789 protein-coding genes, 10 tRNA genes, 1 other RNA gene, 2 pseudogenes and 4 riboswitches are annotated in these 855,789 nt (G+C 66.6%); of the genes and pseudogenes, 387 read left to right on the forward strand and 415 right to left on the reverse strand.

Going from position 1 to position 855,789, the window contains the following annotated elements:
* The coding region (locus tag EV678_RS16550; protein ID WP_207222250.1) for a M10 family metallopeptidase C-terminal domain-containing protein at positions 1-3,406 on the forward strand (3,406 nt) is incomplete at its 5' end.
* Between the two features lie 51 nt (positions 3,407-3,457).
* Here EV678_RS16550 and EV678_RS09780 read toward each other — a convergent pair.
* The 14 genes from EV678_RS09780 to EV678_RS09845 all read right to left on the reverse strand — a co-directional run bounded on the left by EV678_RS09780 (position 3,458) and on the right by EV678_RS09845 (position 15,830).
* Positions 3,458-4,066: a hypothetical protein gene (locus EV678_RS09780; RefSeq protein ID WP_130459396.1), complete on the reverse strand. Its 609-nt coding sequence runs from the start codon at positions 4,064-4,066 to the stop codon at positions 3,458-3,460.
* A 7-nt stretch (positions 4,067-4,073) separates the two neighbouring features.
* A complete protein-coding gene (locus EV678_RS09785; RefSeq protein WP_130459397.1) occupies positions 4,074-4,436 on the reverse strand; it encodes a response regulator in 363 nt (120 codons plus the stop codon).
* A 136-nt stretch (positions 4,437-4,572) separates the two neighbouring features.
* Complete coding sequence (gloA, locus tag EV678_RS09790; protein WP_130459398.1) at positions 4,573-4,959, reverse strand: lactoylglutathione lyase; 387 nt, start codon at positions 4,957-4,959, stop codon at positions 4,573-4,575.
* A gap of 23 nt (positions 4,960-4,982) precedes the next feature.
* Positions 4,983-5,759, reverse strand: a complete 777-nt coding sequence (locus EV678_RS09795; RefSeq protein ID WP_130459399.1) for a M48 family metallopeptidase — start codon at positions 5,757-5,759, stop codon at positions 4,983-4,985.
* Positions 5,737-6,480 (reverse strand): lysophospholipid acyltransferase family protein, encoded by a 744-nt coding sequence (locus tag EV678_RS09800; RefSeq protein ID WP_130459400.1) that lies wholly within the window; start codon positions 6,478-6,480, stop codon positions 5,737-5,739. Before EV678_RS09800 ends, EV678_RS09795 begins: the two co-directional genes overlap by 23 nt.
* Before the next feature lie 4 nt (positions 6,481-6,484).
* Positions 6,485-7,033, reverse strand: coding sequence for a D-glycero-beta-D-manno-heptose 1,7-bisphosphate 7-phosphatase (gene gmhB / locus EV678_RS09805; RefSeq protein WP_014236303.1), 549 nt, complete (start codon positions 7,031-7,033; stop codon positions 6,485-6,487).
* 22 nt (positions 7,034-7,055) lie between these two features.
* Entirely contained in the window at positions 7,056-9,170 is a 2,115-nt protein-coding gene (glyS, locus tag EV678_RS09810; RefSeq protein WP_130459401.1) for a glycine--tRNA ligase subunit beta, read from the reverse strand.
* A gap of 2 nt (positions 9,171-9,172) precedes the next feature.
* Positions 9,173-10,102, reverse strand: a complete 930-nt coding sequence (gene glyQ, locus EV678_RS09815) for a glycine--tRNA ligase subunit alpha (protein WP_130459402.1) — start codon at positions 10,100-10,102, stop codon at positions 9,173-9,175.
* 51 nt (positions 10,103-10,153) lie between these two features.
* Complete coding sequence (gene lnt / locus EV678_RS09820) at positions 10,154-11,671, reverse strand: apolipoprotein N-acyltransferase (RefSeq protein ID WP_130459403.1); 1,518 nt, start codon at positions 11,669-11,671, stop codon at positions 10,154-10,156.
* 1 nt (position 11,672) lies between these two features.
* A complete protein-coding gene (locus EV678_RS09825) occupies positions 11,673-12,518 on the reverse strand; it encodes an HlyC/CorC family transporter (protein ID WP_014236299.1) in 846 nt (281 codons plus the stop codon).
* Between the two features lie 59 nt (positions 12,519-12,577).
* On the reverse strand, positions 12,578-13,036 hold the full coding sequence (ybeY, locus tag EV678_RS09830; protein ID WP_130459404.1) for an rRNA maturation RNase YbeY: 459 nt from the start codon (positions 13,034-13,036) through the stop codon (positions 12,578-12,580).
* Positions 13,033-14,007, reverse strand: coding sequence for a PhoH family protein (locus tag EV678_RS09835; RefSeq protein ID WP_014236297.1), 975 nt, complete (start codon positions 14,005-14,007; stop codon positions 13,033-13,035). Before EV678_RS09835 ends, ybeY begins: the two co-directional genes overlap by 4 nt.
* On the reverse strand, positions 14,007-15,347 hold the full coding sequence (gene miaB / locus EV678_RS09840) for a tRNA (N6-isopentenyl adenosine(37)-C2)-methylthiotransferase MiaB (RefSeq protein ID WP_130459405.1): 1,341 nt from the start codon (positions 15,345-15,347) through the stop codon (positions 14,007-14,009). The genes EV678_RS09835 and miaB overlap by 1 nt, the downstream gene beginning before the upstream one ends.
* Before the next feature lie 48 nt (positions 15,348-15,395).
* Positions 15,396-15,830 carry a hypothetical protein gene (locus EV678_RS09845; RefSeq protein WP_207222252.1) on the reverse strand — a complete coding sequence of 145 codons (435 nt, stop codon included), beginning with the start codon at positions 15,828-15,830 and terminating at the stop codon, positions 15,396-15,398.
* A 126-nt stretch (positions 15,831-15,956) separates the two neighbouring features.
* Between EV678_RS09845 and EV678_RS09850 the strand changes: the two genes are divergently transcribed.
* A tRNA-Met gene (locus EV678_RS09850) sits at positions 15,957-16,033 on the forward strand.
* Between the two features lie 132 nt (positions 16,034-16,165).
* Here the strand turns inward: EV678_RS09850 and pilQ are convergent.
* From pilQ to EV678_RS09875, 5 genes are read right to left on the reverse strand one after another with little or no spacing between them, the layout of a single operon-like run.
* Complete coding sequence (gene pilQ, locus EV678_RS09855; RefSeq protein WP_130459406.1) at positions 16,166-18,340, reverse strand: type IV pilus secretin family protein; 2,175 nt, start codon at positions 18,338-18,340, stop codon at positions 16,166-16,168.
* Positions 18,337-18,867 (reverse strand): pilus assembly protein PilP, encoded by a 531-nt coding sequence (locus tag EV678_RS09860; protein WP_130459407.1) that lies wholly within the window; start codon positions 18,865-18,867, stop codon positions 18,337-18,339. Before EV678_RS09860 ends, pilQ begins: the two co-directional genes overlap by 4 nt.
* A complete protein-coding gene (locus EV678_RS09865) occupies positions 18,864-19,547 on the reverse strand; it encodes a type IV pilus inner membrane component PilO (protein WP_014236292.1) in 684 nt (227 codons plus the stop codon). The genes EV678_RS09860 and EV678_RS09865 overlap by 4 nt, the downstream gene beginning before the upstream one ends.
* Positions 19,544-20,113, reverse strand: coding sequence for a PilN domain-containing protein (locus EV678_RS09870; RefSeq protein WP_014236291.1), 570 nt, complete (start codon positions 20,111-20,113; stop codon positions 19,544-19,546). The genes EV678_RS09865 and EV678_RS09870 overlap by 4 nt, the downstream gene beginning before the upstream one ends.
* The gene (locus EV678_RS09875; protein WP_014236290.1) at positions 20,110-21,189 is read right to left on the reverse strand and encodes a pilus assembly protein PilM; all 1,080 of its coding nucleotides are present in this window, start codon (positions 21,187-21,189) and stop codon (positions 20,110-20,112) included. The genes EV678_RS09870 and EV678_RS09875 overlap by 4 nt, the downstream gene beginning before the upstream one ends.
* 162 nt (positions 21,190-21,351) lie before the next feature.
* Here EV678_RS09875 and EV678_RS09880 point away from each other — a divergent pair, with 162 nt between their 5' ends.
* Positions 21,352-23,667, forward strand: coding sequence for a penicillin-binding protein 1A (locus EV678_RS09880; protein WP_130459408.1), 2,316 nt, complete (start codon positions 21,352-21,354; stop codon positions 23,665-23,667).
* A gap of 12 nt (positions 23,668-23,679) precedes the next feature.
* Positions 23,680-24,036, forward strand: coding sequence for a DsrE/DsrF/TusD sulfur relay family protein (locus EV678_RS09885; RefSeq protein WP_130459409.1), 357 nt, complete (start codon positions 23,680-23,682; stop codon positions 24,034-24,036).
* A gap of 39 nt (positions 24,037-24,075) precedes the next feature.
* Here EV678_RS09885 and cyaY read toward each other — a convergent pair whose 3' ends face one another.
* The gene (gene cyaY, locus EV678_RS09890; protein WP_130459410.1) at positions 24,076-24,393 is read right to left on the reverse strand and encodes an iron donor protein CyaY; all 318 of its coding nucleotides are present in this window, start codon (positions 24,391-24,393) and stop codon (positions 24,076-24,078) included.
* A 120-nt stretch (positions 24,394-24,513) separates the two neighbouring features.
* On the opposite strand from cyaY, the gene lptM reads away from it, so the two are divergent.
* The 5 genes from lptM to EV678_RS09910 all read left to right on the forward strand — a co-directional run bounded on the left by lptM (position 24,514) and on the right by EV678_RS09910 (position 28,717).
* A complete protein-coding gene (lptM, locus tag EV678_RS16085; protein WP_014236286.1) occupies positions 24,514-24,687 on the forward strand; it encodes an LPS translocon maturation chaperone LptM in 174 nt (57 codons plus the stop codon).
* Entirely contained in the window at positions 24,684-25,940 is a 1,257-nt protein-coding gene (lysA, locus tag EV678_RS09895) for a diaminopimelate decarboxylase (protein WP_130459411.1), read from the forward strand. The genes lptM and lysA overlap by 4 nt, the downstream gene beginning before the upstream one ends.
* Before the next feature lie 72 nt (positions 25,941-26,012).
* Positions 26,013-27,413 (forward strand): ATP-binding protein, encoded by a 1,401-nt coding sequence (locus EV678_RS09900; protein ID WP_130459412.1) that lies wholly within the window; start codon positions 26,013-26,015, stop codon positions 27,411-27,413.
* Positions 27,410-27,991 (forward strand): response regulator transcription factor, encoded by a 582-nt coding sequence (locus EV678_RS09905; RefSeq protein WP_014236283.1) that lies wholly within the window; start codon positions 27,410-27,412, stop codon positions 27,989-27,991. Before EV678_RS09900 ends, EV678_RS09905 begins: the two co-directional genes overlap by 4 nt.
* A gap of 306 nt (positions 27,992-28,297) precedes the next feature.
* Positions 28,298-28,717: an RNA-binding S4 domain-containing protein gene (locus EV678_RS09910; RefSeq protein ID WP_130459413.1), complete on the forward strand. Its 420-nt coding sequence runs from the start codon at positions 28,298-28,300 to the stop codon at positions 28,715-28,717.
* On the opposite strand, the gene napF is transcribed toward EV678_RS09910, so the two are convergent.
* The 13 genes from napF to EV678_RS09975 form a co-directional block, all read right to left on the reverse strand.
* On the reverse strand, positions 28,714-29,214 hold the full coding sequence (gene napF / locus EV678_RS09915; RefSeq protein ID WP_130459414.1) for a ferredoxin-type protein NapF: 501 nt from the start codon (positions 29,212-29,214) through the stop codon (positions 28,714-28,716). The two genes, EV678_RS09910 and napF, sit on opposite strands and share 4 nt — an antisense overlap.
* Before the next feature lie 102 nt (positions 29,215-29,316).
* The gene (locus EV678_RS09920) at positions 29,317-30,186 is read right to left on the reverse strand and encodes an ethylbenzene dehydrogenase-related protein (RefSeq protein WP_014236280.1); all 870 of its coding nucleotides are present in this window, start codon (positions 30,184-30,186) and stop codon (positions 29,317-29,319) included.
* Positions 30,187-30,295: 109 nt separating this feature from the next.
* On the reverse strand, positions 30,296-30,886 hold the full coding sequence (locus tag EV678_RS09925; protein WP_014236279.1) for a NapC/NirT family cytochrome c: 591 nt from the start codon (positions 30,884-30,886) through the stop codon (positions 30,296-30,298).
* Between the two features lie 283 nt (positions 30,887-31,169).
* Positions 31,170-32,033: a c-type cytochrome biogenesis protein CcmI gene (ccmI, locus tag EV678_RS09930; protein WP_130459415.1), complete on the reverse strand. Its 864-nt coding sequence runs from the start codon at positions 32,031-32,033 to the stop codon at positions 31,170-31,172.
* On the reverse strand, positions 32,030-32,545 hold the full coding sequence (locus EV678_RS09935) for a cytochrome c-type biogenesis protein (protein ID WP_130459416.1): 516 nt from the start codon (positions 32,543-32,545) through the stop codon (positions 32,030-32,032). Before EV678_RS09935 ends, ccmI begins: the two co-directional genes overlap by 4 nt.
* The gene (locus tag EV678_RS09940; RefSeq protein ID WP_130459417.1) at positions 32,542-33,126 is read right to left on the reverse strand and encodes a DsbE family thiol:disulfide interchange protein; all 585 of its coding nucleotides are present in this window, start codon (positions 33,124-33,126) and stop codon (positions 32,542-32,544) included. The genes EV678_RS09935 and EV678_RS09940 overlap by 4 nt, the downstream gene beginning before the upstream one ends.
* A 17-nt stretch (positions 33,127-33,143) precedes the next feature.
* Positions 33,144-35,135 (reverse strand): heme lyase CcmF/NrfE family subunit, encoded by a 1,992-nt coding sequence (locus tag EV678_RS09945; RefSeq protein WP_130459418.1) that lies wholly within the window; start codon positions 35,133-35,135, stop codon positions 33,144-33,146.
* Positions 35,136-35,145: 10 nt separating this feature from the next.
* Complete coding sequence (gene ccmE, locus EV678_RS09950) at positions 35,146-35,664, reverse strand: cytochrome c maturation protein CcmE (RefSeq protein WP_014236274.1); 519 nt, start codon at positions 35,662-35,664, stop codon at positions 35,146-35,148.
* Positions 35,661-35,855, reverse strand: a complete 195-nt coding sequence (ccmD, locus tag EV678_RS09955; RefSeq protein ID WP_014236273.1) for a heme exporter protein CcmD — start codon at positions 35,853-35,855, stop codon at positions 35,661-35,663. The genes ccmE and ccmD overlap by 4 nt, the downstream gene beginning before the upstream one ends.
* Position 35,856: 1 nt before the next feature.
* Positions 35,857-36,609 carry a heme ABC transporter permease CcmC gene (ccmC, locus tag EV678_RS09960; RefSeq protein WP_130459419.1) on the reverse strand — a complete coding sequence of 251 codons (753 nt, stop codon included), beginning with the start codon at positions 36,607-36,609 and terminating at the stop codon, positions 35,857-35,859.
* Positions 36,606-37,274 (reverse strand): heme exporter protein CcmB, encoded by a 669-nt coding sequence (ccmB, locus tag EV678_RS09965; RefSeq protein WP_014236271.1) that lies wholly within the window; start codon positions 37,272-37,274, stop codon positions 36,606-36,608. The genes ccmC and ccmB overlap by 4 nt, the downstream gene beginning before the upstream one ends.
* Positions 37,274-37,891, reverse strand: a complete 618-nt coding sequence (gene ccmA / locus EV678_RS09970; protein WP_130459420.1) for a cytochrome c biogenesis heme-transporting ATPase CcmA — start codon at positions 37,889-37,891, stop codon at positions 37,274-37,276. Before ccmA ends, ccmB begins: the two co-directional genes overlap by 1 nt.
* Before the next feature lie 200 nt (positions 37,892-38,091).
* Entirely contained in the window at positions 38,092-39,102 is a 1,011-nt protein-coding gene (locus EV678_RS09975; RefSeq protein WP_014236269.1) for a cytochrome-c peroxidase, read from the reverse strand.
* Positions 39,103-39,470: 368 nt separating this feature from the next.
* Between EV678_RS09975 and EV678_RS09985 the strand changes: the two genes are divergently transcribed.
* The 8 genes from EV678_RS09985 (at position 39,471) to hypE (ending at position 47,595) form a co-directional block, all read left to right on the forward strand.
* Positions 39,471-40,460: a nickel-dependent hydrogenase large subunit gene (locus EV678_RS09985; protein WP_165397498.1), complete on the forward strand. Its 990-nt coding sequence runs from the start codon at positions 39,471-39,473 to the stop codon at positions 40,458-40,460.
* Complete coding sequence (gene hypA / locus EV678_RS09990; protein WP_014236267.1) at positions 40,453-40,797, forward strand: hydrogenase maturation nickel metallochaperone HypA; 345 nt, start codon at positions 40,453-40,455, stop codon at positions 40,795-40,797. Before EV678_RS09985 ends, hypA begins: the two co-directional genes overlap by 8 nt.
* A 49-nt stretch (positions 40,798-40,846) precedes the next feature.
* Positions 40,847-42,043 carry a hydrogenase nickel incorporation protein HypB gene (hypB, locus tag EV678_RS09995; RefSeq protein ID WP_130459423.1) on the forward strand — a complete coding sequence of 399 codons (1,197 nt, stop codon included), beginning with the start codon at positions 40,847-40,849 and terminating at the stop codon, positions 42,041-42,043.
* Positions 42,044-42,082: 39 nt separating this feature from the next.
* Positions 42,083-44,422, forward strand: a complete 2,340-nt coding sequence (hypF, locus tag EV678_RS10000) for a carbamoyltransferase HypF (protein WP_130459424.1) — start codon at positions 42,083-42,085, stop codon at positions 44,420-44,422.
* 9 nt (positions 44,423-44,431) lie between these two features.
* Positions 44,432-45,076, forward strand: a complete 645-nt coding sequence (locus tag EV678_RS10005; RefSeq protein WP_130459425.1) for a transglutaminase-like domain-containing protein — start codon at positions 44,432-44,434, stop codon at positions 45,074-45,076.
* A 2-nt stretch (positions 45,077-45,078) separates the two neighbouring features.
* The gene (locus EV678_RS10010; RefSeq protein ID WP_014236263.1) at positions 45,079-45,324 is read left to right on the forward strand and encodes a HypC/HybG/HupF family hydrogenase formation chaperone; all 246 of its coding nucleotides are present in this window, start codon (positions 45,079-45,081) and stop codon (positions 45,322-45,324) included.
* Positions 45,325-45,403: 79 nt separating this feature from the next.
* Entirely contained in the window at positions 45,404-46,534 is a 1,131-nt protein-coding gene (hypD, locus tag EV678_RS10015) for a hydrogenase formation protein HypD (protein WP_130459426.1), read from the forward strand.
* 14 nt (positions 46,535-46,548) lie between these two features.
* Positions 46,549-47,595, forward strand: coding sequence for a hydrogenase expression/formation protein HypE (hypE, locus tag EV678_RS10020; protein ID WP_130459427.1), 1,047 nt, complete (start codon positions 46,549-46,551; stop codon positions 47,593-47,595).
* Positions 47,596-47,682: 87 nt separating this feature from the next.
* Here the strand turns inward: hypE and EV678_RS16480 are convergent, their stop codons facing one another.
* Positions 47,683-47,811 (reverse strand): hypothetical protein, encoded by a 129-nt coding sequence (locus EV678_RS16480; RefSeq protein WP_268907597.1) that lies wholly within the window; start codon positions 47,809-47,811, stop codon positions 47,683-47,685.
* A gap of 444 nt (positions 47,812-48,255) precedes the next feature.
* On the opposite strand from EV678_RS16480, the gene EV678_RS10025 reads away from it, so the two are divergent.
* The 5 genes from EV678_RS10025 to EV678_RS10045 all read left to right on the forward strand — a co-directional run bounded on the left by EV678_RS10025 (position 48,256) and on the right by EV678_RS10045 (position 55,020).
* Positions 48,256-49,161, forward strand: coding sequence for a ZIP family metal transporter (locus EV678_RS10025; RefSeq protein ID WP_130459428.1), 906 nt, complete (start codon positions 48,256-48,258; stop codon positions 49,159-49,161).
* Between the two features lie 51 nt (positions 49,162-49,212).
* Positions 49,213-50,946, forward strand: a complete 1,734-nt coding sequence (locus tag EV678_RS10030; protein WP_130459429.1) for an enoyl-CoA hydratase-related protein — start codon at positions 49,213-49,215, stop codon at positions 50,944-50,946.
* A gap of 6 nt (positions 50,947-50,952) precedes the next feature.
* Positions 50,953-52,419, forward strand: coding sequence for a sigma-54-dependent transcriptional regulator (locus tag EV678_RS10035; RefSeq protein WP_130459430.1), 1,467 nt, complete (start codon positions 50,953-50,955; stop codon positions 52,417-52,419).
* Between the two features lie 148 nt (positions 52,420-52,567).
* Positions 52,568-53,563 carry an NADH-quinone oxidoreductase subunit B family protein gene (locus EV678_RS10040; protein ID WP_130459431.1) on the forward strand — a complete coding sequence of 332 codons (996 nt, stop codon included), beginning with the start codon at positions 52,568-52,570 and terminating at the stop codon, positions 53,561-53,563.
* Entirely contained in the window at positions 53,560-55,020 is a 1,461-nt protein-coding gene (locus EV678_RS10045; protein WP_130459432.1) for a nickel-dependent hydrogenase large subunit, read from the forward strand. The genes EV678_RS10040 and EV678_RS10045 overlap by 4 nt, the downstream gene beginning before the upstream one ends.
* A 79-nt stretch (positions 55,021-55,099) precedes the next feature.
* Here EV678_RS10045 and nhaR read toward each other — a convergent pair whose 3' ends face one another.
* Positions 55,100-56,020, reverse strand: coding sequence for a transcriptional activator NhaR (gene nhaR / locus EV678_RS10050; protein WP_130459433.1), 921 nt, complete (start codon positions 56,018-56,020; stop codon positions 55,100-55,102).
* Between the two features lie 104 nt (positions 56,021-56,124).
* Here nhaR and EV678_RS10055 point away from each other — a divergent pair, with 104 nt between their 5' ends.
* The 6 genes from EV678_RS10055 (at position 56,125) to EV678_RS10080 (ending at position 62,640) form a co-directional block, all read left to right on the forward strand.
* A complete protein-coding gene (locus tag EV678_RS10055; protein ID WP_014236253.1) occupies positions 56,125-56,508 on the forward strand; it encodes an HPF/RaiA family ribosome-associated protein in 384 nt (127 codons plus the stop codon).
* 24 nt (positions 56,509-56,532) lie between these two features.
* On the forward strand, positions 56,533-57,414 hold the full coding sequence (gene htpX / locus EV678_RS10060; RefSeq protein WP_014236252.1) for a protease HtpX: 882 nt from the start codon (positions 56,533-56,535) through the stop codon (positions 57,412-57,414).
* 178 nt (positions 57,415-57,592) lie between these two features.
* Positions 57,593-58,081: a nickel-responsive transcriptional regulator NikR gene (gene nikR / locus EV678_RS10065; protein WP_014236251.1), complete on the forward strand. Its 489-nt coding sequence runs from the start codon at positions 57,593-57,595 to the stop codon at positions 58,079-58,081.
* 10 nt (positions 58,082-58,091) lie between these two features.
* Positions 58,092-59,465 (forward strand): sensor histidine kinase, encoded by a 1,374-nt coding sequence (locus EV678_RS10070; RefSeq protein WP_130459434.1) that lies wholly within the window; start codon positions 58,092-58,094, stop codon positions 59,463-59,465.
* A 191-nt stretch (positions 59,466-59,656) separates the two neighbouring features.
* A complete protein-coding gene (locus EV678_RS10075) occupies positions 59,657-60,466 on the forward strand; it encodes a HoxN/HupN/NixA family nickel/cobalt transporter (RefSeq protein ID WP_130459435.1) in 810 nt (269 codons plus the stop codon).
* A gap of 188 nt (positions 60,467-60,654) precedes the next feature.
* Positions 60,655-62,640 (forward strand): TonB-dependent receptor, encoded by a 1,986-nt coding sequence (locus EV678_RS10080; protein WP_235832446.1) that lies wholly within the window; start codon positions 60,655-60,657, stop codon positions 62,638-62,640.
* Positions 62,641-63,246: 606 nt separating this feature from the next.
* On the opposite strand, the gene EV678_RS10085 is transcribed toward EV678_RS10080, so the two are convergent.
* The 3 genes from EV678_RS10085 to EV678_RS10095 all read right to left on the reverse strand — a co-directional run bounded on the left by EV678_RS10085 (position 63,247) and on the right by EV678_RS10095 (position 67,085).
* Positions 63,247-64,575, reverse strand: coding sequence for a malonyl-CoA decarboxylase (locus tag EV678_RS10085; RefSeq protein ID WP_130459436.1), 1,329 nt, complete (start codon positions 64,573-64,575; stop codon positions 63,247-63,249).
* A gap of 61 nt (positions 64,576-64,636) precedes the next feature.
* Positions 64,637-65,422 carry a prolipoprotein diacylglyceryl transferase gene (gene lgt / locus EV678_RS10090; protein WP_130459437.1) on the reverse strand — a complete coding sequence of 262 codons (786 nt, stop codon included), beginning with the start codon at positions 65,420-65,422 and terminating at the stop codon, positions 64,637-64,639.
* A 49-nt stretch (positions 65,423-65,471) separates the two neighbouring features.
* Positions 65,472-67,085 (reverse strand): methyl-accepting chemotaxis protein, encoded by a 1,614-nt coding sequence (locus EV678_RS10095; protein ID WP_014236226.1) that lies wholly within the window; start codon positions 67,083-67,085, stop codon positions 65,472-65,474.
* Positions 67,086-67,235: 150 nt separating this feature from the next.
* On the opposite strand from EV678_RS10095, the gene ilvD reads away from it, so the two are divergent.
* Entirely contained in the window at positions 67,236-69,095 is a 1,860-nt protein-coding gene (ilvD, locus tag EV678_RS10100) for a dihydroxy-acid dehydratase (RefSeq protein ID WP_130459439.1), read from the forward strand.
* 195 nt (positions 69,096-69,290) lie between these two features.
* A complete protein-coding gene (rpoH, locus tag EV678_RS10105) occupies positions 69,291-70,148 on the forward strand; it encodes an RNA polymerase sigma factor RpoH (RefSeq protein WP_014236224.1) in 858 nt (285 codons plus the stop codon).
* Between the two features lie 89 nt (positions 70,149-70,237).
* Here the strand turns inward: rpoH and EV678_RS10110 are convergent, their stop codons facing one another.
* Genes EV678_RS10110 through EV678_RS10120 form a run of 3 tightly spaced genes read right to left on the reverse strand, consistent with a single transcriptional unit; the run spans position 70,238 to position 72,251 of the window.
* Positions 70,238-70,822 carry an SCO family protein gene (locus tag EV678_RS10110; protein ID WP_130459440.1) on the reverse strand — a complete coding sequence of 195 codons (585 nt, stop codon included), beginning with the start codon at positions 70,820-70,822 and terminating at the stop codon, positions 70,238-70,240.
* Positions 70,819-71,307: a glutathione peroxidase gene (locus tag EV678_RS10115; RefSeq protein ID WP_130459441.1), complete on the reverse strand. Its 489-nt coding sequence runs from the start codon at positions 71,305-71,307 to the stop codon at positions 70,819-70,821. The genes EV678_RS10110 and EV678_RS10115 overlap by 4 nt, the downstream gene beginning before the upstream one ends.
* 47 nt (positions 71,308-71,354) lie before the next feature.
* Positions 71,355-72,251 (reverse strand): AEC family transporter, encoded by an 897-nt coding sequence (locus EV678_RS10120; protein WP_130459442.1) that lies wholly within the window; start codon positions 72,249-72,251, stop codon positions 71,355-71,357.
* Between the two features lie 123 nt (positions 72,252-72,374).
* Between EV678_RS10120 and EV678_RS10125 the strand changes: the two genes are divergently transcribed.
* Positions 72,375-72,791, forward strand: coding sequence for a bacteriohemerythrin (locus EV678_RS10125; protein ID WP_014236220.1), 417 nt, complete (start codon positions 72,375-72,377; stop codon positions 72,789-72,791).
* A gap of 78 nt (positions 72,792-72,869) precedes the next feature.
* Here the strand turns inward: EV678_RS10125 and EV678_RS10130 are convergent, their stop codons facing one another.
* The 9 genes from EV678_RS10130 to EV678_RS10170 form a co-directional block, all read right to left on the reverse strand.
* Positions 72,870-74,477 (reverse strand): methyl-accepting chemotaxis protein, encoded by a 1,608-nt coding sequence (locus EV678_RS10130; RefSeq protein ID WP_014236219.1) that lies wholly within the window; start codon positions 74,475-74,477, stop codon positions 72,870-72,872.
* Positions 74,478-74,608: 131 nt separating this feature from the next.
* Positions 74,609-75,775 (reverse strand): CaiB/BaiF CoA transferase family protein, encoded by a 1,167-nt coding sequence (locus EV678_RS10135; protein WP_130459444.1) that lies wholly within the window; start codon positions 75,773-75,775, stop codon positions 74,609-74,611.
* Positions 75,776-75,867: 92 nt separating this feature from the next.
* Positions 75,868-77,100, reverse strand: coding sequence for a phenylacetate--CoA ligase family protein (locus EV678_RS10140; RefSeq protein WP_014236217.1), 1,233 nt, complete (start codon positions 77,098-77,100; stop codon positions 75,868-75,870).
* Positions 77,101-77,262: 162 nt separating this feature from the next.
* Complete coding sequence (locus EV678_RS10145; protein ID WP_014236216.1) at positions 77,263-78,099, reverse strand: ABC transporter ATP-binding protein; 837 nt, start codon at positions 78,097-78,099, stop codon at positions 77,263-77,265.
* 77 nt (positions 78,100-78,176) lie between these two features.
* Positions 78,177-79,505, reverse strand: coding sequence for an ABC transporter substrate-binding protein (locus EV678_RS10150; RefSeq protein ID WP_130459445.1), 1,329 nt, complete (start codon positions 79,503-79,505; stop codon positions 78,177-78,179).
* Between the two features lie 55 nt (positions 79,506-79,560).
* Positions 79,561-80,628 carry a branched-chain amino acid ABC transporter permease gene (locus EV678_RS10155; RefSeq protein WP_014236214.1) on the reverse strand — a complete coding sequence of 356 codons (1,068 nt, stop codon included), beginning with the start codon at positions 80,626-80,628 and terminating at the stop codon, positions 79,561-79,563.
* 15 nt (positions 80,629-80,643) lie between these two features.
* The gene (locus EV678_RS10160) at positions 80,644-81,537 is read right to left on the reverse strand and encodes a branched-chain amino acid ABC transporter permease (RefSeq protein ID WP_014236213.1); all 894 of its coding nucleotides are present in this window, start codon (positions 81,535-81,537) and stop codon (positions 80,644-80,646) included.
* Between the two features lie 15 nt (positions 81,538-81,552).
* Positions 81,553-82,353: an ABC transporter ATP-binding protein gene (locus tag EV678_RS10165; protein WP_130459446.1), complete on the reverse strand. Its 801-nt coding sequence runs from the start codon at positions 82,351-82,353 to the stop codon at positions 81,553-81,555.
* Positions 82,354-82,371: 18 nt separating this feature from the next.
* Positions 82,372-84,351 (reverse strand): AMP-dependent synthetase/ligase, encoded by a 1,980-nt coding sequence (locus tag EV678_RS10170; protein ID WP_130459447.1) that lies wholly within the window; start codon positions 84,349-84,351, stop codon positions 82,372-82,374.
* 254 nt (positions 84,352-84,605) lie between these two features.
* Between EV678_RS10170 and EV678_RS10175 the strand changes: the two genes are divergently transcribed.
* Positions 84,606-85,280: a Crp/Fnr family transcriptional regulator gene (locus tag EV678_RS10175; protein WP_014236210.1), complete on the forward strand. Its 675-nt coding sequence runs from the start codon at positions 84,606-84,608 to the stop codon at positions 85,278-85,280.
* A 38-nt stretch (positions 85,281-85,318) separates the two neighbouring features.
* Positions 85,319-86,011 carry a nitroreductase gene (locus tag EV678_RS10180; RefSeq protein ID WP_130459448.1) on the forward strand — a complete coding sequence of 231 codons (693 nt, stop codon included), beginning with the start codon at positions 85,319-85,321 and terminating at the stop codon, positions 86,009-86,011.
* A 358-nt stretch (positions 86,012-86,369) separates the two neighbouring features.
* Here EV678_RS10180 and icmF read toward each other — a convergent pair whose 3' ends face one another.
* Positions 86,370-89,651: a fused isobutyryl-CoA mutase/GTPase IcmF gene (icmF, locus tag EV678_RS10185; protein ID WP_130459449.1), complete on the reverse strand. Its 3,282-nt coding sequence runs from the start codon at positions 89,649-89,651 to the stop codon at positions 86,370-86,372.
* A 64-nt stretch (positions 89,652-89,715) separates the two neighbouring features.
* Complete coding sequence (locus EV678_RS10190) at positions 89,716-90,177, reverse strand: PaaI family thioesterase (protein WP_014236207.1); 462 nt, start codon at positions 90,175-90,177, stop codon at positions 89,716-89,718.
* 146 nt (positions 90,178-90,323) lie between these two features.
* Here EV678_RS10190 and EV678_RS10195 point away from each other — a divergent pair, with 146 nt between their 5' ends.
* Complete coding sequence (locus tag EV678_RS10195) at positions 90,324-91,409, forward strand: AraC family transcriptional regulator (RefSeq protein ID WP_130459450.1); 1,086 nt, start codon at positions 90,324-90,326, stop codon at positions 91,407-91,409.
* Here the strand turns inward: EV678_RS10195 and EV678_RS10200 are convergent.
* From EV678_RS10200 to EV678_RS10245, 10 genes are all read right to left on the reverse strand, one after another.
* On the reverse strand, positions 91,400-92,407 hold the full coding sequence (locus EV678_RS10200; protein WP_130459451.1) for a hypothetical protein: 1,008 nt from the start codon (positions 92,405-92,407) through the stop codon (positions 91,400-91,402). The two genes, EV678_RS10195 and EV678_RS10200, sit on opposite strands and share 10 nt — an antisense overlap.
* An 81-nt stretch (positions 92,408-92,488) precedes the next feature.
* The gene (glmS, locus tag EV678_RS10205; protein ID WP_130459452.1) at positions 92,489-94,315 is read right to left on the reverse strand and encodes a glutamine--fructose-6-phosphate transaminase (isomerizing); all 1,827 of its coding nucleotides are present in this window, start codon (positions 94,313-94,315) and stop codon (positions 92,489-92,491) included.
* A 3-nt stretch (positions 94,316-94,318) separates the two neighbouring features.
* On the reverse strand, positions 94,319-94,627 hold the full coding sequence (locus EV678_RS10210) for a hypothetical protein (RefSeq protein ID WP_014236203.1): 309 nt from the start codon (positions 94,625-94,627) through the stop codon (positions 94,319-94,321).
* Between the two features lie 9 nt (positions 94,628-94,636).
* Positions 94,637-95,995: a bifunctional UDP-N-acetylglucosamine diphosphorylase/glucosamine-1-phosphate N-acetyltransferase GlmU gene (gene glmU / locus EV678_RS10215; protein WP_130459453.1), complete on the reverse strand. Its 1,359-nt coding sequence runs from the start codon at positions 95,993-95,995 to the stop codon at positions 94,637-94,639.
* A gap of 57 nt (positions 95,996-96,052) precedes the next feature.
* The gene (locus EV678_RS10220; protein ID WP_235832447.1) at positions 96,053-96,742 is read right to left on the reverse strand and encodes a YEATS-associated helix-containing protein; all 690 of its coding nucleotides are present in this window, start codon (positions 96,740-96,742) and stop codon (positions 96,053-96,055) included.
* Between the two features lie 132 nt (positions 96,743-96,874).
* Positions 96,875-98,341, reverse strand: a complete 1,467-nt coding sequence (locus tag EV678_RS10225) for a glutamate synthase subunit beta (protein WP_130459455.1) — start codon at positions 98,339-98,341, stop codon at positions 96,875-96,877.
* Complete coding sequence (locus EV678_RS10230) at positions 98,342-103,039, reverse strand: glutamate synthase-related protein (RefSeq protein ID WP_130459456.1); 4,698 nt, start codon at positions 103,037-103,039, stop codon at positions 98,342-98,344.
* 265 nt (positions 103,040-103,304) lie between these two features.
* A complete protein-coding gene (gene aroB, locus EV678_RS10235) occupies positions 103,305-104,399 on the reverse strand; it encodes a 3-dehydroquinate synthase (protein ID WP_130459457.1) in 1,095 nt (364 codons plus the stop codon).
* On the reverse strand, positions 104,396-104,968 hold the full coding sequence (locus EV678_RS10240) for a shikimate kinase (protein WP_130459458.1): 573 nt from the start codon (positions 104,966-104,968) through the stop codon (positions 104,396-104,398). Before EV678_RS10240 ends, aroB begins: the two co-directional genes overlap by 4 nt.
* Positions 104,965-105,309 carry a hypothetical protein gene (locus tag EV678_RS10245; RefSeq protein WP_130459459.1) on the reverse strand — a complete coding sequence of 115 codons (345 nt, stop codon included), beginning with the start codon at positions 105,307-105,309 and terminating at the stop codon, positions 104,965-104,967. Before EV678_RS10245 ends, EV678_RS10240 begins: the two co-directional genes overlap by 4 nt.
* Before the next feature lie 115 nt (positions 105,310-105,424).
* Here EV678_RS10245 and EV678_RS10250 point away from each other — a divergent pair, with 115 nt between their 5' ends.
* Entirely contained in the window at positions 105,425-106,582 is a 1,158-nt protein-coding gene (locus tag EV678_RS10250) for a UbiH/UbiF family hydroxylase (protein WP_130459460.1), read from the forward strand.
* Between the two features lie 22 nt (positions 106,583-106,604).
* Positions 106,605-107,318 carry a DsbC family protein gene (locus EV678_RS10255; protein ID WP_130459461.1) on the forward strand — a complete coding sequence of 238 codons (714 nt, stop codon included), beginning with the start codon at positions 106,605-106,607 and terminating at the stop codon, positions 107,316-107,318.
* A gap of 68 nt (positions 107,319-107,386) precedes the next feature.
* Here EV678_RS10255 and EV678_RS10260 read toward each other — a convergent pair whose 3' ends face one another.
* The 3 genes from EV678_RS10260 to mltA form a co-directional block, all read right to left on the reverse strand.
* Entirely contained in the window at positions 107,387-109,528 is a 2,142-nt protein-coding gene (locus EV678_RS10260; RefSeq protein ID WP_014236193.1) for a methyl-accepting chemotaxis protein, read from the reverse strand.
* 172 nt (positions 109,529-109,700) lie between these two features.
* A complete protein-coding gene (locus tag EV678_RS10265; RefSeq protein ID WP_130459462.1) occupies positions 109,701-110,906 on the reverse strand; it encodes an ammonium transporter in 1,206 nt (401 codons plus the stop codon).
* A 182-nt stretch (positions 110,907-111,088) separates the two neighbouring features.
* Complete coding sequence (gene mltA, locus EV678_RS10270) at positions 111,089-112,327, reverse strand: murein transglycosylase A (protein ID WP_130459463.1); 1,239 nt, start codon at positions 112,325-112,327, stop codon at positions 111,089-111,091.
* A gap of 60 nt (positions 112,328-112,387) precedes the next feature.
* On the opposite strand from mltA, the gene EV678_RS10275 reads away from it, so the two are divergent.
* Together EV678_RS10275 and EV678_RS10280 are read left to right on the forward strand one after the other, a co-directional pair.
* Positions 112,388-113,311 carry an ATP-binding protein gene (locus EV678_RS10275; RefSeq protein WP_235832448.1) on the forward strand — a complete coding sequence of 308 codons (924 nt, stop codon included), beginning with the start codon at positions 112,388-112,390 and terminating at the stop codon, positions 113,309-113,311.
* Positions 113,308-114,255: a Nudix family hydrolase gene (locus EV678_RS10280; RefSeq protein ID WP_130459464.1), complete on the forward strand. Its 948-nt coding sequence runs from the start codon at positions 113,308-113,310 to the stop codon at positions 114,253-114,255. Before EV678_RS10275 ends, EV678_RS10280 begins: the two co-directional genes overlap by 4 nt.
* Positions 114,256-114,258: 3 nt before the next feature.
* Here the strand turns inward: EV678_RS10280 and EV678_RS10285 are convergent, their stop codons facing one another.
* The 11 genes from EV678_RS10285 to glnA form a co-directional block, all read right to left on the reverse strand.
* Positions 114,259-114,468 carry a DNA gyrase inhibitor YacG gene (locus EV678_RS10285; protein ID WP_130459465.1) on the reverse strand — a complete coding sequence of 70 codons (210 nt, stop codon included), beginning with the start codon at positions 114,466-114,468 and terminating at the stop codon, positions 114,259-114,261.
* A gap of 214 nt (positions 114,469-114,682) precedes the next feature.
* On the reverse strand, positions 114,683-115,435 hold the full coding sequence (zapD, locus tag EV678_RS10290; protein WP_014236160.1) for a cell division protein ZapD: 753 nt from the start codon (positions 115,433-115,435) through the stop codon (positions 114,683-114,685).
* A 146-nt stretch (positions 115,436-115,581) separates the two neighbouring features.
* Positions 115,582-116,199: a dephospho-CoA kinase gene (gene coaE, locus EV678_RS10295; protein ID WP_130459466.1), complete on the reverse strand. Its 618-nt coding sequence runs from the start codon at positions 116,197-116,199 to the stop codon at positions 115,582-115,584.
* Position 116,200: 1 nt separating this feature from the next.
* Positions 116,201-117,046, reverse strand: a complete 846-nt coding sequence (locus EV678_RS10300; RefSeq protein WP_130459467.1) for an SPOR domain-containing protein — start codon at positions 117,044-117,046, stop codon at positions 116,201-116,203.
* A 31-nt stretch (positions 117,047-117,077) separates the two neighbouring features.
* Complete coding sequence (locus EV678_RS10305) at positions 117,078-118,442, reverse strand: TrpB-like pyridoxal phosphate-dependent enzyme (protein ID WP_130459468.1); 1,365 nt, start codon at positions 118,440-118,442, stop codon at positions 117,078-117,080.
* Between the two features lie 108 nt (positions 118,443-118,550).
* The gene (locus tag EV678_RS10310) at positions 118,551-119,309 is read right to left on the reverse strand and encodes a type III pantothenate kinase (RefSeq protein ID WP_130459469.1); all 759 of its coding nucleotides are present in this window, start codon (positions 119,307-119,309) and stop codon (positions 118,551-118,553) included.
* The gene (locus tag EV678_RS10315) at positions 119,306-120,109 is read right to left on the reverse strand and encodes a biotin--[acetyl-CoA-carboxylase] ligase (protein WP_235832449.1); all 804 of its coding nucleotides are present in this window, start codon (positions 120,107-120,109) and stop codon (positions 119,306-119,308) included. Before EV678_RS10315 ends, EV678_RS10310 begins: the two co-directional genes overlap by 4 nt.
* Before the next feature lie 132 nt (positions 120,110-120,241).
* Entirely contained in the window at positions 120,242-121,678 is a 1,437-nt protein-coding gene (ntrC, locus tag EV678_RS10320) for a nitrogen regulation protein NR(I) (protein ID WP_014236154.1), read from the reverse strand.
* 80 nt (positions 121,679-121,758) lie between these two features.
* A complete protein-coding gene (glnL, locus tag EV678_RS10325; RefSeq protein WP_130459471.1) occupies positions 121,759-122,814 on the reverse strand; it encodes a nitrogen regulation protein NR(II) in 1,056 nt (351 codons plus the stop codon).
* 38 nt (positions 122,815-122,852) lie between these two features.
* Positions 122,853-123,353 (reverse strand): DUF4124 domain-containing protein, encoded by a 501-nt coding sequence (locus tag EV678_RS10330; RefSeq protein WP_014236152.1) that lies wholly within the window; start codon positions 123,351-123,353, stop codon positions 122,853-122,855.
* Between the two features lie 170 nt (positions 123,354-123,523).
* Positions 123,524-124,936 carry a glutamate--ammonia ligase gene (gene glnA / locus EV678_RS10335; protein ID WP_014236151.1) on the reverse strand — a complete coding sequence of 471 codons (1,413 nt, stop codon included), beginning with the start codon at positions 124,934-124,936 and terminating at the stop codon, positions 123,524-123,526.
* Positions 124,937-125,264: 328 nt separating this feature from the next.
* Between glnA and EV678_RS10340 the strand changes: the two genes are divergently transcribed.
* A complete protein-coding gene (locus tag EV678_RS10340; protein ID WP_014236150.1) occupies positions 125,265-125,717 on the forward strand; it encodes a rhodanese-like domain-containing protein in 453 nt (150 codons plus the stop codon).
* A gap of 3 nt (positions 125,718-125,720) precedes the next feature.
* Here the strand turns inward: EV678_RS10340 and EV678_RS10345 are convergent, their stop codons facing one another.
* The 3 genes from EV678_RS10345 to EV678_RS10355 are packed head-to-tail and all read right to left on the reverse strand — an operon-like array spanning position 125,721 to position 130,147.
* On the reverse strand, positions 125,721-126,539 hold the full coding sequence (locus tag EV678_RS10345; protein WP_130459472.1) for a hypothetical protein: 819 nt from the start codon (positions 126,537-126,539) through the stop codon (positions 125,721-125,723).
* 4 nt (positions 126,540-126,543) lie between these two features.
* Positions 126,544-126,960, reverse strand: coding sequence for a hypothetical protein (locus EV678_RS10350; protein ID WP_207222253.1), 417 nt, complete (start codon positions 126,958-126,960; stop codon positions 126,544-126,546).
* A gap of 43 nt (positions 126,961-127,003) precedes the next feature.
* Positions 127,004-130,147, reverse strand: a complete 3,144-nt coding sequence (locus tag EV678_RS10355) for a CHAT domain-containing protein (RefSeq protein WP_130459474.1) — start codon at positions 130,145-130,147, stop codon at positions 127,004-127,006.
* A 50-nt stretch (positions 130,148-130,197) separates the two neighbouring features.
* Here EV678_RS10355 and nadA point away from each other — a divergent pair, with 50 nt between their 5' ends.
* On the forward strand, positions 130,198-131,295 hold the full coding sequence (nadA, locus tag EV678_RS10360) for a quinolinate synthase NadA (RefSeq protein WP_130459475.1): 1,098 nt from the start codon (positions 130,198-130,200) through the stop codon (positions 131,293-131,295).
* A gap of 56 nt (positions 131,296-131,351) precedes the next feature.
* On the opposite strand, the gene EV678_RS10365 is transcribed toward nadA, so the two are convergent.
* Positions 131,352-132,779 carry a methyl-accepting chemotaxis protein gene (locus EV678_RS10365; protein ID WP_165397499.1) on the reverse strand — a complete coding sequence of 476 codons (1,428 nt, stop codon included), beginning with the start codon at positions 132,777-132,779 and terminating at the stop codon, positions 131,352-131,354.
* 347 nt (positions 132,780-133,126) lie between these two features.
* Between EV678_RS10365 and EV678_RS10370 the strand changes: the two genes are divergently transcribed.
* Together EV678_RS10370 and clsB are read left to right on the forward strand one after the other, a co-directional pair.
* Positions 133,127-133,882 carry an endonuclease/exonuclease/phosphatase family protein gene (locus EV678_RS10370; protein ID WP_130459477.1) on the forward strand — a complete coding sequence of 252 codons (756 nt, stop codon included), beginning with the start codon at positions 133,127-133,129 and terminating at the stop codon, positions 133,880-133,882.
* Positions 133,883-133,887: 5 nt separating this feature from the next.
* On the forward strand, positions 133,888-135,048 hold the full coding sequence (clsB, locus tag EV678_RS10375) for a cardiolipin synthase ClsB (RefSeq protein ID WP_130459478.1): 1,161 nt from the start codon (positions 133,888-133,890) through the stop codon (positions 135,046-135,048).
* 25 nt (positions 135,049-135,073) lie between these two features.
* Here clsB and gluQRS read toward each other — a convergent pair whose 3' ends face one another.
* Positions 135,074-135,985, reverse strand: a complete 912-nt coding sequence (gene gluQRS / locus EV678_RS10380) for a tRNA glutamyl-Q(34) synthetase GluQRS (protein WP_130459479.1) — start codon at positions 135,983-135,985, stop codon at positions 135,074-135,076.
* Positions 135,986-136,355: 370 nt separating this feature from the next.
* Between gluQRS and EV678_RS10385 the strand changes: the two genes are divergently transcribed.
* Both EV678_RS10385 and EV678_RS10390 read left to right on the forward strand, forming a co-directional pair.
* On the forward strand, positions 136,356-137,513 hold the full coding sequence (locus EV678_RS10385) for an STY4528 family pathogenicity island replication protein (RefSeq protein WP_165397500.1): 1,158 nt from the start codon (positions 136,356-136,358) through the stop codon (positions 137,511-137,513).
* Between the two features lie 608 nt (positions 137,514-138,121).
* A complete protein-coding gene (locus EV678_RS10390) occupies positions 138,122-138,976 on the forward strand; it encodes an integrase domain-containing protein (protein ID WP_207222254.1) in 855 nt (284 codons plus the stop codon).
* Positions 138,977-138,980: 4 nt separating this feature from the next.
* Here EV678_RS10390 and EV678_RS10395 read toward each other — a convergent pair whose 3' ends face one another.
* The 15 genes from EV678_RS10395 to EV678_RS10465 all read right to left on the reverse strand — a co-directional run bounded on the left by EV678_RS10395 (position 138,981) and on the right by EV678_RS10465 (position 161,271).
* The gene (locus EV678_RS10395; protein ID WP_130459482.1) at positions 138,981-140,438 is read right to left on the reverse strand and encodes an argonaute/piwi family protein; all 1,458 of its coding nucleotides are present in this window, start codon (positions 140,436-140,438) and stop codon (positions 138,981-138,983) included.
* Entirely contained in the window at positions 140,435-142,306 is a 1,872-nt protein-coding gene (locus tag EV678_RS10400) for an SIR2 family protein (RefSeq protein ID WP_130459483.1), read from the reverse strand. The genes EV678_RS10395 and EV678_RS10400 overlap by 4 nt, the downstream gene beginning before the upstream one ends.
* Positions 142,307-142,383: 77 nt before the next feature.
* Positions 142,384-144,390 carry an AAA family ATPase gene (locus EV678_RS10405; RefSeq protein ID WP_130459484.1) on the reverse strand — a complete coding sequence of 669 codons (2,007 nt, stop codon included), beginning with the start codon at positions 144,388-144,390 and terminating at the stop codon, positions 142,384-142,386.
* Positions 144,387-148,319, reverse strand: a complete 3,933-nt coding sequence (locus EV678_RS10410; RefSeq protein ID WP_130459485.1) for an Eco57I restriction-modification methylase domain-containing protein — start codon at positions 148,317-148,319, stop codon at positions 144,387-144,389. Before EV678_RS10410 ends, EV678_RS10405 begins: the two co-directional genes overlap by 4 nt.
* Entirely contained in the window at positions 148,312-151,626 is a 3,315-nt protein-coding gene (locus EV678_RS10415) for a helicase-related protein (RefSeq protein WP_130459486.1), read from the reverse strand. Before EV678_RS10415 ends, EV678_RS10410 begins: the two co-directional genes overlap by 8 nt.
* On the reverse strand, positions 151,623-152,684 hold the full coding sequence (locus EV678_RS10420) for a Fic family protein (RefSeq protein ID WP_130459487.1): 1,062 nt from the start codon (positions 152,682-152,684) through the stop codon (positions 151,623-151,625). Before EV678_RS10420 ends, EV678_RS10415 begins: the two co-directional genes overlap by 4 nt.
* Positions 152,685-153,017: 333 nt before the next feature.
* Positions 153,018-154,229: a tyrosine-type recombinase/integrase gene (locus EV678_RS10425; RefSeq protein ID WP_130459488.1), complete on the reverse strand. Its 1,212-nt coding sequence runs from the start codon at positions 154,227-154,229 to the stop codon at positions 153,018-153,020.
* Positions 154,230-154,425: 196 nt separating this feature from the next.
* Positions 154,426-155,517 carry a redox-regulated ATPase YchF gene (gene ychF / locus EV678_RS10430; RefSeq protein ID WP_014236142.1) on the reverse strand — a complete coding sequence of 364 codons (1,092 nt, stop codon included), beginning with the start codon at positions 155,515-155,517 and terminating at the stop codon, positions 154,426-154,428.
* Positions 155,518-155,530: 13 nt separating this feature from the next.
* Positions 155,531-156,109 carry an aminoacyl-tRNA hydrolase gene (gene pth / locus EV678_RS10435; protein ID WP_014236141.1) on the reverse strand — a complete coding sequence of 193 codons (579 nt, stop codon included), beginning with the start codon at positions 156,107-156,109 and terminating at the stop codon, positions 155,531-155,533.
* Positions 156,110-156,184: 75 nt separating this feature from the next.
* Positions 156,185-156,787 carry a 50S ribosomal protein L25/general stress protein Ctc gene (locus tag EV678_RS10440; RefSeq protein WP_014236140.1) on the reverse strand — a complete coding sequence of 201 codons (603 nt, stop codon included), beginning with the start codon at positions 156,785-156,787 and terminating at the stop codon, positions 156,185-156,187.
* A gap of 53 nt (positions 156,788-156,840) precedes the next feature.
* Complete coding sequence (locus EV678_RS10445) at positions 156,841-157,794, reverse strand: ribose-phosphate pyrophosphokinase (RefSeq protein ID WP_130459489.1); 954 nt, start codon at positions 157,792-157,794, stop codon at positions 156,841-156,843.
* Between the two features lie 61 nt (positions 157,795-157,855).
* Positions 157,856-157,932, reverse strand: a tRNA-Gln gene (locus EV678_RS10450).
* Between the two features lie 172 nt (positions 157,933-158,104).
* The gene (gene ispE, locus EV678_RS10455; protein WP_130459490.1) at positions 158,105-158,956 is read right to left on the reverse strand and encodes a 4-(cytidine 5'-diphospho)-2-C-methyl-D-erythritol kinase; all 852 of its coding nucleotides are present in this window, start codon (positions 158,954-158,956) and stop codon (positions 158,105-158,107) included.
* A complete protein-coding gene (gene lolB / locus EV678_RS10460) occupies positions 158,953-159,528 on the reverse strand; it encodes a lipoprotein insertase outer membrane protein LolB (protein WP_130459491.1) in 576 nt (191 codons plus the stop codon). The genes ispE and lolB overlap by 4 nt, the downstream gene beginning before the upstream one ends.
* Positions 159,529-159,531: 3 nt before the next feature.
* Complete coding sequence (locus tag EV678_RS10465; RefSeq protein ID WP_130459492.1) at positions 159,532-161,271, reverse strand: tetratricopeptide repeat protein; 1,740 nt, start codon at positions 161,269-161,271, stop codon at positions 159,532-159,534.
* A gap of 167 nt (positions 161,272-161,438) precedes the next feature.
* Here EV678_RS10465 and mutM point away from each other — a divergent pair, with 167 nt between their 5' ends.
* Both mutM and EV678_RS10475 read left to right on the forward strand, forming a co-directional pair.
* On the forward strand, positions 161,439-162,266 hold the full coding sequence (gene mutM, locus EV678_RS10470) for a bifunctional DNA-formamidopyrimidine glycosylase/DNA-(apurinic or apyrimidinic site) lyase (protein ID WP_130459493.1): 828 nt from the start codon (positions 161,439-161,441) through the stop codon (positions 162,264-162,266).
* Between the two features lie 121 nt (positions 162,267-162,387).
* Positions 162,388-164,343, forward strand: a complete 1,956-nt coding sequence (locus EV678_RS10475; RefSeq protein WP_130459494.1) for a dynamin family protein — start codon at positions 162,388-162,390, stop codon at positions 164,341-164,343.
* Positions 164,344-164,421: 78 nt separating this feature from the next.
* Here the strand turns inward: EV678_RS10475 and EV678_RS10480 are convergent, their stop codons facing one another.
* From EV678_RS10480 to EV678_RS10500, 5 genes are read right to left on the reverse strand one after another with little or no spacing between them, the layout of a single operon-like run.
* Positions 164,422-164,679: a YfhL family 4Fe-4S dicluster ferredoxin gene (locus EV678_RS10480; RefSeq protein WP_014236133.1), complete on the reverse strand. Its 258-nt coding sequence runs from the start codon at positions 164,677-164,679 to the stop codon at positions 164,422-164,424.
* A 16-nt stretch (positions 164,680-164,695) separates the two neighbouring features.
* Positions 164,696-165,193 carry a pantetheine-phosphate adenylyltransferase gene (gene coaD, locus EV678_RS10485; RefSeq protein WP_014236132.1) on the reverse strand — a complete coding sequence of 166 codons (498 nt, stop codon included), beginning with the start codon at positions 165,191-165,193 and terminating at the stop codon, positions 164,696-164,698.
* Positions 165,183-165,791, reverse strand: coding sequence for a 16S rRNA (guanine(966)-N(2))-methyltransferase RsmD (gene rsmD, locus EV678_RS10490; protein ID WP_014236131.1), 609 nt, complete (start codon positions 165,789-165,791; stop codon positions 165,183-165,185). The genes coaD and rsmD overlap by 11 nt, the downstream gene beginning before the upstream one ends.
* Positions 165,791-167,086 carry a M16 family metallopeptidase gene (locus EV678_RS10495; protein ID WP_235832450.1) on the reverse strand — a complete coding sequence of 432 codons (1,296 nt, stop codon included), beginning with the start codon at positions 167,084-167,086 and terminating at the stop codon, positions 165,791-165,793. The genes rsmD and EV678_RS10495 overlap by 1 nt, the downstream gene beginning before the upstream one ends.
* Before the next feature lie 11 nt (positions 167,087-167,097).
* Positions 167,098-168,465 (reverse strand): M16 family metallopeptidase, encoded by a 1,368-nt coding sequence (locus EV678_RS10500; RefSeq protein WP_130459495.1) that lies wholly within the window; start codon positions 168,463-168,465, stop codon positions 167,098-167,100.
* A gap of 170 nt (positions 168,466-168,635) precedes the next feature.
* On the opposite strand from EV678_RS10500, the gene ftsY reads away from it, so the two are divergent.
* The 4 genes from ftsY (at position 168,636) to EV678_RS10520 (ending at position 172,779) form a co-directional block, all read left to right on the forward strand.
* On the forward strand, positions 168,636-169,640 hold the full coding sequence (gene ftsY / locus EV678_RS10505; RefSeq protein ID WP_130459496.1) for a signal recognition particle-docking protein FtsY: 1,005 nt from the start codon (positions 168,636-168,638) through the stop codon (positions 169,638-169,640).
* A 13-nt stretch (positions 169,641-169,653) separates the two neighbouring features.
* Entirely contained in the window at positions 169,654-170,334 is a 681-nt protein-coding gene (locus EV678_RS10510; protein ID WP_130459497.1) for a cell division ATP-binding protein FtsE, read from the forward strand.
* Entirely contained in the window at positions 170,331-171,236 is a 906-nt protein-coding gene (gene ftsX, locus EV678_RS10515) for a permease-like cell division protein FtsX (RefSeq protein WP_014236126.1), read from the forward strand. Before EV678_RS10510 ends, ftsX begins: the two co-directional genes overlap by 4 nt.
* A 208-nt stretch (positions 171,237-171,444) precedes the next feature.
* Complete coding sequence (locus tag EV678_RS10520) at positions 171,445-172,779, forward strand: FAD-dependent oxidoreductase (protein ID WP_014236125.1); 1,335 nt, start codon at positions 171,445-171,447, stop codon at positions 172,777-172,779.
* 99 nt (positions 172,780-172,878) lie between these two features.
* On the opposite strand, the gene EV678_RS10525 is transcribed toward EV678_RS10520, so the two are convergent.
* The 9 genes from EV678_RS10525 to thiS form a co-directional block, all read right to left on the reverse strand.
* On the reverse strand, positions 172,879-173,556 hold the full coding sequence (locus EV678_RS10525) for a hypothetical protein (protein WP_130459498.1): 678 nt from the start codon (positions 173,554-173,556) through the stop codon (positions 172,879-172,881).
* A gap of 98 nt (positions 173,557-173,654) precedes the next feature.
* Complete coding sequence (locus EV678_RS10530) at positions 173,655-174,002, reverse strand: hypothetical protein (RefSeq protein ID WP_130459499.1); 348 nt, start codon at positions 174,000-174,002, stop codon at positions 173,655-173,657.
* A gap of 92 nt (positions 174,003-174,094) precedes the next feature.
* Positions 174,095-174,487, reverse strand: a complete 393-nt coding sequence (locus tag EV678_RS10535) for a hypothetical protein (protein WP_130459500.1) — start codon at positions 174,485-174,487, stop codon at positions 174,095-174,097.
* Positions 174,488-174,580: 93 nt separating this feature from the next.
* Positions 174,581-174,928 carry a hypothetical protein gene (locus tag EV678_RS10540; RefSeq protein ID WP_130459501.1) on the reverse strand — a complete coding sequence of 116 codons (348 nt, stop codon included), beginning with the start codon at positions 174,926-174,928 and terminating at the stop codon, positions 174,581-174,583.
* Between the two features lie 144 nt (positions 174,929-175,072).
* A complete protein-coding gene (locus tag EV678_RS10545) occupies positions 175,073-175,474 on the reverse strand; it encodes a hypothetical protein (protein WP_130459502.1) in 402 nt (133 codons plus the stop codon).
* A 962-nt stretch (positions 175,475-176,436) separates the two neighbouring features.
* On the reverse strand, positions 176,437-177,192 hold the full coding sequence (gene trmB / locus EV678_RS10550) for a tRNA (guanosine(46)-N7)-methyltransferase TrmB (protein ID WP_232058795.1): 756 nt from the start codon (positions 177,190-177,192) through the stop codon (positions 176,437-176,439).
* A 17-nt stretch (positions 177,193-177,209) separates the two neighbouring features.
* Positions 177,210-178,484, reverse strand: coding sequence for a hypothetical protein (locus tag EV678_RS10555; protein WP_130459503.1), 1,275 nt, complete (start codon positions 178,482-178,484; stop codon positions 177,210-177,212).
* Between the two features lie 2 nt (positions 178,485-178,486).
* Complete coding sequence (locus tag EV678_RS10560) at positions 178,487-179,272, reverse strand: thiazole synthase (RefSeq protein ID WP_014236119.1); 786 nt, start codon at positions 179,270-179,272, stop codon at positions 178,487-178,489.
* Between the two features lie 69 nt (positions 179,273-179,341).
* Positions 179,342-179,551 carry a sulfur carrier protein ThiS gene (gene thiS / locus EV678_RS10565; protein ID WP_014236118.1) on the reverse strand — a complete coding sequence of 70 codons (210 nt, stop codon included), beginning with the start codon at positions 179,549-179,551 and terminating at the stop codon, positions 179,342-179,344.
* An 87-nt stretch (positions 179,552-179,638) separates the two neighbouring features.
* Here thiS and EV678_RS10570 point away from each other — a divergent pair, with 87 nt between their 5' ends.
* Positions 179,639-180,808: an ABC transporter substrate-binding protein gene (locus tag EV678_RS10570; protein WP_165397501.1), complete on the forward strand. Its 1,170-nt coding sequence runs from the start codon at positions 179,639-179,641 to the stop codon at positions 180,806-180,808.
* A gap of 135 nt (positions 180,809-180,943) precedes the next feature.
* A complete protein-coding gene (locus EV678_RS10575; RefSeq protein ID WP_130459505.1) occupies positions 180,944-184,324 on the forward strand; it encodes a bifunctional diguanylate cyclase/phosphodiesterase in 3,381 nt (1,126 codons plus the stop codon).
* A 6-nt stretch (positions 184,325-184,330) separates the two neighbouring features.
* On the opposite strand, the gene EV678_RS10580 is transcribed toward EV678_RS10575, so the two are convergent.
* Positions 184,331-185,434 (reverse strand): ABC transporter substrate-binding protein, encoded by a 1,104-nt coding sequence (locus EV678_RS10580; protein WP_130459506.1) that lies wholly within the window; start codon positions 185,432-185,434, stop codon positions 184,331-184,333.
* Between the two features lie 141 nt (positions 185,435-185,575).
* Here EV678_RS10580 and EV678_RS10585 point away from each other — a divergent pair, with 141 nt between their 5' ends.
* Positions 185,576-189,421, forward strand: a complete 3,846-nt coding sequence (locus tag EV678_RS10585; RefSeq protein ID WP_130459507.1) for a PAS domain S-box protein — start codon at positions 185,576-185,578, stop codon at positions 189,419-189,421.
* 121 nt (positions 189,422-189,542) lie between these two features.
* Positions 189,543-190,070 carry a DUF2242 domain-containing protein gene (locus tag EV678_RS10590; protein WP_014236113.1) on the forward strand — a complete coding sequence of 176 codons (528 nt, stop codon included), beginning with the start codon at positions 189,543-189,545 and terminating at the stop codon, positions 190,068-190,070.
* Between the two features lie 63 nt (positions 190,071-190,133).
* Here EV678_RS10590 and EV678_RS10595 read toward each other — a convergent pair whose 3' ends face one another.
* Complete coding sequence (locus tag EV678_RS10595; RefSeq protein ID WP_014236112.1) at positions 190,134-191,348, reverse strand: MFS transporter; 1,215 nt, start codon at positions 191,346-191,348, stop codon at positions 190,134-190,136.
* A gap of 113 nt (positions 191,349-191,461) precedes the next feature.
* Here EV678_RS10595 and EV678_RS10600 point away from each other — a divergent pair, with 113 nt between their 5' ends.
* The 3 genes from EV678_RS10600 to EV678_RS10610 all read left to right on the forward strand — a co-directional run bounded on the left by EV678_RS10600 (position 191,462) and on the right by EV678_RS10610 (position 194,255).
* On the forward strand, positions 191,462-192,382 hold the full coding sequence (locus EV678_RS10600; RefSeq protein ID WP_130459508.1) for a LysR family transcriptional regulator: 921 nt from the start codon (positions 191,462-191,464) through the stop codon (positions 192,380-192,382).
* A 324-nt stretch (positions 192,383-192,706) separates the two neighbouring features.
* Complete coding sequence (locus EV678_RS10605; RefSeq protein ID WP_130459509.1) at positions 192,707-193,291, forward strand: DUF6932 family protein; 585 nt, start codon at positions 192,707-192,709, stop codon at positions 193,289-193,291.
* On the forward strand, positions 193,284-194,255 hold the full coding sequence (locus tag EV678_RS10610) for a hypothetical protein (protein WP_130459510.1): 972 nt from the start codon (positions 193,284-193,286) through the stop codon (positions 194,253-194,255). The genes EV678_RS10605 and EV678_RS10610 overlap by 8 nt, the downstream gene beginning before the upstream one ends.
* 122 nt (positions 194,256-194,377) lie before the next feature.
* On the opposite strand, the gene EV678_RS10615 is transcribed toward EV678_RS10610, so the two are convergent.
* Both EV678_RS10615 and EV678_RS10620 read right to left on the reverse strand, forming a co-directional pair.
* Positions 194,378-194,451: transfer RNA gene (locus tag EV678_RS10615), tRNA-Gly, on the reverse strand.
* 88 nt (positions 194,452-194,539) lie between these two features.
* Entirely contained in the window at positions 194,540-195,091 is a 552-nt protein-coding gene (locus tag EV678_RS10620) for a flavin reductase family protein (protein ID WP_130459511.1), read from the reverse strand.
* Between the two features lie 113 nt (positions 195,092-195,204).
* Here EV678_RS10620 and purT point away from each other — a divergent pair, with 113 nt between their 5' ends.
* The gene (purT, locus tag EV678_RS10625) at positions 195,205-196,437 is read left to right on the forward strand and encodes a formate-dependent phosphoribosylglycinamide formyltransferase (RefSeq protein ID WP_130459512.1); all 1,233 of its coding nucleotides are present in this window, start codon (positions 195,205-195,207) and stop codon (positions 196,435-196,437) included.
* A gap of 120 nt (positions 196,438-196,557) precedes the next feature.
* Positions 196,558-197,367: an alpha/beta hydrolase gene (locus EV678_RS10630; protein ID WP_328590244.1), complete on the forward strand. Its 810-nt coding sequence runs from the start codon at positions 196,558-196,560 to the stop codon at positions 197,365-197,367.
* On the opposite strand, the gene EV678_RS10635 is transcribed toward EV678_RS10630, so the two are convergent.
* The 3 genes from EV678_RS10635 to EV678_RS10645 are packed head-to-tail and all read right to left on the reverse strand — an operon-like array spanning position 197,364 to position 201,018.
* Entirely contained in the window at positions 197,364-198,734 is a 1,371-nt protein-coding gene (locus EV678_RS10635) for a DUF4129 domain-containing protein (protein WP_130459514.1), read from the reverse strand. The two genes, EV678_RS10630 and EV678_RS10635, sit on opposite strands and share 4 nt — an antisense overlap.
* Positions 198,731-200,044: a DUF58 domain-containing protein gene (locus EV678_RS10640; RefSeq protein ID WP_130459515.1), complete on the reverse strand. Its 1,314-nt coding sequence runs from the start codon at positions 200,042-200,044 to the stop codon at positions 198,731-198,733. The genes EV678_RS10635 and EV678_RS10640 overlap by 4 nt, the downstream gene beginning before the upstream one ends.
* Positions 200,041-201,018, reverse strand: a complete 978-nt coding sequence (locus EV678_RS10645) for an AAA family ATPase (protein ID WP_235832451.1) — start codon at positions 201,016-201,018, stop codon at positions 200,041-200,043. The genes EV678_RS10640 and EV678_RS10645 overlap by 4 nt, the downstream gene beginning before the upstream one ends.
* Before the next feature lie 72 nt (positions 201,019-201,090).
* Between EV678_RS10645 and mutY the strand changes: the two genes are divergently transcribed.
* From mutY to EV678_RS10660, 3 genes are all read left to right on the forward strand, one after another.
* Complete coding sequence (gene mutY / locus EV678_RS10650; protein WP_130459516.1) at positions 201,091-202,152, forward strand: A/G-specific adenine glycosylase; 1,062 nt, start codon at positions 201,091-201,093, stop codon at positions 202,150-202,152.
* Positions 202,153-202,326: 174 nt separating this feature from the next.
* On the forward strand, positions 202,327-204,354 hold the full coding sequence (locus EV678_RS10655; RefSeq protein ID WP_130459517.1) for a methyl-accepting chemotaxis protein: 2,028 nt from the start codon (positions 202,327-202,329) through the stop codon (positions 204,352-204,354).
* A 366-nt stretch (positions 204,355-204,720) separates the two neighbouring features.
* Positions 204,721-205,428, forward strand: coding sequence for a transglycosylase SLT domain-containing protein (locus EV678_RS10660; RefSeq protein WP_130459518.1), 708 nt, complete (start codon positions 204,721-204,723; stop codon positions 205,426-205,428).
* Between the two features lie 75 nt (positions 205,429-205,503).
* On the opposite strand, the gene EV678_RS10665 is transcribed toward EV678_RS10660, so the two are convergent.
* The 6 genes from EV678_RS10665 to rapZ are packed head-to-tail and all read right to left on the reverse strand — an operon-like array spanning position 205,504 to position 209,837.
* Positions 205,504-206,724 (reverse strand): MFS transporter, encoded by a 1,221-nt coding sequence (locus EV678_RS10665; RefSeq protein WP_130459519.1) that lies wholly within the window; start codon positions 206,722-206,724, stop codon positions 205,504-205,506.
* An 18-nt stretch (positions 206,725-206,742) separates the two neighbouring features.
* Complete coding sequence (locus EV678_RS10670; RefSeq protein WP_130459520.1) at positions 206,743-207,384, reverse strand: LON peptidase substrate-binding domain-containing protein; 642 nt, start codon at positions 207,382-207,384, stop codon at positions 206,743-206,745.
* Positions 207,384-208,001 carry a flavin prenyltransferase UbiX gene (locus EV678_RS10675; RefSeq protein ID WP_130459521.1) on the reverse strand — a complete coding sequence of 206 codons (618 nt, stop codon included), beginning with the start codon at positions 207,999-208,001 and terminating at the stop codon, positions 207,384-207,386. Before EV678_RS10675 ends, EV678_RS10670 begins: the two co-directional genes overlap by 1 nt.
* Positions 207,994-208,569: a Gx transporter family protein gene (locus tag EV678_RS10680; RefSeq protein ID WP_130459522.1), complete on the reverse strand. Its 576-nt coding sequence runs from the start codon at positions 208,567-208,569 to the stop codon at positions 207,994-207,996. Before EV678_RS10680 ends, EV678_RS10675 begins: the two co-directional genes overlap by 8 nt.
* The gene (locus EV678_RS10685; protein WP_130459523.1) at positions 208,550-208,978 is read right to left on the reverse strand and encodes a NusG domain II-containing protein; all 429 of its coding nucleotides are present in this window, start codon (positions 208,976-208,978) and stop codon (positions 208,550-208,552) included. The genes EV678_RS10680 and EV678_RS10685 overlap by 20 nt, the downstream gene beginning before the upstream one ends.
* Positions 208,965-209,837, reverse strand: a complete 873-nt coding sequence (gene rapZ / locus EV678_RS10690; protein ID WP_014236096.1) for an RNase adapter RapZ — start codon at positions 209,835-209,837, stop codon at positions 208,965-208,967. The genes EV678_RS10685 and rapZ overlap by 14 nt, the downstream gene beginning before the upstream one ends.
* Before the next feature lie 156 nt (positions 209,838-209,993).
* Here rapZ and EV678_RS10695 point away from each other — a divergent pair, with 156 nt between their 5' ends.
* The gene (locus EV678_RS10695; protein ID WP_130459524.1) at positions 209,994-211,157 is read left to right on the forward strand and encodes a M20 aminoacylase family protein; all 1,164 of its coding nucleotides are present in this window, start codon (positions 209,994-209,996) and stop codon (positions 211,155-211,157) included.
* Here the strand turns inward: EV678_RS10695 and EV678_RS10700 are convergent.
* The 16 genes from EV678_RS10700 to EV678_RS10775 all read right to left on the reverse strand — a co-directional run bounded on the left by EV678_RS10700 (position 211,154) and on the right by EV678_RS10775 (position 227,740).
* The gene (locus tag EV678_RS10700; RefSeq protein WP_130459525.1) at positions 211,154-212,002 is read right to left on the reverse strand and encodes a hypothetical protein; all 849 of its coding nucleotides are present in this window, start codon (positions 212,000-212,002) and stop codon (positions 211,154-211,156) included. The two genes, EV678_RS10695 and EV678_RS10700, sit on opposite strands and share 4 nt — an antisense overlap.
* A 91-nt stretch (positions 212,003-212,093) precedes the next feature.
* Complete coding sequence (locus EV678_RS10705) at positions 212,094-213,029, reverse strand: MBL fold metallo-hydrolase (protein ID WP_207222258.1); 936 nt, start codon at positions 213,027-213,029, stop codon at positions 212,094-212,096.
* Complete coding sequence (locus EV678_RS10710; protein ID WP_130459526.1) at positions 213,029-213,223, reverse strand: DUF1289 domain-containing protein; 195 nt, start codon at positions 213,221-213,223, stop codon at positions 213,029-213,031. The genes EV678_RS10705 and EV678_RS10710 overlap by 1 nt, the downstream gene beginning before the upstream one ends.
* A gap of 7 nt (positions 213,224-213,230) precedes the next feature.
* Positions 213,231-213,434, reverse strand: a complete 204-nt coding sequence (locus EV678_RS10715; RefSeq protein WP_130459527.1) for a DUF1289 domain-containing protein — start codon at positions 213,432-213,434, stop codon at positions 213,231-213,233.
* A 62-nt stretch (positions 213,435-213,496) separates the two neighbouring features.
* Complete coding sequence (locus EV678_RS10720; protein ID WP_014236090.1) at positions 213,497-214,405, reverse strand: hydroxymethylglutaryl-CoA lyase; 909 nt, start codon at positions 214,403-214,405, stop codon at positions 213,497-213,499.
* Between the two features lie 18 nt (positions 214,406-214,423).
* The gene (locus EV678_RS10725) at positions 214,424-216,724 is read right to left on the reverse strand and encodes a putative bifunctional diguanylate cyclase/phosphodiesterase (RefSeq protein ID WP_165397502.1); all 2,301 of its coding nucleotides are present in this window, start codon (positions 216,722-216,724) and stop codon (positions 214,424-214,426) included.
* 188 nt (positions 216,725-216,912) lie between these two features.
* On the reverse strand, positions 216,913-218,916 hold the full coding sequence (locus EV678_RS10730) for an acetyl/propionyl/methylcrotonyl-CoA carboxylase subunit alpha (RefSeq protein WP_130459529.1): 2,004 nt from the start codon (positions 218,914-218,916) through the stop codon (positions 216,913-216,915).
* Positions 218,917-218,979: 63 nt separating this feature from the next.
* Complete coding sequence (locus tag EV678_RS10735) at positions 218,980-219,771, reverse strand: enoyl-CoA hydratase/isomerase family protein (RefSeq protein ID WP_130459530.1); 792 nt, start codon at positions 219,769-219,771, stop codon at positions 218,980-218,982.
* A 20-nt stretch (positions 219,772-219,791) separates the two neighbouring features.
* Positions 219,792-221,399, reverse strand: coding sequence for a carboxyl transferase domain-containing protein (locus tag EV678_RS10740; RefSeq protein ID WP_130459531.1), 1,608 nt, complete (start codon positions 221,397-221,399; stop codon positions 219,792-219,794).
* A 132-nt stretch (positions 221,400-221,531) separates the two neighbouring features.
* Entirely contained in the window at positions 221,532-222,116 is a 585-nt protein-coding gene (locus EV678_RS10745) for an LOG family protein (RefSeq protein WP_130459532.1), read from the reverse strand.
* Between the two features lie 116 nt (positions 222,117-222,232).
* On the reverse strand, positions 222,233-222,835 hold the full coding sequence (locus tag EV678_RS10750; protein ID WP_130459533.1) for a 2-hydroxychromene-2-carboxylate isomerase: 603 nt from the start codon (positions 222,833-222,835) through the stop codon (positions 222,233-222,235).
* 87 nt (positions 222,836-222,922) lie between these two features.
* A complete protein-coding gene (locus tag EV678_RS10755) occupies positions 222,923-224,059 on the reverse strand; it encodes an acyl-CoA dehydrogenase (protein ID WP_014236083.1) in 1,137 nt (378 codons plus the stop codon).
* An 85-nt stretch (positions 224,060-224,144) separates the two neighbouring features.
* Positions 224,145-225,326, reverse strand: coding sequence for an acetyl-CoA C-acetyltransferase (locus tag EV678_RS10760; protein WP_130459534.1), 1,182 nt, complete (start codon positions 225,324-225,326; stop codon positions 224,145-224,147).
* A gap of 70 nt (positions 225,327-225,396) precedes the next feature.
* Entirely contained in the window at positions 225,397-226,569 is a 1,173-nt protein-coding gene (locus tag EV678_RS10765; RefSeq protein ID WP_130459535.1) for an isovaleryl-CoA dehydrogenase, read from the reverse strand.
* A gap of 150 nt (positions 226,570-226,719) precedes the next feature.
* Positions 226,720-227,184, reverse strand: coding sequence for a PaaI family thioesterase (locus EV678_RS10770; RefSeq protein ID WP_130459536.1), 465 nt, complete (start codon positions 227,182-227,184; stop codon positions 226,720-226,722).
* A gap of 85 nt (positions 227,185-227,269) precedes the next feature.
* Positions 227,270-227,740 carry a MerR family transcriptional regulator gene (locus EV678_RS10775; protein ID WP_014236079.1) on the reverse strand — a complete coding sequence of 157 codons (471 nt, stop codon included), beginning with the start codon at positions 227,738-227,740 and terminating at the stop codon, positions 227,270-227,272.
* 236 nt (positions 227,741-227,976) lie between these two features.
* On the opposite strand from EV678_RS10775, the gene EV678_RS10780 reads away from it, so the two are divergent.
* Positions 227,977-229,011, forward strand: a complete 1,035-nt coding sequence (locus EV678_RS10780) for an MBL fold metallo-hydrolase (RefSeq protein ID WP_130459537.1) — start codon at positions 227,977-227,979, stop codon at positions 229,009-229,011.
* Between the two features lie 18 nt (positions 229,012-229,029).
* Entirely contained in the window at positions 229,030-230,859 is a 1,830-nt protein-coding gene (locus EV678_RS10785; protein WP_130459538.1) for a PHA/PHB synthase family protein, read from the forward strand.
* Between the two features lie 73 nt (positions 230,860-230,932).
* Here the strand turns inward: EV678_RS10785 and EV678_RS10790 are convergent, their stop codons facing one another.
* A complete protein-coding gene (locus EV678_RS10790) occupies positions 230,933-232,222 on the reverse strand; it encodes a sensor domain-containing diguanylate cyclase (protein ID WP_165397503.1) in 1,290 nt (429 codons plus the stop codon).
* Between the two features lie 138 nt (positions 232,223-232,360).
* Between EV678_RS10790 and EV678_RS10795 the strand changes: the two genes are divergently transcribed.
* Together EV678_RS10795 and nfi are read left to right on the forward strand one after the other, a co-directional pair.
* Complete coding sequence (locus EV678_RS10795) at positions 232,361-233,521, forward strand: alkaline phosphatase family protein (protein ID WP_130459540.1); 1,161 nt, start codon at positions 232,361-232,363, stop codon at positions 233,519-233,521.
* 9 nt (positions 233,522-233,530) lie between these two features.
* Positions 233,531-234,184 (forward strand): deoxyribonuclease V, encoded by a 654-nt coding sequence (gene nfi, locus EV678_RS10800; protein WP_130459541.1) that lies wholly within the window; start codon positions 233,531-233,533, stop codon positions 234,182-234,184.
* A gap of 54 nt (positions 234,185-234,238) precedes the next feature.
* On the opposite strand, the gene EV678_RS10805 is transcribed toward nfi, so the two are convergent.
* The 5 genes from EV678_RS10805 to ubiU all read right to left on the reverse strand — a co-directional run bounded on the left by EV678_RS10805 (position 234,239) and on the right by ubiU (position 239,327).
* Positions 234,239-234,574, reverse strand: a complete 336-nt coding sequence (locus EV678_RS10805) for a hypothetical protein (RefSeq protein WP_130459542.1) — start codon at positions 234,572-234,574, stop codon at positions 234,239-234,241.
* A gap of 98 nt (positions 234,575-234,672) precedes the next feature.
* Positions 234,673-236,700, reverse strand: a complete 2,028-nt coding sequence (locus EV678_RS10810) for a methyl-accepting chemotaxis protein (RefSeq protein ID WP_130459543.1) — start codon at positions 236,698-236,700, stop codon at positions 234,673-234,675.
* A gap of 185 nt (positions 236,701-236,885) precedes the next feature.
* The gene (gene ubiT / locus EV678_RS10815; protein ID WP_130459544.1) at positions 236,886-237,383 is read right to left on the reverse strand and encodes a ubiquinone anaerobic biosynthesis accessory factor UbiT; all 498 of its coding nucleotides are present in this window, start codon (positions 237,381-237,383) and stop codon (positions 236,886-236,888) included.
* 1 nt (position 237,384) lies between these two features.
* Positions 237,385-238,296 carry a U32 family peptidase gene (locus tag EV678_RS10820; protein WP_014236069.1) on the reverse strand — a complete coding sequence of 304 codons (912 nt, stop codon included), beginning with the start codon at positions 238,294-238,296 and terminating at the stop codon, positions 237,385-237,387.
* Between the two features lie 17 nt (positions 238,297-238,313).
* Entirely contained in the window at positions 238,314-239,327 is a 1,014-nt protein-coding gene (gene ubiU, locus EV678_RS10825; protein ID WP_130459545.1) for a ubiquinone anaerobic biosynthesis protein UbiU, read from the reverse strand.
* A gap of 149 nt (positions 239,328-239,476) precedes the next feature.
* Between ubiU and sigZ the strand changes: the two genes are divergently transcribed.
* From sigZ to EV678_RS10840, 3 genes are all read left to right on the forward strand, one after another.
* Positions 239,477-240,031: an RNA polymerase sigma factor SigZ gene (sigZ, locus tag EV678_RS10830; protein ID WP_235832452.1), complete on the forward strand. Its 555-nt coding sequence runs from the start codon at positions 239,477-239,479 to the stop codon at positions 240,029-240,031.
* 96 nt (positions 240,032-240,127) lie between these two features.
* Complete coding sequence (locus EV678_RS10835) at positions 240,128-241,183, forward strand: permease (RefSeq protein ID WP_130459546.1); 1,056 nt, start codon at positions 240,128-240,130, stop codon at positions 241,181-241,183.
* Between the two features lie 9 nt (positions 241,184-241,192).
* A complete protein-coding gene (locus EV678_RS10840) occupies positions 241,193-241,432 on the forward strand; it encodes a thioredoxin family protein (protein ID WP_130459547.1) in 240 nt (79 codons plus the stop codon).
* Positions 241,433-241,658: 226 nt separating this feature from the next.
* On the opposite strand, the gene EV678_RS10845 is transcribed toward EV678_RS10840, so the two are convergent.
* The 4 genes from EV678_RS10845 to nifH all read right to left on the reverse strand — a co-directional run bounded on the left by EV678_RS10845 (position 241,659) and on the right by nifH (position 246,125).
* Positions 241,659-242,006, reverse strand: a complete 348-nt coding sequence (locus EV678_RS10845) for a 2Fe-2S iron-sulfur cluster-binding protein (RefSeq protein ID WP_014236064.1) — start codon at positions 242,004-242,006, stop codon at positions 241,659-241,661.
* A gap of 65 nt (positions 242,007-242,071) precedes the next feature.
* Positions 242,072-243,592 carry a nitrogenase molybdenum-iron protein subunit beta gene (gene nifK, locus EV678_RS10850; protein WP_130459548.1) on the reverse strand — a complete coding sequence of 507 codons (1,521 nt, stop codon included), beginning with the start codon at positions 243,590-243,592 and terminating at the stop codon, positions 242,072-242,074.
* Positions 243,593-243,724: 132 nt separating this feature from the next.
* On the reverse strand, positions 243,725-245,167 hold the full coding sequence (gene nifD / locus EV678_RS10855; RefSeq protein WP_014236062.1) for a nitrogenase molybdenum-iron protein alpha chain: 1,443 nt from the start codon (positions 245,165-245,167) through the stop codon (positions 243,725-243,727).
* An 82-nt stretch (positions 245,168-245,249) separates the two neighbouring features.
* On the reverse strand, positions 245,250-246,125 hold the full coding sequence (gene nifH / locus EV678_RS10860) for a nitrogenase iron protein (protein WP_014236061.1): 876 nt from the start codon (positions 246,123-246,125) through the stop codon (positions 245,250-245,252).
* A gap of 382 nt (positions 246,126-246,507) precedes the next feature.
* Between nifH and EV678_RS10865 the strand changes: the two genes are divergently transcribed.
* The 3 genes from EV678_RS10865 (at position 246,508) to EV678_RS10875 (ending at position 249,014) form a co-directional block, all read left to right on the forward strand.
* Positions 246,508-247,359 (forward strand): NAD(+)--dinitrogen-reductase ADP-D-ribosyltransferase, encoded by an 852-nt coding sequence (locus tag EV678_RS10865; protein WP_130459549.1) that lies wholly within the window; start codon positions 246,508-246,510, stop codon positions 247,357-247,359.
* Between the two features lie 13 nt (positions 247,360-247,372).
* Entirely contained in the window at positions 247,373-248,296 is a 924-nt protein-coding gene (gene draG, locus EV678_RS10870; RefSeq protein ID WP_130459550.1) for an ADP-ribosyl-[dinitrogen reductase] hydrolase, read from the forward strand.
* A 94-nt stretch (positions 248,297-248,390) separates the two neighbouring features.
* Positions 248,391-249,014 (forward strand): protein phosphatase CheZ, encoded by a 624-nt coding sequence (locus EV678_RS10875; protein WP_014236058.1) that lies wholly within the window; start codon positions 248,391-248,393, stop codon positions 249,012-249,014.
* Positions 249,015-249,140: 126 nt separating this feature from the next.
* Here EV678_RS10875 and EV678_RS10880 read toward each other — a convergent pair whose 3' ends face one another.
* Positions 249,141-250,100 (reverse strand): NAD-dependent epimerase/dehydratase family protein, encoded by a 960-nt coding sequence (locus EV678_RS10880; RefSeq protein ID WP_130459551.1) that lies wholly within the window; start codon positions 250,098-250,100, stop codon positions 249,141-249,143.
* Positions 250,101-250,320: 220 nt separating this feature from the next.
* On the opposite strand from EV678_RS10880, the gene EV678_RS10885 reads away from it, so the two are divergent.
* Together EV678_RS10885 and EV678_RS10890 are read left to right on the forward strand one after the other, a co-directional pair.
* On the forward strand, positions 250,321-250,770 hold the full coding sequence (locus tag EV678_RS10885; protein ID WP_130459552.1) for a MaoC family dehydratase: 450 nt from the start codon (positions 250,321-250,323) through the stop codon (positions 250,768-250,770).
* The gene (locus tag EV678_RS10890) at positions 250,767-250,982 is read left to right on the forward strand and encodes a DUF3820 family protein (RefSeq protein ID WP_130459553.1); all 216 of its coding nucleotides are present in this window, start codon (positions 250,767-250,769) and stop codon (positions 250,980-250,982) included. Before EV678_RS10885 ends, EV678_RS10890 begins: the two co-directional genes overlap by 4 nt.
* 40 nt (positions 250,983-251,022) lie before the next feature.
* Here EV678_RS10890 and EV678_RS10895 read toward each other — a convergent pair whose 3' ends face one another.
* The 6 genes from EV678_RS10895 to nifB all read right to left on the reverse strand — a co-directional run bounded on the left by EV678_RS10895 (position 251,023) and on the right by nifB (position 255,163).
* The gene (locus EV678_RS10895; RefSeq protein WP_130459554.1) at positions 251,023-251,442 is read right to left on the reverse strand and encodes a hypothetical protein; all 420 of its coding nucleotides are present in this window, start codon (positions 251,440-251,442) and stop codon (positions 251,023-251,025) included.
* A gap of 5 nt (positions 251,443-251,447) precedes the next feature.
* Complete coding sequence (locus tag EV678_RS10900) at positions 251,448-252,305, reverse strand: SIR2 family NAD-dependent protein deacylase (protein WP_130459555.1); 858 nt, start codon at positions 252,303-252,305, stop codon at positions 251,448-251,450.
* 5 nt (positions 252,306-252,310) lie between these two features.
* Positions 252,311-252,805, reverse strand: a complete 495-nt coding sequence (gene nifT, locus EV678_RS16335) for a putative nitrogen fixation protein NifT (protein ID WP_014236052.1) — start codon at positions 252,803-252,805, stop codon at positions 252,311-252,313.
* 10 nt (positions 252,806-252,815) lie between these two features.
* A complete protein-coding gene (locus EV678_RS10910; RefSeq protein WP_014236051.1) occupies positions 252,816-253,232 on the reverse strand; it encodes a HesB/IscA family protein in 417 nt (138 codons plus the stop codon).
* Positions 253,233-253,379: 147 nt separating this feature from the next.
* The gene (locus EV678_RS10915) at positions 253,380-253,595 is read right to left on the reverse strand and encodes a 4Fe-4S binding protein (protein ID WP_014236050.1); all 216 of its coding nucleotides are present in this window, start codon (positions 253,593-253,595) and stop codon (positions 253,380-253,382) included.
* Positions 253,596-253,639: 44 nt separating this feature from the next.
* The gene (nifB, locus tag EV678_RS10920; protein ID WP_130459556.1) at positions 253,640-255,163 is read right to left on the reverse strand and encodes a nitrogenase cofactor biosynthesis protein NifB; all 1,524 of its coding nucleotides are present in this window, start codon (positions 255,161-255,163) and stop codon (positions 253,640-253,642) included.
* 333 nt (positions 255,164-255,496) lie between these two features.
* On the opposite strand from nifB, the gene EV678_RS10925 reads away from it, so the two are divergent.
* Together EV678_RS10925 and EV678_RS10930 are read left to right on the forward strand one after the other, a co-directional pair.
* Positions 255,497-256,066, forward strand: a complete 570-nt coding sequence (locus EV678_RS10925; RefSeq protein ID WP_014236048.1) for a hypothetical protein — start codon at positions 255,497-255,499, stop codon at positions 256,064-256,066.
* Between the two features lie 153 nt (positions 256,067-256,219).
* Positions 256,220-256,648, forward strand: a complete 429-nt coding sequence (locus EV678_RS10930) for an ArsC/Spx/MgsR family protein (protein ID WP_130459557.1) — start codon at positions 256,220-256,222, stop codon at positions 256,646-256,648.
* A 152-nt stretch (positions 256,649-256,800) separates the two neighbouring features.
* On the opposite strand, the gene nifA is transcribed toward EV678_RS10930, so the two are convergent.
* The 3 genes from nifA to EV678_RS10945 all read right to left on the reverse strand — a co-directional run bounded on the left by nifA (position 256,801) and on the right by EV678_RS10945 (position 261,580).
* A complete protein-coding gene (nifA, locus tag EV678_RS10935) occupies positions 256,801-258,534 on the reverse strand; it encodes a nif-specific transcriptional activator NifA (RefSeq protein WP_014236046.1) in 1,734 nt (577 codons plus the stop codon).
* A 93-nt stretch (positions 258,535-258,627) separates the two neighbouring features.
* The gene (locus tag EV678_RS10940) at positions 258,628-260,448 is read right to left on the reverse strand and encodes a GGDEF domain-containing protein (protein ID WP_130459558.1); all 1,821 of its coding nucleotides are present in this window, start codon (positions 260,446-260,448) and stop codon (positions 258,628-258,630) included.
* Between the two features lie 139 nt (positions 260,449-260,587).
* Positions 260,588-261,580 carry an HD domain-containing phosphohydrolase gene (locus tag EV678_RS10945; RefSeq protein WP_235832453.1) on the reverse strand — a complete coding sequence of 331 codons (993 nt, stop codon included), beginning with the start codon at positions 261,578-261,580 and terminating at the stop codon, positions 260,588-260,590.
* Between the two features lie 243 nt (positions 261,581-261,823).
* On the opposite strand from EV678_RS10945, the gene EV678_RS10950 reads away from it, so the two are divergent.
* Positions 261,824-262,144 carry a hypothetical protein gene (locus tag EV678_RS10950; RefSeq protein ID WP_130459560.1) on the forward strand — a complete coding sequence of 107 codons (321 nt, stop codon included), beginning with the start codon at positions 261,824-261,826 and terminating at the stop codon, positions 262,142-262,144.
* Positions 262,145-262,243: 99 nt separating this feature from the next.
* Here EV678_RS10950 and EV678_RS10955 read toward each other — a convergent pair.
* Positions 262,244-262,320, reverse strand: a tRNA-Arg gene (locus EV678_RS10955).
* A 129-nt stretch (positions 262,321-262,449) separates the two neighbouring features.
* On the opposite strand from EV678_RS10955, the gene EV678_RS10960 reads away from it, so the two are divergent.
* Entirely contained in the window at positions 262,450-262,893 is a 444-nt protein-coding gene (locus EV678_RS10960; RefSeq protein ID WP_130459561.1) for a c-type cytochrome, read from the forward strand.
* Positions 262,894-263,000: 107 nt separating this feature from the next.
* Here the strand turns inward: EV678_RS10960 and EV678_RS10965 are convergent, their stop codons facing one another.
* The 3 genes from EV678_RS10965 to EV678_RS10975 form a co-directional block, all read right to left on the reverse strand.
* Positions 263,001-263,297, reverse strand: coding sequence for a hypothetical protein (locus EV678_RS10965; RefSeq protein ID WP_130459562.1), 297 nt, complete (start codon positions 263,295-263,297; stop codon positions 263,001-263,003).
* A gap of 167 nt (positions 263,298-263,464) precedes the next feature.
* Entirely contained in the window at positions 263,465-265,474 is a 2,010-nt protein-coding gene (locus EV678_RS10970; protein ID WP_130459563.1) for a UvrD-helicase domain-containing protein, read from the reverse strand.
* Positions 265,475-265,670: 196 nt separating this feature from the next.
* Positions 265,671-266,375: a DUF4197 domain-containing protein gene (locus tag EV678_RS10975; RefSeq protein WP_130459564.1), complete on the reverse strand. Its 705-nt coding sequence runs from the start codon at positions 266,373-266,375 to the stop codon at positions 265,671-265,673.
* Positions 266,376-266,450: 75 nt separating this feature from the next.
* Between EV678_RS10975 and EV678_RS10980 the strand changes: the two genes are divergently transcribed.
* The gene (locus EV678_RS10980) at positions 266,451-266,897 is read left to right on the forward strand and encodes a TlpA family protein disulfide reductase (RefSeq protein ID WP_207222259.1); all 447 of its coding nucleotides are present in this window, start codon (positions 266,451-266,453) and stop codon (positions 266,895-266,897) included.
* Between the two features lie 165 nt (positions 266,898-267,062).
* Here the strand turns inward: EV678_RS10980 and EV678_RS10985 are convergent, their stop codons facing one another.
* Positions 267,063-268,412 (reverse strand): sigma-54 interaction domain-containing protein, encoded by a 1,350-nt coding sequence (locus EV678_RS10985; RefSeq protein WP_130459565.1) that lies wholly within the window; start codon positions 268,410-268,412, stop codon positions 267,063-267,065.
* Between the two features lie 277 nt (positions 268,413-268,689).
* On the opposite strand from EV678_RS10985, the gene EV678_RS10990 reads away from it, so the two are divergent.
* The 3 genes from EV678_RS10990 (at position 268,690) to EV678_RS11000 (ending at position 271,409) form a co-directional block, all read left to right on the forward strand.
* Positions 268,690-269,406, forward strand: coding sequence for an MBL fold metallo-hydrolase (locus EV678_RS10990; RefSeq protein WP_165397504.1), 717 nt, complete (start codon positions 268,690-268,692; stop codon positions 269,404-269,406).
* 20 nt (positions 269,407-269,426) lie between these two features.
* Positions 269,427-270,842, forward strand: a complete 1,416-nt coding sequence (ccoG, locus tag EV678_RS10995; RefSeq protein ID WP_014236035.1) for a cytochrome c oxidase accessory protein CcoG — start codon at positions 269,427-269,429, stop codon at positions 270,840-270,842.
* 180 nt (positions 270,843-271,022) lie between these two features.
* Positions 271,023-271,409: a c-type cytochrome gene (locus EV678_RS11000; protein WP_165397505.1), complete on the forward strand. Its 387-nt coding sequence runs from the start codon at positions 271,023-271,025 to the stop codon at positions 271,407-271,409.
* 10 nt (positions 271,410-271,419) lie between these two features.
* Here EV678_RS11000 and fumC read toward each other — a convergent pair whose 3' ends face one another.
* The 16 genes from fumC to EV678_RS11080 all read right to left on the reverse strand — a co-directional run bounded on the left by fumC (position 271,420) and on the right by EV678_RS11080 (position 296,531).
* Positions 271,420-272,811 carry a class II fumarate hydratase gene (gene fumC, locus EV678_RS11005; protein WP_130459568.1) on the reverse strand — a complete coding sequence of 464 codons (1,392 nt, stop codon included), beginning with the start codon at positions 272,809-272,811 and terminating at the stop codon, positions 271,420-271,422.
* Between the two features lie 66 nt (positions 272,812-272,877).
* Positions 272,878-273,120, reverse strand: coding sequence for a thioredoxin family protein (locus tag EV678_RS11010; protein WP_130459569.1), 243 nt, complete (start codon positions 273,118-273,120; stop codon positions 272,878-272,880).
* A gap of 2 nt (positions 273,121-273,122) precedes the next feature.
* Positions 273,123-274,583, reverse strand: a complete 1,461-nt coding sequence (locus EV678_RS11015) for a permease (RefSeq protein WP_130459570.1) — start codon at positions 274,581-274,583, stop codon at positions 273,123-273,125.
* A 75-nt stretch (positions 274,584-274,658) separates the two neighbouring features.
* Positions 274,659-275,807, reverse strand: coding sequence for a PepSY-associated TM helix domain-containing protein (locus EV678_RS11020; RefSeq protein ID WP_130459571.1), 1,149 nt, complete (start codon positions 275,805-275,807; stop codon positions 274,659-274,661).
* A gap of 29 nt (positions 275,808-275,836) precedes the next feature.
* Positions 275,837-277,858, reverse strand: a complete 2,022-nt coding sequence (locus tag EV678_RS11025) for a TonB-dependent receptor (protein WP_130459572.1) — start codon at positions 277,856-277,858, stop codon at positions 275,837-275,839.
* Between the two features lie 97 nt (positions 277,859-277,955).
* A complete protein-coding gene (locus EV678_RS11030) occupies positions 277,956-282,248 on the reverse strand; it encodes a PAS domain S-box protein (protein WP_130459573.1) in 4,293 nt (1,430 codons plus the stop codon).
* A complete protein-coding gene (locus EV678_RS11035; RefSeq protein WP_130459574.1) occupies positions 282,245-282,913 on the reverse strand; it encodes a histidine phosphatase family protein in 669 nt (222 codons plus the stop codon). The genes EV678_RS11030 and EV678_RS11035 overlap by 4 nt, the downstream gene beginning before the upstream one ends.
* On the reverse strand, positions 282,910-284,061 hold the full coding sequence (locus EV678_RS11040) for an HD-GYP domain-containing protein (RefSeq protein WP_130459575.1): 1,152 nt from the start codon (positions 284,059-284,061) through the stop codon (positions 282,910-282,912). Before EV678_RS11040 ends, EV678_RS11035 begins: the two co-directional genes overlap by 4 nt.
* A gap of 759 nt (positions 284,062-284,820) precedes the next feature.
* Positions 284,821-289,641, reverse strand: coding sequence for a filamentous hemagglutinin N-terminal domain-containing protein (locus EV678_RS11045; RefSeq protein ID WP_130459576.1), 4,821 nt, complete (start codon positions 289,639-289,641; stop codon positions 284,821-284,823).
* Positions 289,642-289,678: 37 nt separating this feature from the next.
* Complete coding sequence (locus tag EV678_RS11050; protein WP_130459577.1) at positions 289,679-290,527, reverse strand: peptidylprolyl isomerase; 849 nt, start codon at positions 290,525-290,527, stop codon at positions 289,679-289,681.
* Between the two features lie 11 nt (positions 290,528-290,538).
* A complete protein-coding gene (locus tag EV678_RS11055) occupies positions 290,539-292,173 on the reverse strand; it encodes a ShlB/FhaC/HecB family hemolysin secretion/activation protein (RefSeq protein WP_165397506.1) in 1,635 nt (544 codons plus the stop codon).
* 389 nt (positions 292,174-292,562) lie between these two features.
* On the reverse strand, positions 292,563-293,510 hold the full coding sequence (gene lipA, locus EV678_RS11060) for a lipoyl synthase (protein ID WP_130459579.1): 948 nt from the start codon (positions 293,508-293,510) through the stop codon (positions 292,563-292,565).
* The gene (gene lipB / locus EV678_RS11065; RefSeq protein ID WP_235832472.1) at positions 293,507-294,064 is read right to left on the reverse strand and encodes a lipoyl(octanoyl) transferase LipB; all 558 of its coding nucleotides are present in this window, start codon (positions 294,062-294,064) and stop codon (positions 293,507-293,509) included. Before lipB ends, lipA begins: the two co-directional genes overlap by 4 nt.
* Before the next feature lie 83 nt (positions 294,065-294,147).
* Entirely contained in the window at positions 294,148-294,447 is a 300-nt protein-coding gene (locus EV678_RS11070) for an HP0495 family protein (protein ID WP_014236008.1), read from the reverse strand.
* Positions 294,448-294,470: 23 nt separating this feature from the next.
* Positions 294,471-295,334, reverse strand: a complete 864-nt coding sequence (locus EV678_RS11075) for a D-amino acid aminotransferase (RefSeq protein WP_130459581.1) — start codon at positions 295,332-295,334, stop codon at positions 294,471-294,473.
* A gap of 27 nt (positions 295,335-295,361) precedes the next feature.
* Positions 295,362-296,531 (reverse strand): D-alanyl-D-alanine carboxypeptidase family protein, encoded by a 1,170-nt coding sequence (locus EV678_RS11080; protein ID WP_014236006.1) that lies wholly within the window; start codon positions 296,529-296,531, stop codon positions 295,362-295,364.
* A 328-nt stretch (positions 296,532-296,859) separates the two neighbouring features.
* On the opposite strand from EV678_RS11080, the gene EV678_RS11085 reads away from it, so the two are divergent.
* The 5 genes from EV678_RS11085 (at position 296,860) to EV678_RS11105 (ending at position 305,587) form a co-directional block, all read left to right on the forward strand.
* On the forward strand, positions 296,860-298,107 hold the full coding sequence (locus EV678_RS11085; RefSeq protein WP_130459582.1) for a TolC family protein: 1,248 nt from the start codon (positions 296,860-296,862) through the stop codon (positions 298,105-298,107).
* On the forward strand, positions 298,107-299,294 hold the full coding sequence (locus tag EV678_RS11090; RefSeq protein ID WP_130459583.1) for an efflux RND transporter periplasmic adaptor subunit: 1,188 nt from the start codon (positions 298,107-298,109) through the stop codon (positions 299,292-299,294). The genes EV678_RS11085 and EV678_RS11090 overlap by 1 nt, the downstream gene beginning before the upstream one ends.
* A 117-nt stretch (positions 299,295-299,411) precedes the next feature.
* A complete protein-coding gene (locus EV678_RS11095) occupies positions 299,412-302,522 on the forward strand; it encodes an efflux RND transporter permease subunit (protein WP_130459584.1) in 3,111 nt (1,036 codons plus the stop codon).
* A gap of 18 nt (positions 302,523-302,540) precedes the next feature.
* Positions 302,541-302,879: a P-II family nitrogen regulator gene (locus EV678_RS11100; RefSeq protein WP_014236002.1), complete on the forward strand. Its 339-nt coding sequence runs from the start codon at positions 302,541-302,543 to the stop codon at positions 302,877-302,879.
* A gap of 83 nt (positions 302,880-302,962) precedes the next feature.
* On the forward strand, positions 302,963-305,587 hold the full coding sequence (locus tag EV678_RS11105) for a bifunctional diguanylate cyclase/phosphodiesterase (protein WP_130459585.1): 2,625 nt from the start codon (positions 302,963-302,965) through the stop codon (positions 305,585-305,587).
* On the opposite strand, the gene EV678_RS11110 is transcribed toward EV678_RS11105, so the two are convergent.
* The 6 genes from EV678_RS11110 to EV678_RS11135 all read right to left on the reverse strand — a co-directional run bounded on the left by EV678_RS11110 (position 305,588) and on the right by EV678_RS11135 (position 312,287).
* Entirely contained in the window at positions 305,588-306,628 is a 1,041-nt protein-coding gene (locus EV678_RS11110; protein WP_130459586.1) for a septal ring lytic transglycosylase RlpA family protein, read from the reverse strand.
* Positions 306,625-307,725 carry a rod shape-determining protein RodA gene (gene rodA / locus EV678_RS11115; protein ID WP_130459587.1) on the reverse strand — a complete coding sequence of 367 codons (1,101 nt, stop codon included), beginning with the start codon at positions 307,723-307,725 and terminating at the stop codon, positions 306,625-306,627. The genes EV678_RS11110 and rodA overlap by 4 nt, the downstream gene beginning before the upstream one ends.
* On the reverse strand, positions 307,712-309,613 hold the full coding sequence (gene mrdA, locus EV678_RS11120) for a penicillin-binding protein 2 (RefSeq protein ID WP_014235998.1): 1,902 nt from the start codon (positions 309,611-309,613) through the stop codon (positions 307,712-307,714). The genes rodA and mrdA overlap by 14 nt, the downstream gene beginning before the upstream one ends.
* 10 nt (positions 309,614-309,623) lie before the next feature.
* The gene (mreD, locus tag EV678_RS11125) at positions 309,624-310,145 is read right to left on the reverse strand and encodes a rod shape-determining protein MreD (RefSeq protein WP_014235997.1); all 522 of its coding nucleotides are present in this window, start codon (positions 310,143-310,145) and stop codon (positions 309,624-309,626) included.
* 3 nt (positions 310,146-310,148) lie between these two features.
* Positions 310,149-311,087: a rod shape-determining protein MreC gene (mreC, locus tag EV678_RS11130; RefSeq protein ID WP_014235996.1), complete on the reverse strand. Its 939-nt coding sequence runs from the start codon at positions 311,085-311,087 to the stop codon at positions 310,149-310,151.
* Between the two features lie 156 nt (positions 311,088-311,243).
* Positions 311,244-312,287: a rod shape-determining protein gene (locus EV678_RS11135; RefSeq protein WP_014235995.1), complete on the reverse strand. Its 1,044-nt coding sequence runs from the start codon at positions 312,285-312,287 to the stop codon at positions 311,244-311,246.
* A gap of 127 nt (positions 312,288-312,414) precedes the next feature.
* Between EV678_RS11135 and gatC the strand changes: the two genes are divergently transcribed.
* From gatC to EV678_RS11160, 5 genes are all read left to right on the forward strand, one after another.
* On the forward strand, positions 312,415-312,702 hold the full coding sequence (gene gatC / locus EV678_RS11140) for an Asp-tRNA(Asn)/Glu-tRNA(Gln) amidotransferase subunit GatC (protein ID WP_014235994.1): 288 nt from the start codon (positions 312,415-312,417) through the stop codon (positions 312,700-312,702).
* 64 nt (positions 312,703-312,766) lie between these two features.
* Positions 312,767-314,236 carry an Asp-tRNA(Asn)/Glu-tRNA(Gln) amidotransferase subunit GatA gene (gene gatA / locus EV678_RS11145; RefSeq protein WP_130459588.1) on the forward strand — a complete coding sequence of 490 codons (1,470 nt, stop codon included), beginning with the start codon at positions 312,767-312,769 and terminating at the stop codon, positions 314,234-314,236.
* A gap of 5 nt (positions 314,237-314,241) precedes the next feature.
* The gene (locus EV678_RS11150) at positions 314,242-314,778 is read left to right on the forward strand and encodes a hypothetical protein (protein ID WP_235832454.1); all 537 of its coding nucleotides are present in this window, start codon (positions 314,242-314,244) and stop codon (positions 314,776-314,778) included.
* Positions 314,779-314,806: 28 nt separating this feature from the next.
* Positions 314,807-316,264, forward strand: coding sequence for an Asp-tRNA(Asn)/Glu-tRNA(Gln) amidotransferase subunit GatB (gene gatB / locus EV678_RS11155; RefSeq protein ID WP_014235991.1), 1,458 nt, complete (start codon positions 314,807-314,809; stop codon positions 316,262-316,264).
* A gap of 128 nt (positions 316,265-316,392) precedes the next feature.
* Positions 316,393-317,820 (forward strand): aminotransferase-like domain-containing protein, encoded by a 1,428-nt coding sequence (locus EV678_RS11160; RefSeq protein WP_130459928.1) that lies wholly within the window; start codon positions 316,393-316,395, stop codon positions 317,818-317,820.
* A 207-nt stretch (positions 317,821-318,027) separates the two neighbouring features.
* On the opposite strand, the gene nosZ is transcribed toward EV678_RS11160, so the two are convergent.
* The 5 genes from nosZ to EV678_RS11185 all read right to left on the reverse strand — a co-directional run bounded on the left by nosZ (position 318,028) and on the right by EV678_RS11185 (position 322,677).
* Complete coding sequence (nosZ, locus tag EV678_RS11165) at positions 318,028-320,325, reverse strand: Sec-dependent nitrous-oxide reductase (RefSeq protein WP_130459589.1); 2,298 nt, start codon at positions 320,323-320,325, stop codon at positions 318,028-318,030.
* 189 nt (positions 320,326-320,514) lie between these two features.
* The gene (locus EV678_RS11170) at positions 320,515-321,222 is read right to left on the reverse strand and encodes a Crp/Fnr family transcriptional regulator (RefSeq protein ID WP_130459590.1); all 708 of its coding nucleotides are present in this window, start codon (positions 321,220-321,222) and stop codon (positions 320,515-320,517) included.
* A gap of 21 nt (positions 321,223-321,243) precedes the next feature.
* On the reverse strand, positions 321,244-321,561 hold the full coding sequence (locus EV678_RS16615) for a helix-turn-helix domain-containing protein (RefSeq protein ID WP_235832455.1): 318 nt from the start codon (positions 321,559-321,561) through the stop codon (positions 321,244-321,246).
* 157 nt (positions 321,562-321,718) lie between these two features.
* Positions 321,719-322,027: a hypothetical protein gene (locus EV678_RS11180; protein WP_014235986.1), complete on the reverse strand. Its 309-nt coding sequence runs from the start codon at positions 322,025-322,027 to the stop codon at positions 321,719-321,721.
* 14 nt (positions 322,028-322,041) lie between these two features.
* Positions 322,042-322,677 carry a cytochrome c oxidase subunit 3 family protein gene (locus EV678_RS11185; protein ID WP_014235985.1) on the reverse strand — a complete coding sequence of 212 codons (636 nt, stop codon included), beginning with the start codon at positions 322,675-322,677 and terminating at the stop codon, positions 322,042-322,044.
* A gap of 322 nt (positions 322,678-322,999) precedes the next feature.
* Between EV678_RS11185 and ccoG (EV678_RS11190) the strand changes: the two genes are divergently transcribed.
* Positions 323,000-324,379 carry a cytochrome c oxidase accessory protein CcoG gene (gene ccoG / locus EV678_RS11190; protein WP_130459592.1) on the forward strand — a complete coding sequence of 460 codons (1,380 nt, stop codon included), beginning with the start codon at positions 323,000-323,002 and terminating at the stop codon, positions 324,377-324,379.
* Positions 324,380-324,383: 4 nt separating this feature from the next.
* On the opposite strand, the gene EV678_RS11195 is transcribed toward ccoG (EV678_RS11190), so the two are convergent.
* The 4 genes from EV678_RS11195 to pyrE are packed head-to-tail and all read right to left on the reverse strand — an operon-like array spanning position 324,384 to position 326,751.
* Positions 324,384-324,686: an AzlD domain-containing protein gene (locus EV678_RS11195; RefSeq protein WP_014235983.1), complete on the reverse strand. Its 303-nt coding sequence runs from the start codon at positions 324,684-324,686 to the stop codon at positions 324,384-324,386.
* Positions 324,683-325,426 (reverse strand): AzlC family ABC transporter permease, encoded by a 744-nt coding sequence (locus tag EV678_RS11200; protein ID WP_130459593.1) that lies wholly within the window; start codon positions 325,424-325,426, stop codon positions 324,683-324,685. Before EV678_RS11200 ends, EV678_RS11195 begins: the two co-directional genes overlap by 4 nt.
* Positions 325,410-326,126: a hypothetical protein gene (locus EV678_RS11205; RefSeq protein WP_014235981.1), complete on the reverse strand. Its 717-nt coding sequence runs from the start codon at positions 326,124-326,126 to the stop codon at positions 325,410-325,412. Before EV678_RS11205 ends, EV678_RS11200 begins: the two co-directional genes overlap by 17 nt.
* Positions 326,107-326,751 carry an orotate phosphoribosyltransferase gene (gene pyrE, locus EV678_RS11210; protein WP_014235980.1) on the reverse strand — a complete coding sequence of 215 codons (645 nt, stop codon included), beginning with the start codon at positions 326,749-326,751 and terminating at the stop codon, positions 326,107-326,109. Before pyrE ends, EV678_RS11205 begins: the two co-directional genes overlap by 20 nt.
* A gap of 55 nt (positions 326,752-326,806) precedes the next feature.
* Here pyrE and EV678_RS11215 point away from each other — a divergent pair, with 55 nt between their 5' ends.
* The 5 genes from EV678_RS11215 to EV678_RS11235 all read left to right on the forward strand — a co-directional run bounded on the left by EV678_RS11215 (position 326,807) and on the right by EV678_RS11235 (position 329,219).
* The gene (locus EV678_RS11215) at positions 326,807-327,592 is read left to right on the forward strand and encodes an exodeoxyribonuclease III (RefSeq protein WP_130459594.1); all 786 of its coding nucleotides are present in this window, start codon (positions 326,807-326,809) and stop codon (positions 327,590-327,592) included.
* Positions 327,593-327,729: 137 nt separating this feature from the next.
* Positions 327,730-328,050, forward strand: a complete 321-nt coding sequence (locus EV678_RS11220; protein WP_014235978.1) for an ElaB/YgaM/YqjD family protein — start codon at positions 327,730-327,732, stop codon at positions 328,048-328,050.
* Positions 328,051-328,161: 111 nt separating this feature from the next.
* On the forward strand, positions 328,162-328,569 hold the full coding sequence (locus tag EV678_RS11225; RefSeq protein ID WP_014235977.1) for a phage holin family protein: 408 nt from the start codon (positions 328,162-328,164) through the stop codon (positions 328,567-328,569).
* Complete coding sequence (locus EV678_RS11230) at positions 328,566-328,874, forward strand: YqjK-like family protein (RefSeq protein ID WP_014235976.1); 309 nt, start codon at positions 328,566-328,568, stop codon at positions 328,872-328,874. Before EV678_RS11225 ends, EV678_RS11230 begins: the two co-directional genes overlap by 4 nt.
* A 3-nt stretch (positions 328,875-328,877) precedes the next feature.
* Complete coding sequence (locus tag EV678_RS11235) at positions 328,878-329,219, forward strand: hypothetical protein (RefSeq protein ID WP_130459595.1); 342 nt, start codon at positions 328,878-328,880, stop codon at positions 329,217-329,219.
* Here EV678_RS11235 and EV678_RS11240 read toward each other — a convergent pair.
* Positions 329,212-330,588 carry a deoxyguanosinetriphosphate triphosphohydrolase gene (locus EV678_RS11240; protein ID WP_014235974.1) on the reverse strand — a complete coding sequence of 459 codons (1,377 nt, stop codon included), beginning with the start codon at positions 330,586-330,588 and terminating at the stop codon, positions 329,212-329,214. The two genes, EV678_RS11235 and EV678_RS11240, sit on opposite strands and share 8 nt — an antisense overlap.
* Before the next feature lie 176 nt (positions 330,589-330,764).
* On the opposite strand from EV678_RS11240, the gene EV678_RS11245 reads away from it, so the two are divergent.
* Both EV678_RS11245 and EV678_RS11250 read left to right on the forward strand, forming a co-directional pair.
* On the forward strand, positions 330,765-332,360 hold the full coding sequence (locus EV678_RS11245) for a hypothetical protein (protein ID WP_014235973.1): 1,596 nt from the start codon (positions 330,765-330,767) through the stop codon (positions 332,358-332,360).
* Between the two features lie 269 nt (positions 332,361-332,629).
* Positions 332,630-334,243: a hypothetical protein gene (locus tag EV678_RS11250; protein ID WP_130459596.1), complete on the forward strand. Its 1,614-nt coding sequence runs from the start codon at positions 332,630-332,632 to the stop codon at positions 334,241-334,243.
* A 16-nt stretch (positions 334,244-334,259) separates the two neighbouring features.
* On the opposite strand, the gene phoR is transcribed toward EV678_RS11250, so the two are convergent.
* Together phoR and phoB are read right to left on the reverse strand one after the other, a co-directional pair.
* A complete protein-coding gene (gene phoR / locus EV678_RS11255; protein ID WP_130459597.1) occupies positions 334,260-335,561 on the reverse strand; it encodes a phosphate regulon sensor histidine kinase PhoR in 1,302 nt (433 codons plus the stop codon).
* Positions 335,562-335,601: 40 nt separating this feature from the next.
* On the reverse strand, positions 335,602-336,294 hold the full coding sequence (gene phoB / locus EV678_RS11260; RefSeq protein WP_014235970.1) for a phosphate regulon transcriptional regulator PhoB: 693 nt from the start codon (positions 336,292-336,294) through the stop codon (positions 335,602-335,604).
* Positions 336,295-336,448: 154 nt separating this feature from the next.
* On the opposite strand from phoB, the gene EV678_RS11265 reads away from it, so the two are divergent.
* From EV678_RS11265 to EV678_RS11280, 4 genes are read left to right on the forward strand one after another with little or no spacing between them, the layout of a single operon-like run.
* Positions 336,449-336,874, forward strand: coding sequence for a gamma-butyrobetaine hydroxylase family protein (locus tag EV678_RS11265; protein ID WP_130459598.1), 426 nt, complete (start codon positions 336,449-336,451; stop codon positions 336,872-336,874).
* 40 nt (positions 336,875-336,914) lie between these two features.
* A complete protein-coding gene (gene ubiE, locus EV678_RS11270; protein ID WP_014235968.1) occupies positions 336,915-337,649 on the forward strand; it encodes a bifunctional demethylmenaquinone methyltransferase/2-methoxy-6-polyprenyl-1,4-benzoquinol methylase UbiE in 735 nt (244 codons plus the stop codon).
* Between the two features lie 33 nt (positions 337,650-337,682).
* Positions 337,683-338,594, forward strand: coding sequence for a Tim44 domain-containing protein (locus EV678_RS11275; protein ID WP_130459599.1), 912 nt, complete (start codon positions 337,683-337,685; stop codon positions 338,592-338,594).
* A 5-nt stretch (positions 338,595-338,599) separates the two neighbouring features.
* A complete protein-coding gene (locus EV678_RS11280; protein WP_130459600.1) occupies positions 338,600-339,175 on the forward strand; it encodes a ubiquinone biosynthesis accessory factor UbiJ in 576 nt (191 codons plus the stop codon).
* 83 nt (positions 339,176-339,258) lie between these two features.
* Here the strand turns inward: EV678_RS11280 and EV678_RS11285 are convergent, their stop codons facing one another.
* From EV678_RS11285 to mnmG, 13 genes are all read right to left on the reverse strand, one after another.
* Positions 339,259-339,681: a F0F1 ATP synthase subunit epsilon gene (locus tag EV678_RS11285; protein WP_014235965.1), complete on the reverse strand. Its 423-nt coding sequence runs from the start codon at positions 339,679-339,681 to the stop codon at positions 339,259-339,261.
* Between the two features lie 57 nt (positions 339,682-339,738).
* The gene (atpD, locus tag EV678_RS11290; protein ID WP_014235964.1) at positions 339,739-341,142 is read right to left on the reverse strand and encodes a F0F1 ATP synthase subunit beta; all 1,404 of its coding nucleotides are present in this window, start codon (positions 341,140-341,142) and stop codon (positions 339,739-339,741) included.
* Between the two features lie 28 nt (positions 341,143-341,170).
* Positions 341,171-342,034 carry a F0F1 ATP synthase subunit gamma gene (gene atpG, locus EV678_RS11295; protein ID WP_014235963.1) on the reverse strand — a complete coding sequence of 288 codons (864 nt, stop codon included), beginning with the start codon at positions 342,032-342,034 and terminating at the stop codon, positions 341,171-341,173.
* Between the two features lie 18 nt (positions 342,035-342,052).
* Positions 342,053-343,591, reverse strand: a complete 1,539-nt coding sequence (gene atpA / locus EV678_RS11300) for a F0F1 ATP synthase subunit alpha (RefSeq protein WP_014235962.1) — start codon at positions 343,589-343,591, stop codon at positions 342,053-342,055.
* A 9-nt stretch (positions 343,592-343,600) separates the two neighbouring features.
* Positions 343,601-344,140: a F0F1 ATP synthase subunit delta gene (locus tag EV678_RS11305; protein ID WP_014235961.1), complete on the reverse strand. Its 540-nt coding sequence runs from the start codon at positions 344,138-344,140 to the stop codon at positions 343,601-343,603.
* Between the two features lie 5 nt (positions 344,141-344,145).
* On the reverse strand, positions 344,146-344,616 hold the full coding sequence (locus EV678_RS11310; RefSeq protein ID WP_014235960.1) for a F0F1 ATP synthase subunit B: 471 nt from the start codon (positions 344,614-344,616) through the stop codon (positions 344,146-344,148).
* A 38-nt stretch (positions 344,617-344,654) separates the two neighbouring features.
* Positions 344,655-344,903 (reverse strand): F0F1 ATP synthase subunit C, encoded by a 249-nt coding sequence (gene atpE, locus EV678_RS11315; RefSeq protein ID WP_014235959.1) that lies wholly within the window; start codon positions 344,901-344,903, stop codon positions 344,655-344,657.
* Between the two features lie 63 nt (positions 344,904-344,966).
* Positions 344,967-345,842, reverse strand: a complete 876-nt coding sequence (gene atpB, locus EV678_RS11320) for a F0F1 ATP synthase subunit A (protein ID WP_130459601.1) — start codon at positions 345,840-345,842, stop codon at positions 344,967-344,969.
* Between the two features lies 1 nt (position 345,843).
* Positions 345,844-346,185 (reverse strand): ATP synthase subunit I, encoded by a 342-nt coding sequence (locus tag EV678_RS11325; protein WP_130459602.1) that lies wholly within the window; start codon positions 346,183-346,185, stop codon positions 345,844-345,846.
* A 280-nt stretch (positions 346,186-346,465) separates the two neighbouring features.
* Positions 346,466-347,299 (reverse strand): ParB/RepB/Spo0J family partition protein, encoded by an 834-nt coding sequence (locus tag EV678_RS11330; protein WP_014235956.1) that lies wholly within the window; start codon positions 347,297-347,299, stop codon positions 346,466-346,468.
* The gene (locus tag EV678_RS11335; RefSeq protein ID WP_014235955.1) at positions 347,296-348,078 is read right to left on the reverse strand and encodes a ParA family protein; all 783 of its coding nucleotides are present in this window, start codon (positions 348,076-348,078) and stop codon (positions 347,296-347,298) included. The genes EV678_RS11330 and EV678_RS11335 overlap by 4 nt, the downstream gene beginning before the upstream one ends.
* Before the next feature lie 4 nt (positions 348,079-348,082).
* The gene (rsmG, locus tag EV678_RS11340) at positions 348,083-348,724 is read right to left on the reverse strand and encodes a 16S rRNA (guanine(527)-N(7))-methyltransferase RsmG (protein WP_130459603.1); all 642 of its coding nucleotides are present in this window, start codon (positions 348,722-348,724) and stop codon (positions 348,083-348,085) included.
* A complete protein-coding gene (mnmG, locus tag EV678_RS11345; protein WP_130459604.1) occupies positions 348,721-350,595 on the reverse strand; it encodes a tRNA uridine-5-carboxymethylaminomethyl(34) synthesis enzyme MnmG in 1,875 nt (624 codons plus the stop codon). Before mnmG ends, rsmG begins: the two co-directional genes overlap by 4 nt.
* Positions 350,596-350,868: 273 nt before the next feature.
* Here mnmG and EV678_RS11350 point away from each other — a divergent pair, with 273 nt between their 5' ends.
* From EV678_RS11350 to EV678_RS11370, 5 genes are all read left to right on the forward strand, one after another.
* Entirely contained in the window at positions 350,869-352,566 is a 1,698-nt protein-coding gene (locus EV678_RS11350) for a tetratricopeptide repeat-containing response regulator (RefSeq protein ID WP_130459605.1), read from the forward strand.
* 123 nt (positions 352,567-352,689) lie between these two features.
* Positions 352,690-353,844, forward strand: coding sequence for an ABC transporter substrate-binding protein (locus EV678_RS11355; RefSeq protein WP_130459606.1), 1,155 nt, complete (start codon positions 352,690-352,692; stop codon positions 353,842-353,844).
* A 79-nt stretch (positions 353,845-353,923) separates the two neighbouring features.
* Positions 353,924-354,973: a branched-chain amino acid ABC transporter permease gene (locus EV678_RS11360; protein WP_014235950.1), complete on the forward strand. Its 1,050-nt coding sequence runs from the start codon at positions 353,924-353,926 to the stop codon at positions 354,971-354,973.
* Positions 354,973-356,751, forward strand: coding sequence for a branched-chain amino acid ABC transporter ATP-binding protein/permease (locus EV678_RS11365; protein ID WP_412784076.1), 1,779 nt, complete (start codon positions 354,973-354,975; stop codon positions 356,749-356,751). The genes EV678_RS11360 and EV678_RS11365 overlap by 1 nt, the downstream gene beginning before the upstream one ends.
* Entirely contained in the window at positions 356,751-357,506 is a 756-nt protein-coding gene (locus EV678_RS11370; protein ID WP_130459608.1) for an ABC transporter ATP-binding protein, read from the forward strand. The genes EV678_RS11365 and EV678_RS11370 overlap by 1 nt, the downstream gene beginning before the upstream one ends.
* A gap of 148 nt (positions 357,507-357,654) precedes the next feature.
* Here EV678_RS11370 and EV678_RS11375 read toward each other — a convergent pair whose 3' ends face one another.
* The 8 genes from EV678_RS11375 to rpmH form a co-directional block, all read right to left on the reverse strand.
* The gene (locus EV678_RS11375) at positions 357,655-358,824 is read right to left on the reverse strand and encodes an ABC transporter substrate-binding protein (protein ID WP_207222260.1); all 1,170 of its coding nucleotides are present in this window, start codon (positions 358,822-358,824) and stop codon (positions 357,655-357,657) included.
* A gap of 31 nt (positions 358,825-358,855) precedes the next feature.
* Complete coding sequence (locus tag EV678_RS11380; protein ID WP_130459609.1) at positions 358,856-360,010, reverse strand: ABC transporter substrate-binding protein; 1,155 nt, start codon at positions 360,008-360,010, stop codon at positions 358,856-358,858.
* Between the two features lie 180 nt (positions 360,011-360,190).
* Positions 360,191-361,282, reverse strand: a complete 1,092-nt coding sequence (locus tag EV678_RS11385; protein ID WP_235832473.1) for a hypothetical protein — start codon at positions 361,280-361,282, stop codon at positions 360,191-360,193.
* Between the two features lie 83 nt (positions 361,283-361,365).
* Positions 361,366-362,718, reverse strand: a complete 1,353-nt coding sequence (mnmE, locus tag EV678_RS11390; protein ID WP_130459611.1) for a tRNA uridine-5-carboxymethylaminomethyl(34) synthesis GTPase MnmE — start codon at positions 362,716-362,718, stop codon at positions 361,366-361,368.
* A gap of 64 nt (positions 362,719-362,782) precedes the next feature.
* A complete protein-coding gene (gene yidC / locus EV678_RS11395) occupies positions 362,783-364,438 on the reverse strand; it encodes a membrane protein insertase YidC (RefSeq protein WP_014235943.1) in 1,656 nt (551 codons plus the stop codon).
* Between the two features lie 55 nt (positions 364,439-364,493).
* Positions 364,494-364,724 carry a membrane protein insertion efficiency factor YidD gene (yidD, locus tag EV678_RS11400; protein ID WP_014235942.1) on the reverse strand — a complete coding sequence of 77 codons (231 nt, stop codon included), beginning with the start codon at positions 364,722-364,724 and terminating at the stop codon, positions 364,494-364,496.
* A complete protein-coding gene (rnpA, locus tag EV678_RS11405) occupies positions 364,724-365,197 on the reverse strand; it encodes a ribonuclease P protein component (RefSeq protein WP_083834010.1) in 474 nt (157 codons plus the stop codon). The genes yidD and rnpA overlap by 1 nt, the downstream gene beginning before the upstream one ends.
* A 32-nt stretch (positions 365,198-365,229) precedes the next feature.
* Positions 365,230-365,364, reverse strand: coding sequence for a 50S ribosomal protein L34 (rpmH, locus tag EV678_RS11410; RefSeq protein ID WP_014235940.1), 135 nt, complete (start codon positions 365,362-365,364; stop codon positions 365,230-365,232).
* 398 nt (positions 365,365-365,762) lie between these two features.
* Between rpmH and dnaA the strand changes: the two genes are divergently transcribed.
* The 3 genes from dnaA to gyrB all read left to right on the forward strand — a co-directional run bounded on the left by dnaA (position 365,763) and on the right by gyrB (position 371,085).
* Positions 365,763-367,184, forward strand: coding sequence for a chromosomal replication initiator protein DnaA (gene dnaA, locus EV678_RS11415; protein ID WP_130459612.1), 1,422 nt, complete (start codon positions 365,763-365,765; stop codon positions 367,182-367,184).
* 229 nt (positions 367,185-367,413) lie between these two features.
* Complete coding sequence (dnaN, locus tag EV678_RS11420; RefSeq protein ID WP_014235938.1) at positions 367,414-368,520, forward strand: DNA polymerase III subunit beta; 1,107 nt, start codon at positions 367,414-367,416, stop codon at positions 368,518-368,520.
* 72 nt (positions 368,521-368,592) lie between these two features.
* The gene (gene gyrB / locus EV678_RS11425; protein ID WP_130459613.1) at positions 368,593-371,085 is read left to right on the forward strand and encodes a DNA topoisomerase (ATP-hydrolyzing) subunit B; all 2,493 of its coding nucleotides are present in this window, start codon (positions 368,593-368,595) and stop codon (positions 371,083-371,085) included.
* 328 nt (positions 371,086-371,413) lie between these two features.
* Here gyrB and EV678_RS11430 read toward each other — a convergent pair whose 3' ends face one another.
* Genes EV678_RS11430 through dcm form a run of 4 tightly spaced genes read right to left on the reverse strand, consistent with a single transcriptional unit; the run spans position 371,414 to position 377,556 of the window.
* The gene (locus EV678_RS11430; protein WP_130459614.1) at positions 371,414-372,373 is read right to left on the reverse strand and encodes a PD-(D/E)XK motif protein; all 960 of its coding nucleotides are present in this window, start codon (positions 372,371-372,373) and stop codon (positions 371,414-371,416) included.
* Positions 372,373-374,640, reverse strand: coding sequence for a Z1 domain-containing protein (locus EV678_RS11435; RefSeq protein WP_130459615.1), 2,268 nt, complete (start codon positions 374,638-374,640; stop codon positions 372,373-372,375). The genes EV678_RS11430 and EV678_RS11435 overlap by 1 nt, the downstream gene beginning before the upstream one ends.
* Positions 374,582-376,222, reverse strand: coding sequence for an ATP-binding protein (locus tag EV678_RS11440; protein WP_130459616.1), 1,641 nt, complete (start codon positions 376,220-376,222; stop codon positions 374,582-374,584). The genes EV678_RS11435 and EV678_RS11440 overlap by 59 nt, the downstream gene beginning before the upstream one ends.
* Complete coding sequence (gene dcm, locus EV678_RS11445; RefSeq protein ID WP_235832456.1) at positions 376,222-377,556, reverse strand: DNA (cytosine-5-)-methyltransferase; 1,335 nt, start codon at positions 377,554-377,556, stop codon at positions 376,222-376,224. Before dcm ends, EV678_RS11440 begins: the two co-directional genes overlap by 1 nt.
* A 521-nt stretch (positions 377,557-378,077) precedes the next feature.
* Here dcm and EV678_RS11450 point away from each other — a divergent pair.
* The 11 genes from EV678_RS11450 to EV678_RS11500 all read left to right on the forward strand — a co-directional run bounded on the left by EV678_RS11450 (position 378,078) and on the right by EV678_RS11500 (position 392,875).
* Positions 378,078-378,524: an HAD domain-containing protein gene (locus EV678_RS11450; RefSeq protein WP_130459617.1), complete on the forward strand. Its 447-nt coding sequence runs from the start codon at positions 378,078-378,080 to the stop codon at positions 378,522-378,524.
* Positions 378,525-378,746: 222 nt separating this feature from the next.
* Entirely contained in the window at positions 378,747-379,130 is a 384-nt protein-coding gene (locus EV678_RS11455; RefSeq protein WP_130459618.1) for a helix-turn-helix domain-containing protein, read from the forward strand.
* A gap of 157 nt (positions 379,131-379,287) precedes the next feature.
* A complete protein-coding gene (locus EV678_RS11460; protein WP_130459619.1) occupies positions 379,288-380,031 on the forward strand; it encodes a TnsA endonuclease N-terminal domain-containing protein in 744 nt (247 codons plus the stop codon).
* A 151-nt stretch (positions 380,032-380,182) separates the two neighbouring features.
* Positions 380,183-381,967, forward strand: a complete 1,785-nt coding sequence (locus tag EV678_RS11465) for a DDE-type integrase/transposase/recombinase (RefSeq protein ID WP_165397507.1) — start codon at positions 380,183-380,185, stop codon at positions 381,965-381,967.
* Positions 381,968-381,986: 19 nt separating this feature from the next.
* Positions 381,987-383,006, forward strand: coding sequence for a TniB family NTP-binding protein (locus EV678_RS11470; protein ID WP_165397508.1), 1,020 nt, complete (start codon positions 381,987-381,989; stop codon positions 383,004-383,006).
* 1 nt (position 383,007) lies between these two features.
* Entirely contained in the window at positions 383,008-384,918 is a 1,911-nt protein-coding gene (locus tag EV678_RS11475; protein WP_130459622.1) for a TniQ family protein, read from the forward strand.
* Positions 384,919-385,664: 746 nt separating this feature from the next.
* Positions 385,665-386,591: an NAD-dependent epimerase/dehydratase family protein gene (locus EV678_RS11480; RefSeq protein WP_130459623.1), complete on the forward strand. Its 927-nt coding sequence runs from the start codon at positions 385,665-385,667 to the stop codon at positions 386,589-386,591.
* Complete coding sequence (locus EV678_RS11485; protein ID WP_130459624.1) at positions 386,588-388,939, forward strand: glycosyltransferase; 2,352 nt, start codon at positions 386,588-386,590, stop codon at positions 388,937-388,939. The genes EV678_RS11480 and EV678_RS11485 overlap by 4 nt, the downstream gene beginning before the upstream one ends.
* A complete protein-coding gene (locus EV678_RS11490; RefSeq protein ID WP_130459625.1) occupies positions 388,936-390,606 on the forward strand; it encodes a methyltransferase in 1,671 nt (556 codons plus the stop codon). The genes EV678_RS11485 and EV678_RS11490 overlap by 4 nt, the downstream gene beginning before the upstream one ends.
* Positions 390,603-391,301, forward strand: a complete 699-nt coding sequence (locus EV678_RS11495; RefSeq protein ID WP_130459626.1) for a histidine phosphatase family protein — start codon at positions 390,603-390,605, stop codon at positions 391,299-391,301. Before EV678_RS11490 ends, EV678_RS11495 begins: the two co-directional genes overlap by 4 nt.
* A gap of 449 nt (positions 391,302-391,750) precedes the next feature.
* Positions 391,751-392,875, forward strand: coding sequence for an acyltransferase family protein (locus EV678_RS11500; protein ID WP_130459627.1), 1,125 nt, complete (start codon positions 391,751-391,753; stop codon positions 392,873-392,875).
* 103 nt (positions 392,876-392,978) lie between these two features.
* On the opposite strand, the gene tpx is transcribed toward EV678_RS11500, so the two are convergent.
* Together tpx and EV678_RS11510 are read right to left on the reverse strand one after the other, a co-directional pair.
* Positions 392,979-393,482, reverse strand: coding sequence for a thiol peroxidase (tpx, locus tag EV678_RS11505; RefSeq protein ID WP_130459628.1), 504 nt, complete (start codon positions 393,480-393,482; stop codon positions 392,979-392,981).
* Between the two features lie 372 nt (positions 393,483-393,854).
* Positions 393,855-394,286 (reverse strand): hypothetical protein, encoded by a 432-nt coding sequence (locus EV678_RS11510; protein ID WP_130459629.1) that lies wholly within the window; start codon positions 394,284-394,286, stop codon positions 393,855-393,857.
* 144 nt (positions 394,287-394,430) lie between these two features.
* Here EV678_RS11510 and EV678_RS11515 point away from each other — a divergent pair, with 144 nt between their 5' ends.
* The 3 genes from EV678_RS11515 to EV678_RS11525 all read left to right on the forward strand — a co-directional run bounded on the left by EV678_RS11515 (position 394,431) and on the right by EV678_RS11525 (position 397,088).
* Positions 394,431-395,135, forward strand: a complete 705-nt coding sequence (locus EV678_RS11515; RefSeq protein ID WP_130459630.1) for a pseudouridine synthase — start codon at positions 394,431-394,433, stop codon at positions 395,133-395,135.
* 450 nt (positions 395,136-395,585) lie between these two features.
* Entirely contained in the window at positions 395,586-396,497 is a 912-nt protein-coding gene (locus EV678_RS11520; RefSeq protein ID WP_014235931.1) for a hydrogen peroxide-inducible genes activator, read from the forward strand.
* 114 nt (positions 396,498-396,611) lie between these two features.
* Positions 396,612-397,088 (forward strand): Dps family protein, encoded by a 477-nt coding sequence (locus EV678_RS11525; RefSeq protein ID WP_014235930.1) that lies wholly within the window; start codon positions 396,612-396,614, stop codon positions 397,086-397,088.
* Between the two features lie 89 nt (positions 397,089-397,177).
* Here EV678_RS11525 and EV678_RS11530 read toward each other — a convergent pair whose 3' ends face one another.
* The 4 genes from EV678_RS11530 to EV678_RS11545 all read right to left on the reverse strand — a co-directional run bounded on the left by EV678_RS11530 (position 397,178) and on the right by EV678_RS11545 (position 402,572).
* Positions 397,178-399,763, reverse strand: coding sequence for a DNA topoisomerase III (locus EV678_RS11530; protein ID WP_130459631.1), 2,586 nt, complete (start codon positions 399,761-399,763; stop codon positions 397,178-397,180).
* A gap of 189 nt (positions 399,764-399,952) precedes the next feature.
* The gene (locus EV678_RS11535) at positions 399,953-400,441 is read right to left on the reverse strand and encodes a Smg family protein (RefSeq protein ID WP_130459632.1); all 489 of its coding nucleotides are present in this window, start codon (positions 400,439-400,441) and stop codon (positions 399,953-399,955) included.
* Between the two features lie 10 nt (positions 400,442-400,451).
* Positions 400,452-401,570, reverse strand: coding sequence for a DNA-processing protein DprA (gene dprA, locus EV678_RS11540; RefSeq protein ID WP_130459633.1), 1,119 nt, complete (start codon positions 401,568-401,570; stop codon positions 400,452-400,454).
* 9 nt (positions 401,571-401,579) lie between these two features.
* A complete protein-coding gene (locus tag EV678_RS11545; RefSeq protein ID WP_232058792.1) occupies positions 401,580-402,572 on the reverse strand; it encodes a LysM peptidoglycan-binding domain-containing protein in 993 nt (330 codons plus the stop codon).
* 180 nt (positions 402,573-402,752) lie between these two features.
* Here EV678_RS11545 and def point away from each other — a divergent pair, with 180 nt between their 5' ends.
* From def to htpX (EV678_RS11560), 3 genes are read left to right on the forward strand one after another with little or no spacing between them, the layout of a single operon-like run.
* Positions 402,753-403,256 (forward strand): peptide deformylase, encoded by a 504-nt coding sequence (gene def / locus EV678_RS11550; protein ID WP_130459634.1) that lies wholly within the window; start codon positions 402,753-402,755, stop codon positions 403,254-403,256.
* Positions 403,257-403,311: 55 nt separating this feature from the next.
* A complete protein-coding gene (gene fmt, locus EV678_RS11555; protein ID WP_130459635.1) occupies positions 403,312-404,238 on the forward strand; it encodes a methionyl-tRNA formyltransferase in 927 nt (308 codons plus the stop codon).
* 57 nt (positions 404,239-404,295) lie between these two features.
* Entirely contained in the window at positions 404,296-405,141 is an 846-nt protein-coding gene (gene htpX, locus EV678_RS11560; RefSeq protein ID WP_130459636.1) for a zinc metalloprotease HtpX, read from the forward strand.
* Between the two features lie 89 nt (positions 405,142-405,230).
* Here htpX (EV678_RS11560) and EV678_RS11565 read toward each other — a convergent pair whose 3' ends face one another.
* Positions 405,231-406,154, reverse strand: coding sequence for a S1/P1 nuclease (locus EV678_RS11565; RefSeq protein ID WP_130459637.1), 924 nt, complete (start codon positions 406,152-406,154; stop codon positions 405,231-405,233).
* A complete protein-coding gene (locus EV678_RS11570) occupies positions 406,154-407,056 on the reverse strand; it encodes a cation diffusion facilitator family transporter (RefSeq protein WP_130459638.1) in 903 nt (300 codons plus the stop codon). Before EV678_RS11570 ends, EV678_RS11565 begins: the two co-directional genes overlap by 1 nt.
* A 173-nt stretch (positions 407,057-407,229) precedes the next feature.
* Between EV678_RS11570 and rsmB the strand changes: the two genes are divergently transcribed.
* The 9 genes from rsmB to EV678_RS11615 all read left to right on the forward strand — a co-directional run bounded on the left by rsmB (position 407,230) and on the right by EV678_RS11615 (position 420,739).
* Complete coding sequence (gene rsmB / locus EV678_RS11575) at positions 407,230-408,567, forward strand: 16S rRNA (cytosine(967)-C(5))-methyltransferase RsmB (protein ID WP_130459639.1); 1,338 nt, start codon at positions 407,230-407,232, stop codon at positions 408,565-408,567.
* Positions 408,527-409,135, forward strand: a complete 609-nt coding sequence (locus tag EV678_RS11580) for a DUF4390 domain-containing protein (protein ID WP_130459640.1) — start codon at positions 408,527-408,529, stop codon at positions 409,133-409,135. The genes rsmB and EV678_RS11580 overlap by 41 nt, the downstream gene beginning before the upstream one ends.
* Positions 409,132-411,252, forward strand: a complete 2,121-nt coding sequence (locus tag EV678_RS11585; protein ID WP_130459641.1) for a sensor histidine kinase — start codon at positions 409,132-409,134, stop codon at positions 411,250-411,252. The genes EV678_RS11580 and EV678_RS11585 overlap by 4 nt, the downstream gene beginning before the upstream one ends.
* 23 nt (positions 411,253-411,275) lie before the next feature.
* Positions 411,276-412,532: a sigma-54-dependent transcriptional regulator gene (locus EV678_RS11590; RefSeq protein WP_130459642.1), complete on the forward strand. Its 1,257-nt coding sequence runs from the start codon at positions 411,276-411,278 to the stop codon at positions 412,530-412,532.
* Positions 412,533-412,648: 116 nt separating this feature from the next.
* Positions 412,649-414,079: a Trk system potassium transporter TrkA gene (trkA, locus tag EV678_RS11595; protein WP_014235916.1), complete on the forward strand. Its 1,431-nt coding sequence runs from the start codon at positions 412,649-412,651 to the stop codon at positions 414,077-414,079.
* Positions 414,080-414,089: 10 nt separating this feature from the next.
* The gene (locus EV678_RS11600; protein ID WP_014235915.1) at positions 414,090-415,547 is read left to right on the forward strand and encodes a TrkH family potassium uptake protein; all 1,458 of its coding nucleotides are present in this window, start codon (positions 414,090-414,092) and stop codon (positions 415,545-415,547) included.
* A 99-nt stretch (positions 415,548-415,646) separates the two neighbouring features.
* Positions 415,647-416,729, forward strand: a complete 1,083-nt coding sequence (hemE, locus tag EV678_RS11605) for a uroporphyrinogen decarboxylase (protein WP_014235914.1) — start codon at positions 415,647-415,649, stop codon at positions 416,727-416,729.
* 651 nt (positions 416,730-417,380) lie between these two features.
* On the forward strand, positions 417,381-419,405 hold the full coding sequence (locus EV678_RS11610; RefSeq protein ID WP_130459643.1) for a primosomal protein N': 2,025 nt from the start codon (positions 417,381-417,383) through the stop codon (positions 419,403-419,405).
* A gap of 221 nt (positions 419,406-419,626) precedes the next feature.
* Positions 419,627-420,739, forward strand: a complete 1,113-nt coding sequence (locus tag EV678_RS11615) for a hypothetical protein (protein ID WP_130459644.1) — start codon at positions 419,627-419,629, stop codon at positions 420,737-420,739.
* 10 nt (positions 420,740-420,749) lie between these two features.
* Here the strand turns inward: EV678_RS11615 and EV678_RS11620 are convergent, their stop codons facing one another.
* The 3 genes from EV678_RS11620 to EV678_RS11630 form a co-directional block, all read right to left on the reverse strand.
* A complete protein-coding gene (locus EV678_RS11620) occupies positions 420,750-423,002 on the reverse strand; it encodes a bifunctional diguanylate cyclase/phosphodiesterase (protein WP_165397509.1) in 2,253 nt (750 codons plus the stop codon).
* 117 nt (positions 423,003-423,119) lie between these two features.
* Positions 423,120-423,821 (reverse strand): MOSC domain-containing protein, encoded by a 702-nt coding sequence (locus EV678_RS11625; protein ID WP_130459646.1) that lies wholly within the window; start codon positions 423,819-423,821, stop codon positions 423,120-423,122.
* Between the two features lie 18 nt (positions 423,822-423,839).
* Positions 423,840-424,730: an ROK family protein gene (locus tag EV678_RS11630; protein ID WP_130459932.1), complete on the reverse strand. Its 891-nt coding sequence runs from the start codon at positions 424,728-424,730 to the stop codon at positions 423,840-423,842.
* Positions 424,731-424,961: 231 nt separating this feature from the next.
* Between EV678_RS11630 and EV678_RS11635 the strand changes: the two genes are divergently transcribed.
* Positions 424,962-425,477 carry a DUF2059 domain-containing protein gene (locus tag EV678_RS11635; RefSeq protein WP_130459647.1) on the forward strand — a complete coding sequence of 172 codons (516 nt, stop codon included), beginning with the start codon at positions 424,962-424,964 and terminating at the stop codon, positions 425,475-425,477.
* A gap of 70 nt (positions 425,478-425,547) precedes the next feature.
* Here the strand turns inward: EV678_RS11635 and EV678_RS11640 are convergent, their stop codons facing one another.
* Both EV678_RS11640 and can read right to left on the reverse strand, forming a co-directional pair.
* A complete protein-coding gene (locus EV678_RS11640; RefSeq protein ID WP_014235907.1) occupies positions 425,548-427,107 on the reverse strand; it encodes an acetyl-CoA hydrolase/transferase family protein in 1,560 nt (519 codons plus the stop codon).
* A 174-nt stretch (positions 427,108-427,281) separates the two neighbouring features.
* Positions 427,282-427,938 (reverse strand): carbonate dehydratase, encoded by a 657-nt coding sequence (gene can, locus EV678_RS11645; protein WP_014235906.1) that lies wholly within the window; start codon positions 427,936-427,938, stop codon positions 427,282-427,284.
* 163 nt (positions 427,939-428,101) lie between these two features.
* Between can and EV678_RS11650 the strand changes: the two genes are divergently transcribed.
* Entirely contained in the window at positions 428,102-428,434 is a 333-nt protein-coding gene (locus EV678_RS11650) for a DUF1840 domain-containing protein (RefSeq protein ID WP_014235905.1), read from the forward strand.
* 8 nt (positions 428,435-428,442) lie between these two features.
* Here the strand turns inward: EV678_RS11650 and EV678_RS11655 are convergent, their stop codons facing one another.
* The 3 genes from EV678_RS11655 to EV678_RS11665 all read right to left on the reverse strand — a co-directional run bounded on the left by EV678_RS11655 (position 428,443) and on the right by EV678_RS11665 (position 431,109).
* Positions 428,443-428,820, reverse strand: coding sequence for a hypothetical protein (locus tag EV678_RS11655; RefSeq protein ID WP_014235904.1), 378 nt, complete (start codon positions 428,818-428,820; stop codon positions 428,443-428,445).
* A gap of 76 nt (positions 428,821-428,896) precedes the next feature.
* Positions 428,897-429,262: a cupin domain-containing protein gene (locus tag EV678_RS11660; RefSeq protein ID WP_014235903.1), complete on the reverse strand. Its 366-nt coding sequence runs from the start codon at positions 429,260-429,262 to the stop codon at positions 428,897-428,899.
* Between the two features lie 20 nt (positions 429,263-429,282).
* Positions 429,283-431,109 (reverse strand): M61 family metallopeptidase, encoded by a 1,827-nt coding sequence (locus EV678_RS11665; protein ID WP_130459648.1) that lies wholly within the window; start codon positions 431,107-431,109, stop codon positions 429,283-429,285.
* Between EV678_RS11665 and EV678_RS11670 the strand changes: the two genes are divergently transcribed.
* The gene (locus tag EV678_RS11670) at positions 431,108-431,902 is read left to right on the forward strand and encodes an N-acetylmuramoyl-L-alanine amidase family protein (protein WP_235832457.1); all 795 of its coding nucleotides are present in this window, start codon (positions 431,108-431,110) and stop codon (positions 431,900-431,902) included. The two genes, EV678_RS11665 and EV678_RS11670, sit on opposite strands and share 2 nt — an antisense overlap.
* Before the next feature lie 22 nt (positions 431,903-431,924).
* Here EV678_RS11670 and EV678_RS11675 read toward each other — a convergent pair whose 3' ends face one another.
* Entirely contained in the window at positions 431,925-432,413 is a 489-nt protein-coding gene (locus EV678_RS11675; RefSeq protein ID WP_014235900.1) for a hypothetical protein, read from the reverse strand.
* 464 nt (positions 432,414-432,877) lie between these two features.
* Between EV678_RS11675 and EV678_RS11680 the strand changes: the two genes are divergently transcribed.
* Entirely contained in the window at positions 432,878-433,777 is a 900-nt protein-coding gene (locus EV678_RS11680; protein WP_130459649.1) for a hypothetical protein, read from the forward strand.
* 859 nt (positions 433,778-434,636) lie between these two features.
* Positions 434,637-434,921: a hypothetical protein gene (locus tag EV678_RS11685; protein ID WP_130459650.1), complete on the forward strand. Its 285-nt coding sequence runs from the start codon at positions 434,637-434,639 to the stop codon at positions 434,919-434,921.
* 37 nt (positions 434,922-434,958) lie between these two features.
* Here EV678_RS11685 and murB read toward each other — a convergent pair whose 3' ends face one another.
* Positions 434,959-435,993, reverse strand: coding sequence for a UDP-N-acetylmuramate dehydrogenase (gene murB, locus EV678_RS11690; RefSeq protein ID WP_130459651.1), 1,035 nt, complete (start codon positions 435,991-435,993; stop codon positions 434,959-434,961).
* A 104-nt stretch (positions 435,994-436,097) separates the two neighbouring features.
* Between murB and EV678_RS11695 the strand changes: the two genes are divergently transcribed.
* The gene (locus EV678_RS11695) at positions 436,098-437,129 is read left to right on the forward strand and encodes a diguanylate cyclase domain-containing protein (RefSeq protein WP_130459652.1); all 1,032 of its coding nucleotides are present in this window, start codon (positions 436,098-436,100) and stop codon (positions 437,127-437,129) included.
* A 257-nt stretch (positions 437,130-437,386) separates the two neighbouring features.
* Complete coding sequence (locus EV678_RS11700; protein WP_130459653.1) at positions 437,387-438,124, forward strand: 2-phosphosulfolactate phosphatase; 738 nt, start codon at positions 437,387-437,389, stop codon at positions 438,122-438,124.
* On the opposite strand, the gene EV678_RS11705 is transcribed toward EV678_RS11700, so the two are convergent.
* Both EV678_RS11705 and EV678_RS11710 read right to left on the reverse strand, forming a co-directional pair.
* Positions 438,085-438,531 carry a PACE efflux transporter gene (locus EV678_RS11705; protein WP_130459654.1) on the reverse strand — a complete coding sequence of 149 codons (447 nt, stop codon included), beginning with the start codon at positions 438,529-438,531 and terminating at the stop codon, positions 438,085-438,087. The genes EV678_RS11700 and EV678_RS11705 overlap by 40 nt on opposite strands.
* Positions 438,532-438,541: 10 nt before the next feature.
* Positions 438,542-439,432, reverse strand: coding sequence for a radical SAM protein (locus tag EV678_RS11710; protein ID WP_130459655.1), 891 nt, complete (start codon positions 439,430-439,432; stop codon positions 438,542-438,544).
* 116 nt (positions 439,433-439,548) lie between these two features.
* Here EV678_RS11710 and EV678_RS11715 point away from each other — a divergent pair, with 116 nt between their 5' ends.
* A complete protein-coding gene (locus tag EV678_RS11715) occupies positions 439,549-440,109 on the forward strand; it encodes a DOMON-like domain-containing protein (RefSeq protein ID WP_130459656.1) in 561 nt (186 codons plus the stop codon).
* An 8-nt stretch (positions 440,110-440,117) separates the two neighbouring features.
* Positions 440,118-441,326, forward strand: coding sequence for an exo-beta-N-acetylmuramidase NamZ family protein (locus tag EV678_RS11720; protein WP_130459657.1), 1,209 nt, complete (start codon positions 440,118-440,120; stop codon positions 441,324-441,326).
* Positions 441,327-441,332: 6 nt separating this feature from the next.
* Here EV678_RS11720 and EV678_RS11725 read toward each other — a convergent pair whose 3' ends face one another.
* The 12 genes from EV678_RS11725 to EV678_RS11785 all read right to left on the reverse strand — a co-directional run bounded on the left by EV678_RS11725 (position 441,333) and on the right by EV678_RS11785 (position 459,464).
* Positions 441,333-442,430 carry a methyltransferase gene (locus EV678_RS11725; RefSeq protein ID WP_130459658.1) on the reverse strand — a complete coding sequence of 366 codons (1,098 nt, stop codon included), beginning with the start codon at positions 442,428-442,430 and terminating at the stop codon, positions 441,333-441,335.
* Between the two features lie 11 nt (positions 442,431-442,441).
* Positions 442,442-443,047, reverse strand: coding sequence for a TetR/AcrR family transcriptional regulator (locus EV678_RS11730; RefSeq protein WP_130459659.1), 606 nt, complete (start codon positions 443,045-443,047; stop codon positions 442,442-442,444).
* Positions 443,048-443,211: 164 nt separating this feature from the next.
* Positions 443,212-444,171: an N-acetyl-gamma-glutamyl-phosphate reductase gene (gene argC / locus EV678_RS11735; protein WP_014235890.1), complete on the reverse strand. Its 960-nt coding sequence runs from the start codon at positions 444,169-444,171 to the stop codon at positions 443,212-443,214.
* Between the two features lie 106 nt (positions 444,172-444,277).
* Complete coding sequence (locus EV678_RS11740) at positions 444,278-445,633, reverse strand: ferredoxin reductase family protein (protein ID WP_130459660.1); 1,356 nt, start codon at positions 445,631-445,633, stop codon at positions 444,278-444,280.
* 160 nt (positions 445,634-445,793) lie between these two features.
* Positions 445,794-446,531 (reverse strand): acetoacetyl-CoA reductase, encoded by a 738-nt coding sequence (phbB, locus tag EV678_RS11745; protein WP_014235888.1) that lies wholly within the window; start codon positions 446,529-446,531, stop codon positions 445,794-445,796.
* Between the two features lie 286 nt (positions 446,532-446,817).
* A complete protein-coding gene (gene metH / locus EV678_RS11750) occupies positions 446,818-450,498 on the reverse strand; it encodes a methionine synthase (protein ID WP_130459661.1) in 3,681 nt (1,226 codons plus the stop codon).
* A gap of 87 nt (positions 450,499-450,585) precedes the next feature.
* Positions 450,586-450,667, reverse strand: a riboswitch (S-adenosyl-L-homocysteine riboswitch).
* Positions 450,668-450,747: 80 nt separating this feature from the next.
* The gene (bamE, locus tag EV678_RS11755; protein WP_130459662.1) at positions 450,748-451,233 is read right to left on the reverse strand and encodes an outer membrane protein assembly factor BamE domain-containing protein; all 486 of its coding nucleotides are present in this window, start codon (positions 451,231-451,233) and stop codon (positions 450,748-450,750) included.
* Complete coding sequence (locus EV678_RS11760; RefSeq protein WP_130459663.1) at positions 451,230-452,393, reverse strand: response regulator; 1,164 nt, start codon at positions 452,391-452,393, stop codon at positions 451,230-451,232. The genes bamE and EV678_RS11760 overlap by 4 nt, the downstream gene beginning before the upstream one ends.
* A gap of 11 nt (positions 452,394-452,404) precedes the next feature.
* Positions 452,405-456,319 (reverse strand): response regulator, encoded by a 3,915-nt coding sequence (locus EV678_RS11765; RefSeq protein WP_165397510.1) that lies wholly within the window; start codon positions 456,317-456,319, stop codon positions 452,405-452,407.
* A 54-nt stretch (positions 456,320-456,373) separates the two neighbouring features.
* Complete coding sequence (locus EV678_RS11775; protein WP_130459665.1) at positions 456,374-457,567, reverse strand: multidrug effflux MFS transporter; 1,194 nt, start codon at positions 457,565-457,567, stop codon at positions 456,374-456,376.
* Positions 457,568-457,634: 67 nt separating this feature from the next.
* Complete coding sequence (locus tag EV678_RS11780; RefSeq protein ID WP_130459666.1) at positions 457,635-459,143, reverse strand: YifB family Mg chelatase-like AAA ATPase; 1,509 nt, start codon at positions 459,141-459,143, stop codon at positions 457,635-457,637.
* A gap of 84 nt (positions 459,144-459,227) precedes the next feature.
* Positions 459,228-459,464, reverse strand: a complete 237-nt coding sequence (locus tag EV678_RS11785) for an accessory factor UbiK family protein (protein ID WP_130459667.1) — start codon at positions 459,462-459,464, stop codon at positions 459,228-459,230.
* 317 nt (positions 459,465-459,781) lie between these two features.
* On the opposite strand from EV678_RS11785, the gene EV678_RS11790 reads away from it, so the two are divergent.
* From EV678_RS11790 to EV678_RS11800, 3 genes are read left to right on the forward strand one after another with little or no spacing between them, the layout of a single operon-like run.
* Entirely contained in the window at positions 459,782-460,567 is a 786-nt protein-coding gene (locus EV678_RS11790; protein ID WP_014235875.1) for a TorF family putative porin, read from the forward strand.
* Positions 460,568-460,627: 60 nt separating this feature from the next.
* The gene (gene glnK / locus EV678_RS11795) at positions 460,628-460,966 is read left to right on the forward strand and encodes a P-II family nitrogen regulator (protein ID WP_014235874.1); all 339 of its coding nucleotides are present in this window, start codon (positions 460,628-460,630) and stop codon (positions 460,964-460,966) included.
* Between the two features lie 13 nt (positions 460,967-460,979).
* Positions 460,980-462,479: an ammonium transporter gene (locus EV678_RS11800; RefSeq protein WP_130459668.1), complete on the forward strand. Its 1,500-nt coding sequence runs from the start codon at positions 460,980-460,982 to the stop codon at positions 462,477-462,479.
* 229 nt (positions 462,480-462,708) lie between these two features.
* Here EV678_RS11800 and purU read toward each other — a convergent pair whose 3' ends face one another.
* The 5 genes from purU to EV678_RS11825 form a co-directional block, all read right to left on the reverse strand.
* The gene (gene purU / locus EV678_RS11805) at positions 462,709-463,569 is read right to left on the reverse strand and encodes a formyltetrahydrofolate deformylase (protein ID WP_014235872.1); all 861 of its coding nucleotides are present in this window, start codon (positions 463,567-463,569) and stop codon (positions 462,709-462,711) included.
* A 7-nt stretch (positions 463,570-463,576) separates the two neighbouring features.
* Positions 463,577-464,185 carry a bifunctional phosphoserine phosphatase/homoserine phosphotransferase ThrH gene (gene thrH / locus EV678_RS11810; RefSeq protein ID WP_014235871.1) on the reverse strand — a complete coding sequence of 203 codons (609 nt, stop codon included), beginning with the start codon at positions 464,183-464,185 and terminating at the stop codon, positions 463,577-463,579.
* Positions 464,186-464,284: 99 nt separating this feature from the next.
* Positions 464,285-466,711, reverse strand: a complete 2,427-nt coding sequence (locus EV678_RS11815) for an EAL domain-containing protein (protein ID WP_130459669.1) — start codon at positions 466,709-466,711, stop codon at positions 464,285-464,287.
* 7 nt (positions 466,712-466,718) lie between these two features.
* Positions 466,719-467,555 (reverse strand): phosphate/phosphite/phosphonate ABC transporter substrate-binding protein, encoded by an 837-nt coding sequence (locus EV678_RS11820; RefSeq protein WP_014235869.1) that lies wholly within the window; start codon positions 467,553-467,555, stop codon positions 466,719-466,721.
* Positions 467,556-467,618: 63 nt separating this feature from the next.
* Entirely contained in the window at positions 467,619-469,523 is a 1,905-nt protein-coding gene (locus EV678_RS11825) for an ATP-binding cassette domain-containing protein (protein WP_130459670.1), read from the reverse strand.
* Positions 469,524-469,665: 142 nt separating this feature from the next.
* On the opposite strand from EV678_RS11825, the gene EV678_RS11830 reads away from it, so the two are divergent.
* Both EV678_RS11830 and EV678_RS11835 read left to right on the forward strand, forming a co-directional pair.
* On the forward strand, positions 469,666-470,871 hold the full coding sequence (locus EV678_RS11830; protein WP_130459671.1) for an HD-GYP domain-containing protein: 1,206 nt from the start codon (positions 469,666-469,668) through the stop codon (positions 470,869-470,871).
* A 43-nt stretch (positions 470,872-470,914) separates the two neighbouring features.
* On the forward strand, positions 470,915-471,610 hold the full coding sequence (locus EV678_RS11835) for a hypothetical protein (protein WP_130459672.1): 696 nt from the start codon (positions 470,915-470,917) through the stop codon (positions 471,608-471,610).
* A 35-nt stretch (positions 471,611-471,645) separates the two neighbouring features.
* Here the strand turns inward: EV678_RS11835 and EV678_RS11840 are convergent, their stop codons facing one another.
* From EV678_RS11840 to EV678_RS16090, 5 genes are all read right to left on the reverse strand, one after another.
* Positions 471,646-472,068: a hypothetical protein gene (locus EV678_RS11840; RefSeq protein WP_130459673.1), complete on the reverse strand. Its 423-nt coding sequence runs from the start codon at positions 472,066-472,068 to the stop codon at positions 471,646-471,648.
* Positions 472,065-472,466, reverse strand: a complete 402-nt coding sequence (locus tag EV678_RS16595) for a TFIIB-type zinc ribbon-containing protein (protein ID WP_083833911.1) — start codon at positions 472,464-472,466, stop codon at positions 472,065-472,067. Before EV678_RS16595 ends, EV678_RS11840 begins: the two co-directional genes overlap by 4 nt.
* Before the next feature lie 59 nt (positions 472,467-472,525).
* On the reverse strand, positions 472,526-472,861 hold the full coding sequence (locus tag EV678_RS11850; protein ID WP_043798718.1) for a hypothetical protein: 336 nt from the start codon (positions 472,859-472,861) through the stop codon (positions 472,526-472,528).
* 170 nt (positions 472,862-473,031) lie between these two features.
* Entirely contained in the window at positions 473,032-474,648 is a 1,617-nt protein-coding gene (locus EV678_RS11855) for an ABC-F family ATPase (protein ID WP_014235863.1), read from the reverse strand.
* Positions 474,649-474,778: 130 nt separating this feature from the next.
* A complete protein-coding gene (locus EV678_RS16090; protein ID WP_014235862.1) occupies positions 474,779-474,940 on the reverse strand; it encodes a hypothetical protein in 162 nt (53 codons plus the stop codon).
* A gap of 212 nt (positions 474,941-475,152) precedes the next feature.
* Here EV678_RS16090 and EV678_RS11860 point away from each other — a divergent pair, with 212 nt between their 5' ends.
* On the forward strand, positions 475,153-476,364 hold the full coding sequence (locus EV678_RS11860; RefSeq protein ID WP_130459674.1) for an Eco57I restriction-modification methylase domain-containing protein: 1,212 nt from the start codon (positions 475,153-475,155) through the stop codon (positions 476,362-476,364).
* Position 476,365: 1 nt separating this feature from the next.
* Positions 476,366-476,698, forward strand: coding sequence for a hypothetical protein (locus tag EV678_RS16190; protein WP_207222264.1), 333 nt, complete (start codon positions 476,366-476,368; stop codon positions 476,696-476,698).
* Positions 476,699-476,721: 23 nt separating this feature from the next.
* On the opposite strand, the gene EV678_RS11870 is transcribed toward EV678_RS16190, so the two are convergent.
* Positions 476,722-479,583, reverse strand: coding sequence for an EAL domain-containing protein (locus EV678_RS11870; protein WP_014235859.1), 2,862 nt, complete (start codon positions 479,581-479,583; stop codon positions 476,722-476,724).
* Positions 479,580-480,578 carry an ABC transporter substrate-binding protein gene (locus tag EV678_RS11875; RefSeq protein ID WP_130459675.1) on the reverse strand — a complete coding sequence of 333 codons (999 nt, stop codon included), beginning with the start codon at positions 480,576-480,578 and terminating at the stop codon, positions 479,580-479,582. The genes EV678_RS11870 and EV678_RS11875 overlap by 4 nt, the downstream gene beginning before the upstream one ends.
* A 173-nt stretch (positions 480,579-480,751) precedes the next feature.
* Here EV678_RS11875 and gshA point away from each other — a divergent pair, with 173 nt between their 5' ends.
* The 9 genes from gshA (at position 480,752) to EV678_RS11920 (ending at position 490,312) form a co-directional block, all read left to right on the forward strand.
* The gene (gene gshA, locus EV678_RS11880; protein ID WP_130459676.1) at positions 480,752-482,032 is read left to right on the forward strand and encodes a glutamate--cysteine ligase; all 1,281 of its coding nucleotides are present in this window, start codon (positions 480,752-480,754) and stop codon (positions 482,030-482,032) included.
* A gap of 108 nt (positions 482,033-482,140) precedes the next feature.
* Complete coding sequence (gshB, locus tag EV678_RS11885; RefSeq protein ID WP_130459677.1) at positions 482,141-483,088, forward strand: glutathione synthase; 948 nt, start codon at positions 482,141-482,143, stop codon at positions 483,086-483,088.
* Positions 483,076-484,116, forward strand: a complete 1,041-nt coding sequence (locus EV678_RS11890; RefSeq protein WP_130459678.1) for an FAD:protein FMN transferase — start codon at positions 483,076-483,078, stop codon at positions 484,114-484,116. The genes gshB and EV678_RS11890 overlap by 13 nt, the downstream gene beginning before the upstream one ends.
* A gap of 199 nt (positions 484,117-484,315) precedes the next feature.
* On the forward strand, positions 484,316-484,708 hold the full coding sequence (locus EV678_RS11895; RefSeq protein ID WP_130459679.1) for a PTS sugar transporter subunit IIA: 393 nt from the start codon (positions 484,316-484,318) through the stop codon (positions 484,706-484,708).
* 29 nt (positions 484,709-484,737) lie between these two features.
* Positions 484,738-485,016, forward strand: coding sequence for an HPr family phosphocarrier protein (locus EV678_RS11900; protein ID WP_014235853.1), 279 nt, complete (start codon positions 484,738-484,740; stop codon positions 485,014-485,016).
* 88 nt (positions 485,017-485,104) lie between these two features.
* Positions 485,105-486,844 carry a phosphoenolpyruvate--protein phosphotransferase gene (ptsP, locus tag EV678_RS11905; protein ID WP_014235852.1) on the forward strand — a complete coding sequence of 580 codons (1,740 nt, stop codon included), beginning with the start codon at positions 485,105-485,107 and terminating at the stop codon, positions 486,842-486,844.
* Positions 486,845-487,033: 189 nt separating this feature from the next.
* Positions 487,034-488,161, forward strand: a complete 1,128-nt coding sequence (metX, locus tag EV678_RS11910; RefSeq protein WP_014235851.1) for a homoserine O-succinyltransferase MetX — start codon at positions 487,034-487,036, stop codon at positions 488,159-488,161.
* Between the two features lie 10 nt (positions 488,162-488,171).
* Positions 488,172-488,768: a methionine biosynthesis protein MetW gene (gene metW, locus EV678_RS11915; protein ID WP_014235850.1), complete on the forward strand. Its 597-nt coding sequence runs from the start codon at positions 488,172-488,174 to the stop codon at positions 488,766-488,768.
* A gap of 2 nt (positions 488,769-488,770) precedes the next feature.
* Positions 488,771-490,312, forward strand: a complete 1,542-nt coding sequence (locus EV678_RS11920) for an AmpG family muropeptide MFS transporter (RefSeq protein ID WP_207222265.1) — start codon at positions 488,771-488,773, stop codon at positions 490,310-490,312.
* A gap of 15 nt (positions 490,313-490,327) precedes the next feature.
* On the opposite strand, the gene EV678_RS11925 is transcribed toward EV678_RS11920, so the two are convergent.
* The 3 genes from EV678_RS11925 to EV678_RS11935 form a co-directional block, all read right to left on the reverse strand.
* Positions 490,328-490,747: a secondary thiamine-phosphate synthase enzyme YjbQ gene (locus tag EV678_RS11925; protein ID WP_130459680.1), complete on the reverse strand. Its 420-nt coding sequence runs from the start codon at positions 490,745-490,747 to the stop codon at positions 490,328-490,330.
* A 192-nt stretch (positions 490,748-490,939) separates the two neighbouring features.
* Positions 490,940-494,818 (reverse strand): DUF3683 domain-containing protein, encoded by a 3,879-nt coding sequence (locus EV678_RS11930; protein ID WP_130459681.1) that lies wholly within the window; start codon positions 494,816-494,818, stop codon positions 490,940-490,942.
* Positions 494,819-494,911: 93 nt separating this feature from the next.
* A complete protein-coding gene (locus EV678_RS11935; protein WP_130459682.1) occupies positions 494,912-495,340 on the reverse strand; it encodes a YqaA family protein in 429 nt (142 codons plus the stop codon).
* Between the two features lie 318 nt (positions 495,341-495,658).
* Between EV678_RS11935 and EV678_RS11940 the strand changes: the two genes are divergently transcribed.
* From EV678_RS11940 to bfr, 27 genes and pseudogenes are all read left to right on the forward strand, one after another.
* Entirely contained in the window at positions 495,659-496,198 is a 540-nt protein-coding gene (locus EV678_RS11940; protein WP_130459683.1) for a GNAT family N-acetyltransferase, read from the forward strand.
* Positions 496,195-496,506 (forward strand): DUF6916 family protein, encoded by a 312-nt coding sequence (locus EV678_RS11945; RefSeq protein ID WP_014235843.1) that lies wholly within the window; start codon positions 496,195-496,197, stop codon positions 496,504-496,506. Before EV678_RS11940 ends, EV678_RS11945 begins: the two co-directional genes overlap by 4 nt.
* Before the next feature lie 39 nt (positions 496,507-496,545).
* Positions 496,546-496,692 (forward strand): annotated as a pseudogene (locus EV678_RS16600) (phage tail protein); the annotation flags it as partial.
* Positions 496,693-496,704: 12 nt separating this feature from the next.
* Entirely contained in the window at positions 496,705-497,052 is a 348-nt protein-coding gene (locus EV678_RS11950; RefSeq protein WP_235832458.1) for a phage tail protein, read from the forward strand.
* 12 nt (positions 497,053-497,064) lie between these two features.
* The gene (locus EV678_RS11955) at positions 497,065-497,586 is read left to right on the forward strand and encodes a phage tail protein (protein ID WP_014235841.1); all 522 of its coding nucleotides are present in this window, start codon (positions 497,065-497,067) and stop codon (positions 497,584-497,586) included.
* An 18-nt stretch (positions 497,587-497,604) separates the two neighbouring features.
* On the forward strand, positions 497,605-498,144 hold the full coding sequence (locus EV678_RS11960) for a phage tail protein (RefSeq protein ID WP_130459685.1): 540 nt from the start codon (positions 497,605-497,607) through the stop codon (positions 498,142-498,144).
* A gap of 153 nt (positions 498,145-498,297) precedes the next feature.
* Positions 498,298-503,001: an Ig-like domain-containing protein gene (locus tag EV678_RS11965; RefSeq protein WP_165397511.1), complete on the forward strand. Its 4,704-nt coding sequence runs from the start codon at positions 498,298-498,300 to the stop codon at positions 502,999-503,001.
* A gap of 142 nt (positions 503,002-503,143) precedes the next feature.
* Positions 503,144-504,655 (forward strand): threonine ammonia-lyase, biosynthetic, encoded by a 1,512-nt coding sequence (ilvA, locus tag EV678_RS11970; protein ID WP_130459687.1) that lies wholly within the window; start codon positions 503,144-503,146, stop codon positions 504,653-504,655.
* Between the two features lie 101 nt (positions 504,656-504,756).
* Positions 504,757-505,812: a VanZ family protein gene (locus EV678_RS11975; protein WP_014235837.1), complete on the forward strand. Its 1,056-nt coding sequence runs from the start codon at positions 504,757-504,759 to the stop codon at positions 505,810-505,812.
* A gap of 35 nt (positions 505,813-505,847) precedes the next feature.
* A complete protein-coding gene (locus EV678_RS11980; protein ID WP_014235836.1) occupies positions 505,848-506,156 on the forward strand; it encodes a (2Fe-2S) ferredoxin domain-containing protein in 309 nt (102 codons plus the stop codon).
* 2 nt (positions 506,157-506,158) lie between these two features.
* The gene (locus EV678_RS11985) at positions 506,159-506,797 is read left to right on the forward strand and encodes an alpha/beta hydrolase (protein WP_014235835.1); all 639 of its coding nucleotides are present in this window, start codon (positions 506,159-506,161) and stop codon (positions 506,795-506,797) included.
* Between the two features lie 114 nt (positions 506,798-506,911).
* Positions 506,912-507,820 carry an ATP-binding cassette domain-containing protein gene (locus tag EV678_RS11990; protein ID WP_232058791.1) on the forward strand — a complete coding sequence of 303 codons (909 nt, stop codon included), beginning with the start codon at positions 506,912-506,914 and terminating at the stop codon, positions 507,818-507,820.
* 227 nt (positions 507,821-508,047) lie between these two features.
* Positions 508,048-510,705, forward strand: a complete 2,658-nt coding sequence (locus EV678_RS11995; RefSeq protein WP_165397512.1) for a chemotaxis protein CheW — start codon at positions 508,048-508,050, stop codon at positions 510,703-510,705.
* Positions 510,706-510,845: 140 nt separating this feature from the next.
* A riboswitch (cobalamin riboswitch) is annotated at positions 510,846-511,046 on the forward strand.
* A gap of 87 nt (positions 511,047-511,133) precedes the next feature.
* The gene (gene cbpA / locus EV678_RS12000; protein ID WP_130459689.1) at positions 511,134-511,304 is read left to right on the forward strand and encodes a modified peptide precursor CbpA; all 171 of its coding nucleotides are present in this window, start codon (positions 511,134-511,136) and stop codon (positions 511,302-511,304) included.
* Positions 511,301-512,671 (forward strand): peptide-modifying radical SAM enzyme CbpB, encoded by a 1,371-nt coding sequence (gene cbpB / locus EV678_RS12005; RefSeq protein WP_130459690.1) that lies wholly within the window; start codon positions 511,301-511,303, stop codon positions 512,669-512,671. The genes cbpA and cbpB overlap by 4 nt, the downstream gene beginning before the upstream one ends.
* Before the next feature lie 79 nt (positions 512,672-512,750).
* Positions 512,751-513,551, forward strand: a complete 801-nt coding sequence (locus EV678_RS12010) for an ABC transporter permease (protein WP_014235830.1) — start codon at positions 512,751-512,753, stop codon at positions 513,549-513,551.
* 60 nt (positions 513,552-513,611) lie between these two features.
* A complete protein-coding gene (gene cutA, locus EV678_RS12015) occupies positions 513,612-513,953 on the forward strand; it encodes a divalent-cation tolerance protein CutA (RefSeq protein WP_014235829.1) in 342 nt (113 codons plus the stop codon).
* A 4-nt stretch (positions 513,954-513,957) separates the two neighbouring features.
* On the forward strand, positions 513,958-515,742 hold the full coding sequence (locus EV678_RS12020; protein WP_130459691.1) for a protein-disulfide reductase DsbD: 1,785 nt from the start codon (positions 513,958-513,960) through the stop codon (positions 515,740-515,742).
* 150 nt (positions 515,743-515,892) lie between these two features.
* Positions 515,893-516,516, forward strand: a complete 624-nt coding sequence (ribA, locus tag EV678_RS12025; RefSeq protein WP_014235827.1) for a GTP cyclohydrolase II — start codon at positions 515,893-515,895, stop codon at positions 516,514-516,516.
* 116 nt (positions 516,517-516,632) lie between these two features.
* The gene (locus EV678_RS12030; protein WP_014235826.1) at positions 516,633-517,235 is read left to right on the forward strand and encodes a riboflavin synthase; all 603 of its coding nucleotides are present in this window, start codon (positions 516,633-516,635) and stop codon (positions 517,233-517,235) included.
* A gap of 5 nt (positions 517,236-517,240) precedes the next feature.
* A complete protein-coding gene (gene ribBA, locus EV678_RS12035) occupies positions 517,241-518,362 on the forward strand; it encodes a bifunctional 3,4-dihydroxy-2-butanone-4-phosphate synthase/GTP cyclohydrolase II (protein WP_014235825.1) in 1,122 nt (373 codons plus the stop codon).
* A 4-nt stretch (positions 518,363-518,366) separates the two neighbouring features.
* Positions 518,367-518,840 (forward strand): 6,7-dimethyl-8-ribityllumazine synthase, encoded by a 474-nt coding sequence (ribH, locus tag EV678_RS12040; RefSeq protein ID WP_014235824.1) that lies wholly within the window; start codon positions 518,367-518,369, stop codon positions 518,838-518,840.
* Positions 518,841-518,900: 60 nt separating this feature from the next.
* Positions 518,901-519,383, forward strand: coding sequence for a transcription antitermination factor NusB (gene nusB / locus EV678_RS12045; RefSeq protein ID WP_014235823.1), 483 nt, complete (start codon positions 518,901-518,903; stop codon positions 519,381-519,383).
* A 109-nt stretch (positions 519,384-519,492) separates the two neighbouring features.
* Positions 519,493-520,464: a thiamine-phosphate kinase gene (gene thiL / locus EV678_RS12050; protein ID WP_130459692.1), complete on the forward strand. Its 972-nt coding sequence runs from the start codon at positions 519,493-519,495 to the stop codon at positions 520,462-520,464.
* A complete protein-coding gene (locus tag EV678_RS12055) occupies positions 520,454-520,960 on the forward strand; it encodes a phosphatidylglycerophosphatase A family protein (RefSeq protein ID WP_130459693.1) in 507 nt (168 codons plus the stop codon). Before thiL ends, EV678_RS12055 begins: the two co-directional genes overlap by 11 nt.
* A complete protein-coding gene (locus tag EV678_RS12060) occupies positions 520,957-521,472 on the forward strand; it encodes a CinA family protein (RefSeq protein WP_014235820.1) in 516 nt (171 codons plus the stop codon). Before EV678_RS12055 ends, EV678_RS12060 begins: the two co-directional genes overlap by 4 nt.
* A 54-nt stretch (positions 521,473-521,526) precedes the next feature.
* A complete protein-coding gene (bfr, locus tag EV678_RS12065) occupies positions 521,527-522,006 on the forward strand; it encodes a bacterioferritin (RefSeq protein ID WP_014235819.1) in 480 nt (159 codons plus the stop codon).
* Between the two features lie 64 nt (positions 522,007-522,070).
* Here the strand turns inward: bfr and EV678_RS12070 are convergent, their stop codons facing one another.
* Positions 522,071-524,152, reverse strand: a complete 2,082-nt coding sequence (locus EV678_RS12070) for a PAS domain S-box protein (protein ID WP_165397513.1) — start codon at positions 524,150-524,152, stop codon at positions 522,071-522,073.
* Between the two features lie 136 nt (positions 524,153-524,288).
* Here EV678_RS12070 and recA point away from each other — a divergent pair, with 136 nt between their 5' ends.
* The 11 genes from recA (at position 524,289) to EV678_RS12125 (ending at position 534,346) form a co-directional block, all read left to right on the forward strand.
* Positions 524,289-525,311, forward strand: a complete 1,023-nt coding sequence (gene recA, locus EV678_RS12075) for a recombinase RecA (protein ID WP_130459695.1) — start codon at positions 524,289-524,291, stop codon at positions 525,309-525,311.
* Positions 525,308-525,763 (forward strand): recombination regulator RecX, encoded by a 456-nt coding sequence (gene recX / locus EV678_RS12080; RefSeq protein ID WP_130459696.1) that lies wholly within the window; start codon positions 525,308-525,310, stop codon positions 525,761-525,763. Before recA ends, recX begins: the two co-directional genes overlap by 4 nt.
* Before the next feature lie 65 nt (positions 525,764-525,828).
* A complete protein-coding gene (gene lptB / locus EV678_RS12085) occupies positions 525,829-526,575 on the forward strand; it encodes an LPS export ABC transporter ATP-binding protein (protein WP_014235815.1) in 747 nt (248 codons plus the stop codon).
* A 66-nt stretch (positions 526,576-526,641) separates the two neighbouring features.
* Entirely contained in the window at positions 526,642-528,120 is a 1,479-nt protein-coding gene (locus EV678_RS12090) for an RNA polymerase factor sigma-54 (RefSeq protein ID WP_130459697.1), read from the forward strand.
* 14 nt (positions 528,121-528,134) lie between these two features.
* Positions 528,135-528,455 (forward strand): ribosome hibernation-promoting factor, HPF/YfiA family, encoded by a 321-nt coding sequence (gene hpf / locus EV678_RS12095; protein WP_014235813.1) that lies wholly within the window; start codon positions 528,135-528,137, stop codon positions 528,453-528,455.
* Positions 528,456-528,610: 155 nt separating this feature from the next.
* Entirely contained in the window at positions 528,611-529,096 is a 486-nt protein-coding gene (gene ptsN / locus EV678_RS12100; RefSeq protein ID WP_014235812.1) for a PTS IIA-like nitrogen regulatory protein PtsN, read from the forward strand.
* Positions 529,065-530,000 carry an HPr(Ser) kinase/phosphatase gene (gene hprK, locus EV678_RS12105; RefSeq protein ID WP_014235811.1) on the forward strand — a complete coding sequence of 312 codons (936 nt, stop codon included), beginning with the start codon at positions 529,065-529,067 and terminating at the stop codon, positions 529,998-530,000. The genes ptsN and hprK overlap by 32 nt, the downstream gene beginning before the upstream one ends.
* Positions 530,001-530,045: 45 nt before the next feature.
* Positions 530,046-530,360, forward strand: a complete 315-nt coding sequence (locus EV678_RS12110) for a PsiF family protein (protein WP_130459698.1) — start codon at positions 530,046-530,048, stop codon at positions 530,358-530,360.
* A gap of 124 nt (positions 530,361-530,484) precedes the next feature.
* Entirely contained in the window at positions 530,485-531,156 is a 672-nt protein-coding gene (locus tag EV678_RS12115; protein ID WP_130459699.1) for a hypothetical protein, read from the forward strand.
* A gap of 16 nt (positions 531,157-531,172) precedes the next feature.
* Positions 531,173-531,988 carry a hypothetical protein gene (locus EV678_RS12120; RefSeq protein WP_130459700.1) on the forward strand — a complete coding sequence of 272 codons (816 nt, stop codon included), beginning with the start codon at positions 531,173-531,175 and terminating at the stop codon, positions 531,986-531,988.
* Positions 531,989-532,021: 33 nt separating this feature from the next.
* Positions 532,022-534,346 carry a serine/threonine-protein kinase gene (locus EV678_RS12125; protein ID WP_235832459.1) on the forward strand — a complete coding sequence of 775 codons (2,325 nt, stop codon included), beginning with the start codon at positions 532,022-532,024 and terminating at the stop codon, positions 534,344-534,346.
* 79 nt (positions 534,347-534,425) lie between these two features.
* Here EV678_RS12125 and EV678_RS12130 read toward each other — a convergent pair whose 3' ends face one another.
* The 3 genes from EV678_RS12130 to EV678_RS12140 all read right to left on the reverse strand — a co-directional run bounded on the left by EV678_RS12130 (position 534,426) and on the right by EV678_RS12140 (position 537,125).
* Positions 534,426-535,328 (reverse strand): adenylate/guanylate cyclase domain-containing protein, encoded by a 903-nt coding sequence (locus EV678_RS12130; protein ID WP_014235806.1) that lies wholly within the window; start codon positions 535,326-535,328, stop codon positions 534,426-534,428.
* Positions 535,329-535,448: 120 nt separating this feature from the next.
* Complete coding sequence (ttcA, locus tag EV678_RS12135) at positions 535,449-536,348, reverse strand: tRNA 2-thiocytidine(32) synthetase TtcA (RefSeq protein ID WP_014235805.1); 900 nt, start codon at positions 536,346-536,348, stop codon at positions 535,449-535,451.
* 21 nt (positions 536,349-536,369) lie between these two features.
* Positions 536,370-537,125: a pteridine reductase gene (locus EV678_RS12140; protein WP_014235804.1), complete on the reverse strand. Its 756-nt coding sequence runs from the start codon at positions 537,123-537,125 to the stop codon at positions 536,370-536,372.
* 90 nt (positions 537,126-537,215) lie between these two features.
* Between EV678_RS12140 and EV678_RS12145 the strand changes: the two genes are divergently transcribed.
* Both EV678_RS12145 and EV678_RS12150 read left to right on the forward strand, forming a co-directional pair.
* Positions 537,216-538,373: a class I SAM-dependent methyltransferase gene (locus tag EV678_RS12145; RefSeq protein ID WP_130459702.1), complete on the forward strand. Its 1,158-nt coding sequence runs from the start codon at positions 537,216-537,218 to the stop codon at positions 538,371-538,373.
* An 82-nt stretch (positions 538,374-538,455) separates the two neighbouring features.
* Positions 538,456-539,310 (forward strand): type IV pili methyl-accepting chemotaxis transducer N-terminal domain-containing protein, encoded by an 855-nt coding sequence (locus EV678_RS12150; RefSeq protein WP_130459703.1) that lies wholly within the window; start codon positions 538,456-538,458, stop codon positions 539,308-539,310.
* A 17-nt stretch (positions 539,311-539,327) separates the two neighbouring features.
* On the opposite strand, the gene EV678_RS12155 is transcribed toward EV678_RS12150, so the two are convergent.
* A complete protein-coding gene (locus EV678_RS12155; protein ID WP_130459704.1) occupies positions 539,328-539,525 on the reverse strand; it encodes a hypothetical protein in 198 nt (65 codons plus the stop codon).
* 162 nt (positions 539,526-539,687) lie between these two features.
* Here EV678_RS12155 and EV678_RS12160 point away from each other — a divergent pair, with 162 nt between their 5' ends.
* Positions 539,688-539,882 (forward strand): YjfB family protein, encoded by a 195-nt coding sequence (locus tag EV678_RS12160; protein ID WP_014235800.1) that lies wholly within the window; start codon positions 539,688-539,690, stop codon positions 539,880-539,882.
* Positions 539,883-539,954: 72 nt separating this feature from the next.
* Here the strand turns inward: EV678_RS12160 and EV678_RS12165 are convergent, their stop codons facing one another.
* Together EV678_RS12165 and EV678_RS12170 are read right to left on the reverse strand one after the other, a co-directional pair.
* Positions 539,955-540,767, reverse strand: a complete 813-nt coding sequence (locus tag EV678_RS12165; protein ID WP_130459705.1) for an alpha/beta hydrolase — start codon at positions 540,765-540,767, stop codon at positions 539,955-539,957.
* Positions 540,767-541,384, reverse strand: coding sequence for a glutathione S-transferase family protein (locus EV678_RS12170; RefSeq protein WP_130459706.1), 618 nt, complete (start codon positions 541,382-541,384; stop codon positions 540,767-540,769). Before EV678_RS12170 ends, EV678_RS12165 begins: the two co-directional genes overlap by 1 nt.
* 95 nt (positions 541,385-541,479) lie before the next feature.
* Here EV678_RS12170 and EV678_RS12175 point away from each other — a divergent pair, with 95 nt between their 5' ends.
* The gene (locus EV678_RS12175) at positions 541,480-541,671 is read left to right on the forward strand and encodes a DUF2905 domain-containing protein (RefSeq protein WP_130459707.1); all 192 of its coding nucleotides are present in this window, start codon (positions 541,480-541,482) and stop codon (positions 541,669-541,671) included.
* Here the strand turns inward: EV678_RS12175 and EV678_RS12180 are convergent.
* The 4 genes from EV678_RS12180 to EV678_RS12195 form a co-directional block, all read right to left on the reverse strand.
* Positions 541,655-542,875, reverse strand: coding sequence for a multifunctional CCA addition/repair protein (locus EV678_RS12180; RefSeq protein ID WP_130459708.1), 1,221 nt, complete (start codon positions 542,873-542,875; stop codon positions 541,655-541,657). The genes EV678_RS12175 and EV678_RS12180 overlap by 17 nt on opposite strands.
* An 8-nt stretch (positions 542,876-542,883) precedes the next feature.
* Positions 542,884-543,516, reverse strand: a complete 633-nt coding sequence (locus EV678_RS12185; protein ID WP_083834008.1) for a glutathione S-transferase family protein — start codon at positions 543,514-543,516, stop codon at positions 542,884-542,886.
* A gap of 33 nt (positions 543,517-543,549) precedes the next feature.
* On the reverse strand, positions 543,550-544,509 hold the full coding sequence (locus EV678_RS12190; RefSeq protein ID WP_130459709.1) for a complex I NDUFA9 subunit family protein: 960 nt from the start codon (positions 544,507-544,509) through the stop codon (positions 543,550-543,552).
* Positions 544,510-544,614: 105 nt separating this feature from the next.
* Positions 544,615-546,603 (reverse strand): lytic transglycosylase domain-containing protein, encoded by a 1,989-nt coding sequence (locus tag EV678_RS12195; RefSeq protein WP_130459710.1) that lies wholly within the window; start codon positions 546,601-546,603, stop codon positions 544,615-544,617.
* A 161-nt stretch (positions 546,604-546,764) separates the two neighbouring features.
* Between EV678_RS12195 and EV678_RS12200 the strand changes: the two genes are divergently transcribed.
* A complete protein-coding gene (locus EV678_RS12200) occupies positions 546,765-547,358 on the forward strand; it encodes a 5-formyltetrahydrofolate cyclo-ligase (RefSeq protein WP_014235792.1) in 594 nt (197 codons plus the stop codon).
* 161 nt (positions 547,359-547,519) lie between these two features.
* Here the strand turns inward: EV678_RS12200 and EV678_RS12205 are convergent, their stop codons facing one another.
* Positions 547,520-548,329 (reverse strand): helical backbone metal receptor, encoded by an 810-nt coding sequence (locus EV678_RS12205; protein WP_130459711.1) that lies wholly within the window; start codon positions 548,327-548,329, stop codon positions 547,520-547,522.
* A 29-nt stretch (positions 548,330-548,358) separates the two neighbouring features.
* On the opposite strand from EV678_RS12205, the gene EV678_RS12210 reads away from it, so the two are divergent.
* Positions 548,359-549,090 (forward strand): SDR family NAD(P)-dependent oxidoreductase, encoded by a 732-nt coding sequence (locus tag EV678_RS12210; protein WP_014235790.1) that lies wholly within the window; start codon positions 548,359-548,361, stop codon positions 549,088-549,090.
* Between the two features lie 3 nt (positions 549,091-549,093).
* On the opposite strand, the gene EV678_RS12215 is transcribed toward EV678_RS12210, so the two are convergent.
* Together EV678_RS12215 and EV678_RS12220 are read right to left on the reverse strand one after the other, a co-directional pair.
* Complete coding sequence (locus EV678_RS12215) at positions 549,094-549,768, reverse strand: SCO family protein (protein ID WP_014235789.1); 675 nt, start codon at positions 549,766-549,768, stop codon at positions 549,094-549,096.
* A 2-nt stretch (positions 549,769-549,770) separates the two neighbouring features.
* On the reverse strand, positions 549,771-550,127 hold the full coding sequence (locus tag EV678_RS12220) for a hypothetical protein (RefSeq protein ID WP_014235788.1): 357 nt from the start codon (positions 550,125-550,127) through the stop codon (positions 549,771-549,773).
* 129 nt (positions 550,128-550,256) lie between these two features.
* On the opposite strand from EV678_RS12220, the gene EV678_RS12225 reads away from it, so the two are divergent.
* Positions 550,257-551,078, forward strand: a complete 822-nt coding sequence (locus EV678_RS12225) for a BUD32 family EKC/KEOPS complex subunit (RefSeq protein WP_130459712.1) — start codon at positions 550,257-550,259, stop codon at positions 551,076-551,078.
* Here EV678_RS12225 and EV678_RS12230 read toward each other — a convergent pair.
* From EV678_RS12230 to argS, 4 genes are all read right to left on the reverse strand, one after another.
* Positions 551,075-551,848 (reverse strand): SDR family oxidoreductase, encoded by a 774-nt coding sequence (locus EV678_RS12230; RefSeq protein ID WP_130459713.1) that lies wholly within the window; start codon positions 551,846-551,848, stop codon positions 551,075-551,077. The two genes, EV678_RS12225 and EV678_RS12230, sit on opposite strands and share 4 nt — an antisense overlap.
* Positions 551,849-551,926: 78 nt before the next feature.
* The gene (locus tag EV678_RS12235; protein ID WP_130459714.1) at positions 551,927-552,586 is read right to left on the reverse strand and encodes a thiol:disulfide interchange protein DsbA/DsbL; all 660 of its coding nucleotides are present in this window, start codon (positions 552,584-552,586) and stop codon (positions 551,927-551,929) included.
* A gap of 11 nt (positions 552,587-552,597) precedes the next feature.
* Complete coding sequence (locus tag EV678_RS12240; RefSeq protein ID WP_235832460.1) at positions 552,598-553,242, reverse strand: SPOR domain-containing protein; 645 nt, start codon at positions 553,240-553,242, stop codon at positions 552,598-552,600.
* Between the two features lie 46 nt (positions 553,243-553,288).
* Positions 553,289-555,031, reverse strand: coding sequence for an arginine--tRNA ligase (gene argS, locus EV678_RS12245; protein WP_130459716.1), 1,743 nt, complete (start codon positions 555,029-555,031; stop codon positions 553,289-553,291).
* A gap of 118 nt (positions 555,032-555,149) precedes the next feature.
* On the opposite strand from argS, the gene ubiB reads away from it, so the two are divergent.
* From ubiB to EV678_RS16350, 6 genes and pseudogenes are all read left to right on the forward strand, one after another.
* Complete coding sequence (ubiB, locus tag EV678_RS12250) at positions 555,150-556,700, forward strand: ubiquinone biosynthesis regulatory protein kinase UbiB (RefSeq protein WP_130459717.1); 1,551 nt, start codon at positions 555,150-555,152, stop codon at positions 556,698-556,700.
* Between the two features lie 25 nt (positions 556,701-556,725).
* Complete coding sequence (locus EV678_RS12255; RefSeq protein WP_014235781.1) at positions 556,726-557,604, forward strand: arginase; 879 nt, start codon at positions 556,726-556,728, stop codon at positions 557,602-557,604.
* A 200-nt stretch (positions 557,605-557,804) separates the two neighbouring features.
* The gene (locus EV678_RS16095; protein ID WP_165397493.1) at positions 557,805-558,059 is read left to right on the forward strand and encodes a hypothetical protein; all 255 of its coding nucleotides are present in this window, start codon (positions 557,805-557,807) and stop codon (positions 558,057-558,059) included.
* Positions 558,016-558,168 (forward strand): aldehyde dehydrogenase family protein, encoded by a 153-nt coding sequence (locus EV678_RS16485; RefSeq protein WP_268907598.1) that lies wholly within the window; start codon positions 558,016-558,018, stop codon positions 558,166-558,168. Before EV678_RS16095 ends, EV678_RS16485 begins: the two co-directional genes overlap by 44 nt.
* Before the next feature lie 107 nt (positions 558,169-558,275).
* A pseudogene (locus EV678_RS16605) lies at positions 558,276-558,320 on the forward strand (hypothetical protein); the annotation flags it as partial.
* Positions 558,321-558,325: 5 nt separating this feature from the next.
* Positions 558,326-558,541, forward strand: a complete 216-nt coding sequence (locus EV678_RS16350) for a hypothetical protein (protein WP_235832476.1) — start codon at positions 558,326-558,328, stop codon at positions 558,539-558,541.
* Here EV678_RS16350 and EV678_RS12270 read toward each other — a convergent pair.
* Positions 558,534-561,254 carry a DUF2339 domain-containing protein gene (locus EV678_RS12270; RefSeq protein ID WP_130459719.1) on the reverse strand — a complete coding sequence of 907 codons (2,721 nt, stop codon included), beginning with the start codon at positions 561,252-561,254 and terminating at the stop codon, positions 558,534-558,536. The two genes, EV678_RS16350 and EV678_RS12270, sit on opposite strands and share 8 nt — an antisense overlap.
* 186 nt (positions 561,255-561,440) lie before the next feature.
* On the opposite strand from EV678_RS12270, the gene EV678_RS12275 reads away from it, so the two are divergent.
* The 3 genes from EV678_RS12275 to ppk2 all read left to right on the forward strand — a co-directional run bounded on the left by EV678_RS12275 (position 561,441) and on the right by ppk2 (position 564,800).
* The gene (locus EV678_RS12275) at positions 561,441-561,647 is read left to right on the forward strand and encodes a hypothetical protein (protein WP_014235778.1); all 207 of its coding nucleotides are present in this window, start codon (positions 561,441-561,443) and stop codon (positions 561,645-561,647) included.
* A gap of 305 nt (positions 561,648-561,952) precedes the next feature.
* Positions 561,953-563,455 carry a high affinity choline transporter 1 gene (locus EV678_RS12280; RefSeq protein WP_130459720.1) on the forward strand — a complete coding sequence of 501 codons (1,503 nt, stop codon included), beginning with the start codon at positions 561,953-561,955 and terminating at the stop codon, positions 563,453-563,455.
* A gap of 145 nt (positions 563,456-563,600) precedes the next feature.
* Positions 563,601-564,800 carry a polyphosphate kinase 2 gene (ppk2, locus tag EV678_RS12285; RefSeq protein WP_014235776.1) on the forward strand — a complete coding sequence of 400 codons (1,200 nt, stop codon included), beginning with the start codon at positions 563,601-563,603 and terminating at the stop codon, positions 564,798-564,800.
* A 71-nt stretch (positions 564,801-564,871) separates the two neighbouring features.
* Here the strand turns inward: ppk2 and EV678_RS12290 are convergent, their stop codons facing one another.
* The 4 genes from EV678_RS12290 to thiD all read right to left on the reverse strand — a co-directional run bounded on the left by EV678_RS12290 (position 564,872) and on the right by thiD (position 568,127).
* Positions 564,872-565,228 carry a DUF805 domain-containing protein gene (locus tag EV678_RS12290; RefSeq protein ID WP_130459721.1) on the reverse strand — a complete coding sequence of 119 codons (357 nt, stop codon included), beginning with the start codon at positions 565,226-565,228 and terminating at the stop codon, positions 564,872-564,874.
* Between the two features lie 143 nt (positions 565,229-565,371).
* Entirely contained in the window at positions 565,372-566,655 is a 1,284-nt protein-coding gene (hemL, locus tag EV678_RS12295; protein WP_130459722.1) for a glutamate-1-semialdehyde 2,1-aminomutase, read from the reverse strand.
* Positions 566,642-567,292 (reverse strand): thiamine phosphate synthase, encoded by a 651-nt coding sequence (gene thiE / locus EV678_RS12300; protein WP_130459723.1) that lies wholly within the window; start codon positions 567,290-567,292, stop codon positions 566,642-566,644. Before thiE ends, hemL begins: the two co-directional genes overlap by 14 nt.
* Positions 567,285-568,127, reverse strand: a complete 843-nt coding sequence (thiD, locus tag EV678_RS12305) for a bifunctional hydroxymethylpyrimidine kinase/phosphomethylpyrimidine kinase (RefSeq protein WP_014235773.1) — start codon at positions 568,125-568,127, stop codon at positions 567,285-567,287. Before thiD ends, thiE begins: the two co-directional genes overlap by 8 nt.
* Before the next feature lie 139 nt (positions 568,128-568,266).
* On the opposite strand from thiD, the gene EV678_RS12310 reads away from it, so the two are divergent.
* The 7 genes from EV678_RS12310 to EV678_RS12340 all read left to right on the forward strand — a co-directional run bounded on the left by EV678_RS12310 (position 568,267) and on the right by EV678_RS12340 (position 578,129).
* Positions 568,267-568,419: a rubredoxin gene (locus tag EV678_RS12310; RefSeq protein ID WP_043797679.1), complete on the forward strand. Its 153-nt coding sequence runs from the start codon at positions 568,267-568,269 to the stop codon at positions 568,417-568,419.
* Positions 568,420-568,545: 126 nt separating this feature from the next.
* Positions 568,546-568,908 carry a response regulator gene (locus tag EV678_RS12315; protein ID WP_172974747.1) on the forward strand — a complete coding sequence of 121 codons (363 nt, stop codon included), beginning with the start codon at positions 568,546-568,548 and terminating at the stop codon, positions 568,906-568,908.
* A gap of 21 nt (positions 568,909-568,929) precedes the next feature.
* Positions 568,930-569,292 (forward strand): response regulator transcription factor, encoded by a 363-nt coding sequence (locus tag EV678_RS12320; protein WP_014235770.1) that lies wholly within the window; start codon positions 568,930-568,932, stop codon positions 569,290-569,292.
* Positions 569,293-569,306: 14 nt separating this feature from the next.
* On the forward strand, positions 569,307-569,819 hold the full coding sequence (locus tag EV678_RS12325) for a chemotaxis protein CheW (protein WP_014235769.1): 513 nt from the start codon (positions 569,307-569,309) through the stop codon (positions 569,817-569,819).
* Positions 569,820-569,898: 79 nt separating this feature from the next.
* Positions 569,899-572,097: a methyl-accepting chemotaxis protein gene (locus EV678_RS12330; RefSeq protein WP_014235768.1), complete on the forward strand. Its 2,199-nt coding sequence runs from the start codon at positions 569,899-569,901 to the stop codon at positions 572,095-572,097.
* 33 nt (positions 572,098-572,130) lie between these two features.
* Positions 572,131-575,823, forward strand: a complete 3,693-nt coding sequence (locus tag EV678_RS12335) for an Hpt domain-containing protein (RefSeq protein ID WP_130459724.1) — start codon at positions 572,131-572,133, stop codon at positions 575,821-575,823.
* The gene (locus EV678_RS12340; RefSeq protein ID WP_235832461.1) at positions 575,757-578,129 is read left to right on the forward strand and encodes a hybrid sensor histidine kinase/response regulator; all 2,373 of its coding nucleotides are present in this window, start codon (positions 575,757-575,759) and stop codon (positions 578,127-578,129) included. Before EV678_RS12335 ends, EV678_RS12340 begins: the two co-directional genes overlap by 67 nt.
* Before the next feature lie 58 nt (positions 578,130-578,187).
* On the opposite strand, the gene EV678_RS12345 is transcribed toward EV678_RS12340, so the two are convergent.
* From EV678_RS12345 to EV678_RS12390, 10 genes are all read right to left on the reverse strand, one after another.
* A complete protein-coding gene (locus EV678_RS12345; RefSeq protein ID WP_130459726.1) occupies positions 578,188-578,814 on the reverse strand; it encodes a DUF2238 domain-containing protein in 627 nt (208 codons plus the stop codon).
* A 127-nt stretch (positions 578,815-578,941) separates the two neighbouring features.
* A complete protein-coding gene (locus EV678_RS12350; protein WP_014235765.1) occupies positions 578,942-579,397 on the reverse strand; it encodes a hypothetical protein in 456 nt (151 codons plus the stop codon).
* A gap of 238 nt (positions 579,398-579,635) precedes the next feature.
* Positions 579,636-580,823: a class I SAM-dependent rRNA methyltransferase gene (locus EV678_RS12355; protein ID WP_130459727.1), complete on the reverse strand. Its 1,188-nt coding sequence runs from the start codon at positions 580,821-580,823 to the stop codon at positions 579,636-579,638.
* A 96-nt stretch (positions 580,824-580,919) separates the two neighbouring features.
* Positions 580,920-582,062, reverse strand: a complete 1,143-nt coding sequence (locus tag EV678_RS12360) for a VIT1/CCC1 transporter family protein (protein WP_130459728.1) — start codon at positions 582,060-582,062, stop codon at positions 580,920-580,922.
* Between the two features lie 4 nt (positions 582,063-582,066).
* Complete coding sequence (xerC, locus tag EV678_RS12365) at positions 582,067-582,972, reverse strand: tyrosine recombinase XerC (RefSeq protein ID WP_130459729.1); 906 nt, start codon at positions 582,970-582,972, stop codon at positions 582,067-582,069.
* Positions 582,973-582,986: 14 nt separating this feature from the next.
* Complete coding sequence (locus EV678_RS12370; protein WP_014235761.1) at positions 582,987-583,667, reverse strand: DUF484 family protein; 681 nt, start codon at positions 583,665-583,667, stop codon at positions 582,987-582,989.
* Positions 583,664-584,494, reverse strand: coding sequence for a diaminopimelate epimerase (dapF, locus tag EV678_RS12375; protein WP_130459730.1), 831 nt, complete (start codon positions 584,492-584,494; stop codon positions 583,664-583,666). The genes EV678_RS12370 and dapF overlap by 4 nt, the downstream gene beginning before the upstream one ends.
* A 19-nt stretch (positions 584,495-584,513) precedes the next feature.
* Positions 584,514-585,035 (reverse strand): GNAT family N-acetyltransferase, encoded by a 522-nt coding sequence (locus tag EV678_RS12380; RefSeq protein WP_130459731.1) that lies wholly within the window; start codon positions 585,033-585,035, stop codon positions 584,514-584,516.
* Between the two features lie 22 nt (positions 585,036-585,057).
* Entirely contained in the window at positions 585,058-585,915 is an 858-nt protein-coding gene (locus EV678_RS12385) for an LpxL/LpxP family acyltransferase (RefSeq protein ID WP_130459732.1), read from the reverse strand.
* Positions 585,912-586,802, reverse strand: a complete 891-nt coding sequence (locus tag EV678_RS12390) for a lysophospholipid acyltransferase family protein (protein WP_130459733.1) — start codon at positions 586,800-586,802, stop codon at positions 585,912-585,914. The genes EV678_RS12385 and EV678_RS12390 overlap by 4 nt, the downstream gene beginning before the upstream one ends.
* A gap of 215 nt (positions 586,803-587,017) precedes the next feature.
* Between EV678_RS12390 and metK the strand changes: the two genes are divergently transcribed.
* The 7 genes from metK (at position 587,018) to EV678_RS12425 (ending at position 594,559) form a co-directional block, all read left to right on the forward strand.
* Positions 587,018-588,181, forward strand: coding sequence for a methionine adenosyltransferase (gene metK, locus EV678_RS12395; protein WP_014235756.1), 1,164 nt, complete (start codon positions 587,018-587,020; stop codon positions 588,179-588,181).
* Positions 588,182-588,349: 168 nt separating this feature from the next.
* On the forward strand, positions 588,350-590,026 hold the full coding sequence (locus tag EV678_RS12400; protein WP_130459734.1) for a fatty acid--CoA ligase: 1,677 nt from the start codon (positions 588,350-588,352) through the stop codon (positions 590,024-590,026).
* 106 nt (positions 590,027-590,132) lie between these two features.
* Complete coding sequence (locus EV678_RS12405) at positions 590,133-591,362, forward strand: HD-GYP domain-containing protein (RefSeq protein ID WP_130459735.1); 1,230 nt, start codon at positions 590,133-590,135, stop codon at positions 591,360-591,362.
* Between the two features lie 62 nt (positions 591,363-591,424).
* Positions 591,425-591,514, forward strand: a riboswitch (S-adenosyl-L-homocysteine riboswitch).
* Between the two features lie 85 nt (positions 591,515-591,599).
* Positions 591,600-593,000: an adenosylhomocysteinase gene (gene ahcY / locus EV678_RS12410; protein ID WP_130459736.1), complete on the forward strand. Its 1,401-nt coding sequence runs from the start codon at positions 591,600-591,602 to the stop codon at positions 592,998-593,000.
* A gap of 61 nt (positions 593,001-593,061) precedes the next feature.
* Complete coding sequence (locus EV678_RS12415; protein ID WP_130459737.1) at positions 593,062-593,319, forward strand: RNA-binding protein; 258 nt, start codon at positions 593,062-593,064, stop codon at positions 593,317-593,319.
* On the forward strand, positions 593,316-594,155 hold the full coding sequence (gene metF / locus EV678_RS12420; RefSeq protein WP_130459738.1) for a methylenetetrahydrofolate reductase [NAD(P)H]: 840 nt from the start codon (positions 593,316-593,318) through the stop codon (positions 594,153-594,155). Before EV678_RS12415 ends, metF begins: the two co-directional genes overlap by 4 nt.
* A gap of 182 nt (positions 594,156-594,337) precedes the next feature.
* Entirely contained in the window at positions 594,338-594,559 is a 222-nt protein-coding gene (locus tag EV678_RS12425) for a YdcH family protein (RefSeq protein WP_014235750.1), read from the forward strand.
* 107 nt (positions 594,560-594,666) lie between these two features.
* On the opposite strand, the gene EV678_RS12430 is transcribed toward EV678_RS12425, so the two are convergent.
* The 5 genes from EV678_RS12430 to EV678_RS12450 all read right to left on the reverse strand — a co-directional run bounded on the left by EV678_RS12430 (position 594,667) and on the right by EV678_RS12450 (position 598,791).
* Complete coding sequence (locus EV678_RS12430) at positions 594,667-595,395, reverse strand: amino acid ABC transporter ATP-binding protein (RefSeq protein ID WP_014235749.1); 729 nt, start codon at positions 595,393-595,395, stop codon at positions 594,667-594,669.
* On the reverse strand, positions 595,392-596,066 hold the full coding sequence (gltK, locus tag EV678_RS12435; protein ID WP_014235748.1) for a glutamate/aspartate ABC transporter permease GltK: 675 nt from the start codon (positions 596,064-596,066) through the stop codon (positions 595,392-595,394). Before gltK ends, EV678_RS12430 begins: the two co-directional genes overlap by 4 nt.
* Before the next feature lie 3 nt (positions 596,067-596,069).
* On the reverse strand, positions 596,070-596,807 hold the full coding sequence (locus EV678_RS12440) for an amino acid ABC transporter permease (protein ID WP_130459739.1): 738 nt from the start codon (positions 596,805-596,807) through the stop codon (positions 596,070-596,072).
* A gap of 73 nt (positions 596,808-596,880) precedes the next feature.
* On the reverse strand, positions 596,881-597,780 hold the full coding sequence (locus EV678_RS12445) for a glutamate/aspartate ABC transporter substrate-binding protein (protein WP_014235746.1): 900 nt from the start codon (positions 597,778-597,780) through the stop codon (positions 596,881-596,883).
* A gap of 99 nt (positions 597,781-597,879) precedes the next feature.
* Positions 597,880-598,791: a DMT family transporter gene (locus tag EV678_RS12450; protein WP_130459740.1), complete on the reverse strand. Its 912-nt coding sequence runs from the start codon at positions 598,789-598,791 to the stop codon at positions 597,880-597,882.
* A 105-nt stretch (positions 598,792-598,896) separates the two neighbouring features.
* On the opposite strand from EV678_RS12450, the gene EV678_RS12455 reads away from it, so the two are divergent.
* From EV678_RS12455 to EV678_RS12500, 10 genes are all read left to right on the forward strand, one after another.
* Complete coding sequence (locus EV678_RS12455) at positions 598,897-599,802, forward strand: LysR family transcriptional regulator (RefSeq protein ID WP_130459741.1); 906 nt, start codon at positions 598,897-598,899, stop codon at positions 599,800-599,802.
* A gap of 54 nt (positions 599,803-599,856) precedes the next feature.
* A complete protein-coding gene (locus EV678_RS12460; protein ID WP_130459742.1) occupies positions 599,857-601,905 on the forward strand; it encodes a thioredoxin domain-containing protein in 2,049 nt (682 codons plus the stop codon).
* A 50-nt stretch (positions 601,906-601,955) separates the two neighbouring features.
* The gene (locus EV678_RS12465) at positions 601,956-602,264 is read left to right on the forward strand and encodes a c-type cytochrome (RefSeq protein ID WP_014235742.1); all 309 of its coding nucleotides are present in this window, start codon (positions 601,956-601,958) and stop codon (positions 602,262-602,264) included.
* Between the two features lie 189 nt (positions 602,265-602,453).
* Positions 602,454-603,752, forward strand: coding sequence for a branched-chain amino acid ABC transporter substrate-binding protein (locus tag EV678_RS12470; protein WP_130459743.1), 1,299 nt, complete (start codon positions 602,454-602,456; stop codon positions 603,750-603,752).
* A gap of 72 nt (positions 603,753-603,824) precedes the next feature.
* Positions 603,825-604,748, forward strand: coding sequence for a branched-chain amino acid ABC transporter permease (locus EV678_RS12475; protein WP_014235740.1), 924 nt, complete (start codon positions 603,825-603,827; stop codon positions 604,746-604,748).
* On the forward strand, positions 604,745-605,821 hold the full coding sequence (locus EV678_RS12480) for an ABC transporter permease subunit (protein WP_014235739.1): 1,077 nt from the start codon (positions 604,745-604,747) through the stop codon (positions 605,819-605,821). Before EV678_RS12475 ends, EV678_RS12480 begins: the two co-directional genes overlap by 4 nt.
* Positions 605,821-606,624, forward strand: a complete 804-nt coding sequence (locus EV678_RS12485) for an ABC transporter ATP-binding protein (protein WP_130459744.1) — start codon at positions 605,821-605,823, stop codon at positions 606,622-606,624. The genes EV678_RS12480 and EV678_RS12485 overlap by 1 nt, the downstream gene beginning before the upstream one ends.
* The gene (locus EV678_RS12490) at positions 606,617-607,333 is read left to right on the forward strand and encodes an ABC transporter ATP-binding protein (RefSeq protein ID WP_014235737.1); all 717 of its coding nucleotides are present in this window, start codon (positions 606,617-606,619) and stop codon (positions 607,331-607,333) included. Before EV678_RS12485 ends, EV678_RS12490 begins: the two co-directional genes overlap by 8 nt.
* Positions 607,334-607,335: 2 nt before the next feature.
* A complete protein-coding gene (locus EV678_RS12495) occupies positions 607,336-607,647 on the forward strand; it encodes a metal-sulfur cluster assembly factor (RefSeq protein ID WP_014235736.1) in 312 nt (103 codons plus the stop codon).
* A 2-nt stretch (positions 607,648-607,649) separates the two neighbouring features.
* On the forward strand, positions 607,650-608,759 hold the full coding sequence (locus tag EV678_RS12500) for a hypothetical protein (protein ID WP_130459745.1): 1,110 nt from the start codon (positions 607,650-607,652) through the stop codon (positions 608,757-608,759).
* A 12-nt stretch (positions 608,760-608,771) separates the two neighbouring features.
* Here EV678_RS12500 and EV678_RS12505 read toward each other — a convergent pair whose 3' ends face one another.
* Together EV678_RS12505 and EV678_RS12510 are read right to left on the reverse strand one after the other, a co-directional pair.
* The gene (locus EV678_RS12505) at positions 608,772-609,257 is read right to left on the reverse strand and encodes a nitrous oxide reductase accessory protein NosL (RefSeq protein ID WP_014235734.1); all 486 of its coding nucleotides are present in this window, start codon (positions 609,255-609,257) and stop codon (positions 608,772-608,774) included.
* A 1-nt stretch (position 609,258) separates the two neighbouring features.
* Positions 609,259-609,864 (reverse strand): nitrous oxide reductase accessory protein NosL, encoded by a 606-nt coding sequence (locus EV678_RS12510; RefSeq protein ID WP_130459746.1) that lies wholly within the window; start codon positions 609,862-609,864, stop codon positions 609,259-609,261.
* A 185-nt stretch (positions 609,865-610,049) separates the two neighbouring features.
* Here EV678_RS12510 and EV678_RS12515 point away from each other — a divergent pair, with 185 nt between their 5' ends.
* The 4 genes from EV678_RS12515 to EV678_RS12530 all read left to right on the forward strand — a co-directional run bounded on the left by EV678_RS12515 (position 610,050) and on the right by EV678_RS12530 (position 614,558).
* On the forward strand, positions 610,050-610,547 hold the full coding sequence (locus tag EV678_RS12515) for an RNA polymerase sigma factor (RefSeq protein WP_130459747.1): 498 nt from the start codon (positions 610,050-610,052) through the stop codon (positions 610,545-610,547).
* Entirely contained in the window at positions 610,535-611,479 is a 945-nt protein-coding gene (locus EV678_RS12520) for a FecR family protein (RefSeq protein ID WP_130459748.1), read from the forward strand. The genes EV678_RS12515 and EV678_RS12520 overlap by 13 nt, the downstream gene beginning before the upstream one ends.
* A gap of 96 nt (positions 611,480-611,575) precedes the next feature.
* On the forward strand, positions 611,576-613,939 hold the full coding sequence (locus EV678_RS12525; RefSeq protein WP_130459749.1) for a TonB-dependent siderophore receptor: 2,364 nt from the start codon (positions 611,576-611,578) through the stop codon (positions 613,937-613,939).
* Between the two features lie 52 nt (positions 613,940-613,991).
* Positions 613,992-614,558, forward strand: coding sequence for a nitrous oxide reductase accessory protein NosL (locus EV678_RS12530; protein WP_130459750.1), 567 nt, complete (start codon positions 613,992-613,994; stop codon positions 614,556-614,558).
* A 10-nt stretch (positions 614,559-614,568) separates the two neighbouring features.
* Here the strand turns inward: EV678_RS12530 and EV678_RS12535 are convergent, their stop codons facing one another.
* From EV678_RS12535 to EV678_RS12555, 5 genes are read right to left on the reverse strand one after another with little or no spacing between them, the layout of a single operon-like run.
* Entirely contained in the window at positions 614,569-615,573 is a 1,005-nt protein-coding gene (locus tag EV678_RS12535) for a hypothetical protein (protein WP_130459751.1), read from the reverse strand.
* A gap of 3 nt (positions 615,574-615,576) precedes the next feature.
* Positions 615,577-616,251 (reverse strand): ABC transporter ATP-binding protein, encoded by a 675-nt coding sequence (locus EV678_RS12540; protein ID WP_130459752.1) that lies wholly within the window; start codon positions 616,249-616,251, stop codon positions 615,577-615,579.
* Positions 616,252-616,265: 14 nt separating this feature from the next.
* Positions 616,266-617,402 carry an ABC transporter permease gene (locus tag EV678_RS12545; RefSeq protein WP_130459753.1) on the reverse strand — a complete coding sequence of 379 codons (1,137 nt, stop codon included), beginning with the start codon at positions 617,400-617,402 and terminating at the stop codon, positions 616,266-616,268.
* Positions 617,365-617,700: a hypothetical protein gene (locus EV678_RS12550; RefSeq protein ID WP_130459754.1), complete on the reverse strand. Its 336-nt coding sequence runs from the start codon at positions 617,698-617,700 to the stop codon at positions 617,365-617,367. The genes EV678_RS12545 and EV678_RS12550 overlap by 38 nt, the downstream gene beginning before the upstream one ends.
* Positions 617,697-618,248, reverse strand: coding sequence for an SCO family protein (locus tag EV678_RS12555; protein WP_130459755.1), 552 nt, complete (start codon positions 618,246-618,248; stop codon positions 617,697-617,699). The genes EV678_RS12550 and EV678_RS12555 overlap by 4 nt, the downstream gene beginning before the upstream one ends.
* Before the next feature lie 242 nt (positions 618,249-618,490).
* Here EV678_RS12555 and EV678_RS12560 point away from each other — a divergent pair, with 242 nt between their 5' ends.
* Together EV678_RS12560 and EV678_RS12565 are read left to right on the forward strand one after the other, a co-directional pair.
* The gene (locus tag EV678_RS12560) at positions 618,491-618,787 is read left to right on the forward strand and encodes a hypothetical protein (RefSeq protein WP_014236041.1); all 297 of its coding nucleotides are present in this window, start codon (positions 618,491-618,493) and stop codon (positions 618,785-618,787) included.
* A gap of 316 nt (positions 618,788-619,103) precedes the next feature.
* A complete protein-coding gene (locus EV678_RS12565) occupies positions 619,104-621,191 on the forward strand; it encodes an EAL domain-containing protein (RefSeq protein ID WP_130459756.1) in 2,088 nt (695 codons plus the stop codon).
* A 59-nt stretch (positions 621,192-621,250) separates the two neighbouring features.
* On the opposite strand, the gene EV678_RS12570 is transcribed toward EV678_RS12565, so the two are convergent.
* Together EV678_RS12570 and EV678_RS12575 are read right to left on the reverse strand one after the other, a co-directional pair.
* Positions 621,251-622,423 carry an EAL and HDOD domain-containing protein gene (locus EV678_RS12570; protein ID WP_014235721.1) on the reverse strand — a complete coding sequence of 391 codons (1,173 nt, stop codon included), beginning with the start codon at positions 622,421-622,423 and terminating at the stop codon, positions 621,251-621,253.
* A 21-nt stretch (positions 622,424-622,444) separates the two neighbouring features.
* The gene (locus EV678_RS12575) at positions 622,445-623,458 is read right to left on the reverse strand and encodes a CDP-6-deoxy-delta-3,4-glucoseen reductase (protein ID WP_130459757.1); all 1,014 of its coding nucleotides are present in this window, start codon (positions 623,456-623,458) and stop codon (positions 622,445-622,447) included.
* Between the two features lie 50 nt (positions 623,459-623,508).
* Between EV678_RS12575 and EV678_RS12580 the strand changes: the two genes are divergently transcribed.
* From EV678_RS12580 to EV678_RS12590, 3 genes are read left to right on the forward strand one after another with little or no spacing between them, the layout of a single operon-like run.
* Positions 623,509-624,414: an NAD-dependent epimerase/dehydratase family protein gene (locus tag EV678_RS12580; protein ID WP_130459758.1), complete on the forward strand. Its 906-nt coding sequence runs from the start codon at positions 623,509-623,511 to the stop codon at positions 624,412-624,414.
* The gene (locus tag EV678_RS12585) at positions 624,408-624,824 is read left to right on the forward strand and encodes a CopD family protein (RefSeq protein ID WP_014235718.1); all 417 of its coding nucleotides are present in this window, start codon (positions 624,408-624,410) and stop codon (positions 624,822-624,824) included. The genes EV678_RS12580 and EV678_RS12585 overlap by 7 nt, the downstream gene beginning before the upstream one ends.
* A gap of 11 nt (positions 624,825-624,835) precedes the next feature.
* The gene (locus tag EV678_RS12590; protein ID WP_130459759.1) at positions 624,836-626,008 is read left to right on the forward strand and encodes a THUMP domain-containing class I SAM-dependent RNA methyltransferase; all 1,173 of its coding nucleotides are present in this window, start codon (positions 624,836-624,838) and stop codon (positions 626,006-626,008) included.
* A gap of 84 nt (positions 626,009-626,092) precedes the next feature.
* Here the strand turns inward: EV678_RS12590 and EV678_RS12595 are convergent, their stop codons facing one another.
* Together EV678_RS12595 and EV678_RS12600 are read right to left on the reverse strand one after the other, a co-directional pair.
* Positions 626,093-627,229 (reverse strand): PilT/PilU family type 4a pilus ATPase, encoded by a 1,137-nt coding sequence (locus EV678_RS12595; protein WP_014235716.1) that lies wholly within the window; start codon positions 627,227-627,229, stop codon positions 626,093-626,095.
* Between the two features lie 16 nt (positions 627,230-627,245).
* Complete coding sequence (locus tag EV678_RS12600) at positions 627,246-628,289, reverse strand: type IV pilus twitching motility protein PilT (protein WP_014235715.1); 1,044 nt, start codon at positions 628,287-628,289, stop codon at positions 627,246-627,248.
* A gap of 158 nt (positions 628,290-628,447) precedes the next feature.
* On the opposite strand from EV678_RS12600, the gene EV678_RS12605 reads away from it, so the two are divergent.
* From EV678_RS12605 to EV678_RS12620, 4 genes are read left to right on the forward strand one after another with little or no spacing between them, the layout of a single operon-like run.
* Complete coding sequence (locus EV678_RS12605; RefSeq protein WP_130459760.1) at positions 628,448-629,152, forward strand: YggS family pyridoxal phosphate-dependent enzyme; 705 nt, start codon at positions 628,448-628,450, stop codon at positions 629,150-629,152.
* Positions 629,153-629,165: 13 nt separating this feature from the next.
* Entirely contained in the window at positions 629,166-629,978 is an 813-nt protein-coding gene (gene proC, locus EV678_RS12610; protein ID WP_014235713.1) for a pyrroline-5-carboxylate reductase, read from the forward strand.
* A 39-nt stretch (positions 629,979-630,017) separates the two neighbouring features.
* Complete coding sequence (locus EV678_RS12615; protein WP_130459761.1) at positions 630,018-630,590, forward strand: YggT family protein; 573 nt, start codon at positions 630,018-630,020, stop codon at positions 630,588-630,590.
* Positions 630,590-630,880: a DUF167 domain-containing protein gene (locus EV678_RS12620; RefSeq protein ID WP_130459762.1), complete on the forward strand. Its 291-nt coding sequence runs from the start codon at positions 630,590-630,592 to the stop codon at positions 630,878-630,880. The genes EV678_RS12615 and EV678_RS12620 overlap by 1 nt, the downstream gene beginning before the upstream one ends.
* 39 nt (positions 630,881-630,919) lie before the next feature.
* Here the strand turns inward: EV678_RS12620 and EV678_RS12625 are convergent, their stop codons facing one another.
* Complete coding sequence (locus EV678_RS12625) at positions 630,920-631,633, reverse strand: LytTR family transcriptional regulator DNA-binding domain-containing protein (RefSeq protein WP_014235710.1); 714 nt, start codon at positions 631,631-631,633, stop codon at positions 630,920-630,922.
* Between the two features lie 136 nt (positions 631,634-631,769).
* Here EV678_RS12625 and cowN point away from each other — a divergent pair, with 136 nt between their 5' ends.
* The gene (cowN, locus tag EV678_RS12630) at positions 631,770-632,072 is read left to right on the forward strand and encodes a N(2)-fixation sustaining protein CowN (protein WP_014235709.1); all 303 of its coding nucleotides are present in this window, start codon (positions 631,770-631,772) and stop codon (positions 632,070-632,072) included.
* A gap of 81 nt (positions 632,073-632,153) precedes the next feature.
* Here cowN and EV678_RS12635 read toward each other — a convergent pair whose 3' ends face one another.
* The 6 genes from EV678_RS12635 to EV678_RS12660 are packed head-to-tail and all read right to left on the reverse strand — an operon-like array spanning position 632,154 to position 637,612.
* Positions 632,154-633,398, reverse strand: a complete 1,245-nt coding sequence (locus tag EV678_RS12635) for a dihydroorotase (RefSeq protein WP_130459763.1) — start codon at positions 633,396-633,398, stop codon at positions 632,154-632,156.
* A 5-nt stretch (positions 633,399-633,403) separates the two neighbouring features.
* Positions 633,404-634,378 (reverse strand): aspartate carbamoyltransferase catalytic subunit, encoded by a 975-nt coding sequence (locus EV678_RS12640; protein WP_130459938.1) that lies wholly within the window; start codon positions 634,376-634,378, stop codon positions 633,404-633,406.
* A gap of 1 nt (position 634,379) precedes the next feature.
* A complete protein-coding gene (gene pyrR, locus EV678_RS12645) occupies positions 634,380-634,901 on the reverse strand; it encodes a bifunctional pyr operon transcriptional regulator/uracil phosphoribosyltransferase PyrR (protein ID WP_014235706.1) in 522 nt (173 codons plus the stop codon).
* On the reverse strand, positions 634,894-635,370 hold the full coding sequence (gene ruvX, locus EV678_RS12650) for a Holliday junction resolvase RuvX (RefSeq protein ID WP_130459764.1): 477 nt from the start codon (positions 635,368-635,370) through the stop codon (positions 634,894-634,896). Before ruvX ends, pyrR begins: the two co-directional genes overlap by 8 nt.
* Positions 635,363-635,923, reverse strand: coding sequence for a YqgE/AlgH family protein (locus EV678_RS12655; protein ID WP_014235704.1), 561 nt, complete (start codon positions 635,921-635,923; stop codon positions 635,363-635,365). The genes ruvX and EV678_RS12655 overlap by 8 nt, the downstream gene beginning before the upstream one ends.
* 48 nt (positions 635,924-635,971) lie before the next feature.
* On the reverse strand, positions 635,972-637,612 hold the full coding sequence (locus EV678_RS12660; RefSeq protein WP_130459765.1) for a DUF342 domain-containing protein: 1,641 nt from the start codon (positions 637,610-637,612) through the stop codon (positions 635,972-635,974).
* 155 nt (positions 637,613-637,767) lie between these two features.
* On the opposite strand from EV678_RS12660, the gene EV678_RS12665 reads away from it, so the two are divergent.
* The 19 genes from EV678_RS12665 (at position 637,768) to EV678_RS12755 (ending at position 655,691) form a co-directional block, all read left to right on the forward strand.
* Positions 637,768-639,216, forward strand: coding sequence for a cryptochrome/photolyase family protein (locus tag EV678_RS12665; protein WP_130459766.1), 1,449 nt, complete (start codon positions 637,768-637,770; stop codon positions 639,214-639,216).
* Positions 639,217-639,307: 91 nt separating this feature from the next.
* Entirely contained in the window at positions 639,308-639,748 is a 441-nt protein-coding gene (locus EV678_RS12670) for a Fur family transcriptional regulator (RefSeq protein WP_130459767.1), read from the forward strand.
* Between the two features lie 8 nt (positions 639,749-639,756).
* Entirely contained in the window at positions 639,757-640,752 is a 996-nt protein-coding gene (locus EV678_RS12675) for a CobW family GTP-binding protein (protein WP_130459768.1), read from the forward strand.
* A 12-nt stretch (positions 640,753-640,764) separates the two neighbouring features.
* The gene (locus EV678_RS12680) at positions 640,765-641,829 is read left to right on the forward strand and encodes a CobW family GTP-binding protein (protein ID WP_130459769.1); all 1,065 of its coding nucleotides are present in this window, start codon (positions 640,765-640,767) and stop codon (positions 641,827-641,829) included.
* Between the two features lie 6 nt (positions 641,830-641,835).
* Positions 641,836-642,144, forward strand: a complete 309-nt coding sequence (locus tag EV678_RS12685) for a hypothetical protein (protein WP_130459770.1) — start codon at positions 641,836-641,838, stop codon at positions 642,142-642,144.
* 98 nt (positions 642,145-642,242) lie between these two features.
* Positions 642,243-643,697, forward strand: a complete 1,455-nt coding sequence (locus tag EV678_RS12690) for a hypothetical protein (protein ID WP_130459771.1) — start codon at positions 642,243-642,245, stop codon at positions 643,695-643,697.
* Positions 643,698-643,861: 164 nt separating this feature from the next.
* A complete protein-coding gene (locus EV678_RS12695; protein ID WP_130459772.1) occupies positions 643,862-644,755 on the forward strand; it encodes a metal ABC transporter substrate-binding protein in 894 nt (297 codons plus the stop codon).
* Between the two features lie 7 nt (positions 644,756-644,762).
* Positions 644,763-645,356, forward strand: coding sequence for an ATP-binding cassette domain-containing protein (locus EV678_RS12700; protein ID WP_130459773.1), 594 nt, complete (start codon positions 644,763-644,765; stop codon positions 645,354-645,356).
* Positions 645,353-646,171 (forward strand): metal ABC transporter permease, encoded by an 819-nt coding sequence (locus EV678_RS12705; RefSeq protein WP_130459774.1) that lies wholly within the window; start codon positions 645,353-645,355, stop codon positions 646,169-646,171. The genes EV678_RS12700 and EV678_RS12705 overlap by 4 nt, the downstream gene beginning before the upstream one ends.
* Before the next feature lie 76 nt (positions 646,172-646,247).
* The gene (locus EV678_RS12710; protein WP_014235693.1) at positions 646,248-647,477 is read left to right on the forward strand and encodes an STAS domain-containing protein; all 1,230 of its coding nucleotides are present in this window, start codon (positions 646,248-646,250) and stop codon (positions 647,475-647,477) included.
* 74 nt (positions 647,478-647,551) lie between these two features.
* A complete protein-coding gene (hslV, locus tag EV678_RS12715; protein ID WP_130459775.1) occupies positions 647,552-648,088 on the forward strand; it encodes an ATP-dependent protease subunit HslV in 537 nt (178 codons plus the stop codon).
* Between the two features lie 7 nt (positions 648,089-648,095).
* Complete coding sequence (gene hslU / locus EV678_RS12720) at positions 648,096-649,433, forward strand: ATP-dependent protease ATPase subunit HslU (protein ID WP_014235691.1); 1,338 nt, start codon at positions 648,096-648,098, stop codon at positions 649,431-649,433.
* Between the two features lie 111 nt (positions 649,434-649,544).
* Positions 649,545-650,420 carry an AEC family transporter gene (locus EV678_RS12725; protein WP_130459776.1) on the forward strand — a complete coding sequence of 292 codons (876 nt, stop codon included), beginning with the start codon at positions 649,545-649,547 and terminating at the stop codon, positions 650,418-650,420.
* A 212-nt stretch (positions 650,421-650,632) separates the two neighbouring features.
* A complete protein-coding gene (gene nifV, locus EV678_RS12730; RefSeq protein ID WP_014235689.1) occupies positions 650,633-651,787 on the forward strand; it encodes a homocitrate synthase in 1,155 nt (384 codons plus the stop codon).
* Positions 651,788-651,801: 14 nt separating this feature from the next.
* On the forward strand, positions 651,802-652,134 hold the full coding sequence (nifW, locus tag EV678_RS12735; protein WP_014235688.1) for a nitrogenase stabilizing/protective protein NifW: 333 nt from the start codon (positions 651,802-651,804) through the stop codon (positions 652,132-652,134).
* On the forward strand, positions 652,127-652,972 hold the full coding sequence (locus tag EV678_RS12740) for an electron transfer flavoprotein subunit beta/FixA family protein (protein WP_130459777.1): 846 nt from the start codon (positions 652,127-652,129) through the stop codon (positions 652,970-652,972). Before nifW ends, EV678_RS12740 begins: the two co-directional genes overlap by 8 nt.
* Positions 652,973-652,993: 21 nt before the next feature.
* Entirely contained in the window at positions 652,994-654,076 is a 1,083-nt protein-coding gene (locus tag EV678_RS12745) for an electron transfer flavoprotein subunit alpha/FixB family protein (protein ID WP_130459778.1), read from the forward strand.
* Positions 654,077-654,088: 12 nt separating this feature from the next.
* On the forward strand, positions 654,089-655,387 hold the full coding sequence (locus tag EV678_RS12750) for an FAD-dependent oxidoreductase (RefSeq protein WP_014235685.1): 1,299 nt from the start codon (positions 654,089-654,091) through the stop codon (positions 655,385-655,387).
* 16 nt (positions 655,388-655,403) lie between these two features.
* Positions 655,404-655,691 (forward strand): ferredoxin family protein, encoded by a 288-nt coding sequence (locus EV678_RS12755; RefSeq protein ID WP_130459779.1) that lies wholly within the window; start codon positions 655,404-655,406, stop codon positions 655,689-655,691.
* A 48-nt stretch (positions 655,692-655,739) separates the two neighbouring features.
* On the opposite strand, the gene EV678_RS12760 is transcribed toward EV678_RS12755, so the two are convergent.
* The gene (locus EV678_RS12760; protein ID WP_130459780.1) at positions 655,740-655,928 is read right to left on the reverse strand and encodes a hypothetical protein; all 189 of its coding nucleotides are present in this window, start codon (positions 655,926-655,928) and stop codon (positions 655,740-655,742) included.
* Here EV678_RS12760 and EV678_RS12765 point away from each other — a divergent pair.
* The 6 genes from EV678_RS12765 (at position 655,918) to EV678_RS12790 (ending at position 660,833) form a co-directional block, all read left to right on the forward strand.
* Entirely contained in the window at positions 655,918-656,373 is a 456-nt protein-coding gene (locus EV678_RS12765) for a ferritin-like domain-containing protein (protein WP_014235683.1), read from the forward strand. The two genes, EV678_RS12760 and EV678_RS12765, sit on opposite strands and share 11 nt — an antisense overlap.
* A gap of 9 nt (positions 656,374-656,382) precedes the next feature.
* Positions 656,383-656,706: a (2Fe-2S) ferredoxin domain-containing protein gene (locus EV678_RS12770; RefSeq protein WP_130459781.1), complete on the forward strand. Its 324-nt coding sequence runs from the start codon at positions 656,383-656,385 to the stop codon at positions 656,704-656,706.
* Positions 656,697-657,191 (forward strand): hypothetical protein, encoded by a 495-nt coding sequence (locus EV678_RS12775; RefSeq protein WP_130459782.1) that lies wholly within the window; start codon positions 656,697-656,699, stop codon positions 657,189-657,191. Before EV678_RS12770 ends, EV678_RS12775 begins: the two co-directional genes overlap by 10 nt.
* A gap of 19 nt (positions 657,192-657,210) precedes the next feature.
* Positions 657,211-657,684 (forward strand): hypothetical protein, encoded by a 474-nt coding sequence (locus tag EV678_RS12780; RefSeq protein WP_130459783.1) that lies wholly within the window; start codon positions 657,211-657,213, stop codon positions 657,682-657,684.
* A gap of 257 nt (positions 657,685-657,941) precedes the next feature.
* Positions 657,942-659,831, forward strand: a complete 1,890-nt coding sequence (locus EV678_RS12785) for a diguanylate cyclase domain-containing protein (protein WP_130459784.1) — start codon at positions 657,942-657,944, stop codon at positions 659,829-659,831.
* Between the two features lie 168 nt (positions 659,832-659,999).
* Entirely contained in the window at positions 660,000-660,833 is an 834-nt protein-coding gene (locus EV678_RS12790; protein ID WP_130459785.1) for a TOBE domain-containing protein, read from the forward strand.
* Here the strand turns inward: EV678_RS12790 and modD are convergent.
* The 6 genes from modD to EV678_RS12820 all read right to left on the reverse strand — a co-directional run bounded on the left by modD (position 660,830) and on the right by EV678_RS12820 (position 665,907).
* Positions 660,830-661,732 carry a ModD protein gene (modD, locus tag EV678_RS12795; protein WP_130459786.1) on the reverse strand — a complete coding sequence of 301 codons (903 nt, stop codon included), beginning with the start codon at positions 661,730-661,732 and terminating at the stop codon, positions 660,830-660,832. The genes EV678_RS12790 and modD overlap by 4 nt on opposite strands.
* 38 nt (positions 661,733-661,770) lie before the next feature.
* Positions 661,771-662,157, reverse strand: a complete 387-nt coding sequence (locus tag EV678_RS12800) for a NifB/NifX family molybdenum-iron cluster-binding protein (protein WP_130459787.1) — start codon at positions 662,155-662,157, stop codon at positions 661,771-661,773.
* Between the two features lie 213 nt (positions 662,158-662,370).
* Positions 662,371-663,468 (reverse strand): molybdenum ABC transporter ATP-binding protein, encoded by a 1,098-nt coding sequence (gene modC / locus EV678_RS12805; RefSeq protein ID WP_130459788.1) that lies wholly within the window; start codon positions 663,466-663,468, stop codon positions 662,371-662,373.
* Positions 663,458-664,138 carry a molybdate ABC transporter permease subunit gene (gene modB, locus EV678_RS12810; protein WP_130459789.1) on the reverse strand — a complete coding sequence of 227 codons (681 nt, stop codon included), beginning with the start codon at positions 664,136-664,138 and terminating at the stop codon, positions 663,458-663,460. The genes modC and modB overlap by 11 nt, the downstream gene beginning before the upstream one ends.
* A gap of 125 nt (positions 664,139-664,263) precedes the next feature.
* Positions 664,264-665,043 carry a molybdate ABC transporter substrate-binding protein gene (gene modA / locus EV678_RS12815; protein WP_130459790.1) on the reverse strand — a complete coding sequence of 260 codons (780 nt, stop codon included), beginning with the start codon at positions 665,041-665,043 and terminating at the stop codon, positions 664,264-664,266.
* A gap of 45 nt (positions 665,044-665,088) precedes the next feature.
* Positions 665,089-665,907, reverse strand: coding sequence for a TOBE domain-containing protein (locus EV678_RS12820; RefSeq protein WP_014235672.1), 819 nt, complete (start codon positions 665,905-665,907; stop codon positions 665,089-665,091).
* A 213-nt stretch (positions 665,908-666,120) separates the two neighbouring features.
* Between EV678_RS12820 and EV678_RS12825 the strand changes: the two genes are divergently transcribed.
* The 3 genes from EV678_RS12825 (at position 666,121) to EV678_RS12835 (ending at position 668,885) form a co-directional block, all read left to right on the forward strand.
* Complete coding sequence (locus EV678_RS12825; protein WP_130459791.1) at positions 666,121-666,549, forward strand: TOBE domain-containing protein; 429 nt, start codon at positions 666,121-666,123, stop codon at positions 666,547-666,549.
* 365 nt (positions 666,550-666,914) lie between these two features.
* A complete protein-coding gene (locus tag EV678_RS12830; protein WP_014235670.1) occupies positions 666,915-667,256 on the forward strand; it encodes a zinc ribbon domain-containing protein YjdM in 342 nt (113 codons plus the stop codon).
* A gap of 180 nt (positions 667,257-667,436) precedes the next feature.
* A complete protein-coding gene (locus EV678_RS12835) occupies positions 667,437-668,885 on the forward strand; it encodes a tetratricopeptide repeat protein (protein WP_130459792.1) in 1,449 nt (482 codons plus the stop codon).
* Here EV678_RS12835 and EV678_RS12840 read toward each other — a convergent pair.
* The 8 genes from EV678_RS12840 to nifE form a co-directional block, all read right to left on the reverse strand.
* Entirely contained in the window at positions 668,853-669,278 is a 426-nt protein-coding gene (locus EV678_RS12840; protein ID WP_130459793.1) for a nitrogen fixation protein NifQ, read from the reverse strand. The two genes, EV678_RS12835 and EV678_RS12840, sit on opposite strands and share 33 nt — an antisense overlap.
* 25 nt (positions 669,279-669,303) lie before the next feature.
* Complete coding sequence (gene fdxB / locus EV678_RS12845; protein WP_014235667.1) at positions 669,304-669,603, reverse strand: ferredoxin III, nif-specific; 300 nt, start codon at positions 669,601-669,603, stop codon at positions 669,304-669,306.
* 21 nt (positions 669,604-669,624) lie between these two features.
* The gene (locus EV678_RS12850) at positions 669,625-670,005 is read right to left on the reverse strand and encodes a hypothetical protein (protein WP_014235666.1); all 381 of its coding nucleotides are present in this window, start codon (positions 670,003-670,005) and stop codon (positions 669,625-669,627) included.
* An 8-nt stretch (positions 670,006-670,013) separates the two neighbouring features.
* Positions 670,014-670,211 carry a CCE_0567 family metalloprotein gene (locus EV678_RS12855; RefSeq protein ID WP_014235665.1) on the reverse strand — a complete coding sequence of 66 codons (198 nt, stop codon included), beginning with the start codon at positions 670,209-670,211 and terminating at the stop codon, positions 670,014-670,016.
* A 154-nt stretch (positions 670,212-670,365) separates the two neighbouring features.
* Positions 670,366-670,836, reverse strand: coding sequence for a NifX-associated nitrogen fixation protein (locus EV678_RS12860; protein WP_014235664.1), 471 nt, complete (start codon positions 670,834-670,836; stop codon positions 670,366-670,368).
* Positions 670,829-671,257 carry a nitrogen fixation protein NifX gene (gene nifX / locus EV678_RS12865; RefSeq protein WP_207222269.1) on the reverse strand — a complete coding sequence of 143 codons (429 nt, stop codon included), beginning with the start codon at positions 671,255-671,257 and terminating at the stop codon, positions 670,829-670,831. The genes EV678_RS12860 and nifX overlap by 8 nt, the downstream gene beginning before the upstream one ends.
* Before the next feature lie 22 nt (positions 671,258-671,279).
* Complete coding sequence (gene nifN / locus EV678_RS12870; RefSeq protein ID WP_014235662.1) at positions 671,280-672,665, reverse strand: nitrogenase iron-molybdenum cofactor biosynthesis protein NifN; 1,386 nt, start codon at positions 672,663-672,665, stop codon at positions 671,280-671,282.
* Positions 672,658-674,115 (reverse strand): nitrogenase iron-molybdenum cofactor biosynthesis protein NifE, encoded by a 1,458-nt coding sequence (gene nifE, locus EV678_RS12875; RefSeq protein ID WP_130459794.1) that lies wholly within the window; start codon positions 674,113-674,115, stop codon positions 672,658-672,660. The genes nifN and nifE overlap by 8 nt, the downstream gene beginning before the upstream one ends.
* A gap of 240 nt (positions 674,116-674,355) precedes the next feature.
* Between nifE and queC the strand changes: the two genes are divergently transcribed.
* The 6 genes from queC (at position 674,356) to EV678_RS12905 (ending at position 677,076) form a co-directional block, all read left to right on the forward strand.
* The gene (gene queC / locus EV678_RS12880) at positions 674,356-675,045 is read left to right on the forward strand and encodes a 7-cyano-7-deazaguanine synthase QueC (protein WP_130459795.1); all 690 of its coding nucleotides are present in this window, start codon (positions 674,356-674,358) and stop codon (positions 675,043-675,045) included.
* Complete coding sequence (locus tag EV678_RS12885) at positions 675,045-676,151, forward strand: YeeE/YedE family protein (protein ID WP_130459796.1); 1,107 nt, start codon at positions 675,045-675,047, stop codon at positions 676,149-676,151. The genes queC and EV678_RS12885 overlap by 1 nt, the downstream gene beginning before the upstream one ends.
* 72 nt (positions 676,152-676,223) lie before the next feature.
* Positions 676,224-676,299: transfer RNA gene (locus EV678_RS12890), tRNA-Lys, on the forward strand.
* Between the two features lie 61 nt (positions 676,300-676,360).
* A tRNA-Lys gene (locus EV678_RS12895) sits at positions 676,361-676,436 on the forward strand.
* 81 nt (positions 676,437-676,517) lie between these two features.
* Positions 676,518-676,592: transfer RNA gene (locus tag EV678_RS12900), tRNA-Thr, on the forward strand.
* A 94-nt stretch (positions 676,593-676,686) separates the two neighbouring features.
* Entirely contained in the window at positions 676,687-677,076 is a 390-nt protein-coding gene (locus EV678_RS12905) for a flagellar basal body-associated FliL family protein (protein WP_014235658.1), read from the forward strand.
* Positions 677,077-677,200: 124 nt separating this feature from the next.
* Here EV678_RS12905 and EV678_RS12910 read toward each other — a convergent pair whose 3' ends face one another.
* Complete coding sequence (locus tag EV678_RS12910; protein ID WP_130459797.1) at positions 677,201-679,477, reverse strand: NADP-dependent malic enzyme; 2,277 nt, start codon at positions 679,475-679,477, stop codon at positions 677,201-677,203.
* 228 nt (positions 679,478-679,705) lie between these two features.
* A complete protein-coding gene (locus tag EV678_RS12915; protein WP_130459798.1) occupies positions 679,706-681,199 on the reverse strand; it encodes a cobyric acid synthase in 1,494 nt (497 codons plus the stop codon).
* A 115-nt stretch (positions 681,200-681,314) separates the two neighbouring features.
* On the opposite strand from EV678_RS12915, the gene cbiB reads away from it, so the two are divergent.
* The 6 genes from cbiB (at position 681,315) to EV678_RS16490 (ending at position 687,094) form a co-directional block, all read left to right on the forward strand.
* Positions 681,315-682,286, forward strand: a complete 972-nt coding sequence (cbiB, locus tag EV678_RS12920) for an adenosylcobinamide-phosphate synthase CbiB (RefSeq protein ID WP_130459799.1) — start codon at positions 681,315-681,317, stop codon at positions 682,284-682,286.
* On the forward strand, positions 682,279-683,283 hold the full coding sequence (cobD, locus tag EV678_RS12925) for a threonine-phosphate decarboxylase CobD (protein ID WP_130459800.1): 1,005 nt from the start codon (positions 682,279-682,281) through the stop codon (positions 683,281-683,283). The genes cbiB and cobD overlap by 8 nt, the downstream gene beginning before the upstream one ends.
* Positions 683,280-684,164 (forward strand): cobalamin-binding protein, encoded by an 885-nt coding sequence (locus EV678_RS12930; protein ID WP_130459801.1) that lies wholly within the window; start codon positions 683,280-683,282, stop codon positions 684,162-684,164. Before cobD ends, EV678_RS12930 begins: the two co-directional genes overlap by 4 nt.
* Before the next feature lie 9 nt (positions 684,165-684,173).
* Positions 684,174-684,917 carry a hypothetical protein gene (locus EV678_RS12935; protein ID WP_130459802.1) on the forward strand — a complete coding sequence of 248 codons (744 nt, stop codon included), beginning with the start codon at positions 684,174-684,176 and terminating at the stop codon, positions 684,915-684,917.
* 55 nt (positions 684,918-684,972) lie between these two features.
* Positions 684,973-685,512: a flavin reductase family protein gene (locus tag EV678_RS12940; protein WP_130459803.1), complete on the forward strand. Its 540-nt coding sequence runs from the start codon at positions 684,973-684,975 to the stop codon at positions 685,510-685,512.
* Positions 685,513-685,633: 121 nt separating this feature from the next.
* Positions 685,634-687,094 carry an ATP-binding protein gene (locus EV678_RS16490; protein WP_130459804.1) on the forward strand — a complete coding sequence of 487 codons (1,461 nt, stop codon included), beginning with the start codon at positions 685,634-685,636 and terminating at the stop codon, positions 687,092-687,094.
* A 10-nt stretch (positions 687,095-687,104) separates the two neighbouring features.
* On the opposite strand, the gene EV678_RS12950 is transcribed toward EV678_RS16490, so the two are convergent.
* Positions 687,105-687,350, reverse strand: coding sequence for a hypothetical protein (locus EV678_RS12950; protein WP_130459805.1), 246 nt, complete (start codon positions 687,348-687,350; stop codon positions 687,105-687,107).
* Positions 687,351-687,442: 92 nt separating this feature from the next.
* Between EV678_RS12950 and EV678_RS12955 the strand changes: the two genes are divergently transcribed.
* Positions 687,443-688,741, forward strand: a complete 1,299-nt coding sequence (locus EV678_RS12955; protein ID WP_130459806.1) for a hypothetical protein — start codon at positions 687,443-687,445, stop codon at positions 688,739-688,741.
* 3 nt (positions 688,742-688,744) lie between these two features.
* Here the strand turns inward: EV678_RS12955 and EV678_RS12960 are convergent, their stop codons facing one another.
* From EV678_RS12960 to EV678_RS12980, 5 genes are all read right to left on the reverse strand, one after another.
* Positions 688,745-690,049, reverse strand: coding sequence for a cobyrinate a,c-diamide synthase (locus tag EV678_RS12960; RefSeq protein ID WP_130459807.1), 1,305 nt, complete (start codon positions 690,047-690,049; stop codon positions 688,745-688,747).
* 116 nt (positions 690,050-690,165) lie between these two features.
* Positions 690,166-690,768 carry a cob(I)yrinic acid a,c-diamide adenosyltransferase gene (gene cobO, locus EV678_RS12965; protein ID WP_130459808.1) on the reverse strand — a complete coding sequence of 201 codons (603 nt, stop codon included), beginning with the start codon at positions 690,766-690,768 and terminating at the stop codon, positions 690,166-690,168.
* A 58-nt stretch (positions 690,769-690,826) separates the two neighbouring features.
* Positions 690,827-691,597, reverse strand: a complete 771-nt coding sequence (locus tag EV678_RS12970; RefSeq protein WP_130459809.1) for an ABC transporter ATP-binding protein — start codon at positions 691,595-691,597, stop codon at positions 690,827-690,829.
* On the reverse strand, positions 691,594-692,574 hold the full coding sequence (locus tag EV678_RS12975; protein ID WP_014235644.1) for a FecCD family ABC transporter permease: 981 nt from the start codon (positions 692,572-692,574) through the stop codon (positions 691,594-691,596). The genes EV678_RS12970 and EV678_RS12975 overlap by 4 nt, the downstream gene beginning before the upstream one ends.
* A gap of 23 nt (positions 692,575-692,597) precedes the next feature.
* A complete protein-coding gene (locus EV678_RS12980; RefSeq protein WP_130459810.1) occupies positions 692,598-694,562 on the reverse strand; it encodes a TonB-dependent receptor family protein in 1,965 nt (654 codons plus the stop codon).
* A gap of 132 nt (positions 694,563-694,694) precedes the next feature.
* Positions 694,695-694,905, reverse strand: a riboswitch (cobalamin riboswitch).
* Between the two features lie 142 nt (positions 694,906-695,047).
* On the opposite strand from EV678_RS12980, the gene EV678_RS12985 reads away from it, so the two are divergent.
* From EV678_RS12985 to EV678_RS13015, 7 genes are all read left to right on the forward strand, one after another.
* Positions 695,048-695,251: a hypothetical protein gene (locus tag EV678_RS12985; protein ID WP_130459811.1), complete on the forward strand. Its 204-nt coding sequence runs from the start codon at positions 695,048-695,050 to the stop codon at positions 695,249-695,251.
* Positions 695,248-695,577, forward strand: coding sequence for a cell division protein ZapA (locus EV678_RS12990; RefSeq protein WP_130459812.1), 330 nt, complete (start codon positions 695,248-695,250; stop codon positions 695,575-695,577). Before EV678_RS12985 ends, EV678_RS12990 begins: the two co-directional genes overlap by 4 nt.
* A 37-nt stretch (positions 695,578-695,614) precedes the next feature.
* Positions 695,615-695,794, forward strand: a non-coding RNA gene (gene ssrS / locus EV678_RS12995) — 6S RNA.
* Between the two features lie 86 nt (positions 695,795-695,880).
* A complete protein-coding gene (locus EV678_RS13000; protein WP_235832462.1) occupies positions 695,881-696,336 on the forward strand; it encodes an EVE domain-containing protein in 456 nt (151 codons plus the stop codon).
* Positions 696,326-697,129, forward strand: a complete 804-nt coding sequence (locus EV678_RS13005; RefSeq protein ID WP_130459814.1) for a sulfite exporter TauE/SafE family protein — start codon at positions 696,326-696,328, stop codon at positions 697,127-697,129. Before EV678_RS13000 ends, EV678_RS13005 begins: the two co-directional genes overlap by 11 nt.
* A gap of 244 nt (positions 697,130-697,373) precedes the next feature.
* A complete protein-coding gene (locus tag EV678_RS13010; RefSeq protein WP_014235638.1) occupies positions 697,374-697,694 on the forward strand; it encodes a DUF485 domain-containing protein in 321 nt (106 codons plus the stop codon).
* Complete coding sequence (locus tag EV678_RS13015) at positions 697,694-699,367, forward strand: cation acetate symporter (protein WP_014235637.1); 1,674 nt, start codon at positions 697,694-697,696, stop codon at positions 699,365-699,367. Before EV678_RS13010 ends, EV678_RS13015 begins: the two co-directional genes overlap by 1 nt.
* A 94-nt stretch (positions 699,368-699,461) precedes the next feature.
* Here EV678_RS13015 and EV678_RS13020 read toward each other — a convergent pair whose 3' ends face one another.
* Together EV678_RS13020 and EV678_RS13025 are read right to left on the reverse strand one after the other, a co-directional pair.
* Positions 699,462-700,238: an enoyl-CoA hydratase/isomerase family protein gene (locus tag EV678_RS13020; protein ID WP_130459815.1), complete on the reverse strand. Its 777-nt coding sequence runs from the start codon at positions 700,236-700,238 to the stop codon at positions 699,462-699,464.
* Positions 700,239-700,313: 75 nt separating this feature from the next.
* On the reverse strand, positions 700,314-700,970 hold the full coding sequence (locus tag EV678_RS13025; protein WP_130459816.1) for a GntR family transcriptional regulator: 657 nt from the start codon (positions 700,968-700,970) through the stop codon (positions 700,314-700,316).
* Positions 700,971-701,300: 330 nt separating this feature from the next.
* Here EV678_RS13025 and scpA point away from each other — a divergent pair, with 330 nt between their 5' ends.
* The 4 genes from scpA to accC (EV678_RS13045) are packed head-to-tail and all read left to right on the forward strand — an operon-like array spanning position 701,301 to position 708,096.
* A complete protein-coding gene (gene scpA / locus EV678_RS13030) occupies positions 701,301-703,466 on the forward strand; it encodes a methylmalonyl-CoA mutase (RefSeq protein WP_130459817.1) in 2,166 nt (721 codons plus the stop codon).
* Between the two features lie 9 nt (positions 703,467-703,475).
* On the forward strand, positions 703,476-704,504 hold the full coding sequence (gene meaB / locus EV678_RS13035) for a methylmalonyl Co-A mutase-associated GTPase MeaB (RefSeq protein WP_130459940.1): 1,029 nt from the start codon (positions 703,476-703,478) through the stop codon (positions 704,502-704,504).
* A 47-nt stretch (positions 704,505-704,551) separates the two neighbouring features.
* Positions 704,552-706,084 (forward strand): acyl-CoA carboxylase subunit beta, encoded by a 1,533-nt coding sequence (locus tag EV678_RS13040; protein WP_014235632.1) that lies wholly within the window; start codon positions 704,552-704,554, stop codon positions 706,082-706,084.
* Between the two features lie 20 nt (positions 706,085-706,104).
* The gene (accC, locus tag EV678_RS13045) at positions 706,105-708,096 is read left to right on the forward strand and encodes an acetyl-CoA carboxylase biotin carboxylase subunit (RefSeq protein WP_014235631.1); all 1,992 of its coding nucleotides are present in this window, start codon (positions 706,105-706,107) and stop codon (positions 708,094-708,096) included.
* An 87-nt stretch (positions 708,097-708,183) separates the two neighbouring features.
* Here the strand turns inward: accC (EV678_RS13045) and EV678_RS13050 are convergent, their stop codons facing one another.
* Together EV678_RS13050 and EV678_RS13055 are read right to left on the reverse strand one after the other, a co-directional pair.
* Positions 708,184-708,384, reverse strand: coding sequence for a hypothetical protein (locus tag EV678_RS13050; protein WP_014235630.1), 201 nt, complete (start codon positions 708,382-708,384; stop codon positions 708,184-708,186).
* 131 nt (positions 708,385-708,515) lie between these two features.
* Positions 708,516-709,619: a hypothetical protein gene (locus tag EV678_RS13055; protein WP_130459818.1), complete on the reverse strand. Its 1,104-nt coding sequence runs from the start codon at positions 709,617-709,619 to the stop codon at positions 708,516-708,518.
* A 96-nt stretch (positions 709,620-709,715) separates the two neighbouring features.
* On the opposite strand from EV678_RS13055, the gene EV678_RS13060 reads away from it, so the two are divergent.
* Positions 709,716-711,590, forward strand: a complete 1,875-nt coding sequence (locus EV678_RS13060; RefSeq protein ID WP_130459819.1) for a diguanylate cyclase — start codon at positions 709,716-709,718, stop codon at positions 711,588-711,590.
* Between the two features lie 79 nt (positions 711,591-711,669).
* Here EV678_RS13060 and EV678_RS13065 read toward each other — a convergent pair whose 3' ends face one another.
* The 6 genes from EV678_RS13065 to EV678_RS13090 form a co-directional block, all read right to left on the reverse strand.
* Positions 711,670-712,146 carry a VOC family protein gene (locus EV678_RS13065; RefSeq protein ID WP_014235627.1) on the reverse strand — a complete coding sequence of 159 codons (477 nt, stop codon included), beginning with the start codon at positions 712,144-712,146 and terminating at the stop codon, positions 711,670-711,672.
* A 317-nt stretch (positions 712,147-712,463) separates the two neighbouring features.
* The gene (locus tag EV678_RS13070; protein ID WP_130459820.1) at positions 712,464-712,940 is read right to left on the reverse strand and encodes a nitrate reductase cytochrome c-type subunit; all 477 of its coding nucleotides are present in this window, start codon (positions 712,938-712,940) and stop codon (positions 712,464-712,466) included.
* Positions 712,941-712,950: 10 nt separating this feature from the next.
* Positions 712,951-713,871 carry a quinol dehydrogenase ferredoxin subunit NapH gene (napH, locus tag EV678_RS13075; RefSeq protein WP_130459821.1) on the reverse strand — a complete coding sequence of 307 codons (921 nt, stop codon included), beginning with the start codon at positions 713,869-713,871 and terminating at the stop codon, positions 712,951-712,953.
* Positions 713,868-714,848 (reverse strand): ferredoxin-type protein NapG, encoded by a 981-nt coding sequence (napG, locus tag EV678_RS13080; protein ID WP_014235624.1) that lies wholly within the window; start codon positions 714,846-714,848, stop codon positions 713,868-713,870. Before napG ends, napH begins: the two co-directional genes overlap by 4 nt.
* 89 nt (positions 714,849-714,937) lie before the next feature.
* Positions 714,938-717,463, reverse strand: coding sequence for a nitrate reductase catalytic subunit NapA (gene napA / locus EV678_RS13085; protein ID WP_130459822.1), 2,526 nt, complete (start codon positions 717,461-717,463; stop codon positions 714,938-714,940).
* Position 717,464: 1 nt separating this feature from the next.
* Positions 717,465-717,713 carry a chaperone NapD gene (locus EV678_RS13090; protein ID WP_014235622.1) on the reverse strand — a complete coding sequence of 83 codons (249 nt, stop codon included), beginning with the start codon at positions 717,711-717,713 and terminating at the stop codon, positions 717,465-717,467.
* 301 nt (positions 717,714-718,014) lie between these two features.
* Between EV678_RS13090 and EV678_RS13095 the strand changes: the two genes are divergently transcribed.
* Positions 718,015-720,216, forward strand: a complete 2,202-nt coding sequence (locus EV678_RS13095) for a putative bifunctional diguanylate cyclase/phosphodiesterase (protein ID WP_130459823.1) — start codon at positions 718,015-718,017, stop codon at positions 720,214-720,216.
* Between the two features lie 51 nt (positions 720,217-720,267).
* Here the strand turns inward: EV678_RS13095 and queF are convergent, their stop codons facing one another.
* The 9 genes from queF to EV678_RS13140 are packed head-to-tail and all read right to left on the reverse strand — an operon-like array spanning position 720,268 to position 729,037.
* Complete coding sequence (gene queF / locus EV678_RS13100; RefSeq protein WP_130459824.1) at positions 720,268-721,101, reverse strand: NADPH-dependent 7-cyano-7-deazaguanine reductase QueF; 834 nt, start codon at positions 721,099-721,101, stop codon at positions 720,268-720,270.
* Between the two features lie 56 nt (positions 721,102-721,157).
* Entirely contained in the window at positions 721,158-722,063 is a 906-nt protein-coding gene (locus tag EV678_RS13105; protein WP_130459825.1) for a bestrophin family protein, read from the reverse strand.
* Entirely contained in the window at positions 722,060-722,920 is an 861-nt protein-coding gene (locus EV678_RS13110; protein ID WP_130459826.1) for a TatD family hydrolase, read from the reverse strand. The genes EV678_RS13105 and EV678_RS13110 overlap by 4 nt, the downstream gene beginning before the upstream one ends.
* 46 nt (positions 722,921-722,966) lie before the next feature.
* Entirely contained in the window at positions 722,967-723,758 is a 792-nt protein-coding gene (locus EV678_RS13115) for an enoyl-CoA hydratase (RefSeq protein WP_130459827.1), read from the reverse strand.
* A 34-nt stretch (positions 723,759-723,792) separates the two neighbouring features.
* Positions 723,793-725,043, reverse strand: coding sequence for a D-amino acid dehydrogenase (locus EV678_RS13120; protein WP_235832463.1), 1,251 nt, complete (start codon positions 725,041-725,043; stop codon positions 723,793-723,795).
* Between the two features lie 5 nt (positions 725,044-725,048).
* Positions 725,049-727,280 carry a RelA/SpoT family protein gene (locus tag EV678_RS13125; protein WP_130459828.1) on the reverse strand — a complete coding sequence of 744 codons (2,232 nt, stop codon included), beginning with the start codon at positions 727,278-727,280 and terminating at the stop codon, positions 725,049-725,051.
* Positions 727,281-727,311: 31 nt separating this feature from the next.
* Entirely contained in the window at positions 727,312-727,518 is a 207-nt protein-coding gene (gene rpoZ / locus EV678_RS13130) for a DNA-directed RNA polymerase subunit omega (protein WP_014235614.1), read from the reverse strand.
* 27 nt (positions 727,519-727,545) lie between these two features.
* Positions 727,546-728,154: a guanylate kinase gene (gene gmk / locus EV678_RS13135; protein ID WP_130459829.1), complete on the reverse strand. Its 609-nt coding sequence runs from the start codon at positions 728,152-728,154 to the stop codon at positions 727,546-727,548.
* A 16-nt stretch (positions 728,155-728,170) separates the two neighbouring features.
* On the reverse strand, positions 728,171-729,037 hold the full coding sequence (locus EV678_RS13140; RefSeq protein WP_130459830.1) for a YicC/YloC family endoribonuclease: 867 nt from the start codon (positions 729,035-729,037) through the stop codon (positions 728,171-728,173).
* Positions 729,038-729,174: 137 nt separating this feature from the next.
* On the opposite strand from EV678_RS13140, the gene EV678_RS13145 reads away from it, so the two are divergent.
* From EV678_RS13145 to hemW, 6 genes are all read left to right on the forward strand, one after another.
* Positions 729,175-730,140: a serine/threonine protein kinase gene (locus tag EV678_RS13145; protein ID WP_130459831.1), complete on the forward strand. Its 966-nt coding sequence runs from the start codon at positions 729,175-729,177 to the stop codon at positions 730,138-730,140.
* Positions 730,137-731,048, forward strand: a complete 912-nt coding sequence (locus tag EV678_RS13150) for a PP2C family protein-serine/threonine phosphatase (protein WP_014235610.1) — start codon at positions 730,137-730,139, stop codon at positions 731,046-731,048. Before EV678_RS13145 ends, EV678_RS13150 begins: the two co-directional genes overlap by 4 nt.
* A gap of 9 nt (positions 731,049-731,057) precedes the next feature.
* A complete protein-coding gene (gene rph / locus EV678_RS13155) occupies positions 731,058-731,774 on the forward strand; it encodes a ribonuclease PH (RefSeq protein WP_130459832.1) in 717 nt (238 codons plus the stop codon).
* A gap of 13 nt (positions 731,775-731,787) precedes the next feature.
* Positions 731,788-732,696: a hypothetical protein gene (locus EV678_RS13160; protein ID WP_130459833.1), complete on the forward strand. Its 909-nt coding sequence runs from the start codon at positions 731,788-731,790 to the stop codon at positions 732,694-732,696.
* A 5-nt stretch (positions 732,697-732,701) separates the two neighbouring features.
* On the forward strand, positions 732,702-733,292 hold the full coding sequence (gene rdgB / locus EV678_RS13165; RefSeq protein ID WP_014235607.1) for an RdgB/HAM1 family non-canonical purine NTP pyrophosphatase: 591 nt from the start codon (positions 732,702-732,704) through the stop codon (positions 733,290-733,292).
* A gap of 144 nt (positions 733,293-733,436) precedes the next feature.
* A complete protein-coding gene (hemW, locus tag EV678_RS13170; RefSeq protein WP_130459834.1) occupies positions 733,437-734,669 on the forward strand; it encodes a radical SAM family heme chaperone HemW in 1,233 nt (410 codons plus the stop codon).
* Here the strand turns inward: hemW and EV678_RS13175 are convergent.
* Positions 734,666-736,186: a helicase HerA-like domain-containing protein gene (locus EV678_RS13175; RefSeq protein ID WP_130459835.1), complete on the reverse strand. Its 1,521-nt coding sequence runs from the start codon at positions 736,184-736,186 to the stop codon at positions 734,666-734,668. The genes hemW and EV678_RS13175 overlap by 4 nt on opposite strands.
* A gap of 68 nt (positions 736,187-736,254) precedes the next feature.
* On the opposite strand from EV678_RS13175, the gene EV678_RS13180 reads away from it, so the two are divergent.
* Together EV678_RS13180 and EV678_RS13185 are read left to right on the forward strand one after the other, a co-directional pair.
* A complete protein-coding gene (locus EV678_RS13180) occupies positions 736,255-736,980 on the forward strand; it encodes a YebC/PmpR family DNA-binding transcriptional regulator (protein ID WP_014235604.1) in 726 nt (241 codons plus the stop codon).
* A 72-nt stretch (positions 736,981-737,052) separates the two neighbouring features.
* Entirely contained in the window at positions 737,053-737,910 is an 858-nt protein-coding gene (locus EV678_RS13185) for a DMT family transporter (RefSeq protein ID WP_130459836.1), read from the forward strand.
* Here EV678_RS13185 and EV678_RS13190 read toward each other — a convergent pair.
* Positions 737,907-738,377: a hemerythrin domain-containing protein gene (locus tag EV678_RS13190; protein WP_165397514.1), complete on the reverse strand. Its 471-nt coding sequence runs from the start codon at positions 738,375-738,377 to the stop codon at positions 737,907-737,909. The genes EV678_RS13185 and EV678_RS13190 overlap by 4 nt on opposite strands.
* Before the next feature lie 219 nt (positions 738,378-738,596).
* On the opposite strand from EV678_RS13190, the gene ruvC reads away from it, so the two are divergent.
* The 12 genes from ruvC to EV678_RS13250 all read left to right on the forward strand — a co-directional run bounded on the left by ruvC (position 738,597) and on the right by EV678_RS13250 (position 747,228).
* Positions 738,597-739,202, forward strand: a complete 606-nt coding sequence (gene ruvC / locus EV678_RS13195) for a crossover junction endodeoxyribonuclease RuvC (protein ID WP_207222270.1) — start codon at positions 738,597-738,599, stop codon at positions 739,200-739,202.
* The gene (gene ruvA / locus EV678_RS13200) at positions 739,199-739,783 is read left to right on the forward strand and encodes a Holliday junction branch migration protein RuvA (RefSeq protein WP_130459838.1); all 585 of its coding nucleotides are present in this window, start codon (positions 739,199-739,201) and stop codon (positions 739,781-739,783) included. Before ruvC ends, ruvA begins: the two co-directional genes overlap by 4 nt.
* Positions 739,784-739,857: 74 nt before the next feature.
* Positions 739,858-740,940, forward strand: a complete 1,083-nt coding sequence (gene ruvB / locus EV678_RS13205) for a Holliday junction branch migration DNA helicase RuvB (protein ID WP_014235599.1) — start codon at positions 739,858-739,860, stop codon at positions 740,938-740,940.
* A gap of 58 nt (positions 740,941-740,998) precedes the next feature.
* Complete coding sequence (gene ybgC / locus EV678_RS13210) at positions 740,999-741,424, forward strand: tol-pal system-associated acyl-CoA thioesterase (RefSeq protein WP_130459839.1); 426 nt, start codon at positions 740,999-741,001, stop codon at positions 741,422-741,424.
* Positions 741,421-742,098 (forward strand): protein TolQ, encoded by a 678-nt coding sequence (tolQ, locus tag EV678_RS13215; RefSeq protein WP_014235597.1) that lies wholly within the window; start codon positions 741,421-741,423, stop codon positions 742,096-742,098. Before ybgC ends, tolQ begins: the two co-directional genes overlap by 4 nt.
* Before the next feature lie 12 nt (positions 742,099-742,110).
* A complete protein-coding gene (locus EV678_RS13220) occupies positions 742,111-742,509 on the forward strand; it encodes an ExbD/TolR family protein (protein WP_130459840.1) in 399 nt (132 codons plus the stop codon).
* Between the two features lie 26 nt (positions 742,510-742,535).
* Positions 742,536-743,336 (forward strand): energy transducer TonB, encoded by an 801-nt coding sequence (locus EV678_RS13225; protein WP_235832464.1) that lies wholly within the window; start codon positions 742,536-742,538, stop codon positions 743,334-743,336.
* A 94-nt stretch (positions 743,337-743,430) separates the two neighbouring features.
* Complete coding sequence (tolB, locus tag EV678_RS13230) at positions 743,431-744,714, forward strand: Tol-Pal system beta propeller repeat protein TolB (RefSeq protein ID WP_205229732.1); 1,284 nt, start codon at positions 743,431-743,433, stop codon at positions 744,712-744,714.
* Positions 744,715-744,753: 39 nt separating this feature from the next.
* Positions 744,754-745,269 (forward strand): peptidoglycan-associated lipoprotein Pal, encoded by a 516-nt coding sequence (pal, locus tag EV678_RS13235; RefSeq protein WP_014235593.1) that lies wholly within the window; start codon positions 744,754-744,756, stop codon positions 745,267-745,269.
* A 2-nt stretch (positions 745,270-745,271) separates the two neighbouring features.
* Positions 745,272-746,048 (forward strand): tol-pal system protein YbgF, encoded by a 777-nt coding sequence (gene ybgF, locus EV678_RS13240; RefSeq protein WP_014235592.1) that lies wholly within the window; start codon positions 745,272-745,274, stop codon positions 746,046-746,048.
* 115 nt (positions 746,049-746,163) lie between these two features.
* Positions 746,164-746,811: a 7-carboxy-7-deazaguanine synthase QueE gene (queE, locus tag EV678_RS13245; RefSeq protein ID WP_130459842.1), complete on the forward strand. Its 648-nt coding sequence runs from the start codon at positions 746,164-746,166 to the stop codon at positions 746,809-746,811.
* A 45-nt stretch (positions 746,812-746,856) separates the two neighbouring features.
* Positions 746,857-747,228: a PilZ domain-containing protein gene (locus EV678_RS13250; RefSeq protein ID WP_130459843.1), complete on the forward strand. Its 372-nt coding sequence runs from the start codon at positions 746,857-746,859 to the stop codon at positions 747,226-747,228.
* Between the two features lie 107 nt (positions 747,229-747,335).
* On the opposite strand, the gene EV678_RS13255 is transcribed toward EV678_RS13250, so the two are convergent.
* Together EV678_RS13255 and cobU are read right to left on the reverse strand one after the other, a co-directional pair.
* Entirely contained in the window at positions 747,336-747,788 is a 453-nt protein-coding gene (locus tag EV678_RS13255) for a universal stress protein (protein ID WP_014235589.1), read from the reverse strand.
* Between the two features lie 83 nt (positions 747,789-747,871).
* Positions 747,872-748,450: a bifunctional adenosylcobinamide kinase/adenosylcobinamide-phosphate guanylyltransferase gene (cobU, locus tag EV678_RS13260; RefSeq protein ID WP_130459844.1), complete on the reverse strand. Its 579-nt coding sequence runs from the start codon at positions 748,448-748,450 to the stop codon at positions 747,872-747,874.
* 84 nt (positions 748,451-748,534) lie between these two features.
* Between cobU and cobT the strand changes: the two genes are divergently transcribed.
* From cobT to EV678_RS13310, 10 genes are read left to right on the forward strand one after another with little or no spacing between them, the layout of a single operon-like run.
* Positions 748,535-749,590 (forward strand): nicotinate-nucleotide--dimethylbenzimidazole phosphoribosyltransferase, encoded by a 1,056-nt coding sequence (gene cobT, locus EV678_RS13265; protein WP_130459845.1) that lies wholly within the window; start codon positions 748,535-748,537, stop codon positions 749,588-749,590.
* 10 nt (positions 749,591-749,600) lie between these two features.
* A complete protein-coding gene (locus EV678_RS13270) occupies positions 749,601-750,377 on the forward strand; it encodes an adenosylcobinamide-GDP ribazoletransferase (RefSeq protein WP_130459846.1) in 777 nt (258 codons plus the stop codon).
* Positions 750,362-750,931 (forward strand): histidine phosphatase family protein, encoded by a 570-nt coding sequence (locus EV678_RS13275; protein WP_130459847.1) that lies wholly within the window; start codon positions 750,362-750,364, stop codon positions 750,929-750,931. Before EV678_RS13270 ends, EV678_RS13275 begins: the two co-directional genes overlap by 16 nt.
* Positions 750,932-750,962: 31 nt before the next feature.
* Positions 750,963-752,066, forward strand: a complete 1,104-nt coding sequence (gene rfaQ, locus EV678_RS13280; RefSeq protein ID WP_130459848.1) for a putative lipopolysaccharide heptosyltransferase III — start codon at positions 750,963-750,965, stop codon at positions 752,064-752,066.
* Entirely contained in the window at positions 752,063-753,208 is a 1,146-nt protein-coding gene (locus EV678_RS13285) for a glycosyltransferase family 4 protein (RefSeq protein ID WP_130459849.1), read from the forward strand. Before rfaQ ends, EV678_RS13285 begins: the two co-directional genes overlap by 4 nt.
* A 39-nt stretch (positions 753,209-753,247) precedes the next feature.
* Complete coding sequence (gene msbA, locus EV678_RS13290; protein WP_130459850.1) at positions 753,248-755,002, forward strand: lipid A export permease/ATP-binding protein MsbA; 1,755 nt, start codon at positions 753,248-753,250, stop codon at positions 755,000-755,002.
* The gene (locus tag EV678_RS13295; protein WP_130459851.1) at positions 755,002-756,111 is read left to right on the forward strand and encodes a glycosyltransferase family 4 protein; all 1,110 of its coding nucleotides are present in this window, start codon (positions 755,002-755,004) and stop codon (positions 756,109-756,111) included. The genes msbA and EV678_RS13295 overlap by 1 nt, the downstream gene beginning before the upstream one ends.
* Positions 756,083-757,213 carry a glycosyltransferase family 9 protein gene (locus EV678_RS13300; RefSeq protein WP_130459852.1) on the forward strand — a complete coding sequence of 377 codons (1,131 nt, stop codon included), beginning with the start codon at positions 756,083-756,085 and terminating at the stop codon, positions 757,211-757,213. The genes EV678_RS13295 and EV678_RS13300 overlap by 29 nt, the downstream gene beginning before the upstream one ends.
* Before the next feature lie 23 nt (positions 757,214-757,236).
* Positions 757,237-758,259: an FkbM family methyltransferase gene (locus EV678_RS13305; RefSeq protein WP_165397515.1), complete on the forward strand. Its 1,023-nt coding sequence runs from the start codon at positions 757,237-757,239 to the stop codon at positions 758,257-758,259.
* Positions 758,243-759,208 carry a glycosyltransferase family protein gene (locus EV678_RS13310; protein WP_165397516.1) on the forward strand — a complete coding sequence of 322 codons (966 nt, stop codon included), beginning with the start codon at positions 758,243-758,245 and terminating at the stop codon, positions 759,206-759,208. Before EV678_RS13305 ends, EV678_RS13310 begins: the two co-directional genes overlap by 17 nt.
* 6 nt (positions 759,209-759,214) lie before the next feature.
* Here the strand turns inward: EV678_RS13310 and EV678_RS13315 are convergent, their stop codons facing one another.
* Together EV678_RS13315 and EV678_RS13320 are read right to left on the reverse strand one after the other, a co-directional pair.
* Positions 759,215-760,561, reverse strand: a complete 1,347-nt coding sequence (locus tag EV678_RS13315; RefSeq protein WP_130459855.1) for an O-antigen ligase family protein — start codon at positions 760,559-760,561, stop codon at positions 759,215-759,217.
* A 34-nt stretch (positions 760,562-760,595) separates the two neighbouring features.
* Positions 760,596-761,579 carry a glycosyltransferase family 9 protein gene (locus tag EV678_RS13320; protein ID WP_165397517.1) on the reverse strand — a complete coding sequence of 328 codons (984 nt, stop codon included), beginning with the start codon at positions 761,577-761,579 and terminating at the stop codon, positions 760,596-760,598.
* Positions 761,580-761,701: 122 nt separating this feature from the next.
* Here EV678_RS13320 and EV678_RS13325 point away from each other — a divergent pair, with 122 nt between their 5' ends.
* Together EV678_RS13325 and EV678_RS13330 are read left to right on the forward strand one after the other, a co-directional pair.
* Positions 761,702-762,838, forward strand: coding sequence for a glycosyltransferase (locus tag EV678_RS13325; RefSeq protein ID WP_014235576.1), 1,137 nt, complete (start codon positions 761,702-761,704; stop codon positions 762,836-762,838).
* Entirely contained in the window at positions 762,835-763,800 is a 966-nt protein-coding gene (locus EV678_RS13330; RefSeq protein ID WP_130459857.1) for a glycosyltransferase family 9 protein, read from the forward strand. Before EV678_RS13325 ends, EV678_RS13330 begins: the two co-directional genes overlap by 4 nt.
* Before the next feature lie 25 nt (positions 763,801-763,825).
* Here EV678_RS13330 and polA read toward each other — a convergent pair whose 3' ends face one another.
* Entirely contained in the window at positions 763,826-766,540 is a 2,715-nt protein-coding gene (gene polA / locus EV678_RS13335) for a DNA polymerase I (RefSeq protein WP_130459858.1), read from the reverse strand.
* 26 nt (positions 766,541-766,566) lie between these two features.
* Here polA and EV678_RS13340 point away from each other — a divergent pair, with 26 nt between their 5' ends.
* From EV678_RS13340 to EV678_RS13405, 14 genes are all read left to right on the forward strand, one after another.
* Entirely contained in the window at positions 766,567-767,295 is a 729-nt protein-coding gene (locus tag EV678_RS13340; RefSeq protein ID WP_014235573.1) for an LOG family protein, read from the forward strand.
* A 44-nt stretch (positions 767,296-767,339) separates the two neighbouring features.
* Complete coding sequence (locus EV678_RS13345) at positions 767,340-767,690, forward strand: DUF2782 domain-containing protein (protein WP_014235572.1); 351 nt, start codon at positions 767,340-767,342, stop codon at positions 767,688-767,690.
* A gap of 7 nt (positions 767,691-767,697) precedes the next feature.
* A complete protein-coding gene (locus tag EV678_RS13350; RefSeq protein WP_130459859.1) occupies positions 767,698-768,639 on the forward strand; it encodes a homoserine kinase in 942 nt (313 codons plus the stop codon).
* A 90-nt stretch (positions 768,640-768,729) separates the two neighbouring features.
* Complete coding sequence (locus EV678_RS13355) at positions 768,730-769,488, forward strand: BPSS1780 family membrane protein (RefSeq protein WP_014235570.1); 759 nt, start codon at positions 768,730-768,732, stop codon at positions 769,486-769,488.
* Positions 769,489-769,491: 3 nt separating this feature from the next.
* Positions 769,492-770,322: a BPSS1780 family membrane protein gene (locus EV678_RS13360; RefSeq protein ID WP_130459860.1), complete on the forward strand. Its 831-nt coding sequence runs from the start codon at positions 769,492-769,494 to the stop codon at positions 770,320-770,322.
* Positions 770,306-770,980 carry a nicotinate-nucleotide adenylyltransferase gene (gene nadD / locus EV678_RS13365; RefSeq protein WP_130459861.1) on the forward strand — a complete coding sequence of 225 codons (675 nt, stop codon included), beginning with the start codon at positions 770,306-770,308 and terminating at the stop codon, positions 770,978-770,980. Before EV678_RS13360 ends, nadD begins: the two co-directional genes overlap by 17 nt.
* A 7-nt stretch (positions 770,981-770,987) precedes the next feature.
* Entirely contained in the window at positions 770,988-771,359 is a 372-nt protein-coding gene (rsfS, locus tag EV678_RS13370; protein ID WP_014235567.1) for a ribosome silencing factor, read from the forward strand.
* 8 nt (positions 771,360-771,367) lie between these two features.
* Complete coding sequence (gene rlmH, locus EV678_RS13375) at positions 771,368-771,850, forward strand: 23S rRNA (pseudouridine(1915)-N(3))-methyltransferase RlmH (protein WP_130459862.1); 483 nt, start codon at positions 771,368-771,370, stop codon at positions 771,848-771,850.
* Between the two features lie 15 nt (positions 771,851-771,865).
* Positions 771,866-772,486, forward strand: a complete 621-nt coding sequence (locus tag EV678_RS13380) for a Maf family protein (protein ID WP_130459863.1) — start codon at positions 771,866-771,868, stop codon at positions 772,484-772,486.
* Between the two features lie 72 nt (positions 772,487-772,558).
* Positions 772,559-773,383 carry an undecaprenyl-diphosphate phosphatase gene (locus tag EV678_RS13385; protein WP_014235564.1) on the forward strand — a complete coding sequence of 275 codons (825 nt, stop codon included), beginning with the start codon at positions 772,559-772,561 and terminating at the stop codon, positions 773,381-773,383.
* Between the two features lie 49 nt (positions 773,384-773,432).
* A complete protein-coding gene (locus EV678_RS16495; RefSeq protein ID WP_130459864.1) occupies positions 773,433-774,338 on the forward strand; it encodes an alpha/beta hydrolase family protein in 906 nt (301 codons plus the stop codon).
* A gap of 18 nt (positions 774,339-774,356) precedes the next feature.
* A complete protein-coding gene (locus EV678_RS13395; RefSeq protein WP_130459865.1) occupies positions 774,357-774,920 on the forward strand; it encodes a YqiA/YcfP family alpha/beta fold hydrolase in 564 nt (187 codons plus the stop codon).
* A gap of 7 nt (positions 774,921-774,927) precedes the next feature.
* Positions 774,928-776,841: a ribonuclease catalytic domain-containing protein gene (locus EV678_RS13400; protein WP_130459866.1), complete on the forward strand. Its 1,914-nt coding sequence runs from the start codon at positions 774,928-774,930 to the stop codon at positions 776,839-776,841.
* Between the two features lie 40 nt (positions 776,842-776,881).
* On the forward strand, positions 776,882-777,730 hold the full coding sequence (locus EV678_RS13405; RefSeq protein ID WP_235832465.1) for an energy transducer TonB: 849 nt from the start codon (positions 776,882-776,884) through the stop codon (positions 777,728-777,730).
* Between the two features lie 24 nt (positions 777,731-777,754).
* Here the strand turns inward: EV678_RS13405 and EV678_RS13410 are convergent, their stop codons facing one another.
* Positions 777,755-778,213 carry a bacteriohemerythrin gene (locus EV678_RS13410; RefSeq protein ID WP_130459868.1) on the reverse strand — a complete coding sequence of 153 codons (459 nt, stop codon included), beginning with the start codon at positions 778,211-778,213 and terminating at the stop codon, positions 777,755-777,757.
* Positions 778,214-778,389: 176 nt separating this feature from the next.
* Here EV678_RS13410 and aroE point away from each other — a divergent pair, with 176 nt between their 5' ends.
* From aroE to mgtE, 3 genes are all read left to right on the forward strand, one after another.
* Positions 778,390-779,205: a shikimate dehydrogenase gene (gene aroE / locus EV678_RS13415; protein ID WP_130459869.1), complete on the forward strand. Its 816-nt coding sequence runs from the start codon at positions 778,390-778,392 to the stop codon at positions 779,203-779,205.
* Positions 779,206-779,211: 6 nt separating this feature from the next.
* Positions 779,212-779,904: a monofunctional biosynthetic peptidoglycan transglycosylase gene (gene mtgA / locus EV678_RS13420; protein WP_014235557.1), complete on the forward strand. Its 693-nt coding sequence runs from the start codon at positions 779,212-779,214 to the stop codon at positions 779,902-779,904.
* Positions 779,905-780,063: 159 nt separating this feature from the next.
* Positions 780,064-781,506 (forward strand): magnesium transporter, encoded by a 1,443-nt coding sequence (gene mgtE / locus EV678_RS13425; RefSeq protein WP_014235556.1) that lies wholly within the window; start codon positions 780,064-780,066, stop codon positions 781,504-781,506.
* Positions 781,507-781,586: 80 nt separating this feature from the next.
* On the opposite strand, the gene EV678_RS13430 is transcribed toward mgtE, so the two are convergent.
* The 3 genes from EV678_RS13430 to EV678_RS13440 all read right to left on the reverse strand — a co-directional run bounded on the left by EV678_RS13430 (position 781,587) and on the right by EV678_RS13440 (position 784,005).
* Positions 781,587-782,444 carry an HDOD domain-containing protein gene (locus tag EV678_RS13430; RefSeq protein WP_014235555.1) on the reverse strand — a complete coding sequence of 286 codons (858 nt, stop codon included), beginning with the start codon at positions 782,442-782,444 and terminating at the stop codon, positions 781,587-781,589.
* A 76-nt stretch (positions 782,445-782,520) separates the two neighbouring features.
* Positions 782,521-783,468 carry an NAD(P)H-dependent flavin oxidoreductase gene (locus EV678_RS13435; RefSeq protein ID WP_130459870.1) on the reverse strand — a complete coding sequence of 316 codons (948 nt, stop codon included), beginning with the start codon at positions 783,466-783,468 and terminating at the stop codon, positions 782,521-782,523.
* Between the two features lie 45 nt (positions 783,469-783,513).
* A complete protein-coding gene (locus EV678_RS13440; protein WP_130459871.1) occupies positions 783,514-784,005 on the reverse strand; it encodes a C40 family peptidase in 492 nt (163 codons plus the stop codon).
* Between the two features lie 51 nt (positions 784,006-784,056).
* Here EV678_RS13440 and gabD point away from each other — a divergent pair, with 51 nt between their 5' ends.
* Positions 784,057-785,508, forward strand: a complete 1,452-nt coding sequence (gene gabD, locus EV678_RS13445; RefSeq protein ID WP_130459872.1) for an NADP-dependent succinate-semialdehyde dehydrogenase — start codon at positions 784,057-784,059, stop codon at positions 785,506-785,508.
* Positions 785,509-785,613: 105 nt separating this feature from the next.
* On the opposite strand, the gene EV678_RS13450 is transcribed toward gabD, so the two are convergent.
* On the reverse strand, positions 785,614-786,498 hold the full coding sequence (locus EV678_RS13450) for a dienelactone hydrolase family protein (protein WP_130459873.1): 885 nt from the start codon (positions 786,496-786,498) through the stop codon (positions 785,614-785,616).
* Positions 786,499-786,725: 227 nt separating this feature from the next.
* Here EV678_RS13450 and EV678_RS13455 point away from each other — a divergent pair, with 227 nt between their 5' ends.
* Positions 786,726-787,313 carry a tetratricopeptide repeat protein gene (locus tag EV678_RS13455; protein WP_130459874.1) on the forward strand — a complete coding sequence of 196 codons (588 nt, stop codon included), beginning with the start codon at positions 786,726-786,728 and terminating at the stop codon, positions 787,311-787,313.
* Between the two features lie 64 nt (positions 787,314-787,377).
* Here the strand turns inward: EV678_RS13455 and rng are convergent, their stop codons facing one another.
* A complete protein-coding gene (gene rng, locus EV678_RS13460; protein WP_014235549.1) occupies positions 787,378-788,859 on the reverse strand; it encodes a ribonuclease G in 1,482 nt (493 codons plus the stop codon).
* A gap of 51 nt (positions 788,860-788,910) precedes the next feature.
* On the opposite strand from rng, the gene trhP reads away from it, so the two are divergent.
* From trhP to EV678_RS13475, 3 genes are all read left to right on the forward strand, one after another.
* Positions 788,911-790,224 (forward strand): prephenate-dependent tRNA uridine(34) hydroxylase TrhP, encoded by a 1,314-nt coding sequence (gene trhP / locus EV678_RS13465; RefSeq protein WP_130459875.1) that lies wholly within the window; start codon positions 788,911-788,913, stop codon positions 790,222-790,224.
* 93 nt (positions 790,225-790,317) lie between these two features.
* Complete coding sequence (locus EV678_RS13470; protein ID WP_130459876.1) at positions 790,318-791,394, forward strand: glycosyltransferase family protein; 1,077 nt, start codon at positions 790,318-790,320, stop codon at positions 791,392-791,394.
* A 57-nt stretch (positions 791,395-791,451) separates the two neighbouring features.
* Positions 791,452-792,288 (forward strand): DMT family transporter, encoded by an 837-nt coding sequence (locus EV678_RS13475; protein ID WP_130459877.1) that lies wholly within the window; start codon positions 791,452-791,454, stop codon positions 792,286-792,288.
* 12 nt (positions 792,289-792,300) lie between these two features.
* On the opposite strand, the gene EV678_RS13480 is transcribed toward EV678_RS13475, so the two are convergent.
* Positions 792,301-793,413: an ABC transporter substrate-binding protein gene (locus EV678_RS13480; RefSeq protein WP_014235545.1), complete on the reverse strand. Its 1,113-nt coding sequence runs from the start codon at positions 793,411-793,413 to the stop codon at positions 792,301-792,303.
* 142 nt (positions 793,414-793,555) lie between these two features.
* Between EV678_RS13480 and EV678_RS13485 the strand changes: the two genes are divergently transcribed.
* Together EV678_RS13485 and EV678_RS13490 are read left to right on the forward strand one after the other, a co-directional pair.
* Positions 793,556-794,704 carry a trans-sulfuration enzyme family protein gene (locus EV678_RS13485; protein ID WP_130459878.1) on the forward strand — a complete coding sequence of 383 codons (1,149 nt, stop codon included), beginning with the start codon at positions 793,556-793,558 and terminating at the stop codon, positions 794,702-794,704.
* A gap of 285 nt (positions 794,705-794,989) precedes the next feature.
* Positions 794,990-796,852, forward strand: coding sequence for a methyl-accepting chemotaxis protein (locus EV678_RS13490; protein ID WP_130459879.1), 1,863 nt, complete (start codon positions 794,990-794,992; stop codon positions 796,850-796,852).
* Positions 796,853-796,997: 145 nt separating this feature from the next.
* Here EV678_RS13490 and EV678_RS13495 read toward each other — a convergent pair whose 3' ends face one another.
* Positions 796,998-798,101, reverse strand: coding sequence for an NADH:flavin oxidoreductase/NADH oxidase (locus tag EV678_RS13495; protein WP_130459880.1), 1,104 nt, complete (start codon positions 798,099-798,101; stop codon positions 796,998-797,000).
* A 122-nt stretch (positions 798,102-798,223) separates the two neighbouring features.
* On the opposite strand from EV678_RS13495, the gene EV678_RS13500 reads away from it, so the two are divergent.
* The gene (locus tag EV678_RS13500; RefSeq protein ID WP_130459881.1) at positions 798,224-799,138 is read left to right on the forward strand and encodes a LysR family transcriptional regulator; all 915 of its coding nucleotides are present in this window, start codon (positions 798,224-798,226) and stop codon (positions 799,136-799,138) included.
* Between the two features lie 6 nt (positions 799,139-799,144).
* On the opposite strand, the gene EV678_RS13505 is transcribed toward EV678_RS13500, so the two are convergent.
* Positions 799,145-799,405 carry a YkgJ family cysteine cluster protein gene (locus EV678_RS13505; protein WP_207222272.1) on the reverse strand — a complete coding sequence of 87 codons (261 nt, stop codon included), beginning with the start codon at positions 799,403-799,405 and terminating at the stop codon, positions 799,145-799,147.
* 11 nt (positions 799,406-799,416) lie between these two features.
* Entirely contained in the window at positions 799,417-801,837 is a 2,421-nt protein-coding gene (locus tag EV678_RS13510; RefSeq protein WP_130459883.1) for a phosphoketolase family protein, read from the reverse strand.
* Between the two features lie 213 nt (positions 801,838-802,050).
* On the opposite strand from EV678_RS13510, the gene EV678_RS13515 reads away from it, so the two are divergent.
* Positions 802,051-803,109, forward strand: coding sequence for an AI-2E family transporter (locus EV678_RS13515; RefSeq protein ID WP_014235538.1), 1,059 nt, complete (start codon positions 802,051-802,053; stop codon positions 803,107-803,109).
* 50 nt (positions 803,110-803,159) lie between these two features.
* On the opposite strand, the gene thiC is transcribed toward EV678_RS13515, so the two are convergent.
* Complete coding sequence (gene thiC / locus EV678_RS13520) at positions 803,160-805,076, reverse strand: phosphomethylpyrimidine synthase ThiC (protein ID WP_014235537.1); 1,917 nt, start codon at positions 805,074-805,076, stop codon at positions 803,160-803,162.
* 330 nt (positions 805,077-805,406) lie between these two features.
* Here thiC and EV678_RS13525 point away from each other — a divergent pair, with 330 nt between their 5' ends.
* The gene (locus tag EV678_RS13525) at positions 805,407-806,843 is read left to right on the forward strand and encodes a carbonic anhydrase (protein ID WP_130459884.1); all 1,437 of its coding nucleotides are present in this window, start codon (positions 805,407-805,409) and stop codon (positions 806,841-806,843) included.
* 58 nt (positions 806,844-806,901) lie between these two features.
* Here the strand turns inward: EV678_RS13525 and EV678_RS13530 are convergent, their stop codons facing one another.
* Entirely contained in the window at positions 806,902-808,311 is a 1,410-nt protein-coding gene (locus EV678_RS13530) for an aminotransferase-like domain-containing protein (protein ID WP_014235535.1), read from the reverse strand.
* A 141-nt stretch (positions 808,312-808,452) separates the two neighbouring features.
* Between EV678_RS13530 and EV678_RS13535 the strand changes: the two genes are divergently transcribed.
* Positions 808,453-808,995: a hypothetical protein gene (locus EV678_RS13535; RefSeq protein WP_130459885.1), complete on the forward strand. Its 543-nt coding sequence runs from the start codon at positions 808,453-808,455 to the stop codon at positions 808,993-808,995.
* Here EV678_RS13535 and EV678_RS13540 read toward each other — a convergent pair.
* The 8 genes from EV678_RS13540 to EV678_RS13575 are packed head-to-tail and all read right to left on the reverse strand — an operon-like array spanning position 808,988 to position 817,891.
* Positions 808,988-809,962, reverse strand: a complete 975-nt coding sequence (locus EV678_RS13540; protein ID WP_130459886.1) for a bile acid:sodium symporter family protein — start codon at positions 809,960-809,962, stop codon at positions 808,988-808,990. The two genes, EV678_RS13535 and EV678_RS13540, sit on opposite strands and share 8 nt — an antisense overlap.
* Before the next feature lie 34 nt (positions 809,963-809,996).
* Positions 809,997-811,586 (reverse strand): gamma-glutamyltransferase family protein, encoded by a 1,590-nt coding sequence (locus EV678_RS13545; RefSeq protein WP_130459887.1) that lies wholly within the window; start codon positions 811,584-811,586, stop codon positions 809,997-809,999.
* Positions 811,587-811,603: 17 nt separating this feature from the next.
* Positions 811,604-812,341: a GntR family transcriptional regulator gene (locus EV678_RS13550; protein WP_130459888.1), complete on the reverse strand. Its 738-nt coding sequence runs from the start codon at positions 812,339-812,341 to the stop codon at positions 811,604-811,606.
* Positions 812,341-813,321, reverse strand: a complete 981-nt coding sequence (locus tag EV678_RS13555; protein WP_130459889.1) for an ABC transporter ATP-binding protein — start codon at positions 813,319-813,321, stop codon at positions 812,341-812,343. Before EV678_RS13555 ends, EV678_RS13550 begins: the two co-directional genes overlap by 1 nt.
* A complete protein-coding gene (locus EV678_RS13560) occupies positions 813,318-814,376 on the reverse strand; it encodes an ABC transporter ATP-binding protein (RefSeq protein WP_130459890.1) in 1,059 nt (352 codons plus the stop codon). Before EV678_RS13560 ends, EV678_RS13555 begins: the two co-directional genes overlap by 4 nt.
* Complete coding sequence (locus EV678_RS13565) at positions 814,373-815,266, reverse strand: ABC transporter permease (protein WP_130459891.1); 894 nt, start codon at positions 815,264-815,266, stop codon at positions 814,373-814,375. Before EV678_RS13565 ends, EV678_RS13560 begins: the two co-directional genes overlap by 4 nt.
* A gap of 13 nt (positions 815,267-815,279) precedes the next feature.
* Positions 815,280-816,233: an ABC transporter permease gene (locus EV678_RS13570; RefSeq protein WP_014235527.1), complete on the reverse strand. Its 954-nt coding sequence runs from the start codon at positions 816,231-816,233 to the stop codon at positions 815,280-815,282.
* A 47-nt stretch (positions 816,234-816,280) separates the two neighbouring features.
* Positions 816,281-817,891 (reverse strand): ABC transporter substrate-binding protein, encoded by a 1,611-nt coding sequence (locus EV678_RS13575; RefSeq protein WP_014235526.1) that lies wholly within the window; start codon positions 817,889-817,891, stop codon positions 816,281-816,283.
* A 369-nt stretch (positions 817,892-818,260) separates the two neighbouring features.
* Between EV678_RS13575 and EV678_RS16555 the strand changes: the two genes are divergently transcribed.
* The 6 genes from EV678_RS16555 to EV678_RS13605 all read left to right on the forward strand — a co-directional run bounded on the left by EV678_RS16555 (position 818,261) and on the right by EV678_RS13605 (position 825,694).
* A complete protein-coding gene (locus EV678_RS16555; RefSeq protein ID WP_014235525.1) occupies positions 818,261-818,896 on the forward strand; it encodes a TetR/AcrR family transcriptional regulator in 636 nt (211 codons plus the stop codon).
* 26 nt (positions 818,897-818,922) lie between these two features.
* Positions 818,923-820,077 carry an efflux RND transporter periplasmic adaptor subunit gene (locus EV678_RS13585; protein WP_130459892.1) on the forward strand — a complete coding sequence of 385 codons (1,155 nt, stop codon included), beginning with the start codon at positions 818,923-818,925 and terminating at the stop codon, positions 820,075-820,077.
* Positions 820,074-823,277, forward strand: a complete 3,204-nt coding sequence (locus EV678_RS13590) for an efflux RND transporter permease subunit (protein ID WP_130459893.1) — start codon at positions 820,074-820,076, stop codon at positions 823,275-823,277. Before EV678_RS13585 ends, EV678_RS13590 begins: the two co-directional genes overlap by 4 nt.
* Positions 823,278-823,342: 65 nt before the next feature.
* The gene (locus EV678_RS13595; RefSeq protein WP_014235522.1) at positions 823,343-824,008 is read left to right on the forward strand and encodes a protein-L-isoaspartate O-methyltransferase family protein; all 666 of its coding nucleotides are present in this window, start codon (positions 823,343-823,345) and stop codon (positions 824,006-824,008) included.
* Between the two features lie 9 nt (positions 824,009-824,017).
* Positions 824,018-824,341: a rhodanese-like domain-containing protein gene (locus tag EV678_RS13600; RefSeq protein ID WP_130459894.1), complete on the forward strand. Its 324-nt coding sequence runs from the start codon at positions 824,018-824,020 to the stop codon at positions 824,339-824,341.
* A gap of 9 nt (positions 824,342-824,350) precedes the next feature.
* Positions 824,351-825,694: a TolC family outer membrane protein gene (locus tag EV678_RS13605; RefSeq protein WP_130459895.1), complete on the forward strand. Its 1,344-nt coding sequence runs from the start codon at positions 824,351-824,353 to the stop codon at positions 825,692-825,694.
* Here the strand turns inward: EV678_RS13605 and waaA are convergent.
* Together waaA and waaC are read right to left on the reverse strand one after the other, a co-directional pair.
* Complete coding sequence (gene waaA, locus EV678_RS13610) at positions 825,672-826,955, reverse strand: lipid IV(A) 3-deoxy-D-manno-octulosonic acid transferase (protein WP_130459896.1); 1,284 nt, start codon at positions 826,953-826,955, stop codon at positions 825,672-825,674. The two genes, EV678_RS13605 and waaA, sit on opposite strands and share 23 nt — an antisense overlap.
* Positions 826,956-826,961: 6 nt before the next feature.
* Complete coding sequence (gene waaC, locus EV678_RS13615; RefSeq protein WP_014235518.1) at positions 826,962-827,933, reverse strand: lipopolysaccharide heptosyltransferase I; 972 nt, start codon at positions 827,931-827,933, stop codon at positions 826,962-826,964.
* A gap of 82 nt (positions 827,934-828,015) precedes the next feature.
* Between waaC and EV678_RS13620 the strand changes: the two genes are divergently transcribed.
* From EV678_RS13620 to galE, 5 genes are all read left to right on the forward strand, one after another.
* Positions 828,016-828,795, forward strand: coding sequence for a glycosyltransferase family 2 protein (locus EV678_RS13620; protein ID WP_130459897.1), 780 nt, complete (start codon positions 828,016-828,018; stop codon positions 828,793-828,795).
* Between the two features lie 19 nt (positions 828,796-828,814).
* Entirely contained in the window at positions 828,815-829,819 is a 1,005-nt protein-coding gene (locus EV678_RS13625) for an NAD-dependent epimerase (protein WP_130459898.1), read from the forward strand.
* Between the two features lie 121 nt (positions 829,820-829,940).
* Positions 829,941-831,803: a polysaccharide biosynthesis protein gene (locus EV678_RS13630; RefSeq protein WP_014235515.1), complete on the forward strand. Its 1,863-nt coding sequence runs from the start codon at positions 829,941-829,943 to the stop codon at positions 831,801-831,803.
* A gap of 1 nt (position 831,804) precedes the next feature.
* Positions 831,805-832,635: a symmetrical bis(5'-nucleosyl)-tetraphosphatase gene (locus tag EV678_RS13635; RefSeq protein WP_130459899.1), complete on the forward strand. Its 831-nt coding sequence runs from the start codon at positions 831,805-831,807 to the stop codon at positions 832,633-832,635.
* Between the two features lie 2 nt (positions 832,636-832,637).
* Positions 832,638-833,651, forward strand: a complete 1,014-nt coding sequence (gene galE, locus EV678_RS13640) for a UDP-glucose 4-epimerase GalE (RefSeq protein ID WP_130459900.1) — start codon at positions 832,638-832,640, stop codon at positions 833,649-833,651.
* Here the strand turns inward: galE and EV678_RS13645 are convergent.
* The 13 genes from EV678_RS13645 to EV678_RS13705 all read right to left on the reverse strand — a co-directional run bounded on the left by EV678_RS13645 (position 833,648) and on the right by EV678_RS13705 (position 844,158).
* The gene (locus EV678_RS13645; protein ID WP_235832466.1) at positions 833,648-834,388 is read right to left on the reverse strand and encodes a lysophospholipid acyltransferase family protein; all 741 of its coding nucleotides are present in this window, start codon (positions 834,386-834,388) and stop codon (positions 833,648-833,650) included. The genes galE and EV678_RS13645 overlap by 4 nt on opposite strands.
* A gap of 83 nt (positions 834,389-834,471) precedes the next feature.
* A complete protein-coding gene (locus tag EV678_RS13650; protein ID WP_014235511.1) occupies positions 834,472-835,230 on the reverse strand; it encodes a GNAT family N-acetyltransferase in 759 nt (252 codons plus the stop codon).
* A gap of 122 nt (positions 835,231-835,352) precedes the next feature.
* Complete coding sequence (locus EV678_RS13655) at positions 835,353-835,820, reverse strand: outer membrane lipoprotein (protein ID WP_130459902.1); 468 nt, start codon at positions 835,818-835,820, stop codon at positions 835,353-835,355.
* A 22-nt stretch (positions 835,821-835,842) separates the two neighbouring features.
* Entirely contained in the window at positions 835,843-836,778 is a 936-nt protein-coding gene (locus tag EV678_RS13660; protein WP_014235509.1) for a carbohydrate kinase family protein, read from the reverse strand.
* 65 nt (positions 836,779-836,843) lie between these two features.
* Positions 836,844-838,079 carry a glycosyltransferase family 4 protein gene (locus EV678_RS13665; RefSeq protein ID WP_130459903.1) on the reverse strand — a complete coding sequence of 412 codons (1,236 nt, stop codon included), beginning with the start codon at positions 838,077-838,079 and terminating at the stop codon, positions 836,844-836,846.
* 82 nt (positions 838,080-838,161) lie between these two features.
* A complete protein-coding gene (locus EV678_RS13670; RefSeq protein WP_130459904.1) occupies positions 838,162-838,548 on the reverse strand; it encodes a diacylglycerol kinase in 387 nt (128 codons plus the stop codon).
* Positions 838,549-838,644: 96 nt separating this feature from the next.
* Complete coding sequence (locus EV678_RS13675) at positions 838,645-839,637, reverse strand: DUF3426 domain-containing protein (protein ID WP_130459905.1); 993 nt, start codon at positions 839,635-839,637, stop codon at positions 838,645-838,647.
* Positions 839,634-840,521, reverse strand: a complete 888-nt coding sequence (gene prmA / locus EV678_RS13680; RefSeq protein WP_130459906.1) for a 50S ribosomal protein L11 methyltransferase — start codon at positions 840,519-840,521, stop codon at positions 839,634-839,636. Before prmA ends, EV678_RS13675 begins: the two co-directional genes overlap by 4 nt.
* Positions 840,522-840,527: 6 nt before the next feature.
* A complete protein-coding gene (accC, locus tag EV678_RS13685) occupies positions 840,528-841,895 on the reverse strand; it encodes an acetyl-CoA carboxylase biotin carboxylase subunit (protein WP_014235504.1) in 1,368 nt (455 codons plus the stop codon).
* A gap of 12 nt (positions 841,896-841,907) precedes the next feature.
* The gene (gene accB, locus EV678_RS13690) at positions 841,908-842,357 is read right to left on the reverse strand and encodes an acetyl-CoA carboxylase biotin carboxyl carrier protein (protein WP_130459907.1); all 450 of its coding nucleotides are present in this window, start codon (positions 842,355-842,357) and stop codon (positions 841,908-841,910) included.
* A gap of 88 nt (positions 842,358-842,445) precedes the next feature.
* The gene (gene aroQ / locus EV678_RS13695; protein WP_014235502.1) at positions 842,446-842,946 is read right to left on the reverse strand and encodes a type II 3-dehydroquinate dehydratase; all 501 of its coding nucleotides are present in this window, start codon (positions 842,944-842,946) and stop codon (positions 842,446-842,448) included.
* A gap of 55 nt (positions 842,947-843,001) precedes the next feature.
* Positions 843,002-843,550, reverse strand: coding sequence for a TlpA family protein disulfide reductase (locus EV678_RS13700; RefSeq protein ID WP_130459908.1), 549 nt, complete (start codon positions 843,548-843,550; stop codon positions 843,002-843,004).
* A complete protein-coding gene (locus EV678_RS13705; RefSeq protein ID WP_130459909.1) occupies positions 843,547-844,158 on the reverse strand; it encodes a hypothetical protein in 612 nt (203 codons plus the stop codon). Before EV678_RS13705 ends, EV678_RS13700 begins: the two co-directional genes overlap by 4 nt.
* 52 nt (positions 844,159-844,210) lie before the next feature.
* Between EV678_RS13705 and mpl the strand changes: the two genes are divergently transcribed.
* Positions 844,211-845,560, forward strand: coding sequence for a UDP-N-acetylmuramate:L-alanyl-gamma-D-glutamyl-meso-diaminopimelate ligase (gene mpl / locus EV678_RS13710; RefSeq protein ID WP_130459910.1), 1,350 nt, complete (start codon positions 844,211-844,213; stop codon positions 845,558-845,560).
* Between the two features lie 95 nt (positions 845,561-845,655).
* Here mpl and EV678_RS13715 read toward each other — a convergent pair whose 3' ends face one another.
* Positions 845,656-846,168: a PhaM family polyhydroxyalkanoate granule multifunctional regulatory protein gene (locus tag EV678_RS13715; RefSeq protein ID WP_014235498.1), complete on the reverse strand. Its 513-nt coding sequence runs from the start codon at positions 846,166-846,168 to the stop codon at positions 845,656-845,658.
* A gap of 123 nt (positions 846,169-846,291) precedes the next feature.
* Between EV678_RS13715 and EV678_RS13720 the strand changes: the two genes are divergently transcribed.
* Positions 846,292-846,942 (forward strand): response regulator, encoded by a 651-nt coding sequence (locus EV678_RS13720; protein WP_014235497.1) that lies wholly within the window; start codon positions 846,292-846,294, stop codon positions 846,940-846,942.
* A gap of 1 nt (position 846,943) precedes the next feature.
* On the opposite strand, the gene EV678_RS13725 is transcribed toward EV678_RS13720, so the two are convergent.
* The 4 genes from EV678_RS13725 to EV678_RS13745 all read right to left on the reverse strand — a co-directional run bounded on the left by EV678_RS13725 (position 846,944) and on the right by EV678_RS13745 (position 855,149).
* Positions 846,944-848,848 carry an ATP-binding protein gene (locus tag EV678_RS13725; protein WP_165397520.1) on the reverse strand — a complete coding sequence of 635 codons (1,905 nt, stop codon included), beginning with the start codon at positions 848,846-848,848 and terminating at the stop codon, positions 846,944-846,946.
* Between the two features lie 40 nt (positions 848,849-848,888).
* Positions 848,889-849,701, reverse strand: a complete 813-nt coding sequence (locus EV678_RS13730) for a class I SAM-dependent methyltransferase (RefSeq protein WP_130459912.1) — start codon at positions 849,699-849,701, stop codon at positions 848,889-848,891.
* 241 nt (positions 849,702-849,942) lie between these two features.
* Positions 849,943-853,494, reverse strand: a complete 3,552-nt coding sequence (locus EV678_RS13740; protein ID WP_130459913.1) for an indolepyruvate ferredoxin oxidoreductase family protein — start codon at positions 853,492-853,494, stop codon at positions 849,943-849,945.
* A 257-nt stretch (positions 853,495-853,751) separates the two neighbouring features.
* Positions 853,752-855,149: an FAD-binding oxidoreductase gene (locus EV678_RS13745; RefSeq protein WP_014235493.1), complete on the reverse strand. Its 1,398-nt coding sequence runs from the start codon at positions 855,147-855,149 to the stop codon at positions 853,752-853,754.
* 172 nt (positions 855,150-855,321) lie between these two features.
* Here EV678_RS13745 and EV678_RS13750 point away from each other — a divergent pair.
* The 4 genes from EV678_RS13750 to EV678_RS13765 form a co-directional block, all read left to right on the forward strand.
* Positions 855,322-855,406 (forward strand) — tRNA-Tyr (locus EV678_RS13750).
* A 64-nt stretch (positions 855,407-855,470) separates the two neighbouring features.
* Positions 855,471-855,544 (forward strand) — tRNA-Gly (locus EV678_RS13755).
* Positions 855,545-855,570: 26 nt separating this feature from the next.
* Positions 855,571-855,645, forward strand: a tRNA-Thr gene (locus EV678_RS13760).
* 49 nt (positions 855,646-855,694) lie between these two features.
* The coding region (locus tag EV678_RS13765; RefSeq protein ID WP_018003793.1) for a GTP-binding protein at positions 855,695-855,789 on the forward strand (95 nt) is incomplete at its 3' end.

An 855,789-nucleotide genomic window follows, 5' to 3' on the forward strand; every position in this document is an offset into this window, starting at 1 on the left:
CTCCTATACCCTCGGCGCCAACCTGGAGAACCTCACCCTCTCCGGCTCCGCCAACATCGACGGCACCGGCAACGCCCTCAAGAACACCATCACCGGCAACATCGGCAACAACGCCATCGATGGCGGTGACGGCGTCGATATCCTCAAGGGCGGCAAGGGCGACGACACCTACACCGTAGACATCGTCAAGGTCGGCACCGGCGCCACCGCCACCGCCGCTCTCCAGGACACCGTCACCGAACTGGCCAGCGAAGGCAACGACACCGTCGTCCTGCGCGGCACCATCGCCGACCTCACCAACCCCACCACCCTCATCGTCGGCGCCAATATCGAGAACCTGGACGCCAGCAGTACCGGCTCCACCAAGCTCAACCTCTCCGGCTCCGCCGTCGCCAACACCCTCACCGGCAACGATGCCGACAACCTCATCGATGGCGGTGCCGGCAACGACACCCTCGTCGGCGGCAAGGGCAATGACACCTACGTCATCGATTCCCTCGCCGATACCGTCACCGAAGCAGCCAGCGAAGGCACCGACACCGTCCGCGTCGCCGTCACCTCCGTCGCCGGCGGCAACACCTACAACCTCGACGACAACGTCGAGAACGCCACCCTCACCAACGCCATTGCCTTCAACCTCACCGGCAATGACCTCGACAACACCCTCACCGGCAATGCCGCCGCCAACCGCATCGACGGCGGCGCCGGCAGCGATGCCATGGCCGGCGGTGCCGGCAACGATATCTATGTGGTGGATGATCTCGGGGATACCGTCACGGAAATCCTCAATGGCGGCATCGATACGGTGGAGTCCAGCGTCACCTTCTCGCTCGGCAACCATCTGGAGAATCTCACCCTTACCGGCGCTGCCGGCATCAACGGTACTGGCAATGAACTGGCCAACACCCTCATCGGCAACAGCGGGGCCAACACCCTGACCGGCGGCGCCGGCAACGACAGCCTCGACGGCGGGGCCGGTGTGGACACCCTCGTCGGCGGCACAGGCAACGACACCTACTATGTCGATGAATCCCTGGATGTGATCGACGAACAGGGACCGGCCGCCGACATCGACTCCGTCATCGCCACGGCCTCCTATAGCCTCGGTGCCAACCTGGAGAACCTCACCCTCTCCGGCTCCGCCAACATCAACGGCACCGGTAACGCACTTAACAACACCATTATCGGCAACGACGGCAACAATGCCATCGACGGCGGGGCTGGTGTCGATATCCTCAAAGGCGGCAAGGGTGACGACACCTACACCGTGGACATCATCAAGGTTGGCACCGGCAGCACTGCCACCGCTGCGTTCCAGGACAGCGTCACCGAAGTTGCCGGACAGGGTAACGACAGCCTTGTGCTACGGGGTGTCGTAGGCGATCTCAGCAATGCGACCACGATCAACCTGGATGTGAATATCGAGAATCTGGATGTCAGCGCTACAGGAATCACGAAGCTCAACCTGACCGGTAACGTGAGCGACAACATTCTTACCGGCAATAGCGGTGACAACATCATTAATGGGGGCGCCGGCAACGACCAGATGAGTGGCGGCGCCGGTAACGATACCTACGTCGTTGACAGCGCGGGTGATAGCGTCAGCGAATCTGCCGGACAAGGCACCGACACCGTACAGATCAACATTTCCACTGCCGGCGGTTCCTACACCCTTGGTGAAAATGTGGAGAACGGCACCCTGGGTAACAGCGTTGCCTTTGACCTCACCGGCAACGCACTGGACAACGTTCTGACCGGCAACGACAAGGCCAATCTGCTGACCGGCGGTACCGGCAACGACACCCTCTACGGCGGTGCCGGCAACGACACCCTCAACGGCGGCATCGGCAACGACACCCTCAACGGTGGCGCCGGGGCCGGAGATATTGCCGTGTTCAGCGGCAATCATGGCGACTACACCGTCAGCTACAACAACGGGATATTTACGGTTGCCGGCGCCGATGGCACCGATACCCTGCAAGGAGTTGAATTCCTCAAGTTTGACGACAGTATCGACGTCATCCCGATCCAGACCATGCTGGGTTCCGTTGCCACGGAGATCGACAGCACACCTCCCCAGCACGCCATCGATGCCCTCGATTCAGGTTACACCTGGCAACCGACCACCATCGGTCAACCTCTGGTCATCAGCTACAGTTTCATGACTGCCGTTCCGAGCTATTACCCCACCACTGGCCCGGATCAGATTTATTCATTCCAGGCGCTGGATGCCGCCCACCAGGCCGCCATCGAAAAGGCACTGGGTATCTACGCCAGCCTGCTCAACGTCACATTCCAGGAGGTGGCCAGCGGCGGCACTCTGCAGTTCGGCTCCAATTATCAAGGCTTCTACAATTCGGCCGGCTACGCCTACCTGCCCCACGGAACCGGTACCAACAACGGCACCGACATCGGTGGCGACGTCTGGCTGGCCAATGACCAAAGCACCTTCAACCAGCTTGCCGATGGGGAATACGGTCTGGCCACCATCATTCATGAAATCGGCCATGCCCTGGGCCTCAAGCATCCGGGCGACTACGGTGCCGGCGAACCGGGCCCCTTCCTGCCGACGGCGGAGGACAATTACCTATACAGCATCATGTCCTACAACGCGGACAGCTATACCGTCTCCTACGATGGCACCTACATCTATCTGAATCCCCTGTCGCCGAGCACGCCCCAGGTATTCGACGTTGCTGCCCTGCAGGACATGTACGGCGCCAACACGGCGACCAACAACAGCAATACGACGTACACCTTCAGCAACGACCCGTTCATCAAGACGTTGTGGGATGGCGGAGGCAACGACACCATCAGCCTGGCCGGCCTGAGCCACGGCAGCGTGCTGGACCTGCATGCAGGCAGTTTCTCCGACATCAACTACGATGCGACGGGTGCGTCCGCCTTGCCAGACGGCTTCATCAAGTCCGACATCCCTGTCGGCTGGTGGAACTACCTTTATACCGGCGATGACAACTTCAACATCGCCTACGGCGTCACCATCGAGAACGCCATCGGCAGCTCCAACGCCGACACCATCATCGGCAACGAAACGGCCAACGTTCTCACTGGCGGCCTGGGTGCAGACAAGTTCGTGTTCGAGGACAATCCGGTCATGGGCGTCATCGACACCATTACGGACTTCGTCTCCGGCACGGACAAGCTGGTTTTCGAGAACAGCGTATTCACCGCCCTGGGCACGGCGACCGGCACGCTGGCGGCAACCATGTTCGCCAGCGGCGACAATCTGGCAGGAGGACTGGACGCAAGCGACCGCTTTGTCTTCGACTCCAGCGACGGCAGTCTCTACTACGACGTGGACGGTTCCGGTGGTGCCGATGCAATCCTCATTGCCCAGCTCACCGGCGTCACCAACCTGAAGGCCAGCGACATCCAGATCATCTGAGGCCTGGACAAAAAAAGGGGGCGCAGCCTTGCGGTTGCGCCCCCTTTGTATTCAGGCGGAGCGGATGTGCACCAGCGCCGGATCATCCCAGTGTTCCAGCAGGATGCGGCGCACCCGGTCCTGCCAGAGGTGGCGGAAATCACGGCCGTCCGCCTCGCTGGCTTCGCCGCTGAGCAGGGCCTGGAGCAGGCCGCCCATACGGGGATCGGGAGGGACGGAGGACAGGTCGAGACTCAGGGTGACGGCGCTGCCGTCGTCCAGGCGCCGGAAGGTGAACGTGCCGCCACCGCCCTGGCCGAAGGCCAGCAGGTTGCGGCGCGAGTGCTGGCCGGCCAAGCCCTTGAAACCGCCGCTGCCGGCGGCGCCGGTGAGCAGGGTAAGCACGCTGGCGATGACGCCGGTGACACCCTCGTCCAGGGAGTCGCCGCAACTGACGTGGAAATTGCCCCGCCGGGGTACTTCGCTCCCGTACAAGCAGCCCAGGGCGCGGCTGGCGAGCAGGTAGGCGCCGGCCACCGTGGGGCAGGAATGGCCGGCCAGGCGCACGGCATCGGCATAGCGGTATTCGATGAGGCCGCCTTCCGCCGCCCCCAGGAACTCGGCCAGGGGATCCCGCAGCAGGATCGGCGGCACCTGGGCGAAGAAGGCGGGGAAGGTCATGCTCCGCTCAGCCGCCGACGAGGGCCATGGCTTCGGCGACGGAAACCGGCGTCACCGGCTTGCGCACGAACTGCACCGCAAGGGCGGCCGCCTTGTCGCGGATGGCATCCTGGATATTGGCGGTGAGCAGGGCCAGCTGGGCCGTGCTGCCCTGGGCCCGGACCCGGGAGGCGAACTCCAGGCCGTCCATGCCGGGCATGTTGTAGTCGATGGTCATCAGGTCGAAAGCCTGTCCATCGCACTTGGCCAGGGCCTCGTCGCCGGTGCCGGCCTCTTCCACCGTCCAGTCCGGATGCTTGTCCAGCATGATGGCGCGGATCATCATCCGGCTCACCCGGCTGTCGTCCACCACCAGAACGCGCTTGCTCATTTCCTTTGTCTCCACTGTCAGGGGCAGTCTAGCGGGGCACCTGGCCCTGCCGCCTTGATCCAAATCGGCTTTGAGGATCGCCCATAACCCCCGCCGTCGCCAAGGAGGAAAATCACACCCTCCCGGCCGCCCAGGGCTAGCTGTGCTTCTGGATCAATTCGATCTTGTAGCCGTCCGGGTCTTCGACGAAGGCGATGACGGTGGTGCCGTGCTTCATCGGGCCGGCTTCCCGCACCACCTTGCCGCCCCGGGCCTTGATGGCGGCGCAGGCGGCGTAGGCATCGTCCACTTCCAGGGCGATGTGGCCGAAGCCGTTGCCCAGCTCGTAGGCGGGGGTGTCCCAGTTGTGGGTCAGTTCGATCACGGCGCCCTCGCTTTCCGGGCCGTAGCCGACAAAGGCCAGGGTAAAGCGGCCATCGGGGTAATCCTGGCGGCGCAGCTGCTGCATGCCGAGGACCTCGGTGTAGAAAGCCAGGGAACGGTCCAGGTCGCCGACCCGGAGCATGGTGTGCAATAAACGCATGAAAAACTCCTGCTGTTGAAGGATCACCAGCGCGGCAGGGTCTGGGCCAGACGCTTGAGCTCGGCCCGGGCCTGCTGGTAATCGGGATAAAGTCGCTCCACCACGGACCAGAAACGGGGCGAGTGGTTCATTTCCCGCAGGTGGGCCAGCTCGTGGGCCACCACGTAATCGACCACCGCCAGGGGAAAGTGGATGAGGCGCCAGTTGAGACGGATGCCGCTGACGCGGCTGCAGCTGCCCCAGCGGGTGCGGGCCGAACTGAGGGCCAGGGGCGGCGCGGCGACACCGAGCAGGGGTGCGTAATGATCCAGGCGCTCGGCGAACAGGGTACGGGCCCGCGCCTTCAGGGCCATCTCCAGCAAGGGGCGCGGATCCTTGGCTTCAGGCAGGCATAGCTGGAGATGCCCGTCGATCCAGGAGATGCGGGCAGGGCCGGCCGTGATGCGCACCGATATTACCTCTCCAAGCAGGGGCAGGGACATGCCGTCGCTCACGCTGACCGCCGTCTGGATCTGGCGCTGGCGCCATTCCTCCAGCTTGCCCAGGACCCAGTCCTGATGCTGGTGGATCAGCTTCTCCACCTCCCGCACGGAAGCGCGCAGGGGCGCACCGACCCGCAGGCCCCGGTGGTCGATGGTGAGGCCGATGGTGCGCCGGCGGCTGCGCCGCAACTCGTAGGGAATCAGTCGTTCGCCGAGCAGCACGGCGGCGCCCCGGGCGTCCGCCGGCGGCCGCTCTGCCGGATCGCGAAAGAGGGCCAGTTCGAGCTGGGGGGAATCAGGCCTGCTGGGACGACCCATCGCAATAACGGTGCGGGGAGATGCGGTGCATCTCGCCTTCGATCCAGGCTTCCACCTGGCGGTTCACTTCTTCCACCGTCAGGCCGCTGGCGTCGATGGCCGGACCGAAGCTGATGGTGACGGTGCCCGGCTGCTTGATGAAGGCATTGCGCCGCCACACTTCGCCGGCGTTGTGGGCCACCGGCACCACCTTGGCCTTGGCCTGCACCGCCAGGTGGGCGCCACCGGGCTTGTAGCGCTTCTTCTGGCCCGGAGCGACGCGGGTGCCCTCGGGGAAGATGATGACGCTGATGCCACGCCGCAGCAGGGCCGTGCCCTGGTCGGAAACCTGGGCCAGGGCATCCATGCCGGCCTTGCGGTCGATGGCGATCATGCCGATGGCCTTGAAGGCCCAGCCGAGGAAAGGCAGCAGCAGCAGTTCCTTCTTCAGCACGAAGACCATGCGCGGGAACCACTGCTGCAGGGCCACGGTTTCCCAGGCGGACTGGTGTTTGGAAAGCACCACCACGGCCTCGTCGGGAATGTTCTCGATGCCGACGACCCGGGTACGGATGCCCAGCACCCCGCGCACCAGAAGGCCGAGGAAGATGGAACGCCAGATGTCGATCAGGACGTAGGCGGTGTTCACATGGAACGGCGCGACGACACAGACCAGAGCGCCGAAGAAGGCAATCAGGGGGACCGACAACAGGGTGAACAACAGGGAGCGGATCAGGGCCATAGGGTCAGTTCTTGCCGTTGCCGAGCAGATGATCGACGGCGGCGGAGAGATCGGGGAAGACTTCGGTGGCGTAGGGCAGGTCGCCCTCTTCCTGGGTTTTCTCACCCTTGCCGGTGAGCACCAGGATGGGGGAAGCACCGGCCCGGGCGGCGGCCTGCAGGTCGCGCAGGGAATCGCCGATGGCCGGCACGCCCTTCAGTTCGGCGTTGTACACCGCGGCGATGCGCTGGAACATGCCGGGCTTGGGCTTGCGGCAGTCGCAGCCCGCATCGGCGGCGTGGGGGCAGTAGAAGATGGCGTCGATGCGCCCGCCCGCCGCCGCCACGGTCTTGTGCATCTTTTCGTGGATGGCGTTGAGGGTATCCATGTCGAACAGGCCGCGCCCGACGCCGGACTGGTTGGTCGCCACCACCACCCGGTAGCCCGCCTGGTTCAGCTTGGCGATGGCTTCCGGGCTGCCGGGAATGGGCTTCCACTCGGCCGGGCTCTTGATGAACTGGGCCGAGTCGAAGTTGATGACGCCGTCCCGGTCGAGGATGACAAGTTTCTTCATGGTTGCGTGCGCTCCGCGAAACTCAGGCCGACAGCTTGGAAATGTCCGCCACCTGGTTCATGGCCAGGTGCAGGGTGGCCAGCAGGCCGAGGCGGTTGGCCCGCAGGGCGGGGTCTTCCGCATTGACCATGACGTCGTTGAAGAAGGTATCCACCGGCGCCTTGAGGGCCGCCAGGGACTGCAGGGAGGCGGCGTAGTCGCCCTTGGCGAAGGCCGCATCGGCAGCCGGCTTCACCTCGGCCAGGGCCTGGGCCAGGGCCACTTCGGCGGCTTCCTGGAGCAGGGCGCTGTCGATCTTGGCGGCGACGCCACCTTCCACCTTCTTCAGGATGTTGCCGACCCGCTTGTTGGCGGCGGCCAAGGCTTCGGCTTCCGGCAGGGCGGCAAAGGCGCGCACGGCGGCCAGGCGCTTGGGGATGTCGCCCAGACGCTGGGGCCGCTGGGAGACCACGGCATCCACTTCCTGGGCGCTGTAGCCCTGCTCCCGCAGGCTGCCGGCGAGGCGGTCGTAGATGAAGTCGGCCAGGGCCTCGTTGGCGGCCTTGAAGCCTTCCACCTGAACGAAGGTGGCGGCGGCACCGGCCAGCAAATCTGAGAGCGGCAGGGCCAGGTCGCCTTCAGCCAGCATGCGGATCACGCCCAGGGCGTGGCGGCGCAAGGCAAAGGGATCCTTGTCGCCGGTGGGAATCTGGCCGATGCCGAAGAGGCCCACCAGGGTTTCCAGCTTGTCGGCCAGGGCCACCACGGTGCCCACATTGCCCCGGGGCAGGCTGTCGCCGGCGAAGCGGGGCTTGTAGTGGTCCTCGATGGCGTCGGCGATGTCGGCGGAAAGGCCGTCATGCAGCGCGTAGTAGCGGCCCATGATGCCCTGCAGTTCGGGGAACTCGCCCACCATGTCGGTGAGCAGGTCGGCCTTGGCCAGCAGGGCAGCCTGTTCGGCCTGCAGCGCCAGGGCGTCGCCGCCGAGCTGCTGGCCGATGGCCTTGGCGATGGCGCAAACCCGCTGCACCCGCTCGCCCTGGGTACCCAGCTTGTTGTGATAGACCACCTTGGCCAGGCCGAGGACGCGGGATTCCAGGGTCTTCTTGCGGTCCTGGTCGAAGAAGAACTTGGCGTCGGCCAGACGGGGGCGCACCACCCGCTCGTTGCCGCCGATGACGGCGGAAGGATCGGCCGGGGCGATGTTGCTCACCACCAGGAACTGGTTGGTCAGCTTGCCGCTGGCGTCCAGCAGGGGGAAGTACTTCTGGTTGGCCTTCATGGTGAGGATCAGGCATTCCTGGGGCACGGCCAGGAACTCGGCTTCGAACTTGCCGATCAGCACATTGGGACGCTCCACCAGGGCAGTGACCTCGTCCAGCAGGGCCTCGTCCTCGATGGGCTTGAGATTGGGGCCGGCCTTGGCCGCCGCGGCTTCGAGCTGGCGCACGATCTCGGCGCGGCGCTCGGCAAAGCTGGCGATGACGGCGCCGTCCCGCTTCAGGGTATCGGCATAGCTGTCGGCGTCGGCGAAGGTCACCACTTCCTTGGCCGCTTCGAAACGGTGGCCCAGGGTGGTGTTGCCGGAGGTCAGGCCGAGGATGGCGAGGGGCACCAACTCGCTGCCGTGCAGGGCCACCAGACGATGGGCGGGGCGCACGAAATTGACACTGGTCCAGCCGTCCTGCAGCTGGTAGCTCATCACCTTGGGAATGGGCAGGGCGGCCAGGGCCGCTTCCAGGGCCTTCTGCAGGCCTTCGGCCAGGGCGGCACCCTTGGCCAGGCTGTCGTAGTACAGCACCTCGGCCTTGCCGTCGTTCTCGCGGCGCAGGCTGGGGACGACGGAGGCGTCAGCACCCAGGGCCGCGAGCTTCTTCAGCAGGGCCGGGGTGGCGTTGCCGGCAGCGTCCAGACCCACGACCACGGGCATCAGCTTTTGCACCACGGGCTTGTCGGCGGCCACGGCCAGCACGTCGGTCACATGGGCGGCCAGACGGCGGGGCGAGGCGTAGGCGGTGACGGCGGCGGCTTCGGGCGCCAGGCCCTGGGTCTTGAGGGACTGGGCCAGGCTCTGGGCGAAGACTTCGCCCAGCTTCTTCAGGGCCTTGGGCGGCAGTTCCTCGACGAACAGTTCAACGAGCAGATTCTTGGCGGACATGATCAGGCGACTTTCTTGGCGTTCTGTTCTTCAAGCTTGGCCAGCACTTCGGCGGACCATTCCTTGGGCGCCATGGGGAAGCCCAGGCGGGCGCGGGAATCCAGGTAGGACTGGGCGACGCTGCGGGCCAGGTTGCGGATGCGGCCGATGTAGGCGGCCCGCTCGGTGACGGAAATGGCGCCCCGGGCATCCAGCAGATTGAAGGTGTGGGCAGCCTTCAGCACCTGCTCGTAAGCCGGCAGGGCCAGCTGGGCCTGCATCAGGTGCTGGGCCTGCTTCTCGTGGGCACCGAAGGCGGTGAACAGGAAGTCGGCGTCGCTGTGCTCGAAGTTGTAGGTGGATTGTTCCACCTCGTTCTGGTGGTACACGTCGCCGTAGGTGAGGCCTTCGGTCCACTTCAGGTCATAGACGTTTTCCACGCCCTGCAGGTACATGGCCAGACGTTCCAGGCCGTAGGTGATCTCGCCGGTGATGGGCTTGCAGTCGATGCCGCCGACCTGCTGGAAGTAGGTGAACTGGGTCACTTCCATGCCGTTCATCCACACTTCCCAGCCCAGGCCCCAGGCGCCCAGGCTGGGGTTTTCCCAGTCGTCCTCGACGAAGCGCACGTCGTTCTTCTTCAGGTCAAAGCCCAGGGCTTCCAGGGAGCCCAGGTACAGCTCCAGGATGTTGTCGGGAGCGGGCTTGAGCACCACCTGGAACTGATAGTAGTGCTGCATGCGGTTGGGGTTTTCGCCGTAGCGGCCGTCCTTGGGCCGGCGGGAGGGCTGCACGTAGGCGGCCTTCCAGGGCTCGGGGCCGATGGCCCGCAGGAAGGTGGCGGTGTGGCTGGTGCCGGCGCCGACTTCCATGTCGTAGGGTTGCAGGAGGGCACAGCCCTGTTTGCTCCAGTAGTCCTGCAGACGCAGGATCACTTCCTGAAAGGTAGGCATGGGTATGGGGTTCGCCAAAAAGCGTTCGAAATTTGTCGGAAACGTTGGATTTTACTGGGTTTCCCGCCGCCGTGCCAAAGCACCTGCAGCCAGGAGAAGGGTCGCCAGAAACAGGGCCACCGTATTGCCGGTGCGGGCAAAGGGCGTCAGCCCCTGGTAACCCCGCACCTCGGCCACCAGGGCGCCCCGGGTGAAGGGCGGCAGCACGGCCTGGACCCGTCCGTCCGGGGCCACCACGGCGGTCATGCCGGTGTTGGTGGCGCGCAGCATGGGGCGACCGGTCTCCAGGGCCCGCAGCTGGGCGATCTGCAGATGCTGGGGCTGGGCCAGGGAATGGCCGAACCAGGCGGTGTTGGAGAGATTGACCAGCAGGGTGGCCCGGGGCAGGGCATGGATGATCTCGCCGCCGAAGACGTCTTCGTAGCAGATGTTGGGCGCGATCTGCTGGCCGGCCAAAGCCAGGGTCGGCTGCCGGCCGCCGCCGGAGGAAAAGTCCGACATGGGCATGTGCATGAGGTCGAGGAACCAGCGGAAGCCCGGCGGCACGAATTCGCCGAAGGGCACTAGGTGGGCCTTGCTGTAGGACTGCTGGGGACTGGCGCCGAAGCCGATGGCGCTGTTGTAGTAGCGCCGCTCGCCGCTGCTCTCGTCGGCCACCGGCACCCCCAGCAGCAGGTCGCCGCCGCGGCGGGCGGCCAGGGCCTTGAGGTCGGCGATGAACTCGGGGGGCAGCTGGTCGTAGAGGGCCGGCACGGCGGTTTCCGGCAGCACCGTCAGGTCCGCCGGATTGTCCCGGGCCAGGCCGACGTAGGTGGTGAGGGAATCGAGAAAGCGCTCCGGCTCCCATTTCAGATCCTGGGGAATGTTGCCCTGGAGCAGGGCCACCCGCAGCGGCTCGCCCACCGGCGCAGTCCATTGCACCAGCCCCAGCCCGGCGCCGAGGCCGAGCAGCAGCAAGACCAGCAGCCCAGGCAGACGCTGGCGCCCCACCACCGCCAGGGCGCCCCAGGCGCCCAGCAGGGCGGAGGCCAGGGACACGCCATACACGCCGAGCAGCGGCGCCAGGCCGGCCAGGGGCGACGGCGGCGACTGGGAGTAGCCCAGGGCCAGCCAGGGAAAACCGGTGAGCACCCAGCCGCGGGCCCATTCGGCCAGCACCCAGCTGGCAGCGAACAGGCATGCGCTTCTCCAGGATACCTTGTCGGAGAAGTCCAGCCGGCGGGCGCTCCAGGCCGCCGCCATGGGATAGAGGGCCATGTAGGCGCACAGGGCCAGGGTGGCCAGGGCGGCCACCGGCAGGGGCATGCCGCCGACGTCGTGGAGGCTGACATAAACCCAGGAGACGCCGCCGAGGAATTGGGCCAGGCCGAAGGCGAAGCCGCGCCAGGCCGCCGCCCGGGGCGACGGCGCCCGGCTCACCAGGAGGAACAGGGCGCCCCAGCTGAGCCAGGCCAGCCAGAAGACAGTGAAGGGAGCGAAGGCGCCCACCCCCAGCAGGCCGGCGCCGGCCGCCAGCAGACGGGCCCGCCCGTCGCTGCGTACTACGGAGAGAAAAGCGGCGATTCCCACCTTATTCGGTATCGCCGATGGTGCGGGGCGTATCCACCAGCAGGGTATACAGACGCCGGCTGTCGGCCCGCAGGACCTGGAAGCGGACGTGGCCCACCTCCACCACTTCGTTGCGCTTGGGCACCCGGCCCAGGTGGTGCAGCAGCATGCCGCCGACGGTGTCGAAATCGTCGTCGGGGAAAGTGGTGCCGAAGGCGTGGTTGAAGCTGGCGATCTCGGTCTGGGCCTTGACCCGGTAGCGACCGGACTGGTCCAGCTGGATGTTGTCCACCGTCTCGTCGAAGTCGTACTCGTCCTCGATCTCGCCGACGATCTGCTCCAGCACGTCCTCGATGGTCACCAGGCCGGCAACGCCGCCGAATTCGTCCACCACGATGGCCATGTGGTTGCGGCTGACGCGGAACTCCCGCAGCAGCACGTTGAGACGCTTGGATTCAGGGATGAAGACGGCGGGGCGCAGCCAGTTGCGCAGGCTGAAGTCCCGCTCGATGATGGAGCGCAGCAGGTCCTTGGCCAGGAGAATGCCCAGCACGTCGTCCTTGCTCTCGCCAACCACCGGGAAGCGGGAGTGGGCGGTCTCGATCACCGTGGGGATGAGCTGGTCCAGGGAGGAGTCGATGTCGATCACGTCCATCTGGGCCCGGGGCACCATGACGTCGCGGACGGAGGTTTCGGAGGCGGCCATGGCCCCTTCGATGATGGTCAGGGCGTCGGCGTCGAGCAGGTCGCGCTCGAAGGCGGAATGCAGCAGGGCGAGGAGTTGCTCCCGATCCTCGGGCTCGCGCAGGAGGAGGGAGGAAAGACGTTCGAGCAGAGTCGGTTTGGGCGAACTAGGGGAAGGGTCCATGGGCGGGGTTGGGCAACGGAAATTGGGGATGGGGAACCTGGGCGCCCCACCGGTGCCGCTCAGGCGGCGTAGGGATCGGGGTAGCCGAGGCCGGCCAGGATGTCGCGTTCCCGGGCCTCCATGTGCTCGGCCGCCGCTTCTTCTTCGTGGTCGTAACCTTGCAGGTGCAGCATACCATGCACCACCAGGTGGGCGTAGTGAGCCGCCAGGGGCTTGCCCTGCTCGGCCGCTTCCCGGGCCACCACGGCATGGCAGATGACCAGGTCGCCCATGACGACGGGCTCGTATTCGTAGGGGAAGGAGAGGACGTTGGTGGCGTAGTCCTTGCCCCGGTAGTCCCGGTTCAGCTCCTGGCCTTCGTCGGCTTCCACCAGGCGGATGGTGACCTGGCCACCCTTCATGCCGTCCACGTTGAGGGCGGCGCGGGCCCAGGCGCGGAAATCGTCGCGGCAGGGTAGGCCTTCCCGGTTACAGGCGTATTGCACCGAGAGGTTGAGGCGGCGGCTGGGCTGGTTCATGGCTTGCGTCCGTGTTCTTCGTAGGCGGAGACGATACGGGCCACCAGGGGGTGGCGCACCACGTCTTCCTTGAGGAATTCGGTGAAGGCGATGCCCCGCACTTCGCGCAGGATCTGGGCCGCTTCACGGAGACCGCTCTGGTGGCCCCGGGGCAGGTCCACCTGGGTCAGATCGCCGGTGACCACGGCCTTGGCGCCGATGCCGATGCGGGTGAGGAACATCTTCATCTGTTCCGGCGTGGTGTTCTGGGCCTCATCGAGGATGATGAAGGCGTGGTTGAGGGTACGCCCGCGCATGAAGGCCAGGGGGGCGATCTCGATGGCGCCCTTTTCGTAGAGCTTGGTCACCTTGTCGAAGCCCATCAGGTCGTAGAGGGCATCGTAGAGGGGACGCAGGTAGGGATCCACCTTCTGGGCCAGGTCGCCGGGCAGGAAGCCGAGGCGCTCACCGGCCTCCACTGCCGGCCGGGTGAGGACGATACGCTCCACCTGGTCCCGCTCGAAGGCATCCACGGCGCTGGCCACGGCCAGATAGGTCTTGCCGGTGCCGGCGGGGCCGATGCCGAAGGTGATGTCGTGATCCTGGATGTGCTTCAGGTATTCGATCTGGCGCGGCGTGCGGCCGTGCAGTTCGCTCTTGCGCGTGATCAGGGCCGGCGAGGTGGGGTCGATGCCGGCGGAACCGGCCCGGGCCGGCTGGTTCAGCAGTTCGATAAGCCCCAGCTGGATGTCGTCCACCGACAGGGGCTCCCTGGCCTTGGCGTAGAAGCGGCTGATGGCGTCGGAGGCACGGCGGGCCTGGGCGACGGAACCGTGGAAGGTGAAACGCTCGCCGCGGCGGGTGATGGTCACATCCAGGGCCGTCTCGATCTGCCGCAGGTTCTCGTCCAGGGCGCCGCACAGGTTGGCCAGGTACTGGTTGTCCACCGGGGACAGGAACAGCTCCAAGGGCCGGGTTTTGCTCGCACCCATCAGGCGGCCACGCCTTCCCGGGTGACGATCTCACCCCGCAGGGAATGGGGCAGGGCCGAAGTGATGGTGACGTCCACGAAGTGGTTGATGAGGCGGGGATTGCCGACGAAATTGACCACCCGGTTGTTGTCCGTGCGGCCGGCCAGCTCGCTGGCATCCTTCTTCGAGGTACCTTCCACCAGCACCCGCTGCACCGTGCCGACCATGGCCTGGGAAATGGCCATGGCCTGCTCCTCGATGCGCTTTTGCAGACGAGCGAGGCGGGCCAGCTTCACATCCTGGGGCGTGTCATCTTCCAGTTCCACCGCCGGGGTCCCGGGGCGGGGGCTGTAGACGAAACTGAAGGAAGTGTCGAAGCCCACGTCCTCGATCAGTTTCATGGTCTTCTCGAAATCCTCCTCGGTCTCACCGGGGAAGCCGACGATGAAGTCGGAGCTGAGGGAAATGTCGGGCCGCGCCACCCGCAGCTTGCGGATGATGCTCTTGTATTCGATGGCGGTATAACCGCGCTTCATCACCGCCAGCACCCGGTCGGCGCCGGCCTGCACTGGCAGGTGCAGATGGGAGACCAGCTTGGGCACCTTGGCGTAGGTGTCGATCAGGCGCTGGGTCATTTCCCGCGGGTGCGAAGTGGTGTAGCGGATGCGTTCGATGCCGGGCATCTCGGCGATGTACTCGATGAGCATGGCCAGGTCGGCGACCTCGCCGCCAAACTCGCCTCGGTAGGCATTGACGTTCTGTCCCAGCAGGGTCACTTCCTTCACCCCTTGCTGGGCCAGGCCGGCCACTTCGGTGAGGATGTCCTCAAAGGGGCGGGACACCTCAGCGCCCCGGGTATAGGGGACGATGCAGAAGGTGCAGAACTTGGAACAGCCCTCCATGATGGAAACGAAGGCGGTGGCCCCCTCCACCTTGGCCGGGGGCAGCGCATCGAATTTCTCGATTTCCGGAAAGGAAACATCCACCGCCGCCTTGCCCTGGCTCTTCCGCTCGGCAATCAGCTGGGGCAGGCGGTGCAGGGTCTGGGGACCGAAGACCACGTCCACATAAGGCGCCCGGGCCACAATGGCGGCACCTTCCTGGCTGGCGACACAGCCACCAACGCCGATCACCAGATTGGGATTGAGCTTCTTCAGGTGCTTGACCCGGCCCAGGTCGTGGAAAACCTTCTCCTGAGCCTTTTCACGCACGGAACAGGTATTGAAGAGAATGATGTCCGCCTCTTCGGGGTTGTCGGTCTTTTCCAGGGGTTCGGACTGGTTAAGCACATCGGCCATCTTGTCCGAGTCGTACTCGTTCATCTGGCAGCCGAAGGTTTTGATGTAAAGCTTTTTGGACACGGGATCGCTACGTATAGGTGATGAAGGCCGGAATGGCCGGAAGCTGCATCAGTTGGAGGAGGCTGCCGCAGTGCCGGCAGTGCCCATGGTAGGCAAAGTGGGCAATGGCAGCGGTTGGGCCGGAATTTTCCGGGGATTCAGGTTCGCATATTCAGCCGCAGACAGGATCCAAACGCGGATCACATCGCCATTTACATCCACCTGATACCGCACGGGCACCCCACCGCTAACGGATGCCAGTACATCGGGCATCCGGATCAGATTGTCTGTTCCGCGAATCTGCGCCCCTGGCGCCAGCCGATACAGATAAGCGCCAATGGCAATCTGACCATTGCTCACTCCCTTGAGTTCGCCAAACGACGCCCCATCAGGAATGGCTCGCATGATTTCACCCTGCGCCTGCACCGCCATGGCGGACAGCAACGACAAGAGCAACAGAAATCTTCGTAAATTCATCGGATTATTATACAGCACGAAAACCACCCGCCTTGTCAGGCCGGAATCCAAACGCCCCCCAAGCGACACGACGCTGGATAGTTGACCTGGAGCGCCCTGAAAGATAGAATCGCGCACCTTGGATTGGGGTCGCACGCGGCCGCCAAACAATATGGTGATGTAGCTCAGACGGTTAGAGCGATGGATTCATAACCCATAGGTCGGCAGTTCGATTCTGCCCATCACCACCAAACACCAAAGAAAATGGCCCGCATTGCGGGCCATTTTCTTTTGCTCGTCCACTCAGCACTCCCCTGCCCAGCAGGTTGCCATTTCAGCGCACCCCGAAGCGGCGGCCATCACCAGACGGCCGCCGACGAGCTTTAACGCAAAGCCAGGTCGCCAGAGACAATTTTCGGCGTAATGAAAATGAGCAGCTCCACCTTGTCTCGATCCGTCCGGGTATTGCGGAACAGGAAGCCGACATAAGGCAGGTCACCCAGGAACGGGATACGGCTGGTGGCCTGATTCTCGGTTTCCTCGTAGATACCGCCAATTACTACGGTACCGCCGTTCTCCACCAGGATGTCCGTCTTGATGTGTTTGGTCTTGATGGCGATCACATTGCTGGCAATGGTGGTATCGGGAACATCCTTGTTGATATCCAGAGACATGATGACCCGGCCATCAGGCGTAATCTGGGGCTTCACCTTCAGGGACAGATTCGCCTTCTTGAACATCACGGCGGTGGCCCCGGAACTGGTAGCCTGCTGGTAGGGAATTTCAATACCCTGCTCAATGATGGCCTCTGCCTGATCCGAGGTCATGACACGAGGGCTGGAAACCACCTTCCCTTTGCCATCCACTTCCAAGGCCGACAGTTCCAAGTTGAGGAAGCGGGTAGCACTGGGATTGAAAAGGACCAGCGAGAAAGCTCCGGCTTGGGAACCCTTGATTGCACTAGCAGGCAAGTTAACGCTAGTCGCAGAATTATTGTAGGTGGCCGAATTATCCAGCATCACCTTCGCAGGCCGGGTAATGGTTTCGATACCTGTCGAGGCATCAATGGTACGGCTAATTACGTTCTGATAGGTCTCCCGCGCCTGATCCAGCATGCTGCCGCCAATCCGACTTTGCAGACGCCCCGTTCCATTGACTGGATTGCTGATGTCATTAAAACCAAGTCGAACGCCGAGGTTCTTACTGAAGTTGTCTGTCGCCTCGACGATTCGGGCCTCGATCAAAACCTGCCGTACCGGCACGTCGGTTTTCGCAATGATTTTGCGCAGTTCCTCAAGCCGGGTGGGAGTGTCCTGAATGAACAAAGTATTGGTTCTTGGGTCCATCACCGCGCTACCGCGCTTGGATAGAATCCGTTGCTTTTCATCGGTCAGGACCTTATGGAAAGCCTCTGCCCGTTGATAGTTCAATTGAAAGGTTTCTGTCTTCAACGGCTCAACATCACTGATCTGCTGCTTGGCCTGAAGTTCCAGCTCTTCCTTCTTCAACAACTCATCTTTCGGGGCAATGAGCAGAACAGTTCCCCGCCGACGCTTATCCAATCCACCTCGTTCCAGAATCAGGTCAAACGCCTGATCCCACGGAACATTTTGCAGGCGCAGGCTGATCGAGCCGGACACGGTATCCGACATCACGACGTTGTAGCCAAATTCCTCACCCAGCGTCTGCAGCAACTGTTTTACCGGGGTGTTCTGGATATTGAGGGATATCTTGTCACCACCATACTCATGCGGGCCGCCGGAACGGGCCAGTTTGTTCGGATCTTCAGAAACGGCCTTAACCTCAATGACAAACTGATTTTCAGCCTGGTAGGCCTGATGTTCCCAGAGCCCCTTCGCCGAAATTGCAACCCGAGCATTGCCGGCCTGCGGCATTGCCGTGACACTGGTTACAGGCGTGGAAAAATCGGTCACATCGATCTTCTGGGCCATGTGTGGCGGCAGAGTTGCCTTCTGGAACTCGACAATTACCTGCTCCCCTTGCTGGCGCACATCCACGCCAACATTGGCATCACTGAGATCAATGACCACCCGCCCTTCCCCGCCCGCCCCTCTCCTAAAATTAATCGAGCGGATCGCGTGGGTAGTCGCCGCGTATTTTGACTCGGCAAACTGACTGACCTTGTTGTCAGCCACAATCGCCCCGGTCACCTTCGTCAGCGTGACGTAAACCTGATTGCCCTCTAGGCGCGTTTCGTAGGCCATGGGCTGATTCAGGTTCAGAACCAACCGGGTCCGCTTATCGGACTGAACAACGTTATAGCCACGAATACCGCCGCTGGACAACTGCTCGGCATTTTTACCGAGGCTGTTTTCCGTATCCGGGAAATCCAAAGCCACGCGCGCCGGGCTGGCAACGCTGAAACTGGCAGGGATAGCAGCCAGCGGATTTTTTAAAGACACCTTGAGCGTTACGGAGTCGCCCTGGGTTGCTACATTAATCGCTTCAATCGCGTTGGATTGAGCCACCCCATAGGCGGAGAAGGATAGCAATCCCAGCAGGGATGCAACCTTCAGGATCTGTTTATAAAACTTCATTTTCCGTCCCCCGTTTCCTGGAGTTGTAGCGAGCTGACACGCTCCACCCAATCACCAGAACTTTCCTGAACCAACTCACGCAAAACAATCTGCGTTTCATCAATATTGGTAATGATCCCAAAGTTCTGGCCCATGTAATTCCCGATCTTTACCTGGTGCAGCGAACTGTCAGCCAGAACAATCCCATTTGCCAGCTTTCCCCGATAGAGGAAGCCCACATACTTCAGCGATTCAAGCGGATAAGCTTCCAAGGCCTCCTTCGGGCGATTGAAGTCCGGCAGCAGCCCGCCTCCGCCCGCTTTGTTGGCCGGGTTCAGCTTGGCTGCCTTGAATGGATCAATATTGCCGGCGGCATCGTAAGCAACGGCTTCATAAGGCTTCATCTCAGGAAGAGGGGCCACTCGCCCTTTCAAATCCTTGGTGGATTCTTGCATCCACTGCTTCAAGTCCTCGTGCTCACCATCCCCGCATCCGCCAAGAGCCAAAACGAGCACACTTGCACCGATCGCCAGACGACGGTTACTCATTTTTTGCCTCCCGCAGCTTTCTTCGCAGCTTCTTGTGCCGCCTTCTTCTGCTTGGCGACCTCTTCTTCATCCAGATAACGGAAGGTTTTGGCAATAGCCTCCATGCTGAGGCTGCCATCTTTTTGAGGGGCGATTGCGATGTTGTTGAGCGTAACGATACGAGGCAACCTGCCAATATCCTCGGCAAAAGCACCCAAATCGTGGTAATTCCCGGTCAATTTTACGGAAACAGGAAGCTCCGCATAAAATTCCTTAAGCGCCTCCTGACCAGGCTTGAATAACTCAAAGGAAAGCCCCCGCCCCAAACCGGACTGATTGATTTCCACAAGAAGGGATTCAACTTCCGCCTTGTTTGGCAGTTGTTTCAGCAATGCGCCGAACGAGCGGTCAATTTCATTGAGCTGCTGCTCATAAAGGCTCAAGTTGATTGTCTGGCGCTTTTTGCTGACATATTCGTCCTTGAGTTTCAGCTCTTCCTCTCGCCGGCCATCGAGCACACCATACTGCTCACTCCAGACGACCACGTAACCTGCAACCAACAGGCCAACAAAAAGTCCAATCAGCACGGCAAACCTTGGTACAGCCGGCCAGGCTCCAATATCATTGGGGTTAAGGTTACGAAAATCCTGTGCGATTTTTTCAAAGTTCAGCGCTGGCAAAGAGATTTTTGGCTTATTCATTTTTTCTCCTTGGCCGTATCCGAAGACTCTCGCGTCAACGTCAAGGTCATGCTGAACTCGCTCAAACGCCGACGCGCCACATCTACCGACTTGATTTCAATCAGATTGGGCTTCTCCATCCATTGGGAAGCCTCCACGTTACGCATCAACGTCGAGACTCGAGCATTGGACTGGGCCAAGCCGGTGAGAGTTACCTGCCCCCCCTCCTGCTTGATCGACTTCAGATAAACCCCCTCAGGCACCTGAATCGCCAACTCGGAAAGAAGCCGAACTGCTTCGGCACGATCGCGCTGCAGGGACTCGATAACCTGCTTGCGCGCCAGCAAGGCCTGGGTTTTCTCACGCAACCCCTTGATCAGATCAATATCCTTGTCCAGGCTGGCAATTTCCTTTTTCAGGAAGGCATTTTTTTCTTCCTGAACGCTGATATAACCACCAATCACGGTATAACCAAGGAAAATAATGAGACATGCCAAAACGGAGATTAGCCCCGCCAAAGCATAAAACTGCTGCCGCCGCGCCTTGCGCTTTTCCTCGCGGTGAGGAAGAAGATTTATTCGAATCATTCTTCAAACCTCCGCAAGGCCAAGCCACAAGCCACCATTAGCGAAGAGGCATCATTGACCAGGTTGCGCGGCCGGACGCGGTCCGAGACGGACATGCCGGCGAAGGGATTGGCGACCAGGCAATTGACCTGGGTCCGAGTGGCCACCACTTCGTCCAGCCCGGGAATGGCCGCACATCCACCGGCCAGAACCAGATGATTGACCTGGTTGTACTGGGTGGAAGTGAAAAAGAACTGCAGGGCCCGGGAGACTTCCAGTGCCAGGCTTTCCATGAAGGGACGCAACAGTTCGGCTTCGTAGTTCTCCGGCAGGCCGCCGTTGCGTTTGGCTGCATCGGCCTCTTCGAAGCTCATGCCGTACTGGCGGACGATGTCCTGGGTCAGCTGGGCGCCACCGAAGGCCTGCTCCCGGGCATAGACCTGCTGGCCATTACGCATCACCGTCAGGTTGGTGACGTTGGCGCCGATATCCACAATCGCCACCACCTGGTTCTTCCCCTGGTCCGGCAACTGGCGCTCGATCAGTTCGAAGGCGGCGAGGGCGGCATAGGACTCCACGTCCATGACCGCTGCCTTGAGCCCGGCCGCCTCGGCCACGGCCACCCGGTCTTCCACCTTTTCCTTGCGGGAGGCGGCAATCAGCACTTCCACCTCATCCGGCGAGGACGGGGCGGGACCGATAACCTGGAAGTCCAGGTTCACTTCCTCCAGGGCGAAGGGAATGTACTGGTTGGCCTCGGATTCGACGAGTACTTCCAGTTCTTCTTCCCGCTGTCCGGCCGGAACGATGATCTTCTTGGTGATGACGGCCGCGGCCGGCAAGGCCATGGCTACCTGACGGGTGGAAGTACCCATGCGTTTCCACGCCCGCTTGACGGATTCCGCCGCGGCTTCCAGATTGACGATATTGCCATCCGCAATGACGTCCCGGGACAGCACTTCGATGGTATATCGCTCTACGCGGAAACCATCCTTGGCATTACCGGAAAGCTCGACCATCTTGACGGCGGACGAACTTATGTCCAGACCGATCAAGGGCTTGGCCTTCGGATTGAATATCGAGAGGTCGAGCTGCAAACCGGACTCCCCAAAAAAGTCCCTTTAAATATATATAGTTAGGGACAATACAGATAATTTACTTTAGATGCTAGCAGCAACTATAGAGCATGTAAAGCGAATTAACCCCGGCAAAAGGGCCGGCGTATAATCCGCGTTTCCCGTCGTTACAGGTCTGCCCCTTTGCCTGCCCTGCCCTCCCTCCCCCCGGCCCTGCGCTGGATTCTCTATCCCGTCTTCATCGTCGCCGGACTCGCCGTCATCGGTGCCGCCCTGGCGGGTATGGTGCTGATCCTGGCCTATCCCAACCTGCCTTCCCTGGAAGTCCTCACCGATTACCGGCCGAAGATTCCCTTACGTGTTTACTCGAGTGACGGCGCCCTGATCGGCGAATTCGGCGAGGAGCGCCGGGCCCTGGTGCGCATCCAGGACGTGCCCCCGGTGATGAAGCACGCCATCCTGGCGGCCGAGGACGAGCGCTTCTACCAGCACGGTGGCGTGGACACCCTGGGGGTGTTGCGGGCGGCGGTGGCCAACCTTTCCGGCGGTGGCAAGCGCCAGGGAGCTTCCACCATCACCATGCAGGTGGCGCGCAACTTCTTCCTCTCCAGCGAGAAGACCCTGTCCCGCAAGTTCTATGAGGCCCTGCTCTCCTTCAAGATCGAGCACAACCTCAGCAAGGACGAGATTCTCCAGCTCTACATCAACCAGATTTATCTGGGCCAACGGGCCTACGGCTTTGCCGCCGCCGCCCAGATCTATTTCGGCAAGTCCCTCAACGACATCACCGTGGCCGAGGCGGCCATGCTGGCCGGCCTGCCCAAGGCCCCCTCTTCCTTCAACCCGGTGGTCAATCCCAAGCGGGCCCGCCTGCGCCAGCAATATGTATTGCGGCGCATGCACGAACTGCATTTCATCGACGACAAGCAGCACGAGGAAGCCCTGAAGCAGACCTTGGTGGTGAAGCGGGATGCCAACGAGTTCTCGGTGCACGCCGACTACGTGGCCGAAATGGCCCGCCAGATCGCCGCCGAACGCTTCCCCGACGACGTCTATACCCGCGGCCTGCGGGTGTACACCACCATCCTCAAGGCCGACCAGGAAGCCGCCTACCAGTCCCTGCGCAAGGGGGTCATGGACTACGACCGGCGCCACGGCTACCGGGGGGCGGAAGCCTACGCCGACATGAAGGAAGTGCAGACCGACCAGGACGAAGACCTGGAAGACCTGCTCTCCGACCATAATGACGTGGGCGACCTGCAGGCCGCCATCGTGCTGCAGGCCGACACCAAGACCGTCAAGGCCTACAAACGGGGAGGCGAGCTGGTGGTGCTCTCCGGCGACTCCCTCAAGTTCGCCGCCCGCATGCTGGATGACAAGGCGCCCCCCAACAAGCGCCTGAAGCGGGGCGCCATCATCCGCCTGCAGAAGGACGACAAGGGCAACTGGCAGATCAGCCAGCTGCCGGAAGTGGAATCGGCTTTCGTCGCCACCGACCCCCGGGACGGCGCCATCCGCGCCCTGGTGGGCGGCTTCGACTTCAGCCGCAACAAGTACAACCACGTCACCCAGGCCTGGCGCCAGCCCGGCTCCAGCTTCAAACCCTTCATCTACTCGGCAGCCCTGGAAAAAGGCTACACCCCGGCCACCATCGTCCAGGATTCGCCCATCGTCATTCCCGCCAGCGCCACCGGCAGCACCCCGTGGGAGCCGCATAACTACGACGGCAAGTATGAAGGCCCGATGAAGCTGCGCACGGCCCTGGCCAAGTCCAAGAACATGGTCTCCATCCGCGTGCTGCAGGCCATCGGCACCCAGTACGCCCAGGACTACGCCACCCGCTTCGGTTTCGACGCCGAGAAGCACCCGCCCTACCTGACCATGGCCCTGGGCGCCGGCTCCGTCACCCCCTGGCAGATGGTCAGCGCCTACGCCGTCTTCGCCAATGGCGGCTACCGCATCCAGCCCTACGTGGTGCGGGACATCCGGGACGACAAGGGCAACATCCTGGCCCAGGCCCAGCCGGTGCCGGTGGGCGACGAGGGCAACCGGGCCATCGACCCGCGCAATGCCTACCTGATGGATTCCATGCTGCGCGACGTGGCCATCTTCGGCACCGCCGCCAAGGCCTCGGTGCAGCTCAAGCGCCGCGACCTGGCCGGCAAGACCGGCACCACCAACGACTACATCGACGCCTGGTTCTGCGGCTACCAGGCCACCGTGGTGGGCTGCGCCTGGGTCGGTTTCGACCAGCCGAAGAAGCTGGGCAGCGGCGAGACCGGCGGCCTGGTGTCCCTGCCCATCTGGATCAATTACATGCACACGGCCCTAAAGGACGTGCCGGAGAGCTTCCAGCCGGCGCCCGAAGGCCTGGTATCCGTGGATGTGCCGAGCGAACGCTCCAAGACCGGCACCGCCAAGGAGTTCTTCTATAGCGAAAACGTACCCGCCGAAGTGCCGCCCGAACCCAAGGATGACGGCAGCAAGCCGGTGGATTGAGCGGGAGCCGCCATGCAGAACGTACTCATCATCGTGCACGCCCCGCCCTACGGCAGCGAGCGGGTGCTCTCCGCCCTGCGCCTGGCCACGACCCTGGCCGGCAGCGATGCCCGGCCGGCGGTGCGCCTCTTTCTCATGTCCGATGCGGTGGTGGCAGGTCTGGCCAATCAGGTGGATGCGGCCGCCGGTGGCGGCCTGCGGGAGATGATCGAGGCCCTGGTGGCCCAGGGCGTGCCGGTGAAGCTGTGCCGGACCTGCGCCCAGGCCCGGGGTGTGCATGAACTGCCCCTGATCGCCGGCACCGCCATCGGCACCCTGCCGGAACTGGCCCAATGGACCCTGGAGGCGGACAAGGTCCTGACCTTCTGACGGGACAGCCCCCTCTCAGGCGGCCACGCCGCCTGGCGCTCAGCGCAGGGGTACCGGCTCCCCGGCCTGCTCGGCAAGCAGGCGCTCCAGCTTGGCAAAGAGTTCGCTCCCGTCCCGGGTATCGATCCAGTTGCCGTTGTCGGGGCGGAAGTGGAAGCCGCCAGAGCGGGCTGCCACCCAGATTTCCCGGGCGGCGCCATGACGGTTGATGATCATCTTGGAACCGTCGGCAAACTCCACTTCGAGCACGCCGCCGGCACCCAGTTCGAAATCCACATCGGCCCCGCTGTTTTCCAGGCCGGCCTCGATGGCCGCCAGGGTTTTTTCCGCCAGGGCGTTGAATTCGCTTTCTTCCATTTCCGATCCATTCTGCTGTGAAGGCAAGGGTTTGGGCCCTGTGCTACCATGACCGGTCACGACAAGGGCGGCCTCCTGGGGTCCTCTCCTTGCGCCCGAATTCCAAGTGAGCCGTAAGCCATGCACCCACGTTATCTGATTGCCGGCCTGCTGGCCCTGACGCTGACCGCCTGCGGCAGCAGGGGCTCCCTGGTCCTGCCGCCGCCTGCCGACGGGCAGGCCCGGCCGGCACCGAACACCGGCGCCAATCCTAACATGCAGTCCCCCTCCCCTTCCCAGATACAGCCGCAATGACCTTCTTCTCCCGCAAAAACGGCGTCCTGCACGCCGAAGCCGTTGCCCTGAGCAGCATCGCCGCCCGGTTCGGCACGCCCACCTACGTCTATTCCCGGGCCGCCCTGGAAGCCGCCTACGGCGAGTTCCGCGATGCCCTGGCGGCCCATCCCGCCGGTGCCGGCGGCCTGGTCTGCTACGCCGTCAAGGCCAACTCCAACCTGGGCATTCTCAGCCTCTTCGCCCGCCTTGGCGCCGGTTTCGACATCGTTTCCGGCGGCGAACTGGAACGGGTCCTGGCGGCCGGCGCCGAGGCCGGCAAGGTGGTCTTCTCCGGCGTCGGCAAGACCGAAGCGGAAATGGCCCGGGCCCTGGAAGTGGGCATCCGCTGCTTCAACGTCGAGTCCGTGCCCGAACTGGACCGCCTCAACGCCGTCGCCGTGCGCCTGGGCAAGAAGGCCCCCCTGAGCCTGCGGGTCAATCCCAATGTGGATGCCAAGACCCACCCCTATATTTCCACCGGCCTCAAGCAGAACAAGTTCGGCGTCGCCTACGAGGATGCCCTGGCCCTCTACCGCCGTGCCGCCAGCCTGCCCGGCATCGAGGTCACCGGCATCGACTGCCACATCGGCTCCCAGCTGCTCGACGCTTCCCCCTTTGCCGAAGCCCTGGACAAGGTGCTGGCCCTGGTGGACCAGCTGGCCGCAGCCGGCATCCGCCTACACCACATCGACCTGGGCGGCGGCCTCGGCATCCGTTACCTGGACGAAGCGCCGCCCCGGGTGGCCGATTACCTCACCCCCCTGCTGCAGAAGCTGGAAGGACGCGGCCTGCAGGTCATCCTGGAGCCGGGCCGCCGTCTGGTGGGCAATGCCGGCCTGCTGCTGACCAAGATCGAATACCTGAAGCCGGGCGAGGAAAAGAACTTCGCCATCGTGGATGCGGCCATGAACGACCTGATGCGCCCCGCCCTTTACGATGCCTACCACGACATCGTCGAAGTGGCTCCGGGCAATGCCGCCAAGGCCAGCTACTCCATCGTCGGCCCCATCTGCGAATCCGGCGACTTCCTCGGCCACGGGCGGGAACTGGCGGTGGTGCCGGGCGACCTGCTGGCGGTGATGTCCGCCGGCGCCTACGGTTTCTCCATGAGCTCCAACTACAACACCCGCCCCCGGGCCGCCGAGGTCATGGTGGACGGGGACCAGGTGCACCTGGTGCGCCGCCGCGAGACCGTGGCCGAGCTGTTCGCCCTGGAAAGCCCCCTGCCCTGACCCCCGCGGGTGCCGCGGCAAAATGTCGCAGCGGCACCCCACATCCCCTCGCACCGCCCCGCGGGCGCTAGAATGGCGGCGATGCCTGCCGCCACGCCCTCCCTGCCCGCCACCCCATCCGTCGCCTCCGGCCAGCCCCTGGCCCGGCTGGTCATGCTGCGCCGGATCGAAGTGCTGGCCCAGGGCCTGGTCCTGGTGCTGGCCGCCGGATGGCTGCGCATTCCCCTGGAAGTCCTGCCCATGGCCGCCGCCAGCATCGGCCTGGGCCTCTTCAATCTCTACACCCAGTGGCGCCTGGGCCGCGCCCGGCCCGTGGGCGACCGGGAATATTTCTGCCAGCTCCTGCCCGACGTGCTGGTACTGACCCTGCTGCTCTATTACGCCGGCGGCTCGGCCAATCCCTTCGTCTCCCTGTTCCTGCTGCCCCTCACCATCGCCGCCGCCACCCTGCCCGGGCGCTACATCTGGGCCATGGCCGGCATCACCCTGGGGGCCTACACCTTCCTCATGTTCTTCAACCTGCCGCTGCCGCCGCCCCAGGGCGACCTGGCCCGGCTGGACGAAATCCTGGCCCGGGCCAGCGGCGTCGCCCCGGAACACGCCGGCCACGGCGGCGGCTTTGCCCTGCACGTGCTGGGCATGTGGTTCAACTTTCTGGTGAGCGCCCTCATCGTTGCCTTCTTCCTTTCCCGCCTGGCCGCCACCCTGCGGGAGCGGGAACGGGAGCTGGGCGAGGCCCGCCAGCGGGAGCAGGAGCGGGCCCTGCGCCACGAGCAGATCCTGGCCTTGGGCACCCTGGCCGCCGGCGCCGCCCACAAGCTGGGCACGCCCCTGTCCACCATGGCCGTGGTGCTGCGGGAACTGGAGCTTGAACACGGCCAGACCCCGGCCCTGGGAGAAGACCTGGCCCTGCTGCGGCAACAGGTGGACCTGTGCAAGCGCACCCTGACCCAGGTCCTGGCCTCCGCCGGCGCCGCCCGGGAAGGGCAGGAAGCCGCCCCCGCCCGGCCCCTCGGCCAGTGGCTCAATGAGTTGCTCGATGGCTGGCGCGTGCTGCGGCCCCGGGTGCGGGTGGACTACCAGTCGGCAGATGGTGACGCCGAGCCTCTGGTGCAGGCGGAGCCGAGCCTGGAGCAGGCCCTCATCAACATCCTGGACAACGCCGCCGACGCCTCCCCCGAAGGGGTCGAAGTGCGCAGCCGCTGCCAGGGCGAGGACTGCATCATCGAATTCCTCGACCGGGGCCCGGGCCTGGACCCGGCCCTGGCCCCGCGCCTGGGCCAGGCCTTCGTCAGCACCAAGGACGACCCGACCCAGGCCGGCGGCAGCGGCATCGGCCTGTTCCTCACCCGGGCCACCCTGGAACGCTTCGGGGGCCGCCTCGAACTGTGCAACCGGCCGGCCCCGGAAGGCTCCGGCGCCTGCTGCCGCATCACCCTTCCCCTCGCCGCACTGAACCGCCACAGGCCATGAACGACACCCTTCCCGCCAGCACCGACGCCCTCGACGGCCCGGACAACGACTGCCCCACCCTGCTCCTGGTGGACGACGACGAAGTCTTCCGCCGGGTCCTCACCCGGGCCCTGGAACGCCGCGGCTACCTGGTGACGCCGGCGGACAGCGCCGAGAGCGCCTACGCCCTGGCCAGCGCCAACCCGCCCGAATATGCGGTGGTGGACCTGAAGATGCCCGGCGACTCGGGCCTGGTGCTGATCGAAAAGCTGGCCGCCCTGGAGGCGGGCACCCGCATCGTCATGCTCACCGGCTACGCCAGCATCGCCACGGCGGTGGAGGCCATCAAGCTGGGCGCCACCCACTACCTGGCCAAGCCGGCGGACGCCGACGAGATCGTCGCCGCCCTGCAGCGCACCGCCGGCGACGCCACCACGCCGGTGGCCGACTCGCCCCTGTCGGTGGACCGGCTCGAATGGGAACACATCCAGAAAGTGCTGGCGGAACACGGCGGCAACGTCTCCGCCACCGCCCGGGCCCTGAAAATGCACCGCCGCACCCTGCAGCGCAAACTGGGCAAGCGCCCGGTAAGGGAATAGGGGCCGCCCCCAGGCCATCACCAGGGGTACACCCCGCCCCTCCGAGAGGCAGAAGGGACGCCACTCTTCGGAATGCCATCCCGGAGATGCAAGCAGCACGGGCATTCCAGGCCAGGCATCCACATGCCGACCACTCCCGACGGGAAACTGGCCCCAACAGCCGCTGGGGCGGCCGGCACCACGGCAGGATGGGCATAGACCGGGGAGCGCGCTAGACTGCGGCCGGCGGCTGGTGCCGCTTGCCTGGCGCCAGCCAGCATCCCCGAGCCGCGTTCTACCCCAACCCTTTCAGCCTCTCCACGCCCCATGGTCGACGACACCCCCCTGCCCTACATTCCCGGACTCAGCCGCGACGGCCGCCTGCGGCTGGACAAATGGCTGTGGGCCGCCCGCTTCTTCAAGACCCGGGCCCTGGCCCAGGACGCGGCGGAGGGCAACAAGGTCAAGCTCAACGGCCAGACGGTGAAGGCCTCCCGGGAGGTCAAGGCCGGCGACCGCCTCGACATCGGGACGGGTCAGGAACGCTGGGAAGTGACGGTGCTGGCGGTCAACGGCCAGCGGCGGCCGGCGCCGGAAGCCCGGCTGCTGTATGAGGAAAGTGCGGAATCCGTGGCGCGCCGCGCCACCGAGCAGGAACAGCGGGCTCTGGCCCCCTCCCCCGGCCAGGACAGCCGGGGCCGCCCGACCAAGCGGGACCGGCGCCGCCTGGACCGCTTCGCCGGCTAATCCGGACGGCCGATGCTGATGGCCGCCGTCGGGCAGGGCGCCAGGCAGGCGCCGCAGCCGGTGCAGCGGTCTTCCAGCAATACCGGCAGGGCCGGGCCGCCGGCCCGGGCGGGAAAGCGCAGGGCGCCCTCGGGACAGAAATCGCCGCAGCTGCGGCACTCCACCTGCTGCCGGGCAAGACAGGCCTCGCCGGCGGCGGCCTTGTAGGACCAGGGTTGCCGGTCATCCTCCCGGCGCAGGGCCCGGGGCCGGCAGGCGCTGGCGCACTGGCCGCAGAAGGTGCATTCCCCCTGGCGGAAATCCACCACCGGCGGCTGGCCGGGGGCCAGCGCCGTCAGGATGCCGGTGGGACAGACCCGGATGCAGTCGCCGCAGCCGGTGCATTGCTGCAGGAAGGCCGCCTCGTCCACGGCCCAGGGCGGCCGCAGGGGCGCCGCCGGGGCGCTGCGGCCGCGGAAAAAGCCGCGCCGGGACAGGTTGGCAGGGGGATGGCTCAAGACGGCGTGCTCCGCGGCAGTAGCAAAGAAAAAGGCGGGGCAACTGCCCCGCCCCAATTGGCCGCAAAGCCAACTCGCGAAGATTTGCGGCCCGAGAGATCGTTACTGCTTGGCGGCGGTCACGTCGGCCTTGGCACCGACGCCCAGGCTGTAGCCGAAGGAAACGTGGTGGAAGCGGCCGCCGGCGTGGTCGTCGTGGATGGCGAAGCCGAAGGGCACGGTCTTGCCTTCGGCCAGGGCCACGTCGCCTTCGCCGCCGGTGAGCTTGCGGGTGAAGGTGACGGTCCAGGTGTCGCCCTTCTTCTCGCCCTTGGCATCCACCAGGGCCTTGCCGCCTTCCATGACGCGCTTGTCGGCGATGTAGCCGTCCACCGGCTTGGCGCCCTTGCCGCTCTTCCACTGGATCAGATCGTAGTAGACGCCGCCGGCCACATTGCCGTCCTTGACGTACTTGGTCTTCTTGTCGTCGGCGCCGGGCATGGTGCGGGCGTCGGTGTGGCAGCTCTGCCAGCAGCCGACCTGGTCGGCCAGGGGCACCTTGTCGCCGGCCAGCAGCACGGTCAGCTTGACCTCGTTGTCCTTGTCCAGCTTCTCGCCGCCGCTGGCGGGCTGCTTCCAGGAGAAGCGGAAGTACACGTTGTCCTTGTCGTAGGCGGCCTGGACGTTGACCGGGATGGAGCCGGCCTTGCCCTTGGGCGGGTTCGGTTCCAGCTTCTCGCCGGAGACCACCTTCTTGCCGATGTCGGCGATTTCCTCTTCGTGGCAGCCGGTGCAGGCCTCGCCCTTGCGGATGCCCTTGGCGCCGCTGTGGTCGGTGCCCTTGGTGATCCACTCGATGCCGGAGGTGCCCGGGTAGAACACGGTGATCTTCTTGGCGGGGACCTTGGACCAGTCGGGAGCGGCGAAAGCGGCCTGGCTGCCCAGGGCCAGCATGAGGCCGACGGCGGAGGCGATGGCGGTTTGCTTGAACATGGTGTAACTCTCCATTCTTGATTTGGGCTCGGGGAGCCGGCTGCTTGGTTCAGGGGCGGGGCCTTGCTGCGCCCCGCCGGTTACGGCCTGCCGTAGGATTCGACGCAGATTACTCGTCGTCGTCCTCGGGCATGTTCTGGGGTTTGTGGTGGGCAATACCCTTGTGGCAGTCGATGCAGGTCTTGTTGTCCTTCTGGGCCAGCTCATGCATCTTCTTGGCGCGGGGCTTCTGCTTGTCCGTGTTCATGCCGTCGAAGCTGTGGCAGTTGCGGCACTCGCGGGAATCGCTCTTCTTCATCCGCTCCCACTCGTGGGTCGCCAGTTCCAGGCGCTTGGCCTCGAACTTTTCCTTGGTGTCGATGGTGCCGGTGAGCTTGCCCCAGACTTCCTGGCTGGCCTGGATCTTCCGCTTCATCTTGTGCACCCAGTCCTTCGGCACGTGGCAGTCGGAGCAGACGGCACGCACGCCGGTGCGGTTGGAGTAGTGGATGGTCTGCTTGTATTCCTGGTACACGTTGTCCCGCATCTCGTGGCAGGAGATGCAGAACTCCAGGGTGTTGGTGGCTTCCATGGCGGTGTTGAAGCCGCCCCAGAAAATGATGCCGCTGACGAAGCCGACGGTGATCAGCGCAAACAAGGAATACTTGGCGCTGGGCTTCTTGAGGGTGGCCCAAAGGCCGGTTTTCTGATTCTCGGACATGATGCGCTTTCTCTCCCTGAGGCCGGCAGCAGGGCTGAAATGCCCGAACCGGACTTCTCTCTATCGTGGGAAGCAGTCTAGCCGAGGCGAAAAGCCCGGATATTTGATGCGGGTTAATTCCGCGCAAAAACGCGGAACGGCCCGTGCGGGCCGTCCGAGACGCTGCTTAAACACTGGAAAATCAAGGATTTCACAAGGACCTGCCACCCCAGGCAGGATGGACGCGCCTCTCCGGCAGGGAGCGCCGGAAAGTGGCGCCCCGGCTGCCTTGCAGACCTGCCGCCTACTTGCGGGCGGCCTTTTTCCCCGGCTGGGCCTCGGCCTTTTCCCGCAGGCGGGCCAGGGCTTCCTTGAGGGAGGTCTCCTCTTCCGAGCCCGGTTCCACCATGGGCAGCAGCCGTTCCCAGTAGCCGATGGCGGCCTTGTAGTCCTCCCGCTCGCCGGCGGCGACGCCCGCCAGGATCAGGGCCTGGGGCTCTTCCGGATTGAGCTTGAGGGCCTGGTTGATGAGCTGGGTCGGCTTACCGGCGAAACGGCCTTCGCTGAGGCTGGCCAGGGTTTCGGCGTAGTCGGTGAGCAGGGCGGCGTTTTCCTGCAGCAGCTTGCCGCCCTTGGCATAGGCGTCGGCGGCCTGCTGCAGGCGGCCCAGGGTCTTGTAGGAGCGGGCCAGCATGATCCAGCCCTTTTCGTCGTCCGGATTGTCCTTCATGCGGGCGGCCAGCTTGCCCACCATGTCGTTGATCTGCTCCGCCGTCACCTGGGGCTGGGCCTGCAGGTTGCGCGGGTCCAGGGCCTTGGGGTTGCCCAGCAGGGTGTAGCCCAGCAGGGCGGCGGCAGGCAGCAGCAGGGCCAGGACGATGGCGGTGGGGCGGCTCGGCCCCTGGCGCGGCGCGACCGCCTCGGCGGCCACGTCCACCTCTTCCAGCAGGCGGCGCTGCAGTTCTTCCCGGGCCTGCTGGTAGTCGGCTTCGCCCAGGGTGCCGGCGGCCTTTTCCTTTTCCAGCTCGGCTTCCTGGTCGCGGAACACGGCCAGGTTGGCCTGACGGCGGTCAGCCCGGCTCACCGCCCGGCCCCTGAGCAGAGGCGGCAGCAACAACAGGACGACGAGGGCCACCAGGACGGCGGCGGCGATGGCAAAGGCGGTCATTGGGCGGAATCTTTCTTGTCGGAGGCGGCGGCTTCCTGCAGCAGGGTTTCGGCGCGGCGGCGCTCGGCCTCGGAAAGGCCGCCGCCGGCAGCGGCCGTGGCGGCCACGTTACGCCGGCGCAGGTAGCGCACCAGGGCCACCAGGCCGACCACCAGGATCAGCAGGGGACCGAACCACAGCAGGGCGGTGTTGTTCTGCACCGGCGGCCGGTAGAGGACGAAGTCGCCGTAGCGGGCCACCATGAAGTCGAGGATTTCCCGGTCGCTCTTGCCCTGCTGGATCATGCCGCGGATTTCCCGGCGCAGGTCCAGGGCCAGGTCGGCGTTGGAATCGGCAATGGTCTGGTTCTGGCAGACCAGGCAGCGCAGCTCGGCGGAAATTTCCATGAGGCGCTTTTCCGCCACCGGGTCGGCAGCCAGGTCGGCCGCTTCCTTGGCCTGCAGGGAGGCGAAGGGGGCCAGGGCCGCTAGGGCCAGGCAGGCGGCCAGGAACAGTCGCTTGAAGGGGCTCATTTGTTCAGCTCCGCCACCAGGGGCAGGATTTTCTTTTCCAGCACCTCGGGGGTGATGGGGCCGATGTGCTTGAAGCGGATGACGCCGGCCTTGTCGATCAGGTAGGTCTCGGGAGCGCCATAGACGCCGTAGTCGATGGCGACGCGGCCGTCCAGGTCCATGATCACCGTCTGGTAGGGATTGCCCTTGGCCGCCAGCAGCTTGCCGGAGCGCTGGATGGCCAGGGCCATTTCCTTCTCCGGGGTGTCGGGCTTGCTGTCCAGGGCGCCGTCGCCGCGCACTTCCTTCCAGTTGAAGCCGACGATGGGCAGGTAGTTGCGCTTGGACATTTCCACCAGCACCGGGTGCTCCTGCACGCAGGACGGGCACCAGGTGGCCCAGACGTTGAGCAGCCACACCTGGCCCTTCATCTCCTCGGGGGAGAAGGTCTTGGCCGGGTTGTCCAGGCGCGGCAGGGCGAAGGCCGGGGCCGGCTTGCCCACCAGGGGCGAGGGCACTTCCCGGGGATTGAGGTTGAGGCCGATGGCCAGCAGCACCACCAGGACGATGAAACCGATGAGGGGCCAGAGGAACTTGTTCATGGTCGTGTCAGGCTCGTTCAGGCCGCGGCGGAAGAGGCGGCGGCGGTTGGCGTGGCGGCCCGGGCCTTGACCCGGTAGCGGCGGTCGGCGATGGCGATGAGGCCGCCCAGGGACATCAGCAGGCAGCCGCCCCAGATCCAGTCCACGAAGGGCTTGTAGTAGACCCGCACGGCCCAGGCGCCTTCCGGCTGGCTCTTGTTGATGGGCTCACCCAGGGAGACGTACACGTCCCGGGTCAGGCCGGCGTCGATGGCGGCCTCGGTCATGGGCATGGCGGAGGAGGCGTAGTTGCGCTTTTCCGGATGCAGCACCTTGTCCAGCTTACCGTCCTTGAGCAGCTCCACCTCGCCGCGCAGGGCCAGGTAGTTGGGACCTTCCACCTGATGCACGCCGATGAAGCGGAATTCGTAGCCCACCAGATGGACGCTGTCGCCCGGCTCCATCTTCACGTCCTTCTCCACCTCGTAGTTCTTCACCAGGGTGACGCCGACGACGAACACGGCGACGCCGATGTGGGCCAGGTGCATGCCCCAGAAGCTGCGGGGCTGCTTGAAGACGGCGGCAGCGAAGGAAAGGTCGCCCCGGGTGGCGCGCACCCGCTGCAGGAAGTTGAGCACAGCGGTGAGGGTGATCCAGGCGGCCACCAGGATGCCGACGGCCACGGCGGTATGCCAGGTGCCGTAGATGAAGGGCACGGCCACGCCCACCAGCACGGCGGCGGCGAAGGCCCAGCGCAACAGGCGGGCGATCTCGGCCAGGCTGGCTTCCTTCCAGCGGGCGAAGGGGGCCACGCCCATGAGGAACAGCACCGGCACCATCAGGGGCGCGAAGACGGTGTTGAAGTAGGGCGGGCCGACGGAAATCTTGCCGGCGTTGAGGGCGTCGATCAGCAGCGGGTAGAGGGTGCCGAGGAAGACGGTACCGCAGCCCACCACCAGCAGGACGTTGTTGGTGAGCAGGAAGGATTCCCGGGACACCAGACTGAAGCGGCCGCCCAGGCCCACCTTGGGGGCGCGCCAGGCGAACAGCACCAGGCTGGAGCCGATCACCACCACCAGGAAGGCGAGGATGAAGATGCCCCGGGTCGGGTCGGTGGCGAAGGCGTGCACCGAGGTCAGCACGCCGGAACGGACCAGGAAGGTGCCGAGCAGGGACAGGGAGAAGGCGCCGATGGCCAGCATCACCGTCCAGTTCTTGAAGCTGCCGCGCTTTTCGGTCACCGCCAGGGAGTGAATCAGGGCGGTGCCCACCAGCCAGGGCATGAAGGAGGCGTTTTCCACCGGGTCCCAGAACCACCAGCCGCCCCAGCCCAGCTCGTAATAGGCCCACCAGGAGCCGAGGGCGATGCCCAGGGTGAGGAAGATCCAGGCGGAGGTGGTCCACGGCCGGGACCAGCGGGCCCAGGCGGCGTCCAGCTGGCCGGAAAGGAGGGCGGCGACGGCGAAGGCGTAGGCCACGGAGAAGCCAACGTAGCCCATGTAGAGCATGGGCGGGTGGAAGACCAGGCCCGGGTCCTGCAGCAGGGGATTCAGGTCGCGGCCTTCCTGGGCTGCCGGCAGCAGGCGCTCGAAGGGGTTGGAGGTGACCAGGATGAAGAGCAGGAAGCCGGCCGCCACCAGGCCGAGGACGCCCAGCACCCGGGCCACCATGGGCTCCGGCAGCTGGCGCGACAGGGCCGCCACGGCGAAGGTCCACAGGGACAGCATCAGGGCCCACAGCAGCAGGGAGCCTTCGTGGCCGCCCCATACGGCGGAGAACTTGTACAGGGTGGGCAGCAGGGTGTTGGAATGCTGGGCCACATAGACGACGGAGAAGTCGCTCTGCACGAAGGCCCAGGTCAGGCAGCCGAAGGCGAAGGCCACCAGCAGGGCCTGGGCCATGGCCGCCGGACGGGCGACGAGGACCCAGGGGGTACGGCCCTGATGGGCGCCCACCAGGGGCAGCACGCCCTGCACCAGGGCGACGCAGAAGGCCAGGATGAGGGCGAAGTGCCCGAGTTCGGGGATCATGGGGTCGCTCTCAATACTTCAGGGTTTTGGCCGCAGCCTTCTCGGCTGCCTCGACGGCCGCCTTCTTCTCGCCGGCTTCCGCCGCGGCCTTGTTCTCGCCGGCCTTGGCATGGGCGTCGGCAACGGCCTTCTGGGCTTCCGGCGGCATGTAGTTCTCGTCGTGCTTGGCCAGCACCTCAGTGGCGACGAAGAGGCCAGCATCATCCAGCTTGCCCTGGGCCACGACGCCCTTACCTTCCTTGAACAGGTCCGGCAGGATGCCCTTGTACTGCACCGGCAGGGTCTGGTCGGTGTCGGTCACGGCAAAGCGGACGCTGACGCCGTCGGCCAGGCGCTCGACGCTGCCTTCCTTGACCAGGCCGCCGATGCGGAAGGTCTTGCCCTTGGGCGCCTCACCGGCCAGGACCTGGGTGGGGGAGAAGAAGAACACCAGGTTGCTGTTGAAGGCGTTCAGCACCAGGGCCGTGCCGATGCCGAGAACCGCCAGACCGGCGACGATGAGGGCGATGCGCTTGTGACGGGCTTTCAACTTTCTTCACTCCTTTGGGCCAGATTCTCGGCAGTGATCTGCCGCTTCAGGCGGGACAACAGGTTCTTACGACGCCGGGCGACGATGATCGGTTCCACCGCCATGATGAGGGCGGTGACGCCGAAGGAACCCCAGACGTAAAAGGCGTAACCGCCCATGGCGAAAAACTCGGAGGCGCTGTTCCAGTGCATCTCAGGACTCCTTGCCGGCCAGCAGCTGGCGCACCCATTCGGTGTGCCGCTCCCGCTCCAGCATGATGTTGCGGGCCCGCCCCAGGGCCACGGCGATGGAATACATCCAGAAGCACAGGGCCACCAGCAGCATGGCCCAGAGCATGGTGGCGGCCATGGAGGGGGACTTGGTGAGGGAGACGGAAGCGCCCTGGTGCAGGGTGTTCCACCACTTCACGGAGAAATAGATGATGGGGATGTTCACCACCCCCACCAGGGCCAGCACGGCGCCGGCCTTGTCGGCCCGGCGCGGGTCGTCGATGGCGGACTGCAGGGCGATGAAGCCGATGTAGAGGAAGAGCAGGATCAGCTCGGAGGTCAGCCGCGCATCCCACACCCACCAGGTGCCCCACATGGGCTTGCCCCAGAGGGCACCGGTCCACAGGGAGAGGAAGGCCATCAGCGCCCCGGTGGGAGCCAGGGCGGTGGCCATCATGCCCGACAGGCGGGTGTTGAAGGCCAGGCCCAGGGCGGCCCAGAAGGCCATCACCAGGTAGATGAACATGCTCATCCAGGAGGCGGGCACGTGGATGAAGATGATGCGGTAGCCCTCGCCCTGCTGGAAGTCCGTGGGGGCCACGAACATGCCCAGGTAGAGGCCGGCCGCGCCGAAGACGACGGAGAGGGCGACGAACCAGGGGATCATCTTGCCCGCCAGGGGGTAGAAGGTCGCCGGGGAGGCGAACTTGAACCAGTTGATCAGTCGATTGTTCATTCGAGAGATATCTTCAAGGCCGCCGCGGTCGCCCACGGCGCGAAAAACAGGCTGCCGGCCAGCAAGGCGCCGAGCAGGGACAGATGGGCTTCGAAGCCCAGGCCGGAAACGGCTGCATCGACAGCGCCGGCACCGAAAATCAGCACCGGAATATACAGGGGCAGCACCAGCAGGGAAACCAGCACGCCGCCGCCCCGCAGGCCCAGGGTCAGGGCGGCACCGATGGCGCCGATGGCCGAGAGGGAGGGGGTGCCCACCAGCAGGGCCAGGGTCAGCACCAGGAGGCCGTCGGCGGACAGGTCGAACTGTAGGCCGAGAACCGGCGCCAGCAAAGTCAGGGGCAGCCCGGAGGTGAGCCAGTGGGCGGCCATCTTGCCGAGCACGGTGACCGGCAGGGGCTGGGGCGCCAGCACCAGCTGTTCCAGGGTGCCGTCCCGGTAGTCGTCACCGAAGAGGCGCGGCAGGGTCAGCATGGTGGCCAGCAGGGCCGCCACCCACAGCACGCCGGGGGCCATCTTGCGCAGCATGTCCATCTCGGGGCCGACCCCCAGGGGAAAGAGGCTGACGACGATGATGAAGAAAAACAGGGCGGAAACCAGATCGGCCTGGCGGCGCAGGGCCAGCTTCAGGTCCCGGGCGATGACGGCGAAGAGCAGGTCGAGCATCAGGCCCCCAGCCGGTATTCGCGGAGGTTGCCGGCGGGAATGGTCACCGCCTGGTGCGTCGTCATCACCGCCAGGCCGCCCCGCTGCAGGTGGGCGCCGATGAGGCCGGCCACCATGTCCACGGCGGCCACGTCCAGGGCCACGAAGGGCTCGTCCAGCACCCACAGGGCGCGGCGCTCGTGGATCAGGCGGGCCAGGGCGACGCGGCGCTTCTGGCCCTGGGACAGGTATTTGGCCTGCAGGTCTTCCCGCCCGGCCAGGCCGACGGCGTAGAGGGCCTCCAGGGCCTGCTCCTCGGAGAGGGGCTCGCCGGCCAGACGGGCCGAGGCCAGCAGGTTCTCCAGGGGCGTCAGTTCTTCCTTGATGGCGTTGTGGTGGCCCATGTAGCACAGCTCGGCCCGGTAATCCTCGGCCAGCTTGCGGATCGGCTCGCCGCGCCAGGTGATCTCGCCCGCCACGGGCTGGGCCAGGCCCACCAGCATGCGCAGCAGGCTGGTCTTGCCGGCGCCGTTTTTGCCCTGCAGGTTGAGCAATTCGCCGCCTTCCAGGCGAAAGCTCACCCCGGCGAACAGGCGACGGTCACCGCGTACGCATTCCAGTTGGGAGGCTTCCAGCATTGATGAGGGCGTCCAGGCAATCTGGGCGGGATTATGGAGGCGAGAGTGTAGCGGCTCTTTGATGGGAAACAAAACCGGTGCAAATTATTCCCGGCAGCCCGGATTATGGGCTATCCGGCACCTGTTCCCAATAGCCGGAAGCATTTAGGTGCAGAAAAAAACGGGGGCCACGGCCCCCGTTCCAAGTCGAGAGGCGCTGCTTACTTCTTGCCGAAGGGCTGGGGACGCGGGGTGGCGTCGGCAGACGGCGGCAGGATCGGCAGCTTGAAGCTGGGCTGGTCGCCGGTCAGGGTCTTCAGGAAGGCCACGATCTTGGCGTTTTCCTCATCCGTGAACTTCTTGCCCAGCTGGATGCGGCCCATGGTGTCCACCGCTTCCTTCAGGGTGTTGGCGGCGCCGTCGTGGAAGTAGGGGTAAGTCATTTCCACGTTGCGCAGGGTCGGCACCTTGAAGTTGAAGCGGTCCGCATCCTTGCCGGTCACGGCGACCCGGCCTTCGGCGGCGCTGGAAGCCTTGTACGGCTCCACCACGCCCATCTTCTGGAAGGAGTTGCCGCCCACGGCCGGACCGTTGTGGCAGGCGACGCAGCCGCTGTCCTTGAACAGCTTGTAGCCTTCCAGCTCGTTCTTGCTCAGGGCCTTCTGGTCGCCCTTCAGCCACTTGTCGAAGCGGGAATTGGGGGTCACCAGGGTTTCCTCGAAGGCGGCGATGGCCTTGGTGATGCCGTCGATATCCACCTTGTCGGAGCCGAAGGCCTTCTTGAACTCGGCCACGTAGCCGGGAATGGACTTCACCACGTCCACCGCCAGGGTGTGGTTGGAGGCCATTTCACCCGGGTTGGCGATGGGGCCGCCGGCCTGGGCCTTGAGGTCGGCCGCACGGCCGTCCCAGAACTGGGCCACGTTGAGACTGGAATTAAGCACGGTGGGCGCGTTGATGGGACCTTCGTTCCAGTTGTGGCCGATGGAGGTCTTGATGTTGTCCGTGCCGCCCATGGACAGGTTGTGGCAGGAATTGCAGGAAATGAAGCCGGACATGGACAGCCGGGGGTCGAAATACAGCTTCTTGCCCAGTTCCACCAGGGCCGGGTTGGCCACCTTGGCGGGCTTGATCGGCTGGATGGGCTCGTTGCCAGCGGCTTGCGCCAGGCCGGCAAGGCCCAGGGTGGCCGCCAGGACGATGGCGGTCGGCGTGATCTTGAGTTGGAACATGTGTCACTCCCTTCGGGTTATGGAAATATTGTGCCGCCATTGTCCACCCCGTGAGTAGGGTCTTGTTGACGTAAGTCAATGTTTTTCAATGGTTTTTGGCTATACATCCTATAGCTTTCGCCTATACACCCTTACGGCGGCGGTCCCCGGACAACATCCGCCGCCGGCCTTCAACGCCTGTATTGGCCGGGGATTCCGGAGCAATCGGCGGCCCCGCCGCCGTCCCCCGGGAAGCCGGCCCTCATCGCCACACCGGACGGGCCGTACGGCCCTCGCCCGCCCCTATCTCCCGCCCCCTTGACGGTAATCAAGGCGACGGCGGCCCCGATCCCCTAGGGTAGCGGCTTTTTTGCGGGAGGCAGGCCGGCATGGGCCAGCACGAGGGAAACGACGGCGCGCTTCAACTGGCCCTGGAATGGGACGGCCAGGGCATTGCCGCGGCCCGCGTCGCCAGCCCCCGCCCCCTGGCCGCCCGCCTGCTGCAGGGCCGTCCCGCCGCCGAGGCCGGCGAACTGGCGCCGCGCCTGTTCACCCTCTGTGCCGCCGCCCAGGGCAGCGCCGCCCGCCGGGCCCTGGCCGCCGCCGCCGGCGCCCCGATGGCCGAGCCGGATGGAGCCGAACGGCAGCGCCTGAGCCGGGAGATGATCGGCGAGCACCTGTGGCGCCTGGGCCTGGACTGGCCGCCTCTGCTGGGCCTGCCGCCGCGCAAGGAGGCCCTGGTGGCCTGGCGCAAGGGCCTGCCCGCCGCCGATCGGCCCCAGTGGCGCAGCTTCGCCGCCCATGCCCTGGAACTGCCGCTGTGCGCGGCTCCCGGCACGGACCTGCTGGAACACCTGGATGCATCCGCCTGGTGGCAATCCCTCCCCGGAGAGCGGGACTGGGACTGCCTCGCCGCCCATGCCCTGGCCCCGACCCTGGCCGGCCGGCCCCGGGAAACCGGCGCCGCCGCCCGCTGCCGCCGTCAGCCCGAGGTGGCCGCCCTGTGGCAGGCCGGCCGCCGTGCCGCCGCCCGTCTCCAGGCCCGCTGCCTGGAACTGGAAGCCCTGCTCGACGGCCATTGGGACCCGGCCTGGGTGGACGCCTGCAGCCCGGCCCCCGGCATCGGCCTGGCGCGGGTGGAAACGGCCCGGGGGCCCTTGCTGCATCTGGTGGCGCTGGCTGCCGGCACGGTGCAGCGCTATGTTATTGTTGCCCCCACGGAATGGAACTTTCACCCGGCCGGCGCCTTCGTCCAAGACACCACCGGCCTGCCCGCCCCGACCCCGGAAGCCGCCCGGCACATGGCCCGCTGCATCGCCCTGTCCCTGGACCCCTGCGTCGCCGTGGGCATCACCCTGGATACGCACCACCATGCATGAGATGTCCCTGGCAGAGGGCGTGCTGCAAATCGTCGAAGACGCCGCCCAAGGCCCCCAGGGCTTTGCCCGGGTAAAGACCGTCTTCCTCGAAATCGGCCAGCTCTCCTCGGTGGAGCCGGAGGCCATGGCCTTCTGTTTCGAGGCGGTGAGCAAGGGCACGGTGGCCGACGGCGCCAAGCTGGAAATCGTCAGCGTCCCCGGCGAGGGGCTGTGCCTCTCCTGCCAGAAGACCGTGCCCCTGGCCCAGGTGTACGACCCCTGCCCGGAATGCGGCGGCTACCCGGTACAGCCCACGGCCGGCACGGAAATGCGGGTGCGGGAACTGGAAGTCGATTGAGGGCCAGCCCTCACCACAGAATTCAGGAAATCGAAGGAGCATCGAGCAAATGTGTACCACCTGCGGCTGCGGCGCCGGCGAAACCCGCATCGAGGGCGACGCCCTCCACGATCACGAACATGGTCACGAACACTGGCATGTGCATGAGGACGGCACCGCCCACAGCCATGGCCACGAGCACGGTCACGGCCACAGCCATGCCCACGACGAGCACCAGCACGAACATGTGCACGCCGACGGCACCCGTCACAGCCACCCGCACCACCACGACGGCGAGCATCATCACGGGCACCAGGGCGTCACGCCCCAGCCAGCCGCCCCGGCCCACGGCCACGTGCATACCCACGCCGACGGCACCAGCCACAGCCATCCCCACACCCACGAGGGCGAGCACCACCACGCCCACGCCGAGGGGGACCAAGGCGACCACGGGCACGGCCATCACCACCATCATGGCGATGGCAGCATCGACTACGGCAGCGGCCCCGCCGGCGCCCACGCCCCGGGCATGAGCCAGAAGCGCATGGTGCAGATCGAGCGGGACATCCTCTCCAAGAACGACGCCTACGCCGCCAAGAACCGCCAGGCCCTCGCCGAGAAGGGCGTGTTCGCCCTCAATCTGGTTTCCAGCCCCGGCTCCGGCAAGACCACCCTGCTCTGCCGCAGCATCGGGGAACTGAAGGCCAAATACCCGGTGGCCGTGATCGAGGGCGACCAGCAGACCAGCTTCGACGCCGAGCGCATCCGCGCCACCGGCGCCCCCGCCCTGCAGATCAACACCGGCAAGGGCTGCCACCTGGACGCCCACATGGTGGGCCACGCCCTGGAAAAGCTGGAGGTGCAGGACGACTCACTGCTGCTGATCGAGAACGTGGGCAATCTGGTGTGCCCCGCCGCCTTCGACCTGGGCGAGGCCGGCAAGGTGGTGATCCTCTCCGTCACCGAAGGCGAGGACAAGCCGCTGAAGTACCCGGACATGTTCCGGGCCGCCCGCCTGATGCTGCTCTCCAAGGTGGACCTGCTGCCCCACCTGACTTTCGATGCGGATAAGGCGGTGGAATACGCGCGCCGGGTCAATCCGGCCCTGGAAGTGATCCGGGTTTCCACCACCAGCGGCGAAGGCTTCGCCGAGTGGCTGGCCTGGGTGGAAAAGGGCCTGGCCGCTGCCAAGGCGGCCCGCCAGGAAAACGTCGCCGCCCTGAAAGCCCGCATCGCCGAACTGGAAGGCCTGCTGGCCCGCCGCTGATCCCCGGGGCGGCTCTGCCGCCCCGGTTGCACCACTGCCATGAACGACCTCACCCTTCCCCTGCTCTGCCGCCGGGTCCGCGTCCGCGGCCTGGTGCAGGGCGTCGGCTATCGTCCCTTCGTCTATCGCCTGGCCTTTGAGCTGGGCCTTAGCGGCTGGGTGCGCAACGACGCCGAAGGGGTGGATATCGAAGCCCGGGGCCCAGCGCCGCTGGTGGAGCGCTTCATCGCCCGGCTGCGGGCCGAGGCGCCGGAACTGGCCCGGGTGGAGGCGGTGGAAGTGCGGGAGGCCGAGCCCGAGCGCAGCCTGCCCGGCTTTCTCATCGTCGAGAGCCGGGGCGGCCACGCCAGCACCGCCATCGGCCCCGACAGCGCCCTCTGCCACGACTGCCTGGAAGAACTGTTCTCGCCCCAGGACCGGCGCCACCGCTACGCCTTCACCCACTGCACCCACTGCGGCCCCCGCTATTCCATCACCCGGGAGCTGCCCTACGACCGGGCCCGCACCAGCCTGGCGCCCTTCCCCCAGTGCCCGGCCTGCACCGCGGAATACGCCGATCCCCACAACCGGCGCTTCCACGCCGAGGCCAACTGCTGCCCCGACTGCGGCCCCCAACTCAGGCTGCTCGACGCCGCCGGCCAGCCCATTGCCGGTGACCCGGTGCGGGAGGCGGTGCGCCTGCTGCAGGCCGGCAAGATCGTCGCCCTCAAGGGCTACGGCGGCTTCCACCTGGCCTGCGATGCCCGCAATGGGGCCGCCGTGGCCGAACTGAGAAAGCGCAAGCACCGGGAGGAAAAGCCCTTCGCCGTGATGGCCGCCAACGTGGCCTCGGCCAATGCCCTCTGCGCCCTGGGCGGCGACGAGGCGGGCCTGCTGGAACTGCCCGAGCGCAGCATCGTCCTGCTGCGCAAGCAGGACAACACCGACACCCAATTGCCCGGCGTCGCCCCCGGCCTGCAATGGCTGGGCCTGATGCTGCCCTACGCACCCCTGCACTACCTGCTCTTCCATGCCGCCGCTGGCGAGCCAGAGGGCCTGGCCTGGCTGGCCCAAGCCCAGGATCTGGTACTGGTGATGACCAGCGCCAACCCGGGAGGCGAGCCCCTGGTCACCGACAACGCCGAGGCGGTGGAGCGCCTCGCCGGCATGGCCGACGCCTTCCTCTGCCATGACCGGGACATCGTCATCCGCAGCGACGACTCGGTGATCCGTTGCGACGAAGGCGGGGTCCAGTTCCTACGCCGGGGCCGGGGCCAGACGCCGCGCCCCATCAAACTCAAGGACGAGGGCCCGGCCGTCCTGGCCTTCGGCCCCTACCTGAAAAACACCCTGTGCGTGGTCAAGGGCCGGGAGGCCTATCTCTCCCAGCACATCGGCGACCTGGACAACGTGCCCACGGTGAATTTCCTGGAAGAGACGGTGGCCCACCTGCTGCACATCCTGGACGTGGAACCCCAGGTCATCGCCCACGATCTGCACCCGGATTTCCCCTCCACCCGGCTGGCCGCCGCCTTCGCCGCCGAGCGGGGCATTCCGGCCATCGCCGTAGCCCACCACCACGCCCACATCGCCGCCGTGCTGGCGGAAACCCGCTACCCCAAGCCGGTCATCGGCCTGGCCCTGGACGGCATCGGTCTGGGTGAAGACGGCGGCCTGTGGGGCGGCGAACTGCTGCGGGTGGACGGGGCCGACTGCCAGCGCCTCGGCGGCCTTTTACCCCTGCAACTGCCCGGCGGCGACAGGGCCGCCCGGGAACCCTGGCGCCTGGCCGCCGCCGCCCTCCACGCCCTGGGCCGCAACGGCGACATCGAGGCCTTCGTCGCCCGCCGTTATCCTGATCAACAGGGCGCCGGAATGATCGCCGAGATGCTGCGCAAGCAGCTCAACTGCCCGCCCACCTCCAGCCTGGGCCGGCTGTTCGACGCCGCCGCCGGCCTCCTGGGCCTGCGCGCCAGCCAGCGCTTCGAGGCCCAGGCCGCCATGGAATTGGAAGGCCGGGCCCACGCCTGGGAAGAGCGCCACGGCCCCGCCGCGCCCCTCACCGATGGCTGGAACATCAACAACGACGGCCATCTCGACCTGCTGCCCCTGCTCGCCTGGCTGGGCGAATGCGATGACGCCGACCTGGGCGCCGCCCGCTTCCACGCCACCCTGGCCGCCGGCCTGGTGCACTGGGCCGCCGCGGCCGCCGAACGGGCCAACCTGTCCACCCTCGCCCTGGGCGGCGGCTGCCTGCTCAACCACCTGCTTTCCCGGGACCTGCGCATGGGCTTGCAGGCCAGAGGGCTGGCCGTGCTGGAAGCCCGCCAGGCCCCGCCCAACGACGGCGGCATCGCCCTGGGCCAGGCCTGGGTGGCCCGGCAGTCCCTGGGCCGCTAGGAGTACGACGTGACGACCTATCCGCCCCAGTTCGCCCCCTACCTGGCCGCCAGCCCCATCGTCGCTGCCGACCATCCCGAGATTCGCCGCCTGGCCGCCGAACTGCAGGCCGCCGGCGACGGCAGTCCCACCGATACCGCCCGCCGCTGCTTCGAGTACGTGCGGGACCAGATCCGCCACAGCTGGGACTACCGGGCCGATGCCCACAATCCCCTTACCTGCGCCGCGCCCCAGGTGCTGGCCGAACGCACCGGCTACTGCTACGCCAAGAGCCACCTGCTGGCGGCCCTGCTGCGGGCCAACGGCCTTCCCGCCGCCCTCTGCTACCAGCGCCTGACCCTGGAACCCGGCGGCGAGCGTTACTGCCTGCACGGCCTCAACGCCGTGTACCTGCCCGGGCACAGCTGGTACCGCCTCGACCCCCGGGGCAACAAGCCCGGTGTGGAGACCCGCTTCACTCCGCCCAGCGAGCAATTGGCCTTCGCCCTGGATTACCAGGGCGAACTGGATTTCCCCGGCCTCTACCCGGAGCCGGTGGCGGCCATCCAGGACCTGCTGCAACGCTGCGCCAGCGTCCAGGAAGCCATGGACCAGCTGCCCGACGCCACCGCCCTGCCTCCCGCCCCCCTGAATCTGCCCTTGAAGGAGCGCTGACCATGTGTCTCGCCATCCCCGCAAAAATCGTTGAACTCCTGCCCGACGACCAGGCCCGCATCGACCTGGGGGGCGTGCGCAAGGAGGTTTCCCTGGCCCTGGTGGAAGACGTGGCCGTGGGCGACTACGTCATCATCCACGTGGGCTACGCCCTGACCAAGCTGGACCCGGAAGAGGCGGCCAAGACCCTGGCCCTCTTCGCCGAGCTGGACGACGAAGCCCGCGCCGCCGCCATGGCCCAGGCCTGATGTTCCCGCGCCAGCCAATGCCGCCCATGGCCCCCGCCCTCTGTGATCTCTGTGCCCTCTGTGGCAAAAGGTTTTCCCCATGAAGTACGTCGACGAATACCGGGACGGCGAACTGGCCCAGGGCCTGGCCGCCGCCATCGCCAAGGAGGCCCGGCCGGAGCGCCGCTACCACTTCATGGAATTCTGCGGCGGCCACACCCACGCCATTTCCCGCTACGGCGTCACCGACCTGCTGCCGGCCAATGTGCGCATGATCCACGGCCCGGGCTGCCCGGTCTGCGTGCTGCCCATCGGCCGGGTGGACCAGGCCATCCGCCTGGCCCTCAAGCACAACGTGATCCTGTGCACCTACGGCGACTGCCTGCGGGTGCCGGCCTCCGACGGGCTCTCACTGCTCAAGGCCAAGGCCCGGGGCGGGGACATCCGCATGGTCTATTCCAGCGCCGACGCCCTCAAGCTGGCCCAGGAGAACCCCGAGAAGCAGGTGGTGTTCTTCGCCATCGGCTTCGAGACCACCACCCCGCCCACCGCCGTGGCCATCAAGCAGGCCAAGGCGATGGGCCTGAAGAATTTTTCCGTGCTGTGCTGCCACGTGCTGACGCCTTCGGCCATCAGCAACATCCTGGAATCGCCGGAGGTGAGGAAGCTGGGCACCGTGCCCCTGGACGGCTTCATCGGCCCGGCCCACGTCTCCACCATCATCGGCAGCCGGCCCTACGAATTCTTCGCCGAGGAATACCGCAAGCCAGTGGTCATCGCCGGCTTCGAGCCCCTGGATGTGATGCAGGCCATCCGCATGCTGGTGCGCCAGGTCAATGAAGGCCGGGCCGAGGTGGAAAACGAGTTTTCCCGGGCCGTCAGCCGGGAGGGCAACCTCAAGGCCCAGAATCTGGTGGCCGAGGTCTTCGAGTTGCGCCGCGCCTTCGAGTGGCGCGGCCTGCACACCGTGCCCTATTCGGCCCTGCGCATCCGCGGCGGCTTCGCCGAGTTCGATGCGGAACAGCGCTTCGGCGAGGACTACGTCAGCGTGCCCGACCACAAGGCCTGCGAGTGCGGCGCCATCCTGCGCGGCGTCAAACGTCCCCAGGACTGCAAGCTGTTCGGCACCGTATGCACCCCGGAAAACCCGGTCGGCTCCTGCATGGTCAGTTCCGAAGGCGCCTGCGCCGCCCATTACACCTACGGCCGTTTCCGCGAACTGCCGGCCTGAGCGAAAGTCCCGCCATGAAACAGAACTACATCCGCCCCCTGGACCTCAAGCACGGCCGCGTGGACATGAGCCACGGCAGCGGCGGCCGGGCCATGGCCCAGCTCATCGACGAACTGTTCGCCCCCCTGCTGGGCAACGACTACCTGGCCCAGGGAAACGACGGCTCGGTCATGCCCCTGCCGGACGGCCCGGGCCGGCTAGTGATGGCCACCGACGCCCACGTGGTGTCGCCCCTCTTCTTCCCCGGCGGCGACATCGGCTGCCTCTCGGTGCACGGCACCATCAACGACGTGGCGGTGATGGGCGCCAAGCCCCTCTATCTCTCGGCCAGCTTCATCCTGGAAGAGGGCTTCGCCCTGGCGGACCTCAAGCGCATCGTCGAATCCATGGCGGCGGCGGCGAAAGAAGCCGGCGTGCCGGTGGTCACCGGCGACACCAAGGTGGTGGAGCAGGGCAAGGGCGACGGGGTTTTCATCAGCACCACCGGCGTCGGCTGGCTGCCCGCCGGCATCGAGCTTTCCGGCAACCGGGCAGCGGCGGGCGACGCCATCCTGGTCTCCGGCCCCATCGGCGACCACGGCATGGCCATCATGAGCCAGCGGGAAAGCCTGGCCTTCGAATCCCCCATCGTTTCCGACACCGCCGCCCTGCACGGCCTGGTGGCCGACCTGCTGGCCAGCGGCGTCCAGGTCAAGGTGCTGCGGGACCCCACCCGGGGCGGCCTGGGCACCACCCTCAATGAAATCGCCCGCCAGTCGGGCGTCGGCATGATGCTGCAGGAAGCCCGCATCCCGGTGCAGCCGGCGGTGGCCGCCGCCTGCGAATTCCTCGGCCTCGATCCCCTCTACTGCGCCTGCGAGGGCCGCCTCATCGCCATCGTCGCCGGTGAAGACAAGGACAAGGCCCTGGCCGCCCTGCAGGCCCATCCCCAGGGTACCGGCGCCGCCATCGTCGGCAGCGTGCATGAGGACCCCCACCACTTCGTGCAGATGACCACCGGCTTCGGCGGCAAGCGCATCGTGGACTGGCTCACCGGGGAACAGCTGCCGCGCATCTGCTGACGGCGGAACGACAGTAAGACGGACGCAAAAAAAGCCGGCCGGGCCTTGTGGGCCCGGCCGGCTTTTTCTTTACCAGGCGGGAAGGGGTCAGTCCCGCACGACGATCATGGCGGCGGCCACGTTGCTCAATTCCTCGAGAATCATGCGACGGGCGTCGGCCACATCCTTGGCGTTGGAAACCTCGTAAACATTGCGGCTGCCGTCGAGAAAACGCACGGAGGCGAGAAACGGCGCGGCACGGCGCCTGGGGCGACGCGGTGACGCAGGGGCAGCAGGGGCGGCGGGCGAGCCGGATGAAGCAGAACGACTGTGGCGTTGCATACAGCGAACCTCCCAGGTGGCGGTCAATTTTTTGACAGTAACCGCTCGTTCCCGGCCGGGACGGCGGGAATCTGGAGCCATGCTAACCAAAGCTAACTCATTGAAAAATAATACGAAGGTGATACCGACATGCTTATCGCCTGAATTCCGCCGCTAAGCCCCTAAAAATGCTGGAAATTACTTTTTCGGGAACGGCGAAAAAATCCTCATGGACTAAGGGAGGAGGATGACGATTTACCAAATCGTAATTGCCAATGACTATCGCAGTCTTTTAATTAATTCATTGGATCAATCATTCCCGCTTTGCTTAAATGGCAGCAACAACACCGGGAGTCCACCATGTCCGCCTTCATCCATCAGCTTGACGATCATGTCCTGCACAGCCGCCATCCCTGGCGCCGCGGCGCCGGCCTGGCCATCGCCGTGGCCGGCACGGTGATCCTGGCGGCCCACGGTGTGGCCGCCCTGCTCGATGCCCTGGAAAGCAGCGGCATGATCGGCGCCCTCCTGGGGGGCATGGCCGGTGCGGCCGCCACCGCCGCCGGCGCCGTGGCCATGCTTTTCCTCGGCAAGCTCAACGGCCGCCGGGAAGACCAGCTGATGGCCTTCGCCGCCGGGGTGATGCTGGCCGCCGCCATCGTCTCCCTCTTCATTCCCGCCATCGAAGCCGCCGCGCCGGTCTTCGGCAATGCCTCGCCCCTGGCCGTGCTGCTGGCCCTGGGCGCCGGCGTCGGCCTGATGCTGGGCCTGGACAAGGCCCTGCCCCACGCCCACGCCGTCAGCGGCGTCCATGGTCCGGCCACCCATGCCTCCCGGGGCCTGCTGCTGGCCCTGGCCCTGTTCCTGCACAACTTCCCCGAAGGCATGGCGGTGGGCATCGCCGCCAGCGGCGGTGCAGGGGCCGTGGTGCCGGTGGCCCTGGCCATCGCCGTGCAGGATGTGCCCGAGGGCCTGCTGGTGGCCCTGGCCCTGGGCGCTGCCGGCATGAAACTGCAACGGGCCGTGCTGCTGGGCGCCGCCACCGGCCTGGCCGAGCCCGTGGGGGCCTGGATCGCCGCCACGGTCCTGGGCGACAACCCGGCCCTCTACCCGGTGGGCCTGGCCTTCGCCGCCGGCGCCATGGGTTTCGTGGTCTTCCACGAAATGCTGCCGGAACTGAAGAGCCGGGGCGGCCTGCCCCAGGTCTCCGGCGCCCTGGCCGGCGGCATCGCCCTGATGCTGGGGGTGGACCTCTTCCTCGGCTGATTGCGTTACATCAAGTCAAAAAAGCCCCGGGGCCGCTAGAATTGCGGCCCTATGGCTTCCCTGCGCATCCTCCTCCTCACCCACACCTTCAACAGCCTGACCCAGCGCCTCCACGCCGAACTGACGGCCCGGGGCCATGAGGTGTCGGTGGAGTTCGACATTGCCGATTCGGTCACCGCCGAGGCCGTCGCCCTCTTCCGCCCCGACCTGATCCTGGCCCCCTTCCTGAAGCGGGCCATCGCCGAGGAGCTGTGGTCCAAGCACCTGTGCCTGATCGTGCACCCGGGCATCGTCGGCGACCGGGGCCCCTCGGCCCTGGACTGGGCCATCCAGAACGGGGAGGAGACCTGGGGCGTCACCGTGCTGCAGGCCGAGGCGGAGATGGATGCCGGCCCGGTCTGGGCCAGCGCCGAATTCCCCCTGGGCGGCGGCAAGAAGGCCAGCGTGTACCGCCAGGAAGTGACCGAGGCCGCCTGCCGCGCCTCCCTTGAAGCCATCGAGCGTTTCCAGGCCGGCGGCTTCACGCCCCGCCGCCCCGACCCGGCCGATCCTGCGGTCCGAGGCCGGGAGCGCCCCCTGATGCGGCAGACGGACCGGGCCATCGACTGGACCCGGGACGACACCGCCACCGTGCTGCGCAAGCTCAACGCCGCCGACGGCTTTCCCGGCGTGCTCGACGAACTCTTCGGCGAACCCTGCCATCTCTACGACGCCTGGCCGGAAGCGCGGCTGCGCGGCACCCCCGGCGCCATCATCGCCCGCCGCGAAACCGCCCTGTGCCGGGCCACGGCGGACGGCGCCCTGTGGCTGGGCCATGTGAAGCGGGGCGAAGCCTACCCCCACGCCTTCAAGCTGCCCGCCACCACGGCCTTCGCCGAGCGGCTGGCCGAGATCCCGGAAGCGCCCCTGGACGGCTGGTTCGCCGCCGACCACGCCACCTGGCAGGACATCCGCTATGAGGAAGCCGGCGCCGTCGGCTTCCTCCATTTCGACTTCTACAACGGCGCCATGGGCACCGGCCACTGCCAGCGCCTGCTGGCTGCCCTCCACTTCGCCCTGGAACGGCCGACGTCCGTGCTGGTGCTGATGGGCGGGCGGGACTTCTGGTCCAACGGCATCCACCTCAACCTGATCGAGGCCGCCGATTCCCCGGCCGACGAATCCTGGCGCAACATCAATGCCATGGACGACCTGGCCGAGGCCCTCATCCGCGCCACCGGCAAGCTCACCATCGCCGCCCTGGGCGGCAACGCCGGCGCCGGCGGCTGCTTCCTGGCCCGGGCCGCCGATCTGCTGTGGGCCCGCCAGGGCGTCATCCTCAACCCCCACTACAAGAACATGGGCAACCTCTACGGCTCCGAGTTCTGGACCTACCTGCTGCCGCCCCGGGTCGGCGCGGACGGGGCCCGGGCCATCATGCAGCACCGCCTGCCCATGACCGCCGACGAGGGCGTGGCCCTGGGCTTCCTCGACGCCGCCCTGGCCGGCACGCCGCAGGCCTTCCGCGTGGACGTGGCGCGCCGCGCCGCCGAGCTGGCCGCCGCGCCGGACCTGGCCCAACGCCTGGCCGAGAAGGCCGCCCGGCGGGCCTCCGACGAGGCCGCGAAGCCGCTTTCCGCCTGGCGCGCCGAGGAGCTGGCCCACATGCAGCGCAACTTCTACGGCTTCGACCCCAGCTATCATGTGGCCCGTTACCACTTCGTGCACAAGTCGCCCCAGTCCTGGACGCCGCGCCATCTGGCGAAGCACCGGGACCTGGGCTGGAGCGTCCCCGAGACGAACTGAAGCGCCATGAAAAACGTCCCCGCCCTGCCCGCCGTCCTCGTGGTGGACGATGAAGTCCGCTCCCAGGAGGCCCTGCGCCGCACCCTGGAGGAAGACTTCAGCGTCTTCACCGCCTCCGGCGCCGACGAGGCCCTGACCATCATGGAGCGGGAGCAGGCGGGCCGTGGCGTGCAGGTGGTTCTGTGCGACCAGCGCATGCCCGGCACCTCCGGCGTCGCTTTCCTCACCGAGGTGCGCCAGCGCTGGCCCGACGTGGTGCGCATCGTCCTCTCCGGCTACACCGAGGCCGGCGACATCATTGCCGGCATCAACGAGGCCGGCATCTACCAGTACCTGCTCAAACCCTGGCAGCCGGAACAGCTGTTGCTGACCTTGAAGAGCGCCGCCAACGTCTGGCGCCTGCAGCAGGACAACCAGCGCCTCTCCCTGGAACTGCGCGCCGCCGAGCCGGTGCTGGCGAGCAAGGTGGAGATGAAGTACGAGCGGGTGAAGCGGGAGCTGGGCCTGGACGGCCTCACCCGCAGCGCCGGCAGCCCCATGAATCCGGTCTGCGACATGGTGCAGCGCATCGCCCCCTACGACCTCTCGGTGCTGCTCATGGGCGAATCGGGCACCGGCAAGGAAATGCTGGCCCGGGCCATCCACTACCAGAGCCGCCGCGACCGCCAGGCCTTCGTCGTGGAGAACTGCGGCGCCCTGCCGGACCAGCTGCTGGAAGCGGAACTGTTCGGCTACAAGCGGGGCGCCTTCACCGGCGCCTACGAGGACCGCATCGGCCTCTTCCAGCAGGCCGACGGCGGCACCATCTTCCTCGACGAAATCGGCGAGACCTCCCCGGCCTTCCAGGTGAAGCTCTTGCGGGTGCTGCAGGAGGGCGAGTTCCGCCCCCTCGGCAGCCCCCGGCCGGTGAGCGTCAATGTGCGCGTCATCGCCGCCACCAACCGGGACCTGGAGGCCGAGGTGCGGGAAGGCCGCTTCCGCGAGGATCTCTACTACCGCCTGGCCACCGTCACCCTGCACGTGCCACCCCTGCGGGAGCGGCCCATGGACATTCCCCTGCTGGCCCAGCGCCTGCTGGAAGCCTCCCAGAAAGCCCTGGGCAAGACCGTGCAGGGCTTCACCACCGAGACCCTGGCCTGTATCGCCGCCTACCGCTGGCCCGGCAACGTGCGGGAACTGCAGAACGAGATCCTGCGCATGCTGGCCCTGTGCGAAGGCAAGCAACTGGGCGCCGAGCTGCTTTCGCCCCGGGTGCTGCGGGCCCCGGTGGGGGTCCATGAGGATGCGGAACTGTCCTTCCTCGCCGACCTTTCCGGCGGCCTCAAGGAGCGCATGGAGCAGCTGGAGGCCAAGGTGGTGAAGGAGGCCCTGATCCGCCACCGCTGGAACAAATCCAAGGCCGCCGCCGACCTGGGCCTCTCCCGCGTCGGCCTGCGCAACAAGCTGGTGCGCTACGGGCTGGAGAAGGGGTGATGCTTAGATTCGTTGCCACAGAGGGCACAGAGGGCACAGAGTTTTTCCGGGCTGTGCAACGGTCGGCGCTTGCTTCAAGCGTGAGGAACGGCAAATTCCAGAGGACACCCTCTGTGCTCTCTGTGTCCTCTGTGGCTAAAAGATTTTCATGAACCTACTCTGGCTCCAGGCCGGCGGTTGCGGCGGCTGCACCCTCTCCCTGCTCGGCGCCGACGCCCGGGACCTGCTGCGGCAGCTGGAGGACGTGGGCATCCGCGTGCTCTTCCACCCGGCCCTCTCCGAAGCTTCCGGCCCCGAGGCCCTGGCCATCCTCGAAGACGCTGCCAGCGGCAAGGTGCCGGTGGACATCCTCTGCGTCGAGGGCGCCGTGCTGCGGGGGCCCAATGGTAGCGGACGTTTCCACATCCTGGCCGGCACCGGCATTCCCATGCTGGACTGGGTCCAGCGCCTGGCCACCCAGGCCCGCCACGTCTTCGCCATCGGCTCCTGCACCGCCTTCGGCGGCATGCCGGCGGCGGGGGAGAACAGCACCGACGCCTGCGGCCTGCAGTTCGAGGGCGACGAAAAGGGCGGCATCCTGGGCGCCGAGTGGCAGAGCGCCGCCGGCCTGCCGGTGGTGAACGTGGCTGGCTGCCCGACCCACCCGGGCTGGGTGGTGGACAGCCTCATGGCCCTGGCCCTGGGCCAGCTCGACAACAAAGATCTGGACGCCCTGCAGCGCCCCCGTTTCTATTCGGACCAGCTGGTGCACCACGGCTGCCCGCGCAACGAGTTCTACGAATTCAAGGCCAGCGCCCACAAGCCCTCGGAACTGGGCTGCCTCATGGAGAACCTGGGCTGCAAGGGCACCCAGGCCCATGCCGACTGCAACACCCGGGTATGGAACGGCGTCGGCTCCTGCCTGCGCGGCGGCTACCCCTGCATCTCCTGCACCGAGCCGGGCTTCGAGGAGCCGGGCCATCCCTTCATGGAAACGCCGAAGGTGGCGGGTATTCCCATCGGCCTGCCCTCGGACATGCCCAAGGCCTGGTTCGTCGCCCTCGCCGCCCTGTCGAAATCGGCCACCCCGAAACGGGTGCGGGAAAACGCCGCCGCCGACCATCCGGTGGTGATGCCGGCTATCCGCAAGACGGGGTTGAAATGAGCAAGCTGGTGTTGGGTCCCTTCAACCGGGTCGAAGGCGATCTGGAAGTGAGCCTGGAGGTGAGCGACGGCGCCGTGCACTCGGCCCGGGTGAACGCCCCCCTCTACCGCGGCTTCGAGCCTATGCTGCTGGGCAAGGCGCCGCTGGACGCCCTGGCCATCGTGCCGCGCATCTGCGGCATCTGCTCCGTGGCCCAGTCGGCCGCCGCCGCCAGCGCCCTGGCCGAGGCCATGGGCCTGATCCCGCCGCCCAACGGCCGCCTCGCCCGCAACCTGATCCAGGCCGGGGAAAACCTGGCGGACCACCTGACCCACTTCTACCTCTTTTTCATGCCGGACTTCGCCCGGGCCGCCTACGCCGCCAAGCCCTGGTTCGCCGAGACCGAAGGCCGCTTCAAGGCCCAGACGGGACGGGCCACGGCGGAGATGCTGCCCGCCCGGGCCGGTTTCATGCGCCTGCAGGGCTACCTGGCCGGCAAATGGCCCCACACCATGGCCCTGCAGCCCGGCGGCACCACCCGGGCGGTGCTGGCGGCGGAGAAGATCCGCCTCTACGCCGTGCTGCGGGAGTTCCGCGCCTGGCTGGAAAGCACCCTCTTCGGCGACGCCCTGGAAACCGTGGCCGCCCTGGATTCGGCCGACGCCTTGCGGGCCTGGGCCGCCGGACGCCAGGCCGACTTTCCCCGCTTCCTGGCCCTGGCCGACGACCTGGGCCTGCAGCGGGTGGGCCAGGCCGGCAATCTTTTCCTGAGCGTCGGCGCCTATCCGGGCTCCGTCGGCAGCCTCTTCCCCGCCGGCGTCTGGGACGGGGCCAAGGGCCGCCGCGCCGAGCTGGACACCGCCCGTATCGTCGAGGACCTGAGCCACGCCTGGCTGGCCGGCGACGCCCCCCAGGCTCCCGCCCAGGGCCAGACCCGGCCCCTGCTGGAGAAGGAGGATGCCTACACCTGGTGCAAGGCCCCCCGCTACGGCGGCCAGGTGGCCGAGGTGGGCGCCCTGGCACGGCAGCTGGTGGCCGGCCAGCCCCTGGCCCAGGACCTGGTGCGTAACGGGCAAGGAAAATCCGCCGGCGGCAATGTCACCGCCCGCATCGTCGCCCGCATGCTGGAAATCGCCGCCCTCATCCCGGCCATGGAAAACTGGGTGCAGCAGCTGGCCCCCGGCGAACCTTTCTGCGCCCACGGCGAACTGCCGGATACCGCCGTCGGTGTCGGCCTCACCGAAGCCGCCCGGGGCAGCCTGGGCCACTGGCTGACGGTGAAGCACGGCGCCATCGCCGGCTACCAGATCATCGCCCCCACCACCTGGAACTTCTCTCCCCGGGATGCCGCCGGCACCCCCGGCCCCCTGGAACAGGCCCTGGTGGGCCTGCCCATCCCCAAGGACGAAGCGGCGCCGGTGCTGGTGCAGCACGTGGTGCGCTCCTTCGATCCGTGCATGGTGTGCACGGTGCATTAGGCACCGGCCGGCGATCCAGCAAGTACGGGCATTTCAGGCAGGGGCTGGCTAGCAGCCCCGTCCCGCCTGCCTTCCAGCCCTATCCCAAAGGCAGCTTCTCCGCCCCCTGGCGGATGGCCTCCACCGCCGGGTGGCGGATCTTGCGCTCGTTGGAGATGGCATAGAACTGCTCCCGCACGTCCTCCATGCCGCCCACCGGGCGGGCGCGGAACTGCTCCTCCAGGGCGTCGGCCAGCAGGGTCGGGGCCGGGAAGAGGCCCAGGCCGGAACGGCCGAAGGTCATCATCAGGGCGCTGTCCTCGAATTCCCCCACCACGTCGGGCCGCAGGTTGCGGGCCGAGAGCCAGGCGTCGATGCGGCCGCGCAGGGCCGTGTCCCGGGTCGGCAGCAAGAGGGGGGCGCCGTTGAGGGAATCGGGGAAGCCGGGGCCGTAGCGCGCCGCCAGCTCCGCCGTGGCGAAAACCCCCATGCGGCACTCCCCCAGGGGATGGCTGTACACCCGCAGATTGGGACGGCTGCCGGCGGGACGGTCGGTGAGCACCACATCCAGCTTGTGCAGGGCCAGGTCGGCCAGCAGTTCGTCGAATTCCCCTTCATGGCAGACCAGGCGCACCGGCTGGGGCAGGTCGATGGCGGCCTGCAGCAGGCGGTAGGCGATGAGCTTGGGCAGGGCGTCGGAAATGCCCACGGTCAGCTTCAGGCTGGCGGCGGCAGACTGGAGCTGCAGGGCCTCCTGCAGCTGCTCGCCGAGGAGGAAAATCTGGTCGGCGTAATGCAGGGCGGTGCGGCCCGCCTCGGTCAGCACCAGGCGCCGCCCCTCCTGGGTGAACAGGGTGGTACCGAGGGACTGTTCCAGTTCCTTCAGCTGGGCGCTGATGGTCTGCACCGCCACCCCCAGGCGCTCGGCGGCGCGACTGATGCCGCCTTCTTTGGCCACCACCCAGAAATAATGGAGATGGCGGTGGTTGAGGCTGGCCGGGGAGGTGTTGGGGGCGCTCATGTTCAGTATTTTACGAAGTAATGATTCGATTCTCTCTGCTTTTTCCTGACGACGAAAGCCCCTAAGCTGCGTTCTCGATTCGCTTTCTGCCACAGGAGGACGCCATGCAACCCACCATCATCGCCCGTCGCATCGACATCGGTGCCGAGATCCGCAGCTACGTCGCCCATCGCCTCGGCTTCGCCCTGGACCGCAGCCGCCATCGCATCCGCGCCGTCACCGTGCGCCTGATGGACCGCAACGGCCACCGCGGCGGCGTGGACAAGCTGTGCCGCATCCAGGTGGAAGTGGACGGCCAGGCCCCGCTGGTGGTCAGCGACGTGGCCGGCGACCTGCGGGCCGCCATCGACGGCGCCGCCCACCGGGCTGCCCAGGCCCTGGCCCGGACCCTGCGGCGCAGCGTCGCCCCCCTGCGCCGCCAGGGCCGTCTGGCCCGCCGCCTGCCCGCCGCCGAAGAGGCGGAGCTCAATCTGCAACCTGCCTTCTGATCCAGTCTTTACCGGAGCAATACCATGAAACGCGTTCTGATCTTCCTTGCCACCAACCTGGCCATCATGGTGGTCCTGGGCCTGGTCATCAACCTGCTGGGCCTCAACCGCTTCCTCACCGCCAACGGCCTCAACCTGCCCATGCTGCTGGGGTTCGCCGCGGTGATGGGCTTCGGCGGCTCCTTCATTTCCTTGTGGCTGTCCAAGCCCATGGCCAAGTGGAGTACCGGCGCCCAGGTCATCGAGCAGCCGCGCAACCCCACCGAAGCCTGGCTGGTGGACACCGTCGCCCGCCTGGCCAAGAACGCCGGCCTGCCCATGCCGGAAGTGGCCATCTACGAGGGCGAGGCCAACGCCTTCGCCACCGGCCCCAGCCGCAACAACTCCCTGGTGGCCGTGTCCACCGGCCTGCTGCAATCCATGAGCAGGGAGGAAGTGGAGGCGGTGCTGGCCCACGAGGTGGCCCACGTGGCCAACGGCGACATGGTGACCCTGACCCTGATCCAGGGCGTGGTGAACACCTTCGTCTTCTTCCTGGCCCGGGTGGTCGGCTATCTGGTGGACAGCTTCCTGCGCAAGGACAACGAGGAATCCTCCGGCCCCGGGCTCGGCTACATGGTGACGGTGGTGGTGTGCGACATCGTCTTCGGCATCCTCGCCTCCATGATCGTCATGTACTTCTCCCGCCAGCGGGAATTCCGGGCCGATGCCGGCGCCGCCCGGCTCATGGGCAACAACCCGCGCCCCATGATGGCGGCCCTGCAGCGCCTCGGTGGCTTGTCCCCCGAGCCCCTGCCGGCCAATATGGCGGCCTCCGGCATCGCCGGCGGCAAGGGCTGGATGAGCCTCTTCTCCAGCCACCCGCCCATCGAGGAGCGCATCGCCGCCCTGCAGCAACGCGGCTGAGCATCGAGGCGCTGCCCATGGCGGCGCACCGCATCCCCAGGCCCGCTCCGGCGGGCCTTTTCTTTTGCGGCAAAGACCCCGGCGCCGCCGTGAAGCCCGGTGCCTTTTGGTAGACTGGCGGGCATTGCGCCGGCCTGCCGCATTCCGCGGCCTTCCGCCCGCCGGCGAGGGAGAACGCATGGAACGCATCACCATTTCCCTGGACGAGGACCTGGCCCGGGAATTCGACGCCCTCATCGCCGCCCGGGGCTACAGCAACCGCTCAGAGGCGGTGCGCGACATCCTCCGCTCCCAGCTGGAAACCTGGCGCCAGGCGCGCAAGGAATCGGACCACTGCGTCGCCAACCTCTCCTACGTCTACAACCACCACGAGCGAGAACTGGCGGAGCGCCTCACTTCCATCCAGCACGACCACCACGACCTCACCGTGTCCACCCTGCACGCCCACCTGGACCACGAGCACTGCATCGAGAGCACCATCCTCAAGGGCCCGACGGAGGACGTGCGGGCCTTCGCCCAGGCCCTCATGGCCGAGCGCGGCGTGCGCCACGGCCAGCTCAACCTGGTCACCGTGGAACTGGACGAGAGCCAGAAGCAGCACAGCCACAAGCACAGCCATGCCCACGGCCACGGCTATCGCCACCTGCACCTGAAGCCCAGCCGCTAGTCCCGCCGCCATGACCGCCAAGCGTCCCGCCCGCCCCCTGCTCGACGGCAGCCTGCTGCCGGAGCCGGCCCAGCTGCTGGAGGGGGTGAACGAGAAGGTGTGGATCGAGGTGATCCAGAAAATGGACGAGGTCTACAACGACCTGCTGCAGTACGAAGTGGCCCTGGAGCAGAACAACGCCGCCCTGGAGGAGTCCCACCGCTTCATCGCCAGCATCCTCGCCTCCATGTCCGACATCCTGGTGGTGTGCGACCGCCACGGCGCCATCGAGGAGGTGAACCCGGCCTTCCAGCGCTACACCGGACGGGACGAGCCGACCCTCAAGGGCACTTCCATCTTCGACCTCTTCGCCGACGACAAGGCCCGGGACAAGGCCCGCAGCTTCTTCGCCAGCCAGAGCCACGACGGCGCCCAGGACGTGGAGCTGCCCCTGCAGGCCGAGGACGGCGGTGCCGTGCCCGTTTCCTTCAACTGGACGCCCCGCCTCTCCGGCACCGGCAAGCTGATCGGCATGGTGGTCACCGGGCGCCCGGTGGGGGAACTGCGCCGGGCCTACCGGGAACTGCGGCAGACCCACGAGGACTTGAAGCGCACCCAGCAGCAGCTGCTGCACTCGGAAAAGATGGCCTCCCTCGGTCGCCTGGTGGCCGGGGTGGCCCATGAACTGAACAACCCCATCAGCTTCGTACTGGGCAATGTACTGGCCCTGAAGCGCTACGCCGGGCGCCTGGAAACCTATCTGGAAGCGGTACACAACCGGGGCTGCGACTGCATCCCGGAACTGGAGGAGCTGCGCAGCGAACTGCGCATCGACCGCATCCTGGAAGACATGTCGCCCCTCATCGACGGCATGATCGAAGGGGCCGAGCGCACCCGGGACATCGTGGACGGCCTCAAGCGCTTCTCCGCCCTGGACCGGGAGGCGGCGGAACGTTTCAACCTGGCCGAGGTAGTGCAGCGGGCGGTGCGCTGGGTGGCCAAGAGCGCCCCGCCCAGCTTTACCGTGCACACTGAGCTGCCGGCGGAGCTGCCCCTGCGGGGCTCCCCGGGGCAGTTGCAGCAGGTGGTGATGAACCTGGTGCAGAACGCCCTGCAGGCCACCGCCGCCCAGCCCGGGGGAGAGTTGCTGATCAGCGGCGAGCTGGGGGACAGGGAACTGCGCCTGACCTTCCACGACAACGGCCCCGGCATTCCCGACGAAGCCCTGGGCCACCTCTTCGACCCCTTCTTCACCACCAAGCCGGTGGGGGAAGGCACGGGCCTGGGCCTTTCCATCTCTTACGGCATCGTCGAACGCCACGGCGGCCGCATCGTCGCCAGCAACCATCCCGAAGGCGGCGCCGTGTTCCGCCTGACCCTGCCCCGGGACCTTCCCGCCGCCTGAAGCCCCCGGCGGCGCCCTGCCGCCGGTACACCTGCATGGCCCCAGTCCGGCCGGCCATGGAGCGGATTGAGTCCGTCGCCCCGGATTTCCCTGCTGCTTTCTGATCCAGGTCAACCCCGATCGTGTGACGGAAAGTTTATTCTTCATACTTTCTTACCTTCTGCCGCCCGCCGGCGGCCCCCTCACGGCCCGTGGATACCCTGCCCGACAATTGGCTCGCCCTCGCTTCCCTGGTGTTGATCCTGGGCATGAAGCACGGCTTCGACGCCGACCACCTGGCCACCATCGACGGCCTCACCCGCTTCAACAGCCGGCGCAACCCGGGCCTGGCGCGCTACTGCGGCACCCTCTTTTCCCTCGGCCACGGCGCCATCGTCGTCGCCATCGCCCTGGCGGTCGGCACCCTGGCGGACGTGTGGCAGGTGCCCGAATGGTTCGAATGGGTGGGCGGCCTCATCTCCATCGCCTTCCTCACCCTGCTCGGCGCCGTGAACCTGCGGGCCGTGCTGGCCGCCGCTCCGGGCGAGATGGTGCGCCCCGCCGGCATCAAGGGCCGCTTCCTCGGCCGCCTCACCGAAGCCGGCCACCCCCTGCTGGTTGCCGCCGTCGGCGCCCTCTTCGCCCTCTCCTTCGACACCCTGTCCCAGGCCGCCCTCTTCGCCTTCACCGCCACCCGCCACGGCGGCTGGGAGCACGCCCTGGGCCTCTCCCTGCTCTTCATGCTGGGCATGCTCATCACCGACGGCATCAACGGCCTGTGGATCTCCCGCCTCATTGCCCGGGCCGACACGGTGGCCCTGGTGGCCTCCCGGGTCATGGGCCTGGTGGTCTCCGCCGTCAGCCTGCTGGTGGCCGCCTTCGGCGCCGCCAAGATGCTTTCCCCCGCAGTGGAAGCCTGGAGCGACGGCAAGGAACTAGCCTTCGGCTTCGCCCTGGTGTGCATCATCGCCGCCAGCTTCCTGCTCGCCCTGCGCCTCGCCCGCCGGCCCCTGCCGGCCTGAACCGCCCGCCCGATCCTGCGCTGTCATCCAACCACCTGCCAATGTCCTCGCACCCGGATATGAAAAATAAAAATATCTTCACACCTGGCCAAAACCATCGCCTCCAGGCAGCAATAAGGACGGCCCTGCTGGCCGGCGCCCTGCCGGGAGCCGCATTGCTATTGCCGCTCCAGGCAGGGGCCGCAGGCATGCCGACCCTGGACGTGATCGAAGTGAAGGCCGGCGCCCAGGACCTGATCGGCGTCGCCGACGCCGCCAGTGTCGGCACGGTGACGGCGAAGCAGCTGGAGAACCGCCCCCTGCTGCGCCCGGCGGAAGTGCTGGAAACCGTGCCCGGCCTCATCGTCACCCAGCACGCCGGCGACGGCAAAGCCAACCAGTACTTCCTGCGCGGCTTCAACCTGGACCACGGCACCGACTTCTCCGTCGCCATCGACGGCATGCCCATCAACCTGCCGACCCATGCCCACGGCCACGGCTACCTGGACCTCAACTTCCTCATCCCCGAGCTGGTGGAGCGCATCCAGTACAAGAAGGGCCCCTACGCCGCCGAGGATGGCGACTTCTCTTCCGCCGGCAGCGCCCGCATCGACTACCGCCGCGCCCTGCCGGAGGACTACGTCAGCATCGGCCTCGGCAGCAACGGCTACCGCCGCCTGCTCACCGCCGCCGACAAGGAGACCGCCGGCGGCGGCCGCTGGCTGGGCGCCGTGGAGGTGTTCCACAACGACGGTCCCTGGGAAGTGCCGGAGCACTACAAGCGCCTCAACGGCGTGCTGCGCTATTCGGAAGGCACGCGCAACAACGGCCACTCGGTGGCCTTCATGGCCTACGACGGCGACTGGACCTCCACCGACCAGCTGGCGCGACGGGCCGTGGACCAGGGCCTGGTGAACCGCTACGGCAGCCTGGACCCCACCGCCGGCGGCAACACCCGGCGCCTCTCCCTCTCCGGCCAGTGGGCACGGCAGGACGGGGCAGTGCAGACCCGGGCCAACGCCTATCTGGTGGACTATCGGCTCAACCTCTTCTCCAACTTCACCTACGCCATGGACGATCCGGTCAACGGTGACCAGTTCGAGCAAGCCGACCGGCGCCGTTACGGCGGCTTCGGCTGGAGCCGCAGCCAGCCGGTGCAGTGGCTGGGTAAGGAAGGGGACTTCACCTGGGGCGTGCAGGGCCGCCAGGACGACATCGACAACGTGGGCCTGTACCGCACCGCCGCCCGCCAGCGCCTGTCCACCGTGCGCAGCGACAGCGTGAACCAGGGCAGCCTGGGCCTCTACGGCCAGTGGGGCGCCCAGTGGACCGACTGGCTGCGCAGCGTCGCCGGCCTGCGCCACGACCGCTACCGCTTCAAGGTGGATTCCAGCCTGGCCGCCAATTCCGGCAAGGAAAACGACGGCATCACCAGCCCCAAGCTGTCCCTCATTTTCGGCCCCTTCGCCAACCAGGAGTTCTATTACAACTGGGGCCAGGGCTTCCACAGCAACGACGCCCGCGGCACCACCATCCGCGTCGATCCCTCCAACCCGGGCGACCCCATGTCCCGGGTGCCGGCCCTGGTCAAATCCCGGGGCCAGGAAATGGGCTGGCGCAGCGCCCCGGCCCCCGGCTGGAACACCAGCGTCGCCCTGTGGCGCCTGGACCTGGATTCAGAACTGCTCTTCGTCGGCGACGCCGGCACCACCGAAGCCGGCCGCCCCAGCCACCGCCAAGGCGTGGAATGGTCCAACTACTGGACGCCCCGGGACTGGCTGACCCTGGATGCGGACATCGCCCTCTCCAAGGCCCGCTTCCGCGACGACAGTAGCGTTGGCAACCACGTCCCCGGCGCCGTAGAACGCACAGCCTCTGTCGGCGTCGCCGTGCACGACCTGGGCCCCTGGCGCGGCGGCCTGCGCCTGCGCTACCTGGGCCCCCGGGCCCTGATCGAAAACAACTCGGTGCGTTCCGGCAGCTCGGTGATGGTCAATCTCAACGTGGGCTACAAGCTGGCCGCCAAAAGCCAATTGACCCTGGAAGTGCTCAACCTGTTCAACCGCAAGGCCAGCGACATCGACTACTACTACGAGTCCCGACTGCGGGGAGAAGCGGCGGCCAAGACATGGGATGTGCACAGCCACCCGGCAGAACCCCGCATCTGGCGCCTGACCTATACCCAGGGATTCTGACACGAAGCAGTAAGGGCCCCGGGGCCTACAGCCCCAGCCCTCAAACGAGCAGCGTCAGCCTTGAGTGCGGCGTGCATGAGATGGCCAATAGCGCTGCCCCCGCCATCGGCTCCCAGATGGCCGGCAAATCATCGCGGGGCGCTGGGCTCCATCCTCGGCGGCAGCGGCAGCCGACGGTGGTAAGCCAAGTTACGCTGGTATCACATCAAGAACAGGAAGATCAGGCAGCTCAATTAATTCCTCTGCCTCAATAGATCGCTCAGACAGTGATAGCAACCAATTCCGCTCTGCCAATGAAGCGAAAGAAACTGCAGGAAAAGCCATAGGCAGTCGCTCTGAATGCTTGAGCAAAACTGCAGTGCGGTGTCGTCCGGAAATGAACTGGGTACTACCGTTTACAACATTGAGCACCGGCGGGAGAAAGCACTTCCTGCCCTGAGCATCTGCGGAAAACCAGTTCGACAAATAGCAATCCTGAATGACCTGAGATTCTCTAAATCCCAGGTCATTCAAATCAAACCTCGTCAGTATGGTGTCCCGTCGAATCCATACGAGACTGTCGCCACCTGAACAAACCAAGCACTTCATTGGAAGCGGGTTTCTCACCTACCCCTTCGCCGCATGTCTCACCGCAGCCACCGCCGCCAGGCGACCTTCGCGGACGAAGGCGTCCACGTTGGCTTCCAGGTCGTCTGGTTCGTACAGGTAGTTCACCATCATGCCGTAGGACTGTTTGAAGCCCTTGGCGGCGGTGTCGGCGAGGAAGTTGAGGCGCTCCACCCGGGCGCCGTTGCCCAGGTGGAAGCGGGCCACCGGATCAAAGGGCTTGTCGCCGGACTTACCGGTGAGCAGGTAGCGGGCGGCCAGACGCACCAGGCCCGGCTCGATGAGCCTCGCCAGACGGGCATCTGCAGCCCATTCGCCCTTGGGCAGCAGGGCCCGCAGGGCATCGGCGTCGGGTTCGATGCCGGCATGCTTGGCGATCTTGGCCAGATCGGGCGCGAAGCAGGCGGCGAACACTTCCGGGTTGCGGTCGGCCCACAGGCGCAGGGTGGGCAGGGGTGAAAGGGTGGCGAAGGTCTTGAGGCGGGGGAAGTCACGCTTGAGGTCATCGATCACCCGCTTCAGCAGGAAGTTGCCGAAGGAGACGCCGCGCAGGCCCACCTGGGTGTTGGAGATGGAATAGAAAATGGCGGTATCGGCCCGGTGCGGGTCGGCGGTGGGGGCGTCCTCGTCCAGCAGGTGTTGCACCGAGTCGGAGAGCTTATTGACCAGGGCCACTTCGACGAAGATGAGGGGCTCCACCGGCATGCGCGGGTGGAAAAAGGCGTAGCAGCGCCGGTCCGAGTCGAGACGGTTCTTCAGGTCCTTCCAGGAGCGGATCTCGTGCACCGCTTCGTACTGGATCAGCTTCTCCAGCAGGGCCGCCGGGGCCTGCCAGGTGAGGCGGGAAATTTCCAGGAAGCCGACGTCGAACCAGGAGGTGAGGCGGTTCTCCAGCTCCCGGTCCAGGGCCTTCAGTTCCGGGTCCTTGTCCAGGAAGCGCAGCAGGTCGGCCCGCAGGTCCACCAGGAATTTCACGCCCTGGGGAATGGCATTGAACTGGGTCAGGATGCGGATGCGGGAAGAACGCATGGCGGCCCGCAAGGCGGCTTCCGCATCCCACTGGGCGGGGCTGCCGACGGCCTGCTGGTAGGCGCTGTGAGCGGTAGCGACGCGCTTGGGATCGGGGCCGAACTCCAGGGCGATGAGGCGCAGGAATTCATGGCGGCCCCCATCGTCCAGACCGAGGTAGGTTTCCGCCAGCTGGGCGGCCCGGGCCCGGGCGGAAACTTCGCCGCCCAGGCTGGCGGCACATTCCTTCAGTTGTTCGCGGATGCGGGCCAGCTGCTTGGCCGGCAGGGCGGTGGCGGCTTTGCTGGGGGCGGTGGCCATGGGGCTTCTCCTTTTTCTTCCGGCGGGGGTGTCCCCGATGGTAGAGAAGCCCCGCGGCAAGTCAAGGCTGGCGCCGGGCCCGCAGCAGGATGAAGACGCCGATGGCGACCATGGGCAGGGACAGCCACTGGCCCATGCTGATGGCGTAGCTGTGGCCGAAGATGCCGGCATCGGGCTCGCGGAAGTATTCGGCGATGAAGCGGAAGGCGCCGTAGCCGATGAGGAAGACGCCGGAGACGGCGCCCGTGGGCCGCGGCCTAGTGGAGTAGAGCCACAGCAGGACGAACAGGCACAGCCCTTCCAGCCCGGCCTGGTAGAGCTGGGAGGGATGGCGCGGCTGGCTGTCCACCTGGGGGAAGATCATGGCCCAGGGCAGGCTGGCGTCGGCCACCCGGCCCCACAGTTCGCCGTTGATGAAATTGCCGATGCGCCCGGCGGCAAGACCCAAGGGCACCAGGGGGGCGATGAAGTCGGTGACGGTGAAGAAGGACTTGCCGTGCTTGCGCCCCCACCAGGCCATGGCCACCAGCACGCCGAGGAAGCCGCCGTGGAAGGACATGCCGCCCTTCCACACCGCCAGGATTTCCGCCGGATTGGCGAAGTAGTAGCCCGGCTCGTAGAACAACACCTGGCCCAGGCGCCCGCCCAGGACCACGCCGAGGACGCCCCAGAAGAGCAGGTCGTCGAGCTGTTCCAGACTCCAGCCGCCGTCGGGCCGGCGCCGGATGCGCTGGCGCCCGAGGAAATAGAAGGCGGCGAAGGCCACCAGGTACATGAGGCCGTACCAGCGCACGGCCAGGGGGCCGAGGGATACGGCGATGGGATCGAACTGGGGATGGATGAGCATGGAAAGACCGGGAGGCGAGGCGTAAGGCCGCAAGCCTAGCAGTATCGGCTCAAACCTTGAAGCGTTCCGCCGTCTGCCGCATCTCCTGGGCCAGGGCCGCCAGATTGCCGGACAACTGGGCGGTGTTCTCCGCGCCCCGGTTGTTTTCCTCGCTCATCTGGGCGATCTGCTCCACGTGGCCGGCGATCTGGTTGCTGGCCTCCCCCTGCTCCCGCAGGGCGCCGGAGATGGCATTCACCTCCTGCTCCACCTCCGCCGCCCCGGCGGTGATGCGGGTCACCGCGCCCCCGGCCGTGTCGGCCAGGGTCACGCCCTGTTCCACCAGGCCCACGGCCTGCTCCATGCCGGAGGAGGCATGGTCCACGCCGGACTGGATGGCGGCGATCTTGGCGGCGATGTCCTGGGTCGCCAGGGCGGTGCGCTCGGCCAGCTTGCGCACTTCGTCGGCCACCACGGCGAAGCCCCGGCCCTGCTCCCCGGCCCGGGCGGCTTCGATGGCGGCGTTGAGGGCCAGCAGATTGGTCTGGTCTGCCACCTCCTTGATCACCTGGACGATGCCGGAAATTTCCTGGGAGGCCACGCCCAGTTCCCGGATGGCGGCGGCCGTCTCCTCGATGCGGCGGGCGATGCCGCCCATGGAGTCCACCGCATTGGCGATGACGCCGCCCCCTTCCCGGGAGGCCTGGCCGGAGGCCTGGGCCAGCTCGAAGGCCCGGCTGGCGTTGTCCGCCACCTGGTTGATGCTCACCGTCAGCTGTTCCACCGTGGCCGCCATGGAGGATGCCGCCTCGGACTGGGCGCCGGAGCCGGCGGAGACCTGGCGCGAGGCCTCGGCCAGGCTGTCGGCGGCAGACGCCACCTGGGCAATGCCGGCCAGCATGGATTGCAGGGCGGCGCGCACCGAAGCGGTAAGGTGGTTCACCGACTGGGCCGTTTCGCCGATTTCATCGTGGCCATGGGCGTCGAGCTGGCGGGTAAAGTCGGCGCTCTGTTCGATGCCCAGCACTTCCTCGCGGATTTTCTGCAGGGGCCGGACGATGGAACCGTAGAGCCAGAAAGCCAGCACCGCACCGAGGGCCAGGGCCACCAGATTGATGCCGATGATCCACATCTGGCCGACCCGGGAAATGGTGCGGGCCTCCTGCTGGGCCTTTTCGGCGCCCTTCACGGTGTAGTCCACGATGGCGTCGATGGTGGGCCGCAGGGCGCGGATGGCCTTGCGCGAATCGCCCTCGAAATAGGCGATGCTCTCGTCCCGCCGCCCTTCCCGGGCCAGGGCCACCATCCGCTCGTGGGTCGCCAGGTAGGCCTCCAGCTTTTCCCGGTAGGCGGCATAGAGGGCTTTTTCTTCGTCGCCATGGATCAGGGACTGGAATGCCTGGTCAAACTTGCGCAAGGCCTCGAGATTCTGGTTGCCGCGCTTTACCGCGTCGTCGATTTCCGCGCTGTTGCGGGCGATCAGCAGCTGGGTCTCCCGGTTGCGGAAGTCCAGGGACTCGGCATTGATGCCGGAAGCGGCCCGGATGCTGGGCTGCCAGACATCGGAAATCTCGGCCAGGGACTGCTCCAGCCGGTCAAAACGATTCAGGCCGACCACCCCGACCAGGGTGATCAGGACCTGCATGGCAACCAGGGAAAACACCAGCTTGCGGGAAATGCGCATGGTCTTTAACTCCATCTTTTGCAGCAGAAACCATTGAAATCCGCCTTTTTCGACGAGCGGTCGCCTGATCATAACATGCTAGTATTTAGGCCCTGATTTTCAGCCGCCCGGACCGGTTCCGGGCAGCCTACGTTGTCTGGAGACCCGACTATGCCCGCCTATCGTTCCCGCACCTCCACCCACGGCCGCAACATGGCCGGCGCCCGCGCCCTGTGGCGCGCCACCGGCATGAAGGACGGCGATTTCGGCAAGCCCATCATTGCCGTGGTGAATTCCTTCACCCAGTTCGTGCCCGGCCACGTGCACCTGAAGGACCTGGGCCAGCTGGTGGCCCGGGAGATCGAGGCGGCCGGCGGCATCGCCAAGGAGTTCAACACCATCGCCATCGACGACGGCATCGCCATGGGCCACGACGGCATGCTCTACAGCCTGCCCTCCCGCGACCTGATCGCCGACTCCGTGGAATACATGGTGAACGCCCACTGCGCCGACGCCATGGTGTGCATCTCCAACTGCGACAAGATCACCCCGGGCATGCTGATGGCCGCCATGCGGGTCAACATCCCCACCATCTTCGTCTCCGGCGGCCCCATGGAAGCCGGCAAGGTGAAGTGGGAAGGCAAGACCATCGCCGTCGATCTGATCGACGCCATGATCAAGGCCGGCGACAGCAACTGCTCCGACGCGGAAGTCGAGGAGTTCGAGCGCTCCGCCTGCCCCACCTGCGGCTCCTGTTCCGGCATGTTCACCGCCAACTCCATGAACTGCCTGACCGAAGCCCTGGGCCTGTCCCTGCCCGGCAACGGCACCCTGGTGGCCACCCACGCCGACCGCAAGGGCCTCTTCCTCGAAGCCGGCCGCCGCATCGTGCGTCTGGCCCAGCGCTGGTACGAAGAGAACGACGCCTCCGTGTTGCCCCGCTCCATCGCCAACCAGAAGGCCTTCGAGAACGCCTTCGCCCTGGACGTGGCCATGGGCGGCTCCACCAACACCGTGCTGCACCTCCTGGCCACCGCCCAGGAAGCCGGTGTCACCTTCACCATGGCAGACATCGACGCCATCTCCCGCAAGGTGCCCTGCCTGTGCAAGGTGGCCCCAGCCACCCAGGATTACCACATTGAGGACGTGCACCGGGCCGGCGGCATCATGGCCATCCTGGGCGAACTCTCCCGCGGCGGCCTGATCCACCGCGACACCCCCACCGTGCACTGCCACACCCTGGGCGAAGCCATCGACACCTACGATGTGCAGCGCGCCGGCTCCCAGCGCACCCTGGAATTCTTCCGCGCCGCCCCCGGCGGCATCCCCACCCAGACCGCCTTCAGCCAGGACCGCCGCTATACCGAGCTGGACCAGGACCGCAGCAACGGCTGCATCCGCAACGTGGCCCACGCCTACAGCAAGGAAGGCGGCCTGGCCGTCCTGCACGGCAACATTGCCCTTGACGGCTGCATCGTCAAGACCGCCGGCGTCGATGAATCCATCTGGAAATTCACCGGCAAGGCCAAGGTCTATGAGAGCCAGGATTCCGCCGTCACCGCCATCCTGGGCGGCGAAGTGGTGGCCGGCGACGTGGTGGTGATCCGCTACGAAGGCCCCAAGGGCGGCCCCGGCATGCAGGAAATGCTCTACCCCACCAGCTACCTGAAGTCCCGCGGCCTGGGCAAGGAATGCGCCCTGCTCACCGACGGCCGCTTCTCCGGCGGCACCTCCGGCCTCTCCATCGGCCACGCTTCCCCGGAAGCGGCCGAGGGCGGCGCCATCGGCCTGGTGCGCACCGGCGACACCATCGAGATCGACATCCCCGGCCGCCGCATCCATCTGGCGGTCTCCGATGCCGAGCTGGAAAAGCGCCGCGCCGAGGAAAACGCCAAGGACGACAAGGCCTGGAAGCCCACGGAAGAACGGGGCCGCGTCGTTTCCAAGGCCCTGCAGGCCTACGCCCTGATGGCCACCTCCGCCGACAAGGGCGCCGTGCGCGACCTGGGCCAGTTGACCAAGTCCAAGTAAGCCCGCCCGCAGCGAGTCCACCGGAACCCGGCCCCAGGCACATGCCCGGGGCCGGGTTTTTCTTTGCCGGGTCCAGGCCGGCAAGACGCTCAACACCTTGATTCTTATAATGGATGGCTGAACTTTTCGCCCTGTTAGCACTCTACTGACGTGAGTGCTAAACTGTGCACAAGAAGTTCAAGGAGGACCCACCCTATGACCCAAGCTTTGACCCTGTCTCATGGCCTGCCCTCTGCGGTAGGCAACCTGGATGCCTACATCCAGGCGGCTCGGCGCTTCCCGATGCTGAGCGAGGCTGAGGAATTCGCCCTGGCCCGCCGTCTCCGCGAGGAAGACGACGTGGATGCTGCACGTCAATTGGTGCTCTCCCATCTGCGTCTGGTCATCGCCATCGCCCGGGGCTACCTGGGTTACGGCCTGCCCCATGCGGACCTGATCCAGGAAGGCAACATCGGCCTGATGAAGGCGGTGAAGCGCTTCGATCCCAGCCGCGGCGTGCGTCTGGTGTCTTTCGCCATGCACTGGATCAAGGCTGAAATCCACGAATACATCCTGAAGAACTGGCGCCTGGTCAAAGTGGCCACCACCAAGGCCCAGCGCAAGCTGTTCTTCAACCTGCGCAGCCTCAAGGCCAGCAGCGACACCCTGACCCCGGCCGAAGTGGACGAGATCGCCTACAAGCTGGGGGTCAAGGCCGAGGAAGTGGTGGAAATGGAAACCCGCATGGGTGGCCGCGACCTGGCCCTGGACGGCTCGCCGGATGACGAGGACGACAACCGGGTGGCGCCCATCGCCTACCTGGCCGACAGCGCCGCCGAGCCGACCCAGGTGCTGGAAGCCCGGGAATACGACCGGCTGCAGAGCGACGGCCTGCAACAGGCCCTGGCCGGCCTGGACGAGCGCAGCCGGCGCATCGTCGAAGCCCGCTGGCTGGACGAGGAAAACCCGGCCACCCTGCACGACCTGGCAGCCGAATTCGGCGTTTCCGCCGAGCGCATCCGCCAGATCGAGGTCAAGGCCCTGCAGAAGATGAAGGGCCTGCTGGCAGCCTGAACCGCCCGGCACCTCACTGCAAGAAGGCCGGCTCCCGTCACGGGCCGGCCTTTTTCTTTGCCCGATCCTTTGCCCGATCCGGCGCCGGCTCAGTCCTCATGCAGCAGCCGGTGCAGGTCCGCCACCACGGCGGGCACCTGGGCGTTATCCGGAATGAGGAGCCGCAGCCGTCCCCGGGGATCGTAGACGTAGGCGCCGGCCGTGTGATCCAGGGTGTAGCCCAGGCCGCCGCCCACCTCCTGGCGCACCGCGGTGATGCGGAACTCGGCCACGGTCCGGGCCAGGGTTTCCCGGTCGCTCCACAGGCCGAGGAAGGACGGATCGAACCAGGTGACGTACTCGCCCAGGCGGGCCGGGCTGTCCCGCTCCGGGTCCAGGGTGACGAACAGCACCTGCAGCCGCTGCCGCTCCTCCCCCAAGGCCTCCCGCACCGCGGCAAAGCGGGCCAGGGCGGTGGGGCAGATATCAGGGCAGGAGGTGTAGCCGAAGAAGAGGATCACCACCCGGCCGCGGAAGTCCGCCAGACGCCGGGACTGGCCGCCCTGGTCCGCCAGGGCGCGCGGGAACTCGGCGGCGAAGGTGGCACCGCTGAGATCGGTATGGTGAAAGGGCTGGGGCGGTGAGCAGGCTGTCAGGCCCCAGCACAGCGCCACCCAGAGGAGGAGGTGCTTCACGGCAGCGCCAGCCGGTCCTCAATGGCCCGGGCCAGGGCTTCCGGCTTGGTCATGGGCCCATAGCGCCCCACCGCCCGGCCCTGCCGGTCCACCAGGAACTTGGTGAAATTCCACTTGATCCCGGCGGTACCGAGCCAGCCGGGCTGTTCCTGCTTGAGCCAGCGGTAGAGCGGATCAGCCTGGGGTCCGTTGACCTCGAGACGGGCGAAGACGGGAAAGCTGACGTCGTAGTTGAGGGAACAGAAGCTGGCGATCTCCTCCGCATTGCCCGGTTCCTGGGCACCGAACTGGTTGCAGGGAAAGGCCAGCACCGTCAGGCCCTGCTCCCGGTAACGCCGGTAAAGGGCCTCCAGACCCGCGTACTGGGGCGTGAAGCCGCAACGGCTGGCCGTATTGACGATGAGCAGCACCTGCCCCCGGTAATCGGCCAGGGACTGCTGGCTGCCGTCGGCACGGCGGACGGAAAAATCGAAGACGGTCGTCATGGCGCAAACCCCGGTGGAGAAGCTGCCACTTTACCCCAGCCGCTGCATCAGCCCAGGAAGCGGCTCATCCAGAGGGGCATGGTCAGCATGGAAGCCAGGGTGGAGGCGGAGATGAGCCAGGCCACGCTCTGCCCGTCGCCCCCCATGCGCATGGCCAGGATGTAGGCCGAGGAGGCCGTGGGCAGGGCGGCGAAAAGGATGGCCACGTGGTAGTAGAGGCCGGACAGCCCCAGCAGGGGACCGGCGAAGATGGCCACCAGGGGCAGCAGCAGGAGCTTCACCGCCAGGATGTAGAAGGAGGCGGAACGCACCTCGGCCTGGCCCTGCAGGCGCAAGGCCGCGCCGACGGCCAGGAGGCCCAGGGCGATGGAGGCGTCCCCCAGGCGGGAGAGGAACATCTGCAGGGGCGCCGGCGGCACGAAGCCGGCCAGGTTGAGCAGGAAGCCGGAGGCGGTGGCCCAGATCAGGGGATTGCGGGCCACCTCCCGCAGGGCACCGGCCTCGCCGTGGCGGGCCAGCATCCACACCGCCGACAGGTTGGCCAGGGGCACGGCGGCGCCGACGATGAGGCCCATGGTGGCGATGCCCGGGGTGCCGAAGAGCAGGCCCGCCGCCGCCAGGGCGATGTAGGAATTGAAACGGAAGCCGCACTGGAACAGGGAGGCCAGCACCAGGGGCTTGAGGCGGAAACACTTGAGGCCGGCCCAGCTCAGCACCATGCCCGCGCCCATGGAGAGCAGGGCGGTGGCCAGCAGGGGCGCCGCCGCCGCCAGGTCCAGGCGGGTCTTCAGCACCGCATTGACCAGCAGGGCGGGGAAGAGGATGAAATAGACCAGCTTCTCGATGCCGGCCCAGAAATGATCCCCCAGATGCATGTAGCGGCGCAGCAGCAATCCCAGGAGGATCAGGCAGAAATCGGGCAGGAGCAGGAGGGCGGTGGTCATGGCGCCATTCTACCGAGGCCGGCGAAAGCACCCCTTGGCCTTTGCCGCATAGTGAATTCGGTCACGCCGAAGGCTGGTGCCGCCGTGGGAGAATGGCGCCAAACAACATTCAGGGAATCGATCATGCGCGACAACGCCATTGTCCAGTTTGGCCCCCAGTACCACGTGGGCATCCCCCAGGTGGACCAGGAGCACCAGCAGCTGTTCGCCATCGTCGCCCGCATCCAGCAGGCCCTGGAGCAGGACGGCGACACGGCCCAGAACGAAGCCCGCCGGGCGGTGGCCGAACTGCTGGAATACACCCGCACCCACTTCGCCAGCGAGGAGGCCCTGATGGAGGCGGCCGCCTACCCTGCCCTGCCGGCCCACCGGGAACTGCACCGGGAACTGCTGCTGCAGGTGGGGGAAATGGAACTGCGGGTGGAAGTGGGCGAGCCTTCGGCCAGCCTGGATCTTTCCCGCTTCCTGGCCAAGTGGCTGATCAACCACATCCAGGTGGCCGACCAGCGCTTTGGCGCCTTTGTCGCAGAACGGAGCTAGGCCCCGGCCTGGCCGCCGTGGCGGCCACCCAGGAAAAAAGGCGCCCGCGGGCGCCTTTTTTGTCGCAGCAGTGCCGGCTTAGAGGCGGTACTGGGCCACCACCTGCTGCATTTCCTGGGCCAGGTGTGCCAGTTCGCCGGCGGTGTCGGAGGTGGATTGGGCCGCGGCGCTGTTCTCCTCGGACATCTGGGCAATCTTCTCCACCTGCTGGGCGATGGCGGTGCTGGCCATGCTCTGCTCCCGGATGGCATCGGAAATGTCGCCCACCATGTCCACCGTCTTGCGCGAACCTTCGCCGATTTCCTGGATCGCCTCGTTGGCCTGCTCGGCCCGGGAGACGCCCTCGTCCACCTTTTCCACCACGGCGTGGATGCCATGGACGGCAGCCTGGGCGCCCGCCTGCATCTCCAGGATGGTGCTGGCGATTTCCTGGGTGGACTGGGTGGTACGCTCGGCCAGCTTGCGCACTTCGTCGGCCACCACGGCGAAGCCGCGCCCCTGCTCGCCGGCACGGGCAGCCTCGATGGCGGCGTTGAGGGCCAGCAGGTTGGTCTGGTCGGCCACTTCCTTGATCACTGCCACCACGTTGTTGATGCGCTCGCTCTGCTGTTCCAGGCGGGCGATCTGCTCGGAGGCGTTGCGTACGGTTTCGGCAATGCCGTTGATGCCCTGCACCGTGTCACCGATGATGCCCTCGCCCTTGTGGGCCAGTGCGCCGGAAGCGGAGGAAAGCTGGTTGGCCTCGCCGGCCCGGTCAGCCACATGGGTAATGCTGACGGTCATCTCCTCCACCGTGGCGGCCATGCTGGAAGCGGCCTCACTCTGGTGGCCGGAGGCGATGGACATCTGGTGGGAAGCGGTGGCCACCCGGTTGGCGGCATTGTTCACCGCATCGGTATGGTTGCTGATTTCCCGGAAGCTGGCCTGCAAACGGTCCAGCAGGCGGTTGAAGGCGGAAGAGGCCTGGGCCACTTCATCGGTGCCGCGGACCTCCAGGCGGCCGGTGAAATCCAGCTCCTTCTCGATGCGGGAGAACATGGAGACCATGTTGCCGAGGGAGCTGTCCACGTGGCGATAGACCATGAAACCGAGCCCGGCGACGCCGGCGGTACACAGCAGGATCACCACGATGGAGATCACCTTGCCGGTTTGATAAGCCTCGCCGGCCTTGCGCACTTCCTCTTCGGCCAGATGCTCGTTGTACTTGCTGTGGGCTTCGACGTTCTCTGCCAGGCGCTTGGACACCTCGCCGGCCTGGCCCATACCGTTCTTGGCCTTTTCCCCATGTCCGGCCTTGGTATCGGCGATGGCCGGGTCGATCAGGGCGTAGTACTCCTTCACCAGGGCCTTGCTGGTTTCCAGGTACTGGCGATCCTTGTCGTCGCTGATCAGCTTCTCGTAATCCTGCAGGGCCTGGAGCAGATCCTTCTTGGCGCCTTCAATGCGCTGCTCCACCGCCGGCCGCTGCTCTTCCGTGCTGAGGAGAAACACCAGCATCTGGGTGCGCAAGCGCAGGAAATTGGATTCCATGCTGGCCACCTTGCGGATGCTGGGGATGGAGTTCTCGTGGGCATACTCCAGGTTGGCATTGATGGCCCCCATCTCTTTCAGGCCGAAACCGCCGACCACGATGAGGCCGGCCACCGCCAGCAGGATGAGGAGGGCGAGGCGTTTGGCGATCGTCATTTTTATCCCTTTTCCAATCAAACCATGCAATATGGCTATAACTTATCGCATATTACCTGCGATGAGGATAGGGATTATGTCCGCTTTTTGCCTGACCGCACCCTGACATTTCCTGTCATGCCGCCATCTCCTCAAACCACCCCCAGATTCTGCAGGCGCTGCCATTCCTCCGCCGTCACCCCGAACTCGGCCAGGATGGCCTGGCCATGCTCCCCGGGAGCCGGCGCCGGCCGCACCGGCTCGACCGGCATGTCGGAGAGGCGCACCGGCGGCCCGTACTGGGTGATGCCGTCAGCCTGGATGCCCATGCCCCGGGCCTGGAAGTGGGGATGGGCCAGGGCCTCGGCCACGGTCAGCACCGGCGTGACGCAGCAATCGACCCGGGCGAACTTTTCCGTCCAGTAGGACTGGGGCTGGCTGGCGAAAAGGGTCTCCAGCTCTGCCCGCATGGCCCTGGCCTCGGCTCCGGTGGCGCCATGGCGGGCCTTCCACCGGGGCTGGCCGAGGGTGTCGCAGAAGAGGTCCCAGAACTTGCGCTCCAGGGGCGCCACCGCCATGTAGCGGCCATCCGCCGTGGCGTAGACGCCGTAGCCCGCATCGCCGCCGCTGAGCATGTCCCGGCCCCGCTCCGGCACGCTCCCGCTGCCCTGCAGGGCGAACAGGGGAAAGAGGTTGTGGGCCAGGGCCGCATCGCTCATGGAGACGTCCACGAAACGCCCCTGGCCGCTGCGCCGGGCATCGAAGAGGGCCGCCAGGATACCCATCACGGCACTCATGGCGCCGCCCAGCAGATCGCCGATCTGCAGGTTGGGAATGGCGGGCTGGCCACCGTCCACGCCGATCTGGTCGAGGATGCCGGCGTAGCCGATGTAGTTGAGGTCATGGCCCGCCGCCAGGGCCAGGGGACCGCTCTGGCCGTAGCCGGTGATGGCGCAGAACACCAGGCGCGAATTGAGGCTGCGCAGGGCCTCGTAGCCCACGCCCAGCTTGTCCATGACGCCGGGGCGGAAGCTCTCGATGACCACATCGGCCTCCGCCGCCAGGCGCCGGAACAGGGCCGCCCCTTCGGGATTTTTCAGGTCCAGGCGCAGGCCCCGCTTGTTGCGGTTCACCACCCGGTAGAAGACGCTGACCCCCTCCGGGCCATCGCCCATGGTGCGGGCGTAATCGCCGGCGCCGTGGTCTTCGATCTTGATCACGTCGGCCCCCAGGTCGGCCAGATGCAGGGTGGCCACCGGGCCGGGCAGAAGGCGGGTCAGGTCGAGGATGCGGACACCTTGCAGGGGCTTGCTGGCCATGTTTGCTCGCTGGGATTGAAGACAATAAAACGGGGTGGCGCCGGTCGGACGCCACCCCGTCGCTTTCCCGTGGGGTCGGGGTGGGTTTGTATTTATTCGTAGGTGCGGATGTCCTCGATGACCTTGCCGTCGTTGGGCAGGTCGCCGGGGCTGACGAATCTGACTTCGCCGCGCAGCTTGGTGACGTCCCGGATGCTGGCGACCACCGCGTCGCCGAGCACGTCGTCGCCCCGCCCGCTCTCGCAGTGCAGGACCATGCGGTCCTGGCCGAGGGCATTGTCCACCACTAGGCGGGCCTTGCCGATTTCCGGATGGCGCTTGACCACCGCCGCCACCTGGTGCGGATGGACGAACATGCCCTTGACCTTGGTGGTCTGGTCGGCCCGTCCCAGCCAGCCCTTGATGCGCACGTTGGTGCGACCGCAGGGGGAGATGCCGGGCAGCACGGCGGACAGGTCGCCGGTGGCAAAGCGAAGCAGGGGATAGTCCAGGTTGAAGGTGGTGATGAGCACCTCCCCCACCTCGCCGTCGGCCACCGGGTCGCCGGTGCCGGGACGGACGATTTCCATCAGCACGTCCTCGTCCAGGGTCAGCCCCTGCTGGGCCTCGGATTCGTAGGCGATCATGCCCAGGTCCGCCGTGGCGTAGCACTGGCGCACCGTGATGCCGCGGGCGTTGAGAGCCTGGCGCAGGGAAGGCGGCAGGGCCTCGCCGGAGACCAGGGCCTTGGTCAGGGACGTGGCGTCGGCCTTCAGCTCGTCCGCCTTCTCCAGGATGATCTTGAGGAAGGACGGCGTGCCGACGTAGGCCGCCGGCTTCAGGTCGTTGATGGCCTGCACCTGCATCTCGGTCTGGCCGATGCCGGCGGGAAACACCGGGCAGCCCAGCTTGTGGGCAGCCCCTTCCAGCATGAAGCCGGCCGGGGTGAAGTGGTAGGAAAAGGTGTTGTGGATCAGCTCTCCGGCGCGAAAGCCGGCGCCGTGCAGGGCCCGGGCGAAACGCCACCAGTCCTGGCCCCGCCCTTCCGGATCGTAGATGGGCCCGGGGGAGGCATAGACCCGGGAGAGCCCGGAGAGAGGCGTCGCATTGATGCCGCCGAAGGGCGCCTGCTCCCGCTGCAGATGCACCAGGTCGCTCTTGCGCGTCACCGGCAGGCGGGCCAGGGCGGCACGGTTGTGGATGTCGTTGGGATTGACCTCCGCCAGCAGCCGCGCGAAGTACGGCGAATGCAGCTTGGCGTGGGCCACCTGCCGCGGCAGCCGCTCCATCAGTGACCGCTCCCGTTCCTCAGGATCGCGGGTTTCCAGGGAGTCGTAGTATTTCATCTGGCGTTCCTTAATCGACGCTCATCAATTCTGTTTTTGTTCCGACGCGAGACAGGTCCTGAGACGGCCAAGTAGCGCTGCAAGACTAGGCGCGCATCCGCGCCGTGTGCACCGGGCACACAAGCGGATAAGCAACGACGTATTGCAGTGCGCACGGCCTTCTCACGAAAGCCAGCGTTTGCGGCGGCGGTAGTGCTTGACGTCCTTGAAGCTCTTGCGCCCCGCCGACGACAGCCCCAGGTAGAACTCCTTCACGTCCTCGTTGGAGGCCAGTTCCTTGGCATCCCCTTCCATCACCACCCGGCCGTTTTCCAGGATGTAGCCCAGGTCGGCGTAGCGCAGGGCCACCATGGTGTTCTGCTCGGCCAGGAGGAAACTGACGTTCTCCCGGGAGTTGAGGTCCTTCACGATCTCGAAGATTTCCTCGACGATCTGGGGCGCCAGGCCCATGGAGGGCTCGTCCAGCAGGATCATTTCCGGCTTGGCCATGAGGGCGCGGCCGATGGCGCACATCTGCTGTTCGCCGCCGGAGGTGTAGCCGGCCTGGGAAGTGCGCCGGGTCTTCAGGCGCGGGAAGTAGTGGTACACCATCTCCAGGTTCTGCTTCAGCTCGGCCCGGGAGTTGCCCCGGGTGTAGGCGCCGGTGAGCAGGTTTTCCTCGATGGAGAGGTGGGCGAAGCAGTGGCGTCCTTCCATGACTTGGATGACGCCCCGCTTGACGAGTTCGTTGGGGGTCAGCTGATCCACCCGGGTGCCCTTGAACTCCACGCTGCCCTTGGTGACGTCGCCCCGTTCGGCGTGCAGCAGGTTGGAGATGGCTTTCAGGGTGGTGCTCTTGCCGGCGCCGTTGGCGCCCAGCAGGGCCACGATCTTGCCCTTGGGCACCGTCAGGGAGACGCCCTTCAGCACCAGGATCACGTGGTCGTAGATGACCTCGATGTTGTTGATGCTGAGGTAGTTCTCCGGGGCGGCCGGGGTGGCTTGAGTGGTCGTGTTCATAGGCTTAGATTCCCTTCTCTTGGGGCGGGGGGACGGGGCCTGCCGGCCCCGTCCCGGGCTCAGGTCGCTAGGGCGCCTCAGCCTTCCTTGCTGCAGTCACGCGGGGTGATGCCCTTTTCCTTGGCGTACTTGCCGGCGGATTCCTCGATCATGGGACGGACCATGTCCTTATCCGCATCGACCCAGTCGGAAACCACCTTCCAGGCCTTGCCGTCCCACTGCTGGAACTTCACCTTGCCGGAACCTTCGTGGTCGGCGCAGGTGATGGCCAGATCAGGCATGAAGCCTTCGGCTCCCAGCTCCTTGAGGCGCTTGGCATCGATGTGCAGATGCTCGAAGCCCCAGCGGGCCTGCTCGGCGGTAAGGGGCTTGCCCTTGCCGAACTTCTCCTGGGCGACGCGGATGGCTTCCACGGTGATGATGCCGTGCACCACGCCCCGGTTGTAATAGACGGAGCCGACCCGGGACTTGTCTTCCATGTTGCCCTTGTTTTTCTTGTAGACGTTGTCCTGGATCGCCTTCACCACCGGGTAGTTGGTGCCGGCCACGTTGAAGCCGGCGGCGGTGAAGCCCTTGGCGGCATCGCCGGCGGGCACGGTGTCTTCCTCGGCACCGGACCACCACACGCCCACCATCTTCTCCCGCGGGAAGCCGGTCTTGGCGGCGGCCTTGAGGGCGGTCGGGTTCATCACGCCCCAGCCCCACAGGATCACCCAGTCGGGACGCTCCTGGCGGATGGTCAGCCACTGGGACTGCTGCTCGTTGCCCGGGTGGGCCACGGGAATGGTCTTCAGGTTGAAGCCGTGCTTGGCAGCCTGCTTTTCCAGCACCGGGATGCCTTCCTTGCCGAAGGCGGAGTCATGGTAGAGATAGACGATCTTCTTGCCCTTGAGCTTGTCCAGGCCGCCTTCCTTCTGGCCAATGTACTTGACCATGCCGGTGGCCTGGGACCAGTAGGTGGTGATCATGGGGAAGACCCAGGGGAAGACCCGGCCGTCAGCCGCGTCGGTACGGCCGTAGCCGATGGTCACCATGGGGATCTTGTCCTGGGCCACCTTGTCCAGCACCGAGTAGGTGATGCCGGTGGACAGGGGCTGGAAGGTGGTGTTGCCGGTGGCGCCCTTTTTCTTCAGGCGCTCGTAGCACTCCACGCCGCGGGCGTTGTTGTACTCGGTCTCGCATTCTTCCCAGGTCAGCTTGACGCCGTTGATGCCGCCGTCCCGCTCGTTGACCAGGGTCATGTAGTCGATCCAGCCGCCGTAGATGCCGGAGCCGCCGGCCGCATAGGGGCCGACCCGGTAGGAAGGCAGGCCGATGAACTGTTCCTTGGCCTGGGCCAGGACGGAACCGGAAACCGCTGCGGAGGCTACCGCGGCAGCGAACAGGGCGATGGTTTTAACTTTCATTGTCTTGTCTCCTCTACTGATTATGTGGGTGCTGCTTTGACTTCCAATGCCTGGGTTAGTGGGGGAAAGGCCACAGACGCAGCTTTTCCTTGCCGATCTGCCACAGTCTCGCCAGGCCGTGGGGCTCGACGATGAGGAAGAAGATGATGAGCCCGCCGAAGACCATCAGCTGCAGGTTGGAGCTGATGCTGGGGGGCAGGAGGCCGGTGAGGAAATCCTGGATCAGCACGTCCAGGAAAATCGGCAGCAGCACGATGAAGGCCGCGCCGAGGAAGGAGCCCATGATGGAGCCCACCCCGCCGATGATGATCATGAACAGGATCTTGAAGGACAGGTCCAGGTTGAAACCTTCCGGCTCCACCGTGCCCAGGTAGGCATAGGCGTAGAGGGCGCCGGCGACACCGCAGTAGAAGGAGCTGATGGCGAAGGCCAGGAGCTTGGTGTGCATGATGCGGATGCCGATCACCTCGGCCGCCACGTCCATGTCCCGCACCGCCATCCAGGCCCGGCCGACGGAGCTGCGCACCATGTTCTTGGCCGCCAGTGCCATCACCGCCACGATGGTCAGCACCAGCAGGTAGAGGGAAATGGGCGTGTCGAAGCGGTAGCCGAGAATCTGGATCTCCTGGGCGGTGATGACGCCGGAGGAGGAGTCCATGGAGAACCAGCCGAACTTGGTCAGGGCCCAGACGATGAAGAACTGGGCCGCCAGGGTCGCCACTGCCAGGTAGAAGCCCTTGATGCGCAGGGACGGCAGGCCGAAGAGAATGCCCACGGCTGCCGCCGAGAGGCCGCCGCCGACGAAGGCCAGCAGCACCGGCATGCCCTCGATGCGGCCCATGAAGTTGTAGGCGGCGAAGGCCCCCACCGCCATGAAGGCGGCGGATCCCAGGGACAGCTGGCCGGCGTAGCCGGTGAGGATGTTGAGGCCCAGGGCCGCCAGGGAAAAGATGAGGAAGGGGATCAGGATGGCCTTGATCCAGTATTCGCTCGCCACCATGGGCACCACCAGGGCCGCCACCACCAGGATCAGGCCGATGGCGATACGGTCCTGGCGGATGGGGAAGATCTGCTGGTCGGCAGCGTAGCTGGTCTTGAATTGTCCGGCTTCACGGTAAAGCATGGTTTTGTCCTCTCCTTAAACCCGGTCGATGTGCTTCTCGCCGAACAGGCCTTCGGGCCGGATCAGCAGGAAGGCGAGGGCCATCACATAGGGGAACCAGGAGTCGATGCCGCCGCCCACATAGCCCCCCAGATACACTTCCGCCAGCTTCTCGGTGGAACCGATGATGAGGCCGCCGACGATGGCGCCGGGGACCGAGGTGAAGCCGCCGAGAATCAATACCGGCAAGGCTTTCAGGGCGGTGAAGGTGAGCGCGAACTGGACCCCGTTGCGGGCGCCCCAGAGCAGGCCCGCCACCAGGGCGACGAAGCCGGCCACGGCCCAGACGATGCGCCAGATGTTCTGCAGCGGGATGCCGATGGAGAGGGCCGCCTGGTGGTCATCCGCCACGGCCCGCAGGGCGCGGCCCACCCGGGTGTATTGGAAGAACAGGGCCAGCAGGGTGACCAGGGCCGCGGCAACGCCGGCGGCGAAGAGGTCGAAGCTGGAAACCAGGATGCCCGCCTTGTCCATGATCCACTCGATGGGCTCGTCCTGGATGCCCAGGTCCAGGCCGCGCACGGTGGAGCCCCAGATGCCCTGGGCCAGGCCTTCGACGAAGAAGGTGAGGCCGATGGTGGCCATGAACAGGGTGATGTGGGGCTGGTTCACCAGGGGCCGCAGGACGATGCGCTCGGTGGCGATGCCCAGCAGCACCATGGCGCCGAAGGCCAGGATCAGGGCCAGCCAGAAGGGCGCCCCCATTTCCTGGAAGCCGACGAAAGTCAGGGCGGCGAAGAAGACCATGGCGCCCTGGGCGAAATTGAAGACGCCGGATGCCTTGTAGATCATGACGAAGCCCAGGGCCACGAAGGAGTACATCACCCCCGAGAGCAGGCCGCCGATCAGCACTTCGAAAAAGAATTGCATGTTCCGTTCCTCCTTTTAGTGGGCCACGCCCAGGTAGGCGGAAATCACCTCCTGGTTGTTGCGCACATCGTCAGGCGTGCCGTCGCCGATCTTCTTGCCGTAATCCAGGACCACCACCCGGTCGGAGATGTCCATCACCACGCCCATGTCGTGCTCGATGAGGACGATGGTGGTGCCGAACTGGTCGTTCACATCCAGGATGAAGCGGCACATGTCCTGTTTCTCTTCCACGTTCATGCCGGCCATGGGCTCGTCCAGCAGCAGCAGGGAAGGCTCGGCGGCCAGGGCCCGGCCCAGCTCTACCCGCTTCTGCAGGCCGTAGGGCAGGCGCCCCACCGGGGTCTTGCGGATGTGCTGGATTTCCAGGAAGTCGATCACCTCCTCCACCTTCTCCCGGTGGGCCAGCTCTTCCTTCTGGGCCCGGCCCAGGTACAGGGCCTGCTCCAGGAAGCCGCACTTCATCTTGGTGATGCGCCCGGTCATGATGTTGTCGAGCACGCTCATGCCCTTGAACAGGGCGATGTTCTGGAAGGTGCGGGCGATGCCCTGGGTGGCCGCCATGTGGGGCTCCATCTTCTTGCGCTCTTCGCCGTGGAAGACGATGCGGCCTTCCTGGGGGTGGTACACCCCGTTGATGACGTTAAGCATGGAGCTCTTGCCGGCGCCGTTGGGGCCGATGATGGCGCGGATCTCGTGTTCCTTCACGTTGAAGGAAATGTCGGTGAGGGCCTTCACCCCGCCGAAGCGCAGGGAGATGTTCTGCAGGTCGAGGATCACCTCGCCGACCCGGCGCCCATTCTGGTTTTGTTCGCTCATGAAACGCTCCGTTCGGGATTAGGCGGCCTGGCGCACCACGGGGAAGGTCTTGGCATCACGGATCACCAGATCCGCCGCCACCTTGCCGACGCGGCCGTCTTCGAATTTCACCTGGGTCTCGATGAACTGGGATGTCTTGCCTGCATAGAAGGCGTCGATCAGCACCGCGTACTTTTCCGAGACGAAGTTGCGCCGCACCTTGCGGGTCCGGGTCAGTTCGTCGTCGTCCGGGTCCAGTTCCTTGTGCAGGATGAGGAAGCGGTGGATCTGGGAGTCGGCCAGCATGCCGTCGTGCACCAGCTGGGCATTGACCTCCTCGACGCACTCCTGGATCAGGTTGTACACGTCGGGCTTGGCGGCCAGGTCGGTGTAGCCGGAGTAGGAGATGCCGCGGCGCTCGGCCCAGTTGCCGACGGCGCCCATGTCGATGTTGATGAAGGCGCACACCTGCTCGCGGCCGTTGCCGAAGGCCACCGCCTCCTTCACGTACTGGAAGAACTTGAGCTTGTTCTCGATGTAGTTGGGGGCGAACATGGCGCCGTTGGCCATCTTGCCCACATCCTTGGCCCGGTCGATGATCTTCAGGTGGCCGTCCTCGTCGAAGAAACCCGCATCGCCGGTCATGAAGTAGCCCTCGCCGTTGATGGCCTCGGCGGTGGCATCGGGACGCTGGTAGTACTCCTTGAGCAGCATGGGCCCCTTGACCAGGATCTCGCCGTTGTCGGCGATCTTCACCTCCACCCCGGGAGCCGGCTTGCCGACGGAATCCAGCTTGATCTGGCCGTCGGGCTGCAGGCAGACGTAGGCGCAGGTCTCGGTCTGGCCGTAGAGCTGCTTCAGGTTCACGCCGATGGAGCGGTAGAAACGGAACAGGTCCGGACCGATGGCAGCTCCGGCGGTGTAGGCGACGCGGATGCGGCTCATGCCCAGGACGTTCTTGAGGGGCCCGATCACCAGCAGGTTGGCCACGGTGTAGGCCAGCCGGTCGCTGCCGGAAACGGGCTTGCCGTCCAGGATCTCGGCGCCGCAGCGCTTGGCCACGTCCATGGCCCAGGCGAACAGCTTGCGCTTGATGGCGCCGGCGTCCTCCATGCGGATCATCACCTGGGTCAGCAGGTTCTCGAACACCCGGGGCGGGGCGAAGTAGTAGGTGGGGCCGATCTCCCGCAGGTCGGTCATCACCGTGTCGCCGGACTCGGGACAGTTGATGGTGAAGCCGGCCACCAGGGCCTGGGCGAAGGAGAACAGGTGGTCGCCGACCCAGGCCATGGGCAGGTAGGAGAGGATGTCCTCGTCCTGCGTCAGCTGGTCGAACTGGCAACCGCCTTTGGCGGCGGCGATGAAGGCTTGGTGGGCCAGGCAGACGCCCTTGGGCTTGCCAGTGGTACCCGAGGTGTAGAGCATGACGCCGGTGTCGGTGGTGACGCCCTGCTCGATTTCCCGTTCGAGGAAATCGGGATGGTTCTGGTGGTGGATGCGGCCCATGGCCATGACGGCTTCGATGTCATGGATGAAGGGCTGGTTGTAGTGACGCATGCCCCGGGGGTCGTCGTAGATGATGTGGTCCAGCTGGGGCAGCTGCTCCCGCACTTCGAGCAGCTTGTCCACCTGTTCCTGGTCCTCGACGATGGCGAAGCGGATGCCCGCATCCTGCAGCACGAACAGCATCTCGTTGGCCACCGCGTCCTGATACAGGGGCACCGGTACGCCGCCGAGGCTCTGCACCGCCGCCATGGTCATGTACAGGCGCGGACGGTTGTCGCCGATGATGGCCAGGTTGTCGCCGCGCTTGAAGCCCAGCTCGGCCAGACCGCAGGCCAGGGCCCGGACGTTCTCGGCCACCTCGGCCCAGGTCCAGGTCTGCCAGATGCCGAGATGTTTCTCGCGCATGGCGGGGTGCTGGCCCCGCACCTGGGCATGGTGAAAGAGCAGGCGCGGGAAGGTCTCACCCGTCAGATTACGGGTGTGCGCCGCCTGGGAAGAAGCCACTTCCGGCATAACATCTCCTCCATTGTTATCCCCGCATAACCGATGCCGGCTTGCGGTTTTGTCCGGCCCTTCCCTGATGGGAAATTCCGGGTTCTGCTTCGGTGTTGGAACGGGGCTCCGGTCTTCCCGGTAACCCTGCTCCGGCTTGTCTCCTCCACCCTGGTCGAACACCTCATCGAGGAGGGTCGCCGGCTGGCATTTGGTCTCAATTTAGCGACGCGTCATGGCTATAATTGTCGTCGACCTGACAATTGGCTAAATAAATGCTGACGCTCTCCGAGTTGTTGCACAGCACCACCTGGGGCAGGGAACTGACTGGCGAGGAATTCGCCCGAATCGAGGCCGGCACTTTTGTGCGCCGCATTCCGGCGGGAGGATTCGTCTGTTACAAGGGTGAGCCCGTGGATTACTGGCTCGGGGTCATCGACGGCCTGGTGAAAATCGCCAGCCACGGGGTCACCGGCAAGACCGCCACCTTCACCGGGGTGCCCGCCGGCGGCTGGTTCGGCGAAGGCTCCATGCTCAAGAACGAGCCCCGCCGCTACGACGTGGTGGCCCTGCGCGACTCCCAGGTGGCCTGCATGAGCCGCACCACCTTCCAGTGGCTGCTGGACCACAGCATTCCCTTCAACCGCTTCCTACTCAACCAGCTCAACGAGCGTCTCGGCCAATTCATCGGCCGGGTGGAAATGGACCGGCTGCTGGAAACCGACGCCCGCATCGCCCGCTGCGTCGCCTCCCTTTTCAATCCCGTGCTCTACCCGGGCATCGGGCCCCAGTTGCAGATTTCCCAGGAGGAAATCGGCTACCTGGCCGGGGTCTCCCGGCAGCGGGCCAACCAGGCCCTCAAGCTGCTGGAGGAGCACGGCCTGCTGCGGGTCGAGTATGGCGGCGTCACCGTCATCGACCTGGAAGGACTGCGCCGCTTCGGCGCCTGATTCGCTTCACCCCACACTGAGAGAGACAAGGAAAATCCATGACCACCGATCGCCAACGCCTCGTCGATGAAACCATCGATTCCCGTCGTTCCGTGCGGGCCTTCCTGCCCACGCCGGTGCCCCGGGAGACCCTGGAGGAGATCCTGCGCATCGCCTCCCGCGCCCCTTCCGGCACCAATGTGCAGCCGTGGAAGGTGTACGTGCTGACCGGCAACGCCAAGGACCAGCTGTCCCAGAAAATCCTCGCCGCCTACAACGATCCGGAAGAGGCCCAGACCCATACCGAGGAATATCCCTACTACCCGGCCAAGTGGGTCTCCCCCTACATCGACCGCCGGCGCAAGGTGGGCCTGGATCTCTACGGCCTGCTCGACATCAAGAAGGGCGACGCCGCCCGCATGCACGCCCAGCACGGCCGCAACTACACCTTCTTCGATGCGCCGGTGGGCCTCATCTTCACCATCGACCGCATCATGCAGCAGGGCAGCTGGTTCGATTACGGCATGTTCGTGCAGACCATCATGCTGGCCGCCCGGGCCCGGGGCCTGGACACCTGCCCCCAGGCCGCCTTCACCCAGTTCCACCGCATCATCGGCGAACAGCTGAACCTGCCGGAAAACGAGATGGTGGTGTGCGGCATGGCCCTGGGCTATGCGGACGAAAGCAAGCCGGAGAACAAGCTGCGCACCGAGCGCGCGCCCCTGGAAGAGTGGGTGCGTTTCTGCGACTAAGGCAGAGCGCAGCGGCGGACTGACATCCCCGCCACAAGAAGGAAAGGACGCCGACCTGCAGGGCCCATGGCCCGGGGCCGGCGTTTTTGTTGCCACCTGGCGACGGCACCGCCAGAACCCGGTATCCGCCTGGCTCCCAGGCCAGACAGACGCAAAAGCGCCGCCCCTTCTGCCTCCCGGCAGGGGCGAAAAAAAACCGGGCACCAGGCCCGGTTCGCAAACACAGCAGAGGTTCTTCTTGGAGCCGACATGCCCTGAGGGCCATGCCGGCGCTGTCTCCTTTTTCTCCTTTGGTTTATTCCTTGGACGAGGCCGGCACAGGCGGCCCGCCCGGGCTGCGGCTGCCCCGGCCGGGGCCTTACATGCTGCGCCGGTACTGGCCGCCCACCTCGTAGAGGGCGCCGGTGATCTGGCCCAGGGAGCAGACCCGCACCGCATCCACCAGCACGGCGAAGACGTTGCCGTTCTCGATCACCGTCTGCTTCAGCTTGGCCAGCATGGCCGGCGCCTTGTCGGCATTGCGCTGGTGGAAGTCCTTCAGGCGGGCGATCTGGGACTGCTTCTCCTCTTCGGTGGAGCGGGCCAGCTCGATCTCCACCTGGGCGCTGCCCTTGGGATTCAAGAAGGTGTTCACGCCGATGATGGGGTAGGAGCCGTCGTGCTTCTTGTGCTCGTAGTAGAGCGACTCTTCCTGGATCTTGCCGCGCTGGTAGCCGGTTTCCATGGCACCGAGGACGCCGCCGCGGGAGGCGATGGCCTCGAACTCCTTGAGCACGGCCTCTTCCACCAGGTCGGTCAGCTCGTCGATGATGAAGGCGCCCTGGTTGGGGTTCTCGTTCTTGGCCACGCCCCACTCCCGGTTGATGATGAGCTGGATGGCCATGGCGCGGCGCACGGACTCTTCGGTCGGGGTGGTGATGGCCTCGTCGTAGGCGTTGGTGTGCAGGGAGTTGCAGTTGTCGTAGATGGCGATGAGAGCCTGCAGCGTGGTGCGGATGTCGTTGAAGTCCATCTCCTGGGCGTGCAGGGAACGGCCGGACGTCTGGATGTGGTACTTCAGCTTCTGGCTGCGCTCGTTGGCGCCGTACTTGTTCTTCATGGCCACGGCCCAGATGCGGCGCGCCACCCGGCCGATGACGGAGTATTCCGGGTCCATGCCGTTGGAGAAGAAGAAGGACAGATTGGGCGCGAAGTCGTCGATGTGCATGCCCCGGGCCAGGTAGGACTCCACGTAGGTGAAGCCGTTGGCCAGGGTGAAGGCCAGCTGGGAGATGGGGTTCGCGCCCGCTTCGGCGATGTGGTAGCCGGAGATGGAGACCGAGTAGAAGTTCTGCACCTGGTTGTGCACGAAGAACTCCTGGATGTCGCCCATCATCTTCAGGGCGAACTCGGTGGAAAAGATGCAGGTGTTCTGGCCCTGGTCTTCCTTGAGGATGTCGGCCTGCACCGTGCCGCGCACGGAGGACAGCACCCACTCGCGGATCTTCTCGGCTTCGTCTTCCGTGGGTTCGCGTCCGTTGTCGGCGCGGAACTTGTCCAGCTGCTGGTCGATGGCGGTGTTGAAGAAGCAAGCCAGGATGATGGGCGCCGGACCGTTGATGGTCATGGAGACGGAGGTGGTGGGGCAGACCAGGTCGAAGCCCGAGTACAGCACCTTCATGTCGTCCAGGGTGGCAATGGAAACGCCGGAGTTGCCGATCTTGCCGTAGATGTCGGGACGCACGTCCGGGTCGCAGCCGTACAGGGTGACGGAGTCGAAGGCGGTGGACAGGCGGTGGGCCGGCATGCCTTCGGACACCTTCTTGAAGCGGCGGTTGGTGCGGAAGGCATCGCCCTCGCCGGCGAACATGCGGGTGGGGTCCTCACCCTCGCGCTTGAAGGCAAAGACGCCGGCGGTGTAGGGGAAGGAGCCGGGGACGTTTTCCTTCATCAGGAAACGCAGGGTCTCGCCATCGTCGGTGAAGCGGGGCAGCACCACCTTCTTGATCTTGGTGCCGGAGAGGGACTCGGAGACCAGCTTGGTGCGGATTTCCTTGTCGCGGATTTTCACCACGTACTCGTCGCCGGAGTAGGCCCTGACCGTGTCGGGCCACATGTCGAGCAGTTTCTTGGCCTTGGCGTCCAGCTCGCTTTCCTTGCAGGCGATGAGCTCGTCGAACTTGGGCAGGGCGGCCTTGGCAGCCTCGTCGTAGCTGTTGAAGAGGTCCTTGGAAATGCGCAGGGACTGGCGCTCCCGGGCGATCTTCACCTGCTCTTCGGTATGCTTGTGGTAGGCGCGCAGGGTGTCGGCGATCTCGGCCAGGTAACGGGTGCGCTCCACCGGCACGATGGCGCGGCCGCGGGAGGATTCCTTGACCGTCACCACGGGCAGCTTGCCGGCCTTGGCCTTGAGGCCGAACTCCACCAGCTTGGGCAGGATGGCCTGGTACAGGGCGGTAACGCCGTCGTCGTTGAAGCGGGCGGCCATGGTGCCGAACACGGGCATTTCGTCGGGGGACTGGGTGAACAGCTCCCGATTGCGCTGGTACTGCTTGCGCACGTCGCGCAGGGCATCTTCGGCGCCCTTGCGGTCGAACTTGTTGATGGCAACGAAGTCGGCGAAGTCCAGCATGTCGATCTTCTCGAGCTGGGAAGCGGCGCCGAACTCGGGGGTCATGACGTAGAGGGAAGCATCCACCAGAGGCACGATGGCGGCATCGCCCTGGCCGATGCCGGAGGTCTCGACGATGATCAGGTCGAAGCCGGAAAGCTTGCAGGCGGCGATGACCTCGGGCAGGGCGGCGGAAATCTCGGAACCGGTCTCCCGGGTGGCCAGGGAGCGCATGAAGATGTTGGGATGCTCGATGGCATTCATGCGGATGCGGTCGCCCAGCAGGGCACCGCCGGTGCGCTTGCGCGAGGGGTCGATGGAGATGATGGCCAGCTTGAGCCCGTCTTCCTGGTCCAGGCGGAAGCGGCGCACCAGCTCGTCGGTGAGGGAGGACTTGCCGGCACCGCCGGTACCGGTGATGCCCAGGGTCGGGGTGGTGGCCACCAGAGCGGCGGCTTCGACGATCTGCTTGCGCAGGCCTTCGGGGTAGGCGCCGTTTTCCAGGGCGGAGACGATGCGGGCCAGGGCGCGGCGGTTGCCGGACTGCAGGGCCGCCATGACTTCCTCGGGCTTCTGGGGCGCCAGGGTGGTGAGGTTGTAGTCGGACTGCTCCACCACGTCGTTGATCATGCCCTGCAGGCCCAGGTGCTGGCCGTCTTCCGGCGAATAGATGCGGGTCACGCCGTATTCGTGCAGTTCCTTGATCTCGGAGGGCACGATGACGCCGCCGCCGCCGCCGAAGACCTTGATGTTCTCACCGCCGTTTTCCTTCAGCAGGTCGATCATGTACTTGAAGAATTCGACGTGGCCACCCTGGTAGGAGGTAATGGCGATGCCCTGCACGTCTTCCTGCAGGGCCGCATTGACGATGTCGCCGACGGACCGGTTGTGGCCCAGGTGGATCACCTCGGAGCCGGTGGACTGCAGGATGCGCCGCATGATGTTGATGGAGGCGTCATGGCCGTCGAAGAGGGAGGCGGCGGTGATGAAGCGCACCTTGTTCTTCGGCTTGTAGGGGACGATTTTCTTGGCGATGGAGAGGTCGGTCATGATGTCGCTCCAATAGGCGGATGGGATGGAGCCGGCGCGGCTGCCGGCGCAGGGTTCGGAAGTATCAGGCGCCGAAATCGTCGGGCATCTGCAGGGCCACCACTTCGCCGCTGGCCGTGGCCACGCCTTCAGCATAGACGGTGGATTCGATCACCACCTTGCGGCCCTTGATTTCCTTGACGCGGCCGCGGATCTCCAGGGTCACGCCCAGGGGGGTGGGTTTCAAGTACTTGACCAGCAGGGAGCCGGTGACGAAGCGGAACGGGGGCAGGCTGTCCATTTCCCGGCCTTCGGCCCGGTACATGGCGGCCGCGGCGGTGCCGGTGCTGTGGCAGTCGATCAGGGAAGCCAGCAGGCCGCCATAGACGAAGCCGGGCACGGCGGTGTGGTAAGGCTCGGGGGTGTAGCGGGTGACGCTCTCCTCCCCTTCCCAGAAAGTCTTGATGCGGTGGCCGTGGTCGTTGCGGCTGCCGCAGCCGTAGCAGTGGGCCACGCTCTCCGGGTAGTAATCCTGAAAGGCTTTCATGGGCAGACCGGCTTTCTCGACGTTTTTCTAAGAATGGCAACATCTTAAAAAGTCCGCCGGCCCAGGGCCATTGCCCGCCATGCCGCAAATCGTGCAAAATCCGCCAATATGGAATTTCAACCAATTCACGGTGTTGCAGGGCAGCAATGAGCAACCCTGACAAAATCGCCAGTCCCCTGCCCCGCCCCCGGGCCACCGTGGCCATGGGCTTCGTCCAGGGCATGCTGGCCGGGGTCACGGCCCGCGGCGGCGATGCCGGCCCCCTGCTGGAGCGGGCCGGCATCGGCCGGGAGGTGCTGCACCGGCCGGATGTGCGGGTGCCGGTGGAGCGTTACGCCGCCCTCTACAACCTGCTCATCGCCGAACTCGGCGACGAGGGTTTTGCCCTTTTTTCCACGCCCCTGCCGCCGGGCACCTTCGAATTCCTCTGCCGCAGCGTCATCAGCGCACCGACCCTGGGCGAGGCCCTGCAACGCAGCACCCGCTTCCTGGGGCTGGTGCTGCATGATCTGTCGGTGCATCTGGAAAGCGGGAGCGCCGGTCAGGCTCTGCTGCGCATCCGGGAGGAGCGCCCCCTGGCCGTCGGCCGGGTCTTTGCCTTTGAATGGCTGCTGCGCCTGCTGCACGGCCTGGCCTCCTGGCTGGCGGGGCGCAGCATCGTCCTGGAGCGGGTCCAGTTCCCCTACCCGCGCCCGGCCCATGCGGACGACTATGCCCTGATCTACACCGCCCAGTCGGACTTTGCCGCCGATTCCCTGGCCGCCAGGTTCTCCGCCACCCTGCTGGACCTGCCCATCCGCCGCGACGAGGCGGCCCTGGCCAGCTTTCTTGAAGGCTCCCCGGGCAAGATCACCACCCTCTACCGGCGGGACCGGGAAATGGTGCTGCGGGTGCGCGACATCCTGCGCGCGGCCCTGCCGGAACTGCCCGATCTGGACGGCGTCGCCCGCCAGCTCAACCTGTCGCCCCGCACCCTGCACCGGCGCCTGGAGGAGGAAGGCTCCAGCTTCCGCGCCATCAAGGATGCCCTGCGCCGGGACCTGGCCCTGTCGCGCCTGACCAAGACCAGCCAGCCCCTGGGCCAGATTGCCGCCGACCTGGGCTTTGCCGATCCCTCGGCCTTCTTCCGCGCCTTCGTCTCCTGGACCGGCACCTCACCCAGCCAATACCGCAAGCGCCTGCGGGCCCAGAAGGAGCGCCCCGGCAACGGCCAGGAACCGTCTCAGGCCTGAGTATTCACCGTGGCGCCGGCCACGGCGGCAACTGCGGCACCGGCATCGCCCATGCCACCCACGTCGATATAGACCTGGGGCACACTGGCGACGCCGTCGCCCCCCTGCCCCATCAACTGGTCCAGCTTGGCCATGCTTTCCTGGATGCTGCGCACATCCTTGTCCTGCTGTCCGAGTTTCTGCTTGAGCAGGGCGACAACAGCCTTGAGCACCTTGCGCGCCTCTTCCAGGGCCTTGCGCAAAGCCTTGTCCGCATCGGACTGGCCGCCGCTCCTGACCCCCTCCGTGGCGCCCCGGCTTTCGCCGGCCCTCTTGTCTTCGGCCTTTTTCTCCGGATCGGCAGCTACCGCGGCCGCAGCTTCCGCTTCGGCTTCTGCACCGGCTCCGCTGGCTGCCGCGGCCGACTCATCGGCCGCCCCTGCCTCTGCGCTGTCGGCCTCGTCACCGCCCGTATCGGCCTGGGCCTCTGCCGCAGTCGCCTGGGCCACGGCGCTCTGGGCCGGTCCATCTGCCGTCCCCTGGGCCGCATCGCTGCCGACACTGGTGGTTTGACTGGCTGAACTGTCCGAACTGCTCACGGACAGATTGGCCGACGCGCCCGAACCGCCGCTGTTGCCGCCCAGATTGCCGGCCAGGGAAGCAAGTTCCTTGGCGATGCTGCGGACCTGCCGGGCCAGCGCCTTGGCCTGCTCCGGCGTCGCCCCGGCCAGCATGGACTTGAGCATCTGCAGCCGCCTTTTCAGCATTTCGGCCTTGTCGGCCGCCGCCTGCTTGCGGGTCTCCTGGGCCGACGGCATGGAGCGCAGCTGTTGCAGTAAACTGCTCATCTGCCGCGCCCGCTCTGATTGTCGCTTGGCCTGCTCGTCTTCCTTGGGCGAGAGGATGGACTGGGCCAGGGCTTTGGCACTTTCCCTCGCCTCGTCCGCCCCTCCCTGTCGTTCGCTGCGCTTGGCGGAAGCGGTAGACGCGGTCGTCCAGCTAAGGGAAGTGATTTTCATGGGATATCGCCGGCGAGGAACACATGGTTTGTTAACGGCAATATGCCGGCCGACTTGACCCAAGCCGGCCGGCGGTGGGAATTACTCCACCGTCACCGACTTGGCCAGGTTGCGCGGCTTGTCCACATCGGTGCCCTTGACCAGGGCTGCGTGGTAGGACAGCAGTTGCAGGGGAATGACGTGGAGGATGGGGGAGAGGCGGCCGTAGTGTTCCGGCAGGCGCAGGATATGCACCCCTTCCGACTCGGCGATTTCCGAATCCGCATCGGCGAAAACATACAGCTCGCCGCCCCGGGCCTTCACTTCCTGCAGGTTGGACTTGAGCTTCTCCAGCAGCACGTCATTGGGCGCCACGGCGATGACCGGCATGTCCTTGTCCACCAGGGCCAGGGGCCCGTGCTTCAGTTCGCCAGCCGGATAGGCCTCGGCGTGGATGTAGGAAATTTCCTTGAGCTTGAGGGCCCCTTCCAGGGCGATGGGGTAATGGATGCCGCGACCGAGGAAAAGGGCATGCTGCTTCATGGCGAAGCGCTCGGCCCAGGCCTTGATCTGGGGCTCCAGCTCCAGGGCCCTGCCGATGGCGGCGGGCAGGTGGCGCAGGGCCTGCAGCTGGATAGCCTCCTCGGTATCGGAAAGACGCCCCTTGAGCTTGGCCAGCACCAAGGTCAGCAGGAACAGGGCTGCCAGCTGGGTGGTGAAGGCCTTGGTGGAGGCCACGCCGATTTCCGGGCCGGCCCGGGTGATGAAGCGCAGAGCACATTCGCGCACGATGGCCGACTCGGGCACGTTGCACAGGGCCAGGGTACGGTGGTGGCCCAGGGCCTTGGCGTGGCGCAAGGCGGCCAGGGTGTCCGCGGTCTCGCCGGACTGGGAAATGGCGATGACCAGCTGGTCCGCCTGGGGCACGGATTCCCGGTAGCGGTATTCGCTGGCCGTTTCCACGGTGCAGGGAATGCCGGCCACGGCTTCGAGCCAGTAGCGGGCGGCCATGCCGGCGTGGCTGGAAGTGCCGCAGGCCAGGATCAGCACCGAGGTGGCGCCGCCCAGCAGGGTTTCCGCTTCGGCCCCGAAGAGGCCGGCCTGCAGGCTCTTGGCGCCGCCCACCATTTCCAGGGTATTGGCCAGGGCGTCGGGCTGCTCGAAGATTTCCTTCTGCATGTAGTGGCGGAAGCGGCCCAGTTCCACCGCGTCCGCCGACAGGCTGGAGAGGGCCACCGGCCGCTCCACCGGCGTGCCGTCGGCCCGGGCAACGCGCCAGCTTTCGGGACGCAGTTCGGCCACGTCGCCGTTTTCCAGATAGACGATGCGACGGGTCACCTGCAGCAGGGCGGAGGCATCCGAGGCCGCATAGTTGCCCTGCTCGCCGACACCCAGGAGCAGGGGCGAACCTTCCCGGGCAACGATGACCCGGCCCGGTTCGTCTTCCTTGACCACGGCGATGGCGTAGGCGCCCTGGAGGCGCTGCACCGTGCGGCAGACGGCGCGGAACAAATCAGGCTCGCTCTTCAGGGTGTGGTGGATCAGGTGGGCGATGGTTTCCGTATCGGTCTCGGAGGAGAAGCTATAACCCAGGGCCGACAGTTCGGCGCGCAGGGACTCGTAGTTCTCGATGATGCCGTTGTGCACCACCGCCAGACCTTCGGAGATGTGGGGATGGGCGTTGCGCTCGGAAGGCACGCCATGGGTGGCCCAGCGGGTGTGGGCGATGCCGGTCTCGCTGGTGGCTCCGATGCTGTCGGCCTGGGCCGCCAGTTCGGCCACCCGGCCGACGCTGCGCAGGCGTTGCAGGCCGCCGTTGAGGATGGCCAGGCCGGCGGAGTCGTAACCCCGGTACTCCAGCTTGCGCAGGCCTTCCAGCAGGACGGGAACAATGTTGTTGCGTGCTGCCGCCGCGACGATGCCGCACATGGCTCAGCTCCCCGCCATTTCCAGGGCCCGCTTGGCGAACCAGGGACCCAGGCCGTAGAGGCCGCCCATGGCCAGGGCCATCAGCACGGTGCCGGCCACCAGCTGTTTACCGGCCTTGGCGCAGTCGGCCCAGTGCTTCCAGCAGAAATAGAGGGGCCCCAGCACCGGCACCAGCAGGGCACAGGCACCCCAGCGCCAGCCGTGGGCGAAGGAGGCGGGAATGGTGTCGATGTAACCCACCAGGAGCAGCATGCCGCCGCCGGCCACGGCCAGGGCGACGGTCAGTACGTAAAGGGTGAAATAGGCGTCCATGGAACTTCCTTACTTTTTGACTTTTTCGGGGCGCTTCCAGCCGGCCAAGCTGACCTGGCGGGCGCGGGAAACGGTGAGGGAATCGGCGGGGGCATCCTTGGTCAGGGTGGTGCCGGCCCCCAGGGTGGCACCGCGGCCCACGGTGACCGGGGCCACCAGCTGGGAGTCGGAACCGATAAAGGCATCGTCCTCGATGACGGTGCGGTGCTTATTGGCGCCGTCGTAGTTGCAGGTGATGGTGCCGGCACCGATGTTGACCCGCTGGCCCACGGTGGCATCGCCCACGTAGGCCAGGTGGTTGGCCTTGGAACCGGGGCCGAGAATGCTGTTCTTCAGTTCGACGAAATTGCCCACATGGGCCTCGGCCCCCAGCTCGGTACCCGGCCGCAGGCGGGCGTAGGGACCGACGATGGCATCGGGTCCGACGACGGCCCCTTCCAGGTGGCTGAAGGCGGCGATGCGGGCGCCGGCCTTGACCGTGACGTTCTTCAGGACGCAATAGGGACCGATGTCCACGGCTTCCTCCAGCACCACCTCGCCTTCGAAGACGCAGCCCACGTCGATGGCCACGTCGCGGCCGCAGCGGAGCTGGCCGCGCACGTCGAGCCGGGCCGGGTCGGCCAGGCGCACGCCCTGCTCCAGCAGGCCGTGGGCCAGGCGCAACTGATAGACCCGCTCCAGCTCGGCCAGCTGCACCTTGCTATTGACCCCGGCCACCTCCCATTCGCCTTCCGGCTGGGCCGTATGCACCGGCACCCCGTCCGCCACCGCCAGGGCCACCACGTCGGTCAGGTAGTACTCGCCCTGGGCATTGTCGTTGGAGAGACGGGACAGCCAGTCTTGCAGGCGGGCCGTGGGCAAAGCCATGATACCCGTGTTGGTTTCCCGTACCAGGCGCTCGGCCGGAGTGGCGTCCTTTTCCTCGACGATGCGCTGCACCCGGCCGGCGCTGTCGCGGATGATGCGCCCGTAGCCCTTGGGATTTTCCAGATCCACCGTCAATACCGCCAGGCCGTCGCCGGCGGCCTGCACCAGCCGCAGCAGGGTGGCGGCCTGGATCAGGGGCACATCGCCGTAAAGCACCAGGGTCATGCCCTCGCCATCCAGCAGGGGCAGGGCCTGCATCACCGCGTGGCCGGTGCCCAGCTGGGGTTCCTGCACGGCACAGGCCACATCGGCTGCAGCCAGGGCGCTGCGCACCACTTCGCCGCCGTGGCCCACAACCAGGCAGATACGGGACTGGCCCAGACGGCGGGCGGTATCCAGGACGTGGGCAGCCAGGGCCTTGCCGGCAATGGGATGAAGCACCTTGGGCAGATGGGAATGCATGCGCTTTCCCTGGCCGGCGGCGAGGATGACGATATTCATGGGACTTTTCCGCGATACAGAAGCGACACGGCCGCCGGGGCGGCCATGGGGAGGGGATCAGGCGCTCTTTTTCTCTTCCTGGCCGGAGAGGATGTCGCCGAGGAGCTGTTTGCCTTTGTTGGAAACAAACCAGTGCAGCACGTTCTTTTCGTTGATGCGGGTTTCGATGATGCCGAGGTTCTTCAGCACAGTCAGACGCTGGCTGATCAGCTCCCGGCCCAGACCGGTCTTCTCGGCCAGGCCGGCCAGATTGCCGTACACGTAGTTCTCTTCGGCAATGGCGCGCACCAGTTCGACGTCGTTGTAGGACAGGGCTTCCTTCGGCAGTTCCTTGACCACGGCTTCCTGGGCTTCCGGGACCGCCTCCGGCTTGCGCTCCTGCAACTGGCGCACATCGTCCTTGACCAGGTCGAGCTGGGACAGCAGCTTGTTGGCCATGTTTTCGAACAGGCGGCGGGAAACCACCACATAGAGCAGGCAGAAGCCGGCCAGGACGAAGAAATCCACCGGACGGGTGCGGGCCCCCTCGAGCAAATTGCTGGAAATCATGTTGAGGAAAAGAGGCACGGTCAGGGCCGCCACCATGCCCAGCACCGGATACTTCAACCACTCGCGCACCTCGGGTTCCACCTGGCGGTCGCGCAGGAAAAAGTTGGCGATACCACCGAGAATGCCGGCGACGACGAGGATGCCGAGGATGATCAGGAGATGCCCGTCGAGGGCACCGAAAGTTTGGCTTACTTGCATCGCTTTTTGCAGTTCCATGTCCATGGGGCCTCCCGTCCCGCGCAGACCGTAATATGCCACAGGGGAAGACCCCTGCAAAACAAAACCCCGCCACGGGGGCGGGGTTTTCTGTCGTGCCGTTTTCCGGATGCCTCAGCGGGGCAGTTCGGAAGCACCGGTCAGGAAGGCATCGACCTCCCGCGCGGCCTGACGGCCTTCGCGGATGGCCCACACCACCAGGGACTGGCCGCGGCGCACGTCGCCGGCAGCGAAGACCTTGGGCACGTTGGTGGCGTAGCAGCCGGCACCGTCGGTGGTCGCCTTGGCGTTGCCGCGGGCATCCTTGTCCACACCGAAGGCTTCCAGCAGGCCGGCCACCGGATTGGTGAAGCCCATGGCCAGCAGCACCAGGTCGGCGGGAATCTCGAACTCGGAACCGGCCACTTCCACCATCTTGCCGTCCTTCCACTCCACGCGCACGGCCTTCAGGGCCTTGACGTTGCCGTTGCCGTCACCAATCAGCGCCTTGGTGGACACGGCGAAGTCCCGGGTGCAGCCTTCGTCGTGGGAGGAAGAGGTACGCAGCTTGAGCGGCCAGTAGGGCCAGGTCAGGGCCTTGTTCTCTTCCACCGGGGGCTTGGGCATCACTTCGAACTGGGTGATGGAAGCCGCACCGTGGCGGTTGGAGGTACCGACGCAGTCGGAGCCGGTATCGCCGCCACCGATGACGACGACGTGCTTGCCGTCGGCGCGGATGGGGTTCTTGCCGTCGCCGGCCACTTCCTTGTTCTGCGGGATGAGGAACTCCAGGGCGTAATGCACGCCCTTCAGTTCCCGGCCCGGCACGGGCAGGTCGCGCGGGACTTCGGAACCGCCGGTCAGCACCACGGCGTCGAATTCCTTGCTCAGCTGCTCGGCAGAAACCACGGTGGTGGCGTCATTGACGATGCCGGCCGGCAGGGTCTTGGTGCCGACGATGGTCTTGGTGCGGAAGGTCACACCCTCTGCCTGCATCTGTTCCATGCGGCGGTCGATCAGGCCCTTCTCCAGCTTGAAGTCGGGGATGCCGTAACGCAGCAGACCGCCGACCCGGTCGTTCTTCTCGAACACGGTCACGTCGTGACCGGCACGGGCCAGCTGCTGGGCAGCAGCCAGGCCGGCGGGACCGCCGCCGACGATGGCAACCTTCTTGCCGGTCTTGACCTTGGCGGGCTGGGGCTTGACCCAACCGTTTTCCCAGGCCTTGTCGATGATGGCGTGCTCGATGGACTTGATGCCCACGGGCGCCTCGTTGATGCCCAGGGTGCAGGCAGCTTCGCAGGGCGCCGGGCAGATGCGGCCGGTGAACTCGGGGAAGTTGTTGGTCGAGTGCAGGACGGCGATGGCCTCTTCCCAGTTGCCGCGGTAAACCAGGTCATTCCAGTCGGGAATGATGTTGTTCACCGGGCAGCCGTTGTTGCAGAAGGGAATGCCGCAATCCATGCAGCGCGCCCCCTGGGTCTTGGCATCGGCGTCGGACAGGTGACCGACGAATTCCTTGTAGTGCTTGAGCCGCGCCTCGACAGGCTCGTAAGCCTCGGACAGACGCTGGAACTCCATGAAACCAGTAGGCTTGCCCATTTATGCGGCCTCCTTCTGCTTGCTGTTCTTGGCGGCGAGTTCCGCCAGAGCGCGGCGGTACTCGTTCGGCATGACCTTGACGAACTTGGCGCGGTAGGTGCTCCAGCCGTCCAGGATCTGCTTGGCCCGGGTGGAACCGGTCATTTCCAGGTGGCGTTCGACCAGACCCTTGAGCAGGGCTTCGTCGGCCATGGCCAGATGGCGGATGTCCACCTTGCCGTGGCTGGTGACGTCGCCGAACTCGCCCAGTTTCTCGGAGGCAGCTTCTTCTTCCGGCACCGGCTCCAGGGCGACCTGGGCCAGGTTGCAGCGGGATTCGAAAGTGCCGTCCTCGTCCAGGACGTAGGCCACGCCGCCGGACATGCCGGCAGCGAAGTTGCGGCCGGTCTGGCCCAGCACGACGACGGTGCCGCCGGTCATGTATTCGCAACCGTGGTCACCCACGCCTTCCACCACCGCGGTGGCGCCGGAGTTGCGCACGCAGAAGCGTTCGCCGCCGACACCGTTGAAGAACACTTCACCTTCGATGGCACCGTACAGAACGGTGTTGCCGACGATGATGTTCTCGGCGGTGTTGCCGCGGAAGGCCTTGGGGGCCTTGATGACGATGCGGCCACCGGAGAGGCCCTTGCCCACGTAGTCGTTGCCTTCGCCAGTCAGCTCGAAGGTCACGCCCTTGGCCAGGAAGGCGCCAAAGCTCTGGCCGGCGGTACCGGTCAGGTTCACGTGGATGGTGTCATCCGGCAGACCGGCGTGACCGTAACGCTTGGCCACCTCACCGGCCAGCATGGCGCCGGCGGTGCGGTTCACGTTGATGATCTCGGTGTTGATCACCACCTTCTCGCCCTTTTCCAGGGCGGGCTTGGCCTGCTCGATCAGCTTGTGGTCGAGGGCCTTGCCCAGGTTGTGGTCCTGGGTCTCGCAGTGCAGACGGGCCACGTCGGCACCCACGGGCGGCATGTAGAAGATCTTGGAGTAGTCCAGGCCACGGGCCTTCCAGTGCTCCACACCGGCGCGCATGTCGAGCAGGTCGGCACGGCCGATCAGGTCGTCCAGCTTGCGGATGCCCATGGAGGCCATGATCTCGCGCACTTCTTCGGCAACGAAGAAGAAGTAGTTCACCACGTGCTCCGGCTGGCCGGAGAACTTGGCGCGCAGGGTCGGGTCCTGGGTGGCCACGCCTACCGGGCAGGTGTTGAGGTGGCACTTGCGCATCATGATGCAGCCTTCCACCACCAGGGGAGCGGTGGCGAAGCCGAACTCGTCGGCACCCAGCAGGGCGCCGATGACCACGTCGCGGCCGGTCTTCATCTGGCCGTCCACCTGGACGCGGATGCGGCCACGCAGACGGTTCAGCACCAGGGTCTGCTGGGTTTCGGCCAGGCCGAGTTCCCAGGGAGTGCCGGCGTGCTTGATGGAGGACAGGGGGGATGCACCGGTACCGCCGTCATGGCCGGCGATCACCAGGTGATCGGCCTTGGCCTTGGAGACGCCGGCAGCCACGGTACCCACGCCCACTTCGGACACCAGCTTGACGGAGATGGAGGACACCGGATTCACGTTCTTCAGATCGTGGATCAGCTGGGCCAAATCTTCGATGGAGTAGATGTCGTGGTGCGGCGGGGGGGAAATCAGGCCGACGCCGGGCACGGAGTGACGCAGGGCACCGATGTACTCGGAGACCTTGTGGCCGGGCAGCTGGCCGCCTTCACCGGGCTTGGCGCCCTGGGCCATCTTGATCTGGATCTGGTCCGCATTGGCCAGGTACTCGGCAGTAACGCCGAAACGGCCGGAAGCCACCTGCTTGATGGCGGAACGCAGGGAGTCGCCTTCCTTCAGTTCCAGATCGCGGGCGATACGGCCGGCACCGATGATCTCGGACAGCTTCTGGCCAGCCTTCACCGGCTTGAAGCGGTTGGCATCCTCGCCACCTTCACCGGTGTTGGACTTGCCGCCGATGCGGTTCATGGCCACGGAAAGGGTGGTGTGGGCCTCGGTGGAGATGGAGCCCAGGGACATGGCGCCAGTCGCGAAGCGCTTGACGATTTCCTTGGCGGGTTCCACTTCTTCCAGGGGCACCGGAGCGCCGGCCGACTTGATCTCGAACAGACCGCGCAGCGTCAGGTGACGCTTGGACTGGTCGTTGATGATCTTGGCGTACTCCTTGTAGGTGTCCATCTTGCCGGAGCGGGTGGAGTGCTGCAGCTTGGCGATGGCATCCGGGGTCCACATGTGGTCCTCACCGCGGATACGGAAGGCGTATTCGCCGCCGGTCTCCAGGCTCTCAGCCAGCACGGGGTCGCTGCTGAAAGCGGCGCGGTGCACTCGCAGGGCCTCTTCGGCCACCTGCAGGATGCCAATACCTTCCACCTGGGTAGCGGTGCCGGCAAAGTACTTCTTCACCAGTTCGGAGGAAAGGCCGATGGCTTCGAAGATCTGGGCGCCACAGTAGGACTGGTAGGTGGAAATGCCCATCTTGGACATGACCTTGTTCAGCCCCTTGTTGACGGCCTTGATGAAGCGCTTCTGGGCGTCGTAGGCGGTGACGTTGCCCGGCAGGTTGCCGGCGATCTCGGCCAGGGTGTCCATGGTCAGCCAGGGACAGACGGCTTCGGCGCCATAACCGGCGAGCAGGGCGAAGTGGTGGGTTTCCCGGGCGGAACCGGTATCCACCACCAGGCCGGTGGAAGTGCGCAGGCCCTTCTTCACCAGGTGGTGATGCACGGCGGAAGTGGCCAGCAGGGCGGGGATCGGCGCCTTCTCGGCACAGACGCTGCGATCGGACAGGATCAGCACGTTGTAGCCGTCGGCCACGCTCTTCTCGGCGGCGGCGCAGACGGCCTCCAGGGCCTTCTCGCAACCGGCGGCGCCTTCGGCGGCAGGCCAGGTGATGTCCAGCACCAGGGACTTGTAACGGCCCGAGGTGGAACGGTCGATGGCGCGCAGCTTGGCCAGGTCGGCGTTGGTCAGCACCGGCTGGTGCACTTCCAGACGCAGGGGCGGATTGGTTTCATCCACGCCCAGCAGGTTCGGCTTGGGACCGATGAAGCTGGTCAGGGACATGACGATCTCTTCCCGGATGGGGTCGATCGGCGGGTTGGTCACCTGGGCGAACAGCTGCTTGAAGTAGTTGTAGAGCGGCTTTTCCTTGTTGGAAAGCACGGTCAGGGGGCTGTCGTTACCCATGGAGCCGGTGGCTTCCTCACCCTGGGCAGCCATGGGCTGCAGGATGAACTTCACGTCTTCCTGGGTAAAGCCGAAGGCCTGCTGCTGGTCGAGCAGGGGCACGTCGGCCTTGGGCGCCTCGCTGCCGGCTTCCGGCAGGTCGCCGAGGAAGTAGCGGGATTCTTCAATCCACTTGCGGTAGGGCTTGGCGCCGGAAAGGGACTTCTTCAGCTCGGAGTCGTCGATGATGCGGCCCTGTTCCATGTCGATCAGGAACATCTTGCCGGGCTGCAGGCGCCACTTTTTGACGATCTTCTCTTGCGGGAAGGTCAGCACGCCCATTTCGGAGGCCATCAGCACCAGGTCGTCCTCAGTCACCAGATAGCGGGCGGGACGCAGACCGTTGCGGTCCAGGGTGGCGCCGATCTGGCGGCCGTCGGTGAAGGCCACGGCGGCAGGGCCGTCCCACGGTTCCATCAGGGCGGCGTGGTACTCGTAGAAGGCGCGACGCTCTTCGTCCATGAGGGGATTGCCGGCCCAGGCTTCGGGGATCAGCATCATCATGGCCTGGGCCATGGAGTAACCGCCCATGACCAGCAGTTCCAGCGCGTTGTCGAAACAGGCGGAGTCGGACTGGCCGTCCACGATCAGGGGCCACAGCTTGTCCAGGTCTTCCTTCAGCCACTTGGAGGACATGGCCTTCTGGCGGGCCTTCATCCAGTTCACGTTGCCGCGCACGGTGTTGATTTCACCGTTGTGGGCAATCATGCGGAAGGGGTGGGCCAGATCCCAGGTGGGGAAGGTGTTGGTGGAGAAGCGCTGGTGCACCAGGGCCAGGGCGGAGACGAGGCGCTCGTCCTGCAGGTCCAGGTAGTACTCGCCCACCTGATGGGCCAGCAGCATGCCCTTGTAGTTGATGGTGCGGGAGGACAGGGACGGGATGTAGAACTGCTTGCCGTCGTCCAGCTTCAGCTTGCGCACGGCATGCTCGACCCGCTTGCGGATGACGAACAGCTTGCGTTCAAAGGCGTCCTGGTCGCCGACGTTCTCGCCCTTGGCGATGAACACCTGGCGCATGACCGGCTCGATCTCGCGGGCAGCGGCAGCCAGGCCGGCATTGTCCCGGGGCACGTCGCGCCAGCCGAGGAAGGTCTGGCCTTCTTCGTGCACGATGCGGGCCACGGCGGATTCGGCGGCGGCACGACCGTTGGAGGACTGGGGCAGGAACACGATACCGCAGGCGTACTCGCCTTCCTTGGGCAGGTTGATGCCCAGTTTGGCGGCTTCGGCACGCAGGAAGGCATCGGGCATCTGAATCAGGATGCCGGCGCCATCACCCAGCAGCGGGTCATAACCGGTAGCGCCGCGGTGGTCGAGGTTTTTCAGGATCAACAGACCCTGTTCAACGATACCGTGGCTCTTCTTGTTCTTGATATGGGCAACGAAACCGACGCCGCAGGCATCCTTTTCGTTGGCCGGGTCGTACAGGCCCTGCCGCCCGGGAACGGCCCCACCAGGGACAACACTATCCATCACGCTAGAGTCCTTTTTATGAATTAAGACTGCCGCCTGGATAAACCGAACGGCGTCAAAAAAGCCGGTGCGGACGGCACCGGCCTTTTCTGTGCAAAAAGCAACACTATAGTGTAGCCCGAAAACCGTGAGCCATCAAGGCTTTGCCCAACAATGCCCCGATCGCCCGCCAGTACTCAAACCCGACCTACACTCCTGGGAAGTCACACTAAAGTGATAGCCAGCTTTTGACCAACGCACCAAGCCCCATTTGGTGCACCGGATTTCAGGCGGCAGACACCCGAGCGGCAATGGCGGCGGCTATCTGCTCGTCGCTGGCCGCATCGCTCACCACCGCATCGCCGATGCCACGGAACAGCACCAGGCGCAGCTTGCCCGCTTCCACCTTCTTGTCGTGGCGCATCAATTCCAGGTAATGCTCCACCCCCAGGTCCGGACCGCTGACGGGCAAGCCGGCCAGACGGAAGACGGACTCCACCCGGGCCACCTCGGCCGGACCGATCCAGCCGAGACGGGCCGACAGTTCCGCCGCCATCACCGTACCGGCCGCCACGGCCTCGCCATGGAGCCAGACGCCGTAGCCCAGGCCGGTCTCGATGGCATGGCCGAAGGTATGTCCCAGGTTGAGCAGGGCCCGCTCACCCGTTTCCCGCTCGTCCCGGGCCACCACTTCGGCCTTGTGGGCGCAGGAGCGATACACGGCCTCGGCCAGCAGGACCTTGTCCCGGGCCAGCAGGCCGGGCAGGCTGGACTCGATCCAGCCCAGGAACTGGGGATCCCGGATCAGGCCGTACTTGATCACCTCGGCCAGGCCGGCCTTCAGCTCCCGTTCCGGCAGGGTGTCCAGGGTATCGATGTCGGCCAGCACCAGCTTGGGCTGGTAGAAGGCGCCGATCATGTTCTTGCCCAGGGGATGATTGATGGCCGTCTTGCCGCCCACCGACGAGTCCACCTGGGACAGCAGGGTGGTGGGCACCTGGATGAAGGGCATGCCGCGCTGGTAGCAGGCGGCGGCAAAACCGGTGGTGTCGCCGATGACCCCGCCGCCCAGGGCGATCAGGGTGGTGGAACGCTCGGCCCGGCTTTCCAGCAGGGCGTCGAAAATCCGGTTGAGGGTCGGCCAGTCCTTGAACTCCTCCCCATCGGGCAGCACCACCTGGGAAACGGCCACGCCATTGGCCCGCAGCAGGGCTGCCAGGGGCTCCAGATAAAGGGGCGCCACGGTCTCGTTGCTGACGATGACCGCCTTCTTGCGCCCCAGGTGGGGCAGGATCAGGTCGGCGCGCTGCAGCAGGCCGCTGCCGATGTGGATGGGATAGGAGCGGTCGCCCAGGGCGACCTGCAGGGTTTGCTGAGTCATGGCGTGGAAGGCGTTGGCGGTGCGGGAGCCGGCTCGACGCCCACCAGGGGCGCCGACTGGGCGACGCGCAGCAGGAGCTGCACCGAGGCGTTGGCGGAGTGGGAAGAGGCGTCGATGACCATGTCCGCCACCTCCCGGTAAAGGGGGTCCCGTTGCACATAGAGCTGGCGCAGCCGCCCCAGGGGATCGGCCACCTGCAGCAGGGGACGGTTACGGTCGTTGCGGGTGCGGGCGTAGAGCAGCTCGGGCGGGGCGCAGAGATAGACGACGAAGCCGCCGGCCTTGATGGCCTCCCGGTTCTCGGGGCTGAGCACGACGCCGCCGCCGGTGGCCATGACCAGGCCGCTTTCCCGGGACAGGTCCTCGATCACCATGGACTCCCGCTTGCGGAAGCCCGCCTCGCCCTCGATCTCGAAAATCACCGGAATGGAAACGCCGGTACGGCTCTCCACCTCATGGTCGGAGTCGACAAAACGCTTCCCCAGGCGCTTGGCCAGGAGACGTCCGATGGTGGTCTTGCCGGCCCCCATGAGGCCCACCAGAATTATGTTGTCTTGCTTGGTTTTCACCCGGCCATTGTACCAGCAGGCGCCCCGGCCCAAATGCCCACCAGGGCCCGCCGGCCGCGCTTGGCCAACTTACCGGCCCGGCGCAGGGCTTCCTTCGGCTCCCGGCAGGATTGTTCGACAAAGGCATTGCAGGCAGCCCAGCGCCCCTCCGCCAACGGCAGCACCGCCACCGCCCGACCGCCATCCACCCAGGCCAGGAGACTGAGTTCCGGACGGCCCCAGGAGGCGGCCACCAGTTCCATGCACTCCTCCCGGGGCAGGCCCAGGGCCACCAGGGCATCGATGGGGGAATCGTGCTCGGAACGGAGCACGGCGGGGAAATACTGCAGTTCGCTATCCATGGGCCGCTTCTAACATGGGCCCACCGCCCGTGGCAACGAGAGCACCGTAAGGGCACCCGTTCTTGTGCTGCCCCGGTGGGGCAGGCACAATCCGGGGCTTCTGGAGTCTCGTCCCATGAAATACGACATCGTTATCGTCGGCGGCGGCCTGGCCGGCCTGGCCTTCGCCTGCGCCCTCAAGGAATCCCGCCTGAAGATCGCCCTGGTGGAAGGCCGCGCCCCGAGCCGGCCCGAAGGCTGGGATGCGCGCATCTACGCCATCAGCCCGGCCAATGCCCGCTTCCTCGCCGACATCGGCGTGTGGAAGCACCTGGACGCAGGCCGCATGGCGCCGGTGCGGGCCATGGAAGTTTATGGCGACGGTGACAGCCGCCTCGACTTTTCCGCCTACCAGAGCGGCGTGCCCGAACTGGCCTGGATTCTCGAGTCCTCCCTGATGGCGCAGGAGCTGTGGGAAAACGTCAAGCGCCAGGGCAATGTGGACATCCTCTGCCCGGCCACGCCCCGGGAACTGGAATTCCGCGCCGACGCCACCCTGCTGCACCTGGAAGACGGCAGCAGCCTCTCCGCCCGTCTGCTGGTGGGCGCCGACGGCCGCGAATCCTGGGTGCGCAACCGGGCCGGCCTCGCCGCCCACTACAGCCCCTACGGCGAAAAGGGCCTGGTGGCCAACTTCAGCACCGAAAAGCCCCACGGCGACATCGCCTATCAGTGGTTCCGCGACGACGGCGTGCTGGCCTACCTGCCCCTGCCGGGCAACCGCATCTCCATCGTCTGGTCCACCCCGGACACCCACGCCGACGCCCTCGCCGCCCTGCCCGCCGAGGAGCTGTGCGCCCGGGTGGCCGCCGCCGGCAACCACACCCTGGGCCAGCTGGAACTGCTGACGCCGGCCGCCGCCTTCGCCCTCAAGCTGATGCGGGTGCCCGAACCGACGGCGCCGCGCCTGGCCCTGATCGGCGACGCTGCCCACGGTATCCACCCCCTTTCCGGCCACGGCATCAACCTGGGCTACCGGGACGCCAAGACCCTGGCCGAGATTATTGCCGCTGCCGCGCCCTGGCAGGACATCGGCGACGCCCGCCTGCTGGCCCGCTACCGCCGCGCCCGCAAGGAGGAGGTGATGCTGCTGCAGACCACCACCGACGGCCTGCGCCGCCTCTTCCGCGAAGACCTGCCCGGCTTGAAGCCCCTGCGCAATCTGGGCCTCAACCTGGTGAACCGCCTCGGCCCCGTGAAAAGCGCCCTGGTGCGTTACGCCCTCGAATCCTGAAGTTTCCCCACCGGAGTCCTCCATGCGACAACTCAAATACCTGGCCGCCCTGTTCTGCGCCGGCGCCCTCCTCTCCCTGCCGGCCGCCGCCGACGAAGCCTCGGTGAAAAAGGCCGTGGAAGACAAAATCAACGGCAAGGTGCAGAGCGTCACCAAGTCCGGCTATCTGGGCCTCTACGAGGTCTTCGCCGACGGCCAGGTGCTGTACACCGACGAGAAGGTCAGCGTGCTGCTGATCGGCACCCTGGTGGACGGCAAGACCATGCAGAACGTCACCGCCGAACGCCTGAAGAAACTGACCGCCGTGAAGTTCTCCGAACTGCCCCTGGAGCTGGCGGTGAAGCAGGTCAAGGGCAACGGCAAGCGCGTCCTGGTGACCTTCGAGGACCCCAACTGCGGCTACTGCAAGCGCCTCATCAAGGATCTGCAGAAGCTGGACAACATCACCATCTACACCTTCCTCTATCCCATCCTCTCGGCCGACTCCCTGGAGAAGTCCAAGCAGGTATGGTGCGCCAGCGACCGGGCTGCCGCCTGGAGCACCATGATGACTTCCGCCAAGCCCTTCACCGGCCGCACCGACTGCGACACCGGCCCGGTGCAAAAGTCCTTTGAACTGGGTCGCCGCCTCAACATCACCGGCACCCCGACCCTGTTCTTCGCCGACGGCGAACGCATCCCCGGCGCCGTCCCCCTGGACGTCATCGAGAAAAAGCTGAGCAGCCTGGGCCACTGAGCCCTCCGGCCAACGCCGGAAAGCACAAGGGCCGCTGATGCGGCCCTTGTCGTTTGCAGCCGCCGCCTTCAGGCGGCCGAGACCTTGAACTGGCCCACCAGCTGATCCAGGGTACGTACTGCACCGCTGGTGAGGGCGGTGCTGCGGCTGGATTCATCCACCGACTGGCGCACCGCCTCGGCCGCCACGGCGATGGTCTCGATACGACCGCCAGTGGCGCGGGTGGCCGCCTCCAGCTCGTCGATGGTGGCGAAGAGGTGCTCCAGGATGTCCTGCACCTCCTGCTTTTCCGAGGCCGCATCCGCCGCCAGGCGCAGCCCCTCTTCCAGTTCGCTCATGCCGGTGTCCATGCTCACCACCGCATCCTCGGCCCGGGACTGGACGCCGCCGATCATGGCGGCAATCTCCTTGGTGGCGTCGGCAGTGCGCTCGGCCAGCTTGCGCACCTCGTCCGCCACCACGGCGAAGCCCCGGCCCGCCTCGCCGGCCCGGGCCGCCTCGATGGCGGCATTGAGAGCCAGCAGGTTGGTCTGGCTGGCGATCTCGTGGATCACCGTGCCGATGCGACCGATCTCCGCCGTGCTGCTTTCCAGGTCCCTAATGGTGCGGGTGGCACCGCCCACGGACTCCAGGATGCCGGCGCTGCGGGACTGCACCAGTTCCATCTGGCGCCGGGCCTCGGCCGTCACCTGGGCCACCGCCTCGCGCATGGCCTCCACCTTCTGGCTGGCGGCGTTGATGTCCTCCACCTGGCCCCGGATGGATTCCTCGGTTTCCCGCATCTCCGCCGCCATCTGGGCCGAGGCCAGGGCCGTGGCCCGGCTCTTTTCCTGCAGGGTGCCGTTGGTGCCGTCGATCTCGCCGGAGGTCTGGATCACCCGGCGGATGATCTGCTCCAGGTTGTCGATGAAGCTGTTGATCCACTGGGACATGACCGTGGTCTCGTCGCTGCCTCCCTCGCTGGTGGGCAGACGCTGGCTGAGGTCGCCGCCGCCCTCGGCGATGGAGCGCAGCACGCTGCTGCTCTTGCGCAGGCGCTGGCTCAGGGGCTTCATGCCGAACAGGTTGAAGAAGAAGCCGCCGCCGATGACCAGGCCCAACTCCAGCAGGCGGGCCGGCAGGCCGGACAGGCCCAACAGCTCCTGCACCCCGACGCCCAGCCCCCAGGCCAGGATCACCACCAGCCAGTACAGCTTCTGCAGCTTGTAGGCGATGCTGCGGTAGCGATAGACCTCCTCCAGATCGGCCTCGCACATCATGCCCCAGCGGTCCGGCGAGCCGGGCAGGCTGAAGGTGACGCCCTTGCCGATCACCGGCACATGGCGGTAGTCGGAATAGCCCGGATAGGTGACGAACAGGTTCTGCCCCTTGCGGATGGTTTCCCGCACGCCGGGGTGCAGCTGGCCCGTGGCCGGGTCGTTGAACACCAGTTCCAGTTCCGTGTGCTCCCGCACCCGCACGGTGCCGTAGTCGGTGCGCACCCCCTGCTTCAGGTTGTCTCCCAGGGAGAAGGTGGCGTCCTCGAAACGGGAACGGGAGAGGGCCGTGCCCGGCTGGATGGACGGGTCGAACTCGGCCTTGACCATGAACAGGTAGTTGTCCCCCGAATCCCGGAAGATGTGCCCCGCTTCCCGCTGGATCAGGTCTCCCACCACGTCGTTGGGCACCCGGCCGCAGACCGCCCCGGCGAATTCCCCGGCCACGTTGATGGGCAGGTAGAACATCAGGGTCACCGCATCGTGGAAACGGGAAGAGGACGGCCCCAGGACCTTGGTCACCGGGTCCACATAGGGGCCGTGCAGGAAGCGTCCCTGGAGGCCGGCGGCGACGGCCCGGGCGGGCAGGTCCCGGGCGCCGACCCGGCTGCCCTGGGTGGATTCCAGCACCACCCCGTTGCTGTCGATGAGGAACAGCTCGGAGAAGTCCCGGGCGAAGCTCTTCTTCTCCTGGAACAGGCTGCGGGGCCGCTGGGGATGCAGGGCCTGGAGGTCCCCGGCCAGGGTTTCCAGGTGGTGCCAGCACTGCTCGGCCCAGCTTTGCAGGATGCGCACCCGGGTCGAGGCGAAGCCCTCGAAGGCCTGTTCCAGCACGGGGTAGCGGTCCCGGTTGAGGTAGGTGGCCCAGCCCATGGCGATCTTGCCGGTCTTGCCACCCAGAGGCAGCCAGCCTTTCTCGCGGCTGGACAGGGACATGGAAGGACTCTGCAGCATCTGTTCTCTCCGTATTTTTGTGTATTAGTTCACATTCTTTAGCAAGGGCGATGCCAACCCCGTACGGCGGAACGGGAAAATTCCTGCAGCCGCATCCGCCGGCCCCCGCAGGGGAAAAAGCCCCAAATGAAAAGGGGAGCCCGAGGCTCCCCTGCTGCACCGAAAGCGTGAATTACCAGAGGGTTTCCCGCTCGGCGGAGGCGGTGATCTTGTGGATGGAAAGGTCGGCGCCGTTGTATTCATCCTCCTGGTCCAGGCGGATGCCCACCAGCTGCTTGATGACGCCATAGACCAGGCCGCCGCCCACCAGGGCGATAACGATGGCCAGGCCGGTCATGAGCAGCTGGGACAGGAAGGAAACGCCACCGGCGCCGCCCAGGGCCTCCAGCCCGAAGATGCCGGCGGCGATGCCGCCCCAGGCGCCGCACAGGCCGTGCAGGGGCCAGACGCCGAGCACGTCGTCGATCTTCCAGCGGTTCTGGGTCAGGGTGAACATGACCACGAAAAGGGCACCGGCAACGCCGCCGGTGACCAGGGCACCAAGGGGGTGCATCAGGTCGGAGCCGGCGCAGACAGCCACCAGGCCGGCCAGGGGGCCGTTATGCACGAAGCCCGGGTCGTTCTTGCCCAGCACCAGGGCCGCCAGGGTGCCGCCCACCATGGCCATGAGGGAGTTGAGGGCCACCAGGCCGGAAATCTTGTCCAGGCTCTGGGCGCTCATGACGTTGAAGCCGAACCAGCCGACGATGAGGATCCAGGCGCCCAGGGCCAGGAAGGGAATGGAGGACGGCGGATGGGCGCCGGCGATGCCGCCATCCTTGTGGTAGCGGCCGCGGCGGGCGCCGAGCAGGAGTACGGCGGGCAGGGCGATCCAGCCGCCCATGGCATGCACCACCACGGAGCCGGCGAAATCGTGGAACTCGGCGCCGAAGGTGGCCAGCAGCCATTCCTGGATGCCGAAGGCGTGGTTCCAGGCGATGCCCTCGAAGAAGGGATAGACGAAGCCCACCAGGCAGAAGGTGGCGGCCAGCTGGGGATTGAAGCGGGCCCGCTCGGCGATGCCGCCGGAGATGATGGCCGGGATGGCGGCGGCGAAAGTGAGCAGGAAGAAGAACTTGGTCAGGTCGTGGCCGCTGTTCTGCATCAGCGCCTGGGCGTCCTGGAAGAAATGCACGCCGTAGGCGATGCCGTAGCCGACGAAGAAGTAGGCCAGGGTGGACACGGCGAAGTCGGAAAGGATCTTCACCAGGGCATTGACCTGGTTCTTGCGGCGCACGGTGCCCAGTTCGAGGAAGGCAAAACCGGCGTGCATGGCGAGCACCATAATGGCGCCCAAGAGAACGAAAAGGGTGTCCGAGGCGGACTTGTAAGCTTCCATGGTGCCTCCAGCAAAAAGTTGGCACCACAAAAGCAAGCCCCGTTCCAGGGGCTTAGCACTGTTAAATCATTACCTTAGCCATAGGCGCCCAGCAGGCACGCACCGGCATTGTGCGTATTGCACCGGACATGCTGCCTATTGGTGCATTTTGCACCGTGCCGGGGCGCCCGCCGTCCGGCCCCTTAGCGGGGTCCCAGACCGGGTGGCAGCAGCACCCACATCTGCCCCGTCTGCTTCATCCGCCCGGCCAGGGCGCCGGCCTCGGCGCCGTAGCCCCAGAAGTAGTCGGCCCGCACCACGCCCTTGATGGCGCCGCCCGTGTCTTGGGCCAGCACCAGGCGGCGCAGGGGTTTGCTGCTGTTGGGATGGCTCGCCGCCAGGAACACCGGTGCCCCCAGGGGCGTGCTGCGGGGATCGATGGCGATGCTGCGCTCCGGAGTCAGGGGCACGCCCAGGGCGCCGATGGGGCCTTCGCTGGCGGGCAGGTCCAGCTCCCGGAAAAAGACGTAGCTGGGATTGGCGTTGAGCAGGTCGTTGACCTTGGCCGGATTGGCCCGGGCCCAGGCCTGGATGCCCTGCATGGAAGCCTGCTCCGGCTTCAGTTCGCCCCGCTCGATCAGCACCCGGCCGATGGACTGGTAGGGGTGGCCGTTCTGGTCGGCGTAACCGAGGCGGACGATGCTGCCGTCGGGCAGCCGGACCCGGCCGGAGCCCTGGATCTGCAGGAAGAACAGCTCGATGGGGTCGTCCACCCACAGCAGGGTGCGGGCCTTGAGGCTGTCCTCCCTGGCCATCAGCTCGGCCCGGGACCAGTAGGGCACCACCTTGTTGCCCAGCAGGCGGCCCCGCAGGCGGTAGTTCTTGAGGTCCGGATACAACTCGGAGAGGTCGATGGTGAGCAGGTCGTCCGGCACCCCCAGCACGGCATAGCGGCCGGGACCGGTGGGCTTGCGGCTGCCTTTGAGCAGGGGCTCGTAATAGCCGGTGATCATGCCTTCGACGGTGCCTTCCGGATTGGTCAGCAGATAGGGCTGAAAGCGGGATTCGAAGAAGCGCCGCAGGCTGCCGTTGTCCGGCTTGCTCCCCAGGGCCTGGGCCTCATCGCAGGCGGGACGCCACAGGGGCCATTCCTTCTTGCCCACCAGGCCCTTGCAGGATTGCAGGAAGGCCGGCCAGGCAGCGCCCAGGTCGTCCTCGCCCCAGCCGGGCAGGTCTTCCCAGCGGGCCGGCTGCAGGGGCTTGGCGGCGGGAGGCGGCGGCAACTGGGCGCCGGCGGGCGGACACACCGGGGCGGCGCCGGGCGCCGGGCAGACGGGACAGGCCGGGCAGGCGCCGGCGGTGGTGGCCGCCGGCCGGGGCGCCGTGGCGCAGCCGGCCAGGAGGGCCAGGCTGGCGGCAAGCAGGAGCAGGCGGCGGGGCATTTGGCTTATGGGCATGATTGGGCTAAGGTCCGGACTTTTCCCCAGTATACCGGTAGCCCCATGCCCTCACCTGCCAAGACGCCCCGTACGGCAGCCGCCGTGGCCGATCCCCTGGAACGCCTGGTGCGCTTCCTCGACACGGCCGAAGCCCTGCTCGCCCGCCTCGAGCCCCTGCTGCCCGAAGCCCTGCCCCAGCACGACTGGAAAGCCCCGGCCTACCGCTGGCGGCGCAAGAACGGCCGCGGCTTCCTGCAGGCCGTGGCCCAGCCCCACCCGATCCGTCTCAAGGACCTGCAGGACATCGACGACCAGAAGCAGCGCATCGTCGCCAACACCCGCCAGTTCCTCGCCGGCCGCCCGGCCAACAACGTGCTGCTGACCGGCACCCGGGGCTGCGGCAAGTCCTCCCTGGTGAAGGCCCTGCTCAACGAATACCAGAGGAAGGGGCTGCGCCTGATCGAGGTGGACAAGTCGGACCTGGTGGACCTGCCGGACATCGTGGATATGGTGGCGGGCCGCCCCGAGCATTTCATCATCTTCAGCGACGACCTCTCCTTCGAGGCCGGCGAGGACGGCTACAAGGCCCTGAAGTCGGTGCTAGACGGCTCCGTCACCAGCGTCCCGGACAACGTGCTGATCTACGCCACCTCCAACCGCCGCCACCTGATGCCCGAGTACCACGCGGAGAACCTGGAGACGAGTAAGGTGGGCGACGAAATCCACCCGGGGGAGGCCATCGAGGAAAAGATCTCCCTCTCCGAACGCTTCGGCCTGTGGATTTCCTTCTACCCCTTCAGCCAGGACGACTACCTCAACATCACCGCCCACTGGTTGGCCCACTTCGGCTGCGCCGCGGCGGCGCGCGAGAACTGGGAGCGGGATGCCCTCAACTGGGCCCTGCAGCGCGGCTCCCGCAGCGGCCGGGTGGCCTGGCAGTTCGCCCGGGACTACGCCGGCAGCCATGCGCCGAAGGGCGGCAAATGAGCAAGGTGGTGGAAGTATCGGCGGCCGTCATTGAACGCAATGGCGGCCAGGAGTTTCTCCTCGCCTGCCGCCCCGAGGGCAAGGTCTACGCGGGTTACTGGGAGTTTCCCGGCGGCAAGGTGGAAGCCGGCGAGAGCCACCGCCAGGCCCTGGACCGGGAACTGCAGGAGGAGCTGGGCATCACCGTCACCGCCGCCACGCCCTGGATTTCCCGCCGCTTCGTCTATCCCCACGCCACGGTGCGCCTCAAGTTCTTCCGCGTCACCGCCTGGGAGGGGGAGATCGCCCCGATCGAGCACTCCGCTTTTGCCTGGGCCAGGATCGGCATGGATGCCGGCGTTGAGCCCATCCTGCCGGCCAACGGTCCCATTCTGCGGGCCCTGGCCCTGCCCCCCCTGTACGCCTTGACCCAGGCCGAGGAGCGGGGAGTGGAGGCTGAAATGGCACGTCTGGAGCGAGCCCTGGCCGGGGGGCTGAAGCTGGTGCAGGTCCGGGACAAGCAGCTGCCCCCTGCCGTACGCGCCGATTTCGCCGCCCGGGTGGTGGCCCTGGCCCACGCCCACGGTGCCCGGGTCCTGCTCAACGCGCCGGACGAGGCCAGCGATACCCTCGCCCGCCGCCTCGGCGCCGACGGCCTCCACCTGCCCACCGCCCGCCTGCAGACCCTCACGGCCCGCCCCGATTTCCCCCTGGTGGCCGCCTCCTGCCATTCGCCGGAGGAACTGGCCCTGGCCGACCGGCTGGAGCTGGATTTCAGCGTCCTCGGCCCGGTCCGGCCCACCCCCAGCCATCCGGAGCAGACCGGGCTGGGCTGGGACGTTTTCGGCGAGTGGGTGTTCGATTGCGCCCAGCCGGTCTACGCCCTGGGAGGCATGACCACGACCGAACTGGAAACGGCCCGCCGCCACGGCGCCCAGGGCATCGCCCTGATGCGCGGCTGGTAGGCCTCAGGCCTTGGGGAAGGGGCTGTCGGCAACGGCCCCGTCTTCCCCCGGGCCGGCCTCTTCCTGCACCGGCACCCGGTAGGACTCGGAAGCCCAGGCGCCCAGGTCGATCAGCTTGCAGCGCTTGGAGCAGAAGGGACGATAGGGATTGTCGGGGGACCAGAGGGAATCGCCGCCGCACTGGGGGCAACGGACTTTACGGGGAGCGCTCATGGGCGATGGCAGCCAAGGACGGAATGGGCGAAAGGGAAAAGGTACGGCGGCGGCAGGAGCAATCCCGCAGCGCCACGGGCCGCATTAAAGCAGAATTTCCAGACCGCCGCAGTCTTCCCAGGCGCAGACGTGGAAGCCCGAGTCCGGAACGGGAAAAGGACATTCAGCAGCGGGATGGAAGGCGAAGCGGCGCGAGCGGCCGCCCCAATGACGCTCAGAGGTTGCAGAAGGTCATGTCGAAGGCGACCTCGCGGTCGCAGGCCCGGGGCTTGAGGTCGCCGTCCGGGCAGGTGAAGCGGATGTTCAGGGCGTACTTGTTGGCGCTGATTTCGGGAATGGCGGGGTCGCCGTCCCGCAGGGTGACCCGCACCATCTGGGCATTGCTGCCGCCGAGCATGAGCTGGAAACCGCCGGAGGGCGCCACCTGGGCCTTGGGCCGGCCGGAGGAGCGCAGCAGGCGCAGCACGATGGTGAGGCCGTCGCGCAGGGGCAGCAGGGGCTTGAGCCAGCCCATGAGGGCGGCCCGGCGCTGCTCGGCCGGGTGGTGCTGCCAGAAATGGTAGGAGGGCAGGTCGAATTCGCAGACGCCGCCGGGAATGGCGGCCCGGCTCTTGATGCTCATCAGCCACTCATTGTCGCGCAGGTGCTGACCGATCTTGCCGGTCATGGCCAGCAGGGCGGCGGAGGCCTGCTCGATCTCGTAGAGGGCGCCGGAAAGGGCCTCTTCGGAAATGTCGGGGTTGTTGCGGAAGGCCAGCAGGGTCTGGCGCTGACGCTCCAGTTCCTGGATCAGGTCCATTTTCAGGTCGGCCCGGGAAACTTCCAGGATTTCGAACAGGGTCAGCAGGACGACATGGTGTTCCAGGTGGCCTTCGGCCTGGAGATAGTAGGCGGCCTTGTCGAACAAATCCTCCAGCCGCAGCAGGGTGCGGATGCGCTCATTGAAGGGATATTCGTAGGTGATCACGCCAGGTTTCGCCAGGGTTTGCCAGTCAGGGTCCGGTAAGTGCGCTTACGGCGGGCATTATGTCGTCAAAGTGCGAGGATTCTGAACCATTCAGCCATAAACCTCAACACTAATAAGCCTTTGGGCATAAATTTGAATAATATGCATCAAGTTGGTGCATGAATTCCGGAAGCGGCCGCCAGATACTGGCGGTGCAGGCGCTCCACCTGGGGGACCAGGGCGGCCGCATCGCCGCCGTTGTCCACCACGTCGTCGGCCACCGCCAGGCGCTGCTGGCGGCTGGCCTGGGCCGCCAGGATGGCCTGCACCTCGGCCTCGCCCAGGCCGTTGCGGGCCATCACCCGGGCCACCTGGACCGCCTCGGGGCAATCCACCACCAGCACCCGCTGCACCCGTTCCCGGTAGCTGCCCGATTCCACCAGCAGGGGCACCGCCAGGATGACGTAGGGCGCCCGGGCCGCCTGGCAGCGGCGATCGCTCTCGGCGCGGATCAGGGGATGGAGAATGGCTTCCAGGCGCTGGCGCGCCGTGGCGTCGGCAAAGACCTGGCGGCGCATGGCGGCCCGGTCCAGGGCGCCCCGGGCGTCCACCACCGCCGGCCCGAAGGCCTCGGCGATGGCCGCCATGGCGGCGCCATGGGGCCCGGTCAGTTCGTGGGCGATGGCATCCGTATCCACCAGGGCGGCGCCCCGGGCGACGAAAAGGTCGGCCACGGTGCTCTTGCCGCTGCCGATTCCGCCGGTGAGCCCGACGACGTAGGGCATTTCAGGGCTTCTTCGCCGCCTTGGCTTCGCAGGCGGAGGGCGTGGCGGTGATGGCGGTGCCCGAATCCTTGAGGCCCTGGATCTGGGTCGGATCGCCCCGGGCTTCCACATGCACGGCGGTGGTCTTGCCGCCCCGCAGCCCCACCTTGGCCGAACGCACGCCCTTGGCCTTGAGGCTGTCCAGCTGGTCCTTGGCGCCCTGCTCGCTGGAGAAGATGCCGAGGGAAATGGCGTACTGGTTGGCGCCGGCTTCGGTAACGATGAAGAACTCGGTGACCCCCAGCTTTTTCAGCTCGCCGGCCTTGCGCTCGGCGTCGGCCTTGCTCGCCAGGGGCGGGATATACACCCAGTGGCTGCCGCCTTCGGCGGAGACCACGCTGCGGGAGAGGGTCAGGCTCGGGTAGCGCTTCTTGGCCAGGGCCACCAGGGCGTCGGCCTCGGCGGCCGGCAGGTCGGGCCAGGCCAGGCAGGCCTGGGCCTTCTTGTCCTCGGCTTTCTTGTCCTCGGCCTTTTTCTCTTCCGGCTTCTTTTCCTCCGGCTTTTTCTCGTCGCCCTTCTTTTCTTCCGCCTTCTTGTCGGTCGCCTGGGAGGCCGCAGGGGCGGGTGTCTCCGCCACCCCCTGACTGGCAGGCGCGTCCTCCTTGGCTACGGGGGCAGGGGCCTCGGCGGTCGGCTTCTCACCTGCCTCCGCCGCCGGCTCGCCCTTGCTGACGATGACGATGCGCTCCGGCTGCAGCTGCTGGTGCAGCCGCTCCCCATCCGGGTTGTCGCCGCCGCCCAGGTAGCCCCGGGCGAAGACGAAGAACAGCAGATTGGCCAGAACCAGCAGGAAGACCAGGACGCGCATGACGGAAATCTCCGGAGATGGCCGGCTGGCCTCAGCCCACCTTGGGCAGGTGTTCCAGGGAACGGGCGACCGCCTCGGCCGGGTAGTCGTAGTCCTCCAGCTTGCCGCTGAAGAAGCGCTCGTAGGAAGACATGTCGAAGTGGCCGTGGCCGGTGAGGTTGAACAGGATCACCTTGGGCTCACCGGTCACCTTGGCCTTCAGGGCCTCGTCGATGGCGGCGCGGATGGCGTGGCAGGATTCGGGGGCGGGAATGATGCCCTCGGCCCGGGCGAACTGCACGCCGGCCTCGAAGGTGGCCAGCTGGGAAACGGCCACCGGCTCCACCAGGCCCTCATGCACCACCTGGGAAACCAGGGGCGAGGCGCCGTGGTAGCGCAGGCCGCCGGCGTGGATGCCGGGGGGCATGAAGTCGTGGCCCAGGGTGTACATCTTCATCAGGGGCGTGAAGCCGGAGGCGTCGCCGAAGTCGTAGGCGTAGGCGCCCTTGGTCAGGGTCGGGCAGGAGGTGGGTTCCACCGCCAGGCAGCGCAGGTTTTCCGCCCGCTTGTCGCCGGCGGCCTTGTCGGCCAGGAAGGGGAAGGCGATGCCGCCGAAGGAGGAGCCGCCGCCGCAGGGCCCGATGACCACGTCCGGGTATTCGCCGATCTTGTCGAACTGCTTCTTCGCTTCCAGGCCGACGATGGTCTGGTGCAGCAGCACGTGGTTGAGCACGGAGCCCAGGGTGTAGTTGGTGTCGGGGCGGGAGGCGGCCTCTTCCACCGCTTCGGAGATGGCCAGGCCTAGGGAGCCCTGGTTGTCAGGATTCTCCGCCAGGGCGGCACGGCCGGTCTGGGTCAGCTCGGAGGGGCTGGCGAAGACTTCGGCACCCCAGGTCTGCATCATCAGGCGGCGGTAGGGCTTCTGGTCGTAGCTGACCTTGACCATGTACACCCGCACCGGCAGGCCGAACATCTGGCCCGCGAAGGAGATGGAGGAACCCCACTGGCCGGCGCCGGTTTCGGTGGTCAGGCGCTTGATGCCGGCCTGCTTGTTGTAGAAAGCCTGGGGCACGGCGGAGTTGGGCTTGTGGGAGCCGGCCGGGGAGACGCCTTCGTACTTGTAGTAGATCTTGGCGGTGGTACCCAGGGCCTGCTCCAGGCGCACGGCCCGGACCAGGGGCGCGGGGCGCCACAGGCGGTAGATTTCGCGCACTTCCTGGGGAATGGGAATCCAGCGCTGGTCCGACATTTCCTGTTCGAGGATGGCGCCGGGGAAGATGACGCCCATCTGCTCCGGCGTCGCCGGCTGGCCGTCCGGACCCAGGGGCGGGGCCGGCGGGGTCTTCAGGTCGGCCACGATGTTGTACCAGTGGGTCGGAATCTCGTTCTGCTCGAGCAGGATGCGGGTGTTCTCCATGATCTCCCTTTGTCTTTTAACGGTTCTGGCCGGCAGCAAGGCCGGCAGGCGAAGTATAACGCGGCCCCGCCCCGGCTTTCCGGCCGGGCGGGGCCGCCGCGGCGGCCGTCAGGCGACGGCCGGCAGATCGGCGACCCGGGCCAGTCCTTCCAGCACCAGGTAATCCACCCGGCGCACCGGCAGGGCCGGGTCCAGGCATTCGTCCAGCTGGGCGGCGCCGCCGCCGGAAAGCAGGCAGGGGGAGCCGGGCGGCAGCTGCCGGTAGAGCCGCTCCACGGCGCCGGCCTGGGCATGCAGGCAGCCGCTGACGATGGCCGCATCGGTGCTGCGCGGCAGCTCGGCGAAATCCCCCTCGGCCAGGGGCAGCTGGGCCGTGTGGCGGTTGAGGGCGCCCCGCATCAGGTCGAAGCCGGGCAGGATGCAGCCGCCGGCGAAATAGCCGTGGCCGGGTCGTTCCGGGTCTTCCAGCAGCACGTCGATGGTCAGGGCGGTGCCCGCATTGACCACCAGGCAGGGCCGGCGCTCCTGGTTCCAGGCGCCCACCAGGGCGGCCCAGCGATCCGCCCCCAGCTGGGCCGGGCGGGCGTAGCCGTTGCGCACCCCGGCAGCTTCCGGCGTCGCCAGAAAATTCTCCAGCCCGGGGGACAGGGGCACCAGGGCCTGGGCCACGGCCGCCGCCACTTCCGGCCCGGCCACGTTGCAAAAGAGGATGCGCTGCAGCCCCTGCCCCGCCGGCAGGGCCTGGCGCAGGGCGTGGGGCAGATCGCCGATGCGCTCCCGTTCCAGGGCGCCCCGGGCACGCCAGGCGCCGGCCTGGCGCAGGCCCCACTTGAGACGGGTGTTGCCGGCATCGAGCAGCAGGATCATAGGGGCCTCAGGGAAAGGTCGCCGGCCAGGTGGCGCAGCACGCCGTCCGGGCCCTCCAGCAGCAGGGCGCCGTCGCCGTCGGCGCCGCGGCACAGGCCGGAGGCCACCACCTTGCCTTCCTCCAGCAAATGCACCGGACAGTCCTGCCAGGCATGGCGCCGCTGCCAGTCGTCGGCGAGGGCGGCAAAGCCGCCGCGGCTGAAGCGGTCCAGCACCGCCACCAGCTCCCGCAGCAGGGCCGCCAGCAGGTCGTGGCGCTCCGGCACCGCGCCCATCAGCGTCGCTAGACCGGCCGGGGCCAGCCCGCCGGGCGCACTCACCGCCGGTGCCCGCAAATTAATACCGATGCCGATGATGGCCTCGGTACCGCTGCGGCTGGACGACAGTTCCACCAGGATGCCGGCCAGCTTGCCGAGGCCGTCCGGCACCGGGGCCAGCACGTCGTTGGGCCATTTCAGAACCACACCGGCGGCGCCGAGGGATTCGCAGGCCCGGGCGACGGCCACGCCAACGGCCAAGGACAGGCCGGCCACCTTGTCGAAACCGCCGGCAAAGCGCCACAGCAGGGAAAAGGTGAGACTGTCCTCGGGGCTGGAAACCCAGTCCCGGCCCCGCCGCCCGCGGCCGGCGCTCTGCCGGTCGGCCACCACCACACTGCCGGCCGGCGCCCCCCGGGCGGCCCGGTGCGACAGTTCGGAACTGGTGGAATCGCAGCTTTCCAGGCTGTCCACATCCACCCGGCCGACGATGGCGCCGAGGCGGGAAACGAGGAGGGCCGGGTCGATCAGGGATGCAGCCATGACAGCGCCAGAAGGAATGAAGGCGCCATTATCGGGGATAAGGCCGGGAAGGAAAAACTTCTCTGGCCCCATGCTCTGGCCTCAGAGGCAGCCGCCGCCGGGAATCGAATCCCCCGGCGGGGCCGAAGCCGCTTATTCCGCCGCCGGTTCCTCGGCCGCAGCGGCGGCCTTGCCGCCCTCCAGACCCAGCTCCTGGATCTTGCGGGTGATGGTGTTGCGGCCGATGCCCAGGGCCTGGGCCGCCTCGATGCGGCGGCCGCCGGTGTGGGCCAGGGCGCGGGAGATGAGGATGCGCTCGAAGGTGTCGGAGAGCTTGCCGTGGATGTCCGGCACGCCCCGGGCCAGGAGCCGATCGGCCTCGGCCGCCAGGGCTTCCTCCCAGCCGCCGATGACGCCGGCGCCGCTGGCGGGGGAGGTTTCCCGCAGTTCCGGCGGCAGGTCCCCCACTTCCACCAGCTGGCCGGGAGCCATGACGGTGAGCCAATGGCAGAGGTTTTCCAGCTGCCGCACGTTGCCCTGGAAGTCGAGGGAGACGAGGAACTTCACCGCCCCGTCGGACAGGCGCTTGGGCTCCACCCCCAGCTCCTGGGCGCTCTTGGCGAGGAAGTGGCGGGCCAGCAGGGGAATGTCCTCGCGCCGCTCGCGCAGGGCCGGCAGGCGGATACGGATGACGTTGAGGCGGTGGAACAGATCCTCCCGGAAGAGGCCGTCCTTGACCCGGGTTTCCAGGTTCTGGTGGGTGGCGGCGATGACCCGCACATTGGCCTTCAGCGGCTGGTGGCCGCCGACCCGGTAGTAGTGGCCGTCGGAGAGCACCCGCAGCAGGCGGGTCTGCAGTTCCGAGGGCATGTCGCCGATTTCGTCGAGGAACAGGGTGCCGCCCTCGGCCTGCTCGAAGCGGCCCCGGCGCTGGGTGGCGGCGCCGGTGAAGGCGCCCCGCTCGTGGCCGAACAGTTCGGATTCGAGCAGATCCTTGGGAATGGCCGCGGTGTTGATGGCGATGAAGGGCTTGTCCGCCCGGGGGCTGTGGCGATGCAGGGCCCGGGCCACCAGTTCCTTGCCGGAACCGGATTCGCCGGTGATGAGCACGGTGGCGTGGCTCATGGCCAGACGGCCGATGGCGCGGAAGACTTCCTGCATGGCCGGAGCCTGGCCAAGGATCTCCGGACTGATGCTGGTTTCCTCGACCGCACCATCCTGGTGCATCGATTCATCCAGGGCCCGGCGGATCAGTTCCAGGGCCTGGTCCACGTCGAAGGGTTTGGGCAGGTATTCGAAGGCCCCGCCCTGGAAGGCGGCGACGGCGCTCTCCAGGTCCGAGTAGGCGGTCATGATGATGACCGGCAGGGAGGGGATGTGGGACTTCACGTGCTGCAGCAGCTCCAGACCTGACTGGCCGGGCATGCGGATGTCCGAAAGCAGGACCTGGGGCACCTCTCCGGCATCCAGGGCGGCCAGGGCATCCACGGCGGAGGCGAAGCTCTTGTGGGCGATCTGTTCCCGGGCCAGGGCCTTTTCCAGGACCCAGCGGATGGAGCGGTCATCGTCGACAATCCAGACGGGTTTCATTGTGATCCCTTATTCGTTTTGCGCTGTGGCGAAATGGTCCACAGCACCGAGCAATTACTTTGCCAGCTTGGCTGACGACCTCAGGCGTGTTCCAGGGGCAGGCGCACGATGAAGCAGGTGCGGCCCGGGCGGCTCTCGCATTCCACCGTGCCCTGGTGCTGCTGCACGAAGCTCTGGGCCAGGGTCAGACCCAGGCCGGAACCACCGTCCCGGCCGGAGACCAGGGGGTAGAACATGCGCTCCCGGATGTCTTCGGGAATGCCGGGGCCGTTGTCGATCACCTGCAGTTCCAGGGCCAGGCGGAAGCGCTTCTTGGCCAGGGTCACCTGGCGCACGGCCCGGGTGCGCAGGACGATCTCGCCCTTGCCTTCCATGGCCTGGGCGGCGTTGCGGGCGATGTTGAGGATGGCCTGGATCAGCTGCTCCCGGTCGCCGATGAGGTCCGGCAGGCTGGTGTCGTAGTCGCGGCGGATTTTCAGCTGGCCGGGGAATTCGGCCAGCAGCAGGCTGCGCACCCGTTCCAGGATTTCGTGGATGTTCACCGGCCCCGGTTGCATCGGGCGATGGGGCGAAAGCAGGCGCTGCATCAGGTCCTGCAGGCGGTCCGCTTCCTTGATGATGACCTGGGTGTATTCCCGCAGGCTGGGGTTGTTCAGTTCGAATTCCAGCAGCTGGGCGGCGCCTCGGATGCCGCCGAGGGGATTCTTGATCTCGTGGGCCAGGTTGCGGATCAGTTCCCGGCTGGCCTGTTGTTGTTGCAGCAGGCGCTCTTCCCGGGAGGCGCGGATCTGCTGGTCGATGGGTCGCAGCTCCAGCAGCAGGCGGGCCTCCGGGGCATCCACCGGCGTCACGGTGCAGTTGATCTGCAGCACCTCGTCGTCTTCGCGGCGAATCTCGATGTTGTGGCCGGTATAGCTCCAGTCGTTGTCCAGAGCGCTGTCCAGGGCCTTCTGCAGGCCGGCCGAGGCCTGGATGATGTCCAGCAGGGAGCGTCCCACCACCACCCGGCCGCTGGTGGCCAGCAGGTTCTCCGCCGCCGGGTTCATGTGGCGGATGACAAGGCCGTCACCCAGAAGGATGACGGCAGACGAAAGCAGGTCGAGGCCGCTGAAGGGGCCGGGATTCAGATTAGGCATGGCTGGTTGGATAGCAGGAAGCGTACCAGCCGCGGCGCTCAACGCAGATTGCCGATTTCCTTGCGGATGGCTTCGATGTTGCGCTCATGCAGTTGCACCTTGTCCTTGTAGGGCTGCACCCGCTCGGCCACCTTGGCGCCGTTGATGCCGCCGCCGACGTTGCGGTCGGTCGGCTGGATGTTGGCCTCCTGATTGGCCAGCTCCTTCTTGGCGGCCTCCAGGTTCTTCTGCTCCGCCGCCAGTTCCTGTTCCAGGATGGTGCGGCGGTCGTTGTCGCGGCTGCGCTGGGTTTCGCTGCCCACCTTGGGGAAATCCGAAGGCGAAGGCGTGCTGACCTTGGCCGGGGCCCGGCTGCCGCCGCTGGGAGCCGAGTTGGTGGGATCGGTGATGATGCGCTTGCAGCCCTTGCCGGGGGCATTGGCATAGGTGATGTGACCGGCGTCGTCGGTACATTTGAAGATGTCGGCCCGGACCGGGCCGACAAACCCCAGGGCCAGCAGGCTGGCCAGCAGGGAGGCACGGGAAAGCTTGGTATTCATTGCCGCTCCTTGAGTTCGGGGCAAGTGTATTGGATCGATAGGGCTTTTACAAATGCCTTTGCCATTGCTCCGGGCAAGCCCGGACACGGCGTCGGAGGCCTCGCTCGGCGGCCTCGGGAGCAAAAAAAAGGGACGGCCGCGGCCGTCCCCTTTCTCGGTACTGCAGCCGCTTAGCAGCTGTAGTACAGGTCGAATTCCACCGGGTGGGTGGTCATGCGCAGCTTGTTCACTTCTTCCATCTTCAGGTCGATGAAGGAATCGATCCAGTCGTTGGAGAAGACGCCGCCGCGGGTCAGGAACTCGCGGTCCTTGTCCAGGTTGGCCAGGGCTTCGTCCAGGCTGGCGCAAACGGTCGGGATCTTGGCATCTTCTTCGGGCGGCAGGTCGTACAGATTCTTGTCGGCAGCGTCGCCGGGGTGAATCTTGTTCTGGATGCCGTCCAGGCCAGCCATCAGCAGTGCAGCGAAGCACAGGTAGGGGTTGGCGATGGGATCGGGGAAGCGGGTTTCGATACGGCGGGCCTTGGTGGATTGCACGAAGGGCACGCGGATGGAAGCGGAACGGTTCTTGGCGGAGTAGGCCAGCTTCACCGGAGCTTCGTAGTGGGGCACCAGACGCTTGTAGGAGTTGGTACCGGGGTTGGTGATGGCGTTCAGGGCCTTGGCGTGCTTGATGATGCCGCCGATGTAGTACAGGGCGGTTTCGGACAGGCCGGCGTAGCCGTTGCCGGCGAACAGGTTCTGACCATCCTTCCAGATGGACTGGTGCACGTGCATGCCGGAACCGTTGTCGCCAACGATGGGCTTGGGCATGAAGGTGGCAGTCTTGCCGTACTGGTGTGCCACGTTGTGCACGATGTACTTCAGGATCTGGGTCTGGTCGGCGCGACGCACCAGGGTGTTGAAGACGGTGCCGATTTCGTTCTGGCCGGCGGTGGCGACTTCGTGGTGGTGCACTTCGACGGGCACGCCGCAGGCTTCCAGCAGCAGGCACATCTGGGCGCGCATGTCGTTGAAGGAATCAACGGGGGGCACGGGGAAATAGCCGCCCTTGACCATGGGACGGTGGCCGGCGTTGCCGCCATCGAACTTCTCGGCGGTGGACCAGGCAGCCTCTTCGGAGAAGATCTTCACGTAGGTGCCGGACATGTCGGTCTTCCACTCCACGGAGTCGAAGATGAAGAATTCGGGTTCCGGACCGAAGAAGGCGGTGTCGCCGATGCCGGAGGACTTCAGGTAGGCTTCAGCGCGCTTGGCGATGGAGCGGGGGTCGCGGTCGTAGCCCTTGCCGTCGGCCGGTTCCACCACGTCACAGGTCAGGATCAGGGTGGTTTCGTCGAAGAAGGGGTCGATGTAGGCAGTGTTGGGGTCCGGCATCAGCAGCATGTCGGAGGCCTGGATACCCTTCCAGCCAGCGATGGAGGAACCGTCGAAAGCGTGGCCGGATTCGAACTTGTCTTCGTCGAAGGCGCTGACGGGCACGCCCACGTGTTGCTCTTTACCGCGGGTGTCGGTGAAACGGAAATCGACGAACTTGACGTCGTTTTCCTTGACCATCTTCATGATGTCTTGGGGGGTAGCCATACGCTAAGTCTCCTAACTGAACAGGTACCGGCCGGACCGGCAAAATCAAATAATTCGGTGCGCGACTTTCATAGCAGGTTCCATGCCAGCACTTCGCGCCGAGTAGGCCATTGTGCCATAAGCAAACTTCCCGACCGGGACTTTTTTGACGCACGCAAACGGTGCATTTTACAGGCTAACGCACCATTCTGGTGCGTTCGTGTATATCGGCGCCCCAAAGCCGCTCGTCCCCCTCGCGACAACTCCGGCGCCAGGAAACCTGGACGGCTCCGCCGGCAGCGGCATCTGACTTATACTTTTCCCATCAACCAGCAGAAGGACAAGCGCCATGGGCAAGATTTCCGACATTCTGACCCTGGCCCAGGAACGGGCCCGGCAACTGGGCCTGCCCTATGGCGGCGCCCTGACGCCCCGGGAGGCCTACGAACTGCTGCAGTCAGCGCCGGGAGCCAAGCTGGTGGATGTGCGCACCCACGCCGAGTGGGACTGGGTCGGCCGCATTCCCGGTGCCGTGGAAATCGAATGGATGCAGTATCCCGGCAACCAGCCCAATCCCCACTTCGCCGCCCAACTGGTGCATCAGGTGGATAAAGAGGCCCTGGTGATGTTCATCTGCCGCAGCGGCGCCCGTTCCCACAAGGCCGCCGAAACGGCGGTGCAGGCCGGTTACACCGAGGTGTACAACGTCCTCGAAGGCTTCGAGGGCGACAAGGATGCCAACGGCCAGCGCAACAAGGTGGGCGGCTGGCGCCATGCCGGCCTGCCCTGGCAGCAGGGCTGAGGATCAGCCGAGCAGGTCCTTCAGCCCGGTGTAGATGGACAGCACCGTGGTGCCGATGGCCACCAGGGAACTGGAAACCTCGTTGATGCGGGACACCGCCTTCTGCAGCTTTTCCATGCTGGGCGGGCCGCTCACCAGACGCCGCGCCAGGGCCATCTTCCAGCCGCCCTGCCCTGCCGCCGCCTCCGCCGCCAAGTCCGCCGGCAGCGCGGAGACACGGCGAGCCAGCAGGCGCCCCAGCAGCATGCCGGTGAGGTAGCTGAAACCGATGCTGGCGGCGTACTCGGCGAATTCGCGCCACTCCACCCGCCCCTGGGGCAGCCAGGGCACCCCATCCACGTAGGCCACCAGACCACTCATGCCGAGCACCGCCAGGGCCGCCATGGCAAAGGCGGCAGCGCCGGCATGCCAGAGGGACCGCGGCCCCCGTTGCAGCAGCATAAAACCGAAGGGCAGGGGAATGAGCAGGGAAACGATGCGCAGATATAGCGTGTCGAGATCGAAGGCCAGCACAATCAGGCCGTGGGCCAGCAGCAACAACAGCAGGGGCAGCCCCCAGTACAGCAGCCAGCTGCCCCGCCCGCAGCCAGAACCGCCGGTCGCCGCGCCGGGCATGGTCCCGGTCGGGCTGCCGGCTTCCAGCAGGCGAATCCGCTCCTGCAGGGCCGACAGTTCCGGTACCGCCTCGCGGCTCTCCTGCAACTTGGCCTCCAGGTCCGCAATGCGGGCCAGGAGCGGCTTGAACAGGTAGAGGTCGCGGCGGCAGACGGGACACACCAGGGCTTCCCGGGAAATGTCGGAGGTGCAGTAGGGGCACTTCATGGGATCACTTCACCACATTGAGCTGCAGCACGGTGGAGGACTGACGCCCCTCGCTGTCCTGCACGGTGACGCGGATCTGGTGCTCCCCCGGCGGCACTTCGGCGCCCGCCAGCTCGATACCGCCCGCACTCAAGCCGGCCTTGACCCGGGGCAGCAGGTCCACCGGGGTCGCCTTCAGGTAGGTGACGGAGACGCTGGCCGGATCGATCCGGGCTCCGCCACGGGGTTCGAAGCTGACCTTCAGGTTGAAGGGGGATTTGACCGGGCCGGCCGCCGGATCGGGGGACAGCATCTTCACCCCCGGGCCCCGGGTGATGCCGCGGGTGACCAGCCCCGCCGCCGCTGCCGGCAGGCGGGCTTCCTCATCCTTGATCAGGGTCACTGCCGCGGCCGGGCCGCTGAGCAGGCCGAGCAAGGCCATCGTCGCAAAAAAACTCGTCACTCGCTGCATCGTCGCTCTCCTCTCAATCGCCCACCACCACGAAGGGGGCCCAAAACAGGGGATGGGCATAGCTGAACGCAGCCTTGCCCGTTTTCGCATCCACGCTGCCCGGCCCGGACAGCAGGGCCAGCATGGACTGGCGCAGGGCCTCGGCCTTGGCCAGCCCCGGCGTCTGCACCTGGCGGCGGAACAGGTCCGTCATGATGAGACGGGCCGCCACGGTTTCCACCGGCCAGTTGGAGACCAGCAGGGCCCGGGCGCCGGCGTAGAAAAAGGCCCGCCCCAGGCCTGACACAGCCTCGGCGCCGCTGCCCTCCCCCGCTGCCGTATTGCAGGCGGAGAGTACCACCCAATCCGCATTCAGCTTCAGGCCGAGAATCTCGTCCAGGGTCAGCAGGCCGTCGCCCTTGCCGCCGCTGAGCTGGGGCGCCGTGAGGGCCAGGGCAGGCTGGATCAGGCCGTCCAGGTCCCCGGGCACCAGGCCGTGGGTGGCGAACATCACCACCCGCCGGTTGCTCAGGTCCGCCTCCAGGACGGAGCGTTCGCTGGCCCGGGTCTGCAGGTAGATGTCGTCATCCCGTTCGGCCCCCAGAACCCGGGCGATTTCCCGGATTTCGCTGCCCGTGTCGGGCAGGCGCGGCAGCAAAGCCAGCTCGGCCGAATCGACGCCACCGGTGCGAGGCACGCTGCGCAGGTGCAGGGGCACTCCCCGGGTGGCCATGCCCTTGGGGGGCAACGCCGCCAGCCGGGCCTGCTCCTCGCTGAACAGGGGATCGCCGAAACCGATGAAGGGACGACGCCCGGCATCCCCCGGCTTGAGGGCCCGCAGGCTGCCCAGGGCCGTTACCGAGGGCAGCTGGGCGATGGCGACGCTGCGGGCCAGCCAGGGCACCTCCTTGTAGGCAGCGAAAGGCAGCGGGCTGCGGCCCGGCGCCGGCACCGCTTCTGTCACCAGGACGGAAAGGGGCAGCTGGCCCAGCTCGGCGTGGGGCACCGCCAGCAGGACCCGGGCACCCTGCCAGGCCGGCAGCACGGGCTGCAGCAGTTGCACGTAGAGATCGTGGGCGGCGGCCACGTCGAAGGGGGGGATTTCCTCGATGCTGGTCACCCCCGGATCCAGGGCGCGGCGCAGGCCGGCCACGGCCGCCGCCAGCCGGGCCCGGGACAGGGCGACGGGTGCCGAGCGGGCCTGGCCCTGGGCCGGCACCGCCCATACCTGGCCGCCCTCCTCGCCGAAGTACCAGGCCACCAGCACCTCCCCCGGGTGCAGCCGACGCCGCGCCTCCTCCAGGGTCACCGGCCGGGGATCCACCAGCTGGGCGTAATCGGGGAAACGGCGGGCGATGTCCTTGCGATAGCCTTCCCGCTGCTGGCGCAGGGCATCCACATCGCTGCGGATCTTCTGCTGCACCTGGGGCAGCTGCTGGTCCGGGGCAGCCGACAGCAGCTGGGTCAGCAGGGTGTTGAGGGAATTGATGCGGCGCTGGGCGTCCTGTTCCTTGCGCGCCAGCTCGGCCAGGGCCGGATCGTCGATGCGGGCCCGGGCGGCACTGGCGGTAAGGGCCCGCTGTACGCCGCTGGAACGGGCGATGTCGGCCAGGCGGAAGGACTCGGCCACCACATCGAAGCCCTTGGGCAGGAGCGGGCTGGAGGCATCCAGGCGCCCCAGCAGCTGCAGGTAGCTTTCCAGGATCAGCAGCAGGCGCTGCTGGCGTTTGCGGCTACCAGTTTCCGCCTCGGCATCGTTGCGGGCCTGGTCCAGCAGGATCGGCACCGCCTGGGCAAAGGCCTGGAAGGCCTCCTCGGGGCGGCCGGCGGCGCCCAGGGTCATGGCCAGGAAGCCCCGCACTTCGGCACTGCGGGCACTGCCCTCGCCGTAGCGCTGGCGGGCCCAGTCGTACATGGCCCGGGCCATCTGCTCGGCCCGCGTCACATTGCCGGTACGCAGCAGGGCCAGCACCCAATCCAGGTCGGCGGCACCGGTCTTGGCCAGCAGCTCGGGGGAAGCGGCGATGCCGGCCCGCAGTTCCTCGAATACCTGGAGGGCCTCGCCATAACGGCGCTGGGCCACCAGCGCCGCCGCCAGGGCGCGGCGGGCATCCGAAAGCAGGCGGGATTCGGGCACGGCGCCGGCCTCGAGGAAAGTGTCCAGGGCCGCCCGGGCCAGCAGGGTGGACTCCTCCAGGCGCCCCTCCTCGGCCAGGATGGAGGCCAGGATGCGCAGGCCCTGGCCCACATCGGTCGAATCCCGGCCGCCCCGCTCCAGGGAGTGGCGGATGGCCTGGCGGGCATAGATCTCGGCCTCCGCCGTCTTGCCCTGGGCCAGCAGGGTGGCCGCCAGGCTCCGTTCCAGCACCTCGGTGAAACGGCGGCTGCCATCCACGCTGCCGCCGTCGATGTTCCGCTCCTGCAGCCGGGGCAGCAGCGCCAGGTAGGCGTCGTTCTCCCGCAGGGCGCGGCGGTAGGCCGCTTCGGCTTCGATGAAGCGGCCCTCGACACGGAACAGCTCACCCCGGGCCCGCTCGTAGTTGGCCACCCAGGAATGGCCGAAGTTGTCCCAGTTGCGGCTCTGCTTCATGCGGGTCAGGATGGCCTCCAGGTCCCGCAGCCGGGCCCGGGCGCTGTCGAAATCGCCGATCAGGGTGTACTGGTAGGCGGCCAGCTGGTTGGTCCCCGTCAGCTGGCCCTGGGAATTGGCCGGAGTGGCGCGGATGGCCTCCTCGGCGTAACGCACGGCCGCCAGCAGGTTGCCGCCGGAGGTTTCGGCGGAGGCCAGTTCCCGCAGGGCGCGGGAATAGCGGGCCGAACCGGCTTCGCCCAGGAGTCGGGCCTGGCCCAGGTCGGCGATCTGCTGCCGGACCCGGCCGATGCGGCCGGCAGCCCGGGCCCGTTCCAGATAAAACTCGAACAGCACATTGCGGTCCGAGGTATCGGGTACCGGCTTTTCGGCTGCGGCGACGACTTCGGCCGCCGCCTTGGGGTCCGGCTTGTACTGGGCCAGCAGGCGGGTGACGTCCTGGATGGTGCGGGGCGGCGGCGCCAGCAGCAACTCCTCCGGCTCCGGCAACGCTTCCTCGCCGAATACCGGTGCAGCGCCCCCCGCCAGCAGCAGGCAAAGCAGCGAAAGGGGCCGGCCCCAGCGATGATAGAATTTCCGCTTTCCCAACATTGCTCCTCGCCCCCGGGCTCCCATTCCGTACGGGAACATACTAGCAAATGCAAGCCACCATTCAATTCGACCGTTTCAACCAGATGGCCGACGCCGACTGCCAGGAGCGCATCCGCGCCGCCCGGGCCAAGCTGGGCAAGAAGGCCGTCCTGCTCTGCCACCACTACCAGCGGGCCGACGTGTACCAGCACGCCGACCTCACCGGCGACTCCCTCAAGCTGTCCCGCCTGGCCTCCCAGACCGACGCCGAATACATCGTCTTCTGCGGCGTGCATTTCATGGCCGAGGTGGCGGACATCATGTCCAAGCCGGAGCAGATCGCCATCCTGCCGGATCTGGCGGCCGGCTGTTCCATGGCCGACATGGCCAACCTGGCCAAGGTGGAGCGCTGCTGGCGCGAACTGAACGAAGTGCTGGGCAATGCGGAAAGCCTGGTGACCCCGGTCACCTACATCAACTCCGCTGCCGACCTGAAAGCCTTCTGCGGCGAACGGGGCGGCATCGTGTGCACCTCCTCCAACGCCGGCACCATCGCCAAGTGGGCCTTCGCCCAGCGCGAAAAGGTGCTGTTCTTCCCCGACCAGCACCTGGGCCGCTGGACCGGCCACAACATGGGCATCCCCATGGAGCAGATGGTGGTGTGGGACCCGGACCAGGAATACGGCGGCCTCACCCCCCAGCAGATCAAGGAGGCCAAGATCCTGCTGTGGAAGGGCCACTGTTCGGTGCACCAGATGTTCCAGCCGACCCACATCCAGCGCTTCCGCCAGGAGCATCCGGACTGCCTGGTGATCTCCCACCCGGAATGCTGCTTCGACGTCTGCAAGGCCTCCGATTACGTGGGCTCCACCGAGCTCATCGTCAAGACCATCAAGGAAGCCGCCCCCAACACCCGCTGGCTGGTGGGCACCGAGCTCAACCTGGTGAACCGCCTGGCCGAGGAAGTGAAGGCGGAAGGCAAGATCGTCCAGTTCATGGCCCCCACGGTGTGCATGTGTTCCACCATGCAGCGCATCGACCCCCAGCACCTGGCCTGGACCCTGGAAAACCTGGCCGAGGGCAACGTGGTGAACCGCATCAGCGTACCGGCCCACGAAGCCCCCATGGCCAAGCTGGCCCTGGACCGGATGCTGGCCATTTCCTGAGCCATGGCAGAAAGAAAAAAGGGCGTCCTCGGACGCCCTTTTTTTGCCCCGCTGAATCAGAGACGGAAACGCGCCACGGCATCGTGCTGGGCCTCCGCCAACCGGGTCAGACTCACTGCCGTCTGGGCGACTTCCTGGATGGCCAGGTTGTTATCGCTGGAGACCCGGGCAATTTCGTCCACCTGATGAGTTACGTGGCGACTGTTTTCGGCCTGGGACCTGAGGGCTGATGAGATGGTCACGATCTCTTCGGTAATGGCTTCGGTGCCAGCCTTGATTTCCAGCATGGTGGCCGCTGCCTGTTGCACCAGGCCCACGCCGTCCTTGGCCTTCTCGGAGCCAAGCAGCATGGATTCCACAGCCCGGCTCGTGCCGGTCTGCACTGCGGTAATCATGGCAGTGATTTCGTGGGTGGATTGGCTGGTGCGCTCCGCCAGCTTTCGCACCTCATCGGCCACCACGGCAAAGCCCCGCCCCGTTTCCCCCGCCCGGGCCGCTTCAATCGCCGCGTTGAGCGCCAGCAGGTTGGTCTGGTCGGCAATTTCCTTGATTACATTGACGATGTCAGAGATACGCCGGGACTGGTCACCCAAGGACTGGATGGTGTCCGATGTTTCTCCCACCCGGCGCGCCACTTCCGCCACCTCTTCCGCGGTGCGGGTCACCGCGGCGCTGCCCTGCGCCGACGTATTGCCTGCCTCATGCACCATGGTTTCCGAACGATTGGCGCTCTCGGCCATGGCTGCGATCTGCTCGGTCAGGGCAGAAACGGCACCGGCAATGTTCTGGGCCGACTGGGACTGATCCTGGGTGCGGGCGGAAACCTGCTCCGCCGACACGGACAGTTGCTGGGATGCGCTGAAAATATGGTCGGCACTCTCGCCCAGATGGGCAATCAGTTCCCGCAGCCGCAACTGCATGGTCTGTAGGGCCGACATCAACTCACCGACCTCACCTCCCCCATCCACCGTGACCGGGGTACGCAAGTCGCCCTGGGCCACCCGGGTGGCCACCTCGGCAGCCTGGCGGATGCGCTTGATCAACCCCCTGCTGATGACCAAGGCCAGCGCCCCTCCGCCCAGCAAGGCCAGGCCAAGCACCAGGACCAGCCCGAAGCCGGCGCGGGAAATGGCCCGATCGGCCTGTTGCTCCTGGGTGGCATTGCTACGGTTGGCCATCTCCACCACCCGGTCCACGGCCTGCCGATGGGCCTCGTAACTCGTCCGCAAAGCTTTCAGGTCGCCCCGTAGTGCGGCATTGTCTCCCGCCTTCAAGTGGGGCAGGAAGCGCTCGCTCACCAGCTGAAAGAACTGCTCCGCTGGCCGATGCGCTTGAGTCAGCAACTGTTCCCGGATATCGGAGGCCAGCGGTTCCCCCTGCCAGAAAGTGCGGCGGCTGGCGTACTCCTTTTCAAGGTTGTGGAGGCGGGCGATCAGGGACTCGCGCTCGGCAGCCTGTTCCGAATCGGCCAGCTGCAGCACCACCAGATAGGACTCGATAATGTAGCTGGGGGCGGCAGAACATCGGCCACAAGGTCCTTGCCGCGGACGATATCGCGGTAGATCGGGCCATTGACTTCCACCTGCCCTAGGGTACGGAAGGACCAGGCGCCGAAAACCAGCATGCCGAGCACCAGCACTCCCAGCATGATGGCAATCTGGGTGCGAACTCGGAAATGGGAGATATCCATGTTGGGCATCGGGTTTCTTTGATTGAGCGCGCATCTTACCGACCGGCCCAGGCCGCCAGAACTAGGGCGTTACCTAGTCCGTGCATAAGGGCGTGGTAACCTCCGATTATCGAAAATGGACGGAATCACCTCCCCATCGCCATGCCCGCGCCCACGTTGCATATCACCACCTACAACATCCACAAGGGCTTTTCCCAGTTCAACCGCCGCATGATGGTGCACGAGCTGCGGGAACGCCTGCGGGCCCTGGGCCCGGACCTGGTCTTCCTGCAGGAGGTGCAGGGGCTGCACCTGGGCCATGCGGAACAGCACGAGCACTGGCCGGAGGAACCCCAGCACGAATTCCTCGCCGAGGACGTGTGGCCCGACGCCGCCTACGGCCGCAACATGGTCTATGACCACGGCCACCACGGCAACGCCATCCTCTCCCGCTTTCCCATCCTCTCCAGCCACAACCAGGACGTCACCCATCTGCGCTTCGAGCGCCGCGGCCTGCTCCATTGCGAAGTCCAGGTGCCGGGCTGGGAGCGCCACCTACATTGCGTCTGCGTGCACCTGTCCCTGATCGGCCGCAGCCGGCGGCGGCAGATGGACGCCCTGGCCCAGCGCCTGGAGGGTCTGGTGCCCGAGGATGCGCCCCTCATCATCGCCGGCGATTTCAACGACTGGCGCAACCGGGCCGACGGCCTGCTGGCCGAGCGCCTGGGCCTGACCGAGGTCTTCCACGGCGCCCGGGGCCGCCCGGTGCGCAGCTATCCGGCCGGCCTGCCTTTGTTCCGCCTGGACCGCATCTACGCCCGGGGCTTTGCCGTCAGCGCCACCCAGGTCCATTTCGGCCGTCCCTGGTCGCGCATCTCGGACCACGCGGCCCTCTCCGCCCACCTCACCCCCGTCTAGGCACCATGGACGCGGCCTACCTGCCAGGCAACCGGGTCACCCTGCTCAACAGCGGCGACGAGTTCTTCCCCGCCCTGCTGGCCGCCATCGACGGGGCGGAGCGGGAGGTGCATCTGGAGACCTACATCTTCGAGGCCGACGAGACCGGCCAGGCTGTCGCCTCCGCCCTCTGCCGGGCCGCCCGGCGCGGCCTCAAGGTGCGGGTCCTGGCCGACGGCTTCGGCGCCCGGGACTTTCCCCGGACCCTGATGCCGGCCCTGGTGGCCGACGGCGTGCAGGTCCTCATCTACCGCCCGGAACTGCCCGACCTGGGCCTGCGACGGCATCGCCTGCGCCGCCTGCACCGCAAGATCACCGTGGTGGACGGCCGCCTGGCCTTCGTCGGCGGCATCAACATCATCGACGACCGCAACACGCCGCACCAGATTCCGCCCCGCTTCGATTACGCCGTCTGCGTCGAGGGCCCGTTGCTGGAACCGATCCAGCGCTCGGTGCGGCATGTCTGGGAAATCGTCGTCTGGGCCAGTTTCCGCCACCGCTTCCGCCTGCCGCCGCCGGCCCCGGCCTGTTGCCAGCCGGTCGGCAACCAGCTCGCCGCCTTCGTGGTGCGGGACAACATCCGCCACCGGCGCGACATCGAGGATGCCTACCTGCAGGCCATCGCCTCAGCCCGGGAGGAGGTGATCCTGGCCAACGCCTATTTCCTGCCGGGGCGCCGCTTCAAGGAAGCCCTGCGGGAAGCCGCCGCCCGGGGCGTGCGCGTCACCATCCTGCTGCAGGGGCGGGTGGAATACCGGCTGCTGCACTACGCCAGCCAGGCCCTCTACGGCAGCCTGCTGGAGGCCGGCATCCGCATCGTCGAATACCACCGCAGCTTCCTCCACGCCAAGGTGGCGGTGGTGGACCGGGACTGGGCCACCGTGGGCTCCAGCAACATCGATCCCTTCTCCCTGCTGCTGGCCCGGGAGGCCAATGTGGTGGTGCGGGACGCCACCTTCACCGCCCAGTTGCGGAGCAGCCTGCAGCAGGCCATGGCCGAGGGCGGACGGGAGCTGCTGCCGGGACGCTGGCGCCGCATTCCCTGGCATTCCCGCTGGCTGCGGCGCCTGGCCTATTCCCTGGTGCGGCTGATGATCGGACTGGCGGGCTACGGCGCCAGGCACTGAGGGTCTGGGAGCCAGCAGGCAAGCCCTATTCCAGGCTGACGGCCCGGCAACGGGGAACCAGCGCCAGGTTCCAGTGGGCCACCGCCCAGGCCCAGACCTCGTCCCGGCTGGCGGCACGCAGGGCCGGAGGCGGCCGCTGGCCAAGGAACTCCAGGGCATCCACCAGGGCCGGCACCGGCCGGTCATCGTCCAGGGCCGGCGCCCGGGTCTGTTTGGACAGCTTCTCGCCCCGGGCATTGGTGGCCAGGGGCAGATGCACGTAGGCCGGCGTTGGCACGCCCAGGCACTGCTGCAGCCAGATCTGGCGCGGCGTCGAATCCAGCAGGTCGGCCCCGCGCACCACGTGGGTGACGCCCTGGAAGGCATCGTCCACCACCACCGCCAGCTGGTAGGCGTACTGGCCGTCGGCCCGCAGCAGAACGATGTCCCCCACGTCCCGCTCCAGGTTGTGCCCCACCCGGCCTAGCAGGCCGTCCTCGAAGCTCACCTCCCGGTCCGGCAGACGCAGGCGCCAGGCCCGGGGCGACTGCCCGGGCTGCAAACCGCCGCGGCAGGTGCCGGCATAGCGGGGGGCGCCGTCGATGGAGCGGCCGCCGTGGCCCTCGGCGATTTCCTTGCGCGAACAGGCGCAGGGATAGGCCTGCCCCGCCGCCTGCAGGCGGGCCAGGGCAGCGGCATAGGCCTCGTGGCGCTGGCTCTGCCACAGCACCGGGCCATCCCAGACGAAGCCGTAGGCTTCCAGGCTGCGCAGGATGGCATCCGCCGCGCCCGGCACCGTGCGCGGCCCATCCACATCCTCCATGCGCACCAGCCACTCGCCCTGGCGGCAACGGGCCTCCAGGCAACTGCCGAGGGCAGCCACCAGGGAACCGAAATGCAGGGGGCCGGAGGGCGAGGGGGCAAAGCGGCCGCGATAGGCGGAAGGGGAGCGGGTCATGGGCCGGAGTTTACCGGATCGGCACCAAGAAAAAGCCGGCCCGCTCTGACGAGGGGGCCGGCCGGCATGGGGCGGGAGAAAATCAGACGTTGATCACACGTTTAAACGTTGATCGGTCTGCAAAGGGCCGTGAATGCTAGGTTTCGCGGGGAAATCGGGCCACAGCCTTTGCGGGAATCGCTGGAAGTACCCCCAGTTGTACCCCCATAGGGGTATCGGGATGATAGATCAGTCTGGATGCCGGTGCCAGCGCTGCGCCTGCCGGATAAAACGGGTATGGCGCAGACCGCATTGTTAGCTGACGCATGGGACGGTACGCGATGAGATGCAGGGGAACGGGCCACTGTGGCCCAGACCTTGGAGAACTCCCATGGCAGACCATCACAACCGCCACAATCCGCTGGGGCAAGACGCCCTGTTCACTACGCCGGCCTCGCTCATGCTCGATGCCCGCCTCACGCCGCTGGAGCGCAATGGTTGGCAGGTTCTGCGCATGCTGCGCTCTGTCGAGGGCATCAGCCCGCTGGCGAACCTGGGGCAGCTGCGCCGCTATCTCACCTCTACCCCGCTGGGCCAACGAGCCGGATACGAGACGGCCCGGCGCGTTCTCGTCGTGCTTCGGCTGACGGGGTGGATCAGTCTGGCGGGTCAGCACCGCGACCCTCTGACCGGCCATGTGCTCAGCGAGCTGTATCAGGTTCACGAAAGCGCCCTCGACTTCCAACAGGCTTGCACGCTCGATGCCAGCCTGCCCGCGCTTCTGCAATCTTCCATCGGCCACGAAAACAACCAGGTGGATCGGGTGGCCGTCCACATTCAGGCAACGCTGGCGCAAGCGCCGGAAGCGGCTTCCATTGCGGCCCACGATCAGTTCCGCGATGACGATAATTTGCCCCCTACTCCGCCGTTGCAGGCGGGTGAGGCAGCCGACCCACCGTCATTGTCTGGCGATTCCGCTGGAAGCACGCTTGTTCCGCCACAGACCGGACACGCTCGCCACAGGACGGCTGCGCAGGACGGTACGTATAAGACGTATATGTATAAAAAAGAACGTACGTACCGCTCGCGCGAAGGCGACGGCGATCCGGCATCGCAGTCGGTGAGCTTGCCGCCATGCCTGAGCAATGCCCAGGCAGATCAGCAAAAGGACGTGCAGGCCGCCTTGCGGCGGCTTCCGCCGCAGCATCGCCAGGAAGTACTCGACGAGTTGCAGGCACGCAGCCAGAGCGGCACCGTACGCAATGTCGTGGCCTACTTCTTCGCCTTGGTGAAGCGCGTATTTGCGGGCGAGTTCCGCTTGTGGGCAGGTCGTAAGGAGACATCTGCCGCCCCACGGCCTGCCGAAAATCGGCCGGCTGGGGCGCCGCGTACCGAAGACCGCCCTGAACCGACTGCGCAACCGGCATCGCGTGAAACCGCCCTGGCGCACATCGCCAACATCCGCAAGATCATGAACACCTCGACGAACGCTGGGGACATCGCAGCGCAGGCAATGCAGGCCAGGGGATGGCAGCCGCATCCTGCGTAGCAAATGCTGCCGCGAAACGGGGCGTCACTGCACGCCGCAGTGATGCCCCCACGCACACCAGCAACAATGCGGGCGAACGCCAGATCCCATTGTGTGCGGCATACATGATGATGGCCGTCCTACACTGACCGGGAAGTCGCCAAGACCGATGGGCTTCGTACATCGGCACCCCAACAGCGCAGGCTCCTGCAAGCGCTGGCCCGACAGGGTGGAGCCGCCCCGGGTATGCCAAGGCTTCGACCGCATACCGGCCCTACCCAGGGCGGAGCCTTCTTCGTCTGTTTGAACTCATCCCTACCGCGCAGCCGGGCGCACTGTCCTTTGCGGCAATTGCCTGTGTGTAACGCACAGGGCTCCCGCTGCATTTCTCATCCCACTCACTTCATAGGAGGACTCGTCCACGTTCGCATCACTTTCGTCTTGTAGTACCTCCGTCCGAGCTTCCAGCAGGGAGCAAGACGGACGCCTCACCCGAGGCTCTGGTGTCTCCTGAACACCATGCCCCTGCCCTCACGGGATCTCGCCTTGGCGAGTTGGCACCAACACTAACCACTGAATTTCAGGACAACGCTGTACGGCGCTTTGCGTGGAGGCCGGAAGTGGACGACTTGACCTATACCCTGCGGCAGCTCTGCCAGCGCAACCGCGACGGCAGTCACAACACGCAGGCCGACCGGATGCGTTCGCTGTCGCTGGCCGCGCGGCAACTGCGCGAGGCCGGTTTCCGGCAGATGAAAGCTTCGTCTCTCAAGGGCAAGCACGTCCAGGCGCTGCTGGATCGCTGGCAGGGAGAAGGCTTGTCGTCCGGCACCATTAAGAATCGGCTCTCTCACCTGCGCTGGTGGGCCGAGAAGATCGGCAAGGCCGGCATCCTGCCGGCGGACAACACGCAACTCGGCGTGGCCGAGCGCCGCTATGTGACCAACATCAGCAAGGCCCAAGAACTGGGCACAGGTCTTGAACAGGTCACCGATGCGCACGTGCGTATGAGTCTTCAGCTACAGGCCGCCTTCGGATTGCGTCGGGAGGAAGCGATCAAGTTCCAGCCCAGTTATGCGAATCGGGGTGACCACATTGCCCTCAAAGGATCGTGGACCAAGGGCGGCCGGGAGCGGACTGTACCCGTCATCACGGCAGAGCAACGCGATGTGCTCCAGGCAGCACACCGTTTGGCGGGCACAGGATCATTGATCCCGGCAGACAAGACTTTCATCCAGCAGCGGCACGTCTACGATGGTCAGTGCAAGGCGGCGGGACTGAGCAACATGCATGGCCTTCGTCATCAGTACGCGCAAAGTCGCTATGAAGCCTTGACGGGTTGGAAAGCTCCAGCGGCAGGCGGACCGCAACGCCAATCGCTGACAATGCCACAACGCTTGCTCGACACCGAAGCTCGCGAGAGCATCAGTAAGGAGCTTGGCCACAATCGTGCCGGGATCGTATCGGCCTACTGTGGGCGCTAGTACTTCACATAAACAACCGGTATGCGTAAGCATTTCCTGGCAGTGTCGGGACATTGGCAATGGTTCTTGCCAGCCGTTGTGAATATCGAATAGTGACTGGAACTGGGTCGTATAGCGCATCGTTGTTCCAGTCCATCTTTGTCAGAGCAAGCGCTTCGAATGCAGTCAGTTCAATCGGCCCGACGCCCGCGTATCGCACGATGTTGATTGGGCGCGGAATGCTTTTGCCACCCTGGTAATAATCGCCCCGAGATGCAGCACGAGGTGCATTGCCAGCAACCCAAACTAGCGCAGACCTCCCCGAACGCTGCATCACTGCGCCTCGCGGCACAGGGTAACCATCAGGCTCACTTTTCCTTTGCGGCGTGGGATTACGGCTTTCTTGCAACCAAACGCCTCGCCATCCGGCGTTGCTGGCCACCTCGACGCACTCTACCTCCTGAATAGCGGATAGCGCATCCAACGCGCCTTCCAGTTCCTCTGGCTTGAACGATGTGGTCTTATGAACGACCAGACGGCGTGGCAGCATGCCTCCATTACGACTTTGATAAAGGGTCAGGCTCCGTGCAAGCACCGCACGCATGTCACTTCGGCTAAGAAATGGATTTCGGCGCGCCTCATCAACGTCTTTGACCGGATCACGCGCCTCGAAGGCGACGAACTGCATGCCCCCGCCATCAGCATCAAAAACCTGCGAGCAGCAGGTCACGTAATGCGCCTCTTGCGGATTTCCCCTCAGGGCATAGGCCAACCCGATGTATGCCGTATTCTCAGGCACGCCCTTCAATGGAGCTAACTTCCAAGGAATGCCACCGGCCTTTACATAGAGTGCAATGGACAGACGCCACGCCAATGAAGCCTTATAACCAAATGTGAAAACGCGATCGTTGATGACTTGGGTGGGAATGCCATGCCCCGCACCTAGTGCCTTGAGTGCATCGTGCGCATCAAAACCAGGTGCACGAAATGCAATCTGCCAAGCATCCGGCAGATGTACCAGTACGACATCGAAGTGATCATGTACCAATGCCAGGCGTTGCATCGCCGTACGCAACGCGTGCAGTAAACGGACATGTGGCGGGCCTTCAGGCCCCAAAGACCCAACATCATCCGGCAGCTTGATATGCGCCTCTCCGGTTTTGGCAGCGACCAGAGGAACATTGAACGTATTTTCGAAGCCACGAAACGCAGGTACATACTGTTTTCGATCTGAAGGCGCGTGACTGGATCGCAGCGTATTGACCAATGTGCGAAGATTGTTCCAGCCACCGACCGGGCCTACCGTCGCAATACGAAGTTCAGGTGTGTAAGTTGGAAAGATCGAACTACTGTACGCACCATGCTGAACGATTCCCCGCAAAGGGTTCACGTCCAGCGAAGTGTCTTCCGTATTGAAGGTCAGCAGCGGCTCTTCCAGCAGAGAGAAGGGCGGCAACTTCGATGCACTATAGTCTGCACTCATCGCCCGCTCCGTTGAAAGTAGTCATGGTCGTGGCTTGGCCGACTCCACGCAGTCACTGCCGACAGTCGAAACTCCGCATCCTGCCCTGGCCCTGAGTCCTCTCTGAGGCCAATGGCTTTGACAACACCATCGTGACTGCCCGGCAAGAGCCTCGCCCATCCCGCAATGAGTCGTGCCCATTCCTTGTTTCGCCGTCCTGCCCATCGTTCACGCTGCCAATCCATGATGGGATTTGCACGGCGCACGAAAGATGCGGCGTTGTCATCGCCTTCGTCGTGACTCGTCCCATCACCGAACTCCGTGCGAGGCAGTTCAACGAAAGTAAAAGGCTCGAATGCACACCACCAGCGATCTGCCACGCGATCCAGCCGAATCTGCACCCCTTCGCTGAAGGGGTAGCCGTGTCCTTCCACCGTTCCCGACAACGGTGTTGAATATGCTTGCCGGAGGTATGACAACTTCTCTTTGCGCGCTGCCCCCCGTTCCGGGCTATCCGTTGGCAGGCCGCTTGCCACGATGATCGCATGCCCTTTTCGCCTCAAGCGCGGCAACAAGGGCCTGCCTCTGCTAATCGCCCAGGTCAAGGCGTCGTAAAGCAATCCCAGCGCCCAACTATCGGTATCGGGATGAAGGTCAATGGTTCCAGCGATCTTTCCTCCGACAGGTGCGAACGCCCTAAGCAATTCCGCGTCGGAACCAAAAGCGGCGATTTCACGACCGACACTGGCCACCACAGCCCTTGCTTTCGCATCACGAACCAGATCCCGGGCACGAACCGTCGTGATTACGGTATCGATCTCAACACGACGCGCCTGTTTGGGCATAGAGAGGATCGGGATCGCCGAACACTGCAGCACTGGAAAACTGCGCTGCTCCCGAACAGGTAGTGGCAGCTCTGCCAGTATCTGGGTTGGTCTCGACTCCTGAACATGCTGCAACAAAACCGGCGGGATGCTTATTCCGTCGATGATGTCTCCGGCCAATTCATCGAACGTGGGAGATTCGACAATCGCTGTTGTCACACCCGCTTGGGCAGCCTTCTCAAGCAACTCACTGACAGCAGGAAGAACGGAGCTTGCCGAACGCGTTACCCAATAAATCCCGCCTGGAAAGGCATTCGGCTGCGCCAATGCTTCGGTTAGCGCAGCCATGACCGATTCGTCGCGGCCGCTGTAGCCGACTACCACAAGCCCGAAACGTGCGCAGGCGGCACCGAGAACGCGTCGCATCCGAACGTCCTGCTCCCTCAACTCGTCGGTCGTATTCTTCAGTTCAACTGACTGGAAGTCGCCATGCAGCTTGGCTAGAAATGGCCAACTCGACTCTCGCAGGCAGCGTTCGGCACGCTCCGCATTGTCAATGGCGGCAGTCGTCATGTTTGCGCGTTCGTTGGCTGGCACCAACTGGTCGGTCAGAGTAGTCGCCGTCTCGACCAACTGGTCGAAATTGGTCGTGAATAAGCAAGGAATCCGGCGGGTTGTCAACAGTGCGGCAAGTACGCGGTGAGCAAAGGACGGCGTACCTCTGGTGACCGCCTGCTCTATGTAGGTACGGCGGTCTACCGCAGTCGGATATATCGCCTCAAAAGCCCTTGCATACTCAGTGGGATCGTCAGGTGCTGGCAACTCCGAGCGCGTACTGAAGAACAAGTCGATCCGCTGTTGCCATAGCGGATCGTTGGCATCCACTTCACGGAGACTGATCCTCGACAGTTGGCAGAACAAGCGCTTCTTGAAGTCGAGGATCATTGAATAGCCAGTCGGAATACCAGCTGCGGCTGAAGCCCCGGCACCGAGGAACCAGGCAAACTGCTCAGGCCTCAAGCAAAAAGTGCTGGCAAATTGTGGTCCCGTCAGTGTCCTGATCATTCAAGTGTCCTTATTGGCGCTACTTCCAGATTTCCATCAGCCTGCTGAAGCTAGTTTTCTCATACTACGGTTACCTCTCAGATCGTATCGAGAATCAAGCGATCATCATTACCTGGAGCAAGCAACGCCACAAGCCGCACCAAATCTGCCTGAGTTACTGCCGCAAGAGCCGGATCAGTAATCGGTAAAACAAGCCAGCGACTCTCAGCATCGATTTGTGCCAGCACCGTATTTTGTGGCGGCGGAAATAGCGTCGCTTGCCCTCCAAGTACTGCCCGCCACAAAGTCTGGGTATCAGCCGGTTGCCCCCGAAACGCAATATCGACATGCTTACGTTCGCAAAACGAATGCAGACTTCCTGAAAATGCCACTCGTAGATAGCCCAATGCAGCATGTAGATCGCCTGAAGATGGAGCGGCATTGGCGATGAGTGATCTCGTTGCCTGAATCGGATTACCCTCCATCCCACCATTCTCGATTACAGTCAGCAATTTATCGACTGATGCTATTGCACCCTCCACTTCAGCGCGTGCGATGTTTGGCGGTGCAGCATGAGAGTAAGGATTGAGCACCACCTTTCGAAACAATTTAACCCGCTCAATGACCCCGGCCATACAGACTTTTGCCGAATGGGCCTTAAACCATCCTTCGACAGCAGACAACAGTTTTTCCGTATCCAGATGGCGGGGATCTGTCTTGAATACAACAGGGACACCGAATCGTTCACAGAACGATTTCAGGGCGAGTTCGAAGGCAGCACGGGTGTAATTGGCAGCAGCGGGAACGTGATGATTTGCCAAAAAATTACGTGCTTGGTCAAGCGATGCCTTTGCCGCCTTATTCCCAGGAGCACGAACGGTGGGTGCCGGAATACCTCGCACGACATCTTCGCCTTCGAAGACTTCCAAAGACTTCCAGTGGCCGGTGTTACCTAGATGGAAGCGGGCCATTTCGAACCACACCCGGTCGTGGGTTAGCAGCACGGTTTGCCAGTCGGCGAACTTTGAGTTGAGCACATCCAGCACTGGCAGGCGGTTCGAGTGGTCGAGGCCAATCAGCACATCGTCGAGTACCAGCAGCTTCAACGCCGTTGTAGTGGCGGTCGGTGTACATGCCAGCCGTCCCGCCAAATAGATCGCTAATGCCAGTGCGGATAGGCGGGCCTCGTTCAGGAAATGCTGCGGTACTGAAAGCTGGTGGCTGCGATAACTGACATCCAACGTAAGTGAACGGCCAGCAATCTCGCGATCCCGCTTGTAGTAGGCTGCTGTGTAAGTAATGCCGCCAAAAGCAAATGGCGCGACGGAAACGTCCGACCCGATCAGATCACCCAGCAAAGTACCAATAAGGGGATGAAGCGCCGTCAGGGCTTGATTGAAACCATTGTTGAAGTTCGCGCAGGCCTGATTCACCCTAGTCAACGCTGGTTGTGTATGTTTGGCTGGCTTTGCTTGTTCCACCGCCCTCCACAACTCGCCAATGGTTTGCGTTGTTCCACCAGCCACCGTCACTGGAAAGTCGGCCAGCAGTTTTTCCAAGGCGATGTCGAACAGATTGATTGCGCCATCGCCCTGCTTGTAGTTGGTATCAAGCAAGGCGCGATAGTCCAGTGCAGCCCTGCGCAGAGCAGTCTGCGTCACACGTGTGTCGTTACCCCCGGCAACTGTGGCGGGGTGTCGCTCACGGGTCGGCGTTGTGCCGCCGATGGGGTGGCTACCGAGCGGCGCGGCTCCGATCGCGCCTGAGCCTAGTTGCATGAACCACTTTGCACTTGGCGCACCATCGTTGAACTCAACCTCAACCGCGCAGCTCGTTTCCGGTTCTCCTGAAAATACATTCTTGTAGACACGGAGGTTTCTGCTTCGCTTGAGCGAGAAGAAGTCGGAAAGCGCATGAAAGACCGACGACTTGCCCGCCCCGTTCTCGCCATACACCAGCAGGTTCTTACCATCCAGATCAAAGTGCGCAGGCGCTGGACCGGGGAAGGCGCGAAAGTCGGTAAGCGTGAGGCGCTTGATGCGCAGGGGCGTTGCCGACGCTACAGACGCTGGCGGCGGTGCTGGCGCAGGCGGAACGGCGCTCATTCCTTGCCCTCGATGATGCGCACCACTTCCAGGGCTTGCAGGTCGAAGAGCATGGCGTAGATGGGGTGGTCGTTGGCAAAGAGGGTGGCAGCCAGTTTTTCCGCTGCCTTGGCAAGCGCGTCGCCCTGCGAGGCGGCCAGCTTGCCGACACCGGCTTTCTCGCAGGCATCGAACAGGCGAATATTCGCGGCGTGAAGTTCCTCGGGGAAGAACAGCTCAAAGACGAAACCATTGATGAGTTGCTCATAGCGTTGGTCACGTGTGCCAAGTACCGCATCCACAACCGAACTCATAAGAGTTTTCTGTGTGCTTGTACCTGACGGAATCGGAAAATTCGACACGTACATCGGCTTGAACTCGTAAAACCCCCCTTGCTTGCCTGAGAAGGTCTGGCGAGTGATCCACCACGACAGAGATGAATTCAGAACTCCTAGCACATAGCGCCACTCTTCAGTGACGATGATACTGGTCTTGTCATTGCCATAAAAACCTTCGAGATCAGGCGCGTACTCCACGCCATCCTCAATTGCAGGCACAAGAATCTTCGGCCTCTCAAACTCCGCAAGGTAGCTTTCTTTGGGGTTGTTATCTAACTCCAACCAGTGATGTTGACCTTCACTCTTTCCCCCACGCGAGGATGTGCATTGACCACGCTTTCGCAAGGCATCTTCGAACTGCGAGAGATGCTTCAGGATTGCCGGATACTCCGGTAACTGCTCATGAAATCCGAATGGAAAGGCAATGAGATACAAATCGGCCCACTCGACTTTCCACCGTTTGACATCGCGTCCGCGCAGATAGGGTTTTATTAACTCTGCTGACTTCGGGTCTTCCGCGATAAGCCGCTGTCTTGTCGCCCCATCAATGACAAAGGCTTCGTTCAGTCCCGTCTTGATTCCGTAGTAGAACCGTCCTTGTACATACTCACCTAAAGGTGTACCTGCGCTGCGAATCCGTGCCAGCAGTTGCCGCTGGCTTTGTGGTTCGAGTTGCCAACCCTGCTTCTTAAGTTCGGACTGTGGCACATCGAAAGCTTCCTGTTGAAACACGACAGGGAACTGCTCCACGGGATGCTCCTGTGACCAGTTCAAGGCGCGCACCTGATCGCTCGCAGGCACCGGGTTCAGCGGCTTCTCGCGCCGCGTGGCAATCACGATGGTGGGGTAGGCAAGGGCGGTAAACACCGCTTCATCGCCAAAATCAATAATGCTCTCTAGGCGCGTGTGCGAGGCCATGAACAGGCGCAGGTTCTCGCCATACTTGGCGCGATACCATTTGTTGGAAGTGATGAACGACAGCACACCTTGCGGCTTGAGCAACTTGACCGAACGCTCATAGAAAAAGACATAAAGGTCTGCCCGGCTAGCAGCGCACTCGTAGTGGTATTCGCTCTTCAGAACGGGCGTCAAATCCTTGATGTCTTCATGCCGCACATAGGGCGGGTTGGCAATCACGATGTCGAACACCGCTTCGGAATTGTCCTGCGCACGTGGCATGCCGAACATCCATTCCACATCGAAGAAGTCAGCGTAGCGATTCTGGTCAAACGGATCCCAGCGCGCCATGCGCTCGGCGTCGTTGGCAGTGACGAAACCATCGCGCTTGAGCAGAGTTACCAACTCCTCGTGCAGCTTCTGCACCTTTTCCTTGCGGCGCTTCTTGGTGGCACGGGTACGCGAGGTGAAGTAGGCGGCGTTGGCATCACGCAGTTCGGCCTCCTTCTCCGCGATGGCCGGGTCATCCAACAGCGATCCTTGCGCGCCGTGGCGCGGCACGCCGAACAGGGTGTTGGCAGCGACGATCTTGGTTTCCAGATTGGGCAGCGGGGTGATATTCCAGTTAGGCTTGCTGCGGTCTATGGGTTGGCTGACGATGAGGGCGATGAAAAAGCGCAGTTTGGCAATCTGTACCGCTATGGGCTGGATGTCCGAGCCGAAGATGCACTTCTCGATCAGATAGAGCTTGCGGGTGTAGTCGGCATAGGCCGGGTCGGCAAAGTCCTTCTTGTGCTTTTCCAGCGCGGCTTCGGCATCTTCGATTTCGGCATCGCGCTGCACGGGGTCGGGCGTTTTCTTCGCCAAGGCGAGGCGCTGTTGCAGCGGAGCCAGGTTCTGGTCGCGCCAGCGGCGGTTGTCGGGATCGAGTTTTTTCAAAGCCACGAAGAGCTTGGCCAAGACACCCATTGGGAAGGCGCCAGAGCCGCAGGCCGGATCGAGCACTTTCAGTTGTTCAATGGCGAGCACCAGCACGTCGGCCTCTGCTTCGCCGAAAGCGTGCTCCGTGTCGGCGTGCGAGAGCAACTGGCGCAAATCTTGTTCGCGCTGTTCCCCGTTGGGTAGATGACGGGCGAAGTAGGCAATGAGTGCCTCGTCCACCATGTAGTCCACCACCTCGCGCGGGGTGTAGAAACTGCCGGACTGTTTGCGCGCAGTGCTGCGGGTGTCCGGGTTGTAGCTGGCAAGCAGGTTCTCGAATACCTTGCCCAGCAGTTCGGGATCGAGCGCTACTTCCTCGTCCAGCGGCGTGTTCTCGTCCACGGTGAATTTGTAGCTGTCGAGCAGGTCTATCAGGCCCTTGACCGGATAACGCTTGCCCTTGGTCTCGAACTCGGTGTTCAGCGTCGCATCATCCGTGCCACCGAAAAAGAGCTTGTTCGGTACTTTGGCTTGGGCATCGGGGCGACGCGAGAAACCGTCGATGCGCAGTACCAATCCTTTGCCCTCCTGCACCACCAATTTTTTAAGTTCCGGGCGGCGGGCCAGCTCCTCATCCGTAAGTTGCTCGTCCAGGCACTCAAACAGGCCGCCGTTGAGGAAGGGCACGTGGGCGAAGTAGTCTTGCAGTACTGTTTCAGGGTGCTTGAAGGCGTCCTGATGACGATAGACCAGCGAGATGAGGTAATCGCCCTTCATGCCGTTGCCGGTTTTGGCCCAGCGGCGGTCATTGCCCATCTCCTGATTCAGGGTGGCAAAGAACAGGTTTTGCAGAATGGCGTGGTAGTAGTTGCTTTCATCCGGCGCGGTATCCGGCGCCTGCTTTAGCAGGCCGCGCAATGCTTCCCGCTCGAACAGGGTATTGGGTACCAAACCGCGCTCTTTGATGAACCAGACGAAGATCAGGCGCGTAAGCAAGCGGATGACACCAATGGCATTGCGATCCGGCCCGCCGCCCTTCGGAAATTCCACCTCCTTGGTGGCCCACATGTACCACCAAGCCAGTTGCTGATAGAAATCCTTGTTGAGCTTCTGCGTGGAGAGCGTGTCGATCCAGGCGTCATACAGTTCGCGGAAGTTGCCGGGTCGGCGCTTGTCGCCCAGATTCATCAAGGTGAGGCTTGCCAGGATGTCTGTGTGCGCACGATGAGGGGCGGTAAGGCGCACATCCTTGATGACGGTGATGCGGCTGTCGATGACGTCGCGGCTGGCATCGCGCATGTTTTGCCGCCGGTCGATCACCGCGAGAGAAAACAGCTCTTCCTGGCGGAACAGGAAGATGGCCGGCATGGGGAATCGCTTGTTCAACTCACGTGCGATGGTTGCCAGCTGGCTGCGCGACCAACCCTCGCCTTGCAGATCGATGGCAAGAAAGACGAAGGACTCAATCTGGCCTTGTGTCAGCTTGCCATCCGCGCCTACAGGTGCTTGCCCCAGAGCCAGTGAAGGAATCTCGTCGTTGGTGAGCTGGAACAGGAAAGCGCAGGACTTCCAGCGATTGGCATGCACCTTGGCGCGGCTGATGCTGCCAAGCTCGGGACGAAATTGTTCGATGCTGCCCAGTAGCGCTTCTGCTGTGTTACCCAGTTCTGCCGTTTTATCGCTGCTGTAGCCCAAGGCATGGAGCAGAGCGATGGCACCTGTTGCCAATGGCTGGGTGGAGAAGTTTTGCAGCGCATCCTGAATGGATTGGCGAAGGGCGGAGTTGTCAGTCATTGTTCACGTCCTTGATCACCAGCCAGGTGATGAGATCGAAATCGTTGGTTTGCTTGATTTGCTTCGCTGCATCGGCAAGCTTGCCACCACGCCCCGAGAAAAGATTCCCCGCGTTCTTGCGCCCAAACTGTGCAGCAATGGCAGCCACCGCCTTGTCGAGCAGGCCGCTGTAGCGGCTCATGTCCTGCCCATGGGCAGTCTCTTCGTCGAACAGCTTGCACAGCTTGGCGTGTGGTTCGGTCTGGCCCTGGCAGACCGCGCGGAAGATTTCCAGGATCTGCTTGGGCGCGGTGAAGTTGTAGCGCACCTCGCCATCGTCACGGATATAGACGAGGAAGTACGGTTGCAGCGGGTTGACTGCCTCATTGCCGGCGGCGTCGATGCGCTGCTTCAGGCAGTAGATGATGCCGGGCTTGATGGTGCTGTACTCCGCGTGTGGCGGCACCACGGCGTAGAGGCCGAAGGGGGCTTCTTCCAGCTTCTCTCGGTTGGCCTCGATGTAAGTGGCCAGTTCCATGCGGAAGTCATCCAGCGTGAATTCGCCCAGCGCGACGGACTCGTTGAAATCTTCCAGATCGAGCACTTCGTCCTTGAGTCGCAGCAATTGCTTGTCGCGGTAGCGCATGTCCTGCTTGATGAGGTCTTCTAGGTCTTCGGCTTGCAGGATGTTGTCTTCCGCCGTGGCGGCGATATCGACCAGAGCCATGCGCGCCTCGACACGGTTCTTGAGATTGATGTACTTGTTCAAGTCCGGCGTGGGCCAGAAGTTGACGAGCTGGATGGCGTTGTTGGGACTGCCGATGCGGTCGATACGACCAAAGCGCTGGATGATGCGCACCGGGTTCCAGTGGATGTCGTAGTTGATGAGGTAGTCGCAGTCCTGCAGGTTTTGGCCTTCAGAGATGCAGTCGGTGGCGATGAGGATGTCGATTTCGCCATCCTGCGGCATGGACTTCATCTTGCCCCGTTGTTTGGCGCGCGGAGCGAAGTTAGTGAGGATGTGGGTGAAGTCGGCCTGGCCGAAGGTGCTGCGGTTGGGGCGTGCGCCGCCAGACACCAGAGCGATGTGAACGCCCAGCGTGTTGCGTGACCAGTCTTCCAATTCTTCGTACAGATAGGCAGCGGTATCGGCGAAGGCGCAGAACACAATGACCTTGCGGTTTTCCTCGCCCAGTGTGTTGGTGCTGGGGTGACGCACCTTGTGTTCGATGAGGCACTTGAGTTCGGCGAGCTTGGCATCGCGCGATGCATCGACGGCTTGGGCAGCATCGGCCAGCAGCGAAAGCTGTTGCTTGTCGGTGGTCAGATCGGCCAGCCAGGCGGCCACGTCCATATGCTCCATGCGGTACTTGAGCTTGGTTCCCGCCTGGAAGGCCTGGGCCAGTTCTTCGTCTTCTTCGGCTGGCTCCACGAAGAAATCAGGCTGGATGTCTTCCGCCGTCTCGGCCTGGTGTTGCAGGAACTGCTTGAGCCGTTCTTCCAAGTCTTCGATCTTGCTGACGGTGCGCTCCATGGTGATGGCAAAGGCGCGCACAGAGCTTTCCAGGCGCTTGAGGAAGTTCACCTTCATCATGCCGATCAGGAACTTCTCGCGGTTCTCCTGGCTGAAGTTCTTGACGCGATGGTCTTCGTACTGCGCCTTGAACGCTTCCAGCACGTACTTGGACGGCTTGAAGATGGAAAGCTGGTAGTTGTCGATCTCGTCGTTCAACTTGTCGTAAGAGAGGAAGCGACCCTTGAGGTCGATTTCGGAGAACACGGATTCCGGCTTTTTGCGCTTGGGGAACTGGCCGATCTGTGCCATCGAGGCTTTGTAATACTTCTGGATGTGCTTGCGCGAACGAGCGATGGTGAGTTCGTCCAGCAGGGTGAAGAACCCAGCGGAGAGCCTTTCCATCAGGTCACGGGCATCCCGCTCGCCAGAGCGCCTGGCCCACTCCATGAAGGTCTTTTGGGCGACGGTAAGCGTGTCCTTGATGCTGTTGATGCCGAAGCTCTGCGAAAAGGCAGTATCGCGCCCTTCGGTGACAAAGTAGATTTGGTTTCGCAGGTCTTTGAGGTCGTTGTTGACCGGGGTTGCGGATAGCAGCAACACCTTGGTCTTGACCCCAGTCTTGATGATGTCGTCCATCAGCCGCTCATAGCGGCTCTTCTTGATGAGGTTGCCTTCTTCGTCGCGCTTGCCCTTGGTGTTGTTGCGGAAGTTGTGCGATTCGTCGATGACGATCAGATCGAAGTTGCCCCAGTTGAGCGTTGCCAGGTCGATGCCATCTACGCGGCCGCTGTCACGTGACAGGTCGGTGTGCGAGAGCACTGTGTAGGCAAAGCGATCCTTGAGGAAGGGGTTGAGTTCGCTGTTGTTCTGGGCGAGATAGACCGTCCAGTTGTCGCGCAGCTTCTTGGGGCATAGCACCAGCACACGGTGATTGCGCAGCTCGTAGTACTTGATGACCGCCAATGCCAAGTAGGTTTTACCCAGGCCCACGCTGTCGGCCAGGATGCAGCCGTTATGCAGGTTGATCTTGTGGATGGCGCCTTTGACACCGTCCTTCTGGAAATCGAACAGTGCCTTCCAGACCTCTGTATCGATGATGGCGGTTTGGTCGAACAATGCGGCGTCGGCTTCCTGCCCGGACAGGAAGCGTTCGAAGACGTGGTAGAGCGTCTTGAAATAGACGAACTCCGGCGCATGATCGACATAAAGCTGCTCCAGGTAGCGCAGAACATCGGCCTTGACGTCGGCAACCAGTTTTTCGTCGCTCCAGATTTCATCGAACCATTGTTTGAGGTCGGCCCTGTCGCGGTCGCCATCGACAATGAGGTTCAGTTCGATGTTGGGCGTATCGGACAAGCCGAGGCCGCGCCGGGTGAAGTTTGAGCTGCCCAATAGCGCATGTTCACGTCGGCCATCGTCAATGTGATAGAGCTTGCCGTGCAGGAGGTTGGCCTGGCGGACTGAGCGGATATCGACCTTGTCGCGCAACCATGCAGCGCAGCGACGAGCGACTTCCTTCTGTTGCAGGCGGTTGGCCAACTCCATGCCTTCGTCTTCGATCTTGAAAGCTTTCTTGTCGGTCTTGTCCGGGTCGAGCGAAGCGATGAAGCGGGGTTCGCCGAACAGGAAGTTCAGATGATCGATCTGGTCAAGCTGACTGGACAGCGCATCGTAGGCGTAGATGGTGAAGTAGGCCGATACCACGGAAAGTTGGCTGCCTGCGGCCATTTTCTCGGCCAGGAAGTCGGCGACCTTGCCGCGAGTATGGTTGTCACGGATGCCATGACTGATGATGTTTCTTTGAGTACTCATTTCTCACCCGATTGATTGGTGCGAAGCCACTTCGCCCCTCGCCCCTTGCCTGTTGATTCGATCAACCCCTCTGATTTCATCGCCCGCAGCACTAGTCGAACCATGTCCCGGCTCACGCCCGGGCAGGCTTCTTCAATTTCGGAAATCGAGAACGGCAGGGTGCGCCCCAGGACTTCCGCACGCACCCGGTCGCCTTTACTGCCACGGCCACGTTCGATGGTGCCGACACGCTCCTCGAACTCGCGGTAGGCCCGCAGCAAGGCGCCCCAGAAGTAGTCAAGCCAGGGCTTTACGTCGTGCAGCCCCTGGTGCCATCCCTGCGAACTGGCTTCCAGCGTCTCGTAATAGCTTTCCTTGGTGTCCTCGAAGATGCGTTCCAAACTGATGTAGCGGCCCACGGCATAGTCGAAGTGGTAGAGCAGCAGCAAGGTCAACAAGCGGGACATGCGACCGTTGCCATCCGGGAAGGGGTGGATGCACAGGAAGTCGAGCATCGCCAGCGGCACCAGCACCAGCGGATCGGCTAGGTGCTGATCCAGTGCGGTGGCGTAGCGCCCGGTCAGATCGGCCATGGCCATGGGTGTGAGGTGTGCAGCAACTGGCTGGAAGCGCAACCGCGACGTGCCATCGGGATGGCGTTCGATGATGTCGTTGTTGGTGGCTTTCCAGCGTCCGCCCGCCTGCGGCATATAGCGGTACAGCAGGGTGTGCAGTTGCAGCACTACGCCTTCGCTGAAGGGCATGTGCGCGGCAGACTCGTGGATCAGGGCCAGGGCGTCACGGTAGCCGGCGATCTCCTGTTCGGAACGGCTCTTTGGCGTTGCATTGCGGATGACCAGAGACTTCAGCCGCGAGGGTGCGACGACAACGCCTTCCAGGCGGTTGGATGACTCGGTGGATTCGACTACCGCGATCTGGCGTAGCCCTTTGAGGGCTTCGGGCGAATGCGCGGCGTAGAGTTGCTGCTTACCCTGGTACTCGCCCAGTGTGCGCAACGTGGCGGCCTGGGTGCCATCGAAGCGAAGCGCGGCGAGGTACTCGGGTGTGAGCGAGTGCATGGAAATGTAAGCCCAGGCTGTCTAAATGGGGTAATCATAGCCTTTAAATGGGGCATTGTCTCTAGAAATACCTCATTAAAGGTGTTTGATTACCCCATTTCATGAACGTAGGCCCGGTCGCGCGGGGCCGGCATGGCCGACCAGGAAGGAAACGCCTAAAAGGGGTAATAATTTCACAATTACCCTATTTCCCCCATTGTTTACCCCATTTCCAGGCCCAACTCAGGGCAAAGGCAAACGGCAAGGGAACGGCACTCAAGGGACAACGGCCCTATCCAGAAAAGGAAAAGGCCGCCCTGTCCATTGGTTCTGCAACACCCAGCCAACTCTTTCCTATGCCGTGCCGCTGCCCTCCGCCGCACCCAGATAGTCCGCCCAGTCCTGCAACAGCGTCCTTCTCTGATCCAGCAGCAGCGCCTTGTTATACGTCGCCCGCACCTTGTTGCTTTCAACGTGGGCAAGCTGCCGCTCGATTGCATCAGGCCGGTATCCGTTCTCATTGGCCCAGGTTGAAAAGGTCGTCCGCCAGCAATGCGGCGTTGTGCCCCGGCCCAGGTTCATGTCGCGCATGGCGTAGGTCAACCGGTTGGGCGTAGTAAAGCCCTTGCCGCTCCGGTGTGGGAACAGATAGCGGCCACCACCCGTGATGCACTGCAAGCCCTTCAGCACGGCAATGGCCTGTGCAGACAACGGGCTGACATGATCGCGCCGCGCTTTCATCTTCGCCGCAGGCCGACGCCACAGTGCATCCTCAAAGTCGAACTCGTCCCACTCGGCATCCGCCGCTTCCCCTGGACGGCAAGCGGTCAGAGCAATCAACCGCAGACACAACGAAGTTTCCGGATAGCCCCGGTAACCGCGCAACTCCTGATAGAACTTCTGGATTTGCTCTCGCGTCATCGCCGCCTTGCTCTCGCTGAACGGCACGCGCAGCAGCCCGCGAAGACTGGGAATTGGATTGGCCTCTACCAGGCCACGCACCACCGCAAACTCGAAGATCGCCGAAAGATCACCTTTGACGTGAATGGCCGCCCATGCGCCATGGGCCTTGCACTCTTCCAACAGCGGACGAATCTGCTTCACGCCGATATCGCTCATCGGCATCCCGTCAAACTTCGGCGACAGGTACTTCCTGATGCGGGACTCTTTCGTGCGGTAGGAGCTGAGCGCAAAGACTGGCTTGATCTCGGCCAAGTACGCCTGTGCCACCTTGGCGAACGAGCTTTCCTTTGCGCGCTTGCGTTCCTCCAGCGCTTCAAGGTTGCGCTGCTTGACCTGCTGCCGTTCATGGGCAGGATGAATGCCTTGCTTGACCAAGGCGCGGGCCTTCTCTCGAACCGCTCGCGCCTCTGCAAGACTTACTTGAGGAAAGCCGCCAATGGCAAAGAGGTTCTCCTTGCCTTGCATCCGGTACTTCCACCGCCAGAGCTTGCCGCCGGTGGGCTTGACCAGCAGGAACAGGCCCCCGCCGTCTGAAAGTTTCCAGTCTCGATCAGTTGGTTTGGCTGCCTTGACCTTGGCATCAGTGAGTAGATTCTCGGGCATCGTTGGACTCCACTGCGGGGAGATGTACCCCCACGGTTGAACACGAGTACCCCCAACGCTACCCCCGATTTTTTCAGACCTCGATGAACAATAGGAACGCTCAGTAGACCGTATTGTTTACGCAACCCATTGATTTACAAAGGGCCAATCTATCTACCAAGCGCTACTGAGCGCCACCGAGATCCAGCAAAAATCGTCAGACGTTGAACAGGAAGTTCATGACGTCGCCGTCCTGCACCACGTATTCCTTACCTTCGGAGCGCATCTTGCCGGCTTCCTTGGCGCCCTGCTCGCCCTTGAAGGCGATGAAGTCGGCGTAGGCGATGGTCTGGGCCCGGATGAAGCCCTTCTCGAAGTCGGTGTGGATGACGCCGGCGGCCTGGGGGGCAGTGTCGCCCTTGTGGATGGTCCAGGCGCGTACTTCCTTGACCCCGGCGGTGAAGTAGGTCTGCAGGCCGAGCAGGTCGTAGCCGGCGCGGATGAGACGGTTGAGGCCCGGCTCCTCCAGACCCAGGTCGGCCAGGAAGGCCTGCTTGTCCTCGTCTTCCAGATCCGCCAGTTCTTCCTCGATCTTGGCGCACACGGCCACCACGGGAGCGCCTTCCTTGGCGGCATGTTCGCGCAGGCGGTCCAGGTGGGGATTGTTCTCGAAGCCGTCTTCCATGACGTTGCCCACGTACATGGCGGGCTTCACGGTGAGCAGGCAGAGGGGCTTGACGATGAGCTTGTCGTCGTCGGACAGGCCGGCGGTGCGGGCCGGCTTGCCTTCGTTGAGGTGGGGCAGCAGCTTTTCCAGCACGGCCACCAGCTTCTGGGCTTCCTTGTCGCCGGACTTGGCCTTCTTGCCGTCCCGGGCGATGGTGCGCTCCACCACGGCCAGGTCGGCCAGGGCCAGCTCGGTGATGATGGTCTCGATGTCGGCGATGGGATCCACCTTGCCGGAGACGTGCACCACATTGGGGTCGTCGAAACAGCGCACCACGTTCACGATGGCATCGGTTTCCCGGATGTTGGCCAGGAACTGGTTGCCCAGGCCTTCGCCCTTGGAGGCGCCGGCCACCAGGCCTGCGATGTCCACGAACTCGACGATGGCCGGCTGCATGCGCTGGGGTTTGACGATCTCGGCCAGGGCCGCCATGCGGGGATCGGGCACTTCAACGATGCCCACATTGGGCTCGATGGTGCAGAAGGGGTAGTTGGCCGCTTCGATGCCCGCCTTGGTCAGGGCATTGAAGAGGGTGGATTTGCCGACGTTGGGCAGACCAACGATGCCGCATTTCAAGCTCATGGTGTTTTCCTTGCTAAACGGTTTTGCCGTGTAACTGTTGTTGGGCGGCGGCGAAATCGCCGGCGGCGATGCGGGGCCAGGCCAGCAGGCAGCGGTCGATGGCCTTGTCGATTTCCGTCTGCTCCTCGGCCCGGGGGCGATGCAGGACGAAATCGACGACTTCCTGCTTCAGGTTGAGGCTGCGGGGGTGGCCGATCCCCAGGCGCAGGCGCCAGAAATTGGGACTGCCGAGCTGGGCCTGGATGTCCTTGAGGCCGTTGTGGCCGCCGTTGCCGCCGCCCTGCTTGAGGCGGATGGCACCGGGCATCAGGTCCAGTTCGTCATGCACCACCAGCACCTCTTCCGGTTCGATCTTGTAGAAGCGGGCCAGGGCCGCCACCGCATGGCCGGAACGGTTCATGAAGGTGGTGGGCTGCAGCAGCCAGGTATCACCGGCCCGGGCGGCCAGGCCGAGGAACTTGCTCTGGGGCGCCAAGCTGACCTTGAGGTCCCGGGCCAGGCGGTCCACCAGCCAGAAGCCCGCATTGTGCCGGGTATCTTCGTATTCCGCGCCGGGGTTGCCGAGGCCAACGATGAGACGGGGTGCGTTCACTGGAAAGACTCAAAAAATAAAGCCGCCGCGAGGGCTGAGCCCGGCGGCGGCTTCTTGCACGGTCAGACCGGAAGATTAAGCAGCAGGAGCCGCTTCTTCGGCTGCGGCAGCGCCGCGCACGGTCATGATGGTGGCGACCACGGGGTTGTCCTGGCCGTGCTGCACCAGAGCCACGCCCTTGGGCAGCTTGACGTCGGCGATGTGGATGGAGTGGCCGGCAGCCAGGTCCTTCAGGTCCACTTCGATGAACTCGGGCAGGTCGGCAGCCAGGCAGGTCACTTCCACTTCGTTCAGCACGTGGGAGACGATGCCGCCGCCCAGCTTGACGCCGGGAGCGATGTCAGCGTTCACGAAGTGCAGGGGCACCTTGGTGTGCAGCTTCTGGTTGGGATCGACGCGCTGGAAGTCCACGTGCAGCACGATGGCCTTGTAGGGGTGAGCCTGGTAGTCGCGCAGCAGAACGGATTCCTTCTTGCCGTCGATGTTCAGGTTGATCAGGGAAGAGTGGAAGGCTTCCTTGCGCAGAGCCAGGTAGATGGCGTTGTGGTCCACCTCGATGGAGATGGGGGCAGCGGTACCACCGTAGACGATGCCCGGGACCTTGCCGGCACGACGCAGGCGGCGGCTCGCTCCGGTGCCCTGGTCGTTGCGCTTATCGGCGTTGAATTCAAAGATCATGATGACTCCAAAGTAAAGACCCCGACCGCGACCAGCCGGGGGGTTGAGAAAACTTATTCGATGAACAGGGAGGACACGGAGTCCTCGTTGCTGATGCGCCGGATGGTCTCGGCCAGCAGTTCGGCCACGGACAGCTGGCGGATGCGGGTACAGGCCATGGCATCGTCGCGCAGCGGAATGGTGTCGGTCACCACCAGTTCGTCCAGGTCGGAGGAATTGACCCGCTCCACAGCGGCGCCGGACAGCACCGGGTGGGTACAGTAGGCCACCACCTTCTGGGCGCCGTTGGCCTTGAGGGCAGAGGCGGCCTTGCACAGGGTGCCGGCGGTGTCGACGATGTCGTCCATGATGATGCAGGTGCGGCCGTCCACTTCGCCGATGATGTTCATCACTTCGGAGACGTTGGCCTTGGGGCGACGCTTGTCGATGATGGCCAGGTCGCACTCCAGGCGCTTGGCCAGGGAACGGGCGCGGACCACGCCGCCGTGGTCGGGGGAGACCACCAGCAGGTTTTCGTGGTTCTGCTTCTGGATGTCTTCCAGCAGGATCGGCAGGGCGTAGACGTTATCCACCGGGATATCGAAGAAGCCCTGGATCTGCTCGGCATGCAGGTCCATGGTGAGGACCCGGTCCACGCCGGCGGCGGTCAGCAGGTCGGCCACCAGCTTGGCGGCGATGGGCACCCGGGAAGAACGGGAGCGGCGATCCTGGCGGGCGTAGCCGAAATAGGGGATGGCGGCGGTGATGCGACCGGCGGAGGCGCGCTTCAGCGCATCCACCATCACCAGCAGTTCCATCAGGGTATCGTTGGAGGGGGCACAGGTGGACTGCAGGATGAAGACGTCGTGACCACGCACGTGCTCTTCGATTTCCACGCTCACTTCCCCGTCGGAGAAGCGGCCTACGCTGGCACGTCCCAGGGGACGGCGGCCCAGGCGGGAAACCACGTCGGCAGCCAACTTGGGATTAGCGTTGCCGGTAAAGACCATCAGGCTATTGAAAGCCATAGGGGCGCCCCCAGAAATGCAATACGGGCAGGTATGTACCTGCCCGTTGTCTCGGAATTATTGGCTGGGGAGGAAGGATTCGAACCTTCGCATGCCGGAATCAAAATCCGGTGCCTTAACCAACTTGGCGACTCCCCAGTAACCGGTTTGGCGCTGCCGGACATCAGAACTGCTGCCGCCAGCGACTGGAAATCTGTGCCTGTCCCGCAACCTGCGTTGCGCTGCGTGACTAGCGAGGCGCGGATATTACACAAAAAATTTCGGGCGGGCAAATCTTTTGCCAAAAAACTTCGCCACCCACCCGGCCACCCTAGGGCAACAGTCCGTACAGGGGGTGGCTGTCCAGCCCGGGCGCCACCCAGCCCTGCATGTCGGGCGGCAGCTGGGCCAGGGCCGCCTCGGCCCCGGCCTGGTCCGGGAATTCGGCAAAGACGCAGGCCCCGGAGCCGCTCATGCGGGCCCGGCCGAAACGCTGCAGCCATGCCAGGTGCCGCGCCACCTCGGGAAAGCGGGCGCAGGCCACCGGCTCCAGATCGTTGCCGCCCAGGCCGGGCCGCCAATCGGCAGCCGCCATGGCCGGCGTGTCCCGCTTCAGTTCGGGAGCCCGGAAGATGTCCACGGTGGGCACCGCCACCGGCGGCTGCAGCACCAGATACCAGGCCGGCGTCGCCGGCACGGCCTGCAGCGCCTCGCCCACGCCCTCGGCGAAGGCGGTGCGGCCGAAGATGAAGACCGGCACATCGGCCCCCAGGGTCAGGCCCAGGGCCTGCAACCGTTCCCGGGACAGGCCCAGTTGCCACAGGTGGTTGAGGGCCAGCAGCACGGTGGCGGCGTCGGAACTGCCGCCTCCCAGGCCACCGCCCATGGGCAGCCGCTTCTCCAGGCGGATATCCGCCCCCCGGGTGCAGTTGGCCGCCTGCTGCAGGAGACGGGCGGCCCGCACGGTGAGGTCGCTCTCCTCCGGCACCCCGGGCAGGGGATTGAGCAGGCGCACCTGGCCGTCCTCCCGGGGCGCGAAGTGCAGGGTGTCGCCGTAATCGACGAAACGGAACAGGGTCTGCAGCAGGTGATAGCCGTCGGCGCGTCGGCCCACCACATGCAGGAAGAGATTGAGCTTGGCCGGCGCCGGGTAGGCGCTGCCCCAGGTCCAGGCCGGGTTCATTGGGCGCTCCAGTCGTCGATGCGCAACTTCAGCTCCAGGGCTTCGCCCCGTCGGGCCGTCAGCCGCACCGGCAGGGCCTGGGGACTGGGGTTGTCGCCGTAGTCGTAGTCGATGCTCCAGCCGGCCTCCTGCAGGCGCAGCAGGCGGCCGGCGCCGTCGCGCTCCGCCGCCCCTGCCGGGGCGGCACGGGCCAGCAACCATTCGCCCATGCCGGCCACCGGCAGGGGATAGCCCAGCACGTCGGCCACCAGCTGGTCCGCATCGGCAGCCTGGAATTCCTTCTGGTCGGCCGTCACCAGACGGGCAACGCCGGGACGGCGGCTGATCTCTGCCGCGCCCTGGCCGAAGGGATTCATGAGGAAGATGTCGTCGCCTTCAGGGGCATGGCGCCAGGCGATCTTGCCGGAGTAACTGGCCTGTTCGTAGCGCAGGGAAAAACGCCCCTCGATCTGGAAGGACTGCAAGGTTTCCCGCGCCACGGCGGGCACGGCATAGCGCTCCGGCACGGTGCTGCAGGCGGCGAGCAGGGCCAGGAGCGCTCCGGCGCCTAAACGGAGAAATGCGGCGACCACGGATCAGGGCTGGAATTTCTTGACGGCGGCAGCCAGGGCTTCGTTGTCCGGGTCCTTCCTGGCGGCTTCGCGCAGCACGCGGCGGGCCTCGTCCTGGCGCCCCAGACCCCACAGCACCTCGCCCATGTGGGCGGCGATCTCCGGGTCCTGGCGCAGGCCGTAGGCCTTCTGCAGCTGGATCAGGGCGCCGGCCAGGTCGCCCTGGCGATAGAGCACCCAGCCCATGCTGTCGATGATGAAGGCGTCGTCCGGCAGCAGGGCCAGGGCCCGGGCCACCAGTTCCCGGGCTTCGTCCAGGCGCATGTTGCGCTCGGCGAAGGTGTAGCCCAGGGCGTTGTAGGCATGGGCGTTCTCGGGCTGCAGGGCGATCACCTGGCGCAGGCGCTCTTCCACCAGGGCCACCTTGTCGAGACGGTCGGCCACCAGGGCGGAGTCGTAGAGCAGCTCCGCATTGCCCGGATTGCTCTTGAGCAGGCGTTCCAGCACCTCCAGGGCCTCGGCGTAACGCTTGGCGTCGCGCAGCAGCTGGGCTTCGGACTGGCCCAGGGCAACCCGCTCGGTGGGATGCATGGTGGCGGTCTGCTGCAGCACCTGCCGCGCCTCGTCCAGCTTGCCGGCACGGGCCAGCAGCATGGCCTGGCGGTTGCGGGCGTTGAGGAAGGGCTCGCTGAGGCCGACCTGGCCGTAGTAGTCGATGGCGGCCGCCTCGTTCTTGCGCGCCTCCATGACCTGGCCCAGGTAGTAATTGACCAGGTTGCGGTCGCCGAACTCCAGCTCCAGCAGGTGCTTGAGCTGGGTCTCGGCGGTGTCCAGGTCGTTCTGCTGCAGGGCCAGGATGGCCACCGGATAGACCACTTCGACGCTGTTGGGGAAGTCCCGCAGCAGGCGGCGGAACTCGGCGCTGGCATCGCTGAAGCGCTTGTCGCCCACATAGGCCCGGGCCAGGTGCAGGCGCACGTCCTTGGCGTTGGGATGGCGGCTCAGATAACGCTCCAGCAGGGGCACCACCTTGGCCGGCGCTTCGGCGGAGACGATCTGGGCCTCCAGCAGCACCGGCATTTCCCATTCGGGACGCAGCTCCTGGGCCCGGCGCACCGACTCCTGGGCCAGAGGGCGGTCGCCTGCGGCCAGGGCGGCCTGGGCCACGGCAAAGTGGGCTTCGGCCACGCCCTGGTAGGGCTGGGTGACGCGCTGCACCAGACGCAGCACGGCGCTCTTGTCCGGCTGGCGGACCAGCATGCGGTTGAGGCGGCTGAGGTTGTCGCCCAGGTTGTCCTTGTCCTGCTCCAGCAACTTGCTCAGGTGGGGCACCAGGTCGTCCAGGCGGTTGAGGACGATCAGCACCCCCACCAGGGTCTGGCGAGCCGTCACCGACTCGGGTTCCGTTTCCACCCACAGCTGGGCCAGTTCATGGGCCAGATCCATGCGCCGGGCAAAGCCCGCCACCTCGATGGCCCGAGCCAGCACCTGGGGGTCCCGGCTGCGTAGGGCCAGTTCCGCGTACACGGACAGGGCCAGGTCGCCGTAGCCCCGGCGCAGGGCGATTTCCGCCAGCAGCACCTGGTACGCCACCTGGCCGGCCGGAAGCTCGGCGGCAGAGGTGGGCACGGCCGCCGGAGCCCGGGGCGCCCGCTCGGCCTTGGCCGCCCGGGATTTGGCCACGGGGGCGGGGGTGGCATCGGCGGCAAGGGCACCATTGGCGGCCAGGGCGGCGACCAGGACAGCGAGGGGGATCATTTTCATGGCAGTGTCAGTCACCGGGGAGGAGACCGCGTTAGAAGCTTTCGCTTAAGATTAGTGCCGCATGTTAGGCAGTTTTCCAGGGCGCCACAAGCGGGCGGCCGTGCCGCTTACATCCGCTCGCAACACTTTACCAATCCATACATCCGCTCATTCATCCACTTTTCGCCATGCCCGAACTCCCCGAAGTCGAAGTCAGCCGCCTCGGCCTCCTGCCCTACCTGCCCGGCCAGGTGCTGCAGGGCGTCAGCCTGCGGGCTCCGCGCCTGCGTCACGAACTGTCGCCGGCCCTGGCCGAACGCCCCGTGGGCCGCTGCCTGAAGCGGGTGGAGCGGCGCGGCAAGTACCTGCTCTTCGACTTCGAGAGCGAAGGGGGCGGCGGCTGGATCATCCTGCACCTGGGCATGTCCGGCAGCCTGCGCCTGGTCCCGCCCGGCACGCCGCCGGGCAAGCACGACCATGTGGACCTGCATTTTCCCGGCCGCACCCTGCGCTACCGAGACCCGCGTCGCTTCGGCACCCTGCTGTGGGTGGACGGCCCCGTTGTCCTCGACCACCCCCTGCTGGCGCCCCTGGGCGTCGAGCCGCTTAGCGACGCCTTCGACGGCGCCTGGCTGCACCAGGCCCTGCGGCGGCGCCAGGCCCCCATCAAGCAGGTGCTGATGGACGCCCACAGCATCGTCGGCGTCGGCAACATCTATGCGGCGGAAAGCCTCTTCCGGTCCCGCATTTCGCCCCTGACGCCGGCCTGCCGCCTCAGCCGCCAGCGCTGCGACAGACTGGCGGCCACGGTGCGGGAGGTGCTGGCGGAATCCATCGCCGCCGGCGGCAGCAGCGTGCGCGACTACGTGCATAGCGACGGCGGCGCCGGCAGCTTCCAGCTCATCGTCGCCGTCTACGACCGGGAAGGAGAGCCCTGCCAGGTCTGCGGCGGCCCCATCCGCCGCATCACCCAGGGCGGACGCAGCACTTTCTACTGTCCCCGCTGCCAGCGCTGACGCCCCGGCGACCGTCCGTCGCCCCATTTCAACCAGTGCTGGCACAAGCGGCGCCAGCGCGTTGATTCCATTTGGCATTGTGGGGTAGAGTAGCCTCTCCCTTTTTGTCGCCGGTGTCGCCATGCCGAATACCCTTGCCCAGAACTTCGCCGCCTACAGCCAATGGCGGACGCAGCTGTCGGAATGCATCGAGCACTTCCGCGCCTGGCTGGCGGACAATGAACTGGGCGATGCCCAGAGCGACCTGCGCCTGACCCAGCTGCTCGAGCGTCTCAAGGAAGACCGTCTCAACGTGGCTTTCGTCGCCGAGTTCTCCCGGGGCAAGTCGGAACTGATCAACGCCATCTTCTTCGCCGACTACGGCAACCGCATGCTGCCTTCTTCCGCCGGCCGCACCACCATGTGCCCGACGGAACTGCTGTTCGATGCCGACAAGCCCTCCTGCATCGAGCTGCTGCCCATCCACACCCGTGCCACCAATGCCGGCATTTCCGAATACAAGCGCTTCCCCAACGAGTGGGAGACCGTGCCCCTCAACGTGGACTCCCCCGAAGCCATGCAGGACACCCTGCGCCACGTCAGCGAAGTGGTGCGGGTGGACCGGGACACGGCGGAGAAGCTGGGCTTTCCCGTCGGCGACGACGAGGCCGCCACCTACCGCATCGGCGAGGACGGCCTGGTGGAAATCCCCCGCTGGCGCCATGCCGTCATCAACTTCCCCCATCCCCTGCTGCAACAGGGCCTGGTGATCCTGGACACCCCGGGCCTCAACGCCATCGGCGCCGAGCCGGAACTGACCCTGTCCCTGCTGCCCAACGCCCACGCCGTGCTCTTCATCCTGGCTGCCGACACCGGCGTCACCCAGTCCGACCTGGCCATCTGGAAGGACAACATCGGCGCCGGCGGCAACCGCAAGCGGGGCCGCCTGGCGGTGCTCAACAAGATCGACGGCCTCTGGGACGAGCTCAAGAGCGAGGCCGAGATCCAGGCCGAAATCGCCCGCCAGGCCGACAGCTGCGCCTCCATCCTGGGCCTGCCCCAGGAGCAGGTGTTCCCCGTCTCTGCCCAGAAGGCCCTGGTGGCCAAGATCAACGGCGACGACGCCCTGCTGCAGCGCTCCCGCCTGCCGGAACTGGAACGGGCCCTCTCCGAGGAACTGATCCCGGCCAAGCAGGACATCGTGCGCGACAACACCGAGGCCGAGTTCGGCGAACTGCACGCCCGCATGCGCGCCCTGCTGGATTCCCGCATGCGGGGCCTGAAGGAACAGCTGACCGAACTGACCGAGCTGAAGGGCAAGAACAAGGGCGTCGTGGAATACATGATGGCCAAGATCAAGACCGAGAAGGAAGAGTTCGAATCGGGCCTGCAGCGCTATTACGCCGTGCGCAGCGTCTTCTCCACCCTGACCAACAATCTCTTTGCCCATCTGGGCCTGGACGCCCTGCGCAGCCTCACCCACGAGACCCGGGACGCCATGCAGGCCGCCACCTTCTCCCGGGGCCTGTCCGCGGCCATGGACCGCTTCTTCCGCACCTCCAAGGAGAACGTGCAGAAGTCCGGCAAGGAGATCGGCGAAATCCTCTCCATGATGGAGGCCATCTACAAGAAGTTCAGCGTCGAGCACGGGCTCAAGCTGGGTTCGCCGACCCAGTTCAACCTGCTGCGCTATGAGAAGGAGCTGGAGCGTCTGGAACAGTGGTGCAACACCCACCTCAACACCATGTTCCAGCTGCTGACCCACGAGAAGGGCAACGTCACCCAGAAGTTCTTCGAGGAAGTGGCGGTGCAGGTGCGCCGCGCCTTCGAGCACGCCAACCGGGACGTGGAAATCTGGCTGAAGGCAGTCATGGCCCCCATGGAGACCCAGGTGCGGGAACACCAGATCCAGCTGAAGCGCCGTCTGGAGAGCATCAAGCGCATCCACCAGGCCACCGACACCCTGGAAGACCGCATCGGCGAACTGAACCACATGGAAGCGGCCCTGCTGGCCCAGATCGACACCCTGCAGGCCCTCGGCAACGATCTCCAGGCCCTGCTGCACCCCCAGGGGGAAGGCCTCCAGGCCGCCGCCTGACGCACGCCTCGCGGACAATAAAAAAGCCACGGCATGCCGTGGCTTTTTTATTGGGGCCGTTGCCGGCCCGGAGAAGGCTCAGGCGCGCTTGTTGCCGGTCAGCTTCTCGTACTTGCTCCACAGCTGGTCTTCGCTTTCGACCACGTCCGGGTTCTTGGGGATGCAATCCACCGGGCACACTTCAACGCACTGGGGGGTGTCGTAGTGGCCGACGCACTCGGTGCACTTGCTGGGGTCGATCTGATAGATCTCTTCGCCCTGGGAGATGGCCTCGTTGGGGCACTCCGGCTCGCACACGTCACAGTTGATGCATTCGTCGGTAATCATCAAAGCCATAGCTGCTTTCCTTCATTCAAGATAGTTCGGAGACTTTTTTCGCCGCCAGCCGCTTCTCCACGACCGGCTGGACGAACTTGCTGACATCCCCCCCCAACCGGGCGATCTCGCGCACCATGGTGGCGGAAATGAACATGTACTGCTCCCCAGGCGTCAGGAATACTGTTTCGACCTCGGGATACAGATTACGGTTCATCCCCGCCATCTGGAATTCGTATTCAAAGTCGGACACCGCCCGCAAACCGCGGATGATGACCTTGGCGCCTTGCTGGTGGAGGAAATCCATCAGCAGGCAAGAAAAACCTTTCACTTCCACGTTGCCATAGGGCGCCAGGATTTCCTGGGCCATGGCGACCCGGTCTTCCAGGCCGAAGAACGGGCGTTTGTTCGGGCTGTCGGCCACGGCCACGATGACCCGGTCGAACAGGCTGGAGGCACGCCGGACCAGATCCTCGTGCCCCTTGGTCAGGGGGTCGAAGGTTCCCGGGTAGATCGCCAGTCGGTTATTCAGCATCGGCATTGTTCCGCGCCATAAGGTGGTAGAAGACCTGCCCGGCCTTGCCGCGCTTCACTGTGGCCCAGTCGCCCAGGCTTTCCAGGGGCTTTTCCGCTTCGGCGTAAATCACGCCGTCTTCCTTCAGCACCCGGGACAGGAGGGGTTCCAGTTTTTCCAGCCAACCGAGATGGTAGGGCGGATCGAGGAACACCAGATCGAAACGCAGCTCCGTAGAGGCGACGAATTTTAGCGCATCTTCCCGGATTATCTGCAAATTTTCCCCTTGCAGCAGGGCGGCGTTGTCTTTCAGGGCCGCAAAGGCCTTGGGCGACCGCTCCACCAGGACGGAGCGGGCGGCTCCGCGGGAGGCCGCCTCGAAACCCAGGGCGCCGCTGCCGGCAAAGAGATCCAGGCAGTTCCAGCCCGTCAGGTCCTGGCCCAGCCAGTTGAAGAGGGTTTCCCGCACCCGGTCCGGCGTCGGCCGCAGGCCTTCGCCGTCGGGGAAGGACAGCACCCGGCGGCGCCACTCGCCGCCGATGATGCGCACCACGTTGTTGCCCGCCCGGGCCCGGGCGGCGCCGGCCCGGCCGGCCGGCTGCGGTCCGGGGCGGGCCATCAGTCGGCAGCCACCTTGACCGTCACCAGGTGCTGGGGCAGCACGTGGCGCTGGAAGGCGGCCTTGATGTCGGCGGCGCTGACCTTCTCCACCTTGGCGGCGTAGGTGTCCAGGTAGTCCAGGGGCAGGCCGTAGAAGCCGATCACCGCCACGTTGTCGAGCAGCTTGCGGTTGCTGTCCAGGCGCAGGGGGAAGCTGCCGACCATGTTGTCCTTGGCCGCTTTCAGCTCCTTCTCGGTGACGCCCTTGGCGAGGAACTCCTGCAGCACCTCATTGACCACCTTGAGGGCGTCGCCGGCCTGGGCCCGCTTGGTCTGCAGGCCGATCTGGAAGGGACCCCGGGCCACCATGGGGGCGAAGTAGCTGTAGGTGCTGTAGGCGTAGCCCCGGGCATCGCGTACTTCCTTGAGCAGGCGGGAAACGAAGCCGCCGCCGCCAAGGACGTAGTTGCCCACCTGCAGGGCGTAGAAGTCCGGATCGCCCCGGGGAATGGCGGGCAGGCCGAGCAGGAGGTGGGACTGGGTGGCCGGATGGGGCACCGACACCACCCGGCCCTGGGGCAGGCTGGCCGCCGGGATGGGGGCAGCCGGACCACCGGCGGGCAGACCGGCCGTCAGCTTCTCGGCAATGGCTTCGGCCTCGCTGCGGGAGAGGTCGCCCACCAGGGTGACGCTGGCCTTGGCGGCGTTGTAGTTGGCGCGCCAGAAGGACTCCACATCGGCCCGGGTCAGGCTTTCCAGGGACTCGGGGGTGGATACCCGGCCATAGGGATGATCCGGGTAGAGGGCCTGCCAGAAGGCCCGGCTGGCCAGCACTTCAGGCTTGGTCAGGGCGTCCCGCAGACCGGCCACGGCGCGCACCTGCTCCCGCTGCAGCACCGCCTCGGGGAAGCGGGGTTGCTGCAGCACCAGACGCATGATTTCCAGGGCGCCGTCCCGGGTTTCCCGGGCCGCCAGGGTGCGCAGGCTCAGGCTGGCCCGGTCCTGGTCGGCACCGCCGCCCAGGTTGGCGCCCAGGTCGGCCAAGCGGTTGGAAATGGCGGTCTCGTCCAGGTCGCCGGCACCTCCGTCGAGCAGGCCGTGGGTGAAGCCGGCCAGGCCCGACTTGCCGGCCGGGTCCCGGGAGCTGCCGGCGGCAAAGTCCACCTGCACGTCCACGATGGGCAGGGCATGGTTTTCGACGAAATAGACCCGGGCGCCGGAGGGGGCAACCCAGTGCTCGATGGTGACCCCGGCCTGGGCGGCAGAGCCCAGCAGGGCGGCGGCAAAGAGCAGGAAGTTAGGCAGTCGCATCATGGTCTCCTCGATCAGTGGCGCACGCCGGCGGGGGCGCGGCGGCGGGGAGCATCGGCCAGGGGCTGGGGTTCCAGCAGGCCCACGGTGAGGCTGTCGTCGCTGAAATACTGCTTGGCCACCCGCTGCACGTCGGCAGCGGTGACGGCCTGGAGCTTTTCGATCATGCGCTCCACGGACTTGTAGGAGAGGCCAACGATTTCCATCTGGCCGATCTCCATGGCCTGGGCGAACATGGAGTCCCGCTTGTACACCTGGCTCGCCACCAGCTGGGCGCGGGCCCGCTTCAGCTCTTCCTCACTGACGCCGTCGGCGGCGATGCGCGCCACTTCGGCCTTGAGGGCGGCCTCCAGCTCGGCCGGGGTATGGCCCTCGGCGGGCGTGCCCAGCATGAGGAAGAGGGAGGGGCCGCGGCTGCTGTTGTCGTAACCCGAGCCCACGGACTGGGCCAGACGCTGGTCCTTCACCAGGTGCTGGGTGAGGCGGGCGCCGTCGTGGCCGTCCAGCACGGCACCGAGCATTTCCAGGGCGTAGGGGTCGCTGTCCTTGTTCACGTCGCGCAGGGTCGGCGCCTTCCAGGCCAGCAGCACCTGGGGCAGTTCCGCCGGGCCCTTCACGGTGACGCGGCGGATGCCCTTCTGGGGCGCCTCGGCAATGGGCTTGCGCGCCGGCAGGGCACGGGGCTTGAGCTGGCCGTAGGTCTTTTCCGCCTGGCGGAAGACGGCCTCGTGGTCCACATCGCCCACCACCACCAGGGTGGCGTTGTTGGGCACGTACCACTGCTGGTACCAGTGGCGCAGGTCGGCGGCGGTCATCTGCTCCAGGTCCGCCATCCAGCCGATCACCGGCCGGCGGTAGGGATGGGCCGAGTAGGCCACGGCATTGAGGGCCTCGAACAGCAGGGACTGGGGATTGTCGTCGGTGCGCATGCGCCGCTCTTCCATGATCACCTGGATTTCCTTGGCGAATTCCTTCGGGTCCAGGGTCAGGTGGCCCATTCGGTCCGCCTCCAGGGCCATCATCTCGGGCAGCTTCTGCTTGGGAATCTGCTGGAAGTAGGCGGTGTAGTCGTAGTTGGTGAAGGCGTTGTCGCGGCCGCCGGCGGCCGCCACCCGCTTGTTGAACTCGCCCGGGCCGACCTTGGGCGTGCCCTTGAACATCATGTGCTCCAGGGCATGGGCGACGCCGGAGGTGCCGTCCACCTCGTCCATGCTGCCCACCTTGTACCAGACCATGTGCACCGCCGTGGGGGCACGCCGGTCTTCCTTGACGATGACCTTGAGGCCGTTCTTCAGGGTGGTTTCATAGGGATTGGCCAGGACGGCGCCAATGGGGAGCAGGCCCAGCAGCAGGGCCAGGAGTCTCGATTTTCTGGGGATCATGGTTCGCTTCCGAAATGAAATGCCCCGCAGGGCCATGAACGGGCGAATTCGGCAACGTCCTCGGGGGACGCTTGGGCTAAAATTCGGATTTTCCTGCGGCGCATCTTACCGAGCCGCCCTCCCCCTGTCAGCCCTGACAGCCCGGGAACGAACTTAGAACGGAACCCCGCATGTTTGGTTTCTTGAAAAAATCCGACAAAGACCAGGACGCCACGCCCGCCACCGCAGCCGCCGTGGCGCCGGTGCCGGAGCCCCTGGACAAGCCCCTTTCCTGGCGCGAGCGCCTTTTTGCCGGCCTCTCCCGCACCCGCTCCCAGCTTGGCGGCAAGCTCAAGTCCGTCTTTGCCCGGGGCAAGGTGGACGACGAACTGCTGGAAGAACTGGAGACCCTGCTGCTGACCAGCGACGTGGGCATGGACGCCACCATGCACCTGCTTGACGAACTGAAGCGCCGCGCCAAGCAGGACAAGCTGGAGGGCGCCGCCGCCATCCAGCAGGCCCTGGCCGACACCCTGGCCCAGATGCTGGCGCCCCTGGAAGCGCCCCTGCAGGTGGATAGCCACAAGCCCTTCGTGATCATGATTGCCGGGGTCAACGGCGCCGGCAAGACCACCTCCATCGGCAAGCTGGCCAAGTACTTCCAGGGCCAGGGCAAGAGCGTGCTGCTGGCTGCCGGCGACACCTTCCGCGCCGCAGCCCGGGAACAGCTGATGACCTGGGGCGAGCGCAACAACGTCACGGTCATCGCCCAGGAATCCGGCGACCCGGCGGCCGTGGTCTTCGATGCCATCGCCGCCGCCAAGGCCCGGGGCATCGACGTGGTGCTGGCTGACACCGCCGGCCGCCTGCCCACCCAGCTGCACCTCATGGAAGAGATCGCCAAGGTGCGCCGGGTGATCCAGAAGGCCGACCCCACCGGCCCCCACGAGGTGATGCTGGTGCTGGATGCCAACATCGGCCAGAACGCCCTGGCCCAGGTGAAGGCCTTCGACAAGTCCATCAACGTCACCGGCCTGGTGCTGACCAAGCTGGACGGCACCGCCAAGGGCGGCGTCATCGCCGCCATCGCCCGCCAGTGTCCCAAGCCGGTGCGCTTCATCGGCGTCGGCGAAGGCATCGACGACCTGCGCCCCTTCGTCGCCCGGGACTTCGTGGACGCCCTCTTCGGCGAGTAAGCTCAGGACCGTCATGATCTCCTTCTCCGCGGTACACAAGCGCTACCCCACCGGCTACGAAGCCCTGCGGGGCGTGAGTTTCGACATCGACGCGGGGGAGCTGGTCTTCATCACCGGCCACTCCGGCGCCGGCAAGACCACCCTGTGCAAGCTGGCCGCCGCCATCGAGCGCCCGACCTCGGGCAGCGTGGTGGTGAACGGGCAGAACCTGGCGGCCCTGCGCAAGAGCGCCATTCCCTACGTGCGGCGCAACTTCGGCCTGGTCTTCCAGGACCAGAAGCTGCTCTTCGACCGCACCGTGCTCGACAACGTGCTGCTGCCCCTGGCCATCGTCGGCCTCTCCCCCAAGGAAGCCGGCAAGCGGGCCCGGGCAGCCCTGGACAAGGTGGGCCTGCTGGAACGGGAGAAGGCCAACCCCATCGCCCTCTCCGGCGGCGAACAGCAACGGCTGGCCATCGCCCGGGCGGTGGTTAACCGGCCCGCCATCCTCCTCGCCGACGAGCCCACGGCCAACCTGGACACGGATTCCGCCGGCGAAGTGATGGAGCTGTTCAAGGCCTTCCACCAGGTCGGCGTCACCGTCATCCTCGCCACCCACGACACCCAGTGGGTGCGCCACCTGAATCCCCGGGTCCTGTGGGTCGAACACGGCCAGGTGCGGGCCCCCGGCGAACGCCCGGAAGGACAAGCATGAACGCCTGGCTCACCCAACACCTGTCGGCCCTTCAGGGCGCCTGGCAGCGGCTTGCCGCCTCGCCCCTCAACACCGTGCTGTCCCTGCTGGTGATCGGCATCGCCCTGACCCTGCCCGCCGCCGGCGTGGTGGTCCTGGACAACCTGCGCCAGGCCGCCGCCGGCGTCGCCAGCACCCAGCAGATCAGCGTCTTCCTCAGCCCCGAGGCCAGCCGCAAGGAGGCCACGGAGATGGAATCCCGCCTGCGCCAGGAGGTCTCCGGCAGCATTGTCTTCGTGCCCCGGGAAGACGCCCTGAAGCGCCTCCAGGGCACCGCCGGCATGGCCGAACTGGTGGCCAGCCTGCCGCGCAACCCCCTGCCCGACGCCTTCATCGTGGAACCGCGCAACGCCGCACCGGAACAGCTGGAAGCCCTGGCCAAGACCCTCTCGGCCTGGCCCAAGGTCGCCCACGTACAGCTGGATTCGGCCTGGATCAAGCGTTTCGACGCCTTCCTGCGCCTCGGCCGGCTGGCCGTGCTGCTGCTGGCCGCCGCCTTCGCCGCCGCCCTGGTGGCCGTCACCTTCAACACCATCCGCCTGCAGATCCTGGCCCAGGCCGACGAAATCGAAGTGGCCAAGCTGATCGGAGCCACCGACGGTTTCATCCGCCGCCCCTACTACTATTTCGGCGCCCTCCAGGGCATCCTCGGCGGCCTCATCGCCATGCTCCTGGTCAGCGCCGCCGTGGCCGTCCTCTCCGGGCCGGTCAGCCAGCTGGCCAGCCTCTACGCCACCGCCTTCCGCCTGCACGGCCTGGGCCTCGACCACTCCCTGCTGCTGCTCGGCGTCGGTGCCCTCCTCGGCTGGCTCGGCGCCCAGCTCTCGGTAGGCCTCTACCTGCGGCAGATCGAACCGAAGTAAGAGGCGGGAGGGCGCCGGCCACCGGCCGCCCTCCCCGCTTCGACCGCCGTCGGGCCAGCCCGTTTTCCCCTCCCCATTGCGACGCCGCCTCCCCGAGGCTATCCTCCGCCCCGGCGGTCGGTGTACCGCCACCATATTTCAGCGGCCAGGCCGCTTTTAAGCTGCGGTGCCATCCCCATCGCGGCGGCTTTGTTTTGGGGAGTCTGTAATGTCCTTTTCCCGTCGTAACTTCCTGGCGACTGCCGGCGCCCTGGGCGCAGGTGTCGTCTCCCGGGCCCATGCCGGCAACCTGGTGTTGCCCTCCCTCGGCGCCGAACTGCTGCCGCCGCCCAAGGGCAAGCGCGTCGTCGTCTGCGGCGGCGGCTGGGGCGGACTCACCGTGGCCCGCTACCTGCGCAAGCTGGACCCTTCTGTCGAAGTGGTGCTGATCGAACGCAACCCGGTGTTCTGGTCCTGTCCCATGAGCAACAAGTGGCTGGTGGACATCGTCGGCACCGACCTGCTGGTGCACGACTACCTGACCGTGGCGAAGAAATTCGGCTACCAGTTCCTGCAGTCCGAGATCGTCGGCATCGAGCGGGACAGGAAGAAGGTCATCACCGGCCAGGGCGCCATCGGCTACGACTACCTGGTGCTGGCCCCCGGCATCCGTTACCAGTACGAAGCCTGGTTCGGCGACGACCGCAAGACCATCAACTACACCAAGGCCAACTACCCGGCGGCCTACATCCCCAGCGCCGAGCACATCACCCTGAAGAAGAAGCTGCACAGCTTCAAGGGCGGCGACTTCGTCACCGTGCTGCCGCCCCCGCCCCACCGCTGCCCGCCCTCCCCCTACGAGCGGGTGTGCATGATGGCCTGGCACCTGAAGCAGCACAAGATTCCCGGCCGCATCGTCCTGCTCGACCCCAAGCCGGCCCCCACCCCCATCGGCATCGGCTTCAAGCAGGCCTTCGACGAGCTGTACAAGGACCAGGTGCTGTACGTGCCCAACGCCACGGTGAAGGAGGTGGACCCGTACAACAAGCAGGTGAAGACCGCCGCCGGCGACTTCAAGTTCGAGGACGCCATCCTCATGGCGCCCCACCGGGCCGGCGACCTGGTATGGATGGCCGACCTCATCGGCCAGGACGACAAGGGCCAGGCCACCGGCTGGGCCGACCAGCACAACGTGGGCCTGCACAGCCAGAAGGACCCCAATGTGTGGATCATCGGCGACGCCGTGGGCAAGGCCTCGGAACTGTTCGGCTGGTACCCCAAGAGCGGCCACGTGGCCAACCGCCTGGGCCGCATCGCCGCCCGCCAGATCGTGAACCGCATGCAGGGCAAAGACTTCGACAAACTGCTGCCGGACAACCTCTGCTACATGTTCGTCAACGGCAACCCCATCGAGGCCATCCTGGTGGACTTCCAGTACAAGTTCAACGCCGAGGGCAAGATCGTGCAGACGGTGAAGGAATACCACGAGCACGACGTCAACCTGGCCAAGGAAGACTTCGTCTGGTTCGAAGGCATGGCGGAGGATTTCCTGGATCGGGGCTGATGCTCCGCCGGTTCGCAGCAACAAAAAAGGCGCGGATATCCGCGCCTTTTTTGTTGGAGACTTTGGGCGTGTTCCAGTTGAGCACTCTAACGTCCAAGTTCAGGGGCGCGCCTCCGGTAGGCGGAGCGTCCCCTGCAACGCAGGGTTAGCCGTCGCGCCAAGTAAATGGCGGAACTCATCTTCAAGAAGCTTCCGCGCCTTGGGAATCTCGCCCTTGATGGCATCCCACCCCTCGTTCCACGCTTTCTCCTTTTGTTGCCGCGTGTAATCGTTCAGCGACTGATCGTCGAAGCCGACGTAGACACCAAAGGCAATAACGTGAGAGCGGACCTTCATGGCAAGTTCTTCGAGAGATGCACAGATCTCCTCGGGAAAGTAGATTCGGTGCTTGTCGAAATATCTGAAGAAGTCGACTAGCTTGTTCATCGCTGTATGGTGCTTTTGCTTCTTGTCTGGCTCACCGGCCCACTCCATCGGGGAGAGAAAGCTTTCCGCCTCCCACAGCATTTCAACTAAGACTCCGTATAGCTCGGCGATCACCGTAGCGCGCTTCTCATGTAGCCGTGAGAAGCGGACTTGGTGTTCGATTGAACGAATTTGGAGATCGCTACGAAGTTGCTCAATTGCTGCATCGGACTTGGCCTTTAGATCGGTCTCGAAACGTTTGGTATCGCGCGCTATAAGCTTCTCCAAGAGCGACTTACCGATCAGTCCCAAGACGGCTATTAGCGCGGCATTACCGCCGAATGCGAGCAGAATTGTTTGCCAAGCGTCCATGCGCGTTTTTCTCCGACGGCTAACGTTGAGCTAACGGGCGCTGCGTGGCCTTATCGCGCAGTGTACAGCGACCAGAGGGAGCAACGTTGAGCGGCATGTTATGTACTTGCCTCACGATAGAACTTGAAGAGAAACCATAGAGGAACAACCGTCACAACCGCGGAGCTCGACGCAAAGAAGATGCCCGCGAGCATTTGAACTGCACCGAGGACGAGCAGGCCGAGGCGTTGGAGATGGGACAACGATGCAGGAGAAAAGAGCAATACAGAAACGACGAGGGAAAAGGCTCCGGCCACAAACAGGTAAGTAATAGCCGCACGAGCTGGACTGTCTGCGGCGAACAATGCACTAAAACCGTCTTTACCACCGATAGCGGCAAGAATGAAAACGATGGCTGCAAAGAAAAGTGCGGCCACCAAGTAGAGGATTGCGGTAACGAGCCGCACCTTAGTTCTAAGGTACATAACGTGGAGGTAAGGGGCGCGCCGCCGGCAGGCGGAGCGTCCCAGCGGACGAAGGCCGCGCCTTGACCGCAGGGTTAGAGGGCCAGTGATTTATGAAGAAAGACATTGTAGGGAGCGTTTTCTACATTGATGTTTTCCGGTACAGGGAAGCTATTGCCGCAGCAATCGATTTCGACATATTCGAGATAACCAGACTCTCCCGAGAAAAGAAGAATTTCCAAACTTTGCTCTTCACCAGGAAGTTTGAAATCAACTTCAAAAACCAAGCCATAACCGCCACGCTTTGCCAAAGGCGGAACATCAGGACTGCCTCGAACGCTCACCGCAAAGCTGTTGCATCCGCAGGCACAGAAGTCAGAAAGATCCGCGTTTTGGAACTGAGCAATTAGCAATTCAGGTTTAGGGAAGCCGCATCTCTGAACAATGAACTTTTGCCAGAACGTTGCGCGGTCGGGACCGTTCGCCATCGAGCCCTCTAACGATTGAAGTAACCGGACGCCGCGCGAGGCGGCCAGAGGCAGCCTAAATGCGGCTGTTCGGCGGTCCGGTTGACTGGATTGTTATAAGGCATTTCGGTCCCAGACCACGAATGCAGCGTTGTTTGCTGACGATGCGGCTTGAATGAACGCCTTATTGTCGAACCCTCTCAGCCCCTGAAAATGAGCGAGGAAAGAACCGTCTTTATCCCCGCTTGACGGGAAGTAGCACTCGCCACCCGTGTATTCGAATTTCCAGAAGACATCCTCTTCAAAAGGGCCTTTGTCATTCGTGATGATTTTGATTTTTTGGATGGTCTTCGGATCGAACTCGGAGGTTATTCCGCTAGCAGACTTGCAGGTGAACATTTCATCCATCCCAACCAACCACGGACCTCTCGGATAAAAGTTCTCTTCGGAGTGTGCGTTCATAGATAGCATCAAAATTAGTAGCACCCCGACGAGACGCTTCAGGCGGCTGCCTTATAACGTGCTAGGTGAGGGGCCGCCGGAGCGGCGAAGCCGCGTAGGGAACCGAGAAGCGCAGCTTCTCGGCGGTCCCTCTCCACCGGCGGGTTAGGCGCCGATGGCCGACGCAAGGAATGGTGTGACTGCATTGAGTAACCTAGGGCTCAGTACGGCCGAAGAATCAGCATGCATTTGAATGAGGTCAGGCGAAGAAAATGATGACTGAACTTGAGACGGCGTGAGGAGGGGTAACAGCGTTTCAATTGGTTCTTCGTCTTCGGGTTCCACGGGCAACGCCGCAGCGTGCTTAAGCGTGCAGATTGCGATGGCCACAGCAAGTTTGACCGGAAGTGGGGTTGGTTTGGAGTCGCCTAGGACCGAGGGTTCGAGCCAGTACTCGACTGCGGCACGATCATAACCACCGCCCAAACTACCACCTAGGGCAACGATTTCCTTCGCCAAGAGGTCGACGTCGGACTTGAGTTGATCGTATGAGTGCATCGGGTTCATGACCGGCGCCTAACGTGCTAGATAACCGGCTGCCGGAGCGCGCAGCGCGGAGGGGACCCAACGGCGCAGCCGTTGGGCAGTCCGGTTGATCGGCGGGTTGGGCGTCGTGGCAGGATCACTTGATTTCAATGACGCGTTTATGCCCGCCAAGCTCTATGACGCCAGACGCAGCAGGTAGGTTTGTCGGTTCCGTACGCCTCCATAGCAACCAGAAACCACCCGTTGCGTCGTTGAAGTGCACAGTGCGCGAGGAATTGGGCGCAACTGAAAAAGCCCTGGTACTAAGCCGTAATTGCTCTGTGAATTCCTTAGGGCGATTGCCATCGAACCCCTCGGAATGGTACTGAGAGACTTCGATGGTAGCTTGAACTGCAAGCGAGTTCCGAATCTCGATGTCGTAGCCAAAGGTAAGCGCAATGCAGGCGCCAGCCCACGGACCTGCTACAACCATGAAAACCAAATGCGCGAGTGTTCTCATGACGCCCAACTAGTAGTAGACGACAAGTACGTCCAATAAAACGTCGGGGTGTCCAATAAGCTGGGATACCGGACAGGCGGAAAGCCAATAACCATGCGGCGCTCCATCCCCTTATTACTTATTCGCATAATTCTCCTCACGTACAAACCGGACATTCCTGACAACAAAATCATACGTCATGCTCCGGTCTTTCCCCAAGCCGCCCATGCTCCCCATTAGCACCGCCGATAGGCAGCACCAGATCGGTGACCTCACTCCTGGAACAGATACAGAAGAGACCATGTGGAAAATCGGGGCGTGACTGTCCCGTTTCGCCGCCTGACAGGCGGCTGCGTCCAACAGGCGAGCACAAGGAGAAATGCTGAGAGGAGGCTAGCGGGGCGAGAAGGAGACGGCGACACTGCCAAAACGGGGTATGCCCAAGCACGTCGTCACGTGGTGCAGCACCCGCCTGCCGAGAACCGGCAGGCGGAGAAGAACGGGCTTACTTCCTGCGGAAGATCACATCCCACACGCCATGGCCCAAGCGGATGCCGCGCTGTTCGAACTTGGTCAGGGGGCGGTAGTCGGGGCGGGGGGCGAAGCCGCCGTGGCTGTTGTCCACGGTGTTTTCAAGAAGGGGTTCGGCGGAGAGGACTTCCAGCATCTGCACGGCGTATTCCTCCCAGTCGGTGGCGCAGTGCAGGTAGCCGCCGGGGGCCAGGCGGGAGGCGAGCAGGGCGATCAGCGGCGGCTGCACCAGGCGGCGCTTGTGGTGGCGCTTCTTCGGCCAGGGGTCGGGGAAGTAGATGTGGGCGCCGGCCAGGGAGTTCTCGGGAATCATGTCCCGCAGCACTTCCACGGCGTCGTGCTGGATGATGCGGATATTGCCGAGGTTGCCTTCGGCCACCAGCTTGCACAGGCTGCCGACGCCGGGGGTGTGCACTTCCACTTCGATGAAGTTGGTGTCGGGGCGCACGGCGGCGATCTTGGCCGAGGTCTCGCCCATGCCGAAGCCGATCTCGAACACGGTGGGGGCCTCGCGGCCGAAGGTGGCGGCGAAGTCGAGGAGCTGGGGACGATGCTCGATGCCGATCTTCGGCATCATGTCGTCCAGGTAGCGCAGCTGGGCGCTGGAGACCCGGCCCTGGCGCAGGACGAAGCTGCGGATGTGGCGCTGGGCCAGGGGATTGTCCTGGTCCGCGGCGGAGTCGGCCGGGAGGTCAGCGCCGTCGATGGCGTCACGTTGCGGGTCTTGCATGGTCATCCTTCAGTGGATCATTCAGCGTCAAATGCGTGGTTCAGGGCATGGGCCTTGCCCGGCAGGGCATCGGCCAGGCCGGGGCAGGCCTCGGCGGCGCCGTAGGCGAGACGGCGGCCGACACCGCGGCGCAGCTCGTCCTGCCAGGTCTTCATCAGGGCTTCGCCGTCGGCGGGCTGGTCCGGCTGCTTGGGGTCCGGCAGGCTGGCCATGTCGGCCACCAGGCGCTGCCGGGCCTCGGCTTCGCTGGCGGCGTTGGCCTGTTCCCAGGCGGCGAGGGCGGCGTCGAGCCGTTCCACGGCCTCGGGAGCGGTCTGCTGGCGGCACTGGCTCACCAGTTCCCGGGTTTCCGTGGCCCGGCGCAGGCGCTCCACATCGCCCTTGAGCAGCCATTGGGCTTCCAGGTCGTAGCGGGGCTTGGCCAGGGCTTCGGGCAGGGTGGCGCAGGCGGCCTTCAGTTCGGGACCATCGGTGGACAGGCCCAGGTCGCTCTTCAGCTGCAGGGCCTGGATCAGGTCCAGGCGCCGCACTTCCTCGGCCGGCGGAGTGAAGTAGTAGCGGGCCAGCTCGTATTCGGCCTGCTCGATGCGCACCCGGTTCCTGGCTTCCCAGGCGCCGTAGGCTTCCCGGGCCAGTTCGCCCTCTTCCGGCAACAGGGAACAGGCCCGGGCCAGCAGGGAAATGCCGTGGGAGAGGCCGAACAGGGTTTGCTGGGCCAGGATGCGGGGATGGCCGAAGGCATAGCCCTGGCGCTCCGGGCGGAAGCGGGGCACCGCCGGGGCAGCCGCGACGGGGGCAGCCGCGACGGGGGCGGCCGGAGTCGCCGGGGCGGCGGCCTCGGCAGCGGCCTTGGCTGTGTCTTCCGGCGCCGCTGCGGGCGCCGTGGGAACGGCCGACGGCGCGCTGGCGGCCGGAGCCGGCAGCGGGGCCAGGGGCTGCTCCCTGAAGTCCGGCTCGCCCAGGGGCTGAGCCACGGTTTCCTCGCCGGCAGCGGCTTCCGGCAGGGCGGGCGGCGGCGCGGCAACGGCCTCCTCCTCCTCCGGTGTCACCTTCTGCACCGGGCGCGGCTGGATCACCACGCCCCGGGGCGTGGTCCAGGGGTTGGCCGCATCCAGGCCGCCATCCTCGCTCGGGGTGAACACCCGCTGCAGCAGTTCCAGCAGGGAAGGCTGGTTGGGGTCCGGCGGCGGCGTGAAAATGCTGCCGCCTTCCTCGGCCCGGACGGCCGGCAGGGCCAGCAGCAGGGCGAGGGAGAGCACCGCGAGGCGGGGACGGAAGGCAGGGGCGGCCATGCTCAGTTCTTGCCGATGAGCCCGGTGGTGGGGGAGCTGGGGTCGGCCGAGTAGAGCTTGCGCGGCATGCGGCCGGCGAGAAAGGCCTCGCGCCCGGCCTGCACCGCCTTGTTCATTGCGCTGGCCATCAGCACCGGATTGCCGGCGTGGGCGATGGCGGTGTTCATCAGCACCCCGTCGCAGCCCAGCTCCATGGCGATGGCGGCGTCGGAGGCGGTGCCCACGCCGGCGTCCACGATCACCGGCACCTTGGCGTTGTCGATGATGAGGCGCAGGTTCCAGGGATTGAGGATGCCCATGCCGGAGCCGATGAGGGAGGCCAGGGGCATCACCGCGGCACAGCCGATCTCTTCCAGCATCTTGGCCTGGATGGGGTCGTCGGCGCAGTACACCATGACCTGGAAGCCTTCCTTGACCAGCACTTCGGCGGCCTTGAGGGTTTCCGGCATGTTGGGGAACAGGGTGGTGGGATCGCCCAGCACTTCCAGCTTGACCAGGGCGTGGCCGTCCAGCAGCTCCCGGGCCAGGCGCAGGGTGCGCACGGCTTCGTCGGCGGTGTAGCAGCCGGCGGTGTTGGGCAGGATGGTGAACTGGCTGGGGGGCAGGGCATCCAGCAGGTTGGGCTGGTTCGGGTCCTGGCCGATGTTGGTGCGGCGGATGGCCACGGTCACCATTTCGGCGCCGGAGGCATCGATGGCCTGGCGGGTCTCGGCGAAATCCTTGTACTTGCCGGTGCCGACGATGAGGCGGGAGCGGTAGGTCTTGCCAGCGATGGTCAGTTGTTCCATGGGCTCGGTTCCAGGCGGGAAGGGGTTGGGCGAAGGAGGACGGCGGGCAGCGCCGGCGGCGCGGCGGGCTTAGCCGCCGCCGACGGCGACGACGATCTCGATGCGGTCGCCGCCGGCCAGGGCGGTCTCGCCGTGCTGGCTGCGGGGCACGATGTCGCCGTTGCGCTCCACGGCGATGCGCTTGCCGGCCAGGCCCAGTTCCGCCACCAGGGCGGCCACGGTGAAGGCGGCGTCGCGATCGGGAAATTGGCGGGTTTCGCCGTTGATGTGCAGTTCCATAAGGGGGCGGATTTTACCATGGCCGGCGGCCGCCTCCGGCACCGCTATAATCGCTCCTGCCACCCCATTTTCCCGGACCTGCCCGCCATGAAAGCCCGCCGCCCCGCCCCCTGCCGCCGCTTGCCGGCCGCCCTCCTGGCCGCCCTCTCCCTGATCGCCGGCCCGGCCCTGGCCCAGGTGAGGATCGGCGTCATCGCCTCCTCCACCGGCGTCACCGCCCAGGTGGGCATTCCCCAGAAGAACAGCGTGGCCCTGCTGCCGGCGGAAATCGGCGGGCAGAAGGTGGAATACATCGTCCTCGACGACGCCTCCGACCCCACCAATGCGGTCACCGCGGTGAAGAAGCTGATCGGCGAGCACAAGGTGGATGCCCTGATCGGCCCCACCACCAGCCCCGCCGCCCTGGCCATGCTCGATTTCGTCGCCGAAGCGAAAACGCCCCTGGTCACCACCGTGGGTTCCTCGGCCATCGTCCAGCCCATGGACGAGAAGAAGAAGTGGGTGTTCAAGACCACCCAGAACGACGACCTCATCGCCGAGGCGGTGATCGCCCACATGCAGGCCAGCGGTGTCAGGAGCGTGGGCTTCATCGGCTTCAACGACCCCTACGGCGAGAACTGGCACAAGGTCTTTGCCGCCCTGGCGGAGAAGGCGGGCATCCGTCTGGTGGCCAACGAGCGCTTCGTGCGCACCGACCAGTCGGTGATCGGCCAGGCCTTGAAGCTCATCAGCGCCAAACCGGACGCCATTTTCATCGCCGCCACCGGCGGCCCCGCCGTGCTGCCCCAGGCCACCCTGCTGGAGAAGGGCTACAAGGGCCGGCTCTACCAGACCCACGGCGTCGCCACCAACGACTTCATCAAGCTGGGCGGCAAGGCCGTGGAAGGCACCCTGATGGCCGGCGGCCCCCTGCTGGTGGCCGACGGCCTCAAGGACGGCAACCCGATCAAGGCCGTGGCCCAGGGCTACATCCGGGCCTACGAGGGCCGCTACGGCGCCGGCACCATGTCCACCTTCGGCGCCAATACCTACGATGCGGGCCTGCTGTTGCAGAAGGCCATTCCCCTGGCCCTGAAGAAGGGCCATCCGGGCACGGCGGAATTCCGCACCGCCCTGCGCGACGCCCTGGAACAGTCGAAGGAAGTGGTGGGCGCCCAGGGGGTCTTCAACATGACGCCGGCCAACCATAACGGCATGGACCAGCGGGCACGGCTGATGATGACGGTACAGAACGGCCGCTGGGTACCCCTGCACTAGAGACCTGGGGTATTCCCGGGGGGCCGGGGTAAATGGGCTTATATGTGACGAAAGTCATATATTGCCTGTGTAATCAGCGCTATAAACCCAGCATCGGGCCCAGTCGGGCATCAACCAGGGTGGAAGGGATAGTCAATGGCGAAAGTGAAGACGGGCGCGGCGTTCGGCGCCTCCTTTCGCCTGCTGGGAGCGGGCAGCTATGCCCTGCTGGCGGCAGTGCTGCTGGTGGGCAGCATCCTGGCCCTGCTCCTCGGCCAACTGGAGGTGGACCGCCGCACCAGCGAGGCCCGCACCCAGGCCACCGCCGAACTGGCCGCCGTGCGAGCCCGGCTGGAAGGCCAGATCATGGCCACCTTCAGCATCACCGAAGGCATCGTGCACCTGCTGCGCCACGACGGCAGCATCTCCCCCGAGCGCTTCGCCGGCATGGCCTCCCAGGCCATCGCCGCCGTACCCCACATCCGCAACATCGCCCTAGCACCGGATGACGTCATCCGGCAGGTCTATCCCCTGGCCGGCAACGAGCGGACCCTGGGCTTTGCCTACAGCACCCGGCCGGAACAGTTCGCCACGGTGCGCCGCGCCCGGGAACTGGGCGGCCCCCTCCTGGCCGGCCCGGTGGAACTGGTCCAGGGCGGCCGCGCCCTGATCCACCGACGGCCGGTGTTCATCACCGACAAGGCCGGCGGCAGCCGCTACTGGGGCGTGGCCTCCATAGTGGCCGACGTGGACCGCCTGCTCAGCGTCGGCGGCATCGGCCGGGAAAGCCCCCTCAACCTGGCCCTACGCGGCAAAGACGGAGAAGGCGCCGACGGCGGCATGATCTGGGGCGACAGTGCGGTATTCGCCCAGCAACCAGTGCTGATGAACGTCAGCGTACCCGGCGGCACCTGGCAGCTGGCGGGCCTGCCCAAGGCGGGCTGGCCCAGCACCAATCTGCTGCACTCGCCCCTGTTCCTGGTGGCCCTGGCCAACACCCTGCTGCTGCTCTATTTCGTCGCCCAGCTGATGCGGCGCAACAGGCTCATTCGCGAGCGCAACGGGGTGCTCTCCCGAGAAATCGCCGAGCGCAAGGAAATCCAGGCCTCCCTGGCCCAGAGCGAGGGGCGCTTCCGTACCCTCTTCGAATATTCCCCCGACCCCACCTGGATCGTCCGCCAGGGGGCCTTTTCCGAGGCCAACGCGGCGGCCCTGGAAATGTTCGGCTTCAAGGATTTTTCCCAGTTCCGGGGCATTTCCCCCATCGACCTGTCGCCGGCCCGGCAGCCCGACGGCCAGACCTCGGCGGAGAAGGCCAAGGCCATGATGGAAATCGCCGTGGCCCGGGGCCTGCACCGCTTTGAGTGGACGCACCAGCGCTGCGACGGCAGCCTGTTCCCGGCGGAAGTGACCCTCAGCGCCATGCAGCTCAACGAGTTGCCGGTGCTCCATGCCGTGGTGCGCGACATCTCCGAGCGCAAGCAGGCCGAGGCGGAACTGGAGCGGCAGCGCAGCCTGCTCGGCGCCATCGTGGACCATGCCCCCTCCCTGATCTACATGTTCGACACGGAGGGCCGCCTGCGCCTGGGCAACCGCCTCTTCGAAAAGGTGGTCGGCCGCCCCCGCGCCTCCATGGAAGGGCTGCTGCGGGAAAGCTTCATGTCCCCCGCCCTGGCTTTGCAGCACCGGCACAACGACGAACTGGTGATGCAGGCGGGCAAGCCCATGCGCTTCGAGGAACAGGCCCTGGACGGCGGCGTGGCGCGCACCTACCTCACCACCAAATGCCCGCTGCCGGCACCGGACGGCAGCCTGCGCGGCGTCCTCGGCATTTCCACCGACATCACGGAAATCAAGCAGACCACGGAACAGCTGCGCCTGGCAGGGGTGGTCATGGAGAACACCGCCGACGGGGTCATGATCACCGACGCCCGGGGCATCATCCTCTCGGTGAACAAGGCATTCACCGACATCACCGGCTACACCGCCGCCGAAGCCCTGGGCCAGCTGCCCAGCCTGCTGCGTTCGGACCGCCAGGAACCGGAGTTCTACCGCCTGATGTGGGAGACCCTGGCCAGCACCGGCATCTGGCGCGGCGAGATATGGAACCGGCGCAAGAACGGCGCCCTCTTCCCCGAGTGGCTGACCATCAATGCCGTACTCGACCAGGAGGGCAAGCCGGTCAATTACGTCGGCGTCTTCTCCGACATTTCCGCCATCAAGCATTCCCAGGACGAACTGGAGCGGCTGGCCCATTTCGACCCCCTCACCGGCCTGCCCAACCGCACCCTCTTCCACGACCGCCTGCAGCACGCCCTGGAGCGGGCCCAGCGCTACGGCCAGGAACTGGCGGTGCTGCTGCTGGACCTGGACGGCTTCAAGACGGTGAACGACAGCCTGGGCCACCCCACCGGCGACCTGCTGCTGCAGCAGGCGGCCCACCGCTTCAAGGAATGCGTGCGGGTGGAGGACACGGTGTCCCGCCTGGGTGGCGACGAGTTCGCCATCATCCTCAACAACCTGGCCCAGGGCACGGACGCCATCAGTGTGGTGAAGAAGCTGCTGCAGGCCCTGCAGGAACCCTTCGACCTGGACGGTACCGCCGCCCTGGTCACCACCAGCATCGGCATCGCCATCGCCCCCCTCGACGGCGACACGCCGGAAGCCCTGGTGCGCAATGCCGACACCGCCATGTACGGGGCCAAGGAAGGGGGCCGCAACAGCTACCGCTTCTACCAGGCCGACATGACCCGCCGCGCCCAGGAACGGCTGACCCAGGAACGCTCCCTGCGCCGGGCCCTGGAAGAAGGGGAATTCGAGGTCTGGTACCAGCCCAAGCTGGAACTGGCCGACGGCCGCCTGTGCGGCGCCGAGGCCCTGCTGCGCTGGCGCGACCCGGCCCGGGGTCTGGTGTCGCCGGCCGAGTTCATCCCCCTGGCCGAACGCACCGGACTGATCGTGCCCATCGGCGAACTGGTGCTCGACCAGGTCTGCCGCCAGGCCCGCCAGTGGGCGGACCGGGGCCTGCTGGCCGGGCGCATCGCCGTCAATGTGGCGGCCCTGCAGATCGAGCGCAGCGACTATGCGGCGACCCTGCGCCAGGCCCTGGAAAAGCACGGTCTGCCGGCCACGGCCCTGGAGGTGGAAGTGACCGAAAGCCTGATCATGGAAAGCCCGAACCATGCCCGGCAGGTGCTGTGCGACATCCAGACCCTGGGGGTGACCACGGCGGTGGACGACTTCGGCACCGGTTATTCCTCCCTGGCCTATCTCAAGGTGCTGCCCATCAACCATCTGAAGATCGACCGGGCCTTCGTCGCCGACCTGCCCCACAACGCCAACGACGTGGCCATCGCCCGCGCCATCATCGCCCTCGGCCACTCCCTGGGATTCCACATCACCGCCGAAGGCATCGAGACCCAGGAGCAGCTGGAATTCCTGCGCGGAGCCGGCTGCGACCAGGGTCAGGGCTACCTGTTCGGCCGGCCCATGCCGGCGGCGGACTTCACCGCCTGGATGCAGCAACGCCGCGCCTGAAGGGGATCAGCGCACCAGGACGAAGCGCCCCTGCTGGATCTCGGTGAAAAAGGCCTGCCGCGTGGTATCGCCGAAGGCGTCGAAACTGATCTGCTGCTGCAGGCCCTGGTAGGGGCCGTACTTGAGCACCGCCGCCTTGACGCTGTCACCCCGCTGGCGCCGGCTGAGGGCGGTGAACAGCACCGTCGCCGCATCGTAGGCCGCCACCGCACTGTAGCCCGGCAGGCGCTGGAAGCGCTGGGCAAAGGCGTCGCGGAAGGCCACGTAGCGGGGGGATTCGTCATAGCGGTTGTAGTTCTGCAGGATCAGCAGCCCTTCCACCAGGGAGCCCCCCAGTTCGGTCAGCTGCTCCGACGCCGCCCATTCCGAGGCGGCAATGGGCAGCCGGGGCGCCTGCCGGCGCGACTGCTGGGCCAGGCGGGCCACATCGATGGCGCCGGCGATGTAGAGCAGGCCGTCCGGGTCGTTCCTGAGCAGGCGCCGCACCACCTGGGCGAAATCCGTGTCGGGCTGGGAGTCGTAGGCCGCTTCGGCAACGATGGCGCCGCCGCTGCTAGTGAAGGCGCGGCGGAACTCCTCCAGCCAGGATTCGGAAAAGACCCGGTTGCGGGTGTCGTAGGCCACGGCGACGCGGCGCTGGCCCCGCTGGTAAAGCATGCGAGCGTAGTCGCCGGCATTGTCCCGGGTGCTGCGGTTGATGCGCACCAGGTTGTCGTCCTTGGCGTAAAAGGCCATGGCGCTGAGGGTCGGACTGATCAGCAGGGTGTCGCTGCGGGCCAGCACCGGCACGGCCGCCGCCGCCATGGCCGAGGTGAAGGGGCCGATCACCGCCTCCACCCGCGCCTGGCCCAGCTCCGCCGCCGCCCGGGCAGCGGTCTCGGCCTTCTGGGCATCGTCCCGGGCAATCAGCTCGATGGGGCGGCCCTGGATGCCGCCTTCCCGGTTCCACTGCTCGACCGCCAGGATGACGCCGTTGCGCCCGGCATCCCCCACATCCGTGTTGCGGTCGGAAAGACCACCGAGAAAGCCGATGCGCACCGGCTCCGGTTCGCCGCAAGCGGCCAGCAGCAGGGTACCGAGGAGGATCAGGGCAGCCAGGGGCTTGCGCATGGGAAAGCTCCGCTTTGGTGGTTGGGACCATGCACTAATTCCACGCATGGTCGCCGAAAGATTCTGATAATACTAAGATAATAGACGGCAGATCATTCACCTAACCCCGGCGGCCGCCCGGCCGTCGCCCCGGTGCCCATCATGGCCTTGCACCCACACTTCCTTTCCCGCTGGCAGCGGGCCTGGCGCCGCTCCCTGCACATCCGCCTGGTGGTACTGGGCCTGGTGCCCATGCTCGTCACCCTGCCGGTGATCATGGCCGTGCTGGTGGTGGGCGGCCAGCGTTTCGACGAGCTGCTGGAGGCCAATGCCCACGCCCATCTGATCAGCACCCGCAACTATCTGGAGCAGATCCGCAACCGCTCCGGCCAGCAGGTGCTGCAGCAGGCCCTCTCCGAGCGCCTGCCCCAGTTGCTCAAGGCCCACCGCGGCAACGACCCGACCCTGGGCAAGGTGCTCGACGTGTGGGCGGAATCGGCGGGCCTGGACTATCTCATCGTCGCCACCGAGGACGGCCAGATCATCGCCGCCAGCACCGACGCCGTGCCCGGCACCCGCCTGCCCCGCTCCTTTGTCGTGCGCCAGGTGCTGACCGGACTGCCGGTATCGGCCTACGAGCGCTTCGATGCGGAACAGCTGGCCCGCCTCGGCTCCCGTTTTCCCGCCCGGGCCCGGGTCGAGGTGGCGGGGGCGCCGAAGGGCGAGGCGGAGACCCGGGGCCTGCTCATCAACGCCGCCGCCCACCTGCCCCTCAGCGGCGATTACGGAGATGCCATCCTCTTCGGCGGCATCCTGCTCAACAACAACCTGGCCCTGATCGACAACATCCGGGAGGTGGTTTTCCCGGTGGGCACCCTGCCGGGCGGCGACAGCGGCACCGCCACCCTGTTCCTCGACGACATCCGCGTCGCCACCAACGTGCAGCTGGCCAACGGCCAGCGGGCCCTGGGCACCCGGGCCAGTGCCGAGGTCAATCAGGCGGTGCTGGAAGAAGGCGGCACCTGGGTGCGGCGGGCCCGGGTGGTGGACAGCTGGCAGATCGCCGGCTACCAGGCCCTGCTCGACGGCGAGGGGCGGCGCATCGGCATGATCTACTCCGGCTTTCCGGAAACCTACTACCAGAACGAGAAGCACCTGCTCCTGGGCGGCATTTCGCTGGTGCTGGGCCTGAGCATGCTGCTGCTCACCTATGCCTTCCTGAAGAAATCCCGCCGCCTCACCGACCGCCTGCAGCGCATCCGCGACGCCATGACCGACTTCGGCCAGGGCCGCACCCTGGCCCGGGTCGGGCGCATGGAGGAAGAGGACGAGATCGGCCAGCTGGCCGGCCATTTCGACGCCCTGCTCGATGCCCTGGATGCCAAGGAGAAGGCCCGGGCCCATACCGAATGGGTGCTGCGCAAACGCATGCAGGAACTGGCCTGCCTCTACGAAATATCCCGGGTCACGGAAGACCCGGCCCTGGGCCTGGGGGAAATCCTGGAACGGGTGGTGGGCCTCATTCCGCCGGGCTGGCGCTGGCCCCGGCAGACCTTCGCCTGCATCGAGTTCGGCGGTGTCCGTTACGCCACCCCGGGCCACCCGGCCGCAACCGGCGGCCACCGGGTCACCTTCCGCACCCCGGGGGGCGACCAGGGCACCCTGACGGTGCTGTGCCAGCCCGACGGCGAGCACGACACGGCCCTGCTGCCGGAGGAGCGGACCCTGCAGGAAAGCATCGCCCAGCGCCTCGGCGACGCCATCGGCCGCCTGCAGACCCGCAGCGCCCTGCGCGAGCGAGAGGACATCTTCAGCGCCATCGCCGCCCAGGCGCCGGAGAGCATCTGCCTGATCGACGCCGAGAGCGGCCGCTTCATCGAATTCAACGACATGACCTGCGCCAGCCTGGGCTACACCCGGGAAGAACTGGCCGGCCTCTCCATCGCCGACCTGGAGGCGGAGATGGACCCGCAGCAGGTCCGCCAGGCCCTGGCCGCCGTCATCCGGGACGGCCAGCACAGCACGGAAACCCGCCTGCGGCGCAAGGACGGCCAGGTGCGGGACTTCTGGGTCAGCAACCGGCGGGTGGAAATGGACGGGCGCCTCGGCTGCGCCTCCGTCTGGCGCGACATCACCGAGCGCAAGGAGCAGGCCCGGGCCATGGCCAGCGAAGTTTCCATGCGCCGGGCCCTGTTCGAGCACAGCCGGGACGGCCTGGTGCTGCTCACCGAGGACGGCGCCGTGGCCGAAGCCAATCCGGCCATGGCGGCCATGCTCGGCTACACGCCGGAGGAAATGGAACGGCTCCACGTGTGGGACTGGGACGCCGCGATTCCCCGGGAACAGATCACCGCCATGCTGCGGGCCCTGAGCAAGGGCGGCGAGTTCTTCCAGACCGTGCACCGCCACAAGGACGGCCGCACCTTCAACGTGGAAGTGAGCGCCAGCCGTGTCGAGTGGGAAGGCCAGGCCTATGTGCTGTGTCTGCACCGGGACATCACCTTCCGCCTGCGCCTGGAACAGGAACTGGAACAGCACCGCCACCACCTGGAGGAGCTGGTGCACGCCCGCACCATGGAGCTGGCCGAAGCCCGGGACGAAGCGGAGAGTGCCAGCCGGGCCAAGAGCGCCTTCCTGGCCAACATGAGCCACGAGATCCGCACCCCCATGAACGCCATCCTCGGCCTCTCCCACCTGCTGGGGCGGGAGGTGGGCGACGCCCGGGCCCGGGAGCGGGTGGACAAGATCCACGGTGCCGCCACCCATCTGCTCAACATCATCAACGACATCCTGGACCTGTCCAAGATCGAGGCCGAGAAGCTGCATCTGGACCTGCAGGACTTCCCCCTGGCGCGCCTCTTCGACAATGCGGAAAACCTGCTGCGGCCCCAGCTGGAAGCCAAGGGCCTGCGCCTGGAGCGGCACCTCGACCCGGCCCTGCCCCCCGTCCTGCGGGGCGACGCCATGCGCCTGCAGCAGATCCTGGTGAACTTCCTCAGCAATGCGGTGAAGTTCTCCGACCAGGGTCACATCACCCTGGGCGCCCGCCTGCTCAGCCGCAGCCAGAGCCAGGTGGAGCTGCGCCTGGAGGTGGCGGACCAGGGCATCGGCATCGCCCCGGAGCAGCAGGCCGCCCTGTTCCAGGCCTTCGAGCAGGCCGACAACTCCACCACCCGCAAGTACGGCGGCACGGGCCTGGGCCTGGCCATCAGCAAGCGCCTCATCCGGCTCATGGGCGGCGACATCGGGGTGGACAGCAAGCCGGGCCAGGGCAGCGTCTTCTGGATCAGCCTGCGCCTGGAGGTGGCAGACACCGCGGCCGGCACCACCGCCGCAACTGCAGAGCAGGAACTGCCGGCCCGCCTGCGCGCCCGCCACGGCGGCTGCCGCATCCTCCTGGCGGAAGACAACGCCCTCAACCAGGAGGTGGCCCAGGACCTGCTGCACGATGCCGGCCTGGCCGTCAGCGTGGCCGAGGACGGGCACCAGGCGGTGAGCCTGGCCCAGTCCGGCGGCTTCGACCTGGTGCTGATGGATGTGAACATGCCCCACCTGGACGGCCTGCAGGCCACCCGGGCCATCCGGGAGCTGCCCGGCTGCGCCGACCTGCCCATCCTGGCCATGACTGCCGGCGCCTTCGCCGAAGACCGGGCGCGTTGCCTGGAAGCCGGCATGAACGACTTCGTGGCCAAGCCGGTGGTCCCCGAGGTGCTCTACCAGGCCCTGCTGCGCTGGCTGCCGGCCCGCACCCCGGCGGCGGAGCCGACGCCCGGCAACGGCGCCAACGGGGAGCAGGCCCAGCTGCTCAACCGGCTGCACACGCTGCTGGCCGGCGACGACATGCAGGCCAGCCTGCTCTGGCAGCAGTCCGCACACCTGCTGCTGCCCCTGCTCGGCGCCTGGGGCCCCCAGATCGACCAGGCCATCGAGTACTTCGATTTCGACCGGGCCCTGAGCCTGCTCGAGGCGGCCACCCGGGAGGCGGTCCAGCCGGCCGGCGCCGGCTAGGCGGCCCCGGCGCCAAAACATGTAAAGGAAGTTGTCGCAACGCCCCGAAACGGCCCGGATGATCTAAGATTCTGCCTTCGGCAACCGTTTCAGCAACCGTCTTTCCCGGCACCAGAACCCCATGCGTTTTTCTTTCCGCCCCCTTGTCTTACTCACCCTGAGCGGATTGCTGCTGGCGGGCTGCGCCTCCCGCCCCACGCCGGCCTACAAGCACGAGTCCTTCGACAGCAATTCCCCCTTCGAATACTGGAGCACCCGGGTTCCCGCCAACGCCTGCGAACTGGGGCGCCGGGCCCTGCTCAGCCAGGGCTACCAGGTGGAAGAGACCAAGCCCGAAAGCATCCGCGGCGAGAAGCTGTTCCAGCCCGAGGCCGATTACGGCATGCGCCTTTCCATCAGCCTGGTATGCCTGCCCAGCAACGTCGGCACCGTCATCTACGCCAACGCCCGCCAGACCCGCTTCGCCCTCAAGGCCGGCAGCAGCAGCGCCGGCCTCAGCGTCACCGGCATCGGCTCCATCTCCCTGCCCTGGGTGGCGGACAAGGATTCCCTGGTCAAGGTGGGCGAGGAAACCATCGCCGACCCGGACTTCTACAAGCGCCTCTTCGCCCTCATCGACAGCCTGGACGGCGGCAGCAACAACAACTGAACGCACCGCGCCAAAAACAAAGGCCAGCCTCCCGGGCTGGCCTTTTTGCTTTGCGGCGGCGCCTCAGGCCGGCTGGGCCACGGGCTGCACCGGCTTTTCCCGGATCGGCAGGTTCACCAGGGCGGCGGCCGCCGCCAGGGCGATGTCGGCGTACCACATCCAGCCGTAGTCGCCGAAGCGGGTCAGGGTCAGGCCCCCCAGGTAGGCGCCGAGAAAGCCGCCGATCTGGTGCGAGAGCAGGGTCAGGCCGAACAGGGTGCCCAGGTAGCGCACGCCGAAAAGCTTGCCGACGATGGCCGCCGTCGGCGGCACCGTGGCCAGCCAGGTGAAGCCGAGGCCGGCGGCGAACAGGTAGTAGGTCCATTCCGTGCGCGGCATCATCAGGTACCAGATGATGAGCAGGGCGCGGGAGGCGTACATGGCCGCCAGGATGTACTTGCTGCGGTAGCGGGCCACACAGGAGCCGGCATAGAGACTGCCGAAGATGTTGGCCAGGCCGATGATGGCCAGGGACCAGCTGGCCACCGAGGGCGGCAGTCCGCACAGGTTCACCTCGCCGGGCAGGTGGGTTACGAGGAAGGCGATGTGGAAGCCGCAGGTGAAAAAGCCGGCATGCAGCAGCAGGTAGCTGCGGTCGCCCATGGCCTCCTTCACCGCCTGGCCAAGACCGCCGCCAGTGGCCGCTGTCGGGGCATGGGCCGGCGGAGCCCCCGCCAGACGGCCCACCAGGGGCAGGGCCGCCAGGGTGGCAATGGCCATGGCCCACAGGGCACCCATCCAGCCGATGCTCTGGATCAGGCGCTGCAGGATGGGGGCGAAGACGAACTGGCCGAAGGAGCCGCCGGCGTTGATGACCCCGGAGGCTGCACCCCGGGCCTCCACCGGCAGGCGCTGGGCGGCGGCGCCGATGAGCACGGAAAAGCTGCCGGCGCCGGCGCCCATGGCCGACAGCAGGCCGATGGAAAAGATCAGGCCCAGGCCCGAATCCATGAAGGGCGTCAGGGCGCTGCCGACTGCGAGCACCAGCAGGCCGCCGATGAGCACCGCCCGGGCGCCGTAGCGGTCGGCCACGGCCCCCGCCACGGGCTGGATGGCGCCCCAGGTGAACTGGCCCACGGCCATGGCCAGGCTGATGCTGGCGATGCCCAGGCCGGTGTGGGTATTGAGGGGCGCGACGAAGAGGCCGAGGGACTGCCGGGCACCCATGGTCACCATGAGAATGCCGGCCGCCGCCAGGGTGGTCACCAGCACTTCCGGCCGGCTCAGGGTACGAAACATGGCAATCCTTCCCGGCCCGTACGGACCAAATCAATCGGATTCCACTCTAGTCAGCAAATCGGCGACGAAACAGCCCATAATCCCCGCATCAACGTCAACGGATCATTGACACCATGGCCTGGCTTCCCAGTTGGCACAGTTTCCTCAAGGTCGTCGAAAGCGGCAGCATGGCCGCCGCCGCCCGGCAGCTGGACTGCACCCGGGCCCAGGTCAGCAAGCAGATCGGCGACCTGGAACGATCCCTCGGCCAGCGCCTGTTCGAGCGAGCCACCCGCCGCCTCAGCCTGACCCCCGCCGGCGAAGTATTCCTCCAGCACGCCCGCCGCGCCCTGGAAGCGGTGGACAGCGCCGAACTGGCCCTGCGCCACCTGGGCGAAACGCCCCAGGGCGTGCTGCGCATCAGCGCCACCCTGGCCTTCGGCCGCCGCTACATCGCCCCCCTGCTGCCGTCCATGGTCGAGAAATACCCGGGCCTGGAATGTGAGCTGGTACTCACCGACCAGCTGGTGGACCTGGTGGCCGACCGCATCGACCTGGCCCTCCGCCTGACCAAGGCCCCGCCCGAAGACGCCGTGGCCCGCCCCCTGCTGCAACTGGAACGCCACCTCTGCGCCGCCCCCGCCTACCTGGCCGCCCACGGCGCGCCCCAGACGCCCCAGGACCTGCCCCTGCACCGCTGCTTCAGCTACCTGTTCACCGACGACGGCCACTGGCGCCTGACCGACCGGGAAGGAGCCGAGATCCGGGTGCCCATCCACAGCCCCCTGCGCTACAACAATCTGGAATGCCTGGAAGACGCCATCCTCGCCGGCCAGGGCATCGGCATCCTGCCCGACTTCCTGTGCGCCCCGGCCCTGGCCGACGGCCGCCTGATCCGGGTGCTGCCCGACCACGAACCCCAGGTCCGCTTCGGCCGCCACCTCTACGCCTGCTACACCCCCAGCCGCATCCGCCTGCCCAAGGTCAAGGTCTTCCTGGCCGAACTGGAAGCGGCCCTGACGCCGGTGCCGCCGTGGCGGCAGGAGCGGAAATGAAGAAGGCCAGTCGCGGAGGACTGGCCTTTTGAGTATCCGATGGAGCGGGCGATGGGAATCGAGCACGTGGGTCTAAGCTCATCAAGCTGTCCAAGACCAGCGCTAACAAGATGAAAAGAATAAATTCTATATTTCACCAAAGGAGTAGCGGTTCAAGCCGCATCAGCCCAATTTACTACCTTATTTGACTGACTTGGATTCCACTACGACCAAAACGTGACCAGACGCGTGGCGACAGCCCTAAAACAGCTATGGTGAGCGGTAGCCTAGGAGGATCTTTTTTGGGACAATCCCAAAGACATAATAAATAACGAGGCAAAAGCTGTGATTCCTTCGTTCAATGCGTCAATGGTGTTGCCGCCATTCGTCGGAGAAAACCCTACTCGACGGGCAGACATGTCACCTTACAAGGTGTCCATGCACGATGTCGTAGCCAGATTTGCCACAAGTAGACCCAGAGTAAAAATCTTAAGGGGTTTATTAGCCTACCGTAGCGCTTTATTGAGCGCTGGTGTTACCGCAGGATTTCAATGGCTTGATGGTAGCTTCGTTGAGGATGTTGAGCAGATCAGAAAAGTTCCGCCCAAGGATCTAGATGTAGTTACCTTTGGAAAACTACCCGCATCCGATGTGGCTGCCAAAAGAGAGTGGATGCAGAAGCACGTTCATCTACTCGACCGAAACCAAGCAAAGATTGTTTTTTCATGCGATGCGTTTTTTGTTGACCTAGCCAAAAATCCAGAAATGCTGGTCGATGATACCCGCTATTGGTTTGGGCTCTTTTCTCACCAACGTGAGTCGACACTTTGGAAAGGGATGCTCCAAGTTCCATTGAACTCTAATGACCAAGATGCCGTCGATTACCTAGACAAAGCTTGGCCAGAGTTGGAAGGAGGAACTAATGCTTAAAAAGCTCGAAATTGATGCGCTGAAGGCTGACATCGCCTCCATAGACGCCATGCTGACTTCGCGAACTGCTGATGATGACCCCATCGGCCACTTTCAATATTCAGCGCGCCGCGACGAGTTGTTAAGCTCCTTGCAACGGATTGGCAACGCTCCTGAAACTCATGCCGAAGTTGGTCTTTTCTTTGGAGGAGCTCCCGTTCAGGGTGCACGCGGAATTTACGCTGACTTTGCAGGCCAAGTTCTTGATGACTACCAGGCTCTGGTCTCAAAACGTTACTGCAGTCGGGAAATAGGTCAATTGGGAACACGTGGGCCGGTACCACAATCAGGAAATTCGCAATTGATGATCACTGGCACGCTTCGAGGCTCTTTCGGATTTGTGCTTGAGGAAGCCGGAAGCAATAACGAGATACTTGAAACCCCTTTGATGGAAGTGGTCGAGGAGATATCAGAGATCCTCTCCCGAGTGGGTGCAGAAGATGAAACGATATTCGATGAGGCTGCATCAATTCTTGATGAACGAACCTTAGTTACGTTAAAACAGTTTTTTCAAAAACTAGATGATGGTGGCGCGACTTTGCGTGTCGTCCAAGGGGCTCACGACTTTTTGCTTGATCGACAGTCTATTTCATTAGCCCGCGCGCGGATTCAGGCTCTTGAAATTGAAGATCAGACTACAACGTATACGGGCACGCTTTTTTTGCTACCCGATTCACGTCGTTTTGATTTTTATATTCCTAACGATGATGGCTTACGCGTAATTATGAAGGGCACAGTCAGTCAAGCCGTTATTCGGCAACTGGAGGGGCAACCCGAAATCGGTCAGGCTCCCATTGACGCTCGCTCGATCCCGCAAGGGCCTTGGAGAGTTGAGATTCGGACTCGCGAAATTCGGGAGCGTAACCGGGCACCGCGTAAGGTTCACACGCTGATCCGGCTTGTAAATAGAGCCGACGTGACCTAGGCAGTGTACCCACGCTTCCTAGGTGAGTTGCCGGGGACCAGATATCGACCAGACAACAAAAAAGCCAACCGGAACCGGTTGGCTTTCTCTTTTGCAGATCAACGATCCGCCTAAATTCGATGTGGAGCGGGCGATGGGAATCGAACCCACGGCTCTAGCTTGGGAAGCTAGGGTATTACCATTATACGACGCCCGCTCGGGCTGATTTGGCGGCTCCGGAGGCGGAACCGAGGTGGCATTCTACGCCGCCGCCTGCCGCAGGGGCAACCGGCGGGGTACGAAACTCAGTCGGCCAGGCGGCGGTAGCGGCCGCCCTGGAAGACGAGAGGGGGCTGGGCCGGGTCCTGGGCGAAGCGCTCGACCTGGCCGATGAAGATGAGGTGGTCGCCGCCGGCATGGCGGGCGACGTTGGCGCATTCGAAGCTGGCGCAGGTGCCGGCCAGCACCGGGGCGCCGCCCAGGCCGGGCTGCCAGGCCACGCCGTCGAACTTGTCTTCGAGGCGGGAGGCGAAGCGGTTGGAGACTTCTTCCTGGTTCGCTGCCAGCACGTTCACGGCAAAGTGGGAGGCGCTCTCGAAAATGCCCAGGCTGGGGGAGTTGGCGGAGAGGCTCCACAGCACCAGGGGCGGCTCCAGGGAGACGGAATTGAAGGAGCTGACGGTGAGGCCCACCGGGGTGCCGTCGGCGGCCATGGCGGTGACCACGGTGACGCCGGTGGCGAAGCCGCCCAGGGCGTTGCGGAAGGCGCGGCAGTCGAAGGGGGCCGGGGTGGCGGCGGCGTCGCTGTCGCAGGTGTTGCAGGGCAGGTCGAGGGCGGAGTTTTGGCTGGAAGTCATGAAGTCGTCGGAGGCGGGCTGCGTGCTAACATGCGCGGACTTTTTGCCGTCCGGGGTGGCGCCGCTGTGGCGGTCTGCCCCTGCAATGCCCTTATTTTCAAGGAAGTGATGCTATGAGAATCGGAACGCCCCTCTCCCCTTCGGCCACCAAGGTGATGCTGCTGGGGGCGGGAGAACTGGGCAAGGAGGTGATTATCGCCTTGCAGCGCCTGGGTGTCGAGGTCATCGCCGTGGACCGCTACGCCGATGCGCCGGGCATGCAGGTGGCCCACCGTTCCCACGTCATTTCCATGACCGACGGGGCCGCCCTGCGCCGCCTCATCGAGCTGGAGAAGCCCCATCTGGTGGTGCCGGAGATCGAGGCCATCGCCACCGACACCCTGGTGGAGATCGAGGCCGAGGGCCTGGCCCAGGTCATTCCCACGGCCCGGGCCGCCAAGCTGACCATGAACCGGGAAGGCATCCGCCGCCTGGCCGCCGAGGAACTGGGCCTGCCCACCTCGCCCTACCGCTTCGCCGATTCCCTGGCCGAGCTGCAGGCCGCCATCGACGGCACGGGGGAGGAGAAGGGCATCGGCTACCCCTGCGTGGTCAAGCCGGTGATGTCTTCCTCCGGCAAGGGCCAGTCCTTGCTGAAGACCCCCGCCGACGTGGAGAGGGCCTGGAACCACGCCCAGGCCGGCGGCCGGGTGCAGCAGTCCCGGGTCATCGTCGAGGGCTTCGTCAAGTTCGACTACGAGATCACCCAGCTCACCGTGCGCGCCGTGGGCAGCTCGGGCCAGGTGGAAACCTTCTTCTGCGAACCCATCGGCCACATCCAGGTGGACGGCGACTATGTGGAATCCTGGCAGCCCCAGCCCATGAGCGAGGCGGCCCGGGAGAAGTCCCGGGAGATCGCCGAAAAGGTCACCAGCAACCTGGGCGGCCGCGGCATCTTCGGCGTCGAGCTGTTCATCAAGGGCGACCAGGTGTGGTTCTCCGAAGTCAGCCCGCGCCCCCACGACACGGGCCTGGTGACCCTGACCAGCCAGCGCCTCTCCGAATTCGAACTGCACGCCCGGGCCATCCTGGGCCTGCCGGTGGATGCCAGCCTGCGCACGCCCGGCGCCTCCGCCGTCATCTACGGCGGCCTGGAGGAACAGGGCGTGGCCTACGAAGGCGTGGCCGAGGCCCTGCAGGTGCCCACCGCCGACCTGCGCCTGTTCGGCAAGCCCGAGAGCTTCAAGAAGCGCCGCATGGGCGTGGCCCTGGCCACCGGCGGCAGCATCGAACAGGCCCGGCAGCGGGCCAGCCTGGCCGCCAGCCGGGTGACGCCGGTTTCCGGCAAGCCCGCCACCAAGAAATAAGCGGGCCGCAACCCAATGGATACGGGCCAGTGGCTACTCCCTTCCCTGGGGGCCGCACTGGCCCTTCTTCTTGGCCGTGCCGGCCTGCACTGGGCCATCCGGCGCGGCCTGCAGGCACCCATGGTCCCGGAACAAGGCAGTCCGGGCGACCTGGGCCTGCCCTTTCGTGAGTGCGCCATCGCCGGGCCCCGGGGCAAGCGCCTCTTCGCCTGGATGATTCCCGCCGCCACTGCCGCCGCCCCCACGGTGGCGGTACTGCACGGCTGGGGCGGCAACGCGGAAATGATGCTGCCCCTGGCGGCGCCCCTGCACCGGGCCGGCTACGCCGTGCTGCTGCTCGACGCCCGCAGCCACGGCCGCAGCGAGGCCGACACTTTCGCCTCCCTGCCCCGCTTCGCCGAAGACCTGGAAGCGGCCCTGGACTGGCTGCCCGGCCAGCCGGAGGTGGATGGCCGGCGCCTGGCGGTGCTCGGCCATTCCGTCGGTGCCGGCGCCGCCCTGCTGGTGGCCTCCCGCCGCGACGGCCTGGCCGCCGCCGTCAGCGTCGCCGCCTTCGCCCACCCGGCGGCCATGATGCGGCGCTGGCTGTGGGCCCTGCACATCCCCTATCTGCCCCTGGGCTGGTACATCCTGCGTTATGTGGAGCGGACCATCGGCCACCGCTTCGATGCCATCGCCCCCATACGCAGCATCGCCCGGGCCCGCTGCCCGGTGCTGCTGGTCCATGGCGACGCCGACGACACCGTGCCCCTGGCCGAAGCCCGGGCCATCCTCGCCGCCCGGGGCGACACCGCGGCCGAGCTGCTGGTGGTGCCCGGCAGCCACGACAGCTACGGCGAGGTGGAGGAGCAGATGCCCCGGTTGCTGGAATTCCTGGCCGCCCATCTCCATCCGGGCGAAGCGGGGCCGGCGACTCCCGGCGCCAGTTAGTCCGTCAGCGTCCGGAAGATGCGCCGGTAGGCCTGGCGCATGGCTGCCAGGGCCTGGGGCCGGGGCTCCCGGCCGCTGTAGCTGACGATGTCGAAATAGCCCGTCAGCACATGCAAGTCCTCGGCCAGATCCGGGTAGCGGCGGTGCAGCTGGCGCCCGTATTCCCGGGGACCCTGGGCGGCGGCCCGGGGCTCACCGTAGTAGGCGAAGAGCCGTTCGGCGGCATGGAAGTACTGACGGATGCCGCGCCCCCCTGCCCCGTGGCGCCCGCCCAGGCCCAGGCGCAGATAATCGAGGCGGGTGCGCAGCCAGGCCAGCGGCCCCGTCTCCCGCGCCAGCAGCCAATAGGCCAGCACCAGGGCCAACAACAGCAGCGCCAGCAGGGTCTGGACCACTTCCTGCAGGTGCTCCTGCATCCATTGCTTGAAGCGCTCCCACCAGTCTTCCACCGCCTCGCAGGCCGGAGCCGTGGCCTGCGTCAGCTGCTCCAGCCAATCCGCCAGATGGTTGATGGCGCTGGCCTGCCACTCCGGCATGCCGGGCCGGCGGGCGGCCAGGCGCATTTCTCCGGGACCGGGCCAGGCGGAACGGAGCGGACCTGCCTCCCCGGCGCCGCCCCCGCCACTGCCGCCGGCTGCCCCATGGCCACCGCTGCCGCCCCCGGCGCCGCCGCCGGCCGGACTCTCGCCCAACTGCACCCCGCCGGGCAGGCCGTGCTTCCAGGAGAGATCGGCCCAGGAGACCTGGGGCGTGATGGCATAGAACAGGCCCGCCAGCCCCAGGATCACCAGGGAGGCTGTCACCGCCGCCAGCCCCTGGCCGGCAACGCGGCCGTCGCCCAGGGCCAGGGCCTGGACCTGGCGGGAGCGGCGATCCACCTGCTCCGCCACCAGGCTCAGCACCACCGCCAGCACATAGGGCAGCAGATAGAAGAGCATGGTCCAGTCGGCCCGGTAGTGGGCGGCGGCGAACAGCACCAGCACCGCCGACACCAGCAGGCCCATGTAGAAATGGCGGCGGCTGACGCTGATGCAGTTCTGCGCCGCCTGCATGCCGCACAGCAGGTAGAGTCCGCCCCGGGGCATGCCCCAGACGGGCAGGAGAATGAGGAAGAAGAGCACGCCGGCCATGACCAGCACCGCCTTCTGCCAACCCCGGCCCAGCTCGCTGGCCACGCCCTGCTGGCGCCAGCCGAGGAACAGGGTCAGGCCGAACAGCAGGGCCCACAGCGTCACCTCGAAGCCGAAGTGGCCGTACTGGATGTCGAGGAAGCAGTTGCACATGACCCCCAGGGTCAGGCAGGCGTACAGCCCCAGGTAGGCGGGACCGTAGGTGAGGGGCATGGTGGCGGCGGCAGAACGGGTCATGGATTGAACAGGGCCAGCAGATCATCGCCCCGGCGCACCGGCAGCACCCGGGCGCCCAGTTCCATGAGGCCGCCGGTCAGGCCGTCGCTGCCCCAGGCGGTGGCGCCGGTGAAGCTTTCGGGGACGAAGCGCAGGGACAGCAGATGGGCGCCCCGCTGCCGCAGCTGGGCCAGGGCCCCCAACGTCGCCTGGCCGCCCCCGGGCACGGCCGGCTCGTTGTGGAAGCTGATCACGGTCTCCCCCGGCGTCAGGGCTGCGGCGGCCTGCTCCAGCATCTGGGCGTAGGGCGTGTCGCCGTCCGCCGCCACCACGGCCAGGGCATCCAGCATTTCCTGGAAGTGCAGTTCGCCGCAGCCGGCGCCGATCTCCAGGGGCTGCCGGCCGGCGCCCAGGAGCCGTACCGGCAGGCCGTTGCCGGTGGCGTAGCGGGCCAGGGAGGCGGCGATGCGCACCGCCACCTCGAAGCTGGAATCCCGGCCCCGGCCCAGTTCCGCGCCGGCCTGGCAATCCAGCACCAGGCACAGGCTGGCGGAGGCCAGGGGCTCGAACTCCCGCACCATCAGTTCGGCGTTGCGGGCGCTGCTGGGCCAGTGGATGTGGCGCGGGTTGTCGCCCCGGCGGTATTCCCGCAGGCCGCAGAACTCGCTGCTGCCGGCCCCCTCCGGCAACTGCAGGGCGCCCCGGTGGATCAGGGTGGGCGTGCCGCGCAGGGGTAGGGCGACGATGGGAAAGATCCGGGGATAGATGACCAGGGAGGTGAGCCCGGCGTTGCGCCCCTGGCGGGCCTCGGCCAGCCCCAGGGGAAAGCTGGAGGCCAGGCCCACCGGACCGAGCTGGTAGAGGCCCCGCTTTTCCGCCTGCAGGGTGACGCTGAACTGGCGCGTGCCGCCCCCCGGCACCCAGGCCACCTGGCCCAGCACCACCTCGGCCAGGGGCGCGCCGGCCGCGGCGCCGACGAAGGGCAGGCGGTCCACCAGTTCCACCATGAAGCGGGGCAGCAGGCCCCGGTTGTGCACCGTCACCGTCAGTTGCAGCGGCTCGCCCTCGGCGGCCCGCACCGGGCCGCTGCGCTCCGCCGCCAGACGGCGCACCAGCCAGTGGGGCCAGACCACGCCGGCCGCCAGGGTGGCGAGGAACAGGGCGGCCACCGCCCACAGCAGGGCCTGCACCCGGTTGAGGGCGGCCGTGTAGGCCACCAGGGTGAGACCGGCCAAGATCAGGGCGCGCCGGTGCCGCCCCAGCCAGCCGGCCAGGGGCCGGCCGTCGAACGCCAGGGGCAGGGGCGTCTCCGGCGCCCGGGAGTCGCTCATACGGGGGCCGGCACCTGGTTCAGGATGTCCGCCAGCACCGCTTCCGCATGGCGTCCCTGGGCGGCGGCCTGGGGCCGCAGGATGAGGCGGTGGGCCAGCACCGGCTGGGCCACCGTCTTCACCAGCTCCGGGCTGACGTAGTCGCGACCCTGCAACAGGGCCAGACCCTGGGCCGCCCGGCACAGGGCCAGGGTACCCCGGGGACTGGCGCCCAGGCGCAGGTCCGGATGGACCCGGGTGGCCGCCACCAGGCGGGCCACGTAGTCGGCCAGGGAATCTTCCACATGCACCTCGCTCACCGCCTGGCGCGCCACCAGCAGTTCCGCCTCGCCGAGCACGGCCTGCAGCCGCTCGATGGGATGGCCGTGGGCCTGGGCGCGCAGGATGCGGGCTTCCTCCGCCGCACTGGGATAGCCGGTGGACAGGCGCATGAAGAAACGGTCCAGCTGGGCCTCGGGCAGCACGTAGGTGCCGGCCATCTCGATGGGGTTCTGGGTGGCCAGGACCATGAAAACCGGCGGCAGGGGGTAGGTGTGGCCGTCCACGCTGACGTGGAATTCCTCCATGCACTCCAGCAGGGCCGATTGGGCCCGGGGCGTGGCCCGGTTGATTTCGTCGGCCAGGAGGATGTTGGTGAACACCGGGCCGGGGCGGAACTCGAATTCCGTGGTCTTCTGGTTGAACACCGGCACCCCGGTGACATCGGAGGGCAGCAGGTCCGGCGTGCATTGCAGGCGCTTGCAGTCGAGGGCCACGGACTTGGCCAGGGCCCGGGCCAGCATGGTCTTGCCGGTGCCCGGCACGTCCTCCAGCAGCAGGTGGCCGCGACAGAGCAGGGCGACCACGGCCAGTTCGATCACCGGGCGCTTGCCGATGATCACTTGTTCCACGTTGTCGATGAGGGTCTGGATGGTCTGCATGGAGGCGGCAGCGTTCATGTCGTTGGAATGGGCCGCAGTGTAGCCCGCCGGCATGGCCCCGGGCAATCCGGCGGCGGGCGGTAGAATGGCGCCCTTGAACGCTTTCCCATCAGTCCCGAGCAGCCCGTGCCCAAGACCGCCCCCGATCCCGTCGCCGAATTCGCCCCCCGCCTGATCGCCTGGCAGAAGCGCCACGGCCGCCACGACCTGCCCTGGCAGCAGACCCGGGACGCCTATCCCATCTGGCTCTCGGAAATCATGCTGCAGCAGACCCAGGTGACCACGGTGATGCCCTACTACGCCCGCTTCCTGGCCGAGTTCCCGACCCTGGCGGACCTGGCGGCGGCACCCGTGGAGCGGGTACTGGAACTGTGGGCCGGCCTGGGCTACTACGCCCGGGCGCGCAACCTGCACGCCTGCGCCGTGCGGGTGATGGCGGAACACGGCGGCCGCTTCCCCCGGGAGCCGGAGCGCATCGCCGAACTGCCGGGCATCGGCCGCTCCACGGCGGCGGCCATCGCCGCCTTCGCCTACGGGGTACGGGGCGCCATCCTGGACGGCAACGTCAAGCGGGTGCTGTGCCGCTGTTTCGGCGTCAGCGGCTTTCCCGGCGCGCCCAAGGTGGAGAAGGGCCTGTGGCAACTGGCCGAGTCCCTGCTGCCCCACGGCCCGGGCGAGATCGAGATCTACACCCAGGGCATCATGGACCTGGGGGCCAGCCTGTGCAGCCGGGGCAAGCCCACCTGCGCCATCTGCCCCATGCAGGAAATCTGCGTCGCCCGCCGCGAGGGACGCCAGGAGGAACTGCCGGAGGCCCGGCCGGGCAAGGTCATCCCGGAGCGCCGGGTGACGGCAGTGATCTTCAGCGACGGCCCGCGCCTGCTGCTGCAGCGCCGCCCCCCCAGCGGCATCTGGGGCGGCCTGCTGGCCCTGCCCGAGCTGGCACCGGGGGAAAGCGCCGCCAGCCTGGCCCTCGGCCTGGGCCTGCAACTGCAGGCGGAGCAGGCCCTGCCGCCGATCCGCCACACCTTCACCCACTTCCGCCTGGAACTGACGCCCCTGCTGTGCCAGGTGGCACCGGTAGCCACGGCTGGGGAGCCGGGCTGGGAATGGCTGCCCTGGCAGGACATGGCCACGGCGGCCCTGCCGACGCCCCTGCGCAAGCTGCTGCAAGCACCGCTGTTCTAGTCTGGGCGCCGCTTCCCGGCCAGCTCCCGGCCAGCTTTCGTCAGTTCAATCTATTAACTAGTGCATAACGGCGGGGCCTGGGGGCGTGTTAAAAAGCGCCCGGCTTCGCGGTGCAGGGAGGTGTTCATCCGCGAGGCTTTCCAATAACAAACAAGAAGCATCGCCGAGCCTTTCATGAAAAATTTCCCGTTATCCAGGCAGATCCTGGTGGCAGCCGCCATTGCCGTGGCCGTGATGGTTGCCGTATTGAGCAGCGTCGTCACCTACCTGGCCCGCGAGGCCGCCATCAAGCAGACCGAGCAGTCCCTGCAGGAGCAGACTGCCCTCATCGTCACCACCCTGGAATTCGCCCAGGAGACCCTGAAACTGCGGGCCCTGGACAACCTGCGGGTGTTCGAGCGCTCCCTGGACGGACACATCCGGGCCAGCGGCCGCAGCATAGCCACCGGCAAGGAGCAGCTGCCCGAACTGCTGCTGGGCAATACGCCCATCAACGGCAACACCCCCCTGCTGGAGGCCTACCGCAAGGCCAACCCGGGCCGGGAGCCGTCCTTCGTCATCCGCAGCGGCGAGCGCTACTATCGGGGCGCCACCCTGCTCAAGAACGCGGCCGGCGAATCCCGCAACGGCGAGGCCCTCTCCGACAAGGAGGAATACGTGGCCTATCTCAACCGGGGCGAGCCCTACGCCGGCACCATCCAGCGCAACGGCAAGATGTACGCCCTGGCCGCCATGCCGATCAAGGACGACAGCGGCAAGGTCCTGGGGGGCATCACCCTGCGCCTGGACGCGGAGGACAACATTGCCCTGCTGAAGAAGAAGCTCTTGGGCCTGACGGTGGGTAAGAGCGGCTACCCCTACATCATTTCCCAGCCCTACGGCGACCAGACGGAGAGCGTCTACATCATCCACCCCACCCTGGAAGGCAAGAAGACCGGCGAGGCCGGCCCCATGGCCAAGCACGTCACCGACCTGCTCAACGCCAAGCGCAACGGGGTGGTGGAATACAAGTGGAAGGACAAGGAGGGCCGGGAGCGGGACAAGATCGTGGTGGTCAAGGAACTGCCCGAGCTGCACTGGATCGCCGCCATCGGCTCCTGGACCGACGAATTCACCGAAGACACCCTGGCCCTGCGCAACCAGGTGCTGGCCCTGGCCCTGGTACTCGGCATCGCCCTCATGCTGGCCATCGCCCTCCTCGCCCAGCAGCGCCTGAAGCCGGTGACAGTCGTGGTGGAGGCCGCCAACCGCCTGGGCGACGGCGACCTGTCGGTGGAGCTCCGGGGCGCCGAGGCCAGCCGCAACGAGGTGGATGTGCTGTCCCGTGCCCTGGGCCAGGCGATCACCGCCATCCGTGGCCTGATCGCCAATCTGCAGAGCACCAGCCAGACCCTGAACGGCACCGCCGCCGAAATCTCCGACGCCTCGGGCGAACTCAACGGCGCCACCGCCAGCCAGAGCGAAGCGGCCGCCTCCATGTCGGCTTCCGCCGAGGAGCTTTCCGCCAGCATCCACCTGGTGGCCGAGAGCGCCCAGGCGGCCCTGGCCCTCACCGAAGAGGCACGCCAGGTGGCCGATTCCAGCCTGGGCACGGTCAGCCAGGCGATCAGCGCCATGGGCCAGACCGCCGATGCCGTGCGGCATTCGGCAGAGCAGGTGGGCGAGTTGGGGCGCCGTTCCCAGGAAATCGAGCACGCCCTCTCCGCCATCAAGGGCATCGCCGAACAGACCAACCTGCTGGCCCTCAACGCCGCCATCGAGGCGGCCCGGGCCGGCGAAGCGGGGCGCGGCTTCGCCGTGGTGGCCGACGAGGTGCGCAAGCTGGCGGAGCAGTCCGGCCATACCGCCCAGGAAATCTCCAGCATCCTCTCCCAGGTGGGCGTGGGCGTGAACACGGTGCAGGACACCATCGCCCAGGCCGTGACCCGGGCTGCCGACTCGGTCCAGGCCTCCCGCCAGCTGGAGGAGGCCCTGACCCGGGTTTCCCAGCGCTCGGCCCAGGTCAGCAACGCCATCCAGGACATTGCCGGCGCCACCCGGGAACAGTCCGGTGCAGCCCAAAGCATCGCCCGGGAAATCGAGCAGGTGGCCAGCATGGCCGAAGAGACCGGCTACGCCGCCCAGGCCAATCTGGAACGGGCCGCCAAGCTGGTGGCGGCCGCCGACAATCTGCAACGGGACACCCAGCGCTTCAGCCTCTGAGGCATGTCTGGGCTCCCGACCAAGCCCGGCTCCGGCCGGGCTTTTTTGTATTGACCCCGGGAACGGCGGCCAACCGGCGGCGCCTGCAACGGCCCCGCCCGGCAAGGCCTGCATTGATGCGGGATTCCGGCCATTCTTGACAAATCCCAATAGAATCAATATAGTGCGCACATCGCCGCTTCGCGGCGTTATTTTTTTCAGTCGGTCCCTTACCCGCCTCCCCTCTGCTGAGGCGACTGCCCTTCCCTCCAACCGGGCCGACTGCGGAGGCGCTTCTGCCGCCTCCCGATTTCTTGAACCCCACTGTCACCGTATTCGCGTCCCGAGGTTGTCGACGCGGTGGCCACAGGAAAGGAGAGAGAGCGCATGTCTTCCACCTTCTCGCTCAAGTACATGTCCCGGCGCGTCAGTTGCGCCTTCAACCTGCTGCAAGTCTGTCTGGTGGTGGCCGTCCTGGCCCTGCTGGTGACGGCCAGCCCCTTGTTCGCCGAAAACGCACTGAACGGCGCCGAAAACACGGCCGAAGCCGAAACCGAGGCCGGCGTCGCCGCCGCCGAGGTGATCCAGGCCCCGGCCCTGGCCGCCATCGCTCCCGCCCCCGCTGCCGACGAGCCCCTCAGCCCCCGCATGCGGGCGGCCCTGGGCTATGTGGCCCAGCGTTACCGGGTTTCCGCCGATGCCCTGCGTCCCATTTTCCACGCCGTGCAGAGCACCAGCCAGGAACTGAGCCTGGACCCCCTGCTGATCGTCGCCGTCATCGGCGTCGAATCCCGTTTCAATCCCTTCTCCCAGAGTGTCATGGGCGCCCAGGGCCTGATGCAGGTGATCCCCCGTTTCCACAAGGACAAGCTGCCGGCCAACGCCGGCAAGGCGCCCCTGCTGGACCCGGTAACCAATGTGCGGGTCGGTTCCCTGGCCCTGGAAGAGGCCATCCGCCGCAACGGCGGCCTCATGGAAGGCCTGCAGCAGTTTGCCGGCGCCACCCGGGACGAAGACCAGACCTACGCCACCAAGGTCCTCTCCGAAAAGCAGCGCCTCGAGGATGCGGCCAACCGCCGCCTCGGCCGCGGCTGAGGCCACGCCGTCCCCACCCCACCGGGCCTGACCTTGCGTCAGGCCTTTTGCATTGGGGCGTGCCTTTCTTCAGGCTCAGGTCGCCGCCGGCCCCTTTTTATCCACCAGGCCGATGCTGAGCCGGGCCAGGCCGATGCCCAGGGCCAGGGTGACGAAGCCGGCGCTCCAGCCGCCGACCCCGTGCCGGCCGAAGGCGTCCAGGGCCATGCCGAAGGCCACCGGGCCGACGAAGCCGCCGGCGAAACCGATGCAGGCGTAGAGGGCCAGGGCCTTGCCGCGCCGGTCCGGCGGCGTTTCGGTGAGCAGGCCGGCGGTCATGGCGGCCGAATCCAGGTTCATGGTGGCGGCGTAGGCCAGCAGCAGCACCATGGCCCACCAGCCGTGGCCGCCCACATTGCCCATCAGCGCCACCAGCAGGGCCATGGCGGCGGACAGGTTCATCACCCGGCGCAGCCAGACGGTGCGGCCCCAGCGATGGGCGCCCTCGTTGCCCAGGATGCTGGCCGGCACGGCGAGGAAGGTGGCCAGGGCGGCGACGATGCCCGGGGCCGCCGTCAGGGCCGAGGGCGTCTGCAGGTGGGACCAGGTGAGGTAGGCCACCAGCCAGGAGCGGAAGCCGAACAGCTCCCAGTTGTGGCCGCAGTAGGCGCCGCAGAAGGCCAGGATGCGCCGGTCCCGCAGCACGCTGCGCCAGCCGCCGTCGCCGCTGCCGGCGGCAGTGACAGGCAGCTTGGGCGGCAGGGCGAAGGCGATCAGGGCCACGGCGGCGGCCACCGCCGCTGCCGCCAGGGCGAACAGCAGGGGCCAGGGCAGCAGGCGGCCCAGGCCTTCCAGCAGCAGGTAGGAAAGGCCGGCGCCGGTGCCGAAGGAAGCGGTGTAGAAGGCCGTGCCCCGGGACTGGAAAGCCACCGGCAGGCGGTCGGTAAGGGCCCGCAGGCCCGGCATGTAAGTGCCGGCCAGGCCGAAGCCAGCCACCAGCCAGCACAGCAGGCCGGGCACGAAGCTCCGGGCGAAAAGGGCGAAGGCGGCCAGGGCCAGGGCGGAAAGGCTGGCCGCCAGGAGGTAGATGCGGCGGGCGTCGTAGCGGTCGGTGAGGCTCACCAGCAGGGGCACGGCGGTGATGTAGCCGAGGAAGAAGACGCCGCCGAGCCAGCCGCCCTCGGTGGCGGAGAGCCCCCATTCGGCGGTGAAGGTGGGCAGCAGGGTCGGCACCAGGGCGAAACCCAGCATGGTGAGTATCTCGGCACCGCAGCAGAGCAGCACCAGACGCCAGGGGAAAGCGGCAGGAACGGTCACGGCGACGACGGGGGCGGCCTAGGACACCAGGCCCTTGGGCGCCAGGTACTTGTAGAGGATTTCCAGGCGGGACACCGGGTCTTCCAGTTCCAGCAGCTTCTGCTGGGCCAGGGGCTGCACCGGCATGACCTCGGACAGGCGGTAGCCGACCCAGCTGGCGTCGTCGAAGGCGTGGGGCGGCGGCAGGCGCTCCGGCCCCAGGTCGGCGGCGATCTGTTCCAGCAGGGGCACCAGGGGCGCCAGCCCTTCCGGTACCGGAGTGAAGGGCGCCTCCTCCAGCACTTCCACCCGGGCCCGCAGCAGGCCGTCGGCCTGGGTTTCACGCTCCAGGATGCGGAAGCGGTGGTCGCCGGCCACGGTGAGATGCAGGATGCCCAGCTGGGGCATGTCCCACTGGCGGATGAAGGCCAGGGTGCCGACCCCGTGGGGCGCCGCCGGGGCGCCCACTTCCTTGCCCTCGGCGATGAGGCAGACGCCGAAGGGCCGCTTGTTCTTCATGCAGTCGCTGGCCATGTCCAGGTAGCGCTGCTCGAACACCTTGAGGGGCAGCACGCCGCCGGGAAACAGCACCGTGTGCAGGGGAAAGAGGGGGATTTCCAGCACCTCGGGCGCCGCCTGGCCGGCAGGTTCCTTGCCCAGCAGTCGTTCCAGCCAGCCCATCAGCCCTCCTCCCCGGCTTCGCCCCAGCGGGCCATGAGCCGGTGCGGCACCGCCAGCTGGTCGAGGATGCGGGCGACGACGAAATCCACGATCTCCTGCACGCTCTGGGGGTGATGGTAGAAGCCCGGATTGGGCGGCAGGATCACCGCCCCGGCCCGGGACAGGCGCAGCATGTTCTCCAGGTGGATGGCGGAAAAGGGCGTCTCCCGGGGCACCAGCACCAGGGGCCGGCGCTCCTTCAGCACCACGTCGGCGGCCCGCTCGATGAGGTTGTCCGAGAGGCCCTGGGCGATGGCCGCCAGGGTGCCCATGGAACAGGGGCAGACCACCATGGCGTCCGGCGGATTGGAGCCGGAGGCCACCGGGGCGAACCATTCCTCCCGCCCGTACACCTCCAGGCGTCCCGGCAGGTCGGCATGGCGCTGGCGGAAATAGGCCGCCACCTCCTGGGGCCGGGAGGGCAGCTCCAGGTCCATCTCCTGTTTGGCGACGATCTGGGCGGCCTGGGAGTAGAGCAGCTGGACGCGGCAGCCGGCGGCAAGCAGGCATTCCAGCAGGCGCACCCCGTAGGGCAGGCCGGAGGCGCCGGTGAAGGCGAGGCAGACGGTCTTAGACATGGGCGGGCTCCGCGGCGGCCGCTTCGGCCGCCAGGGGGGTGGAGAGGAAACGGGCGGCGACGAGGCCGTTCACCGTGCCGAAGAAAAGGGCGGCGCAGGCGAACAGGGGCGCCAGGAGAAAGACCCCGTCATGGGGGATGAGCCAGGCCCGGGCCAGGAGGATCTGCCCGGCCATGTGGGCGAAGGCGGCAATCACCGACAGGCTGACCGGGCCGAACCAGCGCCCCGGCAGGTGCCGCGCCGCCCCCAGGGCCAGCAGGCTGAACAGGGCGCCGGTGGCGGAAAGGAAGAAGCCGGGAGCCAGGAACTGGCCCAGCAGCAGGCTGCCGGCCAGCACCCGCAGGCCCGTCACCCAGGCAGCAGCCCGCCAGCCGCAGCGGGCCAGGACGATGAGGGTGACGATGTTGGCCAGCCCCGGCTTGACCCCGGGCAGGGGCGTGGGAATGGCGGCGTCGATGAGGGAGAGGCCGATGGCCGCCGCCGCCAGGCGGGCGATGCGGTGGTCCTCGGCGCTGAGGGGAATGCGCAGCACCCGGCGGCAGTCCGCGTCAGTAGCTGAGGGAGTCATAGGCGGAGGTGCGGCCGGCGATCTGCAGGCTGACGTGGTTGGGGGCGCAGATGGCGATCTCGCCGGGACGGGCCAGCCAGCCCTGGCGCACGCAGTACTGGCGCGGCCCGGGGTCGGCGGCGACGCGGGCCCGGCCGGGCTCCACGGCAATGACGGTGCGACCCAGGGGGCCGGGCACTTCCAGGGTGCGGCGCTGTTTCAAATCCACTTCGGCAAAGACCTGGCCGCCACTGCGCACCACCGCCTTTTCCGCCGCCCCGCCCTGCCAGGCCAGGGGAAAGAGGCCGGCGCAGAGCACGGCCCCCAGGCCCAGGGTCAGCCAGTCGCCGGGACGCAGCAGGTGGCGCCACTCCTGCCAGCGCTGGCCCAGGGAGGGAGCGGCTGTCGCCGCCGGCTCACTTGGCGGCATCGGACAACTGCCGGTGACGCAGCAACACCCGCAGGCCATCGTTGCCGCCCTCGTCTTCGCCGTCGCGGAACTGGCGGGCCAGCCACTCGGCCAGGTACACGGAGCGGTGCTGGCCACCGGTGCAGCCCACGGCCACCGTCAGATAGCTGCGGCTGTCGCGCACATAGCTGGGCAGCCACTGGGAAACGAAATGGAAAATGTCCGCCGCCATGCGGCCCACGTCCTCCTGGGCTTCCAGGTAGTCGATCACCGGCTGGTCGCGGCCGGTGAGGGGGCGCAGGTCCGGGTCGTAATGGGGATTGGGCAGGCAGCGCACGTCGAAGACCAGGTCCGCGTCCAGGGGAATGCCGTGCTTGAAGCCGAAGGACTGGAACAGCAGGGTCAGGCCGTGGCTGGCGTCGGCGGCGATGAACTGGCGCACCCAGTCGCGCAGGGTGGCGGCCTTGAGGTCGCTGGTGTCGATGTGGTGGCCGAGCAGGGCGATCTCTTCCAGCAGCTCCCGCTCCTCCCGGATGGCCTCCACCAGGGTGCGGGACTCGGTGGCCAGGGGATGGCGGCGGCGGGTCTCGGAGAAGCGCTTGAGCAGGGTCTCGTCCTTGGCGTCGAGGAAGAGGAAGCGCAGCTCCACCTTGGCCTTGAGGCTATCCAGGAGCCGCGGCAGCTCCCGGATGCCGGCGCCGCCGCGCACGTCCATGGCCACCCCGACCTTGCTGTAGCCCTGGGCGGAAAGGGAGTCGATGAGCTGGGGCAGCAGCTCCGAGGGCAGGTTGTCCACGCAGTAGTAGCCGCCGTCTTCGAGGACGTTGAGGGCGATGGACTTGCCGGAGCCGGAGAGGCCGGAGATGAGGACCAGATGCATGGGGGCGGAGAGCAATCGGAAGGCGGAGGTGTAAAGGGCGGGCCGGTGTGGGCCCGGTCCCCGGAGCATAGCGGCGGGGGCTTTCGCGATCAAGCCGGGGCGGCATACACTGTCGGGCCCCGGTTCGATCACCGACCGTCACGCAAGTTCATCGCCATGCACCTGCTCAGCATTCCCTTCCTGCCCGAACTGACCGCCCTGCGCCGGGACATCCACGCCCATCCGGAACTGGCTTTCGACGAGAGCCGCACCGCCGACATCGTGGCCCGGGAGCTGGAACGCTACGGCATCGAGGTGCACCGGGGCATCGCCAGAACCGGCGTGGTCGGTGTCCTCAGGAACGGCAGCTCCAAGCGCGCCATCGGCCTGCGCGCCGACATGGACGCCCTGCCCCTGGAGGAGAAAAACGAATTCCCCCACCGCTCCCGCCATGAAGGGAAGATGCACGCCTGCGGCCACGACGGCCACACCGCCCTGCTCCTGGGGGCGGCCCGCTGGCTGGCGGAGCAGCGCAACTTCGACGGCACCGTGGTCTTCATCTTCCAGCCCGCCGAGGAGTCGGAAGGCGGCGCCGCCGTCATGATCGAGGACGGCCTGTTCGAGAAATTCCCGGTGGAGGCGGTATACGGCCTGCACAACTGGCCCGGCATTCCCCTGGGGGAGATGGCCATCATGCCCGGCCCGGTGATGGCCGGCACCTGCGCCTTCGAGATCGCCATCCGCGGCCACGGCTGCCACGCCGCCATGCCCCACCAGGGGGTGGACCCCATCGTCGCCGGCAGCCAGCTGGTGCAGGCCCTGCAGACCGTGGTCAGCCGCACCCTGCATCCCTGCGAATCGGCGGTGGTCTCGGTCACCCAGTTCCACGCCGGCTCGGCCTGGAACATCATTCCCGACGACGCCATCCTGCGCGGCACCATCCGCACCTTCAAGCCGGAAGTGCAGGAAACCGTGGAGCGGGCCATCGAGCGCCTGGTCAGCGGCGTCGCCGCCGCCACCGGGGCCCAGATCGGCGTCACCTTCGACCACCGCTATCCGCCCACGGTCAATTCCGGCCCCGAAACCGAAGTCTGCCGCCACGCCGCCCGGGCCGTGCTGGGCCACGAGCGGGTCATCACCGACGCCCTGCCCTCCATGGGCGCCGAGGACTTCGCCTACATGCTGCGGGAAAAGCCCGGCTGCTACGTCTGGCTGGGCAACGGCCCGGGCACCGGCGGCTGCACCCTGCACAACCCCCACTACGACTTCAACGACGAGGCCCTGGCGGTGGGCATTTCCTACTGGGTCAGCCTGGCCGAGACCGCCCTCAAGCCGGTCTAGGCCGCCGCCCCGTCCTGGCCGGCCCGGAGGGCCATGTAACGTTCGCTGATGAACTGTTCGAGGGCCCGGGTCAGATCATTGCCGGACAGGCCGGATGCCAGTTCCCGGGCCCGGGCGACAAACTCATCCTGAGCGACGCCGGCCCCCTCGGCCAGTTGCAGCCACAGGGAACGCTGTGGCGTCACCGCCTCCGTCACTTCGGGCATTTCCAGTCCTTCCTGCTGCCAGCGGGTCTTCCAGCCAGCCATGGGGTCCCAGACCCGGGGCGTGTCGTCCCCGGCCGCCGGCTCCGCTTGCGGCTGATCCGCCTGCAGCACACCCATGGCCCGGGAAATGTCCAGTTCGCGCTGGGCGTCGGCTTCGGTCATGGGCGCCTTCCAGCCGTCGATCTGGACCTTCATCGACAGATTGAGCAGGCGGTTGAAGCGGGCCTGCTTTTCCGGGTCCGGATTGTTGTGCCCGATGTCCTTCATCTCCTGGCGGAACTGCTGCAACAGGGCCTCGTTCTCCGGCAGCAGGGGCAGGTTGGCGACGCTATCCGGCAGATAGCCGCCGCCGGGGGCCGGCTGGCGCTGCTCCAGCCGGGCCCGGGCTTCGGCCATGATGTCCTCGGGAAAGTCCCGGCTCATCCAGTACTCCGCATCCGGCAGCTTCAGGCCCTGGCCGGTGTCATTTCTTGCCGCCTCCCGGGCGGCGCTGGAAATGGTCACGCTGGCACTGGGCGCCGCTGCCGCCGGGGTGGAGGCGGCCTCTGCGGTATCCCGCTGGCGGCCCAGGGCTGCGGCGGAAATGCGGCTAATGCTGGCATAGCCGCTGACTGCGGCAAGGGCAGAGGTGGTGCTCATCAATCGTCTCCTGGCGGCGCGGCAAAGTCTGCCGCGGGGTGGCTCATGCCCGACTTCCATGCAGAAGTCATGCCAGAAACGTAACGCCAGGTTAACGCGCCACCAGCCAGCCCTCTTCTTCCTGCAGCACGCCGGCCCGCAGCAGGTCGGCGGTGAGCCATTCCGCCGTTTCCTCCTCGTCCATGGCCAGGTAGCGGGCGGCCACGGAGCGGGGGAAGCTGAGGCTGGCGATGAGGCCCGGCAACTCGCGGCGCTGTACCCGGCGCTTTTCCAGCAGGTAGAAGACCAGCATCACCTTGAGGGCGTGGCGGGCCAGGCGTTCGATGGAACTCTCGAAGCTGGCCAGGCGGGAATAGGCCCGCTCGAAGCTTTCGCCGATGTCGGCAAAGGGGGCGCCGTGGCCGGGAATGACCGCCCGGATGGGCAGGGCGGCCAGCATGTCCAGGGTCTGGCGGGTGGTGCGCAGGCCGTCGCCTCCCAGCAATTCGGCGAAGATGACGCCGAAGCCGTCCTGCCACAGGGCGTCGCCGGAGATGAGGATGCCCTGGTCGGCATTGAAATAGGCCAGGGCGTCCATGTCGTGGCCGGGCACGGCCAGGGCCTGCCATTCCAGCCCGCCCAGGGTCAGCCGGTCGCCGGCGGCCAGGGTGGCGTCGTGCTGGAAGCGGGCCGCCTGCTGCCCCAGGGGCGAGAGCAGCAGGGCCTCCTCGTCCCATTCGGCGATGGTCGCCGCCATGCCGGCAGGCACCAGCACCCGGCAGCCGGTGGCGTGCTTCAAGGCGGCATTGCCGCCGATGTGGTCGGAGTGGGAGTGGGTGTTGATGAGGCGGGTCAGGCGGCGGCCGTCCAGGGCCTTTTCCACCAGGGCCAGGGTCTGGGCGGCGTGGGTGACGTAGCCGCTGTCCACCAGGGCCGCTTCTTCATCCTCGATGCAGAGAACGTTGTTGGAGGAGAGCCAGCCCCGCTCCAGCACCAGCAGGGAAGCGGGCAGCCGGGGCGGCGGCGCCACGGATCGGGAGGATGCCATCAGTCGCTGCCCGGGCCGAGTTCGGCCTGCACATTGGCCGGCAGGGGCGCCTCCGGCTCAGCCGGCGGCAACGGCTGGGGGACCGGCACCGGCTCCCCGTCGCCGAAAATCTCGGCCTCGCTGCGGCCGCAGCCGATGCAGTAGCCGTCCTCCATGGTGCAGATACCGATGCAGGGATTGTCCTGTTCGCTCATGGCAGGCTCACTGATGGCCGCTGCCGACGGCAGCAGCAGGGGATTCCTGGGCCTGCCGGCGCGCTTCCACCGCGGCCAGCACGGCCAGGCGCGCTTCGTCCGCGGCACCGGCCCAGGCGGCGATTTCCTCCAGGGTGCGCAGGCAGCCCCGGCACAGGCCGGAGGCGGCATCCATCTGGCAGATGTTGATGCAGGGTGAGGCAACGGCCATGACAGTCTCGTCCGACAAAAAAGGGGCCGGGGTAGACCCGGCCCGCTACGGGGGGTTCCGTTTCAGCCGGCGCACTTGGCCAGCAGGGCCCGGGCGGCCTTGGAGGCGGACTCCCGCCCCAGGTGGGCGGAAATGAAGGCGCCGGCTTCCACCAGCCGCTGCAGGTCGATGCCGGTGCTGATGCCCAGGCCCTCAAGCAGATAGACCACGTCTTCCGTGGCCACGTTCCCCGAGGCGCCCTTGGCGTAGGGGCAGCCGCCCAGGCCGGCGACGGAGGCGTCGAACACCGCCAGGCCCAGCTGCAGGGAAGCGTAGATATTGGCCACGGCCATGCCGTAGGTGTCGTGGTAGTGGCCGGCGAGCTTGGCCATGGGCACGTGGCGGGCGCAGGCCTCCAGCAGGCGGGAAACGCTGGCCGGATTGCCGACGCCGATGGTGTCGCCCAGGGAGACTTCGTAGCAGCCCATGTCGTAGAGGATCTTCGCCACTTCGGCGGCCTTCTCCGGCGCCACGGCGCCCTCGTAGGGACAGCCGACGACACAGGAGACGTAGCCCCGCACCTTGATTTCCAGGGCCGAGGCGGCGGACACGATGGGCTCGAAGCGCTTCAGGCTTTCGGCGATGGAGCAGTTGATGTTCTTCTGGGAAAAGGCCTCGGAGGCGGCACCGAAGATGGCCACCTCGGTGGCCCCGGCCTCCACCGCCGAGTCGAAGCCCTTCAGGTTGGGGGTCAGCACCGGGTAGGCGACCCCGGGCTGCTGGCGGATGCCGCGCAGCACCTCGCTGTTGTCCCCCATCTGGGGCACCCACTTGGGGGAAACGAAGGAGGTGGCCTCCACCGCCGGCAGGCCGGCGGCGGCCAGGCGTTCGATCAGTTCGATCTTCACCGCCGTGGGCACCACCTGCTTTTCATTCTGCAGGCCGTCCCGGGGGCCGACCTCGACGATCTTGACGTGGGTGGGTAGGGGCATGGTCAGTCTCCGCTAGGGTCAGGCCGGCTGGGGCGACATGAGGGCCTCGCCGGGGGCGGGCCCCGGCTGCCGCTCCAGCAGGCCGCCGGCGGTGGTGGCCGGCAGGGGACGGTGGAAGTAATAGCCCTGGTAGGCGGTACAGCCCAGGGCGGTGAGGAAGTCGAGCTGCTCCCGGGTCTCCACCCCTTCGGCCACGGTGGCGCAGCCCAGCACCCGGGACAGGGACAGGATGGATTTGACGATCAGGGCCTTCTTCTCCTGGCCGGGCAGGTCGGCGATGAAGGAGCGGTCGATCTTGATGGCGGAGACGGGGAATTCGTTGAGCTTGGAGAGGGAGGAATAGCCGGTACCGAAGTCGTCGATGAGCAGGGCGAAGCCCCGCTCCCGCAGGGCCTGGGCATTCTCCACCGCCAGCCGTTCGTCGCGGATGAGGCCGGTCTCGGTGATCTCGATCTCCACCAGGGCCGGCGGAATGTGGTGCCGGGCCAGGGTCTCCCCCAGGCGGTGCACGATGTCGGGACGGACGATGTCCAGGGCCGACAGGTTGATGGCCACCGGCAGCAGGCGGCAGCCTTCGCCCTGCCAGCGCTGGAGCTGGCGGCACACCTGCTCCAGGACGAAATCGGTGAGACGGTGCATGAGGCCGGTGCGCTCCGCCAGGGGAATGAACTCCGCCGGGCTCACCGCCCCCAGGCGCGGATGCTGCCAGCGCAGCAGGGCCTCGAAGCCCAGCACCTTGCCGTCGGCCAGGCACTTGGGCTGGTACACCAGCTCCAGGCCGCTGTCGTCCAGTTCCCGCAGGGCCAGTTCCAGATCCAGCTGGCGGTGGTGGCGCTGCTCCATTTCCTGATCCAGCACCGCGACGCTGCCTTCGGGCAGGTTGCGCGCCAGCTCCAGGGCCGTCTGCACCCGCTGCAGGGCCTCGTCCGCCCCCTCATCCAGCCGCGCCGCGGTGACGCCGACGGCCACCGGCACCGGCACCGCCAGGCCGCTGTCGGGCAGGGCCAGCTCCCGGGGCAGTTGCTGCAGCAGGCCCCGGGCCCGTGCCTCTGGCGCCTCCCCCGGCTCCAGGGGCAGCAGCAGGGCGAAGGTCACCCCGGCAGTGCGGGCCAGGAAGGCGTCGGCCGGCAGGTGCTCCGCCAGGGCCTGGCCGTAGGCCCGCAGCAGGGCGTCGCCGATGGCCGGACCGAGGCGGTCGTTCACCGCCCGCAGATTGGTCAGGCGCAGGTTGAGCAGGGCCCAGGCCCGCTCCTCCCCCGCCTGGCCCAGTTCCTCGAAACGCTGGCGCAGGTATTGCCGGTTGGGCAGGCCGGTGAGGGTGTCGTGCAGTTCCAGGTAGGAGGCGTTGGCGGCGCTGCGGGCCAGGGCCAGCTTGGCTTCCCGCAGGGGGGTGTCGTCCCGCAGGATGACCAGGAAATTGCCGTCGTGCTCCAGGCGCCGGGGCTGCACCGTGACCCAGCGCAGCTGGCCGTCGGGGCGCCGCACCTGGCGCTCGCCCCCCAGCTCCTCCGGCTTGCGGCCCCAGATGCCCAGGTAGCGCTGCATGTTCTGCCCCTCTTCCAGCTGCTCGCTGCTCACCCCCAGGAGCTGGGCCGCCTGGGTGTTGGCCTTGATGATGTGGCCGCCGCGGCCGCAGATGAGCAGGGCCATGCCGGAGTGGTCGAACATGTCGCGGAAGACGCTGTTGCTGCGGGACAGCCGCTGGTTGCTCACCGCCAGCTGCACGCCGCGGAATTCCAGGGCCTGGAGGGCGCGGAAGACGGCCAGGGGCACGCACAGGTTGAAGAAGAGGAAGACCAGGGTCTGGATGTAGGCGTGGCTCTCGGGCAGGGTGATGGAGTACTGGGGCCCCAGGGGATTGAGCAGGGGCTCGTTGCGCAGCAGCACCGCGAAGAGCAGGGTGTTGAGCAGCATCATGAGCACGGCCGAGCGCATGCCGAAGAACAGGCGGGCCACCAGGGGCGCGCTGTAGGCGAAGATGATGCCGAGCTTGGCTATCTCGAAGACGTCGACGAAAAAGAGGATGTGCAGGCTGGCGGCATAGATGGTGAGCAGCAGGAAGCCGGCACCCAGGCGCACGTTGCGCAGGGCGGCATAGATGGCCGCGGCCAGCAGCAGGTAGAAGCCGGTGACGATGACGGGGATGTGGTACAGCCCGAGGCCGATGGCCTGCCAGGAACTGTGGGCCGCCACCAGGAACTCGAGGCAGATGCCGGAGATGAGGATGATGCGCAGCGCACTCTGTCGCCACACCGGCTCGCCCAGTTCGGGCGCTTCCGGCTCGTGGAGGAGGAACAGTCTGGCAAGTTTTTTCAGCATGGTGACGGCATACCTGAGGAAACCTGAACGGCTCAAGGGGCGGGCGGACCAGGGCCCCGTTCCTGGGGTGCAAAACCGGCGAAGACTATCCGCCATCATAGCAGCCCCGGGACACGCGCCAAGCCTTATTGTTGCGGCACCATCCCCGGAGAATGGCTACTGTCGCCGATCTCCGGGGTATGCTCCGTTCAGGCCGACGCTTCCGGCGCGAAATCCACCAGCTCGGCCCCGTCGGCCACCTGCTCGCCAACCGCATAGCGGAAGCCCTTGAGATTGCCCTGCTTCGGCGCCGTGATGGTGTGCTCCATTTTCATGGCCTCCAGGATCAGCAGGGGCGTTCCCTTTGCCACCGGCCCCGGCTGGGCCAGCAAGGCCACCACCTTGCCCGGCATGGGGGCGGTGAGGCCGCCGCCCTGGGCGCCGCCGGCTTCCACCAGGTGCAGGGGATCGTGGCGCTCGATGACGTAGGTGCCGCTGTTGAGGAAGACGTGGCGCTTCTCCGCCACCGCCACCACGCTGGCCATCAGGCGCCGGTCTTCCAGCTCCACCGCCAGCCGGTCGTGGGCCAGCAGGCGGCCCCGGGCCAGCAGCGTGTCGTTGCGCAGGGTCAGCTGCCAGTCCTCGCCGGCATAGGCCACGCCCACGTCCACCTGGGTCTCGCCGACCCGGAAGCTGACGGTGCGGCGGGCGGCAATGTTCATGCGCCAGCCGTCGCGCCGGTTCCACGGCGACCAGGGGTCGCCGCTGCGCCGGCCCTGCTGGGCCGCCTGTTCCCGCTCCCGCAGCAGCTCGGCCACGGTGGCGGTGAGGATGACGTCCCGCGGCACTTCCGGGCTCTCGGGAAAGAGGAAGTCCTGCTGCCGCTCGATCAGGCCCGTGTCCAGGTCGGCGCCGGCGAAGGCGGGGCAGGACACCAGACGGGAGAGGAAGTCGATGTTGGTGGTGACGCCCACCACCCGGTAGTCGGCCAGGGCCTGGCGCATGCGGGCCAGGGCGGCCTCCCGGTCCTCGTCCCAGACGATCAGCTTGGCGATCATGGGGTCGTAGTGGGGCGTGATCTCGTCGCCCTCCTCGACGCCGGTGTCCACCCGCACATTGAGGCCCTCGGCCGGCGGCACCAGGTGCAGCAGGCGGCCGGTGGAGGGAAGGAAGCCCTTGCCCGCGTCCTCGGCGTAGATGCGGGCCTCCAGGGCATGGCCGCGGATCTGCAGCTGCTCCTGGCGCAGCGGCAGGGCTTCGCCGGCGGCGACCCGCAGCTGCCATTCCACCAGGTCCTGGCCGGTGATCATTTCGGTGACGGGGTGCTCCACCTGGAGGCGGGTGTTCATCTCCATGAAGTAGAAGGAGCCGTCCTGGTTGGCGATGAATTCCACGGTGCCGGCACCGACGTAGCCGACGGCCTTGGCGGCGGCCACGGCGGCCTCGCCCATCTGGCGGCGGCGCTCCGGCGTCATGCCCGGCGCCGGGGCCTCTTCCAGCACCTTCTGGTGGCGGCGCTGCACCGAGCAGTCCCGCTCGAAGAGATAGACGCAGTTGCCCTGGCTGTCGCCGAAGACCTGGATTTCGATGTGGCGCGGCCGGGTGATGTACTTCTCCACCAGCACCTGGTCGTTGCCGAAGGAGGAACGGGCCTCCCGCTGGCAGGAGGCCAGGGCGGCGATGAAGTCCTCGCCCTTGTCCACCAGGCGCATGCCCTTGCCACCACCGCCGGCGGCGGCCTTGATCAGCACCGGGTAGCCGATGGCGTCGGCCTGCTGCTTGAGGAATTCCGGCTCCTGGTTGTCGCCGTGGTAGCCCGGGGTGAGGGGCACGGCGGCCTTTTCCATGAGCGCCTTGGCGGCGCTCTTGGAGCCCATGGCGCGGATAGCCGAGGCGGGCGGGCCGATGAAGACGACGCCGGCGGCGGCACAGGCCTCGGCAAAATCGGCGTTCTCGGAGAGGAAGCCGTAGCCCGGGTGGATGGCCTGGGCGCCGGTGCGCCGGGCGGCGTCGAGAATCTTCTCGGCCACCAGGTAGGATTCCCGCGCCGCAGCCGGGCCCAGCAGCACCGCCTCGTCGGCCAGGCGCACATGGCGGGCGTTGGCATCGGCCTCGGAATAGACGGCCACGGTGCGGATGCCCAGACGGCGGGCGGTCTTGATGACGCGGCAAGCAATCTCGCCGCGGTTGGCAATCAGGATCTTGCTGAACATCTTGTCTCCTCCGGGCCCCCGTCTAGGCGCGGGGGCTTGGGCATGTTGGGGTGGGGTGCGGCTTCAGTCGGTGATCCAGTGGGGCTTGCGCTTCTCCAGGAAGGCGGCGATGCCTTCCCGGCCTTCCGCCGAGGCCCGCATGGCGGTGATGCGCCGGGTGGTGTCGGCGATCACGGCATCGTCGATGGGCTGGTTGGCCACGGCCCGGATCAGCTCCTTGCTCGCGGCCTGGGCGGCGGGGCCGTTCTTCAGCAGCTTGTCCACGATCTCGCCCACTGCCTCGTCCAACTGCTCCTCGCTCGGCACGATCTCGTGCAGCAGCCCCAGGCGGTAGCCTTCGGCGGCGGAGAAACGCTCGGCGGTGAGGAAGTAGCGGCGGCACTGGCGCTCGCCCAGGGCGGCGATGACGTAGGGGCTGATGACGGCGGGAATGAGGCCCAGCTTCACTTCCGTCAGGGCGAACATGGCGTCGTAGCTGGCCACCGCCACGTCGCAGGCGGCCACCAGGCCGACCCCGCCGCCGTAGGCGGGGCCCTGGACCCGGGCCACGGTGGGCTTGGCCAGGGTGTTGAGGGTGCGCAGCAGTTCCGCCAGGTTGCCGGCGTCGGCCAGGTTCTGCTCCGGGGTGTAGCCGGCGGCCCGCTTCATCCAGTTGAGGTCGGCCCCGGCGCAGAAGCTCTTGCCGGTGGCGGAGAGCACCACCACCCGCACCGCCGGGTCGGCTTCCAGCTGCTTTAAGCCGGCGGTGATTTCCGCCATCAGGGTCTCGTCGAAGGCGTTGTGGCGGTCCGGCTTGTTGAGGGTGAGGATGCCGACGGGGCCGTCCACTTCGATGAGGATGGAGCTGAAGGTCATGGTCTTGTTCTCCCTGTGCGTTACATGCGGAATACGCCGAACCGGGTCTCTTCCGCCGGCGCATTCATGGCCGCCGAGAGCCCCAGGCCCAGCACCCGGCGGGTGTCCGCCGGGTCGATGATTCCATCATCCCACAGGCGGGCGCTGGCGTAGTAGGGGTGGCCCTGGGTTTCGTACTGCTCCCGGATGGGGCGGCGGAATTCCTCCTCCTCCTCCGCGCTCCACTGCTTGCCCGCCGCTTCAAGGCCGTCCCGCTTGACCGTGGCCAGCACGCTGGAAGCCTGCTCGCCGCCCATCACCGAAATGCGGGCGTTGGGCCACATCCAGAGGAAGCGGGGAGAGTAGGCCCGGCCGCACATGCCGTAGTTGCCGGCACCGAAGGAGCCACCGATGACCACGGTGAACTTGGGCACCTTGGCGGTGGCCACGGCGGTCACCATCTTGGCCCCGTCCCGGGCGATGCCACCGTTCTCGTACTTGCGCCCCACCATGAAGCCGGTGATGTTCTGCAGGAACACCAGGGGGATATTGCGCTGGGCGCACAGCTCGATGAAGTGGGCGGCCTTCAAGGCCGATTCGGAAAAGAGGATGCCGTTGTTGGCGACGATGCCCACCGGGTAGCCCCAGATGCGGGCGAAGCCGCAGACGATGGTGGTGCCGTAGCGGGCCTTGAATTCGTCGAAGTCGGAACCGTCCACGATGCGGGCGATGATCTCGCGCACATCGAAGGGCTTCTTGGTGTCGGTGGGGATGACGCCGTACAGCTCCTCGGCGGCATAGAGGGGCTCGACCGGCTCGCAGAGGCTGACCGAGGGCTGCTTCTGCCAGTTGAGGTTCTTGACGATGCGCCGGGCGATGGCCAGGGCGTGCTGGTCGTTCTCGGCGTAATGGTCGGCGACGCCGGAGACCCGGGTATGCACGTCGGCCCCGCCCAGGTCCTCCGCCGTCACCACCTCGCCGGTGGCGGCCTTCACCAGGGGCGGGCCGCCGAGGAAGATGGTGCCCTGCTCCTTGACGATGATGGACTCGTCGGACATGGCCGGCACGTAGGCGCCGCCGGCGGTGCAGGAGCCCATCACGGCGGCGATCTGGGGAATGCCCTGGGCCGAGAGATTGGCCTGGTTGAAGAAGATGCGGCCGAAGTGCTCCTTGTCCGGGAAGACCTCGTCCTGCATGGGCAGGAAGGCGCCGCCCGAATCCACCAGGTAGATGCAGGGCAGGCGGTTCTCCAGGGCGATCTCCTGGGCCCGCAGGTGCTTCTTCACGGTCATGGGGTAGTAGGTGCCGCCCTTCACCGTGGCGTCGTTGGCGACGATCATGCACTCCACGCCATTGACCCGGCCGATGCCGGCGATCACCGAGGCAGCCGGCACGTCGCCGCCGTACATGCCGTGGGCCGCCAGTTGACCGATCTCCAGGAAGGGAGTGCCCGGGTCCAGCAGGGCGCTGACCCGCTCCCGGGGCAGCAGCTTGCCCCGGGCGATGTGCTTCTGCCGCGCCGCCTCCGGCCCGCCCAGGGCGATGCGGGCCATCTGCTGGCGCAGGTCCGCCACCAGCCCCGCCATGGCATCGGCGTTGTGCTGGAAGTCCTCGGACCGGGGATTGAGTTGGGTTTTTAGTATGCTCATGTCTCCTCGCTTCTTATAGTTCGGGGTGGATGCGGACAAGTTGCAGCCCCGGCCAGGAGACAGCCACCGCTCCATTTCGGCACGGCCCCGACAAGGCGGCCGGCAGGGAAAGGGCGCGGAGCAGGCTCATGGCTAGAGCTGACCTTCCTTTTCCACCCACTTGATGACGCTGGGGGGTTCATAGGCGGCCATGCGCTTGAGCAGGGCGGCGGGATCGGTATCGGCCAGCAGCAGGTTGCGATGCACTTCCCGCACGAAACCCTCGTCCCGGGCCCGGTCGCACAGGGCCAGCAGCGGCGCGTAATAACCCGCAACGTCGAGGATGGCGGCGGGCTTGCCGTGGAAGCCGAGCTGGGCCCAGGTGAGGATTTCGCACAACTCCTCGAAAGTGCCGAAGCCGCCGGGCAGGGCGATGAAGCCATCGGCCAGTTCGGCCATGCGGGCCTTGCGGGTGTGCATGGAATCCACCACCTCCAGGCGCGTCAGCCCCGGATGGCCGACCTCCTTGTCCATCAGGGACTGGGGAATGACACCGGTGACGCTGCCGCCGGCGGCCATGCAGGCATCGGCCACGGCCCCCATGAGACCGACGTTGCCGCCGCCGTAGACCAGTTCCAGGCCCTCCCGGGCCAGCAGGGTGCCAAGGCCTTCGGCGGCCTGGCGGTATTCGGGACGGTTGCCGAAGCTGGAACCGCAAAAGACGCAAATTCGTTTCATGTACTTTCCACCTTGGATGAAGCCAAAGCGGGCAAGCATAGCGCGAGGCGGCAGGTAGGGGCCATGGCGGAAGCAGTTGCCGGGGGGTGGAAAGTCATGACGGACACGACAAATGCTCAGAAGGCGCCGTGAGCCAGCCAGCGTTCGATCTGGGGCAGGCGGTCGGCGCCCCAGAAGGGCTCGCCGTCGATGAAGATGAAGGGGGCGCCGAAGACGCCGCGGGCGATGGCGGTGTCGCACTCCTGGCGCAGCCGGGCCTTCATTTCCTCGCTCTGGATGGCGGCAGCCAGGGCCGCCGGATCGGCGCCGGCCTGGACGGCCAGCTCGGTCACCACGGCCGTATCGGAGATGTCCCGGTCGTGCACGAAGAGGGCGCGGAAGACGGCATGGGCAAAGGCCCGGGCCTGGGCGCAGTCCTGCTGGTGCAGCCAGTAATAGGCCCGCGCCGCAGCCTGGGTAGGCAGGGGGAACTTGCTGGGAAAGCGGAAAGGCAGGCCGAGGTAGCGGGCCGAGCGGTCGAAGTCCCGCCGGGAATAGTCGCCCTTGAGGGGAATCTCGGTCAGGGGGGCGCTGCCGGTGGCCTTGAAGACCACGCCGAGCAGGATGGGCCGCCATTTTACCTGGCGCCCGTACCGGGCGGCGAGGGCGTCGATCTGCTCGCTGGCCAGGTAGGCGTAGGGAGAGGAGAAGTCGAAGTAGAACTCCAAAGGCTCGGCCATGGCCATGCTCCTGTTGTTGCTCCGTGGGGTTGGGGTGCGGGGCGCCGTCGTTATTGTAGGGTGGCGCCCCGGTGTTGCCGGTACTGCTTACTCCTGAGCGATGCTGCGGCCGATCACCAGACGCTGGATGTCGTTGGCGCCTTCGTAGATTTGGCTGATGCGCACGTCACGGTAGATGCGCTCCACCGGGAAGTCGCTGGTGTAGCCGACGCCGCCGTGGATCTGGATGGCGTCGGAAGCGATCTTCTCGGCAGCCTCGGAGGCGAACATCTTGGCCATGGAGGCTTCCTTGAGGCAGGGCTTGCCCGCATCCTTCAACGCAGCGGCGCGCCACACCATGAGGCGGGCGGCGTCGAGCAGGGTGTTCATGTCGGCCAGGCGGAAATTGACGGCCTGGTGCTCGATGATGGGCTGACCGAAGGTGACCCGCTCCTTGGCGTAGCGCACGGCGGCCTCGAAAGCGGCCCGGGCCATGCCGATGGACTGGGCGGCGATGCCGATGCGGCCGGCTTCCAGGTTGGAGAGGGCGATCTTGTAGCCCTCGCCTTCCTTGCCCAGCAGGGCGGAGGCGGGCACGCGGCAATCCTCGAAAATGATCTGCACGGTGTCGGAGGCGTGCTGGCCCATCTTCTCCTCGGTGCGGCCGACGATGAAGCCCTTGGTGTCGGTGGGCACCAGGAAGCAGGAGATGCCCTTCTTGCCGGCGGCCTTGTCGGTGACGGCGAAAACGATGGCCATGTGGGCGTGCTTGCCGGTGGTGATGAACTGCTTGACGCCGTTCAGCACGAAATGGTCGCCGTCCCGGTCGGCCCGGGTGGTGATGGCGGCCGCATCGGAGCCGGTGTGGGGTTCGGTCAGGCAGAAGCAGCCCAGCTTCTCGCCACGAGCCAGGGGCTTGAGCCATTCTTCCTTCTGCTGGTCGGTGCCGTACTTCTGGGTGATGCCGCAGGCCAGGGAGTTCTGCACCGAGACGATGGTGGAGGTGGCGCCGTCGCCGGCGGCGATTTCTTCCAGGGTCAGCACCAGGCTCATGTAGTCCATGCCGGCACCGCCCCACTCTTCGGGCACGCACATGCCCATGGCACCCAGCTCGCCCAGTTCCTTCAGGGCTTCGGCGGGGAAGGTGTGGTTCTTGTCCCATTCGGCGGCGAAGGGGGCCAGACGCTCCTGCGCGAAGGCGCGCATGGAGTCGCGGATCATTTCCTGTTCCTGCGTCAGAATCATTTGCTACTACTCCGTCTTGTCGTTTTCGGCGCGGCGCCCCGGACGGGCGCCGCGGTTTGCATCAATGGGACAGGCAGGGCCCGTCTCAGAACATTTCCACGCCAACGGCCACGGCTTCGCCGCCGCCGATGCACAGGGAGGCGACGCCCTTCTTCTTGCCGTACTGCTTCAGGGCACCGATCAGGGTCACCAGGATGCGGGCGCCGGAAGCACCGATGGGGTGGCCCAGGGCGCAGGCGCCGCCGTGCACGTTCACCTTGGCCGGGTCCAGCTTGAGGTCCTTGATGGCGGCCATGGTGACCACGGCGAAGGCTTCGTTGATTTCCCACAGGTCCACGTCGGCCACGTTCCAGCCGGTCTTCTGCATCAGCTTTTCCATGGCGAAGACGGGGGCGGTGGTGAACAGGTTGGGTTCCTGGGCGTGGGTGGTGTGGCCGACGATCTTGGCGATGGGGGAAAGGCCCAGAGCCTTGGCCTTGGATTCCTTCATCAGCACCAGGGCGGCGGCGCCGTCGGAGATGGAGGAGGAGTTGGCGGCGGTGACGGTGCCATCCTTCTTGAAGGCGGGTTTCAGGGCGGGGATCTTTTCGATCTGGGCCTTCAGGGGCTGCTCGTCCTGGTCCACCACCACATCGCCCTTCTTGCCGGCGATGGTGACGGGAGCGATTTCCCACTTGAACAGACCTTCCTTGATGGCCTTCTGGGCGCGCACGGTGGACTGGATGGCCCACTCGTCCTGGGCTTCGCGGGTGAAGCCGTAGGACTCGGCGCATTCCTCGGCGAAGGTGCCCATCAGGCGGCCCTTCTGGTAGGCATCCTCGAGGCCGTCGAAGAACATGTGGTCCAGCAGCTGGCCGTGGCCCAGGCGATAGCCGCCGCGGGCCTTGGGCAGCAGGTAGGGGGCGTTGGACATGGATTCCTGGCCGCCGGCGACGCCGATCTCGTAGGAGCCGGCCAGCAGGCTGTCGTGCACCATCATCACGGACTTGAGGGCGGAGCCGCACACCTTGTGGATGGTGGTGCAGCCGGCGGAGAGGGGCAGACCGGCGCCCAGGGCGGCCTGGCGGGCCGGGGCCTGGCCGACGCCGGCTTGCAGCACGTTGCCGAACACCACCTCTTCCACCTGTTCCGGCTTGATGCCGGCCCGTTCGACGGCGGCCTTGATGGCCGTGGCGCCGAGCTGGGGTGCGGTCAGGCTGTTGAAGTCGCCCTGGAAGCCGCCCATGGGGGTGCGGGCAACGGAAACGATGACGATGGGGTCAGACATAGTGCTCTCCTAGGTTAAAGAATCTCCGACCGCCCGCCTGGCACCGCCAGGCCGACGGCCGGATTCAGTTTCATGCCGTTTCGGCAAATAGCTCCCGGCCGATCAGCATACGGCGGATCTCGCTGGTGCCGGCGCCGATCTCGTAGAGCTTGGCGTCGCGCCACAGGCGGCCGGTGGGGTATTCGTTGGTGTAACCGACGCCGCCCAGGGTCTGGATGGCCTCGCCGGCCATCCAGGTGGCCTTTTCGGCGGAGTAGAGGATGGCGCCGGCGGCGTCCTTGCGCAGACTGCGGGCATGGTCGGCCCGGTCGCAGGCCTGGCCCACGGCATAGACGTAGGCCCGGGTGGCCTGCCAGGTGGAATACATGTCGGCCAGCTTGCCCTGCATCAGCTGGAATTCGCCGATGGGGGTGCCGAACTGTTCCCGCTCGTGCAGGTAGGGCAGCACCACGTCCATGCAGGCCGCCATGATGCCCAGGGGGCCGCCGCAGAGCACGGCCCGCTCGTAGTCGAGGCCGCTCATCAGCACCTTGGCGCCGTTGCCGACGCCGCCGAGAACGTTCTCCTCCGGCACCTCGCAGTCGTCGAAGAACAGGGGGAAGGTGTTGGAGCCGCGCATGCCCAGCTTGTCCAGGTGGGTGCCGTGGCTGAAGCCCTTGAAGCCCTTTTCCACGATGAAGGCGGTCATGCCCTTGGCGCCGGCGTTGAGGTCGGTCTTGGCGTACACCACCAGGGTGTCGGCATCGCCGCCGTTGGTGATCCACATCTTGGAACCGTTGAGGACGTAACGGTCGCCCTTCTTCTCCGCCTTGAGCTTCATGGAGACCACGTCGGAACCGGCATTGGGCTCGGACATGGCCAGGGCCCCGACCTGCGTGCCGGAGATCAGGCCGGGCAGGTACTTGGCCTTCTGGGCCGCAGTGCCGTTGCGGCGGATCTGGTTCACGCACAGGTTGGAGTGGGCGCCGTAGGAGAGGCCCACGGAAGCGGAGGCCCGGGAGATTTCCTCCATGGCCACGATGTGGGCCAGGTAGCCCATGGCAGTGCCGCCGTATTCCTCCTCGGCGGTCATGCCGAGCAGGCCCAGGTCGCCGAATTTCTGCCACAGGTCGGCGGGGAACTCGTTGTCCCTGTCGATCTGGGCCGCCCGGGGGGCGATTTCCTTTGCTGCGAAGGCGCGCACGGTGTCGCGCAGCATCTCGATGGTTTCACCGTGGCCGAAGTCCAGGCTGGGAATGTGCATTTGTCTCGCTCCTTTGGATTTTTTCCTTTCCCAGACCACCCGTGGCTTTGTCGCCTTCGCCTCGCCGTGCTGTTCGCACTGTCTTCGGCTTGGCTTCGCGCCACGAGCGGCCTGGAAAAGGAATTGTTTTGTGATACCGCTTGTTACGGCTTATTCCTTGTGGCTTGTCTCATGTTTTTCTTTTTTACCGTGCATGGTCATGATGGTCTGCTGCATGACCGCGCACAGGGTCTTCTTGCCGTCTTTCACTGCAAACACCTCGGCCCGGGTCACGGTCAGGGTGCGGCCGTATTTCAGCACCGTGCCCTGGGCGATGAGCAGTTCCCCGTCGGCCGGGGCCAGCAGGTTCATCTTGTATTCCACCGTCAGCACGCTGGCGTCGGCGGGCGTCAGGGTGTTGGCGGCATAGCCGGCGGCGGAATCGGCAATCATGCCGACCACGCCGCCGTGGATGAAGCCGTGCTGCTGGGTCACCTCCGGCTTGTGGGGCAGGTGGATCTCCGTGTAGCCCGCCTCCACCACCGGCATGGTGGCCCCGATCAGGGCCATGGCCTGCTGGCGGTGGAAGCTGTCCCGCACGCGGGTGGCGAAATCCGGATCGCTGGGGTGGTGCATCTGGTCTCCTCCGGCGCATTGTTGCGCTCTCTGGGATGCTATTGAATGTTACGTTGACGTAAACGTCAACTACCGCTGAAAACCTTCAGCCGGCCGCCTTGCCGGCGCTGGCCGCTCCCTGGCTGCGGCCGGCCTTTTCCAGGGCTTCGGCCTCCACCAGATGCTCGCGGCAGACGGCTTCGATGGTCTCGATCTCGGCCAGAACGGCCTCGATGTCCTCCCGCTGCTGCTCCAGGGCGGCCCGCCGTTCCGACAGCACGTCGAGCAGGCGGGTCAGCTGGTCGGTCTCGTCCCGGGCCACGTCGTACATGTCGATCAGGTCCCGGATCTCGGCCAGGGACAGGCCCAGGCGCTTGCCCCGCAGGGCCAGCTTGAGGCGGGTGCGGTCACGCTTGGTATAGACCCGGTTGCGCCCTTCCCGGTTGGGCGCGAGCAGGCCCTGGTCCTCCCAGAAGCGGATGGTGCGGGGCGTGATGTTGAACTCCCGGGCCAGGTCCGAAATGGTGAAGGTCGGGGTGGCGGCAGCAGGCTCGGCCGCTTCGCTAACGGTGCTCACGTCGGCGCATCTCCGGAGAAAGTGGGGCGGGTTGGGAAAAGTGACGGGAGAGTTAAACAGATGCCCCGCCATTTTTCAATCGATACGACGGATACCCGCCGCCGCCAAAGGCCGGCCGGGATCGCCCCGGGACCAGCCGCCTGTCATGTTGGCGTAAGGGAACTGGGCTTCAATGGCCCTTGTACCGGGGTATAGTTAAAAACTCCAATAACGCCCCTGCCACCCCACTCCTGTCCATGAAACCATCGCTGCACCTGCCCTTTTCCGAGCCCCCGGCCCCCGGCACCACCCTGGAAGTGGCGCCCGGCATCCTCTGGCTGCGCATGCCCCTGCCCTTCGTCCTCAACCACATCAACCTGTGGCTGCTGCGGGACGGCGACGGCTGGGTGGTGGTAGACACCGGCTTCGGCCTGCCCGACATCCAGGCCATCTGGGAAGCCGTCCTGGCCGGCCTCGACGGCCCCATCACCGGCATCGTCGTCACCCATTTCCACCCGGATCACCTGGGCTTGGCCACCTGGCTGCAGGAGCGCTCCGGCGCCCCGCTGTACATGACCGCCGGCGAATACCTGACCGGCCACGCCGTCTGGCACGAAATCGGCGGCCACGGCACCGCCCCTATGCTGGCCCAGTTCCGCGTGCACGGCCTCGACGCGGAGCGCTGCGCCGCCCTGGAGCAGCGGGGCAACGGCTATCGCAAGGGAGTGCCGGCCATGCCCCAGACCTACCACCGCCTGTTCGACGGCGACACCCTGGAGATCGGCGGCCGGCGCTGGCAGGTCATCGTCGGCCACGGCCATTCGCCCGAGCACATGTCCCTTTACTGTGCTGATTCCAACGTGTTAATTTCAGGTGACATGCTGTTGCCGAAAATTTCCACCAACATCAGCGTTTATGCGGTCACCCCCCGGGACAACGCCCTGGAGCATTACCTGGATTCCCTGACCCGCTTCGCCCGGGAATGCTCCGACGAATCCCTTGTGCTGCCCTCCCACGGCCTGCCCTTCAAGGGCATCCGCCAGCGGGTGGACGACCTGCACGGGCACCACGACGAACGCCTGGCCGTGCTGGAGGAGAACTGCAGCGAACCCCGTAGCGCCGCCGAGCTGCTCGCCGCCCTGTTCCCGCGGGCCCTCGACACCCACCAGACCATGTTCGCCATGGGCGAGGCCATCGCCCACCTGAATTACTTGGAGCAATCCGGCCGCCTCACCTGCCAGCAGGGCGCGGACGGCATTCTCCGGTATGTCCGGAAACAAACCACGCATTGACCAAGAAGGGGATTCACGATGTCGCAGCAGACCCAACAGGAAGACCACAACCTCCCCAACCCGGCCGAGCTGGCCAAGTCCTACGCCGAAGTGGCCCAGCGCGCCTCCCGCCTGCTGACCCAGTTCATGGAAAAGAAGGCCGCCGAGGGCATCAATCCGCCCAGTGACGAGATGGGCATCGCCAAGGCCTTCATGGACCTGTCCTCGCGCCTGCTGGCCAATCCCTACAAGCTGGCCCAGACCCAGATGAACATGATGTGGGACTACTTCTCCCTGTGGCAGGGCTCCATGCTCAAGATGATGGGCATGCCGATCCAGCCCATCGCCGCACCGGCCAAGGGCGACAAGCGCTTCCACGACGAGGACTGGGAACAGCATTTCCTCTTCGACTACATCAAGCAGTCCTACCTCATTGCCTCCCGCCACATCCACGACACCGTGTGCTGCGTCGAGGGCCTGCCGGACGAAGCCCAGAAGAAGGTGGCCTTCTACACCCGCCAGTATGTGGACGCCCTGTCCCCCTCCAACTTCGCCTTCACCAATCCGGAAGTGTTCCGCGAGACGGTGAAGAGCCACGGCCAGAACCTGGTCAAGGGCCTCAACAACCTGCTGCAGGACATCGAAGCCGGCGACGGCCAGCTGCGCATCCGCATGACCGACACCAGCGCCTTCGAGCTGGGCAAGAACGTGGCCACCACCCCGGGCAAGGTCGTCTTCCAGAACGACCTGTTCCAGCTGGTGCAGTACGAGCCCACCACCAAGGAGCAGTACAAGAAGCCCCTGCTGATCGTGCCGCCCTGGATCAACAAGTTCTACATCCTGGACCTGCGCGAGAAAAACTCCCTGGTGAAATGGGCCACCGACCAGGGCCACACCACCTACATCATCTCCTGGGTCAATCCGGACGCCCACCTGGCCCAGAAGACCTTCGAGGACTACGTCACCGAGGGCACCCTGGCGGCCATCGCCGCCGTGGAAAAGGATACCGGCGAGAAGCAGATCGACGTGGCCGCCTACTGCATCGGCGGCACCCTGCTGGCCACCACCCTGGCCTACATGGCGGCGAAGAAGGACAACCGGGTGGCCTCCGCCACCTTCTTCACCACCATGATCGACTTCTCCAATCCGGGCGAGTTGGGCGTCTTCATCGACGAGCAGCAGGTCTCCAGCCTGGAGCACAAGATGGCCGAGCGGGGCTATCTGGAAGGCAGCGAGATGGCCATGACCTTCAACCTGCTGAAGGCCAACGACCTCATCTGGTCCTTCGTGGTGAACAACTACCTGCTGGGCAAGGACCCCTTCCCCTTCGACCTGCTCTACTGGAACAGCGACTCCACCCGCATGCCCTACGCCATGCACAGCTTCTACCTGCGCAACATGTACATGGCCAACAAGCTGAAGGAGCCGGGCGGCATCAGCATCGCCGGGGTGCCCATCGACATTTCCAAGATCAAGGTGCCCGCCTACTTCATCTCCACCGTGGAAGACCACATCGCCCCGTGGAAGAGCACCTACCTGGGGGCCAAGCTGTTCTCCGGCCCGGTGCGCTTCGTTCTCGGCGGCTCCGGCCACATCGCCGGCATCGTCAATCCGCCGGCCGCCAACAAGTACGGCTTCTGGATCAACGACGCCGCCAAGCTCCCCGCCACCGCCGACGACTTCCTGGCCGGCTCCACCCAGCATCCGGGTTCCTGGTGGACCGACTGGAACGAATGGGTCACCAGCCTGGACGGCGGCAAGAAGGTGGCGGCGCGCAAGCCCGGCGCCGGCAGCCTCAAGGTGCTCGAGGAGGCCCCCGGCTCCTACGTCAAGTTCCGGCTCGACACCCAGAAGAAGGAATCGGCCTGATCCTGGCAGGCCGCAAAAGCAAAGGGTGCCGACGGCGCCCTTTTTTTTCAGCCGGCGTGCCGGCCGGCTCCGCCTACATCTGGGCCACCTGGTTGCGGCCGTGGCGCTTGGCCTGGTAAAGGGCGCTGTCGGCCCGGGCCAGCACCGCATCGAAATTCGGATCGCCGGCCCGGAAGCCGGTGACACCGATGCTGACCGTGTAGGCGATGGTGAGGCCGTTACAGTGGGCCGGCTGGCCGGCGATGGTCTGGCACAGGCGCTGGCCCAGGGCGAGGCCGCCATCCTGGTCGGTATCGGGGGAAAGGATGCAGAATTCCTCGCCGCCGATGCGGCCGAAGAGGTCCACCTGGCGCAGCAGGATGCCGGTGCGGCGGGAAAAGTCCCGCAGCACCGCATCGCCGACGCCATGGCCGTAGGTGTCGTTGATGTGCTTGAAGTAATCCAGGTCCAGCATCAGCACCGAGGCCGGATTGCCGGCCCGGTTGAAGCGGGCCATCTCCTGTTCGGCCAGGCGCAGGAAGCTCTGCCGGTTGCATAGCCCGGTGAGGGCATCGGTGGTGGCCAGCTGGCGCAGTTCGTCCTCCAGCTGCTTGGCCTGGGTGATGTCCAGCATGAAGCCGCTCCACACCGCCGACTGGCCCGGCTCGATGACGTTGGGGCGAGACGAGAGGCGCAGCCACTTCTGCCGCCCCGAGGGGGTGAGGATGCGAATCTCGCTGCTGAACTGGCTGGCACTGCGGTTGGCGGCCTGCTCCTCCTGGCGCAGGCGGGGCAGGTCCTCCGGATGCACCAGCTGCCAGAAGCACTCCATGTTGGCCATCAGCACCTCGGCCGGCACTTCGAAGATTTCCTCGCAGCGGGAGTTGAGGTAGAGGAAACGGCTGTCGCCGTCGCCGTGCAGGATGTAGTCGTAGAGCACGCAGGGGACGGTGCGGGCAAGGCGCTCGAAGCGCTCCTGGCTGGCGGCCAGCTCCCATTCGGTGCGCTTGCGCTGGTCGATGTCGGCAATGTTGCCCACCAGGCCGGTGGTGCGGCCGTTGGCGTCCACCAGAGCCTTGCCGGTGAGGTTGCCCCAGAACTCGCTGCCGTCCCGGCGCCGGTAGAGGCGCTCCACGTCCACATGGCCGACGCCCCGGGCCATGGTGTTGAGCATGTTCTGCCGCCCCGCCTCCCGTTCCAGGGGATGGATCAGACTCACATACTCGCTACCCATCAACTCCTCCAGGGTGTAGCGGAAGAGGTCGGCCATGCGCCGGTTGGCGTGGACGATGCGCCCGCTCATGTCGAGCAGGAAGATGCCGACGCTGGAACTGTCGTAGATCGCCTGCAGCAGCGAAGTGTCGTCAGCGATACGCTTCTTCATCTGTGGGGCCCCCCATTTTTGCGGCTGCCTTTCTTTGCCGAGGCGGCAGCCTGAGGACATGGTATTCCTCCTCTCCGGTTTCTGCACGGCAGGCGCCGCCGTGCTAGCCTGAAAGGAAACGGCAGCACGGAAACACACATGTACCTTCCCGATTACGACGGCGGCAGCATCGCCAACCTCATGGCCTCCCTGGCCCGGGCCTGCGGCAGCTCGGCCAGCCCCTGCCCGCCCCTGGCCGAACTGCCCCCGGCCCGCCTGGCCGCCTTCAGCAACCTGGTGCTGCTGGTGGTGGACGGCCTCGGCTACGACCTGCTGGCGGAGCGCCCCGGGCCCCTGGCCCCCTATCTGCGCGGCCATCTCACCTCGGTCTTTCCCAGCACCACCGCCGCCGCCATTCCCACCTTCATGACCGGCCTGCCTCCCAGCCGGCACGGCCTCACCGGCTGGCACATGTGGCTGCGGGAAGTAGGCGCCCTGCTCGCCATCCTGCCCCTCAGCGCCCGTCCCGGCGCGCCCCTGGCGGAGCCCCTGCCGCCCCGGGCCGAGCTGCCCCAGCGCCTGTTCCGGCACGACACCCTGTACCAGTCCATGGACCGCACCAGCTACGTGGTGTCGCCCCATTTCATCGCCGACAGCCCCTTCAACCGTTACCACAGCCGGGGCGCCGTGAAGCAGCCCTACCACGGGCTCGACGGCCTCTTCGCCGCCCTCGGGCAGCTCACCGCCAAGGCCGGCCGCAAGTTCGTCTACGGCTACTGGCCCGACTACGACAGCGCCGCCCACGAACACGGCTGCCGCAGTCCCCAGGCCCTGGCCGCCGTGGATGCCTTCGCCACGGCCTTCTGCGCCTGGCTCGAGCAGATCCGGGGCAGCGACACCCTGGTCCTGGTCACCGCCGACCACGGCTTCATCGACTGCCCGCCGGAGCGGCAGATCGCCCTGGCCGACCATCCCCTGCTGGCCGAATGCCTGGCCCTGCCCCTCTGCGGCGAACGACGGGCTGCCTGGTGCTACCTGAAGCCGGGCAAGGCCCCCGTGTTCGAGGCCTACGTGCGCCAGCACCTGACCCATGCGGCCCGGGCCGTGCCCCGGGAACAGCTGCTGGCCGAAGGCTGGTTCGGGCCCGGCCCCTGCCACCCGGAACTGGCGGCCCGCATCGGCGACTACGCCCTGCTCATGGCCGACGACTGGGTCATCCACGACACCCTGCCCGGGGAGACGCCCTACACCCTGATCGGCCACCACGGCGGCCTCAGCCCGGCGGAAATGCGGGTGCCCCTGCTGGTGGCCCGGCCCTAGGCTGCGCCCATGCACCCGTGGAACCTGAGCCCGGCCCAGGCCCGGGCGCTGCAGCTGGAACTGGCAGCCCGGGTGGAACGGCAGGACCGGCTCGGCCCCCTGCGACGGGTGGCCGGGGTGGACGTGGGCTTCGAGGACGGCGGCGCCGTCACCCGGGCCGCCGTGGCGGTGCTCGACTTCCCCGCCCTGACGCCGGCGGCCCAGGCGGTGGCCCGGGTGCCCACCACCTTTCCCTATGTGCCCGGTCTGCTCTCCTTCCGCGAAGGGCCGGGGGTGCTGGCGGCCCTGGGGCAACTGGAGGCCCTACCGGACCTCCTCCTGTGCGACGGTCAGGGCATCGCCCACCCGCGCCGGCTGGGCATCGCCAGCCACCTGGGAGTGCTGCTTGATGTGCCCAGCATCGGCGTCGGCAAAAGCCGGCTCACCGGCTGGCACGAGGCCGTGGGGCCGGAGAAGGGGGACTGGGTGCCCCTGTGGGACAGGCGGGGCGGCAGCGAAGTGATCGGCGCCGTGCTGCGCAGCCGCCGCGGCTGCCTGCCCCTGTATATCTCCATCGGCCACCGGGTCAGCCTGGCCACCGCCATCGAGCTGGTGCTGGCCTGCACGCCCCGCTACCGGCTGCCGGAAACGACGCGCCAGGCCCACCGCCTGGCCTCGGGCTGAGGCCGGCGCCGCGCCGCTACAAGGAAGAGATGAAAGGGAAACGGCGCCGGGCGGCTAGTCCCGGGCCGGCTGCTCGGCATCGTTGAGTTCGTAGGCGTCGGCCACGTAGCCGTGGCCCTTCATCAGGACCACGATGATGCAGGCGATGGCCAGGGTGAACACCAGGGTCCAGTGCAGGACGACGACGCTGATGGCCAGGATGTCGGCCGTCTGCAACTGCTTCTCCACCTGGGCCAGGGAGCCTTCCAGGGGCACCAGGCGCATGGCCAGGGCGGCCAGGGCCGGCAGCAGGGTGCCGATGAGGGCGATGCGGGGCAGCTTGCGCAGCAGGGTCCATTCGAAGCCCGAGGCTTCCCGCCGGCTGCCCGGCAGACGATGCAACATGCCCATGATGCCCTCCCGCAGAAACGGCGCCGCCGGCCGGCGGCACCTGTTCCTAAGAATAGCAAAAGGGGCCGGGGGTTCCCCGCGACCCGTTGCCGCAAGCCTCAGTCGGTGACCAGCCCGGCAACCGAGTCGGTCAGGCCCACGGCCAGGGTGCCCAGCTCGGCCACGGCCTGGCTGGAGGCGCGGATGGCGGCGTGGTTCTCCTCGGCCATGTCGGCGATCTCCTGGATGTTGCGGGCGATCTCGGTGCTGGCGTCGCGCTGGCCGGCAGTGGCATCCACGATGTCGCGCACGTGTTCGGCGGAACGGCCCACGGCATGGCGGATTTCCGCCAGGCTGCGGGACAGCTCCTCCACCCGGCGGGTGCTGCCGTCCACCCGGGCGCTGTTGTCGTCCATGCCGGCCACGGCCTGGTGGATGTCCTGCTGGATGGCGCTGATGGTGCTGCCGATCTCCCGGGTCGAGACTCCGGTGCGGTCGGCCAGCTTGCGCACCTCGTCGGCCACCACGGAAAAGCCGCGGCCGTGCTCGCCGGCCCGGGCCGCCTCGATGGCGGCGTTGAGGGCCAGCAGGTTGGTCTGGTCGGCGATCTCCTGGATGGTCTGCACCACCTTGCCGATTTCCCGGCTGCGCTCCTCCAGGCTCTGGATCAGCTGCACGCTCTCGCGCACGCCGCTGACCACGCCGGCCATGTCGGCGGCGGCGGCCTCGGCCTGGACGGCGCCGCGGCCGGCGGCGGCGTCCGCCTCCTCGGTCATGCGCGCCGTCTCCCGGGCGTGTTCCGCCACTTCGGCGACGCTGACGCTCATCTGCTGCACCGCCGCCGCGGTGCGGGCGGCGGCCTCGCTCTGGCGGCCGGAGGCGTGTTCCACCTGCTGGCTGGCCCGGGCCAGGTTGTCGCTGGCCTCCACCACGGCGCGGGCCGCCTGGCCGTTGCCGCGGATGAGGCCGGCGAAGGTTTCCGCCATGTGGTTGAAGCTGTGCCCGGCCTCGGCCACCTCGTCGCCGGAGACCAGCTCCACCCGGGCCCGCAGGTCGCCGCCGGCCATCACGGCGGCGGCGCCGCGCAGGCTGTGGATGCCGCGCATGATGGAGATGTAGGCGCCGGTAAAGCCGTAGACGATCACCAGCAGCAGCAGGGCGAGCCCCCCCAGCACCAGGTTGCGCACCAGCAGCAGCCTGCCCTGGCGCTCCGCCAGGAGACCGTCGATGGCCGGGGTCAGGGCCCGGGCCAGGTCCAGCACGGCGGCCATGGCCACGTCGCCCCGGGCGGCGTATTCGGCGGCGCCGATGTCGAAGTCGGTGGTGTCGATGACCTTGGTGGTGAGCACTTCCTGCAGGCCCAGGGAGGCGGTGCCGACATTGCCCGCCGGGCCTTCCAGGCCGGCCTTCAGCCCGGGCCGCAGCTGGGCGGCCTTGTCCACGTTCTCCAGGGTCCAGCCGATGAGGGGCTCCAGGCCGCCGCGCACCACCGTCAGCCGGTTGCGCAGGCCCGACTTGAGGCGCTTGCGCGCCACCGCGCCGAGGCCCGCATCCCGGGCCAGGCCCAGGCTTTCCACCAGCAGCGGCAGCTTCACCGAGAGGGTGTCCACCAGGGCGGCGGCGGCCACGTCGCCGTCCCGGCGCAGGCGGCTGCCGTCGGAGATCTGGCCGAGCCACTGGCGGCTCAGCTGGGACAGTTCCAGATAGGCCTCGAGACCGCCGTCCGCCTCGTCTTCCGGGCGCAGGGCCGCCACCGCCTGCCAGCGGCCCTGCAGGTCGGCCCAGGCCGGGGCGGGACCGAGGGCGCCGGCCTGTTCCTGGGCCAGCTTGCCGACCCGGGCCAGGGCCTGTTCCACGGCGGCCTTGCGCTGGGGCAGACGCTGCTGGAAATCCGCCTCGCCGGCGGCGGCGCCCTGGAAGGCGCCGTGCAGATCATGCAGCGCCAGCATCAGTTCCAGGGCCGGCAGCTGCAGGGCCAGCCCGGCCCGCTCCTGCTCCAGCTCGGCCAGGGCGCTCTGGCGGTCCGCCAGCAGCAGGCCGCCGAGGAGGATCAGGGGCAGGGCGAACAGGGCGCCGGTGGCCAGGAGCTTCTGGCGGTAGGAGAGGCGGCCAACCAGCCAGGCGGCAGGGGCGAAGAGCGCTTTCATGGAGTCCGGTCCGAAAAAGTGTGACTTTTTTCAGGTTAACGGCCCAATGTGTCACGCCGATGAAATGCGTTTGTAATGATGTTAACGACAATGCCCGTCTGCCAATAAGGCGGGACGGGCATCTTGGGGTTGCCTAGGCCATGAGCGGCGTCAATCCTCGCTCCTGGACATGGCAGGCTGAAGATTCAAGCGTGGTGGCTTCTGCCGGGCAGGGTGGCCACCAGGGCGGAAAGCCGCTCCAGGCCGGGAATGCGGCCGACGCTGGGGGGCCACTCGATGGCGTCGAGCATGTTCTTCACCACCAGGCCCAGTTCGGTGTCGCCTTCGATGGAGAGCTGGCGATTGAAGAACAGGGTGTCCGGGTCCTCCTGGCGGCTGACCAGCTGCAGGTAGGCGGAGAGGTCGGCGCGGAAGGTCAGGTCGGGCTCGCCGGCGGCGCCGAAGACGGGACGGAACCAGCCGTTGGCGTAGGTGAAGCGGGCTTCGCCGCCGGTGTCGTTCACCGCCACCAGGAAGGTCTTGCCCGCCAGGCTCTGCAGGCTGTCTTCCGGCAGCAGCTTCAGCTTGGCCGCGGTGTTGAGGCCGGAGACCAGGGCCAGGGCGTGGGGCCACTGGGGCAGGTGGGCGCCGATCTTGGCGACGAACTCGGGCAGCTTGAAGGTGGGAATGGTGAAGTGGCTCATGTCAGGCTCCTGCATGCAGTTCGGTGGTGGCCGCCGCTGCCAGGTCGATGCCGGCGCGGCCGAACCAGTAGCCGTCGCACAGGCCGTGCTCGGCCCACTGCGGCTGTTCCGCCACCTCTTCGCCGCGGCGGGCGCGCTCGAAGGCGGCGACGATGGCGGCAGTATGCGCCGGTTGGGGGCTGATGCGCACGGCGTCGATGCCCATCTGCGACAGTTCGGGCATCAGGTGCAGCAGGCTGTAGGTCTGGGCCGACATAGTCTGGATGCCGTTGATGACCAGGAAGGGCTGCTTTTCCCGGGTCAGCAGGGTCAGGCCCTCGCTGTGGTCCAGGCACTTGAACTGGCAGTCGTCCTTGTTCAGGTTGTAGTGCCGGGCGGTGAAGCAGCGGGCGGAGAAGGCCAGGGGAATCTTGCCGAAGGCGAAGACTTCCGTCTCCATGCCTGCCGGACGCGCCTGGTGCAGGGTCTGCACCAGTTCCCGGGTCGCCTCAAGGGGCGGCACCCAGCGCTTGGCGCCGAGGCCGGCGAAGTAGGCCAGGGCCGATTCGTTGTAGATGTTGAGGTGGGGACCGCAGACGAAGGGCAGCTGCTTTTCCCGGGCCAGGCTGACGGCGCCCAGGTCGTTGGCCTCGAGGGAGCAGTTGCCCTCCTCCACCAGACGGCGCAGGGCCTTCAGGTCGCTTTCCGATTCCAGCAGGGCCTGGGCCGAGATCACCACTTCCTTGCCCGATTCGGCCAGGTCCCTGGCCAGGCCGATCCAGTCGCTGGTGCGCAGCTGCTGGCGGCGGGAGCACACCACTTCACCCAGGTAGATGCGGTCCAGGGGCGTCTCCAGCATGGAGGCGTAGAAATTCATCACTTCCTGCTTGGGCCAGAACCACAGCAGGGGGCCGAGGGAGAGTTTCATGGTCATGTTCGTGCTTTCCTCTCTCAGCGCCAGGGCCGGTTGTAGGCGCCCAGGGTGGCCTGGTGGCCCTCGGAAACCTTGGTCAGTTCGGCCTGCCAGGAAGGCTTGACGCTGTAGCGGTCGTTGCCGTCCTTGAGGCTGTCCAGGGCGGCGCGCAGGGTGCGGGTGACCTGGGTGACGTAGGCCGGGCTGCGCTGGCGGCCTTCGACCTTGATGGCGCGGACGCCGATCTTGACGATCTCCGGCAGCACCGAGAGGACGTTGAGGGAGGTGGGTTCCTCCAGGGCGTAGTAGGTCTCGCCCTGGACTTCGAAGCGGCCCTTGCACAGGGTCGGGTAGCCGGCGTTTTCCTGGTCGCCGTAGCTGTCGATGAGGATGCCGTTGAGGCGGGCGTCCATGCGGCCCGGATTCTTTTCCCAGCGCACGTACTTGGCCGGGGAACAGGCGCCGACGGTGTTGGGGGATTCGCCGCAGGCGTAGGAAGAGAGCCAGCAGCGGCCCTCGTTCATGACGCAGAGGCTGCCGAAGCCAAAGACCTCGATCTCCACCGGGGTGTTCTTGATGACGTGCTCCACCTGGGCCAGGGTCAGCACCCGGGGCAGCACGGCGCGGCGGATGCCGAATTCCTTGTGGCAGAAATTGACCGCCTCGTAATTGGTGGCGGAACCCTGCACGGAGAGGTGCAGGTTGAGGTCCGGATATTTCTCCCGGGCATAGGCCAGCAGGCCCACGTCGGCCAGGATCAGGGCGTCCACGCCGAGGCCGGCGGCCACGTCCACCGCCTCCCGCCAGGCCTGCACGCGGCCGGGCTGGGCATAGGTATTGAGGGCCAGCAGCACTTCCTTGCCGCGGCTCTGGGCGTAATGCAGCCCTTCGGCCATGGTCTTCTCATCGAAATTGAGGCCGGCGAAGTTGCGGGCGTTGGTGTCGTTCTTGAAGCCCAGGTAGACGGTGTCGGCGCCGTTATCGACGGCGGCTTTGAGCGCCGGCAGGCTGCCGGCGGGGCAGACCAGTTCGGGCAAGGGATTGTTCGACATGGCAAAAATGGGGAATCCGGGGAAGCCGGGAGTATAGCCCCGCCCCCGCGCAACCCCTTGATTTCGGTCAAACAGGGGGCAGGGAGCGCCCGGCGGACTGCAGCCGGGCCGGGGCAAACGTGTAAGCTGTTGCGCTCCCCATGCCCCGAATGAATCCCATGAAGTGCGTCGATGCAGCCTGGAAAGCCCACGAGGCGGAACTGATGCGGTTCATCGCCGCCCGCCTGCCCGACCGGGAGGAGGCCCGGGACCTGCTCCAGGAGGTATTCCTGCGGGCGCTGCGGCAACCCGATGCCCTGTGCGGGGTGGAAAATCCCCGGGCCTGGCTGTTCCAGGTGGCCCGCAACCTGCTGATCGACCGCTTCCGCCTGCAGCGGCAGCAACTGCCCCTGGACGAAGACTGGCCCGCCGCCGAGATCCCCGAAGTCCCCCCGGTGGACAGGCTGGCCGACTGCCTGCCCCGGGTTCTCGGCGAACTGGCGGAGGCCGACCGGGAGGCCATCCGCCTGTGCGACATCGAAGGCCTGAGCCAGCAGGAGTTCGCCCAGCGCCAGGGACTCTCCCTGGCCGCGGCCAAGTCCCGCGTGCAAAGGGCCCGCCGCCGGCTGCGGGCCCGCCTGGTGCAGGCCTGCCAGGTGCGTTTCGACGGCGAAGGCCAGGTCTGCTGCTTCGTGCCCCGGCCGCCCCTCCTTCCCCGGGACTAGCTGCATCCTTTTTGCCCCTGCTTCGTCTTCTGTGCGAGATGCCCCGTTGCCTGCCACGGCCGGGGCCAACACCGCCTTTCGCGAACAGGAGTGAAGATGAATGTGGAAATGAACACGGCGGCCCCGGCAAGGGGCCTGGGATGGCGCTGGCTATGCGGCACGGCGGCAGCCGCCGGACTTTGGTTCTGGCTCTACGGCAATCTGACGGCCATGGCCGATTTCGTCGTTGCCGCCCTGGGACAGAGCCGTCAGACGGCCCTGGGCGAAGCCCTGCACTTCTTCGTCTATGACACGCCCAAGGTCCTGCTGCTGCTGACCGGCATCGTCTTCCTGATGGGCGTGATCCAGACCTTCTTCGCACCGGAGCGCACCCGCGCCCTGCTCTCCGGCAGGCGCACCGGGGTGGGCAACGTCCTGGCGGCCTGCCTGGGCATCGTCACGCCCTTCTGCTCCTGCTCCGCCGTGCCCTTTTTCATCGGTTTCCTCTCGGCGGGCGTGCCCCTGGGAGTGACCTTTTCGTTCCTCATCGCCGCCCCCATGATCAACGAGGTGGCCCTGGCCCTGCTCTTCGGCATGTTCGGCTGGCAGGTGGCCCTGCTCTACCTGGGACTGGGACTGCTGGTCGCCATCCTGGCCGGACTGGTGATCGGCCACCTGAAGATGGAGGCCCACCTGGAAGACTGGGTGCAGGCGATCCAGGCGGGCGCCCCCGCCAGCTTTGCCGGCGGCGGCATGAGCTGGGTGCAGCGGGGCCGCGCCGGCCTGGACCATGTGCGGGACATCGTCGCCAAGGTGTGGCCCTACGTGGTGGCCGGCATCGCCCTGGGCGCGGGCATCCACGGCTACGTGCCGGAGGACTTCATGGCCTCCTTCATGGGCAAGGACGTGTGGTGGGCGGTGCCGGCGGCAGTCGTGCTCGGCGTGCCCATGTACACCAACGCGGCCGGCATCATCCCGGTGGTGGAGGCCCTCATCGGCAAGGGCGCGGCCCTGGGCACGGTCCTGGCCTTCATGATGAGCGTCATCGCCCTTTCGGCGCCGGAGATGATCATTCTGCGCAAGGCCCTCAAGCCCCGCCTGATCGCCACTTTCGCCGGCGTGGTGGCCCTGGGGATACTCCTCGTCGGTTACGTCTTCAACGCCGTTCTATAAGGAAGCATGATGAAAGAAGTGAAAGTCCTGGGCACGGGCTGTGCCAAATGCAAGACCCTGGTGGCCATGGTGGAACAGGCGGCCGTGCGTACCGGCACCGCCATCAATCTGGAGAAGGTCGAGGACATGGCCCGCATCATCGGCTACGGCGTCATGGCGACGCCGGCCCTGGTGATCGAGGGCCGGGTGGTCCACAGCGGCAGCCTGCCGGAGGCTGGTGCCATCGACCGGCTACTGCAGGAATCCTGACATTTCCGGTCCGCCAACCCCGGCCCGCCGGGTGTCGGCGGCGTATCAATGAAAAACCGGCTCCGGGTCGCCCCGGGCCGGTTTTCTCTTTTGATTGTTTCTCTGTTGGGGAGGTACGGAAGCTGGGAGAGTTACACCCCCGTACCGGTGCGACGAAACCGTGCAAGCTTTGCTGTCACGACCCGCCTTCGCTCCCCGTCGCACGGGAGAGTCGGCGGACCGGCGCTCAGAATTTGACCGCGATGTCCTCGTCCAGCAGCATGTACTGGCAGGCCAGGCGCCAGCCCGGGGCCAGGTCCTTCACCACCAGTTCGTCCAGCTCGGCCTGCTTGACCTTGCCGGCCAGCACCAGGGCGGTCTTTTCCTTTTCCGTCAGGTGGGCGGCCATGGGCTGCTTGTTGCCCAGGTGCAGCACTTCCACGGCGCAGGAGCCGCAGTTGCCGTCCTGGCACTCGAAATCCACGGGGATCTTGTGTTCCTTGGCCAGGCCGAGGATGGTGGAACGGTTGCCGGCCACGGCATACACGGTCACGTCCTTCTTCTGCTTGGGGGAGGAAAACGTCACGTTCGGCATTGAATCACTCCTGTAAAAAAAATCCCGCCCGCCATCGAAGACCTGATGGACGGGCGGGCAGATCGTCACCGCACGACGTCGAAACTGGTGCCCTTCGGATCCTTGTCGAGCACGTCGAAGATCTTGTCGAGGATCTTCACGAGCACGTTGAGGCCGCCCTGGTAACCCCAGATGGGGAAGCGATGGTGGTGGTGCCGGTCGAAGATCGGGAAGCCGATCCGGATCAGGGGCACACCCGTGTCACGCTCCAGGAACTTGCCGTAGGAGGAGCCGATGAGGAAGTCGGAAGGCTCGGTGGCGAGCAGGGAACGCATGTGCCACAGGTCCTTGCCGGCATAGATCTTGGCTTCCTTGCCGAAGGGGCTGGCTTCCAGCAGGGCGCCGAGCTTGGTCTCGAAGTCCTTGGTGGAATTGGTGACCACGATGTGCTTGGGCTCGGCGCCGACTTCCAGGAGGAAGCTGACCAGGCCGTAGACCATGTCGGGGTCGCCGAACAGGGAGAAGCTCTTGCCGTGCAGGTAGGCCTGGGAGTCGGCGATGGCGTCCACCAGACGGCCCCGTTCCTTTTCCAGCTCGGCCGGGATGGCCTTGCCGGTGACGCGGGAGACTTCCATGAGGAAGGCATCGGTGGCGGTGACGCCCACCGGGTTGTGGAAGGCGACGACTTCCTGGCCCTTTTCCTTGATGAACTCGCCGGTCTTGGCCGTGGAGAAGCCCTGCAGCAGGAAGGTGGCCTTGGCATTGACGGCGGCGATGCCGTCGTCGATCTTGGTGCCACCGTCGTACATGCGGAATTCGCCGTCGGCCGGGGTATCGAAGACGTCGGAGGGATCGGAGAGGACGGTGAAATCCACACCCATCAGGCCCAGCAGGCGCTTGATTTCCCGGTTGTTGCCGACGCAGTAGCCGTCGAAGCCGCCGTTCACGTTGATGGCGGCGCCTTCCTTGCGTTCCTGGCCGGCCCACAGGTTGCTCAGGACACCCTTGAGCATGTTGTCGTAGCCGGTGATGTGGCTGCCGACAAAGGACGGGGTGTGGGCGAAGGGCACGCGGAAGTCTTCCGGGATGGAGCCCTTCTGCTTGGCGTTCTTGATGAAGCCGTCCAGGTCGTCGCCGATCACCTCGGCCATGCAGGTGGTGGAGACGGCGATCATCTTCGGCTTGTACAGCGCGTGGGCGTTGGCCAGGCCGTCGATCATGTTGTTCAGGCCGCCGAACACGGCCGCGTCTTCCGTCATGGAGTCGGAGACGCAGGAGGAAGGCTCCTTGAAGTGACGGTTCAGGTGGGAACGGAAGTAGGCGACGCAGCCTTGGGAACCATGCACATAGGGCAGGGTGCCTTCGAAGCCGGAGGCGCAGAGGACGGCACCCAGGGGCTGGCAGGCCTTGGCCGGATTGACGGTCAGGGCTTCGCGCTTGAAGTTGATTTCCCGGTATTCCCAGGACTTGGTGAAGGCCTCGACTTCCTTGACCTTGTCGGCGGAAGCGCAGTCCTCGAACTGCTTCTTGCGGGCCATCAGGTCCTGGTATTCGGGCTGTTTGAACAGCTCGTTGTGGTCGAGCACTTTCTCAGCGGATTGCGGCATTTTGAATCTCCTTTTTACGCGCCGGGCGGTCATCCCCGCACCGACAGCGCTTCAAGTTTCCGGCCCCCCTAACCCTCTGCCGACCGGCAGCAGGCATGGGAGACGGACTTCGTACTTGCAGGCGGCCTGGGCTTACTTCTTCCAGGGGGCCTTGGTCATGCTCCAGACCGGGCTGTTGATGGCCATGTCCATGTCGCGGGCGAAGATGGCGAAGCCGTCGTAGCCGTGATACGGGCCGGAGTAGTCCCAGGAGTGCATCTGGCGGAAGGGGATGCCCATCTTCTGGAAGATGTACTTTTCCTTGACGCCGGAACCCACCAGGTCGGGACGGATCTTTTCGGCGAACTTCTCGAACTCGAAGCCGGTCACGTCGTCGTAGATCAGGGTGCCGTCTTTGACGTAGTGGGTGGTGCGCTGGTAGTCGTCGCCGTGGGCGAATTCGTAACCGGCACCGACCACTTCCATGCCCAGGTCCTCATAGGCGCCGACCACGTGACGGGGGCGCAGGCCGCCCACGTACAGCATGACCTTCTTGCCCGTCAGGCGCGGCTTGTACTTGGCGATGATGCCGTCCACCATGGCCTGGTACTTGGCGATGACCTTCTCGGCGTTTTCCTTGATCGTGTCGTCGAAGTGGGAAGCGATTTCCCGCAGGGAGGCAGCGATCTTGGAGGGGCCGAAGAAGTTGTACTCGACCCAGGGAATGCCGTACTTCTCTTCCATGTGCCGGCTGATGTAGTTCATGGAACGGTAGCAGTGCAGCAGGTTGAGCTTGGCCTTGGGGGTCTTTTCCATTTCCGCCAGGGTGCCGTCGCCGGACCACTGGGCGATCACGCGCAGGCCCATCTCTTCCAGCAGGATGCGGGAGGACCAGGCGTCGCCGCCGATGTTGTAGTCGCCGATGATGGTGACGTCGTAGGGGGTGGATTCGAAGCCCTTGTTGTCGGCCTTGTCCAGGACCCAGTCGCGCACCATGTCGTTGGCGATGTGGTGGCCCAGGGACTGGGAGACGCCGCGGAAGCCTTCGCAACGCACCGGCACGATGGTCTTGGAGATTTCCTTGGTCTTCTTCTTGGCCACGGCCTCGATGTCGTCACCGATGAGGCCGATGGGACATTCGGACTGGATGGAGATGCCGCGGGCCAGGGGGAAGATTTCCGTGATCTCGTCGATCACCTTGTCCAGCTTCTTGTCGCCGCCGAAGACGATGTCCTTCTCCTGGAAGTCGGAGGTGACCTGCAGGACGGTGAAGTTGTCCACGCCGACGGTGCCGGAGGCGTAGTTGCGACGGGTGCCCCAGGAGTACTGGCCGCAGCCCACGGGACCGTGGGAGATGTGCACCATGTCCTTGATCGGGCCCCACACCACGCCCTTGGAGCCGGCATAGGCACAACCGCGGATGGTCATGACGCCGGGCAGGGACTTGATGTTGGACTTCACGCCGCAGTCGGGCTTGCCCTCTTCGTACACGTTGAGGTGCTTGGCGCGCTTCTTGGCGGCCTTCTCCGGGTAGGCTTCGAGCACCTCCTGGATCAGCGCCTGGTTGCGCGTTTTGTCGTCGAGTACCGCACTCATGTGATTCTCCTAAATTGCGTATTCGCTCAGCGGAACCCGGCCGCTCCGGAGGGAGCCCTGCCGGTTTCCGCGCCGGTGATCCTTAAGCGGCGCTCTTGGACTTGCCGACGATGGACTCGTCTTCCTTGCTCATGATGCCGAACTCGAGCAGCAGGTCTTCCAGCTCGTCCATGGAGATGGGGGTGGGGATCACGCCGTTGCCGGCATTGGCATGGACCTTCTGGGCCAGGGCGCGGTATTCGCCGGCCTGCTTGGACTCGGGGTCGTACTCCAGCACGGTCATGCGGCGCAGTTCGGCGTGCTGCACCACGTTGTCGCGGGGGACGAAGTGGATCAGCTTGGTGCCGAGCTTCTTGGCCAGGGCGTCGGCCAGCTCGTATTCCTTGTCGGTCTTGCGCTCGTTGCAGATCAGACCGCCCAGACGCACGCCGCCGGCATTGGCGTACTTCAGGATGCCCTTGGAGATGTTGTTGGCGGCGTACATGGCCATCATTTCGCCGGACATGACGATGTAGATTTCCTGGGCCTTGTTCTCGCGGATGGGCATGGCGAAGCCGCCACACACCACGTCGCCCAGCACGTCGTAGGAAACGTAGTCCACGCCGTCGTAGGCGCCGTTCTCTTCGAGGAAGTTGATGGCGGTGATAACGCCGCGGCCGGCGCAGCCGACGCCGGGTTCCGGACCGCCGGATTCAACGCAGCGGATGTCGCGGTAACCCACCTTCAGCACGTCTTCCAGTTCCAGGTCTTCCACGGAGCCGGCGTCGGCCGCCAGGGAGAGCACGGTGTCCTGGGCCTTGGCGTGCAGGATCAGACGGGTGGAGTCGGCCTTCGGGTCGCAGCCGACGATGAGGATCTTTTGGCCCATTTCAGCCAGGGCCGCCAGGGTGTTTTGGGAGGTGGTGGATTTGCCGATGCCACCCTTGCCGTAGAAGGCGATTTGACGCAATGCACTCATTTCATTTCCCCTCGATGGTTGAAGTCACAAAATCAATCCCGGCGGTGCCAGGCTTGACCTACTATGGCAAGGGCCGTGCCAGGTCCTCGTTTGCGCCGCAATGCCCTGATACGACTGGAAAATGTGTTTTGCACCGGACCCTTGGGGCCATGTTGCGAACACGACAAAGGCCCCCGCCCCTGTCGTAAAGACCGCATTCCCCGGCCCCGGACGACGCCCCCAAAAGCGGACCGCGCCAGGAGGCGCGCCGGATGGACCTCGCCGCCACCCCACGGCCGGGAGGTCCGTCCCTCCAGCCTCCCCGGCCGGGCATCGCCCAGGCCGCCGCCCTCGCCGGCCGGGTGCGCCAGAACGGGGAATAGATGTTGCTTATGTGCCGGGCATGAAGCCCGACCTGCCCACCGTCCCCCTCGCCCCGCCGCCCCCCGGCCACAGCACCAACCTGGTGGGCGTGCCCTCGGGCCTCCTCGCCAGCCCCGCCTTCAACGAGCACCCCCTGCGCCTGCACATCAGCGGCGTGCGGGAGACCAGCCCGGCCCTCTTCCGCATGCTGGAGGATTCCACCTGTGCCGAGGAGGCCATGGACGCCTTCCAGAAATACATGGCGGCGGTGTTCGGGGTGAACGAGGGGCCGGAGCGACGGCCCCGGGACGACGGGGCACCGCGCCCCGGCCCCCGTCTCTTCCGCTCCAGCTACCGGCGCCTGCTGCAGGGCTGGGGTTTCGATGCCAACAACCCGGAAGGGGCGGTGCTCAAGGGCTGGGTGGAAAGCCGCTTCGGCCTGTTGCCCACCTTCCACAAGGAGCCCCTGGGCCGCTATCCCTCCCGGGCCTGGATGACCTATGTGGAAGAAAAGATGTGCGCCCGCTTCCACAACAACTCCATCCAGCTGCAGCTGGACCTGCTCTACGAGTACTGCCAGTGGATGCTGACCCGCTACATCTTTCCCAGCCGCCGCCACCTGACCCTCTACCGGGGCGTGAACGACCTCTCCGAACACTACGTGGTCAGCACCCTGTCGCGGCGGGAAGCCATCGTGCGGCAGAACAACCTGATCTCCTTCACCGACGACCGGGAGGTGGCCGACCAGTTCGGCGACACCATCCTGGAAGTGCAGGTGCCCCTGGTGAAGATCCTCTTCTTCAACGGCCTCATGCCCGGCCCCGTGCTCAAGGGCGAAGGCGAATACCTGGTGATCGGCGGCGATTACCGGGTGCAGATGAGCTACTACTGAAGGAGCCTGCACCGTGTTCCTCACCCAGCCCCGCCATCCCCCCGCCCCGCCCGGCTCCCTGCTCGACCGGGTGCGGGCCGCCTACCTGGGCTTTGCCATCGGCGACGCCCTCGGCGCCACGGTGGAGTTCCTCACCCCCGGCGAGATCGCCGCCCAGTACGGCGTGCACGAACACATCACCGGCGGCGGCTGGCTGCGCCTGAAACCCGGCCAGATCACCGACGACACCCAGATGAGCCTGGCCCTGGGCGACGCCATCCTGGAACACCCGGAATGGAACCTCACCTGCGTCGCCGAACACTTCCTCGCCTGGCTGAAGACCAAGCCCATCGACGTGGGCAACACCTGCCGCCGCGGCATCGTCCGCTACATGCACAAGGGCACCCTGGAATCCCCCTACAGCGACGGCGACGCCGGCAACGGCGCCGTCATGCGCAACCTGCCGGTGGTCATCGCCACCCTGGGGGACGACGACGCCTTCGCCCGCTGGAGCCTGGAACAAGCCCACCTGACCCACAACCATCCCCTCTCCGACGTGGCCACCCTGACCCTGGGCTGCATGACCCGGGCCCTGCTGCGGGGCGAAGGCAAGGAGCGGGCGCGGCAGCTGGCCGACGCCCTGGTGGCCGGTCACCGCAACTTCCGCTTCGATCCCTACCCCAAGCGGGCCACCGGCTATGTGGTGGATACCCTGCAAACCGTCTGCCACGCCTTCTTCAGCACCGACAGCTTCGAGGCCTGCCTGGTGAAGACGGTGAACCTGGGAGGCGACGCGGACACCAACGGCGCCCTGGCCGCCATGCTCGCCGGCGCCCACTACGGCGAGGCCGCCATTCCCTTCCGCTGGCTGCGGCGCCTGGACCGGCACGCCCGCATAGCCGTGGAAGCCCAGGCGGCGGGCCTGCTGGCCCTGTCCCAGCGCCGCGCCGCCCCCTGAGCCACTCCCCGGGCCCCCCTCCCGGGGGTCGGCAGCCGGCGCCATATGCGCTATGGTTACATCTCTTACGGCGCAACCCCCAAGGGCATTTCCCATGACCACCGGCTCCAGCGATCAGCACCAGGTATTCGAACAAATCGGCAAGATGACCCGGGACCTGCACGAAACCCTGCAGGCCCTGGGCCACGACAAGGCCCTGGAACGCACCGTGGACGCCATTCCCGACGCCCGGGAACGGCTCAACTACGTGCTCTCCATGACCGAACAGGCCGTCTCCCGCGTGCTCAACGCCGTGGACAGCATCAGTCCCACCCAGGACCGGGCCCAGGAAGGCGCCCGCCAGCTCCTCGCCGACTGGGAGCGGGTGGCCGACAAGCGCAAGGATTCCCGGGACTACCAGGAAACCCTGGCCCGCACCCGGGCCTACCTGCAGCAGAGCGACGCCGAGGCCGCCGCCAACAAGGCCCAGCTCACCGAAATCATCCTGGCCCAGGAATTCCAGGACCTCACCGGCCAGGTCATCAAGAAAATCGTGGACCTGGCCCAGGACATGGAAAGCCAGCTCCTCACCCTGCTCGCCCGCACCGCCCCCGGCGAAGGCAAGCAGCCCAAGGACGGCCTCCTCAACGGCCCGGCCATGGATTCGGACAAGAACCAGAAACAGGCCTTCGGCTCCCAGTCGGAAGTGGACAACTTCCTCGAAAGCCTGGGGTTCTAGAGCGGGGAAGCTCCACCATGCCGACCGGGAATGATTCGCCGGCCGACCCGAGAAAAAAGGCTGCCCTCGGGCAGCCTTTTTCATATCGCCACCGCTGGGGCGAGCACTCCTAGTAAATGGGTGCTTTCACAGCAGTTCCCGGATGGCGTCGCACACCTCCCGCCGGGGTGCCAGGCCCAGGACGGACTGGAGCTTGGTGACGGGATAGCGGGTGCGCACCCGCATGGCGTCGATGCGTTCCGGCGTCAGGGGCAGGCGCAGGAAGGGGCTGGCCAGGGCGACAATGCGCCGCACCAGGGTTTCATTGAGGCGCAGGCGGGGACGGCGGACCCCTGCGGCATCGGCGATGGCATTGACCAGATCGCCGTAGGCGCAATCGTTGGAGAGATTGAAGACATGGCCCCGGGCCCGGGGATCGAAGCCGCAGGCCAGCAGCGTCTCCACCACGTCATCCACATGGATGTAGGTGGCCACCACGTCGTCCGGGCCGATGTAGAAAAACAGGCCCTTGCGGATGAAGGCGATCATGGAGCGGAGGGACTGGTTCGGCATGTCGGCGCCGAAGACGTTGGCCGGACGCAGCAGGGTGCAGGTGATGCAGCCTTCCCGGGCGGCATCCAGCACCAGCTGGTCGGCCTCGGTCTTGGTGACTTCGTATTCGCCCACCGGCGCCGGCGCCGTCTCCTCGTCCACGATGCGGGGCTGACGCCGGTCCGGCCGGCGGTCGGGCCCGTAGGCGCCGACGCTGCTCAGTTGCACCCAGTGCAGGGGCTGGCCGCCGGCGGCAAACTGCTGCCTGGCGGCCGCCAGCAGACGGGCCGTGCCATCCACATGGAGGGGGCGCATCCGGGCTGCGTCGTTGATTTCGCCGGCGCAGTGGAACAGCACCCGGGCCCCGGCCAGGAATCCGCCCAGCGCCACCTGGGGATCGGTCAGGTCCCCGGGGTGAAAGCTGAGGCCCTGGGGGGCGCCGGTCGCCCCGGCGCTCTTGCGGGTCAGGGAGCGAACCTGGTCGCCCCGGGCCAGCAGGGCTGCTGTCAGGCGCTTGCCGATGAAACCGGAGCCGCCGGTGATGCAAACTTCCAAGGGAAGGGTCCTTTCCAGAAGAGGGGCGAAATGCTGATCAGGCGCAAGCATACAAGACGGAGCCGCCCTGAGGTCGCCCGGGCACTCCCGTGCCGGCCCGGAGAGCTGCCGGAGGGCGGCCCGTCAGTCCCTTGGCAACTGGGCCGGCGATGGCCGAGAGGAAGGACAAATGGAGGATTTTTTTGTATCTTTGCCCTTCCCCATCCCGTCCGCTCCGTCCATGTCGCCTCTCTTTCTCGACGACCTTTCCCCCGGTCAGCGTTTCACCACGCCGGGCGTTACCCTCACCGAAGCGGAGATCATCGACTTCGCCTGGCGCTACGATCCCCAGCCCTTCCATCTGGATGTGAACGCCGCCGCGGAATCGCCCTATGGCGGGCTCATCGCCAGCGGTTTCCAGAGCCTGGCCCTGGCTTTCCGCCTGTTCATCCAGAGTGGCATCTTCAGCCGCTCGAGCATCGGCTCCCCGGGCATCGACGAACTGCGCTGGCTGGCGCCGGTGCGGCCCGGCGATACCCTGCATACGGAAATCGAGGTGCTGGAGGTGAAGCCCTCTTCCTCCAAGCCGGACCGGGGCATCGCCCGCCTCAAGTACGTGGCGGCCAACCAGCGCGGCGAGGCGGTGCTGAGCTTCATCGTCATGCACCTGCTCAAGCGGGCCGGCGCGTGAAGCCGGAGGACCTGCAACTGCTGGTGACCCGGGAGATGCCCTTCGGCAAGCACAAGGGCACGCTCATCGCCGACCTGCCGGGCAACTACCTCAACTGGTTCGCCCGGGAGGGCTTTCCCCCCGGCGAGATCGGCCGGCTGCTGGCCCTGATGCAGGAGATCGACCACAACGGCCTCTCCCATCTGCTCCAGCCCCTGCGCCGGGGGCGCTAGCGGCGCCACAACACAGGGCCCCGGCGGGGCCCTTTTCTTTTCAATGGATGTTGAAGCAGCCCGCCGTCTCGGCGTCATCGCCCAGGCGCGCCAGTTCGCGCCGGATGTGGCGCAGCAGCTGGCTGCCCACGGGCAGGCAGTCCTTCGGCCGCACCTGCCAGCCGTCGGGGCCGGGGCTGATGTCGGCCACGGTCTCCGCCAGCATTTCCGGGATGCCGTCCTCGATGCCGTAGTAGCGCTCGATCCAGCGGATGCGATGGAAGGGGGCGGCGGCCAGGAGGGCCGGATGCTGGGTCAGGGCGGCGGCGATGACCCGGTCGATGGCGACGGAGATGGAGACGCCCGGGTTCTCCGGCAGCTCGTGCAGGATGGCCAGGATGCCCTCCCCCTCCGGCAGCGCCGCCAGGGTCAGGCCGCACAGGGAGGGCCGGCCGCCGAGGCGGTAGCGCACCAGCAGCATGGGGCTCAGGCCACCGCGCAGTCCAGGGCGGCCTCCAGGGCCGCCGCCACTTCGGCCAGGGGCCGGTCGATGACCGTGATGCCCTGCTCGGCGATGAAGCGCAGTTCGTTGCGGGTCAGCTCCGCCGCCGGCAGCACGGCGAAGTGGGGGCCGGCGGAGCGCTTCATCACCTGGCGCGCGTAGGTGCGGGTCAGCTGGTCGCGGAAGCGGCAGCCGAAGAAGACGAAGCCCCGGCTGGCGCGGCGGCTTTTCACCGCCTCGGGGATGGGGGTCTGGATGTCGATCTCCGTCAGCACTTCGACGAAGTCGGAATCGGAGATGATGAAGTTGCCTGCCGGCTGCACGCCGCCCAGGGGCTTGTACACCAGGGTGCGGCAGGCCGCCGCCCCGGCCTCGGGGAGGGGGGCGCCGGCGGCGTCGTAGCAGAGATACCAGCCTTCCCGCACCTCGGCCCGGCTGACACCCTGGATCTGGGCCCAATCACTGTTGCCGGCGAAGGCGCCGGCCAGCGCCGTGTCATAGCCCGTGTCCACCACCATGGGCGGCGCCAGGCGGGCCAGCAGGCGGTAGAAGGCGGGCACTTCGGCCGGGGTGGCGAAGGCCTCCAGCATCAGCTTGCGCAGGGTCTTGCGATGGCGGAAGTTCTCGATGTACTGGGCCGTGGCCGTGGGGTTGCGGCGAATGCGCGAAGGCACCGTGGCCCGCTTGGAGAGGAAGGCGGCGAGAGCCTCCGGCGCCAGGGGCAGGGCAGCATTGGCCGGTGCCAGCAGCACCGCCTCGGCCCCCAGGTAGGGAATCAGGGCGCCGCTGCCAAGACCGTCGGCAACGGTGGCGAGCAGACCGTCGGTGCTGTCGGCGCCCATGGTCTTCACTCCTCGCTCAGCTTGGCGGCTTCGATGGTGATGGGCATGGGGGTGTCCACCGCCATCTCCGGCAGCTGCAGCTTCCAGCCGTTGCCCAGGGTGATCTGGCCGCCCCACAGGGTGGCCTTCTCGGTGAACACCACGTCCTGCTCCAGGTCCTTCTTGGGGACGTAGACCGACAGGTTGCCGTTTTTGTCCTTGCGCAAGGTGATTTTCATGTTGCCCTCTCCCACTTGGTCTAAAGATTCGATTTCGCGTCCCTTCATGCCGACCAGGCAGCCCCGGTCCACGAAGTCCACGCCGTAGATGTAAAACTGCTGCAGAAAGGTGCCGATACTGGTGACGTAGCCCACGTCCCCCTTGTGCACCAGCACCTCGCCGATTTCCCTGAGAGGATAGGTGCCGTCGTTCTTCACATACTTCCGGGCGACGACCTTCTCGCCGAAATGGAACTGGGGCGGGCCATCCAGTTCCACCACATCGCTGTCCCGGGCCGACATGATCCAGGCCTCAGCCCTTGTGGCTGGAGCAGCCAGCCATGGCGCCCTGGGGCGCCTGGTCCCGCTTCATGAAGGTGACCACGCCGACGCCGCCCGCAGCGGCGCCGTCACCGGCTCCGCAGCCGCAGACGTGGGGGCCGTTGGGGTTGGTGAAGGAAAGGCCGGAGGACGAGGGGCTTTCCTTGAAGTCGATGGTGTAGCCGTGCAGCAGGCTGCAGCTCTCGGCGGTGAGGAACAGGAGGGCCCCGTTCTGCTCGATCACCGTGTCGCCGGGCGTCGGCGTCTCGGCCACTGTGAAGCTGGAATCGAAGCCGGAACAGCCGCCGGGCTTCACCGAGAGGCGGAAACCGGCGGACGCCGAGCCTTCGCCGAAACGCACCATCTGGCGCATGTACTTGGCGGCGCGGGGGGTGATGTTGACGCACATATCCTTACCTCCGGGGGTTGGGGTTTTTTTGTTTAGCCACAGAGGGCACAGAGAACACAGAGCAACGTCGACAACTTCCCGCGCTGCCGGCCTGACCTTCGGGCACAGCGCCCAGGGATTTTCCCTCTGTGTCCTCTGTGGCTGCCTTCAGGCCTGATAGCGCGGCACGCTCTTGTCCACGACGATGCAGTCGGCCGGGCAGGCGGCGATGCACTGGGGATCGTCGTAATGACCGATGCACTCGGTGCAGCCGTCGGCCTTGATGGCGAAGAGGCCGTTCTTCTCGTAGATGGCGTCGTTGGGACATTCCTGTTCGCAGGCACCGCAGGCGGTACAGGCGGAGGCGTTGATCTTGTAGGCCATGATGGGCTCCTTGTCTTAGGGGGTGACGGATGGGTTGGATGGCCTCAGGCGACCAGGCTGGTGGCGCCCTGGCGCCGCTCCAGACGCTGCTGGAACCAGGCCAGGGCCGAGGCTTCGATGTATTCGTGGGCGTAGTCCTGCACCGGCTCAATGCCCGCGGCCTGCAGTTCCTTCATGGGGCAGTGGCCGATCTTGGCCACCAGCACGGCGGCGCAGTCCTGGAGGGCGTCGAGGATGGAGGGCATGGCCTCCTCTTCCTCGTAGCCGCCGGCGCAGTAGTGCTCCACCTTGCGATGGCCGACAAACTTGGCGCCGGCGGCGGAGACTTCGTACACCTGGAACTCGCTGGCGTGGCCGAAGTGCTGGTTGATGCGGCCGCCGCCCTTGGTGGCCACGGCCACCAGGGCCTTCTCCGAAGCGCCGGCCAGGCCGGCCTTCTTCTCCGCTTCGGCGGCACGCTGATCGGCCCGCTCCTTCTCGACGAAGTCCCGGTAGGCCTGGCGGGCGGTGGGGTCGTAGGTGGCGGCAATGGCGTCCAGCTTGTCGCTGGTGAATTCCTGGCTGCGGTCCTCCCCCAGCATGCCGACGGCGTCGGCGCGGCACTGGCGGCAGTGGCGCATCAGCTTCATGTCGCCCTCACACTCGTCCTGCAGGGCCTTCAGTTCGGCGGCGGTGGGGCCGCGCTGGCCGGTGAGGCCGAAGTGGGTGCCGTGGGCCGGGTCAGAAATGAGCGGCATGATGTTGTGCAGGAAGGCGCCCTTGGCCTTCACCACCTTGTTCACTTCCTTCAGGTGATGGTCGTTGATGCCGGGGATCAGCACCGAGTTCACCTTCACCAGGATGCCGGCGGCGGTGAGCATCTCCAGGCCCAGCATCTGCCGCTCGTGCAGGATCTTCGCCGCTTCCAGGCCGTGGTAACGCTTGTGGTTGTGAAAGATCCAGGGGTAGATGTGCTGGCCCACTTCCGGGTCCACCATGTTGATGGTGATGGTGACGTGGTCCACGTTGAATTTCTTGATGGTCTCCACGTGGTCCGGCAGGGCCAGGCCGTTGGTGGACAGGCACAGCTTGATGTCCGGCGCGCTCTGCTGGATCAGCTCGAAGGTCTTGAAGGTCTTGGCCGGATTGGCCAGGGCGTCGCCCGGGCCGGCGATGCCGACCACGGAAAGCTGGGGAATCTCGGCGGCCACCGCCAGCACCTTCTTGCCCGCCATCTCCGGGGTCAGCTTCTCGCTCACCACGCCGGGGCGGGATTCGTTGGCACAGTCGTACTTGCGGTTGCAGTAGTTGCACTGGATGTTGCAGGCCGGGGCCACTGCCACGTGCATGCGGGCGAAGTGGTGGTGGGCCTCGCTGCTGTAGCAGGGGTGGTCCTTCACCTTCTCCCAGATGTGGGCGGGCATGTCGGCCGGACCTTCGCCGGAGCCGCAGCTGGAGGAGCTGCAGCCACCGGCGGACGCGGCGCCGCTGTGGGCGGAAGCGATGGGGATGATGCGGCGGGAAGCCGGGGCTCCGGCCGCCGTTCCACTCATGCCGCTCATGCCAGTTTGGGCGCTCGGGTTCTGCATGGTCCGCTCCTATCGGGGTTGGGGCTCGTTGTCTCGGGGCCCTTGGCTGCAGGCCCTGCAACACCCCTAGAGCAACCCATGTGCCAGGTCCGGAATTTCCATTTTTATTGCGCGTAAACAGTCACTTGGGCAACAGGTGTCGGCTTTTACCCTTTGTCGCGGACACGACGCCCCTGTATCGAAGCCGACAATGCCCCGGGACGCCGAGCGCCCCTCGTCGTGCCACCGAAACCCGCGTGGATAGGGCATCTCCAAGGCATGACCGGCACTGGCACAGTTCTCGCACTGGTGGTGGCGTCATTCAATCCAACCTACTTATCCCTTGAGGCTGCCATGACCCAAAACGCCGTACTCTCCAAACTCTCCGGCAAACTGCTCTCCCCCCTCATCAGCGGCCCCACGGGCAAGGCCGGGCGCTTCGGCTTCCGCGGCGAACTGGGCCTTGAATTCCCGGAAAGTGTCGCCGGCGAAGCCCGTCCCCCCATCACCAAGGCCGACCAGGTGATCCTGGCCGCCGAAGGCGAACAGCTGGTGTTCTTCGCCGCCCACGTGGACTCCCTCGCCCACCTGGATCACATCGTCGCCATGATGGGCGATTCCCTGGTGCCCGCCGGGAAGTACTTCCTCTTCGCCGGTAACGTGGACTTCTCCAAGAAGTACGCCGTGGAAGTGGGCGGCGTCAGCTGGAACGTGTATCCCCTGGACGAAGCCACGGTGTGGAATGAGCTGCTGGACCTGCTCTACCTGGAACGCAGCGACCTGAAGAAGGCCTCCGCCGAAGCCAAGGTGGACGCGGTGGTGGATGCGGCGGCCAAGTACAACGGCAAGCTGCCGGTGATCCCCTACGCCCAGGCCCTGGCCGAAATGGGTCCGGTGAAGGTGGCCGAGAACCGCCCCGTCTGATCTCTCCTCGGTCCGCACCCTGCCCCCGGGGCGCGGACCTTTTGCTTACGTCGCTCCCGCCGGCGGCCGTTCCCAGCCACGGGTGCAAGCCAGGGCCGGCCTCCCGGCCGGGAGTGGCGTATCCCTTTTTGACGCTTTCCGACGGCAACGGCCATGGCCCACGTCATCTTCTACGAAAAGCCCGGCTGCGGCGGCAATGCCCGACAGCGGGCCCTGCTCCAGGCCGCCGGCCACACCCTGACGGTGCGCGACCTGCTGGGCGAGCCATGGACGGCAGCCACCTTGCTGGCCTTCCTCGAGCCCCTGCCGGTGAGCGAGTGGTTCAACCGGGCCGCTCCCCGCCTCAAGAATGGTGAAGTGCAGCCCGAAACCCTGGGCCGGGATGATGCCCTGGCCCTGCTGCTGGCCGAGCCCCTGCTGATCCGCCGCCCCCTGTTGCAGGTGGGTGAGGAGCGACAGGTGGGCTTCGACACGACCGCCATCGCCCAATGGATCGGCCTGGAAGGCACAGGGGATAAGGATGTTGGCGAGGGCTGCCCCAAGGGCGAAGAGCATCGGCCCTGTCCGCCACCCACGGCCTAGAATCGCCGTCCCATAAGGCCCTCCGGGCATCTCCCGGATGAGCCTCACCCTACCCCGCGCCCCGCCCGAATTCCGCCAACGACCCGGCCCGGGGTGGCGAACCACCCGGCCGATCCGGCGCCTCGAACGCTATGGACGAGGTGCGCCGGAAGCTACAGGCGCTTCACCTCGATATTGAATTTCTTCAGGGCGTAGCCGATCTGCCGCGGCGTCAGGTTGAGCAGCCGGGCCGCCTTGGCCTGGACCCAGCCACAACGTTCCATGGCCTCGATCAGCCGTTCCCGTTCCGAGACGAAGGCGTCGCTGCCTTCGGCCAGGTCGTCGTCGCCGTAGTCGGGCGGTGCCGCCGCAGGCATGGCCGGCCGGGCCGGCGCCGCCACCACCGGAATGGGGTCGCGGAAGTGAACCGGCTGGGATTGGGGCTGGATCGGCTCCCGGGCCGGGAAGGTGGTGTGGCCGCCGGGATGGGTGCCCGGCATGTCCATCACCGGATGGCAGGCCCGGGAGGCGGAGGATTCGAGCAGCACGGAGGAGAAGCACTGGCCTTTCTGGCAGCGCATGTCCGACTCCCGGATGAGGGCGCCCCGGGTCATGGTGGCGGCCCGCTCGATGCAGTTCTCCAGCTCCCGCACGTTGCCCGGCCAGTTGCAGTGCTGCAGGATCTCCACCGCACCGGGCGTGATGGTCAGCTTGCGGTTGTTCTCCCGGTTGAAGCGGGAAAGGAAGAAGTCCACCAGCAGGGGGATGTCCTCCTTGCGCTCCCGCAGGGGCGGCAGCAGGATGGCCACCACGTTGAGGCGGAAATAGAGGTCGGCGCGGAAGTCGCCCTTCTGCACCATTTCCTCCAGGTTGCGGTTGGTGGCGGCCACCAGGCGGAAGTTGGCCTTGTGGGTCTTGTTGCCGCCGACCCGCTCGAACTCGTGCTCCTGCAGGACGCGCAGCAGCTTGGCCTGGAAGGAGGAGGAAATGTCGCCGATCTCGTCCAGGAACAGGGTGCCGCCGTCGGCCATCTCGAAGCGGCCCTTGCGCTCGGCGGTGGCGCCGGTGAAGGCGCCCTTCTCGTGGCCGAAGAGTTCGGATTCGAGCAGGGTCTCCGGCAGGGCGGCACAGTTCACCTTGACGAAGGGCCCCTTGGAACGGGGCGACAGGTAATGGATGGCGTGGGCGATGGCCTCCTTGCCGGTGCCCGACTCGCCCCGCAGGAGGATGGTGGAGTTGCCCGGTGCCGCCTGGTGCACGTCGGCGAACACCTCCTTCATGCGCTTGGAGCGGCCGATGACGTTTTCCACGTCGTACTTGCCCTGCAACTGCTTCTGCAGGCGGTGGGTCTCCAGCATCAGCTGGGCCCGCTCGGCGGCAATGGCCTGGTGCAGCTTGAAGGTCTGGCCCACCAGGCTGGCCACCAGGGACAGCAGGCGCACGTCCCGGTCGAAGCTGGCGGGCTTGGAGGCGCCGGGAGGCCGGTCCACGCTGAGCACGCCCACCACCTCGCGGCCGATCTTCACCGGTACGGCGATGAGGGCCACCCCGGCGCACTGGGACAGGTCCCGGCCGGTACGGTTGATGAAGACCGGGTCGGCGGTGATGTCGGGCACCACCATGGGGCTGCCGTGCTTGAGCACCTGGCCGACAATGCCGCTTTCGGCGTCGAGGATGATGTCTTCCTGGACGGCAAAAGGCACCCCGGCTGCACCAAGTACGTGCAGTTTTCCTTCGCCCTGCACCATGCTGACCATGGCATGCCTCATGTGGAGGTGGGTCAGCATGACGTTGAGCGCCTCCCGCACCGACTTCTGGAAGTCCAGCGAGGAGGTGAGAATCTTGCTGATCTCATAGATGGTGACCAGTTCCAGGTCAGCATCCCGATCCAGTTTTGTTGCCGTCATAACCAGCTCCTGAAGAGTTCTTCTGCCTCCCCCGCGAACTCTTTTTCTTGTGGCTGAATCAGAGCAGGTTCCATGCCACGATCGTGACCTAATTCACGCTTGGCCCCCGTCGTCGCCGCCCACCACCTCCACCCGGTTGCGGCCGCCCGCCTTGGCCCGGTACAGGGCCTGGTCGGCCCGGGCGATGAGGGCATCGGCCTCGTCCCCCTCGCCCCGGTAGCTGGCCAGGCCGACGCTGACGCTCACCGCAATCTCCAGCACCACGTTGCCGGGCAGCACCACCCGCACCGGCGCCGCGCCGACGGCCGCCCGCAGGCGCTCGCCCACGGCCGCCAGGTCCTCCTCCCGGGTCTGGGGCAGGATCACCAGGAACTCCTCGCCGCCGTAGCGGATCGGCACGTCGGCCTTGCGGATGGTGTCCATCAGTCGCCGCGCCGTCTCCCGCAGCACCTGGTCCCCCGCCGGGTGGCCGTGGCTGTCGTTGATGCGCTTGAAGTGGTCGATGTCGAGCATGGCCACCGCCAGTTCGATCTCGTGGCGGCGTGAGGCGTAGGCCGCCTCGTCGAGCCGGGCCAGGCCGTAGCGGCGGTTGCGGCAGCGGGTCAGGGGATCGGTGACGGCGCCGGTGTAGTTACGGGAATTTTCCACCGCCAGGGTCAGGTGGCCGCCCAGGTTGGCCAGCAGTTCCTCGTCGGCCTGGACCCGGGAAGCCCCTTCCATGCTGCACACCAGGAGGCCGGAGAGGCGGCCGCCGCTGCCCAGGGGCACGGCGAAATGCAGGGCGCCGCCGCCCACGCCCAGTTGCAGTTCCAGGCTGGCCACCGCCGCCTGGGCCATGGACAGGGGAAAGCCGTCCAGGGCCTCCCGGGCCAGGGGCTCCTGGCCCAGCAGGGCCGGCGCCAGGGCGCCTTCGCCGGTGAACAGGGCCTCGCTGCGGTCACTGGCGCAGACCCAGGTGCCGTCGGCCGATTCGGCGAAGAAGGCGACGAAGGCCGGCGCCAGCTTCTGTTCCAGGACCCGCACCACGGTGGAGGCCACCGCCGACATTTCCATGTTGCGGGAGACCTCCACCACCAGGGTGTACAGCAGGCCCGACTCCAGGTTGGAGGATTCAAGACGGGCCACCTGGTCCTCGATGCGGTCCACCATGTGGTTGAAATGGGCCGCCAGATGGCCCAGTTCGCCCCGTTCGGCCACCGGCGCCCGGGCCTGCAGGTCGCCGCCGGCCAGGCGCCCGGCCGTATCCACCAGCACCTCCACCGGCTCCAGCACGGAGCGGCGGAATAACCAGTAGATCAGCACCAGGGACACCAGGCCGCAGGCCAGGCCGATCAGCAGCAGGCCGCGGCGCCGCTCGGCGGCAGCCTGATTGAGGGGAGTCAGGTCGAAATCCACCAGCACCAGGCCCCGCAGCTTTTCCCCCGGGTCCTGGTGGCAGCCCTTGCATTCGGGCCGGGCCGGCACGGCGCTGACCACCCGCAGCCAGTGCTGGCCCGCCGCGTCCACCACCGCCCGGGTGACGGGAAACTGTTCGGGCACCATGCCGTCGCAGCCGGGGCAGGCCGGGTTGCCGGCCACCTCGATGCTGCCGCCGCGCAGGGACGGGTCGGTACTGGCCTTGACGCTGCCGTTGCGGGCCAGCACGGAAATGCGGCCGACGCCGGCCGTCTCGATGTAGGTGGAGGCTTCCCGGGTGACGCCGTCCCAGGCGGCGGCGCCGCCGCCGGCCAGCATGCGCCGCACCAGGCCCTCGGCCACCAGGCTGGAAATCTTGTGGGCGTGGGCCGTGTGCTGTTCGCCGTAGAGGCGCTCCTCCTGCCGGGTCACCAGCCAACCCACCACCACCAGGGCGGCCACCAGCACCAGCATGGCGCCGACGCCGATGCGCACGGAAATGCGCTGCCACCAGGGCACATGTCCGGGCACCTCCCGGCCGGGGTACGCTCCTGCCACCACGATCCCACCTCCCTTGATCCCGCCGGGTTGTTCCCGGTTCTAGGCGTTTGGCATTGTACGCCGGCCGCAGCGCGGGAGGGTCATGGCAGCACGGTGGTCAGGCGCCCTCCACCTCCGCCAGGTGGGCCAGCAGGGCATCCACCACCCGGGCATCGAAACGGCTGCCGCGGCCCAGGGCAAGCTCCCGCAGCCCCTCTTCCCGGGAACGGGCGGCCCGGTAGGGGCGGTGGGAAATGATGGCGTCGAAGACGTCGGCCACGGCAATGATGCGGGCCTCCAGGCAGATGTCCTCGCCCGCCAGCCCCTGGGGATAGCCACTGCCGTCCACCCGTTCGTGGTGCTGGTGCACCATGTCGGCGATGGGCCAGGGAAAATCGATGCCGCACAGGATCTCGTAACCCACCTGGGGGTGGTAGCGGATGATTTCCAGTTCCGGCGGCGACAGCTTCCCCGGCTTGCCGAGAATGTCGAGGGGGACGGAGATCTTGCCGATGTCGTGGATGCGGGCGCCCAGCTGCAGCCCCTGGCGCTGCTCTTCATCAAGCTCCAGGCGGCGGGCGATGGCCTCGCACAGAGTCGCCACCTGATTCTGGTGGCCGGCGGTGTAGGCGTCCCGCTTCTCGATGGCCAGGGCGATGGCATCCACCGTCCGGCTGAAGGAGGCCGCCAGCTGGGCGCTGTGGTGCAGGGCCGCTTCCTGGGCGGCGCGCAGGGGCGTCAAATCCTCGTGGGCCACCACGGCGCGGATCGGGCCGCCATCGTCGGGGAAAGGGGAAACGGTGAGCAGGAACCAGCGCCGCTCCGTGGGCGAGTGGCAGGGATACTCGATCTGGAACTTGGGCGACCGCCCCTTGAGCACGGCCCGGATGCCGCCGGCAATGCGGCGGGCCAGCTCCATCTCTTCGGCACTGCACCTGGCGCAGGGCTGGCAGCCCTGCATGCCGTCGAGCAGCTGCAGGTAGTTGAGGCCCAGGCCGTAGCCGGGGGAACGGCCGCAGTTGCTGTCGGCGAAGCGTTTCCAGGCCTCGTTCACCGCCACGATGGTGCCCGCTCCGTCGAGCAGGGCGATATGGGCGGTCATGGCGTCCATGATGGGCCGGAAGCGGGCTCCGGCTTCCTCGAATGGCGGCCTGGCAACGGGCGCCCCCAGGGACGGGAGGGGTTCGCAGAGTGTCATGATGGCTTGGCCTATTACTTATGGCTTAGTTCATCATACGCCTTTGATGCGGCCAAACCAGCCCTTGCGGTGGCCGCCCGGCGGACTAGAATGCGGCCCGTTGCCCGGCCGCCCGGCCGGCTCCCCAACCTGCCCGGCAGCACCCGGAGAACGACCATGAAGATCAACGACATTCCCCTCGGCGGACGTTTCGTCCTGGAAGGCCAGACCTACGTCAAGACCGGCCCCATGATGGCCCGCGGCGAAGGCGGCGAAACCCGGGTGGTACCCCGCTACATGGTGCTGCAGACCGCCGACGGCGCCGTTGCCGGCACCCCTGCCGCTGCCGCGCCGGCGGCGGACCGGGCCGCCCTGGGCCAGGCCTGGTCCCGCTTCTACGCCGAATGCCGCCAACTGGTGCCGCCCCAGGCCCAAGGCCAGCTGGAAGCCGCACGGCAGCGCTTCCTCGCCGCCAGCGGCCTGGAGGACGGGCAATAGGGACGGCCACGGGAAATGCCGGGAGCGGAAACAGGACGGAAGGGAAAAGGGACGGCGGAAATGAAAATGGACACCCGGAGGTGTCCATTTTCTGAAACTTGGCGCGCCCGGCGCGATTCGAACGCACGACCCCTGCCTTCGGAGGGCAGTACTCTATCCAGCTGAGCTACGGGCGCAAAAGGGACGGCAAGAATACCCGGTTTTTCCCCGGGCGTCCATGCCCGCCCTTGGGATCACTCTGACTTTGCGGATATAATTCGCCCCTCGCACCCTCCCCCCGGCATGAAATAAAAGGAATTTTCCCCATGGCTGACCAACAAGACCACTCCAGCAAGTCCATCATGTACTGGTCGATCGCGATTGCGATCGTCCTCATGGTGGCCCTCGTTCCCCTGTCCAAGCTGGGCAAGGGCACCGCCGGCGGCGCCAGCGCCGAAGACGCCGATGCCCGCATCGCTCCCGTGGCCAAGGTGGCCCTGCAGGTGGCCAGCGCCGCCGCTCCCGCCGGCCCCGTCGATCCCAAGGCCACCTACAACGGCGTCTGCGCCGCCTGTCACGCTTCCGGCGCCGCCGGCGCTCCCAAGACCGGCGACAAGGCTGCCTGGGCTCCCCGCATCGCCGCGGGCAAGGACACCCTGTACAAGAACGCCATCGGCGGCAAGGGCGCCATGCCTCCCAAGGGCGGTTCCAGCCTGAGCGACGACGACTTCAAGAAGGTGGTGGATTACCTGGTCGGCCTGTCCAAGTAAGCCGCGACGGACCGGAGCTTTCCGGTCCCGCAAAAAAGGGCGCCGGATCGCAAGATCCGGCGCCCTTTTTTCATGCTGCAGCGGCCTTCGGGTTGGCCGCGTAAACCTTACTTCTTGGCGGGTTCGGCAGGCTTCGCTTCGGGCTTGGCGGCCTCGGCCTTTTCAGCCTTCTCGCCGGCCTGCTCGGCCTTCTTCTCCACCCTCTTATGGCCGTGCTTCACGGCCGGCTTGGCCTCGGCCTTCGCTTCCGCCTTCACTTCGGCCTTCGGTGCTTCCACCGCAGCCTTGGCCGGTGCGGCAGCAGGCGCCGCAGGAGTGGCGGGGGTGGCCGGCGTGGCGGGAGCCTGGGCGAAAGCGGTACCGAAAGCAGCGAAGAGGGCAACAGCGATGAGGTTCTTGGTCATTTCTCTATCTCCTGAAATTTGGCTTGTCCTTCCGGTCGCGAAACCATTTCGCTCCCTTGAGGGCAATAACGCCAAGCACCAACTTCCGGTTTGCAGGTGAACGGTAACTCCCCGTAACGCCGTGTAACGCGGCCGAGAGCAGGAACAGGGAAAGGGATGGGACGGGCTCAGCTTTCGCCGCTGCCCAGCATGTTGCGCAGGTTGGCGAAGCGGGCCTTGCTGGTGGCCTTGTCCGGCTCGGCGGCCGCCTTGCCGCCGCTGATGCGCAGGTCGTTGCCCATTTCGGCGATGAAGCGGGAGGGTTCGCAGGGGTACATTTCCTTGCCCTGCTTGCGCTTCTCGCACCAGGAGAGGTGCAGGTGCTGCCGCGCCCGGGTGATGCCGACGTACATCAGGCGCCGTTCCTCCTCCACCGTGCCCGACTCGACCGAGCTGCTGTGGGGCAGGATGCCCTCCTCCACCCCCACCAGGAAGACGTTCTTGTATTCCAGGCCCTTGGCGGCGTGCAGGGTGGACAGCTGCACCGCGTCGAACTCGCTGTCCTCGTTCTGCTTGTCCAGCATGTTGATGAGGGCGATGGTCTGGGTCAGGTCGATGAGGGTCTTTTCGTCCTTCTCGCCCTTGCCCGCCAGCCACTGGGAAAACTCCCGCACGTTGCCCCATTTGCTGTCGGCGGCCCGGGTCTCCTCGTGGTCGTAGAGCCAGGCCTCGTAGCCGATGGCGGTGAGCATGTCGTTCAGCACTTCGCCGGCGGGCTCCCGCAGGGCCCGCTGCTCGACCCGGTTGATGAACTCGCAGAACTGCAGCAGGGGCTCCAGCTGGCGGTGGCTGACGCGCTGGGCGAAGCCTTCCTCGAAGGCGGCGGCGAAGAGGGAGATGTGGCGTTCGCCGGCATAGGTGCCGAGGGCTTCCAGGGTGGTGCCGCCGACGCCCCGCTTGGGCGTGGTGACGGCGCGGATGAAGGCCGGATCGTCGTCCTGGTTGGCCAGCAGGCGCAGGTAGGCGATGACGTCCTTGATCTCGGACTTCTCGAAGAAGCTGGTGCCGCCGGACATGACGTAGGGCACCCGGTTGTTGCGCAGGTGGGTTTCGAACAGCCGGGCCTGGTGGTTGGAGCGGTAGAGGATGGCGTAGTCGGAGAACTTGCTGCGCTTCTCGAACTTGTCGGCCAGCAGCTTCATCACCACCGACTCGGCCTCGTGCTCGTTGTCGCGGCAGACGGTGCCGCGGATGGCCTCGCCGTGGCCCAGGTCGGACCACAGCTTTTTCTCGAACAGCTTTTCGTTGTTGCCGATGACGTTGTTGGCGGCCTGCAGGATGCGGGCGGTGGAGCGGTAGTTCTGCTCCAGCATGATCAGCTTCAGGTTGGGATAGTCCCGCGGCAGGCCCCGCAGGTTTTCCACGTCGGCGCCGCGCCAGCCGTAGATGGCCTGGTCGTCGTCGCCCACGGCGGTGAACATGGCCCGGGGCCCGGTCAGCAGCTTCAGCAGCTGGTACTGGCAGGCGTTGGTGTCCTGGTATTCGTCCACCAGCAGGTAGCGCAGGCGGTTCTGCCACTTGTCGCGGATCTTCGGGTGTTCCTGGAAGAGCTGCATGGGCAGCAGGATCAGGTCGTCGAAATCCACCGCCTGGTAGGCCTTGAGGGTGGCGGCGTAATCCCGGTAGGCCTTGGCGGCGAGGACCTCGATCTCGCTCTTGGCCTCGGCGGCGGCCTGGTCCGGCGACTTCATGGCGTTCTTCCAGCCGGAGACGAGCCACTGGATGCTGCGGATGGTGGCCTTGTCCACGCTGGCCGAGAGGTCGGCGAAGATGCTGTAACAGTCGGTGGAATCGAAGATGGAGAACTTGGGTTTGTAGCCCAGGGCCTTGGCCTCCTCCCGCAGGATGCGCACGCCCAGGGAGTGGAAGGTGCAGATGGTGAGGCCGGCGGTGGAGCCGCCCTGGAGCAGCTGGCCGACCCGTTCCTGCATTTCCCGGGCCGCCTTGTTGGTGAAGGTGATGGCGGCGATGTTGGCCGGGTTCATGCCGCATTCCTGGATCAGGTAGGCGATCTTCTGGGTGATCACCCGGGTCTTGCCCGAGCCGGCGCCGGCCAGGACGAGCAGGGGGCCGTCCAGGTAGTAGATGGCTTCGCGCTGGGGCGGATTCAGGCTGTGCAGGGGAACGGGGCTGGACACGGGATCAGGAGGCTTTCGGCAGGGCAGAAACGCCGCGCCCCGGCAGAGCGGGGCGCGGGTGATTCGGTGGGGCAGATTTTAGTCCATTTCGGAGCGACCTGCGCCGCGCCGGGAGGCATTGCCAGGAGGCAGGAGGGACGCCACTCTCCGGCACGCACCGCCGGAAAGCCGCGTCCCTCCTGGCTCCCAGGCCGGGTTACTTGAGCAGGCTGCCGAAGACCTTGCCGATGACCTTGCTGCCGGTGCCGATGGGGTCCTTGCGGATGGCCTTCTCCTGCTCGGCGATGATCAGGTAGAGGCCGTCCAGGGCCTTGCGCGTGACGTAGTCGTCCAGGTTGGCGTCCTTGGCGTCGATGAGGTGGAACTTGGCGGCCTTGCCGGCGAACTGGTTGTACTTGTCCGCCAGCTGCACCTTGGCCGTGGCCTTCTTGACGATGGGCAGAAATTTCTGGGCCAGGGGCTCGGAGGTGCTGCGCTTGAAATACTGGGTGGCCGCATCGTCGCCGCCGCTGAGGATGCCCTGGGCGTCCTTCACGCTCATTTCCTTGACCGCCTTCACCAGCAGGGGCTTGGCTTCCACCACCGCCGCCTCCGCCGCCCGGTTCATGGTTTCCACCAGCTGGTCGGCCTGCTTGCCGGCGCCGAATTTCTTCATCATCTCGGCGGCATCCTCCAGGGCGCCGGGCAGGGGAATGCGCACCTTGTCGTTGCCGAGGAAGCCGTCGGTCTTGCCCAGCTGGCTCACCGCCACCTCGGCGCCCCGGGTCAGGGCTTCCTTGAGGCCGGAGACGGCCTCGCCGTTGCTCACCTGGGCGGCGGCCGGCATGCTGATGACAAGGGCCGTCAAAATGCCCACAATGCAGCGTCCGCCGAAGCGATTGATGACCGTGTTCAATTCCATAGCCTGCTCCTGATGATGATGTCCCGGGGCCACAAGCTTATCCTGCTGCTCGCCGTGCTCGCAATGAGCGGCGCCATGCTGACCTTTCTCGGCAAGCGGCAGGCCGCCCCGGCGGTCGAACTGAAGGTGCTGGGAGCCCCCGGCGTCAGCCTGGCCCAGCTGCGCGGCAAGGTGGTGATCCTGCAGTTCTGGGCCACCACCTGCGGCGACTGCGACCACACCCTGGCCGAACTGGCCCAGCTGCACCGCCGCTACCAGGCCCGGGGCCTGGAGACCCTGGCGGTGGCCATGGTTTACGACCAGCCGCGCCAGGTGGCCAGCTACGCCTACGCCAACAGCCTGCCCTTCCGCGTCGCCCAGGACGACGGCAGCGCCGCCCGGGGTTTCGCCCTGGGCAGCGCCAATCCGCCCCTGACCTTCCTCCTCGACCGCAGCGGCCGCATCGCCCAGCGCCTGCCCGGCAAGCCCGATCCCGGCCGCCTGCGGGCCATGGTGGAAAAGCTGCTGGCGGAACGGCCTTGAGGAAAGCCCCCTGGCCACAGAGGGCACGGAGATCACCGAGAAAAGACAATGTCCCATTACGCCAGGGGCATCAGGCCTGGCTGCCCAGGGCCTTTCCCTCCGTGATCTCTGCGCTCCGGAGGAAGTCCTCTGGGGGGATGACCTCTGTGGCAGAAGGAACGCCTCTCAGCGCTGCAACTTGCGGTAGAGGGTCCGTTCGCTGACCCCCAGGGCCGGGGCCAGGGTGCGCACGTCGGCGCCCGGGCGGGCCATCAGCCAGGTCAGATAGCGCTGCTCCAGTTGCGCCAGGGGCAGCGGGCCCGGCACCCGGAAACTGTCGTCCGCCCCGCCGCCCACACCCTCCGCCAGGGCCCTGCTCTCGCCGCCGTCATCCGCCACCTCGGCCAGCTTGGCGGCGCTGATTTCCTCCCCGTCGCTCATCAGGGTGGCCCGTTCGATGAGGTTGCGCAGCTCCCGGATGTTGCCTTCCCAGTTGCGGCCCGCCAGCCAGGCCAGGGCCTCGGCGGAGAAGTGGCGGCCGGGCCGGTGGTCCACCCGCTCCAGCAGGGAGGCGGCCAGCAGGGGAATGTCCTCCCGCCGTTCGGCCAGGGACGGGGTGTGGATGGGAAAGGTGTTGAGCCGGTAGTAGAGGTCGCGGCGGAAACGCTCCTGGCGCACCATTTCCTTCAGGTCCCGGTGGGTGGCGGCCACCAGGCGGAAGTCGGCGCGCAGGGTGTCCACGCCGCCGACCCGGCGGTAGGTGCCGGTCTCCAGCAGGCGCAGCAGCTTGACCTGGAGGGCCGGCGGCAGTTCGCCGATCTCGTCCAGGAATAGGGTGCCGCCGCTGGCCGACTCCACCAGGCCCAGCTTGCGGAAGGCGGCGCCGGTGAAGGCGCCCTTCTCGTGGCCGAACAGTTCGCTCTCGAACAGGTTTTCGGTGAGGCCGGTGCAGTCCACCGCGACGAAGGGGCTGTCCCGCCGCCCGCTGGCCTCGTGCACCGCCTGGGCCACCAGTTCCTTGCCGGTGCCGGTCTCCCCCAGCAACAGCACCGTGGCCTGGGCCGGCGCCACCCGCAGCACCTTTTCCAGCATCTGCTGGAAGGCCGGCGAGCGCCCCACCAGGCCCTGGGCGGCGGGCCGGCTGCTGGCCTGCTGCACCATGCGCAGGGTTTCGACGAAGTAGACGATGCGCCCTTCCTGGTCCCGCACCGGCGTGGTTTCCACGTCCACGTGCTCCTCACCCCGGGGCGTGTGGTGCAGGTGCAGGACACGGCGGGAGGCGCCCTCCTCCTGGGACAGCTTGAGGGGGCAGGATTCCCCGGCCTGGTCGCAGGGCACGGTGAAGTGGTGGGAAACCTCGTAGCAGCGCCGCCCCAGGATGGAGGCGACGCCGCCGCTGCCGCTGCCCGCGTATTCCCGGCGGTAGGCCTTGTTGGCGGCGACGATGCGGTAATCCGCGTCCATCACGATGCGGGGCTCGGGCAGGCCGTCGAGGAAGGAGATGAGCTCGTTGAGCTGGCTGGCCGAATAATCCATGGACGAATCTTCTGCCGATTCTGTCAGTTGTGCAATTATTTGCCGCCATATTTGACAGGCGATGGCCCGCAAGCGCCCGCCCCGAGCCCCGGACAAAACACAAGCCATTGATTAAATGGAAACTCCAGACAGGCGCCGGGGCTGGCACGGCTCTTGTTATGGAATGGACAGGAAACCGGTTTCAAGCCCCGTCCGCAGCCTCTCCGACACGGCATCCTCCCCTCCCGGGCGTGGGACAAGACTCCGGTTTCCACCACTTTCCAACCAGGAGTCGTTTGTGTTCATTTTCCGGCAGCTGCGGGACAGCAGCAGCGCCACCTACACCTACCTGATCGGCTCCCGGGCCAGTCGGGCAGCCCTGCTGGTGGACCCGGTGGCCGAGCAGTCGCCCCTCTACCTGGGCCTGCTGGGCGAACTGGAACTGAACCTGGCCTGCGTGGTGGACACCCACCTGCACAGCGACCATCTTTCCGCCGCCCCCACCCTGATCCGGCATACCGGCTGCCTCTACGCCGCCGGCCTGTGCAGCGGCATCGGCGGCGCCGACCGGCAGCTGGCCGACGGCGACAGCCTGGACCTGGCCGACCTGCACCTGGAAGTGCTGGCCACCCCGGGCCACACCCCCGGCTGCATCACCCTGCTCTGGGAAGACCGCCTGCTGACCGGCGACGCCCTGCTCATCGGCAGCTGCGGCGCCACCGGCGAACCGGGCGGCAATGCCGGCACCCACTACGACAGCGTCACGCGAAAACTGCTGCCCCTGCCCGACGAACTGTTAGTCTTCCCCGGCCACGACCGGGACGGCCGCCGCGTCAGTTGCATCGGCGACGAGCGCCAGGGCAATCCCCTGTTCTGCGGCATCAGCCGCGACGAATTCATGGCCCAGGACCGTTCCCAGCCCATGGGCGAACGGGCCGAGGCCATGCTTGCAGCCAATCGCCAGGGCGGCGGTTCGGTCCTGCGTGAACGGTCGCCCGTATCTCCAAATAACTAAAGCCCGAGAGGAAATGATCCATGAGCGCTAACGCCCCAGAGCAGCCGCAGCCCGACAACGGCGATACCGGCAGCCTCTACGAAAAGCACAAGACGATCCACGCCCGCACCGCCCACGGTCGCTTCGCCAACTGGCGGATCTTCCTGGTGCTGTTCACCCAGCTGCTGTTCTACGGCACCCCCTGGCTGATGTGGAACGACCGCCAGGCCGTGCTGTTCCACCTGGTGGAGCGCAAGTTCTACATTTTCGGCCTGGTGCTGTGGCCCCAGGACGTCTTCTACCTGGCCATCCTGCTCATCATCTCGGCCTACGGCCTGTTCCTGGTGACCGCCGTCGCCGGGCGCCTGTTCTGCGGCTACGCCTGTCCCCAGACGGTCTACACGGAAGTGTTCATGTGGATCGAGAACTGGATCGAAGGCGACCGCCCGGCCCGCATGAAGCTGGAAAAGGCGCCCATGGACGCCCGCAAGCTCCGCATCAAGGCCACCAAGCACGCCCTCTGGCTGATCCTCTCCGTCTTCACCGGCTTCACCCTGGTGGGCTACTTCACCCCCATGAGCGAACTACTGACCGAACTGAAGACCTTCAGCTTCGGCCCCTGGGAGACCTTCTGGACCTTCTTCTACGGCGGCTTCACCTACATGATGGCCGGCTTCATGCGCGAGCAGGTGTGCAAGTACATGTGCCCCTACGCCCGCTTCCAGAGCGTCATGTTCGACCCGGACACCCTGATCATCACCTACGATCCCGAGCGCGGCGAACCCCGGGGTACCCGCAAGAAGGGCGCCGATCCCAAGGCCCTGGGCCTGGGCGAGTGCGTGGATTGCGGCATCTGCGTCCAGGTCTGCCCCACCGGCATCGACATCCGCAACGGCCTGCAATATGAGTGCATCGGCTGCGCCGCCTGTATCGACGCCTGCGACGAGGTGATGGACAAGGTCAATTACCCCCGGGGCCTGATCCGCTACTCCACCGAAAACGCCATGGCCCGCCATCTCACCAAGAAGGAGATCCTGGGCCACGTGGTGCGGCCGCGCATCCTCCTCTACTCCGTGATCCTGGCCGCCATCACCCTGACCACCGCCTGGTTCATCGCCCACCGCATCCCGCTCAAGGTGGACGTCATCCGCGACCGCGGCGCCCTGGCCCGGGAAACGGACATGGGCCTGATCGAAAACACCTTCACCCTGCGTTTCATGAACACCGACGAGCAGGCCCACCGCTACCGCATCAAGGCCACCGGCCTGGATGGCCTGGAAGTGGGCGGCGCCGCCGAAGTGGACGTGCCGGCAGCCACCACCACCTCCCTCATGACCTCCCTGCAGGTCCAGCCCGACGCGGGCAAGAAGGGCTCGAACCCCATCATGTTCGAGATCGAGGCCATGGATGGCTCCAACATCCGCATCCGGGAAAAAGCCGTCTTCATGCTTCCCTGAGAGCCTCTGACGAGGCTTCCATTCGGCCGGGTCGGCATCAGCCTTCCCGGCCTTTTTTTGCCCGCAATTTGTCGAGAAATGCCAACTATTTCAGGGTTTCCCCTCTGCCTTTTGGCGTAACTTGGCCCCCATGCTGCAATGCAGCGGTGTGAGCCAAATAACAAGACAGGGGTATGCATCATGATTTACCGGCTGCTGACGATGGGTCTGGTCCTTTCCTGGGGTGCCGTGCAGGCGGCCGACAACAGCGCTTCCGCCGCCCGCGCCTTCTGCGACAGCGGCAAGCTGGCCAAGGGTGCCGAAATCGCCGTGTTCCGCGGCTGCCTGGGCTGCCATACGGTGGACAGCAAGCGCATCGGCCCTTCCTACCAGGAGATCGCCAAGAAGTACCCCCACACGCCGGAAGTGGTGGCCCAGCTGGCGAAGAAAATCCGCGACGGGGGCAAGGGCAACTGGGGCGAACTCTCCATGCCGGCCAACCCGGTGAGCGAGGCCGAAGCCCAGACCCTGGCCGAATGGGTGCTGTCCCTGGACGAGCCGCCGGCCCGCTACAGCAGCAATCCCTAAGCCTTAGTCCCTAGCCCCGGGGCCCGAGCATGGCCTCGGGCCGCACCCAGGCATCGAACTCCTCGGCCGTGACGTAGCCCAGGGCCAGGGCCGCCTGGCGCAGGGTGCTGCCGTCGCGGTGGGCCTGCTTGGCCACTGCAGCCGCCCGTTCGTAGCCGATGTGGGGCGCCAGGGCCGTGACCAGCATGAGGGAACGTTCCAGCAGCTCATCCATGCGCTCCCGATTGGGCACGATGCCCACCACGCAATGGCGGCTGAAGCTTTCCATGGCATCCCCCAGCAGGCGAACGCTCTGCAGGAAGTTGTGGGCCAGCAGGGGCTTGAACACGTTCAGTTCGAAATTGCCGGAGGCGCCGCCGATATTGATGGCCACGTCGTTGCCGAAGACCTGGGCGCAGACCATGGTGAGGGCTTCGCACTGGGTCGGGTTCACCTTGCCCGGCATGATGGAGCTGCCCGGCTCGTTTTCCGGCAGGGCAATCTCCCCCAGGCCCGAGCGGGGACCGGAGGCCAGCCAGCGCAGGTCGTTGGCGATTTTCATGAGGGCCCCGGCCAGGGTCTTGAGGGCGCCGTGGGCAAAGAGCAGGGCCTCGTGGCCGGCCAGGGCGGCGAAGGGATTGGCTGCCGGCACGAAGGGCTGGGAGCAGGCATGGGCAAGCTTCTCCGCCACCCGTGCCCCGAACTCCGCATGGGTATTGAGTCCCGTGCCCACCGCCGTGCCGCCCGCCGCCAGTTGCCGCAATCCGGGCAGGGAGGCCTGGATGCCGCGCTCCGCCTGCTCCAGCTGGGCGACGTAACCGGAGAACTCCTGCCCCAGGGTGATGGGGGTGGCGTCCTGCAGGTGGGTGCGGCCGATCTTGATCAGACCGGCGAATGCCTCCGCCTTGGCCGCCAGGGCCTGGCGCAGCTCGGCCAGGGCCGGCAGCAGGCGGCCGTCCACGGCCAGGGTGGCCGCCACGTGGATGGCGGTGGGAAAGATGTCGTTGGAGGACTGGCCCAGATTCACCTGGTCGTTGGGATGCACCAGGCGCCCTTCGCCCCGGGAGCCGCCGAGCAGCTCCGAGGCCCGGTTGGCCAGCACCTCGTTCATGTTCATGTTGCTCTGGGTACCGGAGCCGGTCTGCCACACGGAAAGAGGAAACTCCGCCGGGTGCCGGCCCGCCAGCACCTCATCCGCCGCCGCCGCGATGGCCCCGGCCACGGGCGGGGGCAACAGACCCAGTTCGCCATTCACTTGCGCCGCCGCCTGCTTGACCAGGGCCAGGGCGCGGATCAGTTCAGGCGGCATGGTCTCGCTGGAAATGGCGAAGTGTTCCAGGGAACGCTGGGTCTGGGCACCCCACAGACGCTCCGCCGGCACGGCGATGGGACCGAAGGTATCGTGTTCGAGACGCTGGGACATGGGCCTTGCTCCGCTTGCACTGCCGGATTGGACCGGCGCCGGGCCGGAGGGTTGCGGTGCGGAGCTTCAGCCGGCGGCCCGCAGCCAGTCGGCCACGGTGCCGGCGGTGGGAATGCGGCCGGAGGACACCAGCTTGCCGTTGATCACCAGGCCCGGCGTCTGCAGCACGTCGTGGGCGATGATCTCGCCCATGTCGGTGATCTTCAGCACCTCCGCCTCGACGCCGGCCAGGGCCACCGCCTGCCGCGCCACCTCCTCCAGTTTCTTGCAGTTGGCACAGCCGGGGCCGAGCACTTTGATGGTCAGCATGGTCACACTCCTTTTGCGGAAAAACGGTTGGCCGCCGCCAGCAGCAGGCCCAGGCCGGCCATGGCGCCGCCGATGCCCAGGACCAGCAGCAGGGGCGGGGCGCCATCCACCCAGGCGCCGTAGGTGAGGCCGGCGGCGGCGCTGAACAGGGCCACCAGGCCCACATAGGTCCAGGTCTTGGTGCGGCCGATGATGGCGGTGATGATGAGGATGCTCTGCAGGGACAGTTCCGGGTCCGACATCAGGTAGGCCAGCAGGGGGCCCCGGTGCATGCCCAGGTCGAGGAACATCTTGGCGATGGGCACCTCCACCAGGGTGGGGAAGTACATGAAGACGCCGAAGCCGACGCCGGCCAGATTGCCCAGCAGGGTGTTGCTGCCGGCCACCATCTCGATCCATTCCGGCCGCAGCACCACCCGGATCATGCCGACGACGAAGACGCCGATCACCAGCAGGGGGAAAATCTGTTTGACGAAGCGCCAGGACTCCCACAGCCAGGCCCGGCGGTCCTCCGCCGTCAGGTGGCGGCTGCCCAGCCAGGCCAGCACAGCCAGGGCCAGGGCGACGCCGAGGAACTTGCCGCCCAGCCCCAGGCGCAGGCCGCCGGGCACCGCCTGCACCGAGAGGGCGGCCACCAGCAGGGTCAGGGCCACCAGGGCGAGGCACAGGCGGGTCCAGCCGTTGGCCCCGGCCTCGATGTTCTCCAGCCCCAGGCGGGCGCTGAGGCCGATGCCGCCGAGCAGGCCGATGAGCAGCACGCCCTGGAGGGAGACGCCCTCCTCGCCGCGGCTGGCGTCATAGGGCACCAGGCGGTCGAGCAGGGCCTGCCAGTCGGCGCTGCCGGCCCAGGCCAGATCAAACTGCCACAGGCTGCCGGTGAGCAGGCCGACCTTCAGGGTACCGGCCAGGAGCAGGCCGATCCACACCAGGAGGAAGGCCAGGGCGCCCCGGGACAGGCCGGCGGCGGCCTGGGCGCTGAACAGGGCGTCGGTGGCCCGGTCCCGGGCGCTGTCGTCGGCGCGGAAGAGCAGGGCCATGATCAGGCCGATGCCGATGGCGAACGTCAGGGACAGCAGCAGCCGGGCCACGGCCAGGTCCACGCCGATGATGCCGCCGGTGTAGACCAGGGCCAGGATGTTGGCCGCCGGCGCGAAGAAGAGGAAGGTGGTGGCCGGGCCGAGGCCAGCCCCCTTGCGGTAGATGCCCGCAAAGAGGGGCACGATGGTGCAGGAGCAGACCGCCAGCACCGAACCGGCGGCGGCCGCCGCCGGATAGGAAACCGCCTTGGGTGTCTGCCGCCCGAGAAAGCGGGTGATCGTTTCCTTGGGAATGAGGGCCGCCATGGCCCCGGCAATGCAGAAGGCCGGCAGCAGACAGAGCAGCACATGGGCCGCCAGGTAGGCCGCCAGATTCCCCAGGCCGCCCCGGATCAGGGCCGGCAACAGCGACAGCAGGTCTCCCAAGACTTTCCTCCGCCAAGGCTCACCCCCCAATGGTACGCCCCGCGGCGGGCCGAGGTAAGCGGCGACGGCAGCGACTCAGGGGCGGGCGGCCCGGGCAGCCACCTTCTGCCGCCAGCGGCGCAGGCCGGTGTAGAACAGCAGCAGGGGCAGCAGGCCGGCCAGGGCCGTCAGCAGGCGTCCGGGCAGGCCGAAGGCCTCGCCGTTGTGCAGGGGATGGAGCCAGTTGAAAAGGCTGTCGGCGGCGCTGCCCTGCTCCGGCCGGCGCAGGGCCAGGACTTCGCCGCTGGCGGCGTCGATCCACATCAGGGTGTGGGGAAAGCGCCGGCTCGGGTCCCCCGGCTGGTAGATGCGCAGGCGGTAGTTGCCGCCGCCCGCCGGCGGCGTCTCCAGCCAGCGCACCTCGCCCCCGGGCAAGTGTTGGCGGGCAATCTCCAGGGCCTGCTGGGGAGCGATGAGGATGGCGCCGGATTCGGCCGCCGGGGCCGGCAGCGCATCCACCGGCGAGAACAGGGCGAGGACGGGCTTGAACCAGGCCGGCTGCTCCAGCATGGCGCCGCTCAGGGTCAGCAGCAGCAACAGGGGCAGACCGTAGATGCCGCCGAGGACGTGCCAGTCGTAGATGCGGCGCTGGCTGCTGCGCCCCGCCCCCGCCCGCAGGGCCGCCCCCAGGCGCCTGGGCGACGGCCACCAGAGATAGACGCCGAGCCCCAGCAGGAGCAGCAGCAGGAGGGAAGCGGCGCCGAGCAGGGTGCGCCCGCTGCGGTCCAGCAGCAGGGTGAAATGGAGGTCGTAAAGCCAGGTGGCGGCGAAGTCGCCCCAAAAGCGCTGACTGGTGATCTGCAGGCGGTAGGGGTCCACCGTCACCAGCAGGGGGGCGAAGCCCTGGCCGGCTTTTTCCTCGGGCTGGTAGTAGCGGGCCGTCAGCGGCTGCCCGGGGTCCATGGGCAGTTCCAGGCGCCAGCCGCCGTTGCGCCCGGCATGGGCCGCTTCGAGCAGGGCGAAAATCCTGTCCAGGGAGTGGGGCTGGCAGGGAGTGCCGGCGGGAGACTGGCATGACGGCGGCGCCACCACCAGTTCCGGGTTGAGCAGCCGGTCCCCTTCCACATAGAAGACCAGCAGGGAGCCAGTGAGGCCGAGCAGGCAGAACAGCAGGCCCAGGCTCAGGCCCAGCCACTGGTGCAGGGCCAGCAGCCAGGCCCGGCAGCGCCGTCGCCAGGACCTCATGCCACCTCCAGGGGGCCTGCCGGCCGGCCTCAGAACTTCACGTTGACGGTGGCGTAGGCAGCCCGGCCGTCGCCCCGGGAATGCAGGTCGCGCACCGTGTTGTCGTACCACCAGACGTACTCGTAGTAGCGGTCGGCCAGGTTCTTGATCTGGAATTCCAGGGTGGTATCGCGCCGCAGCTGGTAGGCGGCGGAAACGTTGAGCAGGTTGTAGCCGCCGAACTTGGCGGTGCTGTTGGTGCGCTCCAGGTAGTAGCTGCTCTGGCCGTTGGCCCACAGGGACAGCTTCAGGTCCGGCGTCGCCTGGTAATCCGCCCCCAGGGAGTAGATGCGGTGCGGCACGTGGTCCACTTCCTTGCCCTGGGAGGCCGGATTGGCGGCCTCGGCCTGGGTGATGATGGCCCGCTGGAAGGCGACGCCGCCCCACAGGCGCCACTGGCTGCCGAGTTTGGCGGACAGTTGCAGGTCCAGGCCGCGGCGGCGGGTGTCGCCGATGTATTCGGAGTCGTTGGAAGCGCCGTTGAGCACCCGGCGGGCCTCGTTGCTGGCCTTCTGCTGCCACAGGGCCACCCGCCCTTCGACCCCGGCGACGGGTGCCAGCTTCAGCCCCAGTTCCCAGCCGTCGTTGAGGGAAGGTTCCATGTTGTCGCTGCGGCCCACCTTGTAGGAGCCGGTGCCGACACCCACCTGGAAGGTGCGGCCGGCGTTGCCGTAGAGGCTGTAGCGGGGGTCCGGGGTATAGACGACGCTGAACTTGGGCTGGTTGATGAGACCGTAGTCGTTGATATCGTAGGTGCGGCCGTTCAGGTTGTTGGTGTAGCTGCCGCGGATGGCGTCCACCCGGTAGCCGGGAATCAGCTTCCACTGGGGCGTGGGCTGGATCACGGCCTGCACGTAGGCGCCGTAGATGTCGAAGTCGAAATCCTGGTTCCAGCGGGTGGTGGTGCGTACCCGGTTGGTGGTCAGGTAGCGTTCGCTGTGGTTCTCCTGCCACTGGGCGTCGACACCGCCTTCGATGGCCACCGCATGGGCCCAGCTGACCTCGGGACGATAGGTGAGGTTGGAGAGGAAGCCGTAGTGGTTTTCCTCGGTCAGGCGTTCCTGCTGGGAGGCCGCGGCGGAGAAGCGCACCCAGCGCTTGTCCGTGTATTCGTTGGCATAGACCCGGGTGGTCCAGTAGAGGCGGTCGTTGATGGCCGTCTCCAGGTGGCCGCTGACCTGGTTCATGCGGCGGATGCCGCCGTCGGTGGCATTGCGGGCCAGGGACTGGTCGGGGTTGTTGCTGTTCTCTCCCGCCGTCAGATAGCCAGGCTCCTGGGCCTCGCTCTCGTAGTGGCGGGCAATCAGGCCGACCCGGGTGGAGCCGCTGTCAGGGGTATAGAACCACTTGCCGGCGAAGGAGGAGCGGTCGGCCTGGCTGTGGTCCCGCTGGCCGTTGCTGTGCTGGGTGGCGACGAAGTAGTTCTGGGACAGGCCGTCCTGCTCGATGGCCTTGGACAGCTGCAGCTCGTTGCTGCCGAAGCTGCCGGCCCCCAGGCGCAGGCGGGTGTCGTTGCCGCCGATGCGGGTGATCACGTTGGCGTTGCCGGCAATGCTGTGCAGGCCGTTGCGCGGATCGTTGGTGCCGCGCACCACTTCGATGGCATCGATGTCCTGGGCGAAGACCATGTCCAGGTAGGGCATGTTGCCGTCGTTGCTGTTGCTGGGGATGCCGTCGATGAGCAGCTTCACCGCGTTGATCTCGCCCTCGCCGTTGAAGCCGCGGATGGAGAACTTGCCGCCCCAGTTGCCCTGGCCGAAGCTGGTGACCTGGGCCCCGGGCACCAGGTTGAACAGTTCCCAGGCGAACTTGGCATTGCGCGACTCCAGTACTTCCCCACCCAACACGTCCACCGAACTGAGGATACGGCGGGTCGGCAGGGGACCTTCTTCCTGGCCCCGCACCGTCACCTCGCCCAGGACCAGGGAAGCATCGCCGGATTGGGCCAGGGCGGCCAGGGTGAAGGAACCGAGGCAGCAGAGGGAAACGGCGCGGGCGATCTGGGTCAGCATGGGGCCACCGGGGCAAAAAAGGAGGGGCGATTATAGGAGCCGCCCCTGCCCTGGCCCTGCGACAAAAAGTCGCATTTCCGTACGGTGTTGTACGGGGTTATGCCCCCTTCATTGAGGCTGCCGGCGGCCCCTCCTTCTGCAGACGGGGTTCGGCGTCGATCAGGGCCTGCAGGGTATGCAGGGCCTCTTCCAGGTTGAAGTCGTCGATCTGGGCGGCCAGGGTGCGCACCTCCGCCCCCAGGGCCGCCTCCAGCGTGGGGCGCAGGCTCTGGAAGGTGCGGGAGGCATCCAGGTCGTCCACCGCCAGCTGGCGCTGCAGGACCTCCACCTCCCGGCCCAGCTGAGCCCAGTCGATGCCCGGGGCCGCTGCCTCAACCGCTCCCTCCAGACCTGCGAGGGCCGCATTGAATTCGGCCAGGGCCCCTTCCAGCCGGGCCAGGCGCGCATCCACCTCGGCCTGGGGCAGGCTGCCGCGCAGGGCCTCTTCCAGGGCCAGGGTATGGGCCTGGATGACAGCGAGTCCGAGGGAGCCGGCCAGGCCCTTGAGGGTATGCACCACCCGGGCGGCCTCGGCCGTTTCGCCGAAACCGAGACAGGCTTCGATGCGGCGGCCGTCGCCGCCGTGGTCGACGGAAAACTTGCGCAGGAACTGGGCCAGCCGGGTCCGGTTGCCCCGCACCACCCGCAGGGCCTGGGCCAGCTCCAGGCCGGGAACGGCCTCCAGGGCGGCTGCCAGGGCATCGGCCGTCGCCGCCGGCGCCTCGGCGGCAGGCAGCGGCGGCCGCGCCACCACGTCCCGGCTGGGTTCGGGCAGCCAGCGCAGCAGGGTGCCGTAGAGCTGGTCCGGGTCCACCGGCTTGGCCACATGGTCGTTCATGCCGGCGGCGATGCACAGGTCCCGGTCTTCGCTGAAGGCGTTGGCGGTCATGGCCAGGATCGGGGTGCCGGCGTAGCCCGGCAGGGCCCGGATCTGGCGGGCGGCCTCCAGGCCGTCCATCACCGGCATCTGGATGTCCATCAGGATCAGGGCGTAGGCCTTGCCCCGGGCCAGTTCCAGGGCCTCCTTGCCGTTCTCCGCCAGGTCCACCGCCAGGCCCACGTGGCGCAGCAGTTCCAGGGCCACCTCCTGGTTGAGGGGATTGTCCTCCGCCAGGAGGATGCGCTGGTTGCGGTAGCGGGCCAGACTGCGCTCCATCTCGTCCCCCGGGCTGCGGGACAGGGGCGGGGTGTCGCCGAAGGCCCCTTCCAGGGCCACCAGGACGCTGGCCGGCGTCACCGGCTTGGCGATGAAGGCGGCAAAGCCTGCTTCACTCAGGGCCGTGGCGGGGATGTCCTTGGCGGCACTGACCAGCAGCTGCTGGGGCTGCACGTTGAGGGGCAGGGTCCGGATGCACCGCCCTGTCTCCAGCCCGTCGGGCGGCGGCATCAGCCAGTCCAGCAGCACCAGCTGGTAGGGGTCCCCCAGCCGGTCCGCGGCCAGGACCGCATCCAGGGCCGCCTCGCCGGAGGCCGCCGTATCCACCCGGGTGCCCAGGGCCGCCAGGGTGTGGGCCAGGGATTCCCGCGCGTCCTCGCTGTCGTCCACCGCCAGGGCCCGCAGATTGCGGGGCAGGCAGGGCGGCAGTTCCAGATGGTCGTGGGCGGCGACGCTGCCGAAGGGGGCCTCGATCCAGAAGGTGCTGCCCTTGCCCGGTTCGCTGTCCACCCCGACCCGGCCGCCCATCATCTCCGCCAGGCGCCGGGAAATGGCCAGGCCCAGGCCGGTGCCGCCGTACTGCCGGGTGGTGGAGACGTCGGCCTGGGTGAAGGCCTGGAACAGGCATTGCTGCTGCTCCCGGCTGAGGCCGATGCCCGTGTCCGCCACCTCCAGTCGCACCCACAGGCTGTCGGCCTCCTGGCGGGCGACGTAGCCGCGCACGACGACGCTGCCCCGCTCGGTGAACTTCACCGCATTGCCGACGAAGTTGAGCAGCACCTGGCCCAGGCGCAGGCCGTCGCCGTGCAGGGCTGGCGGCAGGCGGGCGATGTCCACCACCACCTCCAGGCCCTTGGCCTCGGCCTTCTCGGCCACCAGGGTGCACACGTTGTGGATGACCCGGTCCACCTCGAAATCCGTCGGCTCCAGGCTCATCTTGCCGGCCTCGATCTTGGAGAAGTCCAGGATGTCGTTGATGATGCCCAGCAGGTGGTGGGCGGCGTTGCTGACCTTGTCCAGCTGCTGGCGCTGGCGCTCGGTGGCGATGTCGCGGCGGATCAGGTGGGTGAGGCCGATGATGGCGTTCATCGGGGTGCGGATCTCGTGGCTCATGTTGGCCAGGAAGGAACTCTTGGAACGGTTGGCCGCCTCCGCCGCCTCCTTGGCCGCCGCCAGCTCGGCGGTGCGGGCCGCCACCAATTCCTCCAGCTGGTTCTGGTAGCGCAGCAGGGCCCGCTCGTTTTCCTTGGCCTCGGTGATGTCGGTCCACACCGAGGAGAGATAGTCCCGGCCGTTCAGGCGCAGCACCTTCACCGTCACCCAGAAATCCCGCAGGCTGCCGTCCTTGTGGCGGCGCTGGTTCTCGAAGGCCGCCTCGCGCTGGGCCAGGATCTGGGCCCGGCGCGCATCCACTCCGGCCCGGTCGTGCACGCCCTGGATGTCGTAGACGCTGAGCTTGGCGAACTCCTCCCGGGTGTAGCCGAGACACTCGCAGGCGGCATCGTTGAACTCGGCGAAGGTCATGGTTTCGGCGTCGATCAGCACGATGCCGATGGCGGCCTGGTTGGTGATGGAGCGGAAGATCTTCTCCCGCTGCTTGAGGGTCTCCGAGGCGTCCTTGATGGCGGTGATGTCCTGCACCATACCGATGCCGCGCAGGGGCTTGCCCGCCTCGTCGAATTCCAGTTCGGCCCGCTGCCGCACCCACTTCACCGTACCGTCCACCACCATGCGGTGCTCGATGTCGAACTCGGCCCCCTCCAGGGCTGCCAGCCAGGCGGAGCGCACCCAGGCCCGGTCGTCCCCATGCACCTGGGCGAGGAATTCGTCGAAGCCGACGCCGTGGTCCCAGGGCACGCCCAGCAGGTGGTGGGCCTCTTCGGACCAGTGCAGCAGGTTGGCGGGAATGTCGATCTTCCAGCTGCCAATGCGGGCCACCGTCTGGGTCCGCTTCAGGGCCGCCTCGCTCTGCCGCAGGGTTTCCTGGGACTGGTGCAGGGGCGTGATGTCCCGGGCCACCCCGAGCACCCCCAGCACCACCCCGTCCCGGTCATAGATGGGCGTCTTGATGGTTTCCACCAGCTCCCGGTGTCCGTCGGCGGCGAACACCAGCCATTCCTCGTTGCGGCTGGCATGGCCGAGGGCCATGGCGCGGCGGTCGTTGTCGCGGAAGAAGTCCGCCAGCTCCCGGCCGACGAAGTCATAGTCGGTGCGGCCGACGATTTCCGCCTCCCGGTGCCCGAAGAGGCTCTCGAAACGGGAGTTGCAGGCCAGATAGATGCCGGCGGGGTCCTTCAGCCAGACCAGGTCGGGCATGCCCTGGATGAGGGACTTGAGATGCTGGCGCTCGGCCTCCAGGGCGGCCTGCATGTGGCCCCGGGCCACCACCGCCTCGCGGAAGGCCAGCACGGCCTTGGCCATGTCGGTCAACAAGCCGCCGCCGGGCATCCGGCTCAGGTGCTCCACCTCCCGCAGGCTGAGCCCCCCGTCCTCGCTCAGGCTCAGCTGTTGCAGGGAATCGACGATGAGGGACAGCTGGCGGGTGACGAAATAGGTGACGAAGAACCACAGCAGCCCCATCACCGTGATGCCGAGCACGCCGATGAGCAGGGTGCGCTGGACGTAGTCGTCCATATTGCGCTCGGCGGCGTCGATGCGGGCGTGGGTGCGCTGGGTCAGCAGAGCCGATACGTTCTGCGCATGTTCGGCAAAGGCCAGGTAGCGGGCCGTGGCCTGGGCCACGTGGCTGTCCGCCACCCGCAGATCCACAGCGATGATGTCCGTGGCCATGATGCTGTAGTGCTGGTAGTCCTTGAAATCCACCAGGATCTGCTTCAGTTCCCCATCCACCTCCGGCCCCAGGCCGGGGACGTTGGACAGCCGCTGCAGCAGGGATTCCATGTCCTTCAGGCGGTCCACCACCTGCACGTGCACCTGGTAGGCGGCCGCCTCCTCCACGGTGCCGGCCTTGGCCTGGCGCAGGGTGGCGTTGATCAGCTGCTGCACCGCCAGCATGTCGTGCCCCAGGCGGGAGGCATCCGCCACCATCTGCAGGTCGTTGACCTGCTGCAGGTTGGACAGCTGCTGCTCGTCCCGCAGGGAGGAAAGGGACCAGTAACTGTAGGCCGCCGCCATGACCACCACCAGGATCACTGGCAGGAAGAAGATGAGGAAGAAGGTGAAACGACGTTTCATGGCTTGTGCAGCAGTTCAGGCCAGCGCCGGGGGGGGATGCTGGCAACGTAGATGAAACCCTTGTCTCCCAGGGGCCGGATGATGACTGCCGTGCCTTCCGGCTTGACGAAATAGCCCATGAGGTCCGCCAGGTTCGGCGCATGGGCCAGCACCACCCGGTTGGTGCCGGCCGGCACCGGCAGGGAGAGCAGGCGGCGGGTGCTTTCCAGGATCGGCCGCTTTTCCTCCGTCGTCAGGTTGGCGGTGTACATGAGCAGGGGATCCACCGTGTAGCGCTTGCCGAAGGCCGCCTCGGCCGACTCCTTGGCCCGGCACAGGGGGCTGACAAAAATGTCGCCCAGCGGAATGCGGGCCTCCCGCATGGCCTGCCCCACCTCCGTCATCAGCTGGCGCCCGGCTTCGGTCAAAGGCCGCTGGGTGGCACAGTCGTTGAGGTCCACGGCCGGCACCCGGTCGGGCCGGGTGCTGTCGGTGATGCCATGGCGCAGGTAGATGACGTAGCCGCCCTCGCGCAGTTGCTGCAACTGCTCCCGGGTGGCCAGCTTCTCGACAAAGGCCGGCAGGGGCTCGGCCAGGGCACGGCCCCAGGGCACGAGCGCAGCCGCCAGGCAGAGCAGCAGGCGCAGCCGGGCAGCCAGGGCGGAATGGGATGAACGGCGCGTCATGAGGTGCCGTCCGCGTAGCGCTGGGCGATGTCGGCGAAGCGGTCCTGGATGGCCAGGAAGGCATCGACCACATCCGGATCGAAATGGGTGCCCCGCCCTTCCACCAGCAGGGCCACGGCCTGCTCCAGGGGAAAGGCCTTCTTGTAGTGGCGCTTGCAGGTGAGGGCGTCGAAGACGTCGGCCAGGGCCATGAGGCGGGCCGGGATGGGGATGGCATCGCCCCGCAGGCCCTGGGGGTAGCCGGAGCCGTCCCATTTTTCGTGATGGCCCAGGGCGATGTGGCGGGCCACCACGAGGAAGTCCAGGGGCGTATTGCCCTGCAGCTCGTCCAGGCGCGCCCGGTCGCCCCCCACCACCCGCTCGATGGCCGCCTCGATGGCTTCGGCGCCGATCAGGCTGTGGGTCTTCATGATCTCGAATTCCTCCGGCGTCAGCCGGGCCGGCTTGAGCAGGATCTGGTCGGGAATGCCCACCTTGCCGATATCGTGCAGGGGGGCCGCCTTGGCGATGAGCTGGCGCTGGGCGGCGGAAAGGGCGTGGCGGAAGCGGGGATGGTCCTGCAGCTGCTGCATCAGGGCCTCCACATAGGCCTGGGTGCGGTAGAGGTGGTTGCCGGTCTCGTTGTCCCTCTTTTCCGCCAGCAGGGCCAGGGCATTCAGGCTGACGTCCTTGATCAGGTCATTCTCCCGCATGCGGCGGCTGACCTCGCCCTCCAGGTAGCCGTTCTGGTCCCGCAGCCAGTCCCGGGCATCCTTCAGTTCCAGGTGGGTGCGCACCCGTGCCAGGAGGATGGCGGGGCGGATCGGCTTGGTGATGTAATCCACGGCCCCCAGGGAAAGGCCGTATTCCTCGTCCTGGTCGCCGTCCATGGCGGTGACGAACATCACCGGAATGTCCCGGGTATAAGGGTCCTGGCGCAGTTCGGCGAGCACGGCGTAGCCGTCCATCTCCGGCATCATCACATCCAGCAGGATCAGGTCCGGACGGGGATCGCTGCGCGCCACCTTGAGGGCCCGCATGCCGGAATTGGCCACGCGCACGCGGAAAAAGGGCTGCAGCAGGCCGCCGATGACCGTCAGGTTCTCCCCGGTATCGTCCACCACCAGGATGGTCTTGTCGCTGCGCCCGGCGGCGCCGTTTTCCCCCATGTCCCTATCCTTGTTCTGGTCTTTTTCGTGACGCCTGCAGCATCTGCCCAGTATGCCGCCAAAACGGCGGGAAAAAACCCGGGGCGATGCCTAGGCCGGCAAAAAAATGCCAGGGCCATGGGGAACATAGCAAACAAAAACGCCGGGCCACAAGGCACCGGCGTTTCCAGGCGGGGTTCGGAAACTATGTGCCGGCGTCAGACCACGTGTTAATCACTGGAGGGGAAAAGCGATATCCCAAATTAACCAAGAACTCTCAGATAACGGAGAGTGAGTCGATGGCGTAAGGGAGGCGGACTCTGATGGCGCTTTCAAAGGAGTTGCTTATGGGCAAGGCGTTGGGGTGAATTTTTCAGGACCGGCTGATTACGGGGTTTTTCAATATTTCGTGCATTTACCAACATCCGCAGGGGATGAAAAATAAACATCCAACTTAGAAAAACCATTAAGTGAAGACAAACAATTACTCATATTTTCACTCTTTATCTACAACTGAGCTAGACGCTTTTTCCTCACTATAGGTTTTTCGCACTCGCCGCCATGGTGCATTATCAAAAGGTCTCAGACCCATACCACTAGATCGCCCAGAGAATCCTCCAATTGACATACATACCATACCGCCCCCCCATAGCAACATGCGGGCTACATATGAAACATCTAGTGTTACAGATAAGAAAATACCCCACCCCCCTATCACCAATAGGAAAACAATGGCCCACCAGCGAAGCTGGCCGTCTTTTATTACGAAATTATCATCCATTATTTTAAAACTTTATTTAAATAGTCCTTAAATTCAACCCCAAATTTACTACTTTTAAAAAAATCAACCATTTCGTTTGAGACAGGAGAAAGCATCCTGCCATACAAACTTCTTTCAAGAGCTGTACCTATGAATGTTCCGCCGGCATCCAAGGTTAGCTGACCAATATTAGGTCGCAGCAACTGCTCCACAACCATTGATCCAAATCCAATTACTGTGGCGCCACCTTGAAGAAATATCGCTTCTGGTTGATGAGGCCCCGGAACTGCGGATACAGCACCTGCAGTGCTAGCAACAATTCCTGAGCCTCTATTTACCGTTGCAGCAAAATCCGCCGTATTTTCTCTTGCTTCAACCAATTTGTTATTAGCACTGACCAACGACTCAAAATTTCTCTGCAACAACAAAACGTCATTTTCATTATTCCAATCAATCGCTCTCCCAAGAGTAAACTGGGTAAAACTCAAAGCAGATGCTTTTAGACTCAACAACTGACAGTTCAATGCGGCACCTGTGAAACACCCTGCTTCCTTCCTTGCAATCGCATACGCTTCGCGCTGAGCTTCTGTTAAGCGATTATTAATAGCCGCATTTTGTGCTGCCAATGCAGCTACCGCTCCGTCCCCTCCCGATTTGTCAGCAAGAATACCCCCAATTAATGTAGTCAGCCCAACATAGACTGCTTGTGATGTTGTGGTATAGCTTCCTGTGCTCGGGTCAATAGGCAAATCAATCAAATTCCCAATAATTGATTCACTAACAGCTCCTATCGCACCTGATGCACTATCTTGCCCTTTAAGACTGGCAGAGACTGCACCCAAAACACCATGAGCAACAGTTTGAATACCGGGAGCCCCCCCCCCCCATTTCTGTCCAATCCCGTTTGCAGCAATCGCCGCCAGATCATTAACCGTGCTATTGAGAAGAGCGGAGCCAAAGCTACCAGCATCTTGGCCATAAACCAACTGACCGATACCAGCACTCACCAATGCTCGCCCGCCAATGCCAATCAAGTTGTCAGGCAAGGTTGAGAAATCAAATTTTGCTAATTTTGTTCCCGTACCAGCAATGTCTTGAACGCCAGCAATTTGATTTAGGCTCTTTCCATCAAAAAACTTACCATTCGTCAGGCCGGCGGAAAGGCCTGCCATCAAGCCGGACTTGATCAGGCTTCCGGCATCAATGCTGCCGGTGAGAATCAGCTGGCTGCCGGCATTACTGGCCATAGCCGTCAGGCTCGAGGCGACCATGGTATTGGCAAGCCCACCGGAACCAACCAAGGCATTGACCTGAGGCCCAACCCAGAAGGAAATGGCCACGCTAACCGCCAACGCCGCCAACTGCTTGTATTTGGCGGAACTGTCGGCATGGAACTTGGTAAAGGTGTTGTCCTTGGTGCTCTGATAGGTGAACTTGCTGCCCATCTGCTTGGCCAGATCGGCACTGATGTCCTTGCCACCGGACTCGAATTCCCCGGCAATGCTGGTAATGCGGTCCACGTTGAGCTTCAGGTTGGCTGCCCCGATGAAACCGCCGGGCTGAACCTTGTCGCCCCAGACCTCCAGATAGCCGCCTTCCATGTCTTCGGTGTAACGGCCCCAGTAGGCAGAACGCTTCTGGTTGATCAGTTTTCCTGCCGTGATGGTCAGATCGCCTTCAGCCAGGATGTAGCCGCTGTTGGTCACAGCCCCCTTGTCGGCATCAATCACCACCTCGCCGCCACGGACCATGCCACCGGCAACGTTTACCAGGCTTTCACGAGTGCTCTGGGGCAAGTAGACCCTCGGTACCAGGGCGGTATAAACCTTGCCGTCCGGGCCGGTAATGCTCTCTTCGACGTACCATAGGATCGGCTCGGTCAGCTTGGCCTGCTGGGCCTCCGTCAGGGCGACACCTAGCTTGATGCCTTCGGCCAAGGCAAATCGGCCAGCCGCATCGATCAGCTTGGCCCGTTGCTGTTCCTCCGCACTTTTCCCCGTTTCTGCGTCGTAGCCCAGTCCGACCAGGAACAGGGTCTGGCCAGTTTCCCGCAGGGCGGCATCCCGCAACGCCTGTTGTTCCAGACGGGCATCAAAAAGGAAGGGCAAGGCGGTATTGCGCAGTTCCGCCGGCAGCAGGTTGTTCAAGGTCTGGCCACCCACGGGTGCCAGCAGGCTGAGGCGGGCACCGCTGCTGAAAAGGGTGGTCGCATCAGGAGTGAAGGTGGCGCCAGCAGGAAGCCCTTGGCTGCCCAGGTTGATGACCGAATCCGGTAACCGGGTGGCAGGGGTCTGGACGTTATAGTCCGTGATCCCATTGGTCAGATTTCCTCCCAGATAGATACCCCCCCCCTGGATCAGGCCGCTATTGGTCTGGGTTGGCGCCGTGATGCCGACAATCCCGGGAGCCTGGATGGTGGCGGAGGCATTAAGATAAGCCTTCATCTCGTGGGAGCCACCGCCGGCCCAGACATTGCCGTAGAAGACCGTTTTTCCGGCTATGTTGCGCAGCTCACCGGCATCAATATAGACATCCCGTCCCGCCGTCATCAGGCTTGCCTGATTGCTGAGCAGACCACTGACCAGGACGTTTAAATCACGCCCTGCGGAGAAGGTGCCGGGGGAATCCTGCCGGGTAATGTCGAGATAGAAGATGGGAGACTCGAGCCCCGAATCCAGGTGCAGGCTGTTGCGGTTGTTGAGGGTTACCCGGGAGTTCTTCCACATCCAGTCCGGGGAGGCCTCTCCCAGCAACTTAAGCTGGCTCAACGGATCATTGACGTAGGTCAGGACGTTATTGACGTACCCGGACAGACTGTGAGCGACGTACCGCTCCGTCTTGCTTCCCGCAGTGTTCTCCAGGGAGGCCGCTTCCAGCGTGATGTCGCGCCCCGCCTCCACGGTAGCCTTCTGGTTGGACAAGGCGCCCCCCACGACCATGGTGACATCTTGCTTGGCCAGGATCAGACCCTGATTGGTGAGATTGCCAGCCGTCTGAATTTGAAGGTCGCGGACGGCCTCCAGCGTATCGGCATTCGTAAAACTGTTGGCGCTGATGAGGAGATCACGGCCGGCGTCAAACCGGGTTTCTCCTGTGCCATTGGTATAGTCGGCGAAGGCCAGATACAGGTCGCGTCCGGCCCCCACTTCTCCGCCCAGATCGCCGTTGATGGATGTCGCAAGAGAGAGGTCCTGGCCGGCCAGCAGTTTGCCGCCGCCATTGTGGGAACCGCTACCGAGTGACAACACGGCATCGGTGATGGCCTGAATAGTGCCGCTATTGGTTAACGTACCAAAGATGCCATTGAGGTCGGCCCGCCCCAGTACTTTTCCCTGGTTGTCGAACTGGGTAAAGAGGAGCTCCAGGTAACCGGCTGCCTCGATCGTAGCGCTGCTGGCATTGCTGCCGTTGGCCGCCACAATGCCAAGCTGCCCCAGCGAGAGCACACTGCCGCTGTTACTGAATGAACCGCTAGCATTGCCCACCGACAAAACCATAGTTCCACCGGAAGACAGGGTGCCGGTGTTATCGATGCCATCGACGGCTTCCAGAGTCAGGGCGGAACCATGATTGAACGTTCCGCTGTTTTGAATCCGCTGCGCCTCGATTGAGAGGCCGCTGCCCCCGGCCAGAATACCGGTCGTCGGGGCAGAAAGGTCCAGTGTCACCCCCGGCATGACCATGGCCAGTTGCGCTCCTGCCTGAATCTTGCCGGCGCTATTGTCCAGCCCCAAAGCCATTACTACGCCGTCGCGACCGGCAGAGACGTGGGCACCTCGGTTATCAAGAGAGGCCGCATCTAGCCAGAGGTCACGACCTGCCGCCAATTGTTCCTGGTTGGTCACTCCACCTTGGGCATAGACGTCTACATCACGGGTTGCCGTCGCCTGACGCACAACCACGTCGCCGGATGCGCTGATCAACAGATCACCGGCAGTTGCCGCCAATCGTCCATCTGTTCGTACGCCCATCCCACCTGCAGTGGACACCAACTTGATGGACCCCGCATTCATAGCGCCCAGGAGGCTACCGTCGATCGCCCAGTCCTGGCCGATAGCCGCCTTGGTATTGGCAGGGTCCACTCCCAGAATCGTCAGTGTTTGGCGATCAACTGTCTGACGGCCCGCCAGAAGGTTCAAAGCACCGCTGACACCTACGGGAGCATTGATGTTCAGGGTCTGAGCCACCATGTCGAGACGATCAATGGTGGCGGCAAGCCCCTGACCGGTGATTTCGATACGCCCGCCATTAATCTGAAATGCCAGCGCCGTGGCTGTATCAAAGGCAGTACCGGCGCCGAGGGCATCCCGGTAGGAGGGGGTACCCGTAGTCAGGGTTACATGACTGGTATTGATGAAACCGCAGCCGTTGCATGTCACACCGTTAGGGTTGGCCACGATGACCTTGGCCGAATCCCCCACCACGGCCAGAGGACCGTTCAACTGACTGGGAATAGCCGAAACCACTTCGTTGAGAATCAACGATGCGGTGCCGTTAGTCAGATTGGGATTGCCTGCAATGGAACCACCCAGGGCACTGGTTACCGTCGTCTTGCTGTTGTTGAGCAACAAGCCAACCGGATCCACATCGAACCTCTGGTATCGGTTGTGACTGATCCCTGCCCCGTTGGGTGTGGCGATATTGACGATGGGGATGCCACTCGGTGTTGTCCCGACGTCGGGTTTCAGATTCGTTGGAGCAGAAGCATCGGCAATGGGCCCAGCAAAAACCAGCCCCGTTGGCGACAGGCAGAGCCAGGCAGCCAGGGCCGCAGCGGAAAAGCGCTGGCGGCTGCTGTGGATATCAACAGGAGATTCGGAAGATTTGTGGCGACGGGACATGGCCTTGCTCCGAGGTGCGACAGGTACCGGAAGGGGATTACTCGATGCGGGCAGTTCCAATAAGGCGCCCCATCAGACGGGCAGTAGCCTTCTCAAGAGCCTGGCCTTCCAACAACTGGCGCAGCTGGGGCTTCACCGTGGCGTAATCTGGCACTTTGGTTGGCCGTACCTCATCGACTCGTACTAGGTAGAAACGGCCGTCAGCTGCCAGCGGTTCGGCCGGCAGCGCTCCAACCGGTAAAGTTGCCGCCAGGTTCGCCAGAGGCACAGGAACACCCTGGGTCTTGCCTTGTTCTGCCGGCAGCTTGAAGGACACCCACTCCATGGCACCGCCGAGGGCGGCAGAAGGCAGAACGCTGTGCTTGCGGGCAAGTGCGTCAAACGACTCCCCTTTGCGAAGACGCTCGAGAATCTGAGTGGCGGATTCCTTGTCCGTTAGGGCAATCAACCGCAATTTGTATTCTTTGTCTCCCAGGGTCGAAACAATCGCCTCGTAACGTGCCCGCACTTCTGCCTCCGAAACCGGCTCAGGCTTTACCTCCTGCCTCAAGTAGATCTGGGCCATGGCTTCAGTCTCGGCTTGCTTACGGGCTTCGACTACTAGGGGATGGTTTTGCAGCTTGAGTTTCAAGGCGGCTTGACGCAGAACCTCCTGGGAAACCAACTGGGCCCGCAGGGCCTCACGCAGTTCTGGGGAATCCTGGATGCCCTTGATCAAGGCCCCTTGCACCGCCAGTTCGATACGGTCAGCAGGAATGGTCACCCCATTGACCTTGATGGCTGAAGATTTCGGGGAGGAGGCAACGCTACCCTGCCCTGCTGCCAAGACAGTGGAAGCTGAAATGCAAAGAGAGAACGCAAGCAGACAAAGGGAATGACGAGGCATGACGGTAGCGCCTAGAACATAAGTGAAAGGGAGAAATGGAGACGCTGCTCCCGGGATATTCCGGGCGGGGCAGTCAGGGGACGTGCCCAGGTGAAATCAGCTGCAATGTCTTTCCAGCCAGTGCGAAAGCCGAAACCGGCCGATGCAATCCTCTGGTCTAGGCTGTCTGCCAAGAGGCGTGCTCGCGCCGCATCCAGGCTAATGAAGGGATCAAAACGCACCCCTGAGGATTTCAGGGAGTCCGGCAACAGCAAGCTCGAAGCTGTAGTCCAGAGCAATTCGTTGCGCATGAATTGCCCTCGGTCTCCCGCTATCACCCCTTCCTTGAAGCCACGCACGCTACTTGCCCCTCCATAGAAGGACTGCTCCTGCCCTGGCAAGCCCATGCGGGCAAACTGCCCGGCCAGAGTGCTTCGGAGGGCCAGATGGGAACTAAGCATGAGGGACACACCCAAAGTGCTATCCCACTTCTCAAACTGGTTGTGAGGTGCGCTACGGGGCGTATTGGGGAGGTCACCATCTCCACCGAAGTGGGGAATTCCTTGGGAGTAGCCGAGATCGGCAGTGAGTGCTCCTATCGGCATCCTGACCAGAAGGGACCCGGCGAGGCGGCCACTGATCTGTTGCTGGGGCGTCAGGGCAATCGAGTCCAAATGTCTTTGGGAATCCCGCATGGCCAAGGATGCGTCCAGCGCAAAACGTGTGCTCTGATTGCGCAACACCACGTGATTCCAGGCCAGCGTATGGCTCTTGGAATGGTTGTGCATGGTGATAGTACCGGCCAGCAGGTTGTGGCTCTCCGACTGGGCGTAGGCATAACTCAGCGTACCGAAGCCAACGGGAACCGACACCGAGAGCAGCTCTGATCGCGTGTTCTTCGACTCAACCGAAGTCAGTGACCAGGCATCCCAGAGCCCCAGTAGATTGTCGAATTCAACTCCGAGACGCTGGCGTTTTTCCCCTGTAGCGGTCTGACCGAAGTTATCTACGCCGAGGGAAACTCGCCAAGGCTTTTCTGCTCTGGTATCTATAGAGAGTTCCGAGCCCCCTGGGCTTTGCCCCGGCAGAATCTGGGCCTCAGCCCGGCGTGAGCGCAAACGGTTGATCTGGTCTACGGCCTGTTCCAGTTCGTCCATGCGCAAGGCTTCCCCGCTCTCCATTGGGAAGGCGCTACGCGCTGTCATGGCCGGTTCCTGTCCATCCACCTTGATCTTTTCGATCAAGCCGGGAATCACCGTTATTTCCAGGCGGCCGGAGGCAAGATTCTGCGGACCCAGATAGGCACGGGTCGTGACAAACCCTTTGCGTATATAAGCCTCGGTAACGCGCCCGAGGAGCATATCTATGGCTTTGGGCCCCATGGAGGTCCCGACGAATGGGGCTACCAGATCAGCCTTCTCCGAGGCTGAAAGGACCGTATCACCGACAATGTCGATCCTTGAAATCTGAAATACCGGACCGTCGGGACGATCCGGCGTGGCGGGCGGTGCGACAGGGGATTCCGGGCGGGGAATTACAGGTGCAGGGCGACTTAGGCTGTCTTCCCGCTCTCGGTTGCGCTGCTCTTCAAGCAGACGAACCCCTTCATCGCGAAGGACCTGGGCTTGTGTTGCAATGGGGGCGAGCGAAAAAAGGAAAAGTGCCAAGGCCGCTCTGCTCTTCCTCCCTGAAAGAACAGTGGGCATTGCGATTCTGTTTTCTTACCGGCATGACCGGCGGATATTGATAATGAATCGCGGATGCTAGATCGGCACAAATTTTTTCAGTACCCGTAAATCTACGTACGCCTATGTCATTCGACATATTACAAATAGCAGGGACCCCATCTTTATCCAAAAGGAAAACGACCCGGATGGGATGTTCGTGAGCAATCGTTTATCGGCAACTTTGGCTGAGAAGCAGACGAAAAAATGCCACTCACGAGAGTGGCATTTTTAAGAACGTATGTGCGGCTAGCTACAGGACGCTACGTCTAATCCAGAATAATTCTGTTCGCTCCAGAATAGCGATATTCAGTCCACCATATCATTAGAATTTACACCACGCCGGCAGTGTGGGCCTGCTGATCTGCCCAATAGGAGCTGCGTACCATGGCGCCGCAGGCGGCCCCGGAAAAACCCATTTCCTTGGCTTTTTCCTCGTACATCTTGAACACGTCGGGATGGACGTAGCGCTGCACCGGCAGGTGGTGGTTGGAGGGGGCCAGGTACTGGCCGATGGTCAGCAGCTCCACGTTATGGGCCCGCAGGTCGCGCATGACTTCGAGGATTTCCTCATCGGTCTCGCCCAGACCCACCATCAGGCCGGACTTGGTGGGCACCTGGGGGTAGCGGGCCTTGAACTGCTTGAGGAACTGCAGGGAGTGTTCGTAATCGGCGCCGGGACGGGCCTGCTTGTAGAGGCGGGGCACGGTTTCCAGGTTGTGGTTGAGCACGTCGGGCAGGCCCTGGCCGAGCACGTCCACCGCCACTTCCAGGCGGCCGCGGAAGTCGGGCACCAGGGTCTCGATGGTGGTCTTGGGGGAGGATTCGCGCACCGCTTTGATGACATCCACGAAGTGCTGGGCGCCGCCGTCCCGCAGGTCGTCCCGGTCCACGCTGGTGATGACCACGTACTTGAGCTTGAGCTTGGAGACGGATTCGGCCAGATGGGCCGGCTCCAGGGGATCGGGGGGCAGGGGCTTGCCGTGGCCCACGTCGCAGAAGGGGCAACGGCGGGTGCAGATGTCGCCCAGGATCATGAAGGTGGCGGTGCCGCGGCCGAAGCATTCGCCGATATTGGGGCAGGCGGCCTCTTCGCACACGGTGTGCAGCTTCTGTTCCCGCAGCAGCTGCTTGATCTCGCCGAAGCGGCCGGCGTCGTTGCCGGCCTTGACGCGGATCCAGCTGGGCTTTTTCAGCGTCTCTTCGACCGGCACGATCTTGATGGGAATCCGGGCGGTCTTCAGTTCGCCTTTTTGCTTGACGCCGCGTTCGCTGCTCATTGAGTCTTCTCCAGTTGTGCCACGAGATGCCGGGTAAGGTCCGCCGTTGCTTGTGGCAGGGTCCGGGCCACGCCCAGGTCCTTCAGTTGGGTCACCGGCATGCCGGCATACCCGCAGGGGTTGATGGCCTGGAAGGGCGACAGGTCCATGTCCACATTGAGGCTGACGCCGTGGTAGCTGCGGCCGTTGCGGATGCGCAGGCCCAGGGCCGCCACCTTGGCCGGGCCCACGTACACGCCGGGGGCGCCGTCGTGACGTTCGGCAACGATGCCGTATTCGGCCAGCAGGTCGATCACCGCCTGCTCGATGCGGCTCACCAGTTCCCGCACCTTGAGGTTGCGCCGGGGCAGGTCCAGCAGCAGGTACACCACCGCCTGGCCGGGGCCGTGGTAGGTGACCTGGCCGCCCCGGTCGATCTTCACCAGGGGAATGCCGATGTCCCGCAGCACGTGCTCCGGCTTGCCCGCCTGACCCAGGGTGTAGACCGGCGGGTGCTCCACCTGCCACAGCTCGTCCGGGGTTTCCGGGGTGCGGGCGGCGGTTAAGGCCTGCATCGCCTCCCAGGTGGGCACGTAGTCTGCCCGACCCAGTTCGCGGATGACCAGCGGGGAAATCACTTAGGTCCGTCCGCCGCCGCTTACAGCACCACCTTCACCAGGGGGTGGCCGGACAGTTCCCGATACAGGTTGTCCAGCTGCTCCTTGGAGGTGGCGGTGACGGTGCAGGTCAGGGAGATGTAGGTGCCCTTGCTGGAGGGACGCATTTCCATGGAGGCGCCGTCGAATTCCGGATCGTGCTTCTGCACCACGGTGAGGATGGTCTGGGCGAAATCCACTTCCATCTTGCCCATGATCTTGAGGGGGAAGGCGCAGGGGAATTCGAGCAGGGTTTCCTGCCGGCTTTGGGGATTGTCGGGATTGGCTGGGGTCTGGCTCATGGTGTTCTCTTGCTCGATTCGGCTCAGGCGTCGGCACGGCGCATCACCTGATTCTTGAAGTCCTGGTACAGCGCATTCATGCGGGCGGCCAGGGGGCCGGGCCTGCCGTCGGCCACGGGGGCGTCGTCGATGCGGGTGATGGGCAGCACTTCCTTGGTGGAGGATGTGACCCAGACCTCGTCGGCGCTGCGGAGTTCCGCTTCTGCCACCGGACGTACCTGGGTTGGAATGCCGTTGGCCGTCGCCAGCTCCAGCACCACGTCATAGGTGACGCCGGGCAGGATCAGATTGCTCTTGGGCGGCGCCAGGATCACCCCGTCCTGCACCACCAGCACGTTGGAGGCGGAGCCTTCCATGACCAGGCCGTCCCGCAGCAGGATGGTCTCCGTGCAGCCGGCAGCGGCGGAAAGCTGGCGCAGCAGCACGTTGGCCACCAGGGAGACGGTCTTCAGGTCGCAGCGCAGCCAGCGGAAATCCTCGGCGGTGAGGGCGGTGCCCCCCGTGGCCAGCAGTTCGGCGGAGGGCGTCGGCAGGCGGTCGGCGTAGGCGAAGACGGTGGGGGGCACGGCCGGCCTGGGGAAGGCCTGGTCCCGCACCGGGGCGGCACCCCGGGTCACCTGCAGGTAGACGCCCTGGTCCTCGCTGCCGTGGTCATCGACCAGACGCTGCACCACCTCCGCCCACTGCTCCTTGGAGAGGGGATTGGCCAGCTGCAGGGCGGCCAGGGTGCGCTCCAGGCGCTCCAGGTGCTGCTGCAGGCGGAAGGGGCGGCGGGAATAGACCGGGATCACCTCGTAGGCGCCGTCGCCGAAGAGGAAGCCCCGGTCCATGGGGGAAATGCGGGCCTCGTCCAGAGGCAGGTAGTTGCCGTTGAGGTAGGCCAGCATGTTCCCTCCGTCAGCTAGAGGAGCAGTTTATTTGAACCACAGCTTGATGCTGTCGATGCCGCGCCCCAGGATGCCGGCCACGGGCACGGCGTCCAGGGCCACCACCGGGTATTCGCCGTAAGGCTTGCCGTCCAGGCTGACCTTCATGGTGCCGATGACCTGGCCCTGGCTCACCGGGGCCACCAGGGGCTGCTTCGATTCCAGCTGGGCCTGGATCCGGCTCGAGTAGCCCTTGGGCACGGCCAGGATGAAGTCGTTCTGGAAGCCGGCGCGGACGGTGTTGTCCTTGCCCTTGAACACCTTCAGCTCGGACACGGTCTGGTTCTTGGTGTACAGGGAGACGGCGTCGTAATACTGGAAGCCGTGGTTGAGCAGCTTGAGGGATTCCTGGGCGCGCATGCCGTCGCTCTCGGCGCCGAGCAGGACGGAGAGCAGGCGCCGGGGCCCGCGCTTGGAGGAGGAGATGAGGCAGTAGCCGGCGGATTCGGTGTGGCCGGTCTTCACCCCGTCCACCGTGGGATCGGCCCACAGCAGGCGGTTGCGGTTGGGCTGGGTGATGTTGTTGTAGCGGAATTCCTTCATGGAGTAGTACTTGGCGTACTCCGTGGGGAAGTCGCGGATGATGGCGGTGGTCAGGGTGGCCAGGTCCCGGGCGGTGGCGTAGTGCTCCGGATCGGGCAGGCCGGTGGCGTTCATGTAGTGGGTGTTCTTCATCCCCAGGCGGGCCGCCTCCTGGTTCATCATCTGGGCGAAGCGCTCCTCGGAGCCGGCGATGGCCTCGGCCAGGGCGACGCAGGCGTCGTTGCCGGACTGCACGATCATGCCTTTGATCAGGTCTTCCACCGGCACCTGGGTACCGACCTTGATGAACATCTTGGAGCCGCCGGTGCGCCAGGCCTTCTCGGTGACGGGCACGCCCTGGTCCAGCTTCAGCACGCCCTGCTTGAGGGCGGAGAAGGTCAGGTAGGCCGTCATCAGCTTGGTCAGGGAGGCGGGATCGACGCGCTGGTCGGCGTTTTCGGCCACCAGGGTCTGGCCGGAGCCGAATTCCACCAGCAGCCAGGCCTTGGCGGCGATGCCGGGAGCCGGGGGCATCTGCTGGGCGCCGGCGGGGCCAGCCAGCAGCAGGGAAGCGCAGCCGGCGAGGACGGAAGCACGGAAAACGGAAGAGAAGCGGCGGGAAATTCGGTCAGACATGCCGGTCAGGCTCCAGCGGGAGAAAAGCGCTTGATTATAGCGCAGCCGGGCTGGCCCTTCCGGCCGGGACCGGCCGTAACCTGCCGATCTTAGGGACTTGCCGCAGTAAGTGAACTCACTGACACGATGCACCTGGGCGGTGCGTTATACTCGCCCGTGTCAGTTTTCGGTCAGGTTTCTGACCCTGGCGTGACACCCCGGCGGATTCGCCCCCCATCGCCGCATCCTGACGGCATTCCCTGAGAAGTCCTGGATCGGTTACGCTCCTCATGGAGCGCGCCCGGGGCATGGTTGTGCCCTGTGGCATGGCCTTTGCTGAGACAACCCCATGAAAACCAAGATCGCTCTCCTCTCCCTGCTGGGACTGCTGCTGTGCGGCAGCGCCCTGGCCGATGTCTATTCCCTCGACCAGTTGCTGGAACTGGCCCGCTCCGGCAACCGGGGCCTGCAGGCCTCCCGCGACGCGGTGGAGGCGGCCCGCTCCGGCGTCACCACCGCCGGCGCCTTCCCCAACCCGGAGATCGAATACCAGAGCGGCGACGCCAAGGCCCGGGTAGCGGGCGCCAATCCCGGCAACGTCAAGACCATGACCTTCACCCAGCGCCTGGACCTGCCCTGGGTGCGTTCGGCCCGCATCGACGCCGCCAGCGCCAATCTGGAAGCCACCAGCGCCGCCGGCCGGGGCTACGAGCATGAAGTGCTGGCCAGCGTGAAGCTGGGCTACTACGAGGTGCTGCGGCGCCAGGCCGAACTGAAGGCGGCCCAGGAAGACCAGGCCCTCATGGAAGCCATCCGCACCCGGGTCAGCGTGCGGGTCGGCGTCGGCGAGGCGCCCCGCTACGAGCTGATCAAGGCCGATGCGGAACTGCTCAATGCCCAGAAAGTGACCCAGAGCACCCTGCTGCGCCTGACCCAGGCCAAGGCCGCCCTGCGCCGCAACGTGGGCACCGGCCTGCCGGCGGACTTCGAAGTACCGGCCACCACCCAGCTGCCCCTCAACGTGGGCAGCCTGCCCGAACTGCGCCAGACCCTGCTGCAGCGCAGCCCGGACCTGGCCCAGGCCCGGGCCCAGCTGACCCAGGCCGAACACCAGCTGGACCTGCAGCGCCGCATGCGCACCCCGGAAGTGGCGCTCAAGGCAAGCAGCGACGAAGAGCCGGACCTGAAGACCTCCCGCGTCGGCATCGCCGTCACCATTCCCCTGTGGGACCGCCGCTCCGGCCCCGTGGGCGAGGCCAGCGCCAATCTTTCCCGGGCCCGCAACCTGCTCGAGCAGATGGAATTCGGTCTCGGCCAGGCCCTGGAAAACGCCTACCAGCAGCACCAGATCGCCGCCGCCCAGGTCAATGCCCTGGAGCAGGGCATCGTGCGCCAGGCCGAAGCCGCCCTCAAGGTGGCCGAATCGGCCTACCGCTTCGGCGAGCGCGGCATTCTCGACTACCTGGACGCCCAGCGGGTGTACCGGGCCGCCCGCAACGAACTGATCGCCGCCCGCTATGAACTGCGGGCCGCCGCCGTGGACATCGAACGTCTCACCGGCGCCCTGACCGCTCCCGCCCAAGAGGAAAAGCACTGATGTCCGCCCCCGCCCCCCAGTCCCCGCGTAGCGCGCGCCGCCTCGCCCCCGCCTTCACCGCCCTGCTCCTGGCCGCCGGCGTCAGCCTGCTGACGGCCTGCGGCAAGGAGCCGGCCCCGGTCGCCGCCGCCCCCACCGACCCCAATCTGGTGACCGCGCCGGAAGCCCTGCAGGCCCAGCTGAAGCTGGCGCCGGTGGGCAGCGTGCCGGTCAGCGAGACTCTGCGCGTGGCCGGCCGCCTGGACTTCGACGAGCAGCGTATCGCCCGCATCGGCGCCACCGTCACCGGCCGCGTCACCCAGATCAGCGGCCAGCTCGGCCATGAGGTGAAGGCCGGCGAACCCCTGGCCATCATCAACTCCACCGTCCTCGGCGAAGCCCAGCTGACCTTCCTCAAGGCCAACGCCCGGGCCAGCCTGGAACGGAACAACGTGGAGCGGGCCCAGCACCTCTTCGCCGCCGACGTCATCGGCAAGGCCGAACTGCAGCGCCGGGAAAGCGAAGCCGCCGTGACCCAGGCCGAACGCCAGGCGGCGGAAGACCAGCTGCGGGTGCTGGGCATGGCGCCCCGGGACATCGCCTCCCTCGCCAGCCGCGGCACCATCAACTCCCTCACCCCGGTGGTGGCCAGCATTCCCGGCACCCTGGTGGAACGCAAGGTGACCCAGGGCCAGGTGGTGGAACCGGCCGACGCCCTGTTCACCGTGGCCGACCTTTCCCGCCTGTGGGCCGTGGCCGACGTGCCGGAGCAGCAGGCCGCCCTGGTGCGCACCGGCCAGTCGGTGGAACTGGACATTCCCTCCCTGGCCGGCGAAAAGCTCACCGGCCGGCTGATCTACATCAGCGACACCCTCAACCCGGAAACCCGCACCGTTCTGGTGCGCACCGAAGTGGAAAACCCGGACCGCCGCCTCAAGCCGGCCATGCTGGCCACCATGCTCATCGCCGGCAAGGCCATGCCCAAGCTGGCCGTGCCCGCCGCCGCCGTGGTGCGGGAGGACAACAACGAGCACGTCTTCGTCCAGGTCGCTCCCGGCCAGTACCGCCTGACCCCGGTCATCCTCGGCGCCGAAGCCGGCGGCGTGCGGCCGGTGCAGTCCGGCCTCAAGGAAGGCGAAGTGGTGGTGGTGGAAGGCGCCTTCCACCTCAACAACGAACGCAAGCGCAAGGAGCTGGAGGGCAGCTGAGCCCCGGCTCCGGTTTTCACAGGCAGCATCGCCACAACGCAGTAAAGACGCCACTCTTCACATACATATGCTGGAGAGTGGCTTGCTGATTGCCTTTCCGGGCATCGAAGGAATGTCATGATCGAATCCCTGATTCGCGCCGCCCTCAAACAACGCCTGATCGTCGTCGTCATCGCCGTCGCCCTGCTGGTGTTCGGCCTCAACGCCGCGCGCAAGCTGTCGGTGGATGCCTTCCCCGACGTCACCAACATCCAGGTGCAGATCGCCACCGAGGCCCCCGGCCGCTCGCCGGAGGAGGTGGAGCGCTTCGCCACGGTGCCCCTGGAAATCGCCATGACCGGCCTGCCCGGCCTGACGGAGATGCGTTCCCTGAACAAGCCGGGCCTCTCCCTCATCACCCTGGTGTTCACCGACAGCACCAACGTCTACTTCGCCCGCCAGCTGGTCATGGAACGCCTGCTGGAAGTGGGTTCGCGCCTGCCCGAGGGCATCACCCCGGTGCTCGGCCCCGTCTCCACCGGCCTCGGCGAAATCTACCAGTACACCCTGGAGCGGCCCGACGACGGCGAGCGGGCCCTGACCCCGGAGGAGCTGACCCAGCGCCGCGTCGCCCAGGACTGGGTGGTACGACCCCTGCTGCGCTCCATTTCCGGCGTCGCCGAAATCAACTCCCAGGGCGGCTTCGTCAAGCAGTACCAGGTGCTGGTGAACCCGGACAAGCTGCGCCACTTCAAGCTCACCGTGGCCGACGTGTACCAGGCCGTGGGCCGCAACAACGCCAACTCCGGCGGCGGCGTGCTGCCCCACTACGCCGAGCAGTACCTGATCCGCGGCGTGGGCCTGGTGCGGGACCTGGACGACATCCGCTCCATCGTGCTGAAGGAGCGGGACGGGGTGCCGGTGTACATCCGCGACGTGGCCACGGTGGACCTGGGCCATGCGGTGCGCGAGGGCGCCCTGGTGAAGAACGGCGTCACCGAATCCGTGGGCGGCGTGGTGATGATGCTGGCCGGCGGCAACGCCAAACAGATTGTCGGCCGCATCCAGGAGCGCGTGAAGGAGATCAACGACAAGGACATGCTGCCTGGCGGCCTCAAGATCGTGCCCTACTACGACCGCTCCGAGCTGGTGGACGCGGCCCTGTGGACCGTGACCAAGGTGCTGATCGAAGGCGTCTTCCTGGTGGTGGTGGTGCTACTGCTGTTCCTCGGCGACCTGCGCTCCTCCATCATCGTCGTCGCCACCCTGGTGCTGACGCCCCTGCTCACCTTCATGGCCATGAACCAGATCAACCTCTCGGCCAACCTGATGTCCCTGGGAGGCCTGGCCATCGCCATCGGCCTCATGGTGGACGGCTCGGTGGTGGTGGTGGAAAACGCCTTCGCCTACTTGGGGCGCAAGGCGGAAACGGGGGAATCGCGCATCCGCATCATCTTCAACGCGGTCAAGGAAGTGGCGACGCCGGTGATCTTCGGCGTCGGCATCATCATCCTGGTGTTCCTGCCCCTGATGACCCTGCAGGGCATGGAGGGCAAGATGTTCGCCCCCCTCGCCTACACCATCGCCATCGCCCTGGCCGTCTCCCTGGTGCTGTCCCTGACCCTGTCGCCGGTGCTCTGCTCCTACCTCTTGAAGGTGCCGCCTGGCCAGGGCGACCACGACACCCGGGCCATCGCCGCCATGAAGAAGCCCTACCTGAAGATGCTCAACTGGTCCCTGGCCAACGGCAAGAAGACGGTGACCCTGTGCGTCGGCGTCTTCGTCGCCACCCTGGCCATCCTGCCCTTCCTCGGCACCGCCTTCATCCCGGAGATGAAGGAAGGCTCCGTGGTGCCGGGCATCAACCGGGTGCCCAACATTTCCCTGGATGAATCCATCAAGATGGAAATGCAGGCCATGAAGCTGGTGATGGAAGTGCCGGGGGTCAAGTCCGCCGTCTCCGGCGTCGGCCGCGGCGAATCGCCGGCCGACCCGCAAGGCCCCAACGAATCCACCCCCATCGTCAGCCTCAAGCCGCGCAGCGAATGGCCCTCCGGCTGGAACCAGGACGACATCGCCGAGGCCATGCGCGACAAGCTGAAGGCCCTGCCCGGGGTGCAGATCGTCATGGCCCAGCCTATCTCCGACCGGGTGGACGAAATGGTCACCGGGGTCCGTTCCGACATCGCCGTGAAGGTTTTCGGCGACGATCTGGACACCCTGAAGAAGAAGGCCGAGGAAATCGCCAAGGTGGCCCAGTCCATCCAGGGCGCCCAGGACATGCGGGTGGAGCGCATCTCCGGCCAGCAATACCTGATCATCGAGATCGACCGCCAGGCCATCGCCCGTCTCGGCCTCAACGCCGCCGACGTGCACGACGTGATCGAGACCGCCATCGGCGGCAAGGTGGCCACCGACGTCTATGAAGGCGAACGCCGCTTCTCCGCCACCGTGCGCCTGCCCAAGGAATTCCGCAACGACGTGGAAGCCATCCGCCACATCCTGGTCAGCGCCCCCGGCGGCGCCCAGGTGCCCCTGGAAGCCCTGGCGGAGATCCGCCTGGCCGACGGTCCGGCCCAGATCAGCCGGGAGACGGCCAAGCGCCGCATCGTGGTCGGCGTGAACGTGAAGGACCGGGACCTGGGCAGCTTCGTCGCCGAACTGCAGCAGAAGGTGGCAGAGAAGATCAAGCTGCCGGAAGGCTACTACCTGGAGTGGGGCGGCCAGTTCCAGAACATGGAGCGGGCCCTGGGGCACCTCACCATCATCATCCCCATCACCATCGGCGCCATCTTCTTCCTGCTGTTCCTGCTCTTCAATTCGCTGCGCATGGCCAGCCTCATCATCCTGGTGCTGCCCTTCGCCTCCATCGGCGGCATCATCGGCCTGGCGGTGACCGGCGAGTACCTCTCGGTGCCGGCCTCGGTGGGCTTCATCGCCCTGTGGGGCATCGCCGTGCTCAACGGGGTGGTGCTGGTATCCTATATCCGCAGCCTGCGCCAGGAAGGCGCCAGCCTTGACGAAGCGGTGACCAAGGGCGCCATCCTGCGCTTCCGCCCGGTGATGATGACGGCGACGGTGGCCATGCTCGGCCTCATCCCCTTCCTCTTCGCCACCGGCCCCGGTTCCGAAGTGCAGCGCCCCCTGGCCATCGTGGTCATCGGCGGCCTCATCACCTGCACCCTGCTGACCCTGGTGGTGTTGCCCACCCTCTACCGCTGGTTCGACGAAGAACCGGTGGAAGCCTAACTGTAAGGAGACGCACCGATGAAGGAAATCAAGGCCGTAGTGCGCCCCAACAAGCTGCCCGCCCTGCGCGAAGCCCTGCGGGACATCCCGGGCTTTCCCGGCATGACGGTGAGCAAGGCGGAGGGCTGCAGCGCGCCCTCCCGCCACGTGCCGCACAACATCAAGGAAGAGCTGACCGACTACACCCCCAAGGTGCGCATCGAGATCATCGCCGACGACGACCTGGCCACGGTGATCGTGGACCGCATCATCGCCGTCTCCCAGACCGGCCAGATCGGCGACGGCCTGGTGTGGGTGACGCCGGTGGACCGGGCCGCCTTCATCTTCAAGACGATGCCGGGCAAGGATTCCATCTGAACCCGGCGCCGGGTTGATTTGATCCAGCGCAAGGCAGATTTCACGATGCGGCAGGCATCATGGGGCGATGGAGGTAGTCGCCGATGCCGTTTCCCCCCCATCCCCCCTGGCCAGCTTTTCCCGAGACAGAGCAGTGCGCCGCCGGCCCCCGGCCGGGCGCACCGTCCCGGGCTGCCTGGCTGGAGCGCCTGAGCCGGGCCGAGTTTCTGGCCCAGGCCGGGCTGGAGGAGATTTACCCCTACCTCACCGAAACCGCCGCCCGGCTGCTCGGCGTGGACCGGGTCGGCATCTGGCTGTTCGACGACAGCCAGCGCACCATCCGCTGCGCCGATCTCTTTGAACGGGCCGGCGGCTGCCACAGTAGCGGCCAGCGCCTGCAGGAGGCCGACTGCCCGGCCTACTTCGCCGCCCTGGAAAGCGGCGAGCCCATCGTCGCCGACGACGCCCTGCACCACCCGGCCACCCGGGACCTCAACGACGCCTACCTGACGCCCCATGGCATCGGCGCCCTGCTCGACTACCCGGTGCGCCAGCAGGGGCGCCTGGCCGGCGTTCTCTGCCACGAGCAGGCGGGGCCGGCCAGGCCCTGGAACGAGGAACAGCGCCTGCTGGGCGTGGCCCTGGCCAACCTGGTGAGCCTGGCCCTGGAGCACGCGGCCCTGCGCCAGAGCCAGGCCCAGTTGCACTCCCTGGAGGAGCGCTACCTGCGCCTGCTGGAGTTCTGTCCCACGGGCATCATCCATTACGACACCGAGCTGCACATCACCTACAGCAACCAGCAGTTCGCCAACATCATCGGCGTACCCCTGGAGCGGCTGCATGACCTGGACATGGCCAAGCTGCAGGACCAGCGCCCCCTGCCGGCCCTGGCGGCAGTGCTGGAGGGCCGCACCGGGCGCTTCGAGGGCGAATACCGCGCCAGCCTCAGCGGGCGCCAGCTGTGGGTTTCCCTGGTGGCGGCGCCGGTGCTGGACCAGGGCGGCCAGCTGCTGGGGGGCATCGCCATCGTCGAGGATGCCACCGAGCGCAAGCGCGCCGAACTGCAACTGCGCCAGCTCTCCCGGGCGGTGGAGCAGAGCCCGGCCACCATCGTCATCACCGACACCAACGGCGTCATCGAGTACGTCAATCCCAAGTTCACCCGCACCACCGGCTACAGCGCCGAGGAGGCGGTGGGCCTCAAGCCCAGCGTGCTCAAGTCCGGCGAGACGCCCCTGGAGGTGTACCAGGAGCTGTGGTCCACCATCGCCAGCGGCGGCCAGTGGGAAGGGGTGTTCCACAACCGGCGGCGCAACGGCGAGCTGTACTGGGAACACGCCACCATCTCCCCCATCACCGACGACAACCAGCGCATCACCCATTTCGTTGCGGTGAAGGAGGACATCACGGAAAAGCGCCGGCAGGAGGACCGCATCCACCAGCTGGCCTATTTCGACGAACTCACCGGCCTGCCCAACCGCACCCTGCTGCACGACCGGGTCAGCCAGTGCCTGGCCGCCGCCGAGCGGGAACAGGAGACCCTGGCCCTGCTCTTCATCGACCTGGACAATTTCAAGACGGTGAACGATTCCCTCGGCCACTTCACCGGCGACCGCCTGCTGCAGTCCGTGGCCCAGCGCCTCAAGGGCTGCGTGCGGGATTCGGACACGGTGTCGCGCCTGGGCGGCGACGAATTCGTGGTGGTGCTGGCCGACGCCCAGCTGGACGGGGCCTCCCAGGTGGCGCGCAAGATCATCGACCGGGTGGGCCAGCCCTTCGTCATCGACGGCCACCAGCTCACCGTCACCCCCTCCATCGGCATCAGCCTCTTTCCCCACGACGCCCGGGACTTCCAGAGCCTGCTGAAGAACGCCGACACGGCCATGTACCAGGCCAAGGAATCGGGGCGCAACGCCTACCAGTTCTTCACCGCCGAAATGAACGTGCTGGCCTTCGAGCGCCTGGTGCTGGAGAACGCGCTGCGCCAGGCGGTGGAGCGGCAGGAATTCGTGCTGCACTACCAGCCCCAGGTGGACATGGGCAGCGGCCGGGTCATCGGCGCCGAGGCCCTGGTGCGCTGGCTGCACCCGGAGCTGGGCATGGTGCCACCGGCCCGTTTCATTCCCGTGGCCGAGGATTCTGGCCTCATCGGCGCCATCGGCGACTGGGTGCTGTACGAGGCCTGCCGTCAGAACCGGGCCTGGCAGGAGGCCGGCCTGCCGGCCATCCCCGTGGCGGTGAACCTCTCGGCGGTACAGCTGCGCCAGAGCGAGCTGCACGAGAGCGTGGCCGAGCTGCTGCGCCGCACCGGCCTGGAATCGCGCTACCTGGAGCTGGAACTGACGGAACGCACGGTGATGGAGGATGCGGAAGCCACGGTGCGCTGCCTGCGCCGCCTGGACGAAATGGGGGTGATGCTGTCCATCGACGACTTCGGCACGGGCTATTCCAGCCTCTCCTACCTGAAGCGTTTTCCCATCGACAAGCTGAAGATCGACCAGAGTTTCGTCCGCGACATCGTTGCCGATGCGGACGACCAGGCCATCGCCGTGGCCATCATCAGCATGGGCCACAGCCTGCGCCTGCGGGTCATCGCCGAGGGAGTGGAAACCGCGGAGCAGCTGGAGATCCTGCACCGCCACGGCTGCGACGAGGCCCAGGGCTTTCACTTCGGCCGCCCCATGCCGGCGGACGAGTTCGCCGCCTACCTGGCCAGGCGCAACGCCTGATCAGCGAGTGACGAAAGTGGGCTTGAAGCCCAGGGCCAGGCGGATGCGCTCGGCCACCTTGTCCGCCTCCATGCGGTCCCGGTAGGGGCCGACGTGGATGCGGTGCATGCCGCCCTTGCTCTGGATCTGGATGGCGTCGGTGAGCCAGTCCAGTTCCCGGGCCAGCTTGGCCTTCAGGCTTTCCGCATTGTCCTGGCTGGAGAAGGCGCCAAGCTGCAGGAAGACATTGCCGACGCCGGCGGCGGCAGCCGGGGCGGGTGCCGCCGCCAGCGCGGCGGCCGGCTCGTCCTGGGCCTGGGCCGCCATGGCCATTTCGGCGATGGGGTCCCGCTCCTCCCGCGCCGGCGCCGGGCGGGCTTCCTGGCGTGCCGTCTGGCGCTTGATGGCGGCCACTTCCAGGGCCGGCGCAGCGGCATAGGTGGCGCCGGGTTCGAGGACGATGGATTCCACTTCCACCGCGGTGCTGCCGTTGGCCACGTAGCCGAGGCGGTAGGCGGCGGTGAAGGAGAGGTCGATCACCCGGTCGGCATGGAAGGGCCCACGGTCGGTGATGCGCACGATGACCGACTTGCCGGTGGCCACGTTGGTGACCCGGGCGTAGGAGGGAATGGCCAGGGTCGGGTGGGCCGCGGTCATGGCGAACATGTCGTAGGGCTCGCCGATGGAGGTCTTCTGGCCGTGGAATTTCTTGCCATACCAGCTGCCGATGCCGCGCACCTTGTAGGGCTGGAGCCGGGTCATGGGCACGTATTCCTTGCCCAGCACCACGTATGGCCTGTTGGCGAAGCGGTGCAGGGGCTCCCAGCGGGGTTCGGCATCGGGAATGTCGTCGATGTTCTCGGGAATTTCCTCGGGCAGGCCGTCGTCCTTGTAGAAGCCGCCGCCCCGGCGGGCCAGGGGATTGGGCTTCATGCCGCTCTTGGCCGGCAGCCGGGCACCGGCCTCCGGCGCCCGCTCAATGCGCGGCGCCGGGCCGCCACAGGCCGCCAGCAGGGCCAGCAGGAAGGCGCCGCACAGGCCCGGCAGGAGAGAACGCTTCATTTCTTCACCAGCATGCGATGGGTGTGGATGCTCATCAGGATACCGAGGCCGAGGAACAGGGTCACCAGGGCCGTGCCGCCGTAGCTGACGAAGGGCAGGGGCACCCCCACCACCGGCAGGATGCCGCTCACCATGCCCATGTTGACGAAGGCGTAGGTGAAGAAGTTGAGGGAGATGGCGCCGGCCAGGAGACGCGACGACAGGGTCGGGGCGTTGGCGGCGATCATCATGCAACGGCCGATGAGCAGCAGGTAGAGGAGCAGCAGTACCAGGTTGCCGATCAGGCCCCATTCCTCGGAGAAGACCGCGAAAATGAAGTCGGTGTGCTTTTCCGGGATGAACTCCAGGTGGGTCTGGGTACCGTTGAGCCAGCCCTTGCCGATGATGCCGCCGGAGCCGATGGCGATGGTGGACTGGATGATGTGGTAGCCCGTCCCCAAAGGATCGGAGGTGGGGTCGATGAGGGTCAGGATGCGCTTGCGCTGGTAGTCGTGCAGCATGGTCCAGGCGAAGGGCGCGGCGGCGGCGCCGGCGGCGATGAGGCCGACGATGACCTTCCACGACAGGCCGGCGAAGAAGATGACGTAGAAGCCGGCGGCCAGCACCAGGATGGCGGTGCCCAGGTCCGGCTGCTTGATGATGAAGGCCACCGGCACCAGCAGCAGCATGGAGGCCGTGGCGTAGTGGCGCCAGCGCAGGGCCGCCTCGTGCTTGTGGAAGTACCAGGCCAGCATCAGGGGCATGGCGATCTTCATGATCTCGGAGGGCTGGATGCGGGTGACGCCGACATGCAGCCAGCGCCGGGCCCCGTTCACCTTGATGCCGAACAGCCACACCGCCAGCAGCAGGATCACCCCCAGCACGTAGAGGGGCACGGCGAAGCGCAGCAGCTTCTGGGGCGGCACCTGGGCCACCATCCACATCACGGAAAAGGCGATCAGCAGGTTCACCGCCTGGGGCCCCATGCGGCTCAGGCCGATGTAGGTGGCGGAATAGACGGTGGCGGTGCCGATGCCCAGGATCACCAGGGCAATGGTCAGCAGGGGGCCGTCCAGGTGCTCGATGGCCTTGCACCAGTAGCGCCTAATGGCCTCCATCGTCGCCCTCCTCGTCCTCGTTGGCCGGGCCCTTGGGCACCTTGCCGAGGATGTAGTAGTCCAGCACCATGCGCGCGATGGGGGCGGCAGCGGCGGCGCCGAAACCGCCGTTCTCCACGATCACCGCCAGGGCGATCTTGGGCTGCTCCGCCGGGGCGTAGGCGATGAACAGGGAGTGGTCGCGCAGGTGGTGCTTGGTGGCGCCCTCCACGTACTTCTCGCCCTTCAGGCTGAACACCTGGGCGGTACCGGTCTTGCCGGCGGATTCGTAGCCGGCGCCGGCGAAGGCCCGGGCCCCGGTACCGGCCTTGTTCACGCCGACCATGGCGTTCTTGATCACCGCCAGGTGTTCCGGCTTGAGCTTGAGGTCGCGGATGGGCTGGGGCTCCACCATGGTCTTCTCGCCGCTGCGGCTGTTGGTGATGTACTTCACCAGATGGGGCCGGTACATGACCCCGTCGTTGGCGATGGTGGCCACCGCCTGGGCCAGCTGGATCGGCGTGTAGGCGTTGTAGCCCTGGCCGATGCCGATGGAGATGGTTTCCCCGGCATACCATTTCTGGTGCTCCGGCTTCTTGAAGCGGCGCTTCTTCCAGGCCTGGGAGGGCAGCACGCCCTCGCTCTCACCCTGGATGTCCACCCCGGTGCGCTGGCCCAGGCCCAGCTGGCCCATGAAGGCGGCGATGTTGTCGATGCCCATGTCGTTGGCCAGGATGTAGTAGTAGGTGTCGCAGGATTCGACGATGGACTTGTACATGTCCACCATGCCGTGGCCGCCCTTCTTGTCGTCCCGGAACTGGTGGCCGCCGAAGTTGAAATAGCCCGGATCGGCGATGGCCTGGGAGGGGGTGCGCTTGCCCTGGACCAGGGCCGCCAGGGCCATGAAGGGCTTGAAGGTGGAACCGGGCGGATAGGCCGAGTAGATGGCCCGGTTGAGCAGGGGCTTGTCCGGGTCGGTGTTGAGGCCGTCCCAGTCGTCGCCGCGGATGCCGTCCACGAACAGGTTGGGGTCGTAGGTGGGCTTGGAGACCAGGGCCAGGATGCCGCCGGTGGACGGTTCGATGGCCACCAGGGCACCGCGGCGGCTGCCGAAGGCCTGCTCGGTGATCTCCTGCAGCTTGGAGTCCAGGGTCAGGGACAGGTTGTTGCCGGACACCGGCGCCGTGCGCGACAGCACCCGCACCGCCCGGCCACCCGCATCCACTTCCACTTCCTCGTAGCCCGTCTCGCCGTGCAGCTGGAACTCGTAGTTCTGCTCCAGGCCGGCCTTGCCGATGTGCTCGGTGCCCTTGTAGTTGGGCGTCTGCTCGGCGTTGTCGATGGTCTCCAGATCCTTGTCGTTGATCCGGCCCATGTAGCCCAGGGCATGGGAAGCCACGTCCCCCAGAGGATACTGGCGGAACAGCCGGGCCTTCACCTCGACGCCGGGGAAACGGTAGCGGTTGGCGGCGAAGCGGGCCACCTCGTCGTCGGAAAGGCGGGTGCGGATGGGGATGGACTCGAAGTTTTTCGACTCCTCCATCAGTTTCTTGAAGCGCTTCCTGTCCTTGGGCGTGATGGGGATCAGGGTGCCGATCTGCTCGATCACCGTCTCCAGGTCTTCCTGCAGGCGGGAGGGGGTGATTTCCAGGGTGAAGGCGGAATAGTTGCGGGCCATCACCACCCCGTTGCGGTCCACGATCAGACCCCGGTTGGGGATGATGGGTACCAGGGAAATACGGTTCTCTTCGGCCCGGGTGGAGTAGTAGTCATGCTTCACCACCTGCAGCCAGAAGAAACGGGCAAAGAGGATGACGAAGCACAGCAGCACCATGCCGGCGGCGAAGCCGAGGCGGAAGCGGAACTGCTCCTGTTCCCGGTCCGAACTGCTGAGGTCGGTATAGCGCATGGCCTGCTGCTTAGATGGGGCGGTTCTCGTCCCGCTCCACGGGCTGGTACTGGGGCAGGAGCAGGACGTAGGTGGCGGGAACCCAGAGCAGGGCCGCCACCAGGGGGCCGATCAGGTAGCCGAAGCCGGGGAAGGCAGCGCCGGTGGCCATGCGGGCGGCAAGCTGCAGGACCTGCACCATGAACAACAGGGGAAAGACCTGCAGCGCCTGCTGCAGCAGGGGAAACCACAGGATGCGGCGGGACAGGCTGGAGGCGATGTAGCTCATCAGCACGTAGGCCAGGGCGTGCTGGCCCATGAGGCTGCCGTCGGCCACGTCCATGGCCAGGCCCAGGATGAAGGACCAGCCCATGCTCACCTTGCGGAATTCGCGCACGCTCCAGAAGCACAGCACCAGGGCCACCCAGTCGGGCACCCCGGGCCAGTGGGCGGTGGGCATCAGATTGAGCAGCAGGGCCAGCACCAGGGTCAGGGTGATGAACCAGGGACGGACCGGCAGCAGGATGCGGGAGGAGGTAAAGGTCGGCTGCATGGCTTAGTTCCCGACGCTGCGCTTGATGCGGCGCACCTTGGAGGAGGCAGGCTTGTCACCTTCGGCCGGGGTGGCGGAGGCCTCGGCCGGCCGGGGCGGCAGGGCCTCCCGCGGGTTGAGGATCATCACTTCGCCGAAATGCTCGACCCCGGCCACCGGGACGCAGATGATGCGGGCGAAGGAGTAGGTAGTGTCCCGCTCCATGTGCACCACCTTGGCTACCGGGAAGCCGGCGGGGAAGATGCCGTCCAGGCCCGAGGTCACCAGCACGTCGCCGTTCTGCACGTCGGCGTTGGCCGGCATGTAGCGTAGCTCCAGCTGGCCGTTGCCGAGGCCGAAGACGACGGAGCGCAGGCCGCTGCGCACCACCTGCACGGGCACGGCCTGGTCCTTGTCGGTGATCAGGGTGATTTCGGAAAGCAGGGGATAGACCCGGGTCACCTGGCCGATGACGCCCAGGTGGTCCACCACCGGCTGGCCGGCCAGCACGTTGTCCTGCATGCCCTTGTCCACGATGACGCGGCGGGAGAAGGGGTCCCGGGCGGCATAGAGGATCTGGGCCAGCTGGCCGCCGGTGGGCAGGCGCTCCTTGACCCCCAGCAGCTCGCGCAGGTGGCGGTTCTCCGCCTCCAGGTGCTGGTGCCGCTGCAGGATGGTGGCCGCCTCCAGCTGGGTATGCTTGAGCTGGTCGTTTTCCTTCTGCAGGGAGATCAGGCTGGCGAAGTACTCGTCCACCTGGGAGAAGCCCTTGGAGGGCGCATGGGCCAGCATCTGCAGGGGAGTGGTGAACACCGCCACGCCCTGGCGCACCCATTCCAGGTAATGGAACTTGTGGTCCAGCACCATCAGGGAGATGGAGAGGCCCAGATAGAGGGAGAGCAGGGCCAGGGGAGCCGGGCCGCGCTTGAAGAATGGCGGTGGAGAGTGGTCGATGCCGGCCACGTCAGACTTTCCGGGGGGTTACATGACCGCGCCGCGAAGGCTGCGGAAAAAACCAAGCCCCGGCACTGGCCGGGGCGGTGGTGGGAAGGGAGGAGAGCGGGGTGTCGGGGATCGGCTGGCGTTCCCGTTCCATGCTCATCCTCACCCGGTGCGGCCTTACTCGGAGGCGAAGATGCTGCCGAGCTTGTCCATCTTTTCCAGCGCCATGCCGGAGCCGCGCACCACGCAGGTCAGCGGGTCCTCGGCGACGATCACGGGCAGGCCGGTCTCTTCCATCAGCAGACGGTCCAGGTCCCGCAGCAGGGCGCCGCCGCCGGTCAGGACCATGCCCTTCTCGGCGATGTCCGCGCCCAGTTCGGGCGGGGTCTGTTCCAGGGCGCTCTTCACGGCGGAGACGATCTGGTTCAGGGGATCGGTCAGGGCTTCCAGGATTTCGTTGGAGGAAATGGTGAAGCTGCGGGGAATGCCCTCGGCCAGGTTGCGGCCCTTCACTTCCATTTCCTTCACTTCGGAGCCGGGGAAGGCGGAGCCGATTTCCTTCTTGATGTTCTCGGCGGTGGTCTCGCCGATCAGCATGCCGTAGTTGCGGCGGATGTAGTTGATGATGGCTTCGTCGAACTTGTCGCCGCCCACCCGCACGGAACCGGCATAGACCATGCCGCCCAGGGAGATGACGCCCACTTCGGTGGTGCCGCCGCCGATGTCCACCACCATGGAGCCGGTGGCGTCGGCCACGGGCAGGCCGGCACCGATGGCCGCGGCCATGGGTTCCTCGATCAGGTACACCTGGGAGGCGCCGGCGCCGATGGCGGATTCGCGGATGGCGCGACGTTCCACCTGGGTGGAGCCGCAGGGCACGCAGATGATGATGCGCGGCGAGGGGGAGAACATGCGGGAATCGTGGACCTTCTTGATGAACTGCTTGAGCATCTGCTCGGTCACGGTGAAGTCCGCGATCACGCCGTCCTTCATGGGGCGGATGGCGGTGATGGAGCCGGGGGTCTTGCCGAGCATCTGCTTGGCTTCCTTGCCGACTGCCTGAATGGTTTTCTTGGCGTTGGGTCCGCCTTCGAGGCGGATGGCGACCACAGAGGGTTCGTCGAGAACGATGCCCTGACCGCGCACGTAGATCAGCGTGTTGGCGGTGCCCAGGTCGATGGCCAGGTCGTTGGAGAAGTAGCTGCGGAGAAAGCCGAACATGGGGTATTGAATCCGTAAAACAGCGGGGAGAAGGGGATTTATGATACCTTATATCGCTTTGCAGCATAAGTTTTTGCCTAGAATTTAATCACCCGGCGCTTCGCCGGCTTTCACCCCCAGCCAGCCCATGTCCCTTACTCCCGATCAGGTCCGGCGCATCGCCCATCTTGCCCGCATCGAAACCTCCGAAGCGGAAGTCCAGACCACCCTCGAGCACCTCAACGGCATTTTCTCCCTGATCGAGGAAATGCAGGCCGTGAACACCCAGGGGGTCGAACCCATGGCCCACGCCCAGGACCTGGCCCAGCGCCTGCGGGACGACGTGGTCAGCGAAAGCGACCGCCGCGCCGCCTTCCAGGCCGTGGCGCCGGAAACCGAAGCCGGGCTCTACCTGGTGCCCAAGGTCATCGAATAGGCGGGAGCGCTGCCGCGCCCTTGCTTCGCGCCCTCCCCTGCCCCCGACTCGCTCCCTACCGACCATGCTCAATTCCAGCCTTAAAGAACTCGCCCAGGCCCTGGCCGGCAAGAAGATCTCCAGCGTCGAGCTGACCCAGCTGTATCTGGACCGCATCAACCGGCTCAACCCGGCCATCAACGCCTACGTCTCCACCCAGCCGGAGCGCTCCCTGGCCCAGGCCAAGGCGGCCGACGCCCGCCTCGCCGCCGGCGACGCCGGCCCCCTGACCGGCATCCCCCTGGCCCAGAAGGACATCTTCTGCGCCGAGGGCTGGCTCACCACCTGCGGCTCCAAGATGCTGGCCAATTTCGTCAGCCCCTACGACGCCACGGTGATCCAGAAATTCGACGCCGCCGGCGCCGTGAATCTGGGCAAGACCAATATGGACGAGTTCGCCATGGGCTCCTCCAACGAAACCTCCTTCTTCGGCCCGGTGAAGAACCCCTGGGACCAGAGCCGCGTTCCCGGCGGCTCCTCCGGCGGTTCCGCCGCCGCCGTGGCGGCCCGCCTGGCCCCCGCCGCCACCGGCACCGACACCGGCGGCTCCATCCGCCAGCCCGCCGCCCTGTGCAACCTCACCGGCCTGAAGCCCACCTACGGCGTGGTTTCCCGCTGGGGCATGATCGCCTTCGCCTCCTCCCTCGACCAGGCCGGCCCCATGGCCCGCTCCGCCGAGGATTGCGGCCTCCTGCTCAACGCCATGGCCGGCTTCGACCCCAAGGATTCCACCAGCCTGGAACGCCCGGTGGAGGACTACACCCGGGAACTGAACGCCCCGGCTGCCGCCAAGCCCCTGGCCGGCCTCAAGATCGGCCTGCCCAAGGAGTTCTTCGGCGAAGGCTGTGACGCCGCCGTGATGGCCGCCATCCAGGCCGCCATCGAGCAGTACAAGGCCCTCGGTGCCGAGATGGTGGAAGTGAGCCTGCCCAACATGAAGCTGTCGGTGCCGGCCTACTACGTCATCGCCCCGGCCGAGGCCAGCTCCAACCTGTCCCGCTTCGACGGCGTGCGCTACGGCTACCGCGCCCCCGAGTACGACAGCCTGGACGACATGTACGCCAAGAGCCGGGCCCAGGGCTTCGGCGCCGAGGTGAAGCGCCGCATCCTGATCGGCACCTACGTGCTCTCCCACGGCTACTACGACGCCTACTACCTGCAGGCCCAGCGCATCCGCCGGCTGATCGCCGAGGATTTCGTCGCCGCCTTCAAGCAGTGCGATGTGATCCTGGGGCCCACCAGCCCCTCCACCGCCTTCAAGCTCGGCGACAAGGCCGGCGACCCGGTGCAGATGTACCTTTCCGACATCTACACCATCGCCGTGAACCTGGCCGGCCTGCCCGGCATGTCCCTGCCCTGCGGCTTTGCCGAGGGCCTGCCGGTGGGTCTGCAGCTGATCGGCAACTACTTCGACGAAGCCCGCCTGCTCAACGTCGCCCACCGCTACCAGCAGGTCACCGACTGGCACGGGCGCGCGCCCGCCGGCCTGGAGTAAGGCGGATGGGGCTGCCTGGTCGCCGCGGCGCATGGGTACTGGTTCTTGGCGGCATCATCGCCACGATCCTTGCCGGATGCGCCACGCCGCCCCCCCCTGCCGAACCTCTGCCGGACAACGTGGCCAGCGAACCGCCGCCGGCGGACAAGTACGATTTCAGCCGGCCCCTGAAGCACCTCAACGGCCGCAACCTGAAGCCCATCCCCACCCGGCCCCTCAACGTCGCCGGCAACTGCGCCTTCCGCGATCCCACCGGCTACCGGGGCAACATCCAGCTGCAGGTGAAGGAAGCCCAGGTGCAGCGCTTCACCGCCAAGGTGGATGTGCCGAAGAAGGGCTCCTGCCAGTTCGCCCTGAAGGACTTCCGCCAGGTGGAAACCCTGCCCCAGGTGCGCCTGGCCGCCGCCGACGGCTGCTCGGTGCGCATGTGGGAGCAGGACAAGAAAGTGACGGTGGCCTTCAACGGCTGCCAGGCCCAATGCAGCGGTGAGGCCGTGGATTACCTGTGGCCCATCCAGCTGGAACGCCGCAGCTGTTTTTAACGCTTGAATTTTTGCTTTCGAGAACGACATGAGCGCACGCAACTGGGAAGTGGTCATCGGCATCGAGACCCACGCACAGCTCTCCACCCAATCCAAGATTTTCTCCGGCTCCTCCACCGCCTTCGGCGCCCAGCCCAACGTCCAGGCCAGCGCCGTGGACCTGGCCCTGCCCGGCGTGCTGCCGGTGCTGAACCGGGGCGCCGTGGAATGCGCCATCAAGTTCGGCCTCTCCATCGGCGCCGAGGTGGCGGCAAAGTCCGTCTTCGCCCGCAAGAACTACTTCTACCCGGACCTGCCCAAGGGCTACCAGATCAGCCAGTTCGAGCTGCCGGTGGTGGTGGGCGGTGGCGTGCGCATCCAGGTCGGCCAGGGTGACAAGGCCTACGAGAAGGTGGTGCGCCTGACCCGTGCCCACTTGGAAGAGGATGCCGGCAAGTCCCTTCACGAGGACTTCCACGGCAAATCCGGCATCGACCTCAACCGGGCCGGCACCCCCCTGCTGGAAATCGTCACCGAGCCCGACATGTGCTCCTCCGCCGAGGCCGTGGCCTACGCCAAGGCCCTGCACGCCTTGGTGCGCTGGATCGGCATCTGCGACGGCAACATGCAGGAAGGTTCCTTCCGCTGCGACGCCAACGTCTCTGTGCGCCGCCCCGGCGAGCCCCTGGGCACCCGTCGCGAAATTAAGAACCTCAACTCCTTCCGCTTCCTGCAGCAGGCCATCGACTACGAAATCCAGTGGCAGATCGACACCCTGGAAGACGGCGGCAAGATCCAGCAGGCCACCGTGCTGTTCGACCCGGATTCCGGCGAGACCCGGGTCATGCGCACCAAGGAAGACGCCCACGACTACCGCTACTTCCCCGATCCCGACCTGCTGCCCCTGGTCATCTCCCGGGAGTGGGTGGAGCGCACCAAGGCCACCCTGCCGGAGCTACCCGAAGCCAAGCGCCAGCGCTTCATGGAGCAGCTGGGCCTCTCCGCCTACGACGCCACCGCCCTCACCGCTTCCCTCGAAGTGGCCGACTACTTCGACGCCGTGGTGACCGCCGCCGGTGCGGCCAACGCCAAGAGCGCCGCCAACTGGGTCATGGGCGAACTGTCCGCCCGCCTCAACAAGGAGGACAAGGACATCGCCGCCTCCCCGGTGAGCGCCGCCCAGCTGGCCGGCCTCATCGCCCGCATCGCCGACAACACCATCTCCAACAACATCGCCAAGAAGGTGTTCGAGGCCCTGTGGAACGGCGACGGCGCCAGCGCCGACGAAGTGATCGAGAAGCAGGGCCTGAAGCAGATCACCGACACGGGCGCCATCGAGAAGCTGGTGGACGAGGTGCTGGCCGCCAACGCCGCCAACGTGGCCGAGTACAAGGCCGGCAAGGAAAAGGCCTTCAACGCCCTGGTGGGTCAGGTAATGAAGGCGGCCAAGGGCAAGGCCAATCCCCAGCAGGTGAACGACCTGCTCAAGGCCAAGCTGGGCGGCTGATTGCCAGGCCCTGGCCAGACTCCCGAAAAGGGCAGCAGCAGCTGCCCTTTTTCTTTGTCGGCCCCGCTTTTTCCCGGATTTGATTCACCTCTTTCCGGAACGGGGGGCGCTTCATTACCATGGCCGCCATGAGCCGCTACCAGACCCTCGCCCTGCAAACGGAAAAGCTGATCAGCGACGGCCTGCTGCGGGCCGGCGACCGGCTGCCCTCGGTGCGCCAGGCCTGCCGCATCCACGACGTCAGTCCGGTGACGGTGTTGCAGGCCTACTACCTGCTCGAAGGCCGGGGGCTGATCGAGGCCCGGCCCAAGTCCGGCTACTTCGTCCGGGCCCGCCTGGGCCAGGCCCTGCCCGAACCGGAAATGACCCGGCCCCAGGGCCAATCCACCGCCCTCGACGTCAGCGACTTCATTTTCGAGATTCTGGAAAGCGTCAAGAATCCGGCGGTGGTGCCCTTCGGTTCCAGCTTCGCCAGCCCGGAGCTGTACCCCCTGGACAAGCTGGGCCGCTGCCTCGCCGCCGCCGCCCGCCACCTGGACCCGCGGGCCACAGTCACCGACCTGCCGCCGGGTAACGAGGAACTGCGCCGCCAGATCGCCCTGCGCTACCTTTCCCGGGGCGCCAACGTCTCGCCCCAGGAAATCGTCGTCACCTCCGGCGCCATGGAAGGCCTCAACCTCTGCCTGCAGGCCGTGACCCGGCCCGGGGACCTGGTGGCCATCGAATCCCCCACCTTCTACGCCAATCTCCAGGCCATCGAGCGCCTCGGCCTGAAGGTCATCGAAATCCCCACCCATCCCCGGGAAGGCATCAGCCTGGCAGCCCTGGAGGATGCCCTGCGGCAGCATCCGATCAAGGCCTGCCTGTGCATGCTGAACTTCTCCAACCCCATCACCGGCAGCCTCAGCGACGCCCGCAAGGCCGAGCTGGTGGCCCTGCTGGCCCGCTACCAGGTGCCCCTGATCGAGGACGACGTCTACGCCGAACTGTACTTCGGCGACCAGGCGCCGGCCCACGCCAAGGCCGAGGACCGGCACGGCCTGGTGCTGCACGTCTCCTCCTTCTCCAAGTCCCTGGCGCCGGGTTACCGCATCGGCTGGGTGGCCGGCGGACGCTTCACCCAGAAGATCCAGCGCCTCAAGCTGACCACCAGCCTGGCCACCACGGTGCCGGTGCAGATCGCCCTGGCCGAATACCTCAAGCACGGCGGCTACGACAACCACCTGCGCCGCCTGCGCCGCACCTTCTCCCTGCAGGAGATCGCCATGGTCGGCGCGGTGGAGCGGCACTTTCCCGCCGGCACCCGGCTGGCCCGGCCCAGCGGCGGCTACTTCCTCTGGGTGGAGTTGCCCCCGGGCGTGGACACCCTGGCGCTGCACCGGCTGGCCCTGGATCAGGGCATCAGCATCGCCCCCGGCCCCATCTTCTCCGCCAAGCGGGAATACGGCCACTGCCTGCGCCTCAACTACGGCCACCCGTGGACGCCGGCGACGGAAAAGGCCATCGCCGTCCTCGGCCAGATCATCGGCAGCCTGCTGCCTCACCAAGGGCACTGAAGCGGGGCGCGGCCCCGCCGCACTTTTTCCCCTCCTGAGTTCCCCCTCCCGCCGAATCCTCATGTAGGACGCTTGCCGGGTCCGTGACGGGACGTCCGTCGCGACGGCACGGGCCGCCGCCGCTGCCCTCACCTCAAAAAAATGGGGAACGACCCGAAGGCCGTTCCCCGCAATGCTGCTGCCGTGTAACTCTTTGGCGGGCGCCGCCTACTTGCCTTTGCGGGCGCCGTTCTGTTCCAGATAGGTCTTGGCGCGCAGGCCGAGGTCGGCTGCCTTCACCTGGTACTGCCAGACTTGCTCGGCCCACAGGGTGGCCTGGTTCCAGTCCTTCTTCTTGGCGGCGTCTTCATGCTTGGCCTTGGCGTCCTTGATCTTGTTCAACTGATCGACGGCGTCGTCCATCATGTTCACCACATCCGGGAAGTCCTTGTAATTCACGGAGGTGATGTAGCCGACCACCTGATCGATGACGGCCTGGGTATCGGCCACCTTCTTCAGCTGCTTCTTGTAGTCGTCTTCGCTGTAGATCGCCTTCTCGGCACCGGCGGTCTTGGTCGCCTTCCAGCCCTTCGGCTTGACCAGGAGGTAGCCCTGCATTTCCAGGTGCAGCGCGGAGCAGAACTCGGTGCAGTAGTAGGGATAGACGCCTTCCTTGTCGGCCTTGAACTTGACCGTGACGGTCTTGCCCGGCTCGACGGAAGCATGGACGTTGTAGGTGGAGACGGTGAAGCCGTGGGTCTCGTCCTGGGCACGTTCGAGGTTGGTCAGGTGGATGGTGACTTCGTCGCCCACTTCAGCCTCGATGGTTTCCGGGGTGATGTGGGAACGGATCAGGGTGCCGAAGACCTCGATCTTGTTGCCCTTTCTCACCGTCTTCTCTTCACCGGCCCGCACGGCACCGGCACTGGGCGCATCGGTACGGCTGTTGGTGCCCACCTTGTAGCGCACGCCGGGCTTCAGCTTGGCCGCGTCGATGGCGACGACGTAGTGGGGCTCGCCCAGGGGGATGGGCATGTCGTACAGCAGCTGCATCTTGTCGTTGCTGATGTCGATCAGCTGGTGGTTCTGCGGATGCAGGGGGCCCACCGGAGTGAAGCGGTCGATGGAGAGCTTGTTCATGGCCACCAGGTAGCGGCCCTTGGGGTCCATGGAGTCGCCTTCCATGGTCATCAGGTGACCCACGTTGTAATGCACCGCGATCTTGTCCAGCACCCGGCCCTCGCAGTAGTCCCACTTGGCGATCTGGCTGTCCACATAGAGGGAGGTATAGGCGACGCACGACTTGGAGTCGTACTGGGTATGCAACGGGCCCAGGCCCACCTGCACGGTCTTGTGCAGGGTCTCTTTCATGCCCAGCACCGGGATGCCGTAGGCGTCCTTGGCCTCGAAGTTGCCGGCCTTGATGGCGGCCTGGATCTTCTCCCAGGAATAGACGATGACGTGGGTGTCCAGCTTGCCGGAGACGGTGATGAACTTGCCATCCGGCGAGACCATGACGCCGTGGGGCGACTTGGGCTCGGGAATGAGGAAGAGGATTCCTTCCTTCACCGCCGTCTCGATGGAGAGCACGTTGTGGCCGTTGATCTTCTTGGCCATGCCCTTGGCCACCAGTTCGGCGGCCTTCTTCCAGTTCACCACGTGCATGTAGTCGGTGTCCTTGGCGGAACAGCCGGCTTCATAGGGCGGACGGCCCTTCTCGATGCCGCCCACATAGCGCTCGGAACAGAAGGAGTTGGTGAAGGACCAGCCGTCGGACGGCCCCTTGCCGGCGTCGGAGAGATCCTGGCTGTAGGGCGGCAGTTCGACGGAGAAGGAGTCCTTGGTCTGGATGCGGCCTTCCTTGCGGTCGAACTTCCAGTAGGTGACGCCGCCCCGGTACTTCTCGTTGAACTCTTCCAGGGGCACGAACTTCTTGTTGTCCAGGGGGGCTGCGTACTGGGCCGCCTCGATGATGTACTCGGTATTGGGGGTGACGAAGGCGCCGCCATGCTCGGAGCGGAAAATGGGGTTGGCGACGATCTGCTTGGTCTCGAAGTCACGCAGGTCGATCACCGCCAGGCGCGGATTGGCCTTGTCGTTGATGAAGAGGAACTGGCCGTCGTACTTGCCCTGGGTCTCGGACATGGCCGGGTGGTGGGTGTCGCCCCAGGTGATGTCGCGGCCGTCGATCCTGCCCTGGGCCAGCACCGCCTTGGATTCCTCGTCATAGCCGTAGCCCTGCCAGGGCTCGGGGGTGAACACGCCGATGTACTTGAGGATGCGCATGGAGGGAATGCCATACACGATCACCTGGCCGGACTGGCCGCCGGAGGAGAAGGCGACGAACTCGTCGCGCTTGCCCGTCGGCACATAGGTCTTGGCCGCCGCCAGCAGGTCCTGCTGGGACAGGTTGCGGCGCTTCATCACGTCCTGCAAGGACTCGGCCCCGGCGGCAGAGCCGGCCCACAGGGCGCCGATGCCCAGGGCTGCGGCGAGAAAGGCCGCAATGGGTTTTTGAGGTTTCATTGAACGCTCCCCTTTTGAAATATGGACCCGCCTCCCTGACGGAGGCGGACGCCACGGCAGCAAACGGGCTGCCATGACTGCCGCGTCAGTAAACCACCGGGACTCTCCGGGGAACGGGGGCAGAACACCGGATTTCCGATAGCTACAGATCGGCACCGATATCAAAACCGTAGCCGGCCGCGGGGCACCTCAGGCCAAGCGGCGCAAGGCATGGCGCAGCTCGCCGCCTTCCGGCACGACGCTGCAGGGACAGGGCGAGAAGTTTTCCATACGGTCGATGCGGGGCAGGTGATTGACCCGCTGCACCACGCCCTGCTGAGCCAGCTTGCGCACGGCCCGGGAAAGATAGGCCGGGCTGCAGCCGATGCGTCGCGCCAGGATGGCCATGGGCAGGGGGCCCGCCGGCTCCGGCGGTGCCGGCGACAAATGGGCGCAGGTCTCGCCGCAACGCAGGTAGCAGACCAGCCGCTCGGCCACGGAAAAGGCCACGGTTTTTTCCCGCTCCTGTTCCAGGCGGGCGATGTCGGCGGCGATGCGGGCCGCCAGCCGGTGCCGGAACTCGGGCACGGTGGCCAGCCACAGGTCCAGCAGTTCCACATCCACGTGGACCACGGAGGAATAGGTGATGGCCCGCACCTGGTAGCCCGGCACCGTGGCCCTGGCATGGAGGCATTCCAGGCCGAACAGGTCGGATTCGGCGAGGATGCGCATACAGCGCTCGTTGCCGTCCGCCGTGGTGATCAGCAGCTCCATGCGGCCATGCTGGATGTAGAACAGTCCCGGCCGGTCGTAGCCTTCCAGCACCAGGCGGCCGGGACCGTAGCGCCGCAGGCAGACATGACGGTCGGCCAGTCCCTGCTCCGTGTTGGCAATCAGACCTGGCAGCAGGTTGCGCATCGGCTCGCCTCCAATTCGCGACTAGGAGCCGCGGGCCAGTTTGCGCTGCAGGGTGCGGCGGTGCATTTTCAGGGACTTGGCCGCCGCGCTCTTGTTGCCCTTGTATTCCGCCAGGACCCGCTCCAGGAATTCCCGCTCCAGCTCCCTCAGGCTCTTGCCCGGGGCCCCCGGAGCGGCGGCCGGCAATGGGGCCCAGCTGAGGGACAGGGCATCCGGGACTTGCCCCGGGGCGACGGACTCCAGGGGAATCAGGCCCGGCAGGCGGGCTGTCATTTCCGCCATGTCCGCCATATCCCACTCCACACCGCTGGGCTGAACCAACAGGGCAACGACTTTCATCACCGGCTCCAAGAACTGTATGGGAGCCGAGTAGACCATTCCCCTGCCGGCAATAACAGCGTCAGAACTTCGCTAATTCGCTAGGAACAGTTGCCCCGGACGACAAAAAAGCCCCGGTGCCTGCGACAGGCGGACCGGGGCTGGCGGGAGTACGCGATTACAGGGAGAAGAAGCGGGCCACCGGCCGGCCGAAAAAGGCGGTGAGCAACAGCAGCAGGGGTGTCAGCAGGATGAAGGCCCGCAACAGCCAGGCGATGAAGGGGTGGGCCCGGTGGGATTCGATGAAGTGGCGGGCCACCAGGGTGCCCTTGCCCCACAGGATGGCGGCCACCAGCAGGGGCAGCCAGGCCGCCCCGTGGAACCATTCCCCCAGGAACAGGCTGAGGAAGGTCAGGACCACCAGGGCCAGCCAGGGCAGAACCGGCGCGCCGGGCGGCAGCAGGGAAGACGGGGAGGACGGATGCATGGCGTCGGTCTCCTTCAGGCCAGAACGTAGAACAGGGGATAGAGGATCAGCCAGATGATGTCCGTGGCGTGCCAGTAGCTGGCCAGGGCCTCCAGGCCGCTGTGGTCCTCCCGGGAATAGCCGCCCAGGACCAGCCGCACCAGTACCCAGAGCATGCCCAGGATGCCCCAGGAGGCGTGCACCAGATGGTTGAAGGTCAGGTAGTAATAGACCGTGTAGAAAATGCCGGCGCTGCCGTCGATGCCCTGGGCCAGATTGCCGGTGATCTCGTAGACCTTCACCACCGGGTAGCCGAGGGCCACCACCAGGGCTGCCACCAGCCACAGCACCGCCTGCCGCCGGGGCCGGCCGGCGCGCAGGGCCGCCACAGCGCAGGCGACGAAGAAGCTGCTGGTGACCATGAGCACGGTGATGGTGGTACCCGCCGTCTTGTTGAGCAGCTCCGAACCGTTGGCAAAGGCCTCGGGGTAATGGGCCCGGGCAATGAAATAGACGGCGAACATCAGGGCGAACTCGACGAATTCGCAGGTGATGCCGACCCAGATGCCCTTGTTGCCGGGAATCCAGCCCCTGCCCTGGGCAAGGCTATGCCCCGGCCCGGACTGCCCCAGGCCGCCGATGTCGATTTCCGGCTTGATGACCGCCTCCATCCTGCTTCTCCTCATGACCCCACGGTCCGGACTGTCCGGACATGGGCCCCATTGTTCCCCCTCCCGCCGCCCGGCAGCGGGTACAGCCGGTGAGCTTTTCCATGGGAACAGCCGGGACTCCCAGTCTGGCACTTCGGATCGGGGCAATAATTTGATGGGAATCAAGGCCATGTGCAGGTCTGGAAGTCCCCTGGGTGAAGGTCGGCCGGCAATCTGTTCCTATCGAAAACACGACTTACTGAATCTGTGTCCAAATCCTGGCCGGTGTTCTACTCGCAGCAACGGAAATCCCCCTATTCCCATTGCCAGCGAAAGACCGAGCATGAGCCACAAGACCGTCAACAAGGTACAGAGCGCCCGCATCGCCCTGTACCGCAACAAGCGCCAGATCCATCCCCGGGCCGTCAGCGGCCGCTTCAACAGCCTGCGCTGGCTCATGGTGTGGGCCACCCAGATCGTCTTCTACAGCGCCTGCTGGCTGGAGTGGGATGGCCGCCAGGCCCTGCTGTTCGACATCGTGCACGAGAAGCTGTACCTCTTTGGCCTGGTGCTGTGGCCCCAGGACGCCCTGCTGCTGGCCCTGGTGCTGATTCTCTCGGCCACCGGCCTGTTCCTCGTCACCGCCGTGGCCGGCCGCCTCTTCTGCGGCTTCGCCTGTCCCCAGACGGTGTACACCAGCATCTTCATGTGGGTGGAGGCCAAGGTGGAAGGGGACCACCTGGCCCGCCTGAAGCTGGCCGAGCGGTCCCTGGACGCTGACAAGCTGCTGCGCAAGGGCGCCAAGCACGGCCTGTGGCTGGCCATCGCCCTGTGGACCGGCATCACCTTCGTCGGCTACTTCACCCCCATCCGGCAGCTGCTGCCCCACCTGGCCGCCTTCACCCTGGGCCCCTGGGAAGCCTTCTGGCTGATCTTCTACACCCTGTTCACCTATGTGCAGGCCGGCTTCACCCGGGAGATGGTGTGCCAGCACATGTGCCCCTATTCCCGCTTCCAGGGCGTCATGTTCGATCCGGAAACCCGCAACGTGGCCTATGACGCGGCCCGGGGCGAACCCCGCGGTGCCAAACGGCAGAGCGGCCAGGGCGACTGCATCGACTGCGGCATCTGCGTCCAGGTCTGTCCTACCGGCATCGACATCCGGGACGGTCTGCAATACCAGTGCATCAACTGCGGCCTGTGCGTCGACGCCTGCGACACGGTGATGGACAAGGTGGGCAGCCCCCGGGGCCTGATCCGCTTCGCCTCGGAAACCGAACTGGCCAGCGGCCAGCAGAGTTCCCGCCACTGGAAGCGGCCCCGCCTGGCGGTCTACGCCACGGTGCTGGGCTGCTTCACCCTGCTCGGTGCCTGGACCCTGTCCGAGCGCTCCCTGCTGCTGGTGGACGTGCTGCGGGACCGGGGCTCCCTGGTGCGGGAAACGGCAGAGGGCGACTTCGAGAACGCCTACACCCTGAAGCTGATGAACCTGGCGGAGCAGGACCGGGAATTCGAAGTGCGGGCGGAAGGATTGCCGGGCATCCGGATCCAGGGAGCGCAGCGCTTCGCCGCCCCCGCCGGCGCCACGGCCCCGGTCCATGTCACCGTGGCCGTCCCGGGGCCGGCGGAGCGGCAAGGCATTCAGCCCATCCGCTTCCACATCGTCGCCGTGGACGATCCGCGTACCCGTCGGGAGGAGCGCAGCACCTTCGTCCTGCCCTGAGGGTTCAGGAGAACAGCCACAGGGCCAGGAAGCCGCTGCCGATGGTGAGCAGGGTATTGCGCTGCCAGGCCGCCACCGCGATGGCCACCAGGCCGGCCCAGAAGCGGGGCCCCAGGCGCAATTCCCCGGCCGCCAGGAACAGTTCCGGCGCCACCAGGGCGCTAAGGGCGGCGATGGGCACGAACGGCAGGGCGGCAACGAACCAGGCGGGCGCCCGGTAACGCCCCTCGGCGGCAATGAAGGAGAGGCGGATGAGGAAGGTCAGCAGCCCCGCCGCCCCGAACAACAGCCACAGTTCGCCGTTCATGGCCGCGGCTCCCCTATGCCCCGCCGGGGCAGGAGCAGGACGCCGGCCGCAAGACCGGCCAGGGCGGCGCAGAAAAGGCCCAGCTTGTAGGGCAGCGCCGCGGCAACCACGGCCACGGCCGCCGCCACCAGGGCCGCCGCCAGCCGGCTGCGGCTGTCGATGAGGGGCACCACGATGGCGATGAAGGTCAGGGGCAGGGCGAAGTCCAGGGGCAGGTCCGCCGGCAGCCCCCGCCCCAGCAGCACCCCGGCCAGGGTGGCCAGCTGCCAGCTGCTCCACAGGGCCAGGCCGCTGCCCAGCAGCAGCCAGTGGCGCACCGCCTTGTGGGCCGGGTCGAGCAGGTAGGGAATGGCGGCGGCGTAGGCCTCGTCGGTCAGCAGATAGGCCAGGGCCAGCTTCCAGCGCCAGGGCAGATGCCCCAGCAGGGGCGCCACCGAGGCGCTGTACAGGGTATGGCGCAGGTTGAGCACCGCGGCGGCGCCGACCATGAGCAGAAGGGGAGCGCCCACGCCGATCAGCTGGGCCAGGAGGAACTGGGCCGAACCGGCGAAGACCACGGAAGACATGAGTACCGCCGCCAGGGGCGGGATGCCCGACTGCAGCGCCACCACGCCATAGATGACGCCAAAGGGCGCCACCCCCACCAGCAGGGGCAGCAGGGCCCGTAATCCCAGGAGGAAAGCCCCCTGGGGCGTCAGCCCGGCCCCAGTCGGGCCGGAAGTCTCAGCGGGGGCGTTCAACAGCCGGTGGCGGTGCGGGGTGTACCAGGGCGGGATGCAGGCCGGCAGGATTGGCGGCCCGGGCCCGGGTCAGTTCGATGTAGCGGCGCTTGTCCTGGTCGTACTTGCTGCGGATCTGCTGCAGCTCCTGATTCTTGCGCTCGAGCAGCTCCTTTTGCAGACGCAGGTCGTATTCCGCATCCCGGATGTTCTTGCCCAGTTCGGAGGGCGCCGGGCGGTGTTTGTAGAACTCCATTTCGTCCTGCAGCCGCTTCAGGTGTTTCTGGGCATCGGCCACCTTGTTTTCGGACTGCTTGATCTGGCCCTGCATTTCCTGCTCATTGCGGCTCCGGATCAGGTCGATGTCCTTCTCGCTGCTATAGGTGTTGAGCAGGGCCGTATCCTTGCGCGCCTGTTCCTTCTGGGCGGCCTCTTCCTCCTTGCGCCGCTGCTCGTCCCTGACCTTCTGCGCCTGCTGTTCCGGCGTCAGGGGAGGCCCCACTTCCCGGGCCACGCCCAGGGAATTGAGTTCCTTGTAGGCGCGCTTCTGGCACTGGGGCGGCAGGGTGTCGCCGCAGGTCTTCTGGCCGTCCACCTCGCAGCAATAAAGCTTGACCAGGCGATTCGGGTCTTCGCCGGACCTGGGGGGGGCCGCCCAAGCCGGCAGCGCCACGCCCCCGGCCAGGACCAGGGAAAGCAGCTTAGACGCGGGATACCCCATATTGGCTCCTGTAGGCGGCAACCGCCGCCTGATGCGCGGCCAGCTCACCATGGCTGGCCAGGAAGGTCATCAGATCTTCCAGCGTGGCCACGGCCACCACCGGAATGCCGTAGTCCCGCTCCACTTCCTGCACCGCGGAAAGTTCGCCGGTGCCCCGCTCCATGCGGTCCAGGGCGATGACGACGCCCGCCGGGGTGGCCCCGGCGGCACGGATCAGTTCCACCGATTCGCGCACGGAAGTGCCGGCGGAAATCACGTCGTCCACGATCAGCACCCGACCCTGCAGGGGGGCGCCGACGATGGTGCCGCCTTCGCCGTGGTCCTTGGCTTCCTTGCGGTTGAAGGAATAGGGCAGATTGCGGCCCTGGCCGGCGAGGGCCACGGCCACCGCGGCCACCAGGGGAATGCCCTTGTAGGCCGGGCCGAAGAGCAGGTCGAACTCAAGGCCGGAGGCGGCGATGGCTTTCGCGTAGAATTGGGACAGCCGCAGGAGAGAGTCCCCGTCGTTGAACAGGCCGGAGTTGAAGAAATAGGGCGAAAGCCGCCCGGCCTTGGTCTTGAACTCGCCGAAACGCAGCACCTGGCGGGCCACGGCGAACTCGATGAACTCCTGACGAAAATCCATAACGATCCTGTTTCCTAATTATTCCGATCGCCGCCTGGCGCGGCGCAACAAGGCAATGTTACGCATCATCTCCCTCAATCTCAACGGCATCCGCTCCGCCTTCAACAAGGGCCTGGCCGAATGGCTGGCCGCCCAGGACGCCGACATCGTCTGTCTGCAGGAACTGAAGGCCCAGGCCCCGGACCTGACCCCGGAAATGTCCAATCCGCCCGGCTTCAGCGGCTATTTCCACTATGCCGAGAAGAAGGGTTATAGCGGCGTCGGCCTGTGGTGCCGGCAGCAGCCGGACCGGGTCAGCGAAGGCATCGGCCATGCCGGCTTCGACGCCGAAGGCCGCTACATCCGGGCCGATTTCGGCAATCTCTCGGTCATTTCCGTGTATGTGCCCTCCGGCTCCAGCTCGCCGGAGCGGCAGGAAGCGAAGTTCCAGTTCATGGACGAATTCGCGCCCGTGCTCGCCGCGCTCCAGGCCGAAGGCCGGGAAGTGGTGCTGTGCGGCGACTGGAACATCGCCCATCAGGAAATCGACCTGAAGAACTGGAAGGGCAACCTGAAGAATTCCGGCTTCCTGCCCGAAGAGCGGGCCTGGATCGGCGACCTGTTCGAGCACAAGGGCTGGGTCGACGTGTACCGCCGCCTGCATCCGGAAGCCACCGGCGAGGCCTACACCTGGTGGTCCAACCGGGGCCAGGCCCGGGCCAAGAACGTGGGCTGGCGCATCGATTACCACATCGCCACCCCCGGCATCGCCGCCACCGCCCGGGAGGCCTTTGTCTACAAGGAGCAGCGCTTCTCCGACCACGCTCCCCTGATCGTGGACTACGACTTCGCCCCCGCCTAGGCCCCTGTCATTTGCCGCCTGCATGGGCGCGTTGATTTTGGGGCGGACTCCCGTTACTCTGGTCAACTCGCACTGACGGCCCTGCTGTGAGCCCCGCTGCAAGATTTCCGCAACATACTCCGAGAAGAGGAATCGCCATGAATGCCAATACCGATCTGTCCGCCGTCTCCAAGGAAAAGCTGGTCACCGACCTGAAGGTGGTGGTTGCCGACGCCGAAGAACTGCTGCGCGCCACCGCCAGCTCCGCCGGCGAAAAGGTTTCCGAACTGCGCGAGAAAATCCAGGACCGCCTGCGGGACGCCAAGATCCGCCTGGCCGACGCCGAAGCCGCCCTGGTGGACAAGACCAAGGCCGCCGCCCGCGCCACCGACGACTTCGTCCATGAAAACCCCTGGAAGGCCGTCGGCATCGCCGCCGGCGTGGGCCTGCTGCTCGGCGTCATCATCGGCCGCCGCTAAGCCGCCGCCGTAACGCCTCCCGGAAGGACGGCGCGTGCTCCGGCTCGCGTGGCGCGCCTTCCGGGTTTGTTTTTCCGTTCCATCCCGTTCCACTTCCACTCCGGTAAACCCATGGCCGATCAAAGCGCGGGCTTCTTTGCTTCCCTGAAACGTCTGCTCGCCACCCTGGTGGCGACGGGCAAGACGCGCCTGGAACTGCTCGGTGCCGAACTGGAAGAGGAAAAGATCCGTCTCACCCAGCTGCTGGTGTTCAGCGTCGCCGCCCTGGTCTTCCTGTGCATCGGCATGGTGCTGCTGGTGGCCCTGGTGGCTGCCGCCTTCTGGGAAAGCCGCATCGTCATCTTTGCCGTTTTCTCCCTGATTTTCATCGGTGGCGGCCTGGCCCTCACCGCCACGGCCCTGCGCCTCTCCCGCCGCCGCTCCGGCCTCTTCGCCAGCAGCATCAGCGAGCTGCAGGCCGATCTGGAAGCCCTGCGCGCCGCCCAGGCCGAGGCCGACGGGGAACAGCCCCGGCCATGAACGAGCGCCTGCTCGAGCTGGCCCACAAACGGGGCCGCCTCTCCGCCAAGATCCAGGCCCAGCGCGAAGCCCTGGCCCGGGACAGCTGGCCCCTGGCCACCACCCTGGGAGCCGCCGACACGGGGGCCCAGGGACTGCGCTGGCTCAGGGAACATCCGGGAACCGTGGGCGCCGGCCTGGCCTTCAGCTTCATCCTGCGGCCGAAGCGGGTCTTCCGCTGGCTGCGGCGCGGCTATTTCGGCTGGAAGACCTACGTTGCCCTGCGGCAGCGCCTGAACGACCTCAGCCAACGCAGCCGGGGCTGAGCCATGGCCCCGCCCGAGAACACGGCGGCCACCGCCGCCGCCGACCCTGCCCCTGTCCCTGAAGAAACGCTGCTGCGGCAGATTCTCGCCGCCCAGAAGCGGCAGTCGCGCCAGGTCATCACGGAAGTGCTGCAGATGCGGGGACTGATGCCCCTGCTGATGAAGACCCGCAATGGCGGCCAGTGGAGTGCCGAGGAAAAGGCCGAACTGCTGCGCCACCTGCGGCGCCTCTCCCGCCTCTCGCCCTACCTGCTGTTCCTGCTGCTGCCGGGCTCGGCCCTGATCCTGCCCTTCTACGCCTGGTGGCTGGACCGCCGCCGGCTGCGCCGCAACGCCCTCAGATAATCCCCACGCCGGAAATTTCCCGGGCCAGGGTCGCCGCCGCGTTGTCGGTCATGGCGCCGACGTAATCCAGCACTTCCATGTAGGCGGCGTAAAGCCCGGCCTCGCGCCGCACCGGCACCTCCAGCAGGGAGAGGGCCGTCTTCTGCCGGTTGTCCACCTCGCCGCTGCCCGTCACCTGGGCATGCACCGCCGGCACCAGCACATCCAGGATGGAAGCCAGGCAGGGATAGGCCGCCAGTTCGGTCATGACCTTGCTCTTGTGGCGGTAGACCCGGCGCCGGGCCAGGTCCTTGGCCTCGGAGAGGACCCGGTCCACATCCTCCGGACAGGCCGCCAGCAGGTCCTTGGCGCCGGTGCTTTCGCTGAAGGTGCCGTCGGTGAGGGAGCGCAGGTTCTTGATGAAGGCTTCGCTGATGGCATTGACGCAACGCCCCACGGCGACGCCGCGCAGCATGGCGCAGCGCTGGCGGGCGCCGGGGCTCTCCCAAACCCGGCCGCTCTCGGCGGCGGCCAGGGGATTGATCAGGCGCTCGAACTCCTCCACCTCCAGGATGCCCATTTCCACCGCATCCTCCAGGTCCAGGATGGCGTAGCAGACGTCGTCCGCCGCCTCCATCAGGTAGGACAGGGGATGGCGCCCCCAGCGGTCGCCGCTCCGGGGCAGTCCCAGGGCCTCGGCCACGGCCTCGAAATAGGCCAGTTCGGACTGGTAGAAATTGAACTTGCCCGGCTTGGGGCTGGCGGCCACGGTCCACGGATACTTGATCATGGCCCCCAGGGCGGCGGCGGTGAGGCGCATGCCGCCTTCGTTGGCGTACATCTCCAGGCGGGAGACCATGCGAAAGCCGTGGGCGTTGCCCTCGAAGGTCTGCACATCGAGGCGCTCGGCCTCGGACAGGCCGGTCAGGAAGGAAGCGTTGCGGGCATCGCGGAACCAGGCCCGCAGGGCATCCTCGCCGGTGTGGCCGAAGGGGGGATTGCCGATGTCGTGGGCCAGGCAGGCCACCTGCACCACCATGCCCAGATCGAAGGGGGTGATGCCCTCCGGCAGATAGCCCTGCTCGGCCATCATGGCCCCCACCCGGTTGCCCAGGCTGCGGCCGACGCAGGCCACTTCGACGCTGTGGGTGAGGCGGTTGTGGGTGTGGTCGTGGGTGGCCAGGGGATGGACCTGGGTCTTGCGCCCCAGGCGCCGGAAGGCGGTGGAGAAGACCACCCGGTCGTGGTCGATGTGATATTCGGTGCGCAGCCCCGCCGCCCCTTCCGCCGCCGTGGATGCCCGGGCCTCGATGATCTCGCCGGCCTTGACCTTGAAGCGGCGGGTGGAAAGACGTTGCTGCCAGAGGCTGGCCAGTTGACGGTCATTCATGGAATGGGTGAGCCGGGGATGGGGAGCAGGGATTCCGATTATACGGTGGCGCCTTGGCGTTTCGGGGCCCGGCAGGCACAATGGCTGCCCATAAGACCGGCCTCGCCCCCGTTTCCGGCTGAATTCTCATCTAAGCTTAAAGAACAAAAAAGCTACGTCACCTCCGGAGGTGCGTCATGATGAAACCCGCTACCCTCACCGCCGCCCAGCCCCTGGAATTGCGCAGCGGTGCCGATGCTGCCGCCTTCCTCGGCCGCCTGCCCATGGCCGATCCGGTGCGCACCCATGAAGCCCTGACCCGCTTCTTCACCACCCTGGCCCGGCATCCCCTGCCGCCTCTGGAGCAGGCTCCCGTCCTGGCCCAGGCGGAAAAGGCCCTGGCCTTCGTCCAGGACGAAGCCACCCGCCGCTACCTGTCCCGCCCCCTGCCCTACGCGGGCCAGGAACTGGCCCTGTTCCAGCGCACCGTGCAGCTGTGGCAGGACGCCGCCGACGCCTGGCTGGCCGCCGAGCCCCCGGCCGGCAGCGACGCCGACACGGCGGCGGTCCTGGAACGGGCCCTGTTCTGCCGCGGCATGGCCCTGGCCGAACACCTGGAGGCCCGCTTCCAGATTCCCGACGGCCTCTGGCAGTCCTTCCACGCCATCTACGCCGAGAGCGAACGGCGCCAGGTGGCCGACCTGGTGTTCCAGGACCCCAAGGGGCGCAGCCTCAGTTGCGCCCGCAGCTATGCGGCGGTGCTGCTGTTCGACCTCTCCAAGCCCTATTCCCTGCGTTCCCGCGACATTCCGGTGGTGTGGCGCTGGTCCCGGGCCCTGGCCCAGCTGGTGCAGATCGCCAGCATCGACGCCGGCGAGCCGGCCCCCTTCGTCATCGACCTGGAAAGCGACCGGCCGGTGGCCAAGCCCCTGCCCTCCGCCATCCTCGGCCCCCAGGTGCGCCGACTCGTCACCGCCGACCTGGCCAGCCACATGCGCAAGCTGCGGCGGCGCCTGGCCGAGGCGGTGTCGCCGGCGGACCTGCAGCTGGGCGACGAGGTAAGCCCCGGCGACGCCCAGCGCCTGCTGGCCCACCTCAAGTACCCCTGGTCCCAGGAAGCCATCGCCCGGGCCTTCGACCTGCGCCAGCCCATCGGCACGGCGGAGGTGGTGCTCGGCTACGAGGCCATCCACTACCGCCTCACCGGCCGCGAGATGCACCGACCCAAGGCGGCGGCCGCCGCCTACCAGTATTCCCGCCAGGATGCGGAGCGGCTGGCCGTGTTCGGCACCGCCCGGGACGACGCCAGCAGCGTCAGGGAAGAAGCCAGCCAGCGCTACAGCGGCGAAACCTGGACCCTGCTGGAGCAAAGCGCCCACGCCTTCCGCCTGTACCGCCCCGAAGGCGGCGCCCGGGTCGCAGTGGGCCAGCTGGCGGCCATTGCCGGGGAAGACGGGCAGCTGGTGCTGACCCGCCTCAGCAGCCTGATGCAGACCGGCAGCGGCGGCGTCGTGGCCAAGGCCAAGCGCCTGCCGGGCCTGGCCCTGGGGGTGGCGGTGACGGCCCTGGGGGCCAACCTGCCGCTCCAGGCCAGCGTCGGCGGCTTCATCATCCAGCCCGTCGGTGCCGATCCGGGCGCCCTGCCCGACCTGGTGCTGCCCCGGGGCTGGTACCTGAAGAACCGCCCGGTGGAGCTGGAGCAGGGCCAGTCCCGCCGCTACCGTCTGGACAAGGTGGTCTTCAGCGGCCACGACTTCGACCTGGTGAGCTGCGGCAGCAACGAGGCGGCGTGACTTAGTTCCTTGGGCGGCGCCCCGCCGGGGCCCAAGAATCAAGCCATTCCCGGGCCGTTGCCGGACCCGGGACCATCGCCAGGAAGAGCGCCGCCATGCCAGCCCCCACCAGTGCACCACGCACCGCCCCCGCATATCCCCGCCGGTCCACGCTGCGACCTCCGGGTCCCGTCCCCTACTGCCACAACGCCGCCGGCAGCGCCCGCTCCCCGGATATCACGAGCCACCCAGCCGGCACCGTCGGCCGGTCCGGGCGGGAGGGCTAGGCCATGGGCAACCCAAACGCTGCCGGCGTCGCCCTGGCCTTCCCCGATTTGCCAAGCGGGGCGGCCTTCCTGGCGCGGCTGCCCCTGGCAGACCCGCCCCTCCTGCATGACGGCCTGGTCCGCTTCCAGCACAGCCTGCTGACTGCCCCGCCGGCGCCCCTGGCCGCCCTGCAGCTCCTGGAGCAGGCCCGCACGCCCCTCGCCTTCGCCCAGGAGGAGCTGGCCAGACGCTACCTCAACCGCCCCCTGCCCCTGGCGGACCAGGAAGAAACGACCTTCGCCGCGGTCACGGCCGCCTGGCGGCGCATGGCCCAGGCCTACGCCCGGGTCGCCCAGGGGCTGGAGCCAGGCCAGGACACGCCGGAGCGGCTGGCCCTGATCCTGCACCGCTGCCTGCACTACACCGCCCTGGCCATGGTCGAGCACTATCGGGCCCGGCGCGAGCTGGAAGCGGGCCTGTGGCTCGAGCTCCACGGCTATTTCGGCAGCGCCGAGGAATGGGGCGTGGCCACCCTGCCGGTGGCCGATCCCGAGATGCCGGAACACGGCCAGGGCCATTGCGCGGCCATCTACAACGCTGCCCTGCTGCTGGAACTGGCCGGCCCCTACAGCCTTTCCCTGCGCCAGCTGGAACTGGCCTGGCGCTGGGCCCGGCTATGGGCGCCCCTGGTGGGAATCGACGCCCTGGCAGCGGGCGATGGCGCGCCCCGCTTCGTCGTTGATCTGCTACGGGACGGCGGCCTCCAGCCCCATGACGCGACGGCGGACGGACCGACCCTGCGCCGCCTCGACACTTCGCGCCTGACCCTGCGCCTGCGCCAGGCCCACCAGGGCCTCAAGGCCCGGCTCTCACCGGTGGACGCCGGCCTGGGCGAAGGCTGCAGCGCCAGCCAGTGCGTCCACCTGCTCGCCCTGCTTTTTCGCCCCTGGTCCCAGACCCCCGCCCTGCGCCGCTTCCGGCGCCATCCGGGCAAGGGCCGGCTGCGTCTTTGCGTCGGCTGGGAAGCCCTGCACTACTTCGTCGCCGGCCGGGAGTTCGTGCAGCCCGACAATGTGCGGGTCTATTCCCGCCAGGAGTTCGACAGCCTCTTCATCTTCCGCCACCAGGTGGACCCGAGCCAGCCCCTGGCGGTTGCCTCGGCCCGCCTGGCTTTCGCCGCCGATACCTGGAGCGTGGCCAACGAGTCGGCCGCCGGCTACCGCCTGCGCCGGGACGGCGCCGGCCAGCGGCTACAGCAGGGGCAGTTGGTGGGGGTGGCCGGGGAGGAGGCGGAGCAGTTCATGCTCGGCCAGGTCAATTGGGTCATGCAGGAGCGGGACGGCGCCGAGGCCGGCGGGCTGGTGGCCGGCATCAGCCTGCTGGCGGGCCGGCCCCAGGCGGTGGCGGTACGCCACCATGGCGCCGACCATTCGCCCTCGGAGCCCTATGTGCGGGCCTTCCTGCTACCGCCGGTGCCAAGCCTGGAACAAGGAGCTTCCCTGATCCTGCCCCTGGGCTGGTACGGAGCCCGGCGCCAGGTGGAAATCCACAGCGACGGCACCTGGCTGGTGCAGCTGGAAGAGTTGCTGCAAGGCGGCGCCGATTTCGAGCGGGTCAGCTTCAGCGTCTGCGGCTAGGGCGGTTGCCGGCGCTTCAGTCAGGAATACGCAGGGCCGGGAAGCAGGCGGAGAAGCGGCTGCCCTTGCCGGCCTCGCTCTCCACTTCGAGACGGCCCTGGTGCCGTGTCAGCACGTGCTTGACGATGGCCAGGCCGAGGCCGGTGCCGCCGGTCTCCCGGGAGCGGCTGCGGTCCACCCGGTAGAAGCGCTCGGTGAGCCGGGGAATGTGCTGGGGCGCGATGCCGATGCCGCTGTCGGCCACGGTGAAGGCGGCACCATCGGCGGTTCGCTGCCAGATCAGTTCCACCCGGCCGCCATCCGGCGTGTAGCGCACGGCGTTGGACGCCAGGTTGCCGAAGGCGCTGCGCAGTTCGTTGGCGCAGCCCAGCAGCACCGGAGGGCCGTCGCACACCAGGCTGATCTGGTGCCGCCCGGCTGAGAGAGCCTGGGCTTCCTGCCGAATAGAGGTCAGCAGGGCCGGCACTTCCACCCGTTCGTCCAGGGGGGTCAGGCTGCCGGTCTCCAGGGCGGAGAGGGTCAGCAGGTCGTCGATCAGGTGCTGCATGCGTCCCGACTGCTCCTGCACCAGGCGCAGGTAGTGCAGGGCGTCTTCCCGGGGGTAGGCGTCGAAATCATCCACCAGCATCTCGACGAAACCGCTGACCACGGTCAGGGGCGTCTTCAGTTCGTGGGAGACGTTGGCGACGAAATCCCGGCGCATGTTTTCCAGGCGCTCCAGCTGGCTGATGTCCCGGCTGATGAGCAGGTTCTGGTCGTCGCCATAGGGGATCACCTGGATCTGCAAGGTCTGGCCCTTGTGCAGGTCGTTCTGCAGCAGCAGAGGCTCGTCGAACTGGCCGGCGCTGAGGTAGCTCACCATCTCCGGCTGGCGGATCAGGTTGGTGACCGGCTGGCCCCGGTCGGTGGCCGGGTTGAGATTGAAGTGGGCGGCGGCCTGGGCATTGAGGCCGTCGATCTGGCGGTGCCGGTTGAAGACCACCACCCCGTCGGGCAGGGCCTCGCCGGCCAGGCGGAAGCGCTCCAGGGCCCGGGCCAGGGAGTGCTGCTGCTCCAGGCGGATGCGCACCCGGCGGTGCAGGCCGGCGAAGGCCACTTCCCAGATGCCCCAGCCGGCGGGCACCCGGGCGTCCAGGGGCCCGCGCAGCCAGCGCATGAGCTTGGCGAGGAACCACAGGTGGTACAGCAGGTAGAGCAGCAGGCCGCCGCAGAAGGTTTCCCAGGCCTGCTGGCGGCCGACGAAGATCCAGACGGGACCGGTGACGGCACAAAGCAGGAAGAGGAAGAAGAAGGCGCGCAGCCAGACGGCTTTGACCATGAAGACAGACCGATCAGGAAGAAGTGGTCAGGGCGGCAGTTTAACCGGCCTGGGTGGAGAAACGGTATCCGCTGCCGCGCACGGTCTGGATCAGGCGTTCGTGGCCGGTGGGCTCCAGGGCCGAGCGCAGGCGGCGGATGTGCACATCCACGGTGCGCTCCTCGACGAACACATGATCACCCCACACCTGGTCCAGCAGCTGGGCCCGGCTGTGGACCCTCTCCGGGTGGGTCATGAAGAAGTGCAGCAGGCGGAATTCCGTCGGCCCCAGGTCCACCGGGCTGCCGTTGCCCAGCACCCGGTGGGTGATGGGATCCAGGCGCAGGCCTTCGATATCCACCGGGTCCTCGGTCATCTGGGGCGCCCGCCGGCGCAGCACCGCCTTGATGCGGGCCTGCAGCTCCCGGGGGGAGAAGGGTTTGGTGACGTAGTCGTCGGCCCCGGCTTCGAGGCCGGCGATCTTGTCGTGCTCCTCGCCCCGGGCGGTGAGCATGATGATGGGCACGTCCTTGGTCCGCTCGTCGGCCCGCAGCTTGCGGGCGAACTGCACACCGGACATGCCGGGCAGCATCCAGTCCAGCAGGACCACGTCGGGCAGCACCTCGCGCACCTTGCGCTCCGCCTCTTCGGCATCGTAGGCCCGCAGCACCTGGTGCCCGGCATGCTGCAGATTGGCGGCGATCAGTTCCTGGATCGAGGGTTCGTCTTCGACGACAAGGATGTTGGCTGGCATTGGGTTGGTTGTCCGTTAAGCTTTGCAGAAAAGTCTATTGCAGCCAGGTGACAAATTGATGACAGCCGGAACGGATCGTCCGGCACGGGCCCGACGTCCCGGCCAGGCCCCATCTGCGCTATGATAGCGCGTCTTTTTTGCAGGATTTGCGGCCATGGCCGGGCTCAATCGGGAAACTCCCATTCCCACCGAAATCAAGCTGCACCAGAAATCCCGACTGCTGGAAATCAGCTTCGCCGACGGACAGCGCTTCGAACTCGCCTACGAGTTCCTGCGAGTGCTCTCCCCCTCCGCCGAGGTGCGGGGCCACGGCCCCGGCCAGGAACGGCTGCAGGCCGGCAAGCAGGCGGTGGAGATCGAGCGCGTGGAGCCGGTCGGCAACTACGCCATCAAGCTGGTCTTTTCCGACGGCCACGACAGCGGCCTCTACTCCTGGGACTACCTCTACGAACTGGGCCTCAACCGGGACGCCCTGTGGCAGGAGTACCGGGCAAAGCTCGCCGCCGCCGGCCTCTCCCGGGACCCGGCCGACCTGCCCCCGCCGCCGCCCCGCCCCCAGGGCGGTTGCGGCAAGCACTGACCTTTCCCCATTTCAACGCTTAGCTAAACGGATTCCCATCATGGGCGACAAAACTCATTTCGGCTATCAACAGGTCGACGAGGCCGAAAAGGCCCAGAAGGTGGCCGACGTCTTCTCTTCCGTGGCCCAGCGCTACGACCTGATGAACGACCTCATGTCCGGCGGCCTGCACCGCCTGTGGAAGGCCTTCACCATCGCCCAGAGCGGCGTGCGCGAAGGCAGCCGGGTGCTGGACGTGGCCGGCGGCACCGGCGACCTCTCCCTGGCCTTTGCCAAGAAGGCCGGCAAGAGCGGCCAGGTGTGGCTCACCGACATCAACAACGCCATGCTGACCCGGGGCCGGGACCGCCTCTGCGACAAGGGCTTCGTCGTCCCCGTGGCCCAGTGCGATGCGGAGAAGCTGCCCTTCCCCGACGACTATTTCGACGTGGTCACCGTGGCCTTTGGCCTGCGCAACATGACCCACAAGGACAAGGCCCTGGCCGAGATGCGCCGGGTCCTGAAGCCGGGCGGCCGCCTGCTGGTGCTGGAGTTCTCCCAGGTGTGGAAGCCCCTGGCGCCCTTCTACGACTTCTACTCCTTCCAGGTCATCCCCCGCCTGGGCCAGCTGATCGTCAAGGACCCGGACAGCTATCGCTACCTGTCCGAATCCATCCGCGTGCATCCGGACCAGGAAACCCTCAAGGGCATCATGGAACAGGTGGGCCTGGAAAAGGTCGAATACTTCAACCTGACCATGGGCGTGGTCGCCCTGCACCGCGGTTACAAGTACTAAGCGTACCCATACCAACAACGAGGAGAGACATCAGTGAAGAAGCCCTTGATCGCCCTGTGCACCCTGGTTCTGGGCCTGGCCCTGGTCGCCCCCGATGCCGATGCCGCCCGCCTCGGCGGCGGCCGCAGCAGCGGCATGCAGCGCAGCGTCACGCCCCAGCACAACACCGCCCCCAGCGGCACCACCGCCCCCAAGCAGAACGCCGCTCCGGCCCAGCAGGCCCAGCCTGCCACCGCCGGTGCGCCGGCGCCCCAGGCTGCGCCCAAGCGCAGCTGGCTCGGTCCCATCGCCGGCCTGGCCGCCGGTATCGGCCTGGCCGCCCTGGCTTCCCACTTCGGCTTCGGCGAAGGCATGGCCAACTTCCTCATGATCGCCCTGCTGGCCATGGCTGCCGTGTTCGTTTTCCGTCTCATTTTCCGCCGCCCGGCTGCAGCAGCGCCGCGCTCCGAACCCCTGCAGTATGCCGGCGTCGGCGGTCCCTCCATGGCTCCCATGCCGGAAGTGACGCCCGTGGGTGGCGGCAACGCAGCCGTCCCGGCCGCTGAGGCTGCGCCGGCCGCCGCAGCCAACATTCCTGCCGATTTCGACAGCGAAGGTTTCCTGCGGGTGGCCAAGCTCAACTTCGTCCGCCTCCAGGCCGCCAACGACCAGGGCAACCTGGACGACATGCGGGAGTTCCTGGCCCCCGAGATGTTCGCCGAAGTGCAGCTGCAACTGAGCGAGCGGGGCGGCAAGGCCCAGCAGACCGATGTGGTGCAGCTCAACGCCAGCCTGCTGGAGGTGGTCAGCGAGGCCGGCCGCCACATCGCCAGTGTCCGTTTCAACGGCCTGCTGCGGGAAGAGAAGGACGCGGCACCGGCGCCCTTCGACGAAGTCTGGCACCTGGTCAAGCCCACCGACGGCAGCCGGGGCTGGATGGTCGCCGGCATTCAGCAACTGTCCTGAACCCCATGCTGGACCGTCCCTTCCTCGCCGGGCTCAATCACCTGCTGGGCCGGGAGCCGTGGGCGCGCCAGCGCCTGCGTCCCTTCGCCGGCCGCGGCGCCAGGATTTCCCTGCCGCCCTGGTTCAGCCTGGACCTGACCGTGGCCGAGGACGGCACCCTGCACGGCGGCCCCCTGGCCGCTCCCGACGTCCTCATCAGCCTGCCGGAACACGCCCCACTTCGCTTCTTCGGCCACCCCCAGGAAGCCTTGGCAGCCGCCCGTCTGGAAGGCACGGCCGATTTCGCCGAAGCCCTGGGCTTCGTCTTCCGCAACCTGCGCTGGGATGCGGAAGAAGACCTGGCGCGCCTGCTGGGCGACATTCCGGCGCGGCGCCTGGTGGGCCTGGGTGCCAGCCTCTTCAATTGGCAAAAGGAGGCTTGGAGCCGCCTCAACGCCAACTTTGCCGAGTATTTCAGACACGAGCAGGGCGCTGGCGGCCCCATCCGGCGCCGCGAATGGCAGGGCCATCAGCAGGCCGTTACCGCCGCTGCGGCGGAGGCCGATGCCCTGGCCGCCCGCCTGGAGCGTCTGCAGGGCTGACTCAGCCCGGGCGGGATTTCCCGAACACATAAAAGAAAAGGCAGCCCGGAGGCTGCCTTTTTTGTGCTGCGACGATCAGCTGCTTAGTGCTTGCGCTTCTTCAGCTGCTCGATGGTTGCCAGCTGGGCCACGGCTTCAGCCAGTTCGGCTTCGGCCTTGGCGTAGTCCATTTCGGCAGAGCGGTTCTGCAGGGCTTCTTCCGCTGCCTTCTTGGCTTCCAGCGCCTTCGCCTCGTCCAGGTCGCCACCGCGGATAGCGGTATCGGCCAGCACGGTCACGATGGTGGGCTGAACTTCCAGCATGCCGCCGGAGACGTAGATCATCTCGAACTCGGCATCCGGCACCTTGATACGCACGGTACCGGGCTTGATACGGGTCAGCAGCGGGGTGTGCCGCGGGTAGATGCCGAGTTCGCCGGCTTCGCCCGGGAGCACCACGTATTCAGCTTCGCCGGAGAAGATGGACTCTTCGGCGCTGACCACGTCTACATGTACTCTCAATGCCATGATAGGGGTTCCCCTCAGGATGGCCGCACCCCGGACGGGATGCGGCTTACCGGTTGATTACTGGAGGGTCTTCGCCTTTTCGAAGGCCTCTTCGATGGAGCCGACCATGTAGAAGGCCTGTTCCGGCAGGTTGTCGCATTCGCCGGCCACGATCATCTTGAAGCCCTTGATCGTTTCCTTCAGCGGCACGTACTTGCCGGGAGAGCCGGTGAACACTTCGGCCACGTGGAAGGGCTGGGACAGGAAGCGCTGGATCTTACGAGCGCGGGCCACGGCCAGCTTGTCTTCGGGAGCCAGTTCGTCCATACCCAGAATGGCGATGATGTCGCGCAGTTCCTTGTAGCGCTGCAGGGTCATCTGCACGCCGCGGGCCACGTTGTAGTGCTCTTCGCCCACGATCTGGGGATCCAGCTGGCGGGAGGTGGAGTCCAGGGGATCCACGGCGGGGTAGATACCCAGCGCAGCGATGTCCCGGGACAGCACGACGGTGGAGTCCAGGTGGAGGAAGGTGGTGGCGGGGGACGGGTCGGTCAAGTCATCGGCAGGCACATACACGGCCTGGATGGAGGTGATGGAACCCACCTTGGTGGAGGTGATCCGTTCCTGCAGGCGGCCCATTTCGTCGGCCAGGGTGGGCTGGTAACCCACGGCGGACGGCATACGGCCCAGCAGAGCGGACACTTCGGTACCGGCAAGGGTGTAGCGGTAGATGTTGTCCACGAAGAACAGGATGTCACGGCCTTCGTCACGGAAACGCTCGGCCATGGTCAGGCCGGTCAGCGCCACGCGCAGACGGTTGCCGGGGGGTTCGTTCATCTGACCGAACACCATGGCCACCTTGTCCAGCACGTTGGAGTCCTTCATCTCGTGGTAGAAGTCGTTACCTTCACGGGTACGCTCACCCACGCCAGCAAACACGGACAGACCGGAGTGCTGTTTGGCGATGTTGTTGATCAGCTCCATCATGTTCACGGTCTTGCCCACGCCGGCGCCACCGAACAGACCCACCTTGCCGCCCTTGGCGAACGGGCAGATCAGGTCGATCACCTTGATGCCGGTTTCGAGCAGTTCCACGGAGGGGGACAGCTCGTCGAAAGCGGGAGCCTTCTGGTGAATGGCGCGCGTTTCGTCGGAAGCGATGGGGCCGGCTTCGTCGATGGGGCGGCCCAGCACGTCCATGATGCGACCCAGGGTGCCGTGGCCCACGGGCACGGAAATGGGCTTGCCGGTGTTGTTGACTTTCATACCGCGGCGCAGGCCGTCGGAAGAACCCAGGGCGATGGTACGGACAATGCCGTCACCCAGCTGTTGCTGAACTTCGAAGGTCAGACCCTTTTCGATGTTGGCGTGCTCTTCGGCCACATCGAGCATCAGGGCGTCATAGACCTTGGGCATGGCTTCGCGGGGGAACTGGATGTCCACCACAGCGCCGATGCACTGAACGATCATACCTTGACTCATTTTGAATCCCTCAAACTATAGAAACCAGTTAGACCGCCGCTGCGCCGCTGACGATTTCGGACAATTCCTTGGTAATCGCTGCCTGACGGGTCTTGTTGTAGACCAGTTTCAGTTCGCCGATCACATTCTTGGCGTTGTCGGAAGCCGACTTCATGGCCACCATCCGGGCGCTCTGCTCGGAAGCCATGCTTTCAGCCACTGACTGATAGATCAGCGCTTCGACATAGCGGACCAGCAGGTCGTCGATCACGGACTTGGCGTCGGGCTCGTAGACGTAGTCCCAACGGGCGGACTCGGAGCCCACGACCTCACCGGACAGGGGCAGCAGCTGCTCGATAACCGGCTCCTGCTTCATGGTGTTCACGAAGCGGGTGTAGGCGATGAACAACTGGTCGATCTCACCGTTGATGTAGGCATCGAGCTGAACCTTGACGGGCCCGATCAGGCGTTCCAGGTGGGGCGTATCGCCCAGGCCGGTGACCTGGGAAACGACGCTGGCGCCGGAACGCTGCAGGAAGCCCAGACCCTTGTTGCCGATGGCGGTCGCCTGGATGGCGATGCCCTGGCTTTCCAGGTCCTTCATCTGGTTCAGGACGTTGCGCAGCACGTTGGAGTTCAACGCGCCGCACAGGCCCTTGTCGGAGGTCACGACGATGATGCCGGCCTTCTTGATCGGATCACGCTTCACCAGGAACGGATGCTTGTACTCGGTCAGCGCATGAGAGAGGTGGGCGGCCACGCGGCGGATCTTCTCGCCATAAGGACGCGCCTGACGCATACGTTCCTGCGCCTTGCGCATCTTCGACGCGGCCACCATCTCCATGGCCTTGGTGATCTTGCGCGTGTTTTCCACGCTCTTGATCTTGTTGCGGATTTCCTTGCCGCTAGCCATTACGCTCTCCTGGACGGATTAAACCCAAGCGGCCTTGAATTCCTTGATCGCTTCGACGAGTTGCTTTTCGCCGTCAGCATCCAGGTCCTTGGACGTTTCCATCTTGGTCACCAGATCGGCGTACTTTTGACGAACGTAGCCGTGCAGGCCCTTCTCGAATTCGAGAACGCGCTTCACGTCGATGTCATCAGCGTAGCCCTTGGTGATGGCGTACAGAGTCACGGCCTGGTCGGCAATGCTCAGCGGGGTGTATTGGCCCTGCTTCAGCACTTCCACGGTACGGCGGCCACGCTCCAGCTGCTTGCGGGTAGCTTCGTCCAGATCGGAAGCAAACTGGGCGAAAGCGGCCAGTTCGCGATACTGGGCCAGGTCGGTACGGATACCGCCGGACAGCTTCTTGATCAGCTTGGTCTGGGCAGCACCACCGACGCGGGACACGGAGATACCGGCGTTGATAGCGGGACGGACACCGGCGTTGAACAGGTCGGTTTCCAGGAAGATCTGACCGTCGGTAATGGAGATCACGTTGGTCGGCACGAAGGCGGACACGTCACCAGCCTGGGTTTCGATCACGGGGAGAGCGGTCAGAGAACCGGTCTTGCCCTTGACTTCGCCGTTGGTCAGCTTTTCCACCCATTCTTCGGAAACGCGGGCTGCGCGTTCCAGCAGACGGGAGTGCAGGTAGAACACGTCACCGGGGTAAGCTTCACGGCCGGGAGGACGACGCAGCAGCAGGGAGATCTGGCGATAGGCCCAGGCTTGCTTGGTCAGATCGTCATAAATGATCAGGGCGTCTTCACCGCGGTCGCGGAAGTATTCGCCCATGGTGCAGCCGGCGTAGGGAGCGATGAACTGCAGCGCAGCGGAGTCAGAAGCGGAAGCGGCCACCACGATGGTGTATTCCATGGCGCCGTGTTCTTCCAGCTTGCGTACCACGTTGGCGATGGTGGAAGCCTTCTGGCCCACCGCCACGTAGATACACTTCATGTTCTGACCCTTCTGGGCGATGATCGCATCAACGGCCACAGCGGTCTTACCGGTCTGACGGTCACCGATGATCAGCTCGCGCTGGCCGCGGCCGACGGGAACCATGGAATCGATAGCCTTGATACCGGACTGCACGGGCTGGGACACGGACTTCCGCCAGATCACGCCGGGGGCGACCTTCTCGATCTTGTCGGTCAGCTTGTTGCCCAGGGGGCCCTTGCCGTCGATAGGCTGGCCCAGGGCGTTAACCACGCGGCCGATCAGTTCGGGACCAACGGGCACTTCCAGAATGCGACCGGTGCACTTGACGGTGTCACCTTCGGAAATGTGCTCGTATTCACCCAGCACCACGGCGCCCACGGAGTCACGCTCCAGGTTCAGGGCCATACCGAAGGTGTTGCCGGGGAATTCCAGCATTTCGCCTTGCATTACATCCTGCAGGCCGTGAACGCGGCAGATGCCGTCGGTCACCGAGACAACGGTACCCTGCGTGCGGGTCTCGGCGCCCACCTGCAGGTTTTGAATCTTGCTCTTGATCAGTTCGCTGATCTCGGACGGATTCAACTGCATGAATTTCTCCTAGTTCTTGAGCGCCGTAGCCATCGCTTCGAGCTTGCCGCGTACGGAAGCGTCGAGGACCTGGTCACCCACCGCCACTTTGATACCACCGATCAGCGCTGCATCCACCACCACGCGGGGCTGGAGCTTGGAGCTGAAATGGGTTTCAAGTTGGCCCAACAGATTTTTCACTTGCGCGTCATCGAGGGGGAAGGCGCTGTAAACAACGGCTTCCTTGATGCCCTCTTCGGCACTCTTGAGCTGCTCGTAGATTTCCTGGACTTGCGGCAGCAGGGAGAGGCGCTCGTTTGCCGCGAGAACCCGGATAAAACCGGTCACGTCGGCATTCTTGGCAGCCTCGCCGCTGAGCGAGACGAAAAGCTGGGTCAGCTGATCGGCCGAAAGCTTCGGGTTGCCAATGCACTGGACCATTTCGGGGTCCTGTGCAATGACAGCCAGCAGCTTCAGGGTGTCCGACCACTGAGCCAGGGCCTTTCCGTCGCGCGCCAGGCGGAAAACTGCTTCCGCGTAGGGACGAGCGATGGTGACGGATTCAGCCATAAGCGTTACAGATCCTGTTTGATCGTGCTCAGGATGTCAGCGTGGGCCTTGGCGTCGATTTCGCGGCGCAGGATCTTCTCTGCACCGACAACGGCCAGTTCAGCCACGCGCTCACGCAAACCTTCCTTGGCACGCACCACTTCCTGTTCGATCTCGGCCTTGGCAGCGGCGACGATACGGTCAGCTTCAACCTTCGCCTGGGACTTGGCTTCGTCGATGATCTGGGCGGCGCGCTTGTCAGCGCCGGCGATCAGTTCGGAGGCCTTTTCCTTGCCTTCGCGCAGGGCTTCCGCCGAGCGCTTGGTCGCGAGCTCGAGGTCGTGCTTGCCACGATCGGCGGCAGCAAGACCGTCAGAGATTTTTTTCGCTCGCTCGTCGAGCGCCTTCACGATGGGCGGCCACACGAATTTCATCGTGAACCACGCCAAAATGAAGAACACAACGAGCTGGGCGACCAGAGTTGCGTTCAGATTCACGGCTCTAACCCTTTAAAAAAAGTTGTTCGAGGCGCGAATTACTTGAGAACGAACGGGTTGGCGAAGGCGAACATCATGGCGATACCAACGCCAATCAGGAAGGCGGCGTCGATCAGACCGGCCAGCAGGAACATCTTGGTTTGCAGTTCGTTCATCAGTTCGGGCTGGCGAGCGGAGGCTTCCAGGTACTTGGAGCCCATGATGCCGATACCGATACAGGCGCCAATAGCACCCAGACCGATGATCAGACCGGCGGCCAGTGCGACGAAACCGAGGATGTGTTCCATGTTTGCTCCTTGCAAAAGTAGAGGTAGTAAGTTGAAAAGGTAAAACGGGAAACCGTTACGAGATTAGTGGCTCTCGTGGGCCTGACCGATGTACACCAGGGTCAGCATCATGAAGATGAAGGCCTGCAGGGCAACGATCAGGATATGGAAGATGGCCCACACGGAACCGGCGATGACGCCGCCGATCCAGAGGAACGCACCGGTGGCGGTACCGGCCCAGGCCGCACCCATCAGGGCGATCAGCATGAACACCAGTTCGCCGGCGTACATGTTGCCGAACAGCCGCATGCCGTGGGACACGGTCTTGGCCAGGAACTCGATCATCTGCATGGCGAAGTTGATCGGGTAGAGCAGGGGATGGCTGCCGAAGGGAGCGGTGAAGAGCTCGTGCACCCAGCCACCCAGACCCTTGATCTTGATGTTGTACCAGATGCAGACCAGCAGCACGCCGATGGACATGCCCAGGGTGCCGTTCAGGTCGGCGGTGGGAACCACGCGCAGGAAGGCGTGGTGGTCGCCGGAAGCGGCTTGCCAGAGGCTGGGCAGCAGATCGACGGGCAGGAAGTCCATGGAGTTCATCAGGAAGATCCAGATGAACACGGTCAGAGCCAGGGGAGCCACGAACTTGCGGGACTCTTCGCTATGCACGATGCCCTTGGCCTGGTTGTTCACCATTTCCAGGACGATTTCCACGGCGGCCTGCATGCGACCGGGAACGCCGGAGGTAACGCTCTTGGCGACACGCCACATGACGAACAGACCGAGGATCCCCATAAGAATGGAGAAAACCACGGTGTCGACGTTGATGACGGAGAAGTCAATAACGGCGGACTGGGCGTGACCGGTGGAATTGAAGTGGGTCAGGTGGTGGACGATGTACTCGCCAGCGGTGGGGGCGTTGGCGGCGTGTTCCGCGACTGCCTCGTGAGCGTTTTCCATTTCAGGATTTCTTCCAAAAAGCCAAAAAACTCGCCTGCAGCGTCACTACCAGGCCGAGCAGCATGGAGGGCCAATGCATCTCGGGATAAACCTTGGCAGCAACAGCCAGAATTCCGATGGTGGCGGCAACCTTGACGAATTCGCCGAGGAAGAAGCCCGCTACGCCGGGACCACCCGGGCGCCGCGCCGCTACAGCCAGGCGCAGGGCGAACAGGGCGTTGGGGAGCAGGCAAGCGCCACCACCCACCGCCGCAGAGGCCGCACCGTGCCCTCCGACGAACAAGCCAAGCAGACCAGCCGTGATTACTACCGCCCAGATTTGGAAAATGATTGCCCGGAACATGATTGATTTTCCGCGGTTTTTCCAAACTGGAGGGAGCGGTTCAAAACCCGAACCAACGTCGCCAGCCGCCGCACACAAAGATAAATAATATAAGAGTTATCCCTTATTTAGTCAATGGAAACGCCGGAACAAAATAAGGGGTTTGCCAGTCTCAGGGCGCCATTCGCGCCTTTGGGATGACATGGCCATGGCAGGACAAATGGTTTCAGGCCTTGTCAGCCCTGACTCCTACGGGTTTACCGCAGTCCTCCTCCGCCACAGTCGCCGTTTGCAGCCGGACTCAGCGGAAACGGGCCAGCAGTTCGTCGAGCTGGTCCAGGCTGGAGAATTCGATGGCCATCTTGCCGGCGCCCTTCCTGTTGGCCGCCACCGTCACCTTGGCTCCCAGCAGGTCCGACAGTTCTTCCTCCAGCCGCAGCAGATCCCGGTCCTTGGCCTTCTCGACCTTTTTCGGCGGATTCAGCAGGGCCTGCACCAGGCGCTCCGTTTCCCGCACGGAAAGACCCTTGTGGGCCACCCGGTTGCCCACCTGTATCTGCTCCGCCCCTTCCAGGGAGAGCAGGGCCCGGGCGTGGCCCATGTCCAGCTTGCCTTCCAGCAGCAGTTCTTGGACCGGCGCCGCCAGCTGCAGCAGACGCAGCAGGTTGGAAGCGGCGGGACGGGAGCGGCCAACCGCATCGGCGGCCTGCTGGTGGGTCATCTCGAACTCGTCCACCAGGCGCTGCAGGCCCATGGCTTCTTCCAGGGGATTGAGGTTTTCCCGCTGGATGTTCTCAATGAGGGACATGGCGGCCGCGGCTTCATCGGGGATTTCCCGCACCAGGGTCGGCACTTCGGTCATGCCCGCCATGCGGCAGGCACGCCAGCGGCGCTCGCCGGCAATGATTTCGTAGCCGCCGTTGATCGGCCGCACCAGGATGGGCTGCATGATGCCCTGGGCCTGGATGGAGGCCGCCAGCTCCTTGAGAGAGCCTTCGTCCATGCGGGTCCGCGGCTGGTACTTGCCCGGCTTCAGGGCATCGATGGGCAGCGTCCGCTGCTGGTCCTTCTTGGCGTCGGCGGCGTCGCCGGCCAGCAGGGCGTCCAGGCCCCGGCCCAGTCCCTTCATCTTCATGCCGCCACCTCTTGCTGCCGCGGAGCGCCACCGATGCGCTCCAGCATCTCCTCGGCCAAGGCCAGGTAGGACAGGGCGCCCTTGGAGGTCTTGTCGAAGGCGATCACCGGCTTGCCGTAGGACGGGGCCTCGGCCAGACGCACGTTGCGCGGGATGACGGTGCGGTACACCTTGCCGGAGAAGTGGCTCTCCAGTTCGGCGGAAACCTGTTGATTGAGGGTGGACTGGGAGTTGTACATGGTGCGCAGCAGGCCTTCGATTTCCAGGGCGGGATTGAGATTGGCCCGCACCTTGCGCAGGGTGGTGACCAGATCGGTGAGGCCTTCCAGGGCGTAGTACTCGCACTGCATGGGGATCATCACCGCCTGGGCCGCCGCCAGGGCATTCACCGTCAGCAGGTTGAGGGCAGGCGGGCAGTCGATCAGGACGAAGTCGTAGGCCTGGCCGTCCAGGGCCTCCTTGAGGCGGCGCTCCCGCTGGCCCACGTCGATCAGTTCCACTTCGGCCCCGGCCAGTTCCCGGTTGGCGGGAATGACGTCGAAGCCGAATTCGGTCTTAATGGTGGCCTGCTCCAGGGTCGCCGCCCCCAGCAGGATCTGATAGACGGAAGGCAGGGCTTCCTTCTTGAAGATGCCGCAGCCGGTGGTGGCATTGCCCTGGGGGTCCAGGTCGATGAGCAGGACGCGCTGCCCCAGGGTCGCCAGGCAGGCGGCCAGGTTGACGCTGGTGGTGGTCTTGCCGACCCCCCCCTTCTGGTTGGTAATGGCCAGGATCTTCACGCCTTCATTCCTCTCTCAGAACCACCAGATGGCGCGCCCCCTCGACTCCGGGCACGGCCAGCGGGTGTACCGCCTCGACGACAATCCCCGCCGGCAGGCGGGAGAGCTCTTCCTGGGGATAGATCCCCTTCATCGCCAGCCAGCGCCCACCGGGCGCCAGCAGGTGACGGGTGAGACTGACGAAATCGGCCACCTCGGCAAAGGCCCGGGAGGTGATGGCCGCAAACTTCTGTTCCGGTTGCCAGGCCTCCACCCGCAGGCACTGGGCGGAGAGCCCCGGCAGGGGCAGTTCCATGGCGGCCTGCTTCAAGAAGGCCACCTTCTTGGAATTGCTGTCCAGCAGGGTCACCGCCAGGCTTGGCCGGGCGATGGCCAGGGGAATGCCGGGCTGGCCGCCGCCGCTGCCCACATCCAGCACATTGGCGGGCGCCAGGGCGTCCACAAAGGGCAGGATGGCCAGGGAATCCAGCAGGTGGTGGCTCACCGCCTTGTCCTGGTCGCGCAGGGCGGTCAGGGCATAGACCTTGTTCCACTTGGCGAGCAGGGCCAGGTAGGCGAGCAGTTTACCCTGTGCGACGCCGTCCAGGGGTATTCCGAGGGCATCCAGGCCCTGGGCCAGTTGCTGGGCCTGACTGGAGCCGCTCATCGGGCGCTCCGCTTCAAGTAGATCAGCAGCAGGGAGATGGCCGCCGGGGTGATGCCCTGCAGCCGGGAAGCCTGGCCGATGGTCTCGGGCCGCTGCCGTGCCAGGCGCTGGCGCACCTCGTTGGAGAGACCGTGCACCTGGGCATAGTCCAGGTCGGCGGGGATCGCCAGGTTCTCGTAGTCGGCGGCCTTGGCCACCTCTTCCCGCTGGCGGTCGATGTAGCCCTGGTACTTGGCCTGGATTTCCAGCTGCTCCACCGCCTGGGCATCGGCCAGGGACTCGCCGGCACCGGGCAGGGTCAGCAGGTCGGCGTAGCTCACATCGGGCCGGCGCAGCAGCTCGAAGAGGTTGTATTCGTGGTCGATGGCCTTGCCCAGGACCCGCACCGCATCGGCTTCCGGCAGGGTCTGGGGGTGCACCCAGGTGCTTTTCAGGCGCTCGGCTTCGGCGGCGATGGCATCCCGCTTGCGGCAGAAGGCATCCCAGCGGGCGTCGTCCACCAGGCCCAGTTCCCGGCCCTTTTCGGTGAGGCGCAGGTCGGCATTGTCTTCCCGCAGCTGCAGGCGGTACTCGGCCCGGCTGGTGAACATGCGGTAGGGCTCGGAGACGCCCCGGGTGATGAGATCGTCCACCAGCACGCCCAGGTAGGCCTCGTCCCGGCGCGGGCACCAGGCTTCCTTCTCCTGCACCTGCAGGGCGGCGTTGACGCCCGCCAGCAGCCCCTGGGCGGCCGCTTCCTCGTAGCCGGTGGTGCCGTTGATCTGGCCGGCGAAGAAGAGGCCGTTGATGGCCTTGCTCTCCAGGGAGGACTTCAGCCCCCGGGGATCGTAGTAGTCGTACTCGATGGCGTAGCCGGGGCGCAGGATGTGGCAGTTCTCCATGCCGCGGATGGAACGCACGATCTTCAGCTGCACGTCGAAGGGCAGGCTGGTGGAAATGCCGTTGGGGTAGATCTCGTGGGTATCCAGGCCCTCCGGCTCGAGGAAGACGTGGTGGCTGTCCTTGTCGGCGAAGCGGTGGATCTTGTCCTCGATGGAGGGGCAGTAGCGGGGCCCGACGCCTTCAATCACCCCGGTGTACATGGGGGAGCGGTCCAGGTTGGCGCGGATGATGTCGTGGGTGCGGCTGTTGGTGTCGGTGATCCAGCAGGGCAGTTGCTTCGGGTGCTGGGCCGCGTTGCCGAGGAAGGAGAACACCGGCAGGGGATCGTCCGAGTACTGGGGCTCCATTACCGAGAAGTCGATGCTCTTGCCGTCCAGGCGCGGCGGCGTGCCGGTCTTCAAGCGCCCCTGGGGCAGGGCCAGTTCCTTCAGGCGGGCCGCCAGGGAGACGCTGGGAGGGTCGCCCATGCGGCCCCCGGTGTAGTTCTGCAGGCCGACGTGGATCAGGCCGTTCAAGAAGGTGCCGGCGGTCAGCACCACCGCCCGGGCTTCGAAGCGCACCCCCAGCTGGGTCACGGCCCCCACCACCCGGTCGCCTTCGACGATCAGGTCGTCGCAGGCCTGGGCGAAGAGGGTCAGGTTGGGCTGGTTCTCCAGGCGGGTGCGGATTGCCTGTTTGTACAGCACCCGGTCGGCCTGGGCACGGGTGGCGCGCACCGCCGGGCCCTTGGAGGCATTGAGGATGCGGAACTGGATGCCGCCCTCGTCGGTGGCCGCCGCCATGGCGCCTCCCAGGGCATCCACCTCCTTCACCAGATGGCCCTTGCCGATGCCGCCGATGGAGGGATTGCAGCTCATGGCCCCCAGGGTTTCCAGGTTGTGGGTCAGGAGCAGGGTGCGCGCTCCGGCCCGGGCAGCCGCCAGGGCAGCCTCGGTGCCGGCGTGACCGCCGCCGACGACAATGACATCGAACCGGGTGGGAAACAGCATGGGGACTCGTTTACGCAAAAGGCCCGCAGGCAAATCCCACGGGCACTCGGGTAGGGCAAAGGGGCTCGAATGATACGCCAGTTCCATGAAACTTAACAGTTTTCGCCCGGACCGGCGGAGCCCGCCGGCACGTTTCCGGCATTGCTTCGGCAGCCAGCCGGCACGGCTCCCGGAGCTCCACCGGGAGACTGGCCCGGGGCCTTGTCAGGAATTCCCTTGCCGCGGAGTCGGGAATTGACGTAACTTCCGCCAAAATCAATGCCAAGCGCAACCATGGACGCCAACGAACTCGCCGCCCAACAACTCTACAAACTCCAGGGCGAACTGAAGAACAAGAAGGTGCTGGTGGTGGACCGCCACCCGGACGCCCGCAACGCCATGCGCATGATGCTGTCCACCATCGGCATCACCAGTGTCCAGGGGGTCGGCTCGGCCACCGAAGTGCTGCGCCTGGTGAAAAGCAGCAGCTACGACATCATCCTCTCCGACTACCAGCTGGAGGACGGCCGCGACGGCCAGCAGCTGCTGGAAGAGCTGCGCTACAAGCGCCTCATTTCCCTGTCCACCCTGTTCATGGTGGTGACCGGGGAGCGGGCCTACAAAAACGTGGTGTCGGTGGCCGAGCTGGCGCCGGACGACTACCTGATCAAGCCCTTCACCGGCGAGCAGCTGCAGCAGCGCCTGGCCCGGGCCCTGTACAAGAAGTTCGTCTTCCACCAGGCCTACCGCAACGTCGAGCGCAGCCGCTACGAGGACGCCGTCACCGCCTGCGACGACATCATCCAGCAATATCCCCAGTACCAGCACGACGCCCGCCACCTGCAGGCCGACCTGCTCAACAGCCTGGGCCGCTATGTCGAGGCGGAGGCCGCCTACCGCCAGATGCTGGAACAGAAGGACCTGGCCTGGGCCCGCATGGGCGTGGCCGTGGCGGTGCACGGCCAGGGGCGGGTGGACGAGGCCGTGACCCAGCTCGAGGCCCTGGTGCAGGATTTCCCCGAATACCTGGCCGCCTTCGACTTCCTGGCCAGGCTGCGGGAGGAAAAGGGCGACTCCACCGGTGCCCAGCAGGCCCTGCAGGCCGCCGCCGCCATTTCCCCCAACAACACCATGCGCCAGCGGGCGGTGGGCGACATGGCGGTGCGCAACAACGACCTGGAAGCGGCCGAGCGGGCCTACAACACGGTGCTCAGCCGGGCCCGGGGCTCCTCCCTGCGCAGCATCGACGACTACGCCAACCTGTCCCGGGTCATGCTGGAGAAGGGCAATGTGGCCGGCGCCAAGCTGGTGGCCCAGGACCTGCGCCGGGACTGGCGCGGCGACAAGCAGGGGGAGCTGGCCTCCCTGGTCATCGACAGCCTGGTGCAGACCAAGGAAGGGGCGCCGGACAAGGCGGCCCGCAGCATTGCCGCCGCCATGGAACTGCACAAGGTCCTGGTGGCCGAGGGCAAGATGGAGGAGAAGCGCCCCCTGTCGCAAAAGGTGGCGGTGGACCTGGCCCACGCCTGCATGGCCAACGGCAAGGAGGCGGACGCCCAGAGCCTGCTGCGCCAGGTGGCGGCGGAGAACAACGAGGACCGGGGCGTGCTGGCCCACATCCAGGGTGTCTTCGAGAAGACCGGCAACGCCGAGGCGGGCAAGGCCCTGCTCGAGGACGTCTCCCGGGAGATCATCCAGATCAACAACCAGGGCGTGCTGGCCGCCCGCAGCGGCGATTTCGACGGCTCGGTGCAGCTGCTGATCGAGGCGGCGGAGCGGGTGCCCAACCTGCAGTTCCTGGTCAATGCGGCCAAGTCCATCTACACCCTGATGGACCAGAAGGGCTGGCAGCCGGAACTGGCGGAGCGGGCCCACCGCTATCTGGAAAAGGCCCGCAGCCGCTCCCCGGACGACCCCCGCGTCATATCCGGGCGCGACATGTACCAGCGGGTGGCCCGCAAATACGGGGTTCAGGTCGATACGGACAGCTGATCCGGCGTCGCCGGCCCGGCCCGGTGCCGTACGGGACGACTTGGGGAAAACCCGCTCAGGCCCCTGATCCCAGGGGCTTTTTGGTATCATTTGCGGCTTTTCTCAACCCCGGAAGGACCCACGATGTCCCGCAAAACCCTGATCGCCGCCCTGCTTCCCCTGGCCACCGGTTTGGCCGCCGTTCCTGCCTGGGCCGACATCAATGTGGGCGTCTCCCTGGCCGCCACCGGCCCCGCCGCCTCCCTCGGCATTCCGGAAAAGAACTCCATCGCCCTGCTGCCCACCACCGTGGCCGGCCAGAAGGTGAACTACATCGTCCTCGACGACGCCACCGACTCCACCACCGCGGTGAAGAACATCAAGAAGCTGATCAGCGAAAACAAGGTGGACCTGGTCATCGGCTCCTCCACCACGCCCAGCTCCCTGGCCATGATGGACGTGGCCGTGGAAAACGAGACCCCCATGATCTCCATGGCCGGCTCCGCCATCGTCGTCGAGCCCATGGACGCCAAGCGCCACTGGGTCTTCAAGTCCGCCCAGAACGACGCCCACATGGCCACCGCCATCGTCGAGCACATGACCAACAACAATGTGCACAGCGTCGCCTTCATCGGCTTCGCCGACGCCTACGGCCAGGGCTGGTTCAAGGAATTCGCCAAGATCGCCGAGGCCCGCAAGATCAAGATCGTGGCCAACGAGAGCTACCAGCGCAACGACACCTCGGTCACCGGCCAGACCCTGAAGATTCTCGCCGCCAAGCCCGATGCCGTGCTGGTGGGCGCCGCCGGCACCCCGGCCGTGCTGCCGCAGAAGACCCTGAAGGAGAAGGGCTACAAGGGCGCCATCTACCAGACCCACGGCGTCGCCAATGCGGACTTCCTGCGGGTCGGCGGCAAGGACGTGGAAGGCGCCCTGCTGCCCGTGGGCCCCATGATGGTGGCCGAGCAGCTGCCCAACGACAACCCGGTGAAGAAGTCCGCCCTGGAATACGTGAAGAAGTACGAGGGCGTGCACGGCAAGGGCAGCATCAGCTCCTTCGGCGGCCATGCCTGGGATGCGGGCGTGCTGCTGAGCAACGCCATTCCCGCCGCCCTGAAGAAGGCCCAGCCCGGCACCAAGGAATTCCGCAAGGCCCTGCGCGACGCCATCGAAGGCAGCAAGAACCTGCCCGCCGCCCACGGCATCTTCAACATGACGCCCCAGGATCACCAGGGCTTCGACCAGCGCGCCCGGGTCATGGTGAAGGTCGAGAACGGCACCTGGAAGCTGATCAAGTAAACCGCTGAACGCCTAACCGTATTACCCAGCCAAACGCCGGCCCCGGGCTTCCCCCGGGGCCGCGGCGTTGAAAGCACTCATGGATCTGCAAATTCTTCTGCTCCTGGGCCAGGACGGCCTCACCAACGGCGCCATCTACGCCCTGCTGGCCCTGGCCCTGGTGCTGGTGTTCGCCGTCACCCGGGTGATCTTTCTGCCCCAGGGCGAATTCGTCGCCTACGGCGCCCTCACCCTGGCCGCCATCCAGGCCGGCAAGCTGCCGGGCACGGTGTGGCTGGCCGTCATCCTCGGCATCGCCGTGGTCCTGATCGACGGCGGCCTGGCCCTCAAGAGCGGCAACCTGAAGCGCCTGCCCCGCATCGTCCTCGGCAACCTGGGCCTGCCCCTGGTGCTGCTGGGCCTGATCTCCGGCCTGGAGGCGGAGGCCCTGGCGGCCCTCGCCCTGCCCCTGCAGATCCTGCTCACCCTGGGCATCGTCGTGCCCCTGGGCCCCCTGCTCTACCGCCTGGTATTCCAGCCCATCGCCGAGGCCTCCTCCCTGGTACTGCTGATCGTCGCCGTGGCCCTGCACATGACCCTGATCGGCCTGGGCCTGGTCTTCTTCGGCGCCGAGGGCTTCCGCACCCAGCCCTTCTCCGACGGTGCCCTGGAAATCGGCCCCCTGCTGCTGCAGCACCAGACCCTGTGGATCCTGTTCGCCTCCGCCGCCCTCATCGCCGTGCTCTACGTGCTGTTCGAGCGCACGGTGTACGGCAAGGCCCTGCGCGCCACCGCCCTCAACCGCACCGGCGCCCGCCTGATGGGCATCTCCACCACCATGGCCGGCAAGCTGTCCCTGGGCCTGGCCGCCTTCATCGGCGCCCTCTCCGGCGTGCTGGTGTCGCCCATGACCACCCTCTACTACGACTCGGGCTTCCTCATCGGCCTGAAGGGCTTCGTTGGCGCCATCATCGGCGGCCTCGCCTCCTACCCCGTTGCCGCCCTCGGCGCCGTGCTGGTGGGCCTGCTGGAGTCCTACTCCTCCTTCTACGCCAGCGCCTTCAAGGAAGTGATCGTGTTCACCCTCATCATTCCGGTGCTGGTGTGGCGCTCCCTCACCTCCCACCACGTCGAGGAGGAGGAGGAATGATGTCAGCCAAGCTCTCCCCGGCCCGGGCCATCCTGGCCGCCTTCCTGCTCTTCCTCGTCACCGGCCCCCTCTGGCTGCCGGAGTTCCACGTCACCCTGCTCAATTACATCGGCCTCTACGGCCTGGTGGCCCTGGGCCTGGTGCTGCTCACCGGCGTCGGCGGCCTCACCTCCTTCGGCCAGGCCGCCTTCGTCGGCCTCGGCGCCTACACCACGGCCTACCTGACCACGGCCTACGGCGTCTCTCCCTGGCTGACCCTGCTGGCCGGCCTGGGCCTGACCCTGGCCTTCGCCCTCTGCCTCGGTTTCATCACCCTGCGCCTGTCGGGCCACTTCCTGCCCCTGGGCACCATCGCCTGGGGCATCAGCCTCTACTTCCTCTTCGGCAACCTGGAATGGCTGGGGGGCCACACCGGCATGACCGGCATCCCGGCGGTATCCCTGTTCGGCCTGGAACTGAAGGACAGCCGCAGCTTCTTCTACCTGATCTGGGTGGTGCTGCTGGGGGCCATGCTGGCCACCCGCAACCTGCTGGATTCCCGGGAAGGCCGGGCCATCCGCGCCCTCAAGGGCGGCACCGTCATGGCCGAGGCCATGGGCGTGAACACGGCCCGCTCCAAGATCGTCATCTTCACCGTGGCGGCGCTCTATGCCTGCGTCTCCGGCTGGCTTTACGCCCACCTGCAGCGCTTCGTGAATCCCACCCCGTTCTCCATCAACCAGGGGGTGGAATTCCTCTTCATGGCGGTGATCGGCGGTGTCGCCCACGTCTGGGGCGCCGTGGTCGGCGCCGGCCTCATCACCGTGCTCAAGCAGTGGCTGCAGGACCTGCTGCCGGAACTGCTGGGCCAGAGCGGCAACTTCGAGGTGATCGTCTTCGGCCTGATGATGATCTTCGTCCTGCACCGGGCCCGCAACGGCCTGTGGCCGGCCATCGCCCGCCTGGTGCCGGCGCAAAAGCAGGAGCGCCACGCCGTGGCCGCCGCCGAGCCCCTGCCGCGGCGCCAGATGCCCGCCGCCGGCACCGTGCTGCTGCAGGCCGAAGGCGTCACCAAGCGCTTCGGCGGCCTGGTGGCGAACAAGGACATGGCCCTGACGGTGCAGGCCGGCGAGGTGATGGCCCTGATCGGCCCCAACGGCGCCGGCAAGAGCACCATGTTCAACTGCATTTCCGGCGTCAATCCGCCCAGCGAAGGCCGCATCAGCTTCCTCGGCCAGCCGGTGGCCGGCCTGGAGGCCCGGGACATCGCCCGCCTCGGCCTCTCCCGCACCTTCCAGCACGTGCGCCTGCTCTCGGGCATGACGGTGCTGGAGAACGTGGCCATCGGCGCCCACCTGCGGGGCCGCCACAACTACCTGGCCGCCGGCCTGCGCCTGGAGCGGGCCGAAGAGGCCCGTCTGCTGGCCGAGGCGGCGCGCCAGATCGAGCGGGTGGGCCTGGCCGAACACATGTTCGACGCCGCCGGCAGCCTGGCCCTGGGCAAGCAGCGCATCGTCGAAATCGCCCGGGCCCTGGCCGCCGACCCCTGCCTGCTGCTGCTGGACGAGCCCGCCGCCGGCCTGCGCTACCTGGAAAAGCAGGCCCTGGCCGAGCTGCTGCGCAAGCTGCGCGGCGAAGGCATGGGCATCCTGCTGGTGGAGCACGACATGGACTTCGTCATGGGCCTGGCCGACCGGGTGGTGGTCATGGAATTCGGCGAAAAGCTGGCCGAGGGCCTGCCGGAGGAAATCCAGAAAAATCCGGCGGTGCTGGAAGCCTACCTGGGGGGAGTGGAATGATGAACGCCGCGCACGAACCCAAGCCCGTGCTGGAAGTGAGCGACCTGTGCGTCGCCTACGGCAAGGTGGAAGCCCTGCACAAGGTCAGCCTGCGCATCCGCGAGGGCGAGATCGTCACCGTCATCGGCCCCAACGGGGCCGGCAAGACCACCCTGCTCTCCGCCCTGATGGGCCTCTTGCCCTACCGGGGCGAGGTGGCCTACGTCGGCCACAATCTCGATGCCCATGTGGAAGTGGAAGAGCGGGTCGGCCAGGGCCTGACCCTGGTGCCGGAAAAGCGGGAACTGTTCGCCGAGATGAGCGTGGAGGACAACCTGCTGCTGGGCGCCTTCCACCGCTACCGCAGCGGCCTGCGGGACCACGCCCAGACCATGGAGGAGGTGTTCGCCCTCTTCCCCCGCCTCAAGGAGCGGCGCACCCAGGCCGCCGGCACCCTGTCCGGCGGCGAGCGCCAGATGCTGGCCATGGGCCGGGCCCTGATGGCCAAGCCGAAACTGCTGATGCTGGACGAGCCTTCCCTGGGCCTCGCCCCCCTCATCATCAAGGAAATCTTCCGCATCGTCGCCGAGCTGAAGCAGACCGGCGTCTCCATCCTGCTGGTGGAACAGAACGCCCGGGCCGCCCTGCAGGTGGCCGACTACGGTTACGTGCTGGAAACCGGCGAGGTCTCCCTGGAAGGCCCCAGCCACGAACTGGCCGACGACCCCCGGGTGATCGAAACCTATCTGGGCCTGGGCGGGAAAAAGACCGCCTGAGGCATCGGCCTGAAAGGCAATAGGGACGGCCGTTTCCGCCATCCCTGCCCCGCCAGCCGCATCCCGCCTGCCTCCTGGCAGGGGTACATGAAAAAGGCCCGGTGCCGCCCCTCGGCGGCCCGGGCCTTTTCTCTTGCCGGGGGCGGATCTAGGGCTGCAGCTTCCAGGCGCCGTTGTCGATCCTGACCATGACCCGGGCCCGCTGGTCGAAGCCCAGATGGTCCGTCGGCCCCATGTTGTACACCCCATGGCAGCCCACCACGTCCCGGGTGTTTTCCAGGGCCTCGCGCAGGGCCTTGCGGAATTCCGGGCTGCCCGGCTGGGCCTTCTTCAGGGCCAGGGGCACGGCGTGCTGCAGCAGCAGGCCCGCATCCCAGACGTGGGCGCCGAAGGTGGAGACGCTGCCCTTGCCGTGCACCGCCTCGTAGCGCCCCACATAGTCCAGGGCCACCTTGCGGATCGGGTTGTCCGCCGGCAGCTGGGCCGCCACCAGCACCGGCCCCGCCGGCAGCAAAGTTCCTTCCACCTCCTTGCCGCCGACCCGCAGGAAGTCGCTGTTGGCGACGCCGTGGGTCTGGTAGATCAGGCCCTTGTAACCCCGCTCCCGCAGGGTCTTCTGGGGCAGGGCGGCGGGGGTGCCGGCGCCGCCGATGAGCACCGCGTCCGGCCTGGCCGCCAGCACCTTCAGCACCTGGCCGGTGACCGAGGTGTCGCTGCGGCTGAAACGCTCGTTGGCCACCAGCCGCAGCTTGCGCGCCTCGGCGATCTTGGCGAACTCGTTGAACCAGCCCTCGCCGTAGGCGTCGGCAAAGCCGATGTAGGCGACGCTGCGCACCTGCTGGCTGGTCATGCTCTCCACCAGGGCGGTGGCCATGTGGGCATCGTTCTGGGCCAGCTTGAAGACCCAGCGCCGCTTCTCGTCCATGGGCTCGACGATGCGGCTGGAGGCGGCCAGGGCCAGCATGGGCGTCTCGCCCTCCGCCACCGCGTCGATCATGGCCAGGGAATTGGGGCTGGTGGTGGAACCGACGATGACGTCCACCCGGTGCTCGGCGATCAGCTTGCGCGCATTCTTCACCGCCGCCGTGGTGTCCGAAGCATCGTCGAGGACGATGTAAATGACCTTGTGCCCGCCGATGCTGGCCGGCAGCAGGGCCACGCTGTTCTTCTCGGGAATGCCCAGGGACGCCGCCGGGCCGGTGGCCGAGACGCTGATGCCCACGTTGAGGTCGGCCCGGGCGGGTGCTGCGAACAACAGGGACAGGCCGAGCAGCGATGCGCCCAACCTGGCCCCGGGAATACTCCAGCTTCCTTGCATGGTGCGTTCTCCCTGTGATGTTGTCCTGCGACTACTTGACCAGCTTCCAGGCTCCGTCCTGAATGGTGACCATGACCCGGGCCCGCTGGTCCAGCCCCAGGTGGTCCTGGGCGCTCATGTTGTACACCCCGTGGGCGCCGGCCACGTTGCGGCTCGCCTCCAGGGCGTCGCGCAGGGCCTTGCGGAATTCCTTGCTGCCCGGCTGGGCCTTCTTCAGGGCCGCCGGCACGGCCTGGGCCAGCAGCAGGCCCGCATCCCAGGCATAGCCGCCGAAGGCGGTGACGCTGCCCTTGCCGTGCACCGCCTCGTACTTGCCCACGTACTCCACCGCCGACTTCTTCACCGGGTTGTCATTGGGCAGCTGGGCCGCCACCAGCACCGGGCCGCTGGGCAGCAGGGTGCCCTCCACCTCCTTGCCGCCGACCCGCAGGAAGTCGTTGTTGGCGACGCCGTGGGTCTGGTAGATCGGCCCCTTGTAGCCCCGCTCCCGCAGGGCCTTCTGAGGCAGGGCCGCCGGGGTGCCGGCGGCACCGATGAGGATGGCGTCGGGCTTGGCGGCGAGCAGCTTCAGCACCTGGCCGGTAACCGAGGTGTCGGCCCGGTTGAAGCGCTCGTTGCCCACCAGGGCCAGCTTGCGCACCTCCGCCACCTTGGCGAACTCGCCGTACCAGCCTTCGCCGTAGGCGTCGGCAAAGCCGATGTAGGCCACCGTCTTCACGTTGTTGCTGGTCATGTGCTCGACGATGGCGGTGGACATCTGGGCGTCGTTCTGGGGCGTCTTGAACACCCACTTGCGCTTCTCGTCCATGGGCTCGACGATGCGGGCCGAGGCGGCCATGGCGATCATGGGCGTCTCCGCTTCGGCCACGGTGTCGATCATGGCCAGGGAGTTGGGCGTGGTGGTGGAGCCGATGATGAGATCCACCTTGTGCTCGCCGATCAGCTTCTTGGCGTTTTTCACCGCCGCCGTGGTGTCCGAGGCGTCGTCGAGGACGATGTAATTGACCTTCTGCCCGCCGATGCTGGCCGGCAGCAGGGCCACGGTGTTTTTCTCGGGAATGCCCAGGGATGCCGCCGGACCGGTGGCGGAGAGGGTAATGCCGACATTGAGGTCGGCCAGGGCGGGACGGGATAGGGAAATACAGGCGAGCGGCAGCAATGCCGCCACCAGGGCGTTCAGTTTCATGACTCCTCCACTGCGTTTTTTATATTAGTGCCGCCGGGACGGCGGGGGCTCACACCCAGCGGAGGATCATACCCGGCCCCCTCCCCCCAGGGGAAGAGCGGGCGCCGGAGGAGGATGGTGCCGGCCCGGGGGCGCCGGTGGGGGAGCGGAAAGGGCGTCCCGCGGCACCCCCGCCCGGGATCAGCGGCCGAAGATGCCCTTCAGCAGCCCTCCGACACCGGCCGGAGCCGCCGACTCCACCGCCGCGTCACCGGCCGCCTGCTCCAGGCCCAGGGCCAGGCTGTCGTAGCCGGTCACCCGCACCACCGCGCTCCACACCAGGGGCTTCTTCTCCGCCGGCTTCTGCGGCGGATAGGCAAAGCCCTGGCTCGGCCCGTGGGCCACGGCGGAGACCATGGCCATCTCGGCCTTGGCGAAAATGCCTTCGGGCACGGTGCATTCGCGCTGGCTGCCCGGCAGCATGGGGCTCTTGTTGCGGGCCGCCAGCCACAGCACCACCTCCTTGTCGCCGTTGGCGGCCACGGCGTTGAGATCGTAGCCCCGCACCCGGGAGGAAGCGTCCCAGCTCAGGGGAACGGCGCCGCGCAGGTTGGTATTGCCGGCCTTGAGGTTGATGGGCTCGAGGAAATCCATGGCCGCCCCCAGGGTGAAGCGGATGTCCGGCGTCAGGAAGCTGGCCTTGACCACATGCTCGCCCACCGCCGAGGCGCCATCGGGCAGGCCCTTGAAGTCCCGGTCACCGGCGGGCCAGTGCAGGGAGCGGGGCGGCAGGCCGTCCGCCCCGGCGCCCGGGCCGCCCTTGCCCATGCTGCGGCCCTGGCGGGCCATGGCCATGACCTCGGGCGAGACCTTGCCCGCCATGGTGCGGAAATCCAGGATCTCGGGCTGGCCCTTGGCCACGGCCGGGCCGCAGCCCCAGTAGATGAGCACCCGGCCATCGGCCTCGCCATCGCTGCCGCCGCCCTGGCCGCCGCTGCGCCGCTCGCCCTTGAGGGGCAGCAGGGGGCCGATGCCCATGGTCTCGGGCACCTGGTGGCTGGCGCTGTAGTCGGGCGGCAGGTCGGCCGGATTGGTCAGGCGCAGGTCCATGCTGCGGCTGGCGCCGGGCTTGCTGCCGAACATCATGCCCATGACCCCGCCCATGCCGCCGGCCCCGAGGCCGGACAGGGTGCGCAGGTTCATTTCGTAGCTGACCGGGGCCGCGACCGCCGACAGGTGCACCGCCCCCAGGGAGAGGACCAGGACGGCGGGGGAGAGGGAAGAAAGACGCATGGCCACGGCAGCACCTCCGGCTGGGAATGGGAAAAACCCATTCTAGACCAGGAAAAATGCCACCGGGGTTGGCCCGGCGGGGCCTACTTGCCGATGCAGAAGCGGCCGAAGATTTCGCCGAGCAGGTCGTCGGCGGTGAACTCGCCGGTGATGTGGCAGAGGGCGTTCTGGGCCAGGCGCAGTTCCTCGGCGAAAAGCTCCAGGGCCGGCAGGCGCTGGCGCGACAGCTGCAGGTGCTCCTGGGCGGCAGCCAGGGCCCGCAGGTGGCGTTCCCGGGCGATGAAGACGTCTTCCGCCTCGTGCCAGCCGGCGATGCGCAGCAGCTCCCGGCGCAGCAGGTCGAGGCCGGCGCCGCTCTTGGCGGAAAGGGAAATGGCCACGCAGCCCTCCCCTCCTTCCGGCTCCTCATGGCGCTCCGGCGCCCGGTCGGTGAGGTCGATCTTGTTGTAGACGGTGATGCGCGGCAGGTCCGGCGGCAGGCGCCTGAGGATGGCCTCTTCCCCATGGGCGATGCCTTCCCGGGCATCGGCCAGCAGCACCAGCACATCGGCCTTCTCGATCTCGCGCCAGGTGCGCTCGATGCCCAGGCGCTCCACCTCGTCCTCCGTCTCCCGCAGGCCGGCGGTGTCGATGACATGGAGCGGGATGCCCTCGATCTGCAGGTTGCCCCGCACCACGTCCCGGGTGGTGCCGGCGATGGGGGTAACGATGGCCAGCTCGTCGCCGGCCAGGCCGTTGAGCAGGCTGGACTTGCCCACGTTGGGCTGGCCGGCCAGCACCACGTGCAGGCCGTTCTGCAGCAGGCGGCCCTGGCGGGCCCGGTCGAACACCGCCTCCAGCCTGGCCGCCAGGCTGTCCAGGCGGCCGAAGGCGTTGGCCGCCTTGAGGAAGTCGATCTCCTCCTCCGGGAAGTCCAGGGTGGCCTCGGTCAGGGCCCGCAGTTCGATCAGCTCGTCGGTGAGGACGCGGATCTCCCGGGAGAACTCGCCCTGCAGGGAGCGCACGGCGCTGCGGGCGGCAGCCTGGGTGGTGGCGTCGATGAGGTCGGCCACGGCTTCGGCCTGGGCCAGGTCCAGCTTGCCGTTGAGGAAGGCCCGGCGGGTGAATTCGCCGGGCTCGGCGAGACGGGCGCCCAGGTCCAGGCAGCGGGCCAGCAGCATCTGCAGCACCACCGGGCCGCCGTGGCCCTGCAGTTCTAGCACATCCTCGCCGGTGAAGGAGGATGGGTTGGGGAAGAAGAGCAGCAGGCCGCTGTCGATGACGCTGCCGTCGGCAGCGCGGAAATCGGCCAGGGTGGCGTGGCGCGGCCGGGGCAGCCTGCCCGTGAGCTGTTCGGCCAGGGGCAGCAGGCCGTTGCCGGAGATGCGCACGACCCCGACGCCGCCCCGGCCGGGAGCGGTGGCAATGGCGGCGATGGTGTCGGTGCGGGGCATCATGGCGGGGAGAATTCCGGAGCGTTAACGAAAAAAAGGCCGCCCTCAGGCGGCCTTTTCGCGGACATCAGGCCTTGGCGTCGTTGGCCGCCTTGCCGCCAGCCTCGATCATGCGGGTGATCTGCCACTGCTGGGCGATGGACAGCACGTTGTTCACCACCCAGTACAGCACCAGGCCGGCCGGGAAGAAGAAGAACATGAAGCCGAAGACGAAGGGCATCATCATCATGACCTTGGCCTGGATGGGGTCCGGCGGGGTCGGGTTGAGACGGGTCTGGATCACCATGGTGGCGATCATGATCACCGGCAGGATGTAGAACGGGTCCTGGGCGGAGAGGTCGTGAATCCAGCCGACCCACGGCGCGTTGCGCATTTCCACGGCGCCCAGCAGCACCCAGTAGAGGGCGATGAACACGGGAATCTGGATCAGGATGGGCAGACAGCCGCCGAGGGGATTGATCTTTTCCTTGCGGTACAGATCCATCATCTCCTGGTTCATGCGCTGGCGGTCGTCGGCGAAGTGCTCCTTGATGTGCTGCAGGCGCGGCGTCACCTGGCGCATCTTGGCCATGGACTTGTAGGAGGCGGCGGAGAGGGGGAAGAAGATCAGCTTCAGGGCGATGGTCAGGACCACGATGGCCCAGCCCCAGTTGCCCACCAGCTTGTGGATCCACTCCAGGGCCCAGAAGATGGGCGCGGCGATGACGGTCAGCCAGCCGTAGTCCACCACCAGGTCCAGGCCTTCGGCGACCTGCTTGAGCTGGGACTGGATCTGGGGACCGGCGAAGAGGGGCACGCTGACGCTGCCCTGGGCACCGGCTTCCACCTGGGCCACGGGCACGATGACGCCGGCGGAATAGACGCCGGGCTTGCCGTCGGCCGGAGCTTCCACCTTGCGCACGAAGAATTCGCGGGGCGACTTGCCCTGGGGCACGAAGGCGGAAACGAAGTAGTGCTGCACCATGGCCACCCAGCCGTTGTCGGCGTTCTGGGGCACCTTGGCCTTGCCCTTCTCGATGTCGGAGAAGGCCAGCTTGTGGAATTTGTCCTGCTCGGTATACAGGGCCGGGCCGGTATAAACGCTGACCATGGAGGACTCGCCGGCCGGCGCCTTGTCGTCCCGGGCCAGCTGGAAGTAGGCGTGGGGGGCGATGGCCTTGGCACTGCCGTTGTGGATTTCATAACCCACATCCACCAGGAAGGAGCCCTTGCGGAAGGTATAGACCTTGGTCACCTTGACGCCGTCGGTCACGGCTTCCAGGCGCACCTGCAGTTCCTTGCTGTCGCCCATCTCGCGGGGGCCGGGCAGCACCTTGAACATGGTCTTGTGGGTCGGCAGGCCGTCACCGATCAGGCCGCTCTGGGCGCTGTAGCGGTGGTCTTCGCCGAACAGCTGGAAGGGCTTGCTCTCGTCGGTGGCCGACTTGTAGCCGGGCAGTTCGAGACGCACCAGATCGCCGCCCTGGGTGGAGATGTCGGCCACCATCAGGTCGGTGGTGATGGTGACGGTCTCGGCCTTGACCGGCGCCGGCGCGGCGACGGCTGCGGCAACGGCGGCAGCGCCGGACTGCAGCGTGGCGGAGGGAGCGGGTGCGGCCCCGGCCTGGGTGGCAGCGGCGGTGGCCGGCACATCCTTGGGCTGGTTATGTTTCACCCAGGCGTCCCACAACATGATGATGGAGACGGCGAAGATCAGGAACAGGAACAGGCGACGGTTATCCATGCACAGCCTATCGATTGCAGGTTTTGGAATTCATGGCGCGGCGTGGCGCAGCCACTTAGGGCACCGGATCGTAACCGCCGGGATGGAAGGGATGGCAGCGCAGCAGCCGCCGCGAGCCCAACCACAGCCCCTTGATCACGCCGTGCTTCTTCAGAGCCTCGGCAGTATAGTCGGAACAGCTCGGTTCGAAACGACAATTACGACCCAGCATGGGGCTGATGGCGTATTTGTAGACGCGCAACAGCAGCAGGAACGGCATGATGCTGAGGGCTCTGAGTCGTTTCATTACCGAGGCTCCGGTGCTGCCGGGTTTGCGGCGGGCGGCGGGTTGCCGGCATCCCGGGGTTCCGCCAGGCGACGGCTGAGGCGCCGCAACAGGCCGGCGATCTCGGCCGCCATTTCCGCCTTGCTCGGCCGCGGCTTGGCCTTGTCCAGGGAAACCCCCAGACGCAGGATCAAATCCACCGCCGGGAAATCCTGCCGCTGCAGGCGGAAGGCTTCCCGGGCAAGGCGCTTCACCCGGTTGCGGCCGACGGAGGCACGGCACAGCTTCTTGCCGACCACCAGGCCCAGGCGGGCGCCCTGTCGGGCCTCCTCCGGACTGCAAAGACGCCAGTGCAGGAGGAAGTAAGGGCCTTTTATGGCCCTCCGAAAACCAAAAACGGATGAAAACTCATCCGTTTTGGTCAAGCGGTAGCGCTTGGGGAAGGGAAAGCGCTGGGGGGCCTGGAGTCGAGACTCGTCAGACACCGGCGTCACCTCCCCGGAGCTACCGGGCAGGTCAGGTCCGATCAAACGGCCAGACGCTTGCGGCCCTTGGCGCGGCGGGCGCGGATGACGGCGCGGCCACCCTTGGTCTTCATGCGGACCAGGAAGCCGTGGGTACGCTTGCGACGGACGACGGAGGGTTGGTAAGTGCGCTTCATGTCTTAAGTCCTTGATGCTTGGGGAAAGATAAACGCGCAATTAGAATGGGTTAACCCCTGGGCTGTCAAGAACAAAACGATTGGCCGCCCCGGGAAAATTCGCCCCGGCCTGTGGATAACTTTTCCCAGACAGGCTAAAATGCGCCTTCGCTCTGGCCGGCAGCGCCATTGTAAAAATGCAACAAGCCCGCTGCCGCCTTTTCCGGAGCACGCGATTCCCGGCGGCACGGCCCTGGCCTGTGCCCCGTTCCCAGCCTATTGAAGCGTAGGCTTTTTTATTTTCCGGGTCGGGCCCTGCGGGGCCCCATCCTGCCGGCCCGGGGGCTGCGGCCTCCGAACCGGACTTGTCCCCGGCTGACGGGGCGCCCCCGGCGTCCGGTTTCCGAGTGGTTGAGGTAATGAGCGGTTTCTGGTCAATCTGTCTGAGCCAGTTCGAACAAGAACTGCCGCCCCAGCAATTCAACACCTGGATCAAGCCCCTGCGGCTGGAAGGCGAGGACAACCTCGCCGAAGGCCTGCGCCTGCTCGCGCCCAACGGCTTCATCCTGAAGTGGGTGAAGGAGCGCTACCTGTCCCGCATCGAGGAGCTGGCCCACAGCCACTTCTCCGCCCCTGTCGCCATCAGCCTGGGCATCGGCGGCGGCCGCACCGCCGTGGCGGTGGCCCGGCCCACGGCGCCGGCAGCCGCGCCCGCCGAGATTCCCGCTGCCGCCCCCCGAATCATGGCCCCGGCACCTGCCGCCGCCCCGGCACCGGCTCCCGCCGCCCGCCGCAATAACGGCCCCCAGAGCAGCTACGAGAAGACCCGGCTGATTCCCGGCTTCACCTTCGACAACCTGGTGGTGGGCAAGGCCAACGACCTGGCCCGGGCTGCCGCCATGCAGGTGGCCCAGAATCCGGGCGTCTCCTACAACCCCCTGTTCATCTACGGCGGTGTCGGCCTGGGCAAGACCCACATCATCCACGCCATCGGCAACGCCATCCTGCAGGCCGATCCGGACAAGGTGGTGCGCTACGTGCACGCCGAGGACTACTACTCGGACGTGGTGCGGGCCTACCAGCAGAAATCCTTCGACGTCTTCAAGCGCTATTACAAGTCCCTGGACGTGCTGCTGGTGGACGACGTGCAGTTCTTCAACGGCAAGAACCGCACCCAGGAAGAGTTCTTCTTCGTCTTCAACGCCCTCACCGAAGCCAAGAAGCAGATCATCATCACCTGCGACACCTATCCGAAGGACATCAACGGCCTCGACGACCGCCTGGTGACCCGCTTCGACTGGGGCCTGACGGTCCAGATCGAGCCACCCGAGACGGAAATGCGGGTGGCCATCCTGAAGAAGAAGGCCGAAGCCGAGGGCGTGGCCCTGGACGACGAAGTGGCCTTCTTCATCGCCAAGCACCTGCGCTCCAATGTGCGGGAGTTGGAAGGCGCCCTGAAGAAGGTGCTGGCCTATTCCCTTTTCCACGGTCGCGAGATCGCACTGGACCTGGCCAAGGACGCGCTGAAGGACGTCATCGGCGCCTTCAACCGGCAGATCACGGTGGAGAACATCCAGAAGACCGTGGCCGAGTACTACAAGATCAAGGTGGCCGACCTCTATTCCAAGAAGCGCACCCGGGCCATCGCCCGGCCGCGCCAGGTGGCCATGTGGCTGGCCAAGGACCTGACCCCCCACAGCTACCCCATGATCGGGGATGCCTTCGGAGGCCGGGACCACACCACGGTATTGCATGCGGTCCGCACCATCGACACCCTGCGGGCCAAGGACAACGAACTGAACCACGACCTGCACGTGTTGCTGCAGGTCCTGAAAGGCTGAAAAGCCTGCACTTATGTCGTGCCCCGGGTTTTTTCCCGGGATGAAATGTGGATAATCGAGGTTTCGCCGTGGGCAGCCCCGATTTTCCCAGGCTTCACCCGGTGACCCGCCCTTTTGCGCGGGCAGCCGGAGGCAACAGGTTTTCGCAACACAGGCTTCTGCAATAATCGGATCAACGCGAGTTATCCACAGAGTTGGCGCCGCTACTATCTTTTAAGGATTGATCTCTATGCTTCTAATCAAGACCCAACGCGACACGCTGCTTTCGCCGCTGCAATCGGTCTCCGGCATTGTGGAGAAGCGGCACACCCTGCCCATCCTGTCGAACGTGCTGCTGGAAAAGAAGGGCGATGCCCTGACCTTCCTGGCCACTGACATTGAAATCCAGATCACCACCAGCGCCGCCGCCGAAGGCGGTGAAGGCGACGGTGCCGTCACCGTCGGCGCCCGCAAGCTGCAGGACATCCTGCGCTCCCTGCCCGAAGGCACGGAAGTCAGCCTGGTGCTGGAAGAAAAGCGCCTGCTGGTGCGCGGCGGCAAGAGCCGCTTCACCCTGCAGACCCTGCCCGCCGACGACTTCCCCCGCATGGCCATCGGCAACGACGACGCCAAGCGCTTCTCCGTCACCCAAAAGCAGTTCCGCCAGCTCCTGGCCCAGACCCAGTACGCCATGGCCGCCCAGGACGTGCGCTACTACCTGAACGGCCTGCTGCTGCTGACCGAAGGCAAGGAACTGCGCGCCGTGGCCACCGACGGCCACCGCCTGGCCTTCGCCAGCATGGAAATCGAAGCCGAGCTGCCCCGCCAGGAACTGATCCTGCCGCGCAAGACCGTGCTCGAACTGAACCGCCTGCTGGCCGATTCCGACGACGCCCTGGAAATCACCCTCTCCGCCAACCAGGTGCGTTTCGCCTTCGGCAACGTGGTGCTGGTGTCCAAGCTGATCGACGGCAAGTTCCCCGACTACGAGCGGGTCATCCCCGCCACCCTGAAGAACAGCCTGGAGCTGGGCCGCACCGCCCTGCTGCAGTCCATGGTTCGCGCCGCCATCCTGACCAACGAGAAGTTCCGCGGCGTGCGCCTGGTGCTCCAGGGCAACAGCCTCAAGGTCATGGCCGCCAACGCCGAGCAGGAAGAAGCCCAGGAAGAGCTGGAAGTGGAATACGCCGGCGACTCCCTGGATGTGGGCTTCAACGTCGGCTACGTGCTCGACGTGCTGAACAACGTCAGCAGCGACACCGTCACCCTCAATTTCAACGACGCCAATTCCAGCGCCCTCATCACCGTGCCGGGCAACGACCGCTTCAAGTACGTCGTCATGCCCATGCGCATCTGATCGCCGCCGAACGCCGTGATCTAAGGTCCGCCGCCCGGCGGACCTTTTGCAGTTTTAAGTGGAACAGGAACAATGAGCGAAGAAAACCCGCAAATGAACACCCCGCAGGAAGCGGCCCCCGCCTACGGCGAATCCAGCATCCAGATCCTTGAAGGCCTGGAGGCCGTGCGCAAGCGCCCGGGGATGTACATTGGCGACACTTCCGACGGCACCGGCCTGCACCACCTGGTCTTCGAAGTGGTGGACAACTCCATCGACGAAGCCCTGGCCGGCCATTGCGACGACATCACCGTCACCATCCACGCCGACAACTCCATCTCCGTCACCGACAACGGCCGCGGCATTCCCACCGGCGTGAAGATGGACGACAAGCACGAGCCCAAGCGCTCCGCCGCCGAAATCGCCCTCACCGAACTGCACGCCGGCGGCAAGTTCAACCAGAACTCCTACAAGGTTTCCGGCGGTCTGCACGGCGTCGGCGTCTCCTGCGTGAACGCCCTCTCCAAGTGGCTGCGCCTGACCATCCGCCGCGACGGCAAGCGCCACTTCATCGAGTTTAACCGGGGCGTCCCGGTGGAACGCGTCATCGAAGTGCGCGACGGCTTCGAAGTCTCCCCCCTCAAGGTGCTGGGCGATACCGACAAGCGCGGCACCGAAGTGCACTTCCTGGCCGACGACGAAATCTTCGGCACCGTGGAGTTCCACTACGAAATCCTGGCCAAGCGCCTGCGCGAACTGTCCTTCCTCAACAACGGCGTCAGCATCCGCCTGGTGGACCAGCGCAACGGCAAGGAAGAGCTGTTCGCCTTTGCCGGCGGCGTGCAAAGCTTCGTCGAATACATCAACCGCACCAAGTCCGTCCTGCATCCCAGCATCTTTTACTCCGCCGGCGAAGCCAAGGTCGGCGACACCGGCGTCACCATCGGCGTCGAAGTGGCCATGCAGTGGAACGACTCCTACCAGGAACAGGTGCTGTGCTTCACCAACAACATTCCCCAGTCTGACGGCGGCACCCACCTCACCGGCCTGCGGGCGGCCATGACCCGCATCATCAACAAGTACATCGAAGAGAACGAGATCGCCAAGAAGGCCAAGGTGGAAATCACCGGCGACGACATGCGCGAAGGTCTGGCCTGCGTTCTCTCGGTGAAGATGCCCGATCCCAAGTTCGCCTCCCAGACCAAGATGAAGCTGGTCTCTTCCGAAGCCCGTCCGGCGGTGGAAGAAGTGGTGGCGGCCAAGCTCACCGAATTCCTGCTGGAACGCCCGGTGGACGCCAAGACCATCTGCGGCAAGATCGTCGAAGCCGCCCGCGCCCGGGACGCGGCCCGCAAGGCCCGCGAAATGACCCGCCGCAAGGGCATCCTGGACGGCGTCGGCCTGCCCGGCAAACTGGCCGACTGCCAGGAGAAGGACCCCACCCAGTGCGAACTGTACCTGGTGGAGGGTGACTCCGCCGGCGGCTCCGCCAAGCAGGGCCGGGACCGCAAGTTCCAGGCGATCCTGCCCCTCAAGGGCAAGATCCTCAACGTGGAAAAGGCCCGCTTCGACAAGCTCATCTCCAGCCAGGAAATCGCCACCCTCATCACCGCCCTCGGCACCGGCATCGGCAAGGACGAATACAAGCCCGAGAAGCTGCGCTACCACCGCATCATCATCATGACCGATGCCGACGTGGACGGCGCCCACATCCGTACCCTTCTGCTCACCTTCTTCTACCGGCAGATGCCCGAGCTGGTGGAACGCGGCCACATCTACATCGCCCAGCCGCCCCTCTACAAGGTCAAGCACGGCAAGACCGAGCGTTACCTGAAGGACGACCACGAATACCAGCAGTTCCTGCTGCAAATGGCCATGGAAGGCACCGAGCTGCTGCCCCGGGCGGGCGCCGAGCCCATCAGCGGCGCGGCCCTCGAATCCCTGGCCCGGGAATACCTGCTGGCCGAGGCCGTCATCAACCGCCTCTCCAACCACATCAACCCGGAAGTGCTGCACGCCCTGGTGCACCACAACCTGGAGCTGAAGCTGGACGACGAAGCCGCTGCCAAGGCCAGCGCCGCCCTGCTGGCCAAGGTGTCCAGCGACGGCATCGACGTCTTCGCTCACTACAACGAAGCCCAGGAAAGCTGGCAGGTGCGCATGGAAAAGATGCACCACGGCAACCGCAAGGTCAGCAGCATCGACGAAGACTTCCTGCGCTCCGGCGACTACCTGCAGCTGCGCAAGACCGCCGAACTGCTCAACGGCCTCTTCGGCCCCGGCGGCCTGATCCAGCGCGGCGAGAAGAAGATGGCCGTCGCCGACTTCGCCAGCACCATGACCTGGCTGCTCAACGAAGTGGAAAAGGGCATCAGCAAGCAGCGCTACAAAGGTCTGGGCGAAATGAACCCCGAGCAGCTGTGGGAAACCACCATGGACCCCAACGTCCGCCGCCTGCTGCGGGTCGGCATCGACGACGCCATCGGCGCCGACGAAGTCTTCACCACCCTCATGGGCGAACTGGTGGAACCCCGCCGCAACTTCATCGAAAGCAACGCCCTGCGGGCGCAGAATATCGACGTGTGATGTTGTAGGATCTCATTTACTTCTAGATTTGTCTCACAACTCTAGATCAATTTGGGCTCCATAATACGAAAATGCCACTCCTCTCGAGTGGCATTTTTTTGTCTGCTAATCGGCCAAGCGGACAGGGAACCCTCCCTTAGAGATAGCCGGTTACTGCTGACAAGCGGACCCTTAATCCGTAGGTCCACAGTTCGAATCTGTGACGCCCCACCAGAATTCTAAAGCTGAGGAGAGGCCGTAACCGAATATAGTGGGGGCGTTACTTTCCATCTGATGGCACCTCAGATAGAGGTACAGGCAATTCTAAGAAATTGAGATCACATATTTGCTACCAACTATGTCGTAGAGTACGAAGTGCTGGTTTGGCAACAGAAGATACGACATTTGTTAGGTCGACTCGGAATCGGACATTCGTGATTCTGGCGTCTTTCGGGCGATCCGGAGCAGGGATGTCGGGCATGTTGAAGATGGCAACGTTACGCTCAGCAAAACTGAAGTCAAAGCGGCGGTCTAGCTTCTCACTGAAATCGCTCCCAAGTGCCGCAGTAATGTTGGCCCAAAGACGTTGCCGCAATTCAGTATCACCATGAAGCGCTTCATCTATCCGGGCCGCTAAGTCCATCACCCCAATTCCATTAGTTAGTGGCTGAAGGAGTACTGACACAATCAGTCCCCGACCGTTAGGGGACTCTAGTTGCTCAAGTGCAAACTCGTGGGCTCTGGTAGCACCTTGTGTGGCCTTTACCTCCAGAACCCCATCAGGTGAGGAAAAGTCGTAGCGTTCGAATACATCTGCGTGCCACGCTCTTACCGCAGCTGGTACATCATCTGCCTGCACGATAACGAAGAGTTCAGCCCAGAGACCGGCAATCTCTCGGCCACCAGGGGCGCTCATCGCTCGGAATAGATTCAATAATGATCGCACACAGACTTCAATATCCTGTGTTGCAGCCTTGTCTGGCAGTTGTTGAACTGCAGCTCCCACACATCGAATAAAGAGTTCATAGAGTTCAGGGGCTGACGGGTTACAAGCGACAATAGCGAACTGCCCGTCTACGATTCCTTCTACAGACTGGACTCGACAGGTGGCGTGGAATTGCACGCTCAAGTGCTTGAGAATGGTGCCGGGAGTGTATTTAGCTGCACTCGAGTCGCTAAGAAGGAATATGGGAGAACCATCCGCGTTCTTAGCCAAGAAATCGTTACGCCGACCACTAACAAGGACTGCTGCAAACTCGACTGGAGAGGACGCTCGAGCTAAGCCTTCAAACTTAGAGTAGAGATTCATCAATCGCGATTCTCGACAAAAAGGTCCTTCTTTAACTTCTTTGGTACGTAGAGGGCATACCAAGTGACATCGTGGATGTCAGCTTTAGATTCGTCGCGCTGATGGTGTCCAAGGTTAAAGCGGCGTAACTGTAGTGATATCCGATCGGGCGTAAAAAAGCTTCTGTCGTTGATAGCGTTTGCGCTTTGGCTGAAGTACTGATTTATTGGCGCAAATTTGTTGCTCGCAGGTAGAGTTGATGTCCCTACACGACTGCGATAACCAGGTTTGAGTTGATTCATAACGAACACATCGACTTTCAGCGATGGATCTTTGGCAAGCAAGGCACTCAATGCGACAAGCATCGCACTGTGTTCTTCCGCATCCTTAGGGTCTTTGACTTCGAGGTTCAAAAGGAAATCTTCCAAGACCGTTGTTAACGGTACATCTAAGATGACGTCATTGGATGATTTCCCCTTCGTCGGTGCTAATCGTGGGATAGTCGCTGCATTGTCCCGGGAAAAATCCTTACTCCACTTCTTGTCGACTTTGTCGAGTAGGAGCCTATTCTCGGCAACTGCAACATCGTCACGTTGAAGAACATTTGGAACAATCCAGTCTTCAACGAGGACACGGCGAATACCTAGGCCTACCACGTTTGGTCGCGTAGGTTTGAGTAGCTGCGTAAGAATGAAATCTCGACGCCAATCGCGGAGCGGCTTACCCCGGTTTTGCACGAGAGCTTCCCGGACGAAGTCCTCGTGTTCAACGTATTCAGTAAATGCGTCCTTAACACTAGGCTGGATGAATACTCGGCATAGGCCTAGGTACGCTTTCTTATAGCCAAAGAATCGTGCTCGCTGCTGAAGCGTGTCCGCTGCAGCAGACGTACCCAGTGGGCGAGGCATATAGGTTACGCAAAGCCCCTCTACGGTGTACCCGCGGTCAAGCTTGGCACCACCAACCAGGATCCAGTATTTAGTTGCTTTCCAGCTAACTTTCTTCTCTGCATCAGGTGTTCCATTGACCTCAACGCAATTGAGATCATCCAAAACTTCATCAGCCAGTGCTGCAATCAACTCGGAAAGTGGCTTCAGTTCTGAGTAAGTCTTGGCAAGGGCATCATATTCCGTTTGGAAAATGGCAGAGAGGGATCCCGGCTTGGAAACACTATCGGCCTCAATACGTCGCTTAAGTGCTGAAAATGCCTTTTCAACCCAATCTCTGTAAATTTTATGCTGAGTAGTAGCCACAGCAGGGTGAACCATCATTGATCGATTGCGATCCTTAGAGGTAAGCCCTTTTTTGCGGGTTAGTGAGTGCTGAGCAGCCACCAGGAGAAAGTAGCGAAGCGCCTTAAGTAAACTCTTTGGGGGGCTCTTAAGGGGATGCTGAGGGGTAGGCACATCCCCAGGTGGGATGTCTTCTACTAGGCCTACGGCGCTTTTGAAGAACGCGTGTCCTCCTGTGTAAGCATCCCCGGGGGTTACGAGCTCAGAAAAAGAGGGATTCAGAAGGTCTGTTTGTGCAAGCAGCAAATTTGCCTGTGGTGTTGCTGTGTACTGAAGGTAGGAGTGATGTGGCAGTACATCGCGCAATCCGAGGATCTTTTCGTATGTAGTACTCATCGCATTAGCGGGAGCACGCAGTTTACGAATGCGGCTAGCCTGAGTGTTCAGGCTGGCTTGATCGCTCTCATCATCAATGATGAGAGCGGGCACCCCGTTAAGCTTAACTGCCTGTAATACTGCTGTCAGCTTCTCAATATGGCCACCGTGTTTTAACACAGTAATCAGAAGTGACTTTTTTGAGGATTTCTTACGCCATGCGTCAATTTTGCTCTCAATTTGGGAGCGCTGCGCTTTTGTGGGATTTGATAGGTGATACCAATGGTCTCCCCCCTCATCGATACCTAAATCCTTCTTAAGTCGATCTTCCGACTGATCCCGAAGATTGTTCTTCGTTCCTGCAAGGACAATTACGACGCCATAGCCATTGTCTCGAGCTAAAGCAATGACTGTCTCGAACGACATGGTCTTTCCACTTTGGACGTAACCAACTACCAGTCCTGTTTCCCGGCCCGCTGGTTCCGATGGAGGAAGGCATCGGCCTAAGATACGTAGTGCTTCCTGAAGAACAGAGTTCGGACCGTTTCGAAGGTCTTCAATCGAAGGACCATTAGGATCCTGCGACTTACTTTCGAGGAACTCGGTTGTGAAGTCCTTCGGCTCAGGAATCCAGCGCAAAGGAGGCTTGACGGTCTTGAGTATCTTGATAGTGGTTGCCATGTATTCGCAGGGAAGCGCCTGACATAGCGCCTCTCAACAGGTAGTTGAAATGGAATAGGACACTTTCGGGTGGATCACCCGACATATCTTCAGACAGAACAAGGGCAATACTCAGTGCTGCTGCAATACGTAAGAAAACCTCAACATTCTCGTTATTGGCCCCCAAAAATTCGGCAGAAAATGGGTGTGCCAAAGAGAGTTCGATACCAAGTCGACGGGTCCTATACTCATCGCCAGCTTTAGCATCTTCTCTAGCAACTGAGACCCAGTCTTCACGTGCTGGGTCGATAGAGGTTCTGAGCGTGACTATCCATTTGTACCCCCCGTCGTCCAGTGTAACTGTGCGTTCAGAGGCTTTTAGGTCTGTCACCAGCAATGCGGGTGGCAGCGCCTCTGGAGCTGCCGGATTTTGCCGTGCATCTACCAGTAGTGGTGCAACGTCTTCCTCTAGATATTTGGCCACTGTGTCAGTGGCTGCAGTCGCTCGAGCTCCAATAGTCTTCCGGGAAGGAAGTGCCCGATAGTTTTCGGCCTGTGCAATTAGGTTCAGCGGTTCGGCTTCGAGTGCTGCCTTAAGATATTCGAGGAAGATATCTTCATACTCCTCCCAGCGAAAACCATCTTTAGTGTGGCTGACCTCGAATCCTTCAACATGTAGTTCTCCAAACAGCCGTTGATACTGATAGCTATTTGTTTGCTTAAAGATAAAGCTAGGGCGATACGTTTCATCGTGACTGCCTTCGATGAGGCGATCACGTCGGAATAAGGCAAAGCCAGCGTATGGGGTTGATCCAACTTCTCTTAAGGCTGCAAAACCAGTAACCCGTTGCCCCTTTCCAAAATCCAAGTCTATGGGCTTGGTCCATTCAATTGCATCTGAATTAGGAGTTGGCGATCCTGGAGCTGAGTATGGGACGGCCTTAAGGACTGGGGCCGTGACGTACGACAGAGCCTCACCGTTAAAGGTGAGCATGAGCCTGCCATCGCGTAGAAAAATCCGATAGATGCTAGCCAGATGTTCCTTTATCTTTCCAATAGTTCGCCCTTGCGGAACATGATGTAGGCCACGTAATGTCACCACCGTATAGGGCGTCGGTGATGGCTCATCGCGAACGGTCGTGTCCAGACACTCAATACGATTATCGATTATGTGTCGTATATCAAACGAAATTGTCCGTTCTACTGGTTCGCCCAGTGCTTTTGTGCGCACGCTCCAGGTCTGAGCAAACCAACATGCCGCACTTTTCATTCCCATGCCGAATTCGGACAAGCCACTCCGGTCCGCAGGAACCTGAGCCGCTCGAAAAGCACGAGGGAAGTCTGCCGTTGATATACCCGCAGCATTGTCAGTTACGACAATGAAGCCTGGACCAGCCGTGTCTAAGCGAACATCTACCTTTAGTTTGTAATCTGGGCCGTTCAGTGCAATGAGTTTTTCCAGGTTACTCACATAGCTTTGCACTGCGTTATCGATGAATTCAGCGATGGCAAACCAAGGCTTGTAGTTCAAGTGCCGAAGCACCGACAGCATCGTGACCTCCGGCCGTATTTCGATAGGTCCAAGGTCTTGTGCAGTCGACATCAGGCAACCTCAAGTTCTTTACGTTTTACGGCCGTATCGGAGTGCGTGCGTAGTAGCGCTTCAGCGACCATCTTGACGACATTCGAGTTCACGGCGTTACCAAGGGCTGCAAAAGCCTTTGAAGGACTATTAGGCAGTTTTGCTAGCCCATCCAGACTCTGCAGCCGTGCACATTCATTGGGTGTCATATATCGCTTCTGCCACCCAATGATAGGAACCTGGGTATCCGTCATCGCAATCAAGCTTGGGGCTGTCGAACGGCGTTTAACGCGGACACCTGATGCTCTGAACTGGATAACGTAATCCCAGATGTTGTGCTTGCCCCCCTGGATATTCCATTCGAATTTTTGAAGGCTGGACGGGAACTTCAAAATCTTAGGGAGCCAAGGATCAATCCAAGCTTTGTTAGCTTCATAGAACTGTCGATTCTTGCGAATGAAGTCCTGTTTCCACTTCGGGAACTTATCTTGAGGAGTTCGCGCATGACTTGGTAAGGCTGCCCACCGCTCTTCCAGAGTCTTCAGATGCCCAATCTTTTCACCGTGGCTACCCTTGAAGCCCTTTAAGCCATCGAGGCCATACAGCTGCTTCAGTTTGTGCGGGGTTGTATTTTCATAAGGGTACGTTGCCCCCCATTCCATTGACCATAATGGAAATGACGGCAATTTGACGTGAGATGGCACTGCCTTTAAGAAATCATCCCAGATCTCAAGGCATTCTTGAACCTGCGGTGATAGCTTTTTTGAATCAGCCGGGTTGTCATCCAGTACAGAGTCGATATTGGTCTCGGCATCACTCGTTTTAGGCCATTCGAATCCATCGAGCGGTAGGAGAGAGCCCACGATATACACCCGCTCCCGGATTTGTGGGATACCAAAATTATGGGGAGAAAACCGCTCAGCTCGAATGTCATATCCCAATTCTGAGCGCAACGTTCTCTGAATTTCTGCCCAAGTGCGTCCGTTGTCATGCTTAAGCAGATTGGGGACGTTTTCGAGAATAAAGTAAGATGGCTTCTTTTTCTTCAAAATGACGGCGACATTGAAAAAGAGGTTGCCTTGCTCTGTACACTCGAAGCCTAGTTGGTCACCTGCTTTGGAAAATGGCTGGCATGGGAAACCTGCAGTCAACACATCATGGTCTGGTATGTCGGCAGGCGAAACAAGGGTGATATCTCCTGCCGGTCGGAGACCGAAGTTCTCTGCGTAGAGTTCTCGGAGATGCTCCTTCCACTCCGCAGCAAAAACACATTTTCCACCAAGCTGCTCGAGTGCGAGGTGGAAGCCGCCAAGACCCGCAAACAGGTCAATGAAAAGGAAAGGGGGCATCTTCATTGCGTCTTATGGTGGTTCTTCGTAAGGTCAGTGCTCTTAAGGTTGTGAGCCACTGAATATCCGCAGCGATGCATCGAACACCAATTCGATATTGGCCCACTGTTTTTCTATACAGCACTCAACTCTTGCCGTCAACATGGCTGTTAGATACCCTGAGTGCCAAATTATTACGATGGAATTGTAGCTGTCAAATTCCTCTGTGTCAGCAAGCCAGTAGGTGAGCTACTCAACCGGAATTCGTGGACCAATTTGCATGCCTGTACGTTACGTCCAACTAGGATTTAGGCTCTCCGAAAGTGACAGTCAGTCATTCAACGTGATTTTCATCCAACTCCTGGATCAACAACCCGGGCTGATCCTCATACCCAAAGAACAAGGGCACTCCCTCTTCTATAAATAGCGCTGTACCGCCGTGGACATGGCATAGGTGCTTAGGTCAGTAGTAATTCGGCGCTATGCTTAAACAAGTGTGGTCTCTGTTAATACCTGCAGCCCAGCCAGCTTCACATTGAGTTAGGACCATGATTCTCTTCCTAGATATTGACGGCGTCCTACATCCGGTTTTTCCCCGGGAAGACCTGCCGGATGAGGAAAACCAACTCCTCTCCTATCTACCCCGATTGGAGTCAGTCCTACGCGAATACTCATTCCTCCAGATCGTAGTGGCCAGTGACTGGCGTCGCCGGATAGCTTTTGACGAGCTGAGAAATATCTTTACCGAAGATCTTCGGAACAGACTGATTGGGATTACACCAACCCTAGAAAAGATGGGAGATGGTTGGATTGGTCATCGCCAACGAGAAGCACTGCAATACCTAGAGACACAAAATCTAGCCGATGAGATGTGGATTGCTCTCGATGATGATCCAGACAACTGGCTACCTGATGCACCATTAGTGCTCTGTAATGATGGATTTCGAACTACAGAGGAAGCGATATTGAGAAATCTGCTAAATAAATTTCGTTAATTATTCGCACGTTTACACAGCACACTGGCAATAGAAACCACCCTTATTTTGGTGAGTTTCTACCTACTTAGATCCATTCGAATTTTCATAGATAGAAAAACAATTCCGTTTTTCTATTCAGCGGTAAGAATTTCCCAAAATTCACAAAATCCGCTCTGTCATCGTCGGACTCAATATCGTTACAACTTCATGATTTTATTTATAAAATCATGCTGACACGCTATGAGTCCATTCTCCGTCTATCTCAAATGCCTACGCCTTGGGCGCGGCTACAAACAAAAAGCACTGGCCCTCCAACTTGGATACGAGCCAAGCTATATCTCTGCCCTGGAGAGGGGAGATAAGGGTCCTCCAAAACAGGACTTCATCAACCGCCTTATCCGGGGCCTTCTGCTAACTGAAGAAGAGCAGGCCGCCCTGGCCCAAGCACTCAGACTTTCCCGACGCCACTTCTCACTCCCATCCTGGGCCAGTGAGCGTGAATACACCCTGCTCCACCAACTGGAGCCCCAACTGGGCCATCTCAGCCCTCTTCAAATCCAGCTCATAGAACTGGCGCTGCATATTCCTGCAGGCCAGGACCAGCACGTCCAGTCCTCTGTGTAGCCAGAAGACATCCAACCAACCAGGAGGAACCCACCATGTAAAAAGGGCAAGCACAAAGGCTTGCCCCGAGAGAGATAGCAAAAAACAGGTACCGGCATCGACAGCCAAAGTATCGTCTTCTCCCCTCGGGCACGTCAAGCCTTATCCCATTGATTCCATGAGACAACAGTCAGTTTCCTACTGGCTGCGGGTTTTCTTTTGTCTCAATTTTCAAGACATGCGGCTGGCGCAGGGATTTCTTACGCCCGCCGCCAGGAGAAAAACGATGCTCGCTAGAAAAGTTGTAACCCGCCGCGGCAGGCACTTCCGCGGCTATTTCCCTTCCCGCAAGCTCCGTCGGATGGTGGCTTGTGAGTCCCTTCTGGAAAGGGACGCCGCTCTGCTTTTAGAGGTCTCCCCGGGAGTCGTTTCCTTCCAGGAGCAACCAGCCGTTATCCAGTATTTCGACGGCCAATCGCTCTGTGACTATTACCCAGATTTCGAGGTCGTCCTGGCAGACGGCTCGGTGTTTCACCTAGAGGTTAAGACCACCGCCAAGCTCAAGAGCCGCAAGGTGGCCACCAAGTTCGCTGCCATCGCTACCCACTATCAGGAAAGGGGACTGGGTTTCCGGATCGTGACGGAGCAGGAACTGCAGCGCGAGCCCCTCCTGAGCAATGCCCAGGAGGTTGACTATCTAATGGGCAAAACCAGTCGCCCCCTTCCATCCTTCCACGAACTTCGTTCTGATCTGGGCGCCGACACCATCACCTTCACCAAGGCTGAAAGTACCCTGGGACGGGACACAGTCCTACACCTCATCGCCCACGGATTGCTGGGCTGTGATCTGACCCAGCCGCTGACGGGCAATACCCTGCTGACCATCCAGGACGGAGGACGTGATGATACGGTTTTCCTCTAAGGTTGGCCTGCGCTTCCGGGACGAGAAAATGGGCTGGGAGCTATCCCGACGGTTGGTCACCGGCAAGATTCAGTTCCAGTCCGATACCGGGGAACTGATTAACCTTTCTGACCAAGAGATTCGGGCCCGTTGGTTGTCGCAGGAATGGATCGTGGATGAATCCTCCCTGGGCTCCCTCGCCAATGCCCTCTACCTGGCCGTTCCTCGGGACCTAGGCACCTACCCCGAAAACCAGCAACGGGAAGCCCGGCGGCGCAAGTCCTATCTGGACGCCATCGATCCCGAGCACACTCCCTACAACCAGGAACACTGGCGCCCCATCATTGCCCAGGTCGCGGAACGGCTGGACGACCGCTACCCCCCTTGCCCCTCTACGGTCCAGACCTGGTGGCGCCGCTACCGTCAGGCTAAGAGCCTCATTTACCTGATCCCACGCAACAAGCCGATGAACAGCCCTCACCTCAAAACGGCCTATCAGGTGTTTGAGGACGTCATTTCTGCTGTTTATCTGACTAACCAGAAATTACCGAAACAGGCTGTCTTCGATGAACTTCGTCGAAATGTGGGCCTGGTCAATCAAGGGCTTCCTCAGAACGACCAGATCAAGTGCCCCTGCCGGGCCACCGTCTACCGGTGGCTGGCTGCCCTGCAGCAAGACCTGGTGGATGCCTCCCGGGAAGGTGCTGAAGCAGCCCGCATGAAGTACCGGGCCGCCATCGGTAGCGTAAAGGTGGGTAATGTCCTGGAGCGCATCGAGATTGATCACACCCCTCTGGACCTGATCGTCATCGATAGCCTGACCAAGCTGCCCCTGGGACGTCCCTGGCTGACCATGGCCATCGACAGCCATTCCCGCATGGTGGTGGGGTTTTACATCAGCTTCAACGCTCCCTCGGGCCATGGTGTCCTGCAGTGCCTGCGCCGGGCCATCCTGCCCAAGGATGAATGGCTCGCCCGCTTCCGGGACATCCAGGGCCAGTGGCCGGCCTACGGCATCCCTGTCCTCATTGCCGTGGATAACGGTACGGATCTCCACTCTGACGCCCTGGAAGCGGCCTGTCTGGAAATGGGGATTCAGATCCTCTTCTGCGGCTCCAAGACCCCTCAGCACAAGGGCGCCATCGAGCGGTTCTTTCGCACCATGAACATGGGTCTCATCCATCGCTTGCCGGGGACGGTGTTCTCCAATGTGGATGAGCGGGGGGACTACCCGGCAGAAGAGAAGGCTGTGATTGATATGGAGGGCTTGGTTCATCTGATCACCAAGTGGGTAGTTGAGGTGTACAACGTCACGCCCCACCGTGGCATCAATGCCCGCCCTATCGACCGGTGGTATGAATCGGCAGAGAGAAGGATCATCGAATTGCCGGCCTATCCCCAGCAACTGGAGATCATCGCCGGCATCCCAGCCAGGCGGACCCTGTTTCACTACGGCATCGAGCTGGACGGCCTGCAGTACAACTCCGAACTGCTGCAGACCATCCGGCGCCGCGCCGGCGCCAATGTCCCGGTCTCCCTCAAGTACTACGAGGACACGGTGGCTCACATCCACGTCTTCGATACCAACCTGCAGGAGTACCTCAAGGTACCGGCCAAACTGGCGGAGTACGCAGAAAACCTGCCCCGGGATATCCACCGGTTGGTTCGGGAGAACGCCCGCAAGCGCTTTGGGGACAACTGCGCCAATCCCCAGTTGCTCCAGGCCCGGGCTGAGATTGAGGCGATCATCCAGGAGGCCATCAAGGCCAAGAAGATGGGATACCGCAAGGCAGGGGCGGGTTACCTCATGCACGACAGCGAAGCCGTGCTCAATGGGAAGGATCCGCTGGCAGAAGCCCGCAAGCCCCTGAAGCCGGTCAAGGAGGTCGTACCCCTGGCATTACCCTCCGGTCTGGATGACGACCTGCCGGACTTTACTGCTGGCGAGGGGGTGTGACATGGAACCCTTAGCGGTAATGACCCAGTTCGCCCCGGCAGCAGTTCCGTTCCAGGCCCCGGGCCTGGGCTTCAAGCTGGTCATGGACCCTATCCCCCACCAACGCTACCGGGAGTCCATGTACGGCATCGCCGAGTTGCATCTGCGGCGCCGGAACCATGGAACCGGCGGTGGCCTACTCCTGACCGGACCTTCCGGCGCCGGCAAGAGCACCATGGTGCGAGCCTATGGAGAACGCTTTCCGAGGCAGCATCTGGCCGAACGGACGGTGGTACCGGTGCTGATGGTGACGGTCCCCGCCTCTCCCACGGCACGCAGCCTGGCCGGAGCCATCCTGGAAGCCCTGGGTCAGAAGAAGGCCCACCGGGGTACCGCCCCGGAAAAAACCTCCTGGATCTACGAACTCTTCGTGAAGTGCGGGGTGGAGATGGTGATCCTGGATGAGTTCCAGCACCTCTTCTACGCCCCCAGCCTGAATGCCTTCCGGGATATCACCGACTGGCTGAAGAACTTCCTGGAGGACACCAAGGTAGGCATGGTGGCCTGCGGGCTGCCGGCGGCCGAGCTGGTGGTGAACAGCAACGAGCAGCTGGCCCGGCGGTTCTCGGAGCGGATACGCATTACCCCCTTCTCCCTGGAGGTAGCGGAGGATTTCCAGGAGTTCCGGGGCATCCTGAAGACCATGGAGATGCACCTGCCCCTCCAGGTCGAAGTCCCGCTCCATGAAGCCAACCTGGCCCGCCGTTTCCATGTGGGCAGCTACGGGCTCCTGGACTATGTCGTCAAAATCATCGAGGGGGCCGTCTCCGCCGCCACGGCTGCCGGTCTGGACACCCTAGACCTGCCTGCACTGGCTGCTGGTTTTCGCAACCGGGTATGGCGGGATGTTCCGGATCGGCTCAATCCCTTCCATCCGGAGTCGCCCCTGCGTCCCCTGGACCGGCCAGGGGAGGTGTTTTACCTCCATACCCGGCAGGATCCCGTGGGCTCTCCCGTGGCACGGAAGCTGGGCATGAATCTGACCCGGGGAGGGAAGTGAGATGAACGATCAGCACTTCCCTCCGTCTTCGGCACCGGATCTCCTGCTCCGTCCCCACCCCAGCCGACATGAAGGTCCTCGTGGTTATCTGCTGCGGCTGGCCGAGGCCAACTGCATGACGCTCAACGATCTCGGCCAGGCAGGGATTCATTTCGATCCAGATTGTCTGTCACGCCATCAGCTACTCCCTGATCCTGCCCTGGATCCGCACCTCCATGCCCATGTGGCCCGGGTCGCCCTGCTGGCCGAATCGAAAGGCCGGGTCTGGAACATGCACCATGCGAGGTTCTGCCCGCAGTGCCTGGCAGAAGACCCGACCTGGCAGGCCTCCTGGGAGATCTACTTCCTGGATGTCTGCCCCAAGCATGGGGTCTGGATGGTGGACCAGTGCGGCTCCTGCGGCCAGCCCCTGAAGTGGAAGCGGGACTCCCTGCTGCGTTGCCAGTGTGGATCCGACCTGCGGGAGGAGACTTCCGGCCCCGCCCCAGACAACCTCCGGCGCCTGGCGGCCATCCTGGAAGACAAGCTGCTGCACTGGCCCGAGGGAGAGGCGCCAGCTCCCCTCTCCCACCTGGATGCAGACCAAACCCAGCGACTGATCCGCTTCCTGGGGACCCATATGGATCCCATGGCCAATCCCCGGCCCCTGAAGCTGCGCAACTCGGGGCGTCTGGAAGGTTCCTGGCCGGTATCAACCCTGGCGGCGGAGATCATTTTTCGGTGGCCGGAAGGGTTTCATCAGGCCCTCAACCAGCTTCAGGCCAACTCCTCCGGAGAAAAGAAGGGACTCCGGGATACCTTCCAGCACGCCTATACCTACCTCTACAAGGGTTTCAAGGAGGCAGGGTTCAGCGATGTCCGTAAGGCCTTTGAAGAATGGATCACCGTTCATTGGAAAGGCGGGGTTGCCGGTAGGAATCGGCGCCTGCCCGAGATGATCCAGAAGAACGCCCAGTGGATCCCTGGTACCGTTGCCGCCCATGAACTGGGGATCAGCCTCAAGCAGCTGCGGCGCCTGATCACCGAAGGCAACGTCGAGTGGGAAGAATTCCTGAGTACCGCCGGCCGCAAGTTCCTCATGGTCCGCCGGGACCAGCTGGTGCAAATCCAGGAGCAGCTGAGCGGGGAGATCACCATGGAAAAGGCCATGGAGATGCTGGGGCTCGGCAAAGTCCGGATGCAGCGGCTCCTGACCCTTCTCTTCCCCAGCGCCCGCCGCATCTGGGACAAGGAACATCTGCCCTGGCGGATCCCTCGTGGCGAGGTAGAGGCCCTGCTGGAGGTCGTCACCGATCTACCGGTGCTGACCATTGCCGAGGAACACCAGGTGTCCCTGGGTTACGTCCTCAAGTTCTGGCATTGGACGGGGGATGAGATCCTGGCCCTGGTGGAAGCGGTAAAGGCGGGGACGCTGAAACCCCAGGCTTTCCAGGATGGGGCTCGTGGCATCACTCGTTGGATTTTCGATATTGCGCAGCTTAGGGCTCTGCAGCAGCGCCTGAACAGCGGCCGTTCCAACTGGGTCAGCATTCCGGAAATGGCCAGGATCCTGGGGGTGAAGCAGCAGGTCGCCTACTGGCTTACCCACCATGGATTCGTACATGCAGAAAGGTTGGGATGCCTTAAGAACCTGGGGTCCCGGGTAAGCCGGGAAGAACTGGAGCGATTCCAGCAGAACCATGTGCTGGGAAAAGAGATCGCGGAGATTCTGGGGTGCTCATCGAAGAAGATGAGCCTGATGCTGGCCGAGCAGGGGATTTACCCGTTGCGTGGTGAGGGACCGACCCCCTGCCGCATGCTGATCTATACTCGAGACAGCGAAGTTCAACGGTTCCTGGTTCAGGTCACGGGGTCTGACCCGAGGGAATTCCGGTTGGTAGGATTCCTGGGGTCTGCGGTGAACATTCAGTAGGATTATCGCGTCCATTGAGACGAAATTTCTGGCTCGTCTCATTTTCGGTCTGCAACCTATTGATTCCGCAAGCTGAGTATCTAGTAGGAAATGAGAACCTACAGATGTTGTCGGATTTGATTGAGGTCTAGATTTATTTGGACCTCATTAAATGAAAATGCCACTCCATGTGAGTGGCATTTTTTTGTCCGTTAATCGGCGCAAAACAGGCGCTCAGCTATTGTCGCCAATAGTCTGGTTTTCGTTACTGGGCGGACAGCGAAGTGTCGACAATAAGTTGAGCCGAATCAAAAATTTGCATAGCATTTAAGAAGCATTGATACCTCTCTTTGTGTCTTGGATCGGGTCCTGGACAACGACTTCGTCGGTGGGTACGTACCTCTGCGGAAACGACCCGAAAGCCAGTTCAGACTCCACGCTTAGCTTTGCTCCAAGCGCTTCCCCAACCCGAGGGGAGTGGTGGCGGTCCGTTCCGGCTTAACCTGAAGGAGTAAACCTATGAGTCATTCCCCGTCAAAAGCCGACATCGATCGTCGGTCTATGCAACTCAATCAGACCTCACCCCAGTACTACCGGGATCGGGCTTACTCTCCTCAAGATGCAACTAGGTTGGCAACACTGACGCAGCAGCGACTTCAGATCGAAGCCCCCCATCTGAAGCAAATACAGAAGCGCGAAAGCGACTGATCGTTGCACTTGCCGGAAATCTCCTAGCGGGAGTTCCGGCTCTCGTCTTGGGAAAAATCATGACAAAGACAGTACTGGTCACCGGCTCACGCGGCCTGGTGGGGCGGCGGCTTTGCGCGTCGCTCAGAAATGACGGTTTTTCGGTAAAGGAACTGGATCTGCTTGGGCAAGGAGCGAGTCACGGTGATGTGACCCGCCTGGCCAACATTGACGCAGCTATTCAGGGCTGTGCCGGCGTTGTTCACCTGGCGGCCGTTTCAAGGGTTGTCTGGGGGCAACGAGACCCTAAACTGTGTTGGCGTACGAACGTCACTGGCCTTCAAAACCTCGTTCATGCGGCATTAGCCCAGAGTTCCAGACCGTGGATTCTGTTTTCGAGCAGCCGAGAGGTATACGGGCAGGTTCCGTCCCTTCCGGTTGCTGAGACGACTGCATTGAATCCGCTCAACGTCTATGCGCGTTCCAAGGCTGAAGGGGAGCGTCTTGTTCTCGAAGCACGTAGCCTTGGTCTGCAGACTGCTGTCGTGCGACTTTCGAATGTGTATGGCTGCACGAAGGATCACGGAGATCGAGTCATTCCAGCGTTTTGTAGAGCCGCTGTCGAAGGCTTGCCTCTGCGCGTTGAAGGCAGCAATCACACCTTCGACTTTACGCACGTCAATGATGTCGTTCGAGGTCTTCGTGCCTTGATCGGACTGCTGGAGTCCGGCGAGCAGTCATTGCCCCCAGTGCATCTGGTATCAGGGCACCCAACCTCTTTAGGCGAGCTAGCCGCGATTTGTTGTCGGCTGGCGAAGAGCGATGCAGCCATCGCTGAGGCTGCGCCGAGGTCTTACGACGTTGCGCGGTTCTATGGAGACCCGGCGGGAGCGCGCGAACTACTCGGTTGGGAATCTGCAATTTCTTTGGAAGCGGGCCTGATGCGTCTCATTCAAGACTTCAGGCACGAACTTGCATTGCACAGCGCAGCGGAGGCATCTGTATGAAAATTCTGAAGGTGATTCACGGTTATCCGATGCGCTACAACGCCGGCTCCGAAGTCTATAGCCAGACTTTGTGTCAGGGGCTGGCTGATCGACATGAGGTCCATGTCTTTACCCGCGAAGAGGATTCCTTCGCGCCGGACTACCGCCTTCGCAAAGAGGGAGATCCTGATGACGCAAGGATCACCTTGCATCTGGTGAATAACCCGAGACTCAAAGACAGATACCGGGCAGAAGGGGTCGATCAGCGTTTCGCCGAGGTACTGACCGAGGTACAGCCAGATGTTGTGCATGTCGGGCACCTAAATCATCTCTCGACATCACTGATCAAGGAGGCGGCCAATCGCGGGATACCGATTGTCTACACGCTTCACGACTATTGGGTCATGTGTCCGCGCGGCCAGTTCATGCAAACCCTCCCCGAAGATCCTGACAATCTTTGGGCGGCATGTGATGGGCAGGAAGATCGCAAGTGTGCCGAGCGTTGTTATGCGCGTTACTTCAGCGGTGCCGCCGATGAATATGAAGCGGATGTGACTTACTGGCAAGACTGGGTGAAGCGCCGCATGGCACACATGCGTGAGATGGCCGAACTGGTGGATGTGTTCATTGCCCCGGCGCGTTACCTTTTGGAGCGCTATCACCATGACTTCGGCCTGCCCGAGCGCAAACTTATCTATCTGGACTACGGTTTCGACAGAAGGCGTTCCGCCAACCGCATCAGGGTTCAGGAACCGGAATTCACGTTTGGGTACATTGGCACCCACATACCGGCCAAGGGAATTCATGACCTGATCCGTGCCTTTGGGCAGCTCACCGGCAAAGCCCGGCTCAGGATCTGGGGGCGCCCGCGTGGTCAGGAAACGGCCGCGCTGAAAGACATCGCCGCAAGCCTGCCAGCCGAGATCGCAAACAAGATCGAGTGGATGCCTGAATACAGGAATCAGGATATCGTTCGCGATGTTTTTGATCGCGTGGATGCGATTGTTGTGCCATCGGTATGGGTGGAGAACTCGCCGCTGGTCATCCATGAGGCTCAGCAGGCTCGCGTACCGGTGATCACCGCCAATACCGGCGGGATGGCCGAGTATGTCCACCACGAGGTTAATGGGCTCTTGTTCGAGCATCGCTCATTCGCTGCACTGGCGGAGCAGATGCAGCGTTTTGTCGATGCTCCTGAACTGGCGGCAAAACTCGGGAGTCGTGGCTATGTTTTCAGCCAGGATGGTGACATTCCCGATATCGATACCCACGTGCAGGATATCGAAGCCTTGTATCACCGAGTCCTTCGTCGGCGAGACAGAACCAAGCTTTCGCATGCGCAAGCACCCTGGCGCATTACCTTTGATACCAACCCGGATACCTGCAACCTCAAGTGCGTGATGTGCGAAGAGCATTCGCCGCACAGCAAGTTGCAACCTCTGCGCAAGCTCGATGGGCGCCGTCATCGTCGCATGCCATTCGAGATGCTGAAGCGTGTCGTCGAGGAAATGGCTGGTAAAGGGCTGAGTGAAATCATCCCTTCAACCATGGGTGAGCCTTTGCTCTATGAGCATTTCGAGGACATCCTGGCTTTGTGTGCGAAGCACGACGTCAAACTGAATCTGACGACCAACGGGACCTTCCCTAAGTACGGGGTTGGCGACTGGGCCGCACGCATTGTGCCGGTCACCTCCGATGTGAAGATCTCCTGGAACGCCGCCTGCAAGACCACTCATGAATCGATCATGTTGGGCTCGAAATGGGAAGAATCGCTGCACAACTTGCGTGAGTTCATTGCAGTGCGTGATGCGCATGCAGCGAATGGCGGCAACCGTTGCCGCGTGACGCTCCAGCTGACCTTTCTAGAATCCAACATCGATGAGTTGGCCGATATCGTGCGACTCGGTATCGAACTCGGCGTGGATCGGATAAAGGGCCACCATCTCTGGGCGCATTTTCCTGAAATCGAAGCCTTGTCGATGCGCCGCAATGCTGACGCGATCCGGCGCTGGAATGTCGCCGTCGAGCAGGCTCGAAAGATCGCGCTGGACCAGTCCCTCGCGAATGGGCGCGCGATTCTGCTGGAGAACATCTTTCCGCTAGACGAAGGATCGAACCAGGAACTCGCGCCTGATGGCCTGTGCCCATTCCTGGGGCAAGAGGCATGGATCAGTGCTCAAGGGCGATTCAATCCATGCTGTGCGCCGGACGCACAGCGCAGGACTTTGGGAGAGTTCGGCAAACTGCTCGACACATCCTTGCTCGATATCTGGCAGGGCGACGCTTACCGCGCGCTGGTTGCCAGTTATAGAAATCGATCTTTGTGTGCCTCCTGCAATATGAGAAAGCCCGCCGGGGAGGCTCTATGAACTGGCGTGATCTGAACGTGTCTGCATGCGGGAAGTACCATGAGCGCGATGGTCAGCCCGCGTATTCCGGACGTTTCGACGAAGTGCTCAAGTTCCATGTTCCAGGCCTCGCGCCTGTAAAGTGCGGCGATGAGGCCTGGCATGTTGGACCGGATGGCAATGCAGCGTATTCCCGCCGTTTCATTCGCACGTTTGGTTTCTATGAAGGTTTCGCTACGGTACAGGCCCAGGATGGCTGGCACCACATTCATCCAGACGGAAGCGATGCCTATCCTGAGCGGTATGACTGGTGCGGAAACTTTCAGGGCGAACGCTGTACGGTGCGATTGCAAGATGGTCGCTATCGACATGTGCGTTCGGATGGCTCATTCGCGTATCCGGAAACGTGGCGCTATGTCGGAGACTACAAGGACGGATTCTGTGTCATCCAGAATGACGCAGGTCTATGCACGCATCTGGATCTGAACGGTAAGCCGTTGCATGGCAACTGGTTCACTGATCTAGACGTTTTTCACAAAGGATTCGCACGCGCGCGTGATGGCGACGGCTGGATGCACGTTGATCTACGTGGAGCGCCTGCCTATGCACAACGATTTGCGGCGGTTGAACCGTTCTACAACGGTCAGGCAAGAGTGGAGCGATTTGATGGCGGCCTAGAGGTCATCAACGAGCTAGGGCAACACCTAGTCGAACTTCGTCCTGCCAGACAGTCTGAATTTGCGGCGCTTTCAGGCGATATGGTTGGTTACTGGCGCACTGAAACGATAGCGGCAGCGGTACGTCTGGGCGTAATCGAGGCCTTGCCTTGCACACCTGGCGCACTAGCCGAAAAGTGCGGGCTCTCCAGCGATGGAGCCATGCGACTGCTGCGGGCCCTGGGAGAACTCAGACTTGTTGAACGTAATGCTGAAAACTGGAGATTGAGCGTTCGTGGTGACTTCCTGCTGGAGGGCCATCCATTGACTCTGGCGGACGCGGCTCTCGAATACTCAGGAGCTCTTGGCGACTTGTGGTCGTCCTTGTCAGAGGCGCTTAAGGCGCATGGAGATTGGCGCGCACCGGATATTTTTGGAGAGGTCGCCAGAGATCCTGCACGTCTGCAGGAGCATCACCGAATGTTGCGCAGTTATGCACGCCATGATTACGCATTGATTCCGGATGCACTCCGCTTGCAAGGCCATGAGCGTGTGGTGGATGCTGGTGGTGGGTTCGGAACGCTTGCGATGAACATCCTGAGTACGTATCCCGATGCTCGCATGACCGTGCTCGATAAGCCTGAAGTGGTTGAGCAGGCCCGCAACAGCCTTGGTGTGGTGCCAGGCTTGAACTGGTTGCCTGGTGATCTCTTTGAGCCCTGGAGTATCCGGGCTGATGTTGTAATTCTGGCCAGAGTGCTGCATGACTGGGATGACGGTGACGCATTCAAGATCCTGGCTCAGGCTCGCGCTGTCCTCTCGCCGGGAGGGCAACTTTTCATCATCGAAATGCTGATGGAAAAGCACGGTGTATCGGGCGCTTTGTGTGACTTGCATTTGCTGATGGCTACTGGAGGACGGGAGCGCTCGAAGAAGGCCTTTGAACGGTTGCTCGCTGAAGCAGGGTTCAGTCTGATTGATGTTCGTCAAGTAGCGGCGCTTCCTGCAGTGTTGTGTGCGGAGGCGATATGACTAAGGCGCACGGTTGGGAAATCCCCGCGTCACTCCTGAGTAATCTTGAGCAGAGCCCTGTCGATCAGCCTGTCGCCTTGCTCCTGAGGCACTCCGTGCGAGACGAACTTCCTCCGGGTGAAGCCGGTAATCAAGTGCCGATAACCGACGCGGGCAAGGACATTGCGCTCAAACTGGGCCAGAAGCTTGGTGCTCGCCTGAGATCACTGCATAGCAGCCCGTTGCCCCGCTGCATTCAAACGGCCGAAGCCTTGCGGTTCGGTTCGGGTGTTGATGCCCGTATTGCCAAGAGCCGGCTACTGGGTGACCCCGGTGTGTATGTGCTGGATGGCAGTTTGGCGTGGAGAAACTGGGAGACGCTTGGACATGAAGAGGTCATGCGGCATCTTGTTGCAGGCAAAGATGCTTTGCCAGGGATGGCACAGCCTGATGAAGCGGCCCGGTTTCTGGTGCAGAGCATGTTGTCGTCGGCTGATGGCGAACTAGGCATCCATGTTTTTGTGACACATGACGTATTGGTGACAACGACGGTCGCGAGGCTACAGGGGGTTCAACATGAGCCCGCAGACTGGCCGCTGTTCCTCGAAGGAGCTCTGTTCTGGCGTAGCAAACTCGGCGTACATGTTGTGTATCGAGACAGCGCCCACTTGGTTGCGCCTTCTATCCTTGTGCCATCTAGCGAGCTACATCGCTAAATCACACACCGGCCTTCGTAGACTTACCCGAGGGCTGCTTTACTCTCGATAGCGACCGATGCCGCGAGGTCCATCGAACGTTTGCAATGGCCAAAAAGCAGTCATTCAGTCGTCAATAGAGTTTCGTTCAAATATAAGCAGTTCACGCAAAAGCACCCAATACTAGAATCAGCAAATAAGCACCCTGCCCGTCAATCCCCGTACGCCGTTCCCTGCTTTCCCCAGGCTGTTACTTTCCCTAGACTCTACCCATCTTTAAGTCTCTCCTCCTCTTCCAGGTCGAGGGCTTGAAAGTCACAAAAGGGAACCGATATTCCCACCCCGAAAGGCTGCCGCCCTGGCGGTCTTTTCCGGCGTTTTAGCGCGTCAGCGCTGCTTCGGCTCAACCCGCCCCGCTTTTTCAATACTTCTGCCGGCAATGCCGCTGCGGCGCTGCACGGCCGGCCATCATGCCCATGCAATCAGTGATCGAGGGTGGAAGTACGGCGAGCCCGGCTTCCGACAAGCGTTATTTCATTACCGGCCTGCGGGCCGTGGCAGCGGTGATCATCGCCTGGCATCACTTCGCCCTGTATCCGCCGCTGAAGGAATGGGCCGCGCCCCTGCTGGGCCACCTGCTGGACTGGCTGGCGGATCACGCCCGGGCCACCCAGGTGTTCTTCGTCGTGGGGGGCTATGTGATGGCCCTCAGCATGAGCGGGCGCGACTGGCGCCTGCCTGCCCTGGGGCGCTACGTGGTGCAGCGTTATTGCCGCCTGGGGCTGCCTTACCTGGCGGCCATGATCCTGGTGTGCCTGGCCTACGCCTATGGGCGGGAATGGCTGCCGGAGGAAATCACCGGGTCCCCCGTGAGCCTGCCCCAGGTGCTGGCCCACCTCTTCTTCCTCCAGGGCTTGCTGGGCTATGAGCAGCTGTCGGCGGGCTTCTGGTTCGTCTGCATCAACTTTCAGCTGGCCCTGGTGTACGCCGGCAGCCTGTGGCTGCGCGACAGTCTGGGCCGGGGCCGTATCAACATGCCCCTGCTGCTGGGCTGGCCGGCGGCGGCCTTTGCCCTCTTCCACTTCAATCTGGATGGGGCCCTGGACGGCTGGTGGCTGTATTTCTTCCCCTACTTCTTCATGGGCATCGTCATTCACCATGCCGTGCGCCAGGCCCGTTCGCCCCTGCAGTTCTGGCTCTACGCCCTGCTGTTGCTGGCGGCCATGGGTTTTGAATGGCGCTGGCGCCTGCTCAGCGCCCTGCTGGTGGGCCTGCTGCTATGGCACGCGGAATGGCGCGGCTGGGGCTCCCGCTGGCCGCAGCACAAGGCGATGCTGGAGCTGGGACGGATTTCCTACAGCCTGTTCCTGGTGCATTTCCCGGTGCTGGTGTTTGTCGGCGCCCTGTGGACCCGGCTGGAACTCTATTCGCCGGAGCAGGCGGCCCTGGGCCTGTTGCTGTCCTTTGTCTGCAGTGTGCTGCTGGCGCAGCTGTTCCACCGCTGGGTCGAACAGCCGGCGGCGGCCCTGGGGCGCCGCCTGACCCAGGGTTCCACTTCTCCGGCCGGCTACGTGCCGGCTTGGAAGGGGGCCTGATCGGTGGCGGTTCAGACTTGGGCGGGTTGCTTGCCGATCCGCCAGCAAAGCCGTAATGAAAAACGCCCGGCACAGCCGGGCGTTTTATTTTTTTCAGGCAGCCTTACTTGAGTACCGCCAGGGCTGCGTCGTAATTCGGCTCGTTCTTGATCTCGCCGACCAGTTCGCTGTGCAGGACCTTGTTGTCGGCATCCAACACCACCACGGCCCGGGCGCAGAGACCCTCGAGGGGGCCGTTTTCCACCGCCACACCGTAGTTCTGCAGAAATTCGGGATTGCGGAAGGTGGACACGGTGCGCACCGCTTCCAGACCTTCGGCGCCGCAGAAGCGGGCCTGGGCAAAAGGCAGGTCGGCGGAAATGCACAGGACCACGGTGTTGGCCAGGGAACCGGCAGCCTGGTTGAAGCGGCGCACGGAGGTGGCGCAGGTGGGCGTATCGATGCTGGGGAAAATGTTCAGCACTTTGCGCACCGGGCCCAGGCCGGCCAGGGTCACTTCGCCCAGGTCTTTGCCGGTCAGGGTGAAAGCGGGGCCGGTACTGCCGGCGGCAGGCAGTTGGCCGGCCACTTGAATGGGGTTGCCGCCCAGGGTAACGGTCTGGCTCATGGAATTTCCTCGCTGATGGATGGGGTTGAGGTTGTCAGAGTAGCAACGATGGCGGCGGTTCCCCAACACCTGTTAACAGCCTGTGCATAACTTGGGTATGGATCGGGTACCAGTTGTGCACAACTCCCTGTTTCGCAGGTTCGGCAAAAACCCTGCACAATTGCCTCACAGCGCTACACAGACGTTTTGCACAGGGATTTTTCTGGCTTAAGCAATTGTTGTATCTGGAGAAAAATTAGTTATCCACAGATTTGGGGCCAGGTTAACTGGTTTACGTCTTTGTATACATAAAAAACAGTGAACAACCCTTAGCTGGAGCCGAAAAAAAAATGCCCCCGGTGAAGGGGGCGGCAAAAGAGAAGAAAAGAGACCTCAGTTCTGGGCAGGAGCGGGTGCCGGTGCAGCCGGTGCGGGAGCGGGCCGGTCGCCGTGGCGCTTGCCCCGGCTTTCGACAAAGCGCTTCTTCATGTCGTCGCAGCGCTTGGGATCTTCCTTGCAGCGCTGTTCGAACTGTTCCCGGGCTTTGGCACGCATTTCTTCCCGCGCCTTGTCACAGGCGGCCGGGTCTTGTTTACACTTCTGCCGCATTTCCTCCCGTTTTGCCTTGAGCTCTTCGCAGCGTTGGGGGTTATCCTTGCAGAAGGCGTCGTGGCGCTCCTTGAGCCGTTCGCAGGCCTTGGGGTTGGCGGCGCAGCGTTCCTGCATGGCGGGGCCCTTGGGGGCCGGCTGGGGGGCTTCCTGGGCCTGTACCGCAAAAGCGAAGCCGGCAAGGGCGAGGAAGGCGAGAACATGGCGTCCTGACATGGTGTTTCTCCTGGGTTCGGGGTTCATTGAATCGACGGGCCCAGTATAGGAAGGCCAGGGCGTCCCAGGTGTTTCACCCCGGCAAGGGGTTGTAAAAGTGTGTAAGCGGTCGCCGCGGCGGCCGGATTAGGAGAGAGCGTCACCATGCAACTGGAAAAACTGCTGCACAGCCAGGGATTCGGCACCCGCAAGGAATGCCGGGCCCTGGTGCGTAACGGCTGGCTGGAAATCGGCGGGGTGGTGGTGGAAGACCCCTTCCTGGAAGTGGATCCCGAGGGTTTTGAATTCACCGTGGACGACCAGCCCTGGCGTTACCGGGAAAAGGCTTACCTGATGATCCACAAGCCGGGGGACTACGAGTGCTCCCACAAGCCCAAGCACCACCGCAGCATTTTCACCCTGCTGCCGGAGGAGCTGGTGAACCGGGACGTGCAATGCGTCGGCCGCCTCGATGAGGACACCACGGGCCTGCTGCTGATGACCGACGACGGCCAGTTCATCCACCAGATGAGTTCGCCCAAGCGCAAGGTGCCCAAGATTTATGAGATCACTGCCAAGCATCCCATCGACCAGGCCCAGATCGATCAGCTGCTGGCCGGGGTTCTCCTTCATGGCGAATACGAGCCGGTGGTTGCGGATAGCTGCGAGCTCGTCAGCGACACCGTACTGCGGTTGACCATCACCCAGGGTAAGTACCACCAGGTAAAGCGCATGCTGGGCGCTGTAGGCAACCGGGTGGAGGGTTTGAAGCGGGTGAGGATCGGCGCTTTGGATCTGCCCGCGGATCTGGCACCGGGCGAGTGGCGCTGGCTGGAAGCCGAGGATCTGGAAAAGCTGAAGCCGGCCTGAGTGCAAAAGCCCCGCCAACGCGGGGCTTTTTCTTTGGCACCTGGAAATGAAGGAATGACGGAAATTTTCAGGGTGCCATGCCTGTAAGCAAGAAAAATAGGGCTTCTCCAGCCACCATCTCTCCTTTGCCCCGCCCTTTCTGCCTTCTGGCATGGGTCGTTTTTTCCCTGTCCGCTTTGGCTTTTTTCAGCCGTTCCTGTTTTCCCGGCTTTTCCCTAGGGGTTGTTCACTGTTTTTTATGTATACAAAGACGTAAACCAGTTAACTCAGCCCCAAGTCTGTGGATAACTTTGAAAAGCCGATCCCATTCATTGGCTTAGGTCCGGAAAATCCCTGTGAGAAACCTCTGTGCAGTGATGTGGGAAGATTGTGCAGGGATTTTTCCCCTACCCTTGCCCGCCCAGGTTGTGCACAATTGGTTCCACCACTTTTACCTGAGTTATACACAGCATGACCCTGACGGAAATGCGCTACATCGTGTCCTTGGCCCGGGAGCGCCACTTCGGCCGCGCCGCCGAGAAATGCCACGTGAGCCAGCCTACCCTGTCGGTGGCCCTGAAAAAGGTGGAAGAGCGCCTGGGGGTGCTGCTGTTCGAACGCAGCGCCGCCGAAGTGCGGCTGACGCCCATCGGCGAAGAGGTGGCGCGGCAGTCCGAGAAAGTCTTGAACGAGGCCCAGCGGGTCGAGGAAATCGCCCAGCGGGGCAAGGATCCCTTTAGCGGACCCCTGCGCCTGGGGGTGATCTACACCATCGGCCCCTATCTGCTGCCCCGACTGGTGCCGGCCCTGCACCAGGCCGTGCCCCACATGCACCTTTACCTGCAGGAGAATTTCACCCACGTGCTGGCTGAATCCCTGAAGCGGGGCGAACTGGACGTGATCGTGGTGGCCCAGCCGTTCGACGAGCCGGGCATCGTCACCCAGCCGGTGTACGACGAACCCTTCCGCATGCTGGTGCCGGCGGCCCATCCCTGGGCCGAGCGGAAATCGGTGGATGCGGGGGAACTGAAGGGCGAGGAACTGCTGGTGCTGGGCCAGGGCAACTGTTTCCGCGACCAGGTGGTGGCCGCCTGTCCGCGTCTGACCGAGCCGGGCGGGCTGGAACGTTCCTATGAGGGCGGCTCCCTGGAGACCATCCGCCTGATGGTGGCCAGCGGCACCGGCGTCGCCGTGCTGCCCGCTTCCGCCGTCGAGGTGGCGCCGCCGGACCCGTCCCTGGCCCGGGTCATTCCCTTCAAGGCGCCGGAGCCTTCCCGCCGCATCGTGCTGGCCTGGCGCGTCACCTTCCCCCGGCCCCAGGCCATCGATGCGGTGCGGGCCGCCATTTTGCAATGTCCGCCACCCGGGGTTAAGGTACTGTAGTCCGTCTGTATTGCCCGTCCCTATTCAATCCATAGGGATAAGTCATTGGCCCGGGCGGCCGCCATCGGCCACAATGGGCGCATGGTTATTGAGAAGCTTGAAAGGAGAATCCACATGGCAACCAAGATCGATATCGGCATCACCGAGAAAGACCGCAAGAAAATCGCCGACGGCCTTTCCCACCTGCTGGCAGACAGCTACATCCTCTATCTGAAGACCCACAATTTCCACTGGAACGTCACCGGCCCCATGTTCCAGACCCTGCACACCATGTTCATGACCCAGTACACCGAACTGTGGAACTCCCTGGACCTGATCGCCGAGCGCATCCGCGCCTTGGGCTACCCGGCTCCCGGCTCCTACAAGCGCTTCGTGGAACTGGCTTCCATCACCGAGGAAGACGGCGTGCCCAAGGCCAAGGATATGATCCGCCAGCTGGTGGCCGGCCAGGAAGCCGTGGCCCGCACTGCCCGCCAGGTCTTCGCGGTGGTGGACAAGGCCAACGACCAGCCGACGGCCGATCTGCTGACCCAGCGCATGGAAGTGCATGAAAAGAACGCCTGGATGCTGCGCGTCCTGCTCGAAGAATAAGTAAATTCACCGCTTCGCCGCCTGGCGGCGGCCCGGATGCAAAAAGGGCTCGGTTCGCACCGAGCCCTTATCTTTTGCCTTGCTTAACCTCAGGCTTCCTTCGCCTTGCGCTTTGCCGGGGCTTTGGCGGGCTTTTCCGCCGCTGCCTTGGGCTCGGCCTTGGCGGCGGTTTTTTTCGCCGCAGGGGCCTTGGGCTCCCGTTTCTCGAACTCGAAGCTGACCTTGCCGTCCTTGCCCTTCACCAGGAAGGCGGAGAACTTGCGCCGCGTGCGGGCGGAAATGAAGTCCTTGAGCAGATCGGTGCGGCCGGTGGACAGCAGCTTCTGCATCTGTTCCCGTTCCACGGCCTGTTGCAGGATGATCTTGCCGGAACGGAAGTCGCAGCTCTTGGCCGGACCCACGGACTTTTCGCAGACGTAGGCCAGCCCGTGCTCATAGACAGGGCTGCCGCACTTGGGACAGGGTCCCAGGCTTTCCTGGCCGGAGAAGTCCACCGGTTCGCCGCCGTCCTCGCCGGAGCGGTCCTGGCCGAAGTCGAATTCCGGTTCGTTCTTGTCGTTGAGCTTGATCAGGGCATTGAAGGGCCGCCCCATCTTGTTGCGGAAGCCCATCAGGGGGCCGACCTGGCGTTCGGTGAGCAGGGTCTCGATTTCCTCGGGCTCGAACTGGCGGCCGGCGACGATCTTCCACAGGCCGTAGTCGCAATCGCCGCACTGGAATTTCTTGTAGGTCTCGCGCATGAGACCGCCGCACTTGGGACAGGGTGACTTGAGCAGGCCGAAGTCGCCGGGCACCGTGTCGCTGTCGTAGCTCTTGGCCCGGTCCACGATGTGCCGGGTCATTTCCTCGATTTCCTGCATGAAGGCGCTGCGGGAAAGATCGCCGCGCTCGATCTGGGCCAGCTTCCATTCCCATTCGCCGGTCAGTTCCGGCGAGGTCAGTTCGGAAATGCCCAGGCCGTTGAGCAGGGTCATGAGGGAGAAGGCCTTGGCGGTGGGGATCAGTTCCCGGCCTTCGCGGTGCAGATACTGTTCGGTGATCAGGCCTTCGATGATCTGGGCCCGGGTGGCCGGGGTGCCGAGGCCGCGGCCGGCCATGGCGGCACGCAGTTCCTCGTCGTCCACCATCTTGCCGGCGCCTTCCATGGCGGAGAGCAGGGTGGCTTCCGAGTAGCGGGCCGGGGGCCGGGTGTCGTTCTGATTGACCGCCACTTCCTCGGTCTGCACCTTCTCGCCCTGGGAGACGGCCACCAGGTTGCCCTCGTCGCCCTCCTGGCCTTCGCGGCCGTAGATGGCCAGCCAGCCCGGATTCACCAGGACCTTGCCTTCGGTCTTGAAGGGTTCGCCGGCGACCCGGGTGATGCGGGTGGTGATCAGGTATTCGGCGGCCGGGAAGAAGACGGCGAGGAAGCGCTTGACCACCAGGTCGTAGAGCTTCTGTTCCGGCTCGGAGAGATTCTTCGGCGCCTGGGTGGTGGGGATGATGGCGAAGTGGTCGGAAATCTTGGCATTGTTGAAAATGCGCTTGTTCGGCACCACCCACTTGGACTTGAGAATCTTGTTGGCGAAGATGCCGTAGCGGTCCACCACGGAGGTGTCGGAACCCTTGGTCAGGTTTTCGCCGTTGAACATCTGCAGGGTGGCCTGCACCGTGCCCAGGTAATCCTCGGGCAGGGCCCGGGAGTCGGTCCGGGGATAGGTCAGGACCTTGTGCTTTTCGTACAGGGCCTGGGCCAGGCCCAGGGTGTTCTTGGCGGAGAAGCCGAAGCGGCTGTTGGCTTCCCGCTGCAGGCTGGTGAGGTCGAAGAGCAGGGGCGAGAGCTGGGTGGAGGGCTTGGCCTCCTCGCTCACTTCGCCGGGCTGGCCTTCGCACTTGGCCTGCAGGGCCTTGGCCCGGGCTTCGTCCCACAGGCGGTCGGCCCGGGCGTGTTCGTCCTCGTCCTTGCCCTTGAAGGCTTCGTCGAACCACTTGCCCTTGTATTCGCCGGCAGCGGCGGCGAAGGTGGCCTCCACTTCCCAGTAGGGACGGGCCTTGAATTCGCGGATCTTGCGTTCCCGCTCCACCACCAGGGAGAGGGTCGGGGTCTGCACCCGGCCCACGGTGGTGAGGTGGAAGCCGCCGGTCTTGGAGTTGAAGGCGGTCATGGCCCGGGTGCCGTTGATGCCGACCAGCCAGTCGGATTCGGAACGGCACACGGCGGCATCGCCCAGCCCCTGCATTTCCTCGCCGCGGCGCAGACGGGCGAAGCCGTCGCGGATGGCCTGGGGCGTCATGGACTGCAGCCACAGCCGCTGCACGGCCTTGCCGGACTTGGCGTGGCGGGCGATGTAATTGAAGATCAGCTCGCCCTCGCGGCCCGCGTCACAGGCGTTCACCAGGCCGTCCACATCCTTGCGCCTGATCAGCTTGGTCAGCAGCTTCAGGCGGGACTCGGTTTTCTCCACCGGCTTCAGTTCGAAGTGGGGCGGGATCACGGGCAGGTGGGCAAAGGACCACTTGCCGCGCTTGACCTCGTATTCCTCGGGGATCACCAGTTCCAGCAGATGGCCGATAGCAGAGGAGAGAACGAAGTTGTCGCTCTCGAAATAGTCGTCATGCTTGGTGAAACCGCCAAGGGCTTTGGCGATGTCGGCAGCGACGGAAGGTTTTTCGGCAATGATGAGCTGTTTGCCCATGGCAGGGGCCTCTGGCAGTCCCGGTCGGGAGGTGCGGGGGATGATAAGAGGGACTTACGGGCCTTGGCAAGCAAGCAGCCACTAATTTGACGCGCGAAGCCTGCATATTGCGTGCTTCGCCCATCATGCTGCCTGCGCCATCTGGTGCGACCCCTCAGTCGCCCCGGCTGGCAGGCCCGACGGATGGACTTAATGCAGGTGTTCGGGTTCCGCGTCGGAGAGCAGTTCTTCGACGATGAGGGTATCCAGGTTCTGCTCCTGGCTCCACAGGACCATCAGCACGATGACCTTGAAGCGGCCCAGGGACAACCGGTCGTCCGGCAGGGCCATGGCCCGCTCGATGACCAGTTCCCGCAGGTCGGCGGAAAGGACCTTGGCCTGTTCCAGGAAATGCAGGAAGCCCAGGGCGTCGGCACCCAGGTGGGCGCTTTCGTCCGGCGTGTAGGCCCGCAGGGAACGGGAATCGGCCTGCAACTGGCGGGTCGGCAGGGTGGCCTTGAGGCCCTGGAGCCATTCCAGGGCTTCGCTGATTTCTTCTTCGGAGAAGCCGGCCGCAGTGAGTTTGCGGCTGAGGGCCGTGTCGGCCTGGGAATCGGGTGAATCGGGTTGATTGCCGGACTTGCTGAAGTCGGCGAAATCGACGTAGTTTTCGAAGAGATAGACGAGGATGTCGAACATTGGCAACGTATCAGGTGGGGGAAAGCCGCTGGTAGCGGCCTCCGGGAAGACTGGCAACGCGGTCCGCCAGTTCCAGCGTCACGAGGATGGCGCATAGGGCTTCCGTCGTCAAGCCTGTGCGCTGCAGCAATTGGTCCAGATTGGCCGGGTCATGGCCGAGGGCATCGAGTACGGCAGCCTGGCCAGGATCAAGGATTGGCGGGGTTGTTGGCGTATTGCCGGTGGAAAGTGGCGTCCTTGCTGGCTTGCAGCCCGGGGGGTCGAAGGGACCGATTTCTTCCACGATGTCCCGGGCTTCCTGCACCAGCTTGGCGCCCTGCTGGATCAGCCGGTGGCAGCCCTTGGCCACCGGCGAATGGATGGAGCCGGGAATGGCAAACACTTCCCGGCCCAGTTCGGCCGCCAGGCGGGCGGTGATGAGGGAGCCGCTTTCCAGGGCGGCTTCCACCACCAGGCAGCCCTTGGCCATGCCGGCGATGATGCGGTTGCGGCGGGGAAAATTGTGGGCCACCGCCGGCGTACCCAGGGGAAATTCGGAAACGATGGCGCCTTCGGTCGCCAGTTGCAGCGCCAGTTCCTTGTGCCGCGAGGGATAGATGCGATCGGCCCCGGTGCCGATGACGGCGACACTGCCGCCCTCTCCTTTCAGCCCGCCGCGATGGGCGGCGCCGTCGATGCCCAGGGCCAAGCCGCTGACGATGGTCAGCCCCTGGGCCGCCAGATCGGCAGCGAGGGCCTCGGCATCCTTGAGGCCCTGGGGCGTGGCATTACGACTGCCGACAATGGCCAGGGCGGGCCGGTTGAGCAGTTCCACCCGGCCCTTCACATAGAGCAGGCTGGGTGGATCGGCGGATTCGAGCAGCAGCTGGGGATAGTCCGGATCGGCCAGGGTCAGGATGCGGTTGCCCGGCTTGCCGGCCCAGTCTAGGGCCCGGGCCACCGCTTCCTGATTGTCCGTGTCGAGCAGCAGATCGGCCTTCTTGCCGACGACCTGCTTGAGGGCACTGCGGGGGGCGGAGAAAACCTGTTCCGGCAGGCCGAAGGCGGCCAGCAGATGGCGCTGGGTCTCCGGCCCGACGCCCGGAACCAGCGTCAGCCGGAGCCAGGCGGTGAGGGCCGGATCAGCCACGGCGGGGGCTCAGGGATTGCGTACCAGATCGGCCAGAGACAGGGGCAAGGCAGCATCCATGACCAGGGCGTAGGAAACCCGCTCGAACGTCCGGAAGACAAAGACCAGGCCATAGCGCTGGGGCGGCACCTTGACCAGCTCCCGCTCGCCCTGTTCGTTGCGCTGTTCATAGACCTTTTCACTGCGCAGCAAGGCCAGGACGTGGCCGACCTCGAGCCCGTCGCGGCTGCCCCTGGACAGGGATACCACCGAGTAGCGTCCGCCGGTGCCGACACCGCCGTACACCGCGATGATGCGGGCCTCAACCTTGGCTTCCGGACGACGGGGCGCATAGGTGATCAGTTCGGGGCGGGATGCGGGCATAAGCCGATCGAACTTGCCGACCTCCTGCTTCACCTCCACCATTTCCATGACGGAGGGCTCTCCCGGTTGGATCAGCCTGGCCGTGCCCAGGTAGAACGCCTCATGGCCCAGCACTTCCTTGGTGTCGGGATCGAGCATGGCCTTGCCGGGACGATAGACCTGCCACAATTCGGAAGGCTCCCGTACCCCGACCACGTAGGCCTGGTCGCCGCCGCCAAGATAGACCCGTCCTTCCTGGGTGGCGATGATGCGGGCTTCCTTGTCCATGGCGCTGGGGTCCACCACCAGGGGCTGGGACAGGAAGGGCTCGATGATGCTTTGCGGAATGGTGGGAATTTCGTTCTTGACCGCTTCGCTGTACTCGCGCGGCTGCAGCTTGAGCGACTTGGCCAGTTTGAGCTGTGGCTTGCCGTCCTCGCCGGTGACCATGACGATGACGTCGCCCGGGTAGATGCGGTGGGGATTCTTGATCTGGTCCTTGTTCAGGCGCCAGATTTCGGGCCAGCGCCAGGGTTCCTGGATGAACTTGCCGGCGATGCCCCACAGGGTGTCGCCCGGCACCACGATATGGCGGTCCGGCGCGTTGTCGGCGAGGCGGGGAGATTCCTGGGCACTGGCGCTGGAGGCGGCGACAGCCAACAGAAGGGTGGCTATAATGCGGGCGGGGTTCAGGCCAGGGCGGCCGAACAGGTGTCGAATCATCGTGGCGTCCTCGCGCTGCCGGAACAAGGGCGGCCCTTTTGTTGTCCACACCCATGTCCCGAATCTAGGGATTTGGTTTAAATTCTGCATGTAATAGATTATTCGGGCAAGCTTTTTATGGCTTTACTCCCTATTTTGCGCTTCCCGGATCCCCGCTTGAAAAAAGTGGCGGTTCCGGTCGAAAAAATTGACGACGGCATTCGTGCCCTGGCCCGGGACATGGCGGAAACCATGTACGAGGCGCCGGGTATCGGTCTGGCCGCCACCCAGGTCGATGTACACAAGCAGGTGATTGTCATTGACGTGTCGGAAACCAAGGACGAACTCCTGGTGCTGATCAATCCGGAAATCACCCACCGCGACGGGCTGCAGGTGGGCGAAGAAGGCTGTCTCTCGGTGCCGGGCATTTACGACAAGGTCGAGCGGGCTGAGCATATCGCCGTGCGTTACCTGGACCTGGACGGCAAGACCTGTTCCCTGGAAACGGACGGCCTGCTGGCCGTCTGCATCCAGCATGAGATGGATCACCTGCAGGGCAAGGTTTTCGTCGATCACCTGTCCCAGCTCAAACAGGGCCGTATCAAGGCCAAGCTGGCCAAGCAGGCCCGCATCACCGCCTGATTTTCCGGGGGAGCAGCTCTGCTCCCCTGCCCTCCTTCCTTCTGGTTCTCCCCCCATGAAAATCGTCTTTGCCGGCACTCCCGAATTTGCCGCCCGGGCCCTGGCCGCCCTTTACGAGGCAGGCCACGACATTCCCCTGGTGCTGACCCAGCCCGACCGGCCGGCGGGCCGGGGCATGACCCTGCAGGCCTCGCCGGTGAAGCAGTTGGCCCTGGCCCGGGGCAGCGAAGTATTCCAGCCCCTGACCCTGAAGGATGAGGCGGCCCAGGAGAAGCTGCGCCTGCTGGCACCGGACGTGATGGTGGTGGCCGCCTACGGCCTGATCCTGCCCCAGGCCGTGCTGGATATTCCGCGCCATGGCTGCCTCAACATCCATGCCTCCCTCCTGCCCCGCTGGCGCGGCGCGGCTCCCATCCACCGGGCCATTCTGGCCGGCGATGCGGAAAGCGGCGTCTGCATCATGCAGATGGAAGCGGGCCTGGATACCGGCCCCGTGCTCCTTTCCGCCAGTACGCCCATTTCGGCCCAGGATACGTCCCAGACCCTGCACGACAAGCTGGCGGTGCAGGGGGCCCAGCTCATTGTCAGCGCCTTGCAGCGCCTGCCGCTGCCGGCGGTCGCCCAGCCCGAAGCCGGTGTCACCTACGCCGCCAAGCTGGACAAGTCCGAGGCGCCCCTGGACTGGCGCCGTCCGGCAGCCGAGCTGGATCGGCAGATCCGGGCCTTCACTCCGTTCCCCGGAACCACCGCGGTGCTGGACGGTGCGCCCCTGAAAGTCTGGGCCGCCCTGCCCCGCAGCGAAAGCGGTGTCCCCGGTACCGTGCTGGCGGCGGACAAGCACGGCATCCTGGTGGCTTGCGGTAGTGGCTCCCTGCTGCTGACCGAATTGCAGAAGGCCGGCGGCAAACGTCTGCCGGTAGCCCAGTTCCTCGCCGGCCACGGCGTGTCCGCAGGGGCGCGGTTCGAACTCCCGGCGGCTTGAATTTGGCGACATGAGTCCCGAGTTAACCACCTATACAAGATTGTCCGGAGGTTTGAGATGAGTGCGAACTGGTTCAAGACCACCCTGCTGATGGCGGCCATCGTCGCTCTTTTCGGTGTCATCGGCGGTGCCGTGGGCGGTGCCCAGGGCATGGTGATCGCCCTGCTTCTGGGCGGTGCCATGAATGTGTTCGCCTACTGGAATTCGGACAAGATGGTGCTGCGCATGTACAACGCGCAGCAGGTGGACGAGGCTTCCTCCCCCTATCTCTACAATATGGTGAAGGAGCTGGCTGGTCGTGCCGGGTTGCCCATGCCCCGGGTCTACATCATCGACGAGGCTCAGCCCAACGCCTTCGCCACTGGCCGCAATCCCGAGAATGCCGCGGTGGCGGCGACCACCGGCATCCTGCAGATGCTCTCCCAGCGGGAGTTGCGGGGTGTCATGGCCCACGAACTGGCTCACGTGCAGCATCGGGATATCCTCATTTCCACCATTTCCGCTACCATGGCCGGCGCCATTTCGGCCCTTGCCAATATCGCCATGTTCTTCGGTGGCCGGGACGAAGAAGGTCGGCCGGCAAATCCCCTGGCCGGCATTCTGGTGGCCCTGCTGGCGCCCCTGGCGGCCAGCCTGATCCAGATGGCCATTTCCCGGGCCCGGGAATTCGAGGCCGATCGGGGCGGTGCCCAGATCAGCGGCGACCCCCTGGCCCTGGCCGATGCCCTGGCCAAGATCGATGCCTACGCCCGGGGCATTCCCATGCCGGCGGCGGAGGCCCATCCGGAAACGGCCCAGATGATGATCATGAATCCCCTGTCGGGAGGTGGTCTGGCCGGACTGTTTTCCACCCATCCGGCGACCGAAGAACGCATTGCGCGGCTGCGCCAGCTGGCCCGCTGACAATTCCCAAAAGAAACAGGGCGGTCCTCACCGCCCTGTTTCACGTGAAACACCCGGCGGCGTTCGCCGGCTTTGTTTCACGTGAAACGTTACTTACCCCATATTCTGTTGAGCAGTCCGGCCAGCCGGCGCCCTGCTTCAACCAGCCGTCTATCTGCGACTGCCTTGGCTTGCCTGCTGTAACGTTCATCCAGCACCGGCACCAGATTGCTGTCGATGCCGGGATAAACCCGGGTACGTGCCAGCTGCAATGACTCCTGCCGCCAGGCGGCAACCGTCTTCTGTGGTGTGTGCTGAATGTCGGAGTCCATTAACTGGGCGGCATCCAGCAGCTGGTTTCCCCGCAGCCGGGAGGGTCCCGGCAGATCATCCCAATAGGTGTGCAGGCTGGTTTCGGGTCTGCGGTTGTTGGCCGGGTCGATCACCGACTGGTCGTTGCCCCCGGCATCCGGATTGCCTTCCTCGTCGTAGCGACTGACCACGTGCAGGGGCTGGTGGATGTCGCCCACCAGATGGATCAGCCAGACCAGGGCGTAGGCCCGCTCCGGGTCGCCCAGGCGCCGGTCGGCCAGTTGGGCCGACAACTGCTTGATGCGGATAGTCAGCTGCCCCCGCTGCGGCGCCCGCTCCTCCGGCCCGCCCCGCCCAGGCGTCAGGGGCAGGTTCTCGTAGTGCCAGTCCCGATGCCGGGCCATCATGTCCGGCGTGTCGGAAAGCGTCTCTGCGTCGTTGTCGTGGTAGCGGCTGTCGTGACGGATGTCGTCGGCCCAGGTGGAGGCTTCGATGAACAGCGCCCGGCTTTGCTCCAGGCTGCCGTAGTGCTTCTGCTGGCGTTGCCAGCGGGCGAGGTCCGGGTGTGCCTGCAGCAGGCGGCTCACCTGTTGGCGCGCCGGGGCGGACAGCCTGTTCCAGGCAATGCTGGCGCTGATGCGGTGCCCCGCCCCGTTCCAGGCCAGGGCAGGAGGCGCGCCGAGGCCGATGCCCAGGATCAGGAGCAGCGCCTTGGCTCGCATCAGCGGTCCAGGTCGATGTCCTGGTGGGACAGGGGGTCTTCCAGAGGCTCCAGATGAGTGGTGACGTGGGCGCCGGGAATGGCCCGGCGGATGTCCTCCTCCACTTGCTCGGCCAGTTCGTGGGCCCGTTGCACCGTCCATTCTCCCGGCACCAGCACGTGCAGGGAAATGAAGGCCCGGGTGCCGGCCTGGCGGGTGCGGATGGCGTGGAAGCCGATGCCCTGCTGACGGTGGGGCAACAAGGTGCTTTCCAGGTTGCCGAGGAATTCTTCCGGCAGGGCGGCGTCCATGAGGCCGGCAGCCGCATCCCGGATCAGGTGCCAGGCAGTGTAGAGAATGTGGGTGGCAACGATCAGGGCCAGGATCGGGTCCAGCCACAGCCAGCCGGTCAGGGCCACGGCGGCCACGCCGGCAATGACGCCGACGGAGGTCCACACGTCGGTCATGAGGTGGGCGCTGTCCGCCTTGAGGGCGACCGAGCCGTACTGCTTGCCGGCGGCCAGGAGGACCCGGGCGACGCCCAGATTGACCAGGGAAGCCACTACCGAAATGGCCAGGCCCACGCCTACCTGCTCCAGCGCCTGGGGGTTCAGCAGGCGGTTGATGGCGGTGTGGGCGATGGCCAGGGCCGCCACCAGGATGAGCAGGCCTTCGAAGCCGCTGGCGAAATACTCGGCCTTGCTATGGCCGTAGGCGTGCTTTTCGTCGGGCGGCTGGGCCGCCAGGGTCAGCATCCACAGGGCCATGAGGGCGCCGGCCAGATTGACGAAGGATTCCAACGCATCGGAAAGCAGGCCGACGGAGCCGGTCCACCACCAGGCCGCCCCCTTGAGCAGGATGGTGGCGATGGCGGCGGCAATGGATAGCCAGGCGTAGCGGGTCAGGGAGGTGTTGGTGTGCATGGCTGGATTATCGCCCAAAAGTGCCCCGGGCCCGAGGGACCCGCGACGGCGGGAAAAGTGGCGAAAACCGCTCCGGTGCTGCCGGAGCGACAGAAAGGCCATGCTAAACTGCTCCGACTACGCCGATGTACTTCCGGCAGCCTTTTTTACCGATTTTTTTGAGCCCGCAATCCTTGTCTTCCCGCAACTCCCCGCCCGCCTCCCGCCGCCCTTCTCCTGTCCGCTCCGCTCCGGAGCCGGCACCCGATTCCCTGGCCCGTGCCCTGCTGCTGGCCAGTGCAGCCGTTGCCGCCGTCCAGGCCGGACGCAGCCTGACCGAAGTGCTGGCGCAGCAGGCCAAGGGCGAACTGGGGCCGACCCGGGCCCAGGCCCAGGATCTGGCCTACGGCGCCCTGCGCCGTTATGGCTGGGGCGAGGCGGTGCTGGCAGTCCTGCTGCAGAAGCCCCTGCCCGAACCCCAGCTGCAGAGCCTGCTGCTGTGCGCCCTGTACCGCCTGGAGAGCCGGCCGGAGCAGAGCCACACGGTGGTGGACCAGGCCGTGGCCGCTGCCGCCACCCTGGCCAAGGGCAATTTCCGCGGGGTGATCAACGGCGTGCTGCGCAGTTATCTGCGGCAGCGGCCCGAGCTGCTGGCCCGGGCCGCCGGCAAGCCCTCGGGGGCCTGGTGGCATCCCGACTGGTGGCTGTCTCGCCTGCGCCGGGCCTATCCCCGGGATTGGGAAACCATCGCCACGGCCGGCAACGGCCAGCCGCCCATGACCCTGCGGGTCAATCTGGCCCGGGGCTCCCGGGAGGAATACCAGGCTCGCCTGGATGCCGCCGGGATTGCCGCTGTCCCCCTGGGCAGCGCCGCCCTGCTGCTGCAGAAGCCGGTGTCGGTGGATGCCCTGCCCGGCTTTTTCGATGGTTTTGTCTCGGTTCAGGACTGGGGCGCCCAGCGCGCCGCCGAGCTGCTGGACGCCCGGGCCGGCCAGCGGGTGCTGGATGCCTGCGCCGCCCCCGGCGGCAAGACGGCCCATATTCTTGAGCGGGCCGGGGTGGACCTGCTGGCCCTGGACGTGGACGGGCTGCGCTGCCGCCGGGTGGAGGAAAACCTGAGCCGCCTGGGCCTTCGGGCCGCCGTGCGTGCTGCCGATGCCCGCTGCCCCGACGACTGGTGGGACGGCCGCCCCTTCGACCGCATTCTGGCCGATGTGCCCTGTTCCGCCAGCGGCGTGGTGCGCCGCCATCCGGACAGCAAATGGCTGCGGCGGGAGACCGACATCGCCCAGTTCGCCCGGGTGCAGCGGCAGATCCTGGAGGTGCTGTGGCCGACCCTGGCGGTCGGCGGGCGTCTGCTCTATGCCACCTGCTCCGTTTTCCCCGAGGAGAACAGCCAGCAGGTGAGCGCCTTCCTGGCGCGCCACGGGGATGCCCGCCGCATCGGCATCGACGGTGCCGACGAGTTGCAGTTGTTGCCAGGAAGTGAACATGACGGCTTCTACTATGCGCTGCTGGAAAAGACCGCTTAAGCTCCTCGCCATCTGCTGGCTCTGTCTCTGGGCTGCCCTGGGGGCGGCGAGCGAGGTGGAGGTACGCAATCCCCAGCTCACTCCGGGGGACGACGGCTACACCCTCTCCGCCGACTTCGCCTTCGAGTTCAATTCCCGCCTGGAAGAAGCGGTGACCCGGGGGGTGGTGCTCAACTTCCTGGTGGAATTCGAGCTGACCCGCGTCCGCTGGTACTGGCTGGACGACAAGGTGGCCAGCCGCAGCCAGACCCTGCGTCTCTCCTACAACGCCCTCACCCGCCAGTACCGCCTTTCCTCCGGCGCCCTGCACCAGAACTTCTCCTCCCTGGAGGAGGCCCTGCGCATCCTCTCCCGCCTGCGCCACTGGACGGTGCTGGACAAGTCCGTGGCCCTCCGGCCCGGGGAAACCTACCAGGCTTCCCTGCGCCTGCGCCTCGATCCCTCCCAGCTGCCCAAACCCTTCCAGCTGACCGCCCTGGCCAACCGGGAATGGAACCTGGCTTCCGACTGGCTCAACTGGCCCTTCTCCGTGCCCCGGGAAGAGCCGCTGCGGGAGGGCGCCAAGTGAGAGTGCTCCTAGTCATCGTCGCCGCCCTAGGCGGCATCCTGCTCTTCCTGCTGGCCTCGGCCTCGGCCAATACGGCCCTCTTCGCCCGCAACTATCCCTGGCTGCTGGCCCTCAACGGTCTGGTGGCCCTAGCCCTGGCCGGCCTGGTGGCCTGGCAGCTGCGGGCCCTGTGGAAGGAGCACCGGGCCAAGGTTTTCGGCTCCCGCCTGAAGCTGCGCCTGCTGGTCTTCTTCGCCCTCATGGGGGTGGTGCCCGGTGTCACCATCTATGCCGTGTCGGTGCAGTTCGTCACCAAGAGCATCGAGAGCTGGTTCGACGTGCGGGTGGAAACCGCCCTGGAGTCGGGCCTCAACCTGGGCCGCAGCGCCCTTGACGCCATGCTTTCCGACCTCACCGAGAAGGGCCGGCAGATGGCCCAGGAACTGGCCGACCGGCCCGACGGCACCCGCCGCCTGCTGCTCAACCGCCTGCGCGACCAGGCCGGGGTGGAAAGCGCGGCCCTCTTCGCCGCCAACGGCCAGGTCATTGCCAGCGCCAATGGCGACTATTCTTCCCTGCTGCCCTCCCTGCCCTCCTCCGCCCAGCTGAAGCAGGCCCGTCTTTCCCGGGGCATCGGTTCCATCGAGGGTGAAGGCAAGGACATGACCCTCAGGGTGCTGGTGGGCATTCCCGGCTACGGCCTGACCGAGGAGCCGCGCATCCTGCAGCTGACCCAGGGGGTGCCGCCGGCCATCGCCGAGAATGCCGATGCGGTGCAGGACGTGTACCGGGACTACCAGGAGCTGTCCCTGGCCCGCAGCGGCCTCACCCACATCTACGCCCTGACCCTGACCCTGGCCCTGCTGCTGTCCCTGTTTACCGCCATCGCCGTGGCCTACGTGCTGGCCCGGCGCCTTTCGGCGCCCCTTTCGATCCTGGCCGAGGGCACCCAGGCCGTGGCCGCCGGCGACTTCACGCCGCGCCAGGCCATTTACAGCCGGGACGAGCTGGGGGTGCTGACCCAGTCCTTCAACCAGATGACCCGTCAGCTGGACGATGCCCGCAAGGAGACGGAGCGGCACCGCAGCGAACTGGAATCGGCCCGGGCCTATCTGGAGGAAATCCTGGCCAACCTCTCCGCCGGCGTTCTCGCCTTCGACGCCCGCTTCGTCCTGCGGGCCATCAATGCGGGGGCCTGCACCATCCTCGGCGACGACTTCGTCGGCCTTTCCGGCGAGCCGGTGGAAGCCTGGCCCCGGCAGAACCTGCTGGGCCGGGCCATCCGCGACGGCTTTGCCGCCCATGCGGAAGAGGACTGGCAGACCCAGGTCGAGCTGGACCGCCCCGGCCTGGCGCCCCAGGTCCTGCTGCTGCGGGGCTCCAAGCTGCCGGCCGGCAGCGGCGGCGGCTACGTGGTGGTGTTCGACGAGGTGACCCAGCTCATCGCCGCCCAGCGCAGCGCCGCCTGGGGCGAAGTGGCACGGCGCCTGGCCCACGAGATCAAGAATCCCCTCACCCCCATCCAGCTTTCCGCCGAGCGCCTGCAGATGAAGCTGGAGGACAAGCTGGATGCTGCCGCGGCCGAGACCCTGAACAAGGGCACCCAGACCATCATCAACCAGGTCCAGGCCATGAAGCGCATGGTGGACGACTTCCGCGACTACGCCCGCATGCCCTCGCCGGTGCTGGCGGTGCTTGACCTCAACGCCCTGGTGGGCGAGGTGCTGGGGCTCTACGAGACCTCCCACGCCAGCATCGACGTGCATCTGGCCGGCGACTTGCCGCCGGTGCTGGGGGACGCCACCCAGCTGCGGCAGATCATCCACAACCTGCTGCGCAACGCCGAGGATGCCCTGGCGGAGCAGCCGGCGCCGGCCATCCGCCTCGCCACCGAGCCGGCCGGGCGCTTTGCCCGCCTGGTGGTGGAGGACAACGGCCCCGGCTTCCCGGCGGAAATCCTGGCCCGGGCCTTCGAACCCTACGTCACCACCAAGCCCAAGGGCACCGGCCTGGGCCTGGCCATCGTGCGCAAGATCGTGGACGAGCACGGCGGCCGCATCGACATCACCAACAAGCATGAAAACGGCACCGGAGGCGGCGCCCAGATCAGCATCCGCCTGCCCCTGGCCAACCCATAAGAAAACCGAGGATCTCAAGCAACATGGCTCAAATACTGGTTGTGGACGACGAAATCGGCATCCGGGAACTGCTGTCGGAAATCCTGGAGGACGAGGGACATCACATCTGGCTGGCGGAAAACGCCACGGCCGCCCGCCGCCTGCGGGCCGAGAAGCGCCCGGATCTGGTGCTGCTGGATATCTGGATGCCCGACACCGACGGTATTTCCCTGCTCAAGGAATGGGGCGCCTCGGGCCTGCTGACCATGCCGGTGGTGATGATGTCCGGCCACGGCACCATCGACACCGCGGTGGAGGCCACCCGCCACGGCGCCGTGGAATTCCTGGAAAAGCCCATTGCCCTGCAGAAGCTCCTGGCCACGGTGAAGAAGGCCTTGAAGCACGACGCCCAGACCGTCAAGCCGCCCCTGACCCTGGATGCCCTGGCCAAGCTGCCCCTGCTCAAGGACCTGAAGAAGCGCCTGGAGCAGGCGGCCAAGAGCGCCCCGGTGCTGCTGCTCAAGGGCGGCGCCGGCGCCATCGCCGACATCTGCGCCCGCACCCTGCAGGCGCCCCACGCGCCCTGGCTCGACCTGGCCGCCGAATCCGGGCCCCTGACCCAGGAACGTCTGCAACAGGCCTCCGGCGGCATCCTCTTCGTGCCGGACCTGGCGGTCCTGGGCAAGCTGCAGCAGATGAACCTGGCCTTCGCCCTGGAGCGCCTGGAGAAGTACAAGCTGCAACTGGTGGTGGCCTGCCACAAGCCGCTCCAGTCCTTGCTCGAAGCCGGCTGGGATGCGGCTCTGGTAGCCCGTCTCGGCGAGGTCTGGGTGGCCCTGCCCCAGCTTTCCGCCCATGCCGACGAGGTGCCGGAAATCGCCGGCCTGCTGCTCTCCCACCTGATGGAACGGGGCGAGGCCCCGGCCCGCCATTTCTCCAGCGCCGCCCTCAACGCCTTGCGCATGCACCGCTGGAGCGCCGATGGCTGGGGCGAATTGCAGGGCGCGGTGAAGAACCTGGCCCTCACCGCCCTGGAGGAGGAAATCAGCGCCGAGGACGTGGCCGGCCTGCTCCACACCACCGACGGCGAGGCCGCCAGCACGCCCCTGGAGCCCCTTTTCTCCCAGCCCCTGCGGGAAGCCCGGGACGCCTTCGAGAAGCTCTATTTCGAACACGTCCTGCGCCAGGAAGGGGGCAACATGACCCGGGTCTCGGAACGTTCCGGGGTGGAGCGCACCCACCTCTACCGCAAGCTCAAGCAACTGGGCGTCAGCACCGGCAAGCGCGGCGGCGAGGGCTGATCCGCCTGGGCGTGAAGCAGTCCACGCCCCGCCCTTCCCCGCCGGCGCTACACTCGACGCAATAGAACAGGTTCCCGCCGGCCGCCCCATGGCCGGCCCAGGACATTGGGGGAAGCATGAAGATCGTCATTCTCGGTGCCGGCCAGGTCGGCGCCAGCGTGGCCGAGGCCCTGGTGCACGAGGCCAACGACATCACCATCGTGGACAACGACCGGGAGCGCCTGGCCGCCCTGCAGGACCGGCTCGACCTGCGCACCGTGTGCGGCAATGCGGCCCTGCCGTCCATCCTCGGCGACGCCGGCCTGGACGATGCGGACCTGCTTATCGCCGTGACCCAGAGCGACCAGACCAACCTGGTGGCCTGCAAGATCGCCAAGAGCCGCTTCAACGTGCCGACCCGCATCGCCCGCCTGCGGGCCGCCGATTTCCTCGAGGACGAGCAGCTTCTCTCCGACGAGAACTTCGCCGTGGATTTCGCCATCTGCCCCGAGGAGAACATCACCGACTACATTGTGCGTCTGGTGGATTTTCCCGAGGCGCTGCAGGTGCTGGAGTTCGCCGAGGGCCGCCTGGTCATGGTGGCGGTGCGGGCCTACGAGGGCGGCGCCCTGGTGGGCAAGCCGGTGCGCAAGCTGCGGGAGCACCTGCCGTCCCAGGTGGATGCCCGCATCGCCGCCCTCTTCCGCCAGGACCAGCCCATCATTCCCGAGGGCGAGACGGTGATCCATGCCGGCGACGAAGTCTTCATCATCGCCGCCAGCGAGCACATCCGCCCGGTGCTGCGGGAGCTGCGGCGCATGATGCGGCCGGTGAAGCGGGTGATGATCGCCGGCGGCGGCAACATCGGCTACCGGGTGGCCACCGCCCTGCAGCAGCGCCTGGAGGTGAAGCTGGTGGAGCACAACCGCAGCCGGGCCGAATGGATTGCGCCGCGCCTGGGCGACACCCTGGTGCTGTGCGGCGACGCCACGGACGAGGACCTGCTGGAGCAGGAGAACATCGCCGAGATGGACCTCTTCCTCGCCCTCACCAACGACGACGAAGACAACATCATGGCCGCCTCCCTGGCCAAGCGCCTGGGCTGCCAGCGCGTGCTGGCCCTGATCAACCGGCGCGCCTACGCCGACATGGTGCAGGGCGGCCCCATCGACATCGGCATTTCCCCGGCCCAGGTCTCCATCGGCACCCTGCTGGCCCACGTGCGCCGGGCCGACGTCTCCCAGGTCCATTCCCTGCGCCGGGGCGCCGCCGAGGCCCTGGAGCTGGTGGCCCACGGCGACCGCAATTCCTCCCGGGTGGTGGGCCGCAGCCTGGGCGAGATTCCCCTGCCCAAGGGCGTCACCATCGCCGCCATCGTGCGCGACCTGGAGACGCCGGAAATCATCGGCTACCAGGGCCCGGTGGGCATCCAGGCCTACGGCCACGTGGTCATCGCCCACCGCGACACGGTGATCCAGTCCGGCGACCACGTCATCGTCTTCTGCGTGAACAAGAAGCTGGTGCACAAGGTGGAAAAACTGTTCCAGGTCGGCTTCGGCTTTCTCTGACGGGGGCACCATGCGCCGCTTCTATCCCGTCTTCCACATCCTGGGCCTGATCGTCCTCATTTTCGGCCTGACCATGCTGGCGCCCCTGGCGGTATCCGCCTACGCCCAGGATGGCGCCACGGCGGCCTACGACGAGGCCATCGTGGTGACCATGGGCGTGGGCCTGCTGCTGTGGGTTTGTACCCGCCGTTACCGTCAGGACCTGCGGGTGCGGGACGGCTTTCTCCTGGTGGCCCTGACCTGGACCATCCTGCCCCTCTTCGCCAGCCTGCCCCTGCTGCTTTTCCTGCCCGACATCTCATTTACCGACGCCTATTTCGAGGCCGCCTCCGGCCTTTCGGCCACCGGGGCGACGGTGATGTCGGGGCTGGACTCCCTGCCCCTTTCCATCAACTTCTGGCGCACCTTCCTGCACTGGCTGGGGGGCATGGGGGTGATCGTGCTGGCGGTGGCCATTTTGCCCCTGCTGGGCATCGGCGGCCGGGCCCTGTTCAAGGCCGAACTGCCGGGGCCGATGAAGGATTCCAGCCTGACGCCGCGCATTGCCGAAACCGCCAAGGGGCTGTGGGGCGTCTATCTGCTGTTCACCGTGCTCTGCGCCCTGGCCCTGTGGTGGGCCGGCATGGAAGGGTGGGATGCCCTCATGCACGCTTTCAGCATCCTTGGCCTGGGCGGCTTTTCCACCCGGGACGCCAGCCTGGGTTACTACAACAGTCTGACCATCGAACTGGTGGCCATGGGCTTTGCCCTGCTCTCCGGTATCAACTACGCTACCCATTTCCTCGCCCTGCGGGGTTGGAGCCTGAAGCCCTACCAGCGGGATTTCGAACTGCCCTTCTATCTCGGCGTACTGGCCGTCAGCGCCGTCGGTCTGGCCCTCTACCTGATGCCCTACGGTCTCTACGACAGCTTCGGTACGGCCCTGCGCTACACCGCCTTCCACGTCATTTCCCTGGCCACCTCCCTGGGCTTTGCCACCACGGACTACACCATGTGGCCCATGTTCGCCCAGTTGTGGGTGCTGTTCCTTTGCAGCTTCGTCGCCTGCGGCGGCTCCACCGGCGGCGGCATCAAGATGATGCGGGCCGTCATCCTTTACAAGCAGGTGTTCCGGGAACTGGTGCGGGCCATGCATCCGACGGCGGTGCATCCGGTGCGTATCCAGGGCGTCATCGTGCCCGATCCGGTGTTGCACGCGGTGCTGGCCTTCAGCTTCATCTACATGGTGACCATCGTCAGCCTGACCCTGCTGCTCTCGGCCAGCGACCTGCCCATCGTCACCGCTTTCTCCGCTGTGGTGGCCTGTCTCAACAATGCGGGCCCGGGGTTGGATGCGGTGGGCCCGGCGGCCAATTACTCGGTGCTGAGCGACTTCCAGACCTGGGTCTGCTCCTTCGCCATGCTCCTCGGCCGCCTGGAAATCTTCACCCTGCTGGTGGTGCTGACGCCGGCCTTCTGGCGCAAGTGAGGCTTGCCGATCTGGGGGCGGCTTGATCTATCCCAATGACAGGGGTGGGGGTTCCGAAGGATAATCCGGGTCTTTCTAGCTAACCCGGCGGAGCCCCCTGTGACCCGACCCCGCAACGACACCTTCCTGCGCGCCCTGCTGCAGGAACCCACCGATTACACCCCCCTGTGGCTGATGCGCCAGGCCGGCCGCTATCTGCCCGAATACCGGGAGACCCGGGCCCGCGCCGGCAGCTTCCTCGACCTGTGCAAGAACCCGGCCCTGGCCTGCGAAGTGACCCTGCAGCCCCTGGCCCGCTACGACCTGGATGCGGCCATCCTCTTCTCCGACATCCTCACCGTGCCCGACGCCATGGGCCTGGGCCTCTATTTCGCCGAAGGCGAAGGCCCCAAGTTCGAGCGTCCCCTGCGCGAAGAATGGGCCATCCGCGACCTGCAGGCGCCGGACCCCTACGAGCACCTGCGCTACGTCACCGACGCGGTGAGCGAGATCCGCCGCGCCCTGGACAACTCCGTGCCCCTCATCGGCTTCTCCGGCAGCCCCTACACCCTCTCCTGCTACATGGTGGAAGGCGGCTCCAGCGACGATTACCGGCATGTGAAGACCATGCTCTACAACCGTCCCGACCTGATGCACCGCATCCTCTCGGTGACCGCCGATGCCGTGACCTCCTACCTCAACGCCCAGATCGAAGCCGGCGCCCAGGCCGTGATGATTTTCGACTCCTGGGGCGGCGGCCTTTCCGCTGCGGCCTACGAGGAATTCTCCCTGCAGTACATGCGCCGCATCGTCGCCGGCCTGACCAAGGAGAAGGACGGGGAAAAGATTCCCTGCATCGTCTTCACCAAGGGCGGCGGCCTGTGGATCGAGAAAATCGCCGCCATCGGCTGCGATGCCGTGGGCCTGGACTGGACCATCGACATCGGCGAAGCCCGCCGCCGCACCAACGGCAAGGTGGCGCTGCAAGGCAACCTGGACCCCAATGTGCTGTTCGCCTCCCCCGAAGTGGTGCAGGCCGAAGCCAAGAAAGTGCTGGATTCCTACCACGCCGCTGGCGGCAGCAAGACCGGCCACGTCTTCAACCTGGGCCACGGCATTTCCCAGTTCACCCCGCCGGACCACGTCACGGCGCTGGTGGAAGCGGTGCACGGCCACAGTCGCAAGCTGCGGCAGCAGGGCTGATCCAGCCCTGCCCGGCGCTCCGCCCGGGGCGCCGGTCTGCAATCCCCCTCCCCGCCGCATGGCGGGGGGCGGCCTTCCCCACGGGGCCCCTGCCGTCAGCGGCTTCCCGCCTGCCTTTCCTCCTAGCCCTCGCCATCCTCCAGTTCCCCTGCCCCATTCCGGGGATAACTCGGGGACGGGACCGTTCCCCAAAGTTTTTTCGCTCCTTCCCCTTGACTTATGCACAGAAAGAGGGCGCGGTAACGATTTGTTACAAAAGGCCGGCTATTACTTTGGGCATATTTGTAAGTTGTTGATTTATAAGGGCGATAGGAGTGCCTTATTTTGCAGCAAAGTGACAAAAACCCTTGCGGGGGGCCTGCTTAGCAAAATTATTCCAGCACAATCCACAAAGTTATCCACAGGAATTGTGAGTAAGTGAAAAAGTCCTTTCGGGCAAAGGGCTTGGCCCCTATTCAGGAGAAAGACGGCGAACTTGTGCCCCTAACTTGGGCTGAGAGTTGGGCTGTGCATTGGGCCGAGATCCCGCCCGTGGAAGCGGGGCCCGGCCCGGAAGATCCCCGCCGGTCCGCCGGCCTTTCCCAAAGGCCCCCGATCCCTTAAGCTTCCGGCCTTGCCGGTCTCATGCCGCCGGCCCCTTTGCCCATCCCCATGCCCGTCATCCGCGTCGCCCTCGACGTTCCCCTGCACCGCCAGTTCGACTACCTGGCCCCCGACGCCCAGCCCGACGACGTGGGCCGGCGGGTGCGGGCGCCCTTCGGCCGGGGCACGCGCATCGGCGTCATCACCGCCGTGCTCGGCGCTGACGAGGAAGGGGACCTGCCCCTGGACAAGCTGAAGGCGGCGGAAATCCTGCGGGATGACGTGCCGCCCCTGCCGCCGGACTGGTTCCGCCTCACCGAATTCTGCAGCAGCTATTACCAGGCCCCCATCGGCGAGGTGATGCTGGCGGCTTTGCCGGTGGGCCTGCGCCGTACCGATCCGCCCAAGGCCCGGGCGGTGAAGGCCAAGGTCAAGGTGGAGGCGCCCCAGGTGGCGCCCGAGCTGACCCCGGGCCAGGCCGAGGCCGTCGCCGCCGTACTGGCGGCGGGGGTGGGCACGGCGCCCCGTTTTGCCCCTTTCCTGCTCTACGGCATCACCGGCTCGGGCAAGACCGAGGTGTACCTGCGCCTGGTGGAGGCGGCCCTGGCCGGCGGCCACCAGGCCCTGCTGCTGGTGCCGGAAATCAACCTGACGCCCCAGCTGGAGGAGCGGGTGCGGCGCCGCTTCCCCGGCGTCGGCCTGGTCAGCCTGCACAGCGAACTCACCGAGGCCGCCCGCACCCGGCACTGGAAGGCGGCCTTCAAGGGCGAGGCCCGCATCGTCCTCGGCACCCGCCTTTCCATTTTCACGCCCCTGCCCGACCTGGGCCTGATCGTGGTGGACGAGGAGCACGATCCCTCCTTCAAGCAGCAGGACGGCATGCGCTACTCGGCCCGGGACGTGGCCGTGTTCCGCGCCTGGCAGCGGGGCGTGCCCATCGTCCTGGGCTCGGCGACGCCGTCCCTGGAAACCTGGGCCAACGCCACCGGCGAGGGTATTCCCCGGCGCTACACCCTGCTGACCCTGGTGGACCGGGCCAACGCCGCCGCCTCCCTGCCGCCGGTGCGGCTGCTGGACACCCGCCGGGAGAAGCTCCAGGACGGCCTTTCCGCGGCCCTCCTGGCGGCCCTGCAGGTGCGCCTGGAACGGGGCGAGCAGAGCCTGGTGTTCCTCAACCGGCGCGGTTACGCCCCGGTGCTGGCCTGCCCTTCCTGCGGCTGGATTTCCCGCTGCCGCCGCTGCGCCGCCAACCTGGTGCTGCACCTGGCCGACCGGCGCCTGCGCTGCCACCACTGCGGCTTCGAGAACGGCATTCCCCGGGCCTGCCCCAGCTGTGGCAACCAGGACATCCATCCCTTCGGCCGCGGCACCCAGCGCCTGGAGACGACCCTGCAGGAACGCTTTCCCGAGGCCCGCATCCTGCGGGTGGACCGGGATTCGGCGAAGAGCCGCAAGCAGTGGGAAGCCCTGGCGGAAAAGATCCACGCCGGCGAGGCCGACATCCTGGTGGGCACCCAGATGCTGGCCAAGGGCCACGACTTTCCCCGCCTCACCCTGGTGGGCGTCACTGGCGCCGATGCGGCCCTCTTCGCCGCCGACTGGCGCGCCCCGGAGCGCCTCTTCGCCCAGCTGATGCAGGTGGGCGGTCGCGCCGGCCGCGCCGAACTGCCCGGCGAGGTGCTGATCCAGACCGAACACCCGGAACATCCCCTCTACGGCGCCCTGCAGCAGCACGACTTCGCCGCCTTTGCCGCCAGCCAGCTGGAAGAGCGGCGCAGTGCCGGCTTTCCGCCCTACTCCTACCAGGTCATGCTGCGGGCCGAGGCGCCGGAGATGGGGCCGGCCCTGGAGTACCTGGCCCAGGCCCGGGCCCTGGGGGCCGACCTCAACGGCAATGGCCCGGTGCTGCTGTACGACCCGGTGCCCATGCGCATGGCCCGCCGGGCCAACCTGGAGCGGGCCCAACTGCTCGCCGAATCCACCTCCCGCCCCGCCCTGCAGGCCTTCCTGGCCGAATGGCGGCCCCTGCTCGAAGGCATCAAGGCGCCCTCACGCCTGCGCTGGCATCTGGAAGTGGACCCCCTGGAATTCTGAAGCCGGGGCGGCGGCCGTTGCCGGCCACACCCAGCCATATCCTGCCGCCGAGACCGTCCATCATTGCCGCCGGCAAGCCCGGTGGAATACCTCCATTTCGCGTCAACCCGCTGAAACTCAAGGTTTTTTACATTTGGCAAGACTCTTGCAAAGGCTCTGGCCCGAGCCCATTCCGGGCCGGGCCTTTGTGGAGAGAAATCATGAGAATCCAGGATTGCCAGATGGATATCAGCTGTCAGCGCACGGCCAGCGAAACCCGGGAGGCCAGCTATGTCTTCCGGGTGGAGCACGATGGCGAGTTCAAGGACATGCTGAAAAGCTATGCCAAGGACGGCAAGATCGTCGCTCAGGAGGTGGAGCCGAGGGCCTCGGCCGTCGCCGTGGTGCCGGAAAGCTGGAGCAGCGGCGCCATCGCCAGCGGCGACGAAAGCCGCCGGCGCAGGGTGGACCAGCTGCTGCAGGAGATGATCACCCGGCTGTTCGCCATGCTCACCGCCGGCGACAAGGACTGCTGCTGCGACAAGGACGGGGACAGCACCGGCCTGCCTGACCTGGGCCAGGGCAAAGGGGCGTCAGCCAGAACGCCGGCGGCGGGGGATTTTGAAGCCCAGCCCCGTATGCCCCGGGTGCGGGTGGTGGCCTGGGAGTCGGAGACCAACCTCAAGGTGCGGGAAAGCGAATCCACCACGGTCTGCGCCAGCGGCAGCGTGCGCACCGCCGACGGCCGCTGCATCGACTTCGACCTGGAAGTGGCCATGCAACGCCAGTACGAGGCCGACTACCAAAAGAAGGAAAGCGGTACCTGGGAACTGAAAGATCCCCTGGTGCTCAACTTCCCGGGCAAGGCGGCCGAGTTGGCCGACACCCGCTTCGACTTCGACCTGGATGCGGACGGCGACCAGGAGTCGGTGGCCGGCCTCGGCCGGGGCTCCGCCTTCCTGGCCCTGGACCGCAACGGCGACGGCGCCATCAACGACGGCCGGGAGCTGTTCGGCGCCCTTTCCGGCAACGGCTTTGCCGATCTCAAGGCCTACGACACGGACGGCAACAACTGGATCGACGAAGCCGACGCCATCTATTCCCAACTGCGGTTGTGGCAGCCCGGTGCCGACACGGCGGCAGCCGGAAAGGCGGGTCAGGAAGGCCAGGGCGCCGGCCTGCAGACCTTGCAGGAGGCGGGTGTGGGCGCCCTCTGGCTGGGCTCGGTGCAGAGCGAGTTCAGCCTCAAGGACGGGGACAACCAGCAGCAGGGCCAGGTGCGCCAGACCAGCGTCTGGCTGGCCGAGAACGGCGAGGCCGGTTCCCTGCAGCAGGTGGATCTGGCCACCACCTGAAGGGCTGGCCTCAGGCCTCTCCCGGGGCCAGTTCCGGCGTCCAGCACAGATGCCGGTTCTTGCCCCGGGCCTTGGCCTGGTACATGGCCGCATCGGCCCGGGCCATGAGCAGTTCCACGTTGTCGCCGTCCGCCGGGTAGAAGGCGATGCCGATGCTGGCGCCGACGCGGAAGCTGCGGCTGTCCAGCAGCACCGGCTCGTTGATGGCGGCGATGATGCGTCGCGCTGCCTCTTCCGTTTCTGCAATGCCCTGGCCGTTGTTGAGGTTCTCCAGGAGCACGGTGAATTCGTCGCCGCCCTGGCGGGAGACGCTGTCCACCTTGCGCAGCACGCTGGTGATGCGCCGCGCCACCTCCACCAGCAGGCGGTCGCCGGTATTGTGGCCGGCGCTGTCGTTAACCGCCTTGAAGCCGTCCAGGTCCATGAACATCAGGGCCAGGCCGGTGCCGTTGCGTTCGGCCCGGGCCAGGGCCTGGCAGACCCGGTCCTGGAACAGGTTGCGGTTGGGCAGCTGGGTCAGGCCGTCAAAATGGGCCAGGTGCTCCATCTGCTCGGCCAGATGCTTCTGTTCGGTGATGTCGGAAAAGACGTGCACGTAGTGGGTGAGGCGGCCTTCGCCGTCGCGCAGGGTCGAGATATCCAGCAGGCAGGCGAAGAGATGGCCGTCCTTGTGCCGCTGCCACACCTCCCCCTGCCAGAAACCACGGCTCTGCAGGGCCTGGTGCATGTGGTGGTAGAACTCGGCGTCGTGCACACCGGAGGCCAGCAGGCCGGGGGAATGGTCTTCCACCTCTTCCGGCGCGTAGCCGGTCATCAGGCAGAAGGCCGGATTGACGCGGAAGATGCGCTCGCTGGCATCTGTGACCATGACCGCCTCGTGGGTCTGGGCCACGATGGCGTCGGAGAGCCACAGCTGGCGCTGCTCTTCCCGCAGCTGGGTGAGGTCGTGGCCGATCAGGGCGACGTGGCTGATGTGGTCGCTGCCATCGTGTACCGGCACCGCGGTCCAGCGCACGGTGCGCTCGCCGCTGGGGTAGGTGGTGGTCTGTTCGGCCTCCTGCACCTGGCCGCTGCGCACCGTCTGTTCCAGCATCAGCTGGCGGCGCAGGGCATCTTCCGGCGTCAGCACCTGGTCCAGGGGATGGTGCTGCATTTCCTCGGCGCGGCGGCCGGCCAGGGTCAGGGCGGCGGGATTGAAATAGCGATAGTGGAAGTGGCCGCCGGGGTCCCGCTGCAGCATCACCATGGGATCGGGGGAGGCGGAGAAGACCGCGTGGGCCGCCTCCACTTCCTGCCGCGCCTGGCGCAGGCGGGCCAACAGCCACCACAGGAGCAGCCCGGTGAGCAGCAGCGCGGCGGTGCTGGCGGCGGTGATGCGACGATAACTGCGGGCCCGCTCCTGGTAGGGCGCCAGGACCTGGGCCTCATCGAAACCCGCCACCACGGACAGGGCCAGGCCCGGCATCTGGCCGTAGCTGTAGAGGCGCATGGTGCCGTCGAAGGAACTGGGGGCGCGGAAGCGCCCGTCGCTGCCCTGGTGCAGGGCCCGCAGCAGGGGGGCGCCGTCGCTCAGGGTCTGGCCGATGGCGGTTTCCTTGTCGGTGACGCGCACCCGCAGCACCCGGTCGTGGCCGATGAGGCCCAGCACGGTGCCGGCCTGCAGCCCCACATCCTGATAGAAGCGGGCCAGGTACTGGGGGTCCACCGAGGCCACGGCGACGCCGGCGAAGCTGCCGTCCCGGTGGTTGAGGCGGCGCGAGAGCTGGATCGACCACTTGCCCGAGGCCCGGCCCAGCACCGGCTTGCTGATGAAGACCTGGCCGCTGTCCCGGTCCACATGGACCTGGAAGTGCTCCCGGTCCTTCAGGTTGACCTGCTTGAAGGGGACGTTGCTCCACTGCAGTTCGCCGTCGGCCCCGATCACCCCCAGCTGGACGAAGATGGAACTGTGCTCCAGGGCCCGGCGGAATTCGCTGAACTCCCGGGTGCCCGGCCGCTCCTCGAACTCGGCCTTGAGCAGGCGGAGAATCTGGTCCGCCGTGGTCAGGGTGTTGTGGCTGTGTTCCTGGAAGGTGCGGCGCAGATAGTCCAGCTGGCGGTAGCCGTGTTCCAGCTCCCGTTCCTTCTCGTGGGCGAGGATGATATCCACCGCCGCCCACAGCAGGGCGCTGAGGAGCAGGGCCAGCAACAGGGGCAAGGCCTCGACACCACGCCGGATGGGGCGCAGGGAGACCTGGGGTCTGATGGGCGCGTCAGTCTTCATCGGCACGTCCTGTGGCCATGGGAGCCGCTCCTGGCGGTGCATTCCGCCTATATGACTTTAATCCCATCCTAGTATGCCGATGCCGGCGAGGTTTAACGTACGTCAAACAATGGGCATTCAGTCGCGGCGCGGATGCCAGGTGGTGGCGGCCGCGGCGGCCGCCTGGGGATTGGCCCGCAGCCAGTCGGCCCGCTGCCGCAGGCGCCGGCTCCAGTCCGGGGTCAGGCCCGGGGTGGCGGCCAGGCGCTCCAGCAGTTCCAGGGGCGGCCGGTGGATCTGCCAGCCCTGCCACAGTTCGGCCAGGGACACCGGGTCCGGGTTGCGCGCTTCCAGTTGCAGGGCATCGCCCACCCGGGCCGAGCCCGGGGTGAGGACGCGGAAATACCAGCCGGTGAGGCCGTGCTCGGCGATGTGGGCGGCGATGCCGTCGGCGCCGTGGCGGGAGTCGATTTTCCAGCAGGGGGAGCGGGGCTGGGAAACCTGCAGGCGGGCGCTGCCGAAGACGTAGATGTCGCCGATGCAGACCTGGGTCTCGTCGGTGCCGGCCACCGCCAGGTTTTCCCCCAGGCTGCCGGGTACCAGGGTGCTTGCCGCCTCGGGAAAGGCCGCCGCCAGCTTGCCGTAGTGGTCGCTGGGGTAAAGATGGACGGCCTTCTCCGGCCCGCCATGGACGCGCCGGTCGGCCTGGGCGTCGCCCTCCAGGCCGAGGGGGCCGATGGCCAGCGGGCCGTCCACGGCATTCTTGTAGATGGCCGTGGGGCGGCCTTCCGGCAGGGCGGAAACGGGACCGACGGCGAGGCGGGAGACGATCAGGGCCATGCTTTCACTTTCAGGCAATCACCACAGCCAGGCCGCGCCCCGCACTCCGGAGGAGTCGCCGTGCACGGGCGGCAGCAGGCGGGTGGCGATGTGGTCGGAAAAGACGTGGGGTGCCCACAGGGGGGGCACGTTGGCATAGAGCCGTTGCAGGTTGGACAGGCCGCCGCCGAGGACGATCACGTCCGGGTCCACGATATTCATCACCGTGGCCAGGGCCCGCGCCAGACGGGCTTCGTAGCGCTGCAGGGTGGCCTCGCAGCGGGCGTCGCCGGCGGCCGCTGCGGCGGCGATGGCGGCTGCCTCCATGGCTTCGCCGCCGTGGCGTTGATGGTCGGCCGCCAGGGCCGGGCCCGAGAGATAGGTTTCGACGCAGCCGTGGCGGCCGCAGTAGCAGGGCGGCAGGGGCAGGTCGTCGGCTCCGGCGCCGGGTAGGGGGATGTGGCCCCACTCGCCGGCGATGCCGTTGGCACCCCGCAGCACCTGGCCGTCGATGACCAGGCCGCCGCCGACCCCGGTGCCGAGGATGACGCCGAAGACGCAGCGGGCACCCCGCCCTGCCCCGTCCATGGCTTCGGACAGGGCGAAGCAGTTGGCGTCGTTGGCCAGGCGCACCGGCCGTTGCAGCAGGGCCTCCAGGTCCCGGCCCAGGGGCTGGCCGATGAGGCAGGTGGAATTGGCGTTGCGGATGTGGCCGGTGAGGATCGATTCGCTGCCGGGCATGCCGACGCCGACGCTGCCCGTCATCCGCAGCGCTGCTTCAGCCTCCCGCACCAGGCCTGCCACCGCCTGCAGGGTGGCGCCGTAGTCGCCCCGGGGCGTCGGCACCCGGCGGCGCAGCAGTTCCCGGCCGTCGTCGCCCAGGGCGATGATCTCGATCTTGGTGCCGCCCAGGTCGATGCCGAGACGCACGGTCACGCCCTCGGCAGCCGCAGAGGCGGGGTGGTTGCTATGGTGCGGATGGTGGCGGGGATGGGCATTGCAGCGTCGGCAAATGGCAGGCGGGCCATTCTGGCACAGGGGCGGGAGCGGGAAAAGCCGGCGGGGACGCGGGGCAGCCCGCATTGGCGTTTGCCAAGTCGGACGGCATAATCCCCGGGCTCGTAGCCTTGTCTTTTACCCCATCCCTTTTTTGGAATCCCCATGCGCTCATCAATCCGCAACCTGCTGCTCCTTGTCCTTCTGCTCGGGAGCTCTGCAGCCCTGGCCGAGCCGGCCAGCGAAGCCTCGGTCCGGCGCCTGCTGGAGGTGACCCAGGCCCGCGCCCTGTTGCAGCAAGTGCAGCAGCAGGCCCAGGGCATGATGCAGGGCCTGGCGCAGCAGAGCCTGCGGGGCAAGTCGCCGACCCCGGCCCAGGAGGCGGCCATCACCCGGATGACGGCGCGCATGGTGGCCCTGATCCAGGAGCAGTTGTCCTGGGAGCGCCAGGAGCCGATGTACATGCGCCTTTATACCCAGACCTTCACCGAGGACGAAGTGGCCGGCATGCTCGCCTTCTACGAAACGCCGGCGGGCCGCGCCACCATCGAGAAGATGCCCCTGGTGCTGCGTCAGATCTCCCAGGAGTCCCAGCGCTCCATGGCGGAAATGGGCGCCCAGCTGAAGGCAATCCAGAGGGATTTCGTGGCCGAGATGCAGGCCGCCAGCGGCAAGCCCTGAAAGGATTTTCCTCGAAAAAAAACCGGCCCCTCGGAGCCGGTTTTCGTTTGGGTGGAAAGAACCGCCCGGCTTACTTCTTCCAGGCGTCGGCCTGCACCAGGGAGTCGTCGCGCCAGGCTTCCCGGGCGGCCTTGTTGGCCATCCAGTTGGGCATGAAGGTGAAGGCTTCGTCCAGCAGGTGCGGGGTGTGGCGGCCGGGGGAGTAGCGCAGGGAGCGCTCGTAGTACTCCTGCAGGGCCGGCTTGAAGTTGGGGTGGGCACACTTCTCGATGACCACCTTGGCCCGGGCCTTGGGGGAAAGGCCGCGCAGGTCGGCCAGGCCCTGTTCGGTGACGATCACCTGCACGTCGTGCTCGGTGTGGTCCACGTGGGAGACCATGGGCACGATGCAGGAGATGGTGCCGCCCTTGGCGCTGGAGGGGGTCATGAACATGGAGATGAAGGCGTTGCGGGCGAAGTCGCCGGAGCCGCCGATGCCGTTCATGATGGAAGTGCCCATGATGTGGGTGGAGTTCACGTTGCCGTAGATGTCGGCTTCGATGAGCCCGTTCATGGCGATGACGCCGAGGCGGCGGATCACTTCCGGATGGTTGGAGATCTCCTGGGGCCGCAGGATGATCTTGTTCTTGAAGTCCTTCAGGTTGGCGGTGAGATCGGCCAGGGCCTCGGGGGAGAGGGAGAAGGAGGTGGCGGAAGCACAGGTCATCTTGCCGCACTTCAGCAGTTCCAGCATGCCGTCCTGCAGCACTTCGGTGTAGGCGGTGAGGTTCTCGAAGGGACCGTCCTTCAAACCGGCCATCACGGCGTTGGCCACGTTGCCGACACCGGACTGCAGAGGCAGCAGGTTGGTCGGCAGGCGGCCCATCTTCACCTCATGCTGGAGGAAGTCCAGGATGTGGCCGGCGATCAGCTTGGAGTTGGCGTCCGGCGGGGTGAAGGCGGAGTTGCGGTCCGGCTTGTTGGTCTCGACGATGGCGATGATCTTGCTGGGATCGACGTTGAAGTAAGGCTGGCCGATGCGGTCTTCGGTGCGGATGATGGGGATGGGCTTGCGGTGGGGCGGCAGGGCGGTGCCGTAATAGATGTCGTGCATCCCTTCCAGGTCCAGGCTCTGCCAGGAGTTCACTTCCAGGATGATCTTGTCGGCCTGGTCCAGCCAGGTCTTGTTGTTGCCGACGGAGGAAGACGGAATCAGCTTGCCGTCTTCGGTGATGCCGGCCACTTCCACCACGGCCACGTCCAGCTTGCCGAGGAAGCCGCCCCAGACGAACTGGGAAACGTGGGACAGGTGGATGTCGATGTATTCCATCTCGCCGGCGTTGATGCGCTTGCGGCAGGTGGGGTCGGACTGGTAGGGCAGACGCATCTCGACGCCGTCCACCATGGCCAGGGCGCCGTCCAGTTCGGGGGCGGTGGAAGCGCCGGTCCAGACGCCGATCTTGAACTTCTTGCCGTTCAGATTGGAGTCCATGATGTGCTTGGCGAGGGCGGCGGGCACGACCTTGGGGTAGCCTGCGCCGGTGAAGCCGCTCATGCCGACGTTCATGCCGGACTGAATGAGGGCGGCGGCCTGTTCGGCCGACATGATCTTGCTGCGCATGGCAGCGTTAAGAATCCGGGTTCCGGACATGGGTGAAACTCCTGCTGTTGATTGTGGGGGTCAGCAACGGCCCGGACTTTCTTGGGTGGCCCGGGTCCAGCGGCTGGCTGGTCTCAAAGGTGATGCACGCCGGCGGGACGCGGATGGGCGTCCGTTAACGTGAAAAAACCGCCCGTGTTGCGGGCGGCCTCTCCGCAAGTCAGATCAGGCCGGCGAGCCGATCTGGGCGATCGCAGCCTCGTAGGCCGCGTGGGTGTCCTGGTGAGAATTCACCGAAATGTTCATGTCGTTGGCCAGGCCGTCGGCCAGGCCGTAGACCCAGCCGTGCACCGTCAGGTCCTGGCCCCGGTCCCAGGCATCGCGGACCACGGTGGCATGGCAGACGTTGAGCACCTGCTCGATGACGTTGAGCTCGCACAGGCGGTCCAGGCGCACGGCCGGGTCGGCGATGGCATTGAGCATGGCCAGGTGCTTCTGGCGCACGTCCTGGATGTGGCGCAGCCAGTTGTCCACCAGGCCGACGCGCAGGTTGTCGAGCACCGCCTTGACGCCGCCACAGCCGTAGTGGCCCACCACCAGGATGTGCTTCACGTGCAGCACATCGACGGCGTACTGCAGCACCGAGAGGCAGTTCAGGTCGCTATGCACCACCACGTTGCCGATGTTGCGATGGACGAACACTTCCCCCGGTTGCAGGCCGGTGATCTGGTTGGCCGGGACCCGGGAATCGGAACAGCCGATCCACAGGTATTCGGGATTCTGTAATGTGGCGAGGCGGTCGAAGAATTCCGGATCTTCGGAACGAATGCGTTCCGACCATATCCGGTTCTGTTCGAAAAGGTGGTCAAGACTGGATGCCATGCATGGCCTTCCATTACATAATTATGAATAACGGCATTTTACCCCATGGCGCCGGGTAGGTCGAAGGTCGGGGGCGAAGGGCCGGGAGAGGGGTAGAATCGAGGCCTGCACCAGGGCGCCAAGCCCAGGCCCGGCGGGCCCTGCCGCCACAGGAGAGCACACCATGATCGTCAAGTTCCAGTCCGTCGCCACCGCCGACATCATCACTTTCGCCGACGTGGCCCGGGTCCTGCTGAAAATCCTCGGCAAGGAGCCCACCGCCCGGGGCGTCATCGTGCCCGAAGACATGACCGAGGCCCTGGCCCGCCTGGCGGCCCTCTGTCACAAGGAAGGGGAAAGCGCCGAGGCGGCGCCGGACAGCGGCGTCGGCGTCGAGGCCCACGAACTGGTGGCCCTCTCACAGCGGGTGCAGCCCTTCATCCGCATGTTCGACCGGGCCCATCTGGCGGGTAAGCCGGTGACCTGGACGGCGGCCAAGGATTTCTACGAAGACTGAAGGCGCCTTCAGCAGCTGCGCATGACGAAGACGATGGCCGCGGCGAAGGCCAGGGCCAGGATGCCGGCTACGGCGATGCGCCGCTGATTGTCCGGGGAGCGCTGCTGGCGTTGTGCTTCCACCAGGTTCACCACCTCGCCGATGAGCACCATGCCGCTCAGGGCCAGGCCGGCGGAGAGGTAGAAAAGGGTGACGATGGCGCCGTTTTCCGAGAGACGGCACAGGTAGCTGGGGTAGAACTGGGGCTTGGCCAGGGACAGGTAGCCGATGAACATGACCAGACCGGCCGGCACCAGCACGGCCAGCAGCAGTTTCCAGGCGTGCTTGCTGAAGAGCCAGCGCACGCCCAGGATCAGGTCGCCCCACAGTGCCTTGAGTACGGACAAATTCCGCCCTCCCCGTTTGCCATTGGCTCCATCATAAGAGGGGACGGCCTCAGCCGCCATGGGTATTTACCCCGCCTCAGCCGGCGGGCTGGTCCACCATCACGTAGCGTTTTTTCACCGCCTCGATCACCTTGAACACGCCGCTGAAGCCGGCGGGAATGATGGCCGCATCGCCGGGCCCGTATTCCCGTACCTCGCCGCTGTCGGCAATGAGCTGCAGCCGCCCTTCCAGCACCTGGAAGAACTCGTGGCGATGGGCGTGGAAGGCGATCTTCCAGGCCCCCGGCTCGCAGGCCCACACACCCATGGAAATGCCCTGCTGCTCGTACAGCTCCCAGGTGGTGCGCCGGGGCGGCGTGCCGATACAGCGTTCCGGGGCGGGCTGGTCCAGGGTTGGCGCCGGCAGCGGGTCGGCGAAGTGGATGGCGCGGGGGGCAGTCATGGTGGGCTTCTCCACGATGCTCAGGCGCCGATCCAGCCCTGGCGCAGGGCCTGGGCGGCCCGGTCGGCCTTGGCCGTGAGGCTGAGCTTGGCGGTGTCGGCCGCCGGGGCGGCCAGGGTCAGGCTGGCCTCGATCAATTCGTCGCGGCGGAAGGCGTGCAGCTGTACCTGATCTCCCGCCCGGTGGCGCTTGAGGCGCTTCTCCAGGGCGGCGGGGGTGAGCTTGAGGCCGTCCCAGGCGATCAGCACGTCGCCGGCCGAGAGGCCCGCCGCTTCCGCCGGGCCGCCGTTGTACACGCTGGTCAGCTTCACTTCGCTACCCTCGCCGCCGGTCTTGGCCCCGAGGACAGGCAGGCTGGAAGCCGCTTCCCAGGCCAGGGTGACGCCGAAGGGCTTCAACAGCCGCTCCAGGGGCAGATCGCCGGTGCCCGTCACCGCCTGCTTCAGCCAGCGGGCGGCGGCCGCACCGCCCACCTCGGCCACGGCGGCGAAGACGCTGTTAGGCCCCTCCTCCGCCACGCCGATGCCAGTACGGCCATGGCGCTGCCACAGCAGCTGCATCACCTGATCCAGGTTCGCCTTGCCGCCGCTCTCGGCCCGCAGCTTCAGGTCCAGGGCCAGGGCGATGAGGGAGCCCTTGGCGTAGTAGCTGACCACGGCGTTGGGGGCGTTTTCGTCCTGCCGGTAATACTTGGTCCAGGCGGTGAAGGAGGACTCGGCCACGCTCTGCAGGTGGCGCCCCGGGCCCTTCTTCACGGCACTGGCAGTCTTGGCCAGCAGGTTGAGATAGGTGGCGCTGTCAATGGCGCCGCTCTTCACCAGGCAGAGGTCGTCGTAATAGGAAGTGAAGCCCTCGAAGGCCCACAGCAGGCGGGTGTAGGCCTCCTGGGTGAGGTCGTAGGGGACGAAGGCGGCGGGCTTGATGCGCTTCACGTTCCAGGTGTGGAAATACTCGTGGCTGCACAGGCCGAGGAAGGTGACGTAGGCTTCGGGCAGGGGGCCGCTGGCGGGTGTATTGCTGTTGGGCAGGTCGTCCCGGGAACAGAGCAGGGCCGTGGAGGCGCGATGCTCCAGGCCGCCGTAGCCGTCGCCCACGGCCATCACCAGGAAGACGTAGCGGTCCATGGGGGCCTTGCCGCCAAAGAGATCGATCTGCCATTCGCAGATGGGCTTGAGGTCGGCGGCCAGACGCTTCAGGTCCACGTCCGTGCGGCCGGTGACGGCGATGGCATGGGGCACGCCCCGGGCCTTGAATTCGATGAGGGCGAAAGTGCCCATTTCCACCGGATGGTCGATCAGTTCGTCGTAGTCTGCGGCCCGGTAGCGGCCGAAGCCGTAGAGGGCGGCGGCGCCCTTCTCTCCTTTGGCCACGGGCAGGCTGGTGGCTACCCGCCAGGCGGCGTAGGCCTTGCCCTGGGGCTTCACCAGTTCCACCCGGCAAGGCCGGTCTTCCTGGCCCAGGGCGCAGAGAAAGACGCTGGTGCCGTTAAAGAAGCCGTGGCTCCCATCCAGATGGGCGCCACGCACCGAGAGGTCCCAGGCGTAGACCTCCATGGTCACGCTCAAGGCGGTGCCGGCGGGCACCTTCTCCGCCTGCCAGGTGGCCTTGTCGATCTGGGTCAGGCCCACCGCCTTGCCGCCGGCACTGGCCTCGATGCGCACGATATTCTTGGCGAATTCCCGGATCATGTAGCTGCCGGGAATCCAGGTGGGCAGGGCAAAGCGTTGCCCCGCCGGGTCCGGGTCGGTTACGGTGCACGTCACCTGGAAGAGATGGGCCTCGGGCCGGATGGGCACCAGGCGGTAATCGACAGACGGCAGTGCAACGGAAGGAGTTTTCTTGGCCATGGCAATCACGCAGAGTCAGAGTGAAGGGCGGCAGCGCCGGCCCTGGAGCATGGCCGCCATTCTAGCCTGCCTGCTGCTGACCGCCCTCGCCCCCCTCCCGGCCCGGGCCGCCGGCACCGTGGCGGTGGATGTGGGCCACGGCCTGTGGGACTCCGGCGCCATCAGCGCCCGGGGCGCCACCGAATTCGACTTCAACCTCAACCTGGCCCGGGTGCTGCGGCCGGTTCTGGAAGCCCGGGGCCTCACGGTGCGTCCGGTGAATTTCGACGGCGAAATCGAAAGTCTGCAGGCCCGGGTCGATGCCGCCGCCGGCAGCGACTTCCTGCTCTCCATTCATCACGATTCGGTGGCCTCCTTCAAGCTCACCGCCTGGAACTGGATGGGCGAAGACCTGGATTTCGCCGACGAGGACCGGGGCTTCGCCCTCTTCATCTCCCACCGCAATCCCCGGCTGGAAGAAAGCCTGGCCTGCGCTTCCGCCATGGGGCGGGCACTGAGGGCCCGGGGCTTCGTCCCCGCCACCCACCACGGCACCACCGCCGCCGGCACGCCCCGGCCCTGGGCGGATGAGGAGAACGGGGTGCGCTTCTATGACACGCTGTTTGTCATTTCACACGGGGCTATGCCGTCGGTGCTGTTCGAGGCGGGGGTGTTGAAGCATCGGGATGAGGAACTGGCCCTGCGGGACCGGAGCCGCCAGCAGGCCATGGCGCAAGGCCTGGCGGAGGGGCTGGCGGTGTGCCTGGGGGAACCCCTGAAAGCAGAGGGCCAGTTGCCTGGCCCCCGGAACTAAGCGGCGGGAAGGCCCGCCCGCTTTAGCAGGTGCTGCCGTTGTTGCGGCAGTCGGCGGCAGCCTGCTGCTGCAACTGCTGTTGCTGCTTTTCCTGGGCCCGGTCCACGGAGACGGACTTGCCCATTTCCACCGGCAGGGTGGTGGGATAGTCGTAGCCGGTGCCCTTGTTGTGGTCGATGATGGCGCCGATGCCGCCGCCGAAGACGATGTTGCCCCACATGGAGCCGGCGGCGCGGGAAACGGCGGTGAGCAGGCCGTCCACCAGGCCTTCCTTCTTGCACACCACGTTCAGGTTTTCGCCGCTCTTGCGCACGTCCACCTGGCCCGGGGCCTTGGCGGTCCAGGTGCCCTTGTCGTTGCTGAGGGAGCAGTCCGCGTCGGGGACCGGCTTGCCTTCATAGGAAGCGGTCACGGAAACGCGCTGGTTTTCGGATTGGGTAATGGTGGAACAGCCGGTGGTCAGGCTGACTGCAGCGACAGCGACCAGCAATGCAACTTGCTTGTTTTTCATTTTCTCGCCCTGTGATGATGTGATGACGCGCCGGGATGGCGCATCAAGGCCGGTTGAGCCGGGCGGGATAGTAGGGATTGTTGGATGTCATGTACATATGACGAAGGTGATGGGTGTCGTGGGGAATCGTTCAGAGCGGAGCTTCTCTGACTCCTCGGGCGAGGGATGGTGTTTGACCGCCGGGTTCCGCGCCGCCGCGCGGGTTCCTTTTCTTGCTTCCCCAAGAAAAGGAACCAAAAGAAGGGGAACCCTCACCCCCGGCCCTGCGGGCTCCCCTGCGCTGCTCAGTCGGTCGGGGCGGCTGCGGAACTCGCCCCCTGCGGGGGCTCAGACAGTCCTCGCCGAAAACCCCCCGCCCGCCTTGCGCTGCTCGGCGGGGGTGGAAGGGAGGTGTGCAAGGGGTAGCTCATATTCGTTTATCATGAACAGCCATCTTCATTTGATGCTACCGCAGGAGGTATGTTGTGGACTTAGTGACAGGCCAATCGATTTACTACAGCAACAAAAATCATCTGCCGCTTGAGGACGTTGCAGAATCTCTTCTGGCTCTCAAATCCATCATTGAAGTAACACCTTTTGTCTTAGAAAGACTTTCCCCTGGCTTGTCCATTCAACGAACACATGTTTTCGTAAATGAGGTCAAGGCTGGGAGCTTATGGGAAGACCTAATTGTTAAATTTGTTTGGGGTAATCAAGAGAAGTTAAACCAAGACATTACGGAGTTACGTAGTGAACTGAAGGTCGACTCGCTACTGAATAATCGACTGCTAATCGGAACAATAATTGGCGCTCTAGTTACTGGTGGTGGGCTGTACTTGCTAAAGAAATTTAGCGGTTCCGAAGAGCAAAAGCAGATCTTACAAGCAAATCAAAATATATTCATAGTTAGCGGGGCTGCACAAGCTGGAGTCTCTGAGGATCAATTCAAATCGATACTAGATACCGCGATTCTCAAGAATCCTCAGGTTGCAAAAGATGCTGTACGTGTTGTGCGACCTGCTAAGAGAGAGGGGGATGTCTCAATTGTTTTCAATAGAGATAGCTCCTCAGAGATTGGTAATAGGGCGATTAAGGCTATGCCTAGTAATGCTCCAGAAGAGGAGCAATTGGAGACTGTCGAAGATTACGAAAATGTAGAAATTCAGATCAGAGCAATTGATCTAGATAGTACAAAGCGAGGGTGGGCAGCCGTGGTGCCGAGTGTTGCTTCCCGTCGAACAAAAATGCACTTGGATCCGCACATTAAGCTGACAGATTTATTGGGGAAGACAGCAATCAAAGGCGACGTAACAGTGGTTTTTCGCTCCGATGATGTAGGAACTCGAGTTCCCGTTCTGATATTCCTAAGAGACATCTCTAAATAGGTATCTAAAACGTTGATACTTTCAATTGAGTTAGGACACATGAAAGCGCCCTGTGCGGCGCCGAGCAACGCAGCTTTTGGCGGGAAAAGGGCGAGCACTGTTTGAGGGCCTTTAGGCCCGAGTTGCGCAGCCCCCGCCGGAAGCGAGTAGCGCAGGGGACCCCGCGGTACGCGGGGCGCCAAACCGGGCGCGCCTTCTTTTGGTTACATTTTCTTGGTAAGACAAGAAAAGTAACCCGCGCGTCAGGCGCGGAACCTGGCGGTCAATCAACCCATCACCGCTTGAGGCGGGCGATGATCACTCGATGGAATATTTTTACGCGAGTCTTGAATCGTGACAGAACAGACCGTATCCAGACTAATCGTAGCGTCTATCGTAACGGTCATTGCCTGTGCCATTGCCATACAAACCAGATTCCTGGGTGATGCGATACCAAAGACCTATCTACAGACCCTGTTGATGGTCGCATTCTGCATGGCGCCTCTCCTCATCATGATTAAGATTGTTTCCCGGCTTTTTCTGAGCGGCCTCAAAGGAAAATCTGTGTCATTCATAGAGACAGCATTTTTCTTCTACTACATATTGCTAACAGTGGAAGCCCGAGCGGAATGGCGTTGCTACATAGAAGAGCAGAAAAGAAAAGTTGAGCGTGGTACGAGGCAAGGACATGGGTAACAGCGAACCTCGACAGGATAGCAGCGCCCTTGATCGGCAAGTCGTTGTTCGTGTCGTTGGTGGTGTCCGCTTCGTGGAAGCGGATGATCTGAATCAAGCCGAGATAGGCGCCCGACTGTCCGTCTCGGGTTTCCCTTTTGTGCCAATCAGTCCTTGGCGTTAGCCAAACTTTAGGAAAGAGAACATGGAAACGTTGCTTCTTGTTATAGCTACGATCGTGTCCGCGGCTATTACAGTCCAGTTTGCCCTTTGGTTATGGGGGAAAAAAGGCTATTCCGAATATGACTGGAAAGAGTTATTGGGGCTTCCGGTTTATCGGGATATGCCCAAAGGGGCTCCGGGGGAAGATAACTACGTTGTCCAGTTTGTGATTCAAAGGGTGCTCTTCTTTTTTCTTCTTCTTTTTGCTGGGGCGTTAGTCATAACTATCCAATTACTGGTGGCTGCCTTCCATCACTTTGTTGCATGAGCTAGCGCCGTTTTTGCGGTTATCCCTCTGCTGGGGATCAAAGAAAAATCGGCTCCGGCGTCAGCCCGACGCCAAACTTCTCCCGCACACTGGCCTGCACGGCCCCCATCACCGCCCCCACATCCGCCCCCGTGGCGCCGCCACGATTCACCAGCACCAGCGCCTGCTTCTCATACATCCCCGCCGGCCCCAGATTCCTCCCCTTCCACCCCGCCTGCTCGATCAGCCAGCCGGCGGCCAGCTTCACCCGCCCGTCGTGCTGGGGGTACTGGGGCAGGGTCGGGTACTCGGCTGCCAGTCGGGCGGCGGTGGCGGCGTCCACCACCGGGTTGTGGAAGAAGCTGCCGGCGTTGGGCACCTGGGCCGGGTCCGGCAGCTTGCGCTGGCGGATGGCGATGATGGCGTCCGACACCTGCAGGGCCGTGGGGGCGGCGATGCCGGCTGCGGCCAGTTCCTTGGCCACGTCCGCATAGCGGGTCACCGCCTGCCAGTGCTTCTCCAGGCGGAAGGTGACGTGGGTGATGGCGTAGCGGCCGTCGAGGTGCCAGCCCTCCTGCTTGAAGAGGCTGTCCCGGTAGCCGAAGCGCAGCTGGTGGCGGTCGAAGCGCACCGCTGCGCCGGTGGTGAGGTCCACCGCTTCCAGGTGGTGGAAGCGCTCCGCCACTTCCAGGCCGTAGGCGCCGATGTTCTGGATCGGGGCGGCGCCGACGGTGCCGGGGATGAGGGAGAGGTTCTCCAGGCCCGGATAGCCGGCGGCCAGGGTCCAGCGCACGAAGTCGTGCCAGTTTTCGCCGGCGCCGGCGCGGATGTACCAGGCTTCGTCGTCTTCCGCCGCCAGTTCCCGGCCGGGGATGGCCAGGCGCAGCACCAGGCCGGGGAAGTCGCCGTTCAGCACCAGATTGCTGCCACCGCCGAGAATGAAGCGGGGCTTGCCTTGCAGGGCAGGCACGGCGGAGATGGCCGCCAGTTGTGCCGTTGCGGTTATGGTGCCGAGGAAGGCGGCGCGTCCCGGCAGGGCCAGGGTGTTGAGGGCTTGCAGGTCGGCGTCGGCTTGCAGGAAGGTGGGCAGCATGGCGTGGCGTCAGGTCGGGCGGAGGGTTGGGTGCCGGGAGAAGGGCGCAAGGCGCCATTCTACGCCTTCGTTTTCAGGCATCATTCGTTATGAGGATCTACTGAATGACACTGCCCATGGACCCGGAACGACAGCGCCTGATTCGCTCCCTGTTTGATGAATACATCGAGATGTACGCCACCCGGGATGGCCGGCTGACCTCCCGCTTCAGCGAAAACTTCAGTGGCTATACCGGTGGCGGGGATTTCCTGGTGAAGGACAAGACCGAATGGGTCCGGATCACCCGCCAGGACTTTGCCCAGGTTGCCGAATCCCTGCGCATCGAAATGCTGGATCTGTCGCTGCAGGACATCAGTGCCGATGTGGTCCTGGTCACGGCCTTCTTCCATATCCACCTGCCGCTGCCCGACCATATCCTGTCCCGGGAGACGGCCCGGCTGGTGCTGCTGTTCAAGCAGGAAAACGGCGCCTGGATGATCGCCCACAGCGGCATTTCCATTCCCTATCATCTGGTCCGGGACGGGGAGGTGTATCCCCTCCAGGGCCTGCACGAGCGCAACCGGGAGCTTGAGGCCCTGGTGGAGGAACGCACCCGGGCTCTGGAAGAGGCCAATGCCAAGCTGGAGGCCCTGAGCTATACGGACGGGCTGACGGGCATCGCCAACCGCCGGGCTTTCGACCGGACCCTGGTGCAGGAGTGGAGCCGGGCCCAGCGCAGCGCCGCTCCCCTGGCGCTGATCATGCTCGATGTGGACCTCTTCAAGCATTTTAACGACCACTACGGTCACCTGGAGGGGGACGCCTGCCTGCAGGCCCTGGCCGGGGTGCTCACCCGGGCGGGGCGGCGGGCCAGCGATCTGGTGGCGCGTTATGGCGGGGAGGAGTTTGTCGTGCTGCTGCCGAATACCTCCGCCCCCGAGGCCCAGGAGATCGCCCGCAACATCCAGCAGGCGATCTGGGCCCTGGCCCTGCCCCATGAGGCAACCGCTCCCCGCATCGTCACCGTCAGCCTTGGCATTGCCAGCGTGGTGCCGAGCTGGGAGGCGCATGCCGAAACCCTGGTGCACCAGGCCGACGAGGCCCTCTACGGCGCCAAAAGAGCCGGCCGCAACCGCCTGCAACTGGCGGCCCCCTGAATGGGGCGCTAGCCGGCAGTCCCCCCAATGAGTAATGGCAGGGCCGGCATCGGCTGACTTCCCTCGCCGCACCGCTGCTGCCGGCCCAGGCCACTCCGCTCCGCTGGTCGGCTACCGGTGGGCCAGCGGATAGACCTCTTCCGTGTCGCGGCCGCCGTCCCCCGGGGCAGCGATGCGGCGCTGCATCTGAAGCCCGGCGACGTCCGGAAAGGCCCCGGATTCCGCGCCCCGCCCGGCTTTGCTAGCATGGGGGCACCATGCCCCCGCCCCTTGTCGAACGCCGCTACCTGAACCGACTCAGTGCCGCCCCCGAACCCACCGGGGCGGTGGTGGTGATCGATGTGCTGCGCTCCTTCTCCACCGCCGCCTGGGCCATCCATCGGGGCGCCTGGGAGCTGTACCCGGTGGCCGCCCCCGGCGACGGCCTGCTGCTGTTGCAGCATCTGCCCCAGGCCCTGCTGGTGGGGGCGGTGGGCGGCGGCGCCCCCATCCCCGGCTACCACTACGGCAATTCCCCCAGCGCGGTGCAGGGGGCGGAGCTGCAGGGGCGCACCCTGATCCACTGCACGGCCGCCGGGGTGCGGGGCCTCAGCCGCTACCGGACGGCCCCCCTGCTCTTCGGCGCGGCCCTGCTCAATGCCCGGGCCACGGCGGCGGTGATCCTGGCCGCGGGCGTGCCCCGGGTGACCCTGGTCATCACCGGCGAATGGACGGACCGGGACGGCGACGAGGACGTGGCCTGCGCCGATTATCTGGAAGCCCTGCTGCAGGGCGGCGATCCTTCCCCGGAGCCCTTCTCCGAGCGGGTGCGGCAGTCGGACTTCGGCCGCCGCTTCGCCGCCGGTGATCAGCCCCACCTGCCCCCCGCCGACCTGGACCTGTGCGCCGAGGCCGACCGCTTCGACTTCGCCCTGCAGGCCCTGCCCTCGCCCCTGGGGCTGCGGCTGGTGGCGGTCTACGCTGGCGGCGGGACGATGGGAAAGAGCCGGTCGTAGGCCAGGTTGAAGACGAAGGCGTAGGCGGTATACACCAGGGCCAGGCCCAGGTCCGCCACCAGGGCGGCCCACCAGGAAAGGCCGGTCCACAGCACGATTACCGGCAGGGTCAGGAGCAGCAGGCCGCCCTCGAAACAGAGGGCGTGCAGGATGCGGCCGCGCCAGCCGCGCTGGTCGGCCCGGGTGCCGAAGTGGTGGGCCTGCAGCCAGTCCACCGCCGTGTTGTAGCCGCCGTTCCACAGGGCGGCCATGAGGGACAGCACGGCCAGCAGGCCCAGGGCGCTTTCCATGGACTGGCCCGAGACCCAGGCAAAGCCCGGGGTGATCAGCAGCAGGCCGAGCAGTTCGAAGAGGGCCACCTGGCGGACCCGGTCCTTGAAGCTGCGCAGGGGCACGCCGTGGCTCATGGCGTCTGCCTCACAGGCCCCGGGCCCAGGCGGGCCGCAGGGGGGCGTGGGCCGGGTCGGCCAGGGCGGCGCGCACCTGGGCCAGCAGCTTGTCCTGATCCGTGGGCAGGTTGCCCTTCAGCACCAGCCAGTTAGAGGCGTGGTCGCTGCGGAAGACGGTGCGCTTCAGTTGCAGCAGGGAGAGGAAGCGCTCCATCTCGCGGAACAGGCCCAACTGGTCGAGAGGTTCCCACTCCGGGTAGTCGGCGCGGAAGCGCTCTTCCCCCATGGGAAAGCTGACCACCAGGGTGGAAAGGAATTCGGGCTGGGTGGAGTTGGCCAGGTGGGCGGAGTTTTCCGCGTGCTGCTGCCAGTGGGCGTGGCCCCCCAGGCCGTTGAGGATCATCACCGAGCGGGTGATGCCGGCCTCCCCCAACTTCTCCAGGGCCTCCCGGGTGCTGTCGAAAGTCTCGCCCTTGTTCACCTTCTCCAGCACCAGGTCGTCACCGGATTCGGCGCCGACATAGGCCATGGAGAGGCCGGCCTCCTTGAGGGCCTTGATCTCGTCCACGGATTTCTTGCGCAGGTTGCGCGGCAGGCAGTAGCTGGACACCCGCCGCACCGCCGGCAGGTGGCTGCGGATGGCTTCCAGGTAGGCCAGGAGGCGCCGGGTGGGCAGCACCAGGGCGTCGCCGTCGGCCAGGAAGACCCGCCGCACCTGGCTGCCGTACTGCGCGCCGACGCGGCGGATGCTTTCCAGCACCTCTTCCTCCTCCCGGGCACGGAAGCGCTTATGGGGGGCGGTGTACATCTCGCAGAAGGTGCACTGGTTCCAGGAGCAGCCGTCGGTGACGGGCAGGATCAGGGATTCGGCCTCGCTGGGCGGGCGGAACACGGGTTCGACGTAGCGGATCGGGAGCATGGGCCAAATTGTAAGGCCCTTCGCCGGCCCCGCGGCATCCGGGGCGGCCCGGGCTGGGCTAAACTTCGCCCCTGCTTGCCCATTTTCCCATGCCCGGCGCCTTCCCCCTTTTGCCCATGACCTCCTTGCCCGCCAACCGCGCCCTGACGCCCCATCCCGAGCATCCGGCTCCTGCCGTGGCCGGTATTGCGGTGGCCGTGGCCGCCCATGGCAGCGGCGGCCTGCAACTGGACTACCACCTCGCCGGCGATCTGGCCGCCCTGCGCCTGCCCTCCCCCGCCGCACCGGTGGCGCCCGACCGGCTGTGGGCCCACACCTGTTTCGAGGTCTTCCTCCGCCGGGGCGGCGAGGCGTATCGGGAGTACAACTTCTCCCCCTCCGGCCAGTGGGCCGGTTACGCCTTCGCTGCCTACCGCCAGCGCCTGGAAAATGTCACCCTGCCGGCGCCCCATCTGGAGTGGCAGGTGGCTGAGGGCAGCCTGAGCCTCCGCGTTACCTTGCCCGCCGAAGCCCTGCCTGCCGGCGACGGCGAGCTGCATCTGGCCCTGACCACCGTGGTGGAGCAGGCCGACGGCCCGCTCTCCTATTGGGCCCTGGCCCACCCCGCCGGCAAAGCCGACTTTCACCACCGGGACGGATTCGCGCTTGCCGTTCCCCTCGCCCTGCCCGACCTGTAGGACATCCCATGATCCAGTTTGGCCTCGACCGCCTGCTCGCCGACCCCGCCCTGCGCCGCCCCCTGGCGGGCAAGCGGGTCGCCCTCCTCGCCCATCCCGCCTCCGTCACCCGGGACCTGACCCATTCCCTGGACGCCCTGGCCGCCCTGCCCGACCTCGAGCTTTCCGCCGCCTTCGGCCCCCAGCACGGCCTGCGCGGCGACAAGCAGGACAACATGGTGGAGTCGCCTGACTACACGGACCCCCTGCACGGCATTCCCGTCTTCAGCCTCTACGGCGAAGTGCGCCGGCCCACGGACGGCATGATGGACAGCTTCGACGTGCTGCTGGTGGACCTGCAGGATCTGGGCTGCCGCATCTACACCTTCATCACCACTCTGCGCTACGTGCTGGAAGCGGCGGCCAAACACGGCAAGAGTGTCTGGGTGCTGGACCGCCCCAACCCCGCCGGCCGTCCGGTGGAAGGCCTCTTGCTGCGCCAGGGCTGGGAGAGCTTCGTCGGTGCCGGTCCCCTGCCCATGCGCCACGGCCTCACCATGGGTGAGCTGGCCCGCTGGTTCGTCGCCAGCCTCAAGCTGGACGTGGATTGCCAGGTCATCACCATGGCCGGCTGGCAGCCCGAAGCCGGCCCCGGCTACGGCTGGCCCCTGGGCGAGCGCAGCTGGGTGAACCCCAGCCCCAACGCCCCCAATCTCTCCATGGCCCGGGCCTACGCCGGCACGGTGATGCTCGAAGGCACCACCCTTTCCGAAGGCCGGGGCACCACCCGCCCCCTGGAACTCTTCGGCGCCCCGGACATCGATGCCCGGGCCATCATCGCCGAGATGCGCGCCCTGGCCCCTGAATGGCTCAAGGGCTGCGTGCTGCGGGAATGCTGGTTCGAGCCCACCTTCCACAAGCACGCCGGCAAGCTCTGCCACGGCGTGCAGATTCACATGGAAGACCCGGCCCACTACGACCACGCCGCCTTCCAGCCCTGGCGCCTGCAGACCCTGGCCTTCAAGGCCCTGCGCCGCCTGCAGCCCGACTACCCGATCTGGCGCGACTTCCCCTACGAATACGAACGGGACCGCCTGGCCATCGACCTCATCAACGGCAGCCCGTTGCTGCGGGAATGGGTGGATGATTCCGCCGCCACCCCGGCCGATTTCGACGCCCTGGTGCGGCCGGACGAGGCGGCGTGGGAGATGGAGCGGGCGCCCTTCCTGCTCTACTGAGCGGCCTCAGTGGCCCCGGCGGAACACCAGAATCCGGGCAAAGCTGCGCAGGGCCACGATTTCTTCCAGCACCACCCCGGCTTTCACGGCCAGGGCTTGCCATTCCGCCTGGGTGCGCTCCCGCCCCCGGGTGCCCATGAACATTTGCATGTCGAAGGAGGCGGCGGCCAGGTCGGCCCCCTGTTCCGGCAACACCTGTTCCAGAACGACCACGGGGGCGCCGGCGGCGGCCACGCGCCCGAGCACGGCAGCGGCCTCGGCATCGTCCAGGCAATGCAGCACGGCGGCGAGGAGGAAGACATCGCCGGGGCCGGCCGGCGGCGGCTGGTAACTTTGCAGGTCGGCGGCCAGGAAGGTCAGGCGCTCCGCTTCTGCATCGCCTTCCCGATGCTGCCGGGCCTCGGCCACCACGCTGGGCCGCTCCACTACCGTGGCCCGCAGCCGGGGGTGGTGGCGCAGGATGGTGCGGGCCTTGCTGCCGCGGGCTCCCCCCAGGTCGATCAGGTGATGGAAGCGGCTCCAGTCAAAGTCAGTGGCAAAGCTGTCGCCGCTCAGGGCTTCCACGCTATCCATGGCGTCGGCGAACAAGCGCTCCAGTTCGGGATGGTCCGTCAGATAGGGAAAGAGCTCCTGACCGTGGCTGAGGGCGAAGGGCGCCCTACCCTCGCGTAGACCTTCTTCCAGGGATTCATACCAGGGGCGGCACATGGCCGGATCGTTGTGCAGGAGGATCATGGCCCTGAGGTTCCGCGGGTGATCCCGGCGCAACCAGCCGGACAGTTCGTTGTTGGCGAAGCGGCGGGGCGCCGTTTCGCGGAACACTCCCAGGGCTGCCAGCAGCCGCAGCAAGCGGGCGATGGCATCCCCATCGGCTGCGATGCGCGAGGCGATCTCCTCCGCCGTCAGGGTTTCCTCCCCGAGCCGGGTGGCAATATCCAGGCGAGCGGCGGCGTAGAGGGCGCGGGACTGCCAGAAGGCCGAGCCGATCTGCAGCAGGCGGAACGGGGCCGGGGTGAGGCGTGTCGGCCATTGCTGCACCCGGCTGGCGAAGCGCATGAGGCGGCCGAAACGGCGTACGGCTCCGGCGTGGCGCTGGTAGGTCATGGCGGGGATCCTCAGTCGGCGGCGGGCTTGAGTCCGGCGGTAAAAAGATGGCCGTTGAAATCGGCCAGGCGGGCGAGAAATTCGCCATCCATGGGCCGTTCCATCTGCTCCTCGAAAATGTCCTTGAGCAGCATGGGCGTCATGGCCAGGCTGACGAAGGCCAGGCGCAGGATGTCCGGGTCCGTGCCGGCATCCACCTGGCCACTGGCCTTGAGCCCTTCCACCCGCCGGGAGCCCCGGTTGCGGCCCCGTTCCAGCAGCTGCTGGATGAAGCGACGGCCGGGGCCCTGGTTGAGCGCCAGGACCTTGAGGATCAGCTTGGGAAACTGGGGCTGGCCGGCCATGGTGTCGTAGTACAGCCGGAGCAGACTGCCGAAGCCGTCCACTGCGTCGAACAGGGGGCCATCCAGCACCTCCAGCAAGGGGGCCAGGCTTTCCCGGATCATCTCTTCGTAAAGCCCTTCCTTGCTGCCGAAGTAGTAGCGGATCATGGAAACGTTGGCGCCTGCCTGTTCGGCGATCTGACGGGTAGTGACGCGGTGGTAGTCATCGGCGAGGAAGCGCTCCAGGGCGGCGCTGATAAGGCGTTGGCGTACTGGGAGGCGGTCTTGGTCCATGCTGGTGCTCGGTCGAAGTGATGAGCCAAGACTAGCACCGAGGCTGCCCGATTCCGGAGCGCTTTCGTCAATCAAATTGGATCACTTGATTGAGCCTTGGCATAAAAGAAAAGGCCGGCCCGGATTGCCCGGGCCGGCCTTTTCGTTGGTGCGATGGGCGCTGCTTAAACGGCCAGGCCGGTTGCCTCGTCCACGCCCAGCATCAGGTTCATGCACTGGATGGCAGCACCGGAGGCGCCCTTGCCCAGGTTGTCGAAGCGGGAGGCCACCAGGATCTGCTCGCCGTGGCCGAAGACGAAAATCTCGGCCCGGTTGGTGTCGTTGCAGGCGGTGGCCGGCAGGAAGCCGTTGTCCAGCACCGGGGCGGCATCCAGGGGCATCACCTTCACGAACACTTCGCCGGCGTAGTACTCGCTGTAGAAGGCTTGCAGGTCGGCCGGGGTGACCTTTTTGCCGAGCATCCGGGGCAGCAGGGGCACCGCCACCACCATGCCCTGGGCGAAGTTGCCGACGATGGGGGTGAACAGGGGCTGGTGTGCCAGGCCGGTCTGCATCTGCATTTCCGGCAGGTGCTTGTGGGTGAGGCCGAGGGCGTAGAAGCGCGGGCTCTTCATGGCGTCCGGCAGGCTGGCGGGCTCTTCGTAGCTGGCGATCATTTCCTTGCCACCGCCGCTGTAGCCGGTGATGGAGTAGGTGCTGACCGGGTAGTCCTTGGGCACGATGCCGCCGGCCACCAGGGGCGCCATGAGCATGATGAAGCCGCTGGCGTGGCAGCCGGGCACGGCCACCTTCTGGGCCTTGGCGACGCGCTCGCGCTGGCCGCCGTTGAGTTCGGGCAGGCCGTACACCCAGTCCGGGTTGGTGCGGTGGGCGGTGGAGGCGTCGAGGAAGCGGGTCCTGGTGTTGCCCGGGGCCAGCAGGGCCACGGATTCCCGGGAGGCGGCATCGGGCAGGCAGAGGAAGACCACGTCGGCGCTGTTGATGTACTCGGCCTTGACCGCCGGGTCCTTGCGCTTGTCCTCGGGGATGGTGAGGATTTCGATTTCCGGGCGGATGGAGAGCCGCTCGTCGATCTTGAGACCGGTGGTGCCGTGGCGGCCGTCGATGAATACCTTGAAAGTCATGGCGAATTCCGTGTGCGTGCGCAGTGTGCTGAGGATCAAACCGCTATTGTAGGCGGGCTGGAAGGCTTTTTGATGACCAATTCCCTTCCGCCCGTCCCTCGGGGCCTCAGCGCATTTGGAACAGTTCCTGGTGGAAGCGTTCCGCCGCCATGCCCTGGGCCTGGAAATCCTGCCGCAGGGCCTGGCCGAAGGCGGGCGGGCCGCAGAACCACAGGCTGGCCTGGCGCCAGTCGGGCACGGCCTGGCGGATGCGTTCCCCATCCAGCAGGCCGTCCCGGGGGCTCACCAGCAGGTGCAGATGCACCCCCGCGGCGGCGGCATCGGCCCGCAGCTTGGCGATGGCGGCCTCCGAGTATTCCGCCGTGGGGTGGAACAGGTGGATGCTCTGCTGCCCGGGCCGGGCGGCCAGCTGCTTCATGCGGGCGATGAAGGGAGTGATGCCGATGCCGGCGCCGATCCAGATCTGCAGGGGCTGCCGGTCGTTGAAGTCGAAGCAGCCGTAGGGGCCTTCGACGACCACGCCGGCGCCCACCTTGAGCTTTTCCCGGAGGCGGCTGGTGTGGTCGCCCAGGGCCTTGGTGATGAATACGATGCGCCGGCTTTCCGGCTCCCAGGCCGAGGCGATGGTGTAGGGATGGGCGCCCTCCCCCTGGTCCGAGGTGGCGAAGGCGAACTGGCCGGCGGTGTGGCCGGCCCAGCCGGGCTCCAGCTGGATCGCCGTTTCCAGCACCTGCAGTTCCGGGTAGTAGGTGAGGCTTTCGATGCGTCCCGCAACCTTGCGCCCGGCGCCGACCCGGCGGGACAGCACCAGCCAGGCCGCCACCGTGCCGCCGAGCAGCAGCAGGGCCAGGGCCCAGCCCACCGGCTGGCTCCAGTATTCGGCCTTGAACAGGATCAGGGCGTGGTACACCAGCAGCAGGTAGAGGGCTGCCAGCCATTTGTGGGTCTGCACGAAGCGGTGGTAGGGGAAGCGCTTGACCAGGGCCAGCACCAGCAGCACCACGGCGGCGTAGAAGGCCCATTCGCCGATGTTCTCCGCCAGGCCCCGCTGGCTGCGCAGCCATTCGGCCAGGGTGTCCGCGCCCATGCCGGGGCCGCCGGGACCGCCCGGGCCGGCGCCCTTGCGCGCCGGCTTGACCAGCCAGCCCCAGCCCACCATCCACTTGGTGCCCTGGGCCCACCACCAGTGGATGACGCCCAGCACCAGGGTGCTGATGCCCAGCCATTTGTGCAGGCGGTACATCTTGTCCAGGCCGTTGAGGCGGGGCTCCAGCCATTTGGGCCGGGCCGCCAGGATCATGGCCAGGCTCATGGCGCCCATGAGCAGGAGGCCGGTGTACTGGACGAAGACGCCGCGGAAGGAAAAGTAGGTGAAGGGGGCAGGCAGCAGGCTGTCGGCCAGCAGCCAGAGGGCGGACAGGCCCAGGAACAGGCCCCACAGGGTGAGCTTGATGTTTTTCATGACGATATCGAGCGGCTTTGTTTCTTTATATGAAACCACCATGAGCCGGGGGCGTCCATGCCGTATCCGGTAAATTCAGGTAACAACTCATTGCCGGGCGAAAAAAAGCCGGCCCGCCCCCGGAGGGACGGGCCGGCCTTAGGCTGCAACGATGCCGGCCTTAGCCCATGTGTAGGCCGCCGTTCACCGAGAAGTCGGCGCCGGTGGCGTAGCCGCCCTCGTCGGAGGCCAGCCAGGCCACCATGGAGGCGATCTCGGAGGGTTCGCCCAGGCGCTTCACCGGCACCGTGGCGACGATCTTCTCCAGCACCTCGGGGCGGATGGCGCGGACCATGTCGGTGCCGATGTAGCCGGGGCTGACGGTGTTAACCGTGACGCCCTTGCCTGCCACCTCCTGGGCCAGGGCCATGGTGAAGCCGTGAATGCCGGCCTTGGCGGTGGAGTAGTTCACCTGGCCGAACTGGCCCTTCTGGCCGTTCACCGAGGAGATGTTGATGATGCGGCCGAAATTGGCCTCGATCATGTCCTCGATGACCTGCTTGGTGACGTTGAAAAGGCTGTCCAGGTTGGTGGACAGCACCGCATCCCAGTCCGCCTTGCTCATCTTGCGGAACTGGCCGTCCTTGGTGATGCCGGCGTTGTTCACCAGCACCGCCACCGGGCCGTGCTCGGCCTTGACCTTGGCGAAGGCCTCCACCGTGGAATCCCAGTCGCCCACGTTGCCGGCGCTGGCGTAGAAGGTGTAGCCCAGGGCTTTCTGTTCCTCCAGCCACTGCTTGTAGTCCCGGGTGGGGCCGCAGCCGGCGACGACCTTGAAACCGTCCTTGTGCAGGCGCTGGCAGATGGCGGTGCCGATGCCGCCCATTCCCCCCGTGACGTATGCCAGTTTTTGATTCATTGGAACCTCCTCGTTATTTTTGGTTGGAGTCCGGGAGGCTTGTTAAAGGAATGTGCGCTGCCCCCGGCAATCTGGCCCGGCGGCACCCCATGGGGAGACGCCATGGCGATTTCATTATGGCACCAAGAAAATGCCCGTGGTCTGGCGGTGCAGCAAAAGCAGAACGGCCCGCCGGGAAGGGCGGGCCGCGCTGGGAAGGGGGTGGTCCGGGAGGCAGGAAAGACGGGCTTCCCGGCCATGCCATGCCGGAGAGTGGCGTCCCTCCTGCCCCCGGGGGCAGGTGCCGTTACAGGTTGGGCGCCAGCCAGCGCTTGGCCTGCTCCAGGGTGAAGCCGGCCCGGCCGGCCCAGTCTTCCAGCTGGTCCTGGCCGATCTTCTGGATGGCGAAGTACTGGGCCTGGGGGTGGGCCAGGAAGAAGCCGGAAACGGCCGCCGCCGGCGTCATGGCGTAGCTCTCGGTGAGGCCCATGCCGATGTTGGCTTCCGGCTGCAGCAGCTGGAACAGGCCGCCCTTGGCGGTGTGGTCGGGACAGGCCGGGTAGCCGGGGGCCGGGCGGATGCCGCGGTATTCTTCCTTGATCAGCTGCTCGTTGGAGAGCTGCTCGTCGGCGGCGTAGCCCCAGTCCTCCTTGCGCACCTTCTGGTGCAGCCACTCGGCGCAGGCTTCGGCCAGGCGGTCGGCCAGGGACTTGAGCATGATGGACTTGTAGTCGTCGTGGGCCGCCTCGAATTCCGCCAGCTTCTGCTCGATGCCCAGGCCGGCGGTGACGGCGAAGGCGCCGGCATAGTCGGCGACGCCGCTTTCCTTGGGCGCCACGTAGTCGGAGAGGCACAGGTTGGCCTTGTCCTCGGGCCGCTTGTGCTGCTGGCGGATGCCGTGCCAGGTCAGCACCGGCGCGCTGCGCTGCTCGTCGGCGTAGAAGACGATGTCGTCGCCGACCGCATTGGCCGGCCACAGGCCGAAGACGGCGCCGGCCCGGAGCCACTTCTCCTCGATGATCTGCTTGAGCATGGCCTGGGCGTCGGCGTAGACGCCCCGGGCGGTTTCGCCCACCACCGCATCGTCGAGGATGGCGGGGAAGCGGCCGGCCAGGTCCCAGGTCTGGAAGAAGGGGCCCCAGTCGATGTACTCGGCCAGGGTGGCCAGGTCGATGTCCTGCAGCACCTGCAGGCCCAGCTTCTGCGGTACCGTCGGCACCAGGGTGGCATCCCAGGCCAGGCGGTTGGCCCGGGCTTCGGCCAGGGTGACCATGGCGCTGCCCTTCTTGCCGGCGTGCTGCTGGCGGATGTTGGCGTAGTCGGCGGCCACCTCGGCGGCGTAGCTCTCCCGTTGGCCTTCCGAGAGCAGGCTGGTGACCACGCCCACGGCCCGGGAGGCATCCGGCACATAGACCACCGGCGCCTGGTAGTTGGGGGCGATCTTGATGGCGGTGTGGGCCCGGCTGGTGGTGGCGCCGCCGATGAGCAGGGGCACGTTGAAGCCCTGGCGCTGCATTTCGGAAGCGACGTGGCTCATCTCTTCAAGAGACGGGGTGATGAGACCGGAGAGGCCAATGGCCTGGGCGCCGTGTTCCTTGGCGGCGTGCAGGATTTTCTCGGTGGGCACCATCACCCCCAGGTCCACCACGTCGTAGCCGTTGCAGCCCAGCACCACGCCGACGATGTTCTTGCCGATGTCGTGCACGTCGCCCTTGACCGTGGCGATGACGATCTTGCCCTTGGAGGAGGCGCCGGTGCGGGCCTTCTCTTCCTCGATGTAGGGAATGAGGTGGGCCACGGCCTGCTTCATCACCCGGGCGGACTTCACCACCTGGGGCAGGAACATCTTGCCGGCGCCGAAGAGGTCGCCCACGGTGTTCATGCCGTTCATCAGGGGGCCTTCGATGACGGCCAGGGGCGGCTTGCCGGCGGCAGCCAGGGCGGCCCGCACTTCCTCGGTGTCGGCCACCACGAATTCGGTGATGCCCTTGACCAGGGCGTGCTCCAGGCGTTTTTCCACCGGCAGGGTGCGCCAGGTGAGGTCCGGCCCCGTGTCCTTGGCCTTGCCTTCCTTCACGGTCTGGGCGAATTCCACCAATGCTTCGCCGGCGCCGGGGTGGCGGTTGAGCACCACGTCTTCCACCTTCTGCCGCAGTTCCGGTTCCAGGTCGTCGTACACGCCGAGCATGCCGGCGTTGACGATGCCCATGGTCATGCCGGCCTGGATGGCGTGGTAGAGGAAGACGGTGTGGATGGCTTCCCGCACCGGGTCGTTGCCGCGGAAGGAGAAGGAGACGTTGGAGACGCCGCCGGAAATCTGGGCGTGGGGCAGGTTTTCACGAATCCAGCGGGTGGCGTTGATGAAGTCCACCGCGTAGTTGTCGTGCTCCTCGATGCCCGTGGCGATGGCGAAGATGTTGGGGTCGAAGATGATGTCCTGGGCCGGGAAACCGATACCGACGAGCAGGTCGTAGGCCCGCTTGCAGATCTCGGTCTTGCGCGCGTAGGTGTCGGCCTGGCCCTTCTCGTCGAAGGCCATGACGATGACGGCGGCGCCGTAGCGGCGGGCCAGCTTGGCCTGTTCCAGGAACTTGGCCTCCCCTTCCTTCATGGAAATGGAGTTCACGATGCCCTTGCCCTGGATGCACTTGAGGCCGGTCTCGATTACCTCCCACTTGGAGGAGTCGAGCATGATAGGCACCCGGGAAATATCCGGTTCCGAGGCGATCAGCTTGAGGAACTTCTCCATGGCGGCCACGGAATCCAGCATGGCCTCGTCCATGTTGATGTCGATGACCTGGGCGCCGTTCTCCACCTGCTGCCGGGCCACGGCCAGGGCATCGTCGTAGCGGCCTTCCAGGATCATGCGGGCGAAGGCCTTGGAGCCGGTGACGTTGGTGCGCTCGCCCACGTTCACATAGAGGCTGTCGGGGCCGACGTTGAAGGGTTCCAGGCCGGAAAGGCGCAGCTGGGGCTCGATCGCCGGAATGGCCCGGGGGGCGATGCCGGCCACCATCTTGGCGATGGCGGCGATGTGGTCCGGCGATGTGCCGCAGCAGCCGCCGACGATGTTCACGAAGCCGTGCCTGGCCCAGTCGGCGATTTCCTCGGCCAGCTGCTCCGGGGTCTCGTCGTAGCCGCCGAAGGCGTTGGGCAGGCCGGCGTTGGGGTGGGCGGAGACGAAGCAGTCGCACACCCGGGACAGCTCCTCCACGTACTGGCGCAGTTCCTTGGCGCCGAGGGCACAGTTGAGGCCGAAGGAGAGGGGCTTGATGTGGTTCAGCGAGTTCCAGAAGGCCTCGGCGGTCTGGCCCGAGAGGGTCCGGCCGGAGGCGTCGGTGATGGTGCCGGAGATCATCACCGGCCAGCGGCGGCCCACCTTGTCGAAGAAGGTCTCGATGGCGAACAGGGCGGCCTTGGCGTTGAGGGTGTCGAACACCGTCTCCACCAGCAGGATGTCGGCGCCGCCGTCGGTGAGGCCGCGGATGGCTTCCAGGTAGTTTTCCACCAGCTCGTCGAAGGTGACGTTGCGGTAGCCGGGATCGTTCACGTCCGGAGAGATGGAGGCGGTGCGGCTGGTGGGGCCGAGCACCCCGGCGACGAAGCGGGGTTTGGCCGGGTTCTTTGCCGTGAATTCGTCGCACACTTCCCGGGCCAGCCTGGCGCCGGCCACGTTCAGTTCGTAGACGATGGCTTCCAGCTTGTAGTCGGCCTGGGACACCTTGGTGGCGTTGAAGGTGTTGGTTTCCAGGATATCGGCGCCGGCCGCCAGGTATTCGGCGTGGATGCCGCGGATGACCTCGGGGCGGGTCAGCAGCAGCAGGTCGTTGTTGCCCTTCAGGTCGTGGGCGTGGTCGGCGAAGCGGGTGCCGCGGTAGTCCTTCTCGGTCAGCCCGTGGCGCTGGATCATGGTGCCCATGGCGCCGTCCAGGATCAGGAGGCGCTGCTGGAGAAGGGCGGAGAGTTCGGAGCTGCGGTCGGGCTGCATGGATTACCTCGGCGTTTCAGTATTCACCGGCCGGGCGCCGCCACTTTGCATGCTGGAAAAGCAAACGGCGCCACAAACCATTTCGGGGGTTTGCGAGCGCCGTTGATCGTTGCCGAGCCTGGCCCGGAGTCCGGAAAAAACCGGTCGGGTCGCAGCGCTCCTCGGCAGGGTCGCAAGTTTACTTTTTGCGGCCCCCGCTGCCAAGCAAAACTTGATAAAAAACAGGGGGCTCCGTGCCGATCGGCGACTTCAGGCCTTCGCTTCCACCCGCCGGGAGGTGCCGCTGACCCGGCCGTCCGCACCGAAGTGCACGTGGAAGTGGGTTTCGTCGCTGGCGGGGATACCGGCGATGCGCCAGTCCCACACGGTTTCCGGCTTCAGGGGAAAGTGGTTGATGCTGCCCGGCCGGCCCAGGATGCGCCGCACCTGCTCCTGGCTCATGCCCTTTTCGATGCGGGCGAAGTTGGCCTCGGTCAGCACCTGTTCCACCGAGCGCAGGATGCGGTCGGGGCCCAGGGTGATCATGTAGGTGTCCACCCCGGCCGGGCCCCGGGGATATTCCCAGGTCAGGCTGCCGTCCTCGTTGTGCCATTCCATGGCGGGGGTGCCGAAGCGGTCCCGCACTTCCAGGTCGGTGGAGGTGCCGGGTTTCAGGTCCTGCAGGGCCAGGTAGTCGCAGCCCGCCAGGGAGAGGCCCAAAAGCAGGGCCAGGACGGCCAGGGGATGGCCCTTCACGGGGCGGCCTCGGTGAATTGCTGGCGCACCCGCTCCGCCTCCAGCTGGGCGTCGCCTTCGGTGTCGGCGAAGGTGGCGGCGATGCTGCGGAAATCCTCGGCCACCTGGAGGAAGGCGTCCACCATGTCCGGATCGAAGTGCTTGCCGCGCCCTTCGCTGATGATCTGCACCGCCTGCTCATGGGGGAAGGGGGGCTTGTACACCCGGCGGCTGATGAGGGCGTCGTAGACGTCGGCCACCGCCATGAGCCGGGCCGCCACCGGAATCTCGTCGCCCCGCAGGCCCAGGGGGTAGCCGCTGCCGTCCCATTTCTCCTGGTGCGCATAGGCGATGTCCCGGGCGAAGCGGAGGAAGGTGTTGGGCGAGTTGAGCCGCACTTCGGCGTGGAGGATGGCGTCCCGGCCCAGGGTGGTGTGGGTCTTCATGATCTCGAACTCTTCCGGGGTCAGCTTGCCCGGCTTGAGCAGGATGCGGTCGGGAATGCCCACCTTGCCGATGTCGTGCAGGGGCGCGGACTTGTACAGCAGCTCGATGTTGGCGTCGCTGAGGAAGGCGGCGAAGCGGGGGTGGCCCTGCAGCTGTCGGGCCAGGATGCGCACGTAGTTCTGGGTGCGGCGGATGTGGTTGCCGGTTTCGTTGTCCCGGGTTTCCGCCAGGGAGGCCATGGCCATGATGGTCACGTCCTGGATCATGGAGACCTCCTGGGTGCGGCGCTGCACCTCGCTCTCCAGGTAGGCGTTCTGGTCCTTGAGGAAATCCTTGGCGGCCTTCAGGGTGAGGTGGGTGTGCACCCGGGCGAGGAGGATGGGCGGGCTCACCGGCTTGGTGATGTAGTCCACCGCGCCCAGCTCGAAGCCCTGGCGCTCGTCCTCGATCTGACTGCGGGCGGTGAGGAAGATGAAGGGAATGTCCCGGGTGGCCGGGTCGGCCCGCAGGCGCCGGGCCACTTCCAGGCCGTCCATGTCCGGCATCATGATGTCGAGCAGGATCAGGTCCGGCGGCGGCGTGCCGGCGGCCACCCGCAGGGCCCGCTCTCCGTTGTTGGCCACCTTGATGGCGTAGCGGTCCTGCAGCAGCTCGGCCATCAGGGTCAGGTTGTCCGGGGTGTCGTCCACCACCAGGATCACGGGCCGGGTCGTGAAGTCCAGATTGAGGCTCATGGCATCCCTCCCTAGAGATGGGCCCGGGCGATGTTGAGGGCCCGGTCGTAATCATAATCGGCAATGGCCTTTTCCAGACCCGTCAGGTCCGCCGGCGGCAGCAGCCCGGCCAGGAGGGCGCGGCTTTCCCGGAACAGCTGGCCGGCGTGGATTTCGCTGGCTTCCAGCTGTTCCGCCAGCTCGGCCAGCAGCTGGCGGGCCCGGTGGCGCTGATCCGCATCCAGGGGGGCAGCCTGGGTCGGCGCCGGGCCGCCCTCTTCCGCCAGGGCGGCGGCGATGGCCCCGGTGACGGCCGCCAGCTCTTCCGCCAGGCGTTGCCGCAGGGACTCCAGTTTCTGCCCCTGGCCGTCGTTGCGGCGCAGGGCCTGGTCCAGGGCCGTGGCCTTCTGCTGCAGCACTTCGGCGCCGATGTTGCCGGCGACGCCCTTGAGGGTGTGGGCCAGGTGTTCGGCCGCCGTGATGTCGCCGTCGGCCAGGGCCTGGCGGATGTGCTCCCCCGTGGCGGTCTGGGTGTCCACGAAGCGCAGCAGCAGGCGCCGGTAGAGGGCCTGGTTGCCGGCCATGCGGGCCAGGCCCTGGGTCGTGTTCACGCCGGGGATGGGGGGCAGTGCGTCCGTCGCATCCTTGGCGGGGGTTGGCGCCGGCGCCGAGGTTCCCGGCCGTTCCTCGTACCAGCGGGCCAGGGTGGCGGCCAGGGCGGTGGGATCGATGGGCTTGGCCAGATGGTCATTCATGCCGATGGCCAGGCAGCGCTCCCGCTCCTCCGGCATGGCGTGGGCGGTCATGGCCAGGATCGGCAGGTGGACGAAGCGTTGCTGGCAGCGCAGCCGCTCGGTGGCGTCGTAGCCGTCCAGGTGGGGCATCTGCAGGTCCATCAGGACCAGGTCGAAGCTGTCGTCCGGGGAGCGTTCCAGCAGTTCCACCGCCTGCAGGCCGTCGCCGGCCACCGTCACCTGGGCGCCCATGGATTGCAGCAGTTCCACGGCGATCTGCTGGTTGATCTCGTTGTCTTCGGCCAGCAGGATGCGCATGCCGTCGATGCGGGTCTGGGGGGCGGCGATGTGCAGGGGCGTGGCCGGGGCGTTGTCCGTGTCCACCAGGCTGACCAGGACGTCGAACAGGGTGGAGGCGCTCACCGGCTTCACCAGGATGCCGCAGATGCCCAGGTTCTCCGTCTGGCGCCGCAGTTCCTCCTGGTCGTAGGCCGTCACCATCACCACCCGGGGCCATTGGGCCTGGGGCAGGGCCTGCTGCAGCTTGTGCAGGGTGCTGACACCGTCCAGGTCGGGCATCTGCCAGTCGAGGAACAGCACCCGGTAGGGGTCGGCGCCGCCCTGCATCTCGGTCAGCTGGGCCAGGGCCTCGGCGCCGGAGGCCACCAGGTCGGGGCGCAGGTCCAGGTGGCGCAGGGCTTCGCCGAGGATTTCCCGGGCGGCGCCGTTGTCGTCCGCCACCAGCACCCGCAGGCCGGCCAGGGAGGCGGGCAGGGTGCGGGGCCGGGCCAGTTCCTCGGCACGGCCGAACCAGGCGGTGAAGCAGAAGGTGCTGCCCTCCCCCAGGGTCGAGTCGGCCCAGATGGTGCCGCCCATCATTTCCACCAGGCGGCGGGAGATGGAAAGGCCGAGGCCGGTGCCGCCGTACTTGCGGGTGGTGGAGCCGTCGGCCTGGGTGAAGGCCTGGAACAGGTGCAGCAGCTGCTCCCGGCTCATGCCGATGCCCGTATCCTCGATCCAGAACTGCAGCTTGACCCGGTCTCCGGCCTGGTCCACCGGCCGGGCGGTGAGGGTGATCTGGCCCCGCTCGGTGAATTTGATGGCGTTGGAGACCAGGTTGGTCAGGATCTGGTTCAGGCGCAGGGGGTCCCCCACCAGGCCGGCCGGGGTGCCCGCATTGACGTTGAAAAGCAGCTCCAGGCCCTTTTCGTTGGCCTTCAGCCCGAGCAGGCCGGAGACGTTGTCGAGCACGTCCTCCAGGCTGAAGGGCACGTTTTCCAGGGACAGCTTGCCGGCCTCGATCTTGGAGAAGTCCAGGATGTCGTTGATGATGCCCAGCAGGGAGATGGCGGCGTTGTGGATCTTGCCCACGTAGTCCCGCTGTTTCGGCGTCAGCTCGGTCTTCATGGCCAGGTGGGCCATGCCGATGATGGCGTTCATGGGGGTGCGGATTTCGTGGCTCATGTTGGCCAGGAACAGGGACTTGGCCTCCGTCGCCTCCTCGGCCGTGGCCCGGGCCCGGCGCAGCTCCTCCTCCATCAGCTTGCGTTCGGAGATGTCCACCACCACGCCCACCATGCCGCCGGGCGTGCCGTCCTCTCGGCTAAAGCCGTTGGCCCAGTAGAGGGTGTCGTGGCGCAGGCCGTCGGCGAAGGGCAACTGCAGTTCCCGGTGCATCATGATGCCGTCCCGGATGATGGCCTCGGAGACGGCCTGCAGCTCCTGCTTTTCCTCCTCGGAAAGGAAGGGCAGTTGCCGCACCGTCTTGCCGACGATCTGGCCGCGGCCGACGCCGAAGGTGTCCTCGTAGGCCCGGTTGCAGCCGAGGAAGCGGCCTTCTGCATCCTTGAAGAAGACCGGGTTGGGCATGCTGTCCATGATGGCCTGCAGCAACACCAGCTGCCGCGACGATTCCTCCCGGGCGTCGGCCAGTTCCCGGGTGCGCTGCTCGACCCGTTCCTCCAGGCGCAGGGTGGCGTCCTGCAGGGTTTCCCGCATGTGCTCCTGGGCCGCGGCGAGACGGTCGATTTCGCGCCAGCCGGTGCGCCGGTACTGGCGCGGCGAGAAATCCAGGGCGCCGATGCGTTCGCTGTCCCCGGCCAGGATGTCCAGGGGCACGGCGACGCGGCGCGCCAGGCGGGCCGCCATCACCACCCCCAGGCCCAGGGCCAGCACCGCCAGCACCGCCAGCAGCAGCACGTCCCGCAGGGCGCCGGGAATGAAATCCCACAGGGGCGCCTGGGCCACCAGCCAGAGTTGCTGGTCCTGCAGCCGGTGGGGCTGGACGCTGGTGATCCATTGTTCCCTGCCCAGGGTGGCGAAGAAGGCGCCGCGGCCGTTCTGCTCCCAGTGCTCCACCGCCAGGCGCAGGGATTCCACCGGGGACTTGGCCGCCGGCTGCAGCAGGGCCTGGCGCACCTGGTCGTCGCTGCTGTAGCCCGGGTGGCGCGGCAGGGCCAGCAGCAGGCCGTCGTTGGTGAGGACGGCGGCGTGGCCGTGGTCGCCGACGCTGAGGCTGCCGGTGAAGCGGGAAAGGTCGGCCAGCAGCACGTCGAAGGCGATCACATAGGTCTCGCCGCCGCGGCGCCAGCGGGTGGACAGGGTGATGCCGGGCTGCTGGGCGGTGAAGAAGGTGTAGGGCTGGGTCCAGTGCAGGTCATCGTCCCGCTCCAGGGCCAGGGCGCCGCGATGCCAGGGGCGCTGGCGCGGATCGTAGTCCTTGACGACCCGCTCGTCGGAAAGCAGGGTGCGTTCGTCCTGCCACGCCATCCAGCGCACTTCCTTGCCGTGCCGCTGCACGTCGGTGATGCGGTTGTTCCAGGCGCCGTCGGGGCGTTGCAGCAGGAGGATTTCCCGGCCCTGGTTGTCGGCGAAGATGACCGAGGAAATGACCGGGGAATTGCGCAGCATGGGCATGAAGCGCTGGTTGAAAGCGCGCACGTCGTCCAGGTCCAGCTCGCCGTTTTCGCCCCAGGTGCGGGCGATGCGGGCCACGTACTCGACCTGCCCCACCTTCTGGGAGATGCGGCTCTGCATGGCTTCGACGGCACCCCGCATCTCCCGGGCGGCCAGGTCGTGCACCGTGGGCCGGATGATGAGGCCGTAGAGGCCGAAGGAAAAAAGGGCGATGGAAACGAAGACCAGGGCCGCCACCCGGATCAGCAGGCTGCGGCGGATGGTGGATTCGTTCTGTCTGGACGGGGCTGCACCCATGATTGGAACCGGCCGTGAAGGAGTTCCAGTATAGCGGCGGCCCCCGGGAAAATGTCAGATGGCTGGCGTCCGGCGGGGCAGGCCCAGGTGCAGCAGGGTGCAGGCCAGGCCCAGGGCCAGCAGCAGGGTCGAGCCCAGGGCCAGGTGGCGGGTGGTGTCCCACAGCAGGGGCGCCAGCAGGGCCGCCGCCACGGTGTTCATGCCGGCCTGCAGGAAGGTCTGGCAGGAGGCGGCCAGGCCCCGTTGCCGGGGGAACAGGTCCAGGGCCATCAGGGTCAGGCAGGGCATGGCCATGGCCATGCCGACGTTGTACACCAGCAGATGGACCACGCTCCAGGGAATGCCCGGCGGCAGGCCGAAGCTGACCGCCAGGTTGATGGCGGCGCCCAGGCCCATCAGGACGTAGCCGGCCAGGGCCGTGGCCCGGGGCGTGATGCGCCCGGCCAGGTGGCCGGAGATCCAGGAACCGCCCATGAGACCGGCCATGGCCGGGCCGAAGAGCCAGTAGAACTCGGTTTCCGAACGGCCCAGGTGCTGCATGAGGAACACCGGGGCCGACATGACGTAGATGAAGAAGCCGAGGAAGTTGAAGGAGATGGCCAGGGAGGCGCTGAGGAAGCCCGGGGAGGTGAGCACGGCCCGGTAGGCGCCCATCAGGTAGCCCGGATGCAGGGGCTGGCGGGTTTCCGGGGCCAGGGTCTCGGGCAGCCAGCGCCAGCAGGCGGCCAGCAGCAGGGCCGTGGCCAGGACCAGGAACAGGAAGATGGAGCGCCAGCCGAAGGCCACGTGCAGCCAGCCGCCGATGATGGGGGCGATGGCCGGCGCCAGGGCGAACATGATGGCCACGTGGGCCATCAGACGCTGGGCCTCGGCCCCCTGGAAGACGTCCCGCACCACGGCGCGGCCCACCACGATGCCGGCGCCGGCGGTCATGCCCTGCAGGGCACGGAAGAACCACAGCTGCTCGATGCTGGTGGCCAGGGTGCAGCCGACGGAGGCCAGGCCGAACAGCGCCAGGGCCCACAGGATCACCCGGCGGCGCCCGAGGGCGTCGGAGAGGGCGCCGTGCCACAGGGTCATGATGGCAAAGGGCAGGAGGTAGGCGGTGAGGGTCTGCTGCACCTGCAGCGGGGTGGCCCCCAGGCTCTGGCCCATTTCCGGGAAGGCCGGCAGATAGGTGTCGATGGAAAAGGGGCCGAGGGCCGACAGGGTGGCCAGGAGGACGGCGAGGAGGCGGTAGGAAATCAAGGGCGGCTCAATGGAATCAAGGGGGCGGGTCCGGCCGGCGCCGGGGCATGCCCTTCAGGCAAGGCAATCAGCCGGGAGTTTCGTTGCGGCGGTAATGCAGGGCTTCGGCCACCTGGGCGGCGCCGATCTGCGGCGCTGCGGCCAGGTCGGCGATGCTGCGGGCCACCCGCAGGACCCGGTGGTAGGCCCGGGGCGACAGGTCGAGGCGGCGTACCGCCTGTTGCAGCAGGGCTGCCCCGTCGGCGTCCGGCCGGCAATGGTACTCCAGTTCGCTGCCCTCGAGCCGGGCGTTGCAGACGCCCTGGCGCTGCAACTGCCGCTCCCGGGCCAGGACCACCCGCTGCCGCACCTGGGCCGAACTTTCCCCGTCCGGGGTGGCCTGCAGTTCCTCGGCGCCCAGGTCGGGCACTTCCAGCAGCAGGTCGATGCGGTCCAGCAGGGGGCCGGAGAGGCGCCCCCGGTAGCGGGCCACCTGGTCCGGGGTGCAGCGGCAGAGCCGCCGGGGATGGCCCCGATAGCCGCAGGGACAGGGATTCATGGCCGCCACCAGCTGGAAGCGGGCAGGAAAATCGGCCCGGGAGGCGGCCCGGGAAACATGGATGTGGCCGCTTTCCAGGGGTTCGCGCAGGGCCTCCAGGACCCGGCGGTCGAACTCGGGCAGTTCGTCGAGGAACAGCACGCCGTGGTGGGCCAGGGAAATCTCCCCGGGCCGGGGCTGGGCCCCGCCGCCGACCAGGGCGATGGCCGAGGAGGTGTGGTGGGGGCTGCGCATGACGCGGCGGGAGAAGGCCTCGGGGCGGAACTGGCGCCCCAGGGAGAGGATGGCGGCCGATTCCAGGGCTTCCGCCTCGCTCATGGGCGGCAGCAGGCCGGGCAGGCGCGCCGCCAGCATGGACTTGCCGGTGCCGGGCGGGCCGCTGAAAAGGAGCGAATGGCCGCCGGCGGCGGCGATCTCCAGGGCCCGCTTGGCCTGGGCCTGGCCCTTGACGTCGCGCAGGTCCGGGTAGGCGTCCGGCGCCGGCGGCGGCGGTTCCGGCTGTTCCGCCAGCAGTTCCTGGCCGTGCAGGTGGGCGCACACCGCCAGCAGGCTGGCAGCGGGGAGGATGGAGGTGTCGGGATGGGCGCGGCGGACCCAGGCAGCCTCGGCGCCGTCGGCCAGGGGTAGGACGAAGGCCCGTGCCGCCCGGGCGGCGGCCAGGGCCATGGGCAGGACGCCGCGCACCGGGCGCAGTTCGCCGGACAGGGACAGTTCGCCGACGAATTCATACTGGTCCAGCCGGGCGGCGGGAATCTGGCCGGAGGCGGCCAGCAGGCCGAGGGCGATGGCCAGGTCGTAGCGGCCCGATTCCTTGGGCAGGTCGGCCGGGGCCAGGTTGACCGTGACCCGCTTGGCCGGGAACTCGAAGCCGCTGGTGATGAGGGCGGCCCGCACCCGGTCCCGGGCCTCCTTCACCTCCGCTTCCGGCAGGCCCACCAGGGTGAAACCCGGCAGGCCGTTGGCCAGGTGCACCTCCACGGCCACCGGCGGCGCTTCCATGCCTGCCAGGGCGCGGCTATGGACGAGGGCGAGGGGCATGGTGGGGGCCGGGGTCAGGAGCGGGGTGGGTGGTGTCCGGGCAGTGTAGGTGGGATGATGACGTTTGACTAGAGGCGGCGGCGCTCAGCGGCCCTGTTGTTCCAGGGCGGCGATGCGGGCTTCCAGGTCCTTCAGCTTGTCCCGGGTACGGGCCAGTACCTGGGCCTGGACGTCAAACTCTTCCCGGGTGACCAGGTCCAGTTTGCTGAAGAAGGCGCCGAGCATGGCCTTCACGTTCTTTTCGATGTCGGCGGCCGGGGAGGCGGCCAGGAGGCTGGCCAGGCGGCCGGAAAATTCTTCAAACACTTTGGGGTCGAGCATGGCGAGCACTCCGCAACAGGTTCAGTCGGGCCGGCACGGCGGCGGCAAAGGGGGCGCGGATGTTCCGATCCGCTTGCGGGGGCGAGTTTAGCATGGGCCGATAGCGCCATTTGATGGCGTGCGGCGGCTTTTCCATGGGGTGGCACTGCTTTGGTGCAACTCCCCGTCATGGTGCGCCAGCCCGGTGCGCCTCCTGCGGAAGAGGGCTAGGGGTGCTCCCTATTTTGTTGATTTATCTTAAAAATAAAGTTGGCACGGCATGTGCTAACGGTCTGTGCAAGCTTTTATTTTCATCGAACGAAACAGGAGTCCAAATTATGCGCAAGACGCTCATCGCCACCGCCGTTCTGGCTGCCCTGGCCGCCTCTTCCACCGTCATGGCCGAAGAAGCCGCTCCCGCCGAACACACCTTCACCGCCAACGTGACCCTGGCTTCCGAGTACATCTACCGCGGTATCGGCCAGACCAACCGCAAGCCCGCCCTGCAAGGCGGCTTCGACTACTCCCACGCCAGCGGCCTGTATGCCGGCGTTTGGGGTTCCAACGTGTCCTGGCTGAGCGACGGCCGCAGCGATGTCAGCTCCTCCCTGGAGATCGACCTCTACGGCGGCTACAAGAACACCTTCGCCGGCGGCGACTGGAACTACGACGTGGGCGTGCTGCGCTACAACTATCCCGGCACCTACCCGGACGGCTACACCAAGGCCGACACCACCGAACTGTACGGCGCCATCGGCTGGAAGTGGCTGACCCTGAAGTACTCCCACGTGGTCTCCAGCCACATCTTCGGTTTCACCAGCTCCAACGGCGCCGACAACACCCGCGGTTCCGGCTACCTGGAACTGAACGCCGCCTACGACCTGGGCGACGGCTGGGGCGTGCTGGGCCACGTCGGTCACCAGAAGATCAAGAATAACGACGACGCCTCCTACACCGACTACAAGGTCGGCGTGACCAAGGATGTGGGCTTCGGCACCGTCGGCCTGTCCTACTGGACCACCAACGCCAAGGCCTGCGGCGACAGCACCCCGGTGTACTGCAACGCCTTCAACAAGGATCTGGGCGAAGGCCGTGCCCTGCTGTCCTTCACCAAGACTTTCTAACTTCCATCTTCCCTAGGCATCCCGGGGACCCGATCCCCGGGGCCATTTCAGGAGAAAGCTATGAAACTGGTAACCGCCATCATCAAGCCGTTCAAGCTTGACGAAGTGCGTGAAGCCCTTTCCGCCATCGGCGTGCAGGGCATCACCGTCACCGAGGTCAAGGGGTTCGGTCGGCAAAAGGGGCACACCGAGCTGTATCGCGGTGCCGAGTACGTTGTGGATTTCCTGCCCAAGGTGAAGATCGAGGCTGCCGTGAAGAACGAGCTGCTCGATCAGGTCATCGAAGCCATCGAGAAGTCTGCCAGCACCGGCAAGATCGGTGACGGCAAGATCTTCGTCTTCGACGTCGAACAAGTCATCCGCATCCGCACCGGTGAGACCGGTGAAGATGCTCTGTAAGAGGGAGAACACAATGAAACGCTTTCTTGCTGTTCTGGCCCTGTTCGGCGTAGTCGGCCTGTCCGCCGCGCCGGCCTTTGCCGATGACAAGCCCGCTGCCCCCGTGGCTGCCGCTGCCGAAGCCGCGCCGGCTCCCGCTGCTGCTCCGGTCGCAGCACCCGCTCCGGCCGCTGAAGCTGCTGCTGCCGAAATCCCCGCCCCCAAGGTGGACAAGGGTGACACCACCTGGCTGATGGTCTGCGCCGCCCTGGTGATCCTCATGAGCATCCCCGGCCTGGCCCTGTTCTACGGCGGTCTGGTCCGCTCCAAGAACATGCTGTCCGTGCTCATGCAGGTGTTCATGGTGTTCTCCCTGATCACCGTGCTGTGGTGCATCTACGGCTACAGCGTGGCCTTCACCGAAGGCAGTGCCTTCTTCGGTAGCCTGGACAAGCTGTTCCTGTCGGGCGTGACGCCGGAGTCCCTGGCTGCCACCTTCTCCAAGGGCGTGGCTGTTCCCGAATTCGCCTACATCGTCTTCCAGGGCGCCTTCGCTGCCATCACCTGCGGCCTGATCATCGGTGCCTTCGCCGAGCGCATCAAGTTCTCCGCCCTGCTGGTGTTCGTGGTCCTGTGGTTCTCCTTCTCCTACCTGCCCATGGCTCACATGGTCTGGTACTGGGCCGGTCCCGACGGTTACGTCGATGCCGCTGCCGCCGAGAAGCTGGGCGCCACTGCCGGCTTCCTCTTCCAGAAGGGTGCGCTGGACTTTGCCGGCGGTACCGTGGTGCACATCAACGCCGCCGTTGCCGGCCTGGTGGGTGCCTTCCTGATCGGCAAGCGTATCGGCTACGGTCGTGAATCCATGGCCCCCCACAGCCTGACCATGACCATGATCGGCGCCTCCCTGCTGTGGTTCGGCTGGTTCGGCTTCAACGCCGGCTCCGCCCTGGAAGCCAACGGCACCTCCGCCCTGGCCTTCATCAACACCTGGCTCGCCACCGCTGCCGCCACCGTTTCCTGGGTCTTCGCCGAATGGCTGATCAAGGGCAAGCCCTCCATGCTGGGCGCTGCCTCCGGTGCCGTCGCCGGCCTGGTGGCCATCACTCCCGCCGCCGGCTTCGTCGGCGTGGTCGGTGCCCTGGTGCTGGGCCTGCTGGCCGGTGTGGTCTGCCTGTGGGGCGTCAATGGCCTGAAGCGCCTGCTGGGCGCCGATGACTCCCTGGACGTGTTCGGTGTCCATGGCGTCGGCGGCATCCTGGGTGCGGTCCTGACCGGTGTCTTTGCTGCTCCCTCCCTGGGCGGCACCGGCATCTGGGACTACGTCACCAACGCCGTTGCCCCCGAGTACTCCATCGGTGACCAGGTCATCATTCAGCTGACCGGCGTGGGTACCACCATCATCTGGTCCGCCGTGGTCTCCCTGGTGGCCTACAAGCTGGTGGACATGTTCATCGGCCTGCGCGTCCCCGAAGAGGAAGAGCGCGAAGGTCTGGACGTCACCTCCCACGGCGAAAGCGCCTACCACCTGTAAGACGCGGAATCTTCCGCCTCCATGCAACGGGCACCTGCGGGTGCCCGTTGTTTTTGGTGCCGGGGTGTTTTCATGCATGCCCGGAAAAGCGCATGGATGCTGTGTTTGCGTCATGTCATGGCTGTCGTCCAAGAAGCATGCGTCTTTCCGGCCATCCGCCTGCAGTGGCTCCGGCGGCAAAGAAAAAGGGCGCCGCGGCGCCCTTTTCATGTCCGGGAACGACCCCGGTTCAGCGGAACACCACCGTCTTGTTGCCGTGCACCAGCACCCGGTCTTCCAGGTGGTAGCGCAGGCCCCGGGCCAGCACGGTTTTTTCGATGTCCTTGCCGTAGCGCACCATGTCCTCCACCGAGTCGGAGTGATCGATGCGGATCACGTCCTGGTCGATGATGGGGCCCTGGTCCAGGTCGGCGGTGACGTAGTGGCAGGTGGCGCCGATCAGCTTGACGCCCCGTTCGTAGGCCTGGTGGTAGGGCTTGGCGCCGACGAAGCTGGGCAGGAAGCTGTGGTGGATGTTGAGGATCTGCCCCGGATAGGCGGCGCACAGCTCGGGCGAGAGGATCTGCATGTAGCGGGCCAGCACCATGGTGTCGCCCTTCACTTCCTCGTACAGGCGCTGGATTTCGGCGTAGGCGGCAGCCTTGTTGTCCGCCGTCACCGGGATGTGGTGGAAGGGGATGCCGTGCCACTCGACGAAACCGCGGAAGGTGTCGTGGTTGGAGATGATGCAGGGAATCTCGATGTCCAGTTCCTTGGACTGCCAGCGGGAGAGCAGGTCGTAGAGGCAGTGCTCCTGCTTGGAAACCAGCACCACCACGCGCTTCTTCACGGCGCTGTCGCTGATCTTCCACTCCATGCCCAGTTCCTCGGCGACGGGGCGGAAGCGCTCCCGCAGCTCGGCCAGGTGGAAGGGCAGGGAGTCGGCCCGCACCTCGATGCGCATGAAGTAGCGGCCCGCCGTGTCGTCGGCGTGGAGGGCGGTTTCGAGAATCCAGCCCTGGTGGGCGGCGAAGAAACCGGAAACCTTGGCGACGATGCCCACCCGGTCGGGGCAGGAGGCGGTCAGGGTGTAGTAGCGCTGGCGATGCATGATGGCCTTAGATGCGTTCGCTGGCCTTGAGGATCTCGCCCTTGAGGGCTTCGTAATCCTTCACCACCGGGAACTGGGGGAACTCGCGGATGACGTTTTCCGGCGGGCAGAAGAGGATGCCGGCATGGGCTTCGCCGAGCATGGTGGTGTCGTTGTAGGAGTCGCCGGAGGCGATCACCTTGAAGTTCAGTTCCTTGAAGCGCTTCACCGCTTCCTGCTTCTGGTTGGGCATGCGCAGGTGGTAGTTCACCAGGAAGCCCTGGGCGTCCGCTTCCAGCTTGTGGCAGAACAGGGTGGGGAAGCCCAGCTGCTGCATCAGGGGCATGGCGAATTCGTAGAAGGTGTCGGAGAGGATCACCACCTGGAAGCGGGGGCGCAGCCACTCGACGAATTCCTTGGCGCCGGGCAGGGGGCCCATTTCGGCGATGACCTTCTGGATGTCCGGCAGGCCCAGGCCGTGCTGCTTGAGGATGCCCAGGCGGTACTGCATCAGCACGTCGTAGTTCGGCTCTTCCCGGGTGGTGCGGCGCAGCTCGGGGATACCCGTGCGTTCGGCGAATTCGATCCAGATTTCGGGAACGAGCACACCTTCGAGGTCAAGACAAACGATCTGCACGGAAAACTCCTTGGCTGAGGACGCAAAAGCCAGGATTTTAGCAGAAGGGGCACCGTTCCGACGCCCCGCCGACCGGCCGTGGATGGCGGGCCGGAGCGCTCAGGCAGCGGCCGGCGGGGCCGCCGGATCCGGCAGTTCGGGGCGGGGCCGGGAGAGGTGGTAGCCCTGGGCCAGGTCCACCCCCAGTTCGCCCAGCAGCAGGTAGGTGGCCCGGTCCTCGACGAACTCGGCCACCGTCTTCTTGCCCAGGCCCCGGGCCACTTCGATGATGGCCCGCACGAACACCTGGTCCTCCCGGCTTTGCACCAGGTTGCGGATGAACATGCCGTCGATCTTGATGACGTCGGCGTCCAGGTGCTTGAGGTAGGCGAAGGAGGAAAAGCCGACGCCGAAATCGTCCAGGCAGACCGAGCCGCCCATGCTGCGGATGTGGCTGATGAAGCGCTGGGTGTCGGCCATGTTGGAGAGGGCGGCGGTTTCCGTCAGCTCCACCAGCAGGCGCTGGGGCGCCACCCGGTGGGTTTCCAGCAGGCCGGTGATGTAGTCGGGCAGACCCGGGTCGTCGAAGGAGCGGCCCGAGATGTTGATGGCCAGACCCGGCAGGTCGGTGCGCCGGGCCAGGGTGCGGATGCCGGCGGCCAGCACCCAGCGGTCGATGTCCAGGATGCGGCCGTTGCGTTCCGCCGCCGGGATGAATTCGCCCGGCATCAGGTACTGGCCCGGGTGTTCCGGGTCCTTCATGCGCAGCAGCACTTCCAGGTGGGAGAGCACCGGGGTGCCGGTGGTGTAGATGCCCTGGAAGTGCAGCTCGAACAGGTCCTGCTCCAGGGCCGCCTGGATGCGCTCGGCCCAGGACAGCTGGGCCAGCATGTAGGCGGACTGGCCCAGTTCCTCGCGGAAGACGCGCCAGCCGTTCTTGCCGGCGTGCTTGGCGGCGTACATGGCGATGTCGGCCCGGGCCACCCACTCCTCGGGCCGCCGGGCGTGCTCCGGCAGCAGGGCGATGCCCAGGCTGGAGGTGAGGCGCACCTTGGTGCCCTCGAACTCGAAGCCCAGGGCGGCGACGGCGCTGATGATGCGCTGGGCCAGGGTCTGGGCCGCCGCCAGGTCGGCGCCCGGGGCCACCACGGCGAATTCGTCGCCGCCGAGGCGGGCGAACATCTCGTTGCCCCGCAGCAGCTGCCCCACCTCGCCGGCGATGCGCAGCAGCACCGCGTCCCCGGCCCGGTGGCCGAAGCTGTCGTTCACCGTCTTGAATTCGTCCAGGTCGAAGTACAGCAGGGCCGCCCGCACCGAGGCGTCCCGCTCGAGCTGCACCGCCAGCCGCTGCAGCTCGCCCTCGAAGCGGCTGCGGTTGTAGAGGCCGGTGAGGGGGTCCCGCTCGGCCATGAACAGCAGCCGGTCGGCGGTCTGCCGCTCATGGGTGATGTCCTCGAAAATCCACAGCCGGCTCTCCCCTTCCTCGGTCTGCCCGGAGGCGGCCGGCACCGCCACGCTGGTCTGGGTCAGCAGGCGTTCGTCGGACTGGCGCAGCTCCCATTGCAGGCCGTCGTCGAGGAACAGGTGTTCCCGCTGGTAGGGGTCCGGCAGGCGCTGGGGGTCGCTGGCGATGCGCTGCACCAGGTCGCCCAGGGTCATGCCCGCCGGCGTGTCGTCCTCCTCCAGGCGCCACAGCTGGCGGAAGGCCGGGTTGGCATAGACCACCCGCCCCTCGGGGGAGACGAACAGCAGACCCAGGCGCATGGAGGACAACAGGGCGTGCAGGCGGGCCTGTTCGGCGGAAAGGGTGGCGGCCAGCTGGCGCTGTTCCCGTTCCGAGGCCAGCAGCTCCCCCACCCGGGCGGCCAGGGCGCCGCCCATCTGGTTGAAGGCCCGGGTCAGGGCGCCGACGTCGTCGTCGGCGCTGTCGGGCAGGGTCTGAAAGGTGGCGCCCCGGGCCAGGCGGCGGCTGGCCTGGGTCAGGCGGTTCAGGTGGCGGGTCAGCCAGAGACCGATGGAGGCCAGCACCAGGGCCGAGAGCAGGAGCCCGCTGACGGCGATGAGCATGGTCTGGCGCTGCAGTTCGTCCCGGGCCTGGCGCAGGAAGCCGAGGTCGAGGCCGTATTGCAGCTCGCCGAACTGGCGGCCGCCGATGCTCATGGGAATGCGCAGGTCGAAATTCTGCAGCCCGTTCCCGTCCAGCAGGCGGGCCGGATTGTCGGTGGCCGGCAGGGGCCGGCGGCGGTCCCAGTTGGCGGTGGCGATGATCTGGCCGTCGTTGTCGAACATGACCAGGTAGTCGATGCTGTTGATGGCCTGGGTCGCCTGCAGGATGTCGCTGACGGCGGCATAGTCCCGCTGGGCCATGGCCGGTGCCAGGGCGGCGTCGAGCAGCAGGGTGGTTTCCTTGCGCCGCAGGTCGAACTGCTCCAGCAGGTGGGCCTCGGTCAGGCGCAGGCCGTTCCACAGCACGGCGCCGATGATGACCGCCTCCACCAGGATGGTGGACACGATCAGCTTGCCCCGCAGCGTATGCAGCCAGCCCATGCCCATCCTATTTCTTCAGCAGCCGGCGGGTTTCCGGCAGCACCTTGTCCATCAGCCGGGCATCGGCCGGGGTCGGCTCCCGGTAGCCGCCGTGGGTGCTGATGTCGAAAAAGACCTTGCCCTCCGGCGTCTGCTCGAAGGCGTTGAGGACTTCCTTGATGCGCTGGCGCTCGGCCGGCGGCAGCCGGTTGTGGGCCATCAGGGCCAGGCCCGGGGCGGACGGGCATTCGCCGGCGATGCGGGTGGCTTCCCGTAGGTCGGCCGGGGCCTGGGCCACGGTGGAATGGGAGACGATGGCGGCCCGGGCCTTGCCGCTGACCACGCTTTGCAGGGCGCTGCTCTGGGTGACGTTTTCCACCACGCGGAAATCCCGTTCCGCCACCAGGCCCTTTTCCGCCAGCCAGTTGAGGCCGAGCATGGGCACCATGGCGCTGCGCTCGTGGATGGCCACGGTCTGGCCCCGCAGCTGCTCCAGGGAGGCCAGGGGCTGCTCCCGGGGCACCATCAGGTAGCAGCGGATGTCGTTGCGGTGGCGCAGCAGGGGAATGTAGCCGTAATCCACTTCCGCCAGCCGGGCGTAGTGGGGGGCGATCAGCAGCAGGTCGTACTCGCCGGCGAAGGCGCGGCTGGTGAAGGTGTCGAAATCGGGGGCGGTCTGCAGGCTCACCGGCCGCCCCAGGCGTTGCTCCAGGTAGGCGGCGAGGGGCGAATAGGTGGTGATGAGGATGCGGGTGCTGAGATAGGGCAGGACCCCGAACAGCAGGGGGCGGGCTTCCTGGGCCTGCAGCAGGGTGGCGGGCAGGAGCAGCAGGAGTAGCGACCAGCGTCGCAGCAGATGTCCCATGCCCCTCCTTCCCCTTGATCGGTTGTTATGTCCCGGGCGGCGCCCACGGCCGATGTTAGGGCATCACTCGGGAACGGGCAATTGTTCCAGTTCGTCCTGGGCTTCCAGCCAGCGCTCCTCGGCGGCGCCGATGTCCCGGGTTAACTCGGCCTGGCGCTTGACCAGGGGTTCCAGCAGGGCCGGGTCCGGGTTGGCGTAGAGGCCGGGGTCGGAGAGGCGCTGCTCCAGCAGCTTCAGTTCGCCCTGCCAGGCGGCAAGACGTTTTTCCAGGGTGTCGATTTCCTTGACCAGAGGCCGGCGCCTGGCCAGCAGGGCCTGGCGGGCGGCCTTGTCGTCCTCCCGCTGCTGGCGCCGTTCCTCCTTGCTGGCCTCCTTAACCGTGTCCGCCTTTTCTTCCTTCTGCTGCTGGGCCAGCCAGGCGGCGTATTCGTCCAGGTCGCCGTCGAAGGGGGCGGCCTTGCCGTCGGCCACCAGCCACAGGCTGTCGGCGGTGGTGCGCAGCAGGTGGCGGTCGTGGGAGACCAGCACCACCCCGCCCTCGTATTCCTGCAGGGCCAGGGTGAGGGCCTCGCGCATCTCCAGGTCCAGGTGGTTGGTGGGCTCGTCCAGCAGCAAGAGGTTGGGCCGGTGCCAGATCAGCAGGGCCAGGGCCAGGCGGGATTTCTCGCCACCGGAGAAGGGGCCGCAGGGCCGGGTGGCCATGTCGCCGCGGAAATCGAAGCCGCCCAGGTAATCCCGCAGCTCCTGCTCCCGGGTGGTGGGGGCCAGGCGCACCATGTGCTGCAGGGGCGATTCCTCGGGGCGCAGTTCGTCCACCTGGTGCTGGGCGAAGTAGCCGATGGCCAGGCCCTTGCCTTCCTTGTACTCGCCGGCCAAGGGTGCCAGGCGGCCGGCCAGCAGCTTGACCAGGGTGGACTTGCCGGCGCCGTTGCGGCCCAGCAGGGCGATGCGCTCGCCGGGGCGCAGGGTCAGTTCCACCTGGTCGAGGATGACCTTGTCGCCATAGCCGGCCCGGGCGTGGGTCAGGGTCAGCAGGGGATCGGGGCTGGCCACGGGGTCGCGGAAGCGGAAGGTGAAGGGCGTATCGACGTGGGCCGCAGCCACCTCCTCCATGCGGGCCAGGGCCTTGACCCGGCTCTGGGCCTGCTTGGCCTTGGTGGCCTTGGCCTTGAAGCGCTCGATGAAGCGCTGCAGATGGGCCCGCTCCCGTTGCTGTTTCTCGAACATGCCCTGCTGCAGGGCCAGCTGCTCGGCCCGCTGGCGCTCGAAGGCCGAGTAGTGACCGCTGTAGAGCTTCATCCTGCCCTGCTCGATGTGCAGGATGTGGCTGACCACGGCGTCGAGGAAGTCCCGGTCGTGGGAAATCATCAGCAGGGTGCCGCGGTAGCTCTTCAGCCAGCCTTCCAGCCACAGCACCGCATCCAGGTCCAGGTGGTTGGTGGGTTCGTCCAGCAGCAGCAGGTCGGAGCGGCACATCAGGGCCCGCGCCAGGTTGAGGCGCACGCGCCAGCCGCCGGAAAACTCCTTCACCGGCCGGGTGAAGTCGGCATCGGTGAAGCCCAGGCCGTGCAGCAGTTCGGCGGCCCGGGCCTTGGCGCCGTAGCCGCCGATCTCGCCGTAGCGGGCGTGCAGGGCGGCGATGCGCTCGCCGTCGTGGGCCGCTTCTGCCGCCTTGAGGTCGGCTTCCACCTGGCGCAGCTCCCGGTCCCCGTCCAGGGTGAATTCTAGGGCCGGGTCCGGCAGGGAGGGGGTTTCCTGGGCCACGTGGGCGATGACCCAGCTGGCCGGCAGGTCCAGGTCGCCGCTTTCGGCGTGCAGGGCGCCGCTGAAAAGGGCGAAGAAGGAGGACTTGCCGCAGCCGTTGCCGCCGGTGAGGCCCACCTTGTATCCGGGATGGAGCTGCAGGCTGGCGTCGCTGACCAGGGGCTGGCCGGCGCGGGCGAAGGTGAGGTTGCGGAGACTGATCATGGGGCAAACTGGCGTGAAAGCGGCCTGGCAGCAGGGATTGCCCCAGGACGGAGGAAAGGCCGCATTGTACGCTGCCCGCCGTTGCCGCTTGAAGGCATAATTGGCCTGTGGTGTCCGATCAATCCCTGCCCGACCTGCCTCGATGATCAAGAAAATCGCCATCGCCGAACTGAAGCCAGGCATGTTCATCCACGACCTCAATATGGGCTGGCTGGACCACAACTTCCTGCGCAACAGTTTTGCCGTGCACGACGAGGCCGACCTGCGCAAGGTGCGGGAGACCGGGGTGCACGAGGTCTATATCGACACCGCCAAGGGCCTGGACGTGGCCCATGCCCCCACCAGCGAGGAAACCACCCGGGAACTGCACCAGCGCCTGGAGGCCATCGCCGAGGAGGAGCCGGCGCCGCTGCGCAGCGTGGCCCTGGCCGAGGAGATGCACCGGGCCCGCAAGCTGCACAACGAGGCCCACCGCATCGTCCGCGACATGATGGGCGATATCCGCCTGGGCAAGCAGATCGAGATGGAAAAGGTGGAACCCATGGTGGAAAACATGGTGGATTCCATCTTCCGCCACCAGGATGCCCTGATTCCCCTTTCCCGCCTGAAGACCCACGACGACTACACCTTCCTCCATTCGGTGTCGGTGTGCGCCCTGCTGGTGGCCTTCGCCCGCACCCTCAACCTGCCCAGGGACACCATCAAGGAAATCGCCATCGGCGGCCTGCTGCACGACGTGGGCAAGGCCCAGGTGCCCGAGTCCATCCTCAACAAGCCGGCCAAGCTGACCGACGCCGAGTTCGACAAGATGAAGAACCACGTGGTGCAGAGCAAGATCATCCTGCTGCACACCCCGGGCATCAGCCAGATCGCCCTGGACGTAGCCGCCGAACACCACGAGCGCTTCGACGGCACCGGCTACCCGAACAAGTACAAGGGCGACCAGATCAGCCTCTACGGCCAGATGGGGGCGGTGGTGGACGTGTACGACGCCATCACCTCCAACCGGGTGTACCACAAGGGCATGCCCGCCACCGAGGCCCTGCGCCGCCTGCTGGAGTGGAGCCAGTTCCACTTCAACCCGGAACTGGTGCAGGCCTTCATCCGCAGCATCGGCATCTACCCCACCGGTTCCCTGGTGCGCCTGGAGAGCGGCCGCCTGGGGGTGGTGCTGGAGCAGAACGCGGAAAAGCTGCTGCTGCCCCGGGTCAAGGTTTTCTACCATGCCGAGAAGCGCTACTACCTGCCGCCCGAGGAGGTGGACCTGAGCCTCAGCCAGGACCGCATCCTCGGCCACGAAAACCCGGAGCAGTGGGGCATCGACATGCGTACCTGGATGCCGGCCTGAAGCCGGTTATACTGCCCTCCCCCGCGTTTCCCCAGCCTTCGCCATGCGCCGTTCCGCCTTTTTCCTCCTCGCCGCCGCCGTTGCCGCCCCCCTCTGGGCCCAGACCCTGGCGCCCATCGACGATGCCGAAAAGACCCGCCTGGAAGCCCAGGTCAAGACCATGAAGGCCGAGGCCGAGGACATTCGGGCCGGGGCCGAGCAGCAGTTCATCGCCGACGAGAAGGTGTGCTGGCAGAAGGTGCTGGTCACCGCCTGCATCGACGAGGCCAAGGCCCGCCGGGTGACGGTGATCCAGAAGGCCCGCGCCATCGAAGTCCAGGCCAATACCCTGCAGCGCGAGGTGAACAACCGGGTGCTGGCCACCCGGGAAGCCCGTCGTGCCGCCGAAGCCCCGACCCGGGCGGCGGAGCAGCAGGCCGAGGCCGAGCGCTACCGGGCCGAGCAGGCCAAGGCCGCCGCCGACCGGCAGAAGCGGCAGCAGGCCAAGGTCCAGGAAGAGGCCGCCGGCCGTGCCCAGACCGCCGCCGAGGCCAAGGCCCGGGCCGAGCGCCTCAACGCCAAGCAGCAGGACCGTCCCCCCCGCAGCACGGCGACCCCGGAAGAGGAAGTGGCCCAGCGCGTCGCCGAGCGGGACAAGCGGGTGGCGGAGAAGAAGGCGGAGCGGGAAGCCAAGGAAAAGCAGCGGGCCGCCGAGCGCGCCGCCTGGGAGGCCCGGCAGAAGCAGTTGCAGGGCAAGTAACTCCGTGGCGGACAGTGGTTGAATTGCCGACCACCTTAGCGGGGTGCGTGGTCAGTACGCTTCAGGGCGAGCAGTTCGCCGCAACCGCCAGAGAGGGCGGCCAGAACGATGGATATGAAATGCTGGGACCAGCTGTCCACGCCTAGGCTGCCACACAGGATGACAGCAGCGATGGCCGCAGCCAGCGCCCCGGTAGCGATGCCATTGGCTCGCGCCAGATAGCCGGCGCTGTAGCCGGCTATGATGGCCGGCGTGAGGGAAAGGGCTAGAAGTCCTAGTTCGGTGAGGAGCGCAGGAGCCCCTTCCTGCGGAAGGCGTTCATACAAGCTCAGGTGCAGTGAGCCGATGGCCAGCGTCAGGATAATGAAGGTGATGGTGGCAAAGGCAGCAGCTTTGGCAAAGGGGGCTGTGGCGCGTGTAAATCGCCCCAGGCTTGTAGCTCCCCATGGTTCTCTCATTGGGATAGAAACGCTGCTGCAATGGTTACCAGAGTGAGCGCTGCTTCGACGCTGCGGTCTTCGCCAGCCGGTCGGGACGGCAAGAGAGTCTGCAAGGCGCCCTTGGGTAGATAGATGCCGTGGCAGGTCGGGCAACTGTGGGCCAATGTGCCCTGTGCCGCTACCTGAGCAAATGCGGCGGGGCCGCAACTGGGGCAAGCCAGCCGGACTGTTTTTCCCGTCTGCTGAGGTGTCCATGTGATTGGTGTCGACACCCCCTTGGCTTGAGATATCAGGGCTGCCACCTCGGGGCCGGGAATCCAGTTTCCCTCGCAGTAAAGGCATGACCAGAATCCCGGCGTCTCAAGTTCCACCGAAGACATGGGTTCAATGCAGCTTGGACAATGGGGGACTGGCATGGTGGCCTTAACCGAATCAGAGGTGAAAAAAGGAAAGTGCCGTGGGGAAGACCGGCGCTTCAGCGGATGATAGCCAGCACCAGGGAGAGTCCGAAGAATCCCCAGCCAAGCATGCGGAAAGTGTCGGCGAACCTCTTGTAGTTCGTTTCGTTGTTGCGTTTGTCGTAGTGATCCACCACTACCGAGAGCATGACGAGACAGGAACAAACGATAGCGCCGTACATGACCCAGGCGGGGGTGTCGTGAAGGTGGATGCCCTTGCTGCGTTTTCCCGGAACATAAAGGTCGTTGACCCAGACGCCGTAGCTTCCATAGGCCAACAGCGCCAGGGAGAACAGGGTGTTGCTGATCCGTTCTTTTGCCGGGATGTGGTTAGGGGTATAGGAGGTGTTCATGGCGTACGCGTTCAGGATATATATCCGGAGCAAAATCATACGTCATAACATGTGGTGAAACTACCGGAAGCCGAAATGGCAGAAGGGACGGGCATCCCCGGCATGGCCTGCCGGAGATGCCCGTCCCTTTTGGGGTTTGGGGCTGCTGTCGTTGACGCCTGGGCTGCCGCTTACTCGATGCCCTGGCTGGAGAGGTATTCCTCGTAGGTGCCCTTGTAGTCCACGATGCCGTCCGCCTTGATTTCGATGATGCGGGTGGCCAGGGAGGAGACGAATTCCCGGTCGTGGGAGACGAACACCAGGGTGCCCTTGAACAGGTCCAGGGCGGTGTTGAGGGATTCGATGGATTCCATGTCCAGGTGGTTGGTGGGCTCGTCCAGCAGCAGCACGTTGGAGTGCAGCAGCATCAGCTTGCCGAACAGCATGCGGCCCTGTTCGCCGCCGGAAATCACCTTCACCGACTTCTTCACTTCGTCGCCGGAGAACAGCAGCCGGCCCAGGGTGCCGCGGATCAGGGTTTCCACGTCGCCGCCCTCGTAGCCGCCCTGGCGCACGAATTCGGTGATCCAGTCGGTCAGGCTCTTGTCCTCGGCGAAGTCGCTGGCGTGGTCCTGGGCGTAGTAGCCGGGCTTGGCCTTCTCGGCCCACTTGATGGTGCCGTAGGAGGGCTGCAGCTGGCCCATCAGCAGCTTGAGGAAGGTGGTCTTGCCGACGCCGTTTTCGCCGATGACGGCGATCTTGTCGCCGGCCTCGATGTTGCAGGTGAAGTTCTTGAACAGGGGCTTGGCCGGGTCGTAGCCGAAGTTGAGGTTCTCGATCTCCACCGCCAGACGGTGCAGCTTGTCCTTCTCGTCGAAGTCGAAGCGGATCCACGGGTACTGGCGGGAAGAGGGCTTCACGTCTTCCGGCTTGATCTTGTCGATCAGCTTCAGGCGGGAGGTGGCCTGCTTGGCCTTGGACTTGTTGGCGGAGAAGCGGCGCACGAATTCCTGCAGCTCGGCCACCCGTTCCTTGGCCTTGGCATTGGCGTTCTGCTGGCGTTCACGGGCCTGGCTGGAGGCTTCCATGAAGTCGTCGTAGTTACCCGGGTAGATGGTGATCTTGCCGTAGTCCAGATCCGCCATGTGGGTGCACACCTGGTTCAGGAAGTGGCGGTCGTGGGAGATGATCACCATGGTGGAGTTGCGCTCGTTGAGCACGTCTTCCAGCCAGCGGATGGTGTTGATGTCCAGGTTGTTGGTGGGCTCGTCCAGCAGCAGGATGTCCGGGTTGGCGAACAGGGCCTGGGCCAGCAGCACCCGCAGCTTCCAGCCCGGGGCGACTTCGCGCATGGGGCCGTTGTGCTTGTCCACCGGGATGCCGACGCCCAGCAGCAGTTCGCCGGCCCGGGATTCGGCGGTGTAGCCGTCGTACTCGGCGAACTTGCCTTCCAGCTCGGCCGCCTTCATGTAGTCCTCTTCCGTCGCTTCCGGATTGGCGTAGATGGCGTCCTTCTCGCTCATGCAGGCCCACATTTCCTCGTGGCCCATCAGCACCACGTCCAGCACCCGCATGTCCTCGTAGGCGAACTGGTCCTGCTTCAGGTAGGCCATGCGCTCATGCTTGTCCTTGGAGACATTGCCGCCGGAAGCTTCCAGGGCGCCGCAGAGGATCTTCATGAAGGTGGACTTGCCCGCCCCGTTGGCGCCGATGAGGCCGTAGCGGAAGCCTTCGCCGAACTTGACGTTGACGTTCTCGAACAGGGGTTTGGCCCCGAACTGCATGGTGATATTGGCGGCGACGAGCATGGACGATCCTGGAAAAACGAACTGCGACGAAAAGCGGGAACGGCGATAGCGGCGTAAAGCGCGACGAAAGCGGACGACGGAAAGACAGAGGGCGGCTTGTCGCCGCCCTCGTCAGGTAAGTCGCGGGGACTTACTTGGCGCCGAGGATCGGCTTGTTACGGGCGTGGCCTTCAGCGGCGTAGACGGCCTTGCGCACAGCCTTGGGGCTGTTGCGGAACAGGCGCTTGGCGGCCTTGGACAGGCAGCGGCGTTCCAGGGTGGAACGGCGGGTACGGTTGGCGGTAGCGGCCATGGTTTTCTCCGGTCAAGCAGGCTTGACTCAAATGGTTGGAAAAACAAGGTTAAACCGGCTCAGGCCAGCCTCGAAAAAACGGGTCTGAAATCCAGTCCGACCTAATGATCAAGATCAGGGGCGTGAATTTTAAAGGTTTTTTCCCGTTTTGGGCAGCTTTTACCCGGCGAAGGCAGCGAATGGGGCCCCTGCCATAGGGTAAACTGGCGCCCATGGCCGAATGCGCAGAACCCGTTGCCCCTCCCGTTGCCCTTGCCCACGACATCATCCGTCTGGGCCAGGTCTTCACCCCGCCCGACATCGTCACCCGCATGCTGGCCCTGCGCCGCAATGCGGGACGGGTGCTGGAGCCGGCCTGCGGCGACGGCGCCTTCCTGGCCCGCCTGCCGGGGGCCGTCGGCATCGAGGTGGATGGGCGCCATGCGCCGGCCGGGGCCACGGTCATGGATTTCTTCGCCTACCCGGTGAGCGAGCAATTCCACACCATCATCGGCAATCCGCCCTACGTCCGCTTCCAGGACATTCCGGCCCCGACCCGGGCCCGCCTCAGCCTGGACCATTTCGACGGCCGCTCCAACCTCTACCTGTTTTTCATCGAAAAGTGCCTGCGCCACCTGGTGCCCGGCGGCGAGCTGATCTTCATCACGCCCCGGGATTTCCTCAAGGCCACCTCCGCCGTCGGCATGAACCGGCTGCTCCACGCCGCCGGCAGCATCACCGACTTCATCGACCTGGGCGACGCCCGGGTCTTCCCCGGGGCCACGCCCAACTGCGTCATCTGGCGCTTCGAGAAAGGCGACTTTTCCCGCCGCACCCGCTACGAGGCGGGGGGGCAGGTGGAAGAGCGCCATTTCCAGTGCAGCGGCGGCCACCTGGCCTTCACCCGGGAGCCTTGCCCGGTGCGCCTGCGGGACGTGTTCTACGTCAAGGTGGGCGCCGTTTCCGGGGCCGACGACCTGTACGCCTCGGCCGAGCACGGCAACCAGGATTTCGTCTGCGCCCGCACCGCCCGCACCGGCCAGACCCGCCGCATGATCTACGATGTGCGCCATCCCCTGCTCGAACCCCACCGGGAACGCCTGATCCAGCGCCGCATCCGCCGCTTCGACGAGAGCAACTGGTGGAAGTGGGGGCGCAGCTGCCACCTCAGCGACGGCCCGCGCATCTATGTGAACGGCAAGACCCGGGTGGGCCGGCCCTTCTTCCTCCATCCTTGCCGCTATTACGACGGCGCCGTGCTGGCCCTCTTCCCCCACGACCCGACGGTGGATGTGCAGGTGCTGTGCGACATGCTCAACGCCGTGGACTGGGAAGCCCAGGGTTTCGTCTGCGACGGCCGCTTCCTCTTCGCCCAGCGGGCCCTGGAACAGGCCCTGCTGCCCGAGGCCTTCGCCCCCTTCGCGCGGCGGCCCGGGGCCGCCTGAGATGGAGCTGCCGGGGCGGGCCCTGGCGCCCTACGTGCGGGTAATGCTGGGCCAGGCCGGGGAGCCGGCCGGCCAGTGCAGCGTCGAACGCACGCAATGGCTGGACCAGGGTGTCGAGGTGCGCCGGGAGGTGGCGACCTGGGAGTTCGCCGACGGCGCCGTGATCCGCCGCACGGTGGAGGAAGACGACTTCCCTGCCGCCCTGGCCTGTGCCGAATGCTGGATCACCTACGAAGTGCTGGCCAGCGCCCCTGAAAATCCCATCCATCCCGCCCGCCAGGTCTTCGAGAACGCCTGCCGGGAATCCTTCTGGCTGGCCTACCACTCCGCCTGAGCCGCTAGGCCGCGGCCAGGGGGTCAGGCCTTGCCGCGCAGGTAGGCCTCGCATTCCGCCGCCGGCATGGGGCGGGCATAGAGGTAGCCCTGGACTTCGTCGCAGCCGGTGGCGCGCAGGGCGGCGGCCTGGGATTCGGTTTCGACCCCTTCGGCGATGGTCTTCAGCTTCAGGCTGGAGGCCATCTGCACCACGGCGCGGACGATGGCGGCGCTGTCGCCGTCGCTGGTGATGTCGCGCACGAAGCTCTGGTCGATCTTCAGCTTGTCCACCGTGAAGCGCTTCAGGTAGGCCAGGCTGGAATAGCCGGTGCCGAAATCGTCGATGGAAAGCAGCACGCCCATGGCGTTCATGGCCTTGAGGGTGGCCAGGGTGGCCTCCGCATCCTGGATCAGGATGGATTCGGTCAGTTCCAGCTCCAGGCTGGCGGCGGGCAGGCTGGCGGCGCTGAGGGCGTCGCCGACGGTGATCAGCAGGTTGTCCCGGTGGAACTGCAGGGCCGACAGGTTCACCGCCATGGTCATGGGCGGCAGGCCGGCATCGAGCCAGGTCCGGGCCTGGCGACAGGCTTCCTGGATCACCCAGGCGCCCATGGGCACGATCAGGCCCGTCTCTTCCGCTAGGGGGATGAACTTGCCCGGGGGCACCAGGCCTTCCGGCGTGCGCCAGCGCAGCAGGGCCTCCACCCCCACCACCCGGCCGCTGGCCAGGTCCAGCTGGGGCTGGTAGTAGAGCACCAGCTCCTGCCGCTCCAGGGCCTGGTGCAGGCGTTGTTGCAGGGTCAGGCGTTCCAGGGTGCTGACGTTCATGGCCTCGGTGAAGAAGCGGTAGGCGTTGCGGCCGCTCTGCTTGGCATGCACCAGGGCCGTATCGGCCTTCTTCAGCAGGGTGTCGAAATCGCTGCCGTCGTCCGGGGCCAGGCTGATGCCGATGCTGCCGGTGATGCTCAGGGGGTGGCCGTCCACCTCGAAGGGGGTGGCCAGGGCGGCCAGCACCGTCTCGGCGGCCCGGGAGACCCGGGCCAGGTCCTGGGCCTGGGGCAGGACGATCAGGAACTCGTCACCGCCCTGGCGGCACAGGGTGCTGCTTTCCCGCAGGATGTTCTTCAGGCGCTTGACCACGGTGCGCAGCAGCTGGTCGCCGGCGTGGTGGCCGAGGGAGTCGTTGATGGTCTTGAAGTGGTCCAGGTCCAGCAGCAGCAGGGCCACCGGGTTGATGCCGCCGGCGCCCCGCTCCATGGCCGATTCCACCGCCTGTTCCAGGCGCAGGCGCAGCAGGTTGCGGTTGGGCAGGCCGGTCAGGTGGTCGTGCTGAGCGAGGAACTGCAGGCGTTCCTCCAGGGCCTTGCGGTCCGAGATGTCGGAGAAGACGGCGACATGGTTCACCACCCGGCCCTGGTCGTCCTTGACCACGTTGATGCGGGTCCACTTCGGGTAGATCTCGCCGCTCTTGCGCCGGTCGTAGATTTCGCCCTGCCAGTAGCCCTGGCTGTTGAGGGCCTCCCACATCTGGCGGTAGAAGGTCTTGTCGTGGTGGCCCGAGGAGAGCAGGCGGGGATTGCGCCCCAGCACCTCTTCGGCGCTGTAGCCGGTGGTTTCGCAGAAGGCCCGGTTCACCGAGCGGATGTTGTTGTCGGCGTCGGTGACGAGGAAGGCTTCGTTGGAGGTGTCGAACACCTTGGCCGCCAGGCGCAGTTCCTCTTCCTGGCGCTTGCGCTCGGTGATGTCCACCATCACCCCCACCAGGCCGGCAACCCGCCCTTCGGCGTCCATGAAGGTGGCCTTGTTGTAGATCACGTCGTGCTTGCTGCCGTCGGCGTAACAGGCCTGGCTTTCGTAGACTTGCTTGCCCGGGTTGTCGAACAGCTGGCGGTCGGCGGCGGCGTAGATGTCGGCCAGCTCCTTCGGCGCCAGGTCGTAGACGCTCTTGCCCAGCAGCTCGTGGCGTTCCTTGCCAAGGTAGGTGAGGAAGGCTTCGTTGCAACCCACGTAGCGGCCCTGGGCATCCTTGTAGAAAAGGGGGCTGGGAATGGCCTCGATCAGGGTGTGCATGAACTGCACGTGTTCCTGCAGCTGGGCGTCGGCCTGTTGCAGGGCGTCCTGCTTGCGCGCCAGGCTGGCGGCGGTTTCGTCGAACTGGCGCGCCAGGGTGGCGATTTCGTCGTCACCGGCCATGCCGATGCGTTCGTTCAGATGGCCCTCGCCCAGGCGCCGGGCGGCGGCGGAGATGCGCTGCAGGCGGCGGGTCACCCACAGGTCCAGCAGCAGGGACAGCAGCAGGGCGCCGAGCACGGCCAGGGCGCCCGTCTTCAGGGACTCCTCCACCGCTTCGCTGCGGGCGGCGGCCAGGGGCGCCGTCATGTCGAATTCGACGTACAGGGTGCCGCGCTTGAGGCCGCGCAGGGAGCCGTGGGTGAGGTCGAGCACCAGGGGGAAGTAGCCGCTGAGCACGGTCCCTGCCTCGTTCAGCTCGATGCGGTGCTGGTCCCGGCCCATGGCCTCGTCCGCCTCCCGCGGCCGGTAGCCGCTGACCCGGGCCGCGTCCTGGCCCTGCCACAGGTAGCGGTTGGCGAAGATGACCTGGTGCTGTTCGTCGGCCAGGATCAGGGTGTTGATGCGGGGGTGCAGGGCGGTGGCCGAGAGGCGGGCCTTGGCCTGGGACAGGTTGTCCAGCACCAGGCGCTCGGAGAGGATGTCCTGCAGCTGGCGCATGAGGACGCCCACGGTTTCCCGGCTTTCCTGCTCGATGCGCTGGCTGGCGTGCTGGTACCAGTGCTGGGCGACGTAGAGGGAGGCCAGGATGGCGGACAGCAGCAGCACCACCGGCAGCAGCCGCTTCAGGCGGAAGGGGGCCGGCAGCTGGTGGATGGGGGGTACGGACTTCATGGCGCCAGCACCTCCGCCAGGTCCGCCGGCAGCAGGCGCAGGGGGGCGACCCCGTGGCTGAGCAGCTGGCGTTCCTGCATCAGGGTGGCCAGCCGTTGCAGAGGGGCGGCGATGGCCGGGGTGGTGCCGGTGAGCAGATTGAGGTTTTCCTGGCGGTCGGGCAGGACCAGGCCGTCCAGGGCCTTGAGCAGTTCGGGGCCGCTGCTCTGGGTGCGGCGCCCCAGGGCGGCGGCGACCTCGGCCGGCGCCGCCTTGAACTCGTCGAGGACGCGGAACCAGGCCTGGCTGAGGGTCTTCAGGGTCGCCCGGTGCTGCCGGTAGGCCTCCTCCCGCACCACCAGCAGGTCGAAGATCTCGCCCGGGGTCTGACGGCTGGAGAAGAGCTGGTGCGCGCCCATGGCCTGCAGGCGGGAGAGCACCGGTTCGAAGGTCACCACCGCATCCACGGCACCGGCGATGTAGGCATTGATGTGGGTGTCCACCGTCAGGGGCACCACCGAGACGTCGGCCGGGGCCAGGCCGCCCTGGGCCAGGGCCCGGGTCAGCATGTAGGCGCCCAGGGCCTGGTTTTCCACACCGATGCGGCGCCCCTTGAGGTCCGCCAGGCGGCGGATGTCGGGGCGGGCCACCAGGGCGTCGCCGCCGTGGGAGATGTCCAGCACCAGGGCGACGCGCACCTCCACCTTGTCCGCCAGCAGGCTGAGGGCCTCGTCGCCGGTGAGGGCGGCGCCATCCAGGGCGCCGTTGCGCAGGGCCCGCAGGACTTCGGAGGAGGAGGTCAGTTCGTACAGGCGGAGCGGTGCATCGCTCCAGTAGCCCCGTTCCCGGGCCAGGTGCAGGGGCTCGTAGCCGGGCCATTCGTTGGTGCCCAGGCGCAGGGGCGCCAGCTGTTGCCGGCGTCCGCAACCGGCGAGCAGCGCCGCACCGGCGGCCAGCAACAGGCGGCGGCGGGTGAGGTGGGGCAAGAGGCTGGCATGGGCGCTGGCGGAGGACATGGGCGGGGCCGGAAAATTACCATTTCATTATCTCATGAAATACCAGGTGTTCCCGGGACGGTGAGGCGGCCGGGGGACTAAGGGAAAGCCGTCGGGGCGGCGGGACGCCCCGTTTTGGTAACATAGGCCGTCTCAACCACAACGGCGTTCCGCCGACCCGGAGACAGCTCCCCATGGTTCCCCATCTCACCACCGCCCTCACCGGCCCCCTGCTGGACCTGGAAAAACGCTTCCTCGACGACAGTACCCGCATCGAACAATGGCTGCGCAGCCAGTGGCAGGAGCACACGCCGCCCTTCTACGGCTCGGTGGACCTGCGCAACAACGGCTTCAAGCTGGCCCCGGTGGATACCAACCTCTTCCCCGGCGGCTTCAACAACCTGAATCCGGCCTTCCTGCCCCTGTGCGTGCATGCCACCATGTCGGCCATCGAGAAAATCTGTCCCGATGCCCGCAACCTGCTGCTCATCCCCGAGAACCACACGCGCAACCAGTTCTACCTGATGAACGTGGCCCAGCTGGCCACCATCCTGCGCCAGACCGGCCTCAACGTGCGCATCGGCACCCTGCTGCCGGAGATCACCGAGCCCACCACCCTGGAACTGCCCAACGGCCACAGCCTGGTGCTGGAGCCCCTGGTGCGGACCCAGTACCGGCTCGGCCTGAAGGACTTCGACCCCTGCGCCATCCTGCTCAACAACGACCTTTCCGCCGGCGCCCCTGCCATCCTGCAGAACCTCAACGAGCAGTTCCTGCTGCCGCCCCTGCACGCCGGCTGGGCGGTGCGCCGCAAGTCCCACCACTTCGCCGCCTACGACCAGGTGGCCACCGACTTCGCCGCCCATTTGGGCCTGGATCCGTGGCGCATCAATCCCTATTTCGCCGTGTGCAACCAGATCAACTTCCATGAGCGCCAGGGCGAGGACTGTCTGGCCGCCCAGGTGGACATGCTGCTGGCCCGCATCCGCGAGAAGTACAAGGAATACGGCGTCACCGAGACGCCCTACGTGGTGGTCAAGGCCGATGCCGGCACCTACGGCATGGGCGTCATGACGGTGAAGGACGCCTCCGAGGTCACCGGCCTCAACCGCAAGCAGCGCAACAAGATGAGCGTGGTCAAGGAAGGCCTGGAAGTGTCCGAGGTGATCATCCAGGAAGGGGTGCATACCTTCGAGAGCATCAACGACGGCGTCGCCGAGCCGGTGGTGTACATGATCGACCGCTATGTGGTCGGCGGCTTCTACCGGGTGCACAGCGGCCGCGCCAAGGACGAAAACCTCAACGCCCCGGGCATGCACTTCGAGCCCCTGGCCTTCGAGACCTGTTGCAACCAGCCCGAGCACGCCCTGGCCCCGGATGCCCCGCCCAACCGCTTCTACGCCTACGGCGTGGTGGCGCGCCTGGCCCTGCTGGCAGCGTCCGTGGAACTGGAAAACACCACGCCGGCGGCCTGATGTCCCGGCCCGGGGCGACGGCCCGGCGAGCGATGCCGGGAACCATCCCGGCGTTTTCGCCTCTGTGACAGGGCTCGCCTCCGCTGCCCACCTCTTTCAGGACTTTCCATGCGCATTGCCTTCATCGTTGATCCCCTGGACCAGCTCAAGGCCTACAAGGATTCATCCGTGGCCATGATGCGGGCCGCCGAGCGCCACGGCCACGAGGCCTGGGCCCTGCAGGTGGACAGCCTGGCCTGGAGCCAGGAAGGCGGCGTGCGGGGCCAGGCCCTGCGCGTGCATACCCGGCCCGACGACCACGACTGGTACCGGGAGACGGGCCGGGAGAGCCTGGCCCTGAAGGATTTCGATGCGGTGGTGATGCGCAAGGACCCGCCCTTCGATGTCGAATACGTCACCGCCACCTGGCTGTTGGAGCGGGCCGAGGCGGAAGGGGCGCGCATTTTCAACAAGCCCCGGGCCCTGCGGGACCATTCGGAGAAGTTCGCCACCGCCGAATTCCCCCAGTTCACCGTGCCGGCCCTGGTGACCCGGGACAGTCACGCCCTGCAGGCCTTCATCGACGCCCAGCGGGACGTGGTGATGAAGCCCCTGGACGGCATGGGCGGCAGCTCCATCTTCCGCGTCCATCGCAACGAGCCCAACCGCAACGTCATCATCGAGGTGCTGACCCAGCTGGGTCAGCGCACGGTCATGGCCCAGCGCTTCATTCCCGAGATCAGCCACGGCGACAAGCGCATCCTGCTGATCAACGGCAAGCCCGTACCCTATGCCCTGGCCCGCATCCCCAAGGCCGGCGAGACCCGCGGCAACCTGGCCGTGGGCGGCACCGGCGTGGCCCAGGAACTGTCGCCCCGGGACCGGCAGATCGCCGAGAGCCTGGGCCCCGTCCTGGCGGCCCGGGGCCTGTTCCTGGTGGGCCTGGACGTGATCGGCGACTGGCTCACGGAAATCAACGTCACCAGCCCCACCTGCATGGTGGAGATCCAACAGCAGACCGGCTTCGATGTGGCCGGCGCCTTCATCACCGCCCTGGAGCACGCATGCGGTTCGTAGCACCCCTGTTCGTCGCCGTCCTGCTTTCCCTTCTTTCCGCCTGCAGCAAGGTCCCCCTGACCCAGCAGGAAGCCTATGTCTTCGGCACCCGGGTCGAGGTGCTGGTGGCCGGTACCCCGGAGCCCCAGGCGCGGGCGGCGGTGGGTGAAGTGCTGCAGGAATTCGACCGGCTGCACCGGGCCTACCACGCCTGGCAGCCGTCCGAGCTGACCGCCCTCAACGATGCCATCGCCGCCGGCAAGAGCCTCAAGGTCTCGGCCGAACTGCGCCAGTTGCTGCAGGATTCCCAGGCCATCGCCGCCCGGGGCCAGTGGCTGTTCGACCCGGCCATCGGCCGCCTGGTGGAGCTGTGGGGCTTCCACGCCGACGAGTTCAAGCCGGCCCTGCCCGATCCCAACCGGGCCTCCTTCCTCGCCGCCGCCCGCCCTTCCCTGCGGGACCTGAGCTTCAAGGGCGAGCGGGTGGCCTGCAGCAATCCCTCGGTGGCCATCGACCTGGGCGGCTATCTCAAGGGCGTGGCCCTGGACCGGGCCGCCGCCATCCTCAAGGCCCGGGGCATCCACAACGCCCTCATCAACATCGGCGGCAACGTGCTGGCCCTGGGCGAGAAGAACGGCGATCCCTGGCGGGTGGGCATCCAGCATCCACGCCAGCCGGGCCCCATGGCCAGCCTGGAACTGAAGGACGGCGAGGCGGTCGGCACCTCCGGCGACTACCAGCGCTATTTCGAGGTGGGCGGCCAGCGCTACAGCCACCTCATCGATCCGCGCCGGGGCTGGCCGGCCCAGGGCACCCAGGCGGTGACCGTGCTCATCCCTCCCGGGCCCCAGGCCGGCACCCTTTCCGACGCCCTCTCCAAGCCCCTCTTCATCGCCGGCGCCGCCGACTGGCAGCGCCTGGCCCAGGCCACCGGCGTCAGCCAGGCCCTGCGGGTGGACGGCAGCGGCGCCATCCAGGTGACCAAAGGTCTGGCCGAGCGGCTGAAATGGGCAGACGGAGTGAAGCCGGCAACGGTAATATCTCCCTAGTTTTGCAGGGGAGAGGCCGCTCCGGCCCCGGCGGTCGCCGGGTGGGAAGCCGACCGTTGGCGGTTGCCGGCCGCCGGACCGCACCGGATAATCGTTCCAGCCGGGCATGCCGCCATTGCCGCGCCAGCTCTTCCTCTCCTTGTTGGCCTGCCCGTCTTCGGCGCCAGGCTTTGATTTCCAGGCAGGACCTTAAGCTAGAATGACAGTTGGCATCTTGATCATCGCCCACGGCGACATCGGCCCCGCCCTCATCGGCGCCGCTTCCCACGTCCTCGGCCGCAATCTGGCGGAGGAAAGGGTGGCCAGCCTACGCGCCGGCCATGACGAGGCGCGGGAGGATTTCCTGGCCCTGGCCCAGGCCCGGGTGGCCGATCTCGACAGCGGCGATGGGGTATTGCTGCTGACCGACCTGTTCGGCGCCACTCCGGCCAACCTGTCCCGGGAGCTGCTGCAGCCGGGCCGGGTCGCCGGCGCCGCCGGGGTCAGCCTGCCCATGCTGCTGCGGGCCGTCAATTACCGTCAGCTGCCCCTGGAGGCGCTGCGGGACAAGGCCCTCACCGCCGCCACCGAATGTTCCGCTCCCCTGCCCTGAGCCCGGGTGAGCCCTGAAAGGAGTAATGCATGAGCCAGACCTGCCGTGCCGATGCGGAAATCACCAACAAGCTGGGCCTGCACGCCCGGGCCTCGGCCAAGCTGACCCAGCTCGCCGGCCGCTTCAAGAGCGAGGTGTGGATGGAGCGCAACGGCCGCCGCATCAACGCCAAGAGCATCATGGGGGTGATGATGCTGGCCGCCGGCAAGGGTTCCACGGTCAGCGTCGAGACCAGCGGTCCGGATGCGGAGCAGGCCCTGCAGGAACTCCTGGCCCTGATTGCCGACAAATTCGGCGAAGGGGAGTGATTTCCGCCATGACGCCGACACGGCGTCGCGGCCCCAAGCCAGTCCGCCTGCGGGCGGCATAAACAGAACAACACCTCGGGAGACCGACATGAGCTTCACCATCCACGGCCTTGGCGTTTCCGGCGGCATTGCCATCGGGGTGGCCCAGCTCATGTCCCACGCCACCCTGGAGGTGGCCCACCTGACCATCGGCCCGCGCATGGCCGACAAGGAAGTGCTGCGCTTCGAGGCCGCCATCCTGGCGGTGCAGGCCGAACTGGAACAGCTCAAGCTGGAAGCCAGCAAGGGCAACGCCCCAGCCGAGCTGCGGGCTTTTGTGGACCTGCACGGCATGATCCTGGCCGACCCGGAACTGTCGGAAGTGCCCAAGCAGATCATCCGGGAACGCCGCTGCAACGCCGAGTGGGCCGTGGTGCAGCAGATGGAGCGCCTGGTGGCCCAGTTCGACGCCATCGACGATGCCTATCTGCGGGAACGCAAGGCCGACGTGGTGCAGGTGGTGGAGCGGGTGGTCAAGGTGCTGATGGGCCATCCCGGCCGCTCCGCCCTGCGGGCGCGCAAGGGCGGCAAGGAGACGACGGACCAGATCATCGTCGCCCACGACCTTTCCCCCGCCGACACCATCGGCTTCAAGGAGCAGCGTTTCGCCTCCTTCATCACCGACGTGGGCGGCGCCACCTCCCACACCGCCATCCTGGCCCGCTCCATGGCCATCCCCTCCATCGTCGGCCTGCACCGGGCCCGGGACCTGATCCGGGACGGGGAACTGCTGATCATCGACGGCACCCGGGGCGTGGTCATCGTCAATCCGGACGAGCGGGTGCTGGAAGAGTACCGGCTGCGCAAGAGCGAACTGGAGCTGGAACGCTCCAAGCTGAAGCGCCTCAAGACCATGAAGGCCACCACCCTGGACGGGGTGGATGTGCTGATGTACGCCAACATCGAACTGCCGGAGGACGTGGAGGCGGCCCGTACCGCCGGCGCCGACGGCATCGGCCTGTTCCGCACCGAATTCCTCTTCCTCAACCGGGGCGATATGCCCACCGAGGACGAGCAGTTCGAGGCCTACCGCAAGGTGGTCAAGGGCATGGAAGGCAAGCCGGTGACCATCCGCACCTTCGACCTGGGGGCCGACAAGGCCCTGGATGCCATGGACCGGGTCAAGACCAACCCGGCCCTGGGCCTGCGCGCCATCCGCCTGCAGCTGGCCGAGCCGAAGATGTTCCGCACCCAGCTGCGGGCCATCCTGCGGGCCTCCAAGTACGGCAAGGTGAAAATCCTCATCCCCATGCTGGCCCACGCCCACGAGATCGACGCCACCCTGGCGGCGGTGCAGGCGGCCAAGCAGAGCCTGCGGGAGCAGAAGATCGGCTTCGACGAGGGCATCGAAGTGGGCGGCATGATCGAGATTCCCGCCGCCGCCTTGGCCATCGGCATGTTCCTGCGGCGCCTGGATTTCCTGTCCATCGGCACCAACGACCTGATCCAGTACGCCCTGGCCATCGACCGTTCCGACGAGACCGTCTCCCAGCTCTACGATCCCCTGCATCCGGCGGTGCTGATGCTGGTGGCCCACACCATCTACAGCGGCGAGAAGGCCGGCCTGCCGGTGTCCGTCTGCGGCGAGCTGGCCGGCGATCCGGCCATGACCCGGCTGTTGCTGGGCATGGGCCTGCGCGTCTTCTCCATGCATCCCTCCCAGATCCTGGAGGTGAAGCAGCACGTGCTGAAGAGCGAAGTGGCCGAGATCGCGCCCCAGGTGCGCAAGATCCTGCGCTACAGCGAGCCGGAGAAGATCCGCGAGCAGATCGACAAGCTCAATGCCTGAGCTCGGGGCGGACCGCGTTTGCGCTCCTCCGCCCCCTTGGTTATCATGTTCCACAGCGCCGATTTGAAATCCGTCAGCTTGCGGGCGCTTAATAAATACGGCTAAAGCGAGGACCGATGCCCAGTCCGAGCCGAGCCAATCTCGATTCTCCGACTGGGCGTCTTGTTTTTTGGTGATTGAAATCCTGCGATGTCAGACAAGCATTCCGTCGGTGTGGTGAGTCCCCAGCGGGCCCATTTCGCCGAACCCATCCAGCTGGCCAGCGGCGCCACCCTGGCCGCCTACGACCTGGTCTATGAGACCTACGGCCGCCTCAACGCCGACCGTTCCAATGCCGTGCTGGTGTGCCACGCCCTCTCCGGCAGCCACCACGTGGCCGGCCACTACGCCGACAACCCGAAGAACGTGGGCTGGTGGGACAACCTGGTGGGCCCGGGCAAGCCCCTGGATACCGACAAGTTCTTCGTCGTCGGGGTGAACAACCTGGGCGGCTGTTACGGCTCCACCGGCCCCGGCTCCATCAACCCGGCCACGGGCAAGCCCTATGGCGCCGACTTCCCGGTGGTGACGGTGGAGGACTGGGTCGAGTCCCAGGCCCGCCTTGCCGACCGCCTCGGCATCAACCAGTGGGCCGCCATCATCGGCGGCAGCCTGGGCGGCATGCAGGCCCTGCAGTGGAGCCTGGAATACCCGGAGCGGGTGCGCCACGCCCTGGTCATCGCCTCCGCCCCCAAGCTCACCGCCCAGAACATCGCCTTCAACGAGGTGGCCCGCCAGGCCATCCTCACCGACCCGGACTTCCACGGCGGCAACTACTACGAGCACGGCGTGGTGCCGGCCCGGGGCCTGCGCCTGGCGCGCATGGTGGGCCACATCACCTATCTTTCCGACGACCAGATGGGGGAGAAATTCGGCCGCCAGCTGCGGGAAGGGGTGCTCAAGTACAACTACGACGTGGATTTCGAGATCGAGTCCTACCTGCGCTACCAGGGCGACAAGTTCGCCGGCTTCTTCGACGCCAACACCTATCTCATCACCACCAAGGCCCTGGACTACTTTGATCCGGCCCGGGATTTCGGCGGCGACCTGAAGGCGGCCCTGGCCCGGGCCTCGGCCAAGTTCCTGCTGGTCTCCTTCACCACCGACTGGCGTTTCGCGCCGGAGCGCAGCCGGGAAATGGTGTATGCCCTGCTGCACAACAACCGGGAAGTCTCCTACGCCGAGATCGACTGCAACGCCGGCCACGACTCCTTCCTCCTGGACGACGCCCAGTACCACGCGGTGATGGGCGCCTACCTGCACAACATCGCCGTCTGAGAGAGCCGCCATGACCAACAATTCTCTCGACCGTTTCGACTTCGACGTCATCGCCAAATGGATCGCCCCCGGCGAACGGGTGCTGGACCTGGGCTGCGGCGACGGCAGCCTGCTCAAGTTTCTGGCCCAGGCCCGCAACACCCACGGCTACGGGGTGGATATCGATCCGGCCAACGTCCTGGCCTGCGTGCGCAACGGCGTCAATGTGATCCAGAGCAACCTGGAGCAGGGCCTGGCCGGCTTCGAGGACGGCTTCTTCGACCACGCCATCATGTCCCTCTCCCTGCAGACCGTTCACCGCACTGTGCCCCTGCTGGAAGAACTGCTGCGGGTGGGCCGGGAGGCGGTGGTCTCCTTCCCCAACTTTGGCTACTGGCTGCACCGCCAGGCCATCCTCAACGGCCGCATGCCGGTCTCCAAGGACCTGCCCTACCAGTGGTACGACTCCCCCAACGTGCGCTTCTTCACCATCGCCGACTTCCAGGCCCTGTGTGAGGAAAAGGGCATCGCCATGCGGGAGCTGAAGGCTTTCGACGAAGGCAAGGAAGTGACGGAAGATCCCAACTTCCTCGCCAGCCTGGCCATCTGCCGCCTGGGCCGGGACTGAGCGTGGCCGAGGCCGCGGTCCTTTCCGCCGGCGCCCGTCTGGGCCGGACCTGGCGCCTGGCCGCCATCCTGGTGCTGGGCTTCGCCTCCGGCCTGCCCCTGGCCCTCACCGGCCAGGCCATGCAGGCCTGGCTGACGGTGGACGGCATCGACCTGGCCACCATCGGCTTCTTCGGCCTGGTGGGCATTCCCTACACCTTCAAGTTCCTCTGGGCGCCCCTCATGGACCGCTTCGAGCCGCCCTTCCTGGGCCGGCGCCGGGGCTGGCTGGTGCTCACCCAACTGGCCCTGGGCGGGCTGTTGTGGCTGATGTCCGGCCTGTCGCCGGCAACGGCGCCCCAGCTGTTCGCCCTGGCGGCCCTGGCGGTGGCGTTCCTGGCCGCTTCCCAGGACGTGGTGGTGGACGCCTACCGTACCGACCTGCTGCCCGAGGCCGAACGGGGTCTCGGCGCCTCGGTGCATGTCTTCGCCTACCGTCTGGCCATGATCCTTTCCGGCGGCATCAGCCTCATCTGGGCCGGCCAGTGGCAGTCCTGGCCCCGGGTGTACGCGGTGATGGCGGCCATCATGGTGGGCTGCGCCGCCTTCTCCCTGCTGGCCGTGCCCCGGGTCAGCAGCGCCAACAAGCCCCTGGCCTCGGACCCGAAAAAGGAACTGCTGGGCTTTGCCGCCATGCTGGCCGGCGTGGTCGCCGGCTATGTCGTGGCCCGCCAGGCCCTGGTGGTGCTGGGCCTCAATCCGGACGATGCCAACAAGTGGGTGCAGCTGTTGTTCGTCCTGGCCGAGATTGCCGCCGCCCTGCCCCTGGCCTGGTGGTGTTCCCGCAAGGCCGGCTTCGAGACCCTCAACCAGTCCCTCGCCAGCTACTTCGCCCAGAGCGGTGCCGGAGCCTTCCTCCTGCTGATCGTGCTGTACAAGCTGGGGGACGCCTTCGCCGGCAGCCTGACCACGCCCTTCCTGATCAAGGGCATGGGCTTCCTGCAGGAGGAGGTGGGCATCGCCAACAAGGTCATCGGCATCTGGCTGACCATCCTGGGGGCCTTCATCGGCGGCCTCATCATGACCCGCCTGGCCCTCTACCGCTCCCTGCTGTTTTTCGGCGTGCTGCAGCTGGTTTCCAACTTCGGCTTCTACCTGCTGGCCCTGCTCGGCAAGGGGGCCTGGGGGGCGGTGATGGTGCCGGCCTTCGACTGGGGCATCGTTTCCCTGCATACCCCGGCCAGCCTGGACTGGCTGCTGCTGACGGTGATCGCCGGGGAGAACATCAGCGGCGGCATGGGTACCGTTGCCTTCGTCGCCCTGCTCATGGGTCTCTGCAACCATCGCTTCTCCGCCACCCACTATGCCCTGCTCTCGGCTTTCGCGGCGGTGGGGCGCATCTATGTCAGTCCCCTCTCCGGGGTGCTGTCCGAATCCATCGGCTGGCCCGCCTTCTTCCTTTTTTCCATCGTCGTCGCCGTGCCTGGCGTCTTCATGGTGTGGTGGATGCGACGGCCCCTGCAGGCCCTGGGTACGCCAGCCAGCGACGGCGCCGCCGACGACTGATAAACCGGGCCGGATTCAGTCGCCGAGCAGGTGCAGCACTACCTCCCGGGAATGGCCCCGGTGGCGATGTTCGTAGAGATAGAGCCCCTGCCAGGTACCCAGCAGCAGGCGGCCGTCGCTGACGGGGATGCCGAGGGAGGTCTGGGTCAGGGCGGCGCGGATGTGGGCCGGCATGTCGTCCGGCCCTTCCAGGTCATGCTCGAAGGCCGGGTCCCCATCTTGTACCAGCTTGGCGAAGAAGCGCTCCAGGTCCCGCTGCACGGAGGGATCGGCGTTTTCCTGGATGATCAGGGAAGCGGAGGTGTGGCGGCAGAAAACGGTGAGCAGGCCCTGGTGGAGGCCGCTGGCGGCGACAAAGTCGCGGGCCTGTTGGGAAAATTCGTGAAGCCCCCGGCCCCGGGTTGCGATGTGGATGCTTGCCAGGGCTTGGGGCACGGCGCGGGCCTGTCTCAGAGACAGAGATAGACGGCGAAAGCCAGTCCCATCAGGGTCAGAGGCAGGGCCGGCGCCAGGACGAGAGCGGTGTTGATTTCCTTGGCGCTCATGATGATGAAACCTCCTGTATGCAACGACTCCATGCTAGCAGGGGGCTTCATCAACATCAGTGAGCGTTTGTGACAGCGGGGCTTACAGTAGCACCCGCTCGATGCCGCCGCTGTTGGCCTTCTGCACGTACTGGGCCATCCAGTTCTCGCCCAGCAGGGTCTTGGCCATTTCCACCACGATGTAGTCGGCCTGGATGTCGGCATCCGGCTCGTAGCGGGACAGGCCCTGGAGGCAGGAAGGGCAGGAGGTGAGGATCTTCACCTGGTCCTGGACGCCAAAGTCCTGGCGCAGCTTGGTGGCGCCCTTCTCGATCTCCTCCTGCTTGCGGAAGCGCACCTGGGTGGAGATGTCGGGACGGGACAGGGCGAAGGAGCCGGACTCGCCGCAGCAGCGGTCGTTGAGGTCCACGCGCTGGCCCATCAGGTCGTTCACCACCTTGATGCCCGAGTAGGTCTTCATCGGCGTGTGGCAGGGCTCGTGGTACATGTACTGGGTGCCCTTCACCCCTTCCAGCTTGACGCCCTTTTCCAGCAGGTACTCGTGGATGTCCAGCAGGCGGCAGCCGGGGAAGATTTTCTCGAATTCATACTTCTGCAGCTGGTCCATGCAGGTGCCGCAGGAGACGATCACCGTCTTGATGTCCAGGTAATTGAGGGTGGTGGCCACCCGGTGGAACAGCACCCGGTTGTCGGTGATGATCTTCTGGCCCTTGTCCTCCTCGCCGGCGGCATTCTGCGGGTAGCCGCAGCACAGGTAACCCGGGGGCAGCACGGTGACGGCGCCGGTCTCGTAGAGCATGGCCTGGGTGGCCAGACCCACCTGGGAGAAGAGGCGCTCGGAGCCGCAGCCGGGGAAGTAGAAGACCGCGTCCGAATCCTCGGTGGCCTTCTGCGGGTCCCGGATCACCGGCACCACGTGGTCGTCCTCGATGTCCAGCAGGGCCCGGGAAGTGCGCTTGGGCAGGTTGCCCGGCATGGGCTTGTTGATGAAATGGATCACCTGGGCTTTCACCGAGGGCCGGCCCAGGGTGGCGGGCGGGTGCTGCACGATGCCCTGGGTCAGGCCGAAGGTCTTGGCCAGCTTGACGCCCAGGCGCTGCAGCTTGTAGCCCCAGCCGATCATCATGGTGCGGGCCAGCTTGATGGTGGCCGGGTCCTTCATGGTGAGGAACCACATGGTGGCGGCCTTGCCCGGGTCCAGCTTCTTCTTGCCCTGCTTGCGCAGGAAGTTGCGCATGGCCACCGAGACGTCGCCGAAGTCGATATCCACCGGGCAGGGTTTGACGCAGCGGTGGCAGACCGTGCAGTGGTCGGCCACGTCGTTGAATTCGTCGAAGTGCTGCAGGGAGATGCCGCGGCGGGTCTGCTCCTCGTAGAGGAAGGCCTCGATCAGCAGGGAGGTGCCGAGAATCTTGTTGCGCGGGGAATAGAGCAGGTTGGCCCGGGGCACGTGGGTGGAGCACACCGGCTTGCACTTGCCGCAGCGCAGGCAGTCCTTGATGGAGTCGGCGATCTTGCCGATCTCGGACTGCTCCATGATCAGGGACTCGGCCCCGAGCAGGGAGAAGGAGGGCGTATAGGCGTTGTGCAGGTCGCCGCCGGGCATCAGCTTGCCCTTGTTGAAGCGGCCTTCCGGGTCCACCTTCTCCTTGTAGGCGCGGAAGGGGCCGATTTCCTCGTCCGTCAGGAATTCCAGCTTGGTGATGCCGATGCCGTGCTCACCGGAGATGACGCCGTCCAGGGAGCGGGCCAGGTACATGATGCGCTCCACCGCCTTGTTGGCAGTTTGCAGCATCTCGTAGTGGTCCGAATTCACCGGGATGTTGGTGTGCACGTTGCCGTCGCCGGCGTGCATGTGCAGGGCCACGAAGACGCGGCCGCGCAGCACTTCCTTCTGCACGGCGGCCATCTTCTCGGAGAGGGGCCGATAGGTGGCGCCGTTGAAGATGTTGTCCAGGGGCTCCTTCAGCTCCTTCTTCCAGGAGGCGCGCACGGAGTAGTCCTGCAGGCGGTGGAAGAGGGTCGGGTTGGCGGCCCGGTTGGTCAGCTCGCCAGCCACCACGCCGAATTCGGCGAAGCGCTGCTCGGCCTCGGCCAGGGGCAGATCTAGGTTGTCCAGCAGCCACTGCCAGCGGGCGCGCACGTCGCTGATGTGCTCCAGGGCCCTCTCGCGGCGGTCCTCGATGAGCACGTCCTTGTCCAGCTTGGTGTCGGCGCTGTTGACCGGCAGATCGCCCTTGAAGAATTCGGTCAGGGCATCGCACAGGTCCAGCTTGTTCTGCAGGGACAGTTCGATATTGATGCGCTCGATGCCGTCGCAGTAGTCGCCCATGCGCGGCAGGGGGATCACCACGTCCTCGTTCACCTTGAAGGCGTTGGTGTGCTTGGAGATGGCGGCGGTGCGGGAACGGTCCAGCCAGAACTTCTTGCGGGTTTCCGGAGTGATGGCGATGAAGCCTTCGGCGCCGCGCACATTGGTCATCTTGACCACGTCGGAGGCAGCCTGCATCACCGCATTCTCGTCGTGGCCGACGATGTCGCCGATCAGCACCATTTTCGGCCGGCCGTGGCGCTTGGCCTTGGTGGCGTAGCCGACGGCCTTCACATAGCGTTCGTCCAGATGCTCCAGGCCGGCCAGCTGCACGCCGGCCTTGTGGCCTTCGCCACCCGGCTTGAAGTAGTCGGTGATCTCGACAATGGAGGGCACGGCCTCCCGCACCTGGCCGAAGAATTCCAGGCAGACGGTGCGGGTGACCGGGGGCATCTTGTGCAGCACCCAGCGGGCGGCGACGATGATGCCGTCGGTGCCTTCCTTCTGTACTCCGGGCACGCCGCCGAGGAACTTGTCGGTGACGTCCTTGCCCAGGCCGGTCTTGCGGCAGGCCGCGCCGGGCAGGGCCAGCACTTCTTCGGAGAGCAGCTTGTAGCTCCTGGCGTCGAAGCGCTTGAGGCGGAATTCCACCTTCTCCTGCTCATGGATCTTGCCGAAGTTGTGGTTGAGGCGTTCCACCTCCAGCCAGTTGCCGTCCGGCGTCACCATCTTCCACCAGGCCAGGTTGTCCAGGGCGGTGCCCCACAGCACGGCCTTCTTGCCGCCGGCGTTCATGGCGATGTTGCCGCCGATGCAGGAGGCGCTGGCGGAGGTGGGGTCCACGGCGAAGACGCGGCCGGCGGCCGAGGCGGCTTCGGAGACCCGGTCGGTAACCACGCCGACGCTGGTGCGGATGGTGGCGTAGGGCTTGTCGTGGCCGGGCAGGACGATCTCTTCCACCGGGCCGATGTCGATCAGCTTCTCGGTGTTGATGACCACGGACAGGGGCGACAGGGGCACGGCGCCGCCGGTGTAGCCGGTGCCGCCCCCCCGGGGAATGATGGTCAGGCCCAGCTCGATGCAGCCGCGCACCAGGGGACCGATTTCCTCTTCCGTATCCGGGTAGAGGACGACGAAGGGGTATTCGACGCGCCAGTCGGTGGCGTCCGTCACATGGGAGACCCGGGCCAGGCCGTCGAAGGCCACGTTGTCCTTGCGGGTGTGGCGGGTCAGGGTCTTCAGCACCTTCCGGCGCAGCATGAGGGTGTCGATGAAGCGCTGTTCGAAGCGGTCCACCGCCTTGTGGGCGGCTTCCACCAGCTGGGCCACCTTGCGGCTGCGTTCCGGGTCCTCGCCGGCGGATTCGCTGCGGCGCTTTTCCACTTCCGCCAGGCGGTGGCGCAGGGCCTGCACCAGGGCCTCGCGGCGGCTGGGGGTGGCCAGCAGGTCGTCTTCCAGGTAGGGGTTGCGCTGCACCACCCAGATGTCTCCCAGCACCTCGTACAGCATGCGGGCGGAGCGGCCGGTGACGCGCTCGGCGCGGAGTTCGTCCAGCACCCGCCACATGTCCTCGCCTAGCAGGCGGATGACGATCTCCCGGTCGGAGAAGGAGGTGTAGTTGTAGGGGATTTCGCGCAGACGTGCAGTCATCGGACGGGGGCGGCCAGGGCCGTGTCTTTCAAAAGGTGAATTTTAACGTATTGCGGTGCATCAGGCAGAACCGGGTCCTGCCCGGACCGCCCTTCATGACGCCAGCAGTGCCAGTCCCTGGGCCACGACCCAGTAGCGGGCCAGCTTGCCGGCGGCCATGAACAGGGTGCAGGGCAGCCAGGGTAGCCGCAGCCAGCCGGCCGCCACACAGAGGGCGTCACCGACAAGGGGCGCCCAGGCCAGCAACAGGCTGGGGCTGCCAAAGCGGCGCACCTGGGCCAGGTGCGGCAGCCGGTGCAGGTTTCGCTCCGGCAGTAGGCGTCCGGCCCCATAAGACGTCAATCCGCCCAAAGTGTTCCCCAGGGTGGCCCAGAAAAGTGCGGCGGGCACTTCTGCCGGGTGGGTCAGGAGAAAGGCGGCAAGGGCGGCCTCCGAGCCGCCGGGCAGCAGGGTGGCAGCAAGAAAGCTGGCGATGAAAAGGCCGCCCAGGCCGGCGGCAGGATCGGCAAACCAGTCAGGCATCAGAAGGGGAAGGGGAAGAATGGCCGCGCACCGGTGTGGTGCTCAGCGCCCATTATCCCCCAGGGTGGAGGGATTCCCGTCGTCCTGAGCGGGATTTATGTCTGCGAAGGGGGGTGGGCTACCGCCAAATTCCATTTATTTAACGCTCCATAGACAAAAAAAATACCCCCGGCATGCCGCATGGATAAACGGTCTTTGCGTTTTATAAGACTTTAGTGATATGCAAAATGAATTGCTATCGTCATTCAGTGTTTGTATAACGCCATTGACGTGAACGTTAACCCGTTGCCCCCCTTACGTGAGTAATTCGGCTTGCCCATGTCCCTTTCCTGTACCGATTCCTCCTGCGGCAGTTCCTGTGAGGAGCGCCCTCTCCGGCTGGCGTTGCGTCCCATCGAGGCGGGGGACCGGGAGTTGCTGTTCCGCATCTATGCCTCCACCCGGGAAGCGGAGCGGCAGCTGCTCGACTGGGCCCCGGCCCAGTGGGAGGCATTCCTGCGGCAGCAATTCGGCTTTCAGCACGACCAGTACATGGTGGCCTACCAGAACCCGTCCTTTGATCTGGTGCTGCTGGAGGACGAGCCGGTCGGACGCCTGTATGTGGATCGCCGCGACGACGAGATCCGTGTCATCGATATCGCCCTACTGGAGGAATTCCGATGTCGGGGCATCGGCGGCCGGCTGCTGCGGACCCTGATAGCAGAGGCGGAGACAGGTGGCCGCTTCCTCGGGCTGCATGTGGAAAAAAACAATCCCGTCCTGAACTTCTACCGCCGTCTCGGCTTCCAGGAGGTGGTGGACCGGGGAGTCTATCTCTACATGACCAGGCTGCCCCAGCACCAGGGGGGGGCATCGTGAGTACCCCTCTGCTCGGCTTGGCCGACTACCAGGCGCTCCAGGGAGCGACGCTGGCCTTTTCCCCGGCGGATGGCGGCGAGCCCCTGTGGCTGCAGCTGGTGTCCGTGGCAGCGCTCCGCTCACCGACGATTGAAGGCTTTGTCCTGATGTTCTCGGGAGCCCCGGACCGGGTCCTGCCCCAGGGTACCCATCTGCTGGCCCATCCGTCCCAGGGCAACGTCCCCATTTTTCTCGGTCCCGTGATGGGCGGCGGGGCCGGGGAGGTTCGCTATCAGGCGGTCTTTTCCCGCCTGAGAACATCCGCCTGAGGAGAAACGATCGTGGAAGGCTATCTAGGAGAAATTCGCATGTTTGCCGGGGACTATGCCCCGCAAGGATGGGCCCTATGCAATGGGGCCACACTTCCGATATCCGGGAATGAAGCGTTGTTCTCCCTGTTGGGGACGACCTACGGCGGTAACGGCAGCAACAACTTTGCCTTGCCCGACCTGCGCGGCCGGGCACCCATGAGCACGGGTACCGGTGTGATTGCCGGCACGGGGCAGAGCCTGACGCCCAGAGCCCTGGGCAACTCGGTGGGGAGTGAGACGGTGGCCCTGAACCAGAACAACCTGCCGGCCCATACCCATCCCATGCCCGCCGGCGGCCCCGGGACCACTAACGCCCCGGCCGGCAAGCTGCCGGGAACCGCTGCCAGCAACCTCTACAGCCAGACGACGACTGCCGCCGCCAACATGAACCCGGCGATGGTCAGTCCCGCCGGCGGCGGCGGTCTGCCCCACAACAACATGATGCCCACCACCTGCATCAATTTCATCATCGCCCTCAGCGGCATCTACCCGACTGCGGGATAAGGAGACAACACCATGGATCCATTTCTCGGAGAAATCCGCCCCTTCGCCTTCGGCGTCATACCTCAGGGCTGGCATCTGTGCGACGGCACGGTCATGCAGATTCGGCAGAACAACGCCCTGTTTGCCCTGATCGGTGTTGCCTACGGCGGGGATGGCGTCAATACCTTCAATTTGCCGGACCTGCGTGGTCGCGTGCCCCTTTGCCAGGGCGTTGTGCCCAACGTGGGCACGTTTGTGGCTGGCAATGCGGGTGGCCTGGAAGCTGTAGCGCTGACCACCGCCCAGGTGCCGCCCCATAGCCACAGCGTCAGCTGCAGCACGGCGACTGCCACCACCAACAATCCGGCAGGCGCCCTCCCCGCCCTGGCGGCAGAGAACACCAATATCTATGCAGATGCCCCCGTTCCGGCTGCCTATATGGCTGCCGGCGTCATTGCAACGGCGGGCCAGAGCCTGGCGCACAACAACATGCAGCCGACCCTGGCTGTCAATTTCTGCATTGCCACCCAGGGCCTTTGGCCCACCAGAAGTTGAACATCCAAGGAGAACACCATGGCTGATCCGTACTACGGCGAAATCCGCGCCTTCGCCTTCAACTATCCTCCAGTGGACTGGGCCTTCTGCGATGGAACAGGCGTCAATGTCGTGCAGGCCCAGGTCCTTTTCTCCGTCATCGGCAACCTCTACGGCGGCAACAGCACGGTATTCAACCTGCCGAAGCTGCAGGGGCGGACCGTGATGGGCAGCGGTGTGGGACCGGGCCTGACGCCCCGCAGCGTACCCCAGGCCGTCGGCACCTACAGCGAGACACTCACCGTCGCTCAGGTGCCGGACCACACTCACTCGGTCGTGGCGGAGGGCGCCAATGCCAGCGCCCTTGCTCCCGCCGGCGCCTATCTGGCCAAGGGGGTCAAGGGTACGCCACCCCGGGTGACTGCCGTGAATACCTATGCCGGTTCTGCGCCCAATGCGGTGATGGTTTCCGCCCTGGCGCCGGTCGGTAGCAGCGGTCCCCACAGCAACCTGCAACCCTATTTGACGCTGAACTTCTGCATTTGCGTCAACGGTGCCGACTACCCCCTCCGTCCCTAATGTCATCAACTGGCAGAGCCATCCATGTATGGCTCTGCCCTTTCTGTACCCCGTTGCGATTACTGAAGCACTCTGGATATGCGTATGAAACCGAATTGCCTGAATCCCCTGTTTTCTTCCCTTGTTGCGGGACTCAGACTTTTCCGTGGGCTGTTGCTCCTGTTGCTGGCCCTGGCACTGCCTGCCTACGGCACGATCAATGGCGGTACCATCGATTTCGGGGCGGCAAACACCCACTCGACCTACTCCGATGTGAGTTCCGATTACAACGGCCTAAGGTTTACCGGTCAATGGCTGTATTACATCTACGATGACTTGAACACGGTGGCGACCAACCGCAGTGGGGATGCCATCACTTCGACCTCCACCGGCGGCGATGCCATCATCAAGTCGGCCAATGGTACCGATCGCTTCAACATTACCTCCGTCAAGATATTGGCCTATGGCGTGGGAATGACCAGTTTCACCTTTACCGGTTATCGCAACAGTGTCGCTGGGCCGACGGAAACGGTGAATGTCACTCCGGGCAACACCTTCGTACTCCATAACCTGAGCAACATGACCAATGTGGACGAGGTGAGGGTCACCAACAACTCGGCTACCGAACCGTTCAATTTCGCCTTCGACGACCTGACGGTTGCTGCCTATTCGGCTCCCCTGAGCCTGTCGCCCGCTTCCCTGACCAATCCCACGGTCGGCAGCACCTATAGCCAGACCATCAGCGCCAGCGGCGGCAACGGTACGTACAGTTACACGGTCACTGCCGGCAGTCTGCCGGCCGGCCTCAGCCTGAACGCCAGCACCGGGGCACTCACCGGTACGCCGACGGCGGGCGGTACATTCAACTTCACCATCACGGCCACCGACACGGCCAGCGCCACCGGCAGCAAGGCCTATTCGGTGACGGTGGCAGCACCCACCATCAGCTTCTCTCCCACCACCCTGACGGCCGGTACCGTCGGCAGCGCCTACAGCCAGAGCATCAGCGGCAGCGGCGGTACGGCCCCTTACGGCAGCTATATCGTTAAGACCGGAGCCCTGCCTGCCGGGTTGTCCCTGAGTTCCGGCGGGGTCGTCTCGGGCACACCGACGGCGGGCGGCACCTTTACCTTCACCGTGCAGGGGACGGACAGCAGTACCGGCACCGGTCCCTACTCCGCCACCAGCAGCACCATTTCCCTGACCATCGGTGCTCCCACCCTCTCGTTTACGCCGACCACCCTGACCGGCGGCACCGTGGGGGTGGCCTACAGCCAGTCGCTCAGCGGCAGCGGCGGTACTGCGCCCTATGGCAGCTTCACCCTGGCCAGCGGCAGCCTGCCGCCCGGCCTGAGCCTGGGCTCGGGTGGTACCGTCAGCGGCACGCCGACGGCAGCCGGCACCTACACCTTCACGGTCAGCGCCCAGGACTCCAGTACCGGCAGCGGGCCCTACAGCGGCACCAGCAGTACCATTTCCCTGACCATCGGCGCCCCAACCTTGTCCGTGTCGCCCGCGGCCGGGGCCCTGACGGCTGCCTCCCGGGGCAGTGCCTACAGCCAGACCTTCAGCACCAGCGGTGGCACCTCGCCCTACACCTACAGCATCACTGCCGGCAGCCTGCCGGCGGGCCTGACCCTGAGCAGCGGGGGCGTGCTCTCGGGCACCCCGACGGTGGAGGGCAACTTTTCCTTCACCGTCACCGCCACGGACAGCAGCGGCGGCACCCAGTACTCCACTAGCCAGGCCTATACCCTGACGGTCAATCCGCCCCTGCCGGTGGCCAATGCGGTGAGCGCCACGGTGGCCTACAACAGCAGCAACAACGCCATCACCCTCAACATCACCGGCGGCGCCGCCACCAGCGTGACGGTGGCCAGTGCCGCCAGCCACGGCACGGCCACGGCCAGCGGCACCAGCATCACCTATACCCCCACCGCCGGCTATTCGGGCAGCGACAGCTTCACCTATACGGCCACCAACGCCAGCGGCACCTCGGCACCGGCGACGGTGAGCATCACCGTCAACCCCCAGGCGCCGGTGGCCAATGCGGTGAGCGCCACGGTGGCCTACAACAGCAGCAACAACGCCATCACCCTCAATATCACCGGCGGCGCCGCCACCAGCGTGGCGGTGGCCAGTCCCGCCAGCCACGGCACGGCCACGGCCAGCGGTACCAGCATCACCTACACCCCCACTGCCGGCTATTCGGGCAGCGACAGCTTCACCTATACGGCCACCAATGCGACCGGCACCTCGGCGGCGGCGACGGTGACCATCACCGTCAATCCCCTGGCGCCGGTGGCCAATGCGGTGAGCGCCACGGTGGCCTACAACAGCAGCAACAACGCCATCACCCTCAACATCACCGGCGGTGTCGCCACCAGCGTGGCGGTGGCCAGCGGGGCCAGCCACGGCACGGCCACCGCCAGCGGCACCAGCATCACCTACACCCCCACTGCCGGCTATTCGGGCAGCGACAGCTTCACCTATACGGCCACCAATGCGACCGGCACTTCGGCGGCGGCGACGGTGAGCATCACCGTCAATCCCCAGGCGCCGGTGGCCAATGCGGTATCCCTCACCGTTTCCTACAACAGCGCGGCCAATCCGGTGACCCTCAACATCACCGGCGGTGCGGCTACCAGTGTGGCCGTGGCCGGTGCCGCCAGCCACGGCGTAGCCACGGCCAGCGGCACCAGCATCACCTATACGCCGACCAGCGGCTATTCGGGCAGCGACAGCTTCACCTATACGGCCACCAACGCCGGCGGCACCTCGGCGGCGGCGACGGTGAGCATCACCGTCAATCCCCAGGCACCGGTGGCCAATGCGGTATCGGTGACGGTGGCTTTCAACAGCAGCAACAACGCCATTCCCCTCAGCATCAGCGGCGGCGCCGCCACCAGCGTGGCGGTGGCCAGCGGGGCCAGCCATGGCACGGCCACGGCCAGCGGCACCAGCATCACCTATACGCCGACGGTGGGCTATACCGGCAGCGACAGCTTCACTTACACCGCCACCAACGCCACCGGTACTTCGGCGGCTGCCACCGTTACCATCACCGTTTCTGCCGCGGCACCGGTAGCCAATGCGGTGAGCGCCACGGTGGCCTTCAACAGCGGCGCCAATCCCATCGCCCTCAACATTACCGGCGGCGTCGCCACCAGCGTTTCCGTGGCAACGGCGGCGGCCCACGGCACGGCCACGGCCAGCGGCACCAGCATTACCTACACTCCCCATACCGGTTATTCGGGCAGCGACAGCTTCACCTACCGGGCCACCAATGCCACCGGCACTTCGGCACCGGCGACGGTGACCATCACCGTCAATCCTGCCGCTCCCGTGGCCGGGGCGGTGACGGTGACGGTGCCCATCAACAGCAGCAACAATCCCATTCCCCTCAATGTTTCGGGTGGCGCGGCCACCACGGTGACGGTGGTGACGGCCCCCGGCCACGGCACGGCCACTGCCAGCGGCGCCAGCATCACCTATACGCCGACGGCAGGCTATTCGGGCAGCGACAGCTTCACCTACACCGCCACCAACGCCACCGGCACTTCGGCTCCGGCGACGGTGACCATCAGCGTCATGACCCGGCCCGATCCGAGCAAGGACGCCAATGTGGTCGGCATCATCGGGGCCCAGGCGGAAGTGGCCAAGCGCTTCTCCCTGACCCAGATCAGCAACTTCCAGTCCCGCCTGGAAAACCTCCATGTGCGCCTGCGTCCGGAGCGTCCCCGGGGCTTCGACAGTCCCAATGCCCGGCGTCCGTCGGTGATGCCCGCCCTGGCTGCCGTGGGCAACAACAGCGGGCCGGCTGCCGGAAATATCGACCAGAACGGCGGTTTCGGCCTCGCAACAGGAACGGCGGTCACCAACCTCGGCAGTCGTGATGCGGCTACCGGCACCGGTGGTGTTGTGACGGCAGGTCCGGCTCCCGGCCAGGAGAGTGGCTTCAATCCCTTCGCCGCCTTGAGCACCCTGGGGCAGATGGCCAACAGCCACGGCCTGCCGACCCTGAACATTTCCAGCAAGGCCAGCAACTTCCAGGACACCGGCTTCGATGTGTGGAGTGCGGGCAATGTCTCCTTCGGCCGCCTGGACGATGCGGATGCCAAGTTCACCACTTCCGGCATTTCCTTCGGCACCGACAGCCGCTTCGGCGACAACCTGATCCTGGGCCTGGGCGTCGGCTTCGGCCATGAGCGGCAGAAGATCGGCAACGACGGCACCCGCAACGTGGGCGACGATTACTCGGTGATCGTCTATGGCAGCTACCAGCCCGTGCCCGGCACCTTCATCGACGGCCTCATCGGCATGGGACGGCTGGACCTGGAGTCGCGCCGCTACTCCGCTGCCGCCGGCGCCTTCGCCACCAGCCAGCGCACCGGCAAGCAGTGGTTCGCCTCCCTCAGCGCCGCCTACGAGTTCCAGCAGGATGCCCACATCCTGTCGCCCTACGGCCGCATCGACATCGCCTCCACCCGGCTCGATGCCGCGGTGGAAAGCGGTGCCGGCATCTACAACCTGGCCTACTTCTCCCAGAAGGCGCCGGTGACCAAGCTGTCCTTCGGCCTGCGGGGCGAGACCAGCGTCGAGCTGGAGAGCACCCTGGCCCGGCCCTATTTCCGGGTCGAGTACCAGCACGACTTCGAGAATCCGGAAGGGGCGCGCATGGCCTATGCGGACGACCTGTCCGGCCCCTCCTACCAGATCGCGGCGACCACCCTGAAGCGGGACACCATGGTCTTCGGCCTGGGCAGCGACTTCGTCTTCAAGAGTGCCTGGACCCTGGGCCTGCGCTACCAGTACAGCAATAATTCCGGGGCCATGACCATGCATACCCTGGGGCTGCAGATACGCAAATCCTTCTGACCCTGCGGGGCCGGGTGCAGCCTGCCCGGCCCCTGCCTGCCGGCCCCCGTCCCGGCGGGGGCTGTCGCCTTCCCTTCATGGACTTGCCCCCACCCGGGGGGTACACTGCCGTGCTTTACGCCCTCGGCATTCGACCTTCCCCATGCAGCACGACTATCTGACCAAAATCCTCAACGCCCGGGTCTATGAGGCCGCCGTTGAGACTCCCCTGGAACTGGCGCCCAATCTCTCCCACCGGCTCGGCAACCGCTTCTATTTCAAGCGCGAGGACATGCAGCCGGTGTTCTCCTTCAAGCTGCGCGGCGCCTACAACAAGATTGCCCACCTCACCCCGGCCCAGCTGCAGCGCGGCGTCATCTGCGCCTCCGCCGGCAACCACGCCCAGGGCGTGGCCCTTTCCGCCGCCAAGATCGGCTGCCGGGCGGTCATCGTCATGCCCACCACCACGCCCCAGATCAAGGTCCAGGCCGTGGCTTCCCGGGGCGGCGAGGTGGTGCTGGCCGGCGAGTCCTACGACGAGGCCTATGCCCATGCGGTGGAGCTGGAGAAGGCCGAGAAGCTGACTTTCGTGCACCCCTTCGACGACCCCTATGTCATCGCCGGCCAGGGCACCATCGGCATGGAAATTCTGCGCCAGCACGGCAAGCCGATCCACGCCGTGTTCGTGGCCATCGGCGGCGGCGGCCTGGCGGCCGGCGTGGCCGCCTACATCAAGGCGGTGCGGCCGGAGATCAAGGTCATCGGCGTGGAAACCTTTGACGCTGACGCCATGAAGCAGTCCATCGCCGCCGGCAAGCGGGTACGCCTGGACAACGTGGGCCTCTTCGCCGACGGCACGGCGGTGAAGTTCGTCGGCGAGGAGACCTTCCGGGTCTGCCGCGAATACCTGGACGACATCATCCTGGTGGATACGGACGCCATCTGCGCCGCCATCAAGGACGTTTTCGAGGACACCCGCTCCATCCTGGAGCCTTCCGGGGCCCTGGCCATCGCCGGCGCCAAGGAATACGCCAAGCAGCACAAACTGAAGGATAAGTCCCTGGTGGCCGTGGCCTCCGGCGCCAATACCAATTTTGACCGCCTGCGCTTCGTCGCCGAGCGGGCCGAGGTGGGCGAGCAGCGGGAGGCGGTGCTGGCCGTGACCCTGCCGGAGAAGCCCGGTGCCTACAAGCGCTTCGTCTCCCTCATCGGCAGCCGCAACATCACCGAATTCAACTACCGCTTCCACGAGGCGCGGGAAGCCCACGTCTTCGTCGGCGTGCAGGTGGCCAACCGGGCCGAATCCACCAAGCTAGTGGAGAGCCTGAAAAAGCACGGCTACGCCACCCTGGACCTGACCGACGACGAAATGGGCAAGCTGCACGTGCGCCACATGGTCGGCGGCCATGCGCCCCAGGTGCAGAACGAGCTGCTGTACCGCTTCGAATTCCCGGAACGGCCCGGCGCCCTGATGAACTTCCTCAACCGCATGAGCTCCGGCTGGAACATCAGCCTCTTCCACTACCGCAACCACGGCGCCGACTACGGCCGGGTGCTGGTGGGCATGCAGGTGCCGCCGGCGGAGATGGGCGAGTTCCAGACCTTCCTCCAGGAGCTGGGCTACCACCACTGGGACGAGACGGCCAACCCGGCCTACAAGCTCTTCCTCGGCTGAGGTCGCCGGGTTGGCGGCGCCGGAGGGGCGCCCCGTCCCCGCCTGTGCCATACTGAAAACCCGTCGACGCCCTCCGGATTTCCCTCCGCCCGTCCCCCGCCATGTTCTCCCGCCCCGGTACCGTCCTCGCCCGCTACCTGGCCCTGGCCTACGTCCTGCTGGTGATCTACGCCAGCCTGCACCCCTTCGCCGGCTGGCGCGACCTGGGCCTGTCCCCCTTCGCCTTCCTCGAGGCCGGCTGGCCCCGCTACTGGACGGCCTTCGACCTGGTGGTGAACGTGGGGGTGTACCTGCCCCTCGGCTTCCTCCTCGCCCTGGCCCTGCCCATGCCGGTCCTGCCGCGCCTGCTGCCCAGCCTGCTGGCGGTGCTGCTGGGCAGCGGCCTTTCCTTCGGCCTGGAGTCGGTGCAGACCTGGCTGCCCAGCCGGGTCCCCTCCAACCTGGACCTGGCCTGCAATGCCCTGGGGGCCCTGCTCGGCGCCCTGGCCGCCTTCTTCCACGGCGAGCGCCTGTTCCTGCGCCTGACCCACTGGCACGGCCGCCTGGTGGCGGATCTGCCCCATGCCGAACTGGGGGCGGTGCTGCTGGGCCTGTGGCTGGTGACCCAGCTGTCGCCGGAAACCCTGCTCTTCGGCAGCGGCGACCTGCGCAGCCTGCTGGGCCTGCCCCTGGCCGTGCCTTTCGATCCGCCCGTGTTCCAGCTGGTGGAGGCCCTCATCGTCGGCGCCTCGGTGGTGGCCCTGGGCCTCTTCGCCCGCACCCTGCTGGCGCCCCGCTGGCCGGCCTGGGTCGGCCCGCCCCTGCTGATCCTGGCGGCCCTGGGGGTGAAGTCCCTGGCTCTGGCGGTGCTGGTCAGTCCCGGCGACGCCTTCATCTGGTGGAGCGAGGGGGCGCGCCTGGGCCTGCTGTGGGGCGGCATCGTGCTGGCGGTGCTGGCCTGGCTGCCGCCCAACTGGCGCATCGTCCTCGCCGGCCTGGCCCTGATGGCGGCCACGGTGCTGGTGAACCTGGCGCCGGAGAATCCCTATTCCGCCGCCGCCCTGGCCGCCTGGCGCCAGGGGCACTTTTTCAATTTCAACGGTCTTACCCGTCTGACGGCCGCCCTGTGGCCCTTCGTCGCCCTGCCCTACCTGATGCTGCTGGGGCGGCGGCTATAATCCGATCCCGACGTTTTTCCCTACCGGACTGCCCCATGAGCTACTACCAACACCACGCCTTCATCTGCTGCAACCAGCGCCCCGACGGCGAAACCTGCTGCAACGCCCTGGGGGCCAGCGAGCTGATGGCCTACGCCAAGGACAAGGTGGCCGCCGCCAAGCGCAACGGTCCCGGCCAGGTGCGCATCAACAAGGCCGGCTGCCTGGGCCGCTGCGACAACGGCCCGGTGATGGTGATCTACCCGGAAGAGACCTGGTACACCTTCCTCGACAGGTCCGACATCGACGAGATCGTGGAGGAACACCTGCTCCACGGCCGCATCGTCGAGCGCCTGAAGATCTGACCATGCGCGTCGAACCCGAACTGCTGCTGCTCGACGGTCCTGCCGGCAAGATCGAGGTGATCCTGGAGAACCCGGGGGCGCCCAAGGGCATCGCCCTCATCGGCCATCCCCATCCCCTCTTCGGCGGCGCCAACACCAACAAGGTGGCCCAGACCCTGGCCCGCACCCTGGTGCAACTGGGCTATGCCGCCCTGCGCCCCAACTTCCGCGGCGTCGGCCAGAGCGAAGGCAGCCACGACGAGGGCCAGGGCGAGAGCGATGACATGCTGGCGGTGCTGGACTATGCGAAGGAGCGATTCGGCCACCTGCCCGTGGTGCTGGCCGGCTTCTCCTTCGGTGCCTACGTCCAGGCCAAGGTGGCCGCCCGCCTGGCCGAAGCCGGCCACCCGGCCCAGCGCCTGGTGCTGGTGGGCACCGCCTCCGGCCATGTGGAAGGGGCGCGCCAGTACAACACCAGCGCCGTGGCCCCGGACACCATCGTCATCCACGGCTCCAAGGACGAAACGGTGCCTTTGGAAAACGTGCTGGCCTGGGCCGAGCCCATGGATCTGCCGGTGGTGGTGGTGGCGGGGGCGGACCATTTCTTCCACCGCCGCCTGCACGTCTTGAAAGACATCATCACCCGCGCCTGGAAACACTGACCAACCGCTGCCGTGGCAGCCAGCAAGGACGGGCATCTCCGCCTTGCCTGGCCGGAGAACGGCATCCCTCCTGCCTTCCCGGGCAGGGCTCAAACAGAAATGGATAGGGCTCCTGTGCAACCTCTGATCGTCGAATCCCTGGTCAAGCGCTACGGCGATTTCACCGCCGTGGACGGCGTCTCCTTTGCCGTCGAGCCGGGCACCTGCTTCGGCCTGCTCGGGCCCAACGGCGCCGGCAAGACCACCACCCTGCGCTGCTGCCTCGGCCTCACGGCCCCGGAGTCCGGCGCGGTGCGGCTGAACGGCCTGCCCGTGCCGCAGGCGGCCAGGGAAGCCCGTCTGCGGACCGGCGTGGTGCCCCAGTTCGACAACCTGGACCCGGATTTCACGGTGGCCGAGAACCTGCTGGTGTACGGCCGCTACTTCGGCCTCAGCGACGCCACGGTGCTGGCCCGTATTCCCGAGCTGCTGGAATTCGCCGGCCTCGGCGGCAAGGAAAAGTCGCCCCTGAAAAGCCTCTCCGGCGGCATGAAGCGGCGCCTGACCCTGGCCCGGGCGTTGGTCAACGACCCGGACATCGTCTTCCTCGACGAGCCCACCACCGGCCTCGATCCCCAGGCCCGGCACCTCATCTGGGAGCGCCTCAAGGCCCTCACCGCCCGGGGCAAGACCCTCATCCTCACCACCCACTTCATGGACGAGGCGGAGCGCCTCTGCCACCAGCTGGCGGTGCTCGACCACGGCCGCCTGATCACCCAGGGCAGCCCCCGGGAGCTGATCGCCAGCCACATCGAGCCCCAGGTGGTGGAGGTCTACGGCGAAAACGCCCCGGCCTGGGCCGAGGGTCACGGCCATCTGGCGGATCGCTGCGAAATCTCCGGCGAGACGGCCTTCTTCTACTGCCGCGAGCCGGCGTCCCTGCTGGAGGCCCTGACCGCCGCCCCGGGCCTGCACTACGTGCACCGGGCGGCCAATCTGGAAGACGTCTTCATCAAGCTCACCGGCCGCGAACTGCGGGACTGAGGGCCGCCTCCGGCCCCCGGGAATTCCCGGGGGCTATGCAAAGCCGGGCTTCACGCTACAATCTCCCCACCCATGACCCGGGCATCGACCCGGGCGCCGGCAGCGGCCCAGGGCCAGCCCGCTGCCTGTCGTTCCCCATAAGGCCCGACCACCACCGCACGACCTCCCGTATTCCGACTGGCAGGGGCCCTCACGCCCACCGCCGGCGCCATCCTAGGAGGAGTGCCATGCACGACGACAACCAGGGCCTGGTGGAGGCCTTCATCCCCTTCATGCGCAGCGTCGCCCAGTGCGAAAAGCAGCTGGAGAACCTCAATTTCACCTGGGGCATGATCGAGGCCACGGCCAAGATGAACTGCCCGGCCGAGGCCAAGACCATCCTGCCGACCATGGGCGCCACCCGGGAAGGCTTCGGCCGCCTGGAGCGGCAGCTGATCGAGAACCTGGTGCAGGAGAACATCCGCAAGGTGGTGCTGGAGATCGGCTCCAAGGCCCAGGTGGCGGTGGACATCCTGATCCGCAACCTCTACGAGCGCACCGCCGACGTGGGTTTCCTGGCCACGGACGAGGACATCCGCGACTTCATCCGCCAGCGCAAGGAGGCGCCGGACCAGGAGACCCTGGAAGGGGAGAAGGCCCGCATCCTGCGCCGCCTGCAGGAGTACCGGGACAAATACACGGTGTACGACGAAATCCTGGTGCTGGACCTCAACGGCCGGGTCATCGCCCACCTGGACGGCGCCAGCCCCGTGCTCTTCTCCCAGGACCCCCTGCTGCAGCAGACCCTGCACACCGACGGCTATGTGGAGACCTTCCGCGCCAGCGACCTGCGCCCCGGTCTGGAGCGGGCCCTCATCTACTCCCAGCGAATCGACGACGGCGACAGCGGCGAGCCCCTGGGGGTGCTGTGCCTGTGCTTCCGCTTCGCCGACGAGACGGAGAGCATCTTCCGCAACCTGCGTCGCCGGGAGGACCGTTCGGTGATGCTGCTGCTGGACGCCCAGGGCACGGTGATCGCCTCCAGCGATGCCGACCACGTGCCCCTGGGCCGCCGCCTGGAGCAGGTGCGGGATGCGGATTACCGCATCGTCGATTGGGGCGGCCGCGAGTACCTGGCCAGGACCTGCCCCACCCGGGGCTACCAGGGCTACGTCGGGCCTGGCTGGGTGGGCCATGTCATGGTGCCGGTCAGCTCCGCCTTCCGCGCCGGCCTGGGCCAGGCAGCCGAGAGCCTGCCGGCGGAGGTGCTGGAGGGCGTGCTGGCCCATGCCGACACCTTCTGCCCGGCCCTGGCCGACATCGCCCGGGGCGCCGAGGGCATCAACCTTTCCCTGCGCCGGGTGGTGTGGAACGGCCAGATCATGGCTGCCGACAAGCGGGGTGACCTGCTCAAGCTCAAATCCGTGCTGCAGCAGATTTCCGAGACCGGCGACCGCACCAGCGACCTCTTCGCCCGCTCCATCGCCGACCTCTACCAGACCGCCATCTCCTCCAGCCTGCAGGACGTGCAGTTCATCTCCCGCCTGATGATCGACGTCATGGACCGCAACCTCTACGAGCGGGCCAACGACTGCCGCTGGTGGGCCCTCACCTCGGCCCTGCGCCGCAGCATGGCCGCCGGCCGTCCCGGCGAGGCGGAGGCCCAGGCCATGGCCGGCATCCTGGAATACATCAACAGCCTGTACACCGTCTATTCCCGGCTCTTCGTGTACGACCTTTCCGGCACCATCGTCGCCGCTTCCAACCTGCACGGCGACAGCCTCAACCTGGTGGGCAAGAAGGTGGATGCGGGCTGGGTCCAGTCCGTCTTCTACCTGCCCAGCACCCAGCATTACTGCGTCTCCCCCTTCGAGAAGAGCTGGCTCTACGGCGGCCGCCCCACCTACGTCTACAACGCCGCCATCCGCCATCCCGACGATCCGGCCAAGGTGGTGGGGGGCATCGGCATCGTCTTCGACGCAGCGCCCCAGTTCGCCGCCATGCTGGCCGATTCCCTGCCGCCCCAGGCCGGGGCCTTCGCCGTCTTCGCCGAGCGCAGCGGCCGCATCATCGCCTCCTCCGACGAACGCTTTCCGGCGGAAAGCCTGCTGGAGGTGGACAAGAGCCTCTTTTCCGCCGCCAACGGCGAGGGCCGCTCCCGGGTGGTGCAGCTGGCCGGGCGCACCTGGATCGTCGGCAGCACCGCCTCCTTCGGCTACCGGGAATTTAAGAATAGCGGCGACTACAGCAACGACGTGGTGGCCCTGGTGTTCGTTCCCGTGGGCGACGGCAGTGCCGCCGCGGCCCCCCGGGAGCGGCGCCCGGCGGTGCTGGAAGGCAGCTACGGCGACCTGCACGCCCGGGGCGGGCAGAGCGTGGAGCTGGCCACCTTCGTCGTCGGCGACAAGGTGTACGGCCTGCCGGCGGCCGAAGTGCTGGAGGCGGTGGACCCGGCCCGGCTTTCCCCCATGAGCGGCTCCCGCCGCTATCTTTGCGGCGTCATCAGCTTCCAGAGCGGTGGCGGCGACAGCGGCACCCTGGTGCCGGTGGTGGATATGCGCTTTCTTCTCAACTACCCGGCCAAGGAGGTGGACAACCACAGCCAGATCGTCGTGGTGCGGGTGCGGGACGGCCTCATGGGGCTGCTGGTGGACGATCTCTATGCCGTGCCCGAATTCGACGCCGAGCGCCTGGAGCCGATCCCGGAGATGATCCGCCAGGACGCCGGCTACGTGCAGGCCATCATCAAGCCGCGCCAGCCGGACAGGGAAAAAATCCTCCAGGTGCTGGACCCGGAGCGCATCTGCGGCGCAGCCCAGAGAAAGCCGGAGTCCGCCGCGGGCGGCGAGGCACCGCGCCCGGCGGCGCCCCTGCGGGCCATCGGCGGGCCCGGAGGCGGGCGCTGAAGGGGGAAGGGCAAGGGGGCAGGGAAAGGAGGCAAGCGCAGGGCTGCCGGGCAAAAATCCGACCCCGGACAGAGGCGCTTTACCTGGATCAAATCCAGCTGCCGTCGGCCTTGACCCTCCCCGGGCCGGCGGCCAGAATCCGCCCCCATTCGGCTTCCGCTTTCGGAACACGGTGCAACTCCGTGGCGGGCCCGCCGCTGTAATCGGGGACGGTCGTTCCACGGCGTGGTGCAGCTTTTCCACGCCACCCACTGCCGCAGAAAATGCGGCGGGAAGGGGGAACCCAGTAGCAGGACCGGTCGATCCGTAAGCCAGAAGACGGGCGGAAGTCGTGGAGTTCCAGGCAAAGGGCTCCGGCGGCATGTTTCTTTCGAGACAGGCCGCCGGAGCCCTTTTGCCTTTTTTTCATACCTTCGCGGGAGGACCCCATGAAAGCCACCACTCAAGTTACCAGCCAAGCCACCACTGCCCAGCAGGCCGCTGTCCAGCCCACCCAGGCCGCCGCCCCGGCCCCGGTCATCGCCAGTCGCAAGTCCTGCAACCCGGACGGCATCGGCCTCTCCCACTACGTCCTGATGGACCGGAAGGCGGCCAAGTGAACGGTCCGGCTCCCCATCTGCCCCGGCTGCAGCCCTACGACATCGGCCATGAGCGCTACGTGGCCCTGCTGCACCCGGAGACTGCCTTCTGGTCCCTGGTGGACAAGGACCGGGTGGAGGCGGAATTGTGCGGCAGCGAGCTGGCCGAGCGCTTCCAGGCCCAGGCGGCAAGGTTCGCCCAGGAAATCCACGCCCTGCGCTTCGAGCTGAAGCCCTCCGGCGTCTATGTGAACCCGACGGAACGCTGCAACCTGGACTGCACCTACTGCTACATCCCCGACACCCTGCGCCGCCACGGCAGCGACATGCCGGCGGAACGGCTGCTGGGGGCCCTGCAGCGGCTGAAGGAATACTTCGCCACGGTGATGGACGGCGGCGAGGGGGCGCGCAAGCCCCGCCTCATCTTCCACGGCGCCGAACCCCTGATGAACCGGGAGGCCCTGTTCGCCGCCATCGACCTGTTCCAGGACGACTTCGCCTTCGGCGTGCAGACCAACGGCACCCTGCTCACCGATGCCGCCGCCGACTTCCTCATGCAGCGCAACGTCAGCATCGGCCTTTCCCTGGACGGTCCCACCGCCCCCATCACCAACGCCACCCGCCACACCTGGGCCGGCCAGGGGGTGCACCAGCACGTGCTGCGGGCCATGGAGCGGCTCCAGGGCTACGGCTCCTGGAGCGTCATCACCACCTGCACCACGGAAAACCTGGCCCACCTGACGGACATGGTGGAGCTGTTCCACCGCCACCAGGTGCCCACCTGCATGCTCAACGCGGTGCGCTGCACCCTTTCCGGCGCCCGGGGGGTCAAGCCGGCGGACGGGGATTTCGCCCGGGCCTTCATTGCCGCCCTGGAGCGGACCCACGAGCTGTACCGGGAGACCGGGCGCAAGCTGGTGGTGGCCAATTTCGCCAACATCCTGCTGGCCATCCTGGCGCCCACGGCGCGGCGCCTGATGTGCGACATCTCCCCCTGCGGCGGCGGCCGGGCCTTCTTCGCCCTGGCGGCAGACGGTGGCCTCTTTCCCTGCAGCGAGTTCATCGGCCTGCCGGCCTTCGAGGGCGGCAACCTGTTTACCGACGGCGTGGCGGCAGCCCTGGAGTCGCCAGCCTTCAAGGAAGTCACCGGACGGGACGTGGATAAGTTCGAGCCCTGCGCTTCCTGCCCCATCCGCCACTTCTGCGGCAGTCCCTGCCCGGCGGAGGCCAACGAGATGAACGGCGGCATGGAGAAGACTGGTGCCTTCTGTCAGTTCTACGAGGAACAGGTGCGCTACGCCCTGCGCCTGATCGCCGATGGCAAGTCCGACGACTTCCTCTGGGACGGTTGGGACCAAGGCACGGAGACGGTTTTCAGCGCCTGCTGAGGCCAGTTTGCCCCCGGTCGGCGGCCCCGCCCCGACCGGGGTGCTTACCTTCCGGGCGCCAAGGCCGGATAATGGCGCCATGAATGCCGCCACTTCCTCCCCTTCCCTCTACGCGCCGCCCCGCCTTTCCGCCCGCTGGTTTCCCGTGTGGCAACGCAATTTCCTGGTCTGGCGCAAGCTGGCCCTGCCTTCCATCCTGGGCAACCTGGCCGACCCCCTGATCTACATGCTGGGCCTGGGCTACGGCCTCGGCAGCATGCTGCCGGAGGTGGCCGGCACCTCCTACGTGGCCTTCCTGGCCGCCGGCACGGTGTGCGCCAGCACCATGAACGCCGCCACCTTCGAAGCCCTCTATTCGGCCTTCTCCCGCATGCACGTGCAGAAGACCTGGGAGGCCATGCTCAACGCCCCCCTGGAGCTGGAGGACGTGATGCTGGGCGAGCTGATCTGGGCCGCCACCAAGAGCCTCCTTTCAGGCTGCGCCATCCTCACGGTGATCTTCGTCCTCGGTCTCTCCCATTCGCCCCTGGCCCTGGGAGTGCTGCCGGTGATCCTGCTCACCGGCCTGGCCTTTGCCGCCCTGGGCCTGATCGTCAATGCCCTGGCGCCCTCCTACGATTTCTTCATGTACTACTTCACCCTCTTCATCACCCCCACCATGCTGCTATCCGGCGTCTTCTTCCCCCGGGAACAGCTGCCGGTCCTGGTCCAGGGGCTGACCGAGGCACTGCCCCTGACCCACGCCGTGCAACTGGTGCGGCCCCTGCTGCAGGGCCAGGTGCCGGCCAATGCCCTGCTGCACGTGGCGGTGCTGCTGGCCATCACCGCCGTCGCCTTCCTCGTCGCCCTGGTGCTGACCCGGCGCCGCCTGTTGCGCTGAGATGGCGGCAGGCGCAGGCAGATCAAAACGCGAAACGCCGCTCTCGGCTAAGATGGCCCCATGACCACCTCCAAAAAAGCCAACCCGGTACTGCTGGTGCAGACCAATTGCCCGGACGGCGAAACCGCCGCCCGCCTCGCCGCCGCCCTGGTGGATGCCCGTCTGGCGGCCTGCGCCAACGTGCTGGCGCCCTGCGCCTCCATCTACCGCTGGCAGGGCAAGGTGGAGATGGCCACCGAGACGCCCCTGCAGCTGAAGACCGCCGCCGACCGCTTCCCCGAACTGCGGGCCCGCCTGCTGGAACTGCATCCCTACGACGTGCCGGAGATCGTTGCCTGGCCCGTGGCCGAAGGGCTGCCCGATTACCTCAACTGGGTCGTGACCGAGACCCGCCCCGAGTGACGCCGTGATTGCTTCCCTGATTTCCCCGTTGTGGCGCCGGCTGCTGCCGTGCCTGATCCTGCTGGGCCTGGCCCTGCCCGTGGTCGCCCAGGAATTTCTCGATCCCCTGGTGGCCTTCAAGCCCGAAGCCCGGGCCCTGGACGACAAGACCGTGGAGGTGCGCTACAGCATCGCCAAGGGCTATTACCTGTACCGGGACAAGTTCAGGTTCGCCGCCGAGGGCGCCACCCTGGGCACCCCCGTGTTCCCCGCCGGCAAGCAGAAGCACGATGACAACTTCGGCGACGTGGAGGTCTATTACAAGAGCGTGGCCATCCGCCTGCCGCTGAGCGCCAACCAGTCCGGCCCCATCACCCTCAAGGTGACGGCCCAGGGCTGCGCCGATGCCGGGGTCTGCTACCCGCCCCAGGAACAAAAGCTCAGCGTCACCCTGCCGGCGTCGGGCAGCGCCCCGGCCGCGGTGCCCGACGCCGCCGGCGACGAGAGCGGCCATATCGCCGGCCTGCTGCAGAACGCCGGCTTCTGGCTGGCCGTCTCCACCTTCTTCGGCTTCGGCCTGCTGCTGGCCCTGACGCCCTGCGTCTTCCCCATGATCCCCATCCTCTCCGGCATCATCGTTGGCCAGGGGCACCACGTTTCCCGCAGCAAGAGCTTCCTCCTCTCCCTGGCCTACGTGCTGGGCATGGCGGTGACCTACGCCGCCCTGGGGGTGGCCGCCGGCCTCACCGGCACCCTGCTCTCCGCCGCCCTGCAGAATCCCTGGGTGCTGGGCGCCTTCGCCGCCGTCTTCGTGGTGCTGTCCTTCTCCATGTTCGGCTTCTACGAGCTGCAGCTGCCCAGCTTCCTGCAGAGCAAGCTGTCGGAAGAGGCCAGCCACCTGCACGGCGGCCACCTGGCGGCGGTGTTCGCCATGGGGGCCCTGTCGGCGGTGATCGTCGGCCCCTGCGTCGCCGCCCCCCTGGCCGGGGCCCTGCTTTACATCGGCCAGAGCGGCGATGCGGTGCTGGGCGGCGCCGCCCTTTTCGCCATGGCCCTGGGCATGGGCGTGCCCCTGCTGCTGGTGGGCCTCTCCGCCACCACCCTGCTGCCCCGGTCCGGACCCTGGATGGAAGCGGTGAAGAAGGCCTTCGGCGTCATCCTCCTCGGCACCGCCCTGTGGCTGGTGTCGCCGGTGCTGCCGGCGGCCCTGGTTATGGCCGGCTGGGCCCTGCTGCTGATCGTGCCGGCCGTCTTCATGCACGCCCTGGACCCCCTGCCGGCCACGGCCAAGGGCTGGCAGCGCTTCTGGAAGGGCATCGGCATCGTCATGCTGCTGGCCGGCGCCGCCCTGGTGGTGGGCCTGGCGGCCGGCTCCCGGGACCCCCTGCAGCCCCTCAAGGGCGTGGTGGCGGCCAATGCGGCGGCGGGCGGTGGGGCCGAGGCTCCCGCCCTGCCCTTCGTCCGGGTAAAATCCGTGGCCGATCTGGAAGCCCGGGTCAAGGCGGCGGGCAAGCCGGTGATGCTGGATTTCTATGCGGACTGGTGCGTCTCCTGCAAGGAAATGGAGCGCTTCACCTTCGCCGACCCCAAGGTCCGGGCCAAGCTGGCCGGCTTCACCCTGCTGCAGGCCGACGTCACCGCCAACAGCGAGGACGACAAGGCCCTGCTGCAGCGCTTCAAGCTGTTCGGCCCGCCCGGCATCATCTTCTTCGATGCCGCCGGCCAGGAAATCGCCGGCCTGCGGGTGGTGGGTTTCCAGGAGGCCGCCCCGTTCCTCCAGGTCCTGCAGCGGGTGGCCCCGGGCGCCTGATTGGTGAATCGGGTTGATCTTTTTGCCCGATATTTTTCGCTTTTGGCCCGGCCCCGTCTGGCCTAATATGGCATGACCCCATGGGGAGTTGCCTACCGCCGCGGTGGGCCTGCCCAGAGAACAGCTCAATAAAATTCAACTTATAACAACATGACATCCACCCCTTCCCTGCCGGCCGTGGCCCTGGTGGCCAGCTGCGAACTGCCCACGCCCTGGGCCGTCTTCCGCCTGCACGGCTTCCAGGAAACCGCTTCCGGCAAGGAGCATCTGGCCCTGACCCTGGGCCAGGTGGGCGACGGCGTGCCGGCCCTGACCCGCCTCCATTCCGAATGCCTCACCGGCGACGGCCTCTTTTCCCTGCGTTGCGACTGCGGTCCCCAGCTGGAGGCGGCCCTGGCGGCCATCGCCAAGGAGGGCCGGGGCGTGCTGCTGTACCTGCGTCAGGAAGGCCGGGGCATCGGCCTGCTGGACAAGCTGCGGGCCTACGCCCTGCAGGACCAGGGCCTGGACACGGTGGACGCCAACCGGGCCCTGGGCCTGCCCGACGACGCCCGGGACTACGGCGTCGCCGCCGCCATGCTCAACACCCTGGGGGTGCCGGCGGTGCGCCTGATGACCAACAATCCGGCCAAGGTATCGGCCCTCACCGCCCGGGGCGTCAATGTGACCGAGCGGGTGCCCCATGTGGCCGGCCGCGGCCCGCGCAACCAGGACTACCTGGAAACCAAGGCGGCCCGCATGGGCCACCTGCTGCCCTGGCTGGAACAGGACTAGGTTCCCTTGCCGGCGGCCGTGGCCGCCGTCCTGCCCCGGGGCGGTCCCCATCCGGAGCCCCCCGGTGCGGCGTGATAAAATCCCCTTCCCCAACCCCAAAATTCCGAGATAAATCCATGTTTTCCGGTATCGTCGCGGCCGTCGGTCGCATCACCCATCTGACCGCCCGTGAGGCCGGCTTCCGGCTGACCGTGGAGCCCGGCGGCCTGGACATGACGGACGTGGCCCTGGGCGATTCCATCGCCCACAACGGCGTCTGCCTCACCGTGGTGGAAAAGACCCCCAGCCACTACTGCGTGGATGTTTCCCCCGAGACCCTCTCCTGTACCGTGGGCCTGGCCGAGCCCGGCCCGGTGAACCTGGAGAAGGCCCTGTGCCTGGCGGACCGCCTCGGCGGCCACCTGGTCTCCGGCCATGTGGACGGGGTCGGCACCGTGACCCGCTTCGACCTCATCGGCGAAGGCAAGGAAGCCAACCGCCTGCTGCAGATCGAAGCGCCGGCCGAACTGGCCAAGTACATCGCGCGCAAGGGCTCCATGACCGTGGACGGCGTCAGTCTCACCACCAACACGGTCAGCGGCAGCACCTTCAGCATCAACCTCATCGCCCACACCCTGGAAGTCACCACCCTGAACCGCCTGCACGTGGGCGCCAAGGTGAACCTGGAGGTGGACCTCATCGCCCGCTACGTCGAGCGCATGCTCAATCCGGAAGCCTGAACGCCATGAATGCCGCTACTGCCAGTGCCATCTCCCCGATCCAGGACATCATCGCCGACATCCGCGCCGGCAAGATGGTCATCCTGGTGGACGAGGAGGACCGGGAAAACGAAGGCGACGTCATCATCGCCTCCGACTTCATCACCCCCGAAGCCATCAACTTCATGGTCACCCACTGCCGTGGCCTGGTCTGCCTCACCATCACCGAGGAACGCTCCCGCCAGCTGGGCCTGACCCAGATGGCCCGGGACAACAAGACCCCCTACGGCACCGCCTTCACCGTCTCCATCGAGGCCGCCGAAGGCGTCACCACCGGCATTTCGGCCCACGACCGGGCCCGCACCGTGCAGGCCGCCGTGGCCAAGAACGCCGGTCCCGACGACATCGTCCAGCCCGGCCACATCTTCCCCATCACCGCCAAGCCCGGCGGCGTGCTGGTGCGCGCCGGCCACACCGAGGCCGGCTGCGACCTGGGCGCCCTGGCCGGCCTGGAGCCGTCCTCCGTCATCTGCGAGATCCTCAAGGAAGACGGCACCATGGCCCGCCTGCCGGACCTGATCGAATTCGCCAAGCTGCACGGCCTCAAGATCGGCACCATCGCCGACCTGATCCACTACCGCAGCGAACACGAAACCCTGGTGGAGCCCCTGCGCGTCAAGACCGTGCAGACCCCCCACGGCGAGTTCCAGCTGCACGCTTTCCACGACCGGGTGGCCGACGAGGTGCACCTGGCCCTGGTCAAGGGCGAGATCAAGGCCGATCAGGAAACCCTGGTGCGGGTCCATGAGCCCGTCTCCGTGCTCGACTTCCTCGACCCTGCCGGCGGCGTGCATACCGTCTCCATCGACCAGGCCCAGCAGGCCCTGGCCAAGCACGGCAGCGGCGTCATCGTGCTGCTGCACCGGCCCCAGAGCGGCAGCGACCTGCGCGCCGCCCTGTGCCCGGAAAAGGCCGCCGCCCCGGCGCCGAAGAAGTGGGATCCGCGCATCTACGGCATCGGCGCCCAGATCCTGCGCCAGCTGGGCGTGCGCAAGATGAAGCTGCTCTCCAGCCCGCGCCGCATGCCTTCCATGACCGGCTTCGGCCTCGAAGTCACCGGTTTCGTCACCGACATTGAAAAGCCCTGAGACCATGGCCCGCTACGACAACATCCCCGAACACGACATCAACCTCAACGGCGCCGGCCTCAAGGTCGGCATCGTCATGGCCCGCTTCACCCTGGACGTCTGCGAAGGCCTGCTCTCCGCCTGCACCGCCGAGCTGCAGCGCCTGGGCGTGGCTGCCGGCGACATCACCATCGCCACCGTGCCCGGCGCCCTGGAGATTCCCCTGGTGCTGCAGACCATGGCCCAGACCGGCAAGTACGACGCCTTGGTGGCCCTGGGGGCGGTGATCCGCGGCGAGACCTACCACTTCGAGGTGGTCTCCAACGATTCCTGCCGCGGCGTCCTGGAAGTGCAGCTGAAGACCGGGGTGCCCATCGCCAACGGCATCCTCACCACCGAAAATGACGATCAGGCCCTGGTCCGCATGCAGGTCAAGGGCGCCGACTGCGCCCAGGCCGCCGTGGAAATGGCCAACCTGCTCAAAGCCGTCGGCAAGTAATTTATCCGCCGGGAGCACCCCACCGGGGCCGCCCGGCCAACCTGAAGTGAAGGCAACACCATGACCGAAGCCAAGAAACCCGCCGGCAAGCCCGCCGCCGCCAAATCCCCCCGCCGCCGTTCCCGGGAATTCGCCCTGCAGGGCCTGTACCAGTGGCGCATCGGCGGTCAGGACGAGGCGGCGATCGAGGCCCACATGGCCGACGTCTCCGGCTTCGACAAGGCCGACCGGGAATTCTTCGTCGGCCTGGTGCGCGGCGCCCTGGCCCAGCGGGAAGCCCTGGTGGCCGAACTGACGCCCTTCCTCGACCGGGGTTTCGACGAGATGTCCCCCATCGAGGCCTGCATCCTGCTGCTGGGCGCCCTGGAGCTGACCCATCATCCGGAAACGCCCTACAAGGTCATCATCAACGAGTGCATCGAGCTGGCCAAGGGTTACGGCGGCACCGACGGCCACAAGTACGTGAACGGCGTCCTCGACAAGCTGGCCGGCAAGCTGCGGGCGGCCGAGGTCGAAGCCAAGCGCAGGCAGCAGCGCGGCTGATCCGGCATTCCCGGCGGGGCACAGCGGCCACGGAGACTTCTCTGTGATCCCTGTGCCCTTTCTCTTGCCTCCGTTTTCCCCGACTGTCCGCCCCCGAGCAAAGCCGCCCATGCCTTCCGAGTTTGAACTGATCGCCCGCCACTTCGCCGGCCCGACCCCGGGGGCCGTGCTCGGTCCCGGCGACGACTGCGCCCTGCTGCAGCCCTCCCCCGGCATGGAGCTGGCGGTGACCACCGACATGCTGGTGGCCGGCGTGCACTTCCTGCCCGACACCGATCCCGAAGGCCTGGGCTGGAAAACCCTGGCCGTCAATCTTTCCGACCTCGCCGCCATGGGCGCCAAGCCCCGCTGGGTGCTGCTGGCCGGCAGCCTGCCCGAGGCCGACGAGGCCTGGCTGGCCGCCTTCGCCAAGGGCTTCTTCACCCTGGCCAGGGCCAGCCAGGTGGACGTGGTGGGCGGCGATACCACCCGGGGCCCGCTCAACCTGTGCGTCACCGCCCTGGGCGAAGTGGCGCCGGGCCAGGCCCTGCGCCGGGACGGCGCCAAGGCCGGCGACGACCTGTGGGTCTCCGGCCAGCCCGGCCTGGCGGCCCTGGGCCTGGCCCAGCTGCAGGGCAAGATTGAACTGCCCGAGGCCCTGGTGCAGCGCTGCCTCACCGCCCTGCAGCGGCCCCGGCCCCGCATTGCCCTGGGCCTGGCCCTGGTGCAGCGGCAGCTGGCCAGCGCGGCCATCGACATTTCCGACGGCCTGCTGGCCGACGTGGGCCACATCGCCGAGCGCTCCGGGGTGGAGCTGCGCCTCAATGTGGGCCAGCTGCCCCTGCTGCCCAGGGGCGTGGATCCGCTGCTGGCCCAGCGCTGCCAGCTGGCCGGCGGCGACGACTACGAACTGGCCTTCACCGCACCGGCGGAAAAACGCATGGCCCTGGCGGCCCTGGCCGCCGACCTGGAGCTGCCCCTGTGGCGTATCGGCTACGCGGCCGAAGGTGCCGGGGTGAGCCTGTATGATGGCGACGGGGCGCCATTGCCTCCCGAATTCATGGATCAATTCAAGGGATATGACCACTTCCGTGCGACCTGACCTGCGCTTCCTCTTCTCCCATCCGGCCCACTTCGTCGCCTGCGGCCTGGGCAGCGGCCTCTCCCGCTTCGCCCCGGGCACGGCCGGCACCCTTTTCTCCTGGGCCGTCTATTCCCTGATCCGGCCCAATTTCGACGAAATCGGCTTCCTCGTCTTCCTCCTGGTGTGCTTCGTCGGCGGCGTGCTGGCCTGCCACCGCACCGGCCGGGACCTGGGGGTGGTGGACCACGGTTCCATCGTCTGGGACGAGATCGTGCCCTTCTGGCTGGTGCTGTTCTTCTGCCCGGTGGGCCAGTTCTGGTGGCAGACGGCCCTGTGGCAGACCGCGGCCTTCCTGCTGTTCCGCATCTACGACATCTTCAAGCCCTATCCGGCCAACTATTTCGACGAGCAGGTGAAGAACGGCTTCGGCGTCATGATGGACGACGTCTTTGCCGGCCTCTACACCATCCTCTCCCTGGCCGTGCTGCACTTCGTCCTGGGGCGCCTGCTGTGAGCGGTGGACCCGCCCAGGCCGAACTGGAGGCCCTGGCCGCCGCCGTCGGCGAAGCCCTGCTGCAGCGGGGCGAGCGCCTGGCCACCGCCGAGTCCTGCACCGGCGGCTGGATCGGCCAGTGCTGCACCGCCATCGCCGGCAGCTCCAACTGGTTCGACCGGGGCTTCATCACCTACAGCAACGAGGCCAAGCAGGACATGCTCGGTGTGCCGCGCCAGACCTTGCGTAGCGAAGGGGCTGTGTCGGAAGCCACGGCAGGCGCCATGGTCCAGGGCGCCATTGCCAGGAGCCGCGCCCAGTGGGCGCTGGCGGTCAGCGGTATCGCCGGTCCCACCGGCGGCACCCCGGCCAAGCCGGTGGGCACGGTGTGCTTCGCCTGGGCCGGCCCCGAGGACTGGGTGGCGCTGGAAACCCGCCATTTCGCCGGCGACCGGGAGGCGGTGCGGGCCCAGACCGTGGCCCACGCCCTGGACGTGCTGCGGCAGCGGCTGCAGGCGCCGGTGCTGGCCTAAGCCCCGGGCCTGGATTACCATCGGCCCATTCCCCCTTTTTCCGCGGAGCGCGCCATGAAAGGCAACACTGAAGTCATCAAGCTGCTGAACGAACTCCTGGCCGGCGAACTGATGGCCCGGGACCAGTACTTCATCCACGCCCGCATGTACGAGAACTGGGGCCTGAAGAAGCTCAACGAGCGCATCTGGCACGAGATGCAGGACGAAACCGAGCATGCCGACTGGCTCATCAAGCGCATCCTGTTCCTCGAAGGCACTCCGGGCATGACCCCGGCCAAGTCCATGAAGATCGGCAAGACCGTGCCGGAGATGCTGAAGAGCGACCTGGCCGTGGAAATCTCCGTGGTCAAGGAACTGCGTGCCGCCATGGCCCGCTGCGAGGCCCACAAGGACTACGTGACCCGGGACATGCTGCTGAAGATGCTGGACGACACGGAAGAGGACCACACCCACTGGCTGGAACAGCAGCTGAAGCTGATCGAACTGGTGGGCCTGGAAAACTACCTGCAGTCCCAGATGGGCGACGCCGCCTGAGCCGCTGCCGCCCCGCCAGTCAAAAGGCCGCCCGCGGGCGGCCTTTTGCGTTGACCGGCGCCCTTCAGCTGCGCCGCCGGGGCGGCCACAGGTCCGGCGATTCCTGCAGTTCGGAGAGGTCCTGGCTGATGCTGACGAAGTGGGTGATGCGGCCGTTGGCGTCGCGGATGGGGGCGATGGCCTGCAGGCAGACGTAGATGCTGCCGTCCCGCCGCCTGTTGAGCAGGCGTCCGCGCCAGGTCTTGCCGGCGTTGATGGTGCGCCACAGGTCGGCATAGGTGCCGACCTCGTTGAGCCCGGACTTGAGCAGCCGCGGCGTCTGTTCCAGGATGTCCTCCAGGCCGTAGCCGGTGACTTCCGAGAAGGCCTGGTTGCAGTATTCGAAGCGGCCCTGGGCGTCGGTGATGAAGACCACCGAGGGATTCTGTTCCACCGCCATGGAGAGCTTCTCCAGTTCCGCCTCCACCTGCTTGCGCTCGTGGATGTCGCGGAAGGTGCCGGCCAGGTGCCGGGCCTGGCCGTCGGCACTGTCCACCACCTGGCCTTCGCCGCGGAACCAGCGCCAGTGGCCGTGCCGGGTGTGGGTGCGGTATTCGCAGCGGAAGCGGAGGCTGCGCCCGTCGCGGCAATCCAGCAGGGCCTGCATGGCCCGGGCCCGGTCCTCCGGGTGCAGGCTGGCTTCCCATTCGGCCAGGCCCACGCTGCGCTCGGCCAGGCGGTAGCCGTTGCCGTCGGCCACGGCCAGGACGAACTGCAGATTGCCTGTCTCCACCGCCCAGTCCCACACCCCCACCTCCGAGGCGCCCAGGGCCCGGCGCAGGCGCTCCTCGCTGGCGGCGAGGCGGTCCATGGCCCGGTGCAGGGAGGTGACGTCCTGGGTGATGCCGTGGATGCGCACCACCCGCTCCGCCACCACCACCGGATGGCTGCGGACCCGCAGCCAGCGCACCTCGCCGTCGCGGATGATGCGGAATTCCTGGTCGGCGGCTTCCCCCGCGAACTGCCGTTCGAAGGCAGCCAGGGTGGCTTCCCGGTCCGCCGGATGCAGGTCGTCGGCCCAGCGCATGGCGTTCGCATACAGCTCGGCGGCGGAATGGCCGCTGAGGCGCTGGGTGGCGCCGCTGACGAAGGAGAAACGCCGCTCCTCCGCCTCCAGGGTCCAGATGACGTCGTCGAGGGAGTCCAGCACCTGTTCCAGGCGCTCCTCCGCCCGGTTGCGGTCCTCCTCGGCGCTGCGGCGCTGCCGGTTGGCGGCGGCCAGGGCCAGGGTCACGGCGGTGAGGGAGGCGATCAGCACCTGCAGCTTCACCTGCACCAGCTGGGGCTCGATATTGGCGAAGGGGCCGGTGCCCAGGGCGGCGAAAACGGCGGCCGTCAGGGCCGTGGTGGCCAGGGCCAGGGTCACCAGGCGCAACTCGCAGCTGAAGGCGATCCAGATCAGGGTCAGCAGTAGCAGCAGGCCGGCGTAGGCAAAGGATTCGGGGGCCCGCTCGGAGAAGAACCACAGGCTGCTGAGGGCGGCGGCGACCACCGCCGCCACCGCCAGATGGCGCCAGCGGCCCTGGTCCAGGCCTTCCCGGGGCTGCAGCCAGGCCAGCAGCAGGGGGGCCAGCAGCTGGGTGCCGGCCAGGTCGCCCACCCACCAGCCGCGCCAGGCGGGCAGCAGCTGGGCCGGCTCCAGGCTGCCGCCCAGGCTCAGGGCACCGACGCCCAGGCTGGCGCTGATGGCGCCGCCCAGCACGGGGGCGCTGAAACACAGGTGCAGCACGTCCTGGGGCCGGCCCAGGCGCGGATCGAACTGCAGGGGACCCCGCAGCAGACGGTAGCCGGCCCAGGCGCCAAGGGCGTTGCCGGCGCCCATGAGCAAGCCGGTGGGGGGAGCAAAGCCGCTGATGAGGGCGCTGCCCAGGGTGGCCAGCAGCACTGCCGGCCACAGCCGGCCGCCGCCCAGGACGAGGGCGGCCAGGGCAATGCCGGCGGGGGGCCAGAAGGGCACGAAGAGGCCGTGGCCGGCAGTGCCGATGGCCATGGTCAGCTGGGCCACCGCCAGATAGGCGGCAAACACCAGCAGCAGCCCCGGGAGCAGGGGCAGGCGGGCAGCGGGGAGGGGAGCGGCGGCCGGGGGCGCCAATAATCGCTTTAGCATAATTTGCGCCATTTTCCCTGCTTTGCCGCGGTGTTCCAAGGCCTTTGATGCTGGGGATAACACGTAGTCCGGGTAACTTGGCGTAGGCCGGAGGGTTTGTGCCATAATCAGCCGCTTGATTTTGGGGAATTCAGTCATGGACGACAACAAGGCCAAAGCACTAACCGCCGCACTGGCGCAGATCGAAAAGCAGTTCGGCAAGGGCGCCATCATGAAGATGGGCGAGACCGAAGTGGACAAGGGCGTGGACGTGGTGTCCACCGGCTCCCTGGGCCTGGACGTGGCCCTCGGCGTGGGCGGCCTGCCCCGGGGCCGGGTGGTGGAAATCTACGGTCCGGAATCCTCCGGCAAGACCACCCTGACCCTGCAGGTCGTGGCCGAGATGCAGAAGCTGGGCGGCACCGCCGCCTTTATCGACGCGGAACACGCCCTCGATCCCCAGTACGCCCAGAAGCTGGGCGTGAACATCGGCGAGCTGCTCATCTCCCAGCCGGACAACGGCGAACAGGCCCTGGAAATCGCCGACATGCTGGTGCGTTCCGGCGGTGTGGACGTGATCGTGGTGGACTCCGTGGCCGCCCTCACCCCCAAGGCCGAAATCGAAGGCGAGATGGGCGATTCCATGATGGGCCTGCACGCCCGCCTGATGAGCCAGGCCCTGCGCAAGCTCACCGCCAACATCAAGAAGACCAATACCCTGGTCATCTTCATCAACCAGATCCGCATGAAGATCGGGGTGATGTTCGGTTCCCCGGAAACCACCACCGGCGGCAACGCGCTCAAGTTCTACGCCTCCGTGCGCCTGGATATCCGCCGTATCGGCGGCATCAAGAAGGGTGACGAGGTGATCGGCAACGAAACCCGCGTCAAGGTGGTGAAGAACAAGGTCTCCCCGCCCTTCCGCGAAGCCCTGTTCGACATCCTCTACGGCGAAGGCATCTCCCGCGAGGGCGAGATCATCGAACTGGGGGTGGCCAACAAGCTGATCGAGAAGTCCGGCGCCTGGTACTCCTACAAGGGCGAGAAAATCGGCCAGGGCAAGGACAACTCCCGGGAATTCCTCAAGGCCAACCCGACCATTGCCCAGGAAATCGAAGGCAAGATCCGGGAAGCCCTGGGCGTGGCCAATCCCGCCCCGGCGGCCGCTGCCGGGGAATGACCCCGAGCCTGCGCCAGCGGGCCCTGGGGCTGCTGGCGCGGCGGGAGTACAGCCGGGCCGAACTGGCCCGCAAGCTGGCGCCCCACGCAGAATCCGAGGCTGAGCTGGAGACCCTGCTGGACGACCTGGCGGCTCGCCGCCAGCTTTCCGATGCCCGCTATGCCAGTGAAAGGGTCGCCATCCGCGCCCGCCGCTACGGCGATGCCCGGCTGGCCCAGGAGCTGCGGCAGAAGGGCGTGGCCGAGGAAACCGTCGCCGCGGCCCTGGCCCAGGGCGGCAGCGAGCTGGAACGGGCGCGCCAGGTGTGGCAGAAGAAATTCGCCGCCCTGCCCGCCGATCTGGCCGAGCGGGCCAAACAGACCCGCTTCCTCCTCAGCCGCGGCTTTGCCGCGGCCACCGTCCGCCAGGTGCTGCAGGGCGGCTGGGACGACGAGTCCGGCAGCGACTGGTAGAACCCCCGGGCGACACCTCTGGCACAATGCCTTTACGCCCCCGCATTCATAGAATCCGATAGCCCATGTCCGAGCAGAACCCCGACCTCATCGCCAAGCTTTCCGCCAACAACCTGAAAAAGCGCTACAAGTCCCGCACCGTGGTGCATGACGTGTCCTTCGAGGTGGGCAGCGGTGAGGTGGTGGGCCTGCTGGGCCCCAACGGTGCCGGCAAGACCACCTGTTTCTACATGATCGTCGGCCTGGTGCCCTCCGACGGCGGCTCCATCCAGCTGCAGAATCAGGAAGTGACCCACTTCCCCATCCACAAGCGGGCCCATCTGGGCATTTCCTACCTGCCCCAGGAGGCTTCCGTCTTCCGCAAGCTCAACGTGGAGGAGAACATCCGCGCCGTGCTGGAACTGCAGAAGCTGCCCAAGCACGAGATCGACCTGCGCCTGGAGGAACTGCTGGAAGAGCTGCACATCGGCCACATCCGCGCTTCCAATGCCGCCGCCCTGTCCGGTGGCGAGCGCCGCCGGGTGGAAATCGCCCGGGCCCTGGCCACCTCTCCCCGTTTCATCCTGCTGGATGAGCCCTTCGCCGGCGTGGACCCCATCGCCGTGCTGGAAATCCAGAAGATCATCCGTTTCCTCAAGGACCGCAGCATCGGTGTGCTCATCACCGACCACAACGTGCGTGAGACCCTGGGCATCTGCGACCGGGCCTACATCATCAATGAGGGACGGGTGCTGGCGTCTGGCCGCCCGGATGAGATCGTTTATAATGAAGACGTCCGAAAAGTATATCTGGGCGAGAGCTTCCGTCTCTGACGAGCCCAGTCTCCGAGTCTTTCCCTCAACCCGCTCATTGCCGCCGGCCCCTTCGGCCCCGGGTCCATGAAACCAACCCTCCAACTCAAACTCTCGCAGCACCTGGCCCTGACGCCACAGCTGCAGCAGTCCATCCGGCTGCTGCAACTGTCGACGCTCGAGCTGGAGCAGGAGTTGGAGAAGTATCTGCTGGAAAACCCCCTGCTGGAGCGGGAGGACGAGAACTACGAGCCCTCCTACAGCGGGAGCGAAGGCGAATACGCCGGCAGTACGGCCGAGGCCGCTGCCGAAGGCCCGCGGGAAGGCGATAGCGGCGAATCTGGTGAAGGCGCCGACAGTCACGGCCCCGAAGAAGTCCGGGACGACAGCCGGGACAGCCTGGGCGAAGGCGAGGACTGGTTTGCCGAAGGCAGCTACCCTTCCGCCTCCCGCGACGAGGACGAGGATTCCGACTTCCAGGAAGTGCAGGCCGCCAACACCTCCCTGCGCGACCACCTCAACTGGCAGCTGGGCCTGATGCAGCTCTCCGAGCGGGACCGGCAGCTGGTCAGCTTCCTGATCGAGGCGCTGGACGAGGACGGCTACCTGACCCAGCCCCTGGAGGAGCTGCAGGAAGCCCTGCCGGAAGAGCTGGAAATCGACCTGGACGACCTGCAGATCGCCCTGCGCCACCTGCAGCACCTGGACCCGACCGGTGTCGGCGCCCGCACTCCGGGCGAATGCCTGGCCCTGCAGCTGGAAGCCCTGCCGGCCGACGAGGTGCGGGACCAGGCCCTGAAGCTGGTGCGCCATCACCTGGAACTGCTGGCCGGCCGGGACTTCACCAAGCTGAAGAAGCTGCTGGGCTGCGACGACGAGCGCCTGCGCGCCGTCACCAACCTGGTGAAGAGCCTCAACCCCCGGCCCGGCGCCCAGTACGCGCCCCTGGATGCCCGCTACATCACCCCGGACGTGGTGGTGAAAAAGGTGCGCAACCAGTGGACCGCCAGCATCAATCCGGACGCCTACCCGCGCCTGCGCATCAACCGGCTCTACGCCGAGATCCTCTCCAAGCAGCGCGGCTCCAGCCTCTCCGGCCAGCTGCAGGAGGCCCGCTGGCTGATCAAGAACGTGCAGCAGCGTTTCGACACCATCCTGCGCGTGTCCCAGGCCATCCTGGACCGCCAGCGCCAGTTCTTCGAACACGGCGAGGTGGCCATGCGTCCCCTGGTACTGCGGGAAATCGCCGAGACCCTGGGCCTGCACGAATCCACCGTCTCCCGGGTGACCACCCAGAAATACATGGCCACCCCCCGGGGCATTTTCGAACTCAAGTATTTCTTCGGCAGCCATGTGGCCACGGATACGGGGGGCGCCTGTTCGGCCACCGCCATCCGGGCCCTGATCAAGCAGCTGGTGGCGGCCGAAGACCCCAAAAAACCCCTTTCGGACAGTCAAATATCCGAAATTCTTGGCCAACAAGGCATTGTTGTGGCGCGTCGAACCATTGCAAAATACAGAGAAGCGCTCAACATTTCGCCGGCCAACCTACGCAAGTCCATCTAAAAAAGGAGCGAGCCATGAACCTGCACATCACCGGACATCACCTGGAAGTCACCCCGGCGATCCGCGACTACGTCACTGCCAAGCTGGAGCGGGTTACGCGTCACTTCGACAGCGTCATCGACGTCAACGTCATCCTCACCGTGGAAAAGCTGAAGCAGAAGGCTGAAGTCACCGTGCGCGTGCCCGGCAAGGACATCCACGTGGATGCCGAAGATGCCGACCTGTATGCCGCCGTGGACACCCTGATCGACAAGCTGGACCGCCAGGTGCAGAAGTACAAGCAGAAGGCCCAGGATCACCACCGCGACACCATCAAGAATCACATCGAAGAGTGATCTGATTCCCTCTCCGGGACTGGGACGAAAGGCATAGGCGGCGGGGTCGTTTTCCGTTATGATCCCGCCACTTTTCGCCTGGTATCCTGCCTGAATCCCAGTCTCCAACCGGCCCTGCCGCCGCCATCCCGCTGTTCGGGGAAGGTTCCCGCCCCATGGATCTGATCGCCAAACTCCTCCCTCCCGCCCACATCCTGCTGGACCTCGAAGCCAGCAGCAAGAAGCGGGCATTCGAGCAGGCCGGACTGCTGTTCGAGAACAACCTGGGCATCGCCCGGGCCACGGTTTTCGACAGCCTCTTCGCCCGGGAAAAACTCGGTTCCACCGGCCTGGGCCAGGGGGTTGCCATTCCCCACGGCCGCATCAAGGGGCTCAAGGAAGCCGCCGGCGCCTTCATGCGCCTGTCCGCCCCGGTGCCTTTCGATTCCCCCGACGGCAAGCCCGTCGGCCTGATGTTCGTGCTGCTGGTGCCGGAACAGGCCACCGAGCAGCATCTGCAGATTCTTTCCGAGCTGGCCCAGCGTTTCTCCGACCGGGCCTTCCGCGAGGCCCTGGGCGCCTGCGACAACACCGACGACGCCCACCGCCTGTTCACCGACTGGGGGAACCATGCGGCAAATCTCCATCAGCCAGCTGTTTGAGGACCACCAGGACAAACTGTCCCTGACCTGGGTCGCGGCCCAGGGTGCCGAACGCTCCATCGAGATCCGGGAGCGGGGCAACTACGGCGCCGACGTGGTCGGCCACCTCAACCTGATCCACCCGGAACGCCTGCAGGTCATCGGCGCCGCCGAGTACCAGTGGCTGAGCCGGGTCAATCCTGAGCGCCTCAAGGCGCAGATGAACGAAATCTTCGCCGCCCAGCCTCCTGCCGTCATCGTCGCCGAGGGCCTGGAAGTGCTGCCGGCCGTGCTGGAGGGCTGCGAGAGCACCGGCACGCCCCTGTTCACCACCGCCAAACCCTGCTCGGCCGTGATCGACCTGCTGCGCATCTACCTCTCCCGCCGCCTGGCGGACACGGTGTCGGTGCATGGCGTCTTCATGGACGTGCTGGGCATGGGCGTCCTCATCACCGGCGATTCCGGCGTCGGCAAGTCCGAACTGGCCCTGGAACTGATTTCCCGGGGCCACGGCCTGGTCGCCGACGACGTGGTGGAACTGGCCCGCATCGCTCCCGCCACCATCGAGGGCCGTTGCCCGGGCATGCTGCGGGACTTCCTCGAAGTGCGGGGCCTGGGCCTGCTCAATATCCGCACCATCTTCGGCGAGACCGCCTCCCGGCGGAAAATGAAGCTCAAGCTGATCGTGCACCTGCAGAAGCCGGTGGCCGGGGTGGATGCGCCGCGCCTGCCCCTGGATGCCCAGACCCAGGAGATCCTCGGCGTGGCCGTGCGCAAGGTGGTCATTCCGGTGGCCGCCGGGCGCAACCTGGCGGTGCTGCTGGAGGCGGCGGTGCGCAACAGCATCCTGCAGCTGCGCGGCATCGACAACATGCAGGAATTCATCACCCGGCAGCAGAAGCTGCTGCTTGACGACGATATTTGACGAACGCATAGTGGTAAGCCCTGCCTGACCACTGACGGAGACACCATGAAAAAGATGCTGCTTGCCCTGTGTTCCCTGGCCTGTATCGGCCTAGCTCCCGTTGCCGGCGCCGCCGACGCGGCCAAAGCGCCGACGCCCCAGCAGGAGCGCATGAAGAACTGCAACAAGGAAGCCGGCGAGAAGGGCCTCAAGGGCGACGAGCGCAAGGGCTTCATGAAGACCTGCCTCTCCGGCAAGACCGCCGATGCTCCCGCCGCCAATGCGGAGTGCCAGTCCAAGGCCGCGGAGAAGAAGCTGGCCGGTGCCGCCAAGGCCTCCTTCATCAAGAAGTGCGAAGCCGACAGCCAGGCTGCCAAGTAAGCCCGGGGCGGACTTCCCGCAAAAATGCCAGCCGATTGAAGGCTGGCATTTTTTTTGACAGAATGGCCTGCCCCATTCCACCTGCCCCGGCGTTGATGCCGGGGACTTTCCCTGGAGCCCCGAGATGAAGCCTGCCCCCCTGCGTGCCGCTTCCCGCCTGCTCTGCTGCGGCCTGCTGCTGGCGGCAACCGGCGGCGCCCGGGCCTTCAGTTTTGCCGAGGACGAGAAGCAGGGTGCTGCCGAGGAGGAGGGCCGCCGCGGCCGCATCGCCCAGCATCTGGCCGTTCCCTGCAAGGCTGCATTGCGCAACCAGGGCATCCTGGTGGCCCTGGCCGACCAGACGGCCGACGGCTACCAGCTGCAGGGCAGCAAATACGGCCGCCATGCCGCCGTGATCAACCAGAAGCTGAAGGCCCTGGGCCTGAAGACCTACACCGCCGAGGAGCAGCGGGCCCGCATCGCCCAGGCCGAGATGGAGGCCTATTTCCGCAACGACCCGGACGCGGCCCTGGCCGCTTCCAGCAAGCTGGGCGCCGCTTTCGTGCTCAAGGGCGGGGTTTCCACCCGCACCGCCTACAACCCGGTGGTGCGCCTGCCCGAGGTCTATGTGACCATGCATTTCACCCTGGCGGCGGCGGACGGCCGCACCATTTCCACCGCCACGGCCAAGGCCGAGTCCTATTCCGGCAGCGACACCGCCGGCATGGCCCTGGAGCTGGTCCATGAGCAGGCCGAGGAGGTCGTGGCCAAGCTCTACAACGATTACTGCCGGGCTGCCGGCAAACCAAAAAAATAAACCTACGGAGTCTTCCATGCGTCAGTACATCGCCCCCATTGCCCTGGCCCTGGCCTGCGCCGGTTCGGCCCATGCCCAGCCGGTTTTCGACAGCCCGTCGCCCACCGCCGGCAGCGACACCTCCAAGCAGGCCAACGAAATGGCCGACAAGGCCATGTACAAGCCGGTCGAGTACGCCAATGCGGCGAAGAAGGGCCCGGCCCTGGTGGTCATCCCGGGCGAAGTGAAGTCCAACAACGCCTCCTTCACCCAGAAGTACGGCCCCAACAACATCGCCGACTACGCCGAACTGGAACTGGGGAAGGCCAACTTCAAGATCCTCGAACGTTCCGACATGGGTCCCCTGCTCAACGAGTTCACCCTGGCCTACACCATGGGCGACCCCAGCGCCGCCCGCAAGCTGCTGCAGAAGGGCAAGTTCAAGACCACCAAGTACGTGGTCAAGTTCGACATCCTCAAGGCCGAGCAGGTGGCCCAGGCCCAGCAGGGCTTCGACGGCCGTGCCGTGGGCAAGCTGCTGGGCGTCTTCGGCGCCTTCTCCGGCTCCATGGGCGGGGCCCAGGCCGGTGCCGTCGGCGAGACGGTGGTCGGTTCGGTGCAGACCCAGGAAAACACCGGGGTGTGGATCATCGGCATGCGCTACAAGATCATCGACGCCAACACCACCGAACAGGTGGCCACCGGCTATACCGAAGAGAAGATGGAACTGGGAGCCAAGGGCTCGTCGGTGATGGGCGTCTCCTCCGGCGCCTCCGGCGGCCTCACCCTGGACAGCATGGTGCAGCGCCTGGTGCAGAAGAACGTCTGGGAAATCGACAGCAAGTACAAATAACCTGCCGCCGGGAGAGCCGCTATGGCTGAGGCTATGCCGCCCAGACTGGGCAAGTACGAGGTCCGCCGGGAGTTGGGGCGGGGGGCCATGGGGGTGGTCTATGAGGGCTTCGACCCGGGCATTGCCCGGCGGGTGGCCCTCAAGACCGTGCGCCGGGACCAGCTGGAGAAGGACGAGGCCCAGGAGTTGCTGAGCCGCTTCCAGCGAGAGGCCCAGGCTGCCGGGCGGCTCAACCATCCCAACATCGTCGCCATCTACGAGTATGGCGAGGACGGGGGCACCGCCTTCATCGCCATGGAGTATGTGGAAGGGCGGGAGCTGAAGGACTATTTCGACAAGTCCGAACGCTTTTCCCTCACCGAGATCGCCCGCCTCATGGGCGAGCTGCTCTCCGCCCTGGACCACGCCCACGGCAACGGCATCGTGCACCGGGACATCAAGCCGGCCAACATTTTCATCCTGCACAACGGCCAGGCCAAGGTGGGGGATTTCGGCATCGCCCGCATCGAATCCTCCAATCTGACCCAGGCCGGCTCCGTCCTCGGCACCCCGGCCTACATGTCGCCGGAGCAGTTCATGGGGCAGACGGTGGACGGCCGTTCCGACCTGTTCTCCGCCGGCGTATTGCTCTACCAGTTTCTCACCGGGGAAAAGCCCTTCACCGGCCAGCTCACCACCATCATGCACAAGGTGTTGAAGGAGGACCCCATCGCCCCTTCCGAGCTCAACGTGCAGGTGCCGCGGCGTTTCGATGCGGTGGTGCGCAAGGCCCTGGCCAAGCGGCCGGAGCAGCGTTTCCAGAGCGCCCGGGAGTTCGCCGACGCCCTGCAGCAGGCCATGGCTGGCGGCCCCGAGGAGGAGGCGACCCTGGTGACCGATGAGGTCACCCTGCTCTCTGCCGAGGCGGAGCGGACCCTGGTCTCCGGAGCGGCGGTGCCCGCCGCAGCCGGCGAGGCCACCCGGGTGGTACCATCGCCAGCAGCCAGCAAGGACGCGCCTTCCAGCCATGGCATGGTCGGGACGTCCGTCCCGCCTGCCTCCCAGGCCGTTGCCAAATCCCGTCTGCCCTATGCCCTGGCGGCGGGGGCGGCGATCCTGGTGGCGGCCGGTGCCGGCTACCTGTACCTGGGCCGCGGCGGCGACGGATCGGGTTCCCCGGCAGCGTTGCCGACGGCTTCGGTAGCGGCGGCCGACAACGGCACCATCGTCATTTCCGCCGTGGGCGTGGCCGATCCCAGCGATTCCCGCCTGGCCGGCGATCCGGCCCTGCTGCAGGCCGCCCTGCGGGAGGATGCCCGCCGCCAGCTGGTGGAAAAGGCGGTGGCCCTCAATGTGCAGCCGGCCTCCCTCTCCCGCTACTACGATCTGCTGTCTGCCCGCCTGCTTTCCCGCAGCGGCGACTTCATCGAATCGGTGCTGCAGGAAGAGGCGCCACAGCAGGAGGCCGGCGGTCTGGCCACCCTGGGCACCCGGGCCGTGGTGCGGGTGCGGGAGGTGCAGAAATCCCTCAACCAGATGTCCGCCGAGGAGCGGGTGGATTTCATCCGCAACAACGGTGACCCGAAAATCTCCGTCACCATCAACACCCGGGGCGAAGCCGGCGATGCCGTGCGTTCCCCCATCGCCGAGAACATCCTCAAGGAGCGGGTCCAGTCCTTCGGCTTCCGCACCTGGGGCGATGCCGCCAAGGGCCAGCCGGGAGCCGATTTCGCCATCGTCGGCGAGGCCCGCTTCAAGAAGCTTTCCGCCACCCTGCAGGCTTCCGGCCTGACCATCGAGAAGTACGTCATCACTTCGTGGACGGTGAAGTGCATCGACCAGGCCAGCGGCGAGGAAATCTACTTCAACACCACCCTGCCCCAGAACGGCAGCTGGGCCACGGAAGAGGCGGCCCTGAAGGATGTGGGCCGGCTGGTGGGCGAGGAGTTCTCCAAGAGCTTCTTCCTGCAGCACTTCCGTTTCGCCGGCCAGAAGGTCCGCTTCCGCTTTGGCGCCCTGCCCGACAAGGCCCTGCTGCCCAAGCTGCAGCAGGAAATGAACGGCCTGCGGGCAGTGCTGGGCACCCGTCTCGACGGCGAGGTGGTGGAGGCGGAGCTGTCCGGCAGCCTGCCGGCCACGGCGGAGCTGGCCCAGGCCGCCGTCCTTGCGCCCCTCAACCGCAAGCTGGGCCAGCCCTGCTTCAGCGTGGTATCCACCGCCGGCAGCGAGGTGACGGTGGGCCTGGACAGCCGTTGCAGCAGCGCTGCCGGCCTGGCCCGCCTCAACGAGGCGCCGCCGGCCGCCCTCTACGAAGCCACGCCCGGGCGCCGGGCCGAAGTGGTGAAAAACCCGGCCCTGCTGAAGAAGCTGGAAATCTGAAGACTGTCTTGGGGACAGGCCCAAAAGAAACGGCCGGCAGGCATGACGCCTCCGGCCGTTGGTTTTGGTTGGGGGCCGCTTACAGGTATTCGAACTGGGCCACTTCCATTTCGGTGCTGCCGCTGGCGGCGGTGTGGCCGAAGGCCACCAGGCCCTTGTTGCGCAGGACGATCTCCTCGCGCCGCAGGAACACTTCGGCCTCGCCTTCGAAGGCGACGAAGGTGCCGTTGGTGCTCTGGTCGATCAGCACGTACTTGTCGCGCCGGCGTTCGATCTTGGCGTGGCTGCGGGAGGCCTTGCGGTCCTCGATGACCACGTCGTTCTCGCCGCCGCGGCCGAAGGTCAGGGTGGAGGTCTTGTCATCCAGCAGATAGGCCTTGCCGTGGTGCCGCACGCAGAGGCGGGTCACGGTGCGCAGGGGCTGGGTGGGGTCGATGCTGGGAGCCTTCATGGTCAGCTCCTCGGTCTCCTGCCACAGCACCTCGACGATCTGCATTTCCTCGGCCTTGCCCTTCACCGGCAGCCGGTCCACATCCCGGGTCGAAGCCCGCAGCAGGGGCGAGACGGTGGCCAGGCTCTGGGCGTTGGTGATGATCTGGCCGGCCTTGGCCAGACCGGCCATGCGGGCGGCGGTGTTCACCGTGTCGCCGAATAGGTCGTTGTTTTCCTCGATGGTGGGGCCGAAATGGAAACCCACCCGGATGTTGAGCTTGACCCCGGAGACCGGCGGCAGGTCCAGGACCCGCTGCTGCATGTCCATGGCCGCCTGGAAGGCGGCGTCGGCGGTGGGGAAGGCCACCATCAGCTCGTCGCCGATGGTCTTGATGATGCGCCCCTGGTAACCCTCGACGGCCCGCTCCATGCGCTTGATGCAGCGATCGACGGCGTGCAGGGCTTCCGTGTCCCCCAGCTTCTCGTAGAGCCGGGTGCTGCCGGAAATGTCGGCAAACAGTACCGCCAGTTCTGATTCGGTACTACTCATGCCATTACCCCCCTGAATGACTGCGACAGCATGACTCCAACTACCTGAACAGCACGTATTATCTTCGTCATATTATTGATTTATGTTGATTTTCCCTGAACCGGCATCATAGCAAAGGGCTCAGGCCCCAGCCACTACGGGCAGCGGAAAATCGTCCCCGTCCAGGGGACCCCGGGGCGCCAGCATGGGGGGCAGCTCCGGCGGATCGAACAGGGTGTCGCCCTCGGCCGCCGGGGTCAGGCCGGCCTTGAGACCCTTGAAGTCGAACAGCTTGGTGTCCGCCAGGTGGGAGGGCACCACGTTCTGCAGGGCGCTGAAGACGGCCTCGGTGCGGCCGGGGAATTTCTGGTCCCACTCCTGCATCATTTCCCGGATTTTCTGCCGCTGCAGGTTGTCCTGGGAGCCGCACAGGTTGCAGGGGATGATGGGGAATTCCATGCCCCGGGAGTAGCGGGCGATGTCGCTCTCGGCGCAGTAGGCCAGGGGACGGATGACCACGTGGGCGCCGTCGTCGGTGACCAGCTTGGGCGGCATGGCCTTCAGCTTGCCGCCGAAAATCAGGTTGAGGAACAGAGTATGCACCATGTCGTCCCGGTGGTGGCCGAGGGCGATCTTGTTGGCGCCCAGCTCCTTGGCGGTGCGGTAGATGATGCCGCGGCGCAGGCGGGAACAGAGGGAGCAGGTGGTCTTGCCTTCGGGAATCTTCTCCTTCACCACCGAATAGGTGTCGGCCTCGATGATGCGGAAATCGACGCCGGTCTTCTCGAAGTAGGCCGGCAGCACCTCGGCCGGGAAGCCGGGCTGCTTCTGGTCCAGGTTCATGGCGATGAGGCGGAAGTTGATCGGCGCCTTGGCCTGGAGGATGCGCAGCAGGTGCAGCAGGGTATGGGAATCCTTGCCGCCGGAAACGCAGACCAGCACCGTGTCGCCTTCCTCAATCATGTTGTAGTCGGCGATGGCCTTGCCGGTTTCGCGCAGGAGCCATTTTTCAATGCGTTGCAGGGTGTTGGAGCGTTCCACGGGAGATTCCTGGTTACTTGATTACAGATGGGCCGTGCGGCCCCCGTCTACGTTGATCACCTGGCCGGTGATGTAAGGGCTGTCCACCAGCAGGAAGTGCACGGCCCGGGCGATGTCGGCCGGGCTGCCTTCCCGGCCCAGCAGGGTGTCGGCGACGATGGCCTGGCGGGCGGCGCTGTCGAAGTCGCTGCCCTCCGGCCACAGGATGGGGCCCGGCGCCACCGCATTGACCCGCACCACCGGTGCCAGCTCCGCCGCCAGGGCCCGGGTCAGGGTGAGCAGGGCGCCCTTGGCGGCGCAATACAGGGGATAGCCCACCAGGGGCCGCTCGGCATGGACGTCGGTGATGTTCACCACGGCGCCACCGCTGGCCCGGAGATGGGGCGCCGCCGCCTGGGTGAGGAACAGGGGGGCCTTGAAGTTGCTGCCCACCAGGTCGTCCCAGGCCGCCTCGTCGATGCTGCCGAGGGGCGTGCGGAAAAAGCTGGAAGCGTTATTGACCAGGCCGTCCAGACGGCCGAATGCCGTCACCGACTGCTCCACCAGCCCGGGCAGGGCCGAGGTCTGCAGCAGGTCGGCCTGGATGCAGACGGCGGAACCGTCCCGCTGGGCGTTCAGCTCGGCCGCCAGGCTGCGGGCCTCGGCCGCCGCCGAGCGGTAATGCAGCACCAGACTGGCGCCGGCGGCATGCAGGCGCCGGGCGATGGCCGCACCGACCCGCTTGGCGCCGCCGGTCACCAGAATCGCCTTGCCCTGCAAGTTGCCGTTGCTGTCCATGGACTGCCCTGAACGGATTTGGAAATTTGCGAATTTTAGCGGATTGGCCCATCATCCCGCCCTCTTTTCGCCCCATTTTCTTCTTCTTTCATGGCCTTGCCCCTGCCCGACGCCGATGCCCTGGCCCACAGCCAGCGACTGACCGATGCCCTCGCCGCCGAAATCGCCGGCCGGGGCGGCTGGATCGACTTCGCCCGGTTCATGGAACTGGCGCTCTACGCGCCGGGGCTGGGCTATTACACGGCCGGGGCGCGCAAGTTCGGCGCCGACGGGGACTTCGTCACCGCCCCCGAACTGTCACCCCTCTTCGCCCGCAGCCTGGCGCCCCAGGCGGCCCAGATCATGGCGGCCAGCGGCCCCCGCATCATCGAGGCCGGGGCCGGCACCGGCCGTCTGGCGGCCGACCTGCTGCTGGCCCTGGAGGCCCTGGGCAGCCTGCCGGAAAGCTATGCCATCCTGGACCTGTCGCCTGACCTGCGCCAGCGCCAGGCGGCGACCCTGGAGCAGCGGGCGCCCCATCTGCTGGACCGGGTGCAATGGCTGGATCGCCTGCCGCAGCGCTTCTCCGGCCTGGTGCTGGGCAACGAGGTGCTCGACGCCATGCCCGTGCATGCGGTGGCCTGGCGTGAGAGCGGCATTTTCGAGCGGGGCGTCGGCATCGGCCCCGCAGGCTTTGCCTGGGTCGAACGCCCCGCCACCGGCGAACTGCTGGCCAGGGCCCAGTCCCTGGCGGCCGAATGCACCATTCCGCCGGCCGGCTACATGAGCGAGATCGGCCTCGCAGCGCCGGCCTGGGTGGCCTCCTGGGGGCCGATCCTGGAGCAAGGAGCCCTGCTGCTGCTGGACTACGGTTTTCCCCGGCAGGAGTTCTACCATCCCCAAAGGGGCGGCGGCACCCTGATGTGCCACTACCGCCACCATGCCCACCCGGACCCCTTCCACCTGCCGGGCCTGACCGACATCACCGCCCACGTGGATTTCACGGCAGCGGCCGAAGCCGGTTTCGCCGCGGGCCTGGAAGTGCTGGGCTATACCGCCCAGGGCCAGTTCCTCATGAATGCGGGTCTGCTGGACTGCCTGGCCAGCCTGGCCCCCGGCAGCAGCGAGTACTTCAAGGCCGCGGCCATGGTGCAGAAACTGGTGCAGCCCCATGAAATGGGCGAGCTGTTCAAGGTCATCGCCCTGGGCAAGGGCCTGGCCGAGCCCCTGCTCGGCTTCCAGCGCGGCGACCGCAGCCACACCTTGTAAGCGGCAGCGTTCCGGCCCTTCATATTCCTGCAACGCGGAGGGTGTTTACTGACGGCCCCTAGATGTTTTCGGGAATGCCGTCATGCCCCTTGCCTTGCTCCCCGTTGCTGCCAGTCGTGCCCTCTTCCTGGGGCTACTGTTTCTCTTTGCCCTGCTGCTTTCCGGTGCCGTCCAGGCTGCCGGGGCCAGCGACCTGGTGGCCGTGGGCCAGCTGCGGCTGCAGTCCCAGCGCGTGGCCAAGCTCTACCTGCAGGCCGGTCTGCAGATTCAGGCGGACAGCGCCCGCAATCAGTTGCAGAAAGCCACCCAGCAACTGGAGACGGCTCTTGCCGAACTGGCTCCCTACAGCCGCCAGAGCCGCATGGCGCCAACCCTGCAGCGCACCCAGGCCCTCTGGGTGGAGCTGCGGCAGGCACTGAAGTCCCCCTACACCACGCCGGCCCTGCAGCGGGTGCTGGCGGTCAGCGACGACCTGATGCTGGCCAGCGGCAAGCTGAGCCTGCTGATCGAGGAGCAGAGCGAAGGCAATATGGGGCGCCTGCTGGATCTATCCCAGCGGCAGAACATGCTGGCCCAGCGGCTGGCACGGCTGTATCTGATGGGCTATGCCGGAGACCGCAGCCAGGGGCGCCAGGTGGACGCGGAGCAGGCCCGCCGTGAATTCAACACCGCCCTGGGCGAGCTGGCCGGGGCCCGGGAAAACACCGCCGCCGTGCGCAATGCCCTGGAACTGGCCCGTACCCAATGGCTGTTCTTCGACCAGGCCCTGGTCGGCGGCGGCAGCGGCGCCGGTACGGACAGGCAGAGCCAGGCCCGCAATGTGGCCACTACCAGCGAGCGCATCGCCGAAGTGCTGGAGGAGGTCAGCCGCCAGTACGCCCAGGTCTACAACAGCACCCAGGTGGCGGTGGCGCCGGGGGGCGCCCGCCGCAACTGAGGTGATCCGGGCAGTGCCTATTCCTGGGCGGCGTAGAAGGCGTGGAGATAGAGGGCGGGGTCGATACCCGGTTGCCGCGCCGGTGCCGCCACCAGTTGCAGCTGGGGCTCCAGCCGGGGCGGCTCGGTCCAGTTGGCGTTCAGTACGTCTTCGTCGTAATGGGCGGTGAGGTCGTCGCTGCAGCGGCCCGTGCTCATGTCCATGATGGTCAGCATGTTGCTCTCCTTCACCGTGAGGGGGCGCCCGTCGCCCCCTGTAAGAGGTGTAACGGAGTGCGGCGGGAAAAGGTTGAGCCGTTCCGGGATTTTTTTGCTCCGGTATCAAGAAAGCCGGATTTTGGTCGTAGAATGAAATAGTAATTCCACGAGGAGAACGCCATGGACGTCAATGGCATCGCCAGTCTGGCCACCAGTTTTTCGGAAACCCAGACCAGCAACCAGATTCAAACCGCAGTCCTGAAGAAGGCACTGGATGCCCAGGCTTCCAGTGCGGCCCAGTTGATCCAGGCCCTGCCCCAGTCCACCGTGAATCTGCCCGACCATCTGGGCAAGAACGTGAACACCACGGCCTGAGCTGCCCGGCCCTGCCGTCGCAGATACCGAAACGCCCCGGCTTGCCGGGGCGTTTGTTTTGGGTGCCGCGGTTCAGAAGCCCTGGCGCTGCAGCCAGGCCAGGAGCGACCTGGCCACCTTTTCCCAATCCTGTTCCAGCATCAGCCCGTGGCCCATACCGGGGAAGATTTCCGGGGTGATGCCGTAGGTGTCCCCGGTCATCTTCACCTGGGCCGCCGGCACCAGGGCATCCAGTTCGGCGCCGATGATCTGCAGGGGCGGCAGCCGCATGCGCAGCAGCTGGGGCAGGTTGAACAGGGACATGTCCCAGATGGCTCGCTGGGACTCCTTCTGCATGTGGCCGTAGTAGCGCAGCAGCCGTTCCGGCTCCACGTCCTGGGCGAACAGGGCCTGCTCCAGCACATGGCTGGCCACCTGGCCGCCCCCCAGCAGGTGGTTGAGGTCCCCCAGCAGGTCCGGGCGGGAGAAGACCATCTGCAGGGAAGCCCCCACCAGGCCCTGGGGCGGCACCGAGCACATCAGCACGGCGCCCGGCACCTGGGCCTGCTCCAGGTACTTCTGCACCACGAAGCCGCCCATGGAGTGGCCGATCAGCACCGGCGCCTGTTCCAGTTCCGCCACCGCCCGGCGCACGTCCTCGACGTAATCCTGGATGCTCCACCAGTCGATGCTGTTGTGACCCCAGCTGCCGCCGTGGCCGCGCAGGGAAACGGCATGGGCGTCGTAGCCGGCGGCGGAGAAGAAGGGCAGGAAGTGCTCGTCCCAGCACCAGGCGCCGGCGAAGGCGCCATGGACGAAGAGCAGGGGCGTGGGCCGGGCCTTGGCCTTGCCTTGGGCCGGGCGGGAAATGACTTCGAGGACCTGGTCCTGGGCGCGGGTGTCCATCAGGCGGGCACCTCCATGCCGCGCCGCACGGCGGCCCGCTCGCCCACCAGGGCGGCCCAGCGGGCCACCTGGGGATAGTCCGCCAGATCGATGCCCTGCCATTCGTGGCGGCTGACCCAGGGGTAGATGGCCATGTCGGCGATGGAATAATCGCCGGCGACGTAGGACTGGCGTTGCAGCTGGCCCTCGAGGACGCCGTAGAGGCGGGCCGTTTCCGTGCGGAAGCGCTCGATGGCGTAGGGCACCGGAGCCGGGGCGAAGCGCAGGAAGTGGTGGGTCTGGCCGAAGATGGGGCCGATGCCGCCCATCTGGAACATCAGCCATTGCAGCACGGCATAGCGCTCCGGCCCGGCAGCGGGCAGGAAGCGGCCACACTTTTCCGCCAGGTAGATGAGGATGGCGCCGGATTCGAACAGGCTCAGGGGCTGGCCGCCGGGGCCCTCCCGGTCCACGATGGCGGGAATCTTGTTGTTGGGGTTGATGGCCAGGAAGTCCGGGGCAAACTGCTGCTCCCGGGTGATATCCACCGGCTGCACGGCGTAGGGCAGGCCGCACTCTTCGAGCATGATGGAGACCTTGCGGCCGTTGGGGGTGCCCCAGGTGTAGAGGGTGATCATGGCTTTCCTTGGTTCTGTGTCGCGGGGCCGGCTTCCCGTGGTTAAATCGGGGCCGCCGGATGTGGGCGCCAACCTTTCCTGTCTAGGTCTGCACAATGTTGAAATGGCTTCTGACCCTGAGCCTGGGGGTGATACTCCTGGGCCTGTTCCTGCCCCGCCAGCCGGGGCGGCGGCGGGGCCTGCCCGGGGATGTCAATCTGCGCCTGCGCGGCCGGGACTATTTCTTTCCCTTCGGCTCCACCCTGGTCTTTTCCGCCCTGCTGGCCCTGCTCAGCCGTTTTCTCTGAGGGCCGCCGCAACGGCGCCGGCCCGGGCCTGGTGGATGGCGTCGGGGATGCGGGAACGGTCGCCGGCGGCCTTGGCCACGGCCCCCGCATCGACGCTGCGGGCCGCCGCCAGGGCGGTGCGCAGGCGCGCCGGGCTGGCGTAGGGGCGCTCCTCCCAGTCCTTGCGGCCGTTGTAGTCGCAGGCGCAGGCGGCGAGCAGTTGCTCGAAACGCTCGGGGCGGCGGAAGGCGTCGGTCTTTTCCAATAGGGTGACCAGGGTCGCCGGCCGCATTTCCAGGCATTTGTGGATGTCGCCGTGGTAGCGGGCGGTGAGCAGGGCCAGGTCCCGGCATTCCACCGGCACCTTGAGGCGGGCGCACAGCGCCTCGCCCAGCTCCACGCTGCGGTGCTCGTGGCCGATGTGCCGGGGCAGGATGTCGGCCGGCGTGGTGCCCTTGCCCAGGTCGTGCAGCAGGGCGGCGAAGCGCACCGGCAGCGGCTCGCCGCGGCTGGCGGCGACGTCGATGACGCGCATGACGTGGTCGAAGGTGTCGATTTCCGGATGGTAGTCGGCCCGCTGGGGCACCCCGTCGAGCTTCTCCAGTTCGGGCAGGAGGCGGGCCAGGGCGCCGCAGTCCTTGAGCACGGCGAACATGCGCGAGGGCCGGGCCTCCATCAGGCCCTTGGCCAGTTCCTGCCACACCCGTTCCGGCACCAGGGCGTCCACCTCACCGTTGGCCACCATTTCCCGCATCAGGGCCAGGGTTTCCGGGGCCACGGAAAAATCGGTGAAGCGGGCGGAGAAGCGGGCCAGGCGCAGGATGCGCACCGGGTCTTCGACAAAGGCCGGGCCCACATGGCGCAGCACCCGGGCGGCAATGTCCCGGACCCCGCCGTAGGGGTCGGTGAGGCTGCCGTCCTCACCTTCGGCGATGGCATTGATGGTCAGGTCCCGCCGCGCCAGGTCCTGTTCCAGGGTCACGTCAGGCGCCGCGTGGAAGGCGAAGCCGGCGTAGCCCCGGCCGGTCTTCCTTTCGGTGCGGGCCAGGGCGTATTCCTCATGGGTCTGGGGATGCAGGAAGACGGGAAAATCCTTGCCCACGGGCTTGAAGCCCTGGGCCAGCATGGTCTGGGGATCGGCGCCCACCACCACGTAGTCCCGGTCCTGCACCGGCAGGCCGAGCAGGCGGTCGCGCACGGCGCCGCCGACGACGTAGATCTGCATGGGCGGGGTCAGGCGCCCACCTCGGCCCGGGCGCCGGCAGCCCATTCCTGCATGGCCGGCAGGGCCAGCAGGGTGTCCCGGTAGGCGGCAGCCAGGGGCGGCAGTTCGACGCCGTAGGTGTGGAAGCGGAAGGCCACCGGAGCGTACATGGCATCGGCCACGGAAAAGTCGCCGAAGAGGAAGGGGCCGGCCGCGGCGAAGCGCTCCCGGCAGGAAGTCCAGAGGGCGGCGATGCGGGCGATGTCGGCCAGGACCTCCGGCGTCTGGCCTTCACCGGGGCGGCTGGCAGCCACCTCCATGCTCATCTGTTGGCGCAGGGCGGCAAAGCCGGAGTGCATCTCGGCGCTGACGCTGCGCGCCTCGGCCCGGGCCTTGGGGTCGGCGGGCCACAGGTCCACATGGTTCAGGGAGGCTTTTTCGGCCAGGTATTCGCAGATGGCGAGGGAATCCCACACCGTCAGGTCGCCGTCGATCAATGCCGGCACCTTGCCGGAGGGCGAGTGGGCCAGGATCTGGGCCTTGGTGTCCGCCTGGCGCAGGCGCACGGGGATTTCCCGGAAGGGCAGCCCGGCCTGCTTCAGCAGCAGCCAGGGCCGCAGGGACCAGGAGGAGAAGTTCTTGTTGCCGATGACCAGTTGCAGCATGGATTCTCCTCCCGGGCGGGGGGCAGGCGTTCAGCGGCCGGCCTGGCCCCGGAACGTGTTGAACTTGGCGTTGGGATCGGCGGCCAGGTAGGTGGGGGCCACGGATTCCAGGGAGGCGGGGCACCAGCGGGCCGGGGTCTTGGCGCCGGGGGTGGCCACATTGTCCACCTGCATGGAACGCAGGTTGTCCGGGGACATCAGGGGCTTGGGCGCCAGCCACAGCAGGCCGGCCTGCAGGTAGGCCCAGCCTTCGGAGAGCTTGAACAGGGGCCGCTCCTTGCCGATCACCTTGCCGGTGTACTGGATCAGTTCGCGCAGGCTGTAGACACCGGGGCCGCACAGTTCATAGGTCTGGCCGAAGGTGTCGCTGTCTTCCAGGCTGTCCACGAAGGCCTGGCCCACGTCGTCGATGCACACCGGCTGGAAGCGGGCGTCGGGGAAGCCGATGGGGAACACCGGGGCCAGCTTGAGCAGCTTGGCGAAGGTGTTGAGGAAGGAATCGCCGGCGCCGAAGATGACGGAGGGACGGAACACGGTCACGTCCAGCGGGCCCTGGGCGGCCAGCACGATGGCTTCGCCGTCGCCCTTGGAGCGCAGGTATTCGGAGGGGCCCTTGGCGTCGGCCTTGAGGGCGCTCATGTGCACCAGGCGCTTGACGCCGGCCTGCTGCATGGCGGCGACGACTTTCCGCGGCAGTTCCACATGGGCCTGGGCGAACTTGCGGCCATAGGGCATTTCGCTGTCGCCGTGGAGGATGCCCACCAGATTGATCACCGCGTCCTGGCCGCGCATCAGGGCGAGCAGGTCTTCTTCCTTGTTGATGTTGGCTTCCACCACATCGACCCCGGGCAGGGGCAGCAGGTGCTTGGCCCGTTCCCGACGGCGGGAGGGCACGGTGATGCGGATGCCTTCGCGGGCAGACAGCAGGTTGGCAATGTGGCTGCCGACAAAGCCGCTACCGCCCAGCAACAGAATGTTTTTGATCGCCATGATTATCTCTGGAGTGTCGCTTTATAGTCTTTGCGCCGCGTCGTTGCCGACGCGATGCTCCCCTCACCTCCCGGCAACGCTGGCGCCGCCGGGAAACCCCGGATTTTACGGCAAATCTTCCGGTTTTGGCTGGTTCTCGCCACCGCTGCCCTTGGGCAGCACCACCCCCAGCCGGCTTTTCAGGGACTGGGGCCGGCCGTTGTTGAAGAGGGAGGCGTAGTAGACCGAGTTGCTCATCACCTTTTTCACGTAATCCCGGGTCTCGCTGAAGGGGATGGTCTCGGCGTAGATGGCCCCCTCGATGGGCTTGGCGGCCCGCCATTTCTGGGCCCGGCCGGGGCCCGCGTTGTAGGCGGCGGAGGCCAGCACCGGGTGGTTGTCCAGGCTTTCCATGACCATGCGCATGTAGGAGGTGCCGAGCAGCACGTTGGTGTCCGTATTGGTCACCTGGCCGTGGTCGTAGTCCTTGAGGCCGATCTTCTTCGCCACCCAGCGGGCCGTGGCCGGCATCAGCTGCATCAGGCCGGAGGCGCCGACGGAGGAGCGGGCGTTGGTGACGAAGCGGCTTTCCTGACGCATCAGGCCGTATACCCAGGCATCGTCCAGCTGCTGCTGGCGCGCCACGGGGCGCACCTGCTCGTCGAAGGGGGAGAGATAGCGCAGGCTGTAGTCGTGCTCGTTCTTGGTGCGGTCGGCGGCGGCGATGGCCCGGTCGTAGATGTTGCTGCGGCGGGCGATTTCGGCGGCGGCCAGCAACTCCCGGTCGTCCATGCCGCGCAGGGCCCAGCTCCATTCCTTGGTGCCTTCGAAGCGCAGGTTGGCGCGGAACAGGGCCAGGGCCCGGCGCAGGGCCAGGTTGTCGCCGACCCGGGCCAGTTCCTCCCGGCTCAGGGGGCGGGCCTGGGGCGGCAGCTTGATGGGGCGGCCCAGCTCGTCGTCCGCCAGGTTGCCGTAGAAATTGGGCTGGCCGGCGATGCGCTCGAACAGGGGCTGGGCCAGGTCGTTGCGGCCGGCGGCCTTGTAGGCCCGGCCCAGCCAGTAGGTCCAGCTGGGGTCGGCGGCCTGGGTCGGGCTCATGCCTTCGATGGCGTGGCGCACCAGGTGCCAGTCCTGGGCGCGCAGGGCGGCGCGCACCTTCCAGGCCTGGGCTTCGTCGGAGAGGGGCGTCAGGTCGCTGCCGCGGCGGTACCAGTCCAGGGCTTCCGGATAGTGGCGCTGGGCGCCCTGCCAGCCGATCTGGCCCCAGGCCCAGGCCCGGTCGGCCGGCGGCAGCTGGCTTTCCAGGGCATCCAGGCGCTGGGCGGCCATGGCCGGGTCGTTGCGGGCCACCCGCTGCAGCGCCAGCAGGGCCAGTTCCCGCTGCAGGCGCTGGCTGGTGCCGGAGAGCTTGACCAGGAAGGGCAGGGGCTTGTCCGTCACCTGGTCCCACAGCTTGCGCTCCGGGGTCTGGGCCACGGGCAGGTACTGGGCCGTGTTCCAGGCGGCGCCGAGCTTGTTGATTTCGAACTGGCGGCGGATGCGGGCCCAGACGTCGTCGGAATTGACCTTCTGGGCCGCCACCACGGCGTCCAGCACCGGGTTGCAGGGCTCGGGCACTTCCAGCAGGGTGCGGAACAGGGGCAGGGCGTCGTCCAGGGCCTTCGGGTCCTTGCGCGCCAGGCGGCTCTGCAGGCTGAGGCAGGCCAGGTCCTGGTCGGCCTGGGAAATCTTCGGGTACTCGGCCTCGAACTCGCTCCAGCGCTGCTGCTTGCCGAGCAGGCGCAGCCAGTCGCCGCGCAGCTTCTCGGCGATGTAGGTCTTGTCCTGGCGGGCGAGGAAATCGTTGAGGGCGGCGACGGTGTTGGCGTCGGCCTTTTCCAGCTGGGCGCGGATCTGGAAGTACTCCACGTAGGGCGCCAGTTCGTGGTCCCGCAGCTCGGCGGCGAGGCGGTCGAGACGGTTCAGGTCGCCGGCGCGGAAGGCGTCCCGGGCGGCGACGAACTGTTCGTCGCTACCGGCGCGGGCCGGGGCGTTGAGGCCGAGACAGAGGCCGAGCAGGGCGGAGCACAGGGTGAGGCGAAGGGCGAAGCGGGGGCGGGCTGGGGAAGGCGACATCGTGGTGTGATAATCTGGTTCGGCGTCTGCAGGGCAGGCGCTTGAGGCAAGGGGCTGGCGGGAAAAAATGCCGTCACGGCAGAGCCACTGGCAGCCCTTTGAGCATAGCACAGGCCGGGGCCCTGCCCGGCCTCCGCATCGAGTCAATTTCACCTTTCCCCATGACCGCCATCCCCTTCACCCCGCCGCCCGCTCCCGAGAACCGCAACGTCCTGCGCCAGCGCCTCATTGCCGCCCGCCGCGGGCTTTCCGCCGAGGCCGTGGCCCTGCTTTCCGAGGCCATCTGCGGCCACCTCATGGCCGGCTTTCCCGAACTGGAGGGCAAGGTGGTGGGTTTCTGCTGGCCGGTGCAGAACGAGCCGGACCTGCGTCCCCTGCTGCTGGAGTGGCAGTCCCGGGGCGGCCGCTCGGCCCTGCCGGTGGTGACGGTGCCCAATGCGCCCCTGGCCTTCCGCGAGTGGCGGGAGGCGACGCCCCTGGCGCCGGACCGCTACGGCATCCCGACGCCCACCGAGGGTCCCTGGCTGGTGCCCCAGGTGCTGCTGCTGCCGGTGAACGGGGTGGACCGGCTGGGCTACCGCCTGGGCTACGGCGGTGGCTTTTTCGACCGCACCCTGGCCAGCCTGGACCCCCGGCCCCTGGCCATCGGCGTCGGCTACGAACTGGCCAGGGTGGCCGACATCGGCCCGGAACCCCACGACGAGCCCCTGGACGCCCTGGTGACGGAAGCCGGCATCACTCGCTTCCGGCCCTGAGTCGTCGGCGTCGGCCACTGCCGGGAGAGGCAGGCGGGATGGGCGTCTTGAGATGGTGTGCCCGGTGAGCGCCTTGCAATCGGCCTCTCCCGGCAGGGGGGCGGAAGAATGCCGTCTTTCCTGCCTTCCCGGGTAGGCGCAAAGGAGCGCTGCCTGCCGCCCTAGGCCAGGCTTTGGCGCAGAGCCGCCAGGTAGCGCAGGCCGGCGATGGCCCGGCTGCCGTACCAGGAGATCATTTCCCCATCCACCGTCAGCACCGGGGTGCCGCTTGCGGCCGGGTCGGCGGCCAGTTCAAGGGCGTCCTTGTCGCGGAAAGGATAGGGCTCGCTCGGCAGCAGGATGCGCCCGGCCTGGCGGGCCAGGGCCAGGTCCACTTCCGGATAGCGTTCGGCGCCGTCGGCGGGCAGGCTGTCCCAGCCGGCGGCGGCCAGCATGCGGGAGATGTAGGTGTCCCGGCTGATGCTCATCCAGGGCTTTTTCCAGATCAGGTAGAGCACCGTCTCCCGGGGCAGGTCGGCCACGGCGGCCGCCAGTTCGGCCCGGGCCGCGGCGTAGTCGGCGCAGAGCCGCTCCGCCTCCCCTTCCTTGCCGAAGAGATGGCCCAGCAGGCGGTACAGGGCCGGATTGTCGTCCGGGCCCAGGGGATGGGTGACGACGATGTGGGGCACGAAGGCCTCCAGGGCCGCCACTTCCTCGCGCCGGTTTTCATCCACATTGACTATGACGTGGGTGGGGGCCAGGGCGCGGATCTTCTCCACGGAGAAACCCTTGGTGCCGCCCACCTTGGGCACGGCCTGCAGGGCCTGCCGCGGATGCACGCAGAAGCCGGTGCGCCCCACCAGCTGCGGGCCCAGGCCCAGGTCCCACAGCAGTTCGGTGATGGAGGGCACCAGGGACACTAGGCGCAGTTCGCCCCGGGCGGCGGACCAGGCGGGGTGCGGCTTGCCGAGGGCGTCGGGCCATTGCATCATCGGGCATCCATGAACGTGAAGGAGCAGCGATGCTAGCGCAAAAAATTGCCGTGGTGACGGGTGCCGCCCGGGGCCTGGGCCTGGCCGTGGCCGGCCTGCTGGCCGAGCAGGGTTGCCGGGTGGTGCTGGTGGGGCGGCGGGAAGGTCCACTGCAGGCGGCCTGCGCCGAACTGGCGGGACGCGGCCTGGCGGTGGCAGCCCTGGTGGCCGACGTCACCCGGGGCGAGGACGTGGCCCGGCTGGCCGCCTTCCTGGAGCGGGAATACGGCGGCGTGGACATCCTGGTGAATAACGCCGGGGTCTTCCTCGAACCCCACGATTTTGCCGACCCGGCCAGTGGCAGCCTGCTGCGGGTCGATCCGGCGTTGGTGGCGGCGACCCTGGAGGCCAACACCCTGGCGCCCCTGCGCCTGATGCAGGCCCTGGTGCCCCTGATGCGGCGGCGGGGCTGGGGGCGCATCGTCAATGTCTCCTCCGGCATGGGCCAGCTGTCCACCATGGGCGGCGCCTGGCCCGGCTACCGGGCCTCGAAGACGGCCCTCAACGCCCTCACCCGCATCCTGGCGGCGGAACTGGCCGCGGAAGGGGCGGCGATCAAGGTCAATGCGGTGTGTCCCGGCTGGTGCCGCACCGAGATGGGCGGCAGCGACGCCCAGCGCAGCGCCGAGGAGGGCGCCCGCAGCATCCTGTGGGCCGCCACCCTGCCCGACGACGGGCCCAGCGGCGGCTTCTTCCGGGACGGCCAGCCCCTGGACTGGTAAGGCTCAGCGCCGGGGCGGGGCGCCCGCCGGGGCTTGCTGCTCCCGGGGCGTCGGCTCCGGCGTGGCGTCCAGCTGGGCCTTGATGCGCGCCGTGATCTCGGCGGCGGGCATGGCGTAGGGGAACTTGGCGACAAAGCCGCTATCCGGCCCCAGCAGGTACATGCCGGCGGAGTGGTCCATCCAGTACTGGTCCGAGCCCGGCTCCTGGACCTTCTCGTAGCGCGCCTTGAAGTTGTCGGCGACGCCCCGCACCAGGGCCGGCGAACCGGTAAGACCGAGGATGCGCGGGTTGAAGAAGGCGACGTAGTTGCCCAGGACCTTGGGCGTGTCCCGCTGCGGGTCCACGCTGATGAAAATGGGCTGCACCCGCTTGCCCGCCTCTCCCAGCTGTTCCAGGATGGCCGCCATTTCGGCCAGGGTGGTGGGGCAGACGTCGGGGCAGGAGGTGTAGCCGAAGGTGATCAGCTGGAACTGGCCGCCGAAGTCCTGGTTGGTGACCACGTTGCCGTACTGGGTCTGCAGCAGGTAGCGGGGCTGCACGCCGACGGCGATGTCGTCGCCGCTGGCGGCCAGATGGCGGGCCGGGTTGAGGGGCTTGGCCGGGGCCTGGGCGGCGGCCGGCAGGGCAAGTGCGGCGCCCAGGGCCAGCAGGGCGAGCTTGAGACGGGCGTACTTCATGGTCAGCGGGCCACGGCGTCGGCAGAGGCCGGCGGCAATTGCTCAGCCAGGGCTTCGGCCTTGCGGGCCAGTTCCGGGGCGGCGGGGCAGGTGCCCCCCTGGCGCGAGCGCTCCAGGAAAGCATTCTGGGTGGCCCCTTCGAAAGCCTCGCCGTACTGGCGGGTCTTGGGGGCGCGCTGGATCACCAGCCCCTTGATCCGTGCCACCACCTCCTTCTGGCCGCAGGCCAGGGCGGTGCCGTTGAGGCGGCCCAGCTCGGTGAGGGCCTGCAGTACCGATTCGGGCGACAAATCCGCCGCCCGGGCGGGTTGGGCGGCCAACAGCGAGAGGGGCAGCAGGAGCAGGGCAAGACGTCGCATAGGGTCCTCGGAAGCAGGGAGAATGGGCGGATGATAGCCCGGCCCGGGGCCGCCTGATTTGATATAGGCCGGATTTGTCGCCGCCCCGGACCCCGCGGCGGCGGCGGGGCCTGTGGGATAATCCGCCCCATGTCTGCTCCCAACCTGCCCGCCGGCGCCCCCGAACTGGTCGCCGCCATCGAGGCGGCCCTGGCCGCCCGTCCCGAGGAACGCATCCTGCGCCTCAGCCACGAGGGCCAGTCCCTGGTGGTGAAGCGCGCCTCCGACCAGACCAGGGCCCCCTGGGTCACCTGGATCGCCGCCCGCATCGCCGGCAGCCTTTCGCCCCAGCCCCTGCCGCGGCAGTCCCTGGCCCTGTCGGACCAGGGCGGCCTGATCCGCATCGAAGCCCGCCGCCTGCGCAGCCTCCACGCCGCCGGAGTGAAAGTGCCCCGGGTGCTGGCGGAAGGGGCCGGCTGGCTGGCTCTGGAGGCGGTGGGCGAGACCCTGGAACACGCCCGCACGGACCGTCCGCGGCAGGAATGGGACGCCCTGCTGCTGCGGGCCATGGACGACCTGGCGACCTTCCACCGGGCCGGCCACTGGCACGGCGGCAGCCAGGTGAAGAACCTGATGCTGTGGCAGGGCGAGATTTACCGCATCGATTTCGAGGAAGACATCGGCGAGCACCTGCCCCTGGCCGTGGCCCAGACCCTGGACCTGGTGCTGCTGGTCAATTCCTGCCTGCTCCTCGACGATCGGGGCGAAGCCGCCTGGCAGGCCATGGGCGAGGCCCTGTTGGAGCGCTACTTCGCCGCCCACCCGGCGGCCGACATCCGCCGCTGCCTGCAGCGGGCCATGCTGTGGCTGCGCGCCATCACCTTCCTGGCTCGGCCCTGGCGCCACAAACGGGGCCGCAGCCTGCGCCGGGTGTTCCTGCTGCGCCGTTGCCTGGAGCGGGTGCTGGCCTAGTCCAGCAGGCCCCGGGGCTTGCGCGGGGCCTGGGTGAACAGGCGGTCGTAGAGCCAGTTGGGCAGGAGCCGCAGGACCTTCGCCACCACCCCCATCTGCCAGGGAATGACCGTGTAGCTGGTGCCCTTCGCCACCGCCCGGGCGAAGCGCCGCGCCGCTTCCGCTGCCGGCAGCAGGAAGGGCATGGGATAGGGGTTGATGGCGGTCATGGGGGTTTCGATATAGCCCGGGGCGATGGTCACCACCTTGATGCCCTTGGGCGCCATTTCCAGGCGCAGGGATTCTAGATAGGCGATGGCGGCGGCCTTGGAGGCTGAATAGGCTTCGGCCCCCGGCAGGCCCCGGATGCCGGCGACGGAGGCGATGCCCACCAGGCGCCTGTCGCCGCCGGCGGCGGCCATGGGCCCGATGAAGGGGGCGAAGGTGGCGGCCATGCCAAAGACGTTGGTGTCCATCACCTTGCGGAAAGCCGCCAGGTCTTCCGGGCATTCGCTGAGGGTGCCGACGGAGACGCCGGCGTTGGCGATGACGATGTCCGGGGCGCCGTGGCGGGCCGTGAAGTCGGCGGCGGCGGCGGCCAGGGCCGGGGCGTCGCTCACATCCAGGGCATAGGTGGCGTGGCGCCCGGGCAGGTCGGCCAGGAGATCCGTCAGTGCTTGTTGTCGGCGGGCCGCCAGACCAAGGGTGGCGCCCTGTTCGGCGTAGTGGCGGGCCAGGGCGGCGCCGATGCCGCTGGAGGCGCCGGTGATGAAGACCTTGAGGGATGCCATGGAATGTTCCGCAGGTGGATGTGAAATCGCCCGGAGGGCGGGGCCGTCCGGGCGATGGTGTGGGTCTGCCGGCGGGGCTTACTTCTTCTTGCCGGCCCGCTCGGCGCGGATTTTCTCGATCAGCAGGTCGGCGTTGCGCAGCACGTCCTTGAAGGCTTCGCCCTTGACCACGTAGCGGCCGTCCACCACCACCATGGGCACGCCGTCCACCTTGTAGGCCCGGGCGATCTGCTCGGCCCGGCTCATCTTGCTGTTCACGCCGAAGGAGGCAAAGGCCTCGGCGAACTTCTTGCCGTCGGCGCCCTGCTTGCCCACCCATTCCTCGGCGGTGCGGGGGTCGAACAGATTGACGCGCTGTTCGTGGATGGCCTTGAACACGGCTTCGTCCAGCTTGGCCAGGTCGCCGGTGGTTTCCAGGGCGTAGTACAGCTTGGCCACGTTGGTCCAGGCGGGGCGGCCGAAGGTGATGGGCACCTTCTTGAAGGTCACGTCCGGACCCAGGCGGGAGGCCCAGGCGTGGATCAGGGGGTTGAAGTCGGCGCAGTGGGGGCAGCCGTAGGAGAAGAACTCGATCACTTCGATCTTGTTGCCGCTGTCGGTGGCGATGGGCGGGTTGATCGCCTGGAACTGGGGCTGCTGCTGGGCAACGGCCGGCTGCAGGGCGGCGGCGGCCAGCAGGGCCAGGGGCGCCAGCCAGCGGCGCAGGCGGGAATACAGGGAAGCGGAGGTCTGGGTCATGGGGGTTTCCTTCAGTCCTTGTTCTTGACGATATTGGCTTCGACGCCGGCCTTGGCCAGCTCGGCGCGCACCTTGTTCACTTCATCGATCTTGGTGTACGGCCCCAGGCGCACCCGGTACCACACCTTGTCGCCCACCATCACTTGCTGCACGGTGGCTTCCACCCCCAACATGGCCAGACTGGCCTTCTGATTGTCCGCGTCGCCCGGCTTCTGGAAGGAGCCGGCCTGGAGGAACACGGGTTCCTTGGCGGCGGCGCCGTCCTTGGCCTCCTTCCCGTCCTTGCCATCCTTGGCCGTCTTGGCGTCGGGCTTGGCTTCCGGGGCGGGAACAGCGTCGGCGTTGCCGGGCAGAATCTTGTAGAAGTCGAAACGGGGCTTTTCCGGCACCGGGTCGCCGGGCTTGCCGGGCAGGGCCGCCGGGGCGGGGGCCTGGGTCGGTGCGGCCTTGTCCGCCGCCTTCTCACCCGGCTTGGGCAGGGCCTCCGGCGGCATGGGGGCGCCGTTCTGGGTCTTGTTCACAAAGGGCATCGGCGCCTTGTTGATGTACCAGGCGACGCCCAGGGCCGCCACCACCCCCAGGATGAGGCCGATAAAGATGCCGATCAGGGTGCCGCCGCCGGACTTTTTCCTGGCGGGGGCCTTGCGGGGTTTCATGTCACGACTCATGGTTCTCTGCTCAACGTATGGGGGCGGGGTTGGCTTACATGGAGGCCGGGCAGGAAACACCCAGCAGGGCCATGCCGTTACGGATCACCTGGCGCACGGCGGCGGCCAGGGCGACGCGGGAACGGGCCAGGTCGGCGTCGTCCACCAGCATGCGTTCGGCATTGTAATAACTGTGGAAGTCGGCGGCCAGGTCCTTCAGGTAGAAGGCCACCTGGTGCGGCGCCAGGTCTGCGGCGGCATTGGCGACCACTTCGGGGAAGGCGGCCAGGCGGGCGGCCACGGCCAGTTCCCGCGGGTGGGTCAGCAGGCCCAGGTCGGCACCGGCCAGTTCGGCCTCGTTGCCGCCGGCTTCGCCCCACTGTTTGACCACGGAACAGACCCGGGCGTGGGCGTACTGGATGTAATAGACCGGGTTCTCGTTGGTCTGGCTCTTGGCCAGGTCCAGGTCGAAGTCCAGGTGCTGGTCGGACTTGCGCAGCACGTAGAAGAAGCGGCAGGCGTCGTTGCCCACTTCGCCGCGCAGCTGGCGCAGGGTGACGAACTCGCCGGAGCGGGTGGACATGGCGGCCTTCTCGCCGTTGCGGTAGAGCACGGCGAACTGCACCAGGGCCACGTGCAGCTTGGCTTCGTCCTGATCCAGGGCCTGGAGGGCGCCCTTCACCCGGGGGATGTAGCCGTGGTGGTCGGCGCCCCAGATGTTGATGACCTTGTCGAAGCCCCGGTCGAACTTGTTGAGGTGGTAGGCGATGTCGGAGGCGAAGTAGGTGAACAGGCCGTTCTCCCGCTGCACCACCCGGTCCTTCTCGTCGCCGAAGGCGGTGGAACGGAACCATTTGGCGCCGTTCTGCACGTATAGGTGGCCGGCGGCTTCCAGCTTTTCCACGCACTTGGCCACCAGGCCGGTATCGAAGAGGGACTTCTCGGAGAACCAGACGTCGAAGTGCACGCCGAACTCTTCCAGGTCGTCCTTGCCGTCAGCCAGCTGCTCGGACAGGGCGTGCTGGTGGATGTAGCTCCAGTCCGGGCCGAGCAGGTTCTTGGCGTTGGCGATGAGGGCGTCCAGGTGGCCCTCCTTGTCCGCTTCCACGTCGGGAGCGCCGGCCAGGATGTCCGCCGCCGGGCGCAGGTACTTGTTGCCGTGTGCGTCCTTGATCTGGCGGGCCATGTCGCGCACGTAGTCGCCCTGGTAGCCGTTGGGCGGGAAGGGGACGTTGATGTCGTAGAGACCGAGGTAGCGCAGCCAGGTGGAGAGACCGAGGATGTCCATCTGCCGGCCGGCGTCATTGACGTAGTACTCCCGGGTCACATCCCAGCCGACGAAGGCCAGCAGGCTGGAGAGGGAGGCGCCATAGGCGGCGCCGCGGCCATGGCCGACGTGGAGGGGGCCGGTGGGGTTGGCGGAGACGAATTCCACCTGCACCTTCTGCTTGCCGCCGGCGTTGCTGCGGCCGTATTCCCCGGCCTTGGCCAGCACGGTCTGGACCACGGCGGTCTTGGCGGCGGCCTTGAGGGTGAAGTTGATGAAGCCGGCGCCGGCGATGTCCACCTTTTCCACCCAGGCGGAGGGCGGCAGCTCATTGACCAGCTGCTGGGCGATTTCCCGCGGGTTCTTTTTCAGTTCCCGGGCCAGCTGCATCGCCACGTTGGCGGCGAAGTCGCCGTGGGACTCCTGTTTCGGGCGTTCCAGGGCGATGGGCGTGGCGGCGTGATCGGGGGCCACGCTCTTCAGGGCGGTCTGCAGCAGGTCGGCCAGGTGGGCCTTGATATCTTGACTCATAGGGAAATCGGGCGGTGCCAAAAGCTTGAAAGGGCCGATTATACCTGCCCGGCGCCGCGGGCCGGTCTGGATTCTGGTATTCTCGGCGGCTCCCTCCCCCGCCTCTTCCCGACTGACCATGCGCCTGCTGCGCCTCGCCAAGATCGCCACCGTCGCCATCCGTTACGGCCTCGACCAGATGGTGCTGGAACACGAGCCCACCGGCCGTGCCCGGGGCCTCTCCCGGCTTTCCCGCGCCCTCTTCTTCTGGCGCGACCTGGACCGCCGCTCCGAGGCCGAGCGCCTGCGCCTGGCCCTGGAAGCCCTGGGCCCCATCTTCGTCAAATTCGGCCAGGTGCTGTCCACCCGCCGCGACCTGTTGCCGCCGGACCTGGCGGAGGAACTGGCCAAGCTGCAGGACCAGGTGCCGCCCTTCCCCTCGGAACAGGCCATCGCCCAGGTGGAAGCAGCCTACGGCAAGCCCCTGGCGGAAATCTTCGCCGAGTTCGACCCGACCCCGGTGGCCTCCGCCTCCGTCGCCCAGGTCCATTTCGCCCGCCTGCACGACGGCCGCGAGGTGGCGGTGAAGGTGCTGCGCCCCGGCATGAAGCCGGTTATCGGCCACGACCTGGCCCTCATGGACACCCTGGCCGGCCTTACCGAAAAGCTGTGGGCCGACGGCAAGCGCCTGAAGCCCCGGGAGGTGGTGGCCGAGTTCGCCAAGCACCTCTACGACGAGCTGGACCTGATGCGGGAAGCGGCCAACTGCTCCCAGCTGCGCCGCAATTTCGAGAATTCCCCCCTGCTGCTGGTGCCCGAGGTGCATTGGGACTACTGCACCCCCTCGGTGATGGTCATGGAGCGCATGCACGGCATCCCCATCAGCCAGACCCAGCGCCTGCAGGCCCAGGGCACCGACTTGAAGGCCCTGTCCCGGGCCGGGGTGGAGATATTCTTCACCCAGGTCTTCCGCGACGGCTTCTTCCACGCCGACATGCACCCGGGCAACATCTTCGTCCATGCCGACGGCCGCTACATCGCCCTGGATTTCGGCATCGTCGCCACGCTGAACGACAACGACAAGAACTACCTGGCCCAGAACTTCCTGGCCTTCTTCCGCCGCGACTACAAGCGGGTGGCCGAGGCCCACATCGAATCCGGCTGGGCCCCCGCCGACACCCGGGTGGACGAGCTGGAAGCGGCCATCCGCGCCGTCTGCGAGCCCATCTTCGACCGCCCCCTGAAGGACATTTCCTTCGGCAAGCTGCTCTTGCGCCTGTTCCAGACCAGCCGCCGCTTCAATGTGGAAATCCAGCCCCAGCTGGTGATGCTGCAGAAGACCCTGCTCAACATCGAAGGCCTGGGCCGCCAGCTGGACCCGGACCTGGACCTGTGGAAGACCGCCAAGCCCTTCCTCGAGAAGTGGATGGAAAGCCAGATGGGCTGGCGCGGTTTCGTGCGCAACCTGAAGAACGAGGCGCCCTACTGGGCCCGCAGCCTGCCCCAGATTCCCCGCCTGGCCCAGCAGGCCCTGGCCGCCCAGGCCCGGGCGCCGGAAACCGGCGTCGCCACCCAGGCGGCCCTGGCCGCCATCCAGGCCACCCAGGCCCGCCACGAGCGCTGGCTGCGCCTGGCCCTGCTGCTGGCCGCCGGCATCTTCGCCCTGGAAATCTTCCGCAGCCTGGGCTGAGTCCGGGCCCGCCGCCTGCGCCGCCATGCACCGCACCCTCCGCCTCATCGGTGCCGCCAGCGGCGTCGGCGCCCAGGACCCGGGCTGCCACGCCGGCCCCACCGCCCTGCACCGGGCCCACGCCTTCGATGACCTGCAACGCCGCCCCGATCTCAGCTGGGGCGAAACCCTCTTTCCGCGCCAGGCCCTGGGCGGCCGCGTGGCCGAGGTGGCCGACCTCTGCCAGCGCCTGGCCGAGGCAGTGCGCCAGGCCCGGGAGCGGGGCGAGACCCCGGTGGTGCTGGGCGGCGACCACTCCTGCGCCATCGGCACCTGGAGCGGCGTCCGCGCCGCCAGCCCGGCGCCCGTCGGCCTGCTCTGGCTCGACGCCCATCTGGACAGCCACACCCCCGAAAGCACCCATTCCGGCGCCCTCCACGGCATGCCCCTGGCCTGCCTGCTGGGCCAGGGCGACCGGCGCCTGGTGACCGTGGGCGGCCCCGGGCCCAAGCTGCTGCCCGGGCATGTGGCCCTCATCGGGGTGCGCAGCTACGAGCCGGAGGAGCGGGAGTTCCTCGACCGCCTCGGGGTGCGCGTGTTCACCATTGACGAGGTGCGGCAGCGGGGCCTGCCGGCAGTCTTCGGCGAAGCCCTGGCCCGGGTGCGACAGGCGCCCGGAGGCTACGGTGTCAGCCTGGACCTGGACGTCTTCGATCCCCGGGAAGCGCCGGGGGTGGGCAGCCCGGAACCGGCGGGGCTGTCCCAGACCGAACTGATGCCGGCCCTGGCCGGCCTGGCCGGGGACCCGGCCCTGCTGGCCCTGGAGGTGATGGAGTTCAACCCGGACCGGGATGCGGGCGGGCGCACGGCAGCCCTGCTGGCCCGGCTCATCGGTGCCGTCTTCCCCCGCCGGCACGGGGCCTGAGAGGGCCGCCGGACGGGCGTTCCAGCCCGGCTGCAGGGCAGCGGTGACGGCCTTTCCCGGGGTCTGCCCGCAGGCGGTCCAAAATGGTGCGCCAAGGCACTGATTTGCTTGCCCTAAATCCTGCCGGCGCGGTGCAAAAATGTGGCTAAACTTGCGCGTTTTTCAATTTCCGCCCAGCCGCTGCCCCGGGGCTTTACTCCATGACCACGCTCCTGGCCTTCGTCATCCTCTATCTCCTGGTCTCCATCGGCATCGGCCTGTTCGCTGCCACCCGGGTCCATAGCGCCAAGGATTTCGCCGTCGCCGGCCGCAGCCTGCCCCTGTCGGTGGCCACCGCCTTGGCCTCAGCGAACTCAACCCGGCCGACGCTTCCTGCACTGGCGCCAAGTGCCGGCGTTCCGTCGGGGCTTGGTGATCCGGGACCTGGCCACCGCCCTGCGGGAAAGGAAGGCTGACTTGGCCACCCTGCTGGCCATCGAGGTGGGCAAAATCTGCAGTGAGGCGGAAGTGGAAATCCGGGAAATGATCGACATCGCCGACTACGTCGTCGGTCTCTTCCGTTAGTTCCACGGCCTCAGCCTGCCCTTGGAGCGGCCCCTCCATCACCTGTTGGAGCGCTGGCAACCTCGGGCCCGATAGTGGTGATCACTGCCTTCAACTTTCCCGCTCCGGTGTGGGCCTGGAATGCCTTTATCACTGCCGTCTGCGGCGATACGGTGGTGTGGAAGCCGTCGCCCAAGGCGCCCCTCACCGCCATCGTCATCCAGAAGGTGTGGTGGATGAGGTGTGCCGCAACCACGGCGCCCAGGGCGTATTCACCCTGCTGCTGCCGGACGAAGCGGAAATGAGCCAGGCCCTGGCCATCAACTACGGTAACCAGCTGTCCCCGGCTCAGGGCATCCGCTTCGAACTGCCGGGCAGATGGCCGGCTAGGTAATTCCAGGCAGGGTGTCCGACTCCAGAGGGCCGTCTGCCGCTGCCTTCGGCGGCAGGGGCGCGAAGTAGCCGGCAGCCAGTACCAGCAGGGCGACGCCGATGAGGGTGGCAGTCCAGGTAAGGGTGCCCCTGCCCATGGTGTCGAACAGCAGCAGCTTGGCTCCCACCAGGCCCAGCAGGAGCATGCCGCCGAACCAGCGGTGGCGCAGTTCCCGGTGGGAAGCGTGGATCATGGTGGCAATGGCGGTGGTGCTCCAGAACAGGGTGAGCAGGGCCTGGAAGAGGGTGGCATGCATCAGCGTCGGGAAATTGAAAGGAATCCCGCCCCAGTGATGGGCAATACGTGCAGCCAGGGCCGAGAGCCAGAGAAAGGCCAGCAGGGCCGTGAGAACCCGCAGCAGGGGGGCGACGGCGGCAGCGAGCTGGCGGCCTAGAAGCACGAGGGCGCCCAGGGCGGCGAGTTGCCCCGCGTCGAAAATATTGAGCAGGGGCAGGTAGGGCCAGCCGAGGCCATCAAGGCCACTCAGGCGCAGATTGCCCCAGGGCAGCAGCAGGAGCAGGCCGAACAGGGGCGGCAGCACGCCGTAGGGGATGTAGCCGGCCCCTGCCGCCGTGAATGGCCAGCGCTGTCGCTGCTGTCCCAGGACCGGCAGGGCCAGCCCGGCGGCGAGTACCAAGACCACGGCGACAAAGGACCACAGGGTCGGTGCCGGCATCAGGTGCCGGGCCTGCCAGGCCAATTCCCAGGCCAGGGCGAAGAGCAGCAGCCACCAGGCGCCCAGATGGCGGATGGCGGCCAGGCCTGTCTCGCCCTGGCGCTCGTGGCGGGCCAGGAGTACGTAATGGACAGCCAGGGCCAGGGGCAGCACCAAAGCCATGAAGCCGGCCAGGGGATGGCCGTGGCGGCCGATGCCTGCCAGCGCCGCCACCACCAACCCAACCAGTAGCAGCACGGCGGCGGGCCGCAGTTGGGGCCAGCGCCAGAGGCTGATCAGGCCTTCCTGGAGGAGCACCGTGGCGGTAATGAAGAGTAGGGCGTAGGGAGCATGCAGGCTGTCAGGGGCAAAACGGTAGATTTCGTCCAGGCCCGGGCCCAACCACCACAGCATGGCCCAGGCCCAGGGCAAGAAAGGCAGTAGCGCCGCCGAGGAGGCCCGGGAGCGCAGCTGGCGGGCGGAAAAGAGGCCGGCCAGGACCAGGATGAGGGCACCGAGCATCGCGTCGTTCGCCACCGGCAGGCGGTGGCCGAGCGCTGCCCAGCCCAGCAGCAGGGACAGGCCGGCCGCCAGTTGCATGAGGAAGCCGCTGACCTGGGCCAACTTGCGTTCCTGCCGCACCCCGAACCACAGCACCGCCGCCCCTTCCGCCGCCCAGAAGGCGGAGGTCACCTGGGCGTCGAAGGCCAGGGGGATGGCGATGGTGAGGAAGACCACGGCGATGCCCAGATGACTGCGCTCCACCAGCAGGTTGGCCGGTTCCCGACGTCGGAAAAGCAGGGCCCACAGGCCAAAATACCAAAGAGCGGCGATGAGGGTGCTCCAGGCCAGGCCGTAGCGCTCGCCCTCCATCAGCCGGGCCTGCAGGAAAGTGCCGGCCAAGGGGGTGCCGAAAAGCAGGATGCCATCGCGCCAGGCAGCCAGGCCGGGCGCCCGCAGCAGGGCAGTGGCCACCGGCATGGCCGAATAGACGGAGAGGAAGAGGACGAGGAAAGCCTGGGTTAGCAGGTAGTGCCGGGGCTGGTAGCCGTCCATGGCCCAGGCCATGCCCACCGCCAGGGTGAAGAAGAAGCCGGCGATATTGAGCACCCGCCAGGCCCGGAACCAGTCCACTGCCAGGATGAAGACATTGAGCAGGGTGAAATAGGCGAACAGGGGCAGGGGGCTGTCGGCCTGACCGCCGGCCAGTATCGGGGCCAGGAAGGCGCCGGAAAGGCCAAGTACGGCCAGGACTGGGGCATCCTGGCGCGCCGCCAGGAAGACGCAGGCGATGCCCAGCAGGGCGAAGAGCGCGAAGGCCGGTCCTTGGCCGATCATGGTGTAGCGCTGCAGCATGAAATAGGCGACCAGATAGAGCAGGGCGAAGCCGCCACCCTGGAGGGCCTGGCCGAAGGTGCGATGTTTTTCCTCCCCGGCTCGGTTCCAGCCGAAGGCGATCATGGCGATGCCGCTGGCGGCTGCGATAAGGAGACGCAGGGGCACTGGCAACAGGCCGTAATCCACTGCCAGGCGCAGGCCCGAGGCGATGCCGAAGAAGAGCAGGACGATGCCGATCTTGGCCAGGGGATTGATGGCCCACAGCCGCCGGGCCCAGTCCGGTGGCTCCAGGGTAAAGGGCTGGCCCGTTACGGGGCGGGCTGCTGGAGGCGGGCTGTCGGCGAGGGGGGCTGGTTGGGGCGGCATTGCCACGGGCGGAGCTTGCACCGCTTGGGGGACGGGGGAGGTCGGGGCAGGTGTTTCCCAACTGCTCTCAGCTACGGCGGTAGAGGCGGTCGCGGTGCCCTTGAGCACCTCCACCTCCCGGCGCAAGGCTTGGACCTGGTTTTCCAGCAGCTGCAGGCGCTGCCGGAAGTCCGGGCCGACTGCCGGCTCCCGCTTGTTTCCCTGGCGTCCCAGCCAGTGGCCGATGAGGCCGCCCGCGAGGGCGCCGGCCAGGCTGCCGAAGCTGCCCAGGGGGCTGCCGATGATCAGGCCGATGACTGCTCCCAGTAACCACATGATGCGTCCTTTCCTCGTTCCGGCCGCCGTTTGGAGGCCGCCAAGCTGTCCCGCGAGTATAGGGATATTCCGATGGTATTGTCTCGCTGCCGCTACAGGTGCCTGCCTGCTGAAGCGGATGGATCGGCCGGTCCATGGGGGCGACCTACAATGAAAGGACTTCCTGCAATCCGGGAGGTGGTACGAATGAGCCGAAAATCGTTGTGGAGCCTGGTCGCCACGATCCTTGTGGTGACGGCCTGCGGCGTAATTCCCCTGGCGCTCCCGCCAGCCGCTACCCAGCTTGAATTTTCCCTGGCCAGCGGTACGTACCGGTGTGAACTGGGGGTGTCGCTGCAGCTGGGGCGGCAAGTTCGCGAAGGAGTGAACTACCGCATCCTGCTCGCCGGCTAAACCAGTTTGTCCCTGGTCAGCGAGTGCCAGCCGGGATGAGGCTGGTGGCCTTGTCCCGTGGCTGTGCCTGATCCGCTCCGCTAGCGGCGTCAGCGCCAAGGTAGCGGGTGACCAAGAAGTCCTGGGTTATGGTTCGGCCCAGAGCAGGGCTATGGCTGTTCCCCCGTTCCGATACAGTTATCGCCGGAATGGTGCCAATCGCTTGATTTGGCTGCTTTTCGTCAGTCTTTTAAAGGGGAATCCGGCTATACTCTTGCCCGCTTTTTCCAATCCCCTTTTTCTGACTTCCTGCCCGGGTTTCTGACATGACCACGCTCCTGGCCTTCGTCATCCTCTATCTCCTGGTCTCCATCGGCATCGGCCTGTTCGCTGCCACCCGGGTCCATAGCGCCAAGGATTTCGCCGTCGCCGGCCGCAGCCTGCCCCTGCCGGTGGTCACCGCCACGGTCTTCGCCACCTGGTTCGGCGCCGAGGCCGTGCTCGGGGTCTCCGCCACCTTCGTCAAGGAAGGTCTGGGCGGTGTCGTCGCCGACCCCTTCGGCGCCTCCCTCTGTCTCATCCTGGCCGGCCTCTTCTTCGCCAGCAAGCTGTACCGGATGAACCTGCTGACCATCGGCGACTACTACCGGCTGCGCTACAACCGCACCGTCGAGGTGCTCACCACTCTTTGCGTCGTGGTCTCCTACCTGGGTTGGGTCTCGGCCCAGATCAAGGCCCTGGGTCTGGTCTTCTTCGTCGTCACCGGCGGCGCCGTGTCCCAGGAGGCGGGCATGATCCTGGGTGCCCTCATCGTGCTGACCTACACCACTTTCGGCGGCATGTTCTCCGTGGCCATCCTGGACTTCGTGCAGATCACCGTGATCATGGGCGGCATGCTCTACATCGGCTACGTCATCTCCGGCCTCACCGGCGGCGTCGGCGCCGTGGTCGGCCACGCGGCGGCGGCGGGCAAGCTGGACTTCTTCCCCAAGGGCGGGCTCGAGGTGTGGGTGCCCTTCATCGGCGCCTGGATGACCATGATGCTGGGCTCCATTCCGCAGCAGGACGTGTTCCAGCGCATCACCTCGGCCAGGAACGAGAAGACCGCCATCCGCGGCTCGGTGCTGGGCGGCAGCCTCTACTTCGCCTTCGCCTTCGTGCCCATGTTCCTGGCCTACGCCGCCACCCTGATCGACCCGGCCATGTTCGGCGACCTGCTGGAACAGGATTCCCAGCTGGTGCTGCCCACCCTGATCCTGCAGCACACGCCGGTGTTCGCCCAGGTGGTGTTCTTCGGCGCCCTGCTCTCGGCCATCATGAGCTGCTCCTCGGCCACCCTGCTGGCGCCCTCCGTGGCCTTCTCCGAGAACATCCTGCGCGGCTTCTTCCCGCGCATGCCGGACCGCACCTTCCTCCTGGCCATGCGCACGGTGATCGTCTGCTTCGCCGGCACTGTGCTGCTGTTCGCCCTCAATTCCAACGAGAGCATCTTCCACATGGTGGAGAACGCCTACAAGATCACCCTGGTCACCGCCTTCATTCCCCTTTTCGCCGGCCTCTACTGGAAGAGGGCCAACACCCAGGGCGCCCTGTTCGCCATCTTCTCCGGCTTCTTCACCTGGATCCTCATGGAAGTGCTGGGGCCGGAAGACGCCACCTGGCCGCCCCAGGTGCTGGGCTTCCTTGTCGCCGGCGTGGCCATGGTGGCCGGTTCCCTGCTGCCCCGCGTGGTGGGCCAGCCGACTCCGGTGCCCTTCGGCCACGAGCATCATGCTGCCGGCCTGACCCATCACCTGGGCGAACACCCCCACCATCACGACGGCCGCTGACGGCCGACTGCGGCATGGCACGGTTGCCATGCCTAATGGGTCACACCGGCCGGGCTGAAATAGGCGCACAATGTTCCTTCGCCCGCCGGGCCAAGGAGGTTGGCCCGGCGCCCCGATTCCAGCCCATGACCCGGAGAATAAATACATGGTGACAAAGGTCAGCAAGCCCGCAACCCGCAAGTCCGCCGCCCTCGGCAACACCGCCCCCAAGGCCGCCACCAAGGTGGTGGCCAAGCCCCGCCCCAGCCGCGCCCGCCCGGTGAAGAGCGGCGACGTGGCCCCGGCCCACAGCCCTGCCGGCGTAGAGAGTTTCGAAGTCGGCCAGGCCGTGGCCGCCGCCCAGAATTCCAAGGTCGTCGCCATGCGCGACATCCTCAGCCGTACCCAGGGCACCGACCTCAAGTCCGTGGCCAAGACCCTGGAAGCCATTGTCGCCGGCGCTTCCCCCGACGACGTGAAGATGCTGCGGGACACCCTGTTCAAGGACGAGGTGCCGGCGGACAAGCTGCCGGTGAGCCCGGACGACCAGCTCTCCGACGAGTGGCGTACCGGCGGTTATCCCTACAAGAACCTGATGACCCGCAAGAACTACGAGAAGCAGAAGTACCGCCTGCAGGTGGAACTGCTGAAGCTCCAGGCCTGGGTCAAGGAAACCGGGCAGCGGGTGGTGATCCTCTTCGAAGGCCGGGACGCGGCCGGCAAGGGGGGCGCCATCAAGCGTTTCACCGAGCACCTGAATCCCCGGGGCGCCAGGGTGGTGGCCCTGGAAAAGCCCTCGGAAGTGGAACGGGGCCAGTGGTATTTCCAGCGCTACATCCAGCACCTGCCCACCGCCGGAGAGATCGTCATGTTCGACCGCTCCTGGTACAACCGGGCCGGGGTGGAACGGGTCATGGGCTTCTGCGACCAGGACGAGTACGCCGAGTTCATGCGCCAGTGCCCCGAGTTCGAGCGCAACCTGGCCCGCAGCGGCATCCACCTGATCAAGTTCTGGTTCTCCGTCAGCCGGGCCGAACAGCGCCGCCGTTTCAAGGAGCGGGAAACCCATCCCCTGAAGCAGTGGAAGCTCTCCCCCATCGACCTGGCCTCCCTGGACAAATGGGAGGACTACACCAAGGCCAAGGAGGCCATGTTCTTCTACACCGACACGGCCGACTCCCCGTGGACCGTGGTCAAGTCCGACTGCAAGAAGCGGGCGCGGCTCAACGCCATGCGCTACATCCTGCACAAGCTGCCCTACAAGAATAAGGACGTGGAGCGCATCGGCCCCCTGGACCCCCTGCTGGTGGGCCGGGCCAACGTGGTGTACGAACGGGGCGAACACGAAGGCACGGCGATTCTGTAAGCGCCGGCATCCGGCAAAGAAAAAGCCCGCTCGTTTGAGCGGGCTTTTTTTTATGCCGGGAACAGGCAGGCCTAGGCTATCTGTAACTTGGGATTGGGGCCATATTCATTTTCTGCCGGATCGCTGTCTATTAGCATGAAGATCAGCAGAACAATCATACCCAGAAGGGGGACTAGACCCAGCAATAGCCACCACCCCGAGCGACCCGTATCGTGCAGGCGCCGGATGGCGACGCCGAGGCCGGGCAGGAACACCAACAGGCCGTATACAGCCCCCAGAATGCCAAAGCCTTCATGGGCGAGGCCTTCGACGAAGCCCAGGATGAACCCGATGATCAGGTTGAACAGGCAGAACATCCAGTATTCCTTGCGCCGTGCCCGACCGTTGAATACGGCATATTTTTTCAGTACTGCCAGATACCAGTTCATGCTGACTCCTTAGACATTAATTCCGGATGAAGCTGCCCGGCGAGAGTAAGGAGCTAACAGAAATATGTCAAACGGGTGTAGCCAAAGTGTCCGGCCCATCTGGGTTTCAGGCCGACGCTGAAAACGATGGGCCGGGTGTGGACTTAGACGCCCTTGGCGAAAATGGCCTCGGCTGCGGCGATGGTGGCGGCGATGTCGGCTTCCGTGTGGGCGGCGGAGACGAAGCCGGCTTCAAAGGCGGAAGGCGCCAGGTAGTGGCCGGCCTCCAGCATGGCGTGGAAGAAGCGGTTGAAGGCCTCCTTGTCGCACTGCATCACCTCGGCGAAGGAGGTGGGCGGGGTGGCGCTGAAGTACAGGCCGAACATGCCGCCCACGCTCTGGGCGCAGAAGGTGACGCCGTGCTTCTTGGCGGCGGCGGTGAGGCCGTCGGTGAGCTGCTTGGTGCGGGCGGCCAGGCTGTCGTAGAAGCCAGGGGCCCGGGTGGCCTTCAGGGTCACCAGGCCGGCGGCCACGGCCACCGGGTTGCCGGAGAGGGTGCCGGCCTGATACACCGGGCCCAGGGGGGCGATCTTTTCCATGATTTCCCGCTTGCCGCCGAAGGCCGCCACCGGCATGCCACCGCCGATGACCTTGCCCAGGGTGGTGAGGTCCGGGGTGATGCCGAAGAGGCCCTGGGCGCACTGGGGGCCGACGCGGAAGCCGGTCATGACCTCGTCGAAGATGAGCACGGCGCCGTGCTTGCTGCACAGCTCGCGCATGGCCTGCATGAACTCGGGCTTGGGCGCGATCAGGTTCATGTTGCCGGCCACCGGCTCGACGATGACGGCGGCGATTTCGCTGCCCTGCTTGGCAAAGGCTTCGGCCAGTTGTTCGGCATTGTTGTATTCGAGCACCAGGGTGTGCTTGGCCACGTCGGCGGGGACGCCGCCGGAGGAGGGATTGCCGAAGGTCAGCAGGCCGGAACCGGCCTTCACCAGCAGGCTGTCGGAATGGCCGTGGTAGCAGCCCTCGAACTTCACCAGCAGGTCCCGGCCGGTATGGCCCCGGGCCAGGCGGATGGCGCTCATGGTGGCTTCGGTGCCGGAGGAGACAAGGCGCACCATGTCCAGGGAGGGCAGGATGTCGCAGAGCAGGTCGGCGATCTCGATCTCGGCCTCGGTGGGGGCGCCGAAGGACAGGCCCAGGGCGGCGGCCTCCTGCACGGCCTTGACCGTGGGGGCGTGGGTGTGGCCCAGGATCAGGGGGCCCCAGGAACCGACGTAATCCAGGTAGCTCTTGCCTTCCGCGTCCCACACCCGGGGGCCTTCGCCGCGGGTGAAGAAGCGGGGGGCGCCGCCGACGGAGCGGAAGGCCCGCACGGGGGAATTCACGCCGCCGGGAATGTGGCGTTGGGCGGCATCGAAGAGTTGCTGGTTACGAGAGCTCATGGGCAGCACTTTCTGCAAAAAGACGTTGATAGGCGGCGGCCCGGGCGGTCACGTCCGGGGCCTCGAACAAATCGGTGATGACGGCGATGAACTGGGCGCCGGCGGCGATGACCGGGGCGGCGTTGTCCAGGGTGATGCCGCCGATGGCGGCGACCTGTACGCCAGGCAACTCCTGGCGGGCCCGGGTGACCAGGTTGAAAGGCGCCCGGGGCGCCTGGGGCTTGGTCGGGGAAGCGTACATGGCGCCGAAGGCGACGTAATTGACGCCGGCCGCGGCGGCGGCCTGGGTCCGGGCGAAATCGGCGTAGCAGGAGGTGCCGATGAGCTTGTCGGGACCCAGCAGGGCGCGGGCGGCGGCCAGGTCCCCGTCCTCGCCGCCGAGATGGACGCCGTCGGCATCCACTTCCCGGGCCAGGGCTGCATCGTCGTTGATGATGAGGCGGGTGCCGTGGCGGCGGCACAGGGCCCGCAGGGCGGTGGCCTGTTCCCGGCGGCGGGCGTCGTCGCCGCTCTTGTCCCGGTACTGCAGCAGGGGAATGCCGGCAGCCAGGGCTGCCTCGGCCAGCATCAGCAGACGCGGCGTCTCCAGGCCGTCGGGGGTGACGGCGTAAAGGCCGGGGCGGGGGCGCTTAAGCATCGCCCTCTCTGCCCTCTTCCGGCGCCCGGGCCCAGAAGAAGCGGTCCGGGATGTACTGGCCCATGCCGGGGCGGAAGCCGGCGGCCAGGGCCTGCCAGGTGTACTCCTGAGCGTCCCGCACCGCGTCGCCCAGTTCCAGGCCGTTGGCCAGGTTGGCGGCGATGGCGGAGGCCAGGGTACAGCCGGAGCCGTGGTAGCTGCCGGGCAGCCGCTCCCAGCGGTCGGCCCGCACCATGCCATGCTCGTTGTAGAGGGTGTTGATGACCTGGCCGGTGTTTTCGTGGGTGCCCGTGAGCAGCACGTATTCGCAGCCGTAGCTGACCAGGCGGCGGGCGCACTCCTCCAGTTCCGGCTCCTCCTCGTCCTCCTCGGCCAGGCGGCGGGCCTCCAGACTGTTGGGGGTGAGGATGGTGGTCTGGGGCAGCAGCAGTTCCTTCATGGCGGCGATGAGGTCCTCCGTCGCCAGCTCGTCGCCCCGGCCGGAGGCCAGCACCGGGTCCAGGATCAGGGGAATGTGGGGATAGTCGGAGACGATCTCGGCAATGGCCGCCACGTTTTCCACGCTGCCGATGAGGCCGATCTTGAAGGCGGCCACCGGCATGTCCTCCAGCAGGGAGCGGGCCTGGTCCTCGACCCAGTCCGGCTCCATGGGCAGGACCGCATCCACCCCGGCGGTGTCCTGGACGGTGATGGCGGTGATCACCGAGAGGGGGTGGCAGCCCATGCTGGCCAGGGTCAGGATGTCCGCCTGGACGCCGGCGCCGCCGGTGGGGTCGGAGGCGGCAAAGGTGAGGACAATGGGGGGCGACAGCTGGGGGGAGGGGTTTTGTGGCATTGCAGCACGCTTTCTGCCTTTCGGCGGCGCAGCGCTTTGGGTAAGATCAAGGGCCCCGATTCTAGCCTAAAACCCCCTTCCGAGCTTTGATATGACCCAGCCTGAATCCACCCCGCCAGGAGGTCCTTACCGGACCTGGATGTGCCAGATTTGCGGTTTCATCTACGACGAGGCCGCCGGACTGCCGGAAGAGGGCATCGCCCCCGGTACCCGTTGGCAAGACATTCCCATGAACTGGGTCTGTCCCGAGTGCGATGCGCGCAAGGAAGACTTCGAAATGGTGGAAATCTAGGAAAATCCCGGGCGAAGGTTTAGTATTGCTGCATAAAATCCAGAAGCCCCGGCTGGTTCCGGGGTAATCGAGAGATCTTGGGAGGTTGATTTGCCGGATGCCACTGCCCAGCGCGGCGTGAAAGTGATGGTGATTGACGATAGCAATACCATCCGTCGCAGCGCTGAAATCTTCCTGGTGCAGGCAGGATGCCAGGTGGTGCTGGCCGAGGACGGGTTCGATGCCCTGGCCAAGATCGCCGACCACCAACCAGACATCGTCTTCTGCGACATCATGATGCCCCGTCTGGACGGTTACCAGACCTGCGCCCTGATCAAGAAAAACGCCCGTTTCCGCAACACCCCGGTGATCATGCTGTCCTCCAAGGACGGCCTTTTCGACCGGGCCCGGGGGCGTATGGTCGGTTCCGACCAGTACCTCACCAAGCCCTTTACCAAAGACAGTTTGCTGCAGGCTGTGGCCACCTACGGGCCCCAGCAGGTTCAATAAGCGTTAGCCGAGAGAGTCCCTATGCCCGTCAAGAAAATCCTCGTGGTGGACGATTCCCCCACCGAACGTCACTTCATGGTCGAAATCCTCACCAAGAACGGTTACCAGGTGGTTACCGCCGAAAACGGTGAGGACGGCATCGCCAAGGCCAAGGCCGAAAAGCCCGACCTGGTGCTGATGGATGTGGTGATGCCCGGCCTCAACGGCTACCAGGCTACCCGTACCCTGACCCGGGACGACGACACCAAGGACATTCCGGTCATCGTCTGCACCTCCAAGGGCCAGGAAACGGACAAGATCTGGGGGCTGCGCCAGGGTGCCCAGGACTACCTGGTGAAACCGGTCAACGCCGAAGAGCTGCTCGCCAAGATCGCCGCACTCTAGGAGGCTGGGGCGGCATGGCCAGAAAAATCAGCCTGCGGCAGTTCCAGGAACACCTGGCGGCACGCCTGTCCAGCGCCGCCCGCGGGCAGGCCGCGGCCGGCCTGCTCGGGGTCCAGGCGGGGAGCCGCCTGTGGCTGCTCAACCTGTCCGATTCGGGGGAAATCATTCCCTCCCCCCATCTGGCTCCCGTGCCCCTGACCAAGCCCTGGTTCGCCGGTATCGCCAACATCCGCGGCAGCCTCTATTCGGTGGCCGACCTTTCCGCCTTCCTTGGCGGCGATCCCACTCCCTACAACGCCAACGTCCGCCTGTTGCTGGTGGGCACCCGCTACGGCTCCAACGCCGCCCTGCTGGTGAACCGTTCCCTGGGGCTGAAGAACCTGGAAACCCTGACGCCTGCCGAGCCGGATGCCTCCCTCCCTGTCTGGGGCCGCGAGTGCTACACGGATGGCGACGGACGGACCTGGCACAAGCTGAACCTGAAGGAACTCCTGGCCGACCCCGATTTCATGCAGATCGGCGCCTGATCACGGATTTTCCCAACCAACAATAAACGAACCGCTCCGCAACACTAGGTTGCAAAAGCACTGAGAACTGGAGAACACCATGGCGTTCAAACTTAAGCTACCCGCCTTTTCTTTCGGCAAGGGTCAGAAAAAGTCCGCCGCACCTGTGGGCGAGGAAACCCTCGCCGCCCCCACCCGGGTAATGGAAGTTCCGGTGGCCAAACCGGCCAAGGAAAAGAAGCCGAAGGAGCCGGCTGCGGCCCTGACCGACTTCCTTGGCCAGTATCCGGTCGTCAAGCAGTTGCAGATTCTCGGTTCGGTGCTGCTGGTGGTGATGCTGTTCATCGCCGGGCTGGTTTATCACGACAACCGGGAATCCACCTACGGCACCGTCTATGTGGCGGCGGCCGGTGAAATGCGCATGCTCTCCCAGCGCCTGGCCAAGGATGCGGCCCAGGCCCTGCAAGGTACGCCGGTGGCCTTCGAACACCTGAAGACCTCCCGCGAATCCTTTGCTCGCCTGCTGGAACGCCTCTCCCAGGGCGGTGAAATCACCGAAGTGGCGGTACCCCCCTCCCCCGATGGCGTGCAGCCCCAGTTGCAGGCCCTGATGAGCGAGTGGGAAAAGACCGACAAGAACGCCACCCGCCTGCTGGAAATGGAAAAGAACCTGGTGAACCTGGGTAAGGACGTGGCCATCATCGCCAGCAAGAATCCCCAGCTGCTGGAACTGTCCGAACAGGTTGCCGCCCTCAAGCTGCAATCCGGCGGCGGTGCCCGGGAAATCGCCGCGGCCAACCAGATGGTGATGCTGACCCAGCGTATCGCCAAGAACGCCTCCGCCCTGCTGGTGGGCGACGCCATCGACCCGGAAGTGGCCTTCCTGCTGGGCAAGGACACCAACTCCTTCCGCGACCTGCTGAACGGCCTGATCAAGGGTAACGAAACCCTCAAGGCCGCTTCCGACGGCGACACCCGCACCAAGCTGGGCGAGCTGGAAGGCGCCTTCAAGGAATACCAGGACGCCGTGTCCGGCATTCTCGGCAACATGCAGCGCCTGGTGCTGGCCAAGCAGTCCGGTTCCGCCATCTTCAAGGATTCGGACGAACTGCTGGCAGCCACCGACAAACTGGCCGACGCCTACCAGGCCGAACTGGCCGAGCGGGCACTGTACATCGTCATCCTGGTGGTGATGGTGCTGGTGGCCCTGGGGGCCCTGGTGCTGATGGCCAAGATCTACCTGGAAGATTCCCGCCGCCGTGCCGAGGAAGCCGAGCGCCTGCGCCTGGAATCCGAGCAGCTGAACCGCCAGAACCAGGACGCCATCCTGCGCCTGATGAACGAACTGGGCGACCTGGCCGACGGCGACCTGACCGTCACCGCCACCGTGTCCGAGGACATCACCGGCGCCATTGCCGACTCCATCAACTACACCATTGAAGAACTGCGGGTGCTGGTGGGCCGCATCAACGACGCCGCCAACCGGGTGACCCTGGCCACCGAAATGGCCCGCAAGACCTCCGAGGAACTGCTGGCCGCTGCCGAGCGCCAGTCCAAGGAAATTGAGGAAGCCGGCCGCTCCGTCCTGACCATGGCCAGTTCCATGAACCAGGTGTCCTCCGAGGCCACCCAGTCGGCCCAGGTGGCCCGCCAGTCCCTGTCCGCCGCCGAGAAGGGCGCCCAGGCCGTGCAGGATTCCATCAAGGGCATGAACGAAATTCGCGAACAGATTCAGGAAACGGCAAAGCGGATCAAGCGCCTGGGCGAAAGCTCCCAGGAGATCGGCGAAATCGTGGAACTGATTTCCGACATTACCGAACAGACCAACGTGCTGGCCCTGAACGCCGCCATTCAGGCCGCCTCCGCCGGCGAGGCCGGCCGCGGCTTCACGGTGGTGGCAGAAGAAGTGCAGCGTCTGGCCGAACGTTCCGCCGAAGCCACGAAGCAGATTGCGGCCATTGTGAAGACCATTCAGACCGATACCCAGGATGCGGTTTCCGCCATGGAAGAATCGACCCAGGGCGTGGTGGAAGGGGCCAAGCTGTCCGACGCCGCCGGTCAGGCCCTGGCCGAGATCGGTTCCGTGTCCCAGAACCTGGCCAGCCTGATCGAGAACATCTCCAGCGCCACCCAGCAGCAGGCCCAGTCCGCCGCCGGCGTGGCCGAGACCATGAAGGACATCCTCAACGTGACCGAACAGACCACCGCCGGTACCAAGCAGACGGCCGAGGCCGTGGGCGAACTGGCCGGTCTGGCAACCGAACTGAAGGGATCGGTGGCCGGCTTCAAGGTCGCGTAAGCGTTGTTCCGCTAATCAGAAAACAAGGTCCCCATGAGCGCAGTCACCGAATTCGACGTCGGGCCCCTCACCTGGGTGAAGGGCGAGATCGACGCCGCCCTGGAGCGGGCCGACCAGTCCCTGCAGCAGTATCTGGGCGGGGATCGGAGCGACCTGTCCCAGATCAAGTTCGGCCGCACCCATCTGCACCAGGTCCATGGTGCCCTGGCCATTGTCGGCCTGGACGGGGTGACCCAGTTCACCGAAGCCCTGGAAGCCTTCCTGGCCGACCTGGAGTCGGGCAAGCTCCCGGCCGACGATGCCGCCGTCGATCTGGTGCGGCGTTCCCTGCAGGCCATCCGCCACTACCTGGACGACCTGCTCAACGGTGAGCCCAACCAGCCCCTGCGCCTGTGGGACCTGTACCAGTCCGTGCAGCAGGCCCGGGGTCTGGAGCGGGTCAATCCCACCGACCTCTTCTTCCCCGACCTGGCGGTGCGTCCGCCCCGGCGCCAGGCTGCCGCCCTGCCGCCGGCCGAGTTGAACAAGCGCCTGCGGGCCGAGCGCAGCCGCTTCCAGCGGGGCCTGCTGGCCTGGCTGCGCGGCGACCGCGCCGGCCTGGCCCTGATGCGCGATGCCATCACCGCCATCGAGGCTACCCAGGATCTGCCCGCCGCCCGCTCCTTCTGGTGGGTGGCCCAGGGCTTCATCACCGCCCTGGCCGAGGGCGCCGTCACCGGCGAGAACGACATCAAGCAGCTGTGCGCCCGCATCGACCTGCAGATCCGCCGGCTCATCGAAGGCTCCCGCAATTTCGCCGAGCGCCTGATGCGCGACGCCCTCTATCACGTCGCCGTGGCCGACAGCCAGGATGGCGTGGTGAGCGGCCTCAAGCAGTCCTTCGCCCTGGGCGACCTGCTGCCCGCCGTGGACGGCGATGGGGTGATCCACGCCACGCCGGCCCAGGAACTGGTGCTGCGCCGCCTGCGCGAGCACATCGCCGCCGCCGAGGAGGCCTGGGGCAAGTTCTGCGCCGGCACCGGCTCCGCCCTGCCGACCTTCCGCGAACAGGTGGGCCATCTGGCCCAAGGCGCGGAGCAGCTGGGCCAGCACGACTTCCACCGCCTCTGCAAAGCCCTGCTGGGCACCGCCAACTGGCTGGTGGAAAAGCCCGCCCGCCATAGCGAGGTGATGGGCATGGAACTGGCCACCGGCATTCTGCTGGCGGCCAATGCCCAGGAGAATTTCGAGCACCTGGGCCAGGATTTCGCCCACCAGGTGGACGTCATGGTGGCCCGCCTGCACGCCTGTGTCAGCGGTCAGCCGGCCGAGACCGGGGCCGAGGTGCCGGGGCTGGACGAAATGTCCCGCCGGGCCCAGGAGCGCCTGCTCAACAGCCAGGTGGCCAAGGAAATCCAGACCAACCTGGTGCAGATCGAACAGGTGCTGGACGCCTTCTTCCGCGACGTTTCCCGCCGCGGCGACCTGGCCGGCCTGGACATGCCCCTGAAGCAGGTCACCGGCGCCCTCACCATCCTCGGCCAGGACGCGGCCGTGGCCACCCTGGCCGATTGCAGCGCCCGCATCGCCCGCTTCTCCGCCCCCGACTACGAGCCGGTGGAGGCCGATTTCGAGGCCGTCGCCAGCCAGCTTTCCGCCCTCGGCTTCTTCGTCGAAGCCCTGCCCCGGGAACTGGCCAAGGGCAGCGCCGACTTCTCCGCCTTCTCCCGCGGCCTGGGGCCCCAGGGCAACCGGGAGGAGGAAGAGGTCGAAGAGGTGGTGGAAGCCGCCGCCCCGTCGGTGGAACAGGAACTGGAAAAGCAGAAGAAGGAAACCCAGGCCCTGATGGAGGCGCTGAAGGAACAGCCCGCCGACGCCAACCTGCGCCAGGAACTGAAGCAGAATCTGGAGTCCCTGCAGAAGGATGCAGACCTGGTGGCCGACAAGGCCCTGGGACAGCAGGCAAAGGCAGCCCTGTCGGCCCTGGAGGCCGCGCCCCACCTGGATGCCGCCGCCCCTGCCCTGGATGCGGCCCTGGCCGAGATCAAGCCCCAGGTGGCTGCCGCCCCGGCGCCGTCCGCCGAAACCATCAAGCTGACCCAGGCCTCGGAAGAGGAGCTGGACGCGGAGCTGCTCTCCATCTTCCTGGAAGAGGCCCAGGAAGTGCTCGGCACCATCGGCAGCCACATCGGCCTGCTGCGGGAGCAGCCCCACAACGTCGATTTCCTCACCACCATCCGCCGCAGCTTCCACACCCTCAAGGGCAGCGGCCGCATGGTCGGCCTCAAGGACCTGGGCGAGACCGCCTGGGCCATCGAGCAGGTACTCAACCTGTGGCTGCGCCAGGAATACGACGTCAGCCCGGAACTGTTCGCCCTCATCGAAGAGGCCCATGTCCTCTTCTCCGCCTGGGTCCGCTACCTGGAAACCCGGGAAGGCGGTGCCCCCGATCCCGCGGCCCTGGTGACCAAGGCCGACACCATGCGCGGGGCCGAAACCCCGCCGGCACCGGTGGCCGAGGCGGCGCCGGCCTCTGCCCTGCCCGAACTGTCCCTGGAGGAGAGCACCCCCTTCGCCGACCTGGGCCTGGAGGTGGACCTGGATGGGGCCTCGGTGGACCTGACGCCCCCGGCCATGGAAGTGATGCCGGTGATCGCCAGCGACATGCGCGACTTCATGGCGGAGGCCGAGGTGCCTGCCGTGCAGGAAACCGACGCGGCGACAGCGCTCGAGGCGGTGCCGGAGATCGAGGAACTGACTCTGCCGGAACTGGAGGAAGCTCCCGTCGCCGCGACGGCCGACGTGGATCTGGCCCTGGAAGAATTGCCGGCCCTGGAGGAAGTGACGCCCGCCGCCCTGGATTTTGATTTCGACCTGGGGGATGCGGCCCCCGCGCCGGCCGCCCCGGAGGCGGCGCCAGCCATGGCAGAAGCTCGGCCGGAAGCCGTGCTGGAAGCCGCTGTCCCGGAGCTGGACGAAGAACACGAGCTCTCCGGCGATCTGGAAACCCTGGAACTGCCGCCCCTGGACGACCTGGGTGAGCTGGAGATGCCTGCCGCGGTGGAGCCGCTGCCGGAAGTCGCCGCCACCGACGAACCCATCGCCCTGACGGAACTGCCGGCCGAGCCCGCCGTCGCAGCAGCCCCCGAGTCATCGCCGCTGTCGCTGGAGAGCGAGCCTGCCCTCGACATCGCCTTCGACGGCGAAATCGAGGCTCCGTCCGAGACTGTGCCGGATATGGCCCAGGAGATCGAGCTGACGCCCCCGGCGCCCGCCGCCCAGGACATCCTGCCCGAGCTGGAGGCCGAAGAAGCGCCACCGCCGCCGCGGCCGACCCTGAAGGTCTCCTCCACCCTCTACCAGATTTTCATGGAAGAGGCCCAGGGCCACCTGGAAGCCCTGCAGCGCCAGTTCGGCCTGCTCGAGACCGACCCGGAAATGCCCACGGCCGAGCCCTTCACCCGGGCCGCCCACACCCTGGGCAGCATCGCTGGCACCATCGGCCTGGACGCCATCAACCGCCTTGGCCGGGCCCTGGAACACGCCCTGCTGCGGCGCGACCAGTCGGCCCATCCAGCCAGCCTGGAAGCCCTGGAAATCATCCGCCTGGCCATCTCCTCCCTGGAGGAAATGGTGGCCAGCGTTGCCGCCCAGCAGCCCCCGCCGCCCCGCCGGTGCCGGTGCAGCTCAAGGACGACCTGGACGAGCAGCTGCTGCCCATCTTCCTCGAAGAAGCCCAGGAGCTGACCCAGAGCATCACCGAGCAGCTGCGCCTGTGGCACGACGATCCCCACGATGCCGACGTGGCCCGGGCCCTGGCCCGGCTGCTGCATACCCTCAAGGGTTCGGCCCGCATGGCCGGCGCCATGAACCTGGGGGAACTGACCCACACCCTGGAAACCCGGGTCGAGCAGGCCCACAAGGCCGGGGCGGCGGAAGCGGCCCTGATCGAGGAAATCCAGATCGCCTTCGACGCCATCGCCCAGATCGTCGAGCGCCTGGCTTCCGGTGACACTCTGGATACGCCCCTGCCGGTGGAACTGCTGGCCCTGCCGGAGACGGCGGAAGCCGATCTCGCACCGGCCATGCCGGAAACCCAGGCAGCGCCTGCCTCCGCCGAGATGCCTGCCGCGGTGGCCCAGCCGGAGCGGCCTGCAGCCGAGGCCCCGGCCACAGTGCAGGTTGCAGCGGCCGAGCCGGAGGTCGATGCGGCCGCCGCCTCCCGCGCCACCCTGCGGGTGCGCTCCGACCTGATGGACCGGCTGGTGAACGAGGCCGGCGAGCTGTCCATCGCCCGGGCCCGCATCGAAGGGGAAATGCGCAGCCTCAAGGATTCCCTGCTCGACCTGACGGAAAACGTGATCCGCCTGCGGCGCCAGCTGCGGGAGGTGGAAATCCAGGCCGAGACCCAGATCCAGGCCCGCACCGCCGAGGCCGAAGTGGCCCATGCCGGCTTCGACCCCCTGGAGTTCGACCGCTTCACCCGCTTCCAGGAACTGACCCGGATGATGGCCGAATCGGTGAACGACGTGGCCACGGTGCAGCAGAACCTGCTGAAGAACCTGGACGAAGCCAACGCCGCCATCATTGCCCAGGCCCGCCTCAACCGGGAGCTGCAGCAGTCCCTGATGAGCGTGCGCATGGTGCCCTTCAGCAGCCAGACCGAGCGTCTGCATCGCATCGTGCGGCAGACGGCGAAGGAAGTGGGCAAGCGGGCCAACCTGGAAATCGTCGGCGGTCAGGTGGAACTGGACCGGGGCGTGCTGGACAAGATGGTCGCTCCCCTGGAGCACATGCTGCGCAACTCCGTCGCCCATGGCCTGGAAAGCCGGGAAGGCCGCCTCGCCGCCGGCAAGGAAGAGATCGGCGAGATCGAACTGAAGGTGGCCCAGGAAGGCAACGAAATCATCATCACCATGGCCGACGACGGCGCCGGCCTGGACCTGCAGCGCATCCGCGCCAAGGCCGAGAGCCAGGGGCTGCTGGCTGCCGGCGAGGAGGCGGACGACGCCCGCCTGGCCGACCTGATTTTCGCTCCCGGCTTTTCCACCGCCGGCGAGGTCTCCCAGATCGCCGGCCGCGGCGTCGGCATGGACGTGGTGCGCACCGAAGTGACCAACCTGGGCGGCCGCCTGGAAATGCAGTCGGTGGCCGGCAAGGGCCTCACTTTCCGCATCTACCTGCCCCTGACCCTGGCTGTCACCCAGGCCCTCATCGTGCGCGTCGGCAATCGCCGCTACGCCATTCCCTCGGCCATGATCGCCCAGGTCCAGGAAGTGAAGGAACAGGTCCTGGCCGGCATCCGCGAGACCGGTCAGGTGGAATGGCTGGGCAACCGCTATCCCTACCACTTCCTGCCCCACCTGCTGGGCGAACCCCAGGCCCTGCCCGAAGCCCGGCGCCTGTCCTGGGTGCTGCTGCTGCGCTCCGGCACCCAGCGGGCGGCGATCCAGGTGGACGAGCTGTTCGGCAACCAGGAAATCGTGGTCAAGAACGTCGGCCCCCAGCTGGCCCGGGTGATCGGCATTGCCGGCGCCACCGTGCTCGGCGACGGCCAGGTGCTGCTGATCCTCAACCCGGTGGCCCTGGCGGCCCGCAGCGAAGCCAGCGTGGCGGTGCACACCCCGGCGGCGCCCCTGGAGTCGGTGCCGGTGGAAGAAACGCCGGCCCAGACCCTGCCGACGGTGATGGTGGTGGACGACTCCCTCACCGTGCGCAAGATCACCAGCCGCCTGCTGTCCCGCGAGGGTTACCACGTGCTGACGGCCAAGGACGGCGTGGATGGTCTGGAGCAGCTGATCGACACCATGCCCGACGTGCTGCTGGTGGACATCGAGATGCCGCGCATGGACGGCTTCGACTTCACCCGCAACGTGCGGGCGGACGAGCGCCTGAAGCACCTGCCCATCATCATGATCACCTCCCGCACGGCGGACAAGCACCGCAACTACGCCTTCGAGATCGGGGTGAACCACTACCTGGGCAAGCCCTACCAGGAAGACGAGCTGCTGGCCCTGGTGCAGGAGTACACCAAGCGCAAGCGGGTGCACTGAGGCGGCTCGGTCCCCAAATGAAAAAGCGCGGAGCGATCCGCGCTTTTTTTTTCGCCCCTCAGGCTTTCGGACGGGGCAGGGCGGCGATCTGCCGATCCTGCCAGCGGGCCAGTCCCAGCTGGGCCAGGAGAGCCCCGAGCAGGGCGCAGAACATGTCCGACTGGGTGTCCCAGGGATCGCCCTGGGTGCCGAGGAAGTCGTCCGCCCCCTGGCCGAAGGCCAGGGCGGTCCACCATTCCAGCAGTTCATAGGTGGCGCTGATGGCCAGCACGACGCTGGTGACGAGGAAGAACAGCATCTTGCGCCCCCGCACATAGGCTCCCCGCAGCAGTATTTCCCGGGCGATCAGGGCCGGGGCGAAGCCCTGGAAGAGGTGGCCCAGCTTGTCGTAGGGATTGCGCTGCAGGTGCAGCCATTCGGCCACCTGGAAGCCCACGGGCACCCGGGCATAGGTGTACATGCCGCCCACCATGAGGATCACCCCGTGGATGAAGATGCAGACATACAGCAGGGTGGTCAGGGGGTAACGGCGCCAGGTCAGGGCCAGCAGGGGCAGGGCGATCAGCACCGGCAGCACCTCCAGCAGCCAGGTGGCCCGGTCATAAGGGCGGTAGCCGGTGATGCCGAGCAGGGCCAGGGTGGCGACGGCCAGGAGCAGCAACAGGGAGGTGCGGGATGAGGTCATGGCGGACACGATAAGCGCGGGTCCGGGCACTGTAGTGCCTTTCGCCACTCCCTGACTAGCCCGTCCCGGGATGGAAAAGGCCGGCGCCTCCTGCAGGAGGCGCCGGCCCTGGAACGCCGCCGGAGGATCAGCGGCCCTGGTGCACCTGGCCGGTGACCACGTCCACGAAGACGTAGGGCTGGCTCGGGTTGCCACCGAAAATGAAGTAGGGATTGCCCAGCTTGGGCCCCAGGGGATTGCGCAGGGTCACGGCGCCGTAGGCCTGGGTGAAGCCGGCCTGTTCCTTAAGCTTGTTGGCTTCGGGCAGGTCCATGGGCACCGGCCACTGGATCACCACGTCCTCCAGCCAGGGTTCGGGAATGAGCACGGGGGCGCCGAATTCGCCGTAGCCGGTGGACTTGATGATGACCGTGGTGTTGTTGGAATTCTGGAACACCACCCGCAGCTGGTCGATCTGGGCCGGGTCTGTGGTGGGGCCCTTGGAGGCGATGCCGTCGGCTTCGTACAGCTTGGCGGCGGGGTACTGTTCGGTGACGATGCGGACCGCGATATTGACCCGGCCGTTGAAACTCAGAATAGCCATGATGCACTCCTTCAGTGGCGGCGGAGGATGGATATCGGTCGCGGCAGCCGCCATGCCGCCCGATGCCGTGCGTTGCAGGCGGCGGGCGGTCTTGTTGGAAAGTGCTTTATTACCAATGTATTACGACATCGATGGGCGGCCGCGCCGACTGCCCATGCAGCATAGGCCCGGAATGAAAATATGTCGACGGAATATTGCCGGTGCTATTGCACCGGCAGCCGTGGCGAGGCGCCGGGGGTCACACCTGGCAGAGCAGGCCCTTGAGGTATTCGCCTTCCGGCACCGCCAGGGCGATGGGGTGGTCCGGACCGGCCGCCAGGTGGCGCAGGATGCGGGCATCCACGCCGGCGTCGAGGGCAGCGCCGGCGATGATCTTCTGAAACAGCTCGTTGCCGATGCCGCCGGAGCAGGAGTAGGTGAACAGCAGGCCGCCCGGATTGAGCAGACGGAAGCCCAGCAGGTTGATGTCCTTGTAGGCCCGGGCTGCCCGGTCGGCGTGGGCGGCGGAAGGAGCGAACTTGGGCGGGTCGAGCACGATCAGGTCGAACTTGCGCTCGGCCTTGCGCAGCTCGCGCAGGGCGGTGAATACGTCGGCTTCCCACCATTCGGCCCGGGCGGCATCCAGCTGGGGATTGAGGGCCAGGTTGCGTTTGGCCGTCTCCAGGGCCGGCCCGGAGGAGTCGATGGAGAGCACGGAGGCGGCCCCACCGGCCAGGGCCTGGAGGGAAAAGCCGCCGGTGTAGCAGAAGCAGTTGAGCACGCTCTTGCCCGCCGCCAGGGCGCCGGTGAGCAGGCGGTTTTCCCGCTGGTCCAGATAGAAGCCGGTCTTGTGGCCGCCCACCACATCCACCAGCAGGCGCACGCCGTTCTCCATGATGGAGAGATCGCCGGCCGGGGCCTCGCCGTGGAGCCAGCCGGTGACCGGCTCCAGGCCTTCGAGGCGGCGTACGTCCGAATCGGAGCGCTCGTAGATGCGGGAGCAGCCGGTGGCCTGGACCAGGGCATTGACGATGGCCTTGCGCCACTTCTCGCCGCCGGCCGAGGTCAGCTGCAGGGAGAGGGTGTCGCCGTACTGGTCGCAGACGACCCCGGGCAGGCCGTCGGATTCGCCGTGCAGCAGACGCACGCCTTCCTCGTTCTTCAACTCCGGCAGGTTGCGGCGCCGGGCCACGGCCTCGGCGATGCGGCGCTTGAAGAAGACGTCGTCGATGGTCTCGTTTTCATTGAAGGTCCACACCCGGGCCCGGATCTGGGAATCGGGGCTGTAGGCGGCCCGGGCCAGGAACTTGCCGTCGTCGGCCAGCACCTCCACCGTGTCGCCGGGGCGGGCCTTGCCCTTCAGGCGGCCGACGGAGCCGGCGAAGATCCAGGGATGGCGGCGCAGCAGGGAGCGTTCCTTGCCGGGGAAGAGGATGAGCTGGGACATGGGCAGACCTTGCAAAGCGGCGCCGCGGCGGCGGCAAAGGTGCGCAGTGTACCGGGCGATGCCGTACGGCGCCACGGCCCGCGCCGATAGGGGCGGTCAGGCGGCCAGCCAGGCCTCGACGGCGTAGCCGGCGCCGTAGGTGACGGCCGCGGCGGCCATGCCGATGAGCAGCTGGCGCAGGCCGGCCCGGCCCGGATGGCGGCCGGTGAAAATGGAAATGGCGGCGCCGATGAGGAACAGCCCGAGGGCGCTGGCCACGGCGCTGCCCATGACGGCGGCCCTGCCCTGGAGGAACAGCAGGGGCAGGATGGGAATGAGGGCGCCCACCAGGAACACGGCGAAGGAAGCCAGGGCGGCGGTACCGGCGGAGCCTCCCAGGTCGTCCGGGTTTATGCCCAGTTCTTCCCGGGTCAGGGTGTCGAGGGCCGTCTCCTGGTTCTGAATGACCCGGGCGGCAATGGCGGCGGCCTCCTCGGCGGTGAAACCTTTGGCCTGGTAGATGAGGGCCAGTTCGGCCTGCTCCTCCGCCGGCACTTCGGCCAGTTCCTCCGCTTCGGCGGCGATCTGGTGGGCGTACATTTCCCGGCTGCTCTGCACCGAGATCCATTCGCCCATGGCCATGGAGCAGGCGCCGGCCAGCATGCCGGCCAGGCCGGTGGCGAGCATGGCCGTATTGGAGAACTGGGCGCCGGCCACCCCCATGACCAGGCTGAGGGTGGAGACGAGGCCGTCGTTGGCGCCAAGCACGGCGGCCCTCAGGGCATTGCCGCCGCCGGCGCCGTGGCGCCCTTCCAGGCGGGCATAGGTGCCGCCGTCCCAGCGGCCGCCGTTGCCCATGGAGGTGAGGCGGAAGAGTAGGCGGGCGTGGGCCCGCTCCTGGGCCGGCAGGTCGGTGTGGCGGGATTCCCGCTGGTCGTCGTAGCTGGTCTGGTCCAGGCTTTCCCGGGCCGCCACGGTGGGCAGGACGCTGGCGGCGCCCAGGTGCCGGGCCAGCCAGATGAGGATGCGGGCGCGCCAGGTGGGACCCAGGTTCGGGGCCGGCTGCCCGGCCCGCTCCTGGCGGCGTTGCCAGAACTGGGCGTGGGCCGCCTCGGCGGCGGCCAGGCGGCGGTAGATGGCGGCCAGTTCCGGCCTGGCTTCCGCCTCGGCCATGGCCTGGTAGAGGGCGGCGCTGTCCACCTCGCCCTGCTGGTTGCGCCGGTAGCGGCTCAGGTCCTGGCGTGGATCGGGCTTGGCCATGGCCTTACTTGCGCTTGGCCCGGGGATGGGCGGTGTCGTATACCTGGGCCAGGTGCTGGAAATCCAGGTGGGTATAGACCTGGGTCGAGGCGATGCTGGCATGGCCGAGCATCTCCTGCACCGCCCGCAGGTCGCCGGAGGACTGCAGCACGTGGCTGGCAAAGGAGTGGCGCAGCATGTGGGGATGCACGTGGCTGGGCAGGCCGGCCAGCAGGGCCCGGCGGCAGAGGCGCTGCTGGATGATGCCGTGGGCGATGCGCCGGCCCCGGGCACCGACGAAGAGGGCCTTCTCCTCCGGCCGGGCCAGCTCGGGCCGCCGCGCCATCCAGGCGGCCAGGGCCTGCCGCGCCTTGCTGCCGACGGGCACCACCCGCTCCTTGTCCCGTTTGCCGTGGACCCGGACTTCGCCGCCGCCGATGTCGGTCAGGGCATCCACGTTCAGCTCGGCCAGCTCCGCCAGGCGCAGGCCGGAGGAATAGAACAGCTCGAACATGGCCTGGTCCCGCAGCTCCTGGGGATCGTCCGGATCGATGGAGGTTTCCAGCAGGCGGGCGGTCTCATCCGGCGACAGGGTGCGGGGCAGGGCCTTGGGGCTCTTGGGCGGCCGCACCCCTTCGCAGGGATTGTGGCCGGCGTGGCCGTGGCGGCCGAGCCAGCGGTAGAAGACACGCCAGGCCGACAGGCTGCGGGCGAGGGAGCGGCCCGCCAGGCCGCGGCCGTGGAGCAGGCCGACGAAGCGGCGGATGTGGTGGGACTGCAGTTCGCCCAGGTCCGGGCTGCCCGGTAGTTCGGCGGCCAGGGCTAGGAGCTTGCCCAGGTCCCGGCGGTAGTTGCTGACGGTGTGGGGCGACTGGCGACGCTGGGTCGCCAGTTCGTCGAGGAAGGCTCCGGCGAGGCTGTGGCCGTCCATGGAGCCCGCCTTGCCTAGTGGCGCAGGGCCCGGCCGATGGCGGCGGAGACGATCTCGCCCAGCCGTTCCAGGTAGAGGGTGCCCATGTCGGCGTAGAAGCGGTCCATGCTCTCGCTGCCCATGGCGATCATGCCGAAGGTGCCGCCGCCATTGCGCAGGGCCACCAGGGCCTGGGAACGGATGTGGGCGGAGGTGTCGCCGAACCAGGTGGAAGTCTCGAAGCCGGAGGTGGAGCCGCAGTAGGGCCGGCCCAGGGTTTCGGCGAAGACCTGCAGTTCCTCGGAGACGGCTGCGAACTCGGGCAGCTCGCCCACGCCTTCCGGCTGGTCCCACAGGCGCAGGGCCACGTGGGGTATGGCGAAGTCTTCCTTGAGGTGGAAATCCAGGATGTGGATCACCGCCTGGAAGGTGGTGGCGGCCACCAGGGCCACCGCCAGCCGGTGCATCTTTTCGCTGATGGCATCGTTGGCTTCGCCGAAGCCGAGCAGTTCGGCCATCTTGCCTTCCAGGGCCTTGTTCTTGTCGCGCAGGGTGAGCATCTGCCGCTCGGTGATGGAGATGGCCCGGCCCCCGTGGGGGTGGGGAATCACCAGCCGGGAAATGAGGTCGGCGTGCTCTTCGAAGAACTGGGGGTTGTGTTCCAGGTATTCGGCCACGTCGGCGCCGGAGAGGCGCGGGGTTTGGATGTCGCTCACAGTTCGATTTCTCCGCTAAAGACGGTGACGGCCGGGCCGGTCATGTGCACCGGGGTGCCGGGGCCGTTCCAGGCAATGCTCAGTTCGCCGCCCCGGGTGCTGACGCGCACCGGGGAATCCAGCAGGTCGCGGCTGATGCCGGCCACCACGGCGGCGCAGGCGCCGGTGCCGCAGGCCAGGGTTTCGCCGGCGCCCCGCTCGTAGACCCGCAGGCGCACGCTGTGTCGGTCCACCACCTGGAGGAAGCCGGCATTGACCCGCTGGGGAAAGCGCGGGTGGGATTCGATCATGGGTCCCTGGATGGCCACCGGCGCCGTGTCCACGTCCGCCACCACCTGCACGGCGTGGGGATTGCCCATGGAGACAGCGGTGATGGCCACTTCCTGGTCGCCCACCTGCAGGGGCTGGATCACCGCGTCGGTGGGGGAGACGAAGGGGATGCGGTCCGGCGAGAAAATGGGCTTGCCCATGTCCACGGTGACGTTGCCATCGGCCTCCAGGCGGGGGCTGATGATGCCCGACTTGGTTTCCACCTTGATTTCCCGCTTGTCGGTGAGGCCCTGTTCGTGCACGAAGCGGACGAAACAGCGGGCGCCGTTGCCGCACTGCTCCACCTCGCTGCCGTCGGCATTGAAGATGCGGTAGCGGAAATCGACGCCGGCCTGGCCGGGCTTTTCCACCAGCAGGATTTGGTCGCAGCCGACGCCGAAGTTGCGGTCGGCGAGGAAGCGCAGCTGGGCCGGGGTGAGGGTGATGTTCTGGCGCACGCCGTCGAGCACGACGAAGTCGTTGCCCAGTCCGTGCATCTTGGTGAATTTGAGTTTCATGGCGTTGGCCTGCGTGCTTTCAAGCGAGGGACCGGGCCATTATAAAGTCATCCATGACAAAGCCGTTGCCGATCTCCACGCAGACCGACTCCCGTACTTCGAAGCCGTTCTTGCGATAGGCGGCGATGGCCTGGGCGTTGTTCTTGTTCACCGCCAGGACCAGGCTCTTGCCGCCCCGGGCCCGGCAGCGTTGGGCCACGTGCTGCAACAGGGCGCTGCCGACGCCCTGGCGCTGGGCTTCGGGATGGACGTAGAGCTTGTCCAGCTTGAATTCGGCCGGGGTGGCGGTGGCCTGGGTGGCGGCAAAGCCGAGGCGGCGGGCGCCGACGAAGGCCTGGTCCCACCAGATGTCGGGGCGGGCCAGCTCCTCCAGCAGGCGGGGCGCGCCGTAGCGCTGGCCCAGCATGTAGTCGATCTGGGCCTGGCTGATGATGTCCCGGTAGGCTGCCTGCCAGACGGTGCGGGCCAGCTGGGCGATGGCGCCCACCTCTTCCCGGGCGACGGGGCGGATCAGGGGGGTGGGTTGTGCGGGGGATGGCATGAGGGGTCTTTCGCGGTGCTGCTCAGTAGAAACGGGCTTCGCCTGGGGGCCGGGTCTTGAAGCGCTTGTGTACCCAGTAGTACTGCTCCGGGATGCGCCGCACCTCCGACTCGATGAAGGCATTGACGCGGCGGGTATCGGCTGTGACGTCGCCGCTGGGGTAATGTTCCCAGGCCGGCAGCAGGCGCACCCGATAGCCGCGGGGCGTCATCTCGGCGATGCAGGGCACCACCCGGGCTTTGCCCAGGGCGGCGAGGCGGGCTACGCCGGTGATGGTGGCGGCGGGGATGCCGAAGAAGGGCACGAAGATGGCGTCCCGGGGGCCGAAGTCCATGTCCGGCAGGTAGTAGAAGGGCCGCCCCTCGGCCAGGGCCTTCACCACCTTGCGCATGCCGTCCTGGCGGGAGAGCAGGTTGGGGGCGTTGAAACGCATGCGGCCGGCGTAGAGGGCGGTGTTGAAATGGGGGTTCTTCTGCTGGGAATAGACCGAGAGCATGGGACGGTCCCGGGTCAGGGCGCTCCAGCCCGCATCCAGGCCGAGGAAATGGGGTGTCAGGACCAGGGTGGGGGCGCTGTCCCGGGGCAGGTTGTCCCAGCCTTCCACCTGGATCAGGCGTTGCAGCCGGGCCGGGGAGGCGTGCCAGAGCAGGGCCCGGTCCAGGAAGGACTGGCCGAAGGCGACGAAATGGCGCCGGGCCAGCCGCCGGCGTTCCCCTTCGCCAAGTTCGGGAAAGCACAGGGCCAGGTTGGTGTGGGTGACCCGCCGCCGTTCGGCGCCGAGCAGGTACAGCAGGTAGCCGAAGGCGGCGCCCAGGGCCCGCAGCAGGGGAAGGGGCAGGAAGTGGCAGAGCCAGAGCAGGGCCAGGGCGAGGCGGGTCACCGGCAGTCCTCCGCTGCTGTCGGCGCCGGTTCGGCGCCCCGGGGGCGCTTGTAGCGGTTGTAGCCCCACAGGTACTGGCTCGGGCACTGGCGGATCAGGGTTTCCAGCTCCCGGTTGATCTGGGCCGCCCGGGCCACCGTGTCGCCCGTCAGGGGCTGGGTCGGCGCCTGCAGGTGCAGGTGGTAGCCGCGGCCGTGGGGCAGGCGCTCGCCGTAGGCGAAGATCACCCGGCCGCCGGCTTCCGAAAGGCGGGCCGCCAGGGTCATGGTGTAGGCGGGGCGGCCGAAGAAGGGCAGCCATTTGCCTTCGCCGGCACCGGGGGCCTGGTCCGGCAACAGGCCCACCGCCTCCTTGCGCTTCAGGGCCCGGATCAGGGCCCGTACGCCGGAAAGGTCGGCCGGGGCCAGCTTCAGGTGCTCGCCCCGGGCCCGGCCGGCGGCGATGATGCGGCCCAGCCACTCCAGCTTGGGCGGGCGGAAGAGCACGGTGATGGGGGCTGCTGGCCGGGCCCGGACCGCCTGGCGGGCATAGTACTGGGCGGTGATCTCGAAGCAGCCCAGATGGGGAGTGAGGAAGATGATGCCTTCGTCCTCCGCCCAGGCCGCCTCCACCAGCTCCCAGCCGCTCACCTGCACCACCCTGGCCGCCACTTCCTCCAGGGGGCGCAGCCAGACCTTGGGCAGTTCCAGGACGCCCTTGCCCGCCTCCCGGGCAATGGCCGGGATCAGGTCCGTGGCGGCGTCGGCCGGGTAGGCCAGGGCCAGATTCTGCTGCAGGTGGGAGCGGTAGGTGGCGGACAGGCGGTACACCAGGCGCCCGAGCAGGGCGCCCAGGGCGTGGAGCCAGGCCAGAGGGAGGCAGGCGAGGAGGCGGAAGAGAAGGCTCAAGGGGTGGGCTCGCGGAACGTATTTTTGATGGCGCTCAAATTGCCGGGAGCGACGGGTTTGACCCGGGGCCGGCGAAAAAATAGAATTATCGGCCGCCGAGTTAATCAGGACAACTTGCAGGGCGGTTCACAAATACTGCTAAAGCGTCGCCTGCTCTCCCCCGGAGCCGGTCGCGCCGGTCAAGTAATACGGGGAATTCTTTAGGAGCAGTACACATGGCTGAATACTTCTTTACCTCGGAATCCGTTTCCGAAGGCCATCCCGACAAGGTCGCCGACCAGATCTCCGATGCCATCCTGGACGCCATCCTGGCCCAGGACAAGCATTCCCGCGTCGCCGCCGAGACCCTTTGCAACACCGGTCTGGTGGTTCTGGCGGGCGAGATTACCACCAATGCCAACGTGGATTACATCCAGGTGGCTCGGGACACCATCAAGCGCATCGGCTACGACAACACCGAATACGGCATCGACTACAAGGGCTGCGCCGTGCTGGTGGCCTACGACAAGCAGAGTCCGGACATCGCCCAGGGCGTGAACAAGGCCTACGACGACAACCTGGGCCAGGGCGCCGGCGACCAGGGCCTGATGTTCGGCTACGCCTGTGACGAAACCCCGTCCCTGATGCCCCTGCCGATTTTCCTCTCCCACCGTCTGGTGGAGCGCCAGGCCCTGCTGCGCAAGGACGGCCGCCTGCCCTGGCTGCGTCCCGATGCCAAGTCCCAGGTCACCATCCGCTACGTGGACGGCAAGCCCGACTCCATCGACACCGTGGTGCTGTCCACCCAGCACGCCCCGGACATGAGCCTGGAAGCCATCCGGGAAGCTACCATCGAGGAAATCATCAAGCCGGTGCTGCCCAAGGAACTGATCAAGGGCGACATCAAGTACCTGGTGAACCCCACCGGCCGCTTCGTCGTCGGCGGTCCCCAGGGCGACTGCGGCCTCACCGGCCGCAAGATCATCGTGGACACCTACGGCGGTGCCGCGCCCCACGGCGGCGGCGCCTTCTCCGGCAAGGACCCCTCCAAGGTGGACCGTTCCGCCGCCTACGCCGGCCGTTACGTGGCAAAGAACATCGTCGCCGCCGGCCTGGCCAGCAAGTGCCTGGTGCAGGTCTCCTACGCCATCGGCGTGGCCGAGCCCACCTCCATCATGGTGGAGACCTTCGGCACCGGCAAGGTGAGCAACGAGACCCTGACCGCCCTGGTGCGCAAGCACTTCGACCTGCGTCCCAAGGGCATCGTGAACATGCTCGACCTGCTGCGTCCCATCTACGAGAAGACCGCCGCCTACGGCCACTTCGGCCGCGACGAGCCGGAATTCACCTGGGAAGCCACCGACCGCGCCGCCCTGTTGAAGAGCGACGCCGGCCTCTAAGCCCGGCCGCAGTCGTCACAGGCCCGTCCCCCACCGGGGGCGGGCTTTTTTATTGCCTGCAGATCGGGGGGCGGCGCGGGCCGCGCCTTACGGTGCCTGTCACCCTCCTGTAACATCCCCCTTGAGAACACAGCCGTACCGACATAAATAAAAACGAGGGAGAACGCCATGCCGGTCCAACTCATCGAGACCACTCCGTCCGCCTATTCCTACCCGCTGCTGATCAAGCATCTGCTGCACACCCCCCTGGCCCATGCACCGGACCAGGAAATCGTCTACCGGGACAGCGTCCGCTACACCTACCGCACCCTGCAGCAGCGCATCGGCCGCCTGGCCAACGCCCTGGCGGCCCTGGGGGTGGAGCCCGGTCACACGGTGGCCATGATGGACTGGGACAGCCACCGCTATCTGGAGTGCTTCTTCGCCGTGCCCATGATGGGCGCCGTGCTGCAGACGGTGAATGTGCGGCTGACGGCGGAGCAGATGCTGTACACCCTGAACCATGCCCGGGCCGACGTGGTGCTGGTGAACAGCGAGTTCTTTCCTTTGCTGCAGGCCATGGCGGAGCGCCTGGAGAGCGTCAAGACCTTCGTCCTGATCCACGGCGACCATGAGAATCCGGAGAAGATGCAGGCCCCCGTCCCCTTCGCCGGGGAGTACGAAGAGCTGCTGGCCGCTGCCGCCACCGATTACGACTTCCCCGACTTCGACGAGAACGCCAAGGCCACCACCTTCTACACCACCGGCACCACGGGCCTGCCCAAGGGTGTCTATTTCAGCCACCGGCAACTGGTGATGCACACCATGGGTGCTGCCACCGGCCTCGGCACCGCGCCGGTACAGGGCCGCCTGCACCGGGACGATGTGTACATGCCCATCACCCCCATGTTCCACGTGCATGCCTGGGGCCTGCCCTACGTGGCCACCATGCTGGGCCTGAAGCAGGTCTACCCGGGACGTTACCAGCCCGAGGTGCTGTTGCGATTGAAGGCCCGGGAGCGGGTCACCTTCTCCCACTGCGTGCCCACCATCCTGCACATGCTGCTCAACCACGCCCTGGCCAGGGAGACGGACCTGTCCGGCTGGAAGGTCATGATCGGCGGCTCCGCCCTGCCCCAGGCCATGGCGGTGGCGGCCCTGGAAAAGGGGATCGACGTCTTCACCGGCTACGGCATGTCGGAGACCTGTCCCATCCTGTCCGTGGCCCACCTGCCCACGGCCAAGCTGCAGGCCCCCCTGGCCGAGCAGGCCGCCCTGCGCGCCCGTACCGGCCTGCCTCTGCCCCTGGTGGACCTGCGCATCGTCGATGCGGAAATGCGGCCCCAGCCCCACGACGGCCAGGCCGTCGGCGAACTGGTGGTGCGCTCCCCCTGGCTGACCCAGGGCTACCTGAAGGATCCGGCGTCGGCCGAAGAGCTGTGGGGTGGGGGCTACCTGCACACCGCCGACATCGGCAACATCGACGCCAACGGCTCCATCCAGATCACTGACCGCATCAAGGACGTGATCAAGACCGGTGGCGAGTGGACCTCCTCCCTGCAGCTGGAAGACATCATCGGCCAGCACCCGGCGGTGCACGAGGTGGCGGTGATCGGGGTCAGGGACGAGAAGTGGGGCGAGCGGCCTCTGGCCCTGGTGGTACTGAAGCCGGAAATGGATGGCCAGGTCACCGAGCACGCCATCCGCAACCATGCCGCCCACCTGGCGGAAACCCTGGGAGTCTCCCGCTACGGGGTGCTGATGCAGGTTTCCTTCGTCAAGACCTTGGCCCGTACCAGCATCGGCAAGATCAACAAGCGTTTCATGCGGGAAAACCTGGAGGCCGCCAAGGCTGCCCAGCCCTAGTTCCTCCGTCCCCGGCCTGGGGTGATTCCCAGGGGCGGGGGTAATTTCCGCAATTCGCCTTCCCCTGGGCATAAAATGGAGGTTTTCCGCCTCCTGCCTGTCCCCCATGCTCAAGAAAATCCATGTCGAACAACTGCGTGTCGGCATGTATCTCAAATCCTTCTGTGGCGCCTGGATCGATCATCCGTTCTGGCGCAACTCCTTCGTCCTGAAGGACCCGGAGGACATCCGCGCCATTCGCGCCAGCTGCATCACCGAAGTCTGGATCGATGCCGGTAAGGGGCTGGACGTGGAAGCCGGCGAGGCGGCCATCAGCGAGACCGAGTCCGAGGCCCTGGTGGCCGAGGAACAGGTGCGGGAGGCCCAGGCCACCCGTTCCCTGGAGCGCACCAGCACCGCGGTGGAGATGCAGCGGGCGGCGAAAATCTGCAACAGCGCCAAGAAGGCCGTGGTGTCCATGTTCCAGGAGGCCCGCATGGGCAAGGCCGTGGATGCGGAGCAGGCCCAGGTGCTGGTGGAGGAGATCGCCGATTCCGTGGCCCGCAATCCCGGCGCCCTGATCAGCCTGGCCCGCCTGAAGACGGCCGACGATTACACCTACATGCACTCCGTAGCCGTCTGCGCCTTGATGGTGGCTCTGGCCCGCCAGCTCGGCCTGGACGAGCAGCAGACCCGTCTGGCGGGCCTGTCCGGCCTGCTGCACGACATGGGCAAGGCCTTCATCCCGGCCGAAATCCTCAACAAGCCGGGCAAGCTGACCGACGAAGAATTTGCGGTCATCAAGACCCACCCCGCCGAAGGGCACAAGGTCTTGCTGGAAGGCAAGGGGGTGCCGCCGGAGGCGCTGGACGTCTGCCTGCACCACCACGAAAAGATGAACGGCGGCGGCTACCCCAAGGGCCTCAAGGGCGACGAGATCAGCCTGCTGGCCAAGATGGGGGCGGTCTGCGACGTCTATGACGCCATTACCTCCAACCGCCCCTACAAGGCCGGCTGGGACCCGGCCGAATCGATCAAGAAAATGGCCGAGTGGGCCGACGGGCATTTCGATCCCCGGGTCTTCCAGGCCTTCGTCAAGAGCCTTGGCATCTACCCCATCGGCTCCTTCGTCCGCCTCGAATCGGGGCGGCTGGGGGTGGTGGTGGAGCAGAGCGAGAAGTCCCTGCTGGCGCCCCGGGTCAAGGTCTTCTTTTCCACCAAGTCCAATGCCCACATTGCGCCGGAGTTGCTGGACCTGTCCCGCCCCGGCGTGCACGACAAGATCGCCGGCCGAGAGGACCCGGCCAAGTGGGGCATCCGCAACGTGGACGAAATCTGGAGCACGGCGGCGGCCTGAGCCCGGTGCGGGAGGGCCGGCCGGGGAATTTCCCCGACCGGTATTTCCGTCTATAATCCGCCACTTCCGAGGAGCGCTGCGAGGCCGGCAAGGTCCCAGGCTCGGATGTCTGCCCCGCCAGGGGAGACCAGTTTCAACGGCGCTCACCTTTACAACCCTGCCGGGCGCAGGGGGCCAGGTGAGCCCTGCTATCGCACTCCCTCCCCTCCCCGGCCACAGTTCTTAAGGAGCACTGCTGTGGCTGAATTCAAAGATTACGTGATCGCCGACCTGGGCCTGTCCGCCTGGGGCCGCAAGGAAATCAAGATTGCCGAGACCGAAATGCCCGGTCTCATGGCCATCCGCGAGGAGTACGCCAAGAGCCAGCCCCTGAAGGGCGCTCGCATCACCGGCTCCCTGCACATGACCATCCAGACCGCGGTGCTGATCGAGACCCTGGTGGCTCTCGGTGCCGAAGTGCGCTGGGCTTCCTGCAACATCTTCTCCACCCAGGATCACGCCGCTGCCGCCATCGCCGCTGCCGGCATCCCCGTCTTCGCCGTCAAGGGCGAGACCCTGACCGAGTACTGGGACTACACCCACCGCATCTTCGAATGGGCCGACGGTGGCTATTCCAACATGATCCTGGACGACGGCGGCGATGCCACCCTGCTGCTGCACCTGGGCGCCAAGGCCGAGAAGGACATTTCCGTCCTGGCCAAGCCCGGTTCCGAAGAAGAGACCATCCTCTTCGCCGCCATCAAGGCCAAGCTGGCCCAGGACCCCACCTGGTACTCCGTGCGTCTGGAAAAGATCAAGGGCGTTACCGAAGAGACCACCACCGGCGTGCACCGCCTGTACCAGATGCATGCCCGCGGCGACCTCAAGTTCCCCGCCATCAACGTGAACGATTCCGTCACCAAGTCCAAGTTCGACAACCTCTACGGTTGCCGCGAATCCCTGGTGGACGGCATCAAGCGCGCCACCGACGTCATGGTGGCCGGCAAGATCGCCGTGGTCTGCGGCTACGGCGACGTGGGCAAGGGTTCCGCCCAGGCCCTGCGCGCCCTCTCCGCCCAGGTCTGGGTCACCGAGATCGACCCGATCTGCGCCCTGCAGGCCGCCATGGAAGGCTACCGCGTCGTCACCATGGAATACGCTGCCGACAAGGCCGACATCTTCGTCACCACCACCGGCAACTTCCACGTCATCACCCATGACCACATGGTGAAGATGAAGAACAACGCCATCGTCTGCAACATCGGCCACTTCGACAACGAAATCGACGTCGCTTCCCTGGAAAAGTACCAGTGGGAAGAGATCAAGCCCCAGGTCGATCACGTCATCTTCCCCGACGGCAAGCGCATCATCCTGCTGGCCAAGGGCCGCCTGGTGAACCTGGGCTGCGCCACCGGCCACCCCAGCTACGTGATGAGCTCCTCCTTCGCCAACCAGACCATCGCCCAGATCGAGCTGTTCACCAAGACTGCCGATTACCCGGTGGGTGTCTACACCCTGCCCAAGCACCTGGACGAGAAGGTGGCCCGCCTGCAGCTGAAGACCCTCAACGTGCAGCTGACCACCCTCACCCAGCAGCAGGCCGACTACATCGGCGTGCCCGTGCAAGGCCCCTACAAGGCCGACCACTACCGCTACTAAGCCGTAGCCGGGCCGTCTCCCTTGCCGGAGGCGGCCTGCAGACGATGGGTCGGGACCCGCCATGTCCATGAACTCGTTCCACAGCCGCAGTTCCCGTCCGCCACCCAAGGTGCGCCAGGAGGCGGTGCCCCACGTCCGCAAGGGCGTGCGCGCCGACGTGCTGCTGGTGGAACAGGGTCTGGCCGCCTCCCGCGCCCTGGCCCGGGATCTGATCAGTCAGGGCTGGGTCCAGGGACCCGTCGGCCTCATCACCAAAGCTTCCCAGGAATTGCCGCCCGGTACCCGGCTGCAGTTGCTGGAGGAAAGGCAGACGCCATGAACGACAAGACGTTCAGTATCGAATTCTTTCCGCCCCAGACGGCGGAAGGCGTGGAGAAGCTGCGCCTGGTGCGGGACAAGCTGGCGGCCCTGAAGCCGGCCTTCTTCTCTGTCACCTACGGTGCCGGCGGTTCCACCCGGGAGCGTACCTTCTCCACCGTGCGCGAAATCGTCGCCGCCGGCCTGGATGCGGCGCCCCACCTGTCCTGCATCGGCTCCTCCCGGGAGTCCATCCGCGGCATCCTGGCCGAGTTCCAGGCCGAGGGCATCCGTCGCGTGGTGGCCCTGCGCGGCGACCTGCCCTCCGGCATGGCCGACCCGGGCGAATTCCGCTATGCCAACGAACTGGTGGAGTTCATCCGGGCCGAGACCGGCGATCACTTCCATATCGAAGTGGCCGCCTACCCGGAATGGCACCCCCAGGCCCGCAGCGCCGACGACGACCTGCAGGCCTTCGTGCGCAAGGTCAATGCGGGAGCCAATTCCGCCATCACCCAATACTTCTACAACGCCGACGCCTACTTCCATTTCGTGGATGCGGTGCGGGCCGCCGGGGTGACCATCCCCATCGTCCCGGGGATCATGCCCATTGCCAGCTTTTCCAAGCTGGCCCGCTTCTCCGATGCCTGCGGCGCCGAAATCCCCCGCTGGATGCGCAAGAAGTTCGAAGGCTTCGGCGACGACGCCGATTCCATCAAGGCCTTCGGCCTGGATGTGGTCACCGAGCTGTGCCAGAAGCTGCTGGCCGGCGGCGCCCCGGGGCTGCATTTCTATTCCATGAATCAGTCCGGCCTGACCAGTGAGATCTGGCAGCGTCTGGGGCTCGGCACCCGCTGAGCCGTCCGCTGGCGGCGTACCCCCCGGGGGCGCTGTGCAAAGGTCAGGGACAACCCCCGCGCCGTGGCGGCCGGGGGTTTTTCTTTGCCGGCGCGGAGACGGCCATGGAGGTTTTGTTCTGGCGGCGAGGCTCGTACAATGGAACTGTCGATTTACATAACAACCCAGTGTGGAGCGTCATCATGTTTCCTGAATACCGCGACCTGATTTCCCAACTCAAGACCAGCGACCGCCACTTCCAGAATCTCTTCCAGAAGCACAACGAGATCGACCAGAAGGTCAAGAACATGGAGTCCCGCATCGAATCCGGCTCCCCGGAGCAAATCGAAGCCCTGAAGAAGGAAAAGCTGGCGCTGAAGGACGAGATTTACGCCGTGCTGAAGAAGGCCAGCGCCACGGTCTGAGCTTCTCTCCGGCCCCGCCGGGGCCATCCGGCAATGAAAACGCCCGCTGCTGCAGCGGGCGTTTTTGTTTGGTGCGGGCGGGCGCGCGGCCTGGCCGTCGCGACAGCCTAGTGCTGCAGGATCTTGGCCAGGAACTGCTGGGCCCGCTCCGAGTGGGGCTTGCCGAAAAAGTCGTCCTTGGCCGCATCCTCGACGATGCGGCCCTGGTCCATGAAGATCACCCGGTGGGCCACCTTGCGGGCAAAACCCATTTCGTGGGTGACGCACATCATGGTCATGCCTTCCTGGGCCAGTTCCACCATCACATCCAGCACCTCGTTGATCATTTCCGGGTCCAGGGCCGAGGTGGGTTCGTCGAAGAGCATGCAGATGGGGTCCATGGCCAGGGCCCGGGCGATGGCCACCCGCTGCTGCTGGCCGCCGGAAAGCTGGCCCGGATGCTTGTGCGCATGGGCCTTGAGGCCCACCCGGTCGAGCAGCTTGAGGCCCTTGTCCGTGGCCTCCTCCCTGCTGCGGCCCAGTACCTTGACCTGGGCGATGGTCAGGTTGTCGGTGATGGTCATGTGGGGAAACAGCTCGAAGTGCTGGAACACCATGCCGACGTGGGAACGCAGTTTGGAGAGGTTGGTCCTGGGGTCGCCGACGGAAGTGCCATTCACCACGATGTCGCCCTGCTGGAAGGGTTCCAGGCCATTGACGCACTTGATCAGGGTGGACTTGCCCGAACCCGAGGGACCGCAGACCACCACCACCTCGCCCTTCTTCACCTCGGTGGTGCAATCGGTCAGCACCTGGAACTGCCCGTACCACTTGGAAACGTTCTTGATCTCGATCATTTGATGAACCTCGCTTGCAGGTGCTTCACCAGGCGGGAGACGGTGAAGCAGATGACAAAGTAGGCGGCGCCGGCGAAGAGCAGCAGTTCCACCAGTCTGCCGTCCCGGTCGCCGACCTTGTAGGCGGTGCCGAAGAAGTCCGAGAGGCCGATCACGTAAACCAGGGAGGTGTCCTGGAAGAGGATGATGGCCTGGGTCAGGAGCAACGGAATCATGTTGCGGAAGGCCTGGGGCAGCACCACCAGGCGCATGGTCTGGCCCGGCGTCAGGCCCAGGGCCAGACCGGCGGCGACCTGCCCCTTGGGCACGCTCTGGATGCCGGCCCGGATGATTTCCGAATAGTAGGCGGCCTCGAACAGGGCGAAGGCCACCAGGGCGGAGACCAGGCGGATATCGCCGATATCCTGGCCGAAGAGGCCCTTCAGGGCCTGGGGCACGATCAGGTAGAACCACAGGATGACCATCACCAGGGGCACCGAGCGGAACAGGTTCACGTAGCCGGCGGCAAGGAAGGACAGCAGTCTGTTGCTGGACAGCCGGGCCACCGCGAGCAGGGTGCCCCAGCCGATGCCGACGACGATGGCGGTGAGGGTCACTTCCAGGGTCACCAGCAGGCCCTTGCCGAGCAGGGGCAGGGCGCCGGGAATGGAGCTCCAGTCAAATTCGTACATGGCTCACTTGCCTCCGATAAAGCCTGGGACCCGGACTTTTTCTTCCAGGCGGCGCATGAGGAACATCACGGTGACGTTGATGCAGACGTAGAGCAGGGTCACGGCGATGAAGGCTTCGTAGGGCTGGGCCGTGTAGTCCACCAGTTGCTGGGCCTGGCGCGACAGCTCGATGAGGCCGATGGTGGTGGCTACGGCCGAGTTCTTGAAGATGTTGAGGAATTCGGAGGTCAGGGGCGGCACGATGATGCGGAAGGCCATGGGTAGCAGCACGTGGCGATACACCTGGGCCAGGGTGAAGCCCATGGCCAGGCCGGCGTTCTTCTGGCCCCGGGGCAGGGATTCGATGCCGGCACGCACCTGCTCGGCGACGCGGGCGGCAGTGAACAGGCCCAGGCAGAGCATGGCGGCGAGAAACTGCTGCAGCAGCGGGTCGGATTGCTTGTAGGCGTTGCCCAGGGCCGGGGGCAGCAGTTCGGGCAGGACGAAATACCAGGAGAACAGCTGCACCAGGAGAGGCACGTTGCGGAAACACTCGACGTACACCGCGGCGAAGGAGGACAGCCAGCGGTTGGGCACGGTGCGCAGGACGCCGACGATGGAGCCCACCACCAGGGCGATGACCCAGGCGGAAAGGGACAGGGCAACGGTCCATTGCAGGCCGGTGAACAGCCAGCCCAGGTAGGTCGTTTCCCCTGAGGGGACGGGGGTGAGGAAGACCGACCAGTTCCAGTTGTAGTTCATGATGGAACCCCGACGGGAAGAGGGAGAAGGAGGCGGAGGGGCATCGCCCTTCCGCCTTGCCGATCAGACCCGGCTACTCGTAGGCCTTGTCGTTGGGAGCCTTGTAGAGGGCCTTCATGTCGTCGGAGAGCGGCATGTTGAGGTTGAGCCCCTTGGGCGGAATGGGGTTCATGAACCACTTGTTGTAGATCTTCTCCGCCTCGCCGGAGGTCATGGCCTTGGTCAGGGCCGCATCCACCACCTTCTTGAAGCCGGCGTCGTCCTTGCGCAGCATGCAGCCGTAGGCTTCCTTGGACTGGGCGGTACCGACCACGACCCAGTCGCCCGGACGCTTGGCCTTGGCCATTTCGCCGTAGAGCAGGGCGTCGTCCATCATGAAGGCGACGGCGCGGCCGCTTTCCAGGGTGAGGAAGGATTCGCCGTGGTCCTTGGCCGAGATGATGTTCATCTTCATCTGCTTTTCCTCGTTCATCTTGCGGATGAGGCGTTCGGAAGTGGTGCCGGCGGTGGTTACCACGTTCTTTCCGGCGAGGTCGGGGAAGTCCTTCACGCCGGCGTCTTTCTTGGCCATGAGGCGGGTGCCGATGACGAAGATGCTGGTGGAGAAGCCGACCTGCTTCTGCCGTTCCAGGTTGTTGGTGGTGGAGCCGCACTCCATGTCCACCGTGCCGTTCTGCAACAGGGTGATGCGGTTGGCCGAGGTGACCGGCATCAGCTTGACGTCCAGCTTGGCCAGCTTCAGTTCGGCCTTGATGGCGTCCACCGCCTTCAACATCATCTCGTGGGAATAGCCGATGACCTGCTGCTTGTCGTCATAGTAGGAAAAGGGGATGGAGGATTCCCGATGGCCCAGGGTGATGGAGCCGGTGTCCTTGATCTTCTTCAGGGTGGGGGATTCCTGGGCCAGCACCGGGGCGGCACAGAGGGCGGAACCAATGACGGCAGCGGCTGCCAGGGTCAGGGTCTTGCGCATGGGCATCTCCTTGCAGGGGTGGGTTGGGCCGCAGGGGCACAGCGCCGATTGCAGCACAAGGCGGCCCGTCTGACCAGAGGAGTTTCCCCTAGGTCCGGCCTAGGCGGGCTTGCGCTTGCTGCGGCTGACCAGCAGGACTCCGGCCAGGACCAGGCCGGCGCCGGCCAGCTGGGCGGCGGAGACGGGCTCCTGCAGCAGCCACCAGCTGAAGAAGATGGTGAGGACGGGCCCCAGGGTGCCGATCAGTACCGACCGGGCGGCACCGATGCGGCGGATGGCTGCGGATTGCCAGAGGATGGGCAGCACCGTGGAGAAAAGGGCCATGGCGGCGCCGTAGAGATAGATGGGCAGAGGTTGCACCAGGGCGGAGAGGGGCTGGGTGGCGAAGAAGTGCAGCTGGGTGGCGGTGGTGGACACCAGCATGGCCAGGGCGGCGAAGCGGGCTGAGCCGAGGCGGCGGATGGCCGGTTCGGCCCCGGCGCTGTAGATGGCGTAGGTGAGGGCCGAGCCGAAGACGAAGGCGGCGCCAGTGAGCAGGGTGGCCACGTCGCCGCCCAGTTGCAGGTCGTGGGCGAAGGCCAGGCCGATGCCGGCGTAGGACAGCAGCAGGGCGCCCACCTGGCGCTTCTCCAGGGACTGGCCCATGAACAGCACGCCGATGAGCACGGTCAGGGTCGGATAGGTGAACAGGATCAGCCGTTCCAGACCGGCCGAGATGTACTGCAGGCCGAGGAAGTCGAGCATGCTGGAGGCGTAGTAGCCGAGAACGCCGAGCACCACCAGGGTGCTCCAGTCGCGTCGCGTCAGGGGGGCGGCGTTGCCGGCGGTGAAGCCGATCCAGAGGAAGGCGGGCAGGGAAAAGACCATGCGCAGGGAGAGCAGGGTGACGGCATCCACCGGGGCGGCAGCATAGGCCAGCTTGACGAAAATGGCCTTGAAGGAGAAGCCGAACGCCGCCAGGACGGCCAGGGCGACGCCGATGCGGTCGGAGTTCCAGTGTTTCCAGGGCATGGAGTTCGATTCGGGCAAGACGAAGTGTTTGGATTTTCAGCCCGCGCCAAAGCTGGAACAATTGGTAAACTCCCAAGCAAGCCTTCGTCAAAGCCGAAACCTTCCATGCGCTACGATCTTGTCGACCTGAAACTGTTCCTGGCCGTGGCGGAGGAGCGCAACCTCACCCGGGGTGCCGAGAAGGCCCATCTGGCGCCCTCCTCCGCCAGCCACCGCATCCGTCAGCTGGAGGACGCTCTGGGCACGCCCCTGCTCACCCGCCAGGCCCGGGGCGTGGCCCTGACCCGGGCCGGCGAGTCCCTGCTGCGCCACGCCCGGGAAGTGTTTGCCCAGCTGGAGCAGATGCATGCCGACCTGGCGCCCTACGCCCAAGGCATCCGCGGCCACGTCAGCCTGTGGGCCAATACCCACGCCACCCACACCTTTCTGCCCATGGACCTGGCCGGTTTCCTGCGGGACCATCCCCAGGTCAGCGTCACCCTGGAGGAGCACACCAGCCCCCATATCGCCCTGGCCGTGGCCGGCGGCGAAGTGGAAGTGGGGGTGGTGGCGGGCCATGTGGAAAGCTCCGGGGTGGAGCTGCTGCCCTACCGCCAGGACCGCCTGGTGCTGGTAGTGCCCGCCGGTCATCCCCTGGAAGCCCGTCGCGACGAGCCTGCCGGGCTGGGTTTCGGTGTCGTACTGGACTACCCTTTCGTCATGCTCCACGCCGGCAGCGCCATCCACACCTTCACCATGAATGCGGCAGCGGCCCAGGGACGCCACCTCAACGTGCGCATCCAGGTGCGCAGTTTCGGCGCCGTGCTGCGCATGGTGGGAGCCGGCGTCGGCATCGGCCTGGTGCCCCGTTCGGCCCTGGTCTTCGCCGACCGGGAACGGCCGCCCACGGTGCTGGAACTGTCCGAGCCCTGGGCCCGGCGCGACCTGCAGATCTGCGTCCGCAACCGGGCCAGCCTGTCCGGCTTCGCCGTCGCCCTGGTGGATGCCCTGGCGAAAAGCGCCGAGGCCTGAACCCCCCGCCCCGGATGCTGTCCCAGACACAACCTCTCTAGTCGACTGCCCGTCATGCCCAACCGCCTCGCCGCAGAAACCTCCCCCTACCTGCTGCAGCACGCCGACAACCCGGTGGACTGGTATCCCTGGGGCGAGGAGGCGCTGGCCCGGGCCCGGGCGGAAAACCGGCCGATCCTGCTCTCCATCGGCTACTCGGCCTGCCACTGGTGCCATGTCATGGCCCACGAGTGCTTCGCCGATGCAATCGTGGCGGCGGAGATGAACCGCCTCTTCATCAACATCAAGGTGGACCGGGAGGAGCGCCCCGACCTGGACCAGGTCTACCAGACCGCCCACCAGATGCTGGTCGGCCGCCCCGGCGGTTGGCCCCTGACCATGTTCCTGGCACCGGACGCCATGCCCTTCTTCGGCGGCACCTATTTCCCGCGGGAACCCCGCCACGGCCTGCCGGCCTTCGTCGAAGTGCTGCACAGCGTGGCCCGGGCCTTTGCCGAGAAGCAAGACGAGATTGCCGAGCAGGGCCGCACCATGCGCGAGGCCTTCGGCAGCACCCTGCCCCGGGCGGTGCGGGGCGAGCCCCTGTTCAATGCGGACCCCCTGGCCCAGGCCGTGGCGGAGCTGGACACCAACTACGACCGGCGCCGTGGCGGCTTTGGCGGCGCCCCCAAATTTCCCCGGCCTGCCGCCCTGGACTTCCTCCTGCGCCGCCATGCCGCCACCGGCGATCCCCACGCCCGGGACATGGCCCTGACGACCCTGGAACGGATGGCCGAGGGCGGCATCCACGACCACCTGGGCGGCGGCTTCTATCGTTACAGCGTCGATGCCCAGTGGAGCATTCCCCACTTCGAGAAAATGCTCTACGACAACGCCCAGCTGCTTCACCTCTATGCCGAAGCCTGGGCCCTGAGCCGCAAGCAGGTGTTCCGCCAGGCAGCCGAGGGCATCGTCGCCTGGCTGCAGCACGAAATGGCGCTGCCCGGCGGGGCCTTCGCCGCCGCCCTGGATGCGGACAGCGAGGGCGAGGAAGGCCGCTTCTACCTATGGACCGCCCGGGAGGTCCATGCCCTGCTGCCGCCCCAGCAATGGGATGTGGCTTCCATCCACTGGGGCCTGGATGGTCCGCCCAATTTCGAGGATGCCGAATGGCACCTGCGCCAGGTGCAGCCCCTGGAGCAGGTGGCCGAACGCCTGCGCCTGACGCCCGGCGAGGCGCGCCAGCAGCTGGAAGGGGCCCGGCACACTCTGCTGGCGGCCCGCAACGAGCGCATCCGCCCAGGGCGGGACGACAAGGTGTTGACCGGCTGCAACGCCCTGGCCATCAAGGGTCTGGCCCGGGCCGCCCGGGCCTTCGGCCGGCCCGAATGGCTGGGCCTGGCCTGCGGGGCGGCCGATTTCCTGCAGCGTGAGCTCTGGCGGGACGGGCGGCTGCTGGCCGCCTGGAAGGATGGCCGGGCCCGGCTGCCGGCCTATCTGGACGACCATGCCTTCCTCCTGGAGGCCATGCTGGAGTTGCTCCAGGCCGGCTGGCGCGATGCCGACTACCGCTGTGCCGTGGCCCTGGCCGACGCCCTGCTGCAGCACTTCGAGGATCGGGAGGAAGGCGGCTTCTTCTTCACCGCCCACGACCATGAGGCCCTGATTTACCGCACCAAGCCGGTGGAGGACCATGCGACGCCGTCGGGCAACGGCGTTGCCGCCTTTGCCCTGGGGCGCCTGGCCCTGCTTAGCGGCGAGCCCCGCTATGCCGCCGCCGCCCGCCGCGCCCTGGCCCTGTTCCTGCCCGACCTGCGCCAGCATCCCGGCGCCCACCCGGGCCTGCTCAATGTCCTCGGCGACGAGCTGAGCCCCCCGGCCCTGGCCGTGCTGCAGGGACCGGCCGCGGAGCTGGCCCGCTGGCAGGACGAAATCGGCCGCCTGCCGGCGCCCTGGCTGCTCGCCGTGGCCCCTACGGGCGGGGACGAACGGCCGCCCCCCTTGCGCAAACCGGAGACGGAACGTGTCAACGCCTGGGTCTGTGCCGGCGTTACTTGCTTGCCACCCATCGACGGCCTGGAAGCCCTGCTTGGCATGTTGGCCAAACCGTTGAAAGTGCATTAACATCCCCGCGCTACACAGCATATTCACCATTCTCACTACGGAGCGAGAGCATGAAAGCGATTTACGTGTCCCTGCTGGCCGCCGCTGGCCTCCTGATCAACGGCGCTGCCCAGGCTGACGAAGCCCTGGCCAAGGCCAAGAACTGCATGACCTGTCACCAGATCGCCACCAAGGTGGTGGGCCCCGCCTACAAGGACGTGGCCAAGAAGTACGCCGGCGACAAGGCTGCCGAAGGCAAGCTGGCCGAGAAGATCCAGAAGGGCGGCAGCGGCGCCTGGGGCACCGTGCCCATGCCCCCCAACAACGTGACCCCGGACGAAGCCAAGAAGCTGGCTCACTGGGTCCTGAGCCTGAAGTGAGCCGTTAAGGTCTCGCTGACGAAAAGCCAACCTCCGGGTTGGCTTTTTTATTGTCTGCAATCCGTCCGGAGGCCCGCGCCGACCTTGTATCCTGCATATTGACAAGGGCGGGGGGCGCCCTGAGAATCATTCGCTGTATCTTGTTCCCCAACACCGTCATCCGTTATAAGCCCGAGAGGAGTTTCCGTTATGCGCATGAACAGCATTCCCGGCACCATCCTGGCCCTGGCCGCCGCCATTTCCCTGATCGGTTGCGGCAACAAGGAAGAACCCGCACCCCAGGCCGCCCCGGCTGCAGCTCCTGCCGCCAAGCCCGAGATCACCGTCAAGATCGGCCATGCCTCTCCCCTCACCGGCCCCCAGGCCCACATCGGCAAGGACAACGAATACGGCGCCACCCTGGCCATCGAGGAACTGAACGCCAAGGGGCTGGAGATCGGCGGTGCCAAGGTCAAGTTCGAGCTCATTTCCGACGACGACCAGGCCGACCCCAAGCAGGGCACCACCGTGGCCCAGAAGTTCGTCGACGCCAAGGTTAACGGCGTCATCGGCCACCTCAACTCCGGCACCACCATCCCGGCCTCCAAGATTTATTTCGATGCCGGCATTCCCCAGATTTCCGGCTCCGCCACCAACCCCACCTACACCAAGCAGGGCTTTGCCACCGCCTTCCGCGTCATGGCCAACGACGAGCAGCAGGGCAAGGCCCTGGCCCAGTTCGCCGCCAAGACCCTGGCGGCCAAGAGCGTTGCCATCATCGACGACCGTACCGCTTACGGCCAGGGCCTGGCCGACGAGTTCAAGAAGGCCTCCGAAGCTGCCGGCCTCAAGGTGGTGGCCAGCGAGTACACCAATGACAAGGCCACCGACTTCAAGGCCATCCTGACCAAGATCAAGTCGAAGAAGCCGGACCTGATCTTCTACGGCGGCATGGATCCCCAGGGCGGCCCCATGGCCAAGCAGATGAAGGAACTGGGGCTGAAGGCCAAGTTCCTCACCGGCGACGGCGGCTGCACGCCCAACTTCATCACCCTGGCCGGCGCCGCCGCCGAAGGCCAGTACTGCTCCCTGCCCGGCGTGCCCCTGGACAAGATGCCCGGCGGCACCGTCTTCAAGGACAAGTTCGTCGGCAAGTTCAAGACCGAAATCCAGCTCTACGCGCCCTATGTCTACGACGCCACCATGGTCCTGGTGGATGCCATGAAGCGGGCCAATTCCGTGGAGCCGGCCAAGTACCTGCCGGAAATCGGCAAGACCAGCTTCCAGGGCGTCACCGCCAAGATCGGCTTCGACGAGTTCGGCGACCTGAAGGACGGCGCCATTTCCTTCTACGAGTACAAGGGCGGCAAGATCGAGTACGTGGAAACCCTGGGTGGCACTCCCGAGGCGGTGCCGGCAGCGGCTCCTGCCGAAGCGCCGGCAGCGGCTGCACCGGCCGCCGCGGCTCCCGCCTCCGCTCCTGCCGCTGCGGCTGGCGAGAAGAAGTAAGCCGCTCCTAGCCAACCTCCCCATTGCAAACGGCGCCCTATGGCGCCGTTTGCATGTCCGCACAGGAATTCCATGGACATTTTTCTGCAACAAATCATCAACGGCCTGGTGCTCGGCAGCATCTACGCCCTGGTGGCCCTCGGCTACACCATGGTGTACGGCATCCTGGGCCTCATCAACTTCGCCCATGGCGAAGTGGTCATGATCGGTGCCCTCACCGCCCTTACCGTGGTCAAGCTGCTGGCCGGCTCCGGCCTGCCGGGCCCGGTCATCGCCCTGATCGGCCTCATGGCCGCCGCCCCGGTGTGCATGGCCATCGGCTACGGCATCGAAAAGATCGCCTACCGGCCCCTGCGCAAGGCGCCCCGGCTGGCCCCCCTGATCACCGCCATCGGCGTCTCCATCGTGCTGCAGAACCTGGCCATGATGGTCTGGGGCCGCAGCTACCATTCCTTCCCCGCCGTGCTGCCGGCCGAGGCCCACGAAGTGCTGGGCGCCACCTTCACCGACCTGCAGGTGATCATCGTCCTGGTGGCCGCCGGCATGATGGCCGGCCTGCTGCTGCTCATCAACCGCACCCGCCTGGGCCGCGCCATGCGCGCCACCGCCGAGAATCCGGCCATTGCCCAGCTGATGGGGGTGAATGTGAACCACATCATCTCCCTCACCTTCGTCATCGGCTCGGCCCTGGCCGCCGTGGCCGGGCTCATGGTCAGTGCCAACTACTCCATCGCCCACTACTACATGGGCTTCATTCTCGGTCTCAAGGCCTTCACCGCCGCGGTGCTGGGCGGCATCGGCAACCTGGCCGGGGCCATGATCGGCGGCATCCTCCTGGGTCTCATCGAATCCCTGGGGGCCGGCTACATCGGCGACATCACCGGCGGCTTCCTCGGTTCCCATTACCAGGACGTGTTCGCCTTCTTCGTCCTGATCCTGGTGCTGGTCTTCCGTCCCTCCGGCCTGGTGGGCGAGAAAGTGGCGGAACGGGCATGAGCTGGAACGACCTCAAGCATGACCGCCGCGTCCTCTGGGCCGGCTACGCCGCCATCGGCATCGTCCTGGCGGTGCTGCCCTTCCTCGTCGGCGCCGGCCTGGGCAATGCCTGGCTGCGCATCCTCAACTTCGCCATGCTCTACATCATGCTGGCCCTGGGGCTGAACATCGTGGTGGGCTTCGCCGGCCTCCTGGACCTGGGCTACATCGCCTTCTATGCCGTCGGCGCCTATCTCTACGCCCTCCTCGCCAGCCCCCACTTCGGCCTGCACTGGCCGGTGTGGGCCATCCTGCCCCTGGGGGCCGTGGTGGCGGGCGGTGCCGGGGCCCTGCTGGGGGCGCCGACCCTGCGCCTGCGGGGCGACTACCTGGCCATCGTCACCCTGGGCTTCGGCGAGATCATCCGCATTTTCATGAACAACCTGAATGCGCCGGTGAACATCACCAACGGGCCCCAGGGCATTTCCAGCATCGATCCCTTCCACGTCGGCGGCGTCACCCTGGCCAAGCCCCTCTCGGTGCTGGGTGTCACGGTGCCTTCCCTGCACGCCTACTACTACCTGTTCCTGCTGCTGGCCCTGGTCATCATCTTCGTCACCATCCGCCTGGAGGATTCCCGCATCGGCCGCGCCTGGGTCGCCATCCGGGAAGACGAGATCGCCGCCAAGGCCTGCGGCATCAACGTGCGCAACATCAAGCTGCTGGCCTTCTCCATGGGCGCCACCTTCGGCGGCGTCGCCGGCGGCCTCTTCGCCAGCTTCCAGGGCTTCGTCAGCCCCGAGTCCTTCGGCCTCATGGAATCCATCATGGTGCTGTGCATGGTGGTGCTGGGGGGCATGGGCCACATTCCCGGCGTCATCCTCGGCGGCATCCTCCTCACCATCCTGCCCGAAGCCTTCCGCCATGCCGCCGTGCCCCTGCAGAAGTACGCCTTCGGCAAGGTGGTGGTGGACCCGGAAAGCCTGCGTATGCTGCTCTTCGGCCTGGCCCTGATCGCCGTCATGCTCTACCGCCCCGCCGGCCTGTGGCCCTCGGCCACGCGCAAACGGGAACTGCAGGGAGGGAGCAAGTGATGAGCGAGCGTCCCATCCTCCTCGAGGCCAGCGACGTGGCCAAGCACTTCGGCGGGGTCAAGGCCCTGCGCGGCGTCTCCCTGACCATCCGGGAAGGGGAGATCTACGGCCTGATCGGCCCCAACGGGGCCGGCAAGACCACCTTCTTCAACTGCCTCACCGGCCTCTATGTGCCCAACGGCGGGCGCATCGTCTTCGCCGGGGCGGAGCTGGACACCTCGGCCCCCCACAAGGTGGCGGCCCGGGGCATTGCCCGCACCTTCCAGAACATCCGCCTCTTCGCCCACATGACGGCCCTGGAGAATGTCATGGTGGGCCGCCACCAGCGCACCCGGGCCGGCGTCTTCGGCGCCATCTTCCGCACCCCGGGCACCCGGGCGGAGGAGGCGGCCATCCAGCGCCGGGCCGAGGAGCTGCTGCACTACGTGGGCATCGCCGACCGGGCCCACGACCTGGCCAAGCATCTCTCCTACGGCGACCAGCGCCGCCTGGAAATCGCCCGGGCCCTGGCCACCGAGCCCAGGCTGCTGGCCCTGGACGAACCCGCTGCCGGCATGAACGCCTCGGAAACCGGCGAACTGCGCACCCTCATCGAAGGCATCCGCAAGGACGGTATCACCGTGCTGCTGATCGAGCACGACGTGAAGCTGGTGATGGGCCTGTGCGACCGGGTGGCCGTGCTCGATTACGGCGAAAAGATTTGTGAGGACGTGCCCGCCGTGGTGCAGAAGGATCCCCGCGTGATTACCGCTTATCTGGGCGCCGAAGCCCAACCCGCCGGCAGCGAGGTGGCCCATGGCTGAACCCCTGCTCATCGTCGAAGGTCTGCGCATCGCCTACGGTGGCATCCAGGCCGTCAAGGGCATCACCTTCCATGTGGACCCGGGCGAAACCGTGGCCCTCATCGGCGCCAACGGCGCCGGCAAGACCTCCACCCTGAAAGCCCTGGCCCGACAGCTCGATGCCGCCGGCGGCAGCGTGCGTTACCAGGGGCGCGAAATCTCGGCCCTGGCGCCCCATGAGCTGGTGGGCCAGGGCATCGCCCTGGTGCCTGAAGGCCGGGGCGTCTTCGCCCGCCTGACGGTGACCGAGAACCTGGAAATGGGCGCCTACTGCCGCCATGACAAGGCCGAGATCGCCGACGACCTGGAACGCATCTTCGCCCTCCTGCCCCGCCTCAAGGAACGCCATGGCCAGCTGGCCGGCACCCTCTCCGGCGGCGAGCAGCAGATGCTGGCCATGGGCCGGGCCCTGATGAGCCGGCCCAGGCTGCTGTTGCTGGACGAACCTTCCATGGGTTTAGCACCGATCATGGTGCAGAAGGTTTTCGAGGTGGTACAAGAGGTGGCCAGCCAGGGCATGACCATCCTGCTGGTGGAGCAGAACGCCCGCCTGGCCCTGCAGGTGAGCCGCCGCGGTTACGTCATGGAGTCCGGCGACATCACCCTCACCGATGCGGCCGGCACCCTGCTCGACAACCCCCGCGTCAAAGCCGCCTACCTAGGAGAATGACCATGTCCCTGCCGACTGAAGAAGCCCTGCGCACCGTCCTGCGCCAGGTGGTGGATCCGGAGGTCGGGGTGAATATCGTGGACCTGGGCCTGGTCTACGGCATCGATATCGGCGACAACGGCGTCGTGGTGCGCCTGACCATGACCAGCCCGGCCTGCCCCATGGGCGACCTGGTCATGGACGAGGCCCGGGCGGCCCTGGAGCCCCTGGTGCCGGAACCCTACGACCTGGACCTGCAGCTGGTGTGGGAGCCGCCCTGGTCGCCGGCTCTGATGAGCCCCAAGGCCAAGGACACCCTGGGCTGGGGCGAGTAGCCATGAACGCCCCCCACCGGGGCGGCCTGCGTCCCCTGCAACGCCTGCCCCTGCTTATGCTGGCCATGGCCGCCCTCCTGGTCGGCGTCGGCGGAGGCCTGTGGCGCCTGGGCTGGGCCTTTCCCCTGCCCGCCTCCCTGGCGGCCCAGGGCGCCGCCTTCCACGGCCCCCTCATGGTCAGCGCCTTCTTCGGCACCGTCATCGCCTTGGAACGGGCGGTGGCCCTAGCCACCGGCTGGGCCTACCTGGGGCCGGCCCTGGCCGGTGCTGCCGGCCTGGCCCTGCTGCTCGGCGCACCGCCGGCGGTGGCCGGCGGCCTGGCCTGCGGCGCTGCCGTCATCCTGCTGCTGGCCTCCCTGCGGGTGTGGCGGCAGCAGCCCGCCCTGCACAACCTGACCCTGGCCCTGGGCGCCGCTTCCTGGCTGCTGGGCAACGGCCTGTGGCTGGCCGGCTTCCCGGTGCCCCGGGTGGTGATCGCCTGGGTCGCCTTCCTGGCCCTGACCATTGCCGGCGAGCGCCTGGAGCTTTCCCGCTTCCTGCCGCCATCGCCCCTGGCGCAGCGCTTCTTCGCCCTGTTCATGGCCCTGGTGCTGCTGGGGGCGCTGCTGACGCCCCTGCTGCCGGACGCAGGTACGGCCCTGGCCGGGCTCGGCCTGCTGGCCCTGGCTCTGTGGCTGTTGAAACAGGACATTGCCCGGCGCACGGTGAAGCAGCAGGGTCTGACCCGCTTCATCGCGGTGTGTCTGTTGTTGGGATATTTCTGGCTGGCCCTGGGTGGCGGCCTGCTGCTCGGCGGCGGCGCCCTCAATGGCAGCGGGCCCCACTACGACGCAGCCCTGCATGCCCTGCTGGTGGGCTTTGTCTTTTCCATGGTGTTCGGCCACGCGCCGATCATCTTCCCCGCCGTGGCCCGGGTGCAGATTCCCTACCACCCGGTGTTCTACGGGCCCCTGCTGGTGCTGCACGGCAGCCTGGCCCTGCGCCTGCTGGGCGACCTGCTGCCCGAATCGGGGCTGCGGCCCTGGGGCGGCGCCGGCAACGGCCTGGCCCTGCTGCTGTTCGTGCTGACCATGGTGGGCAGCGTGCTCAGGGGACGGCGCGCCGCCCCCTGAGTCCGGCCGGTTTCAGTCGGCGTCCAGTTGGCGGATCAGGGCCGGGGTCACCTGGCCGAAGTCCACGATGCGCTTGCCCTTGTGGTCCTTGAGAAATTCTTCCGCATCCAGCCGGTCGGCCTGGGGCACCAGTTCGTGACCCATGGGACCGAGCACGTCGGAGCCGAGGACGAATAGGGCCTTGCGTGCGTCAACGCGGCGCAGGTTGTAGAAGTCGGTCACCAGGATGGCCTCGATGTCGCCGGGGCGGTGGCCCGGGGCGTATTTGGGCAGGTCCTGGAGGAACTTGAACATGTCCTTGGCGCCGTCGAAGAAATGCACATGGCCGTCCTTCCACTGCACCACGGCGACCCAGTTGGGATACTTGGAAACCAGCATGCCGCAGACCGGGCAGGTGTCCCGGGGACCGGGCTTGGCGGGCGGCGCGGCGGCTGCCGCTGCGGCCTGGATACCCATCCAGGCGCAGAGCAGCCAGGCCGCCAGGAGGCGGCGTCCCATCTCAGCCCTTGGCCTGGGCGGCCTTGCGCCGGCGTTCTTCCCGGTTCCTGCGGATCATGGCCACGTCGCCGGCCATGTCCAGATAGGCTTCGCGCAGGGCATCGTTGAAGTTGCCCAGGCTGCCGCCGTACTTGGCCTGGAATTCCTTGGCCACGCTGGGGGTGGCGAAGGAATGCTTGCTGCGCTTGGTCATGGCGTGCTTGAGGTCGGCGCCGATGAGATAGACCAGGTTGTCCACCGGCACCAGGGGCCGGGGTTCGGCGGCGGAGCCGTAGTCGGGGCCCCAGATCTGCTTCGGTTCCCGGTCGATGTTGAGGCCCAGGCTGAGGCTCAGACAGTGGATGGAGCAGACGCCGTCGGCCAGGTCGTCGCTGTACTGCACCAGCATGCGGGCCTTGTGGTGTTCCTTGCGGTCCATGCCGCAGTAGGGACACTTGGGATACTTCTCGAATTCCTTGTCCAGCGGCTTGGCATCGGCCCCGGTCTTGGGAATGAACTGCTGGGGCGTGCGGTCCGTGTCGCAGGCGGCGGCCTGGGCGGTGCCGGTGGTGGCGGCGAGCCCGGCGCCGGCGGCCAGGGACAGCTTCAATAGTTGGCGACGATCCATTTCTTATCTCCCTTGCTGAAAAACAGACCCCGAATATAAGCGTTGGCGAAAGTGCCGGAGTGCGGCAAATTGCCGCGCCCTGCCTGGCTCTGCGGGCGGCAGTGCGACCCTATGTCGCATTTGTGCGGGGCGGGGCGTGCTCTAGCATGGCGATCTTCTTTCTATGCCCTAATGGATAGCCACCCATGCTCGGTGGTGAAGCGCTCGCCCATCTCTACCTGCAGCACGTCGCCGAACTGCGCCATTACCTGGCCCAGCGGGTGGCCTGCCGGGAAGTCGCCCGGGAACTGGCCCAGGAAACCTTCCTGCGCATGATGCTGAGCGACGGCAAGGACGCCATCCGCAATCCCCGGGCCTTCCTTTACCGCATCGCCGCCAACCTGGCGGTGGACCACTACCGGGCCCAGGCCGGCCGTCCCCGGGAAATCCTGCCCCTGGAAGACTGCGCCGAACAGGCCTGCCCCCGCCCCGGTCCGGAGCAGGTGGCCAGCGCCCGGCAGACCCTGGCCCGCCTGGCGGTGGCGGTGGAACAGCTGCCGCCCCGCTGCCGCGAGGTGTTCCTGCGCCACAAGTTCGACGGCTGCCGCCAGGCCGACCTGGCCCGGGAATACGGCATCAGCGTCAATGCCATCGAAAAACACCTGATCCGGGCCCTGGTGCAGCTGCGCCTGTGCCTGCACTGACCATGTCCGCCTGCGGCACGCCCCCTGAAGACCAGCCCCTGCCGGCGGTGCTGGAGCAGGCGGCGGGCTGGCTGCTGCGTCTGCAGCGGCCGGAATGCTCCGCTGCCGAGCAGCGCCGCTTCGAGGCCTGGCTGGCCGCCGACCCCCGCCATTCCCGGGAGTACGCCCGCTTCCAGGAACTGTGGCGCCAGCTCGACGGCCTCAAGCCCCGCCGCCGCAGCCGGCGCCAGTCCCTGGCCGCCGGGCTGGCCGGCCTCGCCTGTTGCGGCGCCCTGCTCGGCCTGCCGGCCATGGAGCGCCAGGAGTGCCTGCAGACCGCGGTGGGCGAAATGCGCAGCGAACTGCTGGCGGACGGTAGCCGGCTCGACCTCAACGCCGACACCGTCCTGCGCATCCAGTATTCGCAGCACCAGCGCCGCCTGTTCCTGGAGCGGGGCGAGGCCCGCTTCGTCGTCGCCGCCGATGCCCGGCCCTTCTCGGTCCAGGCCGGCGCCGCCACCCTGCGGGACATCGGCACCACCTTCGCCGTCAGCCGGGAGCGCCAGTCCCTCGCGGTGCGGGTGCTGGAAGGCAGGGTGGAAGCCCATCTCGGCGCCGCCCCCGTGGCCATCGGGGGCGGCCAGCAATGGCAGCACGGGCCCCAGGGCAGCAGCGCAGTGCAGCCGGTGGCCCCGGGGCAGGTGGCGCCCTGGCTCGATGGGCGCTGGATTTTCCAGGCCACGCCCCTGGCCCAGGCCCTGGCCCAGGTCAATCGCCAGCACGAGCGTCCGGTGCTGCTGCAGGACCCGTCCCTGGCGGAACTGCGCATCAGCGGCAGCTTCCGCATGGCGGACCGGGAGGGCCTGCTCGACGCCCTGCTGCTGCTCTATCCCCTGGCCCGGGAAGAGGGCCGGGACCGCACCTACCTGCTGCGCCGCGGCGGTGCCGAGTAAATATTTTTGCCCACCCGTGTCAGGGTTTTCAGTGCGCCAACGTCTCACTCCCCATGCCGGCAAACAGCCGGAGTCTCAGTGAGTGAAAGGCGAGCAATGAAAAAAATGATGGGGATGGTGGCGCTGGTGACGGCAGCCGTGGCGGGGAACTCATGGGCCCAGGGGGCGCGTACGCTGGACCTGGCGCCCCAGCCCCTGGCCGAGGCCCTGCAGGGTCTGGCCGGGCAGACGGGCATCCAGATCCTGTTCGACGCGGCGGAACTGCAGAGCGCCCGCAGCCGGGGCCTGCAAGGCAGCCTGACGCCGGAAGCGGCGCTGCAGAAGCTGCTGCAGGACACGGACTTCGTCTTCCACAGCACCGCCCCGGGGAGCTACGTGATCCAGCGGCGCAGCCGCTCGGGCAATGTGCTGCCGGAGGTGCTGGTGCACGGCCAGCGCCTGCGGGCCGAAACCGAAGGCAGCGGCACCTATGCGGCGGCCGCTGCCACCGTGGCCGGCAAGGTGGCCCTGACGCCGCGGGAGATTCCCCAGTCGGTGTCCGTCCTCACCCGGCAGCAGATGGACGACCAGGGCATGGTCACCATGGTGGATGCCCTGCAGCAGGTGACCGGGGTCAACGTCATCGCCAATGACACCACCCAGTCCCAGTACCTGTCCCGGGGCTTTTCCCTGGGCGTGATGCAGGACGGCGTGCCTTCCCACTCGGGCCTGACGGCGGTGCACCAGTTCGACCTGGCCCTGTACGACCGGGTCGAGGTGCTGCGCGGTCCGGCCGGCATCCTGCAGGGCACCAGCGAACCCGGCGGGGTGGTGAATCTGGTGAAGAAGCGCCCCCGGGATACCTTCGCCGCCGCCGTCACGGCCTCCACCGGCTCCTGGAACAACAACCGGGTCGAGGGCGACATCACCGCGCCCCTCAACGCGGAGCGCAGCCTGCGGGGCCGGCTGGTGGTCAGCGACGAGGATCGCCAGTACTACTACGACCGGGCCCGCACCAACAAGTGGCTGGCCTTCGGCGCCCTGGAATACGATCTCTCCCCCGCCACCACCCTGTCCCTCTCCTTTGCCGCCCAGGACAGCCGCAGCAAGGCGCCTTCCTCCGGCCTGCCCAAATACAAGGACGGCAATTTCCTCAAGGTGGACCGTTCCACCAACGTGGTGCCGGACTGGGTGGTCTACAGCTACTACACCGAGGAAACCTCGGCCAGCGTCGAGCATCGCTTCGCCAACAAATGGGTGGCCAAGGCGTCCTACAGCCACCGCACCCAGAATGCCTTCTCCAAGGATGCCTGGCCCAGCTCCGGGGTGAACCGGGCCACCGGCACCGTGGATGCCTACAACCGCAGCCAATACACCAGCGACGACCGGCGGGATGGCCTGGATGCCTTCATCAATGGTCCCTTCGACCTCTTCGGCCGGACCCACAACCTGCTGCTGGGGGTCAACGCGGAGGTCTACAACAGCCGCAGCAAGAGCGGCAGTGCGTCCACCGTGGCCAACGTTTCCCTGGCCGATGCCGCGTCGTTGCCGGAGCCTTCCTTTACCTACACCTCCGGCAGCGAAAGCGAGCGGGCCCAGTCCGGCGTCTATTCCCAGCTGCGCCTCAGCCTGGCTGACCCGGTGACCCTGGTGCTGGGCGGCCGGGCCACCAACTTCAAGGCCAAGAGTCGTAACGTTTCCCCGTCCACCCAATCCGCCTGGCGTGACGGTGCCCAGGCCAACAACCAGTTCACGCCCTACGGCGGCCTGATCGTGGATGTGACCCGGCAGATTTCCCTCTACGGCAGCTACGCGGACATCTTCGTGCCCCAGACCCAGCTGAAGGCCGACGGCAACGCCCTGGATCCCCGCGTCGGCAAGCAGTACGAGGTCGGCAGCAAGGGTGAGTTCTTTGACGGCCGCCTCAATGCTTCCCTGGCTTTCTTCAACATCCGGGACAAGAACCGGGCCTACCGGGACCCGGCCTACCCTGCCGCCTCGACGCCCTATTACCTGAACGCCGGGGAAATCGAGAGCAAGGGCTGGGAAGCCGAAGTCAGCGGCAGCCCCATGGCCGGCCTGGAACTGATGGCGGGCTATACCCGCCTGGAAACCCGTTACCTGTCGGACCGGACCCTGCAGGGCAAGGAGTACTCCATCCAGTCGCCGCGGGACAGCCTCAAGCTGTGGGCCAACTACCGCTTCAACCAGGACAGCCTGCGGGGCCTCAACCTGGGGCTGGGCACCATCGTCAGCAGCGGCGCCGGCAGTTCCCGCGGCAACCGCAATGTGGAGACCCAGGGCGGCTACGCCGTGGTCAATGCCCTGGTTGGTTACCAGATCGACAAGAACTACTCGCTCAGCCTGGCCGCCAACAATCTCTTCGACCGGAACTACTACGCCACGGTGGGCACCTTCACCGCTTACAACTTCTACGGCGAGCCGCGCAACCTGATGCTGACCTTCCGCGCCCGCTACTGACCAACCCCGGGACCGGGCAGCCCTCCCGGTCCTTCTGCCTGGAGGAATGCATATGGATCGCCGTACCCTTTTCAAAGGACTTCTGGCGCTGACGGTGGTGGGGCAGGCCGAGGCGGCCGAGCCCGCTGCCGAGCCCGGCGCCGACCCGGCGCCCCTGGACCACGAGCTGGAAAAGTATCCCCGCTGCGTCGTCTGCAACATGGACCGGCGCCGCTTCCATTACGCCCGTCACCTGACCCATTACGCCGACGATCACGTGGACGGCACCTGCTCCCTGGAATGCACGGCGGAGATGATGCTGCGGGAGCGGCGGCGGGGCTTCAAGGCCATCTACGGGCCCGACTTCGGCGCCGAGGGCGAGCCCAAGCCCCTGGTGGATGTCGCCGCCGCCACCTATCTGCTGGGCAGTCGCCTGCCGGGCACCATGACCCGGCGCAGCAAGTACGTCTTTGCCGATCCGGTGGTGGCCCAGCGGGTGCGCCAGGAGCAGGGCGGCGAACTGGCCACCTTCGACGAGGCCCTGGCCGCATCCATGGCGGAGAAGGCGGAGCAGCTGGGCCGCCGCTACCGCAACGACCAGGAGCGGCTGCGTCGCAAAAAGGACGGCGCCGCCAGCTGAGGCGCGCCGTTCAGGGTTCCAGCAGCACCAGCCGGGAGCCGGCCATCATGCCGGCGGCCAGGCACAGCAGCAGGCCGAAGCCCCAGGCCGCCACCGTCGCCAGACGGCGCGAGGCGGCCGGGGCGATCTGCTCCAGGCCTCGCACCCGGCGCACCAGTTGCAGCACGCCGCTGCCCATGCCGGCCGCCGTGGCGGCGAACAGGGGCAGGTAGAGGGCGTAGCCCTGGTAGTCGTACTCGGGCTTGAGGATGCAGAAGGGGCAGTGGTGGTGGGGGTGCTCGTAGAGGTAGAGCGAGAGGAAGGAAACGATGCCAGCGATGCCGCCGACGAAGGCGCCGCCGCTGCTGAGCCCGGCCAGGAGGCCGAGGCGGCCGCTCCAGGCGTGCCAGGCGGTGAGCAGGGCGGCCAGGCCGAGGCTGCCGTAGAACCACAGCATGGCCGGCAGGGGCGCCAGTCCCGCCATTTCCCCGGCGACGCCGTGGTTGCTGTCGCCGGAGAAGAGGCTGCCGCAGCAGGAGGTGATGATGTCTGCCTTGAGGCCTCGGAAATAGGACCATTGCAGCCAGGCCGAGAGGGCCAGCAGGGGCGTCAGGCCCAGCAGCAGGGCGTACTTGAGGCGCACCAGGGGGTAGTTGCGGGCCCGGGTGTCCACGTGGTTCAGCACCAGCCACAGGGCGGCGAGGAAGAATAGCGCGACCTGCAGCAACAGGGCGGGAAAGCCCCAGGCATGCGCATTGAGGGCGCCGACGGCGCACATGGCGCCGACGAACATGGCGGAGAGCCGGTCGGCGGTGAACACGAAGAGCAGCAGGGCCAGCAGCTGGCTGGCGCAGACGAAGGCGGCCAGGGTGGAAAAGAGGTAGGTGCGCCGCTCCAGCTGCAGCTGCAGTTCGCTGCCGCTGCCCAGGTCCCAGCGGCGCAGGATCTGCCAGGCGAAGGGGGCGGCGGCGGCCACCATCACCAGGGACAGGGTGGCCGCCAGGAGCAGGGCGATGACCGAGGGCTGGAAGAGCATGGCTCAATCCCCGCAGAGGCGGCCGTCGCGCAGGCCCACCACCCGGTGCACCGCGCTGGACTTGATCACCAGGGGGTCGTGGCTGGTCAGCAGCACCGTGCGGCCCTCGCCGCTGAGCTCCTCCAGGATGGCGAGAAATTGCTTGGACAGGGTGGTGTCCAGATTGGCCGTGGGCTCGTCGGCGATGATGACTTCGGGGTCGTTGATCAGGGCCCGGGCGATGGCCACCCGCTGCTGCTCGCCGCCGGACAGCCACTCCACCCGGGCATGGCGGCGGTGGCCCAGCTGCAGGCGCGCCAACAGGACCTCGGCCCGCTGCAGCAGTTCGGCGTGGGGCTTGCCCTCCGGGTAGGCCGGCAGCATCACGTTGTCCAGAGCCGAGAGGCCCCGGATCAGGTTGAACTGCTGGAAGACGAAGCCGAAGGTGCGGCGGCGGATTTCTGTGAGGAAGCGTTCCGGCAGGCCGGAAATGTCTTCCCCGTGCAGGCGCACCCGGCCCCGGGTGGGGCGGGCCAGGCAGCCGACGATGGTCAGCAGGCTGGTTTTGCCCGAGCCGCTGGGGCCCTGGAAGGCGGTGACGCGCCGGGCCTCCAGTTCCAGGTCGATGCCGGAGAGGGCCCAGTATTCGTTGTGCTGGCCCTGGTTGAAGGCCTTGTGGATGTCGGTGAGCTGGATCATGGCAGGTCCCCCGGTCAGCCGCGCATGGCCGCGTCGGGATCGATGATGGCGGCGCGCCAGATGGGCACCAGCACGGCGGCGGTGTAGGGCACCACGGTGAAGAAGAAGAGGGTGAACAGCTGCAGGCCGTCCAGCTGGGGCACCAGGGTGAAGCGGGGATAAAGCACCGCCCAGCCCTTCAGCACCGGCTCGAAGAGGCGGGCGCCGAAGTGGAAGACATGGACATAGGCCCCCACCAGGCCGAGGAGGAAGGCGCTGAAGGAAATCAGCAGGCCTTCCCACAGCTTCATGCGCAGCACGTCCCCGGTCTCCCAGCCGATGGCCTTGAGGATGCCGATCTCCCGCCGCTCGTCGGCGGAAAGGCCGGACGCCTTCTCCCAGGCCAGGATGGCAAAGGCCAGCAGGGCCGCCGCCAGCAGGGCGAGGGCGATGCCCTCGCGCCAGTCCAGCAGGCTGGCGTAGGTGCGGCGCATCTCCTCGCGCAGGATGGGGCGGGCGTCGGGCAGGGCGGCGCTGAGCTTGGCCGCCACGTTGCGCACCTCCTGGGGATTGGCCACCGACAGGGCGATGTCCGTGTAGTGGCCGGCCGGGTAGTCGAAGAAGGCGCGGAAATCGGCCTCGCCGAGCAGCACCAGGTCGGCGCTGATGAGTTCGCTGCTGGCCGGCAGCACCTCGTCCACGGTGAAGGTGAACAGCTTGCCGCCGTAGGAGCGCAGGGACAGGGGCTGGCCCGCCTGCAGGCCCCGCTCCCGGGCCAGGGTGGCGCCCAGGCGCAGATGGCCCGGCGCCGGCGCCTCAGCGGCCGGCACCAGCAGGGTGTAGTTGGCCTTGCTCACCGGATCGTAGTAGTAGCCCCACAGGCGTCCCTGCTGGTGCTGCACGCCGCGGATGCGGCCGATCTTCTCCAGGTAGCCCGGCGGGATCAGGTCGTGGCGCCCCGCCACCAGGCGCTGCAGGATCACCTCCGGCGAGTCGGCCAGCACCGCCGCCGCTTCCTGGCGCAGGGCCTGGCCGAAGAGGGAGACCGAGGCCAGCATGAACACCAGCAGGGCATAGACCGCCAGCAGGCCCAGGTTGCGGGCCTTGCGCCGGGCCAGGGCGGCCAGGGTGTAGTCAATCAGGTAGCGTTGTTTCTCGATCCAGGGGCGCATAGTGGGGCAGACGGGCGGGGGGCGGCGGCACGACGGAGCCGGAGGGGAAGTGGTCCAGGGCCAGGGGATGGTCCTGGAACGGCGAATGGAGATCGGCCAGGGACAGGTGCCGGGTGTAGCGGGCCTCGGTGAACAGGGCCAGGTCGCTCAGGCCCAGCTGCTGCACCAGGGCGGCCCGTGCGGCCTGCTCCTGCTGCCGCGGCGGTGCCAGGCGGCGGGCGTCGGCCAGCATGGACAGGAACAGCAACAGAAGCACGGCCAGGAAGGCGCCGAAGCGGGCCGAGGGGCGCCGCGTCACAACAGGCTCCGGATGGCGGCCACCATCTCCTGGGGCGAGGCGCCGGGGGGCAGGGTGGCAGCCAGGCGGCCGCTGCCGTCGAGCAGGTAGCTGCTGCCGCTGTGGTCCACGAAGTAGCTGCCGTCGGGGCGTGGCGCCTGCTTCTCGAAGCCGGTGCCGAGTGCCTTGGCCAGGGCTGCGGTCTGGGCCGGCGGGGCGCTGGCGCCCACCAGCAGGGGGTGGAAGAAGGCCGTATAGCCTTGCAGGGCGGCGGGCGTGTCCCGCTCCGGGTCCACCGTCACCAGGACCAGATGTACCCGCTCCCGTTCCGCCGGGGTCAGGCTATTGAGGGCCTGGGCGCCGGTGGCCAGGGCCGTGGGCGAAAGATCGGGACAGTTGGTGTAGCCGAAGAAAAGCAGGCGCACCTGGCCGTCGGCGGCGGGGCTGTCGAGGGGGCCGGCGGCAGTCTGCAGATGAAATTCGACGGGCACACCCGTGCCCCGGGATTCGGCGGCGGGCTGGCAGGCGCCCAGCAGGAACAGCAGGGCGAGAAACGGAAGGATGCGCACGGGCTGGGACGAATGGGCGACCGGCGGTCACCGAGCTTGGTCAAGGCGCCATGGTAATGAAGGCGCTCCTGGCGGCGCTGCGACAAATTGACGCAGCACCCGGCGCCGGGCCGCGTTACACGGCGTTACGGGGAGTTACCGTTCACCTGCAAACCGGAGGTTGGTGGTTGGCGTTATTGCCCTCAAGGGAGCGAAATGGTTTCGCGACCGGAAGGACAAGCCAAATATCAGGAGATAGAGAAATGACCAAGAACCTCATCGCTGTTGCCCTCTTCGCTGCTTTCGGTACTGCTTTCGCCCAGGCTCCCGCCACGCCGGCCACCCCCGCCACTCCTGCGGCGCCTGCTGCCGCACCGGCCAAGGCTGCGGTGGAAGCACCGAAGGCCGAAGTGAAGGCGGAAGCCAAGGCCGAGGCCAAGCCGGCCGTGAAGCACGGCCACAAGAAGGTAGAGAAGAAGGCCGAGCAGGCCGGCGAGAAGGCTGAAAAGGCCGAGGCCGCCAAGCCTGAAGTGAAGCCTGCCGAACCCGCCAAGAAGTAAGCGCTGGGCTGCCCCGGGGCAGCCGCGAATGGCCCGTTGCACGAGGGCGCCCGATCCTGCGATCCGGCGCCCTTTTCTTTTGTCCGCCCGCCATCGCGATGACGACATCAATGTAAAAATGGGTACGACTTTGTAATAATGACGCCTGCGCTTGGCCGGGCCATGGCAACCATGGGCCCCGTCTGTCGCCGGCCGCGGCCCCATTCCAACACAACCAGCAGGGGCTGGCGGCATCGCCTGTATGTAGCCTCCCGCATTGCCCGAGGCCGACTACACAAGAACCGAGCAGTACCAATAACGGGCACCCGGGGGCCGAATGACATCGCAGCTGTCGCGCCGCGCGAGAATCTGGATCTATTCGATCAGGGACGCCTTCGTCTCCCTGATTCCCCTGACCCTGTTCGGAGTGCTGGCGGTGCTGGCGCGCAACTTTCCCCTGCCCGCCTTCCAGCAATTCCTGCTGGGCGGAAGCGGCCAGGCCTTCTCCGGCATCCTCGATCTCATCATCGGCGGCACCCACGGCGTCTTCGGCCTCTCCCTGGCGGTCGTGGTGGCCATCCACCTGCGCCAGCGTCTGCCTGTCGGCCAGCCGTTGGACGACGGGCCGTCGATCATGGCGGTGGGCCTGTCGAGCCTGATCAATTTCATGCTCGCCACCCTGGCCATCTTCCAGCACCACGGCGGCCTCGGCTACGACCTGATGCTGGTGGGCATCGGCGTCGGCCTCTTCTCCGCCGAGTTCATGCGCTGGTCCGCCCGCCGCTCCTGGCTGACCCTCATCAGCGCCACCCGGGATGCGGACCTGGCGGTGCACAATGCCCTGCGCCTGAGTGTGCCGACCGCCGTGTCCGGCCTGATCGTGCTGGCCGTGGCCAGCTTCCTGGCCGCCCTGCCCACACCCCAGGCCCTCTTCGACGGCGTCGCCGCAGGCGCCCGGGAGAGCGCCCAAGGCCACTATCTGGCCATCACCTTCGTCACCCTGGTGAACCAGCTGTTCTGGTTCGTCGGCATCCACGGCGGCCACATCCTGGACACCTTCGGCCTCGATCTCTTCGTCGCCGTGCCGAACCTGCCCGGCGGCTACCTGGTGAATCGCTCCCTCTTCGACGCCTTCGTCCTGATGGGCGGGTCGGGCGCCACCCTGGGCCTGCTGGTGGCCATCTACCTGCAGTCGCGCAGCGGCTCCCTGCTCAAGGTGGCCCGGGTGGCGACCCTGCCGGCCATGTTCAACATCAATGAAATGGTGCTGTTCGGCCTGCCCGTGGTGCTGTCGCCCCTCTACCTGCTGCCCTTCGTCCTGACGCCGGTGCTGCTGGCCCTGCTGGCCGTGGCCGCCGTCAGTTCCGGCTGGCTGCAGCTGCTGCCGGTCAGCATTCCGTGGACCACTCCGCCCTTCCTCTCCGGCTGGCTGCTGACCGGTTCCATCAAGGGCGTATTGCTGCAGGCGCTGGGGCTGTTGCTCAGCATCGGCATTTACTGGCCCTTCGTGCGGCGGGCGGAGGCCCGGCGCCTGGCGCGGGAAGACCGGCTCTTCCGGCGGGCGGCGGAAGTGGTGCTGGGCAACCGGCCGAGCAAGACATCCACCATCCGGCGCCTGGACGAAGTGGGCAGCATCAGCCGGCGGGTGCTGGGCCTGCTGCGGGAGGATGTGCGCCATGGCCGGCTGTTGCTGCACTATCAGCCCAAGCACGACTGCCGGGACCGCCTGCTCGGCTTCGAGGCCCTGGTGCGCTGGCCCCAGGCACCCCACCCCTCCGTCTCCCCAGCCATGGCGGTGATCCTGGCGGAGGAGGGGCGGCTGATCAACGAACTGGGCCTGTGGGTCTTCCGCCAGGCCCTGGCCTTCAAGGCGCACCTCAACCAGAGCGGCTTTGCCGGCTTGAGCCTGGCCATCAACGTGTCGCCCCTGCAGCTGGCCCACGGCGATTTCGCCGAGCGCATCGCTCGCCTCATGGCCGAGACGCCGGTGCAGCCGGCGGAGATTGAAATCGAAATCACCGAATCCCAAGTCATGCCCGACGACCCGGTGATCGACAGCAACATCCAGGCCCTGGGGCGCATGGGCTTCAAGCTTGCCATGGACGATTTCGGCATGGGCCACACTTCCCTGCTGCACCTGCGGCGCTTCGCCATCGACGTCATCAAGATCGACGGTTCCCTGACCCGGGATGTGCTGCACAGTGCCACCAATGGCGACATCATCCGGGCCATCGCGGCCCTGGGCCAGGCGCGGGACATCGCCATCGTCGCCGAATTCGTCGAAACGGCGGCGCAGAAGCAGGCCCTGGCCAATCTGGGCTGCCATGTCTTCCAGGGCTATTACTACAGCCCGCCCCTGGCGGAGGCGGATTGCCTGGCCTATTGCCGGCGGCAGCCGGACGAGGCGGAGGTCGGCGCCGCCTGAGTCGGGGAGGGAAATGGGGGCGGATGACGCAGGGCTTGCCGGCCTAGGCCGGCAAGCCCTTATTCCATCTTGTCGGCGAAGCTCAGGGCTTCCAGCTGGGCCTTGTTGATCTGGGCGGCGGAGAGGCCCAGCAGGCCGGCCTGCTGGATCAGGCGGGTGCCGTCGCCGTCCTCGCAGGCCAGGGCGATGTCGAGGAAGGGGCCGTAGAGGCCGCCGCGGCCGAGCAGGGCCTCGCTGATGGGTTCGGGCAGGTGCATGGCTTCCAGCACCTGCTCCATGGGCACGCCCAGCATGTGGTCGAGCAGGGAGAAGGCGCCGGTGATGAACAGGTTGTCGTACTCGGACTTGTCCACCACGCCGTGGCCCAGGGCCTCCATGAGGCGGGCCCGGGTCAGGGCGGTGTGCATCAGGGCCGGGGCCATGGGGTCCTTGGAGGCGGTAACCAGCAGCAGGGAGAGCCACTTGTTGAGCTTCTCGTAGCCGAGGATGGTGACGGCGTGCTTGAAGGACTGGATCTCGCAGGAGAGGCCGAAGCCCACCGAGTTGATGTAGCGCAGCAGCTTGTAGGAGAGGGCCACGTCCTGCTTCAGGGCCGCTTCGATCTTGCCCGTGTCCTCGTTGTTGCGCACCAGGTTGAGCACCCGCACGATGTGGGCATGGCTGGGGTTGAGGGTCTTGCCGGCCGGCGCCGTCAGGTTCTTGAAGAACCAGCCGGCGGCGGCGGAGACGCCCGCATCCATGCAGGCCTGGAATTCCTGCGGTGTATCGGCGTTGAAGGCGACGGGAATGCCCACCTGCTGGGTCTTGGCCACCAGGGCGGCCATCTGGGCCGGGGTATAGGCATCCACGTCAAAACCGATGAAGCGGAAGTGCAGGCCGCTGGCCAGGGCTTCACCGGCATCCTCGCCGAAATCCAGACAGAGGGAAGGATTGCGGTTCTTCAACTCGCCCAGGAGGGTGCCGTCGCCGGTGGTGAGGGCGAAGGGATGGACCTCCAAAGTGGCGTTGGCGGGGATTTCCCAGTTCAGCAGTTCCGGCGAGAGGGGCGCGCCGCTGCTGACGAAGACCGACTTCTCCCCCTGGGGCCAGACGTCGGCCAGGGCGCCCAGTCCTTCGGCGGCGGCCGGCATGGGATCCACCCCGGCCGGGAAGGAAAGACGCAGCCGGGTGGCGATGATCTTGCTCTGGCGGTTGACCAGGGGCTGGCGGGTGATGAAGACCTCGGCGGGCATGACGCCTCCTGGGGCTGGAAATCAGGATGAGAAAGTGAAGGAATCGGCGAAGAACTCGGCCTCGGGCAGGCCGCAGCGGCCGGTGAAGTCCCGCTTGGCCGCCTCCACCATGACCGGGGCGCCGCAGACGTACACCTGGTGGCCGGAAAGGTCCGGGAAGTCCTGCATCACGGCCTCGTGCACCAGGCCGGTACGGCCGTTCCAGCCGTCCGTGGCGGCCGGCTCGGAAAGCACCGGCACATAGATGATGTGGCTGTGTTCGGCGGCCCAGCGGGCGGGCAGCTCGTCCATGTAGAGGCCGGCCTTGTTGCGGTTGCCCCAGTAGATGACCATGGGCCGCTTGCTCTGGGTATACAGGGCGTGCTCGACGATGGCCTTGATGGGGGCGAAGCCGGTGCCGCCGGCCAGCAGGATCATGGGCTTGTCCGAATCCTCGCGCAGGAAGAAGCTGCCGTGGGGACCGTTGAGGCGCAGGATGTCCCGCTCCTTCATGCCGTTGAAGACGTGTTCGGTGAACAGGCCGCCGGGCACCAGGCGGATGTGCAGCTGCAGGAAGGCATCGTCGTGGGGCGCATTGGCCAGGGAGAAGCTGCGCCGCTTGCCGTCCTTGAGCAGGATGTCCACGTACTGGCCGGTGAGGAACTGGAAGCGCTCGGTGGCGGGCAGGCGCAGGTGCAGCACCATGACGTCGGCGGCCACCTTCTCCATCTTTTCGACGCGGGAGGGCAGGGTCTTCACCGGGATGTCGCTGGCGGAGCGCACTTCCCGGCATTCCAGGGTCAGGTCGGTCTTGGCCTTGGCGCAGCAGAAGAGGGTCAGGCCGGCGGCCTTGTCGGCCTCGGTGAGGGCGTGGGGCTGGGACTTGCCGTGGTCCACCTCGCCGCACAGCACCTTGCCCTTGCAGGCACCGCAGGCGCCGTCGCGGCAGCCGTAGGGCATGGTCAGGCCCTGGCGCAGGGCGGCTTCCAGAATGGTCTCGTCGGATTCGGCCGCGAAATGGTGCTGGCCGGGTTCGATGGTGACGGAAAAGCTCATGGTTCCCCTTTTTCGACTTCCAAAGGCACCGAACCGGCTAAAATGCCGCGGTGCAAAGATTATTGATTGTCGGTTGCGGCGATGTGGCCTGGCGCGCCCTGCCCCAACTCCTCCGGCGCTATCGCGTTTTCGCCCTGTTGCGGGACCCGGCCCAGCACCAGCGCTGGCGGCAGGCCGGCGCCGTGCCGCTGGCTGGCGACCTGGACCGGCCGTCCACCCTGGGGCGCCTGGCCGGCGTGTTCGATCAGGTCCTGCACCTGGCTCCTCCGCCCGACCGGGGCCTGCGGGATACCCGCACGCGGCACTTGCTGGCCGCTCTGGGCAAGGCGGCAGGCGGAAATAAGTCACGGAAAAGTCTACCACAGGCCCTCACCTATATCAGTACGACAGGGGTATATGGGGACCGGGCCGGGGCCGCCACCGACGAAACCGCCCCGCCGCGCCCCCGCAGCCCCCGGGGCCAGCGGCGCCTGGACGCCGAACAGGCCCTGCGCCGCTGGGGCCGCGACAACGGGGTGCGGGTCAGCATCCTGCGCGCCCCCGGCATCTACGCCGCCGACCGCCTGCCCCTGGCGCGGCTGCAAGCGGGCACCCCGGCCCTGGTGGAGGCCGACGACGTGTTCACCAACCATATCCACGCCGCCGACCTGGCCGGTCTGGCGGCGGCGGCCCTGGTGCGGGGCCGGGCCAACCGTTGCTACAACGCCAGCGATGATTCCTGCCTGAAGATGGGCGAGTATTTCGACCGGGTGGCGGATGCCTTCGGCCTGCCCCGCCCGGCGCGCCTGAGCCGGGCCGAGGCGGCTGCCGTGCTGTCGCCCCTGCAGCTGTCCTTCATGAGCGAGTCCCGGCGCCTGGCCAACCGGCGCCTGAAAGAAGAACTGCGCTACCACCTGCTTTACCCCCACGTGGATGACGGCATTGCCGCCGCCCTCTCGGAGAAAACCCCATGCTGATCCTCAAGGCCCTGCACATCATTCTCGTCGCCAGCTGGTTCGCCGGCCTCTTCTACCTGCCGCGCATCTTCGTCAATCTGGCCATGGTGCCGGCGGACAGCACGGCGGAGCGGGAGCGGCTGCTGCTCATGGCGCGCAAGCTGTTCCGCTTCATGACCCCCCTGGGCGTGCTGGCCCTGGTCTTCGGCACCTGGCTGTGGCTCGGCTACGGCTTTGCCGGCGGCTGGCTCCACGCCAAGCTGACCCTGGTGCTGGTGCTGATCGGCTACCACGCCTATTGCGGCACCCTGCTCAAGCAGTTCGCCGCCGGTACCAACCGGCGCAGCCACGTCTGGTTCCGCTGGTTCAACGAGCTGCCGGTGCTGATCCTCTTCGTCGTGGTCTTCCTGGTCGTCCTCAAACCCTTCTGAAAGCTGCTTCCATGTTCAAACTCTTCGCAACCTGTCCCCGGGGTCTGGAAGCCCTGCTGGCGGAAGACCTCACCGCCGCCGGCGCCAGCGACATCCGCATCGTCGCCAGCGGCGTCGCCTGCCGCGGCACCTGGGAGACGGTGTACCGCACCAACCTCAACTCCCGCATCGCCACCCGGCTCATGCTGCAGCTCTCCTTCGGCAAGTACCTGAAGGAGGAGGACATCTACAAGCAGGCGAGCAAGATCGACTGGCCCCGCCATTTCGACGTCAGCCGCACCATCCGGGTGTACGTCACCGCCATCAAGTCGCCCCTGAAGAGCCTGGAGTTCATCACCCTGCGCATCAAGGACGCGGTCTGCGATGTCTTCCGCGACCAGTGCGGCGAGCGCCCCAGCGTGGATACCCGGGAACCGGAAGTGCGCATCCACGCCTTCCTCACCGCCGAGGACTGCACCCTGTACCTGGACACCACCGGCGCCCCCCTCTACCAGCGGGGCTACCGGCAGAAGACGGTGGAGGCGCCGCTGAAGGAGAACCTGGCCGCCGGCATCCTGCGTCTGGCCGGCTGGCAGCCGGGCACCGTGCTGCTGGACCCCATGTGCGGCAGCGGCACCTTCCTCCTGGAGGCGGCCCAGCAGGTCTGCAACATCGCTCCCGGCGCCCGCCGCAGCTTCGCCTTCGAGAACCTCAAGGGCTTCGACGCCCAGCTGTGGCAGCGCCTCAAGAACGCCGCCGTGCAGGGCGAGCGCAAGCCCGCCGGCAAGCCGACCCTGTTCGGCCGCGACGTGTCCCCCAGTGCCTACCGTTCGGCCCTGGCCAACCTGGACCGGGCCGGCCTGCTGCCGGCCGTCGATCTGGCCGTGGGCGACATCCTGGAGGCGGCGCCGCCGCCCGAAGCCGGCCTCATGATCTGCAACCCGCCCTACGGCGAGCGGCTGGAGGAGCTGGACAACCTGCTGGCCTTCTATCCCCAGCTGGGCACCGCCCTCAAGCAGAAGTACGCCGGCTGGACCTGCTACTTCCTCACCGCCGACCCGGCCCTGCCCAAGGGCGTCGGCCTCAAGCCGGGCAAGAAGACGCCCCTCTACAACGGGGCCCTGGAATGCCGCCTGTACCAGTTCAAGATGGTGGCCGGCTTCAACCGGCGCAAGAAGCCGGGCGAGGAAGAGTCCGGGGAGTAAGCATTGCGCTGCGCCGCCACGGTGGGCGCAGGCAATAAAAAACGGCGGAGATTTCCGCCGTTTTTCTTTGGGGCTGCGCCCGTATCAGACGATGTCCAGGTGGCCGATGCCGGCCGCCAGGTCCCGGTCCTTCGACTCCTTGCCGTGCAGCTTGATCTGCAGGCGCAGGTCGTTCACCGAGTCGGCGTTGCGCAGGGCGTCCTCGTAGCTGATGCGGCCGGCCTCGTAGAGGTCGAAGAGGGACTGGTCGAAGGTCTGCATGCCAAGCTCCCGGGACTTCTTCATGATCTCCTTGATCTCGGTGACCTCGCCCTTGAAGATCAGGTCGGAGATCAGGGGCGAGTTGAGCATGACCTCGATGGCCGCCGCCCGGCCCTTGCCGTCCTTGAGGGGGATGAGGCGCTGGGAGACGATGCCGCGCAGGTTGAGGGAGAGGTCCATCAGCAGCTGCTGGCGCCGCTCTTCCGGGAAGAAGTTGATGATCCGGTCGAGGGCCTGGTTGGTGGAGTTGGCGTGCAGGGTGCCCATGGCCAGGTGGCCGGTCTCGGCGAAGGCCACGGCGTGCTCCATGGTCTCCCGGTCGCGGATTTCGCCGATCAGGATCACGTCCGGCGCCTGACGCAGGGTGTTCTTCAGGGCCATTTCCCAGGAGTCCGTATCGACGCCCACCTCGCGCTGGGTGACGATGCAGTTCTTGTGCTCGTGCACGTACTCCACCGGGTCCTCGATGGTGATGATGTGGCCGTAGGAGTTTTCGTTGCGGTAGCCGATCATGGCCGCCAGGGAGGTGGACTTGCCGGAGCCGGTGCCGCCGACGAACAGCACCAGGCCCCGTTTGGTCATGGCCACGTCCTTCAGCACCGGCGGCAGGCCCAGGTCCTCGAAACGGGGAATGGTGGTGTTGATGGTACGGCAGATGACGCCGATGCGGCCCTGCTGGACGAAGGCATTGACCCGGAAGCGGCCGATGCCGGCGGGGGAGATGGCGAAGTTGCACTCCTTGGTGGATTCGAATTCCGCCGCCTGCCGGTCGTTCATGATGGAGCGGGCCAGTTCCGCCGTGTGCTGGGGCGTCAGGGCCTGGTTGGAGACCGGGGTCATCTTGCCGTCCACCTTGATGGCGGGGGGGAAACCGGCGGTGATGAAAAGGTCCGAGCCCTTCTTCTGCACCATGAGGCGCAGCAGGTCCTGGATGAATTTGAGTGCCTGATCTCTTTCCATAATTCTTCCCCGGCGCCTAGCCGCCGAACATGTCCTTGTTGACCGCCTTGGTGCGGGCTTCCGCCGGCGAAATGACGTTGCGCCGCACCAGGTCGGTGAGGTTCTGGTCCAGGGTCTGCATGCCGAACTGCTGGCCGGTCTGGATGGCCGAATACATCTGGGCGATCTTGGCTTCCCGGATCAGGTTGCGGATGGCCGGGGTGCCGATCATGATCTCGTGGGCCGCCACCCGGCCGTTGCCGTCCTTGGTCTTCAGCAGGGTCTGGGAAATGACGGCGCGCAGGGATTCGGAGAGCATGGCCCGGATCATTTCCTTTTCCGCCGCGGGGAAGACGTCGATGATCCGGTCCACCGTCTTGGCGGCGGAAGAAGTGTGCAGGGTGCCGAACACCAGGTGACCCGTTTCTGCCGCCGTCATGGCCAGGCGGATGGTTTCCAGGTCGCGCATTTCGCCCACCAGGATCACGTCCGGGTCTTCCCGCAGGGCCGAGCGCAGGGCGTTGTTGAAGGACAGGGTGTGGGGCCCCACTTCCCGCTGGTTGATGAGGCACTTCTTGGCTTCGTGCACGAATTCGATGGGGTCTTCCACGGTCAGGATGTGGCCGTAGTCGTTTTCGTTGATGTGGTTCACCATGGCCGCCAGGGTGGTGGACTTACCGGAGCCGGTGGGGCCGGTGACCAGCACGATGCCCCGGGGGAATTCGGAAATCTCCTTGAAGATCTTCGGCGCGTTGAGGTCCTCCAGGCTCAGCACCTTGGAGGGAATGGTCCGGAAGACGGCGCCGGCGCCCCGGTGCTGGACGAAGGCATTGACCCGGAAACGGGCCAGGTTGGGCACTTCGAAGGAGAAGTCGCACTCCAGGTTCTCTTCGTAGGTCTTACGCTGGCCGTCGTTCATGATGTCGTACACCATGGCGTGCACGTCCTTGTGCTCCATGGCCGGCAGGTTGATGCGGCGCACGTCGCCGTGGACCCGGATCATGGGCGGCAGGCCGGCGGAGAGGTGCAGGTCGGAGGCCTTGTTCTTGACGCCGAAGGCGAGCAGTTCGGTGATGTCCATCAACGGTCCTTGGAGGCGGAAAACGGGAGTGAATGGGAGCTAAACGGGGCGCCCGGCGCGCACTGGAGCAGGGCGGCGGCGCCGGCCCGGTGCCGGGCGCTCCGGCCCGGCGGTGCTATACTTTCGCGCCACGATTGCCCATGTTTTAGCGCCCGATTATGACGCCTATTTTCGCCAACCTGCAAGCTGTCAAAGCCCGCATCGACGCCGCTGCCCGCGCCTGCGGCCGGGATCCGTCCGCGGTCTCGCTGCTGGCCGTGGCCAAGACCTGGCCGGCGGAGTGCGTGGTCGAGGCGGCCGCTGCCGGCCAGCGGGCCTTCGGCGAGAACTACGTGCAGGAAGGCTGCGACAAGATCGACCAGCTGCGGGCCGCAGGGCACAGCGATCTGGAATGGCATTTCATCGGCCCCCTGCAGAGCAACAAGACCCGGCCCGTGGCCGAACGCTTCGACTGGGTGCACAGCATCGACCGGCTGAAGATCGCCCAGCGTCTTTCCGAGCAGCGTCCGGCAGACCTGCCGCCGCTGCAGGTGTGCGTCCAGGTGAATATCTCCGGCGAAGCCAGCAAGAGCGGCTGCGACCTGGACCAGGCGGCCGAGCTGTGCCGGGCCGTGGCGGCCCTGCCCAACCTGACCCTGCGCGGCCTGATGGCCATTCCGGCGCCGGCAGAAGACGAAGCGGCCCAGCGCGAGCCCTGCCGCCGCCTGCGCCAGTTCTACGAACAGCTGCGGGCCGAGGGCCTGGTCCTGGACACCCTGTCCATGGGCATGTCCCACGACCTGGAGGCCGCCGTGGCCGAAGGCGCCACCATTGTCCGCGTCGGCACCGCCATTTTCGGTGCCCGCGATTACTCCAAGACCTAGAAGGACTTTCCCCATGAAGATCACTTTCCTCGGCGGCGGCAACATGGCCAATGCCCTCATCGGCGGCCTGGTGAACAAGGGCTTCGCCGCCGGCGACATCGCCGTGGTGGAGCTCAACGCCGACAACCGTAGCAAGCTGGAAGCGGCCTACGGCGTGCGCACCTTTGCCGGCGCCGAGGCGGCGGCCTGGGACTGCGACGTCATCGTCCTGGCGGTGAAGCCCCAGAGCATGAAGGAGGCCATCGCCCCCATCGGCCCCCATCTCAAGGACCAGCTGGTGGTGAGCATCGCCGCCGGCCTCAACCTGGCCTCCCTCTCCCGCTGGCTGGGCGGCCACCGCCGTCTGGTGCGCACCATGCCCAACACCCCGGCCCTGATCGGCGCCGGCGTCACCGGCCTCTATGCCCTGCCGGAAGTGGACGCCGCCGGCCGCGCCGCCGCCCAGCGCGTGCTGGAGGCCGTCGGCAGTGCCGTGTGGTTCGCCGACGAGTCCCAGATGGATGCGGTCACCGCCGTTTCCGGCAGCGGCCCGGCCTACGTCTTCCTCTTCATCGAGGCCCTGCAACAGGCCGGCAAGGACCTGGGCTTCGACGACGAGCAGGCCCGCCGCCTGGCCATCGAAACCGTGCTCGGCGCCGCCCAGCTGGCGGCCCAGTCGCCGGACCCGGCCAGCGTGCTGCGGGAGCGGGTCACCTCCAAGGGCGGCACCACCGCCGCCGCCCTGGCGGTGATGGAAACGGCCGGGGTCAAGGCCGGCATCATCGCCGGCGTCAAGGCGGCCGAAGCCCGGGGCGTGGAACTGGGCCAGCAGCTCGGCGCCGACTGAGCCCCGCTCCCATAGCCCCTAACCGAACGGATACCCACCATGCTGCTCGACATCCTCAATTTCCTGCTCGACGTGGTCGCCAGTTTCTTCGGCTATCTGCTGCTGCTGCGCTTCGTCATGCAGTGGCGCCGGGTTTCCTTCAAGAACCCCTTGGGCCACTTCGTTCTGCAGACCACCAACTGGGTGGTGCTGCCCCTGCGCCGGGCGATTCCCGGCCTCTTCGGCCTGGACTTCGCCAGCCTGGTGCCGGCCTGGCTGCTGCAGGCCGCGGTCAAGGCGGCCATGCTGGCGGTCAAGGGTGGCGCTGCCCTCGGCGCCGGCGCCCTGGTCACGGCGGCCCTGGCCATGGGCTTCTTCGAACTGCTGCACATGGCGGTGATGGCGGCCATCGTCCTCATGCTGGTGCAGGCGGTGATTTCCTGGGTCAATCCCCATACGCCCCTGGCCGGCCCCATCCACGCCCTCACCGACCCGCTGCTCAAGCCCCTGCGCCGCATCGTGCCGCCCATTGCCAACGTGGACCTGTCGCCCCTGGTGGCCATCGTCCTGGCCCAGGTGCTGCTGATGCTGCTGGCCTACGCCAAGGCCGCCCTCATGCCCCTGCTCTTCTGATGTTCCACCAGCGCGGCGGCGACGGCCGCCTGCTCCTCACCCTGCACATCCAGCCTGGGGCGAAGAAGACGGAGGTCTGCGGCCTCCATGGCGACGCCCTGAAGATCCGCCTGGCGGCGCCGCCGGTGGACGGCAAGGCCAACGCGGCCCTGCTGGCCTTCGTCGCCGACCGCCTCGGTCTGTCCAAGAGCGCCGTCAGCCTGAAGAGCGGCCAGACCTCCCGGCGCAAGGTGGTGGAAGTGGCCGAGCCGCCGGCCGACGCGGTGCAGCGCCTGCTGCCCGACGCCTGACTTTTTCCCTTCTCCGATTCCCTGTTGTAGCGCAGGCGGCTACCAGCCGAGGCGGGCCGCCACGGCCGCGGCCCGGCTGCGGCCGATGGGCAGGCGGCTGGCGGGAAAGGTGGCCATCACCACCGAGGGCCGTCCCTCCTGGCGCTCCAGGCGGGCGGCGTGGGCCACGGCGATGAGGTGGCGGCGGTGGATGCGCAGGAACTGTTCCGGGTCCAGGCGCCGCTCCAGCTGGGCCAGGCTGAGGTGGCAGAGGAAGGATTCCCGGGCGGTGTACAGCCGGGCGTAATGGCCCTCGGCCTGCAGGTGCACCACCTCCGCCGGGTCCACCAGGGCGGTGCCGCCCTGCAGAAGCACCGGCAGCTTGGCCAGGCGCCCTTCTTCCGCCGCGGCCTGGGGCAGGGCGGTGAGACCCCGGTAGTCGTAGAGCAGCAGGCAGAAGCCGGCGGCGGCTTCGCCAGCGCCGTCGCTGCTTTCCAGGCGGCTGATGCTGAGCAGCAGGGGCCGGTCGGGGGTGTTGATGGTCATGGTCACCGGCACCGGGGTATCGCCCGCGGCGGCCTCCTGCAGCAGCCAGGCGATCTTGCGCCGGCTCGGCTCCGGGTGCAGGTCCACCACGGCGCGGCCCTCCAGGGCCGGATGGTAGCGTTGCAGCAACTGGCGGGCGGCGGGATTGAGCTGGCGGATGCGGCCCTCCCGGTCCAGCATGACCACGCCGGGGTCCATCTTCTGCAGCAGGTATTCCAGGCTTTCCATGTCGGCTTTCCGTCGTTCGTGCAGGAATGATGTCGTTCATGCAAGAAGCCTGCCGTTGGTGCAGGGGCCCTTGTCCGCCCAGGGCCGGGCTCCCCAGAATGGGCTGTCAATCATTGCAATCAGGGGAGGATGGGCCATGTCAGAACAAGCAGCCGCCGCGGCGGACCGTTACGTTTCCTTCGAGGGTATCGACTGCTGGCACAACGCCTGTGCGGTGGTGGCCCGGGTGCTGCACCACTACGAGGGGCCGGAGCGCACCAACAAGTACTGGGAATACTTCGTCGCCAAGATCCCGCCGGGCTACTACAGCGGCGAGCCGACGGAGGACCTGCTCTATCTGGTCTGTTCCAATACCTACTACATCGAGGAACTGTTCGAGAAATTCGACGATGCGGAAGGGCTGCAGTTGCTGCAGCGGGCCGAACTGGAGTGCTGCTAGAGCGGGAATGGGAGCCGGGCAGGGACCTGCCCGGAGAGGCAGGCGGGGCGGCCGTTGCGGTGCCCGCCTGCCGGAGAATGTCTAGAGCAGCCGGCCGCCGGCCACCACGGCCTGGATGCGGCCGCTCATGGTGCGTCCCGCCAGGGGGCTGTTGCGGCCCACGCTGGTAAAGGCGTCCGGAGTGATGGTCCATTCCGTCTCGGCGTCGAAGACGCAGACGTCGGCCACGGCACCTACGGCCAGGTGGCCCAGGTCGCTGCGGCCGATGACGGCGGCGGCGTCGCTGGTGACCCGGGCCAGGGCCGTACCCAGGGACAGTCCGTCCTCCCGGGCCCAGGCCAGCACCAGGGGCAGCAGCAGTTCCAGGCCCCGGGCCCCCACTTCCGCCTCGCCGAAGGGCACCTGCTTGCCGTCCGCCTCCATCGGCGTGTGGTCGGAACAGACCGCCTGGATCACGCCTTCGGCCAGGCCGAAGCGCAGGGCTGCCCGGTCCGCCACGGAGCGCAGGGGCGGGTCGAAGCGGGCCTGGGCGTTGAAGTAGCCGATGTCCTCTTCCGCCAGGTGCAGGTGGTGGGCGGCCACGTCACAGCTGACGGCGACGCCCCGGGCCTTGGCCTCGCGCACCATGGCGACGCCGGCGGCGGAGGAGAGGCGCATCAGGTGCAGGCGCACGCCGGTGCTCTTGGCCAGTTCGATCAGGGTGGCGATGGCCACCGTCTCGGCAGCCACGGGGATGCCGGCCAGGCCCAGGCGGGCGGCCATTTCGCCGTCGTGGGCGACGCCGTCCTTGGCCAGCTGGTAATCCTGGGGCCGCAGCCAGACGGCGAAGTCGTAGGTGGCGGCGTACTGCATGGCCCGGTACAGGGATTGCAGGTCGGTGACGGGCTGGCTGGCCTGGGAGAAGGCGACGCAGCCGGCGCTGGCGAGGCCGGCCATGCTGGCCAGGGTCTGGCCCTGCAGGCCCTTGGTGAGGGCGCCCAGGGGCAGCACCCGGGCCAGGCCCAGGGCTTCGGCGCGCTGGATCAGGCGTTCCACCAGGCTCGGCTCGTCCAGCACCGGCCGGGTGTCCGGCGGGCAGACCACGGTGGTGATGCCGTTGGCGGCGGCGCAGGCCAGCTCCGCCTCCAGGCTCGGCAGGCGGGCGGAAAGGTCGATCAGGCCGGGGCAGACCACGTAGCCGGCGGCGTCGATTTCCCGCTCAGGGACGAAGCCGGCGGGGGCCTGGCCGACAGCGGCGATGCGGCCGTCGGCGATGAAGAGATCCTGCCGGGCGTCGATGCCGTTCTTGGGGTCGATGAGGCGGCCGTTCTTGATGCTGATGTTCATGGTGTTCAGTTCCCCGCGAGGATGCCCATCACCGCCATGCGCACGGCGATGCCGAAAGTGACCTGGTTGAGGATCACCGCCTGGGGCCCGTCGGCCACGGACGAGTCGATTTCCACGCCCCGGTTCATGGGGCCCGGGTGCATGACGATGGCGTCGGGCTTGGCCAGGGCCAGCTTTTCCGGCGTCAGGCCGTAGCGCTTGAAATACTCGCCGGCGGAGGGCAGCAGGGCCCCGTTCATGCGTTCGTTCTGCAGGCGCAGCATGATCACCACGTCGCAGTCCTTGAGGCCTTCGTTCATGTCGTGGAAGACCTTCACCCCCAGGTTTTCCAGGTAGCCGGGCAGCAGGGTCTTCGGCGCGATGGCGCGGATTTCGCCGCAGCCCAGGGTGCGCAGGGCATGCAGGTCGGAGCGGGCGACCCGGGAATGGAGGATGTCGCCGACGATGGCCACCGTCAGGTTGGAAAAATCCTTCTTGTAGTGGCGGATGGTGTACATGTCCAGCAGCCCCTGGGTGGGGTGGGCATGGCGGCCGTCGCCGGCGTTCACCACGTGGATGTCGTCCCGGCCGATGCGCTTCAAGTGCTCGGCGATGAGGAAGGGGGCGCCGGAGGTGGCGTGGCGCACCACGAACATGTCGGCGTGCATGGAGCAGAGGTTGTCGATGGTATCGAGCAGGGTCTCGCCCTTGGCCGTGGAGGAGCGGGATACGTCCAGGTTGATGACGTCCGCCGAGAGGCGCTTGGCGGCGATCTCGAAGGTGGTGCGGGTACGGGTGGAGTTCTCGAAGAAGAGGTTGAAGACGCTCTTGCCGCGCAGCAGGGGCACCTTCTTCACATCCCGGTCCGAGACCTCGAGGAAGCTCTCGGCGGTGTCCAGGATCTGGGTGATCACCGGCAGGGGCAGGCCCTCGGTGGACAGCAGGTGCTGCAGCTTGCCCTCGGCGTCGAGCTGCGGATTCAGACGGCTCTGGGTGAGCATCTCAGCCACGGTCGTTCCTCCCCATTTTCCAGAACAGGCGGCCGGATTCCTCCCGGCCCAGGATCAATTCTTCACCTTCTTCCAGGTCCACTTCCCAGACGCAGTAGCCGGGCTCGATGGGCAGCTCCCGCTCGCCCCGGTCGGCCAGCACCGCCAGTTCGACCCGGGCCGGGCGGCCGTAGTCGAACAGCTCGTTGATGGCGGCCCGGGTGGTGCGGCCGGTGTACAACACGTCGTCCACCAGGATCAGGGGCCGGCCTTCCACCTCGAAGGGGATGTGGCTGGGGCGCACCTGGGGATGCAGGCCCTTCTCGGCGAAGTCGTCGCGGTAGAAGGAGACGTCGATCTGGCCCACTTCCTCGCGAATGTCGAGCAGCTGCTTGAGACGCTCGGCGACCCAGGCGCCGCCGGAGTAGATGCCCACCAGGGCGGTGTCGGGAGTGAGGTGGGGGCGCAGTTGCTCGGCCAGGCTGGCGAGTTGCAGTTCTGCGTCGGGGAGCTGGGTGGGAATGGCTTCAGGCATGGGCGGCAGGTTCGGAGAAAGGGTCGGAAGTGTCGAAATAGGCTTGCAGAATGAGTTGGGCCGCCACCGCGTCCAGGTGCTGCTTGGCGGATTTGGCGTTGTGGCCGGTTTCCCGCAGGCGCTCGTTGGCGTCGAGGGAGGTCAGGCGTTCGTCGGCGAAGGCCACCGGCAGGGCGAAGCGGCCCTTCAGCTGGTTGGCGAAGCGGGTGCAGCGGGCCGTCATGCCGTGGGGATTGCCGTCCAGACTGACCGGCAGGCCGACCACCAGCAAGGTGGGGCGCCATTCTGCGATGAGGGCGGCGATGGCGGCGAAACGTTCCTGGTTGGACTGGGCGTGGATCACCGTCAGGGGATGGGCGTGCTTGACCTGGGGCTCGCCGACGGCGACGCCGATGCGCTTCTCGCCGAAGTCGAAGGCCAGGACCGTGCCGGTCGGAGCGGAAGGGGAGCCGACGGCAGCCTCAGGCATGCCCGGCGTCCTCGGCCAGATGGGCGAAGTCAATGCCCAGGGCGAGCATGGCGGCGGCCAGGCGTTCTTCCGGCGGCAGGGAAAAGACGATGGAGGGATCGGCGCGCACGGTGAGCCAGCCGTTCTGGGCCAGTTCGCTTTCCAGCTGGCCGGCGCCCCAGCCGGCGTAGCCCAGGGTCACCAGCACTTCGCTGGGCTGGCCCTGCCGGCCCATGGCCACCAGGATGTCGCGGGAGCTGGTGAGGCCCACCTCGTCGTTGACCGCCAGGGTGGATTGCCACTGGCCCACCGGCCGGTGCAGGACGAAGCCCCGGTCGGTCTGCACCGGGCCGCCGAAATACACCGGCAGGTTGTTCAGGCCGGCGGCGTCGAGGGGAATGTCCACCTTCTCGAAGAGGTCCTGCAGGGGCATGTCCAGGGGCTTGTTGACGACGATGCCGAGGGCGCCCTGGTCGTTGTGCTCGCAGACGTAGACGAGGGCGCGGGAAAAATAGGGATCGTCCATCGCCGGCATGGCGATGAGGAAGTGGTCGGTGAGATTGACGCTGTCCATGGCAGGGCGGATTTTACCCCGGAACGGGTCCTGGCATGGGCGTCCTGCTCAGCTCTTGCCCCGGGCCAGTTGGTCGGCCTCCAGGGCCCCTTCCGCCACCCGCACCTGCAGCCCGTGGGCCTTGTCTCCCACCAGGGTGTAGTGCAGCAGGCCGCAATGGACCTCCATGCCCTCGTACACCGCCTGCTCGGCGATGACCTTGGCGTTCTGGGCCAGGCGCAGCTGTTCCTGCAGCAGGGTTTCCTCCTCCCCCAGGCGGGTCAGGGTGCGTAGCAGGGATTCCCGGGTGATGCGGGCCCGCTTCAGGGTCTCCGGCGGCACCCGTTCCGGCAGCTTGGCCGCCAGCTCCAGCAGCTTGACCACCTGGGCCAGCTGCTCCTCCACCTGCTGCCGGTGCAGCACCAGGCGCTGTTGCTGGGCCCGCAGCTTGGGGTCCAGGCCGATGTCGATGCGCGTGCCGATGTGGGCGCCGGAGCCGATCACCTTGGCCTTCACCAGCAGGGTGGCCTGGGCCCGGCCGCCGATGATGTGGCCCCGCTGCTTGTGGCCGACGACGATCTGGTTGATGGCGATGAGATTGCTCTGCATGGCCACGTCGTCGATGAAGATGCTGTCGCCCGCCTCCACCTTGGCCTGCTGCACGTAGGTGGCGGTGAAGCTGCCGCCGCACTGGATGTAGGAGGGGATTTCGTTGCCCTGGGCGTCCTTGCGGCCGCCTGAGCCGATGGCGCCGCCCTTGATGACGATGTCGCCGCCAGCGACGATGACCGCCGCCTCCACCGTGCCGCCGATCTCGATGTCGCCGCTGGCGCGGATGGTCATGCCGGCCTGGACGTCACCCTTGACCGTGACGGCGCCGTCGAAGTCGATGTTGCCCGAATTGATGGTGACTTCATTCACCGTGTAGGTGGGCTCGACGATCACCCCTTCCCGGGTGCGCACCGGCTGGCCGGTGATGGCGGCGGCCAGCTTGTTGGGGTCCGCCGGGTCCGGGGCGACGCCGGAGAGGTTGGGGGAGAACATGGTCTCCTTGCCCGCCAGGGCCGGGATCACGGCCCCGGAAACGGTTTCCCCCGGGGTGCCGGGGGTGGCGGGAATGCGCTGCATGACGGCCTGGCCGGCGTGTACCGTGAGGATTTCCCCCAGGTTGCGGTAGTCCATGAGGCCCTTTTCGTTGACCTGGGGCACCCGGCTGCGGCTTTCCGGCACCAGCACCTCGATGCGCCCGTCCTCGCCGTGGACCGGGGCCCGGCCCTCGGCGATGAGCAGGTTGTCGGCCTGGCCCAGGGCCAGGGCCTGGGCGATGGCGGACTCCCGGATGCCGGTGGTGACGCCCTGCTGGGCCAGGGCCCGGCGGATGGCGGCGGCGTCGATGGGGGCGCCGCCCTGGGGCGGGGTGATGCTGAGGAAGGCGGCCATCTTGTCGCCGGCGACGCTGACCTCGGCCTTGGCGTCCACCGCCTCGGCCACCGCCAGGGCCGCCACCGGGCGGGCGCCCTTGATGCTGTCGGCGAGCACGCCGAGGGCGGCCGCATTGCGCCGCAGGGCGCCGTGGCCGAGCTCGGCGATGCGTTCTTCGAGCCAGGGGACGTCTACCGTGGGGGGCGCCACTCCTGCTTCCGGAGTAAAGCTGGCGACCAGGCTACGACTTTCGGGGTCGTAGGTGAAATCGAGTCCTTGCGCTTCCATTGATCCCTTCCTGAGATCAGGCGTGTCTGTCGCACGCCTCTTCGCCGACTGGAGTATTTAGAGCTAACATCTGGCGCACCTTCCGGCCGTCGAACCCGGAAGCCCCTTCCCTGTGGGGGCGGCACTGCTCCGCCGCGCCTGAATCGATTGCCATTATGCTTGAATCCGCCCTTGTCTGGTTCCGCCGTGATCTACGCGATTACGACCACGCCGCCCTCTACCACGCGCTGAAGTCGGCGCGCCGGGTGTGGTGCGCCTTCGTCTTCGACAGCGACATCCTGGAGGCCCTGCCCGGGCGCAGCGACCGGCGGGTCGATTTCATCCGGGAATCCCTGGCGGAACTCCATGTGGCCCTCCAGGCCAAGGGCGGCGGCCTCATGGTGCGCCACGGCCCGGCGGCCGCGGAAATTGCCGCCCTGGCGCGCCAGCTGGGCGTGGCGGCGGTGTTCGCCAATCGGGACTACGAGCCCCGGGCCAAGGCCCGGGACGCGGCGGTGGCCGCCGACCTGGAGCGGGACGGCATCGCCCTGCACCTGTTCAAGGACCAGGCCGTCTTCGACGGCGACGAGGTCCTGACCAAGGGCGGCACGCCCTACACCGTGTTCACGCCCTACAAGAACTGCTGGCTGGGGAAACTGGAGGATTTTCATGTCCGTCCCTATCCGGTGGATCGCTACAGCGGGCACCTGGCCCCGCCCCCGGACGGCGGCGGGGTGCCTTCACTGGCAGATATCGGCTTTTTGCCGACGGACCTTGAGCGCATCGGCGTCGTCCCCGGCATGAGTGGCGGCGCCGCCCGCTGGCAGGACTTCCGCCAGCGCCTGGAGCGATACGCCGAGCAGCGGGATTTTCCGGCGGTGAAGGGCGTCTCCTACCTCTCCGTCTATCTGCGCTTCGGCTGCCTCTCCATCCGCCAGCTGGCGGGCGAGGCCTGGCGCAGCGGCGGCCCCGGCGCCGCCACCTGGCTTTCGGAGCTGATCTGGCGCGACTTCTATTTTATGGTGCTGGACCGTTTCCCCCAACTGCCGGACGGCTGCTTCAAGCCCGAGTTCGACCGGGTGCTGTGGGACGAGGCCCCCGCCCTGCTGGCGGCCTGGCGGGAGGGCCGTACCGGCTATCCCCTGGTGGATGCGGCCATGCGCCAGCTGGCCCAGACCGGCTGGATGCACAACCGGCTGCGCATGGTGGTGGCCTCCTTCCTGACCAAGGACCTGGGCCTGGACTGGCGCCTGGGGGAACAGCATTTCGCCGACCTGCTGCTGGACTTCGACCTCTCAGCCAACAACGGCGGCTGGCAATGGGCCGCCTCCACCGGCTGCGACGCCCAGCCCTGGTTCCGCATCTTCAACCCCATCACCCAGTCGGAAAAATTCGATCCCCAGGGCCGCTTCATCCGCCGCTACGTGCCGGAGCTGGCCGGGGTGCCGGACAAGCACATCCACGCTCCCTGGCGCATGGCCCCCCTGGAGCAGCAGGCTGCTGGTGTCATCATCGGCCGCGACTACCCGGCGCCGGTGGTGGACCACAATCTGGCCCGCCAACGCACCCTGGCCCGCTTCGAGGCGGTGAAGGGCAAGGCCGGCAAGGAGGCGGCGGCGGAGTAAGTGCAACACAATTGCAGTTGCAATAGTGTTGTGCTCTAATGGCCCTCCCGCCAATTCCCGCCGCGCCCGTGCACCTCGGGCGCCTGACGCCATGACCGATTCCGCCGCCGCTCCCGCCGTCCAGGCGGCCGCCGCCATCCGCGCCGCCGGCGCCCGGGTGACGCCGGCCCGGGTCCAGGTGCTGGCCCTGCTGCGGGGCGCCGCCGGGCCCCTGACCCACCTGGAGGTGGAAAAGGCCCTGGGCCCCCTGGCCGGCGACCGGGTCACCCTCTACCGGGCCCTGGACTGGCTGGTCTCCGCCGGCCTGGCGGCCAAGGCCACCGATGCCTCCCGGGTCTTCCGCTACTCCGCTACCGGCCCCGCCGCCGAACACATCGCCCACGCCCATTTCCGCTGCGAAGCCTGCGGCCGCATCTTCTGCCTGGATGCGCCGCCCCCCGCCGCCCCCGAACTCCCCGCCGGCTTCCGCCTGGCCCGCATGGAAGTGGATCTCCACGGCCAGTGCCCCGCCTGCGCCGCCGCCCAGCCCTGAAAGCCGCCATGCTCACCACCGATCCCCGCCTTCCCGTCACCCTGCTCACCGGCTTCCTCGGCAGCGGCAAGACCACCCTGCTCAACCGCATCCTCAAGGAAGCCCACGGCCAGCGCATCGCCGTCATCGAAAACGAATTCGGCGAAGTGGGAGTGGACAACGACCTGCTGCTGGAAAGCGAAGAGCAGATCGTGGAGATGAACAACGGCTGCATCTGCTGCACCGTGCGCGGCGACCTCACCCGCATCCTGGGCGAGCTGGTGGCAAAGCGCGCCAACGGCACCCTGCATTTCGACCGGGTGCTGATCGAGACCACCGGCCTGGCCGACCCGGGCCCGGTGGCCCAGACCTTCCTGGTGGAGCCGGAAGTGGCCCAGGCCTACCGCCTGGACGCCATCCTCACCCTGGTGGATGCCAAGCACGCCATGGCGCAGCTGGACCAGCACGAGATCGCCCAGGAGCAGGTGGGTTTCGCCGACCGCCTGCTGCTGACCAAGACCGACCTGGTGAGCGAGGCCGAGAAGGCCGCCCTGATCGCCCGCCTGGTGGACATCAACGGCCGCGCCGCCATCTACGAGACGCTCCAGGGCCAGGGCGTGGACCTGGCGGCCCTGCTGGACGTGAACAGCTTCTCCCTGGAGTCGGTGCTGGAGCGGGAGCCGGATTTCCTCGCCAGCGGCCACCACCATCACCACAACAACGCCATCAGCAGCTTCGCCTTCACCACCCACGGCGAGTTCGACCCGGCCCGCCTGGACGAATTCTTCGGCGCCCTGGTGCAGGTCTACGGCGAGGACATGCTGCGCTACAAGGGCCTCCTGGCAGTGACCGGCCAGGCCCACCAGATCATCCTGCAGGGGGTGCACATGCTGGTGGCCACCAACGTGGGCCGGCCCTGGGCCGAGAACGAGGCGCGGGAGTCGCGCATCGTCTTCATCGGCCGCAACCTGCCCCGGGACATTTTCGAGAAGGGCCTGCGCCAGTGCATCGGCAAGCCCTGGTGAGCGCATAAGACCATGGACCGCCGCGTTCCCGTCAGCGTCCTCACCGGCTTCCTCGGCGCCGGCAAGACCACCCTGCTCAACCACCTCCTGCGCCAGCCGGAGATGGCCGATACGGCCGTGCTCATCAACGAGTTCGGCGAGACCGGCCTGGACCACCATCTGGTGGAAAAGGTGGACGAGAACCTGGTGCTGCTCGACTCCGGCTGCCTCTGCTGCTCCGTGCGCGGCGACCTGGTGCGGGCCCTGAAGGACCTGGCCATGCGCGCCCAGCGGCGCGAAATCAAGGCCCTCAAGCGGGTGCTGATCGAGACCACCGGCCTGGCCGATCCGGCGCCGGTGATGCATACCCTGATGGAAGACTTCTTCATCGCCGAGCGCTACCGTACCGACGGCGTCATCACGGCGGTGGATGTCACCCATGCCGAGGGCCAGCTGTCGCGCCACTTCGAGGCGGTGAAGCAGGTCACCATGGCCGACCGCCTGCTGCTGACCAAGACCGACCTGCTCGCCGATCCCGGGGCCCTGCCGCGGCTGGAGCGCCGCCTGCAGCGCCTCAACCCCGGCGCGCCGCGCCATTTGGTGGTGCAGGGCCGGGCCGACGCCGCCTGGTTCCTCGACAGCGGCACCTTCAACGCCGCCGCCAAGGCGCCGGAAGTGGCCCGCTGGCTGGCGGAGGAAGCGGTCAAGGCGACCCGGGCCAACCACAGCGGCCACGACCACGATCCCAACCGCCACGACGCCCTGGTGCACGCCTTCACCCTGCGCTTTGCCGAGCCCCTGCACTGGGGCGATTTCCTCGAAGCCCTGGACGTGCTGCTGGCCACCTGCGGCGACCGCATCCTGCGGGTCAAGGGCCTGGTGCACGTGGCCGGGGAGGCGCAGCCCCGGGTGGTGCATTGCGTGCAGCACACCCGCTACCCGACCCTGGTGCTGGATGCCTGGCCGGAAGCCGCACCCTTCAACGACCGCAGCACCCGGCTGGTGTTCATCGTGCGCAACTTCGCCAAGGACAACGTGGAGAAGGCCTTCACCATGTTCTGCGGCGGCGTCCGCGATGCCGACGGGCTGGCCGTCTAAACCGCCATGATGCCGGCGCCGCGCTGCCGCCCCCCCGCCCGCCTCGTCCGCTGGCTGGCCCTGCTGCCCCTGTTGCTGGCGGCGGTGTGGCTGCTGCACCTGGCCAGCCACCTGCAGGGCGAGGAGGGGGCCGGCCTGGCGGCTGAGTCCTGTCTCGTCTGTCTGCACCTGGGCGGCCACGCGACGCCCCTGGCTGCGACGGCTGCTCCCCTGCCCTTGTCCCTGGCCGCTTTCGAGCCGGCCATCGCCAGCGAGCCCCGCTGGCGCCATCTACCGACCCCCCTGCCCCGCCAGGGCGCCCCGCCTCGATCCTGAGCAACGAGCCATGAAGAGCCGCATCCCCCTTGCCTCTCCGGCCCGGGGCGGGCGGCCGTCGCTGTCCCGTCGTTGTCAGATTTGAATTGAGGTAGACCATGTTCACTCCCCGTTACACCCCCCTGGCCCTGGCCGTTTCGTTTGCCCTGGCCGCCGGCGCCGCCCAGGCCGCTCCCGATGCCGACGTGGCCCGGGAAATGAAGCAGATGCGCGAGCAGCTGCAGCAGATGCAGCGCGCCTACGAGCAGCGCATCGCCGCCCTGGAAGGGCGCCTGGCCCAGGCTGAAACCAAGGCCGTCAAGGCCGAGAGGACGGCGGTGGATGCCAGCGCCACCGCCGGCGAGGCCAAGGCCAGCGCCGAGAGCGCCCAGGCCTCCCGCAGCCGGGAACCGGTGCGGGCCAATGCCTTCAACCCGGAAATCTCCCTCATCCTCACCGGCACCTACAACAATCTGAAGAAGGACCCCAACAGCTACCAGATCACCGGCTTCACCCCGACCCTGGGCGAAGTGGGCCCCGGCAGCCGCAGCTTCAGCCTGGGCGAGACCGAGCTGGTGCTGAGCGCCAACGTGGACCCCAACTGGCGCGGCGTCGCCATCGCCGCCCTGAAGCCCGAAGGCGGCGTGGACATGGAAAACGCCTACATCGAGAGCCTGGGCCTGGGCCGCGGCTTCAACTTCAAGGCCGGCCGCTTCTTCTCCAGCCTCGGCTATCTCAACGAGCAGCATGCCCACGCCTGGGACTTCGTCGATGCGCCCCTGGCCTACAAGGCCTTCCTCGGCAACCAGTTCGGCCAGGACGGGGTGCAGCTGCGCTGGCTGGCGCCCACCGAGACCTTCTTCGAGATCGGTGCCGAAGCCGGCCGCGGCCAGTCCTTCCCCAGCACCGACCGCAACAAGAACGGCACCACCACCGGCGTCCTCTTCGCCCACCTGGGCGGCGACGTGGGCCCCAGCAACGCCTGGCGCGCCGGCCTCTCCTACCTGGGCACCTCGCCCAAGGACCGTACCTACCAGGACACGGACAGCCTGGGGGCGGCGGTGGACGACACCTTCAGCGGCAAGAGCCGCCTGTGGATTCTGGACGGGGTGTGGAAGTGGGCACCCAACGGCAACCCCAGCGTCACCAACTTCACCCTCCAGGGCGAGTACTTCCGCCGCACCGAAAGCGGCACCCTGGCCAGCAACTCGGCCGCCGGCGCCTGCGGCGGCGATTGCAGCGGCAGCTACGAGAGCAAGCAGTCCGGCTGGTACCTGCAAGGGGTGTACCAGTTCATGCCGCGCTGGCGCGCCGGCCTGCGCCACGACCGCCTCGATTACGGCACGGTGGACATCGGCCTGGCGAAGAACGGCATCCTCAGCGGTTCCGACTTCCCGATCATGGCCAGCCACAACCCGACCCGCAACAGCGTCATGTTCGACTACAGCCCCAGCGAGTTCTCCCGCTTCCGCCTGCAGCTGGCGCGGGACCAGTCCGGGCTGGGGGAGACGGACAACCAGGTGTTCCTGCAATACATCCAGAGTCTAGGCACCCACGGCGCCCACAAATTTTAAAAACCACGCTGGCGCCGGCGATGCTTCGTTACTCGGGGCCTTGTGTGCAACAGCACACGGCGGCCCCTCGCGCCTAGCCTGGCCGGCACTGGCGCGGCTTTTTGCGTGATCTGAATTTTTTGGCGGAGTGGGGTTTGCCCCTTCGCCGGCTGAAAGGAATTTCCATGCAACGACTGATTGTTTTACTGCTCCTGGCTTTCACCCTGCCGGCCCAGGCGGCGCTCAATGTGCTGGCCACGGTGCCCGAATGGGCGGCCCTGGTGAAGGAGATCGGCGGCGACAAGGTCAATGTGGTGGCCGCCACCAACGGCCTGCAGGACCCCCATCGCATCGAGGCCAAGCCCTCCCTCATCGCCCGGGGCCGCAATGCCCAGCTGCTGGTGGCCACCGGCGCCGAGCTGGAGGTGGGCTGGCTGCCCCTGGTGCAGCGGGAGTCGGGCAATCCGGCGATCCAGAGCGGCCAGCCCGGCTATTTCGAGGCGGCCCGCTACGTCACCCTGCGCGAAGTGCCGGCAGTGCTGGACCGCTCCCACGGCGACGTCCATGCCGGCGGCAATCCCCACATCCAGACCGATCCGCGCCTCTACCTGAAGATCGGCGAGGCCCTGGCCGAGCGCCTGGCCCTGCTGGACCCGGCCCAGGCCCAGGCCTACCAGGCCGGCTACCGCAGCTTCGCCGAACGCTGGAAGGCCGCCATCGCCCGCTGGGAAGCCAAGGCCGCCCCGCTCAAGGGCGTGCCGGTACTGGTGCAGCACGACGCCTTCCCCTACCTCAATGCCTGGCTCGGCCTGAAGCAGGTCGGCGTGCTGGAGCAGAAGCCGGGCATGGAGCCGTCTTCCGGCTACCTGGCGGAAGTGCTGGCGCGGCAGCAGCACAACCCGGGGCGCATGGTCCTGCGGCCCGCTTACCAGTATGATGCCCCCTCCCGCTGGATCGCCGACAAGGCCGGCATCCCCGCCGTGATCCTGCCCTTCACCGTGGGCGGCACGGCCGAGGCCAAGGACCTGTTCTCCCTTTTCGACGACACGGTGAACCGCCTCCTGGCCGCCCTGCGCTGAACCCTCCATGCCCATTGCCTCCGCCCATCCCCTGCTCAGCGTTGCCGCCCTCGTCGCCGGCTACGGCCGGCCCGTGGTGGGGCCGGTGGATTTCACCCTGGCCCGGGGCGAGGTGCTGGGGCTGGCGGGGCCCAACGGTTCGGGCAAGAGCACCCTGCTCTCGGTCCTGGCCGGCGCCGGCCGGCGTTTTGCTGGCAGCGTCGACCTGGCGCCGGGGGTGGAAATCTCCTGGCAGACCCAGCGCCAGCCGGCGGTGGCCGGCATCCCCCTCAACGGCCGGGAGCTGCTGGCCCTTACCGGCGCCAGCGCCGCCGGTCTGCCGCCCTGGCTGGCGGCTCGCCTGGATGAGCGCCTGGACCGGCTTTCCGGCGGCCAACTGCAATTCCTGCACCTGTGGGCCTGCCTGCAGGCGCCGGCGGACGTGATCCTGCTCGACGAACCCACCAACAACCTGGACCCCCAGGGCGTGGCCGCCCTGGGAGCCGCCATCGCCGCCCGGGCGGCGGCCGGCGCCGGCATCGTCCTGGTCAGCCATGACGACGATTTCGTCGCCGCCGCCTGCCAGCGGGTGGTGCGCCTGCCGGGAGGGCCGCGGCCATGAACCTGGAACTGCTGTCCGACCCCCTCTTTCTCTGGCCCTGCCTCACCGGCCTGGTCTTCGCCCTGCTGCTGCCCCTCTGCGGCGCCTACCTGCGCCTGCGCGGCGAGTGGCTGGCGGCCCTCTCCTACGCCCAGATGGCCGCTGCCGGCAGCCTTTCGGCGGCAGCCCTGGCCCTGCCCCTGGTCCTGGGCGGGCCGGCTGCGGCCTTCCTGGCGGCGGCGGTGAAAAACGCCTTCGAGGAGGCGGCCGAAGCCACCCGGGGCGCCGCCTACGCCATGCTGCTGCTGGCCGGCTGGGGCACCGCCGTGCTGCTGGCGGCCAACCTGCCTCTGGCCGAGCGCCTGGGCCATGCCCTCTTCGACGGCCAGCTCTATTTCACCGACCGCAGCCATTTCCTCGCCGCCCTGGGCGCCTTCGCCGTGGCCGTGCCCCTGCTGCGCTGGCTCTCCCGGCCCCTGCTGCTGTCCCATTTCTATCCGGACTTCTACCGGGCCCGGGGCCGCTCCAGCCGCCGCCTGCACCTGGCCTTCGACCTGGTGGTGGCCGGCGTCCTGGCCCTGGCCACCACCAGCGTCGGCGTCATGGCCGCCTTCGCCCTGGTCTTCATCCCCCCCCTGGCCGCCGCCCCCTGGGCCCGCAGCTGGCGTGCCGCCCTGTGGCTGGGCGCCCTCCTGGGCGGCCTGGCCCACCTGCTGGCCTTCGCCCTGGCCCTGGTCCTGGATCAGCCCTTCGGCCCGGTGCTGGCCCTGCTGCTGGTTCTCCTGGGGGCCGCCAGCGCCCTGCTGGCGCGCGGTTTTCCCCGGATTGCGGCATGACGGCGTAGTGTGATAAAAGTCATAAGCTAGTCGTTATATACTGCTGCGGCGTTTTGCTGCCCACTGAAAGCAGGCCATGATTTTCTCGCTGTTCAAGAAGAGTCGCGAAGACAACAAGGTTCCCGAAGCCCGCATGGTCAAGGTACCGGCGCCGACCCCGGCCGCCGCGCCCCAGCCCGCCGGGGCTCCTGCCGCGCCCGCCGCCGCGCCCCTCGAAACTCCCTCCAAGGCCGCCCCGGCCGTGGATTCCATGTCCCTGGACTTCACCGGCTTCTCCCTCGGCGACCTGGAATCCGGCGGCATCGAGCTGGATAACGAAAGCGATCCCCTGGAAGCCGTGGTGGAACAGGCCGCCGTGCTCTACGCCAACGGCCAGGAAGGCGTCGCCAAGGCCACCCTGGAAGACGCGGTGGGCCGCTACCGTTCCGGCCCCACGGCCATCCGCCTGTGGATGATGCTGTTCGATTTCTATCAGCTGCACGGCGACAAGGCCGCCTTCGAAAACCTGGAACTGGATTTCGCCCGCATTTTCGAGCGATCCCCGCCGGCCTGGTGCGATACCAAGAAGGCCGAGGCGGTGGTGGCCGGCGGCACGCCCACCACCCTCTTCAAGGGCGCCATGGAAGGCAGCAACCACGCCGCCTTCGGCATCCTGGCCGATGCCCTGGAGAAGAACCAGAAGCAGCGCCTGGACCTGTCCAAGGTGCAGCAGCTGGACGATGCCGGGGCCGAGCGCTTCCTCAAGCTGTTGCAGCAGTCGGCCAAGCGCAAGCAGGTGCTGGAACTGGCCGGCATCGAGGCCCTGGAAGGCCTGCTGGCCGCCGCCGCGGTCACCGGCAAGGCCGAGAATCCCCAGTGCTGGCTGCTGCAGCTGGAACTGCTGCAACGGGCCGGCCGCCAGGAACAGTTCGAGGAGCGGGCGGTGGATTACGCCGTCACCTTCGAAGTGTCGCCCCCCTCCTGGGACCCGGCCCGGGTCCAGGCCACCCCGGTGGCCGCCGCCCAGTGTCCGGACTGTACGGACGGCAGCGAGGGCGACGAGGCCTACCGTCTCAGCGGCGAACTGAAAAACGCCCGCTTCAACGACCTCAAGGATTTCGCCGAAAGCCGGGACCCGGTGGTCCTGGATTTCACCGCCGTGGTGCGCATCGACTTCGTCAGCGCCGGCGCCCTGGTGAATATGCTGACCCCCTGCAAATCCGCCGGCAAGGCGGTCATCATCCGCAACACCAACCGCCTGGTGTTCGAGCTGCTGGCGGTGGTGGGGGTCAATGCGGTGGCCCGCATCGAGCCGGCCCGCAAGTGAATTGGCAGCCTGCCGCCCCGCCGTGGCGCGGGCGGCAGCGCATTTCCCCTTCTTTCCCGAACTGAAGAAACCGCATGGAACAGTATCACGGCACCACCATCCTCTCGGTGCGCCGCGGCGCCTCCGTCGCCATGGGCGGCGACGGCCAGGTGACCCTGGGCAACATCGTCGTCAAGGCCACGGCGCGCAAGGTGCGCCGCCTCTACAACGACCGCATCCTGGCCGGCTTTGCCGGCGGCACCGCCGACGCCTTCACTCTCTTCGAGCGCTTCGAGGCCAAGCTGGAAAAGCACCAGGGCAACCTGGTCCGCTCCGCCGTGGAACTGGCCAAGGACTGGCGCAGCGACCGGGCCCTGCGCCGGCTGGAGGCCATGCTCTCCGTCGCCGACCGGGAGTCCTCCCTCATCATCACCGGCAACGGCGACGTGCTGGAACCGGAGTACGGCATCGTCGCCATCGGTTCCGGCGGCGCCTACGCCCAGTCTGCCGCCCGGGCCCTGATCGAGAACACCGAGCTGGCCCCCGGCGACGTGGTGCGCAAGTCCCTGGAGATCGCCGGCGACCTGTGCATCTACACCAACCGCAATTTCACCATCGAGACCCTGGAGTAAGGACGCCATGACCCAGATGACTCCCCAGGAAATCGTGCACGAGCTGGACAAGCACATCGTCGGTCAGGCCCAGGCCAAGAAGGCCGTGGCCATCGCCCTGCGCAACCGCTGGCGCCGCTCCCAGGTGGAAGAGGGCCTGCGCCACGAGATCACGCCGAAGAACATCCTCATGATCGGCCCCACCGGCGTCGGCAAGACCGAGATCGCCCGCCGCCTGGCGCGCCTGGCCAACGCCCCCTTCATCAAGATCGAGGCCACCAAGTTCACCGAGGTGGGCTATGTGGGCCGGGACGTGGACACCATCATCCGCGACCTCATGGAGACCGCCATCAAGGGCCAGCGCGAGCAGGCCATGAAGCGGGTGCGGGCCCGGGCCGAAGACGCGGCCGAAGACCGGGTCCTCGACGCCCTGCTGCCCCCCGCCCGGGGTGCCGGCTTCTTCAACGAGAACCAGGGCAGCAGCGAGGATTCCACCACCCGCCAGAAATTCCGCAAGAAGCTGCGGGAGGGCGAGCTGGACGACAAGGAAATCGACATCGAGGTGGCCGCCCCCGGCATGCAGGCGGAGATTTTTGCGCCGCCGGGCATGGAGGAGCTGACCAGCCAGATCCAGGGCATGTTCCAGAGCATGGGCACGGCCCGCAAGAAGTCGCGCAAGCTGAAGATTCCCGAAGCCATGAAGCTGCTGGTGGAGGAAGAGGCGGCCAAGCTGGTCAATGACGAGGAAGTGAAGCTGGAGGCCCTGAAGAACGTGGAGCAGAACGGCATCGTCTTCCTCGACGAGATCGACAAGATCGCCTCCCGCTCCGACGCCCACGGTGCCGACGTCTCCCGCCAGGGCGTGCAGCGGGACCTCTTGCCCCTGGTGGAAGGCACCACCGTGTCCACCAAGTACGGCATGGTCAAGACCGACCACATCCTCTTCATCGCCAGCGGCGCCTTCCACCTGGCCAAGCCGTCGGACCTGATCCCCGAGCTGCAGGGCCGCCTGCCCATCCGGGTGGAACTGGATTCCCTCTCCGTCTCCGATTTCGAGCAGATCCTGACCCAGACCGACGCCTGCCTGACGCGCCAGTACCAGGCCCTGCTCGGCACCGAGGGCCTCAAGCTGGAATTCACCGCCGACGGCATCAAGCGCCTGGCGGAGATCGCCTACTCGGTCAATGAAAAGACCGAGAACATCGGCGCCCGCCGCCTGTACACGGTCATGGAAAAGCTGCTGGAGGAAGTCTCCTTCACCGCCGGCAAGTCCGGCGCCGAGACCCTCACCGTGGACGGCGCCTACGTGGATGCCCGCCTGGGCGAACTGTCCCGGGACGAGGACCTCTCCCGCTACGTGCTGTAAGAAGCGGGGCGGCGGCAGGCCGCCCCGGCGCCCCCCACCTAGGGGCAACCCTGATGGCCGCCCCGCCCGGGCCGCCGTTACACTCTCCCGGAACCCCGCCCTGGAGCCGGCATGCTGCTGCGCATCGTCGCCATCGTCTTTCCCCTCTTCGCCATTGTCTTCTTCGGCTGGCTCTACGGCCGCAAGAAGCAGCCGGACATGGCCTTCGCCAACCAGCTCAACATGGAAGTGTTCGTGCCGGCCCTGGTCTTCGCCGCCATGGCCGACAAATCCTTCGACCTGGCCGCCAACTGGGGACTGGCCGTAGGCGCCGTGGTGGGCGTGGTCGGTTCCGGCCTCGCCGGCTGGGGCCTGGCCCGTCTGCTGGGCAGCGCCCCCAAGACCTTCGTGCCGCCCATGATGTTCAACAACTGCGGCAACCTGGGTTTGCCCCTGGCGGTGCTGGCCTTCGGCGACGGAGCCCTGGCTCCCATGGTGGTGCTGTTCATGGTCTCCAACCTGCTGCACTTCTCCTTCGGCGCCTGGCTGCTCGACCACCACACCCGCCTGGCCAATCTGTGGCGCATTCCCGTGGTGCTGGCTAGTCTGGTTGGCCTGGCGGTGAGCCTGCTGCACATTCCCATCTGGCCGCCCCTGAAGCTGGCCATCAAGATGCTGGGCGACGTCTCCATTCCCCTGCTGCTCTTTTCCCTCGGCGTGCGTCTGGCCGGCTCCAGCCTGTCGGCGGTGCGGGTCGGCCTGTGGGGCGCCCTGGCCCGGCCCCTGGTGGGCCTGCTGCTGGCCTACGCCACCGCCCTGGCCTTGGGCCTGGAAGGGCAGCAGAAAGCCCTGCTGGTGATCTTCGGCGCCCTGCCGCCGGCCGTGCTCAACTACGTCTTCGCCGAACGCTATCGCCAGGAGCCGGACCAGGTGGCCTCCATCGTCCTGCTCGGCAACCTGGCCGCCCTCCTGTTCCTGCCCCTGGCCCTGGCCCTGGTGTTGCCCTAGTCCGTCGAGTCCGGATGCGGCCTACCGGGCCGGGAGGTTTTCGGGCCAGGGCAGGGGGCCACTTCCCCTGTCCGAAAACCTACAAATGTCGCATTCCTCTCGCCCCGCTGCGGGTTCTGTCTGAAATCCGCAACCGCATGATTTAAATAGCTTGTTATAAAAAATCCGGCCCTGGCACCCTTATTGCTGATACCCCGGCAAGAGGCCATGCCATGACAACCATCACCATCAACGACACCACCCTGCGCGACGGCGAACAGACCGCCGGGGTGGCGTTCACCGCCGCGGAGAAGCTGGCCATTGCCCAGGCCCTGGCGGCGGCCGGGGTGCCGGAGATGGAGGTAGGCATTCCCGCCATGGGCGAGCAGGAGCAGGAAGTGATCCGGGCCATCGCCGGCCTCGGGCTGTCCAGCCGGCTCATGGTGTGGGGCCGCATGTGCGCCGCCGACCTGGAAGTGACGCGGCGCTGCAATGCCCACATCGTCAATCTCTCCATTCCCGTTTCCGACCAGCAGATCCGCCACAAGCTGAACAAGGACCACCGCTGGGTGCTCGATTCCATCCGCCGCTTCGTGCCCGAGGCCCGGGCGGCGGGGCTGGAGGTGTGCGTCGGCGGCGAGGATTCCTCCCGGGCCGACCTGGACTTCCTGCACCGGGTCATGGAGGCGGCCCAGGCTGCCGGCGCCCGCCGTTTCCGCTTTGCCGACACCCTGGGGGTGCTGGACCCGTTCATCACCCACCAGCGCATCGCCGCCCTGCGGGCCCGCAGCGACCTGGAAATCGAAATCCACGCCCACGACGACCTGGGCCTGGCCACCGCCAACACTCTGGCCGCGGTGACTGCCGGCGCCACCCATATCAACACCACGGTCAACGGCCTGGGCGAGCGGGCCGGCAATGCGCCCCTGGAAGAGTCGGTGATCGCCCTCCGGCATCTCTACGACATCGACAGCGGCGTTGATCCCCTGCAGCTGCCGGCCATCTCCGATCTGGTGGCCAAGGCTTCCGGTCGGCCGGTGGCGGTGAACAAGAGCATCGTCGGCGCCAACGTGTTCACCCACGAGGCCGGCATCCACGTGGATGGCCTGGCCAAGAACCCGGCCAACTACCAGGCCTTCGATCCGGCGGAAGTGGGCAAGGGCCACCGCATCGTGCTGGGCAAGCATTCCGGCTCCACCGCCGTGATCCACGCCTACAAGGACCTGGGCATCGATATCGACGAGGGCATGGCCCGCCGCATCCTCTCCCGGGTGCGCAGCTACGCCATGGCCTTCAAGCGCCCGCCGGGCTTTCGCGAACTGATGAGTTATTACCTGGAAGGGATGCAGGGGAGCGGCCGTCCGGCCCCCCGGCTGCATGTCGTCTGAACAAGGAGAAGCCTATGGAAACCCTGATGGACGAACTGCAGCAGCTCTCCACCGCCGAGGAATTCCTCGACTACTTCGGCCTGGAGTACGACCCGGCCGTGGTCAGCGTCTCGCGCCTGCACATCCTCAAGCGCTTCAACCAGTACCTGGCCCGGGAAGGCGGACTGGCGGGCCTCAACGAGGGCCTGAGCCGCATCAAGTGCCGGGAGCTGCTGGCCCGGGCCTATACCGATTTCGTTCATTCCTCCGGGATCGAGCAGAAGGTTTTCAAAGTGTTTCAACAGGGCGTGCAGCGGGTATCCGTGGATAGCCTGCGCCGCTCCCTAGGAGAGGCAAGCCATGCATAGCGTCGTCTGTATCAAGCAGGTGCCGGACTCGGCCCAGATCCGGGTGCATCCGGTGACCAACACCATCATGCGCCAGGGGGTGCCGGCCATCATCAACCCCTACGACCTGTTCGCCCTGGAAGAGGCCCTGCGCCTCAAGGACAGGTTCGGCGGCACCGTCACCGTGGTCACCATGGGCCCGCCCATGGCCGAGGCGGCCCTGCGCAAGTGCCTTTCCTACGGCGCCGACGACGCCATCCTGGTGTCCGACCGGGCCTTCGCCGGTTCCGACACCCTGGCCACCTCCTACGCCCTGGCCACCACCATCAAGAAGATCATGGGCAACATGCCGGTGGATCTCATCTTCACCGGCAAGCAGACCATCGACGGCGATACCGCCCAGGTGGGCCCGGGCATCGCCAAGCGCCTCGACTACCAGCTGCTGACCTACGTCTCCAAGATCGTGGACCTGGACCTGGAGAAGAAGGAAATCACCGTGGAGCGCCGGGCCGAGGGCGGCGTTCAGCTGCTGAAGACCGCCACCCCCTGCCTCATCACCATGCTTGAAGGCACCAACGAGATGCGCTTCGGCGACCTGGACGACCTGTTCCGCGCCGCCCGCTACGACCTCAAGGTGTGGAATCGGGAAGCCGCCGGCATCGACGATGCCGAGATGATCGGTCTCAAGGGCAGCCCCACCGTGGTGAGCAAGGTCTTCGCCCCCCGCCCCCGCAGCCAGCGGGCCGAGATGGTGGAGACGGTGGACAACGATCCGAAGAACCTGGCCGTGACCCTCCTGGCCAAGGTGTTCACCCAGCACCCCAAGCTGGAAAAGGAAATCGCCAAGCGGGCGGGTTAACCAGGGAAGAGGACAACAGCCATGAGCGAACAACCGAAAAAGCCGGCGAAGAAAAAGGTCGAACTGGACCCCCGCTTCGTCAATTACAAGCACGTCTGGGTGGTCGTCGAGAGCGAGCGCGGCGAAGTGCATCCGGTCTCCTGGGAACTGCTGGGCGAGGGCCGCAAGCTGGCCGACGCCCTCGGCGTGCAGCTGTGCGGCGTGGTCATGTGCGGCCCCGGCGAGCGCGGTGCCGGCATCTGCGGCGAGGCCTTCACCTACGGCGCCGACAAGTGCTACCTGATGCAGGACGAGGTGCTGAAGGACTACCGCAACGAGCCCTACACCAAGGCCCTCACCGACCTGGTGAACACCTACCAGCCGGAAATTCTCATGCTCGGCGCCTCCACCCTGGGCCGGGACCTGGCCGGCTCGGTGGCCACCACCCTGGGCACCGGCCTGGTGGCCGACTGTACCGAACTGGTGATCGAGACCGAGACCCGCAACCTGGCCTCCACCCGTCCCACCTTCGGCGGCTCCCTGCTCTGCACCATCATGACCCAGCGCCACCGGCCCCAGATGGCGACCGTGCGGCCCCGGGTGATGGCCATGCCGGAAGCCGACGGCAGCCGCAGCGGCGAAATCGTCACGGTGCCCTTCTCCATGATCGAAACCTCCATCGTCACCAAGGTGCTGGAGTTCATCGCCGACGACACCCGGGACAAGCCCAACCTGCCCTTCGCCGACATCATCGTCTCCGGCGGCCGGGGCCTGAAGAAACCGGAAAACTTTCAGCTGGTGTGGGACCTGGCCAAGGTCCTGGGGGCCGAGGTGGGCGCCTCCCGCCCGGTGGTGCAGGCCGGCTGGGCCGAGCTGGATCGCCAGGTGGGCCAGTCCGGCAAGACCGTGCGGCCCAAGCTGTACATCGCCGCCGGCATCTCCGGCGCCATCCAGCACCGGGTGGGCATGGACGGGGCCGACGTCATCATCGCCATCAACACCGATGCCAACGCCCCCATTTTCGACTTCGCCCACTACGGCATCGTCGGCAACGCCATGACCATCCTCCCGGCGCTGACCGAAGCCTTCAAGGCCCACCTGGCGCAAGCCAAAAAAGCCGGCTAACAGGAGAACACCATGGCTGAAAAATTTGACGTGATCGTGGTCGGCGCCGGCATGGCCGGCAACGCCGCCGCCTACACCCTGGCCAAGGGCGGCCTCAAGGTGCTGCAGATCGAGCGGGGCGAAACCCCGGGCTCGAAGAATGTGCAGGGCGCCATCCTCTACTCGGACGCCATCGAGAAGATCATTCCCGACTTCCGCGACGACGCCCCCCTGGAGCGCCACCTCATCGAGCAGCGGGTGTGGATCCTGGACGACAACTCCTACGTCGGCACCAACTACCGCTCCGAGGACTTCAACAAGCCGCCCTACAACCGCTACACCATCATCCGCGCCCACTTCGACCAGTGGTTCAGCAAGAAGGCGCGGGAGGTCGGCGCCCTCACCATCTGCGAGACCACCGTCACCGAGCTGCTGCTGGACGGCAAGAAGGTGGTGGGGGTGATGACCGACCGCAAGGGCGGCGAAATCTACGCCGACGCGGTGATCCTGGCTGACGGGGTGAATTCCCGCCTGGCCACCAAGGCCGGCTTCCACCCCGAGATCAAGCCCAAGGACGTGGCCCTGGCGGTGAAGGAAATCCACTTCCTGCCCCAGGAGACCATCGAGGCCCGCTTCAACATCGGTGAAGAAGAGGGCGTGGTCATCGAAATGGCCGGCACCATCTCCGAAGGCATGATGGGCACCGCCTTCCTCTACACCAACAAGGAATCCATCACCCTCGGCATCGGCTGCATGCTGTCGGACTTCAAGAAGCAGAAGACCACGCCCTACGAGCTGCTGGACAAGATGAAGAAGCATCCTTCCATCGCCCCCCTGATCGAAGGCGGCGAGATGAAGGAATACGCCGCCCACCTGATCCCCGAAGGCGGCTACAACGCCGTGCCCCAGGTTTATGGCGACGGCTGGCTGATCGCCGGCGATGCCGGCATGTTCGTGAATGGCATCCACCGCGAAGGCTCCAACCTGGCCATGACCACCGGCATGCTGGCGGCCCAGACCCTGGTGGAGCTGAAGCAGGCGGGCAAGGCCTTCACCGCCCCCAATCTCTCCAAGTACAAGGCCAAGCTGGACGACAGCTTCGTCATGAAGGACCTGAAGAAGTACCGCCGCATGCCGGACATCTTCCACAAGAACAACCAGTTCTTCACCACCTACCCGACCCTGCTGTCGAAGGCGGCCCAGACCATCATCCGGGTGGACGGGGTGGACAAGAAGACCAAGGAAAAGGAGATCAAGAAGAGCTTCATCGCTTCCCGCTCCGTCTTTGGCCTGATCGGCGACGCCTTCAAGTTCTGGCGCGCCATGGAATAACCCGGAGGACATGACCATGCTGAAAGTCGAAGAGAAACTGTTCCAGGACCGCTACCGGGTCGATTCGGGCCGTCCCCACATCCAGATCAAGAACGCGGAAATCTGCACCCACAAGTGCACCGAGCAGCAATGCACCGTGTGCTGTCCCGCCGGCTGCTATACCCAGGAGGGCAACGGCAAGGTGGTGCTGATCTCCGACGGTTGTCTGGAGTGCGGCACCTGCCGCATCATCTGCGACGAACACCGCAACCTGGAATGGGAATGGCCCCGGGGCGGTTTCGGCATCCTCTTCAAGTTTGGTTGAGGGTTGTAGAACCTTTGCCACAGAGGGCACAGAGAACACAGAGTTACGTCAAAACTGACTGACCTCCAGGTCAATAAGGACGCCACTCTTCAGCATGGCATAGCCAGGACTGGCATCCACGCTGGCTTTCCGGGCGGGTGCTTGTTGCAACCTTCTCCGCCTGAAAGTGGCAAGGAAAAACTCTGTGATCTCTGTGCCCTCTGTGGCTAAAAAAGAAAGCGCAAAAATGGAAGACATTCATCTGTTCCTCGCCCACGCCATCACCCTGGAGCGGGATTCCGCCCGGCGCTACGAGGAGCTGGCCGAAGGCATGAAAACCCTGGGCGATCCGGAAGTGGCCGCCTTCTTCGAGCAGATGGCCCACTACTCCCGCCTGCATCTGGCCGAGGCCACGGAGCGGGGCGGCTTCCGCCATCCGCCCAAGCTGGAGGCCCACGAGTACCAGTGGCCCGACGGCACCAGCCCGGAGACCGCCGCCTGGGCCGGGGTGGATGCCTTCATGGACGTGCCCTCCGCCCTGGCCCTGGCCCTGGACGGGGAGCAGCGCAGCTACGCCTTCTACGCCGGCATCGCCGCCACCACCCGCAATCCCCGGGTCAAGCTGATGGCCGAGGAATTCGCCGCCGAAGAAGGCGAGCACGTGGCCGAGCTGGAAAAACGCATCGCCAAACTTCCCGCCTGAGGAGGCGCCATGAAACCCAAGAAGCACGTTTTCGTCTGTACCCAGGGCCGGCCCCCCGGCCATCCCCGGGGCTGCTGCATGCAGAGCGGCGGCCAGGCGGTGATGCAGGCCTTCCTCAACGAGCTGGGCAGCCGCAATGCCTTCGACCGCTTTGCCGTCACCGCCTGCGGCTGTCTCGGTCCCTGCGACGGCGGCCCCCACGTCCTGGTCTATCCGGACGGGGTGCTGTACCAGCACGTGCAGCCCGGCGACGCCGGGGAAATCTTCGACCAGCATCTGGAATTCGACGAGCCCCTGGAACGGCTGCGGGCTCCCGCCGGAGTATGGGACTAGATCTGGAAGACGGCGACCCGGCCGGCGGCGAAAGCATCCCCGGCTACTGCGGCGACCTCCCCGCCGCCACCGCGGCCCTGCTGCAGGAAGCCGCCGCCTGCGACGACGAACGGCGGGCCGAGTTCCTCATCCTCCGGGCCCATCACCAGTCCCCCTTCCACTTCGCGGTGTACCTGGCCCTGTACAAGTTCCACTTCTACCGCCAGCACTTCGAGGCGGCGGAACAGTGGATGCGGGCCGGCCTGGCGGCCAGCGCCCAGGCCGCCGGCTTTCCCCTGGATGCGCCGGCCCCGGCCCGCTTCGCCGAGCCCCTGGCGGCGGCGCCCCGCTTCTATCTTTTCTCCCTCAAGGCCCTGGCCTTTACCCTGCTGCGCCAGCAGCGCCCGGAGGAAGCCCGGGCCTACCTGGACCAGCTGCAGCGCCTGGACCCGGAGGATCGCATCGGCGCCGGCCCGGTCCGGGCGGTGGCCGCGGCGACGGCGTAAAGGGCGGCCCGGCGCGTCCATGGTTCCTGCTCCGGCCAGCCAGGCGCCGCCCCGGGCGGCCTGCCCCGAACTGCACCTGCCGCCGCCCCTGCCCGGCATCGTCGCCGCCGTCGGCGAGGATGAGCTGCGCTGGCTTTGCCTGCGCCTGGCGGAAGCCCTCCAGGCCGGGCCCCTGGCGGCGGTATGGCAGCTGGAGGTGGATGAGTTCTCCGATCTCGCCGGCGAACTGGCCGACCTGGTGGTGCACGGCCTGGCCGGCCGCCAGCGGCAACGGGCGGTGATCGCCTGGGTCCGCCTGTGGGGCCGCCATGGCCCCCTGGAGCTGGACGAAGGGCAGCGCCAGTCCTGGCTCGGGCTGTGGTCCGGGCAGTTGCAGCGGGTGCCCCTGCCGGCCTACCTGGCCCGTCCCCTGGTGCGCTGGATGGAGGCCCTGACGGCCCAGTGGGTGCAGCCCGGTGCTGTCTTGCCGCTCCGCTTTCCGTCGCCAGCCTGATTCCGGCGTCACCAGTGGTTTACCCCGGGTGCGTCGGCGCCACTCCTACCCTAGACTGCTGTAACGACAACTGCCCGTCCGGGGATATTGCATGACCGCTACGCTTCTCCGCTGCGTATGCCGCTCTCCCCTCCGGCGTCCACCCCTTCCCGCCAACCGCCGGTCATATCCCGAGCGCATCGTTGGGGGGCGGGAGGCTGGCTCGGTGCAGCTATACTGTCCCCGGGGATTGCACCCAACAGAGGGGTGTTAGGGATATGCTGAAAAGTCGTCGCTGGGTATTGCTGTTGCTGCCGCTCATCGTCTTGGTCGATGTTTTACTGTACCGCCATGTCGTGGAGGAGCGACACCATGCCCTGGTGGATGCCGAAGCGGTATTGCAGGTTAGCGCCGAGGTGGTCCGGGGACGGATGGATCAACTCCTGGATACCTACGACCGCACCCTGACCGGTGTGGGCGAAGTCATCGCGGCCCAGGGAGGCCTGCATGCCGGAAACGATCTCTACCTGCACCGCCTGCTTGTCCGCCGCCATGCCATTACTCCGGGGCTGCGTTGGTTGTTCGTTGTTGGCCATGACGGTCAGTTGGCCGTGACTTCTTCCGACTTTCCGTCGCCCCGAGCTGATCTGGGCGACCGGGAATACTTTCAGGCTGCCATGCAATCCAGGATGGCGCCGTTCTACATCGGCCCCCTGCTGACCAGCCGGGTCTATCAAGGCCAGTTCGTTCCGGTCAGCCGCGGGGTGGTCAGCGATGCCAACGAACTGCTGGGGGTGGCCGCCGCCGGCGTTGAGCCCGCCGAGTTTGTCCGTCTGCTCAGTGAGCAGGCTCTGCCTGACGGCTATTCCCTGCATTTGTTGCTCAACAGTGGCGATGTGCTGACCTGCTTTCCGTCCGGCGGCGATTGCAAAGACCGCAACTGGGCAGACGACCCGCACTTCCGGCAATGGCAGGAAGGTGCCCTGCGCGCCCGATTCCCCCTGGCCGGTCCTGGTGCCGGCTTCTATGCCCGCTCGGAGCGCTACCCCTTCCTGGTGGTGGCGACATACGACCAGAATCGCATACTGGAGCGCTGGCGTCAGGGCCTGCCGACCTACTGGCTGTTTGGCCTGGGTGGCAACCTACTGCTGCTGGTCCTGGTCCTGTTTTCCTTCCGCCAGTTGCAGCGCCGACGCGAGGCCCTGGCCGCCCTGGAGGATGCGAACCGGCGCCTGGAATCCCGGGTGCAGGAACGGACTGCAGAGCTGTACGAACGGGAAGTGCAGTCCCGCATTTTTATGAACACGGCCCTGGATGCTGTCGTGGTGATCGATGGAAACGGGCGCATCCAGAAATTCAACCGGGCGGCGGAACGCATGTTCGGCTACCAGGCCGAGGAAGTAATGGGGCGCGGCCTGGAAATGCTGATGCCGGAGAGCTTTGCTGCCACTCATCAGCAGCACGTCCAGGCTGCCAATCACCAGATCGCCGTTCGGGCCATGGGGCGTGGTCGGGAGGTGCTGGGGCGTTGCAAGGATGGCAGGGAGTTCCCCATTGAAGTCAGCGTAGGCAGTTCCAACGAGGCCGGGGGCGATCTCCATGTGGGCATCATCCGGGACATCTCCGAACGCAAGGCGGTGGAGGCGGAACTGCAGCGGATGGCCACCACCGACGGCTTGACCGGGCTGCTCAATCGCCGCGCCTTTACCGGTGAGGCGGAGCGGCTGTTGGCTCTGGCCCATCGGCATGCTCAGCCCTGCTGCGTCATGATGCTCGATGCCGACCGATTCAAGCGCATTAACGACACTTACGGACATCCGGTGGGAGACCGGGTCCTTAAGGCCCTGGCCCACTCCTTGGTCGGCGAACTGCGTCAGACCGATCTGGTTGGGCGTTTGGGCGGGGAAGAGTTTGGGGTATTGCTGCCCGGGACCGATGCGGCGGGAGGTGAGCAGTTGGGCCAGCGCGTGTTACAGGCCATTCGCTCCATACGCTTGCCGTTGGATGAAGGCGAACTGAGCTTCACGATAAGTATCGGCGCTGCCCTGAGTGCCGGTGGAGACGACCTGGAGGCCATTATGCAGCGGGCCGACGCCGCCCTCTACGTCGCCAAGGAGGGCGGCCGGGACCGGCTGGCCTGGGAAGGCTGGCAGCCCCCCGCCGCCTGAGCGCACTGGCCTGGGGCGCCGGGTCCTCCGGACGACCCAAGGCGGGGCCCGGCCCCCGGCCCCGGGGCGCCCCCATTCCCGCCATTGCCGGGAAATTCCCCTAAGTCCTTGTCCGGCATGGGCTTTGCTAACCGTTATATATTCGAAAAATAACGAAGGAAAGCCGCCATGAACGACCAGCCCGTTAGCGAAATTACCGATCAACTCAGCCCCGACCGGGTCGCGCCCCTGCGCCTGTACCCGGTGGCGGGCATTCCCGGTCCCTTTGCCGTGGCCGCCGGCCACGACCGTCTGGCCTGGCTGGAGCGGGCCGCCGTGGCCGATGCCCTGGCGGTGGGCGCCGAGGCCGCTGGGGAGGCCCGCCGCGCCGCCGAGGAGCTGAACAATCTGGCCGGGGAGCGCCTGGCCGAATGGGAGGCGGAGGATGGAGGCGAAGGGAGCCGCGGCCGCCTGCGCCTGACGCCCCGGGGCCGGCGCCTGGCCATGGTGCTGGTGGCCCTGGCGGAGGAACGGCAGCTGCTGCGCCAGCGTTGCGGCGGCCACTTCGATGCGGATCTGCAGCTGCTGGAACGGGTGGCGGTACGCACCAGCGCCCGCAACCAGTTCAGCGGCCGGGTGCAGGCGGTGGAGCGGGGCCCCCTGCTCGACCAGGTGCTGCTGGCCTTGCCCGGCGGGCGCCTGCTGCGGGCCAGCGTCACCCCGGAAAGCACTCGCTGCCTGGGCCTGGCCCCGGGCCAGGAACTGGTGGCTCTGGTCAAGGCTTCGGCCACCCTGGTGCTGGGCAGCGGCGAAGGCAGCGACTACGCTGACTACAACCGCCTCGGCGGCGTGGTCCAGCGCATCCAGGAAAGCGGCGAACGGCGGGAGATCGTGGTGGACCTGGGCCACGGCCTCACCGGTGTCGCCAACGCCGGCGCCGACCTGGCCGAACCCTTCGCCCCGGGCCAGCCGGCCTGGATCGCCTTCCGTCCCTCGGCCGTGCTGCTGGGTCTCGTCAGCTAGACCGGCACCAGGCTCACCGCCACGTCCCGGGGCGGGGCGCTGTAGGGCCAGGAGGAGACCAGCAGGCGGGCGCCGCTGGCGGCGTAGGCCGCCGCGTTGCCGGGGTGGATGCCGCCGGCGGCGGCGAGGATGGGGTGCAGCTCGTGGCTGGCCAGCAGGTCGCGGCAGGCGGCGACGGCGGCGGGAGTGAATTTCTCCAGCTGCAGGATTTCGGCGCCGGCCCGGGCCCAGACCAGGGCCTCTTCGGCGCTATACACTTCCACCGCCAGCTTGTGCTCCGGCAGGGCGCCATGGAGCCGGGCCACGGTGGCGGCGGGGGGCTCGGCGAGAAAGCGGCGGTGCTCGGCGAAGAGCAGGAGGGACTCGGAAAGGCCCAGGCGGTGCATGAAGGCACCGCCGCAGCGCATGGCCTTCACCGCCAGGGCTTTGCTGCCCGGCGGCGTCTTGCGAGTGCAGGCCACCGGCAGGGGCGCCGCCGCGGCCACCAGTTCGGCGGCGGCGCTGGCCAGGCCGCTGCTCCATTCCAGCAGCACCTGGGCGCTTTTCCAGGCCCGGTGCAGGGCGGCGGCACTGCCTGCGGCTTCCAGGATGGGGGCGTCGGCGGCCAGGGCGTCGCCGCTGGCCGCCAGGGGGCGTGCCGCGCAGCCGGCCAGGATCAGCAGGCGGACCGCCTCCTCGACACCGCACAGGGTCATGGGCTGGCGGGCCCGGCAGTCGAGGCGGCCGGCCTGGGGGCCGATGCCCAGGGCGGCGGTGGTGAGGTCGCCGTGGGGTACGTCGTCGGCCAGCAGCCGGGTCAGGTCGGCGTCGCCGAGGACACAGTCGGTGTCGACCGCAGGCGTGGCGGAGGGGGAATGAGGATGGGAAAGAGGATGGGAAAGAGGAGCGGCGGCAACCATGGCGGGCTTTCGTCGTTGGCGCCGCGCCGGGGGCGCGGCTAGTGGCGGGAGGTGAGCAGGTCCTTCAGCTTGCACAGGATCAGGGTCGGGTCGAAACGTGTGTCGGGCAGCACCTCGCCGGCCAGCACCCGGGCCAGGGCCGCCGCCGGGTCGGTCTCGCCGGTGAGCAGCACCTGGGCGCCGCGCTTGGCCATGTGACGGATGAAGCCGTCGCCGGCGCTGGCGGCGATGACCACTTCCACCCCGTCCAGGGGATGGGGGCCGTTGTCGTCGAAGTGGTGGATGACCTGCTCCTTGGCCAGCTCGATGCGTTCCCCGGCGGGCAGGGGGGCGCCCGGCCGGCAGTCGTAGAGCAGCCACTGGCGGGCCTGGCCGGCATGGCTGGAGACGGTGGCGAAATCCTTGGCGGCGATGGCGATTTTCATGGTGTCGGAAGTCCTACAAAGGGAGGCGGATGGCTCTTCAGAGCGAATTCCGTACCGCTTCGCCTTCCTTGCAAGGGCCGGCCTGGGAGGCAGAAGGGACGGCATTCTCGACGATGCCATGCTGAATAGTGGCGTCCCGCTTGCCGTTGCGGGCAGCGCCTGCAGAAAACCCGAGTCGCGGCCTGGCGGTCGCCTTCGCCAGCCGTGCAGCCCTCAGGCCAGCAGGGCCACGGCCTTGATCTGGGCCCACACGCTTTTCCCCGGCTGCAGTTGCAGCTGGTCCCGGGAGCGGCGGGTGATGCGGGCCAGCAGGGGCGTGCCGCCGGCTTCCAGGCGCACCAGGACGTGGGCCGGGGTGTCGGCGTCGGCGATGGCGGCCACCGTGGCCGGCACCCGGTTGAGGATGGAGCTGTCGTCCCGTTCCGAGAGGGAGAGGCTGACGTCCCGGGCCCGCACCTGGAAGCGCAGGCGCTTGCCCGGGCTTTCCGGGCCGTGGGCCACCTGCACCCGGCCGCCGGGGAAATCCAGGGCCAGCAGGTGGTAGGCGGCATCGTGGCCGGCCACGAGGCCTTCCACCACCACCCCGGCGTCGTCGCTCACTGCCGTGGGCAGGTCCAGGCGGGCCAGGGTTTCCGCCAGGTGGCCGCTGGCCGCCACCTGGCCGTTGTCCAGCAGCACCAGGTGGTCCGCCAGGCGGGCCACTTCATCGGGGGAATGGGTGACGTAGAGCACCGGGATGTCCAGCTCCTCCCGCAGGCGGGTGAGATAGGGCAGGATCTCGGCCTTGCGCTTGCCGTCCAGGGCTGCCAGGGGCTCGTCCATGAGCAGCAGCCGGGGCGAGGCCAGCAGGGCCCGGGCGATGGCCACCCGCTGCCGCTCGCCGCCGGAGAGCTTGTCCGGGCGGCGGGCCAGGAGGTGGCCGATGCCCAGCAGTTCCACCGCCTGGGCCAGGTCCACCCGCCGTTCGGCGGCGGCCAGGCGCTTGCGGCCGAAATCCAGGTTGGCCTCGACGCTGAGGTGGGGAAAGAGGCTGGCCTCCTGGAAAACATAGCCCAGGGGGCGACGATGGGTGGGCAGGAAGCGCTCGCCGTCCTGCCACACCTCGCCGTTCACCTCCAGGTAGGCGCCGGGGTGGCGCTCCAGGCCGGCGATGGCCCGCAGCAGGGTGGTCTTGCCCGAGCCGGAGTGGCCGAACAGGGCGGTGACGCCCCGGCCCGGCAGGGTCAGGTCCGCCGCCAGGGAAAATTCCCCGTAGACGATGTGAAAGCGGGCGCGGATGGCCTGATCGTCGTTGGGCATTTCAGTAGCCATGGCGGCTCCTTGCCTTGCTGCCGTAGAGGGCCAGCAGCACCAGGAAGCTGAAGACCAGCATGCCGCCGGCCAGCCAGTGGGCCTGGGTGTATTCCAGGGCTTCCACGTGGTCGTAGATCTGCACCGAGACCACCCGGGTCTTTTCCGGGATATTGCCGCCGATCATCAGCACCACGCCGAACTCGCCCACGGTGTGGGCGAAGCCCAGGATGGTGGCGGTGACGAAGCCGGGCCGGGCCAGGGGCAGCGCTACCGAGAAGAAGGTGTCCCAGGGCGAGGCCCGCAGGGTGGCGGCCGCCTCCAGGGGCCGTTCCCCGAGGGACTCGAAGGCCTGCTGCAGGGGCTGCACCACGAAGGGCATGGAGTAGAGCACGGAGGCCAGCACCAGGCCGGGAAAGGTGAAGGGCAGCAGGCCCAGGCCGAGGGACTGGGTCAGCTGGCCGATGGGGCCGTTGGGGCCCAGGGTCACCAGCAGGTAGAAACCGAGCACCGTCGGCGGCAGTACCAGGGGCAGGGCCACGGCGGCCCCCACCGGGCCTTTCAGCCAGGAGCGGGTGCGGGCCAGCCACCAGGCGATGGGTGTGCCGAAGAGCAGGAGAAGGAGGGTGGTGGTACCGGCCAGCTTGAGGGTCAGCAGGACGGCGTTCCAATCATCGGGACCGAAGGGCATGGGGGGCGTGGGGCAGTCGGGTCAGGTAAGTATGGCCGAAGGGCGGTGCAGGTGGTGGTTGTGGCAGCCGGCGCAAAAGGGGGCCGGGGCGGCGCCTGGCGCCCCGCTCGGCCCAAGGGGGTGACTCAGAGGTCGTAGCCGTAGGTCTTGATCACGGCCCTGGCCTTGTCGCCCTTCAGATACTTGACCAAGGCCTCGGCGGCGGGCTTGGCCTTGCCGTTGATGGTGCCCTTTTCCAGGATGGCGGCGTCCTGGCGGATGGGGCTGTACAGCTTGCCCGGCACCAGCCAGACGGAGCCGCCTTTCAGCTGGCCGTGCTCGTCCAGCACCTGGGCATAGGCGACGAAGCCGAGCAGGGCGTTGCCGGTGGCGACGAAGTTGTAGGCCTGGGCGATGTTCTCGGCCTGCACGAACTTGGGCGCCAGGGTGTCGTAGGCGCCCAGGGCCTTCATGGTTTCCACGGCGGCGGCGCCGTAGGGGGCCAGCTTGGGATTGGCCAGGGAGAGATGATCGAAGCCGCCCTTCTTCAGCACTTCGCCCTGGTTGTCCACGATGGCCGGCTTGGCGCTCCACAGCACCAGCTTGCCGATGGCGTAGGTGAAGCGGCTGCCGGGCAGGATGCCGTTTTCCTTTTCCAGCCGGGCCGGGGTCTCGTCGTCGGCGGCGAGGAAGACCTCGAAGGGGGCGCCGTTCCTGATCTGGGAATAGAACTTGCCGGTGGCGCCGAAGGAGAGCACCGCCTTGTGGCCCGTGTCCTTCTCGAACTGGGCGGCAATCTTCTGCATGGGGGCGGTGAAGTTGGCGGCCACGGCCACCTGCACCTCGTCCGCCCGGGCGGCGGTGGCGGCGAAGGCGCCCAGGAGGGCGGTGGCGAGGATGGCGGCGGAACGGCGGGGCAGGGTCATGGCGGTTCTCCGAAGGTCGTGAAAGGGGATTGGGAAAAGCGGGAATCAGGCGGTGGCGGCGAGGATCACGCTGGAGGCCTTGAAGAAGGCGCAGGCCTTCTTGCCCGGCACCAGTTCCAGGGACTCGATGCTGCCGTGGGTGACCACGGCGGTGAGGGTCTTGCCGCCGGGCAGGGTCAGGGTGACCTCGGCATTCACCGGGCCGTCGTGGATGTGGCTGATCTCGCCCCACAGCTGGTTGCGGGCGGTGATGCGGCCGGCGCCCTCGGTCAGCAGCATCAGGGAGGAGGCCTTGACCAGGGCGCAGATCTCCTTGCCCAGGGCCAGTTCCAGGTTCTCCGAGGATTCCCTGGTGATGATGGCCACCAGCTCGGTGGATTCGTCCAGGGCGATGCGCACCTCGAAATCCACGCCGCCGTCGCGCAGGCCGACGATCTTGCCGACGAACTGGTTGCGGGCGCTGGTGCGCACCGAGAGGCGGCGCAGCAGGGACTGGAACTGGCGCACGTCGCCCTCGCTGATTTCCGCCATATGGCCGGCGAGGCGGTCCAGGGCGCCCTGGTATTCCTGCTCCACGGCCCGGTAGAGGGCGATGATCTTGCGTCCGTAGTCCGTCAGCAGGGTGCCGCCGCCGTGGCGGCCGCCGGTGCTGCGCACCACCAGGGCCTCGTCGGCCAGGTTGTTCATGGCATCCACCGCGTCCCAGGCCGCCTTGTAGGACAGGGGCACGGCCTTGGCCGCCTGGGAAATGGAGCCGTGGGTGTCGATGGCTTCCAGCAGGCGGATGCGGGTGTCGCCGAGAAAGGGGCCGAACTCGGTTTCCAGGGCCAGCTTGCCCACCAGCTTCTGTTGATTTTGGGACATCACAGCCTCTTCCTTGTAACGAAATATACAAAACTACATAGCCATTCTGGTGCGCGGGCGATCATTGATGCACCACCGCGGGGATTTACAGCGCTATGGTTGAACTTATGCAACGGAACGACCTAGACTGCGCTTCATCACGCAAGAACCATGCGCGATATTATGTAGTAAATAGCGCAATTGAAAATAACCCGGATCAAAAAGGAGTTCAGCATGAAGACCAGCGCCCGTAACGTCTTTTCCGGCAAGGTGAGCGCCCTCACGGCCGGCGCCATCAATACCGAGGTCGAAATCACCACCGATGGCGGCGACCGGCTGGTCGCCATCGTCACCCAGGCCAGCGTCAGGGAACTGGGCCTGGCCCTGGGCAAGGAAGCCTTCGCCCTGGTCAAGGCGCCCTGGGTCATCCTCATGGCCGACGACGGCGAGGTGAGGTTCTCCGCCCGCAACCAGCTTAAGGGCACGGTGCAGAAAATATCCCGGGGCGCCATCAACACCGATGTGGTGCTGGCCCTGGCCGGCGGCACCCAGGTGCACGCCGTGGTCACCAACGAGGCGGTGACCGAACTGGGCCTCAAGGAAGGCAGCCCGGCCACCGCCCTGATCAAGGCCAGCCACGTGGTGCTGGGCGTGCCGGCCTGAGTTTTTCGGCCAGCAGGCAAGGAAAAAGCCGCCCGCGGGCGGCTTTTCTATTTTGCGGCATCGACTCCTGCGGCGAGGAGTGCTGGCCGCTTCCCCTTTGGGGAAATTTTGCTCCGGGTGCGCCGGATCAGGCGCGGCAGGTTGCCGGTTTGGGTTGGGGCTTCTTGCCCTTGGATTCCTTCTTCTTGTCCTTGCTGCCCATATGTTTGCTCCTTGAATGAGGGTGCCGGCGCGATGCCGGCACTGTCTGGATCATAGTACGGATGGCGGATGCCGGGAGGCCGGAATTCCTTCTGCATGCCGGTGATTGGCCGGGGGAGGGCGGCGATCGGTTAAAATCCCGTCCCTGTTAACTGGAGAACCCCATGTCCAACCTGCCCGCCTGCCCCCAATGTACCCTGGAAAACACCTACCCGGACGGCGACAACTACGTCTGCGCCGATTGCGGTTTTGAATGGCCCCAGGCCGGCGCGGCGGCGGAAGAGGAAGCCGACGCCGTGATCAAGGACGCCAACGGCACCGTGCTCAACGACGGCGATGCCGTGGTGCTGATCAAGGACCTCAAGGTCAAGGGTTCCTCCATCGTCCTCAAGCAGGGCTCCAAGGTGAAGAGCATCCGTCTGGTGAGTGGCGGCGACCACGAGGTGGACTGCAAGCTGGACCAGGGCAATTTCATGCTCAAGGCCTGCTTCCTGAAGAAGGTCTGAGTCGTATAGGCACCGGCAGCGCCGGTCCCGCCGCAGCAAGGCCCGCCTCTCCGGCGGGCCTTTGTTTTTGCGGCTTTACATTCTTTTACCGAGGCCGTCAGCTACTTAACGGGGACCGCCCCTAAATTTGCCGCATCGCCATACTTACGGCGCCCGCCGTCAGGGTCTGCCGCCGCTGCCATGACTTTGCCCCCCATCTCCGCCAGTGCAGCCGCCCGGGCGGAACGCCTCTACCACCAGGGCATCGCCTGTCTGGAAGCGGGGCAGGGGCAGCAGGCGGAAGCGCACCTGCGCCAGGCCCTGGTCCTGGCGCCCCAGCTGACCCGGGCCCGGGCCAACCTGGGCTATGTGCTGGAGGAGCGGGGCGCCTGGGCGGAGGCCGAGGCCGCCTACCGCCGCGCCCTGGCGGAAGATCCCGGCCTGGGGCCGGTGTGGCTCAACCTGGGCGGCCTGCTGCTGTCCCGGGGGCGGGCCGAGGAGGCCCTGCCGGTGTGCCTGCAGACCCTTACCCTGCTGCCCGGGGCGGCGGCGGCCTGGGTCAATCTGGGGGCAGCCTGCATCTGCCTGGAGGATTTCGCCCAGGGCGAGCGCTGCCTGCTGAAGGCTCTCAGCCTGGAGCCGGACCGGCCGTCGGCCCACATCAACCTGGCCTACCTGCTGCTGCGCCAGGGGCGCTACGAGGCGGGCTGGGAGTGCCTCGAGGCCCGGCCCTGGTACCGGGAACTGGCGGCCCACACCCATTGCCCGCGCTGGCGCGGCGAGGCGCCGGCGGGGCGCCACCTGCTGGTGCTGTGCGAGGCCGGTCACGGCGACATGATCCAGTTCTGCCGCTACCTGCCCTTGCTTGAGGCCCGGGGCGCCCGTCTCAGCCTGGTCTGCCAGCCGGCCCTGGTGCGCCTCTTCGCTGCCCTGCCGGGGGTGGAGCGGGTCATTCCCCTGGCCGACCTGCCCGGCGCCCGGGGCGACTGGGATGCCTGGGTGCCCCTGATGAGCCTGCCCCGCCATTTCGCCACCCGGGTGGACAGCATTCCCGCCGCCCTGCCCTATCTGCAGGCTGGCGCCCCTGAACGCCAGGCCTGGCGGCGGCGCCTGCCGGCGGCAGGCCTGCGGGTGGGTCTGGCCTGGCGCGGCAATCCCCGCTTCGAGAACGACGGCGAGCGCTCCCTGCCCGGGCTGTGGACCCTGGCGCCCCTGGCGGCGGTGCCCGGCATCGCCCTGGTCAGCCTGCAGAAGGGCGAGGCGGAGGAAGAGGCCCTGTGGCCCCCGGCCGGCATGCACATCGCCGCCTTGGGCTCGGAGCTGACGGACTTCGCCGACACGGCGGCCCTCATCGCCAACCTGGATCTGGTGATTGCGGTGGATACGGCGGTGGCCCATCTGGCGGCGGCCCTGGGCGTGCCCTGCTGGCTGCTGCTGCCCCGCTACAAGACCGATTGGCGCTGGCTCGAAGGGCGCCAGGATTCGCCCTGGTATCCGGGGGTGATGCGCCTGTTCCGCCAGGAGCGGCGGGGCGACTGGGACGAGGTGGTGTCCCGGGTGGCCGGGGAACTGGCGGCCTGGGCGGCCGGTGCAACTCCTGACAGCGGGGCCCCTGCCCTAGAGGTGGGCGCTCACGGAGAGGGTGCCTAGGGCCGGCCCGTCCTCGTTGCCGAAGCACTCGGCCAGATGGGCGCAGACGCCGCAGGAGGGAGCGCGGCAGGCGCGGATCTCGGCCTGCTCGCACAGTTGCAGGTAGAAGAACTTCTTCCAGCGCATATTGCCCGTGTTGCGCGCGAAGAGCCGGGGAAAGTGTTCCCGCAGCAGGTCCGACAGGGCCTGCCGGTGGGGCAGGCCCAGGTCCTGCCACAGGTGGTTATCGCCGAGGCAGCCCTTGGCCACAGCGGCGGCCAGGGGCCGGCTCTCCGGTCCGCTGCCATGGTCGAGCAGGAGGGCCAGCAGGTCCTCGTACTCGTCGTCCCGGGCCCGGGGCAGGCGGGCGAGACGGCCCAGGTCCATCAGGGCCAGGTAGTGGGCGGCGTCCATGGCGGCGGCTCGGGGCGGAACGGGTTCAGGCCTTGGCCGGGGCGTGGCTGATGCACTTCTTGGAACAGTTGCGGGCACAGGCCTCGCAGCCGACGCAGTTTTCCGGGTGGGCCACGGTCATGACCTTTTTCTCGTACTCGTCGTCGTCGCCGTCGTCGATGGCGATCAGCTCGCCCTCGTCGTCCATGGCCATGAGGGAGAGCACGTCCCGGCCGCAGGTCTTGAAGCAGCGGCCGCAGCCGATGCACTTTTCGTCGTCGATGCTTTGCACGAAGTTGGGAATCCACTCCACACCGGAGGGCAGGGTGACGCTGAAGACAGACATGATGGCTCCTTGTAGAAAAATTCAGCGGGGCAGGGTGGCGGCCAGGGCGTAGTGGCGCCGCTCCGGGCGGCAGGCGCCGGCGGCGCCGTGCTCCCGGGTGCACACCAGCCAGTTGCCGGCGAGGCGCCAGGCGAAGACCGACTGGCCGTAGCAGCGGGCTTCCTGGAAGGCGCCTTCCTCGTCGTCCACGATGGGGGCGGGCACTTCATAGACGTGGTGGTAGAAGCAGTTCTCGCCCCAGCGGTCGAAGCCCATGACCCGCACGCCGCCGGCCTGAAGGTCCGCCTCCCGCTCGAAGCGGATGGGCACCGCGGTACGCCGCCGGTAGTCCGCCGGCAGGTAGCGTTGCCATTCGCGGCGCCAGGAGGTCTCGTCCCGGGTCAGGTCGGGCAGGCGTTCCACGATTCCTCCTAGCCCAGCTCGGCCAGGCGCTGCCGCGCCGCGGTGAGGGCAGCGTAGGCGTCGTGGGTCTTCTGGGCCGTTTCCATGATGTTTTCCCAGTTCACCGGCAGCTCCTCCGAGAGGTCGTGCAGGTTCATCTTCCAGGTCATGGCCTGGGCCGAGAGCTTCTTGATCTGGGCCTTCAGTTCTTCGGGGTTGTCGCTCATGGGGGGATTCCTTAAATCGTTGCCACAGAGGGCACAGAGATCACAGAGGGGAAGACATCGCAGCGGAAACGCCGGGGGGTTTGACGATCCGTATTGCCGCCGCTACTGCCCGGAATTTCTCTGTGCTCTCTGTGTCCTCTGTGGCTAAAGCCTTTCAACCGTAATTCGCCACCTCGCCAAAGCGGGCGATCATGGCCACCGCTTCGTTGACGATCTTGTCGCCCTGTTCGGCCAGGGCTTCCAGAGAGTCGAAGCCGAAGCGGTGCACGTCCCGGTGGTACTTGTTGAACACCACCAGGCGGCCGGCGATGAGCACCACGCGGCCGAAGCCCTCGTGGCTCATCTTGATCATGGGGGCGCACATCACCTTGCTCTGGCGCTCGATGGCCAGGCCGATGGCGTTGTAGTACAGCTCCAGGCGCCACAGCACTTCCGGGTCCGGGTCGTCGATGATGGGGATGGCCTTGCGCGCCTCCTTGTCCAGCACGTAGGGACCCACCACTTCCACATCGCTCTTGCCGTCCCAGTGGCCGTAGCTGTCCTGGGAACGCAGCTGCTTGACCAGCTCGGAGAGGAAGGGGGAGTCGGCAATGGCAAAAGTTGTGCAGACAGCTGAATCAGACATGGGATTTTTCCTCTTCCAGGGCGTCGTCGAAATTGCGTTCCTGATCCTTCATCAGGGCTTTGCGCAGCCAGGGCGGCGGGGTGCCCTTGAGCACGGCCTGCAGCTTGCCGATGATGGCGGTGATGGGTTCCGGATTGGGCACCTTCACCGGGTGGATCTTCATGTTCACCACCCGGGCCGCCGCCGAGCCGCCAATGGCGGCCACGTACACGATGGCGCAGTCCTGGATGGCTTCCAGCTTGGCTCCCAGCTTGTCCTCGGTGCCGTCCTCCTTCAGGTCTCCCTCGAAGCGGACCACGGTGGCCAGGGCCGAGCTGTCGGCGGTGATGTCGTAGATGGCGATGTTGCGGGCCCAGCCGAAGTGGGCGTCCACCTGTTGCAGGTCCTCGGTGGCGAATGCGACTTTCAGCGGTTTGCTCATGGCGGCACCTTCCTTGGTTGATTCAGTGACAAGCGACAGCCGCCGCACCGTGCGCGCAGCCGGTGCCGCAGCTGGCGGCGGGTTCGGCGGTCGGCCGGAAATCGTCGGGGACGGCTTCGTGCAGGTTTTCAATGAAGACATTGCCCACCTCGAAAATCAGGTTCCGGGTACCCCGGTAGCCCACGCTCACCTTGTGGGCCGCGCCGAGGCGGTCGAAGGTGGGCAGGCCGGAGCGCCAGAAGGGGATGCCCAGCCGCGCCGCCGCCTGGCGGCCGTGGGCATGGGTGATGAGCAGGTCGGCGCCGACGGCGCCCTGCTCGAAGTCTTCCAGGTCGCCGATCAGCACTTCGTCCGCCGGTACCCGGTTGAGGAGCGGGGATTCGGTGCTGGTGACGGCCACCTGGATTTCCGCCCCCATTTCCGTGAGGAAGGTGGTGAGGGCGTACAGCAGGTCCGGCTCGGCGGCCACCGCCACCTTCTTCTTGCCGAAGTGGAAGTGGCCGTCCAGCATGGCGTCCAGCAGCTGGCTGCGCTGGCGCTTGAAGCGGGGCGGCACCTCGGTGTTGGCGATGCGGGAGAGCAGGGCTAGGAAGTCGTCGCAGGGCTTCAGCCCGGTGAGCCGGTCGAAGACGGTGTAGGGCACGCCGGCGATGTCCTTCAGCTTTGCCGCCGCCGCCCGGCCCTGTTCGCCGATGACCAGGGTGTAGGCCGACTCGCCCATGCTGCGCAGTTCGTCGAGCCGGGTGCCGCCCAGGGTGGTGGGCAGGAAGGTCTCGGGAATGTGGCCGTCCATGGAGCCGGAGAGGTCGGGCAGCACCACCGGGGTGAGACCGAAGGCTTCCACCATCTCCTTCACCTCCTCGATGTCGCCGGGGGTGAGGTGGCAGCCGGGCAGGATGTTCACCTGCCAGGGCCGGCGCACGTTCGACGGCTTGGCGATGGTCTCCACCATGCGCAGCACCGCCTTGCCCCAGCCGTCCTGGAAGGCGCCGGCGAAGTCCGGAGTGGAGACGAACACCACCTCCATGTCCGCCAGTTCCGGGTGCTTCTGCCGGATCAGCTGGAGGAAGCCGTCCACGTCGTCGCCCTTGGCCTCGGTGATGCCGGTGGAGATGAGGCCCACCAGGGCCGGGGCGGCCCGCTTGTGGATATTCACCAGGGCCTGCTCCACATTCTCCAGGCCGCCGAGGATGGTGGTGACCTCGTTCATGGCCGTGGTCTGCAGGGGAATGGTCTCGCGGAAGTGCTTGACGAAGAGCACCAGGCCGAAGGCGGTGCAGCCCTGGGAGCCGTGCAGCAGGGGCAGGGCCTGGTCCATGCCGAGGAAGGCCAGGGCGGCGCCGATGGGCTGGCTCATTTTCAGCGGATTGACGGCGCAGGCCTTCCTGCTGTGCTTGACCTCAGCCATGGCACACCTCGCCTGCGCATTCTTCCTGATTGCAGGACTGCCATTCTTCGAGGTCCTGTTCCCAGTCGGGCCGCTCCCAGGGGGCCGGCTGGCGCACCTGTTGCCACACCGGGTTGTAGAGGGCCTTGTCGATCTCATCCACCAAATTGACGATGCCGTCGTAGCCGGCCAGGGCGTGGTGCCGCTCCTGGTTGATCTCCACCCAGGGGGTCTTGGCCTTCAGTGCTACGAACTGGGAGCGGCCGCCGGAGAGCATCACGTCGGCCTGGGAGTCCCTGAGCATCCGGTACATCTCCCGGGGCGGCAGCTCGTCGAACATGTGGGCGTCGGTGCCCATGATCTCCTTCACCTTCTCCCGGTCGTTGGCGGTGGTCTTGCGCATGGAGGTGCCGACGATTTCCATGCCCACTTCCTGCAGGGCCGAGACCACGGACCAGGACTTCACCCCGCCGGTGAACAGCAGCACCCGCTTGCCTTTCAGCCGGGCCTTGTAGGGCTCCAGCCGGGCCCAGGCCTTGGCCTCCTCCCGGGCGATGAGGGCCTCGGCCCGTTCCGGCAGATCCGCCGGGCCGCCCTGGCGCACCAGCAGGGCGCTGATCTTGCGCAGGGCGTCGGACATGTCGGAGACGCCGTAGAAGCTGCCCTCGAAGAAGGGAATGCCGTAGCGCTCCTCCATCTTGCGCGCCACGTTGATCAGGGCCTGGGAGCACAGCATGATGGCGGCCCGGGCCTTGTGGGCCGTGGCGACGTCGTTGTAGCGGCCGTCGCCGGAGATGGTGGCGAGGATGCGGATGCCCAGCTCGTCGAAGAGGGGCTTCACCTGCCACAACTCCCCCACCACGTTGTATTCGCCGATCAGGTTGATGTCGCAGGGGGTGGTGTACTCGGGCTCCCGGGTGCCGATGACGTAGTCCAGCAGGGCTTCGCCCCCCAGCTTGTTGCCCAGGTTCTTGCTGCCGACGAAGCCGGGGGCATTCACCGGGATCACCGGCTTGCCGAACTTGGCGGCGGCGGCCTTGCACACCGCCTCGATGTCGTCGCCGATCATGGCCGGCAGGCAGGTCTGGTACACGAAGACGGCGGGCGGGTCGTACTTGTCGATGATTTCCTTGATGGCCCGGTAGAGCTTCTTCTCGCCGCCGTACACCACGTCCATCTCGTTCATGTCGGTGGTGAAGCCGGTGCGGTAGATATGGGAGCCGGAGGAGAGGGTATGGCGCGAATCCCAGGAATTGCCTTCGCAGGCGATGGGGCCGTGTACCAGATGGGCCACGTCCACGATGGGCTGCAGGGCGATCTTGGCCCCGTCGAAGGCACAGCCGCCGGCAGCGGCGCCCGGAGTGAGCTGCTTCTTGCAGCCCGCCTTGCGTTCCTTCTCGCCCTTGGCCTGGTTGGTGGCGCAACCCGGTTCTTCCAGGACACTGGCCACCTTCTGTTGCAACGCGCTCATGTCGGCTCTCCTACAATTTTTCTTTTGTGAGCCTTAAGTAGCAGGTTTGGTGCCAGTGCCCGGTACTGCCCCAAAGTACTTGTTTTTGCTGCCTCGTCAGGGCCGTGGCGGCGCCATGGGGCGCCGTCCTGTCGGTTTCGCGACAGCCCCGGGGCGCCTCTTGTTGCACTTGGCACCAGCCCGGCCGGACCGGGGGCCAGCCTTTATGCCGGCCCCCGCTCGCGGTATATTTGCCCGCCTATGACTGACATTCGCCCTGCCATCGTCCTGCTTTCCGGCGGCCTGGACTCCGCCACCTGCCTGGCCATCGCCAAGAGCGAAGGCTTCGCCCCCTATTGCCTGTCCTTCGACTACGGCCAGCGCCACAAGGCCGAGCTGCAGGCCGCCGCCCGGGTGGCGGCCGCCCTCGGCGCCAAGGAGCACCGCGTGGTGCGCCTGGACATCGGCCAGTTCGGCGGCTCCGCCCTCACCGACAGTTCCATTGCCGTGCCCGTCGAGGGCGTCCAGGCCGGCGGCATCCCCGTCACCTATGTGCCGGCCCGCAACACCGTCATGCTCTCCTTCGCCCTGGCCTGGGCCGAAGTGCTGGGGGCCAAGGACATATTCGTCGGCGTGAATGCCGTGGATTATTCCGGCTACCCGGACTGCCGCCCCGAGTTCATCGCCGCCTTCGAACGCATGGCCAATCTGGCCACCAAGGCCGGGGTGGAAGGGGCCGAGCTGCATGTGCATGCGCCCCTGATCGACCTCACCAAGGCCCAGATCGTCCAGCGCGGCACCGCCCTCGGTGTCGATTACGGCATCACCGTCTCCTGCTACCAGGCCGACGACGAGGGCCGGGCCTGCGGCGTCTGCGATTCCTGCCGCCTGCGGGCCGAAGGCTTCCGCGCCGCCGGCCTGGCCGATCCCACGCCCTACCGTAGCGCCTGATGGACAGCCTGCCCGATCTGCCGCCCCTGCTGTGGCTGGCCGCCGGCCTCGGCGGCCTCTTCGGCGCCGTCGCCCAGCGCACCTGCTTCTGCACCATGGGCGCGGTGTCCGACATCGTGAACATGGGGGACTGGAACCGCATGGGCATGTGGCTGCTGGCCATGGGCACGGCGGTGCTGGGTACTGCCGGCCTGCAGCTGGCGGGCCTCATTGACGTGGCCAATTCCATCTACACCGCCCCCCGCCTGCTGTGGGCTTCCCACCTGGTGGGTGGCCTGCTGTTCGGCATCGGCATGGTGCTGGCCTCGGGCTGCGGCGCCAAGACCCTGGTGCGCCTGGGGGGCGGCAATCTCAAATCCCTGGTGGTGTTCCTGGTCATGGGCCTCACCGCCCTGGCCACCCTCAAGGGCCTGCCGGCCCTGCTGCGGGTCGGCCTGCTGGATGTCCTGGCCGTGGATCTGTCCGCCCCGGGCCAGGACCTGCCCCGGCTGTTGCAGCCTCTCCTGGGCCTGCCGCCGGCCACGGCGTCGGCCCTGGTGGCCGGCAGCGTCGGCGGTCTGCTGCTGGCGGCGCCCCTGCTGCGCGCCGACTTCCGCCAGGCCGAGTACATCCTCGGCGGTCTGGCCATCGGCGCCGCCGTGGTGGGCGGCTGGTTCCTCAGCGGCCATCTGGCCTTCGTCACCGAACATCCCGACACCCTGCAGCCGGCTTTCCTTGGCACCAACAGCGGCCGCATGGAATCCCTCACCTTCGTCGCCCCGCCGGCCTACGCCCTGGAACTGTTCGCCACCTGGAGCGACGCCAGCCGCAAGCTGACCCTGGGCATCGCCACGGTGCTCGGCGTCGTCGCCGGTTCCGCCCTGGTGGCCCTGTCCCGCCGCAGCTTCCGCTGGGAAGGCTTCCGCGATGCGGAAGACACGGCCAGCCACCTCATCGGCGCCGTCCTCATGGGCTTCGGCGGCGTCACCGCCCTCGGCTGCACCGTGGGTCAGGGCCTCTCCGGCATCTCCACCCTGGCCCTGGGCAGCCTCATCACCACCCTGTCCATCATTGCCGGCGCCTGGCTGGCCCTGCGCCTGCAGTACCGGCGCATGCTCAACGAATAGCCAGCCCACCTGCATCAATCCCGGGTTTGACAGGCCCGGGGGTGCCCCCTATAATTCGCGCTCCGTTTTTGCGGGTCGGTAGCTCAGTCGGTAGAGCAGCGGACTTTTAATCCGTTGGTCGCGAGTTCGAATCTCGCCCGACCCACCAGCCTCTGGAAAAAAAGAGGTGTACAAACGGAAGTAGGGCGGCTATAATGCGCCCCTCATTCGGGTTGTTAGCTCAGTTGGTAGAGCAGCGGACTCTTAATCCGTAGGTCGAGTGTTCGAGCCACTCACAACCCACCAGATTCAGGTAAAACGGCCTCCGCTAGGGGGCCGTTTTATTTTGCAGGGCTGCCGTTTTCTCGCTGGCGGCCCGAATGTGTGGCCCATGTAGCTCAGTGGCAGAGCACTCCCTTGGTAAGGGAGAGGTCGGCAGTTCAATCCTGCCCATGGGCACCATCCTTTCCGGTGGCGCCAAGCCGTCCGCAGCGCGCCCCGTCCGGGGCTATTTTTTTGTCTTGAGCCGGTGCAGGTTTTCTCTCCAGGGGAAGTCATGAAGATGATTGCGCGGAGTTGCTCTGTCCTGTTGTGCCTGTTCGCCTTCCTGGCGGCGCCGGCCTTTGCCAATGAAGGCGGCGGCGGGGCGGCGGCGGAGCCCCTGCGTTTCGTCGTCAATCTGGCCGGCAGCGGCCGCATCCTGCAGGTGGACATGGTGTTCGAAGTGGCCCACGCCGAGGTGGATGGGACTCTCAAGGCCATCCGCCCCAAGGTGCAGCACAAGCTCATCATCCTGCTCTCCTCCGAGCAGCCGGAACAGCTGCTGACCCTGGAGGGCAAGAAGGCCCTGGCGGAGAGCATCCGCGACGTCCTCAACAAGCTCCTCGACGAGACGCCCAAGAGCGGCGTTAAAGAAGTGTTGTTCACCAACTTCATCATCCAGTAGGCGAGTCCGCCTTCCTGGTCGCCAGGGCCGCTACAGGCGGTGCCGGGCGGCAAGAAAAAAGCCCCGGGGCCTTGCGGCCGGCGGGGCTTTTCTTTTTGGCCGGGGCTAGCCCGGCCGTTGCGACTCAGCGCTGCTTCTTGGCATCCACCACGGCCAGGGCCGTCATGTTCACCAGGCGGCGCACGGTGGCGGTGGCGGTCAGCACGTGCACCGGCTTGGCCACACCCATGAGGATGGGGCCGATGGTGACGCCTTCGCCGCCGGTCATCTTCAGCAGGTTGTAGGAGATGTTGGCGGCGTCCAGGTTGGGCATCACCAGCACGTTGGCCTCGCCCTTGAGGGGGGATTCCGGATCGGACTGCAGGCGGATTTCCTCGGACAGGGCGGAGTCGCCGTGCATTTCGCCGTCGATCTCCAGGTCCGGGGCCTTGGCCCGGGCGATGTCGGCGGCTTCGGACATCTTGCGGGCGGAGGCGGACTGGGAGGAGCCGAAGTTGGAGTGGGAGAGCAGGGCTACCTTGGGGGTGATGCCGAAGCTGCGCACGGTCTCGGCGGCCATCACGGCGATGTCGGCCAGCTGCTGGGCGTCCGGGTTCTCATTGACGTGGGTGTCGCAGAGGAACAGGGCCCGGTTGGGTAGCAGCAGGTGGTTCATGGCGGCCAGGGTGTTGTGGCCGGCGGCCTTGCCGATCACCTCTTCCACCTGGCGCAGGTGGTGGGCGAAGCGGCCGCTCATGCCGCAGATCAGGGCGTCGGCGTAGCCGAGCTTGACCAGCATGGCGCCGATGATGGTGTTGTCGGAGCGCAGGCGCATCTTGGCGATGTCGATGGTGACGCCGCGACGCTTCATCAGCTGGTGGTAGGCGCTCCAGCATTCCTTGTAGCGCTCGTCGTAGTTGGGGTTCACCACTTCGAAGTGCTCGCCGGCCTTGAGCTTGGAGCCGATCTTCTGCAGCCGGGCTTCGATCACTTCCGGGCGGCCCACCAGGATGGGCTTGGCCAGGCGCTCTTCCAGGATCACCTGGATGGCGCGCAGGACGCGCTCGTCCTCGCCTTCGGCGTAGATGACGCGGCTGGCTTCGCCCTGCTTGGCGGCGGAGAAGACGGCGCGCATGCCGACGCCGGTGTGGGTGTTGAATTCCTTCAGCTTGTCCCGGTAGGCGTCCATGTCCACGATGGGACGGGTGGCGACGCCGGATTCCATGGCGGCCCGGGCCACGGCCGGGGCGATGATGGAGATGAGGCGGGGATCGAAGGGCTTGGGAATCAGGTACTCGGGGCCGAAGGTCAGCTGCTGGCCCTGGTAGGCCATGGCCACTTCGTCGCTGACCTCTTCCTGGGCCAGGGCGGCGATGGCCTTGACGCAGGCCAGCTTCATTTCCTCGGTGATGCGCTTGGCACCCACGTCCAGGGCGCCGCGGAAGATGAAGGGGAAGCAGAGGACGTTATTGACCTGGTTGGCGTAGTCGGAGCGGCCGGTGGCGATGATGGCGTCGGGACGGACTTCCTTGGCCAGTTCCGGCATGATTTCCGGGGTCGGGTTGGCCAGGGCGAAGATCAGCGGGTCCTTGGCCATCTGCTTGACCATCTCGGCCTTCAGCACGCCGGCGGCGGAGAGGCCGAGGAAGATGTCGGCGCCGACGATGGCGTCGGCCAGGGTGCGGGCGCTGGTTTCCTGGGCGTAGCGGGCCTTGGTGGCTTCCATCTTGGCGTCGCGGCCGACGTAGATGACACCCTTGGAGTCGCAGACGGTGACGTTTTCGCGCTTGATGCCCAGCTCGCACCACAGGTTGAGGCAGGAGATGGCGGCGGCGCCGGCGCCGGAGCAGACCACCTTGACGCTGGCGATGTCCTTGCCGATGACCTTGAGGCCGTTGAGCATGGCGGCGGCGGAGATGATGGCGGTGCCGTGCTGGTCGTCGTGGAAGACGGGGATGGACATGCGTTCCTTCAGCTTCTCTTCAATGTAGAAGCATTCGGGGGCCTTGATGTCCTCCAGGTTCACACCACCCAGGGTGGGTTCCAGGGCAGCGATCATGTCGATCAGCTTGTCCGGGTCGTTTTCGGAGATTTCGATGTCGAAAACGTCGATGCCGGCGAATTTCTTGAACAGGCAGCCCTTGCCTTCCATCACCGGCTTGGCGGCGAGGGGGCCGATGTTGCCCAGGCCCAGCACGGCGGTGCCGTTGGTGACCACGCCCACCAGGTTGCCGCGGGAAGTCATTTCGTCCACGGCGTTGGGGTTGGCGACGATTTCCTCACAGGCGTAAGCCACGCCGGGGGAGTAGGCCAGGGCCAGGTCCCGCTGGTTGGTCAGACCCTTGGTGGGGCGAACGGCGATCTTGCCGGGGGTCGGCAGGCGGTGATATTCGAGCGCTGCTTCGCGCAGATCCTTTTCCATGACTTAACTCCTGGGGAGCCGCGCGGGCTCCCGGGCTTGCTGTGAAAAATAAAAGAGCGGAAGTATGCGGGTTTTTCCCAATGGACGCAAAGAGCGGTTATCCACAACTGCTTGTTGCGGCACAGCATTTTGGCCTCGGGAAGTGGGCGGCAAAAGCGCGAAAAATCGCTGCCGGGAATGTCGCCGCTGATGGGGTGGCGGCCGCTGCCGGCAGCCACCCCGTCAGCACTACCAGGGCTGGCCGGGCAGGGCGGCGCGCCACTTGTCCCAGTCGATGGCGGCAGCGGTGGCGTCGGCCAGGCGGTTGAGGTCCGCCTCGCGCCGGGCCACCGGGTCCACCGTCTGCGCCGGGGCGAAGCCCATGTCGGCGCCGGCCCAGGCCAGCAGGGCGGTGAGGGCCTCGGGCTGGTCGAAGAGGCCGTGGCAGTAGGTGGCGAGGATCTGCCCGTCCGCCGACAGGGCGCCGTCGGGGCGGCCGTCGGCGAACATGGCGGCGGGCCGCTCCAGGGCCGGGCCGTGGCTGACGCCCATATGGATTTCGTAGCCGGCCAGGGCCGCGTCCCCGGGCAGGCACAGCCTGCCGCTCACGTTGCGCAGCTGCTTTTCCGCCGCCAGGGTGGTCTCCAGGTCCAGCAGGCCGAGGCCGTCGGCGGAGCCGGGAGCGCCTTCCAGGCCGAGGGGGTCGTGCAGGCGGCGGCCCAGCATCTGCAGGCCGCCGCAGATGCCGATGACCTTGCCGCCGTAGCGCAGGTGGCGGCGCAGGGCAGTGTCCCAGCCATGCTGGCGCAGCCAGGCCAGGTCGGCCTGGACGCTCTTGGAGCCGGGCAGGACGATCAGGTCCACGTCCTGGGGCGGCGCCTCGTTGGGGCCGATGAAGCGGAAATCCACTTCCGGATGCAGGCGCAGGGGGTCCAGGTCGTTGTGGTTGGAGGTGCGCGGATAGACAGGCGCCACGGCCCTGAGACGGCGGCCCTGGCTGGGACCCGCATCCAGGCTGGTGCGCGCCACGGCATCCTCCGCGTCCAGGTACAGGCCGTGCAGGTAGGGCAGGACCCCCAGAACGGGTTTGCCGGTGCGGGCCTCCAGCCAGTCCAGTCCCGGTTGCAGCAGGCTGATGTCGCCGCGGAAGCGGTTGATGAGAAAGCCCACGGTGCGCTGCTGTTCGCTCTCCGAGAGCAGCGCCAGGGTGCCCACCAGATGGGCGAAGACGCCGCCCCGGTCGATGTCGGCCACCAGCACCACCGGGCAATCCACCGCCTCGGCGAAGCCCATGTTGGCGATGTCCCGGTCCCGCAGATTGATCTCCGCCGGGCTGCCGGCCCCTTCCACCAGCACCGCCTCGTATTGGTCGCAGAGGCGGCCGTAGGATTGCAGCACCGCCGCCATGGCCCGGGGCTTGTACTCGTGGTAGTCCCGGGCGTTGAGGTCGGCCACCGCCTGGCCGTGGATGATGACCTGGGCGCCGGTGTCAGTATTGGGTTTCAGGAGTACCGGATTGAAGTCGGTATGGGGCTCCAGGCCGGCCGCCAGGGCCTGCAGGGCCTGGGCCCGGCCGATCTCGCCGCCGTCCACGGTGACGGCGGAATTCAAGGCCATGTTTTGGGACTTGAAGGGCGCCACGCGCACGCCGCGCCGGTGCAGCAGACGGCACAGGGCCGCCACCACGGTGCTCTTTCCCGCGTCCGAGGTGCAACCCTGGACCATGAGGGTGGGCTTATTCATTTAAAATCCGCTCTTTCGTGCCAGGACGATGCAAAAGCGCCGGCACTGTTGCCCGGTCGGCCGGCCGCTCTGTGCGGCCCCCGCCCGGGGTCTGATTGAAACCACGGATTATCCCATGCCCAGCTGGCTTGCCCTGCCCTTAGCCGCCCTTCTCGGCGTCGGTCTCGACCGGCTGCTGGGGGAGCCGCGTCGCGGCCATCCCCTGGTGGCCTTCGGCGCCCTGGCCAACCTGCTGGAAAAAGCCCTGCGGCCGCCGCCCGCCGTCGCCTCCCGCTCCGCCCTGCGCGTCTTCGGCCTGCTCGCCTGGAGCTTCGCCGTGCTGCCGCCTGTGCTGCTCGCCGCCTGGGCCAGCGCCACGCCCTGGCTGGGTATCCTGGCCGACGCCGGCCTGCTCTACTTCGCCCTCGGCGCCCGCAGCCTGAAGGAACACGCCGACGCCGTGGCCGTGCCCCTGGCCGGCGGCGACCTGGCCACGGCGCGCCAGAAGGTGGGCTACATGGTCAGCCGCGACACCACCGCCCTGGACGAATCCGGGGTGGCCAAGGCCTGCGTCGAATCGGTATTGGAGAACGGCAACGACGCCGTCTTCGGCACCCTCTTCTGGTTCGCCCTGCTGGGCGGTCCCGGCGCTTTGTTGTTCCGCCTGGCCAACACCCTGGATGCCATGTGGGGCTACAAGAACGAGCGCTTCCTGCACTTCGGCTGGGCCGCCGCCCGTCTCGACGACCTGCTCAACTGGCCCGCCGCCCGCCTCACCGCCCTGACCTACGCCTGGCTCGGCAACACCCGCCAGGCCCTGGCCTGCTGGAAAGCCCAGGCCCCCACCTGGGAGAGCCCCAACGCCGGCCCGGTGATGGCCGCCGGCGCCGGTTCCCTCGGCATCCTCCTGGGCGGCGCCGCCATCTACCACGGCCGGGAGGAACAGCGCCCGCCTTTGGGCGAAGGCCGTCCTGCAGCCGCCTTCGACATCGACCGGGCCAGCCATCTGGTGCAGCGCGGCCTGGTTCTGTGGCTGGCGGCCATCGTCGCCCTGTTGCCCCTCATCGCCCTGGTGCAGTTCCTTCTCGGAAAGGTCTTCCATGCTTGAACACGGCGGCCGCCTGCGCCAGGCAGCCCGGCAGTGGGGCATTCCCCTGGCGGACTGGCTCGATCTGTCCACCGGCATCAACCCCTGGGCCTATCCCATTCCCGGCATTCCCATCAGTGCCTGGCAGCGCCTGCCGGAAGAGGAGGACGGCCTGGAGGCCGCCGCCCGCAATTACTACGGGGCCAAGCACGTGCTGGCCCTGGCCGGTTCCCAGGCTGCCATCCAGACCCTGCCCAAGCTGCTGCCGCCGGGCCGGGCGGCGGTGCTGGCTCCGTCCTACGCCGAACATGCCGCCGCCTGGGTCAAGGCCGAATGGGCCGTCACCCCCTTCGCCCCGCCCCGGCTGGAAGAGGTGGCCAAGGAGCACAACGTGGTGGTGGTGGTGAACCCCAACAACCCCACCGGCGAGCGCATCACCGCCCGTCGCCTGCGCGCCGCCGCCCGGGCCCTGGCCAAGCGGGGCGGCCTGCTGGTGGTGGACGAGGCCTTTGCCGACGCCGATCCCCGGGATTCCCTGGCCGACCTGGCCGGCACCAAAGTGGCGCCCAACATCATCGTGCTGCGTTCCCTGGGCAAGTTCTTCGGCCTGGCCGGGGCCCGGGTCGGCTTTGCCATCGGCCGGCCCGAACTGCTGGAGGCCCTGGCCGACACCCTGGGCCCCTGGCCGGTGGCCGGCCCGGCCCGCAGGGTGGCCCGCTGCGCCCTGGAAGACAGGGCCTGGCAGGCCGACATGCGCCAGGAGCTGCAGGTGGCCGCCGAGCGCCTGGAAACCCTGCTGCAGGACAGCCTGGGGGCCAGCACCGGCACCGGCCTCTTCCGCTGGCTGCCCCATCCCCGGGCCGACTGGGTGTACGACGAGCTGGCCCGCCGCAGCATCCTGGTACGCCTGTTCCTGGAGGTAGACGGCTCCTCCAGCCTGCGCTTCGGCCTGCCCGGCAGCGACGACGAATGGCGCCGCCTGGAAGGCGCCCTCAACGAACTGAGGAAGGATCTATGAAAGCCGTGCTGCTGCTGTCCCTGGCCCTCTGCGGCGGCGCCGCCCAGGCCGCCGACATCGTGCTCAAGGACGACACGGGGGCGACCCTGCGGCTGCCGGCCCCGGCCCGGCGCATCGTCAGCCTGGCGCCCCATGTCACGGAAAACCTCTTCGCCGCCGGCGCCGGCGGGCAGGTGGTGGGCACCGTGGACTACAGCGACTATCCGGAGGCGGCGAAGAAAATCGCCCGGGTCGGCGGCTACTCCCGTCTGGACCTGGAGGCGGTGGCGGCCCTGCGTCCCGACCTCATCATTGCCTGGGAAAGCGGCAACGCCCCCGGCCACGTGGCCAAGCTGCGCAGCCTGGGCATCCCCGTTTTCATCTCCCAGCCCAACCGCATCGAGGACGTGGCCGAGCAGCTGGAGAAGTTCGGCCAGCTGGCCGGCACCAGTGCCGTCGCCAACGGCGCCGCCGCCCGCTTCCGCGCGCGGCTGGCGGAAATCCGCAAGCAGTATTCCGGGCAGCCCAGGGTGCCCACCTTCTACCAGATCTGGAAACAGCCCCTGATGTCCGTCGGCCGCCAGCAGATCATTTCCGACGTCATCAGCCTGTGCGGCGGCAGCAACGTCTTCGGCCAGGTGGAGCAGATGGCGCCCAAGGTGAGCGAGGAAGCGGTGCTGGCCGCCAATCCGGAAGCCATCATCGCCAGCGGCATGGGCGATTCCCGGCCCGAGTGGCTGGACGACTGGAAGCGCTGGAAGCAGATCACCGCCGTGGCCCGGGACAACCTCTTCTTCGTCCCGCCCGAGCTGATCCAGCGCCACACGCCGCGCATCCTGGAAGGGGCGGCCCGCCTCTGCGAACACCTGGAGACGGCCCGCCACCGCCGTCCGGCCCGGTAGGTCGCCGCCATGCGCATGCTCCTGCTGCTGTGCTCGCTGTTCCTGGCCTGGGGCGCCCGGGCCGAGGCGGAAATGGATGCCGAGACGGACTTCCATTTCCGCGCCTTCGGCATCGAGCCGGCGGACCGGGTGGAGTGGGGCGAAGGCCATCTCACCGCCGGCGTGGACCGGGAGCTGCGGCCCGAGCGGGGCACCCGGCGGCGCACGGTGACGCCCCTGGAAGCCACCTTCGGCCTGGGCGCCGGCTTCAGCGCCGTGGTCGGCCTGGAGGGCAGTTCCCGCACCCTCTTCGACGACGGCAGCGGTTCCCGCGCCGCCTCCCGGGAGGTGCTGCTCAAATACGCCCTGCCGGCCTGGAACGGGCTCCACGTGGCCGCCTTCGCCGGCGCCAACCGCCTGCAGGACCAGGAGCACCACAGTCACACCCGGGGCTTCAGCCTCAACCTGGATACGGACCTGGGCACCTTCGGCAGCGGCTATGCCCAGGACCGGCGGCGTCCCGGCGAGCCCCACCAGGGGCGCGAGTGGGGCGTGAACTGGTTCCGCCTGTGGGACGCCGGCCCCCTGCACGGCTGGGGCCTGGCGGCGGAGGCGCGCTTCGTGCGCAGCCCCCTGGGGGAACGCATCGACCACTGGCTGCTGGGCGTCGCCCGGGTGGTGGGCAAGGGCCTGCTGGCGGACGTGGCCATCGGCGGCAGCGGCGGCGACACCGACGCGCGGCGGCTGACGGCGGGCATTTCCTGGTTCTACTGAGCCCTTTGCCGCCGGGCTGGCTATGATGGAAGGGTTCTGCCCGCCGGAGCCCGCCATGAAAAAACAGTCCGTTCCCCTCGCCGAAGCCTACCGCCTGCTGGAACCCGGCCCGGTGCTGCTGCTCACCACCGCCGATCCCCGGGGTGGGCGGCCCAATGTGATGACCCTCTCCTGGCACATGATGATGGAGTTCGAGCCGCCCCTGGTGGGCGTCCTGGTCAGCGGCCGGGACGACAGCTTCGCCTGGCTCGAGGCCAACGGCGAGTGCGTGCTCAACATTCCCACCGCCGACCTGGCGCCCCAGGTGGTGGCCTGCGGCAACAGCCACGGGCGCCGCCGCGACAAGTTCCGCCTCACCGGCCTGACGCCGAGTCCCGCCTCCCGGGTCGGCGCTCCCTTCATCGACGAGTGCTATGCCAGCCTGGAGTGCGTGGTGCACGACCGGGGCTGGGTGGCGCGCTACAACCTGTTCGTGCTCGAAGTGGTGGCCGCCTGGGCCGAACCGCGCAAGCGCCCCCGCACCCTGCACCACCGGGGCTGGGGCGAGTTTGCCGTGGCCGGCTCGGTGCTGCGCCTGCCTTCGGCCATGAAGTGAGATGAAGATTTGACCCTGCGGCTTCGCGCCGCCCGGGAACTAGGGTGTTGCCGGGTGGCAGGGCGGCGGCCGGCGCTGTACCCTATCGGCATGCAATCGTGTCCTAGGATCAGGGAGCGTCATGGAAGCTTTTGTCTGGGATGAGCGTTTCGTCACCGGCATCCCCAGCGTGGATGCCCAGCACCGGCATCTGGTGGACATCGTCAACCGGGTCGGCGACCTGCTGCTGGCTGAGGGCGAGGGCACCGACGAGGCCCTGCAGCAGATTTTCAAGCAGCTGGCCGACTACGCCCACCTGCATTTCGCCGACGAAGAGCGGCTGATGACGGAGCTGGGCCTGGACATCCGCCACCAGGACCTCCACGTGCAGCACCACCGCCAGTTCGTCGAGCAGCTGTTGTCCATGTGGCAGGCCCGTTCCTCCCTCAGCCAGCCGGCGGAGACGGTGCACGGCTTTCTCGCCGCCTGGCTGACGGTGCACATCCTGGGCGAGGACCAGGTCATGGCGCGCCAGATGTCCCGGGTCCAGGCCGGCCAGTCCGCCGCCGAGGCCTTCGCCGCCGAGAGCGGCGAAGTGGCCGACAGCACCAGCGCCCTGCTCGACGCCCTGGGCCGCCTCTACCACCTGGTGTCCCAGCAGAACCGGGACCTGGCGGCCATGAACCAGCAGCTGGAGGCCAAGGTGGAGGAGCGCACCCGGGAGCTGTCGGCGGCCAACGTCCGCCTGGCGGCGGAGCAGGCCGAACTGGCGCGGCTGCTGCAGAAGGTGGAAAGCACCCAGCAGCAATTGCTGCAGTCGGAAAAGATGGCGGCCATCGGCCAGCTGGCGGCCGGGGTGGCCCACGAGATCAACAATCCGGTGGGCTTCGTCCATTCCAACCTGGGCAGCCTGAAGCAGGACATCGCCCTGCTGTTCAAGGTCATCGACACCTACGAGCAGCACCTGCCGGACAGCGGCCCGGCCTTCGCCGCCCTGCAGCAGGTGCGGGAGGAGGCGGACCTGGCCTACCTGAAGAGCGACCTGCCGGCCCTGCTGGCCGAGTCCGACGAGGGCCTGGCCCGGGTCACCAAGATCGTCAAGGACCTCAAGGATTTCTCCCACGTGGACGAGGCCGAGCTGCAGACGGCGGACCTCAACAAGGGCATGGAAAGCACCCTCAACGTGGTGTGGAACGAGCTCAAGTACAAGGCCGAGGTGGTGCGGGAGTACGGCGACATTCCCCTGGTGCAGTGCATGCCGGCCCAGATCAACCAGGTGTTCATGAACCTGCTGGTTAACGCGGCCCACGCCATTCCTGAGCACGGCACCATCACCGTGCGCTCGGGCCGGGAAGAAAACGGGGTGTGGATGGAGGTGCAGGACACCGGCAAGGGCATGACGCCGGAAGTGCAGAAGCGCATTTTCGAGCCCTTCTTCACCACCAAGCCGGTGGGCAAGGGCACGGGCCTGGGCCTTTCCCTCTCCTACGACATCGTGGTCAAGAAGCACGGCGGCCGCATTGAAGTGCGCAGCGCCCCGGGCCAGGGTTCCACCTTCCGCGTCAGCCTGCCCCTGGAGCCGGCCGCCGCAGGGGCCGCCTAGGCCTCAGGGTTCAGCCGCCGCGGTGGTTGGCGGCGTCCTGCTCCTCTTCCTGCACCATGAGGCGACGCAGGACGAAGGGAAAGAAGCCCGAAATGATGAGGGAGACGGCCGTCACCAGGGCGGCGATGCCGGCGCCGCTGTCGGCCAGGATGGGATGCAGGAGGGCGCCGAATCCGGCCAGGCTGGCCACGGCGGGCACCAGGCAGAGCAGGCCGAGAAACTCCATGACGATGAAGCTGAGAGGCAGATTTTTCATGGGGGCAATGATGCCAGAGAGCACCGTACGGGGCCAATCCCGTATAGCATTCACGACCATTACAAATAGATCCAAACAGGGGGATTTTGCTCATGCTGTTCAGAACCTGGGCCTTTGTCATTGCGCTGTTCTTTGTCCTCGGTGCCTACGACACCATCTTTCCGTCGGCGCCGCCCCAGTGGATGGAGGCGGATTTCGGGACGGTGCATCGTAGCGGCGAGTTACCCTCCTCCCGCCTGACCCTGAAGGGTGGCGACATCGGTAGCGACCTGCTGTACACCGAGCGTTTCCACCGCATCAATTCCCTCAGCTTCATCCTCGTGCCCGAAGACACGCCGGCGGACAGCAAGCCCGAGGCCCGCATCCTCTACAAGGTGCCCACGCCCAAGGACACGGACGAAAACAATCTGACCCAGGTGGCCGTGACCCTGGTGCCGGAGAGCTTTTCTGGCTGCATCTCCGAAACCAGCGATCCGGAGAAGGTGAAGTTCCTGGTGGACAGCGGCTACCAGGTAAAGCTGCCCTTGCTGGAAATGACTCCTTGCAGCCGCGAGGCGGCACCGGCCTCGCCCCTCAATTCCTACTGGGGCCTGCTGGGGCTGCCGGTGGTGCTGTACGGCCTGTGGCAGTTCTTGCGCCTGTTCCGCCTGTGTTACCGGGAGCGCCGGGAAGCGGCCGCGGAGGTGGATGACCGTCTCATGCCGGAGGACCTGTCGCTTGGGGAAACGGTGCGCACGGCCAAGGCCGGCTTCAATCGCTGGAAGCTGCTGCGGGAGTCCTGCCTTGATGCAGCCTGCCATTACGTGCCCCGTCTGGCCCTGTACCGTCTCAAGGACGCCTTGCCCCGGGACGTGGGCCGGGTCTCCCTGGGGGCCTGGCGCCAGCTGCGCGATGCCCGGCGCGAAGGGCGCCTGGGAGAAACCCTGCGGGAGATGGGGCGCAATCCCCTGATCGTGGTGAGCAACGTCAGCGCCCTGGTGCTGTTGCTGTCCACCCTCATCCTGAGCGGCCGGCAGCTGGAGGCGGTGGCCGCCATGGTCGGTGCCGGGATCTTCTTCGGCCTCTGGTTCGTGTATGCCCGTTATCTGGGCATGAGCCGGCGCAAGGCCCTGTCGGCCACCTTCGTCTATTGCCTGGCGGCCATGCTCTGGCTCTCCGGCATGCCCCAGCTTCTGCAGGAGGAAGGCGTGCTGATCAAGCTGCCCTTCCTCAGCGACAGCATGACCGTCATCCACCCGGACCTCTTGTCCCTGCCCTGGGTGGTGCTGTTCGCCCCCCTCAGCTATGTGGTGCTGGTCTATCTCGGCCGGGGCGTGATCCGCTATTTCAGCGGCGGCCTGGAGTTCGACTACTCGGGCAAGAAGGTGGTGCTCTCCGACGAGGACAGCTGAGCCCTAGAGAAAGAGCCGGGCCACCGCCTCCGGGTTGGCGGGGAAGTAGAAATGCACGTAGGAGGCGGTGAGGCGGCCGACCCGGTAGATGGGCTCCCCCGGCGTGTTGCCGGTGAGCTTGAGCGCCCGTACCAGGGGTTCCAGGGGCGTGCTGCTGGTGGAGTAGTGGAAGCTGTGGCCGGGCAGGCGGCCTTCCGGCAGTTCGGCGGCCATCAGGCCCAGGGCGGCCAGCTTCTTCTGCATGCGGCTCTCGCCGGGCAGCAGGCCGAAGCCGGCCGTGCTTTCCCCCGTCACCGAGACCAGGGTTTCGAACAGGCTCATCATGCCGCCGCATTCGGCCAGCAGGGGCTTGCCGGCGGCCGCGTGGGCCTGCAGGGCGGCGGCCATGGCGCGGTTGGCGGCGATGGCGGCGCCGTGCAGTTCCGGGTAGCCGCCGGGCAGCCACAGGGCGTCGCAGGGGGGCAGGGCGGCGTCGGCCAGGGGCGAGAAATGGACGAGGCGGGCCCCCAGGTTTGCCAGGCATTCCAGGTTGGCCGGGTAGGCGAAGCAGAAGGCGGCGTCCCGGGCCACCGCCACGGTCTTGCCCGCCAGCAGGCGGGGCAGGGCGGGCGGCGGGGCCGGGGCGAAGTGCACCGGCGGCGGCAACTGGGCCGCGGCGGTGGCGGCGAGGGCGTCGGCCATGGCGTCCAGGCGCTGCTTCAGGTCCTCGATCTCGGCGGCGGGGAGCAGGCCCAGATGGCGCTCCGGCATGGCGGCGTCGTTGTCCCGGGGCAGGTGGCCGTACCAGGCGATGTCGGCTTCATCCAGAGTGTCGCGGCACAGTTGGGCGTGGTAGGCGCTGCCGACCCGGTTGGCCAGCACCGCGCCAATGGGGGCGCCACCGCCCTGTTCCTCCCGGTAGTGCTTGAGGCCGAAGGCGACGGCGCCGAAGCTGCCGGCCATGGCGGAGGCGTCCAGCACCAGCAGGATGGGCAGGCCCAGCAGGCGGGCCAGGGCGGCGGCGGAGGGTTCGCCGTCGTTGAGGCCCATCACCCCTTCCACCAGGATCAGGTCGTTCTCCGCCGCGGCCCGGGCCAGGCGCCAGCGGGCGTCGGCCTCGCCGCCCATGCGGAAGTCGATGTTGTCGCAGGGCTGGTCGCTGGCCACCTGGTGGATCTGGGGATCGAGGAAGTCCGGGCCGCACTTGAAGACCTTGACCCGGCGCCCCTGGCGCGCGTGGAGCCGGGCCAGGGCGGCGACCACGGTGGTCTTGCCCTGGCCGGAGGCGGGGGCGGCGACGAGGAGGGCGGGGCAGGCGAGGGAAGTCATGGGCGGCGGCTCGGTGGGGATTTTTTGGGGATGGCCTGGGAGGCAGGCGGGACGGGCATCGGCGGCATGCCGTCGCCAGGAGGCCCGTGCTTATTGCCGGTCAGGCCGGTGGCCCTTCAGAACTCGATCCCGGGCATGGCGGCGACGCCGGCCTGGAAAGCGTGCTTGACCATGCCCATTTCGGTGACGGTGTCGGCGGCGGCCACCAGGGCCTCCGGCGCGGCGCGGCCGGTGACGATGACGTGCTGGTGCGGCGGGCGGGCGGCGAAGGCGGCCAGCACCGCATCCAGTTCCAGCCAGCCGTACTTGAAGGCGTAGGTCAGCTCGTCCAGGATCACCAGGTCGATGGCCGGGTCGGCGAGGTAGACACAGGCCTGTTCCCAGGCGGCCCGGGCGGCGCGCAGGTCCTTCTCCCGGTCCTGGGTTTCCCAGGTGAAGCCTTCGCCCATGACGTGCCATTTGACGTTGGGCTGCTGCCGGAAAAAGCCTTCCTCGCCGGTGTCGGAGCGGCTCTTCACCAGCTGGATGACGGCGGCACTGTGGCCGTGGCCCAGGGCCCGGGCGAGGACGCCGAAGGCGGCGGAACTCTTGCCCTTGCCGTTGCCGGTATGCACCAGCAGGACGCCGCGCTCCTGGCTGGCCTGGGCGATCTTGGCGTCGACCACTTCCTTCTTGCGGGCCATGCGGCTGTTGTGGCGTTGGTTGCGCTCGTCGCTCATGGGGAACTCCGGGAATCGGGGGAAAAGGGAAAAGAGGCGGCTGGAGAAAAGGCTGGCGTTAGCAGGGGATGAACCAGCGGCTGCCCCCGTCCTCCACCTCCCGCAGGGGATGGCCGTAGAGGCGGCTGAGGTGGGCGGCGGTGAGGATCTCGGCCACCGGGCCGCTCTCCCAGGTGCCGTCGCCCTGCAGCAGCAGGGCCCGGTCGCAGTAGCGGGCGGCCAGGCCCGGGTCGTGCAGCACCATCACCACGCCGGCGCCCCGCTCCCGGGCCAGGCCGGCGAACAGTTCCAGGGCGGTGATCTGGTGGGAAAGGTCCAGGTGGGCCAGGGGCTCGTCCAGCAGGTAGAGGTCCGGCGCCTGGGTCAGCAGGGTGGCGATGGCCAGGCGCTGACGCTCGCCGCCGGAGAGGGAAGGCGTCTCCCGCTGTTCCATGCCGGTCAGCCCCACCCGGGCCAGGGCGGCCCGGGCCAGTTCCGCATCGGCGCCCGATTCCCAGTCCCAGCGGCCCAGGTGGGGATGGCGCCCGGCCAGGGCCGTCTCCAGCACGCTGGAGGCGAAGGCGTCGGCCTGGGTCTGGGCCATCCAGCCCCGTTGCCGGGCCGCCGCCCGGGGGCCCAGTTCGCTATAGCTGCGCCCCTGCAGGCGCACCTCGCCGCCCTGGGCCGGACGCAGGCCGGCCAGGGTGGATAGCAGGGTGGACTTGCCGGCCCCGTTGCGTCCCAGGATGGCCAGCCGTTCCCCCGGCTGCAGTTGCAGTTCCAGGTCGCGGCAGACTTCCCGGTCGCCGATGCGCACGGTGAGTCGGCTGGCTTGCAGCAAGGCAGTCATCGCGGTGCCCGGGTGAGGAGGAAGAGGAACACGGGCACGCCGATGAGGGCGGTCAGCACTCCCACCGGCAGCTGCTGGGGCGCCGCCACGGTGCGGGCCAATGTATCGGCCAGGGCCAGCAGGGCGCCGCCGGCCAGGGCCGAGGCGGGCAGCAGCAGGCGCTGGTCGTTGCCCACTGCCAGGCGCACCAGATGGGGCACCACCAGACCGACGAAGCCGATGGAGCCGGCGGTGGTGACGGCGGTGGCGGTGGCCAGGGAAGCCACCACATAGACCAGCCGGCGCAGGCGCACCACGGCCACGCCGAGGGCCTGGGCCGTGGCCAGGCCCCGGGCTAGCAGATTAAGTTCCCGGGCAAAGGGTAGGGCCAGCAGCAGGGCCGCCGCCAGGGCCAGCAGGGGCGGCCGGGCATCGGTGGCCTGGGAGAGGTCGCCCATCAGCCAGTAGAGCATGCCGTGCAGCTTGTGCTCCGGCGCCAGGGACAGCATCAGGGCCACCAGGGCGCCGCAGCCGGCGGCGACGATGACCCCGGTGAGAAGTAGGCGGGTCTGGGTCCACGAGCCGTCGCCGTGGGCCAGGCCGAAGACCAGGAAAGTGGCGGCCAGGGCGCCGCTGAAGGCGAGGCCGTTGATGCCGAAGGCGGACAGCCCGAGCAGGATGGCCACCAGGGCGCCGACTCCGGCGCCGCCGGAGATGCCCAGCACATAAGGGTCGGCCAGGGGATTGCGCAGCAGCACCTGCATCAGGCAGCCGGCCACCGCCAGCAGCCCGCCGCAGGCAAAGGCGGCCAGGGCCCGGGGCAGGCGCAGGTTATGCACCACCGCGTAGCCCGGCGCCTCGGCGTCCCCGAGCAGCCCCTGCAGGACGGCGCCGGGGGGAATGCTGATGCTGCCCACCGCCAGGGCCACGACCAGACTCACCCCGGCCAGCAGCACCAGCAGGGCAATGACGATCAGGGCACGACGGCGGGAGGGCATGGTTGGTCAGGCAGAACAGTCGGTCAGAAATCGTAACGCCCGGAGACGAACAGGGCGCGCCCGTCGGTCGGGTAATAGTAGTGACCGGCCGTGCTGGAATAGCCGGCAAACGCAGCATGCTTGTGGTCCAGGGCGTTGGCGATCTGGGCCTTCAGGGTCCAGGGCTTGAAGTTCCAGGAAGCCTGCAGGTCCAGGGTGGCGTAGCCGGCCAGGTCGCCGTGGCTGTTGTTGAAATCGCTGCCGTAGGCCCGCTTGCCGACCATGCGGGTGAGGACCCCGTACTGGCCGATGCTGCCGCCGTCCCAGGTGAGCAGGACGCTGCCCTGGTGTGTCGGGGCCAGGGGCACCCGCTTGCCGGCATAGGTGCCGCTGCGGAAGGTGGCATCCAGATAGGTGTAGCTGATCTTGGCGCTGACGCTGGAACTCAGCTTCCAGTCGGCCTCGGTTTCCAGGCCCTGGCGGCGGGTGGGGTCCAGGTTGACGTTGGCACCGGCACTGGCGTCGTAACCGATTTCGTCGCTCAGGGTGGTGCGGAAGAGGGCGGCTCGGGCCGACCAGGAGCCTTGGGCAACGCGGGCGCCGATTTCGTTGGTGCGGCCGTGCTGGGGCTTGAGGTCGCCGGCGAACACCGGACGGAAGGCCAGGTTGTCGTAGCCGAAGAGCTCGTCCAGGTTGGCGAAGCGGAAGGTGGTGCCGGTCTTGCCGAAGAACTGCCAGGCGCCGCTGCCGTAGGTCAGGCCCAGGTCGTAGGCGGAACGGGTGCGACTGGCACTGCCGTCCATGCCGGGCTGAAACCAGGCCGGATAGGCATCCTGGTAGGCGCTCTGCTTCATGCGCTGCTGGCGGGCGCCAAGGGTCAGGCTGAGGGCGGAGGTGAGGTTGGTCAGGTTCTGCAGGTAGAAGGCGCTGCTTTTCTGGGTGGCGCGCTGGTTGGGGCCGTTCTGGTTGGTGGAGGTGACCTTGGCGTCGTAGTAATCCACCCCCACCGTGGTTTCGCTGCCCAGAGTCCCGAGACCGTGGTTGATGCGCAGACGCGGGGTGAAGGAAAGGGTGTCGCGGACGCGCTCGCTCTTCCAGTTGGAAGAGACGAGGTCGGTGTTGAGGGTCTGGTGTTCGAAGCTGACTTCCGTCTCCAGGTCCACCTTGTCGGAGAGGGCATAGGCCACACCAGGGCGGACACGATAGCCGTCACGGCGTTGGGTGTCGTAGGGCTTGCGGCTGTTACGCGGATCGTTTTCGTAGGTCGCCTGCAGCAGATTGCCGGGGAGTCCGGAGGATTCCTTGTATACGGCGAAATCTGAGAAGACCTCGCCCCGCTCCAGCTTCAAGCCTACGCGACCGCTGGCAGCCTGCTGGTCCTGCTGGCTGTTCTGGCGGTAGCCGTCGAGGCTGGCACTGCGCACGAACAGATTGCCGTAGAGGTGCTCATTGCCACCGGCGAAGCTGCCGTCCAGGCCTCGGTAGCCGAAGGAGCCAGCGGTGGCGGTAATGGAGGCCCGGGGCTTGCCGGACTTGTCGGTGATGATGTTGATGACGCCGCCGGTGGCTCCGTCGCCGTAGAGTACCGTGCCGGAGCCGCGTACCACCTCGATGCGCTCAATGCCGGTGAGGGGAATGGAGGACCAGATGATGGTTCCCATGTCGGTGGGGCTGATGCGCTGGCCGTCCAGCAGTACCAGGGTGTTGCTGGTGGCGGTGGAGCCGAAGCCGCGCATGTCCACCGTCGCGTCCAGGCCCAGAGGGCCGTAGATCGGCATGGCGTTGATGCCGGCCCGGGTCGCCAGCAGGTCGGTCAGATTGGTGGCTGGCGTCTTCTCGATGTCTTCCCGGGAAATGACGCTGATGTTGGCTGCCGTACGGCAATCGGCCTCGGAGAAACGGGTGGCGGTGACGATGACGGACTGGAGCGAGGCTTCCTCCGCCAGGGCCGCGGTCGCAGGCAGGGCAAAGGCAGCGGTCAGGGCGGTGGATAACAGGGAACGGCGCATGGGAGTGACTCCTGCATGGCAACGATGCGCATCCCGCAGCACCGTCGCCGATGGTAATTGGACGCGGGCAGGGAACCTTCGGATCAGGAGTGCTTTTTGGACAGACCAGTCTTGCCGCTTCCCCGCGACGCTTCCGCGAATTCCGTTCAGGCCGGTATCCGGGCTCGGAAGTCTTGATCCATCGCCTTCCCGGGGGTGACCCAGTGGCATCGTGATGGACCCGCACTTCCTTACCGTTGCGGGGGCAGCACAGGCATTGCACCGCTGCTGGCGGCGCGCACCTGTTTCCCGTTTAACCGCGGAGGAGGACTCCTCCTGCGGCACCTGACGCGGAGCGTTGTCCCTGGTGGAACAACGGGGGCGGATGGTACTCCATACCTGCCTGTATGGCGAGGCCGGCGCCTGGGCGCTTTGGCATAAAACACATTCAAAATATGGTCTTAGTCCTTGACCTTGCGTGTTTTTGGCCTCTATAGTTCGCGCCTATGACTAAGCAATTGGATGCCCTCGAGGGCAAGGTGGCGCAGGTGGTCAACCTCTGCCACAGCCTGCGGGCCGAGAACCAGGAACTGCGCGCCCGACTGGCCAGCGCGGAAGACGAGCGCCTGCGTCTGGTCGAGCGCATGGAGGCGGCCCGTGCCCGCCTCGAGGCGCTGGCCGAGCAGTTGCCGGAGGAGGGCAAGGCATGAGCGGCAATTTCATCGACGTGGCCATCCTCGGCCGCGAATACCGGGTGGCCTGTCCGCCCGGCGAACAGGAAGCGCTGCTGGCTGCCGTCGCCTATGTGGACCGCAAGATGCAGGACATCGCAGCCAAGAGTAAGACTGCTGCCGCCGAGCGCGTGGCGGTCATGGCGGCCCTGAATATCGCCCACGAACTGCTTTCCGCCGGGAAGGCGGAGAGCCCCGCAGAAAATCCTGAAACCCCCGTTGACGGCTCTGACTTTCAGCGTAGAATCGGAGCCATGGAAACACAGTTGGACGCGGCCCTCCAAGGCCAGGAACCCTTGTTCTGAAGCCTTCTTGGTCGCACCAGCAAAAGTTTCCGCCGATTGTCCCCTGCGGTGTTCGTCAAGGCCATATATTCCTTGAACCAATGCTAATTGGCATCGGCCGCGAACCACTCATCCGCTGTTGTGAGCGCCCTTCGTCGGGTGCACCTGATGCGGACGGCAAGCGACCACTCTGAACTCAGGTTCAGGATGCCGGCCTAACGGCACAGGCGGGGGCCTAATACAGCAGCGCGGTGCGAGCAATCCACCGCGCTGTTTCCTTTTGTGGCCCCTCTTTTTCCCTGTTCGCCCATGGCTTACTGGCTGATGAAATCCGAGCCGGACGAAGTGTCCATCGACGACCTGGCCCGTCTCGGCCGGGTGCCCTGGTTCGGCGTGCGCAACTACCAGGCCCGCAATTTCATGCGCGATGCCATGAAGCTGGGCGACGGCGTGCTCTTCTACCATTCCGGCTGTGCCGTGCCGGGCATCGCCGGCCTGGGCCAGGTGGCGTCCGCCGCCTACGCCGATGCCACCCAGTTCGACCCGGCCAGTCCCTATTTCGATGCCAAGTCCTCGCCCGGGCAGCCCCGCTGGCTCAACGTGGATGTGGCCTTCGTCGCCCGCGGGCGCTTCGTGCCCCTGACCGAGCTGCGCTGCCATCCGGCCCTGGCGGCCATGGGAGTGCTGCAAAAGGGCAGCCGCCTGTCCATCACCCCGGTGACGGCGGAAGAGTGGCAATTCATTACCCGCAAGTTGATGGAGCTGAACGATGTTTTTTGATTTCTGGTGGCTGGCCTATGTGAGTCTGGGCCTCTTCGCCGGTTTCATGGCCGGCCTCCTGGGCATCGGCGGCGGCGCCGTGATGGTGCCCCTGTTGGCCATGATCTTCGCCGGCCAGCAGTTCCCGCCGGAGCAGATGCTGCATCTGGCCCTCGGCACCTCCATGGCCACCATCATCTTCACCGCCATTTCCAGCCTGCGCACCCACCACCAGCATGGCGCCGTGATGTGGGACACGCTGCGCTCTTTCACTCCGGGGGTGCTGGTGGGGACCGTGCTGGGCACCCAGCTCGCCGCCCGCATTTCCACCCAGGGCCTGGCCCTGTTCTTTGCCTGCTTCATTTCCTGCGTGGCGTTGCAGATGGCGTTGAACTTCAAGCCGAAACCCCACCGGGAACTGCCCGGCCCGGCCGGCCTGGGGCTGGCGGGCGGAGTCATCGGCGCCCTCTCTTCCCTGGTGGCCATCGGCGGCGGCTCCCTGACGGTGCCTTACCTGGCCTGGTGCAACGTGCCGGTGCGCAACGCCATCGGCACTTCGGCGGCCCTCGGCCTGCCCATCGCCTTCTTCGGCACCCTGGGCTACGTCTGGAACGGCTGGGGCGAGGCCGGCCTGCCGGCCTGGAGCGTTGGTTACGTCTATCTGCCGGCCCTGCTGTGGGTGATGGCGGGCAGCGTGGTGGCGGCCCCGGTGGGGGCGCGTCTGGCCCATCGCCTGCCGGTGGCGACCCTGAAGCGGATTTTTGCCGGTGTGCTGGTGCTGCTGGCAGCCAAGATGTTGCATGGCGTCATGTAGATGGCGGCTTGCCGACCTTGATGCATATGGAAAGGGCCTGCGGGCCCTTTTTTGTTTTTGCGCCGCGACATACGGGCGGGTATGGAAATTTGCGTAACTGTTATATCATTGCGTAATCCATGTCCGTTCCCGGACGCAATACGGGTTTCCCACATTGGGGAAAACCCGCCGGGAGGGCTGGGTAGAGGGGGAGTCGGTCTTTTTCTGCCGACCTAAACAAATACTCAAACTGAGGAGAACACTCGTGAGCAGCGCTGCCTACGAACGGATTCGCAACAATCCGAAGTTCGACAAGCTGGTTGCCACCCGCAGCCGCTTCGCCTGGACCCTGTCTGCCGTGGTCCTGATCCTGTACTACGGCTTCATGGCCGTGGTCGCCTTCAATCCCACCCTGCTGGCCTCGCCCCTGGGCGAAGGCCGTATCGCCACCATCGGCTGGCCCATCGCCGCCCTGATGATGCTGCTGTTCTGGGTCATGACCGGCCTCTACGTGCATCGCGCCAACGGCAAGTTCGACGAAATCAACGCCGAACTGATCAAGGAAGCCACCAAGGAGGCCCAATAATGCGTAACCTGTCCCGCTTCCTGCCCCTGCTGGGCCTGCTGCTGGCCGCCGGTGCCGCCTATGCCGGTCCCGGCACCGTCGGCGAGGCTGAAAAGCAGCCCCTGAACGTGGCCGCCATCGCCATGTTCGTGGCCTTCGTGCTGTCCACCCTGGGCATCACCTACTGGGCCGCCAACCGCACCAAGTCCACCGCCGACTTCTACACTGCCGGCGGCGGCATCACTGGTTTCCAGAACGGCCTGGCCATTGCCGGCGACTACATGTCCGCCGCCACCCTGCTGGGTCTGACCTCCATGGTGTTCGCCAAGGGCTATGACGGTTTCGTCTACATCGTCGGCTTCTTCGTCGGCTGGCCCATCATCCTGTTCCTGATGGCCGAGCGCCTGCGTAACCTGGGCCGCTTCACCTTTGCCGACATCACCTCCTACCGTCTCGATCAGAGCAAGGTGCGGACGGTGGCTGCCATCTCCTCCCTGACCGTGGTGCTGTTCTACCTGATCACCCAGATGGTCGGCGCCGGCCAGCTGATCAAGCTGCTCTTCGGCCTGGACTATGAGGTGGCCGTGGTCGTGGTGGGCGTGCTGATGATGGTCTATGTGACCTTCGGCGGCATGATTGCCACCACCTGGGTGCAGATCATCAAGGCCTGTCTGCTGCTTGGCGGCGGCACCCTGATGATGCTGCTGGCCATGTCCCACTTCGGCTTCGATTTCGAAACCCTGGTCACCAAGGCTACCGAAGTGCACAAGGACGGCACCAAGATCATGGGTCCGGGTTCCCTGCTGGCCGATCCGGTCAATGCCGTGTCCCTGTCCCTGGGCCTGATGTTCGGTACCGCCGGCCTGCCCCACATCCTGATGCGCTTCTTCACCGTGCCGGATGCCAAGCAGGCCCGCAAGTCCGTGTTCGTGGCCACCGGCTTCATCGGCTTCTTCTTCCTGGTGGTGGTGCTGCTGGGTATGTCCGCCATCGTTCTGGTCGGCACCAACCCCGAGTTCTTCGAAGGCGGCAACGTCGGCGGCAAGATGATCGGCGGCGGCAACATGGTGGCCATGCACCTGGCCAAGTTCGTCGGCGGCAACATCTTCCTCGGCTTCCTGTCCGCCGTGGCCTTCGCCACCATCCTGGCCGTGGTTTCCGGCCTGGCTCTGGCCGGCGCTTCCGCCATCTCCCACGACATCTACGCCAATGTGATCTGCAAGGGCAAGCCCAAGGGCGGTTCCGAGCTGAAGGTGTCCAAGATCGCCTCCATCTTCATCGGTCTGGCTGCCATCGGCCTGGGCATCATGTTCGAAAAGCAGAACCTGGCCTTCATGGTCGGCCTGGCTTTCGGCATCGCTGCTTCTGCCAACTTCCCGGTGCTGATCCTCTCCATGTACTGGAAGGGCCTGACCACCAAGGGCGCCATCGCCGGCACCATCTGCGGCCTGACTGCCGCCGTGGTTTTCGTGGTGCTGTCCAAGGCCGTGTGGGTGACCGTGCTGGGCAAGGCCCAGGCCATCTTCCCCTACGACCAGCCGGCCCTGTTCTCCATGCCCCTGGCTTTCCTCATCGCCTTCGTGGTCTCCAAGCTGGATACCAGCGCCCAGGCCAAGCGCGAGATCGAAGCCTTCGACGACCAGTACGTGCGTGCCCAGACCGGTCTGGGTGCCGCCGGCGCCAGCAACCACTAAGCGCCAGCTGCAGCGTCAGCGTCATAAAAAAGCCCCGGGAGTTTCCCGGGGCTTTTTCTTTTTGCCGTTGCCGGCGGCCAGCGCAGTTTGTTGATCAGCAGCCCTTGAAGGCGGGCTTGCGCTTGGCCAGGAAGGCGTCCAGGCCTTCCTTGTAGTCGGCGGTGTCGAGGAAGGCGAAGGAGGCGGCCTTTTCTTCCTGGGTCAGGGGCGCGCCGGAATCCAGGCGGCGCATCCACTGCTTGTGCCAGCGGGCCACCAGGGGAGCGCCGGCAGCGATGCGGCGAGCGGTGGCGGTGACTTCGTCCTCCAGCTGGGCATCGGCCACCACCCGCGTCAGCAGGCCCTTGGCGTAGGCCTCGGCGGCAGAGAGGATGCGCCCTTCCAGCAGGATCTCGGACATCACGGCGGGGCCGGCCAGGGCCAGCAGGCCGGACATCTCGCCCGGATACATGGAGAAGCCCAGCTTGTTGATGGGGGCGCCGAACTTGGCCCCTTCGCCGGCGATGCGCAGGTCGCAGTTGCCGGCGATCTCCAGGCCGCCGCCGATGCAGGCGCCCCGGATCAGGGCCACGGTGGGGTGGGGGCAGTCGCGCACCGCATCCAGGGCGGCGCCCACCTTGTCGTGGTAGTGCAGGGCCTGTTCCAGGTTGGTGCGCTTGACCAGGAATTCCTCGATGTCGCCGCCGGCGGCGAAGGCTTCGCCGGCACCGGCGAGGACGACGCAGCGCAGGCTGGAGTCGGCCGAGAGTTCGGTCATGGCGGCGGCCAGGTCGCACCACATGGCGTAGTTAACGGCGTTGAGCTTCTCCGGGTTGGAGAGGGTGACGGTGGCGATGTCGCCGTCACGGGAGACGAGAATGCGTCCGGACATGGCGGTTCTTTCAAGGCGGGGGTGGAAAAAAACAGGGGCTGCACAGGCAGCCCCGGGGTGTGCGGCGGGTGCGGTTCAGCGGCTGGTGGCCTTGGCCATGGCTTCGCTGCCGGCGATGAGGTGGCTCTTCATGACCTTCTCGGCCAGGTCCGGGTCCTTGGCGGTGATGGCGGCCAGCAGTTCCCGGTGTTCTTCCATGGACTTCTTCAGGCGGCCGTCCACGGACAGGGACTGGTAGCGGGTCAGCTTGAGGACCTTGCGCAAATCCTGGATCACCTGCAGCAGCCAGCGGTTGCCGGCGATTTCCCAGAGGGTCAGGTGGAAATTCTGGTTGGCCTCGAAGTAGGCCGGAATGTTGCCGGTGGCGGCCGCCTTTTCCAGGATGTCCTGGATCGCCTGCAGGCGGGCCACGTCGGCCGGGGTGGCCTTCTGGGTGGCCTCGAAGGCGCAACGGCCTTCCAGCATGGCGATGATGGGGAAGATTTCCTGGATGTCGCCCCCGGACAGCTCGGTGACGTAGCAGCCGCGGCGCGGCTTGAGGGTCACCAGGCCTTCGGAGGCCAGCACCTTCAGGGCCTCGCGCAGGGGGGTGCGGGAGATGCCGTAGTCTTCGGCCAGGGCCTGCTCGTCGATCCAGGTGCCGGGCGGCAGTTCATGGGAAAAGATGCGCTGACGCAGGCGCTCGGCCACTTCTTCGTAGAGGGCGGGCTGGGCGATACGGATGGCGTTCATGAACGATCGGTGGGACAGAAATTCAGCAGGATATAGAAAATCCGGACGCAGAGTCTGGTGTCTTTGCCCTATGCGTTACGTAATAAGCCAAGCATTACGCAAGCCGCAAGCAGGGCGCAATTATAGCCCAGTTGGCAAGTATTGCATTCATAATTATGGATACAGTATTATCCAGGGTTCGGGATGTCAAGCTGGCCGAAAAGCGGGTTCATGGCTGCCGGCGCTCCCTTAGCAAGCCCTTCCCCGCCGCCTGTTTGGGCGGCGTAGAATCGAAAATCTAGCCGTCGCAGCGCCCCTGGCATGCGGCGGGTGTACCGAGAAAGGTCTGACATGTCTGCCGACGCATCCAAGCCCCAATTGCCCAATTCCGACAACCTGGACGCCTGGGCCAAGGCCGCCGCCAAGTCCGCTCCCGGCGGCGACGTCAATGCGCTCAACTGGATCACGCCGGAAGGCCTGACCGTCAAGCCCCTGTACACCAAGAAGGACGTGGAGGATCTGCCCTACGCCGACACCCTGCCCGGCTTCGCTCCCTATCTGCGCGGTCCCCAGGCCACCATGTACGCCGTGCGGCCGTGGACCATCCGCCAGTACGCCGGCTTCTCCACCGCCGAAGAATCCAACGCCTTCTACCGCAAGGCTCTGGCCGCCGGTGGCCAGGGCGTCTCCGTGGCCTTCGACCTGGCCACCCACCGCGGCTACGACTCGGACAATCCCCGGGTCCTGGGCGACGTCGGCAAGGCCGGCGTGGCCATCGATTCCGTCGAGGACATGAAGATCCTCTTCGACGGCATCCCCCTCGACAAGATTTCCGTTTCCATGACCATGAACGGCGCCGTGCTGCCCATCCTGGCCGGCTACATCGTCGCCGCCGAAGAGCAGGGCGTCTCCCAGGAACAGTTGTCCGGCACCATCCAGAACGACATCCTGAAGGAGTTCATGGTCCGCAACACCTATATCTATCCGCCCAAGCCGTCGATGAAGATCATCTCCGACATCTTCGGCTACACCGCGCAGCACATGCCCAAGTTCAACTCGATTTCCATCTCGGGTTATCACATCCAGGAAGCCGGGGCCAACCAGGCCATCGAACTGGCCTTCACCCTGGCTGACGGCATGGAATACGTGCGCACCGGCATCGCCTCCGGCCTCGATGTGGACGCCTTCGCCGGCCGCCTGTCCTTCTTCTGGGCGGTGGGCATGAACTTCTACCTGGAAATCGCCAAGATGCGCGCCGGCCGGATGCTGTGGCACCGCATCATGAGCCAGTTCAATCCCAAGAGCGCCAAGTCCCTCATGCTGCGGACCCACAGCCAGACCTCCGGCTGGTCCCTCACCGAGCAGGACCCGTACAACAACGTGGTGCGCACCACCATCGAGGCCATGGCGGCCGTCTTCGGCGGCACCCAGTCCCTGCACACCAACGCCCTGGACGAGGCCATCGCCCTGCCGACGGAATTCTCCGCCCGCATTGCCCGCAACACCCAGCTCATCATCCAGGAAGAAACCCACATCTGTAACGTGGTGGACCCCTGGGCCGGTTCCTACATGATGGAAAAGCTGACCCAGGACATGGCCGACAAGGCCTGGAGCATCATCCAGGAAATCGAAGCCATGGGCGGCATGACCAAGGCCGTGGAATCCGGCTGGGCCAAGATGCAGGTGGAAACCTGCGCCGCCGACAAGCAGGCGCGCATCGACTCCGGCAAGGACGTCATCGTCGGTGTGAACAAGTACAAGCTGGCCAAGGAAGACCAGATCGACATTCTGGACATCGACAACCACGCCGTGCGCGAAGCCCAGATCGCCCGCCTGAAGAAGATCCGCGCCAGCCGCGACAGCGCCGCCGTGCAGGCCGCCCTGGATGCCCTGACCCAGTGCGCCGAGAGCGGCGAGGGCAACCTGCTGGACCTGAGCGTCAAGGCCATCCGCCTGCGCGCCACCGTGGGCGAAGTGTCCGATGCCCTGGAAAAGGTCTTCGGCCGCTTCCGTGCCAACAACCAGACCATTTCCGGTGTTTATGGAGGCGTCGTGGAAGGACAGGAAAGCTGGGAATCCATCAAGGCCGACATCGCCAAGTTCGCCGAAGAAGAAGGCCGTCGCCCCCGCATCATGATCGCCAAGTTGGGCCAGGACGGCCACGACCGGGGCGCCAAGGTGGTGGCCACCGCCTTCGCCGACCTGGGCTTCGACATCGACATGGGCCCCCTCTTCCAGACCCCGGAAGAAGCCGCCCGCCAGGCCGTGGAAAACGACGTGCACGCCGTCGGCGTTTCCTCCCTGGCCGCCGGTCACAAGACCCTGCTGCCGGCCCTGGTGAACTCCCTCAAGGAACAGGGCGCCGACGACATCATCGTCTTCGCCGGCGGCGTCATTCCCGCCCAGGATTACGACACCCTCTACGCCGCAGGCGCCAAGGCCATCTTCGGCCCTGGCACCCGCATCGAGGATTCCGCCAAGCGCGTTCTGGAAGAAATCCGCAAGTCCCGCGGCTAAGCCTTGACGATGCAGATGTCGGAAGCCTCCACGGTGGGGCAGCACTCCCTCGCCGGGGCCGACCAGGCCCTGGCGGACGGGGTCCTGGCGCGTCAGCGCCGGGCCCTGGCCAAGGCCATCACCCTGATCGAGTCCAGCCGGGCCGACCATCAGGTGCGGGCCCAGCAGGTGCTCGCCTCCCTTCTGCCCCACACGGGCAAGGCCATCCGCATCGGCATTTCCGGCGTCCCCGGCGCCGGTAAGTCCACCTTCATCGAAGCCTTGGGCATCCACCTGATCGAACGGGGCCATCGCCTGGCCGTGCTGGCGGTGGATCCTTCCTCCTCCGTCTCCGGCGGCTCCATCCTGGGTGACAAGACCCGCATGGAAACCCTGTGCCAGCGCGAGGAGGCCTTCATCCGGCCGTCCCCCTCCGCCGGCAGCCTGGGCGGCGTCGCCGAGAAGACCCGGGAAGCTATGCTGCTGTGCGAGGCCGCCGGCTTCGACGTGATCATTGTCGAGACCGTCGGCGTCGGCCAGTCCGAGACCACGGTGGCCGGCATGGTGGACATGTTCTGCCTGCTGCAGCTGCCCAATGCCGGTGACGACCTGCAGGCCATCAAGAAAGGCATCGTCGAAATCGCCGACATGGTGGTCATCAACAAGGCCGACATCGACCCCCGGGCCGCCCAGGTGGTGCGGGCCCAGTGGAACAACGCCCTGCACATGCTGCGCCACGCCAGCCCCAACTGGGCGCCGCCGGTGATCACCCTGTCGGCCCTGCACAAGGAAGGCATCGGCGACTTCTGGGCCAAGGTGGAAAAGTACCGCCAGGCCCTGACGCCCACCGGCGAGTTCGAGGCCCGGCGCCAGCGCCAGTCCATCGACTGGATGTGGAGCCTGATCGATTCCGGCCTGCGCCAGTATTTCCGTAACCACCCGGCGGTGCGCCGGGACCTGCCCGGGCTCACCCAAGCGGTGACCCAGGGCCGCACCACGCCGGCCGCGGCGGCTTACAAGCTGTTGGGCGACCTGCGAACCGATTCGCCATCCGAATAACGTTTCAAACCTTTCGACCCTGTTTCGACCCATTGGGAGAAGTCCACATGCACGACATCATTCACGAGCTGGAGAAAAAGCGCGAAGCCGCCCGCCTCGGCGGTGGCCAGAAGCGCATCGACAGCCAGCACAAGAAGGGCAAGCTGACCGCCCGCGAACGCCTCGAGCTGCTGCTCGATCCCGATTCCTTCGAGGAATGGGACATGTTCAAGGAGCACCGCTGCACCGACTTCGGCATGGCCGAGACCAAGAACCCGGGTGACGGCGTCGTCACCGGCTACGGCACCATCAACGGCCGTCTGGTCTTCGTTTTCTCCCAGGACTTCACCGTCTTCGGCGGCTCCCTCTCCGAGACCCACGCCGAGAAAATCTGCAAGGTCATGGACCACGCCATGAAGGTCGGCGCTCCCGTGATCGGCCTCAACGACTCCGGCGGCGCCCGTATTCAGGAAGGCGTTGCCTCCCTGGGTGGCTACGCCGACGTGTTCCAGCGCAACGTCATGGCCTCCGGCGTGATCCCCCAGATCTCCATGATCATGGGCCCCTGTGCCGGCGGCGCCGTGTATTCCCCGGCCATGACCGACTTCATCTTCATGGTGAAGGATTCCTCCTACATGTTCGTCACCGGTCCCGAAGTGGTGAAGACCGTGACCCACGAAGAAGTGACCGCCGAGGAACTGGGCGGCGCCGTGACCCACACCACCAAGTCCGGTGTGGCCGACCTGGCCTTCGAGAACGACGTGGAAGCCCTGAACTACCTGCGTCGCCTGGTGAACTTCCTGCCCGCCAACAACCGGGAAAAGCCCCCGGTGCAGAAGACCAACGATCCTGCCGAGCGTCTGGACTTCTCCCTCGACACCCTGGTGCCGGACAACGCCAACAAGCCCTACGACATGAAGGAACTGATCATCAAGATGGTTGATGACTGCGACTTCTTCGAGATCCAGCCGGACTACGCCAAGAACATCATCACCGGCTTCGCCCGCATGGATGGCCACCCCGTCGGCATCGTCGCCAACCAGCCCCTGGTGCTGGCCGGCTGCCTGGACATCAAGTCCTCCATCAAGGCTGCCCGCTTCGTGCGCTTCTGCGACGCCTTCAACATCCCCGTGGTGACCCTGGTAGATGTGCCCGGCTTCATGCCCGGCACCTCCCAGGAATACGGCGGCATCATCAAGCACGGCGCCAAGCTGCTCTACGCCTACGCCGAATGCACCGTGCCGAAGGTCACCCTGATCACCCGCAAGGCCTACGGTGGCGCCTACGACGTGATGTCCTCCAAGCACCTGCGCGGCGACGTGAACCTGGCCTGGCCCAGCGCCGAAATTGCCGTGATGGGCCCCAAGGGCGCCGTGGAAATCATCTTCCGCGAAGAGAAGAACGACCCCGCCAAGCTGGCCGAGCGCGAAGCCGAATACAAGGCCAAGTTCGCCAACCCCTTCGTGGCCGGTGCCCGTGGCTTCATCGACGACGTCATCATGCCCAACGAGACCCGCAAGCGGATCTGCCGTTCCTTGGCCATGCTGCGTGACAAGAAACTCGACAACCCGTGGCGCAAGCACGGCAACATTCCGCTGTAAGCGACGGGAAGGACTAAAACATGTTTAAGAAAATCCTGATTGCCAACCGCGGCGAAATCGCCTGCCGCGTCATCAAGACCGCCCGCAAGATGGGCATCAAGACCGTCGCCGTCTACTCCGAGGCCGACAAGGACGCCCTGTTCGTGGAGATGGCCGACGAAGCCGTCTGCATCGGCCCGGCCGCTTCCAAGGAATCCTACCTGGTCGCCGACAAGATCATCGCCGCCTGCAAGCAGACCGGCGCCGAGGCGGTGCACCCCGGCTACGGCTTCCTCTCCGAGAACGCCGAGTTCTCCCGCCGTCTGGAAGAGGAAGGCATCAAGTTCATCGGTCCCAAGCACTACTCCATCGCCAAGATGGGCGACAAGATCGAGTCCAAGAAGCTGGCCATCGAAGCCAAGGTCAACACCATTCCCGGCTACAACGATGCCATCGACGGCCCCGACGCCGCCGTGGAAATCGCCAAGAAGATCGGCTACCCGGTGATGATCAAGGCCTCCGCCGGCGGCGGCGGCAAGGGTCTGCGCGTGGCCTACAACGACGCCGAAGCCCACGAAGGCTTCTCCTCCTGCGTCAATGAGGCCCGCAACTCCTTCGGCGACGACCGCGTCTTCATCGAGAAGTACGTGCTGGAACCCCGCCACATCGAAATCCAGGTGCTGGGCGACTCCCACGGCAACTACGTGTACCTGAACGAGCGCGACTGCTCCATCCAGCGCCGTCACCAGAAGGTCATCGAAGAGGCACCGAGCCCCTTCGTCGATCCCGAGATGCGCAAGGCCATGGGCGAGCAGGCCGTGGCCCTGGCCCGGGCCGTGAATTACGAATCCGCCGGTACGGTGGAGTTCGTGGTCTCCGGTGCCACCAAGGAGTTCTACTTCCTGGAGATGAACACCCGTCTGCAGGTGGAGCACCCCGTCACCGAACTGATCACCGGCCTCGACCTGGTGGAACAGATGATCCGCGTCGCCTACGGCGAAAAGCTGCCCCTGACCCAGGCCGACGTGCAGATCAACGGCTGGGCCATGGAGTGCCGGATCAACGCGGAAGACCCCTTCCGCGGCTTCCTGCCCTCCACCGGCCGCCTGGTGAAGTTCCAGCCGCCGGCCGAGGTGGACGGTCAGGTGCGTGTGGATACCGGCGTCTACGACGGCGGCGAAATCTCCATGTACTACGATTCCATGATCGCCAAGCTGATCGTGCACGGCGCTTCCCGCGAGCAGGCCATCGCCCGCATGCGTGACGCCCTGAACGGCTTCGTCATCCGCGGCATCTCCTCGAACATCCCGTTCCAGGCCGCCCTGATGCAGCACGCCCGCTTCCAGTCCGGCATCTTCGACACCGGCTTCATCGCCAAGGAATACCCGAAGGGCTTCGACGCCTCCATGGTGCCCCACGACGATCCGGCCCTGCTGATCGGCGTCGCCGCCTTCGTGCATCGCCGCTACATCGACCGCGCCGCCCAGGTTTCCGGCCAGCTGCCGGGCCACGAGCGCAAGGTGGGCGACGAGTGGGTGGTGATCCGCAACGGCGAACGTCACCCCGTGGTGGCCAAGCCCATCGAGGGCGGCTATCTGGTGACCTACAACGGCGAGAAGTACGAGCTTCTTTCCGACTGGCGCCAGGGTCAGTCCCTGTTCAACGGTACCTGCAACGGCGAGGAATTCACCCTGCAGGTGGAACGCCACCGCATGACCTACCAGCTGTTCCACTGGGGCACCCGCGCCGACATGATGGTGATGTCCGCCCGCGCCGCCGAACTGCTGGCCCTCATGCCGGAAAAGGCCGCTCCCGACCTCTCCAAGTTCCTGCTGTCCCCCATGCCGGGCCTGCTGCGCGAAGTGTCCGTCGCCGTCGGTCAGGAAGTGAAGGCCGGCGAGAAGCTGGCCGTCATCGAAGCCATGAAGATGGAGAACATCCTCAAGGCCGAACAGGACTGCAAGGTGAAGAAGATCTCCGTCACCGCCGGCTCCAGCCTGTCGGTGGACGAAATCATCATCGAGTTCGAATAAGCGGCGGCTGCCGCTTCATCCCGCCCGCCGTCGCCCTCAGGTGACGGCGGCAGGATTGCCCAAGGGCCGGTTCTACCGGCCCTTTTTTTATGGCCGGACGTCGGCCCGGGCCTGCAGCACGGGATGGGGCGGGGCGGAGGGCGAGGCCAGGGTGCGCAGGGCGCCGTAGGCCAGGAAGGCGCCGAGGAGGGCGCACAAGGTGAAGAACAGCGCCAGCTCGCGGCGCAACAGGCGTTCGATCCTGGGCAGGGTGTCCCTGCCGGGCGGTACTAGCGGCATCTGGTTCATTTTTTTCTCCCTGGACTGGCTGCCCGCCTGCGCCGTCTGGCGGCGGGCCGGCAAGGCCAGTAAATACCCTGTTGCTTACATGGATATTACGGCGAGGGAGGGAGGCCGGCGGCGGCAGACGCGGTGCCGCGTCAGACCTGGGCCAGGATTTCCAGGATGTCCGTGGCTTCGGGCAGGGGTTGGGCCACCAGGAGAAAGTCGGCCATGGTGTCCAGCTCGGCCAGGGCCGCTTCCAGGGCCTCGCGGACTTCCGGGTGGTCGAAACCGTGGCCGGCCTGGGCCCGGACGATGGCCGCCGCCAGACCCTGGGCCAGGGCTTCGGCACTGTCCAGTTCCAGGTGGGCGGCGTGGTCCGCCAGGCAGTGGGCCGATTCGGCCAGGGCTTCCCCATCCGGTTCCAGGCAGGCCAGTTCCGCCCGCATCAGGGCCGCCTGCTCGCCGATTTCGCCGGCAAAGAGGCGCAGCAGGGTGGGCGAGACGGCGGGACGCTGGCTTTCCCGGCATTCCGCCAGGCGCTGGGCGACGTGGGCCACCCGTTCGGCGAAGACCGGCAGGCCCAGGTCCCGGGTGTCGCCGAGCAGTTCCAGGGCGGCGGCGATGGCGGCGCGCAGGTAGGGGTCCTCGGCCGCCTCCGGGGCGTCGAGGCGGTCGCCGACACCGGCCAGGGATTCGGCCAGGTGCAGGGTCTCCGGCAGGTTGAGGCTCATGGCGGCGGCGCAGAGGTCGATCAGGGCCCGCCGGAAGGGCGCCAGATCGCCGCTGCCGCGCCCGTTCCAGGCGGCCACGGCGGCGTTGCCGGCGGCGCTCCAGGCAGCCACCGCCTCAGCGTCCAGATCCGGGGCCTCGGGCTTGGCCATCAGGGAAATCAGTTCGGTCACCGGCGGCAGCTGGCCGGCACCCTGGCGGATGCACTGCTGCAGTTCCTCGGCCAGGCCGCCCTCGGGGGCTTCGCTGCCATTCAGGGCGGCCCGCATCTGCAGGTCGATGCGGGCGCAGAGGCGGCGGGATTCCGCATCCACTGCCAGGGTGCCGTCGGAGATGGCGCGCAGGAACACTTCGGCACTGTGCCAGAAGGGGGCGAAGTCGCCGCCGGCGGCAGCTTCCAGGTGGCGCACCGCGGCCCGCATCTCCGGCAGTCCGGCCGGGTCCCCCGGCTGTTGCAGCCAGGCCAGCATGCCCCGCTGGTAACGGCTGCGGGCCTGACGCTGGGAGGGGGAGGGCGGGGCAACGCTCATGGCAGGGGCGGAAGGATCGGTGGATGGGGCATTTTACTCCTCTGCCCGGGGACGTCTGTGGTTAGAATGCGGGCATAAATACAAGCGGAGACATCCGTGTTCCACTCCCCCTCGGCTCCCAGAGACCGCCCGGCCTTGCTGTGGCAGGCCCTCCTGTTTTTTCTGCTCCTGCTGCCTGCCGCCGTCCGGGCCCATCCCCTGGTGCTGGATCAGGACGACGGCAGCTTTGCCCTGGTGCCCCACGTGGAAGTGCTGGAAGACCCGGGCGGCAAGCTCGACCTGGCCGCCGTGCGGCAGGCCGCCGCCGCAGGCCGCTTCGCGCCGGCCCATGCCCTGGGCGAATTGAACTTCGGCTATTCCTCTTCCGCCTTCTGGCTGCGCATTCCCCTGGAGTCCCGCCTGCAGCGTTCCAGCCCGTGGCTGCTGGAGATCGCCTTTCCCTCCCTCGACCGGGTGGAGCTGTTCCTGCCCCGGGCCGACGGCCGCGTCGACCACCAGCTCACCGGGGACCGCCTGCCCTTTGCCGAACGCCCCTATCCCAACCGCAATCTGGTGCTGCCCCTGGAGTTGGGACCCGGCGAGTCCCTCGCCCTCTATCTGCGGGTGGAGTCGGAGGGCAGCCTGACTTTGCCCCTGACCCTGTGGACGCCGGATGCCTTCCGCCTGCACAACCAGGACGCCTACGCCGGCTTCTCCCTTTACTACGGCATGCTGCTGGCCCTGGGCCTCTACAACCTGCTGCTCTTCTTCGCCCTGCGGGAGCGCATCTATCTGGTCTATGTGGCCTTCGCCGTGAGCATGGCGGTGGGCCAGCTGTCCCTCAACGGCCTGGGCAACGAATACATCTGGCCGGCCTTCCCCGCCTGGGGCAATGTGGCCCTGCCCTCGGGCTTTGCCGCCACCGGCTTCTTCGGCGCCATTTTTACCCGCCTCTTCCTCAATACCCGGCACAGCAATCCCCGGGCCGACAAGCTGATCCTGGCCCTGGCCGCCGGCTTTGCCGTGGCCGCCCTGGGTCCGGCCCTGCTGCCTTACCGCTGGGCCGCCATCCTCACCTCCCTGCTGGGCGCCGCCTTTTCCGCCGTGGCCGTGGCGGTGGGCGTCCATGCCCAGCTGCGGCGCCACCCGGGGGCCCGCTACTTCCTCCTGGCCTGGTCCCTGCTGCTGGTGGGCGTGGGCATGATGGCCCTGCGCAACCTGGGCTGGCTGCCCACCACCCTGTTCACTTCCTACGGCATGCAGATCGGTTCGGCCCTGGAGATGCTGCTGCTCTCCTTTGCCCTGGCCGACCGCATCCAGGCCGAGCGCCTGGCTCGGGAACTGGCCCAGGGCGAGGCTCTCCACAGCAAGCAGGACCTGGTCAATGCCCTGCGCAGCAATGAGCAACTGCTGGAGGCCCGGGTGGCGGAACGGACCCGGGACCTGGCCGCCGCCAACGATCGCCTGCTGGCCAACGAGCAGCAGTTGCAGCGCATGGCGCGGCACGATCCCCTGACCGGGCTGGCCAACCGTCTGCTGCTCGACGACCGCATCAGCCACGGTCTGGCGGTGGGGCGGCGCAACGGCACCCGTCTGGCCCTGCTGCTGATCGACCTGGACGGCTTCAAGCCGATCAACGATGAGCATGGTCATGCCGTGGGCGACCAGTTGCTGGTGGTGCTGGCGGACCGCCTGCAACGCTCGGTGCGGGCGGTGGATACGGTGGCGCGCCTGGGCGGTGACGAGTTCGTGCTGGTGCTGGAGGATCTGGCGGCGGTGGAGGACGGGCGCCAGGTGGCGGCCAAGGTGGTGGCGGAAATGAGCCGGCCGGTGGTGCTGGAGGGGCGGGAACTGCTGGTCTCCGCCAGCGCCGGCCTGGCCTTCTATCCGGAGGACGGGGAGGACGCCCAGACCCTGCTCAGGCGGGCCGACGAGGCTATGTACGAAGCCAAGCGGGCCGGCCGCAACACCTTCCGTCAGGTGGGCCAGTAGGGCGTTGCGGGCAGCGTGAACGTGCAAAAGGCCGCCCGCGGGCGGCCTTTTCATTGCGAAAGCCTGGGGGCGGCGCTGCTCAGCCGGCCAGCTTGGCGAAGGCGTCCACCACTTCGGCGGGAGCCTGCACCAGTTCGATCAGCACGCCTTCGCCGCCGATGGGGGATTCCTCGTTGCCCTTGGGGTGCAGGAAGCAGATGTCGAAACCGGCCGCGCCCTTGCGGATGCCGCCGGGGGCGAAGCGCACGCCGTTGGCCGTCAGCCATTCCACGGCTTTGGGCAGGTCGTCGATCCACAGGCCCACGTGGTTGAGGGGGGTGGTGTGCACCGCCGGCTTCTTTTCCGGGTCCAGGGGCTGCATCAGGTCCACTTCGACCTTGAAGGGGCCCTTGCCCATGGCGCAGATGTCCTCGTCCACGTTTTCCCGCTCGGAGACGAAATTGCCGGTGACTTCCAGGCCCAGCATGTCGACCCACAGGGTCTTCAGCTTGTCCTTGGAAGGGCCGCCGATGGCGATCTGCTGGATGCCGAGAACTTTGAAGGGACGCTGGGACATGGAGAGGCTCCTGAAATCGGTGGAATTAAAAATACATAATTATACAGAGCGGACCGCCGCCCAGGGAGAGGGGCGAGCGGTACTCGGGGCCGAAATCCGGGGTGGAGCCCGGGCGGGCTCCCGGGACAATGCTCCAGGGCGGACACCGGCTCCGGGCGGACGGAGGAGGATGCCGCCTCACGCCACCTGTTCGGCACGATGGGGCGCGAAAAAAAAAGCGGAGCCCCGCCGCCGCAGGTGCTCCGCTTCCCTCTGTAACCGGGCGGACCCGGAAGTGATGGCAATCGCCGTTGCTGCCGGCAGGCGCAACGGTCTGCTTATTTCTTCTTGGCCTTGGCGTCCTTGCTGGCAGCGATGTTGCCGACGAAGGTGTTTTCCACCAGGGGCGGGGCATCCACCTGGGGCACGTGGCACTGCACGCAGTTGTGGCGCAGGTGGGTGACTTCGGCGTGCTGCTTGCCTTCCCGGTCGATGAAGTGGCTCTCGCCGATCTTCGGCGCCTTCTTCTCCTTATACTTCTCCGGACCGTGGCAGGTCAGGCACTGGTTCTCTTCCAGGGTGATCTCGTCGAAGTTGTCCACCGCGTGGGGGATCACCGGCGGCTGCTCCTTGTAGGTGCGGGCGATGGGCTGTTGCAGGCCCGGCTTCTTGCCGGCGTAGGCCTTCACCTCGGGGGCCGGGTCGCCGGCGGGAATGTCGGCGCCGCGCATGGTCTTGGGCGCATCGGCGGCCTGGGCCAGGCAGGCGAAGGAGGCGGCCAGGATGGCCAGGGTCAGTTTGTGCAGTCGGTTCATGGTCGGCTCCTCAATGGATGGTCTTGCGATGGTCTGTCTGGCCTTCGGCCTCCCCGGCCGGGGCGCAGCGCTGGGTGTGCTGGTTGAAGCGGCTGCCGAAGACGAAGACGCCCTTGGCGCAAACGTCGATGCAGCGGCCGCAGTTGGTGCAGGCAGAGGCCAGGATGACCGGACCGGTGCCGTTGGCCTCGCCCTTGAGGGCGGGGCGGATGACCTGGGGTTCGGGGCAGGCGGCGAAGCAGTCCATGCAGTCGTCGCACTCCTGGCGCCGGCGGGCGCTGACCCGCAGCAGGCTGGTGCGGCCGAGCAGGCCGTAGAAGGCGCCCACCGGGCACAGGTGACCGCACCAGCCCCGGCTCATGATCAGCAGGTCCAGCAGGAAAATGGCGAGGACCACGGTCCAGGCAGCGCCCAGGCCGAAGATGAGGCCCCGGTGCAGCATGGATACCGGATTGATCAGTTCCCAGGCCAGGCCGGCGCCGGCCAGGGGCAGCAGCAGGGTCAGCCCCAGGATCCAGTAGCGGCTGCGGCGGCTGATGTGGGCGCTGCCCTTGAGACCGAGGCGCTCCCGCAGCCAGCCGGCCAGGTCGGTGACCAAGTTCATGGGGCAGACCCAGGAGCAATACACCCGGCCGCCCACCAGCAGGTAGAAGGCGAGCACGATGGCGGCGCCGAGCAGGGCCATGCCTTCGGGGCGGTGGCCGGAGAACAGCACCTGCAGCACCAGCAGGGGATCGGCCAGGGGCAGGGTGTCCAGGGTCAGGCTGTAGCTGAGGTTGCCCTTGACCAGCCACAGGCCGGCCAGGGGGCCGAGCAGGAACAGGCCCAGGATGCCGAACTGGGACAGGCGCCGCAGCAGCAGCCAGCGGTTGGCGCCGAGCCGGCCCTTGGCGGCCAGGGCGGCGGGGAAACGGGGAGAGAGGAAGCTCATCGCGCCGCCTCGTCGGAAAGCCGGTTGGGCAGGCCGCCACCGGGGATGTTCTGGGGTATGGCCGGAACGCCCGGTCCATGGGCGTCGGCACCGGGGATGCTCGGCGCCAGGCTATCAACGCCGCTGCCCGGGGTGGCCGGCTTGCCGGGGGCGAGGGACGGGCCTCCCTGGCTGGCCGGGTCGAAGTGGCCCTCCAGACGGGCGCCTTCAGGCATGCGGTCCGGCAGGTCGCCCAGGCCCTTGTCGTCCACCAGGGAATGGCCGGCCTTCTTCTCTTCCTCCCAGCCGACCCGGTAGTGCTGGCCCAGCTCGCCCTTGGCCAGGGGCACGGGCAGGACCTTGATGGCGGCGGTTTCGAGGACGCAGGAGCGCTCGCATTTGCCGCAGCCCGTACAGTGCTCGGAATGCACCGTGGGAATGAACATGCTGTGGCGGCCGGTGCGGGTGTTGGGCCGCAGCTCCAGGGTGATGGCCTTGTCGATCACCGGGCACACCCGGTAGCAGACGTCGCAGCGCAGGCCGAGGAAATTGAGGCAGGTCTCCTGGTCGAGCAGGACCGCCAGGCCCATGCGGGCCTGGTTGATGTCGGTGAGGCCGTGGTCCAGGGCGCCGGTGGGGCAGGCCTTGACGCAGGGGATGTCCTCGCACATTTCGCAGGGCACCTGGCGGGCAACGAAATAGGGCGTGCCGGTGGAGACCGGCTGCTCCGGCCGGGCCAGGGACAGGGTGCCATAGGGACAGTCGCGCACGCACAGGCCGCAACGGATGCAGGCACCGAGAAAGTCCTCCTCCGCGCCGGCGCCGGGTGGGCGCAGGGCGGCCGGCGGCAGGGCCCGGGCCTGCTTGGCATGGAAGCCCAGGCCGAGACCCAGCAGACCGACGCCGCAGGCCATGCGGCCGGCGTCGGCGAAGAACTGGCGCCGTGCCGCCGCAGCCTTGTCGGACTTGGCAGGAGGGGAGTTGGAAAGATCGCTCATGGCGTGACCGGCGGCGGGAACCGACTGGGGGCGGACTTCGCTGTCCGCCCCGCCGGCCTCCCTGATGCCTTATCCGGTTGTGTGGGGGCTCAGGCCTTGACCACCTTGCAGGCGCACTTCTTGAAGTCCGTCTCTTTCGAGATGGGGCAGGTGGCGTCCAGGGTCAGCTTGTTCACCAGCCGGTGTTCGTCGAAGAAGGGCACGAAGACCAGGCCCAGGGGCGGCTTGTTGCGGCCCCGGGTTTCCACCCGGGTGGAAATCTCGCCGCGGCGGGACTGCACCTTGACCGTGTCGCCGCGCTGCAGGCCGCGCTTCTTGGCGTCTTCCGGATGCATGTAGATCCAGGCGTCGGGCATGGCCTTGTACAGCTCGGGCACGCGCCGGGTCATGGAGCCGGTGTGCCAGTGCTCCAGCACGCGGCCGGTACAGAGCCACAGGTCGTACTCGTTGTCCGGCTGCTCGGCGGCAGGCTGGTAGGGCAGGGCGAAGACCACCGCCTTGCCGTCGGGGAAGCCGTAGAAACGCACCTTCTCGCCGGCCTTGACGTAGGGGTCGTAGCCTTCGCGGAAGCGCCACAGGGTTTCCTTGTTGTCCACCACCGGCCAGCGCAGGCCGCGGGCCTTGTGATAGGTGTCGAAGGCAGCCAGGTCGTGGCCATGGCCGCGACCGAAGGCGGCGTATTCCTCGAACAGGCCCTTCTGCAGGTAGAAGCCGAGGACCTTGCCTTCCTCGTTCTCGAAACCCTTCAGCTGGTCGGAGACGGGGAACTTGTTCACTTCGCCGTTGGCGTAGAGCACGTCATAGAGGGTCTTGCCCTTGTACTCGGGCGCCTTGTCCAGCAGCTCGGCAGGCCACACTTCCTCCATCTTGAAGCGCTTGGAGAATTCCACGTACTGCAGCACGTCGGAGCGGGCCTGGCCCTGGGGCTTGACCTGCTGGCGCCAGAACTGGGTGCGGCGCTCGGCGTTGCCGTAGGCGCCTTCCTTCTCCATCCACATGGCGGAGGGCAGGATCAGGTCGGCGGCCAGGGCGGAGACGGTGGGATAGACGTCGGAGTGCACCACGAAGGCGGCCGGATTGCGCCAGCCCGGGTAGACCTCGCCGTTGATGTTGGGGCCGGCCTGCATGTTGTTGGTGGTGGTGGACCAGAAGAAGGCCACCTTGCCGTCCTTCAGGGCGCGGCTCTGGGCCACGGCGTGCAGACCCACCCAGTCGGGGATGGTGCCGGCGGGCAGCTTCCACAGCTTCTCGGTGATTTCCCGGTGCTTGGGATTGACCACCACCATGTCGGCAGGCAGGCGATGGGCGAAGGTGCCCACTTCCCGGGCCGTGCCGCAGGCCGAAGGCTGGCCGGTGAGGGAGAAGGGGCCGTTGCCCGGCTCGGAGATCTTGCCCACCAGCAGGTGCACGTTATAGATCATGTTGTTCACCCAGGTGCCCCGGGTGTGCTGGTTGAAGCCCATGGTCCAGTAGGAGACGACCTTCACCTTGGGATCGGCATAGGCCTTGGCCAGGGCTTCCAGGTTTTCCTTCGGCACGCCGGAAATCTCGTGGGTCTTGTCCAGGGTGTACTCGGCGACGAAGGCCTTGAACTCGTCGAAGGAGATGTCGGTGGCCTTGTTGGGGTCGCCCTTGGGCTTGCCGTCCGGGCCCGGGTAGCCGTTGTTGCCGGCGGCCTGTTCCAGGGGGTGGTTGGGACGCAGGCCGTAGCCGATGTCGGTGACGCCCTTCTTGAACTTGACGTGGTTCTTGACGAAGTCCTGGTTCACCGCGCCGTTCTGGATGATGTAGTTGGCGATGTAGTTGAGGATGGCCAGGTCGGACTGGGGCTTGAAGATCAGCTCGTTGTCGGCCAGCTCGCAGGAGCGGTGGGTGAAGGTGGACAGCACGTGGATCTTGACGTGCTTGGCGTTGAGGCGGCGGTCGGTGATGCGGGACCAGAGGATGGGGTGCATCTCCGCCATGTTGGAGCCCCACAGGGCGAACACGTCGGCGTGCTCCGCATCGTCATAGCAGCCCATGGGCTCGTCGATGCCGAAGGTGCGCATGAAGCCGGCCACGGCGGAGGCCATGCAGTGGCGGGCGTTGGGGTCCAGGTTGTTGGAGCGGAAACCGGCCTTCCACAGCTTGGCGGCGGCGTAGCCTTCCCAGATGGTCCACTGGCCGGAGCCGAACATGGCGATGTTGCGCGGGCCGCCGGCCTTGAGGGCGGCCTTGCACTTCTCGGCCATGATGTCGTAGGCCTGGTCCCAGGAAATGGGGGTGAAGTCGCCGTTCTTGTCGTACTGGCCGTTCTTCATGCGCAGCAGGGGCTGGGTCAGGCGGTCCTTGCCATACATGATCTTGGAGAGGAAGTAACCCTTGATGCAGTTGAGGCCCCGGTTCACCGGCGCTTCCGGATCGCCCTGGGTGGCCACCACGCGGCCGTCCTTGGTGCCCACCAGGACACCGCAGCCGGTGCCGCAGAAGCGGCAGACGCCCTTGTCCCAGCGGATGCCGTCATTCTTCGGCTGCTGCGCCAGGGCTTCGGATACGCCGGGCACCGCCATGCCGGCGGCGTTGGCGGCGGCGGCGACGGCGCTGCTCTTGATAAAGTCGCGACGGGTCAGGTTCATCTCAGGACTCCTTCTCGGGATCAGGTTCGAAGTGGTGATACACCATGGCCAGGGACATGACGCCCGGCAGCTGCTGTATCGCCTCGTAGGTTTGGGTGGTTTCCCGGTCGCCGTCGCTCTCGATGGTGACGATCATGCGGCCCTCTTCGGAGACGGCGTGGACCTCCACGCCCGCCAAGGTCGCCAGACCCGCCTCGACGGCCGCGATCTGCTGCGGCCCGGCGTTGACCAGAATGCTGGAAATATTCACGGATGATTCCCCCAATCGGCAGGCACGGCTCGAAGGGCCGGCTCAAGGTTCGACCACTCTATGCCCCTACGGAAACCCAGGTTTATGATGTGAATCAAAAGCGAAAAAAAGCCCCCGCAGAATGTAGGTGATTTGAAAAGTCACCGGGCTTCGGTTAGCCTGATCGGGCTTTGCCTGGTGCGGTTTTCCGCCGCATCGGGGTTAATGAGAATGACCCACAACAAGGCCCGCCCCATGTCGGCAGGCCGGCGGTTCGAGTAACAGCCCCGATTCCCCAGAAGGCTTGTTTTCCCACCCACCCATGTCCCGGCCCCTGCCCATTCTCTCGACGCCCGCAGCCGCCCCCCCGGAGGCCGCTCCCCTGACCCGCTACAGCCCCATTCCCTGGGGTCTGGTGATCGTCCTTTCCCTGCTTTTCGTCGTGGTCTGGCTGCTGCCGCCCCTGGGCGGCCTCAAGCAGAGCGACACCATCTTCCCCCTGACCCTGCACACGGTGATGGAGAGCTTCTCCTTCGTCGTCTCCGTGCTGGTCTTCGCCGTCTCCTGGCATGCCTACAGCCGGGAGCGGGCGGGCAACCTGATGATCCTGGCCTGCGGCTTCCTCGCCGTGGCCCTGCTGGATTTCGGCCATACCCTCTCCTACCGGGGCATGCCCGACTTCGTCACCCCCTCCTCGCCCCAGAAGGCCATCATCTTCTGGCTGGCGGCCCGCTATGTGGCGGCCCTGACCCTGCTCACCATCGCCCTGCGCCCCTGGCAGCCCCTGGCCCGCCCCCGGGACCGCTACCGGCTGATGCTGTGGGCCCTGCTGGTGACCGCCGCGGTGTTCGTCTCGGAGCTTTACCTGCCGGATTTCTGGCCCACCATGTTCGTGCCCGGGGTGGGCCTCACCGGTCTCAAGATCGCCGCCGAATACGGCCTCATCGCCATCCTCGGCGCCACCGCGGTGATCCTCTATCCGAAGACCCAGGGCAAACCCGCCTTCGACGCCGCCAACCTGTTCACCGCGGTGCTCATCACCATCCTCTCGGAGCTGTGCTTCACCCTGTACTCCAACGTCAATGACGTGTTCCAGCTGCTCGGCCATACCTACAAGGTCATTGCCTATTTCTGGATCTACAAGGCGGTGTTCGTCTCCAGCGTGCGCGACCCCTACCTGCGCCTGAGCCTGGAGATGGCGGAGCGCCAGGCGGCGGAGGCGCGCATCCAGTTCCTCGCCTACCACGATCCCCTGACCGAGCTGCCCAACCGCATCCTGGTGCGGGAGCGCTTCGAGCGGGCGGCGGAGCGGGCCCGGGTCCAGTCCTCCCGGGTGGGGCTGGTCTATATCGACCTGGACAATTTCAAGACGGTGAACGATTCCCTCGGCCATACCCTGGGCGACCTGCTGCTACAGGGCATCGGCCAGCGCCTGCAGTCCCTGGTGCCGGCCGGCAGCACGGTCAGCCGCCAGGGCGGCGACGAATTCCTCATCCTGCTGGAAGACGTGGAGCGGCCCCGGGAAGTGGAGAGCCTGGTGAACCGCATCGTCGAGCAGATGCAGCAGCCCTTCGCGATCCAGGACCACGACCTGTCCACCTCCGTTTCCATCGGCGTTTCCCTTTTCCCCGACGACGGCGGCGATTTCGACACCCTGCTGAAAAAGGCGGATACGGCCATGTACCGGGCCAAGGGCGCCGGCCGCAACGGCTACCGCTTTTTCGACCGGGAAATGGACAAGGACGTGGGCGAGCGCCTGCGCCTGAGCAACGACCTGCGCCTGGCCCTGGCGCGCAACGAGTTCGTGCTGCACTACCAGCCCCAGATCGATTTGCGCACCCAGGAAGTGATCGGTGCCGAGGCCCTGATCCGCTGGCAGCATCCGGAACTGGGCCTGCTGGCCCCGGGCCGCTTTATCGGCATCGCCGAAGATACGGGCCTGATCGTGCCCATCGGCGAATGGGTGATCCGCATGGCCTGCCATCAGGCCGCCGCCTGGCAGCGGGCCGGCCTGCCGCCCCTGGTGGTGGCGGTCAATCTTTCCGCCGTGCAATTCATGCGCGGCGATCTGGTGGGCACGGTGGCCAGCGCCCTGGCCACCTCCGCCCTGCCTTCCCGCTGTCTGGAACTGGAACTGACCGAATCGATCCTGATCCAGGATGCGGAGAACATCCTGGGCACGGTGCAGCGCCTCAACGCCATCGGTGTGCAGATGTCCATCGACGACTTCGGCACCGGCTATTCCAGCCTTTCCTACCTGAAGCGCTTTGCCGTGGACAAGCTGAAGGTGGACCAGTCCTTCGTGCGCGACCTCTGCAGCGATCCGGACGACGCCGCCATCGTGCGGGCCATCATCCAGCTGGCCCGCAGCCTGGGCCTGAAGACTATCGCCGAAGGGGTGGAAACGGCGGAAATCCTCGCCCTGCTGCAGGAGCTGGGCTGCGACGAAGCCCAGGGCTACTACTTCGCCAAGCCCCTGCCGGCGGACAACTTCAGCGCCTTCCTCAGCCAGCGCCTGTCCTGACGCCCCGGCGCTGCCGCAGCGCCGGCCGTCCCCATTTCCCCCAACTGAAAACTACTGCCGCACTTCCCGGATGTTGTCGGGCGGCAGGAACTCGCCGCTGCTGCGGAAGGGATTGATGTCCAGGCCGCCGCGCCGGGTGTAGCGGGCATATACGGCCAGGGACTGGGGCGTGCAGCGGGCGCTGATGTCGCAGAAGATGCGCTCGACGCACTGCTCATGGAACTCGTTGTGGCCGCGGAAGGAGACGATGTAGCGCAGCAGGGCGGCGCGGTCGATGGCCGGGCCCCGGTAGCGCACCACCACCATGCCCCAGTCGGGCTGGCCGGTGACCAGACAGTTGGACTTGAGCAGGTGGGAATAGAGGGTTTCCTCGACGCAGCGGCCGGCATCGGCCTGCAGCAGTTCCGGCGCCGGCTGGTAGCGGTCGCACTCGATGTCCAGCTCGTCCAGCAGGATGCCCGAGGGGTAATCCACCCGGGGCCGCGGCTGGGCAGCCAGAGGCTCCAGCTGCACCGTCACCTGGCCGCCGGCGGCGGCGGAAAGGTCCCGGGCCAGGGTGGCGGCCACCGTTTCCGCGTCGGCGAAGGGGCTCTGGTTGAAGGAATTCAGGTACAGCTTGAAGGACTTGGATTCGATCAGGTGCGGCGTCTGCGCCGGGATGCGGAAGGTGCCCAGGGCCACCACCGGCTTGCCCCGGGGATTGAGCCAGGAAATCTCGTAGGCGTTCCACAGGTCCTCGCCGACGAAGGGCAGGCGGGCCGGGTCGATGCCGATCTCGTCCCGCTTCAGCTGGCGGGGAATGGGAAAGAGCAGTTCCGGGGCGTAATGGCAGCGGTACTCGCTGGCCTTGCCGAGGGGGGAGAGGGCGCTGGGATCGATGGTCATGGGGCGGATTTTACCCCCTGGCGGAGGCTGGCCCCAGCATCGGCCGTGAGCGCCGTCTAGAGCAGCACGTGGCCCTGGGGTTGCAGCAGGGGCGGCAGGTCGGTCTCGCCCAGGGCTTCGCCCAGGTCTCCTTCCAGCATGCGCACCATGGCATCCAGGGGCAGGTCGTTTTCCAGGGTGCCGAAGGGCTCCTCCAGTTCGTCCCCCAGGGCGTCCAGGCCGAAGAAGGTGTAGGCCAGCACCGCCGTCAGCAGGGGCGTGGCCCAGCCGACGGAACGGGCCAGGCCGAAGGGCAGCAGCAGGCAGAAGAGGTGGGCGGTGCGGTGCAGCAGCAGGGTGTAGGCGAAGGGCAGGGGGGTGAAGCGGATGCGCTCGCAGGCGGCCTGGATGCCGGAGAGGGCGTGCAGGCGCTGGGTCAGGCCCTGGTAGACGATGTCGCCGAGGCCGTCCCGTTGCCGGGCCTGGACCAGGTCGTGGCCGCACTGGCGAAGCAGGGCATCGGCCGGATTGCGGCTCTGGGCAAGGCGCTCGGCCTCGCCGGGAGGCAGGAAGGGTGCGGCTTCCAGGGCTGCGTCCCGGCCCCGCAGGCGGGCGGCCAGGGCGTGGGCGAAGGCCAGGCTGCGGCGCACCAGGAGGCGCCGGGGTTCCGCCTCCAGCACCAGGCTTTCCCGGGCCAGGGAGCGCAGTTCGACGATGAGGCCGCCCCACTGCTTGCGTGCTTCCCACCAGCGGTCGTAGCAGGCGCTGTTGCGAAAGCCGAGGAAGATGGAAAAGGCCAGGCCGAGCAGGGCGAAGGGGGCGGCGGAATAGTCGGGGAAGAGGTGGCCGAAATGCTGGGCGCCCCAGGTGATGAGCACGGCGAAGCTGGTGGTGAAGACGATCTGGGGCAGCACGTGGGGCACCACCGAGCCGCGCCAGATGAAAAAGAGACGGAGCAGGCTGGGGCGTTCGCGGACGATCATGTCGAGGCAGTCGGTGGAGTGGTGGTCGGGGTGGCGCTGCCGGCGGTCGCCAGTGCGGCCAAACCGGGCAGGGCGGCGCGGGCGTTGGCGCCGGTGGCGGCGATCAGCTCGGCTGTGGGCATGCCCCGCAGCTCGGCCAGGAGGGCGGCGAAGCGGGGCAGGTAGGCGGGCTTGTTGCGCCGGTCCGGGCTCTCCGCGGTGAGAAAGGCCGGGGGAATGTCGGGGGCATCCGTTTCCAGGACCAGGGCTTCCAGGGGCAGGGTGGCGGCCAGTTCCCGGATGCGGGTGGAGCCGCTGAAGGTCATGGCGCCGCCGAAGCCCAGCTTGAAGCCGAGCGTGATGAATTCGTCGGCCTGCTGCCGGCTGCCGTTGAAGGCATGGGCGATGCCGCCCCGGGGCCGGTAGCGGCGCAGCTGCTTGAGAATGGGGTCCAGGGCCCGGCGCACGTGGAGAATCACCGGCAGGTCGAACTCCACGGCAAGCTGCAGCTGTTCGGCGAAGAAGTGCTGCTGCCGCGCCAGGGCCGTGCCCTGTTGCAGTTCGGGCACGTACAGGTCGAGGCCGATCTCGCCCACCGCCAGCGGCGGCAGGGGGCCATCCCGCTCCTCGGTCAGCCAGCGGCGCAGGGTGGTGAGGTCTTCCTCCCGGGCCGCCGGCGTGTACAGGGGATGGATGCCGTAGGCGGGCGCGCAGCCCGGATAGGCGAGGCAGCAGGCGCGCACCTCGGCGAAAGTGGCGGCAGCCACTGCCGGCACCACCATGGCCTGGACGCCAACCGCGACGCCATCCTGGAAGATGGCATCCCGGTCAGTGGCGAATTCCGCCGCGTCCAGGTGGCAGTGGGTGTCGATCAGCATGGAATCTGGCTGTCCGGGCAGGCCGGGGGGAGAGGCCCGCCCTGCCTCACTTCTGGCCGAAGGCCGGTTTGCGCTTTTCCAGGAAGGCGCCCAGGCCTTCGGCGAAGTCGGGATGGACGGAGCAGGCGGCGAAGTTGCCCTGTTCGGCGAACAGCTGCTCCGGCAGGGAATTGCCGCTGGAAGCCTGCAGCAGGGCCTTGGTGCGGGCCAGGGCCTGGCGCGGACCGGCGGCCAGGCGGCGGGCCAGCTTGGCGCTCTCGGCCTCCAGCTCGGCGGCGGGCACCACCCGGTTGATGAGGCCCCATTCCTTGGCCTGGGCGGCGTCGAAACGGTCCCCCAGCAGGGCGATTTCGGCGGCCCGCTTGGCCCCCACGGCCCGGGGCAGGAACCAGGTGGCGCCGCCGTCGGGGGAGAGGCCGATGTGGCAGTAGGCCAGGGTGAAATAGGCGTTGTCGGCGGCCACCGCCAGGTCGCAGGCCAGCATCAGGGACAGGCCGAAGCCGGCGGCGGCGCCGCTGACCGAGGCCACTACGGGTTTGCCCATGCGGCGCACCTGCAGGGTGGTGGCGTGCACGGCGGCGATGGTCTGTTCGAAAAGGGCTTGGCGTTCCGCCGGCGGCAGGGCCAGCTGGCTGTGGAACCACTTGAGGTCGCCGCCGGCCATGAAGTGCTCGCCGCCGCGCAGGACCACGGCGCCGACGGCCTCGTCGTGCTCGGCCCGGGCGGTGGCGGCGCGCAGGTCCTCGATCATGGCCAGGTTGAGGGCGTTGAGGGCCTCGGGGCGGTTCAGGGTCAGGGTCAGGACCCCGTCCTCCAGGTGGGAAAGCACGGTGCTCATGGGTTGTCTCCTTTGGGTGGTGGTTTTTATGGTTTTATTGCTTTGTCGTTCCGAGGAACGGGAAATCCGGTTCCGGCCGGCGGCCGGAAATGAGGTCCGCCAGGGCCGCGGCGGAGCCGCAGGACAGGGTCCAGCCTAGGGTGCCGTGGCCGGTGTTGAGCCACAGGTTGGGCAGGCGGGTGCGGCCGATGAGGGGCACGTTGGAGGGCGTCACCGGGCGCAGGCCGCACCAGTAGAGCGGGTCGCCGTCGGGGCGCAGCTGGGGGAACAGTTCCAGGGCGCGCCGCAGCAGGGCCTCGCAGCGCACCGGAGTGAGGTCCAGGTTGTGGCCGTTGAACTCCGCCGTGCCGGCCACACGCAGGCGGTTGCCGAGGCGGGACATGACGATCTTGCGCTCGTCGTCGGTGATGCTGACGCTGGGGGCGACGCTGTCCGGGGAGAGGGCGATGGTGGCGGAATAACCCTTGCCCGGATAGACGCAGGCCTTGACCCCGGCGGGCTTGAGCAGGGCCGGGGAATAGCTGCCCAGGGCCACCACGTAGGCGTCGGCCAGGAGCAGGTCGCCGCCGGCGACGACGCCGGCCACCCGGCCGCCGGCGCTGGCAATCTTCTCCACCGGGCAGTTGTAGCGGAACTGCACGCCCCGGGCGGCGGCGGCCTCGGCCAGGCGCTGGGTGAAGCGGTGGGCGTCGCCGGATTCGTCGCTGGGGGTGTAGTCGCCACCAGCCAGGCGCCCTTGCACCGCGGCCAGGGCCGGCTCGATGGCGACGCAGCGGGCGGCGTCCACCGGCTCCCGGTCCACCCCGAATTCCCGCATCAGGGCGGCGGCGTGGCAGGCGGCCTCGAACTCGGCGGCCTGGGTGAAGATGTGCAGGATGCCCTGGCAGCGCTGGTCGTAGTCCAGGGGCAGGGTCTGGCGCAGGGCCTGCAGCCGCTGCCGGCTGTAGAGGGCGAGGGCGATGATGTCGCGGATGTTGCGGCGGGTGGCTCCGGGCGGGCAGTTGGCGAGGAAGCGCAGGCTCCAGGCGAAGAGGGCCGGGTCGTAGCGCAGGCGGAAGAGCAGGGGGGCGTCTTCCTTGCCCAGCCATTCCAGGGCCTTGAAGGGGGCCCGGGGATTGGCCCAGGGCTCGGCGTGGCAGACGGAAATCTGGCCGCCGTTGGCGAAGCTGGTTTCCAGGGCGGCGCCGGGCTGGCGGTCCACCACCGTGACTTCGTGGCCGGCCTCGGCCAGGAACCAGGCACTGGTGACGCCGACGACGCCGGCGCCGAGGACGAGAACACGCACCCGGCCTATTCCTCCTGGCGTTCCCGGGTGATGCGCACCACTTCGGGAATCAGGCGCACGGCCCGCAGGACCCGGGCTAGGTGGGCCCGGTTGGCCACCTGCACGGTGAAGTTGAGGGTGGTGTAGAAGCCCGGATCGGGGGCCATGGAGACCTTCTCGATGTTGGAGCCGGACTCGGCGATCTCGGTGGCCACCTTGGCCAGCACGCCGCGGGCGTTGCGGGCGGCAACGTGGATGTCCACGTCGAACAGCTTGCCCGGTTCCGGTTCCCACTCCACGTCGATCCAGCGCTGAGGTTCGGCACTGCGGGACTTGCGGATGACGGCGCAGTCATGGGTATGCACCACCAGGCCCTGGCCCTTCTTGATGGAGCCGATGATGGGGTCGCCCGGGATCGGGCGGCAGCAATGGGCCAGCTGGATGGCCATGCCCTCGGTGCCGCGGATCACCACCGAGGTGTGGGGTGCCGGTTCCGCGTTGGGCAGGGCCGCCTCGTGGGCCAGCAGGCGGCGCGCCACCACGGCGGCCAGGCGCTTGCCCAGGCCGATGTCGGTGTACACCTCCTTGACGGACTTGCTGCCCCCTTCCTTGAGCACCGCTTCCCAGCTGGCGTCCGGCAGTTCCGAGGGGGTGATGCCGAGGCCGAACAGTTCCTGGTTGAGCAGGCGCTCGCCCAGGGCGGCGGATTCCTCGTGCTGGCGGGTCTTCAGGAAGTGGCGGATCTTGCTGCGGGCGCGGCCGGTCTTCACATACGAGAGCCAGGCCGGATTGGGATTGGCATGGGCGGCGGTGACGATTTCCACCTGGTCGCCGCTGTTGAGCTCGCTGCGCAGGGGCATCAGCTCGTAGTTGATCTTGGCGGCGACGCAGCGGTTGCCCACGTCCGTGTGCACCGCGTAGGCGAAGTCCACCGGGGTGGCGCCCTTGGGCAGGGAGAAAATTTTGCCCTTGGGGGAGAAGACATAGACCTCGTCGGGGAAGAGGTCGATCTTGACGTGCTCGAAGAACTCGGCCGAGTCGCCGGCGGTGCTCTGCAGCTCCAGCAGGGACTGCAGCCAGCGGTGGGTCTGGTACTGCAGTTCGGCGGCGCTCTTCTCCGTGTCCTTGTACAGCCAGTGGGAGGCCACGCCCTCCTGGGCCATGTGGTGCATTTCCTCGGTGCGTAGCTGCACTTCCACCGGCATGCCGTAGGGGCCGATCAGGGTGGTGTGCAGGGACTGGTAGCCGTTGGCCTTGGGGATGGCGATGTAGTCCTTGAACTTGCCCGGCAGGGGCTTGTACAGGGCGTGCAGGGCGCCCAGGCCTAGGTAGCAGCTGGGCACGTCCTTGACCACCACGCGGAAGCCGTAGATATCCAGCACCTGGGAGAAGGAGAGGCGCTTTTCCACCATCTTGCGGTAGATGGAATAGAGACTTTTCTCCCGGCCGAAGACCTGGGCCTCGATGCCCGAGTCCCGCATCTTGCTCTGGACCCCGTCGAGAATCTTCGACAGCACCTCGCGCCGGTTGCCCCGGGCCGCCATGACGGCCTTCAGCAGCACCTGGTAGCGCATCGGGTGGGTGTGCTTGAAGGAGAGGTCCTGCAGCTCCCGGTAGACCGTGTTCAGCCCCAGCCGGTTGGCGATGGGGGCGTAGATCTCCAGGGTCTCCAGGGCGATGCGGCGGCGCTTGTCCGGACGCATGCAGCCCAGGGTCTGCATGTTGTGCAGACGGTCGGTGAGCTTGATGAGGATGACCCGCAGGTCCTTGGCCATGGCCAGGAGCATCTTGCGGAAGTTTTCCGCCTGGGCTTCCTGGTAGGAGGAGAACTCGATCTTGTCGAGCTTGGAGAGGCCGTCCACCAGGTCGGCCACGCCCTTGCCGAAGCGTTCGGTCAGCTCCTCCTTGGAGATGCCCGTGTCCTCCATGGTGTCGTGCAGGAGGGCGGCGATGATGGCGGTGGAATCCAGCCGCCATTCGGCAATGGCCCCGGCCACGGCCAGGGGGTGGGTGATGTAGGGTTCGCCGGAAAGGCGCTTCTGGCCCCGGTGGGCGGCTTCGCCGAAGGCAAAGGCCTCCTTGATCTTGGCGATCTCTTCCGGTTTCAGGTAGTCGAGGCTGTCCAGGAAGACCCGGTAGGCCGGGTCGTCGTTGAACGGGTAGGGGGTGGGCGGCGCCGCCGGGTCAGGTGCCGGCGCGAAGGGCGCAGCGGAAGATGCAGACGGTTTGGCCGGGGCGGGGTCGGTTGCAGTATCCATACCGGTTCACCTTACCCGCCCGGGCCCGGGGTCAGGCCTGACCGCGGTTGAGGATTTCCAGGCCGATCTGGCCGGCGGCCAGTTCGCGCAGGGCGATGACGGTGGGCTTGTCCTTGCTCGGTTCCTGCATGGGGGTGGAACCATTGGCGATCTGGCGGGCCCGGTAGGTGGCGGCCAGGGTCATCTGGAAGCGGTTGGGGATTTGTTTCAGGCAGTCTTCAACGGTAATGCGGGCCATGGTCCATCCAATCAAAAAGCGGAAAATTTAGAGCAGCGAGGCGAACAGCGAAGCGTGGCGTTCCTGCTGCACGGGAAGCTTCAAGCGCGTTGCGCGCACCACGGCCAGCAGGTCGCTGAGGGCCGTCTGCAGGTCGTTGTTAATAATAACATAGTCGAATTCCCCCACATGCCGCATCTCGTCGCGGGCGGCGGCCAGACGGCGGGCGATGACGTCCTCGCTGTCGGTGCCGCGGCCGGCCAGGCGGCGGGCCAGTTCTTCCATGGAGGGCGGCAGGATGAAGACGCCGATGGCGTCGCCGAACACCTTGCGCACCTGCTGGGCGCCCTGCCAGTCGATCTCCAGCAGCACGTCGCGGCCGGCGGCCAGCTGCTGTTCGATCCAGGTGCGGGAGGTGCCGTAGTAGTTGCCGTGCACCTCGGCCCATTCGAGGAACTCGCCCCGGTCCACCCGGGCCAGGAAATCGGCCACGTCGGTGAAGTGGTAGGCCTGGCCGTTCTCCTCCCCGGTGCGGGGCGCCCGGGTGGTGTGGGAGACGGAGAGGCCGATGGCCGGGTCGTTCTGCAGCAGCAGGCGGACCAGGGTGGTCTTGCCGGCGCCGGAGGGGGCGGTGACGATGTAGAGATGGCCGCTCATGCTGGCGTCCCTTTCCTTATTCGATGTTCTGGATCTGTTCGCGCATCTGCTCGATGAGCAGCTTCAGGTCCATGGAGGCCTTGGAGACTTCGCTGAGGACCGACTTGGAGCCCAGGGTGTTGGCCTCCCGGTTCAGTTCCTGCATGAGGAAGTCGAGGCGCTTGCCGGCGTTGCCGCCGGCCTTGAGGATGCGCTCCACTTCGGTGAGATGGGCCTGCAGGCGGGACAGTTCCTCGTCCACGTCGATACGGGTGGCGTACAGCACCACTTCCTGGCGCACCCGTTCGTCGTCGGCGCTGCCCAGGGCCTCCACCAGACGCTGCTTGAGCTTGTCCTGGTAGGCAGCCTGGGCCTGGGGAATGAGGGGGGCAACGGCGGCCACGGTGGCGCGGATCTTGTCCACCCGCTCCTGGATCATGGCGGCCAGCTTGGCGCCTTCCCGGGCCCGGCTGGCGGTGAAGTCCTCCAGGGCCTCCTTCAGGGTGGCCTGGACGGCGGCGTGCAGGGCGGCCGTATCCACCTCCGGTTCGCCCAGCATGCCGGGCCAGCGCAGCACTTCGGCCACCGACAGGGTGGCGGCGTTGGGCAGGGTCTGGCGTACCTGGCCTTCCAGGGCCTGCAACTGGGTCAGCAGGTCGGTGTTGATGGCCAGTTGGCGGTTCTGGCTCTGGCTGGCGACCAGGTTGAGGCGCAGTTCCACCTTGCCCCGGGCCAGCTTGGCGGTGATGGCTTCGCGCAGGGCCGGCTCCAGCACCCGCAGGTCGTCCACGATGCGGAAATGGATGTCGAGGAAGCGGGAATTGACGCTGCGCAGTTCCAGGTGCAGGGAGCCGCCTGCCACTTCCCGGGTTTTGGCGGCATAGCCGGTCATACTGTAGATCATGGAATTCCTTGCTGTGTGGGGTGTGCCGGCCCGGACGGCGGGCCTGGGAGGGGCTTCTTGAGGCTTCTTTACAGTCCGTTGGCAAAGCCTGACAATGCGCGCAGTGCGCCTGAGGCGCTATCTTAGCTTCGGACTTCATGGCGTCACAAGCCAATCACCCCCTCCCTGCCGGATTCCAACTGGAAGACTACCGCATCGAAAAGCAGATTTCGGTCGGTGGTTTTTCCATTGTTTACCTGGCCCACGATGCCAGCGGCAAGGCGGTGGCCATCAAGGAATACCTGCCGGCCAGCCTGGCCCTGCGCTCCGAGGGACAGACCAAGCCGGTCATTTCCCAGGAGCATCTTTCTGCCTTCCGCTACGGCATGAAATGCTTTTTCGAGGAAGGCCGGGCCCTGGCCAAGCTGAACCATCCCAACGTGATCCAGGTGCTGAATTTTTTCCGCGCCAACGACACGGTTTATATGGTCATGGAATACGAGCGGGGCCGCACCCTGCAGGAATTCATCCAGAAGCACCACGGCCACATCCACGAGAAATTCATCCGCGGCGTGTTCACCCGCATGCTCAACGGCCTGCGCGAAGTGCACACCCACAAGCTGCTGCACCTGGACCTGAAACCGTCCAACATCTACCTGCGGGCCGACAATACGCCGGTACTGATCGACTTCGGTGCCGCCCGCCAGACCCTGCATTCCGACACCCCCATGCTGAAGCCCATGTACACCCCGGGCTTCGCCTCCCCCGAGCACTACTTCAAGCGGGACGAACTGGGGCCCTGGAGCGACATCTATTCGGTGGGCGCCTCCATGTACTCCTGTCTGGCCGGGGCGGCGCCCCAGGCGGCCGACGCGCGCATGGAGAAGGACCAGCTGCAGCCGGCCTCGGTGCGCTGGGAGGGCCAGTATTCGGACCAGCTGCTGGAGACCATCGACTGGTGCCTGTGCCTCAACCACCTGTACCGCCCCCAGAGCGTCTTCGCCCTGCAGAAGGCCCTCACCGAGGCGGTGGACATGCCGGCCCAGGGGGCCGGCAAGACGGCGGAAAAGGAAGGATGGCTGGGCCATCTGGTGGGCAAGATCAAGGGAATGACTGCTAAATGAAATTCACCATCTACCAGGAAAGCCGCATCGGTAAGCGGCAGAACAACGAGGACCGGATCGCCTACTGCTACTCGCGGGAGGCGGTGCTGATGGTGGTGGCCGACGGCATGGGCGGCCATTACCACGGCGAGGTGGCCTCCCAGATCGCGGTGCAGACCCTGACCTCGGCCTTCCAGCGGGATGCCCAGCCGGAGATCGCCGATCCCTTCCTCTTCCTGCAGAAGGGCATGACCAATGCCCACCACGCCATCCTGGACTATTCCCAGGAGCACCGGCTGAAGGATTCGCCGCGCACCACCTGCGTCGCCTGCCTGATCCAGGACAACATCGCCTACTGGGCCCACGTCGGCGATTCCCGCCTCTACCACATGCGCGACGGCAAGGTGCTGGCGGTGACCCGGGACCATTCCCGGGTGCGCCTGCTGATGGACGAGGGCCTCATCAGCGAGGCCCAGGCCGCCACCCACCCGGACCGCAACAAGGTGTACAGCTGCCTGGGGGGCGAAAACCCGCCGGAAATCGAGTTCTCCCGCAAGACCCCCCTGGAAGTGGGGGACGTCCTGGTGCTGTGCACCGACGGCCTGTGGGGGCCGCTGCCGGCCGATGTCATGGCCGCCTCCCTGAAGGGGGCCAACCTGATGCAGGCCGTGCCCATGCTGCTCAACCAGGCGGAAATCCGCTCCGGCCCCTACGGCGACAATCTTTCCGTGGTGGCGGTGCGCTGGGAGCAGAGCTACAGCGAGGAAGCCTCCAGCACGGTGATGACCCAGACCATGCCCCTGGACGCGGTGACCACCAAGCTCGGCGAATTCGGTCGGGACCCGGCCTACAAGACCGATCTTTCCGACGACGAGATCGAAAAGGCCATCGACGAAATCCGCGCCGCCATCCAGAAATTCTCCAAATAAGGAAGTTCCATGCGTCCCAGCCAACGTGCCGCCGACCAGCTGCGCCAAGTCCGCATCACCCGCCGTTTCACCCGCCATGCCGAAGGTTCGGTGCTGGTGGAAATGGGCGACACCAAGGTGCTGTGCACCGCCAGCATCGAGGAAAACCTGCCGCCCTTCCTGCGCGGCAAGGGTCAGGGCTGGGTCACCGCCGAATACGGCATGCTGCCCCGCTCCACCCACACCCGCAGTTCCCGGGAAGCGGCCAAGGGCAAGCAGACCGGCCGCACCCAGGAAATCCAGCGCCTCATCGGCCGTTCCCTGCGCGCCGTCACCGATCTCAAGGCCCTGGGCGAGCGCCAGATCACCCTGGACTGCGACGTGCTGCAGGCCGACGGCGGCACCCGCTGTGCCTCCATCACCGGTGCCTGGGTGGCCCTGTGGGACGCCTGCCAGTCCCTGGTGGCCGCCGGCAAGCTGAGCGAGAACCCCCTCAAGGAACACGTGGCCGCCATCTCCGTCGGCATCTACAAGGGCACCCCGGTGTTGGACCTGGACTACCCGGAAGATTCCGACTGCGACACCGACATGAACGTGATCATGACCGGCAGCGGCGGCCTGGTGGAAGTCCAGGGCACGGCCGAAGGCGAGCCCTTCTCCCGGCAGCAGATGAATGTGCTGCTGGACCTGGCCGAAGCCGGCATCCGCCAGCTCATCCACGCCCAGGAAACCGCCCTGGCGGATTGATTCGGAGCCCGTCATGGCCCAGGAAACCTCCCGCGACCCGATCAAGGCCCTGCTCGACGATCTGGAACAGTCCATCGCCGATTTCGATCAGCGTCTGGGTGGCGTCGAGGAGTCTCCCGCCGTGACCGGTCTGCGTTCTTCCGGGCAGCGCTATCCCGACATCGAGCCCGAGGCTAGGCGTCAGTTGCCCCCTGTCGCCCCTGTTGCCGTTGCCGGCAATGCCGACGCAACCGCTGTGCCCGAGGCGCCGGCGGTGGATCTGCTGGCCGAACTGGCCCAGGCGGCGGCCTGCCGCAGCGTGGATGATGCGGAGACCCAGCGTCGCCAGTTGGAACTGACCGAGCGCCTGCACCAGGACCTGAAGACCGTCTTCGACTACCTCAACCAGCTCATCCGCCACGCCAACACTCTGAAGCCGGTGCTGCCCCGCAGCTACCGGCTCGATGCGCGCAACAGCTTCAACGGGCTGGCCTGGCATGACGGATTCGTCGATTACCGCAGCACCAGTCGCTTCGATCGCAGCTACTACGAGCAGATTCTCTTCCAGGTGAGCTACCGGGCGCCGGCGCCACTGGTCGCGGTCTGCGCTGCAGACCAGGCCGCCATCGTGCGCAAGGAGCTGGAACTGGTGAACCTGCGCATCCAGCGAGAAGAGCCGGTGATGCTGCCGGAGGGCGGCCCCGGGGTGCGTTATGTGCTGCCGGATGCCATTCCGCTGCATCTGGCGGTACAGGCGGACTTCGCTAACGATGCCCTGACCTTCCGCTGCCGCAATGCCGGCAACTTCGGCCCTACTGCCTACCGTCTGCCGGGCGGGAGCATCACCCGGCCCCTGCTCGACGGCATCGGCCTGGTGCTGCTGGGTCGTAGTGACACCATGCCCAAGGAACTGCAACGCATTCCCTACCAACGGATCAACTGAGTCCCATGCAAAAGATTGTCCTCGCCTCCAACAATGCCAAGAAGCTCAAGGAACTGTCGGCCCTGCTGACGCCCCTGGGCATCCAGCTCATTCCCCAGGGCGAGCTGGGGGTGCCGGAGGCGGAGGAGCCCCACCACACCTTCCTCGAAAACGCCCTGGCCAAGGCCCGCCACGCGGCCCAGCTGACCGGCCTGCCGGCCCTGGCCGACGACTCCGGCCTGTGCGTCAAGGCGTTGGGCGGCGCCCCCGGAGTGCAGTCGGCCCGCTATGCCGGCGAGCCCAAGTCCGATGCCCGCAACAACGAGAAGCTGCTGGCGGCCCTCACGGGCGTGGCCGACCGCCGCGCCCACTTCGTCTCCCTGCTGGTGCTGGTGCGCCATGGCGACGACCCCCAGCCCCTGGTGGCCGAGGGCGAGTGGCACGGCGAGATCATCGACCAGTACCGGGGCGAGGGCGGCTTCGGCTACGACCCCCTATTCTACGTGCCGGCGGAGAAGGCGACGGCGGCCGAACTTTCCGCCGAGGTGAAGAACCGTCTCTCCCATCGTGGCCAGGCCATGGCCCGGCTGCTGGAACGCCTCAAGCTGGAACTGTGAGCCCGGCCGGCGCCGGGAAACCTTCCGGCGCTGCCGCGGTCCAGGGCAGGGTGTTCCGGTCTTGCCGCTCCGTGGTGGCCTGATTCAAGGCGCCGTCGTTCAGCCATCGCATCATGCCGCCTGCGGGCGGAAAGGTTTTCTTTCGTGTCGTCCCGTTCTTCCTCCCGCATCATTCCCATCGCCGTCGCCGGCAGCACCCGCGCTGGCGGCAGTCCCCTGCACTTCACCAGTCCGCCGCCCCTCTCGCTCTACATCCACGTGCCCTGGTGCGTGAGGAAATGCCCCTATTGCGATTTCAACTCCCATGAGGCGCGGGCGGAGAACGACGAGGCCGCCTATGTGGCAACCCTCGTCGCCGATCTGGAAAGCGCCCTGCCTTCGGTGTGGGGACGCAAGGTATCCACCATTTTCATCGGCGGTGGCACGCCCAGCCTGCTCTCCGGCGAAGCCCTGCACGAACTGCTGAACGCGGTGCGCATGCGCCTGCCCCTGTTGCCCGAGGCGGAGGTGACCCTGGAGGCCAACCCGGGCACCGCCGAGGCGGGCAAGTTCGCCGCCTTCCGGGCCGCCGGGGTGAATCGTCTGTCCCTCGGCATCCAGAGCTTCAACGACCGGCACCTTGAGGCCCTGGGCCGCATCCACGACAGCGCCGAGGCCAGGGCTGCCATCGAGCTGGCCAAGACCCACTTCGAGCGCTTCAACCTGGACCTGATGTACGGCCTGCCCCAGCAGTCCCTGGCCGAAGCGATGGCAGACCTGGAGACGGCCCTCTCCTTCGCGCCGCCCCATCTTTCCTGCTACCAGCTGACCCTGGAGCCCAACACCCTCTTTGCCGCCCGGCCGCCCCAGCTGCCCGAGGGCGACACCTGCGCCGACATGCAGGACGCCATCGAGGCCCGCCTGGCCGCCGCCGGCTACGTGCATTACGAAACCTCGGCCTTCGCCCGGCCCGGTTATCAGTGCCGGCACAACCTCAACTACTGGACCTTCGGCGACTACCTGGGCATCGGCGCCGGCGCCCATGGCAAGCTGACCCTGCCGGACCACAGCGGCTTCTCGGTGCAACGCCAGATGCGCTGGAAACAGCCCAAGCAGTACCTGGAGCAGGTGGCCGCCGGTCAGCCGGTACAGGAGCAGCATGGCGTGGGGGCGGACGAGCTGCCCTTCGAATTCCTCATGAACGCCCTGCGCCTCAACCAGGGCTTCGATCCGGCCCTCTTCGAGCAGCGCACCGGCCTGCCCCTGCTGCTGGTGCGGGGCGAGCTGGAAAAGGCGGCCCGGGAAGGGCTGTTGACCCTGGCGCCGGACTGCATCGCCCCGACCGAGCGGGGCCGGCGCTTCCTCAACGCCCTGCTGGAACGCTTCCTGCCGGGTTAACGCCGCCGGCTGCCGCTACCGCCCAGAATCGATCCCAGCACCCCGCGGATGATCTCCCGGCCGATCTGGGAGCCGATGGCGCGGGCGGCGCTCTTGGCGACGGTGGTGAGGACGGAGTCGCTCTGGCGGCCGCGGGGGCTTTGGCCGCTGCCCAGCACATCCCCCAGCACGCCGCCGAAAAGGCCGCCGCCATTGGCTTGCGGGGCAGGGGAGGCCGGCGCCGGCTGGGCCTGGGCGGGCGGTGCGGTGCGGCCCTTGAGGATTTCGTAGGCCGATTCCCGATCCACTGCCTGTTCGTAGTGGCCGTACAGCACGGAATTGCGGACGGCCTGCTGGCGCTCCTCGGCGCTCAAGGGGCCGATGCGGGAGGCGGGGGGGAGAATGAAGGCCCGTTCCACCACGTTGGGCCGGCCCTTTTCGTCCAGGCAGGAGACCAGGGCTTCGCCGACCCCCAGTTCGGTGATGGCCGCTTCGGCGTCGAAGGCCGGGTTGGCGCGCAGGGTCTGGGCGGCGGATTTGACCGCCTTCTGGTCCCGCGGGGTGAAGGCGCGCAGGGCGTGCTGCACCCGGTTGCCGAGCTGGCCGAGGACGGTGTCGGGAATGTCCAGGGGGTTCTGGGTGACGAAGTACACGCCGACGCCCTTGGAGCGGATCAGGCGCACCACCTGTTCCACCTTTTCCAGCAGGGCCGGCGGGGCTTCGTTGAAGAGCAGGTGGGCCTCGTCGAAGAAGAACACCAGCTTGGGCTTTTCCAGGTCCCCCACTTCCGGCAGGTGCTCGAACAGTTCGGCCAGCAGCCAAAGCAGGAAGGTGGCATAGAGGCGGGGCGCGCCCATCAGCTTGTCCGCCGCCAGGATGTTCACCACGCCCTTGCCATTGTCGGTCTGCATGAGGTCGGCGATGTCCAGCATGGGCTCGCCGAAGAAGCTGTCGCCGCCCTGTTCGCCCAGGGTCAGGAGGGCGCGCTGGATGGCGCCGATGGAGGCGGCGGAGACGTTGCCGTACTCGCTGGTGAATTCCTTGGCGTGCTCGCCCACGTGCTGCACCATCGCCCGCAGGTCCTTCAGGTCCAGCAGCATCAGGCCCTGGTCGTCGGCGATCTTGAACACCAGCTGCAGCACCCCGCTCTGGGTGTCGTTGAGGTTGAGCAGGCGGGCCAGCAGCAGGGGGCCCATGTCGGAAATGGTGGCCCGCACCGGGTGGCCCTGCTGGCCGAAGACGTCCCAGAAGACGGTGGGGAAGGATGTCGGGGTCCAGTCGGTGACGCCCAGGTGGTGCAGCCGCTCCTCCAGCTTGGGCGAGGTCTTGCCGGCGGCGGCCAGGCCCGAGAGGTCGCCCTTGGCGTCGGCCAGGAAGACGGGCACGCCGATGCTGGAGAAGCGCTCCGCCAGCACCTGCAGGGTGATGGTCTTGCCGGTGCCGGTGGCGCCGGTGATGAGGCCGTGGCGGTTGGCCAGGGCGGGCAGGAGAGCCAGGTCGGTGGCGGCGTGGCGGGCGATGACTAGGGGCTGGGCCATGAGTGGGGTCCGGTGGCTATGCTAGAATTGTCCGATTCTATCAACAGTTTTTCGCTACGAGGTTAGCCATGGCCGGACACTCCAAATGGGCCAATATCCAGCACCGCAAGGGCCGTCAGGACGCCAAGCGGGGCAAGGTCTTCACCAAGCTGATCAAGGAAATCACCGTCGCCGCCAAGATGGGCGGGGGCGATCCGGCCATGAATCCGCGCCTGCGCCTGGCCATGGAAAAGGCCAAGGGCGAATCCATGCCCAAGGACAACATCGACAACGCCATCAAGCGCGGCACCGGCCAGCTGGAAGGCGTCAGCTATGAGGAAATCCGCTACGAAGGCTACGGCATCGGCGGCGCCGCGGTGATGGTGGACTGCCTCACCGACAACCGGGTGCGCACCGTGGCCGATGTGCGCCATGCCTTCAACAAGTACGGCGGCAACATGGGCACCGAAGGCTGCGTTTCCTTCCAGTTCAAGCACTGCGGCCAGATGCTGTTCGCCCCCGGCGCCGACGAGGCCGCCATCATGGATGCGGCCATCGAGGCCGGTGCCGACGACATCATCACCAACGACGACGGCTCCATCGAAGTGCTGACCCCGCCCAACGACCTGCTGAACGTGCAGGAAGCCCTGGAGAAGGCCGGCTTCAAGCCCGAGATGGCGGAAGTGACCATGAAGGCGCTGAACGAATCCGAACTGACCGGGGAAGACGCCCAGCGCATGCAGAAGCTGATCGACGCCCTGGAGTCCCTGGACGACGTGCAGGAGGTTTACACCTCCGCCGTGATGGACGAATAATCGGCCCGGTCTGCTTTTGTTCCCCCGAGAAAGCGGCGCCTGGCGCCGCTTTTTCTTTTGTCGCGAGGCCTCGTGCGCAAGTTCCTGCCCTTTCTCTTCGTGCTGCTGTGGAGCACCGGCTTCATTGGCGCCAAGTACGGCCTGCCCTATGCGGAGCCCCTGACCTTCCTCAGCGCCCGCTATCTCCTGGTGCTCGGACTGATGCTGCCGGTGGCCCTTGTATTTCGCGCCTCCTGGCCTGCCACCCGCCAGGAATGGCTGCACATCGGCTTCTCCGGGGTGCTGCTGCATGCGGTCTATCTCGGCGGCGTCTTCATGGCCATCCACCGCGGTCTTCCGGCCGGCATCACCGCCCTGGTGGTGGGCATGCAGCCCCTGCTGACCGCCCTGGGGGCCGGCTGGCTGCTGGGGGAGGCGGTCAGCCGGCGCCAGTGGCTGGGTCTGGTGCTGGGCCTGAGCGGCGTGGGTCTGGTGGTTTCCGGCAAGTTCGGCAGCCAGCCTCTGGCCGAGCTGCTGCCGGCCATCGTCCCGGCCCTGGTGGCCCTGCTCGGCATCACCCTGGGCACCCTGTACCAGAAGCGCTTCTGTCCTGCCTTCGACCTGCGTTCCGGCGCCGTCATCCAGTTCCTGCCGACGGCGGTGCTGACCCTGCTGGTGGCCGGCGCCAGCGAGAGCCAGGAGATCGCCTGGAGCGGCACCTTCGTTTTCGCTCTGCTGTGGCTGGTGCTGGTGCTGTCGGTGGGCGCCATCAGCCTGCTCAACGTGCTCATCCGCAGCGGCAGCGCCGTCAATGTGGCCAGCCTGTTCTACCTGACGCCGCCCACCACCGCCCTCATCGCCTGGGCCGCCTTTGGCGAAACCCTTTCCGGCCCGGCCCTGGCGGGCATGGGACTGGCCGTGGCCGGCGTTTACCTGGCGCGGCGGGCCTAGGCGGTGTACAGGGGGTAGAGGGTCGCTTCCTCGCGCTGGATGCGCTCCACCAGCACCTTGCCGACGCCGGCCAGCTCATCGACGAAGGCCGGGGCCAGCCCCGGCTCGGCGGCCAGGTTCTGGTACTTGCGCAGGAAGGCGGCCAGGGCCTTGCCGATGCCGTCCATCTCCTGGCGGAACTCGTGGATCAGGGCGAAGCTGGAGGGGTCGCCGGCCAGCTGGTGCTCCAGGTAGATGTAGAGGCGCACATTCTCGGTCAGCAGGTGGCCCTGCAGCCGTACCCGGAATTTTTCCAGCAGCGAGGCGGCCTCCGCCAGGTTGCCCTGGGCGGCGGCGCTCTGGATGGCGCCGAAGGCCTGCAGCAGCACCAGGTGCTCGTCGGTGAGCTGGTGCACCAGGGCCGGATGGTAGTGAATCTGGGTTCCCGGCGCCGGGCCGCTGCGGGCGGCCGGAACCGGCTCGGGCATGGGCGGGGCCTCGGGGGCGGGGGGCGGCGGTGAATCGCCAAAAATTTTGCGTAACAGTGACATGGTTCTCCCTCCTGCGACGGTGTGGACACAGGGAATTGGTTTTTATGCCTGCCAATTTGGGCGGGAGTCCATGACGAATCCTTAACCCGTGTCAAATTTCGGGCCTGCGGTTCCGTCGGGCGCGACAGGCGGCGTCCGCCCCCTTAGAATGCTGCCATGTCCGCCATCCCCTCCGTCTCCGCCAAGCCGAATGCCGCCGCCGCACCCGTGCCGGTGCGCATCCTCGGAATCGACCCGGGACTGCGTTGCACCGGCTTCGGCCTCATCGACAAGCTGGGCAACAAGCTGGCCTACGTCAGCAGCGGCTGCATCCGCACCGACGACACCCGCACCCTGCCGGAGCGCCTGGAGGTGATCTACCAAGGCATCCGGGAAATCGTCGCCGCCCACGGCCCGGCCCAGGCGGCGGTGGAAAAGGTCTTTGTGAACGTCAATCCCCAGTCCACCCTGCTGCTGGGCCAGGCCCGCGGCGCCGCCATCACCGCCCTGGTGTCCACCGGCTTGCCGGTGGGCGAGTACACCGCCCTGCAGGTGAAGCAGGCGGTGGTGGGCAACGGCAAGGCGGCCAAGGAACAGGTGCAGCACATGGTCAAGCGCCTCCTCAGCCTGCCCGGCGACCCGTCCGCCGACGCCGCCGATGCCCTGGCCTGTGCCATCGCCCACGCCCACGGCGGCCAGGGTTTGGGCCACATCGCCACCGCCGGCCTGCGGGTGCGCGGCGGCCGCCTGATGGAAGCCCCCAATCCAAGGAAGAGAACATGATCGGAAGACTCACCGGCCTCCTGGCCGAAAAGAATCCCCCCCAGGTGGTCCTGGACGTGCAGGGCGTCGGCTACGAGGTGGATGTGCCCATGAGCACCTTCTACAACCTGCCGGCCAACGGCGACAAGGTGACCCTGCTGACCCACTTCGTGGTGCGGGAGGACGGCCATTTTCTCTTCGGCTTCCTCACCGAGGCGGAGCGTTTCGCCTTCCGCCAGCTGATCAAGATTTCCGGCGTCGGCCCCCGCATGGCCCTGGCCATTCTTTCCGGCCTTTCCGTCAGCGACCTGGCGGCGGCCATCTCCCGCCAGGAGGCCGGCCGCCTGACCAAGGTGCCGGGCATCGGCAAGAAGACTGCCGAGCGCCTGCTGCTGGAGCTGAAGGACAAGCTGGCCCCGGTGGTGGGCGGCGGGGCCGCTGCGGCCCTGGTGGTGCACGACGACCAGTCGGACATCCTCAATGCGCTGCTGGCCCTGGGTTACAACGAGCGGGAAGCCGCCGCCGCCCTCAAGCAATTGCCCGCCGGCAGCGGCGTTTCGGACGGCATCCGCCAGGCCCTCAAACTGCTGGCCAAGCCCTGAGGGGGCGGCGGGAGTAAAATGGCGGCTTACCGGGCCTCGCCCGCCGCACTTTCCAGGCTCACTCCAGGCTTTCCATGATCGAAACCGATTCCTTTGATTCCTCCTTCGACGCCGACGCCGGCCGTCTCATCGGCGCCGAGAGCAAGTCGGCCCAGGAGGAAGCCATCGAGCGCGCCCTGCGGCCCAAGCGCCTGGCGGATTACGTCGGTCAGGCCAAGATCCGGGAGCAGCTCTCCATCTTCATCCACGCCGCCAAGCGGCGCAGCGAGGCCCTCGACCACGTCCTGCTGTTCGGCCCGCCGGGCCTGGGCAAGACCACCCTGGCCCATATCGTCGCCGCCGAGATGGGCGTCAATCTGCGCCAGACCTCGGGGCCGGTGCTGGAGCGGGCCGGCGACCTGGCCGCCATCCTGACCAACCTGGAACCGCACGACGTGCTGTTCATCGACGAAATCCACCGTCTCAGTCCGGTGGTGGAGGAAATCCTCTACCCGGCCCTGGAGGATTTCCAGATCGATATCATGATCGGCGAGGGGCCGGCTGCCCGCTCGGTGAAGCTGGACCTGCCGCCCTTCACCCTGGTGGGCGCCACCACCCGGGCCGGCATGCTGACCAATCCCCTGCGGGACCGCTTCGGCATCGTTGCCCGGCTGGAGTTCTACAACGCCCAGGAACTGACCCACATCGTCACCCGCTCGGCCCAGTTGCTCAATGTGGCCATCGAGCCGGAAGGGGCCCTGGAGATCGCCCGCCGCTCCCGCGGCACGCCCCGCATCGCCAACCGCCTGCTGCGCCGGGTGCGGGACTACGCCGAGGTCAAGGCCGACGGCATCATCACCCGGGAGGTGGCCGACGCCGCCCTTTCCATGCTGGACGTGGACCACGGCGGCCTGGACCTGATGGACCGCAAGCTGCTCTCTGCCGTGATCGACAAGTTCGCCGGCGGTCCGGTGGGGGTGGACAACCTGGCCGCCGCCATCGGCGAGGCCCGGGACACCATCGAGGACGTCCTGGAACCCTACCTGATCCAGCAGGGATACCTGCAGCGTACCCCCCGGGGCCGCATCGCCACCCCGGCCATCTACCGCCACCTGGGGCTGGAGGCGCCCGGTACCCCGGCCGCCACGCCCGACCTGTGGTCCCCCAAGGAGCAATGAGGACGGCTGTTACAGACTGTCATCGTCCCCAGGCCCCGAGCCGCCTAGAATTACGCCCATGAGCCATCCTGCCGACCACGCCTTCACCATTCCGGTCCGCGTCTATTACGAGGACACGGATGCGGGCGGCGTGGTCTACTACGCCAACTACCTGCGCTTTTTCGAGCGCTGCCGCACCGAATGGCTGCGCAGCATCGGCCATCACCAGGTGGACCTGCTGGCGGAGCAGGGCGTCGCCTTCGTCGTCCGTTCCGTCAGTTGCGACTACCTGCGGCCGGCCCGGCTCGACGACCTGCTGACCATCGGCCTGGCCGTGGAAAAGCTCGGCCGCGCCCAGATCACCTTCCGCCAGTTCGCCCGTCGCCACGGCAGCGACGACGACCTGGTTAGCGGTACCGTCCAGATCGTTTGCGTCAAGCTGGACGCCATGAAAACCACCCCCATTCCCGAATTCCTGCGCGAGAAACTGGAAGCCCTGCAATGAACGTCACCCAAGACCTTTCCATCCTTTCCCTCATCACCCAGGCCAGCGCCGTCGTCCAGGTCGTCATGGCCCTGCTGGCTGGCGTCTCCTTCATGTCCTGGTACTACATCTTCCGCAAGCTCTATGCGGTAAAGAATGCGCGCAACCAGACCGAGCAGTTCGAGCGGGACTTCTGGAGCGGCGGCGACCTCAACCGCCTCTACCAGAACGCCGTCGAGCAGCGCCACGACACCGGCGCCATGGAGCGGGTGTTCGAGGCCGGCTTCCGGGAATTCACCAAGCTGCGCAACCAGAAGAACCTGGAAGCCAAGGACGTGGTGGACGGCTCCCGCCGCGCCATGCGCGCCACCTACCAGCGGGAGATCGACGACCTGGAGTCCCACCTGGCCTTCCTCGCCTCCGTCGGCTCCGTCTCCCCCTACATCGGTCTCTTCGGCACCGTGTGGGGCATCATGCATGCCTTCCGCGGCCTCTCCAACGTGGGCCAGGCGACCCTAGCTTCCGTCGCTCCCGGTATTGCCGAAGCCCTGGTGGCCACGGCCATCGGCCTCTTTGCCGCCATCCCCGCGGTGCTGGCCTACAACCGCTTCGCTCACGACATCGACCGTCTCTCCACCCGCTTCGAGAGCTTCATGGAAGAGTTCTCCAACATCCTGCAGCGGCAGATGCGTTAAGGGGCCGGAGCCATGCGTCCGCGTCGCCTTAAAAACGAAATCAACGTCGTTCCCTACATCGACGTCATGCTGGTGCTGCTGGTCATCTTCATGGTGGCCACGCCCATGATGCAGACCGGCTCGGTGGACCTGCCCTCCACCGGCAAGTCCTCCGCCGTGCCGGAAAATCCCTACCGGGTCATGGTCAAGGCCGACGGCAGCATTGCCGTGCAGGATGCCCGGGGCAAGGAAAAGTCCATCGACCGCCGCCAGCTCAATGACCTGCTGGCGACCGAGCTGGAAGCCAACCCGGAACTGCCGGTGCTGGTGGTGGGCGACAAGGCCGCCCGCTACGACGCCGTGCTCGAGGTGCTGGACCAGATCAAACTGCAGAACATCAAGCGGGTCGGCCTGGAGACCGTGCGCAAGTGAGTTCCCCGATGAAAGCCGGAACGGACATGCCCTTCGAACGGCGGGCGGAGCCGGGCAAGCGCAAGGCCCTGATCCTGGCGATCCTGGTGCACCTGCTGCTGGCCATCTTCCTCTTCTTCGGCATCCGCTGGCAGACCAAGCACGAGGCGGTGGAGGTCGAGCTGTGGAGCGACGTGCCCCAGGGCGCCTACAGGCCGCCCCCGCCGCCGCCGGAACCGAAGCCCGTGCCCAAACCGGAGCCGAAGCCCGAACCCAAGCCCGAGGTGAAACCGGACCCGAAGCCGGCGCCCAAGCCTGACATCGTGCTCAAGGAAGAGAAGAAAAAGCCGGAGCCGAAAAAGGAAGAGCCGAAACCCGAACCCAAGAAGGAGGAGAAGAAGCCCGAGACTCCCGACTGGCAGAAGGAATTGGAACGGGACCAGCGGGACCTCAAGCAGCGCCAGCGTGAGCAGGCCCTGAAGGAGCAGCTGAACCGGGAAATGAACATGCAGCAGGCCGCCGGCAAGGAGGCTGCCGCCGCCTCTTCCCGCAGCAAGGGCCTGGCTTCCTACGTGGACAAGATCCGCGCCAAGGTGCGGGGCAACCTGGGCTTCGTCAGCGTCAGCGGCAATCCCACGGCCAAGTTCCTGGTGACCCAGCTGCCCAGCGGCGAGATCATCAGCGCCCGCATGACACGTTCCAGCGGCGTGCCGGCCTACGACAGCGCCGTCGAACGGGCCATCATGAAGTCCTCGCCCCTGCCCCTGCCCGACGACAAGTCGGCTTTCCACCGGGAACTGGAGCTGACCTTCTGTCCCCAGGAAGGGACTTCCGGCTGCTCCCCCTGATTCTTTGTCATTCCCCCTTACGTTACCTTTCGTTACGCGGCAGCGTCGGGGGCTTTGGGTATAATCGGACCTTTTTCCGGCCCAGGTTTCTTCAATGACCGTGATTGCGCGCTATTTTTCCCGGGTTCTGCTCGGCTTGTCCCTGCTTGCCGCCCTGGGGGGCGCCCACGCCCAGCTAGCCATTGAAATCACCGGTGCCGGCGCCCATCGCCTGCCCATCGCCATCGCCGACTTTGCCGGCGAACCGGGCTACTCCCGGGCCCTGACCTCGGTCATCCGCGCCGATCTGGAGCGTTCCGGCCTGTTCCGTCTGGTGGAGCCGGGCCCGACCCCCATCAGCGAAAACGACAATGTGGATTTCGGCGCCTGGAAGAACAAGGGCGCCGACGCCTTCGTCGGCGGCAGCCTGGTGGCCGATGCCGGCGGCAAGTTCGAAGCCCGTTTCCGCCTCTACGACGTTTCCAAGCAGGCCTCCCTGGGCGGCGTCGCCTTCGTCACCACCCCCAACATGCTGCGCGCCGCCGGCCACCGCATCGCCGACTACATCTACGAGAAACTGATCGGCGAAAAGGGCTACTTCTCCACCCGCATCGCCTACGTGGTCAAGCAGGCCGGCCGCTACGAACTGCAGATCGCCGATGCCGACGGCCAGAATGCCCAGCCGGCCCTGGTTTCCAAGGAACCCATCATTTCCCCCGCCTGGTCGCCCGATGGCGGCCGCCTGGCCTACGTCTCCTTCGAGAACAAGAAGCCGGTGGTGTACGTGCATACCCTGGCCACCGGCCGGCGCACCGTGGTGGCCAACTTCAAGGGCTCCAACTCGGCGCCCGCCTGGGCCCCGGACGGCCGCCGCCTGGCGGTGACCCTGTCCAAGGACGGCGGCTCCCAGATCTATCTGGTCAATGCGGACGGCTCCGGTGCCCAGCGCCTGATGAGTTCCTCCTCCATCGACACCGAACCCCAGTTCTCGCCCGATGGCGAAAGCATCTACTTCACCTCCGACCGGGGCGGCGCGCCCCAGATCTACCGGGTTTCCGTTGGCGGCGGTGCGGCCCAGCGCGTCACCTTCGACGGCTCCTACAACGTTTCCCCCCGCCTCTCGCCGGACGGCCGCAGCATGGCCTTCATCTCCCGCAACGGAGGCCGCTTCCAGCTGGCCATCATGGACCTGGCGAGCAAGCAGGTGCAGATCCTCACCGATTCCCACAAGGATGAATCCCCCAGTTTCGCTTCCAATGGCCGCATGATCCTGTTCGCCACGGAAATGGGCGGGCGGGGCGTCCTTTCCGCTGTTTCGTCCGATGGTCGGGTCAAGCAGCGCCTTTCCGTCTCCGCCGGCGATGTTCGCGAACCGGCGTGGGGCCCTTACCTGAAGTAACGCGACGCAGCACCCATTTACCCCTAGGAGTACCGAAACATGCGCAAACTGGCTCTTCCCGCTCTCATCGCTTCCCTCTTCGTGCTGGCCGGCTGCGGCAGCCAGCCCGCCGCCCCGGAACAGTCCGGCGCCGGCGTCGAAAACCGTAGCGCCACTGCCACCGGCGTCGGCGGCGGCGATGTGGGCATGAAGCCCTACAACGATCCGAAGAACGTCCTCTACAAGCGCAGCGTGTACTTCGACTACGACAAGTTCGACATCAAGCCCGAGTACAAGGAACTGGTCGCCGCCCACGCCAAGTATCTGGCCGCCAACAAGGGCACCAAGATCCTGATCCAGGGCAACACCGACGAACGCGGCTCCCGCGAGTACAACCTGGCCCTGGGTCAGAAGCGTTCCGACGCCGTGAAGAAGGCCCTGTCCCTGCTGGGCGTGCGTGAAGAGCAGCTGGAATCCGTGAGCCTGGGCGAAGAAAAGCCGAAGGCTGAAGGCAACGACGAGGCCGCTTACGCCGAAAACCGTCGCGCCGACATCCTCTACAGCGGCGAGTTCTAAGCATGATGCGCCGGCTCGTTCCCTCGGCGGCGCTTCTGGCAGCCCTCTGGGTGGCCGGGCCGGCACACGCCGGCCTCTTCGACGACGAAGAGGCCCGGCGCCAGATCAACGATCTCAAGGCCCAGACCACCGAGCGTCTGGACACGGCGTCCCGGGCCCAGATCGAACTGTCCAACCAGATCGAGTCCATGCGCTCCGAAATGGCCAAGCTGCGCGGCCAGGTGGAAGTGCTGACCTACGAACTGGAAGCAGCGCAAAAACGCCAGAAGGATTTCTACATCGACCTGGATACCCGCCTGCGCAAGCTGGAAGGTCCCTCCGCTCCCGGCGCCGCCAATCCGCCGGCCGGGGAAGAGGGCGCTCCCGCCGCCGCCGCGGCAGCTCCGGCGCCCGCCAAGTCGGACCCGGCCCAGGAAGCGAAGGAATACGAAGCGGCCCTCAACCAGTTCAAGGCCGGCAAGTACAAGGAAGCCGCCGGCGCCCTGGAGGCCTTCGTCAAGAATCATCCCGCCAGCACCCTGGCGCCGTCGGCCCAGTACTGGCTGGGCAACAGCCATTTCGCCCAGCGCGACTGCAAGAAGGCCATCGAGGTGCAGAATGCCCTGGTGGCCAAGTGGCCGGAAAGCCCCAAGGCTTCCGACGCCCTGCTCAACGCCGCCACCTGCCAGCAGGAACTGGGCGACGCCAAGGGGGCGCGCAAGACCCTGGAAACCCTGGTGGCCAAGTACCCCAGCAGCCAGGCCGCCGAATCGGCTCGCCAGCGGCTGAAGAAGAAGTAGGCGCCGGCAGGATCGGCGCAGATCGTGCGGGGAACGGCTGACGTTCCCCGTTGTCTTTTGCAGCGCCCCTTTTGCCGAACCGGCCCAATCGATAGCCCTTTTTCCGCCGCCGCCCATGACCGCTCCGACGCTGAAGATCAGCGAAATTTTCTACTCCCTGCAGGGGGAAACCTCCCGTACCGGCCTGCCTACGGTCTTCGTGCGTCTCACCGGCTGCCCCCTGCGCTGCGTCTGGTGCGACACCGCCTATTCCTTCTCCGGCGGCACCCTGATGAGCCTGCCGGCGATCCTGGCCGAAGTGGCGCGTCACCCCACCAAGCGGGTCTGCGTCAGCGGCGGCGAACCCCTGGCCCAGAAGAACTGCCTGCCCCTGCTTACCGCCCTGTGCGATGCGGGCTGCGACGTTTCCCTGGAAACCAGCGGCGCCCTGGATGTTTCCGGCGTCGATCCCCGGGTGTCGAAAATCGTGGACCTGAAGGCGCCGGGCTCCGGCGAGGTGGAGCGCAACCTGTGGTCCAACCTGCAGTACCTGACGCCCCACGACGAGCTGAAGCTGGTGCTGGCCGACCGGGCCGACTACGACTGGGCCGTGGCCCAGTTGCGCCAGCATGGCCTGATCGGCCGCTGTCCCATCCTCATGGCGCCGGTACAGGGCAGCCTGGAGCCGGGCACCCTGGCCGACTGGATTCTCGCCGACGGCCTGCCGGTGCGCCTGCAGGTGCAGTTGCACAAGCTGCTTTGGGGTAACATGCGAGGGAAATAAGGGCGCCCGGCCAACCCCTGGCGGCGCCCCAGCGAGGAGACTCCCATGAGCCAGGAACGCCGTCATTTCAGCCGCATCCATTTCCTCAGCAACGCTTACCTGACCACCGCCAGCGGCGGCCGCCACATCGGCGAAATCCGCGACCTCTCCCTTAAAGGGGCGTTGGTGGCCATGGCCTCGGGCTGGCAGGGCCGCTCCGGCGAAGGCTGCAAGCTGGAGATTCCCCTCAATCACAGCGATGCGGTAGTGATCATGGAAGGCCACCTGGCCCACGTGGGCGACAACAACACGGTGGGCATCCGCTGCGAATCCATCGACCTGGACAGCATCAGCCACCTGCGCCGCCTGGTGGAACTGAACCTGGGCGACCCGGAGCTGCTCAACCGGGAACTATCGGCCCTGGTCAGCCACGACTGATCCCCGCCCGACTTCTTCCCTGCCAAGATTTCCCTGCCAAGAAAAAAGGCCGGACGCCCTTTCGGGTATCCGGCCTTTTTGTTTTGCGGCAGCTCTTGGGTGAGCGCTTACTCGCCCCGTACCAGCAGGATGGAGCAGGAGGCGCGGCGCACCACGCGCTCGGCCACGCTGCCGACGAAATAGCGTTCCAGGCCGCGGCGGCCGTGGGTGCCCAGGATCAGCAGGTCGGCTTTCCAGGCTTCGGCGGTGTCCGCCAGGATGTCGGAAACGTGCTTCTTCTCCGAATCCACTACTTTCAGCTCGGGCTCGATGCCGGCGGCCCGGGCGGTGGCGGCGGCCTTCTCCAGGAAGGCCCGGGCGGCGGTGCGCAGTTGGGATTCCACTTCGCCGATGGGGGTGGGGGCCAGGCTCTCCACATTGGAGCGGGCCAGGATGGTTTCGTCGATGGCGTGGGCGATGCAGAGGGCGGCACCGTGGGCCTTGGCCAGGGAGGCCGCCTCGGCCAGGACCCGCTGGGTCATGAAGCTGTCGTCGATGGCGACCAGGATGCGCTTGTACATGGGTGAATCTCCCCGGGACGTTGGATTGTTGGGCGCCAAGATACACCGGCCCCGGGGGGCGGCGAAACGGGGATTTTCCCTAATCAGGCGGCGCTGCCGCCAGGGCTCTTGAGGCTCAGGGGCAGGCCGGCGGCCACCAGGGTAACCTGTTCGCAGGCGGCCCCGACCCGCTGGTTGAGGCGCCCCTGCTCGTCGCCGAAGAGGCGGGACACCGGATGCATGGGCACGATGCCCCAGCCCACCTCGTTGGAAACCAGGATGATGCGGCCGGGCAGGGCCGGCAGGAGTTCCACCAGGGCCTGGGTCTGGCCCTGCAGCAGGGGGCAGTGCACCGCCTCGCCGGCTTCGGCCTGGCGCGCCGCCTCGCCGGCAAAGAGCAGGTTGGACAGCCACAGGGTCAGGCAATCCACCAACAGGCAGCGCTGGGGCGAGGCCTCCCGGGCCAGCAGGGCGGCCAGTTCCAGGGGCTCCTCGCGCAGGCCCCAGTGGGCCGGGCGGCGCTCCCGGTGGTGGGCGATGCGGCGGGCCATTTCGCCGTCCCGGGACTGGGCCGTGGCCACGTAGACCACTTCCAGGCCGCTGGCGGCGGCCCGCTGTTCGGCCAGGGCGCTCTTGCCGGAGCGGGCGCCGCCGATGATCAGTTCGCGCAGGGCTTTTTCCATGGGCGAGAGGGTAGCACAGGGGCGGGGCGGCTCCGGGGCGGCGGGTATAATGGCCGGCTTCACTTCCCCTCGCGTGTCGCTCCCATGTCCCTGCCCGACTTCCAGATTGCCGCTCCCGCCGTCGACATCCTGCCGGCCCTGCGCCACAAGATCGATACCAAGACCAAGCCCGTGGGCGCCCTGGGCCAGCTGGAAAACCTGGCCCTGCTGATCGGCCTGATCCAGCAGAGCCTGACGCCGGCGGTGCGGCAGCCGGAAGTGATCGTCTTCGCCGGCGACCACGGCGCCGCCAAGGCCGGCGTTTCCGCCTATCCCCAGGACGTGACCTGGCAGATGGTGGAGAACTTCCTCGCCGGCGGCGCCGGCATCAACGTCTTCGCCCGCCTCAACGGCGTCGCCCTGACCGTGGTGGATGCGGGCGTGGCCCACGATTTCGCCCCCCGGGAAGGGCTGCTGTCGGCCAAGATCGGCCCCGGCACCGCCAACTACCTGGAAGGGGCCGCCATGAGCGCCGCCCAGCGGGATGAGGCCATCGCCGCCGGCGCCGCCGCGGTGCGGGCCGCCGCCGCCCGGGGCTGCAACGTCATCGGCTTCGGCGAGATGGGTATCGGCAACACCGCCGCCGCCTCCCTCATGACCCACTGCCTGACCGGCGCCAGCCTGCCCGAATGCGTTGGCCGCGGCACCGGCCTGGACGACGCCGGCCTCTCCCGCAAGCGCAACCTGCTGGCCCAGGCCATGACCCGCTACCGCCAGGCCGGCGGCGGCGACGATGCCCTGGAGGTGCTGGCCCAGTTCGGCGGCTTCGAGATCGCCCAGATGGTGGGGGCCTTCCTGGCCGCCGCCGAAGCCAAAATGCTGATCCTGGTGGACGGCTTCATCGTCACCTCGGCCCTGCTGGTGGCGGCCCGCCTGCAGCCGGAGGTGCTGGGCTACTGCGTCTTCTGCCACAACTCGGCCGAGCCCGGCCATCGCGCCCAGCTCGACCACTTCGGCGCCACCGCCCTGCTGGACCTGGGCCTGCGCCTGGGCGAAGGCACCGGCGCCGCCCTGGCCCTGCCCCTGGTGCGGGCCGCCGTGGCCTTCCTCAACGAAATGGCCAGCTTCGAGTCGGCCGGCGTCAGCGACAAGGAAGCCTGAGGCCGTGGCCATGGGCTGCCTGCGCCGGGAGCTGGAATACTTCTTCGGCGCCCTGCGTTTCTTCACCCGCCTGCCGGTGCCGGCCTGGGTTGGCCATTCCAGCGAGGGCCTCAACCGGGCAGCCCGCTACTTCCCGGCGGTGGGCCTGCTGGTGGGCGCCATCGCCGCCCTGGCCTTTGTCCTGGCCGCCCTGGTGTGGCCCAAGGCCCTTGCCGTGCTGGCCGCCATGGCCGCCACCATCTACGTCACCGGCGCCTTCCACGAGGACGGCCTGTCGGACATGGTGGACGGCTTCGGCGGCGGCTGGACCCGGGAGCAGGTGCTGACCATCATGAAGGACTCCCGGGTCGGCAGCTACGGCGTCGTCGCCATCGTCCTGGTGCTCCTGGGCAAGTTCCTGGCCCTTTCCGCCCTGCCTGCCGCGGCCCTGCCGGCGGCCCTGGTGGCCGGCCATGCCGTCTCCCGGGGTTGCGCCACGGTGCTGCTGAAAAGCCTGGATTACGTGCGCGAGGACCAGCTGTCCAAGGCCAAGCCCCTGGCCACCCGCATGGGCGCCGGCGAGCTGGCCCTGGCCCTGTGCTTCGCTCTGGCCGGCGTCGCCCTGCTCGCGCTCTATCTGCCTCCGGCCAACCTGGCCATGGCCCTGCTGCTGGCCGCCGCCTGCACCCTGTGGCTGGGCCGCCTGATGCGGCGGCGCCTGGGGGGCTATACCGGCGACTGCCTAGGCGCCACCCAGCAGGGCAGCGAACTGGCCTTCTACCTGGGGCTGCTGTGGACCTTTTCCTGATCCGCCATCCCCGGCCCCTGGTGGCCGAGGGCATCTGCTACGGCAGCACCGACCTGGCCCTGGCCGAACCCGCGGCCGTCGCGGCGGCCCGCCTACGGCCCCTGCTGCCGACGGATGTCCCCCTCCATTCCAGCCCCCTGCGGCGCTGCCTCGAACTGGCCCGGGCCATCGGCCCGGAAGCGGCGACGGACGCCCGTCTGCAGGAGCTGCACTTCGGCCACTGGGAAGGACGGGCCTGGGACGACATCCACCGCCAGGACCCGGGCGTACTGGACCGCTGGGCGGCGGATACGGCGAACGCCGCGCCCCACGGCGGCGAGACGGCAGCCCAGTTGCAGGCCCGGGCCCTGGCCTGGGTAGCGGAACAGGCCGCGGCCGGGGATGGGGACCGGGCCCTGGTGGTGGTGACCCACAGCGGCGTGCTCAAGGCCCTCTTCGGCCACTGGCTGGGTCTGGCCCCGGCCGACTGGTTCCGCCTGCATTTCGACTATGCCGGCGTCAGCCGGGTGCAGCTGGATGCCCAGGGCGCCCGGGTGCGCTTCCTCAACCGCTAAAAGGGCTGCGAAGCCGGTAAAATCCCGAGCCATGGCCGAAACCTATCTTCCCGATGCCGTCCCCCTCGACCAGGTGCGCCGCGCCCTGGTGATCAAGCTGCGCCACCACGGCGACGTGCTGCTGTCGGCGCCGGTGTTCGCCGCCCTCAAGGCGGCGGCGCCCCAGGCCCGCCTCGACGCCCTGGTGTACCGGGACACGGCGGAGATGCTGAGCCAGCATCCGGCCATCGACACCGTGCACTGCATCGACCGGCAATGGAAGAAGCTCGGCCCCTGGGGCCACCTGCGGGCCGAATGGCAGCTGTTGCAGAGCCTGCGCCATCCCGGTTACGACCTGGTGATCCACCTCACCGACCATCCCCGGGGCGCCTGGCTGGCCCGGGCCGTCGGCGCCCGCTGGGCCGTGGGGCCCAAGGTGAGGGGCCGGGGCGGTTTCTGGCAGAACAGCTTCACCCATTTCGTCGGCGCTCCGGGCAATGCCCTGCGCCACACGGTGGAACGCAACCTGGACGCCCTGCGCCGCATCGGCCTCTATCCGGCGCCGGATCAGCGGCGCCTGTCCCTGGTGCCCGGCATGGAAGCGGAGCGCCGGGTGGGCCAGCTGCTGGCGGACCAGGGCCTGGGCGGCAAGCCCTTCGTGCATCTGCATCCCGCCTCCCGCTGGCGCTTCAAGTGCTGGACTGCGGAGGCCATGGCTGCCGTCATCAACGGCCTCCAGGCCGAGGGCTGGCCGGTGGTGATCTCCGCCGCGCCGGACCCTGCCGAGCGGGAGATGGTGGCCGCCATCCAGGCCGGCCTGGCTCGTTCCGCGGTGGACCTCTCCGGCCAGCTGAGTTTGAAGGAACTGGCGGCCCTGGCCGGCCGGGCCCGCCTCTTCATCGGCGTGGACTCGGCCCCCATGCACATCGCCGCCGCCATGGGCACGCCCGTGGTGGCCCTCTTCGGCCCTTCCGGCGACAAGGAATGGGGCCCCTGGGGCGTGCCCTCCCGGGTCATCGTCAGCCAGGACCATCCCTGCCGCCCCTGCGGCATCGACGGCTGCGGCGGCGGCAAGGTCAGCGACTGCCTGGTCTCCCTGCCGCCGGCCACGGTGCTGGCCGCCGCCCGGGAACTGCTGGCGGAGCCTGCCGTTTGAAAATCGCCATCGTCCGTCAGCGCTACAACCCCTACGGCGGCGCCGAGCGCTTCGTCGAGCGGGCCCTGGGGGCCCTGGTGCAGGAAGGGGCCCAGGTCACCCTCATCACCCGCTCCTGGGATGGCGCCCCTGCTGCCGGCTTCGCCCAGATCACCTGCGATCCGCCCTATTCGCGCCTGTGGGGCGGCCGTGCCGCCCGGGATGCCTCCTTCGCCCGCTGCGCCCAGCAGGCCATGGCCGAGGGCGGCTTCGACATCACTCAGAGCCACGAACGCATTCCCGGCTGCCGCATTTTCCGCGCCGGCGACGGGGTCCATGCCGCCTGGCTGGAGCACCGGGCCCGGGCCCGGGCCCGGGGCGGCCTGACCCGCTGGCTGGACCGGCTCTCCGGCTTCCACCGCTACATCCTGGCCCAGGAGCGGGCCATGCTGACCCACCCGGCCCTGGCCCGGGTGATCTGCAATTCCCGCCTGGTGGCAGAAGAGATGCAGCGCTACTACGGGGTGCCGGAAGAAAAGCTGGTGCTGATCGAAAACGGGGTGGACCTGGAGCATTTCCACCCCCGCCTGGCCGCCGCCCACCGGGTGGAGCTGCGGGGCCGCCTCGGCATTGCGGCGGAGGCGCCCCTGTTTCTCTACGTCGGTGGCGGTTTCGAGCGCAAGGGCGTCCCCCGCCTGCTGCGGGCCTTCGCCGCCATGGCCAGCCAGGAGGCGCACCTGCTGGTCGTGGGCGGGGACCGCAGCCTGAAAGCCATGTCCCGCCTGGCTGACAGCCTTGGCATCGGCGAACGGGTCGTCTTTACTGGCCCCCAGAAGGATGTGCGGCCCTATTACGGCGCCGCCGATGCCTTCGTCCTGCCCACCCTCTACGACCCCATGCCCAACGCCGCCCTGGAGGCCCTGGCCTGCGGCCTGCCCACCATCACCAGCACCAGCTGCGGCATCGCCGCCCGCATCCGGGAGGGGGAGAACGGCTACGTGGGCGACGCCCTCGACCTGCCCCTGCTCACCCGCCACCTGGAAGCCCTGGCCGCACCGGGCCGGGCCGCCGCCATGCGGGATGCGGCCCGGGCTTCGGTGCAGGACCTCTCCCTCGCCGCCATGGCCGAGCGGCTGGTGGCCCTTTACCGCAGCCTGGCCTAGCCGAGCGGCTATAATCGCGGTTTCCTCCGCCTCACCCCTATGAGCCGTCAAGACCTCAACACCCGCGCCCTCTATTTCCGCCTCCTCGGGTATGTGCGCCCGTACTGGAAGGCGGTGGCGCTGTCCCTGGGGGCCACCGCCATCCTGGCGGCCACCGAGCCCCTCTTCCCGGCCCTGATGAAGCCCCTGCTGGACGAGGGCTTCATCAAGTCGGGCAGCTTCGGCAATCCCATCTGGATTCCCCTGGGCATCGTCGGCGTCTTCATCCTGCGCAGCATCTTCAGCTACTTCTCCTCCTACGGCTTCTCCTGGGTCTCCAACCGGGTGGTGACCGACATCCGGGACGAGATGTACCAGCGCCTGGTGCGCCTGCCCATCGCCTATTTCCAGAAGCACGGCTCCAGCGTGCCCCTGACCAAGATCGCCTACGACGTGAACGGCGTCGCCGTGGCCGCCACCAACGTGGTGGTGACCATCCTGCGCGACGGCCTCTCGGTGGTGGGCCTGCTCGGCTGGCTGCTGTGGCTCAACTGGCAGCTGACCCTGGTCTGCTTCGCCCTCATTCCCGCCATCGCCTGGTCCATGCGCACCTTCTCCTGGCGCATGCGCCGCGCCAGTCGCGGCTCCCAGGAGGCCGTGGCGCGCATGGTGGAAGCCCTGCAGGAAACCTCCCACTGCGCCCGGGTGATCAAGGTCTTCGGCGGCGAGGCCCAGGAGGCCGGCCGCTTCGGCCAGATCAACAACGAGGTGCGGCGCCAGGGCATGCGCCAGGCCGTGGCCTCCTCCGCCACCAGCCCCATCACCCACATCTTCGCCTCCATCGCCCTGGCCATCGTCGTCTATGTGGCCCTGACCCAGTCCGCCTCCGGCAGCACCTCCGTCGGCAGCTTCGTCTCCTTCATCACCGCCCTGCTCATGCTGCTGGCGCCCCTGCGCCGCCTGGCCGACGTCAGCGCCCCCCTGCAGCGCGGCCTGGCGTCTGCCGAGAGCGTCTTCCAGCTGCTCGACGAGGCGCCCGAGGCCGATCCGGGCCAGACCCGCCTGGGCCGGGCCGAAGGCCGCATCACCCTGGAACAGGTCACCTTCCGCTACCCCGGTGCCGAGCGGGATGCCCTGGCCGGCGTCTCCCTGGACATCGCTCCCGGCCAGACCGTGGCCCTGGTGGGCCAGTCCGGCGGCGGCAAGTCCACCCTGGCGGCCCTGGTGCCCCGCTTCTACAACCCGGACAGCGGCTGCCTGCGCCTGGACGGCCACGACCTGCAGGAACTGAGCCTGGAGAGCCTGCGCCGCAACATCGCCTATGTCAGCCAGGACGTGCTGCTGTTCAACGACACGGTGGCGGCCAACATCGCCTACGGTGCCACTGCCGATGCCAGCCGGGAGCAGATCGAGGCGGCGGCGGAAGCGGCCCACGCCCTGGATTTCATCCGGGCCCTGCCGGAAGGCTTCGATACGGTCATCGGCGAAAACGGCAGCCGCCTCTCCGGCGGCCAGCGGCAGCGCCTGGCCATCGCCCGGGCCCTGCTCAAGGACGCCCCGGTGCTCATCCTCGACGAGGCCACCTCGGCCCTGGACAACGAATCGGAACGGGCGGTGCAGGCCGCCCTGGAAACCCTCATGCAGAACCGCACCACCCTGGTCATCGCCCACCGCCTGTCCACCATCGAAAGCGCCGACAAGATCGTCGTCCTGGCCCAGGGCGCCATCGTCGAGCAGGGCACCCACGCCGAGCTACTGGCCCGGGAAGGGGCCTACGCCAGTCTTTATCGCCTCCAGTTCGCGGAGGTGGCGTGATGAAGATCGTGCACACCGAAGCCTCCTGCGGCTGGGGCGGCCAGGAGATCCGCATCCTCTCCGAAGCCGCCGGCATGATCGAGCGGGGCCATGAGGTGGTGCTGCTGTGTCCGCCCGAATCCCGCATCTACCAGGAAGCCCCGGGCCGGGGCGTGCCGGTGGTGGCCCTGCCCATCGGCCGCAAGCGCCTGCCCGGCTTTTTCGCCATGCGCCGCTGGCTGGCCGCCAATCCGGTGGACGTCATCAACACCCACAGCTCCACCGACAGCTGGCTGGCCGCCCTGGCCTGCGCCACCCTGGCCAAGGCGCCGCCCCTGGTGCGCACCCGCCACGTCTCGGTGCCCATCCCCAACAACCGCAGCACCCGCTGGCTGTACCTCAAGGCCTCGGCCCACATCGCCGTCACCGGTGAACTGCTGAAGCGGCGGATGATCGCCGACAACGGCATGCCGCCGGACCATCTCACCTCCGTGCCCACCGGCATCGACACCCGCCACTTCAGCCCGGCCATGCCGGCGGAGAAGGCCGCCCTGCGGCCCCAGCTGGGCCTGCCGGAAGACGCCTGCGTCTTCGGCATCGTCGCCACCCTGCGCAGCTGGAAGGGTCACAGCTACCTCATCGACGCCTTCGCCCGCATCGACGATCCCCGGGCCCGCCTGCTCATCGTCGGCGGCGGCCCCCAGCAGCAGGCCCTGGAGCAGCAGATCGCCCGCCTGGGCCTGGGCGACCGGGTCATCATGGCCGGCGAGCAGCGGGACGTGCAGCCCTGGCTGCGGGCCATGGACGTCTTCATCCTGCCTTCCTACGCCAACGAGGGCGTGCCCCAGGCCCTGATGCAGGCCATGTCCTGCGGCCTGGCCTGCATCACCACCGATGTGGGCAGCATCAGTGAGCTGGCCAGCGACGGCGAGACCGCCCTGATGGTGCCGACCAAGGACGTGGCCGCCCTGCAGGCCCGCATGGAGGAACTGGCGGCCGACAGCGGACGCCGCCAGCTGCTGGGCGCGGCGGCGCGGCGGCGCTGTCTGGAAGGCTACGACCGGGAAACCATGCTCGACCGCATGGAGACCATCTTCCGCCATGCCATCGCCCAGCAACAGCCGCGCTAAGGGTCGCCTGGGCCTGCTGGCCCGGGCCCTGGCCCATTCCCTGGGTCCGCGCCGGGCCCCCGGGGCGCCGGCCACCATCCTGGTGGCCCACCGCCTGCTCCTCGGCGACACCCTGATGCTGGCGCCCCTCTTCGCTGCCCTGCGTCGCCAGCATCCGGCAGCGGACATCGTCACCACCTGCGCCCCGGCCCTGGTGCCCCTCTTCGCCGGGCGGCCCTACGGCGTCCGGGCCCTGGCCTTCGACCCGCGCCAGCCGGAGACCCTGGCCGACCTCTATGCCGAGGCCCGCCGCCTGGGCGGCTTCGACCTGGCCCTGGTGCCCGGCGACAACCGCCACGCCCTGCTGGCCCGGGCCCTGGGCAGCCGCTGGATCGCGGCCCTGGCGGCGGACCGGCCGGCGTGGAAGAATGCCCTCTGCGACGAACTGCGCCCCTGGCCCGCCGCCCCCACGGCCCTGGCCGACATCTTCGCCAGCCTGGCCGCCCCCGCGGCGCCCGGCCGCTACGCTCCGGCCGACTGGCCGGCGCCGCCGGCCGCTCCCTTCCAACGCCCTGCCGGCCCCTACGCCGTGCTGCACGTGGGCGCCGGTTCGCCCCTGCGCCACTGGGCCCCGGCCCACTGGCAGGCCCTGGCGGAGCACCTGGAAGCTTGCGGCCTGCAGCCGGTGTGGAGCTGCGGCCCCGGCGAGACGGCGGCCCTGGCCGGCATCGACGCCGCCGGCCGCCACCCCGCCTTCCCCGGCACCCTGGATCTGGCCCAGCTGTGGCAGTTGCTGGCCGGCGCCCGCCTGCTGGTCTGCCCGGATACGGGCGTGGCCCACCTGGGCAAGGTGGTGGGCGTGCCCACCGTCTGCCTGTTCGGCCCCGGCTCCCCGGCCCTCTTCGGCGCCGGCGCCTTCTGGAGCGAGGCACCCTTTGCCGCCGTGGGCGAGGCCCGTTTCCCCTGCCGCGACCAGCACATCCTGTTCAAGCGCGTCCTGCCCTGGGTCGAGCGCTGCCAGCGCAGCCCCCGGGAATGCCAACGGGCCCGCTGCATGGAGGCGGTCGGCCTGCCCGCCGTGCAGGCGGCCATCGCCCGTCTGCTGGGTCCTCTTTCTTCCTGATTTCCTTACTTTCCCATCCCACCATGTCCAATCCAGCCAGCTCCGCCTCCCAATCCCTGGTCCGGCCCCTAGCGGTGGCCGAATTCAAGCCCTTCACCCTGGTTCGCCGCAGTCGCGGCATCGATCTCTACGAGATTGCCCATGGCCGCAAGAAGACCGTGATCGAGCGCCTGCGGGTGAAGGCCGCCACCCGCGCCTTCCGTCGCCTGCAGCGCGCCGGCCAGCCGTCCCTCGGCGTGGCCCGCAGCGAAGGCCTGGGCCGGGAGTTCAGCTTCGACGCCCGCAATACCCAGTTCCATGCCATCTACGAGTATGCGGAAAAGGGTTATGAGATCGATGTGATGGGCGCCATCCTCACTTTCCTGCCGGCCGACGGGGTGTTCGTGGATGTGGGCGCCAACTGGGGCTACTTCGCCCTGGCAGTGGCCGCCTCGCCCCGCTTCAACGGCCGGGTGCTGGCTTTCGAGGCCTTCCCACCGAGCTTTGCCGACCTGGACGGCATCCGCAGCCAGCTGCAGATCGACGGGGCGCGCCTGCAGGCCGAAGCCATGGCCCTTTCCCGCAGCGAGGGTACGGCCTACCTGGGCGTCGGCAACGGGCAGTACAGCGGCCTGATCAAGGTCTCCAGCGAGCAGACCGGCGTGGCGGTGCCGAAGAAGCCCCTGGATGCCTTCGCCCTGGCCCGCCTGGATGTGATGAAGATCGATGTGGAGGGCCACGAGCTGGACGTGCTGGAGGGCGCCGCAGCGACCCTGGAGCGCTGCCGTCCGGTGATTTGCCTGGAGAACTGGTTCGATATCGAGCGGGAGCAGGGGACCCGGGAACTGGCGGCCCTGGAGTTCCTGGCCGACCGGGATTACGCCCTGTTCATTCCCGCCCTCACCGATGCCAGCGGCCAGCCGGTGCTGCTGGACCTGCGCCGGACCCAGGCCGCCGAGCTGTTCCTGCGGGGCATGCCCTTTGTGCCGAGCCAGCGGGGCTTTTTCGACAAGCGGGTGAATGTGCTGGCCATTCCCCGGGAACGGGCCCATGAACTGCCCTGCTGAGCCCCCCATCCTCCTCGACCTGGCGCCCAAACCGACCCCCCTGAACGACGCCCTGGCGGCGCTGGGTGTCGAGGTCAGGCGCAGTCTGCCGGCCCCCGGCGAGTTGCCGGCAGGGGCCGTGGCCGGCTGCATGATGGGTTTCTACGACTACGTCTCCCGTCCCTGGCGGGCCTGGAAGCTGAAGCGGGTGCTGGGCCCCGGGGTGCCGGTGATCGCCTGGAACCGGGATGCGCCGGGCTATCTCAACAAGCGCCCCTGGCGCCTGGCCCTGGCCAGCCGCCTGGAGGGGCTGGACATCTACGCCACCCACGCCATCACCGACGACTGGCGTTTCGGCAAGGAAGTGGCGCTGCTGCACAACGGCGCCAACATCGCCGCCTACAACCTGGCCGGCCGCAGCCTGGAGTCTCTGCGGGACGAGGGCAACTACCGCTACGACGTCACCTTCTTCGGCGCCATGAATGCGGATCGCTACAAGGAATACCTGCCGCGGGAGCGCTTCTTCGGCGCCCTGGGCCAGGCCCTGGAGAGCCGTGGCATCAATTACCGCTTCATCGATACCTCGCGTACGCCCATGAGCGTGGCGGAGCAGGTGGAACTGGTGCAGACCTCGCGCATCAACATCAACTACGGTGCCGGCTGCGAGTACGGCGCCCCCATGGGCTACGGCCTGCCGGAGCGCTGTTTCGGCATTCCCGCCTGCGGCGGCTTCCTGCTCTCGGACTATCGCCTGCACGCGGCCGATGCCTTCGCCGCGGACGAGTGGGCCGACTACACCGACCTGGAGCAGGCGTTGCAGCGCATCGACTACTATCTGGGAAATTTTGCCGAAGCCCGGGCCATCGCCGAACGGGCCTATCGGCGGGTCCTGGCGTGCCACAGCTACCGGCACCGGGCCGAGGAACTGCTGGCCCTGCTGGCGGACTGGCGCCGCCGTCACGGCGCCTGAGGCGGGTCAGCGCCGGGCAGCGGCCCGGCTACGCTGTAGCAGGCTGGCCCCCAGCAACAGGCCGGTGAGCAGCAGGGTCAGCTTGAGGCGCCAGCCGCTCAGATGGCCCTCCGGGAAGCAACGCAGGTAGTAGCTGGCGATCACCAGCATGGCCAGCAGGGCCGCCGTATCGCCCGTCTGCCGGTAGCGCCGGTAGAGACCGCGGCAACCCAGGGCAACCAGCAGGGTGAGGCCGGCCAGGCCGAGCAGGCCCGTGCCCAGGGTGAAGTCCAGGATGCTCGAATGGCTGCTGATGATGGCAGTCCGCTCGCCCTGGTCGAGGAGGATGACGCGGCCGAAAGCGTCGATGCTGTAGCCGATACCCATGGGATGGTTGGCGATGCCCTGCAGGGCCAGGGTGCCGAAGGCGGCCCGCAGGTAGGCCGAGTGGTCTGCCTCCTGGCCCGAGGGCAGGGTGGGCAGGGGGTAGCGCCGGTCGTCGAGCCAGGTACGGTTTTCCTGCACCTTGAGGCCGGCGGCGAAGGAATCCCCCAGCTTCTGCCAGCGTTTGTCCAGGGTCAGGGAGGTGGCGGCCAGCAGGGCGAGGGCAATGCCGACGCCGAGGACGGCCTTGCGCCGGGTGCCGCTGCCCCGCTGCGGATGGGCCAGGACCAGGGCGGCCACCAGCAGCAGGCCGCCGGCGCCGATGTGGATCAGGGTGGTGCGGCCATTGACGCCGACGACACCGAGCAGGGCCAGCACCAGGGCGCCGTGCAGGACACGGTTGGACCAGGGCAGCAGCCCGGGCAGGTCCCATTTGCGCAGCACGGTTTCGGCCAGCAGCAGCAGGGTCAGGGGCGCCACCAGCTGGCTGTGGAAATCCCGTTCGGCAAACGGCATCAGGCCCAGCCGCGGCGGCTGGCCGGAAAAGACCGGCAGCAGCTGGTAGCCCAGCATCCACAGGACATGGGTCAGCAGGGCCAGCAGGGCCATGCTGATGCCCTGGGCCGCCGCCTGGCGGGGAGCGCCGGCCAGCAGCGCGACGCCCATGCCAAGGCCCAGCACCAGGGCGGCTCCCAGCCATTCGCCCAGGATGGCGCTGGCGGAGAAGGCCCGATTTTCGGCAAAGAACAGGGTTTGCAGCAGCAGCAGGGCGATGAAGGCGGTCAGGCCGCCAAGGGCGAAGCGGGGCAGGGCATCCTGCCGCAGCCGGGGCAGCAGCTGCCGCCATTGCCACAGGCACAGGCCGAGACCCAGTAGCAGGACCAGGTTGCGCAGGGCGATGGCCTTGTCCATGGGCAGCAGGAACACCGCCAGGAAAATCCAGAGGGAGGCGAAGAGGGGCAGGGTGGGCTGGCGCGGCATCGTCGGCATGGGCGAAGGTTCGTGGCTGGCGGGAGGGCTGGGCTCAGGGGTGCAGATGTCGTTCCAGGGCGGCCAGCACGGCCTCGTCCTCCAGCTCGGCCACCGAGTGGGGGGCTTCGAGGACGATGGCCCGGTCGCCCAGCGGGCCCCAGCGGTCCGGGTCGGCGGAATTCTGGCGGTCGGCAAAAAGGCCGACCACACCGCCGGGCGCGGCGGAGGCAATGTGCATCAGGCCGCTGTCGGGAAACAGGCTGGCCCGGGACAGGCCGATGAGGCCGATCACCGTCTGCAGGCTGCCGCTGTAGGGGCGGATGTGGGGCTGGGGCGCGGCCAGCAGGGGGGCCACCAGCTCGTCGTCGCCGGGATAGAGGGGGTTGTCCCGCTGGCCCGGCGTCCACACCACCACCGTCGGTGTGCCCCAGCGTTGCAGGGCGGCGTCGGCCCAGCGGCGGACCTGCTCGGCGCTGGGCTGCTTCTGCCGGCGGCGGGCGCCCAGGCCGATGATGATGAAGTTGTCCGGTGCGCCCTGCTGCCAGGTGGCGAGCCATTGGCGGGCCGCTTCCAGTTGGGCGGGGGAGAAGTTGAGCCGGGGCGGCGGCAGGGGCGTGTCGCCGTCCAGGCCCAGGGGGGCGAACAGTTGCAGCATGCGTTCGCTTTCGTGGCGCTTGTCCGAGCTGATGGCCTGCAGTGAGGGATGGTGGCGGAAGCGCTCGCTTTCCACATAGGCCAGCAGCTTGCCCGGCCGGTAGGAGAGGCCGCGGCGGATGGCCCGGGGCGATTCGCCACCGTTGGCGATGACCACGTAGTCGTAGCGTTCGCGCTTGAGGCGCCGGGTCAGGGCCAGGTGGCTGAAGATGGCGCCGAGGCGCAGCCGGCCGTCGTGGCGGACCCGGGGATAGACGATTACTTCGTCCACGTCCGGATTGCCGTCGAGCACCCAGGCGTTGTAGTCGTTGGCCAGGACATGCAGGGTGGCCTGGGGGTGCTTTTGCCGCAACAGTTTGAGGATCGGGGTGGTGAGCAGCATATCCCCGATCTTGTCGCGTTTTATAATCAGAACCTTCATGGTGTCTTTTGCCATATAGCCAACTGTCTTGTCTTCTGCGGCTGCCGGGAAGATGCGGGCCCGCTTAAGGGCAGGAAGTGTCGATGCAACTCATTCAAATCAACCTGCAACAGCACATGGGCGGCGGCGAGCTGTACACCGCCGCCACGGCCCACGCTGCGGCGGAACTGGGCCTTGCGGCCAAACTCGTCTGCCATGCCGACGCGCCTTTCTGGGGTTCCCTGCTCAATCCCAGTATCGAACGGGTGGCGGTGCGCGACGCCGGGGAAATTCCCGCCCTGCTGGGCGACCAGGCGGCCTGGGTGCTGAACCAGGCGCCCTTTCCGGACGAGGTGGCGCGGCAACTGGCACCGCGGCATCTGCTCACCTCCATGGCCCACATGCCCATGTACCAGCGCAGTGCCCGGCCGTTCCTGCCCTACCGCATGGTCTTCCCGGTTTCCGGGTACGTCCGTGCGGGGCTGCAGGCCGCCAATATTCCGGTGTGGCGCGAGGCCCTGTATGGTATCCCAGACCTGCGGCCCCGGTCAGCAGCTTTGCGGCCGGTGGAGCGGGAGTCGGAGTACGACTGGGACCGGCGCAAGTTCCGCGATCGCCTGTTCGGCTTCTTCGAGCCCCTGCAGCTGGCCCTGCGGCCCCGCCAGCCCTATGTGCGCCGTCCCGGGCTGGTGCTGGGGGTGGTCTCCCGGCTGACGCCGATCAAGCAGTTTCCCCAGTTGTTTGCCGCCCTGGCGCCGGTACTGGCCCGACATCCGGAAGTGCAGCTGGATATTTTCGGCAGCGGCGGCTACGCCTCGGTGCGGGACCTGCGCCGGGCCCTGGCGCCGGTGGCGGCCCAGGTGCGTTTCTGGGGCCAGCAGAGCGACGTGCGCAGCCTCTACGAGAGCATCGACTACCTGGTGGCGGGGCTGCCGGAAAAGGAAGCCCTGGGGCTCAATGTCCTGGAGGCCCAGGCCGCCGGCACCAAGGTCCTGGCCATGGCGGCGCCGCCCTTCAACGAGACCATCGTCGACGGGGTGACCGGCTACCTCTACGCCGACCCCCGGCTGGACCAGGGGCGGGATTTCGAACGGGTCCTGCTGGGCCTGCGGGGCGACGGGCAGGACCGGGTGGATGAGGCCCGGGCCCGGGCCCACCTGGACAATTTTTCCTTCGCGGCCTTCACCCGCCGCCTGGGCGGCGTGGCCGAATGGGCCCGCAACGAACTGGAAACGGCATGAAGATACTGGTGATCCGCCGCGACAACATCGGCGACCTGTTGTGCACCACCCCCCTGCTGGCGAGCCTGCGCCAGACCTATCCCCAGGCCTGGATCGGCGTCCTCGCCAATTCCTACAACGCCCCGGCCCTGGCCGGCAATCCGGATGTGGATGCGGTCTTCGCCTATTGCAAGGGCAAGCATCGGGCCGCCGGCGAGTCCCTCCTCGGCGTCTGGTGGCGCACCCTGAAGATGCTGGTGGGCCTGCGTCGCCGGCGCCTGGACCTGATCCTGGTCGCCTCTGCCGGCGGCAGCGGCTTTGCCCGCTGGATCGGGGCCCGGCGCATCATCGCCCAGGAGGAGCGGGGCGGTGGCCACGAGGTGGAACGAACCCAGCGCCTGCTGCAGTTCCTGGGGCCGGTACCGGCGCCAGGTCCCATGCGCCTGGTGGCCGATGCCGCCGTGCGGGCACGCCTGCAGGCGGCGCTGCCGGCGGTGCCGGGAGAGGGGCTGCGTCTGGCTCTGCACGTGTCGGCGCGCAAGCCTTCCCAGCGCTGGCCGGAGGCCCGCTTCGTCGAACTGGTGCGGCGCCTGCTGGAGCGGGGCGTGGTGCGCCAGGTGCTGCTGTTCTGGGCGCCGGGGGCGGAGGACGATCCCCTGCATCCCGGGGACGATGCCAAGGCCGGCCGCATCATGGCGGCCCTGGCCGGTCTGCCGGTGGCACCGGTGCCGACCCGGCACCTGGAAGAGCTGATTGCCGGCCTCTCCCTGGCCGACGTCATGCTCTGCGCCGACGGTGGCGCCATGCATGTGGCGGCGGCCCAGGGCAAGCCGGTGCTGGCCTTGTTCGGCAAATCGTCGGTGGAGCAGTGGCAGCCCTGGGCGGTGCCCCGCCAGGTGCTGCAGAGCGACAGTCAGGACGTGGCGGACCTGGACGTGGAGACGGTGGAGGCTGCCTTCCTGCGGCTGACCGGGGCCGCCTGAGGGACGGCGCGGGGCCTGCCTGCGCTTAGTGGGCCTCGTCCCAGTTGTTGCCGACGCCCACATCCACCACCAGGGGCACGGCCAGTTTGGCCACCTGGCCCATGATGGCCGGCAGCTCGGCCCGGACCCGGGCCAGTTCCCCTTCCGGTACTTCCAGCACCAGTTCGTCGTGCACCTGCAGCACCAGGCTGCTCTGCAGGCTGCTGTCGGCGAGCCAGCGGGCGGTGGCGGTCATGGCCAGTTTGACGATGTCCGCCGCCGTGCCCTGCATGGGCGCATTGATGGCGGCCCGCTCGGCGCCCTGGCGGCGGCCGGCCTGGCTGGCGCGGATGTCCGGCAGCCACAGGCGGCGGCCGAAGACGGTTTCCACATAGCCCTGGCGCTTGGCCAGTTCCCGGGTTTCCTCCATGTAGCGGGCGACGCCGGGGTAGCGGGCGAAGTAGCGTTCGATATAGGTCTGGGCGGCGCTGCGCTCGATTTCCAGGGAGCGGGCCAGGCCGAAGGCGCTCATGCCGTAGATGAGGCCGAAGTTGATGGTCTTGGCGTAGCGCCGCTGCTCCGCGGTGACTTCCAGGGGCATGATGCCGAAGATTTCCGCCGCCGTGGCCCGGTGCACGTCCTCGCCCTTGGCGAAGGCGTCGAGCAGGCCATGGTCGCCCGAAAGGTGGGCCATGATGCGCAGCTCGATCTGGGAATAGTCGGCGGAAACGATCTTGCAGCCCGGCGGGGCGATGAAGGCGGCGCGGATACGGCGACCTTCGGCGGTGCGTACGGGGATGTTCTGCAGATTGGGGTCGCTTGAGGCCAGGCGGCCGGTGACGGCCACGGCCTGGGAGAAGCTGGTGTGCACCCGGCCGGTATGGGGATTGACCATGCGCGGCAACTTGTCGGTGTAGGTGCTCTTCAGCTTGGCCAGGCCCCGGTATTCGAGCAGGGCTTTGGGCAGGGGGTAGTCCAGGGCCAGTTCGGAGAGCACTTCCTCGTCGGTGGAGGGGGCGCCGCCCGGAGTCTTCTTCACCACCGGCAGGCCCAGTTGGGTGAACAGGATCTCCGCCAGCTGCTTGGGTGAATTGAGGTTGAAGGGCTGGCCGGCGATCTCCACGGCCTTGGCTTCCAGCTCCACCAGCTTGCGCCCCAGCTCGTTGCTCTGGGCCTGCAGCAGGCCGCTGTCGATGAGCACGCCGTGGCGCTCCATGGCGAACAGCACTTCCCGGGCCGGCATTTCGATGTCGCTGTAGATGCAGTTGAGCTTGGCATCGGCGGCGATGGCGGGGAACAGGTTTTGATGGACCCGCAGAGTCAGGTCCGAATCCTCCGCCGAATATTCGGCAGCCTGGTCGATGGCCACCTGGTCGAAGCCGATCTGGTTGGCGCCCTTGCCGCACAGGGCGGTGTAGGGAATGGTCTCCAGTCCCAGGTGACGGCGGGCCAGCTGTTCCAGGTCGTGGCCCTTGTCGCTTTCCAGCACGTAGGACTGCAGCAGGGTGTCGTGCACGATGCCCTTGAGGGCGATGTCGTGGTTGGCGAAGACGTGCTGGTCGTATTTCAGGTTCTGCCCGAGCTTGGCGTGGTTGCTGGCTTCCAGCCAGGGCTTGAGCCGCGCCAGGACTTGCTCCCGGGGCAGCTGGTCGGGGGCGCCCGGGTAGTTGTGGGCCACCGGGATGTAGGCGGCCTCCCCCGGCGTCAGGGCGAAGGAAATGCCGACGATGCGGGCCGAGAGCGGGTCCAGGCTGGTGGTTTCCGTATCCAGGGCCACCAGGGGGGCGGCCTGGATCTTGGCCAGCCAGCGCTCGAAGGCCTCCCAGGTGAGGATGGTTTCGTAATGCTGGCGATGGGCGCCGGCCGGGGCGTCGCCGGCGGCTTCGGCATCGCCGGCGGCCGCACCTTCGCCCTGCAGTTCCCGCAGCCAGGTCTTGAATTCGTAGCGGCTGAAGATTTCTTCCAGGGCGGCTTTGTCCAGGGGGCGGGGCGCCAGGCTGGCCGGGGTTTCCGGCAGCGGCAGGTCGCACACCACGGTCACCAGCTTTTTGCCCAGGGGCAGGAAGTCCAGGGCCTGGCGCAGGTTGTTGCCCACCACGCCGCCGATGGCCTCGGCGTTGGCCATGATGTTGTCCAGGGTGCCGTACTGTTCCAGCCACTTGAGAGCGGTCTTGGGCCCCACCTTGGCGACGCCGGGGACGTTGTCCACCGTGTCGCCGATGAGGGCCAGGTAGTCCACGATGCGGCCCGGCTCGACGCCGAACTTGGCGGTGACGCCGGCCTCGTCCAGCACCTCGTTGCTCATGGTGTTGACCCAGCGCACCCGGGGGCTGACCAGCTGGGTCAGGTCCTTGTCGCCGGTGGAGATGACCACGTCCATGCCGGCGGCTTCGGCCTGGCGGGCCAGGGTGCCGATGACGTCGTCCGCCTCCACTCCCTCCTCCATCAGCAACGGCCAGCCGGAAGCCTTGATGGCGGCGTGCAGGGGTTCGATCTGGGCCACCAGGTCGGTGGGCATGGGCGGGCGCTGGGCCTTGTATTCCGGGTACCAGTCGTCGCGGAAGGTCTTGCCCTTGGCGTCGAAGACCACGGCCTTGTAGGTGACGCCTTCTGCCTTGTAGTCGCTTTCCAGCCGGCGTAGCATGTTCAACACGCCGTAAATGGCGCCAGTAGGCTCTCCTGCCTTGTTGCGCAGATCCGGCAGGGCGTGGAAGGCGCGGTAAAGGTAGGACGATCCGTCCACCAGCAGCAGCATCGGCATAAGAACAAAATCCAGAAGACAAAAAAATGAGCGAAAGAACCAAACTCCCGCCCCTGGCGGACCCCGACACCATCACCAGCGCCATGTCGGCCCGGGAATCCTGGCGGATTTTCGGCATTATGGCAGAGTTCGTGGAGGCCACCGAACGGCTGGCGGCCATCCGCCCGGCTGTCTCCATCTTCGGCAGCGCCCGCATCAAGCCAGAGTCGCCCTATTACCAGCTGACCGAGGAAATCGCCCGCAAGCTCTCCGATGCCGGCTTCTCGGTCATCTCCGGCGGCGGCCCCGGCATCATGGAAGCGGCCAACAAGGGCGCCTACCACGGCAAGAGCCCCTCAATCGGTCTCAACATCCAGCTGCCCCACGAGCAGATGGCCAATCCCTACCAGGACATCTCCCAGTCCTTCCGCCACTTCTTTGCGCGCAAGTTCATGTTCGTCAAGTTCGCCAGCGCCTACGTGGTCATGCCCGGGGGCTTCGGCACCCTGGACGAGGTGCTGGAGGCCCTGACCCTGATCCAGACCGGCAAGAGCCGCAAGATTCCCCTGATCCTGGTGCACGAGCCCTTCTGGCGCGGCCTTCTGGAATGGTTCAAGGACCGCCTGGTGGGCGAGGGCATGGTATCGCCGGACGACCTAGACCTGATCCAGGTGATCGACGAGCCGGACCAGATCGTCGAGGCCATTTTCAAGCACTACGAGACCCGCGGCTTTGCCCCCCTGCCCGACGAGCGGGAGATGCTGCTCAATTTGTAATAAAATCGGGCATCCGAATCGGGCTATCTTGCAAAGGCCATCCCATGCGTCGTCTTTCCCTCCTTGCCGCTTCCCTCTCCCTGCTGGTCTGCACCGGCGCGGCTTTTGCCCAGGCCGGCCGTACCGACCTGCAGCCCCTGCCGGCGGTGCCGCCGCCGCCGCCCGAGATGGTGCCCTTCGATGCCGCCATGGAACCCCAGGTGACCATCAAGAAGCGGGAGAACGAGACCGTGGAGGAATACCGGGTCAACGGCAAGCTCTATATGCTCAAGGTCACCCCCAGCCACGGCGTTCCCTACTACCTGGTGGACGACCAGGGCGACGGCACCTTCTCCCGCAAGGACCCGGTGGACAGCGGCGTGCGCGTCCCCATGTGGGTGATCGGCACCTTCTGATCCGGTCGTGTCGGTCTTCACTCCCGTCACCCGGGAGCAGCTGCAGGACTGGCTTTCCGGCTGCGACGTCGGCGCCCTGGCGGATTTCGCCGGGATCGCCGCCGGCGTCCAGAACACCAACTATTTCGTCACCACCGACCGCGGCACCTGGGTCCTCACCCTGTTCGAGACCCTGGGGGCGGCGGAGCTTGATTTCTACCTGGGCCTGATGGCCCACCTGGCCCGCCAGGGCCTGCCCTGTCCGGCACCGGTGGCCGATGGCGCCGGGGCTATCCTGCGCCCCCTGGCCGGCAAGCCGGCGGTGCTGGTGTCCCGCCTGACGGGGCAGGAAGTGGAGGCGCCGGGCCCGGCCCACTGCGCTGCCGTGGGCGATGCCCTGGCCCGGCTGCATCTGGCCGCCGCCACCTACGATGGCGTGCAGGACAACCCCCGGGGCGAGGCGTGGCGCCGTCAGGCCGCCGCCCAGGTGCTGCCCCTGCTCAGCGACGAGGATGGGGCCCTGCTGCAGGATGAACTGGCCTACCAGGCCGGGCCGGCCGAGGCCTTGCCCGAAGGCATCGTCCATGCCGACCTGTTCCGCGACAATGTGCTGTTCCAGGGGGAGCGCCTGTCCGGCCTGCTGGATTTCTATTTCGCCGCCCGGGACCAGTTGCTGTTCGACCTGGCGGTGGCCGCCAACGACTGGTGCCTGGATGGGGCCGGCAACCTGGAACCCGGCCGCACCCGGGCCCTGTTGCAGGCCTACCACCGGCGGCGCCCCCTGCAGGCGGCGGAGGCCCGGGCCTGGCCCCGGCTCCTGCGCCGGGCGGCGCTGCGCTTCTGGCTGTCGCGCCTGCAGGACTTCCATGCGCCCCGGGCCGGCCGCCAGGTGCTGGTGAAGGATCCCCGGCATTTCCGGGACCTCCTGCTGGCCCGTCGCCGCCATCCGGCGGCCCCCTGGATCGACTGATTTCCGGCCGCCGCCGCGGCGGTGCCAATTGCCAACCCCCCGCCGTGTCGTTAGCATGGCGCCATTCCTGATTTTTCAACGGTTTTTACCATGTCTGCCGACGCCAGCTCCCCGGATTCCACGCCCACCTTTCCCATGGCGCCGCCGCCCTTCGACGGCAGCTGCCGGGTGGTGCCGGCCGGTGCCGCCATCGAATGGCTGCGTTTCGGCTGGGACCTGTTCACCCGCGCCCCCGGCGCCTGGGTGGTGCTGGCCCTGGTCTTCCTGGTGCTGACCCTGGCGGTGGCCATGGTGCCCCTGGCCGGCGCCCTGGCCTCCCACCTGCTGCTGCCCCTGCTGGCCGCCGGCGTGCTGCAGGCGGTGCGGCGCCAGGAGGAGGGCGGCAAGGTGGAACTGAACGACCTCTTCGCCGGCTTCTCCCGGGAAACCACCGGGCTGGTGGTGGTGGGCCTGTGCTACATGCTGGGCTGGTTCGGCATCCTGGCGGTGGGCATGCTCATCGGCGGCGGCTCCCTCGTGGGCGGCGCTGCCACCGGCGGCTTTGGCGTGGCCATCGCCGGCGTCCTGCTGGCGGTGATGATCAGCCTGGCCCTGGCCGTCCCCCTGTTCATGGCCTTCTGGTTCGCCCCGGCCCTGGTCTACTTCAACCACATGCAGCCGGTGCCCGCCCTCAAGGCCAGCTTCAGCGCCTGCCTGAAGAACATCCTGCCCTTCACCGTCCTCGGCCTCATCATGGGTGTGCTCTTCTTCGTCGCCGCCCTGCCCATGGGCCTCGGTTTCCTCGTCCTGCTGCCGGTGTCCTTCGCCGTCCTCTATGCCTCCTACCGGGATATTTTCCCCACCGCTTGATCCATGCAGGCACTGAACCTTCCCGCCGCCCGCGGCTGGCGCTGGCTTGGCGCAGGCTATGCCCTGTTCCGGCGCAATCCGGCCATCCTCAGCCTGCTCCTGCTGACCTACTGGATGCTGCTGGCCCTGGTGGGCAGCCTGCCCTTCATCGGCAGCCTCATCACCTACCTGGCCATGCCGGCCCTGTCCCTGGTGCTGATGAACGCCTGCCGCGTGCTCGACCGGGGCCTGGCCGTCACGCCCCAGTCCCTGAGCACCGGCATCCGCCCCCAGGCGCCGGTGCTGGTGGGCCTGGGCGGGCTCTATCTGTGCGGCACCCTGCTGATCCTGGGCCTGGCCTCCCTGGTGGACGGGGGCGACCTGTTCCGCCTCATGTTCATCGGCGGCGACCACGGCGACCTGCCGGCGGACAATCCTGAATTCCTCCTCGCCACCCAGCTGGCCCTGCTGCTGGTGGTGCCCCTGGTGATGGCCTTCTGGTTCGCCCCCATGCTGGCCGCCTGGCACCGGCAGGGCGCCGGCAAGGCCCTCTTCTTCTCCTTCTTCGCCTGCCTGCGCAACTGGCGGCCGTTCCTCACCTACAGCCTCTCCATCCTGCTGTGGAGCGGCCTGGTGCCGGCCCTGGCCATGGGCCTGCTGGGCATGATCCTGGGGCCCGGCATGGCGGCGGCCATCGTCATGGTGCCCCTGATCCTGGTCCTGGCGCCGAGCCTGGTGGCCAGCTTCTACGTCAGCTACCGGGAAGTCTTCGTCGAAGGTGCGCCGGCCTTCGCCACCACGGTGGGCGACGAGGAAGGGCCGGAAGAGGGCGGCGGCGATGGCGACCATGCCTGAGCAGCGCCCCATCGGCGTCTTCGGCGGCACCTTCGACCCCATTCACCACGGCCATCTGCGCCTGGCCCAGGAGGCGCTGGAGAATCTCGACCTGGCCCAGGTGCGCTGGATTCCCGCCGGCCGGCCGCCCCATCGGGCCGAGCCCCGGGCCACGCCCCAGCAGCGGCTGCAGATGGTGCGCCTGGCGGTGCAGGACAATCCGGCCTTCGCCGTGGACGGCGCCGAGGTGGCCAGCGCCGACCCCAGCTACACGGTGCTCACCCTGGAGCGCCTGCGCCGGGAGTGCGGCCCGGCCCAGCCCCTGGTGCTGCTCACCGGCGCCGACGCCTTCGCCGGCCTGCCCACCTGGCACCGCTGGCAGGACATCCTGGCCCTGGCCCACGTGGCGGTGGTGTACCGCCCCGGCTTTTCCATCGATCCGGCGGCCCTGCCGGGCGAGTTGGCCCGGGAATTCCAGGCCCGCCGCTGCAGCCCCCGGGAGCTGCAGGCCGCCCCCGCCGGCGGCATCGCCACCTTCCCCATGACGCCCCTGGCCATCGCCGCCACCCAGATCCGCCAGCTGCTGGCCGCCGGCCGCAGCCCCCGTTATTTGCTGCCTGAAGCGGTGATCGCTTATATTCAGGCGCAGCAACTATATCTTTCAACCCCCAGCAATTAGGCACCTGATGGAACTGCAAAAACTGCAAGCAATCGTCGTGGACGCCCTTGAGGACATCAAGGGCAAGGATATCGAGGTGATCGACACCACCAAGCTCACCTCCCTGTTCGACCGGGTCGTGGTCGCCAGCGGCGACTCCAACCGTCAGGTCAAGTCCCTTGCCCGCAACGTCCAGGAAAAGGTGCGGGAAGCCGGCGGCGAGGTGCTCTCCATTGAAGGCGAGCAGACCGGCGAGTGGGTGCTGGTGGACCTGGGCGACATCGTGGTCCATGTCATGCAGCCGGCCGTGCGCAACTACTACAACCTGGAAGAGCTGTGGGGCGCCAAGGCCCCGGTGCGGCGCCAGGCCGGCAGCCAGGGCGGCTCCTCCGCCGCCTGAAGGCAGCCATGAAACTGTGCGTCATCGCCGTGGGCCACCGCATGCCGGACTGGGTGGCCGAGGGCTGCGCCGAGTACATCAAGCGCATGCCCCGGGAAATGGCGGTGAGCGTGGTCGAGATCAAGCCCGAGCCCCGGGGCTCGAAAACCCGGGAGCAGCTGCTGAGTGCGGAGAAGGCCCGCATCCGGGCGGCCCTGCCCGGGGGCTGTCGCATCGTCGCCCTGGACGAGCGGGGCGAGGATCTGAGCACCGTCAAACTGGCGGCCCGCCTTGAAGGCTGGATGGGCGAGGGGCGCGACATCGCCCTGCTCATCGGCGGCGCCGACGGCCTCGACCCGGAACTGAAGGCCGAGGCCCAGCAAAATGGCGGCGCCATGCTGCGCCTGTCCAGCCTCACCCTGCCCCACGCTATGGCCCGGCTGATCCTGTGCGAACAGCTCTACCGTGCCGTCAGCGTCATTCGTAACCATCCTTACCACCGGGAAGGCTGACCTTCCCCCACTGCCATGACCATCCCCCTCGGCCCCCGCATCTACCTTGCCTCCCGCAGCCCCCGGCGGCGGGAACTGCTGTCCCTCATGGGCGTGCAGTTCGAAACCCTGCTCTTTCGCAACCCGCCCCGGGCCGACGGCGCCGTGGACGAGACGCCCCTGGCGGGCGAGGACCCGGTGGCCTACGTCAAACGGGTGGCCCGGGCCAAGGCCGAGCACGGCCTCAAGCTGGTGGTGTGGCGGCGCCAGGCGACCCAGCCGATCCTGGCGGCGGACACCACCGTCGAATGCCGGGGCGAGATTCTCGGCAAGCCGACGGACGAGGCCGACGCCCGGCGCATGCTGGAGCTGCTCTCGGGCCAGCGGCACCGGGTGCTGACCGCCGTCTCCCTGGCCTGGAGCGGCCATATCGAGACCGTGCTGTCGGAGAGCATCGTCCAGTTCCGCGAGCTGGAAGAAGCCGAGATCGGCAAGTACATCGCCAGCGGCGAACCCATGGACAAGGCCGGCGCCTACGGCATCCAGGGCAAGGCCGGGATGTTCGTCGAACGCCTGGAAGGCAGCTACACCGGAGTCATGGGCCTGCCCCTGTGCGAGACCGGCGCCCTGCTGAAGATGGCCGGGTATCCCCTGTAAGGTCGCTTCCGGTCGGGGCCGGCGGAGGGGGCGGGTATAATCCCCCCCTCTTTCCTTCCGCCCCGGCTCCCCATGGATCCCCTGCTGCTGCTCAAGGCCCTCATTCTCGGCATCGTCGAGGGCCTCACCGAATTCCTTCCCATCTCCTCCACCGGCCACCTGATCCTGGCGGGGGACCTGCTCGACTTCAACGACGCCCGGGGCAAGCTGTTCGAGATCGTCATCCAGTCCGGCGCCATCCTGGCCGTCTGCTGGGAATACCGGGCCCGCATCGCCCGGGTGCTGCTGGGCCTGCCCCGGGAGCGGGAAGCCCAGCGCTTCGTCATCAACCTGATCATCGCCTTCATCCCCCTGGCCGTCCTCGGCCTGCTCTTCGGCAAGGCCATCAAGGCCCACCTCTTCAATGCCTACGTGGTGGCCACCACCTTCATCGTCGGTGGTCTCTTCATCCTCTGGGCCGAGCGGCGCAAGCACCGCATCCGGGTGGAGACGGTGGAGGAGCTGGATGTGATCGACGCCTTCAAGCTGGGCATCGCCCAGGCCTTCGCCCTCATTCCCGGCACCTCCCGTTCCGGCGCCACCATCATCGGCGGCCTGCTCTTCGGCCTGTCGCGCAAGGCCGCCACCGAGTTCTCCTTCTTCCTCGCCATCCCCACCCTGGGTATCGCCACCCTCTACCAGCTGTACAAGGAGCGGGAGCTGCTCTCCTTCGACGATGTCGGCATGTGGGTGGTCGGCTTCGTCGCCGCCTTCGTCTCCGCCTTCATCGCCGTGCGCGGCCTGCTGCGCTACATCAGCAGCCACGACTTCACCGCCTTCGCCTGGTACCGCATCGTCTTCGGCGGCATCGTCCTGTGGACAGCCTGGAGCGGCACCGTCAGCTGGTCTGCAGGCTAGGCCGGACAATCCTTTCGGGGCGGCGCTGCCGCCCCGGCGAACCTGCCCCATGTCAGCCCCCCACAACTACGCCGCCAGCGGCCCCTGCCGGGTGCGGGAGGAACTGGAGGTGTGGCACGACGAGCGCCGCCAGCGTCCCATTCCCTGCCGCCACTACCTGCCCCAGGGCGTCGCCCGCACGCCCCTGATCCTCTTCTCCCACGGCCTCGGCGGCGACCGGGACAACGGCGAACGCTGGCTGCGCCACTGGGCCTCCCACGGTTACCGGGGCCTGGCCCTGCAGCACGCCGGCAGCGACGCCGCGGTCATGGCCGGTAGTCCCATGGCCCTGCGCCGGGCCCTGACGGCGGCCACCACGCCGGAGCAGTCCCTGGCCCGCCTGGCCGACCTGGGCTTCGTTCTCGACGAAGTCTGGCGCCGCCAGGCCACGGACCCGGCCTGGGCCGGGGTGGACCTGGAGCGTGTCGGCCTGGCCGGCCATTCCTATGGCGCGGTGACGACCCAGGCCATGGCCGGGGAACGGCGCGCTTATGGGCCGCCGGTGGCGGAGCCGCGCCTGCGGGCCTTCCTCGGCCTGTCGCCCTCCGCCCGGGGCGAGGAGGCGCCCCTCAACGCCCGCTTCGCCGGCATCCGGCGCCCCTTCTTCTGCATCACCGGCACCCGGGACGACGGCATCGGCCTGCACGACATCAGCGCCGCCGACCGCACCGTGCCCTTCCGCCACATGCCCGGCGGCGACAAGTTCCTGCTGGTGCTGGACGGCGCCGCCCACATGCCCCTGGCGGGCAATCCGGGCAGCCGCCACGTCCTGCCGCCCCGGGCCGCGACGGCCATCCAGGGCGCCAGCCTGGCCTTCTGGGAGGCCGCCCTGGGCGGGAGCCAGGCGGCCCGCACCTGGCTCTGCCGGGACTTTCCTTCCACCCTCGTTCCCGGCGACACCTGGGAATGCAAGTAAGCCAGTGAGGCCAGCACCATGAGCGGCATTCTCTATCTCCACGGTTTCCGTTCCTCCCCCGCCTCCTTCAAGGCCCGCGCCGTGGCCGAGGCCATGGCGGCCCGGGGCCTGCAGGAGCGCTTCTTCTGCCCGGCCCTGTCCCACGAGCCGCGCCAGGCAATGGCCCAGGCCGAGGCCATCCTCGCTGCCGAAGGTCCCCTGACCCTGGTGGGCAGCTCCCTCGGCGGCTTCTACGCCACCTGGCTGGCGGAACGCCACGGCCTGCGGGCCGTACTGGTCAATCCGGCGGTGCTGGCCCATCTTTCCCTGGCGGATTACGTCGGCCCCCAGACCAACCTCTATACCGGCGAGGAATTCCAGTTCACCCGGGAGCACGTGGCCCAGCTGCAGGCCATGGAAGTGGCCGACCTGCGGCCCGAGCGCTACTGGCTGCTGGTGGAGGAGGGGGACGAGGTGCTGGATTACCGCCAGGCCGTGGCCCGCTACCGGGATGCCCGCCAGACGGTGCTGGCCGGCGGCGACCACAGCTTCACGCGATTTGTCGACTTTGTGCCGCAAATCCTTGAATTCGCCGGGTTATAATCCGACGATGAATGTTCTATTTGAAGAAGACGGCGCCTTCAAGACGGGCACCGTGCTGGCCGACAACGATGCCACCCTGCAGGTGGAAAGCGCGTCGGGCAAGCGAACCAAGGTCAAGGCTGCCGCCATCCTGCTGCGTTTCCAGAGTCCCGCCCCCGGGGCCCTGCTGGAGGCTGCCGAACCCCTGGCCCACGACATCGAACCCGAATTCCTCTGGGAGTGCTGTGCGGATGGCGAATTTTCTTTTCTGGATATTGCCAAGGACTACGTCGGCAAAGACCCCTCTCCGGTCGAGGCGGCATCGGTCCTGCTTGCCCTACACGCAGCGCCTGTCTATTTCCACCGCAAGGGTAAGGGTCGCTTCCGCAAGGCCCCTCCCGACATTCTCCAGGCTGCTCTGGCCGGTCTTGAAAAGAAGCGTCAGCAAGCGCTGGCCATAGAGCGCATGGTGGCGGAGCTGAAGGCCGGTTCCCTGCCGCCCGAGTTCGCTCCCCTGCTCGACCAGCTGCTCTACGCCCCGGACCGCAACAAGCCGGAGACCAAGGCCCTGGAGGCAGCCTGCGAGGAACTGCACACCTCGGCGCCGCATCTGCTGGCCCGATGCGGTGCCATCAAGTCCCACCGCGACTACCACTTCAACCGCTTCCTGCGGGAGTACTTCCCCAAGGGCACCGGCTTCCCTGCCGTGGACGTGCCCACGGCGCCGGCCGACCTGCCCCTGGCTTCGGTAGAAGCCTTTTCCATTGACGATGCGGCCACCACCGAAATCGACGACGCCTTTTCCCTGGAAGCCCTGCCCGGCATCGGCTGGCGCGTCGGCATCCACATCGCCGCCCCCGGCCTCGGTTTCGGGCCCGGCGAGGCCCTCGACCAGATTGCCCGGGACCGCCTGTCCACCGTGTACATGCCCGGCAACAAGATCACCATGCTGCCCGATGCCGTGGTGGAGGCCTACACTCTGGCCGAAGGCAAGCCGCGGCCGGCCGTCTCCCTGTACCTGACGGTGAATGAGGGCCTGGAGATCGTTGGCCACGAATCCCGCCTGGAGCGGGTCCATGTGGCGGCCAACCTGCGCCACCACGAAATCGAGCCCCTCTTCAACGAGGCAACCCTGGCCGCCGGTCTGGGCGACTTCCGCTTCGCCCAGGAACTGAAGCTGCTGTGGCAGCTGGCCTGTGCCTGCGAAGGGCGCCGCGGCAAGCCGTCCGCCACCCAGGGTATCTTCGACTACAACTTCGACGTTTTCCCCGACGCCAGCGATCCGACTGGCGCCGCCGACCGCATCGAGATCAGCGCCCGCAAGCGGGGCAGTCCCCTGGACAAGCTGGTGGCGGAACTGATGATCGTCGCCAACGCCACCTGGGGCGGCCTCCTGGCCGAGAAGAAGGTGGCCTGCATCTACCGCGCCCAGACCGCCGGCAAGGTGCGCATGACCACTTCGCCCCTGCCCCACGAGGGCCTTGGCGTGCCCCAGTACGCCTGGTCCTCCTCGCCCCTGCGGCGCTATGTGGACCTGGTGAACCAGTGGCAGCTGATCACCCTGCTGCAGGACCGGGCGCCCCACTTCGGCGCCAAGAGCGACGCGCTCTTTGCCGCCATGCGCGACTTCGACCTGACCTACGCCGCCTACGCCGAGTTCCAGCGCCACATGGAGCGCTACTGGTGCCTGCGCTGGCTGGAGCAGAAGGGCGTGACGGAAATCGAAGGCACGGTGCGCAAGGAAAACCTGGTCAAGCTCGATCCCCTGCCCCTGATGCAGCGGGTGCCGTCCCTGCCCGAGCTGTCCATGGGCCAGCGGGTCAAGTTGAGCGTGGAGTCCTGGGACACCCTGTCCCTGGAGCTGAACCTGCGCTTCGTCGCCGTCATCGAGAGCGCCGATGTGGTGGCCGATGTGGGTGACGACGAGGAGGCGGGAGCCTGATATGGCGGCGGCCCGGTTGATGCCCGGATTCCTGGCCCGGATGGATGCCTCCAGCCGCAACCTGACCCTGGCCGTCGGCCTTTCCGTGCTGGTGCACGGTCTGTTGCTGTCCCTCCACTTCAAGTTCCCCGATGCCTCCCGGGCCCTGCAGGACAAGGCCCTGGACATCATCCTGGTGAACAGCAAGTCGGCGCGCCGCCCGACCCACGCCCAGGCCCTGGCCCAGGCCAACCTGGACGGCGGCGGCAACGTCGAAGAGAACCGCCGGGCGGCCACGCCCCTGCCGCCCTCGGCGCGGCAGCAGGCCGGCAGCGACCTGGAACAGTCGCGGCAGCGGGTGCGGGACATGGAGGCCCAGCAGCAGCGCCTGCTGGCCGAAGTGAAGAGCAAGACCCGGGCGCCGCGCCAGGATTCCCGGGAGTCCCAGCCCCAGAATGCGCCGACCCTCTCGGGCCGGGACCTGGCCAGCAGCGCCATGGCCATGGCGCGCATGGAGGCCGAGATCAGCAAGAGCGTGGACGAGTACAACCAGCGTCCGCGCAAGAAGAACATCGGCACCCGGGCCGACGAATACCGCTTCGCCCGCTATGTGGAAGACTGGCGTCTGAAGGTGGAGCGGGTGGGTACCCTCAACTATCCCGAGGCCGCCCGGGGCCGGCTCTACGGCACCCTGGTGCTGTCCGTCACCATCAATGCCAACGGTTCCGTGGACAAGGTGGAGCTGGAGCGTACCTCCGGCCACAAGGTGCTGGATGAGGCGGCCCTGCGCATCGTGCGCATGGCCGGCCCCTATGCGGCCTTCCCCGAGGATATCCGGCGGGACGTGGATCAGCTGGTGATCACCCGCACCTGGTTCTTCACCAGCGGCGACCGGGTCCAGGCCCAGTAAGGCGGCCCGGCCCGGTGCCGGGGTTTAGGCCCAGAAGCGCTTGAAGAAGCCGGCCAGGCCGCTGCCCCGTTGCGGGTCCTGGCGGCAGTGGGCGGCGTAGCGCTGATCTTCCACCTGGATGTGCTGCACCAGCCAGTCCTTGAGGAAGTGCAGCAGGTCCAGGCTGATGGATTTGCCGGCGCTGACACCCTGGCGTTCGGCGGCGATGCGCTGCACGAAGGTCTCGTGCAGTTGCCGGTGGGCGGCCAGGTCCGGGTAGGCGGTGGATTCCATGAACTTCTCCTCGGCGGAGAAGTGGGCCACGGTGTAGCGTTCCAGCTCGTCGATCAGCACCAGGATCTGCTCCCGTCTGCCCTTGCCGACGATGGCGGACCACAGCCGGTTGATGGTCTCGAAGAGCGCCTGGTGCTGGGCGTCGATTTCACTCATGCCCACACTGTAGCGGTCGTCCCATGTCACGATAACGGCGTCTTTTGCGCTCATTTGTTGTTAGCTCCCTGAAAAGTGCAACGCCCGGATTATAGGCAATTCCGCCATGCGTAAGCCGTTTCCTGCGGCGATTTTGTTCCCTGCACTACGTAAGGGAGCGTTCAGGTTGCCGTCCGCCAAAAGGGATAAACTGGCGCCCTTTCCTCCACCGCTGCCTTCTTTTTGCCGCCATGACTGACCGCTATGCCGTTTTCGGCAACCCCATCGGCCACAGCAAGTCGCCCCTGATCCACTCCCTGTTTGCCGCCGCCTGCGCCCAGGACATGAGCTACGAAGCCCTGCTGGCGCCCCTGGACGGCTTCGCCGCGGCGCTGCGGGCCTTTGCCGAGGGCGGCGGGCGGGGCGCCAACGTCACCGTGCCCTTCAAGGAAGAGGCCTTTCGCCTGGCCGACAGCCTGACGCCCCGGGCCGCCCGGGCCGGGGCGGTGAATACCCTGGTGCTGGAGGATGGGCACATCCTCGGCGACAACACGGACGGCGCCGGCCTGGTGCAGGACCTGCAGGTCAACCAGGCCCTGCCCCTGGCGGGCAAGGCCATTCTCCTGCTCGGCGCCGGCGGTGCCTCCCGGGGCGCCCTGGCGCCCCTGCTGGCCGCTGGCCCTTGCCGCCTGCACATCGCCAACCGCACTGCCGCCAAGGCCGCCGATCTGGCCCGGGATTTCGCCGACCTGGGCCCCGTCAGCGGTGGTGGCTATGGCGAGCTGGCCGGTCAGGGCTTCGATGTGGTGATCAATGCCACCTCCGCCAGCCTGGCCGGCGAACTGCCGCCCCTGCCTCCTGGCATCTTCAACGGCGGCGCCCTGGCCTACGACATGATGTACGGCCGGGGCGAGACGCCCTTCCTGGCCTTTGCCCGGCTGCAGGGCGCTTCCCGCCTGGTGGATGGCCTGGGCATGCTGGTGGAGCAGGCGGCGGAAGCCTTCCAGCTGTGGCGCGGCGTGCGGCCCGCCACCACGCCGGTCCTCGACCATCTGCGGCAGGGCTGAGGCGCCGTGCGCATCCTGCATTGGCTGAAGCTGGCGGCGGCCTGGGGCGTCGGCCTCCTGCTGGCCTACCAGCTGTGGCTGTTCGCCTGGGTACTGTGGTGGGCCAACGTCAATCCCCACATGACCCGCTTCATGGAAATCCGTCAGGAAGAGCTGTGGCTGAAGACGCCGGGGGCCAGCCTGCAGAAGCAGTGGGTGGACTACGAGCGCATCTCGCCCCACCTGAAGCGGGCCATCATCGCCGCCGAAGACGCCAAGTTCGTCGATCATGAAGGCTTCGACTGGGACGGCATCCAGAAGGCGGTGGAAAAGAACCAGCGCCGCGGCAAGGTGGTGGCCGGCGGCTCCACCATCTCCCAGCAACTGGCGAAGAACCTGTTCCTTTCCCCGAGCAAGACGCCCTGGCGCAAGGCCGAGGAGGCCGCCATCACCCTGATGCTGGAAACCGCCTGGTCCAAGCGGCGCATCTTCGAGGTCTATCTCAACGTGGTGGAGTGGGGCAACGGCGTCTTCGGCGCCGAGGCGGCGGCCCGCCATTACTTCAACGTCTCCGCCGCCCAGCTGGGCCCGGAACAGGCGGCGAAGCTGGCCGCCATGCTGCCCAATCCCCGCTTCTACGACCGCAACCGCAGTGCCCCGGGGCTGCTGAAAAAGACCGGCATCATCCTGGGCCGGATGGGGGCGGCGGAACTCCCCTGAGACCGGCTTGCCCATACCCATGGGCGGGCCGTCGGGGCGCCGCTTGGGGATATCCCGTAGCCCGGTGGTTTCCCGTGATTTTTGTCAAAGTCCTGACCCGGTGCGGTGCTAGAATGCGCCATCTTTTTGCGGCATCGCACCATTCCCCGGTTTGCCACCATGAGCGAAGAAATCCAGCACGCTGACGCCGATGAGCTGCAGGCGCGCCTCTCCGAGGTGCAGACCCTGCTCGCCCGGCATCACCTGGTGGAGGACCTGGTGCACAAGCAGGAGATGCCCCGCCACGAGCTGGTGGAGTCCCTGGTGCACAAGCAGCACCTGAACGAGCTGCGCCACAAGCTGGACAAGATGCACCCGGCCGACGTGGCCTACATCCTGGAGGCCCTGCCCCTGGATGAGCGTCTCATGGTGTGGGACCTGGTCAAGGCGGAGCGGGACGGGGAAATCCTGCTGGAAGTGTCGGATGCGGTCCGGGAAACCCTGATCGCCAACATGGATTCGGACGAGCTGGTGGCCGCCGCCGAATCCCTGGATGCCGACGAACTGGCCGACCTGGCGCCGGACCTGCCCCACGAGGTGATCCAGGACGTCTTCCAGTCCCTCTCCGTGGAAGAGCGGGAGCAGCTGCGCGCCGCCATGTCCTACCCCGAGGACTCGGTCGGCTCCATCATGGATTTCGAAATGGTCACGGTGCGGGAAGACGTGACCCTGGAAGTGGTGCTGCGCTACCTGCGCCGCTTCGACGAACTGCCCGACCACACCGACCAGCTCTTCGTGCTGGACCGGGACGAGCGCCTGAAGGGCGTGCTGCCCCTCAACAAGCTGCTCATCAACGATCCCGAGTCCGAAGTGGCGGACGTCATGATCAGCGACTTCGTCCATCTGGAACCGGACGACGACGCCGAGGAAGCGGCCCAGGCCTTCGAACGCTACGACCTGGTGAGCGCCCCGGTGGTGGACCGGGATGACCGCCTGGTGGGTCGAGTCACCGTCAATGCGGTGGTGGACTTCATCCGGGAAGAATCGGAAAGCGAACTGCTGGCCCAGGCCGGTCTGCGGGAAGAGGAAGACATTTTCGCCTCGGTGTGGAACTCGGTGAAGAACCGCTGGACCTGGCTGGCCATCAACCTAGTGACGGCCTTCATCGCCTCCCGGGTGATCGGCGCCTTCGAAGGTTCCATCGAAAAGCTGGTGGCCCTGGCCGCCCTCATGCCCATCGTCGCCGGCATCGGCGGCAATTCGGGCAACCAGACCATCACCATGATCGTGCGCGCCATCGCCCTCGGTCAGATCCAGCCCGAATCGGCGCGGCGCCTGCTGCACAAGGAACTGGGCGTGGCCCTGATCAACGGCCTGGTGTGGGGCGGGCTGCTCGGTGTGGTCTCCTGGTGGCTGTATCACTCCTTCCAGCTGGGCCTGGTGATGACCGGGGCCATGACCCTCAACCTGCTGCTGGCGGCCACCGTCGGCGTGGTCATTCCCATGACCATGCAGAAGTTCGGCCGGGACCCGGCCCTGGGCTCCTCGGTGTTGATCACCGCCGTCACCGACTCCGGCGGCTTCTTCATCTTCCTCGGCCTGGCCACCCTGTTCCTGCTCTGAAGGGTGCCGCTCCCGACAATAAAAAAGCCGCTCCTGGAGCGGCTTTTTTCATGGCGGCGATGCCGCCGCGACGTCCGGGTTCAGGCCGCCTTGCGGGCGGAGTCCAGCTTGAACAGCAGGTCGTCCACGATGTCGTTGAGGTCCGTCTCGGTGAGACCGAAGAAACCGGCCACGGCACCCTTGCCCTTTTCCCACTCGCCATCCTCGTTGAGGCGCAGGAAGGTGCCGACGATGCGCTCGGCCAGCAGGGCCAGGGCGATCAGGGTGCACGATTCGTCGGAGAGGCCGCTGCCGTCGTTGAAGACGGAGAAATCGTGGTGGGAGAGGATGGCGGAGCTGACCGTCTCCGGCAGGCCCCAGTTGCGCGCCATGAGATAGCCGATGACGGCATGGTTGGTGCCGTGGATTTCGTCCTCGATGGCGGTGAAGGGAAGGTCGATGCGGCGGTTGGCTTCGCCCAGGGTCTTCTTGTAGTCCGGGTAGCGCCGCATCAGGATGGGGATGCCGCAGTCGTGGAAGAGGCCGAAGGTGTAGGCCGTGTCGCGGCTGGTGCCGGGCAGGATCTCGGCCAGCTTGGCGCAGACGCCGGCGCAGTAGGTGGCGCTGTCCCAGAAGCGGTCCATGGCATGGTTGTTCTGGGAGAGGTTCTTGCGCAGCAACTCGTTCACCACCAGGTTGAGCACGTTGTTGAAGCCCAGGCGGCCCAGGGCTTCGCCGATGGAGCCGACCTTGCTGCCGGTGGAAAAGAGGGGGGAATTGGCGCACTTGATGACGCCGGCGGCCAGGCCCACGTCCTGGCTGATGAGCCGGGCCACCTTGGTCGAACTGGCATCCGGGCGGTGCATCTCCTGGGCCAGGGCAGCGAGCACCGCGGGGCAGGGGGGAATCTCCACCCCGCGGAGCAGTTTGCTGACTTCGGTTTCGTCGATGGTACGCATGGGGAAAGGCTCTCGAATGTCGTTATTTAGGGCCTAACCCTAGCATCAACGGCGGCGCCGAAAAATATGGCTTTGGTTATACCGGCCGCAAGGCTTGGGACGGCTGGCGTTGGCAGGCCTGGCGGTATTCCGCGGCCAGCCGCGCAGCCAGTTCGGCCACCGTCGGCACGTCGTGGATGTTGGCGACGCCGTGGCCGGCGCTCCACACGTCGCGCCAGGCCTTGGCCTCGTCGCCGCCGTAGTTGTGGTTGGCCTGGCCGCCGGCAGCCAGGCTTTCCTTGGTGTAGCCGGCCTTCTCCAGGCTTTGCCAGATGAAGTTGGCGTTGGTGCCGGAGACGGCGTCCGTATACACGATGTCCCGCGGGCCGGCGCTGACCAGCATGTCCTTGTAGGCCTGCTGGGCCATGGACTCCTGGGTGGCGATGAGGCGGGTGCCCATGTAGGCGAAATCGGCCCCGGCGATTTCGGCGGCGCGGATGGAGGCGCCGTCGGAAATGGCCCCGCCCAGGATCAGCACTCCGTCCCAGAACTCCCGGATTTCCCGCAGCAGGGCGAAGGGGTTCTGGGTCCCGGCATGGCCGCCGGCGCCGGCGGAGACGGCGATGATGCCGTCCACGCCCGCCTCGATGGCCTTCTTGGCGTGGTAGGCGTGGATGACGTCGGAGAACACCAGGCCGCCGTAGCCATGCACCACCTCCACCAGCTTGCTGGGGTTGCCCAGGCTGGTGATGACGAAGGGCACCTTGTGCTTGACCACCAGGGCCACGTCCTCTTCCAGGCGGGTGTTGGAGTGGTGCAGGATCAGGTTGATGCCGAAGGGCGCATCCTTCGGGCCCAGCTCCCCATTCATGCGGGTCAGCCATTCATCCAGCTGGCTGGCGGGACGGGCGTTGAGGGAGGGGAAGCTGGCGGCGATGCCGGCCTTGCAGGCGTTGATGACCAGATCGGGGCCGGATACGAGAAACATGGGCGCAGCAATGGCGGGAACCGCCATCCGGCCCTGGAACAGAGCGGGAACGGGCATGTGAAACTGTCTCCTAAGATTGTGGTTTTTTTACGGCCCGACGGCTTAGTCGAAGTAGGACCGGGCAGCCTCGAAGCGCTCCGCATAGTAGCGGGCTCCCAGACTGTCGATTCGGATTCTGCCATTAGTTGCCGGCGCGTGCACGAAGCGGTCGTCGCCGATGTAGATGCCCACGTGGGAGTAGGAGCGGTTCATGGTGTTGAAGAACACCAGGTCGCCCGGCTTGAGGCCCTGGCGCGGCACGGGGCGGCCGTTGCGGGCGATGTCGGCGGCGCTGCCGGAAACTTTCAGGCCCGCCGCCTGGCCATAGATGTAGCTGACCATGCCGCTGCAGTCCAGGCCCGCTTCCGGGTTCTTGCCGCCGAAGCGGTAGCCGGTGTCGATCAGGGAAAAGGCGTACAGCACCACGTCCTGGGCCTTGGCCGAGAGGGGCGCGGCGGCGCGCTCCGCTGGCCTTTCCGGGGGCGATGGCGGTAAGCTGCCGCAGCCGGCGAGGGCGGCGGCCAAGCTCAGGCAATGGGTGAGCTTTCTAGTCATAACCCCAAGTATAAACGACGGTTTTTATAAAATTCCAACGACGAGACAAAGATGAAACTTGAGGATTCCAATCTGTTGCGCCAGCAGTGCTATCTCAACGGCCAGTGGGTGGGCGGCGAGAGCGATTTCCCGGTGCGCAATCCGGCCAGCGGTGCCGAACTGGCCCGGGTGCCCCGCCTCGGCGCCGCCGAGACCCGCGCCGCCATTGCCGCCGCCGATGCCGCCTGGGCGGCCTGGCGCAGCAGGACGGCGAAGGAGCGGGCGGCGGTGCTGCGCAGCTGGTTCGAGCTGATGAACCAGCATGCCGACGACCTGGCCCTGCTCATGACCAGCGAACAGGGCAAGCCTCTGGCCGAAGCCAAGGGCGAGGTGGCCTATGCCGCCTCCTTCGTCGAATGGTTTGCCGAGGAGGCCAAGCGGGCCTACGGCGAGACCATTCCCGCCGTGGCGGCGGACAAGCGCATGCTGGTGATCAAGCAGCCCATCGGCGTCTGCGCCGCCATTACGCCGTGGAATTTCCCCGCCGCCATGATCACGCGCAAGGTGGCGCCGGCCCTGGCGGCCGGCTGCACGGTGGTGGTCAAGCCGGCGGAACAGACGCCCCTGACCGCCCTGGCCCTGGCCGAACTGGCCCACCGGGCAGGTTTTCCGGCCGGCGTCTTCAACGTCATCACCGGCGATCCGGTGGCCATCGGCGGCGAACTGACGTCCAACCCGACGGTGCGCAAGCTCTCCTTCACCGGCTCCACCGAAGTGGGCCGCCTGCTCATGGGCCAGTGCGCGCCGAGCATCAAGAAGCTCTCTCTGGAACTGGGAGGCAACGCCCCCTTCATCGTCTTCGACGACGCCGACCTGGATGCGGCGGTGGAAGGGGCCATGATCTCCAAGTACCGCAACACCGGCCAGACCTGCGTCTGCGCCAACCGGCTGCTGGTGCAGGACGGCATCTACGAGGCCTTCGCCGCCAAGCTGGCGGCAAAGGTGGCCACGCTGAAGGTGGGCGAAGGCACGGAGGCCGGCGTCACTCAGGGGCCCCTGATCGACGCTGACGCCCTGGCCAAGGTGGAGGCCCACATCGCCGACGCCGTGGCCCACGGCGCCCGGGTCTTGGCCGGCGGCCGGCGCCACGAGCGCTACAGGGAGGGCGGCGCCTTCTTCCAGCCCACGGTGCTGGCGGACGTGACGCCCCAGATGCGGGTGGCCCGGGAGGAGACCTTCGGCCCGGTGGCGCCCCTGTTCCGCTTCAAGACGGAGGAAGAGGCCATCGCCCTGGCCAACGCCACCGAGTTCGGCCTGGCCTCCTACTTCTACTCCCGGGACATCGGCCGCATCTTCCGTGTCGGCGAGGCCCTGGAATACGGCATGGTGGGGGTGAACACGGGCCTCATTTCCAACGAGGTGGCGCCCTTCGGCGGCATCAAGCAGTCGGGCCTGGGCCGGGAAGGCTCCAAGTACGGCCTGGAGGAATACCTGGAAGTGAAGTACCTGTGCCTGGGGCTCTAAGCCCCTGCTCTGCAAGCTAGAAGGGACGGACTTCTCCGGCGTGTCATGCCGGGGAAGCCCGTCCCTTCTGCCTTCTGAGGTTGTCCGGTTGGCGGGCCCGGCCGTCTAGACGCCGTGCTGCTGCAGCCAGGCCAGCAGCCGCCGCCAGCCGTCGGCCGCGGGTTCGGGGCGGTAGCTGGGCCGGTAGTCGGCGTGGAAGGCGTGGGGCGCCTCCGGATAGACCACGATCTCGGAGGGATTGCCGGCCGCCTTGAGGGCGGCCCGCATTTTCTCCACCGTCTCCAGGGGAATGCCCTGGTCCTGGCCGCCGTAGAGGCCGAGGACCGGCGTCTTGAGGCTGGAGGCCACGTCCAGCGGGTGTTTCGGCGTCAGGTCGCTGGCGTTGCCCACCAGGCGGCCGTACCAGGCCACCCCGGCCCGCACCGCCGGATTGTGGGCGCTGTACAGCCAGGTGATGCGGCCGCCCCAGCAGAAGCCGGTGATGGCCAGGCGCTCCGGATCGCCGCCGTTCTTCGCGGCCCAGGCGGCGCAGCCGTCCAGGTCGGCCAGCACCTGGGCGTCGGGCACCTTGGCGATGATGCTCTCCATGAGCTTGGGAATGCTGTCCACCGTGGCCGGGTCGCCCTGGCGGGCAAACAGCTGGGGCGCGATGGCCAGGTAGCCCTGCCTGGCCAGGCGGCGGCAGATGTCCTGGATGTATTCATGGACGCCGAAGATTTCCGACACCACCAGCACCGTGGGCAGGCGCTCGCCCTGCGCCGGCCGGGCGCAGTAGGCGGCAACGCTTTCGCCGCCCACCGGCACCTGGATGGCGGCGGTCCTGAGGCCGCTGCTGTCGGTCTTGATCTGGGTCTGGGCGCACACCGGCTGCACGGCCAGGGCGAATCCAGTGCCAATCGCGGCGCCGACGGCGGTGGCGACGAAGGTGCGGCGGTCCATGTTGTTATTGGGCACCAGGCTGTCGAATTCCGGGGAGGTGCTGACGCTCATGGCGGGCTCCGTTTCGGGTTGGGGAAACGTCAGCATAGGCAGCCGGCGGGGCTGGCGCAAATTGCCCCGGTCAGGTCTTCATCTGGCCGCCGCTCGGGCAACCCCGGCGGCCCGGTGCGACAGTCTGCCGCGCGACCATTTGCCTCATTCCGCCCCAATGTCCCTATCCATAGAATGGTTTTCCCCGGCCGCCGCCGGGCGATTGACCGTTCAAGAAAGGACATTCCATGGGGCTCCGTCACCTTAGCTGCGCCATCCTCCTGGCCCTGGGCTGCACCGCCGTCCATGCCGAACCCGCCGCCGGCGAGCGCTTCGCGCAGGCCGCCCAGGCCCACCGCCAGGGCGACTACCGCCAGGCCCTGCAACTTTGGCAACAGCTGGCCGAGCAGGGGCAGCGGGACGCCCAGTACAACCTGGGCCTGATGTACCGCTACGCCGACGGCGTGCCCCAGGACCTGGCCGCCGCCATGAAGTGGTACAAGCGGGCGGCAGAGCAGGGCGACCTGCAGTCCCAGTACGAAGTGGGGCTGATGTACCAGGAAGGGGTGGGCGTGGCCGCCGACCAGGCCGAGGCCCACCGCTGGTTCACCATGAACCGCCTGCACCACTACCACCACCTGGCCCACAATCCCCAGTTGGAGCAGTGGCGCCGGCAGGCTTCCGCCCTGCTGTGGCAGCGGGACATGCAGGAATCCCTGGCCCGTTCCCGGGACGACGGCCAGCAGGTGCTGGCCCGCCTGCAGGAACGCCTGCGCCAGGGCGACGGGCCCCGGGTGCAGACCGCGGCGGTGGCAGGAGACACCCTGGCGCGCTAGACGCCGGAGCGAAAAAACGAAGGGGCGCCCGCGGGCGCCCCTTTGTCGTTGACGCAGGACCGGCCTACATCAGCACGATGTCGTACTGCTCCTGGTTGTAGCTGGCCTCGGCCTGGAGGGAAATGGCCTTGCCGATGAAGTCGGAAAGCATGGCCAGGGACTGGGATTCCTCGTCCAGGTACAGGTCGATCACCGACGGCGCCGCCAGGATGCGGTATTCCCGGGCATTGAACTGGCGCGCCTCCCGCAGCAGCTCCCGCAGGATCTCGTAGCACACGGTACGGGCGGTCTTCACCTCGCCGCGGCCGCCGCAGGTGGGGCAGGTCTCGCACAGCACGTGGGCCAGGGATTCCCGGGTGCGCTTGCGCGTCATCTCCACCAGGCCCAGGGCGGTGAAGCCATTCACCGTCATCTTGGTGTGGTCCCGGGCCAGGGCCTTGTTGAACTCGGCCAGCACCGCGTCCCGGTGTTCCGGGTTCTCCATGTCGATGAAGTCCACGATGATGATGCCGCCCAGGTTGCGCAGGCGCAGCTGGCGGGCGATGGTCTGGGCCGCCTCCAGATTGGTCTTGAAGATGGTGTCGTCGAAGTTGCGCACGCCGACGAAGCCGCCGGTGTTCACGTCGATGGTGGTCATGGCTTCGGTCTGATCGATGATCAGGTAGCCACCGGATTTCAGATCGACGCGCCGGGCCAGGGCCTTCTGGATTTCATCCTCCACCCCGTGCAGGTCAAAGAGGGGCCGCTCGCCCGTGTAGTGGTCGAGCAGTTCCAGCACCTTGGGGGTGTACAGGGCGGCGAATTCCTTAAGCTTCTGGAAGTTCTCCCGGGAGTCGATGACGATGCGCGAGGTCTCCGGATTGACGAAGTCCCGCAGCACCCGCTGGGACAGGGACAGCTCCTGGTACAGCAGGTGGGGCGGGGCCACCCGCAGGGAGTTTTCCTTGATGCCGCGCCAGGTCTTGCGCAGGTACTCGATGTCGTTGGCCAGCTCCTCGTCGGAGGCATTTTCGGCCATGGTGCGGACGATGAAGCCGCCCTTCTCGTCCTCCGGCACCAGACGGGTCAGGCGTTCCCGCAGCTGCTCCCGCTCCTGCTCGTCCTCGATGCGCTGGGAAACGCCGATGTGTTTCTCCTGGGGCAGATAGACCAGCATGCGGCCGGCGATGGAAATCTGGGTGGACAGGCGGGCGCCCTTGGTGCCGATGGGGTCCTTGATCACCTGCACCACCAGGCTCTGGCCCTCGGTGAGAATGCGCTCGATGGGACGCATGCCGCCTTCGCCGTCGCCCTTCTCGCCGTTCTTTTCGCTATGGCGCGGCAGCCAGATGTCGGCCACGTGGAGGAAGGCGGTGCGTTCCAGGCCCACGTCGATGAAGGCCGACTGCATGCCCGGCAGGATGCGTACCACCTTGCCCAGGTAGATGTTGCCGACGATGCCGAGGGAAGCGGTGCGCTCGATGTGCAGTTCCTGGGCGACGCCCTGGTGCATCACCGCCACCCGGGTTTCCTGGGGGGTGAAATTGATGAGGATTTCTTCAGGCATGGGAAGGATGGGAAGACAGGTAAAATTCAGGTTTTGGCCCATTCTACCCCAATGCCTTCTACCCCCTCCGCCGGCGCCCCCGCGGCCCCCCAGCCCGCTCGCCGCGGCCCCGAACTGCTGGCCCCCGCCGGCACCCGGGCCATGATGGACAGCGCCTTCGCCTTCGGTGCCGACGCGGTCTACGCCGGCCAGCCCCGCTACAGCCTGCGGGTGCGTAACAACGATTTCGGCAACATGAGCGTGCTGGCCGAGGCCCGCCAGGCCGCCCGGGAACTGGGCAAGCAGTTCTACCTGGTGAGCAACATCTTCCCCCACAACACCAAGGTGCGGACCTACCTGGCGGACATGGAACCGGTGATCGAGATGGCGCCGGACGCCCTGATCATGGCCGACCCGGGCCTCATCGCCATGGTGCGGGAGAAGTGGCCGCAGATGCCGGTGCACCTTTCCGTCCAGTCCAACACGGTGAACTACGCCGCGGTGAAGTTCTGGAAGAGCGTCGGCATTTCCCGGGTCATCCTCTCCCGGGAGCTGTCCCTGGACGAGGTGGCGGAGATCCGCCAGGAATGTCCGGACATGGAGCTGGAAGTGTTCGTGCACGGCGCCCTGTGTATCGCCTATTCGGGCCGCTGCCTGCTCTCCGGCTACTTCAACCGGCGCGATCCCAACCAGGGCACCTGCACCAATTCCTGCCGCTGGGACTACAAGGTCCATCCCGAGAACGAGTCCGCCGACGGCCGGCCCGAATCCAAGGTGTGGCTGCTGGAGGAGAAGGAGCGCCCCGGCGAGCTGATGCCTATCGAGGAGGATGAGCACGGCACCTACATCATGAATTCCCGGGACCTGCGGGCCATCGAGCACGTGCAGCGGCTGGTGGAAATCGGCGTCGATTCCCTGAAGATCGAGGGCCGCACCAAGTCCCCCTACTACGCCGCCCGGGCCTGCCAGGCCTACCGCCGGGCCATCGACGATGCCGTGGCCGGCCGGCCCTTCGACGCCACCCTGCTCTCCGATCTGGAAGGCCTGGCCAACCGGGGCTACACCGACGGCTTCTACCAGCGTCACCACGACGCCGAGTACCAGAACTACCTCAAGGGCCACTCCGAATCCGAACGCAGCCTCTACGTGGGCGACGCCACCGCCTTCGATGCGGAACGGGGCCTGATGCAGGTGGAGGTGAAGAACCGTTTCGCCGTCGGCGACCGGCTGGAAATCATCCATCCCGCCGGCAACCGGGTGCTGGTCCTGGAGCGCATGGAAAACAAGGCCGGCGAGCCGGTCACCGTGGCCCCGGGCAACGGCCACATCATGTGGCTGCCCCTGCCGCCCGACTGCCAGGGCGCCTACATCGCCCGCCTGCTCTAGACCTCGGGGCAGCGGAAGGCGCCATGATTTTCCACCCGGCCTCCTCGGTGATCTCTGTGCCCTCTGTGGCTAACGCCTTTTAGGGCCGGCTCCATGCCCCATCTTGTCGTCTACATCTCCGGCCATGGTTTCGGCCACATCGCCCAGACCGGGCCGGTGCTCGATGCCCTGCGACAGCTGCAACCGGCGTTGCGCCTGACCGTGGTCAGCGGCGCCCCCGAATTCAAGCTGCGCCAGCGCATCGGCGGCGACTTTGTCCTGGTGCCCCGGGCGGCGGATTTCGGCTTCGTCATGAGCGATGCCTTCCGCATCGACCGGGCCGCCAGCGCCGCCGCCTACCGGGACTTCCACTCCGGCTGGGAAGAGCGGGTGGCGGCCGAGGCCGACTTTCTCCAGGGCCTTGATGCCGACCTGCTGCTCAGCAACGTGGCCTACCTGCCCCTGGCGGCGGCGGAGCGCCTGGGCCTGCCGGCCTACGCCATGAGCTCCCTCAACTGGGCCGATCTCTTCGCCCACGAGTTCGCCGGAGAAACCTGGGCGCCGCCCCTCCATGGCCAGATGCTGGCGGCCTACCGCAGCGCCCTCTCCTTCTTCCGCCTGGCCCCGGCCATGGCCATGCCGGACCTGCCGCAGGCCCGTCCCGTGGACCCGGTGGCCCGGCTGGGAACCAGGCAGGATGGGCTTCTGCGGCAGGTGCTGGGCGTCGGGCAGGGGACCCGGCTGGTGCTGGCGGCCCTGGGCGGCATCGCCACCCGGCTGCCGGCCCAGACCTGGCCGGCGCAGCCGGACCTGCACTGGCTGGTGCCCGCCGCCTGGGGCGTGGCCCGTCCCGACATGAGCGCCTTCGAGCCCCTGGGCTGGGACTTCGCTGACCTCTTGGCCTCCGTGGATGCGGTGGTGGGCAAGCCCGGCTACGGCACTTTCGCCGAAGCCGCCTGCAACGGCACCCCCATGCTCTACGCCCGCCGCCCCGACTGGCCCGAGCAGGAGGCCCTGATTCCCTGGCTGCAGGCCCACGCCGTCTGCCGCGAGGTGGAAGAGTCCGCCTTGCAGGCCGGCGACCTGGGGGCCGACTTGGCGGCCCTGTGGCAGCAGCCGGTGCCGCCCCGGCCCCAGCCCCGGGGCGCCCTCCTGGTGGCCGCCTGCCTGCATCAGGCCCTGGGCGGTTAGCTTCCTGTAAGGATGGCCGGGCTATGCTGCCGGCTTCTCCGACTTCCGCTTCCGCCCATGTCCCGCAAACAGGTGGTGCTGCTGACCCTGGTGGCCATGCTGGCCTTTGCCGGCAATTCCCTGCTCTGCCGCCTGGCCCTCCAGCAGGGCGGCATGGACCCCGCCTCCTTCACCCTGGTGCGCCTGGGCAGCGGCGCCCTGGTGCTGTGGACCATCATCCGCCTGCGGGGCTTCTCCGGCCTGCCCGGTAGCTGGGGCTCGGCCCTGGCCCTGTTCGCCTATGCGGCGGGCTTTTCCTTTGCCTACGTTTCCCTGGCGGCCGGCACCGGCGCCCTGCTGCTGTTCGGGGCGGTGCAGGTGACCATGATCGGCTACGGCCTGTGGCGGGGGGAACGGCTCTCGCCGCGCCAGCGCCTGGGGCTGCTCCTGGCCCTGGGGGGACTGGTGGGATTGCTGCTGCCGGGGCTGTCGGCGCCGCCCCTGGCCGGGGCCCTGCTGATGCTGGGGGCCGGGGTGGCCTGGGGCGTCTATTCCATCCGCGGCCGGGGCGCGGGGGATGCCACGGCGGTGACGGCGGGCAACTTCCTGCGGGCGGTGCCCCTGGCCCTGGGACTGGGGCTCCTGGCCCTGCCGGGCGTCAATTTCAATGCCGGGGGCGTGCTCTACGCAGTGCTTTCCGGCGGCATCGCCTCCGGTCTCGGTTACGCCCTCTGGTATGCGGCCCTGCGGGGCCTGCAGGCCACCACGGCGGCCACGGTGCAGTTGAGCGTGCCCCTGCTGACCGCCGTCGGCGGCACCCTGTTCCTGGGCGAGGCCGTCAGCCTGCGCCTGGTCCTGGCTTCTGTTGCCATCCTCGGCGGTATCGCCCTGGTGATCCGGGCCCGGGCTGGCTGAGCTGCCCCGGGCTTACTGGAAGACCCGACCGCCCTCGCCGATCATGGCGAAGTCCACCCGGGTGGAGCCGGGGCGGTTGCGCTGGCTGAAGTCGATGGCGTAGCCCCCCAGGTCCACCTTGCGCATGGCCTGCAGGGCCTTGAGCACGGCCGGGCCGTTGCCGCCGCCCTGGCGCAGGGCGCTCACCAGCACCTTGGCGGCGATGAAGCCTTCCATGGAGCGGGCCGACAGTTCCGGGTCGTTGGCGGCGGCCTTGAGGCGGCTGTATTCCCGGTTGAGGGACAGGGTGTTCTGCTGTTCCAGGGGCACCACCACGGAGAAGGCGTAGCCCCGGGCCAGGCCGGGGCCCAGCTTGTCCAGCAGCTGCTGGGTGTCGATGATGGAAAGGCCGTAGAGGGTGGCCAGGCCGCCCTTCTGCCGGTACTGGCGCACGAATTCGATGGCGGCGGCGGTGGTGGCGCCGAGGAAGACCGCCTGGGGATTGGCCTTGAGCACCGCATTGACGGCGGCTTCCACCTTGGTGGTGTTGCGCTCGTAGCCGGCCTGGGCCACCAGGCTGATGCCGTTGCGGGCGGCGGCCACCTCGGCCCCGGCGATCACGTCTGCGCCCAGGGCGTCGTCCTGGAAGACCAGCCCCACCTGCTTCTGGCCGAGTTGGGAGAGATGGGCGAAGAGGCGCTCCACCTCGTCCCGGTAGCCGGCCTTGACCACGAACACGCCGGGGGCGCCGATCACGCTGGAGGCGCCGGACACGGCCCCCACCAGGGGCACGTTGCTGCGGGCCAGGATGCCGTCCTTCACCAGGGCTTCCACGTTGTTGGTGCCCACGGTGCCGAGGAAGGCCACGGGCGGCTCCTCCTCCTTCAGGCTTTCCTTTACCAGGCGCAGGGTCTCCTCCGGCTTCTGGCCGTCGTCCTTGCGCACCAGGCGGATGGGGCTGCCGTTGATGCCGCCCTGGGCGTTGATGTGGTTGATATAGAGCCGGGCGCCGGCGGCGATGGCCTTGCCGGTGACGGCCTGGGGGCCGCTCAGGGGGGCGATCTGGGCGATCACGATGTCCTTGGCCTGGGCGGCCAGGGGCGCGGTCAGCAGGGCGAACAGGGGTAGCAGGCGGAGAAGGCGCATGGTCGGAACGGCTGGGCGGCAAAGAGGCGGATTCTCGGCAGGGGGCTATGCCCTGTAAATACGGGATTTCCGCGGTCAGGGCGGTGGCCCCGCCAGGGGCTTTGGCGCTAAGCTGTGGGCCCCCGTTGCCGAAGCCGCCGCCATGTCCCAGTCGCCCGCCGTCCCCAGCCTTGCTCCCGAAACCCAGGCCGCCCGCGGCGCCGTCCCGGTGGACTCGCCCTATCGAGACATCGTGCCGCCCCTGCATCTGGCCACCACCTTCGAGCGGGCCGGCGACGGCAGCTACCCCGGCGGCCGGGTCTATTCCCGGGACGGCAGCCCGGCCTACGACGGGCCCGAAGCCTTGTTGAAGGAGCTGGAAGGCGGCGCCGCCGCAGCCCTCTTCGCTTCCGGCATGGCTGCCGCTTCCGCCGTGTTGCAGGCCCTCAAGCCCGGGGCCCGGGTGGTGGCGCCCCGGGCCATGTACTGGGCCCTGCGCAACTGGATGATCCAGTTTGCCGCCAACTGGCAGCTGACCCTGGACTTCTTCGCCGACGACGCCGAACTGGCGGCCCTGCTGCAGCGCCCGGCGGATCTGGTGTGGCTGGAAACGCCGGCCAATCCCACCTGGGAAATCACCGACATCGCTGCTGCCGCCAAGGCGGCCCACGCTGCTGGCGCCCGCCTGGTGGTGGATTCCACGGTGCCGACGCCGGTGTTCACCCGGCCCCTGGAACTGGGCGCGGACATCGTCATGCACTCGGCCACCAAATATCTCAACGGCCATTCCGACGTGGTGGCCGGGGCCCTGGTGACCAGGGCCGTGGACGACTTCTGGCAGCGCATCAAGACCGTGCGCGCTCTCGGCGGCGCCGTGCTCGGCCCCTTCGAGGCCTGGCTGCTGGCCCGGGGCATGCGCACCCTGTTCCCCCGGGTGCGCACCGCCGCCGCTTCCGCCGCCGCCATCGCCAGCCATTTCCACGGCCATGCCAAGGTCAGCCTGGTGCTGTATCCGGGCCTGCCTTCCCATCCCGGCCACGCCGTGGCGGCGCGGCAGATGCAGGGCGGCTTCGGCGCCATGCTCTCCCTGCGCATCGCCGGCGGCGAGGCGGCGGCCAAGACCGTGGCCGCCCGCCTGCAGGTGTTCCAGCGGGCCACCTCCCTCGGCTCGGTGGAAAGTCTGGTGGAGCACCGGGCCAGCGTCGAGGGGCCGGGCACCTTCTGTCCTGACGACCTGCTGCGCCTTTCCGTCGGCATCGAGGCCACGGCGGACCTCATCGCCGACCTGGAGCAGGCCCTGGCCGGGGTCTGAGTCAGCGCCTGTCCGCTGCCCCGCCCTAGGGCGGTGGCAGGACAGAATGTCCGCCCCTGCCCCAAAAGCGTGCCGGCGGGCGGACAAAATGTCCCCGGGACGCCGTCGGGCGGCGCTCCCCCTCTGCCTGCTCCGCCTGTTTCCCGTCGTTTGCGGCGCCTGCCCCTTGTGGAAACTCCGACTGGGGCTGCGGCCCGGTTGTTGCTACGGTTGCGTTCGCGCCGTTGCCGGCCCATCCGGCCGCAGCGGGCGCGCCGTGCCAACCTGCCCCCATAAGGATGCAAGATGAAAGGACTGGGACTCCAAGCCCGTTTCGCCCTCTTCGGTTTCGCCCCCCTGGTCGTCGCCCTCATCGTCGGTTCCCTGGCCCTGTCGGCCAATGAATCCCGGCGCCTGGAGGCCGACGTGCGCCTGCGTTCGGAAGCCACCGCCGCCGGCGTCATCCAGCTGTTGCAGATGAGCGACAGCCTGATGGGGGAACAGACCCGCAGCGCCATGAAGCTGTTCCGGGAAAAGAGCGCCCAGCTGGGGCCGGTGAGCCTGGGCGAGGCTATTGCCGTGGGCGGCCAGCATCCCCTCAACCTGCGCTTCGGCGGCCGCCCCCAGGCCCTGGAGACGGCCCTGGTGGACAGCGTCAGCGGCATCGCCGGCGGCACCGCCACCCTTTTCGCGCGCCAGGGCCAGGACTTCGTGCGCATCGCCACCAACGTCAAGACGCCGGAGGGCCAGCGGGCCGTGGGCACCCTGCTCAATCCCCAGGGCAAGGCCTACGCCGCCCTGGCCCGGGGCGAGTCCTTCTACGGCCAGGTGGACATCCTCGGCGCGCCCTACCTGACGGGCTACGAGCCCATCGTGGACGCCGGCGGCAAGGTGGTGGGCGCCTGGTACGTGGGCTTCAAGGCCGACCTGGCGGGGCTCAAGGAACTGATCGGCAAGTCCGTCTCCTTCGGCTCCGGCTTCGTCGTCCTGCTGGACGGCCAGGGCAAGCCCTTCCTCCATTCCGACGGCGTCAGCCCCGAATCCATCCAGGCCCGGCTGCAGGAGGCCGCCGGTGAGGCCGGCGCCAGCCACAACTGGGAGGCCATCTTCCGGCCCTTCCCGGCCTGGGGCTTCAAGGTGGCGGTGGTCTACAGCCAGGCGGAAGTGGATGGGGCTGCCCGCCGCGCCGCCCTGCCGGTGTTGCTGGGCGGCCTGGCCATCACCGTGGCCCTGCTGGCCCTGCTCACCTTCGTTTTGCGCCGGGTGGTGCTGGGCCCGATCCGGCAGGCGGTGCGGGCTGCCGACGCCCTGGCCGAGGGCGACCTGACGGTGCATCTGCGGGCCGAGCGGGACGACGAAATCGGCCGCCTGCTGCAATCCATGGAGCGCATGGTGCGGCGCCTGGGGGACATCATCCGCCAGGTGCGGGGCGCCGCCGACAACCTTTCCTCCGCCTCCGAGGAGGTCTCGGCCACGGCCCAGAGCCTGTCCCAGTCCTCCAGCCAGCAGGCGGCCTCGGTGGAGGAGATTTCCGCCACCCTGGAACAGTCCACCGCCTCCGTCGCCAACAACACGGAGAGCGCCCGCAACACCGAGAACATGGCCGGCACCGCCGCCAAGGAAGCGGTGGCCGGCGGCGCCGCCGTGGCCGAGAGCGTGGCGGCCATGCAGCAGATCGCCGGCAAGGTGGGCATCATCGACGACATCGCCTACCAGACCAATCTGCTGGCCCTCAACGCCGCCATCGAGGCGGCCCGGGCCGGGGAACACGGCAAGGGCTTCGCCGTGGTGGCGGCGGAAGTGCGCAAGCTGGCCGAGCGCAGCCAGGTGGCGGCCGGGGAGATCGGCACCGTCGCCGCCCAGACCGTGCACCAGGCGGAGCACGCCGGCGAACTGCTGGGGCGCATCGTCCCGGCCATCGGCCGCACTTCCGATCTGGTGCGGGAAATCGCCGCCGCCTCGGAGGAGCAGTCCCACGGCATCGCCCAGATCAACAGCGCCATGGGCCAGCTGAACCAGGCCACCCAGCAGAATGCTGCCGCCTCCGAAGAGCTGGCCGCCACCGCCGAGGAAATGGGCGCCCAGGCCGAGGAACTGCAGCGCCTGATGCACTTCTTCCGCGTGGGTCGGGAGGACGGAGCGGGTGGAGTGGGTGGCGCCAGGGCCTAGGCGGGACGGACTTCTCCGGGTTGCCATGCCGGAGATGCCCGTGCCTGCTTGATCCCAGGCCAGGTGCTTGGTATCGACAAAAAAGGGGACGCCAGGCGTCCCCTTTTTTCATGGCGGCTTTACTGCCGCCCGCCTTGTCGCTGCCTCAGGGCAGGGGCGAGAACACCCCTTCGGCCCCTCGCGGCGCACCGCGCCAGAACTGGGGCGGCGCCTGCACCTGGGCGCCCAGCTCGGCGGCGGCATGCCAGGGCCAGCGCGGGTCGTAGAGCATGGCCCGGGCCACGGCCACCAGGTCTGCATCGCCTTCGGTGACCACGGCCTCGGCCTGCTTGGCTTCGGTGATGAGGCCGACGCCGATGGTGGGCAGGCCGCTGGCTGCCTTCACCTGGCGGGCGAAGGGCAGCTGGTAGCCGGGGCCCACGGGAATCTTCTGTTCCAGAGAGAGGCCGCCGCTGGAGACGTGGATGAAATCGGCGCCCCGGGCCTTCAGTTCCTTGGCCAGCGCCACCGTCTCTTCCGGCGTCCATCCGCCTGCCACCCAGTCCGTGGCGGAGACCCGCATGCCCAGGGCCTTGTGGCGGGGCCACACGGTGCGCACGGCGTCGAACACTTCCAGCACGAAGCGCAGCCGGTTGGCCAGGCTGCCGCCGTACTCGTCGCTGCGCCGGTTGGTGAGGGGGGAGAGAAACTCGTGCATCAGGTAGCCGTGGGCGGCGTGCAGTTCCACCGCGTCGAAGCCCAGGCGGTCGGCGCGGCGGGCGGCGTCGGCGAAGGCCTGCACCAGGCGCTTGATGCCGGCCGCGTCCAGGGCCTGGGGCGCCGCATCGCTGGGATCGAAGGGAACGGCCGAGGGGGCCACGTTGAACCAGCCGCCTTCGCTCAGGGGCAGTTGCTTGCCGCCCAGCCAGGGCGCTGCGCAACCGCCCTTGCGCCCGGCGTGGGCCAGCTGAATGCCGATGGGCATGGCCGAATACTGGCGGATACCGGCCATGACCCGGGCCCAGCCGCTTTCCGTGGCGTCGTCCCACAGGCCGGGGCAGCGGTCGGAGATGCGGCCTTCCGGGCTGACGGCGGTGGCTTCGGCGATGAGCAGGCCGGCACCGCTGTGGGAGAGGTTGCCCAGGTGCATCAGGTGCCAGTCGCCGACCACGCCGTTGGCGGCGGAGTACTGGCACATGGGGGCGATGACGATGCGGTTGGGCAGGCTCAGGCCGCCCAGGGCGTAGGGGGTGAACAGTTGGCTGGTCATGGAGAGTCCTCCGGGGAAATTGGGTATACGCCGAGCAGTATCCGTCAGGACTTGAATCCAATAAATGAAAGTGTTTTGATTTCACAATTCCAAATATCGGAACAGAAAGCGGAAGACCCACCATGCTCAACCGCCTGGAAATGCTGCGCCTCTTCGTTGCCGCCGCCGAAGCCAAGAGCTTCAAGGAGGCGGCCCTGCGCCTGCACGTCTCGCCCCAGGCCGTGACCCGGGCGGTGCAGGAGCTGGAGGAACACCTGGGGGAGCTGCTCTTCCACCGCAACACCCGGGCCAACCGCATCACCGATTTCGGAGCCCGTCTGGCGGCGGAGGCCCGCGGCGCCGTGCAGGGCGTCGATGCCCTGTTCCAGCGCGCCAGCCCCCTGCCGGACAACGAGCTCGCCGGCCTGGTGCGCCTCACCGCGCCCAAGGCCCTGGGCCAGCATTTCGTCATGCCCCTGCTGGCCGAACTGGGCCGCGAATTCCCCGGCCTGCGCCTGGACCTGCGCCTCTCGGACCGGCCGGCGGACGTGGTGGACGAGCAGATCGACATCGGCGTGCGGGTGGGATTTCTGCGGGATAGCCGCTTCGTTGCTCGGGCCGTGGCCAAGGTGCATTTCCACACCGTGGCCAGCCCGGCCCTGCTTGATGCCGTGGGCGAGCCCCGCACCCTGGAGGACCTGCAGCAGCGGCCGGTGACGGTGGTGATGGACCCGGCCACGGGCAAGCCCTGGCCCTGGTTCCTCAAGGACGGGGAGGAGTGGCAGCCCCAGACCTGGGCTTTCGCCACCGACGAGACCCTGGCCGAGTTCGCCGCGGTGCGGGCCGGCCTGGGCTTCGGCCAGGTGGTGAGCCTGCTCACCATTCCCCTGCTGCGCAGCGGCGAGCTGCGGCGGGTGCTGCCGCAGCAGGAGCCGGACCCGTGGAATCTCTACGTCTATCGGCCCCAGCGGGGCCCGGTGGCGGCCCGCATCCGCCTGGTGTTCGACCGGCTGGTGGAATTCTTCGCCGACCGGGAACGCTTTCCCGAGGAACCCTGAGGGCCGTCAGGCGCCCGGGTGGGTGGCCTGTTCCAGCCGGGTGAGCCAGGCCAGGGCCTCGCCCTGGCTGGCGCCGCACATTTCCGGCGAAGGTTGCAGGCCGCCGCAGACGGCGGGCCGCTCCGGCCGGCCGAAGATGGCGCAGCGGTTGTCTTCCAGCAGCTGGATGCAGCGCACCCCCGCCGGCTTGCCATCCGGCATGCCGGGTATGGGGGAGGAGATGGAGGGGGCGATGCAACAGGCGCCGCAGCCCGGGCGGCATTCCAGGACTGTCTGGCTCACGGCTGGCCGCCCCAGGTCCAGGTGTTGATCTCCTCCGGGTCCACCCCGTGGCGGTGGGCATGGGCCCGGCATTGCTGCTGCTTCTGCTCCAGGGCCTGCTTGACGTGGGCGCCGGCCACGGCCAGGCGCGGCACCCGGTCGATGACGTCGATGGCCAGGGAGTAGCGGTCGATCTGGTTGTCCATGGCCAGTTCCAGGGGGGTGCAGATGCTGCCCCGCTCCTTGTAGCCGCGCACGTGCAGATTGGCGTGGTTGGGGCGGCGGTAGGCGAGGCGGTGGATCAGCCAGGGGTAGCCGTGGAAGTTGAAGACGATGGGCTTGTCGGCGGTGAACAGGCCGGTCCAGTCCCGGTCGCTGATGCCGTGGGGGTGCTCCTCCGGCGGCGTCAGGGTGAACAGGTCCACCACGTTCACGAAGCGCAGCTTGAGGTCGGGGAAGTGGCGGTAGAGCAGTTCCGCCGCCGCCAGGGCCTCCTGGGTGGCCACATCGCCGCAGCTGGCCAACACCACCTCCGGCTCGGTGCCCGCCTCGTCATCGCTGCTGGCCCAGTCCCACAGGCCGATGCCCCGGGCGCAGTGCAGGGCGGCGGCTTCCGCGTCCAGGTACTGCAGGTGGGCCTGCTTGTCGGCGACGATGACGTTGATGACGTCCGTTTCCCCCAGGCAGCGGTCGGCCACCGCCAGCAGGCAGTTGGCGTCCGGCGGCAGGTAGATGCGGGTCACTGCCGGGCTCTTGTTCACCACCAGGTCGAGGAAGCCCGGGTCCTGGTGGGTGAAGCCGTTGTGGTCCTGGCGCCACACGGTGGAGGTGATGAGCAGGTTGAGGGCTCCCACCGGCGCCCGCCAGGGCACGTCCCGGCACATCTCCAGCCACTTGGCGTGCTGGTTGAACATGGAGTCGATGACGTGGGCGAAGGCTTCGTAGGTGGACAGGAGGCCGTAGCGACCGGTCAGCAGGTAGCCTTCGAGCCAGCCTTCCAGGGTGTGTTCCGAGAGCATTTCCATGACCCGGCCGTCGGCAGCGAGATGGCCGCCGTCCGCGTCCTCGGGGCGGGATTCCCCCAGCCAGGCCTTGCCGGTGACTTCGAAGACGGCGCCCAGCTTGTTGGAGGCGGTTTCGTCCGGGCCGAAGAGGCGGAAATTGCTGGGGTTCTTTTGCATGATCTGCCCCAGGTGGCGGCCCAGGGGATCGGTGTTGCTGTGGCGGCGGCTGCCCGGGGCGGCGAAGGTGACCGCCTGTTGGCGCCAGTCGGGCCGGTCCAGGGGCAGGCGCAGCAGGCCGCCGTTGGCGTGGGGGTTGGCCCCCAGGCGACGGCGGCCCCGGGGGGCGAAGTCCTGCAGCAGGGGCGCCGGTTCGCCGTCCTCGGTGAACAGTTCCTGCGGCCGGTAGGACTGCAGCCATTCCTGCAGCAGGCGGCGGTTTTCTTCGTTGTTACGCGGATCGGCCAGGGGCACCTGGTGGGCCCGCCAGGTGCCTTCCACCTGATGGCCGTCGGCCTGCTTCGGTCCGGTCCAGCCCTTGGGCGAGACGAGCACGATCATGGGCCAGCGGGGCCGCTGCAAGGGGCCCTTGCCGCTGCGGGCCGCCTGCTGGATGGCCCGGATCTCCTCCAGGCATTCGTCCATGGCCGCCGCCATGGCCCGGTGCATGGCCGCCGGCTCATGGCCTTCGACGATCTTCGGGGCCCAGCCGTAGCCGGTAAACAGGGCCAGCAGTTCCTCCCGGGGGATGCGGGCCAGGATGGTGGGGTTGGCGATCTTGTAGCCGTTGAGGTGCAGGATGGGCAGCACCGCTCCGTCCCGGGCCGGGTTGAGGAATTTGTTGGAGTGCCAGGCGGTGGCCAGGGGGCCGGTCTCGGCCTCGCCGTCGCCCACCATCACCGTCACCAGCAGCTCCGGGTTGTCGAAGGCGGCGCCGAAGGCGTGGGAGAGGCTGTAGCCCAGCTCGCCCCCTTCGTGGATGGAGCCCGGCACTTCCGGCGTGCAATGGCTGCCCAGACCGCCGGGGAAGGAGAAGTCGCGGCAGAAGCGGGTCAGGCCGGCCAGGCCCCAGCCCCGTTGCGGCTGGCGGTCGCCCAGGCTGCCTTCGAGCCAGGCCGGGCCCAGGATGCCGGGGGCGCCGTGGCCCGGGCCGGCGAGGAAGATGGCGTCCAGGTCGTGGTGGCGGATGAGCCGGGTCAGGTGGGCGTAGGCGAAGGCCAGGCCCGGGCTGGCGCCCCAGTGGCCGAGGGGCCGCTGCTTGATGTGCTCCGGCGCCAGGGGCTGGCGCAGCAGGGGGTTGTCCTGCAGGTAGATCATGGCCCCGGCCAGGTAGTTGGCGGCGCGCCAGAAGGCGTCCAGCTGCTGCAGTTCGGCGTCGTCGATGGCGACGGTGGCGCGGGGCGGGGTGGGGGCGGCGGAGGCAGGCATGGCGGACATGAGCAAGGGCAATGGCGCCATGGTAGGCCATTGGCGTCCCGGCTTACAGTCCGGGCCTTGCCGGGCGCGGTCCGCCGGGCGGGGAAGGCGGGTAATCGTCATGCCGATTTGTTAGCATAGCCGTCGGATGCGGTACGGCCCGGCACTGCGTCTTTTCGTTTCGAGCACCGCTTCGACCACCGTTTCGACCACGCTTTCCTGGAAATCCTGTCCATGCAGCCCTTCCGTTCTGACCGCATCCTCGGTTTTGCCGCCCTGGGTTTCCTCATCGTCGGTTGCTTCCTGGTGCTGCGCCCCTTCCTTTCCGCCGTGCTCTGGGCGGCGATCCTGGCCACCACGGTGTGGCCGGTGTTCCACTGGGTGGACCAGCGCCTGCCGGGCTGGCGCAACACCTCGGCCCTGCTTACCACCCTGGCCACCGCCCTGGTGCTGGTGGCCCCCTTCATCGTGGTGGCGGTGGGCCTGGGTAGCAACGTGGCGGAACTGGCCGCCGCCACCCGCACCCTGCTGGAGGGCGGCCTGCCCGACGCGCCCCAGTGGCTGCAGGACATCCCCTTCGTCGGCGAACGCCTGCATGCTTACTGGCAGGGCTTCGCCCACAACGGCCAGCGCCTGGTGGCGGAACTGGGCCAGCTGGTGGAACCGGCCAAGGGCCTGGTGCTGAACGGCAGCCGGGCCATCGGCATGGGGGTCTTCCACCTCATGCTGTCGGTGCTGATCGTCTTCTTCCTCTTCCGCGACGGCGAGGCCGTCACCGCCCACCTCACCGCCGTGCTGGAGCGACTGGCCGGGGCCCGGGGGCGGCGCCTGCTGCACCTGGCCCACGGCACCGTGGGCGGCGTGGTGTACGGCATCATCGGCACCGCCCTGGCCCAGGGGGTCCTGGCCGGCATCGGCTTCGCCGTGGCCGGGGTGCCCGGCGCCCTGCTGCTGGGCCTGGCCACCTTCTTCCTTTCCGCCGTGCCCGTGGGTCCGCCCCTGATCTGGGGGCCGGCCGCCTTCTGGCTGTTCCAGCAGGGGGAGCTGGGCTGGGCCATTTTCGTCGCCGCCTGGGGCTTCTTCGTCGTCAGCACCGTGGACAACGTGCTCAAGCCCCTCATCATCAGCCGCGGCGCCAGCCTGCCCTTCATCCTGGTGCTGCTGGGGGTCCTCGGCGGCGTTCTCGCCTTCGGCTTCATCGGCGTCTTCCTCGGTCCCACCCTGCTGGCGGTGGGCTACCGGCTGATGACCGAATGGACCGCCGGTCTGGCGGAAGGCATGCCCCGGGAATGAAAAACGGCGGCCTGATGGCCGCCGTTTCCGGGTGAGTTGCCTCCGCTGCCTCAGACTTTGCGGTACAGCTCGGCGCCGCTCTTCACGAATTCCACCGCCTTGGTCTCCATGCCCTTCTCCAGGGCCTCGGCTTCGCCGATGCCCTGCTGGGCGGCGAAGTCGCGCACGTCCTGGGTGATCTTCATGGAGCAGAAGTGGGGGCCGCACATGGAGCAGAAGTGGGCCACCTTGGCCGATTCCTTGGGCAGGGTCTCGTCGTGGAAGGACTTGGCCTTGTCCGGGTCCAGGCCCAGGTTGAACTGGTCGTCCCAGCGGAACTCGTAGCGGGCCTTGGACAGGGCGTTGTCGCGGATCTGGGCGCCCGGGTGGCCCTTGGCCAGGTCGGCGGCGTGGGCGGCCAGCTTGTAGGTGATGATGCCTTCCTTAACGTCGTTTTTGTCCGGCAGGCCCAGGTGCTCCTTGGGCGTGACGTAGCAGAGCATGGCGGTGCCGTACCAGCCGATCATGGCGGCGCCGATGCCGCTGGTGATGTGGTCGTAGCCGGGGGCGATGTCGGTGGTCAGGGGCCCCAGGGTGTAGAAGGGGGCTTCCTTGCAGTGCTTCAGCTGCAGGTCCATGTTCTCCTTGATCATGTGCATGGGCACATGGCCGGGACCTTCGATGATGGTCTGCACGTCGTGCTTCCAGGCGATGTCGGTGAGTTCGCCCAGGGTTTCCAGCTCGCCCAGCTGGGCCTCGTCGTTGGCGTCGTAGATGGAGCCGGGACGCAGGCCGTCACCGAGGCTGAAGGCCACGTCGTAGGCCTTCATGATTTCGCAGATGTCCTCGAAATGGGTGTAGAGGAAGCTTTCCTTGTGATGGGCCAGGCACCACTTGGCCATGATGGAGCCGCCGCGGGAGACGATGCCGGTCATGCGGTTGGCGGTCATGGGGATGTAGCGCAGCAGCACGCCGGCGTGGATGGTGAAGTAGTCCACGCCCTGCTCGGCCTGCTCGATCAGGGTGTCGCGGAAGATTTCCCAGGTCAGCTCCTCGGCCTTGCCATTCACCTTCTCCAGGGCCTGGTAGATGGGCACGGTGCCGATGGGCACGGGGCTGTTGCGGATGATCCATTCCCGGGTTTCGTGGATGTTCTTGCCGGTGGACAGGTCCATCACCGTGTCGCCGCCCCAGCGGGTGGACCAGGTCATCTTGTCCACTTCCTCGCTGATGGAAGAACCCAGGGCGGAGTTGCCGATATTGGCGTTGATCTTCACCAGGAAGTTGCGGCCGATGATCATGGGCTCGCTTTCCGGGTGGTTGATGTTGTTGGGGATGATGGCGCGGCCCCGGGCCACTTCGGAACGCACGAATTCCGGGGTGATCTCCTGGGGAATGGCGGCGCCGAAATCCTGGCCCTTGTGCTGGCGGCCCAGCAGCTTGACCATCTTTTCGCCCATGGGGCCGGTGTTGCGCAGGTTTTCCAGGTACTGCTGGCGGTTCAGGTTTTCCCGGATGGCCACGTATTCCATTTCCGGGGTGATGATGCCTTTGCGGGCGTAGTGCATCTGGCTGACGTTGGCGCCGGCCTTGGCGCGGCGGGGCTTGCGGTGCAGGCCGGGGAAGCGCAGTTCGTCCAGGGCCGGGTCGGCGGCCCGCTGGCGGCCGTATTCGCTGGTCAGGTCGGGCAGCACCTCGGTGTCGCCCCGCTCCTCGATCCACTGCTGGCGCAGGGCCGGCAGGCCGGAACGGATGTCGATTTTGGCGTTGGGGTCGGTGTAGGGGCCGGAACAGTCGTAGACGTAGATGGGCGGGTTCTTCTCGCCGCCGAAACCGGTGGGGGTGTCGGCCTGGGAAATTTCCCGCATGGGCACCCGGATGTCGGGGCGGGAGCCCTCGACGTAGATCTTGCGGGAATTGGGCAGGGGCTGGACCGCCGCTTCGTCCACTTGGGCGGCGGTGGCAATGAATTTGTCGTTGGCGTTCATGGTGTCTCCTTGCTGGGGAGGGGGTGCGGTAGCGCGGCCGGGAGGCCGGCGGGACGGACCCGGTCAGGCAAAGGTGCAAGGAGGGGCGGGGGAGGGCGCAAGAGGCGGCCCGGCGACGCTTTCCCTACGACGGCATTACCCGTACAGGTCATAAGGGTATTTCTCAGCCGGAAGCCAGTATTTCCAAGGCTTTCAGGCACCCCCAAGGTACGGGCGCAAGTTACTGGAAAGCCTGGGAAAATGCAAGAAAAGCCGAGCCGGGCCTAAAGTTTTTCTTTTGCCATCCGTCAGAGTAACGTTAGCCCAAAATAACGAGCAGAGAGACGCGCCATGCCCGCCCTCGAGACAAATTCCATTTCCGCCCCCGCCTCCCTGACCCGGGGAGCGCTGACTTCGGCCCTGCTGCTGACGGCCGGCCTGCTGCAGGCCGCCCCGAGCGCGGCGCCGACCAAGGTGGGCGACGACGGCCGCACCTGGCAGGCCATCTCCACCGAGCCCGGCAAGCGCATCGAGGTGGACCGGGCCAGCATCAAGCGGGACGAGTCGGGCAAGGTTTCGGCCTGGGGCCGCATCGTCCTGGAGAAGGACCTGCCCGACGCCCAGAGCGCCAGCAATTACCGCAGCATCGAGGCCCTGGGCCGTTACGACTGCAGCAACCGCACCTACGCCACCCTGAAGCGGGTCTATGTGAAGGCCAGCGGCGAACTGCTGCGGGAAGAGGAAATCAAGGTGGCCACCGACATGCCGGTGCGCGCCAACACCCTGGACGACAAGCTGCTGCGGGACATCTGCCGGCCCACCACGGCGGCGGACATGCGCAAGCTGACCCAGGCTACCGTGGCCAAGGCCAATGTGGCGGCCGAGGAGCTGAAGAAGGCCAACGAGGAGATGGTGAAGAAGGCGGTGCAACGGGAATCCACCCAGGCGCCGACCCCGGTGAAGAGCCTGGAGCACATGGAAATCCAGAAGCCCCAGGCAGCACCGGCCTACGCCCCGCGTCCGGCGCCCTACACGGCGGCGGCACCCCGGGCGGCCAAGCCCCGCCCCGCTGCCAAGCCGGAGGGGCTGGAGGGGGCCGAGCAGCACCACGCCATCCACTGGTCCTACGAAGGGGAAGGCGGGCCGGACTTCTGGGGCCGCCTCAAGCCCGATTTCGCCACCTGCGACAAGGGCCGGCGCCAGTCGCCCATCGACATCTGGGACGGCATCCGCGTCGATCTGCCGCCCATCGAGTTTTCCTACCGGCCCACCCGCTTCCGCCTGGTGGACAACGGCCACACCCTGCAGGCCTCCTTCGGCCACGGCAGCCTGACCCATCTGGGCAAGACCTACGACCTGGTCCAGGTGCACTTCCACCGGCCCTCGGAAGAGCGGGTGAACGGCAAGGCCTTCGACATGGTGGCCCACATGGTGCACCGCTCCGACGACAACCAGCTGGCGGTGGTGGCGGTGCTGCTGGAGAAGGGCGCCCAGGAACACCCGGTGATCCAGACCCTGTGGAACTACATTCCCCTGGAGAAGAACCAGGAAGTGCTGCCGCCCGACGCGGCGGTGGACCTCAACCAGCTGCTGCCGGAAAAGCGCGGCTACTACACCTACATGGGTTCCCTCACCACGCCGCCCTGCAGCGAAGGCGTGCTGTGGCTGGTGATGCAGCAGCCGGTGCAGGTTTCGGCCCAGCAGATCGCCATCTTCTCCCGCCTCTACCGCAACAACGCCCGCCCGGTGCAGCCCTCCAACGGCCGCCTGATCAAGGAATCGCGCTAAGCGCCGGTTTCTTCATGGATGTTTGACCGCCGGGCGCCTGAGGGCGCCCGGCGTCGTTTCAGCCCCGGCCCAGGGTCTCGCCGAGGAAGCGTTCCAGGCGCGGGTCCTGGGTGTAGCCCACGTTGAAGCGGATCCAGGGCGAGGCCTGCAGCTGGGGCCGGAAGATGTGGCCCGGGGCCAGCATGATGTCCGCCGCCGCGGCCTGGGTGGCCAGCCGCGCCGCGTCCTCCAGGCCCGGCGCCCGGGCCCAGACGAACATGCCGCCGGCCGGTTCGGCGTAGGCCTCCATGCCCACCCGTTCCAGCAGGCGCAGGGTCTTGTCCGCCGCTTCCCGCAGGCGGCCGTGGATGCGCTCCAGGTACTTGCGGTAGTGGCCGGCGGTGAGCATTTCGTAGACCAGCTGTTCCGCCACTTCCGAGGTGGAGACGCAACTGACAATCTTGACGTCGGTGAGGGCCGCCATCAGGTCCGGCCGGCCGGCGACGAAGCCCACCCGCAGGTTGGCCGAGAGGGTCTTGGAGAAACTGCCGACGTAGACCACCCGCTGCAACTGGTCCAGGGTGGACAGGCGGGTGGCGCCGCCGGGATGGAAGTCGCCGTAGGTGTCGTCCTCAACCAGCAGGAAATCGTGCTTCTCCGCCAGCTGCAGGATGCGGAAGGCGTTGGCCGGCGAGAGGTTGCAGGCGGTGGGATTCTGCAGCACCGAATGGGTGAAGAAGGCCCGGGGCCGGTGTTCCGCCAGCAGGGATTCCAGGGCCTGGGGGTCGGGGCCGTCCTGGCCCCAGGGCACGCCCACCAGCTGCACCCCGTGCAGGCGCAGGTTGGCGAACAGGTTCCAGTAGCCCGGGTCGTCCACGAAGACGCAGTCGCCGGGCTTGAGCAGCAGGCGGATGAGCAGGTCCAGGCCCTGGGTGGCGCCGTGGCTGAGCATGATCTGGCCGGGCTGGGCGGCGATGCCCAGGTCCGCCAGCTTGAGCCGTACCTGTTCCCGCAGGGGGGCGAAGCCCAGGGGCGTGCCGTAGCAGGTCAGCTTGACCTCGTCGCGCCGGGCCAGGGCCCGCAGCTGGCGCCGCACCCCTTCCTGGTCGTGCCATTCCGGCGGCAGCCAGCCGACGCCCACCTTGAGCCGGTTGGGCGAATCCTCCAGGCTCTGGTGCAGCACCCCGGCGTTGTCGAAGGCCCGGGCCACCTGGCCGGCCACCGGCTCCGCCGCGGCCTGGGGCAGGCTGCGGGCCTCGACATAGAAGCCGGAACCGCGGCGGGACTTGAGCAGGCCCTGGGCTACCAACCGGTCGTAGGCCTCCACCACGGTGAAGCGGCTGACGCCGTGGTTGTCGGCGAAGTGGCGGATGGGCGGCAGGCGCATGCCGGGGCGCAGCAGCCGGTCCTCGATGCGGGCGCGGACGCCGGCGACGATCTGGTCCACCAGGGGCTGGGGGGAATCGGGATTGAGGGAGAGGTTCAGCATCTGTTCGCTCCTGGGACGGGATTGGCCCGGTGTTTTCACCGGAACAGTGTCGCGGTCGGATGGGCTGATTGTATATTCCGATGGAAAAAAGTGTTCGCTATTGTCAGGTCTCCCATTGTCGTTTGGCCCAAGGAGCCCGCCATGGCCTGTCACGAGCACCTCCATCCCCGTCTGCCCTTTCCCCTGCTGCTGGTGGGCTGTGCCCTGGCCATTGCCGCCGCCGCCCTGCTGCTGGGGGCCGGCATCGGGGCGGGCGGTGCCGGTACGGCGGAGACGATGCCGGGCATGAGCCGGGCGGAGTGGCGGGAGGCCGGCCTGCTCTATCTGGCGGACCAGCGCAACGGCCAGGTGCGGGTGTTCCGCCTGCGGGGCGACCTGCCGGTGCCGGTGGCCACCCTGGCGCCGGGCCCCCGGCGCAGCATCCGTGCCCTGGGCCTGGATGGGGCCGCGGAGCGCCTGTGGGTGCTGGATGTGGCCGGCCTCAGCCTCTACGATGCCCGCAGCCAGGTGCTGCTGGGCCACTGGCCGGCTCCCGCCGGGGTGGCGTTCCAGTCCCTGCTGGAGGGGACGTCGCCCTCCCGTCCCCTGGCCGTGCTGGCGGCGGACGGGGCCGAGTACCGCCTGGGCGCCGCCGACCTGATGGCCGGTGGCCGCCCTGCCTGGCAGGTGCGCCGGGCTAGCTAGGGGCGGCCTCGGCACTACTCCAGCGCTGGGCCAGCATGCCGCCGGCCAGCAGCTGCAACGGGTGGTAGATCATGATCGGCAGCAGGATGAGGCCGATGGCCGGATTGGCGCCGAAGATCAGGTGGGCCATGGGCACGCCCGAGGCCAGGGTCTTCTTCGAGCCGCAGAAGACGCTGGCGATACGGTCTCCCCGGGGCATGCCCAGCAACCGCGCGCCCCACTGGGTGAGGGCCAGCACGAGGAGGAAGAGCAGGGCGCAGCCGGCCACCGTCTGCAGCAGCAGCAGGGGGTTGTAGCGGGACCACACCCCTTCCTTCACCGTGTCGGCGAAGGAGGTGTAGACCAGCAGCAGGATGGTGATGCGGTCCACCTTCTGCAGCAGGCCCTTGTGCCGGCTGGCCCAATCCTTCAGCAGGGGGCGGCTGAACTGGCCCAGGACCAGGGGCAGCACCACCCACAGCAGCAGATCCACGATCACCGGGCCGACGGCGAAATTGCCGCCGCTCTGGTGCAGCACCCAGGCCATCCACAGGGGCGTCAGCAGCACGCCGATGAGGCTGGAGAGGGTGGCGTTGAAAACCGCCGCCGCCACATTGCCCCGGGCGGCGATGGTCAGGGCCACCGAGGAGGAGACGGTGGAAGGCAGGGCGCACAGGTAGAAAAAGCCGATCTGCAGTGGCGCCGCCATCCAGCCGGCGCTGCCCCACAGCAGGGCGACGCCCAGCAGGGGGAAGAGGAGGAAGGTGCTGCACTGGACCAGCAGGTGCACCCGCCAGCGCAGGGCGCCGTCCTTCATCGAGGCCAGGGACAGGGCCAGGCCGTTGAGGAAAAAGACCAGGGCCACCCCCAGCTTGTTGAGCAGCTCCGGCTGCAGGAAGCCGCCCTTGGCGCCGGGCTCGGGCCAGAGGAAGGCCAGCAGCACCGCTCCCAGCATGCCCTTCATGAACCAGTCGAATTTGAATCCCATCGTGTTGTCTCCCTGGGGAAATGTCCGTGACGCCTTACCAGGCCGCCACGCAGCCGTCGCTGCGGGGGTCCTCGCCGCCCTCGATCCAGCCCTCCGGGTGCAGCACCAGGGCGCCGGCGTGGCCCATGCGTTCGTCGAAGTCGCCGGCCATTTCCACCGGATGCCCCATGGCCCGCAGTCGTTCCACCAGGGCCGGGTCGTAGCGGGATTCCAGTTTCAGGGTGGTGCTCTGCTCGGCCCAGGTGCGGCCCAGCAGCCAGCGCGGCGCCGCCACGGCGGAACGCACGTTGTGGCCGCCCCAGACGTAGCGGGAGAAGACGGCGGCCTGGGTCTGGGGCTGGCCCTCGCCGCCCATGGTGCCGTAGACCAGCAGGCGGCCGTCGTCCAGCTGGGCCAGGGCCGGATTGAGGGTGTGGAAGGGCTTGCGGCCCGGGGCCAGGGTGCGCAGCCGGCCCGGGCGCAGGTCGAAGGAGCAGCCCCGGTTCTGCCACCAGATGCCGCTCTCGGGCAGCACCACGCCGCTGCCGAATTCGAAGTAGATGCTCTGGATCATGCTCACCGCCCGGCCGGCGCCGTCGATGGCGCCCATCCAGGTGGTGTCGCCATCCGACATGGGGGCCGGCCAGGGGCTGGCCTGTTCCAGGGGAATGGCGGCGGCCAGGCGTTCCACCAATCCGTCTGCCAGCAACTCCCGGGGATCTATCTGCATCGAGCCCGGGTCGCCCACGTGGCGGTCCCGCTGCAGGAAGGCCTGCTTGGTGGCCTCCACCAGGGCGTGGATGCCCTCCGCGTTGTCGGGATTCCAGCCCTCCCGGCGGATGCGGTCGTAGATGGCGAGGATGAGCAGGGAGGCCACGCCCTGGGTCGGTGGCGCCTGGTTGTACACGGTGCCGACGGAGAGCTTCACTGCCAGCGGGTCCTGCAGGGAGGCCCGGTGGGCGGCCAGGTCGGCGCCGCTGACGGGGCTGCCCACCCGGGCCAGGTCCCGGGCGATGACGCCGGCCAGGTCACCCCGGTAGAAGTCCTCCGCCCCGGCCCGGCCCAGCTGCTCCAGGGTCTCCGCCAAGCGGGGGAAACGGTGCTGCTGGCCGTACACCGGCAGTTGGCCGTGGTTGAGAAAGGCGGCGGCAAAGCCCGGCTGCTGCCGCAGTTCCGCCAGCTTGGCCCGGGTGTTGTCCTGCTGGCTGCGGGTCACGGGGAAGCCGTGGCGGGCATAGTGGATGGCGCTTTCCAGCAGGCGGGAGAGGGGCAGGCGTCCGCCCCAGGCCGCCCGGCTGTGGGCGTGGGCGGCGGCCCAGCCGGAGACGGTGCCGGCCACCGTGTTGGCGGCCAGGGGACCGCGCCAGGGAATGCTTTCCAGGTTGCCGTAGAGCTCCGGGGTGACCTGGGCGCCGGCGGCGCCGCAGGCGTCGATGGAGCGCACCGGCTGGCCGGGGGCGTGCAGCAGCCAGAAGCCGTCGCCGCCGATGCCGGTCATGTGGGGATAGACCACGGCCAGGGTGGCGGCCACGGCGATGGTGGCCTCGATGGCGTTGCCGCCTTCGCGCAGGATGTCGAGCCCGGCCTGGGCGGCCAGGGAATGGGAGGCGACGACGGCGCCGCGGGTTCCGAGTACGGGATTCATGGAATGGCCTTTCGCGATCAGGGCAGGGGGTCGGGCGGGAGGGGGGCGGCAGCAGCGGCCGGGGCGTTGCCCCAGGCCGGCGCCGCCCGGGTGGTGGCGCTGCGGGCGGAGATGAGGTGGGAGCGCATTTCCCGGTAGGTGGTGATGACGTCGTGGGCCAGGATGGCCTCCACGATCACCGAGTGCTCCTCGAAGGATTCGCTCATGCGTTCCAGGTTACGGAACTGGGTGCGGCGGAAGCTGGAGACCCGGTCCCGCAGGCTGGTGGCCATGTCGATCAGTACCGGGTTGTAGCAGCCGCGGATGATGGTGGCGTGGAGGGCGACGTTGGCCGCCTCGTAGCGCTCGATGTCGCCGGCCTGCATGGCGGCCCGGCCCTCGGCGTGGTGCTGGCGCATGGCGGCCCGGTCCGCCTCGCTCATGCGCAGGGCGGCGTGGCGGGCGCAGGCGGCCTCCAGTTCGGCGATGGCCTCGAACATGTGGTTGAGCTGTTCCACCGACAGGGCGGCCACCACCGAGCCCCGGTTGGGGCGGGTCTCCACCAGGCCCATGATGGCCAGCTGCTTGAGGGCCTCCCGCACCGGGGTGCGGGAGACGGCGAAGCGGGCGGCCAGGGTCACTTCGTCCAGGCGGGTGCCGGGGGCCAGCTGGCCGAGGACGATCTCGTCGGCAATCCTGCGGCAGACATCCTCCGCCAGGCTGCCCCGGCTGCGCCCGGCCTCCGGCGGGGCGGCGGTGTGGATGGCGCTTTCCATCAGGCGGCCTCCCCCAGCAGGCGCACCGGATGCCAGCAGGCCAGGGTGCGGGCGCCCTGCTGCTCCAGGGGCGGGATGTCGCGGTGGCAGCGCTCGCTGGCGTGGCTGCAGCGGGGGGCGAAGCTGCAGCCCGGGGGGAGGGCGGCCAGGTCCGGCGGCGAGCCGGGGATGGCCTCCAGGGGCCGGCCCCGGTGTTCGTGGCCGACGGTGGCCGCCAGCAGGCCCCGGGTGTAGGGGTGGCAGGGCTGGTGCACCAGCTGGCCCACCGGGCCCTGCTCGACGATGCGGCCGGCGTACATGACGGCGATGCGGTCGGCCACCTCCACCGCGGCGCCGATGTCGTGGGTGACGAAAATCACCGACATGCCGGTTTCCCGCTGCAGCTCCCGCAACAGCAGCAGGATCTGGATCTGCACCGTGGCGTCGAGGGCGGTGGTGGGCTCGTCCGCCAGCAGCAGCTTGGGCTTGCAGGCCAGGGCCAGGGCGATCATGGCGCGCTGGCGCATGCCGCCGGACAGCTCGTGGGGATAGGCGTCGAAGCGGCGGCGGGCCTGGGGAATCTGCACCCGCTCCAGCATGGCCAGGGCCCGGGCGGCGGCGGTGGCCTGGTCCACGCCCTCGTGCACCCGCACCGCCTCGCTGATCTGCTGGCCGATGGTGTACACCGGGTCGAAGGCCAGGCCCGGCTCCTGGAACACCATGGAGACGGTGCCGCCCCGGTAGCGGTCCAGCTCCCGGCCGCGCAGGGCCAGCACGTCCTGGCCGTCCACCCGGATGCGGCCGGCGGTGCGGGTGTGGCGCTCCGGGTGCAGGCGCAGCAGGGTGCGCAGGGTGACGCTCTTGCCCGAGCCCGATTCCCCCAGCAGGCCCAGCACTTCGCCCTGGCCCAGTTCCAGGCTCACCTGGTTGAGGGCGCTGGCGCGGCGGGCGCCGTGGAACTGCACGGTCAGATCCTGGATGGAGACGAGGGGGGCGCTCATGGACGTTGCTCCTGGTGGGCTTCCGGGTGGCCGGAAGCGGGATCGTTGAGATGGCAGGCCGCCAGGTGCTCGCTATGGCGGCCCATGTCCCGCAGGGCCGGCGTGGCGCTGGCGCAGACGGCGTGGGCGTGGGGGCAGCGGTCGCGGAAGCGGCAGCCGCTGGGCGGGTTGATGGGGTTGGGCGGGTCGCCGGCCAGGGGCGAGGCCTGGGTGCGGTGCTCCGGGTCCATGGAGGGCACGGCGGAGAGCAGGGCCCGGGTGTAGGGATGGGCCGGATGGCCGTAGATGCGCTCCACCGGGCCGCTCTCGATGACCTGGCCCAGGTACATCACCATCACGTAGTCCGACAGGTAATGCACCACGTGCAGGTCGTGGGAGATGAAGAGATAGGTGAGCTGGCGCTCCGCCTTCAGCTCCTGCAGCAGGTTGAGCACCTGGGCCTGGACCGACTTGTCGAGGGCCGCCACGGCCTCGTCCAGGATCACCAGGCGCGGGTCGAAGGCCAAAGCCCGGGCGATGTTCACCCGCTGCCGCTGGCCGCCGGACAGCTCGTGGGGATAGCGGCCGGCGAAGTGGCTCGGGTCCAGCCCCACCCGGTCGAGCAGTTCCCTGGCCTGGTGGTCGGCCCGGGCGATGCCGTGCACCCTGGGCCCGTAGGCGATGGTTTCGGCGATGGTGAGGCGGGGATTGAGGGAGGCGAAGGAATCCTGGAACACCATCTGCAGGTTGCGACGGAACTCCTTGAGGCGCAGGCCGCGGAATTCCTCCACCCCCTCGCCGTCGAAGATCAGCTCGCCCGCATCGGCGGGCATCAGCCGGGCCACCAGGCGGGCGGTGGTGGATTTGCCGCAGCCGGATTCGCCGACGATGCCCAGGGTCTTGCCCTTGGGGACGGAGAAGTTCACCCCATCCACGGCGTGGACGAACTTGCGTTCCCGGTCCAGGGGGCTGCTGCGCACGGGAAAGTGCTTCTTCAGGTCGCGCACGATGAGCAGGGGCTGGGCGGGGCCGCCCATGTCGTGGGGGGCGGGCGTGGGGGCGAGGGCGGCGTTCATTTGCGGATGTCCATGGCGGAGCGCACGCTGTCAGCGAGCAGGTTGAAGGCGATGGAAGTGACGAAGATCAGCACGCCGGGCAGGGCGGCGACCCAGGGATTGCTGTAGATGGCCGAGCGCAGGGTGTTGAGCATGAGGCCCCACTCGGGTTCCGGCGGCTTCACCCCGAGACCGAGGAAGGACAGGCCCGAGGCCAGGATCATGCTGACGCTGAGGAGGCCGGTGGCATAGACGAAGACCGGTCCCAGCACATTGCCCAGCACATGGGTGCGGATGATGGAGAAGGCCCCGGCGCCGCTCATGCGCGCCGCCTCGATGTAGTCCAGCTGGCGCACCTGGGTGGTGACGCTCTCGGCCACCCGCACCACCTGGGGCACGAAGACCAGGGTCAGGGCGATCAGGCTGTTGCTCATGCCTGGCCCCAGGGCGCCGGAGATGGCCACCGCCAGCAGCACCGAGGGGAAGGCGTAGAAGATGTCGAGCACGCGCATGATGGCCATGTTCACCCGGCCGCCGACGTAGCCCGCCAGGAGGCCGATGGTGGTGCCGATGCCGAAGGCCGCCAGCACCGGCACCACGCCCATGAGCAGGGAGAGGCGGCCGCCGTGCATGAGGCGGCTGAGCAGGTCGCGGCCCAGCTCGTCGGTGCCGAGAAGGAAGCCGGGGCTGCCGATGGGCAGCAGGCGCTTGATCATGCTGGCCTTGTAGGGATCGGCCGGGGCCAGCCAGGGCGCGAAGACGGCGGCGCCGACGATCAGCAGCAGCACGGCGGCGCTGGCCATGGCCATGGGGTCGCGCCGTAGTTGGCGCCACACCACGGTCCAGTAGCTGCGGCTGGGCTGGGCCGGCGCCGCAGCGGCCGGCAGGGGGAGGGGAAGGGTTGCGGACATGGTCGTTCCTCTTTCAGCTGCGGCCCATGCGCGGGTCGATCAGGGGTTGCAGGATGTCCACCAGCAGGTTGAGCACCACGAAGAACATGCACAGCACCAGGATGGTTCCCTGGAGCAGGGGGATGTCCCGCTGGAAGATGGCGGTGTTGAGAAGGAAGCCGGTGCCGGGCCAGGCGAAGACCGTCTCCACCAGGATGGAGCCGCCCATCAGGTAGCCGATCTGCAGGCCGGCCACGGCCAGCACGGTGGGGGCGGTGTTCTTGGCCACGTGGCGGAAGACGGCACCGCCGGAGAGGCCCCGGGCGCGCAGGGCGGTGACGAATTCCTGGCCCAGCATGTCGGCCACCAGGGCCCGCACGGTGCGGGTGATGATGCCCATGGGGATCACCGACAGGGTCAGGGCCGGTAACACCAGGTAGCGCAGGTGCTCCAGGTCCCACAGCCATTCGCCGGAGCCGCCGGGGCCGGCGCCCATGGCCGGGAACCAGGGCAGCCAGATGGAAAAGAGGATGGTCAGTACCAGGCCCAGCCAGTAGTGGGGGATGCTGACGCCGACCACGGAGAGGGCGGTGGCCGCCTTGTCGATCCAGGTACCGTGGCGGTAGCCGGCAAGGGCACCGAGGATGCAGCCGAGCACGACGCCGATGGCGGCGGCCATGCCGGCCAGGAGCAGGGTGTTGCTGACGGCGCTGAGCACTTCGGCGGTGACTTCCCGGCCCGAGGCGATGGACAGGCCCAGGTCGCCCTGCACGGCGCGCATCAGCCACAGGCCGTACTGCACGGGCACCGGCTTGTCCAGGCCATAGGCGCTCTTCAAGGCCTGGATCACCTCTTCCGGCGCGTCGGCCGGGGCAATGGCGTTGAGGGGGTCGCCCGGGGCCAGATAGACGAGGACGAAGGACACCACCGTCACACTGAGGGCGATGGGGATGGCGTAGATCAGCCGTTTCAGGATGTAGGCAAACATGGCGGGCTTTCCGTCATGGGCCGGGGCTAACCCCGGCCCGGTGGGGATTACATGCGGATGGTGGTGAGGTCCTGGAACCAGTGCTGGGCCTGGATGAACTCCTTGACCTTGGGCGACAGGGCGTGGGGATTCACGTCATGCACCACCCACAGCATCTGGGCGTCGTCCACCATGCTCTGGTGCACGAAGGCGAGCAGGCCGTCCTGGGTCTTGCTGTCGAAGGTGGTGCGGATCTTTTCCAGGGCCGCGTCAACCTTGGGGTTGTTGTAGCCGCCCCAGTTCACCCCGTTGGGCGCCACGTAATGGCTGTCGGTGAAGCGGGTGATGGCGTAGAACGGGTCGGCCGTGACGTAGCCCAGGTTGATGGCGGTGATGCCCTTGCCGGCGTTGATGTCGGCCTTGGCCCCGGCACGCCAGTGGCGGTACAGGTTCTCCAGCTCCACCACTTCGAAGGTCACCTCGATGCCGATCTCCGCCAAGCTCTGCTGCACGAACTCGTTCATGGGCAGGGACAGCATCTGGCCGGTGCCGCCCTGGGCGATGATGACCTTGGCCTTGAGGGGCTTGGAGGGGCCGTAGCCGGCCTGGGCCATGAGGGCGCGGGCGGCGGCCAGGTCGTAGCCGATCTTGAAGTTGGGCTTGCCGAACCAGGGGCTGGTGGCGTCCACCTGGCCCTTGGCCGGGGTGGCCAGGCCGCTCATCAGCTTGACCACCGCATCCCGGTCGATGGCCAGGTTAGCCGCCTTGCGCACCCGGATGTCGGTCCACGGCGAGCCCGGGTAGGTGGAGAAGTGGTAGGGCCAGACGTGGGGCGTGACGTTCTGCACCAGCTTGAAGCCGCCGGCCTTGAGCTGGGGCAGCACGTCCGGCGGCGGCGTCTCGATGATGTCCACCTGGCCGTTGAGCAGGGCGTTGGCCCGGGTCATGGCGTCGGGGATGGGCAGCAGGACGATGCGGTCGGTCTTGGGCAGGCGGCTCTTGTCCCAGTAGGCGGCGTTCTTCACCAGGTCGGCCCGCTCCCGGGGAACCAGCTTGTCCAGCTTGAAGGGGCCGGTGCCGGAGGGCTGGCTGGCCACCTTGTTCCAGTCCTTGCCCAGCTTTTCCCACTGGGCCGGGCTGGAGACCAGGAACCAGGGCAACTGGTAGGGGAACAGGGCGTCCACTTCCTTGGTGGTGATCTCCACCTCGTAGGGACCGACCTTGCGGTAGGAGGCGATGGAGGGAATGCGCGGGCGCACCTGGGCGCTCTGCTTGGCGTCGAACTGGGGCGACTTTTCCGCCAGGACCTTGTCCAGGTTCCAGATCACCGCGTCGGCAGTGAATTCGGAGCCGTCATGGAACTTGACGCCCTTGCGCAGGGTGAAGCGCCACTTCTTGTTGTCCTTCGGATCTGCCTTCCACTCTGTGGCCAGGCCGGGCACCAGCTTGCCGGGGCGGTTGCCCACATTGGCTTCCCAGGCGATCAGCGGGTCGTACAGGGTGTGGCCGGTGAACTGGTAGGCGCCGGCGCCCCGGTCCGGCTGGCCGGTGGTGAGGGGAATGTCGGCCATGGAAATGCCGTAGCGGGCCACCGTTTCTGCATGCAGTCCTGCATGCAGGGCGAAGCTCAGAGGGAGGGCTGCCAGCCAGTGGCGAAGCTTGAAATTGCGGGGTTTCATCGACTACTCCTAGGTTGGGGAGACAGTCCATGAATTGCATGCAACGTGCCAATCCGGGCCGGAGCGCCGATGTATTTCCTAGTCGCTTGAATGTGCTCTGCTAGTTGGCAAATTGTATTTTTTGCCGCGCCGGCGGCGGCAGTCGAACTTGCATACAAGATGCACCTGGACGGGGCGCATGCCCGGAGAAGATCACTGCTTAGGTGCCAGGCCAGGTTCCGTCATTGGCCGTAGGGCCGGCCTGGGGCGTGGCCCTTTGTCAGCGAAAGGAAGAGGCGGCATCAAGGGAAAAGGGGCGGGCTGGCGGTGGGTTGACCGGGCCTTCCCTTTTCAATACATTACTGACCGGTCAGTCAGTAATGTATTCCCATGTCTCTCTGTGATTCCGCCGATCCACCCCGCCGCCGCCGCAAGGAAGCCCGCCCCCAGGAGCTGACGGCGGCTGCCCTGGAACTGTTTACCGAACGCGGTTTCGCCGCCACCCGGCTGGAGGACATCGCCGCCCGGGCCGGCGTCTCCAAGGGCACGCTGTATCTCTATTTCGACAGCAAGGAAGCCCTGTTCGAGGCGGTGATCCGGGAAGGCATCATTCCGGCCATGAACGAGGGCCGCACCATGCTGGAGGAGCATCAGGGCTCGGCCAGCGAACTGCTGCGCTGCCTGCTGCTCGGCTGGTGGGAGCTGCTGGGGGAAAGTCCCCTGGGCGGCGTACCCAAGCTGATGGTTTCCGAGGCCGGCAACTTCCCCAAGGTGGCGGCGTTCTACCGGGAGAACGTCATCGACCCGGGCCGCGCCCTGCTGCGGGAGGCCCTGCAGCGCGGCATGGATCAGGGCGAGTTCCGTCCCGTGGATGTGGGCATGGCGGTGGACGTCATCTTCGCGCCGATCCTGATGCTGGCCGTGTGGCGCTATTCCATCGGTCCCTGCTGCGCCGAGGAGGAGCGGGACCCCGTCCGTTTCCTCGACACCCATTTCGATTTGTTGATCAAGGGCCTGCGGCCGTGAGCGCCGCCCCTTCCGGAGTCCTCCCCATGAAAAACATCCCTTCCTTCGTGCTGCTGGCCGCCACGGCCATGGTCCTGGCCGCCTGCGGCAAGGAGGCGCCCAAGGCGCCCGAGCCTCGCCCGGCCCTGACCCAGGTGGTGGGTGCCGCCGGCCAGAGCGACATGCTGTGGGTGGGCGAGGTGCGAGCCCGCTACGAGACCGATCAGGGATTCCGCATCGGCGGCAAGGTGATTGAGCGCAAGGTGGACATCGGCGCCGTGGTGAAAAAAGGACAGATTCTCGCCCGCCTGGACCCGGTGGATGCGGGCCTCTCGGCTGCTGCTGCCAATGCCCAGACCAAGGCGGCCGAAGCCGACTTCCTGGTGGCCAAGGCGGAATACGAGCGGCAGAAGAAGCTGCTGGAAAAACAGTTCATCTCCCAGAGCGCCTTCGACAGCCGGGAGGCCCAGTTCAAGGCCGCCCAGGCCCGCCTCGACCAGGCGCGGGCCCAGGCCGCGGTGACCGGCAACCAGGCCGGCTACACCGACCTGGTGGCGGAAAAGGACGGGGTGGTGACCGACGTCAAGGTGGAGCCGGGGCAGGTGGTCAGCGCCGGCCAGCCGGCCATCCGCCTGGCCCTGGCGGGCGACAAGGAAGTGGTGGTGGCGGTGCCGGAAGGCCGCATGAAGGGCATCGAGCCCGGCACCAGCGCCGTCATCCGCCTGTGGGCCAACCAGGACCAGTCCTACGCTGCACGGGTGCGGGAAGTGGCGCCGGCAGCCGACGCCGCCACCCGCAGCTTCCAGGTCAAGGTCACCGTGCTGGAGCCGGATGCAGGCCTGCGCCTGGGCATGACCGCCGGCGTGCTCATCGGCAGCGCCGAGGCGCCCCTGCTGGTGCCCACCGCGGCCCTGACCCGTCTGGACGGCAAGAACACGGTGTGGGTGGTCAATCCCCAGAGCGGCGAGGTGCAGCCCCGCAGCGTTACCACCGGGCCCTTCCGGGAGGACGGCGTGGTGGTGGAAAAGGGCCTGGCCCGGGGTGAGCGGGTGGTCATCGCCGGCGTGCACAAGCTGCAACCCGGCCAACTGGTGCGAGCCGTGGAGCCGAGCACCGTGCCCCTGCCCATGGTGGGCGGCGGTGGGGCCGGCCCCGTGGCTGCGACCCCGGTGGCGGCCAAGCCGGCGGAGTCCGCCAAGTGAAACGCTTCAACATTTCCGAGTGGGGCCTGCGGCATCCGGCCCTGGTGCTCTATTTCATGGTGGCCCTGACCCTGGTGGGTCTGCTGGCCTATTCCAAACTGGGCCAGTCGGAAGATCCGCCCTTCACCTTCAAGGTCATGGTGGTGCGCACCGCCTGGCCCGGCGCCAGCGCCCAGGAGGTGGAGCGCCAGGTCACCGAGAAGATCGAGAAGACCCTGCAGTCCGTGCCTTACGCGGACATCATCCGCAGCTATTCGCGGCCCGGCGAATCCATGATCTTCTTCCAGGCCAAGGACGCGACGCCCGCCGCGGCGGTGCCGGACATCTGGTACCAGGTGCGCAAGAAGGTGGGCGACATGCGCTACACCCTGCCCAAGGGCATCGAGGGCCCCACCTTCAACGACGAGTTCGGCGACGTGTACGGCAATCTCTACGCCGTGGTCGGCGACGGTTTCGGCTATACGGAACTGAAGCGCCAGGCCGAGGCCATCCGGGCCGAACTGCTGCGGGTGAAGGACGTGGCCAAGGTGGATTTCTTCGGCGAGCAGAAGGAGCGGGTCTATATCGAACTCTCCAACGCCAAGCTGGCCACCCTGGGCATCGACGGCGCCGCCGTGGTGGCCGCCCTGCAGAACCAGAATGCGGTGCTGGCGGCCGGCAGCTTCGATACCCCAAGCGAGCACATCCGCATCGACGTCAGCGGCCGTTACGACGACCTGACGGCCCTGCGGGAAACCCGTCTGCGGGCCAACGGCCGCGAGGTGCGCCTGGGCGACATCGCCAGTATCGGCCGCGGCTATGAGGATCCGCCCACCCAGAAGATCCGCTACATGGGCAAGGAAGCGGTGCTGATCGGCGTCTCCATGGCCAAGGGCGGCGACATCATCCGCCTCGGCGGCGGTCTCGACGGTGCCGTGGCCTCCATCCAGGACCGCCTGCCGGTGGGCCTGGAACTGCACACCGTCTCCTCCCAGCCCCAGGCGGTGCAGCGTTCGGTCAATGAGTTCGTGCGTTCCCTGATCGAGGCGGTGATCATCGTTCTCGGCGTCAGCCTGCTTTCCCTCGGCCTGCGCACCGGCATCGTGGTGGCCATCACCATTCCGGTGGTGCTGGCCATCACCTTCCTCTTCATGCAGATCTTCGGTGTCGGCCTGCACAAGATTTCCCTCGGCGCCCTGATCCTGGCCCTGGGCCTGCTGGTGGACGACGCCATCATCGCCGTGGAAATGATGGCGACCAAGATGGAACAGGGCTGGGCCCGGGCCAAGGCGGCCTCCTTCGCCTACGAATCCACCGCCATGCCCATGCTCTCCGGCACCCTGGTTACGGCCGCGGGCTTCCTGCCCATCGCCACCGCCGCTTCCGCCACCGGCGAGTACACCCGTTCCATCTTCCAGGTGACGGTGATCGCCCTGCTCATTTCCTGGGTGGCGGCGGTGCTGTTCGTGCCCTATCTGGGCTACAAGCTGCTGCCGGATTTCGCCCACCACCGGGTGGCCCATCAGGAGCCGGGACGCCTCAGCCGCTGGCTGATGCGCCGCCTGCCCTGGCTCGAACGCTGGCTGCACAAGGAGCCCCACACCCACAGCGAGAACGATATCTACGCCACGCCCTTCTATCGCCGCTTCCGCGTCCTGGTGGATGCCTGCGTGCGGCGCCGCTGGCTGGTGATCGGCATCACCGTGGGCGCCTTCGTCGCCTCCATCGTCGGTTTCGGCATGGTGCAGCAGCAGTTCTTCCCCGATTCCACCCGGCCCGAACTGATCGTGGACCTGCGCCTGGCCGAGGGCGCCTCCTGGGATGCCGCCGACGCCGAGGCCAAGCGCCTGGAGTCCTGGCTGGCCGAGCAGCCCGGCATCGACAATGTGGTGGCCTACGTCGGCACCGGCAGCCCCCGCTTCTATCTGCCCCTGGACCAGCAGATGCCGCAGAAGAACTTCGCCCAGTTTGTCATCCTGACCCAGGGGTCGCCGGAACGGGAGGCCCTGCGCAGCAAGCTGATCGATCTCTTCGAGCATGACTTCCCCAGCCTGCGGGCGGCCATCAACCGTCTGGAGAACGGCCCGCCGGTGGGCTTCCCGGTGCAGTTCCGCGTCGCCGGCCCCGATCTCAATGTGCTGCGAGGCTACGCCCACGAGGTGGCCCAGGTGATGCGGGCCAATCCCAGCCTGGCCAATGTGCACCTGGACTGGGAGGAGCCGGCCAAGGTGGTCCGCCTCACCGTGGACCAGTCCAAGGCCCGTCTGCTGGGCGTCACCTCCAGCGACATCGCCAACCTGATCAACACCGCCCTCAAGGGCCAGAGCGTCACCGAGTTCCGCGACGGCGCCGAACTGGTGGATGTGCATCTGCGCGGTACCGAAATGGAACGGCGGCGTCTCTCCCTGCTGCCGGATCTGATGCTGCCGACCCGGGCCGGCAAGGCCGTGCCCCTGTCCCAGGTGGCAACCCTGGAGTACGGCTTCGAGGAAGGCATCGTCTGGCGCCGCAACCGGGTGCCCACCATCACCGTGCGCGGCAATATCTACGGCCACATGCAGGGGCCGGTGGTGTCGGCCCAGGTGGAGAAGTCCCTGCAGTCCATCAAGGCCTCCCTGCCCCTGGGCTACACCCTGGAAGTGGGTGGCGCCGTGGAGGAGTCGGCCAAGGGCGGCGCTTCCGTTGCCGCCGGCGTGCCCCTCTTCTTCCTGGTGGTGCTGACGGTGCTGATGCTGCAGCTGCAGAGCTTCTCCAAGGTGGCCATGGTGCTGCTGACCGCGCCCCTGGGCCTGGTAGGGGTGACCGTGTTCCTGCTGCTGTTCAACAAGCCCTTCGGCTTTGTCGCCATGCTCGGCACCATCGCCCTCTCCGGCATGATCATGCGCAACTCGGTGATCCTGGTGGACCAGATCGACCAGGACGAGAAGGCGGGCAAGCCCCGCTGGGAGGCCATCGTCGATTCCACGGTGCGGCGTCTGCGGCCCATCGTGCTGACGGCGGCGGCAGCCATCCTGGCCATGATTCCCCTGACCCGCAGCGCCTTCTTCGGCCCCATGGCCGTGGCCATCATGGGCGGCCTGACCGTGGCGACCCTGCTCACCCTGATTTTCCTGCCGGCCCTGTACGCCGCCTGGCACAAGGTCAAGCCTGCCGCACCGGCGGAGTCCCTGCAAACGGTGGACGAAACCCTGGCCGGCAGTCGCCAGGGGCCTCAGTTATAATCGCCTTTTTCCGCCAACCACATATTAGTAAGTGCTAATATAACGACCGCAGACGGGGACTCGTGATGGAACAAGTGCAAAACATGGAACAAGCCCGCTTCAACATGATCGAGCAGCAGATCCGGCCTTGGAACGTGCTGGACCAGGATGTGCTGGACCTGCTGTCCGAGGTCCGGCGCGAGGAGTTCGTCCCCGCCGCCCATCAGGCCCTGGCCTTTGCCGACCTGGAGATTCCCCTGGGCGAAGGCGCCGTGATGCTGGCCCCCAAGATGGAAGCCAAGCTGCTGCAGGAACTGGCCGTGCAACCCAAGGACAAGGTCCTGGAAATCGGTACCGGCTCCGGCTACATGGCCGCCCTGCTCGCCGCCAAGGCCGACCAGGTGACCAGCGTCGAGATCAGCCCGGCCATCGCCAAGACCGCCAAGGCCAACCTGGCCAAGGCCGGCATCAGCAACGTTTCCGTCGAAGTGGGTGATGGCGTGCATGGCTGGGCCGCCGGCGCTCCCTACGACGTCATCGTCGTTTCCGGTTCCCTGCCGGTGGTGCCCGAAGAACTGCTGCAACAGCTCAAGGTTGGCGGCCGCATGGCCGTATTTGTCGGTGAGGCCCCGGTGATGGAAGCCCAGATCGTCACCCGCACCGGCGAGACCACCTTCGCCAGCCTCAATCTTTTCGAAACCGTGGTGGCGCCCCTGCAGAACGCGCCGGCCAAGGAGCGTTTCCGTTTCTGATTGCCCCTGATGAACCAGCTTTCCGTTTCCTCCCTCGCCGACTGGCTGGCCGATCCGGCCCGCCCCCGCCCCCTGCTGCTGGATGTGCGCCAGCCGGAGGAGCTTGCCATCTGCGCCCTGCCGGACGTGGTGGCCATGCCCATGGCCACGGTGCCGGTGCGGGCAGACGAGTTGCCCCGGGACGAGGAAATTGTGGTGATCTGCCACCATGGCGGACGCAGCATGCAGGTGGCGATGTTCCTCGAGAACCGCGGTTTTAGCGCCATCCACAACCTGTCCGGCGGCATGCACGCCTGGGCCCAGGTGGTGGATCCGTCCATGCCGACCTACTGAAGGCTGTCCATGAAACTGAAAGCTGTTTCCCTGCTGCTGTCCTCCCTGTTCATCGCCGCCGCGGCCCAGGGGGCCGACCTGCTGCAGATCTACAAGGAGGCCCTGGACAACGACGCCCAGTTCACCGCCGCCAAGCACACCCTGGAAGCCGGCCGCGAAAAGCTGCCCCAGGGCCGGGCCGGCCTGCTGCCGACCCTGGGTGTGTCCGTGAACACCATGTGGAACGACGTGGAGTACCAGCGCCGGGTGTCGGGTGCGGCCGTCGCCACGGGCCAGTACAACAGCCACGGCTACAGCGTCAGCCTCAGCCAGCCCCTGTTCCGCTGGCAGAACTGGATGCAGTACGATCAGGCCAAGCTGCAGGTGGCCCAGGCCGAGGCCCAGTTCCTCCAGGCCCGCCAGGACCTGATCCTGCGCGTCTCCCAGGCCTATTTCGACGTGCTCTACGCCCAGGAGAACCTGCGCTCCCTGCAGGCCCAGAAGTCAGCCATTGCCCAGCAGCTGGAACTGGCGAAGAAGAGCTTCGAGGTGGGCACTGCCACCATCACCGACACCCACGAAGCCCAGTCCCGCTACGACCTGTCCACCGCCCAGGAAATTGCCGCCGAAAGCGATCTGGAAATCAAGCGCCGCAACCTGCAGGCCATCATCGGCCGGGAGGCGGGCGAACTGGCCACCCTGCGTACCGACACCACCCTGGAGCCGCCCAAGCCCGCCAACATGAACGACTGGGTGGCTTCCGCCGAGAAGGACGCCCTGGCGGTGCAGATCCAGGAAGCCCAGCTGGAAATCACGGACAAGGAAGTGAGCAAGCAGCGCGCCGGTCATTTCCCCACCCTGGACCTGGTGGCCACCCGCAGCAATGCGGTGCAGACCAATGGTGTGCAGACCAACCCCCTCTTCCCGGGGGTTGGCTACGAGCAGGATTCCACCGCCATCGGCCTGCAGTTGAACATTCCCCTGTTCCAGGGCGGCGCCGTGCTCTCCAAGCAGCGTGAGGCCGAAGCCAGCCGCGAGGCGACCCGTTCGACCCTGGAGTATTCCCGCCGTCAGGCGGCCCTGGGGGCACGTCAGTACTATCTGGGCGTGGTCAATGGCCTGGCCCAGGTGCGGGCTCTGGAAGCAGCCCTGGTCTCCTCCAAGTCGGCCCTGGATTCGAACAAGCTGGGTTACGAGGTGGGGGTGCGCATCAACATCGACGTGCTGAACGCCGAGCAACAGGTCTATTCGACCCAGCGCGACCTGGCCAAGGCCCGTTTCGATACCCTGGTGAACCAGCTGCGCCTCAAGGGCGTGGTCGGCAGCCTCACCGACGAGGACCTGCAGCGGGTCAACGGCCTGCTGGCGCGATAAGGGAACGGATCAGGTCCATGGTCCTGGCGGTGGCCCCGCCGTGGGCCGCCGCGAAGGCTGACGCCGCATCGGACATGATGCGGCGTTTTTCTTTGTCCCGCAGCAGGGCCTGGGCCGTGCCGGCCAGGGATTGGCCGGCCTCAAGACGCAGGGCGGCACCGGCGGCGACGGCATCCTCCGCCGCCTGGGCGAAGTTGAAGGTGTGGGGGCCGAGCAGCAGGGGGCAGCCGCAGGCCGCCCCTTCGATCAGGTTCTGGCCGCCGAAAGGCAGCAGACTGCCCCCCATCACGGCCAAATCGGCACAACTGAAGTAGGCCGCCATTTCCCCCATGCTGTCCCCCAGCCAGGCCCGGGTTTCCGGTGTCGGCAGGCCTTGGCTGCGCCGCACCAAGCTCATTCCCCTGGACTGGACCAGTGCTTCGACTTCGCCGAAGCGCTGGGGGTGGCGCGGCACCAGCAGGAGCAGCAGGTCGGGAATGTCCATGGCCGCGCAGGCGTCCAGGATCAAGGCCTCCTCGCCCTCCCGGGTGCTGGCTGCCAGCCAGACGGTGCGGCCGGCCAGCTGGCGGCGCCAGTCCTGTCCCTGTTGCCGCAATGCCGGGGCGATCTGCACGTCGAACTTGAGATTGCCGCAGACGCTGACCTGCTTGGCGCCGAGGCCTTGCAAGCGGGCTGCGTCGTCCGGGGTCTGGGCAGCGATGCCGTCGAGACCGGCCAGGGCCGGGGCGAACAGGCCGGGCCAGCGGCCGTAGCCGCGGGCCGAACGGGCCGAGAGGCGGGCATTGACCAGCAGCATGGGGACGCCATGGTGCCGGGCCTGGTGCAGCAGGTTGGGCCACAGCTCGGTTTCCATGAGCAGGCCCAGGCTGGGGCGGTAGCGCTCCAGGAAGCGGCCGACGGCGCCGGGATAGTCGTAGGGCAGGTAGCGGTAATGGAGGCGCGGGGCGTGGTCCTGGCCCAGGGCGGCGAACACCTGGGTGGCGGTGTCGCGGCCCGTGGGCGTCATGCCGGTGAGCAGGATCGAGTGCTGCGGATACTGGGCCAGTAGTTCGGCCAGCAGGGGCTGGGCGGCCCGGGTCTCGCCGACGGAGACGGCATGGACCCAGATCACCGGCCCCGGGATGGCCGCGCCGCTAAGGCCGAAGCGTTCACCCCAGTGGCGGCGATACTCCGGCTGCTGCCGGCTGCGTCGCAGCAGGCGCAACAGCACCAGGGGCGTGGCCAGGCGCAGCAGCAGGGTGTACAGGAGGCGGGAAACCATGGCGCGTCAGCCGGCCAGGGCCCGCTCGACGGCATCGAGGATGGTGGCGAGACTGGGTGGCGCACCCTTCTGGCCGTAGCTTTCGCAGAAGGCGTCGCCGAAGACGGCCGCTTGCACGCTGTCCGAATCGCAGAAGATGCCGACCGTGGGGCGTCCCAGGGCAGCGGCGAAGTGGGTGAAGCCCGTGTCCAGGCCCACCACCACCCGGGCCCCGGCCAGAAAGCGGCCGGCCGTGCCCAGGTCCATCAGGGGCGGGATGAAGGAACCGGGCAGCCGGGCCCCAAGGCGCTCGCTGCGCTGGCGCTCTTCGGGGCTGCCCCAGGGCAGGGCGGCGACGATGCCGTCCCGGGCCAGGCGCTGGCCCAGGGCGACCCAGTGCTCCTCGGCCCACAGCTTGGGCGGGCGGCTGGCGGCGTGCATCAGCACGGCGTAAGGCTGGCTGGGCAGCCAGTCGGCCACCAGGGGCTCAGCCTGGATGCCATAGCGCGGCGGCGTATCCAGGTCATAGCCGAGGGCGCCGGCAGCCACGGCACGGCAGCGGTCCACCACATGGCGCGACCATTTGATGGGCAGGCGCAGGTCGTAGAAGCGGGCGGCGAAAGGCTCCTTGATGCTGCGGGCGTCGCCGCCGACGATGCGTCCGCCGGGAGCGAGCCGGGCCAGCTTGTCCACCGCGGCGCTCTTCAGCAGACCCTGGCTGTCGAGGACGAAATCGTAGGCCTGGGCCTGCAGGGCACGGCGGAATTCCCCCATTTCCTGCCAGGCGTGGCGCTGGCCCAACTGCTTGCGCCAGCGGCGCCAGGCGATGGGAATGACGCGGCGCACGCCGGGGTGCAGGGAGGGAATGGGAACGTAGGCTTCTTCGGCCACCCAGTCGATGCGGGCCTCGGGGAAGCGGGCCAGGATGTCGGTGACGGCCGGGCAGTTGTGGACCAGATCCCCCATGGAGGAGGTCTTTACCATAAGAATTTGGGGCATCGGGGCGGCGGTGGTGGTTTTTGACTTGGGGCCGGGGCCGGGGGGATTTAGAATCCCTGCTGGCCTCCATTATAGCTTGCGCATGTCTTCTGCCCCTCCTCCCGCCGCGACGGCGCCCCTCAGTGCGGTGCTGATCACCCAGAATGCCGCCCATTCGCTCCCGTCCTGTCTGCAGAGCCTGGCGTTCGCCGACGAAATCGTCGTGGTGGATTCGGGCAGCAGCGACGGCACCGTGGCCCTGGCCGAGCACTACGGCGCCCGGGTTGTCCATCAAGAGTGGCTGGGCTTCGGCCGCCAGAAGCAGTTTGCCGTCAGCCAGGCGCGCCACGACTGGGTCTTTTGCATCGATGCCGACGAACAGGTGACGCCGGCCCTGGCGGCAGCCATTGGCGCCGCCCTGCAGGGGCCCCGGCATCACGCCTACCGGGTGGCCCGCTGCAACCGTTTCATGGGGCGCTACCTGCGCCATGGTGAGGGCTATCCGGACTGGAACCTGCGTCTCTTCCACCGCGGCCATGCCCGCTGGTCCGACGACGCGGTGCACGAGCACGTGCTGACCGGGGAAAGCGTGGGCGATCTGGCGGGGGACCTGCTGCACGACTCGGCCGAAACCCTGGACAGCTACCTGGCCAAACAGAACCGCTACACCACCCTGGCGGCCGAGGCCGCCCATCGCGCCGGCAAGCGGGCCGGCAGCGGCCGTCTGCTGCTGTCGCCCCTGTTCCGCTTCATCAAGTTCTACCTGGTGCGTAGGGGCTTCCTGGACGGCCTGCCGGGCCTGGTGCATACCCTGATCGGCTGCACGAACAGCTTTGCCAAGTATGCGAAAATGATCGACCTGCAGCGGCGCTCCGGGCGCTGAGCTTTCTTCTGGAATTCCCATGAAAATCCTGGTTACCGGCGCCGCCGGCTTCATCGGCATGCACACCGCCCAGCGCCTCCTCGAGCGGGGCGACGAAGTGGTGGGCGTGGACAACCTGAACGACTACTACGAGGTATCCCTCAAGGAAGCACGACTGGCTCGCCTGGCCGCCTATCCGAATTTCCGCTTCGTCCGCCTCGATATCGCCGACAGCCAGGGCATGCAGGAGCTTTTTGCCGCCGAGGGCTTCCAGCGGGTGGTGCACCTGGCCGCCCAGGCCGGTGTGCGCTATTCCCTGGCCAATCCCCACGCCTACGCCCAGTCCAACCTGGTGGGTTTCGTGAATGTCCTGGAGGGATGTCGGCACGCCCAGGTGGAGCATCTGGTCTATGCCAGCAGTTCCAGCGTCTATGGCGGCAACAGGAAGATGCCCTTCTCCGAGCACGATGCCGTGGATCACCCGGTGAGCCTTTATGCCGCCACCAAGAAGTCCAACGAACTGATGGCCCACACCTACAGCCACCTGTTCGGCCTGCCCACCACCGGGCTGCGCTTCTTCACCGTCTACGGTCCCTGGGGGCGCCCCGATATGGCCCTGTTCCTGTTCACCCGGGCCATTCTCGAGGGGAGACCCATCGACGTTTTCAACCACGGCAAGATGCAGCGGGATTTCACCTATATCGACGATATCGTCGAAGGGGTGGTGCGCGTCCTCGACCAACCGGCCCGGGCCAGCGAGTCCTTCGACGGGCTTGCGCCCGATCCGGCCTGCAGCAATGTGCCCTACCGCTTGTTCAATATCGGCAACGACCAGCCGGTGGATCTCCTGGCCTTCATCGAGGCCCTGGAAGGTGCCTTGGGTCAGGTCGCCAACAAGCGCTTCCTGCCGCTGCAGGATGGTGATGTGCCGGCAACCTGGGCCGATACGGCCCTGCTGGGCCAGGCCGTCGGCTTCGCCCCCAAGACCTCGGTGCAGGACGGGGTTGGCCAGTTTGTCCGCTGGTACCGGGATTACTACCGGTAAGTCGGTCCCGGTGTCGGCCCGTTCCCGTCTGGGCCAGGGCCGTAGCCCCTTCCGTCGTCCCGACGCTGTGCAGAGCGTCGCGGTGCAGTAAAATGGCGGCATATCTCAAGACAATGATCCGATGCCTGACTCCCACCAGGGCGATTCCGCCCAGAAGGCCTTTCTGGGCCTGATTTCCCGACGTTTCATCGCTTCCGCCTACGATCTGGTCGCCCTGATCGTCTGTTGGCTGGCCGCGTACTGGCTGCGTTTCAACCTCTCCCTGCCGGATGAGTACCTGCGGGCCGGCCTCTTTTCCCTGGCCATTCTGGTACCCGTCTATGTCCCCCTGTTCTGGCTCAGCGGCCTATACCGGGGGATCTGGCGCTACGCCAGTCTGATGGACCTGCGCCGGATCATCGTTTCCGTCGGCTTGGGCGGCCTAGTCACGGCGGTGGCGGTGTTCATGACCGGCATGCCGGGGGTGCCCCGTTCAGTTCTGGTGCTGCATCCGATCCTGCTGATTCTGGCGATGGGGGGCGGCCGTTTCCTCTACCGGGCCTGGAAGGACCGCTGCCTCTACGGCCACCTGGCCCTGTCCGGTGAGTCGGTGCTGATTCTCGGCGCCGGCGAGGTCGGCGAACGCCTGATCCGCGAGCTGCAGCGCTCCCCCCAATGGCGGGTGGCCGGCCTGCTGGACAACGATCCGGCCAAGCATGGACGGGAAGTGCATGGAGTGAAGATCCGGGGCGATATCGCCAGCATGGTGCATTGGGCCAAGGAGCTGGAAGTTGGCCATGTCATTGTCGCCATGCCCAGCGTCAGTGCCGCCGTGCGTCGCGGGGCCATGGAGCAGGCCGTGCAGGCCGGGCTCAAGGTGCTGACCGTGCCGGCCCTCGACGACCTGCTGTCGGGCCGGGTGTCCCTGTCCCAGATCCGCCAGGTGGAACTTGAAGACATCCTGGGGCGGGAGCCGGTGCAGCTGGACGATGCCGGCCTCAGTCGCCTCATCGCCGAGCGCACGATCCTGGTGACGGGGGCGGGCGGCTCCATCGGTTCCGAACTGGCCCGGCAGATTGCCCGTTTTGCGCCGCGCCAGCTGGTGTTGTTCGAAGTGTCCGAATTCGCCCTGTACCAGATCGAGCAGGAATTCCGTCGTACTTTCCCCGGCCTCGATGTGGTCTGCGTCGTTGGCGACGTCAAGGACGAGGCGCGGCTGCAGCAGGTCTTCGCCGCCTACCGGCCGGCCCTGGTGTTCCATGCCGCCGCCTACAAGCACGTGCCCCTGATGGAGAGCGCCAATGCCTGGGAGGCGGTGCGCAACAACGTCCTCGGCACCTGGCGGGTGGCCATGGCGGCGCGCCAGGCGGGGGTGGAGAAGATGGTCCTGATTTCCACCGACAAGGCCGTCAATCCCACCAACGTCATGGGCACCACCAAGCGCATGGCGGAGCGGGTGGTGCAGTCCCTGGAGCAGGCCGGCGGCGGTACCCAGTTCATCGTGGTGCGCTTCGGCAACGTCCTGGGCAGCAACGGCTCGGTCATTCCCACCTTCCGCGAACAGATCGCCCGGGGCGGCCCCGTCACCGTGACCCATCCGGACATCATCCGCTATTTCATGCTCATCCCGGAGGCAGCCCAGCTGGTGCTGCAGGCCGGTTTGATGGGCAACGGCGGCGAGATTTTCGTGCTGGACATGGGGGAGCCGGTGAAGATCGTCGATCTGGCCCGGGACCTGATCCGGCTGTCCGGTTTCACGGAGGAGGAAATTCCCATCGAGTTCACCGGGCTGCGTCCCGGCGAGAAACTCTATGAGGAACTGCTTGCCGACAATGAAATGACCCTGCCCACCCCCCACGCCAAGCTGCGGGTGGCCAAGGCCGAAAGCGCGCCGGAAGAGGCGTGGATCGGCGACCTGGCCCGCTGGCTGGAAACCCCGCCGGCGGACGTGGCCGGGATCAAGGCCGGGCTTGCCCGTTTCGTGCCGGAATACCGGCCCCAATAACATGGCCACCTACGCCGTCGGCGACATCCAGGGCTGCTTCGCCTCCTTGCAGGCGCTCCTGGAGAAGTGCAGCTTTTCCCCCGAATTCGACCGCCTGTGGCTGGTGGGAGACCTGGTGAACCGGGGGCCCCGCTCCCTCGAGACCCTGCGCTTCGTCAAAGGCCTGGGCGACCGGGCCGTCACGGTGCTGGGCAATCACGACCTCTCCCTGCTCATGACCGCCGAGGGTTTCGGCAAGCGCCATCGCAGCGACACCGTCGATGACATCCTTGCCGCCCCGGACCGGGACGAACTGCTCCACTGGCTGCGGCACCAGCGCCTGATGCATGTGCAGGGCGACTACGCCATGGTGCATGCAGGGCTCCTGCCGGCGTGGTCCGTGGCCGAGGCCCGGACCCTGGCGGGCGAGGTGGAGCAGGCCCTGCAGGCGGAGAATTACCGGGAGTTCCTGGCGAACATGTGGGGCAGCGAACCGGGAGCCTGGGACTCCAGCCTGACCGGTTGGCCCCGCTTGCGGGTGATCGTCAATGCCATGACCCGCATGCGCTTCTGCTCCCCGGCCGGGGAAATGGACTTCAAGGCCAAGGGCGAACTGAGCCAGGCGCCGGCCGGCTATCTGCCCTGGTTCGAGGTGCCGGGCCGGCGCAGCGCCGCGACGGTCCTGGTGACCGGCCACTGGTCGGCCCTGGGGCTGCGCCTGGAGCCCAATCTGCTGGCCCTGGACTCCGGCTGCCTGTGGGGCGGCAAGCTGTCCGCCCTGCGTCTGGAGGACCGGGCCCTGTTCCAGGTGGACTGCGCCGCCGACGAGGCCGTGCCCCTTTTCAAGGAATGAGCATGCATATTCTGGTCACCGGCGGCCTGGGCTACATCGGCTCCCATACCTGCGTTGAGTTGCTGCAGGCCGGCCATGGCGTCACCATCCTCGACAACCTCTCCAACAGCCGTGCCGATGTGGCCGAGCGCATTGCCGGCCTGGGCGGTGCTGCGCCGATCTTCATCGAGGGCGACGTGCGGGACCGCCAGTTGCTGTGCCGGATTTTCCGGGAGCAGACTGTCGATGCCGTGATCCACTTTGCCGGCCTCAAGGCGGTGGGGGAGTCGGTGGCCCAGCCTCTGCGCTATTACGAGTGCAATGTGGGCGGCAGCCTGGTGCTGTTCGAGGCAATGGCCGAAGCCGGGGTCAAGACCCTGGTGTTCAGTTCGTCGGCCACGGTCTATGGCGATCCCCATGCGGTGCCGATTCGCGAGGACTTTCCGTTACGGGCCACCAATCCCTACGGACGCAGCAAGCTCATGCTGGAAGAGGTGCTGGCCGACATGGCGGCCGCCGATTCCCAATGGCGGATTGCCCGGCTTCGTTATTTCAACCCGGTGGGGGCTCACGAGAGCGGCTTGCTTGGCGAGGCGCCCAACGGCATTCCCAACAACCTGATGCCCTATGTGGCCCAGGTTGCTGCCGGCCTGCGTGCCCGCCTGTCTGTCTTCGGCAACGACTATCCCACCCCTGACGGTACCGGGGTGCGGGATTTCATCCATGTGGTGGACCTGGCCCAGGGGCATCTGGCAGCCCTGGCAGCCCTGGCGCGTGGGGAAGGGATGCTGACGGTTAATTTGGGAACAGGGCGTGGTTACAGCGTCCTCGATCTGGTGCGGGCATTCGAAGCGGCCAGCGGGAGGACCATTCCCTTCGATTTCGTCCCCCGGCGGCCGGGCGACATTGCCGCCTGTTACGCCGATCCCGCCCTGGCGGCATCCCTCCTTGGCTGGACCGCCCGGCGGGACCTGGCCGCCATGTGCCGCGACACCTGGCGCTGGCAGCAGACTGCGGTGACGTTGGGGCTGGCCTAGGCGGCGTGCTGCAGGGGCGCGGCTGCCCCTGTCTCGCTGCTGCCCAGCATGAGGCGCGTGGCGATCTGCTGACGGGCCTGCTGGGCCAGTTCCTTGCGCCCTCCCGCGGCCTCCACGGTGAGGGGCGGGCATGCCTCCACCCGGCCTGCCAGCCAGCCGGCCGCCAGGATGGATTGCAGGCATTGCCACAGGCTGGTCTCCCCCACGTAGGCGGCAGCGGTGCTGCGCCGGCCGTTGCGGTCATGGTAGGAGAGGGCCAGGGGAACGATGGGGCGTCCGGCCTCGATGGCCGGTTGCAGCAGGGCGCCGTGGAAGTGCAGCAGGCTGCCGCCGTCGGTGGTGGTGCCTTCCGGGAAGAGGGCCACCATGTGGCCCCGGCCCAGGATGGCGCCGATTTCCTCGTTGATGATCCGGGCATGGCCGCGGCTGCCGCGGCGCAGGAAAATGGTGTCGGTGCGTGCCGAGAGCCAGCCGATGACGGGCCACTGCCGCACTTCGGCCTTGGAGACGAAGGCGGCCGGCTGGGCGGCGTTGATCAGATAGACGTCCAGCCAGGAGACATGATTGGCCACCAGCAGGCTGCCCGGGGGCAGCCCCTGCAGCTGGGCCTGCAGGTGCACGCCGAGGATGTTGAGCAGCTTCTCCGACCAGGCCTGCTTCAGGCGCAGGCGCCGTTCCGTGCCGATCAGGGGATACCACAGGGCCACCACCAGGATGCCGTGCACCAGGTGCAGCATCAGGCGGGACAGGCGGAACCAGCGGATGGGGCGGGGCAGGAGATGGGCTTCAGCCCCGCTGCGGGGTGGCGATGTATCCAGTTTTAACGTCCCAGAAAGTGTTTGGCGTAGCGGGCGTCCACCTTGGACATGGGCAGCAGCACCGGCAGGTCGGCGGTGTTGAAGTCCGGGTCCCAGGCCGGTTCGCCGCAGATCCAGGCGCCGGCCCGCAGGTAGCCCTTGATCAGGGGCGGGGTCTCGGCCTTCACCTCGTTGCGCAGGGCCTCCAGGGGCAGGGGGCAGCGGGGGAAGACGCGGTACTCCAGGGGGCTCAGGTGGTCCTGCAGCTGATTATACAGAGCCGCCGCGGCGTGGCCGCCATCGGCCATGCTGATGGAGGCGCAGCCCACCAGGTACTCGTGGCCGTTTTCCAGCATGTAGCGGGCCAGGCCGGACCATAGCAGGGTGATGGTGGCGCCGGTGCGGTAATCCGGATGGACGCAGGAGCGGCCCACTTCCACCAGGCGCGGGCGCAGGTGCTGCAGGCGGGTAAGGTCGAATTCGTTTTCGGTGTAGTAGCCGCCGATCTTGCGGGCTTTTTCCGGCGACAGGATGCGGTAGGTGCCGATGATCTCGCCGCTGTCCTCGTTGCGGCAGACCAGATGGTCGCAATAGGGGTCGTAGATGTCCTGATCCACGCCCGGCACCCGGCTGGGCAGCTTGGCGCCCATCTCCTGGCCGAAGACGCGGTAACGCAGTTTTTGGGCTTCGAGGATTTCCCGTTCGCTCTCGGCCAGGCCGACGGAAAGGTTGCGGGCGTAGATGCGGCGGCTTTGTTCCAGCGACGTCTGTTCGTTCTGCATGGTCTGTCCTCCTTGAGTCATGAGGACAGAATCTAGAGAGCGTCTGTTACGCCGAGGTTGCGCCGTGGTGAAGTTTGGATGAAGCGGGGCCGTGCCGGCATGGCGCCGGCACGGGGTCGGACTCAGTGGCTGACGCGGCTGCTGCCGTTGCCGGAGAGGATGCGGACCCGTTCGCCCGGGTGGAATTCCTCGTCGGCTTCCTGGACGATGGCCACCAGGTTGCCGTTGTCCAGCTTGACGGTGATTTCGACGCCGTCCTTCTTGCTGATCTTCTCTTCCAGGGCGCTGCCGGCCATGCCGCCGGCGACGGCGCCGAGGATGGCGCCGACGGTGCTGCCGCGGCCGCTACCGACGTTGCTGCCGGCCATGCCGCCGATGGCGGCACCGGCGACGGTGCCCACCGGGGTGTTGCCGCCTTCGATGGTGACCTTGCGCACGGATTCGACGACGCCCTGGCGCACGGCCATTTCCTGACGGGTGCTGCTGCGGCCGTAGGAACTGCCGGACTGGCTGTTGGCACAGCCGGCCAGGCTGCCGAGCAGCAGCAGGCCGGCCAGGCCGGCGATGGCGAGGGAGGGGATACGGGTCATGCTTTCTCCTTGCCGGCGGGGCTTACCACAGGCGGCTGCCGAAGGCCTGGTGGTATTGCTCGCCGATTTCTTCACGGGTGAAGGTGTGGTTCTGGGGGCCGGAACGGGCGATCTTGATGGCGCCGACGAGGGCGGCGAGGCGGCCGATCTGGTCCCAGTCCATGCCGTTGGCGATACCGTAGAGCAGACCGGCGCGGTAGGCGTCGCCGCAGCCCGTGGGATCGACCACCTCTTCTGCCTTAACGCAGGGAATATCCAGGCGTTGACCGCCGACGTAGATATGGGAGCCTTCGCCGCCCCGGGTCACCACCAGGGCCTTGACCAGCTTGGCCAGCTCTTCCAGGGACTTGCCGGTGCGGTCGGTGAGCAGCTTGGCCTCGTAGTCGTTGAAGGTGGCGTATTCGGCCTGGGCCAGGAAATCCAGCAGTTCGTGGCCGGAGAACATGGGCATGCCCTGGCCCGGATCGAAGATGAAGGGGATGCCGGCTTCGGCGAACTGCTTGGCGTGGCCGATCATGCCGTCGCGGCCGTCCGGGGCGACGATGCCCAGGCCGATGTCCTTGGCTTCGCCCACGCTGTTGAGGTGGGAGAAGGTCATGGCACCGGGGTGAAAGGCGGTGATCTGGTTGTCGTCCAGGTCGGTGGTGATGAAGGCCTGGGCGGTGTAGCTGTTGGCCACGGGGCGCACGTGCTCCCGGGACAGGCCCAGGTCGTCGAGGCGCTTCAGGTAGGGGGCGGCATCTTCGCCGACGGTGGCCATGATGACCGGCTCGCCGCCCAGCAGCTTGAGGCTGTAGGCGATGTTGCCGGCGCAGCCGCCGAATTCGCGGCGCAGTTCGGGCACCAGGAAGGCCACGTTCAGGATATGGATCTGTTCCGGCAGGATGTGGTTCTTGAAGCGGTCCGGAAAGACCATGATGTTGTCGTAGGCAATGGAACCGCAGATGAGTGCGCGCATGGGAATCGTCGGGAAAATGGATTAAGCCCGCGATTATACCCGGGCCGCCGCCCGGCGGCCCGGCCCTAGTCCGGCGCCATGACGATGGCGGTGGCGGCCTGGTAGCGGCGCTCGTGGCTGCGCACGGCCTGGCCGAGGGCGGCGGCAAAGGCGTCGTGGATGTGCTCCCAGTCGTTGCCCACCACGCTCATGCGGGCGTGGTTGCGCAGCACCCGCAGGGTATTGGGTTCGGCCGCCTCCCGGGCGGCGGCGACGAAGGCGGTCGCGTCGCCGGCCGGGGCCAGCAGGCCGTTGCGGCCGGGCACGATCAGTTCCGAGGCCGCCGCGTAGTCGTAGGCCACCACCGGCAGGCCGGAGGCCAGGGCCTCCTGGGTGACGTTGCCGAAGGTCTCGGTGAGGCTGGGAAAGAGGAACAGGTCGCCGGAGGCGTAGTGGCTGGCCAGGTCGCTGCCGCTGCGCATGCCGGCGAAGACGTGCTGGGGATGGCGGGCCTGCAGCCCCGCCCGCACCGGGCCGTCGCCGACGAAGACCAGGCGCGCCTCCGGCTGACGGGCCTGGATGGCGGCGAAGGCCTCCAGCACCAGATTGAGGTTTTTCTCCGGCGCCATGCGGCCCACGGACAGCACCACCAGACTGTTGTCGGTGGCGCCCCAGGAGCGGCGCAGTTCGGCGGAGCGGCGCTCCGGGTGGAACAGGGCGGTATCCACGCCCCGGGCCACCACCTGCAGGTTGTCGTAGCCGTTGTCGCCCAGTTCCCGGGCCAGCTGGCCGGTGGGGACGAAGGTGGCGTCGGTCTTGTTGTGGAAGCGGCGCAGGTAGGCGGCGATGGGGCGCTTCAGCCAGCCCATGCCGTAGTGGTGGCTGTAGGCGTGGAAGTTGGTGTGGAAATCGGAAGTGACGGGCAGGCGCAGCTTGCGCGCGGCGGCGATGGCCGAACTGCCCAGAGGGCCTTCGGTCACCACGTGCACCACATCCGGCCGCTGCAGGGACCACAGGCGGGTGAGGGCGCGCTTGGCGGGCAAGCCCAGCTTGAGGCCGGCATAGCTGGGGATGGGCACGCCGGCGGCCAGCACCTCCTCCAGGGCGTGGCCGCTGGCAGGGCGCTCCTGGGCGTGCTGGCGGGGCCGCACCAGCTGGATGCGGTGGCCGCGGCGGATCAGTCCGTCCACCATGCGGCTCAGGGTCATGGCCACGCCATTGACTTCCGGCGGGTAGGTTTCCGTCACCACGGCGATGCGCAGCTGGGGCTGGCTGGGCGCGTAGTCGTGGACGCAGAGCGGGGGCAGGTCGTCTTCGTGCATGGAGCCCATGCTGGCGACCAATGGTGACTTTTGTGTGACCGTTCGATGAAGTTTCGCTGACGTTGGCGGCAGGTGGCCATGCCTAGCCCAGCAGCACGAGGCTCCACACGGCGGCCACGTTGGCCAGGGAAATGAGCACGGCGGCGCTGCCGATGTCCTTGGCCCGCTTGGCGAGGCGATGGTTTTCCAGGGAGATGCGGTCCACCGTGGCTTCCACTGCCGAGTTGAGCAGTTCCACCACCAGCACCAGCAGCACGCTGCCGATCATCAGGGCCTTGCCGATACCGGTACCGGGGAGCAGCACGGCCACGGGAATGAGCAGCACGGCCAGCCACACCTCCTGGCGGAAGGCATCCTCATGGCGGTAGGCGGCGCGCAGGCCGTCGATGGAGTAGTGCAGGGCATTCCACAGGCGGGTGAGGCCGGTCTTGCCCTTGAATGGGCTTTCGTTTTGGGAGTCGTGGCTCATGGGGTCGGGGCGCGGGGATGAAAAAAAGCCCTTCCGCCAGGAAGGGCCGAACATTCCGAACGCCACAGAGCCTACCGTGGCCGTGTTACCGGGGGATTACGGGTAGAAGACGTAGAGGCGGTAGCCCGAGGGCACCAGATCCTTGGCCTCGATCCACAGCTTGACGGGGATTTCGCCGTTGGCCTGGAAGCCGGCGGGGGCGGCGGTGCCGGTGAGATAGTCGGCGGGGTGCAGGACGCGGCGGGAAACCACCGCATCCTGGGTGTCGGTGAGGGCCAGTTCCAGGGCCGGCAGGTCCTGCACGTAGGGCGCCCGGTTCTTCAGGGTGGCCATCAGGATGAGCTGGCCCTTGGCGGCGTCGGCCTGCAGGTCGGAGGCTTCGATGCTCACCAGCTCGGCCTTGCGCGGCAGGGGAATGTCCCAGCCGGCGGCGAGCATGAGGGGCTGCAGGGAGGGCAGGGCGATGGCCAGGTCGCTGCGGAAGCGGTGGGCCATCTGGCCGAGGAGGACGGAGAAGAGGATCAGAATGGCCAGCAGGAAAGGCCAGCGGGGCTTGCGCGCCGGTTCGGCCATGAGGGCGCCGCCACCGGCCAGAGGGCGCTCGGCCCACTTGCTGTAGCCGGGAATGGCAGTAGTTTCCCGGGGCAGGATCGGGTCTGCCGGGTCATGGGCCAGGTCGGCCGGCGGGGCGCCGGCGTCGGCCAGCACCGGCGCATCGCTCGGCTCCTCGATGGCGGAGGCGTCCAGGATCGGCTCCTGGCGGTCGTCTTCGAGAGTATCGGGCTGGGAGCCAGGAGTGTCGCCGTTCTCCGGCATGGCCGCCTGTAGATCGGCTTCCACTGCGCCTTCTGGCGCAGCGCCCGTTGCAGTTTCAGATGCCGCCTCGCCCGCATCCACCGGGCCGGCCGGCGGCGTGGCGGGGCGCAGGGTGGCGGTTTCCTCGCCGCCTTCGTCCAGCAGGTGCTCCAGGGCATTGAAGACGTGCTGGCACTGGCCGCAGCGGACCTTGCCGCCCCGGGCCTTGAGCTGTTCCGGCGTGACCCGGAAGGTCGTCTGGCACTCAGGTTGGGGGCAGCGGGTGAGGATCATATGCGGCGGCCTTCCAGGCAGACCCAGCCTTCCCGGCGGTCGGCCACGGCCATGGCGAACCAGGGGCTGTAGATGGCCATCAGTTCCTCTTCCTGTTCCACCAGGATGCCGGACAGGGCCAGCCAGCCGCCGGGGCGGACGTGGGCGGCCAGGGCCGGGGCCAGGGCCTTGAGCGGGTTGGCCAGGATGTTGGCGATGAGGATGTCGAATTGGCCGTCGATGGGATCGCGGGAGTCGGCGAAGTGGGCGCTGACACCGTTACGCTCGGCATTGGCCTTGGCCGCATCCACCGCCTGGGGATCGATGTCCACCCCGGTCACCGGGTTGGCGCCGAGACGGGCGGCGGCGATGGCCAGGATGCCGGAGCCGCAGCCGTAGTCGAGCAGGCTGCAATCGGCGGTGACGTAGCGCTCCAGCCATTCCAGACAGAGCCGGGTGGTGGGGTGGGAGCCGGTGCCAAAGGCCATGCCCGGGTCCAGGATCAGGTTGATGGCGTCCGGGGCCGGGGTCTCGTGCCAGGAGGGCACGATCCACAGCTTGTCGGAGACGCGGATGGGGTCGAACTGGGACTGGGTCAGCTGCACCCAGTTCTGCTCTTCCACCGTTTCCAGGGTGAAGGCGGGCGTCGGCAGGCCCAGCCCGGCGCAGCAGGCGGCAAGCACTGCCCCCGCGTCCGCATCGGCCTCGAACAGGGCGGCGATGCGGGAATGGTCCCAGGCCGCCGCGATGTCCATGCCCGGTTCGCCGAACTGGGGCGTCTCTTCCGGCGTGCCCGCATCCGCATCCTCGATGCCGGCGGAGAGGGCCCCCGCCTCCATCAGGGCGTCGGTGAGGGCTTCGGCGCTGGCGGCGTCGGTGTCGCAGCGGAGCTGGAGCCAGGCCATCGGCGCTTAGCCTTCCACCGACTTCACTTCGTTCTTGGCGGCCAGCTTGTGCTCCAGGTAGTGGATGCTGGTGCCGCCTTCGACGAAGCGGGCGTCCTGCATCAGTTCCTGATGCAGCGGGATGTTGGTCTTGATGCCCTGCACCACGGTCTCGGAAAGGGCGATGCGCATGCGGCGGATGGCCTGTTCCCGGGTGTCGCCGAAGGTGATGATCTTGCCGATCATGGAATCGTAGTGGGGCGGCACCTTGTAGCCGGAATAGGCATGGGAATCCACGCGCACGCCGGGGCCGCCGGGCGGATGCCACCAGCTGATGGTGCCGGGAGAGGGCACGAAGGTGAAGGGATCTTCGGCGTTCACGCGGCATTCGATGGCGTGGCCGCGGAACTGGATGTCCCGCTGCTTGAAGCGCAGCTTCTCGCCGGCGGCGATGCGGATCTGTTCCTGGACGATGTCGATGCCAGTGATCAGTTCGGTCACCGGATGCTCCACTTGAACCCGGGTGTTCATCTCGATGAAGTAGAACTCGCCGTTCTCGTAGAGGAACTCGAAGGTACCGGCGCCGCGATAGCCGATGCGGCGGCAGGCTTCGGCGCAGCGCTCGCCGACCCGGGCGATGAGGCGGGCGGGGATGCCGGGAGCCGGTGCTTCCTCGATCACCTTCTGGTGGCGGCGCTGCATGGAGCAGTCCCGCTCGCCCAGGTAGACGGCGTTCTTGAACTCGTCGGCCAGCACCTGGATTTCCACGTGGCGCGGGTTCTCCAGGAACTTCTCCATGTACACCATGGGGTTGCCGAAAGCGGTCTGGGCTTCCTGGCGGGTCATGGCCACGGCGTTGATGAGGGCGGCTTCGGTATGCACCACGCGCATGCCGCGACCGCCGCCGCCGCCGGCAGCCTTGATGATCACCGGGTAGCCGACGGCGCGGCCGATCTTGATGATTTCCTTGGGGTCTTCCGGCAGGGCGCCATCGGAACCGGGCACGCAGGGCACGCCTGCAGCCTTCATGGCGTCCTTGGCGGAAACCTTGTCGCCCATGAGGCGGATGGTCTCGGCCCGGGGGCCGATGAAGACGAAGCCGGAGGATTCGACCCGCTCGGCGAAGTCCGCATTTTCGGAGAGGAAGCCGTAGCCCGGGTGAATGGCCTGGGCGTCGGTGACCTCGGCGGCGGAGATGATGGCCGGGATGTTGAGGTAGCTGAGGGCGGAGGAGGCCGGGCCGATGCAGACGGATTCGTCCGCCAGCTTCACATACTTGGCTTCCCGGTCGGCCTCGGAGTGCACCACCACGGTCTTGATGCCCAGCTCACGGCAGGCCCGCTGGACCCGCAGGGCGATCTCGCCCCGGTTGGCGATGAGGATTTTCTCGAACATGGAGAAAACTCCTTAGCCGATGACGAACAGGGGTTCGCCGAATTCAACCGGTTCGCCGTTGTCCAGCAGGATGGCCTTGATAGTGCCGGAAGCGTCGGCTTCGATCTCGTTGAGCAGCTTCATGGCTTCGATGATGCACAGGGTATCGCCCTGCTTGACGGTCTGGCCCACCTGCACGAAGGGCTCGGCGCCGGGGGAGGAGGCGCGGTAGAAGGTGCCGACCATGGGCGACTTGACCACGTGGCCTTCCGGCAGGTCGTCGGTGTCGTCCAGGTTCACGCTGCTGGGGGCCGGTGCGGCAGCCGGGGCGGCGGCGGGCACGGCGTAGGTCATGGGCTGGCCCACGGGGGCGGCGACATGCTTGGCAATGCGGACTTTTTCTTCGCCTTCGGTGACCTCCAGCTCGGAGATGCCGGATTCCTGTACCAGGTCGATGAGTTTTTTGAGTTTACGCAGATCCATTGAATTCTCCCTCGAAAATCCGCCCTATTGAGTTGGCGGTGGAAGTAGCTAGATGTGAAAAACCGGAAACCGGGTCTGGCGTGGCAGCTCAGTCGGCGTTGAGTCGGCTCAGCAGGAACTCCAGGGCCAGGGAATATCCCTCGGACCCCAGGCCGCTGATGACCCCGATCGCCAGATCGGAAAAATAGGAGTGGTGCCGGAACGGCTCCCGGGCGAAGACATTGGAGAGATGCACTTCGACGAAGGGAATGCCGACCGCGGCCAGGGCGTCCCGCAGCGCAACGCTGGTATGGGTGTAGGCCGCCGGGTTAATGAGGATGAAGCGTACTCCCTGCTCCCGGGCCGCATGGATGCGTTCGATCAGGGCGCCTTCATGGTTGCTTTGGAAAGCTTCCAGTTCGACGCCGGCAGATTCGGCGCGCACGGCCAGAGCCCGGTTGATGTCGGCCAGGGTGGTGCTCCCGTAAATCTGGGGCTCCCGGGTGCCGAGCAGGTTCAGGTTGGGGCCGTGCAGGACCAGCAGGCGCGGCGGAATGGTTTGTTCTGCCTGGGTCTTGCCCTTGGCGGAAGATGAAGTTTGCTTCTTCATGGCAGCAAGTTTGCCGCAATTCGCGACAGTTTGTCCAGTTTGCCTCTTTCGAAAGTCATAGCAGGGGTTGCAGGATGGCTGCCAGTTCGGCGCCGTTGAGTCCGCCCAGGCGTACGTGGCGGGCCTGGCCCTGGCGGTCCAGCACCAGGGTGAAGGGCAGGCCGCCCCGGCTGTTGCCCAGATTTTTCAGGTTGCCCACGGCTTCCGGGGTGGCGATCAGCAGGGGGTAGGCGGTTGGCTGCTTGGCGGCGAATTCCTGCACGCTGTCGGCAGAATCCAGGGCAATGCCGATAAATTGCACCCCCTTGCTCCCCAGCTCCTGCTGCAGGCGGGAAAACTCGGGCATTTCCTCCCGGCAGGGCGGGCACCAGGTGGCCCAGTAATTGATGACCCGCACCTGCCCGGACCACTGGGCCAGGGCCTGGGGTTTGCCGTCAGCCGTCGGCAGCTGCAGTTGCAGGAGCTGCCGTACGGCCTCCGCCGGCGGTTCGGGGGTAAAGGCCGGGTGCTCGCCCCGGCCGAAATAGAGGCCGGCGGCGAAGGCTGTGGCGGCCAGGCCGATGGCCAGGGCCAGGCGCATTAACAAGGGGCGTGTCGGTTTCATGGATTTGCCGGTAGCAGGGCGCGCACGGCTTCCAGGCGGGCCCGCTCCCGCAGGCGGCCGTCCCGGCTGCGGTAGGCGGTGCGCTCGTCCTGGGGCGGGTAGATCACCAGATTGATGGTGTCCCCTTCCATATCCAGTTGCAGCACCGCATCCACCCGGTCGTGGCGGGGCGTGGTGTGTTCAAAGGGGATTTGCCGGTTGAGGAGGAATATCTCCACCTCCTTGGCGCTGTCCGGGTAGAGCAGAATGTCCACCTCGGCGTAGCGGCCGGCGCTGCCGTCCAGGACGGAACCGGTGAGATAGGGGTGGAATGGCGTCATGATCTCCATCATTTCCGCCGCTTTTCCCCGCAGTTCGTCGATCCGTTCCTTCTGTTCCCGCTCCTGGTAGAGGGCCTGGTAGGCCCGCAGCTCGCTTTCTACCTCGGCATTGGTGGGCAGGGCGTCCGTATCCGGGCTGCCCAGCTGCCGGGCTGCCTTGCGCTTGGCCAATGGGTAGTCGGCGATGCCGTCCTCCGCCATGAGGCGGGCGGCGGTGCTGGCGATGAGCTGGCGCAGGTGGGCGTTGCGGGAGGCCTGGGCATCGGCACGGCGAGAGGATGGCTTCATGGCAGACCCCGGCTGTTAGAATCAGGCCTCATTCTAACCGGCGGAATATTGCATGCATATTCACATTCTCGGCATCTGCGGCACCTTCATGGGCGGCATCGCCCTGCTGGCCCGGGCTGCCGGCCATCGCGTCACCGGCTGCGATGCCAATGTCTATCCGCCCATGAGTACCCAGCTGGAGGCTCAGGGCATCGAACTGACCGAGGGCTACGATGCCGGCCAGATCGCCGTCGATCCCGACATTTTTGTCGTCGGTAACGCCATTTCCCGTGGCAATCCGCTGCTCGAGGCCATTCTCGACCAGGGACTGCCCTATGTGTCCGGTCCCCAGTGGCTGGCCGAGCATGTGCTGCAAGGCAAGTGGGTCCTGGGCGTGGCCGGCACCCACGGCAAGACCACCACCAGTTCCATGCTGGCCTGGATTCTCGAGTGCGCCGGCCTCAACCCGGGCTTTCTCATCGGCGGCGTGCCCCAGAATTTCGGCCTGTCGGCCCGCCTCACCGACCTGCCTTTCTTCGTCATCGAGGCGGATGAATACGATACGGCCTTCTGCGACAAGCGCTCCAAGTTCATTCACTACCGGCCGCGGACGGCCGTGCTGAACAACCTTGAGTTCGATCATGCCGACATTTTTGCCGATCTGGCGGCGATCGAGACCCAATTTCACCATCTGGTGCGCACCATGCCCCGTTCCGGCCTAGTGGTGGCCAATGCTCGGGAGGAAAGCTTGCAGCGGGTGCTGGCCCGGGGCTGTTGGTCTGGGGTGGAGTGGTTCGGCGGCGACAGCTGGTCCGCCATCGGCGACGACGGCGACGGTTCCCTGGTCCTGCTGCAGGATGGCCGGGAAGTGGCCCGCACCACCTGGGGCCTGACCGGCGAGCACAACCGGCAGAACGCCGTGGCCGCCATCCTGGCTGCCCGTCACGTGGGGGTGCGGCCCGAGGACGGCCTGCAGGCCCTGTCCACCTTCCAGAATGTGAAGCGGCGCATGGAAGTGCGGGGCACGGTGCGCGACATCACGGTGCTGGACGACTTCGCCCACCATCCGACCGCCATCGCCACCACCGTGGCCGGCCTGCGGCACAAGCTGGGCAAAGGCTCCGGCCGCATCCTGGCGGTGCTGGAGCCCCGCTCCAACACCATGAAACTGGGCGTGATGAAGGACCGGCTGGCCGGCAGCCTGGTGGATGCGGATCTGGTCTTCTGCTATTCCCGGGATCTGGGCTGGGATGCGGCTGCCGCCCTGGCATCCCTGGGTGAGCGGGCCGTGGTGCTGGACGACCTGGACGGGCTGGTGGCCCGCATCGCCGCCGCCGCCAGGCCGGGAGACCAGGTGCTGGTGATGAGCAATGGCGGCTTCGGCGGTATCCACCAGAAGCTGTTGACGGCCCTGGCTGCCTGAGCGTTGCCGTCGCGGCGCCTCGTTGTGCTGCCTATTTCGCTGCCAATAAAAAGCCCGGGCTAGTCCCGGGTTTTTTATTGGTGCTGTTGCCGAAGTTACTGGGTTTTCTTGCTGCGGCTACCGGCGGTGGGCTTTTTCGGTTTGGCTGCCGTCTTGGCGGCAGCCTTTGCCTTGGGCGGTTCGGCCGGGGCTTCCGGCTGGGCGGCTTGCTGTTGCTGCAGGTGTTCCTGTACCTGGTTCATCATGTTCCAGGGCCACATGGCAGCCTGGGAAAAAGCGCTGGCCGCGGCTTCGGCGGCGGCACCGGCGGCTTCGGCCGTGCCCGAGGTGTCCTGGGCCATTTCCTCCCGCTGCTGGGCGGCCATGGCTCCCATGGTCTTTACGGCGGTGAGGGTGGAGTGCTGCATTTCCATGCCCTGGATGGTCATCTGCAGCATGGACAGGTTCATGCGCAGCCAGCCTTCCACCGCCTTCAGGTCGGTGATCTGCTTTTGCAACTCGTCCGTGTCCAGGGTGGGGGTGACCATGCCGGGGAGGGAGAAGCCCATATTGCCCCACATGTTCTTGACGAAATCCAGGGGATCGTTGCTTCCGTTGTTGAGGCTCATGGTGGGTCTCCTTTGTTGGCGCCGTATCCTGCCATAGTAGCGAATATTTTCTGCGCCGGAATAGCCGGGAGTCCGCCGGAGTGCTAAATTAGCGCCAAAACAACAACGTCATCCCATAACCCTATGCTCAATTTGCTCGTCATCGAAGACCACGCGCTCGTCAGGGAGGGCCTGGTTCGCGTACTGCGTCAGCTGGAAGCGGAGGTGACCGTCTTCGAGGCTGGCGATTGCCATTCCGCCCTCGCCGTGCTGGAAAAGGAAGCGGACCTGGATCTGGTGCTGCTGGACATCGCCCTGCCGGGGCTTGATGGCCTGGCCTGCCTGGACCTCTTCCGCAGCCGCTTCCCCGCCGTTCCGGTGGTGGTCGTTTCCGCCTACGACGATGCCCATACGGTGAACCGGGCGCTCAAGCACGGCGCCCTGGGCTTCATTCCCAAGGCCTATTCCACCGAGAAGCTGGTGGCGGCGGTGCGGCAGGTGTTGGGCGGCAGCATCCACAAGCCGGAGCAGACCATGCCGGTGAACCTGGGGGCCGAACTGGCGCCCACGCCGGCGGTGCAGGAAGCGCCCGCTTCCGAATTCGGCCTGACCGAGCGTCAGGCCGAGGTGCTGGGGCTGATGACCAAGGGCAAGTCCAACCGGGACATCGCCAATCTGCTGGGCCTCTCCGAAGGCACGGTGAAAATCCACATCACCGCCATTTTCAAGGCCCTCGGCGTTTCCAGCCGGACCCAGGCCCTGGTGGCCGTCAGCCGCCTGGGCATCAAGGTCTGACCTAGGCGCTTTCCGTCTTTTCCAGTTCGCCGGCCAGGCGCTGCAGCAAGGCACGCAGCTTGGCCGGTCGCGCCGGATGGGGCAGGCTGAACCAGCCCCCGTCCGCCATTCCCTCCTGCTCTTCCCCGCCGATGATCACGGCCGGGCGCTCCGGCGCCAGGGCCAGCACTTCGCGCAAGGTTGTGCCGTTGCCCGGTGCCAGCCAGAGGAAGGGGCCTTCGCTGCCGGCGGCCATCTCGGCCAGCAGGGCCTGGGCCGCGGCGACCGACTCCACCCGGCGGCAGCGCAGGCCCCAGTCCCGCAGCCAGGCCTCCAGCTGCTCGGCGCTTTCGGCCATGAAGCCCGGGCCGTAGGCCAGCAGGGCGGCCAGAGGCGGGCGTTGTTCCAGTTCGGTGGCGGGCGTCTCCGCCACGGCCGCGCAGGCCGGCAGTTGGACTGCGAACACCGAGCCCTGGCCCAGGGCGGAGCGCAGATCCAGGGGGGCCTCCATGGCCTTGGCCAGCCGGTCCACGATGGCCAGGCCCAGTCCCAGGCCCTTGCCCTGGCCCCGTTCCGCATTGCCGACCTGGACGAATTCCTCGAACACGGCCCGCTGGAACTCGGGGGCGATGCCGTCGCCGCTGTCCCTCACCTCGACCCGCCAGGCCTGGCCCCGGCGGCGGGCGGCGACCAGGATGCTGCCCCGCTCGGTGTAGCGCAGGGCATTGGTGATGAGGTTGCCCAGCAGCCGTTCCACCAGGGCCGGGTCCGTATGGGCCCAGGCCCGGGTGGGGCGGAAGCGCAGGCGCAGCCCCCGGTTCTCCGCTTCCCGGGCATAGGTCTGCTGCAGCTTGTCGAAGATGGCCTGCAGGGGCGTGGCCAGGGGCTGGGGATTGACCCCGGCCACATCCAGGCGGGAGATGTTGAGCAGGGCGTCCAGCAGCTCCGACATGCTGCGGATGGAGGTGCCGATCTGGCCGGCCAGCTTTTCCTGGTCCGGGCCCCGGGCGTGGTTCTTCAGGTCGGAGGCGAACAGGTTGAGGGCGTGCAGGGGTTGCCGCAGGTCGTGGCTGGCGGCAGCCAGGAAGCGGGACTTGGCCAGGCTTGAGCGCTCCGCCTCGGCCCGCTTGCGTTCCAGTTCCCGGGTGGCGTCGGCGATCTTGCCTTCCAGGTTGTCCCGGGCTTCCTGCAGGGCCTGGGCCATGGTGTTGAAGCCTTCTTCCAGGCGCTGCAGGTCGCCGCCGCTGTCGGCGGGCAGCTGCAGGTTGAGCTGGCCGGCGCGGATGCGCTCCACCGCCTTTTCCAGGCGCACGATGGGGCGGCTCACCTGGCGCGTCAGGATCATGGCCAGCAGACTGGTGGCGGCCACGGTCAGCAGCACCAGGGTTAGGGTGAAGGCGATGGTTTCCTGGCGGCGGGTCTCCAGGGACTGGCGGGACATCTCCACCACCACCCAGCCGAGCAGGGGCGGCGGCTCGGGGCGGCCGGCTACCGGGGACTCGGCGAGGAAGGGGTCCTGGATGTCGAAGCGGTGGCGCAGCACCGGGGCGGCGATGCGCAGATGGTCTTCATCCTCGTGGATGACGTCGCTCTGGGTCGGGCTCGGCAAGGGCGAGAGGGGCGCCGGCAGGGCGCCGCTGGCCGCCAGGGCCTCGCCCTCCTGGTCGTAGACCTCGACGCTGTTCACGTGGGCTTCCTCCAGGGCGGCCAGGGCCACGCTGCCCAGGGTCTGGCGGTCGCCGGAGTAGGTGCTGTACTCGGCGATGGCCGCCAGCTGCCGGGCCAGGCCCAGGCCCCGGTCCCGCAGGTCCCGGTCCAGGTCGGAGAGCAGGGCGAGGACGAAGTAGACGCTGAGGGCGCCGGCCACCGCCACGGCGGGGGCCAGGGCGAGCAGGAGGATGCGGGTCTGGATGCCCCAGTTTTTCAAGATGGCGGCTGCTGTCGGTGGGAAGGTTGATGACGTTAGGCTAGGCCGGATTGTCCCCGGATGCGTCTTCCGCGGCAACTGCGGCGGCCAGCTGGGTGCGCAGACTCTCCGGGGTGTAGCAGTAGAGGCGGGTGCGGCGGCGGTCGCCCACTTCGATGATGCGATCCGCCTCGGCCCAGGGCACGGGGAAGCTGTTGCTCACCAGCAGGCCGTCGGCCGGCAGTTCCGCGGCGGCCTTCTGGCCCAGCCAGTCCATGGGTTCGGGGGAAAGGAAGGTGTACACCAGGTCGTGGCCGGCCAGGTCGGTGCGCCACATGTCGCCGTAGCGCAGGGCGGCATTGGCCTGGCCGGAGAGGCGCAGGCGGCCCAGCAGCCAGGTGAGGGGGGCGTTCTCCAGGCCATCCACCCGGACTTCGGGCAGGGCCCGGGCCAGGGGCGCCTGCAGGCTGCCGATGCCGGCCCCCAGGTCCAGGATGCGCCGGCTGCCCCGCTCCCGGGCCAGGTCGGCCAGGGCGGCCGCCGTTTCCCGGTTGGAGAGGTAGAGCGGCACCTGGCCGGAGACGGCGCCCCGGTACACCAGCAGCATGAGGATGAAGGCCAGCAGGAACCAGCCCGGGGCAATGTCGAGCTGGGCCACGGCCCAGGCCAGGGGGGCGAAGCAGGCGTGGATCAGGCGCCACCACCAGGCCTGGCGGCTGAGGGTGGCGAAGACCAGGGCGGTGGCGCCGATGGCCAGGGCCACCTGGTCCCAGGGCAGCAGCTCGGCCTTCATGCCGTAATAGGGCCAGGCCAGGGACAGCACCAGGAGGACGGCGGCGAACTGGAGGGCGAGTTGGCGGGAGGAAGCGGGCACGGCGGAGCCTGAAAAAAAGCGGGTCGGTCATTGTAACCGACCCGCCGTTCCGGCCCGGACGGGCTCGCCGGCCTCGGACCTCGGACCTCGGACCTCGGACCTCAGACCTCAGACCTCAGACCTCAGACCTCAGACCTCAGACCTCAGACCTCAGACCTCAGACCTCAGACCTCAGACCTCAGACCTCGGACCTCGGACCTCGGACCTCAGACCTCAGACCTCAGACCTCAGACCTCAGACCTCAGACCGCCGGGGCCGCTCCGCCCCCTTCCAGTTGCCGCAGCAGCTCCTGGCGCTGCTGTCGGGCTTTCTCGGCGCTGGCGGCCTTGACGTGGCCGTAGCCGCGCACGCTTTCCGGCAGCCGCGCCAGTTCCAGCAGCGCCGGGTGGGCGCTGCCGGCGGCCAGGGCCTCCAGAATGCGCTCCAGGTCTGCCTCGTAGCCGGCCTGCAACGCCCGTTCCATGCGCCTTTCGGCGGTGTGGCCGAAAACGTCCAGGGCCGTGCCGCGCAGGAACTTGAGGCGGGCCAGCAGCTTCAGGGCGCCGAGCATCCAGGGGCCGTACTGCCGCTTGCGGATCTGGCCGCTACGCGGGTCCGACCTGGCCCACAGGGGCGGGGCCAGGTGCACATGCACCGCGTAGTCCTTGCCCGGTTCGCCGGCGAAGGTCTGGCGCAGACGGGCGAAGAACTCGGGCCGGGTGTGCAGGCGCGCCACTTCGTACTCGTCCTTGATGGCCAGAACCTTGAAGTAGTTGCGGGCGGCGGCCAGGGTCACCGGCAGGGCCGGGGCCAGGGGCGCCTCGGCCTGGCGCAGGGCTTCGATGCGCTGGCGGTAGCGGCGGCCCAGGGCGGCGTCCTGGTAGTCCGTCAGTTCCTGTTCCCGCAGGGCCAGCACTTCCTCCAGGGCGGCGTCAGGCCGGGGCGGCGGCGTGTCTGCGGCAGGTGTTGCCAGCTGGCGTACCCGGGCCTCGTCCACGGCGGTGCGGCGGCCCCAGTCGAGGGCCTGGAGATTGGCCGCCACGGCGGTACCGTTGAGCTCGATGGCCCGGCCCAGGGCCGGCAGGCTCACCGGCACCAGGCCTTTCTGCCAGGCGTAGCCGAGGAGGAACATGTTGGTATACAGGGCGTCGCCCATGAGGGCCGTGGCCAGGGCCTGGGCGTCGAGGAACCAGGCGTGGTCGGCGCCCACGGTGGCGGCCACCGTCTGCTGCATGCGGGCCAGGGGGAACTGCCAGTCCGGGTTGCGGGTGAATTCGGCGGTGGGGGTTTCCGTGCAGTTCACCACGGCCCGGGTGCGCCCTTCCAGCATCTTGGACAGGGCCTCGTTGCCCGCCGTCACCACCACGTCGCCGCCCAGGATGGCGTCTGCCTCGCCGGTGGCGATGCGGGCGGCGTGGATGTCCTCCGGCCGGTCGGCGAAGCGCAGGTGGGTGAACACGGCGCCGTACTTCTGGGCCAGACCGGTCATGTCCAGCACCGAGACGCCCTTGCCGTCCAGGTGGGCGGCCATGCCGATGAGGGCGCCCAGGGTCACCACGCCGGTGCCGCCGACCCCCGTCACCAGCAGGTTGTAGGGCCGCGCCGTGGGCGGCAGCACGGGCTCGGGCAGGGGCGGCCAGTCCTGTGCGTCCATGGCCAGGGCCTGGCCCTTTTTCAGCTTTGCCCCTTTCAAAGTGACGAAGGAGGGGCAGAAACCCTTGAGGCAGGAGAAATCCTTGTTGCAGTTGGACTGGTCGATGGCCCGCTTGCGCCCGAATTCGGTTTCCACCGGGATGACCGAGAGGCAGTTGGACTGCACCGAGCAGTCGCCGCAGCCCTCGCACACCGCCTCGTTGATGAAGACGTGGCGGTCCACGTCGGCCAGCTTGCCCCGCTTGCGGCGCCGGCGCTTTTCCGTGGCGCAGGTCTGGTCGTAGATGAGGATGGTGGTGCCGGGGATCTCCCGCAGTTCCCGTTGCACTGCGTCCAGCTCGTCCCGGTGGCGCACCGGTACGTTGGGCGCCAGGTCCGTCACCTCGGCGTATTTCTCCGGCTCGTCGGTGACGATCACCATCCGGCCCACCCCTTCGGCCTCCAGCTGGCGGGTGATGCGGGGCACGGAGAGGATGCCGTCCACCGGCTGGCCGCCGGTCATGGCCACGGCATCGTTGTAGAGGATCTTGTAGGTGATGTTGGTTTTGGCCGCCACCGACTGGCGGATGGCCAGCAGGCCGGAGTGGAAGTAGGTGCCGTCCCCCAGGTTGGCGAAGATGTGCTTTTCTTCGGTGAAGGGCGCCTGGCCGATCCAGGTGACGCCCTCGCCGCCCATGTGGGTGAAGGTGGAGGTGCTGCGGTCCATCCAGGTCACCATGTAGTGGCAGCCGATGCCGGCCACGGCCCGGGAGCCTTCCGGCACCCGGGTGGAGGTGTTGTGGGGGCAGCCGGAGCAGAAGTGGGGCGTGCGCTGGGTGAGGATCAGGGGCGTCTGCAGGGCCTTCTGCTTGGCCTCGATGAGGTCCAGGCGGGCCTTGATGGCCGGGCTGGTGAAGTGGCGCTCGATGCGGCTGGCGATGGCCCGGGCGATCTGGGCCACGGACAGTTCGCCGGCTGCCGGCAGCAGCCAGTCGCCGTGGGCCAGATGGCCCTTGCCGTCGGGCAGCAGGGCCCATTCGCCCTTCTCGTCGAACTTGCCCACCACCCGGGGCCGCACGTCCTCGCGCCAGTTGTAGAGCTCTTCCTTCAACTGGTATTCCAGCATCTGGCGCTTCTCTTCCACCACCAGGATTTCGTCCAGCCCCTCGGCGAACTGGCGCACCCCTTCCGATTCCAGAGGCCAGACCATGCCCACCTTGTAGAGGCGGATGCCGATCTGGGCGGCCAGCTGCTGGTCGATGCCCAGCTCGTCCAGGGCCTGCATCACGTCCAGATAGGACTTGCCGGCGGTGATGATGCCCAGGCGCGGTGCCGGGGAGTCGATGACGATGCGGTTGAGCCGGTTGGCCCGGGCGTAGGCGAGGGCGGCGTAGAGCTTGAAGTGGGTGAGGCGGGCCTCCTGCACCAGGGGCGGGTCGGGCCAGCGGATGTTGAGGCCATCGGCCGGCAGTTCGAAATCCTCCGGCAGGCGGATGTCCAGGGCCATGGGGTCCACCCACACCGAGGCCGAGGTTTCCACCGTGTCCGCCAGGGCCTTGAAGGCCACCCAGCAGCCCGAATAGCGGCTCATGGCCCAGCCGTGCAGGCCGTATTCCAGGTACTCCTGGACGTTGGCCGGATACAGCACCGGCATCATCACCGCCTTGAAGACGTGCTCGGTCTGGTGGGGCAGGGTGGAGGACTTGGCGGCATGGTCGTCGCCGGCCACCACCAGCACCCCGCCGTGGCGGGAGCTGCCGGCGGCGTTGGCGTGGCGGAAGACGTCGCCGCTGCGGTCCACCCCCGGGCCCTTGCCGTACCACAGGGCAAACACCCCGTCGTACCTGGCGCCGGGGAAGAGATTGACCTGCTGGCTGCCCCAGACGGCGGTGGCGGCCAGATCCTCATTGACCCCGGGCTGGAAGGTGATGTGGTTTTCCGCCAGATATTTCTGGGCTTTCCACAGGCCCTGGTCCAGACCGCCGAGAGGGCTGCCCCGGTAGCCGGAAATGAAGCCGGCAGTATTGAGCCCCTGGGCCTGGTCCCGCAGCCGCTGCAGCATGGGCAGGCGGATCAGGGCCTGGGTGCCGGTGAGAAAGGCGCGGCCGGAAAGGGTGGTGTACTTGTCGTCCAGGCTGGCGGACGCCAGCTCCTTGGGGACGTGCAAAGAGAGATCGCTCATGCGATTTGCTCCTCCATTGGTCGCCGGCGTCTCGCCTTCATCCCGTTTGCGGGCGGGCAGGATCGCGTTGGCAGGTTGGTCTGTCCGGTCGCTGCCTTGTGGGCTGTGCCGGTCTTGTCATGCGTCGCGGGTGGGCGACGCAGGCATTGTATGGGACCGCGGAGGGCGCGTAACGTTGCGTTGCAGCAGGCGCGGCGCGCAACGGCAGATGCCATGAAAAAGGGCGCCGCAGCGCCCTTGGTGGGGGAGGTGGCGCCTCAGGCCTGGGGCGGCAGGATCTTGCCCGGGTTCATCAGGTTGAGGGGGTCCAGGGCAGTCTTCAGGGTGCGCATCAGGGCCACGCCGTCTTCCCCGTGCTCCTGCAGCAGGTAGTGCTGCTTGCCCAGGCCGATGCCGTGTTCGCCGGTGCAGGTGCCTTCCATGGCGATGGCCCGCTCCACCACGCGCTGGCTGATCCATTCGCCCTCGGCCATTTCCTTGGGGTTGTCCGTATCCACCAGCACCACCAGATGGAAGTTACCGTCGCCCACGTGGCCGAAGAGGGCGATGGGCAGGGAAACCTGGGCGATGTCCTCATTGGTGGCGTGGATGCATTCGGCCAGACGGGAGATGGGGACGCAGACGTCGGTGGGGAAGCAGCGGGCACCGGGCTTGAGCTGCAGGCAGGCGAAATAGGCGTCGTGGCGGGCCTGCCACAGGCGGCTGCGGTCCTCCTGACGGGTGGCCCACTGGAAGTCCTGGCCGCCGTTGCCCTGGGCGATCTCCTGGGTCAGTTCGGCCTGCTCCTGGACGCCGCTGTCGCTGCCGTGGAATTCGAAGAACAGGGTCGGTGCTTCCGGCAGGGTGGTCTTGGAATAGCGGTTGATGGCCTGCAGGGTGAGGGCGTCCAGCAGTTCCACCCGGGCCACCGGCACACCCAGCTGGATGGTCTGGATCACCGTGTCCACGGCGGCATCCACCGAGGGAAAGGCGCAAACGGCGGCGGACATGGCTTCCGGAATGGGGTACAGCTTCACCGTCAGCTCGGTGATGATGCCCAGGGTGCCCTCGGAGCCGACGAAAAGGCGGGTCAGGTCGTAGCCGGCGGAGGACTTGCGGGCCCGGCTGCCGGTGCGGACGATTTTGCCCTCGGGGGTGACCACGGTCAGGCTCAGCACGTTTTCCCGCATGGTGCCGTAGCGCACGGCATTGGTGCCGGAGGCCCGGGTGGCGGCCATGCCGCCCAGGGTGGCGTCGGCGCCCGGGTCGATGGGGAAGAACAGGCCGGTGCCCTTGAGTTCGTCGTTCAGCTGCTTGCGGGTGACGCCGGCCTGAACGGTGACGTCCAGGTCCTCGGCATGGATGGACAGCACCCGGTTCATGCCGGATAGGTCGATGCTGATGCCGCCGTGCACAGCCAGCACGTGGCCTTCGACGGAGCTGCCGACCCCGTAGGGAATGACGGGTACGCGATATTCGCGGCAGAGGCGGACGACGGCTGCCACTTCCTCGGTGCTTTCGGCGAACACCACGCCGTCGGGCAGCATGGGCTCGTGCTTGGATTCGTCGCGGCCATGCTGCAGGCGCACGGATTCGCCCTGGGAGTAACGGGTGCCGAACTGCTGGCGCAGGGCTTCAACGAGGGCGGCGGGTAGGGGCGCGGAGGCTGTGGTCATAGGTAATGTGGGGGCTTGAGCAAAGGCGGCATTCTAGGCCGAGAGGGGCGGGAAGCGAATTCGTACAAATCGGGCTGGACGTATGGGAATCTTTTGCTATAATGCGCCCTCGCTTCGCGATGCAGGGCTTGACACGGGCAACCGGCATAGCCATAATTCGCGGCTTCGTTTTGGAGGAGTTCCCGAGCGGTCAAAGGGATCAGACTGTAAATCTGACGGCTCTGCCTTCGAAGGTTCGAATCCTTCCTCCTCCACCAAGTTTTTGTTGCGGTTAGCGATGTCCGGTTCTGAAGTTTGGGCGTCGTGGGTGAAAAATCGAACGCGGGTGTAGCTCAATGGTAGAGCTGAAGCCTTCCAAGCTTAAGACGAGGGTTCGATTCCCTTCACCCGCTCCACTCCGCACGGTTGGTTGAAAGCGGATGCCCATGTAGCTCAGTGGCAGAGCACTCCCTTGGTAAGGGAGAGGTCGGCAGTTCAATCCTGCCCATGGGCACCACTGATTGCCCCGAAGTTTTTTTTACATTTTCTAAATTCGAGGTACCGCAATGGCCAAGGAAAAGTTTGAACGTACGAAGCCGCACGTTAATGTGGGCACCATCGGTCACGTTGACCACGGTAAGACCACGCTGACTGCTGCTAT

Source organism: Azospira oryzae, from assembly GCF_004217225.1.
GTDB classification, from domain to species: Bacteria; Pseudomonadota; Gammaproteobacteria; order Burkholderiales; family Rhodocyclaceae; genus Azospira; species Azospira oryzae.

What these genes read in the sequence shown, in the direction of transcription:
- EV678_RS09780 (WP_130459396.1), bottom strand. Translation starts at nt 4,066, where the DNA reads ATGACCTTCCCCGCCTTCTTCGCCCAGGTGCCGCCGATCCTGCTGCGG.
- EV678_RS09785 (WP_130459397.1), bottom strand. Translation starts at nt 4,436, where the DNA reads ATGAGCAAGCGCGTTCTGGTGGTGGACGACAGCCGGGTGAGCCGGATG.
- gloA (WP_130459398.1), bottom strand. Translation starts at nt 4,959, where the DNA reads ATGCGTTTATTGCACACCATGCTCCGGGTCGGCGACCTGGACCGTTCC.
- EV678_RS09795 (WP_130459399.1), bottom strand. Translation starts at nt 5,759, where the DNA reads ATGGGTCGTCCCAGCAGGCCTGATTCCCCCCAGCTCGAACTGGCCCTC.
- EV678_RS09800 (WP_130459400.1), bottom strand. Translation starts at nt 6,480, where the DNA reads ATGGCCCTGATCCGCTCCCTGTTGTTCACCCTGTTGTCGGTCCCCCTG.
- gmhB (WP_014236303.1), bottom strand. Translation starts at nt 7,033, where the DNA reads ATGAAGAAACTTGTCATCCTCGACCGGGACGGCGTCATCAACTTCGAC.
- glyS (WP_130459401.1), bottom strand. Translation starts at nt 9,170, where the DNA reads ATGTCCGCCAAGAATCTGCTCGTTGAACTGTTCGTCGAGGAACTGCCG.
- glyQ (WP_130459402.1), bottom strand. Translation starts at nt 10,102, where the DNA reads ATGCCTACCTTTCAGGAAGTGATCCTGCGTCTGCAGGACTACTGGAGC.
- EV678_RS09825 (WP_014236299.1), bottom strand. Translation starts at nt 12,518, where the DNA reads ATGGACCCTTCCCCTAGTTCGCCCAAACCGACTCTGCTCGAACGTCTT.
- ybeY (WP_130459404.1), bottom strand. Translation starts at nt 13,036, where the DNA reads ATGAACCAGCCCAGCCGCCGCCTCAACCTCTCGGTGCAATACGCCTGT.
- EV678_RS09835 (WP_014236297.1), bottom strand. Translation starts at nt 14,007, where the DNA reads ATGGGTGCGAGCAAAACCCGGCCCTTGGAGCTGTTCCTGTCCCCGGTG.
- pilQ (WP_130459406.1), bottom strand. Translation starts at nt 18,340, where the DNA reads ATGAAGTTTTATAAACAGATCCTGAAGGTTGCATCCCTGCTGGGATTG.
- EV678_RS09860 (WP_130459407.1), bottom strand. Translation starts at nt 18,867, where the DNA reads ATGAGTAACCGTCGTCTGGCGATCGGTGCAAGTGTGCTCGTTTTGGCT.
- EV678_RS09865 (WP_014236292.1), bottom strand. Translation starts at nt 19,547, where the DNA reads ATGAATAAGCCAAAAATCTCTTTGCCAGCGCTGAACTTTGAAAAAATC.
- EV678_RS09870 (WP_014236291.1), bottom strand. Translation starts at nt 20,113, where the DNA reads ATGATTCGAATAAATCTTCTTCCTCACCGCGAGGAAAAGCGCAAGGCG.
- EV678_RS09885 (WP_130459409.1), top strand. Translation starts at nt 23,680, where the DNA reads ATGCAGAACGTACTCATCATCGTGCACGCCCCGCCCTACGGCAGCGAG.
- cyaY (WP_130459410.1), bottom strand. Translation starts at nt 24,393, where the DNA reads ATGGAAGAAAGCGAATTCAACGCCCTGGCGGAAAAAACCCTGGCGGCC.
- lptM (WP_014236286.1), top strand. Translation starts at nt 24,514, where the DNA reads ATGCACCCACGTTATCTGATTGCCGGCCTGCTGGCCCTGACGCTGACC.
- lysA (WP_130459411.1), top strand. Translation starts at nt 24,684, where the DNA reads ATGACCTTCTTCTCCCGCAAAAACGGCGTCCTGCACGCCGAAGCCGTT.
- EV678_RS09900 (WP_130459412.1), top strand. Translation starts at nt 26,013, where the DNA reads ATGGCGGCGATGCCTGCCGCCACGCCCTCCCTGCCCGCCACCCCATCC.
- EV678_RS09905 (WP_014236283.1), top strand. Translation starts at nt 27,410, where the DNA reads ATGAACGACACCCTTCCCGCCAGCACCGACGCCCTCGACGGCCCGGAC.
- EV678_RS09910 (WP_130459413.1), top strand. Translation starts at nt 28,298, where the DNA reads ATGGTCGACGACACCCCCCTGCCCTACATTCCCGGACTCAGCCGCGAC.
- EV678_RS09920 (WP_014236280.1), bottom strand. Translation starts at nt 30,186, where the DNA reads ATGTTCAAGCAAACCGCCATCGCCTCCGCCGTCGGCCTCATGCTGGCC.
- EV678_RS09925 (WP_014236279.1), bottom strand. Translation starts at nt 30,886, where the DNA reads ATGTCCGAGAATCAGAAAACCGGCCTTTGGGCCACCCTCAAGAAGCCC.
- ccmI (WP_130459415.1), bottom strand. Translation starts at nt 32,033, where the DNA reads ATGACCGCCTTTGCCATCGCCGCCGCCGTCCTGGTGGCCCTCGTCGTC.
- EV678_RS09935 (WP_130459416.1), bottom strand. Translation starts at nt 32,545, where the DNA reads ATGAGCCCCTTCAAGCGACTGTTCCTGGCCGCCTGCCTGGCCCTAGCG.
- EV678_RS09940 (WP_130459417.1), bottom strand. Translation starts at nt 33,126, where the DNA reads ATGAACAAGTTCCTCTGGCCCCTCATCGGTTTCATCGTCCTGGTGGTG.
- EV678_RS09945 (WP_130459418.1), bottom strand. Translation starts at nt 35,135, where the DNA reads ATGATCCCCGAACTCGGGCACTTCGCCCTCATCCTGGCCTTCTGCGTC.
- ccmD (WP_014236273.1), bottom strand. Translation starts at nt 35,855, where the DNA reads ATGCACTGGAACAGCGCCTCCGAGTTTTTCGCCATGGGCGGTTACGCC.
- ccmC (WP_130459419.1), bottom strand. Translation starts at nt 36,609, where the DNA reads ATGAACAATCGACTGATCAACTGGTTCAAGTTCGCCTCCCCGGCGACC.
- ccmB (WP_014236271.1), bottom strand. Translation starts at nt 37,274, where the DNA reads ATGCTCGACCTGCTCTTCGCCGTCATCGCCCGGGACCTGAAGCTGGCC.
- ccmA (WP_130459420.1), bottom strand. Translation starts at nt 37,891, where the DNA reads ATGCTGGAAGCCTCCCAACTGGAATGCGTACGCGGTGACCGTCGCCTG.
- EV678_RS09975 (WP_014236269.1), bottom strand. Translation starts at nt 39,102, where the DNA reads ATGTTCCAACTCAAGATCACGCCGACCGCCATCGTCCTGGCGGCCACC.
- EV678_RS09985 (WP_165397498.1), top strand. Translation starts at nt 39,471, where the DNA reads ATGGGCCAGCACGAGGGAAACGACGGCGCGCTTCAACTGGCCCTGGAA.
- hypA (WP_014236267.1), top strand. Translation starts at nt 40,453, where the DNA reads ATGCATGAGATGTCCCTGGCAGAGGGCGTGCTGCAAATCGTCGAAGAC.
- hypB (WP_130459423.1), top strand. Translation starts at nt 40,847, where the DNA reads ATGTGTACCACCTGCGGCTGCGGCGCCGGCGAAACCCGCATCGAGGGC.
- hypF (WP_130459424.1), top strand. Translation starts at nt 42,083, where the DNA reads ATGAACGACCTCACCCTTCCCCTGCTCTGCCGCCGGGTCCGCGTCCGC.
- EV678_RS10010 (WP_014236263.1), top strand. Translation starts at nt 45,079, where the DNA reads ATGTGTCTCGCCATCCCCGCAAAAATCGTTGAACTCCTGCCCGACGAC.
- hypD (WP_130459426.1), top strand. Translation starts at nt 45,404, where the DNA reads ATGAAGTACGTCGACGAATACCGGGACGGCGAACTGGCCCAGGGCCTG.
- hypE (WP_130459427.1), top strand. Translation starts at nt 46,549, where the DNA reads ATGAAACAGAACTACATCCGCCCCCTGGACCTCAAGCACGGCCGCGTG.
- EV678_RS10025 (WP_130459428.1), top strand. Translation starts at nt 48,256, where the DNA reads ATGTCCGCCTTCATCCATCAGCTTGACGATCATGTCCTGCACAGCCGC.
- EV678_RS10030 (WP_130459429.1), top strand. Translation starts at nt 49,213, where the DNA reads ATGGCTTCCCTGCGCATCCTCCTCCTCACCCACACCTTCAACAGCCTG.
- EV678_RS10035 (WP_130459430.1), top strand. Translation starts at nt 50,953, where the DNA reads ATGAAAAACGTCCCCGCCCTGCCCGCCGTCCTCGTGGTGGACGATGAA.
- EV678_RS10040 (WP_130459431.1), top strand. Translation starts at nt 52,568, where the DNA reads ATGAACCTACTCTGGCTCCAGGCCGGCGGTTGCGGCGGCTGCACCCTC.
- EV678_RS10045 (WP_130459432.1), top strand. Translation starts at nt 53,560, where the DNA reads ATGAGCAAGCTGGTGTTGGGTCCCTTCAACCGGGTCGAAGGCGATCTG.
- nhaR (WP_130459433.1), bottom strand. Translation starts at nt 56,020, where the DNA reads ATGAGCGCCCCCAACACCTCCCCGGCCAGCCTCAACCACCGCCATCTC.
- EV678_RS10055 (WP_014236253.1), top strand. Translation starts at nt 56,125, where the DNA reads ATGCAACCCACCATCATCGCCCGTCGCATCGACATCGGTGCCGAGATC.
- htpX (WP_014236252.1), top strand. Translation starts at nt 56,533, where the DNA reads ATGAAACGCGTTCTGATCTTCCTTGCCACCAACCTGGCCATCATGGTG.
- nikR (WP_014236251.1), top strand. Translation starts at nt 57,593, where the DNA reads ATGGAACGCATCACCATTTCCCTGGACGAGGACCTGGCCCGGGAATTC.
- EV678_RS10070 (WP_130459434.1), top strand. Translation starts at nt 58,092, where the DNA reads ATGACCGCCAAGCGTCCCGCCCGCCCCCTGCTCGACGGCAGCCTGCTG.
- EV678_RS10080 (WP_235832446.1), top strand. Translation starts at nt 60,655, where the DNA reads ATGCCGACCCTGGACGTGATCGAAGTGAAGGCCGGCGCCCAGGACCTG.
- EV678_RS10085 (WP_130459436.1), bottom strand. Translation starts at nt 64,575, where the DNA reads ATGGCCACCGCCCCCAGCAAAGCCGCCACCGCCCTGCCGGCCAAGCAG.
- lgt (WP_130459437.1), bottom strand. Translation starts at nt 65,422, where the DNA reads ATGCTCATCCATCCCCAGTTCGATCCCATCGCCGTATCCCTCGGCCCC.
- EV678_RS10095 (WP_014236226.1), bottom strand. Translation starts at nt 67,085, where the DNA reads ATGCGCATTTCCCGCAAGCTGGTGTTTTCCCTGGTTGCCATGCAGGTC.
- ilvD (WP_130459439.1), top strand. Translation starts at nt 67,236, where the DNA reads ATGCCCGCCTATCGTTCCCGCACCTCCACCCACGGCCGCAACATGGCC.
- rpoH (WP_014236224.1), top strand. Translation starts at nt 69,291, where the DNA reads ATGACCCAAGCTTTGACCCTGTCTCATGGCCTGCCCTCTGCGGTAGGC.
- EV678_RS10115 (WP_130459441.1), bottom strand. Translation starts at nt 71,307, where the DNA reads ATGACGACCGTCTTCGATTTTTCCGTCCGCCGTGCCGACGGCAGCCAG.
- EV678_RS10120 (WP_130459442.1), bottom strand. Translation starts at nt 72,251, where the DNA reads ATGACCACCGCCCTCCTGCTCCTGCCCGATTTCTGCCTGATCCTCCTG.
- EV678_RS10125 (WP_014236220.1), top strand. Translation starts at nt 72,375, where the DNA reads ATGCGCGACAACGCCATTGTCCAGTTTGGCCCCCAGTACCACGTGGGC.
- EV678_RS10130 (WP_014236219.1), bottom strand. Translation starts at nt 74,477, where the DNA reads ATGACGATCGCCAAACGCCTCGCCCTCCTCATCCTGCTGGCGGTGGCC.
- EV678_RS10135 (WP_130459444.1), bottom strand. Translation starts at nt 75,775, where the DNA reads ATGGCCAGCAAGCCCCTGCAAGGTGTCCGCATCCTCGACCTGACCCGC.
- EV678_RS10140 (WP_014236217.1), bottom strand. Translation starts at nt 77,100, where the DNA reads ATGAAATACTACGACTCCCTGGAAACCCGCGATCCTGAGGAACGGGAG.
- EV678_RS10145 (WP_014236216.1), bottom strand. Translation starts at nt 78,099, where the DNA reads ATGAACACGACCACTCAAGCCACCCCGGCCGCCCCGGAGAACTACCTC.
- EV678_RS10150 (WP_130459445.1), bottom strand. Translation starts at nt 79,505, where the DNA reads ATGAAAGTTAAAACCATCGCCCTGTTCGCTGCCGCGGTAGCCTCCGCA.
- EV678_RS10155 (WP_014236214.1), bottom strand. Translation starts at nt 80,628, where the DNA reads ATGCTTTACCGTGAAGCCGGACAATTCAAGACCAGCTACGCTGCCGAC.
- EV678_RS10160 (WP_014236213.1), bottom strand. Translation starts at nt 81,537, where the DNA reads ATGCAATTCTTTTTCGAAGTGCTGATCGGCGGCCTGCTCTCGGGGGTG.
- EV678_RS10165 (WP_130459446.1), bottom strand. Translation starts at nt 82,353, where the DNA reads ATGAGCGAACAAAACCAGAATGGGCGCCGGGTCGGCGAGGTGATCCTC.
- EV678_RS10170 (WP_130459447.1), bottom strand. Translation starts at nt 84,351, where the DNA reads ATGCCGGAAGTGGCTTCTTCCCAGGCGGCGCACACCCGTAATCTGACG.
- EV678_RS10175 (WP_014236210.1), top strand. Translation starts at nt 84,606, where the DNA reads ATGCTGACGCTCTCCGAGTTGTTGCACAGCACCACCTGGGGCAGGGAA.
- EV678_RS10180 (WP_130459448.1), top strand. Translation starts at nt 85,319, where the DNA reads ATGACCACCGATCGCCAACGCCTCGTCGATGAAACCATCGATTCCCGT.
- icmF (WP_130459449.1), bottom strand. Translation starts at nt 89,651, where the DNA reads ATGACCGACCTCTCCATCGCCAAGAAAATCGTCCCCTACAAGCCGAAG.
- EV678_RS10190 (WP_014236207.1), bottom strand. Translation starts at nt 90,177, where the DNA reads ATGAAAGCCTTTCAGGATTACTACCCGGAGAGCGTGGCCCACTGCTAC.
- EV678_RS10195 (WP_130459450.1), top strand. Translation starts at nt 90,324, where the DNA reads ATGAGCAACCCTGACAAAATCGCCAGTCCCCTGCCCCGCCCCCGGGCC.
- EV678_RS10200 (WP_130459451.1), bottom strand. Translation starts at nt 92,407, where the DNA reads ATGAAAATCACTTCCCTTAGCTGGACGACCGCGTCTACCGCTTCCGCC.
- glmS (WP_130459452.1), bottom strand. Translation starts at nt 94,315, where the DNA reads ATGTGCGGCATCGTCGCGGCGGCAGCACGCAACAACATTGTTCCCGTC.
- EV678_RS10210 (WP_014236203.1), bottom strand. Translation starts at nt 94,627, where the DNA reads ATGGACGCCTATTTCACCCTTTACGTACTGACCGTCGCCCTGGCCGTG.
- glmU (WP_130459453.1), bottom strand. Translation starts at nt 95,995, where the DNA reads ATGAATATCGTCATCCTCGCCGCCGGCCAGGGAAAGCGCATGCATTCC.
- EV678_RS10220 (WP_235832447.1), bottom strand. Translation starts at nt 96,742, where the DNA reads ATGCAAGTAAGCCAAACTTTCGGTGCCCTCGACGGGCATCTCCTGATC.
- EV678_RS10225 (WP_130459455.1), bottom strand. Translation starts at nt 98,341, where the DNA reads ATGGGCAAGCCTACTGGTTTCATGGAGTTCCAGCGTCTGTCCGAGGCT.
- EV678_RS10230 (WP_130459456.1), bottom strand. Translation starts at nt 103,039, where the DNA reads ATGGATAGTGTTGTCCCTGGTGGGGCCGTTCCCGGGCGGCAGGGCCTG.
- aroB (WP_130459457.1), bottom strand. Translation starts at nt 104,399, where the DNA reads ATGACTCAGCAAACCCTGCAGGTCGCCCTGGGCGACCGCTCCTATCCC.
- EV678_RS10245 (WP_130459459.1), bottom strand. Translation starts at nt 105,309, where the DNA reads ATGGATAGCGAACTGCAGTATTTCCCCGCCGTGCTCCGTTCCGAGCAC.
- EV678_RS10250 (WP_130459460.1), top strand. Translation starts at nt 105,425, where the DNA reads ATGAAATACGACATCGTTATCGTCGGCGGCGGCCTGGCCGGCCTGGCC.
- EV678_RS10255 (WP_130459461.1), top strand. Translation starts at nt 106,605, where the DNA reads ATGCGACAACTCAAATACCTGGCCGCCCTGTTCTGCGCCGGCGCCCTC.
- EV678_RS10260 (WP_014236193.1), bottom strand. Translation starts at nt 109,528, where the DNA reads ATGCTGCAGAGTCCTTCCATGTCCCTGTCCAGCCGCGAGAAAGGCTGG.
- EV678_RS10265 (WP_130459462.1), bottom strand. Translation starts at nt 110,906, where the DNA reads ATGGAAGCTTACAAGTCCGCCTCGGACACCCTTTTCGTTCTCTTGGGC.
- mltA (WP_130459463.1), bottom strand. Translation starts at nt 112,327, where the DNA reads ATGCCCCGCCGCCTGCTCCTGCTTGCCGCCAGCCTGGCCCTCCTGGCC.
- EV678_RS10275 (WP_235832448.1), top strand. Translation starts at nt 112,388, where the DNA reads ATGCCCTCACCTGCCAAGACGCCCCGTACGGCAGCCGCCGTGGCCGAT.
- EV678_RS10280 (WP_130459464.1), top strand. Translation starts at nt 113,308, where the DNA reads ATGAGCAAGGTGGTGGAAGTATCGGCGGCCGTCATTGAACGCAATGGC.
- EV678_RS10285 (WP_130459465.1), bottom strand. Translation starts at nt 114,468, where the DNA reads ATGAGCGCTCCCCGTAAAGTCCGTTGCCCCCAGTGCGGCGGCGATTCC.
- coaE (WP_130459466.1), bottom strand. Translation starts at nt 116,199, where the DNA reads ATGCCCTACGTCGTCGGGCTCACCGGCGGAATCGGCAGCGGCAAGAGC.
- EV678_RS10300 (WP_130459467.1), bottom strand. Translation starts at nt 117,046, where the DNA reads ATGCGCGTCCTGGTCTTCCTGCTGGTTCTGGCCAATCTGCTGTTCTTC.
- EV678_RS10305 (WP_130459468.1), bottom strand. Translation starts at nt 118,442, where the DNA reads ATGGAGAACACCCGCATCCTGCTCGAGCAGAACGAGATTCCGACCCAC.
- EV678_RS10310 (WP_130459469.1), bottom strand. Translation starts at nt 119,309, where the DNA reads ATGATCCTGCTGCTCGATGCCGGCAACACCCGTCTCAAGTGGGGCCTG.
- EV678_RS10315 (WP_235832449.1), bottom strand. Translation starts at nt 120,109, where the DNA reads ATGGCTGCATCCCTGATCGACCCGGCCCTCCTCGTTTCCCGCCTCGGC.
- ntrC (WP_014236154.1), bottom strand. Translation starts at nt 121,678, where the DNA reads ATGAAACCCGTCTGGATTGTCGACGATGACCGCTCCATCCGCTGGGTC.
- glnL (WP_130459471.1), bottom strand. Translation starts at nt 122,814, where the DNA reads ATGCCTAATCTGAATCCCGGCCCCTTCAGCGGCCTCGACCTGCTTTCG.
- EV678_RS10330 (WP_014236152.1), bottom strand. Translation starts at nt 123,353, where the DNA reads ATGAATACCAAGCTTTCCCGTGCCTCCCTGCTGGCCAGCCTGCTGGCC.
- glnA (WP_014236151.1), bottom strand. Translation starts at nt 124,936, where the DNA reads ATGGCTACCCCCCAAGACATCATGAAGATGGTCAAGGAAAACGACGTC.
- EV678_RS10340 (WP_014236150.1), top strand. Translation starts at nt 125,265, where the DNA reads ATGGGCAAGATTTCCGACATTCTGACCCTGGCCCAGGAACGGGCCCGG.
- EV678_RS10345 (WP_130459472.1), bottom strand. Translation starts at nt 126,539, where the DNA reads ATGAAGTGCCCCTACTGCACCTCCGACATTTCCCGGGAAGCCCTGGTG.
- EV678_RS10350 (WP_207222253.1), bottom strand. Translation starts at nt 126,960, where the DNA reads ATGGCCTTGCTCGGCCTGCTCAGCGGCCCGGCCGCGGCAGTGACCCTG.
- nadA (WP_130459475.1), top strand. Translation starts at nt 130,198, where the DNA reads ATGCAAGCCACCATTCAATTCGACCGTTTCAACCAGATGGCCGACGCC.
- EV678_RS10370 (WP_130459477.1), top strand. Translation starts at nt 133,127, where the DNA reads ATGCCCGCGCCCACGTTGCATATCACCACCTACAACATCCACAAGGGC.
- clsB (WP_130459478.1), top strand. Translation starts at nt 133,888, where the DNA reads ATGGACGCGGCCTACCTGCCAGGCAACCGGGTCACCCTGCTCAACAGC.
- gluQRS (WP_130459479.1), bottom strand. Translation starts at nt 135,985, where the DNA reads ATGACCCGCTCCCCTTCCGCCTATCGCGGCCGCTTTGCCCCCTCGCCC.
- EV678_RS10385 (WP_165397500.1), top strand. Translation starts at nt 136,356, where the DNA reads ATGGCAGACCATCACAACCGCCACAATCCGCTGGGGCAAGACGCCCTG.
- EV678_RS10395 (WP_130459482.1), bottom strand. Translation starts at nt 140,438, where the DNA reads ATGAGTGCAGACTATAGTGCATCGAAGTTGCCGCCCTTCTCTCTGCTG.
- EV678_RS10400 (WP_130459483.1), bottom strand. Translation starts at nt 142,306, where the DNA reads ATGATCAGGACACTGACGGGACCACAATTTGCCAGCACTTTTTGCTTG.
- EV678_RS10405 (WP_130459484.1), bottom strand. Translation starts at nt 144,390, where the DNA reads ATGAGCGCCGTTCCGCCTGCGCCAGCACCGCCGCCAGCGTCTGTAGCG.
- EV678_RS10410 (WP_130459485.1), bottom strand. Translation starts at nt 148,319, where the DNA reads ATGACTGACAACTCCGCCCTTCGCCAATCCATTCAGGATGCGCTGCAA.
- EV678_RS10415 (WP_130459486.1), bottom strand. Translation starts at nt 151,626, where the DNA reads ATGAGTACTCAAAGAAACATCATCAGTCATGGCATCCGTGACAACCAT.
- EV678_RS10420 (WP_130459487.1), bottom strand. Translation starts at nt 152,684, where the DNA reads ATGCACTCGCTCACACCCGAGTACCTCGCCGCGCTTCGCTTCGATGGC.
- EV678_RS10425 (WP_130459488.1), bottom strand. Translation starts at nt 154,229, where the DNA reads ATGCCCGAGAATCTACTCACTGATGCCAAGGTCAAGGCAGCCAAACCA.
- ychF (WP_014236142.1), bottom strand. Translation starts at nt 155,517, where the DNA reads ATGAGCTTGAAATGCGGCATCGTTGGTCTGCCCAACGTCGGCAAATCC.
- EV678_RS10440 (WP_014236140.1), bottom strand. Translation starts at nt 156,787, where the DNA reads ATGATCTTTGAATTCAACGCCGATAAGCGCAACGACCAGGGCACCGGA.
- EV678_RS10445 (WP_130459489.1), bottom strand. Translation starts at nt 157,794, where the DNA reads ATGGCTTTCAATAGCCTGATGGTCTTTACCGGCAACGCTAATCCCAAG.
- ispE (WP_130459490.1), bottom strand. Translation starts at nt 158,956, where the DNA reads ATGAACCCGGCCTGGACCTGGGGCAGCGCCTACCCGGCGCCGGCCAAG.
- EV678_RS10465 (WP_130459492.1), bottom strand. Translation starts at nt 161,271, where the DNA reads ATGAAAATGATCCCCCTCGCTGTCCTGGTCGCCGCCCTGGCCGCCAAT.
- mutM (WP_130459493.1), top strand. Translation starts at nt 161,439, where the DNA reads ATGCCCGAACTCCCCGAAGTCGAAGTCAGCCGCCTCGGCCTCCTGCCC.
- EV678_RS10475 (WP_130459494.1), top strand. Translation starts at nt 162,388, where the DNA reads ATGCCGAATACCCTTGCCCAGAACTTCGCCGCCTACAGCCAATGGCGG.
- EV678_RS10480 (WP_014236133.1), bottom strand. Translation starts at nt 164,679, where the DNA reads ATGGCTTTGATGATTACCGACGAATGCATCAACTGTGACGTGTGCGAG.
- coaD (WP_014236132.1), bottom strand. Translation starts at nt 165,193, where the DNA reads ATGCTGAATAACCGACTGGCGATCTACCCGGGAACCTTCGACCCCCTG.
- rsmD (WP_014236131.1), bottom strand. Translation starts at nt 165,791, where the DNA reads ATGGCCCGCCCCGGACCGCAGCCGGCCGGCCGGGCCGGCGCCGCCCGG.
- EV678_RS10495 (WP_235832450.1), bottom strand. Translation starts at nt 167,086, where the DNA reads ATGATGCGACTGCCTAACTTCCTGCTCTTTGCCGCCGCCCTGCTGGGC.
- EV678_RS10500 (WP_130459495.1), bottom strand. Translation starts at nt 168,465, where the DNA reads ATGATCCCCAGAAAATCGAGACTCCTGGCCCTGCTGCTGGGCCTGCTC.
- ftsY (WP_130459496.1), top strand. Translation starts at nt 168,636, where the DNA reads ATGTTTGGTTTCTTGAAAAAATCCGACAAAGACCAGGACGCCACGCCC.
- EV678_RS10510 (WP_130459497.1), top strand. Translation starts at nt 169,654, where the DNA reads ATGATCTCCTTCTCCGCGGTACACAAGCGCTACCCCACCGGCTACGAA.
- ftsX (WP_014236126.1), top strand. Translation starts at nt 170,331, where the DNA reads ATGAACGCCTGGCTCACCCAACACCTGTCGGCCCTTCAGGGCGCCTGG.
- EV678_RS10520 (WP_014236125.1), top strand. Translation starts at nt 171,445, where the DNA reads ATGTCCTTTTCCCGTCGTAACTTCCTGGCGACTGCCGGCGCCCTGGGC.
- EV678_RS10525 (WP_130459498.1), bottom strand. Translation starts at nt 173,556, where the DNA reads ATGGACGCTTGGCAAACAATTCTGCTCGCATTCGGCGGTAATGCCGCG.
- EV678_RS10535 (WP_130459500.1), bottom strand. Translation starts at nt 174,487, where the DNA reads ATGGCGAACGGTCCCGACCGCGCAACGTTCTGGCAAAAGTTCATTGTT.
- EV678_RS10540 (WP_130459501.1), bottom strand. Translation starts at nt 174,928, where the DNA reads ATGAACGCACACTCCGAAGAGAACTTTTATCCGAGAGGTCCGTGGTTG.
- EV678_RS10545 (WP_130459502.1), bottom strand. Translation starts at nt 175,474, where the DNA reads ATGAACCCGATGCACTCATACGATCAACTCAAGTCCGACGTCGACCTC.
- trmB (WP_232058795.1), bottom strand. Translation starts at nt 177,192, where the DNA reads ATGCAAGACCCGCAACGTGACGCCATCGACGGCGCTGACCTCCCGGCC.
- EV678_RS10555 (WP_130459503.1), bottom strand. Translation starts at nt 178,484, where the DNA reads ATGGCCGCCCCTGCCTTCCGTCCCCGCCTCGCGGTGCTCTCCCTCGCC.
- EV678_RS10560 (WP_014236119.1), bottom strand. Translation starts at nt 179,272, where the DNA reads ATGGAACAACTGACCATCGCTGGCAAGACCTACCGCTCCCGCCTCATC.
- thiS (WP_014236118.1), bottom strand. Translation starts at nt 179,551, where the DNA reads ATGGAACTGCACATCAACGGCGAAACCCGCCAATTTCCCGATCGCGAC.
- EV678_RS10570 (WP_165397501.1), top strand. Translation starts at nt 179,639, where the DNA reads ATGAAAGCCCGCCGCCCCGCCCCCTGCCGCCGCTTGCCGGCCGCCCTC.
- EV678_RS10575 (WP_130459505.1), top strand. Translation starts at nt 180,944, where the DNA reads ATGGCGAAAGTGAAGACGGGCGCGGCGTTCGGCGCCTCCTTTCGCCTG.
- EV678_RS10580 (WP_130459506.1), bottom strand. Translation starts at nt 185,434, where the DNA reads ATGCGCAAGCCCCTGGCTGCCCTGATCCTCCTCGGTACCCTGCTGCTG.
- EV678_RS10585 (WP_130459507.1), top strand. Translation starts at nt 185,576, where the DNA reads ATGGCCTTGCACCCACACTTCCTTTCCCGCTGGCAGCGGGCCTGGCGC.
- EV678_RS10590 (WP_014236113.1), top strand. Translation starts at nt 189,543, where the DNA reads ATGCGTTTTTCTTTCCGCCCCCTTGTCTTACTCACCCTGAGCGGATTG.
- EV678_RS10595 (WP_014236112.1), bottom strand. Translation starts at nt 191,348, where the DNA reads ATGTTTCGTACCCTGAGCCGGCCGGAAGTGCTGGTGACCACCCTGGCG.
- EV678_RS10600 (WP_130459508.1), top strand. Translation starts at nt 191,462, where the DNA reads ATGGCCTGGCTTCCCAGTTGGCACAGTTTCCTCAAGGTCGTCGAAAGC.
- EV678_RS10610 (WP_130459510.1), top strand. Translation starts at nt 193,284, where the DNA reads ATGCTTAAAAAGCTCGAAATTGATGCGCTGAAGGCTGACATCGCCTCC.
- EV678_RS10620 (WP_130459511.1), bottom strand. Translation starts at nt 195,091, where the DNA reads ATGACTTCCAGCCAAAACTCCGCCCTCGACCTGCCCTGCAACACCTGC.
- purT (WP_130459512.1), top strand. Translation starts at nt 195,205, where the DNA reads ATGAGAATCGGAACGCCCCTCTCCCCTTCGGCCACCAAGGTGATGCTG.
- EV678_RS10630 (WP_328590244.1), top strand. Translation starts at nt 196,558, where the DNA reads ATGGTCCCGGAACAAGGCAGTCCGGGCGACCTGGGCCTGCCCTTTCGT.
- EV678_RS10635 (WP_130459514.1), bottom strand. Translation starts at nt 198,734, where the DNA reads ATGACCCGTTCTGCCGCCGCCACCATGCCCCTCACCTACGGTCCCGCC.
- EV678_RS10640 (WP_130459515.1), bottom strand. Translation starts at nt 200,044, where the DNA reads ATGAGCGACTCCCGGGCGCCGGAGACGCCCCTGCCCCTGGCGTTCGAC.
- EV678_RS10645 (WP_235832451.1), bottom strand. Translation starts at nt 201,018, where the DNA reads ATGCCGGCGGGCTACACTGCGGCCCATTCCAACGACATGAACGCTGCC.
- EV678_RS10655 (WP_130459517.1), top strand. Translation starts at nt 202,327, where the DNA reads ATGAAAAATTTCCCGTTATCCAGGCAGATCCTGGTGGCAGCCGCCATT.
- EV678_RS10660 (WP_130459518.1), top strand. Translation starts at nt 204,721, where the DNA reads ATGTCTTCCACCTTCTCGCTCAAGTACATGTCCCGGCGCGTCAGTTGC.
- EV678_RS10670 (WP_130459520.1), bottom strand. Translation starts at nt 207,384, where the DNA reads ATGGGCTGGCTGGAACGACTGCTGGGCAAGGAACCTGCCGGCCAGGCG.
- EV678_RS10675 (WP_130459521.1), bottom strand. Translation starts at nt 208,001, where the DNA reads ATGTCTAAGACCGTCTGCCTCGCCTTCACCGGCGCCTCCGGCCTGCCC.
- EV678_RS10680 (WP_130459522.1), bottom strand. Translation starts at nt 208,569, where the DNA reads ATGACTCCCTCAGCTACTGACGCGGACTGCCGCCGGGTGCTGCGCATT.
- EV678_RS10685 (WP_130459523.1), bottom strand. Translation starts at nt 208,978, where the DNA reads ATGCCGCCAAGTGAGCCGGCGGCGACAGCCGCTCCCTCCCTGGGCCAG.
- rapZ (WP_014236096.1), bottom strand. Translation starts at nt 209,837, where the DNA reads ATGCATCTGGTCCTCATCTCCGGCCTCTCCGGCTCCGGCAAGTCCATC.
- EV678_RS10695 (WP_130459524.1), top strand. Translation starts at nt 209,994, where the DNA reads ATGCACCTGCTCAGCATTCCCTTCCTGCCCGAACTGACCGCCCTGCGC.
- EV678_RS10700 (WP_130459525.1), bottom strand. Translation starts at nt 212,002, where the DNA reads ATGAGCACCACCTCTGCCCTTGCCGCAGTCAGCGGCTATGCCAGCATT.
- EV678_RS10705 (WP_207222258.1), bottom strand. Translation starts at nt 213,029, where the DNA reads ATGGCATCCTCCCGATCCGTGGCGCCGCCGCCCCGGCTGCCCGCTTCC.
- EV678_RS10710 (WP_130459526.1), bottom strand. Translation starts at nt 213,223, where the DNA reads ATGAGCGAACAGGACAATCCCTGCATCGGTATCTGCACCATGGAGGAC.
- EV678_RS10715 (WP_130459527.1), bottom strand. Translation starts at nt 213,434, where the DNA reads ATGGCCGTTGCCTCACCCTGCATCAACATCTGCCAGATGGATGCCGCC.
- EV678_RS10720 (WP_014236090.1), bottom strand. Translation starts at nt 214,405, where the DNA reads ATGCCCCTACCCACCCACGTCAAGATCGTCGAGGTCGGCCCCCGGGAC.
- EV678_RS10725 (WP_165397502.1), bottom strand. Translation starts at nt 216,724, where the DNA reads ATGCTGAAAAAACTTGCCAGACTGTTCCTCCTCCACGAGCCGGAAGCG.
- EV678_RS10730 (WP_130459529.1), bottom strand. Translation starts at nt 218,916, where the DNA reads ATGTTCAGCAAGATCCTGATTGCCAACCGCGGCGAGATTGCTTGCCGC.
- EV678_RS10735 (WP_130459530.1), bottom strand. Translation starts at nt 219,771, where the DNA reads ATGACCTTCAGCTCCATCCTCATCGAAGTGGACGGCCCCGTCGGCATC.
- EV678_RS10740 (WP_130459531.1), bottom strand. Translation starts at nt 221,399, where the DNA reads ATGAGCATACTAAAAACCCAACTCAATCCCCGGTCCGAGGACTTCCAG.
- EV678_RS10745 (WP_130459532.1), bottom strand. Translation starts at nt 222,116, where the DNA reads ATGAAACGAATTTGCGTCTTTTGCGGTTCCAGCTTCGGCAACCGTCCC.
- EV678_RS10750 (WP_130459533.1), bottom strand. Translation starts at nt 222,835, where the DNA reads ATGGCCGAGCCTTTGGAGTTCTACTTCGACTTCTCCTCTCCCTACGCC.
- EV678_RS10755 (WP_014236083.1), bottom strand. Translation starts at nt 224,059, where the DNA reads ATGATTCTGACGCAGGAACAGGAAATGATCCGCGACTCCATGCGCGCC.
- EV678_RS10760 (WP_130459534.1), bottom strand. Translation starts at nt 225,326, where the DNA reads ATGTCTGACCCCATCGTCATCGTTTCCGTTGCCCGCACCCCCATGGGC.
- EV678_RS10765 (WP_130459535.1), bottom strand. Translation starts at nt 226,569, where the DNA reads ATGCACATTCCCAGCCTGGACTTCGGCCACGGTGAAACCATCGAGATG.
- EV678_RS10770 (WP_130459536.1), bottom strand. Translation starts at nt 227,184, where the DNA reads ATGCACCACCCCAGCGATCCGGATTTCGCCACCCGCGTGCGGGACAGC.
- EV678_RS10780 (WP_130459537.1), top strand. Translation starts at nt 227,977, where the DNA reads ATGAAACCATCGCTGCACCTGCCCTTTTCCGAGCCCCCGGCCCCCGGC.
- EV678_RS10785 (WP_130459538.1), top strand. Translation starts at nt 229,030, where the DNA reads ATGTCGCAGCAGACCCAACAGGAAGACCACAACCTCCCCAACCCGGCC.
- EV678_RS10790 (WP_165397503.1), bottom strand. Translation starts at nt 232,222, where the DNA reads ATGAAGAAGCGTATCGCTGACGACACTTCGCTGCTGCAGGCGATCTAC.
- EV678_RS10795 (WP_130459540.1), top strand. Translation starts at nt 232,361, where the DNA reads ATGTACCTTCCCGATTACGACGGCGGCAGCATCGCCAACCTCATGGCC.
- nfi (WP_130459541.1), top strand. Translation starts at nt 233,531, where the DNA reads ATGCACCCGTGGAACCTGAGCCCGGCCCAGGCCCGGGCGCTGCAGCTG.
- EV678_RS10805 (WP_130459542.1), bottom strand. Translation starts at nt 234,574, where the DNA reads ATGGGCATGTTGCATCGTCTGCCGGGCAGCCGGCGGGAAGCCTCGGGC.
- EV678_RS10810 (WP_130459543.1), bottom strand. Translation starts at nt 236,700, where the DNA reads ATGAAAGCGCTCTTCGCCCCTGCCGCCTGGCTGGTTGGCCGCCTCTCC.
- ubiT (WP_130459544.1), bottom strand. Translation starts at nt 237,383, where the DNA reads ATGAGCCACTTCACCATTCCCACCTTCAAGCTGCCCGAGTTCGTCGCC.
- EV678_RS10820 (WP_014236069.1), bottom strand. Translation starts at nt 238,296, where the DNA reads ATGACCATGAAACTCTCCCTCGGCCCCCTGCTGTGGTTCTGGCCCAAG.
- ubiU (WP_130459545.1), bottom strand. Translation starts at nt 239,327, where the DNA reads ATGTCGAACAATCCCTTGCCCGAACTGGTCTGCCCCGCCGGCAGCCTG.
- sigZ (WP_235832452.1), top strand. Translation starts at nt 239,477, where the DNA reads ATGAATCCCATGAAGTGCGTCGATGCAGCCTGGAAAGCCCACGAGGCG.
- EV678_RS10835 (WP_130459546.1), top strand. Translation starts at nt 240,128, where the DNA reads ATGAATGTGGAAATGAACACGGCGGCCCCGGCAAGGGGCCTGGGATGG.
- EV678_RS10840 (WP_130459547.1), top strand. Translation starts at nt 241,193, where the DNA reads ATGAAAGAAGTGAAAGTCCTGGGCACGGGCTGTGCCAAATGCAAGACC.
- EV678_RS10845 (WP_014236064.1), bottom strand. Translation starts at nt 242,006, where the DNA reads ATGCCGAACGTGACGTTTTCCTCCCCCAAGCAGAAGAAGGACGTGACC.
- nifK (WP_130459548.1), bottom strand. Translation starts at nt 243,592, where the DNA reads ATGCCGCAATCCGCTGAGAAAGTGCTCGACCACAACGAGCTGTTCAAA.
- nifD (WP_014236062.1), bottom strand. Translation starts at nt 245,167, where the DNA reads ATGAGTGCGGTACTCGACGACAAAACGCGCAACCAGGCGCTGATCCAG.
- nifH (WP_014236061.1), bottom strand. Translation starts at nt 246,125, where the DNA reads ATGAGTGCATTGCGTCAAATCGCCTTCTACGGCAAGGGTGGCATCGGC.
- EV678_RS10865 (WP_130459549.1), top strand. Translation starts at nt 246,508, where the DNA reads ATGAAGCCCGACCTGCCCACCGTCCCCCTCGCCCCGCCGCCCCCCGGC.
- EV678_RS10875 (WP_014236058.1), top strand. Translation starts at nt 248,391, where the DNA reads ATGACCACCGGCTCCAGCGATCAGCACCAGGTATTCGAACAAATCGGC.
- EV678_RS10885 (WP_130459552.1), top strand. Translation starts at nt 250,321, where the DNA reads ATGTCGCCTCTCTTTCTCGACGACCTTTCCCCCGGTCAGCGTTTCACC.
- EV678_RS10895 (WP_130459554.1), bottom strand. Translation starts at nt 251,442, where the DNA reads ATGCTGCTGGTGCGCTACCGCCTCGGCGGCCGGCCCTCCCTGTGCGGC.
- EV678_RS10900 (WP_130459555.1), bottom strand. Translation starts at nt 252,305, where the DNA reads ATGGGCGCCGACAGCACCGACGGTCTGCTCGCCACCGTTGCCGACGGT.
- nifT (WP_014236052.1), bottom strand. Translation starts at nt 252,805, where the DNA reads ATGTCGGCCCGGGACAGCGATGTGGTGGAACTGGATGGCCCGCCCCAG.
- EV678_RS10910 (WP_014236051.1), bottom strand. Translation starts at nt 253,232, where the DNA reads ATGTGCGTCAACATCACCCCCCGCGCCGCCAAGTACATGCGCCAGATG.
- EV678_RS10915 (WP_014236050.1), bottom strand. Translation starts at nt 253,595, where the DNA reads ATGGCCTACAAGATCAACGCCTCCGCCTGTACCGCCTGCGGTGCCTGC.
- nifB (WP_130459556.1), bottom strand. Translation starts at nt 255,163, where the DNA reads ATGCAGAACCCGAGCGCCCAAACTGGCATGAGCGGCATGAGTGGAACG.
- EV678_RS10925 (WP_014236048.1), top strand. Translation starts at nt 255,497, where the DNA reads ATGACCCAAAACGCCGTACTCTCCAAACTCTCCGGCAAACTGCTCTCC.
- EV678_RS10930 (WP_130459557.1), top strand. Translation starts at nt 256,220, where the DNA reads ATGGCCCACGTCATCTTCTACGAAAAGCCCGGCTGCGGCGGCAATGCC.
- nifA (WP_014236046.1), bottom strand. Translation starts at nt 258,534, where the DNA reads ATGACGGCAACAAAACTGGATCGGGATGCTGACCTGGAACTGGTCACC.
- EV678_RS10945 (WP_235832453.1), bottom strand. Translation starts at nt 261,580, where the DNA reads ATGGACGCCATGACCGCCCATATCGCCCTGCTCGACGGAGCGGGCACC.
- EV678_RS10950 (WP_130459560.1), top strand. Translation starts at nt 261,824, where the DNA reads ATGAAGATCAACGACATTCCCCTCGGCGGACGTTTCGTCCTGGAAGGC.
- EV678_RS10960 (WP_130459561.1), top strand. Translation starts at nt 262,450, where the DNA reads ATGGCTGACCAACAAGACCACTCCAGCAAGTCCATCATGTACTGGTCG.
- EV678_RS10965 (WP_130459562.1), bottom strand. Translation starts at nt 263,297, where the DNA reads ATGACCAAGAACCTCATCGCTGTTGCCCTCTTCGCTGCTTTCGGTACC.
- EV678_RS10975 (WP_130459564.1), bottom strand. Translation starts at nt 266,375, where the DNA reads ATGGAATTGAACACGGTCATCAATCGCTTCGGCGGACGCTGCATTGTG.
- EV678_RS10980 (WP_207222259.1), top strand. Translation starts at nt 266,451, where the DNA reads ATGCTGACCTTTCTCGGCAAGCGGCAGGCCGCCCCGGCGGTCGAACTG.
- EV678_RS10985 (WP_130459565.1), bottom strand. Translation starts at nt 268,412, where the DNA reads ATGGATTATTCGGCCAGCCAGCTCAACGAGCTCATCTCCTTCCTCGAC.
- ccoG (WP_014236035.1), top strand. Translation starts at nt 269,427, where the DNA reads ATGAGCGCTAACGCCCCAGAGCAGCCGCAGCCCGACAACGGCGATACC.
- EV678_RS11000 (WP_165397505.1), top strand. Translation starts at nt 271,023, where the DNA reads ATGATTTACCGGCTGCTGACGATGGGTCTGGTCCTTTCCTGGGGTGCC.
- fumC (WP_130459568.1), bottom strand. Translation starts at nt 272,811, where the DNA reads ATGTCCCAGCGTCTCGAACACGATACCTTCGGTCCCATCGCCGTGCCG.
- EV678_RS11010 (WP_130459569.1), bottom strand. Translation starts at nt 273,120, where the DNA reads ATGCTGACCATCAAAGTGCTCGGCCCCGGCTGTGCCAACTGCAAGAAA.
- EV678_RS11020 (WP_130459571.1), bottom strand. Translation starts at nt 275,807, where the DNA reads ATGAGGTCCTGGCGACGGCGCTGCCGGGCCTGGCTGCTGGCCCTGCAC.
- EV678_RS11025 (WP_130459572.1), bottom strand. Translation starts at nt 277,858, where the DNA reads ATGCTGACCCAGATCGCCCGCGCCGTTTCCCTCTGCTGCCTCGGTTCC.
- EV678_RS11030 (WP_130459573.1), bottom strand. Translation starts at nt 282,248, where the DNA reads ATGAAACGTCGTTTCACCTTCTTCCTCATCTTCTTCCTGCCAGTGATC.
- EV678_RS11035 (WP_130459574.1), bottom strand. Translation starts at nt 282,913, where the DNA reads ATGACGCGCCGTTCATCCCATTCCGCCCTGGCTGCCCGGCTGCGCCTG.
- EV678_RS11040 (WP_130459575.1), bottom strand. Translation starts at nt 284,061, where the DNA reads ATGGGGGAAAACGGCGCCGCCGGGCGCAGCGACAAGACCATCCTGGTG.
- EV678_RS11045 (WP_130459576.1), bottom strand. Translation starts at nt 289,641, where the DNA reads ATGTCCCGTCGCCACAAATCTTCCGAATCTCCTGTTGATATCCACAGC.
- EV678_RS11050 (WP_130459577.1), bottom strand. Translation starts at nt 290,527, where the DNA reads ATGCCTCGTCATTCCCTTTGTCTGCTTGCGTTCTCTCTTTGCATTTCA.
- lipA (WP_130459579.1), bottom strand. Translation starts at nt 293,510, where the DNA reads ATGAGCAGCGAACGCGGCGTCAAGCAAAAAGGCGAACTGAAGACCGCC.
- lipB (WP_235832472.1), bottom strand. Translation starts at nt 294,064, where the DNA reads ATGCAGGCCTTAACCGCCGCCCGCACCCCGGAAACCCCGGACGAGCTG.
- EV678_RS11070 (WP_014236008.1), bottom strand. Translation starts at nt 294,447, where the DNA reads ATGAGCCAGACCCCAGCCAATCCCGACAATCCCCAAAGCCGGCAGGAA.
- EV678_RS11075 (WP_130459581.1), bottom strand. Translation starts at nt 295,334, where the DNA reads ATGCTGGCCTACCTCAACGGCAACTACCTGCCTCTGGACGAGGCCCGC.
- EV678_RS11080 (WP_014236006.1), bottom strand. Translation starts at nt 296,531, where the DNA reads ATGTCTGACCGAATTTCCCGCCGCTTCTCTTCCGTTTTCCGTGCTTCC.
- EV678_RS11085 (WP_130459582.1), top strand. Translation starts at nt 296,860, where the DNA reads ATGAAAACCAAGATCGCTCTCCTCTCCCTGCTGGGACTGCTGCTGTGC.
- EV678_RS11090 (WP_130459583.1), top strand. Translation starts at nt 298,107, where the DNA reads ATGTCCGCCCCCGCCCCCCAGTCCCCGCGTAGCGCGCGCCGCCTCGCC.
- EV678_RS11095 (WP_130459584.1), top strand. Translation starts at nt 299,412, where the DNA reads ATGATCGAATCCCTGATTCGCGCCGCCCTCAAACAACGCCTGATCGTC.
- EV678_RS11100 (WP_014236002.1), top strand. Translation starts at nt 302,541, where the DNA reads ATGAAGGAAATCAAGGCCGTAGTGCGCCCCAACAAGCTGCCCGCCCTG.
- EV678_RS11105 (WP_130459585.1), top strand. Translation starts at nt 302,963, where the DNA reads ATGCCGTTTCCCCCCCATCCCCCCTGGCCAGCTTTTCCCGAGACAGAG.
- EV678_RS11110 (WP_130459586.1), bottom strand. Translation starts at nt 306,628, where the DNA reads ATGAAGCGTTCTCTCCTGCCGGGCCTGTGCGGCGCCTTCCTGCTGGCC.
- rodA (WP_130459587.1), bottom strand. Translation starts at nt 307,725, where the DNA reads ATGGAGGCCATTAGGCGCTACTGGTGCAAGGCCATCGAGCACCTGGAC.
- mrdA (WP_014235998.1), bottom strand. Translation starts at nt 309,613, where the DNA reads ATGCGCTATACCGACCTCAGCAGTTCGGACCGGGAACAGGAGCAGTTC.
- mreD (WP_014235997.1), bottom strand. Translation starts at nt 310,145, where the DNA reads ATGCAGCCGACCTTTACCTCCTCCCGCATCCTGCTGCCGGTCCGTCCC.
- EV678_RS11135 (WP_014235995.1), bottom strand. Translation starts at nt 312,287, where the DNA reads ATGTTCGGCTTTCTCCGCAGCTACTTCTCCAACGACCTGGCCATCGAC.
- gatC (WP_014235994.1), top strand. Translation starts at nt 312,415, where the DNA reads ATGTCCCTTACTCCCGATCAGGTCCGGCGCATCGCCCATCTTGCCCGC.
- gatA (WP_130459588.1), top strand. Translation starts at nt 312,767, where the DNA reads ATGCTCAATTCCAGCCTTAAAGAACTCGCCCAGGCCCTGGCCGGCAAG.
- EV678_RS11150 (WP_235832454.1), top strand. Translation starts at nt 314,242, where the DNA reads ATGGGGCTGCCTGGTCGCCGCGGCGCATGGGTACTGGTTCTTGGCGGC.
- gatB (WP_014235991.1), top strand. Translation starts at nt 314,807, where the DNA reads ATGAGCGCACGCAACTGGGAAGTGGTCATCGGCATCGAGACCCACGCA.
- EV678_RS11160 (WP_130459928.1), top strand. Translation starts at nt 316,393, where the DNA reads ATGAGCCGCTACCAGACCCTCGCCCTGCAAACGGAAAAGCTGATCAGC.
- nosZ (WP_130459589.1), bottom strand. Translation starts at nt 320,325, where the DNA reads ATGAAACCTCAAAAACCCATTGCGGCCTTTCTCGCCGCAGCCCTGGGC.
- EV678_RS11170 (WP_130459590.1), bottom strand. Translation starts at nt 321,222, where the DNA reads ATGCGCAACCTGCTGCCAGGTCTGATTGCCAACACGGAGCAGGGACTG.
- EV678_RS16615 (WP_235832455.1), bottom strand. Translation starts at nt 321,561, where the DNA reads ATGAAAGTCGTTGCCCTGTTGGTTCAGCCCAGCGGTGTGGAGTGGGAT.
- EV678_RS11180 (WP_014235986.1), bottom strand. Translation starts at nt 322,027, where the DNA reads ATGCATCCGTCCTCCCCGTCTTCCCTGCTGCCGCCCGGCGCGCCGGTT.
- EV678_RS11185 (WP_014235985.1), bottom strand. Translation starts at nt 322,677, where the DNA reads ATGGAGGCGGTCATCAAGCCGGAAATCGACATCGGCGGCCTGGGGCAG.
- ccoG (WP_130459592.1), top strand. Translation starts at nt 323,000, where the DNA reads ATGAGCCACAAGACCGTCAACAAGGTACAGAGCGCCCGCATCGCCCTG.
- EV678_RS11195 (WP_014235983.1), bottom strand. Translation starts at nt 324,686, where the DNA reads ATGAACGGCGAACTGTGGCTGTTGTTCGGGGCGGCGGGGCTGCTGACC.
- EV678_RS11205 (WP_014235981.1), bottom strand. Translation starts at nt 326,126, where the DNA reads ATGGGGTATCCCGCGTCTAAGCTGCTTTCCCTGGTCCTGGCCGGGGGC.
- pyrE (WP_014235980.1), bottom strand. Translation starts at nt 326,751, where the DNA reads ATGGATTTTCGTCAGGAGTTCATCGAGTTCGCCGTGGCCCGCCAGGTG.
- EV678_RS11215 (WP_130459594.1), top strand. Translation starts at nt 326,807, where the DNA reads ATGTTACGCATCATCTCCCTCAATCTCAACGGCATCCGCTCCGCCTTC.
- EV678_RS11220 (WP_014235978.1), top strand. Translation starts at nt 327,730, where the DNA reads ATGAATGCCAATACCGATCTGTCCGCCGTCTCCAAGGAAAAGCTGGTC.
- EV678_RS11225 (WP_014235977.1), top strand. Translation starts at nt 328,162, where the DNA reads ATGGCCGATCAAAGCGCGGGCTTCTTTGCTTCCCTGAAACGTCTGCTC.
- EV678_RS11230 (WP_014235976.1), top strand. Translation starts at nt 328,566, where the DNA reads ATGAACGAGCGCCTGCTCGAGCTGGCCCACAAACGGGGCCGCCTCTCC.
- EV678_RS11235 (WP_130459595.1), top strand. Translation starts at nt 328,878, where the DNA reads ATGGCCCCGCCCGAGAACACGGCGGCCACCGCCGCCGCCGACCCTGCC.
- EV678_RS11240 (WP_014235974.1), bottom strand. Translation starts at nt 330,588, where the DNA reads ATGAATGACCGTCAACTGGCCAGCCTCTGGCAGCAACGTCTTTCCACC.
- EV678_RS11245 (WP_014235973.1), top strand. Translation starts at nt 330,765, where the DNA reads ATGATGAAACCCGCTACCCTCACCGCCGCCCAGCCCCTGGAATTGCGC.
- EV678_RS11250 (WP_130459596.1), top strand. Translation starts at nt 332,630, where the DNA reads ATGGGCAACCCAAACGCTGCCGGCGTCGCCCTGGCCTTCCCCGATTTG.
- phoR (WP_130459597.1), bottom strand. Translation starts at nt 335,561, where the DNA reads ATGGTCAAAGCCGTCTGGCTGCGCGCCTTCTTCTTCCTCTTCCTGCTT.
- phoB (WP_014235970.1), bottom strand. Translation starts at nt 336,294, where the DNA reads ATGCCAGCCAACATCCTTGTCGTCGAAGACGAACCCTCGATCCAGGAA.
- EV678_RS11265 (WP_130459598.1), top strand. Translation starts at nt 336,449, where the DNA reads ATGGCCGGGCTCAATCGGGAAACTCCCATTCCCACCGAAATCAAGCTG.
- ubiE (WP_014235968.1), top strand. Translation starts at nt 336,915, where the DNA reads ATGGGCGACAAAACTCATTTCGGCTATCAACAGGTCGACGAGGCCGAA.
- EV678_RS11280 (WP_130459600.1), top strand. Translation starts at nt 338,600, where the DNA reads ATGCTGGACCGTCCCTTCCTCGCCGGGCTCAATCACCTGCTGGGCCGG.
- EV678_RS11285 (WP_014235965.1), bottom strand. Translation starts at nt 339,681, where the DNA reads ATGGCATTGAGAGTACATGTAGACGTGGTCAGCGCCGAAGAGTCCATC.
- atpD (WP_014235964.1), bottom strand. Translation starts at nt 341,142, where the DNA reads ATGAGTCAAGGTATGATCGTTCAGTGCATCGGCGCTGTGGTGGACATC.
- atpG (WP_014235963.1), bottom strand. Translation starts at nt 342,034, where the DNA reads ATGGCTAGCGGCAAGGAAATCCGCAACAAGATCAAGAGCGTGGAAAAC.
- atpA (WP_014235962.1), bottom strand. Translation starts at nt 343,591, where the DNA reads ATGCAGTTGAATCCGTCCGAGATCAGCGAACTGATCAAGAGCAAGATT.
- EV678_RS11305 (WP_014235961.1), bottom strand. Translation starts at nt 344,140, where the DNA reads ATGGCTGAATCCGTCACCATCGCTCGTCCCTACGCGGAAGCAGTTTTC.
- atpE (WP_014235959.1), bottom strand. Translation starts at nt 344,903, where the DNA reads ATGGAACACATCCTCGGTTTCGTCGCACTGGCCGCCGGTCTGATCATC.
- atpB (WP_130459601.1), bottom strand. Translation starts at nt 345,842, where the DNA reads ATGGAAAACGCTCACGAGGCAGTCGCGGAACACGCCGCCAACGCCCCC.
- EV678_RS11325 (WP_130459602.1), bottom strand. Translation starts at nt 346,185, where the DNA reads ATGTTCCGGGCAATCATTTTCCAAATCTGGGCGGTAGTAATCACGGCT.
- EV678_RS11330 (WP_014235956.1), bottom strand. Translation starts at nt 347,299, where the DNA reads ATGAAGATGAAGGGACTGGGCCGGGGCCTGGACGCCCTGCTGGCCGGC.
- rsmG (WP_130459603.1), bottom strand. Translation starts at nt 348,724, where the DNA reads ATGAGCGGCTCCAGTCAGGCCCAGCAACTGGCCCAGGGCCTGGATGCC.
- mnmG (WP_130459604.1), bottom strand. Translation starts at nt 350,595, where the DNA reads ATGCTGTTTCCCACCCGGTTCGATGTCATTGTCGTCGGCGGCGGTCAC.
- EV678_RS11350 (WP_130459605.1), top strand. Translation starts at nt 350,869, where the DNA reads ATGGACGCCAACGAACTCGCCGCCCAACAACTCTACAAACTCCAGGGC.
- EV678_RS11355 (WP_130459606.1), top strand. Translation starts at nt 352,690, where the DNA reads ATGTCCCGCAAAACCCTGATCGCCGCCCTGCTTCCCCTGGCCACCGGT.
- EV678_RS11360 (WP_014235950.1), top strand. Translation starts at nt 353,924, where the DNA reads ATGGATCTGCAAATTCTTCTGCTCCTGGGCCAGGACGGCCTCACCAAC.
- EV678_RS11365 (WP_412784076.1), top strand. Translation starts at nt 354,973, where the DNA reads ATGTCAGCCAAGCTCTCCCCGGCCCGGGCCATCCTGGCCGCCTTCCTG.
- EV678_RS11370 (WP_130459608.1), top strand. Translation starts at nt 356,751, where the DNA reads ATGAACGCCGCGCACGAACCCAAGCCCGTGCTGGAAGTGAGCGACCTG.
- EV678_RS11375 (WP_207222260.1), bottom strand. Translation starts at nt 358,824, where the DNA reads ATGCAAGGAAGCTGGAGTATTCCCGGGGCCAGGTTGGGCGCATCGCTG.
- EV678_RS11380 (WP_130459609.1), bottom strand. Translation starts at nt 360,010, where the DNA reads ATGAAACTGAACGCCCTGGTGGCGGCATTGCTGCCGCTCGCCTGTATT.
- EV678_RS11385 (WP_235832473.1), bottom strand. Translation starts at nt 361,282, where the DNA reads ATGCGTCTTTCTTCCCTCTCCCCCGCCGTCCTGGTCCTCTCCCTGGGG.
- mnmE (WP_130459611.1), bottom strand. Translation starts at nt 362,718, where the DNA reads ATGATGCCCCGCACCGACACCATCGCCGCCATTGCCACCGCTCCCGGC.
- yidC (WP_014235943.1), bottom strand. Translation starts at nt 364,438, where the DNA reads ATGGATAACCGTCGCCTGTTCCTGTTCCTGATCTTCGCCGTCTCCATC.
- yidD (WP_014235942.1), bottom strand. Translation starts at nt 364,724, where the DNA reads ATGAAACGACTCAGAGCCCTCAGCATCATGCCGTTCCTGCTGCTGTTG.
- rpmH (WP_014235940.1), bottom strand. Translation starts at nt 365,364, where the DNA reads ATGAAGCGCACTTACCAACCCTCCGTCGTCCGTCGCAAGCGTACCCAC.
- dnaA (WP_130459612.1), top strand. Translation starts at nt 365,763, where the DNA reads ATGAGCGGTTTCTGGTCAATCTGTCTGAGCCAGTTCGAACAAGAACTG.
- dnaN (WP_014235938.1), top strand. Translation starts at nt 367,414, where the DNA reads ATGCTTCTAATCAAGACCCAACGCGACACGCTGCTTTCGCCGCTGCAA.
- gyrB (WP_130459613.1), top strand. Translation starts at nt 368,593, where the DNA reads ATGAGCGAAGAAAACCCGCAAATGAACACCCCGCAGGAAGCGGCCCCC.
- EV678_RS11430 (WP_130459614.1), bottom strand. Translation starts at nt 372,373, where the DNA reads ATGAATCTCTACTCTAAGTTTGAAGGCTTAGCTCGAGCGTCCTCTCCA.
- EV678_RS11435 (WP_130459615.1), bottom strand. Translation starts at nt 374,640, where the DNA reads ATGGCAACCACTATCAAGATACTCAAGACCGTCAAGCCTCCTTTGCGC.
- EV678_RS11440 (WP_130459616.1), bottom strand. Translation starts at nt 376,222, where the DNA reads ATGTCGACTGCACAAGACCTTGGACCTATCGAAATACGGCCGGAGGTC.
- dcm (WP_235832456.1), bottom strand. Translation starts at nt 377,556, where the DNA reads ATGAAGATGCCCCCTTTCCTTTTCATTGACCTGTTTGCGGGTCTTGGC.
- EV678_RS11450 (WP_130459617.1), top strand. Translation starts at nt 378,078, where the DNA reads ATGATTCTCTTCCTAGATATTGACGGCGTCCTACATCCGGTTTTTCCC.
- EV678_RS11455 (WP_130459618.1), top strand. Translation starts at nt 378,747, where the DNA reads ATGAGTCCATTCTCCGTCTATCTCAAATGCCTACGCCTTGGGCGCGGC.
- EV678_RS11460 (WP_130459619.1), top strand. Translation starts at nt 379,288, where the DNA reads ATGAGACAACAGTCAGTTTCCTACTGGCTGCGGGTTTTCTTTTGTCTC.
- EV678_RS11470 (WP_165397508.1), top strand. Translation starts at nt 381,987, where the DNA reads ATGACCCAGTTCGCCCCGGCAGCAGTTCCGTTCCAGGCCCCGGGCCTG.
- EV678_RS11475 (WP_130459622.1), top strand. Translation starts at nt 383,008, where the DNA reads ATGAACGATCAGCACTTCCCTCCGTCTTCGGCACCGGATCTCCTGCTC.
- EV678_RS11480 (WP_130459623.1), top strand. Translation starts at nt 385,665, where the DNA reads ATGACAAAGACAGTACTGGTCACCGGCTCACGCGGCCTGGTGGGGCGG.
- EV678_RS11485 (WP_130459624.1), top strand. Translation starts at nt 386,588, where the DNA reads ATGAAAATTCTGAAGGTGATTCACGGTTATCCGATGCGCTACAACGCC.
- EV678_RS11490 (WP_130459625.1), top strand. Translation starts at nt 388,936, where the DNA reads ATGAACTGGCGTGATCTGAACGTGTCTGCATGCGGGAAGTACCATGAG.
- EV678_RS11495 (WP_130459626.1), top strand. Translation starts at nt 390,603, where the DNA reads ATGACTAAGGCGCACGGTTGGGAAATCCCCGCGTCACTCCTGAGTAAT.
- EV678_RS11500 (WP_130459627.1), top strand. Translation starts at nt 391,751, where the DNA reads ATGCCCATGCAATCAGTGATCGAGGGTGGAAGTACGGCGAGCCCGGCT.
- tpx (WP_130459628.1), bottom strand. Translation starts at nt 393,482, where the DNA reads ATGAGCCAGACCGTTACCCTGGGCGGCAACCCCATTCAAGTGGCCGGC.
- EV678_RS11510 (WP_130459629.1), bottom strand. Translation starts at nt 394,286, where the DNA reads ATGTCAGGACGCCATGTTCTCGCCTTCCTCGCCCTTGCCGGCTTCGCT.
- EV678_RS11515 (WP_130459630.1), top strand. Translation starts at nt 394,431, where the DNA reads ATGCAACTGGAAAAACTGCTGCACAGCCAGGGATTCGGCACCCGCAAG.
- EV678_RS11520 (WP_014235931.1), top strand. Translation starts at nt 395,586, where the DNA reads ATGACCCTGACGGAAATGCGCTACATCGTGTCCTTGGCCCGGGAGCGC.
- EV678_RS11525 (WP_014235930.1), top strand. Translation starts at nt 396,612, where the DNA reads ATGGCAACCAAGATCGATATCGGCATCACCGAGAAAGACCGCAAGAAA.
- EV678_RS11530 (WP_130459631.1), bottom strand. Translation starts at nt 399,763, where the DNA reads ATGGGCAAACAGCTCATCATTGCCGAAAAACCTTCCGTCGCTGCCGAC.
- EV678_RS11535 (WP_130459632.1), bottom strand. Translation starts at nt 400,441, where the DNA reads ATGTTCGACATCCTCGTCTATCTCTTCGAAAACTACGTCGATTTCGCC.
- def (WP_130459634.1), top strand. Translation starts at nt 402,753, where the DNA reads ATGGCTTTACTCCCTATTTTGCGCTTCCCGGATCCCCGCTTGAAAAAA.
- fmt (WP_130459635.1), top strand. Translation starts at nt 403,312, where the DNA reads ATGAAAATCGTCTTTGCCGGCACTCCCGAATTTGCCGCCCGGGCCCTG.
- htpX (WP_130459636.1), top strand. Translation starts at nt 404,296, where the DNA reads ATGAGTGCGAACTGGTTCAAGACCACCCTGCTGATGGCGGCCATCGTC.
- EV678_RS11565 (WP_130459637.1), bottom strand. Translation starts at nt 406,154, where the DNA reads ATGCGAGCCAAGGCGCTGCTCCTGATCCTGGGCATCGGCCTCGGCGCG.
- EV678_RS11570 (WP_130459638.1), bottom strand. Translation starts at nt 407,056, where the DNA reads ATGCACACCAACACCTCCCTGACCCGCTACGCCTGGCTATCCATTGCC.
- EV678_RS11580 (WP_130459640.1), top strand. Translation starts at nt 408,527, where the DNA reads ATGACGGCTTCTACTATGCGCTGCTGGAAAAGACCGCTTAAGCTCCTC.
- EV678_RS11590 (WP_130459642.1), top strand. Translation starts at nt 411,276, where the DNA reads ATGGCTCAAATACTGGTTGTGGACGACGAAATCGGCATCCGGGAACTG.
- trkA (WP_014235916.1), top strand. Translation starts at nt 412,649, where the DNA reads ATGAAGATCGTCATTCTCGGTGCCGGCCAGGTCGGCGCCAGCGTGGCC.
- EV678_RS11600 (WP_014235915.1), top strand. Translation starts at nt 414,090, where the DNA reads ATGCGCCGCTTCTATCCCGTCTTCCACATCCTGGGCCTGATCGTCCTC.
- EV678_RS11610 (WP_130459643.1), top strand. Translation starts at nt 417,381, where the DNA reads ATGCCCGTCATCCGCGTCGCCCTCGACGTTCCCCTGCACCGCCAGTTC.
- EV678_RS11615 (WP_130459644.1), top strand. Translation starts at nt 419,627, where the DNA reads ATGGATATCAGCTGTCAGCGCACGGCCAGCGAAACCCGGGAGGCCAGC.
- EV678_RS11620 (WP_165397509.1), bottom strand. Translation starts at nt 423,002, where the DNA reads ATGAAGACTGACGCGCCCATCAGACCCCAGGTCTCCCTGCGCCCCATC.
- EV678_RS11625 (WP_130459646.1), bottom strand. Translation starts at nt 423,821, where the DNA reads ATGGCCCTGATCGTCTCCCGCCTCGCCGTCGGTCCCGTTTCCGCCCTG.
- EV678_RS11635 (WP_130459647.1), top strand. Translation starts at nt 424,962, where the DNA reads ATGCGCTCATCAATCCGCAACCTGCTGCTCCTTGTCCTTCTGCTCGGG.
- EV678_RS11640 (WP_014235907.1), bottom strand. Translation starts at nt 427,107, where the DNA reads ATGTCCGGAACCCGGATTCTTAACGCTGCCATGCGCAGCAAGATCATG.
- can (WP_014235906.1), bottom strand. Translation starts at nt 427,938, where the DNA reads ATGGCATCCAGTCTTGACCACCTTTTCGAACAGAACCGGATATGGTCG.
- EV678_RS11650 (WP_014235905.1), top strand. Translation starts at nt 428,102, where the DNA reads ATGATCGTCAAGTTCCAGTCCGTCGCCACCGCCGACATCATCACTTTC.
- EV678_RS11660 (WP_014235903.1), bottom strand. Translation starts at nt 429,262, where the DNA reads ATGACTGCCCCCCGCGCCATCCACTTCGCCGACCCGCTGCCGGCGCCA.
- EV678_RS11670 (WP_235832457.1), top strand. Translation starts at nt 431,108, where the DNA reads ATGGCAATCACGCAGAGTCAGAGTGAAGGGCGGCAGCGCCGGCCCTGG.
- EV678_RS11665 (WP_130459648.1), bottom strand. Translation starts at nt 431,109, where the DNA reads ATGGCCAAGAAAACTCCTTCCGTTGCACTGCCGTCTGTCGATTACCGC.
- EV678_RS11675 (WP_014235900.1), bottom strand. Translation starts at nt 432,413, where the DNA reads ATGAAAAACAAGCAAGTTGCATTGCTGGTCGCTGTCGCTGCAGTCAGC.
- EV678_RS11685 (WP_130459650.1), top strand. Translation starts at nt 434,637, where the DNA reads ATGGAAACGTTGCTTCTTGTTATAGCTACGATCGTGTCCGCGGCTATT.
- murB (WP_130459651.1), bottom strand. Translation starts at nt 435,993, where the DNA reads ATGCTGCCCACCTTCCTGCAAGCCGACGCCGACCTGCAAGCCCTCAAC.
- EV678_RS11695 (WP_130459652.1), top strand. Translation starts at nt 436,098, where the DNA reads ATGACACTGCCCATGGACCCGGAACGACAGCGCCTGATTCGCTCCCTG.
- EV678_RS11700 (WP_130459653.1), top strand. Translation starts at nt 437,387, where the DNA reads ATGCCCCCGCCCCTTGTCGAACGCCGCTACCTGAACCGACTCAGTGCC.
- EV678_RS11705 (WP_130459654.1), bottom strand. Translation starts at nt 438,531, where the DNA reads ATGAGCCACGGCGTGCCCCTGCGCAGCTTCAAGGACCGGGTCCGCCAG.
- EV678_RS11710 (WP_130459655.1), bottom strand. Translation starts at nt 439,432, where the DNA reads ATGCTCCCGATCCGCTACGTCGAACCCGTGTTCCGCCCGCCCAGCGAG.
- EV678_RS11715 (WP_130459656.1), top strand. Translation starts at nt 439,549, where the DNA reads ATGACCTCCTTGCCCGCCAACCGCGCCCTGACGCCCCATCCCGAGCAT.
- EV678_RS11720 (WP_130459657.1), top strand. Translation starts at nt 440,118, where the DNA reads ATGATCCAGTTTGGCCTCGACCGCCTGCTCGCCGACCCCGCCCTGCGC.
- EV678_RS11725 (WP_130459658.1), bottom strand. Translation starts at nt 442,430, where the DNA reads ATGACCTACCAGCGCCACGCCGGAGCCGTACGCCGTTTCGGCCGCCTC.
- EV678_RS11730 (WP_130459659.1), bottom strand. Translation starts at nt 443,047, where the DNA reads ATGGACCAAGACCGCCTCCCAGTACGCCAACGCCTTATCAGCGCCGCC.
- argC (WP_014235890.1), bottom strand. Translation starts at nt 444,171, where the DNA reads ATGACTTTCAAGGTATTCATCGACGGCCGCCACGGCACCACCGGTCTC.
- EV678_RS11740 (WP_130459660.1), bottom strand. Translation starts at nt 445,633, where the DNA reads ATGAAAAACATCAAGCTCACCCTGTGGGGCCTGTTCCTGGGCCTGTCC.
- phbB (WP_014235888.1), bottom strand. Translation starts at nt 446,531, where the DNA reads ATGAATCAAAAACTGGCATACGTCACGGGGGGAATGGGCGGCATCGGC.
- metH (WP_130459661.1), bottom strand. Translation starts at nt 450,498, where the DNA reads ATGCAGCCCGACCGCAGCTCCGAACTCTCCGCCCTTCTCCAGCAGCGC.
- EV678_RS11760 (WP_130459663.1), bottom strand. Translation starts at nt 452,393, where the DNA reads ATGAGCCTCAATCTGGACTTCACGACCCGGCCCGTGATCCTGGTGGTG.
- EV678_RS11765 (WP_165397510.1), bottom strand. Translation starts at nt 456,319, where the DNA reads ATGGGTGCAGCCCCGTCCAGACAGAACGAATCCACCATCCGCCGCAGC.
- EV678_RS11780 (WP_130459666.1), bottom strand. Translation starts at nt 459,143, where the DNA reads ATGCCCCTCGCCCTCGTCCATAGCCGCGCCCTGGCAGGCATGGAAGCG.
- EV678_RS11785 (WP_130459667.1), bottom strand. Translation starts at nt 459,464, where the DNA reads ATGCTCGACCCCAAAGTGTTTGAAGAATTTTCCGGCCGCCTGGCCAGC.
- EV678_RS11790 (WP_014235875.1), top strand. Translation starts at nt 459,782, where the DNA reads ATGCGCAAGACGCTCATCGCCACCGCCGTTCTGGCTGCCCTGGCCGCC.
- glnK (WP_014235874.1), top strand. Translation starts at nt 460,628, where the DNA reads ATGAAACTGGTAACCGCCATCATCAAGCCGTTCAAGCTTGACGAAGTG.
- EV678_RS11800 (WP_130459668.1), top strand. Translation starts at nt 460,980, where the DNA reads ATGAAACGCTTTCTTGCTGTTCTGGCCCTGTTCGGCGTAGTCGGCCTG.
- purU (WP_014235872.1), bottom strand. Translation starts at nt 463,569, where the DNA reads ATGCATCGCCAGCGCTACTACACCCTGACCGCCTCCTGCCCCGACCGG.
- EV678_RS11815 (WP_130459669.1), bottom strand. Translation starts at nt 466,711, where the DNA reads ATGGGCTGGCTGCATACGCTGCGGGGCAAGCTGATCGTGTCCACCATC.
- EV678_RS11820 (WP_014235869.1), bottom strand. Translation starts at nt 467,555, where the DNA reads ATGGGACATCTGCTGCGACGCTGGTCGCTACTCCTGCTGCTCCTGCCC.
- EV678_RS11825 (WP_130459670.1), bottom strand. Translation starts at nt 469,523, where the DNA reads ATGATCAGTCTCCGCAACCTCACCTTCGCCCGCGCCGGCCAGCCCCTG.
- EV678_RS11830 (WP_130459671.1), top strand. Translation starts at nt 469,666, where the DNA reads ATGATCAAGAAAATCGCCATCGCCGAACTGAAGCCAGGCATGTTCATC.
- EV678_RS11835 (WP_130459672.1), top strand. Translation starts at nt 470,915, where the DNA reads ATGCGCCGTTCCGCCTTTTTCCTCCTCGCCGCCGCCGTTGCCGCCCCC.
- EV678_RS11840 (WP_130459673.1), bottom strand. Translation starts at nt 472,068, where the DNA reads ATGAGAGAACCATGGGGAGCTACAAGCCTGGGGCGATTTACACGCGCC.
- EV678_RS16595 (WP_083833911.1), bottom strand. Translation starts at nt 472,466, where the DNA reads ATGCCAGTCCCCCATTGTCCAAGCTGCATTGAACCCATGTCTTCGGTG.
- EV678_RS11850 (WP_043798718.1), bottom strand. Translation starts at nt 472,861, where the DNA reads ATGAACACCTCCTATACCCCTAACCACATCCCGGCAAAAGAACGGATC.
- EV678_RS11855 (WP_014235863.1), bottom strand. Translation starts at nt 474,648, where the DNA reads ATGCTCGTCGCCGCCAATATCACCATGCAGTTCGGGGCCAAACCCCTG.
- EV678_RS16090 (WP_014235862.1), bottom strand. Translation starts at nt 474,940, where the DNA reads ATGGCCGCTACCGCCAACCGTACCCGCCGTTCCACCCTGGAACGCCGC.
- EV678_RS11860 (WP_130459674.1), top strand. Translation starts at nt 475,153, where the DNA reads ATGGCCGAATGCGCAGAACCCGTTGCCCCTCCCGTTGCCCTTGCCCAC.
- EV678_RS16190 (WP_207222264.1), top strand. Translation starts at nt 476,366, where the DNA reads ATGGAGCTGCCGGGGCGGGCCCTGGCGCCCTACGTGCGGGTAATGCTG.
- EV678_RS11870 (WP_014235859.1), bottom strand. Translation starts at nt 479,583, where the DNA reads ATGAAGTCCGTACCCCCCATCCACCAGCTGCCGGCCCCCTTCCGCCTG.
- EV678_RS11875 (WP_130459675.1), bottom strand. Translation starts at nt 480,578, where the DNA reads ATGTCCTCCGCCAGCGCCCATGCCAGCCTCTTGCCCCACCTCACCCGC.
- gshA (WP_130459676.1), top strand. Translation starts at nt 480,752, where the DNA reads ATGGTTCCCCATCTCACCACCGCCCTCACCGGCCCCCTGCTGGACCTG.
- gshB (WP_130459677.1), top strand. Translation starts at nt 482,141, where the DNA reads ATGCGCATTGCCTTCATCGTTGATCCCCTGGACCAGCTCAAGGCCTAC.
- EV678_RS11890 (WP_130459678.1), top strand. Translation starts at nt 483,076, where the DNA reads ATGCGGTTCGTAGCACCCCTGTTCGTCGCCGTCCTGCTTTCCCTTCTT.
- EV678_RS11895 (WP_130459679.1), top strand. Translation starts at nt 484,316, where the DNA reads ATGACAGTTGGCATCTTGATCATCGCCCACGGCGACATCGGCCCCGCC.
- EV678_RS11900 (WP_014235853.1), top strand. Translation starts at nt 484,738, where the DNA reads ATGAGCCAGACCTGCCGTGCCGATGCGGAAATCACCAACAAGCTGGGC.
- ptsP (WP_014235852.1), top strand. Translation starts at nt 485,105, where the DNA reads ATGAGCTTCACCATCCACGGCCTTGGCGTTTCCGGCGGCATTGCCATC.
- metX (WP_014235851.1), top strand. Translation starts at nt 487,034, where the DNA reads ATGTCAGACAAGCATTCCGTCGGTGTGGTGAGTCCCCAGCGGGCCCAT.
- metW (WP_014235850.1), top strand. Translation starts at nt 488,172, where the DNA reads ATGACCAACAATTCTCTCGACCGTTTCGACTTCGACGTCATCGCCAAA.
- EV678_RS11930 (WP_130459681.1), bottom strand. Translation starts at nt 494,818, where the DNA reads ATGACTGCACGTCTGCGCGAAATCCCCTACAACTACACCTCCTTCTCC.
- EV678_RS11935 (WP_130459682.1), bottom strand. Translation starts at nt 495,340, where the DNA reads ATGCCTGACTGGTTTGCCGATCCTGCCGCCGGCCTGGGCGGCCTTTTC.
- EV678_RS11940 (WP_130459683.1), top strand. Translation starts at nt 495,659, where the DNA reads ATGTCCCTTTCCTGTACCGATTCCTCCTGCGGCAGTTCCTGTGAGGAG.
- EV678_RS11950 (WP_235832458.1), top strand. Translation starts at nt 496,705, where the DNA reads ATGAGCACGGGTACCGGTGTGATTGCCGGCACGGGGCAGAGCCTGACG.
- EV678_RS11955 (WP_014235841.1), top strand. Translation starts at nt 497,065, where the DNA reads ATGGATCCATTTCTCGGAGAAATCCGCCCCTTCGCCTTCGGCGTCATA.
- EV678_RS11960 (WP_130459685.1), top strand. Translation starts at nt 497,605, where the DNA reads ATGGCTGATCCGTACTACGGCGAAATCCGCGCCTTCGCCTTCAACTAT.
- ilvA (WP_130459687.1), top strand. Translation starts at nt 503,144, where the DNA reads ATGCAGCACGACTATCTGACCAAAATCCTCAACGCCCGGGTCTATGAG.
- EV678_RS11975 (WP_014235837.1), top strand. Translation starts at nt 504,757, where the DNA reads ATGTTCTCCCGCCCCGGTACCGTCCTCGCCCGCTACCTGGCCCTGGCC.
- EV678_RS11980 (WP_014235836.1), top strand. Translation starts at nt 505,848, where the DNA reads ATGAGCTACTACCAACACCACGCCTTCATCTGCTGCAACCAGCGCCCC.
- EV678_RS11985 (WP_014235835.1), top strand. Translation starts at nt 506,159, where the DNA reads ATGCGCGTCGAACCCGAACTGCTGCTGCTCGACGGTCCTGCCGGCAAG.
- EV678_RS11995 (WP_165397512.1), top strand. Translation starts at nt 508,048, where the DNA reads ATGCACGACGACAACCAGGGCCTGGTGGAGGCCTTCATCCCCTTCATG.
- cbpA (WP_130459689.1), top strand. Translation starts at nt 511,134, where the DNA reads ATGAAAGCCACCACTCAAGTTACCAGCCAAGCCACCACTGCCCAGCAG.
- EV678_RS12010 (WP_014235830.1), top strand. Translation starts at nt 512,751, where the DNA reads ATGAATGCCGCCACTTCCTCCCCTTCCCTCTACGCGCCGCCCCGCCTT.
- cutA (WP_014235829.1), top strand. Translation starts at nt 513,612, where the DNA reads ATGACCACCTCCAAAAAAGCCAACCCGGTACTGCTGGTGCAGACCAAT.
- ribA (WP_014235827.1), top strand. Translation starts at nt 515,893, where the DNA reads ATGACATCCACCCCTTCCCTGCCGGCCGTGGCCCTGGTGGCCAGCTGC.
- EV678_RS12030 (WP_014235826.1), top strand. Translation starts at nt 516,633, where the DNA reads ATGTTTTCCGGTATCGTCGCGGCCGTCGGTCGCATCACCCATCTGACC.
- ribBA (WP_014235825.1), top strand. Translation starts at nt 517,241, where the DNA reads ATGAATGCCGCTACTGCCAGTGCCATCTCCCCGATCCAGGACATCATC.
- ribH (WP_014235824.1), top strand. Translation starts at nt 518,367, where the DNA reads ATGGCCCGCTACGACAACATCCCCGAACACGACATCAACCTCAACGGC.
- nusB (WP_014235823.1), top strand. Translation starts at nt 518,901, where the DNA reads ATGACCGAAGCCAAGAAACCCGCCGGCAAGCCCGCCGCCGCCAAATCC.
- thiL (WP_130459692.1), top strand. Translation starts at nt 519,493, where the DNA reads ATGCCTTCCGAGTTTGAACTGATCGCCCGCCACTTCGCCGGCCCGACC.
- bfr (WP_014235819.1), top strand. Translation starts at nt 521,527, where the DNA reads ATGAAAGGCAACACTGAAGTCATCAAGCTGCTGAACGAACTCCTGGCC.
- EV678_RS12070 (WP_165397513.1), bottom strand. Translation starts at nt 524,152, where the DNA reads ATGCTAAAGCGATTATTGGCGCCCCCGGCCGCCGCTCCCCTCCCCGCT.
- recA (WP_130459695.1), top strand. Translation starts at nt 524,289, where the DNA reads ATGGACGACAACAAGGCCAAAGCACTAACCGCCGCACTGGCGCAGATC.
- recX (WP_130459696.1), top strand. Translation starts at nt 525,308, where the DNA reads ATGACCCCGAGCCTGCGCCAGCGGGCCCTGGGGCTGCTGGCGCGGCGG.
- lptB (WP_014235815.1), top strand. Translation starts at nt 525,829, where the DNA reads ATGTCCGAGCAGAACCCCGACCTCATCGCCAAGCTTTCCGCCAACAAC.
- EV678_RS12090 (WP_130459697.1), top strand. Translation starts at nt 526,642, where the DNA reads ATGAAACCAACCCTCCAACTCAAACTCTCGCAGCACCTGGCCCTGACG.
- hpf (WP_014235813.1), top strand. Translation starts at nt 528,135, where the DNA reads ATGAACCTGCACATCACCGGACATCACCTGGAAGTCACCCCGGCGATC.
- ptsN (WP_014235812.1), top strand. Translation starts at nt 528,611, where the DNA reads ATGGATCTGATCGCCAAACTCCTCCCTCCCGCCCACATCCTGCTGGAC.
- hprK (WP_014235811.1), top strand. Translation starts at nt 529,065, where the DNA reads ATGCGGCAAATCTCCATCAGCCAGCTGTTTGAGGACCACCAGGACAAA.
- EV678_RS12110 (WP_130459698.1), top strand. Translation starts at nt 530,046, where the DNA reads ATGAAAAAGATGCTGCTTGCCCTGTGTTCCCTGGCCTGTATCGGCCTA.
- EV678_RS12115 (WP_130459699.1), top strand. Translation starts at nt 530,485, where the DNA reads ATGAAGCCTGCCCCCCTGCGTGCCGCTTCCCGCCTGCTCTGCTGCGGC.
- EV678_RS12120 (WP_130459700.1), top strand. Translation starts at nt 531,173, where the DNA reads ATGCGTCAGTACATCGCCCCCATTGCCCTGGCCCTGGCCTGCGCCGGT.
- EV678_RS12125 (WP_235832459.1), top strand. Translation starts at nt 532,022, where the DNA reads ATGCCGCCCAGACTGGGCAAGTACGAGGTCCGCCGGGAGTTGGGGCGG.
- EV678_RS12130 (WP_014235806.1), bottom strand. Translation starts at nt 535,328, where the DNA reads ATGAGTAGTACCGAATCAGAACTGGCGGTACTGTTTGCCGACATTTCC.
- EV678_RS12140 (WP_014235804.1), bottom strand. Translation starts at nt 537,125, where the DNA reads ATGGACAGCAACGGCAACTTGCAGGGCAAGGCGATTCTGGTGACCGGC.
- EV678_RS12145 (WP_130459702.1), top strand. Translation starts at nt 537,216, where the DNA reads ATGGCCTTGCCCCTGCCCGACGCCGATGCCCTGGCCCACAGCCAGCGA.
- EV678_RS12150 (WP_130459703.1), top strand. Translation starts at nt 538,456, where the DNA reads ATGCCCCTTGCCTTGCTCCCCGTTGCTGCCAGTCGTGCCCTCTTCCTG.
- EV678_RS12155 (WP_130459704.1), bottom strand. Translation starts at nt 539,525, where the DNA reads ATGCTGACCATCATGGACATGAGCACGGGCCGCTGCAGCGACGACCTC.
- EV678_RS12160 (WP_014235800.1), top strand. Translation starts at nt 539,688, where the DNA reads ATGGACGTCAATGGCATCGCCAGTCTGGCCACCAGTTTTTCGGAAACC.
- EV678_RS12165 (WP_130459705.1), bottom strand. Translation starts at nt 540,767, where the DNA reads ATGGACACCCGCGCCCAGGACCAGGTCCTCGAAGTCATTTCCCGCCCG.
- EV678_RS12170 (WP_130459706.1), bottom strand. Translation starts at nt 541,384, where the DNA reads ATGATCACCCTCTACACCTGGGGCACCCCCAACGGCCGCAAGGTCTCC.
- EV678_RS12175 (WP_130459707.1), top strand. Translation starts at nt 541,480, where the DNA reads ATGTTGAAATGGCTTCTGACCCTGAGCCTGGGGGTGATACTCCTGGGC.
- EV678_RS12180 (WP_130459708.1), bottom strand. Translation starts at nt 542,875, where the DNA reads ATGCAGATCTACGTCGTCGGCGGCGCCGTGCGCGACCGCCTGCTCGGC.
- EV678_RS12190 (WP_130459709.1), bottom strand. Translation starts at nt 544,509, where the DNA reads ATGGCGATCAAAAACATTCTGTTGCTGGGCGGTAGCGGCTTTGTCGGC.
- EV678_RS12195 (WP_130459710.1), bottom strand. Translation starts at nt 546,603, where the DNA reads ATGTCGCCTTCCCCAGCCCGCCCCCGCTTCGCCCTTCGCCTCACCCTG.
- EV678_RS12200 (WP_014235792.1), top strand. Translation starts at nt 546,765, where the DNA reads ATGACCGCCATCCCCTTCACCCCGCCGCCCGCTCCCGAGAACCGCAAC.
- EV678_RS12205 (WP_130459711.1), bottom strand. Translation starts at nt 548,329, where the DNA reads ATGATGCAATGGCCCGACGCCCTCGGCAAGCCGCACCCCGCCTGGTCC.
- EV678_RS12210 (WP_014235790.1), top strand. Translation starts at nt 548,359, where the DNA reads ATGCTAGCGCAAAAAATTGCCGTGGTGACGGGTGCCGCCCGGGGCCTG.
- EV678_RS12215 (WP_014235789.1), bottom strand. Translation starts at nt 549,768, where the DNA reads ATGAAGTACGCCCGTCTCAAGCTCGCCCTGCTGGCCCTGGGCGCCGCA.
- EV678_RS12220 (WP_014235788.1), bottom strand. Translation starts at nt 550,127, where the DNA reads ATGCGACGTCTTGCCCTGCTCCTGCTGCCCCTCTCGCTGTTGGCCGCC.
- EV678_RS12225 (WP_130459712.1), top strand. Translation starts at nt 550,257, where the DNA reads ATGTCTGCTCCCAACCTGCCCGCCGGCGCCCCCGAACTGGTCGCCGCC.
- EV678_RS12230 (WP_130459713.1), bottom strand. Translation starts at nt 551,848, where the DNA reads ATGGCATCCCTCAAGGTCTTCATCACCGGCGCCTCCAGCGGCATCGGC.
- EV678_RS12235 (WP_130459714.1), bottom strand. Translation starts at nt 552,586, where the DNA reads ATGACCCAGACCTCCGCTTCCCTGTATTCCCGCCTGCGCCGCTGGCTG.
- EV678_RS12240 (WP_235832460.1), bottom strand. Translation starts at nt 553,242, where the DNA reads ATGAAACCCCGCAAGGCCCCCGCCAGGAAAAAGTCCGGCGGCGGCACC.
- argS (WP_130459716.1), bottom strand. Translation starts at nt 555,031, where the DNA reads ATGAGTCAAGATATCAAGGCCCACCTGGCCGACCTGCTGCAGACCGCC.
- ubiB (WP_130459717.1), top strand. Translation starts at nt 555,150, where the DNA reads ATGCGCCTGCTGCGCCTCGCCAAGATCGCCACCGTCGCCATCCGTTAC.
- EV678_RS12255 (WP_014235781.1), top strand. Translation starts at nt 556,726, where the DNA reads ATGCACCGCACCCTCCGCCTCATCGGTGCCGCCAGCGGCGTCGGCGCC.
- EV678_RS16095 (WP_165397493.1), top strand. Translation starts at nt 557,805, where the DNA reads ATGACCACGCTCCTGGCCTTCGTCATCCTCTATCTCCTGGTCTCCATC.
- EV678_RS12270 (WP_130459719.1), bottom strand. Translation starts at nt 561,254, where the DNA reads ATGTGGTTACTGGGAGCAGTCATCGGCCTGATCATCGGCAGCCCCCTG.
- EV678_RS12275 (WP_014235778.1), top strand. Translation starts at nt 561,441, where the DNA reads ATGAGCCGAAAATCGTTGTGGAGCCTGGTCGCCACGATCCTTGTGGTG.
- EV678_RS12280 (WP_130459720.1), top strand. Translation starts at nt 561,953, where the DNA reads ATGACCACGCTCCTGGCCTTCGTCATCCTCTATCTCCTGGTCTCCATC.
- ppk2 (WP_014235776.1), top strand. Translation starts at nt 563,601, where the DNA reads ATGGTGACAAAGGTCAGCAAGCCCGCAACCCGCAAGTCCGCCGCCCTC.
- EV678_RS12290 (WP_130459721.1), bottom strand. Translation starts at nt 565,228, where the DNA reads ATGAACTGGTATCTGGCAGTACTGAAAAAATATGCCGTATTCAACGGT.
- hemL (WP_130459722.1), bottom strand. Translation starts at nt 566,655, where the DNA reads ATGAGCTCTCGTAACCAGCAACTCTTCGATGCCGCCCAACGCCACATT.
- thiE (WP_130459723.1), bottom strand. Translation starts at nt 567,292, where the DNA reads ATGCTTAAGCGCCCCCGCCCCGGCCTTTACGCCGTCACCCCCGACGGC.
- thiD (WP_014235773.1), bottom strand. Translation starts at nt 568,127, where the DNA reads ATGCCACAAAACCCCTCCCCCCAGCTGTCGCCCCCCATTGTCCTCACC.
- EV678_RS12310 (WP_043797679.1), top strand. Translation starts at nt 568,267, where the DNA reads ATGTGCCAGATTTGCGGTTTCATCTACGACGAGGCCGCCGGACTGCCG.
- EV678_RS12315 (WP_172974747.1), top strand. Translation starts at nt 568,546, where the DNA reads ATGGTGATTGACGATAGCAATACCATCCGTCGCAGCGCTGAAATCTTC.
- EV678_RS12320 (WP_014235770.1), top strand. Translation starts at nt 568,930, where the DNA reads ATGCCCGTCAAGAAAATCCTCGTGGTGGACGATTCCCCCACCGAACGT.
- EV678_RS12325 (WP_014235769.1), top strand. Translation starts at nt 569,307, where the DNA reads ATGGCCAGAAAAATCAGCCTGCGGCAGTTCCAGGAACACCTGGCGGCA.
- EV678_RS12330 (WP_014235768.1), top strand. Translation starts at nt 569,899, where the DNA reads ATGGCGTTCAAACTTAAGCTACCCGCCTTTTCTTTCGGCAAGGGTCAG.
- EV678_RS12335 (WP_130459724.1), top strand. Translation starts at nt 572,131, where the DNA reads ATGAGCGCAGTCACCGAATTCGACGTCGGGCCCCTCACCTGGGTGAAG.
- EV678_RS12345 (WP_130459726.1), bottom strand. Translation starts at nt 578,814, where the DNA reads ATGACCTCATCCCGCACCTCCCTGTTGCTGCTCCTGGCCGTCGCCACC.
- EV678_RS12350 (WP_014235765.1), bottom strand. Translation starts at nt 579,397, where the DNA reads ATGGCTATTCTGAGTTTCAACGGCCGGGTCAATATCGCGGTCCGCATC.
- EV678_RS12355 (WP_130459727.1), bottom strand. Translation starts at nt 580,823, where the DNA reads ATGTCCCAGCTCATCCTCTTCCCCGGCAAGGAACGCTCCCTGCTGCGC.
- EV678_RS12360 (WP_130459728.1), bottom strand. Translation starts at nt 582,062, where the DNA reads ATGGCCAAGCCCGATCCACGCCAGGACCTGAGCCGCTACCGGCGCAAC.
- xerC (WP_130459729.1), bottom strand. Translation starts at nt 582,972, where the DNA reads ATGGACGGCCACAGCCTCGCCGGAGCCTTCCTCGACGAACTGGCGACC.
- dapF (WP_130459730.1), bottom strand. Translation starts at nt 584,494, where the DNA reads ATGAAACTCAAATTCACCAAGATGCACGGACTGGGCAACGACTTCGTC.
- EV678_RS12380 (WP_130459731.1), bottom strand. Translation starts at nt 585,035, where the DNA reads ATGCCATCCCCCGCACAACCCACCCCCCTGATCCGCCCCGTCGCCCGG.
- metK (WP_014235756.1), top strand. Translation starts at nt 587,018, where the DNA reads ATGGCTGAATACTTCTTTACCTCGGAATCCGTTTCCGAAGGCCATCCC.
- EV678_RS12400 (WP_130459734.1), top strand. Translation starts at nt 588,350, where the DNA reads ATGCCGGTCCAACTCATCGAGACCACTCCGTCCGCCTATTCCTACCCG.
- EV678_RS12405 (WP_130459735.1), top strand. Translation starts at nt 590,133, where the DNA reads ATGCTCAAGAAAATCCATGTCGAACAACTGCGTGTCGGCATGTATCTC.
- EV678_RS12415 (WP_130459737.1), top strand. Translation starts at nt 593,062, where the DNA reads ATGTCCATGAACTCGTTCCACAGCCGCAGTTCCCGTCCGCCACCCAAG.
- metF (WP_130459738.1), top strand. Translation starts at nt 593,316, where the DNA reads ATGAACGACAAGACGTTCAGTATCGAATTCTTTCCGCCCCAGACGGCG.
- EV678_RS12425 (WP_014235750.1), top strand. Translation starts at nt 594,338, where the DNA reads ATGTTTCCTGAATACCGCGACCTGATTTCCCAACTCAAGACCAGCGAC.
- EV678_RS12430 (WP_014235749.1), bottom strand. Translation starts at nt 595,395, where the DNA reads ATGATCGAGATCAAGAACGTTTCCAAGTGGTACGGGCAGTTCCAGGTG.
- gltK (WP_014235748.1), bottom strand. Translation starts at nt 596,066, where the DNA reads ATGTACGAATTTGACTGGAGCTCCATTCCCGGCGCCCTGCCCCTGCTC.
- EV678_RS12440 (WP_130459739.1), bottom strand. Translation starts at nt 596,807, where the DNA reads ATGAACTACAACTGGAACTGGTCGGTCTTCCTCACCCCCGTCCCCTCA.
- EV678_RS12445 (WP_014235746.1), bottom strand. Translation starts at nt 597,780, where the DNA reads ATGCGCAAGACCCTGACCCTGGCAGCCGCTGCCGTCATTGGTTCCGCC.
- EV678_RS12450 (WP_130459740.1), bottom strand. Translation starts at nt 598,791, where the DNA reads ATGCCCTGGAAACACTGGAACTCCGACCGCATCGGCGTCGCCCTGGCC.
- EV678_RS12455 (WP_130459741.1), top strand. Translation starts at nt 598,897, where the DNA reads ATGCGCTACGATCTTGTCGACCTGAAACTGTTCCTGGCCGTGGCGGAG.
- EV678_RS12460 (WP_130459742.1), top strand. Translation starts at nt 599,857, where the DNA reads ATGCCCAACCGCCTCGCCGCAGAAACCTCCCCCTACCTGCTGCAGCAC.
- EV678_RS12465 (WP_014235742.1), top strand. Translation starts at nt 601,956, where the DNA reads ATGAAAGCGATTTACGTGTCCCTGCTGGCCGCCGCTGGCCTCCTGATC.
- EV678_RS12470 (WP_130459743.1), top strand. Translation starts at nt 602,454, where the DNA reads ATGCGCATGAACAGCATTCCCGGCACCATCCTGGCCCTGGCCGCCGCC.
- EV678_RS12475 (WP_014235740.1), top strand. Translation starts at nt 603,825, where the DNA reads ATGGACATTTTTCTGCAACAAATCATCAACGGCCTGGTGCTCGGCAGC.
- EV678_RS12480 (WP_014235739.1), top strand. Translation starts at nt 604,745, where the DNA reads ATGAGCTGGAACGACCTCAAGCATGACCGCCGCGTCCTCTGGGCCGGC.
- EV678_RS12485 (WP_130459744.1), top strand. Translation starts at nt 605,821, where the DNA reads ATGAGCGAGCGTCCCATCCTCCTCGAGGCCAGCGACGTGGCCAAGCAC.
- EV678_RS12490 (WP_014235737.1), top strand. Translation starts at nt 606,617, where the DNA reads ATGGCTGAACCCCTGCTCATCGTCGAAGGTCTGCGCATCGCCTACGGT.
- EV678_RS12495 (WP_014235736.1), top strand. Translation starts at nt 607,336, where the DNA reads ATGTCCCTGCCGACTGAAGAAGCCCTGCGCACCGTCCTGCGCCAGGTG.
- EV678_RS12500 (WP_130459745.1), top strand. Translation starts at nt 607,650, where the DNA reads ATGAACGCCCCCCACCGGGGCGGCCTGCGTCCCCTGCAACGCCTGCCC.
- EV678_RS12505 (WP_014235734.1), bottom strand. Translation starts at nt 609,257, where the DNA reads ATGGGACGCCGCCTCCTGGCGGCCTGGCTGCTCTGCGCCTGGATGGGT.
- EV678_RS12510 (WP_130459746.1), bottom strand. Translation starts at nt 609,864, where the DNA reads ATGGATCGTCGCCAACTATTGAAGCTGTCCCTGGCCGCCGGCGCCGGG.
- EV678_RS12515 (WP_130459747.1), top strand. Translation starts at nt 610,050, where the DNA reads ATGCTCGGTGGTGAAGCGCTCGCCCATCTCTACCTGCAGCACGTCGCC.
- EV678_RS12525 (WP_130459749.1), top strand. Translation starts at nt 611,576, where the DNA reads ATGAAAAAAATGATGGGGATGGTGGCGCTGGTGACGGCAGCCGTGGCG.
- EV678_RS12530 (WP_130459750.1), top strand. Translation starts at nt 613,992, where the DNA reads ATGGATCGCCGTACCCTTTTCAAAGGACTTCTGGCGCTGACGGTGGTG.
- EV678_RS12535 (WP_130459751.1), bottom strand. Translation starts at nt 615,573, where the DNA reads ATGCTCTTCCAGCCCTCGGTCATCGCCCTGCTCCTGGCGGCCACCCTG.
- EV678_RS12540 (WP_130459752.1), bottom strand. Translation starts at nt 616,251, where the DNA reads ATGATCCAGCTCACCGACATCCACAAGGCCTTCAACCAGGGCCAGCAC.
- EV678_RS12545 (WP_130459753.1), bottom strand. Translation starts at nt 617,402, where the DNA reads ATGCGCCCCTGGATCGAGAAACAACGCTACCTGATTGACTACACCCTG.
- EV678_RS12560 (WP_014236041.1), top strand. Translation starts at nt 618,491, where the DNA reads ATGACCAAGAACCTCATCGCTGTTGCCCTCTTCGCTGCTTTCGGTACT.
- EV678_RS12565 (WP_130459756.1), top strand. Translation starts at nt 619,104, where the DNA reads ATGACATCGCAGCTGTCGCGCCGCGCGAGAATCTGGATCTATTCGATC.
- EV678_RS12570 (WP_014235721.1), bottom strand. Translation starts at nt 622,423, where the DNA reads ATGCCCGCCGAGGTCTTCATCACCCGCCAGCCCCTGGTCAACCGCCAG.
- EV678_RS12575 (WP_130459757.1), bottom strand. Translation starts at nt 623,458, where the DNA reads ATGAGCTTTTCCGTCACCATCGAACCCGGCCAGCACCATTTCGCGGCC.
- EV678_RS12585 (WP_014235718.1), top strand. Translation starts at nt 624,408, where the DNA reads ATGCTGATCCTCAAGGCCCTGCACATCATTCTCGTCGCCAGCTGGTTC.
- EV678_RS12590 (WP_130459759.1), top strand. Translation starts at nt 624,836, where the DNA reads ATGTTCAAACTCTTCGCAACCTGTCCCCGGGGTCTGGAAGCCCTGCTG.
- EV678_RS12595 (WP_014235716.1), bottom strand. Translation starts at nt 627,229, where the DNA reads ATGGAAAGAGATCAGGCACTCAAATTCATCCAGGACCTGCTGCGCCTC.
- EV678_RS12600 (WP_014235715.1), bottom strand. Translation starts at nt 628,289, where the DNA reads ATGGACATCACCGAACTGCTCGCCTTCGGCGTCAAGAACAAGGCCTCC.
- EV678_RS12605 (WP_130459760.1), top strand. Translation starts at nt 628,448, where the DNA reads ATGACGCCTATTTTCGCCAACCTGCAAGCTGTCAAAGCCCGCATCGAC.
- proC (WP_014235713.1), top strand. Translation starts at nt 629,166, where the DNA reads ATGAAGATCACTTTCCTCGGCGGCGGCAACATGGCCAATGCCCTCATC.
- EV678_RS12615 (WP_130459761.1), top strand. Translation starts at nt 630,018, where the DNA reads ATGCTGCTCGACATCCTCAATTTCCTGCTCGACGTGGTCGCCAGTTTC.
- EV678_RS12620 (WP_130459762.1), top strand. Translation starts at nt 630,590, where the DNA reads ATGTTCCACCAGCGCGGCGGCGACGGCCGCCTGCTCCTCACCCTGCAC.
- EV678_RS12625 (WP_014235710.1), bottom strand. Translation starts at nt 631,633, where the DNA reads ATGGAAAGCCTGGAATACCTGCTGCAGAAGATGGACCCCGGCGTGGTC.
- cowN (WP_014235709.1), top strand. Translation starts at nt 631,770, where the DNA reads ATGTCAGAACAAGCAGCCGCCGCGGCGGACCGTTACGTTTCCTTCGAG.
- EV678_RS12635 (WP_130459763.1), bottom strand. Translation starts at nt 633,398, where the DNA reads ATGAACATCAGCATCAAGAACGGCCGCCTCATCGACCCCAAGAACGGC.
- EV678_RS12640 (WP_130459938.1), bottom strand. Translation starts at nt 634,378, where the DNA reads ATGCTCACCCAGAGCCGTCTGAATCCGCAGCTCGACGCCGAGGGCAAG.
- pyrR (WP_014235706.1), bottom strand. Translation starts at nt 634,901, where the DNA reads ATGCCTGAAGCCATTCCCACCCAGCTCCCCGACGCAGAACTGCAACTC.
- ruvX (WP_130459764.1), bottom strand. Translation starts at nt 635,370, where the DNA reads ATGCCTGAGGCTGCCGTCGGCTCCCCTTCCGCTCCGACCGGCACGGTC.
- EV678_RS12655 (WP_014235704.1), bottom strand. Translation starts at nt 635,923, where the DNA reads ATGGACAGCGTCAATCTCACCGACCACTTCCTCATCGCCATGCCGGCG.
- EV678_RS12660 (WP_130459765.1), bottom strand. Translation starts at nt 637,612, where the DNA reads ATGGAAGCGCAAGGACTCGATTTCACCTACGACCCCGAAAGTCGTAGC.
- EV678_RS12665 (WP_130459766.1), top strand. Translation starts at nt 637,768, where the DNA reads ATGCTTGAATCCGCCCTTGTCTGGTTCCGCCGTGATCTACGCGATTAC.
- EV678_RS12670 (WP_130459767.1), top strand. Translation starts at nt 639,308, where the DNA reads ATGACCGATTCCGCCGCCGCTCCCGCCGTCCAGGCGGCCGCCGCCATC.
- EV678_RS12675 (WP_130459768.1), top strand. Translation starts at nt 639,757, where the DNA reads ATGCTCACCACCGATCCCCGCCTTCCCGTCACCCTGCTCACCGGCTTC.
- EV678_RS12680 (WP_130459769.1), top strand. Translation starts at nt 640,765, where the DNA reads ATGGACCGCCGCGTTCCCGTCAGCGTCCTCACCGGCTTCCTCGGCGCC.
- EV678_RS12685 (WP_130459770.1), top strand. Translation starts at nt 641,836, where the DNA reads ATGATGCCGGCGCCGCGCTGCCGCCCCCCCGCCCGCCTCGTCCGCTGG.
- EV678_RS12690 (WP_130459771.1), top strand. Translation starts at nt 642,243, where the DNA reads ATGTTCACTCCCCGTTACACCCCCCTGGCCCTGGCCGTTTCGTTTGCC.
- EV678_RS12695 (WP_130459772.1), top strand. Translation starts at nt 643,862, where the DNA reads ATGCAACGACTGATTGTTTTACTGCTCCTGGCTTTCACCCTGCCGGCC.
- EV678_RS12700 (WP_130459773.1), top strand. Translation starts at nt 644,763, where the DNA reads ATGCCCATTGCCTCCGCCCATCCCCTGCTCAGCGTTGCCGCCCTCGTC.
- EV678_RS12705 (WP_130459774.1), top strand. Translation starts at nt 645,353, where the DNA reads ATGAACCTGGAACTGCTGTCCGACCCCCTCTTTCTCTGGCCCTGCCTC.
- EV678_RS12710 (WP_014235693.1), top strand. Translation starts at nt 646,248, where the DNA reads ATGATTTTCTCGCTGTTCAAGAAGAGTCGCGAAGACAACAAGGTTCCC.
- hslV (WP_130459775.1), top strand. Translation starts at nt 647,552, where the DNA reads ATGGAACAGTATCACGGCACCACCATCCTCTCGGTGCGCCGCGGCGCC.
- hslU (WP_014235691.1), top strand. Translation starts at nt 648,096, where the DNA reads ATGACCCAGATGACTCCCCAGGAAATCGTGCACGAGCTGGACAAGCAC.
- EV678_RS12725 (WP_130459776.1), top strand. Translation starts at nt 649,545, where the DNA reads ATGCTGCTGCGCATCGTCGCCATCGTCTTTCCCCTCTTCGCCATTGTC.
- nifV (WP_014235689.1), top strand. Translation starts at nt 650,633, where the DNA reads ATGACAACCATCACCATCAACGACACCACCCTGCGCGACGGCGAACAG.
- nifW (WP_014235688.1), top strand. Translation starts at nt 651,802, where the DNA reads ATGGAAACCCTGATGGACGAACTGCAGCAGCTCTCCACCGCCGAGGAA.
- EV678_RS12740 (WP_130459777.1), top strand. Translation starts at nt 652,127, where the DNA reads ATGCATAGCGTCGTCTGTATCAAGCAGGTGCCGGACTCGGCCCAGATC.
- EV678_RS12745 (WP_130459778.1), top strand. Translation starts at nt 652,994, where the DNA reads ATGAGCGAACAACCGAAAAAGCCGGCGAAGAAAAAGGTCGAACTGGAC.
- EV678_RS12750 (WP_014235685.1), top strand. Translation starts at nt 654,089, where the DNA reads ATGGCTGAAAAATTTGACGTGATCGTGGTCGGCGCCGGCATGGCCGGC.
- EV678_RS12755 (WP_130459779.1), top strand. Translation starts at nt 655,404, where the DNA reads ATGCTGAAAGTCGAAGAGAAACTGTTCCAGGACCGCTACCGGGTCGAT.
- EV678_RS12765 (WP_014235683.1), top strand. Translation starts at nt 655,918, where the DNA reads ATGGAAGACATTCATCTGTTCCTCGCCCACGCCATCACCCTGGAGCGG.
- EV678_RS12760 (WP_130459780.1), bottom strand. Translation starts at nt 655,928, where the DNA reads ATGTCTTCCATTTTTGCGCTTTCTTTTTTAGCCACAGAGGGCACAGAG.
- EV678_RS12770 (WP_130459781.1), top strand. Translation starts at nt 656,383, where the DNA reads ATGAAACCCAAGAAGCACGTTTTCGTCTGTACCCAGGGCCGGCCCCCC.
- EV678_RS12775 (WP_130459782.1), top strand. Translation starts at nt 656,697, where the DNA reads ATGGGACTAGATCTGGAAGACGGCGACCCGGCCGGCGGCGAAAGCATC.
- EV678_RS12780 (WP_130459783.1), top strand. Translation starts at nt 657,211, where the DNA reads ATGGTTCCTGCTCCGGCCAGCCAGGCGCCGCCCCGGGCGGCCTGCCCC.
- EV678_RS12785 (WP_130459784.1), top strand. Translation starts at nt 657,942, where the DNA reads ATGCTGAAAAGTCGTCGCTGGGTATTGCTGTTGCTGCCGCTCATCGTC.
- EV678_RS12790 (WP_130459785.1), top strand. Translation starts at nt 660,000, where the DNA reads ATGAACGACCAGCCCGTTAGCGAAATTACCGATCAACTCAGCCCCGAC.
- modD (WP_130459786.1), bottom strand. Translation starts at nt 661,732, where the DNA reads ATGGTTGCCGCCGCTCCTCTTTCCCATCCTCTTTCCCATCCTCATTCC.
- EV678_RS12800 (WP_130459787.1), bottom strand. Translation starts at nt 662,157, where the DNA reads ATGAAAATCGCCATCGCCGCCAAGGATTTCGCCACCGTCTCCAGCCAT.
- modC (WP_130459788.1), bottom strand. Translation starts at nt 663,468, where the DNA reads ATGGCTACTGAAATGCCCAACGACGATCAGGCCATCCGCGCCCGCTTT.
- modB (WP_130459789.1), bottom strand. Translation starts at nt 664,138, where the DNA reads ATGCCCTTCGGTCCCGATGATTGGAACGCCGTCCTGCTGACCCTCAAG.
- modA (WP_130459790.1), bottom strand. Translation starts at nt 665,043, where the DNA reads ATGACCCTGCCCCGCCGTTCCGCCGCCATCCTCGCCACCGCCCTCCTG.
- EV678_RS12820 (WP_014235672.1), bottom strand. Translation starts at nt 665,907, where the DNA reads ATGTCCCAAAATCAACAGAAGCTGGTGGGCAAGCTGGCCCTGGAAACC.
- EV678_RS12825 (WP_130459791.1), top strand. Translation starts at nt 666,121, where the DNA reads ATGAAGACCAGCGCCCGTAACGTCTTTTCCGGCAAGGTGAGCGCCCTC.
- EV678_RS12830 (WP_014235670.1), top strand. Translation starts at nt 666,915, where the DNA reads ATGTCCAACCTGCCCGCCTGCCCCCAATGTACCCTGGAAAACACCTAC.
- EV678_RS12835 (WP_130459792.1), top strand. Translation starts at nt 667,437, where the DNA reads ATGACTTTGCCCCCCATCTCCGCCAGTGCAGCCGCCCGGGCGGAACGC.
- EV678_RS12840 (WP_130459793.1), bottom strand. Translation starts at nt 669,278, where the DNA reads ATGGACGCCGCCCACTACCTGGCCCTGATGGACCTGGGCCGTCTCGCC.
- fdxB (WP_014235667.1), bottom strand. Translation starts at nt 669,603, where the DNA reads ATGTCTGTCTTCAGCGTCACCCTGCCCTCCGGTGTGGAGTGGATTCCC.
- EV678_RS12855 (WP_014235665.1), bottom strand. Translation starts at nt 670,211, where the DNA reads ATGAGCGACAACCCCGAAGAACTGAAGGCCCAGATCAAGAAGCTCTCG.
- EV678_RS12860 (WP_014235664.1), bottom strand. Translation starts at nt 670,836, where the DNA reads ATGTCTGATTCAGCTGTCTGCACAACTTTTGCCATTGCCGACTCCCCC.
- nifX (WP_207222269.1), bottom strand. Translation starts at nt 671,257, where the DNA reads ATGAGCAAACCGCTGAAAGTCGCATTCGCCACCGAGGACCTGCAACAG.
- nifN (WP_014235662.1), bottom strand. Translation starts at nt 672,665, where the DNA reads ATGGCTGAGGTCAAGCACAGCAGGAAGGCCTGCGCCGTCAATCCGCTG.
- nifE (WP_130459794.1), bottom strand. Translation starts at nt 674,115, where the DNA reads ATGAGCGCGTTGCAACAGAAGGTGGCCAGTGTCCTGGAAGAACCGGGT.
- queC (WP_130459795.1), top strand. Translation starts at nt 674,356, where the DNA reads ATGACTGACATTCGCCCTGCCATCGTCCTGCTTTCCGGCGGCCTGGAC.
- EV678_RS12885 (WP_130459796.1), top strand. Translation starts at nt 675,045, where the DNA reads ATGGACAGCCTGCCCGATCTGCCGCCCCTGCTGTGGCTGGCCGCCGGC.
- EV678_RS12905 (WP_014235658.1), top strand. Translation starts at nt 676,687, where the DNA reads ATGAAGATGATTGCGCGGAGTTGCTCTGTCCTGTTGTGCCTGTTCGCC.
- EV678_RS12910 (WP_130459797.1), bottom strand. Translation starts at nt 679,477, where the DNA reads ATGGAAAAGGATCTGCGCGAAGCAGCGCTCGAATATCACCGCCTGCCG.
- EV678_RS12915 (WP_130459798.1), bottom strand. Translation starts at nt 681,199, where the DNA reads ATGAATAAGCCCACCCTCATGGTCCAGGGTTGCACCTCGGACGCGGGA.
- cbiB (WP_130459799.1), top strand. Translation starts at nt 681,315, where the DNA reads ATGCCCAGCTGGCTTGCCCTGCCCTTAGCCGCCCTTCTCGGCGTCGGT.
- cobD (WP_130459800.1), top strand. Translation starts at nt 682,279, where the DNA reads ATGCTTGAACACGGCGGCCGCCTGCGCCAGGCAGCCCGGCAGTGGGGC.
- EV678_RS12930 (WP_130459801.1), top strand. Translation starts at nt 683,280, where the DNA reads ATGAAAGCCGTGCTGCTGCTGTCCCTGGCCCTCTGCGGCGGCGCCGCC.
- EV678_RS12935 (WP_130459802.1), top strand. Translation starts at nt 684,174, where the DNA reads ATGCGCATGCTCCTGCTGCTGTGCTCGCTGTTCCTGGCCTGGGGCGCC.
- EV678_RS12940 (WP_130459803.1), top strand. Translation starts at nt 684,973, where the DNA reads ATGAAAAAACAGTCCGTTCCCCTCGCCGAAGCCTACCGCCTGCTGGAA.
- EV678_RS16490 (WP_130459804.1), top strand. Translation starts at nt 685,634, where the DNA reads ATGGAAGCTTTTGTCTGGGATGAGCGTTTCGTCACCGGCATCCCCAGC.
- EV678_RS12950 (WP_130459805.1), bottom strand. Translation starts at nt 687,350, where the DNA reads ATGAAAAATCTGCCTCTCAGCTTCATCGTCATGGAGTTTCTCGGCCTG.
- EV678_RS12955 (WP_130459806.1), top strand. Translation starts at nt 687,443, where the DNA reads ATGCTGTTCAGAACCTGGGCCTTTGTCATTGCGCTGTTCTTTGTCCTC.
- EV678_RS12960 (WP_130459807.1), bottom strand. Translation starts at nt 690,049, where the DNA reads ATGACTTCCCTCGCCTGCCCCGCCCTCCTCGTCGCCGCCCCCGCCTCC.
- cobO (WP_130459808.1), bottom strand. Translation starts at nt 690,768, where the DNA reads ATGAGCGACGAGCGCAACCAACGCCACAACAGCCGCATGGCCCGCAAG.
- EV678_RS12970 (WP_130459809.1), bottom strand. Translation starts at nt 691,597, where the DNA reads ATGACTGCCTTGCTGCAAGCCAGCCGACTCACCGTGCGCATCGGCGAC.
- EV678_RS12975 (WP_014235644.1), bottom strand. Translation starts at nt 692,574, where the DNA reads ATGCCCTCCCGCCGTCGTGCCCTGATCGTCATTGCCCTGCTGGTGCTG.
- EV678_RS12980 (WP_130459810.1), bottom strand. Translation starts at nt 694,562, where the DNA reads ATGCGCCGTTCCCTGTTATCCACCGCCCTGACCGCTGCCTTTGCCCTG.
- EV678_RS12985 (WP_130459811.1), top strand. Translation starts at nt 695,048, where the DNA reads ATGACTAAGCAATTGGATGCCCTCGAGGGCAAGGTGGCGCAGGTGGTC.
- EV678_RS12990 (WP_130459812.1), top strand. Translation starts at nt 695,248, where the DNA reads ATGAGCGGCAATTTCATCGACGTGGCCATCCTCGGCCGCGAATACCGG.
- EV678_RS13000 (WP_235832462.1), top strand. Translation starts at nt 695,881, where the DNA reads ATGAAATCCGAGCCGGACGAAGTGTCCATCGACGACCTGGCCCGTCTC.
- EV678_RS13005 (WP_130459814.1), top strand. Translation starts at nt 696,326, where the DNA reads ATGTTTTTTGATTTCTGGTGGCTGGCCTATGTGAGTCTGGGCCTCTTC.
- EV678_RS13015 (WP_014235637.1), top strand. Translation starts at nt 697,694, where the DNA reads ATGCGTAACCTGTCCCGCTTCCTGCCCCTGCTGGGCCTGCTGCTGGCC.
- EV678_RS13020 (WP_130459815.1), bottom strand. Translation starts at nt 700,238, where the DNA reads ATGTCCGGACGCATTCTCGTCTCCCGTGACGGCGACATCGCCACCGTC.
- EV678_RS13025 (WP_130459816.1), bottom strand. Translation starts at nt 700,970, where the DNA reads ATGAACGCCATCCGTATCGCCCAGCCCGCCCTCTACGAAGAAGTGGCC.
- scpA (WP_130459817.1), top strand. Translation starts at nt 701,301, where the DNA reads ATGTCTGCCGACGCATCCAAGCCCCAATTGCCCAATTCCGACAACCTG.
- meaB (WP_130459940.1), top strand. Translation starts at nt 703,476, where the DNA reads ATGCAGATGTCGGAAGCCTCCACGGTGGGGCAGCACTCCCTCGCCGGG.
- EV678_RS13040 (WP_014235632.1), top strand. Translation starts at nt 704,552, where the DNA reads ATGCACGACATCATTCACGAGCTGGAGAAAAAGCGCGAAGCCGCCCGC.
- accC (WP_014235631.1), top strand. Translation starts at nt 706,105, where the DNA reads ATGTTTAAGAAAATCCTGATTGCCAACCGCGGCGAAATCGCCTGCCGC.
- EV678_RS13050 (WP_014235630.1), bottom strand. Translation starts at nt 708,384, where the DNA reads ATGAACCAGATGCCGCTAGTACCGCCCGGCAGGGACACCCTGCCCAGG.
- EV678_RS13055 (WP_130459818.1), bottom strand. Translation starts at nt 709,619, where the DNA reads ATGAGCGTTGCCCCGCCCTCCCCCTCCCAGCGTCAGGCCCGCAGCCGT.
- EV678_RS13065 (WP_014235627.1), bottom strand. Translation starts at nt 712,146, where the DNA reads ATGTCCCAGCGTCCCTTCAAAGTTCTCGGCATCCAGCAGATCGCCATC.
- EV678_RS13070 (WP_130459820.1), bottom strand. Translation starts at nt 712,940, where the DNA reads ATGAACCGACTGCACAAACTGACCCTGGCCATCCTGGCCGCCTCCTTC.
- napH (WP_130459821.1), bottom strand. Translation starts at nt 713,871, where the DNA reads ATGAGCTTCCTCTCTCCCCGTTTCCCCGCCGCCCTGGCCGCCAAGGGC.
- napG (WP_014235624.1), bottom strand. Translation starts at nt 714,848, where the DNA reads ATGAGCGATCTTTCCAACTCCCCTCCTGCCAAGTCCGACAAGGCTGCG.
- napA (WP_130459822.1), bottom strand. Translation starts at nt 717,463, where the DNA reads ATGAACCTGACCCGTCGCGACTTTATCAAGAGCAGCGCCGTCGCCGCC.
- EV678_RS13095 (WP_130459823.1), top strand. Translation starts at nt 718,015, where the DNA reads ATGTCCCGGCCCCTGCCCATTCTCTCGACGCCCGCAGCCGCCCCCCCG.
- queF (WP_130459824.1), bottom strand. Translation starts at nt 721,101, where the DNA reads ATGACCATCGATCCCAGCGCCCTCTCCCCCCTCGGCAAGGCCAGCGAG.
- EV678_RS13105 (WP_130459825.1), bottom strand. Translation starts at nt 722,063, where the DNA reads ATGATCGTCCGCGAACGCCCCAGCCTGCTCCGTCTCTTTTTCATCTGG.
- EV678_RS13110 (WP_130459826.1), bottom strand. Translation starts at nt 722,920, where the DNA reads ATGCTGATCGACACCCACTGCCACCTGGACGCGGCGGAATTCGCCACT.
- EV678_RS13115 (WP_130459827.1), bottom strand. Translation starts at nt 723,758, where the DNA reads ATGAGCACCGTGCTTTCCCACCTGGAGGACGGGGTCCTGACCCTGACC.
- EV678_RS13125 (WP_130459828.1), bottom strand. Translation starts at nt 727,280, where the DNA reads ATGGATACTGCAACCGACCCCGCCCCGGCCAAACCGTCTGCATCTTCC.
- rpoZ (WP_014235614.1), bottom strand. Translation starts at nt 727,518, where the DNA reads ATGGCCCGCATTACCGTTGAAGACTGCCTGAAACAAATCCCCAACCGC.
- gmk (WP_130459829.1), bottom strand. Translation starts at nt 728,154, where the DNA reads ATGAGCGGCCATCTCTACATCGTCACCGCCCCCTCCGGCGCCGGCAAG.
- EV678_RS13140 (WP_130459830.1), bottom strand. Translation starts at nt 729,037, where the DNA reads ATGATCTACAGTATGACCGGCTATGCCGCCAAAACCCGGGAAGTGGCA.
- EV678_RS13145 (WP_130459831.1), top strand. Translation starts at nt 729,175, where the DNA reads ATGGCGTCACAAGCCAATCACCCCCTCCCTGCCGGATTCCAACTGGAA.
- EV678_RS13150 (WP_014235610.1), top strand. Translation starts at nt 730,137, where the DNA reads ATGAAATTCACCATCTACCAGGAAAGCCGCATCGGTAAGCGGCAGAAC.
- rph (WP_130459832.1), top strand. Translation starts at nt 731,058, where the DNA reads ATGCGTCCCAGCCAACGTGCCGCCGACCAGCTGCGCCAAGTCCGCATC.
- EV678_RS13160 (WP_130459833.1), top strand. Translation starts at nt 731,788, where the DNA reads ATGGCCCAGGAAACCTCCCGCGACCCGATCAAGGCCCTGCTCGACGAT.
- rdgB (WP_014235607.1), top strand. Translation starts at nt 732,702, where the DNA reads ATGCAAAAGATTGTCCTCGCCTCCAACAATGCCAAGAAGCTCAAGGAA.
- EV678_RS13175 (WP_130459835.1), bottom strand. Translation starts at nt 736,186, where the DNA reads ATGGCCCAGCCCCTAGTCATCGCCCGCCACGCCGCCACCGACCTGGCT.
- EV678_RS13180 (WP_014235604.1), top strand. Translation starts at nt 736,255, where the DNA reads ATGGCCGGACACTCCAAATGGGCCAATATCCAGCACCGCAAGGGCCGT.
- EV678_RS13190 (WP_165397514.1), bottom strand. Translation starts at nt 738,377, where the DNA reads ATGCCCGAGCCGGTTCCGGCCGCCCGCAGCGGCCCGGCGCCGGGAACC.
- ruvC (WP_207222270.1), top strand. Translation starts at nt 738,597, where the DNA reads ATGTCCGCCATCCCCTCCGTCTCCGCCAAGCCGAATGCCGCCGCCGCA.
- ruvA (WP_130459838.1), top strand. Translation starts at nt 739,199, where the DNA reads ATGATCGGAAGACTCACCGGCCTCCTGGCCGAAAAGAATCCCCCCCAG.
- ruvB (WP_014235599.1), top strand. Translation starts at nt 739,858, where the DNA reads ATGATCGAAACCGATTCCTTTGATTCCTCCTTCGACGCCGACGCCGGC.
- ybgC (WP_130459839.1), top strand. Translation starts at nt 740,999, where the DNA reads ATGAGCCATCCTGCCGACCACGCCTTCACCATTCCGGTCCGCGTCTAT.
- tolQ (WP_014235597.1), top strand. Translation starts at nt 741,421, where the DNA reads ATGAACGTCACCCAAGACCTTTCCATCCTTTCCCTCATCACCCAGGCC.
- EV678_RS13220 (WP_130459840.1), top strand. Translation starts at nt 742,111, where the DNA reads ATGCGTCCGCGTCGCCTTAAAAACGAAATCAACGTCGTTCCCTACATC.
- EV678_RS13225 (WP_235832464.1), top strand. Translation starts at nt 742,536, where the DNA reads ATGCCCTTCGAACGGCGGGCGGAGCCGGGCAAGCGCAAGGCCCTGATC.
- tolB (WP_205229732.1), top strand. Translation starts at nt 743,431, where the DNA reads ATGACCGTGATTGCGCGCTATTTTTCCCGGGTTCTGCTCGGCTTGTCC.
- pal (WP_014235593.1), top strand. Translation starts at nt 744,754, where the DNA reads ATGCGCAAACTGGCTCTTCCCGCTCTCATCGCTTCCCTCTTCGTGCTG.
- ybgF (WP_014235592.1), top strand. Translation starts at nt 745,272, where the DNA reads ATGATGCGCCGGCTCGTTCCCTCGGCGGCGCTTCTGGCAGCCCTCTGG.
- queE (WP_130459842.1), top strand. Translation starts at nt 746,164, where the DNA reads ATGACCGCTCCGACGCTGAAGATCAGCGAAATTTTCTACTCCCTGCAG.
- EV678_RS13250 (WP_130459843.1), top strand. Translation starts at nt 746,857, where the DNA reads ATGAGCCAGGAACGCCGTCATTTCAGCCGCATCCATTTCCTCAGCAAC.
- EV678_RS13255 (WP_014235589.1), bottom strand. Translation starts at nt 747,788, where the DNA reads ATGTACAAGCGCATCCTGGTCGCCATCGACGACAGCTTCATGACCCAG.
- cobU (WP_130459844.1), bottom strand. Translation starts at nt 748,450, where the DNA reads ATGGAAAAAGCCCTGCGCGAACTGATCATCGGCGGCGCCCGCTCCGGC.
- cobT (WP_130459845.1), top strand. Translation starts at nt 748,535, where the DNA reads ATGTCCCTGCCCGACTTCCAGATTGCCGCTCCCGCCGTCGACATCCTG.
- EV678_RS13270 (WP_130459846.1), top strand. Translation starts at nt 749,601, where the DNA reads ATGGGCTGCCTGCGCCGGGAGCTGGAATACTTCTTCGGCGCCCTGCGT.
- rfaQ (WP_130459848.1), top strand. Translation starts at nt 750,963, where the DNA reads ATGGCCGAAACCTATCTTCCCGATGCCGTCCCCCTCGACCAGGTGCGC.
- msbA (WP_130459850.1), top strand. Translation starts at nt 753,248, where the DNA reads ATGAGCCGTCAAGACCTCAACACCCGCGCCCTCTATTTCCGCCTCCTC.
- EV678_RS13295 (WP_130459851.1), top strand. Translation starts at nt 755,002, where the DNA reads ATGAAGATCGTGCACACCGAAGCCTCCTGCGGCTGGGGCGGCCAGGAG.
- EV678_RS13300 (WP_130459852.1), top strand. Translation starts at nt 756,083, where the DNA reads ATGCCATCGCCCAGCAACAGCCGCGCTAAGGGTCGCCTGGGCCTGCTG.
- EV678_RS13305 (WP_165397515.1), top strand. Translation starts at nt 757,237, where the DNA reads ATGTCCAATCCAGCCAGCTCCGCCTCCCAATCCCTGGTCCGGCCCCTA.
- EV678_RS13310 (WP_165397516.1), top strand. Translation starts at nt 758,243, where the DNA reads ATGAACTGCCCTGCTGAGCCCCCCATCCTCCTCGACCTGGCGCCCAAA.
- EV678_RS13315 (WP_130459855.1), bottom strand. Translation starts at nt 760,561, where the DNA reads ATGCCGACGATGCCGCGCCAGCCCACCCTGCCCCTCTTCGCCTCCCTC.
- EV678_RS13320 (WP_165397517.1), bottom strand. Translation starts at nt 761,579, where the DNA reads ATGCTGCTCACCACCCCGATCCTCAAACTGTTGCGGCAAAAGCACCCC.
- EV678_RS13325 (WP_014235576.1), top strand. Translation starts at nt 761,702, where the DNA reads ATGCAACTCATTCAAATCAACCTGCAACAGCACATGGGCGGCGGCGAG.
- EV678_RS13330 (WP_130459857.1), top strand. Translation starts at nt 762,835, where the DNA reads ATGAAGATACTGGTGATCCGCCGCGACAACATCGGCGACCTGTTGTGC.
- polA (WP_130459858.1), bottom strand. Translation starts at nt 766,540, where the DNA reads ATGCCGATGCTGCTGCTGGTGGACGGATCGTCCTACCTTTACCGCGCC.
- EV678_RS13340 (WP_014235573.1), top strand. Translation starts at nt 766,567, where the DNA reads ATGAGCGAAAGAACCAAACTCCCGCCCCTGGCGGACCCCGACACCATC.
- EV678_RS13345 (WP_014235572.1), top strand. Translation starts at nt 767,340, where the DNA reads ATGCGTCGTCTTTCCCTCCTTGCCGCTTCCCTCTCCCTGCTGGTCTGC.
- EV678_RS13355 (WP_014235570.1), top strand. Translation starts at nt 768,730, where the DNA reads ATGTCTGCCGACGCCAGCTCCCCGGATTCCACGCCCACCTTTCCCATG.
- EV678_RS13360 (WP_130459860.1), top strand. Translation starts at nt 769,492, where the DNA reads ATGCAGGCACTGAACCTTCCCGCCGCCCGCGGCTGGCGCTGGCTTGGC.
- nadD (WP_130459861.1), top strand. Translation starts at nt 770,306, where the DNA reads ATGGCGACCATGCCTGAGCAGCGCCCCATCGGCGTCTTCGGCGGCACC.
- rsfS (WP_014235567.1), top strand. Translation starts at nt 770,988, where the DNA reads ATGGAACTGCAAAAACTGCAAGCAATCGTCGTGGACGCCCTTGAGGAC.
- rlmH (WP_130459862.1), top strand. Translation starts at nt 771,368, where the DNA reads ATGAAACTGTGCGTCATCGCCGTGGGCCACCGCATGCCGGACTGGGTG.
- EV678_RS13380 (WP_130459863.1), top strand. Translation starts at nt 771,866, where the DNA reads ATGACCATCCCCCTCGGCCCCCGCATCTACCTTGCCTCCCGCAGCCCC.
- EV678_RS13385 (WP_014235564.1), top strand. Translation starts at nt 772,559, where the DNA reads ATGGATCCCCTGCTGCTGCTCAAGGCCCTCATTCTCGGCATCGTCGAG.
- EV678_RS16495 (WP_130459864.1), top strand. Translation starts at nt 773,433, where the DNA reads ATGTCAGCCCCCCACAACTACGCCGCCAGCGGCCCCTGCCGGGTGCGG.
- EV678_RS13395 (WP_130459865.1), top strand. Translation starts at nt 774,357, where the DNA reads ATGAGCGGCATTCTCTATCTCCACGGTTTCCGTTCCTCCCCCGCCTCC.
- EV678_RS13400 (WP_130459866.1), top strand. Translation starts at nt 774,928, where the DNA reads ATGAATGTTCTATTTGAAGAAGACGGCGCCTTCAAGACGGGCACCGTG.
- EV678_RS13405 (WP_235832465.1), top strand. Translation starts at nt 776,882, where the DNA reads ATGGATGCCTCCAGCCGCAACCTGACCCTGGCCGTCGGCCTTTCCGTG.
- EV678_RS13410 (WP_130459868.1), bottom strand. Translation starts at nt 778,213, where the DNA reads ATGAGCGCAAAAGACGCCGTTATCGTGACATGGGACGACCGCTACAGT.
- aroE (WP_130459869.1), top strand. Translation starts at nt 778,390, where the DNA reads ATGACTGACCGCTATGCCGTTTTCGGCAACCCCATCGGCCACAGCAAG.
- mgtE (WP_014235556.1), top strand. Translation starts at nt 780,064, where the DNA reads ATGAGCGAAGAAATCCAGCACGCTGACGCCGATGAGCTGCAGGCGCGC.
- EV678_RS13430 (WP_014235555.1), bottom strand. Translation starts at nt 782,444, where the DNA reads ATGCGTACCATCGACGAAACCGAAGTCAGCAAACTGCTCCGCGGGGTG.
- EV678_RS13435 (WP_130459870.1), bottom strand. Translation starts at nt 783,468, where the DNA reads ATGCCCGTTCCCGCTCTGTTCCAGGGCCGGATGGCGGTTCCCGCCATT.
- EV678_RS13440 (WP_130459871.1), bottom strand. Translation starts at nt 784,005, where the DNA reads ATGACTAGAAAGCTCACCCATTGCCTGAGCTTGGCCGCCGCCCTCGCC.
- gabD (WP_130459872.1), top strand. Translation starts at nt 784,057, where the DNA reads ATGAAACTTGAGGATTCCAATCTGTTGCGCCAGCAGTGCTATCTCAAC.
- EV678_RS13450 (WP_130459873.1), bottom strand. Translation starts at nt 786,498, where the DNA reads ATGAGCGTCAGCACCTCCCCGGAATTCGACAGCCTGGTGCCCAATAAC.
- EV678_RS13455 (WP_130459874.1), top strand. Translation starts at nt 786,726, where the DNA reads ATGGGGCTCCGTCACCTTAGCTGCGCCATCCTCCTGGCCCTGGGCTGC.
- rng (WP_014235549.1), bottom strand. Translation starts at nt 788,859, where the DNA reads ATGCCTGAAGAAATCCTCATCAATTTCACCCCCCAGGAAACCCGGGTG.
- trhP (WP_130459875.1), top strand. Translation starts at nt 788,911, where the DNA reads ATGCCTTCTACCCCCTCCGCCGGCGCCCCCGCGGCCCCCCAGCCCGCT.
- EV678_RS13470 (WP_130459876.1), top strand. Translation starts at nt 790,318, where the DNA reads ATGCCCCATCTTGTCGTCTACATCTCCGGCCATGGTTTCGGCCACATC.
- EV678_RS13475 (WP_130459877.1), top strand. Translation starts at nt 791,452, where the DNA reads ATGTCCCGCAAACAGGTGGTGCTGCTGACCCTGGTGGCCATGCTGGCC.
- EV678_RS13480 (WP_014235545.1), bottom strand. Translation starts at nt 793,413, where the DNA reads ATGCGCCTTCTCCGCCTGCTACCCCTGTTCGCCCTGCTGACCGCGCCC.
- EV678_RS13485 (WP_130459878.1), top strand. Translation starts at nt 793,556, where the DNA reads ATGTCCCAGTCGCCCGCCGTCCCCAGCCTTGCTCCCGAAACCCAGGCC.
- EV678_RS13490 (WP_130459879.1), top strand. Translation starts at nt 794,990, where the DNA reads ATGAAAGGACTGGGACTCCAAGCCCGTTTCGCCCTCTTCGGTTTCGCC.
- EV678_RS13495 (WP_130459880.1), bottom strand. Translation starts at nt 798,101, where the DNA reads ATGACCAGCCAACTGTTCACCCCCTACGCCCTGGGCGGCCTGAGCCTG.
- EV678_RS13500 (WP_130459881.1), top strand. Translation starts at nt 798,224, where the DNA reads ATGCTCAACCGCCTGGAAATGCTGCGCCTCTTCGTTGCCGCCGCCGAA.
- EV678_RS13510 (WP_130459883.1), bottom strand. Translation starts at nt 801,837, where the DNA reads ATGTCCGCCATGCCTGCCTCCGCCGCCCCCACCCCGCCCCGCGCCACC.
- EV678_RS13515 (WP_014235538.1), top strand. Translation starts at nt 802,051, where the DNA reads ATGCAGCCCTTCCGTTCTGACCGCATCCTCGGTTTTGCCGCCCTGGGT.
- thiC (WP_014235537.1), bottom strand. Translation starts at nt 805,076, where the DNA reads ATGAACGCCAACGACAAATTCATTGCCACCGCCGCCCAAGTGGACGAA.
- EV678_RS13525 (WP_130459884.1), top strand. Translation starts at nt 805,407, where the DNA reads ATGCCCGCCCTCGAGACAAATTCCATTTCCGCCCCCGCCTCCCTGACC.
- EV678_RS13530 (WP_014235535.1), bottom strand. Translation starts at nt 808,311, where the DNA reads ATGCTGAACCTCTCCCTCAATCCCGATTCCCCCCAGCCCCTGGTGGAC.
- EV678_RS13535 (WP_130459885.1), top strand. Translation starts at nt 808,453, where the DNA reads ATGGCCTGTCACGAGCACCTCCATCCCCGTCTGCCCTTTCCCCTGCTG.
- EV678_RS13540 (WP_130459886.1), bottom strand. Translation starts at nt 809,962, where the DNA reads ATGGGATTCAAATTCGACTGGTTCATGAAGGGCATGCTGGGAGCGGTG.
- EV678_RS13545 (WP_130459887.1), bottom strand. Translation starts at nt 811,586, where the DNA reads ATGAATCCCGTACTCGGAACCCGCGGCGCCGTCGTCGCCTCCCATTCC.
- EV678_RS13550 (WP_130459888.1), bottom strand. Translation starts at nt 812,341, where the DNA reads ATGGAAAGCGCCATCCACACCGCCGCCCCGCCGGAGGCCGGGCGCAGC.
- EV678_RS13555 (WP_130459889.1), bottom strand. Translation starts at nt 813,321, where the DNA reads ATGAGCGCCCCCCTCGTCTCCATCCAGGATCTGACCGTGCAGTTCCAC.
- EV678_RS13560 (WP_130459890.1), bottom strand. Translation starts at nt 814,376, where the DNA reads ATGAACGCCGCCCTCGCCCCCACGCCCGCCCCCCACGACATGGGCGGC.
- EV678_RS13565 (WP_130459891.1), bottom strand. Translation starts at nt 815,266, where the DNA reads ATGTCCGCAACCCTTCCCCTCCCCCTGCCGGCCGCTGCGGCGCCGGCC.
- EV678_RS13570 (WP_014235527.1), bottom strand. Translation starts at nt 816,233, where the DNA reads ATGTTTGCCTACATCCTGAAACGGCTGATCTACGCCATCCCCATCGCC.
- EV678_RS13575 (WP_014235526.1), bottom strand. Translation starts at nt 817,891, where the DNA reads ATGAAACCCCGCAATTTCAAGCTTCGCCACTGGCTGGCAGCCCTCCCT.
- EV678_RS16555 (WP_014235525.1), top strand. Translation starts at nt 818,261, where the DNA reads ATGTCTCTCTGTGATTCCGCCGATCCACCCCGCCGCCGCCGCAAGGAA.
- EV678_RS13585 (WP_130459892.1), top strand. Translation starts at nt 818,923, where the DNA reads ATGAAAAACATCCCTTCCTTCGTGCTGCTGGCCGCCACGGCCATGGTC.
- EV678_RS13595 (WP_014235522.1), top strand. Translation starts at nt 823,343, where the DNA reads ATGGAACAAGTGCAAAACATGGAACAAGCCCGCTTCAACATGATCGAG.
- EV678_RS13600 (WP_130459894.1), top strand. Translation starts at nt 824,018, where the DNA reads ATGAACCAGCTTTCCGTTTCCTCCCTCGCCGACTGGCTGGCCGATCCG.
- EV678_RS13605 (WP_130459895.1), top strand. Translation starts at nt 824,351, where the DNA reads ATGAAACTGAAAGCTGTTTCCCTGCTGCTGTCCTCCCTGTTCATCGCC.
- waaA (WP_130459896.1), bottom strand. Translation starts at nt 826,955, where the DNA reads ATGGTTTCCCGCCTCCTGTACACCCTGCTGCTGCGCCTGGCCACGCCC.
- waaC (WP_014235518.1), bottom strand. Translation starts at nt 827,933, where the DNA reads ATGCCCCAAATTCTTATGGTAAAGACCTCCTCCATGGGGGATCTGGTC.
- EV678_RS13620 (WP_130459897.1), top strand. Translation starts at nt 828,016, where the DNA reads ATGTCTTCTGCCCCTCCTCCCGCCGCGACGGCGCCCCTCAGTGCGGTG.
- EV678_RS13625 (WP_130459898.1), top strand. Translation starts at nt 828,815, where the DNA reads ATGAAAATCCTGGTTACCGGCGCCGCCGGCTTCATCGGCATGCACACC.
- EV678_RS13630 (WP_014235515.1), top strand. Translation starts at nt 829,941, where the DNA reads ATGCCTGACTCCCACCAGGGCGATTCCGCCCAGAAGGCCTTTCTGGGC.
- EV678_RS13635 (WP_130459899.1), top strand. Translation starts at nt 831,805, where the DNA reads ATGGCCACCTACGCCGTCGGCGACATCCAGGGCTGCTTCGCCTCCTTG.
- galE (WP_130459900.1), top strand. Translation starts at nt 832,638, where the DNA reads ATGCATATTCTGGTCACCGGCGGCCTGGGCTACATCGGCTCCCATACC.
- EV678_RS13645 (WP_235832466.1), bottom strand. Translation starts at nt 834,388, where the DNA reads ATGCTGCACCTGGTGCACGGCATCCTGGTGGTGGCCCTGTGGTATCCC.
- EV678_RS13650 (WP_014235511.1), bottom strand. Translation starts at nt 835,230, where the DNA reads ATGCAGAACGAACAGACGTCGCTGGAACAAAGCCGCCGCATCTACGCC.
- EV678_RS13655 (WP_130459902.1), bottom strand. Translation starts at nt 835,820, where the DNA reads ATGACCCGTATCCCCTCCCTCGCCATCGCCGGCCTGGCCGGCCTGCTG.
- EV678_RS13660 (WP_014235509.1), bottom strand. Translation starts at nt 836,778, where the DNA reads ATGCGCGCACTCATCTGCGGTTCCATTGCCTACGACAACATCATGGTC.
- EV678_RS13665 (WP_130459903.1), bottom strand. Translation starts at nt 838,079, where the DNA reads ATGCACGAAGACGACCTGCCCCCGCTCTGCGTCCACGACTACGCGCCC.
- EV678_RS13670 (WP_130459904.1), bottom strand. Translation starts at nt 838,548, where the DNA reads ATGAGCCACGACTCCCAAAACGAAAGCCCATTCAAGGGCAAGACCGGC.
- EV678_RS13675 (WP_130459905.1), bottom strand. Translation starts at nt 839,637, where the DNA reads ATGATCCTCACCCGCTGCCCCCAACCTGAGTGCCAGACGACCTTCCGG.
- prmA (WP_130459906.1), bottom strand. Translation starts at nt 840,521, where the DNA reads ATGGCCTGGCTCCAGCTCCGCTGCGACACCGACGCCGCCAGCGCCGAA.
- accC (WP_014235504.1), bottom strand. Translation starts at nt 841,895, where the DNA reads ATGTTCGAGAAAATCCTCATCGCCAACCGGGGCGAGATCGCCCTGCGG.
- accB (WP_130459907.1), bottom strand. Translation starts at nt 842,357, where the DNA reads ATGGATCTGCGTAAACTCAAAAAACTCATCGACCTGGTACAGGAATCC.
- aroQ (WP_014235502.1), bottom strand. Translation starts at nt 842,946, where the DNA reads ATGAAGAAGCAAACTTCATCTTCCGCCAAGGGCAAGACCCAGGCAGAA.
- EV678_RS13700 (WP_130459908.1), bottom strand. Translation starts at nt 843,550, where the DNA reads ATGAAACCGACACGCCCCTTGTTAATGCGCCTGGCCCTGGCCATCGGC.
- EV678_RS13705 (WP_130459909.1), bottom strand. Translation starts at nt 844,158, where the DNA reads ATGAAGCCATCCTCTCGCCGTGCCGATGCCCAGGCCTCCCGCAACGCC.
- mpl (WP_130459910.1), top strand. Translation starts at nt 844,211, where the DNA reads ATGCATATTCACATTCTCGGCATCTGCGGCACCTTCATGGGCGGCATC.
- EV678_RS13715 (WP_014235498.1), bottom strand. Translation starts at nt 846,168, where the DNA reads ATGAGCCTCAACAACGGAAGCAACGATCCCCTGGATTTCGTCAAGAAC.
- EV678_RS13720 (WP_014235497.1), top strand. Translation starts at nt 846,292, where the DNA reads ATGCTCAATTTGCTCGTCATCGAAGACCACGCGCTCGTCAGGGAGGGC.
- EV678_RS13740 (WP_130459913.1), bottom strand. Translation starts at nt 853,494, where the DNA reads ATGAGCGATCTCTCTTTGCACGTCCCCAAGGAGCTGGCGTCCGCCAGC.
- EV678_RS13745 (WP_014235493.1), bottom strand. Translation starts at nt 855,149, where the DNA reads ATGACCACAGCCTCCGCGCCCCTACCCGCCGCCCTCGTTGAAGCCCTG.